Below are 922,746 nucleotides of genomic sequence, written 5' to 3' on the forward strand. Positions count from 1 at the left end.
AACTGCCTTTTAAACAATTGGTTTGGATTATCAAATAAAACATTAAATCCACCAATGGTTAATTTCTCAACACGAAAAGCCCATTTTTTAAGACCTATGAATACCATCAGGAGGGTTATAAAGATTAAGGGTATTAACGTGAATAGGGTAGTAGAAATAAAATTTAAATTTCGCCACAACGTATTTACATAATGAACTTGTATTTTTTGTATATCAACTATACTAAGAAAAACTATTAATCCACCGATAAGCAATGTTATGATTGACCATTTCGCTATTTTCTTCATAATTCCACCTCGCATCCAAAGACACCCATTTTCTCCATATATTAAATCAAAGAATATTAGTTGTTAGTACTATTTATATATCTTTTTAATGAAGGAAGTATCTCTTTTGCTATTTTTTCTAGATTCTCATCTTTACGATGTAAATATTTAATGTCATCAAATAGAAAGTCTATTTTATCTATATCAACATCCTGATGAACTACAGCTATCGTTAATAAATTTTTTTTAGATGCATATCTACTTGAAAATTTAGTCAACTCCAAATCACACCAATTAGAGTTAATAAAGTCGTTAGTAATCCAAAAAATTACTCCTGCAGATTGTTTTATTCCTTTTTGAATTGCTTTAACAATTGATTCTCCATAATCAATATTAACTTTATCAAACCAAACAGGTAATCCTGCTCCATTTAAGTAAGGAATCAAATCCTCGACTTCACTTTTATTTTTAGAAGAATGACTCAAGAATATAGGCATCTGATTTCCAAGTGGTTTATCTATTACATAACCCATCTTTTCTAATTCACTTTTTTCATAATATCGGAAAAGTAATTCACTGTTCATCGCTTCTAATACATCGATGTCTCTTACTAAAGTTTGACTATTAAACCTTCTATAGCCTATTTCTTGACTTAATTCATTAAATGTAATATCCGGACGATAACGTAAACCTGCAGCCCTCATCATATTTTTCATTACCTCAATATGTCCTTCTTTTGGATTTTCATAACTTACTACAATGAAAAATTCTAAATTATATGGAATCGAGTTAGTCATAAGATTTACCATTTGAAGAGAAGTTGCATCTTGATTTTTTAATAATTCCATTAGTACCGGTACTAATGGTTTTCTTACACCATAATCACATTCCCACACATAATCTTTGTCTAATTTCACCATTTTCACACTCCCTTATGGAAAATTCTATCATTTTTAAATACTTACTATCATATTATCACGTTTAGAAATTATTTTAGTTACATATTTCTGTTTTTTTCTGCTTCGAATTCCTATTACTACAAATATTTTTAGTTTTGCTTATACATTTGTATTATTTAAAATAAAAAAGAGTAAGAACTTTTGTCCTTTCTCTTTTGGAATGTATTTGTTTGTTGTTTTTTAATTTCCTCAATTCTTCTATTAGAATTATAAGTTCTAATTTCTTGTTGACCATCACTCCCGCACCCGTTATAGCGGCAGTTTTTATCTTTTACATCTATCTTAAATTATTATCAAAAAATCTTTTTTGCTTATTTTTTCATCAAACTTTTGTTTTTCTTCCAGACCTCTTTAATTTTCTGCAGCCAAATGTTTAAAGGTGGCAAAGATTCATTTACTTGAATGTCACCTTCCAAAATAGATTTTTTATTATAATTCTACAAATTTAAGACTGCATCATATGCTTCGTGTACCGCATCGAGTACTTTTCTAACCTTCACGCTATCACCAACGTTAACAATATTCGTTTTATTTTTTAAAGAGTGATATAGATGATTGTTAGGCGAAAATCCTGCTGCTACCACAACGCTATCACAATCATTCCATTCTTTATTGCCGTTTACCTCAATTTCTACGGCTTGATCTAGTACTTCTGTTACTTTAGCAGATGTTTTAAACGTGATATTTGGGTGCTGCAAAAGCTGGTTTAACATCATTGCATTTTGTATAAATAAAGGTTCAGGTAACATTTTTTCAGCCATTTCGATAATAGTGATCTGCATTCCTTTATTTGCAAGCACAACTGCGGTTTCACAGCCGACTAGCCCGCCGCCAATAACCGATATCTTTTTTCCAAGAAGAGCTTGATTTTGCAGAACGTCTGTTGCTGTGTAAACATGGCTCTTATTCAGTCCCTTGATTGCACTTGGCATTATAGGATTGCCACCGGTAGCATGAACCACCAAATCTGCTTTATAGGATAATATCGCTTCTTCCGTTGCCTCTTTACAATACCTAATCGAGATATTTAACCGGTCAAGTTTTGTCCGATAATAATCGAGAATTTTCATTCCATCCCGCTTAAACGGAGGCATACAGGCATTATGAAAGTTCCCTCCTAGATAGGCTTTTTTCTCCCATATTTCCACATCATGACCTGCTTCTGCAGCTGTTATGGCAGCTTGACAGCCGCCAGGACCAGCACCTATCACTAGAACCCGCTTCGATTCATCTGCTGCTTTCAATTCTTTCAATCCCTCATAGCCCGTAAGAGGATTGACGGCGCAGTTTATGCTCTTACCAGCAGCAACGGTAGCAATACAGCCTTCATTACAATAAATGCAATGTCTGATTTCGTCCGTTCTATTTTCCATCACTTTCTTTGGAAAATTTGGGTCTGCCAAAAACTCTCTTCCAACTCCCGCGATATCAATCCAACCATTTCGAAGTGCAGCTTCAGCCTTTTCAATGTCACCCAGGCGCCCATTTGAAAGAACTGGCAAAGACGTGACAGCCTTAATTTTAGCAGATGAAATCATTTGTGGAACCATATCCTGCTGGTAAATAGGCGGCATTGCTATGTACCAATTATCATGACAGCCAGCGTCAACATGTAATGCATGGACACCCTTGCTTTCTAATAGTTTGGCAATCTCTATTCCTTCTTCAATTCCCCTGTACCCTTCTTCTACTGGCAAGAAATGATCCGGGGTAAATTTAACAAGGAGAGGGAAGTCACTTCCAAGGTCTTCCTTGATGACATCGATTATTTCTGTTAAAAATCTCATCCTGTTTTCAAAGCTTCCGCCATATTCATCCTGGCGGATATTCCATCGTTTAGTCATGAATTTATCTGTCAGGTACCCGCCATAAGCATGGATTTCAATGGCGTCTGCTCCTGCTCTCTTCGCTAATTTTACTGTTCTCGAGATTTCACCTTGTATAAACTTAATTTCATCAATCGTCAATTCTTCAAAGGTTATATTAGCACCGGGATACAATGGTAAAGCTGATGCTGAAGCAGGCTTTAGCCTGCCCTCTCCTATACCACCTAATCCAATTCCGGGCACCACTTGAAGGCAGATTTTACAATCAAATTCATGGGCCCTATCCACTAGCTCTTTAAAGCCTGCAAAACTTTCTTCTGTCAATGTGGATGCAGGGGTATGGCCATCGATAGCTTCTGTTGCAATAACGGTTGTCATCACCATCGATGCTCCGCCCTTTGCTCTGGTAACATAGTAATCTACTGTTCTTGGATCAAAATTTCCGAGTTCTGCTCCCATTGGAACCATAACAAATCTGTTTTTCAGTTCCAAATTTCCGACTTTAATAGGTTCTAATACCAACATTTTGTGGCCACCTCATTAAAAGGGACGATCAAAACCATGCCAGAAGCGTCCCCTTGCTTTCATATATTATTAGATAATTTTATGTGATATATTTCACATAAAGAATGATGACTGGATTTTAAAGATAAGTACCATCCATACAATTATTGTAAATTTTTCTATAAATTTAATCAATGTGATTTAAACGCTTTATTTGTACGGTTTGTGAAAAAAACAGTAGTCATACTCTGCGTGACTGCTGTTTACACAGGTTTTAGAACATATTATGATTTCTTATATTGTTTATTCATTTCTATATAACTTTAAATCGGATAAAGATATGCCATATTCCTGCTATAACAGAAGGTGTTGCAATTGTATGCCATAAGTTAGCACTGATAGCGCTTGTTTCTTCTTCCTTTTCCCGGCCATCAAAATAGAGAATCTCTTGTTCTAATTCTTCCAACTCGTTTATCCTGCCTTTAAGGTAGTCATTGAGACGGTTAATGGCGGATTGAATCCGCTGCAGCAGGCCGCCCATCCGAAGATCGAATACACAAGACCGAATATTTTATTCTCTTCCATCCACTGCGTTTGATAAGCTTTCATGAATTCCTCTGCTAACTTTTTCATTTCAGGTAAGAAGGTATTACAATAGTCCTCCATAATTTCACGATTTTGATTATGATAGGCTTGCCGAATGTTTATCCCTGCCTCACACTTAATTGCTAATAAACTGCTTAAGGAATACTGTGTCAGAAACAATGCCTGCCAATCGGGATTTCTATTGATACACTTTTTAAAACGATCTGCACAGTTTTGAAAGTGCGAAGCATACTCATTAGGTATCACATGTCTATCAAATAACCCGAATAATACATCTTGATACAATAGATACTTAGCCGGGTTAATTGAATGGTTATTCGGCAATTTATTACCAGGTACCATCATCGTCATATCCAAGCTCATAAAATCAGAGTAATTCCCTCCGACACATGTGGTAAAGCGCTCCTCCAGGCGGCTTGTTTCAGCATTATCCGTATAACAAAGCTGTAAGGTCGGAAGTATGGAATAAATTGATGCTTCCGCGCCGTTATCACCCCAGGCTGTAATAAATACATCTTTAACTCCATTACGAAGGCAGCTTTTATGAGCAATTTCACCTGCATGATGACTAAAATGATTATTTGAGGAAAAGCCAGTCCATTTCCAAGCGCCGCCAGCAAAAATTATGTTGTTACTGAGTTGTTTATGTTTTTTCAACATACCATCATATTTTTCCGACTCAACCGAATAGTAATCCCAATAAACTAATGATATGTCATCTGGGATCATTTCTATAACATCCTCTCGAATTGGGCTTTCGGTATCGTAATACTCTCCCGAACTCGCCAACCGGAAAAACATATCACTCCACATCATCGGCTCATAGCTGTACTTTCTGGCAATTTCCATCAAGCGGCCAAAATGCTTAAGCAACAAAGTCGACCGGTCCCGAAAACCATGTTTATCCAGATACTTGCCAAGCCCGACCATATGGGCCTCATCCATTCCAATATTGATTTTTCTGCTGGAAATATGTTTGGACATAGTCCTGAACATTGCATCAATCAAATCGTACGTTTTCTCTTCATCAATAAGCAGGATATCATCACAATCCACGATATCGGAAAATGTCTCCCATTTTAATGCTGTACCCAAATGTGCCAGCGTTTGAATACAGGGAATCAGCTCGATTCCGAAGCTGCTTGTATACAGATCCATACTTTTTAATTGTTCTCCCGAATAACGGCCACGCATATAGCCAAAATACGGATACTCTTTTATCTCATACGTGTCTTCAGTATATAGCTGCACAGAAGAATACCCCATTAAGGCCAAATGTTTGATCAACTTTTGAAAGGTTTCGACTTTTAAAACGGCATTTCTGGAGCAGTCAATTAAGACCCCAAGGGAATTATAAACTGGTTTCTCCGAAGAGCTCATCCTTTTTCATCCTTTCTATCAATAGGCCTAGTGCACGGAAGAATTGGCACGGTTCTTGATAGGCAATCGTTCCACTTTTACCATCATATTGAACGTGAATTCCAGATTCTGAAGATTCCACTAAAATGGTAATCCCATTGTCTGATTGCTTGATGTTTAATAGATTTAAGATTTCCTGAGAAGCTGAATCCAATTGCTCATCCAACCCAATTAATTATATTTGCATGGCTACCTCCACCTCTATTCAAAATCAGCGAAATCCTAATGAGCGTACGTACTCTCACGGGATTTCGCTGCTTTTTTTAGTTATTGTTTTGAATCAAAACCTTGCTCAGTTCGATTGGCGAAAATTGAAATTTGTTATACGGCCTGAAACGCACTTTAAATTCAAAAGCTTCAGGTCTTAAACGATATTTTTCCAGTACATCTGGACCACAGCTGGAAGAGCCAAGACCGTGTTGTTTATAATCCAAATTAAAGGTAATAAAATCCTGTTTTTTCAAGTCATACGTATGGTTAGCTCTTTCAAAATTTTCAGCAGTATAGTAGTGGGCACTGAAATCTATTTCTGGTTCACCGACCGCTAAAAGACCAAAACCGTTTGTATCCGTTAATGATACCCATTTAACCTGATGACGGTTTCCATTTTCTTGCGGCCAGACATAAGGTGTATATAACCCTTCAACATCACTGGACCATACTCCTACTTTATTGGCCATCCGGCTGTCTGCATAAGCTTCTCCAGGACCCCGGCCGTACCAGCTGACATTCTCCAACGTTTTTGGCAGTTTCATCGTTAACCCAATTCTCGGCATCGTTTCCGGCAGTTCTCCATAAGGTTCACCTTTTACCTTCAGAAAAACATCGCCGTTGCCTAAAATGGTATAGGTGTATGTGGTGTTGATCCCCCAAGCAATTCTTGGCGGCGCAATTCGGACAGTGACATGAATATCCACGCTCTTCTTATCAGATGAAACATCATACGTTACATCAGTGATTCTATGCTGCATCCAGTGCAGACCATATTTTTGCCATACTTCTTTTGAACTTATACCTTTATGAATAGCCAGCTTGTCATTATCTGTCGGTGCCCGCCATACATTCAATTTCGGCCCTGATCCAAAAACCTTCATTCCCTCAACAGTCCATGAATCTATGACGCCAAAGATTTTACTAAAGGCAAATTCAAAATGATCTCCAGATACCGTAATCAACCGGTCACACTCTTTAACCGCTATAGGATAAGAAAACGAGGTATTATTTTCAGTTACTGTCGCTAAAACTGGAAGTTTAAATTGCTCCCATGCTATTTCATGACCTGCTTTAGCCCATAAGGTATCTACAATCGTCCGGAAATTTACATTTAACCAGTAATCAGTGTGATCCCTTGTAATAGTAGGTAGCGTAAACGGTATAGTAATGCACTTTGATTCACCTGCTTGAATACCTTCAACAGATTGCATCCCCTGATCAAGAATTTGATCATCACATATAATAGACCATGATAATTGCAGATGATCTAAAGGAATAAAATCATATCGGTTGGTAATTTCAATTATCCCTTTCTCTAAATCAACTGCTTCTGCCTTAACTGGCTCAATCACCTTTTTGTATTCTATTAACGCAGGTGATGGTGTCCGGTCAGGCCTGATTAGGCCATCAATGACAAAGTTGGAATCATGCGGTGTTTCGCCAAAATCTCCACCATAGGCAAAGTACTCTTCCCCATTATCATTTATCTGTCTAATCCCTTGGTCAATCCATTCCCAGACGAAACCTCCCTGCAATCTTCTATATTTATAGAAGGTTTCCCAATATTCTTTAAATCCTCCAGGTCCATTCCCCATCGCATGAGCATATTCACAAAGAATATGTGGCTTATTCAGGTCGTCTCTCTTCCCTAATTCGTCCATGATCTCGACTGGTGTGTACATAGTTGTGTGGACATCTGAAGCAATTGGATCCCTGGTCGGTATATTTTCGCCTTCTTCCATAATGAAACGGCATTCACCTTCATAGTGAATAGGTCTTGTTGGATCTTTTGCTTTGGACCATTCAGCCATCGCTACGTGATTTCGACCAAATCCTGATTCATTCCCCAGCGACCACATAACAATGGAAGCATGATTCTTATCCCGTTCAACCATCCGTTTCATCCGATCCACGTAGGCCTCTTCCCAAGCTGAGTCATCACTGATTTGATTATAGTTATTTATCTCCTCAAATCCATGGCATTCTAAATCCGCCTCATCGATGACATACAATCCATAAATGTCACATAAATCATAGAAACGTGGATCATTGGGATAATGGGATGTCCTTACCGCATTTATATTGTGAAGTTTCATCAGTTGGATATCCTCAATCATCGAATCCATCGGAACAGCTCGTCCAAGATCAGGATGATGATCGTGGCGATTGACCCCCTTAAACATGACCGGTATCCCATTTACTAGCAAAACTCCATCTTTTACTTCTACTGTTCGGAAACCGACTTTAGTTGGGATGACTTCTATCACATTCCCTTTCTCATCTTTCAGGGTAAGAAGCAGATGATAAAGGTAGGGATTCTCAGCCGACCATTTATTCGGATTGTCAATCGGGATAACAGCAGATATTTTTGCTTCATCCATCACATCAATCGTAATATTTTTTAAATCTCTTATTTCAACTTCTTCATATAAATGGTTTACTAATTTTATTTCAAGCTGATAATTAGTTATCGGATTATTCTTTTGGTTTAATATATAGGTTTCAATTTCTAATTCGCCATTTTCGTAGTTTTCATCGAGAGTTGTTTTGATAAAATAATCTCTGACATGCGCCTTTGGTCTTACAAGCAAATAAACGTCTCTATATATACCGCTGAGCCACCACATATCCTGGTCCTCGATATAACTCGCCTCAGACCATTGATAAACCTGAACAGCTATTACATTTTTTCCTTCATGAACCAACTTGGTAATATCAAATTCACTTGGAAGACGGCTGCCCTGGCTATAGCCAACTTCCTTGCCGTTTACCCAAACATGAAAAGCACTATCCACACCTTCAAATCGTAGGATAATTGCTTGATCTGCCCAATCACTTGGAACGGTAAACTCACGTCTATAAGAGCCTGTTGGATTTTCAGTTGGAACATGAGGCGGGTCTACTGGAAATGGATATTGTACATTTGTATAATGAGGCCTTCCATATCCATGCATCTGCCAGTTTGATGGAACTTGCAGATCATCCCACTGACCAGTATCATATGATTCTTCAATGAATTGCTTCGGTGTCAAAGACGGATTCTCAGCGTAGTGGAATTTCCATACGCCATTTAACACCTTAACCTCCTCAGCTTTTCCTCTGTCGTAAGTCAATGCGGATGACTCACTGGTATAAGGAAAGAAGTAAGCCCTCTCTTGCAAACGATTCACATGAAGAACAGATAAGTTTTCCCAATCGTACGACTCTTTTTTCATAACTCTTCACCCTTCTTTCTACATAATCGAATACTTACTTACTTTTTGATTGCTCTGTATTTTCTCATCATTCATTCGCCATTAAGTTCATCGGCAGTTAGCAAATTAAACGGAAACGAAAAGTTTATTCGTCCAGTAAAAGCGTGAAATCGCTTATAGAAACTGAGCATAATCTCATTAAGTCAGCCATTTTAGAGTTGCATGAATGATGAAGAACAACTTGTTTCTCAGCCTTTTATCCAATTCCTTTTTGAATACTCGAAAATCAACTACTTCACTGACCCCATCATGCCGGCAACGAAATGTTTTTGGAGAAGGAAGAATATCAGTGCAGTTGGCAGCGTTGCAATAACAATCGTTGTCATAATCACTCCAAAGTCTGGAGAATATCCTGATCCAAGATTTGATATTAACAACGGCAAGGTATGGTTCTCTGGTGACTGGAGCACTACAAGAGGCCATATGTAATTGTTCCAGCTTGCCATAAAAGTAATAATAGCGGCTGCAGCATATGTTGTTTTCATTGTTGGAATATAAATCCTAAGGAAAACCCCTAGCTCCGATAATCCATCAATTCGGCCAGCCTCAATTATTTCCCTTGGGAACATCTTTGTACTTTGGCGGAAGAAAAATATCAGAAAGGCTGTTACACTTGTTGGTAAAATAACTGCAGCAAGTGTATCAATACCCACCATTGGAGTAGCTTCGGAAATAGTTCCAAACATCCGAAATAACGGAACCATTAAAGCAGCAAAAGGAATCATCATGGAGAGTAATAAGAAGTTAAAAACATAGTCCTTCATTTTGCTTCTGAAAATTTCAAATCCATAACCAGCCAAAGAGGCAATCAACAAGGAAAGCAGTGTTGTAATAACCGCTATTTTAATAGAATTACTTAAAACAGATACAAGATCGGTGGTATTCAACAAACTTTGAAAATTTTCAACTAGATGACTCCCTGGTAATAAGCGACCCTTTGTCACATCCACCGACTTATTAGTCGAACTGACGACCATCCATATAAAAGGAAAGATGGAAATAATGGAGACTATGCTTAAAAAAGTATAGTTGAAAATGCTTTTAAGTTTACTCATTTTTATCACCTGCCACTTTAAATTGAATGATGGAGAAGAATACAATCATAATCACAATTGCATAGGAGACAGTGGCCGCATAACCAAAATCAGGGGTATATTTAAATGACAGATTGTAAATATACTGAGAAATGGTCATCGTTGCATTCCCTGGTCCGCCTTGTGTAATATTCATCACTTCATCAAACAATTGAAGTGTCCCGATTGTTGAGATAATGGACGTAAACAAAATAATTGGTTTTAGTAATGGTATGGTTATTTTAAAAAACTGTTGAAATGAGGATGCGCCGTCAATTTTTGCTGATTCATAAATGGAATAATCAATATTTTGCAGAGCAGATAAGTAGAAGATCATATTATAACCAGTCCATCTCCAAGTGATGGCAATAATAATCGTGATTTTTGCCCAAAAGGGATCAGTCAACCACTGGATTGGTTCAGAGATAAGAGCTAATTTCATTAACATGGTATTCACAATGCCATCCATAGAAAATAAATATTTGAAAATAACAGAGTATGCAACAAGTGAGGTTACACATGGTAAGAAAATGGCTGTTCGAAATAATCCCCTATACTTTAGTTTCGGATTATTCAGTAAAACTGATATAAACAAAGCAAGGATAATCATAATCGGAACCTGAATAATGAGATAGATAACCGTATTTTTTACCGTTGTCAAAAAAGTGGGATCCTTAAGTAAACGTGCATAATTGTCCAATCCGACAAAGGAAAGATTTGTACCCGTTCCAGATTGCAAAGACATTATAAATGCCTGAATCATTGGATAGAAAGTAAATGTGGAAATCATGATGACTGCAAGCACGACAAAGGACCATCCAATCGTTGCATTTTTCACCCGATGCTTCCGACTGTTTTTTTGGGGTATTACATTCTGGCCGGTTGTGTTCGTATGATAACTTTGTTTGGTTTTAGCCGGGAACACTATACATCAACTCCTTACTAGATTGATAAAAAACTCGGGAAACGCGCCTGTTGATCAAAGTAGCTCCTATTCTTATAGGAGAAGCTTGCAATTTCCCGAGGCTTGAATTTTTATTTGCTAGATTAGCAGAGACCAACCTATTATTTAATTTGCTGTTCCGCTTGTGTTTGTGCGTCATTCAAGACTTTATCAAGTTCTTTTCCTTTTAAGAAATCCTGCATTCCCACTGCTAATATATCTTCAATTACATACGTGTGTGCACCATAGTTTACTTGTGGTATTTCAGCCACCCATTTGGAAAAATCTTCTGTGATTTTCTGACCGTCAAAGAATTCATCTGCCGCTTTATAAGCCTCACCTTCTGCAGCAGGCTTATACGTACCAATTGCACCAATTTCTTTGTTTAGATCCTGATAAAAATCAACGTTCGAACCGAAAGTTTTTGCCAACAAATCTGCCGCCTTCTCTTTGCCCGGAATATCAAGAACATACCAAGAGGATCCGCCAAGGTTAGTAGCATTAACAGAATTTGCATTACCAGATTGTTTAGGGAAAGGAACAACTGCCCACTTGCCTTTTTGAGATACCTCCTGCTTTACTGAAGCTGTCATCCAGTTACCTGTTAGAATGGATGCTGTTTCACCGCTATTAAAGGAAGCAAGATATTGACCCCAGTCGGAAACCGGTTTTGATATATCTGCTTCTACAATCTCTTTGTAAGTTTGAAATGCTTCTTTAAGATACTCATTGTCTGCCAAGTTCGGGGTAACGCCATCTTCCTTCAAATACCATGAACCGCTCGTCTGAATCATTTGACGAATAAGACCAAGATCTTTAGGATCCATTGAAATCATAGATTTGCCAGTGGCTTCTTTAACTTTTTTGCCTATTTCTATATATTTGTTCCAGTCTATACCCTGCAAATCTTCAACAGCGTAGCCTGCTTTCTCTAAATAATCTGTTCTTACATAAAATCCAGATACTCCTGAATCAAATGGAATACCATAATGCTTATCTTCTAAACTGGTAGGAGCAAGTTTGTATTCTGCAAAATCTTCCGCTTTATAATATTTTGATAAATCGAAGAATGCATCTGGATACGCTTTAAGAAAGCTTTGCGCACGATAATCCTCAATTAAGACAATATTCGGCATTCCTTTAGTTGTACCGGAGCTTAAGCTGGTATTAAGTTTTTGGACAATGTCTGCTTGTGCATTTTCAATGATTTTTAAACTAAGCTCGGAATTTTCCTTATTATAATAGTCCTTTGCCATATCGATAGCTTTCACGTTGAAATTTGGATCCCAAGTCCATACCGTTAATTCATTGCTACCCTTTTCTGTGTCGGAAGCCTCTTCGTTCGTTTTTGATTCAGAAGAACAAGCTGATAACAAAAGAATACTGGCTAACAATAATGCAAAAATCTTATTCATTGACATCCCCTCCATCTCTAATTGTAAGCGTTATCAATCTTACATGTATTATGTTAGCACCCCTTTGCTACAACTCGATAGGAAGATATTTTCGTAAACTTGTATTATTTTTGCAAATTGAAAGCGTATTCATTTTTGGGAATTTGGAATATCTTTAGATTTTATTACGATTTTTGTTCCATATGAGAAGGAATGATAATCCGTACCTTTGTTCCTTCTCCCTGTTTGCTGGAAATGGTTACTCCATATTCTTCTCCATATATAAGTTGAATACGCTCATGAACATTCCTAACACCGATTCCTGAGAAAAGCTGTCGTTTGTACGTTTGATTAGGAAGATTTTCACCTTGCTCATCCGCTATTCCGTCACCATTATCTACTACTTCACAAATCAGGTTGTTCTCTTCCTGCCAAATAAGGACATGGATAGATCCCCCCGCTTTACGATTGAACCCATGGAAAAATGAATTTTCCATAAAAGGTTGAAGAATTAGCTTAGGCAGATGAAAATCCATACAATCTGGCGAAACCATATAGCTTACATGTATTTTATTTCCATAACGTTTTTGATTAATGAAGACATAGTTTTTCAAATTATCCAGTTCCTGTTTAACAGTAACCGTTTCATTCACATTGCCTATTGTATTTTGAAGTAAGGAAATCAAAGCAGTAATCATAGCTTCCGTATCTTCCTTGCGGTCTTGCTGAACCATAAATTTAATGGAAGCTAATGTATTGTACAAGAAATGTGGATTGATTTGTCGCTGCAGGGCTGCCAGCTCCGCATTCCGTTTCTGTTTTTGCGACAGCATTAACTGCTCAACATATTCATGCAGCTCATCCAGCATGGAATTAAAAGCATTTCCGATTTGCCTCGTTTCATATGTACCTAAAACAGCCACGTTTTGACGAAATTTAGATTTTGGCGCATTTTCAATCTGTCTAACAAGTCTTGATAAAGAATTAGTCAATCTTTTTGATACGAAAAATATACTGACCAGACCTATCAAAACAATCCCTAGCGAGATGAATACAATTTTTCTCTTATCAATTAAATTTCCAAATGTCTTTTCTTTATCGATAATATTAAATAAATACATATCAAAAGAGGGAAGTGCTTCTACAAAAATGACCTGATCCTTCCCTTTAAAACTACCAATCATATAATTATTTGAGTTGTTTTTACTCTCTTTCGCATACCGAAGGAGTTCCACTTCCTTTTGCCCAATAAATTGAGACTGGTTACTGGAAACAATCCTCCCTGACTTATCAATAATGAAAATATCATTCCCAGGGCTAGTATAGTTGGAATAGACCTTTTTGAATTCACTTTCCCTATAAGAAAAATACATGGAGCCATAAACAGTACCGGAAAGTCGATCCATTAACGCTTTTGTAGCTACAACATACCTTCTATCCTCAATACTTCTCGTTTCGTTCTTACGTTCATCATATTGATACAGAAGCCGTTTCGGTTCTTTAAATGTATTGCTTGTTAAGATACTTTCATTAAGCTCCTGATCAGATATCGGCCAGTGGGTACGATTGGTCGTTAAGGTAACCCCATTTTCTCCTTTAACGATGATTTCAAGCTCGTAAGCTTCAATATTCGATTGAATTTGTTTAATATATTCCCCCATCGTATAAAATGAGATCATTTTTTGAGCATTCGTTTGCTCCTCAGTTAGGTTGGTCTTAATTGTGCCGCTTTGTAAAATATTATTTGACGCAATGACAATAGAATAATGAAAAGACTCAAAGCGTTCTTTTATTTCGTTTATTATTTTCGCATTCGTAATACTGAATTTTTCAAAAAAGAATTCCTCCGACATGCGAATTGTTGTCCATGTAATCGTCACAGAAACAAGAATGATAATGGTGAAGGTGATAAGGGAAATCGTAATAAATAAAGTGTGGTGTTTAAATCGCTCGGGTATAAGTCTCATATTTAATCACGTCCCTTATCCTATAAATTGTTTTCTTTTGTATTGACTAGGGGACATCCCCTTTATTTTTTTAAATACTTTGCAAAAATAGCTATGCTCCGAGAAACCGACCATTTCACTTATTTCTGCGATAGTAGCTGTTTCGTTAAGGAGTAGCTTACATGCCTCTTCAATCCGGATTCTATTCAAAGAATCTATAAATCCTTCATGATTATGAGTTGTAAAATAGCTTGAAATATAAGAAGGATTAAAATGAAAATAAGTAGCCACATCGGTTAAGGTAAGCGGCTCTGCATAATGACTCTTAATGTAGTCCATAAACTTCTTCATAGTGATATTCTCTGCTCGATTTTCCATTAAGAATATGCATTTATTCGCTTCCTCAATAAAACAATCCAAAAGTTTAATTGTCTCATTTGCAGAATGTGCTTCATCAATGAGCTTGAAAAACGAGTACCTGCTTTGTTCAAGCTCTTTGATATCATAATTCATATTGCCAAGGAGGATTGTAATGTTAAATATGATGTTACTGATAAATGATTTATACTCGAAAACATCCACAAAAAAACAATTAGATAATTTTAGGGCATGATTCCTTAAATAGTGAAAAGCCGAATCAAAGTGCTTATTTCTGAACTCTTCTGTAAACCAATCCAGATTGAATTTTTCACTCCTATGTACAGTCTTAGGTAAAGATCGTTCAGTTAGAACTAAGATATCAGGAAAATAAAAGCGATAGTTTAACAGTTTTAGAAGGCTGTTCTTTAAAATTCCTCCTAATTGACCAAAACTTTGGAATCCCTCCGTTAAAGCAAAACCACATGCGACCTGTGAAGCTGCCAATTGATTAGCAACATCCTTAACTCTTGTCATATGATCTAATTTGTATTCAAAAGAAATACAATGATATGCGGATCATAGTTAAAAGAATAGTAAGAGACCTCGCTTATCTTTTTGTTGAATACGTTTTCAACCTTAGTTTTGACTTGAATTAAAAATTCAGCAGCACCCTTGGATGGGTGTTTTTTTAAGTCCACACCCAATAAACTGTAATGACTGTAAGGAAAAGCTCTAATAATCTGTTTTGAATCAAAATGTACATCATACCCTAAAACTAACCTGTTGATAATTTGATCGATAGATAGACTTACATTCAGTTCCTTTTCCCTTGATTGAAAACCTGGTATTCTTTTAACAGCGGTTTTTAAAACTTTTAATAGACTTTGCGCCTCGAGCTTTGGTTTTAAAATATAATCAACCACTCCACATTGAAAGGCCGAGCGTACATAGTCAAATTCGCCATAACTGCTCAGGATAATGACCTCTATTTGGGGATATTTTTCTTTAACGACTCGTGTTAATTCTTCTCCATTCATGATAGGCATGACGATGTCTGTAATAATGATGTGCGGACTCAAAACTTCTATCATTTCCAATGCTTCCTGACCATTTGAAGCTTCTCCAACGATTTGAAAACCTTCAGACTCCCAATCTAAATAATGCTTAATTCCCTGTCTAATTAGTATTTCATCATCTACAATCAGTATTCTGCAAATTCCATCGTCTTTTACCATAATCTACCTCCAAATGCTGACAACTTTAATCGTTCAATTTATTATTTATAAGCTTTTAAGTAGTAACATTAGTTGTTGCTACCATATCTTCTATGATAATTCCTACAGAAATAGCTTAATGAAGTTGTATATTTTATACCTTTTTAAGAACAAAGGAGTAACTTATCCTAGTTAGGTAGGACGCTTCAAATAGCTGCCTCTGATGGAATAGAAGTTTCCGTATTATACCTTAAATTATAAATTCTGGTTCTCTGTATGATAAGTCTCTTTTTATTGCTGAAATGCTTTTATTGATTCGAAATTACCTTGAGTGATATCAGCGGCATAATAAAGTTCGACAGGCAGTCTAAAATGTAGTTTTTGTCAATTCATGGAAAAATAAGTCGAAGCCACTCGTGAAAAAAACATTTAAGCAGGTTGTTATTAGGGTCTTAGTGTTTGTCTGATAACATACTTATTTCGACATTTTGGAAAGGCACTCCTTTTTGCATTACAACGGGGACTCTATTGTTCCAAATAAAGTGGAAACTTCCGAGTAATTGAGGAACATACAAGAATAGCAGCAATATAGCAAACGAAACAGCCCGATCCGATAACATCGAATCGGACTCCAGCTTTTTTTCTGTTTGATAGGTGTTGAAGATTTCACTTGATAGGCAACTATACTTAGTAGCGGTAGGGAGCATACCACTGATTCCGTACCCTCCTCTTGCTGAACATCTGGCCGCCATTTCACTTGTAAAGAAGATTTAGATTATAGTAAGGCTATTCTCTTATTCATCAATAATTATCTTTTTAATATAGTCGTTTAGGAAAATTCCTTGCGGGTCAAGTTCATACCTTATGGCTTGAAAATCCGGCAGTTTGGGGTAGCAGGAATATAATTCTTTTTTACCTAGGCTATGCATTTTACCCCAATGTGGTCTTCCTTCATACTTCCGCATAATCGCTTCCATCTCTTGAAAATATTCTTCATATGGCATGCCTTTATACATATGGAAAGCAATATAGGCGGAATCTCTCTGATAAGAAGGACTAAACCAAATGTCGTCTGCCTTGACCGTCCTGCATTCTATCGGAAAATGAACCTTATGCTTCTTTACTTCAATACACTTCCGAATCTCTTGAATGGCCGGCTTAAAGTAATGAAGTGGAATACAATATTCCATTTCCCTGAACTTCACAAGTCTTGGACTAGCAAAAATCTCATAGCTTTTTGCCGTAATGGTTGTTGTTCCTACGGCCTTTGCAGATATTCTGCTTATGGTTTGACTGCTCCTTGGTAACACACGACATACCTCTGACAGTACAAAAAATAAATAGTTTTCAAAAATGAGATTTTTTAAGTTATGAAAGAATAAACCCTTTGGTTTACGATTCGTAATATTCATCGTTTTAACTTGTACACAATCTGAATATGGGAATAGAAAAAATTCAAAGTGACGGTTTTCATTGATATAGCATTCAAGCTGTTGCTCAAAAAGTGGATATTCTTTTCTTTCACTTCTGTATTCATATATAAGTGTTTTAATTATCTTCAGTTTTACTTTTACAATGATTCCAAGAACTCCAAGCGATATGAGACAAGCCTTGAAGTATTGAGGATTTTGTTCCTCGGAGACGGTAAGAACATCTCCAGATGCTGTAACAATGACGATTTCTACTACTTGGGTTGGTATATTACCAAACTTCAGTCCAGTTCCATGCGTTCCGGTTGAAATAGCACCCGCAATACTTTGGACATTGATGTCGCCTAAATTTTCCTGAGAATATCCTTCTTGTCCAAGCACTTCTCCTAATTGAAATAACCGGGTACCACCCAGGATGGTAACTGTACTGGCTGCCTCATCGAGTTGTTCAATTCCACTAAGTAAATCAAGAGATATGAGCCAATCATCCGTTTTTACTAAACTCGTAAATGAATGCCCAGCTCCAACAACTCTGATTCTTTTCTCTTGTTTCGACGCTTCTTTAATGATTGAAGTAATCTCCTCAATTGAGGAAGGATACAGGATTTTTTCTGGGATACTTTCACATGTTTGAGACCAATTTCTCCATCGTTTGCCTTGTATCGTCTTCATTACAGAAAGCATTTCCCTTCCCCCCGATAGGTAAGAAATCGATCAACGATTTGTTGATTAGCAAGACAAATGATTTCATTAAACCGTTCACAAATTTCTCCAGCTTTCGCTGCCCTGAAGATAATGACATCTCCAATTTCCAACGTTTCCTTTTCATAATAAACAGGGGTTTGCACCTCCCCAGCTCCTTCAAATGACAATAATTTACCACCCGGCGGGTAAATAGGCAATGGCACCTTATCCTGACCATGCACTCCAGATGAGACATATCCACCTCCAAGACAAGTATAAATATTTGGAGTTGGTTTTCTAACGACTGGCAATGCGAAATATAAGGCAGGTGTGAAGCGAAAATTTCGGTAATAATCAAACAACAAAGGAGCATAGAAACCTGATCCCGCTGTCAGTTCCGTAACAGCCTCTTCTTTTGATGTAGTTTCAAGACTTCCCGTTCCTCCTCCATTAACAAATACTAATTGTACACCCTCACTCTTAAGAGATTGAACAATCCTCTCCCTTCGCCGTTTGATTTTATCAATTGATTTCTTTTTCATAAAAGCAACAGCCATATTTTTAAGCCTCTGAGATGGCAAATGATCACCTACCCCAGCTATTTGTGCTTCATAACCCATGATTCCCAGAAGCTTTAGCGATGGATATTCCTGTATAATTCGTACTAGCTGAATCACGCCTTCTTCTGTTTTTAATGGGGAACGTCTTACTCCAAAATGGAGATTACCAAATGTGGTGCTCATATCAATATCGATGCATAAATAAAAAAATCCGTTTGCTTCCTTAGTAATCGCATTTAAATGTTTAATCTGTTCAAAGGAATCGACCATACAGGTAATTTGATGACCTTTTCCATTTAGTTCAGCTATTTTGCTAAGAGGTTTGGAATCCCAGCATGGATAACCTATCAGGATATCCTCAATGCCTTGTTCTGCAAGAAAAATAGCTTCATAGGGGCTATAACACATTACTCCTTTATAGACAGGATTGGATTGGAGAATTCTTTTTAAAACTGGAATAGACCGTATCGATTTAGTAGCAATTCTGATCGTTTTTCCATTTGCTTTTTCAGCGATTCTCCTGCAATTTTGATCTAAAGCATCTAAATCCAGCAAAAGGGCTGGATAAGATAACTCCTTTGATAATTCATATAGCACCACTAACACCACCACCTCTCATTCTCATAATAAACGAGGAGCATGATTAAAAATAGAACTTATTCAAAATATTCAGACTTATTATAACAATTACGTTTTCAAGGAAAGATAAACGCATAAAAAGTTTATCTTATATTATAGCGGTAGATGTTTTTTAACGGTGTTACCAATACTTTTTCATGGAGTTAAAAAAGCCATTGATATAGTGAACTCATCAATGGCTTTAGACTTAATATAGGAAGTTTTAATAAACAAACATACCCATCAAAGGGGAGACCCTTATTTACTAGCTACTATACAGACCGCTCTTACTTATAATGCAGTTGCTGTAATGTATCTAGCGGGAATTTTTGAATCTCCCATTAAAGTAATAGTTAATAATATACACAGTACTGAGTAGTTTAAGATTAACACCCTGACCCTCTCAGTTTGTTAAAACGAACGTGTTTTGGAACTCAAGTAGAGATGCCGATTGACGTATGTTCATAACGGCTATCCTTTAATGCTTTTAAGATAAAATGTGCGACGTCAGCACGCGGTATTGATCTTGATTTCTCTGGTACACTTGTTGCAGATTCTCTATACTTTCCTGTAAAGGGATGATTCGTTAGCCCCATCGGTCGAACAATGGTGTAGTTCAATCCATGTGATTGAATATATTCAACTGCAGCCCGATGATCAATTAGAGGATTCTTAAGCATTCTCATGACCAATTTACCACTTAGCCCTGTTAATTCTTTATGGACTCCCGCAGATGCAGTGTAGATAATCCGCTCTACATGTTGCTCCTTCATACCAGTAACAATATTTTTTATCATCTCTTGAAGCTCGGTTGATTTTTTCATCCCTTGATTCGAGCCTAAGCAAGATATAACAGCATCATGACCTGCAATCGCTTCTGTTACTTCCGCTAGATTAAAAGCATTTCCTTGTATAATCTTTAAATTTTCATGGGAAAAGTCTAGCTTGGCCGGAGTACGTACAAACGCCGTCACCTCAAAACCAGCCTCAACTCCTTGACGCACAACAGATTGACCTACACCACCTGTTGCACCAAACACGATAATTTTCATAACAATCCACCACCCTTTCTTATTATCATCCCAACATTCCCAGAATGCCCACTGCACATTTCTTGGACCAATATTTTTATCCATTCCTGAGTCATTCTAAGGAAAACTATGGATTGTTCTCTGTATTAAACATACCTACTTACACTTGATTGACTATTTAATATAATCATATAATTATCTGTTGGTTTTATCAATTTTCACTACTTATAAAAACAATTCTTTATCAGTGACGTTCATTATAGTAGAATAGCTCAAAATGACTAGCGTAAAATCGTATGCTAGGGTATTCAATTGGGGATTCTTTCCACATTTAGTGCTCCTTTAATCTACTACGATAATAATCGGACTAGAACATCCAGTTCCAGCCTATTTCCGCACTACTCTAGTGTCCATATCTGGGAACGATGTGATTTAGAAGAAATCTTTTATACAAACTGGGTTTAAAAAAACCGTAACTAAATATAAGCCGAAATACACATAGCCCTTTTTGTGGCTATGTGTATTTCAGCTATTTTAAATGTATGCAAATTTGTAAGCAGTCCACATCTTCTATGCTGTACGCTTATATAGTTCAATCATTTCTGTAACTAGAATTGTAATCGTATCAACACTCATTATCTGGTCTTCCGCATGCATAAATATAAGCGAGAACTCAAGCTTTTCTCCATTTGCCTCTCTTTGAATTAAAGAGGCGTGCGTTTTATGACCTTCTACAAAGAAATGTTTTGATTCAGCTAACTTTTCTTCTGCTAATTCATATTTTCCTTCTTTCGCCGCATAAAGCGCTTCCATTACTAAGCTTTTAGCCGCACCTACGTTACTAATAATCTTAAACGCCACAGTATAGTAATCATTTGCTTCTAATGACATAGTATCCCCCCTTCTCGCCTTCCATTAACAGCTATCCTTTTATCACTTGTTTTCAATTATTTGCAGTGCTTGATCAAGGACCTTTTCACCATTCATCATACCGTAATATTGCATATTAATTGCTGCTACAGGAATGTTTTTCCCGACCAGTTTTGATTCAATTTGATTTTGCATATATTTCACTTGAGGTCCTAATAACAATACATCTACATTTTTCTGTTCGAGAGTAAATTCCATTTCTTGTGCTGATTGGGCAAAAATATCAGCTTGGATTCCACGCACTTCTGCTGCCTTTTGCATTTTTGTCACTAATAAACTTGTACTCATTCCTGCTGCACATACTAACATAATAGTTTTCACTGTTAGTTCCTCCTTTGATTTCATTCTTTAGTTTAAAGATGTCAGTTAATAAGGATATATAAATATCTGTTCACGCAAATTTCTTCCAATGAAAATAATGAACTATAGCAGGCAAGGCATTGGGCTTATGCCTCTATTGTCTAGTAAACTAAGTATATGAGCCTTACCTATTGATAGAACGAGCAACCATAGAGACTGTATGCCGAATACCACGAATAGCTTTACTCATCGCAAATATATTTTCTACAGGAGCAAGACCGGCGTACCCCGCGTCACCGATATGTTGAATATCCACCCCACAAATTTTATTCCGGATAGCAATTTGTTTAACCGTGTCTTCATCAGAACTTTCTTGGCTTGTACCAATAGCAGATAAAACAAGGGCACCATGTTGATGGGCACTTTTTACAATCTTCTTTAGTTCTTCATCATCAAAGCCTGGAACAGTCCCCACTGCAGGAACTAAAATAATATCTGCACCTGAATCAATATAACCTTTCACCACTTCTGCATCTGCAACTGGCTCATCCACTCCTGCTCCATGCATTTTTCCTGCGATAATTAATCCCGAAAAATGTTCTTTAGCAAGCTGTATCGTTTTTTGGATCTGCTCATTTGTTACACCCGTGCCAGGATTTCCTGTAAAACATACAAAATCAAGTCCTAATTTTTCAATTTCCTGTATGGTTTCTAGATTAGCTTGACGACCTTTTGAAATGATTAATCTTTCTTCTGCCATATTCGCTGAATTGTCCACTGGCTCTAGATTAACACCAATAGGACGGCCGACCAATCGGTGAAGTGCCTCTACGAATGAACCTTCTTCGTTTTCTAATCCTGCAATATGTGGCGAAAGCACATCAACACCATTCAAGAGAATTAAGTCTGCTCCAAACGAGCGGGCAATTTCTGCATTTGTAATATCTTCAATATAAGGTTCACGAACCGCAACATTTTCAGACATAATAACGCGTCCTTCGCATGCTTTAATACTTTGCTTCAACTCTTCTGCAGTCATTTCCAATATTTCTGATGCATTTGCACTGATTAATCGTTTTTTCATTTTTAAAGTCCCCTTCATTGCTTTTTTGAACTAATCCACTAATCCTGATCATTCATACTTTTACACTTCAATCTCTTCATTAATAGTGGTAGCCCAGAGTATGTTTTCATTCTTAATTAATCAAGAATCATTATTTGCATTGGAACTATCATTTGATCCCTATATTTTTTAGTTTCATTGAGAACAAATCAAAAGATAAATTAGTAGTTCAGTAACTTTATATAGTCAAACTATTCTTGCGATTTGAAACGCTTTTCAACAGCTAAAACGAATGGCAAGTAAAGTAAGATATCCAGTATTATTAAAACAATCTGCAAAATCGCCCCGCTTATATCACCTGTAACTAAAAATCCACTGAATATTGGAGGCATTGTCCAGGAGGCTGCTGCTCTAGTTAACGGTACTAAACCCGAGGCCATTGCTAAATACGTGACCACTACATTTATCATTGGAGCAAGAATAAATGGAATGAACAACATTACATTCAATACTACTGGTATACCAAACATAGTCGGTTCATTAATATTAAATAAACCTGGTACAACGGTAATCGGTGCCAATGCTTTTGTTTGTTTGCTCGTTTTCTTTTTACGTGCTAAATATCCGAGAACTAAAACTAAACCAATCGTAGCTCCGCCCCCGCCAATATAGACGAAGTTATCCATAAAGGGTAGTGTAATAATATTTTGTAATTCTTGACCAGCTTGATAAGCCACACGATTTTCATCTAAGTTGGCAATCCATACAGGCTGCATAACTGAGTTAACTACATTACCTCCATGGATACCAACAAACCAAAATAAACTATTGAGACCTACCACGATGATTGTACCAAAAACGTTATTTCCCAATAACCCTAATGGTTTACCTAAGATGACTTGCGCAATGTCATGTACATTTGGTAAATCAAACGTACTTAGAATAGAATAAATAATTAACCACATCGTTATAATTACTGCACCCGGAATAATGGCACTGAAGCTTCTGGCTACAGCTGGCGGAACGCTTTCCGGAAGTTTAATCTGAATATTACGATTAATGAACCATTGATATATATAGCCATTAAGCAAACCCATAATTATAGCAATAAATAAACCTTTCGCTCCCATATAAGCAATTGGCATTCCAGCTCCAGCATCAGAAGAAATAAATGGAGTTGCAATAATAAATGCAGACAATGAGATAATGCCTGAACCGATTCCGTCTACATTAAACTGCCTTGTTAAACTATAAGCAATCCCAAAACTGGCTATTAAACCAATTAACCCAAAACTACTGTCAGTGCCTTTCCATAAAAATTCTGCGATTCCCATCTTACCCAACCATGCTTCCCACCCTGGCACCGGGAAACTAGCTATAATCATAAAAAGTGAGCCAATAATAATTAACGGCATTGCAAACGTAATACCATCTCGTATAGCAATCAGAAATTTATTACTACCTAATTTTCCAGCAATGGGCATCATTTTATTTTCCAACAGTTCATTCATTCTGCTCACTTTTTAATTCCTCCTCAAGTTTCATATCTTAATGAATTACATTGATAGAATGCTTTTAATCTTATAAGTAATCCTTGTATCGTTCTTAGCCTCCTTTGAAAATCAAAATATCTTCCTTTATTTATAAATTATTATCAAAGACTATAAAAATACCTTATTTTTATCATTTAAATAATAATAAAATATAATTAACTATCTTAACACTAATTAATGAAAGCGCTTTTGTCAATCAAGAAATTTCAATTTATTGATAGTATTAGTATTTTTTTACTTCACACATTTACCTTTCCATATATAAAGGAAGAAAAAGTTTTTTGAAAATTGATTTTAAATAGTAAATTAATTATAATTTATAATTAATTAAGATAAGAATAAGAACGGAGATTATCATGACACTCACAACTAAACAAAGAGAACTGCGTACTAAAATTTTAGATAAAATTTATGTCCATGGTCCTATCTCACGAATAGAGATTTCAAATCATACAGGTATTACCCCTGCTACAGTTAGTGAGATAACTGGATCTTTACTTAAAGAAAACCTAATTTATGAATTAGGAGAAGACTCTTCTGAAAATAATAAATCGGGACGGAAACGGATTCTTTTAGATATTGCCGCACATCACAGTTTTTATATTGGATGTGAATTATCTGAAAAATATTTTTCGTTTTGCCTAAGTGATAATATCGGAAAAATCTATGCTGAGAAGGTAATTAAGTTTAATGCAGGAAATAAAAATGATGCTTTAACAGAAGCTCATTTTATAGAGGAGTTAAATCATTTTATTCATTGTCATCACAGCTATCAGCCAAAGGCCGTCGGAATTGCATTGCCTGGACATTTTAATGATAAAAGTAAGACCATTTACAGCAACAATACACACTGGAAAAACTTTAATCTAGGACTTCTACTGGAAAATGTAGAATTACCAATCTACTTTAAAAATAATGTTCATTGTATGGCCAACGCGGAGAGACTATTCAGCAAGAATCATATAGATGATAATTTCATTTTCTTTCATGTCAGTAGAGGGATGTTCTGTTCTTATATTTATGAGGGACATACTTATGGAGAAAACAAATTTTTGGTAGGCGAAATAGGTCATACGATTGTTCACCCAGACGGAGAACTATGTGAGTGTGGAAAAAGGGGCTGCTTGCAGACATACGCTAGTGAGGCTTGGATTATAAAAAAATCCCGCATACTTTATGAGAGTTCGAATACAACTTTTTTGGGGCAATTAACCCCAGATAAACATAGCATCACAATTGAAACCATTTTAAGTGCTTATAAAATGGGGGATGAAGGAGTCACCAACATCCTTAATAACGCCATTAAATACCTGTCTATTACAATCAATAATTTACCGATGTTGATTGATACAAATAAAATCATTTTACACGGAGAGCTATTTAACGAACCCGTATTAAACAATCTGCTTAGCCATTATTTAAATCAAAATAACATTCTACTTCCCCTCAGCCATACTTGGGACATTGCATTTAAACAATATTCCGATATAAATGGCGCTCTTGGAGCATGCAGTTTCGCTATCTCCAACTTTTTGTTAAAGGGTAAAATAAAAAGCTAGTAAGAAAAGATTAGAAGTAGCTCATACTTAATTAAAGAGGCTGGGACATAACTAAATTTATTATGTCTAAAGCCGAATGATGTATTGGATTTTTATTAATCTAAATAGAAAAAGCCGAACTATTATAAATAATGCTAACACTGCATTTAATAATAGTTCGGCTTTTTTAGTTACTGGAAACCTTTTGTCCCAGCCTCTTTTAATAAATGTATAGGAGTATTTTTTAAAATAAAAATGACTTACCTTTTTGGCAAGTCACTCCCCTGTTGATACCCTGATAACCAATCTGAGATGATACTTTAATTGCTCTTCTAAATAATTGAATTCGTCATAAATTCGTTATATGAGGGATTTTAAGAGAAAGACTTGGTCTATTCTTCTCTAAATGAGATAAACATAACAAACATTTGTGGGTGTCTGATAAAAATTACAATATGCGGTAACGAACTCTTCACAAATTATTATACAATCTTAATCAGCAATTGATCCACCACTTTTTTCTATACTTGAATTACCATTAATACTGATGATTTTTATAGACAGTAATGTATTTCTTTCTTTTGCAATAATCGACTCATGTTTAATATTATTCGGCAAATTATGGTTAGATTGAGGATTGTTGTTATTTGAATATTCTATTGAACTCAAAGGATTATTTTGTTCTTGTATTAAATCTACATCCTCTGTTTTCTCGCCTTTAATATCTAAAGGTGGATTGGGTACAATGACTCTTTCACTTTCTAATGGTGATTCATCATAAGATTTATTTGATTTGTGTGTCACATTCACATCTTGAATTCCTTTGTTTTTTTCCATTTTAGGACATAACCTAGGAAACGATGCTAATGTTCCGAATCCATATATACAATGAATACAAAGTATCATTTGCATACCAAAACAATCGTAACCTCTTACAGATCCATTCCGACTATTAACATGTGTTATTTTCAGTATTATTTTTTTTCCGTTTTTAAAGTAAAGGACATAAATGTGTCCAGGTTTAATTGAATTAATTAATTGTTTATTCATCCCCCTCCTCCTTTTTAGAACATTATGTCTGCTTAGGACCGTAAAATTAATCAGCTTCACTATTTATGGATTTAATTAAATCCTTAAATGACTTACGATTTTCATCTAATAAGGCATCTAATCTAATGAACAATGAATCGATATCTATCTTATCATCGTTCTTTCCAATAAAATATTGATAAAATAAGATCATCGCATAGGCAATCCCAGTATTATCAATATATACAATACCATTTCCACTTTGTTTAACACTTGCATTCCCATTTTCATTTTTTAATTCTGCGGAAAAATTATTTTCTATTTGCTCAAAATATTGTTTAACCTGTTCTTCCACCATATCTTTTATTAACTTTTCTTGGCCTTCATCCACGGAAATCACCTCACTTTATATTTGTATGAAAGTATTATCTTATTGTATAGGCTAAAGATACAGGACCTAAAAAAACCTAAGAAACTTAACGTTTCCTAGGTTTTCCAGCAATACTGTTACTTATTTAGCAAAAGGTTTATAATACAACCATTGGCTAAATTATTTTCTAGCCCTTGAATTACCACTATTTTGAACAAACGCGTTACCATTTTTCACATCAAAATGGAATTTTTGTTCAGTTCGTTGATTTTGTTCTTGGTCTTGGTCTTGGTCTTGGTCTTGGTCTTGGTCTTGATCTTGGTCTTGATCTTGATCTTGGTCTTGATCTTGGTCTTGATCTTGATCTTGATCTTGGTCTTGGTCTTGGTCTTGATCTTGGTCTTGGTCTTGATCTTGGTCTTGATCTTGATCTTGGTCTTGGTCTTGGTCTTGGTCTTGATCTTGGTCTTGGTCTTGGTCTTGGTCTTGATCTTGATCTTGATCTTGGTCTTGATCTTGGTCTGTTTCTTGATCTGTTTCTTGATCTTGATCTTGATCTTGATCGTTTTCTTGATTGCTTAATTGTTGCTGTTGTTGCTTTTGTAGTTGAGCTTGTATAAATGCAAGTAAATCCTCAATTCTTATTGAACTCATTGATATTTCCTCCTTTCTTGTTGGTATAAAATATTGTATGTAGACAAGCATTATTTGCATGGTCAAGTAGACTGAGTTAAATCCATCATTTTCGATGAAAGCTATTATAAATGCTTTTTTGCCCTTAAAAATATACTTTGTGCCTTTCGTCGACCCTATTTACCTTCAATTCATATACTTACTTTTTCAAAGAAATGTATACAGAAGTTTTTTAATCGCAATAGAAACAAAACTCTTAATTGATTGCATAAAAAAGAAAGCGAAGTATTCCTCCGCTTTCTCTAAATTCCATTCGATTCAATGACTTGCTTGTACCAATAGAAGCTATCCTTTTTGATACGGCGTAAGTCATGCGTGCCTTCTTCGTGCTGATTAACATAGACGAACCCGTAGCGTTTTTGGAAACCATTCAACCAACTTAGTAAATCTGTGAAAGACCAGACACAATAGCCAATCACTTCGGAACCATCAGAAATGGCGTCTTGAATTGCTTTCACATGAGCCTGAAGGTACTCGATCCGGTAATCATCATGGATTTGGTCATGTTCCTCTACCTTATCAAATGCACCGAGTCCATTTTCACTTATCAATATCGGCAAATCATATCGGTTTGTGATTCGGCGCAGCGCAGTTCTCAGCCCTTGCGGATCAATATTCCAATCCCAATTCGTCCGTTCAAGGTTTGGATTCTTCGTAGTTTTGTATAGTCCTGGAATTCCAGAATCCTTTGATGTCCCTTTGATCCCGGTTGTATTCATTTCACCGGCACCCACTCCGCCTTCTAAAGGATTGACTTCAAAGGTCGAGCTTTGGTAATAGTTTAAGCCCATAAAGTCTGGCTTACCTTCTCTTAATAAAACAAAGCCCTCCTCTTCCACTTCAGGAGCAAGACCTTCTTCAACCAAGTAGTTCCATGCTGCCTTCGGGTATTTTCCCCAAGTATATATATCCATCCACCAATGGCTATTCAACTCCTCTGCATTCTCAGCAGCCAAAATATCTTCCGGCTTTGAAGATGCCGGGTAAGCTGGACCATAGGCAAAGCTCGGACCAATCTTTCCATCCGGGACATATTGACGGAATGCTTTGATGACACTGGCATTGGCCAGGTTTGCGTGATGATTCACTTGGTAGAATAACTTTGTATCCTTTACGCCCGGTGGATGTGAACCTTGATCATATCCATGGCGAGTAAAAATATTTTGTTCATTTAAGCTGACCCAGTACTTCACACGATCTCCAAAGCGTTTAAAACATTCCACACTATAATTCGTAAAATCCTCAATGATTCTTCTGGACTCCCATCCGCCATATTCGTCCTGAAGTGCTTGTGGTAAATCCCAATGGTACAAGGTTAAGATAGGCTCAATTTGATATTTTCGCAGCTCATTAATCAAATCATCATAAAAGGCGAGTCCCTGCTCGTTGATTTCACCTCTTCCATTTGGAAAAATACGCGGCCATGATACAGAAAAACGGTACGCCTTTAAACCCATTTCTGCCATTAAACGGACATCCTCCTTATAACGATGATAATGGTCTACTGCGACATCTCCCGTCGTCCCTTTATATGTCTTACCCGGGATACGTACAAATTGGTCCCAATTACTAACCCCTTTTCCGTCTATATCCCATGCACCTTCAATTTGATAGGCAGCAGAAGCAGCTCCCCATAAAAAGTCTGTCGGAAACGGTTTTAATGTTTTATACATATCGCTTTAGTCTCCCTTCCGTCTGAATGTTGTCTTTTCCTTTTATAACATAGTCACTTAGACATTCTCCCAATCTAGCTTTAAACCAAAATGGAGTCCTTCTGCCGCTGTAAAAAATGATACAAAGCACCAATTAGATTCGAATCATTTCCAAACTGACATTTTTCAACTTTGACCGTTAATCCATCTGTTTCATATTTCATTTCGTTTAATGTTTCATTAATCTTGTCGATAAATCCTTCGCGATTACTGATTGCACCGCCAATCAAAATCTTATCCGGATCCAGAATAAATTGTAGATTATATATGCCAACAGCAAGCCGACGCATAAACTTATCAATATCTTCCTGTACCTCTGTGTCACCCTGTTCAGCAAGCTCAAAGATCATCTTACCGGTAAAAGTATCGGGGTCTCTCTCTTTTCGTTTAGCAACCTGCTTGATCAAGCCTCCTACGGCTGCCAACGTGCTATAGGTTTCTGCTGGTTGTGTTCCCAAATAGCCCTCCATCTTCATATATCCGAATTCTCCAGCAAACCCATTTCTCCCATGCCGAACTTTTTTATCGAGTACGACGGCACCGCCTATACCGGTGCCAATCACTATACAAAGATAATCCTGTACATCCTTTGCTGCACCAATCCAGCCCTCCGCCAAACCAGCACAATTAGCGTCATTCTCCAATTCTACCGGTAAATTTGTCCGTTCCTGAAGGAGTTCTTTTATATTAGGGCCATGGATATAAGGGAGTGCTGTGATCCCCTCTATGATCCCGGTTTCAATATTTACCGCACCAGGCATACTCACCGCCAGACCTTTTATCACATATTTATTTTTAAAATCCTTCACGATCATATCAATTGTATTTATAAATTCGGTAAGACTCTCTTTAGGAGTTGGAAGTGAGGATTTTTCAATAAAACATCCCGTTTCATCCATAAGTGCATATTTAATGGCAGAGCCACCAACATCAAGTACCGCATAGTAATTCACTATATAACCTCCAGCAACCCAATTTTTCATACAATTATCATATCCAATATATCTGTGTTTCTTATGGGTTATAAAATAGCTTCATACATCGAAAACATCAGAATTTATCAGCTTCTGTGAACCTCGAAGTCTATGAAACTTTGATTAACAGGATTCTCGGATAATTAATTCGGAATCAATAAATACCGGTTTTAATTGGGATCTATCATTAATTAAATCGTCGAGCATATAGGCGGATAATTTACCGAACTTTTCCTTATCCTGTTTCACCGTTGTTAATTTTGGAGAACTATAACGGCAGGCTGCAATATCATCACAGCCAATTAACCGGATATCATCTGGACAGCTTAAGCCTGCTTCTTTAATAGCTTGCAAAGCTCCGAGGGCCATCATATCTGATGTCGCAAAAATTGCTTCTGGCAGCGTTTTAGAGCACAGGATTTTCTTCATTGCCGCATACCCGCTTTCCTCATGAAAATCACCGTATTGAATCCAGTCCTCACAAATTTCGAGTCCAAATTGATTCAGTGCTTCCAGGAAACCTTTTTTGCGAAAGATCGAAACAGGAGAATCAAATATACCGCCAATAAAACCAATCTTTTTAATAGCATGAAGATACAGATATTCCACCACTTTTCTCGACAAGCCCAAATTATCAGTCATAATATAGCTAGCCTTTGGCCCTTTTAATTCAATATCGATTCCGATACAGGGCAGGCCGGCTAAAGCCAAAGCGTAGGTAGATTCCTCCACCTCTTCACCAGCAATAATTAAACAGCCATCCACATTAAAATGCCGGCATCTTGCTAAATAACTTCCATTATCCGACTGAAAATGTTCGTTTGAAAACATTAAAATATCGTAACCCAGTAAACCTATATTCTTTTTAAATGAAGAGATAACCTCATTAAAATAAGGATGGGTCATATCAACATTAATTCTTCCGGCATAAATTAACCCAATTAGATTTGACTTTTTCGTTGCCAATGATCTGGCAGAAAAGTTTGGCTCGTAACCACTTTGGTTAATAATATCCATCACTTTTTTTTTCGTTTTTTCACTTATTCCCTCATAATTATTGATTACTTTTGAAACTGTACCTTGAGATACATTGGCCATTTGTGCAATATCTTTAATCGTTAAATTCATGTTAATCCCTTCTAAATGCGAGTAGTTTGGTTACCCATTTTTAGGTTAATAGGAGTTTCAATAGTTAAGCATAAAATTTGGAAGGAATGTTTATTTAACTGAGCCTTCAGTAATACTCGAAATAAACAACCTGTTGAAAAATAAAAATACTAGTAATAACGGTACTGTTGCCCAAAATACACCTGACATAATCATTCCAAAATCCACATTATGTGTATTGCTTAATTGAGCCAATGCTACCTGAATCGTATAATTTTCCGGATCTCTTAACACGGTAAACTGCCATAGGAACTCACCCCATACTGCCGTAAAGACAATAATACCCAACGTTGCAAATGCAGGGAGAGTAATCGGCACGATGATACTGCGATAAATTCTAAAGTTCGAACAGCCATCTAACTTTGCTGCTTCGATAAGTTCATCAGGAACCGATTTACTAATATATTGCCTCATGAGAAAGATACCCAAAGGATTTAAAAAGAACAGCACCATTACCCCTGGTAATGTATCAAGCATGCCCGCCTTTGATATAAGGAAATATTGAGGGATTAAACCCAATTGCGGCGGAATAATCATCGTTAGCAAAATCGCGATAAATAGTACATTTTTTCCCCGGAATGTAAACTTAGCAAAGGCAAAACCGGCCAATGAACTAATGAATAGAACAACGATTGTTACAATGGCACAAATGACAAATGAGTTCCACATCGAACCGAAGAAATCAATTTGATTTAATACCTTTTTAAAATTTTCAACTAACATATTCCCCGGTGTAAGGGTGGGAGGAATCGAGTTAAAGGCCGAGCTTGGACTAGTCGCCATTACAAACATCCAATAAAACGGGAACAAGGATAATAAGGAGGAGATGCCCAATAAGGTATAAACTAATAGTTTGCTTATGGAAAATTTCCTCACTTTTTTATTTTTATTCATTTCCCACCCCTCCTTTTTCTTCCAACTCCAGAAGTTAAGTATACATTGATTGCTGCAATCACTGAGATTAATACCAGCAAAATAATAGCTGTTGCAGAAGCAGTACCAAAGGATTGCAATCTGAAAGCATCACGATACAGGTACATAACGATCGTCATAGCCTCATCTCTTGTAAAGGCGCCTGTTCCCATAAATATAGTAGGCTCGGAAAACAGCTGCAAAGCTCCAACGGTAGAAGTAAAGACAGTCAGTATAATAAATGGTTTTAACATAGGAATGGTTATGTAACGAAATTGTTGGGTTTTATTTGCCCCATCAATCGTGGCAGCTTCATACAAATCATTGGGAATACTCTGAATCCCTGCTAGGTAAATGATTGTATTATAGCCAACCCATCGCCAAAAGACCATAATGGATATCGCAATTTTCGTTCCCCATTCTGAACTTGCCCAGCTTACTGGATCAAGACCTGCTAAACTAAGAACATAATTGGCTAAGGAGGATTCATGATTACTAAACAGCACACTGAAAATCAAGGCTACCGCAACCATTGATGTAATATAAGGCATAAAAATAGTGACTCTGAAGAAGTTTTTAAATCTTAGGAAGGCTAGATTTAACAGATAAGCAAAAATGATTCCAAACACAATTTGCGGAGCCGTGCCCATAATGCCCATAACAATCGTATTATAAACAGCCTTCCAAAATAGAGGGTCTGTTAAAACAACCTTAAAATTATCCAACCCCACTGAGACCATGGGACTGAGACCGTTCCACTTTTGAAATGCTAAATAAATACTGAAAATCATAGGATATAAACCAATAATCGCAAAAATGATAAAGAAAGGAGCAATGTATAAATAAGCGGAATACATATCTTTTTTTGCCTCAGATCTAGCTCGCTTCTTTTTAACTTTGATTTCGTTCATACTAGGATTCGCTTTCACTGGATCCATTTTCACACCTCTTTTCTTATCAAAGATGGGAGCGACGTATCCATGAAAGTCACGCCGATTCCCACCTTATTAGTAATCTATTGAAATTACCGGTTTAGTAAGCCCTTGGAGCGTTTAACAGCGGCTTTCCATTCTTTTTCAGGATCCGTTCCTTTATTTTGAACGTTCTTTAAGCCATTCAATACTTCTGAATAGATTGGGAAGTATTTTTCTCCTTTATAAACAGCCCCACTGATATCCTGTGCTGCTTTTGCAAATACAGGTGCTGTTGCTTGACCGCCAAAGAAAGCATCTTCGTTTGTTTTGAAAGCATCCATTTCATATACAGCTTGTGCGGAAGGGAAAAGTCCCTTGTCTTGGAAGGATTTTAGTTGATTGTCTGGAGAAACTAACCATGAAGTAAATTTATATGCTTCTTTCGCATTTTTCGTTTCGCTTGGTATGGAGATGAATGAGCCACCCCAGTTTGCCGCAAATTCAGATGGCAATGTCGCAACTCTCCATTTACCGGAAGCTTCTTGCGCATTCCCTTCCATCCAGCCTTTTAACCATCCAGCCCCTAATTCAGCAGCAAATTCACCTTTATTTACAGCATTTGCCCACTCCGGAGACCACATTTCAAATTTACCAACAATACCCATTTCATTCAATTTCACAGCATAATCATAAGCTTCTTTAACAGCGTTACCGTCCTCTTCGATCAATAACTCCCCTTTAGAATTAAGGAATGTTGTTTCTGCACCATCCAAGTAAGCTCTGAATGCCATTTCGATACTATCTATAAATACCTTGCCTGTTTTTTCCTTCACCTTCACACCAGCTTCTTCAAAAGCTTTTGGTGAATTAATCAGTGTGGCTACTTCCTCAGGATCTGTTGGAAGACCTGCAGCTTCAAATAAATCTGCACGATAGTATAAGGCTTTCGGTCCAATATCTGTTGGCAGACCAATCAGGAAATCCCCACTATCATTCTCCCCTGTTTTCCATTTCCAATCTAAGTACTGATCTTGAATATCTTTTGCACCAAGATCATACAAGTTTTCAAAGCGATCCTGTGCTGCTTTAAAACGGTCTAATTGGTCAATTTCCAACATCGTGATATCAGGCGCTCCGCTTCCAGCAGATAAAGCGGTGAATAAAGCATCATGATGATCTGCTGTTTCTGCTGCTCTTACTTTAATGGTAACGTTAGGATTTTCCTTCTCATATTCCTTCGCAAGATCCTCATAATTCGTAGCTCCGAATGTCCAGAAATCCAGGGTAACTTTTTCCCCACTTTTACCACCGTTTGAAGAAGTCTTTTCATCATTACATGCTGCCAACGACAGCGCCAGGACCGTTGATAATCCGATTGCAGCCAATTTTTTTAAGCTTTTCAATTGTAAAACCCCCTATAATAATTTGGTCAGACCATCATCCATGGATGATGCATAAAGGTAAATTTTGATTCTGTGCTACCCAGCCCCCTTTACCATATTAATCTTTAAAAAAATGATAATAGCACCACCGTTTAGAAACCGGTTTCCAAAAAGATTAAAATCATGTCATTATCAGAGAACAGAAACCGCTTTCATTAGTGATTATAAATCGATTTTTCTGAAAAATCAACCATTTATTGGGAATATCGCCCAATATTTTGGAAATCGCTTTCGTAATTAATTCTATTAAATAACTTACCAAAGACCCTTTAGGGAGTGGTCTTAACATTTCTCTATATAGGTACCTGTTCTTCCCATTCTGGGTATTCATAAACTGAAACACAATCACCCTTACATCTAATTGTATGCCTCAAAAATAACATAGATGTAAACAGGTTATTTCACAAAAAAAAAAAAACGACTTACCGCACGGGCAAGCCATTAAAGAATTAATATCTAGATGACAGTCTTATCATTAAAATTTTTATGCTATCAGATTAGATACTTTTTAATACGGTTACCAATCAATTAACTAAATGGGATTTGATCACCTTTTGAAATTACAATTTAGAAGTTATGCCCATTCTAAAGAACTAGGACCCTAACTATCCTAACTGAGAGAATCAACTTATTAGATAAATTATTGTTTTTGAAATTGATTGTTTACGATCTTTGATATCGATTTGTTTTTGGCTAATGCTAAAATTCCTGCCGATAAAAACATTAAGGACCCTAACAGATCCATTACTAGATAGGAGGTAACCCCTATTAAGATAAACCAGATAGGCTTTTTAACTTCTAGTTGATTGTCCTTTAATAATTTTGCCATAACAAAATTTACAATCCCTAATATAACAAATAGCATTCCGAAGCTAACCGAGAACATATATAAACTACCAAAAATAGATTGTGCCGCTTCAAGTTTTGCTAGAGTATTATAATCAGAATTTAATCCTTCATTTTTTATATATGAAGCATAAACAAAAATAGTAAGGAGACCTGAAACGATCTGCCATATAGAACCGACCATGACTAATCTTCTCTCTAGCTTTCGATTCACCATTAAACCTCCTTCTATTATCCTTTAACTCCAGATGACAAGGACATTGATTCCATAAAGTATTTTTGTGTAAATAAATAAAGGATAAATGTTGGAATAATGGCAACAAGTGCTCCCGTTAGAGCATGCGCCACATCGAGTTGATACATCCCTTGTAGTAATTGTAATCCCGGGGTGATTGGCATCATTTCAACATCATTAAACACAATGGATGGCCATAAAAAGTCATTCCAGGAGGCAGTAAATGTAAATAACGCTACAACTGTTAATACCGGTTTTATTAGTGGTAAAATCAGCTTAAAAAATATTTGGAAATCGGAAGCTCCATCTACTCTCGCAGATTCATCAAAATCAATAGGAATTCCTTGCATAAACTGTCTTACAAGGAAGATATTAAATACTCCTGCTGCCCCCGGTACAATCGCAGCTAAATAATTATTTACCCAACCTAGTGTGTCCATAATTTTATAAAGCGGAATAAGGTTTACAACAGCTGGAAACATCATCGTTGCCATTAAAAAGATAAAAATGGTATCTCTTCCCTTGAATTTCATTCTTGAGTATCCATATGCAGCTAATGAAACAATTACAAGTACTAATACTGTTTGTGATAGCGATATTATCATTGAGTTCATAAACCATTTTGCAACTGGTGCACTCGTGTTATTAAAAAGTACATCCTGGTAATTACCAATAACCCAATTAATCGGTAGGATTGTAAAAGCATTTGTTTGAATATCTGCCTCACTTTTGAAAGACGTAATGAATGTGTACAAGACAGGGACAATCCATATAAAAGCCATTATCAGTAAAAAGATTAAACCAACAATTTTTGAAATACCTTTTTTACCCAAAACAAGAACCTCCTAATCACGTTGTCTTAAAAAGAAGAATTGAATGGCAGAAACAACCATAATACATAAACCGAGAATTACAGCCATTGCCGCTCCGATACCAGCAATAGAAATTCCAGAACCAAATGCATTTTCTTGTATGTACATTAATAATACGGAAGTTGAGCTAGTTGGCCCACCTTTCGTTAACATAAGTGGTTGTCCATATACATTAAATTGTGCGATTGTTGTAATAACAACTGTATATAATATTTGAGATCTTATACTTGGTAGAGTGATTCTAAAAAAGCTTTGAAACTTATTTGCTCCATCTATTGAGGCTGCCTCATATAAATCTTTTGAAATACCGTTTAAAGCAGCCTGATAAATAATCATATTTGCACCGATTGTCCACCAGACCGTTACAGTAACTAATGCAATCCAGGCATATGGCTGGGTCGCTAACCAGTTTGTTTCAACATTTAGAAAATGATTAACTGGGCCAAAAGAAACACTGAAAAGCATTGAAAAAATAATCATTACGGCAGAAACAGAAAACAAAGTCGGCATGTAAAACAATGCCTGAAAAAATTTCATCCCCTTTGGTTTTGTGTTAAGACCTGCAGCTAAAAGCAAAGGAACAATAATACAAGCAGGAACTGTAAAAAGCACAAACTTGAATGTGTTTCCTAATCCAGTACGTAGTTGATCGTAAAATGTTGAATCTTGATTAAATAATATTTCTTGATAATTAGCAAATCCAACAAATTCCGGCTTTCCGATTAGATCCCAGCTCGTAAATGAAATATAAATACCATATAAAGTGGGAATAAGAAAAAATATCGCAAATATTATTAGATGTGGCCCAATGTATAGAAACGGAGAAAAATTAAAATGTTTTTGTTTCGAATGTTTTTCTATACCTGCTGACATTTTTAATTCTTTATTCACTCCAGGATTGTTCATATATTTAACCCCTATTCTTTAGATATCGAATAGAGAGAGAAATCCTTATATATGGATAAGGATTTCTCTCTAATTGTGAAAGATCGATTTTTATTGTCAATTAATTCCATTATTATTATTTTTTATTAGTTGAAATTTTATCCTCAACTGCTTTTTGAGCATTTTTCAACCCTTTATCGATATCTAATTTCCCATAAATCGCATCGCCAACCAATTTATCGACTTCTTCGACTACAAAACCATTGTACTTATAATCAAAGATTTTAAGAGATTGCTGCATTTCTTGGTTCTCAATTAAGAAAGCCTGAGGCAATTCTTTATATTCAGGATTTTCTAAGGTTTCTAAAGCTGCAGGATTTTGTCCTGCTTTAGCCCATGGAAGTGAATTTTCTCTCACAAAATCTAGGAAATCAACTATCCCCTTTGCCTTTTCGTCTGAACGTTCTTTGCTGTTAAACATGACGAATTGGTGAGAAGACGTCCAGTTTACAATTTTATCAGATGAAAGCTGAGGGAAGTTTGTTAAACCCCAGTTTAATTTCTTAGCATCTTTTATACTATTTTGCATCCAGATACCTTCTGGATAAAAAATAGCTTTACCAGATTTGAATAACTGGCCTGGATCTTCTCCATCCTTGTTAGCAATTTTATCGTCTACAAGACTTTTTAATAATTGTAATGCTTCTTTAGCTTCTGGAGTATCAATAGTAGGAGCTTCACCATCACTAGTTATGTCTCCCCCGAATTGATTGTAAATGGATAAAAAGATCGGACGTGTCCAAGTGATTCCAATGCCAGTAATTTTGTCTTTTTTAGACAATTCTCCTGCTTTTTTCACTTCATCAAAAGTTATAACATTATCATCAAGTGCATTAGGTGCATATTTTTCCAGCAAATCTTTATTATAATACATTACAAAACTATGCACATCTAATGGCACACTATATCTACTATTATTAAGGTTACCAATGTCCCAACCTGCTGTTACATAGTTTTCTGCTTTAATTTCAGGATGATCAGTCAATACATCATCAAACTTTGTTAACATATCATTATCTACAAATTGTTTAATTCTCTCAGCATGAACTACGGTTAAATCAGGAATACCTTTTCCAGAGTTTACTACCGTTGGAATCTTGGTATACATATCATTTTCTACCATTGATACATTCTTAATTTTGAACTTAGGGTTTGTCTTATTATAATCATTCACAATTTGCTTCATATTCTCACCATCTGGCCCTGTGAATGGATTCCAAAAGACAATTTCATTTTTAGATGAACCTTCTGAACCTGAACTAGATGAACTACAACCTGTCAATGCCGTCATAACTAGAAAAAGAATAGACAATGTTAATAGCGATATTTTTCTCATTAGTTTCCCCCCTAATTTTTTCAGAAGATAAAACATGCTCCTAATACTTAAAAGCGAACGAATCAATACCTCCCATCAATTAAATAATGTTTAATGAATAGTTAGTACACATTTTAAATTTCACTATTTTTATCCCTTTAACTGACTTCCTATAAGTTTTCATCAAGGGCGTTGTACATACAGTTATCAATTTGAGTCTTATTTATTGTTTATTGTCTTGATTTTGTTTAAATCTACTTTTGGTTCCCGATTTTCCTTTAGTAAACCGTTCACCTCTTGCTGCACATCGGTAATTTGCGTATAGCAAAAACCACTAATATATGGAGTGTTTTTAATAGCTTGAGTAATAGATTCATAACGATGTAGTAATTCTTCTTCACTATTCACTTGCTTACCATAGCCCCAGCCTTTTTCAGAATCAAAGGCAATACCACCATATTCACTAATAATGATTGGCTGCCCCTTATATTCATATCCTTTTGCCATTGCAAACTTAGAATTATTAAATGCTATCTTGTTATTCACAACTTTTTCTTTGTCTTTATATCGTCCAATAAATTCCTCACCATATTCCACATAATCATGAAGAGTCAGAATATCTGAAACTGTATGCTCCCAACCATCATTTACAATAACAGGTCTCATGCTATCAATCGCTTTTGTAAGATGATAGATACCTTCTGTAAAATTTTGCTGTTTTGCATCTGTAAAAACATTCTTTATACCCCATGATTCATTAAACGGAGTCCAAGTAATAATGGACGGGTGATTATAGTGCTGCTTAACAACTTCAATCCATTCATCTGTAAAATTCTGAATTGCCCCATCAGAAAACTCATAGGTTGCAGCCATTTCAGACCAGACTAGCAGTCCTTTTTTATCAGCCCAGTATAGGAATCGCTGATCTTCGACTTTCATATGCTTTCTAACTCCGTTAAAGCCCATTTCTAATGTTCGGTCAATATCTTCAATGATTGCTTCATCTGAAGGTGGTGTTAAATATGACTCTTCCCAATAACCTTGATCTAATATAAGTTTTTGATAAATTGGTGTATTATTTAACAATACATTCCCATTCTCTATAGACACTTTTCTCATCCCAAAATATGATTTTACATAATCTATTACTTTCTCGTTCTCAAGCAATGTAAATTCAACATCATATAAATTAGGAGATTGTGGACTCCAATGCATTATTCTCCATTTATGAGACTCACAAGCAATATTCATGGTAGTCATAAAATGTGGTCGATATACGCTTTCTTCAAAACGCTTTATTAGCTGACCTTCAAAATAAATGGATGTTCTTAATACTAAGGACTGATCAAGGTCACCTGAAACTTCAAACCCGAATTCAACTGATTCTGTATCTATATCAGGAGTTATTTTGACTGACTGGAGATGCGCTTCATTTAAAAACTCAAGCCATACCGTTTGCCAAATTCCAGTTGTTTGGACATACCAACAATCAAAATTATTATCTAACCACCTTTGTTTTCCTCTTGGTTGAAAGCAGCTTTGACTGTCTTCATTTTTAACCACAATGTTTAATTCATTTTCCTCACTTAAATAATCAGAAACATTAAATGAAAATGCAATTTGTCCACCCTTATTTTCACCAACAAATATTTCATTAACCCATAGCTTTGTTACATAATCTGCTGCTTGGAAATGAAGGATTATGTTTTTATTTTCATATTCTTTAGGTATTATGATTGTTTTTTGATACCAAACATTCGGACAAAATTTTTCCTCTCCAATACCACTGGCTTTTGTTTCATATGTAAAAGGGACGATTATTTTTTTATCAAACTTTGATTCTTTGTACCATTCTTCCTTTTCTCCGATATTCTCTCTATCAAATTTGAAATTCCATTCTCCATTTAAATTCATCCAATCCGCTCTTTCAAACTGAGGACGCGGATATTCAGTTCTTGGTATGTATATTTCTGTCATTTGAATAACTCCTTTATATTTTATCTAAATATTTCAAAAAATGTAAGTGCTTACATTTATATTTTAAATTAAGCTCAATAACATTAATATACTAAATTTAGTATAAAATATACTTTTCTTAAGATAAGTAGACTAAAGCAGAAAAGAACCAACCTACGTCTATAAAGATTACATAGTTTGCTTTCTATTAATTAAACAACATATCATTATTAATCAACCAATACTTGTTTATTTTAATAGAGTATCTAACAGTGCTACATTTTCACATGAATTAAATTGCACAGGAACATAAATCCTTTTTGGATTGTAAGTACCCTTAACTTGTTCTAAAAGAAGGTCAACTGCTTTTTTACTACATTTATCAATATCTTGCTTTATAAATGGAACTCCAGCTATACCAGATGGATCAAAGGTCAACAATACAATTTCTCGACCTAATTCCTTCTTCAAAGAACAGATTGCTAAATGAGTATAAAGAGCTAATTCTGCATTCATTGTAAAAACAGCTGAAATTTCTGGCTTACTTAATAAAAAAATCTTAATTAAGTTTGGGGTTATATTCGGTTGAATATCATTGAATCCTAATAAAAGCCATTGGTTCTTATCAATTTTAATCCCTTTAATTAGAAAAGCGTTTTCAAATCCCTTTGATCTCTCATTAGTTACAGTATTGGTAATGAACGGAGATATGAGCCCAATATTCTTGTGCCCTTCATTTAATAAGTAGGAAATAGCTTCGAACGTACCGACTTCATTTTCGGAGGTTACACTATAAGTTAAAATATTTTCCATATATCTATCAATTAATACAAAAGGATATTTATCCAATGACAGTTTAAGGACAGCCTCATTATATGTTTCTTTTTCTGTAGGAAAGATAATCATCCCGCTTACTTCCATCTCTCTAAACATTTCAATAGCATCCGCTTCAACATATTGGGACTCTCTTGTAATTTTTATAATAAGTTTATAACCATTTTCTGTAACATACCTCTCAATAAAATTAACAAACTCTTGTTCAATCTTCGTTTTCATATTTGGTAGAATAAGTGCGATTAATCCCTTTTGTTTATTCAGTTGATTAATAGAAGAGGTTAAATAACTTTCACAAACAAACGTACCTTTTCCTTTGATTCTTTCTACTATTCCTTCTTCAGCAAGTCCAACAAGCGCATTTTTAGTTGTAATCTGGCTAACATGATATTCTTTCGTCAACTCTTTTTCAGAGGAAACACGATCACCTACCCGGAGCTTACCTGTTTGTATTTGAGCTTTAATTTTATTTTTTATTTGTTGATACAGAGGCTCATTTTTAATCGTAACTCACCCTTTATTCTTTATATACTGATATACTAAGCATACTAACCATTAGTATATTTTACCACCTTTTAGTGGATTATATTAATTCATATATAAAAGATAATCTCAATAGTACATTTGTTTACAGTGTATAAATTAAAAATACAAAAAGAAACAAACTGCGAATAATATCAACAAATATCAATAAGCATAATAAATAAGGATTCTATTATAATTAAGTCTATAAAAGTTCATAAATATATTTTTATCTGCATCTTGATTTTCATAATAAAAACACATTTACCAATGGTATGGTTTACACAATTAAACTTAAACTCTCCTTAAATCCATATCCACTAACTCCAATTTTCAATAAAAATAATAGATTGAAATATCTAATCTATCCTCTCAAATAAAAGTGGTAAAAAACTTCATCGTCCCCTTCCTTTATTTCACAACACCATAATAATAGGTCAATAGAGTCAATTTATGTTAAAATTACACTTTACAGATAGGAGGATTTTTAATGGCGAAAAAGAAAGTATTGGCTGTTGTGACGAGCCATGAATATATGAAAAATAAAAAAGACAAAACGGGTTTATGGTTAAGCGAACTTGTACATTTTTATGATTGTTTAAAATTGGCAGGATATGAGGTTGATATAGTTTCCACAAAAGGAGGAAAAGTACCACTTGATCCGAAAAGCCTTCTCCCTGTCTTGCTGGATAACAGGACAAAGGAATACTATCTGGATCCGTATTTTATTAGTAGATTGGATAAAACCACTTCTATCGATGAAATAACATCTGACGAGTATGGCTGCATCTATTTTGCCGGCGGACATGGAACGATGTGGGACTTCCCTAACCAGTCCAGCATTCAAAAGTTAACCGCTGAAATATATGAAAAAGGCGGTGTCGTTTCGGCTGTTTGCCACGGACCTGCTGCTTTATTAAATGTTGTATTATCAGATGGGACTCATCTCTTGGAAGGAAAAACAGTAACCGGTTATACAAATATGGAAGAAACGATCATGTTTGCATCACATAAAATACCATTCAAGCTTCAAAATGAGTTAACCGCTAAAGCTGGAAAATTCACAAAATCAACCGTTCCTTTCACATCACATGTGGTGGAAAATGAGCGAGTGATTACAGGACAAAATCCACAAAGCGCGCGAGCAGTTGGTGAGAAAACGTTACATTTCTTACAAAATCAAAAAAGATATTAAAAAATGTCGATTCAAACTCCAAACCTTTGTTGGAGTATTGAATCGACATTTTTTTAATTTACATAGGTAATACATACAAAAAGATAGATAAAAAGTGCAGAATAGAAGCAACCAAGACCATCAGATGCCAAATCGCATGGTGATATGGAAACCCTCTCCATACATAAAAGATGCTTCCTACCGTGTATAATAATCCGCCATACACAAGCATCATTAATCCAGTTGGAGGAACTGCCATTTTTAACGGCTCCCATGCTACAACAATTAACCAGCCCATGATGATATAGATTATTGTAGAGAGAATGACAAATTTCCTTAGGAAAATGGCTTTAAAAACAATTCCGGCTATTGCCAACGTCCAGATAATCGCCAATAATGCATATCCTGTTTTCCCTCCAATTGCAATGATTGCATACGGTGTATACGTTCCTGCAATAAATAAATAGATGGAGGTATGATCAAAGAATTCCATAATCACTTTGACTTTGCCCTCAGGAAATGCATGAGTCAGAGTCGAGAATGTAAAAAGCATCAACATCGATATTCCATAGACCAAAACAACTGATAGCCTATCGCCAGCTCCATTCGTTATAGAAAAAACAATCATTAAGATTAGGGCCGCAAAGGATAAAGCTGCTCCTATCCCATGCGTAATCGCATTGACGACTTCTTCTTTCTTGGTGTAAGTATAGACTCGATTCATCAAGAGACTCCTTTCCATGTTTTTATTTGTCTATTCCCGTTTTTTTGCTAAATTAATACCTTTCTACCTATTTTTTAAGATTTAATTGTTTTAAAAGATATGGCCAGACCTCCATAATATCTGTTGCTAGCATTGCGCTAGGTTCACGTTCAATCGCCCAATATTCTGACGATTTCCCATGAAGATAAACCGCATTCGACACGGCTGTTGTATAGTGTGAGAAAGGTTCAGATTGACACAGTAATCCTAAAATAATTCCAAGCAATGTGTCTCCAGAACCGCCTTTTGAAAGACCGCGATTTCCCGTTTGATTGATATAGCCAGTTCCATCTGGAAAAGCGATAACCGTATTTACTCCTTTTAAAATAACTGTTACCTCATGTTCAATAGCAAAATCACGAGCAACCGAAATGCGGTTTTCATTGATCCACCTAGAAGATAATCCTGTAATTCGAGCCATCTCTCCGGGATGAGGTGTCAAAATGACCGGTGCCGGACGCCCTTTTGGATACTCTCTTTTTTGCAGGGCAGCGGCATCTAAAATAAGAGGCAAATCAGGTTGATTCAATAAAAATTGAACTTTATCCTCCAATTGTTCATCCAAATCCAAACCAGGACCGATTGCTGCTGCTTTCATACTGGATAGCTGTTTATTTTCTTTTAATTGTTGAAGCGTGTGATACCAATAGGTTGCTTCAGGAAGTCTCTGACAAACAATTTGTGCTACACTTTTATCGGTTGCGATTGTCAGTTTGCCAATTCCGGAACGCATAGCACCAAGACCAGACAGAAGTGCACAACCTGGCATTTCCTCACTGCCAGCAATTAATAATCCGGTTCCAAATGATCCTTTGTGCGGATTATTTGGTAAAGCAGGCCATGTTTGTTTAACATCTTCCTCTGTCCATACTCTCCAGCCTGATTGCTGTACCAATCCAATATCCAACGATTTGACTGTCCCATAGTATTCAGCCGAAGGCACTAAAAAAGCTGAAGGCTTAACCCCATGTAAGCATAATGTGTAATCTGCTTTAAAGGCAGTCACTACATTACCTCTATCTGCTTCAACACCTGAAGGAATATCAATCGCAATTTTCAGAGCCAATGATTGGTTCCAGTAGGCAAGCACTCGATCCGCATGACTGGAAAACGGCGGTTTAAACCCAATTCCAAAGAGCCCATCTACCAGAACATCATATTCATTTTCAATCGTTTGGGTGTATGGGTATCCACAAGTAATAAAATAAGAAAAATGCTGTTGCGCAACTTTAGACTTTGGCAATCCAAACGGCAAAATAAGCGTCGCCTTATAACCGTGATTCAGCAATAATCTCGCAAGGACAATCGCATCGCCTCCATTATTTCCTTGCCCAGCGATGATTCCAACTTCATCTTCCCTCTGAATTAAACTGGATACTTCTCTGAACAAAGCCTGTCCAGAGTTTTCCATTAAAGCAAAGATGGATAGCCCATCCGCGTCAGCTTTACTGTCGACTTCTCTGATATCATTCGCAAAATAAATATTCATCATCGACCACCTCTCTTCTTATATTTTTAGTATACAACAATAGGAATAGGAAATTTAAACGATATAGTAAGGTAAGGGATCTGATATCTATTGATCAGATATAGGTTTAGGAGAGAGGTAGCATAGGTGTTGAATAGGTGGGGCATAGATGGTCCATAGCCAGGGGATTCCTCCTTTCTCCCACCTTTCCCATACCTTTACGCCACCTTTGACCGGGGATAGGTGTGATATAGGTGGGGTAAAGCTCCGGTATAAGTTTTCGATTTAAAATAAAATAGTCAGCTCCACAATCGGAACTGACATTTGTTTAACCATCAACTTCCAGTAAATAACGTATCTCCTTTTTCCAGTTCCCCTGTATGAAGTTGATAACACTTATACTTATTTCCTGCCTGTTCTTTTATCCAACTTGCTGCATTCGTTCTTGATGATCATAAGTATCAATTTACTTGGAAAAATTAATCAAATTATCACCGAGGTTCAGAATGACGCTATGATTCTTTTCGATTGCTTTCCTTCTTGATTCTGTATTCACTTCATCTGTCAGTAAAATAAGATGTCCTTGATCCGTTTGCGGTAATCCAGCCCTCTTCAGATTCTTTTCAGTAGCCTCATATAAATGTTTTTTCCTGTTTGACACATAAAAGATTTGGATTCCTTTCATATCCGCATATTGAAGGAACTCTGATGCACCAGGCAGAGGTTTGGCATTTGCTTGGTAGACCCATGCATCCCATTCTTTATCATTAAAGGAGCTTTTCTTTTGAGCCAACTTAGCTAAAAAAGGGCGGTTATTCAATACGGTTTCATCTAAATCTAAAATAATGGCTTTATCCTCATCCGTCTTTTGTTGCAGAGCTCGATCGAGTCTATGTTTAGCCACTTTATAACCTTTACTAAATGACGCATCAGTCGTAGATTGTTGGTACCTAAGGACGTGCATTATATTTTCTTCTTGTTGATTCTTATACGGACTAGCTTCTATCCAGTTCATAGGTAAGCTTATCCAAACACTAAATACAGTAATAAGTATACTTCCTTTTCTGATGCCATTCTTTTTCATTCCAATCACCTCTCGAACAGTTTTTCCAAAGACTTTTCATTTCATGAAAAATTTATATTGGAATAGCGAATCTGCTTAAATAAAGTAGGTATTGGATACGAAAAAAAGACCTCATTTGAGATCTTTACTGATTGATTTAGAATTTTCTTTTTCTTATTAAAATACTACTAAACATCCTCAAAGAAACCGCAAAACAGAACATTTTATCAGTCGGAATTTACAGAATAAACCTATTTTCCAGAAATTTTTTAATCTTTAATTAGGGTCTTTATTATGAGGAGCCGAATTGTAAAACTATTTATCTCCATTGGTATACATATCTTAGAATTCATAAGAACTAATATTCATAAATATAGGGGTGATATTCTTGTTTAAAAAACCATTTATTTTGTTGATGATCGGTATCATTCTTGTTCTATTTATAGATACGGGTGCAAAGAATTTCTCAGATCTTTTGCTTAATAAATAAACAGAAACATAAAAAAAGCGGGGAATGCGATACCGCCCCTTAAAAGTTAGTTTTACTCTAACTTTTAGGGTATGACAACTTCCCCGCTCTCTTTATTAATATTGATTAGTAGTCTTATGTCGTTCAACTAATTTTTTTAATGATTGAATCTGACCTAGATGCATCGCTTCATGGCTCAGTAAAAAGTGAAACAATTCGCTTTTTGTTTTAATACCAAACTTTGCAAGAGGACCTGTTACCTCTTCTCTCCAGAATTCCTCCGGTAAATCTTTAATTCTCTTTTCCTGAGATTGATAATTGGACTTGATATCATTCAAAGAAGGTGCACTTCTTTGCCAATATTTTGGCGAAGTTCCGCTTCTGAAAAATTCTCCATATAACTCTGAAAGCGGTGAACCGCTGCCAGGATAATCAAACAAGAAGGATTCCGCACTTACCAGTACATGCCCTAATTGCCAGCGAATCGTATTATTAAAACCTTCTGGTTGAAGATCAGCCTCCGCTTCAGATAAATCCTCTAAAATTTCCTGTAGCTTACTTCTGGTCAACTCAAATTGTTTTTGCATACCAGTCGTTTCCATATAATCCCCTCCACTAATTCTTTTTGCCCTTCACAAGATATGGGTTGCTATCCTTTATACCCTATCTTTCCTGAAAAAAAACAGAAGTGAAACGGCTTATTGGACTGATAACATACAAATTGTTAGCTGGTTGTTTGTTTTGCCTTATTTCTAATCAATTCTTTAACAAAGGACTCCAATTCCTTATGGCCCTTTTGATGCAGTAAACTTACAACCTTACTCCCTACAATAATTCCATCACAATAGTCATACAATTGATTGGCCGTCTTTGCATTGGATATTCCAAATCCCGCATAGATTGGACAATCCGTATTCTGCTTAAGTTGTAGGATTTGTTCTTTAAAGGCTTCATCATTCAACTGTGCCTGTTCTCCTGTTGTCCCATTTACCGTTACTGCATAAATAAAACCTTCCGCTCCATCACAAAGCTTTGCCATTCGAGTTGGATTTGCCGTTAAAGGTATGAGTCTAATTAACACAATCCCTTCATTACTGAGCTCTTTCTTAAACATCTGCTCTTCCTCCAGGGGAACATCTGGAATGATACAGGCACTAATGGAGGCTTCTCTGCACTTGGCAGCAAATTTTGAAATCCCAAGGCGTAAAACAGGATTTGCATACGTCATCATTATTAACGGAATTTCAATAATTTCCTCAGTATTCTTTAATTCATTTAATATATCCTCCAAAGTAATATCCTGTTCCAGGGCACGTAAACCTGCTTCCTGAATGCTAGGTCCGTCAGCTACTGGGTCAGAAAATGGAATTCCAATTTCTATGGCGGAAGCCTCTAATCTTTCAAAGTACTTTATAGTCGGAACAAGCTGATCAAGCCCTCCATCACCGCCCATAATATAGGGGATAAACCCTTTTTTTTCACTCTTTTTAGCCTCTGAAAAACAATCTACTAGCTTATTAGGCATGCTCCGCACCTCCAACTACATTCATGACGGTATCCATATCTTTATCTCCTCTCCCAGATAAACAAATCACAATAGACTGATCTTTCCCCATATTAGGTGCCCTTTTGACTGCTTCCGCTATCGCATGCGAGCTTTCGAGCGCAGGTATAATTCCTTCCTTTCTTGTTAACAGCTTAAATGCCTCTAATGCCTCATCATCTCGAATAGATATATATTCAACTCTTCCCTCGTCCTTCAGAAAGCAGTGCTCCGGTCCGACTCCCGGATAATCTAGTCCAGCCGATATAGAATGAGCTTCCTCTATCTGTCCAGCTTTATCCTGCAGGAGATACATGAGTGCGCCATGCAGAATCCCCTTTTCTCCTTTTGAAAGGGATGCTGCATGCTCATTTGTATCTAACCCATGGCCAGCCGCTTCCACGCCTACTAAAGTAACCTGTTCATCCTCTAAAAATTCGTAAAACATCCCCATCGCGTTACTGCCACCGCCGATACAGGCAATAATTTCATCTGGCAATCGATTGTGTAAAGCTAAGAATTGCTCCCTGGTTTCCCGACCTATTACACTCTGGAAATCTCGTACAATTTGCGGGAAAGGATGGGGTCCCATCACAGATCCCAATAAATAATGTGTATCCTCAATATGACCGACCCAGTAACGTAAAGCTTCATTTACGGCATCCTTCAGTGAACAGCTTCCTTGTTGTACAGGCACTACCTTTGCACCCAACAATTCCATTTTCAATACATTCGGTTTTTGCCTCTTCACATCTTTTTCACCCATAAAGATTACTGCTTCCAAACCAAGCAAGGCACAGGCTGAAGCAGTCGCGACTCCATGCTGGCCGGCACCTGTTTCCGCAACAATTCTTGTTTTGCCCATTACTTTGGCAAGCAGGGCCTGACCAAGTGTATTATTAATTTTGTGAGCCCCGGTATGATTTAAATCCTCCCTTTTAAGGTAAATCCGCGCACCACCTAAATGTTCGGTCAAATTTTCCGCATAGTATAACGGAGTCTCTCTTCCTACATAATCCTTCAAAAGTAATTGATATTCAGTAATAAATGACTCTTCCTGCGCAATCGTTTTATAGGCTTCCTCCAATTCGAACAAAGCCGGCATTAATGTTTCCGGTACAAATCTTCCTCCATATTCCCCATATCGGCCAGTTTTATCTGGATATTCTTTTATTTGATTCACTTGATTTCCCCCTCTTTTGCCATTTTTATAAATTCAAAGATTTTTCTCGTATTTTTTCTCCCATTTACCTCAACACCACTGCTCACATCAACCATAAACGGATTTACAACCTCAATCGCAACTCTTACATTTTCAGAATTCAAGCCTCCCGCTAAAATGATAGTAGGATATTTAGCTCCTAGTCCTCTAACCTTTTCCCAATCAAATGCCACTCCGTTTCCACCTCTATATTCCCGTGCTTCAGCATCCAATAAAATATAATCAGCATGCTTAACATCACCAACATCTAAGTCTGCCTGAGCAGGCTTAATTCCTAGCGATTTAATGATCGGCAATCCAACCTCCAAATAGTCTGCCGGCTTTTCTTCTCCATGAAGCTGAATGGCTGTCAATCCACAATATCGTGCCACTTGTTTCACCGTTTCTACCTCTTCATTAACAAAGACACCGACCTTCCAGATTTCACCTTCCAGTTTGGAGATGATTGGTTTGGCCTTCTCAGGAATAATTCTTCGCTTGCTTTCGGCGAACATAAATCCAAGGGCATCCGCACCTGCTTTTTCAGCTGCTAATGCATGCTCGACGGTTTGTATTCCACAGATTTTCACCTTCACCGACTGTACCTTCTTTCAATTTTCTTGATTTCTTTTACAAATTGAGCGGGATCTTGATGCTTCATCAATGCCTCCCCAATTAGGATTGCATCCACGCCTGCATTGGCAACACGTAAACAATCATTAACATTCTTGATTCCACTTTCACTAATGACAATAGTCGACGGATCGTCAATCAATTTGATTAAATTTTCAGTAACAGCTAAATCTGTGTTAAATGTTTGAAGATTTCGATTATTTATACCAATCAATTGCGGTTTAAGGGACAGAGCTGCCATTAAATCCTCCTCATCATGCACTTCCAGTAAAACTTCCAAATGTAGATGGAGAGCATACTCATACAATGCTTTTAATTTTCCAGGTGATAAAATTCTTACAATCAACAGGACTATACTTGCCCCCGATAAAAAGGCTTGATTAATCTGAGATTCTTCCAATATAAAATCCTTGCATAAGACTGACAGATCTATATGACTGCTTACAACCTGTAAATCTTCAAAGCTTCCATTAAAATATTCTTTATCCGTTAAAACAGATATGCCGTCAGCGCCGCCTTCCTTATATTGATTAGCTACCTCTATTGGGTCGGCCAAAGATTGAATGATTCCTTTTGATGGAGATGACCGTTTAAATTCTGCAATCACACCAAGGGTAGACTGACTTCTGATTCGTTCAGCAAAAGTATCTCTTACCTGCATTCGTTTGATGTCATTTGACAATTCAATTGCGGTTGATTTGCTTAACTCTCTCCTCTTGTGCTCCACGATATTCATTAAATAGGTTGGCATATATCATTGGCCCCTTTCGTTTGAACCGGTCCCCTAACTTCAAGTAATTTCCGATAGACAGCACCTGAATCAATTAATTCAGCCGCATACATGACTCCTTCCTGGATCGTAGAAACTTTCCCTGATACAAATAAACCAATTCCTGCATTTAGAAGGACGGCATCACGACATGGATTCTTTTCCCCACAGAAGATACCAATCATTTTTTTTGCATTTTCAGACGGCTCACCACCGGTCAAACGGCTATTGTCCGATACTTTCAATCCAACGTCATTGGGATGGATGGCTTCTTCTGTTATTAGACCACTCTGAACAAAATATAGCTTGTTTTCGCCAGACAATGAAGCTTCATCCATATTACCCGCTCCATGGATAATGGCAGCCTTTTTTCTCCCAGCCTTCAACAATACTTCTCCATACAGCTTTAATAGTTTTACATCATACACACCAACCATTTGATAGGTTAAATGGACTGGGTTTGTTAAGGGTCCGATTGCATTGAAAATCGTAGGAATACCCAATTGCTTCCGAACTGCAGCGATTCTTTTTAATTTTGGGTGGATATGTCCAGCATTCAAAAATACTAAGTTAGCTTGATGAATAGCTTTCCTGGCTTCTTCCTTTTGATTAATCGTATTAATGCCCAATGCGTTCAGCACATCCATGCTGCCGGATTGACTCGTCATATTTTTGTTTCCGTGCTTCACCATTTTGATTCCGGCACTTGCCAAAACAAATGCTGATGCCGTACTGATATTAAAGCTATTGCTGCGATCGCCTCCGGTACCACAATTATCCATGGCTTCCGGGATAGTTCCTAGCTGATGTGTCGATTCCTTTCGAATCATTTCTGCGATAATATACAGTTCCTTACTCCCGTATCCCTTCAATCCAATAGCCATCAAAAATGCAGCCAATTCCGCTTCAGAAACAGTTGGACTTAACATTTGTTTTGCAGCATCTGTCATTTCTCCCTCTGATAAACTCTTTCCTTTACTTAATTTGAAAAGATACTCATTCATGCAAGACTGCTTCCTTCACAGTACTATTAAGAAAATTAGTAATTATTGTTTTTCCATAGGGCGTTCCTATTGATTCAGGATGGAATTGAACGCCGTATAAGGGATACTGCTTATGACGAATGGCCATAATCTCGTCATCATCCTCTGAAGTTGCTATAATCTTAAACTCATTTGGCAATGTCTCTTCTTTTATAATTAGAGAATGGTATCTCATTGCCTGAAACCCTTGAGGTGTACCCTTAAAAATTTCATCTCCTGTATGGATGATCTTTGATGATTTACCATGTTTGATCTTTCCAGCTCGACTTACCGTAGCACCAAACACCTGGCCAATGGCCTGATGCCCTAGACAAACGCCTAAAATAGGAATATGGCTATAAAAAGCTTTAATCATTTCTTTACATATCCCACTCTCTTCAGGCCGACCAGGTCCGGGTGATAAGACAATTGATGTTGGTGATAAATCTTTTATTTCTTGAATCGTAAGGGCGTTATTTCGTTTAATCAGTACCTCTTCCCCCAGTTCTAATAAAAGCTGATAGAGGTTATACGTAAAGGAATCAAAATTATCGATAAGTAAAATCATTTATCCCATCCTCCTTAAATCCAACTTTATGAAGTGTTTCATACCATTCATTTTCCGGAATGGAATCATAGACAATACCAGCGCCAGCCTGGAAATGAATTTGTTGATCTTTAATTACCATCATTCGGATTGCTAAGGCCAGGTCCAATTCACCACCATAGGAGATAAAACCAACACCGCCGCCGTAAGCCCCTCTTCTTTCCTGTTCAGCCTCTGAGATTAACTGCATCGCTCTTATCTTTGGCGCGCCCGATACGGTTCCAGCCGGCAAACAGGCTTTAATTGCGTCCATTGGATGAATCGCTTCGTTTAATTGGCCTGTAATTTCTGAAACAAGATGGATTACATTTTTAAATGATTCAATCTCCATAAACCGTTTAATATTTAAGCTTTCCGGCTTACAAATCTTCCCCAAATCATTTCTAGCAAGATCCACCAGCATGACATGTTCTGCCTTCTCTTTTTCATCCGCTATTAAACTGGCAATCTGTTCTTCGTCTTCTTGAAGAGTAGAGCCTCTTCGTCTTGTACCAGCTATCGGATTAGAGTGAATAACGCCCTGATCGATCGCAATCAATCGTTCAGGAGAGCAACCCACAATGTGATAGGAGCCAAAATTAATATGAAACTGGAATGTATCAGGATGCTCTTGCTTTAACTTCCCATAATAATCTTCCGGGTCTCCCCTAAATGAACCGGTCCATCGCTGCGACAAGACAGCCTGGAATATATCGCCGTTCCGTATTCTGGATTTTAATTCATTAACCGTATCAATAAATTTCTCCTGATTCGTATTGCTTTTAATTCCGTGAATCAAATACATTTCATTTCCAGAAGCCTGGCTATATGTGGATAGTTTTTCCCGAAAGTACTTCATGTTTTTAGCCAATTCTTCCTCTGATCGTTCACCTTCATAGTCTAAATGGAGGTGGCTGCATTCGGAGAAATCATCACCGCTGTAAATAAAATAATCTGTGTGATAGAGAAAATGAAAATCCGGAATACCAACCGGATTCATTTCCGGCGAATCTATTTCTTCAAAGAGAAAACTGTACGAATAACCGGCAAATCCAATGGAACCTCCTATAAATGGCAGATCAGGATAAAGGGCATCATCGATTGCAAGGGACGCTTTTATAAACTCATGCGGATTATTCACTTTCTTTTTCATTTGACCTTTTTTAAAGAACGTACCATCTATACTCGTCATGATTTCTGCATATAGGTTAAAGGCAACAATTTTTGTCCTGCCACCGCTCGGAGATGGAAATTCAAGCACAGCTTTATAAGACTTAGCAATGTCTTCTATATTTCTAAGTTTGTTCTTTTCCTCGGCTTTCAGTCGTTGCCTAATTATGTTAGGTTTCCTCAATCTAATCCCCCCTGAAAATAAAAAAATCCCCCATAAGCAAATAAATTGCTTATGGAGGACGTATAATCGTGGTGCCACCCCCGTTGGATCTCTTTCAGATACGATGAGGAAGGAATCCATCATTTAATATCCTATCCTTTTAACGGCGGAATCCCGTATTCCCCTACTAATCTTTCAGGGAATCACTCGAAAGCCCATTCACATAAAGCCTGCATACCGGTTCTCACCCACTCCGGCTCTCTGTAGTGCAATGTTTTTATGCTACTCCTCTTTCTTAACGTTTTATTTATTCAATTTTATCCCATACAAAAAGGGCCTCACATCCTTGAAAAAAGGACGAGAGACCCGCGGTACCACCTTAATTGATTGCTGAATTCAGCAATCCACTTTATGACAGACTATGGAAATAACTGTCAGCCTATTTTAACGATTGGCTAAATCGACCAAAGCATACTGAATAACTCACGTTCTGCTCGGCAACTCCGAAGTCCATTCACAAATGAAATCGTACCGATTCCCACCACCCATCGGCTCTCTAAAACTCCTTCAAATGCTACTACTCTTCATCAACGCATTATTATGTTTAAGTTGTTGTTAATATTAAATTAACTCTTTTGAATTGTCAATCTATTCAGTTAAATATAGGTAAAATGATGCATTTTTAGTCAGACAAAGTGAAAAATGACTATATGTTAATGAAAGGGATCATATCTCTCATAGATTTTGTATTAATTTATCTATTAGAAACAAGCAACTTTAAGTATTATTGCGTTTTCCTATCCTCTAATTACAATACAAAGGCTTGATAGAAGGGTGTAGTTTATACGATTTTCAAAAAAAGAGTGCCAATTCAGTAAGAACTGGCACTCTTTAAGTAAATATCATTTGTATGATACAACATTAATTATTAATTTATTTTGTTAGTTAAACAATCATCCCTCAAGCAATAAAGATTCAGGGTCTTCGATTAATTTTTTCACATTCGCTAGGAAGCTAACTGCTTCTGCTCCGTCGACAATACGGTGATCGTAAGATAATGCGATATACATCATTGGGCGAACTTCAATTTTGTCATCCTCAACAGCAATCGGACGCTTTTTAATACCGTGCATTCCAAGAATACCTACTTGTGTTCCATTTAAAATAGGTGTTGACATTAAGGAACCGAAAACACCGCCATTTGTGATAGTAAAGGTTCCACCCTGTAAATCTGATAGGGCCAATTTATTATCACGTGCTTTTTTAGCCAAGCTACCTATTTCTTTTTCAATTTCAGCAAAGTTCATACGATCCGCATCTCTGACAACAGGGACTACTAAGCCTTCTGGAGCAGATACTGCTACACCGATATCATAGTATTTTTTGATAAGCAGCTCATCACCTTGGATTTCTGCATTTAACAGTGGATACTTCTTAAGTGAACCAACCACGGCTTTTGTAAAGAAGGACATAAACCCTAATTTCACATCATTTTCTTTTTGGAATGCATCCTTACGTTTATTACGAAGGTTCATGATATTCGTCATATCTACTTCGTTAAATGTAGTCAGCATCGCTGTATTGTGTTGAACCTCAACCAAACGTTTCGCGATTGTTTGGCGTCTGCGTGACATTTTCACACGTTCTTCCGGTTTACCAGATACCTGAGCCGGTGCTGATGCTGCTTTTTTAGCTTCCGGTTTTGAAGGCTTAGATGCAGGCGCGCTGGCTTGTGCATGACCATTGTAGGATTCTACATCCTGCTTGCGCACTCTTCCAAGTGGATCTACTGTAGGGATTTCATCCAAATCGATTCCTTTTTCTCTTGCTAATTTACGTGCAGCCGGAGAAGCAACTGTTTTATTTCCTTTTTTCTCTTCTTCTTTTGGTTCAGGAGCAGGTGCTGCTTTTGGCTCTTCTTTTACTTGTTCTTTTGCAACAGGTTCTTGTTTTTCACTCTGTGCAGGCGCTCCATCAGCATCTACCATCGCAATTGCTTCCCCAACAAGAACCGTATCTCCCTCTTCTTTTAATTGCTCTGTCAAAACTCCTTCATAGTCGGAGATGATTTCAACATTTACTTTATCTGTTTCAAGCTCAACGATATATTCACCTTTTTCAACCTTTTCACCCGGTTGTTTAAGCCATTGTGCAATTGTTCCCTCTGTAATTGATTCCGCTAATTCTGGTACTTTTACCTCTGCCATCTCTATATTTCCTCCTCTATTCGCGAGTTAATGCGCTGTTAATAATACGATTTTGTCCTTGTTTATGAATGGTTGGATCTCCCTCTGCAGGACTGGATCGTCTTCTTCTGCCGATGTACTCAACTTTAACCCCTTCTGGTGCTGCTATTCTTAAACGTGGCTCAACGAAATTCCACGCGCCCATATTTTTAGGCTCTTCCTGTACCCATGCAATCTCTTTTAGATTCGGGTAGGATGCAAATAATTCTTGAACCCCTTTAAGTGGGAATGGATAGATTTCTTCAATTCTCACAATATGAAGCCAATCAAGATTTTCTTGAGCTTCAATAGCCTGAGATAAATCAATTGCCATTTTACCTGTACAACAAACGATTCTTTCCACACTGTCTTTTTTTGTTCCTAAGCCTGGCTGTTCAATAAAGGACTTGAATTCACCGTCACTCAGTTCTTCAGCAGTACTCGCAACAGTCGGATTTCTCAGCAAGCTCTTTGGCGTCATTAATACCAGTGGGCGTACTTCTTCTTTTCCTAAAATAGCTGCTTGTCTTCTTAAAATATGGAAGTATTGAGCTGCTGAACTTAAATTAGCTACAGTCCAGTTATTCTCCGCTGCCAATGATAAATAGCGCTCTAAACGTGCACTGGAGTGTTCCGGTCCCTGGCCTTCATAACCATGAGGCAATAGCATGACTAAGCCAGATTTTTGGCCCCATTTCGCTCTCCCAGCAGCAATAAATTGATCAAATAATACTTGCGCAGTGTTGGCAAAATCACCATATTGGGCTTCCCATAAAACGAGCGTATCCGGGGATTGAACATTGTATCCATATTCAAATCCAATCACAGCTGCTTCGGACAACGGACTGTTATGAACCGCAAAGGAAGCTTTTGCCCCTTCAAGTCCATGTAACGGTGAATAGGTTTCTCCGGTTTCACTGTCATGTAAAACAATGTTTCTATGAGCAAATGTACCGCGCTCGGAATCCTGTCCAGTAAGGCGAACCGGTGTACCATCCTGTAAGATAGTTGCAAATGCTAACGTTTCAGCCAAAGCCCAGTCTACCTTATTTCCTTCTTCCAAAGCATTCTGTCTTCTCATAAGGATTTTATCCAGTTTATTAAATACCTTGAAGTTCTCAGGTCGTTTTAAAAGCTCCGCATTTATTTGCTTTAATACGTCAAGCTCTACTTTTGTATCTACATTCGGAATCCCGGATTCAATAATTTTTGGAACATCAGCTGCTTCAAGCGGAGAATCTTCCTTTTCACCCACTTGATTATAATACTCTTTCAACATATCAAAATGTTCCTGATCCAGACGAGCGACCTCTTCTTCCGTTACAAGTCCTTCATCGACTAGTCTCTTTGCATACACCTCTCTAGGTGTTGGATGCTCATGCACCATCTTGTACATGGCCGGATTGGTTGTCATTGGCTCGTCCATTTCGTTATGGCCATAACGTCTGTATCCAATTAAATCTATTAAAAAGTCTTTTTTGAAATTTTGACGATATAAAATAGCTACATAAGCTGCTGCTAATACAGCCTCTGGATCATCCGCATTGACATGGATAATCGGGATTTCATATCCCTTCGCCAGATCACTTGAGTATCGAGTGGATCGGGAATCCCGGCTTTCTGTTGTAAATCCAATCATATTGTTCGCGATAATATGAACGGTGCCTCCTGTTTGATACCCATTAAGGCGACTTAAATTCAAGGTTTCCGCCACAATTCCCTGACCTGGGAATGCTGCATCTCCATGAATAATAATTGACATACTGGAATTCGAATCCTGTACAGGAAATCCTTTTTGGCTTCTGTCATCCTGTACAGCCCTTGTATATCCATTTACGATGGGATTAACAAATTCCAAGTGACTCGGATTATTTGCTAACGTTATAACCGCTTCTCTTGTATTCTCTTCTTTAATTTTACGATCTGCGCCTAAGTGGTATTTCACATCGCCAGTCCATCCAAATGTAACACCAATGGATCCTTCAGATGGCACCAACTTTTTATCTGGAGCATGCTGAAACTCAGAGAATATTTTTTTGTACGGTTTACCCAGCACATGAGCCAGTACATTCAATCTGCCTCTATGTGCCATTCCGATATTAATAGAATTAGTTCCGCCGCGAACGGATCTTGAAACTAATTCATCAAGAAGTGGAACTAAAGAATCTACACCTTCAATTGAAAATCTCTTCTGTCCAACAAAGGTTTTATGTAAGAATCGCTCAAATCCATCCACTTCAGTTAAGCGCTTCAACAAATTTTTCTTTTTAGCTGCCGAGATTGCAAAACCGGAGGCTGTTTGTTCAACCATTTGTGTAAGCCACTTTTTCTCTTCCATGTCATGGATATGATCGAATTCAAAAGCAATCGTTCTCGTATATAAAACTTTTAAATATTCGATGGCTTCATGGCCATTTTGAATGTTTGCAGGCAAAACATCACTGATTAAGGAAGCTGGCATCGCTTTCAAATCATCAGTCGTTAAATCATATTTACCCAATCCTAAATTAATATCTTTCTTTACCTTACTGTACAATGGATAAATATCAGCGGCCAAATGTCCGTTTATTCGAATATCCTCAGCCAATTTGATAGCCTGCGATACTTTATACATCATTTTTGCTGTGAACTGACCGTCTGAAACTTCCTTACTTTGATTACCCCTTGTTTGTTCGGTTTCCTCTAATCTTGGAGGTCCCCATTCTTCAAATAATCTCACCAAATCCGGATCCACTTGCTCTGGGTCCTGTAAAAAAACTTCGTACATTTCCTGGACGTAACCCAAGTTTGGCCCCTGAAACTCTAGCCAAGGGTTTGTTACAGGTGTATCAAGTTTCATTATGAAATCCCCCTGTTAAACATTGTTTTGCCTTAATCCTGCGACTGAATAATATATAATAATAATGTTATCGAAAGAGTCGGAAGGATAAAACATTTCCGACATTATTCTACCATGTTTTGGTGAATATACCCAAAGGTTTGCACTTAATTTACGAGAAAATCAAAACTTTCTAAAAAATCAGCTATTATGAAATAGCAAAAAAAGAGAATTGATTATATAACCAACTCTCCTTTCTGATTAATTCCAAATTGAATCATGCTGGATTCACATACCCATTCATAGCCAATTTTTTGATAAATTGAATTTAAAGTTGGATTTGATAAATCCGTATATAAACTGCAAAATAAATAGTTTTCAAGAAGTTGTTTCGAAAAAGTGTGAACGGCCGAGCTCGCATACCCCTTCCCTCTCTCTTCATCGGGAGTATAAACCAGCGAGACTACAATTCCATTTTGCGTTGGCCGAGCCCACTTCACCATCGATACCGGTCTGTTCTGATCAATCCATAAATGTAAGGACTTCTCCTTGATATAATCATTTGCCCTTGCCTGACAATCTTCGTAAGTGAGATTATCAACCGTATATTTAGTGAACTTTTTAATCCAATCAGCTACTAAGGGAGCATCTTCATGGCCTGCCATACGTAAATACCCTTTTGTGATTTGAACAGAATTCAGTTTTGTCAGTTTATAGATTCCCTGTTCCACGCCAATAGAGCCCTCAATTCCCGTTACACACTTCCATTCATCAGCAAATAAATGCGCTAATTGCTTTTCGCCTGTTATCCCTGGAAACATGAACCCTTCTTCAACAAATTTATTTACAGCAAAGGAAATAGCTTCTTTTTGGTTTGGATCGCCTGCAATAAGCAGATTATGTGGATGAGTTCGTAAAAAAATCAGGACAGTCTGATCCTTTACCTCCACTGTACATATGAAAAGTTTTATAGTATCTGATGGATTTTGGATCAATTTATTCACCAATCCCAGGATGACATTATGCTTCACTTCTTCCTTTAAAAGAATAGGTTCGACTTTGTCCTTAAAAGGTTTAATCGTGTCATAGAATACGATATTCATTTTCTCATCCTCCTTTTTTCCATTATCCTCCTACATCTATATATTTCAAACAATTTAATTTAAATGTTTGGAGTTTACATAATATTTTTATAATTAACCTTTTTGTATTTTGTTGTCGTGTATCAAAAACAGCAACCCTAGTAAGGATTGCTGTTAAAACATTGCCTATTTATGCATTGCCTTTGCCCATCATATCCAATATACCGTTCTGTGGTAATTCGATGATAAAGTGAGTTCCTTCAGGACAGCTTTCGGTAATCGAAATGGTACCCAAATGCTCTATTATCGTTTTCTTAACAAAAGGTAATCCCAAACCCATTCCCCGCTTATCTATTGATATAAAGGGATCAAATACACTTTCCCAATTAGCTGGTGGAATTCCTTTTCCGGTATCAATGAAATGAATTAGAATTAGTTCATTTTTTAATTCTGTTGTTATCATTATTTTCTTATTCGCTCGATCTTCTGGCATAGCCTCTACACTATTCTTGATTAAGTTAATGAAAACTTGCTCTAAATTCGTTCTATTTACATAGGTAATTAATGGTTGATATTTGTTCTGAAATTCAATGTCTACCTGTTTTGTACGCAACATTTCAGAAGATAGGTTAATGGATTCTTCAATAACTTCCATTAAGTTTTCCTTTTTCAGAACTAGATTGGATGACTTCATGTAATCCTTATAATTATTGGTCAGTTTACCTAAATGATCTGAAGACTTTTGAATCATATCCAACGTTCTCTTATCTGTGTCATTTAAGTCACCACTAAGACTAAGAAGATTAGAAAAACTCTTGATGATTTGGTTGGTGTTTTTCACTTCATGGATTAAACTCCCTGCCAGATTCCCAGTATAGTCCAGCTTCTTTTGTCGTTCCATCAAATCATAGTAACTCTCTTTTAGACTGGTGTTCAACTTAACATAAAAATGAAAAATCGAAATGGAGAATATAATGACTCCAATACTACTCGTTATGGCACCCATAGCTGGAGAAAAATTAAATAAACCGAGTATGATTAGCCAAATGGAAGCTAACGATATGGCTGTTAAAAGGTTTCTAAAGCTCGGGTTAGAGATTTTCCTCGAAATCAAAAAGACTAGGAATACGAAGATAATAAAACCAAACATATGGGCAATGAATATCCAACCTAAAGGCCCATATACCGGATAATAAAAACTGGAAGAAGCAGCCTTCTCTACAGTTAACCCACTAATCCCTAAATTTGTTAGGTTGATAACATATAAAACTCCACTCCAAATAGTAAAGAAAATGAGAGACTTTTTAGTAAGCAGCACCCGAGAAACTCTCAACAACCAATCAGTCTCTTTTAACATGGTTGGCTGATCCTTTATGATTTTGTATGCTAAATAGAGAACAATGGGCACTCCAAAAGTTGGCCCTATGCGCAGAACCTTAAAAAGCCATAGAATGGTACTTTCAGAGAAAGTATCTAAAAAATATAGACTTCCAATATCAAGTTGCCAAATGGTAATAAAGGACAAGTATAAAAAAAGACCTGATGACAAACTTGAATTGTTATACATACTTTTAATAACAAAAGAAACAAGTAAAGGACTTAAACCAATGCTACATACTAACAATCCGATAATCATGTATTTTCGCGCTCCATTGCTGAATGATTTGGTCTATATTTTTGGATATAAGCACAAGCGTTATTTCCACCGTGTCCATGATTAGTAACAGCTACTTCGTTAATTTCCTGATATTTTGTTTCGGTTACAATATTCATATCTTCATAACCTTTTTTGGTTGTTCTTATGGTTGGTGGGATAAAATTATGTTCCACACTCAATAGTGAAGATATAACTTGTAAGATTCCACTGGCCGCAAGAGGATTTCCGAACATACTCTTTATTGAGGTGTAAGGCGTTTGATGATTGAATAATTCCCTTGAGCACCTTTCCTCTATACGATCATTTATTTGAATCCCTAGCGCCTGACTGTTGATATAATCTGGGGAACGTCCATTTGTGATTTCTTTTAACACATTGACCATTTCTTCCCCAGTTTCATCTGTGCTATAAATGTAAATTCCATCATTATTCGAGATAGCGTCTACGAATTCTCCTTTAATAGAGGCTCCGCGAAGAAGTGCATCTTCTTCTCTTTCTAATACAATGGCACCGGCAGCTTCCGCTATTGCAAACCCTTTACTATCTTCTTGGAAAGGTACAGCTCCATCTTTCATTTCTTGGTCCAATGGCAACACTCGTGTTCTAGAAAATGCATATGTGACCGTTCTGTCAATGGAGCTTTCCGTTCCGCCTACTATAGCTATATCAATTTTACCGGACCTCAAATATAGCAATGCTGATTCAATTGCTTCCAGACTAGATGTACAGCCGGTAGTAATGGTTCTAGTTATACCTTTTGCACCTAAAAAGTAAGCAATCGATGAGGTAATGCTATGATAATTAACATAGTGAGGGAATGTAATGGGTACTTTTCTATATTCATCATTATTGATATGTATAACAGAGTCCTGGAAGGGTCTTTCTGTAATGGAACCAAGTGAAGTTCCAAAAAAAACCCCTACTTTTTTTCCTGCCAAATCTACCCCTGCTGATTTCAACGCCTCTTTCCCTGCCACGATTCCTAATTTAGACACTTTAGGCAATCGATTAATTCTCCTATCTTTCTCTAACTCTTCTAATCCATTATCTATTAAACCAACTATATTGGATTCACCTTTATATCCTTCTCCATCTATTAGTTCCAGTGTGTTCACACCATGCTGTAAATTAAATAGAAATTCATCGATATTCCTTGTATTCGGGGCTATTGTCCCGTAGCCACTAACTACTATTTTCATGTAATTTTCCGCCTTAGTTGAGAATATTTACCTAAGAAAATTATAGCAGATAATATTTCAGAATGACTATAGGAAAAAACTATTAAAAATATATTTAAATAATCTAAATAGTTTAAATAAATCATTAATACTACTTTATAAAACAATCAAAAGCGTATGTTGATACCACATGTCGTTGAGCTTTTTGTTTGGGAGATAAAGTAACTTCATTTCAGATGTTCAAATACCTGGAACTCTAGTGAGATATCAGCCCCAACAAGAATGTTATTAGCCATCAATAATATAAATTCTTTAATCTATCAAATTTCCCTGCTAACATCAAATATTGTTGATAGCAGTCCTGAGCCCTAACCAACCGGGGACAAATTTCGAGTAATAAGAATCATTGAATATAAAAAAGCTGCATACCGTAAAATCCCGGAATACAGCCATATCTAAGGTTCAAGCATCAAACACTTCTTAACTTTTTACTGCTTAAAACTTATAATCCTCTTCTAAAACTTTCATTCATTAAAGTGATTTAGAAGAATACTTTAATACTTGCTAGGATCGTAAGCACACCTACAACAATGACAAACACGTTGCTCAATTTCCCTCTGTATTTAGCTAGTACTGGTACTTTACGGATTGCATACATTGGTAATACACATAAGATAGCAGCAACTAGGGGTCCGCTGAGTGTATCAATTAATCCTAGAATACTTGGATTTGTATAAGCAACAAACCAACATGTTAATACCACAAATACTAGAATTGCAGTTTTAATTGTTTTTTCTTTAATACTTTTTCCGCGTGCTTTTCCTGATGCCACAATCATGTCACGCATTACTTCGTAAGCTCCTACATAATGACCAAGGAAGGACTTTGTGATGGCCACGAATGCAATAATAGGCGCTGCAATAGCAATTATAGGTGAACCAAGTTCATTCGCAAGATAAGATAGGATTGATAAATTCTGTTCCTTTGCCATGGCAAGATCACTTGGAGTTAAGCTCAAGACACTGCTCCAAACGAAGAACATGACAACAGAGAATGTCATAATATAACATACTTTTTGTATTTGGGCACATTTCGCGTCAGTCGCATCTTTTCCATAAGTTGCCCGCTGTTTCATTACAAATGACGATACAATAGGAGAATGGTTAAACGAGAATACTATAATCGGTAATATCAACAGTATAATTCCAAAATATCCGGATCCTGATGAAGCAGTAGAAACACTTGCAGAACTAAAAATCGATGTATTCCACTGTGGAATTAAAGATACTGCGATAAACAACAGAGAAGCTATAAATGGATAAACTAGCATGCTCATTACTTTTACAGTTATATCTTGTCCAAAATTTAGTATGACGATAAGACCGAGAATTAATACAAGTGATAAAATAGCTCTTGGCGGTTCGTTCATATGCAATTGATTTACCATAAAACTACTTGCTGTATTTGTAAGTGCAACTGAATACATCAGCACGATTGTATAAATAGAGAAGAAATAAACTATGTTAAAGGCTATACTTGCCTTATTTCCAAAATACTCTCTTATCGTACCTGTAATTCCCTCATCAGCAGAATCTGAAGCAGCTATCATTTTAGCAAGTGCCCTATGCGAGTAGTACATTACCGGAAAGGCTAGTATAGTAATTAACAATAATGATATTAATCCGCCTGATCCTGCATTAATAGGTAAAAAAAGTACGCCCGCTCCAATTGCTGTTCCAAAAAGGCTCAAAGCCCAGGTTGTATCTTGTTTATGCCATTTCTTCGCATCTGGAAAATTCTCTTGTATTACTGAATGATCTTCAACTGGTAATTCGAGTTTTTTTGCTGTATTTCCATGCATAATAAGGTTCCTCCTTATATATACCCTAGCTTTCTGCTAAGGCTTATAAATATGGATATTTTTTTAAAATTAAATTACTTATAAGATTCGGACAATAGAGATTATTAAATTACAACGCTAGCACTGAGAAATTTGTTTATCTACCATTCTAGTGTATTTGTTGGCGTTTGCAAAATATTGTATTTGCATGGGTATAAATCCCTTTATTTCTATATTTGTCTTCTCTTCTTACTTTTCTCCAAAAATTTTATGTTTAATGGCAATACCTGTTGGTGTAGCTGCCACTCCTCCTAAACCTGTCTCTCTTAACTCGCGTGGCATTTGTCTACCTATTTTATACATGGCTTCAACTACTTCGTCGGCACTAATGATATTATCTACGCCGGCTAATGCCATGTCCGCTGCAACTAAGGCATTGGCCGTTCCAATAGCGTTTCTCTTTACACAAGGAACCTCTACCAATCCAGCGACTGGATCACATACTAAACCAAGCAAATTTTGAAGGGCTGTTGAGAAGGCTTCCGATGATTGCTGCGGTGTTCCACCGGCAACTTCTACTGCTGCTGCTGCTGCCATTGCCGAGGCACTGCCTACTTCAGCTTGACATCCTCCAAACGCTCCAGCAATACAAGCATTATTGGCTACTATCATTCCAAATAAAGCAGAGGTAAATAGAAAATGCACCATATCTTCGTGACTTAACTGCAACGTATCTTTAATACCGAATAGGACCCCAGGAACTGTTCCACTCGCGCCTGCTGTTGGAGTTGCACAAATCGCCCCTAACGAAGCATTTACTTCATTAACACCAATTGCATGCTGGACCCCAAATACCATCATATCTCCAGAAAGAGTTTTTCCACGTTCGCGATATTTTTTGATTTTAACAGCATCGCCACCAGTTAAACCGGTCGGAGAAAATACCCCGTCTCCCTCAATACTTTTATTTATGGCATTTTCCATAGTGAGTAGATTTTTTTCCATCTTGCTCCAAACTTCATCATAGGTAGATTTAGTTTGTTGGATTTCCTGCTCAATGGCTAATTCATAAATGGGTTTTTGCCTTTTATTAGCTGCATCTACGATTTCTTTTATGGTCATGTACATAAACTTTTCACCTCCTAGGATATTAAAGAATAATAATAGTAGCTGTATTGCTAAGTTCCTTCAATTTCTGCTGAACATCGTTACGTAACTGAGAGTCCAATGTAAATGCAAAGAGGTGTTTTCCATCTTCTTTTAAACTGGTAAAACTATTAATATCCACATCATTTTCTTTAAGGATCCTGCGTAACCCAAATTCAAGGTCATCTTTTTCAGAAATCGCTAGTATAACTGGTAATGGTCCTTCAAGATTCAATCTAAACCCGTCCATTTCAATCTGTTTGACCTCAATCATACCGCCGCCGACCGAAATTCCCATCGTTCTAATACTTCTATTTTCATCCTCCAAATAGACATCTGCAGTATTGGGATGACCGGCAGGACTATCAATCACTTCTTCAATAAAAACAATCTTAATTCCCTTAGATTCTGCTATTTTAATAGCATCAGGCACTCTGCTATCATCAGCGGCAAAACCTAATATACCAGAAACAATGGCAAAATCAGTTCCGTGACCCTTATGAGTTTCGGCAAATGATTCATAGTACCGGACCAAAACTTTTTTTGGAAGACCTTGAAATAATTTATTGGCAACTGCTCCAATAGCTAAGGCACCTGCTGTGTGCGAACTCGAGGGCCCTATCATTACCGGACCAATGACATCAAAACAACTTTTATAATTAATAATCTTTTTTTCTTTAACGGGTGCTACATTAATACTCATATAAAATTCCCCCACCCCATTAAATTACTTGATCTTTTAAATTGATCCTGCACTGTAAACTTTCAAAGGATGAACACAGCTTGTACTAGTGAGCTTTCATAGAGTTATTCCTAACTCCCCTCTATTTGAAAAGGTTTTCATTACTAACCAATAAAATCGAATCGTATTTATTTTGAATACTAACTACCATTGCCATCATTTCTTATGCAACTTAATGCCTTCAAAACATAATTAGCAGCAATTCCTAGTTGTTCAATAAATCCGATTCCAGATACACCACCTTTAGCATATTTTAGAAAAGCATAAGGTAAAAACGGTACCGCAACTGCCCTAAAAAAATCCATATAAAGTGTTTCAAGCTGACCTTGGAAATCCATTAATCTATTTCCAATAATTTATTACAGTAGTTATTATTTACTACTCGCTCAAAGTATCACATAATTGGTTTAATATGTCAATATGATTTAGTAAAAACTTATTTTTGTAAAAATTTATTATTAGAAAGCCTTTACAATCTGTTATAATTATTAGTAGATTATGCCTAAATTGGTTTTGTTATCAAGAATTTACTTAATGAAATCGATAATCACCATACTTCCCTAAACACTGGTCAAGTGCACATATATAGGGGCAAAACTGAAAACTTGCATGTAGGGTTTAACTTACTATGCTCGTAGTATATTTGATAAATATTTTTGATCTCGATGTTCCATTAAAAAGAGTTTCCTAAAAGGAGGAAAACCTAATTGGATAAAGATCTAATTCGGCATTATCAAACTATAATGAATTATTTTGGAGAAATTCTAGGACCTAATTATGAATTTGTATTGCATATTTTAAATCCTAATGGAGGTTCTCATATTGGTCATATCGTCAATGCTGACTTGAGCGAAAGGTCCTTAGATAGCCCATTAACTAACTATGCAAAAAAGTTAATCAACGATAAGGTTTATTTAGACAATGATTATGTTGTTGGATATGTCGGAGAAGGACCGAGGGGTAAAAAATTTCGTTCATCCACTTTGTTTATAAAAGATCATAAAGGTCAATTACAGGGACTTCTATGTATTAATTTTGATGCAGACGTGTATCGAAAAGTCGCCAAGGATATATTAAGTTTAGCCAATCTAAGCTTTGATATTAAACATATTGAAATGAAAACTGAACAAGAGCAACCTGTAGAAAAGCTTCAAGATAATGTAAGTAATATCATCTATACAGTAATAGATAGAGATATCCTGGAATCTGGAGCCCAATTATCACCTGACCAAAAGAAACTTGCTATTTCCAAATTAAAAGAATATGGAATATTTGATATGAAAGGCACAATAAGTGAAGTGGCAGATATAATGGGAATGTCCGAATCCAGTGTTTATCGGTACCTTCAAATGGTATCACGAAACAAAAAAGCCGTAACGGTATAATAATAAGTTTATCAATTACGCTGGAAAGTCTCAGAAAAGACTAAATATCTCGGGACTTCCCAGCTTATTTTTCTTCATTCAGTATCCGTCCATACCTCACATAGTCATACAGGTTGTCATCCTACAGAAAAATATACATCCCGAATAAGATTTCTTGATCTCTTAATAGAAGTAACTCATTCTTTCATCGAAGCTCTGAGAATACCCCATACAACCCAATATAACCCTTAGATAACAGTCCGACTGTATGGTTCTATTATGAACAATAAACTTGTTTGTACTATACTAATAACGAAACCATATATCGAAGGAGGAGACCTCAACATGAACGAAATCATGCAAACCTTATTATCTCACCGCTCCATCCGATCTTATCAAAACAAACCAATCGAAGATGTACAGCTGGAACAAATCATTCAAGCTGTCCAATCTGCCCCGAGCTGGATAAATGGGCAACAGGTTTCCATTATTGCGGTTAAAGATCCTGTAAGGAAGAAGAAGTTTGCAGAGCTATGCGGCGGGCAGAAGCATATTGAAGAGGCCCCTGTATTCCTCGTATTCTGCTCAGACTTTTATAGAGCTTATGTATCCAGCAAAATCGAAAAAACACCATTTGCTGTCCCAGAAAATATCGATACATTATTGGTCGGGGCTACAGATGTTGGGATTGCTCTTGAAGCAGCCATTACTGCATCCGAATCACTAGGCCTTGGTACCGTCTGCATTGGCGGTATACGCAGAAAATTAGATGAAGTCATAAAGGAACTCAACCTTCCTCCATTTGTTTTACCCATTTCAGGTTTATGTATCGGCCATCCAGCAGAGGATCCCGGTTTAAAACCACGCCTGCCAGTTAAAGCGGTCTATCATAGCGAAACCTATCAGCATGATATAAAAGAAGAAATTGAAGGATATAATCAAACATACTCAGATTATCTATCAGAGCGTTCCCAAGGTACACAAACTGGTACATGGACTAAAACTGTAGCCAACTTTTATAGTAAAATTTATTATCAGGGCGTTGATGAAGCGATTAATCAACAAATGCAGATCAGTCATAATAAAGAAGATTCTAAAGATAAAGGAAGAGAAGCCTAAACGCTCCTCTTCCTTTTATTTTTCACTTCTACCAAATCTATTGATCGTCTCTTCACCTTGCATTGATTGTTTTAGTAATAAAAATTGATAGAAATATCCGCAAATTATTCTAGGTCTTAATACTCCTTATTTCACTATAAAGAAGATTAATATGCCCTAAAAGTTATATTAGATGAGTAATTTCAAATTCCGTGGTAAAATATCTATTAATTCTCGGAATTTGGAATATAAGGATAAATATAATAGTTTAGTGTCAGAATTTATGGCTGAGAGCTAGGAGGAATCATATGAACTTAACAAAGAAGATAATCTTTGCACTGATACTAGGTGCCCTTGTAGGTCTTTCCCTAAATATTTTCTCCCCATCTTTATTTGAAACACTCAACAAATTTCTTTTCGATCCTTTAGGTACCATCTTTATCAATCTGATTAAATTGTTAGTAGTTCCAATTGTATTATTTTCTATTATTTTAGGTGTAGCTGGCCTGGGAGATCCTAAAAAGCTCGGATCCATCGGTTTTAAAACCGTTTTCTACTTCCTATGTACTACAGCCATAGCCATTATATTGGCTATCGTTCTTGCTATGGTAATTTCACCGGGAACAAAAGGTGAATTTGATACAAAAAATGCAACTTTTGAGGCTGAAGAAGCCCCTTCAATCGGAGAAACGTTCCTTAACATTATTCCTGATAATCCAATCATGGCTATGGCCGAAGGTGATATGCTCCAAATCATTTTCATGGCTGCTTTAATTGGATTTGCTTTAACTGTTTTAGGAAAAAAGACAGAAGGAATTGTAAAATTGGTTGAACAAGGTAATGAATTGGTTATGTTTCTTGTAACCTGGGTAATGAAATTAGCTCCTTATGGAACGTTTGGTCTTATTGCATCAGCAATTGGAGAACAAGGTTACAGTGCAATGAAAGCGATGGCATTATATATGATTGTCGTTGTACTTGGACTAATCATTCATACTATCCTTGTTTATGGTGGAACCATTCTCTTTTTTGCACGTAAAAGTCCAATATGGTTCTTTAAAGGCTTTGCACCGGCCATGACAGTAGGATTCAGTACTTCAAGCAGTAATGCAACTTTACCTCTATCCATGGAAGCCGCACAGGACAATTTAGGTGTTAAAAAAGAAATATCTAGCTTTGTTCAGCCTCTGGGTGCGACAATCAACATGGACGGAACAGCCATTATGCAGGGTGTTGCCACCATCTTTATCGCTCAAGTCTATGGTGTAGATTTATCCTTCACTGCCTTAGTTACAGTCGTGATAACGGCAGTTCTTGCCAGTATCGGCACAGCAGGCGTACCTGGTGTAGGTCTAATTATGCTTGCAATGGTTCTAAGCTCAGTTAATTTACCTGTAGAAGGTATTGGGCTAATCCTTGGAATCGACCGTATTCTTGACATGGCACGAACATCTGTCAATATTACAGGTGATGCAGCTTGTGCTGTCATGATCAACGAACAAGAAAAAAGAAAAGAAAGCGCTGCATAGTCATAAACTCTAGTATTCTATTCTATTTTTATAATCCTTGTATCCACTGCATCTTTATTGATAGAGATCTTATCGATAAAGATGCAGTTTTCTTATTATTGTTTTAATTATAATAATAGTTATATTCAATTCATAAAAGAGCAGGTAAAATCCAAAAACAGGAGATTTATCTGCTCTTTTAGTCAGAGTTTAAGGTCTATAAATTTACTATACATTTAAAAATAAACAACTATAATGGTTGTGTTTGGTAAAGCATTTCCTTTATACCCTTATCAGTTTTAAGCTTTTAGTGTAACTGTGCAGTTTCCTTGCAAATTCACTTCTGCTAAGCTCAGTGTTTTACTCCCTACTTTCACAGTTACAGCAATACAACTGGAATTCATAGTTTACGAAATACTATTAAGAATAATCCATATCCTAAGCTAGGTGGAATTAATCATTAAAAAGTAGGAATCCGCCCATTGGTCCGGTAATTCCAACAATTAATTTAGTTTCCTTATCTACATAAAAAGTGTAGTCATAACCGCCTTCTCCAAATTTAAAGTAGGAATATAAAGTTCTTTTTCCTGAATCCCTCTTACTAGAACTCTCCGGTAATTTATCCAACAAATCATCTTCTGTCATTCCTACAGTTAAACCTTTCACAAAAAATACTTGTGATTCTACTTCTGCACCTTTAATTTTAGTAATGACATCCTCATCTTTTACGCTTAAATGCACCCCAGGATTGTCACTCATAGCACCGTCAGCAGTAACATGACATTCAACTAACGGAATTGATTCACTTGTTTCCTCATAAGTAGGATTAACAGGCTCAAGAAATAATTCAAATTCATTTTTGGAAACCTTGATTAGTGGTGAGAACCCAAAACTATCGTCAATCCAAACCTCTTCAATTGATTTATCACTTTCCTGTGTCTTACTTTCCATATAGACAACATTAAATCCAGCATCAATAAAATCCTGAACAATTGTATCTTCCGTCCATATGAAGTCAAAAATTTGGATGGCTTTAGTACCTAAATCAGCATTTAGAATTTCTTTATCTGCCTCATGGAGTGCAATTTTTTCTAAACCGCTCACTTCTTTATTTACTTTTCCGTCTTTTAAGTTAACCTCTAATTCCCCTTGATCAGCCGTATAAGATACATCTGCTACAAGTTTATCTCCATTACTAATATTTTGTTCCTTATTTAACTTTATTTCTATATTCTCTTCAAGTGAAGAAAATAAAAGTTTTCCATCAATACTAAGTAATTTTTCTTCAAAACGAGATGAATCGAAATTAGCATTTGCTGTTGCTTCACCATCATAACCACTTACTTCAATTGTTACATATTCGGTTAAATCAATTTTTTCCTTTGAACTGCAACCCGATATTCCTATGAAAGTAATTAAAATAAATAATAATGCCAAGCCTTTCTTCATTTTAATCTCCACCTTCCGGAATATTAATTTTATATTGATATATTAATAATACCCAGTTTGAATTTATTTAAATATATACACATTTAAATTAAATTATTTTTATATATCAGATTGATACTTAATACACATAAAACAAAACACCAACATTCAATAGTGGGTGTTCATAGTATCTCTTTATGTATGCTTTATTATTGAGCAGTGTATCCTCCGTCTACGACAATTTCCGCTCCTGTCATAAAAGTGTTTTCAACAGCGAATATGATTGCATGTGCAATCTCCTCAGGTTTACCCAAACGTTCAAGTCCTTTTGATAGCGGATGAAGTGATTTTAACATTTCGATTCCTTCTGCTCCTGCAACATCCTCATTTACCATACCTGTAATAACATAGCCAGGATGGACACTATTTACTCGAATGTTAAAAGGAGCAAATTCTAAGGCCATTGATTTTGTCATTAATCTTACTGCACCTTTACTAACGTTGTAGAAACAAGCACCGGCTGAACCTACTAAGCCAAGAATTGAAGAAACGTTAATAACCGCCCCACCCGTGCCTTGTGCAACCATCTGTCGAATCGCTTCACGGCTGCAATAAAATACACCATTTTGATTAACCCCTATGTATTTTTCGTATTCATCAGTTGGAAGATCTAGTGTAGAACCTCCTCCTCCTATACCTGCATTGGCAATCATAATGTCAAGGTGTCCATATTTTTCAACCACGTGTGACACCATATCCTTTACTTGATTTTCGTCTGATACATCTACTTTCAAAAATTCAGCGTTTAACTCTTTGGCAGTTTGATTTCCCAACTCCTCGTTGAAGTCTGCAATAACAGGGATTCCACCTTTGTTGAGAATAGCTTTTACCGCTTCTTTACCAATTCCGTTTGCCCCTCCAGTTACAATAGCTACTTTACCTTTGATTTCAAACATACTAACTTCTCTCCCTTTTTCTTATTTAAATACTTTCTAAAGAAAGATTATTTGACCATTTATTATCCACAAATAGTAGAAATATTGCTTGATTTTTTGATCCCTGCATATAAACTTCACAATAGTAGACTTCTAGATAACTAAAAAGGGGCACAAACGCTTGGTTCTAATCTCCGTTTGTACCCCATTATATTGAAATTTACTATTCATATGGACTTATTCATGCTATCTATTACATCCGAAGAGAGATTCGAACTCCCGACCGACGGCTTTGAAGGCCGTTGCTCTATCCAGCTGAGCTACCTTATATATCGCTATTAATAATAAATTTGGTAATTCCTTGTCAGATAAAAAATGTCCCATTCCTTAAAAAAAGTTCTATGTTGTAAAGAGTGCCTAATCTGATATATGATATTATTTTTTTTGAGTTACCTCATCTAACAAGTAGGCATACAGTTTAGGACTTACAACAGTTAACTTCTTTATAAAATCAAATTTGTAAAAGTGACATAAAACATCTTCTTTTAAAGTGAAGATGCAAATAAAAAACATATTAATTATAGTTCTCTATTAAAGAAATAATTGCTATTAAATATCCATTGATTTTTTTGAATTCTCTTTGGTCAGACTTAATATCTCCTATTTTTTTTATTCCATGGAAGAATTTATTTCTCATTCTTTTAGCTATAATAAACAAAAACAAAATTTTATCTCTAATATCATTTTTTCTAAGTGATTTTGCAAATCCTTCAAATGAAGCTTTATTTGATAAAGTAAACTTATCTACTTGATTATAAAGTGTATTTAAAAATAGATTGTTATCACTCAAATATTTCTGATAAAAATGGTTAAATGATCTATTTATTTCGTCTACTAAATTACCACTTATTTCATTTCCCGATTGTACATCCCTAATAATTAGGCCAACTGATGCTTGCTTTATATCTAACGTATTAACCCATAATTTAAATTCACTAAATTTCATTTTATCCGAAAATATTTTTGTGTTCGATTGATTCTCAAATAAGCTCCATATAAAAGCGAAATTTTTAGCTTCTTCCAATCCATTATCATCAGTATTGTATGTACTTAAAACCCATTCGGTTATACTCATTTTTTCTCCTCCTCTTTTGTTGACTTTCCTACCTTTCCCTTCATTTTTTCTAATTCTATAATAATACTAAACATTCACAACCATTGCTGGGCTTGTAAATATAACTGTGTTACGTTAAATATGGCTTTTTCATCATTTGGGTGGTCAAGTATTTGACGATGCATATATTCAATTTCATGTAAAAAAGTATAATAATAAAGATCCAGGGGACCAAAGAATATATCCTCGATATTTTGAGGATAAAAAATGTGGCATTTAAAATTATCTTCTCCATTTTCTATTCTAATTTTTAATCTTTTGTTTCCATCTGCACAAATAAAAGCTTTTTCAATACCAAACATTCGAACAAGAAGGGGCTTACGTCTGTCCTCTAATTTACTCTTTAAAACAGGTGTGTCTGGGTCTATATATAAATCATTAAGTTTAACCGTTTCTAAAGGGATTTTCGAGTTGTTTTTTATGATATTCATTGCTTCTACGTCAAAATGAAAAGTATATATTCCATAATCAGTAATATGCTCAAATTGAAATAATTCATAGTTGTCTAACGACACGCTTGGTTTAGCTTTTATTCTTTGAATAATAGGATTAGAATTCGGAAACTCTTTCACATAGTCTTTTATTTGTTCATCTAAATCTAAGAAGCTATCTAGCCAATACTTTTTCCATTGAGGGAAGAACGATAAATGACCAAATTGTTTACCGAATGAATCTATTAGTCCCATAAAATTAAATTCAACATATTTAACAGGTGTTAATGGCGTGAATAAAGCAGGCATAAAGAAGCACTCCTTTTTTGCGTTGATAATCCTATATATTCTACCTCTTCAACCTATAACCCTTCTCTTTTATATAAATGAATTAATTTTCATTAGATAAAAGAGGGATTTAATTAGTTTGGGTATATAGAGGCTATAATTTCTTCATTGTTCAATAGTCTATTCCAATTTACAAAAAAGAGAGCCTCATTAAGAGACTCTTTCAAAGTTTTATAATTGCTATAGATTTTTAGCTTATATAAATCGAATAGCTGTCCCATCCGCTCCATATACAGATTCTGTAAGTGCAACCTCTTAACGCCTACGTCATATCCTGCAATGATATCATTTTGTAGCTGAGTATTCATTTCTTCCATAGTATTTATATAAAACTGAAAATTGTCAGTTACTATGTATGGATGGTCAGTTTTGACTTTCCTTAGTATCTTTTCTGCCTCATCTTTTAATTTTTTCAGTTGTGAACCTAGTGCATCATATCCCTCATGCTGTTTATACATATTATTTTCATGGTTAAAAAAGTTCTAAAGCAACTTGATGAGGTACCCATAATCTTTCATCATCTTTTAACTTTTTTAAAATATCCAGTAAGCTTTTTGTAGATTCTTTAGTTGTGTATTTGTAAAAATTCAATAATACATATGCCCAAACCCCTGTCATATCAAGAGTTTGACTGTTATAATGGTACGTCCCAGGAGAGATTCGAACTCCCGACCGACGGCTTAGAAGGCCGTTTATCTATGCCTTTACGTTATCTCGTTACTCCTCCCGCCCCACATTAAAATACCTCGCCTCCGGATGCGAAAAGACCATCGCGGAAACAGATGCTTCAGGATTCATCATAAATCCCTCTGTCAACTGAATTCCGATATCCTCTGGTTTCAGCAACCTGAATAGCTTTTCTTGATCCTCGAGATTCGGGCAGGCTGGATACCCGAATGAATAACGCTGACCGGTATACTTAGCACTCAATCGTTCTTTCATGGTCATATCGATAGAGTCATGGATTCCCCAAGCATCCCTCATAAGATGGTGGACTCGTTCAGCTAAGCCTTCTGCACATTCGAGTGCGAGTGATTGGATGACATGGCTCTTTAAATACTGTCCTTCTTTTTTCCATCCTTCTGCTATTTCTTTTATACCTTTACCTGCTGTGACAATCATCAATCCCACATAATCCTGTACACCTGACTCTTGGTTCTTCACATAATCAGATAAACACAGATAAGGCTTTTTGGACTGTCGCGGAAAATCAAATGTTTCGAGGACTTCATCCGGATTAGCTGGGGAACATATTTTTAGAATTTCTCCATCACTTTTTGCAGGAAAATATTGATACATCGCTGATAATTTAATCTGATTGTTTTCGAGAATCTCATCAACTATGGCTGCAAGTTCTAATAATTTTGGATTCTCTTCCTCAAACAACCGATCCACTTTCCCCTTCATCCCAAGGTGATGGCCAAATAACATTTGTTTATTCACATATGGGTACACCAGAGATAGTGGGTAATCCTGCAGAATATGCCGGTTTAAGTCCTCGGGGACTGGTATATTCTCTTGATCCTTCACTGTTTTATCACGGTTTTCTGTAACTTGAATATCCCTTTTCGTTTCAATCGAAATCACTGCTGCTTGCTCATTCGTTTCTGCCTCTAGCTGAGCGAGAAAGGATAGCCTTTTCTCATCGTCATGGAGCTGATTGATTAAATCGAGTCCATTCATGGCATCCTTTGCATAAAAGACCGGTCCATTATATTCAGGAGCAATTCGCCCTCTAGTAAATTTCCTGGTAAGAGCTGCTCCACCTACTACAATCGGAACATCAATTTCCGCTTCTCTTAAATCCTGAGCGGTAATAACCATCTGTTGGGCTGATTTTACCAACAAGCCTGACAAGCCAATAATAGTTGGGTTCTCATTTCGGACGGATTCAATCAAGGTTTGCGGAGCTACTTTAATGCCTAAGTCAACCACTTCATAGCCATTATTACTCATGATGATATCAACGAGATTCTTCCCGATATCATGTACGTCCCCTTTCACGGTTGCCAGCACCATTTTTCCTTTTGTAGACGTTGTACCTGATTTAGTCATCAATGGTTCAAGCTGCGAAACGGCAGCTTTCATGGCTTCCGCGCTTTGCAATACTTCAGCTACGATTAACTGGTTATCATTAAATAGTTCTCCAACCTTCGACATACCGGCCATTAATGGACCGTTGATGATATCAAGCGGCTCCATCCCTTTTTCAAGAGCTTCATCAATATCCTCCTTCAACCCGTCCTTTGTCCCTTCGATAATGTATTCAGGCAGGCGCTCCATTAATGGAAGTTTTTCTTTCGTTTCCTTTTGAACAGGCTTTTTTGTCCTATAAAAAGCAACAAACTCAGCAAGAGATTCTTCTGAGTTATGAAACAAAAGATTCTCTGATAATTTAACTTCCTCCTCAGGGATTAACGCAAATCGGGTTAATTTTTCTGTATTGACAATCGCATAGTCCAAGCCAGCCTTTGTACAGTGGTATAAATAAACGGCATTCAGGACCTCTCTTCCCTCATTCGGCAGTCCAAACGATACATTACTGATGCCTAAAATCGTTAATGTTCTCGGAAGCTCTTTTTTAATGGCCGCCAGTCCCTTTACCGTTTCCGCAGCTCCTTCCCGGTATTGTTCATCACCAGTACCAACCGGAAAAACAAGCGGATCAAAGATAATATCCTCCGGTACGATTCCATACTTTTCTGTTAACAGTTGATACGATCTCTGGGCAACCTCCAGTTTTCGTTCTTCTGTTACGGCCATCCCTTTTTCATCAATTGTTCCAACAACCAAGGCTGCACCATACTCTTTTGCCAATGGAACAATTTTCTCAAAGCGTTCTTCCCCATCCTCTAAATTTATCGAATTAATGATTGCTTTACCCTGAGAATGGCGGAGTGCTTTTTCGATGACCATTTCATCGGTTGAATCGATAACAAAAGGCACCTTTATTTTTTTAGCCGCTTCTTTCATGAATTCTTCCATATCAGACACTTCATCGCTATCTGGATCAGCTAGGCACACATCTATTACATGGGCTCCTTTTTTGACTTGCTGTCTAGCAATCTCGGAAGCTTCTTCAAATTTCCTGTCCTTAATCAGATTCTTAAACTTTCTGGATCCAATCACATTTGTCCGTTCACCTACAAATAAAGGTCTCATTGAACCATCATAGATTAAGGCATCAATACCAGAGACAGCATGATTACCCTGTTTGCCATTAATTTGCCTCGCTTCAATTCCGGTAACCGCTTCTTTAATAGCTCGAATATGATCAGGAGTCGTTCCGCAGCAGCCGCCAACAAGATTAATCCAACCTTTTTCGGCAAATTGCTTGATCTTCTTGCTTAGTGAAGATGGCGATTCATTATATTGGCCATTTTCATCCGGTAATCCTGCATTAGGATAACAGCTTACTGCTGCAGTGCTTAATTCAGATAAAGACCTGATATGATCAGCCATGAACTCGGGACCAGTTGCGCAATTTAGCCCGATAGCAAGAGGATTCATATGCTCGCACGATATATAAAAAGCTTCAATGGTTTGACCGGCTAGAGTAGTTCCCATTGGTTCAATTGTTCCTGAGATAATCAATGGTACTTCTCTGCCTAAAGATGAGAATGCTCTTTGCATTCCAATATAAGCTGCTTTCACATTTAATAAATCCTGCGATGTTTCCAAGAGTAGCAAATCAACTCCCCCATCAAGCAGGCCCTTCGTTTGCTCTTCATATGAATCTAACAATTGTTCAAAAGTGGCTCCGCCTGTTACGGATAAGGTTTTGGTCGTAGGTCCCATTGAGCCTGCGACAAAGCGAGGGCTGTCAGGACTGTCAAATTGTTCAGCTGCTTTTCGAGCCAATTGAGCTGATTCTTTATTCAGCTGATATGCCAGGTGACCAAGATTATATTCATCCAGTACAATGGGTGTTGCCCCGAATGTATTTGTTTCAATAATATCCGCCCCTGCTGCCAAGTACTCTTCGTGAATCGATTGGATTACATCCGGGCGGGTTAGCGTTAAATACTCATTACACCCATCGTATTGTTCCCCGCCAAAATCATCCTCTGTTAATTGATGCGCCTGAATCATGGTTCCCATTGCTCCATCTAGAATTACTATTCTTTCAGCCAATAACTCTTTCAATTTATCTGTTCTCATGATAGATGCACTTCCTTATTTACAACTGATTTCTGTTCTTTGATGTACCGAACCAAATGCCCGCTTAATTCATATTTCATAAATGGTGTAATAATATAGATTCCGTTAAATAATTCACTTGCCGCGTCCACTAATTCTTTTGAAATGGCAAAGCTTTCGCGAGCACAGGCTTCCTTATCCGCTCCGGCTCTTTCCATCGCCTCTCTAACATGAACCGGTAATGAAATACCCGGTACTTCATTATGTAAAAACTCTGCATTCCGGTGACTCGTTAAAGGCATAATGCCAATAAAAATCGGCTTTGTTATATGCCTGGTTGCCGCGTATACTTCCTCTAATTTTTCAACACTAAACACGGGCTGGGTTAAGAAGTAATCAGCTCCAGCCTGAATTTTCTTTTCCATTCGCTGTACGGCTTTATCTATGTACTTTACATTTGGATTAAAGGCAGCTGCGATATCGAAATTCGCCCGGCTCCCCAACGATTTTCCAGAATAGGAGCGCCCCTCATTCAATTGCTTAATCAATGAAATCAAATCCATGGAAGAAAGATCATATACGGAAGTCGCACCCGGAAAATCACCGATTTTTGAAGGATCCCCTGTCACCACCAACACCTCTGATAATCCAAGGGAATGCATGCCCATTAAATGAGACTGCAAGCCAATCAGATTGTGATCCCGGCAAGTTAAGTGAACAAGAGGCACCGTATTTAATTTTGATTGTAAAATAGAAGCTACCGCAAGATTGGATATTCTCGGTGATGCCAATGAATTATCCGCGAGTGTAATCGCATCGGCACCCGAGTCTAATAAGTAGCGACTTCCTATTAAAAATTCCTCCAGGCCGAACGTCTTTGGCGGGTCCAGCTCAACTATAACCGTCGTTTGTTTTTTTGCCTTACCTGAAATTGTATCTGGACCTTTTCGTTTATATTGAATGATTTCATATGATATAGGCTGATGCTTCGGCTTGGCTACAAAATCTTTCACCTTTACAGGATGAAGATCTTCGATTCCTTTACGAATGGCCTGAATATGGGCAGGAGTTGTACCACAACATCCACCTAACAGCCGGACCCCCTGCTTCACAAGCTGCCTTGAACTATTAATGAAATAATCCGCTTCTGTCGAATAGACATATCTTCCATCTGATAAATCAGGTAAGCTGGCGTTTGGATACGCCGCATAATAGGTATCTTCCAATAAAGGTACTTCTTCGTATGAGCGAATCATATGATAAGGACCCATCCGACAATTGATGCCCACCACATCAGCGCCTGTTTTTTTCATAAGAGAAAACGCCTCACTGACATGCATACCATTTTGCAAAAGGCCTGTTTCATGCAGAGAAATATTCGCAATAAGAGGAAGATCACTCATTTTTCTAGCCGACTCTATTACCGTTAATAATTCGTCTAAATCATAATAGGTTTCAAGTAAAATTCCATCCGGATTTTCTTCCAATAAAGCGGTCAGCTGTTCATCGAAATATCCCTTAATTTCAGTTAGTGTTAATTCTGACTTCCTAAAGCTCCGCAAGCCGCCAATCGTGCCGATGATGAATGTGTTTGGATCAGCCGCATCTTTCGCTATTTTCATTCCGGCTCTATTAATTTGAGAAACTTCCCTTTCGAGACCATAGCGCTTTAATTTATGAAAATTTGCGCCGAATGTATTCGATTGAATCACATCAGCACCAGCCTCAATATAACTTCTATGCATCTTTTTGATCTGATTGGGGTTTGTCAAATTAAGCTCTTCAAAGCAACTATCAATTCCAAATGAATATAAAAGTGTTCCACTCGCCCCATCTGCGACTAGAATTTTTTCATTTAACGTTTCCAGTAGTTTCACTGTCTTTCCCCCTAATTAGTTGGTTAATGTCTCTGATGAGGAAAACAGACTAATAGAAAAGAGCTTTCATCATGAAAGCCCTCTTTCCTAAGGTCTCTCATCTCTCAAGCATTGCTTGCTGGATTTAGCACCTTGGATTACCATCCAGGTTGCTGAGATTTCAACGGGCCAGTCCCTCCATCTCTCTAGATAAGAATATGAAATTATATATTTACTTAATTTACTATAAATTTTCAGTTATTTCAATCTATTTTGATAATTAATCCAAAAGAGTTAACGATTTAGTATTTTGGGTATGTATGGGGTAGGAGTGATGTTAGATGAAGGAAATAATAACGAATCAGTTTAAAAATCCAACTGGTGTCCTCGGAAAGATTGCAGGTAAAATAATGGCCTATGAAAATGAGGAATTATACGAATGGACATTTGATCAATTGACTATTACCCCAAATGACACACTGCTAGAAGTTGGTTTTGGCCCAGGTGAAGGAATGCACATGCTTTTTGAGAAGTACCCTACCATCCAAATAGATGGTGTCGATCCATCAGAAGAAATGGTGAAAAATGCGAGCAAACGAAATCAAGAACAACTCAACCGCAATCAGCTTCGTTTGTTTAATGGAACTGTTCTCGGGATTCCCAATCCAATGGTGTACGATAAAATATTTAGTGTAAATAGCTATCCATTATGGGAAGATCAAGAGGCTTGTATTCAAAAAATACATTCTTTATTAAAAGAAAATGGAAAACTGACTATAACCGTGCAGCCAAGGCAGGAAGAAGCAACCGAAGAACAGGCTCATGCCTTTGCCGAAGAGATTAGAGAGGTGCTAACTAATACAGGCTTTAACTCTATTAAGGTTCAAACGAAACCACTCAAACCGTGCTTATCTATAAATGTCACAGCCATCAAATAGCCCTTTTTATGAATATTAGAAATTCCACTCAAGCTTAGACACTCTTTCTATCTGACCCTTTTCAACCTATAAAAACCATAAGCTCCTCCATCAGTTTTGATTGAATTTCTATTATTTAGGGTATATTATAAACATATACACATATATTAAAAAACCAGAGAGCTGGATACTCCCTGGTACAACTACTAGCGAGTGGTATGCAAATAGTTTAGTTCTTAGAGGAACCACCCTTATGCTTTGGTCGGCGCGGGGTGGTTTTTCGTTTGCCCTTTAGCTGAAGATTGGCGAATCGCGTGGCGATGCCGGCAGCAAGGGTCGTAAAAAAGATCATTGCTACATCTTTTGCCAGAGCTATTAGAAAATCCATAAGTATATCACCTCCCTTCTCCTTTATATAAGGAAAAGAAGGTGCATACCACCCGCACCAAGTAGTTGCATGAAAATTATACCATATATGTTATTGATAACATAATGACTCTGGTTGTCTTTTTTAGGTGATTGAAAATTCCTATCCCTTGCTAATGGATCTCTTTTATTTGCTCTCTGTTCACAAGTATTGTTGCTGATGACTTAAAGAGAGACAGCTTTTTTATTGTCGCAATTATTCAACTAATGCCCCATGTTTTTCTCCCTATTAAATTGATTTTTATCAATTCCTTATTCTTATGTAAAACTCTTTTTCGTTATCCTGAACCTTTACTGCCATAAGAAGTTCAACACAAAAAGGCATTCAACGATTATCACTTAATATTACCTTAATTAAAAATTATACTTTCTCTTCTTCAGCTATCCCAACATAACATCGTTAACCGATATTGCGGTTTTACCGCTACGTCTATTTCACACTGAAGTAACTAACTTTGGCTGCTGCATTAAGCGAAATGGGAACCCTATAAGAAAAGGAGCAGCCTAAGCAACCCCTTTTAAATAACATCAATAATTTCCCTTGTTCACAGGCCTAATAAGCACTCCTAATTTAACTATTAGTTTAAACACCCAATAAAAGAAAAAGAAGTTAAACAAAAAGCCAAACGAGACTAAAGAAAACAGCATTCCACCATGATAAACTAAAATATCAGCAGGAAAACCGAAATAATAATCACCAATACTCTTATCAAATCGATAACCTAAGGTAGGAACAACTACAACAATAATAGTTGATATAAGACTTACTATTGATAATTTTAGTTTTTGGGCATTAAATTTGTTGATGTTTAAAAACGCAACTATTACTAAACCATTGATTAACAACCCAATAATCAAATCAATCATACTAAAATCCCCTTGTTTACTTATTCCAGAATTTTTCTTTATAAATTATTATAACAAATATTTCCTTAGAAACCTTTTGTTATTTTCAGACAGCCAAGATTTCCATAAAAAATAGCCGTCCATAAGCCATTATGGCTTATGGACAGCCTATTACGATTTCGAACCTTTTGTTTTCCGATATTCCCCAAACGTAAATACAGTAGCAATGATAGCAAGCCATGCACATCCTGCAATATACCCTGCAATTACATCACTCGGATAATGGACACCCAAGTAGATTCGGCTGTAGCCCATCGTTAAAATCAAAAAAATACAAATCGCATAGACAGCCAATCTAATGGGCCAATTCTTCGTGATTCTGGTAGTTATGATCATAAGTGCGCCGTATAGGATAAAGGATGACATAGCATGACCGCTCGGAAAGCTGAAGCCATTTACCTCGATCAATGGATTCAATGTTGGTCTCTCCCGCTGGAAAATCCATTTTAAGTAATGGTTAACATAACCGCCCGATAATGTCGTGATGATTAAGAATATGACACTTAATACACGTTTTTTAAATAATAAAAACACAGAGAATAGGATAACCAATAGAATATTGCCATCAACTGATCCAAGATTAGTTATAAAGGTAAGTACTTTTGTGCTTAATTCATTAATACTCCCCTGCACAGACTGGATGATTGTCATATCAAAATGATAAAGCTCATTCTCATTTATGTTCTCTGCAATATCTACGAATAGGATGGTACACACAATAAAGAGGGCGATTAATACGAAAAAGGTGATTACATGAACATTTAAAAAGGTATTCGTCCGCTTCTTCATTTCTGCCCTCCTATTCTAATATGTATTAGCTCAGCCTATTTTAGATTCTACAAATGCTTTAGCATGTTGTTGGAATGCTGAATAAGCATCTGCCTCTTCTTTATAGACTTTCCTTTCTCCAAAGCTAACATGTAGTGTATCCAAATTTAACTGAATAACCGTTTCATACTCATACGTTGCATTGCCAATCAAATCAATCCACGTTTCATCTGGCAAATCATGGACCTGGCACAGTACCATTCCGCCTGGATTATAGACGTGCAGAACTGCTTCATCAGCCAACTCATCAATCCATTTCGTAACAAGGCTTGAAGCTGACATTGCCGTTCCGCAAGCATCCGTAAAGCCAACACCTCGTTCAAATGTGCGAACAAAAATGGATCCTTCCTCCAGACGGGACACGAAGCTGACATTCACACCATCTGTAAACCAGTCATTCTCACCATTCAGCATAGTTGCTATTTTCTCTTGTTTATCCGAATGGATTACCTCTTTATCAACAAGACTGATCAGATGTGGATTTGGTACTGACAGGGTTGTGAACGTAAGATTCTCGTCAATAAACGGCAGTTTTTGATTGATGATTTCGTCCATTTCAGTATTCATGGGCAATGCACTCGTTGCCTTGATAACCGGAGATATTTCGACGCGGTATGTAGGGATATCCTTATACATGTCCGGCTCTTTCTTAACCTGCAGGGTGGCTTTCATCGTTTCTATCAGCAGGTTATTTTTCTTCAATTTTTCTTGAACATACCGACCTACACAACGGAGTCCATTCCCACACATGGATGCTTCTGAACCATCTGCATTAAAGACTCTCATTCTGGCATCTGAGGCCTCACTGTTTAACACAAAGAGAATTCCATCTGCTCCCTCTGTGCCCGTCCGCTTGCACATATTTATAGCCAATTGGCTTCGTTCTTCATCTGTTAATGACAGCTTGGTATCCATTTCATCGATTAAATAAAAATCATTGTTAGAACCATGTACTTTAATTATCTTTATATCCATTCTCCTGCTCCCTTCAAACAACATTCTCTTCACTATTTCACCATTATAAAACATATTGTGCAACAAGCTAAAGTTTAGCGACGTTTATAGGAGTGGTCAGTGGTTTTGCTGCTGAAGGTAATCAAGGCAAAAGCAATAGCCTATTCTCTTTTCATCCTCTGTTGCTCCTTCCGTAAATGTCAGGAGAGGTGTATTGGGATCAAGAAAATGTTTACTGTAGTATGCCGGCATCCATCCGCAAGAATAATGTACAATTTTCCGCTTATCATATGTTTGTTCAACAATGAATTCAGATCCATGAAGGATTTCACCGCCATATTGCCGGATTCCATATGGGTTTGCCACATTGCTTGTACTTTTTTTTCCCAGTTGTTTAGATTGCTTATACCTGCCTAATTGTTCTTTCTCAGACGTTAAAATTTCAATATCCCCATTTAACCCAAAACGGCTTCGATACTCACATAATACATGGCCGTTGCTGTCAGATAAGATATATCTTCTCGGTAAAAAAATAAGCAATGAAGCTGGAATAATCCACATCCAAATATTTTCCCGTTTATCTTTAAGAGATCCAACCAGATTACCTTCTGGTGAGAAAATAGCCATATGAAGGGTCGGGGCTGGTAAAAATCCAAGGAAATATTGGCTGTTCGTCAGCGGTGAGCCTTCCTCATCAGCCACTTTCGCTTCCGGAAGTTTCTTCATTCTGCTTTTCAGTCTGAAATTACGATTGATAGAAAAAAGAACCAGCACTATAAAAGGACAGGTAACACACGCAGCTAATATGATATCGAATCCATTCAACCAGGCAAACAAAAAACAGAGAAGACCGACTACAAAGTATGCAACTAATTCTGCTGTATATATGCTATGAATTTTTTGGTAATAATGCTTAGTAGTCAAGGATTTTTCACCGCCAATTTTTTAAACCTGATAACCATCCATACATTCTATGCTGGACATGTCCAAAATAGTAACGGATTTAAAAAAGACCCGGCAGAAATAATGCCAAGGTCTTTAGCTATTGCTATTTCAATATTCGAAGTGTTAATGGGATTTGATAATATTCTCCAGAATATGCCTTTACAGCAGCCACTATTGTAAATACCAACACATATATTCCAATCAGCCAAGCAAGGATAAAACCAATACCGATGAACGCCAATATAAATGCTATAAAGGTGTAAATCGTATAGCTGATTAAAAAGTTTAAATATTCCTTACCATGGTAATCGATAAAATCTGAATCATTCTTTTTAATTAACCATATAACGAGTGGCCCAACCAGCACTAAGAAAAAACTGCTGACATAGATGGCTACTGCCCATAATTTATCATTTGTATTTTGCATCATTAAAACCTCCCGTATCTTTATATAAATTTATGCGATTCATTCAACATTTAGGTTTCAAAGCTTTCATGATTTCTTTTAGTTCTTCATACACTCTATACAGAAACTATAGACAAGTATAAAAATTTGGTTTTGTAACCTGCATGAGGAGGCTGGCTAATTTGTTTGAAGAATGGAAAGCAATAGTACTGGGGATCATCCAGGGTCTTACTGAATTTCTCCCTATCTCCAGTACGGGTCATTTATATTTAGGGAGACATTTATTCGGTCTTGATGAAGCAGGATTATTACTGGATACCCTGCTTCATACAGGGACACTTATTGCATTGCTGATCTTTTATGGGCATGAAATTATAAAACTTCTTAAAAAACCATTATCAAAAATGACATTCCTTTTGATAATCGGGACAATCCCTGCAGTATTAGCAGGTGTACTATTCAATGATTATTTTGAAGGCATTTCTAAATCCGGGGTTACAATTGGTTGGGAATTCCTTATAACTGGAATTGTTTTATGGTATGCAGATATTATGCCCAAACAAAATAAAAATTTAGAGAGCATTACTTATAAACAAGCGTTATTTATTGGAACTTTCCAGGCGGCCGCCATTTTCCCAGCCATCTCTCGATCCGGTTTTACGATGGCAGCTGGACTCTTCAGCGGGCTTAACCGTGAAACCGCTGCTTACTTTTCCTTCCTTCTCTCCATACCGGTAATATTCGGAGGAATATTATTTAAGAGTAGAGATTTATTGACAGGACCCGTCGAAGCAATTTCATTCCAAGGTTTATTTCTCGGTACAATTTTTTCTGCTATATTTGGTTATCTTGCTGTTTCCTGGATGATTAAATATATTAAAAATCATTCCTTAAAGCCTTTTGCTATCTATGTCATTCTATTGGGAGCTGTCATATTAATACTTCAGCACCTAAATATATTCTAACTTTATTTTTACGATAAATAGGCATTAAATTCCGTTAAAAAAATGTACAAAAAATGACGAAAAAAAACTATTTCATTTTACTAAAAAATCTTGTATGATACTTTCAGAAATAGTTTATTTTTGAAAATTGTATAAGCGAAAATTAGGGAAGGCAAATGGTGCGCCACCAGTAATGGTCCTAGTGGGTTCGATTCCCACCCCGAAATTTTTTGATATTACATTAAAAAATTTCGAGGGGAAATCGCAGTTAGCGGCTGCCCTCATACGGAGGGATCTGTATGTTGAAAAAACGTGAATTATCTGATTGTCCTGTATTGTTTGATTTAATGATTCACCCCGATGTCTTCCCTTTTGTGCGCCATAAAACGCATCAATATGAAGAATATCTCTTTCTTACTAAACAAATGATTGAAGCTGAGGAGCGTGGCGAACTGATTTCACGTACCATTCTCGATGAGTGGGGAAATCCAATTGGCACGATAACGCTTTATGATGTATCCAATCAGGCTGGCTTTTTAGGTACTTGGTTAGGGAAACCCTATCATGGAAAAGGATATAACCAATTGGCTAAACAGCATTTCTTTGAAGAATTGTTTTTTGAGCTTGAGATTGAAACGGTCTTTCTGAGAATAAAGAAAGAAAATATTCGTTCTTTTAAAGCAGCTCAAAAGATGCCCTATACTATGCTTGCAAACGAAAGTCGAAAAACCTTATATGAAGAAATCAACTCAGGGGAGTATTCATTTGATTTATTCGAGATAACAAAGGACCACTTCACTTTATCACAAATGCGACAACCAGCAGAGGTGTCTGTATTTGATATAAAAGAAGCTTAAAAAAGGTGTTATGCATAGTCTGCCTAATAGACTGTGCATACACCTTTTTTCGTAATAGCGGCCTTATTCTTTTGTTATCTTTTGCTGTTCGTATAATTTTCTCAAGATATATGTTTTGTACAACTCCAGCTTTCTCCGTTCAACAGGATGCCTTCTTATACCATTTTCTTTTAGCTTGGCCACATACCAACCCTTCGAACCTATGTATGCCATTCTCTCCTCACTCCACTCTGTTTTATTCGTTATACAATATATGAGTGATTTTAACTAATATGACACATAACTGAATAAACATAATCCAGCCAATTTAAGTAAAAATTAAAGTTTAAAAAGCAGAATTATTTTGTGGTATAATTTTTTATTGTCATACTTACTTTATACGGGGGGCATGGATATGAATTTATCTATTTTTACAAAGAGTAACTTTTCAAGAATAATTTCGGTATTCCTCCCGATATTAATTACACAGCTGGGACTGTTCGCTATCAGCTTTTTTGATACGTTTATGTCCGGGCAAGCAAGTCCTGAAGACCTAGCTGGAGTAGCCATAGGCACGTCTATATGGAGTCCTTTCTATAATGGACTTGCCGGCATTTTACTGGGAGTAACACCAATCGTCGCCCACTTAATTGGGGCTAAAGAAAAAGCGGATAAAATTCGCTTTTCTGTTATGCAGGCGATTTATGTAGCTGTCGCAATGTCCATCATTCTAATTGGCGCTGGTGCTTTAGTGCTTAAACCGATATTAACAGGCATGAATCTTGAGCCGGATGTTTATCAAATAGCCTATGGTTATTTAGTTGCTTTGGCATTCGGAATCTTACCAATTATGATTTACAATGTACTTCGTTCATTTATTGACGCACTAGGGAAAACTACCGTCTCCATGCTAATCACCCTTATTGCGATCCCAGTCAATGTGGTACTTAACTATATGTTTATCTATGGAAAGTTAGGTGTTCCGGCATTTGGCGGTATTGGTGCAGGAATCGCTGCATCAATTACTTATTGGGTTATCACTCTGGTTGCAGCAGTGATTATCATTAGATTACAGCCTTTCTCCGGTTTTGGCATTTTAAAATCATGGCCATTGCCCGTTTTTAAGGAATGGGTTGAATTAATGAAAATTGGATTCCCAATAGGTATGTCCATCTTTTTTGAAACCAGTATCTTTGCAGCAGTTACGCTGGCTATGAGCTCATATGATACGATTACGATTGCATCACATCAGGCTGCCATGAACTTCTCATCCTTCTTGTATATGGTACCACTTAGCTTTGCGATGGCATTGACCATCATTGTCGGCCATGAGGCAGGTGCCAAGAACTATAAAGCAGCTAAAGAATATTCAATACTTGGTGTTTTTTGTGCGATTGGTTTTGCAGGCATTAGTGCTATCTTCTTATTTATTTTCAGAGATTATATTGCTCTTCTATACACTAAAGATCCTGTGGTAGCTTCATTAACAGCTCAGTTCTTAATTTACGCCATCTTCTTCCAGCTTTCCGATGCTCTTCAGGCACCAATCCAGGGTGCTTTGAGAGGCTATAAGGATGTGAATATCACGTTCTTTATGTCCCTGTTATCCTATTGGATTATAGGGCTTCCACTTGGCATATTCCTTGCTAATTATACCGACCTTGGAGCATTTGGTTATTGGATTGGATTAATCTCCGGCCTAGCTGTTGGGGCAACTGGTTTAACATTGAGATTGTTATACGTTCAAAAAAGAAAATTTGTGCACACTTCAAATAGCTAACCATACAAAAAGTTCGCTTGAATAAACCAAGCGAACTTTTTTATTTACTATCTATTACGATGATTTTTCAGACAAAGTTACACATACTAAATTTTCAAGGCCAAGCTGCTTATCTGGTTTTTGATAAAACATCCTGCCCACCTGTTACTGGAATAACCGTTCCTGTAATAAAGTCAGCTTCTTCCGCACATAGAAACGAAATGACACGTGCGATATCACCGCCAGTTCCAGGCCTTCCAACTGGAACATTTTCTGATACTATACCTTCTTCTACACGAAAGCTTTCCTTCCAAGGATCCACAATATCCCCTGGACAAACCATATTGGCTGTGATTCCATACTCCGCCTCTTCCAAAGCCAGCGTTTTTGTCAAGGAGGTTAATCCCGTTTTGGAAGCAGCAAAAGCAGAACGGTATTTCCAGCCCGGAGCGTGGTCTGACTGATCAAACCCCATGGTAATAATTCTTCCCCATTTATTCACTCGCATATAGGGAATAACCAATCTGGCTAAGTAAAACATACTCGATAAATTCCCATTAATAAGATATTCCCATTCTTCTTCCATATATTCCATCATTGGTTTACGTTCCTGTATATATGGACCAGCATTATGTATCAGAATATCAATTCCACCACATAATTCATAGCATTGATGAATTAGTTTGCGATGATGATCTTGAACTGTTACATCATATGGCAAAGCATAAGCTTGCACGTTGTAGTTTTGAGCTAATTCCTGCATATCTTGGATGGCACTGTTTTGATTAGTACGATAGGTCGTAATGACATTTATCCCATCCATAGCTAATTGCCTTGCTGTAGCTCTGCCCAGTCCTCTTGCTGAACCAGTAATTAAAGCCGTTTTCCGAGTCAACTTCTTCTCCCCCTACAGGCAGTATTTACTATCTGTATTATACATTGAAAGATGACATTTCCGTTAATCAAAAGCTGACTTCTGCATTAACGACAATTACCCTTATCGCATATAGTAAGTTAACCTAATATGTCTCTTGAAAGTCGAGGTGATCAATTGTTTCCGTGGAACCTTTTTCCCAAAAATCAAAACCAAATGCCAGATTGGATGAAGTTCCTTAATCAGCCAGGTATGGAAAAGCAGATGGAACAATTATTCTCCATGCTATCACCTGATCAATTAGGAGGAATGATCAACCAACAATTTAAATCAAGTCCAGAACCAGATGAGCAAACGGTGGTCCATTCAAAACATTCCGTAGATATTCTGGAAACACATGATTATCTTTTCATTAGAATCCCAATAAAAGAGGATCATTTACCTAACGTTAAGGTATACCATACTTCTACAAAGCTTCTCCTATCCGGATTACCCCCGGATCCAGAGGAGAAACACTCTTTTCATCTACCTGCTCCGGTAAAAAAAAAGGGAGCGAAATCTTCATATCGGGATGAAATCCTGGAAATCATTCTCTTTAAGGTAAATGAATCAAACTATTCAGAAATTTCTATTCCTGAATGGTAAAAAAACTGGCTTGGATGACAGGGCCAGTTTTTTACTATCCTTTATTTTTCTCCCTGTAAAAATACAAGAACTTTATCTCCCGGTTTCCCATTGAATTCCACCTTCATATATTTAAGCCTGTTAGGGCAATCCAATATTTCTAATTTACCCTGGTTAACCAATCGCTTTTCAATCAAAGAGGCATAAATCGTGTTATCAGGGCTTACTGATAAGGAAACATGGATTCCTTTATCATTTGGATTTGCAGTTGCAACCGTAAAATACCTGAATTTGTGGACATCAAAAATGATATGTGCATTGCCGTTTGATTTAAAAAACAACTCTTTTTTTATATTAACAAATTCATGATTTTCCCTTTTTATATGCGCATTATTATTAAACTCTCCAACATCCAATCCTGCAATCTCTTTTATCCTGAATTCTGTTTGATTATGCGTTTCAGCGGTATATTGTTTTTCTTCCCTATGTAATTTGTACACCTGCGATGGTTCAATTACCTTTTTATCATTCTCCTGAATTGTCAAGATAGACCCTTCCTTTCTATCGATGCATAACGTAATTAACTATATGTGTATGCATCAATCTTTCGGAAAAGAAGGCATAAATGAATTCTTATCAGTGTCTACTTCTATAACTTTTTGACCAATAGAATATTTAAAATTTATGTTACTCATTTTTTATACAATATTATCACTCTCCTGGCGGAGAACATCTTCATTTAGACTGTAACTGTTCTAAACATGCTTATTGTGCTTACCTGACCAGTTTGTATTATAAGGAGTACAACATATAATGGGGCATTGATCCTACTTGGAGTAAATGTCTCGTTAACCATATTTCTATTTCTGATATTAATGCTCCGATGACTGTCCGTTTAGCCGAATAAGGCAAGATAAAGGAACAATCACACAAACATACATTTGAAAATTTCTACCCTAAGATATTCGCAGATTTCTTCTATTTATACGATTCTATTTTTAATAATTAAAATGATTCACACAGACTGTTTCTTATATTTTTCGCTTTGTAAAGCAAAGAAAACCCAAATTATCGTAATTAAAGTTACGTAACCTGTGCTATTTTCAATAGGTCTTCCGATAACCCACGCAATTATGTCTGCACTTAATAAAGCTAAAAAAGTAAGGGTGATAATAAGAATAACGGAATGAATTAACAGTTTAGTGAATCTAATCATTGTTAGTTTTGGGAAGTTAAACATTTAAAAACACCTCCTAATAATAGAGTCAGCATCAATAATCAGTAATAAAAGAAGATTATGGTACGTAAACAGAAAAAGGAGACAGCAAAGAAGCTGCTCCTCTATTTCAAACTATTAGCAATCATGGTTACGAAAGAGTAATCATCCTGAGATTATCCATCAATCGTTAATTAACAACAGTAAATTCTTTCTTTGGCATTGCATGCATTCCTCTTGCTGTCACATGAGGGATCATATAATAGTCCCCTTCCTGAGAGAATGACTTTTCAAGACTGTATATACCATCCTTTTTATGCTTAACGGCAATTTTCTCTTTATCCGAACCATCCTTTTTGCCAAATTCAAATTCGACAGATTCAGCATCCGTCACCTTATCATTCCCCTGTGTTACGGTCACCTCAAAAAGTACATTTTCATTCACTATGGCCGCCTCAGGTGAAAGTTTTACCTGGACATCAATGATAGCTGGCATTTCTTCATCTGCTGCTTTGTCCTGACATCCGAACAGGATTATTACTGTGATCATACATAGACTCAAAAATAATACATTCTTTTTAAACAACTTAATTCCAACCCCTTATCATTCACAATCCACTAATTCTAATAATACTCCAAAACTGGAATTAGAGACCAGTAATTAGTTGGAAAATTCACCAAATATTCAGGTTTTCTCTTTCTCATTTTTTTCTTTATTCCCTACTTGTATATTTCTGGATGAGGTTACAAAACCTATACTAAAAGGAGGTTAGACATGTGAGCCATCCATATTGTTGTCCAAACTGTAAAACAAACCGGTCACGTTTTAATGTGATTGAACAAACTCCCATTTACGTGAAACTTGATCCCCAATCAGGCACTGTTATTCAAATGTACGCAGACGATGAATTAGACGCCTTTCATTTACCCTATAATGGACCTGTCAGAAGAATCCAGTGCGCTGCCTGCGGTTTAATTGAAGATGAAAAAACATTTATTGCATTTGGTGAACGCTCGTTTAAATAATGTTGATTCAAAGCGCATTCATATTCTTTCCTGAAACATTAACCAAAAAATCGCCTCTCCTGGAATGGAGAAGCGATTTTTTTATTTTATATCCTCAGCCAATTTTTTCTTAGCTGCTTCTAGCTGTGGATCTTCTTCAGTAATTTTATTTCTTAATTCATTCATTAATTTATTTGTTGTGTCTCCCTGGATCACACCTGTTTCTTTTAAATCATGATCCTTTTGGAACTTTTTAACCGCTGTTACAGTGTTCTCATCAAAACATCCATCGGCTTTACCTGGATTATATCCAAGTGCTTTAAGCATTTTTTCAGCATTCTCAACTTCTGGCGACATTTTTGAAAGCTCTAGCTTTTCCTCAGGATCAATAAACGATAAATTTGCATAATCAGGCATTTTGACAGTAATGTCCGGCTTGATGCCTTTTTTATGAATCCAGTTGCCATCCGGTGTCAGCCATTTTGCATACGTAAACTTCAAATTGGATCCATCTGTGAAGTCCATTGCTGATTGAGCAGTTCCCTTCCCATATGACTTCACACCAATAATCGGAATATCAGCAGATTCATTTAACGCTGCAGCCACTATTTCAGATGCACTAGCACTGCCTTCGTCAATTAGTACAGCCGTTGACAATTTAAATTTATAACCGGTATCTGTCGCTTTTGCTACTTGTTTATTCCCGCTGCGGTCTTCAATCTGTACGAGATTTTCACCAGCTGGAACAAACATATTCGCTATTTTTTCAGCTTGGTCAAGCAATCCGCCCGGGTTTTGTCTTAAATCAAGCACAATTCCCTTCATACCTTGCTCTTCCACTTCACGTAATACTTTTTCAAGCTCTTCAGCTGTATTCTCAGAAAAGCTGGTTATCTGTATGTTTGCAATATCATCCGTTAAGTTCTCTTTATAAACTGTATTTACAGGAATTGTATCACGTATTATTTTAACGTTCATTGTCTTACTTGCACCCGGACGCTGGATTACTAAATTAACCTCCGTCCCTTTTTTTCCACGGATTAAGAGCACGGCATCGCTGGACGACATCCCTTGCAGGCTTTTATCATTTACTTTTAAAATAATATCACCCGCTTTTAATCCGGCTTTCTCAGCAGGTGCACCTTTTATCGGTGAAACAATTACAATTTGTTCATTTTCTGACATTATTTCTGCCCCAATTCCCTCAAAAGAAGAGGAAATGCTTTCATGAAAGCTGGCGGCTTCTTCTTGTGTCATAAAGTCCGAATATGGATCATCAAGTGATTCTACCATTCCATTAATGGCACCATCAATTAATTTATCGCGGTCCACTTCTTGGAAATAACTATTTTCCAAGGTATCCATAGCACTTTTGATTTTCTCCATATCGTTTTTAGATCCGCTAAGCGGAATCTTGATTCCTGATGTTGATTGTTGCGTGTTATCCATTATGTACCTTGTTGCAAAAACACTAAGGATAATGAGTAAAGCTGATCCTAAAATAAGATAAATCCATCTAACTTTAATATAGCCCTTCGGCTTGTTTGCTTGTTCTTGATCTTGTTCTGAATCCAACTGGTTCACCACTTTCACTGAACTATACTGCCTTAAAATTAACTATATTATATCAGAACTCCAAATGATATCCTACTCTGTTGCCAGCTGGATGTATTCCTCCAAGGTCAAGCCACGTTTTTTCATATCAGTGGCATAGGCTTTTCCCACATATCTAATATGCCAGGGCTCATACATATACCCTGTTGTTTTCTCGTCACCCTTTGGATAGCGGATGATGAATCCATATTCTGCAGAATTTTGGGCAAGCCATTGTCCGGCTGTTGTAGAGCCAAAATCTTCATTAAGCTGATAATTATTCTCTGCACTCGATACATCCATTGTTAGACCTGTTTGATGCTCACTCTTACCAGGCTCCGCTACCGATTGTTGGGCATACTCTATACCGGATGCTTCAATTTCCGCATTATATAGCTGTACCTGTCTTTCATAGGAACGAAAACCTGACACGGCTGCTAATTGTACTCCCTCTTCATTGGCTGCAGTAAACATCTTCTCAAGCGCCTCTGCAGCTTCCTTTCTCATCAGCTGTTTTTCATGCTCTCCTACGAATGAAAAAGTAACATTCGGTTTCACCAAATCATCTGCTCGGTAACCAATCGGCAGACTATTTTCTTTATTTACCAACACAAGAATATTATCAGGATTTTGGATATAGTTCACTCCATCCTCAACCTTAATATCATTTAAGAATTCAGCAGCCAGATTCACACTATTATCATCCTCTTCCGACCCTTGATTTCCTTGTCCATTTCCAATCGTTTCCTGCGTATGGTTCTCGTTCTCTTCTTTTTTCGATTGATCTGTGTCAATGGATAAATCATTACATGCTGTGAGTAATAAAGCCGTTGCCATCATCATCCCAAGAAGTATCTTTCTCATTTCTCTTCCCTCACAATTCTCTCTCTAGCTGTTTATTGTTTCAAAAAACCATTAAATCAGCCTATGCTATTTATTATTTTAGTAACTTTTTAAATTGATATGTTTTTAAGTTTTGTTTGTATTATACTAAGTTTCTGAAAAATTCAAACAAACTGTTAATCATCAAGGAGTGTACTATTTGGTCACTCGAACACATTTGCTTTAAATAGTGATATATTGATGTTTCCACTAATCCTTTTCAAGTATAGCTGAAATGTTCCCGATCTGCTTGATTTTTTCAAAAAATCTAAGTTGATAATTCAATATCAAAATTCAAATAATACATCAATAGTACAATTATAAAAAAAAGCTCTGGTTTTCACCAGAGCTTTCTTGTTTTTATAATATTAAGATTCAATAGCAGTATTTAAAGCAACTTCGATCATGTCATTAAATGTCGTTTGTCTCTCTTCAGCTGTCGTTTCTTCACCTGTAAGGATATGGTCACTGACAGTAAGAATGGATAATGCTTGTCTGCCATATTTAGCAGCTAAAGTGTATAACGCAGTGGTTTCCATCTCAATGGCTAGGATACCATATTGTGCCCATTTTTCATGGTCTGCTTTATCATTATAAAATTGATCTGCAGTAAATACATTACCAACTTTTAATTGAAGTCCTTTTTCCACACCTGTGTCATATGCTTTTTTTAATAAACCAAAATCAGCTGTAGGTGCAAAGTCGATTCCATCAAAAAGTAATTTATTCATATTGGAATCCGTTGATGATGTCATGGCTAAAATAACATCTCTCACTTTTACATCTTTTTGAATCGCACCGCATGTACCAACACGAATTAATTTTTGTACACCATAGCTTTGCATTAATTCATTTACATAAATAGAGATGGACGGAACTCCCATACCTGTCCCTTGAACAGACACTTTTTTCCCTTTATAAGTACCAGTATAACCAAACATGTTTCTAACTTCATTATAACAAACAGGATTTTCCAAAAATGTTTCAGCTATATATTTTGCTCTCAATGGATCTCCCGGCAATAGCACAGCTTCTGCGATTTCGTTTTCTTTAGCGCCTATATGTATACTCATGTTTGAATATTTCCTCCTTTATGTAAAGACAAAAATGTCTATATTCAACTATAACTATACCATAGGCTTTTTAAAAAGATAAAGTTACCGATAATTCAGATTTTAACAAACGTGAATTCGGTTCACTACAGCCCAACCGCCAGATTGAAGCTGGTAATAACTCTTTTTCTCGTACTTATCCCCGATCATAATGATATCACCACTTGATATGGTTCTTCCCTTATAATTCTCAGGTATTAAATCTCTTATATTAAACTTTCTAAACAATTTATTAATGACTTCCGTATGACTTTCTCCATCTATGTAGCCTTGATATACCTGTTTATATCCTTTCTTATCCCGAGGGTGTTCTGTTTGAAAAATGGCGATTTCATATTCTCTTCTTCGCAAAGCCGACCACTTTAAAATTCTTTGTTTAAGCATAATTTCCCTCCTAATACGTTTGTTATTTAAATTTACCCTTCCTATAACAAATTCCTGCAATGAAAAACTTCTAGTTTTGTCGAATCCTAAATTTATGAGTTTTGGCCTAGTCTTTTCTTATAAAGTATGCTGTTAAATGCTTACACCCCTGTGGTTAGAGAACAATTTACAATCTGCATATATTTGTTGAATCAAAAAACAGACCAGGAGAAGTCTGTTTTTTGTTTAGTGAGGCTCTTTTTTCTCTCTTGTTGTTTGATCGGCCACTAATTTTTCTAGTTTTTTTATAGCAGTTTTCATCACTTTCCCATAGGTTTCATCACCAAACATGTCACGTAAAATTCGATAATCATTATAAATATCGAGAAGATGATTAATTTTCTCTTGATGATCAGACTCCTGGTTACCATTTTTATTTAAATGTGCGAGCGGTGAGGGCTCTGTTAGTTTCTTATACTGATTTGATTTCAATTTTTGATTAAGAGCATGTTTCTTCAAAAATTGTTCTGCATCTTTCGCATCTGCAAGAAAAATCAAATCATCCTCATTGCATTCTAGCCATTCATTGTCTGTAATTCTAGATAATTCATAAATAATATCTTCCCACGATTCTTCTTTATATCTCCAAATTTCAGTTCGAAACCCAATGACTTTAAAGATTTCCTTTCCATACCCTTTCACTTGCACTAAATCTCCAAAAAAATACTTGTAATCAATATTTACATGTTCTGCTTCAAATAAAAGCCCTTCAAAATCCTCAACAAGCATTAAGGATGATTCCGTAAATACTCCATCAGCACCTTGGACCTCATATACATAGGTTTGATTAAATTCCTGAACAGACTTCACTTTACCCACGATTCCGTTCACAAGTATGACTACTGAATTACCAATTGCAAACTTCGGTTTATTACGCTTGCCCATTGCTGCCACCCCTCGCAGTTCGGGTAGAATTTTTATCAGTATATGCAGCTCTTTAATTGAGGGGAAGCCTATTATTTAAACTCTTTTAGCCATCTTCCCGAAAAAACAAGACTTGATTCAGTAAAAGGATTAAATTGGGGAAAGATTTATATTTTTGACTTTGGCTTAATTCACCGATTTAGACTGGATTTGTGACAGAGTTGGCTGCTTTCTTCCTGTCCCCTACTGTATTTACAGTAAATCAATTGTTACCCATTCTATGACTGTCGGAAAAAGACATAGTTTTTAATTTCAACTAATACAATCTTTTTCGTAAAAAAGAAAAGCAATCCACTTATTCAAGTAAATATGAATAAGCAGATTGCCAAGAAATTTTCATGCGATAGTTAAGTAGAAATATCTTCATCGGAAGGAATGGTTAGAATAACGCTCGTTCCTTCTCCTTCTACGCTTGTTACTTCAAATGTACCTTTTAACTCTTCCATGATTTTCATGCTCGTTGCCAGTCCTAATCCGGTACCATTTTCTTTAGTCGTAAAGAATGGGGTACCAAGCTTGGATAACGTTTCTGCTGGAATACCCGGTCCATTATCCTTAATGATTAATTTCATTTTATTCTCAAAACAATCTGTTAAAATGCTGATCGTTCCGCCATCTTTCATAGCATCTCGAGAATTTTGGATTATATTTAAAATTACTTGATAAAGACGATTTCGATCTGTATAAATGATTCCTTCATGATGAATATCTTTTAATATTGTTATATTATTTTTATTTAACTCCGCTCTTTGCAGTAAAATAATTTCTTCAATCAACTCAGTAACTGAATATTTTTTCAAGATTAATTGATATGGTTTTGATAGATTCAATAATTCGCCGACTATTCTATTCATACGGTTTAATTCTTCTATAATGATATCAATATAATTTTTAAATATTTTTTCATCATAGGGATGATCTCTTAATAGTTGGAAAAGCCCCCGAATCGTCGTAATAGGATTTCTGATTTCATGGGCTACTCCGGCCGCTAATTGGCCAACATATTTAAGCTTCTCCGTTCTGAGAATCTCCTTTTCCCGTTGTTCCAAGGTTTCTATCATGGAAATAAAGGCCCTATTAAGTACATTTAGCTCATGATATGTACTTTCAATTTGGTTATATTTTTTTCCGTTCGTATATCTCTCCACACCTTCTGCCATCCTGACAACAGGCTTAACTACTGTTTTAGATATATAATAGACAAATAGTAAAATACCAATCAGCAGTATTAACCCTATCATTAGATAACGATCAATTAATTGCAGCAATGGAGCATATACAACTTTTTTACTAGCTTCGGTAACCACATACCACTGCTCCTGGGCATCAGTTCTTTCCTTGATTGGTTTCACAGCAAATAACTGCTTGCCATCTTTGGATTGAATTAATTCATTTTGCTTATCAGAGGCAATCAAATCATCTAGTGAAAGATTATTTTCCTCCAGAAAGTTTGTTTTCATAATATTATCTTCATTTTGCTCTGATACAATCCAGCCCTCGTGATTAATCATAAACGCTGTATAAGGAAATTTTTCACGCTCAAGTGTTAAATTAGACTCTATCGTTTTCCACAGATAAAATAAATTAACTGTTGGAGCAAATACTCCATTTATTTCATTATCATTCGTATAAATTGGTGTGCTAATCAAAAAAAATGGCTTTTCACGATCTAATTTATACACTTTAGACAAATACTGAATGCCTGCACTTGATTTTTCGAAGGATTTACTATTTATAAAATAAGGAGTGATATCATTATACTCCTCCGAGGGAATTACATCCCCGTCCTTATTAACATAGATATATCCAGAGTAAATCGGCTTTGATTCAACATATTCCTTCAAAAAATTCAATGAATGCGTTTTATTGTCACTTTCTATATCGGAATGCCGACTTAAATAAACTAGATCACTGATTCTCTCATCTATAAAGCGATCTGTTGTATCTGCCGCATGGTAAGCGGCCGTTCGCAATGTCATTCTAACTTGATTTTCAATTAACGATCGCTGGGTCGAATACGAAATAATCCCAAGGCATAGTAAAGGAACCGTTGAAATAATAAGAGAATAACTTAACAAACGGGTTTGTAATCGAACTGGCATAGGAACACCTGTTTCTTTCTGTTAAATTCAATTGCTAAAAAGCTAAGAATCCTACTAAAAATTTAATAAAGCTTTGATATGGTTAATCTGATTTTCTACAAACTATAACTCACCAATATGCTGAAGGTAAAGATTCCAGGCATCGTCAAATAGGCTCATGTCCAATATATAGTCAACATTCATTTCTAGATACAGACTTATTTCATGATAATCAGACGAATTCTTAGGAAAACCGGGATCATGAAAAACATTTTCAGCAAACATGGACATCTCACTTTTCTCCAGGGCATGCCTATATGTGTTTAAAAATCGATAAAAAGATTTCACTTGCTTTCGCTCCACTCATTTAACATTAATTATGCATTATACATATTACCTAAAAAAACTACATAATGCTATTATTTACCTTGTTGATTTGGGGTACTTCACGCGAATAATGATACGAATTACCTTCATTTATATAATAATTTTGTTAATCAACAATGACACCAAATCTTTTTGGTACTATGTATATTGCGGATAATTCTTCTTTCTATTCTGTAACAAGTATACATGAATACAATACATTTCCATATATTATAAAACAATTAAATGTTGCAGAATAACATTAATTCACAAAAAAACCTCGGAATAATCCGAGGTTTTCATTATACTAAAACCGGTTCTACTTTTACTTCCTGAACTTTACGGATAATATCACGCGCTACCCAGACCCCACAGGCACTTGCCTGCGCTAATCCCCTTGTAATACCGCCTCCGTCTCCACCTACATATAAATTTAATATGTCTGACTGAAAGTGCTCATCTAAATTTGGTCTTGCTGAGTAGAATTTTGCCTCTACTCCATAAAACAATGTGTGCTCAGATGCTAATCCTGGCGTTACTTTATTTAATGCTTCGGTCATTTCTATTAAACTTTTCATTGTATTGTAGGGTAAAACCAAGCCTAAATCTCCTGGAACTGCTTCTTTCAAAGTAGGCTCGATAAAACCTTCTTTTATTCTCTTAACAGTAGATCGTCTTCCTTTTAAAATATCGCCGTACTTTTGAATAATTAAACCGCCATTTGAAAGGGCATTTGCCAGTTTTGATATCTCATGGGCATATTCTGTAGGCTTATCAAACGGCTCAGAAAATTTATGGGATACCAGTAATGCAAAGTTTGTATTATCACTGCCAAGTTCAGGATCTTTATAAGCATGACCATTCGCCAGCATAATTCCAGAATGATTTTCAACTACAACATGCCCGGAAGGATTGGAGCAGAATGTGCGAACCTGCGTACCAACAGAGGTATTGTAGATAAATTTACCTTCATATAAATGTTTATTGATTTCTTCCATTACCACATTGGATGTTTCAACCCTCACACCAATGTCAACCTGGTTACTCGTCATTTTAAATTTACGTTTTTTAAGAATCTCTGTTAACCATTTGGAACCGTCTCTCCCCGGTGCGACCACGACATAATCAGAATATAGCTTTTCTCCATCTTTAAGAACAATTCCTTTGGCTACATATTGGTTATCCTGCTTTTCAGTTAATACATCTTCTACTTCTGCCTTAAAAACCATATCTATTCTGTCTTTTAAATATTCATAAATACTTTTTAAAATTTCAAGATTCTGTTCCGTTCCTAAATGACGTACATAAGCTCGCAATAGCTTTAACCCTGCTGCATAGCCTGACTTCTCAATTCGGCGCACTTCTTCACTCATTGGATTCGTAAGCGTATCAGTAGCACCATGCTTTATGTTAATTGCATCTACATATTTTATCAGTTCCACAACTTGATTTTTTGATAAATAATCTGTCATCCACCCGCCAAATTCGCTTGTAATATTAAATTTCCCGTCAGAATACGCACCAGCTCCACCAAATCCGTTCGTAATGGAACAAGCAGGCAAACAACCCGCAAAGCTCTTTCGATTAGTAGGTGGCGGACATTTAACTATTCTCTTCTGTAATATTGGGCAGTTCCGTCTATATATATCATGACCTTTATCAATTAAAAGAACCTTCGCTTCCGGTAATTTTAGAGTAAATTCGTAGGCAGCAAATATTCCGGCAGGACCGGCACCCACGATAATTACATCATAATTCGTTTTCATATGAGGATCTCCTCCATTTATAGGTCTGCTCCGCACTAAAAATCATACCAAAGCGAACATGAACCGTCAACAGAAAATACGAACATTATTTTTGTAAATTATATTTTTGTTCGTCTTTAAAGTGTTTATATGTAGTTTTTATCCAAACATAAGATGTTTTTTTACCAATCCATTAAAAAAGGACGGATAACCGTCCTTTTTCCCTTTAATCAGCAAGGGCTGCAGAAAGAAGCACCGATAATAATAAGGAGGATAAATAACACAACAATCAATGCGAATCCGGAACCAAAACCGCCTCCGTGTCCGTAACCTCCACCGTAACCATATCCACCGCAACCGCTGAAACATCCATCTTGACCACCGTAATACATTTGTTTCACTCCTTTAGAAGTTCATCATTACATTTTTACTATATGTGTTATTCGCCCTTTAGGTATGTGCATTCGCCTAATTTGATTGCCTTTTTTATGTAAATATTGTAACATTATTGTAACATCAGACTAGATTATAGAAAGAAAAATGGGGGTTAATCGTATTTTCAAACGCAAGCAAGGGTTATTACTTGTTGTGATGGTTGCCACAGGTTTATTGTTTTTTTTCAGTTTTAATGTATTTTACAGCAAAAGCCAAACACAAGGCTTAATGGATAAATTAGAGAATGGACAAAAAATTCGCTATTTAGTATTAGGTGACAGTATTGGTCGCGGATCGGGAGCAGAAAAGCCTGAACTTACTTGGTTCTCCCAATTAGAAAACATGATTCATGAGAAATATGGAAGCAAAATGAACGGACAATATATTGTTCAAAGCGGTGCCACTTCATTTGAAGGCATCTATAAATTGCAAGAAACAAAGGTTTCCCCATACACAGATTTAATCTTCATTGTTTTTGGTGAAAATGACAGGAAATACATGCTGAAAGACGATTTTGCCGAATTGTATGAGAATCTAATCAGGCACGCTAAAATCAGTGCACCACAAGCAAACGTAATAACTGTGATTGAGAGCAGCTTGCCGGATGAGGGGTTTGCCCAAACAATCAAGGATATCAGCCAGCATTATGGAGCTGTCCCAGTAGATATGCGACCAGTCTTTAAACAGTCGCCATTATCGATTTCTGAATTAACAAAGGACTCCGTTCATCCAAATGGAAAAGGGTACTCTTTATATGCGAATGAAATCTTTAACACCCTTAGTACATTGGATCACGCACAAAAATCAGTGACTCTGCCTAAAGCCAAATATATTCAAAACGAGTATCAATTAAAAATGAATGGTCGATACAATTATAATAACGGGTTTACGAAACATAATGGATTTCTCCATTCAAATAAAGAAAAGAGTCAATTAATCTATCAATTTAATGGACCAATTGTTGGCGCCGTTTTATTTCGCGGTCCAGATGGTGGTACGGCGAATATTTATATAGATGATCAATTTCATAGTACCATCAGTACTTGGTGGCCCTTTCAAAAAGAAAGATATATTTATCTGGCCAATAACCTCGGGGAAGGTACACATGAACTAAAGATTGTTCCTACCGGACTTCAAAGTAAATACAATTCAACGAACGAATCTTATATTAGGATTTCTGGGATACTTGAAAAGGATAAAGATTAATAAGGAACTACTGTTTGTTACGGTTTCTCTTTTTGAATTTAGAATCTCAATTCATTTTCCACTAGAAAAAATAACACGTAACAGCAAAAGAGGAAGCGAATATGCTTCCTCTTTTCAATTACTTTTCACCGCAAAAGCAATACTCATATTTACAAAAATTCATCCTGTGCTTCAAAAATGTTTGAAAAAATCCCATTTGTTCTTTTTCTATTTTAAAGTAGCCTGTAACTGGATGCTCTGCTGATAGGTTGAAAATCCTGCGATAGTCATCTAATGGAATAGATACTAGTTCCTCTTCACCAATAACGATCTTATCTTCATCACTAATTTCGTTCCATTGAATCATCCTAGTTGTTTCTTCCTCAGAGAAAAAATATGGCGACGTACATTGTTCAACAAACAGTCCATTACTTTCAGCAAATTGAATAGCGGATTGACAATTTACATTAGACCCAATATACATATAGTAATCATAGCCAAAGTGTATGAAGAATTGATCTTTACTATAGAGCTTACACCATATAAAATTTCGCAAAATCATTTTGCAAATCAAACGCAATTCATTTTTGTTTACCAACAGGTCTTCTTTGAGAACCAGCTTTTCAAATTCCTGTTCGTATAAAGGTGATGTAAGGTCTTCTTCAGAAATCTTCTTATCCAATTGCAAAATTCTTAGTGAATCAATATTACTTTCCTCCATGAATTTAATCATGGAATTTATATAAGCTGTCTCAACCTGAAGATATTCATGAAAAGTGAATTCCTTCCCATTAATAAATTCCCCTATTTCAGAAGGACAAGTCCATTCCTCCGCTATGGTATAGTACCCATTTTCATCCCTAAAATCAGGATTAAACTTTGTGACACACCACTGAAAATCTATTTGTTTAACCACCCTGCCCCTCCTCCATTCTCCGTAAGTAAAGTATATCATTTACATTAAATTTCATATTGAAATTCCAAATTGCAGGAGTTTTCTTTTTAACATCTCGTGTTTTGCAAGGGAATTTAAGGCTATAAAAGCTCTTAAAATGAAACGAGAACCCGTTAGGTATATGATGTAAAAATATATCATAAAGAAAAAATAACAAATTCACATTTTCCAAAACCCATTTGCTCTATTACGAATACGGATTACATAACAAAAAGGATAATCACCCAAGCAGGCAACGGTGTCCTCACTTAGAGAGATTATCCTTTACAATTTAATATCAGCTGAACAACTTTACATATCGCCCGTATCCTTCTTTTTCCAATTCTTCTTTTGGTATAAACTTTAGTGCAGCAGAATTAATGCAGTATCTTATCCCTGCAGGACCCGGACCGTCGGGGAATACATGACCTAAATGAGAATCCGCTTCATTACTCCGGACTTCTACGCGACGCATGCCGTGTGAATAGTCGTCCTTTTCGATTACTTCAGACTCATCAATAGGTTTTGTGAAACTTGGCCAACCACACCCCGCGTCATATTTATCCTTTGAACTGAAGAGTGGCTTTCCCGAAACGATATCCACATAGATCCCTTCTTGTTGGTTGTCCCAGTATTCATTTCGAAAAGGCGGTTCTGTACCACTTCGCTGGGTTACGTCATATTGCATAGGTGTTAGTTCTTTTAGACGATCAGAATAATTGGTCAATTATTTTCACCCCAATGCTCTTTAATAAACCCAGAACGCCCTGAACCTACTTGATAGGATTCATAATGATCTTTATTCTTCTTATAGAAATGCTGATGGTACTCCTCAGCTGGATAAAAGGTTTTGGCAGGAAGAATCGGTGTTACAATTTCCTTTGTAAATCTACCGCTGTTACCCAACTCTTTTTTGGATTGCTCCGCAATTTCCTTTTGTTCCTCGGTTGTATAGAAAATGGCTGTCTTATAGGAGTCTCCTCGATCACAAAATTGTCCGCCTGCATCTGTTGGGTCAATTTGCTGCCAGAATAACTCCACAATTGATTTATATTTTATAATAGCGGGATCAAATGTAATTTCTACTGCTTCTACATGTCCAGTACTACCTGAACAAACTTCCTCGTAAGTAGGATTTTCTTTATGTCCGCCTGTATAGCCTGAAATAACACTTTTTACTCCTGGAAATGTGTCAAAGGGTTTTACCATGCACCAAAAACACCCACCGGCAAATATTGCTTTTTCCATCATCCTACCCCCTTTTGAGTTTATATTTATAAACGTATAGATATTCTACCCTTTTATTGTTAATTAAGAAAATGGTTTGCTTAAGACTTTTCTCATATAAAGACACATGCCTAAGCTCTCTTGCATATAGCTAGAATATAATTTGGAAGTGCAAGGAGTGAGACCAATGTCCTCTATGAATGGACAAAGCTATTATCAGAAGGCAAAGGAATACGATTTACTCTCCCAGTATTACAAATATACAAATCCTGATTTGTATATTAAGTATTACTACAGACATCTGCATTATATGGATCAGTTACTTCATCAAGGGGCAGGAAATGAGCGGACTACGCTTGGTAAGATAAGGTTTTTCCATGCCCTTCCATCTGTAAAAAGCATAGATTTATATATAAATGGAACACGGATTTTCAAGAACGTCCCATCTAAATCTGTTAGTCATTATTTATCACTGCCTGAGGGGAAATATGAATTTGACCTTTATCCGAGCGGCCAATCACATTCCGCTTTGTTAAGCAGAAAAGTAGACATTAAAGAAGGAACCCCTTATACCATTATTGCTGCAGCGAATCAAAATGGATATTCTCTCTTTTCAATCGAGGATAATCTTACTCTTCCGACCAGGGAGACAAAGTTAAACTGTTTAAATCTAAATCCTGATTCGGCTGGTATCGATATCGCTGTAACAGGTGGAGATACCATATTTTCTAATTTAGCCTATAAAAAGCCCAGCTCTTATCTTGGATTGACTCCGATGACAGTAGAATTTTTAGTGAAATGTTCAAAATCGAAAGAAATGATTCTTGATCCTTTTTCCGTCACCCTCCATCCCGACCAAATATACACAATGCTTATTTTAAGCTCGGGAAACGAACATAAAGACCCGGAAATTGTGTTTATTTAAAAAATGAGAGGAATTGCATCCATGGACTCATGGTACAATTCCTCTTTTTACAATTATTCTACCGGAACTAACAAACTTAACTTAATTTCATCATTTTTGAGATCAAAAGACTTTGCTTTAACTGTGATTCCACTCTTAAGATCCATTTGGCTTAATGCCAAATATATGTTTTTTTCTTTAGGTCGTATCATAACCCATTCAGGTGTATCATATTTTTCGTTAATGTAATTCAATACAAATGTTGCCGGCAAGCTCATACCGCCAATTTGAATAGCTTCATGCTTTAAAAGTAAATCCCCATTTTCGAGTGTAACTGGTTCAAATAACACCTTGATTTCGACATTTCTGCCAAACGCGGATAATGTTCCGTACAATTCAAGACTTTCCTTTAAAAGCACCTCATATTTAATTGGACTATCTGAGCTTTCTTCCTCAATATAATAATTAATAATCCGATTAAGGTCTTCCTTATTGGATGTAAACGGTATCTCCACTTTTTCATCGTTAGTGGCTAGTTTATTTAATGATTCTTCATCCTTTATCGGACGAGTCGTCCAATAAATCAGGATACAGGCTGCAATTAGGTTGATTGCCAATAGCCCCAAAAAAAGTCCTTTCCACTTGTTATCTATTTTGAAGATTCTCCTCATTCTTCTCCCCCTCTTGTACCATCCTCATCGTATTTATGTTTTTAACAGTACTCTCTTTCATTTTCTCATATATACGTGAAGCAATAATCTCATAGCCCCTGTCATTCGGATGAAAATAATCCTCTTTGTATAAAAGATTTTCATTTGATTTTGAGAATGCATCATCAATTCGGATGAAAAAAGCATTTGGATCCTCAGAAACTATTCCCTCACTGACGCTATTCCAATCATCCATGATAATATCCAGTTCCTGAAATGCAGATATCCATTTCCCGAAAGGGTTATACAAGCCAACAAAATAAATTTCTGCTTCTTTATTATATTGTCTAATTATACTAAAGATTTCTTTCAGTCGCTCTTCATATTGAATAGCCTCCAGATTAAAATCCTTCATGGTTAAATTTGTAAATTGTTCTTTTACAACTCTCATGATATCGTTTCCGCCAATCGTAATGATAATGGCATCAGAAGTTTTTATATCCGATATTAATTGCGGTGTTTTCAGCCGTCTTAAAAGATCTGCAGTTCGATTGCCGCGTATACCGTGATTGGTAAATTCCGCTTCTCTTATCCCCTTATTTTGTTCTAAATAGGAGACTAAATATGGAATATATCCCCCTTGATCACTGCTATCCCCAACACCCTGGGTCAAGGAATCCCCCAGTGAAACTACCTTCACATCGGCAGGAAAGAAATCATTCGGAATTTCCCGTTTTAATGCTTTTGTTATAGAGGAGGCTGAATGCTCTTCCACTTGCTTTCCAAAAAAATATTGATAAGGACTGCATCCTGAAAGCATAAATATCATAATCACAGTTATCAAGGTTTTCCAAAACATAGCTGTCACCTGCCTAAAGATTACTCATTATTATATTCATTATAGTTACAATAAATATCCTTATGATATAAAAAAAGACAGGTTTCCCCTGCCCCTAATTTGACTGTAGTATTTTTATATGTTTAATAATATCCTCGAATGGAATACCTTCAACACCAGAATATTGCTGAACAACTGTGCCCTCTTGATCGACCAATGAAAAGCTCGTTCCATGAATTACCTGGTCCCCTTCTGCAGGCTTCTGCACCAATACTTTAAAGCTATCCTTCGCCAGGCTTTCAATCGTTTCTTGGTCATACCCTGTTAAGAAGCTCCAATTATCGAAATTCGCCTGAAAGCTTTCCCCGTATTTTTTCAAAATAGAAGGATTGTCTACTTCCGGATCGATACTAAAGGAAACAAAATGTACATCTTCAAGACCTTCTTCAGTAATCATATTTTGAAGCTTTTTCATATTGGAAGTCATCGGCAAACATACTGTATTGCAATTTGTAAAGATAAAATCAGCAATCCATACTTTTCCTTCTAAATCACCTTTTGATACTTTTTGTTCATTTTGGTCCGTAAAGGTAAAATCCTCCACCTTCCAATTTACCGCATTGGGTATTTCTTGTTGAGAGCAACCATTAACAACTAAAATCAGAAAAAATACCATTGCTATTTTGCCAAAATAGTTCATGAATTAACCACCCTGCGTTTAATCTCTAATACTGTTAATTTTATCAAAATCTGTATTTTCACAAAAGTATTTTGCCTTTGATTGACGGATTGTCTTATCTTTTTAATTGAATTAAAATTATTCAAAGCTCATTATATGAACAAGGTGCTTTAAATCCTAGCTATAACATCCCTTTGTGCACTATTATATTTTGAGATTTAAACACTGATAATTTCGTTTGAGTTTCTTTGACTCGTTATAAAACCCTACTCGAACTGAATTTGAATCGTCACAATTTCAGAGCGTGTACCAATCCGAATAGGCGGTCCCCAAAAACCAAAACCGGATGTTACAATTGAGTTCATCTGACCCTTTTTTAAATAGCCCCAATCATTTTCATATATCGCTTCAGTGATTAGATTTCCCGGAAAAATCTGACCGCGATGGGTATGACCGGAAACCATTAAGTCAACGCCTTCTTGCTGCGCAATATCAAGTTCATAGGGCTGATGTTCCAACAAGATGGCGGGCTTTTCGAGATTTACACCACTCATTAATTTTTCTAAAGGCAACCTATCTTCCTCAGTTCGATCCTTGCGCCCAATGAGAGTGAACTCTTCTTTAACCTCTACGGTTTCATCGTACAGCACTTGAATTCCGCTGCGCTCTAACGCTTCAATCAGTTCCTGCATCGTACCATCGTGCTTATCATGATTTCCAAGGGATGCATACACCCCATATGGTGCCTGTAGCTTGGAAAATATCCGATCGATTTTCTGATCAAGGAATGGTTGAACATCATCGTCAAATAAATCTCCAGGCAAAAGGATTAGATCAGGATTCAGCTCGTTAACTTTCTTTACAAAACGCTCCGCATGGTCTTTACCCGATAGCAACCCAAAATGTGTATCTGCAGCCATTACGATATGTAAGTTTTCAAGGGACGAGGAACCTTTATCCATCTTAAGTTCATAGTTGCGTACGACTGGGCTATAGGCATTATATGTACCGTATATCATAAATGTTATTAACAGCCCTACAGTGATGATCCCTGCCCATAACTGCGTTTTGGGCCGATGCAGCCGTGTCAGGCGTAGGAGAATAACTGTAATATGAGCAAGAGGAACTAGCATTAACAGTAAGTAAAAGCATGCCATCCAATAAGCACCAACAATATTTAAAAATGTCAGCCCAGAAAAGCGGCCAATTATAAATGAGCTTGCTGCAAGTATAATGATGAAGCTGTATAGGATCTTAAATCGCCGGCTTGAAGATTCCGGTCGTAGCCAACGATATCCCCGCCAGCCTATATAGTAGACGAGGCCACCATAAAGCAGCAGTGCAATAATCAGAATAAGAATGAACATATGTATTCCGAAAGACTCCTTTTTACATAATTTTTATCGTTTTAGTTTAATAAGGTAACATCCTACTTTATTATGACTTACCTATTCTTGATTGTTAATTTATTTGATTTTTATTTTATTCCATATCAACTAAAAGGGACATAAACTTTAAATGTTGTACCTTTGTTTTTCTCACTTTCGACTTCAATTTTCCCTTTCATTCTCTCGATAACTTGATAACAAACCATCAATCCAATGCCGGTTCCTTTATCTTTTAATGAGTAGAAGGCTGTGCCTAAACGTTTTATTTGTTCCTCACTCATGCCAATACCTGTATCTGATATCGAAAAGACTATACACTCTCCTTCTTTCTGAATGGATAAAGTCAGTTCGCCGCCATCCTTCATTGCCTCAATCCCATTTTTCATAATATTGATTAATACCTGTTTCACTTCATTTGTATTTATGTATATTTCCAAGTCGAAATCCAATTCGAAGTGTAAATGAATATTGCTGACCATTAAGGCATATCCGTTCATTAAATCAACAATATGAGCGGAGAACTCTGATAACATCACATATTCCTTCGATCCTAAGTCCGGCTTGGCAAGAGATAGATAATCGTTAATAATTCCTTCAGCCCGATTGATTTCGTCCACCATTAATTTTATATATGATAATTCCTCTTCAGATAACTTGCTTTTATTTTGGAAGATTTGCAGAAATCCTTTCACAACGGTCATAGGATTTCGAATCTCATGAGCAACAGATGCTGCTAATTGTCCAATGGCATTCATTTTTTCAGCTTGTTGCAGCTCTTTTTGGATACTCGTCCTATATACAATATTATCAATTTCCTTTATGGCTTCATCAAAATTATTAATCAGCATTTCATTATCAGATTTGGAACCAATTTGTACTGAAGTAATTGAAAGCTTTTCAAATAAAATATGAAGCTGATGAACCATAAAGTTGAATTGTTCAAAAAGCTCCTCAAAATCTGTTGAGGAATCTTCGGTTAACTTTATATTAAACTCACCCTGACTTACCTTCGTTATCCCTTTAATCAGCTTATGAACAGGGCTCATTAATTTATTTATATAATGATGAAGGACACCATATGCCATACAAAAAATGATCAATATACTTCCAATGAATAGGAGTGTCCAATACAAGTTTTTCGTGAGCACTTCATCTGCATTGATTGTCACCGCTAATATAGCTTTATTAGACCCTTCTAATCCATCAATCCCAGCATAGGCATTGACCCATTTATTCGAAGATTCCTTATATATTTCTGTTATTTGCGGATTTTCACCATGTATGACCTTTTGAATATAAGGTAGGGTTCGTTTGCTTGGCATAAAGGGGGACCCCTCCTTTATACCATTAGGTTGAGTACCATCTGATGCACTGATGATTTCATAATGCTTTTTATTTTCGTTATATAAAATAATATGTCCGGAATATAAGTGATTACTCTGTTTATCCATTTCGTTTAGATAGGTTTTCAGTTTAGACCTTGCACCAATTGAGGAATCAGTATTAACTGAAGCTTCATTTATTAATCGGGAGGAAATCATTGATGAGCCAACCATAACCATCCCCTTACCTCTTTCATACAATATATCTTCTGTATAACCATTAATTAATTTATACCCAATAATTGAGATAAGAATGATAGTAATGAGCATTATCAAAACTATTAGCGTCAAAATTTTGCGTTTGATTGACATCGGCTTTTTTATATTCTTCATAGATCCCTCACACAATTTCATAGTATCTATCTATAATTAGACAAAATTAGGCAGTTTTCCTGTAATAAATATAAAATAATAACAAAATCCAAAAAAAATACACTATCTCCATCTTGGATAGTGCATTTCTTTTACTGTTAAATTAGTCGGCGTAATACATAAAGCCGATTGCCCCAATTCCCGTATGTGTACTAATAATCGGTGTTGTTTCATAAATTGGTACATCATCTATACCAAGTTCACGGATTATCATTTCTTTCAATTTTGTTGCAAGTTCCATTGCATCTGCGTGGGTTATACCAATCCCCTTTAGAACTTTCCCCTCAATATCCTGCATAAGCTGCTTCACTAAGAATTTCACGATTTGACCTTGACTTCTCACTTTCGCTACAGGGGTATACTCTCCCGTATCAAGTGAAGCAATCGGTTTGATATTTAAGAGAGAACTTAACATTGCTTTTCCTTTTCCAATTCGGCCGCCCTTAACTAAATTCTCAAGGGTATCCACCACAACAAAAAGTCGAGTATTTTCCCTAATATGATCCAATCGTTCAACAATCTCATCCATCATTTTACCTTCTCTTGCCATTTCAGATGCCGCTAGTACCTGGAATCCTAATGCATTGGATATATACTTGGAATTAACTACAGTAACTTTCCCATCAGCCATTCTGGCAGCAGTTTGAGCCGATTGTACAGTACCGCTCATTTGAGCAGTCATATGAATAGACAACACTTCACTTCCATCTTCTGTAAGCTTATTATATACTTCCAGAAATTCACCCGCTGGGGGCTGTGAACTTTTTGGCAATTCTTCTGATTGCTGCATTTTGGTAATAAATTCTTTAGATGTAATATCTACTCCATCAATGTATGTTTCGCCATTTATTGTTATTGAAAGTGGTACAACTGTTATGTCATTTTCTGCGATGATCTCCTTTGGCAGATCAAGCGTGGAATCAGTAACAATTTTAATATTTGGCATAGTTTCACTTCCTATATGTATGACTAATCATATTATACATGGTAGAAAATAAAATTTAAATGAATTTCATTTTCCTTAATATAAGTTTATGAAAAATTCTTATAATTCAAATACTCAATTCCAGCAAATCCTACCATGTAAATTTGTTAATCGATTTACGTTAAACGAAAGCATAACTGGCATGCAGCTGTACTAAATATATATTTCCTAAATTTAACTATTTATTATTTCCCCTCATCATGTATATAAACTCCAAGCTATTCTATTATTAAAAATAAAAAGAGTGTGAATCACTGTAGATTCACACTCTGCTGCATTCAAATTTCGTACTTAATTTAAATCCTTTTCCAGTTCGTACTGTTCTGCTTTTTTTTGCTTTCGTTTATATACAAATTTTGATAGTGAAATGCTAATTTCATATAACAGCAATAACGGAACTGAAACTACAAAATCAGATAAAAATTCAGGCGGTGTAATAATAATCGCAACCACGATTAACACAAAATATGCGTATTTCCGATACTTCGCCATAATATACGGATTCAAGATACCCAAGGACGTCAAAAACATCATGACGACTGGCAATTCAAAGAGAAATGCAAACGGCAATGACATATGAATAATAAATTTCAAATATTTATCTGCCGTATAGGATGTCGTCATCACATCATTACCCAAATCTGTCAAGAAACTCATAACGATTGGAAAGATGACAAAATAGCCAAAGGATAATCCTGCTATAAACAGAAGAAATAATGCAGGTATATAGGATAATGCAATTTTTTGTTCGTGTTTCAAAAGTGCAGGTTTAATAAACAGCCAGAGTTGAATTGCTAGAACAGGTATTGTACAGGCAATAGCCACTATGGAGGCTATTGTAAAGTAAATCCACATAACATCACTAGGGCCAAGTACAATAAGCTTCTCATCTACATTACGAGTAAAAAATTTATATATGTCTTTAACGAAGAAAAAAGATACACATAAAAACAGTATAAAAGCAGTTACTGTGATGATTAACCTTGTTCTCAATTCATCAAGGTGCTCTATCATATTTAATTCTTTCTCTTCCAAACTAGAGTCACGCCTTTCTGAATCCCTTTAAAGAGGTGCAAGAATAAATTCTCACACCTCTTTTAAATAAACTATTAAATTATTTATTGATTTCTTTTTTAACATCCTTTATATCATCCACTACATCACTGGTTAAATCTTTTGTAGAATTTTTAAATTCACGTAATGTTTGACCGAAGGCCCTGCCGATTTCAGGTAGCTTCTTAGGTCCAAAGATAATCAGGACAAGCAAAAGGATTAACAGTAATCCTGGTACACCAATATTCGAAAACATTCTTTTCTCCCTCCCAAGCTGAAATGAATCTAATTCTATTATAATTGTTTTAAAGGTAAAGAAAAGTAATAATTTCATATACAAACATAATATGTTAACTTTTACTTATTTAGGAATGCATTTTGTTATATATAAATCACCCATTCTTCTTATATTAAAAATTGATGAAGGCTGCTTCCTTTCTTTACTTCAACAAATTGGAATCCTTTATTCTCCATTCGCTGCATCAGTCCATTATAATCTTCTCTTTTTTGCAATTCGATGCCAACAAGTGCAGGACCATTGTCTTTATTATTCTTCTTCGTATATTCAAACCTGGTTATGTCATCATTTGGTCCAAGCACCTCATCGAGAAATTCTCGCAGTGCACCCGCTCGCTGTGGAAAATGAACAATGAAATGATGCAGGAGACCTTCATATTGAAGAGAGCGGTCTTTGATATCCTGCATTCTTCCAATATCATTATTACCTCCGCTTATGATGCACACGACCGTTTTTCCTACCAATTGCTCTTGATACAAATCCAGTGCTGCAACGGACATAGCTCCGGCCGGTTCAGCCACAATCGCGTGTTCATTATATAATTCCAGAATCGTGGTACATACTTTCCCTTCCGGCACAGTAACCACATCCTTAAGCAAGTCACGGCAAATAGCAAATGTTTTCTCTCCAACCTCTTTTACTGCAGCTCCATCAACAAAGGAATCAATTTGCGGAAGTTTAACCACCTGTCCCTCTTTGATCGCAGTTTGCATAGATGGTGCCCCAACTGGCTCCACACCGATACAGGCAGTATTGGGAGAGACACTTGCACTGTATGCAGCTATACCTGACATCAATCCGCCGCCGCCAACACTACCAAAAATATAGTCAACAGGTACATCCATATCCTGAAACATCTCAACAGCTACCGTACCTTGTCCTGAAATCACATTTTGATCATTAAACGGATGAATGAACGCCCTATTTTCTGCTTCCTCACATTTCCTTGCTTCTATAAATGAATCATCAAACGTATCACCAATCAGGATAATTTCCACATATTCTTTGCCAAATAACTCCACCTGATTAACTTTTTGTCTTGGAGTGGTCGTAGGCATATAGATTTTACCCTTTACCTTTAATTCATTACATGCGTAAGCAACTCCCTGAGCATGATTGCCGGCACTGGCGCATACTATACCATTTTGCAATTCCTCTTTCGATAGATTTAGCATCGCATAAAATGCCCCACGCAATTTAAAAGAACGTACATATTGAAGGTCTTCTCTTTTCAAATAAACATTACAATGATACTTTTCTGACAACCTCTTATTTCTTTGCAAAGGAGTGTGAGCAACCTTGTCTTTTAATTGCTGATACGCAATTAAAATTTGTTCAGGCGATACCCCTTCATTTGTTTTCACCAGATGCCTCATATGCTCTCCTCCATTACTTTTATTAATTTATAAAATTATAGCAGGTACGAATAATAAATCAACAGAATTTTTAGAAAAATCAATATAGTAGAATTCAACTGATATACTTTTAATAATTTACAAATTAATTCCGTGTGATTAATTTGGCTACATTGATGACTTGATGAAATGCTGACCACTTTTTCAAAGCTTCAAAAAACGACAAAACAGGTAGAATTTTCTCCACCTGTTTTGTCGTTCTAGCACTAATGATACGTATGCCTTTGATTTGATTTATGCACCCTTTAACAGATTGCTTCTTTCCTCTTTGATTCTAGTATGAATATGTTCAGCCACTGCTGTCATTCCCTCTTCTTCGTATTGTTCAGAGGTAATCGCAGGCAATATAACAAGTTTAACCTTCCCAGGCTTTATCTTATTATTGTTATTCTCAAACAAGTCCGCAGTACCTGTAATCATAAAAGGTACAATCGGCACCCTAGTATCTTTAGCAAGACGCAATGAGCCCGCTTTAAATTCACCAATCTCCTTACCTCTGTTGCGAGTACCCTCTGGAAAAATGAGAATTGAGTGGCCATCCTTTAATTTCTGTACCCCTTCTCTAATAGCCTGTATAGAAGCACGTCGATCCTTACGATCCATAAACACGCAGCCCATTACTTCCATCCAGCCAGCAACAATCGGAATTTTTTTTACTTCAATTTTTGAAATAAAGCCAAACGGCTTGGAGATACCAGCCATTAATACGGGTATATCAAAATCCCCTTCATGATTTCCTACAAATAATACTGGCCCATCCGGAATATTTTCGGCCCCTACGACTTCCAGCTCACAGCCTGAATTCTTTAAAAATCCTTTTGCCCATTTTTTCGGAATTTGTTGAATTTCCACATCGTCATGAGCATTATTTTTCTCATAAACCTTCTTCATTTTAGATAGTCCTGGTAAGCTGTACAATAAAAAGCCGCATAAATAAATAACCATATAAATTAACCGTAGCAATGTAATAAACCTCCTGTATCGAACCCTACTTGCGTATGTATTCTTTAAAATAATAATCGTATGGATTTCTTTCGTCTTTTGGTCCTTTTTCAGATGAAAGCAATTCCCATTCTTCATCATAATTTTGAACCGGGAAGAATGTATCTCCTTCAAAATGATGATCAATATATGTCAAATAGATTTTTGAAACATACGGAAGAAGCTGTTCAAATAATACTTGTCCCCCGAATATGACACATTCAGTATCGGTATCTTTTTCTATTTGAAGAATTTCATCCACTGAGTGTACGACTTTTACTCCATCAACGACCCAAGATGGATCTTTCGTTAAAACGACATTCGTTCTGCCAGGAAGAGGCTTTCCTATAGACTCAAACGTTTTTCGACCCATAATTAAAATTTTACCCATCGTGGTTTGTTTCACATGGACCATGTCGGCAGGAATACGCCATGGAAGATTATTATTGATACCGATAACTCGATTTCGATCATGTGCTACAACAATTGAAAACATCTTAATCCCCCTTTTGTTTAATCTTCTCTTGTTAAATTTTAAATATCCGTCTTCGAAAAATCATTGCAAATTTCATTTTATCTCATATATTGAGTATCATATAAGATAGAAAAACCGAACCACAGTCGGGAACGGTTATATTGACTTGGATATTTACGACTAACAGACTACTAAAAGTCATTTACTACTTGATATACGAAACAATTAAATATTACTGACTTCTTAATCGTCAATGGACCTATTTAACCATTTAAATAACGGATTTGCAAGGTCAAATTTCTAACAATCTATACATGTTTATTCAGTAACATGATATAAACTTCTTTCAAAATCCCCTCCGGTAGATGATTTAGATTTATTGTGTTTTTAGAAATAAAAGGTTTTTGGAATTCCTTAGTTACATAACGGGCATTATATTTTATGATTTCGTAAAATGCTAACCTCAGGTCCTTGTTGTAAAGATGGTCATATTTATGGAGTAATTGATTAATATCTCTTATTGTTACTTGCTCGCTAATCAGCTCTAAACTCATAGCATACACTTCAATTGAAGGATGTTTATCCATGAAATAGCGATAATTTAGTAAAGATTCCTGTAATCTTTTCTTGTTAACTTCATGTTCTTGATGAATTGTCCCCACAGCACGATCCACTTTAAATGTAGCACCACACTGGTGGAGCCTGTACCCTAATTCCCAGTCCTCCCATCCATAGCCAATAAACTTTGGATCAAACCTTCCCGCCTGGTCTAATAAAGTACGCTTCACTGAAAGATTACCACCCATGCAGGCAACCCAAGGAATCAGAAATTTGTCCAATTCATCCCCATAAGGGACAATGATATTAGAATAATAATAATCTTTAAAACGGATTAAGTTTTGAAATTCTTCACTTAGGAAGTTTATATTCTGGTCCACGATTTTTTTTTGGGCTCTTTGAGTTATATAATAATAATACATGGCGCCAGTTAAAACCAAGTTTTCACATTTCTCATGCCTTTTAACATGATTTTCAATATAGTCAGGATAAACCAACATCTCCGCATCAAGAAAAATGATTAAATCCCCATCTGTATTGGCAATCCCTATATTCCTTGTTTCTGCAAGTCCCATTTTTTTATTATTTCGAACCATACGAAAATGATTCGGAAGATCAATTGTACTGGTGCGATCATCTGATGCATCATCCACAATCATCACTTCATAATTATCATGACTTTGTTTCCGTAATGCTTCAATTGTATTTTTAAGCTGTTCATACCGATTGTGACTCGGAATGACAATTGATACTTTCACGATTTTTCAACTCACTTACCTAATCATATTTTCCGATATCAATCCAATTTTCATTCTTCAAGCCCATCAATATAAGCCAGAAACAGCACATCTACATTTTCATTAATCTATCTAACCCGATTATTTCATTGATCCAAGAATCAGTAACAATTTCATCCGTAATAAATGTCTGCATTCCTGAACCTATATCGAATGCTACTTTTCCATACCTGGATGCTATATATGGGGTAAGGATAAGTGCATTTATCCCTGCTCCTAAAAAACATATATCAAAATCGATTGTTTTAAGCTGTTTTTTTACAGTTGGTATATCATCATAGGAATAGATAGGTAGTGCTCCCACTACTTTTACACCTAATGTTTTTCCATACTTATCTTCCATACCCTTTTTAGCTTTTTCAGCCAGTGATCCAATTAATAATACTTTTCTGTTACGTAATATTTCTTCAAACTTATCTTTTTGCGACTTCATAAAAACTCTTCTAATATTAGCTTCAAAATACTCTTTTGGTTGGATATTATAAATTGAAAAAACACGCTCCGTGATTTCCTTGGAATTTTCTTCAATTGTGTTATAACCCACAATATCAGCACTATTCACCGCGGCAATCCCTTCCATTTGAGCAATGGGGTTTGGAAACCTTATTCCACGATGATAAAAGCCTTCTTTCACATCTTTATTGGCTATCTTTTTTTCCTTTCTATAATGGCCTTGAAATTTATTTAAAATAGGATCCTTATCGAATTGATCTTGTCCCATCACAACGGCTTCGGTTTGACCGACTGATACAATCGATAGAGGCCTTTGTTTTTTCAAACTTCTTAAAATACGGTCCATTATTTCACCGCTTGATAATTGGTTTGACAAATTTCTCTCTCCCTTCGCTAAAAAAATCACATATATTAGATTATTTTTCTATCCATTTACAGTAGCTTAGTAAATCATTTACATGCTTTGTAACCCATGATTGCTCAGGAGTTCTCCGACTATTATTCTCAAATTTATTTAAATACCATTGAATTAAATAACATTTATAAAGGATTCGTGCTGCGAGATAACTACCATAAAATGGTTCCCATTTAACTGGCTGTGAACTGTATTTATTCCATCCGTCAACATAGGACCTCAAAGCTGTTTCATTTAACTGACTTGTAGGAACATGAATATCTTCCTCACCAATATATTCCATCAATAAAGTCATCGGTCCAATTTTCATATTCTCAAAATCAATAATTAAAACCTGGTCATTAGAATAGCTAATTAACGTATTAAACTTCGAAACATCACCAGGATGCAATGTACATGGTACTCCGTATAATTTATGGATTATTTGCAATATCCATTTTTGATCCATTCTTTTAATTAAATCTAAAAATTCAGATCCGCCAATCATTTTCAAAAGATCTTCTCTGCTTTCACGGAATTTAATACCCTCATAGATTTCATCAATATGGTTACGAATAGATATTTTGTCAATAAAGTGATCTAACTTCCCTCTATAATCTTCGTTCGTATTTATCAATTTATCAATCTTATCATTATCAAACTCATTTATTTGATTTCCCCACTTAGCTGCAAACTTCCCATAATCTTTATAAACCCTTTTAACGATTGCTTGATCACTAAAATCTGGGTTTACTCCTTCTATCCACTCTAGAATCAGGACCTTTACATTATTATGGGCATCATAGGCTATGATTTTTGGGATTTGTTCTTTTACAGAGTTAGATAATTTACTATAAAAAAGCACCTCAACCAGTATCGCTGAATCTCTTCCATATTTAATTAATATTTGTTCGGGTATAGCATTTTTATTTTCCCGCCATTTGATACGCTCTATTCTCTTTGAGGCGTCAAGTATCAACTCTCTTTCCAAAATCTCAAACGAATCCAAGCTCAGAATCTTTGCAATCTCATCAGAATTAAGTTCAGACATTCAATTCCTTCCTCTCATAATAAGCACAAGCATTTATGATTAATCTATCTTCCTTACTTCTGTTCATTTGTTATTATTTCCTGAATCAACTCGACAAATTGTTTTGCACGCTTTTTCGTCGTATGGTGTTCATGAACCATCAAATAGCCTTGTTTAGAAATCTTATACCTTTCTGATTCATTCTCCAGATAATACTGCGCCTTTTCCTGAAAATTATCTTCATTGATCTCCACAAAATGCACTCCTGGTACAAATCCCATGTCTTCTAACTCGTTCGATGAGGGAGCTAGCAACAAAGTCCTGGAGGCCGGTACTTCTAAATATTTTGTAAGAACATACTCATATCTTGAATTACATGTAAAAAACATTTTGGAGCGGTTTATTTCTTTTGCATATTTTTCACCAGCAAATACATTCTCTTCGTCATCATCTATATTTCGATAACCAGGATGCTCATGATAAACAAATCCAGGCTTATCTTTCATAGCTTGTACAACTTTATGTCTAATCGGATAGACCCGATGGTGTACCGCCCCCATTAACAAATAATCTATTTCTTTTTCTAACTTATAATCTTTAAAAATAGCTGGATTAATATGTTTGGGCAGCCATTTCATCATATGCGCAAACTCCGGATACCACTCGAGAAACTTATCGCGATAATACACAAATATATGCTTTACATTATCAGCATGGAGAGCTTCTTTCCTATCCTTAATATGATAATGAATATCATATAAATTAACTGCAAAAGGGATTTCCAAAGTGCTGAGGCCTGTAATTTTTGGAGAGTTACTTTCTCCGAATTCATTTATGAAAATAAAATCCGGTTGAACTTCTACTTTTTTCAGAATATCCTTAATATCGCCTGACTCATGCCAAACAGTTAAATTTGTTAGCTTGGCTACCTCCATCAATAAATAGTGAAACTCTGGGGATATATATTTGCTGAAATCACCAGTCGTCACAAGAAGGTTTATTTTTCGCACTTGTTTCCCTCCTTAAAAATATTAGAAATTACAACTTGTCTTTTCATACTATGAATAACTTCGCAAAAGGTAACTATAAATACCCAAATCGTGTATTTAGAACTGCTAAACTAATTTTTTTAAATTATTTCCGGCAAAAAAACAGCTGCCGATTTTGTCGACAGCCACAGATATAGATAAGGTGTTCATATCCTTATCTATCTCTTCTATTCGAAATAATTTCATTTACCGTAAACAGAAATTCCTCTACTCTCTTTTCCACAGAGTGTCTTTCTGCAACTAATTTATAGCCTTTATCAATTATTTGTTTTCTTTCCTCTTCATGCTCTAAATAATAATTCACTTTTTCAAGTACATTATATTCATCTACTTCAACAAATGTTTCCCCATCAATAAACCCCAATTCTTTTAACTCATTTGATCCCGTTCCCATCAATAATGTTTTGCAGGCCAGGCATTCGAAATATTTCATAAGAGGCAGCTTTTCAACAGAATCACATGTTACAAATATTTTTGCTCTTGATAATTCTTTGGCATATGTTATTCCTGTTAAACGATTCGAATTTGCTGGTAATTCTCCATAACCTGGATGATCGAAATACTTAAAGCCTGGATAATTTAACAACTGCTCATACATAGCAAATCGTTTTGGATATACCCTTTTGATTAGAATCCCCATCATTAAACAGTCAATATCCCGCTCTTGCCCATAGTCTCTGAAAATATCAAGTGGAACAAAATGGGGCATCCAAATGTACCGTTCCTTTAATTCGGGGAGGATACGGTTGCTTGCATCCCTATAATGTGTAAAAATATGCTGAATGTACTCCCGCTCATAAAACAGTCTGCGACGGTAAGGTTTATATTTAATCTCATGTATTATAGCCCCTACAGGTATAGAGGTATCCCTTATACCACGTATTGTAGGTGTATAATCCGACTTAAAATCATTTAAAAGAATAAATGAAGGTGACTGCGGCAGTCTACTAAGTATTCCGCTTAAATCACCATCATTTTCCCATATATATAAGTTACATTGTTTTTGAAGTTCTGAGACAAAGTATTCTGTACTTTTATTAACCCGATTATGGAACCTTTTTGTAATAAATAAAATGGTTAATTGTTTAATCAAACGCATATCCTCCTTAAAGCGGCTTCATGTGTTTATAAAAACCACATGAAGCCACATTATCTTTAAATAACTTAAGGAAGTTCAAGAGAAGTGATTTGATTAAATCTTACGATAAATGTCCTTCCTCCAAATGAAGAATCAACTTGTCTAAATTCAGCATAATCATTGCCTACATTAACAACTTGTACATTAGTTAAATCAGGTTCTCCATTAAATTGAGATCTATTGACATGAACTTCTGCAATTTCTTGACCCGTTCTTAAATAATGTCGTAGTAGCTGTCTAAAGGATACTCTTGCAATAGACCTTGATAGGGTCGATTCAGAATTATTCCTGGCCATTTCTTGAGTCGCTGTTATATACTCTGTTAACAGTTGTTTTAAGGAAGCACTTGTAATAGCTCCAGATGGAGTCTGCTTAGATTCAGGGTTCCACTCTGCCATTTTTGTTCACCTCACATATGTTTCAGCTATAATTAGCCGTAATTTAATTATATGGAGATTTTCTATGATAGCTTGTTTGCTTGTCCTATAACTTTTAAAGAATTTATTATGTAAAATGACCATTTTTATTGATGATGTACTTCACCCTAAAAGTTAGAGTTGAAATCTAACTTTTAGAGGTCACCTTATGAATCATTAGAAAATTAAACTTTTACCGAAGCTTTACGCAACTTCTTAACTGAAGTAATATTTATTCTTCTGAATTTAACTTTCCAATAATTGTTTCAATTACCGAACCAATCCCAGCTACAGACAAAACCATCAATAAAAAATAGCTAACTACTGGAATATAATAATCGACCATTACTAAGCCTATACTAACCCATATTCCAGTACACCAATGACAACTTAGTAATTCTCCGAAAAAATGTTTAATCCCCTTTTCTTTAACTATATAAAAAATGATTTCATTGCCTTCTTTATCGACTTCACTGATTTCCTCAAAAAATGGCTTTCTGATAAATTCAGTGATTTTATCAAACACAAATAGGCGTGTTAATCGAAAAGCTGCTAATCCTATTATGAATATTTTTACAATATCTAGCTCCATTATTAATCCCCTTTTTCTTCAATTTTTATAAATACATTTAAAAATAGGCTATATACTCAAACAACTATACTCTTATTTTCATAACCTGTTAGAGAAATGATTTCATCAAGGAGGAGAAGATATGAGCTGCGGTTCTGAATTTGAAACATCCAGTTGTATTTGTGATACTTTACTAGCTATTGTGGAAGCTCAAGATTTAGTAAAACCCGATGAAGAAACTCTTGGAAAAGGCTGCGAAAGAGCAATTAACGAATTAAATAATGGTAAACTTTTTGGAGGATACAAATATAACACGATTCCAATTATGCTTACTGTATTTAACACCGGAAAACTATTTGAGGGGCATGGAACAACTAAAAAGAAGGGAAAATGTTATTTTGTTGAATCCAAAATTTTCCGCATCGACAATGTTGATTCTGATTCTTGTTGTGCAACCTTAGAATTATTAAAGAAAAAAGATCATTTTCCAAAAGGTATAGACTCAGATGACCATCATTATGAAAATCATAAAGATGATTATAAAGATAATCATAAAGAAGATCATTATTTTGAGGAACTCGAAGGAACCGATGCTTATATTACTGTTGATTTGAAGATGTTTGGTGCAGTTACTTGCCTTTGTCCTGTAGCTATCCATCATGATTGTAAATAAACTGGCAGGTTATAATTTACTTTCATATATTTACAGCCTGGGGGTATCTCCTCAGGTTTTCTTTTTGTGTTTGATTTTTATTACCTTCACTTTTGATTCGATTTATTATCTTTAGGCTTATCCTCTTTAGGCTTATCCTTTCCTTCTGATACATCTTATGAAATTTACCTTTTTTTGATTAGGCGATAGCCAACATATTCATAAAAAGATGACCTATTTTTCAATTTCAAGAAAAATAAGGTCATTGTTATGTTTAATCTATATAATAGAAAGTTCATCAACATCATCTATGGCAATTAATCTAATTTTTTCATCTACTTTTACCTTTAAAAATTCTCCACGTTTACTCTCTATTTGCCCAACAAGGGTTTCTCCCTCAATTTTTATTTCACAGAAAGGCTTCTCCACTACTGATGGATACCTTGCTAACCTTATTAATTTCATACGAAGATCATCTTTTAGAGGATCACTTTCGACTTGAACCTCAATATTTTCATCCGACTTGAAATCTTCTTCACCTTGGCTTGTTTTTCCTATAAACAAATTTTCTGTGATATTATCAGTATCTTTTTTTAATGCTTCTTCATGCAACTTCTCTGTAAGTTCATTTTTTACAGCTGCTTCGTCCTCTTGTAGACTATATTCTTCTTGTAATTTATTATCCTCTTTTTCTTTGATACTTCCCTTACTGTGATAAACTTCCTGCATATTCTGAGCAATCAATTTACCTTTATTCACTGGTTGGATAATATAAAATATCGGTTCTTTTTTATTATTTTCCATTTCATTATCATTCATTGTTTTTCTTCCTTTCCTTAATGGGTCATTTTTATATGTATGCATATGGCCTTTGTCCTTTGACAAATTAGTTGTAACAAACAAGCCTTATCATTTAGCCTAAAAGACACATTTTCTGAGACAAGAAGTGAGGTGTGAATTGGTTTACGTCTTGTTTTTGTTATAACAGTGGTAACCTTATCTTCTTATGCTTTAAGGATAGAAACTCACCCTATCGACACAGAAAAGCCGATTGCAAGTTAAAGCAATCGGCCTTGTTCTCTTTATTTTCTCACTTCTTCCCAGATAACCGCCTGTTCTTCATCCCCTCTAGCAATTTCTGTTGAAGGCGCAAATATTCAAGCAGTTCATCTTTGGAAAGTACCTCGAATAGTTCTAAAAAAATCGATTCACCAATCTTTTGGGCCTCGTTTAAAGCTATACATCCCTGCTCGGTAATCTTTAAATAAACAGTGCGTCGATCTCCTTCATCATATAGCCGCTCAGCCAGCTCAAAATGAACGAGTTTTGAGGCAATATGCGTGACTGCTCCTTTGGTGTAGCCAAGCATATCAGCGAGTTCACTTTGCCTTAATGTCTTGCTATCACTAAGTTCAGCCAGAACGAGTACTGCCGATACACCGATTGGATAAGAGTAACGCGACGTGAAATCCACGATGTGCTCATTGGAGACTTGTTCAATGGAATGAATTAAGTCAAATAGATTATCTTGTTCCATCATCATCACTTCTTAACGAAGCATAGTTGCTCCACCATCGACCATGATGGTTTGCCCAGTAATATATTGAGAGTCTGCGCTCGCTAGGAAGACTGCCACACGGCCGATATCTTCCTCTACATCGCCGAAGCGGCCAAGCGGAATTTTATTCACAACAGCCTGGTAGTATTCCGGCTGCGCTTTTGCCCATGTACGTACGCCTTCAGAATCAGCAATCGGACTGATCAGGTTAACATTAATACCATAGCGTCCCCATTCATTAGCGGCAACACGAGTGATTCCGCGGATAGCTTCTTTCGCAGCTGCATAGGCAGCTTGTGTTTGGTCACCATTAATACCCGCTCCAGAGGCAAAGTTAATAATGTTTCCTTTTGTTTCCTTCAAATAAGGAAGGGCTGCCTGCATCAAGTAGAATGTAGGAAAGAATCCTGTTCCAAGTGACAGCTCTAAGTCCTCATGTGTAATCTCTTCAAATAATTTTTGTTTACATGCATGTGCATTATTGACTAACACATCCAGTTTGCCATACTTATCCACAACTGTTTGAATAATATTTGGTAAGTTTTCACGATCCATTAAATTAGCTTTCACAAACATGGAGTTTGGAGAGATGTCCTGCAGAATTTTTTCCGCCGCTTTGCCTGTTTCTTCATTTACATCGACAATCGCGAGGATAGCACCTTCCTTGGCCATTGCTTTCGCCATACCAAGCCCAATACCTCCCGCACCACCTGTAATAATGACAACTTTTTCTTGAAGTTTCCCCATAACAATTTCCCCTTTATTTTCTTATTAAACTATATTTTAACAATAAACTATTTATTAATAAACTAATACGCTTTCATTTTTAATAGCTTGCTTGGTTTTTCATTTATAAAAACTTCTTCATAAAATAAAACATGCTGGCATAATAAAAGCAAGAAACCTATATGAGCTTTCTTGCTTCATAATTAATTTGCTTTTAACATAATACACATTTACTGATTGAGCACTTTACTTACATAAGGATATCCATCCAAAGCTTAACCGCTGTAGCTGCAATGATGACTGCAAGAATCCACTGCAAAACTTTTGTATTCATTGATTTGCTCACCCTTGCTCCAAGTGGTGCAGCAATGATACTTGCGATTATCATGATCAAAGCTGGTCCATAATCAACTTGTCCTGTCAGAATCTTACCAGTGCTTCCACCGACAGAGGAAATGAATGTAACCGCAAGGCTTGTTGCGATTGTCATTCTTGTTGGTATTTTTAGAACAACAAGCATGATTGGTACAAGCATAAATCCTCCTGCTGCACCAACAATTCCTGAAGAAATCCCGACAATAAAGGCAAGAATAGCGGCGAGTGGCTTGTTAAACGTATCTTCATTAAGCGGCTGGCCATCGATTTGTTTTTTAGGAATAAACATCATAATTGCCGCGATAACGGCCAACAAAGCATATACAATATTGACAGCACTCTCTGATAAAAAAAGAGAACCATAGCTTCCTATAAAACTTCCCGCCAGAATGGATCCCCCCATATTAAGAATGAGCTGCTTGTTTAAGTAACCGCCCTTTCGATAAGCCCAGACACCCGAAATGGAGGCAAATAATACTTGGACTGCACTAATACCGGAAACTTCATGCGGACTAAATGCGGCAAGACCGAATAATGGCGGAATATATAAGAGCATCGGGTATTTGATGATTGAACCGCCAACCCCCAGCATCCCTGAGATAAAAGAACCGATGAAACCTATCATAAAAATAACTACTAAAAATAAAATATCCATATGCATTACACTCCTTTCCAATAAAAAAAGCGGACTTCCAAAGTTACGGACGTCCGCTATATTCTTATGCCTTCTGAATATAGAATTTCAGTACTCCGGCTTCTTCTGTTTGCTCTACGATGGTGTGCCCGCCAGATTTAGACCATGCGGTAAAGTCGTTCAACGCACCCTTATCTGTGGCAAGTACCTCCAGTACCTCTCCGGATTGAATTGCTGCTATTGCCTTCTTTGTTCTAACAATTGGCATTGGGCAAGCCAGCCCTTTTGCATCTAATGTTTTAGTGATTTTCATATCAATCTCTCCCTTTGTTAAATTAGCGAACTGCACAGCGGTTTGGACCAATTTCCATTTCAGTTTGTTCATCTAGTTCGGGTATAATTTTACCCATATTCACTTGACGGATTTGCTCATATGCATTTGGCTGCGGTGGCAGATTTTCTGTGACTATCTTACGGAATTCATTTTCATTATCAATATTTAAACCATGATTTTCAGTCAGCAAAGTTCTAAGCCGTTTGGCAACAGTACCGTCTTCGTTTACTTCATCCATAATCATGAAATGAGCAGGAAGGACAATTAATTCATCCGCAAGCACACGGTATCGTTCATACAATGTTTCACGTAAATCGTCCACCCAATCCTCGGCAAGACCAGCTAAATCCGGGCGCCCAATTGAATCGATGAAAAGAATATCCCCCGTAAGTAAGTAACTTCCGCCAATGACAAAAGAAGTGGAGCCGATTGTATGCCCCGGTGAGTATATAGCATTGACTTCAATCTCTGATTCGCCAAGCTTCACCGTTAACCCGTCTGTTAATGGCGTATAATTATATACAACTTCCTCAGCATCCTGCTGTGGAAGATAATACTGTGCACCTGTCTGTTCAGCAATTTGGCGCCCACCAGAGATATGATCAGCATGCAAGTGTGTGTCAAATACATGCTTGATTTTCACTCCCTTTTCTCTGGCAAAGTCGATAAATACATCCGTGAATCGGACTGCATCGATGATTGCCGCTTCCTCACCAGAGATGACCATATAGGAGAGACAGCCTTTGCCAAGGCGTACAAATTGATAGATCTCTCCTCCACCTTTCAAATCATCTACCTTTACAGGCTCAAGGTGCATACTCCATGCCTTCATACCACCTTCCAAATAGGCAACAGGTCGGCCAGCCTCTGCCAGCATTTCAGCAACCATGACAGATGATCCTTCTTTTGCACATACTACAAGAACTTCTTTATTCACCGGGATTTTAGAAAGAATTTCCTCTACACCATCTAGTAATTCAAAATAAGGTATATTCATATATTCAAAGCTCTTAGCCTCAATCTTCCAATCCTTAAATGCATCTTGATTACGAACATCCAAAATAAATAAGTCCTTATGTTCAATCACATATTTAGCCACATCGGTAGCTGTCCATTTCAAAACTTTCATTTTCAGTTACCTCCTGACGTGATTTTATTCGTTTCTTTTATTAATTCGCCTTTCCAATCTTTCATGCCAGGGAATACATTGAATACTTTTTGAAATCCGCTTTCGACAAGTTTGTGAGCAGCTAGTTCACTACGTCTGCCTGTACGGCAAATGACGTAAATATTTTGATTGGAATCTAGTTCACTCATTCTTTCCTCCAATTCCCCAAGAGGAATTGACTTTGCCTGAGGCACATGCCCAAAGGCATACTCGGCTTCCTCACGAACATCTAAAATGATACCCTCACTTGTTGCAAGATCTTCATTTGTTATTGTTCGTTCAAATGGTTTATCAACCTCGCTATCTGCACCACCCTTACGGATATAATGAATAAGGATTTCGCCATCTTCATTTGTACCAATATATTCATGGCCAGCTGATCCCGCCCAGGCAGCAAGATCGGCCTTTGATCCCTTATCTGTTGCCGTAATTTTCAATACCTTGCCCACAGCTAATTCTTTCATCGCTTTCTTCGTTTTCACGATAGGCATTGGGCACGCGAGTCCTTTTGCGTCCAAGTGAACATCTGCTTTGATTGACATTATGAGACCTCCTATACTCCATAGGGTATATTATTGTTTAAAAATTTTTGACCGTCTTCCCTTTCCAAACAAGCATACCTCCAACCATATTAGTTGCCTGAAATCCAATCGATTCCAGATAAGAGGCAGCATTGCCACTTCGAGCGCTTGAACGGCACACGAGAATGTATTCCTTATTTTTATCCAGTACACCAATACGGTCCTGAAGCTCACTAAGCGGAATATGGATAATGCCTTCAATATGAGCCTCAGCCACCTCTTCTGGCTCTCGTACGTCAATTAAATTTAGTAGCTTCCCTGCTTCTAAGCGTTCTTGAACTTCTCTTGCTGTAATTTCCTTCATTTAGCTCACCCTTCCTCAAATCCTTACAAGTATTAAATTAAACCTTAGAAAACTAACAGATCTTACTTGAATTTAAATAAACAAGTTGACTGCTCCATTTTCTGCGTCTGCAAGATAGGCGGCAACTCCGGCATAATGAACGTCATCCAGCAACTCTTCTTTTTTTAGACCCAATAAATCCATTGTCATTGTGCACGAAACTAGCTTGATCTCTTGTTCCTGTGCCATGTCAATCAAATCTGTTAAGGTGAGTGCATTATGTTTCTTCATGACATGCTTAATCATTTTTGGTCCCATGCCCATCATATTCATTTTAGAAAGCGCTAGTTTTTCAGCACCTCTTGGCATCATAAAGCCAAACATTTTCTCAAGGAGGCTTTTCTTTACTTTCATTGGCTCCTGTTTACGTAATGCATTGATTCCCCAAAATGTATGGAAGATTGTCACTTCATGGTCATAGGCAGCCGCTCCGTTTGCAATAATATAGGCGGCCATCGCCTTATCATAATCCCCGCTGAATAAAATGATATTAGTTGATTTCTGTTCCATTGCTCCTCCTTAGAATACATATACCCCTATAGGTATTTATTATTGTAAAAAAATATAATCTTTTCCTGTTATCTGCTTTTAACGAGCAAGTTTACCGCCTGTCCAATTAATTCATTCATCTGTTCCTCATCTCCATCAATCGCACGTACACATTCAATTAAGTTTTCACTGACGACGATACCAATTGTTCGCTCTATTCCGGAACGTACCGCTGAAAGCTGGGTGATCACATCCTTACAATCCTGTCCTTCATCCATCATACGTTGTATGCCACGAAGCTGACCTTCCATTCTTCTTAATCTCACTTTCGTTTTATCATCATAATTCATTCATCATTCCCCCTCTCAGTTGTATTATATCGATATGCCCATCGTATACCCCTATGGGTAATTGGTCAATCAGAATGCTCAATAAATTCTTCACATCCTTTCATGCCCTAAAAAAATACTGACATTCTAGATTAAAAGTACCTGCTTAGATTCATATTTTATATTCATTAGTTGCCATGTATTTGTTTATGTTATGGGCTTTTTAAACACTAGCAAACCGTATATTTTTAAAAAATTTGGCCATACTATGCTTAACTTTGTTTGATTTTTCAAGGAGAAATTTATGTATAGAGGTATTATATTATTGGATGAGAAATGTCCTATTATCCAAGTCCCAAATTTTGTGAAACATTGCCCATTAAAATCTGTCAATGATTTTATCTGTCAAAAAAATATAGAAATTGCAACCTTAAATCCCCATCAGCTTACCAGCTATTATACACGCCCGTTTGCCTTATATTTTGATTTAAAAAAAACCAGAAAAGATCGTAAGGTTACTTATGATTATTTAGTAATAAATCTTCACGAAGCTTTTCAAAAATTTACGGATACCTATCCGGAATATTGGAATGAAATACAAAGTTCGTTTCACCATATCCACTTAATTAAGTGACTTAGTAACTGAGTAACCCTTTAGTCTAATCCAATTGCATCACAATATCTCTATTATTTCCACCCGATAAATGAATAGATAAAATTCGAGTACTCATTACTTTTTGAAATTATGAAACAAACTCATATCCCTGCAGTTTTATATAAAAAGGCGTACAGAATATCACTATTCTGTACGCCTTTTTGCTATCAGTTATGAGGCTGTCCGTAAGCACTCTAAATTAAACAGCAATCGGTGCTTTGATCGTTGGATGCGGGTCATATCCTTCAATTTTTATTTGATCCAGATTCATATCAAAAATACTTGTAAATGAAGAGTCAATCACCAGCTCAGGAAGCGATCTTGGTTCTCTTTCCAATTGAGTCTTCACTTGTTCTACATGGTTTAAATAGATATGTGCATCACCAAGAGTATGGACAAATTCACCAACCTCCAGACCACATTCAGCTGCAATTAAATGAGTCAGCAATGCATAGCTGGCAATATTAAATGGTACACCGAGGAAGATGTCTGCACTTCTTTGATACAGCTGGCAGGACAGCTTGCCGTCTGCCACATGAAACTGGAATAAACTGTGACATGGCGGCAAAGCCATAGTTGGTACATCCTCCGGATTCCATGCAGATACAATCAATCTTCTGGAAGATGGGTTTCTTTTAATTTGTTCAATCACATCTTTAAGCTGATCAATCGTTTCACCTGTTGACGTCTTCCATTCTCTCCATTGTTTCCCGTATACATTGCCAAGCTCTCCATACTTCGCCGCAAAGGCATCATCACTTAAGATTTTCTCTTTAAATAAATCCATTTGTTCCAAATATAATTGATTAAAATTTTCATCCTGTAAAGAACGAATACCAAAATCAGTCATATCAGGACCTTTATACTCTGAGCTTTCAACCCATTTTTTAAAGGCCCATTCATTCCAAATATTATTATTATGCTGTAGCAAAAACTTGATATTCGTATCTCCGTTAATAAACCACAGTAATTCACTTGCAATCAAGCGAAATGGTACTCTTTTGGTTGTTAATAATGGAAAACCATCCTTCAGATTAAATCTCATTTGGTGGCCGAATACAGAGATTGTACCTGTCCCTGTACGGTCTTCTTTTTTTGTCCCGTTATTTAGAACATGCTGGCAAAGATTTAAATAGGCCTGTTCATTTTTCACCATTTGTTGATCCTCCTATTTTATTGTTCTTTTACTGTGTACCCATTCTTTTCAATATTTTTTATGATTTCGTATGTGAGAGGGGCCTTTTCCAAACATTCTGCTTTAGTTTCTTGATTGAAGTAATACATCGCAAAAACCTCAGCAAAGTACTCCTCTGAATAATCAATAAAGTATGCTTGATTCGGGAATAGTTGTTGCACTTCTTTTAACCAAGCATCTTGAAAGTAGCCCGTTTCACTAATATTATTCAATATAATTTGATCGACTGAATGTCCAAGCTCATGTAGTTCTAGATTAGTTGAACCATGGCCCGCTCCTTTTTCACTGTGCCCGATTTTTACTAAGACTGTTTTACTGCCACCCATTCCGGGTACTTCATCCCAATTTTTCGAGGAATACCCTCTTGGCTGAACTCCTTTTAAATGGGCAGCCTCCCGTTGATCCGTCAATGCTCCCGTAAATAACTTAATCTTAATTCTATTCTTTTTTAATACTTGAAGTAAGCCTTCAGGTAACCCACTTATTCTTTCAATAATAACCTCAGCCTCATCCCATTGATCTTGATCATCAGGTAAAACAATTATAGTTGATACCAATGATTTATTCTCAATGCCAGATAAATTCTTTAAATAAACTGACTCTGCATAATTTTGCCCTAATGGAAATAATATAAGAGTGGCTACCATAATGAATATAAAAATGAATACAAGTAAATTTCTGGCCTTCATCACAATTCACTCCGAAGATTAATTTTTATATCATAAAAACCCTATTACCAGTCAATGAGAATATATAGGGTTATGTATAAAACTTCGTGAAGAAATCTAGATAGGCGTATATGTATGGTTTAACCATTTATCAACAATGGCATAGATCCATTTCGACAAATCATTAAAAATTATACCATATGATGAGAGTTTCGAAGTGAACGAGTGGTCATAAAAATTATGGAAGTTCATCTGACCGTTTGCAGCTAAACAGCACCATCACAGCATTCCAGCAATCCCCTTTTACAATAAAGTATCCAGGGAGAGGTGGTTAAGATACGGTTCCATCCTGATAAATATAATCTTGATGACGAATTAATGGAAGATTTGTATTCTGCTATGACAGATTGGAGATTAGTGGTATTCGATAGTCTAATTGCTCTTGGATTTTGCATAGGCTTTATTTTCATTCATCTCTCTTAAAAGAATTCCTGATCATATCCTGATCAGGAATTCTTTTAACATATTCTATGCCGACTGATTCTTTCTTTTCTTATAAAAGTGCAACAGAATGGTTGCGCCAAAAATCACAATGATAATGAAAAAGAACATAGTATGATCGATATGTAGACCAAAATTGGAACCAACCATTTTAACAGCAATAAAGGCAATCAAAATATAAGCAGCACTTTCAAGCTCTGGTATTCTATCGATTAACTTTAAGAATACACCTGCCACACCCCTCATCATTAAAACACCTAATATGCCTCCAACGAACAAAACCCAGACTTGATTACTTACACCAAAGGCAGCCAGTATACTGTCTACAGAGAATGCGATATCCATCAACTCTACGGATGCAACTGTCCCCCAAAAGTTACCGAACAATCGTTTGAGCAAGCCAGATTTTTTTACGTCCGGAACATCAGGAGTCGTTTCAAAATGTTTATACTTTTTGTAAAAATACTGAATGGAAAGCCATGCAAGATAACCTCCTCCAATCAGTTTCACCCACAAAATTTCAATTAAATAGACACCTACTCCTATAGCTAGGAAACGGAATAAATAAGCTCCAATCAACCCATAAAACAAAGCTCTTTTTCGTTGTTTTTCCGGAAGATCCTTTACCATTACAGCAAGGACGAGAGCATTATCGGATGATAGCAAGCCCTCCATCAGAACCAGTGTACCAATTAATCCCCAACTGACTGGGTCAGACAATACCTCTATCCACATCTGCCCATCAAAAAACATAGCGTATGTTTCTATTAACTGTGAAAAGAATTCATTCATGGTTGTCTTCATCTCCTGATTATTTTCTTTAACACAAAAAAGAAAATACGTTGATTACAACGTATTAACCTGAAAATAGTAATCTATCAATTAATGATCTGCTTAGCTAATCCACTTAGGAGGAGTGTTTTGACTCCAATAAATCCTTGCCATCGAGTGATGGGCGTCAAAATTATCTTTGTATGTATGGTAATGAAATTCAAACCAATGGCCTTCTCCGGGCGGGTTCTCTCTCCTGACATGAAATCTGATGAGGTCTTCATTGGTTTCCCGATCATAAACATGAAATATTTTTTCACTTAAACCGCCGCTTGGCTTTTCTGATATCGCCATATTCAGCAGCTTTTCTTCCGGTACATCAGATGAAAATTCCTGCAAGGCGGATTCAATGTTCGGTAATACACTCGTATAAAATTCATCTTTTATATGGGGACCAATTCTACTCCCAAACTTTTCAAAGGATTGCTCCTCAGCGCGAAGCATAGCATACGATAAAAAATCACTTTGACTAAATACCGTTACAGGAGATTCGCTGCTTACATAATCAGTTTGGCCAATAACAGGATTGTTTTTGGCTTCTTTGACAGTACTTCCTTCATACCATTCCTGATACTGAGATGGAGATATAATTCCAAAGCTTAAAACAGAAAGCCCAACTACCAAGGATTTCTTAAGAATACTTGACCAATTTTTCAAATTAAAATCACCTGCCTATTCAGCAAAACGGGCTATTTCTTCACCCCGTTTTATTAATATTGGAAGAGCGAATTTTGATTTTTTTAACTATTCTAATTCTATCACACCAAAATGAAATTTTGCAGTTTTTCTTTTTTCAACGCTAAATCCAAACCGGGAAAATCGATCACTCCTGAAATGGTCCTTAAGAATAATCCTCTTTTTGGCAACTCTCTTGGCTTCCACTACTGCTTCATCTGTTAACTCCTTGTAGGAAGCAAATGAACTCAAAGACTGAATTCCAGCACTTTCAATGACTCTTTCTGTAAACATTGGATCAAAATAAACAACATCATAGGAGCGATCCTCAGCTTTTTTAAGAAAGGTTAAATAGTCTATGTTCACAGCTTCAATTCTCCCGGCAGCTTCGCCAAATTTCTCATTCTTAAAAGGATAATTTTGCAGTCCCTCCTTAATAACAAAGTAAACAAACGGATTTAACTCTAAAGCAGTTATTTTCCCGCTACTCCCTATGATATAAGAGGCAATCAAGGCATCCGCTCCCATACCAAGTGTACAATCAAGAATAGACATCCCTTGATTTAATCCGGCTGCCCTGACAAATGGATCCACTTCCCCTTTCTCAATTCTCTTCATACGGACTGCGGCCATATTTGGATGGAAAAATAATGGATCTATTCCATGCAGGTCATATAATTCTGTTTTGATCTTCCCCACTACCAGACATGGTTGGTTATAGTAAGATTGCAACTGTTTAATCGTTCTTTTATTGCGTTCAATATACGGGATCCCTAATTGTTCAGCTGTTCTTAATGCTTTTTGATTCAGCACATTATTCGTTTTTTCAATCGTAGTGACAAACACATAAAAAACTCCTTTAAAATCTGCAAGATTTCTTGTTGAGCAGGCTTCTTTAAATCTAAAGCGATAGAAACTTATTTACCCTCAGGCTCATATTAAAAAAAGGAATACTCATGTGAGCATTCCCTTACGTTTATTTACAATACTCAGAAAAAGCATTTAATAAATTCTCTTTAACGTCTTCTAAAGTATGTCCTTCAATCTCATGTCTTGGTATAAAATGAACCACTTCATTTCCTTTTAATAAAGCCATTGAAGGTGAAGATGGAACTTCCCCAAGATATTCTCTCATTCTGGCTGTTGCTTCTTTATCCTGACCGGCAAAGACTGTTACAAAATGATTCGGTTTAATTTCAGCATTTACTGCTTCTGCTGCAGCCGGTCTTGCCAAGCCGCCCGCACATCCGCATACGGAGTTGACTACAACCAATGTAGTACCTTCTGCCTTTTCCATAAATTCATCTACTTGTTCCGAAGTCGTTAATTCTTCAAAGCCTGCTTCAGTCAACTCTGCTCTCATTGGTTTAACCATTTGTCTCATATATTCTTCATATGCCATAGACATTCATAATTCCCCCATTCAAAGTCTTACATTTGTAGGATACATTAGATAGCTTACATGTGCAATCCATGTATTCCCTAATATTGTATGTAACATTACCTAATATAGATGTAAACTCCCCGTTTAAACAGAGGCATATACTCTTTCCTATGCTCAACTAAAGCAGCTGCCAAGTGATTCGACACTGCCTTCCTGATATGCTCTATTATTCTTGAACCTTGTTATTTTTTCTGGCTTCAGTCATTTGTTTCCATACAGACCCAAGGGCTTCATCACCATTTTTAATACGCTCACTGGCCATCTTCGCCTGCAGAGCCACTTCAAATTCTTCATCATTTTCCGCTTTTCGAAGCGCTGGCAAAGCATTTTCCCCACCAACCTCATACAAGTACATGGCCGCTCTCCAGCGTACTAGCTTACTTTTATCAGCTAAAGCTTCAATCATAGCCTGTTCAGCTTCCGGGAAGCCTAAATCAGACAAGCAGTCTCCCGCTGTTCTTCTGACCGTTACACTCTTATCTTTTAGTCCCTTATATAAATATGGCAAAACAATCGTGTCTTCAATCATTCCTAAATAGACCACAGCAAGCCTTCTGATAGATGCTTTTTCATCCTCCAATGCCTTATTGAGGAGTGGCAGATCCAAAACTTCCGGATCCTCCATCTGATCCAATGCTTGAAATCTGGCCTTCCAGTCTTCCTGATCCAAATCAGCTTCCGTAAGCTTTCTTCTTTTCACCTTAACGGGTTCGGACTTCTTGGTGGTGGTGTCTTGAGCGTCTGCAACAAGCTTCGCTAACCGTTCTTCTGGATATAAGGCGATGACTTCATCCATCACCTCTTTCCCAATCTGCTCAAGCTCCCCGTAACGATTGCCAAAATCAATCCATTTTCGGATCAACACAGCATTATCATCCTCAAGCTGAGATACTTGGAAAGCATCCATAAATGCTTTCGGCATAGCCCATCGTTTTTCTTCCAGGTCACTATTTGCTTTAATCTGGATAGGTATCCCTTTAAAAACTTGAATTTGGACCTTCACCTCTCCAAATCCTTTGCCTGTATCAACTGGATTAGCTCCAGTTTCTTCAACTGTCTCACCGAAAACGGTTCGAACCTGTGCCAATATACCAGGCCAATCATATTTAGCATTTCTTTCAACGGCCAGGAAGTCTGCTACATGGTATACACCTTTAACACCTTCAATATGTAAAATTTCTTTTATAAATGAAGGTGCGGTATCAATCGTATCCTTTTTATAATTCGTACTTTTACCAGCCGGCAATTCTTCATTTAAGATAACCTTCATCGTATTCGGGCTCGGTGTAGGCTCAATTGAGACAATCCTCATCATAAAATCCCCCTGATCTATTTATCTAGGGGGATTGTAGCATATCTATCAAAATATTTACATACTTACGATTTAGCCTTCTTGTATTTCTGAAAGATAGGACCATCGTTCAATCAAATGCTCCAGTTCTTCATTTAATTGAATTTCTTCCTCAGCTAATTTATTCGCCAGTTCAAAATCACTGCCTGCTTTATTTAGTTCGGCAGCGACTTCCTCCAGTCGTTTTTCAACCGCTTCTATTTTTTCATCGATGCCTTCCCATTCTCTCATCTCATGATAGGATAGCCGTTTTTTCGTTTTTGTCTCTTCTGCACGTTTTATTTTAGGAGTTGACTCTTTCTCAACGGCAGTTGCAAGTCTTTCCTGCTCCTGTTTCCATTCCAAGTAATCACTTGCCTGCCCATAGTATTGCTGAATCTGTCCATTCCCTGTAAATACCCATAATTTATGACATGTTTTATCCAAGAAGTATCGATCATGTGATACGGTTATAACAACACCCGGAAAATGCTGAAGATACTCTTCCAAAACAGTTAATGTCTGAATATCCAAATCATTTGTCGGTTCGTCCAATAAAAGTACATTTGGAGACTCCATCAATATCTTCAATAAATAAAGCCTTCTTTTTTCTCCGCCTGAAAGCTTCCCGATGACCGTCCCATGCGTATGTGGCTCAAAAAGGAAACGTTCCAGCATTTGTGCGGCCGAAATTCGCTCACCATCTGCAAGCGTGACCGCTTCACTTGTTTCCCGGATATATTCAATCATTCGCTTATTGAGTGGTAAATCTTCATTTTCCTGAGTATAATAGCCAATCAATACCGTAGAACCCCGATCAATTGAGCCACTAGTTAAAGACTCAGAACCGGCAAGCATTCTTAATATGGTTGTTTTTCCACTGCCATTGGCTCCAAGGATACCAATTCGATCTCCCTTTTGTAAAATGACAGAAAACCGATCGATTAAGAGTTTATTTTCATAGGATTTTGAAAGATTAACCAGCTCCAACACCTTTTTCCCAAGTCTGGTTGAAGCAACATCCAAACTTAAATCGTCACTTGCATTACCAGCATTCGCTTCCTCCTGCAAGGATTCAAAGCGCTGAATTCTCGCTTTTTGTTTCGTCGTTCTCGCTTTTGCCCCTTTCCGCATCCAGGCCAATTCCTGTTGGAACAGCCTTGAAACTTTATGAGCTGATTTTGCTTCCATCTCGTCTCTGATCGCTTTGATTTCTAAAAATTTCTCGTAGTTTCCGTCATAAGAATGCAATTGCCCCTTATCAAGCTCCCAAATCTTTTTAGTCACGGCATCTAAGAAATATCGATCATGAGTTACAAATAAAACCGATCCTTGATATCCTTGGATATACTCCTGCAGCCACTCGATACTGTCATAATCCAAATGGTTTGTCGGCTCGTCTAAAATAAGCAAATCTGCTTTTTCCATTAATGCTTTAGCTAAAGCACAACGCTTTTTTTGCCCTCCGGATAAAGAACCCATTCTAACATTAAGGTCTTTGATTCCTAGCTTATTTAACATAATTTGTGCATTTGAATGGATCTCCCAGCCACCGTTTGCATCCATTTCAGCTTGCAAATGAAACATTTTATCAAGAAGAGCTGAATCATTTGGGGACTCCTTCATATGTTCCAATAGCTCTTCGTACTTTCGTACAGTTTGAAATACAGGTGAGTCATTTCTATAAATAAAGGCTGATACCTTTTCATCTTCGTTTACTTCAACATTCTGTCCTAGATATGAAATCCGGTAATCCTTTGGCTTATCAATCAATCCTCCGTCCATTTCTTCAATGCCGGCAATGATTTTTAAAAGTGAAGATTTCCCTGTTCCGTTTAAGCCGATTAAACCAATTTTTTCGTTTTCACTTATGCTAAAGTTAATATCCTTAAAGAGAGTCTTCTCTCCGTATTCCTTTTTAATGTCGATTCCTTTTAATACTTTCATTCCATCATATCCTTTTTAAACTGTTCTAAAAACAACAAGATAAATTGATGACGTTCTTCTGCCAACCTTTTACCTGTACGTGTATTCATCAAGGTTTTTAATAGTAGTAATTTATCATAAAAATGCGTGAATGTACTAGGGGCAGAATCATCCTTCGGTAAATAAATAGGATGCCCCTTATGACTGCCATATGCAAAAGCACGGGCTATACCAATAGCTCCCAATGCATCCAGACGGTCCGCATCCTGCACAATGGCTGCTTCAGGGGATAAGCCCTCTCTTAAACCCTCACTAAATGAGATACTGGAGACATCCCTTTTAATCTTTCCCCTAATTTCTTCATTTTTCACATTAGATTCGAGCCATTCGCTAAGTACCGCTTCTCCCGCTTTTTTTGTCCCATTTAATTTGGAATCGGATAGATCATGCAGTAGGGCGATCAGTTCAATTAGCTCAGGATCGCCTGTTTGCTCGGTTTGATAGATTAATAAGGATAGCCTTCTGACACGATCCATATGCTGCCAGTCATGGCCCGTTGTATCGTTAATAAAACGTTTTTTCACGAATTCTTCCGCTGCTTTAATAGCTTCGCGCATAATAAACTCCTTTACTTTTCTATCCATCCGATTCCTACTGTTTCAACGCCTGCGTGAAGGCAAAGGGCAGTCCCGAGCGGATGTATCGTAATTGATAATTCCTCACTGATTCTTTCAACCATCCGGACCCAATCGCTTGTTTGACTGATCTGTTTTCCATACAGCATAAAAACTTCTTCAATCTGGTAGGACCCCAGGGATTGTTTTAAATAGGATTGGATTTTTTCTGTTGCCTTTTTCCATGTACGAACCTTGGTTTTAATCTGTAGACTTCCTTCCTGAAAGGTTACGATTGGCTTTATATTCAAAAGACTTCCCAGGTAATAGCTTGAGGTGTTAAGCCTGCCGCTATTATGAAGCTGCTGAAGAGATCCTATCCAAACATACACTCTTAACTTAGATTTAAGCGCATGGATTGCTTCCACAACTTCTGTAGGTTCATTTGAAGTTTCCCATATTTTAATAGCTTTCTTTATCAATAACGTCAATGGATAAGCAAGATAATGAGTATCCACATTAAAAACCGGGATATCCACCAGCTCGGCAGCTTGAACACTTGTAGAATATGTACCGCTTAATTTATCAGAGATATGAAAGGAGAAGATAGAGTCATAGGTAACAGCCAACTTGTCGTAAAGCTTTTTGAAATCGCCAATCGATGGCTGCGATGAGGTAAGAGTGGATCCCTTTTCTATGTGTTCAACTAATTCATCGGTTGTTAGATCTACACCATCCAAATAAGACTTTCCATCAATCATCATGTGGACCGGTAAAACGTAAACATCTTTATTGGCTCTAAGTTCATCATCTAATACAGCAGAGCTGTCTGTTACCCACGCTACTTTTTTCATCATGCAACCAACCCCCATACCTCATGGAATACATAACCGATAAATGGCGTTACTCCTATTATAACCAAAAGCGTTTTTAAAAAGATACAAATATAAGACCTCTCCTTTGCTAGGAGAGGTCTGTCCTATAATAAATCAACGATACTTTTCTCTACTTCAGAAAGTTTTGTAGAGGGTGCAAAACGTTTTACAATCTTTCCATTTCGATCAATGAGAAACTTTGTAAAGTTCCATTTAATCGCCTTGGAACCCATCACACCAGGGGCCTGTTCTGTTAAATAATTAAATAATGGATGAGCTTGGTCTCCTCTTACATCCACTTTTGCGAACATAGGAAAGGTAATTCCATAATTAGTTCGGCAGAATGAATGGATTTCCATTTCATCTCCGGGTTCTTGATTCATAAATTGATTGCACGGAAATCCAAGAATAACCAAGCCCTGCTCCTTATATTTTTGGTAAAAGGATTCTAACTCTTTATACTGTGGAGTAAACCCACATTTACTGGCAGTATTCACAATAAGCAGGACCTTCCCCATATATCTTTCAAAGGAAACTTCATCTCCAGTGATTAAGTTAGCCTTAAAATCATAAATGTTCATCATCTTCACTCCCGCTAAAAATACATGACTGATCAAGTTTTACTTTCGTTCAAAAAAATCTAACCTTCTGCTTTCAGTATATGATGGATTTGGCTGACATAGGTATGTAATTGATCAATTTCATCCTCATAAATTGGCTTATCCTGCTTAATTTCAATCGTTACGAATGGATCTTCATGTTTAAATCCAATCGGAGTATGTTTAAAAACCCGGTAATGATACCCTTTATCCCAGATCTGCTTCAATATATGAATATTGCGGAGAGGATGCTCAGGATCGATATACCTAAATTTAATTTTAAGATCACATCCCGGCTCGCGTTTCGTTATGGATGATAGCTTTTCTGATGAGAAAGCTTGTAAACCTGCACTTAAAGAAAGTGTACATTCAACCGCTTTTTCCATCGAAGCATCAAGCCTTGTACTAATCTCAAAAATTCTTGACATATAGGCTAAGTCAACATAATCATGCCTGTCTATGATGGCTAACTCGCCTTCTAAGTCTAAATCATAAAAGGCACCTTCAACTACTACTTTCAGGTTTTCAAAAACTGATGGATCAAACATGAGATCACCTCCATTTTACATAATCTACCTATCCTTATTAAAACAATCCGACCGCATTGCCATTCTCGTCGACATCCATCTTTAAAGCAGCTGGTCTTTTAGGTAATCCAGGCATTGTCATAATATCTCCAGTAAGTACCACAATAAAACCTGCTCCTACAGAAGGCTTTAGCTTTTTGATATACAATGTAAATCCTTCAGGCCTGCCCAACAAACTTGGATTGTCCGATAATGAATACTGGGTTTTAGCCATACAAACAGGGAGCTGCCCCCATCCTTCTGATTCATATTTATGTATTTGTTGCAGAGCTTCAGGAGAATATTCAATCTTTTGTGCCCCATATACAATTTTTGCGACTTTTTCAATTTTCTCTTGAATGGAATCCGTTGATTCGTATAGACGTTTAAATGTATTGGTATTCTCCTTCATAAGGTCTTCAAGTTTTGCTGCAAGGTCCAATCCGCCCTGCCCACCTTTTTCCCACACTTCTGTTAAAGAGAAAGGTAATCCATGTTTCTGACATAAAGTATTGAATCGTTCCACCTCTGCATCAGTATCTGCAGAAAATTTATTTAAAGCGACGATAAAAGGCAATCCAAAAGCTTGAATCGTTTCACAATGCTTCACTAAATTCTGGAACCCTAATTCAATCGCATTTAGATTTTCCTCTTTTAATTTATCCGATTGTACGCCACCATGCATCTTTAAGGCTCTTAATGTTGCCACGATAACGACAGCATCCGGAGTAAGATCAGCAGCGCTTGTCTTAATATTCAAGAATTTTTCTCCGCCAAGGTCCGCACCAAATCCTGCTTCTGTAACACAATAATCAGCTAGCTTAAGGGCTGTTTTTGTAGCAAGTACACTGTTGCATCCATGTGCAATATTTGCAAACGGACCACAATGAATTAGAGTAGGCGTATGTTCAATAGTTTGAACCAAATTAGGCTTTAAAGCATCCTTTAACAATAAAGTTAGTGCACCCTCTACACCCAAGTCTGAAACAGAAACAGGTGTATCCTGATAGGTGTATCCAATCACAATCTTCCCTAATTTATCTTTTAAGTCATCTAAATCTATCGCGAGACAAAGAATTGCCATGATTTCAGATGCTACGGTTATATCAAAGCCATCTTCACGGGGAATTCCGTGCTTATCCCCGCCAAGCCCGATTACAATATGCCGAAGGGCACGGTCATTCATATCAAGGACCCTTTTCCAAATAATTTTCCGCGGGTCAATCTGCAGTTCATTTCCCTGCTGAATATGATTATCAATCAGAGCTGCCAGTGCATTATTTGCTGTTGTGATGGCATGTAAATCACCAGTAAAGTGCAGGTTAATTTCGTCCATTGGGAGTACCTGTGAATAACCGCCGCCAGTTGCACCTCCCTTTACACCCATGACTGGTCCAAGAGAAGGTTCTCTCATCGCTATCATTGCTTTCTTTCCAAGAAGAGAAAACGCATCTCCTAGACCAACGGTTACCGTTGATTTCCCTTCCCCTGCTTTAGTAGGATTGATGGAAGTAACGAGAATTAATTTCCCATCCTTTTTGGTGCTGCGGGATTTTAACACATCAAGAGAGATTTTCGCCTTGTATTTCCCGTAAGCTTCCCAATCTTCTTCCTTTAATCCAATCGTTTCAGCAATTTCTTTTATGGGTTTCATTTTTGCATTTAAAGCAATCTCGATATCACTTTTTACAATTGTGTCCAAATTCATGCTGAGCCCCCTAAAAATCAATAGTCATAATTAGTTTAACAAAAAATATATATCAAACACACATTATTATTTACAACCTCTCAAAAATATGAATACAATGGTAATATTATTTAATATTTTGAAAATTTAAACAAACAAGGAGGTCCATATCTTGCCGATTACGATTCCAAATAAACTACCCGTCAAACAAATTTTAGAAGAAGAAAATATTTTCGTAATGGATGATAACAGAGCTCTTAGTCAGGATATCCGACCTTTAAACATTCTCATTTTAAACTTAATGCCTGAAAAAGAGAAAACCGAAGCACAGCTGCTTCGATTACTAAGCAATACTCCTCTGCAAGTCAAAATAACCTTTTTACGAATGGAAACACATGAAAGTAAAAACACACCCCATACACATTTGGAACAATTCTACTCAACCTTCCCCGAAGTATCAACGAAGCGCTTCGACGGCTTAATTATTACTGGAGCGCCGGTTGAAAAGCTAGACTTCGAGGAAGTTCACTATTGGAATGAGCTAATCAACATAATGGATTGGTCAAGGGAGCATGTAACCTCATCCCTTCATATATGCTGGGGAGCCCAAGCAGCCCTATACCATCATTTTGGAATATCAAAGCAATTATTAAATAAAAAATGTACAGGCATCTATAAGCATAAAGTATTGAAACCATTCGAAAGCCTTGTAAGAGGATTTGATGATGTTTTTTACGCTCCGCATTCAAGATATACAGATATTGAAGCAGAAGAGATTCGCAATCATGAGGAGTTAATCGTCTTAGCAGAATCGGAGGAAGCAGGTTTGTTCCTGGTCGCTTCTAAGGATAAACGATTAATTATGGTAACCGGTCATCCAGAATACGATTTGGCTACCTTGTCCCATGAATATAAGCGTGACTTATCAAAGAGCTCAGGTGCCCCTATTCCTCAAAATTATTTTCCTGAGGACGACCCGCTGCAGCTCCCATTTCATACATGGAAAAGCCACGCAAGTCTTCTATTTTCTAATTGGCTGAATTATTATGTCTATCAGACGACACCTTACCAGTGGAAATAATGATAAGTATTCTTACAATAGAAATTCTTATATAAAATATAAAAGACAGCCTATCAGCTGTCTTTTTCTTCTAATATCCAATATCCTCTTATACTTCATTAATAATCTTAACGATTTCAATATCCCTAAATGCCATTAAATCTATGATTCCCCTTTCAGTCTTTATTAAAGACTTAAGTGGATTATATCGATTTATGAGAAGAATCGAACCATATTCGCCATTATTCAGCTTTACTTTTTTGCCCACCAGCGCCTGAAGCAATCTATCCATGAAAACCAATAAAATATGAGCATCTAATGTTCCATATACATCATTCTGCATTTGTTTGATGATTAAATAAAATGGTGTTGCTTCGTGATAAACTCTTTCTGAGGACATCGCATGATATATATCTGCTATGGCGACAATCTTAGCAAAGTAATGAATTTGCTTACCCTTTAATCCATGAGGATACCCCATTCCATCTTCTCTCTCATGGTGCTGCAAGGCAACAATGGCAGCCGAATCAGGGATATGGTCGAGACTACTTAATAGTTCATGCCCATAGACGGTATGTTGTTTCATTATATTATATTCCTGAGAGGTAAGTTTACCTGATTTATCTAAGATGTTCTCCGGAACCATGGTCATGCCGATATCATGCAAAACAGCAGAAATCATAAGGTCTTCCAGCTCATCTATAGGCAATCTCAGCCATCTCCCGATTAGACCGGATAGAATTCCTACGCAAATGGAGTGCCAGTATGTATACTCCTCTTTACGTTTAGTTTGATGAAGCAATTCAAAAATTCGCGGACTCGATGATGCACTCTTGATAACAGGGATAATCTCCTGTTTAACCCGATTGACGGAAATTTCTCCACGTCTCTTTATATCCTTAAATATATGCCGAATATCCGTACATGCCTGATCCATGCATAAAGAAACCTCTTCTGTCGTCATCATTCGGAATTCCCCATTATCTTTGATAGAAGGTGTTTTTTGTTCCACCTTATCTCTTATTTCTTTTTGTAATTGATTCATATAAACTCTTTCCAGCAAATAATTAGAAAAACCATTATGATGTGTATCCATCAGACACCCCGACATATGTTTTCATTTCATTTTAACAATTATACCATATTTACCCAATTATCCAGTCACCTCTTAAAAATTTTCAATATTTTTTAAAATCCATTTTGACACTGTATATTTGAATGTTGTATATTGAAATTATCATGACTTATCTAAAGTTTATGATAAAAAGTAATTGGCTTTTGAGCCACAGTTTTAGGAGGAATAAATCTATGCAAAACGGTAAAGTAAAATGGTTTAACAACGAAAAAGGTTTTGGTTTTATCGAAGTTGAAGGCGGAGATGATGTATTCGTACATTTCACAGCAATTCAAGGTGAAGGATACAAATCTTTAGAAGAAGGCCAAGAAGTTACTTTCGAAATCGTAGATGGAGAAAGAGGACCTCAAGCTACTAACGTACAAAAAGCCTAATAATGAACCAAAATTAACAGCCGCCTATTGGATAGGCGGCTTTTCTGTTTTCTTATTTAAATTTCCGCCTATATGTTTCAAGGATTCACCAACTGTACACTGATTGATACAAAAACGGTGTGCATGAGTACGGCCGTTATCCCGAACAAGCTGTTTGTGTAGAAAGCAGCCATCACAATACGTACTTAACAAAAAATCAACCTGTTTAAGAGCATCTTTTTTTCCCTTTTTTTTATTCATCGATAACATCACCCCATTTTTGGTAATTCAAGTTGACCGTCTATCTCAATTCCCTCTAGTGCCTGTGTTGCCAGCCGATGTGCTTCCTCATTATCTTTTCTTGGAACTGCCATTGTCTCAAAGTGCAAGCCAAGATTCTTAAGCTGTTCTTCGATCCGATCCAGCCACTTATTTAAATTTTCTTCATAACAAGGCCATTCTCCTGTTAATTGTTTCAATACGACCTGAGAATCCCCTTTTATCATAATTTTTTGATGTTTAACTCCCAGTTCATCAAGCCTTTTGACAGCTGCTAATAATGCACAATATTCTGCTTCGTTATTGTCCTCTATATAATCAAAGACTTCATTGCTCCGTATGCGAAACCTTTTATTGTTTTGTGTGTAATAAATCGCAATGCCAGCTCCTGCAAAGGTTTCACCCGGTCTGTGACTTCCATCAAAATAAATCGTTACATTCTGTGGGGTTTCTTCTATTTCCTCTGTCAGCTTTTGAAACTGTTTCTTTGTCCATTCCTGTCCCAGTTCATCAATAAAAATGAAATCTCGCCATCTTCCCGTGCTTTCGAGATCATTGACAAGCCTTAAAGCAAATTGACTTTCCATTTCTTCTGATGTGAAGGTTATAGGAGGTATTTTGGATTTATTGTAGATACCCTTTACTGTTACGTTCATTTCTTTCTCCCTTCCCAATCCTTTATACAATTAATTCATTATATATAAATTATCCTGATACCACTAAAACTATGACAGTAGACATTTATTAAAAATTCATGTACTTTTTAACTTGAAAGGATGTTTTCTTATGATAGAAGTATATGTAGATGGCGCAGCTAAAGGAAATCCAGGTCCAAGCGGTGCCGGTATTTTTATAAAAGCAGATGGTGAAGTCCACCGATATTCCATACCCCTTGGCATCCATAATAATCATGAAGCTGAATACTTAGCCTTGATCCATGCTTTGAAGATATGCCTGGATAAAAATTACGATGTCATCTCTGTTCGAACCGATTCAAAACACGTGGCGGATGCAATGGAAAAAGAGTATGTAAAAAAAGAATCCTTTAGACAATTACTCAATCAGGCACTGGAGCTTTCGTCTGAATTCTCCTTATTTTTCATCAAATGGATTCCAGAATCGCAAAACAAATCAGCTGATCTGTTATCCCGGCAAGCTGTGCAAATGAACGAGCAGAAATAATCATTCGGTTGAAACGGTATGGAATAAAAATAGAAAAGAGGAAAAATCATTGTCGCAAGGGCTTATCCATCATATTGAAATCAATGTATCAGATTTAAATAAATCCATTGACTTTTGGGGCTGGCTTCTAGCTGAATTGGGATATGAACTTTACCAGGAGTGGGATAGTGGACAAAGCTTTAGAATAGGGGATACCTATATAGTCTTCGTTCAGACGGAGGATAAATATATGGATATCCCTTATCACAGATGTGGAACGGGATTAAACCATTTGGCGTTTCATGCCGAATCCAGGCAACAGGTAGACGATCTAACAAAGAAATTAAAAGAAAAGGATATATTAATTCTTTATCAGGATCAACATCCATTTGCAGGTGGGAAAAATCATTATGCCGTTTTTTTCGAAGATCCTGACAGAATTAAAGTTGAATTAGTAGCACCCTAACCTCCCTTAGGTTAGTTGTTCTAATGTATAGTAGTTGAAATTGTAACCCTAGAACATCTTGCCAACTATTTAAGTGAGAATTTTAGTATAACCAAAATACATTGTCAGTTCAGTATAAAAAACTCAGAAAACCCTTTAGGATACGACTAATTAAAATAGTTTATAGCAGGAATAACATCCATTGTTCCACTTTCTTTGATGAACTGAGTCAGTAGGTGAATATGGGCTGAACCTATTATTAAAAGTGTTCTGTCCTCGGGTGAAACAGTCATTTCAACAAGATTCGCATAAATAATTAAATTTCGCTGATACCACCATCTTAGCCAATCAATCCCGATATAGTCTGTTCCTTTTCCTATTTGTGCAATCATCATATTCAATTCATGCTCTAGTTTAATTCTTGAGTCTGTATTGCACGCTTTAACTAACTCATAAATATCAATGTGATCAAAGCTTTTATTTAACTTTGACCAGTAATGGTCCTTAATAAATTCATATTTATCTGGCTGTTCTTCTTTTGCCCAATCATATACCTGACCAAGTCCCCTATTCCCAACCGATTCCATCCAATCGACCGCATAAACTTCCTTATGACCTAATTCAGCAGCAGTCCTGAATCCAAATTGGTGGATTTCGTTGACCTCATTTCTCAACTCACCATTCAGATATTTATCATACTCGTCATTTAGAGAAGTATGTTCTTCTTTTACGACTTCAAGGGCTATTTTAGTCGGTTTAAATTCTTTCAGACATTTAACGACTGCTTCAATTTCCCTTTGCTGATCCGTTATGATAGACTCACCGAAATCTCCGCGATGAAAATCCGGTGTATATCGCAAATGAAAAGTTCCGAGAATCATTACTTTTGGCTTTTTCGACATGATATCCCTCCTAATCATCCATTTATTAGACAATATTCAGGAAAAATCCTGCCTAAAAAGCTATCTTTTAGCAATAAAGCTGGCAATACTAGTTTATATATGGATTAATAGCCACAAAAAAATACCTTGATTTATTGAAATCAAGATACCTGTAAGCCATGTTCCTTCATTAATTGATTTGCTTCTTTTCTGTTGGAAACTTTACCATTCACCAAGGTTTCCAGCAGTGATATATAAAAACCTCCATCAAATCTCTTTTGAGCTTTCAATGTATTTTCCAGTGCAATGTTTACGATCCAGTCTGGTGCTGAAGTCAACTGTTTTCCAAAATAGATAAATCCTATTGCCTCTTCTCCAAGACGAAATCCTTTCGAAGATAATCTACAAATATAGTCTTCTAATTTTTCCATGTATCCCCCAAACACACTCCTTCACAAAATTACTCTTTTATTGTAAAACATTTTTAAAAAGTTGAATACAGGTTTTTGTCGAATTGTCTGAAAAAGGTTGATCACCCAGGTGACTTTTACAACTGAATTAACCCTTCCCTTATTTCCCGGTATCCAATTTTAATAAATATTCATCAATGATTTTTTTATGGCTTTTAACGATTCTTCCCGGTAATTCATGTGGATAAAAGAATTCAAACTTTATAGATTCACTTTCATCTACAACTAATTCACCTTCGTATTCATTTGTATAATACGCAATCGTGACACAATAGAATTCATCTCCATTAGCAGCCTTTACAAAATACTCCGGTCCGGAATATACATTAATAAAATGCAGCTTGCCCAGCGTAAGGCCGGTTTCTTCTGTCACTTCACGTCTGGCTACTTCTTCGGTCGTTTCTCCCAGCTCCATTAAGCCGCCTGAGAGCCCCCATGACTCCTTCGGAAATTTTCTTTGCTGCAACAACAGCCTGCCTTCCTTGTCAGAAATAACGACGACTGATCCAACTAATATTAAGGGACGATGACCCACAATAGCTCTTAAATCTTCAATATAGCCCAATCTCATCTCTCCTTTTATTTACCGCTCTGTAATACTAATCAATGTAACAGCGAAGATTTTGCATGTTTATATGAATCAATCAAAAAAAAAAAAAAAAATCGAGCCCTAAACCTTCAGGCATAAAGCTCGATCATGACTACTCAATATATTTTTAGCTGACACGAATTCTTAATTCTAATTCTTCCAGTTCATCAGCCAAAATATCATGATTAATCTCATACATGAGATGTTCATGAGTCCAATCCTCAAATACATCTATTTGACATATAATTTGGGCCAATTCTTTGCTTATAAAGGCTGATTCCTGTCCTGCCGCCAGCTTTTTCTTGCATCGATTGAATTTTGGATCTAATAATTCCAGCTGTTCATATAGCCCCTCCAGCGTTTGGTAATGCTGGATAAGTGGTAAAGCTGTCTTTTCACCAATACCAGGACAGCCCGGAATATTATCACTTGCATCGCCCAGCAGTGCTTTTACATCGACCCATTGCGCTGATTCTATTCCATAATCCTCACGAAAATCTTCAATGGTATAAACACGATCTCCTGTTTTACTGGCAATAATTTGACTCGTATGTTCATTCAGCAATTGAAACAGGTCACGGTCATTACTGTAAATTAAGCATTTCCCCATGTTATTCGTACTCCACATAGTGGAAATCGCACCGATTACATCATCCGCTTCATAGGAAGGCACAGACAGCTGCTTAACGCCAATCCGTTCTAGACTTGAACGCAATGTTTCATATTGCATAATGAGCGGTGCCGGCAATTCTCCGCGTGTCGCTTTGTAAAAATCAAATTTTTGTCTGCGGGACGATTCTTCGCGCTTTACATCCCAAGCAACAGCTAAATGCGTTACTTGGTGAGTTTTAATAAGGCTGAACATTTTTTGAAAAAACACGCGCAGTGCATTCGTATAAATCCCATTTTTATTTCGATATAATTGATCTTCTGTTTTCCCATAAGCAGTCGCAAAATAACCTCTGCTAAGTAAGTTAAAACCATCTATTAATAATAATGTATTGTTATTTTGATTCATCCTAATCCCCCTGATGTTCTGATTCTCTGTTATCAGATTGTACCATATCCGGGCCTTATTCTCTTCTTAAAAATTTCCCATCAAATCAATTTACTGGTCCGTTTCTATTCTGTTTTCCGGATAGGATATCCAATCGCTAAAGCTGCCGGCATAGATTTTCACATTCGTAAAACCTGCTTCCTTGAGTGCAATATAATTAGGAGTTGCTGTAATACCGGAACCGCAATAAACAATGATTGGCTCATCTTTGTTCAAGTGATTAAAACGGTTTTCCAACTCTGGTACAGGCAAATATTTACCGTTCCTGAAATTTTCAGTCCAATCCATATTTATTGCACCGGGTATATGCCCAGCTTTATGATCAATCGGCTCATGGATTCCTTTATAGCGGTCTGATTCTCTGGAATCTATTAAATAACCTGGTCTATCATTCTCTGTCCAGTCTTTCACTTCAGGGTAAGTGACTAATAGATTCTTATTCATGACAGGGGCATAATCTGTTGGTGTCAGCACAGGAATATCCTCGGTTACCGGATATCCTTTCTCCAGCCAAGCCTTTAATCCTCCATTAAGTACATATACACGCTCATATCCAAATAATTGGGCTGTCCATAGAAAGCGACCGGCAAAAGCTCCCTCGCCGCCATCATAAGCAATAACGGTTGTCTGTTCATGTATTCCGATGCCTTTCATTAGTTCAATAAAGTCTTCTCTCGCAGGAAGCGGGTGTCTTCCTCCATGTTCCTTAATTGGACCGGACAAATCCTGAGCAACATCCATAAAAGCAGCTCCCGGTATATGGCATTCTCTATATTGTTCTCGTCCCGCTGTTTTATTGGATAAATGGAATTGGCAATCGATGATACGTAAATCAGGATCACTCAAATGTTCAAATAACCATTCAGACTCTTTTACCAGCTGCAACTGCATTCTCCTCCTCCGATTCTAAAATTAACTTGATTTGCTTTTCAGCCTCCAGGTAAATTTGAGGATTAGATTTCTTGTTTAATGTCAATTCCATACTTTTCAATCGTTCATTGCCTTCGGTTTTCATCTCCTCAATTAATGAAAGACTTATATACTGAATGGCTGATTCAAAATGCTCAAACAATTTGTTCTGTTGATCTGTATAATAAACATCTAGATAGTCGTTTAACTTCTCCAAAAAGGCATCAGCCATTGGCTTTCTACCATTCTTTTCAAAGAAATGCTGGGTACCCTTGAAAAGTCTCAGTTCTTCTTTGAAATCATCTGCCGTTAAATTTAATAGCGCTCGGTCGGTATTATATTCGTTTTGTAAATCTGACTTAGGCTCACTGAATGACCAATCTTTATGGATGGTTTGAATCTCTTGAACTAACTGGACATAGGTATCATGCATGGTCTTTTTGACCATAACCTCTAAACGCAAGGATGTAGCCTGTATTTCATTGGCCAATTCAATTCTGACTTGATCAAGTAAACGATTCGTACAGGCTAAAAGGGACTGCCGATGGTCCTTTAATGTACCGGGATTAAAAAATTCTTTAAAATAATTCGGGAAGTTCAGGTTAATCCTTTGCTTACTATAATGAATCAATTCTTCTGTTTCCTGCTTCATCCTGGCCATTTCATGAGTAAATCTTTTTTCATTTAATATCGCTAACACTCGCTCCCAGTTTTCATGCAATTGGACACGTCTTTTCGTCTTCTGCTCCTCGGTTTCATTGGACAGCTCGACAAGTCGACTGGTAAGCTGAAGTGCCTTATCCAAATCCAGCATAGCTGCATTAACTAATATACCTTTAAGCTCCTCCTGAATAAATGAATAGAAAGCTGATTCAAAATGGGAAAACAGCTCGATATATGCCTCATTTCCTGAATTGAGTTCTTCAGTCCTTTGTTGTAGCGCTGCACGGCTTGAAATTGGATAAATCCGTGGATGATGGATTCCTGAAGTTTGCAATTCACTGCGTAAATAATCCTCAACCACCTTTCTCTCCTCCAAATTTTCAGCCAAATCAGCCGCATTCAAAAGGAAGAACATTTTATCCATACTGAATGAATCCTTAACCCGTCCCAGTTGATCAAGGAAATTTCGGTCAGCCCGTGCGAATGGGTGATTATAATATGTAATAAAGCAAATCGCATCCGAATGCTTTATATAATTGAAGGAGGTACCTGTATGTCTCGCATTAACAGAATCCGCTCCGGGAGTGTCTACTAAAATAACGCCTTTTCGCGTTAAATCACAGTCATAATATAAATCAATGCGTTCGATAAAGCATGATTTTGTTTCATCTGTTGCATACACAGAAAACTCTTCCAGTGAAACGGCAAAACTTTTACCAATATTTTCTTCAAAGGAATCAATCCCCTTTAAAAATGCCTCTAGGAAAGAAACCTTTAATCCTAGCGCATAACTCTGTTTCTTGAGCATGGTTTGCGCCTGTTTCCTTGCCATCGCTAGATCCTGTACTTTTAAACCATCCTCATACCACAGTTCATTTAAATCATCGAGTAGCATGGTCTCCGTCTTAGCGTGAATGGTAGCTGTACCATGTTTATGTATGCCCGTTGGCGGCAAAATACGATTAATGACAGCGGTAGTAGGATTCGGTGAAACGGGTAAAACGTTTGCCCCTAAAAGTGCATTGGCAAATGAGGATTTCCCTGCACTGAAAGCACCAAAGAGAGCTAAAGTGTAAGTTTGATTCATCAGTGAATCTGCCCTATTTTTCAGCTCCTGCGCTAATTTCTCAAGACCAGGTAAGTGGTTCAAAGCCTGGGAAGCTTTTTGCAGCTTTAAAGCCACTTGCTCAGATGTATAAATCGACTGTGCCGTCTCCACTTTTTTTGCAATCAGTTCAGGCTTTGGCTCAGGTTCAATATCTTTAACTTCTTTAATATCCATCTCCACAATTGAACCCTCTATTTGCTGGCTTTGCAGGTATTCCATGACTTCTGTAATGGTATATCTGGATCTTTTAGTCAACTCATTCATAATTTTATCTTTATAGCTCCGCTGATTAGTTAGCTGTACTTGCCAATCCTGCCAAATGTGAAGAATAAAATGGTCCGACTTTAATTCCTCCTTCACCTGGGTGAGACGCTGCTCTCTTTCCTCTTCCCACTGACTCACCAAGGTATTGAAAAGAGTTAACGCTTGCTTGCCCGCAGCTTTTTTAATGGAAGATGCCAAATCCTTGGAAAAATTCAACACCAAGTCACTGGTAACAGAAGCTAACTGATCTACCTCAATGATCGTTTCATAGGGAATATCATAGTCGAATGACTGGATGATATTCTGACTCTCCTGTTTTTGTCCTGGATAGTCGTTCATCATTCTTTGAAAATATTCATTTAAATTCCACAAAATTGTCGATTCAGTCTGCTGTTTAATATTTTGAATCAGATTAGCTTTACGAGTTTCTTTTTCTTGTTCTTTTTTACTTTTTCCAAATATTCTCCCAACCTTAAAAGATGTAACCTTTGACTCCAAATATGATTTCGCCAGTTCCCTGGATTCATATGGAGTGATATTGCTATTTTCGATAATAAGCCCAATTTGTTCATCAAATATATCTTCCTCATGCTCACGGAAATTAATGATACTCTTACTAAATTTTTCAGCAGAATCAATGATTTCTAACAAGTGATGATTCTGTTTGTCATGCAGCTTCTGCTCCAGATGATTTCTTGCTTGATTAGAATCGGCTTCTTTCCAATTTAGATGCTCCGTTATTAAATGGTTAAGAAGTGAATTCACATCATAAGCTGGGGCAATACCAGCTAATTCAGCTATTTTTTCAGTTACCCGGTGAGCTTGGTTAAAGGGATGATCCTCCGCTTTCATAGTAGTAAAGAAAAACTCTTCTACTGGTATATCCCAATCCTTAAAAGCTTGCTTTACACTTTGTTTAAGAGATGTAAAAGAAAGCTCATCCTCCTGATGTTTATCGATTTGATTAATGATGACATATATTCTTTTCCCCATACGTGCCAGATCTCTTGTAAACTGAAAATTTATTTCTGACTGAATATGATTGTAATCGGTCACATAAAAAACCGCATCAGCCAGATGAAATGAGGAGGCAGTCGACAATTCATGGGCTTCATCAGTTGAGTCAATCCCTGGTGTATCCAATAAAACTAAGTTGCCTGCATACGGAAAATTCTGAATCATCAAATCGATTTTTTGGATGGAACCTCCGTTTTTCGCAAATTCTTTAATTTTGTTAAAATCAATTGGCGGCTGAAAGATTAGACATTTTTGATCATTTAAAGTGACCCTGGCTTCTCCATTGCCGCTCCTTATTTTCACGATATTAGCACTTGTCGGAATGGGACTGGAAGGCAATATCGGCTGTTTCAAAATATAATTAATAAGTGTAGATTTTCCGGCCGAAAAATGTCCGCAAAATGCCAAGCTATACTCATTATCATTAACCTTATTCATAATATCGATCGTTTTTTGTGCCCGTACTTGATCCCCATCTTGTTCAAAGTATTTATAAATAGCGTAAAGCTGGTTAAGTGTTACTTCCCTTGTATGCAGTCTCATACTTATCCCCTTATTAATAATCATTTATCTATCTATTTTATCGAAAATTGGAATAGTTGCCCATAAATATCTATTTTGGTAAAAAAATAAGTTCAGACTTTTGTCTGAACTTACATACTTTGATTAGCTTGTGATTGAGCTGCTATAACTTTAGGATTTGCTACATTATTTAAAACATGAACCATGACTCCGCTAAAGGCTGTTACCGTTGCACCTACAAATACCCAAATCATCATCATGCACCTTCCCTGTCATGTAGTTAATTGATAACGTCTCTCATTATAGTTCCAGTGTATCATCAATGATAATCATTTTCAATCAAAATTCTGTTCAAAACAGATATTACCTATACACGCCTGTGCTTTATGTAAGTTCTAAACAACAGGTAAACAATCTCCCCTGAATACCAAGACAGATTGTTCATGATTTATCCGGTTAATTGCCGCTCTTCTTTTCGTTATGCTGAATCGTTATAAAAATTTCCTTCAATCGGTCCTGTCCACAGACATGGCAGACTTTCAGCATCTCATGTAATGAATGGCAATGAATACAATAATACTTTTTCATATGGTGTATCCACCTTTTTTACATACAGTATATGTAATATGGTGGTTGCTGGTTCCTAATTTAGAGTATATTAATTCATTTCTCTTTGTTCTTTATTAAAACTGTAAACCACGCCAAAAGGCGCATTATATCAATGCATATGCCTATTTACTTTTATCTGTTCTAATTTCATGTAAATTGTACAGGAATAATATTGACGACCTACATATGATGATTCTGATTATATTTTAATAAAAGGAGTGAACTTTGTGAGTGATGAAAAGAATCAATCCCCACAGTTGATCCCTCAGCAGCTTATTAATTTACTAGTAAGTGATCTTTTTCGAAAAAATGGAATTAACGCTGAGAAGGCTAAAGAAAAGTTATCCGATGAACAAAAGCAAATGATAAAAGAGTTAGTTAGTGATTTGACCAACCAGGTGGAAACATTTGTAAAATCCTCATCAACCGAGGATAACAAAAGCAATGAAAAATGATCATTTTAAAACGCCTGATTAGCAGGCGTTTTTTTTTTCGATGGACAAACACATTTGAGCTTTTTGTCCAATCAAAACAAAGGACAGCCTCATATTTTATAAAGACCAAATCACAAAGGAGTGGTAGAAAAATGTCAAATTATTTTGGTGACAATTGTGAAAGGGAAAGGGATGAGGAAAAGCGGCACACGGCAGAGATAGCCCAGGACGCTGATCAGTTCACTTCTGAAATCCAAGAATCAGATGAATTAATCATTATCAAGGATTCAGGTAACGTGTTTGTTCAAACTACAGAAACTCAAGCAGCAGTGTCCCTCCAATTAGCTTTGCAACTCGCAATCGCATTGGTAATTGAAATTTCAATTGCAGATTCAGATGATAGCGATGGTGTTGTTCAAGACCTTCTTCAGCACTTTAATTCTGAGCAAAAGAGTGTACAAAAAATTCATATCGAAAATTCAAGGGACGTTAGGGTTACAACTACTGACACAGATATCTCTGCAAACCTTCAAGTAATGCTAGAAGCACTTCTAGCTATTGTAGCCAGATTAGATATCGCGTAAATTCAAAAAATAAAATAAGAGGTGAGAAGAAAAATGAGTGAAAAGAATTGGAGAGCATTAGACAATTTCAAATGTAAAAATGATGATGCGGAAGTCACCCAAGAGGCTGATCAAATCACATCAATCACACAGCAATCCTATGAATGGATCGTCGTCAAAGATTCAGAGGATGTAGAAGTGCATACAACAGATACTCAAGTGGCATTATCTTTACAAGCAGCTATTCAAGTAGCAATCGCAATTGTTATTAGTATATCAGTTGGGGATAATGAAGCCGGCAAAGGGGTAGTTCAAGATTTAAAACAATTTTTCAAATCTAAACAACGAAATACCCAAAAAACAATTATTACTGGTTCAAAGTGTGTAAGGGTCGAAAGTACGGATACTCAAATAGCTTTAAATATACAAGTATTGATCCAAATTCTTGTGGCTATTGTTGCTAGACTAGATATTGGATAAAGATGATGCTCAAGATACTAAAGATGGATAACCTGTATAATATAGTAAAAAGACATGACTAGCTCATGTCTTTTTACTTTTTAATCACTATTTTGAAATAAACTCTTGGAAATTTACTAATAAGCCGGTCACTTACATTTTCGCCATTCCCCTGCCTTCTAGCAGAGTTATGCTCTATCAAACAAATATCACTTGATTCTTCACATCTATTTAATTATTCTTTACTTTGTTGAACAAAATGAATACTACCTTTTCAGTGGACACGCGGACAATCCAACAGTTTTTAGGCATTAAAATAGATAAACTTACCTCAAAATAAATCGAATTAATAAACTATTTCTTCCTTATTTTGAATCAGTGGACTATCTTTTTGGGTCTTTTTGAAGATTACATTAAACAATAGATTTAATCCTATCGCAGTTACTCCTCCAGCCACAATTCCGTTTTCAGTCAGGATTTTCAATGTATCTGGCAGATTAGCAAACATTTCCGGAACAACAGATACCCCAAGACCGATTCCGCAGGAACAAGCAATAATCAGCAAGTTTTCCTGAGAGTGAAGGTCTACTTGACTCAGCATTTTAATACCTGCTGCAACCACCATTCCAAACATGGCTACCATCGCTCCGCCCAGTACGGATGAAGGTATAATTGTCGTGATTGCTCCAATTTTTGGGCTGAAGCCAATCAGGACTAGAAATGCACCTGCCGTATAAATCACATTGTTGGAACGTACACCGGACATTTGGATTAATCCAACGTTTTGAGAAAATGTCGTGTAAGGAAGAGAGTTAAAGATACCACCGAACACAATCGCTAACCCTTCTGCCCGATAACCTTTAGCAAAATCCTCTTCTTTTAAATCCTTTTCACAAATATCAGATAAAGCAAGATAAACACCTGTTGATTCTACTAAGCTAACAAGTGCCACGAGAATCATCGTAATTATTGGTGCCCATTCAAAGGTTGGCATCCCGAAATAAAAAGGAGTAGGAGTTAGGAGTGCATCGGCATCGATTACAGCTTGGATGTTCACCTTTCCCATGAAAGCTGCTGCAACTGTACCTGCAATTAATCCAAGTAAAATAGAGATGGCTCTTATAAAACCTGTTGAAAACTTATAAAGAATAATAATAAATAGCAATGTACCAAATGCCAACAGGATATTAGATGTTGAGCCAAAATCACTCGAGCCTTCCCCACCAGCCATATTATTCATAGCTACCGGAATCAAAGTCATCCCAATAATCGTTACCACTGATCCAGTCACAACCGGAGGAAAAAATTTCAACAGCTTACTAAAATACTTACTTACTAAAATAACAAATAATCCTGATGCTAAAATAGCTCCGTATATAGCCGGTATTCCGTATTCTCCTGCAATCGCAATCATTGGACCCACTGCCGTGAATGTACAGCCTAGGACAACAGGCAACCCGATACCAAAGAATCGATTCTTCCATACCTGCAAAAGTGTCGCAATTCCACACATCAGAATATCGATTGAAACTAAATGTGTTAATTGCTCCGGGGTTAAGCCAATACTTCCACCAACAATCAAAGGTACTACAACTGCTCCGGCATACATAGCTAATACGTGCTGGATCCCCAGTGAAGCGGTTTTCCATTTATTCATTTGCATTGGCTGTTTCCTCCTCCAAAAAGATTACTTTATTTTTTTCAAGGGATTGGATACGAGCGAGTGATTCCACCCGATATCCTTTATCTCTTAAAATTTCACCGCCATCCTGGAAGGATTTTTCAATAACAATTCCCAGTCCGGCAATTTTGGCGTTCGCTTGGTTCACAATATCAACCAAACCAAAAGCAGCTTGTCCTTTAGCCAAGAAATCATCAATGATTAATACAACATCTTCTTCATTTAAAAACTTTTGGCCAATGCAGATCGTATTTTCTTCTTTTTTCGTAAATGAATAAACAGTGGACGTATATAAGTCGTCTTGCAGGGTCAATGATTTTTTCTTGCGGGCAAAAATAACTGGGACCTGAAGCTCAAGCCCTGCCATAACCGATGGAGCTATTCCAGATGACTCAATGGTTAAAATTTTCGTAATCCCAGCATCCTTAAACCTCTTCGCGAATTCTTTACCTATCGCCACCATTAATTCAGGATCCAGTTGATGATTTAAAAACGTATCTACCTTTAGGACCTCACTTGAAAGGACTTGCCCTTCCTCCATAATTTTAGCTTTTAACAATTTCAACTTTTACTCCTCCAATCCCTTGCTTCAAATAAATGAACAAATAAAAAGGACCTACAAATTGTCACCTACCTAAAAGTGGGTACAACAATTCATAGGTCCTTTATATCCGGACAAATATGAACAGCGCATTATTAACTCGGGCGCTTGTTTCCCACTCATAGTCAGATTATTTCGGTGGCGAACCACACTGGTAATCTGGTAGAAACTCGCAGGCCATATCCCTGCTATTATATGAGTGCGTATGTAATTAGTATGTTGAGAATTATATCAACAAAATACTCGTTTGCAAAGTGTTTTTTCGTCAAAAACTACTTTTATATTGTCCAATATTTGTGTCCAAATAAAAGACGAATCTTCTATAAAGAAACTGTTTTTCACAATTCAGCCATATTTATTTCATTCATCCTACCCATAAAACGCTTGTTATATCAATTTTACACTATTAATACAGTAATAACCTTATTGGTGAACGATTTGTGAAAATGAAATAACCATCATCCATTTCCAATATTATCTAGTAGAATATACTCAAAGCACATTTCCATTATTTTCGAGAGGGGAGAAAAACGTGGCAAAAACTAAATTAAACGTACCCGTCAAGGTTAAGAAGAACGAAGAAACTAATCTTTCCGGAACATTGATTTCTGTCTTAACACTTGGGGCATTCATTTTAATTGTATGGGCAAGCGTTTACTTTTTATTTTTAGATCGTCTGTAGAAGAAGGGAGAGATTATCGGTCATGCATATCCATAAATTTGAAAAGATATGGCTTATATTAGGGGTAACAGCACTTTTTGTATTTTTAACTGTATTAGGGGTCAGTGCATTTTATGATGGAAACCAACCGGCAAGCTGCCTGGTGACGATTGATCCAGAAAAAGTAACAGAAACTAAACCTTTTGATAAACCGGGTTTACATAAAGTTGAAGGGAAAGAATGGGATTACGAATTAGTATTCGTTGTTTCCGCGTTTAAATTTGACCCAGGTGAAGTTCAAATTCCTAAAGGTGCAACTGTAAAATTCATGGCTACCTCAACGGATGTTGTTCATGGATTTGAAGTGGCAGGAACGAATGTCAATATGATGATTGAGCCTGGCTATGTGAATGAATATACAAAGACATTCGATAAAACCGGTGAATATTTAATTTTATGTAATGAATATTGTGGTACGGGCCATACCATGATGACGTCTAAAATCGAGGTGGTTGACTAATGAATAGGAATCAAACTGATCTTAAAGTAAACAGAGCTGATGGTAAGCTCGCTATGGCCCACTTCTATGTGGCATTTATCGCACTGGCTCTTGGAGGATTCGCTGGCCTTTTACAGGTTCTTGTCCGATCAGGAAAATACACACTGCCTGCCGGAATTACATATTATCAAGTTCTTACTGTTCACGGTGTTTTACTTGGACTTATACTGACTACATTTTTTATAATGGGCTTTCAATTTGCAGCAATCAGCAAAACAAGCGGAACTCTATCTAAAAAGGCAAGAACGGTTGGTTGGATTGGTTTCTGGATGATGACCATCGGTACAGCTATGTCAGCTACAATGATTCTACTTAATGAAGCATCCGTTCTTTATACTTTTTACGCACCATTACAGGCTCATCCAATTTTTTATTTCGGGCTGGTATTTGTTGTAGTGGGAAGCTGGCTGGACGGCGGAGCTATGGTTGCAGCTTATATTAACTGGAGAAAACAAAATAAGGGTAAAGTTGGACCTTTATTATCATTCATGGTCATTATCAATAATGTATTATGGTTTACAGCTACCCTTGGTGTCGCGGCTACTGTGTTGGTACAGATTATTCCATGGTCACTTGGATGGGTTGATTCTATTAATGTTCTTATTAGCCGTACGTTATTCTGGTATTTTGGACATCCGCTCGTATATTTCTGGTTATTGCCGGCTTATATGGTTTGGTATGTCGTCATTCCGAAAGTAATTGGCGGAAAAATATTCTCTGATTCATTGGCGAGATTATCGTTTATTTTATTCTTACTGTTTTCTGTACCTGTTGGCTTCCACCATCAATTAACGGAGCCTGGGATTGATCCTGCATGGAAATTTTTACAGGTTATTTTAACTTTCCTGGTCATCATTCCATCCTTAATGACAGCTTTCTCCATGTTCGCCACTTTTGAAAGTGCAGGACGTGCAAAAGGCTATAAAGGAATCTTTGGATGGTTTAAAGCCCTTCCTTGGGGTGATGCGCGCTTTACGGTTCCTTTTATCGGAATGGTTGCTTTTATCCCTGCTGGTGCAGGAGGAATTGTCAATGCTTCCAACCAATTGAACCAGGTTGTACATAATACGATTTGGGTAACAGGACATTTCCATCTAACACTTGCTACCTCTGTTGTCTTAACTTACTTTGGTGCCATGTATTGGTTGGTTCCACATTTAACCGGCCGTAAGCTTACTAAAAAAATGAATAAATTAGCCATCATCCAAGCTATGACATGGGCAGTTGGAATGACCTTTATGTCTGGCGCCATGCATTTTGCAGGTCTGCTGGGTGCACCAAGAAGATCATCCTACTCCACATATGGCGGTTCCGCTCAGGCTGCTGAATGGATTCCATATCAAATCGCTCAGGCCGTTGGAGGCTCCATCCTCTTCATTGGTATCATTTTGATTTTAGTTATCTTCGTTAATCTAGCTTTCTTTGCCCCTAAAGGTGATGAAGAGTTTCCGATTGGTGAAGTATCAGAAAAGGCTGAAAAAACACCTTTCATCCTTGAAAATTGGAAGCTATGGATTGGTATTACAGCAGTTTTAATCATTCTCGCCTATACCCTGCCATTTGTAGACATGATCCAAAATGCACCACCTGGGTCAAAAGGATTTAAGCTCTGGTAAAGGTGCTATGACAAAAAACTATAGCAGATGCGGATGACAAATATGTTCTCTGCATCTGTTATTTTAATTATTTTGATATTTGAGAGTTTATTTGTTTATAAAATTGTATTTTCATATATTGGTGTACGCTTTAAAGTATCAATTATTCTACCTAATCTAAGAGATACCTGATTAGCTAACCATTATTGAGCGAAAAATGAAGTATATGAGCGAATTCCATCATATATGTGCGATTTTCAACTTAAATGAGCGAATTCTTAATTATATGAGCATCATCAGAATTAATTGCGCGAACGGGAAAATAATTGAGCAGTTTTGAGCCTAATTGAGCTTTAAAAATAGCCTTTGAGCGATTTATTTAAGGATTGAGCTAAACTAATTCATCCGTTCCAACCGTCATAATCAGCCTCTTTCTTCCCCTGTCATCCATTCTCCACAGCAAGTGAACAAGCCAAAACCTTTCCTCAGCAATAAATAAAGGCGCCGTCAAGCATCTAAACTTCTACTTAACGAACACCTTTTTATTGTTTATAAATCATACAGTGCAGTATATTTTTCTTTTAAATACGTTATCAAATACTGTGGATTTAATCCTTCTCCCGTAGCATCCTTTATAATCTCTAAAGGCAATTTCAACTTTCCATACTGATGGACATGCTTCGTTAACCATCCAGTAATTTTGTTATAGTCTCCATTTTCAATAGTTTCATCGAAGTTCGGAATATCCTTCAGCATTGCAGCTTTGAATTGAGCTGCATACATATATCCGAGTGCATAGGATGGGAAATACCCAAACATGCCACCTGCCCAATGGACATCCTGTAAAACTCCTTCACCATCATTTTCAGGCCGGATTCCCAAGTACTCTTCATACTTATCATTCCAATGCTTCGGCAAATCAGCTACTTTTAGATCTCCATTAAACAATCCCTTTTCTAATTCATACCGAATCATAATATGCAAAGGATACGTGAGTTCGTCAGCCTCAATCCGAATTAAGGAAGGCTTTGATTCATTAATAGCCTTATAGAACGTATCGAGGTCAATATTATCAAATTGTTCAGGCGAGACAGCTTTTAATTTATCAAAATTATGTTTCCAGTAGCTAAGATTACGGCTGATAAAGTTTTCAAAGAATAAGGACTGAGATTCATGGATACCCATTGATGTACCGGTACATAAAGGTGTTCCTTCTAATTCTTTATTAATATTTTGTTCATATACGGCATGTCCGCATTCGTGTATGGTACCAAATAGAGCAACACGGAAATCTTCCTCAACATATTTCGTTGTAATCCTCACATCATTTGCGTTTAAAGCTGTAGCAAACGGATGGACTGTATTATCCAGACGTCCCGCTTCCAGGTCATAACCTAATTCCTGAATCAATTCCATACATAATTTTTTCTGTGCTTCTTCACTAAATGACTTATATATAAAGTTCGTTTCTAGATTCTTATTCGATTCACCAATCTTTTTCACAAGCGGTACAATTTCTTCTCTTAGCCTGGCAAATACATCATCCAATATCTCAACTGTCATACCCGGTTCATACAAATCGAGTAATCCATCATAAGGATGATCAGCTTTTCCCCAATAGGATAAAAATTTCTTATTCACATCAATTAATTGTTCCAAATATGGCATAAACAACGAAAAATCAGATGTTTCTTTTGCCGTTTCCCATATACTTTCAGCCTTGGACTGTAGTTCAACATACTCCTTATACTCATTTGCGGGGATTTTACTCATCTTCTCGTATTCTTTTTTACATTCCTCAACAATGACAATTGTATTTGAATCCAACTGCTCCTTCAGTTCAGGCTTTGATAACTCTTCTATGTATCGTTCCATTTTAGTTCCGGTTGCCATTTCAAAATGTTCTTTCGATAAGATGGATAGCACTTGACTTCTCTTATCAATCGTTTTCTTTGGAGCCCCAGTGCGCATGTCCCATCCAATCAGTGCAGATGCTTCTCTGAATGCATCCATGGTATGTATATAGTCTAAAAACTCTTTTTCTAATAGGTTTGTCATATAGATCCCCCTTCTCCTTAAAGTATACTGAATATTTTACCATATTAAGTATACTAGGTAGATAGTTTTATATACGAATATGCGTACTTTTCCTACCAGTCCTGAAAAAGTCTAATTACCTAGTATTCCACCATTTCAAACTAAATAAAAAATGCCAACCCTTGGGGTTAGCGTTTACTTTTATTGCTGATTGTCTTCAAATTCCCTTTGTGTTTTTTCCGCGGCATCTTTCCCCAATATTGAAAATAAATCTGTACAAATAAAATCCTTGAATACCTTTCGTTTTTTCGTGGCGTGTTTGATAACACATGAATTTCTTGATCACTTACGAGTACTATTTCAGATATTTTTACCTGATTACTTTTTCGCATATAAAAACCATAAACAGGCTGGATAAAAAATTAATTAGGACAGATAAAGCTATAGAAATATGGTATACACAAAATAAATCCCTAAAGGGTGCTTATTTCTGCCCTCAAGACTAACTTATTTCCTTTGCCTCCTTTATTTTATGAAGTCACTAATTGCGTCTCTAAGGCTTTGTATTACAAGGCAAGAAGTAAGTCCTCATATCTGGGCTTTTCTTTTTCCAAGAAGTAAACGAAACTAAAAAATGTAAATCAAACAAGCAATGATGATTAATACTACAGCGATAGTCCAAAGCATTAGAATCAACTCCTTTCAAATAGAAGAGAAGTAGTGACTATGATTATTTGTATAGCAAGACGCCGCAAAATAGACCAATTAGGCATGTACCAATTATATTTTTGACCACATAAAATAATCAGCTCCTACACAAAAAAGATGAGAAAGACAAAAAAAAGACGACTCTATAAGAATCGTCAATCTATAATGTGGTAAACGTAAAATCAGGTTATTTAATATCTCTGGAAATGACGTTATATCAACCTTTTCTCGGCGGTCTCTTTCCCCAATACTGATAGTAATCCGTACGGATAAAACCATTAAACAGCTTTCGTTTTTTAGTGGCCGGTTTGCCATAAAACTGCTCAAAGTTTTCATCAGAAGTCAGCATATAAACAGACCAAGTTTCAAATGGACGGAGTGCTTCCCCCATCTCTTTATACATTTTCTCAACGGAAGGACGGTCGCTGAGGCGTTCACCATATGGAGGATTCCCAACAATTACGCCATATTCCTTGGTCGTTGTAAAATCACGGACCTGCATTTGTTTAAAGTTAATTAAATCCCCAAGTCCTGCTTCCATAGCATTTTCTTTTGCGATTTCAATCATCTTATGGTCAATATCAAACCCCGAAATGTCTAATTCCTGATCATAATTGGCCAGTTCTTCTGCTTCCTCTCTGACTTTATCCCAAATAGAAGAATCAATAATAGGCCAGTCTTCGGAAATAAAATCACGATTAAATCCAGGCGCAATATTTTGGCCGATTAACGCAGCTTCTATCGCAATCGTACCCGATCCGCAGAATGGATCAACAAATGGACGGTCCGGAGTCCAATTCGTCAGCTTCACTAATGCTGCTGCAAGGGTTTCTTTTAATGGCGCTTCACCCTGCCCTGTTCTGTATCCACGTTTATGAAGGGCCTGAGGGCCGGTTGTATCAATCGTTAATGTGGCTTTATCTTTTAAAAGCGATACTTCTACACGATATAATGGTCCATTTTCATCTAACCATCCATCTTTTTTATATGCTTTTTTCAAGCGGTCCACTATGGCCTTCTTCGCAATCGCCTGGCAATCTGGAACACTGAATAATTTAGATTTGACCGATTTACCTGATACAGGAAATTCAGCCGTGACATCCAAATAATTCTCCCAAGGAAGTTTTTTTGTACCTTCAAATAATTCATCAAATGTATAGGCCTTAAATTCGCCTACAAGAATTTTCACCCGGTCTGCTGTTCTAAGCCACATATTGGCTCTGGCAATGGCAAGCTCGTCTCCCTGAAACAGTACTCGTCCATTCTCGACTGTACATTCATACCCAAGGTCACGTACTTCCTGTGCGACAATCGCCTCAAGACCCATTGCTGCTGTAGCTATTAATGTAATCTTCATTGTTTCACCCTATCTAATCATATTACTTTTCCATTAAATTAAGTCGTTCGCGTCTTTTATCATACAACTCATACATTTTGAATGCAAACCAAATCAGCATTTCTCGTCTATATTACCGCATTAAATTGTGGTTGGTTTCATCCATAGCTTCGAAAAATCTGCATAGCCAAAATTCTTAATGCTAATATTCATAATATCATCTGAAAACAGTACACTTCGTTTGGAATAGTATAACGGCAATATTAAAGCAGATTTCATTAATCTTCGTTCCATTTGTTCATGAAGCTCACTCCACTTTTCAAAAGGAGTATTAGCATACTGGTTTAATATCTCGAATCGCTCTCCTTTATCTCCTAGGACTTGGGCAAGCGGAGAGGAACTCAACAATAAAAAATGAAAAAAAGATAAGCTATGATTCATTTCAAATACTTCTCCATGGATAAAAAAATCTGTACCATGATCTGTATATCCATTTTGCAGACTTTCTTCAAACGTGATCTCTTTTAATTTAACAGGAATACCTGCGGTTTCCAAAATCCCCTTTAACCAAAAGATAAGCTTTTCTGTATATGGAGTAGTCTGTAGAACAAGTGGTTTGGATACCTCTATAAATGGAACTTGATCCACTATGTATGGGTCAGATGGAGAGCGCAAAATACCACTTTGATTCGGTATAATTTTTGGATCCAATTGATTAATTTCATTTCTCCTTGCACTGATAACATATTGGATATAATCTCTTACTTCCTGCTTATTTATATCTGAATTGCGGTACGCATTCATAATCACAATACCAAACCCTGAATCACTCTCAACCTTATATGTTTCGATATCATCCTCTTTTACAGAGGATCGATAAATAGTCTCAAACCCCATCGGCATCTGAACAAATTCTATACAATCGAGCAGAGCTCTTTCCTTGTAATAGTCTTCAAACGCACGAAGAATTGTTTTTGTTTCATCATTTTTTTCCAGATAAAAGCTGCCCGTTCCAATTAATTTTCCATTGTTTACTTTATATATACTTGAGTTTATGGTGCTTAAGAGATGCAATATATAGCTGCACTTTTGTTTCAAGTTAATTTCTACCACATACTGTGCGGGGGAATGAATTCTTTGGACAATAAACCATATATCCCTGTGAATTGGATGATCACGCAAAGATTCCAAGCACCTTACAACATCATCTGCTGAAAGGTAGGAACCATCATGAAATTTGACTCCTTTTCTTATGTAAAGTCTTAACAAGCGATTCGAGCTTTCCCAGCTATGAGCAAGCTCAGGCCATATTTCATTATCTTCAGTCAGGTAAATCAAGCGATTGTAAATATTAGAAACTAAGTTAGCGCTATGTATATCGAGAGCTTCAAGAGGATGAAAGGACAAAAATGGATCCTTTCTAGGAATGATGAGTTTATCCTTTCCCTCATCATTAAATCCAAGCTTAGTTTGAAAGAGTCTCATCAGACGTAGTTTGCATTCAGAGGACCAATGCAGAGTTAGCCATTTTGCACTTTTTTCAATTGATTCATGATTGATTATATATTCCATTTCTTTTTCATATATGGATTCCACATTTTTGACCCACTCTATCTTAGTTGAATGTCCCCGTCCTTTTCCTGGCTGCAATCTAAACCACCCCTCCTCATGCCATCTTTGCATATATCTGGAGGTTTGCTTTGGACTAAGTTCGAGTAAATCCGCTATCTCTGCCTGTCTTACATATCCCGTTTGAATATGCTGCCAAAGAGTCAGTAGTTTAGGTTCCATCATCTACCCCTTTTCACCATAAAAGTAGACATTTATCAATTAATTGTCTATTTTCAGAAGCATCAGTCTAGTTTAATATAATCGATACAAAGGGGGTAAAACAATATGAAATTGAAGAATTTGCCACAAAATATTAAAGTACGGTTAGGCACATCTTTTTTTAACAGAATGGCATCAAGCTCTGTGATGCCATTTATGGCTTTGTATTTTGCTCATGAATTGAACAAAATCTGGGCAGGTGTCTTCTTGATTTTTACCGTCCTTATTACATTCGTTGCTAACCTGCTGGGAGGATATCTATCAGACCGTTTCAAAAGGAAGAAAATTTTATTAATGACTTCCTCTACAAGTGCCTTCATGTTTTTGATGATGACTTTGACCTTAATCCCTGAGAATGACTGGGTTTGGCTATTTGCAATTTGCTATGTTGGATATATGATTTCAAGTAGTCTTGGAAGGCCAAGCATGAGTGCAATTATTATGGATTCTACTACAAAAGAGACAAGAAAATTTGTTTATGCTCTTGATTATTGGCTCATTAATTTATCCATGGCCATTGGGGCAGCAATGGGAGGACTTTTATACAGTAATCATCAACTTGAATTATTTATCATCTTAACGTGTACATCCACCTTCATTGCCATTGCTTATAAAATTTGGCTGATTGAAGGTACGGTCCGTCAGTTAAAGCAATCACATAAAAACTTTCTGATTGATTTACTTCATAACTATAAAATTGCCCTTCAGGATACTCGCTTTGTAAAACTCGTACTTGGATTCATGTTTATCCTTTCCGCTGAATTCTCACTAAATAGTTATATTGGGGTTCGATTATCAGAATCCTTTGAAGTCGTTAACGTATTCGGATACCAAATTGGCGGTGTCCAAATGTTAAGTTTGATGAATATAGAAAATATGTTATTAGTCGTCCTTTTAACGTTTATTGTTTCCAATATTACGAATCGTTTTTCAAATAAACGTGTGTTAATCATTGGCCTGCTTATTTATGGTGTAGGGTATACATTTGTTACATCAGCCAATAGCTGGTATATGCTCTTATTATTTGGGTTTATTGCCACGATTGGCGAATTGATGTATTCACCTGTTTATAATACTGAACAGGCAAATATGATTCCTGAGGATAAAAGAGGTTCTTATTCTGCTTTTAGTAATATATCCTATAATGGCGCCGACTTAATTGCAAGATCAACCATCATAATAGGCGCTTTTGCCGCTCCGATGATGATGTCCGTTTATATCGGCCTGGTTATTGCGGTCGGAACTTCTCTTGTATATTTCAGCCTTTTTTATAAAGAAAAATATCAAAGAAACATCCAGACAAATACATAGTAATAATTTGAGTCAAGCTTTACCTGAAGCATAATGATTGTCATAAAGTACCGCATTAAAACAGGCTGCCGATCTAATCGGCAGCCTTTCATTCTTCCCTTAGTGGAAGTAGTTTTATTCAGGTAATACATTTCCAAGATAACGTCCTGTAAGCCATGTTCTGTTCCTTCGTACTGCAATCGACTGGAATGTCTCGTACTCCGGTGGTAATCATCTATCTTCAGACTCCTACGAGTCTGCCCTTTCCCCTCGTTCATTTCCTTGGGAAAGGCGCCCCTACCAAATTTGGGTTTCTCGCTCGCGGGGTTTACCTCGTTCCACCCTTTTTGTTTCCAAAAAGGCTCCGTCACTGTGGCACTTTTATAGGTACCGGTGCCATATTCTAAAAGAACTTAGGCACTTTCCCAGCCGTCAGCCTGAAACAGACTGCCCTAGCTTATTGGGCTAGGCACGAACACTACAGGCATCTCAGCCTGTGCGAGCATGGACTTTCCTCTACAATTTGCATTGCAGCGATTACCCAGACGTTATCACATGCAAAATTCATTATACCCTCATTTCAACTATAAAACAACTGTTATCATTTGGAAGATATTTTATTCGTAAAGCTTACTTCCAAACACATGCTTTTCTAAGTTGGATAAGCGTTTTAAAATATCGAAATTGGTGGTACCTGTTGCTTGCTGAACTGGTTGTACAGTTCTTTTCGGCTGTTCTTCCAATTGTTTTTTCAGCTTCATATTCTCTTGCTGAAGTGATTCAATTTCCTGATGAAAAACCTCATAATCCTTTATAACTAAATCCAGGAATTGATCAACATCTTCTTGTTTGTATCCTCTGACACCCGTTTTAAATTCTTTCTCTAAGATATCCTTTGCGGTCAACTTTGTTTTATCTGAGAGCATTTTATTCACCTCAAATTCATACGACTAATATATAATATTTTTTCAAAAAAAGTGCTGTTTGTCAATTTCCCTCTTAATAATCTTCCCATTGTGCCTCATCAATTAAACTTTGCAGGTCCCAAAATGTTATTTGAATGATAGGATAATCCTGTTTATTCTGTTTCTTTTTACCTTCAAACCAACTATATTTAGGGCTTCCGTCCTTTTCATCATCGTACAATATTAACATTTCATCGCTTTTATCGACAATAAATTGGTTCTTCAGCTTTAACTGCCATGGTCCTTCATATGGCTTCTTCGAAATAGCCTCCACATAGTCTGCCTGAAGCATTATTTCTTCATACAGTTCTTTAACCGGTTCTTTCCAATTCTCTTCCTGATTTAAATAGGGTAATAAAACACCGAGCTTAAGATCTGGATACTCTTCCTGCAAATCAAAGACCACCTGTGCAGCCCATAGCTCCACTCCGGGCTGCCCTGTAATGATTACCCATTCCATTCCTTCCTCGAGAAGAGTTAACAGGCGACTCAGCAGTGCTTTTTTTATGTATTTTATACCCTCGTGATTTTGATCAAAAATACCAAGCTCGTGGGCCTTATATCCTGTTACGAATACGACTTTTCCCATATAAGTTCACATCCATTTATTACATTATACATTAAATAATAAAAGAAGAGGCTTTACGCCTCTTACTTTTAAAAGCCATAGCCACTGCCACTACCTGAGCAACCAGGTCGCGGGGGAGTTGGTGTACCAAATTGATTAGATTGACTATGAACACTATTGGCACTTTGGAAAGAATGTGGGAAATGATGTTGATGTTGATACACATGCTTATTCACTTCAAGAGTTTGAACTGGATGCACATGCGGTACTATATGTGTATAGCAATTTTCCTTAACAAATTGAATCGGCTGGTGGCAAACCGGTGGGCACACCTGCACTTTGTTACACCCTGGTACTTGAATAGGACCACAATGATGTTGATGATGACGACGACCGAACATACGCGTCTCTCCTTTCATTATCTATATAGCTTACATAAATAGACTATGAAAAGGTGGATAAGACTGTACTAAGGCAATCACCTATTTTCCGTTTATAAAAAAATGTTTCAGCATCAGAACTGCTACATTATAATTAAATAGAATTAAAAATTACCATCGATAACCCAATAACAACAAAGAATAAATAAAAGACAACCTTATACATCCGATTTATGTTCACTTCCTTCTGCAAATTAACAAAGGTGTATAACATTAATTTACATGGGATGCACAAACATAACAACCATTATTTAGTTTTCTTTTATTCCAATTTTTTCATTATCAAGTTTCCGCTCCAGACGGGAGATGCGGTGAAGGGTTGATTTCTCATGAATACCATGCTTATGAAATGAATATTCTCTAATTTTCACCAAAGCTTTTTTTGAATATTTCAGAGCTTTAGCATAATCCTTTTTCTTATGTTCAAAATATTTTGCCAGCTCAATCAGGGAACAGCAAACAATTACTGGCGTCTGTGCATTGCTCGCCTCTTCCCAAAGCTTTACTGCCGCTTCTTCATTTTTACTTTTTTTATATTCGTTTGCCAAATGAAAGAGTACCTTCAAGCGTTCTTCATCATGCTTGGATTCAGTAATTCCTTTCTCAAAGGAACCTATAGCACGCTCCCGATCCTTTAAATAAGAAAACCACCTTGCCAGTTCAAATGAGTCCTCATGCTCCAATGTTTTATCGTTTAATAAAAGGGCAGACAAATGAATGTACAATGTGATTAAAGATAAAATGTCCCATTCATTGTGTTTCATTATTTTAAAGACAGCTTCAGGATTCTGCCTATCAACATAATCAAAATAAATGATAGGGGCCAGGTATCCCGGTACGTCATCCTTTCTCTCGAAACCAAGTACCTCTTTTTCAACAACTGATAGTTTTACTCGATCCAATTTATTTTTCCACAGTCTTCTAGAAGCATGATATAAATCGAAATGACCGAAATCCGGTAATTTTGGCAAGTGCTGACGCAAAAGAGTATGCTGCGTAACTACTTGCGGCCAGTCAAATGCTTTTCCATTATAGGTGACCAACGTCTCATAATTCACTTTTTCTAAAAAGGTCTTATAAAACGGAATTTCAAACCCTGGTCTAGGGAGAAAATGTTGTCTGACCTTGATATGCTCATCCTCCAAAAAAGCATATCCAAGCAAAAAGATGGAAGTCCCTGCTCCGCCACCTAACCCGGTTGTTTCTGTATCGAAGAAAAACATTTGATTTGCTTCAAATCCTTTGGCGGAAAGAGGGTGCTTTAGGTCGCTCTCATTCCAAATCTTCACAATTTGTGGAAGCATATCAAATGTATACTTTCCATGCTGATAATTAAGTGGATAGCTGACCTCCCTGATTAGGCAATATTCATTCTCGTAAATAACAGGAAAGGCCCCGAATTCGCTCCATTGCTCAAAGAAAGGGATGACAACATTTTTAATAGGTGTATCGGGTTCAGGTTCAGAGCATACTTCCATACGTTTTTTTGAGCCTTCGCCAACATTTGTATTCAAATGCTTTTTCATCCGGTTTAGTTTATTTTTAATGGACATGTAATTTGTCACCGGCCATTCGGTTTCCAAGAATGGATAACACTTTAATGGAATCCTCCTTTAAAGACGAGCCAGTGCCTTCCATTCCGACACAGGATGGGCAGCCATTTTCACATGGACAGACTCTAATTGCCTGAATCGTCTCCTGAATAATTTGTTCACTGTTTTCGTACATATGCTTGCTTAAACCAATTCCTCCCGGATAATGATCGTAAATAAAAATGGTCGGAAGCTCGTTATGTGTTGCCTTTACTTGAGGGTAAACATGAATATCCCCCGGATCACACAGCACATAGACTGGAATGATGCCTCGCAGAGCGTGAGCAGCACCCATTAGCCCTTCCTCGAGCCGCTCTTCCTTCCAATCGACACTCCCTTCCTTTAGAGAGAGCATACATGCATTCGTATGAATTTCTTCTTCTGGTAAATGGATTGGTCCCGAACCAATATTTTCATGTGAGTCAAATCTGATTTTCTTGAAGATGGTTGCCATAGCTCGAACAGAAACATCTCCAAATGTAGTTTCACTTTTCGGATTAACGTTTGTTCGGTCAATTTCCAGCACATCTACCTGAACTGCAAGATTTGCATCCGTATAGTAATCCACATTGACCTCGCGTACATATGCCTTCTTTTCTTCCCAATCCAAATACTCTACCTGATATTGGATTCCTTGATGTAAGTAAATGGCTTCATCATGTAGAAGAGTCATAGCTGAGAATCGGTCCGTTTCTCCGATAACCTGCACTTTTGGATTAGTTCGGTCTATAATGACCACATTCTCCTGCGAAGCAGATCTAAGACTGATTTCATGTGCTGGGAAAGCATCATTCATCCAATGCCATGTATCTTTATTTTTGTGCAATACATGCTCCTCTGCCAAATATTCCAGAATTTCTGTAACCTCTGCAGCGCCAAATTCCTCCCCTTCTTTAAACGGGATTTCAAAAGCTGCACATTTTAGATGATCAACAAGGATTACCAGATTATCAGGATTAATTCTCGCTGTTTCCGGACTTTTATTAAAGAAGTAATCAGGATGTTGGATGACAAATTGATCTAATGGACTGGAGCTCGCAACCATGATAATCAACGCCTCGCCGTGACGCCTTCCTGCCCTGCCTGCTTGCTGCCAGGCACTGGCTATCGAGCCTGGGTACCCCGTCATAATGCATGCCTGGAGCTGTCCTATATCCACGCCCAGTTCAAGTGCATTCGTGCTGACAACCCCATAGATTGATCCATCTCGCAATCCCTTTTCAATTTGCCTCCTTTGTGTCGGCAAATATCCCCCGCGATAACCCGTAATCGCCTTCGGTCCCAATTGTTTCGAAATTAATTCCTGTAAGTACGTAACCAATATTTCAACACGGACACGGCTGCGCGCAAAAACAATTGTTTGGATTTTATTCCTTAAAAGAGTGCTAGCTATCTTTCTGACCTCTAATATGGAGCTTCTGCGGATATTTAAAGGTTTATTGACGATTGGCGGATTATAAAACACAAAATGCTTTTTGCCTGCTGGTGCACCATTCCGCTCAATTAAGATCATTTTAGATTCCGTTAATTGTTCTGCAAGTTCCTTCGGATTGGCAATCGTTGCAGACGTACAAATAAAAATCGGATCACTTCCGTAAAAACGGCAAATTCGCTTTAACCTTCTGATCACATTAGCCGTATGACTTCCAAATACTCCCTTGTACGTATGAAGCTCGTCAATAACAATATACTTCAGATTTTCAAATAAACTGACCCATTTCGTATGATGGGGTAATATTCCGGAATGTAACATGTCCGGATTTGTCATTACGATATGGCCTGCTTTGCGGATTTTTTGCCTGATACTAGTCGGTGTATCACCATCATACGTATAGCTGTTAATATCTGCATCTGCAGCATCAATCAGTTCCTCTAATTCAGATTTTTGATCATAGCTCAATGCTTTTGTCGGAAATAAATAAAGAGCTCTTGTATCTGCATTCTCAAGAATCGATTGGAGAATCGGTAAGTTATAACACAATGTTTTCCCTGAAGCAGTAGGAGTGACCGCCACAATATTCTTATTATTTCTTATATATTTATAAGCTTCGGCCTGGTGGCTGTATAGAGCTTCAATCCCTCTTTTTTCAAGGGCAGACTTTAACTTTTCATTTAATTCAGTTGGAAAGGGTGAATACGTAGCTTTTTTTTCATCGATGGTATGCCAAAAAGCAATATTGTCTTTGTATTGTTCATCCTGTGAAAAATCATCTATGAACTCCACTAAATTTTTCTTCCCAAACATGATGCACACCTCATTTCTGTCATCATTGTACCGAATGAACGTTCCCTTGAAAAGGAAAAAGTCGCATCTTTTTCAAGATACGACCTTCCAATTATTGATTCACTTTTTCTATGAATGAGGTAATAGCCGTGGATACTTGCTCCGGGGTCTCAAATATTCCCATGTGCCCGGCTTTATCAATAACTATTTGTGTAATATGCTCTCCGCTCACAGTAAATACTTTCTCTATCGGTACAACCTCATCTCTTGCACCGGCTACGAGAAGAGCTGGGATATCGTTCCTTTGCAGCACATAATTCTTATCTTCACGATTTTTCATAGCCTTTAAAGCACCGATGATGCCTGTTGGTCTCGTTTCAACGCCAATATCATACAAAGTTTTCAGCATCTCTTGTTCGTTTTCCCTTGTTTCTTTTGACAGCAATTTAGGGATCAGATCCTTAACGAAAAAGGAAACTCCCTGTTCTTCTACTGTAGAGACACCTGCTGACCGTTTTTTCTTTGCTTCAGGGGAATCTGGTAATGCAGTGGAATGAATGAGTCCATATCCGCTGATAAGATCGGGATGGTGATCCACAAAGTCAAGGGTAATATATCCTCCCATTGAATGACCAAATAGATAAGCATCCTTTAAATCATGTTCAATAAAGAAATTATACAAATCCTCTGCCATATCATGAATATCGTATCCAATCTTTGTAGTATCTGTTTCGCCATGACCTCTTACATCAACAGCAATTACTCGGTAGAATTTCCTTAAATAAGGAATCACTTTTTCCCAGTAATCCTTGCTTCCGCAAAAACCATGCAGTAAGATAATAGGCTTTCCAGCGCCTTCTTCCTTAAAAGCTAATTTCACAAGATTATTCTCCATTTACTTCCACACCTTTTCATTTAATGATAATTAAATCTAAAGATCCGTCCCCGCATATTTTCTACGTTCAGGGTGGAGTCTTTTACATGTATGTATGATTCGATATTAAAAAGAGACAAGCTCAACTTCTAAAACTTTCTCTATATTTACCCATTCATTTTACCATTATCCCTCCTGTTATAACATTGCTTAAATATAAAGCAAAACCGCCATTATATAGCCAAATGACTATGATATCTTCGTTTACATCGTACTCCTTTATCACCCTAATTATTTAACAATTAAGAATAGCCTGCATATGCTAAAGATAGAATCATCAGAGGAGGAGAATATATGGCTCAAAACAAGAAGAATGGTGCATTTGAACCGCTCCGTAACTTCATTTCACAAATGGATGATTTGTTAACCGAGAACACAAGGAGCGGACTATTACAGTCTATGGATGATTTTTTCCAGAACCAAAAAATGTTTGCAAGCTTTCCCGTTGAATGGGAAGAAACAGAAACCCATTATATTATTCAAGCTCCTATCGCAGGTGTCGACAAAAATTACATTGAAATTGATATATCGGGTAGTAAATTAACAATATCATATGAAACTGTACGAAAAGTAAATAAAGGCGATCAAATCTATGCTACAGAAAAACAAAAGAAATCGAGAAGCTTTACATTCCATTACCCAATTGACGAAGAACAAATTGAGGCTAGCCACGAAAATGGCTTATTAACAGTCAAAGTCCCCAAATCAAAAAAGAAACGCATATCTATCCGATAAATAAAAAACTGCCGATCTATAACCGGCAGTTTTTTATGTGGTTACTTTAAATATAGAACCTACACCTTTTACTAAATTGGATACCTGATTCATTGAATTTAACATCATTCCCGCAGTATCAATCATTTTATTAAAATCGATACTGCCTTCCTGTGTTTTAAATTGATTAAGAACCGATGAAAAATTACTGCCCTGATTTTTTTGCATAAAGCTTTGTTTAGGATATGGATTAGTAATAGCTGTATTCATCTGCTGTAAAGGATAAAAATCTTCATCCTTAGAGTATAATGGGTTTTGAAATGGATTCACCTGTTCTTTTGGGTATTGATTCGGCATTTCCTGCTGCGGATAGCCGTAAAAATGTTGATCCTCCATCATACCGCCTGACATTGGCATACTTCCTGGATATTGCTCCATATAGTATGGATTAAAGGATGGCTGTTGATACATTTGGTTAGGATAGTAGGGTTGGTAAGCAAGGTTTCCTTCAAAAGGATTCAATTGTTGTTGCTGAATGCTCTCCGGCCCCCAACTACCCTGTGGTTGAACTTGAGGAGCCCCAGTTCCAGCCGGATAGATGTTTCGATATTCATATGGAGGCAAGCGGGATGCAGCCGGCATTCCATAATAAGGATTAAAATCACCATTACGCCTTCTAGCTTTCTTCTCAAGAAGTGGTTTAAGCATAACTCTCCCTCCGCTCTAACTATATACTTATACAGTATGCAGCATCTGGGATTGGGTGCTATACCGTTACTCCCCGTTCACTTCTTCCATCCGAATCTGTTCGAGTACAAACAAAGCTGCATTGCAATGTTTAATGAATCTCGACTTGCTTGACTCCGGAAAGTAACAATGGACAGAAACTTGTAAAACATTATTATGGGTATTCTTAATCTGCATGAGGGATAGATATTTAGGTCTTTTATCAGCTACCCATTGCTCAGCCTCAATAAGCCATTCATCTGCCAGCTGCTTAGTATGGTCGGCAAACGGCTTAATCACAGTGTGGAAATCTGCACGCTCTTCCGTTTCGCGTGCTTCTCTATAGATTTTTTCAGCATCTTTAACGATTTCTATCAAATCGATTGTCTTTTGATAAAAGTTATCTTTCATTTACATTACACCCTTGTTCTTTTTACCTAATCTAAACAGAATTTCCGAAAAAATGATACTATCTTGTATTTTACGTTAAATGAGCCAATTTCAATATAGACAGTTGTGTATCATGTTTGTAATCATCAATAAAATTATTCATTTTAATTTGAATATCTGCCATATCCATATCAATCTTCCTGGCTTCAGTTTTGATTGTATACGTGAACTCGGCTATTGTATCATTTACTTCATTATCTGTTTTTCTAATTATTTCTTCCTCAAGGGCTATTATTTCCTGCTCCAATTCCCTTAGCAATGTGATGATATTTTCTTTGGAACTCATGCACCTCACCCTTTCCTCATTCTTATACACTTAAGGTTTCGATTTAACTATTTCAATCCCTTCATAGACGACAAAACTAGAAGAGTATCGGCAAAGAAAACAGAGACGGCGCACGTAAATGCTTCCTTCGACAACTTGCATAAACTCTCTAAACATAGACAACCTAATGAATAGGAGGTGTAGTCATGAAGAAAAATACATCAGCTGCTCAAGAGAAAAAAAAGAAAAGCAATAACGCATCCAGCAAGCATACAGGCAATCCAAAACTAGATGGTCCAGATAAACCATCAACTTAAAACATTAGCTACCACTTACTTAATAGCCGGAGGATTTTATATTCTCCGGCTTTTTATTATTCTCTTTCACTTATGTCGCTTAAAAGATGACCTCGATAACATTCTTCTATATAATCATATACTCTAACCTTTTTATCTAAAAAGTACCTTTGACGAATCCAGCCAATTTATTATAAACTTCGAAGTGCCTTAGTTTCGTTTACATTCTATCAATTTAGTATTTATTGAAAGAGAAATACACGTTTATCTTATAATAAAATTACATAAATGAGTATCTGTACTAATTATTTAAACTTTCTATGTAAGTAATAATGAATTTTACAATTTTGATGCTATTTTTGTTATGATAAGGATGGGCTTGGAGGGATACTATGTCTATAAAATATCCTAATGGAAAACAATATAACCCGATTGCGAAAACCGGCAGCAAAGTACTGAAACAGAAAAAAGTGAATTATTCTAATCGGGGAATGACATTGGAGGATGACTTAAACGAAACAAATCTTTATTATATAGAGAATAACATCGCAATTGTTCACAAAAAGCCAACACCCGTTCAGATTGTTAATGTGTCTTATCCTAAGAGGAGCGCTGCAGTCATAAAAGAAGCCTATTTTAAGCAAGCCTCCACAACGGATTATAATGGTGTATATAAAGGCAGATACATTGACTTTGAAGCGAAGGAAACCAGACAAACAACCTCTTTCCCTTTAAAGAATTTTCATGAACACCAAATTGTCCATATGCGCAATATCATTAAACATGGTGGGATAGCCTTTATTATTATGCGCTTCAGTGTAACAGAGGAAATTTACTATTTACCGGCTGAGACACTGATCTATTATTGGGAAGAGATGCTATCTGGCGGTAGAAAATCTATACCAAAAAAGGATATTGAACATACAGGTGAAGTGATTCCGCTTGGGTTTTCACCAAGAATTGACTATATTAAGATAATTGACAAAAAATATGGTACCCAACTATTTTAAATGGTCCTTTATCCTGAAAGGAAGGTATGTAACACAATGTCAGATCAATATAAAACAAGGACAGAAAAAAGAAAATATGCAAATTCCAAAAGAAATAAAAAACAAAAGAAACAATCAAAATCATTATTAAAAAGAACCTTAATTGTTTTAGCTGCACTATTTATTATTGCAGGTATTTCAGTTGGAGGAGTTTTTGCATACTGGGCTGTCACAGCTCCTGAGATTGATGACAGCGCCCTGATTGATCCTATTTCTTCGAAAATCTATGATAAAAACGGAGATATATATACAGAAGTAGGCTCAGAAACAAGAGATTACGTCGATTATAAGGATGTTCCTAAATTGATGGAAAATGCCATCCTGGCAACTGAAGATGTGCGTTTTTATAAACATCATGGAATTGATATTATTCGCGTTGGCGGAGCTTTAATTGGAAACATAACAGGCGGCTTCGGCTCTCAGGGAGGTAGCACCATTACCCAGCAGGTAGTGAAAAACTCTTTCCTTAAATCAGAAAAAACGATTAAACGTAAAGTACAGGAAATGTACCTTGCTTTTCAACTTGAGCAAAAATATTCTAAAGAACAAATTTTTGAAATGTATGTTAACAAAGTATATATGTCATCCGGAGTCCATGGGTTTTCCACAGCATCCAAGCTGTACTTTGGCAAAGAATTGAATGAGCTTACCTTATCTGAAGCTGCCACGCTGGCAGGTATGCCGCAAAGCCCAAATAATTACAACCCGTTTACGTATCCGGAAAAAGCGGAAAAACGAAGAAACATCGTACTTAAACTAATGGAAAAAGCAGGTTTCATCACTGCGGAAGAACACGAAAAAGCGCAAGCCGAAAGTGTTGAAGATAGCTTAGTACCAGAAGAAAAACGCGAGAAAACAACAAACACAAAATATAATGCTATTGTTGATCAAGTCATCGATGAAGTGGAAGAAATTGGAGACTACAATATATACACAGATGGCCTTCAGGTATATACGTCCATCGATCCTGATGCACAGGAACTAATGGAGGAAATACTGAATAGCGATAAATATATCGACTACCCGAATGATAAATTCCAGGCTGGTACGGTCTTTATGGATACAAAGACCGGAGAAATCAACGCAATGGGCGGTGGAAGAAACCAAGAAGTAGCCCGTGGCTTTAACTATGCAACAGATTTAAAAACAAGGCAGCCGGGTTCAACCATTAAACCAATTCTTGATTACGGTCCAGCAATTGAATATTTGAAATGGTCGACTGCTCATATTATTAAAGATGAACCATATAAATATAGTTCCGGACAATCAATTGGTAGTGCAACGGGTACCTATAAAGGGAATGTAACGATTCGTGAGGCGCTTTATAAATCACTTAACGTCCCTGCAGTTAAAACACTCCAAGAGGTTGGTGAAGATCAAGCTGGTAAATTTGCAAAAAAATTAGGTGTTGACTTTGGGGAAATTTACGAAGCATCCGCAATCGGCGGTGTAGACAAAGCAGCATCCCCTCTACAAATGGCAGGTGCCTATGCTGCATTTGGTAACGAGGGTATCTATAATAAACCGCATGTCGTAAAAAAAGTAGTTCTAAGAGACAATGATACTGTTATTGAAACGGCACCGGAACCACAAATTGCCATGAAGGATTATACAGCCTTTATGATTACAAACATTTTGCAGGATGTTGTGACTAAAGGTACAGGAACTGCAGCCAATATTCCAGGTCTTCACATTGCAGCAAAAACAGGAACAACAAACTACTCTGCAGAAGACCGTGCAAAATATAATATCAGTAAGAGCAGTTCACCGGATGCGTGGTTTATTGGATATACAACGAATTACACCATGTCTGTTTGGACGGGCTATGATCAACAATTAAAAAATCCGATGAGTAAGCAGGAAACAAAAATAGCCGCAAAAATCTTTAAAACAATGATGGGCAAAATGTCTGAGAATGTGACAACTGATAATTTCAAACAGCCAAGTTCCGTTGTCAAAGTTGCCCTTGAAAAAGGAACAAACGCTAAAGCAAGTGAATATACACCAAGTGATCAAATTGTATATGAGTACTTTGTAAAGGGACATGAACCTACTAAAACATCAGAAAAATATACAAAACCAAATGCGCCTTCTGGTCTCAACGCTGCTTTTGATGAAGCATCTAATCGAATAAACGTGAGCTGGAAATATGATTCTTCTAATGACGCAGAATTTAATGTTCAGGTTGTCGTGGATGGCGGAGACAGACAAACGTTAACCACTACAAAGGAAACTTCCTTTAGTCTCGATGCTCCAGAAGCCGGGAAAAAGTATACGTTCTATGTAACAGCTACTGTAGACGGCCAGGAGAGTGACTCAGCATCTACATCTGTTTCTATTCCTGAAGCTGCTCCAGAGGAGGAAGAACAGCCTGAAGAGCCGACTGAGGACAATACAGAGGATCCAAACCAACCTAACCCAGACAATGGCACAGGTAATGAAGAAGATCCGAATGAAGGTAACAATCCTGAAGAAGGTACTAATCCTGGCGAAGGTACTAACCCTGGCGAAGGCACCAACCCTGGCGAAGGAACTAACCCTGGTGAAGGAACTAACCCTGGTGAAGGCACCAATCCTGGCGAAGGTACTAACCCTGGTGAAGGCCAGCCAGAACCACAGGATGAGGATGGGCAAGAACAGCCTGCTGCGAGAAGTAATAGTACTTCCCAGCCTGACGAAACTTCCTATCTGATTCCACCTGCTATTCAAGAAATGCCTAGACATATACGTAAAATTGCCTAAAACAAAAAAAGAGATCGGACTTAATAGTCCGATCTCTTTTTTCATTCTCCTTCATGTATACTTATTTAAAGCTGCCATTTTGGCCGCAATCTTGATTTGCTCTTCCATTAAGCTTTTTAATTGCATAAAGCTTGGATAAAAGTACGGTCTTGCCAATATAAAGGGCAAACGCTCTTCCACATTAACTGGTTTCCCCTTTAATTCCTTTAGACATGCAGGGAAGCCGCATAAATTTACAGGTACTTGATTCGACCAATACATGAAAGATATAAACAGTACGATTCCTTTTAACATATATGGTTTAATTTCCTGCTTTTCTCTGTTAGCGAACATTATTTCCAACTGTCGAACGATTTCCGCCCATTCATCCGTCAGCTGCTCCCTTATAACAGAGAAATCCTCCCAGGGCCTGTACAGATTATCGCCTTTATAATAATAATACTCATAAGGAAAACCAAGATTGAAAATATCGTTATTCCATCTCAAAAAATCATTTTTATCAAGTTGATTGTACTCAAAATTAAAAGGTTCAAGATTTAATTCTGGAATATTCATTTTCCTTTTCCTGCTGCTTTCATTCTTTTTTTCCCTTCACGGCACAGTAGAAGCATAGGACACTCCTCACATTTTGGCGATTGAGCTTTGCAATGGTATCTACCAAAGAAAATTAATCGGTGATGGGTAATCGACCATTCTTCCTCTGGGATTCTTCTCATCAGCGTTTTTTCAACCTCTAAGACGGAGTCCTTCCACCTGCATATACCAAGCCTTTTACTTACTCTCTCCACGTGTGTATCCACAGCGATTGCAGGTGTTCCATACGCTACTGAAACAACCACATTCGCTGTCTTTCTCCCTACTCCGGGAAGCTCAACTAATAAATCCCGGTCATTCGGAACTACCCCATTGTATTTTTCCAGAATAATCTGCGATAACTTCTGAATATTTTTCGCTTTATTTCTGTATAAACCAATTGAACGAATATCATTTTCCAATTCACTAAGCGGTACAGAAAGGAAATCCTCTGGTTTTTTATATTTTTGAAAGAGATTTTTCGTTACTTTATTCACCAAAGCATCCGTACATTGTGCCGATAATACTACCGCCACGGTTAATTCGAATGGATTGGAATGATTTAATTCGCAATGGGCCTCAGGAAACATTCTTGCCATTTCGTCGAGACAATAACGAATTTGTGTATTGGTAAGCATCTAAATCCCCCTCCCTTTATTCTTTATTTTTCGCGAATAAAAAGACCGGATAAAAGGATCTATCCTGGTCTATCGATTAAAGTCTATTCTAGCCAATTATATAATGGCAACTCTTTAGCAACGGGAACAGTTTTAGCAGGACTTTTTTTCGTGTAGCTTCTGAAGCGTTCACTATACGCCTTGGCTTGTTCCAACGTTTTGATACTGTGTTTCTTCCAATCGAACAAAATACGATCTATATATCTGAAACTGAGCTTTCCGGAGATAACGGCTTCTTTAAGAGCAGCCTTAACCAAATCAGGTGAATGCTGATCCTCATCCAGCCACATCGTTAATGTTTCACCCTCAAAGGGTGATAAGGGCCGGCCAAATTCCTTTTCAAATACGGTATATAAGGATTCACTCTTAATTACTTTCTCTTCAAAGTCGGTTTGCTTAGCTTCTTTTAAATAATGATAGGCCAATTTTTCAAATAATGGCTTGATTGAATAGCTCTCATAACCTGGTTTTTCATCCTCTGTAATATCTAAGAAACCATGCTGAACCAGTTTTCTAAGCAGGTTAGTACAGTCCATTTCAGTGAGGTTCATTACAGAAGAGATTTCAGCAGGAGTGGGAAATGAATTCCCGTTCATCGAAAAGTTTTCAACATGTAGTAAAAGCATCATCTCTTGTTCATTTAATCCCATCTCTTTGTAACTGCTTAACAAATAAGAGGGTATGACAACATTCGCCTGCTTAATCCAATTCGACAGATTTTTTATAGTCATAATTCGACACCTCACCTTTTAGTATACCATGTATGCTGATTTTGAAGTACGGAAAAATAAAACCTGACAATAAAATAAATTGCCAGGTTTTATTTGACTATTAAGGATATAGACGATTTAAAAGACGAGGGAATGGAATCGTTTCACGAACATGTTCCACACCGCTTATCCAAGCAACCGTTCTCTCTAGCCCAAGACCGAAGCCAGAATGAGGAACGGAACCATATTGACGTAATTCATAATACCATTTGTAAGCATCCATACTTAAATTATGTTCATCAAGTCTTGCTTTTAATAGATCCATATCGTGGATACGTTCTGATCCACCAATGATTTCACCATAGCCTTCCGGTGCAATTAAATCTGCACATAAGACAACATCATCACGGTCAGGAGCAGGCTGCATGTAGAACGGCTTAATTCCTGTAGGATAATGGGTGATAAACACAGGCTTATCATAGCTTTCTGCAATTGCTGTTTCGTGAGGAGCACCGAAATCATCGCCCCACTCGATATCATCAAATCCCTTCTCATGCAAGAATTTAATTGCATCATCATAGGTAATTCTAGGGAATGGTGCTTTGATATTTTCTAATTTGGAAGTATCTCTTCCTAGCGTTTTCAGCTCAATCACACAATTTTCCAGTACAGATTGAACGATATAGGAAACATATTGCTCTTGAACTTCTAAGTTCTCATTGAACTCAACAAATGCCATCTCTGGTTCAATCATCCAGAATTCGATTAAATGACGTCGCGTTTTGGATTTCTCAGCACGGAATGTTGGACCGAAGGAGAATACTTTCCCAAGTGCCATTGCTGCCGCTTCCATATATAATTGTCCACTTTGAGATAGATAAGCATCTTCATCAAAGTATTTCGTTGCGAACAATTCTGAAGTACCCTCTGGAGCACTTCCTGTAAGAATCGGCGGGTCAACTTTTACAAAGCCCTCTTTATTAAAGAATTCATACGTAGCACGAATGATCTCATTACGAATTTTCATGACAGCATGCTGGCGCTTTGAACGAAGCCATAAATGTCTGTGATCCATAAGGAACTCAGTGCCATGCTGTTTCGGTGTAATCGGATAGTCAACTGCTTCTGCAATTACTTCAAGTCCTGTTACAAGTAGTTCGTAACCAAATGGGGAACGCTCATCCTCCTGAACAATACCTTTCACCCATACGGACGTTTCCTGAGTAATCTTCTTAGCGGTATTGAATAATTCTTCATCAACCTCTGCTTTGACAACTACGCCTTGAATAAAGCCTGTACCATCGCGCAGCTGCAAGAAAGCAATTTTTCCTGAAGAACGTTTATTGGCAATCCAAGCACCTATCTTAACTTCTTCATTAACATATTTATATACTTCATTAATTGTACATTTCACATTTTTTCCCTCCAAAGCTTAAACAAAACCAGGTTATGTACCCTATTCATTATACAAGTACCAAAATGGACAAGCAAATACAAAATTTCACCTGTACATGAAATAATCCATTATTTCATCGATCCTTTGCAGAAAACATCCATTCTCGCTTGCTCGTTTTTTAAATTAATCCTTAACCCCCTCATTTACCATCAGTCAGTAAGGTAATGAAGCGGCTTAAATTAATACCATTCACTCAAAAAACCACTTTAAGATCATCCAGGAATTTTCCTTAAGGGGTCGTTTCGTTTACCGCCTCCCTGTGAATCCTATTTATTCAGCCTTTGTTGCTGATTTATTTATCACATATTCCTTTATACGCTTAACAGCTTCTTGAAGTGCTTCTAACGATATAGCATACGATAAGCGTATATTATCAGGTGCACCAAAGCCAGAACCGGGAACTACGGCTACCAGAGCATTTTCCAATAGATCTTCTACAAAATCATCTACACTGTTAAATCCACACATCTCTGCCGTTTTTGAGACATTTGGGAACAGGTAGAATGCCCCCTGAGGTTTCAGACAAGTCAATCCCGGTATCTCAAGCAATTGATCGTAAATAGCATCCAATCTTTGTTCAAACGCACTTCGCATAATTTCAACTTGATCTTGCGGTCCTGTATAGGCTTCAATTGTTGCATATTGTGCGGTCGTTGTCGGATTGGACGTACTGTGGCTTGCCAAGTTCGTCATTGCTTTAATTAACGCTTGGTCACCTGCCGCATAACCAATTCTCCATCCTGTCATAGAATGGGATTTGGAAACACCGTTAATGACGATTGTTTGCTGCTTAAGCTCTTCGGAAAGCTCTGCTATCGATACATGTTCATGGTTGTGGTAGACCAATTTCTCATAAATTTCATCTGAAACTATAATAATATCATGTTTTAAACATACCTCACCAATCGCCTGTAATTCTTCAGCTGTGTATATCATACCGGTAGGATTGCTTGGTGAATTGATAATAAGCGCTCTCGTTTTTTCAGTAATTGCTTTTTCAATCTGTAAAGGCGTTACCTTAAATTGATTTTCTTCTTTACCTTCAATATAAACAGGCACTCCATCTGCCAATTTAACTTGTTCCGGATAGCTTACCCAATATGGAGTAGGAATCAGCACTTCATCCTCTTCATCCAAAATTGCCTGAAAAAGTGTATATAAAGCGTGCTTGGCACCTGAAGCGATAAAAATTTGGCCGTTACTGTATGTTAGTCCTTGATCTTTTTGCAGTTTATCTGCGACAACCTTGCGCAGGGATTGCAATCCAGCAGAAGGTGTATATTTTGTGTGGCCATCCCGCATGGACTTTTGCGCTGCTTCGAGTATGTTAGCTGGAGTATTGAAATCTGGTTCTCCTGCTCCAAGTCCAATAATGTCCAGACCTTGGGCTTTAAGCTCTTTTGCTTTGGCTGTTATTGCTAGTGTTGATGATGGTGTTAATGCTGATACTCTTTTTGCTAATTTCATCCGGTTCCATCTCCATCCTACAGATTATCGTAATTACGTATTAAATTGCCTGTTTTGAAATTCAGGTAATAATACCCATAAAGGTCTTTATTATTTTTATAGGTTACTTCCCATAAGGGTTGATTATTTTCCATTCCCAAATGGGCAGACACAATCTTCTTCACATTCTTTTTTTCTTTCACGATTGCAATGGCTTTATTTTTACTAATACCTTCTGAGAGGGCAATAATCTGGCTTTTCTTTTTCTTATCATCCGGCACCCAAACACCGATTTTTTTGCCATCTGCTGTTTTGCCAGTTATTACACTCCATGTCTCATTTCCATTATATAAATAGAAATCATCCACTTCTGTCATTCCAGCTGTTTCTCTGGCAATATCTTCTGCACTCTTTTCAGCGTCTTTCCTGGTGCTGTCACCAGCATAGATAGCCTGAATAAAAAAGCCACTGCCAATCAGGATAATAATCACTATGCTCCAAATTACTTTTTTCATATCTATTTCCTTTCAAGTTATGTACGGTATATTGAAAAAACAGCTGTTTGTTGATCTTGTTTATCTAATGCCAAGCCAAACATTAAATTCTCTTTTTTCAACGTTTTATTTAAAGAATCAACGATTTTATATAAATCATTCGTGTATGTCAATTTAACACTTGATAATAGCTCTACCTTACTCTCCATTGTAAGTCCTCCCAAAACGTAGCGCTCTCGTACACATTATACCAAAATAAAATTGCAAATAGCTTTACTTTACTAAAAAAGCGAGCCAAACATTAAATTCCTTACATATTCCTGTATATTGGCTTTACGTAATTTAGACCATGTTCAAACATACTTCTATCACTCCGAATCAAATCATTCTCGATCAAGACCCATTTGCTGTCTTTTTTATAATTCGGAGAAGTATTAAGCAAGCTTCTTAAATTAATGATTAACTCAGATATTAAATCCTCATCTGGAATCGTGCTGTTCATTTCGACTGGAGGCTCAACCATTAAAATCATTGATCGGCCATTATAAGTATGCCAAACCTGATCCCAGCCAGTGTAATTCATTAAGAGAATTGATTGGTCAACAGCAAGATGATTTCGCAGCATTTTCATGGCAGAACCGGAGGATAGTCCCTGAGCCTGCAACTGTATGTGCGTAAATTCTGCTAATCCCTTCATATCATTATATATTGTTTTTAATGATTCTTGTGATTGAAAAAGAAGGATTAAGGGCTTATGTTGCTTTTTCACAAAATCAATCAGCGTATATCCCGACTTTTCCTTCAATGGAGTCAATATCGTTAAATATTGCTCTTTTACCGGGGGGATCACCAGGCTACTCAACTTGTTTTCCTGAACACCTAATTGTTGTGAAATAAAATGGAAGGATCCACCTACCGTCAAGACATCTGAAATAAATAAAATATGGCTATCCGGCTTTAATAAGTTTCGATTAACCCATTTTGAGACCGATAAGGGCTGGGCATATATTTGGACTGAATTTCTATTTCCCTTTACATTCCAACTCGCCCAAACCTCATCATTTGTATCCAGACTCTTAAAAAACCTATTTAAAGTAACTCGGATTAAATTTATTTCCCCCGATAATTTTGTTAATTCATCAATAATGTTAAATTGACTTCGCTTTAATTTTTCAATTGGTACTTGGTTCAACTCACCAAGGATCTGTTGAAATTGTACTACTAATAAACCGAGAGAGTCATACAGATCATTGGCTTCTTTTAATAATTGATCCATGTATTTTTTATTCTCCAGCTCAGAAAAATCAAGCTTACATTGCACTCTAGGTCCGTCCATATCCTTTTTGCTTTTCATTCCATATGTGAACAATGCCTCATAAAAGCTCTCCACACTGCATGCGATTTCTTCCAATAAAACAGCCAGTTGATTTTCATTATATGAACCGGTCGTTTTTTCCTTTAAAAGCAATATGACAGATCTCAATAGTTGCCGATTATCCAAAGTTCCAATTTTATTCAAGATATTCCTCACTTCTACATAGCTCAGCTCTTTCGTTAATCCGCTTTGAACAGAGGATGGAAAATAATTAGCTTCCTCAAGTACTATATTAGGGCACTCGCTTAAGAAATCCCCTGTTTGAATATCCGAAATTAGACTGTCATGAGTACTAAGAATAATCTTTGCCTGCTTAGCAGCCAGCATCTGTCTCGAATAGAAGTCCCGTTCCGTCCACGGCTTAAGTAAGCGTGGATGCAAATGGGCATGGTGGGCTACTTCCTTCCAATATTCTCTTCCCCCCGAGGATAAATTAAGCTCTTCCAAACAGCCTGTATTTGTCATGGTTAACCAGACTAATATTTGCATTTTTGCGATTGTACTTTCGTAATTTTGTTGTTTTTCCCGCATCGATTGCTCGAACTTCGGCAAACTTAAATACTGCTCCTTAGAATGCAATATGCTAACTTGATTTTGAATCATTTTAGAAGAATAATCCCTCTGAAAAATACCCATTAACTGTTCAGCTGTATGTTTAGTATGGGCAGCTATGGTTACCTGTACATGATTTTCATTGGCATATTCATAAAAGGCTTTTATATGTCCGGTAAAATCCCGTGTCCCATCTTCTACTAAACTAACGTTATGACTCTTAAAGCTCTTCTTTAATATGTTATGTAACGCTGATTCATCAAGAGAAATATGTTTTTTTTCATTCTCCTGTTGTGTTAGGCTTTCAATTGATTTCTGCCTAACAATTGCGATACCACGATAAATATCTAGATCTGGTCTCCATGGCTCACTCATCGTTGAATATTCATTTAATATCTCAGCCAATAATTCTTTAAGCTCGCTTTTTAATAAAAATGATAATCTGTATAATGATTTAATGGTAGGTTTCGGCAATTTCTTTAATTGTTTGTAAAACTCGATAAACAAAAGAGCCGTTACATAAGCATCACTGTCTGCTTGATGTGGCCGCTCATGAAGAAAGCCATAGGCTTTTCCTAACTCCTCTAGTTTAAAACTCGACATTCCAGGATTGACGATTTTTGCTAGTTCCACCGTATCTACGGTATATCCAAGAAAACGCTCATACCCTACACGTTCCAATTCAGCCTGTAAAAATGTCAAATCGAATAATACGTTATGAGCAACAAAAACAGCCTCATCCAATACACCAATAATGTAGGGTGCCAACTCTTTAAATGTCGGTGCATTCTCCACGTCTGCATCCGTAATACCGGTTAATTCCTGTATGAATAGAGGGATGGACCTCCCTGGATTTATGTAAGATGAATATTGGTATGTGATTTCACCATTTTCAATGACGTTAGCCGCAATTTGAATGATGCGATCACCATTTTTAGGGTTATTACCTGTAGTCTCCAAGTCGATTACTACATACTTACTTTTCATATTTAACACCTGCTCACTTCTTCTCTAACTTGCTTCTGTTTAGCTGATGGAAAAATTCACAATGGCACCTTATTTTCCATTTTATTTTTTGGGTCCCCTATCATACACTCTTCATATCATTTATCGTTACCCATTATCTACTGTTATATCAAAACCAGCCTTATTAATCAAAGAAGAATGAAGACTATTGGTTAATAAAAAACAAACGCTGGTTCCCTTAAAGATTTAAGGGGATCAGCGTTTGTTCATTAACAAAGTCATTAAATGATCGTTGCCTCTGGTTCGGCTCCAAGCATTTCAACAATTGTATTATACTCATCAAGAACAGCCACTTTAGGCCGATGGCTTCTTACATAAGCTTCTTCTATTAATCCATAGGATATAATGATTATTTTATCACCTTCCTGAACTAGACGGGCAGCAGCTCCATTTAGGCAGATTACACCACTGCCTCTCTTACCGGGAATGATATATGTTTCAAAACGTGCACCATTATTATTATTTACAATCTGAACTTTCTCATTTGGAAGCATATCTACCGCATCTAATAAATCTTCATCAATTGTAATACTGCCTACATAGTTTAAGTTTGCCTCAGTAACTGTTGCTCTGTGAAGCTTTGCTTTCATCATATTGCGAAACATAATCTTACCCCCTTGTATGACTATAAATTTATGATAATGTTGTCGATTAAACGAACAGACGTATATTGAACCGCCACTGCAAAGATGATTCTTTGATCATGCTCTGTAATCTCACTCAAGTCCGGATAGGATAATCCTTCAAAATAATCGATTTGACCATTGATATGGGATTGCAAATACTCTTTCCCCTTTTCAAGCGCTTCCGCGGGACTGGCACCTTTTTGCAGCTGAGCTTTCACTTTGCAAAGACTTTTATAGATAAATGGAGCTTCTTCTCTTTCCTGCTCTGTTAAATTAATGTTTCTGGAGCTTAATGCAAGACCATCCTCTTCACGCTTAATCTCAACACCAACCAGTTCAATCGGGAAATTAAAGTCATGGATAATCCCTTCTACTACAGCAACCTGTTGAGCATCCTTCAGTCCAAAATAAGTTCGGGTCGGATGGACAATAGTGAATAATTTTGTCAGAACAGTCGCCACTCCATCAAAATGACCCGGTCTGGATTTTCCGCAAAGTACATCGGTGCGCTCATGCACTTTTACCGTCAGGGTTTGCTTATCCCCATACATTTCCTGAACTGTTGGATAAAATAAATAATCCACCCCTGCATTTCGTGCCAGCTCTTCATCCCGTTCCATATCGCGTGGATATTTATCAAAATCCTCATTAGGACCAAATTGAAGCGGATTTACAAATATACTGATAACTACCACATGATTTTTCTCTCTTGCTTCTTGAATAAGTGATAGATGTCCTTCATGCAAATATCCCATAGTTGGGACAAATCCGATGGAATGTTTCTTTTCCCTCTCTAAATCAAGTACTTCACGCAGTTCGTTTATCTGGCTGATAATCTTCATTTTTCTCCTCCATACAATGAGGCTAGTTCTTCTTCCTTCATCGTGAATGAGTGATCACGATCCGGAAAAATTCCCGATTTCACTTCTTTTATATGCTCAGACAAAGCATAGCCAATCACATCATTTAGATTAGCATAGGATTTTACAAACTTGGCCACTCTGCCTACACCATATAATAAAACATCATGATAAACGAGAACCTGACCATCCGTACCGTTACCAGCACCAATCCCGATTGTTGGGATTATTAGTTCATTCGATATATGTTCAGCGACCTGATAAGGTACACATTCAAGCACAACGGCCATTGCCCCGGCTTCTTCACACTTTTTCGCATCCTCCAAAAGTTTAATTGCCGCCTCACTTGTTTTACCCTGGACTTTATAACCTCCAAGTACACCAACTGATTGCGGTGTTAAGCCTAAATGCGCCACTACCGGTATACCTGCATCTGTCATCGCTTTTATTTTGCTAATAACATCTCCGGCACCCTCCATTTTGACCGCATCAGCCCCTGCCTCCTGCATAAGTCTTGCAGCATTTTTTAACGCTTCCTCATTTGTTGTGTGATACGTCAAAAACGGCAGATCCGTCACGATAAATGTGTTAGGTGCGCCTCTTTTAACAGCCTTCGTATGATGAATCATATCCTCGATAGTGACAGGAACAGTAGAATCATATCCTAAAATAACCATTCCAAGAGAGTCACCTACAAGAATCATATCGACCCCCGCTTGTTCTGCCAGTTTAGCAGATGGATAATCATACGCAGTCAGCATTGAAATTTTTTCTCTGTTTTCTTTTAGTTTCAAAAAATCCACAGCAAATTTCATTTTTTCTTTCCTCCTTTTCATTCCGAGGAGAGAAAAACCTATTTACCAAATAAAAAATCCTTCTAATTACAGAAGGATGGATTGGCATAATAGCTTTTATCCCTCTGTCCCGGTCCTTTCTTGGATACAGGCAGAATTATAAATCTATTTAAAATGACTACTATACAAGGTGCAGGTCGTTTCCGCTCCCGCCCTTCTATGAATTATAACATTCAGTCATTTTTATATGCCATATATTAACTCATTTTCAATTAATTTCTTTTTTAAAAACAACCGCTTAATATTGTCCATTATTGATGCACAGTTATATCTCCGGAATAAACCAAATGGCTTTTTTGCTCATCATCCATGATAATCAATACACCATCATCATTAATTCCGGTTGCCAAGCCAGTTAAAGATCCTCGCAGGCTTTGGACGGTGACCTTCTTCCCAATGGTAATGGTAAGCTTTTCCCAAAGCTGTTTTATTGGTTCAAAACCTTTTTCTAAATAAAGTAGATATATATCTTCAAAATTCTTAAAAAAGCTTTGTAAAAATTCAGATCGATCTACTCTTTGTTTCTTCTCGATTAAGACAGAAGTAGCGATCTCTTTTAACTCATCAGGAAACGATTCAAGGGGCTGGTTTATATTCATGCCAATGCCGATAATCACATGATGAATTTGATCGGACTCCGCATGAAGCTCTGTTAGTATTCCCGCAATCTTCCTTCCTTCTACCAACACATCATTTGGCCATTTGATTCCTGCATTCACACCAAATTTGTTTAGTGTCTGAACAACAGCTACAGCTGTTAACAACGTGAGCTGAGGGGCATGGTAGGGAGGAATATCAGGTCTCATAATCATACTTAACCAGATCCCTCCATTTGAAGGAGAATGCCACTTTCTTTTTAATCGCCCTGTACCTTCCGTTTGTTCATCACTAATCACAGCTGTACCATCTTTAGCTCCGCTTCCCGCAAGTTCTCTGGCAACAACTTGAGTGGATGAGACTGTATCATAAGAATATATAGATTGTCCTACAAATTCAGTCTGTAACCCCATTAGAATATCAGTGGCCCTTAGAGAATCTAATTTTTTCAAGAGCCGATACCCCTTTTTCTTTACAGCCTCAATTTCGTAGCCTTCCTGACGCAGCTGGTCAATATGCTTCCATATCGCCACTCTTGAACAGCCAACTAAATCAGCTAATGCCTGTCCTGATATATAATCCTCTCCAGCTTTCGCAAATGCTTTGGCAATCTCATGCTTTAAAGTTTGTTCTCTTGAATGAGCCATTGTTTAATTAACTCCTTTTTATTCGGGACCTTATGATCCAGAATTCCGTTAATCACTTCATGCATAAGCTCCTTAATCCACGGTCCACCTGGTTTATCAGCCCATTTCATCAGGTCGTTTCCGGAAACCTCTATAACAGTTTCCTTATGAATTGGCATACGAGCATGCAGATCAGTGATTGCGTCGTAGTCTGGGTCCGCATGATGATATACTGACCAAACCCTTTCCACGCTCAGGGTGTTTTCAAGGCCAAGCTGATAAATGGTATAGGGAGTAAATGAGGAACTCTCTCTTTTCTTCGTTTCACGGATCAACAGACCTATTTTTTTCATTTGACTTGAAGAAAGCTTCCAGTGACTGTATAGGGATTGATCCTGACCATTAAAGAGGGCAATCAAAGCCATCCATTCTTCAAATGATTCACAACGGTTTAAGGGTAGTGCAAGAAACTGCTCTATATGAGCCGCAAATTGACCAAAACCCGGAAAATAGGCTAGCAAACCTTCGTCTGCAGCAATTTTTAACCCTTTTTCTGGATATTGCCCAAGAACCATTTTTTGAAACTCAGCTGTTTTCCGTTCCTGTGCTATATGTAAGAGTAAATCGGCATTTTTCCGTAATGCCGATCGTGTATTTTCATGCAATGTAAACCCTAGCTGGCTTACAAATCGAACAGCACGAAGAATCCTTAGCGCATCCTCACTAAATCGTTCATCCGCCGGACCAACCGTCTCGATTACCTTTGTATGTATAGCTTTTTCTCCATCAAATGGATCATACAATTTTCCATCCTGGTCCATGGCAATTGCATTCATCGTAAAATCTCTTCTCTTTAAATCCTCATGCAAAGAGGTTACAAAGATGACTGAATCTGGCCGTCGATAATCTTTATATGCAGATTCTGTTCTAAATGTCGTGATCTCAAACGAGTCTCCTTTATAAAGCACTAATACAGTTCCATGATCAATACCAACGTCTACTGTATGGGTGAAAATTTCCTTTACTTGCTCGGGAGTGGCGGAGGTAGCAATATCCACATCATCAATTTCCTTCCCCATTAAAGTATCCCTAACGGCTCCACCAACAAAATAGGCTTCATACCCCTTCGCCGTTAACTGATCCAAAACAGGACGCGCTCTGATAAATTCCTGGTTCATTCGTCCTTCTCCCCATTTTTCAATAATGAATAATACAAGTCCTCATATTGATTCACGATATGTTCGGTTTGAAAATGATCTTTAATTTTATGAATAGCGTTATTACCCATATTCATTCTCAGCGAATCATTTTCAAGCAATTCCAACAATCGCATAGAGGCAGCTTCGATATCTCCTAGCTCGATGGTGTATCCGTTAATCCCATCTTCAATAACCTCAGGAATTCCCCCGATTTTGGTTCCAAGACATGGAACGCCATAGATCATCGCCTCAAGAAGTACTAACCCAAAACTTTCTTTTTCTGACATAAGGACACATACATCACTAATGGAATAGAGCTCCTGTAGATTTTCCTGTTTTCCTAACAGAATTATTTTCTCCTGTAAGCCCATTGCTTTAATTTTTTTACTTACAAAAGACATTTCCGGTCCGTCGCCTACTAATAAAAGTTTACTCGGTATTTTGTCTGCCACGGCTCCAAAAGTGTCTATGATATCAGGTACACGCTTCACCTTCCGAAAATTCGAGACGTGAATGACAATTTTTTCATCTTCTTTAATTCCAAGCTCTGCTTTTAAATTAGCCACGTTACCAGCATCCGGTTCAGGCGCCGGATAATCGATAAAATTATAAATCGTTTGAATTTCTTGATCCGGTTGAATTAAATCATATGTCTCTTTAACAAGTTCATGAGACACGGCCGTAACAGCATCAGATTTTTCAATAGCGAACTTAATCATGTCCTGCAGAGAAGAATCATACCCTAGTATCGTAATATCCGTACCATGGAGAGTCGTTACTACCTTTAGGCCAGAGGAGGTCATTTGCTTGGCCAAAATTCCGCAAACGGCATGCGGCATCGCATAATGGGCATGAATGATATCAAGCTCTTCCATTTTAACCACCTCGGCTATCTTGCTGGCCAATGACAAGGTATATGGAGGATATTGAAAAACAGCATATTGATTAACTTCAACTTGGTGAAAATATATATTTGAGTATCGCTTTTTTAAGCGGAACGGTACACTGGATGTTATAAAATGAATCTCATGTCCCTTCTCCGCCAGCTTAATTCCTAATTCGGTCGCAACAATCCCTGATCCGCCGACAGTAGGATAACAAACAATTCCAATTTTTAACTGTTTCATTTCTTTCCACCTAACAAATCTTGATCAAGTAAGAGAGGTTTTTTCGTTCTAAATCCTTCTGCAAATAACACGCCTGCCTCTCTTCCATATGCCCGCTCTCTGCCTTCGATTGCTTCGAGATATCCTTCTGTAAGAGGGGTCACAACCCCATCATCCGTTTTAATAAATTGAGAGGAATAGCTTTTTAAACTGGATAATTTACAATGAAAATAACTGCTGATATCCACACAAAAATCGGGCGGATGAAAGCTATTAATCATGTAATAAAAAACATCCTTCGGCTTATGGGCCTCCAACTTACTTTCATCCTCATATTTCCTAATACCAGCAGAAAAGACAGCCTCTTCGACCAAAGCTGCACAATGTCCATGATCCGGATGACGGTCAGGAACAGCGGGTACAAAGATGATTTCAGGCTTGTATGTTCTTATAACAGAAACAATCTTTGAGATGTTTTCAGGTGTGGGATATAATTGCCGATCTCCCATATTTAAATTCAAGCGTTCCTTTACACCTAAGATAGCAGCTGCCTGTTTGGCTTCCTTCAATCTGTTTGTGGGAGTACCATTCGATGAAAGCTCCGCCTCGGTTAAGTCACAGATGACAACGGAATGGCCTAATTCTGTATATTTTGCTATTGTACCCCCCATTCCGATTTCCACATCATCGGAATGGGCGCCAAAACATAGTATGTCTGTCTTCATTGTGGGCATATTACTCCTTTTCCCTAACAATATTTCTCCATTTAAGGTCTCCACGTTCTAAACCATGTATTAACATTTCAGCCGTTCCCATATTAGTTGCCAATGGAATGGAATAAACATCAGCCAAACGCATTAAAGCGGACACATCCGGTTCATGCGGCTGCGCAGTCAATGGATCTCTGAAGAAAATAATAATATCAATATCATTTACTGCAACCATCGCCCCAATTTGTTGATCTCCCCCGAGTGGTCCGGACTGATAACGATGAACTGACAGGCCTGCTTCATCCTGTATTCGCTTTCCCGTTGTACCGGTAGCAAAAAGCTGATGCTCTTTTAGGATATGTTTATACGCAAGCGTAAATCGAATCATGTCGTCTTTCTTTTTGTCATGTGCAATCAATGCGATTTTCATGGAACAGTGCTCCTTAATCAATAATATTTTCTAATCCATATACTAATTCTTCTATATTCATGACGGTTTCCACCGACAATTTAACTCCGCTCATAAAAGAGTTTCGATCATATGAATCATGTCTTAGAGTAAATGTCTGACCTTCTCCGCCGAACATGACCTGTTGATGCGCAACAAGTCCAGGTAAGCGTACACTATGTATTCTCATTCCTTCATAGTCTGCACCACGTGCACCTTTTATTGTTTCTTTTTCATTTAAATGTCCCTGTTTTTTTATTTGTCTTTCTTCAGAAATTAATTGTGCTGTTTTTATAGCTGTTCCTGAAGGAGCATCAAGTTTTTGATCGTGATGCAATTCAATAATTTCGACATCCGGAAAATATTTAGCTGCCTGCTTGGCAAATTTCATCATTAACACAGCACCAACAGCAAAATTCGGTGCAATAATACACCCAATTCCGTTTTCTTTTGAAATTCTTTTGATTTCATTTAAATCTTCATCTGAAAAGCCGGTCGTTCCAACAACCGGACGGATATGGTGTGATAATGCTGATAATGTATGGATTCTTCCAGACTCCGGAGTGGTCAAATCAATCAGTACATCCGCTTTAACTTCAGAGAAACATTTTTCATGATCTGTATAAATTGGAACATCTATACCGGTAAATCCATCTATTTCACTTAGTTTCAACCCATCATTCTTATGATCCAATACAGCTACTAAATGAAAATGTTCTGTATTCATCACTAAATTTACTGCTGCTTTCCCCATTTTACCTCGCGGCCCTGCAATTATGACATTAATCATCAATCATTCTTCCTTTCTTGTCCAACGGTCTTTGTCCCTGGAATTGAATTTCTCCATCACCCTGTCATGTGCATCCTGTAAATCAATATTCAGCGAATTGGCCATACAAATTAGCACAAATAAAACATCTCCTAATTCTTCTTCAATTGCTTTTTCTGTTTCAGATTCTTTTTTGGGTTTTTCACCATAATAATGGTTAATCTCTCTCGCCAATTCTCCAAGCTCTTCAGTAAGTCTCGCTGTCATGGCAAGCGGACTGAAGTATCCCTCTTTAAATTGCCCTATGTATTGATCTACTTCCTGCTGTAAGTCAGCGATTGTTTTCTTATGTTCCATACAGTTACACCCTTTTCTCTTAATGTTAGCGTATTTCTTAGTTATCGAACAATAAATATGATAGAATGCAAAAGGATATCATTCATTATTTTTCCTCAATTGTACACTATAATAATAATTGAGTTAGCAAGAAAGGGGTTAGAATGTGTTTTTCAACTTAAAGCTTAAAAACGTCATACTGATATTATTAGGGGCTGCAATAATGTCTTTTGGCCTTGTTCATTTTAATATGCAAAACGCATTAGGTGAAGGGGGATTTACAGGGATTACCCTTTTAATTTATAACTTAACTGGTATTAGCCCTTCGATTACCAATATTTTATTAAATATACCTCTTTTCTTTGTAGGATATAAACTGTTGGGCAAAAAAACCTTTTTGTATACACTTATCGGTACCATCGCTGTATCTGTATTTATTGCGATTTTCGAAAAATATCAAATACATATTCCTTTAAAGGATGACCTAATGCTCGCGGCTTTATTTGCAGGTGTGTGCATTGGTGTCGGTTTAGGAATTATTTTCCGTTACGGCGGAACGACTGGCGGAGTCGACATCATCGCACGGCTCATGTTCAAATATAAAGGCTGGAGCATGGGAAAAACCATGTTTATGTTTGACTTCTGCGTTATCGTTTTATCACTCGTAACGTATTTGGAATATAAACAAGCCATGTATACACTTGTCCTCGTTTATATTGGCAGCCGTGTAATTGACTTTATCCAAGAGGGTGCATATGCAGCCCGTGGTGTGATGATCATAAGCAACTCCAATTCCGTGATAGCTGAAAAGATTAATCAACAAATGGAACGCGGTGTTACATTACTCAAAGGGGTTGGCTCATATACCAAACAGGAGCGCGATGTGATTTATTGCGTTGTAGGCAGCAATGAAATTGTACGCCTTAAGAGCATTATTACATCCATTGATCCACATGCATTTGTTTCCGTATCTGTCGTACATGATGTACTTGGTGAAGGATTTACGTTGGATGAAAATAAAAATCCGCTTGAAAAATAAGCAATATAGGAAAACCCCCTTCATATACGAAGGGGGTTTCTCTTATTAATCTTCACCATTCATGCCGGTTAGCATAAATACAAATCGTAACAATTCAAGTACAGCAACTGCTGCAGCTGCAACATATGTTAAGGCTGCGGCATCTAAGACTTTTTTCGTTTCTTTTTCTTCATCAGCCCTGATTACACCTAAAGCAACAACCTGTTTCATAGCACGGTTAGAAGCATTGAATTCAACCGGCAGTGTAACGAATTGGAATAACACGGCTGCCCCCATAAACAATACTCCCAGCCATGCTAGATTTAAGCTGCCAAGCAACAGCCCAGCTAAAATTAAAATCCAGGAAAAGTTAGAACCGATATTAGCAACTGGTACTAGCTTATGACGGATTCTCATAAAGGAATAATCTTCTTTATCCTGAATGGCATGGCCAACCTCATGAGCTGCGACAGCGGTGCCGGCGAGTGAATGACCATGATAGTTACTTGATGATAATCTTACCACTTTATTTGTAGGATCATAGTGGTCACTTAATACTCCATGTGTTTCTTCTACTCGTATATTGTACAAACCATTTTCGTCCAACAACTTACGGGCAACTTCCGCACCCGTGTAACCATTCGATGCAGGAACCTGTGAATATTTCTTGTAAGCCCTTTGAACTTTCATTTGTGCATAAATTGGGATAATTAAAAGCAGTATAAAATAAATTAAAAAGCTCATTTATATCCTCCATTTCATTTCTGTTATTTATAGTTGTGTTATGGTAATTGTAATAATGTCGTATTACATCTGTCAATGGATAGATATTATTCAAAATTTTATCAAAAATTCTGTTTTTTCTTTTTTGTATGAAGCTGATCATCTGAAGCTTTATATTTCCTCCATCCAACATAGGATAAGGTCATAATTATAATACTTCCAGTTGAAATGATTACCCACCAAAGGGATGGATCTGCATCATCTTTTTCTGCTTCCTCAAATATATCACGCAGCTGCTCCTCTAAGGAAATCATATCAGTTTGTGATTGATCAGAAAAGACTTGCGGACGATATTGATCAATGAATTGAATATGGGCATCCACTTGCTGAAAACGTTCAGGTGTTACATCTATTTTCAACGATGGATATATAATATTGTAAATCGTTAATAAATGATTTAATTTTTCCTGAAAAGCAATGGAATCCTGTTTCTGGATCGATACCTTTGTTTCCCCTGCAGCAGAGATCATGCTATCCTTTAAACTCGCCCATAATGGTGCGCCATCACTATGAACAGCATCAAGTACTAATCGGAATTTCGTTATTTCATTGATTACTTCATCATCTGTTTTTTCTTTATTTTTCACAGTTTGAATGGCTTCCTCATAGGCAATCGTTATAATATTAATTTCATCCATTGTATAGTTTGAGCTCTCAATTGCCTGATCATAAAATTTATCTGAAAATGCTTCCAATAAACGCTCTGCTTCATCACGTCTATCTACTTTTGCAAATTGAAGGGATTGATCAGCAAGGGTCTCTAACGAATTTTGTTTATCAGGTCCGTTAGCATAGGTCGTAATGAATCCTGATGATATTATAATGGCTATTGAGATAAATAAAGATTTAAACTTCATAAAAATATCCCTCCTCATACTACTTAATCGTATGTGTGAAGGGACAAGACTAGAACCATTTATTGCCTGAGATGAATGGAGTATATTTCCCGATTTTTACGAAGAGTAAACCAATACCCTACTCCAATCGAAAGTACACTCAGCCAAAAAGTGAAATAAGCAATTTGAGGGATATACTGATTCAAAACACTATACGTCGGCATCATCCCATAAACATAATCAATGATTTCATTATGTAACACGACAATCCCAGCCACGGTTAAATGCCATGGTTTAACCCGATAAAATGGAGCATAAAGAATTCCTTCAATTGCCATTGCAGCATGCGATAGAATCAGCATGACAGCGATCAAAGATACATAACCCTCTACAGAGAAAGTTAATATATTCATGACAACTGCCCAAATACCATATTTAAATAGAGAAACGATTGCTAAGGCTTCAAATAAACCAAAATTGCGCCCTAAAAGCCAGCCAATAACAGCAATACAAAAAAATAAACTGGCAGTTGGACTGTCTGGTACAAAAGCAAGAAAGGCTACTGGTGTTATTTCAAGCTGCCCTTTATACCAATAATATCCGTATATTGTTCCCAAAAGATTAACAGTGAATAAAATCCATAAAAATGTCCGATTTCTTAATACAGCATAAAGCCAGCTATTCATAATATCCTCCATCACAATCTGAATTATTCCAAATAAAGTTGCTCGATTACTTGATTTTCAGCCAAATCATCCCTACTCTAAATTTCTCTCTAAATATGAGCTTTTCAATTCAGGTGGAAGCTCACTGGCCGTCCCATATTATTAATAATACAAATAACTACACCTCATTTGTCAACATGATTACGACGACTATGACAATCATCTTAGCAGATAAAAGGGGTACTCATCTGAGTACCCCTCAAAAAAACATTATTCCCCTTTTGAATCTCCGCCTGCATTTGCTCCCTTAATAAATTCTGCCAGAGTTTTTAATTCTTCATCAGAACCTTTAAAAACTGGTGGCATTTTTTTATTTTCGGTACCATTTACAGCGATATGACCGATTTCATCAACCTCTAATTTTGTACCAAGTAATTTAGGACCATTTCCACCCTGTAAGGAGTCCCCATGACAGCTTACACAGCCTTGGCCTTGATATAATTTATATCCCTCTGACTCTTTATCGATTGCTACATCCTCAACAATTTGTCCTTGCAGCTTTGCTGCTGCCCAGTCATGTTGAGAAACAGTTTCCCATGTTAGGTAAAATATAGCTGCAAATGCAAGCAACATAAAACCTACTGGGAAAATCCGTTTAGTTGGTTTGCGTTCCGGTCCGCGATCCAGAAACGGTGCAAGCATTAATGCACCAAAAGCTAGTCCCGGAATAACCAAAGCCCCGATTAAATTATATGGCCCGGAAGCATATGAATATTTAAGCAATTGATACAAGAACATAAAGTACCAGTCAGGTAAAGGCGCATATCCCGTATCTGTTGGGTCAGCAATCCTTTCGAGCGGTGATGGATGGGCAACTGTAAGACATAAAAAACCTACTAAAAATACAGCACCTACCATCCATTCTTTCAGCAAGAAATTGGGCCAAAAGGCTTCTGTTTTTCCTGGATACTCTGAATAATCTTTTGGAATATTCGGTTTTCTATCTGCGCTTATCCTTGAATCCCCTACAAATCTCATTCCTTTACCACGATGCATAAGGATATCCCCTCCTTCGTAACATTTCCATTTTCAACTAATATCTTATAGCGGTCCTGATATTCCCTGTTTGCGTATCATTAAGAAGTGAGCTGCAATTAGTCCAATAAGCGCCGCTGGAAGGAAGAATACATGAATCGCAAAGAAACGCGTTAAGGTTTGCGCCCCGACAATCGTAGGGTCACCAGCAAGCAACGTTTTTAAGTATGGCCCGATGAATGGCACCGAATCGATAATGGTCAACGTTACTTTTGTAGCGAATAACGCTTTCATATCCCAAGGAAGCAGATACCCTGTCAATCCTAGAGCTAGCATTATAAAGAAAATTAAAACTCCAACAATCCAGTTTAGTTCACGGGGCTTTTTATAGGCACCCTGGAAGAACACACGAAGAGTATGTAAAAACATCATGACAATGACGACACTTGCTCCCCAGTGATGCATGCCCCGAACAATTTGACCAAAAGCAACTTCATTTTGTAAATAATAAACAGATTCCCATGCATTTTTAATATCCGGCACATAATACATGGTTAAAAACATTCCGGATAAAATTTGAATGACTACGATGAAAAACGTCAATCCCCCAAAACAATAAACAAATGCCGAAAAGTGATGGGCAGGGTTTACATGCTCAGGGACTTCATGATCAGCAATGTCGCGCCATAATGGCGTGATATCCAATCGCTCATCAATCCAATCGTACATTTTATTAAGCATTGATTATGCCTCCCTACACTTCGTTTTCTTTTGCATTGCCCAAGTATAATACTCCATCTTTTTCCTGCTTGTCGTAAACATCGAGCGGCCCGATTGGAGGTGTTTTCGGAATGTTTTTACCATTCTTTTCGTAACGCCCCCCGTGACATGGACAGTAAAATTCATTCTTATGATCTTCTGATCCTTCCCAGTTCACCGTACACCCCAAGTGTTTACATTCCGGAGAAAGGGCAACTATCTTGCCGTTCTCATCCTTGTAAACCCATGCTGTTCTTGTCTCTTCAGCTTCGTACCAACCATCTTTAACCTCAGTTTTATAATCGACACGAGTTGGTGTTTCAGTAATCTCAGATATTTTTAATCCGGTATTAATGAACTCCCCAGATGCATTCGCTTTCAAAGCTGGATCGACTGCAAAACGCAGCATAGGCATAAGTGTTGCCGCTCCCATGAACCCCCCAACGCCCATAAGCGTATAATTCAGAAATTGGCGTCTTGATACTTTTTGGCTGCTCATAAAATTTCTCCCCCCCTTATATCGAAAAAGTCATACAAAATAGAAAATTGCACAAACTCCATAAAACTAGGACATTACAATAATATCCTAATATTTTTAATAGGTCAATAAACTCCCAGTTAAGGAAATACATGTTTTATTTTTCCTGTTTTATACCAATATACTATTTACTTACAAAAACATCATTTATTCCAGGATTCTGTTAGTATATCAACAAGCTGTTTCATTTGATCACTTATAACTGTTTTAATCGCATCAAGAGGCATTTTTTCGATGGGGATTGCCGGTATCCATAAAACATGTCCGCTCTCATCTAAACTTGTCCATTTACTGTCAGTAGTGAGAAATTGGATATATTTAAATCCCTGACCTCTATAATAATCTACCCAAACAGACAAGAGATTTAATTTCTCCTCTGTCTTACTATTTTTAATATATGGCAGAGGTAGGGCTAAAAATAGACGGCCCTTTAATTCTTTTTCGAGCTCATGCGTCAGCAATGTCATAAATTCATAGGATGATACCGTCTGGCTAAATGTATCATCAAAATCAACCGGATTTAACGGGATAACTATAGTATCAATATATTCTTTGGATTTACTAAATAATTCTGTATCAACTGACTGATATTTCATAATTTTCCCCCTCGACTTCTTTTTCCATTGTAAAACATAATAAGTAAAATATATACAAATAAGCTTACAATTCAGGGAGAAATCTTTGTTCCTCATCCTGCTGGGATAAGCAACTGCCAAATCAAGCGTGGAAGCATAAAAAAGACCACACATAATCTCTTTCTCTCAAAGAAATATGTGTGGCTGCTATTAGTTAAAAGATTCCTGAGATCGGATTCTTTTCAACTGACTGCTTAATTTATTAAATAATTCTATATCACGGTTATCAATTGCCTCATCAATCATCTGTGCTAACCGTTCCTCTTCGAATCTTGATAGACTGATTTTTAAAATATTTTCTGCAATATATTGATCCTGTTCATTACCGGGGAGGTTTTTTGGCTGATAAGGATTTTCCTCAAGTACGGCTGCATACTGATAGGATGAGTAGGCTGTCCTGAAATTCAATTGTATGTAGATATCCTCGTCCTTATTAAGCCGTATATCATGGAATGACTTCTCTGCGTCAGTTGTCATGATATTACTCTTATAGAATCTAAATGGCACATCTTCCACACAATGAGTGGACATAACCATTCCTTTTGGACAATACTTAGCTCCTTCCACGAAATGAACATTCATCATGAGCTGATCATGACTCATTAAGTAATTTAATATCCATACACATTCTCTGCGCTTTAATTGGTAATGGTTCAGAAACCAGCGTATAAATTCCTTCTTCTCATCGACAGAAACAGGGGTTTTCAAGGTGGAGCCCTCCTCTGTACAAATTAGTTAAATTCGTTCTAAAATATCAATATACTCATCATTGCTTGGGTCTTCGTGGAGTAATGTCTTAAATATCGACCTGGCCTCTTCAAATTTACTGTCTTCCAGCAAGAAATAACCGTATTCATGTAAAAAGTCTCTATTATCTCCAAAAAATTCATGTGCCTCTTTGTAACATGATAATGCTTCACTATACTCCTCAAGCTCTGAATATGCCGTTGCCAGGAGCCAATTAAATTGCGGGTCATCCTCCCCCATCGCTCTAACAGAGGATACCAAATCAATGACATGGTCAAACATTTCTTCGTGTAAATAAAGCTTGCCTAAAGTTAGAATTGCCTCGAGGTAACCCGGATCAATCGCAATAGCCTCCGATAGCCATTTAATAGCTTTCTCTGTATTTCCAAGCTTAGTTGCTAGCTCAGCACCATACAGGAATATTTCCTTATTGAAAGGATCTTCCTTAATCCCTTCTTCTGCAACATCCAGTGCTTTTTCCAAATCAAGGGACTCTTCATAGGCCATGGCTAAATACAAATAAAGTGAATGATAGGCAGGGTCTATTTCCTTAAGCTCTGTAAACTTAGCTATTGCCGTTGGAAATTCTCCTGCATGATACGCAGCAAATCCATATTCAAACAATAAATTTACGTCATCATCCTCCCTGCCAGCTTTCTTGAAATAAGGGAGCGACTCTTCAAATTCGCCCAATGATACAAGTGATAAGGCTAATCTCTTATAAATTGAAACGCCATTTATTACAGTCTCATTCTTTAAGATACTGCTATATAATTCTACAGCCGAACGGAAATGTCCTTGTTGATAATAAAGTTCTGCAAGAGCAAATTTTACAATAGGTTCATCCGGTAAAATTCGATTGGCCTCTTTCAGCTTTTGAACACTGACCTCCTCCATACCCATTCCCTGATATAAATCCCCTAATAATAGGAGTGCTCCTGGGTACATCGGATCTTCCTGATCAATTTTCTCTAAATACAACAATGCTTCCTCTTCCTGCCCCAATTCAGTTGATACTTCAGCCAATGAAAATAAAATCTCTCCTTCATCGGGATAACGCTTCAGCAATTCTTCAAAAAGCTCCTTTGCCTCTTCCATAAACCCAAGTGAAGCGATTTCTTCCGCCAAGGTATAAACATCGTCATCATTGTTGGATTGCTTAATCTGATTTATATGTTTTTTAGCTTCTTCAAATTCACCTTGCATCAGTTTTTTTATAATTGATTCAATTTTCATCATTGGTATTCCTTTCTGTTTCCCTAAATCTATAACAAATCTGCTGGTCATTCGGCAAAATAATGTTCGTCCAATCCGGAGCCTCTAAAATTTTGTTATTACCCCTATTATACTCACTTTTTTTAACCTGTATAAAGAGCTAATGGAAACTCCAGAAAAAAATATTTATCTGATAAGGAAATTAAATGATTTTTTTGTGGTATAGAGCTTGGAGTCTTAATTTTAAGGTTATATAAGTATACTTTATCATTTAACAAAAAGCGACCGAATCGTACTCTTCCATTTCATTCTATCTATCCATTTAATTGATTACATTTTCACCGCCCTATCAACCATTTTTACATGTGTAAAGGCAAGGGTTTCATTGACTTTCTTTTAGACATGCTATGAAACTATCAGAAATTTTAGTACCAAAAAAGAGAGGTTCCCCTCTCTTTTATTCCTGAATGGATACAAGCTTAATTAAATCATCAAAGAAACCTGGATAGGATACTGAAATGGCATCAGCATTGTTTAATACTACAGAGTCTTTGGAAAGCAGTGAAGCAATCGCCAATGTCATTCCGATACGGTGGTCCCCCAGGCTGTCCACCGTACCTCCATGCAAGGTTTGTTCTCCCTCAATGATTAAACCATCGTCTGTTGGAGTTATATCAACACCAAGCGCACCCAATTGAGTAGCGATGGCATCAATTCGATTTGTTTCTTTAACCTTTAACTCAGCAGCATCTTTAATGACGGTTTTTCCCTTAGCCTGTGAAGCTAACAGGGCAATAACAGGCAGCTCATCAATTAACCTTGGAATGATATCTCCGGCAATTGTTATCCCCTTTAAAGAGGAAGTTTTTACTGTAACCGTACCGGATTCTTCCGCAAGTTCTCCGAGTTTGTCTAACTGAATTTCAATATTTGCTCCCATTTCTTTCAAAACATCAATAATCCCCGTTCTTGTTTGATTCAGCCCAACGTTCTTTAATATAATCTCACTGTTTGGTACAATGGTACCGGCAACCATCCAAAACGCTGCAGAGGAGATATCTCCGGGAACATGAACATCCTTTCCGCTCAGCACCTGATTTCCTGTAACTCTGATCATATTGCCGTCGATATGGATGCTCCCCCCAAACGATTCAATCATCCGTTCAGTATGATCCCTCGTGGCTGCTTTTTCAATGACCGTTGTGGTTCCTTTCGCATGTAATCCAGCCAAAAGAATAGCTGATTTCACCTGGGCACTTGCTACCGGAAGCTCATATTCAATACCTGACAGCTCACCTTGGTTCATTTCAAGCGGTATAAAGTTACCATCCTCTTTTCCGGATATTCTTGCTCCCATTTTCCTCAGCGGATCTACCACTCTTCTCATTGGCCTTTTTGCAATGGATTCATCACCAGTGAAAGTGATAGAAAAGGGCTGGTTGGCGAGTAACCCCATAAGAAGTCGGATGGTTGTCCCCGAATTGCCGACATCCAGCAAGCCAATCGGCTCCTTTAAACCGCCATATCCATTACCCTGGATGGTGACCTTATCGCCTTCTCTTTGTATATCCACACCCATTTTTTGAAAACACTCAATAGTACTTAAGCAATCCTGACCCTCTAAGAAATGATATACGGTCGTTTTCCCTTCCGCTATTGCCCCAAACATGACCGCTCTGTGCGAAATAGATTTATCTCCCGGCACTTCAATCGTGCCTTTCAACTGGGGGTTTTTGAATAATAGGATTTTTCCCATGCCTTTCCTCCTTTTTTATCTCAGTCATAATAAGTATCGTAATTAGTTGCATCACGTAAACATTCCACCGCTAGTTTGCGATCTTCACCTGATTGGAAGGAAATCACCAATACACCGTACACTTCTTCACGCGTCTCAATGATTCTTATATTAGTAATACTTATATTAGATTTTGCTAAATAACCGGTAATCTCCGAAATGACCCCTGGATAATCCGGGACATCCACATATAAATCATAAAAGGACGGAATTGCACCCTTTTTACGGGCCGGCATCTCATCACGAAACATTTTTGCACTTTGGAAAAAGGAATATAATCTTGCCTCATCCTTCGTACGAATCCATTCTCTCACCTCTGACATTTCATCTATCCAGGAGTCCAAAAGATCGATTAATACTTGATCATTTTGAATCAGAATATCCTTCCACATTTGGGGACTGGATGAAGCTATTCGGGTAATATCCCTGAATCCTCCGGCAGCAAGTCTTGCAACTAAATCATGTTTCGCTTCAGCCTGTTCAGCCTGATTAACAATCGAGGCTGCCATAATATGCGGCAAATGACTGATGACACCTGTCATTAAATCGTGCTCATGAGCATCCACTTCAATGAATTTGGCTTTCGTCCCCTTTAGCCACATCTTCAGCTCAGCAACCTCTTTAACACCTGCATGAGCAGCCGGTGTCAATATATAAAAAGCATTTTCAAAAAGATGCACTTTTGCCGCAGCTACTCCGCTTTTATGAGATCCAGCCATTGGGTGACCGCCTATAAACGTATAATTCATGCTAAACAAACGCTCTGCTTCTTTCATGATCTTTGCCTTTGTACTTCCTACATCCGTAATTATAACGTTTTTTTTCAGCGTACATGCTGACAGGCTTTCCATAACGGTTGATGTAGCTTGCACCGGGACTCCGATAATGATAACATCTGCTCTTCCGGCAGCCTCTTTATAATCCGTAATTTCTTCATCTATTACTTTTAATGCTTTTGCCAGCTGCACCTGTTTTCGATCCACATCATACCCTAGTATCAATGCCTTCGGATGTTCCTTTTTAATAGATAAAGCAATGGATCCTCCAATTAAACCAAGACCTATCATTAATACATTCCCACGCATGGAGGCACCTCACCTACTATCTATTTGATTTCTTTATTTTCTTTCATCAAAAGGAAATTTTTCAGCTCTTTCAAAACAGCTTCATTCTGCTGGTCAGAACCAACTGTAATCCGAATGGATGTCGGGAAACCCAAAGCCTGGCCGGAACGAACGATAAAGCCTTTTCTCATTAAATACTGAAAGACTTCATTCCCATCATGACCTGTATCGATTAAGATAAAATTTGCTTGTGATGGATAGTAACTTAAGTTATAAATCTTACAAAATTCATAATATTGCTGAAGACCATCTCTATTTTTTTGTTTGCATTCCTCAATAAATTGTTGATCACTTATAGCAGCAATCGCAGCCTTTTGAGCTAATGCATTGACGTTAAACGGCTCTCTTGCAGGCTCAAGCATACGGATAATATCGGAATTAGCCACTCCATAACCAATACGCAAAGCCGCCATCCCGTAAATCTTGGAAAAAGTATGCAATAGGATTAAATTATCAAACTGTTTAATTAACGGCAAGATTTCAGGATAATCTATAGCTGTGACGTACTCATAATAAGCTGCATCAAATACAACTAATACATCGTTAGGCACCTGACTCAAAAATGGGAGAAGCTCCTCACCTCTTATGTATTCGCCTGTCGGATTATTAGGAGAACAAATCCACACAATCCCCGTGTCAGCATCAATCTGACGAAGCATGCCATCAAGATCATGTCTGCCATTTATATGCGGCACCTCCCTGATCTCTGACTGCTCCAGAATGGCATTATGGCTATACTGACTAAAGGTACCCGTAGACATAACCGTATTTACACCAGGAGCAAGAATCGCCTTTGCTATCATTTGGATAATATTATCTGAACCATTTCCAAAGATAAGCTGATTTTTTTCAACTCCTAAATAGTTAGATAAGACTTCACGCAAATTAACGGCCCCGCCATCCGGATACAAGGGAAGTGACCATTCTGTTTCCTTCAGCGTTTTTGCGACCTCGGATGAATATCCATATGGGTTTTCATTTGATGCCAGTTTGATGATCTCCTCCAACCCAAACTCCCTTTTTACGTCCTCAATTGGTTTGCCTGGCTTATAAGGCTCTAATGTATATAAATGATTCTTCCATTTCAAAGCTCCAGTTCCCCCTTTTTTATTGCTTATTTCTCTGTTAAATCAGGTCTAAGGACCGTAGCCCCCTCCAGATAAATATGCTTGATATCCTTTTGGGCTGTATCCATATTGGCATGAATCATAATCCGTATGGCCAATGATAAGGAACCCGGTACTGGAATTTCACGCATGCACATAACGGGAACATATGTAAATCCATCTATTTTTCTAACAATAGCAGCTGGAAATCCTGCATCTATATCGTCTGTAACAGATATGAATATAGATGCAATAGATTCTGCCTGAAGATGATTCTGTTGAATCATTTCTCGAAGTAAGATCTCTGTTTTATTTTCAATGAGTTCTTTTTTATTTGCTTCTATGGTAATGGCTCCTCGGATGCCTCTCATCATAATGAATAACCCTTCTCCCTTCCGACTATATTGTTTAAGAAATAGGTTAATTCGTCTTGTATTTCCGTATCAGAATAGGAATGTAAGGCTGGTCTGCCATAATCATTTAAAAGGACCGTCGCTATTGTCCCTTGTTTATTTTTCTTATCAAGTTTCATAAATGGCAGCAATAATTCTGCTGATAAAATTTCTTTTGGTATTTGTAGATAGCCTAAATTGGTTAACCAATCCTTAAATGCAGTTAGATTAAAAGAAAAATCAGCATACTTTTGGCTCAAATATAGGTCAAATAACATACCAAAGGCTACAGCTTCCCCGTGGGTTACCACTCCATATCCAGCTGCCCCTTCAATCGCATGAGCTAATGTATGACCAAAATTAAGAAAAGCACGCGAGCCTTTCTCCTTTTCATCCTCCGATACAATAGTAGCTTTAACAGAAATCCCTTTTTTTATATACGAAGCCAATGATTTGGATTGCAGGTCAGAAATACTGCAATACTGATTTCTTAAATCATCATAAAAGGATTTACTGCATAGCAGCGCATGCTTAATTAACTCCGCAAATCCTGAGCGCCATTCCTTCTCTGGTAAAGTGGATAAAAAGGAACTATCATAGAAGACTGCCTCCGGTTGATAGAAACAGCCTACTAGATTTTTACCCAGCTGATGATTAATAGCCACTTTTCCTCCAACTGCACTGTCATGAGCCAGCAAGGTTGTTGGCAGTTGAATGTAGGGAATGCCTCTCATATAGGTCGCAGCTACAAATCCAGCTAAATCTCCAACCACTCCCCCGCCCAGAGCTAACACGAGGCTGTCACGATCAAGTTTATTTTCAAATCCTACCGTTAAACATTCTTCGTATACAGAGAATGATTTTGCTCTTTCTCCTGTTGGTACGGCATGGATGATTACTTCATAGCCACGTTTGGCCAACAACGTTTCAATCAGCTCTGAATAAAGAGAAGATACCAGTTCATCCGATATCATATATACTTTTGGTTTTCCTTTGAAATTTTTCTCCAAAAATATGGGGAGCTCTTCAATCACTCCATCACCTATAAAAATCGGATACTCCTTTGAAGAAGTTTTAATTTGAATAGTTTCCATTAGAATTCCCTCGCATACATTCTTTGCTGATTAACGGATTCAACCAATGTCTCCATCCGATCAGAATAAAACTGTTCAATGATTGCATTGGCAAGCTCCCATGCTACCACATGCTCAGCAACGACTGCCGCTGCCGGAACAGCACATGCATCAGAGCGTTCTATCGAGGCTGTAAACGACTCTTTCGTGTCAATATCCACACTTTTGAGCGGCTTATACAAGGTAGGGATTGGTTTCATAACTCCACGCACTACTACAGGCATTCCAGTTGTCATTCCGCCTTCAAAACCGCCTAGGCGATTCGTTTTACGGCTATATCCCTGTCCTTCCTCCCAAATGATTTCATCATGCACCTGACTGCCTGGAATTCTGGCCGCTTCAAAGCCAATCCCGAATTCGACACCCTTAAATGCATTAATACTAAGGATTGCACCTGCAATTTTTGCATCTAGTTTACGATCATAATGAACATAGCTCCCGACACCAGCAGGCATTCCAGTCGCCACTACTTCAACGACACCACCTAATGTATCGCCATTCTTTTTAGCCAAATCAATGGCTTCCATCATCTTCTCAGCAGCTTTTTCATCAAGACAGCGAACCGGAGAATCCTCTGCCAGCTGTTGGATCTCTTTAATATCCTTAACCTCTGTTTCAGCTGCTTTAATGCCACCGATTTCAACAACATGCGAAACAATTTCTATACCAAGCAGACTAAGCAGTTTCACCGCAACAGCTCCCGCTGCCACTCGGACAGTTGTTTCTCTTGCAGACGAGCGCTCTAAAACATTGCGCAAATCCCTATGTCCATATTTCATACCGCCATTCAGGTCAGCATGCCCTGGGCGCGGTCTTGTGATTTTACGTTTAATTTCGTCTTCTGCCTTTTCATCTATTGGCTCAATTCCCATGACATGGGTCCAATGAGTCCAGTCCCGGTTTTTAACTTGCAGAGCAACAGGTGATCCTAATGTCCTGCCATGACGAATTCCTGCTGTAATCTCTACTGTATCTTTTTCAATTTGCATTCTTCTACCGCGTCCATATCCCTTTTGTCTCCTGGCAAGATGCTTGTTGATATCTTCCTCAGACAACGGCATTCCTGCAGGTAATCCTTCTATTAAAGTTGTTAATTGGGGGCCGTGGGATTCCCCAGCAGTTATATATCTCATAAGGCTCCTCCTTCATCACTTTAAAGCATTTATGTAATAATATATCATATACTGTTATTCTTATGGTAATTTTCTTGCTTATATTGTACATCAGATTAACAAGGTACTACCATTCACTCTCTGCCGACGTCTCCTGATTATCTTTCATTTCAGTATGTCTATTAGCTATGTACCCTATGATGATTTCTCTTTTTATAAAAAAACGTATTTGCACTGATAAAATCATATACAGTTGGGTTGAAGATCTGTTCAGTACTGCCCACAAACAAAACTCCGCCAGGACGAAGTGATTGGGAAAATTTCTTATATAATAAACCCTTTGCTTCATCCGTAAAATAAATCAAAACATTACGGCATATGATTAAATCGTATGATTGGCCATACGAATCAGCCAGTAAATTATGTTTCTTGAACGTGACCGCATTTTTTATCTGTTGATTAATATGATAAAATCCATCCACGAATTCGAAATGCTTATTCTTTAACTCTACTGGTACTTCCCCCAAAGATTTTTCTGAATAAATGCCTCTCCTGCAAATTTCTAAGGCATTCTGATCTATATCGGTTGCCAGGATAGAGACACGATTCAGGGCATTTAAGCGGGTTAGCACCATGGCAAGTGAATAGGGTTCATCACCAGTTGAACAAGCGGCGCTCCAAATTTTCAAAGTCTTTTTTTCAGACAATAATTCTGGCAGAATCTCCTTCTCCAAAACCTCCCACCTTCTATAATTCCGAAAGAAGTTCGAAACATTAATCGTCATACGGTCCAGAAGCTCATTTAATAAATACTGGTCTTTACGAAGATGATTGTAATAATCCTGAAACCCATTAAAACCTTGTTTTTCATATAAGGAGGTAATTCTTCTTTTCATTTGCGCTTCCTTATATAAAGATAAATTGATTCCTGTTAAATAGTTAATCCCTTTAACAAACCCCTGATAGTCATCATTAATTTTTATCATATACCCCTACGACTCCAATAAATTCTTTTACTATAAGTATACAAAATTAGCAGATTCAATGATATAACCACACTTATTACGTATGCCCATAACGATCACATGATCTTTTCTATAAACCCCCATAAACCGGTAAGATATGCAATTAAAAAAGCCGCCAACCTTGTTGACAGCCCTTAATCTTTATCTATCTACTTAATAAATCCACTCATTCGCTAATTTTGTATATTCAGCAAGCTCTTCTTCTTTAAAGAAGATTCCAAGTTCTCTCTCGGCACTTGCAGGTGAATCAGAGCCATGGATAATGTTTTTGCCTACCGTTACACCATAATCTCCGCGAATTGTACCAGGAGCAGCATCTTTTGGATTGGTAGATCCCATCATTTGACGAGCAGTCGCAATCACATTTTCCCCTTGCCATGCCATTGCAAAAACTGGTCCTGATGTAATAAAGTCAACCAATTCACCAAAGAAAGGACGCTCTTTATGTTCCTCGTAATGCTTTTCAGCCGTCTCTGTTGGAATCATCATCAATTTCGCTCCAACAAGCTGAAAGCCCTTTCTTTCTAAACGTGATACAATTTCCCCGATTAAATTTCTTTGTACACCATCTGGTTTAACCATTAAAAATGTTTTTTCCATAATTACACCTCTGTTCGTATGTATGGGCTTTCAGAAAGAATAATACCATTATTTACATGTATAAAGCAAACGAAAAAGGAAATAGCATTTTAGTATTTCCTTTTTCCGATAAATCTTGCTATTTCATATAAATAATCCGTATTCTTCGACTCTGGCAATAATTCTAGAATATCAAATGCTTTATCCAGGTAAGCATTGCTTAAGTCGATGGATTTCTCGATTGCTCCTGATTGCTTGATAGATTCGAGTATAGGCTGCAACTCTTCTAACCTCATATCTTCGTGAACAGTTCGGATAAGCTTGGCCAATTGCGGTTGCTGTAAGGCATACAAAACAGGTAAGGTAATATTCCCCTGCCACAAATCACTACCCGCAGGTTTCCCTAGATCTTTTTCAGAGGCCGTGAAATCAAGTATGTCATCCATTATTTGAAAGGACATGCCCACATAGTATCCATACAAGAATAATTTTTTGTGTATATCCTCCGATACCCCTGCACTGATCGCACCTAATTGGCAGCTGGCCGCAATTAAGACAGCCGTTTTTCGTTTAATACGCTTTAAATAGTTACGTAGATTTTGATCAAAATTGTATTTATCACGTATTTGTTCTATTTCGCCAATGCTGACTTCCATGATGGTTTTAGCTACTACCTGATGTGCCAATGGATCTTTAATATGAGTCATAAGCTCCTGAGCCCTGGCAAATATGTAATCTCCTGTATAAGTAGCCATTTTATTATCCCATTTGGAACAAACCGTCAGTGATCCCCTACGCAGTTTGGCTTCGTCAATGATATCATCATGTACTAATGATGCTGAGTGAATAAGTTCCAGAGCAACTGCAGCATGCTTAATTTGATTAATATCATACTCTCCAAATTTTGCGGTGAGCAGTACAAAAACAGGGCGTATCCGTTTGCCTCCAGCTTTCAGAGTGTGCATAGATGCTTCCTGAAGTGGTCTGCATTCAGTTTGTATCGATGAACGCAGCTCTTTTTCGATTAATTGGATATCCTGTCTGAAAATTGAATACAATTTTGGTAATTTCATAGTTCCACTTCCCGTTAAACTAATATGCGCCCTTTATTTTGATTGTTTGAATCCAAAATGAGACGCAGCTGCACCACCGGAATAAGGTTTATATTTAACCTTCACAAAACCGGCTTCTTCAAAGAGTCTTTTCAATGCCGGTGCACTTGGAAAATCAGATGCAGATTCCTGCAGCCAGGAATACTCCTTGTAACTCTTAGCCAATAATTTACCCAAGAGAGGCATAATATGCTTAAAATAAAAATAATATAGCTGTCTGTAAACCGGTAACGTCGGTTGAGAAGTATCTAAACAAACAGCCATGCCACCCGGTTTCAGAACACGGTTCATTTCTTTCAATACCGTTAAGTAGTCAGGGACATTCCGAAGACCAAATCCAATTGTGACAAAGTCAAATGTATTATCTTCAAAGGGAATCTCCATTGCATTCCCATGAAGCAGTTCCACATTATTTAACTGCTCCTTTTTAACCTTTTGTTCGCCAATCTTGAGCATATTTTTACTGAAGTCCAAACCCGTTACCTTACCAGAGTCGCCAACCTGTCTCGCCAGCGCTATCGTCCAGTCAGCTGTACCGCAGCATACATCCAGTGCCTGATCTCCCTGTTTAACATCCATTTTTTTCATCGTATCGGCACGCCAACGCTTATGTAACTGGAAACTGATTACTGAATTCATGGAATCATAATTATCAGAAATCTTTTCAAAGACACCGTGTACACGTTCCTCTTTTGTTTGTTGTTTCATTATGAATTCCCTTTCCCCACATCGTCTTTTTATATGTTTTCAAGATTACCTTATACTTGTCTCAATCCGTAAAACCATTTCATCCTTAAAATTGTATTGCAACATAGCTGATCTTAATCTATCACTTACCTTTGTAATTTCCCTTTTAAGTAAATCTGATATTTTATCAGCAGTTTCATCATTTACACTATGTATTGATTGTAAGGCTTGAATAAATTTAGAGTTACACTTATTTTGATAACCGTCCAATTCTGCCATTAATCTATTCCATAATAAAAAGTCTATAAACAAATCCTTTTGTTCAATTACGTTAAAATACTCAGCTGTTTTTTCGACCAGTATGGTTTCAATCTGTTTAAGATACTTTACTAATGTATCTATATCAGCATCCTTATCCATATATAAGTGTACCTTAGCCTCATTCACTTCCTGAACTCCCCTGGACATTAGGTTAATAAACTCGATATCTTTTGTTTTCGCCAATATATGATAATACATACTGCTATAATAATCTCCAGCCAAAATCGATAACTGCCGTTTCCTTAATTTTGCCGGACTTTCGGATTCCTCTGTGTTTGAAACTCCCTCATGGGTATCCAGGGCAATTTGCATAAGCATGACAGATACTATGTAATATGGCATAAACTTTTGATCCACATTGGCATCACGCAGAATTTTAACCATAACCGCTATCATATCATCATTTATGACTGGCCGATCAATATGATCTAATATTAAAGAATGATAGATAAGTTTCTTTATCTCACTATTAAATTGTATGACTTCATTATTGATGCTATCCAATGGTAATCACCCATGCTTCCACTTCTGATTCCGTACCATAATCGGCACATTACGTATTCATCATACTTATCTTACTATCCTTTTAAATTGCTGTCGAATGGTTTAAAAGGAGAGAATAGATAATCGGTTATTCCTTTTCACTTTCTATTTCACCGTATGGCGTGTACATAACCGCTTTTCCTCTGATTTTCATAGCTGATGTGTGTTCTGTAAATTGAACAAATAACACTTCACCTTTATCAAGCTTTTCTGAATGATGAAATTTAGTATCCTCACCTCTGGTTAATCCAATAACACTCACTCCATCTTCCAATGCTTTTATAACTACAAAATCATTTGATTGAAGGTTCTCCATTCTCTTACTCCTTTTCAACTTTTATCTCATGATTATTTATTAATTAAGCTTAATACTTCCTGACGGGAGATTGAGTCTGTCGCCAATGTTCCTCTTACTGCGGAAGTAATTGTCTTCGATCCTGGTTTTTTAACACCTCTCATAGTCATGCACATATGCTCAGCTTCAACTACGACCATCACTCCATGAGGAGCCAGTGTGTCCATAATAGAATCTGCAACAGTTGATGTAATCCGTTCCTGTAATTGCGGCCTTCTGCTCACTGCTTCGACCGCTCTGGCTAATTTACTCAAACCTGTAACACGTCCGCCTTTTGGTATGTAGGCCACATGTGCCACTCCAAAGAATGGCACGAGATGGTGCTCACACATAGAATAAAAAGGGATATCCTTAACAAGGACTAATTCTTCATGATCTTCACCGAATACCGTTTCAAAATATTCTTTAGGATCCTGTCTCAATCCGGAAAATACCTCTTCATACATTTTTGCTACACGTTTAGGTGTGTCCAGGAGCCCTTCCCTTGTTGGATCTTCCCCAAGAGCCTCCAAAATCATTGTCACTGCTTCTTCTATTTTACCGCGATTGATTTCACTCATTTTATGTCTTCCTCCCATTGCTATACCTAATTTCAACTATTTCCATAGTAGCACATTTTATTCTTAGAGCCATAGATTATGGACTTCATAATAGAAAAAGAGTCATTACCAAAGAAATTGGTAATGACTCTAATCGCGTATAGCGCTTATTCAAGTAAAATCGTATGTAAAAATTACTTAACAGCGTCTTTAAGTGCTTTCCCTGGTTTGAATGCAGGTACTTTGCTGGCACTGATTTCGATTTCCTCACCAGTTTGCGGGTTACGTCCTTTACGAGCAGCACGCTCACGAACTTCAAAGTTACCGAAACCAATCAATTGTACTTTATCTCCATTTTTAAGAGCTTCTAAAATGGATTCGAACACTGCGTCTACTGCTTTAGTTGCGTCTTTTTTAGAAAGCTCGCTAGCTTCAGCAACAGCGTTGATTAATTCTGTTTTGTTCATGCCATTCACCTCCTCCCAAAGTATGCTTCCATTCTACTTCAATACTTTTTAAGTTGTAATGAAATATTTTCATCAGTCAAAACAAAAACTTGAAATAATTTGTCATTAATCATTTTTAACATAAAAAACCATTGATAAACATTGATATATAAGGGTTTTTGCTTTGAACTTGATTTCTGATAAAAGATTATCATAATCCATAGACCATATCAAGTAAATTGGCGAATTTACAGGCATTTATTCGAATAATGTAGGTTATTTTTCTATTTTTATTGCCATATCTTCTTATTTGAGGTATTTTGAAAGTTAAAGCATTTATAAAAACACTTGATTTTTGCAAAAAAATACAGAGGATTACGGATCCGTTACGGTCCGTAAAACCCTCTGTATCTGTTAAAGAATAATGGCAATTAATCCGCCAGATCCTTCATTAATGATTCTTTCAAGCGTTTCCTTTAATTTATATCGTGCATTCTCCGGCATCAAACTTAATTTAGCTTGGATTCCCTCACGAACTACAGTAGACAAACTGCGGCCAAATATATCTGAATTCCAGATGCTCAGAGGATTATCTTCAAAATCCGCCATTAAATAACGAACCAATTCTTCACTTTGTTTCTCTGTTCCGATTATAGGGGCAAATTCTGATTCAACATCTACTTTTATCATATGAATGGATGGCGCCACAGCTTTCAGCCTAACTCCAAACCTGGATCCCTGTCTAATGATTTCCGGTTCATCCAGACTCATATCCGCCAGAGAAGGAGAAGCAACACCATAACCCGTTTGTTTAACCATTTTAAGGGCATCCGCGACCTGGTCATACTCCGCTTTCGCGTAAGCAAAATCCTGCATTAATTCAAGCAAATGATCCTTCCCTCGTATCTCAACACCCACAATCTCTTTTAGAACCAGGTCATACAATTCATCAGGTGCTGATAAATCTATTTCGGCTACTCCCTGGCCCATTTCAATCCCAGCCAATGAAGCATGACCAACAAACTCATACTCTTCAAAAAGATGGACGAGTCTATCAACATCTCTAAGCCTTTTAATATCCTGAACCGTTTCTCTTATAGCATCCTGATAGCTGACCCTCAGCCAATGATTTTCATTAAGCACCATAACCCATCTAGGTAGATTCACATTCACTTCCAGAACAGGGAACTCAAACAATGCTTCCCGCAGGACATTTAACACATCCCCTTCCCGCATGCTCTCAACACTTATGGCAAGCACCGGGATATCATATTTTTCCTGAAGCTTAGCACGCAGAATCTCTGTATCCGGGTGATAAGGGCTGACTGTATTAATAATCATGATAAAAGGCTTTCCAACCTCTTTTAGCTCTTCTACGACCCTTTCCTCAGCATCTACATAGTCTAACCTTGGTATCTCTCCTATTGACCCATCTGTCGTCACTACAACGCCAATTGTAGAATGGTCCTGTATGACCTTACGAGTGCCAATTTCAGCTGCTTCATGAAACGGAATTGGCTCTTCATACCAAGGCGTATGAATCATCCTTGGCCCATTCTCATCCTCATATCCTTTCGCACCAGGAACGGTATATCCTACACAGTCAACCATACGAATATTGACCTCTAACCCTTCGTCTACCTGAACCTGCGCTGCCTGGTTCGGCACAAATTTAGGTTCCGTAGTCATGATCGTTCTTCCTGCTGCACTTTGTGGTAATTCATCAATCGTACGTGCTTTTTCAGCTTCACTTTTCATACCAGGAAGAACAACCAACTCCATAAATTTCTTAATAAATGTAGATTTACCCGTCCGAACGGCTCCAACTACTCCTAAATATATATCGCCGCCGGTTCTCTCGGCTATATCCTTAAATATATCGACCCTTTCCAAGAGATCCCCTCCCGATTCCTCCATATATGAGTACATATACGTAATTATTGATAGTCTTATAAACTTGGACACTATATATTTATGCTATAGCCCATTAAACTTATGACTAGTTTTTTCTCTCCTCTCCTTTTATGTAAACAACCGACTGCTATTTTGATTAAAAATGAACCAATTATTCGGAGTATCATGATAAAGCACCGAATTATTCAGGAGATGTCAAAATTTAAAATACAATCTGGAATAAAAAAAACCTTTCTTTTACAATATATTTTGTAAAAGAAAGGTTATTCCTCAATTGCCATAAAGACAGGTTTATTTGCTATTTGATCCCATGTATAAGGTAATGAATAGGCAGGAACAAAGAGGCTGTCTTTCACTAACTCTGCTCTTATATCTTCACCCTTTTTAAATCCCGCCGAACGATCAATAAGTAAATCATATAAATCCGGTGTATAGTCAATATACAATTCGCCATCTTCACCTAAAACAAGGTGTAACGATTTACCTGTGAAGGGACTTTTCACGGTAGGTTCCTTGTCAAATCCCATATTTTTATAGTTGAGCGCATAGACATTGGTACCAATTTTTTCTTCAAACGCAGGATAGCCCTGTGATTGAATTTGCAGCTTGGTATCCCGTATTGTCTCGGCTAAACGTAAATCAATCAGCCTAACAGTTGGATTTGTTTCTTCATTAACGAGTGTGTATTGAAAAATCCCGCCATTTTCATAGGCATTTCCCGGAATTTCAGACATATATTTTGGAACCAATTTCTGAAAATCAATTATGTATTTCATATAATACGGTGTATCTTGATCCTTTGTCACAATCGGCAACAGGTTGCCGCCATTATCTTTTCTATATTCCAAAACAGCTTTCTGAACGGATTCGACCTGATCTTCATAGGGTACCTGGTTTTGCTGTAAATTCTCCTGCGGATACATACACCCGGATAGAAAAAGAATAGTACACAGCAAGAATGTCATTCCAGATATTTTATGTGGTATCTTATTCAACACTTTATCCATTTGTAGGACCACTCACAATAATAATGACCATAATAATGGCTGCTATAAACATAGATACATAGGCTATCGTGGCTAAAAGATATTTTAATATACCCTTTAATTTATATCTGCTTAGATATATAGCCAGCACTGCGATTGCCATTAAGCCCATCCCAGCAATCGAAATCCACATTTTTTGCATTGCTATGCTCAATATTCGGCACCCCTTTTTCATCAATTCTTTTTACCATATTTTTAAAAAGAATAATATTTTTTCAACCTTTGCTATTATAACCCAAAATATACCTAAAAGAAAACAAAAACGGAAGCTCGGGTTTTATATACCCAAACTTCCGTCCTGGACTAAATATATAGACTTAGACTAAGTTTATGCTGGCTCAGTCTTTTATAAAGTATACTATGTTTAAATGACCATCTTAGCAAGTAACAAATGCCTATTTTTTGACAAAATCATTGATTAATGATTATTAATCATGCTATCCATCAAATCTTCCATTTCATGCTTCTTGCTTCTAGTCATAAGATCATCTACTTCTGTCTTAATATCCTTGTCATTAAACAGGACATCGTACAAGGCAGTCGTAATTGGCATCTTCACTTGGTATTTCTCCGACAACTGATAAGCTGCCTTCGTTGTTCTCACGCCTTCAACAACCATTCCCATGCTTTCAAGAACCTCTTCAAGATTCTTTCCTTTTCCAAGCATATTACCGGCACGCCAGTTTCTTGAATGGACGCTTGTACATGTTACAATAAGGTCACCGATACCTGTTAATCCAAGGAATGTTAACGGGTTTGCTCCCATCTTCACACCCAGACGAGTGATTTCTGCAAGACCGCGAGTCATCAAAGCGGCTTTGGCATTATCTCCGTATCCAAGTCCATCCGTAATCCCAGCTGCTAAGGCAATAATGTTTTTCAAGGCACCCCCAATTTCCACACCAACTAAGTCTTGGTTCGTATACACGCGGAAATTTTGGTTCATAAATAAATCCTGAATACGCACTGCTGCTTCCATATTTTTAGAAGCAACCGTAACGGTTGTAGGAATCCTTCTGCTTACCTCTTCAGCATGGCTTGGGCCGGAGAGAACAATGATATCTTTTGCTATATCCAAAATTTCTTCTTCTATCATTTCAGATATACGCAGCAAGCTATCTGGCTCGATCCCTTTGCTTACATGGACGATTGTCACTTTATCCTGGACAATCGCTTTAACCTTGCGGGCCACTTCACGAATTGCTTTAGTCGGTACAGCAAAAACAATAACCTCTGAGCCAGACAATGCCTCTTCCAAATCATAGTATGCCTTAATAGCGGAAGGGAGCTTGACATCAGGTAAATAACGAATATTTGCCTGTTCACGATTTATCTCATTGACATGTTCTAACTCATGCCCCCAGATTTTTACCGCATGTCCGTTATCTGCAAGGACAATTCCAAGTGCAGTTCCCCACGAACCTGCTCCCAAAATGGTGACTGATTGTTGCATAGACTCCACTCCTCAAAAAAATTATTTACGTAGTCGAGAAAATATTTTTATAGGCGTTCCTTCAAATCCAAATGCATCTCTAATTTTATTCTCCAGGAAGCGTTCATAGGAGAAGTGCATTAATTCTGGATCATTTACAAAGACAACAAAGGATGGCGGCTTAACGGCCACTTGTGTAGCATAATATATTTTCAACCTTTTGCCGTGATGGGTTGGCGTTGGATTCATTGCTACTGCATCCATTATAACATCATTCAGGACATTCGTTTGGATACGCTGTGCATGGTTTTCACTTGCCAAATTAATCATTGGAAGCAAAGTATGGATACGTGCTTTCGTTTTAGCAGACAAGAACACAATTGGAGCATAGTCAAGGAACTGGAATTCAGCTCTAATTTTCTCTTCAAACTTCTTCATCGTTTTATCATCTTTTTCAACTGCGTCCCATTTGTTCACTACAATAACGATAGCTCGTCCTGCCTGATGGGCATACCCAGCAATCTTTTTATCCTGTTCAATAATGCCTTCTTCCCCGTCGAGGACCACTAGGACAACATCTGAACGTTCAATAGCTCGTAATGCACGTAAAACACTGTACTTTTCAGTACTTTCGTATACCTTACCTTTTTTCCTCATTCCAGCGGTATCAATGATGACATAATCATCGCCATTATATTTATATGGAGAATCGACCGCATCTCTTGTTGTTCCTGCGATATTACTTACAATAACGCGCTCTTCACCCAAAATCGCATTAACTAATGAGGATTTTCCAACATTCGGTCTACCGATCAAGCTGAACTTAATCACATCTTCGTCATAGTCAGGTGCTTGGTGATCAGGGAAGCTTTGTACAACAGCATCTAGCAAATCCCCAATTCCAATTCCGTGAGAGCCAGAGATTCCTATTGGTTCACCAAAGCCCAATGCATAGAAATCATAGATCTGATCGCGCATCTCAAAGTTATCCACTTTATTTACAGCAACGACTACTGGTTTCTTTGAACGATAAAGAATTTTTGCCACTTCTTCATCAGCAGAAGTCAATCCCTCTCTGCCACTCGTCATAAAAATAATAACATCCGCTTCATCAATAGCAATCTCTGCCTGTTGACGAATCTGTTCTAAAAACGGTTCATCCCCTATATCAATACCGCCTGTATCAATAATATTGAATTCATGGTTTAACCATTCTCCAGAACTATAAATCCTGTCTCTGGTTACTCCGGCTACGTCTTCTACAATTGATATTCTTTCTCCTACAATCCGATTGAATATTGTAGATTTCCCTACATTCGGCCTGCCTACTATGGCTACAACTGGTTTTGGCATGGTCGTTCATCCTTTCAACTATCCTAGCTAAATTCCTGTTTATTTTCACTGAATTGTTAGCATGTTTAATGTATTTATATTTTATGAAAAAAGAACCCTTCTTAATCATAAAGAAGGGTCTAACTATATTATGATAGCAAACGTTTCGCAAAGTAACAACTCTTCTGCTATATTTCCTTACTATTTTTGACGTGAAATTTAAACTCCCTTGGAGTTTTCCTTTCAATATTCTCGGTAAAAAGTAAACTAAATTACTTTTCTTAATGGAATTTATCCAACAGGTTTTTATCTAACGCCCTTACCTTTTAACCCTACATGCTGCTGATGATAAATCCTTCGCCTCGGTATTCTTTTTGTCCATAGATTATTGGTTTTATTTAAAAGGATAGTAATGGTTATCGCCAGTAACAAAAGGTCCAATGATTCAAATGTACCTATCGCTTTAACTGGAAACCCGTAAACATATAAAATCCCTGAATAAACTGCTTCACCAAGTATAATGGCAACACTAAGTATACTGACCCTTTTAGTTGATTCTAAAAAGATTATACTCAGTACAACCAGCATACCGGCCGCAATATAAATCCAGTTTACAATAAACCATACTGGATATAGAACTGAATAAATTCTAATACATATAAAGGCAATAGTAATAAAAAAAATAGCGACTGTCATTCTAATTAATTCTTTATTCGTCCAATGTCTCCATTGATAAAAAGACCAAAGCAGGGCCGCAATAAAAAACAGATTTAAATGTATACTGAATATATGGATGGACAGACCGGCAAAGCAAATCCCTGCCAATAGTCTGATCATTCCTCTCCGTCTTATCTTAACCGATTCATCTGATATAAAAATAAAATACCAACACCCAAGCCACATTAAACTGAAAAATAAATAACCTTCATGCATAAAAACCTCCCTTAGCAGTATGCCAACTTTCAATTTTTTTAAACATTTCAAATGTAATAGGAAATTGATTTATTTAACACATCTTCGGTAAGCAGGGCATTCGATTCTTTTCTATAAATTCAGTAGATACCCAAAGACACCCTCACTTTCATAAACATATATTCTACATAACAGATTTTTTCAGCCACGCTAATTCTGGCCCTTTAATCGCAATCACGACCAAGTTACACTCTAATCCTCGGGTCATTTCACAAAACTAAATAATACAGAGTGAAGCATAACGCTGATTGGTAACTTTATTCGATTTTTTGTTTATACATAGAAACAGCCCTTCTCTATACCTGAGAAGGGCTGATTTTTACTTAATATTAAACCTAAAGCATGCAAGCCTGTAAGGGCATCTAACACATTACTTTATTTTTTTAAATTCTTTAACTGCTCTCCAATCATTTCACCTAATTGGAAGCCTCTTGTTTCTTCAGGGAGTTCATAGTTATCCATTTCAGCAGCTGGATTTTCTTGCAATTCTTTAATACTTAGAGATAATCTGTGCTCATCCTCATTCACGTCAAGCACTTTAACTTTAATAACATCTCCCTCAGACATAACCTCATGAGGAGTGCCGATATGTTTATGTGAAATTTGAGAAATATGCACCAAACCTTCTACACCAGGGAATACTTCCACAAAAGCACCATAGGATACAAGACGTTTAACCGTCCCTTCCAAAACACTGCCTTTTTTTGCTTTATCAGTAATATCTGACCAAGGTCCAGGCAGGGTCTCTTTTATGGATAATGAAACTCTTTCAGTATCACGGTCAATAGATAAAATCTTGACTCGGACGTTGTCTCCCTCTGAGACAACATCTGAAGGTCTGTCCACATGTTCATGAGAAAGCTGAGATACATGAACTAAACCATCAATACCTCCAATATCAACAAATGCGCCGAAATCAGTTATTCGCTGAACCGTTCCTTCAAGGACTTGGCCAGCCTGTAAAGATTCCAGAACGCCAATTTTTTTCTTTTCTTTCTCTTCACGCACAACATCTCTGTGTGAAAGGATTAAGCGGTTTTTTTCTTGGTCCAGCTCTACAATCTTAAACGCTAGCTCTTTCCCTTTGTAGTCAGAGAAATCTTCAACGAAATAATCTTCGACAAGCGAGGCAGGTACAAATCCACGTACTCCCAAGTCAACAACTAGACCGCCTTTTACAACGTCTTTAACCTCAGTTTCAATTATTTCACCATTTTCAAATGAAACAACCAGGTCTCCCCACGCTTTTTCTGCATCTACTTTTCTTTTCGATAGAATCAGAGCTTCATCTTCGACTTTGATAATCTCAAACTCAAGCTCGTCCCCTTCCTTCACCACATCTGAAGCTTTTTCAACGTGCAGACTGGAGAGCTCACTGATAGGGACAATGCCATCATGCTTACTATTTTCAACTTCAATTACGACTTGTTTTTCTTCAACTTTAGTTACAGTCCCACGCACTCTTTGGCCTACATTAAACTCGGTTACATTAATATTGTTCATATCCTCTGTCATATGTACTCCTCCTAACGATCACGGGTTCAATTACCTTTCAATTTATATTTAATACCACTAATCCGCCAGTATTAAACAATATTCTAAATAATCTCTTTTTTCTAACTTCTTATAATTTGTACTATTTGTCAAGCAGGATGTTTAGCGGTTTTGATCAATCAATTGCTTTATATGAGCCATTATGACTTTCGTCACTTCCTCAGGGGAGGCTTTTTGACTACGGTATTCTTCCATGTCAATTGGAGGACCGTATATAACTTTTGTTTTAGAAAATGGTTTATAGGAACCAATCACGGCACAGGGAATAACTTTAGCGTCCGTTCTCAACGCAAAGAAGCCTGCACCCGCAAGACCCTCTCCCAATTCGCCTGTCTTACTGCGAGTTCCTTCAGGAAACAGACCTAAGACATGTCCATCTTTTAAAGCACCCAATCCCTTTCGCAAGGCATTCCGGTCACTCATACCTCTTTTAATAGGAATGGCATGAACACGCGGTAAAATAGTTTTAAGAACAGGTACATTAAACAGTTCTTCTTTAGCGATAAAATGAACATCCCGCGGGCACGTCATCCCTACAACTGGCGGGTCTAATTCACTGATATGATTGGAGCATAATAAAACACCGCCTGTCTCAGGAAAATGTTCTCTTCCTGAAACTGAGACACGGTATAAGGGAGTTAGAGCTATCTTTACTACGCCCCTGGCAAATCTATAAAAGCTCATCCATATACTCCTTTCTCATTCGCTATCTTCATAATAGCATCCACCACTTCATCAATTGAAAGACTTGTTGTATCAAGTTCAATTGCATCTGCTGCTTTTTTCAAAGGAGATACTTCTCTTTCTGAATCAAATTTATCACGGGCCGCAATATCTTGTTTTAATTGTTCAATATCCGAGTCAAACCCTTTTAAGATATTTTCTTCATGTCTTCTTTTGGCACGCTCATCTACACTTGCAAGCATAAAGATTTTGACTTCAGCATTTGGCATAACTTGAGTACCTATATCTCTGCCATCCATTACAACGCCGCCTTGTTCAGACAGGAGCTGTTGTCGTCGAACCATTTCTTCACGGACCAGTTTATGCTGAGAGACAGCGGAAACATTTTTAGTTACATTCGGCGTTCTTATCTCTTCAGATACAATAACTCCATCAACCAGTACATCTTGTCCTTGTTCACTATTCTGCAATTTTATATCCGTAGACATTAATAGATCATAAAGAGCTGCTTCGTTATTCGGATCTATTCCATTATTTAATGCCTTATAAGTTAAAGCCCTGTACATTGCACCTGTATCAATATATATGTATGTTAGCCTTCTAGCAATAATTTTCGCTACTGTGCTTTTACCTGCAGCAGCAGGACCATCAATAGCAATCGATAATTTCTTTTTCATTTGTTCCTCCTTGTTGTACACAAAAATTAATCATGACTATTTTAACACAGCTTTACAGGATATAAATCAATATGAATGTAAAAAAATGAGACAAAGTACTTTACTTTGTCTTTAGAAAACCTAAATATTCATTTATTGGAAATTGCATCCATAATTGCTGTATAATTATTTTCGATGACGCCTTCATATCTTGCGAGTGTTTTCCATTTAGTAAAGGTATGTTCACGATGAAAAACAAGCTGAAAAAATAATAAAAATAAAAGTTGAATGATAGCCATTTTCTTGATAAATCGCTCTACCGCATTCATATGGAACAATCCTCCTCTTACTTATGAGTTTGTCCATACAGATATGTATTTAATCCCCAAAACCTCTGTTTCTTTCCTCCAATTGCCTTTCAAAACAATAACGCAGCAAAATTTGCCGTTCTGCTTCAGTGATTTCGGTAAATTCGACAGATACTTTTTTTCTATTATTCAAAACTTCGACAATTCTTTTCACTTGTACCTGAATGGGTAGTTCACACACTTCCCTATTTCTCATCTCAAATGTAAACTGCAGTATTAGATTAGTATGAGTATCAATCTTTAAATTTTGAGGAACAATGATTGCTGCTCCTCCTGCGCTAATATCCGTTGTTAATGCCGTAAAGGGGGGGAATTCATTATTAATGGGCTGTACATTTACTTTTGTGGACAAGCTTACACGCACATATTCTCTTCGCTGAATTTTTTCCAGATATTCATCACCAGGATAATCTAAAAGCAGCAAAGGTATATTTTCCCTTACTCTTCCCTGGATTTCCGTATTAAACAGATAGGTATTTTGATCCTTTCCAACAAATGTTCCCCTGAAATTCGTTCCATTTATAAAGTAATCTATTCTGTTCGTATATATATTAACTGGATAATCAATATAAAGAATCCCATCTCTAACATCCATTAACTTGCATCTATATGTTTCAGGCTGATCTAATTGGCTCTTCTCAAGTATGATGGTCATTCCGATTGTTAACATAGTTAAACCATTTCCCCTCTGACATGTGTAAGAATATTCCAAAACAAGGACTTATGTACTATTATGACAGAAAATACAAAAAAAGGAAAAGACCGTTTCCAGCCTTTTCCTTAGATTATTTTTTATGAGACATCATCATACACTTTTCTTGCTTCATGCATGATTTCTACTTTTTCTTCATGCCCGTTTTCTGCATTAATAAAAATTCGGTAGGTATCATCGCCTACTGTTCCCATAAATTCATAACAGAGTACATCTTCATATAAATTATTTGTGATAACGGCTAATCTTTTTTCCATAATCATTACTTTTCCACTGATTTGCTTTTCAGCTTCTTTTTCAGTGATAGCCGGTTTATTAATTTTTCTTTCCTTATCATGATTTTGAAGATAATCGTCTGCTCCCAATCCGATGATATCTCCATTATCTAGTGCTACTTTGATACGGATTGCTTCAGGATAGATCCTCACTTGATCTTTAACCGTTACAAACGTATAAACACCAACATTATTATATTGAGTACTTTCAAATAACTCCATATTCTGATAGCCCATGTTATTCAGATATTGCCGAGCTTTCTTATATCCATCGTTTAACCCGATCTTAGCATCGGATACTTGACGATCATTAATAATATAAATTGGATGTCCACCTTTTTTAGTCAAATCGATTCCAATCATATTACCTGTAGAAGCACTCTTCAAATTCACATGATAGAACTCGTATTTTGAACCATCCTTATTTGCAGTTACGCTGACAGTTTTAGCATTAGAGACACCTGTATATTTTTTTGCCAGTTCAATTGCTTCCTTACGGGTTATTTCTTTTCCGGACAAATTTTTATAATCTATGTTTTTTTCCTCCACAGATGTAAATGTAGGTCCATATTCACTTTTTTGTCCAATTGACTTTACATTTTTATCTATCGTTTTAAGTCCATCAATAACTTGGTTGTCCCGTTGGCTGTCCCCCTTCGTATCCGCCAAGGCTGTTTCCACATCCATCCAACGTAAATCATTGTCGCTGATTTTCCTTTGAACACTCCTTAGCTCATCTCTTATTTCCGTTGCGTCACTATACAGAGCTTTTAATGTATTATATTCTTCATCAGATAGCGGACTTTTATCTAAATCTCGCACAGATGTCTTATAGGCGAAATCACCGATATTTGTTAAAAATTTCTCCGTTTCATGAAATGGCATTAATGTTAGGGGCAAATGACCAACATTATTATGCGCTTCACTTGTTAATCTCCAAACCTCAGCCAATGCCGGAGATAGAGAATCCTTTGTATTCATAGCCAATGTCGTCCCGATTTTATCATTTAACACATCAATTTGATAGTTCAGATCATTAAAGGCACGCTGATAATTATTCTCGGTTTGATTCATGATAGCTATTTTTTCTTGATGATCCTGATATGCCCAGTACGCTGTTCCAACTAAACCGATTAGCAATACAGCAATCACGATATTTCTTATCATTACATTCACCTCAGTTGCAGAATATATGCTTGCCGATTTTTTTTATTTGCGGACGACTCCATATCCATGAACTTGTCGCTGTTTCCGGGTTAAAATAATATTCAGCTTCACCGGTCGGATCCCAACCATTGATAGCATCTATAACTGCGTTTCTTGAACTCTCATTAGGTTCAAGCCAGATTTGTCCGTCAGCTACCGCAGTAAATGCTCCCGACTGAAATATAACCCCTGAAACTGTATTTGGAAACGATGAACTTTGGACCCTATTCAAAATAACCGCAGCAACTGCTACCTGACCCTCGTATGGTTCACCTCTCGCTTCACCATGAACTGCGTTCGCCATTAACTTTATATCACTTTCCGAAAATCCAGCTGGTATATTTGCAGCTGTACCGGTCGTCTTTGTGGATGTGTTCTTTTTCGCCGTATTTGTTGATTTTGTCGTTTTATTCGATGATGATTTTGGCTTAACTTGATGCTCAATTGGAGTTCCCTGATAATAAGTAAACTCATTTCCTGAATTGATTTGTTTTTTCACCCAGGAAGCATTGTAATTAGAGGCGCTAACCAGTTTACTTTTAGTCTTTGCTCCACCTAACCCATCAATAGGTAAGCCGAATTGTTCCTGAAAATTACGCAATGCCCAGTATGTTCCCCATCCAAAGACCCCATCTATTTTTCCATGATAAAAGCCTATATTTTGAAGACGCGCCTGTAATTCGATGACATCATCTCCGACAGCTCCCCTTTGAATCACTTGATTGGTAAATGCTTCAGTCTGGATATCAAAAATGGGTGAGAGGAATAAAAAACAACCAATTATTGAAAAGGATACTAACTTCCTTACTAAACCCTTCATTTCATGCCCTCCTGTAGAATTAATGACAGTAAGGGTAGTTTTTGCAAACACATATAAAATATTCAGTCCAACATGAAAATCATTTTCAAACTAGAGGATTGATGATTATAAAAATAAGTTGCATACAAAAGCTTTTTGAGCTGATAGCAGAGAAAAGAAAAGTTGAATGGAGGTAGGGAAAAATCATTTAGGATTGTAGAAGCAGTGGGGTATGAAGCATATTCTTTGTAACATAATAAGCAACAATTTCAGGATGAATTCATGACCTTTATTTACCCTGGAGGATTAAAGCCGCAGACAACATAAATAGATAAAACATCCTTTAAAATAAAAAAAACAAACCCTAATCAAATCTACTCCTAAAAAGAAGCAGATTTAGATTTAGTGTTTGTTTCTATTTTACTGCAGTTTACAGTTTATTAAACTGATTCAAATGACTGTTTAAAAGCCTTTTCTGTTAAAATTCTTGCCTTTTTTACTTTCCAAAGTCCGAGACCCCATAGACAGAACATAAATGGAATTAAATATACATACCATTTTTCCTGCTCCATCAATATATAGTTAAAGGAACCATGCAAGGCAATCGGAATGAACAAGGCTGTCAGCATATAAGTCAGCTTTAACCTGGGCTGGGTTTGGAATTTGGCTTTCCCAAAATAAAAGCCCATGATGACCCCAAACAGTCCATGACTTGAAACAGGGAACATCGCTCTTCCCCATGCATATTCAAGCCCATTCGAAAATAAATAGAGGATATTTTCCAATGTTGCAAACCCCAAAGAAATAGAAACTCCATAAACAATTCCATCATAGGGTTCATCAAAATCAACATGGCCATAGATCAACCAAAGGAATAAAGCCCACTTAATCAGCTCTTCTACCATTCCCTTTTCAAAGAAGGCATCAGCCCAAACAGAAAGAAAAAGCCCTTCTGCCTGGATGACATATTGAATAAACATAACAGGTATGACAAATAACGCACCATAGATAAATACTTTAAATACAACTGATACAGGCTCAGTGTTATATTGATCTTTCAGGTAAAAATAAATTAGCAAGGCTATACCAGGTGCAACGCCCGCTGTTAATATATTTAACATGGATTACCCTCTCTTTTTTACTCTTTCGTCCTTTAATCGTAACACGGACGAAAAAAAAAGAAAATCAAGAATTCTCACAGCTTTCATGTGATTAGTGTAATTCGAACCCTACAACTTAAACGCAGCCTTGATATCGACATTACCATTGGATAATAATATGGCCAATTTCAATCTTGCCTTCTTGCTGTCATAATCCTCACCTAGAATCACACCCCTATTTTGCAGGTCATGCGCACTGCCGTGGTATCCATAGGCAGGATACACTTTTCCTTCTTCCGCACTTGTACTGATAACAATTGTTATCCCGTTATCCAAAGCAGATTGGATTGAGTTGACCATTAAAGGTGTTACTTGCCCACGGCCGACTCCTTCTAGCACAATTCCACGTGCGCCGGCATTTACAGCGGCATCAATCATAATCCCATCTGCACCTGTATAGCATTTTACGATATCAACGCGCGGTATTTCCGGACCGATTTTGTAAGATTCATTATAGATCGGCTTTTGATAGACGCTGACTACATCATTATCGATGATTCCAAGATATCCATAACCAAATGATTCAAAGCCCTGGAGATTCGAAGCATGGACTTTTTTCACGTATCTTGCAGAATATATCCGCTCATTAAAGACAACCAAAACTCCGCTATGCTTTAAGTGTTGATTTGCGGCTACATAGATTGAATTCCGTAAATTGGAATATACATCGGTTCCGACATCCTGAGGGGAGCGCTGTGAGCCTGTTACCACTATTGGTCTTGGATCTTTAGTTGTTAGATCAAGAAAATAAGCCGTTTCCTCTAACGAATCCGTTCCATGAGTGACTACCACTCCACAAACTCCTTCATCCTCCAATTCCTTTTCAATGGCTTCTTTTATTAAAACCATATCTTCGAAACCAATATGCATGGAAGGCTTTTGCATTAAATCTATAATTTTTATATCGAAACCCTCCGGCAACTGACAGAGTGCTGCTAATTCCTCACCACTCATAGCACCCGAATTCAGAAGTCCTTTAGAGATTTCTTTACTGGCAATCGTTCCACCAGTCGTAATTAGTGAAATTTTCTTCATTTTACACCTCTTAACAAGTAATCAAGCATTCTTAATGCTACTCCAACCCTTCCTTATCTTTTACCGCATTTGCTATTTGTCCACCATGAAATCTTCCATTCTCAATAAAAATTTCATTAGCATTATTTCCGGCCACAATCACACCAGCCACAAATAGGTTCTCTATGTTTGTTTCCATTGTTTGCTCATCAATCATTGGTTTCCCTGTATCACTTTGTATTTCAACACCTACATTGGTTAGAAGGCTGTAATCCGGATGGTACCCTGTCATAGCAAAAACAAAATCATTTTGTATTTCGATTATTTGCCCCTCTTTTTCATAAATTACAGTTTGCTCTTTAATCTCTTTTACGACTGAATTAAATTCCATTTTGATAATTCCGTTGCGGACATATGATTCAAACTCGGGCAAAATCCAAGGTTTAATGCTTTTTGAATAAACATTTCCCCGATATATGACTGTTACTCTTGCTCCCGCTTTTACAAGCTCTAGCGCAGCATCTACGCTTGAATTTTTGCCACCGATCACAACCACATCCATATCGTAGAAAGGATGTCCTTCTTTGAAATAATGGTATACCTTATCCAAATTTTCACCTGGTATATTCATCATATTTGGTTGATCATAATAGCCCGTTGCAATGATACAGTATGGTGTTTCATATTCATTTTTGGTTGTTTTTATTCTAAATAATCCATTCTTCTGCTTTTCTATTACTTCCACACATTCATATGTATTTATTCTGAGATTCTTCCTCTTCGCTACTTCTCTATAGTATGTTAATGCCTGGAGTCGAATAGGTTTCCGATTTTCAGTAATGAAAGCGACATCCCCAATTTCTAATTTCTCACTGGTTGAGAAAAAGGTTTGATGTGTTGGGTAATGATAAATCGAATTAACAATATTCCCCTTTTCAATAATCAATGGATTTTTACCAATTTCCTTTAAACTAATGGAAGCTGACATACCACATGGTCCGCCGCCAATCACAATTGCTTCTTCATAGTGCATACTTCTTTCCTCCAAATAACCGTAAACTGGAATTTCAATTTGTATGTAGTATCTAGTACTTCTCAATGAATATTTAAATAACCCTTTTAGAATAACATTTTTAGAACCTAAACTCATCCACCACATGCAAAAAAGTTTTCTATCTCACGAGGGACAGAAAACTTTCTTATTGTTTGCAGTATTAAATCCAGCCTCTGAAACGCGATGCTTCGGCCATTTTCCGTACCCCAACCATATAGGCAGCGAGGCGCATGTCTACACGGCGGGATTGAGCTGTATCGTAGATGGTATTAAATGATTTAACCATTACTTTTTGTAATTTTTCCTCAACTTCTTCTTCAGTCCAATAGTATCCTTGATTATTCTGTACCCATTCAAAATAAGATACTGTAACACCACCGGCAGAAGCTAAAACGTCCGGTACTAACAGTATACCGCGATCTGTTAGAATACGCGTTCCTTCCAAAGTGGTTGGACCATTAGCAGCTTCAACGACAATCTTCGCTCGTATATTGTGAGCGTTTTCGTCTGTAATTTGATTTTCAATTGCGGCAGGTACCAAAACATCACATTCCAGTTCAAGTAATTCTTGGTTGGTTATCGTATTCGTGAATAGGTTGGTTACTGTACCAAAGCTGTCTCGACGATCCAGCAAGTAATCAATATCAAGGCCATCGGGATCATGTAAAGCCCCATTTGCATCTGAAATACCGATTACCTTGGCACCGGCATCATGCATGAATTTTGCCAAAAAGCTTCCTGCATTTCCAAAGCCTTGGACAACAACTTTCGCTCCTACTAAATCCATTCCACGTTTTTTAATCGCTTCATGGATACAAATAGTTACCCCTTTGGCAGTGGCTGATTCCCTGCCATGTGAACCGCCAAGAACAAGCGGTTTACCGGTAATAAATCCCGGAGAGTTAAATTCATCTATACGACTGTATTCATCCATCATCCAGGCCATAATCTGTGAATTGGTGAAAACATCCGGTGCCGGGATATCTTTTGTAGGACCGACCAATTGGCTTATCGCCCTGACATATCCACGGCTAAGCCTTTCCAATTCCCGAAAAGACATATTGCGCGGATCACATATGATACCGCCTTTTGCCCCTCCATACGGTAAGTCTACAATGCCACATTTCAAACTCATCCATATGGATAAAGCTTTAATCTCATTCTCTGTAACATTAGGATGAAAACGAATTCCACCTTTTGTCGGACCTATAGCGTCATTATGTTGAGCACGATAACCAGTGAAAACCGTTACAGAACCATCGTCCATTTTAACAGGGATTTTCACAGTTAGCATACGAAGCGGTTCCTTCAATAATTCAAATACCTCTTCTGGATATCCAAGCTTATCTAAAGCCTTATGGATGACAGTCTGAGTCGATTTTAAAACATCTAGTTTGTCCTCAGTGGAATGATGGTCGGCTGTCATTATAGTACCTCCTACAGATGTATAATAAGTAATATTTTCCTACCAGCATAAGTATACAACTTTGGCAATTGTCTGGAAAGTGAAATAATAGAATAATAGGGTTAAAAATTACAAAACAAAAATTTTTGAAAAAATATTCAGATTTATTATTCGCTTTTATAAATTCAGTATACTTAATAAAGCCTGGAAAGTGCAAGAGTACTGTTTTGGCCTTTATAAACACGCTTAGATTAAATAAAAATAACCACATCTTTTAGATGCGATTATGATAGGAAATATTTTTTTATAATAGTAATTATATTCTCTTTACTTATCCTGTGTCCGTAATCCGACAGGTATTCTTTACTCAAGGTCGAGAATTCTCCAAACTCCAAAAGAATAGACATAAGAGTTGCTTGGTTTATAAGAGTATCTTCTTTTATCTCTAAATAGTATTTGGACTTCCAAAAATAAAGGATTCCTTTCACATTCCAGCTAGTCTTTATAATTCTGCAAGCTTGTACCACATCATCAAACTCCGCAAATTCATATATGACTTGATCTCGCTTCATTATATTAACAGATAGGTACCCTTCTATTTCTTCTTCTTCTTCGAGATCTTCGTTTAAATTGTACGCATCCCTTTTTAAAATTATATAGATTCCGTAGCATGGATAAGAGTATACATCCATCTGAAAAAATCCAGCAACCAAATTCCCACATTCTTCAAGCACTTCTTGAATAATATGATAAAAAAAGCTATGGGTTTCCACCGAATGACTGGTTAGCACCTGACAGGTAACACCTCTGTCTTTCAATTCATCGTAGGGAATAAATAGTTTGAACAATGTCGGATTGATTTGTTTAAGCTTCATGAAAAAATCCTCCTGTAGCTACTCTCTCCATTCCATTGTATGAAGGGAGTCACAGTCGGTACCTTGTTTTAAAATCATGAAGGAGTTAACTTCTTTAAATGGATTAAATGAGTCTCAGGTTTTGCCATTAATCGCAGCGGAAGTAAGCTTGTTCCATATCCATTACTTGTTAGGATGGTCGTATCATTCCTCTCGCTGACGCCGCCCAATTTATATCTGCCCATTCCAAAAATCCTAATTTGTCCCCCATGTGTATGGCCGCTCAATACTAAATCAATTCCATATGATTTCTCAATTTCCTTTTCAATTTTCGGAGTATGACTGGCTAGAATTCTAAAACTGTCAGATTCCGCTTCTTCCATTGCCAAATCAAGCCGCCCCGTTTGTTCCTCTTCATCATAAAAGTCAATTCCAAGCAGGCATATTTTACCGCCATCCTTTGTTTCAAACAGTACGCTTGTATCTAGTAATTCATGGATATCCAACTCTACAAAAAGTGCATCCAGTTCATGTCTATCTATTTCATAATCATTATTACCCCATATGAAATAAACAGGACCTACACTTTTTAATTTAGTTAAATTTTCTTTTATTCTATCTAGCGGTACCCCTTTTTCAGCTAGGTCACCGCCAATTAAAACAAAATCAGCCTTCCCTTTTACCTGCCCAATAATTTCATTACTGATGACCCGCCTATGTATATCTGAAATAAAAAAGATTGTGATGGTCTCATCACTTGGAAATGTACTGAATTCAAACGTATGATCAATCACTCGGTCCTGATGCGCAAGCCTGTACATATATATGAGTAAGCACACACATAAAGCAATTAATAAACCAAAAAAGAACAGCACTGCCATAGTATCTCCCTTTCAATCCTTTATATCTTATAACTAAAAGAAGCCAGCCTAATAAATGACTAGCTCTACATTTATTTATATCTTTATTTTTGATCAATATGCAAAACTTTTTCATCAATATGCAAGACTCTAAAGCCTGATTCCTCTAATTTACGGATAAATTTATCTACATTCGGCGCTTTCACTACTTTAATGACAATGCGCCTTAAAAGTTTATCGGTTTCATCAAAGGTAACTAATGAAATTATTTGTTGCTGATATTGCCTTGCAATCTCAGTTAACCTGGCAATACGCCCCTTGGTTTCGACTGTAGTTAATGCTATCCTCACACCAGGTACATGAACGCCAAAGGTACTCTGGAATTGTTCAATTATATCATAGCGCGTAACAATGCCATGGAAATACTCGTAATCATCCACTACGGCTAATAAAGGTATCTCTTTTAAGTCCAAAAATATATTTTCGTATATTTCGTCTTCTTTTAATGTTTTGTTTACCTCAGCGATCGATTCTGCTTTTGTTTCCTTTAAAAAAATATCTCTCGGCAGCTCTGATAAGAAGGCTGCTTTGTATACTCGATACCTTGTGATCGTACCTATATACTTATTTCCTTTAAGAACTGGCACTCCCTCAATTTGATGTTCATCCAGCACCGAGAAAACCTCTTGAAGAGTATCATTGTAAGAAACCGTATGACAATGATATTTTGAAATCATGATATTCTTTACAAACATCAAAGCACCCCCACCGCAATCTAGTATAAACATTCCCTATAATTGATACTTATTCGACAAATCTCAGACTTTACCTGCCTATTTTGTGAAAAATTATTTATTTTCGTGAAAAAGATTAATATCATATAAATCTTTAAATTTATTAAAGAGGATATGTCTATTTTTCCAAGCTACATCATTTTTCCATAGATCCTTACTCCTATCTATAATCTCACATCGCAGTGCGTGAAATTCCTTTTCTGCCTTGTCCATCTTTTTTTTGTAATAAAGCATCCCTCCATACATAAAGGCAAGCATTAGCATACAGAGAATGATAAACTCATTGTCAAAAAAATAGTTATACATGGACATAAAAGAATAAGAATAAAGAGGAATAATGTTCTTATATACATAAACAACTAGAATTGCTGTTAAACCTAATGTAATGTAAATAAATAAAAAATGACGGGATTTATAATGATCGAACTTGCGTTTTCTTTTCACCACATTGTTGAGCATTATTTTTGTAGCCTCATCGGTATGTTCGTCCAAATCATTGATATACGCTTCCATAAACCACCTCTCCTTTTCATAATCATGTTTATGAAAAGAAGCGGTCAATTATGTAATTCTTGTCCATTATTTATTTACCCGTTCCCTATACATGCTTACTTTTACTAAATCGATTATAAGACTGCTTTTACCTTGCCTGCTTGCTTATTTATGATAAATCCAAGGATTAAATCAATGGTGAAATGCATCGCGATTGTAACAAATAAATTGCCTGTCCACTCATAGATAAACCCAATAAAGAAACTTAGCAACAAGATATTCACAAACAAGTATACATTATATAAATACCTTATATGGATTAGTGCAAATATGAGGCTGGCCATCCATAAACCAACATATGTTTGAATGATTCCCCTGAATAATAATTCCTCACTGATCGAGACTAATAGGACAATAAAGACTAGTTGCCGTCCATTGAGAGAACTAAAAATACGTTGATTGATTCCACCATCATTAAAGTATCTCTCGGGAAGATACCTCATCGAAAGTAAGTCGTAGAGAACTACCAGCAATCCGGCTGGGATTCCTATAAGAAGGATAGACCAATCTTGAAAATCAAATAACAATAAAAACTCCTGTATATCATCAAAGACCCATATACCCAAAAAAGAGGAGATTATAAGCAAAAGCAATTGAGTTTGAATCAATGCCTTGTATAGTTCCTCATCCTTTAGCTGACTCACGAGCTCTGCCTGTTTATTTTTCATTTGTTTACTCTGCCCTTCCAGTAAATAATTGTTTCAATTGCATTCGCCAATTTTGATCTTCCCGAGGGATGTCTTGCCGTTGTTTTGGAAGGATACCGATAAGTTCATCTAGTGTTGCTCCACACCGGTCACAACAAGTCTTTGTTTTATTCTGTAGCTCCTGATTAAAATAGGAAGCGATGCTGCTCTTTCTGCACTCAGTGGAAAGAATCCATTTTTTCAATAGATATAATTTCATGAGTTTTTCTTTTTTTCGATTTTCCAGTTCTACATCTATTCGCTCAATTCGTTCATAGGGGTCAAGAATATTCCCCTTTAATAAAGCCTTATTTAATTCTTTTATCCGTTCTATTTTGTCATCACCAATAAACTCCTCAGCTGTAAGATTGGAGGCCTCATGATGAATAACCCATTCAATTTCTGAACGAATTGGAAAATCTCTTTCAATCAGATGGGAAGCTTGCCATTCATCGCCTTCTGAATATAACAATATGGCCACTGCCGGCAATCCATCTCTTCCAGCCCTGCCTATTTCCTGTACATATGCCTCCACACTCAACGGCATGTTTACATGTAAAATAAATCGTATATCATTTTTATTAATCCCCATACCAAATGCATTGGTGGCCACTATGATTCTTAACTGCCCAGATAAAAATTGCTGCTGAATCAGGATTCGGTCACTAGTTTCCATACCGCCATGATAATAAGCAACACCATCAAAGCCCTTTTCTAGTAGAAATCCACTTAATTGTTCAGCAAGTTTTCGGCTGGATACATATATAACCCCTGCACCTGGCACTTTATTCAGTGCATCAATTAAAATTTGAAGCTTATGCTGATAATCAGCGGCTTCTTCTACCAGGATACTGATATTCTCCCTGTTCACACTATGGATTACTCTCGCCGCATCCTCCATACATAAATTTTTTAAAATATCCTCTTGAACCTCAGGAGTAGCAGTAGCTGTTAAAGCTAAGGTCAATGGGTTATTCAGTTCTTCTCTAATACGGCCGAGCTGCAAATAACTCGGTCTGAAATCATAACCCCATTGTGATATACAGTGCGCTTCATCTACAACAAACAATGCAATGTTGAGCTTTTTTAATTTATCTAAAATAAATCTGGATTGCAGCATTTCTGGCGAGATATATAAAAATTTTAATAATGATAATGACCTCAGCACCATATCCCGTTCCTGCAGGGTTAAAAATGAATTTAAGGAGGCAACCTTTTTTTCGCCTTTCGCCTTCATTTGTTCTACCTGATCTTGCATAAGAGCCAACAATGGTGAAATGATAATAACCAATCCATCCATCAAGTATCCGGGCATCTGAAAACACAAGGTTTTACCGGTCCCAGTTGGCAGCATAGCAAGTGTATCTTTGCCGGTGATAATGGATTCTATTACTTCCTTCTGTCCAGTTCGAAACGTTTGGAATCCGAACATTTTTTCTAATTGAGCTTCTAGCGGCTGCATACTTACACTTCCTTTATAGTTGCCATAACGAGCCTGATTTTAAAATAAGTTATCTCAGATGGAAGGACCATTTTTAAAGATCTTAACTGTTTTGTTTCATTAGTAGCAATGGCCTGTTTGATTTGTTCTTTCTCTGTTGCACTTACAAAATCATCTATCGGAAAATCAGGTACGTTTGAAACGATTTCAACAAGATGATCTTCAATCGTATTCGTTTTTAAATTCCGTACGGCTGCTACTTCTTCTTTGGACATCCCGGCTTGCAGCATTTTTAATGTTCTTTGCGTAGAAGCAGTTAAAAGAGATTGAACAGGTTTACCTATAAGCACAAGTTCTTTCAATAGTATATAAGGAGACTGAACACTGGCTTTAAGCATATAATGAATAGTATCCCAAAAGAGAAGTCTCGCATAAAATACATCTATATTAAGCTTTCGTGCAGCCTGTTCGATTGTCAAACCCGCATGCTGGTGACCTGAGAAGGCTGAAACAATTAATTCTGCTCCGGCTTCATTTACATTACTTAATAAATCATCAAGCTCCTGATATAGAAGCTGGGCCAATTCCATTGAAGAGAGAGGAATCTTTTTAAATAATTTTTTCACTAACAGTTGTTCCTCTTGATTACGGGAAACCGCAATGAAAGAATGATTGCCATTTAGCAAACAGGAAGACGTTTGTACCAATAATTGCAGCCTCATCCAAAATCCATGAGCTGCATCTTGAAAGGTACGACCATCCAGGTTAGTTAACTGAGGATAATCCTTTTCCCAAAAGGAAAGTGCTTGTTTACCATGCTGCGTACAGACATAGGTATTAATACCTGTTTCTTTTATATATCCTTTTTTGGTTAATTCAATAATCTTTTGATCCCAAGTCTCTCTTTTTAACTTTGGAAGTACGCCAAAAAACCGAGATATATTAAACAAACGAGCATCTTGAATGGGCTGAGAGGATTTTTTCCCATTAAGTATATGTAAAGGGGAATATACTGTTCTTTGCCCCTTTAATGCATTTATTAAATACAGTATTAATCCGTCAAAATATGGTATAATCATGTTTTAACCCCTTTATCCTACATGTCTGACACTTTTTATCTTACCAAATAGTTGTACCCTCATGCTTAAAATTCAATAGCCTATTTTTCCTTTATTCGCTAAAAACACGCGAAATATTGGCTATTGAAAAGTTATACCATGAGTTTTACAATAAGGTGAGGGGTTTGATATCCAGTTCGGTATCAAAATATATATTTTTTTACCTGGGAGGTATTTAGCATGGCTAAATTTACTATTGTTGACAAAGAAACTTGCATTGCTTGTGGTGCTTGCGGAGCAGCAGCTCCAGATATTTACGATTATGATGATGAAGGTATTGCATTTGTTACTTTAGATGATAACCAAGGTATTGTCGAAATTCCAGATGTTCTGCTTGATGACATGATGGATGCTTTCGAAGGTTGCCCAACAGATTCTATTAAAGTTGCTGACGAATCCTTTGACGGAGACGCATTAAAATTCGAATAGTCTCCCATTAATAAAAGCCTCTGCGGTTTCGCAGAGGCTTTTATTTAATCTATTTTATACATTTCGCAATACAGATTGCTTCGAAAACCAGCCCTGCATTTTAGTGAATAACAGCATAAATACAATGGCAATTAAGGTTCCTTTTATTAAATTGAAAGGAATGATCGCCGTGGTGATCATTGCTCGAATTTCTGTACCAGACATGTTCCAATTCATTAACACACTGTAGCTTGGCAGCAAAATGAAGTAATTGACAAGACTCATAAATAAAGCTAATACGATTGTGCCTCCTACAAGTCCGTACACCATGCCTCTTTTGGTGCCGATTTTTTTATAAAAATAGTAGGCTGGAAGGATAAACGCGACGCCTCCGATAAAGTTAGCAAAATGCCCAATCGGAATTCCTGTGTCGCTTCCTGTCATCATGTAATCCAGAATATTTTTTAATAATTCTACCAGGATACCCGCAACCGGCCCAAAAATGATGGCCGCAATTAAAGCTGGAATATCACTAAAATCAATTTGTAGAAATGTTGGAAAACCAGGGAATGGAAAATTAATAATCATTAGAACATATCCAATCGCACCCAACATCCCAATCGTAACCATTTTTTGAATCTTACTTACACCACTGCTTTTCATTATTTCCTCTCTCCTTTAGGTTTGGTACTACCTCTTCCAGAAGAAAGGCTCTGCCTAAAACGTCAATCATGAAGCCATGCCATAAAAAATCCCTTTATCTTAATTAGATAAAGGGAGAAAAAGGCAATGTGAAACAAAACGTTCACGAAAGATCGTTTTTTGAACGTTAACAGAGACCTCCATCTTCTCCCATCCAGACTATACTGTCGGCTTTGGAATCTCACCAAATCCTGCCTTTACAGGCTCGCGGGCTTAGATTATAAATCATCACCGCCGGTAGGGAATTTCACCCTGCCCCGAAGATAGACCGTATTTAATTAGTAAAATGCTTTAGAAAAATAATCAGGCTAGACATTCCACCTGTATATTTAACTAGACCATTTCTATATTGATTTTATCCCACTAAACTAAATAATACAAGAGATTAGAATCACTATATAAATAGATCAAAAAATATATATTTGTAAAAAATTCATAAATTAATGGCCTCACCTCTATTTTCCTCGAACCAACTAAGCCGTCTAAATTATAGAAAATGAAGTCTTTTTAGTATCTGCCGGCAACAAAAAATAGACTTTTCCAAAATTTTAAAATAGTAAGCGCTTGCAATGTTGAATCTTGATTGACACACAGATTATAAGTCTTGTAGAGTGGAAACAAGATTAAATACTTCTACAGGATGGTGACAAGATTGTTTAAAGTGCTCATAGCTGATTCAATAAAGCCTGATGGTTTAACACCATTCATTGGCAGGAATGACATCGAGGTTGTCCAAAAAAAGATAGATGAAGTAAGCAGTGAATTGCATCTGTTTGATGCACTTTTAGTTAGAAGTGCTACAAAAGTAACAAATGATTTACTTCAAAAAATGACAAACCTAAAAATTGTAGCCCGGGCTGGCGTAGGGATCGACAATATAGATGTTCCTTCCTGTACAAGTCGTGGAATCATTGTGGTCAATGCACCGGATGGCAATACAATTTCTACCGCTGAACACACTTTTGCCATGATGGCATCCCTGGCCCGAAACATTCCTCAGGCTCACCAATCTTTAAAAAATGGTGCTTGGGAGCGAAATCGCTTTGCCGGAGCTGAATTAAAAGGTAAGACGTTAGGAATCGTTGGTATGGGGAGAATTGGTACTGAATTATCCAAGCGGGCGAGAGCTTTTCAGATGAATATTTTTGCCTTTGATCCTTTCATTACGTCAGATCGGGCAAAAGAATTAGGCATAACGGTCGGTTCACTCGATAACCTGCTTCAAGTATCTGATTTCATCACCGTCCACACCCCATTAAATAAGGATACAAGAGGCTTATTAAACAAAAATACAATACATAAATGCAAAGACGGTGTCTATCTGATCAACTGTGCCAGAGGAGGCATAATTGACGAGGACGCTTTATATGATGCGGTTCTTGAGGGAAAAGTAGCCGGAGCTGCACTGGATGTATTTGTAGAAGAACCTCCGGTGAATAATAAATTATTGTCCTTGGATCAAATCATTGTCACACCTCACCTTGGAGCGTCCACTGCTGAAGCGCAATTAAATGTGGCTAAGCAGGTGGCAAAAGAAGTAGTCTCATTTGTGGATGGAATACCAGTGTCAAACTCCATCAATTTACCAGCTATACCTGCTGAATTATTTAATAGAATACAGCCATATTATCAATTAGTGAAAAAACTTGGCTCTTTCCTATCACAATATATAAACGAAGGCATAAAAGAAATTTCCATTACATATGGCGGTGATGCTTTTGATTTTGATTCATCAATTTTAACAAAATCACTTGTTTCTGGATTTTTTAAAGAACGGGCTGATGTCACCATCAACGAAGTAAATGCCCTGTTATACGCTAAGGAACGTTCCATCACTATAGGTGAAAAAATCTCAAACGAAACATATGGTTATTCAAATAGTATAACGGTAAGAATTAAAGGCGATACCAGACAAATTGAAATGAAAGCAACCTATATAAAAGAATATGGGCCGCGTATCATTGCCATCGATGACTTCAAAATCGACTTTTACCCTGATGGCCATATCCTATATATCCAGCACCACGACAGACCAGGCGTGATTGGCATTGTCGGTAAAAAACTCGGCGATCTTAATCTCAATATTGCCACCATGCAGGTAGGACGGAAAGAAGCCGGCGGTGAAGCCATTATGATCCTTACGTTTGATGAAAAAATTCCTCATTCCGTCATAAATGAACTTGCCGGCAATGATGAAATATCCGTCGCCAAAGCAATTAATTTGAGTGAGGCATAGAATAATAAGAATAGGGCATCTCATAAGCTGGCTTAGCTTATCGATGCCCTTTCCTCTTATATTCTATTAAAATTACTTAGTCTCAGTTCAATAAGCCACTTTATTCTCATGTTTTTGGATTTGCTCATGCAATGTCTCTCTTACAGCTCCGGGTCCCCCAATCAGTTGCTTAAAAAATTCTTCGATTGTATTTCCTAAGCCAACTTCGTACAAGTCCACCCCAAAAATTCTTTCGTTTGAAAGAATAGGCTGTAAGTGGTTACTGACTGATTCAGGTTGGCCGAACTCGATTCCATGAAGATACTGCTGCAAATCTTCTAAAATAGGATCAGGACTGATGTTCATTTTTTTACCAGCATCATTCACACCAAGTAGATACCGGCACCAAGCCGCAATCGTTAAAGGAATAAATGTTAAATCAGTTATTTGAAGGTCATTTCTTTCGGCATATAATTTGATAGTCTCCCCAAATCGGATTCCTAATTTCTGCGAAGTGTCTGTAGCGATCCTCCCAGGTGTATCCGGAAAAGTGCTTGTACACCGTTCCGTAGAGTTTTTCATGTTAAATACCAGTATCAGGATTCAATAGCTCTCCTATAAAATGTCCAGTATCAGAATGCAAAAAAGCACATCACCTAAGTGATATGCTTTCATCAAACAGTTCCTTGTGTAACAAGAATTATCTTCTTAATTCTACTTTTTCGCTGGCAGGAAAAATGTAAATGTCGTACCCTGTCCAACCTTGCTGTAGACATCTATTTTACCGCCATGACCATGAATAATATTTTTTGCTATTGCAAGGCCAAGTCCTGTGCCAGATCTCCCTCTTGTTCTTGCTTTATCAACCTTGTAAAACCTTTCGAAAACAAAAGGCAGCTCTTCCTCAGAAATACCTACACCAGAATCCTTCACGTCAAATTGAGTACCATTATCCAATGTTCTTTGGATAATTTGCACTTCACCTCCCCCAGGTGTATGGCGCAGGGCATTATCAATCAAGTTGGTGAATACCTGTTCAATGCGGTCAGGGTCCAGCTCAACAAGCGCCTCAGGATGGTCAAGGGTTGTATAGACATCAACATTTTTTTCCTGAGCTGCCCGCTGGAACTTTTTCGATATTCTACCAAGAAAGCTGCCAACTTCTACTTCCTCAATATTTAAAGTCTGATGTCCTGCTTCCATTCGAGCCAAGTCTAAGAGTTCATTAACCAAGCGTCCCATTCTTAATGATTCATCATATATGACCTGTGCCATTTCTTTTTTCTCATCTGCTGTTTCCGCAATATCATCTATAATTGCTTCACTATATCCTTGAAGCATAGCAATAGGCGTACGAAGCTCATGCGATACATTGGCAATAAAATCTTTTCTCATCTTATCAAGCCGGCGTTCCTCCGTCATATCCCTTAATACAGCTACAGCTCCACGGATATCATTTTGACGGTAAAGGGGATTCATAAGTATTACCCAATCGTGCCCCTGCGTGGTAATCTCGGCTATTTTAGCTTTTCCCGTTCCCTTAACCTCGAGGAATAAATCGCTTAATGCATCAGGGACTTGGTTTCCAGACTGTTTTTTTTGATTGGTTTCATCCAAAAAACTATACCTTAAAAAGTCATCTGCTGGAGGATTCGTTACAAGAATTTCACCGTCTCTGTTAAACATGATCACTCCATCAGCCATATTAATTAAAATATTCGATAAATTCTCTTTCTCCTGCTGTAATGCCGTCATATTATACTTCAGCTGCCGTGCCATTTGATTGAATGCAATCGCCAATTCGCCAATCTCATCGTTTGTTAAAATGGGAACCTTCATGTCAAATTTTCCTCTGGCCAATTCAGATGCTGCTTCCCTCATTTTTCTAAGCGGAGCAGTCACTCTTGATAACAGGAAGAACGCAAAAATCGTCGTTAAAACAATCCCGATCCCGACAGCTATCAAGATGAAGATTGTCGTTTGTGCGTTTGTACTCTCACTCGAGTCTACAGACTGAAATGCATAGATGGCGCCATCCATTCCGTCATTAGTGATTGGAATTCCGACAATTGTACCCTGAGTAACATTATCCCCGCCCAAAATAGACGATAGATAAGTGGTTTCTGAAACTTGTCTATCATTCACTAATGACTTTTTTAAGGTTTCATCACGAGAAAAGAGTTGATAGACTTCTTTCTTATTCAAATCATTCAAACTGCTGTATATATTGGTATCATCTAAAATAATAACAATATCCTTATTCGGATCGATGATTTGCCAAACAATTTGTGTTGATTGCTCGATATCTGAATGTTCCTCTAAAATCATTTCAACTTGTTTGGCTGTTCGAAACAAAGAAGATTTAGCTTCCTCCATACTTTGATTATGGAAAAACTCCAGCAGTAATACAGTTAAGATGAATAGAACGAAGGAAAACAGCAAAATAATGGTCATCCAAAGTTTCCCGACTACACTTTTCCAAAACATTAGTCGTTGACTACCTCGAATTTATAACCAACACCCCAAACGGTTACAATCATTCTAGCTGCATCCTCAGATACTTTATTTAATTTTTCTCTTAATCTTTTAATATGTGTATCAACGGTACGTAAATCCCCAAAGAATTCATAGTGCCAAACTTCTTTTAGCAATTGTTCCCGATCATACACTTTATCCGGGGTTTTAGCGAGATAGTATAATAGTTCATATTCTTTAGGTGTTAATGCAACCTCTACACCGTCCGCCAATACTCTATGCGCATCATTATCGATCGTTAGATGATTAAAGACGACAACATCTTTAGTTGAGGTCTCTGATTGAATATAGGAATTTTTCGATGACCTTCTTAACAATGCTTTCACTCGTAAGACTACTTCCCTTGGACTAAAAGGCTTTACGATATAATCATCCGTGCCTGCTTCAAAACCTTGCACTCGGTTTATTTCTTCACCTTTAGCAGTCAACATAATAACAGGTGTTGCCTTTTTTTCACGCAGTTCTTTACAAACCTCAATTCCATCCTTGCCAGGCATCATCAAATCCAGAAGGATTAAATCATAATCATTCGCCAAAGCAAGTTCTAAAGCATCTTCCCCATTAGCAGCCTCATCAATTGTATATTTTTCGCGCTCTAAATACATTTTCAATAGTCTTCTAATACGGTCCTCATCATCTACTATAAGCAATCGTATGTTGTTCTCTTCCATCACCCGGACCTCCTTAAGCATTAACTAATAACGATACAAATTTATCCACGATATCAGTTTTATTATACATGCATACTAAATATTTAGGAATAGAAAAGTGAATATTTACATAAATAAAGCGATTCTATAAAGTTAAATTTATAGAAAAATAATATCTATCATACAACCAGATTTTTTTAATATAAGATTTTGCCTAACTTCCTATTCAGTTGTCATCCAACTTAAAAATAGTAAAAGCATCATAAATCGGAATATAATTGCAGTTAATAGCTTAAGCCTGATTTTCTAAAGAAGAGTTAAGAACAAAGGGCTTCCATACTTGGAAGTCCTCTTTTTTCTTAATTGCTAGCATATGAGTGTAATCCAACGATAATTAAATTCACCGCGATAAGATTAAACATAATGATAATAAATCCTATAACTGCAAGCCAGGCTGACTTTTCGCCATGCCACCCCTTCGATATGCGCAGATGCAGAAATGCTGCATAAAATAGCCATGTAATTAAAGCCCATACTTCTTTAGGATCCCAACCCCAAAATCTTGACCAGGCTATTTGGGCCCAAATCATGGCAAATATCAACCCTCCCAAAGTAAATACAGGGAATCCGATTAGAATGGATCTGTATCCAACCTCGTCAAGTAAATCTAAATTCACTGATTTTGCCAACGGCTGTATAGCTGCTCCTATACGCTTACGTAAAATTAAACGCAGCACTCCATATAGCACGACACCTATCATGATGGACCAAACTACTGTATTCAGTTTTTTTGAATTGATTATTAATGGCAATTCAATTAACGGATCCATCCCTGTACCGGAAACCAATTTTGCTTCCTTCGGGACAAACAACGCCGGCATATTATATTCCTCTGTTTGCTCTGCACCGCTCTTATTGACCCAAGTATATTCAGTTTTATAATCAGCTATAGAAAACATAGTAGTAGATACAACAAAACCAATCGTACAAATTAATCCTAATAAAACGGCTTCCAGCCAAAACGTACTTTTTGATGCTTTCGTTTGTTTAACAGCCCGTATCAGATAAATTAATCCGGCCACAAAACTTATTGCTAAAATAGCTTCTCCCGCTGCTACAGTAGTAACATGTATATACAGCCAATCACTTTTTAATGCCGGAATAAGCGGCGAGATATCCCGTGGAAACATGCTGGCATACGCAATAACTAACAGCGCAATCGGAAGCGCGAATACTCCCAGAATGGCTGTTTTATATATGAAATAAATCATTATAAATGCTCCAACCAACATCATTCCAAAGAATGTTGTAAACTCAAATAGATTACTGACAGGAGCATGTCCTGACACTATCCAACGTGTGATAAAATAACCCAGCTGTGCAATAAATCCAATAATAGTGATAATAATTCCAGCTTTTGCCCATTTTTCATAACTCCACTTATCGTTCTTACCTTTTATGGATCCCGCAAATACAAAAGTTGCTATTAAGTACAGCACAAAAGCAATATATAGCAAATTACTGCTTAAAGTCGCCACTCTGTTTTCCCCCTCTTTCTTGAATCTCTTCCCCTTCGGCTTGATCATACGGTAATGGAATAGAAGTCCCCTCTAATATTTCATTAATCTCCCGCCTGATACCAAACCAGTTTTTATTCGTATGAGCGGCCACAAATATTTTATCCCCACTCTTTTGAATCCAAATACGCCTATGATTCCAATAAGCCCCCTGTATAACGCCAATCATAAAGATAAGCCCTCCGAGCGCAAGTACCCATAAAGTTAGGTCTTTACGTACTGTTAATACAGTTGCAAAACCTGTCTCTATATTTTTGAATTTAAGTTTATATTCGGTCTCACCCAAAGGCTCAAGGGTTTGTTTAATCGCAACAAAGCTAACTTCTCCTTCTGGATGCTCTGGTGATACCATTTTGAAGATAAACGCAGGGTTATTTGGAAATCGACTCTTTGTTGTCGGCTGCTCATTCTCATTAAATTCAAAATCAGGAAAATAACTCTCCAGGTGCACGGAGTACCCATTACCCAGGTCATAGCTATCTTTCGGATTATTCAAATCAACGGTTAAGTTGCCATGCTCCTTTTCAGTTGCTTTATCAATTAAGGTGAATGACATTTTAGTCATGTTTTCCTCGTAGGATGTTTGATATAAAGCAAAGGAATCAAATTTCAAAGGTTCATTTACACGTATCGGATAATCTTTAACTTTTTCAAGCTTTACTTCTTCTCCTGGCAAGGTATCCCCTACCGCTTGATAAAGAGTGGCATCTGTTTGATAATTTTTTACGACCGTACCAACCCGGTCAAGCGTTGCCTCAAACTCTTCTTTTTCCTTATCTTTATCATAAACTTCTACAGTAAATTTATGGTTTTCAACAAAGTACTCACCATTCGTTCCAGGTACAGCTTTCTTTTCACCTTCTTGAATTCTGAGGTAATCATTCACATACATCCCTGGAATAAAACGCAACATTCCGCCAATTAAGAAAATGATCAGGCCTATATGATTAACATAAGGACCCCACCTCGAAAAACGGTTCTTCTCTGCTAAAATATTGCCGTTCTCTTCTCTTATGTTATAACGCTTTTCTTTTAATCTCGTTTTGATTAATTCATAGTTTTCTTTTTCCTCTGCTATATCAGCTTCACCAAAAATCCGCTGTCTGCGTAAAAAACCCTCATTCCTGATTACTCTCTGATTCTTTAAAGCTCTGAATAGCGGAATAAAGCGGTCAAGACTGGCGATAACAAGTGAAACTCCTAAGAGGGACACTAACAGTAAAAACCACCATGAACTATATAAATTATGTAATCCTAACTCATAATACACTTCACCAAACCAGCCGTACTTACTTTCATAAAACGTTTCAGCGGGTTCTCCATTTGGAATATACATTTCTTGCGGGAAGATGGTACCGATAGAAGCTGCAATTAATGGAAGAATGATTAAGGTTACGCCAACCTTTACGGATGAGAAAAAATTCCAAATCTTATCAACTACTGATTTATTGTAGGTTTGCGATCTTCTGGCACTGCCTTCATATTTCATATCCAATAATTTTTTTTCTTCTTCTTCCTTATTGAGCACCTTACCGCATGCTTCACAAAATATCGTTCCATATGGATTAACATGACCACATTCACAAGTTATTTCCTTCATCCTTATTACCCCTTGTTATGGCTGTATTTTCTCCATCATCTTTTGAATCTTCTCTTCAGTTAAACTACCAGTGGTTGAATCTACGACCTTACCATTTTTATCAATTAAAAATGTGGCCGGCAAGGGATTAATCAGATACTGATGCTGCACCTGATTGTCCTTATCGATGACAACCGGAAAAGTAAGCCCATGTCTTTGAACAAATTTATTCACGACAAAATCAGATTCATTTACATTGACAGCTAATACCTGTACACCTTTATCTTTGAACACTTCATATTGACTTTGAATATAAGGCATTTCATATTCACATGGTTTACACCACGTCCCCCAGAAATTCAGAAACACTCCCTGCCCCTTATAATCCTCTAACACATGCTTAACCCCTTCAAGATCTGTCAGAGCAAAGTTTGGAGCGGTTTCATTCATTTTAAGGGTTTTTTCCTTGTCCATGGTTAAACTCGAAAATACCACATAAATGACGGCTCCAGCTAAAAGGGCCAGAACCCCTATTCTCATCCATTTACGCTTTTGTTTGGTCAAAAAAGTTCCCTCCCGCTATGCTTTAGACACACAAGAATATAGCGCTGCCAGAAAGGCACTAATTTAGGGCAGCGCTACGGTTGTATTTACTTATCTTTATGAAGCGCCATAGAACGCAGTTGCTTTACTTCATGTGGTGTTAACTCTCTGTAATCTCCAGGACTAACACCGTGCAACGTCAAGAATCCATATCTTTCACGTTTAAGTTTGATAACGGGCATCCCAATCGCTTCAAACATACGGCGGACTTGGCGGTTTCTGCCCTCATGAATCGTCAGCTCTACAATAGAGGACTGTTTTCTGCGATCCATTGATAGCAATTTAGCTTTCGCAGGGGCTGTTTTACCGTCTTCCAATTGAACACCACGTTCCAATTTCTTTATTATTTCGCGGGATGGAATACCTTGAATTTTCGCTACGTACGTTTTTTCTATTTCGTACTTTGGATGCATCAGGGCATTGGCAAACTCACCATCATTCGTCAGCAGGATCAAACCTGATGTATCGTAATCCAGTCTGCCTACTGGATAAATCCGTTGTTTGATCAGTGGAAATAAATCTGTTACGGTCTTTCTCCCTTTGTCATCGTTGGCAGCGGAAATGACACCTCTTGGCTTATAAAGCAGAAAATATACCGGTTCTTCCTTTTCTACAGGTACTCCACTTACCTCTATTTGATCATTTGGGCCAACCTTAACGCCAAGCTCTTTTACAATCTTACCGTTAACAGTTACTTTGCCTTCTACGATTAACTGTTCCGCTTTTCTTCGGGAGGCGATTCCTGCCTGTGCTATCACTTTTTGTAATCTTTCCATTTTAATCACCTGTCTAATTTTACTTTTTCTGTATTCTTTACTCAAATAATAGGCATTCTACCTAGTTGTTCATTATACTTTGTTTTTGCAGAAAGTGATATGTCCTATCACGCATATTATTTCATTACTTACTAAGAAACACAAAAAAATCGGCTTTTTATACCGATTTTTGTTAAATCTGACTATTTTTTTCACTTCTTTTAGCATTTTGTGACAAATTTGTGTCTATTGGAACATAATAGCAGCTAATAAGATTGCCGCACCAATCCCGACAAGATCAGCTAACAATCCCACCTTTAAAGCATCTCCCATTTTCTTAATTCCTACTGCACCGAAATAAACAGTTAAGACATATAAGGTTGTATCCGTGCTCCCCTGGATTGTGGAAGCAACCTTCCCTATAAAAGAGTCAGGTCCATATGTGGCAATCAAATCACTGACCATGCCGAGAGAAGCATTTCCCGATATGGGTCTTATTAAGGCTAAAGGTACTACCTCTGAAGGCACACCTAAGAAGTTTAATACCGGTTTCATCCAGCCTATCAGCAAATCCATAGCACCTGAAGCACGAAAAATAGAAATGGCCACCATCATACCAATGAGATAGGGAATAATCGAAAATGTGATTTTTATCCCATCTTTTCCGCCTTCCACAAAACTCTCGTAGGTCGGGACCTTCTTTATGGCACCCATGACAAGGATGAGCAAGATAACCACAGGTATCATCCAAATTGATATGGTTGAGATCCAGTGCATCAATCCATCCCCTTTCTTACTCTTTTCCAGTAGAAGTACCGATCTAAAATAATAGCTGCTATCGTTGCAATGACGGTTGCCAAAAAGGTCGGGCCGACAATTTCTGTCGGATTGGCTGAATTATAATGAATGCGGATTCCTATGACGGTTGTTGGAATAAGCGTCAGCCCAGAGGTATTCAATGCCAGAAACGTAATCATAGAGCGGCTTGCTGTATCCTTTCCGCCATTTAAGTCCTTTAATTGTTCCATCGCCTTTATACCCAGGGGTGTAGCTGCATTTCCCAGTCCAAATGTGTTCGCCATTATATTGGATACGATATATCCCATTGCCGGATGATTTGGCGGCACATCTGGGAAAAGCCTGGATACGATTGGCTTTGTCAAACGTGTTAAACTATCCAATAGACCTGCCTCTTCTGCAATCTTCATGATGCCCAGCCAAAAAACAAGGACACTCATAAGGCCGAAGCATAGAGTGACCGATTCTTTTGCACTCTTAAAGATCGCTTCATTAACTTCCGCCATTGTTCCAGTAAACATCGCATAAATGATTCCAATTATACTGATTCCGACCCATATATAATTAACCATTTGTGTTTACACCTGAAAAAGTATAGAAGACGTCTTTCCATATATCGAAGACAGTTTGATCTTTTTTATGTAGATAAACCGGTTTAGATATAAGCGTTTGTCCATCAAGAATTAAATTCACCTTTCCAACCTTAGCCGGAAGATTTTTTCCTTTTTTCCACTGTTTTTTGGGCTTTTTCAGTTCATACTTTACTTCGACCTCCTCTTGTTCTTTTTGCGTAAGCGGGTAGGATAACGATGATTTTAAATAAGCTTTATTTTTATAAAATCCTTTTTTTATCGTTTTTATGTCTCCACGCGGTACTACTTCAGTTAATGTGTAATTGTTAAATCCCGCCTCAAAAAGAGCTATATGATCAGCCCAATCTGTAGAATCATCGATAGTAACCGTAATAAGATCCAATCCATCCTTGGATGCAGTTGTCACTAGCGTGCGGCGCGCTTTTTTTGTATAACCTGTTTTACCGCCTGTGGTGTATTTATATTTTTCCGTTAACAGCCTGTTTTTGTTTTTCCAAACACGGTCCCATACTTCATTCGGGTTGGGTGCCCGATGGATCTTAGTTCCGGCAATTTTCTGATACATTTTATTCCCCATCGCATACTTAGTTAGGATTGCCATATCATAGGCTGTGGAATAATGGTTATCAGAATTATCAAGACCATGCGGATTGGTGAAATGACTGTTCTTCATGCCAATCCATTCTGCTTTCTGATTCATTAATGCAGAAAAACCCTCCACACTTCCTCCCACATATTCAGCAATGGCAATCGCCGCATCATTTCCTGATCTGAGCATAAGTCCATAAACAAGGTCGCTTAATTTTATTTTTTCTCCTACCTGCAAATAGATCGCCGATCCCTCTGCTTTTAAAATCGCATCTGTCACCGTTACAGTTTTATCCATCTTCCCCGATTCAATCGCAAGAATTGCGGTCATAATTTTAGTAATACTCGCTATCCTTCGTTTTGTATGGGCATCCTTCTCATATAAAATCCGGCCGGTGCTCTGCTCAATCATAATTGCACTTTTAGCCCCTGTTTGGATTCTTTCAAGTTCTTGCGCTTGTGCAGAAACTGTTTTTATCGGCGAAAGTAAACTTGCCAAGCACAAAATCATAATGAGGATGGTGCCTGCCAGCTTCCATAACACTAAGCGGATTGGATCGTTCTTTACTGAAAGATTACGTTTCGAGTTATATTTCTTACGTTTATATTTGAAAGAGTACACTTTCACCACACTCGTCCCCTTCATGTTTTTGTACAAGTCTATGCGCTTAATTTCTTAAATATTCGAAGACAGGTTATTCAGGGTGAGTGATAAGTGAATTAGATTATGTATGAAGGAGGATACTAAAATTCTTCAGGTAATAATTACATAAAAAAAAGGCAACTAAAAGTTTATGTAAACTTCGTTGCCCATTTACGATCAGTGATGAATCTTCACTCTTTTTTTAATTGAATCACGAACAGCATGAGAAAAGATAGTAAGAATATAGCTAAAACCCACATCCATGCTATGAGCATGTTGCCCGAATCAAGGGCTGTATAAATAGCTATCGGAACTGTTTGCGTAACGCCTGGAATATTTCCAGCAAACATTAAAGTAGCGCCAAACTCCCCCAATGCTCGAGCAAAGCTTAAAATACCGCCCGTCATAAGCGCTCTCGATGCTAACGGAAGGGAAACATGAAGAAAAACCTGCCATTTACTTGCTCCATCTACTCGAGCAGCATCTTCGATTTCATGGTCAATACCTTGAAAACCAGACTTAGCTGATTGATACATAAGGGGAAAAGCCACAATCGTAGCAGCAATGACAGCCGCCCACCAAGTAAATATGACTGGCTTCTCAAAAATCCACTCAATTGCTTGTCCAATGATACTTTGTTTTCCCAACAAGACAATCAAAATAAATCCTACTACTGATGGCGGCAGAACTAGAGGCAACATAAGAAATGTCTCAAAAGCCGCTTTTCCCTTAAAAGATTTCATAGCTAAATAGCGGCCAATAAATGTCCCTGATATGATAACAATTATTCCCGAAACCACTGCTATTTCAATTGAAAGAATAATAGGTGATAAAAATTCATGTAACATATTCATTCCTCAGTTCACTATGAATCCGTATTCCTCAAATATGGCCGTTGCTTCCTTCGATTGAAGAAAGTCATAATATCTCTTTGCTTCAACAGGAAATTTTGTATCATTTAGAATACCTAAAGGATACATAATAGGTGTATGGTGTTCTTTATTTGCCGTCGAGATGATCCTACTGTTATCTGATACAAGAGCATCTGTTTTATATACAATACCAGCGTCTACATTACCTGTTTCAACATACGACAGAACTTGTCGAACATCTTTTGCTAAAATGAGTTTACTCTCTACCTCATCCCATATTTCTAGTACTTCTAATGTTTCCTTGGCATATTTTCCTGCAGGAACAGATTCAGGAATACCAATTGCGATCTTATCGATTGTTCCATTCATTAAATCTTCAAAACCACTAATTTTGTTAGTTTCATTAGGACTCGGAGCAATTAAAACAAGTTCATTTTCTAATAAATTGATATGCTCCCCGTCCGCAATCATTTCTGCCGTAATTAATGATTCAAACTTATCTTCTGAAGATGATAAAAACAAATCCACAGGAGCACCTTGCATGATTTGCTGCTGAAGCACACCGGAGCCAGCAAAATTATATGTAATATTCATTTCTGGATTTTCTTTTTCAAAAACAGCTTGAATGTCTCTTAGCGCATCCTGCAAACTAGCTGCAGCTGAAATTCTTAGTTCTACTTTTTCTTCTTTAACTTCTTGTTCAGAACATGCAACTAGAGTAATGACTAAAAGGAATAGCATTGTAAAAATCGATACAGATTTTTTCATGTAATCCTCCTTGATGTATACCTACTTAAACAGAAATCATCTCAAGATTCAGTCTAATTTTAATGAAGAGCGTTTCTGATTTCACTTAATCCAGCTTAGTCTCCTGGTTCCTCAAGGGTTTATGGATCCCCTTTAAGATGGGTAACAGGGGGTGTGGGTCACAAAGGCTTAGCCTCATAACGTGATATTCTTAGCCTATGTTCCTTGACCAGTCCTTCTTAGGACTTCACTAAAAAAATCTAGTAAATTGATCTATTAACCACCTATAAAGAACATCCCTATCTTTTTTCTATTAGATATCGTTTGTTCCGTCCGTTCATCAGAATAACGGTCCGCCCTCAATTCCCAAACTTGACGAATGTGGTCCAGCAGTTCCTCATCTGTTACACCTCTACGGATTAATTCTTTTAAATCATAGCCCTTTGAGGCAAACAAGCACGTATAAAGATGTCCATTCGATGAAACCCGTGCCCTTGTACAGGAAGAACAAAAAGAATCCGACACGGATGTGATAAAACCAATTTCGCTCTTGCTATCTTTATAGCGATAGCGTTTAGCTACCTCTCCAAAATATTGCTCATCAACAGCCTCTAAATCGAAAACCTTAGACAGCTTTTCATATAGTTCTTTTTTCGCTACAACCTCTTTGAAACTCCATCCATTATCATTACCTACATCCATAAATTCGATAAAGCGCAGAGTTACACCCATCTTTTTAAAATAAGAAGCCATTGGGATGATATCATGATCATTGACTCCCTTTTGTACGACCATATTAACCTTGACCTGAAAGCCAAGGTTAACGGCATTCTCTATATTACGAAGAATAATAGAGGGCTGAATGCCACGACCATTCAACTGACCGAATACTTCGTTATCTAAAGAATCAAGACTAATATTTAAACGTCTTAGCCCAGCATTGTATAAGTCATGAGCATACTTTGAAAGCAAAAGACCATTCGTAGTTAAACCAATATCCTCAATTCCCTCTATTTTCACTAACCTTTCAACTAATTTAGATAAATGACTTCGTAATAAGGGCTCCCCGCCTGTTAAACGCAGCTTTTTTACACCAAGACCTGCAAATAAACGGACTGTTCGTTCTATCTCCTCAAATGTCAGAAGCTCTTGTTTCTTTAAAAACGCATAATCATCTCCAAAGATTTCTTTAGGCATACAATATGTACAGCGGAAATTGCAGCGATCCGTAACTGATAGCCGCAAATCACGAATCGGTCTTTTTAATTTATCCAATAAAGACTGTGAGGTCATGGTTATTCCCTTCTTTTCATTCGGTTTCCAGGTCATTGATATTATCAAATACCACCCTTTGTATTCTCCGGCGGAATTTCATTTATCCATCTAACTCTTACTGTCCTTAACAGCTGTAAAAACGCGTTTTCTTTAACCTCCACTAACTGGAGGTATAAACACCACCACATCTCCATCTCTAATTTTCTCATCTTCTGTCACATATTCTTCGTTTATCGCAACAAGGACTGAATGCTTTTCGAAGTTTGGATAGGTTTCTTCTGCCCATTGCAGCAACTCTCGGACAGACCATTCCATTCGTTCGATGTTCTCTTCCGCTTTACCGGTCAAGTCTCGCATACTTGCAAAATAGAGAATTTTTATCATTTTATTGACTCCTCTGATAATGGCTTTTTATGTTGATTCCCCACCCATACTTCCCCATTTTCCCAAATCTCCTTTTTCCAAATTGGGACAATTTGTTTAATCCGTTCAATCGCATATTCGTTTGCTTCATAAGCATTCTTTCTGTGAGGTGAAGAAATAGCTATAACAACGGCTATATCTGATATTTCCAATTGTCCAATACGATGAGCAATCGCCACTCGTGTACCCGGCCATTTCATTTCAATTTCTCTACCAATTTCCGCCAGCTTTTTTTCAGCCATTGGTCCATACGCTTCATATGCCAAGGATAATGTTCGAACACCGTTTGTCCATTCCCTTACATGACCGGAGAACACGGTTACTGCGCCCGCTCCCTCGTGTAATACATAATCTGCATATTTTTGAACCTCTATTGGATCTTGAACTATTTCAAATGGTTTCATGATCATCACATCCCTGTATAATCTAGCATCCATCACTAGCATCCATCTATTCAATGACTCTTCTTCTACCGACTGCGACATCATATGTTTACTGACGGACATAGATTTTTTGATAATATCCAACCGGTTCCCATAAGTGTTGTTTTCCCCTATTTTTATAAACCTACGATTAATCAAACTTTCATAGCATCCATCGAGATGCACCTTCTTCTACTCCCAATAGCAATAAATCAACTTCATCTCCAGCCTTCCAGCCCTTTTTTCCACCGGGGAGAACGATAAATGCATTTCCCCTAGCAATGGATGTAACCGCATTCGATTTATTAAAACCAGCAGGAGTCGCGCTTAATCCTGAAGAAGTTACTTCATACGTTGCTCGAATAAAACGAGTAAACGGATTAGCATCCAAAAAATCTTCTGCTAATGCAGCCTTTACGTTTGGCATAAACGGTTTACAGCTACCCATCATTTTTAACAGGGTTGGACGAACAAATAATTCAAAGCCCGAATAACAGGCAGATGGATTTCCAGATAAACCAAATAAATACTTTCCATTATTCACTGCTACTGTCGTAACACTACCTGGGCGTATGGCTACTTTATTAAATAAGACATTCGCTCCAAGATGTGAATAAATGACTGGCATAAAATCAAAATCTCCAACTGAAACACCACCAGTTGTAATAAGACAATCTGTCTCTTTAATTGCTCTTTCCACTGTTTGTAGGGATTGCTTTAGATTATCCGCTTGAATACCATATGTATGATTTTCAATTCCCATCCGCTTCAGCTGTGCTTCAATCATGGGTCCGTTACTATTGCGGATTTTGCCTGGTACAAGATCATCCTCTACTTCCAATAATTCTGTACCTGTAGATAAAATACCAACTACTGGCTTCTTGGCTACTTTCACGTGCGCATATCCAAAGGTCGCCAGCAATGCAATCACACCTGGTGTAATGACCGCCCCCTCTTCGATAAGCCGTTCATCTTTCCTGGCATCTTCTCCTTTAGGAGAAACATTTTCATTCATTCCGAATGATTTATAAATAGATATGTGATCTTCCTTTTCTATCACCTGTTCCAGCATAACAACAGCATCTGCATCCTTAGGCATCATTGCCCCAGTCATAATTCGAATGGCTTCTCCGGGAGCAAGTGTCTTTTTCGAAATATATCCAGCTCCAACCTCATCAATTACGTGAAAGGATACATGATGCTCGTCTGAGGCTCCAACTGAGTCGGACGAATGAATGGCAAATCCATCATATGCCGATCGATCAAATGGAGGAACATCATGTTTAGCAATAATCGGCTCCGCTAAAATTCGACCATAAGCTTCTGACAAAGGGACCATTTCAGCTGAAGCAGGCTGTATTTCTTGCAAAATTTTCTCTATTGCTGCTGAAATTGGTATTGGTATTCTTTTTTCTACCATTCTTTTATCTCCTTACAAATAGAATGCTATACTATGGATAAATCATATAGAAAGGATGTTTTCCATGACAAAATTCACTCATTTCAATGAACAGGGTCGTGCCAAAATGGTTGATGTTTCCCATAAAGATGAAACCGTTCGGACTGCTCTTGCTAAATCTTCTATTCTTGTAAATCAACATATTTACGTTCAAATTTCTGATTATTCAAATAAAAAAGGAGATGTCTTTGCCGTTGCCCAGGTTGCTGGAATTATGGCTGCCAAACAAACATCTTCTATTATTCCTATGTGTCACCCTATCTCGCTATCTGGTATCAATATCGAATTCAATTGGGAAATAGATGAAGCAAACTCCCATTATGAAATTATTATTCTTACTGAAGTCAAAACAATAGGTGCTACTGGTGTTGAAATGGAAGCACTTACGGCAGCATCTGTTTCAGCATTAACCATTTATGATATGTGCAAAGCCTCCGGTAAAGAAATGGTCATTGGGCCAACCATGCTTTTGAAAAAGACTGGTGGCAAAAACGGTGATTACACGCGTAGCTGAAGAGATAAATTGAAGGTTTAGCTACACTTTTCGGTTAGCTATATATTTTATAAAAGTTAACCGAATGGACTTCCTTCCATTTCTCCTGCAGCAAGCTAGACACAGTTGTCCAGTCTTCCATGACCTTTTTCCGACACTGTATTACCCAAACATTTGATGAAATAATTTTAGTCCTTCCGTGCTATCCTGTAACCCATGTATTAACAGTCTCCCATTTGTGAACAAGATCATTCGATATTGTTCTGTATGAAATTGGATAAAATAAGGAGTCTTTTTAAATCGATATCCCTGCCTTATTGCCAGTCGCTCAGCATCTTCTAAAGATACACGGCGATTAGCTTGAGGGATGATTTGTATAGTGTCTCTCCCGCATAACACCATAGATTTCATTTCTTCGCTTTTTTCGAGCGAAGGATATACAGGACAATGTCCGCATGTAGGACAATCCTCTTTTTTAATACGAGATACTCCAACCTCTAAGCTGGTATGATTCCAAACATCAAAATGATATACTTTTCCCCGCAGCTTCTCCGGATGACCAGTTAACCATTGCATAACCTCTGTACATTGATGGGCTGCTGTAATTTGAACGGCTGGAGCAATAACTCCAACCGAATCACAGGTTTCATTTAACGAGGGCAAAGCCGGGAAAAGACATCTGAAACAAGCCGTTTTACCCGGTATGAAAGTGAAAACAGTGCCACTCGCACTTACACAGGCCCCATACACCCAAGGTATCCCATATTTATGTGCAGCATCATTTATAGCCATTCTTGTTTCAAAATTATCAGTTGCGTCTACCAAGATATCACATTTTTCTGCTATGTCTTCAATGAGTGTACCATCTGCATTTTCTAAATACGTAAAGAGGTGAACATTTGAACGGATTTCCTTCAATCGTTGCTCAGCAGCTATCACTTTAGCTGTCAGATTTAAAGCATCTTTCTCCACAAATAACTGCTGTCTATGTATGTTGGACATTTCTACAAAGTCACGATCCACTAAATGTATCGCCCCTATACCTGCACGAACAAGTGTCTCCGCTATTACCGATCCAAGTGCACCGCAACCGATAATACCTACTGTTGATTCAGCCAAGCGTATTTGACCATCGCAGCCAATAGGCTTAAACAACTCTTGCCTAGAAAATCGGGTACCCATGTTCATTGGCTCCTTTATTTAAACGAACTATCTACTCATCTCTTTAATAGTCTTACACGTTCTCCAATCTGCCGACCAGATAATGGATTGTATTCCATTTTATATTATCAGAAAATTAAATACAATAGACCTCACCAGTGAATCATTATTTGACTAAAAAAGATGAAACCTATTACATGAAGGCTTCATCTTTTTTATACCTTATAGATCCTTTTTCAGTTCTCTTACGACATGTGCTAACTCCGGCAAAATCAATTTATTCATTGCCAACTCCACTGCGCCAGTGGAACCAGGTGTTGCGAAGATTACCTTCCCTTCGGTTACTCCAGCGATGGCTCTGGATAAAATAGCTGCGGAACCAATATCCTCCTGATAACTCAGCATTCGAAAAATCTCACCAAACCCTGGCATTTCTTTATCTAGTAAACCCTTAATTGTTTCAATAGTTACATCCCGACAGGCAATCCCAGTACCGCCATTACTTATAATGGCATCAACCTCTCTATCCTCCAACCCAGCTGAGAGTTCCTGCTGAATAACATCCTGCTCATCCTTCACTATTTGGTAGCGCGTAATGATATGTCCAGCTGACTGCAACAAACGCATCATAAGCTGCCCGCTTCGATCCGTATGCTCATCTCTTGTATCACTTACCGTAAGCACCATTACCTTCACACAATCCGGAGCCGATCTCCGATGCTCTATTAAACTCATGCCTATCCCTCCCTCCCATCATATTATCACAAATAATGGAAGTAATAGACTTGCTCAGGTAAGGAAGTATAAGGGGATAAACTAGACCTCAACTAAAAAGGTCAACCAAAGTCTTGGTCAACCTTCAAAAATAAACCTGGCGTATTTGAACGTACTTTTATTTCTTATATATTTTCCAGCCAATTTTCCGTGCCTGTTCAAATCGTTCGCTAACATTGTTCCAATTAACCAAATTCCACCAGTTGTTTATATAAGCCGGACGGTCAGTCTTGTATTGTAAATAATACGCGTGCTCCCAAACATCCAATACTAATAAAGGGATTGTATCCCATTGCGTCAGAATCATATGCCGTTCAGATTGTAAAATTTCCAGCCGATGGGCTCGGTTGGACCAAACTAAAATCGCCCAGCCTACACCCTCAACCTTTTTAGCAGCTTCGGTAAATTCCTTTTTAAATTTTGTGAAGCTGCCAAAATCTCTTTTAATAAAGTTCATTAATTCACCTGTTGGTTCCCCACCGCCATCAGGCTTCATATTGTACCAAAATATAGTGTGCAAATAATGTCCTGATCCGTGAAAAGCAGCTTCTCTTTCCCAATGCTTTAAAAGGTCATAATCATCTTTATCGCGGGCTTCTTTCATTTTAGTTTCGGCTTTATTCAGACCATCGACATATGTCTGATGATGAATAGTATGATGCAATCTCATAATCTCACGGTCTATAAAGGGCTCCAAAGCATCATAGGAGTATGGCAATGGCGGCAAGGCATGTCTTCCAGGCGGTACATATGAATCGCCATTATGTGCCTTTTGAACAGATTCATCCAGCTCCTTCATCATATTCTGAAGCTCTATCAACTCATTTTGGGATGGGGTTTTATTTTTCATGCTGTTTAAATAAGCCGTGAGATGATCAACTCGGCCCATGATCATACTCCTAAATGACTCCTCTTGATCGGCCGCCCAATCAACAACCGCTGTCTTCCATTTATCTACCTCTTCCCAATACTTTTTAAAAGGATTCATATTCATCAACCTCCCCGTCATACAACAATATTCAAAAGGAGGTTGACTTAATTCTTATTTTTTCAATGAAATAGGTATGACTTTCCAATTAAAAATAAACCCAAATAAAAATGCGATTACACTATACGCAATCGCACTTCATATCCTGTTAATTTGATTGAACCATCTTTGTTCGATAATCGGTTTCATAGTATTCAAGTTCTTCTCTGATTTTTTGAACATCAAATTCCAGTTTTGTAATCAGGCTTTTCAAGCTTTCTGGTGCTTCTTCACGGAATTTTATACAATTGCGCCCTGTATACGCTGAACGGCTGTCCTCAAACCATAAATCACTTTTTGGAGCAAAATATTCTTCAATACATTTATGATATACGCGGTAAAGAACTCGCTCTGCAGCACCTTTATTAAATGGTTCGTTTTTAAGGACAATCCTGCAAGCCTCTAAGCCTTCTTCACAATAAACCAGCAGCTTACGGATTGTTGAAAACAAGCCCTTATAATAGAGCTCATCGCCGCTTTTTTCCTCCATCAAACGTTCAATTGTCATTTCATTCATGTAAATCTCGAGAGTTTGTACTGTTTGCTCCAAAAATGTTGTTACATCCTCCAACTGGCTCTTCACTAATGTATTACCCAACCGGAACCCTCCCTTAAAAATTCAAACCCTTTGATCATGTAAAACTCCACTATTCCTTGTGTTCATTTACTTTCTAATAGGACAAACAAACTCTTAACCTTCCCTGGCCATAATCGTTTCTTTTAAGCTCAGTTACTAAATAGTTTACCATATTCAACCTACTTTTTATTGTTGATTAACGTTCAGGGAGGAATATTTTACATTATTATACGACAATTCAAGCTCAAACTTCTGGATTTTTCTGCATTTTATTTAAAATTTCTTTTATCTGGGCATATGGTAAATCCTTGAAAATAGTTAAAAAGATCGCCTCAGAATTTATATATACCCGTTTCCTTGCATGAAAATGCGAATTTTGCAACAAACAAAGGAGGGCAATAATATCTTTTAACGTATATCCTGTCAGTAATTCCTGAACCTCGGACACCCACTCACCCTCTTGTTCTAACAAAACTTCTTCAAAATACCGAAGATAAATAACCTGAAATTCTTTTATTTTTCCATTTTGCTTGTATGTCACGGTTGAACGATTGAAAAAATCCTCAGGTGAATTGGGTTTTTCCTTTTCTAACTCATATCCTATACAAGACAAGATTTTCAAGCTTCATCCTCCTTATTCCATCTCTTGGAATTTATGAAAAAACAAATCTGCTTCCTCGTCATTAAATCCATCATCTGTGTCATCCTGTAGCGCCGGCAGCTCGTCCAAAGATTTTAAACCGAAGTAATCCAAAAACTCCTTGGTCGTTCCGTATAAATAGGGCCTTCCCGCCCCTTCCGCACGACCTGTTTCCTGAATTAAAGCCTTGGCCATTAAGGTTTGTAAAGGACGTTCCGTTTTGACACCGCGGATAGCCTCAATCTCAATTCTGGTTATAGGCTGTTTATAGGCGATAATCGCCAATGTTTCCAAGGAAGCCTGCGATAGTGTGTTTGCCGAAGGTGTTTCAACAAGCTTTTTCAAATAGGGGGCATGCACTTTTTTTGTCGCCAATTGGTAGACACCGGCCAATTCAACAACACAGATTCCCCGATCTTCATTTTGATACAGCTCTTTAAGATCATATAACGCATCTTTTGCCTCTTCTTCTGTCACTTCCAATACGGATGAAATTTGCTCAAGAGATAACCCTTCATCACCTGCCGCAAAAAGTAATGCTTCCAATATTGATTTCCAATTAACAATATCCAATTGTAAAATCCTCCTGCTTCCATTCTATGAAAATTTCCTCGAAGTTATTTGTTTGTTCCACCTGAATTTCATTTTGCTTCATCAATTCCAGGACAGCAAGAAAGGTGACAACTAACTGCTCTTTTTCCTCTGTGTTAAAGAGAGAGGTAAATAAGACCTTTTCTCTTTTTTCCTTAAGATAATCCTTTATTTCCTGAATCCGTTTATCTATCGTAATTTCCTGACGTGTAATTCGAGTTTGTAACGGTTTTCTTAATTTTTTTCGTCTCATTAATTTTTGAAAGGCGCTCAGCATATCATAAAGGCTGACATCTAAGTCATGGCGTTCCGTTTTTACATCTTCCGTATATGGCGATAAATCAATCGGAGGTTTAGTAAATAATAACGCCCTTTCAGCTTCCATATTTTTAAACTCATCAGCCGCCTCTTTATATTTTTTATATTCAAGCAGCTGTGTAACTAATTCTTCACGAGGATCGTCACTCATCAAGAATTCATCCTCTTCCTCATCCCATTCCTCTTCATGTTTGGGTAGGAGCATTTTACTTTTAATAGCTAAAAGTGTTGCCGCCATGACTAAATATTCACTGGCTATATCCAGTTCAAGCTCCTTCATGGTGTGGATATAGGCAACATATTGTTCGGTGATTTCAGAAACAGGAATATCATATATATCTATTTCTAATCGATTTATTAGATGCAGTAATAAATCGAGTGGACCTTCAAATGCATCTATCTTTATTTTATAACTCATCTCTTTATAGGCACTCCTACTTATTTCAACTAGTTTAAGTATAATTTAACTCAAGCTTCTTTCCAATAGAATGAACAAATTGATTTTCTAAAAGGTGGGCAAAAGCCCATACATTCCAGTATGGATTACATAGTATGACAATGTAAAGAAAAGATCCAAAGAGGAGGATTCACAAATGGGAGATGGCGCAGTTGGAGGTTACGGTAGCGGATTTGCGCTAATCGTAGTGTTATTCATTCTACTCGTAATTGTTGGAGTAGCTTGGTGTTAATTAAATGATGAATCTAAGGAACAGGCTGTCGACTAGGTTGATAGCCTGTTTCTATTGTTATCAGCTAGATAATCCCGCTCTTCTCACCATTTAAAATCCTTATTCTTTTCTTATCCATGTTCGTTCATGTATATTTATCTATAATCATAGAGAGATATTGAGGTGACAATAACCAAATGAACTACCCAATTGAGTTCATTCAGTACTTAGCCGAATTTCATGGAAGCAGAGATTATTTTGAATGCCATGAAATACTTGAAGAGTACTGGAAAAAACATCTCCCGTTAGATCGAAAATCTGTATGGGTCGGATTTATCCAGCTGGCCGTCGGTATGTATCATTACCGCAGAAATAATGAATCAGGAGCTATTCGCACCTTACAAAAATCAAAGCAAATTTTAAACAAACATACCGAAGAAATGAATCAATTAGGTATGGATTCAGATGGTTTACTCCAATTACTGACTGACTCCATACATAGGTTAAAAAACAATGAACCATACAAAAGTCCATTTTTGCCGATTGAAGATCCAGATTTGCTCGCGGCCTGCCAAACCATTTGCAAAGAATATGGATATTCATGGAATTGCAGCAGCAATCTTACTGATCCATTATTAGTGAATAGGCATTCTACCCGTGATCGTACAGATGTTATTCAGGAACGATTCAAGCAACTTCAAAAGCGCAGCAAAAATAAATAGAGAAACCCTCTTAAATAAGGGTTTCTCTATTTTCATGCTTTATTATCGGCTTCACAATCCAGACATTTTGAAATAAACTCCGCTGTTATATCTCTGGAAATAATTTCGTATCCCTCATATAATTCAATCAGACAGTTTACCATTTCATGGCCAACTCCCAGACCCCTATGAGAGGGATTAACGGATAAATCGGTTACCGTAACCGTCTTTCCATCCAAATCTACCCCGATCAGACCTATAATGTCCTCATCTTGTTTCCAAAGATATAGTTGCCTGTCTGATTCTGTTTCATATGATTTAACAGTATTCTGGAGCTTCTTTAAATCTTTTTCATCAGGCATAAAAGATAATAAACCCATTGCGATTTTTTCAAAGCTCTTCTTGTATCTAATTAACATGTTTGATCCCTCATTAAATGAGAATAATAGAATGGTATTTAATAATCTTTCTTATCATACTAGTTTTTAACAATGAATTCAACTGACACAAATGCAAAGTCCTTTCTTTGCCATGCTAGACAACAGACATACATTTTATCCCAAAAAGGCTTTATATATACAATTCTAACGATTCGTACCCTATACAATATAGCCAAAATGGATAGAAATAACTGTAAAAGAACGCAAGAAAGAATAGACAATCTTCCAATTCCATTATAATATGACAGAGTTAACACAATTGGCAATTTGTTTGCCTAGATTACTATAACTACATAAAAAAATGAAACTTTTATCATTTTTTTACGTCTAACTGGTACGGGAGGTTATCACAATGAAAAAACAGCTTTTAAAATTAATGTCAGTTTTGTTGGCAGTTAGTTTTCTCATCCCTAGTGTAGCTTTGGCTGATATGCAAAGAGGCGACATGGTCGTTACACTTGGCGAAAACCTGACTCAGGAACAAAAAAAATTATTGTTAGCTGAAATGGACGCTCCAAAGGATGTAGAGATTGTAACAGTTTCTAATTCAGAAGAGCATAAATACTTGGATGGTAAAATTGCAAGCAGACTGATTGGAACAAAAGCAATCTCCTCTTCATCCATTACGATTGCTGCCAAAGGTTCCGGGATTACGGTAAAAACGAAAAATATCAATTGGGTAACAGAAGATATGTATAAAAACGCCTTGGCAACTGCCGGTATAAAAGATGCAGAGATTTATGTTACGGCTCCTTTTGAAGTTTCCGGTACAGCTGCCTTAACGGGCTTAATTAAAGCATACGAAGTGACAACAGACACCAAAATATCTGAGGAACAAAAACAAGCCGCCAATGAAGAAATGGTTGAAACAGCCAAACTAGGTGACCAAATCGGTACAGATGAAGCTACATCACTGGTTGAGTCCATTAAAGAAGAGATCGCTGTTAACCCGCCTCAAAATGATGCTGATTTGCGCAGCATCATCGAAAAGGCAGCAGAGCAGCTTGGCATCACGTTAACGGAGCAACAGATCCAGAGCCTAATCGATTTATTTAACAAGCTTCAGGATCTAGGAATTGACTGGAACAAAGTTGGAGAGCAAATAAATGCCGCTAAAGATAAAGTGACCAATTATCTTCAATCAGAAGAAGGGCAATCCTTCCTTGATAAATTAAAAGTATTTTTTGTAAGTCTAATCGACGCAATTAAATCCTTATTCTCCTAATACAATTAGAGGCTGCCGGAAATGGCAGCCTCTAATTATTTATTCATATAATGGCAGGTCATTTTTTATTAGATCTTCAAGACTCTCTCTTTTCACAACAAGACGCGATTCCCCATTTTCTACAAACACAACCGCAGGACGACGGAGCCTGTTGTAGTTATTGGACATTGAGTAACCATATGCACCTGTACAAAAGACCGCCAGCAGATCCCCAGGCTTAACCTTAGGCAGCGGAAGATCCCAAATTAACATATCCCCGCTTTCACAGCACTTCCCTGCTATGGCTACTTCTTCAAATACTTCATCATTCAGGCGATTGGCAAGAGCAGCTTCATAATTTGCCTGATAGAGAGCAGGACGAATATTATCACTCATTCCTCCATCAACCGCCCAATATTTACGAGTTCCCGGCACATGCTTACTTGATCCAATTTCGTAAATGGTTGTTCCGGCATCCCCAACCAATGAGCGCCCTGGTTCAATCCAAATTTCCGGCATAGACAGACCAGCTTCTTCAAAATCGGATTTTACTTCACTCACAATTTCTTCTACATAGCGAGAGACAGGAATAGGCTCATCCTCTTCTGTATAACGGATTCCAAAACCACCACCTAAATTTAAAACCTTTGGTGAAAATCCATATGTTTGATTCCAATTCGCAATTTGTTCACTAATCTTTTTAGCGGCCAAAATAAATCCGGTTGTTTCAAATATTTGTGAACCAATATGGCAGTGTATACCCAATACGTCAAAATACTCGCTCCGCAGTACAATTTGCAGAGCTTGTTCCGCCTGGCCATTCCATAGATCAAATCCAAATTTAGAATCCTCTTGTCCTGTTAGAATATAATCATGAGTATGCGCTTCAATTCCAGGAGTTACCCGTAAAAGTATGGAGCATAGTTTACCTTTCATTTTGCACAGCTCTTCTAAAATAGCAATCTCGTGAAAATTATCAATTACGATACAGCCAACCCCCGCTTCAAGCGCCATTTCTAATTCATCAACACTTTTATTATTTCCATGTAAATGAATCCGTTCAACCGGAAATCCGGCCTGGAGGGCTGTATACAATTCGCCTGCAGAAACTACATCCAAAGATAGCCCTTCTTCCATAGCAAGCTGAAACATCGCAATGGAAGAAAAGGCTTTGCTCGCATAGGCCACCTGAGCATCAACACCCAGCCTGCCAAACGTATCTCTGAACATTCTTGCCCGTTCTCTAATTAAAGCCACATCATATATGTATAAGGGAGTGCCATATTGCTCTGCAAGAGAAACAGTATCTACTCCCCCTATTTCTAAATGGCCATGTTCACTCATTTTTCCTGTCCCATAAAAGTGCATGTAAACTCCCCCTTGACGTTATAACAAAAATAGACAGCCATTAATGCTGTCTATTTTTTGAATAGTATAACTACTTTATCACACTAATACCCTAATTCAAAATGAATTATTTTGTACGATCCACCGGATGTAAAATCCGCGGTCTTAAATGTCTGCCAGGCACCGGCCTTCTGATAATAATATTCGAAAGGGCTTTGGGTGCAAATGGGATAAACGGCCATAAATAGGGTGTAGATAACGTATTTAATCTGGTTAGAAAAAAAATGAAGAGCGTATTGGCAACCATGTACCCGGGTACATGGAACAAAGCAGTAAAAATTAAAATCAGATAGCGCATATATTTATTGGCCAAGCCGAGCTCCAAGCTTGGAGTGGCAAAACTGCCAATCGATGCAATGGCTACATATAGTAATACCTCAGGTACCATCCAACCAACATCAATGGCTATTTGACCAATTAGGACGGCAGCAATAAGTCCCATGGCTGATGATAAAGGAGCAGGTGTATGTATCGAAGCAATTCTGAGCAGTTCAATTCCAACCTCCGCTACAGCAATCTGTAATAGAATATGAACATGTGCATCATCCTGCGGACCAATAAACTTCATAGTTTCTGGTAGCAAATGGGGTTCCAATACAAATAATAACCATAATGGCAATATAAAAAGAGAAGCAAAAATACCGAGAAAACGGAACCATCTAAGAATGGTGCCCACTGAAGCTGCCTGTCTGTATTCCTCTGCATGCTGGACATGATGGAAAAAGGTCGTCGGTGTAATCATGATACTTGGCGACGTATCTACATAAATAAGGACATGCCCTTCGAGTAAATGGTTGGCTCCTACATCTGCCCGCTCGGTATAGCGAACCATTGGATAAGGATTATACCCTTGATTGACCAAATATTCCTCAACCGTTTTTTCGGCCATCGTCAATCCATCAATTTCAATTGATTTCAGTTCATCCCGAATGATATTAACGAGCTTCGGATTAGCTACCCCATCAATATATCCAATCGCAATATCTGTTTTGGAGCGTTCTCCAACACGCATAATTTCGAATCGCAAACGTTCATCGCGAATTCTCCTGCGTGTTAAGGCAGTGTTAATAATAATATTTTCAACATAACCGTCCCTTGCTCCTCTTGTGATCCTCTCTGTATCCGGTTCCTGGGGCTGTCTCCCCGGATAACTCCTCACATCTACGATCAGAGCTTTTCCGCTGCCTGCAACAATAATGGAAATCAAGCCTGACAATACCTGATCTACCATTTCATCCATCGTTTGAACAACCTCGACAGATTGTTGTACTAGCCGATTTTTAACCAGGTCATAGATAGGGACATCCAAGGCATTGTCTTCTTGTTCATTAATATCAGTCAATGTCTCTAAAATCTCTATGATAAAACTGGTATCACACAAACCATTAACATAATACATTTGCATCATTGTATCGCGAATCAGGATTTCTCTTACTCCTAAATCAAAACTTACTCCAAGACCCACATTTTTCTCCATGTATTGCTTTACGGCCTGTATGTCACTCGATATGGGTGTTTTCTCCTTTTGATTGGCCTGCATGGTATCCACTCCTTTCGAGAATCAGTTTTACAGCACTAAGTGTTATGGGACTGCCTTTAGCAATATCATCATATTTAGACATTTTGCCTATATCACCAATACCGACAACAATAGGTGCATGAATAGAATCGATACTATAGACTGTATCTCCATTAATTCGTTTAACATCCATTTCTGGTATTCCAAATTTATCAACGCCAAATCCGGTAAGATTCCCTTCGCGATCAATACAGACATCTACTTTTGTCCATTCTTCCTGTTTCGTTTTTGAAGCAACGGCAAGAATTCCAAGAAGATTGATATCAGGGTGTTCCGCAACATATTTCATTAACTGCTCACCAGCCCCTTCTCCGACCAGACCACTGTCATCAAACATAACCAACACCGGGTCATGGGCTGCAGATTTAATGAGTTTAATCAGTTCAGCTCCGCCCATTTTTGTTGGATTTCCATAGGAGGATGAAATGCAGCGACCGCCGATTTCTTTTGCTACATGTTCGATCGTTCTTTTCGCATATTCGTCTCCATCTGTGATAATGATGATATTTCGCTTCCCTTTCAACTCTTTCACCGCCCTATGACTTTTATTGATTATAAACAATCCACTGAAATAGTGAGCCCATTATTTTCCCGAGAACAAGCGCCATCAGAATATATAGAATCCGCTCCTGCATTCCGATTCTTTTTGCCAAGATCGGAAAGACATTTAAAACCTCTGTCAAAGCTGCTGCTAGCATCCCGTTAAAAACGCCGCTAAATATGCCCATGATTGATAGGAGTATCGGAGTTAATCCCAATGAAAAGTCCCATAAGCTGGATATGGTCCCACCTATTGCTCCGAGTATAACCGCACTTTCAAAATAATGAACAGATTTAACCTTCGTAAGCTGTGTAAGCCTTGGTATAATATTAAGGACAGTCAGGAAAGCCACATATCCGGCTCCGACCGATACCCCACCTGAGAATCCAACTATCAGCACAAAAACGAACTCAGTCATCTTTTACGGAAGTAATCGAATGTTTGTTTTCATTCATAATGATGTATTGATCTAAATCCTGCTGATAGTTAAACATCTCTACTTCCATTGGACTTGGTTCATCATTTAATCTTTTTGTGAAAATATGATTAAAGAACAAAATCATCCCAATTCCGAGTCCAAATGAATAGGGTATTTGAAATACAAGTGGATTTGCAGAATGCTTACCGGTAATCATATAATAGAGACGTTCATGCAGCTCCCTCATACTGACATCCTCATGAAAATTCATAATCGCAAAGCCAGCCCCTATAAAAAGGACAATCCACACAAGAATAAACAAAAGGTTCGATACTTTCTTCGTTTTACGTTCTACCTCTACAATTGTTTGCGATGGGCCATAGGTGTCCATTTTCATTTCGGGAAAATGCTGAAAAATTGCTTGGAGAACAACCGTTACATCCAGAATAAAAACATTTTTATTCTTCGAAAATTCACCCAGAACTAAACTTCCAACCTTTTCTTTTACTTCGTCTGTCCCAATTATATTGGCAATATCCGAAAGTCTTATCGGATGGTTCGGCAAAACTTTCGCCCGATATTTTAAACGGATATAAACACATTCCTCCATGAATATTTTCATCCCCATTTCCTAAATTCACATGTATTTATAGTATGGTTAGAAAAATCAGGAACCATACCAAAAATCATAAATTAGTTTATAGAGAGATACATTCAATCGCAAAAAAAAACCGTACGAACCAGCACTCTAGTCCATACGGTCTTTCATTTGATTTAAAATCTTTTTTTCTAATCTAGATACTTGTACCTGGGAGATTCCTAGCCTCTCTGCAACCTCCGTCTGCGTTTGATCCTTATAATACCGTAAATAAACAATTAATTTCTCTCGTTCATCCAATAAGGCGATTGCCTCTTTCAAAGCAATTTTTTCAAACCACTTTGTCTCTGAACTATCTGCTATTTGGTCTAGCAAGGTAATCGGATCGCCGTCATTCTCATAAACCGTTTCATGGATTGAAGAAGGCGATCGGCTTGCCTCCTGTGCCATAATGATTTCCTCAGGTGATAAATCCAAATACTCACTGATTTCTGTAATGGTTGGCGTCCGTCCGAAGTGCTTAGATAATTCATCCTTCGCTCTTCTGATTTTGTTGGACATTTCCTTCAATGAACGACTGACTTTTACCGTGCCGTCATCACGAATGAAACGCTGAATCTCTCCAATAATCATGGGAACTGCATAGGTTGAAAATTTAACATTATAGGATAAATCAAATTTATCTACAGATTTCAATAAACCAATACACCCTATTTGAAATAAGTCATCTGGTTCATATCCTCTGTTAAGAAATCTTTGTACAACTGACCATACAAGCCTCATGTTTTTCTGGATGATTTCGTCTCTAGCTAATTGGTCACCTTGCTGGCTTTGAAGTATAAGTGTTTTTACCTCTTCGTCCTTAAGCTGGGCGGTCTTTTTACCCTTTTTGACTTCCACATCCATTGTATTAGTCTCCTTAATTACATAAAGCTTTGCTTTTGGAAAGATTTTTCATAAGCCTTACCTCTGTTCCTTCACCTCTGGATGAATCGATATAAATCTCATCCATAAAGTTCTCCATTATGGTAAAGCCCATACCGGACCTTTCCAATTCTGGCTTTGTTGTATACAAAGGCTGCCTTGCTTCATCGATATCTCTGATTCCAATGCCATTATCCCGGATTGTCAGTTCCACTCTTTCTTCCTCAAGATCCAATATCGCAGTGATATAGATTTTGCCCTTGGCATCTCCCTCATATCCATGGATAATCGCGTTGGTGACCGCCTCCGATACAACCGTTTTAATTTCGGTTAACTCATCAAGTGTAGGATCCAATTGCGCGATGAAAGCTGCCACCGTAATCCGTGCAAATGATTCGTTTTGACTCAATGCAGAAAATTCTATAGCCATTTCGTTTTTCATTTACGCTACCCCCAATCCCTGTATAGCTGCTTCCTCTGAAGATTCAAGACGAAGAATTTTAAACATTCCGGACATCTCAAATAACCTATGAACAGAAGGCGAGATGGCACAAACAATCATTTCCCCTTCAAATTGCTGAATTTGTTTATATCTGCCTAAGATCACCCCAAGACCGGAGCTATCCATAAAACTCAACTCGCCCAAATTTAAAATGATATGGCGAATGCCACCAGTTTCTATTAATTGAGATGCCTTGTTCTTTAAATCCTCCGCCGTATGATGATCCAATTCTCCCTTCAGGCGAATACATAATATATCCTCAATCGTCTTCATATCAATTTCTAGACTCACAGTACCTTTGCCCCCTTCAAAGAAAGTATAGTGGTGATTTTCGCCAAGCTCCACTTCAATTCCTTCTTAAAGACAAAACTAGTGATATTCTCTTTCTATTCGTTTAATTTCGCATACCAATGCTTATTCGTCGCCGGTATGGGTAAACATGCCGAAAGAACGCTTAAATAAATCAAACCAGCTTGCTCGTTTTACATCTTTTGATGCAATAAGAGGGGTTTCTGAAATTACTTTGTCGTCTCTCATCATTTTTAAGACACCAAGCTGATCCCCTTTTTTGATTGGGGCCTGTACATCTTTTTTCAGTACGATATTCGGACGGATATTCACATTGTCTTCCCCTTTTTTATTTAAAAGAGAAACTGAATCGTTTGTGACCAGACTTACTTTCTTCTGTTGACCTTTTTCAATTTTCAAAAGTGCAAGAGGCTGTTCTTTCTTATAGACCGGACGTGATTGATAATTAGCAAAGGCATAATCCAGCATTTTTGTAATTTGAGAATTTCGTTCCTTTGGATTCTCAGCTCCAAATACAACTGCAATGACTCGTAAATTATCTTTTTTAGCTGTTGCGGTTAAGCAATATCCTGCTTGATGTGTAAAACCTGTTTTTAATCCGTCCACACCTGGGTAAAATTTCACCAGTTTGTTCGTATTCACAAGCCAGAATTTTTTATCTGAATCCTCACGTAAGTAAGATTCATATAAACTCGTAAAATTTGTGATTTCCTCATGCTTTAGTAACTCTTTTGCTATAGTCGCCATATCAAATGCTGAACTGTAATGATCAGTTGTTGGCAGTCCCGTACAATTTTGAAATTTAGTGTTCTTCAATCCCAATTCCTGCACTTTGGCATTCATTCTTTTCACGAATTCCTCTTCGCTTCCAGCAATTTTTTCAGCCATGGCAACGGAGGCATCATTCCCTGAACCAATCGCAATTCCTCTAAGCATTTGCTCAACTGTCATTTCCTCACCTGGTTCAAGGAATATTTGCGAACCACCCATTGAGGCAGCATATTCACTTGTTCGAACTTTATCTTCCATCGTTATACGCTTTTGATCTAATGCCTCCATGATTAACAGCATAGTCATAATCTTCGTCATGCTGGCGGGAGACAGCCGCTCATCTTTATTTTTATCATATATGACAGAACCCGTATCCTTTTCTATCAGTATTGCTGACTTCGTTTTAGGTGCTAAATCTAATTCCGCCGTTTTTGTTTTTTCGGCTGCAAATGATGGTACAGACATACTTAAAGTGAACACTACTACTAATAAAGCTGAAACATACCGTTTCATGGACAGACCTCCTACTCATGATAAATTCCAGTTTTACCAACAACACCACTTTTATACAGTCCAGAATCTTATCTCAGATAAAATTATATTTCCTGATGAGGACCTAACTAATTTGAATGAAGATTTTAAATATGCAGTCTTAATTTCAAAGGGAACTCTAGCTATTTCTGTGTTAGTAGGAACCAAATTAACTAACATTAGATGTTCTGAAATTAAATTATCGAGCAAAACTCGAGAGGAGAGAAATTTGAGCCTGTAAATCATAAAAACATCCTTATTTTTAAAGGGAATTGGTTAAAGTGAAGACTTTTCAGTCTGCTTTTTATAATCAGTATTTAAATTTCATCTATATAACAGGCAACCTATAAACAATTGAGCGAAATTTTATAGCAATAGTTCGATTTTGAAAGGAATTGAGCGAAAAGGGAGTGGAATTGAGCGATATTTCAATTTATTGAGCGAACGGTAAAGCAATTAGCGGAAAATGAGGTTAATTGAGCGGGAATTCCGGTGATTGAGCGATCATGTAAGACTCTTAAGCGATTAGCATGGCTATTGTGCGATCATTAAGCATTTGAACGAACGATTTACACAGTAATTGAACCAAATTTGGACACTAGAGCAATTTATATCAGGCAAAAGCGAATTATTTATTCATTTTACCCTAGCATGTCATTACGCATGGCATCTTACTCCTACTATTAACCGTAAAAAAATAGAGGCTATCTAATAAAAACTATTAGACAGCCTCCTGTTAAAACTTACTTACGCTTCAATTTTCATTTCTGATACGATTGATTTCACTAAGTTCAAGAACGTAGATTTTACTTTTTCAGTCGTTTCAATTACCTCGTCATGTGCCAAAGGCTGATCCAGGATTCCAGCAGCCATGTTTGTAATGCATGAAATACCGAGTACCTTCATGCCTCCATGAGCAGCAACGATAACTTCAGGAACTGTTGACATTCCCACTGCATCTCCGCCTAAAATACGTGCCATTCTTACTTCTGCTGGTGTTTCATAAGTAGGACCTGTAAATCCAATGTAAACACCTTTTTGAATCGCAATATTTTGTTTAGAAGCAACTTGTTCTGCCAATTCCACTAATGATTTTGTATAAGCACTTGTCATATCAGGGAATCTTGGTCCAAACTCACTGTGATTCGGTCCAATTAATGGGTGTGCGCCCATGTAATTAATATGATCTGTGATAATCATCAAATCACCAGGCTTGAAGCTTTCATTTACTCCGCCTGCTGCATTTGTTACAAGTATATGCGTCATTCCCATTGCCTTCATAACACGTACCGGGAATGTAACTTCTTGCATGGAATATCCTTCATAATAGTGGAAACGCCCCTGCATAGCCGCTACTGTTTTGCCTGCCAGCGTTCCAACAACAAGTTGGCCGGCATGTCCTTCAACAGTAGAAACTGGGAAATGAGGTATTTCACTGTATGGGATTACAGTGGCATTTTCAATTTCATCAGCCAATACTCCCAACCCTGAACCAAGAATCAATCCTAGTTCCGGCTTTTGACCGGATACCTCTAAAATATGCGCTGCTGCTTCATTTACTTTTTCAAACATTCTGTTCTCTCCTTTTAATTTAGTTCCTTAAGGAAGCTTACTCCATGCTCAGGCATTTTCACACCGAAGTTATCAGCAACGGTTGCACCAATGTCCGCAAATGTACTGCGGATCGGCAGTTCTTTACCTTCTTTAAATTGTTTGGAGTATACAAGTAAAGGAACATATTCTCTCGTATGGTCTGTTCCAGGATGAACCGGATCATTACCATGGTCTGCTGTAATAATTAGCAGATCGTCTTCCTTCATTTTATCCAGTACTTCCTGCAATCTTCCATCGTACTCTTCTAATGCTTTACCGTACCCAATAGGATCGCGTCTGTGGCCAAATACAGCATCAAAATCAACAAGGTTCAGGAAGCTTAGACCAGTAAAGTCCATGTCCAATGTTTGGACCTGCTTATCCATTCCATCCATATTACTTGTTGTGCGAAGCGCTTTTGTTACGCCCTCGCCATCGTAGATATCAGCAATTTTCCCAATGGAGATTACATCAAAGTTACTATCCTTCAACTCATTCATTACCGTGCGTCCAAATGGTTTTAACGCATAATCATGGCGATTTGGCGTACGTTTGAAATCACCAGGCTCTCCAACGAATGGGCGAGCAATAATTCTGCCTACCATATATTCTTCACGAAGAGTCATTTCTCTGGCAATTTCACAGATACGATAGAGCTCTTCAAGAGGTACTACATCCTCATGAGCTGCAATTTGCAGAACGGAGTCAGCAGAAGTGTACACGATTAATGCTCCGGTTTTTACGTGTTCTTCTCCCAATTCTACTAGGATTTCTGTACCGCTCGCCGGTTTATTCCCAATAATTTTTCTGCCGCTCTTTTCTTCCAGCTCCTGAATTAATTCCGGCGGAAATCCATCCGGAAATACACGGAACGGTGTATCAATGCGCAGCCCCATGATTTCCCAGTGGCCAGTCATCGTATCTTTCCCATTGGATGCCTCTTGCATTTTTGTATAATAAGCCATTGGCTTGACTGCCTTTTGAATCCCTTTAATTTCTCTGATGTTTGACAAGCCTAATTTACCCATGACAGGCATGTTCAACCCATTCATTTTTTCAGCTATATGTCCAAGTGTATCCGAACCTTTATCGCCAAATTTCTCTGCATCAGGCGCTTCACCAATCCCAACAGAATCCATTACAGTTAAAAATACTCGCTTAAATTTCATACCTGAAACCTCCAGCTTCTTTTATATGTAGGTTACCCTTTCTCAACGCCTGTAATCTTCCATAAATTTCAGTAGAATTTACGGGTCAAAAGTTGCAGGCGTCAGAGGTCTGACTTCTTTATTTTACATCACCGGGGAAACGTTGCCAATTTAAGTTTACCAAATTTTAATAGTTTTATTTTTCGGTATTCACTCAATATTCAAAAAGTCTTTAGACCTACTGCTTATTTCTTTTTAGAAACGTGTTCAAAAATAAAGACGGCACCTTACCGGAAGCCGCCGTAACTATCCTAAACTTAGAGAATCCCCTTTTAAGCTCGGGGATGGAACTTACTGTATACATCCTTTAAACGGACATTCGTGACATGTGTATATATTTGTGTTGTCGAGATATCAGCATGTCCGAGCATCTCCTGAACAGCCCGCAAATCCGCACCATTCATTAGTAAATGAGTGGCAAATGAGTGGCGAAGGGTGTGAGGTGTCAATGACTTTTGAATATTCGCCTGCTCAGCAAGCTTCTTGATAATTTTCCATAACCCTTGGCGGCTGAGACGTCCGCCGTGATGATTCAAAAATAAAGCATCCGATTTATTCTTTTGGCTAACCAATCTAGGTCTACCTGATGTTAAGTAGGTGGTAATCGAATCAAGGGCCATTTGCCCCACCGGGATAATTCGCTCTTTATTTCCCTTCCCTATACAGCGAACAAATCCCATTTCTATATGTACATTATCAATATTTAACTCTATTAATTCACTAACCCGCATACCAGTTGCATAGAGCAGCTCTAAAATAGCCTTATCCCGTATGCCGAAAGCGTCAGCTGGGTTAGGTGCATTCAGCAATGCCTCCGTTTCCTCCTGGCTTAAAACCTTTGGCAATGATTTCTCAGTATGAGGGCTTTCAATCAAGACAGACGGATCTGTTTCCGAAATACGTTCCCTTAATAAAAATTGATGGAAGGATCGAATGGAAGCTGTATGGCGTGCCAGCGTTTTGGACGATTTTCCATCATCCCTTAATTTACCCAGGAACTGGACAATATGAACACGGGAAACGTCCTTCCAGTTGTCAATTTGTTGATTTTTCAAAAACTTATAATAGGAATCCAAATCTCGTTTATACGATAGGAGGGTGTTTTTAGCCAACCCTTTTTCGATTGTTAAATAATGGATAAAATCCTGCAATGGATCTTTCATTTTCATTTACTCCCCATCTAAATAAAATAGAAAGAGTCTTTCTCTCCATCCAGGCTCCTCTTCATCATTGATGGATTGAAAAACCTTTACAGCCGTTCCCTTAGGCTCGTCATAGCGATGATAATTTTCATATTCCTCATTAAACCAAACAATAGCAAAATAAAATAATATCGTAAAGCCAACAAACATGATGAATACCTTGCTTGTTTGCCAAAATAATTTAATCAAATTTCTCATAATTCTCTAGTCCTCCAGGCCTTTTTATCAATTTATGCCTGTTTGGACATGTTTTATACATATCATCCACGTTTTATGAGTAAAAGATAAAACCTTTCCACAACGGAAAGGCTTATCTTGCATGGTTATTCCCGGACCCTGCAGTCTCCGGCTCTTCTTTTTTATCTTGGCAACGATGGCAAACCCCATGAAATGTCAGGCGATGATCCTTAATTTTGAATCTGAATTTCTGTTCAACAATCGGTTCTACATCATCTAATAAATCTTCAAGAATTTCATCTACTGCTCCACATTCTATACAGACTAAATGGTGATGAAAATGCGCTGCTCCCTCTTGTCGCAAATCATAACGGGATACCCCATCACCAAAATTAATTTTATCTACTATTTTAAGCTCAGTAAGCAATTCAAGCGTTCTATATACAGTTGCCAAACCGATTTCCGGTGCTTTTTCTTTAACGAGCAAATATACATCCTCTGCACTTAAATGGTCTTCTTCATTCTCGAGCAACACTCTAACCGTGGCCTCTCGCTGCGGCGTCAGCTTGTAACTTGAAGAATGTAATTGCTTTTTTATTCGATCTAATCTAGATTCCAACCCTTTTCCTCCTCGCCGCTGAATCTGTCCGGATTTCATCATCATATTATAGAAGAAGGCAAAAAGGGATTATGAGTCCGGCCTTCTATCACCATTTATAGTATAGCAAAAAAAACGTCCATGTAAAATATAATAATTATAAACAACTTATAATAATGATTATTATCTAATAATTATTATTAACTCATATTATCAATTACAGCTTTCATTAGCCCCGGTGATAAAAAGGATTCAATCAAGGCTGCAACAACAAAAGACACTAAGGCCATTCCAAGCAACAGAGAATACTGGAAAAAATAAGGCCTTAATTTTTCGCGGCTTGATTTTAAAAATTGGCGTTTAATCATTTTAATGGAGATAATGACGGCGCATGATGCCATGATAATGGTTACGGGTACAAGGATGATATTCTGAGGTAAAATGGATACACACGCAAGCATAAAGCCCTGCCACCCTGTTTGGCTAACCAAAAAACCGACAGTAAAGCCGATCACGATTCCTTTTATAAAAAGAAGGATTAAAATCATTGGTAACCCGATAATCGAGATTCCAAGAATCCACATTAAGATAATAAACTTCGCATTCTCCTGAAAGCTATAGATGAAAATTTCACTGCTTGCACTGACTTTCCCTTGCTTTAATTCTCCGAAGAACTGAGACAAATAATAAAACAGGTCCTCTTTCTGAGTTAAAGATAAGCTGTTGACAATAATTGCCCCAAAAATGATTCCCATCAGGAATAGGACCATAATAAAAATGAAAATAGATAAATGATCTTTAATATGAAAAAGCAAAGCTCTTTTATAATACGATTTTTTCACAGGGGAATTCTCCTCTCCGGTTCCATTACTAGATTCTATGTATTTACTAGAGATTGTATTCTAGTAAAAAATAAATTCTTACTAGTCTAAATAGTATGATATAATCTCTTTAATTTACATAAAAGGAGGAGATTGGCATGAATCCGATCCTGATGGACATACCAGAAAAACTTGATGGAAGCCGAATTTATTTGCGTTCTTGCAAGCCGGGAGACGGGCCTATGGTCCATGATGCCATATTGGCTTCAAAAGAAGATTTAAAACCCTGGATGCCCTGGGCTAATCGAGATCAGACATTAGAGGAGACAGAGGACAATTTACGAAGAGCACAGGCAGAGTTTATTTTAAGAGAAGATATACGTCTATATGTGATGAGAAAAGAAGATAATATTTTCCTTGGTTCCACCGGACTACATAGAATGAATTGGGAAACAAGAAAGTTCGAGATCGGATATTGGATGGATTCTCGTTACACTAAAAAAGGATATATGACAGAGGCTGTTGAATTATTGACGAACTTCACATTCGATAAATTACTAGCTAACCGGGTGGAAATTCGCTGTGATTCAAAAAACATAAACTCCAGACGGATTCCTGAAAAACTGGGTTACACTCTTGAAGGGACATTAAGACACGACAGCTATGATTCTACAGGTACCTCCCTTCGTGATACATGCATTTTCTCTAAAATCAGAAGTGATTTGTAAAATAGAAAAAAGGGCAGTGAATGCTATTCACTGCCCTTTTTCTCCATTAATCCGTAATAATCTTCCCGTAAATACCGCCTCCGCCTTTTTGCAGAGACAATGTACCACCCCGTGCCTGATAGATGAGCATGGCTATTTTTTCAGGAACTAGCCCCTTTAGCTCCTCCAGGCTGGCTTCATGGATGACAGCCATTTCTGAACCAAAACCAGCTACTAATTTATCCAATGTTCTCGGTCCTAGCCCTGGAATAAACTCAAGCGGGATATGATGAATATAAGGCGGTCTCTCTTGCAGAACATCTCCCAGCTCTGCATCTGCAAGATCATTGATACGTTCAGCTACTCCACGTGTCACCTGATTAGAGCCGCAATAAGGACAGCGCTCTGAATACACAGCTAGAGTTTCGCCGCAATTCTCGCAAACTGTTTCATGGTATTTACCTAAATACGGATTCAGTCCGTAATTAGCTAAAATGGCACGTCCTTCTTCTTGTTGAAGTGCTTTATGCCATTCGGTAAAGTTAGGCTCCTGCAGCAACAGTTTTTGATATTCACGAGCCAGCTTTGGCAACGAATGTGCATCACTATTTGTTAAAAAGGGATAGCGGTTCAGCTCGCTTAACTTGGATGCCATTGTCGTATCAGCACTGAGCCCCAGCTCAACAGCGTCAATCCAGTCTGGATTCAGAACCTCGTTTAGGCTCTTTAAGACCCCTCTGCCGTACAAACTTTTATGGGGAGTGAAAATATGTGCAGGGATAAATAACCCGCTCAAATCCTTTACTTTTTTCTGCAATACGGTAGCACTCTCATAAATACGCTGAGAGCTGAGAGTATTATTTTTAACTCTCGTTGCAAACCATTCCGAAAACAGCTTCATTTTTTCAAGAGTAGGAAAATAAGCCAGCACATGAATGGGCCCTTTGCAGTTTGCATCATTGATTTCAATCTCACTCCCAGGAATCAAAACGGTACCGTCTTTATGTTGAAGACCGCCGCCCTCGAGTTCTTTCATCTCTCCTTTTGCCATGAGCCCCTCAAGTTCTTCTATCACCTCAGGAACATGGCAGTCGATGATCCCAACCATATCGAGTCCTTTTCTTGTCGCAGCATATTCAAGAATAGTTGAAATCGTTAGGGTCCGCGCTCCTGTAATTTTGACAGGCTTCCCAGATTTCGTTCTCCCCACATGAATATGAAAATCCGCGTAATATGTCTTCATTTATTTAGACAGTGCCTCTTGGAGCTGTAAATATTGAACCGCATAGGCTGTTTTGGCATCCTGAATTCTCTCTTCTTTAATCAGTTCCAAAGCCTCTTCTAATGTGACTTCCATCAAGTCCACGAATTCATCCTCATCAAGGCCTCTTGCATCTTCCTTTTTAGAAAGACCCTTAGCCAGGTAAATATGTACAATCTCATCTGCAAATCCAGGCGATGTGTAGAGGGAAATAATATGTTCAATGGACTCGCAGGCATATCCGGTTTCCTCTTCCATCTCGCGAACCACACAATCTCTTGGATCTTCACCGGCATCCAATTTACCGGCAGGAATTTCAACTAACGCTTTTTCCATCGGCTTACGGTATTGCTCAACAAGCACGAGCTTATTTTCATCTGTAACGGCAATCACTGCGACCGCTCCAGGATGTTTAATTAATTCTCTGGTCGACGTCTTTCCATTCGGAAGAAGCACTTCATCCACACGTACATCTAAAATTCTTCCTTTAAAAATAGGTTCTGATTTGATCGTTTTCTCTTCATATTTGTACATCGTTAAATCTCTCCTTTTGTTCTAAAAAGCATTCCTCTGTTCATACATTTTACCATATAGCATGTCCAAAGGGGTGCGTTATGAAAATATGGATCAGTGACAATCAAATCATTTTGAGCGGAAAAGCTTGGGAAGTAAAAGAGAAATTAAAGCAATATAGCAATCAATATGTGTATGTTACGGACTGGCTGCAGGCCGCTCGGCAAATAAAATGACGGATTTAACTCCTTCCATTACAATAAAGAAAAGACACACTGTAATAGCGAAAGGAGATTTCCTGTGAAAAAGAGACAAATTGGAGAATCTGACTTATATGTTACGGAGATGGGACTAGGATGCATGTCTCTCGGCAAAGACGAAAAACAAGCCCGACTAATACTGGAGACAGCTATCGAACACGGAATCAACTATTTTGATACAGCCGATTTGTATGATTTTGGCCTTAATGAGGAAATGGTCGGAAGGGTGTTAAAACCATATCGACAGAACCTGATATTAGCTACAAAGGCAGGTAACAGATGGAATGACGAGAAAACTTCATGGTCCTGGGACCCTTCGCGAACCTATATTAAGCAGGCCGTAAAGGATAGCCTAAAGCGTTTACAGACCGATTATATCGATTTATACCAGCTTCATGGCGGTACAATAGACGATCCCTTGGATGAAACCATTTCCGCCTTTGAAGAATTAAAGAAAGAAGGCTATATACGTGAGTACGGCATTTCCTCCATCCGTCCCAATGTCATCAAGGAATTTGCAAACCACTCAAGTATCATATCGGTCATGATGCAATACAGTCTTCTCGATCGAAGACCGGAGGAATGGATGCCATTACTGGAGGAGCATCAAATCAGCATCATTGCTAGAGGCCCTGTAGCAAAAGGCCTTTTAACAGAGGAAATGTTAAATAAAGCTTCCGATTCTATCCGTGAAAATGGATATTTGGACTATACATATGAGGAGCTAGAGTCTCTGCTTCCATCCATTCAAGAAAAAATAGCGAGCCGTTCCATGAATGAACTGGCTTTACAATATATCCTCTCTTCTAAAGCGGTAGCTGCTGTGATCCCTGGGGCAAGCAGCGAAAAACAATTACTTGAAAATATAAAGGCTATAAACAGCAAACCGTTAGCAGCCGAAGAGCTGGAACTATTGCGCTCCTTAACTAAAGCAAATAAATATGAGACACATCGCGATTAAACGGGAATCAGGCTATTTCATCTAAATAGCCTGATTCCTTTTCTTATTTTTATCCTATACATAGAATAACCAGTCGAAATCTTCCCGTTGGTAATCACAATAAAAATAATCATTCGTTTTTGAATCATACACATAATCCTGCTGGCACTCTTCGAAATGGTCAACAATCCATTTCATGGCTGAAATAAATTGGTAGGCTTCCGCATTCGTCATGGTTGGATGAATGGAAAATCGAATCCATCCAGGTTTAACCTCTAAATTGCCCTGATCAACCAATTCCATGATTTGTTGGGAACTCTCCTTGGAGATTCCCAATAAATAATGCCCATACGTTCCCGCACAGGAACATCCGCCCCGTACCTGAATTCCAAACCGGTCATTTAATAGTTTAACAATCAGATTATAGTGTACCCCCGGAATCATAAATGAAATAATACCCAATCGTTCTTCTTTCTCTGGTTCGAGAACCTTAATTTCAGGTATGGATAACAATCCCGGAAGAAGGATGGAAAGCAATTCTTTCTCTCTTGCCAACATATTGTCTACCCCCATTTCCTCCTTTAGCCTTATACATAATGCTGTTCGAATGCATTGCAGGATTCCTGGTGTTCCACCGTCCTCCCTCGTTTCAATATCCTCATAATAGCTTTTGTTTCCCCACGGATCCGTCCAATTGACAGTGCCGCCGCCAGGATGATCAGGTATGTGGTTGTGATACAAATTTTTATTAAAAATTAAAACACCACTCGTACCGGGTCCGCCCAGGAATTTATGCGGAGAAAAACAAATCGCATCCAGCTGTTCTGCAGGATTCTCGGGATGCATATTGATATTTACATATGGAGCGCATGCAGCAAAGTCTATCACACAGATACCACCGTGCTTATGCATCACGCTTGCCAGTTCATGATATGGAGTAATGAGTCCGGTTACATTGGAGCATGCGGTAAAAGCACCGATTTTCAACGGTCTGTTTGAATACGATTGTAACTGCCGTTCTAATTGCTCCGGACTGACATTCCCTTTTTGATCAGGTTCCACGATAACTACATCGGAAATCGTCTCAAGCCAGGAGGTATGGTTGGAATGATGTTCCCGATGGGTAATAAATACAACCGGTCTTTCCTCAGGCTTTAGTTCAAGCCTCGATTCCCATTTTTCTGGTATGCGCAAGCCAAGTATACGTTGAAATTTGTTAATGACCGACGTCATTCCAAAGCCATCAAGAAGAATCGCATCATCCGGACCAGCGTTTACATGCTCTTTTATGATTTTCTTTGCATGATGATACGCATTCGTCATGAATGAGCCGGTTTGGTTTGATTCCGTATGGGTATTTGCCATAAACGGTCCAAATTCCTTCGTGATTTTATCCTCTATCGGTTTATATAATCTTCCGCTTGCTGTCCAGTCCGCATATATAATCGGCTTTTCTCCGTATGGGGTTGAAAACGTTTTGTCATTTCCTATAATGTATTTGCGAAAATCATGGAAATATTGCTCCAGCTCTCCAAACCATTCTCGCTGATGATTTCCAATTCTTGCCCTCAGCAATCCTGTTCACCTTCTATCTGCATAAGTCAGTAACAGTATATGAATAAAAAGCCTATTGGTTATTGCCGTGGAGAAAATAGTACTTTCTTACAAAAAAGCCCTATCACTTTTCAGTGATGAGGGCCTTCCATTATTCTTCCATTGATTTCTCAGTTTTAAATTTCCCTGTCAGAGCAATAAGTTCATTTGTAATTTGAGCAAGTCCATTAGCATATTCTGCTGTCTCTTTTACCATCGCATTCTGTTCCTCTGCGGATGCAGAAACTTCTTCAGCAGAAGCCGCTGATTCCTGAATGGTTGTGGATGTCTCTTCAATCATGCCCTCAACTCTTTTAACATCTTCATTAATCATTTGAAAGGACTCAGTTAATTTCTCTAAATGATTCTTTGTATACCCAACCTTTTCATTTATGATTGTCAGTGTACTGCTGCCTTCCATCACTGTTTCAACCTGAGTACGGAACTGATTTAAATTATTTTCCATAACGTTCATCGTGTTAAATGTGTCTTTTTGAATTTTATTAATTAAATCCTTGATCTCTTCAGTAGCTTTATTTGTCTGTTCGGCCAGCTTACGTACTTCATCTGCCACTACTGCAAAGCCTCTCCCTTGCTCCCCCGCTCTTGCGGCTTCAATAGCTGCATTCAGAGCCAATAGGTTCGTTTGGGCCGAAATATCTGTAATAAACCGAATTATATTTTCAATTTCATTTGCTCGTTCGCCTAAATGCTTCACTTGTTCGTTGGCATGAGCAATATCGTCACCAAGTGCTACTAATACCTGCAGTCCTTCGAGAATCATCACTTGTCCATCCCTTGCTATAAGTGATGATTCCTCTGCATTGCCCAATGTTTCTTTTGTAAAATAAGTCCCTGTTTCAACCTGTTTTGTAATATTCACCATTGTCTCAAAGATATGGTTAGCTTTATGTGATTGAGTATCAATTCCAGATGCGATATACGAAACAGTGGTGGCAATTTGATCAGCAGCCACACCGGTTTGCTGAGTACCCTCTGCCATCTTAACGGTATTGGCATGGATTTTATCAGATGATTCCTTGATGGCACCTATTAAGTACACAAGCTCTGTACGCATTTGTTCCATTCCACTCGCAAGTGTGCCGATTTCATCCTTTGTTTCTGCAACAATTGGTTCTGTTAAATTTCCCTTGGCAATCAACATGACTTGTTTAGATAACTTCTCTATTCCCCGAGTAACCGGACGTGTCACTCTATAAACCATGGTGTAACCGATCGCTAGGTTCATAACAAAAACCGTTAACGCAGTCGTTAAGGCCTTTCTCGTCTGCTCTGTCAATTGATTTATATCCTTATGAATTCCATCAACAGCCTGTTTCTGTAAGTCACCAAGCTGCTGTTCCATAGTTTGTTCAAATTGAGTAAAGATCACCTTAGGCTCATTACCAGCTTCTATCCCCTTTTCTGTGAAACTCTCAGCCATTAGCTGCCCGGATTGATAAAACTCGGTAAAGGAATCTGCTAATGAATCCAATTTTCCGGATGATACACCCAGTTTTTTTAAATCCTCGGCATGATTCTTAAATTCTTCTGCATACGTATCAGCCAACGAATAAGTATCAATCGTGTCCGAGCCTTTCGTAGCACTGATTCCTTTGAATACCTGCTGCACCTGAATAACATTGACTTTCATTTGATCTGTTAGTAGTACAATCTCTAAGGAACTCTTATTTATTTCCTGAATGCGCTTTTCATTCGAATACAGATTGTAAGCGAGAACAGCAGCTACTATTAAACTTAAAACAGTAACGCTGATAAAAGTGATAACAATTTTTCGCCTGATATTCATCTCTAAAATTCCTCCAAAAATTCCCGATATATCTTCCCGTTATCTATATCGGCCAGTTCTGCGTAATATGTAACCATTTTGTGGAGAAACCTATAATTTTTTGCAGAAATAATGGTAAATAGTGGTTAGAACTATTTACTTATACAAATAAAAAGACCACCCTGCTTTGCAGTGCCTCGAAAAGGTAGTGTTCAACTTCCTTTTAAGAGTGCATTACATTTAGGGTGGTCCCTTCCTTTATCCCTTAAACTGCTTCCAGTTCAGATTGCTCTCATTTAATAGCTCTTCAAAGCTTTTATTTTTCTCGCGGCGTTTTCGTTCCTCACGCTTTTGTTTTTCCATTTGCTGTATTCGACGTTGCTCTTCTTCCTTTAATTCACCTTTTTTATTCTGCAATTGGCTCAAAATATCTTGATTTAGCAGATCTCCCAAGCTAATTGAGCCATCATCGTTTTTCTTGGATGGTTTATGTTTCATCATCGGATATTAGCTCCTTTTTTCTTTCTATTATAATGGGTCAGTCAAATTAAGTCAGGTATGGTTTTAATACTTTTTAATAGCCTCTATTTCCTTTTTCCTATTTAAGGCAAAAATTGTAACTTTATACCATATTATTCATATAAATATGATATGATTTATTAGGAACTAAAGGAGGGGTATGATGGGCAGAGAATTTGACCAGCTATTTGATGAATGGGCTGCTAATTATGATGAAACGGTATCCGGTTCTGATGACCAATATACCGATGTTTTTTTACATTATGAACAAATCCTAGAAACAGTTGCATCCCATGCGGAAGGCTCTGTAATCGAATTCGGAGTCGGAACAGGGAATTTGACTGCACGGCTACTGGAAAAAGGAAACCAAGTTCTCGGAATTGAGCCTTCCACAGAAATGAGAAAAAAGGCAAAGAAAAAGCTCGGATCCTTATCAATTGTAGACGGTGATTTCTTTCACTTTCCGGTTGAAAATGGAGTCGACACATTTGTAAGCACCTATGCCTTTCACCATTTAACCGATGAGGAAAAAGAGAAAGCTTTTGCTCTATACTCCAATCTTCTAACACCAGGCGGAAAAATCGTTTTTGCGGATACGATGTTTTTAACGAAAGAGGATCAGCAGGCGGTCATTGATAACGCTGAGCGCAACAATTTCGATCGATTAGCAGAGGATTTACGAACTGAATATTACACGACGATCCCTTACTTGAAATCAATCCTGGAAAAGCATCAATTTCATGTAACATTTGAGCAGCTAAATACATTTGTCTGGCTCATGCATGCCACTAAACAATAATTAAACACTAGCATCTATCCCTATAGCAATATAGGGTTTTTCGTTTGTGAATCTGCCTATTATTTCAATGTTTGTTTTCTCTGCAGAATGGTAAACTAAAGGATGATAATGTGTTTTTCGGAGGGTTTCATTTGAAAAAGAAAAGATGGTATTTTATCTTCGGTGTCATGATTGCATACATAATCGGAATTGGCGTATTCTTCTCTAACATGCTGATGTATATGAAACGAAAAGATGTTGAGGTCGTTCGGAAACGTGAAATCGAGGCAGGCCGTTTTGACACTGCTTCCTTTCAAAAACTGCCTCAGGAGGAGAAATGGATTCAATCCAAACATGGATACCGGATTCATGCTATATTTGCAGAACCACATAAGGAATCAAAAAAATGGATGATCATTGCGCACGGAATCACTGAAAATAAATGGAATTCGATTCGCTATGTCAATTTATTTGCAAAAAAAGGATTTAACACCGTCATTTATGATCATCGCCGCCATGGTGATTCGGAAGGAAAAACAAGCAGCTACGGATATTATGAAAAAGATGATCTTGCCGCTATTGTTGATGAATTAAAGGCTCAAAAGGGTCATGATATTTTGCTTGGTATCCACGGTGAATCAATGGGTGCGGTCACCCTGTTACTATATGCCGGCACCGTTGAGGATGGAGCTGATTTTTACATAGCGGATTGTCCATTCTCCGAATTCTCCGAGCAAATAGCTTACCGCCTAAAAAAAGACTTTCGTCTTCCAAAATGGATGGTTCTTCCCTTCGGGGATTGGTGGCTTAAACGGAGAGATGGCTATTCATTTAGAGAGGTTTCTCCTTTAAAGGCAGTAGAGAATATTAAAAGCCCTGTTCTTTTTATCCATAGTTTAGAGGATGCGTATATTCCCTCAACCATGAGCGAGGAATTATATGAACACAAAAAAGGACCGAAACAGCTATACCTAGCCGAAAAAGGCCAACATGCCCAATCCTATAATACGAATCCTGAAGCTTATGAAAAAGTAATCGATTCTTTTCTTAAAGCACATGTGCCCCCTTTCTTCTAGGGTGGCACTTTTTTAATGGCTGTTTTCGTAAGGATTATTTTTGCTATTGTTCATTTAACTCGTTATTCAACTAAACCCCATTCGTATTATAAGGTTGACCAAGGATATGTTCTATTTTATTTTGACATTGATAACAACAATACCAATCAAAAGCCATAAAATATATAATGCAAATACGTAATAGAAAAAACTGTCCGGAACCAAAGGAAAAAAAACAGATATAATGCCCAGGCCAATAAATAATATGCCCGCATACTTTGAAAGTTTCTTTTTATCTTTAACCTGACCTTCCACATATCCTGCAAAAATATGAACTTTCCCCTTTCCCCAAATGATATAAGCAAGCAAAAAATGAAACCCTGCAGTGATAAGACCAACAAAAAGCTCCATCATTTCTCCTCCTTTTATACGGCATTTGTATTATATATCTTATAATAATTATTTCTTTCGCTAACCTGCCCCTACACAGCTCCTGATATTAGAACAATGCCCTAAGTAAGATAAGAACTTACTTTTTTATTCCATTTGTATTTCCGTAATGGTCAACAAATGATCTCAAGTCCTCTAATGTTGAGGATAAAAAAGTTTGGTCACATTCCATTTCAAAGTGTAATTCATTTTCCATATGTGCTTTTTCCTTAAAGTAACCTTGTAAAACAACTTGCCCCATTTGATTGAATACAACCTCTAATTTAAGAGAAGTTTCGTAATTCCAAAAAGTAGCCATTCCTTTAAGTTCACGATAGTACTTATCTAATTGCTTATAAAACTTATATATATCCCCAGTCGTAAACCACAATTCACCTAAGACATAATAGTTTCCGCTCTTAATTTCAACGATGCCCACAGCATTATAACCACCAAAATGACTTGTATCTTCAGGAAAACCACTTATATTTTGTGATTCAATTCGGATAAAGCCTTGATTGCCTTTAACAGTAAAACCATTCATAGTTTCAACTCGTTTCCCAGAAAGCTCATGTTCAATAATAACCATTGCGAATTCCATTTCTTCCTTAAGTGTTCAACAGAAAAGAACATTAATCCTCCCTAGATCTATGCTCCAGTTCGTTTTAATGCAACTCTCCACTATCTATCTTCCCTTTTCATCTAATCTATTGGTATAGAAATTAAAAACTTCTTCTGATTTTTCATATTCTACTAAAGTTCTATATCATATCCCTTACTTTTCGTATTACTGCCCCCCCTTAGTTAATTAAACATATGTAAAAATCAAAATATCGACATTACTTAACCATAAGAGATATGGGCTGTTCTTATCTAACACTTTAGAAGCTCGATGTATATCTAAAATTAATAACTATACTTCTTTACCTTAGAAATAGGTTCATTTTTGTATTACACAACAGAACCCGTTAAGGATACCCTCGCCTTACATATAATAAAACCGCCTATCCATTAGGCGGTTTTATACTTTATCATCAATTATTTTTCCCTAATTCCTCAAATATTCCAATCTTAAGCTTCACTTTTCCATTGTCATTTTCATACACATCTAATACAAACATTTTATAATCGCCGTAATTCTCATCAAAGAAATCTCTTGCGCTTTTTGGCATATAACAAATTTCTTCATAGTCTATTTCTAACGTGTCTTTGTCCTTTTCAAAATCATAGCCCGTATTTACTTCATTACCTACGTTATAAATCTCTGTAATAGCAAATTCATCCCTATGAGTGACAGTGAAAGTTTTAAGGGGTTTAGTGTCCTTGTAATAGTCCCATTCTGTTCTATCAGCTTCATTACAATATTTGCATTTTCTGTAGCCCATTTTTTCTGCTTCATCTGTTGCTATTGCTTTCCATCCTTTAAAATTTTCTTGATATTCGGCAGGCCAGTTCTTAAAACAATTAACGTGTTTATGATACGTTTTCCCGCCGTCAGATAACAAGCAAATATGGCTGTCATTAAGTGTTAAGTTAAGGTTATATTCCTTAGTTGTTCCATCTGAAAATGTAACGGTAACGGTTTCTTTTTCCAGCTTTTCAACCGGGCTTGATTGTTCAACAGGTTCAATAGATACAACGGGCGCTTGCTCTTGTTTTAAGATTTCAGCGTCTTGTGCAGTCTCATTTTTTGGCGGCATAACGGTCTGTATAGTTTCTTGTTTTATTGGTTCAGCCTCACGCGTCGTTTGTTGATTTCGATTTACTGGGCTTTCTTTTTGACGCTTAAAATATAGATACGCCGCCAAGCCCAAAATCAAAAGTAAAATACCAAGCATTTATCACATCTCCTTAAATATAATTACCATTTTGGTAAATACTAGCTCTGAAAATTTGTCCATGTCGAAAAAAGCAATTCTATTATTTAGAATCTCCTTTGATATCCTATCTTATGAGTTCTTTTATTACGCCCTATTTGTTTGATACTTCGTTGATCTTTACCAATCCAATTATAAGCCCATTATAAAAAGGCATTGACCTTCTTGAATCAATGCCTCCGTCAGCTGAATTAGAATGAGGTATTATTGTTCCTCTTCATTATATAATTCTTCAGCAACCTGCTTTATACGTTCCATTGTTACACCTTTTCTTTGTTAGCTAAGGGATGGTTAGTTGGTTCCATCTCTATGTAAGGGGGGATTCCAAGTGGTCGAGTGTGTACATTTATTTTTAAATTTACTGTATTGGGGTAACAAGAAATATCAGTTGATAACCAACCAAACATCGGTTCTAGTTTATCTTCTCTTCCTTCCACAGCCCAATATTCAATTGTTTTATTAAAATTTGTTTCACTCAATGAAACCCAGACATCCCAAATAAACGGTCCATCTCCGTCTTTCACAGGAATTTCTATACATCCACGTATAAAGAAATGTTCATCGTTCACTATGCACAAATCTTCATTCATTTCAATCCGTTCTTCTTGTTCTTCTAACGGTATATCGTAGCAATAGTCAGGAACAGGGCTACTATAGCTCATAGGGAGCTCATCGTGGAACTTTCCACAGCAGCCACATAAATAACCTTCATTATATTTACTCATTTAAATATCCCCCATAAAATCGTTTTCGATTAACTTTATCTCCCCGGATTAAAACCTTAATTGGTTTTTATATATGGATTAATACTAGAATCTCTTAGAGGGCAATATAAAATCACTTGGAATGTGGCAAACTATGCATTTATGTTCACTGTATTATTTTTTGGATTAGTAGGCAGTGGGGAAATTTCAACCTTAACGTTCCTCACAATCGCTATTCAGCATTTCTTTATCATTTATTTAACATTTAAAACAAACAACATATTTGTTAAAAATATGTATATTCCAGCTATCACGATCGGTTCATTATTCATGCTCTTAATCGGAGTTGATGTGTTTGATCAAACACCAAGCTACCAATACACGTTCTATTCAATAATGGCCATCGTATACTCTTTGCTTAGTTACGTGAAAAATAAAAGTCACACTGAACTAAAAAACATTTTCTTTGTTATTTCGATGTTCTACATATTTATACTGCTAAACGATATAGTGATTGATCCATCATCAAAATTAATCCTCTTTACCATGCAAGCCGTACTAGTTTACTATTTTGCTCAAATAAGGAAGAGTATATTAGGGACAATAGCTAGCATAATACTGCTCTTATCCGTATTGGTACAATTATTCGACAAGCCGGGATACATGCTATCACTAGAAACTGTTGTTGTATGGATGATCATAATCAGCTTCTTCTTTGTTCTCTATATAAAAGAAACAATAACAAAAATCATCGACAGAAATATAATGAAATCTACTTTACCCTATATAATAGAAGTATTACTGATCATATTTATAAGCAAAATGGCATACTATTTCACAGATGATTCTTCTTTAATGATTAAGAATATCGGTTTGTCATTATCTTGGATCATTATCGTTGGAGTAACATACGGGTTATTTAGTTACTTTAAAGAAAAAGTTTGGAAAAACATCGGCTTAATATTCCTGTTTATTACGCTATTAAAAGTTACTTTCTACGACCTATCAGGTATAGATGTAGTTTGGAAAGCAATATTATTCATCATACTTGGCGTAATTGGGCTGCTTATTTCTAAGGTGTTTTATACAAAAAAATGAGTGGGATTTCCCTTTGCTTTCGTTTAAAAAAAGGTTCAGTCAAAATTTCTGACTGAACCTTTTGAATTTTCTCCTTATAGAGCCTATTGAAAGATGACATTCATCATTGGATTTAAATACTGATTAGGGCTTTTCAGCTGATAGCTATTTGTACTGCTGGAATAATCAATAATAAGCTTTTCATCTAAAAAGATTTCATGATATTTATTTAACCATACAGGATAGGCATTGGTTTCCCATTTTACTTCTTGAGAAGTAGTTTCTTTAACAAAATATAAATTGGTTACACCGCTTACTACGCAGCCACAGCCTTCTGTTTCATACTTCAAACAAAATACGCCTTCTTGATCTGTCAGCTTGTCTTTTACCTTTTCTAATGCTGCGTCTGTCCATGTAATTTCCATCGCTGTCCACCATGCTTTCTCTCTATTTATCTCATAGGTTCCCTATTTCACTCAACCGGCAAACCTATTAATAAGCTAAATCCAAAATAAAAAAAGCAGCATTCAATGAACACTGCCTCTATGTCTTAAAAATGAACGTTCAGCTTAATGAACTGCTCTTGTATGTTTTTGTATTAAACTTTGTAAAGCCGCCACTGCTTCATCGCCAGTATACGTACCTTTATAACTGAAACCGTTCTCTTCGCAATATTTCTGCCCTAATGCTACAGCATCTTCTTTAGTCATTTCTTTTTTTAACTCTCCTATAACTAATCCATAAGGTGCTTGATAAATCGTGCTATATTTTTCTTTTTCCATTTTTCTTTACCCCTTTTGTTTTGATATCCCATGGCAAAGTTATCAGAACTGAAATCGATGTTAAAAATTCATTATCTGTATATTTCTTACTTCTAGGTCTATATACATAGTAAACTTTTTGTGGAATTTTGTCTAATATTTGCGTTTTCATGTCCTCAAAATTGGGTAGTAAAGTTTATTTAGAACAAAAAAGAAGAGCCATAACCAACATATGCATAAGCTTATAGCAAATTGCAGGCCATCAATTTTTCAATTGTACGTCCATAATTTCCTGATAAAATACAAAACAAACATCTCCGTCCTCATCAACGATATGAAGCTTTTGAGCCTGTTCATTGCAATAATGAATATGTCCTTCCACCGTACCGTACCGGCGACTGGCTGTACGGTAATAGCGGATCATCACAGGCTTCCCATATTCCAAAGCCTCCATAATTATCGTATTCATCGCTTCCACTTGCTGTTCATCAAGCTCATTCCTTGTTTCATAGCTGTCCTCATGTGCCCATGCTCTAAGCATTGTTACGTGTTCAGGCAGCATCATTGATGTCCATTTTATTTTTCCGCGATCTCGAATCATTCCCTGCAGCCTCCATTTCACTTGTCTGTTATGCTCTATGTCCTCCAACCAACGTACTTCGATGCTTGGCCGTTCCTGCCTCTGTATACGACACGGCACGTAAAATCGCATTCGATCCAAATTTTTTACGCATTCGATCCATCACAAAGCCAAGTTCGCGTTTGCGCCAGCTATCCTGGTCAAATAGACTGATTTGCATCTCTCGATCGGGGATAACATTCGAAAGTGTAATAGAAATTTTCCTAACTGTTTTGCCTGTATAAAACCGTTCAAACAAGGTTAAACACATTTCATAAATATCCATCGTAATATTGGTCGGCGTTTCTCTTGTCATAGAGCGATGAAATCCGCCTCCAAATTCATCCTGGCTATAATAAATTCCCAAGCTGACGGTTCTGCCCGCCATCCCGCTTGCACGTGTTCTTCTTGCTACTTCCTCACTCATTTCCAGAATGACATGCTTGATTTCCTCAGGCTTTTTATAATCACGCAGTAATACCTGGCCTTTTCCAAAGCTGATTTGTCCTTCCATAATCGGAGCACCGATATCCGATAAATCAACACCCCAAGCATGGTGGTACAATTGATTGCCCATAATGCCAAACTTCTTTTCAAGCGTCTCCAGATCATAACGCGCCAATTGACCGATTGAAAAAATCCCCATTCCATTCAGTTTCTTTTCCATCGGCTTTCCGATTCCCCACATTTCGCTCAAGGGGGATAAGGGCCATAATTTTTCTGGTACATCCTCATAGGTCCATTGGGAGATTCCTTTTTTCTTGGCCTCCAAATCAAGACACAGCTTAGCAAGCAGCATATTCGGACCGATTCCAATCGCGCATGGAAGCTGGAATTCCCGATCAATTTCATCCTGGATTTTTTCAGCAATTTCTACGATATCTCCCCATAGACGAGTGGTCCCATCCACCTTTAAGAAGCTTTCATCCACACTGTACGTATGAATTGCGCTTTTAGGTACATATCGATTGAATAAACGGCTGATTTCAGTAGAGATACGCAAATACGTAGCCATATTAGGATTAACCTTTATAATGCGCGGATCATCCGGAATCTCAAACAATCTCGAGCCTGTCTTAATGCCAAACTCTTTCTTCATTTTGGGAGATGAAGCCAGCACCACACTGCCGCTCCGTTCCGTATCACTCACCACAGCCAAATAACATTCAAGCGGATCCAGTCCCATCATCACCGCTGAACAGCTGGCAAAAAAACTTTTCATATCCACGCACATAACATAATGATGCGGTAAAGTACTGTAATCAATCATGTTAAAACCTTCTTTTAAATAGAATGTATGTTCGTCTTTATTATATTCTTAATGATAAGCGAATATACGTTCGTATTCAATGGAAAATTATTTACAATTTATGTATAAGAGCATGGAAGCGTGCAAATACTTTAAGACAACGGACATAGTTCACCATAAAAATTTACGAAAACGTTTTAAAAACAGTCGCTTCATCTACTATTATTTTCACTTTTCTCCTTTTCAATTCGCTCATAAATAAGTAAATTAGAGCAATTATGTTGAGTTTCGTTCAATTATTACGAAAATCGCTCAATTCCACTCCATTTCCGCTCGATTATATGGAATTCCGCTCAATTAATATCAATTTCCGCTCAATTCCTGCGAAAATCGGCTGGATTACTAGACTAATCTAGCTTATACAGTCATTTAGTCACTCAAATTTTGACTCGTAAGTCTCGAAAACTCTTAATTTAAGATCTTTTTGCAAAAAATAATAGAAAAATTGATTACTAATCTATTTGAAGGGTTATATAGAAGGATGAACGAACTATGTTGGTTATTTCATCATGCAATGCTTTTCAATCATATAGAAAAAATATGATAGAGCCATGATTAGCAAATCCTAAAGCATAATGAATTCAAAATCTTCGAAAAAGATATATAATAGCAGTGTAAGAGTGATTTTCAAAGAAGTAATCTGATATATTTTCCAGAAAAATAAAAATAAAAGGAGAATGATCACATGATTGTTGTTCAAAACAAAATTAAAACCAAACCAGGTTTCGCAGAAAAAATGGCAGGCCGTTTCACTTCCGGTAACGAATTAGATAAATTTAAAGGATTTGTTAAAGTAGAGGTTTTACTTACAGAGGGCCTGACAGAATATGATGAGATAAGCGTCAATATGTACTGGGAGGATGAAGAAAGCTTCCTTGCCTGGAAAAACAGCGACTCCTTCAAAAAAGCGCACAAACGTCCGGAAGGCAAACCGGATGAAGCTAAACAGGACTCTCCTATGTTAGGAAGCCAACAAACTACATTTAGAGTAGCGTCTGTAAAAGAAGCAGCTCCAACAAAATAATGTACGCAAAAGGTCTTTCCAAAAACTTAGGAAAGACCTTTTATGCTATATTCTATCAATATAATCATGCTCAATTGTATTAATTAGCAGCAAACTCACGCACGGATAATCCAAAATCCATTTCCTTGGTTATAGCTTGCAACTGATAATAGTCACGCAGTTTTTCAACAATCTCTTCGGGTGGTTTTGCATGATAATACCCTTTTCGCGTAGTCGTCATACCACTAATTTTCTGCAAATCGACAAGTGATTCACACATTTTAATGGCCGAGCCGAATGAATCGATAATCGGGACATCTTCAATATGATGAATACCGTGGGTTGCTAAAAATATATTCATCGGACCTTCTCCAGGAATAATGACATCTGCCCCTTCGGCAATAGCTGTTTTTGCGGCAGCTTTAAATTTCTCCAAAATCGGCTCAGGATTTTTAAATCCTTCCAAAATATCATAAAATCCAATATCCGCCTGAATAATCGGGCCCAATTTTTGTTCAAGACCATATTGCTTCGCATTAAAACGTAACTGATCTGCCAGTGGAGCTAAAAAATTCACGATGCCTATTCTTGTTCCAAGCATTGAGGCAATATGCATGGATGCCTGGCCGTAGCCAATAACCGGGATGTCCACTAATGAACGAGCCTCAATCAAGCCGACATCCGGTATGGTAGCTATAAAAACAGCATCATACCCTGCCCTTTCAGCAATCAATGTGTTTCGAATAAATTGCTCTTTATGCAGGCTTTGCAGATAGTTGTAGGTAATATAGTGCCCCGGGTATTGAGCAGGATAAGTCTCCTTTGTCATTCCATGTAAGACGATATCAACATCTGGTCGAGCAATTTTGGATACATGCTGTATGACCGCATCACGATATTCAGGTATGTCTTCAATGGAAGTTAAGCTTTGATGCCAAATTTTCATCGCGCTACCTCCTCTTCCTTTATTCGAAGGGCTTGTTCAGCAGCAATACGTCCAAAAATAGCTGCCTTTCCGAGCGAGCTCCCTGTCATATAACCCGCTCCATGGAAGCCACCCACCATTTCTCCGGCTGCATATAATCCTTTAATTGGGTCGCCGAACGGATTTAAAACTTCTGCATCCTCGTTTACACGAACTCCTGCATATGTAGCGAGCATAGCAGTCACTGTTTCCATTGCGTAAAAAGGACCGGTTTGAATCGGGGGTGGCTTACCAAATGTATGGGTCAATGTGTTACGACCGAATGGGTCATCACTGGTAATAAGATGCCTATTATATGAGTCAATCGTTTGGTGAAGAGATTGACTTGGGAGACCTGTTTTTTCGGCCAATTCCTCAAGTGTCTCAGCCTGGATAATTAAGCCTTCATTAAACAATAATTGAAAATCATATAGCGCATCATGTTCGACACCCTGATCCATAACCGTTTGATCCCAAACTTGAAATGTATGTTGATTAGGCTGCTGCAATGCAGCATCACCCAATAATTTGTAGGAAATCGACTCATTAACAAATCGTTTCCCCTGTTCATTCACAATGATGCCGCCTTTATAAAAGGCATGAGCCTGCCGTTTCTTTTGATTAGTAGAACTCGGATGAAAGCCGTATGTTCCTTTTAAGTATGGAAAATCCTCTAACCAGGCACCTACGGAAGCTGCTAATTTAATGCCATCTCCATGGTTCCCTTCTCCACCTAACCTGATTGTGTGTTCAAGCTGTGGTGCAAAGGCTCCTAATAAATCTTCACTTTGTGAGAATCCACCTGCGGTTAAAGCGACCCCTTTAGATGTATAGCATTCCTTTTGCTCGCCATTTTGTTGATAAAGTACACCCACTACTTTTTGTTGCTCAGTTAGCAAACGTACGACAGGACTATTAACATGCAGTGAAACACCATTATTCAAAGCATGGTTTTTCAGTGTTTGAATGGCCTGATCAGGAATGATCGTATGCCCCCGAGGGCTTGAATGGCCACTTACGGCCTGACAATTTTGAAATATTACTCCATGTGAAACTAACCAGTTATAAGTGGAAAGCTGATGTTTCCCATATGCCTGAACCAGATTTTTATCATTTTTAAATTGACCGACAACATACAAATCATTCATCAAACTCTCGGTAGTATCACTTATGCCAAGCTTACTTTGAAGTTCTGTTTCAGCAAACGCCATAAAACAACCGCTAAGCAATGAACTGCCACCGATGTCTGCCTGCTTTTCGAAAATGACAGCATTGGCACCTCGCTCTGATGCCTCAACAGCTGCACAAAGACCTGCCATGCCAGCACCAACAATAATCAAATCAAACTGATTCAAAAAGCTACACTTCCTTTACTGCCTCGACTACACTTAATCCTGCCTCACAAAGCTGCATATCATGCGTATAGTGACCGCCGCTGACGCCTATTCCGCCTACACACTCACCATTAACGTGAATTGGATAACCGCCGCCAAAAACGACCAGGCGATTGGTATGTACTAAACCTGTCATTAAAGGTGGATCATCTTTTAAGCGATCATACCACTCATGGGTTGCACGATTGTATGCTGCAGCTGAAAATGCCTTGTTTTGAGAAATCTCCAATGCCAATACAGGTGCTCCATCCATTGCTGAAAATGCTTTTAAATTACCTGCTTTATCAACAATAGAAATCGCAAATTTCATTCCCAGTTCTCTTCCCTTTTCCTCTGCTTTTTCAAGCATAGCTTTGGCTAGTTCCAATGTAATCGTTTGTTGCGTGTAAGCATAAGTAAATTCTTTCATGATCCTATCCCCTTTATTATTTATTTTGCTATACCGACAGGCGTTCCGGCACCAAAAGCCTCAACCGAAGTAGCGGTAATAGCTTTGCTTTTTGGCAGTGCTAAATCAGCTATAACATGAGCAATATCAATCGGCTGCAGCCAGCCTGTTTTATCAATGTTAGTCCCCAATGCATCCGTCATTTGTGAGTCTACCGGACCGGGGCAAACTGCATTAACGCGTATGCCAAAAGGTTTCAATTCTTCTCCCAATGCCTTTGAAAAACCAATAACTGCATGCTTAGAGGAAATATATGCACTGCGATTGGGACCGCCTTTTGTTCCCCAAATGGAAGAAATATTTATAATAATCCCTTCCTGGCGATTTTTCATCGAGTCCACAACCTCACGGCAGAAATAATATGGTCCGTGTACATTAACATCAAACATGTTCATCCATTCTGCGGTTGTCGTTTCTGTAAATGGCTTTAGCAGCATGGCACCTGCATTGTTAATTAATATATCAATCGGTCCCAATTGCTTGTTAACCTCATATACGGCTTTTTTTACTTCCTCTTGATTGGCTACATCACAAGATACAGCTATCGCTTTTACTGAATAGGTTGTACGAATAAAATCAGCAACTTTTTCACACTCTTCCTGATCCAGTGCACAGATGGCGATATCCGCGCCACGAGAAGCCAATAAAGCGACGGTTTCTTTACCAATTCCACGGCTTGCACCTGTGACAAGAGCCACTTTTCCCTTTAATTCCACCCAATCATCTCCTTTTTACCGGGTTGTTTGGAAACTGGAAATATACGAGACCGCATGTTTACCAGCCCGTCGACCAAATACCAGACATCGAAGCACAGATGTACCACCCGGATATTTCCCGTAGTATACGCCTGAAGTTTCACCAACTGCATATAAACCCGGAATAGCAATATCGTCTCCCGTTAACACCCTTCCATCTGTATCAGTAGCTAATCCGCCATTTGTAAACACATTGCAGCAATGAACTGGGTAAGCAATATAGGGGCCTTCGTTGATAGGAATGGACCAATTGGATTTATTTAAAGTCAATCCATTGGTTGCTAATCCATCTAACCGGTTATAGATAAATTCACCTTCCGGACAAGCGCTATTAAATTCCTCCACCGTTTTTACGAGATTCTCTGAATTCACATTTAGTTTTTCGGCCAATTGTTCAATAGAATCAGCGACAACTGCTGGTATATCTGTCTGAAGTGCTTCTTCATAGTTTGGAATCGAATACATTTTTTGATCTGTAATCATATAGGCAATATGATTTTCACAGGTATAGAAGATTTTACGGGCCACTTCTTCATATTGTTCATCAATGGTGGTTACACCCTCATCCGTAAAACGCTCTCCATTTTGATTTACTAAAATAGCATACGGAAACAACATGACTCCGGCTTCCTCACGTTTACTGCGTGGATCAACCGTTTCAGCGTGGAAGGAATCAAATTGGCCATTCCCCGCTGCCCCAATATTTAAAGCCATTCGAATAGCTTCACCTTTATTAAAGAGCCCTCCTTCTGATACGGGAGGTATTTTATGAGCGTCATGGCCTATATACTGGGCCATCATTTCTTTATTTCCCTGAAATCCACCAGCAGCCAAAACAACAGCATTTGTTTTCAAATGCATACTGCTTCCATCTGCAGAACGTACGAAGATTCCGTTAATAGCTCCTTCATCATTTAGGGACAAATTCCAGGCTGCTGCTTCATAAATAATTTCTACTCCCAAAGCACGGGCACGCTGACTTAGGGTATCGATGATGGCACGTCCACCCCCAACAGGCAGTAAACGCGGACGTGAAGCTGTCAAAAACATGGTTGGCAGAAAATCAAAATCCACCCCTTTTGATTCAACCCAACGCAGTGTCGGTCCTGCTTCGCTTTGTAAGGTCTCTGCATATTCGCGGCCCATCGCTTGATCCGAAAAATTCAACATGTCTTCAACGAAGTTTGGAGCAGGTGTATCAATGTTTTCCATGCGCATATAAGCTGCTGTCCACCGTGTATTCCCGCCTCGTTTTTCAAATGGCGCACGTTCGAGAATAGCAATTGACATATTTTCTCCTGATTCTTTAGCCTTTTCAGCAGCCGCCAAAGCCGTGGCTGTTCCGGCTGCACCACAACCAACAATAATTAAATCGTAATCTACTTCAGTCATCTGGAATCACCACTTTTTAAAGATTCAGAATATTTTACTTCCAATTCATTTATTTCATGTAATTTAAATAACTCCTGTCTTGTTTTCCATGAGCATATATAGTCATGAATATTTTCTTGTGATTGGTCCTGCTGCAACACTCGCAGTGCATCCATTGCCCCTTTAATGGCACCTCGTAACACTGTATTGGCACAAAGCACAATTTTATATCCCATTGCCTGGGCTTCTTCTTTTGAAATAAGAGGTGTTTTACCGCCTTCCACCAAGTTTAATATTAAAGGAATATCCGGCACTAACTTTGGAATGGATGCTATCTGATCGATGGCAGTTGGTGCCTCAACAAATATGGCATGTGCACCAGCTTCCTTATACGCATTCGCTCGGTCAACCGCTTCTTCAATCCCATGGACCGCCAGTGCATCTGTACGCGCGATAATCGCAAAGTCTTCATCGGCCCGAGCATCAAGGGCTGCTTTTATTTTTCCTATCATCTCCTCTTTAGAGATCACTTCTTTTCCATTAAAATGACCACATTTTTTGGGCATCACCTGATCCTCGATCTGAATGGCTGCCGCACCGGCACGCTCCAATATTCTGACCGTTCTTTGCATGTTAATGGCATTGCCAAACCCCGTATCTGCATCCACTACAAGAGGAACAGTTGTTACATCAGCCATCCAGGCAACTACCTGTGCAATTTCTGTTAACGTGGTTAAACCAACATCGGCCCAACCTAGCTGGGCATTTGATATTCCTGCACCTGTCGCATATATAGCTCCAAATCCAGCTTCTTCGACTAATCGGGCAGTCATCGCATCATAAGCACCTGGCAAAATAAATGTTTCAGAACCATTTAATAAATGTTGAAACTGTTTTGTTTTTGATATCATATCAGTTCAATCCCTTAACTAATTACTTGTTCATGCTTGGTTACTCGCTGATGAAAAATGATTGTACAATCTTGATTGGAGAATTCTCGATTAAAAAGTATAGTGTGGCAATCCTGTACATAAATTGTTTGCGAAACCATTCTTACTTCAAAAATAATGCTTACATAATACAGACCTTTTTCAGGAAGTGTATAGTACGGCGCAACGCCTTCTTTAAAGGAGTATTTGACTTGATAAGGCTTGCCCAGTAACTTTGTGACGGTGTCGATCTGACCATTTTGAAGAAGTTCCCGGATGTTGGTTGAACTCACCTTTGAGCCATACATCTCAAACTTTTCAACAACTTCAATACCAATCTTAAACTGACTGTGCGGGGCAATCGTATGAATGGTGCCAGCTCCCCTTTTACCATAGGTGTAATCAAAGCCAGCCACAGCATGTTTCACTTGCATCTTCACTAAATATTCTTGTACAAATGTTTCTGGTGAAAGAGCAGCAAAGTCCTTCGTGAACTCAGTAATATAAAAAATATCTACACCCAACTCTTTTAGCCGCTCTGCCTTTTGTTCCATTGGCATTAAATAATCAACTTCCTGGTTTGAAAACACCGTTTTGGGGTGTGGAAAGAAACTCATTACGGCAAGAGAACAATCTTTCTCATTTGCTATTTCTTTAGCACGCATAATTACTTTTTGATGACCTCTATGAACTCCATCAAAAAATCCTAAAGCCATGACATTCTGCTGACTATTCTCCTGCACTATGGATAGATTTTTCTCGTTGACAATAATCGTTTTCATATTCCTCCCCTGCCTTTTTAGGTATTACCGCGCTTCGATAGTAATATTGTTAAGCTCTTTATCCTGGACGGTATCTCCCCAATATGTGTTACATAATGAGCGTTCTTCCAATGTCCATTCAACCGGCTCCCAGTCTGGTTCAAAAATTAAATAACTGCCGGAAAACAGTTCCACCCGGCAGCCACTGCCCGGGTCCATGACATATAAGTAAATTGCTTGTGATGCACCATGTTTTCCAGGACCGATAAACGTCATTCCGTTTTCTTTTAAAATATCAGCTGCACGTAAAATATCCTGCGAATCATCCAACCAGTATGAAATATGGTGTAGGCGTGCAGGGGTTGGTAACGTGTCTTTCTTTAATAAGGCAACATCATGTACCAATGCGGTAACACTTAACCATCCTGCCAAAATCCCCTCATCCCCACGCATATACTCTCTCATATTGAATCCTAAGACATCGATTAAAAAGTCATAAGATTGATCAGCATCAGTAGATGTGTGTATATTAACATGATCAAAACGACGTGGAGAGATCCCTTTCCTCCATGACTTATAAACTTGATTTTTCAAAACGGAAGCATGCCCATTGAGTGCCTTTGGCTTTTCAACATCATAATACAATTCAAAAGTATGGCCACTTGGCATTTTAAAACGTATGGACTCTCCAATACCTACTGTTGTCCCTTTTGGATATTCTGTTACTTCAACCTCTTGATCTGCCAGCAGCTGTTTAAATCCCTGCAGACATTGAGGTGTTTTTGTACGCCAGCCGATCCGCTTAATGTAACCGCTGTCACCAGCTTCGACACTTAATGTATGATGTTGAAAATCACTGTACGCGCGTAAATAATGGACACCATCTACTTCTTCTGTTTCTTCCAAACCAATGACTTCTTTAAAAAAGAATAATGACTTCTCTAAATCACTTGTCACAAGTGCAACATGCCCAAGCTTTGCAATTTCCGGCTTCATCTTCTCCATGACCTCCTTGCTACAATTCTATTTATCTGAGCCTTCCGCTTACTTCGTTTTAATCTTACAAAACAACAATACGGATAGCTACACAGCATTTTTCTTAAAACTAATTGATTTTCCATAAAAATATACCGAATTTTATCTCTTACTATTTTCATTATTCAGTGCAAATTCATAGTTTGCTACACCGATAGATTCAATCTTCATTTGTAATAAATAACCCGCAAACGGTTCCTGCTTCACTTTTTCTTCAGAAAGTGGTTCATAGGCCGTGGTAACAAATAAGGTATCCATTTTCTCTCCGCCAATCGTACACGAAGATATATGGGATAAGGGAATCACAATTTCCTTAATAACCTGCATCTTCCTCGGATTGATACAAACAATACGAGTCGGCTTTTTTGAAATGGATGCCACAATTCCACCTTTAAAAAGGGAAACCCACAAGTTTCCCTCTCCATCTACTGCCATGCCAGCAGGAAACCCTTCATCCATCTCAAATGTATACACAATTTTTTCAAATTGAATCTGATCGTTTTCCATAAGTTGATATTGGTAAATAGAGTATTTCGACGAATCAATATGATAAAATTTATTTGTTTTCCTGTCCCAATCTAATCCATTAGATAGCGTGATTCCATCCACTTGTACTGAAACATTACCGAACGTATTTATACAATATAATTTTGAATTCGAAAAAGGATATTGCGAAAAGGCAGTATGAGGTGATTCTTTAAAGCTTTTAAAAAAGCCATCCGATGAACCAACCCAAATTTGTCCATCAGGTCCACACTTTCCATCATTTAAATAACACATATTATTCCATGATTCCTGTATAACAAAAGGAGACTTAATTCCCTGTTTAAAGTTTAAATGATATAAACCGTCTTTATATATACCAATAAATCTTCCATCCTTTAATGGAATGATCGCCTTAATCCAGCCTAAAGCATCATATACATTCTCTTGTTCAGTTGCGGGATTATACGTAATAATTCGTTTAGAAGCGATATCCAGCCACATAATTCCATACGCTTCGTGCCAAATGGGGCCTTTACCAAATTTGGCACGATACTGTCCACATTTTTTCATATTTTCATCACCTACGTTTATGGATAGTGTGTCAATTTAATCGAAGTTCTTCTATTCACCATCCCTCATTAAAATTTAACTGCATGAAATCCATTTACTCGGATGTCCGTGCCTTACAGAAGCCATCATCACCATAATCTAAAAACCAGTAAAGTATTTCCCCTACCACCTGAAACCTTATCTGCCAATTAATCTTACAAATGGTAAAATTCTTAGCGGAACTACCATTCATGATTCAAAAAATCGATAGAATTTGAAAAAAGAAGAAAGATCGCTAATTAATCTTCCTTCTTTTCTCTTAGAGATTGCTATAGATCTATTTAGCTAACATTAATTGCTGGGCAACTTCATAAATAAGATCCTCTTGTCCCCCAACCGTTTTGCGTTCACCCAATTCTATTAAAATCTCTCGTTCGTCCACTCCAAATTGTCGGGCAGCTTTTTCTGTATGTAATAAGAAGCTTGAGTAAACTCCCGCATAGCCCATAATAAGGCTGGAACCTGAGATTTCTTGCGGTCTTGGCAGGATGGGCGCAACCATCTTATTGGCAACATCGATTATGTTATATAAATCAACACCCGTTTGAATACCAAGTCTTTGCAAAACAGCTACCAGGACTTCTGTTTGTGTATTGCCGCTGCCCGCCCCAAGTGCACGTAGTGAGCCGTCGATATACGTGGCACCTGCTTCAATCGCGGCTAATGAATTAGCCATAGCCAGAGATAGATTGTTATGTGCATGGAAACCAATTTCAATTCCGACATTTTCTTTCAATGCACGGATCCGCTCTGTCACCTGATGAGGTAACATATTTCCTGCCGAATCGGTCACATATACGATCTCAGCTCCATAGCTCTCAAATAATTGAGCCTGCTTCACGATAACATCTGTCGGTGCCATATGGGCCATCATTAAAAAACCAACCGTTTTCAAACCTAATTCACGGCTCATGGCTATATGTTGCGCTCCAATATCAGCTTCCGTTACATGTGTCGCAATTCTTGCCATTTTAGCACCTGCTTTTACCGCCTCTTTCAGGTCATCTTTAATCCCAATTCCCGGAATGAGTAACACAGCCACTTTTGCATTGGTGCATTCTTCTACCGCAGCTTCTATTAATTTCAGTTCATCAACCGCAGATAGACCATATTGCAGACTTGAACCACCTAGTCCATCTCCATGTGCCACTTCGAAATATTCAATATTCGCTCGCTCCAGACCACTCGCAATATTCCGGACTTGTTGCTCTGTGAAAGCATGTTTCATTGAATGGCTCCCATCACGTAAGGATACGTCTAATACGTGAATATCTCTCATGAAATAGCACCTCCCTGCATCACAATGTTCTTCGCCATTTCATTAGCTACACGGGCAGCCGCAGCTGTCATTATATCCAGATTCCCAGAATAGGAAGGGAAGAAATCTCCTGCACCCTCTACTTCGAGGAATACAGAAACCTTATTCCCTTCAAAAATAGGTTCTCCCCGCAGCCGATAACCAGGTACATATTGTTGAACTTCTTTAATCATTGTTTGAATGGACTGTGTAATTTCCGCTTCCTGTCCTGACGCTTCCACAATGGCATGAACCGTATCGCGCATGATAATCGGCGGTTCTGCTGGATTTAATATAATGATTGCTTTACCTTTCTTAGCTCCTCCGACAACTTCTATTGCTTTAGAGGTTGTCCTTGTAAATTCATCAATATTGGCGCGTGTGCCAGGTCCTGCACTTTTACTTGCGACTGTTGCTATAATTTCTGCATATTCTACAGGAACAATCCGGCCAATTGCATGAACGATTGGTATCGTAGCCTGGCCTCCGCAAGTTACCAAATTGACATTATCCTTATCTAAATGTTCCATTAAATTAACCGGCGGCACCATGTATGGTCCAATTGCCGCCGGTGTTAAATCAATCATTTTCTTTCCCGCTGATTTAACAGCTTCATAATTTGCCTTGTGAGCATAAGCGCTTGTTGCATCAAAAACGATATCGACCAGTTCCATTTTTTCAGATAAACCCTCAATACCGTTATCAATTGTGACATATCCCCGGTCACGGGCTCGCTTTAAACCTTCCGATTCAGGATCAATCCCGACCATAACTGACATTTCCAAAGCATCGCATCGTTCGATTTTATACATTAAATCTGTCCCGATATTTCCTGAACCAATGATTCCTACTTTCAACTTTTCCATATGCTCACCTCATTCCGTAAAAGATAGTTTCACTTCTCCATAGGAACCAAAATCCACTTCAAAGACATCTCCTGATTCAAATGGTACCGCAGCCGTAATCGCACCGGCTAAAATAAAATGCCCTGCCTTCAAAGTAATATCATAGTCTGCAAGCATATTGGCCAACCAGGCCACCGCTTTGGCCGGATTTCCCATCACTGCACTGCTCATACCTTCATCAAATACTTCACCATTCTTCTTGGCGACAACTCGAATATTAGCTAATTGCTCCAATGAAGGCACAGGGTGTTTTTCCCCCAATACTGCACCGGCAGAGGATCCATTATCTGCAACCGTATCCTGAAATTTAAATTGCCAATTCTTAATACGGCTATCAATGATTTCAATGGCAGGGACAATTGCCTCAGTCGCTGCCAAAACTTGTTCACTGGTCACATCAGGACCTTTTAAATCTTCCTTCAAAACAAAGGCCAGCTCAAATTCAACTTTCGGTTCAATAAATTGAGAAACCGAAAGTGTCTGTCTATTTTCAAATACCATCGTATTTAAAATATGCCCAAAATCAGGAGTATCGACATTAAACATCGTTTGCATAACTTTACTTGTTAAACCAATCTTCATTCCTACCAAATGTGCATCTTTTAACTTCTCATTAATTTGCAAAAGCTGAATACGATAAGCATCGTCAACCGAGAGATCGGTTGACGATGTAAAAGGTTCAATCGGTGTTTTCAAACGTTCAGCTACAAGTAAATCGAAAGCTGCTTTTTGAATATCCAATTTACATGGCCTCCTTAAACGGTTACAGACTCTAATAACCTGTATTGCCCCGCAAAGAATACAAGGGGATTTTTATCTTCAAGCTGGATTGCCCGGACTTTACCAATAAATAAGGTATGGTCTCCTTCAACATACTCTGAAACAACGTCACAACTAATCTGTGCCAAAACACCGCTTAATACCGGAACATCCGCCAATCGATCAAATGTAATAGCAGCACCGTCTTTCTTCTGTCCAGCAAAAATCATTGAATAGTCTTGTTGATCCTCTGCCAGAATATTGACCGCAAACTGTTTACTTTCACGGATTTTATTTAAACAACGCGCTTTTTCACCGATTGAAATGACAACCAATTTCGGATCGAGTGAGACGGACATAAATGCATTTGCTGTCATACCGTGAGCCTGTCCTTCATGCTCTGTTGTTATGACGGTCACGCCCGTAGCAAACTTACTCATTGCATTTCGAAATAAACGATCATCCATTTGGTTAACCTCCTTTTTATGCTTTAATGGTTGGATTGTTTTCAGTATTGGCGTCCATTTGGTCTCCCCAATAGGTGAAACCAATCTCCATTTCTTCGACTGTCCAACGAATTGGCTCCCAATCCGGTTCAAAAATGAGATAACCATTTGTGAAGATCTCCAGCCTTACCCCACTGCCTGGATCAATGGCATAAATATACATAGCCTGCGAGATTCCGTGCTTCCCTGGTCCTTTGAAGTAAATTCCATTCTCCTTCAAAATATCAGCTGCACGCAATAAATCCTGTGCGTTATCCAACCAATAGGCAATATGGTGAACTTCATGTGTGGATGGTGAATTCGGATCAAAGCTAAATGCAATATCATGGACAAGCGGTGTCACACTTAACCAGGCACCTACATAGGTACCGTCCGGTGCTTCTACATATTCCCGTAAATTGAAACCTAAGTGTTCTTGCATAAAACCGGATAGCTCGTTAGCCGGAAGAGAGCTTAATAGATTAACATGGTCAATCCTTCGGGGTGAAACCCCACGATTCCAAGACTTATGTGTTTGGTTTTTTAATACAGAACGTGTTTCAGGTGAAGCCAAGGTTTTTTCCATATCGAAGTAAATTTCAAATGTATGATTACTAGGGAGTTTAAAGCGAAATGCCTTCCCCTGTCCTTTTTCTGCCCCTTCTTCTACCCATTCGATTGTCATACCACTATTTTGCAACTGCTCCGCAAATAGATCCACATCTTCACGACGTTTTGTACGCCAGGCAATATGATCCAAATGGGATTCTTCTCCTGCACGAATCGTTAATGTATGATGCTCAAAATCCCCCCAAGCACGCAAATAATGCACACCATCCTGAACATCTGTTTCTTCCAAACCAATAACTTCTTTAAAGAACCATAATGATTTCTCTAAATCTGTACTTACTAATCCAAAATGCCCTAATTTTGAAATTTCCGGTTTACTCATTTTCCCTACCTCCTATTTATCAATCAAGCAAAATACGTATTTGGTTCCAAATCACACATAGTGCGTCCATATGTCTCTAATAAACTCGATGGAGTAATGAAGCCGTGTAAATGCATAGAAATAAAATCACGATAAAAGGTTTGGAATACATTATTATTGTAAGCAAATACAGATCCTGCTCCTGCAAGCATGAGATCAAAAGCTTCTTTGCAGAGCTGGTTGGCATATCCAAACATAGCTTTGATTCGAATACTTTCCTTTTGTGTGAAATCCTGTCCGCGTGTTGAATAATCATCTAAATCATTGATAGCTTGATTAAACAGCATGCGAGCACATTCCAGTTTCATATCAGTCTCAGAAATTTGTAAATGTGTCACGGCAGCCTCGCTCATTTTGGAATAAAAGGTATTTCCAATGCTTGCTTTTGACACACGCTCCTTATGTAGATCAAATCCACCTTGGGCAATTCCCAGTGCTGGGGCTGCAATAGACAAGGTTAAGGATGGCACAAACGGCGTTCGATATAATGGATTCCCCTGTAATTCTTCAATAATATAGTGACCTTGCTGTGCCAGTCGATCTAATGACACACGATGGTCAGGAATAAAGACATCCTTGACTACTACACTATTACTGCCTGAACCACGTAAACCAACTACATTCCAGTCATCCATTACTTCTACATCTCTCCGTGGGATGACTAAAATCGCCATTTCTACTCCGCCATTCCCATCATCTACCGGTGCCCCAAAGTAGAACCAGTCTGCATATGGAGATCCAGAAACAAATGGCCATTGTGCATCTTTGATAAAATAACCACCATCGACCTTTTCAATATCAATACGAATCGGTTTGAAGTTCCCGGCTAGAACGACATCCTGGTCACGATTCGGTCCAAAAATCTCGTGCAGAGCTTCGCGCCCAAATGCATATGAAATCATGTAATCACGAATATTGCTTAACGATACGAACCAGCCGGCTGACGGATTTCCGCGGCTAATTTCTGTGACTACATCAAAATACGTACGCATATCTGTTTCAAAGCCTCCGAACATTTTTGGTCGAAGGATTTTCAGTAATCCGTTCTCACGTATCGCCTGAATAATCTCGTCTGATATTTTGCTCGTTTGATCAATTTCAAGGGTTGCATCACGTAATTGCTTTTGCAGCGAACGCGCCTTTTCGATTAATACCTCGCTGATTTCTTCTCTTTTTACTATAGTTTCACTCATAAGTTCACCCCCACTTTTTGAATATTCTTAAATTTCAACTTGCGTTTTATCCTTTGTAAAGAAATGTTTGGTTGCGTGTAAAAACTCCTCACGTTGCTCAATCATGGCCCAGTGGCCGCATTTTTTAAATACGCGCAGTTCGGCATTTGGTAAGTGTTCTAAAGCGTAAAGGCTGCTTTGTAAAGGAACAAACCGATCGTAGTAACCATGGATTAATAAAAATTCATTTTTCATTCTCTCAAGTGCCGTTTGTGGAATCAGCATTTCGGTTAAGGATGACTTGGTAAAGTTTTCACGATAAGAACGGAAAATTTCTGGACGCTGGAACATTTCAAAACGTGCTTCGACCACTTGGGTCACGAAATCCTCCATTTTATCTAAATCATAAACGAACCAGCTTAATAGATTGCGTAAGTTCTCTTTACTCGGATCTAAGTGGAAGTTTGTTAATTTTAGTAATTCAGGTGTCGGCTCCTTTAACAATACACCGGCGCCCATTAATACGATTTTGTTAAACCGCTCCGGAGCCTGCATATTTAAATACATGGATACGACGCCACCGAGTGAATTGCCGACTAAATTCGCTTTTTCAATATTTAAAGCATCCATTAAATCTAAAATTTGTTTGATACGCCATGACATCCACTGTACTCCGTTTTCTGGATATACTTCAGGATGATCCGTTTCTCCAAAGCCAACTATATCAGGTGCAATGACATGGAAATCTTTCGCATAATCTTCTAAAACAAATTGCCAATTTGCTTTTGCATTTGCCCCCGGTCCGGAACCATGAATTAATATCACAACTTCTTTATTTTCCGAACCTCCTTCATGAAAATAGGTTTCATAATCTCCGGTTTTCACTTTTCTTTGTAAAATCGTCATAAGAATCCTCCTTTGTTTACAACTACATTTTATTCACAATCGACATCTTATTTTTTCGTTTCGTACTATATAGACTCGCATTCTCCCCAGCAATTTTTCCAAATACAGAACCTGAGGTTAAACCGGCTCCGCCAGGATAATTGTCATAGTATAATCCCCCTACTATTTCACCGGCTGCGTATAAGCCTTCAATAGGCGTGAAATCATTGTGGATCACTTGCGCTCGTTTGTTAATCTTCAAACCGCCGTAAGTAAAGGTAATTCCACACGTAACTTCGTATGCTTCAAACGGCGCTTCATCAATTGGATTCGCCCAATTTGATTTAGGAACAGAAAGGCCTGTTGTTTTTTTCCCATCTAACTGGTTTGGATTAAATGGTATATTCTGATCAATCGAGTCATTATACCTCTCAATCTCTCTCAAAAAACTATCGGCATCAATGCCTTCCATTTTTTCTGCTAATTCTTCGAGTGTATTTGCAGCCACTTTTGAAACATGACGACCATTATATTCTTCACGTAAATAAGGTTTAGCTCTAGCGTCATACACTTGCCATGCATGCTGACCCGGTTGTTTTAAAATTTCACGTCCTACTTTTGCATAAATATAATTGCGAAAATCAGCAGCCTCATCAATAAAACGCTTGCCATCCTTGTTGACCATAATTCCGAATGGAAAGCTCAATTTTTGAAACCCTTCTTTATAATCAGCTAAGTATCGATCACCACTTACGGCATGTGCCGCAGACCAATTGCCGGTTGTTCGTGCACCTAATGACATGGCCATTCGCAGGCCGTCACCAACATTGTATTTACAGCCGCGTGTATGGACAGTATCCCAACCAGCCCCCAAATACTTTGTTCGCATTTCAACATTGGCATGAAAACCGCCGGATGCCAGCACGACTGCTTGACAAGCTATTTTGCGCTCTTTTCCATTCGAACGGACAATCACACCTTCAATCGTCCGATTCTCAGTGACAAGCTCGACCGCTGCTGTATTATAATGAATCGTTATGCCTAAACGCTTGGCTTCATTATGCAGAGAATCTACTAAGCCCTTTCCTCCACCCACAGCTTCAATGACCATGCCGCCCCAAAACACGAATTTCCCATTCATTTTATAAGCTTGGCGCCCATAAATCGGAAGCCATTTCACATGGTGCTCTGTTAGCCATAGTACAGTCTCATAACTCTTCTTTGTCATGATGGAAGCCAAATCGTAATCTGTGCGATAATTGGACATCCGGCACAAGTCATCAAAAAATTTTCCTTCTATATATGTCCCAAACTCCGTTATTTCGAAGTCCTTATCTGTCATTTCTGGCATTAGCGATCGAACCTGTGCTCCATCATTGTAGGCGAAGCGAATCGAACCATGTGTATAAGCCGTGTTTCCCCCTTTTTCTTCTTCTGAAGAAATTTCAAGTACCGTCACATGGGCTCCTTTTTCTGCTGCCGCAATCGCAGCACACAAAGCAGCATTTCCAGCCCCAACCACCACAATGTCTGTTGCTTCGCTCATTTTATTCACTCCTATCCATCTTGTAAGCGCTTAATAAGAGTTTCATAAAATACCTTTAAAGAATTGCTGAATAAGATTGTTGAATTCATTTTTCTTTTCAATTTGTGTCCAGTGCCCACATTTACTAAAAACGTGGAGTTGGGCATCATTTAGATGCTCTAATAAATAATAACTTGACTCAATCGAACATACTTGATCATCACGGCCATGGACCAGTAAGATCTGGTTCTTAATTCTGCGTAATGCCACGGTTGGGACTGGGACAGCAGCCGTTGAAAAAATAGAATTGTTTGAACGGCGAACTTCTTCACGCATTGCATTTTCATATCGGGAATCCGTAAGCCCATCAATGACTGGCTGCATTGCTTCCTTGTCGTAGACAAACCAGCCCATAATTTGTTGAAGTCGTTTTTTTGACGGGTTATCATAAAATGCTTTAGCACGTGCCAGCTCAAAACTTAGTTTAGTATTTGGTGTACCACCCGGCCCCATCAGGACAACTCGGTCAAAACGCTCTGGATACTCCAACAGCAATTCCAGGGCTATAGAACAGCCTAAGGAGTTTCCAACAACATGCACTTTCTCTAATTCGTAATAATCGAGCAACTCTATGATTTGTTCAATCCAACAATCCATCCACATTTGGCGATTTTTTAATGGCTCAGCCGGATGATCACTTTGGGCAAAACCGTATAAATCTGGTGCTAAACAATAGAAAGAATCAGCGCATTCCTGTAATGCATAATTCCAGTTAGCCAATGATGTTACCCCTGGTCCAGAACCATGTAAAAATAAAATGGTTTCTGCATTTCCTTTACCAGCTTCGTTTATCCATGTTGTATAATGACCTGTTTTCAGATGCTTTGATGTAATGGTTACCTCTTTTGTCATTGCCATTTACCCATGCCTCCCTATGCTTCAATTGTTGGAACAATTAACGGATTTCCCGTAATGCTATCTCCCCAATACGTATTGCCAAAAGCCCTTTCTTCCGGGCGCCAAACCACTGTTTCCCAATCAGGTTCAAATATTAAGTATCCACCTGTAAATAATTCAACTCTGCATCCACTTCCCGGATCAATAACATATAAATAGATAGCCTGCGAAATGCTATGTTTACCTAGTCCTATGAATTTCAGGTCATGTTCTTTTAAAATATCAGCTGCCCGCATTAAATCCCCTGAACTGTCCAACCAGTAGGAGATATGATGGAAGCGTGCTGTTGTTTCCAATGATTCATGAGCAACAAGTGCGACATCATGCACCAATGGAGTAACGCTCATCCAACCCGCCAATATTTTCCCATCCTCGGTTTCAATACATTCATTCATGCGGAATCCTAATTCTTCAATAAAGAAATCATAAGCTGTATTCTCCGGCGCAGCTGTATGAATATTGACATGATCGAAACGCCTTGGTGAAATACCCTTTGCCCATGCTTTATACGTTTGATTCTTGAGCACAGAACGTCGATGTTCTTCTACCTCTGTCTTTACGACATCATAAAACAATTCAATTCTATGCCCGGAAGCTGCCATAAATCGAATCGCTCTGCCAATACCAGGTGTCGTTCCAGCTTGCACATATTCAATCTCATAGCCCTTTTGATTCAGTCTGCTTGCAAACGAATCCACATCTTCTGCACATTTGGTGCGAAAACTGATATGCTTCACCTTGCCCTTAATGCCGGGTGAGATTGATAATGTATGATGCTGAAAATCTCCCCAGGCTCTGAAATAGTATTGTTCGCCTACTTTTTCAGTCAGCTCTAAACCAATGATGTTTTGAAAAAAATCCACCGATTTTTCAATATCGGAAGATTCAAGAGCAACATAACCTAATTGGGCAATTCGCGGTCCCACGAGTAAGAATCCCCCTCATTTTTTATATTAAGGAACTAAGTACTGGTAAACTATATAAAAAGTTCACTAATAACTGCTTATTTTTCAATAAAATTTACTTAATAACGAACCGCATTAGGTTGTAGACCAACAAGCTGACGCCCATAATTTTCCTGGGTAATAACCGGCGACAATGAACGGTGGGAATGCAATGTAATAAAATCACGAATCAATCGCTGCATTGGGCTCGCATCATATACAAATCCTGATCCACTTGCTGCTAAAATATGTTGTACTGCCTCATTCATTAATTTGTTACTATAGCCGATATCTGCCAGTACTTTTAATCTCTCATCACTTGGCATAATTGTTTTTTTCTCTGCCCATTCATCAATTTTTTTGGCAATATTCATTAAGTAAATTTCGGCTGTTTCGATTTTTAAAGTTGCTTCAGCAATTAATGAATGCGTGCTTGCTGCATCCTTAATCATTTTTACCCCCATATGCTGGGCTGTACGATACGGCAAACTAGCATGAAACTTATCAAGCATCTCTTTTACGACCCCTAATCCCGGCAATCCAAGCGATAAAATTAAACATGGAAACAAAGCAGAATGATATAATGGGATATCCCGTAAATGCTCTGATTGAAAGTTTCCATTTAAAATGTCTACAAAGGATGTACAACGATGATCGGGTATAAAAACATTCTTCATACGGACTGCATTACTACCAGTACCACGAAGCCCCAATGTATTCCAATCATCTTCTATTTCCAATACACTAAACGGCAGAGTTGCTAGTAACTGCTTTTCAATTTCACCTTGTTCGTTCTTCAAATACATGCCAAAATAACCCCATGTTGCATGTAAAGATCCCGAACAAAACATCCAATGTCCTTCTTCAACGAGGTAACCGCCATCAACCTTTTTCACTTCACAAGAACGTGGCTCATACACTCCGGCAAATAATACATCTTCAGGATCGTTTACGAAAATCTCCAAATGAGCTTTTTCTGTAAATGATTCAGCCACCATCATTTCTCGTATTGCGCATAAGGAGGCAATCCATCCTGTAGACGCACAGGCTTTTGAAATTTCAACAATAACCTGGCTGTATGTTTGAATACTGACTTCAAGTCCACCATATCGTTTAGGGCGAAGCATTTTGAAAATTTGATTGTCTTTTAATTGTTTAATAGTCGATTCTGGAATTCTGCGAATTTCTTCAGTTTCCTTAACACGTTTGCGAATATCATCTGCAACCGCTTTCGTTTTTGTCATAAGATCCAATTCTGTTTCTTTTAAAATTGTATCCATATGTTCAACTCCTTATCTGAATGTATCTTTAATTTATCAAACCTACTTTCATAAAAGTCTGATTAAATTATTTGAATTTTCAACCTTATTTCCAATAAAAACTACCGAATCATAAATAAAATACAATGGTATTATCTGTATCAGTTCCTCTAATCCCATGGCCTTTCCCCTCCTAATCTGGCATTCCTTCAATCTGGCATATAGAAAAATATCACCTCAAATTTACCGATTATCTTTTAGGCACTTTGCACTAATGGATTTTAGATAAAGTATTTTCAAAATTTTTATAAAATTAAAATTATATCTGCTAATATATACTGTAAGCGCTTCAATTAAGTATTTATTAGTTAGAGGAGGTATTCTTATGACAACAAATTCTACTAATATAGCAGATAAAGAACTTTTTACAACAGCCAATACGATTGGACTATTACGAAAAGAATTAATAGAAACATTAGGTTTGGAGCATGCAAAGATTTTCTTACAGCGTTATGGATGGAATATCGGGGTCACTCATGCCAAAGAAGTAGAACAGCGTCCATTAAGTTTGCGTGAAAAGCTTGATAGCGCATCAGGTTACCATCTCAATTCCGGACAAATTACAGATTTAATCTCCAATCGCATTTTAGAGCTGAATCCCGATGATACGGTTCGTTTTATGCATGCAAAGGGGGTTTGGATCAATTCTTACGAAGTAACTGAACACACCAAATATTTCGGAAAAAGCCAAACCTGTATTTGCCATACATTAGCAGGCTATTCAAGTGGTTACACATCCTACTTAACCAAACGTAAAATCTATATTGTAGAGGTCACATGTAAAGCTAGAGGGGATGATGAATGTGCCTTTGAAATGCGCATGATTGAGAATTGGGATGAAGCAACACAGGCACAATTTAAAAAAATTCACCAATCCCGTATGATTGATGAACTAAACCAGACATATGAACAATTGTATGAAGAGAAAAAACTAACCGAGAAGGTATCTTCATTCCATAACAACTTAACCCTTGGAATCGCCCAAGGTATGCGAATAGAACAAATTTTAGAAACAATCTATGATAATTTAAACGTTCCAGTCATCCTTCAGGATTTAAATTTTAATACCCATCACTTAATTGGAATTACTGAAGAAGAATTAAATGAGTTAACCTTAGATTTTGCCAGCCAGATGCCTCAAACACGTTCAGGGAAGATTTTAATGCAGCATCTTGAGCCGATGCACTCTATTCAAGTAAACTGCGAAAAACATATTCGCCTGATCAGCCCCATAAATGTCCAAAACCAAATTATTGGATATATTTCGTTTATTTATCGGTCAACTGACCATAACTTCAAAGATGAAATGAATTTTCTACAGCGTGCTGCTAATTCCATATCACTATGTTATTTGAATGAAAAGTCGAGCTTAGAAGCAATCGAGAACATGAAAGCGTATTTTTTCGAGCAACTTTTACAACAGCAGTATACTTCCAAAAGCAATATGATTTATCGCAGTTATTTACTCCAGATAGATTTAAATGAAGACTTCTATATTGGAAACTTACGCATTACCAAAAAGGGCATTCCTATTAAAGATTCCATCATGATTAATAAAATAATCCAGTCTTTTACTATTTATTTAGAAATGCATCAAATCCCTATATTTATTACAGAATTTCAGGAAGAAGTGACGTTTTTATTCCCAAAAATTGATAAAACACAAGAAATACTAAGAAATATATTAAAACACCTGCATCGTACATTCAAAAACCATGAATTCCGTATTGGACTAAGCCGGGCTATCCATGATATAGACGATATTCCAGAGGCAAAACGGCAATCCATTACATCACTTAATGTCAATAAAGCCAGTGATATCATTTATTTTGAAGATACAAGTGTGATGGGATCAATCATTAACCAAACTAATAGCTCTATCATTATCGAAATCGCGCAACGTGAATTAGAGCCCATCCTATCATTGAAGCCAAATAAAAAAGAGGAGTTTCTTAAAACTCTTTACGCATTTTTAAACAATTACGGGAATTTGCAACAAACCATGCTGGACTTGAATTTATCCATGAGCGGATTAGTCTATCGAATTCAAAAGCTAGAAGAACTACTACAAAAAGACTTAAGAAATTCCAAGCACTCCTTTGAGTTGATGTTGCTCTTAAACTCTCTAATTATTCTTGGTGAAATTGAAATTGATTAGCTCTCTTTTTTCAATAAATTTTAGTGAAATACGCAGATTTTTATATACTTTCTAAAATAGTCTAATTTACACCTTTATGCTCTTTGCCATATTGATTTTTCGTTATTTAATGGAGTAAAAAACAAATATCTTTTTACAAAATCAATGAATTTTTCCCCTAAAAATCATTGATTTATGCCTCGATTGTCTGTGCTAATATCGAGTGTAATCTAAACGTAAGGAGTTCTGCTCACCTTCATGACGATTATCGCATGAGTTGTTATAACAAGAGGATAGTAGTGAGGCTGCTTGCGTATAGAAATAGTAAAACAGGGGGTTATTAAAAGATGGCGAAGGCAAAGAGTACTGCTTTCTTGAAATTTTTAATTGTTTTAATTGCATTTCAGGACGTTGCTGCCGGGGTTGCAGGATCTATCATGGCCGATTTAATTAAAGCGTTCCCAAACTACAATCCGTCGGTAGTCATGTTAATTGCTACTATCCCAGGATTTTTTCAAATAATACCTTCATTGCTTTATGGGAAACTGGCTAATAAGTACTCAAAACGAGGATTATTATTTACAGGACTAGCCTTCTTCATCATTGGCGGTATCATGCCATTTTTCATTGATAATCTCTTTTTAATTATTGCCTTCCGTGGACTATTGGGACTTGGAGTCGGCATTACATTACCATTATCGGTTGATATTATCACAAGTTTCTTTGATGGTCGTGATCGTGATTTCTTAATTGGTTTGGGAACATCCACAGTTGCATGTATCGGAGCGATTTTCTTCCAGGTAGTCGGAGGTATGCTGGCTGATGCGTACAATTGGCAGTTTGGCTTTTTAGTTTACTTATTCCCGATCTTGATTTTAGCACTCACCTTCTTATATTTGCCTGAGCCTAAAAAACAAGAAGTACACAATGCATCCTTTAAAGAGATCCTGTTCTCTGCACCAAAAACCGTTTATGGTTTTACGATTGGCCAAGTTATCTTCACAGCATTGGTGTTTGGGTATGTAACAAATATTTCTATTATCATCCAAGCGGAAAACCTTGGGAATGCTACGGAGGCCGGTTTTGCCATCTCTTTATTCACCTTTGGTACCTTGGTTGTCGGACTTTTCTTTGGTCCCATGCGCCAACTTTGGCCAAACTTCAATATTCCCTTTGGAATTTTACTAACCGCTGTTGGTATCTTATGGTGTTATTATGCAAACACTTTAATGATGATCAATATGGCTAGTTTTCTTGGAGGAATGGGATTAGGAATTGTGATTCCAGGCGTACTCGCCCGAGTATCTGAATTGTCAAACCTTGCGAAGGGTATTTCCTTTGTAGGATTCGCTGCTGCGGCCCAAGGATTAGGTGGTATTACCAGTTCGTTTATGTACCAGTTTTTACTTAATATAACAGGCCAGGAAAACGGCCGATTCACTCTGCTTCTAGCATCTATTGGCCTATTCCTTTTAGCGATTGCTTGGTCTGCGGTCACGACTCTCATCAAAGAAAAAGACTCACAATCAAACGCAACCTCAAAGACCACACATATTATTTAACGGTAAGTATTTACCTAATTCGAGAATAAAAATGATCTCATAAGGAGAGTCTCTATGTGATCATTTTTATTTTATAGTACTTTATTGCCGAGTAATTCCGTAAATGTGGAATTCCGAGAAACGATATTACCAATTCCCTCCAACCTTGGTATTTTGTCCAGTCGCATAATCAGATAACGGTAAGCCAAGTTCTTCCCCCAGTTAGATTGATTCAATGATTTTTACTTAATTTCATTATGTATTTCAATAATTCTTATTCTAGTTAAGTGCCTTTTCTATCATCTACACTTAAACAAACAAATTATTTTCTGGGAGGCTATCAAAATATGGGGACAAAATTACTTCGATTCAAACAATCAGACCGTACATATTGGGGTGTTTTCAGTGAACAAATCCGCATTGTTGAACACGAGGCTGAAACCTTACATGACTTACTATCTAACGGTCGAGAGGCAATTGAGCGGGCAAAACACACCGGAACAATTATTTATACAGATGAAATCACAATCCTATCACCCGTAACAGATGATGCAAATATATTTTGTCAGGGTACAAACTATAGCGTACACCGTGAAGAAGCTGGTTTTACTAAGCAAAAGCCACCATATAACTTATTGTTCACAAAGGCATCCAGTACCTTAACATCTGCCGCTGCTGATATTATTTGCCCAACTCATGTTCAACTATTGGATTATGAAATCGAACTGGGATTAATTATTAAAACTGACATTACTGAGCCCATCCAAATTACAGAAAATAATTTAGTCCATTATATTGCTGGAATAGTGATTGCCAATGATATTTCGGCGCGTGATGTTCAAATTCTGGAACAGCAATGGTTCAAAGGAAAAAGTTATCGTGGTTTTTGTCCGGTGGGACCATATATTTATTTACTCGATGAAGATGAATTTCCTTACTTGAATCAATTGGAATTACATTTACAAATAAATGGTGAAACACGTCAAAGGGTTTTAACTGATCAATTATTATTTAAACCGACGGAAACACTGACTGAGATGTCAGAGATTTTTAATTTAAAAACTGGTGATTTAATTTTAACAGGTACCCCAGGTGGAGTATGTCTTCGTTTAAATTCTGAAATCATCAACCATATTTATGATAATACAATTTCACATCAGGATAAAATTGACCATTTTATTGAAACTCAACAAAACAATGGTTATTTAAAATCTGGAGATATCATGCTTCTCGAAATAAAAAGCACGGATGGTTCCATTGATTTAGGGGTACAAGAAAATAAAATAATACAGGCAGCTGCTGTAAAGTAAAGGGGCGTCCACATGATTCCAGTTTTCCGGTTAGGGTTTGTGACGTTTTTTTCGAAAGATGTTGAGGCCATGGTCGATTACTATATCACTGTTCTCGGATGTAAGCTTGTAGAACGCGGAGGAGACGGAGTTGCCTATATCAGTACAGGTGCAGAACATCATAATATTGTCATTCAACCAAGTAACGAAAGTTTCATGGAAGGAATCGGATGGCAAGTAAATCCTGAAGTATCATTAGAATACGTTCAATCCCTTTTAGAAGAAGTAGGAATCGTAAGTGAGCTTGTCCATGATAGACAAGTTGGAATACCTGAACAATTGCAGTTGCATGATCGGGATGGAAACCGCATTTTTTTATATCATAGTATAGACTACAGCGCTCCCGGATACGCAACATCCGGTATTATTCCTACTAAATTGGACCACTTATCAATCAGCGTAAAAGATGCGAAGAAAACGGTGGACTTCTACCACCATATTTTAGGTTTTATCACTAACGGTATGCTCCTCATCAGTTGGCGGAGTTAGCAGGATATTTTCATCCGCTTTTTTCACATAATATAGAGAATTAGTATTAGAAAATTGTTTGGTATAGAGAATAACGGATTCATCCTCACTCACTTCCGCTAGAATGGTAATGCCTCCGTTCCCATCAAATACTTTTGTCTCTTCCCCCGTGTCCATTTGTAAGCAATAGCTACTGAGGAAAGACGCATTTTCTTTGGTAGATGTATAGTATAATCGCTCGCCGTCCTTCGATAGAAACGGATGAAAATTACGTGTATTCTCTTGAAAAACTAGCTCCTTCAAGGCACCGCCATATGTCGGCATGGCATAAAATTGAGTATTCTCATCACCGTCATGATCAAAGCCAGCTATAACAAATCTTCCTTTTGGGTCATACAGTAAATACTCAGATGGCTGATCATTGAAGGTCAGCCGATATGGAAAGGCATTAGGCATATTCATCGCCCAAAGATTATATTTTCCACTTATATTGGTACTGATGATAATCTGTTTTTCATCGGGACTCACAGCAAAATCAATTATGGAAACGGTTCGCAGCAATTGTTCTACATCTGGCTTAGGAAATGTAAACATAGACATACTCCTCATATTCATTTTTTTGTGATACCCAATCCATCTAACCCACATTATGAAAAACATATGATAGATAACAACCTACAGCAAATAGTTGTCCTTAAATCCTGGACTTAATTCACTCCAGACATCAAATACTTGACCATCTAAATCATAAAAAACAAAATTCCGTCCAGGGTGCCCTCGATCTTCAATGTCCCCTACCCTTACATTCTTCTCTGTTAACTCCATATGAAGCTCCGTTAACTTTTCCAATCCATCTACTTCAAAGGTAATCGAAAAGCGTTCATTTCCATTCTTATCTATAAAATTAGAACTTTCACCATCTGGTGCTTGAACAAGGAAAAAGCTTTGATTTGCAAGATTAATAATCGCTTTATCCTCATCTTCATAGCTTAATTCTGCTCCAAGCTTATCCACATACCATGCTGAAGATTCTTTAACATTCCTTGCAGGAATATAAGTTGTACCAACTCTTATAAATTTATTTTTCATCCCATCTCCCCTGTAATCAATCTATTTATTCCCAATCCTTCGCCATAATGATAAATCGATATGATTCTCCTCGTATGTCATTCATGAATCCTCCTACTTGTTGAAATCCTTCTCTTTTATACACTTTAATGGCCCGGTGATTAAAGTCGACTACCGCCAATTCCAAATGGTGATAATGAAAAAGGGATCTCCCTTACTCCACAATGGCATGGAAGAAAGCGGGACCATGTCCTTTTCCAGTCAGAGAGGGCTTCATCTGAATTCCAACTGCCAGTATCTCTGCTTCATCCTCATCACTTACATCAAAAAACTCACAGTTACCTACAAGCTCCCCACATTCATTTACTACCGATAATTCTCGTTCTTTCTGAACACTTTGCCTAAAGCCATCTATCTTTTCTTGTTGAATCGAATTATCGTAAAACGAATACATATCATCGTACGTCCACGATAAGAACTCCTCTATATCCTCTTCGGTACGTTTTCTTAATAAATACTCCATCTTTTTTGCCTCTTATCTAATTGTATTTAGGTTGCTACATTCCTTCGTTCATATTTTCAAAGAAGCCTAAACGATTTCCCTATGGATCTGTAAATGTGGCCCATTTAACTGGTACTTCTCCACGGCAGTAGATTTCAAAAAAATTAATATGCAGCTCTTCTATCATTCTTTGTCTTTCTTTTTCTATAGATGTAACCTTAAGCCGAAGCGGATCACTTCCTTCAGCCGGTGCCCCTTTAGCGACTTTCAGCCAACCCCCGGGAATTATCTCCCACTCCACAAAATCAGCATGCGGCTCAAGATCTGGTGTCCTGTTCAAAAATACTCCATACCATTTCCTGCCTTGTTCAAAATCAGCCACACGGACCTGATAGGTCATTTCAGCTACCAAGAATATATCACCCCCTTTAAGAGTTCATAATATTACAAAAATTTTATATAACATTTCAGAGGGCAAAACACACATATAGGTGATAAATGATTTATTTACTCTTAACTTAATAGATTCATGCGAAAGTACCTACATCAAAATGGTATAATATTCTAAAGTGAGGTGGATTTTATATTGAACATCGGTGACATCATTTTTCAGTTAATCTCAATTTTAGTTGTTATCTTTTTTATTGTTATGATTGTATCTTTCTTTCGTTCTTCAAAAAAACGGAAGGAACAGCTAGATCGAATTGAAAATAAATTAGATAAACTGTCAGAGCAATCAACTAAAAATCAGCTCGGTTTATAAGCCGGGCCTTTATGTTTTTCTTTGCGGGATCATTTTATAAAGCTATTACTAAACAAAACCAAGACAGCTACTAGTTCTTTTTACTCAAATCAAAACGAGTTATTTCTTCTTTGCCCAAGGATACAATTAAAGTTGCCTCCAGTGCGTTCTCTTTTAAATGTTCTATCTTGTCTACAGAAGGTACTGAAAGAACTTCCTCTGTTTTTTCTTCAACGCCTAAATCATAATGGATGGTGAATTCTCCTGTTTCTTTTTCTTCAATATTAGTAGTATAGGAATAGCCGAAACCCAAGCCTGAACCATCATAATCTGCCGGTTCAAAAATATTAAAGCCCATCACTTTATGAGAAGCCGTTACTAATTTTTCGGCAGGTTCAATCCTAACCGTCAAGCCTACTCCTTTACTTACGTCTCCAACCTTTTTATTCCCTACATTTTTAATCACAAATGTGTAATACAGGGATGTGGGCACGACTTCTTTTCCTGCGTTCTCACCTTCTTGCAGAATAGTGGAGCCTGTTTCATTTTTATCATTCACAATATCTGCTTCTGCACTGACCAGTTCTAGACGTGTGTTGGTGGAGCAAGCGCTGAAAATGCTGATAACGACAAATAGGAAAGTAAACCACAAACTGAATCGTTTCATGCAACCTCCTTTTTTCCTGCCTATTGCTTGGACACTACTACTTCTAGTAAGCTTAGGTCTCAGTATAATCCACCTCCATATATATCCATTTAATTATAGAAAACTAGTACTTATTTAGCAACGTACATGACAAAAATGAATTTACTAAAATTAACAGGAGAAATATATTAGCCACGATTTTAATTATATGCTATAATCTAGTCAACCTTTAAAACTGTTATACTATTTTATGCTTTACTGTTTCAATTGCCTTGCTCTCTTCGCCTTGAGCAGGGCATTTTTATTTCTTCCACTAAACTACCTTATACCAGCACAAAAGAAGTTGATATAATAAGGTTTAAACCACCTTGGATTAATCCTCCGAAATTCATTTCTGAATATCCCAGTACATCTACCCGTTTTAATATGGTTTACATTTCACGCCTGTTACACTAATTCTCTCAGCTGTATAATGTTCTACTTTTATATTATGAATAATGGATAATGCCATAGAACCATCTTGGATTAGCAATTACAGGTAATAGCTAATTGGTATATTCAATGCTTTTTTTAAGCATAATGAGAAGATAAACATTACTGTACTGTGAGAATTTTGGAGGATAGAAACGTGGATTTGATAAGTTTAGGCTTAATAGCAATGAAAGTAATCGTTGGATTTATATCTCTAAACATTATACTCATTTTAACTGGAAGAACCTCCATTTCTCAATTAACACCATTTCATTTTGTTTTTATTCTGTTACTCGATGATTTTTTAGGACGTATCATCTATGAAAATAATGTAAGTATTTTAAAATATCTATATGCCTATATGCAATTGGAATATGGACTTTTTTAATGATTATTTTAGAGTATGCCACGCTTAAGTTTACAAAGATTAGATTTTTCATTCAGAGGAAGCCAGTTCTATTCATTAGAAATGGAATAATTGATTATAAAGCAGCCAAAAAAGCAAGGTTGGATCTAAATCAAATATTGAGCATGTTACGGCAAAAAAGTGTTTTTTCTGTAAGAGAAGTTGAATTTGCAATATTAGAATCTAATAGGCAAATAAGTATCGCTCTGAAATCTAAATATAAAAATCCAACAATCGAGGATTTAAACCTTACTGAAAAACACAAATCGTGCTACCGCAAACCCTTATTAGCGATGGGAAAATTATACGTGGTAATTTAGCAGAATGTGGATTTGATGAAAATTGGTTAATTAGTGAGTTGAATAATAAAGGTTATGATTTAAAAAGCATTTTTTATGCTGAGTGGAAAAGTGATGAAGGAATACACATTTCACCTAAATAAAAACACTGTGTATAAACATTTTCTAGTAGAGATAGATAGTTTTCCGTACAATAGTTCTAAATCCTTACGAAATACATACTAATAATACTCATGCAAAATTAAAATGAATCATTCAACAAAGCTTAAACAAAAGAAAAACAGATCCTGTAACCAGGATCTGTTTTATTTATGTGTCGATCAGATTAGTTTTTTTGAACGTTAGTAGCTTGTGGTCCACGTTGACCTTGTTCTACTTCAAAAGTAACTTCTTGACCTTCGTCAAGTGTTTTGAAACCTTCACCTTGGATAGCTGAGAAGTGTACGAATACATCGTCTCCACCTTCGCGCTCGATAAATCCGAAACCTTTTTCTGCGTTAAACCATTTTACTTTACCATGTTCCATTTTTTGTTGCCTCCTAGTGTGCTAACACACAATTGTATTACTATCCTTGCTTTTCGATCGTAAGACGACAATAATTGTTCAACTTTCAACCACATCAAACAAAAATAATTCTACCTAATAATAACAGGTTCTGGACTGAAGTGCAAACGATTACCTCAATTATTTTTAAATTTTTCTTCAAATCATGATTTTTTTGAAACTCTTTTGCAAAATTATACCTATTAAAGCGATGGTAAATAAAACAAATCATCAAAAATCACTTTTACAAAGACGGTTCAACGTTCATTATATAATGGTATATAGTGAAGAAAAGGAGCTGGTAAGAATAATGGATCAAAGCTATAAAGCGTTAATCGTAGATAAACAGGATGAACAAACAGCAATCAAATTTATAGAAAAACCGTTACATACCCCACAAGATGGCGAAGTTCTCATAAAAGTAAAATATTCAGGTGTAAATTATAAGGATTGCCTAGCTACAATTCCGAATGGAAATATTGTGACTTCCTACCCGATGGTACCAGGCATCGACCTAGCAGGTACAATTATTTCATCGACTGACACTCGCTTTAAAGAAGGTGATGAGGTAATTGCCACGAGCTACGAAATCGGTGTATCCCGTGATGGAGGATATGCGGAATATGCTTATATTCCTGCTGATTGGGTTGTCTCACTGCCAAAAGGGCTCACTCTCAAAGAAGCCATGATCATTGGTACAGCTGGATTTACCGCTGCATTATCCGTCCAGCGTTTGGAGGAAAATAAGGTAACTCCTGATCAAGGTCCTGTGATTGTTACTGGAGCTACAGGCGGTGTAGGCAGTTTCGCGGTCTCCTTCTTAGCAAAACTCGGATTTACCGTTGAAGCTAGCACAGGAAAATTAGAGGAAGCTGAGTACTTAAAATCAATCGGTGCTGCGAATGTAATCTCAAGGGATGAAGTATACAACGGTAAGGTTCGCGCCTTAGGAAAACAGCGTTGGTCCGCTGGTATTGACCCTGTTGGCGGGGAACCTTTAGCATCTCTTTTAAGCCAAATTAAATATGGCGGTTCTGTTGCTGCCAGCGGACTGACGGCTGGCACGAAGATTCCCTCCTCCGTATTCCCATTTATATTAAGAGGGATTAATTTATTAGGCATTGATTCTGTACAATGCCCGATGAATACACGCCAACAAATTTGGGAACGTTTAGCTACGGATTTAAAGCTCAATCAGTATGAGAATCATATCCAGCAAGAAGTAAAGCTCGAAGAACTGCCAAATGTATTTCCTGTCCTTCTAAAAGGTGAAGCACGCGGCAGAACAATCGTTGTTTTCCCGGATTAAAGAACTCTATTCAACACCAATTCTTTTCAATAGAAGAATTGGTGTTTTTTTATGCACTAACCACCTATCTCTTTATTTTCCAGAGGAAATAAGTTGTTTAATTAGCACATTTTACTAACAATTGTTATAATGTTTTGATGTGTAAGAAAAGTATCTAAAAATCACCTTTTGAATACGTATCTTGCAAATATTAAAAAATAGGTGGTAAGAACCATGACAGAAAACAAACCATACAGAGTTTTGCTTTATTATTTTTATACTCCAATTGAAGATCCAGCTGCATTCGCGGCAGAACACCTTGCATTTTGTAAGGGGATTGAACTGAAAGGCCGTATACTTGTGGCCAAAGAAGGAATTAATGGTACGGTTTCCGGTACTGTGGAACAAACAAATGCTTATATGGATAAGATGAAGAACGATCCTCAATTCGAAGGGATTGTATTTAAAATAGATGAAGCGGACGGTCATGCGTTTAAAAAAATGCATGTGAGACCACGCCCTGAGCTTGTTCATTTATCTTTAGAAGATGATATTAATCCGAACGAATTAACTGGACAGTATTTGAGCCCAAAAGAATTTTTCGAGGGCTTACAGGATGAAAACACAATTGTTTTAGATGCGCGTAATGACTATGAATATGAACTTGGACATTTCCGCGGCGCCATCAAGCCAGACATTGAAACGTTCCGCGAGCTTCCTCAATGGGTTCGTGATAATAAAGAAATGTTTGAAGGAAAACGCGTCCTGACCTATTGTACAGGCGGAATCCGTTGTGAGAAATTTTCCGGTTGGCTAGTAAGAGAAGGATTTAAAGATGTCGGCCAGCTCCATGGCGGGATTGCCACATATGGGAAAGATCCAGAAGTACAAGGTCAATTATGGGATGGACAAATGTATGTATTCGATGAAAGAATCGCTGTTCCAATTAACCAAGTAGAACATGTGATCGTCGGAAGAGATCACTTCGATGGTGAACCGTGTGAACGCTACGTTAATTGTGCAAACCCTGAATGTAACGATCAAATTCTTTGCAGTGAAGAAAATGAGCATAAATATATGCGCAGCTGCACGGATGAATGTCGTGTACATCCTCGCAATCGTTATGTTGTAGAGCATAACCTAACTGAGGAAGAGGTTGCAGAAAGACTGCATAAACTAGAATTAATTTCAGCTGAGTAATATAATTAAAGGAGACCTTTCGATTGAGAGGTCTCCTTTTAATTATACGATTATAACTTTTCATCTGCGGCTATTATAATCACCTTATTCCGCTCTCGAATTCTTCATAATAACCCCAAAATTATTGTTCCTGCAGTACTTTTTGCGGGGCTAGCTTACCTAAGTTATCATAAATCTCAGCCGCCATAACCTTATAGCCTTTTTCGGTCAGATGAATACCATCTTCACTGATTAAATCCTTTAACTGACCTCTGTTTTTCAGCGCATTCCTTACATCAATCAGGAATACATCCATTTCTTCTGCTATATTTTTTACAGTTCGATTATACTTACTGTGCCAGTAGGCTATTCCCCCCACCTTGCATATCCATTGACTCACTTCTGTACCGAAACGCTTGGATATTGTCTGATAATAGCGAGCCGGATCCAATGGAGGCAGCGTGGTTAAAACCGGTGTAATTCCATTTGATTTTAATTTGGTAATAAGCTCTTTTAAATTATTGGCATACCGTGATAGAGGCACTTTTGGCTGATGCTCGTCATTCGGTTTAGCCGCTACTTCCTTCCAAACAAAGTCACAATCATTCCCGCCAATCCCAATAATCACGTAGGTCGGTTCTTCTTGAATAACATCCTTTTCAAGTCTGGATAAAAGTAAATCAGAGTTATCATTGAATACTCCCTTATTGATCACTTCTGCCCGGCTAATCTCTGGATTCAATTTATCCTCTGACATAAGCTTTTGTAAATAGGCAGGATAATTATTTCTTAAAATTCTCAAACGACCCTTAACATAGGATACTCCCCTAGTTAAACTATCACCAAAGCATATTAATTTCATAGGCCATCCCTCATATCTCTTAGTAGTTTCTGTGTTGCAAAGCATGATAATCCTTTGTTACTTTAATTATATCAAGAATATTTGAAAAACTACTTGATTAATGTTTATATTCTTTTAAATGAAAATTTGTCCATATAAAAATAGTAAATGAGTGAATGAAATGACTCCAATCAACCATATAAGTAGATTCTTTTATTTAACAGCCATTATTCTATGTATCATTCTCGGATTGGCTTCCCGTCTATACAGTTCGATGCTACATCCATTTTTAGCTCAGCATGCCGGAGATGCTTTATGGGCAATGATGGTCTATTTTGGGTTTCGATTTCTTTTCGTTCAAAAGAAACCATTCTTAGCTTTTGGCTTCAGCGTCCTATTCAGCTTCGGAATTGAATTCAGCCAGCTGTATCAAGCAGCATGGATTAACCAAATACGAAACACAACCATCGGGGCTTTAATCCTCGGTAAGGGATTTCTGTGGATAGATCTATTGCGGTATACACTGGGTATTATGATGGCAGTAATCATAGATTGGTTGAAAATAAACTCTATTAAAACAAATAAATGATAAATTCAATCAGCCTACATTTCCTCCTTCTGATATAGACATCCTATATAATAATCTGTCTATGTGATAAATCCCCTTCTAGGACGATGTTAAAACCATCTTCCTCTATCTTTACAACAGTAAGACTCGTATCATGGATAAAAGGAGGATCCCATAGGCTCTCAATAGAGGTGTTTTTGAAAATAGAATAGAAGCATTTTATGACAACGGAGTGAGTAACAATCAGGATATTGCCTGATTCATATTCATGCTGAATACGATTCAATATGTTCACCGCTCGTTCTTTAACCTCTTCAAATGTTTCCCCCTTTACAGGCTTAAATAAATGGGGATTATTCCAGAAAGCATCAAACTCGTCTGGATAGGCAGCCTCAATGGCTCCTTGTTTTTCTCCCTCCCAGTCTCCCATATTAATCTCTTGTAGATTTTCATCAAAGGCTAGCGGAATATCCCGATTACCCTTAATATATGTTGCTGTATCTGCAGCTCTGCCACTCGGGCTTGAATAAATAGCTGTTAAATCAATATCCAGCAGTCCTTTGCTCAGTGAAATCGCATTTTGAATACCCTTTACTGTTAAAGGTGAATCTAATCTTCCCTGCATTCTTTTCTCCGTATTCCAAACTGTTTCTCCATGTCTAGTTATATAGAGTGTAATCAAATTTCTCAGCCTCCTAAATCAACGCTACTCTATTCTGTATAGAACCTCATTGCTAGTTTTGCAGATTCTTTCCTGGCAGTAATTCCACTTAATTTATTCTATCCTTCATTGCCAAACCCCTCTTGGAACCAGAATTAATATGTGACCCTCCATAGCTTAAAATGGTATTATTAGTTTATTATTTTAATATTTTCCATACCGGGGTGATACGATGCAATTAACTATGAAAGCGACCGGTGATCATGTACAAGTCTTGTCTTATCCTATCTGCTTGCTAAAAACCCAGCCTCCCTGTATGAACGGTCCAGTAAAGGACATTTAGTTCGTCTTTTTTATAGTAGATTTGAAGAAAAAGAAGTGGAAGCGACTATATTTGTCACACCTGATCCAATCGAGCTGTTGGATCATCAATCCAATCAATATGAAATTACACATTATATAAATGATCGTGAATTTGCCGTAAGCAGTATCTTCTGTTCATTTATACGAAATGCTCTCGGAACTGCCCTGAATGGACAGCCAAAAGAGGAATATAGACAATGGGTCAGCCATGCTTTTCCTTTTCAATTTACCCTTGGACCTGTTTCATCAGAATTAACTGATCAAGAAATAGAACGTTTATTTAGTCCGCTGGGGTTTGAAATCGCCATCACACATGGTAAAAATACGTCCTCCCCAACTAAATCGGCAAGAATGATCACCCTGGATGGGTTAACAACCCTGCAAAATGCTTTAAGACAGCTGTTTATCCTCATCCCTGTGCTGGATAATTATAAGCACTACTTCATAGACGAGAAGGAAGTTGAAAAGCTTCAACGTTATGGACAAGGATGGCTTGAGGATCATCCCATGAGGTCATTCATTTTACAAAGAGCATTACGATTCAAAGAATTATATGAAACAACAGAAGCACCTAAAAAGGTGGATAAGGAGCAAAAAACTCCATCCAAACCATCTCTGGCTGCCCTTCGCTATGAAAAAATACTGAAAACAGTCAGTGAACTTGATGATAAAGAAACGATTGTAGACATGGGTTCAGGTGAGGGAAAGCTTTCTCTAAAACTAGGATTTTTGGATGGAGTTAAAGAAATCCTGGCAGTCGAGCCATCTGAGCATATGACTTTACAGGCAATCAAAAGGTTCGAAAAAGTGGAAGGTAAGGCAGGATTCCTTTCTCCCACACTGATTTGGGGTTCGCTTTTTTATTATGATGAGCGTCTAAAGAATAAGGATTGCATAATTTTATGCGAGGTCATTGAGCATATTGATGAGACACGTTTACCCAAAATCATGAGAATGATCCTGGAGGATTATCGGCCAAAAACCCTTATGATCACAACACCAAATAAAGAGTACAACGCTGTATATGACTTACATGAACACTTCCGCCATTCCGACCATCGCTTTGAATGGTCGAGGCAGCAATTTGAGGACTGGTGCTGGATGAACGTGGCCAATCAGCCATATAATCTTCAGTTTCAAGAGATTGGCGATATTCATGAACTGTATGGCTCACCTACTCAAATGTGCATTTTCAAACGAAAGGAAGGCCAATCAGATGAACATTAACATACCAAGTGCCGGGATTATCCTTTTAGTCGGTCCGTCCAATTCCGGTAAAACAACTCTGTTATCCAAATTAATCAATAATCAAACACTCCTCCCTTCCGAGGTTGTTAGTTCAGATGCTTTCCGAAAAATCGTTGGGGATACCGATTTTATAGATTGGAAGAACCGCTCCAAAACAGAAGCAGATTATCTGGTGGAACACTATCATTCCATCTCAAAAAAAGCATTTGAGGTCATGTACTCTGTCATAGAAGCTAGATGTCAGTTAAATAAGCTAACTTTCATTGATGCCACTCATCTTAAGACCGATGATTGAAAAAAATATATCGATATTGCCAGGAAGCACCACTTGCCGATTATTGCCCTTATACTGGATACGGATCAACAAACACTTCTTGAACGAGATGAAAAGCGCGAGCAGCCAAGAGGAAAACGCCGAATTAAACAGCAATACCAGACCTTCAAAAGCGAAAAACGTTTTATCAAAAAGGAAGGCTTCCGAGCAATTTATGCAATTAAGGATATAGATGAAGTCACTCTTCACAGACTGGAAAATCCGCTATATATGGAGGTCGGCAGCGGCATTGATCTAATTGGTGATATACATGGCTGCTATGAGGAAATGATTGAACTCCTTGAAAAGCTCGGTTATCAAGCTCAGGAAAGTGGCTTATACATTCATCCCGATGGCAGAAGATTTGTATCTGTTGGAGATATTATGAGCCGCGGCCCCTATTCGTTAAAAACGATGCAATTTTTCGAGCGTCATATTAAACATGGATTAGCATACATGATTGATAGCAATCACGGCTGGAAAATCGCCCGCTGGCTGGATGGGCGAAACGTTACCCTCAAGCATGGAGACGAGCAGACGGCAGACGAGTTTAAACAATTTGAAGACAAGTACGGCTCTGAAGAAACGAATCTACTTAAAAATAAGATGAAGAAGATGCTGATAGAAGCCCCTTCCCATTATGTGTTTTTACAAAATGACGTACCTGTACTGGTTTGTACTCACGCCGGGATAAAGGATGACTATATCGGCAGACAATCTCAGGAAATCAGTGATTTTTGCCGATATGGAGATACAGATGGCTTTGATGAAGCTGGAAAACCGCGCCGGAAGGATTGGTTTGTTAATCATAACAGCAGTCCCCTCATTATATGGGGACATGATCCGAAACCTCAGCCCCTGCGCATCAATAACACGATAAATATAGATCAGGGTGTTGTTTTTGGCGGCCAACTTACTGCCTTCCGTTACCCGGAGGAAAAATTCGTCAGCGTAAAAGCCCGGCAGGATTATTCAAACAGCGATGACAACCCCTTGATGGAATGGGAAAGGAATCGATTAAATCCGCCTAATATCGGCAGCTTTATAAATGGGTATTCTGTCCTGACAGAAGAGTTCGGTGAAGTAAAATTGTATAAGGAGCATGTGAAGGCTGCCATTGATACAGTTTCGCATTTCACCATCCCTATAGAGAAATTGCTTTATATTCCGCCAACCATGAGCCCTACTCCAAAGCCCTCTCAGCTGCCGGATTATTTAGAGCATCCAAAGGAAGCGATTGATTATTATCGCAATCATGGTATTCAAAAGATGATTGCCGAAAAGAAACATATGGGCAGCCGTGCTGTTTTATTACTATTCAAGGATCTGCCCTCCGCTCTTCATTATGTTGGATATGAAACGCTTGGTGTTATTTATACGCGAAGAGGCCGACGCTTCTTTGACTCCATCACTGAAGAGAAAGTGGTTCACGAATTACATTCTGATTTGATCAATCATGGCTATTTCGAAAAATATAATACAGATTTTGTTTTGCTGGATGCGGAAATTATGCCGTGGAATCTGAAAGCGAAGGAGCTTATCCAAAACCAATATGCGCATGTTGCTGAAAATGCCATCATGGATCGAAATTCTCTCAAAAACAAGCTGGAACAGGCCGTATCAACAAATTCCGAACTCCACAGTTGGCTAAACGAATATATTGAAAAATTGGCAAATGCGCAGAATTTCAAAAAAGTATATGAAACCTATTGCTGGGAGGTCGAGGATATTCACCAAATTCAGATTGCTCCCTTTCATGTCCTAGCCCACAGCAAGGAAACTTTCTTTGACCAACCGCATCTATGGCATATGCACATGAATCGTGAATTAGCCGCTCTATCCAAATTCTTTATTGAAACCGAATTTAAAGTAATCGATAGCGAGGCGAGCGAGCAAGATGTCATAGAATGGTGGAGGGAAATGACTGAGGAAGGACATGAAGGCATTGTCATCAAGCCTGAAACTTTTATCGCTAAAGAACGAGGTAAGCTGTTGCAGCCCGCTATTAAAGTAAGAGGCAGAAAATATTTATCGATTATTTATGGGATGGATTATTTATCCCCTGCTAATCTAGCACGCTTGAAAAATAGAAACACCTCCAAAAAACAAAAATTGGCGTTACGTGAATTTGTTCTCGGAGTAGAAGGCATTCGCCGCTTTGTCAACGGAGATTCTCTGCAACGCGTACATGAATGTGTCCTTGGCACTCTCTCTCTCGAATCAGACCCGGTCGACCCAAGGCTGTAAGATACAGAACAAAGGAAGATGAACCTGTTGTGATTGACAGGTTCATCTTCCTTTAGGTAAAACAATAATGATAATTATCACAATTAATATTTTCGTTTCAACTGTTCAGCAGTATAATAGGTTGATATAAATGAAAGTTATAGTAGAAAGAAGTGTAAGCATGGAGAATCAAGCAAAAGAAAAAAAGCTCGGCATTTTAGCTGGCGGCGGAGCTTATTTTTTATGGGGATGCCTACCAGTCTATTGGAAATTAGCCGGTGATGTATCTGATTTGGAAATCCTGGCACACCGTATTTTATGGTCCTTTGTGTTTATGGTGCTGCTCGTCTTTTGTTTCGGAAAGTCGAAGGATGTTTTTGGGGAAATCACCACCATCCTTAAACAGCCTAAATTGACGTTGGCAATCACCCTGGCAACCCTATTAATCTCAGCCAACTGGTTTATCTTTATTTTTTCAGTCAATAGCAATAATATTTTATCCGCCAGCATGGGCTATTATATTAACCCAATCGTCAATGTCATACTGGCAACCATCTTCTTAAAGGAAAGGCTGAGCAATGGCGAAAAAATAGCTGTTTTATCTGCGGCAATTGGCGTGATCATTCTAACATGGAGCCAGGGCTCAATCCCGTGGCCTGCTATATGCATGGCAATGACCTTCGGATTATACGGGCTCATTAAGAAAATGGTTCAAATCAACCCATGGACAGGCTTAACACTTGAAACGATGATCATCGCACCATTCGCACTCATTTATCTGTTATTCTTTGCCGAGCATTCCTTTTTATCATACAGTACCCAAGTTGATTTAGTTCTTGTGGGAGCGGGGATTGTAACCGCAATTCCGTTATTGTTGTTTGCAGAAGGAACAAAACGAATCAGTTATACAATGATTGGATTTTTACAGTATTTAGCTCCAACCCTCATGCTAGTGATGGCTGTCGTGATCTACGATGAAACATTCACCCTTATTCAAGGCATATCATTCCTGTTTATCTGGATTGCCTTAATCATTTATACAGCATCCAATCTGTTCAGATCCGCAAAGAGCAGAAAAGCTGCAGCGAATTAATCTTTTTCGTACTAATAAACCTGTGGAGGAAACTGAGATGGCTTTCCTCCACAGGTTTTTTCGTTTGTAGCGTAAGAGCGGCTTAACGTGTGCCTCTGTTGCTGGCTAAATAATGCGTCAGATGCTATTTTTTCATTGAATTCTAACTAGTTTGCCAGTTTTCAAGAGGTAATTCCCTCTATTAGACCGATATGAGGCAAAGAATTCAAGCAATCGAGTAGAATTCTATTATAATTGAGCGGATTATGAGGATAATTGAGCTATATTTCTGCATAATTGACTGATTATAACCATAATTGAGCGGATTTCATTTTTATGAGCGAAAGTATAAGCAATCGAGCGAAAATTTCACCCATTGAGCGTGCATAACAGTGATTGAGCGAATCTATCAAACTATACACTAATTACTCCTGAAAAAGTACCCCTCTCTTACACCACAAAAAAGAGATGTCGATCAGCCCCCGAAAGACTAATCTAAACATCTCTTTTCATGCTTCTACTTAAAAATAAGCAAGTTGATATTGTTCATAATACTGCTCAAGTTCATCCACAGTAGTTTTATAAAGAGGAAGCGGGTCGGATTCATCTCCATCAAAAATAAAGTCTAAATCCTGTTCGCTTACTTTTTTGAACATGAAGGATGTATCCTCCACATCTGTAATCACTGTAATATATTCAGAGTCGGAGTCTTCTATGTTCAGTTCCAATACAAGCTCTTCCTCTTCATCATACATGACAAGATACCCCATATTACGATCGGCACCCGTAATGATTTCGAAAAAGTATGGACCATATTCCTCTCCATACCCATCCAACTTCTCCTCTTCCGTGCCCTCTACTCCCCAAATACCGTCTATATCTGCGAGAGATAATGTCTTGCTATAGACCAGCTGATTACCGTAATAAATCCTCGTATAGGAATCAGCATGGTCAAATGTCTGTAGTTCATCCGTGTCATGAACACTTACGGATTTTATTTGGCCATCCTCGGTATTGTAAACGACATGGTCCACATATGACACGAAACCGGTGACATCATCCGCTATTTTCTTTCCATCTAGAATTAAAGAATGATTAGCAGATAAATAAATAATTTTATCATCTACAATGGACCAGCAAAGCCGGCTGCTGGAATCCATCATCACATTGGGGGCAATTTCCTCAGGAACACCTGAATCTTTTACTTTATACATCGCCTGTGTCTCATCTAAATAATAGATATCATCATTGAGTATAAAGAAGTCCACAACTCCCTCTGCGAGTAAATCAGATTTCTGATCTTCCATCTGCTTCATAAGCAATTGCTGATTTCCATTTAAATAAATATAGGAATCTTCCTTCATTTCATAATCGAGAACATCAGAAGCGACTCGAACTGGTTCATTTTCAGCAGATAGGCTGTAAAGCTCCCCTATATCACCCTGATAATCTGCTAAATAGGAATAGTGCCCAGAATCATCAACCTGAAATCCCCCGTAATCATGGCTATCTGCATGAAGATGGACATTCTCAGTCTTTTCTAAATCCCTGATGTATAATTCACCATCATCCGTACTGATGAGTAACCTGGTACCACCCTCTGATTCCTGGAAATTAACCACCTTTGAAGCGATTTTTTCTTCACCGCTATCTTTTGTAAAAATATATAAGTCCATATTTTCATTGATATAGAATAATCGTTTACCGTCTATAGATAATCTGTATTGGACAATATCTGAACGAACTTTCCGAGGTTTACTCTCATCAAAGATTACGTATAACTGATTATTTTCATCAGTCAAATAGGCAAGAGTGCTCTCATCAAAGGAAAGCAGATACGGTATTCTACTGGCAGAAACCTGTTTAGCTATTCTTTTTTTCTCCCCATCTTTATAGCTGTACAAATCATCGTCACCATTTATATACATGAGCCCGCGATGCTCATCCCGATAATGAATCGTATCCTCCCTAACATTTGAATCAACCTTTTCGATATCAGACTCATGTTCTTTCATATACAGGTCCGTACCTTTTAACATAATATACGCATCATCATTCACTTCATGCTCCCGATAAGTGGAAGTACCATTCTTGTCCGAACAACCTGTAAGAACAATCAATAAGCATAGAGAAAACAACATCGATGGTATCTTAATAGCCAAAGAACTCCCCTCTTCCAAATATATTAATAGATAAAAAAATTATATCATAATAATAATTATTATTTTAATATTATAAATAATTATAAAATTACATTCTGGTTAGAAAGCAGAGGCTCCTGAAGAAATTGTTTGGCTTATAAATAATCAGATACCGCATCTTACTTACATCAGTCTTGAAAAGCCTATACACATTTTTTGATCATCTATTTCGTTACATTTAGCTTACTTTTCCCAGGCGGATGAACGATGTTTTTTGTTTTGAAAGAGTATGGTATAACTAACAATAGAGATAGAAAGAAGGAGTATAGATATGAAGTGGAATCAGCAAACCATTAAAATCAATAATAAACTAAAAATATTGGAGTCCATTCGAGATAATGCACCTATATCAAGAGCTGATTTAGCGCAAAAACTCGGCCTGACAAAGGGCACGGTCTCCACCCTTGTCAACGAGCTTTTGGAAGCGAATATCTGTTATGAAACGGGGCCAGGGGAATCGAGTGGCGGCAGGCGTCCGGTCATGCTTCTTTTTCAACATTCGGCTGCTCATGTGATTGGTATTGATATTGGAGTGAATTACATACTTGGCGTTCTTACAGACCTTAATGGCAACATCATTAAAGAACTCAAACAGCCAGCTATGAATCCAAACTATGACGAAGCTGTACAGATTATAAATGAGTTAATTCGTTCTCTCCTCACTTCAGCTCCTGATAGTACATATGGGGTCGTTGGGATTGGGCTGGCTGTTCCAGGAATGGTGAACATAGACGGGGAACTTCTGCTCGCTCCTAATTTAGATTGGAAGCAAAAGCAATTAAAGAACCAAATCCAGGACGAATTTAATCTGCCTGTCATAATCGAAAATGAAGCAAATGCAGGTGCCTTTGCGGAGAAAATGATAGGTCCCGGACAATCATCAAACAATACGGTTTATATAAGTGCCGGAATTGGAATAGGAGTTGGAATGATCTTAAACGGTGAACTCTACCGTGGATCTAATGGGTTTGCCGGTGAAATGGGCCATATGATCATTCAATATGATGGATTGCCATGTTCATGCGGAAGTAAAGGGTGCTGGGAATTATATGCTTCTGAAAAGGCATTGATTAAAAAGGCTTCCACCCTGCTTCCATCAAGTGAAGAATGGACGCTCGAAAAATTAATTGAACAAGCAGAGAACAATAAACAGATACAAGCAATCTTTACCGAAACAGCAAAGTACCTTGGAATCGGTATTGCCAACATCGCAAACACGTTGAATCCCGAGCAAATCATTATCGGAAACCGCCTTGCTATGGCAAAAGATTTATTGAAAAATGAAGTTGAACATGTTGTAAAAGAATGTGCCCTGGATGCTTCTAAATCCCAGCTGCAGATTCAGTTTTCCAATTTATCCATCTATTCAGCTGCTCCTGGAGTCTCAGCCTTCGCAGTTGAAAATTTTGTCCAATTGGTTTGTAAACAATCAAAGGTTAACCTATAAGGTTGGCCTTTTTTATTGCCTCCCGTAACAAAGTGGATAAGAATGATTAAGTAGAAGTACTGGAAACAAAACATTTAGACTAGCAAAATCCAATTCTAAAGGTATCTATACAGTCAAAAGAAAAATCACAAAAAAAGGAACTGTATGAGCGATCACCGTAAAGTAGAGCCAGCAATATCAGTTCCAAGGTAACTAAAGTCGTAAGATCCATAACACTAGTATGTTGCCGCATACGTTGATGAACGTCATTTTTTACCTATAAAGGTAGATTAACATTCTCCAATTCTATTCAATAACCAACATGTTGGACTCATCAAATTGCCACATCTCACCATATGCCACTTCCCAATAATATCCGTCCGGATCTGTAAAATAACCGCCATATCCGCCCCAGTCTGTCTTTTCCGGCTGTTTCACAATCTTTGCGCCAACCTGCTCCACTTTTGCCATAAAACGGTCTACCTCCTCGGCTGATTTCGCATTATAGCCTAGCGTAATTCCCGAAAAAGCAGAAGTTAAATTTGGTGGATTATTCTTATCAAGATCACGTGCCAAATCCTCCAATGGATACAAGGAAATACGAGACCCTTCATTTCTAAAGAAAATCACATGCGGACTAGATTCCGGCCCAACCACGGACATGTCGAACCCCAATTCTTTATAAAACCGATATGATTCTATGATATTCCTTGTCCCTAGTGTCACTAAGTTTAATCGATTCATTTTTTCTCCTCCTAAATGGTTTACTCTATTAGTTCGATATCGAGTATTCTTTTCCTGTTTAAAATAGATAAAAACAAAAAAACCTGCTTCGCGAGGCAGGCCTTCTTTTCTTCCTATGGATTTTTCACATTAAAGGTGTCCCCATCCTCTAAATTCCCGGAATTAAATCCTTTTTTAAACCAGCGCATCCGCTGTTCAGATGAACCATGAGTAAAACTCTCCGGAACCACATACCCTTGAGCCCTTTTTTGGATTGTATCATCGCCAACAGCACTGGCTGCTGTGATAGCCTCCTCCAAATCCCCTTCCTCAAGTAAATCCATACTCTCTGCATGATGAGCCCATACACCGGCTAAATAATCAGCCTGTAATTCAAACCGTACTGAATAGTCATTAGAGCTTGTACGCTGCTGATTTTTGTCGGTTTCCAATAGGGTTTGTACATGGTGGCCGACTTCATGGGCGACAACATAGGCCATCGCAAAATCACCCGGTGCTTGAAACTCCCTTTTCAGCTCATTATAAAAGCTTAAATCTATGTAAAGCTTATGATCTCCTGGGCAATAGAATGGGCCAACAGATGACCCAGCCGTTCCACAGGCTGATTGAACACTGTCATTATAGATAACGAGAGTAGGCTCTTCATATACCAACCCTTCTTCTTTAAAAAGCTTAGTCCAAACCTTCTCAGTATCAGCTAAAACGACTGATACAAATTCAGCGAGTTCCTCTTCTTCCTGCGTTCCAACATACTCAGTATTTGTAGTATTGGTAGATGTTCCTCCTCCCAGCTGATTCAATAGTTCAGCAGGATTTCCACCTAGAAACGTAATCACCAACAATAGTATAATACCGCCAATCCCACCGCCGATGATCCCTTTACTGCTCATCCCTCTGCGGTCTTCCACGTTTGTACTGGCCCTTCTGCCTTTCCATTTCATACAATACCCTCCCAATCCTCTCTAATCCTATCTATTGCTTATACCCATAATTAAATGGAAGTAATTCATCGGATTGGTAGATTAGCTTATTTCATATCTGTAATATAGATGGGGCAAATCTCTCACACTGTTCATGCTTTCTAGTAATATTTTATTATTTTCTTTGAAAATTATTAAATTGAGTACTAATTTACAGCAAAGGGTATATATTTTATATAAAGAAGTATAAAAATCAATGATAAAGGATGTTTAAAGATGAAAACATTCAAGGTTGGTAATCCCGTATTTATTATGGAAAAAGGCGAAAAGGTAGAAGGGGTCATTGCCCAAATTGACAATACCAGGCAAACAGCTACTGTCTATTTCAGAAAACCAGTTTATAACCTAAGGAAAAGAACATTTCGGTACGATTATCTCCACAGCTTAGACGAAACAGCCCTAGAAACGGACGACTACTTAGACCTTATGAACCTGGCCAAGTCTTTGGGCCAAAAAGAACTTTACGAAGATTTTATGACAGACTTAAGAAATCTTAATACACACTAACCCCGGCTTACTAATCTCACATCTTAAGATTTACACCTCTACTAAACAATCTACTATCATAAATAGAAATTATATTACCTTCTAAATTTAATAGAGATATTATCTACCTAAGCAGGACAAGGATTAGTAAGCTGGAATCATTATTATAAAGTCAATTTTTATATAAAATCGTCTTAGAGTGGATTACCATTAATACAACATTCATAAAATAAGAAAAACCAGCTTGAGGGAATTAATCCACCCAAGCTGGTTTTCTATTAATTAGTATTCGCTTATTCTGAAAGCTTAGTGTTTTCTTTTCCAAACATACAAGCCGCTACCAGCGATAAGGAATACACCTAAAACCAACAGAATATTTAATGTAGATTGGCCAGTTTTAGGATTTTCAATGAAGTTTTGTACTACTTCAATAATAGTTGGTTCTTTAGGATCTGGTGTAACAACTGCAGCATCCTCTTCAGATACTGTAACTGTTACAGAACCTTCCTCAACTATTTCCTTGCCATCGATAACCACTTTTGCTACCGCAACGTTCGTTAATTCTCCTACGTTTTCAGTAGTAGCCACATGTTTGACTGTAAATGTTTTAGTTTTGCCAACTTCAAGTTTCTCGATGACAGTATCAAGACCAACCATTTCGTCGACTACCTTCACATCAGTCAAGGCTTTATTGCCTGTGTTGGTTACATTGATTGTGTAAGTGATCGTTTCCCCAACTTTAACCTCTTCTTTATCAGCGGTTTTATCCACTTCAAGAGCGTAAGTTGGATCAACTGTGATAATTGCTTCATCAATAATTGGATCCATGTCCACACCTTTTACAGTTGCAATTATCACATTTTTGTATACTGTATCCGCAAGGTCTGTTTCTGGAATGACATAGGTAGCTGTGAATGTAGCACTTTCACCAACTCTAAGATCAATTGGACCTGTGTAGCCTTCAAGTTTCAATTGTTCAATACTGTCATCTCCATTTTTACTGAAGATTCCCTTAAGAGTAATACCTGGCAAATCAACATTACCATTGTTCTTAACAGTAATTGTATATTTTACAGTGTCACCTGGTTTGTATTGAGACTTTTCTGCTGTTTTGGATACTTCAAGGCTAGGTTTTGCTTCAATCACAACATCTGCTTGAGAATCTTCTGTTAGACCTCCAGCTGTCACAGTTGCCACGTTCGGATACGTTCCTGCTTTAATATCCTTGTCAATCGTATGAGTCGCTGTGAAGATGACTTCATCTTGATGCGCGATGTTAAACTCTTCACCGGCATATATTTTTGTCTCTTCTCCCACTTGGTACGTCAACTCGATCTCACCCATACTGAACTCATCAGTTAATGTTACACCTTCCAAATCCGTATTACCGGTATTTTTCACGGTGATTTTATAGGTGACTTCATCTCCAGCTTTCGCTGTGACTTCTTTTTCGCCATTGACGGTCTTGTCTACTGAGAAGCCTGGGTCTTCCTTCACTGTTACGTCTGCTTGAGAATCTTCAGTTAGATCCCCGGCTGTCACAGTTACCACGTTCGGATACGTTCCTGCTTTAATAACCTTGTCAATTGTATGAGTCGCCGTTAAGATGACTTCATCTTGATGCGCGATGTTAAACTCTTCACCGGCATAGATTTTTGTCTCTTCTCCCACTTGGTACGTCAACTCGATCTCACCCATACTGAACTCATCAGTTAATGTTACACCTTCCAAATCCGTATTACCGGTATTTTTCACGGTGATTTTATAGGTTACTTCATCTCCAGCTTTCACTGTGACTTCTTTTTCGCCATTGACGGTTTTGTCAACGCTGATTCCAGCATCCTCCGCTACCGTTACGGTCGCTTTGGAGCTGACAGGGTCCAATCCATCCACCCTCGCTGTCGCGGTGTTATCATACACTCCAGCCTTATAGTTCGTTGGAATTTGGTACTTCGCCGTGAACTCAATGTGGTCACCGTATGCGAGATCAAATTCGTCTCCCAATGTGTATTCTTTCGTTTCCTCGCCATCGACATACGTCAATGTCAAGTCTCCTTCCATTTCGAATACATCGGTCAATTGGACACCTTTCAAGTCGGTGTTTCCTGTGTTTCTCACCACAATTTTGTAGGTCACAGTCTTGCCGGCTTCTGTCGTAATCTCTTTTTGGTCATTGACGGTCTTGTCAACGCTGATTCCGGCATCCTCCGCTACCGTTACGGTCGCTTTGGAGCTGACAGGGTCCAATCCGTCCACCCTCGCTGTCGCGGTGTTATCATACACTCCAGCCTTATAGTTCGTTGGAATTTGGTACTTCGCCGTGAACTCAATGTGGTCACCGTATGCGAGATCAAATTCGTCTCCCAATGTGTATTCTTTCGTTTCCTCGCCATCGACATACGTCAATGTCAAGTCACCTTCCATTTCAAACACATCAGTCAAGACAACATCTTTCAAGTCGGTGTTTCCTGTGTTTCTCACCACAATTTTGTAGGTCACAGTCTTGCCGGCTTCCGTCGTGATCTCTTTTTCTCCATTGACGGTTTTGTCAATCGTTAATCCTTCATCCTCCGCTACCGTTACGGTCGCTTTGGAGCTGACAGGGTCCAATCCGTCCACTTCCGCTGTCGCGGTGTTATCATACACTCCAGCCTTATAGTTCGCTGGGATTTCATATGCCGCCGTGAACTCGATGTGGTCCCCATACGCGAGATCGAACTTGTCGCCCAACTTATACGTTTTGGTTTCCTCTCCATCGACATACGTCAATGTCAAGTCGCCTTTCATTTCAAACACATCAGTCAAGACAACATCTTTCAAGTTGGTGTTTCCTGTGTTTCTCACCACAATTTTGTAGGTCACAGTCTTGCCGGCTTCCGTCGTGATCTCTTTTTCGTCATTGACGGTTTTGTTAATGGCGATTCCTGCATCCTTCGCTACCTTTACGGTCGCTGTGGAGCTGACAGGATCCAATCCGTCCACTTCCGCTGTCGCGGTGTTATCATACACTCCAGCCTTATAGTTCGCTGGAATTTGGTACTTCGCCGTGAACTCGATGTGGTCCCCATACGCGAGATCGAACTTGTCGCCCAGCTTATACGTTTTGGTTTCCTCTCCATCGACATACGTCAATGTCAAGTCACCTTCCATTTCGAATACATCGGTCACGACAATATCTTTCAAGTCGGTGTTTCCTGTGTTTCTTACTACTATTTTGTAAGTCACGGTCTTACCGGCTTCCGTCGTGATCTCTTTTTCGTCATTGACGGTTTTGTTAATGGCGATTCCTGCATCCTTCGCTACCGTTACGGTCGCTGTGGAGCTGACAGGGTCCAATCCATCCACCCTCGCTGTCGCGGTGTTATCATACACTCCAGCCTTATAGTTCGTTGGAATTTGGTACTTCGCCGTGAACTCAATGTGGTCACCGTATGCGAGATCAAATTCGTCTCCCAATGTGTATTCTTTCGTTTCCTCGCCATCGACATACGTCAATGTCAAGTCACCTTCCATTTCGAATACATCGGTCACGACAACATCTTTCAAGTCGGTGTTTCCTGTGTTTCTCACCACAATTTTGTAGGTCACAGCCTTGCCGGCTTCTGTCGTAATCTCTTTTTGGTCATTGACGGTCTTGTCAACGCTGATTCCGGCATCCTCCGCTACCGTTACGGTCGCTTTGGAGCTGACAGGGTCCAATCCGTCCACCCTCGCTGTCGCGGTGTTATCATACACTCCAGCCTTATAGTTCGTTGGAATTTGGTACTTCGCCGTGAACTCGATGTGGTCCCCATACGCAAGATCAAACTTGTCTCCCAACGTGTATTCTTTCGTTTCCTCGCCATCGACATACGTCAATGTCAAGTCACCTTCCATTTCAAACACATCAGTCAAGACAACATCTTTCAAGTCGGTGTTTCCTGTGTTTCTCACCACAATTTTGTAGGTCACAGTCTTGCCGGCTTCCGTCGTGATCTCTTTTTCTCCATTGACGGTTTTGTCAATCGTTAATCCTTCATCCTCCGCTACCGTTACGGTCGCTTTGGAGCTGACAGGGTCCAATCCGTCCACTTCCGCTGTCGCGGTGTTATCATACACTCCAGCCTTATAGTTCGCTGGGATTTCATATGCCGCCGTGAACTCGATGTGGTCCCCATACGCGAGATCAAACTTGTCGCCCAACTTATACGTTTTGGTTTCCTCTCCATCGACATACGTCAATGTCAAGTCGCCTTTCATTTCAAACACATCAGTCAAGACAACATCTTTCAAGTTGGTGTTTCCTGTGTTTCTCACCACAATTTTGTAGGTCACAGTCTTGCCGGCTTCCGTCGTGATCTCTTTTTCGTCATTGACGGTTTTGTTAATGGCGATTCCTGCATCCTTCGCTACCTTTACGGTCGCTGTGGAGCTGACAGGATCCAATCCGTCCACTTCCGCTGTCGCGGTGTTATCATACACTCCAGCCTTATAGTTCGCTGGAATTTGGTACTTCGCCGTGAACTCGATGTGGTCCCCATACGCGAGATCGAACTTGTCGCCCAGCTTATACGTTTTGGTTTCCTCTCCATCGACATACGTCAATGTCAAGTCACCTTCCATTTCGAATACATCGGTCACGACAATATCTTTCAAGTCGGTGTTTCCTGTGTTTCTTACTACTATTTTGTAAGTCACGGTCTTACCGGCTTCCGTCGTGATCTCTTTTTCGTCATTGACGGTTTTGTTAATGGCGATTCCTGCATCCTTCGCTACCGTTACGGTCGCTGTGGAGCTGACAGGGTCCAATCCATCCACCCTCGCTGTCGCGGTGTTATCATACACTCCAGCCTTATAGTTCGTTGGAATTTGGTACTTCGCCGTGAACTCAATGTGGTCACCGTATGCGAGATCAAATTCGTCTCCCAATGTGTATTCTTTCGTTTCCTCGCCATCGACATACGTCAATGTCAAGTCTCCTTCCATTTCGAATACATCGGTCAATTGGACACCTTTCAAGTCGGTGTTTCCTGTGTTTCTCACCACAATTTTGTAGGTCACAGTCTTGCCGGCTTCTGTCGTAATCTCTTTTTGGTCATTGACGGTCTTGTCAACGCTGATTCCGGCATCCTCCGCTACCGTTACGGTCGCTTTGGAGCTGACAGGGTCCAATCCGTCCACTTCCGCTGTCGCGGTGTTATCATACACTCCAGCCTTATAGTTCGTTGGAATTTGGTACTTCGCCGTGAACTCAATGTGGTCACCGTATGCGAGATCAAATTCGTCTCCCAATGTGTATTCTTTCGTTTCCTCGCCATCGACATACGTCAATGTCAAGTCTCCTTCCATTTCGAATACATCGGTCAATTGGACACCTTTCAAGTCGGTGTTTCCTGTGTTTCTCACCACAATTTTGTAGGTCACAGTCTTGCCGGCTTCTGTCGTAATCTCTTTTTGGTCATTGACGGTCTTGTCAACGCTGATTCCGGCATCCTCCGCTACCGTTACGGTCGCTTTGGAGCTGACAGGGTCCAATCCGTCCACTTCCGCTGTCGCGGTGTTATCATACACTCCAGCCTTATAGTTCGTTGGAATTTGGTACTTCGCCGTGAACTCGATGTGGTCACCATACGCAAGATCAAACTTGTCTCCCAACGTGTATTCTTTCGTTTCCTCGCCATCGACATACGTCAATGTCAAGTCACCTTCCATTTCAAACACATCAGTCAAGACAACATCTTTCAAGTCGGTGTTTCCTGTGTTTCTCACCACAATTTTGTAGGTCACAGTCTTGCCGGCTTCCGTCGTGATCTCTTTTTCTCCATTGACGGTTTTGTCAATCGTTAATCCTTCATCCTCCGCTACCGTTACGGTCGCTTTGGAGCTGACAGGGTCCAATCCGTCCACTTCCGCTGTCGCGGTGTTATCATACACTCCAGCCTTATAGTTCGCTGGGATTTCATATGCCGCCGTGAACTCGATGTGGTCCCCATACGCGAGATCAAACTTGTCGCCCAACTTATACGTTTTGGTTTCCTCTCCATCGACATACGTCAATGTCAAGTCGCCTTTCATTTCAAACACATCAGTCAAGACAACATCTTTCAAGTCGGTGTTTCCTGTGTTTCTCACCACAATTTTGTAGGTCACAGTCTTGCCGGCTTCCGTCGTGATCTCTTTTTCTCCATTGACGGTTTTGTCAATCGTTAATCCTTCATCCTCCGCTACCGTTACGGTCGCTGTGGAGCTGACAGGATCCAATCCGTCCACTTCCGCTGTCGCGGTGTTATCATACACTCCAGCCTTATAGTTCGCTGGAATTTGGTACTTCGCCGTGAACTCGATGTGGTCCCCATACGCGAGATCGAACTTGTCGCCCAGCTTATACGTTTTGGTTTCCTCTCCATCGACATACGTCAATGTCAAGTCACCTTCCATTTCGAATACATCGGTCACGACAATATCTTTCAAGTCGGTGTTTCCTGTGTTTCTTACTACTATTTTGTAAGTCACGGTCTTACCGGCTTCCGTCGTGATCTCTTTTTCGTCATTGACGGTTTTGTTAATGGCGATTCCTGCATCCTTCGCTACCGTTACGGTCGCTGTGGAGCTGACAGGATCCAATCCGTCCACTTCCGCTGTCGCGGTGTTATCATACACTCCAGCCTTATAGTTCGCTGGAATTTGGTACTTCGCCGTGAACTCGATGTGGTCCCCATACGCGAGATCAAACTTGTCTCCCAACGTGTATGTTTTGCTTTCCTCTCCATCGACATACGTCAATGTCAAGTCGCCTTTCATTTCAAACACATCGGTCAAGACAACATCTTTCAAGTCGGTGTTTCCTGTGTTTCTCACCACAATTTTGTAGGTCACAGTCTTGCCGGCTTCCGTCGTGATCTCTTTTTCTCCATTGACGGTTTTGTCAATCGTTAATCCTTCATCCTCCGCTACCGTTACGGTCGCTTTGGAGCTGACAGGGTCCAATCCGTCCACTTCCGCTGTCGCGGTGTTATCATACACTCCAGCCTTATAGTTCGCTGGGATTTCATATGCCGCCGTGAACTCGATGTGGTCCCCATACGCGAGATCGAACTTGTCGCCCAACTTATACGTTTTGGTTTCCTCTCCATCGACATACGTCAATGTCAAGTCGCCTTTCATTTCAAACACATCAGTCAAGACAACATCTTTCAAGTCGGTGTTTCCTGTGTTTCTCACCACAATTTTGTAGGTCACAGTCTTGCCGGCTTCCGTCGTGATCTCTTTTTCTCCATTGACGGTTTTGTCAATCGTTAATCCTTCATCCTCCGCTACCGTTACGGTCGCTTTGGAGCTGACAGGGTCCAATCCGTCCACTTCCGCTGTCGCGGTGTTATCATACACTCCAGCCTTATAGTTCGCTGGGATTTCATATGCCGCCGTGAACTCGATGTGGTCCCCATACGCGAGATCGAACTTGTCGCCCAACTTATACGTTTTGGTTTCCTCTCCATCGACATACGTCAATGTCAAGTCACCTTTCATTTCAAACACATCAGTCAAGACAACATCTTTCAAGTCGGTGTTTCCTGTGTTTCTCACCACAATTTTGTAGGTCACAGTCTTGCCGGCTTCCGTCGTGATCTCTTTTTCGTCATTGACGGTTTTGTTAATGGCGATTCCTGCATCCTTCGCTACCGTTACGGTCGCTGTGGAGCTGACAGGATCCAATCCGTCCACTTCCGCTGTCGCGGTGTTATCATACACTCCAGCCTTATAGTTCGCTGGAATTTGGTACTTCGCCGTGAACTCGATGTGGTCCCCATACGCGAGATCGAACTTGTCGCCCAACTTATACGTTTTGGTTTCCTCTCCATCGACATACGTCAATGTCAAGTCACCTTCCATTTCGAATACATCGGTCACGACAATATCTTTCAAGTCGGTGTTTCCTGTGTTTCTTACTACTATTTTGTAGGTGACGGTCTCACCTGCTTCCGCAGTCCATTCCTTTTTTTCGTTTACAGTTTTTTCAATTGAAAGACTTGGATTTTCCTTTGTGTTTTCAATTGTTTTTTCAACAAGTTGACCAGGTTGATCAATTTTTATGTTGTTTAGAACTACAGGATTTTCAGGTAACACATAACCATCTATGGTAGCTACCTCTGTCAACGTGTAGGTACCATATTCTAATTTATCAAAAGTAATAGTACCTTTTTCATCAGTTTCCATTGTAACAGAAAAGGATTTATCTTCTTCTTTTGTTAATTCAAATTTAACACCTGACAAAGTAACATTCTTATTAGTAGAATCAACTTTAGTAATTTTCAAACTACCTAAAGGTTTATACTTGTTTGTAAATGTAACCTTAGTAGTTTTACCTTTTGCTACAGTTATGTCAGCAACCTTATAATAACCAGCATAGGTGCCATCTACTTCTTTTGTAACAGTAGTGTCTTTATCATTAACACTCGCTGTTACTCCAATAAAATCATATCCTTCGTATTTACCGCTAGGATCAGCTTCATAGACAGTATAATTTCCAGCAGGTAATGATGTAATGAGCTCACTTGCCTCTTTCTGATCAGAAAGATCAAGGTTAACTGATTTCCCTATTATTTTACTTTCAGAGTTCACCACAATAAAATCGAAGGATTTGTAATCACTGGCAGAAACACCATCAACAATTTTGCTAAGGTCAATTTTACCCATAGTAACAATATTGCCTAAAGCAGCTGCAGAAATTTCAATATCTAAGCCTGATTTATCTGGACAAAGATTAGCACTCGTATTAGTCCACTGATACACTTTTTCAAATATATATTCCTCTTCTACCCCATCTGCATCAGCGTCTAAATAAAATGTAAATACAATATTATAATACTGTCTTTTATTAAATGTGCCCTCATAACGCCACTCAAAGCCATGTTCGTTATCTACTGGTGAAACATTTAATGGTGTTTCTTTTTTCATGGCATCAGCTTCAGTATTACCAACATAAATTTTAACAGCCTTGGCCATTTCTTCAGTTACTTTAATCTTAATAGTAATTGGTGTTCCGTCATCAAGAGAATACGTTACCGATCCAGCTGATCTTATATCAATATGGTTAAAAGTTGTTGACCCTTTACTTTCAGCTATAGTAGCTGCACTTTTTGATTCAGCTTCTAAAGAAATAGCTGTTTGTCCATCTTCTGATTGCTTAGCTATTTCAGTTTTTTCATTTTCTGCTTCTTGTTCTTCTTTATTTTGGTCTTCCGCTTGTTGGGCAGCTTGTTCTTCTGAGGATTCCTTATCGCTATCTTCAGTAGCTGTTTGTTCCTCTTCAGATGCTTCCGCACTATCTTCTGTACTTTCTTCAGAAGCTACTACTTCCTCCTCAGTTGTACCTTCTGATGTTTCTTCTGTTGCTTCTTCAGTTGTCACTTCGGGTTCTAGGGTTGTGACCTGAATCGCAGCAGCTTGAGCACCTCCATTCTGAGAAGTTAGTTGTGGAATGTAGTTATCTGCTTTATCAGCTGATACCTGCACTTTCACAACTTGATTGCTGTCTTCCTTCCAACTAAAATTTAAGGATTGAGTACCTTTATTACTGATATCGATATTGCCTTGGCCTTCGGTAATCTCCTTAATACTCAAACCAGATGGTACAGAAAACGTTAATGGACCAGAATCTTCTCCGCTGTCAGTAAGCGTGGCTGTCAGTATATCACCTTCAAGTACAGATGAATCGTTAAAGCTTAATCCAACTGTTGTACTGTCAGCACTAACATACTGAGCTACCGGAGTTAAAATCGTTTGCACAAGAAGAAAAAGCAACGTCAAAATTGAGAATACTCTTTTTCTCGTGCGTTTTTTCATGTAGTACCTACTCCGAGTCGATCTCATGATTCACACACCCTTATGAAGTTTTTGGAGCAGCTTTTAAAGCTATATTTAATTAATTTCGTAAAACATCTCCCTTCATTTATATTATTTACTAGAATAATATTAAAAAAATAATAAATATTCTAATAAACTAATTACACTACTATATTATCAATTTTTGAACAATTTAAACTAATGTAATTATTGACAATAGTTATATTAATATACAAATTAGAGATATAGGATTAAGCTAATGAAACATGCGGAAAACATAGTGTCGAAGAGCTAGTTAGGTGGTTATGTTTTTTTAAGTCTTGATGAAAATTTTACAAATTATTGACAAATATACTTGGCATATCAATCTCTTATAGATAGATTGCAAGTTTTAATTCATTACGGATTCCGTTATACATGCAGACAAATAAAAAAAGCCTTATTAAAGGCTTTTCAAAAAGAGCTATATATTTTTTATACTTCTTTAAAGCCTCATTTAAAAATACACAGTTATACTTTGTCTGCTGATAGATTTTTTAAATACACTGTTCTATGAATCGAGCTGACCCTGTATGATCATCCATCATCAGTACTTAAAAACTCTCCCAATTATAAGAACCAGCTTAACCATTATGAAAATTTCTAGCAGTTTACAACAAGTATGAGTCAGTTCTCTACAAACATTATAAGACAGCATTAATTAACTTACTGTGTCAACTTAGTATCAATGTACTCTCTAAATTCCTGCAGTTCCTTTTCCTCCGGCCTCGTGCCATCCATCACCTTTTGTACCGTTTCAGCTACCATTTTTGGCAGTGTATTAATTGCCCACTGACCTGCTTCTTGCTTAGAAGTAATGATTCCTGCTTTTACATACCAATACACTCTGACCATATTTAACACACAATACGTTGGATCTTTCTCTAAGTTAGCAAGACACTTACGATAATCTTCCATTACGGATGATAGATAATCACTTTGGGGAACTAGCGGAAAGACTTCTTCAATTGGTGGACCCTCAAGGCAAATCCCGCGTCTATGAAGAATCGTGATATGGGCAGCTAAATCTGGATCTTTTAAGTCTGCCTTATTAAGATAGTAGTCTGCCTCCTCTTCATACTTTTCTCTCCAATACTCACTGTAATGGAAATCATACGGACAAGGATGCTGCCAATTCCTTAGTTGGTCTTCGTTTAAAAAACTGACTTCAATCGGAAATGGTTTTCCGGAATTGGATAGAAAATAATTAACTAACTCTTTTTTAGCCTCAAAGGTTAGAGGATTTTCAGTCACTACGATGAGATCGATGTCACTGGACTGCGGACTAAATCCATCCATAGCTAATGAACCATGAACATAGAACCCTTTAAAATTATCTTGCAGACTTTCTTTTATTTGCTCCAAAACCTTATAGACATAATCTTTTATTTCGGTTGTGCTAGTTTCCCATGAATAAATCATACTTACACCCCTCAATGAATTATTTACTCTTACTCTATTTTTTGTAATCTTGCTCACACTATCACATTATCTGTGATCAAAAAGCGAGTTAGATCGCATTTACATGAAAATTTTTCCTTCCATACTTACACAATAGTATAAAAACAAATAAATATCCATTAAAGATTGGATAATGATGCCACAAAAAAACACAAACCGTCTATTACGGACACAAAAGTGCCAAACTATTTATGAATTAAATTGAAAAATCGATAGGAAGAGGTGGTGTTACGTTCATTCAGGTATCATTCTAGTAAACAAAAATGGAATTAACTTAATTAATATTTGATTTTACAAAATAGTTTGTCGGAGTGAACTTAAACTTTCGGATAAAATGCTAGATTGGATTCAAACATAAGATATAGAAGACATTATATTTATAAAAAATGGATGATTGAATTAGCTTTGAAGATGCATATGTTTCTTTTAATATTGCCATGTCTTTATTGAAAAAAAACACGTCCCTGCTAGTAACGACACAGGGTCATGCTCGATTCATCATCTAGCATTCAGCTTCATTCAGTTGCTCTAATGCCCTTATAGCTAAACTCGAGAATAGTATGCCGCTACCGGCAAGTCTTCATCTTTTAGCTTAATGGCCGGATGATGCCATTCTGTGCCCACCCACACAAAGAATCCCGCCTACACTACGTTTTTTTTCTTTTTGTCCCATTACATCCCTCCCCCTGTCAATGGACAGGAATGATCAACTTTTGATAAGGTGAATATAAAACAAACCAAACCACCTGTAACAAATTTACAAGGTAAATCAACGAATTAACAAATTCTATCAATAGTTCATCATAATACGGACTCTTTTTTCTAAATTTTTTGCATTTATGAAAGTAATTGAATTTTATATAATTTTAGAAAAAATGTAGTGTCTAAATTAAAAATCTGTAAATTTAAAAGGAGTGTCTATTATCTATAGTGTATTTTCTACATTTAAGATACCAGGAGAAAAAGCGAGGAAGTTATAGATATTTATAGAAACCGTTCCCGGAAAGTCGATCAAGCTCCCGGATTCATTGATTTTTTCCTCTTACATAATGAGAAACATCCTGATGAATTGACCGTTCAATTACTATTTGAAGAGAAAGAGGATTATCTTAACTGGGTAAGGAGCAGCCAATTCAAAGAGATTCACGAATTAGAAAAAAAGTATCCTGATCAAGAAATAGCACAGCTGATACCTTCAGTGACAAAATATAAGGTGGTCTGCAAGTAATGAATACAACTCTATTCATTGAGCAAGTGACAGAACGAATCTATACACTTGATCCCTCCTTACAGGATCGTTACGGGGAAAAAGGAAAAGACAAATGCCGGGCCGATAATAAACACCATCTTGATCATCTGCAAACGGCCTTTGAATTAGATAATGCAAAAGTATTTACGGATTATACACTCTGGTTAAATGGAATCCTGCAAAAATACGGAATGAAGACACAAACACTGTTGGGTAATTTCGTGATCATAAAAGAAGAGTTGGAGCATTTTTCTGACATGCCAGATATAAAGAAGAAAATGTACCTATCATTTTTAACAGATGCCATTGACATTCTTGAGTGCGAAAAAGCCAAAGAGGAGGCATAACTATATGCAATCGATTATCGATTTCACCAGCATCTTACTTTCTGGCAATTACAATAAAGCCTGGGATTATATTAAATCTCTTAAACATCTTTCAACTTTAGATATCTATGATCAACTCCTAACACCTGCCATGCGGCGAATTGGAGAATTATGGGAAAACAATGAGATTACAGTAGCCGATGAACATATAGCGACAGCCACCTGTGATTTTGTTTTATCCAGATTGGCGTTTGAGCACAATCTCGACGCAACACCTACTAAAATGAAAAAAGCAATGTTCCTTTGTTTAGAGGGAGAGCAACATTATATTGGTCTAAAAATGGCTGCTCAATTATTCGAGGAATATGGCTGGGAAACCAAATATTTCGGACCAAATCTTCCCCTTGAATATGCGCTACATACTGCCACCGAATGGGAACCTGATGTCATCGGACTTTCCGTGACCATTGTAACCCATTTACCAAAGTTGAAATCATATACAGACAGTTTCAAGGCATTACCTGTGCCCCCAAAAATCCTAATTGGCAGCAGATTGGGCAATAAATATGATTTAAAAACGTACTCGAGCGGAGATCCCATCATCGTAACGGATTTATCGGATATAGAGACGTGGCTAAAAGATTATTCTATAGGAGAGACAAAAAATGCAATGTATTGACACACCACTACCACTTCCCTATATAGTAGTAGACTATAACGGAAAAATTCTGCAATATAATTCCCTGTCATCTAATCTATTTAATTTGGACACCTTAGATATTTCAGGAATTATCTATGATGAAAGTATGAATAAGCTTGTCAAAGCAAGTTTATCGAATGAAAGTACGCAACAAATAGAAGTGAATGTTCATACGAAAGAGTCCTCGTTGGTCTTATTTGATGTATATCTGTCAGATGACTCAAACGGAAGAATGCATATTCTTTTTGTATCCAAGGAAAAGAGCAATCAATTATATCTTGATAAAATTATAGAATTGCAGGAAAGACTGGCACACACAGATTTTGAATTGCTCGAGCAAAAGGAAAAACTGGAAGACGTGCTTATGCGCTTAAACAAACTTTCCGGACCCTTTATCCCTCTGTCCAAAAAAATGTGCTATATCCCTTTATTCGGGGACATAACATCTGAAAAAATCAACTTGATATCCGAGCATGTCCTCCACTCAGTCTTTAATGGAGAGTATCAAAATATCCTGATAGATTTAACAGCTGTTGGTGAAGTACAAGATGATGGTATCAATAAATTAATCGACCTCATTCGCACGCTTCGATTTATGGCAGGAAGCAAAATCCAGCTAATAGGCATTCAACCAAGACTGGCAAAGGTTCTCTCTACCTATGAACTTGAACAAATGGTTGAATTCAAATCATCCCTGCAGTATATCTTGCAGAATGAATATGTGTGATGATTAACAGCGTTTATTATAGTCAATCTATCATGCCAATCTCTAGAAGATTACCATTTCTCAAGTTGTAATCATACTGATAGGTCAAATTTTTGTGTCCTTTCAGTATGATGGATTAACATCTCCCCTTTCTGCTTCATCCAAACATATTCTAGATTAAAATGGAATGTTCTCTATTCAAACAAAAAAGAGACTAACTCAGTCAGTCTCCAATAATGACAAGATTAATTTAAATACCGATGTAGGATGAGTGTTTAATTTCGTCCAAGAAACAGTTTCTTGATAATCATCTTTGATAAAAATAATTTCTTTGTTTTCCTGATTTAAAATCACTTGTATGTCCTTAAATGTAAAATCGGTGACTGCGGAAGCATGATCAATTTCCTCATGGTCCAAACTAATTTGAATTCGATTCGAAACTCTTCTGAGCATTTTCCACAAGATCATTTCTTCCCTTGACCTCAAATAAAGCTCAGGTAATTCTCTTGCTTCCATCAATTGTGTAAAACTGGTCATCATACTTGTGCCGATTCCGTACCGAACCGGTCTAATAGGGTGGCCTAATTCCTTCCAAACATCTATAGAGTAGACTACATGGTCATCTTTAATCTCTATTTCCTGAATGAGCCCATACTCTTTAATCCCTTTTTGGTTTGTTATTCCTTCCTTAAGATACAAGGCAATATACTTTGCTTCCTGCCAGCCTTTTTTTAGAGAAGAAATCGGTATTTTATATGATCTGGAACGTATAAAATCTGTATAGGATAATTGATCTGGTACCAAACCAACCAAAACCTTCTCCACCAACGAAGACTTCCACTCTTCTTCAGTACCTCTTGGCAAAATACCCTCTTTTTGCAATTCTTCCGGGCTTTTTTCAATTAATCGTTCTACAAATTGTTCAACCATCTCAGTAGTGTTCGGCAAGAATGGTAGCCCACCGATATTTACTAAGCCAATACTTTTATAAAAAGCATGATCTTTATAGGATTCTTCATCATGCCACGGGAACAAGACATAAGCACCAAAAGCAGTTCGTTCATACGGACCACTATTCATGGCTACTATAGAATCACGGTACCTGTGCATCGTATTAATATCATCTTCCATAGGCCCAGGTGTTTGATATTTGCTGCCATAATAACTGCCAGCCTGTGCATACTCCACCCTATATTTAGCATCAAATATATATTGGTAATCAAACTCCTTGCCCTTCTTCTGAATACTTAGCATAGTATCAGGCTTTTGTGAAAGTGTGGGCAGTTTTCCCGTATAGCTTTGATAAACAAGTTCAATTCTCTCACCAGTAACAGGATGACGAAAGGTTCGCTTTGCAGTCTTATTTGTATCCAAATTGACGAATAGCCCATTGCGATTTACTTTCACAATATCCTGATCAATTTGTTCGTATTTTCTACCAAGCAATTGTCCCAGCTTAATAAACGTCCAGTACTCATAGAGAAGAGCCACATCTTTAACAGACATTTGATAATAGTTCCCACGGAGAATAAGGCCCTTGGAAATCATAAGATATAATTGAAAAGCATCCCGGTAACCTGGTGCCATTTGAAGAACTAAACTGACATTCATATTGCGATCCAATCGTTGAATCGAACGCCAAAAAGGGTCTTTCATTCTCTTATCCAACGTTGATTTCATGTCATTAAGACGCGCCAATAAATCTTCATCAGGTTCTTTATTCCAGCTTTTCTCCTGTTTATAGATTGCCTGAATCAGGTCCTCCAATTTATTAATAAGCCTTCCCATTAACCATTTGATATACCGATTTTCAAACGTATCATAGCGTAATTCTTTCTTCCCTACTAAACCTTCTGTTGGCATTAGCTGTCGATTATGAATGGGGATTCCAGATTGGACATCCACCCACAAATGAGCCCTTTTTTGGAGATACTTTCTCGTCGTGGAATCGGTTTTCCTCAATTGATCTCCACGCACGCGGTGATATGTTTGCTCTAATTTATGATGGGGCTGTTGTTCAATTCGAATAATAGCTTGGACGAATTGGTTAAAATGCTTTCTGACCAATTGATAAAATTCCGTTTGACTTGGTATCCCATCAAGCTTGATCCCAGCCTGCAAATAGGTCTTTTTTATAAAATGAAAAGCCAAATTATAGATTTCTTCATTTACCTCATCCAGCAAACGTTCATAATCTTTCCGATAATCCAGCTTTGTAGGGAAAATTTCGAGAGTTACTCTCAGTAACGTTTTATCATAAGAACGGATTTCAAAACTGGTGAGCCCCACCTCATTTTGAAAACTGAGATTTCCCATGAGGAAGGAACCCATAGGTAATTCCGTTTTTGTAACAGCATTCCGTAGTAATGGATGCTCATGATAAAAGGTTATCTCTTGCTTATTTTTAGGAACAATCATCACAAGGTATGTCCCATTTTCAAAAAAGATTGGTCGTAAAGCGCTATTCTCAGATAGCTGCATCGTTTCAATATCGAATACTTCTACACTCCCCAAACCCTCACCCAATGCTGAAAAATGCATTAAATCATGATAGTCCATACTCCGATATTGCTTTAACCCCTCATAACGTTCGTGAAATGGTTTTCCTTTGATGACCAACGAGAAGTCATGATGCTCAATCTTCAATAATTCTATTTCATCAGACCCAGAATGAGGTAAAGCCATCGACTCTTAACCTCCCAAGCATCTCTATTACTTTTCTAGTGCTTTGAGGATATAGGGCATTTTTTGTATCTATCAGGTTTAGATCCTCCTGATTATCATCCAGTTCTCTTTGGGTGAATATACGATATAGTCCTTTTAATAACGTCTCAATCCGGCTATCACTTCCTGAAATCCGCGGAAGTATTTTTTGCAGAATACAATAATCGAGAGCCTGTTCATACTCCATTAAATCTCCGGATTCATTATAGGCAAGGTAAAAACAAATCTCATCCCTGACACGATATCCGACATGTGCGTTGGTAATTCGCAGCTCATTATTTATTTCTTCCAGAACCATTGTTGTCTTTTTAACTAGATCTTTATATTCCTTATAAACATCTTTTAAATGAAGATATTTAGATTCAAGCACCTGATTAGAGATAGGCATGGGCTCTGTCTCTTCCAAATCTTCCAGGAAGGAAAAATTCGATAATTCTACTCTGTTGAACTCAATCGTATTCGCCCGGTCAAGTACCTTTTTACTGAAAGGATGAGTCGTTTCATCCATATTGACAGTCCCAATTACATATACATTGGAGGGTAAATATAAATCTTCCTTAAAGTTCGTAATATCTTGTGATAACAAAGGAGAGCTAGTTAACTTACCATCCTTCCATTTCCTGCTTTCCATGATACTGAGAATGTCACTGAAATAATGTTCCACTCTAGCCAAGTTCATTTCATCCAGCAGGACAAAATAAGGATCATTCGAATTATCTGTAGCTTGTCGAATTACCTTTGTAAGAGGACCTTCTTTAAATTCTCCTTTAATATCCACATACCCTAAAAGATCAGAACCATCATTCCAATCTGGTCGGACTGGGATAATCGCCAGTTGTCCATTTATTTCATTTGCCCCTAAACTCTCGGCAAACCACTGTATCATTTTGGTTTTTCCAGTTCCAGATATACCAGAGAAAATGACAAATGGTTTGGCTTTAATAGAAAGTAAAAGATTAGCTACGTCATCTATTAAATAATAAAAGCCCTTATTACAGATATAATTATAAATGTGTTTAATCACCGTTTTATCGTTAGATATTTCAGTAAACTTCATTTTCTCACCTAAAATCTTTTTTAAATCTTCCGAAAAATTATTTGAGAATTTGTAATATACTTTTTTAAAAAAATCTTCTGATATTGGGTGAAAATATCTCATTTTTAATTCTCCTGTAGCATTAAACGGTCCACCTTCGTTTATTCTCCAATTTAAAGGTATCTCATTCCGTTCAATTTGTTTATCCATGTCAAAATAATTTAGTTTTAAATAGTACCCTTCTTCATTCCATTGATCATAAGCCTTTATAGATGGTCTAGTAGCAGTTATTGCTTCTTTTACAACAAATCCTATTGATTTTATATATTTATCTGAATAACATATAACCAGATCCCCTACTTTTGCAGAATTCAATAATTCATATGCTTCAATTTTATGACCAATTTTGTTAGTTTTTGGAGCCCATAGATATCCCTTTTCTCTTTCATTTTTGTGATTTTTCCCCTGATTTACCCACCAGTAATTCATTTTAAAAATCTCCTTCTTCGCTAAAAGTTGGTCAAATATAATAAACACACAACTCATGTGAAGCGCACCATAAACTTCCACTACGTAATATAGGCTTTTATTACATTCGAATTCATGGAACATATGGCTAGTTAACACCGATAGAATTTAAACAGTAGACCTTGTAATTCTTATTCAGTTTAATGTTAACAATCCACGTGATTAATTGAGTGGATAATACCATTCATAAATTCTTACCTTCATCATTAATCTTATTACTGATGGGATTCCTATTTGTAAAAGAACATACCAAATAAAATAGGTATCATTTAAGAACTTAAGCATGTATTTAAGCTGAGTTCCAACTGATGCGCTGATCGTTGATGTATTAAGAAAAGGAAAAAAAACCTTAATGTCTACTCAAGATACTTAATTGACGAGTTTTTCGTTAGTGAGGTTTCCTAACTTCAGTATTATCTTGCAATAAAGTCATATATTCCAATGCAGACATATTTAATAATTGATTATAAAAGTTTCTCATTTCCACTTCTTTGGTAAACACGAAAGCAGTCAATTCGCCATTTAATTCAAAGTTTTTGCTCTTTAACTGCATTACATATATCCTTAATATAATACAATCATCTTTTATTTCTGATAAGAAAGCCCAACCCAAAGTTTGTGTATAAGGTGAAACGACGACTCCTTCTATATTGAATCTATCTAGTATTTCATCTGGAAAATTTACAATTATATCTTTCAAAATTACCTCCAAAAAAGGGTTATTATAACCACAAGAATAAAGAATATTCAGATTCTCCATTAATCATTTAGTAGAGTAGATATACCACAAAATTTTTGAAGTTACTAAAATTTAATTTTCAAATTCAGTTTTTTAGCCTATAAATATGTTAAATACTGCTTTGAATCTATAATTTTTATTGTCAAAAAGTAGATTATAAAACGATACAATATTCAATAAACTAAATCCTCGTATTAAAAATATTCCTACATCAGTTTATTATAAATTGTGTCCCTTCTACTTATGAAATAAAGGAGATTTTAAGGCCAATCTTCTTATAAACATAAAACACCACAGAGCGATATAATCATACACCAATCAAACAACCTATTTTTCAACACTCTGCCAGAATAATTAGCAAATCATTGCTACTCCAAAATCACGAAGAAGGATATTATAATTAATAAAGAAACAAACCCAAATCATATGATAAGGACCTGTTTCTTCAATTGCAGAGATTCCTCCGGAAATTCAGTTTTAAAATTGAAAGTTGCTTATGAAAACGGTTGAAATATATTAAGAATATGGGAACACCAGGTTAATAAAGATTTTGAAGAGTAATACAATAGCATCATGATATTTGTAAATAAAGCCAAATAGTAATAATATTAAGGGCATTCTAATCAAGCTCTTATAGATTTTCGACAAAAAGCATTCTGAATTTAACTATTCTGAATGCCTTACTTGTTTATGTGCATATTCCACTCAGTTAGTACTCCTCTATGTTCTTTCTAAGGTTATATTTGGACTCCCCTAGCCCAGATACATACTACACTTAATATTAAAAGTAACTTCGAGGTTCTTTACTGATCTTCAATCTGAAAAAAGTAAGCACTTAATACATTAAAAAGGATTCAAAAGGTGTTAAGTGTACTTCCATCATAATCTTGCATTACAATAGTTCTTCCTCTATCGGAGAAGTCAAAATAGCAATCATACACATTATCATACTAGTATCTCTTTTTACCAACACTCTAGTAAATGACGGTAAACACATTATACAAATTCCACCATATACCAACAATTGCAACTATTAATTATAATTTAAAAAGAGAAAAATTTCTTTCCACTTAGTTAATAAGCATTGATATCGTATCTTCCGTTCATTTTAACTATATGCTAAAATTTAATGTTGTGTATTCACCAAAACTAAATATTGGATTTTTAGAGGAGGTAAGAACATGTTTCCACAAAAGAAGCAAGGCAACATCCATGTAATTAGTGTTAAAAATGCTATAGAAAGTTTCTTAAGGGAAGGAAAAGTACCAAATGAAATGCCTACAGCTATAAAAACTGCCGAGTATATAATAGCTAAATACCCAGATATTACTAAGGTAATTTCCAAATTTGAGTTTCCAAACCCCGATGCTCATAGTGATTTGGTCTTATATTTAAGTAATGGTGATAAAATAAAAGTAAATTTATATAAAGTCACGGGTAGAGGAAGCATTCAGCCAAAAAACGTAGGAGCAAAATCCTTTATTTCAAAATATTTCTTTGATGCAAACCTTCAAGAAAAGTTCAATATGTTATATGATAAAGATTACGACCAGTATTTATCTGAATTGTTCGAATACAAATCAGGTTACCCTATCATTGACATTAATAAAGAAGAATTACGTAAAATATTTCCTATCAACCAGTTTGATGATGATATAAATGAAATTCGTCAACGCTTCCTTTATAGCCTAAGAGAAAATTGTTTTAGTTTATTTCAAGACTTTTGTAATAATTATCCTTTACTTATCGAAAATGGTTTCAAAACGATGCTAATGATTGATGATTATAATATTATAACACGCATCTTTGCTAAGAATAAAATTACAGTGGAAGAATTCAATCCAAAGGATGCCCTATCATTTAAAGATATTAAATTATTTAAGACAGGGAATAATACTTTAAGTATTTTATGTGGCTCAATCAGCTTGAATCTACGGTTTAAATTTGAATCAGGTCCACTTTCTTCAGTAAAGCTTGCAATTGGTTATAGATACATTAGAGATATTAATAAATATGAAGAAGTATTTCATTTTCGTAATTTTAGAACATTAAAAATGGCAAATGATATATTACGTCATATGACCTATGTGAAAAAGGAGAATAAATCGAACGCTATTGGTAAATGTAACGAGGCCTTTGTTTATCTTCAATTGCTCGAAGAGTTTCCCAATACTATTCAAGATGATCCAGAATATTGCCTAAGATTGCTTGAAAGTTATGCGCCATATGTTTCTCCAGAAGAGCTCCACAATTTAAAATTATCATCTGTTCCAGCGGTTGAACAAATTAAAAATATTATTAAAACTAAATATCCTAATTTTATGTTAGAGAGCGTACAACTTGTGCCTGAAAGTTATGTAAATGATAAATTAGATACAGCAGACTTACAATTAAATTTACGATATCACAACACGCGTGTTACCGAAAAACTATCTTTAAAGGCAATAAGTAAAGACAAAAAATTAACCCTTAAAAATCCGGGAATTGGTACAATTCTTGGAGAAAACTTTTTTAATATTAGTAAATTATACAATTTAGAACTAAATAAGACTGTAGAATTATTAAAGGGAAAATTTATTCAAAATGAATGTACTCATATGGAATCTTTGGAAAACGTATCGTACGTGTTAGGCAAGCTTCTTCAAAGCGCCACTCAAGAGCAGCTCCGTCATGGAATAGATAATATTTTTGGAAAACCACTTGTAATAATCACAGTTTACAACGATATAAAAGCATATACTCATGAACGAATTCCTGTTACAGGAGAAATTACAGTAATAGCTCAAAGTCCTTCTAACACTCAAACAACTCTTACTTGGGAGAATGGGAAATATTCTCTTTCATTAAGAGTTAAATTTAGCAAAGGTCAGTCACACGGATGGTCTTCTTTAAAACTAGCAGCGGAACAAAAGATTCAATAAGACTGAAAAAACAGATAAGCGTAACCATATTTAACATAAAAGGAATTTCACAATAAAATTAGTATTTCAAAACTCACTTTACTAAATTTATTGTTTTTATGAATTAATCTTCAATTGGTGGATTGCCCATTATCTAGAAAGAAACGGCAAGTATAACTTGCCGCTTTTTTATTACTTTATGGTTCTAGCTCGATTTAATCTTATTCTGACACAATTTAGTAGCCTTACAAGTTTATTAAAATTTTTTCCTCATTTGTAAATTCTTGTTCTTTTTTTAAATAATTAGCAATTGGCTTCGAAATTGCTTTAGCTAATAAACATGGTACTGCATTTCCTATCTGTTTGTAACGAGATGCCAAACTACCTTTCCATATATAATTAGGTGGAAAAGTTTGGATTAAAGCACATTCAACGTATGATAATTTCCGATGCTCAGATGTTTCAGGTAAAATCCATTCATCTTTCCCAACATGCCTCATAGGATCTCCGAGAGGATGTAAAGGGGCTTGTCTACCACTAGCTTGTATACAGAAGCTAACTTCATTCCATTTTCTTTTTCGATTTCTACTTAAATAACGTGATGAATAACCACTTTGATCGTATTCTCCTACTTCAGATGGTTTAAGATGACCAATAGCATCTTTTAATGTAATATAAGGTTTTAAACCGAATCCTTCTCCGTGGGTAGGAAGTGGTAAATCATATCTAAAATTAATATCATCTCGTACACCAATAATAAATACTCTTTCTCGGTCTTGAGGAACACCATAATCCTTTGCATTAACTAAGTAATAGTCTACTTTATAACCTTCTTCTTTATATTCTTCGACCATAGCTTCTATAATCTTACCGCCACTTGAAGTAAGTAGACCTTTTACATTTTCTGCAATAAAAAATTTAGGACGAATCTTACGTAAGGCTCTCAGAAATTCTTTATACAGAAAATTTCTATCATCAGTAACTAATCTATTACCTGCTAAACTAAAACCTTGACATGGATATCCACCGACAAGTACGTCTGCTTTAGGAAAATTAGACACATTTCTAATATCTCCTCTTTCTACAAAAGTTCGGGGATGATTAGCTATATATGTGTCGCAAGCATCTGAATCCTTTTCGTTTGACCAAATGATTTCAAAACCAGCCATCTCAAGACCTACATCTAATCCACCCGCCCCTGCAAATAAAGATACTACACTAAGTGGTTTACCTTCATCAACTTGTCGAGAAGTATACTCAGCGTAACCCTCTTTTAAAAAAGATAAAATTACATCGGAAATAGAACGATTCTCTTTTGCTGCTATAATTTTAATTTGCTCAATTAACTGTTTGTCATCTTTTTTAGATATTGATATAATTTGAGAATCAATCATGATAACACCTCTCACTGGTACTTAATTTTTATATGAATTAATTGTACCAGCAGAAAGATGATTTGTACATAAAAAAAGCCTTCATTTTTAATATTTTACTTTTTTGCAATATTTTTTCAGACCAACCAATTAAATTGGTAATTAGTATAAGCTATTCCTAAAATCATCTATTAGCTAAAACATCCTTTAAGGTGTCCAATCTAAAGAAACTCAAAAATACATCCTATAATATCTACCAATAGGTTTTCTATCCTCCAAAAAATTCTGCATTCCGTATGCACATATCCCTTTTGTAAATTCGAGTTAGAAACATGCAGTTCACTTGCATTGCAGGATAGCCGCAAATTAATCTGTTGCTTGTAGCGCTTGATAACCAGCCGATTGGTCTTTCGCTGATCGCTAATCATGGATGGGACAAACAATTGTTAAAATGGATTCTGCCTTTGTCAAACAAATATTAGATCTTAAGACTAGAAAATTGCACCTTATCTTCTTTTACGCTCTTTTTCCGAAAAAATATATCTCTACTTTTTAAGCTTAATGGTTGAAAGGATAGTGCTGTAACAGTTTCAAGCTTACTCTTTTCCTCTTAAAACAAATATTGACTCTTTCTTAGTGTTTATGGGTGGAAATAATTTATTAATCTAAATTTATCTTAGTCGCAAAATAAAACAGCAATCGATAGAAGTATCTCACTTCACAACAATTGCTGTTCCTTTTACCCAAATTAAAAATTATCTAATAACTGCTTTAGCAAATCCATTTCTTCTTCCGACAATGTAACACCCTTACCCATCTTCTCACGGTTTGGTGCCCATTCGCGAATATCATATTTAGGGTCATTATCATTCCAGCTAATACGATTCAACTCTTTCTTCCAACCTTTTGCGGATTCAGATAATATGCCGATATGTTCAACAACTTCATATTTGATTTCTGCCATTTAAAGAGCCTCCTAACTTTTAATATACTTGCTCTAGTTCTACGGCTCGCTTGAATGTGATACCTGTATTAATTGCTGCGAAGTGCTTTTCTCCACAACGAATTTTTTCTAATTCTGTTTTGCGTAAATCTTCTGCAGCTGTACTTCCTTTTGTCTCAACAATAAAGTACAGTTTCTCTTTGCCGTCTTCTTCAACAGATAATGCCCAGTCAGGATTATAGTTTCCAAGCGGCGTTTTAATTTTAAAGTCTGCAGGCAGTTTAATATAAAACTTTACATTTGGATCTTTTTCACATGCTTCAGCAAAATCTCTTTCAATTTTGGAATCTACAATAACATGGTCATAAGGCGAACGGTTGTCTGAAACTTTCACAATGCTATCTTCATACGATTCAATTTCTTCTTGTTTGAATAAGCTTTGATCGTATACTTCTTCTGTTTCCAATTTCTCGTATTTAACGCCATCCACCATTGCTAAACGTTTAGCTGCATTAATAATGCGCGCGGCTTCTAGCATATACATTTGTGGATTCACTTTAAAATCATGCAATGTATCACTCTGCTTTAAAATCGCAATTAATGTTTTACGAGTTAGTTTCGTATCTTGCTGTAACTCCGTTAAAATATCAGGTGCTTTTGTATATTCACGTTGAACAGTACTGAAACTTGTTTTTTCTGTCGTTTTTTCTTCAATACCACTTTCTTCAATTTTTAACTGCTTACGCTCGTATTCTAATTTTTGAATACGCACTAACAGTTCATCCTTTAGTTTTTTGGCCGCATCGCTGATGAATTGTTCACTATCAAATTGAATCGAGTACGTTGTTTTATATTTAATGCGCTCCCACAGCTCAAGGAATGACCCAGATAACGCTTCTTTATTTAATCGAACCGTTTCTTTTTTCGCATGATCCTTAATCTCGATTTTTTCTGTATTAAACTTCTGTTCAATCGCAGCGATGACTTTTTTCGTCATATCTGGTGCAAGTACAGCATATTCTTCAGGCAGTTCAAATACTTGATCTTTAATTGCTTTCGCTAAGGCAACGGTTCCTTTCCCTTTTGCATCAATGTATTTTTGCTCTGTTAAATATTCAACAAGCTTTTTTGAATATTCACGACCTAAAGGTTTTTGGTATCCCGTTAACTCGTCTACCTCTAACACAAGCGAACTAAATGTTTCATTCTTAAAAATACCGAACTCCATGCCATCTTTTTCGTATTCATGCTGTAAGTCGGCAGCAAATTCTTCGTAGCTTTCGTTTGCCATCACTGTTAATGTATTTACCTTGAATCCATATACACGGTCACCACTTTGATTAACGGCTATGCGGAGACCACGACCGATCTTTTGACGCTTTGTAAGTTCATCTTTCGAATCAATTAGTGTACAAATTTGGAAGACGTTTGGGTTGTCCCAGCCTTCCTTTAAAGCTGAATGCGAAAATATAAAGCGCAATTTATGTGCTTTTTTCATTTTCTTTTTTTCTACATCATACATCGTCAGTAAATCTTCTTTATCTTTCATGATGATATGGAAGGCACTTTCATCCTTTTCCCCACCATTTTTAAATTTACCTTTTTTATCAATCGAGAAGTATCCATTATGCACTTCTTCAACAGGGATATGGTAATCACGAAGCTTTTTATATTTAGGAGATTTTAATACATCCTTATACTCTTCTTCAAAAATTTGACCATATTTCCCTAAATAAGGATTACCTTCTTCATCGTATTTCCGGTAGTTTGCTACATTATCGATAAAGAATAGACTTAACACTTTAATTCCTAAAGTATTTAGCTTTAGCTCTTTATTTAAGTGTTCCTCAATTGTTTTACGAATTTGACCGCGCTTTACCTCTAAGTCGGCGTGGTGTGCTTGGCTTAAATAAATTACAGATGGCTCGCCTGAAAACTCAATGTATTCATTATCTTTTTCAGCTGATATATCACGAACATAACCTATTTCTTCATACGCTGTTAATTTTGTCTTTTTAGCTAAATCATCGTTTTTCTTTAACGAAATAACTTTTTTCGCGATACCTGTTTTCTTCTTTTCTAAAATCTCTACCGATGCTGTAACAGAAGTCTTTGTCGCTTTAATACCTAATAATCGTAAGTAAGCCTCATTGCCATCAATTGTACGTTTAACACCAGCCACTTCGATTTGCTTTACTAACTTATTCTGATAAGCTTCAACTGGTCCTAATTTATAAAGTAAAGGATAACCTTCTTCTTTATGCGTTGCAGAGAAACGGAAAACAAACGATGGATTTAAAGAAATAATCGCCGCCTTAGCGTTCTCAGTATTATCTACGCTTTGCGGCTCGTCAATCACAACAATCGGATTCGTTTCTGCGATATAATCCTTAGGCGAAATGCCATATAATTTATCGCGATCATTACGGTTGAAAATATTATCTTCACTATTAAATGCTTGAATATTAATAACCATAATCTCTACATTTTCATTTGAAGCAAATGCTATTATATTCTCTAACTTAGAACTATCATACATAAATTCACGATAAACAATTCCTTGCATTTGCGTTTTAAAATATTCTTTCGTCATTTGCAGCGTTTTCATTACGCCTTCTTTAATTGCTACCGAAGGAACAACAATAATAAATTTAGTAAAGCCATATTTGCGGTTCATTTCCAAAATCGATTTTAAATAAACGAAGGTTTTCCCAGTTCCTGTTTCCATTTCGATATTGAATTGTGGAAAAGGCGATGGAATTGATTGGGCAATTGGAATACCTTTCTTAATTTGCAACTGTTGCACGTTTTGTAGAAGTTTACTTTCTGATACATCAATTTTATTTCCGATACCTTTTTCACCAAATAGTTTCCCCTGTATATCTTCATTCATAATCGTAAATTCTGATTTGCGAATTTGTTGCCCTTCAAATACTCCTAATACTGCATTTATCGCGTCTGCCTGATATGTTAATTCATCAAATTGAATTTTCATTACTGCTCACCTCTAAATTGTTAACAAGTTATCCTCTGGATAACCTGCATCTTTAAGAATTTCAATACAGTTCAATTTATCTGAATCATTGCTAAAACCTGCATCGCTGAAAATGACGCTACTTGTTTCTGTTCCATGCTCATCACGACGTGCAATCATTGCTTTTGCAATGTCTGGCGTCATCTCTTTTGATAAGCAAATAAATAAACTCCCAAAAGCAATGTCGTAAACTTTTTTTCCGTTTACTACAAAAGTATCAATCGGATAGGTTAACTCTAAACCTTGCTTTAACATAATTTCATACACAATATCTAACTCTAAACGATCATCTATAAACGGCGTTTCGTATAAATCTAGCTCGTCCTCTAAATTAGTAAAATTAACATTCCATTCCCGAATATTCGATGTATCGAGTTTTAAGACTTTAAAACCAATATCTAATGCTTTCAGATCTACAGCAGCATTTTCGTTTAACATCCCTGCATTTTGTTGTTTTTCTTTAATTTCTGCTATAATTCTTTTCCCTGCACGACGGATCCGTTCCTCCCCGATGTCACAAATCGTACGATATCCATCTTTATATGCCTCAGATTTTTCATCTAATAATTCTGGAAGCTGAACCATAATAAATTTACGATTACCACCATCTTGCACATTTTTTTTCATTACTGCGTGAGCTGTGGTAGCTGAACCCGAAAAAAAGTCTAATATATAGTCATGTTTTTCAGTAATAAGATTCATAATTTTAATTATTAAATCTGTAGGTTTTGGAGTATCAAATGCATTATAACCAAATAAATTTAATATTTCTTTTTTTCCCTCTTTGTTAGAAGAAATTTTATCCCAGTAATTACTTACAGGCTGCCCCTTACTTTCATGAGCATATATAACTCGTTGCGGAATGCCATTATTAGCAGCGCCAAAATACACTCTTTTCTTTTCAATTAATTCTAAATAACTTTTTTCAGGATAAGCCCACACTCTTATATGCACTATACCTGAAGGTGTAGTGATAGGATATTCATATCCTCCTCCACTAAGTCCCTTAGAAACTGTTAATGGTACTGGTCTCCATTTGCCTAATGGAAAATCTGGTGTAGGTTCTTTATAAGACTTATCTATATATTCTTTAGATAGCTCTTCTAAATGGAAAGTAACTTTTGAGCTCTTCCCGTAGCATAAAATATACTCTCCTTGAATAGAAACATTTTTAGAATCACTAGAAATTTCTTTCTTTCTTTTCCAATTAAATTGCGATATAAAATTGGATTCTCCATATATTTCATTACAAATCTTTCGCAAATTATCCAGTTCAGTATCATCAATACTTATAAAGATTGCACCGTCTTCAGTAAGTAAAGATTTTGCTAATTTTAATCGCGCATACATCATATTCAACCAATCAGTATGAAATCGACCATTACTTTCTGAATTTGTTGAAATTCGATGTCCATCTGAGTCGACTTGTCCTGTTTGCTCCAAGTAGTTTTGCACACTATCCTTAAAGTTATCTTTGTAGACAAAATCCTTACCGGTATTATACGGTGGATCAATATAAATCATTTTAATTTTGCCATTATACGATTTTTGCAGCAGCTTCAACACTTCTAAGTTATCGCCTTCAATGTATAAGTTTTCAGTTGTATCAAAGTTTTTACTTTTTTCAGGCACTGGACGTAACGTTCCTTTAGAAGGCTTTTGTACTCCTTCAATCATTTTTTTCTTGCCATGCCATGTGAATTGGTAACGTTCTTGCTCTGTTTCCACAACTTCACCTAATACCGTTTTTAGCATATCAAAATCAATTTTATCTCCATCTGTTAAGATTTCTGGGAATAGCTCTTTTAAACGTGCAATATTTTGTGCCGTTATGTCCAACGATTCCCCATTCATTTTATTTACCATTACCTTGCTCCCTTTCAATTAATGCTTGTTTTGCAAGCTTTACTTTATTTGCTGCGTGTTGTAATTCAACCCGCTTATTTAGCTGTGTTTCTTTCTTAGCCTGTCTTACATAATCATTAATTTGTGCGTCCATAACAATGAGTTTCTCTAGCACATTATTTTGTAAAGAAACTGGTGTGTAAATTTTATAACGAGATTGTAATTCAATTTGTAACAATCTCTCAAGCCACGATTCATAAAATGTTTTTAAGTTCGTTTTATTAAAGTCTTCAAAACGCAACTGCTCTTCTACTTTTTGTAGTGTAACAACTTCTTGAACCTCGTATAGCGTTTTGCAGGCTAAAAAACCATCCTTTTTCTTTTCATGGGTTGAGAATATCCATTTTGTTCGCATCTCATCGAAAAATAAGATAACAAGCGGATTCGGCATAATACTCATAAACACTTTATAAATTTGGACGGACTTTTTTAAGTCTTTTACGTATATAGCTAAAAATATAATTGAATCATAGCGCTCTGTTTCATTCTCATACAATTTAATATTCGTATTATTAGTTTGTATTGTAGCTAAGATACGAATACCTCTCGAAACTACATCCTTAGAAATGATTTTTTTCTGAGCGGGTGTTAACTTGTTTTCCATTTGATTATACGGCAACGTTTTCATGATTTTCGTTGCTTTTGGAAATCCGATCTTCTTTAATAACTGAGCTTCATTCATTACGCTTCATCCTTTACAACTATAAATGAAATGAGTTCAATTTCATCGTCACCTAAGTCCAACTGTCCTCGTAATGTATTTGAACCAAAGCTAAACAAGCTTTCAAAACCTACCTCTTCTTGTTTATCTTTAATGATATTGATTGATTGCTGCAATAGGTTTTGATAATGCTCCATATTCGCTGCATCATTTGTTTGCTGATTAAACCACTCAACTGAATTTAATTCTGGCTGTTGTTTGCCAAGTGTTAATTTACGGTAAGCATCTAATATTTTCTTCGCATGTGTGTAATGTATAAATGCTTTGCCTTCATCTGTCACATACAATAAAATGTATGGTGCTAGGCTATTGCTTTCAACAGCTACTTCTTTGTGCTGTTTGAAACAAAAAATCACACCTGGTTTTGCTTCAGGCAAATCTGCATTACTTATAACCGCATACAAACCTTTTGGTGCAACTGCAAGCTCTTTTTTATACGACTTTAATGCGGTACTTAAATCACTTTTGAAATCGGTGTATGTTAAGTCAGTAATCGATATCGCGCCTGAAACATCCTCTAAGTTTAACACATCATTTTGTAGCGCTTTTAATTGATTACGACGATATTCTAAATCATTCATTTCTTTCGATGACGTATCTAAAATATCTTCCTCCCCAGAGGCAGAAGTATTTAGTATTTTCATACGACCTTTTACACGTTCTTCTAAATTGATATACTCATCTAATTCCATGTTTGGCCAGAAATTCACTAACTGAATTTGCGTATTCGTAGATCCAATTCGATCAATTCTTCCAAAACGCTGAATTACACGTACTGGATTCCAGTGAATATCATAGTTAATCAAATAATCGCAATCCTGTAAGTTTTGCCCCTCTGATATACAGTCTGTCGCAAAAAGTATATCAATTTCATCTGTACGTTTATTGTCCACCTTGAAGCGTTCTTTCGACTTTGGAGAAAAGTTCATTAGAATATCATTAATATCTTGTACACGAATGCCCTTTAACGTACATTTATTTGCCCCACTGCCTACAACTAATGCGGAATGAATATGTTTATTCAGTAAACGTTCTGATAAATGGTCGAATAAATATTTTACTGTGTCCGCAAAAGCTGAGAAAATAATGACCTTTTTATTTCCTGGATTAATTGGATTTTCTATTTTTTCTTTTATTAATTTGACTAGTTGTTCAAGTTTGGCATCACGGTCAGTAGAAATTTGTGTTGCTTGCTGTAATAGGTCCTTTAATGTGGCTAAATCCGCACGTAAATCTCCTGCCCATTTCAACGCATCAATATCATTTAAGTGAATTTGAACTTTGTCACTACCTACTGTAATAGCTTCAAGATGTTCGTCATCTAATTCCGTATCATCATATTGTTCCGAATATGTCTGATTTTGAAGCTGTAAAGTTTGGAGTGTACCTTCAATACGTACGACTAATTTTTCCAGCGTCAGTCTAAATGAATGAATAGAACTTTCTAAACGTTTGAACAAGTTCACCTTCATTAAAGCGGCTACTGCAAACTCACGGTCTGTTTGTTTAAACGTCGATTGGCCACCCTTTACTCTAGTATCATACAACTCTTCATAATACTTTCGTTTATGAGGTAAAACGTATTTCATTGGCTGATATATACTAAAGCTTAATGACTCTAAACGTTCATTCACTTCGTTCATATCAACAAAACGTTTTTTTGTATCAACATCAGCTTTAATAGAGAGCGGTTTTAATCGATTTGGGAAACTTCCAATATCTTTGACATTATAATATTTTTCAATATGCTTTCGACTACGAGCAATTGTTAGTAAATCAAGTAATTGAAAATAGTCTTGTTCAACCATATTTAAAAATTCTTCTGTTGTTCTCTTTGGTGCTGGTAATGAAGTCCAACGATTAAAAGCTGCTTGTGCCGAACGTAATGTTTGCTCGATACTATCTATACCTTCTTTTTGAAGTGCCTGGTCGTTATCTTCCGTTATAAAGGCAATTTGATTTTTGATATCATTCATTTTATTATTTACGGGTGTAGCTGATAATAATAGCACCTTTGTTTTTACACCTTTTTTAATGATTTCCTGCATAAGCTTTTGATAGCGTGTTAAGCGACCTTTATGCGCATTATTATTTCTGAAGTTATGCGATTCATCTATTACAACCAAGTCATAGTTAGACCAATTGACCGTATCGAGACGTATTTCACCCGACATACCACTTTCACGACTTAAATCAGTATGATTTAACACATCATAGTTAAAGCGGTCTTCATTTAACACATTTCGTTTATCGTTTTGTGTATAAACCGCCCAGTTATCACGTAATTTTTTCGGACATAAAACTAATACCCGGTCATTTCGTAGCTCATAGTATTTGATGACTGCGAGTGCCGAAAATGTTTTTCCTAACCCCACGCTATCCGCTAAAATGCAACCATTATATTTCTCCATTTTATCGATCATACCGACTACTCCATCGCGTTGGAAAGGATAAAGCTTATTCCAAATAACCGTATCTTTAAATTTCGTACCTTCTTTAATAATATTATCCTCTGATAGACCTTCTAGATTTTCCGAAAAAATATTATACAACGTGACAAAATAGAGCCATTCAGGTGCATTTTCCTTTTGAAAGGCATCGAGCTGTCGTAATACTTCTTCCGTAATTTCTTTCGACTTTGTTTCGTCTTGCCAAAGACTATCAAACTCTGCGAGCATGTTTTGCGTAACGCCCATCGCTTCTTTCATAACGGTATAGCTAGCTTGTCGATTTGAAGATGTGATGCCTAAACCATCTGCTGTAAACTCAATTTCTGATTGTATACAAACGTCCTCATCCGTTTTGTTTTTAATCATTATTTGCTTGGGATATGAGACTTGTCCTAAAATGGTTTTAAACTGGGCGTGTTGATTAATCCATTCTGATAAGTCTCGTGCAATTTGCTTGGACTGTATTTGATTCCGTAATGGAATTTCAAACTGGTTACCTTCTAAATCGAGCTGTTGTCCTTTTCTTTTTACTAATTTAAATTGATGATTATCATCAATTTCTTGTTGATAAAAAGTTGGCTCTGTAAAGAGAAAGCGAAAAGATTCACCTTTCGCTAACGTTTTTTTTAATTCCTGAAAGACGTTCATACTAAATTTTGCAGAGGCCACTGCAATTTTCGAGCCTTTTTTTATTTCATCTTTCATCACTTGAACTAGTGTGTTATTCCCTTTATTATCGACTAAATCTACTTTCAAAAGTTAACACCTCTTACATTACATTTCTAATAATTGATCAAAGTAACCATCTTTCTCATTCGGATTAATATTGATTAATGTTCGACGATCTAACAATAAATTTCCCCATTCACAAGAGGTTTCAGAAACAAATGTACATGCATGACAGGCCGCGCCATTTGCAGACGTATGGTATTCAAATTCCCCATCTGAACAGATTGGATCAGATGAACAATAGCTCATCTTTTCTAATGCTCGAATAATAATGGGTAATAACTTTTCGCTTTGTGCCAAGTTTGTTAATCCACCTAAACTTCCTTCTGAATCTCCAGAAGCTGTGTAAATAAATACACCATACATGTCATCACTTGCATAAATACGCTCTTTTAATGACGTCGTTGTATAACCACAATGTGCAGCTAGCTCCTGCAACAGGGCATGACTAAACGTATGCAACAAAATTTGACGTGGCAGAATATTCAATGGTGACTTTTTAAACTCTTCACGCTGGGCATTATATGCCTTTACAATAGTGCTCGTAATTTTCTCAGTTTGTTCCCATTCTAGCAATTTTTCTAAATTAAATTGAAAGAAAATACCTTCGCCGTAATTTCGCACAGCTGGTAACCATTTCGGCTCACTTGTTATAACAACCGGCTGTGTTTTTGCTTCTTCATCTGTAAATCGGTCAATATAGTCTAATCGAGTAAATTCTTTTAAAACTTGTACTTCAGGCACAGAATCGACACGGAAAATCCCATCAAAATACGGCACTAGCATTGGCGCAATAACTACTTTTTTAGATGAAAAACGCTCTTCGTTTATTTCCTCCTGTATTAGCGTGTTCCACTCCTGCTTTTTAATTGATTCATAGGTAGAACTTTCTGCAAGCGTTATTTTACCCTCTAAATAATGTTTAATAGTAGGTACAAAAGAAGATGGGATATTTTTAAAATTACATGCCATTTCAAGACCTGCTTCACCCATATTTATATATGCTTTGCTAAAATTTTCTTTATCTTTTTCTACTAAATATAAAACATCAAATTCTGAGCTAGATGCTGTTAAAGGCACTTGTAAAAAACTCATAATCGAAGGTGAATATACATTCGATGCGCCACGCAATGTTGTTTTCATTTTACACTTACATTTCTGTTTGGCGCTTTTACTGATCCATGGTCGCTCCCCTTGGCAATCAAATAAACTATGATTCTCTCTTTCTTCAGGCTTCATAATACCACCTAAACTTTCACTATGCTTACAGTGCAAACAAACAACGTGTAGATCTGATAAAGATCCACTTGAGCCATGGGTTTTTAGCATTAATCTTGGCTCTTTTGATTGTTCTGTACAAGGCTTATTTCGGTGAACCCATTCTTCATAAGGAAAATCTGATAAATGTCCATTTTCACACGCTAACACAAATCGGCTTGCATAAAGCTCTTGAAAATCATCCTTATTTTTCCGTGCACAATAATAACAACTAGCATTATGATAATTCGTCATATTGTGGCATTTCGGACAGATTTTCCATTTAGGAAATTCAACAGCTTTAATTTTTTGTTTATCGGGATTTTCATTCAAAATGCGTACGTGGTCAACCCCTAAAAACGTTGTTATTCGTACATCCTTTTCTTGAGGTGCCCTCCTTGTTTGCCACTGATCTGCTGATTTCACTATGACACTTTGAGATAAAAGTTCAACGACTGCTCCTGGTCCTGATTGGTATATTAGTTGGGAAGGTCTGATTGTTTCATTCTGTTGATTCACGACTTTAACACCTCAATTTCAATGGCTGCTTCTACATTTCTTAATGACATCATAGCTGGACGAGCATCTTTTACTTTCACTTCTTCATTAAAGTTTTTTAATAAGCAAGCTTTTACATATTTCGATTCTTTGTAAGCTAATGTATCTTTAGCGTGCTTCAACGCTAATTCTCGCCACCATTCTAATAAAACTTTCACTTCATTTTCAATGGTTGCACCATTAGCATTTCGTACTCTTTCTAGAAATTGAACAGTTGCTGTATCTACTTTATTTTGTAGTTGCACAATTTTTTTTGGACTTTGCTCAGCATTGATTTCCATAATCGTTTGACGCATAAATCCAACAAACGTACCTGTTAACCCTTTATATAAAGCACCTTTTGCGAAAGGTGTTACACTCATCGTTTCTACATGACGATAAAGTGCTTGATGGTATGCTTTAAAACGTTCAAAATGCGACAAATCTCTAGATCGTAGTGAATTAAGTAGAACAAGTACAACTCCTGGATATTTACGACCAACACGGCTCGTCGCTTGAATATATTCAGAAGTCGTTTTTGGTTGCCCTTGTACAAACATTGTTCCAAGTCGGTCCACATCGACACCAACTGAAATCATATTAGTTGCAAGTACAGCATCAAGAACACCCGCTTCATCTAAAGTTTTCTCCATTTGTGTTAGTAACTGTGGAATTTCTTGTGCCTTTTTGCGACTAGTTAATTCTTCAACAGATAGATCATGTTCAAATTTATTCGTGGGATCTAGCATATTTAATCGTGAGTTTACTTCATCTTTAAAAGTAGTAACCATACCTGCCAATTCTTTAACCGTATTAAAATAGCCTAGCATTGTATAATATGGATCTACTTTAAACTTTGGTTCACTTCTTGTTATCGTTGCATATGCACTATATGTTTGAATCGCTTGAATTTTATTACTGACTCCTGGCGCACAGATTCCTACATAGCATCGCCCTGGTTTTTGGGAAGTCGCCACCTCTTTTGAAACGAAATTATCATTTGCTTTTTGCACGGCTAATGGGAACTGCTGCATTTCCCGACCGTATAACGCACGAATTTGCTCATCCGCACCGCTAATCGTCGCTGTTGAAGCAATTACTTTAGCTGGTCTTCCGTTATTTCTTGTTAATAGATCGATTGCTACCTCATATAAACCTGTTAAAGAGCCTAATGGTCCTGAAATTAAATGAAGCTCATCTTGAATAATTAATTCAGGTGGTTTCAAACGATTAATACGACTGTAACCTCTTGGGGTAGAAGCACTATATTTAAATCCTAATTCACGATGATACACATTTTTATTGCCAAATAGTTCATGCATATCTTGTTTCCAAGGTAACTGAGCAATTTTATCTACCGTACCAATTAACAATGTTGGTAACTTCAGATAAATTGCCTCATCAACCGTATAAACAGGAATTCCGTGTTTAAATGTACATTCTTTACTAGAACAATAAATTTTCTGTGAGTTCGAATTAATTTCATACTGCTCCGGTCCTAGTTCTGACCCACACCACGGACAATGTATTAGCTGAATAGGATTGCCAGCCTTAACTTCCTTACCATCTCGTAATTGTTCAAGCTTATCCATTGCATCTACAAATTTATTAGGAGAGGAATCCTGTCCAATCCAAAGCCCAATACTAAATGGCTCTTCTCCAAATAGATTTGTATTTGGTTTACGCAAAACTTCTGCAGCACAAATTAAAGCTGCAGCCCGTTGGAATTGTTGTGTTGTTAACAAACGCAATGTATAGCGCATAAAAACTGTAACTCCAGCATACTTTTCTACTTGATTTGGTGCTAATAATCGACGATACGCCATGACATACGCCGCCACACCTAAATAAGCCTCTGTCTTACCGCCTCCAGTTGGGAACCAAATTAAATCAACAATTTCTCTGTCTTTATGTTGTTCATCCGATGCACTGGCAATATTCATAAGTAAAAATATTAATTGGAATAAACGCCATTCTCCATCTAATATAGGTTTTACTCGCTTACCTGTAGTACGGTATGTGTGGGCCACACCTGATTGCGCTCGTTGCAATAGCATAACACGGTTTGCAAATTGAAACGCTAAATAGCATAAGGAATTATCACTTTCTGTTACTAATGAAATTCCTTCTTCTAAACGTTCGATGATACTTTTTACTTTTAAAATATTTTTTTCTGCTTCACTCTTTAAATAATCAGGTAGCTCATTTACTATTTTCGTTTCATGTTCCAGCCACATTTTATATGTTTCTGGTATAACATTTAATTTTTCCTTCAAGATGTCTACAGGATATTCACTCAATTCCTTCATCTTAAATGACTGATTTTTAATTTTGCAATGTTCCACATTAGGCAATTCATAACGTGGCATCCATGTTGAATAAATCGTCGTTATATTTCCAACGGTTTCCCAATCAACTCCAACACCATGACCGATTGCTAATTCTACTTTATCACGATAAAGAAGTTCATTTTGGACATGATATTGATCCGCCTTAGATGTAAATTTAGCAATATGAGGTGTAGGTATCTGTACTTTTAAAGAGCATTGAAACATAACTTCGTCTTGCTCTGGATATTGATTTTCTCTCTTTAAACTATTCATTAAAAAAACATTTACGTGATATAAGTTATTCCTGTAAGTAACTGTATAACGTACTTTCCCGTGCTTCGAGTCATTTGAATTTTCGAGCGTATCAGTTTTCTTATTAGAAAGATCAATTTGCCATTTTTCCGCTTGTGGTATACGCTTATGTTCTTTATCCTCATAAATAGCCCAAAAAGCTTCGATATCAACAGTTGTTAATTCATGCAGTTTAAAACTAAAGCCCATAGTAGAAGGACGAAATAGTTTTTTTATTGTAAGCTGTTCATTTATTTCTTCTTCGTTTGCATGTACGTGTGTTTCTATTGCATTATCACGTTCATTTACTACATCTGATGTAGATCCAAATGGAACTAGCTTTCCCGTTAAATAGAACTGCATCGGTCGAATATTTGTCCCAAGTATTTCATCTTCCATACGTGGACCAACTAAATATGTTTCTAGCTCATGAATTAAATCTTTACGTAATAATCCGTATTCTTTCATGTTGAAAGCACAGCCTTTCACTCAAGGTAGTTTGCTAATATTAAAAAATTGCCTTTTATAGTTTATTATCGATTCTTTTCAAATAAATTTAAGAGCCCAAATGTTTATCGTATTTTTGGACTCTTACTTTCAATTTTACAATTTAAATACTATTAGTAACTTAGTTTGATTTTGGTCCATCTCCATTAATCATCGGACCCTGCTTAAGAAATGCCATAATGTTTAAAAACACTTTTGATTAAAAGTATATTAATATAATTAATTATATCAGAAATGCTTATTAGCAATAAATTAATAGAGATTGGTATATTTCATATAAAAATTATCATCATTGATAGAATTTTACTAGTACTTACTATATTTGTAAATGTGTTTTTTAGTAAAAAAGACCTTTTTATTTGAAAGTTATTTACAAAAATCAACCATGTATTTATACCAATCAGAAATTCTCAAATATATATCCTAAAAAGTGATAGCTTTGTTAGCCCCGCTAACTCACCGATTTAAATTATGTAGATTAGGACATTCAGATGATTTAACAACCAAAAATAAAAAAAGAAACTTTTCATTAATTTGCTCAATTAATGAAAAGCCTCGACATTGTGATTTTACTAATTTGAGACGGTCCTTCTCTAGTTCTTCTAATTGCTATTTACAATCTCCGATAATACTCTTTTATCTTTTGTGCCATCATTCTTCTTCTCTCTTCCAGAAAAGCTGGATAATCTTCTGCTGTCATCGAAAATATAGAGTCTGGTACACAGTTCATTGCCAAGTTGGTCCTTAATTCTTCGAAATCCACTATTTCGCCAATTTTAAGATTGCCCGTCTGACACTGTTCCTTGACTAACCCCAAATAGTCTTTAGGTGATTGGTCTTTGATTGCCAAATTGACCACCTGTTCAGTGAAGACATAATTGCCGATTTGATTATATTGTGCTCGGTTATTAAACCCATTCTTTTGTAAATATTTTTTCGGGAAAAGATGATGTACATCTCCTCGTTCTTCAATTAAATGCTGTACTGTAATTGACTTGGAAAGGAAAGCTTGATCCTTGTTTACAATTTGAGCCATAACAAACAGATTGAAATATGGACTACTTTTTACAGAGGAATCTAGTCGAGTAACCAAAACGTGGTTCCAATAAGCATCTGACAACTCACCAGCCTCTATTTGTTCAAGATAGCGCTTTGGATCTTCGTGAGTATCAAACCGTTTAATATCATACTCGAACCACGATTCTGGAGAACCTGAATATCTACCAGTTAAGAGAGAAAAGACTAACCATTTCCTCACGATATGATTAATTTCTGGACCGTTTACTCCTTTTTCTCTTAACAATAGGAATAAAGCGTATGCAAAATTCAATGCATTTTGTGACCTAATTAAAGATTTATGAATAACTCCAGTAGATTTCACAATCATAATAAATCTCTTAAAATTAGTATCATCAACAAAATCCATTACAGCTTCTTCCAACTTTTTAAAAGAAGCTTCTGCAATCTCTTCACGGTTTACTCGAGCCTCAAAATCCCGTCCGGATAGAAGACTCACTAGATCCGACAACTTCCCACGCCTAAATTTATAAGTGAATGCAACACGTAGGACATCTGTATATCCTGGCTCATACACACTTGAATGATATTCTTTTAACCATTTAAGCTTTTGAAAACGAGGCAATGCAGCAAAATCACTGTCATTCGTCACAATATTATTGTAGACTCCCGGATTCTTCATCAAGTTAGAGAAGTAGTCAATTGTTTTACGAATCAACGTTCCTTCATACATATCATTTGATGCAATCTTGGACATTGCAAAATCGGCCTGACTTAGAACAACTCCGGCTGAATTAATACGAATAAAAATCTCAGTAACCGTCTCAATATCAAGCGAATGAGAAAGCTCGATAATACCTATACTGTTATAATTTATTTTCTGTAACCTTTGTATTACTTGATTCAACTCATTCATCGTGATTTCAGGATTTGCTTGGCAATAGGTAGCCATAAATCCAAATTGATCGAATCCCTGACTAAATACAGTTGAAATATCTGGAATCCACCTAACATCTTTCGTAATGGCAGGATTTTGTACTTCAAACTTTTCATCAATAGGATTAAACGCAATCATAATGCGTTTTTTTCGATAATCGTCATCCACGACTTCCATTCCAGCAACTGCAGCCATAAGAGCCGTCACCCGTTGTTGACCGTCTATGAGGATTTTTTTACCTCTTGAGATACTGCCGTCTTTCAGGCGAGTTTCTGGATTCTGCCACGTAATAATATATCCTACTGGGTAATCATTGTAGAGGGAATCAATTAAATCTCGAACTTTCGAAGCCTTCCATACGAATGGACGTTGGATTTCAGGAATAGCGATTTCACCAGCATGTATCCAGCTTATTAGATTACTTACTGTCGTATTGTTTACGTTATATTTTGACATAAGAACCTCCTATGACTATCAAAGGTGTAATTTCATCATACCAGCCATACACCCGCTATGACAAAAAAATATATAGTACATAAATTAAAAACCAAACCAATGTTCTAACTATGCAAAATTATCGTCAAAAATAAAATTGAATGCGAGCGATAAATATAAAGGAGACTTCAAAGAAATGGAAGACTCCTCTTTAAGTAAATAAAATCATTATATAGTCTAGTACATTATCTAGCTACAAACATAGGTATATTATTCTATCACTTTCTGAATAACTCTATAAATATAAAATCATAAAAGTAAAATACTCATTATCTTACCCATTAGCAACAATTCAGAGGCATTTAAGGATCCATTTTGTTACAACCATATCCCTTTTTTCAGTCAGTCAAACTTAATTAGGTTACCTCTATCACAAGGTTATTAGCTTGATACTACATTAAAAGCCCACGAATCAATTTCATTTGGTCCTTCGAAATTCCATTAGCAAATGTATGACCTACTCTCACTCCTGTACCAAAATGCAGGGCGTTTGGTTTCACCACTTGATAAAATTCTGCCAAATCCTCCATACGCAGACCATGCCCTGGCATAATCGTTAGATGAGTGTCTTTTGTATGTTCAACCAGTCCCGCTAAATTAGTCATAAATTCAGTTGCCAGTCCATTTCCCCCAGCTGTTAATATCGTTGTAATTTGTTTGTATTTTAATATAGTGGCAATTGCTTCTTTTTGGTCTTTTACAAAATCAAAAGCACGGTGGAAAGTCACTTCCAGTCCGTTAGCTTCATTTAGCAATGCTTGCAGTACATCTTCATCAATAGCACCTTCATTTGTTAATGGCCCTATGACAATACCATCTGCTCCAATTTTTCTTATCACTCGGATATCTTCACACATTACCTTTAAATCATCGCTATCATAAACAAACGAATCATTATGCGGACGAACCATAACATTAATAGGAATTCCCACTGATTCAACCGCTAACTTGATTAAACCATAATTCGGTGTCAGGCCATCCTCAGACATACTTTGACAGAGCTCCACCCGATCAGCACCGAATAATTCTGCTTCCTTCACATCTTTCAATCGAGTCCCAATTACCTCAATTATCATTTCACTGCCTCCAAATAGACAGCCTTCCTTATTAAATAGGCAGCCCCGATTATCCCAGCGTCATTACCTAAACTAGCACATTCTATTTTCGTATTGTCACCGATCCATTCAATAGCGTGTTTCTTGAAAGAGGCTGCAATCCCTGTTAAAAAAACATCACCGGCCTTTGACAGTCCGCCGCCAATTAAAATTTTAGCCGGATTTACAACTGTTGCTACATTAGCCAAAACTAGTCCAAGATTATCATTCATTTGATGGATGATTTTCAAACAGTGCGCATCTCCCTCTTGGGCCAGCTGAAATATATCCTTTGCTGTCAAATGATTATCTTCCATATAAAGCATAGCCATTCTGCTGGTTGGCTCCTGATCCACCACTTTCATAGCTTCCCGCACAATTCCTGTCGCGGATGCTATGGTCTCTAAACATCCTCTCCTGCCACATTTACAAGGATGTCCATTGGGATTAACAACAAAGTGACCAATTTCTCCTGCCAGCCCTTTATGGCCATGCAAAACTTTTCCATCAACAATAATTCCACATCCTATCCCTGTTCCAAACGTCACAAGAATGATATCATCATGTTTCTCCGCATCTCTCCAGCATTCCCCGAGTACGGCATTATTCGCATCATTTTCTACAAAAATAGGGAGTGATGTTTTCTCTTCGAAGTGTTTTTTTAACTCATAGTTTTTCCAGCCGATATTCACAGCCTCCAAAACTTTGCCCTGTCTTTCATCCACCAGACCCGGAACGCCAATTCCAATACCAAGAATTGACTGTTCAAGCTCGTCAGCTGTTACCTTATGTAGAATGGATGTCCATATCTCATCTATAATATATTTTCCCTGATCTTGTTTATTGGTTTCAATTTCCCATTTAGATAAAATTTCACCATTTAAATTGATGATTCCGAATTTGACAGAGGTTCCCCCAATATCAATTCCAATTATTTTTTGCTTCATGCAAGTCATCCTTTAGAATAGTATAGTCTGTTAATTGATAAGAATAATAAACGCTTTCACAGTTACAAAAGTCCTTATTTACCTCATAAAAATAGGCAAACAATCATCCATTATCAGCTAAATATGATTCTTTGAAAAATAACTCCAGATTGGATCCCTGAAGTTATTTCCACGTTATAAGTCTATCTTTTTAAATCAAGTTCAATTACAGGCACCACATAATCCGGCTTTATGACAGGTAACTCTAAAACAACCTCATCCTTAGCAATAACTGGTCGATCATGATGAATTAAATCTTCTGGATCAAAACGTTTTACCGGAACCTCTGAATAGTCATGCAGAAAGCGTGCATAGTTAATTTCATAAGGAAAATCTTTTAAATGAATGGTTCTAAATGGCCAAGAAAAGATATGAATAAACAGTCGGTCATCCTTTATTGTTAAACGACAGTCCTGAGGCGGATTTAATTCGGTTGAACCAGCACCATATATCGACTGTTTATGATAGGTCATCCATTCACCGATTTCCTGAAGTATTTTGCTGGATGCCTTATCAAAATTACCTCTAGCGGTCGGGCCAAAATTCATCAACAGGTTACCATCTTTTGAAACGGTATCTATCAGTAATTTAATAATCATTTCCGCTGATTTCCTGTTTAGATTATTCGGGTTATATGTCCACCGATCGTTAAAAGTTTGACAAGCTTCCCATACACGTTGTTTATTATCCGATGTTGTTAAAATTCCTGTAGGCTGATATTGCTCAGGCGTATACACACCTCTATTCAATCCGATACGGTTATTGAAGATCATATGGGGTTGATGTTTCAGGATTAATGTTTCAATTTCTTCTGCATGCCAATCCCCTGCCCCTTTCCCTTTTGACCATCCCCAGTCTCGGTCGTCATAGGAGAAGTCAAACCAAAAGTAATCAATTTTACCATATTGGGTGACAAGCTCTTCAACCTGGTTATATAAATATTTTTGATAAATCTTCATATCTCGTTCTTCTTGTTTCACAGCCTCATCTTCCCTGGCTGGGTGAAGCCCATCAATAGTAAAATGTGGATGATGCCAGTCGATGACCGAATGATAGAATCCTATTTTCATTCCTGCTTCTCGGCATGCTTCTACGAATTCTTTTAATACATCTTTTCCATATGGTGTGTTCGTGATTTTATAATCAGTATAGGCGCTGTCCCATAAGGTAAACCCTTCGTGATGCTTTGTTGTTAAGACTATATATTTCATACCACTTTGCTTAGCTTGTTTTACCCAGTTCTTCGCATCAAAAAGGTCAGCCTCAAATTGTTCCAAGTATCGTACATATTCATCATTGGAGATTTTCTCTTGTGTCATGATCCACTCATCTTTGGCACGTAAAGAATACAAGCCCCAATGAATAAACATACCGAACCGGTCATGTATAAACCAGGACGGATCACCATAATACTCTGGCCAATCTAATTCCATAAATTATCCCTCCATATAAAATCATCAATATTTTTTCCTAGACACCCTCAATTGGTCAAAATTATGATAGGGACAATTCCGAACTGACCATTTCAAATAGTAGCCTTACACCAAAGCCAGATGCCCCGGGTACATAATATCCCTGTTCACGCCATGGCCGGACCGTATTCGCCATATCAATATGAACCCACTTTATTCCTTTTTCTACAAATTGCTTTAAAAATAAAGCAGCCGTAATCGACCCTCCATAAGGCGAGCTGCTCATATTATTGATATCTCCACAATCGCTTTTCAAATAATATAAATAGTCATCAAACACCGGCATTGGCCAAACATAGTCACCCGTTTGATCACCCAGCTGCTTATAGTGCCACAAGTCCGATTCAGCATTACTGAATACACCTGCCGCTTTTAAACCAAGGGCACTGCCGATACTACCGGTTAAAGTAGCAATATCCATAATGGTTTTTGCCCCAAGTAATTGAGCATAGAGCAATCCATCTGCCAGAATCAATCGTCCTTCGGCATCTGTATTTCCAACTTCTACATGAAGTCCATTTCGATAACGAATGATGTCTGATGGCAAGAATGCGTTTCCATCAGCAAGATTTTCAACAAGCGGCAAAATGGCCACAACATTTACGGCTTTGTTGGAATCAGCCAGCAGCTTCATCGCCCCTGTCACTGCAGCCGAGCCGCCCATATCCATTTTCATCTCGCCAATATCATTACCGGTCTTAACATTGGTTCCGCCCGAATCAAATGTCACGCCTTTACCAACCAAAGCAATTTTTTCTTTACTAACATCACGTTCAAGCGTCAGGACAACAAGTTTTGCCGGTTCACTGCTTCCTTTTGCTACTGTATGTATTCCGACAAATTGATTACTTAATAATTCATTATCGTCAATCACTTGGACAGATACATCTGTTCCACTGAACACTTGCTTTAGCCGTTCAGCATATGCAGTGGGTGTTAATTTATTGGCCGGTTCATTACATAAATCCCTAGCAAGATTGACTGCATTTGCCCTGATACGTGCTGTACGATCATATTCTATTAACCTTTCATCTTCACATAGCATGGTTAACTGATTTAGTTCTACAGCCATTTTATAGGGTGAAAATTGATATTCAGCCAAATACCATCCTTCCATAAAACAGCTAATGATCTTACCAAGTTCTGGTTTCTCTGCCCGATCCATAATCAATGAAAACTCGGCCGAAACAGCTGCAGCTTTGGCATTTATCAGGCTTTTTCGAGAAATGCCGCCTAAAAAACGAATATCCTCCATTGTGAGAGAATCTTGACCGATTCCAATATATACAATCAATTCCTCCCCTTTTGTAATAAGCTGCACTTTACCAAATTCAATGCAGGATTTTTCTTCAAAATAAACGATATTATCATTTGTTTCATGAATCGGTACGATGTTTATATGCATTTCCTTCTCCTCACTCGCATCATATATGAAAAGCGATCAGCCACTCTAGATTGCGTCAGGCTGATTCTACTTGCATAGTCACTTATTAATCTATTGATGATTAAGTTTCTAATTCAGTTGTTTTCTTTTTGCTTTTGGAATCATTTGCGGGATGGAGGACAATAGTGTTTTTGTGTAATCATGTTTTGGGTTATTAAAAATATCATCCTTCGTTCCTATTTCAACCAAATCCCCGAAATACATGACACCGACTCGGTCACTAATATGTTCCACAACACTTAAATCATGAGAAATAAATAAATAGGTCAAGTTAAACTCTTTCTGTAAATCTTTCATTAAATTTAAGATTTGCGCCTGGATGGAGACATCGAGTGCAGAAACAGGCTCGTCGGCAATGATCAACTCAGGCTGTAAAATCAAAGCACGTGCAATACCAATCCTCTGCCGCTGTCCGCCGCTGAATTCATGCGGATACTTATCCAAATGGAATTTGCTGATTCCACATTTATCCAGAAGATCTTCTACTCGTTTATCTTTTTCTATGGAAGACATTTGTTTAAAATGAATATCAAGAGGTTCTCTTAAAATATCCTTTATTTTCATCCTTGGGCTCAAGGAGGCGTAAGGATCCTGAAACACCATTTGCATTTTCTGCCGATATTTTTTCCATTCTTGTTTACTTGCGTTGGTTAAGTCTTCTCCGTTAAAAATAATAGAACCGGAATCTACTGGAATGAGTCCGTTGAGCAATCTGCCAGTCGTTGATTTCCCGCAGCCCGATTCACCAACAAGCCCCAATGTTTCACCTTTATTAATATGAAAGGAGATGCCATTTACCGCTTTTACATACTTTTTCTCTTCAAACCAGCCTGTCTTAATTTGGAAATGCTTTTTTATGTTTTTTGCTTCTATTAAAATATCATCACACATTCAGCATTTCCTCCTTTTTCTTTACCTCTTCATCCAATAACCAGCATCTTGCAGAATGATTGCCATCTGCCATCAACTCTGGTTCTTTCTCATGACAAATCGGCATGGCTAAAGGACATCTTGGCGTAAACTTACATCCTTTCGGCATGTTGTTCGGGTTGGGTACGGTTCCAGCGATTGAATTCAGCCGGTCCTTATTAGATCCGATTTTGGGAACCGATTCCATCAGTCCTTTTGTATAAGGGTGTTTCGGATTTTCAAACAATTCAACAGCACTTGCTTCCTCGACGATTCTCCCGGCATACATCACAATAACTCGATCACAGATTTCAGCCACAACTCCAAGATCATGCGTAATCAGTAAAATGCCCATATTCGTTTTTTGTTGAATCTCTTCCATCAACTTCAATATTTGCGCCTGAATGGTTACATCCAACGCAGTAGTCGGCTCATCTGCAATAAGTAATGAAGGGTTACATGAGATTTGCATCGCAATAATAACTCTCTGCCTCATGCCACCGGAAAGTTGATGTGGGTAGTCCTTCATAACTTGCTCCGCCCGCTGGATTCCAACGGATTTTAGTTTTTCAATCGCATACTGTTGTGCCTCTTTTTTGGACATTCTCATATGAAGCATAATGGTTTCCCTCATCTGCTTCCCGATGGTCAATACAGGATTTAAGGCTGTCATCGGCTCTTGAAAAACCATTGACAATTCTTTCCCTCGATATTTCGTCATTTTCTTTTCCGAAAATGTTAATAGATTTTCCCCTTTGTATATAATTTCGCCTTCCGCAACCTTGCCGCTTGTATCATGGAACAGGCGCATGATTGATAATGATGTTACACTTTTCCCGCTGCCTGATTCACCAACTAATCCAACGATTTCACCTTGGTTGACGTGAAAGCTGATGCCTTGTACGACCGGTAAGAAGCCATTTTCAGTCTGAAAACCTGTTTTAAGATTTTTTACCTCTAGTAAATCTGGCATATAAACACTCCTAGTCTTTCATTTTTGGATCGAGCATTTCTCGTAATCCATCACCTAATAGATTAAAAGCTAAAACGGTTAAGAAAATAATTAAACCAGGGAAAAATACTAAATGAAATGCAGTACCAATATAGTCTCTTGAAACACTTAACATTGCCCCCCAGTCAGGTGAAGACGGCTCCGCACCTAAACCTAAAAAACTCAAACTTGCTGCTGCCAGAATGGCTGTACCAACATTCATCGTATAATAAACAATAATTGTCGGTAATGTCTCCGGGAAAACATGTTTAAACATGATTCTCAGCCGGCTTGCACCAAGTGATTCTTCCGCTTCAACGAATAACATTTCTTTTACTTCCAATGTTGCTCCGCGGACAATCCTAGCAAATGAAGGAACACTGAAAAAAGCAACCGCAATAATCACATTTTTTAAACCAGGCCCTAAAATAGCAACAATTCCAATAGCCAAAATCAATTCAGGAAACGCAAAGAGTACGTCACAAATACGCATAATTAATTTATCGACCCATCTACCAACAAAACCACTGATCAATCCTAAAATACTTCCAACAATCGCACCGAGTGTAACAGCGGAAATACTGACCGAAAGTGAAATTCTTGCGCCCGCGATGATTCGGCTTAAAATATCACGTCCATATTCGTCTGTTCCAAACCAATGGCTGGCAGAAGATGTCTCGAGCACTCTTGTATAATTTTGTTCTGCCGCATTATAAGGTGTAACATATGGACCAACGATAGCTATAATTAACAGGAATAAAACAAAGTAGAAAGAAATAACCGCTGGCTTTTTCCGACGAAATAAACGCCAAAATTGAAGAAGGGGACGATTACCTTTCGTCTTCATTTGTTCTATTTCAAAAGTAGTTTCTGTTTGAAGATTGCTCATAATGATCTTCCCTCCTTACTCATACCGGATTTTTGGATTCAAATAGCTGTACACAATATCTATGATCAAATTCACGACAATAAACTGTATGGCGAATAATAATATTTCAGCTTGAACAACCGGATAATCACGGAATTGAATAGAATCAATTAATAGAGTTCCAAGCCCCGGAAAACTGAATACCTTTTCAACCACAACAGAACCACCAAGCAAGAAGCCAAACTGCAGCCCGGCAACGGTCACAACTGGAATTAAGGAGTTCTTCAAGGCATGTCCAAAAATAATCTGACTGCTGTTCAATCCTTTAGCACGTCCCATCCGGATATAATCCTGTTTCATACTCTCCACAAGGGATGATCGCGTAAACCTGGCAATCATGGCCATAATCCCCGCACCTAAAGCGAATGAAGGCATAATGTAGCTTTTCCAGCTTTCTGCTCCTCCTGTTGGAAAAATACCCAGCTGCACAGAAAATATTTGAATAAGAATAAGACCAACCCAAAAGTTTGGAAGTGAAATACCGGATACAGCTGTAAACATTCCCAGATGATCTGGCCATTTATTTCGATATACTGCAGAAACAACTCCAATTAAGATGCCAACTACCAGTGCCCAGATAATACTTATAAAAGTTAGACCTAAAGTTGGTAAAATTCGTTCTCCAATCAATTGACTAACTGCTACACCTGATTTTACCGAATAGCCCAAATTACCAGTCAGCAGGTCCTTCAAATAAACAAAATACTGCTCATATAATGGCTTATCCAACCCCAAACTTACTCTTGCCATTTCTACTTCTTCCGCAGTTGCCTCTTTCCCAGCTAAAAGCCGCGCCGGATCACCAGGTATTAAGTGAATAAACATGAATACGATAAATGAAACAACAAGGAGTAACGGGATAAGACTAACAAGACGTTTCGCTATATATTGCCACAAAAGAAAAACACCTCCAATGTATGAAGAAAGAGCTTACTCGCATAAGCCCTTTCTTTGGTTGATGATATTAATAATTGACCTATTTCAATTGCGCTTTTGAAATATTGATTGAACCGTCCGGCGCAACATATACACCTTCTAAATGATTTGCTTGAGCTGACAAGTTAACATCTGTTGCTAAGAAAATCCATGGCGCCTCTTGAAATACAGTACTTTGGATCTCATGATAGATTTTTTCTTGCTCTTTCGGATCTGTTTTAGTATTTGCTTCTTTAATCAAGTTTGTAACTTTATCATTATCATAATAAGCAGTATTTGCTCCATTTGGCGGGAAGTACTCGTTGCTGAACAAACTGCGCGTTGCACCGTCAGCATCGCCAGATGAAGGTGACCAGCTAACATACCACATTTGGACCTTTGCATCCTCCGGCTTTGCCGGTGTATAAATCTCATCTGACAAAGTTCCTTCTTCCATGGATTTAATCTTAACGTCGATGTCAATTTGCGCTAATTGCTGCTTAATAAATTCCATTCCTTTTAAAGATTCGGAACTTGTATTACCCCAGATTTCTGCTTCAAATCCCTTTTCATAACCCGCTTCTTTCATTAGCTCTTTTGCCTTTTCTACATCAAACTCATATGCTTCCTGTTTTGCATAATATTGAGTTTCTGAAGACATTGTTGAATCAAGAACATGACCATAACCAGATTTCACAACTTGTATATAAGCTTCTTTATCCACAGCCAAGTTCATAGCTTGACGAACTTTTAGATCCTTGTATTGGTCCATAAATGTGTTAATGGATACATATCGCACAATGGAGGACGGCGATTCATTAATCTTAACATCCTTACTATCTTTGAATTGTTTCACATCTTGCTGTGGCATTGGGTATACAAAATCAGCTTCACCAGTTTTTAACATAGCTACACGAGATCCGTTTTCAGGAACTGGAGTGAATTTCACCTTCTCTATATTTGTTTGATCCCCACCCCAATAGTCTGCATACTTTTTAACTTCAAGGGTTGTACCTTGTTTCCATTCAACAAATTCAAATGTTCCAGTACCGACAGGATTTGTCTCAATATATTTTGTTCCTTGTTCGATTGCTTTCGGGCTGATCATAGGTATCATTCCAAACTTATTAATCATGGCACTAAAAGGTTCTGTCAGTTTAAAGGAAACTTCATAATCACCAACAATCTCCATCGATTCAACAAATTTCAAACTACGCTTCGCACTTAAATTATTGGCATCATCCATTATTCGATCGTAGTTAGCTTTTACTGCCTCTGCGTTAAATGGCTCTCCATCATGGAATTTTATATCCTCACGTAATTTAAACGTATAGTTTAATCCATCTGTGCTAACTTCATATGACTCGGCCAGGGCAGGAACAATGTTCATATCCTGATCAAAACTAACTAATCCTTCGTACATGGAACGAATTCCAAAGATGGATACGGTATCTCCTGCATTATGTGGATCAAGAGTGATAAAGTTTTGGTCAATGGCAATCGTAATTTCCTTGTCACCTGAAGCTTTCTTTGTTTTTCCTGATGTACCTGCTTCCTCACTGCTACACGCTGCACTAATTAGTGCTAGAGTTAGAATAAGTACTAAAACAGTAAATTTCTTCATATTTTTCTCCCTTACCCTTTTATTTTTATTTTGATTATGACTTACGAAAAAGTAGACTCTCCATACCCTTATGACCATAGACATCGTTTAATGTTGCACGTTAACATAGTTTGCAGTGCTTTTTCTATCTCAGACTACTTGGACCGAAGCAATTTATAAGTAGATTTTTGTTTCACCGACAACGCTGCCGTCATCACTCAAAATGGTATCTGATTTTAATTGAAGTAAATTATGAATGGTATCTTCATTTTGATAGTTTAGTTTTTTAAGAATTTCAGCCACTAATAATGGCCAAAGCAATTCAGTCCCGCTTAGGACCTTTAATGTAATACTTATCTTTTCTTCTCTTAATGCAAGACAATAAACCCCTTGAGCACCTCCTTTTGCGATAATATTTTTATCTTTTAATAAAACACTGCATATAAAATCATGTGAAGCAATAATTTCAGGGTGAGCATTCATGATCTCACCGATATGTATAACGGCATCTCTTACAGTTTGTTCCTCTATCAATTCAGGTCTGACAAATTTCAAGTAAGAGATGGCCATATTTTCAAGTGGCACGGCATAAACAGGTACTCCGCAGCCATCTGTTCCCGATATAATCTCATTAATAGGTGCTTCCGATAATTCAGACAAATAATGCAATATCGCTTTTTGTAAAGGATGGTCAGGTCGTTCATACCCTTCCTGACTTAATCCTTTCATCTTTGTATATCCTAAGAATCCTAAATGTTTTCCAGCACAATTATGCATCATTTTTCTTTTAGATTTGTTTGCTAAGATATAGTCCATTTTCGGAGCTTCATTTAAAGGATAGCTGCTTGCACAAACCAAATGTTCTTCTGTAATATCCAGTTTTTCTTTTACACGGATAAGCGCTTCTTCATGGTATTTCTCACCTCTTTGAGAAGCTATAAATAAGGCTGCTTCTTCGTCGGTGAGATGGTATTGATTCATAATATTTGTTGTGAAAACGGGTATTGCCTGAATAGGTTTCATAGCCGATCTATAAAAAAACGGTGTGCTAATATCTCCTTTTTGATAAATAACCTCTTTATTTTCATTGACAATACATATGACACCCTGATGTATATTTTCTAATTGATGATTTCTGAATTCCTCTGCAATCACAGGATATACCATATTTAAAAATCACCCTTAAAATTCAAATTTTTGATTAATTTCCGCTGCACACTTAGTGCTGCACCTTTAACAACCCCTATCTCTTTCATTTGAGTAACAAGCAATTCATATGAATATGATTCGGGGAACCAAGCACTGTTTGAATGTTTCTCTATGATCAATTCTGCTATTTCCGGGTAATCTTCTATTAAAGTGCCTGACAAAAATACTGCATCCGGATTATACGCACAAACAACATTCTTAATTGCTAACCCTGCATAGGTAGCCGCCTTTTCGAGAATATTGACGGCCCATTTTTCTTTCTTCCTGTATGCTTCAGCCAACTCATCCATACTGTTCATTGGTTGTGTTTTTGATGCTTCATCAAGTAAAAAGTCGGTAGCAATGTATGTCTGTAAGCATCCAAAATTACCACACGGACAATAGGTACCGTAGGGATCCAGGGTCATATGACCAATTTCACCCGACATATTATTTGTGCCCCGATAGATTTCTCCATCTGTAATTAGAGCTGAGCCAACGCCTTTACCAAACCCAAGCATCACGACGTTCTTATAAGGCAACGAAGCACTTACATACTCGGCTAAAGCTTTTAGCTTTAATTCATTATCAATAAAAACTTTCAAGTCTAGTTTTTGTTCAAGCATTTGTTTCAGAGGAACATTCCTCCAGCTAAATTGGGCTGAAAACTCCAAGGTACCTTTTTCATTGTCTATTAATCCTGGCAGACCTATACAAACACCAGCAATACGAACTTTTTCAATTTGTTGTTCACTAATCAAATCATTTACCATCTGTCCGATAAACTCTACTACATGTTCATAATGTTCTGTTTTTGTTTGAAACGAGCGTACGACGATTAACTCACCTATTAAATTCATCAAGCCAGCCCGAACAATCCCTACATCAATTTCAACTCCAACAAATACAACTGAGTTCTCATTAGCCATAAAATAAGTTGCCTTTCGTCCCACTTCATCTGTTTCTAAATAGACTTCTTTGATAAGCTGCTCCTCCTGTAAGGAGGCAACAATTCGGGAAGCTGACGTTGGACTCATGGCCGTATGTTTGGCAATTTCAGCTCTAGAGATTGGTCCATTTTGAATGATGTATTCCAGAACTAAACTCTGATTCTGCCGCTTTAAAAAATATTGATCTTTAACTCTCATTTTCTCCCTACTAACATCATGTAATTAATAACCTGGAATTTTATATATTTTTCTATAAAATCCACTTTATTTGTAACAAATCACCCATAGCATTTACTTACTTCGCGTTTATTTTCTCCCATTTTCTCCCATGCTGTTAATCGAATTATAATTACAACTTTTCTAATAGTCAAGAATATTCTTAAAATTTAAATAACGGAATTTCCTTTCAACTGTCTTCAAAATTCTCGAATTATTCGCTTGTCTCTTGCCTTGCGATAACACTAGATACTAGGTATTCTCCTTGGATTTTCTTTTGTCCATAAGCTTCTATTCTAGTAGCTTGTTGAACAGTATTACCTTCAAATGCAAGACTTTTTGCTATTCAAGTTTTTTAAATAATCTTCTACTGCAAATTCATTCATGCCTCTTTCTTGGACTTTTTGTCATCTTATGATATTGGTTATATTTTACATTTATTCTATAATTAACTTGATTTTCTTTAATTTGTGATATATTATCTAGTACCAATACTTCCTAGGGATGATGAATACCCATGCCATAGCGATCTTAAATAATGTAGCTACTTACACCCCGCTCGCTGTTTTTCTTTACACAGGTTTTATTCGATCTACGATTCCGAGAGAACTTAAAGAAGCCGCGAAAATTGATGGGGCCAGCAACATAAAAATATTCTTTACGACTGTTTTTCCATTATTGAAGCCTGTCACAGCATCGATCTTAATCATCTCCTGTGTTTACATATGGAATGATTATCAATTTGCTATTTTCTTCTTGCAGGCTGATGAGGTTAAAACGCTAACCGTTGCTTTGCCCAGTTTCTTTGGGCAAAATTCCAGCAGGCTTAATTTAGTTGCCGCTGCCTCAATCATGGCAGTGATCCCGATGGTCATTCTGTTTCTGGTGCTACAAAAACATTTTGTTAAAGGTCTTCCATCTGGTTCAATCAAAGGATAATCAATTAAAATTGGAGGGATTTTTAAAATGAAAGTAACAATAATCGGTGCAGGAAGTGTTGTTTTTGCGAAAAGACTTATTTCAGATATTCTTAGTTATCCAGAATTAATTGGGACAACCTTCTCATTAATGGACATAAACGAAGATCGATTGCTAACTGCAGAAAAAATGGCCCTTTCTTTAATAGAGCAAAATGGAAACATTGCAACAGTAGAAACTCATCAAAATCAACGGGATGCATTAAAAGGTGCCAGCTATGTGATCAATCTCATACAGGTCGGCATGCATGAATCCACCTTAATTGATTTTGAAATCCCTAAAAAATACGGCCTAAAACAAACCATCGCAGATACACTTGGGGTAGGCGGAGTATTTAGAGCCCTGCGGACCATTCCGGTTGTTTTAGATATTTGCAGGGATATGGAGGAAGTTTGTCCAGATGCTCTATTACTAAACTATACCAATCCAATGGCTGCACTTATCCTTGCCATTGAAAAAGCGACTTCCATTAAAACAGTAGGTCTCTGTCATAGCGTACAAAACACTGCGGGAGAATTAGCTGGCTATCTGAATCTTCCAGCAGAAGAACTGGAATATAAGGTTGCAGGGATCAATCATATGGCATGGTTTCTGGAATTAAAACATAAAGGAAAGGATCTGTACCCTGCTTTGTTCGAGGCAATGAAAGATCCGGCCATTTATAAAAAGGATAAAGTACGCTTTGAAATGATGAATAGGCTGAACTACTTCATCACAGAATCAAGTGAACATCTCTCTGAATACACACCTTATTTCATAAAAAGAGATTCGCTTATTGAGGACTTCTCTATTCCGATTGATGAATATATCCGACGAAGCGAAGCTAATTTAAAGCATTTTGAAGAAACGAAAGAGAAAATCGAAAATAATATTCCCTTTCATACAGAGGAAAGTCACGAATATGGGGCTCCGATTATACACTCCATGGAAACGGGTGTTAACCGTGAAATATGGGGAAATGTATTAAATACTAATTTAATAACGAATCTGCCAACCAATGCCTGTGTTGAGGTCCCTTGCCTGGTCAATAAACGCGGAATTCAACCAACCCATATCGGCGATCTGCCTCCACAGCTTGCCGCTATGAATAGGACTAATATCAATGTACAGCAGCTGATTGTAGAAGCCGTTCTAACGGGTAATATTGATCATGTTTATCAAGCTGTTATGTTGGACCCTCACGCCTCTTCCGTCCTGTCATTAGAAGAGATTTGGGATATGACGTCCGAATTACTGGAGGCGCATAAACAACATTTACCGAAGTTTACTAAAGGGCGACATTTACAATATAAAAAGTCAGTAACCATTGGATAGAATGATAAAGACTAGAAAAGGATACATGCACCCATGTATCCTTTCTCTTTGTTATTGTTTCCTCTAAATTTACTATGCCCTCTTTAGAAACTCTCTCAAAAAGGCGAACTGCTCGGTCAAAATAAACATAGATGATGTCTGGGATAAAGAATACATTCCCTATGTGAACGGTCTTATTTTAATCGTTTTACATTCAACAATTCCTCAATCGGCATTTCGTAAGCACGGTTGCCTAATTCTTTTTTTAGCGCTTCATTGGCATCATATTCTTCCGCTGTAAATGAATCTTCGCGGCCTTTTTTCAAATAGTCATAGAAAATAGGCGGTAAAAAATCTTCTTTTAAAGAAACTTCCACAGATTCCCCATTTTGTCTTGTGAAAATATAGGCATAGCTGGTCGCACGGTATGGATCGTATTGAGCAACTGGGTAGTTCACATCCACTGTATAGACCCCTCTCGTTTTACAACGAGTTATAAACTCAAATACATCGCGGAATCCAGGTCCCCCGTGCCCTGATTGGACAGAAAGATCATTCCGATTCGGAATTTCATCTCCAAACAACTCCTGAAAGGCTGCTTCCACTACACGGAACCCAACCCCTAACGCCATATAAGCTGCATAGCCATGATACTTTTTAATATCATCAAAAGAGATTTCAATTAAATCACTACGATCATAAATTTTAATTGTACGCATATTCAGTCCCCTATTCTTAGTTGTTCTCGCAAACTAATTATAGGTAATTTAGAAAAATCACACAAATTATAAGCAGATGGTGGGCATCAAACCTTTCATCTTAAAGCTATCTTTTTGAACAAGGGCTTATAACAATAGCTTATTATTTTGGTATGGTTTTTTGTACCGACCTATCAAAGAGTTTAATTCATTAAACTCCTGGTGGTGGAACTGGCAGGTTATGAAACTTCATTATATGAATGAAGTTTCATACCAGAATACGTGTTTATTTCTTATACAAATAAAAAATCAGAGACATAGCCCTATTATTTAGATTTCATTTCCGGAATTCCACATAGTATACTTGATCAATCACTACTAGCTTTTGACCACGATAGCCCTGTGCGAGTAGCTTCTGCTGTCCCTTCGTATCAGCCATTTGGCATAATACCGGTTCTCCTTCTCGGTTATTCGAACTTTCGAGCTCCTTAAAGAAGATATAACGTAAATTCCCTCCATATTTAGGCTTCAATGCAACGATTTCCATTCCTTGAGCAAACTTGTCCTTTAGGCTTGGGATGTTAAACGGAGCAACTGTTGAACATACATATTTATAGGGATGTTTGCTACGTGCCAGTTCATCCATGATCCATTTTGCCATACGGCGTTGCAGGCTCAATCCACGCCAGTCCGGATCCACATTGCTAATGTCTTGATAAATAACAAAATCCAACTCGCTCTCTGGCAGGCCTGCATCGATTCCCAAATGGTCCTCCATCGTATCTGGCACAACTAAAGCGCGGAATGAAATCAATTCTTCCTTAACAAATACGCCGATTAATAGACCATTACCACTCGTTATGTAACGGAACTCCTCTTCTGAAAGAGGCTGAAGGCTCGTTTTATCATCCAGATCCTGTACCACTTTATTCTGCAAGCGTAACACAGTTGGAATATCGGTCTCTGTTAAACGGCGAACAACATAAGCTTGTCCGTCGGGAAACATGCCTTTATCGATCATCTAAAGTCTCTCCTTTCATTGAAGAACATCTCTGTGAACGGTCAATTCTGTAAGTACATCTTCATTCATATCAAGTCCGAGACCACTCTTTTTATTTAATTCAATGAACGGGACATCATAGTGCAAATTCCCAACATCTTTTGCGAATTTTAAAGGTCCTGTCAACTCAACGGATGTGATGATTTTCTTGGAGAAAGCAACATGAAATCCAGCGGCCGAGCCAATGGACGATTCGACCATCGACCCGATTTGACACTCGATTCCAGCCATTTCCGCTTGATTGGCAAGCTTAACAGCTGGATAGATGCCTCCACATTTCATAAGCTTTATATTGATTTTATCAGCCGCTTTCTTTTGTATAACCTCTCTCATATCCTTTATACCTTTTAGACCTTCATCAACCATTAATGGCAGGCGTGCTTTCTTTTTCAATTCAGCCATCCCCTCAAGATCATCAGCCAGCACTGGTTGCTCGAGCCAGTCTATTTGCAGTTCTTCAAGAGACGGAAGAGCCCTCAATGTATTGGAGCTATTCCTCCAACCTTGATTAACATCGACACGAATGGCGATTTCATTCCCCACTGCCCTGCGAACAGCTCGAATTCGTTCCATATCCTGCTCTACCTGTTTGCCAACTTTCATCTTAAAGGAAAGATATCCCTCAGACACCTTCCGCACCGCTTCTTCTGCCATGGCAGCTGGTTCCTGAATACTTAGTACATGGGTGATTGGAAAACGATCATGATAACGTCCTCCAATCAGCTGATAAACCGGTACCCCCAGTTTCTTGGCCACTAGGTCATGACAGGCAATATCAATAGCCGCCTTTGCTGCAGGGGCTCCGTATACCGTTTTATTCATTCGCTCATGTATACGTTCGAATTCTCCTGGATCCTGACCAATTAGAAGCGGTGCTAATGTATGCTTGAGAAGGCTATAGGTACTCTCCCATGTCTCTCCTGTTACATGTTCATCTGCAACCGCTTCCCCAAAACCAATAAAACCGTCATCACTTTCCATTTTCACAATGATGGAAGGCATATCTTGATATGTTTGATAGCTGACAACGAATGGTTCACGAAGAGGCAGGCGGATGGCATATAGTGAAATAGCTTTAATCATATGAAAGTCCCCTTATACTGTAATTGTATCCTCTTTTTGCTGTTTAAGTTCTTTTTCTATCTTTGCTCTTTCTTGATCACTCATTTTTTCAATTGAAAACCCTGTTATCGCATAAAGAATCGCAATAATCGGCACGGAAAAGTTCAAAATCGCGTATGGGGCATATTCAAATACACTTACACCAAGAGTACCGAAGATAAAGACGCCACATGTATTCCATGGGATGAAAACAGACGTTAGCGTCCCTCCATCCTCAAGCGCCCTGGATAGATTTCTGGAAGATAGTCCTTTATCACGATACGCTTTTGAAAACATACGTGCTGGAATAACAATGGAAATATACTGTTCGGAGCAGGTTGCGTTTGTAGCAAAACAAGATAATATCGTAGAAATAATGAGACTTTTTGCCGTTTTTGCTAATTTAAGAATTTGTGAAACGATTGCGTTCAGCATTCCCGTATGCTCGAGCATGCCTCCGAATGTCATTGCCACGATGGCCATGGATACCGTGTACATCATATTGTCCAAACCGCCGCCATTGAAGAGATCATCCACCATGGAATTACCGGTTTCAATCACATACCCTGCTTGCATGGCTGAGATAGCATTAGCAAATGTATCCCCCTGTACGAATACCTGAGTAAGGAAGCCCAAAAGAACCCCAATCACCAACCCAGGTATGGCTGGAACTTTTTTAGCCACCAAAATAATGACGATAAGTGGAATCAATAATAAGAAAGGTGAAATAAGGAACTCATCCTGCAAGACAGCTAGTGTTTGTTCAATATCAGTTGTACTCACACTGCCTTTACCGAAGTCACGCCCCAAGAACCAAAATACACCTAACGAAATGATTAGACCTGGAATGGTTGTGTAAAACATGTGGCGGATATGTACAAATAAATCCGTGCCGGTCAATCCGGCTGCTAAATTGGTTGTATCCGATAATGGTGACATTTTATCTCCAAAATAAGCACCTGATATAATCGCTCCCGCAATCATCGGGGCCGGTATCCCAATACTTAAACCAATCCCCATCCCAGCTACGCCAATCGTTCCCATAGTTGACCAGGAACTACCGATAGCAATGGAAACAATACAGCAAATGAGCATAATTGACACCAAGAAAAGAGAAGGACTGATGATCTTCAATCCATAATAAATCATGGTAGCGACCACACCACTGCCAATCCATGATCCAATTACCAGACCGATTAACATAATGATGATTACAGCTGGTAATGCTAAACGAATTCCATTGTACATGGCCTCTTCAAGCTCGTCCCATTTGTAGCCGGCCATCCATGCCACAAGTGCGGCCGTGATTGTACCAACAATCAACGGGATATGTGGTCCCTCTTCAAAAACAATAATTGTAATAGCCATAACTGCTATCAGCACTACTAACGGTATAATTGCCAGCCCAAAAGATATTTTTCTCTCCATCTGTTCTCCCCCTGTTTGAATTTAATCCGTAATGAAACGTTATTTATTCTTTTATATGGACAAGCTGCATCGCTTCCGCAAGTACCCTTGCCCCGAGATCTAAGATGTCTGTTTGTATCTGCATTTTGGGATGGTGCAATCCCGGGCTAACCTGGGCACCGATTCCGATCATAGTTGTTTGTACCTCTGGATGCTTCCGGCTATAAAAATGAAAATCATCGCTTCCAGACGTAATGATTGGTTTTTCTAAAGCTTCTTCTCCGGCAATTTTTATGATTGATTCCCTTGCAGACCTTTCTGGCTCCTTTGAAACAGTGGCTCCTGGAGTATAATCCTTCCATTCATATTCAATTTGTACACCAAAGAGCTCCGCAATCCGATCTAAACCAGTCTCGATAGAATCGATCATTACATCTAAAACAGGATTACACTGCGCACGGACATCAATCGCAAATAAGCCATTGCCTGGGATAATATTAGTGTTTTGCCCGCCAGCTATCATTTTGGTCAGCTTAATAGAATAGTTCTCTGCAGGATCAGCATATAAAGTTGCCAGATAACCATGGATAGCAACCATCACATCAATCGCACTCTTTCCCTGATGCGGCCTTGCTCCATGGGCATCAGTACCTCTGATTTTCCCTTCGAGGAAGATACAGGCTCCGTGGTGGATAGAAGGAGTAAACTGACCATATGCTAGTTCTTCTTCTGGACGCACATGCATACCAAACAATACCGACACGCCATCCATTGCACCCCGCTTAATCATCCATAACGAGCCATTCCCCTTCTCCTCGGCCGGCTGAAAAATAAAACGATATTTACGATTCAGCGGCTGTTCCCTCAAATAGAGAATCGCACCGAGTGCCATGGCGATATGGGCATCATGCCCACATGAATGATTCGCCTGCATAACACCTCCAACTTCCTGCCATAGCGCATCAATATCCGCTCTCAGCGCCACCGCACCACCACCTTCTCCCAATTCAGCAATTAATCCGGTACAATCAGAAAAACGTTTGTAACGAACCCCAAAACTATCCAATATCTCGGCAATTGTATTGGTTGTTTCGAATTCCTTTCCACTGATTTCGGGATGTTCATGAAAATGATGATACCACCCCAAAATTTGTTCCTCATAGCTCATCATGCATCACTCTCCTAATGATTCCCTTATTCTGCCATAACGTTTTTCAGCATATCACTCCACCTGTCAGAGGACTCATTGAACACAGTTTCTTCTATCATTTGCAAAGCCCCAGAGAAAAAAGAACCAGGTAAACCCTACATAAACAAGCATTTCTCCCACTTATTCAGGTAAATTCATACTTGGAGTGCTTCTGACTGTCGATAAGATACCATGTATTGAAATGCTTAAAAAACATTTTATCAAAAAATTCAAATAATTTCTTGTTTAATCCATTCTTTACAAATAAAGTTCCCTATTTAGGTGGGCAAACCCATATAAATTAGTAACAAAGTCCCCATCTTTGCTAATTAATCTGCTAACAGGAGGTATAAGATAAACAATATGTATCCACACGAAAAAGGACCTCTTCAAAGGTCATTTTTCATAGACTTTTGAGCAGGTCCTTCCTTATATTAATAATCCAGTACTAGTTAAATAGTTTTTTAATTTTTCATTCGAATCTACTACTCTAATCTCAATTTGTTTTTTTTTCATTCCCCTATGTATTTGCTTAACTTTTCCGACTCCATCATCATGTCCCTGTTATTGACCTTTTGCCCTTTCAATTGCCTGTTTCATGTCTTTTACTGGATTCCTTATTAAATTTCCATGCCCGACTGCCAGTAAAGAAGGTTTATAATCCAACAAATTTTCAACGGACTCGATTGATTTTTCTTTATCCCAGGTTGCCATTGCCGGGAAAGGAAAACTCCATCGCGTATCACCAGCTACAGCTATTCCACCCTTTGTTTGAAGGGCATCTCCGACTATTAAACTATGATCCCTAATATCTAAATACGACATCATTCCTGGAGTATGACCCGGGGTATGAATGGCAACTAACGATCCAATCCGATCACCATCCTCTAATAGAGTAACCGGATTTATCTTTATATTTTTAGGAATACCGCCTTTTATAGGCATATTCCCTTCACCTTCCTCTAACGATGCATCTCCTTTTAGAATTTTCAGCGCTCGTCTGGGAATTAATACTTCAACATCTTGTAGCTCCTGAGTAAGTCCATCAAGTGCTCCTACATGATCAGTGTGTGCATGTGTTAACACTATTTTCTTAATCGGCTTTCCTATAACCTTTGCTGTCTTTAAAATTACTTTTTTACAAAAAGGAAGTCCTGCATCGATTACGATTAAATACTCCTCTTCTTCGATAAGATAGCAATTAACAGGAAAAAGATTTGGCATAAAGGAAAGCTGGTAAAGATTATTTATCTTTGTTAATCTCATTAAAACTCCTCCGACTAATATTTTGGCTTATGTAATAAATCTAAGGAGAAACAAGGTGGGTGAAAGAAATTTTCTGGAAGGTAAAATATAATTCTGACGATTGAGACAAAATGTGAGTAAAACATCGTGATTTGATGGGATAAGGTGGGTTTAACAGGACATACGTATTTTGTCGAGAACAATTTTATAGATCTACTCGCTAGATTGATTAATTTTACTCAGGAAACTCAATGACTTGTCGTAACTCAATTTGACCTTCACCAAATCCTTGTGGATCAGGCATTCGCTTAGCCCATTCGATGGCTTCTTCCCTAGACTTTACATCAATGAGAATAAATCCCGCAATCAATTCATTAGTTTCCGAAAATGGTCCATCGGTGACCACTGGCTTTTCTCCCGGCTTAGGATATGAAAGGCGAACCCCATTTGAACTTGGATGAAGTCCTTTCGCCATAACCCGCACGCCAGCCTTTACTAATTCCTCATTGTAGGTGGACATGGCTTCCCTGAGTTCTTGGCTTGGAAGATTCCCAGCTTCTGAATTCTTTGAAGCTTTAACAATAATCATAAACAGCATGAAATAGCCCTCCTTCATTTATTAAGGGAAAATCCCAGTTTGTCATTGTTCATACAACTAATCTGCCATTCAAAATCAATCACTATCAATATTCAATAAAGTCAAAGGATATTCCTTCCTGCATGCTCCCCTACTCCTTTATTTCCTCTGTTGTTATAAAGGTCAGGTATTTAGTTATACTTCGAGTAACTGACCTTTTCATAATGTTTAAGTCCGTTTGAAATAAATCATTATTGATTTTTCATTTAAGACAGAAATTCTGCCCCGTTCTTTAAGAATCCATTCGCTTTTTCTCTTGTTCAAACAGGTGGTTATACTTATCTAACTTCTCTTTGCGTTTCAAATATTCCGCAAAATATTTTGCTTTGTAATATTTGTTATAACCATTGTGTTCATTTTCGATATTAGTAAAAGCTGTTTCTAAATCAGTATTATTTATATACCAGTTTAGTCCATTTTCCGTAAATGTTTTTCCGATATCTTCCATAACTTCCTCAATATTAGATCCATCTGGCTCAACCCACCACATGTCAGTTCGATTTCTCTCAGCTGGGTTATCTAAATGACGAGTGTACTTGGATTGGTCAAGATTACAATTTAGTTCTTCTCGAAGATGACATTGGTACTCTTTAGGAAGCAACTCACCGTTGGTACCTTTTTTAATTTCCTCCTCACTTGGTATAAAGACATAATATATTCCAAGATCTACGTAAATAGACATAGGTGGCCACCCTGAAACATCAGAAAAATAGTTTCCAACAGTACTGATTTTTAATACCCAAATGCATTGGTCAATCCAACGCCAATTATTTCTTGTATTCAATTTATTGAAGTCATTTTCTTTTAATATAGGAGACAGTGATTTTCGAATTACTTTATTGATTTCAGGAGAACCAATCATTATTATTTACACCCTTATTCTCACTAACTTACATCTATTTCTCTTGAGCTAATCCGCCCCTTTTCTACATTAAGAAATTCAACACAAAAAGACATTAATCCTTCTGAATCAACGCCCAGTTAGTTTAATAAGAATTTTATCTGTTACCAATCTCTCCACTCATCGGTTATGTCACTCTTAGTTTCTAAGCCTGCTAACTCAGATACAGACAATATGTATTCATGTAATTCCTCCCTTTCTGCAGTCTCAATGAAATAGTTATACTTTTCATTAAGCACGTTAATTTTTAAAACAACTTCCTTTACACAGGTCAAAAGGGTTTTTGGAGATGTTTTTTCTTTCAAATCTTTAATTGTTTCTAAATAATCATTCAATGCTTTTTCTGTAGCCAAAATATTTTCGAGTGTAAACATATCATCCCCCTCTTCCATTCGTTCTCGCCAAAATAGGGTCGGATATAAAATGTTTTCCATTCTTGTATTAATTAAATCTTTACGTTTATGCGAAAAATGCTTTTTCTGTGTAAAATATACTGTCGGTATCATTTGGCAGTAACTCAAATCACCATCTTCAACATCTGTCTTTTCGAAGTTAAAAAAATTCAATTTAGGTAATTCTTTCGCAAAAGCAATTGATTTCATACTCAAGCAAGATAATAAAGTTAGGTTTTCTAAATTTTTCATCTCCCCGATAGGAGAAAAATCTTGTATATTTTTGCAGTTCTCCATAATTAATTCTCTTAAGGTATTTTTTAAAAGCCCTATATCGGATATATCTGTCAATTTATTTAGTCCATACAAATTCAACTCTTGTAATGCTCTAAATTGACCAATACCTTCGAATGATTCAATTTTTGCTTGTATCAGATGCAACACTTCCAGATTTTTAATTTCCCCAAGTTCAGCAAATGTCTTGGAATGTGGTTTATAATCCCATATCTGCATCCGCTTTAGATTCTTTAAATTAGACAGTCCTGTTGCTCTAGTCGGTAGTTCTCCATACAGTTCTTTAAGAGAGGTTAATTTCCCTAAATCCACTTTCACCTTTTTATCTAAATGATTCATAGATAGAGTTTTCAAGTTTTCAAGGAAGGATAAACCCTCGAAATCTTTTATATTTCCACCACTCAGATTTAATATTTCAATATGCGGACATTCCTTCAAAAAATCGATATCCGGAAGATTATAATCCCCCATGACTGAGATTCTTTTGTAATTATGTCCTTTAATAAGCTCCAGGCTCTCGGATAAGTATTCGGAAGATACATTAAGCGTGTCTTCTGTCTCATCTCCATATCTAACTATTTCGATGTTACCAATTTTATATGCTTTCATAGTTCCTCCAAAACATAGCTGCATAAAAATAGCTAATTATACAGCTCTTGTACTGAATATAGTTGTTAGTTGATAAATTAGGTTACAGATTTTGAAGTTCACAGAGAGTTAATAAAATCACCTTGAATGGGTTCTTTTCCGTCTTCAAAATGAATACGGATTGATTTTCCCTTTAAATAATCAGCTGAATTCATTACTTGAAAATGCAAGTGAGTTTCACTTGAGTTGCCCGAGTTTCCACATGTACCAAGAACCTGTCCTTTCTGGACTCTTTCTCCTTCTTTAACAAGGATAGAATGATTTTTCAAATGAGCAAGCATACTATACTCGTTATTTTGATGTTCTATTGTAATGCAATTTCCTTCAGGAAGTTCAGGATTCATTTCCCCTGGCACATTATCCTCGATTCCATCTATCACTTTTATCACTACACCATCTGCCGGGGCTAATATTTCCTTGTCATAAGCATAATAGTTTTCATTTTTCTTTGGGTTATCGCTATAAGATTTACCGTTTTTCAAAATAAGTAAATCATACGCGTATCTTTGATCCTCATATACATAGTGATAATTGATAAACTGATTAGTTCCACCCCAGAAAACATACCATTCACCTTTTATCGGCATAATATATTTATTCATTGTATATTTCTGATCACTTTCAGGATGAGTGATAAAAGGAGCAAGAGATAGGCTGTAAATTGTATTATTTTCTCCGAAGGATACACTTATAACTTTTTCTATGGCATTATCTAACCAGATATATTGTTTAATACCATCTATTAAATTAGTAACCATTTCTAATGTATACTTTTCGACTCCAGCATTAAAATCTGTTCCATATTCAATGAATTGTTGTAAAGGTACAATATTTTTAAAATCAATTGTTGTTTGGTGATATATGGTTGAATACATTCCATTTAGAAAAGATTCTCCGAAATCCGAAGGTGAAACTTTAGATATTTCTGCTTGATTCTCCTTCAAACTAAACTCCTCCAATTCTTTATAAACCTACCTAATATTGTTTCTTAGGCTAGAGATTTCCTTTAATAATTCTAGACTGTCTGACAGTATGTACTTTTACAATATTCTTTATTTATTAGAAAAATCCTTCCTCTGCTAAACTGCCAGATAGCTGCATAAAAAAAAGAGCTATTTACAGCCCTTGAAATAGATTAACACCCATGTCGATCATTTATAACAGTTCCTTATTTTTATTGTAAGAACGTTTTAATGAAATATAATTGGTGAGGAACATCACTACACCTCCGAATAATGTAAATCCTATTAGTTCACTCCAACCTCTAATACTTGAAGGCATATCAACCAATATTAAATAAAGTACAGTAAAAACAACAAAAAATGTAACTGTCTTAGAAAAGATAACTCTCATTTCTTTCATATAAGCTATTTTTGTTGCAACCTCCGTATATTCAATACCAGCTACGATATACCTTCCAAATATATAAATAACGAATATGGATATGGCCAACAGTAAAATTATCTCTAAGTCGATAGAAGCATATTTGTTTACGAACATTATTAAAACAAGAAAAAGGAAAAGAAGTATCCCACCTTCCGCGAAGAAATATAGCATCCTTTTTTCCTTATATTCATCATCAGGTATTAGAAAAGATATCCAAGATTTCATCAACTCTCTACCTCCCAAAATAATTCATCTAACGTTCTATTAAGTTCTTTTGCTATTGCAACACAAAGATGAAGTGTCGGATTATATTCCCCCTTCTCAATCAATCCAATCGTCTGCCTCGTCACCCCTACTTTTCTTGCTAATTGTTCTTGGGTCATTGAAATTTTCATTCGTGTTATCTTTACATTATTTTTCATATATTCCACCTTACTCATGTAAGATATAGTTTACATATGCAATTTATATCTTACATTAGATTTATATATAAAACAAAGAAACCGACTCTAATCATAAGGTGTTTAACTTAAAAAGGCATTAATCCATCCTGGATCAAGGCCCTTGTTTGTTTAAATATAAGTATTCACGACTATATTAATTGGTTAATTTCAAAAAATATAGAGCTTTCTATAGCTGATATTTTAAAGACTGCATGGAACCATTGATATTTACGTAAAGTATAGATTTGGTTTAGAATATTTCATAAATGAAAATAAACTAAAGAAAAATGAAAGGAATCAATCATATGAAAGATCAAATCGATGAATTAACTTTATTATTGTTGTATTTAACCTCTTTTAAAGATGATTATGGATTAGGAGAAGCTCAAAGAAGTTGGAAGGGATATCCCTTTGAATCTCTAAATGAATTATCGGAAAAACATTTCATTATCGATAGTAAACGTTCAAAATCTGTTTACTTAACAGATGAAGGTATCGAGGAAGCTAAGAAACTAATAGAGAAATATCATATAAAAGACAACTGAGGAAATTCTCTAAAAAGAGAATTTCTTAATCATTTAAACAGCTATGTATATATGACAAAGTACTTGTATATCAACTGCCCAGCGTAAGGATTCCACTTCTTTAAATTATTAGTTCTACAAAAAGGAATATAAACCCTTCTCTTTCGCTATTCTCCCCTTATACTTTCATAAGAATTAAAGGCACAAAAAAGGCATTAACCCATCTTGGTTCACTGCCTCTATGAGCTCATTAATAATATTTATAAGCTTTATTATTCGACTTCTATATTAAGCTTTCTTCCCTATTTTATGATAAACAGACATGAAGATCCAAATAGCAGTTGGAAATGCGAATGCTCCAATGATCATAGATGCTAAAATGTTAACTCCGATATCACGGACATATATCAACACAAAAACAGCTATTAAAAAGAGGAGGACTGGTATAGTTTTAAAAAGATTAATTAATCCTTTCTTTTCTTTTATCTTCCATTTATTATTGTACGTTGCAATAACAGTCATAGCTGCTGGAATGGCAATGGCAGTAGAAATAACTGCGGTTACAATAAGTATTGAATGCAATATACCAGAGCTTAGCATTGTTCCACCCCAAGCAAGTAGTGTGATTAAAACAACCGGAATCACAAAATAATTGATTGAACGGGCTGAACTTTCATACTTTTCAACAGCTGTGTCTCGATCACTATAAATCGGTTTCGTATCGGGTTTTGCTCGAAATAAATGTATATCTCCTGTGGAGGCAACATGTGACCATCCAGAGGCTGAGAAAAGGTCAAAATATTCATCATCTTCTTTTAAAGATCGATAATCTACACTGTAGATATAATCTGAGCTTTCGCCTTTTTTTAGTGTATAACCCATTAACTTAAAATCACTGACATGCCATCCCTTCAAAGAATATCGTCGTAATTTCTCCATGTCCTTATCCTCAGCAAAAGCTAATCCCTCTGACATAATATACTTTGTTTGTCTCATTCTTCTCCCTCCTTCAATCCCATTTCTGCTAATTGAATCATCTGTTTTCGTATGATTACATCTTCCTCTAATACTTCTCTGCCCTTGTCAGTAAGCAGGTACGTTTTACGCCTTGAATCCGACCCATCATACAAATAAATCCATTCTTGTTTTAATAACTTTTTAATAATCGTGTACATGGAAGCTGGCCCTACGTTAATGGCCCCATTTGTTGTTTCTTCAATTAAATTCATAATTGCGTAACCATGCCTTGGTTTAGTTAAAGCAGCCATAATATAAAACATTGAATCAGTTAATTGCTCCGTTTTCTTCAAGGTATCACCTTCTATATCCTTTTACGATATATCATAATATGATACATCTATTTAAAATCAATATATCACTTTGTGATATATATGTCCATACTTATATCATAAAATGATATATTAAAGTTTGATATTTGACCTTTATCATTAAAAAGGATCTATACAAATACAAATCGGGCTTTGTTTTGGAATATAAAATTCTTAAATGAATATGACAAAGGAATGTATCAGAAAGATTTGCAACAATACGAATACATGATTTTTTTATTAGAGTTATTAATTGTGTTATTTCACTTTTAGGAAGTGAGATTAGTGAAGTTTTTGAAATTAGAATAACAAAAAATCGATTCTAATTAAAATGAGAATAAACAACAGCGATCAATAATTTTGTGGCCCCGGAACAACAAATAAGCTTCTTGGTGCTGCGTACCACCATTGGAGGTTTGTTTTTAAAAGGTAAAGCGCCGAAAATTGTCAAAAAAAAGCAGGCTTGTCCGATAAAGATGTGCATTTCCATTCAATCCTCCCCTTTCATTAAAAATATTTATAGAAAAAAGCCCCCAGTTGCCTGAGAACTTCTAACTTCAATTTCACTATTTAAATATTTTTATTCTTCTTTACCTCTATATTATTCATCTTCATATGGTACTACTTCATATTCATCATCATCAAGAATTTGCTCCTCTTTTGCCTCTTCCATTTCTTTAATAAATTCGGTTATCAGAGTCGCATAATGGGCAACATTAGGGTGTTTCTTTAACTCATCCATTACCTTATTTACAATAGGAAGATCATATTTAATCCTTTGGAAGCTTATGTATTGAAATAAAGTTGATCCTATCTTATCTTGAACCTTCTCTTTGGTTTCATTTAATAAATTTAGGACATAGTTTTCTGTAATACTATTTTTCGGGTAATAGAATAAATTATCCAGTGCTTTTTTGATTTTAGTAAAATGACCTGATTGTAATAAAGAGATTAATTCATCTTCTGGCATCGCATCTAATTTGTAATCCTCTTCTTCGTCAGGATTAAAGAAGTATAGCCCCTCTTCCTGGATGTATAAGTCCTTTATAAATTCATCAAAATTATCAGCTAAAACAAAATCTAAATCTCCTTCTGTATCAATGTATGAAACAGCAGGCTCAACTCTATTATTCCTATAATCCAAAGCAAACCAAGTATGACCATCCCCATTTAATAAGACAAGTCCTTTAGGTAAATTCCATTCTTCAGTCATGTAAGCTGTATCTAAAATACCAGGCCATTCTCCAACTCCACGCAGATGATCAAATTCCACAAAAAAGTTTCCATCTATTGGGCGTTTTCTTAAACGGAGAGCATTAAATCGAATAGACCCACCATTTTGTTCTAATAGCAACTTACGATAAGTTTTAGGGAGCTTGTGTCCCAGTTCCTTTTCAGCTTCTTCTAATTCAGCTTCAGTGACGGGTGGCCTTCTATAATAATCTTCACGTGCTTTAAGCCAAAATTTCATAATTATCCTCCTTAAAACATTTCTTGATTTATAAATTCGAAGTTATTATCTTTCCTCAATTGTAATAACAGCCTTTTTTCTGATCTAAAAGAATAACACTTGCTCCCGTCTTAACAAGAGGGCTACTACCAACTATCTTCCTTAAATCCATAATACAAGCCATAAAAAGCGCCTTAAAATGAAACAACGGCTCTGTTAGTTTAAATACATTTGAAACTAATAGTTTCCAAAGTAATTCTTAAAACACCAAACCACAAGAAACATACTCACTATGCCCCAAGCAACGGTACTGCATATCCACCAAATTACAGATATGGCTTTTGATGAATTTTCCTCGTCTTCCATATTGACTTTTATAAAAGCTACCTTACTTTCCATACCTTTTTTCATAGAAGCGAGAATAACAAATCCCGTTATTATGAAAACAATAGTTATCCAGAATAATAAGTCCACCTTTTATAACTCCCTTTCCTTTCAATCCTCTTTATTCAACTAACCTGCCCCGTTTCTACAATAAGAATTTCAACATAAAAAGGCATTAATCCTTCTTGGATCAATACCCTTGTTAGTTTAATAAGTAAGATTAAAATATTTTAGACATAAAATACTCGTTATAAAATTCATCATTGATTAACAACGAATTTCTTTTTATACCTTCTATCTCAAATCCACTTTTCTGGTATAAAGAAATACCTGCTTCGTTTTGAGTAACAACTGTTAGCTCTAATCTTGATATATTAGAGTTTCTTGCCCACTCTTCTAATCTTTGAAATAAACTTGTACCTATACCACGACCTCTGTACTTTTCTAAAATACCCACCACGAGATATGCAGAGTGCTTTGTTCTCTTTACACTACCGCCAATGGCTATTAAATAGCCAACAAGTTCTCCCTTTTCTTGTTCTGCAACAAATATTGTTGAATTACTTTGCCGCTTGATGTGTTCTAATTGTTTACGCTGTTGTTCAGGAGTCGTTTTTCTTTCTCTTGCTTCCATAAGCATAAACTTAGCTTCAGATTCAACTTGCTTAATTAGACATATAAATTTTTCGGCATCCATGGGTTGTATCTCTCTAATTAACATTATTACCCCCAATAAACAATACTAAAATTATAAACTATGTTTGTTAAACTAACCTGCCCTTTCTTTCATAAGAAATTCAAAAATAGAGCATTATTCATTGAATCAATATCCTTGATATGGTTGTAAACATTGATATTAATTTTCCTTATAAAGTCGATTAGCTCTATTCACACCATAAAACGTTAAAAGCATACCAAAAATAACAAACACTACCCAACCATCTTCATTTTTCGCTGCTAATACTATTCCTATAATTTCGAACGCAAAAGCTATAGTAAAAGCTAGAATTGTCTTTGCATCTTTTAGCACTCTCCTATTCACTTCTTTACCTCCCATTCTTTTGAATAAATTTTTGTTATTAATCTAACTTTATATCCCCATTATTGGGAGGAAGAATAAGTTCTTATTCCGCTAACCTGCCCCGATTCTACAATAAGAAGTTCTACAGAAAAAGGCATTGACCCTTCTTGTATCAATGCCTTGATATTCATAATTATTAGCTGTTTATTTTAATAAGACATTGAGTGGAATTAAAAAAGGTTTTTATTAATGTGTATTGAATATTTACCATAACACTAAAAATAGGAGGAATAAAATGGTGAATCAGGTTTGTGTTATAAGCATTTACGTTCCAAATTTAAACACTGCAATTGACTTTTATACCAATACTTTAGGTTTTGAATTAAATAAGCAGTATGGTCCTAATATTGCATCACTTGTACACGGAGAGTTACCAATTATTCTAGAGGAGAACGTTAATACGCCGTATAATCAAGATAATAAAATTTCAGGAGTTGTATTAGGATTACGAACTGAAGATATTTATGAAACGGTTAAATTCTTAAAAGAAAAAGAAGTAGATTTTATTGTAGATGAACCAACTAATTGTCCTCCAGGAAAATATATTAGTTTTAGAGACCCCTTCGGAAATATTTTAGAATATCTCCAATTTGAAAATAAGTAACAAACATTAAAAGTTCAATTTTAACTTCTTATTGAGCTAATCTGCCCCTTTGTAACATAAAGAGTTCAACAGAACGGGGCAGTTCACCCTTGGATCAACGCTCCCGTTTATAAATTTCACCACGCTCACTCCACAACTTTTTAGCTACATCAGTTGGAAGGTGAAGAAATTGAGCGATTAAACGAGTATGAGAATCTATCAAGAATTATATAACCGCATAAAAAAGCAGGAGAAGTTAGCCTGATTTTTTATTTTTTGTGTGTTTCCTTCCTTTTTTTCGAATGAATTATCAAAGAAGCTATTATGAGACCTGCTAACGAAACTAAGGCTACATACAGAAAACCAGGTAAATCAATATCTCTTGTTTTATTTCCTAAATACACAGCTAAGCTAGATAGTGTTACTGTAAAAAAAGCATTATTAATACTTTTAATATATTTAATCATCTACTCCCCCTTACATTCCACAATATGTATAGTTCAGATATTCCTTCTTGAACTAAACTGCCCCGTTACTTTAATAAGAATTCTTTAATAAAGACTAAGAAAAATAAATAACGAAATAATAATACTTGTGTATCCCCAAAAGTTTTTTCTGTCTTTTTGAAGTTCATCTAATCCCATCACTAAAATCATAAAACCTAAGAATAAAATCGTATAAGAACTAAAGTCGTAATTTTCAGTTATCAAACTATAAACAGATAAAACAACAACAATTATCGCTAAGGTAATTCTTAAAGTTAGTACCATATTCTCCTCCCACAATACGTAAATACATTTAAAATCATATCATTTCCACTTTGCTATATATAGGAAATTAGAAGATTCCTTATTGAGCTAAACCTGCCCCGTTTCTACAATAAGAAATTCAACATAAAAAGGCATTAATCCTTCTAGAACAATGTCCCTGATGGCTTCTTAAATTGCACTTTTCATTTATTAATAAACGGATGTTGGGCCTAATAGTCAATTTACCGAATTAGTTTAAAAATAATATCTGGACAGATACAAATAATGGGAATAGTGAAAATATAAACAACAACCCAGCATTTAGCAGTCTCTTTTTTTGATATTCTTCTAATGCCCATACCATCATCAGCAAACATAGTAAGGGTGGAATGAATGATGACATATCATCAAAAGTTCTTGTTATTAGGCCATAGGCAGCTATTAGACCAATGATTATTATTAATATATGTCTTAATGTTTGGACCAAAAAGCATTCCTCCTTATTCTTTCTAAATTCATACATAAGTCATTTAGAAAGTATTATTAAATAGTTATTCTTCAATTAAAATCAAAAATCCTTCTTCCGCTAATCTGCCCCGTTTGTCCAATAAAGAATTAAAAGTTTTGAATCTATCTTGATTCAATTCAACAGTATATTTAGTAATGAATCATTGATGTCTAAAATCAAATTTATCATTAGGTACATCTAATGTATGCCCATTGATCTCAACTGTATCATTGTCTGTCCAGGTAATACTGGCAGTTTCTTCTCGTTCATCCCAATAAATATTTTTTGCTTTCTTATTGCCTTCATTAAAGACTAACTCGCCACGAACAGCATATGACGTTGTAGCACCTCCGTTAGTGAGATATGCTTTTAGTGTGTAATGGCCGCCAGGTGATGTTTTTTCAATAAGATATTCTCCTTTTGGTAGTCTGTTCATATCGAAAAAAGCCCAATATACTCCATAAGTAACAACCCCAGTAAATAAAAGACAGATAACAAGGAATACTCTAAGTGCTTTTTTAGGAGCTTTATTTTTCTCTCTCTTCAAGTAAGTTGTCATACAGTTAAACCTCTCTCAGTAACGGTTAATAATATATTCATTCTCCTATGTATAATAAAAATCCTTTTTCAGCTAACCTGTCCCGTTAGCTGAATTAAAAAAAGAGCTGATCTCAGCCCTTGATATTGAAGTAATGCCCCTGAACCAAACCTTTTACATTAACTGATCGCCTTTTATGTTTTACTTATTTTTCAGACAAAAGCCAGAAAATACGATATAATTAACACCTTATGATTTTAATTAAGGAGCTGACAATGTGGAAGATGAACTAATTTTTAAAAGCTATTCTAGGTTGTTATTAAGAGATTTAAAAGACGTAAAAGAGGCTCTTATGGTAAAAGACTATGAGACAGCTGAGAAATTCTTAAATGAGCTTATAAACGATACTCAGAAAGACGTAGAGAGTGGCAATTAAACTAACGGTTTGGATATTCATCCACCTCTATAATGATAGTTTGATGTTCTTATACAAGAAAATGATTCTTTCTATTTCTTCAAAACCATTTTTCTTATAAAATTCTTCGGCAGGTATACCTCTATCTGTGAGAAGTGTAATGTTACTTATATTGCTGCTATGAAGTTCTTTTATCAAATGATTTAACATCGCTCTTCCAATACCCTTATTTTGATATTGTTTTCTTACACACATTTCATTAATAAAAAACTCATCTCCGCTCCACCATACTCTATTTACACCAAAAATAAAGCCGAGAATTTCATTGTTTTCTACCGCTAAAACGCCTAAAAATCCAGGTGTTTGGTAAAAGTCCAGCAAATATTTTTTAGCCTTTGTAAATGTCCATTCATCATTCCAAGGCTCAACATTGAATACTTCAATAAATGTGTCCGTACATTTAATTAAATCATGTTCTGTTAATAGTTTAACTTCCAAGGTGAATTCCCCTTATCGCTAAATGTATTATTAAAGCCACCTTAACCGTTTTATTTATGGATTATTCTACCACAAAAAAAACCAAATTTCTTATTCAGCTAACCTGCCTCGTTTGTTGAAGAGGATTTTTAATTTTTAATTTCTAATTTTAAGTTTGAATTGGTAAGTAAATCTGTACTTCCTCTTCCCCTTCTCCTATAGGATGATATGTCTCCACAATATAAGAATCGAGGTCTCTTTGATAACCTTGTTTTACTGCCCAATTCAATAAATTCAAATGAAGTTCTCCCAATTTAGATATATTCCCTCTTGTAGTTATGTAACTTTTATTTGTTTCAATATAATCCATTCCTGTTGGTACTTCATATAATTTCTCACTCACAATTAAGCTACATAATAATGACCCACCTTATGCCCCTCATCCTTTTTGGTCTCAAATAAGGCAATTTCGGTTTCTATCGGATTTAGGATTTCGTTTGAGCGACTTAATAGTTGCTTTGCAAGCAAGGGTACTTCATCACCAAAGTTAACAAACTCCCCAATACCTTTTAATCCAACAAACTTAAACTCCTTTTTAACTATCATAATCGACATATTAACCTCTCCCATTCACATAAAAATTTCAAAATACCCTAATTTTATTTATTCAAGAAGAAAATCCTTACTTCCTGCATTGAAGTAAGGATTTCATACTGATCTATTAAACATATTGAACTAACCTTCCCCTTTAGCGGAAAAAGAACAAGGCAGGCTACTGAGATCCTTATTCTGCTAAAATGCTTCCCATAGCTAGTAATAATAGAAAAGCAACAACTATAACCGCTAGACTTGTAATTATCCCAACCAATCCGATTAATAATTTGCTTATGCGACCTATAGACATCCTTGAAGATATTCCGGCAAGTATAATACCTATAATGAAGAAAACGCTGAAAATAGTAATAAAAAGGTAAATATCAGCAATCGGTCCTCTTTTTGTATAGAAAAAAATAATACTTACTATCACTGGTAATATAGATAAAATTCCTAAAATTGTCCCTACTCTGCTTTTATTCAACATCAATCCCACCACCGATTGAAATACTTCGTTTCTTTCATCCTTTTCATTGTATTCAACTATATTTAACCATTGAGCATCAGGACTATTGTTATGTGAGGAAATTTGTTTTTATCCAATATGTGTTTGGTCCATTGTTTTTTAAAATTGCATTTTTTGGGACTTGTTTAATTATAAGAAGAAGAGTAAGTAAATCAACTGATGATCCCATTGCGTTTAATATTATTAAAAATTTTAATGTCGTTGTTAATAGTCCAAATGAACTTAATACAAGTGGCAAAATTATTGAAATAATAATGAAAGGAGCAATTGAAATGAAGATATATCTTGATTTTGAAATCTCTTCTTCTGTTAACACAAAACCTCCGAACAGCGTCAATCCTATATATGTTTTTTCTGATTTTGTGAAATTTGGAATGAAAATTAAATGGAGTAATTCGTGAAGTATTAAAAATATAATTAACAAAAAAACACTACTCAAGTTAATAGTAATTGAGATTGCATCAGGCGTTAGGCCAAAATCGCTCAAAGAAATACTAGAATAGATATTTATTACACCAATAGAGATGATTGCTGCGACAATCATTAAAGGGGTGGATAACAAAATAGCACTTGCTAAATCTTTGGGTTCTTTCAATAGAATCCATCTATTTTTAATTAACTGTAAATGTAACTGCGGGTCACTTTTAGGTAATTTACTTTGTATTTTCATTTAATCCACTCCATTAATAATTTAAGTTTAAAGTACAACCACCTAAATAAAGCCATTTTTCAGGGGGATCATATAATCGCTTGTATATGAAGGTTTATATTTGATTCCTTGCACGTTTCATTTAAAAACGAATAGAGCCATAATGCTTTCGACCCTCAAAAAGAAACGCAATGATACTCTCATAATAAGGTATAAATTTTTTTAATTCGATTAGCTCTAAGATTTTCTCTTTTGAAGCCCATCTCACTGCTTGCACCTCATCAGTCTGTAACGTCAAATCATTCAAATCTAAATCATATTCAATTAAATAATAATCATCAAATCCACGCGCAAAGTTAATAGTAAATTGCGGACGTATCATTTCAAAGTTATAATGAATACCCAACTCTTCGAATAACTCTCTTGAAGCAGCCTGCTGACTTGTATCGCCTGCAACAGCACTTCCACCACAAGTGATATCCCAAAGATTCGACCAACCTTGCTTAAAGGGCTGACGTTGTTGAATAAGCATTTCTCCCTTTGAATTAAATATACAAACGTGTATTACTAAATGAAACTCGTCTGGTGTCATATCATCTCCACGAGTTATTTGTTTGCCTATTTTATTACGATGCTTATCATATAAATCCCATTTTTCCATTGCTAAGCTCCTTAATGTAGTTTTGCCTTAAGATTCTTAAACTCTGCAAGAATATGTCCCAATGATGAACACAAATAATCACCTATAACCTTCTTGAACAAACCTTCCCCATTTCTACAATAAGAAATTCAACATAAAAAGGGATTAATCCTTCTTGGATCAACACCTCTATTAGTTAAAGAAGAATCTTTACTTGATCCTATTTTCCTCTATTCCTCTGTTTATATGGACTGTTTTAATAGCCTCTTCTTCAGGGATGCTTTCATTGGGGGCTTGTCCCTCAGTAGCAATAGCGACTGAATGGGTTATCTTCCAGATAGGCAGCAGCTGTGTTAATTCGTTCTTGTAGAAGTGGCGAAGGATCAGTTCCAATCACCCTTGCTCCTAGAATAATTAAATAATCAGCATTATCTGGTACAGTTTGATTAGGAATTTGAGCAATTCGAATATGCAAGAATAGAAGATAAAAAACTAAAAACACAAAAAGTTCATAAGTAATAATCTTTAAGTATTTCATTAAATCGTTCCAATCGTTGAAATTGTATTTGGTAAATACAGAGAGAGTCGAGAAAAGATTTTTTTGAAGGTATTTACGGAGAAAGGGATTCGGAATTACTCAACAATTGAAGCGAATAAGTTCTCTAATGAAAAACGCATATTCCAATACATAGAAAAATGTACGGGGAATATGCATTTGCAAAAATACATTATGATTTTTTATTTAGAATTTGGCCATTCTTCATCTTCCAATGGAATAATTACACTCGCCACTAAGTAAATAATTAATCCAGGAAATGCACCTGAAAATATACAGAGGAAAGCAAATGCAAGCCGCAGGATGGTTACATCGATTTTTAAAATCGGTACTAAACCTCCAAATATACCCGATAATACTTTGTTAGAGCGGGATCTTACTAATTTAACGTCTTTCACACAAACATCTCCTATCTTTATCTTAACAGTATATTAAATGAATTATCTTTATAATACGAAAATCCTATTTATTAATTCAGGATATGAACTTTGTCCCCTTTACTTCCATAAGAAGTTCAGTAGAAAAGGACATTAAGCCTTCTTAGATCAAAGCCCCGTTTATAAAAAAAATATTATCAAATCTAATTATCTTCGTTATTGCTTCTCACATTATTTTGAAGATAAATCTTTTTAAGAGTTGAATTTATGTTATTTAAAGCAATAAGAATAACCCCTAACATAACAAATGTTACTACTTCCCCCGTAAACCAAGATAGTATTCCTAAAATTACAGCATAAAGTATGTATAGCCAATTACTCATTAATTCAATATCCTCCCAACCAAAATAATTAACTTCTTCAAAAAACCTAGTTCATTTGTAACATTTTGTAAAACCAGACCGAATCTTAATTAAGCTAGTCTGCCCTTTTACTTCTATAAGAAATTCAACACAAAAAGGCATTAATCCTTCTTAGATCAATGCTTCTGTTTGTTGAAATGTAATCTTTTTCAATCTCTTCTATACCTTGATATAACTCCAATCCCTAGCCGGGTAATAACGAGTGTGTTATTTTTGTAATATCATATCGACGTGAGGGATATTATCCTCTAAATATGTTTCGGATATAGGTTGAAAACCAAAGGAAGTATAGAATTTTCTTAAATAATCTTGGGCTTGAATTTTAACCTTTGTTTCTTTTAATTCGTTTTGGATAAAATCTAGTCCTTTCTTTAAAAGTTCCCCTGCAATCCCTTCTCCTCTGTATTCTTTCTTTACAATAACTCTTCCAATAGAAGTTTCTTGATAAGCAATACCTGCGGGTACAATTCTTAAATATGCAACGATTTCTCCATTGTCTTCTTTAAAAAGATGATATGAAAAAGGATCTTTACCATCAACTTCAGGATAAGGACAATTTTGTTCCACCACAAAAACTAAAGTTCTTTCTTTTAAAATATTATATAGTTCAATATTTGTTAACTCATCAAATTTTTTGAGTTTCCAACTCATAAAAATTCACCTCTTATTTTTTTCAAATGCATTTAAATATATCTTAAACTTCTTGGAACAACGCCTCAATTATTTCATATCAAAAAATGATAATAAATTATCGAAATAAAAGACCAGATTAGAAAATATAATCGCTGATATCACAGCTATAAATGTGAACTTCAATGACGGTTCTATTAGCTTTGCTAATTCATATATTTTATCGGCTATTATAATAATGAATGAAATCATTAACATGAACCAAGCAATACTATGTGGATTAGTATAATGAATTAGTTCGCTCGTTTTTAAGACTAATAATCCTAAAAAGTAGTAGAAAAACAACTTAACTTTAATCATCTATCGATGCCCCTAGGTCTGAGTTTCTGTCATACATTCCTTAACAAGCTAAACTCCCCCATTAAGTTCATAAAAAAGTTCACTCCAAATATGAATTACATTTTATATTTTGAAACTTAAGCTAATTTTCCACGTATTTCTAATAAAAGGGAGTGACAAAATGACACGCTGTGCTAATTGTAATAAAAAATTGCAAGCTAAAATAATTTGGTCAATTATCAATAGACCCTTTGATGGTAAGAACTGTCCTCATTGTAATAGATTACAATATATGAAAGCAAAATCATTCCAGTTTATGAGCAATTATGGCCCTGGCTTTATTTTCATTTTGTTGTTTCCTTTTTTTGTTGAGTTAAGTAACGAAAAAGGACCTTGGGATAAATTGGATTAGCGGATATACCTATAACTATTTTACAAATGGTTCAGGCTAACCTGCCTGTTTCTATTAATAAGAAGTTCAATATATAGAAGCATTAATCCTCCGATATATTGAGCGAAACCCTTACCGTTCCTTACTTCCGAAAAGTATCAGCAACTATATTACTAAATTCTCTGAGGTAGTAAAGGTAGTCGTCTCCGCCATAGTTATATCGTTTGTTATACATCTTTGCAACGACCACTCTGTATTCAGGAATGATAAGGACAGTTGGACCTGTTATCCCCAATATTTGATAAGATCCTTCTGGAACCCGATCACCGAGCTCACTATGGGCAGCTGGAATACCTTGCACATACCAAAACAAACCATTTTGAGGAAGTTTACGATCTTTGTAAAAAGGACTTTGGACTTGTGTGGCAATTTCAATTACTTCACTTGGAACAATTTGTTTCCCTTTTGCAAACCCTCTGTTTAAATGAAGATTACCCCATTCTGCAAATTCCCTAGCAGAAGTATGTAAGTTTGACTCCGTTCCATCACTATAATTTCCCAGATGGAATGAACCCTCCGAATCTGGATTATCAATTTGTTTAACTAATAATTCATTCTCTTTCGTTTGCCAGGCTGTTTCTTTAAAACCTAAAGGTGAAAATACCCGTTCTTCTAAAAGGTCTGGAAAGCTCATTTTAAATAGACGATTTACCAGCCGAGTCATCATTAACACATTGATTCCTCTATAAGCCCAACCTTGACCTGGTTCAAACTCTCGAAAAATAGTGCCATCTTCTTTTTCATGTAACCCATGGGAGTGAGTGACTAAATGCCTTATTGTTGTTTTTCCTAGCAATTGTTCATCCATTTCCCTGAAATAATCAATTGCGTAGTCATCAAGGCTTTTGATTTTCCCTTCATAAAGAGCATATGAAACGACTAAACCAAGGTAGCTCTTTCTGGCAGAAGCAACATTAAATTGAGAAACTTGGGTGATTGGAGCCGAGTCAGGAGAATTAGAATGATAACCATCATAGTGTTCCAATATTACTTCGTTATCTTTTAGAATATATAATGAGGAGGCACTGCTTCCGTTTTTTTTCTTTATTTCATCTACCCAAGTAATTAAGTTTTCAAGTTTCTCCAAATGAACCATCTCCTTGATTTTATGAAAACCTTTATTACTATTCTCTACTGGTTGTTTGAAATCCTTCTTCCGCTAACCTGTCCCGTTTCTGCTATAAGAAATTCAACACAAAAAGGCATTAATCTTTCTTTGATAAATGCCCCTGTTTATTTAAGTATAATACTTCTACTAACGAAACTTTTAATATGAATTTTCAGCTATAAAAAAGTGAATATATTTATAGCGTATTTTTTCTTTTATCAATTAGTAATAAAAATGATAACACCACTACACTAAATACCACTATAAACAGAAATGATAAGTATAGAGTCATGAATCCACTAAATGTCTCATCGAATATTAAAAGAGCGACGTCTTGGTCATACATACCTCCCATGGATATATATCTAGCCACTTCAAGATAAACGACATGGAAGATCATACTCATCCATATTGTTCCTGTATACCTTCTATATAACTGTAGAGCAATTCCAAATGTAAAGAGCAATATAATATAATCTATAGTTATTATAAATGGTTTACTAAAGAATATTGACTCTAATGCCATCACCGTAACCGGTACACAAATGAAGATTAGCGGCTGTAAAATCAATGAGATGATGAAGCGGAATTTCTTATGCAGTTCTTCAAATATTAGTCCACGGATAAAGACTTCTTCTGGAAATGCTTCATACATAAATGCTGTTGCTGTATTAATTAAAATGGAAATTATAACTGTGGCTGTCAGGTTTAAGCTGACATTTTCTATACCACCAAATAAATAAGCTGTTAAAATCCCTGTTATGACTAATATAAAAGGCAACGCGATTCCGACCATCAATCTAGATGGTGAATTTACACCCTTTAAGCCAATATTTTTAAACAAGTCCGGTTGTTTTCTTTTAAATATATATAGTACAAAAAGCGTTAGCCCGCTAAAGATTACTCCTTGTAAAAGCATACTATTTTGTCGATCCATACCTTGAGTTTTAGTCAAATATTGTCCTACATTACCCGAAGCAAAGAGAAATAATGATACAAGTACAAAGTACATAAGCAACCGACTAATACTAAATTTAAAAGAACTCAATTGAATGCCCCTTTTCTATTAATGGTGTATTGTTATAGGCTATGTAATAACCAAGTTCTATATTTGCAGTTTCTTAATGTTAGTGAATTAAAATCAACGTTACAATGAACATTTTTCGATATGATTCACTCAACCTCATTCCATTAAATGACCGATTGTTGAGTAATAGTTAAGCAACACTCTCGAACTAATCTGGCCCATTACTCCCATGAGAAATTCAACACAAAAAGGCATTAATCCTTCTTTGATCAATACCCCTGGTTGCTTAATTACATTTATTCATAACTTGATATAATTTAAAAATCTGTTAATAGCTTCGTCTCATTGTATTTCATCTCTTATTGCAGATTTTGGCGAATCATTATTGTGTACCAATTGTCCTAATATAGGCGGAAATATTATTATCACTAATAATACCAGCAAGCCGACTACTAAAAGTCTTTTTTTCTTTTTCAAATTGATTCCTCCTTTCACCACTTTTATTCCGTTAGCCTGCTCCTGTATTCCAATAAGAAATTCAACACAAAAAGACATTAATTCTTCTTAGCCAATTAGCATAATAGAAATTGTACTGATGAAATCAAATTCTATCCTTATACCATTTTTCAGTTTTAAATTCCTCTGGAATCGATTGCTTAATATTTACCCTTCTTTTAGAAAAGATAAAAATCTGTTATCCTGATGTTAGTATATTTATTCAATACCACTTACTATTAAGTTAGCTTTTTCAAAAGGTTTATAGGTTTCAACATAAACGTCTTCTGATAGCATCCAATTATTTTCCCACCTATCACGTGCTGTTTCTCCGTCTCTTTCAAGACCTCGTGAAAGCCTTGTTTCTCGTGGACATTCAACCCATATCGTAAAATCATATTTATTAAAAAATTCCTGACATATTGCGTAAACACCTTCTATTATGACAATTCCTCCAACTGGAACAGTATGCCACTCCGCTAAACCATCCATTACCCAATCATATCGCTGATAATGTCCTTCTTTATTTTGAGCTATGGGTTCAAGAACCTGATTTAAAATACGCCTCCTATCATAATCTGCACCTATAGGCTTGTTCTTTGGAAGTGTTTTTAGAATTCGAGAAGAGGGTAAATAAAAATCATCCATATGCACAATAGTTGTATTTAATAATCTCCCTTTTAACTTATCAGCGAGTGTGCTTTTCCCAGAACCTCCACAGCCATCTATCCCAATTAACAAAGTTGATTGTTTTTGAGGAACTGAATCAATCAGCCTAACCAAATGTTCAAAATCATTACTGCTTTTAAGAGTTTTATCATTCATAACCTCACCGCCTTAAATTGGAAAACCATCTTGTTAACTAACCTGTATAAAATATTTTCTATTAATGTATTATTAAATCCTTCTTCCCTGCCCTACACCTTATCTAAATCTATGATTAATTTATTACCTTCGATTTTAAAATCTGTGGAATAATTTACAAACTGGATTTTGATAGTTCAATTTTATTCTTAACTTATGTTCACTATAAGACCATAATGCTGCTTAACCAATTTGATTTCATTGACCAATAGCATAATCCATAAGCTTTCCTTCTTATTTCCATAAAGAAAAGTCATCATAAAGATATCTCTATTTCACTGCTAATTTTAGTACCATCAAATCCTCATCATAATATCGGCCATTAAACTTTAAGGCATTTCTTTCTATACCATAGACCTCAAATCCCAACGACTTATATAATTTCTTTGCATAGTGATTATCAGATACAACAGTTAAATTGATTTGCTCGAATCCCTCAGAGTTCTTCGCTTTACTGATAAGTTCATTCATCAATAACTTTCCTAAACCCTGACCTCGATTGCCTGGAGCTATGTACATTCCATAAACATTTCCTTTATGCCTGGTTTTGAGATTGTCTTCACGTATAAAGGTAACAATGCCAACTAAAGATTTTCGATTATCAAAGGCACCTACAATATACTTGTCCATTGTTGGTTTTATTCGTTCCTTTACCATGTCTAAAGAATATCCCACCTCTCTCTCATAGGTTGAACCGAATGCTTCCGGGTTCATTTTCAATGCATTCAATCGCACTTTCTGATATAAATGAGCATCGGACTCTTCTAAAATACGAATATTCATCAACTACTCACTCCTTTAATTTGCATGGAATTATGTATTGCATAATCTATTCTTTTTTTCGCTCCTAATATCCTTCTTGCACTAACCTCCCATCTTATAAAAAGCTTAATTATTTCCTGTACACTGCTGTCTCTTTTCTCACAAACAAATTATTCTATTTCATATTTTTTGTTTAACACTATTTATATAGGGAAAATAATTCTATTGAGGACTATTCCGGTTCAGAAGCAGTGGCTGAACCGTGCCTCAAATTCTTTATAATACTACGAATGGAGGAGACATGAAGAATATTATTAAAATAGCCAGTGCATTTATGGGAATTATCATAGGTGCCGGTTTTGCATCAGGACAAGAAATTTTACAGTATTTTACTAGTTTTGGAATGAAGGGAACGATTGGAGCCTTTCTCTCGATCCTATTGTTCGGATATTTGGGAATGGTTTTAACTAAGCTGGGCAGCCGGCTTCAGACAGACTCACATAAGGAAGTTATTTATAAAATCAGTGGACGTTACCTCGGCGTTCTCATCGATTCTATCCTCGTATTTATCCTTTTTGGAATTGGAATTGTCATGATTTCTGGTTCAGGGTCTATTTTCAATCAGCAGTTTGGGTTGCCAAGTTTCGTTGGCATCATTATCATGACGATTCTCATTTTAATCACAATCCTTTCCGACGTAGACCGGGTTGTAAAAGTTATTGCTATGATAACCCCTTTTCTCATATTGGGAGTGGTCGTATTATTTATACATAGTATGGTGACCATGGAATATTCTTTCTTTGAGCTTGACTCTATAGCGAACGAACAGTCTTCGGCTACAAATCATTGGCTGAGTTCTATTATTAATTATGTTTCACTTGCAATCGCAATGGGAGCATCCATGACTCTGGTAATGGGCGGCGATGAACCCAAGGAGAAAATTGCTTCGATCGGAGGACTGGCGGGAGGTATAGGTGTAGGAATCTTAATTGTCCTGCATCATCTAGCCATCTTTGCACAAGTTGATAAGGTAGGGCACTTGGACATGCCCTCACTAGGGCTGGCCAATCAAATATCACCACTTTTTGGAGTTCTCTATTCCATCATTCTATTCGGCATGATTTTTAATTCAGCTGTTAGTATGTTCTTTTCGTTTGGTACACGCTTCTTTACCCCGAAAACGAAAAAATACAATTGGTTCGTGGTTATTTCTGTACTCGTCGCTTTTGCTGCAAGCTTCTTTGGATTCAAGCAGTTAGTTTCCTTTTTCTACCCACTGTTTGGATATCTCGGTATGATTTTAATTGTCGTACTCGTTATCGCATCAATTAGAATGAAGCCTTTAAAAGATAAAACGGATTAATCGGTATCAGTTACGCGTTTCAATAAGGATTTAGAAAAGCATTCTTCCGAAAAAAATAAAGAAATCCACTGTAATAGAAAAAGAGATTCGTCAATTTTGATGAATCTCTTTTTCTTGTGCTAATTTTACCTTTAAGTTCACCTTTACTTCCTGTTAACAATTCAAATTTAACTGAGTGTATTCGATTTCTCTTGAGTATCATCTGGAGATTATCAATTGTAGATCTTTCACGCTGAATATAGCATCTCTGCTTCCCATCTAACCCTAACTAACTGTTTCTTCATTAAAAAAGGATTGTCCCCTGCTTTGTAGGTTTTCGGTCATTTAAGTTCACCCCCTTAAACTTCGGCTCATAGTTGGCCACGGGTTTAATCCCTAAGGATTGGTTCCACTGATTATCATGCTATTATTCATTTTCACCCATATATATTAGAAATCTGACCAGGTATATAAAAGCTGTAGTACTATATCCAATTGCTTCCTATAATAAAGGGAGAAAGATCCATAAAAAAGGGTGGGGGTGGAATATGAGGATAGAAATCCAGTTAGATAGTGAATGTAAAGATCCCAAAATCGTCATACATGCTAGTGAGATGACAAATGAAATTTCAAGTTTACTTGAAAAACTTTCAGGCAATGAATACCAATCACTGATGGGTTATAAAGGTGATGAAATTCTTTTGATACAAATGGACGATATCTTGCGGATTTATACTGAAGGTCAATATGTTTATGCACAAGTAAATAATGAAAAATTGCGCTTACGACAAAGATTATACCAATTAGAAGAAATGGTCCCGCGCCAACAATTCATCAGAATTTCAAACTCTGAGATTGTCAATTTTGAAAAAGTTAAAAGCTTAGATATGAGCATAAGCGGAACAATCACTCTGAAATTCAATACCGGCGATCAATCATATGTCTCGAGGCGTTATATTAATAAGATAAAAAAACATTTAGGAATATGAGGTGATGAAGATGAAGACAATTATCGTAAGAGGGGCAATAGGATTTCCGCTAGGCGTTTTTATATCAACCTTTATAACCCTTTGCATTTCACTTGGCATTGGGGATGGGACGTTTTACGCTGTAGTACCCAGCTTAATAGAGACCATGGGTACAGAATTAAATGCCTATCTACTGCAATTTATTTTAAGCGGATTATTAGGAGTTGCTTTTGCTGCAGGCTCTATCATTTTTGAACATGATAATTGGAGTCTTACAAAACAAACAACTCTACACTTTTGCTTAGTTACCATCGCCATGTTTCCTGTCGCCTATTACTCCCATTGGATGGAGCATTCCTTTATAGGATTTTCACTTTACTTCCTTATCTTTGTGGTCATTTATTTAATGTTCTGGGTCTTCCAGTATCTATTTTGGAAGCGAGAAATTAATCGTTTGAATCATTCATTAAATAAACCATAGACACCCACTTTAGAATTACAGTTTTCCTACTAGCAATAAGGTATTCTGCCTCCTTTTAAAAATAGTTTTGATAGGAGGTAAACTTAATATCTATAAAGACACCCCAATAAGATTTGTACAACTCAAGTTATTCTTACAATAAGAAAAGGTGACCCTCTTCTCTCTAGAGTCACCTTTTCTTTTTCTGAGCCAAATTATGCGGTTTCCTATCGATTTACCGTTACCGTTGTAAAGACGAACTTGTCGTGATGATGCCGTGAGAAAGAGTATTCAAATGGTATACCAGTAATCAAAAAGGCAACTTGTTCGACTTCCAAGATAGGATCGTCAGCTCTGCAATCCAGGTATTTTTGATCCAGTTCATTTGATTTACATGCTCTGATTTTACGGTGTGCTCCACCCATTTTTAATTCAAGTGTTTCTTTAATATGCTTATATATGGAAGAATGAAGAACCTCATCATTAATACCGGGAACCAGATTAGCCGGCATGTATGTTTTTTCTATTACATATGGTTCATCATTTACAATCCTGAGACGAATAATATGATAGACAGGTGTATCAAGGCTGATCCTTAGTTTACTGGCTACTTGCTCAGAGGGAAATTGAATTTCAAAGGCAATTACCTTGCTTTTTACCTCATCATTATTGGCCAGATTGGATAGTCCAATATTTTCTTCACTGATGATATTCACTTTATTGTCATCAAATGGAGGCTCGATAATAAAGGTACCATGTCCTCTTTTCCTATATAAAAGCCCCTCTGTAACAAGAATATTCAAAGCTTTTTTCATCGTTACCCTGCTGCTGTCAAATTCTTTCGAAAGAGTATATTCGTCTGGAATCGGCTGGTCCTTTGAGTAATAATCACTCTTTACCCTTCGCCTCATTTCATTTGCAATGGCCTCGTACTTGTTCATTCCTAACACCTTCCTAAACGCTTCTTATAAGTCAATCATAAATACTATCACAGGAAAAATATAGTGTAAAAGTAAAGGTATGCAAATTATAGTAATCAATGCCCTGATTCTTTGTTCTATTCCATATAACGTATTACATCGAAATATCAAATCATGCTTGAAGATATGATTATACTTATATCTTTAAATGATTATAACTTTCCCTTGAATTTGTAATCATTTAAAGGTATATATAGAATATATTGTAAAAGTTAGGGTGGGCCAACATGAAGAATCTGATAAAACTTTTTATTGATTTCGTCTCTCAATATACTATTTCCAGCTATTATTTCTGGCTTTATATAGTTAGAGGTGGAATCATCTATGGATTTGTTTCCGCTTCAGTTGGACTGATCCATGCTGTTGAACTCATTCACCGGAAAGAAGATGATTCAATCCGTTCAGCTTTTCAAGAATCCTATAATAAGAATAAAAGTTATATAGGGTTATCGTTTCTATTATTTTTATTCAGCGGACTTTCGCTGATGTCTATCTATCCACCGCTTCACGAGGCCTTGCCTATCTTAACATGGCTGCAAATACCGATTTTGATCTGGACTTTTCTTTTATGGACCATTGCTATTTATAGCATTTACTTCCTTGCTCATGATCAACGGAATACTCATTCCGCAAAATGGATCTATGCACTGGCTTTTGATACTTGCATTCGCCATCCACTCCGTAGCCTGGTTATATTGCTGATGATCTTAGCTTTCACATTGATAATCAAAGTAAATTTAGTCGCCTTTATTTTTTTGGCACCGCCTCTATTAATCATTGCGACCAAAAAAATTGTCTTCATCCCTAAGATTCTGACAAACTAATACCTTTATAAAAAGAGCTGCTTGAAAAGAAGGGCTTTCCTTTCAAGCAGTTTTTTCTTCCTCTACTATAATGGACTTGAAATACTTATTTTACTGAACCAGAAACTCCGTTATAAATATACTTTTGAAGGGCCAGGAAGACGATTAGTATTGGTGTAATTACGATAATAACACCCGCCAGAATGACCGGCCAATCCGTTCCATATGGTCCTTTAAAGGCAAATAACGCTGTTGAAATAACCTTCAATTCAGGTGACGGCATATACAGGAATGGATTGTAGAAGTCATTGTAGATTCCCACACCGCTAATAATAAGAATCGTAATCATTGGAGCTTTGAGCAAAGGCAAGATAATCTTGCGATATATTTGAAAGTAAGATGCGCCTTCCATGATTGCTGCTTCATCCAATGAAACTGGAATATTGTTAAGGTACTGCAGGAATACATAGACAGCTATTACGTCTGTGCCAAGATTCAGCACAATAACCGACCAAATCGTATTGAATAAGCCCATTCCTTCAATAATCTGGAATGTTGCAACCTGTGTAGTGATTGCCGGAATCAGGGTTGCAAGGAGGAAGAGTCCCATAATAGGTTTCTTCAATTTAAAATCAAATCGGTTCAAAACATATGCAATCATCGTTCCAAGCAAGAGTTTTCCTACAATTGAAACAATAAAGATGATAAGCGTATTTTTAAACCCAACAGTCATTTGGCCATCTATGAATGCTTTTGTATAATTGTCAAACGTAAATTGTTCCGGTAAAGCAAGAACACCAGTTGTCAGGAATTCCTCTTTTGACTTGAATGATCCAATAAACACAACCAATACAGGTAAAATAGCAACCGCTACTCCAAGCAGTAAGCTGCCGTATTTTACAATGGCGCCAAGCAGTTTCTTAATGTTGTATGCATGATCCTGCTTTGCTGGAATCTTTGGTTCTGTCACACTGACATTTGCCTTCATGGTCACACCTCTTTCTCTCTAGTCATGTATTTTTGAATTAATGTCACGACGATGACAATGACTAACAATATGAGGGCCATGGCAGACGCCAGTCCTAGCTTCTGGTACTTAAAGGCTGTATCGATTGTTTGAATGACAAAGGTTTTCGTTCCATTTGATCCACCCGTCATAATGTATGGGATATCGAATACACTTAGGGAACCGCTTATTCCTAAAATGATATTCAGGAACACAATCTGTTTGATACTCGGTAAAATAATGTATAAAAATTGCTGGAACCGGCTGGCACCATCAATTTCCGCTGCTTCATAAATTTCAGGATCAATGGACTGAATAGCTCCCAGGAATATGATGAAGTTGAACCCCATATATCTCCAAATCGACGTAAACGCCAGGGACATATTGTTTATAGAACGGTCTCCAAGCCATAATTGGATTTGACTATCTAACCCAAGGAAAGTCATGACCGTATCCAATGTTCCTCCGGCTTTGAAGAAATACAAGAAGATGAACCCAATAGCCACTCCATTTAAAAGGTACGGAAAAAACAAAATACCCTTCCAAAAGTTTGCGAATTTCACCTTAAAAGTTAGGATCGTGGCAAAGTATAAAGCAATTCCCAGTTGGATAAATGTCGCTACAAAATAGTAGAGACTGACTTTAAATACTGAAAAGTACTCTGGGTTTGTAAAGACCTTTAAATAGTTGGCGAGACCAACATTCTCCTTCGTCGGACTAATCCCATTCCAATCCGTAACACTGTATTGAAGCATTTTTACTAGCGGATAATAAGAAAATAATAAAAGCAAAAAAACAGGTAAAGCTGAAAACAGAAAAATGATAATACGACGCTGCGCCTTATAACTCAAATTTATTTTTTTCATCGCTTTTACTCCTCTTATCTCATTAGCTGGCCCTAATGGACAAAGATACTTTTCAAATCCTTCTGTATTAGAGGAACTGGGGTGTTACAGTATGAATTCTGCAAACACCCCAGTATATTCAATAAGATGATTCTCCTTACTTGCCAATCTCTTCCATTGCACTGGACCATTTTTTGTTCAAGTCTTTCATAATGGCATCAAAGGATTCTTTTGTATTGCCTTTTGCCGCATCGATAATACGTTGCTTCGTTGCTTCTGTTGTATCAATTCCGATTTCAGATGTGTTGTTGATGTCACTAAATAGAGATTCTTCTCCTTTAGGTGATGGATTAGCCTGGATAAATTCTACTCCAGCTGTTTCCATCGTTTTAAGAGCTGCTGGCATTTCTTCGCCAACCTTAGGAGAGATGGCTCCTGTATCTTTTGTATAGTTAGATTCATCAATAAACCAGTCTACGAACTTACGAGCAGCTTCTTTTTGTTTGCTGTTCGCATTAATACCGATATTGTAGTCTCCGCCAATCGCAGCATACTGTTTGCCATCTTGTGCGGTAATTGGGAACGCTGCATACTGAATATCTTCTGGATTTTCAGCAAGAGCTTGAACTTGTTCAATTGCCCAGCTGCCTAGAACCATAACAGCAATTTTTCCGTCTGCCAAATCTTGTTTGGATTGTTCCCAATCAGTTGTGGAAGGATCAGCTTCAGTTAAACCTTTTTCCGCTAAATCATATAAAAGTTTGTAGCTTGTGTTCATTACTTTACCATCTGCAAACGGTTCTTTATCTTTCACCATTTTATTCGTAACATCCGGATCACCGGAAGCACCTGTACGGATGAAGTCCCAGTTAGTTAATGTCCAGCCGGAAGCGTAGTTTGTGTATAAAGGAGTTACATCCGCGTTCTTTTTCTTGATTGTTTCTAATGCAGCTACGAAATCTTCTGGTGTTGCTGGAACAGTATCAATACCTGCATCTTTAAATACCTTCATGTTAAGGATGACACCAGTCGTATTAACTGCAATCGGAATACCATAGGAAGTACCTTCATAAGAACGGTCACTTAAAAGCATATATTTCTTTGATAATTCATCCTGTTTACCAAGCGGCTCAAGGAAGTTTGCATTGTCTTCAGGCTTAATCGTTGTTGGAATCATGAACACATCACCGTAGTCTTCTGAGTTCATCCTAATTTGCATTTGACCAGCATAGTCTGTAATCGTTTCCACTTTTACTTCTATATCGGGATGTTTTTTATTAAACTCTGCTATGTATTCATCCCATTTCCCATTACCTGTCCAGTCTGTCTTGTGGTTGATAAAAGTGATTGTTTCTTTTCCTGACTCTTTAGAATCGGAATCACTATTGCTCTTATCACTGCAACCTGTTAATGCAAGGGCCAGAGCACTTGCGGCAACCCCCATACGGAATAATTTCTTCATTCCAGTTCCCTCCAAAGTATAATTTGGTAAACGCTTACAAAAATATTGTAGCATCCTATGTTTTAGTTTGTATAGTCTTTTATTACAAAAAAGTAATACTTTTGAAATGTTGTAACTTTTTATCAACAAAACAGACAATCTTTCAGTCTTGTAAATTAAAAGATTTCCTTATAATATCGATAAATAACTTTTTCTGCCGGCTTTCCATAGACAGCATAGTCCTGATCAGAATCTGCCTTTTCTATAGGATATAAATGAGCTTTCCAGTCCCATAAGGCAAATCCTTTTACCCAATCTCGCTTTACCGTTGTGCTAAACATCTTTTCGTACCACTCTTTTTGGACATTGACATCTGCTTTCCCTCTTAATGTCCAGTCATTTGGGAGCAAATCTCCACCCTCCCAGCTCGGACAGCCGGCTTCACAGAAGAAAAATGGTTTAGTGTGTTTCTTGACAACGCTTTCAATACGGTCAAGCTCTTGTTCCCATTTATCAATCGGATAATAACCGCTAGAAGAGATCACATCAACAGCGTCCCACCATTTTAGAATATCTTCTTGGTACTTATCGCAATTATAAGTAACAAGTCCACTGTACAGCTTCCGGACCTCATTTATTAAATCACGCCATTCCTTTTCACGGCGGTCTGCATTGACCATTTCACAGCCGACCACAAACATGGAACACTTCGTTTCTTCAGCTAGTTTCGCGTAATGAAGAATGAATTCATTGTAAGAGGCAAACCATTCAGACCATTTAGGCTCACACGGAACATCGGTATCAAAGAAATTAATATGGGCACGCCATGTCCCGTCCGAAACATTCACCATCGGTTTTAAAATAACCTTTAAACCCAGTGATTGTGCAAAATGGACCATCTCGATGATTTCTTCATCACTGACCACATTCGGATGTTCCCTCCAGTTAATTACAGTGGACTGGGGTCGATCTTGCTCTGCCACAACCGTTAAAACGACATGATCAATTCCGCATCTTTCTTTTAAAGATTTTAAAGACTGTTTTGCCTTCACATCCTCCCATTCTCCGCGCTTACTCATATAACCAAAGCTAAATCCCTTAATAAAATCCATCATATTCTCCTTTCAAATGATTTAACAAAATGTAACAAAAAGTAATATTAATAGATTGATAAGTATATACATTTGTTGTAAATTAATTATATATTTTCCATTTATTTTCGTAAAGAAAAATTAAAAAATTGAAAGTACGTGCAGATATGGATCATAAACAAGAATACTACCGTAAAATGCTTTACTTCACCATTCCAATCACGATTCAGTTATTAATCATCTCCAGTTTGAATATGATTTCGTCCAGACAAGTTTTCTTTTCATGTTGCTTGTTAAAAAGGAGTTTATTTCCTGGAAAATGATCAAAGAAAACCTAGAGCAGACGCTATATTAAGTTGCTATATATGCCCTTGCAAGCTCACATGAAATCATTCGGGCTCTTCTCGTTATAAAACGAACGTTATCCAAGAAATGGATCCAAAATAGTGTAGAAAAACATGAGGAGGCTGTTCCAGTTGGAAAAGGTTGAATTTAAAAAGGAATTAAACGAAAGAATTCTCCCCTTTTGGGTGAAGCTATTGGATTATGAAAATGGCGGATCATATGGAATTGTGGATTATGATTTAACCCTTCACAAAGATAGTCCCAAAGGAGGTGTGGTAGGAGCACGTCACCTGTGGAGCTACTCGGGCGCTTACCTTCTCACGAAAGATGAAAAATATTTGCGGGCCGCTGAGCATTCCTACCATTTCTTGATTAATGCGTTATGGGACCAAGAACATAAAGGAATCTATTGGCTTGTCGATCACCTTGGGCAGCCTCTCATCTCAACCAAGCACATCTATGCACAAAGCTTTGCTATTTATGGACTTAGTGAATATGTCAAGGCATCTGACAATAAGGAAGCCTTAACCTATGCCATTGATCTTTTTCATCTTCTTGAAGATACATGTTTTTCTACTACATACGGAGGTTACAAAGAGGAATTTACACAGGACTGGATACAGACCGAGCATCATCTGCTGAATGAAGGTGCTAATGCTGTTTTTACTACTAACAGTCATCTTCACCTATTAGAAGCCTATACAAATTTATATAGTGTTTGGCCTGATAGGCAGCTGTTGAGCAAAATCAATTATCTGTTGGATTTGTTTTATTCAAAAATCTATCACCCTACAGAACATGTTTGCAGAGTCGCTTTTGATGAAAACTGGCAGTCTACAAAAGAGGCGTACTCCTACGGCCATGATATCGAAACGAGCTGGCTCTTAACCGAAACCCTACATATAACCGGTCTTGACCGGCCAGATATTGTAGAAATGAATAAGCAGATTGCTTACAAGGTTGCAGTTGAAGGCATTGATCCGGATGGATCTATCTATGATGCTAAAAAAGAGGGAAACATACATAAGACAAGGATTTGGTGGGCGCAGGCAGAGGCAGTTATCGGCTTTTATAATGCTTATCAGCTTACTAAAGATGAACAATTTATCCAACTCAGCGAACGTGCTTGGACGTATATTCAGAAAAAGATTCACGACCCTCGTACGGGAGGAGAATGGTTCTCAAGGATAGATGAGCACGGAGAGGTAATCTCCTCACTCAGAAATGATCAATACCAAACACCTGAAAATATCGCTGACTCCTGGAAAGGATTTTATCATAACGGCCGCATGTGTTATGAGCTAATAAAAAGACTTCCAGAATAAATAAACGGCTCTGTTTAAGCAGAGCCTTATTTTATCCCTCTTCATTAATATTAGCTCAATTAGTATAGTTGTATAACCTTAAAAAATGGTAAACTATTACAGTGAAGTTAATTTAGAACTGATAGTTCCTGAAATGATCTATGGGGGAAAAATATGAATTCTATTATGAAAAATATTATAAGCTTGTTCTTTGAAAAAGCTGAACATCCAGTTAAACCTCTTATGTATGCACAAATTACTGTATGGATTGGCATGGGTATTGCTTCGTTTCCAGTGTTGTATACTAGTCGATTTTATTGGATGTATCTTATGCTTGGAACTAGCTTCCTATTAAATGGTATAGAAAATTATTTAGTAAAAGAAACAAATCGTAGAGGCTACTTAATTTGGTTTATTTGTGCACTACTCTTTTATTTGATAGCAGCGGAAGACTATTTCTTCATCTAGCTAATTGTTCGATTAAGAAATGAAAGCAGAATTTGTTTAAAGGTAAATGTTTTTGCTCCAAATCAATCATTTTTAATTAGGAGTTAAAAGAAGATGAGAGATAGAAGGAGAAATAGAAATGGCTTTTTTAAAGAATCCCTGTTTGAGATTATTGGTGAAATCATTTGGGAGATTTTAATGTTTATACCAAGGATGATCATTCGCTTTATAAGTAATATTTTTGATTAACCTATTTACCATAGGCACTAAATTGAGGTCACCAAGTATACTTGAACGTGTTTGCGAAGCATTTCACTTAAACAATCAGATGGACATGAATAAACAAATGAGACCAAAAACATTTCTCCTTAACTAACCCTTCGCAATAACCTTTATAAACAGGGCCAAATAAAAATCCTGCATGGTATAGATGCAGGATTTGTTTGTTATTTGCTTTCGCCGTGATTTAGTTGATAATTGTATACTGCTCCAATAAGATTGGCATCATTTTTAAACTTGCAAATAGCAATGTCTGGAACAATTTTTGCAATTTGTACCTTATCTAATATTTCCTTAAATTTACGGTGTAATTGTGGAATCAAATCTGGTTTAGCCGAGACTCCCCCGCCAATAATAATTTTTTCAGGGTCATAGCTGTACTGTAAGTTATAGATTCCTTGTGCCAGGCTATAATAGAACTTTTCTGTTTCCTCTATTGCTATTTTGTCACCCTGCTCCGCCAGTTCAAATACTTCTTTTCCGCTAATTTTTCCGCTTGGCAGATTGAACCGTTTCGCATAGCGGACAGCCATTTTGACCGGGCTTGCTAATGTACTGAAGGTCTCATCATGGTTCAGGAGCATATACCCAAATTCTCCACCAAAAAGATGTTTCCCATGATGAATCTTCCCGTCGACAATTACGGAACCGCCAATACCTGTGCCAACTACTACAAAAATAATATCCTTCAGCCCCTTCGCTGCACCCTTCCATACTTCTGCAAGCGCTGCGCAATTCGCATCATTTTCCATAGAAATGGGGCAACCGAATAGCTTAGTTAGTTCAGGGTAAATCTCAAAATCATGAAGATAGGGAACAGCACTTGCTCCTTCCACGACTCCTCTTCTTTGATTGACGGCTCCAGGTGAACTGATTGCAACTCCCTCAATCATGAACTGATCAGCAAATTTCTGTTTAACCTGCAATAAGGATGTTTTCATTTCCTCCCATGTAGATGGAGTGATAAATGATCCTTTATCTACTATTTCTTCCTTATCCCAAACCGCATACTTTACAGTTGAACCGCCAATATCATAAACCAGTAATGACATGATTTTCACTTCCTGCTCCCTGAGAATAATAAATAAACACCTAATTTGCAGAACAGTTCCGTTATTCTAAACAAATTAGGTGCTTGATCCATCACTTTACTTTAATCCATTATTTTCACTAACTTCTTTAATCCAATAACCCGATTTCTTGATGGTCTTCACCTGCGTATGGATGTTATTCGAAATAAATCCATAACGGTTACGGTACGCATTCTTCCATGACCAACAGTCAATAGGTGTCCATAGATGATAACCATAGCAATTTGACCCTTCTTCTATTCCTTTATGAACCCATTCTAAATGCTCCTCGATGAATTCAATCCGATAATCATCCTCAATCATGCCTTCATCATTCAGGAAACGTTCCTCCCGTGAAACACCCATTCCATTTTCGGAAACAAACCACTCAATATTTTTATAATTATCACGAATATTGATGGCGATATCATACAATGCCTTCGGATAAATCTCCCATCCTTTATCCACATTCATCCTTCTGCCAGGCATATCATAATGATCATAATAGCGGTCAGGCATCCAATCGGCTGTACTGTTTGGTGAGATATCTGGGGCCTTCACGCGAGACGGATGATAGAAATTAACGCCAAGGGTATCAATGGTATTTGCCTTCAAAATCGCCAGTTCTTCCACCGTTGATTCCCAGATCACTTTATCTTTTGTTAAAATTTCAACCAATTGTGCCGGAAATTCTCCATAAACAGCCGCATTTAAGAACATCTCATTGCGCCATAGATCCGCAATTTTCCCTGCTTTTACGTCTTCTTCCTTATTGGAAGCAGGGTAGGATGGAGTCAGGTTGAGAATAATTCCAATTTTTGCACCCTGATTATGAAGACCCAACTCCCTGAAAACCTTAATCGCTTTAGCGGAAGCCAGATTTAAGTTATACGCAACCTGGACTGCCCTTTTTCCATCAACCACCTTTGGATAATGGAATTGATATAAATACTGGCCGTCCACAATGACCATCGGCTCGTTAAAAGTAAACCAGTGCTTAACTCGGTCGCCAAACAGCTCAAAGCATTTGCCCGCAAACTTAGCAAACAAGTCAACTACATGCTTTGATTCCCAGCCGCCATACTTCTTGTATAGCTCAACCGGAAGGTCAAAATGGTGGAGTGCCATAACAGGCGTGATTCCTTGTTTAATGAACTCATTAATCACATCATTATAATAGCGAACACCATCCTCGTTGACAGTCGCTGTTTCGAAATCGTCAATCAATCTTGTCCATTGAATGGAAGTCCGGACAGAATTAAGACCAATTTCCTTCATTAAATGAATATCTTTTACATAACTATTGTAGAAATTGGAGGCAGTATCAGGTCCAACCTGTTTGTAAAACTCCTCGGGCTCCACTTCGTACCAGTAATCAAATACATTTGCATGTTTTTTATTAAATCTACCTTCACTTTGGGGACCAGAGGTAGCTGCACCCCACCAAAAATTATCCGGAAACTTTTTCATGATTGCCTCTCTCCTAAACAGTTAGTTTATTGAATTCAAATAAAATAGTTTGCTATTGTAATCCTTCGTTTTCTCTCTGGACCAAAATTCATCCGCTTTTCCGGTAAAGTTTTCTCCGAAAAGAAGACCGATTTGCATTAAATCATCGCCAAACCTTTTCCCGTCTCCATTGATTTGGTACATTTTGTCCTCTGCCAATCCTTTTAGCTTTAATCGTTCATATGGACGATTTGGCTTTGATAAAACCTCATAATAGCCAACAATCGCCTCCGTTTGATCCTTTGAAACAACCATCCATGCCGTTTCATTGTTGGTAAACGGACTTAATAACCGGAAAAATGTCCCTTGCTGGATCAAAGCGCGATGCTGCTTGAAAAAGGTAATATCCTTCTTAATCTGGTCCTTTTCCTCCTCCGATAGAAGGGTAATATCCAGCTCATATCCAAATGTACCGAAGAAGGCAACATTAGCGCGCATTTCCATGCTTGTTGTCCTTCCCACCTGATGATTCGGAACAGCAGATACATGACTGCCAATACTGGATAATGGATAAACGAATGAAGTTCCATATTGAATTTTTAACCGTTCAACTGCATCTGTATCATCACTTGCCCAGCCTTGAGGTGCATAGTAGAGCATCCCTGGATCGAAACGTCCTCCACCGCCTGCACAGGATTCGAATAATATATCAGGATACTTCGCTATCAGCCTCTCGTATAAGGAGTAAACACCTAAAATGTAACGATGCCATACCTCTCCTTGCTGATCCGCCGGCAATGCTATGGAATAGGCCTCTGATATATAGCGGTTCATATCCCATTTGATGTAGTCAATTTGACAGTCTGATAGAATCGCATCCATTTGTTCGTATACATTTTCGACTACTTCAGATCGGGAAAAGTCCAGGACAAACTGATTTCGGCCGTGAGATAGTCTCTTGCCCGGAACCTGGATTAGCCAGTCTGGATGTTCTTTAAATAGCTTAGTATCCTTGCAGACCATTTCCGGTTCAAACCATAGACCAAACTTTAATCCCAAGGCGTGTATCTTTTCTGATAACCCCTTCATTCCATTAGGCAATTTAGCACTATTAACAAACCAATCCCCTAATGAAGAGCTATCATCATTACGCTGACCAAACCAGCCGTCATCAAGGACGAACAGCTCCATTCCAAGCTCAGCACCACTACGTGCAATCTCAAGAATTTTTTCTTCATTAAAATCAAAATAGGTCGCTTCCCAGTTGTTAATAAGAATCGGACGTTCTTTATCCCTCCAAACTCCCCTCGCCAATCGAGTACGATAAAGGTCGTGCAATGCCTGACTCATTTCGTTTAAACCAGAGTCAGAATAAACCAGTACGGCTTCTGGTGTTTGGAAACTTTCACCCTGCTTCAGCTTCCATGCGAATTGGAATGGATTAATGCCCATCATCGCTCTTGTTACTTTGTATGTATCCACCTCAATCTGGGCGAGAAAATTACCGCTGTAAATTAAACTGAAGCCATATGCCTCACCGGCATGCTCCGTTGTCTCGGGTCGAACCAACGCCATAAATGGGTTATGAGCATGACTGCTTGCTCCACGTGTACTGGAAATCGATTGGACGCCTGTTATAACCGGTTTCCTTTCAAGATGATTTTCGCGGGTCCAGGCACCATTTAAGTGAATCAATTCAAAATTATCATCTGAAAAATCGATGCTTAAGCTCATCGCTGTTTCAAGCTCGTAGTCTTCAGAACCATTATTCGTAAATTTAGCACTTCTGGCAATAACCGGCCGATCTTTATAAATCGTATAGAATATATATAATGTCAGCTCAGAATACGCATCCTTCAGCAGAATTTCGAGCGTCTCTGCCTCCTCAGGAGATTCCGTATATGTAGCCGGCAGACCATCAAGGACTGGTTTCCCTTCCATAACTCGATAATCTGCATATTCAAAACGACTGATTCTGTCACCCGCTGGATAGCGAACCTGCTGTGCTGGGTAGCGAAAATCCGAGGTACCAAAACCAGGATACTCTTGTCTGATATGTTCCAGTGATAAAGTATGATCACCCTCAAACTGATTATTCGATGGACGTACTTCTCTTTCCATTAAAAAGTCGAAGTTTTCCTGATGACGAATACTTTTCCCAAAATATAAATGCTCCAGCTGATTGATTTGGTCCATCACGCGGAATAAATAACTTACTTTACTGTTTGATAGATGAAACTCAAGCTTGTTTTTATTTACTTTAATCAATTTATTCATATAATAGGAACCCCTTTACGCGGTCACCAAGCTTCGGCAAATATTCGTGACCATATTCCGGAAAGATAATCATTTCCTTTGGCGAAGTGATTTGATTGTAGACCGCAAATTGCTGGGCTGGATAACAAACATCATCCTCAAGGGCAATCGCCCATTTTACTTCCGCCTTAATTCGCGGTGCAAAGTGTTGCAAATCTATGTATTCAAGAGTGTTGAAGAATTCATCTTCACGCTCATGCATCGGATCACGGAAACGAAACCAATAATGAAGTTCCTCATAGGCAGAAGAAGTAATATTAAATTCAAAAGCTTTACGGTAATCACTTAAAAATGGATATTGCGCAACAACCTTTTTCACTCTTGGTTCCAACGCTGCACAAACCAATGATAGAGCTCCGCCCTGTGAGGCACCCTGAATATATATTTCCTCTTCATTGACCTCATCCATCGACATTAAAATTCTGGCAGCCTGTACAGTATCAAGAAATACAGAACGGAAATACAAACTTTCCGGCCCTTCTTCGACACCGCGGATGATGAGTCCCTTCATCGTTGTTCCTTTTACTTTAGAGTTGTTCTCAGAAAGCCCGCCCTGTCCGCGGCAATCCATAGCAAGGACAGAAAAGCCTTCAGCAGCCCAGCTTACTTTATCGCCAAAATCACCACTGTCTCCATGATATCCATGGAACATAAGCATTCCGGGTATTTTTCCATTTACTTGTTTCGGACAAACATATTGGCATCTCACCCTTGCTCCTTCAACACCAATAAAATACAAATTATAAAAATCAGCGACTCGGGAAGGAATTTCAACTCTCTCCAATTCATAATCCAATGGAAGCCGTTCAAGCTCTTCCAGTTGTTTATCCCAAAATTCATCAAAATTCGCAGGTTTTATTCCACTTCCAAGATAATTCTGATATTGATGGATGACTTTTTCTGCTTTCATAAGAACACCCCTTCTTTTGGTATCGCTTTCATTATAAAGAATATACAAAATTATGTAAATGTATATATTTTATGAAAATATGTAAATCCTTTTAAAATTAATTCTACTAGTAAAATAGACTTATCATTTTACATAAAATATTCACATTTTACGGTCATATTGTATTTATAAAGCTTGTTAGTATCGCTGAACAGAGGATTAAACAGTACCGATTGATAATAACTGGTAAAGTTAAAACAAAAATAGTTTAGATATCCTTGACGCTGCGGATGAATGAATACTCGCAAATATACAATTATTGGTTTGACATTGTGCTGCAGGGGAATTGTGTAATAAAACGATGCATAAGGAGGAATAAAAATGCTAACATTTTTACCAAGTAAGGACCCGTCTACTATTGCAGTAGAAATGTACGGGAAATCAACTGAAGAAGATGCACGTAAATTAGATAACTTTGTAAAAGAAAATTTATTGGATGGTAAGGAATTCAATTTACTAGCTGTCATTGAAAACGTCGATGGAGCCAGCCTAAAAGGTCTGGCAGAAGGAATCAAATTCGATACCAAACGAATGAATCAATTTAACAAGATTGCCATTGTAGCAGATCAAAGTTGGTCTAATATGATTGCAACACTCAGTAATCTGGTACCGGGCATTAAAGCTAAGCATTTTGACTCCGATCAGCTGGATGATGCTTGGAATTGGATACTTGGATATAAACAAGACAGTGATGACCCGACAAATGTCATTCTTTAAAATAGCCATTAATTAACTCCCTACAGTTATTTAGGGAGTTATTTTAGTTGTTTTATTAATCTATTAACTATCCATGAATACTTTGAATCAGTTATAAATGAACGATCCTTAAAAGAGAGTAAACTTCTACTATATTACTTTCTTTTTTCTAATGAAAGCAGTGCCTTCTTAACATTCGTCAAAAATGGATAAATTATGTAAATATAATGATATTTAATCCTAAATAATGGACAAACGGAACATTTATTTGGTAATTTATAAGTGTAGGATAATATGCCTAATACTAAATATTAGGCGCTGAGGGGGAATGCCATCATGGCACGTATGGAAGGTAAAGTTGCTATTATTACTGGAGCGGCTCAAGGTATGGGCGCGGCACATGCTCGTAGATTAGTAGAAGAAGGCGCTAAAGTAGTTTTAACAGACCTTAATGTAGAAAAAGGTCAAGCTACAGCTGCTGAACTTGGGGAAAACGCTTTATTTGTAAAACAAAATGTTACTAGTGCTGAAGATTGGGCAAAGGTTGTAGAAGAAGCGGAAAAAGCATTTGGAAAAGTCGATGTCTTAGTCAATAACGCTGGTATTACAATGGCAAAATCTATTTTAGACATGACTGAGGAAGATTATCGCCGTATCGTGGATATTAACCAACTTTCTGTATTCTTAGGAATGAAAGCAGTTATTCCAGCCATGCAAAAAGCTGGCGGTGGATCGATTGTTAATATCTCGTCTATGAACGGAATCGTTGCTGGTGCTATCGGTTATACAGATACTAAATTTGCAGTACGCGGTATGACAAAAGCAGCTGCAATCGAATGTGCAAATTACGGTATTCGTGTAAACTCTATTCACCCAGGTGTCATTGCTACACCAATGGTTGTACAAGAAGATACAAAAGCAGCCGTAGAAGCATTTGCTAAACACATTCCTCTTAAACGTGTGGCTCAATCTGAAGAAGTTTCTAACTTAGTGCTTTACTTGGCATCTGATGAGTCCAGCTACTCAACTGGCAGTGAATTCATCATTGATGGTGGTTTAACAGCACAATAAAGTTTAAAGGCATTAATTTAATACTTATAACCAGAAAGCCAAAACCTTCTAAATCAAGGTCTTGGCTTTTTGCTATTATATATACTAAAAAGCAACAGGAAGTGAATCGATTCCTTTTGAGGAAAGGGCAAATTGCCATTGAATTTCCTCCTGAGGTACATTCAGTCTTAAGTCAGGAAAACGTTTTAATAGGGTAGTAAATGCAATATCTCCCTCTACTCTTGCAAGCGGAGCTCCTAAGCAGGTGTGGACACCATGTCCAAATGCTAGGTGATGATTTATTTTCCGCTTCACGTCTAACCCTTCTGAATCAGTAAATACTTCCTCATCTCGATTCGCGGCTTTTACCGTCACAAGAACCATATCTCCTTTTTTAATATTTTTGCCGCCTATCTCTACATCCTCTTTTGCAAAGCGTGGACCCACACTTGTAGATGGACCGTTGAAACGTAATAATTCCTCTACAGCTGATGGAACTAAACTTAGATCGCTTTTTAATGCTTCAAGTTGTTCAGGATGTTCAAACAACAACATCGATCCCGTTGCGATTAAGTTTGAGGTGGTTTCATGCCCAGCAAAAATTAATAAAGTAATCATTGAGATTAATTCTGATTCTTCAAGACGTTCTCCTTCTGCTTCAATCGCAATAAGCTGACTAATTAAATCATCAGAAGGATTGGCTCTCTTTTCTGCAACCAGGTTTTGGGTGTATTCTCCAAATTCCTGTAAATGGGCTGCTACAGTAGGGTCTTGTCTCCCCCAGCCCATCCCCTTCGCAATCGCGGAGGACCATATATTGAGTTTTTCACGATCTGCGTATGGCACCCCCAACATTTCAGAAATCACATTAATTGGTAATGGATAAGCATAGTCTTTTACAAGATCCATTTCACCCTTAGATTGAACTTTATCAAGTAATTCATCTGCAATTTCTTGAATACGCGGTCGCAAGCCTTCCATATATCTTGGTGTAAATGCTTTTGAGACCAACATCCGTAATCTCCTATGGTCCATACCATCAACAAAAAGCATTGATTTGCCGGTAAAAAATGTGTCAGGTGCTGATGTATCTACCTCGCTATAAATTTTATCTCTAAAACCCTTTTCTCCATCAATAGAGGAAGGATCTACAGTAAATTGTTTGTGATTTTTAAGGATTTGGACTGCCTCATCCATATGTACAACCATCCAAGCTTGACGATCTGCCTCTCCCAAAGGGTTGGGAATAGAAACGATAGGCCCAAGCTCGCGCATTTTTGCAAATACAGAAAATGGATCTTCATTACTCTTTCCACTTAATACACCCAGAACCTGGTTGGAAACCATTTCTTCTGTCTTATTCATCAATCTACCTTCCTTCCATCTTTTCTTTTAGCCTTACATATTCTTAATGATTGTAAGCTCTGATACAATACTCTATTTTTAGTACTCTAATTTGTGTACTATTTCTTAGGATACTATTACCCTGCTATAGAGTAAATGCGAGTAAAGTACTTTTTTAATATAGGTAGAATGAATGTATAGCTTCAAAGAATCCCTTTCTGTCATATGCAAATATATCCCTTTTATAATAAATACTTTTTGCTCATCTAGACACAATGTCATGGGTGAAAAAACTTTTATTTACAAAAAAAGACCTGCACAAAAGCCATAATAGGCATTTATACAAGTCATGATAAGGAAATTATTTAAGCAAGATCCCATTTCATCAAATCAAATCGTCCTTCTCTACTAAAAAGAATTTCTTTTTCTTTTAGCTTAGGGAAATAACGGGCTGTGAATGTTTCTTCTCCTTCATTAATAAATATTTCTAATGAAGAGGTATCTATAAATATTTGCATCGTCTTTAGGCTATCCAGTTTACACGTTCTTGACTCTATCTTCATTGCTTTCTATAACCCACTTTCTTTTTTTCAAGCATACGTTACTAACAAGCTAATAAAAATGAGCTATAGAAGTATTTTAAGTTAAGTCTCAAGCCCTAGAAAACTCTACTGCCTATTATAGATAACCATCAAGATAGCTTCTCCCGTCTAAAAGTTTAATTTATCTGATTAGCCTGCTCTTCAGCCGAATATGTCTTTTTACAATACCATAAAAAGTAAATTATTCTTGTCATACTTTTTACGAAAGGTTGAGATTAATGGGATTTCACTACCTTTAGACATATTTATCTATATAAGAAGTACTTCTTTCTTTCTATTCAGAGCGACAATCTATGCGAAAAAAAAGCCTTTTAAAAAAGACCTGTCCTAAAGTCGTTTTTGCAGACTTCCTGAGCAGGTCTATTTTAGTGATTTCATATATTTTATCTATAAAATTATTTCGCTTTCTCCACGCAATAGCCATAAAAGCGATCACAGTGGTCTATGATTTTATCTTGACTGACCAGGGCATTCACCCATTTTTCCGGAATATTTTTCATCCCGTAATACATACCAGCTATAGTTCCCGTTATAAAAGCAATCGTATCAGTATCATTGCCCAGATTGACCGCTTCAAGAACGGCATCTTCATAGGTTTGAGATTTAAAGAAACACCACAAAGCAGCTTCAAGTGAGTGAACAACATATCCATCCGAGCGAATATCATCGCGGTCTGCTTCAAGCAAGCTTAGACTAAAGATTCTTTCATATGAAGCAAATTCTTGTTGATACTCATTCTCTGATCCAAGCTGTTCCCAGCATGTATTGAGTGCAATTTCCAAGGATTCTAAAGGTGAATGTTGATCGTACATATTCAGCAAAAATTCCACATAAATAATTGTACCAAGGGTAGATCTTGGATGGCCGTGCGTGACATGCGCAATTCTCTCTATTTCCTTTTTCCTCGTCTGAGCATCTGGCTCTTTCGATAATGTAAATACAAGTGGCACTATACGCATAAGTGCGCCATTGCCATTATCATATTCCGTTTTCCCACCACACTGAACAGCCGGTACACCTTGCTTATAACGGCTAATAGCATTTGCGGTTGCAATGCCGATATCGAACATTTCACCATATGGGGTCCAGTAGCCTTTATCCTGGTAGGAAACAAAGCGGTTCATCAAATCATTTTCATCTTTTCCTGCAATTAAATTTTCAATCAGGCACATCGTTAGTGATGTATCATCAGACCATGTTCCAGGAGGCATATTATAGGTCCCATAACCGATCATATCTGTAACGCCGGCATTTCTGGCTTTAAATTCTACCGGTACACCAAGAGCATCCCCAATAATCCCGCCTATAATGGTTGAATATATCTTTTCCTTCATTGTATCTGCTGGAACTCCATCTACTTTTCTTGTCATATGGAATCCTCCCTTATACTGTCTTTTATCTCATTTTACCAAACTAACCTTTCTTCTATAACGGGATTTCCCAAAAACTTAATTCCATTTCCTTCAATTTGTTAAAATAGAATGAATATGTTAATATATCAGAATACTTAATTTTTGGATATCCCTCCAAACTACCATAAAGGAGGACTGATAAAATGAAACAAAGTTTATACCTAGCAGGTGCATTTGTAGGAGTCATTGTTGGAGCGGGATTTGGCTCTGGCCAAGAAATCATGCAGTTTTTTACGAATTTTGGCTTTTACAGTATACCTGCTATTTTGCTGGCAACTGTCTTATTTTCCTTTATTGCCATGCAGCTCTCTCAACTGAGCAGCCATATGCAAGCCACCTCACATAAAGAAATCATCGAGGTTCTTTGCGGACGTTTTCTTGGTCAAGCACTGGATATAATTTTATCGTTCTTTTTATTTGGCGTTGGTGTAATTATGATAGCAGGCGCAGGATCAATTGTTGAGGAACAGTTTGGGATTTCTGCCATCTGGGGTTCACTATTTATGACAGTTATCACCATCCTGACCATGCTATTGAAGGTAGAGAAAATCATCTCTATCATTAGCTCAATCACACCATTTTTATTAGTTATTATGATTTTTATATCAGGATACGCGCTAATTAAAAATGGAATCACTCCTATAGACATAGAGCGTAATGTTGATTTAGACAAAGCAGCGGCTTCAAATTGGTTCATGTCCGCATTACTTTATGTATCCTTTAATGTTGCTGTCGGTTTCTCTATGCTATCTGTTATTAGCGGAACGTTTAAAAATAAAAAACAAGCAGCTATTGGCGGAATTATGGGCGGTATCCTGCTCGGTGTACTCATGCTGCTGATTAATATAGGTATGATGACTGATATGGCTAATATGCAAATTGTAGAAATGCCTACTTTATTTTTAGCTAATAGTATCTCACCTTTAATCGGGAACCTGCTATCTATTATTCTATTGGCTATGATTTACAATACATGCGTGGGAATGTTTTATGCATTCACAGTGCGAATCATTCCTCAAGGACGCTTCTTTCATCCTTCAGTTGTGATATTCGGAGCAATTGGTTTTGGTCTTAGCTTTGCTGGTTTTACTACATTGGTAAACACCGTGTATCCAATCATGGGCTATGTGGGATTTATTTTACTGGCAGCAATTGGCTGGTCCTGGATTAAATCTAAGCACCATGCTCCTGAAATCAATCGCATAAACCCCGTAGCTGAAAAAGAAAAGAAAATAGTCTAGAACTTCAAAGGATTCTATCCCCGTACTATTTATGGCACGGGGCTTTTTTAATGTAATAAATGAAAATACTGCTACAATCTTTCCAGTTTTATCGCTTTAAAGATAGGGGGAGAGGATTCCATTGTTTGGCTCATCCATACTTTCACCCTTTGTCCGGTTTTTAGTTCACCTCTATAATCACTTTGATGGATGGATAGACGCCCGACATTTTTATATTTGGCTTGCAGCTCCTCAATCGGCAAATCCACGTCCTCATTCTCAAAATTTGAATCGAGCACAATGAATACAGCATCGGCTTCGCTAATGATAATTGTTCCTTCGATTCCAGGTGAGTCGATTTGTCGTTCAAGTTCATACAGATAAAGAACGATGAGAAGCAATAAGGATAACCCGATATATAGGGAAACTTTCGTCGTAATCTTCAAGATTCCACCTCCCTTACCCACCTTTATCAATACCTTCATTCTGTTATTCCTAAAATTCCCCTCTGCACTTTTTTAATTACGTATATAATTTAATAAAGGGGGAGCTGTAATGAATTGTTTAGGCTGTAATTTAGCACATAAAAAAGAAAATGTTTATGTAGTTTTTGAAGATGATTATGTTTGTTGTATTTTAGATATTGATCCTTATAACGAAGGACACGTTTTGATTTTACCTAAAAAACATGTTCGATACTTTAATGAATTTGACGATAATACGGCAAGCTCCGTAATGATGGCAGCAAAGAGGCTATCAAAAGTGATAAAAATTTTGTTTAATCCGGATGGCATTACAGTCTGTCAGAACGGTGGAGCATTTGATGAATTAACACATTTTCATATGCATGTAGTTCCGCGGTATGAAGGACAAAATTTTGCAGATTTCTATTCTGAAGATGGAGAAACACTTGGAGAAAAGGAATACGACTTGGAAGAGACGAAAAGAAAGATCACCGAAATGCTAAAGGTTTTGGATTAATTTCCACTACCTTTTTTTATTCATTCCATTATACTACACCCGTTTATTTCTTTTTTATTGCTTTGTATACCAGACTAAACTTATTAAATTTAGTAAACTAGCATCACTCCTGCTATCCCCTTCATCTGTGCCCTCCCATTCATTAGTAATTTTGTTCCCTTTTGCATTTCTTCTACGCTCTATTTCGCGCGATACCCTTTCAAGTTTATTCCCAAATGACATATACATTTTTTTCAAATATAATGGTAGGCGAGGTGAAAATATGATAACCACAAATAGCTTTAAAAGACTTGTATCAATTCTAGCAATTGCAATGCTAGCTTTGGTTACTGCTGCATGCAGTAATAACAAAGGGGAAGAAAGCAAAAAAGAGGAAAAAACCGGCTGGGAAGCCATTAAAGAATCCGGCAAATTAAAAGTTGCAACTTCCGGAACCTTATATCCCGCTTCCTATCATGATTCTGAAACAAATGAATTAACCGGATACGATGTGGAAGTAACACGTGAAGTAGCTAAACGATTAAACCTAGAAGCTGAATTTACTGAAATGGCCTTTGATGGAATGCTAGCCTCCATCAACAATGGACAAACTGACATCGCTGTCAATGATATTACAGCTACTGAGGAAAGAAGAGAAAAATTTTCTTTTTCTGAACCCTATAAATATTCCTTCGGCGCTGCCATCGTTAGAAAATCAGATTTATCCGGCATTAAAGATCTTGATAGTTTAAAAGGGAAAAAAGCAGCTGGAGAAGCAACAACTACATATATGGAAGTGGCACGTGAACATGGAGCTGAAGAAGTCATCTATGACAATGCAACAAATGATCAATATTTGCGAGATGTTTCTACTGGCAGAACTGACATTATTCTAAATGATTATTATACTCAGCGTTTAGCTGTAGCTGCATTTCCAGAATTCGATATTACCGTACATCCTAATATAAAATACAACCCAAGCAATCAAGCCATATTGATGAAAAAGGATAACAGTGACTTGTTGAACGAAATAAACAAGGTATTGGAAGAAATGAAAACGGATGGAACAATGGCGGAGCTCTCTAAAAAATTCTATGACAGCGCAGACGTTACAAAAGAAGTTCAGTTGGACTCAGTTAAATAAGTGATTGAAAGGGAATTTATATGGCAGATATCCAATGGCAATATATATTTAACCCAGAATTAGCAATCGATTCATTGCCATATGTTCTTGAAGGCTTATCGAATACCCTCTTGATTTCATTTATCAGTATGGCTTTGGGATTGATCATTGGTTTCTTTTTGGCTCTTGGACGGAGTTCAAAAAGTAAATGGCTGCGCTGGCCAGCCAGCATGTACATCTCTTTTATGCGCGGTGTACCCATTCTTGTGATTATTTTTATTCTTTATTTTGGCTTTCCGATTATCGGAATTGAATTTACTGCCATGCAAGCGGCTATTATTGGATTCAGTTTTAACAGTGCAGCTTATATTGCTGAAATCAACCGTTCTGCTCTTGGTTCTGTCGATAAAGGACAATGGGAATCCTCACAATCATTGGGTTTATCCTATTGGCAAACCATGGGAGGGATTATCCTTCCGCAGGCTGTCCGAATTGCGCTACCACCTCTCTCTAATGTGTTGCTGGATTTAATCAAAGCTTCTTCATTGGCAGCGATGATAACGGTCCCTGAAATATTTCAGCATGCCAAAATCGTCGGAGGACGGGAATTTGATTATATGACGATGTACATACTTGTAGCGATGATCTATTGGTGCATATGTGCGGCTGTTTCTCTTCTGCAGCGCTATTTAGAAAAAAGAGCTGAGGTGTATTTGCAGAAATAGAATGGCTGCTAAAGCCACTCCTCACTCAATTTCTATTGTTCGGAGACATTTATATGAAATTCCGTAGGGCACAGTTTATTGGATAAAAAGGATAGAGAATCTATCCTTTTTTCATATTGATAGAAAATAAGCAGGGAACAAACCCTGCTATCAAGTCGTTATTCGTTAAATTGACAGAAGTTAAGAATATGACCATCCGGATCTTTAAAATCGAAGGTTCGTATATCCGGGTAATCAGCTATTTCGTCGGCATCTACTTCATTTTCTATAAAGAACTTATGTACTTCATCTATGTTAGTTGTAAAGAAATTAAATGGGTAGTGTTTTGCAGGTTTTGCGTCTGTTGATTGAACAAGGGTTAACGAGGTTTCTCCTATTGTGAAGGCAGCATACCCATTTCGATTCCATCTCATATTTAATCTTAATTTTTCTGAATACCATTTAATCGAGTAGTCTAAATCGCTTACCTCTAAAAATACGGTATCAATTCTCTTTACCAGTCCTTCCATTCTTCTACTCCTTCTAATTATTTTCCATAATTAAATTCCATCAAAGAAAGTGTATTTCCTATAGAAATTGAAATAACCCCCGAAAGTTAGAATTGATATCCGACTTTTGGGGGCCACTTCTGATAGCCCTTGAAACAAAAAGGAGTATCTGCTTTTAATTTCATAAATGACTCAATCTTTTTCTTTAGCCTTCTGTGTATCCCTAATATTTTTTTGAACAGTTATGGCAGCGAATACACTTAATACAAAGGACATACCATAAAATCCTTTCTCACTTAAATCAATACTTCCCGCATTATAAAGACCGATGCCCATCAAGGCGATTGCAACAATAAGAGCAAACCAGCTAATTCCATAATAGATGGCTGTCACAGGTATATCCTCATCTCGATCTCTAACCGCCTTTTGTAATGATACTGCTGAATAAAGTCCAAATACTAATACTGCGAAATAATACCCTTTTTCGTTTAATTCCATTGAAGCATTAAATAATCCTATTAGATAAGCAGCAACCCCTACCAATAAAGCCGCCCAGGTAGCACCTTTAAAAGCAGTCGTTGGTTCCCCAGGATGTCTTTCGACCTTCTTTTTTGGAACACTTTGTTCGTTATCTAATAAATATTCATTCTCATTCGACACTGAGTCTTTTCACCTCTCCTCTATATAAATAGTAATTATGTAAAGCGGAATTCCGCCTCTATATCTATTGTATAGAATATTATTACAAATTAGTACATATTATCCTTTTTTCGTTATTCAATTGTCTTCACAAGGGCCTATTATAGCATGCGACTAATCAAGATTGTGGTGAATATCCAAGCCTTTTAACACCCAACATAAGTACCGACACAAAAAATATAATGAGCAAAATAAAAAGTTCAACCAGTCTTGTTCTGGTTGAACTTTATTATTTTGCAGATTGATCTCACAATCTCTGAGAATCTCACAGATCTTATACGTTAACTGTCTCTGCTCTATTCTCTTTTCTCTTATGGATTTTCTTCATTACAAATCTGGCAATTGGCTGTGCTACTATTAATTCAATCCAAAATGCCACACCGAAATTCCTAAACCAGCTCAAAAAGAAATTTTGAAAAGGTTCTAAGCTGATTTGTTTTGAGCCAACCCAGGTACCGATAATGGTTAAAAGGACGGATAGAACGGTTACATTGAAAAATGTATTCATTAAAACTCTTGCATTGAATCCATCTGTTTTACCTATGAATTTAGGCATTATTTTACCAACCACAGGTCCAGCAACAAATCTCACCAATAAAACAACAATGATCCACATAATTGGAATAATCTTTAAGGTTTCGATATAATTTTCTTTACTGAAACCACGTTCCAATCCCATAATAATTGGTGCAATCGTATTTACTGAGATGATTGAAATGATGAGCATAAATAATATGCCTTCTCTTGCGTTTTGTGGCAACCTATCTTCTCTATGCATATATACCCTCCGAAAAATGAAAAATTCAGATGGCAGACGTATCATCAAGACATATATTTTTGGCATATCAACTATACCAATATCTCTACACACTGATTTAAACATATTACCATGTTAGGAGAAAAATTTTCAATCACCAATTTTCTACTTATTAAAAGACTATTTGCTCTTTAATAGATTCCAATTTTACAAGTGAACCATTTCAAGAGTTTAACTGCAAATCAATGGAAGATGTCTGAATTAGATTTGTAGCTTATTGTAGGATACTATATAGCCGTTTAAATCCTTGATTGTACCAGATAATTCACCGGATGATTGATTTGCTTCATCTATAATAGCGGTTATTTCTTTTAAATCCTTTTCCGCTTTTAACGCTGAGTATATCTTTTGCTCCAAGTTAAGTACTTCTTCATATTGATCAAGGGCTTGATTATATGTTTGTAACAGGTTAATCAGTGAGTCATGGAGGCTCAACAATGTTTCCTTATGTACTTTTTTCTGATCTATTTTACTCAGTAATTCTTCTGATTCTTTCATTTGTATTAATTGGTTTTCTACCAATGATTTGTCCTCGTCAACCATTAGTTTACACTGATTGATTGTCTCTTCAGCCTTACTTATTTGGTTTTCAGCCTTTTTTAGGTTATCTGCTCCATCTTTTACTGTCCTTTCGTATAGGGATTGCAGCTTATTATTTTCGGTATTAAAAAGCTCCCCATAATTCATATTAGACTTAAAATCCCATGCCACTTGATTATGAACCTTTAAATATTTTTCATCATACTTTTGTATAACTGGTAGAATTAAAACAGCCATTAACATACTGGTTACAATTAAAGCTAGATATATACCTATTTTCTTTCTAATCATACGATTCCTCGTCCTTATAATCTCTTATCTTTATGGAAGTTTGCCGGAAAATGTTTTGATTCTTCGTATCTTTCAAATTCATAGCCCGCTTCCTTTATACTTTTAATTATTCCTGGCAATGCCTCAATGGTACCTTTCTTTTCATGAATTAAGATAATTTCCTCAGATCCATTTAATTGCTTCAGAATTTCTCCTTCAATTTTTGAAGGATTCTCTTGCAGCTTCCAATCTTTTGAATCGATTGTCCAATCCCACATTTTCAATCCTGCGTGTGCAGCTTGATCTCGCAATTTCGTATTTAACCCTGGAGATGATCCATATGGACATCTGAATAAAATCGGCAAAATATTTACCTGTTCTTTGATTAATTGCTGTGTTTCCATCACTTCTTCTACAATTTTTCCCTTTTTGTACAATCTATTATAATCATGGCTCATTGAGTGCATTCCGATATAATCTCCACGGTTGACATATTCCTTGGCCATATCCGGGTATTTCTTCATATTATTTCCGATCAGAAAATGAGTAGCCGGTATTTCAAATTGATCGAGTATAGCAATTAACTCCTTTGTATAAAGACTTGGACCATCATCAATTGTTAAATAAACTACTTTTCTTTCTTTACCATTTAATTTTTCAGGCACTTTTTTTACGGTCCTTTCATATGTAACCATGTTCAGTTCTGGATGCCCTGATTGATCATTGGTTTTGTCAGCCAAACTGGAAGTCGGCTTGATCCAGCTCATTACTGTTATGGATACTATAATAGTAACCAAGATAATTGCAAAATTACGCATTCTTTAATCTTCCTTTATAAATCTCTATTTAACTCCTATTATATTACAATTCTTTTTCTATTGTAATATTTTAGTAATATTTCAGAAAAATAGATTAACTAAAAAGCCACTATCCTCTTGTAGGGTAGTGGCTCTTGCATATCTATTTTTTTCTCTTAGATAATCTGCCAAGTAAAAAGGCACCGGCTGCTATCGCAAGAGCCGTGTTTGTTTTTTTGGTGAATACTTGTTTCGTTACAAGGCTTATGTTTTGAGGTCTTTCAGCCAAACGTCTCATAAAGTATCCATACCAATCCGTCCCAAAAGGAACATACGTACAAAACTGGTAGCCCTCTTTAGCCAATTCCATTTGCATATCGAAGCGGAAACCATAGAGCATTTGGAATTCAAATTTTTCATTAGGAATTTGATGATCTTTTACAAATTGCTTCACATGGTTTATGACTTTATGATCGTGTGTTGCAATGGAGGTGAACTTACCATTTAACAGATGATATTCTATCAAATTGATATAATTTTTATCAATTTCTGCTTTTGTTTGATAGGCTAATTCAGCAGGTTCCTTATAGGCACCTTTTACAATACGAAGGCGGTAATTTTTATATTTTTGTATATCATTTTCGGCTCGATGAAAATATGCTTGTATAACTGTACCAATATTATCGTATTTTTCCGATATCTGATCTACTAAATCAAAAGAAGGCTGTAATCTGGAATGGTTCTCCATATCAATATTTATAAAAATATCATACTTTGCAGCTGCTTCAAAAATTTCCAACAGATTGTCTCTGCAGAAATCCAAATCTATATCCAACCCTAATTGAGAGGGTTTTAATGATATATGAGCATCGACTTTATTTTCATAAATGGCCTCAATAACCTGAAGGATTTGATTCTTCGCCTTTACAGCTTCATCTTTATCACTCACAAATTCTCCAAGATTATCCACGGTACAAGAAATTCCATACTTATTTAACTCTTTTATACTCTCAATTGTTTCGTCTATATTTGTACCGGCAACTACAGTTTGGGCACCCATTTTTAACCCATATTTTTGAGCTGTGCGGTTTAAAAGCTGATTTTCTGAAAGAGCAATGAAGAAATCTTTAACAATCATTAAGAACACCCCTTATGTTAGTTAAATAACATGAAATCAATAAATACAGAATAAATACTTGTAATCTTACACTATGGGTAGGCTAAAACTTATATGTTCATATAACCTCATTTGAAGCGCTTACTTATTTCAATATATTCATAATATAGTAAATTCCGAAAGATTTCTATAAGGAATATCTTTTTTTACTTCCGTAATAATATGCCGGCTCCCCAATAGAGCAACAGCCTTATATAATAGGCAATTAATCGATTTAATGACCTTTCCTATATTTTTGATTGAGACATATGCAACTATAGTGATTGTTCTTTTAACAAGTACAGGTATTGGCTTCAATCTATATACCGCACTCCATTTCTTTTATGTACTTAGCCCTATATTAACTTGTCAGCTAGTTTTCTCTCCGTGATTTATGGCCTATTTTTCTCGTAACTTAGTTTGTTTCCTAGACTTACTAAGTAGATACCTTCTATAATAATGTTCAAATACCTATGTAAACGCTTTCTATTTTAAATGAAAAGGAGATTAGGACATGTCACAAAAATTAGTACGTAAGTTTCTAAGTTTCGGATTAGCTATTGCCCTTGTAACTCCTGTCGTTTCCACCGATATTGCGAGTGCTAAGCCATTAAGTGCTTTAAAAGCTTCCCCTTTATATGAAAGATACGAAGATTCTTTTACAATTGGGGCTGCTGTCGAACCTGATCAATTACAGGGCAAGAGTGGTCATGTATTAAAGCGTCACTATAACAGTATTGTCGCAGAGAACGTAATGAAGCCAATATCTATCCAACCCGAAGAGGGGAAATTCAATTTTAAAGAAGCAGATAAAATTGTGAAATTCGCCAAGAAAAATGATATGGATGTTCGTTTTCATACCCTTGTATGGCATAGTCAGGTACCTGATTGGTTCTTTATTGATAAGAACGGGAATAAAATGACCGAAGAAACCAATCCAAAACAGCGGGAGAAAAATAAAAAGCTATTATTACAGCGCTTAGAAAATCACATAAAAACGATTGTCAAAAGATATAAAAATGATGTCGACTCATGGGATGTTGTAAACGAAGTGATTGACGAATATGCATCAAATGAGCAGAAGCTGCGTGAGTCTCCTTGGTATCAAATAACTGGTACTGATTATATTAAGGTAGCATTTAAAACAGCTAAAAAATATGCAAAAAAGGATGCAAAACTGTACATTAATGACTACAACACAGAGGTGGAACCCAAAAAAACCCATTTATATAACTTAGTTGTTGAATTGCTTGAACAAAAAGTCCCTATTGACGGTGTGGGTCATCAAGCTCATATTCAATTAGGCTGGCCATCCATTGCTGAAACGGAGGAATCTATTAATCGTTTTGCCAGTCTTGGTTTAGATAATCAAGTAACCGAGTTAGATGTGAGCTTATACGGCTGGCCACCAAGACCTGCTTATCCTTCATATGAGGATATTCCAGAAGAAGAGTTCCAGCGTCAAGCTGCCAGGTATAATGAGTTATTTGAAATGTATGAGAGATTAGGAGATAAGATCAGTAACGTAACATTCTGGGGAATTGCAGATAATCATACATGGCTAGACGACCGTGCCGAGGAATATAATAATGGCGTTGGAAAAGATGCACCGTTTGTCTTTGATCCGAATTATAATCTTAAGCCTGCTTATTGGGCAATAATGGACTAGAATAGATGCCGAGATTAATTTAGTATAAGAATCCTTAGATATCTTCTTATACTATAGTAAAAGAGGAAGCTTATCGCTTCCTCTTTATCTTTTAGTTTCAGTATATACATCCTTTTAATTAACTTGTTGTTATTGTTTTATCTTTAAATGGATTTTTTTACTCAAAGGATTAACCTGCAAGTTTTCCAATCTGAAGCTCATACATTTGATAATATTTGCCTTTTAATTCCATGAGTTCATCATGGTTTCCTCTCTCCACAATTTTTCCTTTATCGAGAACAAGGATTTGGTCAGCGCTTTTAATAGTAGAAAGACGGTGTGCAATAATAAAAGTGGTTCGACCTTTCTTTAGCACTTCCATTGCTTCCTGAATTAAGCTTTCTGTTTCTGTATCAATACTGGATGTTGCTTCATCAAGAATCAGGATGGCCGGATTAAAAGCCAAAGCACGGGCAAAGGATATTAATTGGCGCTGCCCTGATGAAAGAGTACTCCCTTTTTCAACTACCGGTTCATCAAACCCATGTTCAAGATGGGCCAATACGCGGTCAGCTCCCACATCACGTAACGCTTTTTCAGCTACTTCTCTCGAAATTTTTGGATCATCAAGTGTGATATTCGAAAGGATGGTTCCAGTAAACAAATATGGATCCTGTAGAACAATTCCCATATGCTCACGCAAGGTTTGATGTGGGATATCTTTCAATTCTATCCCATCAATGCGGATAGCCCCCTCCTGATAGTCATAAAATCTGAATAACAGATTCATAATGGAGCTTTTCCCAGAGCCTGTATGCCCCACTAGGGCTATTGTTTCGCCCTGACTAGCCTCAAACTGAATATCCCTTAATACTTTTTCTCCTTCTTTATAGCTAAAAGATACATGATCAAATTCAACATGCCCTTTAAAACGTGACTTACGTTGATCCTCAACATCAATACCTTCCTCTTCCAGAAGTGCAAATACACGTTCACCGGCTACCATCGCCTGTTCAAAATTTGCAAACTGATTGACAATTCCTGATATTGGGTGGAACAGACGATTTAAATAATTCACCATCGCGTATAAAACGCCAAGACTGACGACTGATTCCCCAGATGCTGCCATACCTCCGAAATACCAAATAAATAGTGTTAATGTAATAACACGCAAAGCACCTACAAGATTTCCATTTAACAAGGAATTTAATTTTTGCATTTTACTTTGGTATACATAATGCTCTGTGTTCAGTTTTTCAAATTCCTCTGTTGTTTCTTTCTCCCGCTTGAATGCCTGAATGATATTCATCCCATTTATGGATTCGTTAATCATGGCATTAATATCACTTATACGCGCCCGAATGACCCTATTATACTTTGTAGCAAATTTACGAAATAATAATGTCCATCCAACGAGCAGCGGCAGAATAATCAATGTCACCATTCCAAGCTTTACATTAAGTAAAAATAGAGCAATGATAATTCCGATAATATTAACCGTACTCGAGAAAAAGTTAGCTAAAACCCTTACATAAAGCTCCCGAATTGCTTCGGTATCATTTGTAATCCGTGCTACTACCTTTCCTGCCGGTAAATTATCAAAGTAGCGAATCGGCAGTCTTTGAATTTGAGCAAAAACGTCCTTTCGCATTGTTTGAATAATTCGATTCGCTGCTTTTTGTAAATAATAGCTCTGCCCATATTGAAAGAAGAATGCCACAACCATAATTCCGAAATACAGAGCAAGCAATTGCATTATACGGCTGATCTCCGGCTGATAAAACGCCATGATTTGTGCTCCTGACAATTTCTGAGCCTCATAGGTTGCTCTTTTTTCTCCACTAGTAATCACTAGCTGCCCATCTTTATAGGATCTCTTCCCATCAAACTCTATCGGTTGGTTTAGGAATAAAAATGTCGTCCCAACCTGTTGGATGGCAACCTCACTTCCGGTCCATTCCCCATCCTCTACATAAGCCTCACGTTTATAAGTGCTCCCCTGATAGTGAACCGCATCCTTTGTATCCTTCGTTTCTACCCATGGAGATTCAATCCCCATAATATGGTTATCTATCATGTTTTTCCCGATATAGGGTCCGATTAAGTCGGCCCCTACCGAGATGGATAACATCATTAGTGCTAGGATAATGGTTCCTTTACACTTCACTGCATATTGATATAAACGTTTTCCAGTCTTCCAACCGGATTCCGTTTGTTCCAAATGTTCGTTCATTAGGCGCTCACCTCCTTGTTCGCTTCAATTTGCTGGCGATCAAATTGTTCTTTATACCAGCCCTTCTTATTGAGCAACATTTCATGTGTGCCTTCCTCAATCACCACTCCATCATCCAGTACAATAATCCAGTCTGCATGCTGTACTGCTGATAATCTGTGAGTAGTGATTATCGTCGTTTTGTCGCTTCGTTCATTCCGAATATTTTCGATAATCGTTGTTTCTGTCTTGGCGTCCACTGCAGAGAGGGAGTCATCGAGGATCAGAATCTCCGGATCTTTAATTAACGCCCTGGCTATTGAAATCCTTTGCTTTTGTCCGCCAGATAAAGCAATACCTTTTTCCCCAACCAGCGTCTCCAGTCTGTTCGGCAGTCTCTCTATATCTTTTTCAAAATCAGCGAGGCGAACTGCTTTCCAAAACTCTTCATCAGTTGCTTCCATTTTTCCAAATAAAATATTCTCCCGAACTGTTTTAGAAAATAAAACATGATCCTGCGGTACATATCCAATCCATTCCCGGACATCCTCAAGATTTTGTTTTTCAATCGGTACATCGGATAGGGAAAGAATTCCGTTCCCAGCAGGATATTCACGGAGCAATTGTTTCACAAATGTGGTTTTTCCGCTTCCTGTTTTTCCGACGATTCCGATGGTATCCCCGCTATCGATTTTGACATTGATATCGGCTAGATTATCCACCTTTGAAGAAGGATAACGGAATACTACTTGATCAAATATAACGTTCTCTAATTCCGGGACATCCACTGGATTCGGATCGTTTTTTACATCCTCCTGAGAAGATAATGTTTCGTTCATGCGATCGAGAGAGGCATTTCCTCTTTGCATGACATTAATTAATTCCCCAATGGCGATCATCGGCCAAATCAGCATCGATAGATATACGTTAAAGGTCACAAGTTGCCCAATTGAAATGGCTTGAGCGAATACTAGATTGGCTCCATATCCAAGACTGATTAAATAACTGATACCAATAACGAATGTGATAACCGGATCAAACATGGCATCTACTTTCGTTACTTTCATGTTTTTCTCATATACATCTTCTGTCATCTCTTCAAAGCGTTTTTCATCCGCTCGTTCCTGTACATAAGCACGAATGACACGGACACCCGCGACTGATTCAAGGACCTTGTCATTTAGTTCACCAAAAGCATCCTGTGCTACTGTGAAGTGCTCATGAATTCGCTCTCCGCCCTTTTTGACTGCCCATGCCATAATCGGCAAAGGTAAGATGGCGGCAAGCGTAAGTTCCCAACTAATTGTAATGGCCATTGTTGCTAAAATCGCAATCATATATAAGGTAGAATCCATTAACGTTAAAATACCGAATCCTGCTGTAACGGATATAGATTTAAGATCATTGGTTGCTCTTGCCATTAAATCGCCTGTACGATTCTTTTCATAGAAGGTTGGTGTCATTTTTAATAAATGACCTATAAATCCTGAGCGCAGCTTCCGCTCTAAAACATACGCTCCACTAAATAACTGGTAATTCCATATATAGGTTAGTATATAGAGGGTGACCATTAACCCGATCATCCACCAAACATAGGTCATGAGTGTCTCCTGATTCATTTCACCTATACTCATGTCATCTATGGCCATCCCAACAATCATCGGTGGCAAAACCTCCAGCACATTTACGATATTCAATAACGCGATTGCGACTGTATACCGAATCCAGTGCTCTTTAAAAAACCAACCTAATTTCTTTAAAACCGAAAACATTCCATCTCCTCCTTTGTCTTAACCGAAGAACATTTTAATTGCTACGTACTGTTTGCCTGTATGTCCCTTGAGATTTTTACATTGACCACATTTGATTCCATTTTTCTTCCTCCTTTTTTGAATACAACTTAAAATTACCAACAAAAAAAAGACTGCAACGATTACGTGTTGATACTTCCTCCAATCAAAAGAAGATTCGAACGTAAAAACGTCCAATCTTTACATTTGAGTTAGACAAAAGTACTCACGGCAACGTGCAGTCTTTTCGTTTAAAACGAGTTAAATCATATTTAAACGGGAGGACTGCACAAATCTCATATCGACTCGATGATACGCTACAACAATCACTGATTTTTTCATCATACAGTCCTCCTTTCATTGATAAGTAAATTGGTAAGTCTTTACACAGATTACTACTATTTGAATTGTTAGTCAATTACAAATTCAAAATATTTTCCGAAATTTAATTGCATGTTCGCTCAGTGAATTATTTTTACAAAAACATCCATACTACCTTGCATTAAACAGTACCATGTGTAATACTATAGTTACTACTATACAATGTATAATAGCGAAGGAAAGGAGGCTTTACGATTGAATGTCCAATTCAAAAAGGGCGTTTTAGAGCTTTGCGTACTTGTTATGTTAAATAACAAGGATCGTTATGGATATGAGCTCGTTCAGGGGATTTCCGATAAATTTGAAATTTCCGAAGGAGCCGTCTATCCGCTTCTCAGACGACTTACCAAAGAAGAATATTTCACGACCTATTTACAGGAATCTACAGAGGGGCCCTCTCGTAAATACTATCATCTAACAGAAAAAGGCCGGGATTACCTGAAGCAGCTGGTAAGAGAATGGCAAGCATTTTCCACAGGTGTTAATCAAATTATTGAGGAAGGTGAAGTACAGTGAATCGGGAACAATTTTTGCAACAATTATCTAACCATCTTAGCGCCCTGCCTAAAGAGGAACGCAATGACATCTTAAATGATTATAATGAGTATTTTGAAAATGGTTTATTAGAGGGAAAGTCCGAGAGTGAAATATCAGATAATCTTGGTTCTCCTGAATTAATCGCAAAGGAATTAAATATATCGAATACATTTGCCGAGATAGACAGGAAGATGACCTTCTCAAACGTCTTTGGTGCGATTGGATTAACAATTGGACTGAGCTTTCTGAATCTAATTTTTGTCCTTGGTCCTGCCATAGCTCTTGGAGGTATATTGTTAGGCGGTTGGGGGGCAAGTATCGGTCTCATATTATCACCATTCCTCCACCTGATTGGTATTATATTGGGTTTCAATCAGGCCTATGCATTTGAAGTTTTTCTTTCAATCGGGTTCAGCGGTTTAGGAATTCTCCTCTTGTTTGGCATGTATTATGTAACCATCTTTAGTTCTAAAGTGTTTATTAAATATTGCAAATGGAATGTTTCAGTTGTAAAGGGAGGTATGAAGCATGTATAAAAAGTGGCTGATTGTAGCTGGAATACTCATCGTTATTGGCTTTTCAGGAGCATTGCTGACTGCAAAATCGTTTTTTTCACTTCAAAATGAGAATGACAAACAAACGAAGCAGTTTCAAAGTTCAGAGATACAATCGATTGATGTCAATAATACCGTAGGGACAATCAAGCTGGCAGAAACATCTGGAGATGAAATTATTGTTGAGACAATTGGGTCTAAAATGTCCAATCCCATAAAAATAGAAGAGAACGGTGAAACCCTGTCCATTACAAACGAGGCGGATCATACTATTTCTCTAGGTGTTAATTTTAAAAAATCATCAGAGAATATTACAGTCTATTTGCCAAAAAAACAGTATGACAGAATCTCAGCATCAAATGAAGTCGGTGAAATTACAATCTCTCAGATTAATGCAGCCCACTTAAATGCAGAATCAGAAGTTGGAAGCATTCATATAAGCGATGTATCCTCCACTTCAATAATCGCTTCTTCAGAGCTAGGGAACATTAAGATACAAAAATACAGCGGCAAGCTCCAGGTCGATAATGAAGTTGGCTCGATTGATATTTCGACCGATGAAATCACTGAACCGCTTATCGCCAAAAATGAACTTGGAGAAATCGACTTAACAATTAATCAGGATCCAAATAACATCTTAATTACAGCAGACTCTGAGATTGGCAGTAAACGAATCTTTGGCAAAAAAACCGGAAGTTATATGAGTGGGGATGGAAGCATTACAGTTCAACTGAGCACGGAGACCGGCAGTATTCGTGTTACTGATTAATGAAAAACCCGATAAAACCTTCAAGGGCTTTATCGGGTTTATTTTCAATTCTATCAAACAGCTGTTTTAGCCTGATTTTGAGCAGCATCCACAAGGATGAATACCGCTGACAACAAGTGCATAATCATTCCAATACCAGGAATGAAGCCAACAACGGACGTTACAATTCCCAGTATATTTCCGTTAGCTTTTATTCCGGCTTTATACGAAAAGACTACAATGATGATATGGAAAGCAAGCATAATAAATAAGGGTACCCATGCCATGCTTAGGATAATTGTTCCTCCAAGAACAGGTATACCTAATAATGCTTCCATACCGCCTGATACCCATTTTAAAATATTAATCATTTGACGACTCATTACTAGCCACCCTCTCTCTTATATATTTTTTAAAATATTATTCTATAATAACTATATTTACTATATACCCATTAATCTAAATATTATTAACTATATTTTTCAATAAATATGTATTATGTTTATATAATTTTATCTTTCTTATCTTTATGTACATCCATTTTTCCAGTAACCATCTAACACGTTGCTGCTATTATAAACCTCCTCCTGCCCTACTTCATCAATAGAACTACTCCCCATCAATTAAAATTCCAAAAAAGATAACAGCACAAGCGGTATCGCTATACATAAAGAATACCTTTTAATCGTAGATTGCAAAGATATGAAAGTAATCAATCAAGATGTAGATAAGATTATTTATCAAAAGGAAGGATTAAGTAAATCCATAAATGCAAATGCTGACAGCCAATACATTCAATTTACCCCTTTCGATGCGAGTTTTTCTGCTCAGATTATTTTTGATCTATTTGACCGTATTTTGGAGCCGAATAGCTTGAGGATATCCGATATTGCTGCATTTTGTATTTCACAATTTGCATATGGAGATAAGTTAACCATTGAACAACACTAGGATATCCAAAGCCAAAAGGTCATTTATATTGGAGATCAATATGGCTATACAGGTTCGAGCAGTCCGTTCCTCGCTTTCCATGAAGGGATACAGGATGGGCGTATTAAGCGCGGAGATTATGTTATGTTTTGGACAGTTGGTGCAGGACATCAGTTCATCGCTATGTTATGGAAATACTAATCTCTTTATATAAAATGAAACGGATCTAGCATCAAGTCGTTGCAGGAACAAAAAATCCACCTTGTTTTTTAGGTGGATTTTCTGTTATCATTTTTTATTAAACTGACTTCGCCCGAGCGTTTCAACCGTCCTCGGAATTAAACTGTAAATCTTACTTCCCGCATTCATCCAGCCTGGTGCATTAATTTCCCGCTTATTTTTTAGCATGATATTCGTGATTTTTTCTGCCAGCTTGACCGGATCAATCATCAAGCGTTCAATGTTTTTGATATACGTACCTTCTTTATCTGCGATATTAAAGAAATTGGTTTTAATCGGTCCAGGATTGACGGATGTAACAAAAACATTCTCTGTATGCATTTCCATACGTAAGGCATTTGTAAATCCAAGTACCGCATGCTTCGTTGCTGAGTAAACACTTGATTTCGGCGTCGCCATTTTCCCAGCCTGGGATGCAATATTGATAATGTGGCCTGATTTCTTTTCTGCCATCGCAGGCAGTACCATTTTCGTACAGGCAATGAGTCCAACCACATTTGTATTGATCATGGATTCTGTATCATCTAAACTTGCGTCCAACACTTTCTCGAAAATTCCAAAGCCAGCATTGTTCACCAGAACATCGGTATCTCCCACTTCATTCTTGATGTGGGCAAATGTCTGTTCAACAGCATTCCGATCGGATACATCCAATGTATATACATAAACCTCGCAATTAAAATCAGTCATTAATTCTTTACGGATTTTTTCTAATTTGTCCAAACTCCGTGCGATTAAAACCAATTTTGCTCCACTTTTAGCAGCATGTCTGGCAATTTGTTCACCTAACCCGCCTGAGGCACCCGTAATCGTAACAATTTTCCCACGAATTCGTTCATTCATGTACTTCACTTCCTCATTAATGGTCCATTATTTATTATAATACCATACGACACCATCAACCATTTCACTTTCAATTTCATGAAGACTATCTAGATAATCGAGCTGGCCCAATGTCTCAAACAATGCCAGTGCTGGATCTCTCTTAACAGCCTTCGGAAATAATTGTATAGCTAATTCCAAGACGTTCCGACGGTCTTCCCCAATGAGGCTTTTAACATGAAATGCCCGCTCATGCTGATTTTTTAAACGTTTCTCTATTAGCTGGTATGGTTCAGTAATGTCCTTTCCATGCCCTGGATATACGATTGTCAGTCTTTCATTTTGCAATCGACGCAAGCTATCATTCAGTTGCAGTTGCGGCTTCAATCTCTCCTGCTCTGCCCTTTTCGGTACCTCCAGAATCGGGTTAGGTGAAATTTTACCCAATAATAAATCTCCGCCAATCAGTGTACCTGACTCTTCATGATAGAAGGATAAGTGACCCTGTGAATGGCCAAAGGTTTCCATTGCTCTCCAACCAGGATGGCCGGGAATCCAGTCTCCTTCTTTCAAAAAATGTGTGAGGGGTTTTGAACCCGAATACGTATATAGGGACTCTACATCATTGGCATATTTCATCAATTGCGGAGGTACGCCAAATTGCTTTGCCATACTTGTAAAATAATCTTTTTGTTCCTTCATAAATGCTGGATCCCTTTTAAGATACCGCTGGTTATCTTCATGTCCATACAATGGATCTTCTTGAAATACATCAATTAATCCACAGTGGTCAGAGTGGTGGTGGGTTAATATTACCTGTTCAATATCAGATAGCCTATATCCCAGTTCCTTTAACTGCCGTTCAAGTGCCTCTTTTGCTTCCTGTGTTTTAATTCCGGCATCTACCAGAGTTAAAGCATCTCCTTTTAGAAGATACGTATTTACATCTCCGACAGCAAACGGAGTCGGTATAATAATTTTTCCAGCTACCCTTGTAATCGAACTCATCTCATTACTCCCTGTTATGTATTTTAGTAATTATTTTTACATAATTTGTATGAAAATTCCATCATAAAGTTTGAATATTCTTGACACATGAGCTATTTTTTTGCATAATTTCTATTAATATCAAATAAATATACTTATACAAGCGTTCGAGAAAGAATAGTAAATCATGTATGGCGTAAGAGAGTGAAACCCGTTGGCTGTAAGGTTTCGCCGCCCACTGATGATTGAACCTGCCTTTCGAGCTGTCAGGAAAACCTGGCCGTCCGACCGGGCGTTATCCGGTATAAAGATGCAAGCATTCTAGAGCCGAATGCTCGTAAATTAAGGTGGTACCACGGAAGAATAGCCTTTCGTCCTTTACAGGATGAAGGGCTTTTTTTATTTTTACAAAGGAGGCAGGAGCATGAATAAAAAAATTGCTTTTCTTGGAGCCGGTTCTATGGCTGAAGCATTGATTGCAGGCATTGTAAAAAAAGGGGCAACTTCACCCGGAGATCTTTGGGTCTGTAATCGGAACAATGATCCTCAACTAGAACGCTTGAAAAAAAACTATGGCGTTATTCCATGCCGCAACATGTCCTCCCTTCTATCTGACGCAGATATCATCCTGATAGCCGTTAAGCCGAAGGATGTTTATACAGTCTTACAACAAGCCAAACCTTATCTAACCAGTAAGATGGTACTTATATCTGTTGCCGCAGGAATTTCTACTCAAAGCATTGAAGCCATTTTAGAGAATACTATGCCGATTATTCGGGCTATGCCAAATACATCTGCGGCAGTTGGAAAATCCGCCACTGCTATTTCAGGGAACATCTATATGAAACCAGAGCATCTTACACTGGCTAAAGACATTTTCAATACGGTAGGAATGGTCGTTTTTACAGAAGAAGAGAAAATGGATGCCGTCACAGGCCTCTCTGGAAGCGGACCAGCATATATTTATTACTTAATTGAAGCCATGCATCAATCAGCCCAACAAATTGGTCTTAATCATCAAGAAGCTCAAACTCTGATTATCCAAACGTTAATGGGAGCTGCCGAAATGGTCCACTCCTCCGATAAATCTCCTCAAATGCTGCGTTACGAGGTAACAAGTCCAGGAGGAACTACTGAAGCAGGTATCCAAATCCTTGAACAACATGGCGTTAAGGAAGCCTTTATTAAATGCATTCAAGAGGCTACCCTCCAATCAGAGCGTATGGGTAAGGAATTAGGAAGTAAAATCAAAGAAAAAATTCTATATGAATAAAATAAATAGTTATATGATGCGCGTATCAATTACAGCACTTCTCTAAGCGCATTCAGAAAAATGGTCAATCATTAATCATCTAACGGGAGGATTATACTATCCTCTCTTTTTTTACTATCCCACTCCAGTAGGCTTTCAACATTCAGCCCAGCAAATGTTAGAATCCCGCTCTCCCCTCATACATGATGAAATAATGATTGAACTTTTAAGGCCACCTCCATTGGTCTTACGTCAATAGATGTTAACTTTTCAAGACCCACCCATATTGGCAGGTACGTTCCTCTTCCCCTTGTTTTGTTTGTATATTCATCACCTTGCCCGGTGCCTATAGTTCCAGATAAAATTTCTGCCTTGTAGAAGTATTGGTTATTTCCGTTATATTTTACTTTTGAAATACATTCATTAACATTTACACCTACCCCCAATTCCTCGATGGCTTCCCTTTTAGCTGCAGCTTCAGGTGTTTCACCATTCTCTATGCCTCCTCCAGGAAAAACATAATAAACAGAAGCATTCAAACTTCTTTTAATGAGTACTATCTGATTGTTTTCTATAATTACCACGGAGCTCCGATCTCTCATAGCCATTCTCCTCCCTGTTTACGAGTATTGTTCTTGATATTTTTTATATAAAACCATGACTTATAGCAAAATAGCTGACCTTTTAACATTCGTAACATATTAATAAGGTAAAGAGGAATTTTCATAAGCTAATTTTAAATCCATTAATTCTCGAGAGTAATGATTGCTGCAGAAATTTAGGCTGTCCCAACTTTAAATATTGTCCAATCCATCTATCACTTTAAACCATATGATGGCTATGTAATGGGAATTCGCTCCCATTATTGCAGCAATGAACAGGAGGTGTCTGTATTGAGTGATTCTTATGGTGGTAAAGGTGTAGGAAGCTTTGCTTTCGTTGTTGTTCTTTTCATCTTGTTAATTATTGTCGGTGCTTCTTATGTTGGAGGCGGCTACGGCGGTTACTAAGTAAGATAGGGGGCATGTACTCGGGGATTCCCGGGCCACATGCTCTCTTCCTTTTATTTGAAGCATTTGATTAGTCACCCCTTAATCCCAACTGTTATACTTGGTTACTGAAAGGAGTTGTCATCAATGACTAAATCATTATTATTTGAACCATATACAATTAAAAATATAACTCTTAAAAATCGGATTGTCATGTCACCGATGTGCATGTACTCCAGCTACGAACGTGATGGAAAAATACAGAACTGGCATATGACTCACTATACAAGCCGGGCTGTCGGCCAGGTTGGTTTAATCATCGTGGAAGCAACCGCAGTTACTCCGCAAGGTAGAATTTCTGATCAAGATTTAGGCATTTGGAGTGACGATCACATTGAAGGTTTACATACGCTAACTGCTATGATGAAGGAATATGGCACAGTTCCCGGGATTCAGCTCGCTCATGCAGGGCGAAAAGCTGAGCTTGAAGGTGAAATTATCGCACCTGTTTCTGTGCCTTTTAATGAAAAAATGAAAACTCCTAGAGAAATGACCAAAAAGGATATTGCCGATACAGTTGAAGCCTTCAAACAAGCCGCTATTCGTGCCAAAAAGGCAGGATTTGAGGTTATGGAGATTCATGGCGCACACGGATACTTAATCAATGAATTCCTAACTCCTGCCGTTAATACTCGTACCGATGAATATGGCGGATCGCCGGAAAATCGTTATCGATTCCTAAAAGAAATCATTACTGCTATTAAATCTGTTTTTGACGGCCCATTATTCGTCCGAATCTCCGCTAAAGATTATCACGAAGACGGATATGAACCGGAAGATTATATTCAATATGCCCGTTGGATGAAAGAAGACGGAATCGATCTTATTGATGTAAGCTCCGGTGGTGTAATGTCAGTACCGGTACCAAGCTTCCCAGGCTATCAGGTCCCAATGAGTGAGACAATCAAGCATGAAGCCAACATTGCAACTGGTGCCGTCGGATTAATCACATCTGGCGTACAAGCGGAGGAAATCTTACAAAACAACCGTGCTGACCTAATTTTTATCGGTAGAGAATTATTACGTGATCCATATTGGCCTAAAAATGCTGCCAAGGAACTGCGTGCTTCTGTTGAAGCTCCTGTGCAATACGGTCGCGGTTGGTAATTTCCTTCGATTAAATCATTGTTTTGATTTAATAAAGTACAGGAAACAAATTAAGAAAAAAGTATCGTTTCTATAGAAACGGTGCTTTTTCTTTTTTTGAACCTTAAAATTCGACAGGAGAATACAAAATAATAATGACGAGATCTTAAACTAAAATTAAATAATTACATATTGGAACAATTCGATGTAGCTGTAGATTAGTATTTTTCCTTCACATCCGTACCAAAGGGACAAACATTTCTTCAGTTTCTCTTATCAGAATTTATTTTTCACAACAATTACATTATTTTCATGTTAAGACAAAAAAATGAATGCCGATAGTTAATTGAAGACCATTGTGACTTTCCTAATTGATAGGAGGAAAAATATATTGAAAAAGAAAAAAGCTCGTTCAATCAAGATTAAATTATTGATGTTAACTTTAATAACGTTAATCATTCCTGTAATCGTTATCGGTATCAGCGTATTTTTTATCTCAAAAGATCAATTGATTGAAACAGAGAAAGAAAATCTCCAAACAAACACTGATATGACAATTGGAATGATCGGACTCTTACACCAACAAGTGAGTGCTGGTTATATTTCCTTAGAGGATGCACAGCAACAATTAAATGAAGAGATTCTGGGAGAAGAAGAGCAAGTTTATCAAGGTTATGATTTTGGAGAAGATGGAGAACTATCTGCAATCGACAAAGATGGCACTCTTACCTTACATACTAAAAACGCAGATACAAATTATAAAGACCTTAAAACAAACGGAGACAAAACAGTGGATCAGCTGATTCTTGAGAAAGGTGAGAACGGGGCTTTCATATCGTATTCTTCCAAAAAAGGTGATGTTGAAAAAATAGCTTATGTTAAAAGGGAACCTTATTGGGAATGGACGATTATATCCAGCAAACCCGTCGCAAAAATTACATCTAAATCATCTGAGCTTGCCTGGTTAGTAGCTGTAATATCAATTGGCTCTGTCATCATTGCCAGTTGTACTGCTTACTTCTTTTCTGCAAAAATAGCCAAACCGATTTCACAGGTTAGTAAAGGCCTAAATCGGATTGCGACCGGTGACTTTTCAATCTCTCCATTAAAGAATAAAAGCAAGGATGAATTAGGACAGTTGGCAAGTGATTTTAATACAATGGTGGACAATACGAAGATACTGATCACCCAGGTTAACCATTCAACTGAACAAGTTGCAAGAGCATCCGAAGAATTGACTGCAAGCTCGGAGGAAACAACTCACAGCACAGAAGAAGTATCCAATTCCATTAACCATGTTGCCGATGTGTCTGATTCCGCTAATACTCGACTTCAGGAAAGTGTACACGCTCTTGAGGAAGTGACAACCTCTATCCAGCGTCTGGCAGGTGTATCAAACGAAATCTCCGAAACAGGCAGCAAGGTCGTATCAAAAGCAAATCATGGGAATGAATTATTATCCAGGACCATTCAGCAAATAGAGTTTATTTACAAGAAAGCCACTGAAAGCGAAGAAATCCTGAAAATGCTGGATACCAGTTCCAGTGAAATCAGCAAGATTTCAAGAACTATTTCAGCCATTGCCGATCAAACAAACCTTTTAGCATTAAATGCAGCTATTGAAGCAGCCAGAGCTGGAGAACATGGAAGAGGCTTTGCTGTTGTCGCAGATGAGGTACGAAAGCTTGCTGAGCAATCTCAATCCTCGTCCAGCCAAATCGTCAACCTTATTAAAGAAATCCAGTCAAATATGGAAGGATCGATTTCATCCATGTATGAGGTAAAGGTCGAGGTTGAGGAAGGGATGTCTGTTATCAATAATACGGAAGAGGCTTTCAAGGAAATTGTGGCTTACATGGTTCAAATGGAACAAGAAGTGAATAGCATGGCCGCTTCAGTCCAACAGATTTCGGCCAGCTCCAACCTTGTATCGGATTCCATTAATCAAGTAGCAGAGGATATATCAAGTGTGTCAGTGCATACAACTAATATAGCTGCCTCTACTGAAGAACAGCTTGCAGCCACCGAAGAAATCAGCCTGTCCTCAAGCTCTCTATCCAAGCTCTCATCAGAGTTACAGGAGCAAATGGCGAAATTTAAGCTATAAAAATCTCTTATTACAATTGAAAACTTGGAGAAAATCCAATTTAAGGAAAGACCTTCAGAGAATTTGGCGTGCTGGCAACATTCTTTATGGAAGGTCTTTCTTTTTGCTATTTTATAAGGTTTGTTTCTGAGCATTAAAGATAGCTTTTTTGCTGTCTCCGTTATTCAACTAAATCCCCTTTTTTAAGTACATTTATTCACATATAAATTCTATATATTTTTTCTATGTTAAACTTTAATATTGTTTTTCCCACTTTAAATTGTTTTTTTATTGAAGCATCCCTCACCAATAAAACAACTTTAATTTCATTATTTCTTTATTGCAGATTAAGCATTTAGGTTTTTACGGAATACTTTTTCGGCTCTTGATAAATGATCCAGACGAGTCTTTCTAATCAACACTTCCCCGTCTGCCGTCTGTCGGTTTCTCCAAGCCAAATAGCAAGTGGTTGAGGTCTCAGTGTTATTATTGGTTTTCCTCTAATAAAATCGTTTCACTATTTTCAACAGCTGCTAACATTTGAGCTGTATCGATACCGCAATCTAATAATTTTCACTTTCATGGACATAGTAAAATTATTATTTTAAGGAAGTGATATGATTGGACCAAAAACAAGCGATTAAGACGCTTAACACATTCTTAAGAGGTTCATATATGGCCATTAACGCCTATGAACACTTTATAAAAAAGCTACAACATTCCTCATTAAAAGACTCGTTTATTTCGATCCAGAAAGACCTAAAAAATCACGCAATCCTTATTTCAGAGAGAATTCAAAATCTAGGTGGTACACCTATAACGAGTGAAGGAATATTTGGAAGGATTGAAGCGAAAGTTGTAAATTTGATTGAAAACTACAATTCAGAGGAAGAGATTATAAAACATGCTATTAAGGGGGAAAATATATATGGGATAAAAATGAGTGAGGACCTAGTAAGGGGGAAGTTAGATGAAGAAAGTCTTAGTCTAGTCCATAAAATCCTGGATAAAGACCGGGAACATGTGGATTATCTAAAATCTCTTCTACATTCTTAAAAGTGAATTTCTCATTCAAATTAATTTTAGTACATTTCATTTCTTCCAAGCCTAACATATATATTTAATAAAAAAATCACCTCAAATCAAGAGGTGTTTTTTTTATCAATTAAAATTTTTGCTTTCATATTCATTAATATCATTTTTCCTAATATGATTAAATAAGTTGGTTTGATATCATTGATTCCTTATTCACTTCTCTTCCAAAATCTCTATCCATTCATCATCGCTATAAATCCAAGTATCTTCTGTTAGAATTCTAATTTCTCTTTCATACTTTTCTGCACGTTGATAATCTTTTTCCTGTGGGTTAGGAATTCTGGATAAGTCTCTGTTTTCTTTTAAGTCCGCTATTTTAACTGTTCGACCAAGCTCATTTAATTTGGCGCGATATATAAATGCTCCCCTCTCTTCTCCTTCCCTTCTAGTCACAGAATCAATTCCAGCTATAATTTTTTCTGAAAAGCCATATTCTCGTAAATCATCAAAGGTAAGCTCTGTATCCTCGATGATATCATGCAACACTCCGACAATTTTCTCTTCTGCCGTGTCTAACCTATTCATTACAGCTAATGGATGATTAATGTAAGGGTTACCGCCCTTATCAAATTGATCCTTATGATACTTTTTAGCTAATTCAATAGCTAAGTCTAATAACTCCTCAGACATACTAATCCGTCCCCCATTCTTTTTTAAATATTATATTAATATTATAACTTCATTTGGAATGAAATAAGAAATGGGTCGCTTTCATTTAATCGCAGATAAAAAAACATCTCAAACAACAGAGAGTTTTTAATAACAGGTAGAAAATCTTCTCTCTCAAACGGAAGTCAATAGCACTCTTATGCATTAATACCTTTCCTAAAGAATCACCTCAAACGGCTGTTTAGCCCTTCCATCCAGCAATATTTGAGAAAGTTTCATAGCTGCAGCCGGATGTATACTCAAAATCCTTTTTCATTCTTGTTGCATAAGCATAGGAGGCTATTGATAATAAAGGTTCAAATGTTCGATTTTTATTCATCATCTCGGGATTTTTTAATGTACGCTCAAAATTTTGCTGCCCCTCTGCAACCACTGCACAACGGATATACAAAAATAAATCAACAGAAAAATTGATTGGATTATCTTCTGTATATGAATATTCTCCGATGTTTTTGGCATGCTCTCTAGTGTCTAATAGGTAGAGTTTGTAAGATAATGCTTCCTCAAATTCTTTTATATCTTTTACACTCATTTTTGATAAAGCAATAACGGCCGGTTCTAGTATATCTTCTCTCCCATTACCATTTGAATTCAGCAAGGAAATAATAGACCAAAATTCTTCATCATGCATCATCTTTTTAGGTACTTGAGCTATATTTCGATTTTCTTCCTCTTCATTTTTTTGTTCCTCTTGAACTTCTTTAATAAAATTCTCCTGATCATTCTCCCATCTCCATTCATGATAAACCTCTATTCCAATACGATCCCATTGTTCACAGAATGAATTGCATATTATAGCTTTTTCCTTTTCCGCCAAAGGAAGATTTCCTATATATATTAAATCCCGAGGAGGCTCTCCATCAACCCATACAAGGGCTCGATTATTCTTATAAAAAAAACGATTTTGACGAAGGATATAAGTTAAACAATTATTCTCAATAACAGGCAGTTCCTCACCTATATATGGAGTTGTGATAACCAGGTATGAGCCTAATTCTTGATGGTGCTTAGCAATTCTTATCGCACCAAACCGTCCATCAGGCAGTTTTACAGCAAACACATCTCCAATTAATACTTCAAACTTTTGTTTATCCAAATCGTATTCCCCCTATATATGTATACATCAATTGTATTACATTTTCTTACAAAAGGGTTTTTAATTAAAACTAGTAAAACTATGCTTATCCCAGAAATAAAAAAAGATAGCAGGACATACGCTTCCTGCTATCTCTACTATTAGTTTATCGATTTATTTTTAAAGCTTAAAAACCGAAAAATCTCTCGCTAATTCAGTATTTGCAAAAACAGCTTTGGCCTCATTAACAAGCTCTATTTCATCATCCATAGTAAATCTGGAACTGATGTGAGTGAGGATTAAACGCTTGGCACCCGCTTTTACAGCGCATTCGGCTGCCTGAATGGTAGTCGAATGAAAATAGTCAGCGGCCATCTCTTCCTGTCCCTTTTGGAAAGTAGCTTCATGAACGATGCATTCAGCGTGCAATGCCAGATTGACAGTATTTTCACACGGGCGGGTATCACCCAATATAGCAATCACTCTCCCCGGCTTAGGTGTTCCGATATAATCTCTGCCATTTATTATGCGGCCATCCTCCAATTGGACCATTTCACCTTTTTTCAGCTTGCTGTATAACGGACCGGGCGGAATTCCAGCTTCTTTTAATAAATCAGCCCGTAGTTCTCCGGGTTTATCTTTTTCGACGATTCGATACCCATAGCTTAAAATAGCATGATCTAAAGGCAATACCTCCACTCTGAATGTCTCATCCTCGAATAGCAGACCATCTTCTACTATTTCCACGAATGACAGATCATATTTTAAATGAGTTTGGCTCAAACGCAAGGACGTTTCCACATACTCTTTGATTCCTACCGGTCCGTAAATGGTCAGCGGTTCTGTCCCCCCCTGAAATGAACGGCTGCCAAGTAAGCCAGGTAGCCCATATATATGATCACCATGCAGATGCGTGATGAATATTTTCTCTATTTTTCTCGTTTTTACAGGCGTGCGTAATATTTGATGCTGAGTCGCTTCTCCACAATCAAACATCCAGCTTGCCCCTCTCTCTTCATTCATCTGCAGGATAAGCGAAGATACGTTTCGCTGCTTAGCCGGTATGCCGGCTCCTGTTCCTAAAAATACAAATTCCAATCTAATTCCTCCAGCCTATTTGAATACATCTATTTTACAGCACTCTTCCTTTTTTTTCAGCATTTGAGAAAATCCGAATACTTCCACATTTTTAATATAGCGATAAAATATTTTATTTTCTCCCTCTTTATCTGTAAACTAAGTATAGATGGAAAAAATTCAATCCATTGATAAAGAGTTGAATAAGAGATAAAATAAACTATCGTAATTACCATATAAGGAGAGGTTCTGAATGCCCACTATTGACAAACAATCAGGATTAATATTGATATTTGGGGCTACTGGAGATTTAGCGCAACGGAAACTTTTCCCTTCATTATTCCGTCTATACACGAAAGGCAGATTATCTTCAAACTTCGCCTGTATAGGAATTGGCAGACGCGAATGGACAACAGATCGTCTTAAACAACATATTCAGGAAGCGGTTGCCGATGAACATGGCACTGATTCAGAAAAGCTTGAATTTGCCGGTCATTTCTACTATCAATCACTGGATGTCAGCCAAGCGAGTGTATCATATGAAGAACTGCGTCTCTTGGCAGACCAATTGGATGAAAAATATGAGTTAAATGGAAATCGACTATTTTATCTTGCGATGGCACCGGAGTATTTTGGACCGATTGCCACAAGATTAAAAGAAGATGGATTGACCAATACAGCCGGTTATAAACGCTTAGTTATCGAAAAGCCATTCGGCCATGATTTTAAATCAGCTGAAGAGCTCAATAATCAGCTTCGTCAATCATTCTCCGAAAATGAAATTTATCGAATCGATCATTATTTAGGGAAAGAAATGGTTCAAAATATTGAAGTGATTCGCTTTGCAAATGCTTTTTTTGAACCGCTTTGGAATAATCACTACATAGCCAATGTTCAGATTACCTCTACAGAAACTCTCGGAGTTGAAGATAGAGGCAGATATTATGAGAACAGCGGTGCCTTGCGTGATATGGTTCAAAACCATATTATGCAAATTGTTTCACTGCTTGCGATGGAGGCTCCGATTAAATTAACGACTGACGAGATCCGCAGTGAAAAAGTTAAAGTACTTCGCTCCCTTCGCCCTATAAAGGAAGATGAAGTAGATCAATACTTTGTGCGCGGTCAATATGGTGAAGGTCAAGTCGGTGACAAACTTTTACCAGCATACCGTTCTGAAAATATGGTTGACCCAGAGTCCAATACAGAAACTTATGTAGCCGGAAAATTGTTATTTGAAAATTTCAGATGGGCCGGTGTACCGTTCTATATCCGTACCGGCAAGCGGCTTGCGGCGAAGTCTACTCAGATTGTCGTACAATTTAAGGACGTGCCGATGAATCTGTTTTATAGAACTGAAGAGCAGCTAAACCCTAATTTACTAGTTATTAATATCCAGCCTAAAGAAGGAATCACGCTTCACCTCAATGCTAAAAAAGGCGGAAAAACACCAGTTAAATTAAGCTTTAGGACTTCCAAATACGACCGATTCAATACCCCTGAAGCCTATGAACGCCTGCTTTTCGATGCGATGCGCGGAGATGCAACAAACTTTTCCCATTGGGATGAAGTAGCCTTGTCCTGGAAGTTCACAGATGTAATTTCTCGTGCATGGGAAAGCCAACCTGCTGGATGTTTCCCTAATTATTCATCCGGTTCAATGGGGCCAGAGAGCGCAGATGAACTGCTCTCAAAAGATGGCTTCCATTGGTGGGCAATTGAAGAAGAAGACGAGTAAATTAAAATAAAGTTGTGGAGGAGAAACCAATATGAAAATTTATGATGTTTCTATGCCAATTTACACTGGAATGCCCGTTTATAAAAATATTGAGGACAAACAGCCAGTTTTCAACACTGTAACAAATGGACATGTTACCGAATCCCGTATTACTCTTGATGCTCATGTCGGAACTCATACAGATGCCCCGCTTCATATGATGAATGACGGTGCTACTATTGAAACAATTGGACTTGAACGTCTCGTTGGTAAGTGTAAAGTATTTGATTTAACTCATGTAACAGGGTTAGTTGAAAAAGAAGATCTTGAGTCTTTGCCTATTGAAAAAGGTGACTTTATTCTTTTAAAAACAAAAAACTCTTTCGATGAAGAATTTAACTTTGAATTTATCGCGCTAGGTGAGTCTGGTGCGAAGCATGTGTCTGAGATTGGCATTAATGGAGTGGGAATCGATGGGCTTGGTGTTGAACGTGCCCAACCTGGACATCCTACTCACCGTACCCTTTTTGCAAACGATGTAATTGTTATTGAAGGCTTGCGCTTGAAAGATGTCCCTGCCGGTGAATACTTTATGGTCGCAGCACCGCTTAAATTGGTAGGCATTGATGCTGCTCCGTCTCGTGTATTATTGCTGGATGGTATGCTTTAATAAATGATTAAATCCACTTTCGCGTGCGAAAGTGGATTTTTTTTGATGTTGAACATATCATAAAAACCTTTTTCGAATTTCCGGTGAAAGCAGTATACACTGATCTTTCTTACCGAACCATTTAATTCTGTTCCTCGCAATTAAATCATACACTCTATCTCTAATAGTTCTTGGAACCAGCTTAAAGACATACAACATACTCCATAAACCCGATAAATGTTTACATATCCTTAAGGCAGCCGAAGACTTCATATAGTATTTGTGATTATCTGGTTCAAGTAAAATTAAGCTGTCTATTCCTTCAGGAACATGGTATTCCTTTAATAACTGCTGGCCTGCTTCACTCTGCAGGGAGGCAAAAACAAAAATTCCTTTCGGGTCTCTTTTAATGATAAATTGAACACTCTTATCGCAAAAATTGCATTCCCCATCAAATAATACAATCATCTTCTACTAACCCCCTTCTCAAGTTGCCCCTTCGGTTTCTATTGATAAAGTTACCCTCTTTATTGTGATATAGACAATTTTGTTACCCCAAAATATAAATTCTTCTATTTGATTATACTAAACCCATCTTATTAAATATTGGATTTTATCTAAAAACCATCTCAGGTGCTATAAAGAATTAACCCTATGATAGTTTTTAAAAACTTCATGAATCTTTTTGATTGATTTTGAATGAATTTGATTGATTTTTATTTATAAACAAATTATATTTAAACGGTAGGGAGGTGACTGGATTGCTGACTTCAGAAAGACAGCAATATATCATCGAAAAAATCAACCAAAATGGCTTCATCAAAATACAGGAGCTAGTAAAAGAATTACATACATCAGAATCCACAATTCGCAGAGACTTAAGCCAATTGGAAGACATGTCTATTTTAAAGAGAGTACATGGCGGAGCTGAACTTGTGAAAAAACGCAGCATTGAACCAACGATTCTGGAGAAATCCACTTCCAGAACAAGCGAAAAAGAAGCAATCGCCAAAGAAGCGGCGAGTATTATTGATGATGGTGATTGTATTTATCTTGATGCCGGTACTACAACCCTTGCTATGATTCCATTCATTCAAAATAAGCCCATTACCGTTGTCACAAATGGGATTATGCAGGCAGCTGCACTTCAGGAAAGCAATATTATTACGTATTTAATTGGTGGCCGCATTAAGAAATCTACAAATGCAATAATTGGCAGTCAGGCTATCAATAATATTAACAACTACCGGTTTGATAAAGTTTTTCTAGGAATAAACGGCATTCATCCAGATTGGGGCTTCAGTACACCTGACCCAGAGGAAGCTATATTAAAAAGATCAGCCATCGATTTATCGAAAGAAGCTTTTATATTAGCCGATTTCAGTAAATTTGATGAAACATCGTTTGCCAGAGTGGCTGAATTGAATCAAGCAACCATAATTACCAGCGGGATGGATTCAGCCAAATTGGCTAAGTATAAGATGAATACAAAAATAAAGGTAGTGAAATCATGATCTATACCGTAACACTAAATCCATCGGTGGATTTCATCGTAGAGGTTGATCATTTTCAACTTGGTGGCTTAAATCGAATGAGTAAAGAAGCTAAATATCCAGGAGGAAAAGGAATAAATGTTTCACGTATCCTCTCCCGAATCGGTTCAAAAACAACTGCACTTGGTTTCAGCGGTGGATTTCCGGGTAGATTCATTCTCGATGCTTTAAGAAAAGAGAGCGTACCTGAAGATTTTATCGATGTTGATGAAGATTCCCGAATCAATATAAAGCTAAAAACTGGGCAAGAAACTGAAATCAATGGATTAGGGCCATACATAAGCGCCGAAAAAATGGATGAACTCCGTCAAAAGCTTTCAAACATGACCAAAGAGGATATTCTTGTTTTGTCAGGCAGCATCCCTCCTTCCATTTCACCAGATTTGTATCAGCAGTTAACAAGGGAATATGCAGCACAAGGCATACAGGTAGTAGTAGATGCAAGCGGAAAAACCTTACTCGATGTTGTAAAAGAACATCCTTTTCTTGTGAAACCAAATCATCATGAACTTGGAGAACTATTCGATACGAAAATAGAAACAACCAAGGAGGCCATTCAGTACGGTAGCATTCTTGTTGAGCAAGGTGCTAAAAACGTGATTGTTTCTATGGCAGGCGATGGAGCTTTACTTATTAATCGTGATGGAGTTTATACAGCTACGATTCCAAAAGGTGATGTAAAAAACTCTACTGGCGCAGGCGATTCTTTAGTAGCTGGATTTATCGGGAAGTGGGACCAAACGAAGGATATACAAAAAGCATTTCAATATGGAGTTGCCTCTGGAAGTGCAACAGCATTCAACTACGACCTTGCCGAAAAAGAACATATCGAAGCTCTTCTCCCGCAAGTTGAAATTCAAAAACTATAAGGAAGTGAAACCATGAGAATCACAGACCTGTTAAAGAAAGATACTATTATCCTGAATCTTTCATCCAGTAACAAAAAAGAAGTTATTGATGAACTTGTCAGCAAACTAGATCAAGCAGGCAAACTGAAAGATCGTAAAGGATATCATGAAGCAATCATGAAACGTGAAGAGCAAAGTACAACCGGTATCGGTGAAGGGATTGCAATCCCCCATGCTAAATCGGCAGCTGTTAAAGAAGCGGCCCTATGTTTCGGTCGTTCCATTAACGGAATTGATTATGAATCATTGGATGGGCAGCCCGCTCGCCTGTTCTTTATGATAGCTGCGCCTGACGGAGCAAACGATACTCATCTTGATACCTTATCCAAGCTGTCATCTATGTTAATGTATGATGATTTCCGTCAGGCCATTTTGAAAGCTGCCTCAGAGGATGAAATCCTCTCTATTATTGATGCCAAACAGAATGAGCTTGAAAATGAAGATTCAAAAGATCAGCCTGCTCCGGATACTGCAGAGGCAAATGAAGAAGGTTATGTGTTAGCCGTCACTGCCTGTCCAACTGGAATTGCGCACACCTATATGGCAGCGGATGCCTTAAAAGCAAAAGCGAAAGAAATGAATGTAAATATTAAAGTAGAAACAAATGGTTCCACCGGAATCAAAAACCCTCTCACTGCTGAAGATATTCAAAAAGCAAGTGCAATCATTGTTGCTGCAGACAAAAACGTTGAAATGAATCGTTTCAATGGCAAACATGTGATTCAAGTTCCAGTAGCACAGGGAATCCGTAAGCCAGAAGAACTAATTAACCGTGCTTTAAAACAGGATGCCCCAATTTATGAAGCCAAAGGCGGATCCACTAATCAAGATAGCGGGAATCAGGAGAAAAAAGGGATAGGCTCTCAAATATATAAACACCTCATGAGCGGTGTAAGTAATATGCTTCCATTTGTTGTCGGCGGCGGTCTCTTAATTGCCCTTTCCTTCTTATTTGGCGGAATTAAACCTACGGATCCAACGACACCGGGCTACAATGAATTTGCTGCAGCACTCAACACCATTGGCGGCGGAGACAAGGGTGCGTTCTTCTTATTAGTACCCGTACTTGCCGGTTTCATTGCCAGCTCGATTGCAGATCGCCCAGGTTTCATGCCCGGTATGGTCGGCGGATTATTGGCTGCAACGGCCGGCGCAGGCTTCCTTGGTGGATTAATCGCTGGTTTCCTTGCAGGGTATGTGACTCTTGGTGTGAAAAAAGCTTTCAATTGGCTGCCAGCTTCTTTGGAAGGTATAAAACCCGTATTGCTATATCCTTTATTTGGCCTATTAATCACCGGTCTAATTATGATATTCATCATTAATGACCCGGTTGTGGCCATGAATAAAGGGCTGACTAATTGGCTTGAAAACTTAAGCGGTACAAACGCAGTGTTCCTTGGTTTAATCGTTGGCGGTATGATGGCTGTTGATATGGGAGGTCCTATCAATAAGGCTGCTTTCACATTTGGTATAGCAGCAATTGCTGCCGGAAATGGTGTCCCCCATGCTGCTGTTATGGCTGGAGGAATGGTCCCACCTCTTGGCATCGCACTATCCACTACGCTCTTTAAACAGAAATATACTGACTCGGAACGTAAGTCTGGTCTTACAAACTATATTATGGGCGCATCCTTCATCACGGAAGGAGCAATACCCTTTGCAGCAGCAGATCCGATTCGAGTTATCGTCAGTTCTGTAATCGGTGCTGCTACGGCTGGAGCCTTATCTGCAGCATTTGGCTGTTCGACTCCCGCCCCACACGGCGGACTCTTTGTATTCTGGTTAATTGATAATCGCTACATGTACCTTCTAGCCATCCTAATCGGTTCACTTGTAACAGCTGTTCTTTTAGGTTTCTGGAAAAAGAATGCAACTATTAAGGATGTTGCGTAAGCAAAAAGAAAGAATGACCTTGTTTCTGGTCATTCTTTTTTATATGCACAAAATCCGCATATAACTTACTGTTAAAGCTAATATCTAATTTCTTTGGATAACTGCTGAGCTTAATTCTTTGTTTTTTCTAACTCGTTTATATATAACTGCCTAATGGTTCACTATAATATAATTTACATCGATTATACACTTCCCTAAATTTGTACGTCTGCAACCAGAATATTCACTCACCCCCTACCCAGGTATTAAATTCCTCCTATTGTTAATTATTCTAAAAAAATAAAAAATAGTAAGTTTTATTTCTAAATTTTATTAATCTCATATTCTTACAACAGCGAAAATTAATACTTATAACTTTAATCTAAAATTTTACTATGCTAATATAATAACGATATTGTATTTTTATCAAATAGCTAGTAAAGGAGTTGATTCAAATGAAGCATATAAAAGTTGTGACCCTCACTGCAGCTGCAATCATGTCCACTGCTTTTGCTCAAGAAGCCTCTGCAGCATCGACATATACAGTTAAAAAGGGGGATACACTTTCTTTTATTGCCTCAAAATTCAAAACAACGGTTTCGAATTTAAAGAAGTTGAATGATTTGACAGGTGACATTATTTATCCAAACCAAGTCATCACAGTATCTAGTAGTACATCATCATCCGGTATTACCGAACGTTCTATCAGTTCTAAAACTTACACCATTAAATCAGGAGATACTTTATCAGCAATAGCTGCTAAGCACTCTACGACTGTAAGTAAACTAAAGAGCTGGAATGATTTAAAGAATGATCTCATTTACCCTGGTCAAATTATTAAAGTGGCCGAAGGTGCTTCCGGATCCTCATCAAGCACCAATCATTCTTCTTCCGGAAGTACATCAGTGTCTACCAATCAGACATATACGGTAAAGTCAGGAGACACATTAAGTAAAATCGCCCGTAAATATTCAACTACGGTCAGTCAGCTTATGAGCTGGAACAACCTATCGAGTACAGTTATTTATCCGAATCAAACGTTAAAGGTGACTAAGTCTTCAACTACTACTGGATCTAGCAGTTCAAGTTCTACAAGTTCTTCCAGCAGTAGTTCATCCGCTACTACTTATACGGTGAAATCTGGCGATACGTTAAGTAAAATTGCCAACAAGCATTCAATTACAGTCAGTCAACTTAAGAGCTGGAATAACCTATCCAGTACAATTATTTACCCTAACCAAGTGTTAAAGGTGTCTAAGCCTTCTACTACTACAGGGTCAAGCAGCTCTTCAAGCTCTTCCGGCAGTACTGCTACTTCAACGACCTATACAGTTAAGTCGGGGGATACGCTAAGTAAGATTGCTAAAACCTATTCCTTGACCGTTTCACAAATCAAATCGATGAATGGGTTAAAATCTGATGTGATTTATGTGGGGCAAAAGCTGAAAATTTCAAAGGCAGCAAGTGATTTGCCTTCTGTTTCCGAACCTTCAAGCGGGTCTTCTTCCGCTCAGGAAACAATAGGAAACTCAGCTTTTACATCTAATCTGATTTCCATCAGTAAAAGCTTGATCGGCACAAAATATGTGTGGGGAGGAACAACACCATCTGGGTTCGATTGCAGCGGTTTTCTTTATTATGTCTTTAATAAAGCGGGACATTCTATGCCAAGATACACGGCTGAAGGTTTCTTTAATCGTTCCTATTATGTAAGTTCTCCTCAGCCTGGAGATCTCATTTTCTTTTCCGGTACATATAAGAAAGGAATCTCCCATTTAGGCATCTATCTAGGAAATAATGAATTTATTCATGCTGATAACAGCGGAGTACGTATTACTAGTACAAACAACAGCTATTATAAAAAACATTTTGATAGTTATAAGCGATTATACGCTAATTAAGATTCAGCGAGCGGGTTCTATTACCCGCTCGCTGTTTTTTCACCAATAGACTCACCTTCCCTCTAATGATAAATTAATAATAAATCTGTACTACAAATAGTAATTCTAATAGAAAGGTTGTTAAGGATGAGTCATATATATAATGAAAGAGAAATAATAGAACCAGTTCATTTATGCGATGAAAAAGGTAATTTAATACCTGATAGCATAGGCTGGTCGAGAAAGCCTCTTATCAGCGGAAATGTCACTGGACGCTTTCTTCGTAAAAAGAAATGGAACTATTGGTGTATAACAAATAAAGATGTTCTTTTTTCGGCTACAATCAGCCATTTAGATTTCGCAATGGTTTGCTTTGTTTATTATCTCGATTTAAACACCAAGACATTTTTTGAGAAAACAGCCTTATTTCCTTTTAAAAGTAATAAAGCCCTCCCTAATGATGTATTGGCGAGTACTAAACTCACCTCCAAACAAATGGACATCGCTATATTATGGGAAAATAATCGTTTTCAGCTGAACGTAGAGATTCCTAATTTTAACGAAAAACCGTTGCTGGCAAACTTTGAAATTAGCTATCCTGAAACGGATTCGTTGAGTGTTGTCATACCCTGGAGTGATCAAACATTTCAATTAACAACGAAAATGCACTGTCTTCCTACTAAAGGGACGCTGACTATTGGGTCTAAAACCTATCAATTTACTCCTGATGAAAGCTATGCCAGCTTAGATTACGGACGAGGTATCTGGCCAAGAAACTGTACCTGGAATTGGGGAATGGCATCTGGTAAACAAGGAAATGATGTAATTGGTCTAAATTTTGGCGGACAATGGACTGATGGGACAGGCTTTAATGAAAATGCCGTATTAGTTAATGGACGGCTGACAAAAATCAGTGAAGATATGAAATTTCACTATAATAAACATGATTTCATGCAGCCATGGAAGATTGACTCTTTGGCGACTGATTGTGTAAGGCTCACCTTTACACCTCTATATGAACGGATCGCCAAGACTGATGCTATTATAGTGAAATCAGAAGTACATCAAATGGTAGGCTATTATAACGGAGAAATACGCTTACCGGACAGCACTATCCTGACAATCAAGCAAATGCTTGGCTGTATTGAAGACCATATAGCAAAATGGTAGATTGATGTTCACTATTCAAATATAGATATACGGAGTTGCCTAAAAAAAAGTTAGTTTTCTTCATGTTTTTTCACAATCCATATCGTTTGCGTTCCTAACTGGCGATTGAGTTGACAAATGTAAGTTGCAACATTACAATTTACTTGTTACTTACTAAAAATAAGCAAAGCATATAATAATAACTTTATTTATGGAACTGTGGGGGATTTACTTTGTCAAATGTACATAAAGATTTATCAACGATTATTAAGGAACGTCATTCAATCAGACAGTATGATGCTTCTTTTAAAATTTCCGAAGAAGAATTAAAAAGCATCCTTGAGGAAGCTACTTTAGCTCCATCTTCTAGCAATATGCAGGCTTGGAGCTTCATCGTAGTTAAAGATGAGGATAGAAAGAAAGATCTTGCCTTATATGGTAACAATGCAAAGGTGGCTGAAAATGCATCTGCTGTTATTGCTGTCCTTGGGGATACTGAAATGTATAAAAAAGCAGATCAAATCTACGATATGATGTTTGAAGCAGGCTATGTTGACGAAGAAAATAGACAAAGGCTCGTGAATGATGTTAAACGGGTCTATCCGGGTGCACCTTTAGAAACAAGAGCTAATATGGCAAGCTTTGATGCCGGTCTTGTTTCCATGCAATTAATGCTGATAGCGAAAAATCGTGGGCTGGATACCATTACGATGGGCGGCTTCGATAAAACTGCTTTTGCTAAAAATTTCAATGTGGACGAAAGATATATTCCATTAGTATTAATCGCAATTGGTAAAGCAGAGGGAGATCATTACTTTAAAACCGTACGCTTACCTGTAGAAGATATTACTACATTTATCTAATCGAGATGATATAAGGATAGAGCTGTCACACTAGTTGGCAGCTCTATTCTTCATTTTTTCAGACCAATATAAAGTAAATGTGATGATGTACCGAGCAGAGATGGTTCCTTTGCATACTCAATCAACAGGTCTACTATTTTTCCCATTTCGCCTTCACCCTTCTCTCTCCAATAATTCCACTGATGATTTGTAACCATAGAACCTATATTAGATCCTATTAAAGCTACTTTTTCAAATCCACTTGATTTCATAAATGGATCTATATCTTCTACACGATAATAGTATGCACCCGTAAATCTCCCACTATCTGCATGATTAAAACAGCCGGTTTCGGTAAACTGTCGAATGGCATCCACCGTGTTGTTTGGCCGCCAATGTTCAGGACAGATGAGTGAATTTAACATGTGCTTTACTCTTGGCATAAATGCTATGAAAACAAGGCCGTTTTTCTTGGTTACACGATATAATTCTTTTACCGCCATCAATCGATCCTCTTCCTGCTGCAAATGGTATAGTGGCCCTAGCATTAATGAAGCATCGAATTGTTCATCTTCTATTGCAGACAGGTCTCTTGCATCTATGTTATAAAACCCATCAAATTGGGCAAACAGTCCCAATTCCCGCGCTTTATCTTCAGCAATATCAACCAAGCTCGGTGTCAGATCCGACAGGGTAACGCGATACCCCTCTTCAGCCAGCTTAAGCGAATATTTCCCTGGGCCTGCTCCATTGTCCAAAACAGTACCTGATGGAGTTAAATATTTTTTAATATAATGCCAATTCACCTGAAACTCAATTGGTTCCCTGTCTAATCTGCCCCACTCATCAAATTCACTATAGTAATCAACAATCTCATTCATACCGATCCCCCTTTAAACTATAAAACGATTTGACTACTTATGTTCAAGAAAGAGAGCTTAAAACCCTCCTAATTGTTAAAAATATTATTCGTGAAGCAGGAAAACAACCATTCCCTCTATGCTTGTGATTTATGATAAAGAACTAAAATAGATTAGAAAATTAAAATCCTTCAAAGAGGAATTAGTGCCATAGAAGCACAAATTAACAATCAATGATTTGACTCCAAGTCTACTGAATGAACCTACTACTAGTAGAGAATAAACCTATATTACAGAAGATTTCTTTTCTGTCCTTCCATAAAAAAAGCCGCTCAAATTGACTCCAATTGAGCGGCAAAAACATTAACTTTTTGAAATGAATCCTTATCTATTTTCCTTTTAATTCATCCATACTCTCATCACGGATATTAATTGCTCCAGGTTAATTGGTTTACTGATATAGTCTGATGCACCAGCCGCTAAGCATTTTTCACGATCGCCCTTCATTCCTTTTGCTGTTAAGGCAATAATCGGTAGTGATGCAAACTCTGAATTCTGACGGATACGTTTCATCGTCTCATATCCGTTCAATTCAGGCATCATAATATCCATCAGGATCATATCAATCTGGCAATCCTTTTTTAGAATCTCCAAGCATTCGATTCCATTATGAGCTACTAAGACTTCCATTTTCTTTTTTTCAAGAATTGCTTTTAGTGAGTATATGTTACGCTGATCATCATCTGTAATAAGCACTCTTTTTCCATGATGTATGTCCAATTGGATATCATTTGGTTCTTTAGCCGCAGCCACTTCTGCTATCATCTGATGATATTGATCCCCTTGATTTACATTAATATTTTCCTGATTCTGTAGATACGGTATATAAAGAGTAAACGTACTACCTTTCCCTACTTCACTTTCAACAAATATATGACCGTTAAGCAAATAGGATAATTTTTTGCAGATTGATAAACCTAAGCCTGTTCCACCATATTTTTGTACAGTAGATCCGTCTCCCTGTTGAAAGGCCTCAAAAATGGTTTGTTGCTTATCTTTATGGATTCCTATACCTGTATCCATGACAACAATTTTTATCCACTCGTCAGTTTGAGTGGTATTATGGTTATCTTTTTCATCACATGTATGGATTATTTTTTCCACCTTCACAGACACTTTTCCTCGTTCTGTGAACTTAATAGCATTTGATAGTAAGTTTTTTACGATCTGCTGAATTTTTTGTACATCTGTATAGAAATAGGAAGGTAGATTCTCATCTATTTCAATGGTGAAACCAAGTTGTTTTCTTTCGGCTTGTGGCGAAAATATATTTAAGGTTTCAACCAACTCACTGATGTTCATTTTGCTATATGTGATTTCAGACTTTCCAGCTTCTATTTTTGAAAGGTCAAGTATATCGTTAATTAAAGATGTTAAACTGTCTGCAGCCGAATAAATATATTCAATATACTCTTTTTCCTCTGCTGAAAAACAATCACTATCTATGTCTATTAACATCTCTGCAAGAATTAAAATACTATTTAAAGGAGTACGAAGTTCATGGCTAATATTCGCCAGAAATTCGGATTTATAATTTGAGCTTAGCTGCAATTGTTCATTTTTAATTCTTAATTCTTCCTGGGACTGTTCAAGTTCCTTCGTTTTTTGTATAGCTTCTTGCTCACGTTCTTCCAGAAGTTCATTAATCGTCATTAATTCTTCTGACTGTGAATGAAGCTCTTCAGTCTGAACCTGCAATTCTTCAGTCATTGCTTTTGACTCATTTAGCAAACATTCAATTTCCATTCTATTTAGAACACTGTGTATGGCCAAACCGAGAGATTCATTCACCTGCTGAATGGCTTGGTATTGTATATCTGAAAAGCCAGTTATACTTGCAAATTCAAGAACCCCAATCGTGTTGTTTTCATAAATGATTGGGACAATTAAGAAAGCTTTTGGTTTTGCCTCACATAAGCCCGTTGAAAGTAGTTGGTAATCTTCCGGGAAATCTTCTAACATAACTATTTTTTGATCAATAGCAGCCTGCCCAATAATCCCCTCACCACCTTTAAATTGATCTTTTCCACCGTCACCATAGGATGCTGCACGATAAAAACATGTTTCATCAGCTTGACCCCTCAAATAGAGCGCCCCAATCGAAGCACCTACTAATGGTGCAAGCTTCCCTTGAAGACGTTTTGCAAATTCATTTATATCAAAGACACTTTGTGTTAAGCTTGTTATTTCATTAATTTTTGATAGTACCCAGTTCTGTATCTTGATATCTTTCAAATACGCTTTCTCATTTTTATTGTAGATTTCTAAAGACACGGACATATTATTAAAAGCTTCAGCAATCAGACCTATTTCATCATCCGTTTTTACTTCAAGCCTGTGGAGGGTCGATGGATCATTTAAATCAATTTCTTTCAATACAGTTGTTATTTGTTTTAAGTCCTTTGTTGTTGAACGAATAACCCAGTATCCAATTAACCCAATTAACCCGCAGGAAGTTATTGTTAACAAGAAAACAACCTGACACAAATGATTGTACTTTTCACTTGCCCGTTTAAATGCGCCCTCCATCATCTCCTCTTGATAGCTAATAAACTCTTCTATTGACTCTGTTAGCTTAGAACTTGATTCCTCTATTTTCTTCCAATTTTTACTAACGTACTCATTGTCTTGTATTAATTCCATTATGATTATTCGTTCGTTTTCTTTGTATATACGATATAGGGATGCGCAATCCATTAATATTTCCCTAGCTTCCTCATTTAGTGTCATACCATGGATTTTTGCAAAATGTTCTTCAATCTTGACATGATTTTCAGCAAGTTTATCTTGTATAGTAGCTGATGTTACTCCTGATAGATCATTCGCAATACTCCCAACCAACATTTTTGATGAACTGACGTTCTTTTCTATCTCATAAGTATAATTCACTTTTTTATATCGATTTTCTACAATTTCTAATAAGTCCTCACGGGAGCTATTTAAATTCTGGATGGTCATTACCGAAAAGAGTACGATTACCACCATAATCAGGATTATAGAAATTTGGAATCTCCTTCCAAACCCTAATTTACTGCTAATCATCATCCTCATCCTCTACGCTTAGTATTCAACCTAACTATTTTAATATCCTAAGTTTTCTATTTATACCGGTATTATTAGCCAGTTCATACAAAATACTGTATGACTGATTGAACAACAATCAACAAGCTATATATAAGAAAATAGTAATCAAAAAAAGTGAGCAACTTCTCTGTATTCCAATATTACAGCTTTTATTTTGAAAAGAAATACAGTTTTTTTGGCGACGTTTCGAATTTGTATAATGAGATAAAATGGAGGTGTTTACTTTGCGAAGCGTTGATAAAAAAGAAATCGTTAAAGTATGGTTTCGGGATGTATTTACGGACGGGAATACAGATATTTTAAAAGATATTGCATCAGCGGATATGGTTACTCATTCTCAGGGAAATGACGAGGGCTATGTCGGTATCGAGCACTTTAAAAATTGGTTATCCTGGTATTGCACCTCTTTTGTTGAGCGCAAATGGAGCGTTCATGACACGATTGAAGAAGGTGATAAAGTCGTTGCACGCTATAGCGGATATAGCATTTATAAAGGCGGATTACTGGACATTCCTTCTGAAAATCAACAGGTTAAAGAAACGGGCATCATTATATTTCGAATCGAGAATGGTAAAATTGCCGAACAATGGTGTGAAATGAGTGATTTACAGCTTATTCAGCAGTTAGGAGTTAAATTTGCTACAAACTAAATTATGTAGAGCTATTCTTTTAAGAATTTCTACTGAATGGCTTTTAATCCATTTTTTTTGATTTATTCCATATAAAAACAGCGGATTTTAACCGCATCCACTGTAATATAGTAATATTTTAGTAGTAGAATTTAATAATCAATTAGATGAATTAACACTTCAGATTCTTTTTTGTAAAAAATATTGATGATGTCCTTCTGGATGATTTTCAATCACTCCAAATACGGAAAATCCGTTTTTCTTATAGAAATCTGGTGCTTGAAAGCTGAATGTATCCAACATCAGAAGTGTACATCCTTTTTCTATTGCATAGTGTTCAACACTTGCCAGAAGCTCTTTCCCTACCCCTTTTTGTCGCAATTGATCGTCAATCCACAGGAAATCAATCTGCATTCTTCCCCAGCTGTAATGAGCTGCGATTCCGCCCTGTATATGATTGTGGTCGTCCTTTACCACATAGGTGACTTTCCCATACGGTGTATCATTATACTCCGGCAGTTTTCGTCGATTAAAATCAATTAAATGTTCTCGGATAAACGCTTGATCTCCTTCGGTGCCGAGCTCTATTTTAATCACTCAAACAACCTCTCCTTCTTAATCAACGAGTTCTTTATACATTAGTATATCATCCACATACTGACCATTCAGAAAAAATTCTCCCTTTAATACACCTTGCTTAATATAGCCATTCCTCTTATAGAAAGATATAGCCGGTGTATTTGTGGACAATACCCTTAAAGAAATTTTTCGGATCCCACGCTTCTTCCCCTCTTCATCCAGAAACTGCAATAATTTACTGCCTATACTCTTGCCCTGAAAGTCAGGATGGACACCAATCGCCATTTCCCATACATGACAATTGCTCTCCAACGGAGTAGGATATTTAACAGACATATAGCCCGCAACTCTCCCGTTCTCAATTGCGACAAACATGCTTCCCGGCGGAAAATGCTGAGCATAATCGGCTACTGATTCCCAAACGATCGGCATCGGTGTATTTGTATAATTCCAAATCAAATTTTCAAGTTTTATTAATTGTTCGTAGTCCTCAATTCTTGATGAACGTATGACCATTTAATATCTAATCCCCTTTTCAACCATCTATCCTATAGTTTACTCTTTACATGCTTGAATGATCTATCAAAGTCAAAAAGCATTGCCACCCTCTAAAGAATGACAATGCCACACAAAAGGAATTTCTCCCTTTATTTCGTTAATTCAAGGAATTCATTTACATCAGCAATTGCAAGATCCACACCAGCCTGCCAGAAATCTGGTTTCGTTAGGTCTACACCTAAATGTTTCATCGCAAGCTCCTCTGTTGTCATAGCAGCTGTATCCTGCAATAATGCAATATATTTCTTTTCAAATGACTTACCTTCTTTTAAAGATAAGTGATAAATCCCTAAGCTAAACAAATATCCAAACGTGTACGGGAAATTATAAAATGGCACTTCTGCAATATAGAAATGCAATTTACTTGCCCAGAAGGTTGGATGATATTCACTCAGAGAATTTTGATATGCCTCTTTTTGTGCAGATGCCATCATTTCGTTCAAGCGCTCAACGGAAACCAATCCATTTTTGCGTTCTGTATAATAATTTTTTTCAAAAATAAAACGGGCATGAATGTTCATGAACATAGCAATTGCATTTAGTATTTTGTTATCGAGCAATGTGATTTTTTCTGCATCCGATACAGCAGCACGGACACTGGCATCAGAGCAAATTTGTTCAGCAAATGTAGATGCTGTTTCAGCGACATTCATCGCGTAATCTGTATTAAAGAATGGCTTATCATTTAATACATGGCTGTGGAAAGCATGACCTAGTTCATGAGCAAGCGTTGCTACACCGCTTGGTGAGCCTGAATAGGTCATAAAGATACGTGATTCATTTGTTTCAGGAAAGCTAGTACAGAATCCTCCAGGACGCTTGCCAGTACGATCCTCTGCTTCAATCCACGCCTTTTCAAATGCTTCCTGGGCAAATTTAGGCAATTCATCACCGAATTTCGCAAAATTATCGATGATAAACTTTGCTCCCTCATCAAATGTGTAATGCATCGGTTCCGTTGTTACGATCGGTGCATCAACATCTACCCAGCTCAATTTCTCTTTACCTAAAAGCTTTGCCTTACGGTTAAGAAACTCTACAAAAGGCTGCTTATTTTTTGCAATGACATCCCACATTACATCCAATGTTTCTTTCTTCATTCGGTTATACTGCAATGGCTCTTTCATAAAATCTTCAACACCATGCATTTTATAATTAGCCAAACGGAAGCCGCCTAAATGATTAATCGTGTCAGCAAACAAAGGGGCTTTTTCTCCCCAGGCTTTTTCCCATTTCTTGAAAATTTCCGCTCGGACTTCTGGATTAGGATCGTCGTGCATCTTATTAAAAGCTTGGCCAGCTGATAAATGAACAGTCTCGCCATCTTCATTTGTATAAGGAATCTCAATCATTTTTACAAGTGAATCGTAATGGGTACTCCACCCGACATATCCATCTACGCGCAATGCATTAATGAGTGCTTCTTCAGCTTCCGATAATTGTTCCTTACCATGTTCCCTTTGCTCATTAATATAGAAAGCTATTTCACTAATTTCTGGTTGTTCGATGATTTCTTGCCAGACAGCATCATTTATTTGGACAAGTTTAATTGTAAATCCTGTAAAAACTGTTTCGAATTCACTTATTAATGTGTATACTTCTCCATTTAATTGATCCGCCTTTGTATCATGGACATTTTGGGCAGTAGCACATTCAAGAAATGCCGATACCTGATAGATTGCTTTTTGCAGTACCTCTGTTTGTTTTAATATAGAAACAATCTCTTTGGTACCGCTAACGTCTGAAGGAGCCTGCCAAGCTTTTACTGCCCCTTTGTATGTATTTAACAGCTCTTTGATTTCAGCTAATTTTGATAGTAATTCAGGTGACTCAGAGCCATTTGGAAATATGTTATCCAAATTCCATGTTAGAGAGTAATTCATTCAAAAACCTCCTGTCTTTTCACAATTTTCAGTATACAACTTTTATTACCAGTTGGATATATATTTTCCTCAATAATAGTACTGTCTCCCATATGCTATCTACTCATCCTCTTGAACCTCTTGATTGGTTACCCTTTTTAATATATAAAGTAAAACTTTTTATCTATCCAATATTATTCCGTATAATGAGAGTTAATACAGCACGAAGAAAATAAGGAGACAGGTTATGGGATATTTTCAATCAGAGGAGACTTATCAATTATTAAATGCAGTAGGAGAAAATATTTTTATTTGTGATGATCAATTAACCATCATATTTATCAATCGTTACGCTGACAAATTAATTCAATGTCTAAGTCCTTTTACCGGTTTATCAAGTAAGGAAGAATATATCGGGAGAAACATAGCAGAATTTGATCAAGGGGGGAACTGCAAGAGGACAATACTCGAAAACGATTCCTTCCCCAATACCAGCAGAATTATATTTTTCAATAAATACACAGCTAAGATTGCAATAAGTCCCTTTACATTCAACAATGGTTTAACAGGTTATATGCTCACTTGGAAGGATGTAACCGATTATGAAGAAGAAATACATAAAGGGCATTCGATGATGGAAGAAATGTATGCTCCTATCATCAAAACAATTCTGGATGATGTACTTTTAATGCCCATTACTGGATTTTTGTCGGAAGATCGTCTTCATAAGATCAAAGAGAAGGCTTTATATGAAAGCTCTGATAAACAGGCTTCCTATATGGTGATTGATTTTACTAGCGTAACTTCACTGGATGACGAATATATTGTGGCAGAGCTGGAGGTCATCTCTCAATCCCTTGCTTTATTGGGTACAGAAGCTATATATACAGGCCTGTCCACTACTCTTGTTCGCCAAATCGTAAACCAGGGAACAAAAATAAAGAATGAAACATTTGCTACGTTTAATCAGGCTATGAATCATATCTGCAAAATAAAAGGCTACAAGTTGGTAAAATATTAATCTTGATCTTCCTCTTCAGCTTGATTTATTAAAATCAAGCTGTTCTTTTTGTCAACTGATTTGCAAACGAATGACAATTCGTTTGCGCAGCTTTTGTGACAATATTGTTTCATAAATTTGAATTAATTATAGTAATTTTAGTTTAGTTATAGATATTTGCAAATTATAGGACTATTATATCTAATATAAACAAGGTCATTGTAAATTTAACTAATTATTAATATATACATAGGGATAACCTACTAAACAATTTAAACTATTTAAGCCAACTCTTCATTCACGCAAAAATAATTAGTTACTTTTATAATAGAGGTGACAGCACTTTATAAATGGTTTTTTTTCGTCTGTTTTGTGAATGAATGAACAATGCATAAGAATTGAAAGGTGTGAACAGTTAAATGGAAGTATTGGATCTCGCTAGGTTTCAGTATGCAGCAACTACAATCTATCACTTCTTCTTTGTACCACTATCCATTGGATTGGTATTTTTAGTTGCTATTATGGAGACATTGTATTTTTTTAAGAAAAAAGAAATTTATTTGGACATGGCAAAGTTTTGGGGAAATATCTTTCTCATCTCTTTTGCTGTCGGAGTAGTTACAGGAATTATCCAAGAATTCCAGTTTGGAATGAACTGGTCAGAATACTCCCGCTTTGTCGGAGATGTATTTGGTGTTCCATTGGCTATTGAAGCCTTACTGGCTTTCTTTTTAGAATCCACATTCATTGGTGTATGGATGTTTGGGCGTGACCGATTGCCAAGATGGGTTCATTTACTATCTATATGGCTTGTATCAATCGGTACCATTTTTTCTGCCTTGTTTATTCTCGCTGCGAACTCTTTTATGCAGGAACCAGTTGGGATTGCGATTGAGAATGGCAAAGCTGTATTAAATGATTTCGGGGCATTTATCACAAATCCTCAGCTGCTTGTTGAATTTCCACATACGGTCTTTGGGGCTTTTGCAACCGGAGCCTTCGTAGTAGCTGGGATCAGTGCATTTAAAATATTGAAAAAGCAAAACTTAGATGTATTTAAGAAATCATTTACGATCGCTATGATTGTGGCGATGATCTCAGGACTTGGAATCGCATTTACTGGTCACTGGCAGGCACAGCATTTAATGTCCTCACAGCCTATGAAAATGGCAGCCAGTGAAGGTTTATGGGAAGATAGCGGTGACCCGGCAAGCTGGTCGCTAATTGCTAATATTGATGAAGAAACCCGTGAAAACAAGTGGTCTGTTGAAATCCCTTATGCTTTAAGTATCTTAGCCTATAATAGCTTTGAGGGATCTGTAGAAGGAATGAATACACTCCAGGAGAAATACACAGAGCTTTATGGTGAAGGCGATTATATCCCGCCGGTAGGAGCTGTTTATTGGAGCTTCCGCATTATGGTTTTCGCTGGTGCTATTATTATGGGCTTAGCAGCCTTAGGACTATTATTTATCAAGAAAAATAACCTAATAAATCAATCACTCTATTTAAAAGCAATGGTTGGAGCAATAGCCCTTCCTTTTATCGCCAATACAGCTGGCTGGATTATGACTGAAATTGGCCGGCAGCCTTGGACAGTCTTTGGATTATATACGACTGCACAGTCCGTATCCCCTAATGTTACTGCAGGACAGCTGTTAACATCGATTATTGTATTTTTGGGGGCCTATACTGTTCTTGCTGTCGTATTAATCACTCTTATTGTGAAACAAATTAAAAAAGGACCATACCAAACCACTGATACAAAACCAGATGTAGATTTATTTGACAAGGAGGCCTTTGGAGCATGAGTCTAAATGAGTTATGGTTTATCCTTGTAGCTGTTTTATTTATTGGTTTCTTTATTCTTGAAGGCTTTGACTTTGGCGTGGGAATGTCCACTCGTTTTCTCGCGCGTAATCAAAAAGAGCGGGATCAGTTGGTTTCTACCATCGGGCCTTTCTGGGATGCAAACGAAGTATGGTTGATTACTGCAGGCGGTGCTATTTTTGCGGCATTCCCTGAATGGTACGCAACCATGTTCAGTGGGTACTATCTACCATTTGTTTTATTCCTGCTGGCCTTAATTGTACGAGGAGTTGCTTTTGAATTCAGACATAAAGTCCATGAAAAGTGGATCAGTTTCTGGGATTGGATGATATTTGTCGGCAGTATAATACCTGCTTTTGTATTGGGTGTTCTTTTTACTAGCCTTGTACGTGGAATGCCAATTGATGCATCCAAAAATATGTATGCTAGCTTTGGAGATTACTTTGACCCCTACTCCATTGTTGGCGGAATCGCGATGATTGTGTTATGCCTTGTGCATGGTTTAACATTCATCGGCATTCGGACAGAGGGGCAGATTCGTGATCGTGCACGTTCTTTAGTATCAAAAATATATTTAATTCTATTAGCAGGTCTTATAGTTTTCGCCGTACTAACCTATACAATGACAGACTTATTTGAAGTACGGCCGCTCGCTACACCATTATTCCTGCTCGGTGCAGTTGTAACAACCGTATTAGGTTATGTATTCTCAGCAAAGAAAAGGGAAGCTTTAGCCTTCACTATGACGGCTTCAACTATGCTATTTACTGTTACGATGTTATTTGTTGGTCTGTTCCCAAGAGTAATGGTCAGTTCAATTAGTTCCGAATATAACTTAACTATATTGAATGCTTCCAGTGGACCATATACCCTTAAGGTGATGACCATCGTAGCATTAATATTACTTCCCTTCGTTCTTGGCTATCAAATATGGAGCTACTATGTATTCAGAAAGCGTATTTCTGATAAGGAACCGGTGAGTCATTAATGATAAACAAAGAGATTTTAACTATAAAAGGAATAAAGAGCACCATGACATTCCTATTCGTGATTTCTTTATTACAGGGGATTGCCATTATTATTCAGGCCATCTACCTTGCTGAAGGGATTACAAACTTATTTAATGGGGAAAAGCTGTCTGAACAGCTTATCCCCTTCCTTTTATTCGTATTAGCTTTTTTGGTACGCCACCTTTTGACTTTTATTCGTGATAAATGGATGGATCGCTTTGCCTCCGAATCAGGGACAGCGATGCGAAAAGAATTATTGAAGAAATTATTTGAATTGGGTCCTCGATTCACCCAATCCGAAGGGACAGGAAGCTTAGTAACAATGGCTTTAGAAGGTGTTTCCCAGGTTGAAACGTATTTAAAGCTTTTCTTGCCCAAGATGATGAGTATGTTCCTGATTCCTCTGTTAATTGTAGGGTTTATGCTGACGCTTGATTTGACTTCTGCGGGAATTGTAATCATTGTACTCCCTATTCTTTTATTCTTTATGGCTATGCTTGGGATTGCAGCAAAGCGTAAGGCTGATAAACAATATGAATCCTATCAAGTCCTTTCCAACCATTTTGTTGATTCCTTACGTGGCTTGGAAACTTTACGACTTCTGGGCTTAAGTAAAAAGTACGATCGAAATATCAAAAACGTAAGTGAACGTTACCGAAAAGCAACGATGGGGACACTGCGAATTGCATTCCTTTCAACATTCGCGCTCGATTTCTTCACCTCCCTTTCAGTCGCTATTGTCGCCTTATTCCTGGGTGTTCGGCTTATGGAAGGTGCAATTTTATTAGGACCGGCACTTACGGTATTAATCCTTGCTCCTGAATACTTTTTACCGATTCGGGACTTCGGAACAGATTACCACGCTACTTTAGACGGAAAAAACAGTATGTCTGCTATTCAACGGATTATTAATTGGCCGCTTGATCTAAAACAAAAACAAAATACAACATTCTCTACTTGGTCAAATCAGGATTCCTTAACCATTAGCAACTTGACAGTCCAACACATGGAATCCAATCAATCCGCTTTGAATGATCTATCATTTTCATGGAAGGGATACGGAAAAATCGGTATTATTGGCGCAAGCGGTGCCGGAAAATCTACCTTAATTGATGTACTGGGCGGATTTTTAAACCCTACATCCTGCACAGTTACTATTAACAATCATTCCTATTCCTCTTTTAAAGAAATGAGCTGGCAGGATCAATTGCTATATATTCCACAGCATCCTTATCTATTTAATGATACTGTGCGAAACAATATTACATTTTACACTCCAAACGCCAGTGAAGAGGAAATTCAGTTGGCTATTGATCGAGCAGGATTAAAAGAAGTTGTTGATTCCCTACCAAATGGATTGGATGAACAGATTGGAGAAAGCGGTCGTATGCTGAGTGGCGGTCAGGAACAACGAGTTGCTTTAGCACGGGCATTCCTTGATAAAAATAGAAAAATTCTCTTGTTTGATGAGCCAACTGCTCACCTTGATATAGAGACGGAATATGAATTAAAGCAAAATATCGTTCCTTTATTTGACGATCATCTTGTATTCTTTGCGACTCATCGACTTCATTGGATGACAGACATGGACCAAATTATTGTTTTAGATCAAGGGCGTATCGTTGAAATCGGAAGTCATGAGGAGCTATTAAAAAAAGAAGGCCATTATTATCAATTAATTAAAGAACACTTAGGGGGAAATGAGGTGCACCATGGCTAAGAAAAAAGACTCTATCTCCATTCTCAATAACTCGTGGGTTGGTCCTTATTTATCCCAAAATAAGTGGCTCTTAACTATCGTAATTGTACTTGGTGTTGGCACATTCTTTAGCGCAGGTGCTTTAATGTTTACATCTGGCTATTTAATATCCAAATCTGCCACTTTACCAGAAAACATCCTCCTTGTGTATGTACCGATTGTCTTGGTAAGGCTGTTTGGAGTATCAAGGCCAGCCTTTCGTTATGCTGAACGCTTAAGCAGCCATAGCCTTGTTTTAAAAATACTATCGAGTATGCGGGTCCGTTTATATAGAGCACTTGAACCAGATGCTTTAGATTTCAAATCCCGATATAAAACCGGCGATTTGCTTGGTGTGATGGCTGATGATATTGAGCATCTTCAAGATTTATATATTAAGACAATCTTTCCATCTATCATAAGCATCGGTTTATATATGTTAATTGTCTTGGCATTAGGATTCTTTTCTATTCCTTTTGCGCTTCTAATGTTTCTATTGTTATTCGTCCTGATTATTTTGTTTCCTCTCGTATCACTATTAGTGACGCGTGCAAGACATGCACAAATGAAAAATGCAAGAAACGGACTATATCAATCTCTGACAGATGCTGTTATGGGAATTGGCGATTGGATGATTAGTGGCAGACAGTCCGATTTTATCGAACGTTATGAAAAAGATGAAAAAAAGGTTGATGTACTTGAAGCAAAGATCAATCTATTTCAACGAAAACGTAATTTTCTCTTTCAAGCTGTCATATTGGTTATTATTGTGGCACTTGCCTGCTGGATTACCTTACAGGTAGAAGCCGGACAATTCTCTCCTATTTGGATTGCAGCTTTTATTCTAGTAGTGTTCCCATTAGTCGATGCTTTCGCCCCATTATCCGATGCTGTTAGCCAGGTCTCCAGTTATAAAAGTTCATTGGAGCGAATGAATGGCTTACAGGAAGAAAAAGAATTAATAGGATTAACAAACAATGAAAACACGAGCGAATTTGATGATTTGAAGGCACAAACTGCATTGCCTATCACCTTTAATCAGATTAGTTTTTCTTATTCTTCTATTGACGAGAAGGTATTGAATAATTTAAACTTTACCATTCAGCCTGGCGAAAAAATTGCGATGCTGGGTAAAAGCGGAGCGGGGAAAAGTACAATCGTAAAGCTTTTATTAGGTGCATATAAACCTAATCAAGGAAAAATCAGTATAGGAAATAAAGATATTTCTCTTTTAGATTCTCGAATTACAAGCTTCATTTCTGTACTCCATCAGAAACCACATTTATTTGATACAACCGTTATGAATAATATACGGCTGGGCAATCCAAATGCTTGCGATGAAGAGGTATATGAAGCTGCTAAATTAGTTAGGATGCATGATTATATTGAATCTCTTCCAAATGGGTATCAAACGCGTATGCATGAATTGGGAGGGCGTTTTTCAGGCGGAGAACGTCAGCGTATTGCGCTTGCGAGAATACTTTTACAAAAAAATCCGATTGTTATTCTAGATGAACCAACTGTCGGTCTTGATTCGCAAACCGAACGCAGCCTCCTTGAAACCATATTTAAGACGTTAAATGGTAAAACAATGATCTGGATTACCCATCACTTAATGGGTGTGGAAAAAATGGATAGAGTTCTGTTTCTTCAAGACGGGGAAATCAGTATGAACGGTTCTCATGAAGAACTTCTTCAAATGATGCCCCATTATACAAAACTATATAAATTGGATATGCCACAGCTAAATAATTAAAAACAAAAGCGCTTGAGACATATACCCGTCATCAAGCGCTTTGTTTTTATTCTGCTGGCAATTTCTCAGCTTGGTTCCAATTTACCAGGCCATCGTCTTCATCGAATTCGATCATGACATCAACAACGCCCTTTTCCGCTAAGATTTGCTTTTTAAGACGATCTTTAATATCGTCCATATCGGCAACCGTTAAAGACAGATCAATTTCGACACAGACTTCTACATGAAAATCCTCGCCCTCTTTAATTACGACTACCTTCTGAACATCCTTGATATCTTTATCAAGAAGAACCAGATCGCCAATATATTGCTCCATCAGTTCATCAGCTTCACCAAGGGCACCTGCTGCATTGTCGAAGAATACTTTACCAACTACAAATAACATCATCATGCCGATAAGAATGGAGGCAATTCCTTCAGCTGCGTGTAGGTTTGTTAAATGTGATATGACAATCGCGATGATCGCTAAAACCCCACCTGAAGTAGCAACTAGGTCTTCCAAAAACACTAGCCTAGTTGCAGGCTTCGCTTTACCAAAATAGGTGAAGCTTTTATATAAGAAAGACAAGCCTTTCGCTTCCACTCCGACTTCATGCATAATTTCCTTCATTGCTTTAACTAAAACAAAAACTTCGAGAATTACACTGATGGCTAAAACACCGATACTCACCCAAAAATAACTAGATTCACTAGGGTGTAAAATATGCATATATCCTTCTTTTATCGTTTCATAAGACATGATTCCTACTATTAATACCGCTCCCAAAAGAACCAAATTTACCAAGCGGCCAAATCCATTGGGAAAACGTTCGGTCGGTGCTTTTTTACTTAACGCTGACCCAATAAACACAAAGAATTGGTTAGCTGAATCTCCCAAACTATGAAGTGTCTCCGCGAATAATGCCACATTACCAGTAAACATATAAGCTGCACCTTTAATAATAGATATCACTAAGTTGACGATTGCTGCTGTAATTGCGCTTGTATTTCCTTTTTTTAGTAACTGAAATAATTCACCCATAGACCCTACTCCTTCAATTCAAAATAGATACATGCAGATAGAAAAACTAGATATGTAAAGATTAGGCTAGCCTCTGTAATGAAAACTAGTAAGCTATTCCATTAAGACGAGGATTTTAAAAAAATATAAAACATTTTGGATCACACTTCATTTAATTCCTATGTTTGAATTTTCTTCTTCACCTCCTAATCCCTTATCTGTTAATCTCAATTATCTCATCATTTTATTCCCCATCTCTAGTGTATTTACACTAATTTTGAAGAAACAATAATCCAAATGAATTTATTGGTGCTTTTTACTGGATTTATGATCAACACCGGCGTATAGTTACCTAGGTAACTATATTCGAGGTGGTGGTACAATTGTCTATTTCCGGGCACCAGTATTTTTTTCATCAATATTTGCAGACAGCTCGATTATTTACAAAACGATTGAATGATCAATTAGCCAAGCATGATTTATTCCACTCACAATGGGCTATTATTTATTATTTAAAGCACTATGGACCTTCCACCCTCGTGGATATTAGTAATTATTTGAATGTGGAAAAACCCACTATTACAAGAACCGTTACCAGACTGCAAGAGCGGGATATTATCGAGCAGATTCCAAGCGATAATAAACGGGAAAAAAGAATTCAATTAACAGAGGCAGGAAGAGAAATTTATATCACCTGCATACACCATGTCAGTGAATTTGAAGAAAAAGTAATGTCAAGTGTATCAGAGGATGAAATAAAAATTATGATGAAGATATTTGGCAAAATGCAGCATCAATTACAGCATGAATAAGGACGTGACTACAAATGGAGAAACCAAGACTTTGGACAAAAAACTTCCTATTAATCTCTTCAGCTAATTTATTTATCTTTTTAACATTTTACAGCTTAATGGTTACTTTAACACTTTATACAATTACTACTTTTCATACGAGCCAAAGTATAGCCGGACTCGCTTCAAGTATATTTGTTATCGGAGCTGTGCTAGTTAGGCCTATTGCTGGCAAAAGAATTGCCCTGGTCGGTGCAAAAAAAATGCTTACGATCAGTCTAGCCTTATTTTTAGCAGCAACTATTCTCTATTTTATGGCGTCGAGCCTTGCACTCTTACTAATCGTTCGATTAATCCACGGTATTTCATTTGGTTTCGCATCAACCGCTACAGGAACACTTGTGGCTGAAATATTACCTTTATCCAGAAGAGGGGAAGGTATGGGATATTTCGCGATGAGTACAAACCTGGCAATGGCTATTGGACCATTTCTAGGCTTAATGATCAGCAATTCCTTTTCTTATACAATTGTCTTTTCGGTTGCCGTTGTCTTTGCTTCGTTAAGTTTCATCTTCACGCTCTTCTTGAATGTTCCAAAGATGCAATTTACAGCTGAGCAAGTCAAGTCGATGAAAGGTCATAAAATAAGTGACTACTTTGAGCTGGCCGCACTGCCTATTGCTATTACAGCTGGGGTCATTGGATTTACATATTCCAGTATATTATCTTATTTAACTTCCTATTCTCAGGAGCTTAATTTAGTATCGACAGCAGGCTTCTTCTTTGTCATGTATTCTATTTGTCTAATACTGACGCGTCCATTTACGGGAAAATGGTTTGATATATACGGTGAAAATACAGTAATCTACCCCTCTCTAATTTTATACACAATCGGGTTGATCGTTTTAAGTCAGACAAGCCACAGTATTACATTGCTTTTAGCAGGCGCTATAATCGGTGTAGGGCTTGGCACTTTTCAATCCAGTGCACAAACTGTAGCAATCAAAATGACGTCTCCCCACCGGATTGGGCTCGCCACCTCCACATTCTTTGTCATGTATGACATTGGGATCGGGATCGGACCATTTGTTCAAGGATTTTATATTCCGGTTTCCGGTTATAGTGGGCTTTATTTAACAATGGCTGTTATCTCGTTTATAGCTATAGGCCTTTATTATGTAGCTCATGGTAAAAAAGCTACTCAAGCTTCAAGAGTTACTCAATATTAATTGAAAAAGTATCGATTCAGCTTATTCATAGCTTGCTTGAATCGATTTTTTCTATAAATGATGTTATTAACCATTCATCTGTATTCAATCAAGTCTTTTACATGCTTATTTCAATAAAAAAAGCTCAAAACAGCCATTTATTAGCCAAACAGATAAGAAATAATCTTATTCTATAGCTTTCTTTGAATATAATTGAGCGATTTTCCATAATAATTGAGCGAAAACAGCACTTAATTGAGGCGATTTCCCCTTTCCATATTTTTTAGTTATATAGCATACATCTCCCTAACTATTAAAATAGGATAAGCGCCTAAACGTATTGTATTTCTTTATCTCCATAACAAAAGCTGTCCAATCAGTTACTCGGTTGAATGATTGGACAGCTTTAAAATTCACTTTATGTTTCTGCAAGATTCCCGTTCAATAAATTGTGTTGCAACCGTCACTCTCTTTGGAAATGTGTTTGGATCCTTTATCTTTTCAATTAAACTTTTTGTTGCTTCAATACCAAGGCGAGATATATGTATTTCTATTGATGTCAGTGGCGGTCTCGAATGCTGAGAAAGAATTTGGTTATTAAAGCCGATAATGGAAAGGTCTCTTGGTACATGGATATTGAGTTTTTCCAAATAACTTAATATTTCATATCCGGTCAAATCATCTTGGGCAATGATAGCTGTTGGCATGGGATTGTAGTTAATTAGATTCTTTAGTGATTCAAAACCTTTATCATTAAATTGATGTTCGTCAATCAGATAATCCCTGCAAAATGGTAGTCCACTCTCTTCCAGCGCCTCCCTGTATCCTTTTAAACGATCAATCGTAACAGCAAAGTTTTCATTTCCTCCAATAAATGCAATATTCTTGTGTCCCATCTCTATCAAATACTTTGTAACATCTTTAGCAACTGTCACATTATCATTATCCACATAGGTAATACTTTTTTCATGCATCAAGGGTCTTCCAATTACGATGAATGGGAAATTAACTTGCTTTAAAAACTCAATCACTTCATCATTTTTACGTGAATACAAGAGTATTAACCCGTCGACCCTTTTTCCTTGAACCATGGAAACAACTTCTTCATAGATACCTTCTTGAGTAAAACTGGTTGATAAATACAAACCATATTTTTGTTCATTCGCACTTCGGCTAATGCCACGTAGAACGACTGAGAAGAAAGGATTTTTAAATGCTTGATAGGCAGTGTCAGGCATAATTACTCCTATAGCCTGTGTACTTTTCCCAGCTAAGCTTTGAGCCTGAAAATTAGGGGTATACCCCATCAGATTCATGATTTCCCGGACTCTCCGTTTTGTTTGAAGACTGATATGCGGGCTATCTTTCAGGACTCTTGACACAGTTGACGGTGCTACATTCGCTTCTCGAGCAACATCTTTAATTGTTACATCCATCAGAGCCACCCCTCAATTCGTAAATCCTATTTCACTGCACCTTCAGCTACCCCTTTAATAATTTGTTTTTGTGCAAAGAAATATCCAATGATGACAGGAATAATGGCTAAAGTTAACCCGGCTAGAGCAAGATGCCATTGTTTTGTATATTCCCCAAAGAAGAAGAACATTTTCAATGGAAGAGTCTGCATTCCTTCCTGGTTGATGACAAGGGACGGCAATAGATAGTCATTCCAAATCCAGATCGTATTTAAAATACCGACTGTAATAGAAATTGGTTTTAGCATTGGGAAGATAATATGCCAGAAGATTTGCCATTTGTTAGCTCCATCTATAGTAGCCGCTTCATCAAGCGATTGGGATATACTTTTTAATGTTCCATGATACAAGAAAATCGACAAGCTGCAACCAAAGCCAATATACATAAAGATTAAGCCAGCACGATTCAGCATTTCAAATTTCCCAAATACCGTAATTAATGGAATCATGACGGATTGGAAAGGAATCAGCATAGCTGCCACGAAAATAAAGAATAAAAACGTACTCATCTTACTTTTATTCCGTGAGAGAGCATATGCAGCCATTGAAGAAAAGATAATAATCAGACCTACACTTACAACTGTAATTAACACGGAATTAAATAGTGTTTTCAAGAAATCCAGTTGTTCGTACGCCTCCACATAGTTGTCAAAATTAAATGCTTCCGGAAGGCTTAAGACATTCGTAAACATTTCTTTTTTTGTTTTAAGCGAATTAACAATCATGATATAGAAAGGGGAGAGCCAAATTAAGGCTAATACAATCCCAGTTATTTCTAAGGGCCAGTTATGCTTTCTGCGCATTACAATTCAACCTCCCTTTTCTTGTTGATATATACTTGTGTCAAGCTGATAGATGCGACAATCAAGAAAAAGATAACTGCTTTTGCAGAGGCATAAGCCATATCGCTTTCCTTAAATGCAGTCTGGAATATTTCCATGGCGACCATTTGTGTGGAGTTATAAGGTCCCCCAGCTGTTAAGCTTAAGTTTTGATCATATAATTTAAACGTATTGGACAGCGTCAAGAACATACTAACGGTAAATGCCGGTGCTACGAGCGGGAATATGATTGCGCGTAGTTTTTGGAAATAGCTCGCCCCGTCAATCTCGGCAGCTTCAGTTAATTCTTCTGGAACACCCTCAAGATACGAAATATAGATAATCATGATATAACCGGCCATTTGCCAGCTCATCAGGATGACTAATCCCCAGAATCCAGTATTTGTAGTCGACAACCAGCCTTGTAAACCTTCATAGCCAAGGGCCACACCAACTGCGTCAAATGCTTTCGTGAAAATAAACTGCCAAATGAACCCTAAAATCAGTCCACCAATCAAGTTTGGCATAAAGAAGATTGTACGTAAGATATTATTTGATTTAATTTTTGAGGTTACAATTAAGGCTAAAACTAAACCGATCACATTGATTAAAATAATCGATACGATAGAAAACTTAACTGTGAACCACAAAGCGTCCATGAATTCTTTTTCTTGGAATATACCAATATAGTTTTGAAAACCAACAAAAGCGGTTGTTTGAATTCCATTCCAGTCCGTAAATGAGTAAAATACACCAAGTGCCAGTGGCACGAGTACGACAAGAAATAGCGATACTAGAACCGGTGTAAGGAATAACCAGTAGGAAAAACTGCGAGTACGCATTATTACCCCTCCAAAATTGTGACAAAATTTATGACCTCATCCATTATCTATGTAGCAAAACAAAGTAGCCCAACACTACTTTGTTTTGCAGTTCTATCACATATACGTAAAGGATATTAGCGTGATTCAGACCAAGATTTTTGAGATTCTTTGACTAGCTCATCCCAAGACATTTCATCACTTAAATATTTTTGTATGTTTACACCCAATTTATCTTCGCCCCAACCAGTTGGATAGCCCATAAATACCCATCCAATTGTTTTTCCTTCAGTCGCATAATCATATACTTCTCTAGATATTGGGTCTGCGATTTTACTAGAATCATATCCTTTGTAAGCAGGAATGAAGCTGAAATCTTCAAGAACTGTCTTTTTACCTTCTTCAGATGTATATAACCAATCCAAGAAGTCTTTAGATGCTTCAATAACTTTCTCATCATTGTTGCTGTTTACTCCCCAGTACATTGGAATACCAACTGGTAGAGAATCTTCTTTATAACTTTCTACAGGAATTGGTAGAATACCAACTTTTTCTTGAGCAAATTCTTCATCAATTCCGGCGATGGAACCATATACCCAGTTACCTTGTTGAATCATAGCTACCTTTCCAAGTGAGAAGTTTTCTTCTACTTGCTGTGAGTAATCAAGGCTAACAGTTGGCTGAATAGAATATTTATTGGATAAATCAATGTATGTTTTATATTGATCTCCATATTTAAAATCAACCTTGTCAGATTTGTAAGCATTCATAATATTTTCTTCAAATTCTGGAGAGATAAAGACGTTGGAAGCATGCAACCCGGTAATCCATTTTTCTTTTCCTGGTAAAGCAAATACTGCTTTAATACCAAGATCGTCTTTTTTGGTATCGATTGTTTTAACCGCCTCTTCAAGCGCTTTCATTGTTCTGATTTCTTCTGCTTTAATACCAGCTTTTTCAAAGACTTCTTTGTTATAAAGCAAGCCGTATCCTTCCTGGTTATATGGAAGACCAAGGATTTTATCATCTGTAGTTACACCATCTAGAGTTCCATCTAGTGCTTCTTTGGATGCTTTTGTATCGGATAAATCAGCTAGTTTATCTTTCCAATCTGCAACATCCTGCGGTCCGCCAACATTATAGATAGCAGGTTCCTTGCCTGAAGCAAATTTAGATTTTAAAGAAGCACCATAATCTTCCCCGCCACCAACTGTAGTAATATTAATTTCTACACCTGGATTTTCTTTTTCATATTGTTCGGCTACATCTTCAAATTGATCCTTGAATTCCACTTTAAACTGAAATACATCAATTGTTACCTTATCTTTGCTATCGGAGGAAGAGCTCTCAGATGAGCATCCCGTTAAGACAGCTGCTGCCAATAGTGAAGCTGATAAAGCACCCGCATACCATTTTTTTTGTTTCATTCTTTTACCTCGCTTCTCTCTTTATGTTTGGTTCAAGTAAACGTTTTCTATAAATATGTAAAAGACCAGTGACCTTATTCTTAAAAACTATTAATTTTCCACTTTACGAAAACGTTTGCACAAACCTTTCTTTTCCAATTTAACATATGAATGTAATATCTCAAACCTTTTTTTACTCATTTACCTATTTAATCATATAAATTATCCTGAAAAGTCAAATAATATTCACTTTTTGCGCAAACGATTTCATCTATGACTTGTCAATATTGTGAGACCAAAAAATGATTAAACTCTTTGCAACCAAAGAACGAGTGAATCAAATGGTTTTAAGTACATTTTAGATTAACGGTTAAATATATGTGTAAAAAAAGCCACCTCCATAAGGAAGTGGCCGACGCATTATTCCACTGAAGTACCAGACTCAGGTATAAAATCTTTATTAACTAAAGGTTTTCCATCTTTATCAACCATAACAGTTAATCCAGAAATAAGGCCGTTATAATGAAACATATATAGGACTCCTGTCTCATTATCACGAATTATTTTAGTAACCTCCATTTTCCTTGAGTATAAACATCCTCAAAACGTTTATTTATCACTATAACGCACTCCTTTTTTCGGTTTGTTGAAGCAGCTATCTCTATCTATAACTACTACAAAATGGTAATTGAGTCTTTTGTATTGAGCAACATACGAAAACAGCCATTGAAAAAGAACATCTTTGAAAAGCACGTTCTTTTATTACTATTTATACTAATCTTACAATCGATATGTTAGCCCCTGTCCCCTGTTTCCACAGAGACCGTACCTACTAATTGGAGAGAAATAGTCGAACCTTTCAGTTAAAGGGAGGCTTACCTCATTGGCACGTTGAAAAGATACTACTACTGACAAGGTAGATGGAACCTAGCCCAAAATGATATCTTCCAATTTCAGTTGCAGCATAATTTATGATATTACAGTTGTCCTAAGTGTTTGATTAACGCTATCATCCATCATAATAGAGTCTTCTGAATGTTATGGACAGCTTTTACTACAGTTTCTCTCCCCTTGCATTCAATATATGTGATAAACCCATAACTTCCATCGCTATGGAAGGCAGTAACATTTTAATGGCATCTTCCCGGTCAATTATTATACAAGGGTAATGTTTGGGTTGTTAGGTAAGGACATACTAGTCCCCTCTCTGTTTATAAATAAATTTCCCTTACGTTACTCTCTTTGGGATAAATGTGCAGGTATACGTTAGCCTCTTTTTGGCAAATAAAAAAATAGACCATCCAGTCAATAATAAAGATTGAGCGGAATGGACTACTTTTTAAACACCTTTTTCTCAATTGCATAACCATATTCGGCTCTCGGCTTTATTTCAATAACTTTACACTCTTTAGTGATACTCAACATTTTTGGCGATTGTCTATATTTTTCAGCACGATATTTGGCTTTGTCCATAATATAATCAGTCAATCCAATACTCACCTCTCCATAATTTCACAATCAGTTTCATAAAAATGACCACAGGCTGCTTTTTTTTCAATCCAGATGGCATATTCTATGTTTTCCAGACGATCAGATAAGGCATGATGAAGTATATACATGCATTGCTGGTCAATAGCATCAAACTCATGAGTATAACTCCAAAGAACCGTTACAAGGACGGTGTCAAAATGCTGATACGTATAAATCATGGAGTTTTTTGATGGTCCATATACAGTCGTTTGTTTATTCTTTATACAAGGCTTATCTTTATCTGCTGATATATAAGCCTGGTGTTTCCATTCTTCCGGTAAAGCCTGCCACTCATATACCCCCCAATTGATTCCTATCCTAACCTGCTCCCAGTATTCCTCCGCCATTATTTCCAGATAGAAAGCCAGTGCCTCTTTATAATCTGCCCAACCGGCTTGTTCATTATAGAAACGGTAGAGACTCATTTTATTGTTTTCGGCATAGATATTAGAAATGATTTTTAACCGTGCATATTGAAAAATTTCGACAGGGACTTGTTCCTCCAAAGGATCTTCATCCTCCAGCTCTATCTCAAACTGAAATAATCTGAAGCTCTTTAAACTCCTCGTTGCTAAAGGCACAAATAGAAATAGTAGTATCCAAATAATCAGCAACAACAGCCCTCTTCCAATAATCCGATTTGCATCTGATGTTACTATATTGGTCATCAATGCTACGAACCAACCTTTATCAAGGTTAGACAATTCTGTTACCATGAGCAGTTGTATCGGATTCATCAAGACTTCCTGATATGCCATCACTAAACTTGCCAATGTCCAGCCGGCAATACTAACTAACCCCAATTGATAAAAATAAAGCATTCCTTTCTTGGCTATCGAGCGAAATAACTCTACGCATCCTTTCATTCGAAACCATTTTTTCATTATCATCAATTCCTTTATAAGGATTTTGCTAATGGCAACTACCTAAAGGGGGATAGTAATGAATAATTAAATAGTGTAATTGTTTCGTTGTATCTGATATATCAGTCGGCTTTCAGACTCAGTTGGCTGGATTTCCGTCCAGTTCGGCTGGATTCTGTTCCATTTTGGCTGGATTCTGCTATTTATATACTCGCTTTGGCTAATTTCAGCTCCACGTCAGCAGATTTTCCTCTGCTTAAGATGAATTCCCCACAAGTTTTGTTGTTTTACATCATTTTTTTATACTTCATCTGGAAACACCTCCTAGTTTTGCAGATTCCATTGAATTCCAGATCAGATTAATCCACTCTCTCAATTAATCCTATTATCAATCAGCCTCCCAAAAATCGGGAGGCTGATTCGTAAGTTTCAATTATTATTGTACTCTTGCAAAACCGAAACCGGATGCGTAATCATCACCTGTAGCGGCTCCATATCCACCTTTAATATCAACTAACTTCGCACGTCTTTGTAATTCCGCGCGTAGCTGTGTATGAGAGTATCCTGTATTGGAAGCCCATATTTTTGCTGCCAATCCGGATACATGCGGTGTTGCCATTGAGGTTCCACTGATTGTATTATATCCACCCGTATGCCAGGTTGATTCAACTGCAGAACCTGGAGCAGAGATTTCAACATCCTTTAAGCCAATTACATAATCACCATCTGTGGATGGGTTACCTCTGGAAGAATAGTTAGCCACACGGTATGTTCCATTTTGCTGAACATTCTCAAGAGCTGCCACAGCCACTACATTCGCCAAAGCACCCGGATATCCGATTGTATTGGCAGAATAGCCGCTATTACCAGCTGCCGCAATAATTAGAACACCTTTTCCATAAGCATATGTTACAGCACTGCTAATGAGAGAGTTATTAGAGCTGGAACCAAGTGACATTGAAATAATTACTTTTGAACCTGTAGAGGATGCTTGGTCTGCCGCATGTCTAATTGCTGCTGCTATATCATCTGAATAACCAGATCCATCGTCACCCAAAACTTTATAGGCCCATACTTTGGATTGAGGGGCAACCCCATATACGCCAGTACCATTGCCAGCCACTGTTCCGGCTACATGGGTACCATGACCATTCCCATCAGCACAGGAGCCATTCACAACCGTGCTGCTTGTTTGAGTGAAATCCTTACATTGTTCAATATTGGATGAAAGACTCGCATGCGTTTTTAACACGCCTGTGTCTAAAACTGCTACTTTAATTCCACTGCCGCCTGATGTAGAAGTAAGAGAGCTATTATTATAGATTGCTTTAATTCCCCATGGCACTCGGGTTGTAGGTGCAGAAGTAGCTTTTTCTATAGCAGTTGCAGCAATTTTAAATTCAGGTACTTTTTCTACTTCGATATTTTTATTTTCCAATAGTTTCTGATATTCTTTTTCAGAAACATCTGTCGTAAATCCTTGGTTGCTGAAGTCTCGGTGTGTCCCCATATTTTTCTTTACTTTTGTTTTTTCTGACTGAGATCCCTGAATCAGAACACGATAGGTTTTCTCTGAGCTGACATCCTTTGCCTTTGCAGTCGACCTATCCTCAGCATTTGTTCCTGAGCCAAAAGATAAAGCCATTGATACACTTAGGACAACTCCAGCAAATATCTTCCTTTTTTTCATCTTTCAGTCTCCTCTCGTTTTTTGAATTTTCTGTGAACTTTTCTTGTTGTATCGTTATTATAGTGGCTATTTTTTTCTTTGAACACGGAACAAATTAACTATTAATTCAGAATTATTATTTTCTATTTTGTCAAATAAAAAAACTTTCCCAAGTTATCAGATTAGTTTTTGTGACAAATTACTATATTTTTTGCGCTTTTTCTTACCTATCGACATTTTTCTATCCTATTTGCGACCTATTTGGCGATTAATACAAACGGGTGTTTGTACCTAGTAGAATTATATTTTCCCAATAAAATTTATGTAAATTTTCAGATAATTTAATAATCCACTAAATTAATTATGCAAAAATGAAAACAAAAAAGAACTGATTGATTGGACAATCAGTCCTTTTGACCCTCTCTAAAATGACACCATTTATACGATTGGCGGCAAAATGGGAGCTTTTCTTTTCATCTATTCTCCTCCTTAACTAGTAGTCTGTATAAATATATTGCAAGGCTTTCTGAAACTTTCCTGATTTCTTATAATAATCTGCCAAAATTTTACTAACACTGCGAATATCATTATAATGAGATTCCCCATTATATAGATAAGGAAGGGTATACTCTTCTAAATAGCTAATCGCTCTTTCTTCTTCCCCCTGAATCATATATAAATAATAATTGGGCAGCATTTGATATATTTTAGACCCGGTTTCTTGAGCTTTCTTCTTTAAGTGATGTAAATACTCTTTCGCCTGTTCCCATTCTCCCAAATAATAAGAGGTTTCTGCCAAAGCATAAAGGCTCACCATAGAAGATTGGGCATTCTCCGCTTCACAATTTACAGCTTTATAATAATAGTCTCTTGCTTCACTCAGCTCTCCTTTTTTCTGCTTTAAATAGCCAATATTATGATAGGCAATCGATAAAGTTGCCGATTCATTTAGGATCTCAGCATTTCTTTTCAAATGTTTATAGCACTCTGCTGCCACCTCATAAATGCCTGTATCGGTATAACTAATGCCGAGAATCACAAGCGTGTGCATAATTCGCTTTATATTATATTGGGCAGTAAAGGCATTTAGTGCCTCGTTAGCATAGAAGATAGCATGCCCATGCTGTTCCATATGACATTTAGCAAGTGCCAAATGATAATAAACATCCGCAGAAACACTCATCCCATCCCTGCTTGCAGAAACTAATTCCTCTAAAACTTCATTGGCCTGTCTGTACTTATTTTGGATGAGCAGACAAATAGCATGATAATAATGAAGCAAATATAGCTCCTGATAATTTAAATTCTTCTTATGTTTATCAAGCCATTTATAGTGTTGAATGGCTTTTTTAGTATCCTTAATAAATAATAAATATCTCATTTTATACAATTCATATAAAAATAAATGTGGTGTATAGGCAATGAAATCTACCAAACTATCTAACTTCCGATCAATCTCTTTTGCCTCTTCAATCTGAAAATAATTGATGCATTCAATCCATTCATCCAGCAATCTTTTCACCGTATTATTTTGTTCATAAACATTCGTTAAGTCTGCTCCTAAACGTTGTAATAATAAATGGATAGTTTGGTCATTTGCTTCCTTCTCATTATGTTCAATCTTACTTAGATGAGGTACAGAACATATGCCTTCGACCAGCTCACTTTGAGTTAATCCCTGCTTAGTCCGATAATATTTAATCAACGAACCTACTTTCATGCACCCACCCTCTTCCATTTGTTTCCAATATTATATATTTAAAAGTCAAGTTCTAACATACATCCTGAAACCTATTTTTATAATTTTCGTTCCCCTCATTTCATCATTTACCGACATTCAGTCTGATATTATAGCGGATTTTAGTCAGTAAAAATAAAAACCTGGCTATATGCCAGGTTCATTAAATATTTCTTAGCCACATTCATTCTTTTTCAGCATGGTTCGCCGTTTGCGTAATCTTATCCCTTTAATTCTAACTTGTTCTAAATCATTCGGAAGGATATTACGATACTCACGAAATAATTGTCTCCATTTCAAGGTATAAGCACTCCCTTCCTAAAATTTATTTTGAAAGCAAAAAATCCACCTTGTCTATTGGCAAGGTGGATTGCTGATTATCTCCAGTTTTTCACTTCAGCTTCTGTTTTTCTCACGTGTTCCATTATTTCCTGAATACGAACCCGTTTATTTTCCCAGCATTTTGGACTTAGATCAACCGGATATTTTTCCGGATTAAGGAACCGTTTATATTCATCCCAAAGCAAGTCCAGGTTATCCTTTGCAAATTGTTGAATAACCGTCAAGTCTGGTGTTTTATACACTAATTGCCCATCCACAAAGATGTTTTCATGCAGTGGTACTGCATCAAAATTTGTTACTTCCTTGCTAATGAAGGTATGTACAGGATGGAACATAGTCAATATTTTCTCAGAAGCAGGATTTTCATATTCAAGTGTAATATAATCCCCTTCCGATTTATTTGTTTCCTTATTAATAATCCGATACACATTCTTCATGCCAGGAGTAGTTACTTTTTCAGGATTTGCACTGATTTTGATCGTATCAACCATATCGCCGTTTTCATCTTCAATGCTGACCATTTTATATACAGCTCCTAAAGCTGGCTGGTCATAGGCCGTGATCAGTTTGGTTCCGACACCCCACATATCAATTTTGGCTCCCTGTGCTTTCAGATTCAGGATTGTTGCTTCATCTAAATCATTGGAAGCCGTAATTAATGTATCTGTGAAGCCTGCTTCATCAAGCATTTTTCGTGCTTTCTTAGACAAGTAAGCTAAATCCCCGCTATCCAAACGAATGGCTTTAAAATTAATTTTATCGCCCATTTCCTTTGCTACTCGTATGGCAGTTGGCACACCTGATTTTAATGTATCAAAGGTGTCAACAAGGAATGTGCAATCATAATGTGATTCTGCATATTTGCGGAAGGCTGTGTATTCATCCCGATAAGCCTGAACAAGCGCATGTGCATGAGTTCCTACTACCGGAATGCCGAATTTCTTGCCAGCTCTGACATTGCTGCTTGCCTGAAATCCTCCGATATAAGCGGCTCTTGTTCCCCAGATAGCCGCTTCCGTTTCCTGTGCTCTCCTTGTACCAAATTCAAACAGGGATTCACCGCCAGTTACTACACTCAGACGTGATGCTTTTGTTGCAATAAGAGTTTGGTAATTAATAATATTCAATATTGCTGTTTCAACCAGCTGAGCTTCTGCAAGCGGAGCCTCAATTCGCATTAAAGGCTCATTTTCGAAAACGAGCTCGCCTTCTTTCATGCTTCTGATGGTACCTGTAAAACGCAGTTCTTTTAAATATTCAAGGAATACTTCGTCATACTTAAGCTCTTCCCTTAAATATTGAATATCACTCTCTGTAAATTTTAAGTCTTTAATATATGTAATCACCCGTTCAAGTCCGGCAAATATGGCATAACCGTTCTTAAATGGGTTGCGCCTGAAATACACATCAAATACCGCTTTTTTATTATGAATCCCATCTTTAAAATAGGTTTCCATCATATTAATTTGGTATAGGTCTGTATGCAAAGCAAAGCTGTCGTCCGGATAATGTGTCATCAAACTTCCTCCTTCAATTACAAAACACTGGCTCCCAGCGTATTTTCAAAATGGGATAAGGCCCACTCATGACCTGCTTCATTAAAGCTCGCCACTCCATTTTTATGTATTACTATTTTAAACCCTTTATTATAGGCATCCACTGCTGTATGCAAAATACAGATATCTGTACAAACTCCTACTAAATGTAATTCCGTGATTCCGCGTTCACGCAATTTAATTTCCAAATCAGTACCAGCAAAGGCAGAGTATCGTGTTTTATCAATCCATAGCAGGTTCTCTTGTCCAATATTAGTATTATACACATTTTGAAGATTTCCAAATAATAAACGACCTTCGGTACCACGTATATTATGCGGTGGGAATAATTTACTTTCAGGGTGAAATGGATCATTCTCATCGTGTACATCAATAGCAAATACAACAAAATCTTTGTCCTCAATGAATCTTTTTGTTAAAGAAACAATGTACTCTTCAATTTCCTTTCCAGGTTTACCGCATGTTAATTTGCCAGCATCTGCTACAAAATCATTTGTATAATCTATATTGATTAAAGCTTTCATCTCTCCACTCCCCTATCCATTTTCCATCAAATCCGCTTATCGTACGTATAGAATATCAAATTGTATTACAAAATGCCTACTTTGATTTTAAAGAAAGTCAACCACCAATAAAATAAACAGCGCTTTTTGATACGAACACAGTGGTTATTAAAATCGTATCAATCCTTTAAATCTTTAAAGTCGACCCTAAATCCATATCGCCATACAAGAATAGCTGTGATCAGCAAGACTCCCCCATATCCATATAAACCATACTCAACCTTGCTTATAAGAAAGTGAAAACCTGCAAATACGCCAAGAATGAAAAGCAGGAAAACGGTCTTAATCCCCTCATTCTCCTGTGTTGCAGAAGTTGGTTTAGAAAATGGCAATATAATTGTATATGTCCTGAACGACAGGACTGCCATTATAAATAACGTAAAGAGACCAATCAATAGATCCCAAAAGATAGCACTTCCATATATAAGAATAAATAGAAAGCTATATGCCAAATAGATGGGAAGAACATACTTGGCCATAACCGCATTCCATGTACCTATAAAGATAGACTTAGCACTCTGTAATGGAGAGGCCCTGTATATCCATGCTCCTTTATATGAATCGGTATATCGGAGTGCAATAGCAATAGTTGGAATCATAAGCGCACTGAAATAAATTGTATAATAACCGCTGCCATTTTGAATACCTTTCCATCCATTTTCCCCGAATTGATTGAGTAGTGTAATAAACGGAAAAATAATAACCATTCCAATAGATGGATATACCTTCAGTTTAAACGCCTGTTCGTTTTTCATGAGGTTTTTTGCGAAATGATAAAAGACTCGTTCTTCTTTATTTCGTAATAGGAACATTGAAAAATGACTGCGTTTCTTTTTCGATAAGGCTCCTGTATGATTAGTTAACTTTTGTAAATACTGCTCAAAGTTTTGAACATTTTTAATATAAATAATGACAGAAACAAGCGGTACAATTACAGCCAAGCTGATTAAGAGAATATATTGCCATGCAAAATTCCCATTTAGTATTACCTCAAAGGGAGCGGCATACCAAATAGGCGCAAGAATATAGCTCCACCAAGTTGGTGTAAATTCTACTTGCCTATCTACAAGGTCAAATATCCTTACCGTTAGTTGATAGCCAACAATCATTAAAATAGACAAGGAGATTTGTACATAACTGATAAAATCCTTTAATTTCTCTCCATCAAAATACTTTAAAATAACCAAGTAGATTAAAGCAGTAAGCAAGACTATCCATATATCAATCAATATAATGACCAGCAAAAATAACAGACTAAAGCCAATTCCTTGAGTAACAATAGCAGCAATGAACGCAGGCGCAATAAAAATAAGGGTTATTGTGCCAAGGTAAATAATAATATGTATCAGCTTTGCCACCGAGACCGTTCTCCCATCAACCGGTCTAGACAATAAAATAGACTGATCCCGTATATCAAGCATCACATGGGAAAAATCAGATATTAAAGATGTAATGATAAAAAACATAAATACCGCAAACAACATACTCATTTGGAAAAAATAATTTTCACCCATAATAATAAAAGGAATCAGTATTAGACCCATAAGCGCATAAACCCATAAGGATTTTAAAAATTGATTTGAATCCTTACCTGTATTTCCAGACCCATCATTCATCAAAGTTGGAACTCTTCTGGCATCCATTGTAAGCTTAACCTGAAGAATTCTTCTCATAACCGGATAATCAATTCCCATCCACTGAAAGAGCTTTTGTCCTCTATCCAACACACGCAAACTCATAAATTTTTTCATCTATTAATCCTCTTTAACAACAGATACAATATCTTCGGCAATTGAACGATGCTGTGTAAAACCAGTTAATTGGTTAAAAATTTCTTCAAGAGTTCCTTCCTTGCCAACATCCTGTAATTCTGCAAAGCTTCCATCTGCAACAATCCTGCCTTCATGCAGTAAAATAATTCGATTGCTAATTTTCTCGACGACATCCATGATATGTGAGGAATAAAAAATAGTTTTTCCCTCGCTTGCCAGCAGTCCAAGCAATTCTTTAATGACCATAACGCTATTCGCGTCGAGACCGCTTAAAGGTTCATCTAAAAATAAAATATCCGGATTATGAAGAAGGCTTGAAATTAATAGAACCTTTTGCTTCATCCCTTTTGAATAACTATTTATTCGTGAATCATACATTTCTTCAATATTTAATAGCCTCATTAGTTTAAAAGCCTTTTGGTCAGCCTGCTCATAAGATAAGCCATAAAGCTCACCTATAAAAGTCAAATATTCACGTGCAGTCAATACATCATATAAATCTGCCAATTCAGGCACATAGCCAATTCTATTTTTATAGGTAATCCTATCCTCAGAAAGCTCTTTATCAAAGACCTTCACTGAGCCTGTATAGTCTGTAAGGAGTCCAAGCAATATTTTAACTGTGGTAGTTTTCCCCGCCCCATTGGGACCTATATAGCCAATAATTTGTCCCTTGTTTACATCAAGATTAATTCCTCGAAGTACTTCTTTCGATCCATAATGCATTTGAAGATTGCTAATAGAAATCACCAGTTCAGCCATTTTCATTCTCCCCAAAGACCCATTTTGGTATAGTATATCAAAACGGGTCGTTAATTTGCATAATTTTCTAATTTATCCTTTTTAGGTATTACTTCTGGAATCCTTCATGATGCACCTAAATGCCTGTAAAGTTCAAATTTCTAATAACCTAAACCGATAATGATTCAAAAGCTTGAATAAGATCATCAATCAAATCATTCGCATGCTCTATCCCAACAGAATAGCGCAGCAAACAATTACAGACTCCATTTTGTGTACGCACTTCCTCAGGGATATCCGCATGTGTTTGTGTAGCAGGGTACGTCATTAAACTTTCTACTCCACCCAGACTTTCAGCAAAAGATATGATGCGAAGGCTTTTTAAAAATGGATTGATCCATTCCTCTGATTTCAGCCGGAACGATATCATCCCCCCTTTACCAGGATAAAGGACATCTGTCACTTCTTCTCTTTCTCTTAAAAATCGGCTGATTATCTTAGCATTTTCCTCATGCTGCCTCATCCTTAGGCTCAATGTTTTCATTCCCCTCATCACAAGCCAGGAGTCAAATGGCGGCAGTACAGCGCCTGTTGCATTTTGATATTCTTCTAGGCGCGCACCAACCTCTTTACTCTTTGAGACAATTAATCCAGCCAATACATCATTATGTCCTGCTAAATATTTGGTGGCACTGTGGACAACAATATCTGCTCCCTGCTCAATCGGTCTTTGCAAAATGGGTGTATAAAACGTATTATCTACAAGGAGCAGTAGATTGTTAGATTGGGTCAGTTGAGCAATTTCTTTAATATCCATTTCCTGCATAAGCGGATTTGTCGGTGTTTCTATAAAGAAGGCCTTCGTATTTTCCGTAATGGATTCAGCGAAATCTTCATATGTATGGCAATAGTTAAATTTGATGCCATACGTCTTCCATATTTGCTCAAATAACCGATATGTCCCTCCATACAGATCGGCAGAGACGGCTATTTCATCACCTGGAGAAAATAAACATAGCAATGAGTGAATGGCAGCCATACCTGAACTAAAGGCAAATCCCTGTTTACCACCCTCTAGCTCGGCAATTGCTTCCTCTAATAATTTTCTGGTTGGGTTTCCTGTTCTTATGTAATCAAACCCTGTTGATTCCCCTATTCCGTTATGGCGATAGGCTGTGGAAAAATAAACTGGCGGATTAACAGTACCTGTTTGTGTTTCACTTCGATTGCCTATTTGAGCTAAGAGTGTTTCGATTTTAACTGTTGTCATATGTATGACCCCTCTCTCTTTATTAATCCCCGAAATACAGTTACTCTGATTTACCTTCATCCGGCTCTAATTTGCCATCAAAGTTACGAATTACTTACATCCACTCATTTTCCCAGTGAATAAAAATATGCTTAAAAACGAAAAAAGTCTTCAAGAAGAAGACTTTTCATTAGAGTGAGTCCCTTCTTATCGGCCAGGAATGATTGTTCCTGCAGGAATTAGCACCTTTCCATATTGGCGGTTGCTGAGACTTCACAGGGCCTGTCCCTCCATCTCTCTTGATAAGATTTTTCAGAATATTTATTTAACTATAAATTTACAGTCCTACTGCTAAAAAAGCAAGTTATTTCTGCCTTTATTGTCCAACTTTTTAACAAAGGTATATAATAAATCTATACATAAAAAGGAGTGATTCGGAACCATGAAAGCCAATGGCCAGGAAATTTTCCAGTACATAAAAGACCTTGTATCCATTCCAAGTCCGAGCGGCTATACAACGGAAGTAATTGATCATGTAGCACAGTTTTTACAATCTCAAGGAATACCTGCAGTAAAAACAAATAAAGGTGCCCTATTGGCAACAATCAAGGGACAGGATGATTCAAAGCACCGTTTTCTAACAGCCCATGTAGATACATTAGGTGCTATGGTGAAAGAAATCAAACCAAGCGGGCGTTTAAAATTATCGATGATCGGCGGATTTCGTTGGAATTCTGTTGAAGGCGAATATTGTAAAATCCATACAGCTGAAGGTAAAACGTTTACAGGGACGATTCTTTTAAATCAAACTTCTGTCCATGTTTATCAGAAAATGGGAGATATTAAACGCGAGGATGCAACGATTGAAGTTCGAATTGATGCTGTGACAAAAAGCAAGACGGATACAGAAGGTCTAGGTATTTCTGTAGGTGATTTTGTTTCCTTCGAGCCCCGTGTTGAACTGACAGACAATGGATTTATTAAATCCCGTCATTTAGATGATAAAGCGAGTGTCGGCATACTGATGTATATCATTAAACAGTTAAAAGAAGAAGGCATCACTCTCCCCTATACGACCCACTTCTTAATTTCAAATAATGAAGAAATAGGCTATGGCGGAAACTCCAACATTCCTGCTGAAACTGTTGAATACCTGGCTGTAGATATGGGAGCAATTGGAGAAGGACAATCTACGGATGAATACAGTGTTTCCATTTGTGCAAAAGATTCTAGCGGACCCTATCATTATGGCCTGCGTCAGCATTTAGTCGAATTGGCAAAGCAACACAAGATTGATTACCGTGTAGATATATATCCTTTTTACGGATCTGATGCTTCTGCTGCCATCCGTGCCGGCTATGATATCATACACGGATTAATTGGACCCGGCATTGATGCTTCACATGCTTTTGAAAGAACCCATATCAGCTCTATTGAACATACTGCCCAGTTAATCTGGAATTACTTACAATCAGAATTAGCCTAATTTCATACTAAACGTTAACCCATCACCATTTAAGTGATGGGTTTTTATTATAATAACCGTTTGATTTTTCCATAAGCAGCCTTGGCTTCAGCATATCCTTGATTGTACAGCTTTTTCAGCTTTTTAGGGTTACGCTCAACACGGCTGACATCTGATTTCACTAATGGACGAATAATGACGACAAGTCCCTTTTCTTCTTGTTCCTCCAAATAGCGGATCGTGTCATTGTAAACGATATGCCGTTTGCGAAGAGCCTTTAGCAGCCCTTGATAGTTCTTATATTTTCTTTTTCCAAGCCAATCAAGCGACGATGCTTTCATATAGCCTTTATTCCCAGTAAGCACAACGATATTTTTCGTATTCCCGTCTGCTTGAGATTTTTGTATCGGTATTGGATCGGCAACACCGCCATCCAGCAGCATTCTTCCATCATAAGAGATTTCCGGAGCAAAAAAAGGAATCGAACTGGATGCGCGCAGAATCGTTGTAATATCTTTTATTAGGTGCTCTTTTCTATAGTATACAGGTTCGCCTGTTACGCAATCTGTAACACCCACGACAAACTGTTCCTTTGCTTCACAAAAAGCCTTTATATCAAATGGGACCAGTTCATTTGGAATTTTATCAAAAATAAAGTCCATTCCAAATAATTCACGTTTCTTCAGAAAACGTTTATAGGATAGGTATTCCGGGTGTGAGACATAATCGATATTCGCCGCATAATTACGGTCTATTTGCCGTGCAATATAAGAAGAGCCATTACATGCACCAGCTGAAACACCAATTGTATATGGCACATATATATCCTGTTCCATCAAATACCTCAGAACTCCAGCTGTATATAGCCCTCTCATTCCGCCACCCTCTAGAACCAGGCCTGTATTATGCATAACAAGTAAACTCCTTCCCCAGAGAATCCTTATTATTTTGCCATGACCCTTCTTAAATAATTACACGTTTTAAAACTATTTCAGGGAATTTTTTACTATCCTATTGACAGTTTTAGTGTATTAACTGTATAGTACACATATCAAGTGTATGAACTACATAGTACACACACTAATAATTGGTTAAAAAGCCATAGGAGATGAATTAATGAACATCATCTTTAATAACCGGGATCCTGTATATTTACAAGTTGTCCGTTACTTCAAAGAACAAATAGCGACCGGTCGGCTTGCAAGCGGAGAGGAGATTCCTTCTCGACGTGAGCTTGCCAATCTTCTAAAAATAAACCCCAATACTGCTCAAAAAGCGTATAAGGAAATGGAGGAACAGGGATTGATTCACACAGAAAGAAATTTCCCAAGCCGGGTCACAACCGACAAGGTCATATTGTCAAGCGTTCGTCAGGAACTCATTGTTGAAGCCGTTGATACCTTTGTTCAGGCAATTAAACCGATTCAATTACCAGTAGATGAACTGTTGAGTATTGTCAAAGAAAAATATAATGCGGAACAAGAGTAAGGAGGGGATTTCATGTTAGAAGTAAAAAATGTAACGAAAAAATTTGGAAGAAAAAACGTATTGGATGATGTATCATTCACAGCCAACAAAGGGGAAATCACGTGTTTAATCGGTATAAACGGTGTAGGTAAAACAACGATTATGAAATCCATCATGGGCCTTACTCCTATTGATGGTGGAGAAATTCTTATAAACGGAACTAAAAGAACGAAGGATACGTATGAGAAAATCACATTTATTCCAGATACGTTCACGATGCTTTCGAACTTCACCATTATGCAGGCAATGGATTTTATGAATGATTTTTATGAGAGTTGGAACCAAGATCGCGCCGATGAATTATTGAGCTTTTTCAAATTGGATGAAAACATACGGATTTCAACATTATCTAAAGGAAATACCGCGAAAGTGAATTTGTTATTGGGATTGGCTCTGGATGTTGATTATGTTCTTATGGATGAACCATTCTCCGGTATCGATATTTTCAGCCGTGAACAAATAGCAGATGTCTTTACAAGCCACCTGATTGAAGACCGCGGTGTTATCATCACAACCCATGAAATCAACGATATTGAGCACCTCATTGATAAAGTTGTTTTGTTAAATGACGGAGTCGTTTATAAAGAATTTAATGCAGAAGAAGTTCGAAATAACGAAGGTAAGTCTGTCGTAGATGTAATGAGAGAGGTGTATAGAGGATGAATCGCTTTTTTAAGCTTGTGAATATGGAGTTAAATCGATTTACAAAAATTTTATTTGGATTGATTATTACTGTTTTTATTATACAAGTTGCCGGGTTAATCATTGAAGCTAACATCTACATGAGTGACGCTAATAAATCATTAACGAATGGTGTCCCTATAGAAGTCTTTATTGAAGAATTTGGTTATTATGGCATGGACAATTATGTGAATTCTATTTGGTTTAATGGTCCGATTGCCTTATGTGCAGGTGCCATCTTCTTATATATCTTTCTAATTTGGTACCGTGACTGGTCAGGTAAAGGATCCTTTATCTATCGTTTATTAATGATTCCTACATCAAGAATGAATATTTATTTTTCGAAATTAACAGCTATAATGCTACTTGTACTCTCACTAGTATCTATCCAATTGATACTCCTTCTAATTGAATCAAAAATTTTGAAATGGTTTATATCAGCGGATTATTTACATGAGGTATCGATTGGCAGCTTAATCAAGGGATCTCAATTTATTACGGTTATTCTCCCATCTACCTTCACAGAATTCGTTTTATATTATGGTGCAGGATTTATTGCTTTGAGCATCCTATTCACGGCCATATTGCTTGAGCGCAGCTTTAAATGGAAAGGAATCATTCTTGCCATCCTATACTGTGTAGGTGTTATAGCTGTATTATCAGCACCTATTATATTAATCGAATTATTAGAAATAGGTAATTACATTTATACATCTGAGCAAATCATCATTGTAAGCGTTACAGCCAGTATTTTAGGCATTATCTCCATTTTATTAAGCCGCTATTTATTAAATAAGAAAATAACTGTGTAAGGAGAGGAAACATATGAAAAAATATCGAAATTCTATTCTGATCCTGCTTGTTGCTGTGCTATCCATATCAGTATTTTATATAAATCAGGCCTTTTCTTCCTCCACCCTCCCTGATTTTTACGTCAAACAAATAAATGGAGATGCTAAAATCTTAGACACCTTATCATTGGAAGCAGATTATCAAGTAGGTGGATTCACAGAAACGTTTAATGTAACGAAAGAGGGGGCCACTTATCGATCTGAATTACCTTTTTTTGAGCAGGTGGACTACGGGGAAAAATATTTAGAAACAGCGGAATTGAAAGATTTAGCAAATCAGTATTCTTCCTTTATGAGAGGAAAAATTTATAGTAACCAGTTGTACAATGACACAAATCAAGTCATTTTTGTCGACTCCAAGTATGATTTTTCTACCAGACATGGAATGCATAATTTCAGTTTAAAAATTGATCAGCTCAATAAGAAAACAGAGGATACAACCTCTTTTGAAGTAAACCTGCCCAATCAGGAATATTCATCTTTTATTGAAATCCTTGATGTCCAAATCTCCACGAATGAATTATTTGTCATGACACGCAGTAATTCGAAAGATGGGACAGAAATACTTCAGGAATATACGATTAACCTTAAAAAGGAAAAACTAATTGACGATAATTCGATTTTGACAACTGAACAATCAACGGATCAGCAAGATATTTATATAACCAGTTTAACAGATACTAACCCGACGCAAGCTCGTACTCATTTTACATTTCAGATAGATAAGACTATCCATACAGATGAAAACAGTCAAACTGTTAGCCGTGACTTATATGTGTACAACTATAAAACAAAGAAATTAGATAGGTTGACCCTTCCGAGTGATTTAACGAAACAGCTATTACAAGAAGATGGTTCTAGTTTTAATATAGCTTATGATCAAACTTCATTATATGTTTCCGCTATTAAAGATGAGAACGGAAAGAAAATAGTCGCTATGGTTACGTATGATTTTGAGAAACAAAAAATCACAAAGGATCATAAAATCCAAGTGAACTCAGAAATGTTTGATCACAATATAAATGTATATCACAACAAAATGATTCTCACTTATAGAGGAGAAAAAAACAAACCTTATATAAGCATCTTTAATTTCGAAGACGGAAAATCCATTTTCGAAGGAACGATTGAGACAAAAAGCAACGATCAAAAGATAGACTATATGGATCTATATTTATATCAGATTATTGGTCTATAATGTAAAAATTGTTTTGTTAACTTCAAAAAGGGAATACAATAACCAAATGATGATTTGGAGGAATTTCCCATGTACTATGTTTATTTTGAAACGGAGCCAAGGCTTTTGCATGAAGGTACTAAATACAACGTGGAGGTTCCGACCAGAGAGTTGCAGGATCAAATAGCCAATGAACTTGAGAAATATGGAGAGGTTTTCAATGTACAAAAACTCGATGCTCCTGTGGATCAATTCCCGGTGCTGACAAAAGAAACCTATAAACGCAATATTTAAAAACGGAAAGGTGAATGGCTCAAGAGCCATTCACCTTTTCCACACCATGTGGAGATGCAATTTTATCAATCTGTTTTACGTGCGTATTCAAATGGGAGAATGACATATTCACATGTACCGACTATATCATCTTCATCTATGTAGCCCAATCCATTACGGCTATCCCTGCTGTTCAACCGATTATCTCCCATCACAAAATAATGATCATTAGGAACTTTCAATGGATCAAAGTCACCTGTTTTATTCATTTTCAGTAAATCAACTTCTCCTTGTTCATCAGGCAGATATGGCTCATCTTTTTGCTTGCCGTTTATATAAAGCGAGTCATTCTTATATTCAACCTTTTCTCCAGGTAACCCTATAATCCGCTTTATATAGTATTTATCTTTTCCATCATCTCGAATGACTACTATATCCTGACGATCAACTGAACCGCTATACGCCGCTAACTTATTGACCAAGACTTTTTCATTATTATAAAGTGTTGGTTCCATTGAGGCTCCTTCAACTATAAAAAAGGAAATGATAAATGTTTTTACAAGATAAGCTAAGACGATTGCAAATGCGATAGAGATAATCCAACTTCCTACTTCAGTTTTAAATAACTTCCTCAATCGCAGTCTCCTTCTTTCAAGCATGATTCCTCTAGTTGTTTCTACATATGATTCTTATATTTTATACCCATATAATATGCTAAGATACCTACAAACGATATTACATTTTCATTACGATTAATTTACATCTAGTAAGGGAATACAATAACATCCATTTATCATTCACGTGAGGAGTGAAACTCCAGTATGTTGTACTTATCGAAAAATCATGATCCAAATAAAAATGAAATTCTCTTATCTAGATGGCTTCCCTCAAACCAAACTCCAGCAAGTCTGGTAAAAGAGACGTTTTCATTGCTTAATGAAAAATTAAATAAGTTTTCCCCTCTTTCCATGCCTAATCGGAAGCCACTAAGGGATTTAAAATATGCATTTCCCCGTCTCTTATTGACAACAAGCAGACAGCCTGAGCTAAAAAATCCAGCTGATTTCACAATCTTGAACGGTCACCCTTTTCCAGCATGGAAAAAGAAATTAGATGAAGAGTATCAGCATTTAAATCAAAAGATCCAGGAACAGATCAATGTAACCGACTATGGTGCTGTTGGTGATGGGATAACAGACAATACTAAAGCGTTTGAGGCTGCTCTTGGTAAAGGTAAGCGAATGGTTTATATTCCGGAAGGTGTTTTTATTGTTAAGGGACTAAAGCTCCCCTCCTACACATGTCTGATAGGAGAAGGTAAAGATAAAACGGTTCTTAAATTAGCCAATGAAACACCAAAGAAAGCTATTCTTATTACAAACTCTAGTCCAATCCGTGGTAATCATCATATTCTCGTACAGGGGATGACACTTGACTGGAATGTAGAAAGGCTTCCACAGAGCGATCGAACTAGTTCCGGTAATAACCGTTCGAGCTGTTTAACATATGCTCATGTTACTTATGGATGGGTGAAGGATGTTGTAGCCCGTAATGCAGGTTTACACTGTTTTGATGTTTCAGCTGCCTACTATACATATTTGGGCGATGGCACACGTTCGAGATGGCCGAGCCAATATATATGGTTAGATCATCTTTCTGGCTATGGATTTGGAGATGATGGAATAACAACACATCATAGCAGCCATATTCTGATTACAAACAGCCATATGTGTGATCCAAGCGGCAGAGCTCACATGAAGGGATTCTCCAATTCAAATGGGTTTGAGGTAGATGACGGATCTGACGATGTTTGGCTGATTAATAATTCTTCAACCAGGTGCTTTGGAGGGGTTGAAATAAAGGCGCATGGTACTGCATCAGCTGCTTCCAATGTTCATATTATCGGACATATATCTATCCATGATAATCGTTCCTATAACTTCCGGCACATAGGCCACCATCTCGAATCAGAGCCACAGTCTAAATCTGCCTTTAATATAACAGCGACGAATATCGTTGCAATTGCACCCATTTTCACAGATCTTTATGAAGGCTCGACTCCAAGGTGTCTAGTCGTATCAGCCTATCAAAATGTGGTTATTAACCATTTCACTCTGCTCGGAGATTCGAATTATGATTATCAAAGGAATCCAATGGTTTCCATTCAATATAAATCTCGTCATATCACACTGGCAAATATAACAATAGAAAATTTCCAAACTGCGGGTACGGATATAAAAATAGTTGGCGGCAGGCAGCATACCGATGACATTCGTTTAAGTACTATTTCCATAAAAAACTCAGCTCCAACTGCCATCGATATTGGTAAAGGTGTAGCAAAAGCAACTATATCAAATGTACAGGCTGAATCAAAGATTGGAGATATCGCAATTAAAAATGCCAACCATAAAGTCAAGCTGAATAATATTCATACGGTTGGATATAAGACACCCATTTTAAAAATGGATTAAAACTTAATTACCTATTCTATTTCTCCACCTCTTTACATATACATTTATGGTCTTTCCTGTAAAATGTGAAGAGGTGACTATTTCGTGAGTCGGATTGCAGAAGTCCTCAAACAGTTCCTTTCATCAATCAAAGACCTAATAAACGATATACTGACTTTTATTTATTATAGCGGGCTGCTCTTCATCATCGGCTGGACACTATATCAATTGTTATGGGGTGATGTGAAACCGCTTCCTATTTCAACTGCTGTTCCTCCTACATGGTGGACGGAATATGTAATTAAACCACTGATTTCCTCCACCTTTCTGCTTACCATATTGAAGGGAATCTTCTTATTATCAGTCTGGATCATTTTATTTTTAATTATTCCTAGTACAACGAGGCAGCTCAAACGTTTCAAGCTATTTCAAATGGAATTTGAGGTGGAGGATAAAGAAACGGCTGCAGTTGCCTTTATAGAATTGCAAAGCTCAAAAGCAACCCTTCTGTCAGCCATGTATTCAGATGCAAGCATCGGAAAGTTGTTCACATTCCTTGATGAAGAAACGATGGAGGTGAATTATTTTTCCGCACTTGATTACTTTTTGGAGGACTTTAAAATCAGTTATAAACAACGATATAATATTGCCTTTGAATGCGAAACCAAGGATTTACATCAGCTTATCGGAGTCGAACGGGAATATGCCATACTTTCAAAAGAAACCGGCGATCCAGAAGTGTTAAACTGGGAGGCTCCCCTTGTGAAAATAAAGAAAAACAGACTTGTTTTCCATTTCAACTATCGCGGAACTGATAAGGTGACCATATTGTCCAGCTACTCTTCTCAATTTGATGTTATTGATAAACAAAATATCTTATTTTTACATTATGCCCTAATGTATCAAGCTGAAAATATTGAGTATGCACTTATGGTTGAAAAAGAAGAATGGCCCTTTGCCAAAACCCCTAATTAAAGGGGTTTTATTTGTTTACAAAAAAAATGCCCTTATTCATATAGTAATAAGGTCAAAGTTTAATACAGATGCTCATATAAAATGTCTATTATTTTGGAACTGTTGTGAATACTTCTTTAGCATATCCTGAACCACTTTGTTATTGGATGCCAGTTCTGTTGGATCTTTTGCACTTAGCTTCCCCACTTGCTTTTGGCTAAAGGGCTTAGCAAATTTCTCGCCTTTTTTATAACGCTCATATAAATTTTGGATATTGTCCATAATGGTTCCCCTCCCATTAAGTCCTCACTTATTTATATTCAGTTCTTTAGAAAAATCGCCATCTATTTGTCTAGTTAACTAGTATTTTTTTTTACGGGTTGATTTTCTGTCATAAACGTAATCCTATAAGTTTAATTTACTGTTTTAAATTCGTATAAATTGTGATAGGATAAAAAACTGTTTAGTGAACACGAAAAAATGTTATTTGGTGTTTTATTATGAGATATAGTACGATGATATTGGCTTTTACAGCAAACGGGTTATATTATGAATCAATACACTAACTTTACAAAGAAGAAATGGAGATTAAATAAATATGCAGCAGAGCAAATCTTCAATCCACTCATTCCGGCAAATATTCTTCCTATACATAGGTTTTATCATTTTATTTGCCTTTTTGTTATGGATACCCCAGTCCAATTCCATCGGGTTTTCTATAATGGATTCTCTATTTCTGTCCACAAGCGCCTTAAGCGTAACAGGACTTACTACAATAGACGTAGGAACAGAATTAACCAGGGTGGGACAATCCATCTTAATGGTGGAAATGCAGCTTGGCGGAATCGGGATTGTTGTATTAATCAGTTACCTGTTTGTCGTGATGGACAAGAAGATTACGGTATCAAGTATGCTTCTTTTATCCAAGGACCAAAACCAGTCAAAACTAAGTTCCATTACATCTCTTGGAATTTCGGTTTTAGTCATTGCCTTATTAGTAGAAACGATTTGTTTCTTTATATTATTAGGGGAGATACGACCCCGATATGATGATTTTTGGGATGCGGCATTCGTGTCTGCCTTTCATGCAGTAGCAAGCTTCACTAATTCCGGATTTGATTTATTCGGTGATAGCCTGATTTCATTTAAACATAATCATCTTTTCCTAATAACAACGGCTATAACAATCTTCTTAGGAAGTCTTGGCTATCCGACATTGGTAGAGTACTTCTTATCTTTTAGAAGGAAGAAAAGTTTGTTTACAAAGATTAATATAAGACTTCATTTTCTCCTACTATTTATCGGTATGGCTATATTTTTCTTTTTGGAAACAAATAATACGTTTAGCGGACTTTCCATTTGGGAAAAACTATCGAATTCATTGTTTTTTTCGGCGACAGCAAGAAATGGTGGGCTTTCAACGATTGATGTCTCACAAGTAACAATCACTACCTTTTTATGTTTGACCCTATTTATGTTTATAGGGGGAGCTTCCTCCAGTACAGGAGGCGGTATACGATTGACCACCTTTGCAGTACTATTATCAAAGGTATTATCTGTAGCGAAATCACAAAAAGAGGTTGTTATCTATAAAAAAACCATTGCTCAGGAAGCAGTTGATAAATCCTTTATGGTTTTCTTTACTTTTATGGCATTGTTTTTTGGTTCTACGATTTTATTAACCATGTTACAAACGCAGCCATTGGAGCCATTGATGTTTGAGGTGTTATCTGCCCTGACAAATACAGGCTTATCATTTGGAATTACATCTGAATTAACACCTGTTTCAAAATCCATTTTAATCATGCTGATGATTATCGGCCGAATAGGTGTATTCAGTTTCATTTATACTATTTTTAAAGTAGAAAAAGTTAAAACAAGATATTTAAAAGAAGACTTAGCAGTAGGCTAAAAAGGGGACATTTTTCATGAAATCATATCTAGTCATTGGAGCAGGAAGATTTGGTACTGGCATCGTAAAAGAATTATACAAACAACATTGTGAAGTAATCGTTACAGATCGCAGTGAAAAAAATCTCGAGTCCTTAGATGAATATTCGACTCATGCGATTGTCGGTGACTTTCGTGATCCGCTTGTACTCGATGAACTGAAAATCGATCAATTCAATGCGGTCTTTGTTGCAATTGGCTCTGATGCCTTTTCGGCCATTTTAATTACAAAAAAACTGAAAGAAAGAAAAGCAAAAAAAATCATCGCCAAGGCTAACAATCGAGAAATCGGGGAAATTTTAAAAAGCCTTGGTGCCGATCGTATTATCCTTCCAGAGGAAGAAGCTGGTCGGAAAGTGGCACGTCAGGAATTATTAACAGGTGTCATTGAATATATTGAAATCACGAAGGATATTTCTGCAATTGAAATGCAAGTACCTGAAACGATGCATGGAAAGTCATTGAACGAATTGAATTTTTCAAGAAAATTCGATATTACAGTGTCCTTAGTCCTTCGTAATGGACAGCCAATATTATCGCATTTTGCGGATCTCAAATTACAAGAAGGAGACGACTTTTTACTGATTGGTTCAAATACCAGTATCGAGAAGTTCAAAAAGAAATATAAATAAAGGCGGGTTGCTATGTTAATCGGGCACGTGAAAGCAATTATGCGCCACCCTGTTAAATCCTTTACAGGTGAACATGTTCAGGAATCTAATGTAATGCCCTATGGTCTTTATGGGGATCGCAGTCATGCTTATATAGACAATAGCCGTACAAATAAATTTCTGACCATCACTCAGGCTCCAATCATGGCAAGTTACCAAGCATCCTTTATGGGTCCTGACAGCTTGGATACCTATCCACCCATCGAAGTAGTCACGCCATCAGGAAAAAGAGTAACGTGGAATCACCCTGGATTGATTAAGGACCTAGAAACGGCAGCAAACAGGAGTATTACTCCTGTACAATTCACCCCGAATGATGTGCCACTAGGCGCAATTGAGGTGGAACATTTATTGCTCGTAACAGATGCTTCTCTTCTAGAATTAAAAAAGCAGTATGGAAGTCTGATAGACTATAAACGGTTTCGCCCTAACTTGGTCCTCGATCTAACTGAAAAGCAACCATATATAGAAGATACCTGGTTCGGAAGACGTCTTTTGATTGGTGAATCGGTTGAAATACAAGTTAACCGACATTGTGAAAGATGCATGATTATTACCATTAATCCCGAAAACAGCGAAAAGGATCCTTCTCTATTAAAATTTATTAATAGAACTCGTCAGAATTGTTTCGGTGTATATGCCTCCGTTCTTAAAACCGGAAAAATCCGGATAGGTGATGAGGTACAATTAGTTTAAGATTTCTTATTTTATGCTAGTTGTTAGTTCAAGACTCATAGTAATAAGCAAAACAAGGGAACCCATTTGGTTCCCTATTTTACTAATTTTAATGATTTCTTATTGGTAGATTCGTGTTTAGAATATCCGCAATTAATCACCAGTATCAGGAATAAAAATTCCTTAACTTTCAGGACAATTGCACTGTTTTGACTTTGCCATGAACTACTTATTAAATACACTTTTCTCCCTGTATCCCTTTCTCCCCCACTATGATCCATGTTGAATTTTAATAGAAAACCCATATAGAAATGCTAGATAGTAATAAAAAAAGAATCCAAATGGATTCCTTTTTTCAAACCTATTCATTTTTTAATCTGATTAGTAAGCAGACCATCCTGCATCCGCTGCCAATACTACACCATTAATATAGGAAGATTCATTGCTTGCCAAGAAAAGGGCAATGTCTGCAATTTCTTGTGGCTTAGCAGCACGAGGCATTAAACTAACACCACGCGTTGCATATTGTAATCCTTCCATATCCATACCATCCACTGAACTGGTTAACCCAGTCTCAACTTGGGCCGGTGCGATTCCATTGCAACGAATCCCTTGCGGGCCATAATGAGATGCAATATTTTTAGTCATGCCTGTAACTGCATGTTTAGCCGCAGTATACGTAAATCCGCCACGTCCACCAGTTAAACCTGCAATGGAGGAAAGATTCACGATCACGCCGCTGCCCTGAGCCTGGAAGTATGGCAATACTTTACGTGTACCGCGCATTACACCGCCAACATTAATATCCATTACGCGGCTCCAAACTGAATCTTCTACATTATGAGCGGCCTGCATTTTATCTAATACACCTGCACAGTTAACTAAAATATCTACGCGGCCAAATGTGGCTACGGTTTCTTCTACCATTTTTTGAACATCTTCTTCAACTGCCACATTTACTTTTACACCCATTATCTCAACATCTTGCGATTTAAATTCATTGACAGTAGCCTGCAATGCTTCTTCATTGAAATCGGCAATTACCAGCTTTGCCCCTTCTTCCGCATAGCGTGTCGCAATTGATTTGCCTATACCATTCGCTCCACCTGTAATAATGGCTACTTGATCTTGTAATCTTCCCATTGTTCATCCTCCTAATCGTCATTAAATTAATTGGCAGATTAATGTGTGGATCATAAATCAGGGCGATGAATTCTATAACTTGTAAGATTCCAGATTTATTAACAGTTAGAAACATAGAATTTGATATTCCTATATATTAAACCCGAAAAGTAATTTTTAAGAGATTCATCGTTCTAAATAACAAATCAATAAACTTACTAAAACCCTTACATTTCCTCTGCCCTATCAACTTTTTATAGCATCATGTATATCTCTACTACATTTAAACTATACATGAAACTTTTTTTAATTTCAAAAGATTCTTGATATATTATAATAATTTATACTGAAAATATTCTTTGAGTCACAAAATCCAAAATATAGCCATCTCTACATAAAAGGAAGTGGATTTTATTTCATTTTATTCTCTCTTTTTGGATGAAAATACCCAGCTTAAATTATCTAAAAAACAAGCCTCTATTTATAGATAATTATCATTCTAATAAAATAATATATTTTTCTAGAATAATGAAAGCGGATTATTCTAAGCGACAATAGGGTATTAGATAGTTGTAGTATTTTTAGTATAATCATAGGAAAGATGAGGTGTCAGTTGTCATGTATAAAGAGTTAGCGGATATTTTTTCTCTCCTTGTGGATGATATGCTATTAACGCGATAAGTACAGAAATCTCAACGGTCAAACTGACGGACTCTGTACTTACGATCTCAGAATATGAAAGATATACATTCCCTGCATTAGAAAAAAATCTTGAAACGACACTGCATATTTTCTCTTAGGATGAATATAATTTTGAACTAGGTCATCCAGTCTATGTAGCATTCTAAGGTGTACATATGTAGTTATAGAGTTTCTGAATATGAGTTTGTAGAAAATCAATAAAAAAATTGAACCCCCTTAATTTATCATGTAAAGGAGACTGCCTTATGGGTTTCTGGTCAACTGTTTTCGCAATCATAGTCGCATTGGTTCTCTTCTCAATATGCGGTTAAATAAGAGACAAAAAAAGGATCTGTTATTTTTCATTGTGCCGCTAATCCTTTTTCAAGTAAATGAATTAATTAAAGCGGATGTACAAATTCCTGTCCTCGGATATCTGCTGCGATGTCATTTCAATGACTACCTAGGAGGCATCTCCTTTGCAGCATACCTGAACTTTGTTCTGTCTCTAAGTAACTGGACTACGTTTCAGCTAACAAAGATCCATCACTTCCTGGTTGCCGGTTTATTTTGTGGAATCTGTTGGGAGGTCATAACTCCTCTATTTATAAAAACGAGTACCGGTGATGCATGGGATATTATTGCGTATATCTTGGGGATGCTGACATACTGGTATTACGGCAGAAAATTGGCATCTTAAACAAATAAATAAGTACGCTGATAAATGTAAAAGAGACGACCAAGTCGTAATGACCCCAAAAAGTTAGAGTAAAAAACTAACTTTTGGGGTCGATACAAATGATCGTCTCTTTGTAGTTTCTTTTATTTTTTATGAATATCAAATTATAGCCTCATGATTAGGCACGTCTCGCAAACGATACTAAAAAAATGATGGCTTTCCAAAAAAAGACCATATTACAAGTAGTATGCAATATGGTCCGATTAACTTTAATCAAAATTTATACCTAATTTCCGGTTCTATTCAGCATAGTCTTCTGCTCAATTAATTGTTTAAACTCTTCATCCAATGCACTGTACTTAGAATCGCCGGGTGTTAATAAACTCAATTGACTTAAGACTGCAGCTAGTTTTGTCTCTACGACCATAAGTTCTTCTTCGATATTCTTATTCATTGCTTTTATTTGTCTGACTGGCTTTCGATTGTTGCTTTCAACGCGGTTAATAATCTTTTCATCAATAACCAACAGCTTGTTACACAAACGTTCAATTAAATATTGATCATGCGATATAATTAACAAGGTCCCGGCAAAGGTAGAGAGAGTCTCCTCCAATTGTTCTCTGCTCGGCAAATCAAGATGATTAGTCGGTTCATCCAGTATCAACAAATCATAGCCTTCCATCAGCATTTGAACTAGCTTGATTTTTGTACGCTGCCCCATCGATAAAGAGGAAATCGGTTCGTCTACTTGTCTTGCTGTAATTCCGAGATTAGCCAAATACGTTTTCGCCCTAAATATCGAATACCTGTCATAAAGTTCAAGAGCTTCAATTGGTTTCTTATGAACCGGCAGATCACCAACATCCTGACTTAAATAGCCGATTTTCAGAGTCGGACTTTTCCATAATTCTCCCCCGCTGATTGGCTCTTGATCTAGAATCATCCGAATTAGCGTTGTTTTCCCCGCGCCATTAGGACCAACGACGCCAATTGACTCCCCATGTTTTATATAAAAATAACTGCTTTGGAAAACTGTATGATCTCTATATTGCTTTTTTAAATCTTTTGCCTCCACTATCCGTTTACCACGCTTGTCCGCTGCCTGAAAATCAAATTCAATCTTTACTTCATCAGCAGGCTTTTCTATTCTTTTTTTTGTAAGTTCTGCTTCCAGCCTTTTTTGCTTAGACTTAACCTGTATATCCATCTTCTTGGCCTTAACTCGGTAATATTCTTTTTTACCCATTAACTTTCTTTCAGAGGCTGTTCCATGTTTCGTTGAATCACGGTGTGCCTTTTCTGACCAATTTTTCAATTGATCCATTTGCGCTTCTACCCGTTTGATTTCTTTCTGTTGTTGATCATATTGATGTTTATGAATTCTTCTGTTTTCTTCTTTTTGTTTCTTATAAGCACTGTAGTTACCAGTAAACTCAAGCGCCATGCCATCCTCGATTTCGTATATACGTCTGACAGCCTGGTCCAGAAAGTATCGATCATGGGAGATGATAATTGCCGCACCTTTATAGGATGCAAGCTCCTCTACCAGCCAAAGAATCCCATCCAAGTCTAAATGATTGGTTGGTTCATCCAGAATTAATAAATCAGGTTTGGTTGACCAAATATGCGCGAGTGCAAGTTTTAGCCGTTCTCCCCCGCTTAAATGGTCCAAACGTTCTTGATTCCATAGCTGTGATCCTTCCAATCCAAGCTGACTCGTCAGCTCAAACATTCCTGCCTCAGCCCCAGACTCCATCATGGATTGAAAGATACTGGCTGAATAGTCAATTGACTGCCGCAGATAGCCTATACTGACATGATCTTTCCCAAAACTAATACTCCCTTTATCCGCTTGAATTGCTCCTGTCATAATATTGGCTAATGTTGTTTTCCCTGTCCCGTTATAGCCAATCAGCCCAATTCTATCCCCAGATTCTATAATCATATTTATATTCTTTAAAATCGTTCTTTCACCATAGCTTTTTTGTATTTCCTTCAGACTTAGCATATTCATTCTCACCTCTTAAAATTGACAACTAAAAACCCCAACAGAAGCCTATTGGGGTGTGAACATCATTTATCAACAGAGGTATACAAATATGAATACAGCTATGGCAGCTGAATCCTTTATTTATACTCTATTCAATGAAAGAACGTGTTATGGGCACACTAATCCAATTTTCAGGCTTCTGTTTTATTTAAAAACATCGCATAAAACAAGATTAGATTCTCATCGTCCCAATATCAGTCCTTTACCTTTTATTGTTTACAGTATATGCCAGCAGCTTAAGTGGTGTCAAATCATTCTAAAACTATTATGACTTTTCTGTCACTTAGATATACTAAAATCTATTAACTAGTATGGATTTCATTCCCATGATTATACATAAAAAAAGCAGCTTAAAGTACAAGGTCTTTAAGCTGCTTTATTGATATTATTTAGATTCCATCCATTCAGTATGGAAAATACCTTCTTTATCTACACGCTCGTATGTGTGAGCTCCAAAGTAGTCACGTTGTGCCTGTAATAGATTTGCAGGCAATGTTTCTGCACGGTAGCTGTCATAGTAGGACAATGCTGCTGTAAAGCATGGTACCGGAATACCAGCTTGAACAGCTGCAACAATTACTTCACGCAACGCTTCCTGATAGCTTAATGCAATTTCCTTGAAATAATCGTCCAAAAGAAGATTCTTAAGGTTAGGATTGCGATCATAAGCATCTTTAATCTTTTGAAGGAATTGTGCACGAATGATGCATCCGCCCCGGAAGATCATCGCAATATCACCATACTGAAGATCCCAATTGTATTCGTCAGATGCAGCTTTCATTTGAGCAAAGCCTTGAGCATATGAACAAATTTTGCTCAAATATAAAGCTTTTCGAATTGATTCGATAAACGCTGCTTTATCTCCGGCAAATGGTTTAACCTCAGGACCTGTTAAAACTTTAGAGGCTTCCACCCGTTCTTCTTTCAATGCGGATAAGAAACGCGCAAATACAGACTCAGTAATGATTGGCAGTGGAACACCAAGATCCAGTGCACTTTGACTTGTCCACTTTCCAGTTCCTTTTTGTCCTGCTTTATCAAGGATTACATCTACCATCGGCTTACCGGTCTCATCATCTTTTTTCGTAAAGATGTCAGCAGTAATTTCGATTAGATAGCTATCAAGTTCACCTTTATTCCATTCTGAGAATACACCATGAAGTTCATCAGCATTAAGCCCTAAAATATGGCGTAATAAAGCATAGGATTCGGAAATCAATTGCATATCTCCGTATTCAATTCCATTGTGAACCATCTTCACATAATGGCCAGCCCCATCCGGCCCAATATATGTACAACAAGCATCATCGCCAACTTTAGCGGAAATAGCTTTTAAAATGGGAGCTACAAGCTCGTATGCTTCCTTTTGTCCTCCAGGCATAATAGAAGGGCCTTTCAGTGCTCCCTCTTCACCGCCGGATACACCTGTCCCAATAAAATGGAATCCTTGCTTGCTTAGTTCTTCATTACGGCGTTGCGTATCTTTAAAGAACGTGTTACCGCCATCAATCAGGATATCCCCTTTATCAAGATAAGGAGTTAATTGGGCAATAGTTGCATCAGTTGCTGCACCCGCTTTAACCATGATTAAGATTTTACGCGGCGTTTCCAATGAGTTTACAAATTCTTCGATTGAATAGGTAGGATGAACATTTCTGCCTTCTGCCTCTTTCATCATAGCATCTGTTTTTTCGGATGAACGATTATATACTGAAACGGAATATCCACGGCTTTCAATATTAAATGCTAAATTCTTACCCATTACGGCAAGACCGATTACACCGATTTGTTGTTTTTCCATCTGTAAACATTCCTTTCATTGATTTATTCGCTATATTAAATCGTATTAACTTTAGCAATTTTACACTATTTTCGCAAGTGCTACGAATTAGTTTCCCTTGTCATTCCTAGGTTTGGGACGTTTTAAGAAGTCCTTGCTAAAACTGGTATTAGCATCCACTTTATTGTTATCTATTTCTATCCCTTTTCGGATAATTTTATCCCCAAACTTTTTAGTTAGCTTTTCCACAGTCGTATCCAATTTCACTTCTTTTTCATCCTGATCAAAAGAAAAAATGTCCAATTGCTTAATTGCTTCCTGCTGTTCAACTACTTCATTTGCTGTTACCCCTAATAGCCTAACTGGATTTCCATTCCAATGCTTTGAAAAAAGATCTCGTGCATGGCTATATAGATCTTCAGCCTTATGAATAGGATTTTGAAGGGTTTTACCTCGTGTTACTGTTTTTCGATCCTTATAACGAATCATGATTTGAACTTTTATAGTCAGCAGTTCCTTTTTCTTTAACCGAGCAGAAACTTTTTCACTCAAACGATGAAGGACTTCGAACAATTCCTGCTGGTTTGTTACATCTCTTGGTAATGTGGTTGAATTCCCGACACTTTTAAAATCATATATCGACTCAGGATCTACCACACGTCTGTCAATGCCATTAGCTCTTTCTCTTAATCGAACCCCATTAATTCCAAGCAGCTTTTTAAGCGAAACCTCATGTGCATTAGCCAAATCACCAATTGTTTTAATGTTTATTGATGACAGTTTTTCAGCTGTTTTCTGGCCCACTCCATGCATCTCTCCAACCGGCAGGGGCCATAGTTTAGCCTGGACTTCACGCTTTCTAAGAATTGTAATTCCCATTGGCTTTTTCATATCTGAAGCTGTTTTCGCCAAAAACTTATTTGGAGCTATCCCTATACTGCAAGGCAAATCCATCGTCTCCATAATCCTTTTTTGAATGGTCTGGGCTATTTCAACTGGTGATTTTTCCCCGCAATAATCGGTAATATCCAAATACCCTTCATCAATCGAAACTGGTTCTACAAGCGGTGTATACATCCGCAACAAATCAAAAATACCTTGAGAGGCAGCACGGTACCGGTCGAAATTAGGTTCCATCAGGATAAGGCCGGGACAAAGCTTCTGCGCCTGCCAAATAGGCATGGTCGTTTTCACTCCATGTTTACGCGCTGCATAGCTGCATGTCACGATAATCCCTCTTCTTTCTTTTGCATTCCCGGCAATTGCCAATGGCTTGCCTTTCAATTCAGGATTATGTGCCATTTCAACTGAGGCGTAGAAGCTATTCATATCCACGTGTAAAATGACTCTTCCGCCTTTTTTTACTTGACGTTGTTCCATCTCTTTAAACCCTCTTATTCCCTTATATTCACTGTTTATCCGGCACTAAACAATTTTATGTAAAATGGCCACCGGAATAATCCAGTGGCACCTTGAACGAACACTATTATTTAGATGGATTTGCTACTTCTTCAATAATTGCAAGTACCATTTCACCAAGCTTATTAAGCTCAGCAATTGGCATTTTTTCACTTGTAGTATGGATATCCTCATATCCTACCGCAAGATTAACTGTAGGAATGCCGTGTCCAGCAATGACATTTGCATCACTGCCTCCTCCGCTGTGCTGAAGTTTTGGTTCACGGCCGATTTTAACGGCTGCTTTTTTAGCAACTTCCACTACATGATCACCATGATCATATTTAAAACCAGGATACATAACCGTTACTTCTACTTCAGCAGAACCGCCCATTTCTGCAGCTGTTGATTCGAAGGCATCTTTCATTTTCGCAACTTGAGCTTCCATCTTCTCAGGAATCAAAGAGCGTGCTTCAGCTAGAATTTCTACGTGATCACAAACGATATTTGTTTGAGTACCACCCTCAAAGCGACCGATATTAGCAGTTGTTTCTTCGTCAATTCGTCCAAGCGGCATTTTGGCAATAGCTTTAGCCGCAATCGTAATTGCAGAAACACCTTTTTCCGGCGCAACTCCTGCATGCGCTGTTTTACCTTTAATAACAGCCTGTACTTTAGCTTGTGTCGGTGCTGCAACAATAATGTTACCAACCGCTTCATCACTATCCAATGCAAAACCATATGTAGCTTTAATAAGAGAACGATCCAATACCTTTGCACCAACTAAGCCGGATTCTTCACCAACTGTGATGATGAATTGGATTGTGCCATGCTCAATATTGTTTTCTTTTAATACACGGATAACTTCCAGCATTACGGAAAGACCAGTTTTATCATCTGCCCCAAGAATAGTTGTACCATCAGTTACTACATAACCATCTTTAATGGAAGGTTTGACACCGTTACCAGGAACAACCGTATCCATATGGGATGTAAAATAGATCGTATCAACACCTTCTTTAGTGCCAGGCAGCGTACAAATTAAGTTGCCTGCTCCAAAGCCAGTAAGTTCCTTTGCATTGTCCTCGTAAACGTCTACTCCGAGAAGACTGAATTTATCTTTTAAGATTTTTGCTATTTGTCCTTCATTTTTTGTTTCAGAATCAATTTGTACTAATTCTAAGAATTCTTGTAATAATCTCTCTTCATTAATCAATTGTCTTCCTCCTATCAGGAATAAGTTACTTTATAAGTATACCGATGTTTTTGTCATAAGAAAAGAGCAGGCACTTGACATATGGCAGACAGTTTTTCCCTTTGCAAATAATAATTTTGAGCCATTCTCTTTTTCAGGGAATGAGGTGTACGGTTAGTATCATTTAGGAATTACAAGTCTTTTATTCAGCTGTATAATAATCAGATACAATTAATCCTTATTAAAAAAATAGATTACAAGAAAAGAGCCCTTTATAGGACTCTTCAATAGATTAAAGCGGAATATTTCCATGTTTTTTTGACGGCCTTGATTCTTTTTTTGTTCGAAGCATCTCTAAGGCCTGTGCCAATTTAATTCGGGTTTCTCTTGGATCGATAACATCATCGACCATCCCTTGACTTGCCGCTATATATGGATTGGCAAATTTTACGCGGTATTCTTCAATTTTTTGTTGGCGTACAGCTTCAGGATCAGAGCTATTGTTAATTTCTTTAGCAAAAATGATATTGGCTGCACCCTGTGGCCCCATTACAGCGATTTCAGCATTCGGCCAAGCATAGACAAGATCAGCCCCAATCGATTTACTGTTTAAGGCTACATATGCTCCCCCATATGCTTTTCTTAAAATCACCGTTAATTTTGGAACGGTTGCTTCCGAATAAGCATACAAAATTTTTGCACCATGCCGAATAATTCCTCCATGCTCCTGTTTAATTCCCGGAAAAAATCCAGTTACATCCTCAAATGTAATAATCGGGATATTAAATGAATCACAGAAACGGATAAATCTTGCCGCCTTATCAGAAGAATTGATATCGAGTCCTCCCGCCATATATTTCGGTTGATTACATACCAAACCGACTGTCTCACCTTTAATTCTAGCTAAACCAATCACTAGGTTTCGAGCAAAACTCTCTTGAATTTCAAAGAAGGAATCCTGATCGACTACTGCATTTACAACCTTTCTTACATCATAAGGACGGATACCGTCATAAGGTACCAATTCAGCAATATCAGGACAATAATCATTTTGCTCAGTCCATTCACTTACTGGTGGTTTTTCTTCATTATTTAAAGGCAGATAGGAAAGCAATTTCCTTACCAAACGTAATGTTTCTTCCTCAGTTTTTCCTTCAAAATGTGCATTTCCACTAATAGAATTATGGACTTTCGCTCCACCTAAATCTTCTGAACTAATTTTTTCTCCGGTCACGGTTTCTATCACTTTTGGACCGGTGATGAACATTTGGCTTGTTTGATCCACCATAAAAACGAAATCCGTAATGGCTGGAGAATACACGGCACCACCTGCACATGGGCCCATGATAACTGATATTTGCGGTACAACGCCCGAGTAGATAACATTGCGGTAAAAAACCTGGCCATATCCATCCAGCGAGGTGACACCCTCCTGAATTCTCGCTCCGCCGGAATCATTTAATCCTATTATTGGAGCTCCGTTTTTAGCAGCCAAATCCATAATGGATGATATTTTCTTGGCATGCATCTCACCCAACGCTCCGCCAAATACGGTAAAATCCTGAGAAAAAATATAAACTGGCCTTCCATCAATTTTGCCATAGCCGGTTACAACCCCATCGCCAGGCCCTTTTATTTGATCCAAACCAAAGTCTCTGTTGCGATGTTCAACAAAAGCATTCAGTTCAACAAAGCTATTATCATCCATCAAAATATCGATTCTCTCTCTAGCTGTCAATTTTCCTTTTTCGTGTTGTTTTTCAATCTTATCCCATCCGCCACCAAGCTCGATATCATTTTTTCTATCATACAGTTCGGTTATTCTTTCATACATATCCACTATTTTATTCCTCCCGTTCCGGTTTCTCTAGAACCTCTACTAAAACTCCCTGTACCGACTTAGGATGTATAAAAGCTACTTGTGTATGATGTGCTCCGGGTCTGGGTTCTTCATCAATCAATTGAATGCCATTATCCTTTATTTCTTTAATTCTTTCTTTAATATCACTCACTTCAAGCGCAATATGGTGTATGCCTTCCCCTCTTTTTGCAATAAATTTTGCAACAGCACTTGATTCATTCAAGGGCTCCAATAACTCTATTCGTGTATTACCAGTGGATAAAAAAGCTACCCTAACTCCCTGGCTCTCGACTATTTCTTCCCCTTCATTTACCATACCAAAAATCCCCTCATATAAAGGAAGCGCTTTCGAAATGGAACGAACAGCAATGCCGATATGGTCAATTCCCTTTTGCATACAAATCCCCCTTTATTTTCCTATCTTAAATAATAGAGCATTCTTAAAATTCTATAAAGATATTTTGCTCAAATAGTGAATGAAATTTTTTTAGACTTGAGGAGTTTTGCTAAACATAGTAGTATCAAATAGAAGAATGTAAAAGGAGTGTAGCTCTATGTCTAAAAAGCGTACACAGAAGATAATCGTTTATATTATGATTTTTACGATGGTCGCGGTGACCTTATTATCCGGTTTGTCAGCTTTCCTATAAAAAATAAACCTCATCTTTTTCTCTTCACGGAGAGTCAGATGAGGTTTTTTCGTTTATGGCATGAAATAGTCTCGCATAAAAAGAAGCAGGCTCTGAATTATCATAGATGTACACCTTTGTACCAAGCGGAACTAATTCAAACAGTACCTGGACTTCTTGATTTTTCATCCGGATACATCCAGCAGACACCTTTTTTCCAATCGAATCCTCCTGATTCGTTCCATGAATCCCGTAATTTCTACCATTCGTTTTACGTGCATCAAACCCCATCCATCTAGAGCCGAGTGGGTTTCTTTCATCATTACCGGGAATCGACTTTCTGGAGTATTCAGGATCCTCGAATTTTGTAATAATCGTAAATAGACCCTCTGGTGTATCTTCATCATTCTTTCCAGTAGCAATCGAAAATTGATATCTTTCCTGATTATCAACATAAAATACTAGCTGATTGGTTTGTTTATTAATCACGATAAACGGATCCCCGGGAATTGGGTTGGGTCCTAAAGGCCATATTGGAGACATTACTTGCAGTAATAACCAGAGTGACATCCATTTCATAAAAAACACCCATCCTTTTTGTTTAGGATGGGCTCTGAACTGTGTTTTCATTCATTTCTTTTCTTTAGAATTTGGCAGTGGTTTCACTGTACTTTTGATTATTAGATAGTCTTTCAATTCTTTGATCAGCTGGAAAAGTGCGGCCCGTTTCTCAAAATCATCGAAGGATGTTGGAATTTCTTTCTTTTTTACTTCCTTCACTAACTTCTCAAGCATCTCGATGTATTCATTAGCGGTATTATGATGATGAACATTATCACTTAAAAATCCAATGTATTCACCAAGTTCATGACTGACCTCATCACCCGACAAATCCATCTTAGCAGCTAAAGGCAGTATTCTCTTTAAGATACTCAACTGTTTTTCACGGAGTTTAAAATAGTGATAGTACGAGGCATCATCGACTATTTTATGATTTTCTTCCTCCAAAGCTGCATAGTAAACCGCTTTTCGAATTAAATTTTCTGCATCTATAATCTCTTTACCGCTCCAGGCACTGTTCCCTGTCACCAAATAATTACTTAATTCCTTAAAAATAATACTATAGAGCTTTTCAATATCCATTCGGTATTTTTTTAGCTCCCGCTCCATGTTCGGCATATAAAAGTTAACCAGAAAGGCAACTGTAATCCCAATGACAACTAGTAAAAATTCATTAAGTAAGCTTGACAATGTAATCGAATTAGAAGCGTATAAGTGCAAAATAATTACACTGCTTGTCACAATACCGCCAGAAATATTTAATGCAACAGTTGTCGGAATAAAAAACAACAGCATTAATCCAATGACAGGAGGTGTATATCCGAGAAGTTCAAAAAATGCAAAGGAATAAAGCATGGCCAATGAACAGGCAAAGAAACGCTCACCGGCAGCCCTGAACGATCGCTTTTTTGTTCTTTGAATACACAATATAGTAATGATTCCAGCAGAGGCAAAACTCTGAAGCCCAATTATTTGGGCTATGTATATAGCAATTGGAGTCCCTATAGCCGTTTTAACGGTTCGATATCCGATTTTAAACATAGTTTATGTAGTCCCTCTCATGCAATTTAATGCAAAAAAGACGCTCTGAAATCAGACCATCTTTTTACTAATAGCATAAACTTTTTAGAGTACCTTTTGCAAGAAGTCTTTAGCACGTTCAGATTTAGGATTCGAGAAAAACTCTGCCGGAGGGGCATCCTCCACAATCACTCCTCCATCTAAAAATAAAACACGATCGGCTACTTCCTTGGCAAATCCCATTTCATGCGTCACAATCGCCATTGTCATCCCTGAAGTTGCCAGTGATTTCATAACTTCGAGTACTTCTTTCACCATCTCAGGATCAAGCGCTGAAGTAGGTTCATCAAACAGCATAATTTCAGGTTTCATGGCTAATGCTCGCGCTATGGCTACCCTTTGTTTTTGACCGCCGGAGAGGCGTTCAGGATACACATTCGCTTTATCTTCCATTCCTACTTTTGCCAATAGTTCCATTGCTTCCTTTTTGGCTTGCTCTTTCTTGACTTTGCGGACTTTCATTGGTGCGTACATGATGTTTTCCAAAACCGTCTTATGAGGAAACAGATAAAAGTGCTGGAATACCATTCCTACATTCTGACGCATCGCTAACACATCTGTTTTCGGTGCAGTAATCTCCTCACCCTTTATCCAAATCTGTCCGCCAGTTGGTTTTTCCATTAGGTTCATACAACGAAGAAATGTTGATTTACCGGAACCGGATGGTCCAATTACAGCAATCACTTCTCCTTCTTTTATCTCTGTGGAAATCCCCTTTAGAACTTCCAGCTTTCCATAGCTTTTATATAGCTCTTTTACTTTAATCATCAGTGCTGCAACCTCTTTTCAAGCATTTTTCCGATTAGCGTTAAAATCATAACCAGTACGTAATAGATTAAACCTGCAAACAGAAGCGGCTCTAAATATTGGAAGGTTTGTCCCCCAACTTGGTATGCGCGTCTCATGATATCCATTACGCCAATAGTTGTAACGATCGCAGATTCCTTTGTAAGCGTGATGAATTCATTCATTAAGGCAGGTAAAATATTTTTATATGCCTGCGGAAGGATGATATTGGCCATCATGCTGCTGTATGGAACACCAAGTGCCATGGCCGCTTCCCTTTGACCCTTATCTACCGCAAGAACCCCCCCACGGATAATTTCGGAAATATATGCAGCCGAGTTTAAAGAAAATGCTAAAACTGCTGCCCAATACCCTTCAATCTGAAAACCAAATAATTGCGGTGAAGCAAAATAAATAATCATTAATTGAAGAACTAATGGAGTACCCCTAAATATAGATGTATAAAAATCTGATAACCAAATGAGCGGCTTAATTGTAGTGATTTTGCATAAGGCTATAATGGTTCCAAGAAAGAAACCAAACAATGCAGCCAATGCTGCTATTTGCAATGTCGTATATACACCTTCCATTATATAGGGCATGGAAGGGATAATATCTGTAAAATCAAGATTCATGTACTTTCTCCTATCACTGTTAATAAAAAGAAAATTTCAGAAAGGGGTTCTCCCTTTCTGAAATTATTATTCAGCGTCTCCGCCAAACCATTTTAGAACTAACTCTTCAAGTTCACCATTTTCTTTCATCTTTTTCAACTCTTCATTAAATTGATCGCGCAATTCACTGCCTTTTTTGAAAGCAATGGCAGATCCAACTTCTTCTGCATCTCCTTCAAGAAGGAATCCTGTTAAATCTTCATTCTTATCAAGATACCCTTGTGCCACTAAATCTTCAATAATAGCCGCATCAAAACGTTCAGATTTTATTTCCTGTACCAATTCAGGAATTTTGTCACGGTTTTCAACTGTCATTTTTGTTGTTTTAGCTAATTCCTGAGCTTTTTCTTCTTGAATAGAACCCATTTGTACCCCGACAGTTTTATTTTCCAGATCTTTAACTGATTCGATTTTGTTATCTTTTGAAGTGACAATCATATGGTTCGCTGTGTAATAAATATCAGAGAAATCCACATTCTTTTCACGCTCCTCAGTTGGAGTCATCCCAGCCATAACAAAATCAGCTTGTCCATTTTTCACAGCCGTTACTAAACCGCCAAAATCCATATCGACAACTTCTACTTTATAACCAAGTTTCCCAGCAATCGCTTTTGCCAAATCTACATCAAATCCGATAATTTCATCACTTTTCGCTGTATCAATGTATTCGAATGGTTTATAATCAGCCGATGTAGCCATTTTTAAAACTTTTTCATCTTCAGAACCATTTCCTGACTCGTCAGAACTTCCACAAGCCGTTAATACCGAAACTGCTAATACTGCTGTCAATAAACTAAGCAACCATTTTTTCATTGTCCTTTACCCCCACTATAATGTGTTTTTCATGATGATAGTTTTCATTTCCTTACACAATTAAACTATCAAACTATATTTTAAGATTTAATAAATATTATATATATGCAACAAAATGTATTTTAACACATAAAATCTGTTTTGCAAAATATTTAATTATTATGTATATATAATTAATTTTTCTTGAGTTTTCACGCGTTAAACTAAAAAAGAAGTATCAAAAAATGATACTTCTCCCATAACATTATAATAAAATTATATACAGAATTTTATTATATTTAGACATTTTCATTCTTATCTTTTTTGAGCTTATTTTCCTCTTTTCACCTGAGGTAAGATCGATTAGACTTCTTCACAATATTCATCAAACATTTTTTGCAGATTTTCAATTACTTCTACAGGTTCATGCCCTTCAATCTCATGACGCTCAACCATTTTAATGATTTTTCCATCTTTTAAAAGAGCGAATGATGGAGAGGAAGGCGGATAGCCCGTAAAGTATTCTCTTGCTCTGGCAGTAGCTTCTTTATCCTGACCGGCAAAGACCGTTACCAATTGGTCTGGTCTTTTATCATAATTCACTGCATGATAAGCAGCAGGACGAGCAATACCACCTGCACATCCACAAACAGAGTTAACCATAACAAGCGTTGTTCCCTTTTTGCTTAGAGTCTCATCTACTTCTTCTGCAGTTGTTAATTCTTTGTAACCTGCATTTTGTATTTCCTGACGAGCCTGGCGAACCACGTCGTTCATAAATAAATTAAAATTCATGCTCACTTAAACATCTTCCTTTCTATCGGAGCTACCCTTATAGTATCAGAGCAGCCGTTTTTTATAAAATATTCCAGATGACAGGTTTAGTTTACTTACACAGGGGAATAGTACCTTTAATTAAGATGACCCCCTATACTCCTAAACTTTTGGATAGCCATAAGGCTATCCATCTTTTTTATGTACTACTCTACATTTTACTTATCCTTCGAAAAAAAATACAGATGAAATAATTCAGCAGCTGCTTTTGAAACTATTTTCTCTCCATCTCTGACACTTGCTTCGATAATCGGTAATAGTTTCTTAACAGCTTTATCGGTATAAAAATGATCAATGATTTGCTGTTCTACTTCACTCTCAAACCATTTTGTGACCTGCCGTTTTCGCCTATTCGAAAATTCACCTGTTTCCTTTGTGAAAACGGAAAATTCTATAATGGCCTCCCAAATTTCATTCAGACCCTGTTTATGCAAGGCTGAACAAGCAAACGTCCTGACAGTCCAATCCTTTGTAGCCGGTATATGATCACGGAGGATTTGACGGTATTCCTCTTTCGCTCGCATTGCTAGCTTTTCATTTTCCCCATCAGCTTTATTAACAGCTATTCCATCGACAAGCTCAAGGATGCCTTTTTTCATTCCTTGCAGTTCGTCTCCTGCACCCGTAAGAGTCAGCAGCAGAAAAAAATCTACCATATCCCTGACTTCAGCTTCACTTTGTCCCACTCCAACCGTTTCTACTAAGATCACTGAATATCCGGCAGCCTCACAAATCATCATGCTTTCTCTTGTTTTACGGTGCACACCGCCTAATTTACCTCCTGATGGGGTCGGGCGGATAAAGGCATTTGGATGTTTCGAAAGTTCTTCCATCCTAGTTTTATCCCCAAGTATACTGCCTCCGCTGATGGAAGAGCTTGGGTCAATGGCAAGTACGGCCACTTTATACCCAAGCTCACATAAAAATAGCCCCATATTCTCAATAAATGTACTCTTTCCTGCCCCTGGAACCCCACTAATACCGATGCGAATTGAATTCCCTGTAAAGGGGAGGATAGATTGCAAAATCTCTTCAGCCTGCGGACGATAAACGTCCCCTTTGCTTTCAACGAAAGTAATGGCTTTTGATAATGCTTGTAATTGCCCGGCTTTTAAGTTCCGGACAATTTCCTCTGTATCAACGGGCTTCGTATGGACTCTCTTATATCTTTTTCTTTCGTATTGCTGATTATGGTCTGTCATGACTGGACACTTCCTCATACCCTAGCCTTTTATAAATTTCATTTACTATTTTGATAGCCGCTTCCGGTATGACGGTTCCAGGACCAAATATAGCTGAAGCACCATGCTTGTATAAATAATCATAGTCCTGCTCCGGTATGACGCCTCCTGCAATAATGACGATATCCTCCCGGCCAAGTTTTTTTAGTTCACTGGCCAATTGAGGCAACAATGTTTTATGCCCTCCGGCTAAAGAACTCATCCCAATGACATGCACATCATTTTCAACTGCCTGTTTAGCAGATTCCTCCGGTGTTTGAAATAAAGGACCCATATCGACATCAAATCCAAGATCTGCATAAGCTGATGCAACAATTTTGGCCCCACGGTCATGACCGTCCTGACCCATTTTAGCAATTAATATTCGAGGACGGCGACCCTCATTAAGCAAAAATTCCTCTGTTAATTCTCTAACTTCATTGATTTTATCTAACTCCCGATAATGGGAACCATAGACTCCGCTGATTGTTCGGATAACAGCGCGGTGGCGACCCGAAACCGCTTCTATCGCATCCGAGATTTCACCAAGAGTTGCTCTTGCAATTGCTGCCTCAACAGCCAATTCCAACAAATTTCCTTCGCCAGACTGTGCCGCTTTGGTCAATGCATTCAGTGTTTTTGTAACTTGTTCCTGATTACGCGTATCCTTAATCGTTTCGAGTCGTTTAATCTGCTGTTCGCGGACCTTTGAATTATCAATTTCAAGGATATCAAATTCTTCTTTTTCTTCTGTCCTGTATTGATTGATTCCAATCATGATTTCTTCACCGGAATCAATCTTTGCTTGCCGGCGTGCAGAAGCTTCCTCAATCCTCATCTTTGGAATACCGGATTCAATTGCCTTGGCCATCCCTCCAAGCTGTTCAATTTCCTCCAAATGTGCCCATGCTTTCTCAATTAAACGATTCGTTAAGGACTCGACATAATAGGAACCACCCCATGGATCAATAACATTTGTAATTCCGGTTTCCTCCTGCAGGAATAACTGCGTATTCCTGGCGATACTAGCTGAAAACTCTGTCGGCAGCGCAATCGCTTCATCAAAAGCATTTGTATGTAAGGATTGAGTATGCCCAAGTGCCGCTGCGTGTGCCTCTATTAAAGTTCTGGCGATATTATTGAATGGATCTTGTTCAGCAAGGCTCCAACCGGATGTTTGCGAATGTGTTCTAAGTGCCAGCGATTTTTCATTTTTCGGATCAAATTGCTTCATAAGTTTTGACCATAAAAAGCGAGCCGCTCTTAGCTTAGCAACTTCCATAAAATAGTTCATACCGATACCCCAAAAAAACGATAAACGTGGGGCAAATGTATCAATAGCTATGCCCGCTTTCAATCCTGTTCTCACATACTCAATTCCATCAGCCAGTGTATAGGCAAGCTCCAAATCCGCAGGTGCTCCTGCCTCCTGCATATGATAGCCAGAGATTGATATACTATTAAATTTCGGCATATGAGCGGAGGTATACTCAAAGATATCGGCAATAATTTTCATAGACATAGCTGGTGGGTAAATATATGTATTACGTACCATATATTCTTTTAAAATATCATTCTGTATCGTACCGGTAAGCCGTGATGAATCTACGCCCTGTTCTTTTGCTGTAGCAATATAAAATGCCATTATCGGCAATACGGCACCATTCATTGTCATCGACACAGACATTTTCTCTAGTGGTATACCGGAAAATAGTATTTTCATGTCTTCTATCGAATCAATCGCAACTCCCGCTTTCCCAACATCCCCAACCACACGCGGATGATCAGAATCATAGCCTCGATGAGTCGCTAAATCAAATGCAACCGATAACCCTTTTTGTCCCATCTCCAAATTCCGTCTGTAAAAAGCATTCGATTCTTCAGCAGTAGAAAAGCCTGCATATTGGCGAACTGTCCATGGGCGGTTTACATACATCGCTGCATAGGGCCCCCGCGTAAAGGGAGCAATCCCCGGGAAGGACGGTACATGCTCCACCAGTTCTAAATCATCCCGATTATATAGAGGCTTTAACGGTATTTGCTCATTTGTTTCAAAGTCAGGAATATCCGAACGTATATCTGCTGAATCTGAAACGAAATCCTCATGGACAGACTGCCAATCTATTTGTGAAAAATCCGGTTTTTTCATGCCTTTACCCCCTGCCTTGATGACAATATGGTTAATAGGTCAATCATATTTGTATGTCGGTCAATTTTCTTCCAATTAAATTCCTTGATAGCCAAATCAAAATTCCCCACTGCATAAATATGCATATTGCTGTCTACTTTTAAATTGGATAATGGCGTATTCAGGTGATTCTCATCACCGCATATCAGGAAATAGCTTCCCTGGCAACCTCTTATTATCTCTTCCAGCATTTCTTGATTTACTATTCCGGTTCGCTCTGTATAACTCAGACCCCCTGCCGCCAATACTTCTTTTGAAAGATCAATATATGGCTTAGATTGAGAGACGCTGCCCAGTCCAATCACTATGATTCTTTGCCGTTGCTCCATCTCATTGCCCCAGGTCAAATTCATCGATCTAATAGCTTCAAATTCTGATGCTAAACGGATTGGTTTAAGCGGGAATATTTCTTTTTCACTCTTTTGAATGCTTTGCGTTTCTATTAAATTCTGTGCCAGATCCGGTCGTTCTTCCTTTGGATTTGCATACACATTTGTACCCACCATCTTTTCCTTCCTAATAGCTACCGCTGATAATCTGTTTTTAGCTAGCTCCGTTAACTCTCCTTGTATTTGCCCCTTCTTTAACTCTGAAAGAATACCGCCTTTTTTCTCCAGTTTAATAAACTGATCCCATGCCTGTTGACACAGTTCATCTGTTAAAGCCTCCAAATAGTAAGAACCCCCGCCTGGATCAGCTGTTTTCATTAACATGCTCTCTTCCCTAAGAATATGTGGAATGTTTCTTGCCAGGCGTTTTCCAAGAGAACTCTTTTCTCTTTGCAATTGATCGAATGGGATGACCGTGAGATACTGACAGTTCCCAATTACTGCTGCCAATGCTTCATTTGTTGAACGGAGGAGATTTACATAATGATCAAACCCCGTTTTATTTCTTAATGAGGTCTGTGCATGGATGTCCATTTTAAAGATGTTTTCCTGACCATATGATTTACCAACCGCAAACCAAAGCTTTCGCGCAGCTCGAAGTTTGGCAATTTGCATGAAAAAGGAGGAATCAATCGAGAATGAAAAAATTATTTTTTCTGCCGTTTCTTGTGCTGATAACCCTGCCTGCATGCCTTCAAATACATAATGTGCACCAAGTGATAATGAATACGCAATCTCTTTGACGGCATCTGCACCTGCTTCATGATAAGGCCTACTATTGACCAGAATTGTTTTTATTGTTGGGGAAGATAGATTCCAGTTCTTTATATAGTGAAACCAATCAGATAAGGCATTGTTTTCTTTAGTAGGTATAGACCCTCTTTCAGCCCATTCAGTAATTAAATCTCGTACCACTGCTCCTTGTTGATCAGATAGCCCGTTAACCTCAGCTAACTTTTCCATAATGATTTCCTGCCGGTTACCAGAACCAGCCTGTAGAAATAAAGGATAGTCCTCAATCGGCAAATCATTCAATAGTTTGATAAGTTCTTCACTGCCCATTTTGTTTACATCAAAGGAAATCGTATTTTGCCCATTCTCCAATGCCTCGAGTATAGTTCCCTTAATATTGCTTCCTGTTGCCACTTGGCAAATTTTTAGCGGGTGATGCTGATAGCCATTTTCATAGATTCCTCTTGTATAAGGAGGTTTACCGGGTACGGGTACTTCATCTTTTTCTGAATCCAAATTGTAAAGCGGTTTCAAAATGATTTTTTCAAACGTTTGAGTGTGTAATGTGTCCAGTTCTTTTCCCTTTAAAGATTTTAGAACTGCTTTTTCCCACTCCTCCACTGTTGTCTGTTGAAACCTATCATTCTTCGCATCCTTTATCTTCATAGCTTGCTTTCTACTAAAAGAAAGCTCCCTCCCCTCGCCAATTAACGAAATAGTATGTTAATTAATCTTATCATGCAAACGACCTTTTTCTCCAATAAAAGGAAAAATGGTCCAAATCTTCTTAAATCATTATTCAATCAATTCACCAATACTTCTCCATTAAAGTATTTGACCAGGTGGGTTGAAGAACTCTTTCTTTTGGCAAAAATTCTTTCATTACAGGCTTAATATCTATGATAGGGGTACCATCCAGAGCATCTAGCCCTTTAACAGTTAATACTCTCTGTTCAACTCCCACTAATTCAACGATTGTAACCCCAAGCTTATTCGGCCGATTCTTCCCTCTTTGTGCAAAGATGCCTACCTCGGGAAATTCTTTATTTCTGGGATGTCTTGCTTCATACTGAATATTTCTATCATCTACTTTGTCAAAATAAAAAATAATTTCTAAATGAGAGAATTCGTGTATACCTTTTAAAGACGATTGACTTATATTCTCAGCCAGTTCAATGGACGATACAATAGCACCCCAATCATCATCCACTATTTCTTTCCTGCTATTCTTCACAAATGCTATTGGTTCTATCAAATAGTGCATAGCTACATCCATCCCCTTAATCAGACGGCAGTCACTCTATCATTTCTTCAACTCCGAGAAAAATTCCTTTAAAATAAAATGAAAAGAAAAACGTCGATGAATTCACAGGTGTATACAATGTCCATTTAATCCAGTAAATTATTTCTTGGGAAATGATCAAGTAGATAAAAGAAGACACACATACTGTGTGCCCTCATGTTTTCTATTAATATAGCGGTGTATTTTCGCTTGTGATATGTTCCAGGATATCTTTCACTCGAGCCAAAAACCTTCCGCATACCAATCCATCAAGAATACGGTGATCTAGTGATAGACATAAATTGACCCGATCCCGGATAGCAATCATATTGCCGTGCATGACAACTGGTTTCTTGACAATTGACTCCACTTGCAAGATAGCTGCCTGTGGATGGTTTATAATTCCCATCGATTGGATGGATCCAAATGAACCAGTATTATTTACCGTAAAGGTACCGCCCTGCATATCCTCGGACTTTAATTTACCGGAACGGACCTTTTCAGCCAATTCATTAATTTCACGTGCAATCCCTTTAATTGTTTTTTCATCTGCAAATTTAATAACCGGAACATACAACGCTTCATCCGTCGACACAGCAATCGAGATGTTAATATCTTTTTTCCTGACAATTTTATCTCCAGCCCACATTGAATTCATTTCTGGAAACTCTTTTAATGCTTGAGCAACCGCTTTAACAAAAAAGGCAAAATAAGTTAGATTATAGCCTTCCTTTTGCCTAAATTCCTTCTTAAGTGAATCACGGTATTGAACGAGATTGGTTACATCCGCTTCCACCATTGTCCATGCATGCGGAATCTCATGTTTAGAACGCACCATATTTTGTGCAATAGCTTTCCTTATACCAGTTACAGGTATTTCTCGATCTCCACTTTCTATCTTCATATCACTGCCTGATGATTTTTGCTTTACACCCAAATTAGGCTCATACATCTGAGTATCCGCTTTCGGTTCAGCATTTTCAATGTTAACTTGGGCCTTAGCAGCAGTGCCGCTCTCCACAGCTTTCAAAATGTCTTTACGAGTAATTCGACCGCCGGCTCCGCTTCCAGCCACGTTTTCGAGGTTAATCCCATGTTCCTGGGATAATTTTAATACGGCCGGAGAATAACGTGCCTTATTAGATTGGTCGGTCTGAATTAGCGATTCACTTTTTTCCTCAGAATGATTCTTTTCTTCCTTTGGTGCCTCTTCAGAACTATCAGGCTCTCCTGCTAGTTGGATACTGCACATGACTTCCCCGACAGGAAGTGTCTCTCCCTCTGCTGCAATCAAATCTTTAATTACTCCAGTAAAGGAAGATGGAACTTCGGCATTCACTTTATCCGTCATTACTTCAGCTATCGGGTCATATTTATTCACTCGGTCACCGGGCTTTACAAGCCAGCTCGAGATCGTCCCTTCTGTTACACTCTCCCCAAGCTGCGGCATTTTCATCTGTTCTATTGGCATTCGCTATTTATCTCCTTTCGCAATCAGTTTAAAATTCTGCTAATTCTCTCATGGCTTTTTCCACTTTTTCCGGGTTGACCATAAAATATTTTTCCATAGTTGGAGCATATGGCATCGCCGGAAGATCAGGACCTGCTAAACGTTTAATTGGTGCATCCAGCTCAAACAAGCAGTTCTCGGCAATGATCGCCGCCACCTCGCTTATTATGCTGCCTTCCTTCGTATCTTCCGTTATCAATAGCACTTTACCAGTTTTGGAGGAAGCCTCGATAATTGCTTCCTTATCGAGGGGATACACTGTCCTTAAATCTAAAACATGCACTGAGATTCCATCCTGAGCTAATTTTTCAGCAGCCTGAAGCGCAAAGTGAACACAAAGTCCATAAGTGATAACCGTAATATCATCTCCATCCCTTTTTACATCCGCTTTGCCTATCGGCAATACATAATCATCATTGGAGACTTCCCCTTTGATCAGACGGTACGCACGTTTATGCTCAAAGAAAAGTACAGGGTCTTCATCACGTATTGCTGCTTTTAAAAGCCCTTTTGCGTCGTATGGTGTAGATGGCATAACAATTTTTAAACCAGGCTGATTGGCAAAAATGGCCTCTACTGATTGTGAATGATATAAGGCACCGTGTACCCCACCACCGTAAGGAGCACGTATGACCATCGGACAATGCCAATCATTATTGGACCGATAGCGGATTTTGGCAGCCTCAGAAATGATTTGGTTTATTGCCGGCATAATAAAATCCGCAAATTGTATTTCTGCAATCGGTCGCATTCCATACATTGCAGCTCCGATTCCTACCCCCGCAATAGCAGATTCAGCCAAAGGCGTATCAATTACTCGATCTTCACCAAATTGCTCGTACAGCCCGTTTGTAGCCTTAAACACTCCTCCTTTTCTGCCAACATCTTCACCAAGGATAAAAACTTTTTCATCTCGTTCCATTTCTTCTTTCATCGCCATGGTTATTGCATCGATATATGAAATGACAGGCATGGTTTACTCTCCTTCCGTCTCAGCATATACAAACTTCAAAGCATCTTCTGCTTTTGCATACGGAGCATTTTCAGCGTAATCTGTTGCTTCATTTACGATTTTCATGACCCTTTTATTGATTTCTGTTTCTTTCTCTTCATCCAGAAGGTCAATTTCCTTTAAATACGCCCCAAATGTGAGAATCGGATCCTCCGTTTTTGCCTTTTCCACTTCATCTCGAGCACGGTAGCTTCGATCATCATCATCACTTGAGTGCGGAGTAAGCCGGTAGGATACAGTTTCAACCAAAGAAGGGCCTTCCCCGCGTCGAGCACGGTCAGCAGCCTCTTTAACAGCTTTATACACTTCGAGCGGATCATTGCCATCTACTGTGACACCAGGCATCCCATATCCAATAGCTCGGTCTGACACTTTTTCACAGGCTAATTGTTTTTCAATTGGTACCGAAATCGCATATTTATTATTTTCAACCATAAAAATAACAGGGAGTTTATGTACACCAGCAAAATTGGCACCTTCATGAAAATCTCCCTGATTTGATGAACCTTCACCAAAAGTTACAAATGTAACCAAATCTTTCTTTTCCATTTTTCCAGCCAATGCGATTCCGACTGCATGGGGAACTTGAGTGGTAACCGGCGATGATCCTGTTACAATTCGATTTTTCTTCTGACCAAAATGACCTGGCATCTGCCTGCCGCCGGAGTTTGGATCTTCCTGCTTGGCAAATCCTGAGAGCATCAACTCAGTTGGTGTCATACCAAATGTTAGAACTACCCCCATATCGCGATAGTAAGGCAGTACATAATCCTTTTCCCTATCAAGGGCAAAAGCTGCTCCAACCTGAGCTGCCTCCTGACCCTGACAGGAAATCACAAACGGAATTTTCCCAGAGCGATTTAACAGCCACATTCTTTCATCTATACGCCTTGCCATCAGCATTGTTTCATACATTTCCAATACCATTTCGTCCGTTAATCCCAGGACTTCATGCCTGTTTTTTGTCATTTAGTAAACCTCCTCTAAAGCCTTGCTCAAATTTTTACGAATGAATCGCTTTTCCATCAACAGCCAGAGCTGCTTCTCCAATCACTTCAGACAATGAAGGATGCGGATGAATAGTATGAGCAACCTCCCAAGCTGAAGCATTTAATACAAGGGCCAAGCCTGCCTCAGAAATCATATCTGTTACATGCGGGCCAATCATATGTACACCTAATAAATCATCCGTTTCTTCATCAGAAATCATTTTCACAAAACCGTCTGACTCTCCGAAGACCAATGCCTTTCCAATTGCTTTGAACGGGAATTTTCCGACCTTGACCTTATGACCGCGCTGAATAGCTTCATCTTCTGTGATTCCTACACTTGCTGCCTCAGGACTACTATATATGCATCTGGAAATAAAATCGTATTGGATAGGATGTGGACTTTGGTTAGCTATATGCTCCACTGCAGTGATTCCTTCATGGCTTGCGACATGAGCCAGTTGCATGCCTCCAATCACATCACCAATGGCATAGATATGCGATTCCTTTGTTTGATAAAACTCATTAACAGCTATTACGCCGTTATCAATTTGTATATCGGTGTTTTGAAGACCAATCCCTTCAACATTAGCCTGGCGACCAACCGATACAAGAATTTTTTCAGCCTTATATTCCTTCTTTTCTCCGTTTAATTCTGCGGATATGGATACGCCCTGTCCAGTTTGCAGCGTTTCTGGCATTACTTTTGCTCTAGTAACGATCCTAATACCTTTTTTCTTTAAGATCCTTTGCATCTCTTTCGAAATATCTCGGTCTTCTGTTGGTATAAGACGATCTGCGTATTCCAGTATAGTTACCTCTACTCCAAAATCAGCCATCATGGATGCCCATTCTACTCCAATAACTCCTCCTCCGATAACAAGCAAAGAAGATGGTAATTCGGATAGCTGTAAAGCTTCATCTGATGTCATTACGAATTCACCGTCAATTTTTAAACCCGGCAAGGATTTTGGTCTTGAACCTGTTGCAATAATGACATTTTTCGGAATTAACATTTCATTTTCCATTCCATTATTCATCTCAACTGAAATGGTCCCTGGCATTGGCGAAAATATGGATGGTCCAAGAATGCGTCCATACCCTTCATATAAATCGATTTTTCCTTGTTTGATTAGATGTTGCACACCTTTATGGAGCTGTTCAACGATTCTTTCTTTTCTTTCCTGTGCCTTTAGAAAATTTAGACGAGGTTCGGATACTTCCACACCAAACTCTTCTGCATGTTTGATAGTTTGGTAGACCTCAGCACTGCGTAAAAGTGCTTTTGACGGTATGCATCCAGCATGGAGACAGGTTCCGCCTAGCTTGCCCTTTTCAACAATAGCTGTTCTCAAACCTAACTGGGAGCCTCTTATGGCTGCTACATAGCCGCCTGTGCCACCGCCCAAAATGACCAAATCATAATCAGTTGCCATTTAAAATCCACATCCTAACATCTATATTCAGTACTTAATATTTAAGGGATACACACTTTCTCATATAACTCCATCCTAATTCTACTGGTCTTACCACATGGTCAGAGGTTATTAAGTTAACCCTCATTCACAAACCAAAAATGAGCCTTATTAGAGAACAAGAATCCGCAAGTTTACACGTATACGGACTCTTGATTCTCAGGTGACTCTAACGGCGACGATTTAGTATATGGCGGCCGTTTAATAAAAACTGGCTTCTGGATTGTTTTAATTTTTCAATTCTCTCCTCAGCCATTCGGTCCGCTGCAACATAGGTCGGAATTCCGTCTCTTTTAGCAATCTCTATGACTCTTTCAATATTGCTATATATACCCTCTACTTTTTTCAACGCCCGATCCTTGTTATAGCCATATAATTCATCCGCGACATTAATTACCCCACCGGCATTAATTACATAATCAGGTGCGTAAACGATACCCATTTCATGAATGGCATCTCCATGACGAGTTTCCTTTAATTGATTATTAGCTGCACCCGCAATTACTCTTGCTTTGATTCGCGTAATAGTTTCATCATTTATAGTTGCACCAAGCGCACAAGGTGCATAGATATCACAATCGACACTATATATATCTTCAGGATCCACTGCTTTTGCTCCAAAATCCTCCACAGCACGATTCACTGATTCTTTATTAATATCTGTAACTATTAATTGTGCACCCTCTTCATGTAGATGCTTACAAAGATTATAGGCTACGTTTCCTACTCCCTGGATAGCGATTACTTTTCCTTCCAGCGAATCTGTGCCAAATGCTTCTTTTGCTGCTGCTTTCATTCCTCTGTACACGCCATAAGCAGTGACAGGGGATGGATTTCCTGATGAACCAAAAGCAGGTGAAATACCCGTTACATAGTCCGTTTCCTCATGGATAATATCCATATCAGCCACTGTTGTTCCTACATCCTCAGCCGTAATATATCTTCCATTCAACCCTTGAATATAACGACCAAAGGCACGGAACATTTCTTCATTTTTATCTTTACGCGGATCACCGATAATAACGGTTTTACCTCCGCCGAGATTCAGGCCGGCAGCTGCATTTTTATACGTCATTCCCTTCGCTAATCGAAGAGCGTCCTCTATTGCAGCATCCTCTGTATCATATGTCCACATTCTTGTGCCGCCAAGCGCAGGTCCGAGGGTTGTATCATGTATGGCAATAATAGCTTTTAAACCAGATTGTTTATCCTGTACAAACAGCAATTGTTCATAATCATATTGCTCCATATATTTAAAAATTTCCATTTTTCATTTCCCCTCTCTATCTTCGGTCTAACCTTTACTTTTTACTGACCTTTTCACACTTTAAGATTTAAAATGAAGTTATTTGGCTTTTTAGGTCCTTTTAGGGTGTTGACCGTACTTGAACTTGCCTCCTCTGCAGACTTGTTATGAACAGCACAGCTGCTGTAAAACTCAAGCCACCATCTTGGCCCCTTGTTTTGGTCCACCCACAGTCTTTAGATGCAAGAATCGTGCCAACATGAATTTTGTTGAGTAATCTACCTTTTTAGAAGAATCTTTTTTCATAGAACCTGCAAAAATTTGCACATACGAAAAATTCTGCATGCAAATTTATTCAAGACTAAACTTTTGCAATTTATAATAAAAATTACGAATAGACAAACCTAGATCACGGCTGGCAGCAGTTTTATTCCCATTATGCTTTTCTAAAGAACGCATAATAATGCTTTTCTCCACTTCATCCAATTGATCCGCTAAACTTTGTTTATCATTTATTGTTGATCTTTTTTCGATTGTATGGTTAGGAGAACCTTCTGCAGCCTTCAATAATTTTTCAGGTAAATGCCTCTTTTGTATAATTTTTTCATGCTGATCCATAAAAATTATGGCTCTCCCTAATATATTCTCTATTTCCCTTACATTTCCAGTCCAATCATATTCCTGAAGCATGATGAGTGCCTCACCGCTTATATCCTCAATACTTCGGCCATACTCCAAATTCAACTTTTTGATTAAGTGGACGCATAATGGGGGAATATCTTCCTTACGTTCCCTTAAAGGCTCAATATATATAGGCATTCTGTTAATTCGGTAATATAAATCTTCTCTGAAGTTTCCTTTTGCAATCGCTTTCTCAAGATTGACATTGGTCGCTGTTATCACACGCACATCAATGGAAATAGGCTTGGTTCCTCCTACACGAACTATTTCATTCTCCTGCAAAACGCGAAGAAGCTTCGCCTGCATATTTTGAGAAAGCTCACCAATTTCATCAAGAAATATGCTGCCATTATTGGCTTCTTCAAACAGTCCTCGTTTACCGCCACGCTTTGCACCTGAAAAAGCTCCATCTTCGTAGCCAAATAACTCACTCTCTAAAAGCGACTCCGATATCGCTGCGCAATTCACGCGGATGAATTTATTATATTTTCGATCACTGGCATTATGGATTGCATGGGCGAATAGTTCCTTGCCTGTACCCGATTCACCCCTCAATAATACGGTAACTGGCGTACGGGCGCATAAACGGGCCTGCTCCAATGCCAATTTCATCTCTTTAGATTGGCCAATAATATCGTCAAATGTATATTTAGCTTCTAGATTACGAATGATTTGTCTCGCCCTTTTCAATTCCTGTGTCAGGCTTTGTATTTCAGAAAGGTCATGAATGACGCCAACGCTTCCCTTCAAATAACCATTCACCATAATCGGTGCTACATTAACCACCACATCCCGGTTCGATGCCCCCACCTTCATTCGTACGCCTCGGACAGGTTTTTTTGTTTTCAAAACCTGCATATGCATACTTTTACCTTCTGTAATATCTGCCGTAGCAGGTTTGCCCAGGACATCCTCTTCGGTCAACCCGGTAATTCTGGTATACGCAGGATTAATTAAGATTCCATTCCCATCCTCATCCACTACAGTTATGGCATCTTCACTCGAATGAATAATAGCTTCGAGCATGTTTTGAATATGCTTTAAATTTGTAATTTCCTCTGCTAAGCTTGTAAATTCCGTGATTCCTTTGAAAACGGCCAAAGCTCCCAGTAAACCGCCTTCTTCATTCTTGATAGGCATTCTGGTTGTTACCACATCTAAATTTTTATCCAAATGAGCCCGTTGATTGCTCTCCGTTTTTCTTGTTTTGAGGATTTCAGGAAGACGGGACGCAGGAATAACTCTATGTATGTGCTGACCGATTGCTTGTTTTCTGGGGACACCCGTAATCGTTGCTGCAGCCTGATTAAAAAAGATTATTTTCTCTTCTGTATTTATAAGTACCATCCCGTTATCGGTCGCATTCAAAACTAATTCATGTAAATAAGCCTCTTCTTTCGACTTCCTGATTAAACTTTCTTTCTCTTGAATCAGATTGGCTAACAGAAAGGCAATCTGCCCGTGAACTAAAAGAGTGTGATTACTTTTATGGCGGGCTATATCCTGGTAAACTTGCTCATCCCCTGTCACTTCAAAAATGATATCCGAGCCATCAGTGATAAAATCTACCCAATCACTACCTGTTTTTATATGATTTTGTTCAGCTAATTGAAGTCCCACTGCACTCGAATGACGATCCACCACTCCTATAACCTGATAATCCTTTGCCTCAAGTAAGATTTTTAAAATGGATAGCCCTCCAGTGCCCGCCCCAATAATCAAAACTGTTTGCAAGGCAATCTCCTCCTTTTGAAGTGAGGGTACAGAATAGTGCAAATTTTTTCATTGTTTCCTCTATCATAAGTTATTTGAATAAACTTGACAAATTTTCTATATTTTATAAAGTTGAAGATAGAAATACACTTAATCAGGACGTGATGAATTGCAACGGATAATCGCCTTTGCGCTTTTATTGATTCCGGGCCTTCTAACCGCACTCGGAATTAAATGGATGAGAGACATGATTTTTGGCAGACTCAGCCCAATGCTACCTGCCCTTTGGGTACAATTTTTATTAGGTTTACTATTATTTATTGGCGGACTTTCTTTTATTGCCGGATTCGTGTTTTATCGCGATCGAAAACGTAATAAAGTTCAAAATCGATTTAGTGAGAAACCTGTCCGTAAATGAATTTCAGGTGATCCTTACAGGCATACAACCATTAAGTTTTGCAAGGGTGCCAATAGAAGTACCAATTTTGAAGACCAGATCCTACATGATTTGGTCTTTTTTTATGACACATATTTAAAAGAGTTGGTAATTGAAATGTTATTTAAATTAATCGCTATATGAGGATAAGGCAGGAGGTGAGGGAATTATAAAAGGATTTGTTCGTAACCTTGGTACTTATGACTAAAGAAGGAGACAGCTTTTATTGGCTGTCTCCTTAATTGACCTAATTTCGCAATTAGTTCTAAAAGATGTAAAACTATTTTATTTAATGGCTGAACTTCCAGTAAACTTTATGAAATCCTTTTCAAATTATATAAACTAACAGCGTGAATAATATAGGTTCCAGTTAATAAGAACCATATAGCCATTTTGTAACCATCAAAAGAAAATGGTGTTATAAATTCATCAATTAAAAAAATAAAGAACCATCCTAATATGAATATCGGGAAAGCAATTGAGTAAGATGTGTTTAATATACCCTTCCCTCTCTCATCCTTACTCTCGTCTCCAAATTGGAATTTCACACTAAAGAACACAGAACCAAAAAAGATCAATATATACGCGATTATAGCGATAAGCAGAAACACTGCCATTATAACCCCTCCCCTTTTTTTCTATACTGGAATACTTCATTAATCCCAACATTAAAAGCTTCTGCAATATCAAAGGCTAGCACTAATGACGGGGTATAGTTACCTTTTTCTATCGAAATAATTGTCTGTCTGCTAACCCCTGCGCTTTTAGCTAAATCCTGTTGAGTCATTTTTCGTTCGGCTCTTAGAATACGAATTCTATTTGATAATAAATATCCCTCTCCTCCCACACAAGCCCTCCTTTGTAAATATTTGTTAAGTTAATTGTAAAACTAATTTTACCAAAAGTAAAGTTTGTTTTACAAATTAGTTTAAAATTGGTAACCTCATTCCACTCTTCTAACCGTTAGCTGAAAAAGTATATATTCGTTTTCCATTTCCGAAATACCTTTTTTCATACTAAAAAACGAACGTATACAATACGTTCGTCTGTTATAATGCTATTCACGAAACACGATTCCACGCTTCGACTATATCACGATTAGAAAGGCTCCAACCAAAAGATATCCTATTGCTATATCCTACTTTAGTTGATCTATTTATGTACGCATATATCTAATTTTAAACCAAAGGCTGCCCATTTTAGTCTACTTATATGATCTGCCTTCTTGCAAATACTTTTGGTAGGCCTCTTTTACTTTATCTTTTCTTGGCTCATCTTTTAAAAGATAATTATGTACCTTAGTTATAAGGTATAAGCTTCTGACAAGACATCCTAATACTATTCCCAAAACAATTATACCGCCATATAAGTAGCCAAATATCGCAAAGGTAAAATACCCTATAACTATGCAGCCGACGATACAGAGTAACACTAACAATTCATCATCCCCTATTTATCTATATGGATAAATATACCACGAAAATGGATAAGTTCAGATGAAATTATTGATATTGATTCCTGAGCTGAATCGCTTTATCTGGGTCATCCGTAATAAATGCAGTGCATCCCACCTTAAATAATCGCTTCATATCTGCTTTGCGGTTCACCGTATAAGGCCTGACTGCAATCCCAGCTTTCATAGATTCCTCAATGATTTCATTAGGTGCTGCTTTGTATTTTGGATGAATCCCTTTCGCTTTTATCGAGCTTGCATAAATCCAGGGCATATATAGCCCATCTGAGTATAATGGCGCTGTTTCAATCTCAGGAGCCAATCGATGACAATAGACCATACTATAGTGATTAAACGAGGACAAAACCGTCCTCTCTTCCATGTCATACTCACGAATCATTTCAATCACTTTTTCTTCCATGCCTGGATAGGGAAATACCCCATTTTTTAATTCAATGTTCAATAGTAAATCATTTGTAGCCAACCACTCCATAACTTCCCGAAGAGTAGGTATACTAGCAAATTCTACAGTTTTGGAGTTATTGGCAGCATTGAGCTTTTTAATCTCTGCAAGAGTAAAATCACGAACATTACCTTCTGAGTCTGTCGTACGGTCAACCGTTAGATCATGGATGACAACAAGCTCACCATCTTCCGTTAATTGTACATCCAATTCAATCCCATCTGCACCTGCATTAAAGGCTTCGATAAAAGAAATCATCGTGTTTTCCGGATACACAGCAGCATATCCTCTATGTCCAAATATTAATGTCAATATTCATACCTCCGTTCAAAACATATAAATTCCTATTCCCTATATCAGTTTATTTCATGCATCTATTTTATAGGACAGGATTTAGAATACAAACTAACAAAACCGGAGGAAGTAGGATATTTTCTCTGGAGGTAATTATTAAACAGTATTCCCGTAAAGGTAGCTGTTCTTTCATTTTCGAGTCTCACAAGATTAGGAAAATCTGCAAGGCATAAAGCTAGGGGAGTACATGAAGAAGGGGTTAAAACAAAACGGGTAAACTTTTGTAGCTAATATGTGGTATTTAATCCAGATTAAAGGTCAGATGATTAGAAAGAAAAGAAGTATCCATGCAAATTTCATTTCACAGATACCTCTTTATGATAATAAACCAGACAGTTGGTACATAAGGTTTATTAATTAATCGCGTCGCACCACTAAGGGTTAGATCACAAGTACGTCAATTACATATGATTAAGATGCTTTATGTTCGAGTCGAAGCTTATCAGCGACCATTGCAATAAACTCACTGTTTGTCGGTTTCGCTTTCGTCATACTGACTGTGTATCCAAATAATGAGGAGATGGATTCAATGTTTCCTCTGCTCCATGCGACCTCAATTGCATGTCGAATAGCACGTTCTACACGGCTCGCAGTAGTGTTGAATTTTTTCGCAATATCCGGATAAAGGACTTTAGTAATCGAACCAAGCAGTTCAATGTCGTTATAAACCATAGAAATTGCTTCACGTAAATACATATAGCCTTTAATATGCGCAGGTACCCCAATCTCGTGGATAATGCTAGTGATACTTGCATCAAGGTTTAGAGGCTTAGATTCCGATGGCTGACGCGGTGTATATGTGCTCGTTCTCGCTATGCCAGCACCCTTTTCACCTGTCTGTCTAATATGATTGACAAGGTTATCCATATCAAATGGTTTAAGTATAAAATATGACGCTCCTAGTTCAACCGCTTTTTTCGTAACATCTTCCTGGCCAAAAGCAGTTAACATGATGACATTCGGAACACTCGTTCCTTTTTGAGAATCTTTAATTCGCTCCAAAACGGCCAGACCATCCAAATGCGGCATGATAATATCAAGTACTAAAACATCCGGCGTTTGCTGTTCAAGCATGCTTAAACAATCCTGTCCATTATGGGCAACCCCTGTAATCTCCATATCCGGCTGTTCTGATATATACTCTTCCAATAAAGCAACAAGTTCACGATTGTCATCAACGACACATACTTTTATTTTTTTCAACCAGATATCCTCCTCAGACATTTCCTTTATTTTCTATCATTTCTAATCTTTATTCTAACCGAGAAATTCGACATTGCAATATAAAAAGCATTGAAAAAATGAAAAATACTTAAAATTATATATTAATACAAGTTTTGCTCCTGAATCCTCTTTATTTCGACTGTTTTCGTCTTAACATGCAAATAATATTATTCAATTGTCGAAAAATCTCCACTCTACTCCCCATTATACTACCAATAAAAGGAAAAAGCAGGCTGAATTACCCTGCTTTTTGATCCTTTTGATAGATATTAATACCTGCTTCATTGAGCATCCATTCAATATGAACTCCGTATCCGCTTGTTGGGTCGTTGACAAAAACATGCGTGACTGCGCCAATAACCTTCCCTTTTTGTATAATTGGACTCCCACTCATTCCTTGCACAATCCCGCCAGTTTTGCTTAATAAATCTTTATCGGTAACCTTCAAAACCATTCCTTTAGTTGCCGGAAATTTTTGCGGAATAGTACTGATTATCTCAATATCGAATTTCTCTACCTTATTTCCGTTCACAACTGTATAAATCTCAGCTGGTCCTTCTTCGACTTCATTTGATAAAGCAATTGGCATTGGTGTATCATTTACTCCATTGTCCACTTGCCGATTCAACCGTCCAAAAATACCGAATGGAGAATTACGGTTTATATTCCCGATTACTTCCCGATCAGCTGCAAAACGAGCCAGCTTTTCTCCAGGATTTCCATTGCTTCCTTTTTCTATCGAGGTAACGGTTGACTTAACAATTTGACCATCCTTCACTACAATTGGCTTTTTTGTATCCATATCAGAAATAACATGACCTAAAGCCCCATATTTTCTCGTCTGTGGATGGTAAAAGGTCATTGTACCTATACCCGCAGCTGAATCACGAATATATAACCCCAATTTAAATACTTTCTCATTCTTATCCTTTAAAGGAGATAATTGTTTGGTCAATTTTACATTATCCCGAAATATATCTACAATCAGCGGTTTATTATTCTTCTCAAATTCCTGAACGAAAGGAGCGACATCCTGCATTTTGGTAATTGGTTTCCCGTTTATAGCAGTAATAATATCTCCAACTTGCACTCCTGAAATCTCACCTGGCGAAAGGTTGCCTTTCTCGGTTGCTATTTGATGATGGCCTACCACAAGGACACCCAATGTATTCAATTTCACTCCAATGGATTGCCCTCCCGGAATTACCTTAAAATCCTTTAAAACCTCTATGTCAACCGTTTTAACAGGAATACCTGCAATATTAAAAACGACTTGGTTATACCCATTTTTAGAGCCCTTAATATTCAGAGCCTTGGAACGATTATCAATTAAAACTCCAGAGTTTGCAGAGACCACTTCTGCGTTAAGGAACTGGCTTTTTTTAAATGATTTATTTTGTCCTTCAAATAAAGTAAGTTTGGTGGGAATTTCAAAATATTTTTGCATTGGGTGGCTAAAAATAACGGCTAACAGCGAAACAAGGAGAAATACACCGAAACATTTTCTTATTGATATCGATTTCATCCATTCACTCTCCTCGTTTCTATGGCTACCCTTATAATTTTGCCGAGAGGGATTGACTTTATAACAAAAGTACAAAATAAAAAGCTACCCATTATGGATAGGAATAACAATGGTAAAATATTTACATAAGATAATTTTAATGAGGAGACAATAGTATTGAAAAAAACTGAGGAGAACGCTCCTCAGTTTGTCTTTATATTGTATTTAATTTGATCAGCCTGATTCAGCATTTCTTTTACATGCTCTTCTGTTAAAGCTGTTAATTCTTTACCGGAAATCATTCGGCCAATCTCTATTACTCGTTCCTCTTTTTCAAGCGGTTTGACATTCGTTTTTGTACGGCCTTCTGTAATTTCCTTAGAGATAAATAAATGAATGTCTGCCATAGCTGCTACCTGCGGCAAGTGACTGATACATAATACCTGCGAGCCTTCCGACACACGGTATATCTTTTCGGCTATTGCCTGTGCAACCCGTCCGCTGACTCCTGTATCTACTTCGTCGAAGATAATCGATGTGATTCCCTGGTGTTGAGAGAAGATATTTTTGATAGCCAGCATAATACGTGAAAGTTCTCCACCGGAGGCTGTTTTGGATAGCGGCTTTACAGGCTCGCCAGGGTTAGCAGAAATATAAAATTCCACCTGATCTATCCCGTTCTCACCAATAAGATTGGATTGATCTTGTCCAGAATGATGAAAATACACTTCAAATACGGCTTTATCCATGTACAGCTCTTTAAGTTCACGGTGGATTGCGTCCGTTAGAAGATGTGCATATTTTTGTCTCAGCTCTGACAGATTTGTGCCCTCTAGGATTACTTCTTTCTCTAAAGCTGATAGCTGGGTTTTTAATTTTTCAAGATGTGTTTCGCGATTCAATATCGTATCAATCTCTTCCTCAATGGTTGCAGCATACTCCAGAATTTCCTTGATCGTCTTACCATATTTCCGCTTCAAATGATTAATTTCATTAAGTCTTGCATCAATATCATGAAGTCTTTCAGGATCAAACTCCAATAAATCCAATTGGGAACGAATCGAGCTTGTTACATCCTCAAGAATATAAAACGCATTTTTCACTGATTCAGATAACTCTTTATATTGTTCATCAATGTGTTCAATTCCTTGTAGGTCTGTCATCGCATTACCGACCCAATCAAGTCCGCCATTCTCATTATTTAAGGACATATAGGAATTATGTAGACTTTGGTGAACCTTTTCAAAGTTACTCAGTTTATGCTTTTCCTCCATTAATTGCTCTTCTTCATCAATCTCCAATTCAGCCTTTTGGATCTCATCAAATTGAAATTGTATCAAATCAAGCCTGTGTGCCATTTTCTGCTCATTTTCACTTAATTTTTTCATTTGCTGACGGGTTTCATTATATTGCTTATAAAGCTTCCGATATTCAGTCAGAGATTGTTTAATATCCTGCTCGCCAAATTGATCCAATAAAGGGAGATGAAAATCGGGATCCATTAACTCCTGGTGTTCATGCTGTCCATGAATATCAATTAATTTTCTCCCTACCTCTCTTAAGGTTGAGATTGTAACCATCTTCCCATTGATTCGGCACACACTTTTCCCTGAGGTATACATATCTCTTCTGATAATAATTATATTGTCTTCAGATTCAATCCCAAATTCTTTTGCTTTCTCTATGGCTGGGTGTAATGAATCCGGCAACTGAAACAAACCTTCCAGTTCAGCTTTTTCTTCACCATGTCTTATGAATTCAGACGATCCTCGTCCACCGGCCAATAGCTGTACTGCATCAATGATTATAGATTTACCGGCACCTGTTTCACCAGTAAGTACAGTCAAACCTTTATCGAGGGAGAGCGTTTGTGATTCAATGATGGCGAAATTACGAATGGAGAGTTCCAATAACATCTTTCATCCCAACTTTCTTAAAGCATATCAAGAAAACGTTTTGATATGATTTCAGCATCTTTTTCATCTCTGCAAATAATTAAACATGTATCATCTCCGCAAATCGTTCCGAGAATCTCTTCCCAATCCAAATTGTCCATTAACACACCAATTGCCTGAGCATTACCTGGTAATGTTTTCATGACCAATAGATTGTTGGCTGAATCAATTCGCACGAACGCATCTACCAATGCCCGTTTAAGTTTTTGAAAAGGGTTAAAGCGCTGATCTGCTGGCAGGCTGTATTTATAGCGTCCATCCTGCATTGGTACTTTTGCAAGATGCAGTTCTTTTATGTCTCTTGATACAGTCGCTTGCGTAACATTTACCCCTTCCGCTCTTAAAATATCCACTAAATCATCTTGTGTTTCAATATTATTATTTGTAATGATTTCACGTATTTTTATATGTCTTTGACCTTTATTCATCTAGTTTGACACCTCTCAATATAATGCCTTTCATACCTAATGTTAGCGGATTTTGTCACAAAAGTACATGTATTTTATGTATTTTTATGCAAGGATTGCATAAGAAATAACCCCCATGGCAAAGCCACCGGGGGATTAAACATTTCACTTATCTTCACCTTTATTCGTTTTTAACGCTTCGTGTGCCGCTTCAACTACCTGCTCAAGATTCACGACTACATCTTGTGTACAATCGGAACCTTCCCCTGGCCAGTATAAATGGAATAAAAATTCAATATTTCCATCCCCGCCTGTAATGGGGCTAAAAGTAGCTTCTTTTAGTATATAGCCTTCCTGGATAGCAAAGTCTCGAATTTGCTCCACAACTTGAAGATGTACTTTTTTATCACGAATGATTCCTTTTTTTCCAACCTGCTCACGACCAGCTTCAAATTGCGGTTTTACAAGACTTACAACATCGCTTCCAGGTACAAGAATTCGTTTTAAAGCCGGTAAGATAAGCTTTAATGATATAAAAGAAACATCAATTGTAGCAAATTCTGGCAGCCCTTCAGTGAAATCCTCAGGTACTGAATGACGGAAGTTCGTTCTTTCCATTACGACTACCCGCGGATCCTGTCTCAGCTTCCAGGCCAGTTGGTTATAACCGACATCAACTGCATATGATTTTTTTGCACCGTTCTGCAGGGCACAGTCTGTGAACCCTCCTGTCGATGACCCAATATCAATCATTAACTTATCCTTAACGGAAATAGTAAATGTCTCCATAGCTTTTTCCAGCTTGTAGCCGCCTCTTGATACATAAGGCATTACTTGCCCTTTTATGGATAGCGGTGCATCGGTAGCTATTTTTTCACCAGCCTTGTCCATTCGCAGGTCATTTGAATAAACAATACCAGCCATCACTGCTCTTTTTGCCTTTTCTCTTGTTTCCGCTAATCCTCGTTCAACCAATAATACATCTACACGTTCTTTTTTCATATTTAATACGCCTTTTTCGTCACTTTATAGGTCATCTTAGATAATTTTTCTACCACTTGTTCAGCAGTTAGGTTGATATCATGAAGCAATTTACCAACGCTGCCATGTTCTACAAATTCATCCGGTATTCCAATTCTTTCGATATAGGCTTTTTGGAATCCATTTTCCTCTGCAAATTCAAGTACTGCGCTTCCGAAACCTCCCTGAAGAACAGCTTCTTCTATTGTTAGGATTGGCAAATTGGCAGACATTAATTCTGAAAGCATTTCATGATCCAATGGTTTTATAAAACGAGCGTTTACTACCTTCACATGAATATTATCCTTCTGGAGTCTATCAGCTGCTTCCATCGCCATTGGAATGGTTGTGCCGAATGTTAATATGACAGCATCATTTCCTTCACGCAGGACCTCCCAAGTACCAATCGGGATTGTTTTTAGCTCTTCATCCATCGGAACACCCATACCATTTCCTCTCGGGAATCGCATGGCAATCGGACCATCATTATATTGAATAGCTGTATTCACCATATGCTGTCCTTCATTTTCATCTTTAGGCATCATAATGACCATATTAGGCATAGGGCGCAGGAAGGAAATATCAAATACACCCTGATGGGTTTCTCCATCTGCTCCAACAAGTCCTGCTCGATCAATCCCAATGAAGACATTTAATTTTTGTCGGCATATATCATGAAGAACCTGGTCATAAGCACGTTGCAAGAATGTAGAATAAATCGCTAGGAATGGCTTCATTCCCTGCGTGGCAAGTCCTGCAGCAACAGTAGTCGCATGCTGTTCCGCGATTCCGACATCAAACATTCGATCAGGGAATTCAGAAGCAAATCCGAGCAGCTTCGAACCTACCGGCATTGCCGGAGTAATCGCTACAATCCGCTCGTCTTCTCTCGCCAATCTTCTGACAGTCTCGCTGACTAGTGCACTCCATGCCGGAGGTGCATTCAATTCCTTGATTATATCGCCTGTCTCGATTTTATATGGCCCCGTACCATGCCACGTACCAATTGCATCTGTTTCCGCAGGTTTATAACCTTTTCCTTTTTTCGTAATCACATGCAAAAGAACAGGACCTTTTGTTTTTTTAGCATATTTAAGGTTTTCAGACAAATCTTCAAAGTCGTGTCCATCAACCGGACCTAAATAAGTAAAGCCCAGTTCCTCAAAAAACATTCCGGAAACAACCAGATACTTCAAACTGTCTTTTATACGTTCAGCTGTATTAGCAAGCTTGCCACCCACAGCCGGTATTTTTTTAAGCAGTTGTTCCAGCTCATCTTTAACATAGTTATATTTGCCTCCTGTCCGCATTCTTCCGAGAATAGAATGCAGGGCACCTACGTTTGGAGCAATGGACATCTCGTTATCATTTAAGATAACAATCATATCTTTTTTTTCATGTCCTATATGGTTTAATGCTTCAAGGGCCATACCACCTGTTAAAGCACCATCACCAATAATAGGAATGATAAAGCTTTTTTCTTTTTTCAAGTCACGAGCAATCGCCATACCCATTGCAGCTGACAAAGAAGTTGAGCTATGACCTGTCTCCCAAACATCATGCTCACTTTCATTCATCTTTGGAAATCCACACAGCCCTTTGTATTGACGGAGAGTTTCAAACTGACATGCCCGCCCTGTCAATATTTTATGAACATAAGACTGATGGCCGACATCCCACAAAAATTTATCCTTTGGGCTATTAAACTCCTTATGTAAGGCGAGCGTTAACTCTACTACACCCAAGTTTGGTCCAATATGCCCGCCGGTAACAGATAGTTGTTTAATTAAAAAATCCCTAATATCCTGTGCCAAAGACTCCAATTCCGCATTGGACATCTTTTTAAGAAAAGATGGGTCTTTTATGGATAGCATATCCATCAGGATCACTCACTTTCATTTCTTTTTCTTTTGAGTCTCTTTCCCTTATTTTCCTTTATAATAACAATTTGGAAATGTTCTTCGAGAATGTACAATACTTTGCCCACTGCAAATATAATATCCTTTGAATATCGAATAGCAAGGGTTTTGCCCATTGCTTTACCGCCCACTGTCAATGCTGCGATTAAACTCGTTAAAATAATCGAACCAACACTTTCAGCTACTGACGCTTCATTCCAGTCAAAGCTGATTGATAATTGCACAATCACAATTGCAGTTGCTGTTCCACTAACAATACCCGAAATATCCCCGATTACATCATTGCAGAAGCTTGCAAACCTATCGGCATTTCGAACGATCCGAATAGAATGCTTCGCTCCGTGTACCCGATTGGAGGCCATTGCATGAAAAGGAATTTCATCAGCAGCAGTAGCTGCAATACCAATCATATCAAAGAAGATACCAATAAGTACAATGCTAAGAACAATCGCCAAACCACTTATCCAACCAACGCCATTTAAAGCTACGGTAGATACGACTGTAAATATAGCTGCAAGAAGAAACGTAATAACGGTAATCGTAACTGTCCATCTGGCTGATTCTTTCAATATTTTTTTCATAATATATATACTCTAACCATCCTATATGCAAAATAAAGCCTGCTATCAGCAAGCTTTTAAAGTAATTTTTATAGGAGAGTGGTCATATAGGAAGTTAATTTTACGGCTTAGGTCCAGTAGGATTTCCCAGTCAGTTACCGAATGTCGCCATATCGGCGGTTCCCCTTTAAATCTGACTCAACTGCGTTTCCGTCAATTGGACTGGATTGCCACTTAGTCCGTACCTTAATCCTTCATATATGTCATTGAACAGTCTAGGAGATTTCCCCGACAGCCCTTAACCAATTCTTTAGCCTCTTTTGCAAAGCCGATTTCATGCGATGGCAGTAGATATATCAATGGCCAACTGATGTATATACGCTCCTTTCGCAATCCCCTCAAACTTCACTCAAGGCAGGCTACGCTGCACACAGTTTCCTGTTTATGCAGGTTTTCCAATATTCCAATTTATTTTCAAATCAGAATAAAGCCTCCGCGAAACCAGGGTCAACGCCCACATGCCATTGTGGATCGCCCTAATTCCTTACTTCCTGAATCGACCCAAAGCTGGGCGCCCCGAGCCAATCCAAGAACCATCATCGATGTGCCCTTTAGTGAATTTTTAGGCTCACTCTCCAGAACGGTAGACCGACTAGAATACTGCACCACTCTTAGATACCAAAAAGTATAGCATACATCATAATTCTAGGTAAGTGGATTTGGATGGAAAACCTTCCAAATCAATGGTCACGGTTTGCTACCAATTCAACAAACTTCAGTAATAAGGTCTCATTAAAATCAATTTCGGAAAGTAATATTCTTGCTGAATGAATATGCTGATCCAGCATTATTTTAGCTTTATCCATTGTTAAAAGGGATGGATATGTACTTTTATGATTAGTAACATCGCTTCCTACAGGTTTACCTATTACACTTTCGGAACCCTCAACATCAAGAATATCATCGCGGATTTGGAAAGCAAGGCCAAGATGGCGGGAAAACTCCCTTAGCTTCTCCTTCTGTTCCAAGCTTGCTCCCGCAAGTATGGCTCCGGCCATAATGCTGTACCCAAGTAGTTTACCAGTCTTATTTTCATGGATATACTCAAGACCCTGTAAATCAACACCATTTTCCTCTGCTTCTATATCGGCCACTTGACCCCCAACCATGCCCTCAGCTCCGGCTGCTCTCGCCAATTCAAGAACTAATTCAAGTTTGACTGACGGGTTTATTTCATATTTAGACTGATTAGCAACGACTTCAAATGCTAATGTAAGGAGTGCATCGCCCGCCAGGACTGCCATTCCCTCTCCAAATACCTTATGGTTCGTTGGCTTGCCTCTTCTTAGGTCATCATTATCCATACACGGGAGATCGTCGTGAATCAATGAATACGTATGTATCATTTCAATAGCACATGCTGTATCAAGGCCAATCTCTCCCTCTTTGCCAAAGGCATGTAAAACAGCCAGCACTAATAAAGGCCTTAGTCTTTTTCCGCCGGCTTCCAAAGAATAACCCATTGCCTTTTGGAGAGTTGACGGGGTATTTAAATTAGAGACGATTTCTTCCATCCTTGACTCAATTTGATGTTTATTACTATTTAAGAAGGAAGCAAACTCTTCCATGTTACTCCTCCTCATCAATGGAAAATGGCTTAAACGCATCTTCTTTCATAATTAACGTTAATTGCTCTTCAGCTGTTTTAAGCTTATCATGACACCATTTGGATAACTCCATTCCTTCTTTGTAAAGATTAATCGACTCTTCCAATGGTACTTCTCCATCCTCGAGTCGCGCCACGATTCCTTCAAGCTTAGACATTGCCTCTTCAAATGTGATAGCAACCTCTTCCTTTTTACTCATATCAATCACTCTCCCTAATATCATTAACCGTACAGTCGATTTCACCGTCTTGTACAACAACTGTTATTTGATCGCCTATTTTTACAGACTCAGTTGATTTTATCAAGTTATCTTCATCTTTATAAACCAGTCCAAACCCCTTTTCCATAATCTTAAGAGGGCTGACTGCCTCAAGAAGCGTTACCGTATTCAAATAATCCCGCTGTTTACTTTTAACTGTATGGACAGCCGCACGGGTCATGCGAGACTCTATTTGTTCAATTTCACGTATTTTTCTCGATATCGAATTCAATGGAATATTACGCTCCACCGCTTTCGTGAGTGCCAACAATTGGTCTTGTTTACGTTCGAAATAAAGCTTGCTGTTCCGTGAAATACGCTCCGCCACTCTATCCAGCTGCTCTAATTTTTGTTGATATAACAGGTGGGGATATTTGAAAGCATATGATTTATGAATAGCAGACAAGCGATTTTTCTCTGTTTCAATCCGCTGATTAGAGTAACGAATCAGCTTCGTTTCCATTATAGTAATCCGTTCTGCAATATCACTTACCCTTGGCGCTGCCATTTCTGCTGCCCCAGTAGGAGTAGGAGCTCTTAAATCAGCTACAAAATCACTGATCGTTGTATCTGTTTCATGGCCAACAGCTGAAATAATCGGTATTTTAGAAGCATAGATAGCTCTTGCGACTATTTCTTCATTAAATGCCCATAATTCTTCAATAGATCCACCGCCCCGACCGACAATTAAGACATCAATCGGATACTCATTTGCTTGTTCAATCGCTTTTACGATAGAGGGTGCTGCCTGTTTCCCTTGAACTAAAGCCGGAAAGATCAAAATTTCCCCAATTGGATAACGCCTTTTTAAGGTCGTAATAATATCGCGAATCGCAGCTCCAGTTGGAGACGTAATCACTCCAATTTTAGCCGGAAACAGGGGGATTGGCTTTTTATACATCCTTTGAAAGAGTCCTTCTTGCTCGAGCTTTTTCTTCAACTGCTCAAATGCAATAAAGAGCTCTCCAATCCCATCAGGCATCATTTCTTTTATGTACATTTGATATCCGCCGGTAGGTTCATAAACACGTATTTCTCCTCGCAACAGAACCTTCATCCCGTTTTCAGGAGTAAACGCGAGCGATTGTGCAGATTTAGCAAACATCACCGCATTAATTCTTGATTTATCATCCTTTAATGTCAAGTACATATGACCGCTGGAATGCTTTTTGAAATTTGATATTTCTCCCTTTACATAAATATCCGCAAGATGAGGATCTGCATCAAATTTTCGTTTAATATACTTGGTTAAGGCGGCCACAGTTAAATATTGATTTTTCTCCATTTTATATATGGCCTCCTTCTTCGAATTATTATTTTACACATAAAAAAGCTGCCGTAAATGTTATTATAGCAATTTTCGGCAGCTTTTTATAATCATACTCTTTATTATTTTACAAAGATTTTTTAGCAACTTGAACCGTATTATACATGAGCATCGTAATTGTCATCGGACCAACACCACCGGGAACAGGCGTGATATAAGATGCTTTGTGTATGACATCATCAAAATCGACATCACCGCATAATTTATTCGATTCATCCCTGTTCATACCAACATCAATTACTATAGCGCCTTCTTTTATATCATCCGCTTTAATCATTTTAGCAATTCCCACCGCTGCAATCAGGATATCGGCCTGCTTAGTGAAGTGTCTCAGATCGACTGTTTTTGAATGACAATAGGTTACGGTCGCATTCTCATTTAAAAATAGCTGTCCGACAGGTTTGCCGACAATATTACTTCGACCCACAACCACAACATGTTTACCGGCAATCTCAATTCCTGTTTTTTGTACCATTTTTAATATCCCAAATGGTGTACAAGGCATCAATGCCTCCTGCTTGGTCATCATTCGGCCAATATTAATTGGGTGAAAACCATCTACATCCTTAGCAGGATCAATCGTTTCAATTACCCGTTTTTCATCAATATGCCCCGGTAAAGGTAACTGAACTAAAATCCCATGGATATCCGGACGATGATTCAGCTCTACAAGCTTATCAAGAAGCCTGTCTTCGGAAATAGATGCAGGGTAGGTGATCAACTCGGATTTCATCGCCAATTGTTCACATGCTTTTTCTTTATTTCGCACATATGTTTGCGATGCCTGATCGTCACCGACCAGGATAACCGCAAGACCTGGTATAATGCCGTTTTCTTTTAATAATTCAACTTCACTTGCAATCTCTTCGCGGATTGTTGCTGATATCGATTTCCCGTTAAGTATCTGTGCCGGCATGACAGCAGCTCCCCCTTAAAATCTTATCATCTTTTCTATTTATAAAGATTCTTTTATCTTGGATAATACTGCATTAATAAACTTCGGAGACTGATCATCCCCAAATAGTTTAGCTAATTCGATTGCTTCGTTAATGGCAGCGTTCTGCGGAACTTCTTCGTTGAATAACAGTTCGTATGTAGTTATTCTTAAAATATTACGATCTATATTAGAAAGACGGTCCAATTTCCAATTCTCTAAATTGGATATAATAAGACTATCTATCTTTTCCAACTGATCTGTCGTTCCATTTACCAATTGAACCAAATAGGGATCTGCCTCTGATTCTTCCACCACATGTTCTATAGCTAGTTCTCTTTCTACTTTCCCAACGTCTATTTGAAAAAGAGCTTGAAGAGCTTTTTCTCTTGCCTCTCTGCGTTTCATGAATAATTCTTACTCCTTTACTTTCGAAAAGTACACTAAACTTTGTGCACCTCGTATCATATATGAAATCATACCACATCATGACAAGTAAAGGTAGTATAGTAACATCATTTAAAGATTGTCATTAAGTGATTTACTATTAACTTACCTGCAGATGCGAACGACATCTTAGGTCTCCCATTATTTCCTTTATAGTGAACTATATACAAAATTTGTTTCCAAAAAATAAAAGCACTCAGTATGGCTGATCTACCCCAAGAAAGTTAGATGAATACCTAACTTAATATAGGGAAGTTCAGTTCTGAGTGCTTTTTAGTCGGTGCGTCAGTGCCACAATGAGGGCAGCCTATACACCATTAGTTATACAATTATTTAGATTGTATCCTGGTAATCTGATTCAGCTTTAGCTGTTTCAAATTGAATGCCAACAATATGAATATTCACTTCAGTTGCTTCAAGAGCAGTCATATTTAATAATGTTTGGCGGATATTCTCCTGTGCTTCCTGAGCTACTTTCGGGATAGATACACCGAATTTCACAAGGCAATAAACATCAATTTTAATGCTGTCCTCATTAAGTTCAACTTTTACACCTTTGCCATGATTCTTTTTACCAAGCTTTTCTACAACACCTGAAGCAAAATTACCTCGCATTTGGGCAATTCCTTCTACTTCACTTGCTGCTATACCAGTGATCACCTCAATAACTTCAGGGGCAATTTCAACCTTGCCCAATCCATCATCATAGCTCTCTAAATCTACTGTTTGATTTTGTTCCATGTCATACACCTCCAAATCTTCTACCTCTATTATGGATTCATAACGTCATAAGTTTCAAGAAATTTTGTGTTAAAATCTCCAGAAACAAAAACATCATGGTTCATTAACCTTAAATGAAAGGGTATGGTTGTTTCAATACCTTCGACTACAAATTCTGATAATGCACGTTTCATTTTTTGAACAGCTTCGTCTCTCGTTGGAGCATGGACTATCAATTTTGCTACCATAGAATCGTAATATGGAGGAATAAAATAGCCTGTATATGCTGCCGAATCAACCCTTACGCCAAATCCACCTGGGGGTAAATACATTTCCACTTGACCCGCTGACGGCATAAAATTTTTATTCGGATTTTCCGCATTGATTCTGCATTCAATTGCCCAACCGTTAAATTGAACATCATTTTGCTCAACCGATAATTTTTCACCGGAGGCTACTCTGATTTGCTCCTTAATTAAATCAATTCCAGTCACCATCTCTGTAACAGGATGTTCAACTTGAATCCTTGTATTCATTTCCATGAAATAAAATTTTCGCTTGTGATGATCGAAAATAAACTCAACTGTTCCCGCTCCGGTATAATCGACAGCTTTTGCTGCAGTCACTGCCGCTTCGCCCATTTCGGCTCTCATTTCACTATCAATTGCAGGCGAAGGTGTTTCTTCTACGAGCTTTTGCATTCTTCTTTGAATTGAACAATCTCTTTCACCTAGATGGATGACATTCCCAAACGTGTCCCCTAAAACCTGAATTTCAACATGGCGGAAATCTTCAATAAATTTTTCAATATAAACACCGGGATTGCCAAAAGCAGTTAATGCCTCTTGGCGGGTAATGCGAAAACCTTTTAGCAGATCGGCTTCATCTCTTGCTATTCGAATCCCTTTACCGCCGCCCCCGGCAGTCGCTTTAATAATGACCGGATATCCGATGTCAGAAGCAACCTGAATGGCAGCATCTTCATCATCCACAATTCCTCTCGAACCTGGCACTACCGGTACACCGGCCGCGCGCATGGTCTCTCTAGCTACATCCTTTGTACCCATTTTTGAAATAGCATCCGCTGACGGGCCAATAAAAATCAGATGACATTCTTTACACATTTCGGCGAAATCAGCATTTTCGGCTAAAAAGCCGTAGCCTGGATGAATAGCATCACATCCTGTTAATTTTGCCAGACTGATTATATTTACCTTATTTAAATAACTGTCCTTAGAGGCAGTGGGCCCAATACAGTAGGCTTCATCCGCAATTTGTACATGCAGGGCAGTTTTATCAGCTTCAGAATAAACAGCTACCGTTTCAATATCTAATTCCTTGCAGGCGCGGATAATTCGAACGGCAATTTCACCACGGTTTGCAATTAGTACTTTCTTTATCATGAGTCGGTTCCTCCTATTCGGCTTTTACTAAAAACAGAGGTTGACCGTATTCAATCAATTGGCCATCTTCCACCAATACTTCCACAATCTCACCGGAAACTTCAGCCTCAATTTCATTAAACAATTTCATCGCTTCCACAATGCAAACAATTGTATCCTTCTTAACTTTTTCACCAATTTTTATGTATGGGTCTTCATCAGGCGATGATGCTCCATAAAATGTGCCAACCATTGGCGAAGTAATCTTGTGAAGGTTGGATGGTTGTTCTGTTTTTTCTCCCACAACAGGCGGTTTCTCTTCTATACTCTCAGATTGAACCTCTTGTTTAGATACAGATTGTACTGCCGGTGCAGGCACTGGTGCATCTGTTGGTTGTATACTGTTTTCTAATCCAGTACTTTTAATAATTTTTATTTTTGTACCCTCTTGTTCAAACTCAAACTCATTAATAGTTGTTTGGTTAATTAATTTTATAATTTCTCTTATTTCCTGTACTTTCATCAGGAACCACCCCTCCTATTTATGACCAGATACTAATATAATACTATAATAGCTGGTAGAAATTCAATTTTGATAAATAGATACCCCTTTTGCAAGTTTCTAATTTTTGTTAAAAAGATTATTAAAAAAATCCAGTTATTCAGTCTGTATGCGCATACAAAACTTACTCTAGCTGCTTGATTCGGCAATGAAGTGAGTAGTTTATTTCCTCAAAAAAAGCATTTAAATTTCACTAGTAAAATCTCTATAGATCAATTTAGAAGCTTTCCTAATTTAACTCCCTCCTCTGCTTTCTCTTATGGCAGGTTATTTACAAGTTCGATAAAAACACCTCACAATCCTTTTTATTTACATATAAAATTATTGGATTGTTTACTAAAACTAATAATCCCACCCTGAGATGAGCTACGTTAAATATCTGTAAAACTATATAAACAGAATTTTGACGGCCTGCTTTTAAAGAGTTTCCTAATCTCTCTGGACGTATTCCAGATAACCACAGATTACCTAAAATCTTTTTCAGATACGTCAGCTTGTCCGATTCCATTTTTATTTACTGATAGATACACATACTTGCTTCTTCCTGCCAATACTAACATTATGAAAACACTGTTCACCTGATTACGCTCCATCATATGCCGGCAGATCTGATTTGAATTATATAAACTAGCAATTATGGAGGGGAATTGGCTTTTAAAACTTTCCTTACACCAAAAACGATATCGGCAGCTCACCGATATCGTTTTATAGATTGGTACTATTTTTCCGGTTGAAATTCAACAGCAACTGCATTTGTTTTGCCAATTTCTTTTGTGACCATTTGGATAATTTCATTTGCAGCCCCTGCATCCTGTTTATCAGCTTTTACGGTAATTTGAATTTGATCACCATCAGCCCTTACCAATGCGTCTTTATAACCAAGTGCAATAATCATCGTCTCTAGCATATCCTCTTTTGTGGACATTTCGGCCAATGCCTCAATCTGTGCGTGTGCTTCCACTCTCTCTTCTTCCGATAAATCGCTTGAAGCGACTTTATTTGTCAGTTCCTCTTTCTGCCTGCTTCTTTCATCATTCAGATCAATACGCATCGCTTCAAAAATAGAATCACTTGATTCATTTGTTATAACTGTGGAAGACTCTTCATTTTCAGTTGAATCTTTAGACGAATTTGTATTTGTATTTGTTTTTTCTTTCGTAGTCTGAGTATCCTGTTCCTGATTTACCGCTGTATCCTGTGGTGTTGTTATATAATATACACTTAGCACCGCCACCAAACTTAACATCGTCAATAACCAAACTGTTTGCTTTCTTAACAACATATTTTTCCTCCTTAAAATCCTTATTTTTTAGCTGATACGGCTACACGGTGACTTGGTACATCCAGCACCCTGGTTACCGCATCAATGATTTCCTTTTTTACACGAACATCATCTGCTCCCTTTGCCACAATTAATACTCCACGAATAGCCGGTTTCTTCGTTTCTCTAACCAGAGGAACCTCTTTATCCCCTTCGCGTATAATCACAATCTTTTCATCTGTTGAAAAATCCTCAACCTTTCTCTGCCCGCCATCACGGTCTGTTTCTTCTGTTGTTTGGCGCTGCGCGACTGAATTCTTTTCGTAAACCTTTGTTTCTGTTGCGTCAATATTGACGATAACGGATACATTTGATACCCCTTGCATCGTTTCCAATGTACCCTTCAATTCACTTTCATACATTTTTTCAATATCTCCGATTGATCCAGACTTTTTTGATGAAGTTGATTTCCAGGTCGTGACCGCTTCCTCTTCTTTCTGATTTTGCGTAGAACTCGCTTGAAAAACTTTATTTGTTTGTCCATTTTCAGAGGTGGGTTTATTCGTAAACATGCTTGCCACCATCAGTAATATACCGGCAATTAAAATAATGGCAAGATACCGATATGTTTTCTTTTGTTTGCCTCCCTCATCTCCTTTGGACAATAAGTCCTTAATCTTTTGAATCCAATCATTCTTCAAAGCCCATCACCCCCTTCATTTAATCCGATTACAATTTTATTTGAATCGATCCCCCATATATTAGATAGTATTGTGGATAGTTCGGATGACGGTATATCATTCATATTGGTTTGTTTCTGATCAATGTTAATATCAATTTTTTCTACGGGCTGCACAACCTCTGAGCTGGACTCTTGGCTTTCTGCCACAAATACGTGTATGGTTTCAATATTTTCTACATTCATTTCTCCATTCTTATCCAAAAGTGTAATTGTAATATCTTGAATGGCATAATTACTTTGGTCCATCAGCTCCTTTTCTGCTTCATTCTTTAATTGGACAGCCATATGTTCCAATATATATGCCTGCTGTGTCTCTTCTATTTCTCTTTTCTTACTTTCCATTGAATTTTCTAATTTTGGATTTTTCCATGTACTGCTCTGCATGATTTTTTCCTGAATGTTACTTGTAAAATTTTTATTAAAAATAGATAGAATGGGAGCGATGAAAACAGCGATCAAAAGTAACCCGATAACTAGCTTTGTATATTTCTGCATGGTCGAGTTTGGGAGAAGCATGTCCAAAATGATCGCAAATAAGATAAAAACGATTATATTAGTTACCCAGTCAGTTAAAATACTCATTCATTCAGCCTCCTATCGAACCATCATCGTGATATTTCCTGCAGCCACGATTACAGTAACAGTCAGGAAGAACATAAGGCTGACAATGGCCAATGCAGCGAAAACGAAAATGATATTTTTACTGATGATCTCGAGACACTTAATCATCTGCCCAGCTCCAAGCGGTTGTAAAATCGCTGCAGCCACCTTATATACCATGGCGATTAACAATATCTTTAAAGCTGGAAAAGCTGTCATAATCAATAGAATGACCACACCCGCTATCCCAACTGTATTTTTTAAGAGGAGAGATGCTCCAATTACGGTATCAGCTGCATCGGTAAACATCCTTCCAACTACCGGAATAAAATTCCCAGTCACAAATTTTGCTGTTCTGATCCCAATTCCATCCGCCACTGCAGTTGATACTCCTTGCACGGAGATCACTCCTAGAAATACGGTCATGAAGATACCCAGCAATCCCACACTCCAGGTTCGTAATAATCCAGCTAATTGAGTGACCTTGTAGTGCTCAGAAAGCATGCTGACTATGCTTAGCAGAGTCGATAGAAATAACATCGGCAAAACAATATATTCAATTAACGCTCCACTCGTATTCATTAAAAACAGGAGCATCGGATGAAAGAATGCTGATGACAGAACACCTCCAGAGCTTGCGATTAGCGCAAGCAATAAAGGGATTAAGGCAACCAGAAAATCCGTGATGGCGGCAATCGTATCTATCACATAATCAACTGCTACATAGAAGCTATTCAGTGCAATAATCATCAAAACCATAAAGACAATTGCATTTGCCACTTTACTGACAGATGTTTTTTCAAATGTGCTTTGCAATGTTTGCAGAAAGACACTGAATACAGTCAACAGAATGAGCGTTCCGAGTAATTTTCCATTAGCAATAATTTCATGGAAGATGAATTTGAGAATACCACTGAGCCATTCTTTTAAAGAGAATTTTTTCTCTCCACTTATAAAATCTACAAAGCTTCCTTTTTGGGACTCAGGCAAAAAACCTCCATATTCCTCGTAAACCGAATCCCAAAATTGTTTTAAATCATCAAGAGGAATATCGCCCACATTAAATGTTTCAACAGCCTGCGTTTCTTCTGGCAAATCAGTAGAGGTGGGAGAGGCTTGAGTTGTTTGGCCATTGCTTAAGCTAAGAATTAGAAATAGAATGATGATACTTGTCCACTTTAATTGCTTCATTTATTCTTCAGCCCCTTTAAACCTTTCACCACAATGATTAGTTAGGAATCATCTGAATGACACTTTCAATAATGACCGTTAAAATTGGAATGGCCATCGTGAGGATAATAATCTTTCCAGCCAATTCAATTTTTGAAGCAATTGCACCCTGCCCAGCATCTTTTGTTATTTGTGATGTAAATTCAGCGATATAGGCAATTCCAATGATTTTCAAAACTGTTTGTAAGTAAATCATATTCACATTTGCATTAACGGCCAATTGCTGAATCATTTGAATGATTTCGTAGATTTTATCTATCAGAAAAAGAAATATAGCGCTTCCGACAAATACAACAAGTAAGAAAGCTAAATTTGGCTTTTGTTCCTTGATGATCATTGCCAGAAATGCTCCAACCAGTGCAACACCCGTTATCTGCAACATTTCAATGGCTCATCACCCCAATATTCCTATTGAAATAAAAACACGGATTTAATTCGATCAATCAACTGACCTACCACCTGTGCCACATTAAATAAGATATAAATAAAACTCACCAATATGACCCATTGTGAATATTCCTTCTTGCCCACCTGATCAAGAATCGTATGAATGAACGCAACAATCAGCCCGACCCCTGCAATTTTAAAAATAATATCGATATCAATCCCCATAACCCACTATCCTCCCTCTCGCTACATCATTAAAATGGCAATGAGCAGACCTGCAAAAAAACCTAGACTTCTGGCCATTTTGTCGTATTTCACCTGCTTATCAACGGCATCTGCTTCCTCCCTCTCGAGATGAACCAATGCCAACTGAATTTGTTTTTGCTGGCTCTCCCGATCATGTCTACCTAATGTTTCTCCGAATTGGAGAAGGATATCTATTTCTTTTTGCTGTAGTTCTGATTGTTTTCTTACCACTTCAAGACTTTCACCCCATGCTGCCGACACAGATTGATTGGCTGAGCCGAGCCTGCCTGCAAAGTCCGTAAAAAGAATCGAAACTGGAGCAGGAATTTGTTTCGCCAGTGTTAATACCGCTTCTTTTAAGGGAGAATGCCCATACATAATTTCAGCTTCCAAAATTTGAAGTGCCGCTCGTAAATCACGGATATGTTTAGGTCTGGTGATTAATTTTTTAGAAACTTCAAAGCCGATAAGGGATGTAGCTATAACAATTAAAACTGCACCTAAAATTTTAATCATATTCTCACTCTTTCCCCATCAAATAGCACCTTGCCTGTACGATCTTTTATTTTTGATATACATCCTGGCCGATCTATTCTCTTGAGTTCCACAATTCTCTCAAAATTAGCTTCCTGTACGATGTTTTTCATGATGGGTCTGGCTAATATATCATCAAGCGAATGTCCATGCGCCGTTATAAAGAGCGTTATACCAGCGTTTACGGCTTCCATCATCGCCTCAGCATCTTCTATTCTTCCGATTTCATCGGCCGCAATGATTTCCGGGCTCATAGATCTAATCATCATCATCATTCCTTCAGCCTTTGGGCAGCCATCAAGCACATCTACTCTGATACCGAAATCCATTTGTGGAACTCCTTGAACACATCCAGCAATTTCAGATCGCTCATCTACAATCCCCACTTTCATCGCACGGATCGGATAGGAGCGATCTCCACTGGAAGCATAGCGGGCTAGATCTCTTAAAAATGTTGTTTTCCCCGTTTGCGGCGGTCCGATAATCAGAGTCGATAGCCAACGATTATGATATAAATACCGAACCCATTCATTTACCAACCCCTTCTTTTGTCTGGCAATCCGGATATTAAAAAAAGTGATATCTCTAAGTCCCTTCACTCTTCCATTTTCCAGAATAACTCTCCCTGCCAAACCAATACGATGTCCTCCCTGAACGGTTATATAACCGCGTTTTAACTCTTCCTCGAGCATATAAAAGGAAAACTGGCTGACTTTATTAAGAAATAAATCTGCATCCTCCCGTAATACAGGCTTATGCCCATACGAGATTCGATTTCCGAACATGACTTCAAGCGGTCTTCCAACTCTAATTCTTATTTCTTCAATATCCCCCGGGTTTTTGGCTATTTCTTTTAGCTCTGCGCCAATAGCCGGAGGTAATAATTCAATGATTGAATCCATATCTCTCCCTCGCCTGGTCTGTCATTATTTAAAATGTATTCATGGACAGGCCGTTTATGACTTTTTTAGAAACAAACGCGCGGTTAAATGACTATAACCGTAAAATAAAAATCTCTTTAGATTCGGAAAAAGGTATAGAGATAGAAGAATCCAGTAAATTAATTGGAATGGCGGAACTAAGGAAAGGTGGAATTGGATGACGGGGTTGTTCACTATATATTTTGGCTTAAACAAAAAACTCCCGGGAATTTATTCCCGGGAGTCTTTACACCTATTTATTAACCTCTTGATACATAAGATGCATCAGAAGTATTGATGATCAGTTTGTCACCTTCATTTACAAAGAAAGGAACTTGAACAGTAAGACCAGTTTCAACAGTAGCTGGTTTCGTACCGCCTGATGCTGTATCACCTTTGATACCTGGTTCTGTTTCAGTTACTACCAATGTAACAGTTGTTGGAAGCTGAACGCCAAGTGTTTCCGTTTGGAACATCATGATAGACACTTCCATGTTTTCTTTCAAGAATTTCAATTCATATTCGATTTGCTTAGATGACAATTCGATTTGATCATATGTTTCGTTATCCATAAACACATGATTATCTCCACTTGCATATAAGTATTGCATTTTACGGTTTTCGATATGTGCTTTAGCAACTTTTTCACCAGCACGGAAAGTTTTCTCCTGGATAGCACCTGTACGAAGATTACGTAATTTAGAACGTACAAACGCAGCTCCTTTACCAGGTTTTACGTGTTGGAATTCAATTACTTGCCAGATACCGCCATCCACTTCAATTGTTAAACCAGTTTTAAAATCATTAACAGAAATCATACAATATAGCCTCCTACAGCCTTATAAAATAAGTAAATCTTTCGTTGAATGAGTAAAGGTTTCGTTAGAATCATCCGTAATAAGGAGATCATCTTCAATTCTTACTCCTCCAACTCCAGGTAAATAAATACCAGGTTCACAAGTGACAGTCATGCCTTTTTCCAAAATAATATCAGATTTAGCAGAAAGTCCAGGACCTTCGTGCACTTCAAGCCCAATCCCATGTCCAAGGGAATGACCGAAGTATTCCCCATATCCTTTGGCAGCTATGATATCTCTTGCAAGAGCATCTGCTTCGCGACCTGTCATACCCGGTTTAATATGCTCCATTGCATACAACTGAGCTTCCAGGGTAACATCATAGATTTTCTTTAATTCATCAGTTGGGTTACCGACCGCCACTGTACGTGTAATATCAGATATATACCCATTATAAAGGGCACCGTAATCCATTGTGACAAAATCGCCTTTTTCTATTACTTTTTCTGTTGCAACACCGTGCGGCAATGCAGAACGTGCACCAGAAGCGACAATGATATCAAATGATGATGAAGTAGCCCCTGCTTTACGCATAAAGAATTCTAATTCATTTGATACTTCTATTTCAGTTAAACCTGGACGAATATACTCAATAATATGTTTAAATGCAGCATCTGCTATGTCTGCTGCTTCCTTTAATATCTTAATCTCTTGCGGTGTCTTAATCAAGCGCAATTTTTCAACAACATTGGAAACAGGAACAAGTTCACCTTCCACAACTTTTTCATATAACTTATAGGTAGCATAAGTAAGGTCATCCTGTTCAAACCCGATTTTTTTTGCATTCATTTCCTTCAATTGAGCCGCTATCTCATCTTGAATTGGTCCGCTATGTTTGACAATCTCAAATCCAACTGCCTGTTTACCCGCTTGCTCCACGTATCTAAAATCTGTAATAAATTTTGCATCCTTCTGGGAAATTACGACTACTCCCGCTGTTCCAGTAAAGTTAGAAATATATCTGCGGTTATATGGGTTTGTAATAATGATAGCATCAATATGTTCCTGACTTAATCTTTCACGCAATCTCTGAATTTTTTCCATTGAATAGACCTCTCCCTCATGATTAAGTAGTCAATAAAGCACGTAACGCCAATTCATAGCCATTCAACCCAAGCCCTACAATTTGACCCTTCGTGACAGGGGCAGTGACAGATTGATGACGAAAAGGTTCTCTGGCATGGACATTTGAAATATGTACTTCTATTACCGGAACTGAAATAGAGGCGATCGCATCCCGTATCGCATAGCTGTAGTGCGTAAATGCCCCTGGGTTTAAGATAATCCCTGAAGCCGAGTTTGTTTCCGCCTCATATAGCCTATCTATTATCGCTCCTTCGTAATTGGATTGAAAACACACCAATTGCGCCCCGAGTTTTATAGACTGAGTCGCTAACGACTCTTCAAGATCTGCAAGAGTCGTTCTTCCATAAATCTCGGGCTCTCGAAACCCCAGATAATTTAGATTTGGTCCGTTGATTAAATAAATTTTTTTATCCATAACCAGGCTCCCGTGTTTTAAAGTGATACTTTCAATTTTAACACAAGAGTGAAAAATTCGACTACCTATTACTGGACGGAATCCACTTTTACTTTCTTTCCTTCCTCTGCCTCTAGTTTCCGTTCATGATATTCAAAACTAATGGAGTACCCGACAAATAGTCCGTACAAGACAAAGATACATAGTGTCGTTACAATGGTATCCGCTGATAGTTCCCCAACCGTTTTCATTCCTGGAAATAATGGCCTTAATACAAGGAATGAAAGACCCCACAGAGCAATCCCATAAACAATACCAATCCAATAAGATTGCATCTTACGAAAAATAAAGGAGTAAACATAAGCAAAGAGCATAGAAATAAGACACAGGCATAAAATTGACAGTACCACGCCCATCCACCCTTTAACAAAATCGGCTTTCACCCATGTGCGAAGAAGAAATGTTGGACCTATTTCCGTAAAATGAAAATAGTGACAGATTTGAAAAATCGCACCCCAAAGCAATCCTCCATAAAATCCAACTGAATTAATTACACCATAATAGCCCATCGGCTTTTTCAGCTTTTCTTTTGCTGTTTCCATATCCAATCACCTCACAACTGCTAGTATGTGCGAAATAGACAAAGTTCATAAGAGAAATGGAAACAATCACTAGTGAAATAGAGAAAAATTCTGTAGAATAGATAATATAGACAACTTAACCATTATGGAGTGATGAATAAATTGGATAATAAGCCAATCTACGGCGGACAGGCTGTATTAGAAGGTGTAATGTTTGGAGGCAAACATTGTACCGTTACAACCATTAAACGAAAAGATGGATCATTCGATTCCTATGCATTGCCAAAAACAAGCCATCCCCTGCTGATAAAATTAAAAAAGATTCCGTTTCTGCGTGGTATTGTGGCTTTATTAGAATCCAGTGCAATCGGCTCCAAGCATTTATCTTTCTCTACAGATCGATATGACGTTGACCCAGCAGATGACCATAAGATTGAAGAAGAAGAAACGTCTAAACTGGGTATGATTTTGGGCGTAGCAGGCATTGGGATTTTATCCTTTATACTCAGTAAATTACTTTTTACCGTAGTACCAATATTTTTGGCTGTTATTTTTAAGAGCATAGCACCCGGAGAAACAGTACAAGTATTATTAGAAGGTTTTTTCAAACTCACATTATTATTACTATATATCTATATCGTATCGTTAACACCGCTCGTAAAAAGAGTCTTTCAATACCATGGGGCAGAACATAAGGTTATCAACGCATTTGAAAGCAATAAGGAATTAACGGTGGAAAATGTTCGTAACGCATCTAGATTGCATTATCGATGCGGAAGCAGCTTTATTTTATTCACCGTATTTGTTGGAGTTTTTCTATATATGTTCGTTCCTTCTGATGTCCTTTATATTCGTATTTTAAACCGAATTGCCTTAATACCAATTGTCCTAGGTGTATCATTCGAAGTACTGCAGTTAACCAATAAAGTACGTAACGTTCCTGTATTGCGCTTTTTAGGTTATCCGGGACTATGGTTGCAGCTTTTAACGACAAAGGAACCAAGCGATGAACAAATTGAGGTAGCCATCGTATCATTTAACAAAATGCTCGAAACTGAAAATAACTACAAACAAGGTTTACTCGAAGAAAAAATAGTGTAAAGAATAATAAAAGAAAAATAATTTCCTTGCTTATTGTTTATTTTTTCCTAAATATGCCAATGATGCTCTTAAAGGAGGTGCTTTCTGTGAATCGTAAGAATTCGATGATTATTATTTATATCCTTCTTGGTTTCGCAGCTTTGGGGTTAATTTCCACTTTGATAAATAACCCGTTCGAACTAATTAAAAACGTACTCATTGGAGCCGCTGTTGTTGGGTTGATTTATTTTGTTATTACACGATTCAGGAATGGTAACTCGGGTGGAGAGTATCAGGCATACAGGAAAGCAGCCCGAAAAACAATCAAGAAGAAACGTAAACATGAAATGATTAAAACAAAAAGAAGCAAACATAATACACATGGATTAACTGTCATTTCTAAAGAACAGCTGATTAACAGACCTAAGAAAAAGTCAGATGTCAAACTGACTGTCATAGAAGGAAAGAAAGCACGTAAAAAAAACCGGGCCCTTTTTTAAAGAGTTCGGTTTTTTACGTGCTTTCGTTAAAGAACAATATGATTGATACTTTAATCCTTATTTCACCTAACGGGTAAAATTAGAATAATAAGCTAGGGTGATTATAATAAAGGATAATCCATAAGTTATAGATTAAAAGTTTAACTGATAAATTGACTTATTTAAATTCTCCACGATACAACCATGGAAAAAGGCCATCTAAAAATCGTTCAGTTGCCGGCATAAAATAGGAACCATAATGATAGTCAGGATCAAGAGTCGTAATAATCCAAGTGCCCTTAGTTGATTGTTCATCTATATACAGTACAGATCCGCCATCATCCGTAGCTATAAGTGTGGTAGCATGCTCTGGTGGCCAAAATACTCCGTGTTGATGCCATGTTGAATCCTCAAGCGTAATATACTTAAAAAATTCATGGTCATCATTTTTAGTTACTAACCCACTATTTGCATTTTCTTCAAGCCACCACCAAAAATTCGTCTCGCGTTCTTCCCATTTTTGATTAGGGAGCCATTCCCATGGCTGTGGACCCATAGCCACAATAATACCGCCCTGATCAGCAAACTCATAGAACTTCTCTTTATTATCAAGCAGTATTTGACCATTTAATTGAGAAGGAACAATCAACACATCAAATCCTGTTAAATCAAAATCTTTCAATTCAAGCTGATAAATAAGAGAGTCTATGAATTGCGCATACTTTGGCTCATGAAAAGTTCTATAATGCGGCGCATGCCCGCCATAAATCACAGCTATTTTTCTCATTATGCCTCAACTCCTTTGGTGCGTACTATTTCCTTCTTAAGAACCTCTATAAAATGAGGAGTTATTTGATTTGTTGTGTTTTTCCGCTGACCATATCCTAATAAACTCCTGCCAGCATGAACAATAACTGTCCCATTCGTTGTTTCACGATCAATGTACGTAATGGCCTTACCATCTGTAAATGTTAGGCAAATCTCCGCATGTTTCGGTGGCAAATAAAAACCTCTTGCAAAGAAACCTGCAACACCCTTCGTATATACCATATCCTCTACTTTTACACCTTTAAAAATCGGTGAATCCTCAGGAACCTCTACTAGGTAATCCTGATGGCCGCGAATCTTCTTCGGCATCATTGGCGTACAGCCTGGCAGCCATTCTCTGAATAAGTGGCCACAAAAGACAACAATCTTTCCTTCGTTTAAGAATTGCTCTATTTTTTCTTTATGTTTATACAAATACTCCTGATCTGCAAAATCCGTAATAACCAAAACTTTGTATGGAGCCAATTCAATGTTTGCAAACTCATATTCCATTAATTTAGTATGTTGACCGGATGATAATTCTGTTTTATAACCAAATGCATGATTCGGACATAGTTCCAGTATTTTAAGTTCCATTGTATCTCCTCCTTGTGTTGAGTAATCTAGCTTCAACTCCTAACTCCTCGAGTCATAAGTGTAGCCACTACAGGAGGAAAGATCACCTCCCTACGTGCCTCCTCTTATGCTTGTCGGAGCTGGGCAGTCGTTTCAGCTTTTTGCGCAATCTAGCTTCAACGGCTAGAAGCTCAGGACATAAGCATAGTCTCTGCGGAGGGCTACAGGACGTAGGTCACGAAGGCGTTGCCACACGATGTGGCGCTCTTAGCCTTTGTTCCTTAAAGCCTTCCCCTACGAGCCTCTGTCTTATGCTCTTCGCGGGCCTACAGGATGTAGGTCATGAAGACGTTGCCACACGACGTGGCGCATTTAGTCTTCGTTCCTTAAATCAGCCGTCTCAGCTTTTTATTTAATCCAGCTTCAGGGCCTAGCCGCTCGAGGTCGTAAGAATAGCCACTACGGAGGCCAACACGATGTTGGTCACAAAGACGTTACCACAGGATGTGGTGTCTTTAGTCTTTGTTCCATCAAACACTCTCCCTGCGCACCTCCTCTTATGCTCTTCGCGGGCCTACAGGATGTAGGTCATGAAGACGTTGCCACACGACGTGGCGCATTTAGTCTTCGTTCCTTAAATCAGCCGTCTCAGCTTTTTATGTAATCTAGCTTCAACGGCTAGAAGCTCAGGACATAAGCATAGTCTCTGCGGAGGGCTACAGGACGTAGGTCACGAAGGCGTTGCCACACGATGTGGCGCTCTTAGCCTTTGTTCCTAAAAACCTTCCCCTACGAGCCTCTGTCTTATGCTCTTCGCTTCTGGGCAAGCCGTTTCAGCTTTTTATTCAATCTAGCTTCGACTCCTAGGAGCTCGAGTCATAAGCAAATACTCTGCGGGGAAGAACTTTCCCTTCGAGTATTCGTCTTATGCTCTTCGCTCCTGTTCAGTCGTCTCAGCTTTTTATTTTCAAAGTAGTAGCATGCCTCTACTAATTTTTTTGTGTAGGGATGTGTTGAGTGGTTTAGAACTTGAGAAGGAGGTCCGCTTTCGACAATGGTCCCTGTCTCAAGTACCATCATTCGATCTGCTACATTACCAACAGACTGAATTCGGTGCGTAATGTATAAAACAGACATATGGAATTCAACCTGAAATTTCTTTAATAGATTGATGATTAACTTTTCTGTTTGCGGATCCAGAGCAGATGTAATTTCATCGGCTATTAAAAGCTTAGGATTCATTAATAAAGCTCTAATAATAGCTAATCTCTGTTTTTGTCCTCCGGAACATTGGCTTGGTTTTTTTGCTAATAATTCCGTCGGTAAGTCCGCCTTAGCCATTAATTCTTTTATTTTCTTTTTTATTGATTCCGGCTTTTCCTTTTTAAGTACAAGCGGTTCCATTAAACTTTTCTCCATTGTCCAAAACGGGTTAAAAGAACGCTCCGGATTTTGATAAATATATTGAATCGTACAACATGGCTCTTTTTCAACAAGTCCGCTTGTCGGTGATTGAATTCCCATAATAATTTCAGCCGTTGTAGATTTACCTGACCCTGATTCTCCTATCAAACAAATAAATTCATTGCACAAAATCTCAAAATTGATTCCCCGAAGCACATCCTGATTTTGGTAGCTTTTATTTACATCTTGAACTCTTAACATTCATTGCACTTCCTTCATCAGTTGTTTATCACTTAAACTAAAAATCCGATCCGAGATTGCATACGCTACATCTAAATCATGCGTGATAAATAATAGACTGATCCCATGTGAACGGACTTTTTCCTCCAAGAGTTCCACTACTTCTTTTTTCAATATAGGATCCAGCGCACTTGTGCATTCATCTGCAATCACAAAAGCTGGTTTATTTACCAGAGAGAGTGCGATTAGAGCCCGGCTCAACATGCCGCCGGAGCACTCATGCGGATACTTGTCCAAAATGTTTTTATTTAACGCGACTTCCACAACACTCTTCTCAGCTTCCACAAGACTTATACCGGTTTCTAAAAACTGTTCTTTTATTTTTAATACTGGATTAAATGCCGCCCGTGCATCCTGATAGATAAATGAGCATGTTTTCCAGTAGTGCTTTTCTCTAAAGGATTTCTCGCGAACAGACTCACCGTCATATGTAACATCGCCAACCCAGTTCTCAGCCGGCAATAATCCGTACAAAGCTCTGGCTATCGTTGTTTTTCCACTGCCTGAAGGCCCAATCAAACTCACAATCTCTCCTCTTTTGATCGTAAGCTCGATATTTTCAACAATAGTAGTCTCGTCATATGTAACCTGCTCCAAGTGACAATATAAATCGCGAGACTTGCCGGTCACTGGTGTTGTACCCTTTTGTTTCTTTGTTTTTGAAGACTTCTTCTGTTTATCTTCCAATAAGAAAGCAAGCGAAACCGATGTGATGAGCAGCATAATCACTGGCGGCAATACAATCCATGTCCATTGGCCAGTTAAGAAAATAGATGTTTGTGTGAAAGCCATATTTAACATGCTTCCCCAAGATATCACATTCGGGTCACCCAAACCTAGGAATGCTAAACCTGCTTCTGTCAAAACAGCAGATTGAAATGTCATCACGAATTTAGTCTTTATGATGGGCTGCAATTGCGGAAGAATATGAGATTTCAATACATAAAAAGAACTGCCACCAAACAGCGCCGATGCTTTTACAAATTCTCTTTCTTTTAATGTTAAAACTGAGGATCGAATAATTCTCATATAACCCGGCCACGATAAAAGACTTAAAATGATTACAAGCTGAATTACACCAGAACCCGTAAAAGCAACAACCAATAATATCAAAAGCAAATTTGGAAGCACTAATAAAATATTGGCCAGCCCGTTAATGAATTTATCGAATTTCGGCAAATATCCCGCTGCCAGTCCCAGCAATACACTTAAAACTGTCGAACACAGAGCAATACAAAGTCCAATTAAGACACTTGTACGGGTTCCATATAATAATTGGCTAAATATATCCTGACCTAAACGATTTGTACCCAGCCAATGCTCAGATGAAGGAGGTTCAAACAATCCTCCGCTATAATCCATTGCTGAATAAGGAGAAAGTAATGGACCAAAGAATGCCAACAGCATGACCACGGCTAAACAAAGTAAAGGGAACTTATAGAACTTTTTCAACATGTTTGCCCCCTCTAACACGTGGATCTAGTTTAGGATAAATAGAATCTGCCAGTGCATTGCAAATCAAAATCATAACAGCAAATAATAAAAACAGACCATGCATCAATGGGTAATCCCGTGAAAGAATGGACTCTTTTAATAACTGCCCAATTCCCGGGTAAGAAAATAACGTCTCTACAAAGATTGCTCCTGTAAAGGTGTAGCCAATTCTTATCATAATCAGAGTAAATATAGGTATTAAAACATTTTTAAACGCATGTCTGAAAACTAACCGGATTTCCCTGACGCCCTTCATCTTCGCAAATTCAATGTAAGGTGAGGAAGCTACCTGAATCGTTTCATTACGCACGAGTAAATAGATCCTTGTCAGGTTTACCATGGTTAATGTCACTATTGGTAAAATAGCATACTTAGCCGCATCATTAACTTTTACCCATATTGATTCGCTATCCATAAACGGTGTATGGGCTCCGCTCATTGGAAGCATATCCAGCATAACTCCAAACACAATAAGCAATAGCATACCGAATAAAAATTCGGGTAAAGCGCCAATTGCCAGCATTGTTGACATGAATGTTTTATCACCTTTTTTATGATGAACCCAACCCGATAGCAGTCCTAAAAAAATACCAATTACAATGGATAGAACAGAAGAAATTCCGACAATCCATAGCGTGTAAGAAATATGGTCCATTATGATATCATTAACAGGCAATTTATAAGTATATGAAAATCCAAAATCAAACTGTACGATGCCAACTATATAATCAATAAATTGTTCGGCCATTGAATCATTCAGCCCATAATATTCAATCATTGAATTCTTTTGTTGCTCTGTTAAAGTTGCACCACTTTCCTGCCCCTCTAAATATTCAAGAGGTCCCCCCGGCATTAGTCGAGGAAGAAAAAAATTTAAGAGAATCAAGATAAGAAGAAGAGAACCGTACAGCTTAAAAATTTTAATCATATTCAATAAACGCTGCCTTGTTATCTGTTAATGGAATTCCGTCTGAAATACCACCATATGTGTTAAACCATTCATCAAATACATTAGCATCATAAACAAAGTAGAACGGGCGATGGTAAATCACTAATGTAGGCAGCTCTTCAGCTAAAATATCCTGCATAGAATCAACTGTTTCGTTACGCTCTTCCCCTTCTTGAGACAGTTGTTTACTAGCCAACTCGTTAAATTCTTGATGATTGAATACAGCATTCCCAGCATATGCATTGCTTGCCTGACCAGAGAACCATAAGCGGAGGAAATCAGGATCCCCACTTAATCCAATGTGCCCTGTTAAAGCCATATCATATTTCCCTTCACTCATAGCAGTTGTAAAAGTAGCTGTATCTACTGTTTGAATTTGCAATTTCACCCCTACATCAGCAAGCATTGATCTCATTAATTCGGCTTCCTGAGGAGTAGAAGAAACCAGAAGTTTTAAGCTAAGCTCTTCTCGAACACCATTTTTATTTTTTTCATATCCGAGTGAATCTAACATTTCATTTGCTTGATCCACATCATAATCATATTTTTTTACATCTTCATTAAACCAATCCGAATCAGGTGGAATTACCCCTCCGCTACCAACAATGGTTTTGGAATTCCCCAATACTTTTTCTGCTATTTCACCTCGATTAAGTGCATAGGCAATTGCTTGACGTAGCCTTTTATCACTTAACTGTTCATTTTCCAAATTAAAAACAATACGAACTGCGCTTCCTGTTGGATTACTTTGAAGCGCTTTAAACCCTTGTTCTTCCATTTGCTTCACTTCTGTATAGTTATACGTCATGCCGCCGGTTATTTCCCCTTTTTGCAGGGAGAGCATTTTATTCTCTACATTCAAATATTGAACTTCCTTAACCGTAACATCACCTTTGAAATAAGCCTCATTTGCTAGGTAACGATAATTACCAGTCGAGCTGTTATAGCTATCAAGAACATATGGACCTGTACCTATTAATGCATTTTCTTCCGTATATTCCATTGGATTTTCGATTTCTGACCAGATATGCTCTGGTAGAATTGGAAGAATTCCGGAAATTTCAGTGATAAATGGGGAATATTCCTCGGTCAACGTAATTGCAACTTTGTGATTTGATATTTTCTTTAGTGAAGCTATTTTAGACATATCTGCATTCCACTGGAACGCATGTTTCTTAAAATAGTTATATGAAAAGACAACATCATCGGCGGTTAATGATTCTCCATCATGAAACTGCACATCTTTTTCTAAATTAAACGTGTATGTTAGCTTGTCCTCAGATACTTCCCAGGAAGATGCCAGCCAAGGAATTACCCCAGTCTCATCTTTCCAAGTAAGCGAGTCAAAAATGAAACTGCTGCGTAAATATCCTCCGGGACCATTTGAGGTAAATGTAAATGGAGATGGGAACCCACTATCTGCCCATGCAATCTTCACGGTCTTATTTTTTTCAGATGCCTTTGAATCTGTATTTGTATTTGGTGAAGTGCCACCACCTGAACATCCTGCGAGCAGGATGAATAATGATAGTAGTAAAAATGAAATCCTTTTCATCCATACAACTCCCTTTCAACATATGATGGTTCTTATCATATAACAGTTGATAATGATTATCAATATCATTATTTTAAAAAATTATAATCGTTTAATAAATGAGAAAAACGTCCTATACAAAATACACTATATAATGGAAAATATTACTAATATATAAAGAAAATGTTTTTATTTTCTCATTCAATTTATTATATCAACATATTCTTATCGTTTATAACTATTAAGAGCCACTCTTTTTGAGACAAAAAAAGCACCCTACTATTAGTAGATGCTACAAAGTGTACTTGTTTATTATTTTATATCATCTGATTCGGTAAACCCAATCCTTAAGAAAATGCTTCGCCGCTTCTTTACCTTGATCAATTAATACTAGCCGCTGATTGTCAGAAATAGAAAACTCTATAAATCCCGCCTCTTTAATTGGTATAAACACAATGTTTTTAACGAATTTTCTTGAAATATATCTGGCATCATGAGCATTCCTCATCGTTTCAAATAAAGATGTAAAAAGTTCGATTGCATTATTGATATCACGCTCATGGACCACTGCTTGTTGTTTTTCTGGTACCAGCCTTAATCCCAGCACCGGTCTCTCAGCGATAACATTATCTTGATCAAACAGCCACATAGGAAAATTACTTAAAACCCCGCCATCTACGATAACCCTTTTCTCCCCTACCGTTCGAAGCGTAATCGGCTGAAAGAAAAAGGGGACAGAGCAGCTCATACGAATCGCTCTCGCCACTAAGAACTGATTGGGGTTTATATTATATTTTGGCAGATCATCCGGCAAAACCATCAATCTTCCATTTGTTAGATCAGATGCAATAACTCTCAATTGTTTATCAGCTAAATCTGCAAATGTCCTAATATTTTTCCTGGCCAATACCTCTTTAATCCATAGCTCCAAGGCATCCCCTTTGTAAAGTCCCATACTCCAATATAATTTGAGCCATTTGGCTAGTGGAAAATGTTTATTTTTTTTTGTTTCCAATAGCTTCGTTAATTTAACGCTTTTCATAATTTCATTAATTTCGCTCCCTGAGTACCCCGCTGCTATAAACCCGGCAATGATTGCGCCTGCACTTGTTCCGGCTACTCTTTTAAACCGATATCCCTGCTTCTCTAATTCAATTACTGCCCCAATAAGAGCAAACCCTTTTATACCTCCTCCGGAAAACACTCCGTCAATAAACAAATAAAACCCCTCCCCCCTTACTTACTCATTTTTAATCTGGGAGAGAGAGGTTTAGAACACATTAGGTAAAGTATTGTATTTCTGCATTCGGAAAGAACTCTTTGATTGAGTTTTCTATATGAGTTTTCAAAGCATTCGCTTCTTCATCAGGATAGACATATTTCCCTATACCGTATTTCCCCCATTTATACTTACGCTTCGTTTCATCCATCTCAAGCTTTGTCTTAGGATATCGTGCTTGAATAACTTTTTTTGCCGGCTTTGTAAAGCGATGCTGGATGAGTTCAAAGCTAATTTTCATCATGGACAGCTCTTCACCTAACGCATGCCTCAAACGATCAAATAATTCGTAATATCCTTCTTCCCAGCCTTCATGCATATATATCGGAGCGACTATAAACCCAAGATGATATCCCGCTGCTGCCACTTTTCGAGCAGCCTCCAACCGCTCATCAAACGAAGAGGTTCCTGGCTCAAAATTTTTTATAACATAACGGGAGTTTATGGAGAAGCGGAAACTGGTTTTTCCATTATGTCTAGCATCAAGCAAATGATCGACATGATGAAATTTAGTTACAAATCGTAATCTTCCATATTCAGTACTGCCGATAAAATTAATCGTTTCCTTTAAGGAATGCGTGAGGTGATCAATACCTACTATATCGGAGGTACAAGCCGCCTCAAATCTTGTGATTTCCGGCGCTCTCTGTTCCATATATTTACTTGCCTGTTCAAAAATCTCTTCTAGATTCACGTACACTCTAATATAGGGCTTACTGCCAAGCGTTGTTTGTAAATAACAATAATGACAATGCCCCATACATCCTGTAGCCAGCGGGATCGCATACTCTGCTGAAGGCTTTGATGTATCAAATTTTAATGTCTTCCGTATTCCAATCACCATCGTGGATTTGGCGATTCGATATTTTTGCAGTTCATTATCACCGGGCAAATCGCGAATCTGATTATGGGATGTGGTTTGCCTAATTTCCACTGGCAGGCTCTGAAATTTTTCATATAAAGCCTTTCCTAACGGATATTCCAATGCTTTAGGTTCAAAATAAACTAATTGAGGAATAAATGGTTTCATGTTTTTCACCTACTTAACAGATAGTGTGTTCAGAAATAAAAAAAAGGATGGCGTTAATCTTTACCATCCTTTTTATCACTTATATCAATTTTTTATTTACAATCCACATTTAAGCTGAGCACCGCAGTTCGTACATGTATTGCACCCACCAAGTTCCTCCACTTTTCCTTGGCGGCAGACCGGACAAGTATTTCCAACTTCGCTTCCGATTGTTACGCTTGTTGATTCAAGTGCATCAATTGTGTCGATAAGAACAACATGCTGCTTCGTATGTTGTGGCTGAGTGGATTGATCCGTATCGTTTTCAGCCTTTAACGTTAATACCTGTGTATCACGGCTTCCATCTACGTATACAGTTCCACCCTTAGCTCCGCCTTTATATAGACGCTCATACACTCGTTCTACTTGTTCAACGGAATATCCTTTCGGTGCATTTACCGTTTTACTGATCGAGCTATCAATCCAACGTTGGATAATGCATTGTACATCAGCGTGTTTCTCAGGAGTTAAATCCATTGCAGAAATAAACCATGAAGGTAGATTATTGCTGTCTGCATTAGGATTGCGACGTAAATACTCTTCTACTATATCAGCTTTCACTTCAATAAATTTACCCAAACGTCCGCTTCTGAAATATGTGAATGAGAAGTATGGTTCAAGACCTGTAGAAACACCTACCATTGTACCAGTGCTTCCAGTAGGAGCAACTGTTAACAAATGTGAGTTACGAATACCATATTTCATGATTCCTTCACGAATATGTTCAGGCATTTTTTTCATATACCCTGTATTAATAAAACGTGTGCGCAATTCTTTCGTTTCTTCCTCTGATTCACCAACTAAGAATGGGAAGCTGCCTTTTTCTTTCGCGATTTCAATAGATTCCTCATATGCTGCAGTTGCAATTGTTTCAAATACAATATCAACCAGCTTATTTCCTTCTTCGGAACCATATTCTTTTTCACAATAAATAAGCATATCATGCAGACCCATTACACCTAGGCCAACGCGTCTTTCCCCTAGAGCCTGTTTTTTATTGGCTTCAAGGAAGTATGGAGTCGCGTTAATAACATTATCCTGCATGCGCACGCCCACTTTTACCGTTTGTTTCAGTTTCTCCAAGTCCACTTGTTTGCGATCTTTATCTGTCATTTCAGCCAGATTGACAGCAGCCAAGTTACATACAGAATAAGGAGCCAATGGCTGTTCCCCACAAGGATTCGTCGCAACTACTTTTTGACCGTACGCTTTAGCGTTTGTCATATCGTTTGCATTATCGATAAAGAAAATGCCCGGCTCCGCAGAATAAGTCGCACAGATATTGATTAAATTCCATAATTCGCGAGCTTTAATTTTACGATATACACGCACAGCATAACCTAGTTTCTCCCATTCGCGTACATCACCGCAATCAGCCCATTTTTCATTATAGGCTTTCATATCTTCTTCATTATAGGACTCAACATCCGGGAATCGAAGTTCATATTCTCCGTCATTTTCTACAGCTTCCATAAATTCTTTTGTTAAGCACACTGAAATATTGGCACCTGTTAAAAAGTCTGGATTATGAACAGTATCATTTCCACCAGCGGAAAGTTTTTCTTCTGCTTCCTTAATGATTGCCTCATTAAATCCGCCAAACCCCGAGATGTTTTTATAATTGACTATGCCTTGATACATGGCTTCCTCTTGCATTGTGAGCGGAGTGAATTTCAATTTTTCAGATGCATGTCTACGAATTACTTCATCCTTGCTGACTTCCATTAAGAAGCGCAAAATTTTAGGATTTTGCATTTTTGAGATGATAAATTCTACGATATCCGGATGCCAGTCAGAGAGCATAATCATTTGAGCTCCGCGACGGGAACCACCCTGTTCAACTAAGTGAGTTAATTTTGCAATATCATCCAACCAGGATACTGCACCTGAGGATTTTCCGTTTACACCGCGAGCAAGCGTGTTTCTTGGACGTAAAGTGGAACCATTCGTACCGACACCGCCTCCGCGACTCATAATTTCCATCACATGTTTGCGATGTTCAGAAATCCCTTCACGGCTGTCATTAATAAATGGCATTACATAGCAGTTAAAGTAGGTTACTTCTGTTTCAGAACCGGCTCCATAGAGCACACGTCCTGCCGGGATAAAATTCGTTTGAACTAATTCATTATAAAATTTATCAAACCATTCCTTGCGTTTCTCTTCCGTTTTTTCAACTTCAGCCAAACCGCGTGCATTCCGTTTCGCAATCTGTTCATAATAAATTTCAAGTGGTTTTTCAATGACGTCGAGTGATTTACAAATCAGACCGGTTTTAATTTCATCATGCTTGTCCAAGGATGAGCGGAATTCTTCTTCAACCAATACATGTGCTTTCTTGGCTTCCCAATCAATATGTTGGATGTACCCAAGTCCACGGGCAGGAAATTTTGGGTCTTCTTTAATGGTAAGTACAACAAAATCTCCATTACTAAGTGTCATTTTTTCCGTATCTTTGAAGGAATAGCGATCTATCATCACAAGCCTTGAAACACCCTTATACGTCTTATTCATGTCTGGAGTAATCGGAAAAACTTGCGGAAATAGGGCTATATCTTTATTTAACCTTTCGACATTTATAGACAACTTGCGATTTGTTACAGTAGGCAATTTGATCTCTCCTTCAACCAATAATATTATCTCTTTTTTATTTATCTTTGTTAAGTTCTTAAATGAATATCTCTACGTTATCATAGGCTACATTTTAATTCAACATATAGTATTTGTATTTTTATAATTCATACCACATATAGTGTCTGGAGCATCTTCTGCTAAAATTGTCAATTATTAAAATTTTACAAAAAGTAAAGAAAATCAAAGATATAATCTTCTTTTTAACTATTTTCGAACCAAAATAAACAAAATCTCAGCTTGCATATTATGAAGCTTAACTATGCTTCATATAACAGCATTTTTGCATTTTCGACCCAAAATTTTTTTCCTAAAAAATAAATTTTTGTCCATAATGCACGATACTTGATTTATAGTGATTTGTAAACTTATTGTCCTTTCTAATAACGCTATATCGATATAACCATTATTTTGAATCCAAAGACAATATGTCTACCTTCCTAAATGCAATAATTTTTTATCACAAATTCGTAAACTATTACCAGAAATTTTTTTTGCCAGACAAATATACGAACTGTATAATAGTAAAGTGAACAGAAAGAGAAAGTGGGGATTGAATTGCCAACATCATTAATCGTATTAATTGTTCTGGCTGTATTGATCATTGGATATTCCATCTACAGTTGGTTCTCCAGCAAAAAAATGGTTACGACATTGTCCCAAGAGGACTTTAAAGCTGGCTATCGAAAAGCTCAGTTAATAGATGTTCGTGAGCAAAAAGAGTTTGATGGCGGACATATTTTAGGAGCCCGCAACATACCTTCAACACAATTGAAAATGCGTATGAAGGAACTCCGCAAAGATAAACCTGTTTATCTTTATTGTCAAAGCGGAATGAGAAGCACACGAGCTGCTCAGATGCTATATAAAAAAGGCTATCGTGAACTTTATCAACTCGAGGGCGGCTTCAAACAATGGAAGGGTAAAATTAAAACTAAATAAAATCAAAGAGCCAATGCAGGGTATGCACTTGGCTCTTTATAATTAAACGGATATTTTTTATGATTTCGTTTTATTACCACTGTTAAATTCATCTACCAGATTCTCTGCTGCTTTTTTATACAGCTGGCTCATATGAGAAAGAGAAGCGATCATTAATAATTTCTCAAAATATTCAACATCGCCATTGAACTCATCCAGAGTGCCGCCTAAATGTACCCCTTCTTCTTTTGCCTCAGAGATACTCTCTAGTATGTCTTCTTTAAATTTATGAGCATTGTGATCAGTCAAGCGCAGAAAGCTGGAATACAGCTCATCAAGCTGTAAGTCTTCCTCTACTATCTTAGTGTTCAAGGGTCCCAGAATCGTTTTAATGTCACTTATAGAGAGTGTCCCTTTCAACTGATAAATCAGGCTGATTACTATTAAATGCCGCTTAGAATATTTTTTATTTTTAATAGGAAAAAATACTTTACCCTTGGCATAATTGTTAATCATCGTTTTAGTTAAAACTTTTTCATCATCATTCCGCTTAGACATTTTGAATTTACTCTCGAATAATTGAATGACTTGATCCATATATAAATCAATATCTGGTATATCCTCTAATGTGATTTTATCTTGCAATCCCAGTTGATTGATAAGTTCTTCATTGTTTTTCATTTTGTAACCTCTGTTTACTAATAGTAATTTCTATTATACATTAACCATTCAGATTCTGTAAGGATGGTGAACTTTTAGCATTTTATAATTTATCGGAATACTTGGCAATTTGCTCTATCTCATAGGAAGCAACTTCATTTATACCCTTTTTATCCTGCAGCGCACATATATACATAGCCTCTGCCACCATTTTTCCTTGTACCGGCTTATATTTCTTAAGAGGACCTTTAAATACAAACGGGCAAGATTTACTGACTAAAGCTGCCAATCCCTCTCCCAATCTAAATTCTTGCCTATTCCCCAATAAAAGTGATGGTCTAAAAATGGTTAGACTGTTTAATTGAAGCTGTTTCAATGCAGTCTCCAGTTGCCCTTTTGTTTTGCTGTAAAACACATGGGATTTTTCATCAGCACCCATTGCAGAAATAATTAAGAATTGACGAACCTGGTGCTGTTTAGCATTCTCTGCAAGCATCAACGGGTATGTATAATCGACTTTCCTAAACGCTTCCTTTGTCTTCGCTTTCTTAATGGTTGTACCCAAACAGCAAAAAATACAATCAACATCACTTGGTAGAGGTTCCTGATCCAATTGTTCAAAATCCGGAAAACTTTCCCTAAGCTTTGAATGTTGAATACCCGTGCTGGTCCTTACCCATACAATCACTTTCTCAAATTCACGTGAATCCAAAAGCGTTGTCACCAATTCCTTTCCAACTAATCCGGTTGCCCCAATTACTAACCCTACTTTACCGGTCATCTATTTTCCTCCATCTACCCTTTATTTTCGTTTCCTCTATTATAATCTATTTTCGTCATGCATGAATTCCATTAAAATTGAGAAAATAACTATAAATCCATAAGAGGGAGGATGAAATATATGAAAGAAGAAAGCACTCATGAATTTGTAGAAAATTTGCATGAAAAGCAACAAAAGGCTGAAAAGAACCAAGCTAAACAAGGATATGGACGTCCAAGCAAAAAACTTCCAAATAAACAGCATTAATACCTTGTAATCGAATGCCATGAGTTATGTTTCTCATGGCTTTTTGCTTACTTGCCAGCCTTTCTTACGATTAATCCCATAAATAGAGTAACACCTATTAGTAGTACCACTAAAACCCATTACTTCCATTAACATAAAATTCCCTGTTAGATAGCATTATTTTATAAAGCCCTCAAAAATTCATAATATTGCTCCTTCTTATATTGCAGGTTAGTGGAATCAAACAACCTTATATATTCATATCTTAGGAAAAATGATTTGGGTGTGATTAAAGAATATGAAAACAAAACACATAATCAAGTTGTTTTCTATACGATTAGGTGGTCTACCATTAAAAAATTTTTAGTACTAGATTTTATAACAGGTACAGGTATTTATTATGCATTTAAAATTATTTCATCCAGCGTTTTAGTTGGTGTTTTAGGAAGTATTATTTGTACCGAAGGGATTAAACGGTTACCTGGCAAACTAATGCGTTGATTGGAAAGGGTAAGGATTCTAGCTAGTTATTATGTTTGTTAATATGAAAATAGCCCCACCAAAAAGGAAGTAGCTTATTGGACTAACGCTCTTTCAGTTTAAGTAATTTTTATCACAACAGAACCCTCCTATTGACTAGGAGGGTTTTAATATTTCTATAGTCTAGATGCCTACTCACCTACCATCCCATCACCATCGTTATCCCGCATATAAGGGTACAACCAGTGGTCACTCGTTATAGGCATACTGAAACCTGCATCTTTTGCTTCTTTAATCGTCACCTCACCATTACCGTTCGTATCGACACTAGAAATATTACCGCCTGTATTTGAACTGATTGAGTTTTCACTTGAACTAGTTGAGTTTTTACTTGAACTGGTTGAGTTAGAAGACTTGCTTTCTGTTAAACCAAGTGATTGGTTTACTTCATCCGGGTTAACATTGTCAAATTTATCTACAACTTTGTTGCCCTTGATGGTATACGTATACTTATAGCTTGAAGGAACCTGTGTTTTTGTATTCGGATAGGTGATAATTGCTTCAAAATTTGTCGCACCACCTGCATCACGAATCACTTTTTCCATATATGCTTGGTCGCCATACCTGTTCAATGTACTTTCTTGTGGGGTAATATTATAAGCATTCGATACCCCTCCTAGAGAGTCAGCTATGATATGTCCTTCATCAAAATTATCACTTTCAACACCCGGAACTTTTGCCTCATCAGAGTAATATCTACCAGATGATGTTACAGGCTCGCTACTGTCATCTTGTAGAATAATCTCGTCCGCAATGACACGTACTAGTTGCCCGTATTCATTAGTAAACGCCCAATATTTGCGATCCCCATAGCCGATATCCACGACAACATTGGGTTCACGATAACCAGATAAATCGCCACCATCCACTTTGATAAGTTTGTATCCTGAGAACTGTGTCTCCTCTTTTTTCTTAGCTTCCGCCTTTGTCTTAGCTTCTGCTTCTGCCTTTGCCTTAGCCTCCGCTTCCGCCTTTGCCTTAGCCTCCGCTTCCGCCTTTGCCTTAGCCTCCGCTTCTTCCTTTGCCTTAGCCTCCGCTTCCGCCTTTGCCTTAGCCTCCGCTTCCGCCTTTGCCTTAGCCTCCGCTTCTTCCTTCGCCTCAGCCTCCGCTTCCGCCTTTGCCTTAGCCTCTGCTTCTTCCTTCGCTTTAGTTTTTTCTTCCTCTGCTTTAACCGTACCTACTTCTTGCTGTTGCTCTACCTGTGCGCTACTATCAGCAGACTCTTCTACTGGAGGAATTATTGAACTTAAAGTAATACATAATATCGCTGCAGCACCAAAAATCATTACTACATGCAACCTTTTGGCTTCAGGAGCTCTCTTCAAAACAAAGCTCGGTTTAATTAAGCCCACAAATAAAGCTGCGATAGATACTAGAAATAGGATAAGAAGCAAATTATCAATTACTGAAGGTGACAGTATCCAAATAAAAGATACTGCTATTGCGCCCCCAAAAACCCGCCACACAAATGGCTTATTTCTTTTAGTTTCTGGAAGCCATGAAAGAACAACGTTCGGATCATTCAAACCTACGATTAGACCTAGAAAAGATATTAAAAGCAGTCCAACCAACAAAGCCATCTTTCTTCCTCCTTCTATTTTTGTAATTAATATGGATAACAAATAGGCTTTTCATAATAGCTCATATTCTTATTTACCACTCGGCAATCCGAACTCAATCTAGATATTATTTCCATATAGTAATAGAACGGGAAAATTATGAAGAGACCTCCAGAATCAATCCAAAGGTTTACGTTTTGAGATGCTTTTCTAAAAATACTCTGAAGTAATAACCTTTTTGATATCATAAATGGCATAAAGATAAAGAAAACACGCCCCAAAAAACGGCGTGTTTTCTTTATTGTAAATATTACTTCTTCTTTAACTAATCCTCCATTAATTTATTAAAATGCTATCTACGCCCACAATTGGGTTCGTTCTTTATACTCCTCTGATAGATTCACCAGTCCCCCCTATTTCCTCCAAGTAGTATTATAGCTTCGTTTGTTATACAAGATCTCAGTCCACCTAGCCTTATATATATTTATACAAGTAGGGGGTGAACAGTTTAGCGGAGGAAATCCATATCAGTCCCACATCCCCGTAAATTCTACCCTGGCTACTGATAGAATAAATCCATATAAAAAGTTCAACCAGAAAGTTCTGGCTGAACTATATAATACGAACCATACCAACTTCCCCTTCCATACGAAAGCCACAATCTTTACGAAACAGCCTTTTGTTAAGGTTCTTTATAATGACCCATTACCTTTTTCATAACAAAAAGGAAGGAAACAAAGCTTCCCTTCCTTTATATATATTTTTCTCTCATGTAGATTTATTCAGCTTTCATATCAACTACGGCTTTTTTTCCTTCCAATATATCCAGACTTAACTGAACTGATTCTCCGATGGCTTTTTCTATATCATCTGGCTGTACACCAAAGTGGTCAACAATTGTCTTTTTATCAATGAAAAGATTTTTAGTAAAGATTTTTGCGAATTCAGCCGTATCCAATCCCAGTTCTATTCCAGCACTCTTTTGTTTTTCTGCTTTCGCCTTCATCGCTTCAATATAATTAGTGGCAGGAATTGTTATGATTTCTTTGTCCGGTGTTCCCATGTATTTATGGAAGATGGTCAGCATTTCTTTCCACTCCATATTATAATAGCCAACCGGGTAATTACCTGTCTTCCCATTTATTAAGGCACCAGCAATGCACTCCCCGATCTGCTTCGCTGTCACCATGGTTGTTCCTCCTTCAGGATACATGACAGCTTCTTTCATATTTTGAATCTGTTCAACAAGGAATACCCAAACAGGCTTACGTCCCTGCTGGCTTCCAAAGACATATGGAACCTCCAAAACGGCTACACTCATATCATCATCCCCGAAGGATAAAGCCATATTAGCCTGATCTACACGGTTCCTTATATATGGATGGTGCTTCGTCAGTTCATACTCGGGTAGTTCTCTATTAAAATAAGCAAAATACGACCCCAGTACAACTGAATGTTTGACACCGCATTCCTTTGCTATTCTTAATAGCCGTTCTAATGGTGTAATATTATATTTTTCAAAAAATGAATAGATTGGTGATGGTGCCTCTACTCTTTCATCTACACCTGCCGCAAAAACAAATCCGTCACAGCCTGTTAAATATTTACGAATATCATCATCTGTCAATGTTAAATAATTTCCCAGAGTTATCTCCATTTCTTCAGGAAGGTTACTGCCTTCAGGGATAGGTGGCAGTGACAATGTTGCCACTTCATGCCCTTGTTCAATTAATACCCTTGCGCCTTCAGCACCTAATAAGCCCGTACCGCCAATCATAAATACTTTCATGTTGGTTGCCTCCTCCATTTCATTCTCCTAAATTTTATCATCTAAGATAGTGGTATATTTGACCAAAAATGTATTTTATGTGAAATCTTATACTCACATTTCCCTTTACCTTTAAACGGTAAACAAAAAAGCTCCCAGGTAGAACACCTGCAAGCCTATTCCTCAATTTCCTGAAGCATAACACTCTCCACATAATTCACAAATCGACGTAAATCCTGAGCCAGTTCGCGATTTATTTGGCCTTCTTCATACATTCGCTGAATGTCAGCTCGTTCAGCTTCAATAGCTTTGAAACGTAATTCTTCTTTTTGCTGATCCTTCATACTATTATTTGAACGGGCTTTATTTGGTTGCTTCAGTTTATCAATAATTCTTCGATACTCATAAATGATGGATGAAACATGTGAATTGTTCGTTTCCTCTACATATTTTTCTAGACTTTCAATGGCAGCTTTTGTCGCCTGAATCTGAATATCCCGCATATCATTTAACAGGACTGCCGTCTTTTCGTTTTCCTTGGTTATCACACGCTTATATTGCTTATACTTCCTATATAATTGGCCAAAAAGAGTCGTTATTTTGGACATGAAATTCTCTGTGAGTAAATTTTCTCTTATATCCAAGGACTTCTCGAGTCTTTTCACAATCTCTTCACTTACAGAACCATCAGCAGCAGCCTCCTGGATATAATGTCTTTCTGCTCTTAAACCAACTAAGCGAGCCTCAATTCTCTCTTTTTGCGATACCTTAATAAATTCTAAATCCTTATTTTCATAGCGAATTTGCTCAATCATCTTTTTATATTCACCAATTAACTCGTAACCAGCGGATTGATTCTCCGGCTCTAGTTCTTCTTCAATCCGCTTTATGGCAGTCCTCAATATTTTTAATTTCATCTGAGCATCTAAAAACTCTTTCTCTTCATCATTCTCTGGTTCAATGGCTTTTTTACTGATCAGAGGCAATAGAATAGTCGCAGCTAAAAGAGTAAATAAAATAACACCGCCTGCTATAAATACAATTAGAGAACGTTCAGGAAATAAATCTCCAGTTGCTACAAAGTATGGCATTGACAATACACCTGCCATCGTAATTGCACCGCGTACGCCGGTCAAGCCGGTTAGAAGGGCCACTTTCCAGCTGGGCTTCGATTGTTCTTTTCGGTTAGTTATGTAATAACCCATGCTTAAGAAGCAGTAGGACCAAACAATTCGGATAATCATGATAGCCAAACCAATCGCCAGGACATAACCGAGCACAAGCCAATTGCTGATTAGAGGATTCTCTACCGTTGCTCTCATAGAAGAAGGCAAACTCAAGCCCAATAATAAAAACACCACTCCATTGAGTACAAACAAGATGATCGACCACATATTCTCAGTGACCACCTGTTCCTCAGCACTTTTCATTCCAGTCTTTTCACTTAAACTGGAATGAACAATACCTGCAGCTACTACAGCAATTACACCAGAGGCGTGCAGGACTTCTTCTGAAACAATATAAACAATAAATGGCGTTACAAATTGCAGCAAAGAATAAAAGGTGACATCCTGTATCCCTTGTCTTCTTAGTGAATAACGGATTAGGATAGCTAATAATCCGAGGATAATACCAGCAATCGCACCAACAATTACCACATAAACAAAATCGGCTGCTGCCTCCTGTAATGAAAAATAACCTGTTACAACCGCAGCAACCGCATAATTAAAGGCAATTAAACCAGACGCATCATTAATCAACGATTCGCCTCGAACAAGACGTAAAATAATCGTCGGTAAGTAAATCCTTTCGGCAATTCCGTTCACCGCTACTGGATCCGTTGGAGAAAGGATAGCTGCTAAAGCAAAAGCAGCGGCCAACGGAATACTGGGAATCAGCCAGTTAATAAAATATCCGCCAATTATAGTCGTTAAAAAAACAAGAATAAATGCATTGGCCAATATTGGCCAGCGCATTTTCCATAAATCATCGCGTGGAAATCGACGTCCATCATTAAATAATAGTGGTGCAATAAATAAAAGCAAAAACCATTCCGCTTTTAACTCAAATGATAGATCCTGTATGAATAAAGCAAATAAAATCCCCAAAGCTATTTGAGTTAAAGCGGTGGGGATGGATGGAATATAGTGGCTAATAATATTCGATATTAAAAGCATGACTAAAAGCAATATAATTGATAAAAGTAAATCCATTATTCTCCCTCTAACTCGATATTAATAATTTTTATATTCTGCCACAAAAGGAGGCTACTTATTAATATACCCATTCAGATATGTGGAAAACTTTTCTCTTTAATCGGATTCATTACTGTGTTGTAATCGATCCGCGTTTGAAAAGTGGGTGGCATCTGTTTATAATGTCTAACAATATCCACGTAACCGCCTCCTTTGTTTTGCCTTTTCTATAATTATAAAGGAATATATTTCTAAAGGAGATTAAATAACGGAAAAATCAAATTCTTTTATTTAAGTGAGGACAATCTCAAAGTACAGGAGGCAAGGAAATACTTGGGGAATTATATACAAAATCTAATTAATCAATTACCCGAACTTAAAGTAGGACAAAGATTTATTCTTGGTATTGATGGCCTCAGTCGTTCTGGGAAGACGACTTTTACCAAAAGAATGAAACAGTCACTTGAGAAACAGAGTCTATCATTTCACCTTTTTCATATTGATGATTTTATTGTAGATAAAGATAAACGTTATCACACTGGTCACGATGAATGGATTGAATATTACCGACTCCAATGGGACGCGGAGTGGCTAAGAGCTAATTTTTTCAATCAATTAAAGAAATCAACTGAGTTACTCCTCCCTGCATATGACCCCACCACTGATAAGCAAAAATGGCAAGTAATCCAGATTCCAGCAACTTCCCTCATTATCGTTGAAGGTATATTTCTGCAAAGAAAAGAATGGAGAGCATTCTTTGATTTTATGATTTACCTAGATTGTTCCAGAGTAACTAGATTCAGCCGGGAAAGTAAGACCACACAGGAGAATATCGATAAATTTCAAAATCGATACTGGAAAGCAGAAGAGTATTATATAAAGAAAGTTACCCCGCTAGAACGAGCTGATTTGGTTATCAAGAATGATGATTAGATCTTTAGGATGGATCTAATTAAAACAGCCCTTCCGAACGATTCGGAAGGGCTGTTTAGATCGGTGAGCATCCTATTATTATTCAAATGCCTCATATACCTTTAATTTCTTTCCTTTAACAGTTTTATTCTTCATAGCCTGTAAGACGATTGGACCTTTATTGTTCAATATTTCAACAAATGTAGCCTGGTCTTGAATTGTGATAATTCCAATGTCTTCAGCAGATATGCCTTCAATTTTTGCAATTGTCCCCACAAAATCGACAGCTCTCAATTTCTTTTTCTTGCCGCCATTGAAAAACAGCTTCATAATTCCACTGTTTAATTCGGTCGTTTTATCTTCCTTTATCTCATTTTCGAACATTTTTGATTCGAAATTCGGCCTGCATTTTTCTACTTCTGCTTCAGTTGGCTCCTCTTTTACCTGAATAGCAAAGCCTATATATTCTTCTGTCTCTCTCAATAATTCTTCATCAAAAGGAGTTACAAAAGAAATGGCTACTCCCGTATGTCCCGCACGGCCCGTTCTTCCCGTCCTATGTACATAGGATTCCTTTTCCACTGGAAAATCGTAATTCAAGACATGTGTAATATTTTCAATATCAATTCCGCGCGCAGCGACATCCGTGGCAATTAAATATCGAAACTCACCCCGTTTAAATTGATTCATAACATCGAAGCGGTCCTCTTGATACATTCCACCATGAATTTTACCGCATGAATACTCCCATTTAACCAATGTATCAAACAGATTGTTTACCTGTTCCTGTGTGCGGCAAAAAACGATGCAGCTATCCGCATTCTCTATCGTCGTAACTTTCCTTAGCAGCTCCGCTTTCTTTTCATGCTTGACCCTATAATAAGAGTGTTCGATCAACTGAGTCGTCATCTCTTTTTTGTTAATTTCAATAAAGATTGGTTCTTTTAAATATTGATTGGATAGGTTTTGAATATCATCCGGCAATGTTGCTGAAAACAGCATGCTGATTCGTTCCTTAGGTAATTCATTTATAATGGCTTCAACCTGATCAATAAAGCCCATATTCAACATTTCATCTGCTTCATCAATTACCAAATAGCGAAGTTCATCAACATTTAATGTACCTTTTTGAATGTGATCCAACACTCTTCCAGGTGTTCCAACAACAATATGATTTTTTTGCTTAAGCTCCAGCTGCTGCTTAGCAAATGATTGCTTTCCATAAACAGCAGCTGCTTTAATCCGCTTAAATCGGCCAATATTCGTTAAATCTTCCTTCACCTGCGCAGCCAATTCTCTGGTCGGGGTTAGGATAAGTGCCTGAGGCTTATTTTCAATCCACTCTATATGATGGCAAATCGGGATTCCATACGCAGCTGTTTTCCCACTGCCAGTTTGTGCTTTTACGATAAGATCCTGATTACCAATCGCAATTGGAATCACCTTTTGCTGGACCTCTGTCGGTTGAAAATAATTCATTTTACTTAATGCCCGAATAATTTCGGGACTTATGTTAAAATCATTGAAGCTATGTTCAGTCATGTATGTTCCTCTTTTTCGGTTACTTAGCTGATTCTCCACTTGAGAGATGCTTTTATCCATTATACCTGATTGGCACTGAATAATCGAAATTAGAACGATACTCTAATCTCAGGCTACCGTTCTAAAACACTGTATAATAATGAATCACGCCAGCCTTCTCTCATGATCAAATGGTCGCGAATGATTCCTTCCCTAACCATTCCAACTTTCACCAACACCTTTGCTGAACCTATATTTCTTGGGTCACAGGTTGCAAATATACGATGCAGGTTCAGTTCCTTAAATCCAAATTCAATTAACAAAGACGCGACTTCTGTCGCCACTCCTTTTCCCCAATAATCCGGATTAACAATATAGCCAATTTCTCCAGCTTTATTAGTGAAACTTCGTATAGTAAGCTCTCCAGCCCCAATCATATTTCCATTATAAATAATTGCGAAGACAAACCTTGCTCTTGGTTTTTTTGTTGAATCTTCGATTACTTGGCTCACAAATTTTTTCGATTCTTCTTCCGTATTCGGTCCCCAGGGCTGGTACTGACAAACGATATCTTGTGATGCGTATTTATGTACATCAACCCAATCACTACTAATCATTTCTCTCAGCATGATTCTTTCATTTGAAAGGCAGAATATATTTTCGATCGTATTTCCCTCCCTATCCTGAACCACTTCATTCTTCTAAAAAAGCAGCTATCTGGTCATGATAGCTGCTTAAAATTTATTCTTATTAATTTTGATATCTCAATACAGGCTTACGAGCAGCCAGTGCCTCATCCAAACGGCTGATTACCGTTGTATGTGGTGCTTCCTGTACAATTTCCGGATTCTCCTCTGCTTCCCTGGCAATTTGAATCATAGCATCAATAAAGCCATCCAGTGTTTCTTTTGATTCTGTTTCTGTTGGCTCAATCATCATGCATTCTTCCACATTCAAAGGGAAATAAATGGTTGGTGGATGATAGCCAAAGTCTAACAATCTCTTGGCAATATCAAGAGCCCGAACACCAAGTTTCTTCTGACGTTTTCCGCTGATAACAAACTCATGCTTACAGTGCTTATCATATGGGAGATCATAGTACTCTGCCAATCTTCTCATCATATAGTTTGCATTTAAGACAGCATACTCCGTTACTGCCTTCAATCCGTCTGGTCCCATAGACCGAATATACGTATAGGCACGGACATTGATTCCAAAATTTCCATAGTACGGCTTTACTCTGCCAATTGATTGCGGACGATTGTAATCAAGCTGATAGCCATTCTCTTCTTTTACAATAAGCGGTTTTGGTAAGAACGGAATTAACTCCTTCTTAACCCCAACCGGCCCTGAACCTGGCCCACCGCCGCCATGTGGTCCAGTAAATGTCTTATGCAAGTTAAGATGAACAACGTCAAATCCCATATCACCCGGGCGAGCCTTGGATAGTACAGCATTCAGATTGGCACCGTCATAGTATAGTTTTCCACCGGCATCATGAATAATTTCGGCCATCTCGATGATCTGTTCTTCAAAAAGCCCCAGTGTATTCGGATTTGTAAGCATTAAGGCTGCTGTATCTTTCCCTACAACACTCTTCAAATCTTCCAGATCTACTAAACCATCCGGACCTGACTTCACGGTAACAGTTTGCAATCCCGCAACTGTGGCTGAGGCAGGATTCGTACCATGCGCAGAATCAGGAACAATTACTTTTACGCGGTCAAAATCACCATTCGCCTCATGATAGGCACGAATCATCATTAATCCCGTCCACTCTCCATGCGCTCCCGCAGCCGGTTGCAAAGTGACTTCGTCCATACCTGTGATTTCCTTTAGACTTTGCTGCAAATCATACATTAACTCTAAAGAACCCTGTACAGCTTCTGCATCCTGCAGAGGATGAACATGTGCAAATCCATTTAGACGGGCAACATTCTCATTAATTTTCGGATTATATTTCATGGTACAGGAACCGAGCGGATAGAAACCGGAATCGACGCCATGATTTCTTCTCGAAAGTGCCGTGTAATGACGCATGATATCCAACTCGGATACTTCAGGCAGCTTTGGTTCCTCTGTGCGAATGAACTCCTCAGGCAAAAGCTCAGTTAATGCTGACTCCGGAACATCCATTTCCGGCAACGAATAGCCGATACGGCCCGGCTTGGTTTGTTCAAATATTAATGGCTGATCCTGTTTATTCATGGAAATCCCCCAATTCCTGTGCAAATCTATCAATCTCTTCTTTTGTACGCAGCTCCGTCACTGCCACAAGCATATGATTGGTTAAGGCAGGATAATCACAAGCTAAATCATAACCACCAATTATGCCTTTTTGTAGGAGCATTTTATTAGCTGCAGCTACAGAACCATTTAACTTAACAACAAACTCATTGAAAGAAGGTCCTTCAAAGGCAATTTCAAGTCCATTTGCTTTTAATTGCTCCTTTGCATAATGCGCTTTTTGGAGATTTTGAAGCGCCATCTCCTGCACGCCTTTCTTACCTAACGCAGTCATTGCCACAGAGGCTGCGAGAGCATTTAATGCTTGGTTAGAGCAAATATTCGAGGTCGCTTTATCGCGACGAATATGCTGTTCCCTCGCCTGCAAGGTTAATACAAACCCACGCTTCCCATCCTCATCAACCGTTTGGCCAACCAAACGTCCAGGTACTTTTCTTATCAGCTTAGAAGTAACTGCAAAATATCCGCAATGAGGTCCGCCAAATGCAGCCGGGATTCCGAACGGCTGTGCATCCCCTATGACAATATCTGCACCAAAATCACCCGGCGGTTTCAAGACACCAAGTGAAAGTGGGTTACTTGAAACAATTAACATTCCTTTATGTTCATGAACAATTTGTTCAATTTCAGCTAAGTTTTCGATTCGGCCAAAGAAGTTTGGATATTGAGTAATAAAACCAGCTACCTCATCAGTCATCATACCCGCCAATTGTTCTGTATCCGTCACTCCATTTTTACAGGGGACAACTTCAAGCTCAAGATATTGGCCTTTTGCATAAGTGGATAAAACAGCCCGTGATTCCGGGTGCACTGTCTCTGAAACAAGCAGTTTCTTACGACGTGTATGTCCTGCTGAGAGCATGGCTGCCTCGGCCAGAGCAGTTCCCCCATCATACATGGAGGAGTTCGCCACATCCATTCCGGTCAGTTCACAAATCATCGTTTGAAATTCAAAAATAGCCTGCAATTCTCCCTGGGAAATCTCCGGTTGATACGGTGTATAAGCGGTATAAAACTCTGATCTTGAGATAACGTGATCAACGATGACTGGCATGTAATGGTCATATACTCCCGCTCCAAGAAAAGAACTATGGGTCCTGAGATTGGCATTTTTCTCGGCCAGCTCAGTTAATTCTTTCAGAAGTGCTGATTCAGACTTTGCTTTTTTTAGCTTGTATTCACCCTTAAACCTTACTTTTTCAGGTATATCAGAAAATAAGTCATCGATTGATTCTACACCAATCGCTGTTAACATCTGTTCAGTATCCTGCTCTGTCATTGGTAAATAACGATGCTTCATTTTTTTACTCCTCCTGCCTGAGTGCGTTTATAAAATGGAGTACTAACAATTTTCGCCTTTAATCTTTTTCCCCGTATCTCAACCTCGACTACCTCATCAAGGTTAGCGAATTCTACATTAATCAGGACAAGGCCTACGTTTTTCTTTAAGGTTGGGGATTGTGTTCCAGTGGTCACTTCCCCGATGTTTTCATCCTTAACGAAAACCGGGTACCCATGTCTCGGAATACCGCGGTCAATCATTTCGATTCCGACAAGCTTTCTAGGGGCGCTATTTTCCTTCTGTTCCTTTAAAACTTCCTTACCAATAAAATGTTCTTTATCGGTTTTTACAGCGAACCCAATCCCCGCTTCGATAGGTGTAATCTCTGGAGATAACTCTTGGCCATATAAAGGAAGTTTTGCTTCAAACCGAAGCGTATCTCTTGCCCCAAGTCCACATGGAACCAATCCCTTATCCTTACCGAATTCTAAAAGATCTTTCCAAAGCTTCACTGTATCTTCGCTCTTACAGTACAATTCAAATCCATCTTCACCGGTGTAGCCAGTTCTTGAAACAAGTACACTAATGCCATTTATCATGACATCTTCACGAAAAGCAAAGAAACCAATGGTATTGAGATCTACTTCCTCTGCAAGGTTCTGTAATATATCAGCTGCAAGCGGTCCCTGTAATGCCAATTGCCCTATTTGTTCCGATATATTTTTTAGTTCTACATCTTCGCTCGCATGCTTTTTTAACCACTCAAAATCTTTATCAATATTAGATGCGTTCACAACTAACAAATAATCATCTTCACCTTTTTTATAAATAATCAGGTCATCAACCGTTCCGCCATTCTCATAGCACATAGCAGTATACTGTGCCCGGCCCGTTTTCAGCTTACTGACATCGTTGGTCATCATCAGCTGCAAAAATGGTAAAGACCCAGCACCCTTAATCATGAATTCGCCCATATGTGATACATCAAAGAGGCCTGCTTTTGTACGCACTGATTCATGCTCCTGTTTAATGCCTGAAAATTGGACAGGCAGTTCCCAGCCGCCAAAATCAATTGTTTTTCCTCCATACTCCCTGTACACACTGATCAGCGGAGTCTGCTTTAATTCTCCCATCCTTACCCTCCTAAAAAATTCGATTCGTTTTATACGGATACTCTTGCTTGTTATGCCATTTAAACGATTGCTTGTTAACTTATTAAGTAAAACGCCGCTTTTCCACATTTGACCGAAGCGATATATCCTTCAGCGATCCACGAAAAAAAGGACAGAAACCTCCCTTATTAGGGGGGCTCTGTCCTGATACCTGAAAGTTTACCGCCGGGTAACGTACTTCGGCGTTTCCTCTTGGGTGGCTTCACAATAAAGGAAGCGCTCTCCAGAGATGCGTCCAGCAAGAGTCTCTGTACCTGAGAGATTCATGGATTCACCATTTGCTCCTTCGGTGCCGCAAATACGGTCTCTCCCCTTGCCTTCATTCGCTCATATAATTATGTAAATTGGTCATACTAAACAAAAAGCAAGAGATAAGCCGTTTTCTAAATAGTCTTACATTTATATCCTACCATCAACAATTATCAGGTGGCAACATTTACGTTATCTCGATGAATGATTGGAAACTAAAAAAATATCAGTAACACCTCAGCTTTATTGGGGCAAAAAAATTGTTTAGGCGTCACTTAATAAATTCCTTATAATTTTCTGCCATCCGCATAAAGCATTTAATCAGATTTTAGCCGGAGATTAAACTCCTACTATTGTTTAGAAATTAATGACACCACCTATACCTATATAAGGTAAGAGAATTCTATTGAATTTAGTTAAATTACAATCAAGCATTTATCTAACTAGCTTAAATAAAGAAAGTTGGGATTCACATTGAGTTTAACACCAAAGGTCTATTTTGATGAAGATTGGGAAAAGGAGCTTGAGGAAAAGATTATGGAGGATGGCCCCTGGTGCAGCTACTCCCTTTTTAAACTCGGATTGGAGGCCGAAAAGCATAATCTGATTCCAGATTTCAACGGCCTCCTTGCACCAAAGCATTTATCAGGATTTACACCTTTAACCCATCAGCTCGAAGCTGCTACCGAAGTCATCGAAAGAATGAATGGTAAAGCCATATTAGCTGATGAAGTAGGTCTTGGTAAAACAATAGAGGCCGGTCTGATCTTAAAGGAATATATGATTCGGGGCCTGGCAAGCAAAATACTAATACTAGTCCCAGCCTCTCTCGTATCTCAATGGGCACAGGAGCTTAATCAGAAGTTTCACATACCAGCTGTCATATACAGAAAGGGGTATGGGTGGGATTCTGAATGTATAATCACTTCCATAGATACTGCTAAACGAGAGCCTCATCGTTCTGCCATACTCGAACAAACCTATGACATTGTCATCATAGATGAAGCTCACAAGTTAAAAAACAATAAAACCAAAAACTATGAGTTTGTACAAAAAGTCCAGAGAAAGTTCTGTCTACTGTTAACGGCAACCCCTATTCAAAACAAGCTAGAAGAAATTTTTTATCTTGTATCATTGCTTAAGCCAGGGCATTTGGGAAGTTATGCCAAATTTAATGAACGCTTTTCTGCTAAGAAACGTTCATTAAAGGATGATGCTTATTTGAAAGAATTGGTTAATATGGTGATGATTCGAAATAAACGTCAGGATACCGGCATTGAATGGACTAAGAGAAAGGTTGAAACCATTTTTATAGATTTCACCGAAAAGGAACAGGCTCTATATGATGGGGTTTCTTCATTTAGGAAAGAATTACCGGAGGGTATCGGGAGTACATTTTCTTCGTTAATCCTTCAGCGTGAGGCATGCAGCAGCAGGGAAGCCGTCTACTTTACGTTAAAAAATATGCTCGATCGAAACCCGGATGCCGGACTAAGCTTTAAGGAAGCCATACATAACCTTATCAACCTGGTCGAACTGGTTGATTGCAATTCAAAAGCGAAAAAAGCGCTTGAATTGATTCATTCTATAAAAGATAAGGTTATCATTTTTACCGAGTATCGAGCCACGCAATTATATTTGCAGTGGTTTCTTAAGCAAAATGGAATCACTTCTGTTCCATTCCGCGGCGGATTTAAACGTAGTAAGAAGGACTGGATGAAAGAACTGTTCGAAAAACAAGCACAAGTCTTAATTGCTACAGAAGCAGGTGGAGAAGGAATTAACCTGCAGTTTTGCCATCATATTATAAACTTTGATTTACCTTGGAATCCGATGCGACTGGAACAAAGAATCGGCCGAATTCACAGACTTGGACAAACAGAAGATGTCCGAATCTATAATTTTGCGACCAGGAATACCATTGAGGATCATATTATGAAAATTCTCTACGAAAAAATTCAATTATTTGAACGTGTCGTTGGGGAACTTGATGATATTCTAACGAGGCTGGAGGTTAAGAATCTTGAAGAGCATTTAACTGACATCCTCAATAAATCAAAAACAGAGGGTGAGATGAAGGTTAAAATGGATAATCTCACGTCTTTAATACAGCTTGCTCAAGATCTAAAAAAGGAGATGCCTTCACATGCAGCAACAGGAAATTCTTGAGTTTCTCGTTCAATTTTTCACAGCCAATCAATGCGAAATCATCAATCAAGGGCCAGGTCATCTAACTGTGCAGTTGACAATTGATATGGATAAAGAACTGATGAACCGACCTTTTTATTGGCATTATCTCGAGAAAGTTGGCGGAGTGCCTAATCCGATGAGCTTAACGTTTATCCTCGACAAAGAGGCAGCTCCTCCTGATTTAAAAGGGGAATTCATACATTTCGGATCCCCTCGCCTGCACCAAATATTCGCAGCTGCCCAAAGACTATCGAAGCATATCCGCTTATTTGAGGAGATTAAAGTGACTAGTGGTCAGATGCCTTTATTTCCTTGGTTAGGTGTAAATGTTAATATCTCCTATGAATGCGACCGAAAAAAGGATTTATTCTTTTCAATAGGATTGAACCTGATTAACGGTCTTTTCGTTGAAAATTTCATTGATTCAGCTGATAAACTGTCGCTTACACCTAAAATATCTGATTATACATTTACCCTTACACCAATTATTCGGTATCAAAGCGGATTGCATCGTATCAAAACTTATATCCAAAATAAAATTAATCAGGATGACCATGGGTGGGCTGATGAGGCTCTCGTGCGCTGGAATAAAGATTTGAGTTTACTGAACCATTTTTATGAGGATAAAAAAGAAGAGGAAACTCACATGTATGACCTTGAAAAAGAAGCATTACGAATGCAATATGAACCCAGAATCCGTGTCAGCTTCATAAATGGCGGCCTTTTTTATCTTAGCGGTCAGGCTATCTAAAGAGGATCTCTAAAGTTACAGGCTGAATATCCGTATAACCAAAACAAGTAGAGTATCAATATAAAAAACTAATAAGTGATTCTGTCCAAAAGGAATTACTAGGTAAAGCTTCTGAAATGCATAAAATACGACAAGATGGTATTGAACAGCTCAAGAACAAAAAAGAAGAAGAATTAAAGGACATTCAGGAGGATTATCAGAAACAAATAGATGAATGGAAAAAACAATGGGAGTAATCGCCTATATATAATAGTCAATTAATTAATAATGGGTTAAGCCATACATTACTTGTGTGGCTTTCTTTTTGTTTGAATGGCATGAATATGACGTAATCTTAGATGAGGATAAAATGAATATACAAAAAACAGTGGATTCAGCAAAAAATCCACTGCTTTTTAAACAAACACTATTTATTACGCCTTACGTTTAAAGAGCATTTCAATCGATAAAGGAATGATTCCGAACCAATGGTTCATTAATGGCGGCCGATCATCTCTATGATTACGGCGTTGCTCTTTACGTACTTCCTTTGGCTGCTTCATATACACTAACCACTGAATTGTTAAAAATTTTATATAGTCATTTGTTTTCATCGACATTCACCCATCAGAAGTATCTCCATTTATCATGGATGTTATTCATTAATTTCTAAATAAGATGGCTAGTTTATGGTGATTTTCATTAATATCTCTTCTGTAATCTCCATTTTTGTTTTTCTGTCCGTATGAATCTGTAAATCAGCAGCTAGCTTATATAGGTCAACCCTCTTTTGATAAAGCTGCACTATTTGTTCCTCTTTATTTCCAGACAATAAAGGGCGTGATGAGTCAGTCTCAAGCCTTTTTATGATTTCTGTCGGATTGGCATGGAGCCAAATAACGGTTCCCTTTCCCTTCATATATTTCCGGTTGTCTTCCCTAAGAATGATACCCCCGCCTGTCGCGATGATACAATTTTCGATAGGCAATGATTGCAATGCCTGCTGTTCTAGGTCCCTGAATCCATCTTCACCTACTTCATCAAAGAGCTGTGGAATCGACCTTCCTGTACGTTCAACCACCGTCTGATCACTATCATAAAAGGGACACTGCATTTTTTCGGCGAGAGCCCTACCCACAGTCGTTTTCCCAGCTCCCATAAATCCAATTAAATAAATGGCTTTCATCTCGTTCCCCCTAACTCCTAACTATCTATCCATTTCACTACTTTCTTTGCTTCAGTTGAGTACGTAATCGTCTCCCGTCTCACCTTATGATCCGTCTGAATATCCAGTGAGATCTCATAGAACCCTCTCTCAAGCGGTTTTATATGATAGGCTATTCTTCCATTATAATAAATCCATTCCCCTTTTGTCTCAGGAACACTATCATCATCAAGCATTAAGATTGCAGCATGTGTACCCGTATCACCCAGATAGGTGGTAATTAACCATTCGGTTTGATACTTATGATAATTCACTTCCTGAGCCATATTTCCTATCGAATACATACAAATGATAAAAATAACCGAAAAAAACAATAAAGCAACAGGCATAAATATCCCACGTTCATTTTTAAGAAGGTTCAAATTTATATCTTTTGAACAATCGTTTTTCATACTTATCACCATTTATAAGAGTCACAGATATTAGCAGTGACTCTCCTTCTTTTTTAACATGAAAGCTCTTAATATCTTGAAGGACCATTTCATGCCCAGCGCCATCCACTCGCCTTCTTACCATATTGTTATAGACTTCATATGTTATTTCTTCTCCACTTTTATCAAGTAAAAGGACATTGCTTTTAGGTACTCCAAAGTCTTTTGTCTTTTGAAATTCTCGTTCCAATTGACGTATAAAGATATTCCATTCCATCCTTGTATTTGTGTTCGTATCCCTGACATGCCAGTCTGTTATACTGGCAAGTGCACTCGTCATAAAGACACTTAATAACGAAAATAAACCAAGAGCAAATAATATCTCTACCAAAGTAAAGCCATCATCTTTCAGGCAGCTTTTCATACACTTTCTGTAATTTATCCTTTGAGTTGCTATACTCTGCATAATAAACGTTCCCTTCAAGATAAAAAGTATAGGCTTTCCCCTCAATCTCTGCTTGTCCAGTAAACAGTGGACGGCCGTTTATCTGATATTCATTTAAATTTTCAAACAATCTATTAAGAGCGGCTTCCTCCATTCTTAAGTCATTCTTTAGCGTAATGCTTTCCATATATGCCGGAAGCAATAAACAGCAGCATAAGATAAGTATTCCAAACGAAATCAGCAGGTCCAAGATAGCATATCCATGCTCTTTATACTTTTGATATATAAAATCTCCCCCTCCCTAATTGAAAGACAAGCTTGTATATCGTTTTACCATTTTTATCGGTTAAATAGATTGTTGTTGGATTTTGGATATTTCCTGCTGGAATATAGGTAATTGGCACATTGCCAACTTTTTTAAACTTGATTGATTCGGCCTTCTGAGTCGAAATAATATGACTGTTTGTTTTGTATGAGTAAGCTGAATATTCATTTTGGTCAGTTACAAATCTTAGTAAGACATACGTGTTATTTTCCATTGCATAGACCTGAGCATAGTAAATATCCTTCTCCAGTTGATTTAAAAATGCTTGCTGTTCATATGTTTCAAACATTTTACTTGTAACCGCACTTGCTATAGTCAGCATTAACGTCAGACATCCAAGTACAATCAACACCTCTACTAACGTAAACCCTTCTTCGTTCTTTTCCATTTTTATTGTCCCTGAAGAGTTACAGTCCCATCATCCGAAATCACCGCGGTTTTTCCTTCCGGACATTTAACATCCTCTTTTAAAAAACCAGAAGAGATAAGCTTCTCCATCGTCGGAAGCGTACCTTCCTTTAATTTATAGGCTTGTACCTGTCCCTCAACCATCTTTACGAATGCCTCGCATCCCTTACTATTAACTGCTTCCTGGTTTTTCATTACATTGGGTACTGTAATAATCAATAGAACTGATATAACCAGCATGACAATCAACATCTCAATCAAGGTAAAACCTTGTTCATTTTTGTATTTCATCAAAAACACCTTCCTATATCGTATTCATCAATGAAATCATTGGCATTAATATTGCCAAATACAGAAGGATCACTAAAATGGCAACAAGGCCAAACATTAATGGTTGAACCACCTTTATATATTTTTCAGTCTGCATCTCCATCTCATTTAACAGATATCTGCTGTAGTAAAGAAGTTCTTCTCCTAATAAACTATTTTTTTGCCCATGGCTGATTACTCGCTCAAAATCATTCATAAAAATTGTGAGATTCCCACTAATGCTTTCTAATGAATCTCCCTCCTGAAGACTTTTAATCATGTGATGGGTTATTTCCTTAACTAAACTTTTTGGATCCTGCTGACTCATAATCGTTAACGCATCAATAATTGAAATACCACCCTTTAATAATGAGCCCAGCTGCATAGAAAAATAATACGTTGTGGAAAGCTTTCTAAAAGAACGCAGGAACGGAATTTTATTCATCAGTAATTCCTGTTTTATTTTGGATAGTTTTTTTAAATAATAGTGGTATATAAACAAATGCATGGTTAGGAGCACAATGATAAAAAATGGAAGATTGTTAACGAGGGTTGCCAGTAAAACGGATAACTTTAAGAATATGTTTGATTCCTGCCCTGCGCCCTGATACATACTTGAGAATTTTGGCAACAAATAATTTGTAAATACTTGCAGCAAGGTAAATGTAAAAACAAGTAGGAAGACTGGGTAATACAATAAATTTTTTAGTTTTGCGCGATCCTCACTTTTCTTAAGCCATATTTCGCCTCCATTCTGCAAGGATTTGGATAGCTGTCCGTGTTTTTCACCGTAGGATACTAAACCAACGAGCTCTTGTTCAAAATCGAGCCATTCTAAAAAGTCCCTAAAAGTATGGCCATCTTTCAATAGTTCCAATGCATCCTTAATTTCTTCTCGATACTTCTTTTTTCCATGAATAAGAGAAAATTCAATACCCTCATAAAGAGTAAAGCCATTCTCCAATAAATCGCCCAATTCCTGAAGAAATCTCGCCTGATCCCTGCAAGACCATCGGGACTTTAGATTACTCCTCATGCACCCACCTCTCATACTCTTTTTGATTCACAAATCCATAGGCAACAGCCTTGCTGATGAGAGAAGATAATTCCGGATAATGAAAGTTCACATCATCTCCCTCCATCTCTGCCCAAACCTTCGCCAATTCATTGCCATAAATCATTTCATGCACACTTACCCGCCCTCTGCTCTTTTCCATAAGGCAGTACGGTGAGCATTCACCCTTACAAAAAGGACAGTGCAATTCCAATAATCTTTGGGAGGTTACACCTAAAAGAGTTTGCTTTGCCTCCTCCTTGTCTATCCCAAATTCCAAAAGCCTTCTAACTGCACCCAATACATCACTGGCATGCATCGTAGTTAAGATTAAGTGGCCTGTTAAAGCGGCGCGCACCGCTATTCTGGCCGTTTCAGCATCCCTGATTTCTCCAATCATGATAATATCGGGATCGTGGCGCAGGGCAGCTTTCAAGCCTACTGAATAACTGATACCGGCTTTTTCATTAATCTGGACTTGAATGGCATCATCGGACTGATGTTCAACAGGATCTTCCAGTGTAATAATATTTCGGTTAACGGTATTTTTGGCATGATGGAGCATGGAATATAAAGTTGTAGTTTTACCACTTCCAGTCGGTCCACAGATGATCATTAATCCATGGGAATGTTTAAGCATGGAAATTAACGTAGTTGACATTTTTGGAAATAAGGAGATTTCTTCGATTGGGAGAGTTTGTAAACTTGGAATAATACGAATGACGAGAGATTCAGAGTATGGGGTAGGCAAGGTGGATAATCGGAGACCAATCCATTTATTTGAAACAAACATCGTTAAGGCCCCTGACTGAGGACGTCTTTTTTCTCCTATATCCATGCCGGCCATAAATTTAAAATGAGAGATGAGTCGTTGGGCCCTGTCTCTTTGGTAACTGCCTTCTGAAAATAAGCGATTGTGAATCCGATAGTAAAGATGGGTTTTCTTGCGTTGGGGAACAATGTGGATATCTGAGGCTTTGAATTTTACTGCTTCTGTTACAACTTTTTCAGCTAACTTATCGATGGTGAGCAATTCTCGTTTCACCTCCTTATATGTTACTCTCTTATGTTATTAGACATTAATTTTTCAATCCCTGCTGGCATAACGAAAGTTTCAAAATCTGTCACAATTCGTCGTTAATTTGGGTAATTTTTCATAATCATGAAATATTTCATCCCTTTTATTCTGTTAACATATTTACAGATTAATTTTAAAATTAAGATAGTAATATATACATGTTAAATATTGATTTATCAAAATGTGGCTAAATTACAACATATGTTTCCAAAGAGTCAGAATAGCCAAGAACAGCATATCAATGCTTGATTGACTGTATTATAATGGAACTATTAAGGAGCGCGAGGTGGACCACAATGGACCAAACATTAAAAATTACCAATGTATTATCAGATCCGACCAGATACTATATTTATCAGCATATAGCTAAAAGGCACAGCGAGGTGACGGTACAGGAAATTGCGGATATATTTGAGATTCACCCCAATGTTGCGCGTTTACATTTAACAAAGCTCGAAGATGTAAATATGCTTGTTTCTGAAACTAAGAAAACAGGAAAAGGTGGAAGACCAAGCAGATTATATAGATTATCAGATGATGTCATACAATTAAACTTCCCTTACCGCGATTACCAACTGCTTGCAAAAATAGCCCTTCAGACAATGTTCTCACTGGGAGAAGCAGGTAAGGAAGCGTTATTCAATACCGGAAGATTATTTGGGAAAGATTTGGCTGAACAGCATATGAAAGGAATTGGAGAAAGTCAGGACAGCCTGTCTTTCGACCACAAACTCTCTATCATAAAAGATGCATCGACTACTGCTGGATTCTATCCGGAATTCATAACAGCTGAGGATCATTCAACCATTTTCTTTAGAATACACAACTGTCCTTTTAAAGAAATTGCCTTTGAGCAAAAAGAAGCCGTATGCGGAATGCATTATGAGTTTTTACGCGGTATGTTCAGCGTCCTTTTTGATTCAATCGAATTAATAGAAGAGGAAAATATGTTTGATCATGCAGGTTGCCAAGCTTGCACATACAAGATGCTTGCCGGAAATTAATCACACAATTCAGTCATCCTATTTTAAGATAGTTTACATTCTTTAACAATATCCTTATAATAGTAGTGATGGAATTATAAGGGGATAAGGGAGGTTAAGGAATGGACAGAATGTTCAGAGTATGTGGTTTCTGGACTGGAATTATGGCAGTCATGTTCTTTGTTGGCGGTATGCATACTACATCACTCATCTTTTTCGGTCAAACTGGTTTCTTTGTTATTTTAAGCTATTTAAAATTGTCTGAAAGAATGTACTTATATGTTTTCGGTGCTTATTTAACAGTTTTCTTTGCAGGGTTCACCTATTGGACAACGTTCATGATGACTCCTGGAGCGGGACATTAATTTACAGTAAAACCTTGATTGAGCTGGAGCAATCAAGGTTTTTTTATATTCTTAGATTGAACTAAAACACTGAAACTATCACTAATCCAGTCTCCCAGAACTAACTGTTTGATTTGTCTGTTGCGCCTGGCGACAGGAGAAAAAGGATCTGCATCCGCATGTGGAACCAGCTCATCCAATATCCCTTCCTCTAATAAAAATGACTGTTGTCCTCCCCAGTACTCTAGATCAAGCCCTCTTCTCTTCCCTTCACATTTAAGCAATGAAAAATTGACGGTACTCGTTATATCTGTTTCTCCTGGATTTTCGAGAATTGAGCCGATTAATTGATGGTCCTTAAATCCTCTTAAGGTACCATTTTTACGGGCAGGTATATACAAATCCTCCGCATCCATTCCATAATCTATCGTCATGAGATATCCACTCTTCATTTTATCGACAATTTGCTCGTAGGCAACCATCATTGGGCATGGCACCTCTATACGATAAATAAACTCCGGGATATTCAACTTCTCTATAACGGCTAAAATCATCTGATTATTGAGATCTCTGGTCGTTTCAAATAGCTCTCCATTCTTTACTGTGACGCCCGCTTCTTTCCACTGATTCTTATCTTTAATCAAAACATGAACTGGAAAAGCATCAAAAAATTCATTTGAAAAAATGAAACCTTCTATTAGTGGCATATCCTTGATAGAATCTAACAAACGAATTCTATCATCCTTTGCCGCCGTATCTAAAATCAATTCTCGATGATAGGAACTGGATTCAACAATATAATAAATTGCATTAGATGCCAGCTCTGGGTTGTACAGTTCCAATCCTCTCAAAAAATCACATGCCATCTTCCCGGTGCCGCCGCCAAGCTCACATATAGCGGGAGGCAGGTCAGATTCAATTAGCTTCCTTCCTGCCCATTTACCTATAAATTCACCAAAGACAGGGGACATACTCACCGAAGTATAGAAATCACCGCTACTTCCAATTTTATCTTTTCTCCGTTGGTAATAGCCATATTCAGGATGATACAATGCCAACTCTATATATTTGTCATACGGTAAAAATAAATCTTCTGTTTCCTCAATGGACCGAATGATTATGTCTTTCATAAATCCACCTAATTTTATAAATATTTCCACAATAGGCGTTGACATCACATTATCCCTATTGTAAATTTATGGTATAGATTAAAATGGCCCCTCCCATTTTATAGGAAATACCCCCTGACCCTCCTTATCTAATTGTTAAGGAGGGTCTACAATTAGTACACCTCTTACCTTAAAAATGGATTATGATTCATCTCATCTTCAATGATGGTTTCCGGCCCATGTCCAGATAAACAAAGCGTATCTTTTGGAAGAGTTAATAATTTTTTATGAAGACTATCCATTAGCTGTTGATGATTTCCACCAGGTAAATCGGTCCGGCCTATACTCATATGAAATAATGCATCTCCTGAAAATACAATCGCCTCGTCCTTATCATAATAAGAAACACTTCCTGGTGAATGTCCAGGTGTAAACAGTACATTAAAGGTGAAATCCCCGATTTTTAGAATACCTTCCTCTGAAATCACATTTTCTGCGGGAGCAGCCTTAATCTCACCAAGTTGGAAAAATCGCGAACCGTTCAAAGCTGGGTTTGTTAACCATTCTGTTTCTTTTTTGTGCACATAAACCGGGATACTAAAGACTTCCCGTACCCTGTCCACTGCCCCTATATGATCAAAATGAGCGTGAGTTAAAAGAACTGCAATTGGTTTCCATTTCTTTTCACGAATGATTTGAATCAGCTTTTCTGCTTCCTCGCCCGGGTCGATGATTAAACATTCACCGTCCTGCTTGGCATATAAATAACAATTTGTTTGCAAAGGTCCTAAAGGAACTCTTTTCCATGTTTTTTTCATGTCTTTCCTCCTGAAGTCTCAGTTTAGTTTCTTTTATTTTACACAAGTGATGGTTTTGTATAAAGAGTCTTATACTGTATTGTTCCTATTCCTTCCAAATTGCCTATAATATCTCGACAAATAATCTGAAAAGAATTAAAATACTATTGAATGCATTTATTTTACAATTTAATGATTTATTGGGTTTTATTACTTAATAATTCCAGGGGAGGTAAATGAAATGGGATTGGTAATTATTTTTGGTTTAGTTGCCATTTTGGCTATTTTCGCATTAATCAGCGCCTTTAAAAACAAAAATTTCCTTGGTCTAGTATTCGCTTTGGGTACTGCCGTTGTATTTGGCTGGTTCGCCATCATGACCTTCATTAGAGATGGCTATCCTGCTGTACATTAATTAATTGTATACGTCATACATCTGAAAAAGAGGAATCCTTTAAACAGGATTCCTCTTTTTCGTTCACCAGCTCCTGTCTTCTATAAATAAAGACAAGCATTTAAAATTGGTTTTGTATCCCGATAAATTTGTTCAAATTGTGATAAAGGAAGTGGATTGATTCCTTTACCCAGCTCTAATGTAAATCCAGGCTTCTTGAACTGATCAATAAACCAATCCTTAAAGCCTGCATGGCTATCAATATAGCGAACGGCCTTGTAGCCAGATCTTGCGGTAAATTCCATAGCCATAACAGAGGTGATTTCCGGCTCTTTTTTCTCATATCCCCAGTAAAATTCTTCTCCCTGGGTGTGCAGAGAAACTACACGATCGAACCCTTCCTTCAGCACAAGTGCAACCAGTGATTTCACTTCACTTTCTGTTAATGGCTCGATTCCAGGAAAATCTCTTGCTGCTGGTTTTTTCGGCCGTTTTCTCTTTTTCTCAATCTCCCAGTTTGCCGGAAATTGATTATTTAAGTCAACTCCTCTAATATTCGCTTTCCAGCCTAAAAATTCTTTTCTTCCATCATTCATCCTAATTAAATCTTTTTTCATTTTTTCAGATGGACCATTTACTACTAAATCTACACCATCAGGATTCACCATCATAACAAGTGACAAATCACACTCCAGGAATAGCTCCAATGCTGAACATTCTCCTAAATTTGTCCCCGTTGTTAATGCCAGTAAATAATCATTCAGCCACTTCATTAAAACCAAGCTAGTAATCCATTCATTCGCATGCATCGAGGCATTCATATGGACTTTTTTCGGACCAATACCAATTCGCAGTTCCCAAATATCCTGGCCAAGTTCAGATTTCCCGATAGATTTCATCTGCAGGAAAGGATAGATGGTTGTAAGTATTTCCATGTCATTCATGCATTTACTTGATGAGTATGGACAAGTCTGATCCACAATACTATGTTGAATTTTCACAGGCAATCTAACAGATTGCTTCGGATTCTCTTCCATACTCTCCATTGAATTAGCTACCTGAATTCTTTCACGTTCTACAGGGTGTGTGATATCCAAGGACGATAACCTTTCCTCCCTTGTCCAATATCCAGGTATATGAACCATATCGCCAACAGATAGCTCATTATTACTAATATGTAAATTACATTCCCGTAAAAGTGCGAACGGTATAGAATACAAAACGGCCAATCTCGATAATAAGTCAGGCTTCTTTATGATGACTTCCATAGAATCACATCCTTTTCTACTCATTTTATGAATACTCCGATCAAAAAATACAGAAGCTAACAGATATTATGTATAGATTCGTAAAAAACAGCTTGATTATAGTTGCCTTTAACTGTATAAGCCTTTTTAGTATGCCATTTAGCGGGGTATGGGCTGGGGAAAGGCAGGGTGTAGATGGGGCATAGGTGTTTCATAGGTGGGGCATAGCTGCTTTCCTACACACTTCACCCACCTTTCAGGCACTTTTACCCCGGTATAGCTGGAGCATAGGTGTTTCATAGGTGGGGCATAGCTGCTTTCCTACACACTTCAACCACCTTTCAGGCACCTTTACCCCGGTATAGCTGGAGCATAGGTGTTTCATAGGTGGGCATAGCTGCTTTCCTACACACTTCAACCACCTTTCAGGCACCTTTACCCCGGTATAGCTGGAGCATAGGTGTTTCATAGGTGGGGCATAGCTGCTTTCCTACACACTTCAACCACCTTTCAGGCACTTTTACCCCGGTATAGCTGGAGCATAGGTACTTCATAGGTGGGGCATAGCTGCTTTCCTACATACTTCACCCACCTTTCAGGCACCTTTACTACCCCGGCATATGGTTTGGTGCGGCTATCTCTGTCCTTTGACAAGTACCTCCTACATCCTCACTCAACTATCCAATTCAAACCGAATGAAAAACAGTTGGGTCAACGAAAAAAAAAAGGCATTAACCCGTATTGGATTAATACCTAATTAATTGATTTAGTTAAAAATATCCCGTCAAAGAAAACAAATTCAAAAGGGCGAATTTCATTTCCTACTGACTAATTGTCCGCTCACTCTCCCATAACCATTTAAACCATCTGCCGTGCCCGTCGGTTTCTGCAATCGTATTTTTGTTCAGAATGCCATCCAAATAATAATCCAGATGCAAATATCTATCTTGAATATTATTATAAATATGAAATACCTCCTCTCATCTTCCCAATATCCTTGATGGTTTCCAACAGATGCTTTTTCACATCCATTGGCATTTGGTTAGCAACATGTGTATGAAAAATACAAACAGCATGATTCTCTGGGATATCCTGTATACAGTCAGGTAATAGATCAGCGCCATCACCATTTATCAATCTTAAGGAACTCCCCTTCACATAGGCTGCAGCTTTTTCAAACATAGACAGCCGCTCCGCATGCTCGGGCCATATTAAGGATTTAAGCCACAATTTTTCGTCCTCAACATTTAAATCAACCGTATGTAAATCCAAGCCAATCCTAATTGAAACTGGCGGCGGCATGAAGGGAAGGTTTGGTACATTTTCTCCTTTTATTTCTGCTGAAATTGTAAGTTTAGATTCTGAATTTCCATAGGTACTTTCTTGCCCATATGTATATGAATAGTGATCCCAAAGAAGCTGTAATCCTGCACTTGTTCCAATTTCAATAAGTGCCAAGGGTTTCTTTGCTATCTCATGAACAGTACAAAAGGCGGGGTACAGGTATGCACATCTTCGCACTTCATTGGTTTGAACCCGTCTCGATCTAAGAATAAATTCAATCTCTTCTCGATAAGTAAAGCAAAAATCCCTAAAAGGTCCATAAGATTCCATATATGCTTTCGGATACTCAACCAAACTAGGATAATACTCTTTCAGTGAATGTTCTTTACCCTTTAACAGAAGATAGTGGACAGCACCGAATAAGAGATTTGGTACTGGCTGACCCTCCCTCGCATTCATACATATCTCTAAAAGCGCTTCATCTCCAGAAATTTTTATAGATAAGTGCTCGTATAGCCTGCTGGAGCCTATACATTCTCTTTCAGCAAAATTTATAAAGGTTTGAGACAGAACACTATTAAACAAATGGAAACCCCCTTTTAAAACTAAATAAATGACACCCGCTGTTTGATTTTGATTGGCTTCATTCACCTATAGCTCCCTCACGATACTTACCATTAAATTCTACATAAAACGGCTGAATGCTTTCGTCCAGACAATACTCGATTCTTTGTCTAAAATTATTCCAGGTTACCATTTCCAATGCCTCTGCTATGGGATAAAAACCTACCTCTAAACTTTCAGGGCTGGTAGTGGGAGTACCTCCAATCGCCTTACCCAAGAATAAGGTGTTACAAATAGAATGGTCTATATTTTGAAAAACACCACAAAATTTAGTTACTACGATATCAATCCCCGATTCCTCTTTTGTTTCTCTTATCGCAGCATCTTTGAGTGACTCGCCTTCCTCGACTTGTCCTCCAGGCATTTCCCACCCCCGGTGCGGACCCCTAATCAACAAAATTTCCCCAGCATCGTTTAATACAACCGTTGCTGCAGATACAATATGCTTCGGCACCCTCATCCCCCAAACCCTCTATCATCGGATTTTCATGTTATACTCATCAAATTAATTTCGACATATGGTTTTTATTTTCCTTTATAAAAACTTTTGCAAATAAAAAAGCACTTCAACAAAATACATTGAAATGCTTCCAAAATTAATTAAATTCTACTAAGTAATTAACGTTTACCTCAGCACGTGGACTCTTAAATCTCTTGTCCTAGTTGCTGCATGATTAAGCCCGCTGCGCCTATAACACCCGCATCATTACCAAGAGATGCAACTTTGATTTCAGTTGATTCCGCAACCCGCGGAAAGGCAAATTGCTTAAAGTATTTCTCAATTGGTTTTAAAATAATGTCCCCAGCTTTTGAAACACCACCACCGATTACGATGATGTCGGGGTTAATCATATTGCCCACATTGGCAGCTGCAAGTCCAAGGTATTTAGCTACCTCATCAAGGACATCCTGACTTGCCTGGTCTCCGCCTATAGCACAATCAACTACGTCTTTAGAAGTGATCAACCCATTTTCGTTAAAAACAATCGAGAGGTCCGAATCTGGTTTCTCTTTAATCTTCTCTAACGCCAGCCTTACGATACCGGTAGCTGAGGCGATCGTTTCAACACAGCCTGTTTTCCCACAGTTACAAGGAGCTCCACCCTCTGGCTGAACCGTTATGTGACCGAGCTCACCAGCTGCCCCACTAATTCCATGCACCAAATGCTTATTAGTGATTACACCGCCACCCACACCAGTTCCGAGAGTGATACAGACTAAATCATTTGTACCTTTTCCTGCTCCCTTCCAAAACTCACCGAAGGATGCTACATTCGCATCGTTATCAACCACTGCAGGAATTCCTAATTCTTTTTCCAGCAACTCCTTTAAAGGAAAATCTCTCCAACCGATATTCACGGCCACATAGATTGAACCGTTCTCAAAATTAACTGGACCAGGAGCACCCATTCCGACACCTACTAAATTACCATCCTGCCATTCTTCCAATTTTGCCCTGACAGATTTGCCGATGTCAGAAACAATATGCAGACCATTTTCTTCCGTTCTCGTTATGATTTCCCATTTATGTACAATGGTCCCTTCTTTATCTATAAAAGCAAGCTTAATCGTTGTACCGCCAATATCAATTCCCAGTAACCAATCTTGTTTCCCCAGCATATTGATTCACCTTTTCGATTGTTTTTGTTTTAGCTGTTGCTTTTCCTTCTCATACTCTATTTCTTGTTTCAAGATTAAAATTGCCGTTTGATAATCTCTGATTTCAATCAATTGAGAGTGAAATAGCTCTCTTAATTCTCCTGCCATCATCTCTAGATCAGCTAATCGATCACCCATGTATATGATGGTTCCAAACCTCTTTAAATATTGTTGAATTTCATATACGGATTTCATTTTTGTCACATTCCTTCCTGCTTCTTTAGTATATCTGAATTTAGTTGTTCTCCTCAAGATACTTTCTTTCTGTATTCCGTCAATTGTGACATTTATAAACAAAGCATATGTATTTAGAGTTACACATATATTGCTTAGGACAAAGCATCCGTCTATTTATCATTTGACATCCATTTAAGAATATATACATAAGGCAATAATCTAAAGTGAGGAGAGAATCCTTTTGAAAAAATATATTGGTTACCTAATAGTCGGTTTAGTACTCATATTTACCTTTATGTGGTGGAAACAGCTTTATATACAAAGGGATATAGCTGTTATTAAATATTTTCCACTTAATCAAAAGGCTGCGTTTATTAAAACAACCTCTTCCCTTGTCATGCCTAAGCAGGAAAAAGATACAGAACAGTACGATGTTGCGTTATCGACTGAATCTATTTTAAATCAAACAAGTTATCTCAGACAGGATTTCTCACTTCTTTTTCAAAACGGTCGTTTAAAAGAGTTTACAAAGAAATGGGAGCAGAATACAGATCGAATATCCCAAAAGACAACCGTAAAAGCTCATGAATCTTCTTTATTTCAAGTGGTTACCATTCATTATGCTGAGATTCATACGGAAAACGACAAGATTACCAGCTCATTTAAATTAACTGATAGTAATCTGTTTGTCATTGCTTCACGTTATGGACCAACCAAATCATTTCATTCTCCTGAAACCGAGGAACAAAAGGAATGGGCCTTTACCCTGTCTTCTGTAAGTAATTCCAGGCTGACTAAAGTGCTCAATCGCTATACAGATAACAAAAAGATTGATATTACAAGGTATCACGTAGTTCCCCTGACACAGTTTTCGACTGAAGAAAAAAGATTATTAGCCGGATATTCAGAGCAAAAGCGTCTGGAGATTACGGAAAAGCTATGGGAAGCTTTTTATTCCATTTATGTTTCAGGAATAAAAAAACAGGATGGTACAGTCATAAATCCGATAGACAGTACCATCCCCTTGATTTTGCGTAAACAAGACTCAAACAAACTAATTATTCTTATTCAGGATAAATCAGGCAATATACATGAATATTATCAGCAGCTGCCTTAAAGTAAGATAACTATTCGGAATCAAGCTCATTCAGCGTTGTTTTATAATCTTCATTATTCGGTTCCTGATAAACTGCTATTTGGATATAATCTTTAGCTTTATCGATTTGTCCCAGTTGCCAGTAGAGCAGTCCAATATCATAATATGCTTCTGGAAACACTTCTTGCTGTTCAATGGCTTTTAGAAAATACGTCTCAGCCGCTTTCAGATCATATTGATGATACTTTATATATCCTGCTAAAAAATATGCTTCTGGAGCGTCTTCTTCCTTTAGATAGCCTTCGATAAGCTCATAGGCTTTGGCATATTCCTTAGAATTCACATATTCATGAGCAAGAGTGACATCATTATGATATTTATGGTCAGATTCATTTGATGAATACCCATATACTAAAGCTCCTATTGTTAACAAAACGGTCAGGAGCAGCGCACCCATTTGCACGGCAAGCTTAGGATTTTTCGGCAATCTGACAATCGTTGCTGCGAGGAATCCACCTATTAAACCGCCGATATGGCCGGCACTATCTATAGCATCTGCAGAGAATGTAATAACCAGGTTGATGGCCAAAATTACAATCACATTCCATCCCATTGTTCTGAAAAAGAGATTGGGGTGGAGTATACCAAACAATAGCAAGGCACCGAGTAAGCCAAATATCGCACCACTGGCACCGGCTGATAGATTGGGCATCAAAATAAAACTTGCTACCGAACCAATAAAGCCTGCAAAAAAGTAAATAACCAGAAATCTTAAGCTTCCATAAATACGCTCAACAATAACTCCGACAAAATACAAACTTAAGGTGTTCAGAATCAAGTGTGTAAATCCAATATGAAGAAAGATGGGTGTGAAGAATCTCCACCATTCCCCTTCCATAATCAATGGGTTATACTTTGCACCAAATTGGATGAGGGTTTCAGTGTTTGTACTTCCGCCACGCATCTCGAGTAAAATAAACACAAGAACTTGGATGGCCATTAACAAGTATGTAAAGATTGGTTTGCCATGGCTAAAGATTTGTTCATCTTGTTTCTGCTTTTGGTAAGAAGCAGCCAAAGCATCTTCTTTAAGATGGTTAATTTCATTTTCTTCTATAAACTCATAATCCCTGTTGACCACTTCCAACGGAAACCCCAGAAAGCTTTCCAATTCCGTCAAAGATTCTTCCATAGCCTCTGTTTGAAAAATCATGGTATCAATCGTAATTTTTGCACGACTTTCGTTTGAGTATCTTCCAAGGACATCCGAATAATCATCAACCGGAGCATATTGACTAACATAAATGGTTTTAACAGTTAGTTCCTTCCTGGAAAGAAACCTACGAATCTTCTCTGCATTCTGCAGTACAAGATTTCGGTCACGCTTCATATTATTGGACCAATCCAAATCTTCTCTTTTTATACGGATTAGGGGATCTATCCGACTCGACTGATTTTCAAGCCATATTTCTTGCTGATCAGTGGATGCAGATATAAATCGATACCCTTTTTTCGTAATCAATTGATTGATAAAGGACCAATAGATATATTCTTCTTTAAAACTCACGGATTCCCCTACTTTCTCTCCCTAAAAAGTTTCTATATCTATTTTATCATTACGTAAGAGGAACAGAAATAATTCCTCTGGTCATTATGTTTGATCTTGCACAGTTTTAAATATTGGCAATTCCATTAGAACGGCTATAAGGATGTTGCGCAGTACTTGATTCTTCATAATGGAAGACCTCTTTTGAAACACTATATACCCTATTATGCCAGATACGAAAATAATTAAGAATTTATTCATGTAAAAATCCCTCCTGTATTACCATATAGTTTGGTGAACAGGAGGGATTTTTATTCTACTTATAGTAACTGATCAAGAATTGGATTCATCGTTTCTTTTAATACTTTAACAGAATGTGAAAATTTCTCTTGCTCATCATCTGATAATTTCAGTTCGAGGATATCAGAAATTCCTTCACGGTTTACTATCGCAGGGACACCTACATACACATCTTCTTGTCCGTACTCCCCATCTAGGAAGGTTGACACTGTCAAAATGCTGTTTTCATTCTGAAGGATGGCTTTTGTAATACGAACCAGACCCATGGCAATTCCATAGAATGTTGCACCTTTTCGATTAATGATTTCATAAGCTGCATCACGTACATTAATAAAAATCTTATCCAAATCTTCCATGGAATGATTAGGTTTATCTTTAATCAGTTCGTTCATATTCTTTCCGCCTACATTGGCATGGCTCCATACAGGTAATTCAGTATCCCCATGTTCTCCAATGATATAGGCATGGACATTTCGAGGATCCACTTCAAAATAATCGCTTAACATAAATCGAAATCTGGCCGTATCAAGAATCGTACCAGAGCCAAGTACGCGATGTTTAGGAAGACCTGAAAATTTCCATGTTGCATATGTAAGGATATCAACTGGGTTCGCAGCCACAAGAAAGATCCCATTAAATCCATTAGCCATAATTTCTCCAACAATGGATTTAAAGATTTTCATATTTTTTTCAACTAAATCTAAACGTGTTTCACCAGGCTTCTGATTCGCTCCTGCAGTTAGAACGATAATGTCTGCATCTTTACAGTCTGAATAATCTCCGAACCAAATTTTCGTTCTATTCGGTGCAAATGGAGTTCCATGATTCAAATCCATTGCATCGCCTTCTGCTTTATCCTTATTTAAATCAATTAAAACAAATTCTTCAGCAATTCCCTGATTTAACATAGCGAATGCATAGCTGCTTCCAACAAAACCTGTACCAACAAGGACAACACGATTTACATTCTTTTTCATTAACAAAAACCACCTTTTCACACTGCATACAAGCTCTTTATACCCTAGTATTATGTGATACTATACCAAGTTATTATACAAAAAATAGTGCTTATCAGAATTGAGCTTAGATTTACAGTTTCGTTATTAATCCAGTTAATTCCTTTCCTTTTAACAGTCCGTGTATTGCAGTGCACTTTTTTCTCCGTATGAACCGAACAAACTGGGCATATATATTCGACTTGCAGGAAAGCCCCCAGTAAGGTATCCAGAATACTGCCCAGAAATCCGAATGCACTCAGTAGGAGAATTGTTGAAAATGACAGATTAAACAGTATACCTGCTATTACTGCAATGAATATGGAGCCAAACAGCCCGGCCAGAGTTCCATGGACTGAGACTGCCCCTGAAGTACCCCGTTCACATCTTTTCAAACTGATTATATGGATTGGGTCAGATTTACTCAATACTCCAAGTTCAGATGACCATGTATCAGAAGTAGCTGCTGAAATTGATACGATAAAGGAAATTAACCAAATATCAGAACCGTCAGATATAAAATAAAGTAAAGAACTTATACCAGCAGGACCGCCATTTGCTGCTACCTGGGCCCAATTTCGTCTGCTTCCGTTTGCTAATTTTTTATCAATACTCTGCTTAATTCTTTTTTTATAACTGGAAAACAGACTAGATGAGGAAAAAAACAAACCAATTAGTAGTAAACCTTCCCATCCAAGTCCTATAACAATTAAAGCTCCCAAAAGAAATGCTGCGAGAGCACCGGATTTATTCAGAGCTTTAAGCCGATATGCCCCGTAGGAGCCGACAGCAACAGCGCCGTAAATAATTAAGTTACCCACAATTTATTACCCCTTGTTCTGTGAATAGATAGTCGACAGGGATGTCGAACTCTTCTGTATGGATATCATCTCTTATTTGCATCATAAACGCCAGCGAAAGTTTGATTCCATAAAATGATGCCAAATAACGATCATAATAGCCGCCACCAAATCCAATCCGATATCCAGTTGTTGAGAATAGGAGTCCCGGAACTACCATTATATCGATTTGGTCGGATTCTATCTTTTGTGTTTTATCCGGTCTGGGCTCTTTTAAACCACTATAAACTGACTCAAGTATCGTATTTGGACGATAGTCATAAAATTCCATATGCTTTGTGTGTGGATAGCATTTTGGAATCACGATATTCTTTTTCTCTTTCCACGCTCTCTCGATAATCTCTTTCGTTTCAATCTCAGGATGCCGAGAAATTGTGATTCCGATTGTCTTTGCATTCTTCCATATGTCATGACTAAATAAGTATTCAACAATTTTAGATGTATATGTATCCCGCTCGTATGACGGAAATTCCGCTAATAAACTCCGATAAGTCGATCTTAATTCTCCCTTTAACATTGCGTTAAATCCCCTTAAATTCTATATAATCCCAAAAAAAAACAACAGGAGAGAACCTCCTGTTGTTTTATTTTGTTTCGCGGTGTGCAGTTGTACGCTTCTCTCTTGGGCAATATTTTTTAAGCTCAAGACGATCAGGATTATTACGTTTATTTTTTGTGCTGATATAATTACGCTCACCGCACTCTGTGCAAGCTAAAGTAATGTTTACACGCATGTGAGTCCCTCCAGTTCATTCAAAACTTCATTTTATACGACTTTTCTATAATATCACCTTTCACTAATAAATGCTAGTCTGATTTTTGACCAAGTAATCAAACAGCATGACTTCCTCTTTATTCTTGCCTGTAATTATCCAATTAGAAACCCCCATTTTCACTCCGGGCTCCACTAGAAGCTTGTACATCGTTGTACAGACAACTAGACCTCTGGCTAAAGGAGAGTGGATAATTTGGCCATTTTCCATTAATTCGTACACCGCTTTTTTATGTTTTCGTTCCATTATCGATATAGATGCACAATCATTTCCATTTAATAAGCTTATCGTATTCTTACCATATAAATAGATTAAAGAATCCGCAGGACTATAAAAACTTGCTGATACTTCACTAAAGGCCTCATGAACAAAAAATATCTTAATTTCAAGTGGTCGATCCCCATCATTTTTGCAGACTACATCTACTCTATCGAAATAATCATTATTTGTTAACTGTACTGCAGCAGATATCCCCTCTTGATCTTGATCGTTTTTGCACCAAAGATAGGGTACGATTAATCCGGATTTATCATCAACAAGCCTTTTACAGCTGGCTTTTTTAGTACTTTTATTTAAAGAGTCTAACTGGTCCATGCGGTACCACCCCTTTCATTTATCTTACCTGCTTTAGCGAGCCACTAATATCTTCCATTAAATCCTAACACTCCCTGAACTAGATGACAATGAACGCATATTGTCGAAGAACCACTACCTACTTCCAAATTATGAGCAATACTTCCTTTTTCATATATTTTTACCAAAATCCAGTGAAAATTGTTGTACAATAGGGATTGTAATTTAATTTGGGAGGGTATTCATGATAATCATTTTGATTTGTTTATTTTCTCTATCTGTCTTACTGTTCTTACTATCGTTATTTTATAAAGGACAGGAAACTAAAGTAGAAAAAGAGATTGAACAGCTTTCATTAGAGCATGTACAAGAAATGTATATAATTAAAAAACGAATTCGTGCACTTGAGGAGGAAATCCTGCACGAGGAATCGTTTTCGGAGGTATCTTTTTTAACTAATTCCTCGCCCATACACGAGGTTATTCAAAATCAGGTCATTCATTTGTACAAACAAGGATTATCGATTGAACAAATTTCCAGGCAATCTGCATTATCAAACAATGAGGTAATTAGGATCCTTGAAAGTCAGGGAGGCGATCTTCATTGAACCGACTATACATATCTGGAGCAGCTGCAGGTATTTTTTTAGCCACAAGCGTATTTACGGCATATTATCTTGCCACAGATGAATCAGCAGCTAAAAAGGTGCCCCTTTCAAGCGAGGACGCTCAAAAAACTCTACAGGAGGATGGTTATCATGTTTTATCAAAAAGTGAGTGGGATGACTATCAAAAGAACCTTCAATCTATTAATCAACTAAAAACAGAAAATCAACAAAGTAATAAAGAAGAAACTGTAGCCATTAGATTATCGATTAAGCCTGGAATGGCTTCCGACGAGATTATCAGCCTATTAAAAGAGGAGCGCGTGATTGAAGATACTGATAAGTTTTCTACCTACTTGAATAATCGGGATCTCACAAAAAAGATTCAGACTGGGACCTATACAGTTTATAAAAACATGGACTATGCTGCCTTATCTGCTATTTTAACGAAGGGTAAATAGTGCATCAAAGTGGCAGCTTTTAAACTGGGATGACCTTTGCAATAACATCCCAGATTTTTCTGTTTTGATCAATACTCTCTTCCCCTGAATCGATAATATCGGCCTTTTCAATTAAATTATTCATCGCATGATCAACAAAGCCGGGTAAAGGCAGTTCTTTTATAGCTTTGGCCATTTTTTCTGGATAAATATGACCATAGATTTCAATAGCCATAGAGAGCTCAGATACCGATAATTCCCTTCCGTATTTCTTTTGATAGTTTGCTTTCAGTTTCCTTGCCAGCTTAATGGCTGTTTTAGGGTTTGGGATGATGGATTCCAATTCTTTATTATTGTCTATATGAACAGCTTTTTCACTCAGAAAATAGGTTATAGGTACTCCGTCCACTTCTACTGTCTCTTTTTCCTTCATTCTCTAATCCCCCTTTTATTAATAAATGTTATTTTCTTATATCCAAGTCACCAATTTATAAACCTCTTTAAGGATTGTCCGTTAGTCGGATAAAGCTAGAATTTTAATTAAACGCTTTTTACAACCTCAATAAAACTGTTATACATACTTATCCACTTTTCTTCATAATATGTACAAGTTACTAATACATAAGAAGATGGAGTGAAAGCGTGAGCGGACATATTATGTTTAGTTATTTTTTGTTAGGAATAACATTGGCGGCACCCATTGGTCCGGTTAACTCAGCCCGAATTGATAAGGGGATCAAAAACGGTTTTTTACACGCCTGGGTAGTAGGCGCAGGATCTATGATTGCGGATGGAATATTCATGTTATTGGTCTATTTGGGTTTTGTACAATTTATTACGATTCCATATGTCCAGATTTTCCTTTGGCTCTTTGGAGGATTTGTTCTTATTTATACCGGAATTGAAAGCATTTTGAGGGTCCATACACTTTCATTGGAAGATTATCGTACGAAAGACTCGTTATCGAAATCTTTTTTAACTGGATTTATAATGTCCATTACAAGTCCATTATCCATCCTCTTTTGGATAGGAATATATGGGTCGGTTCTCGCTAAAACAGTTACTTCGTACGGTACAAGCTCTCTTCTCGTGTACAGCTTGATGATTTTTCTCGGGCTAACTTTTTGGGACATTACCGTTGCCTTTCTAACAACTGGGTTCAGAAGATTTCTGAATGACACTAGCTTGAAAGCTATTTCAGCCTTTTCTGGAATTTCTCTGGTCGGTTTTGGAGTATATTTTGGTTTTCAGGGCATAAAGACATTATTTTTTTAAGCATTAAAAATAGGCACAAGAAAAAATGGAGTTCCCTATATGGGAATCTCCATTTTTATTATCACAATTCTATTCATTTAAATGATAGTGTCTTCCTTTAATCATATAAAGGGTTTCTTCCGCCATATTAGTTATATGATCGCCTATTCTTTCATAGTGGCGGACAATAAACAATAACTGAGAATTTTCGTTAACCGTAGCAGACTCAGGATGCTTCATTTCAAGTATTTTACGGATTTCCTGTCCATATAAATCATCCACTGTATCATCGAGCTCTGCAAGTTCCTTAGAAAGGACAATATTTTCCTCCATAAAGGATTTATTGAACATATCAAGCATTTTCATACAAGTAGCGTGCATTTCGCCTACAGCCTCATTAACAAAGGGCTTTTCTTCCTTTGATAATCTAATCGCAGTTTTGGCAACATTCTTTGCATAATCACCAACCCGTTCAATTTCAGAACCGATTTTAATAGCTGAAACAATATGCCTTAAATCCGTTGCAACAGGCTGCTGCTTTGCAATCATCAAGATAGCCAGTTCATCAAGCTCTTCTTCCATTTTATCAAGCTTTTTATCATCCTCTATAACAGAAAGTGCTAGCTCTACATCATTTTTCAGCAATGCTTGGTACGATTTATTCAAGGCAGATGAAGCAAAACGTTCCATATCTATTACTTTAAGCTTTAATTCCTTTAGCTCGCTCTCGAATTTTTCTCTTAAAACCATTTTTTATTCTCCCTTCAAAATGATCTGGCTTATCCGAAACGTCCTGTTATATAATCTTCTGTTCTCTTATCATATGGGTTTGAGAAAATCTTATCTGTCTTGTCATATTCAATGACTTCACCATTCAAGAAGAAGGCAGTTTTGTCAGATATACGAGCTGCTTGCTGCATATTATGCGTAACGATAATAATACTGAATTTCTCTTTCAACTCTTGTACGAGTTCTTCAACCTTTAATGTTGAAATTGGATCTAATGCGGAAGTCGGTTCATCCATTAATATCACATCAGGAGAAACGGCAAGGCATCGTGCCAAACAAATACGTTGCTGCTGTCCGCCTGATAGTCCGTTGGCGTTTGTATGCAATCGATCCTTAACTTCGTCCCAGATTGCTGCACCACGCAAGCTTTTTTCTACAATTTCATCCAATTCTTTTTTGTTTTTAATACCATGTATTTTAGGTCCGTATGCTACATTTTCATAAATAGACTTTGGAAAAGGATTTGGCTTCTGAAATACCATTCCAACTTTTGTCCGTAATTCTTCCACTTGAAAATCTTTATCAAAGATATTCTGTCCCCGGTAAAATATATCACCAGAAGTACGAACACTTGGAATAAGTTCAATCATTCTATTTAATACTTTAATATAAGTAGATTTCCCACATCCAGATGGGCCAATAATGGCTGTAACCTCATTTTCATTAATGGCAAGATTAATATCCTTTAAAGCATGGTGATCACCATACCACAAATCCAAACCCTGTGTATCGTAAACAAGTTTACTAGACTTTTCCGTTTTAGCCGGGTTGGCTTCTTTTAATTCTATCATCTCAATTTCCCCCTTGGTAATGGTGATTTCACTTAAGACACAGATGCCTTTTGTTTTGTTTTACTTTTGCCGCCTTCAAAATGTTTTTGGATAATTTTTGAGAATAAACGTGCAAGGAGATTAAAGATTAATACCATTATAATCAATACTGCTGCTGATTTAGTCGCGATTGCCGTTGCATCCGGAACAATTCCTTCAGAATTTAATTTCCAAATATGAACAGCCAATGTCTCTGCAGGTCTGAATATATTAAAAGGATTAACCGGACTTGTTAGATCGGCTGCTGTATTCAAGATTGGTGTTGTCAATCCTGCTGTAAAAATTAACGCTGCTGCTTCACCAAAAATACGACCAGCTGCCAGGATAACTCCCGTTATAATTTGAGGCATTGCTGTAGGAAGAGCAATTTTTACAATTGTCTGCCATTTGGTAGCCCCAAGTCCCAGACTGGCTTCTTTAACACCGGCTGATACCTCTGTAATTGCCGCTTCACTGACACGTGTTAAACTCGGTAAATTCAGAATCGTAATTGCTAGTGCCCCTCCGATAATGGTGTACCCCCAACCTGTAGCTGTGACAAATACCAATAAACCAAATAAACCAACTACAATGGACGGGAGAGAGGCCATCGTATCAATGCATAATCGGATAAACGTTAATAACTTTCCGGGTTTGGCATACTCCGCCAAATAAATACCTGCGCCTAAGCCAAGCGGTACAGAGATTATCAGAGTAATAATTAACATATAGAAAGAGTTAAATAGCTGATATCCGATTCCCCCACCAGCATCCATATTGCTAGAACGACCAGTCAGAAAAGATGGGTCCCAGAAACCCCAGCCCTTTTTGAGTATTTCAAATACTAAATAACTCAATAAAATAATGACAAAAATAGCAACGATATAGAAAATACCCGTCCAGATTTTATTTACTGTTCTAGCGCTCATTTCTGTGCCCCCCTATTCCCGATAAAACGAATAATCATGATGAATAAGAATGACATGATTAAAAGTATTAGCGCGAGGCTCCATAATGCATTATTCCATGCAGTTCCATTCATTGTATTAGACATGTCCATCGTTAAAATTCCAGTTAACGTTGCCGTGGGATCATTTAAGCCAGTCGGCAATTTAACCGTATTTCCGATAACCATCTGAACGGCAAGTGCTTCACCAAAAGCACGTGCAAGCCCCATAACGATTCCTGTAAAGATGCCATTCTTTGCGGCAGGAATGATTACTCGGCTGATTGCCTGCCATCTCGTGGAACCGAGCCCATAGGAGGCTTCCAGAAGCTGTGGCGGGACATTTTTTAACGCATCTGTTGCCAAGCTTGCAATAGTCGGTAATATCATGATACTAAGTACAATTATCCCGGCTGTTAAACTGAATCCTACTCCGCCGAATGTGTTTCTAAGTAGGGGAACTAATAAAGTCACACCTAGCAAACCATAAACAACGGATGGAATACCAACCAGCAATTCCAAAACCGGCTGCAAGACCTTTTTTCCGAATTTCGGGGAAATAAAGTTCGTAAATATTGCTAGAGCTATTGCAATAGGTGCACTGATAACAATGGCACCAATTGATACAAGTATAGAACCGATGATAAATATCAAAGCTCCATATTCCCCATCATTGGGACTCCAGTTTGTTGAGGTCAACATCTCCACTATAGAGATATTACTGTTTGTAAATGACTGAATACCCTTTCCTGTAATAAAAACGATAATAGCCAAAGTTGTTACAACGATTAATAGTCCACATAATGTAACAAGAATCCGTCCGATATATTCACTTTTCCAATAGTTGATTGGTTTATGATCATTCAAGCCTTTTCGCTCCTTCCGGCAAACAGATGATAACCAGGCTGTTTGACTTCCTGTTTACTTCATCCTTGGAATTATTCTTTATTTTCTAGCTCTAACATTGGAATGTATCCCATTTTCGTAACGGTTTCGGCAAACTCATCACTCCTAATGAAATCCATATAACCTTTAACAGCTCCGCCTATTTCGCCTTTCGTTACCATATATTCATAGGACCAAAAAGAGTAGCTGCCATTTACCACATTCTCAATTGTGGGTTCAGCCCCATTAATAGTTACCGGTTTTAAGGATGAGCCTTTCCCCTCAGCGAGGTAGCTCATAGCCAGATAACTAATAGAACCAGGTGTGGAATTAATCGAGTTTTCTACAGCACCGTTAGAATCCTGAGTTGTTCCAACCCCTGTATTCATGCTGACATCCTTCATGATTGTTTTTTCAAAGGCATATCGGGTACCTGATGATTCTGGTCTGTTCACGACATTTATTTCTGAATCAGCTCCGCCAACCTCTTTCCAGTTTTTAATTTTTCCGGAGAAGATTCCTTGGATTTGTTCAATTGTTAAATTATCTACATTGGCATCATCATTCACCACTATGCCAAACGCAATACCGGCTACTTTATAATCGACCAGTTCTTCTGCTAATTTCTCATCTTCAATTTTATCTGCTGAAGGTAGATCAGAGTTTCCGATATTGACTGCACCACTCGCCACTTGATTTATACCTGTTCCGCTTCCACCGCCTTGAACAGTAACCGATACATTTGGATTTTTCGCCATAAATTCAGTTGCTGCTTCATCTGCCAATGGTAGTAAAGCTGTAGAACCAGCTGCATTTATGATTCCTGTGTATCCTTCTTCTTCAGAGCCGCTTCCCGCCTTTGCTCCTCCTCCATTATTACTGGTACAAGCTGCCAGCAATCCGATTATAAGTATCAAAGTAATCATAAATGCTGTTTTCCTTCTACGCATTTCCAATCCTCCCATATACTTTGGCTATTTATTTGTAATTTTTAATTTTCACCCTTTACATTTTCTATAGTAAAGATAAAGTTTAAATACTGTGTTAAAGAATTGTAAACGTAGTGTAAAAAATCAAAAGTTTATTGTAAAGATGACTGCAAAATCCTAGAAACCGCACTATTTATTTGTAATAATAATCCAAAAGAATGATACTTACCTAAATTATGCTGGCAGTAAATAAAAAAGGTCTGCCCCATAAATCAAGGCAGACCCAATTTTCTATTAATCTTTTATTTTTGTTTAGCTCGTTCTTCTTTTAATTCATAATATTTTTCATAAACTTCTTTTGCGATTTCGAGGTTCATTTTATGTCCTGACGAATTTTGGTAAGCCCATGGTACTACTACACTCATGGCAATTTCCGGGTTATCGGCAGGAGCATAGGTAACAAAGGTTATATTATAGGTTTCTGGCTGTACAGTACCCTTTTCCCATTTAGGTCCATCATAAAAGGCTTCCGCTGTACCTGTTTTACCTGCTGGTTTATAGTCAGCATTTCCAAAATAAGAGTAGGCGGTTCCTCCGGTGGATTGGGTAACTTGTCTAAATCCTTCCTGGACACGTTCAATCCATTCAGTTTTCATTGGAAGAGTATTCATCACTTCTGTTTTAACCTCTTTAATAACCGGTCCAAGCGTATTATCTTCATCATCATCCACTGGCTCACGGACTTGTTTTAAAACATGCGGTTTTATACGGTTACCTCCATTTGCAATGGTAGAAACATATTGAGCCAACTGCAATGGAGTATACGTATCGTATTGGCCAATGGAAAAGTCCATTAATAATCCGGCACCCTGCGAGGATCCTTTATAGCCGATTTGTTCACCAGGTAAGTCTATACCTGTTTTAACACCTAAGCCAAATTGACTGTAATAATTCCTCATTGTGCTGAATGCTGAGTTATTAACTTTCAGAGAGCCTCCCGGAACATAGTTTCCTTTACCAAGAGCAATCGCTGTTTTAAACATGTAGACATTGGAGGATACTTTCAGTGCTTCAATGTCACTAATATTCCCAAAATTCTTCCATGATTTTTTAATTGGCGTGGCTTTAATCTTCATTGGTCCATCATAAATGACTTGTCCAGGTTTTATTGCACCGGTCTGGTATCCCGTTAAAATAGTTGCTCCTTTAACTGAAGAGCCCATGGCATAGGATGAAGTAAAAGTTCCCAATGCCATATCATTCATTTGCATTTTTCCATTATCATCGGCTGCATATTGTTTACCAGCCAGAGTTAGGAGTTCACCAGTATTAGGATTCGTTACAACAACAAAAGCACGATCGAGATATTTTGTATTCCCGCTTGCTTTCTTTTCCTTCAATTGCTTTTCAATAATTTCTTCTGTGGCTATTTGAAGATCCATATCAACTGTTAATACAAGATCCTTACCTCTTTGTCCTTCAGAAATAACCTCCGTGCTGACAATATCGCCGGATGTATTAGTTACATTTCTAATTTTCTCCTGTTGACCGCGTAATAAATCTTCATATTGCTGTTCTAAGTAGGAGGTTCCAACTCTATCATTTCGACTGTAGCCCCGAGCTAAATAATAACTTGTTTTATCAGAGGGCAATCCTTCGCTGGCACTTGATACTTTACCTAAAACAGATTTAAGCGTATCGCCATACGCATATTTACGTTCCCAATCTGTTGTTGTATCAACGCCTGGAAGAGATTCAATCTGCTCATTAACTCTCGCTACCTCTTCATATGTCGTTCCTTTATTTTTCACAATTTGCGGAGTTAAATAGTAACCGGCAATAAACTTGCTATAGATCGCCAGCACTTCCAACTCACTTTGACTGTAATCTATTTCTTTTTCAGTAATTCGCTCAAGCTGTAATTTGTATATATCATCATCTGTCAGCTTTCCATCACTTAATTGCTGATATTCTTTTTCTGTTACTTTCTTTTTAGCAGCTTCTGGGTTATTTAAAATCCAAAAGTCTTTCATATCCCTTTCACGAACTTTATCAGTATCAACCTCAATTAGCTTGGAAAGTTTTTCAGCAGTTTCAAGCATCTCTTTGCTTGAGGTTTTTTGTGTACGTGTGTAAGTTATCGCATATAAAGGTTGATTATCAACGATGATTTTTCCATTTCGATCATATATTTTTCCCCTCGGCACAGAATTGCTCACAGTTACATCCTCTGTCCGCTCTATTTCACGCTTATAGTCATCTCCATATACAATCTGAACAATTCCTAAACGGAGTATTAATGCAGAAAACATTACAAATACTGCAAAAAACAGTAGATTCAGGCGAACAGGTACATGTTTTTTCTTTTTCTTTTTTCTGACTTTCACTGTCCCCATCCCTTCTAATACACATTTCTTATCATTTTATTATCAATTTTTAAAGATTAACAGAAGTAAAAGATTCCAGCAACTTTTAGTTTCTTACATCTTGATGTCTTTTACAAAATAATAAACAAACAGATGTCCGGACCCTAATAATAATAGCAATATTTTGATGCCGGTACTCTCCGGCAAAATTTTAATGAACAATATAAACATAAGAATCGATGCGGCTCTTCCCATATTTAAAAATAATTCCCGGATTACCACATATTCGATACGATGTTCCCCCGCTTCCCAGGATCGTCCTATTACATCATACGTGACAGACATATAGGGGACAAGCAATAAGGGATAAGCTACTGCAAGAATAGACGCATATGTAAGCAGTTTAGTGAATGACACTTGATATATCAGAAAAAAGATTGAACCATAAAGGAAAATGGCCCCCACCAGCATCGACCATTTTCGGTAACGAACCTTTATATATCTGCTGACTAAAAAATAAGCAATAAATGATACTCCTGAACTAATTAATCCATATGTACCTAAAGCCATTTCGCTACCCGTTTCGACAAATACAAAAACGGAAACAACAAAGAGAAACGTCCCTTCCCTTAGCCCCTGCGAAAAATTAGCATACGTAATTCTTCTCCAATCTTTATTATTTTTTCTTTCATCAAGAATACGCTTCAGCATATACTTCCCATTAGCTGCTCTGCTTTTTAATAAGAAACTGACAAGTACTGCCACGATAAACAAACACAGGGAAACTCCAAAAATGAACAGATAACCATTGTTATCAGTCAAAACCGTAATAATATATCCCGCAAAAAAAGGACCAATCATTCCGCCGATAGACCCAGTTATCCCTTGGAGCCCATTAAATGTATCTCTAGTTTCAGGTTCGGTAATTTCGAATGTCATGAGATTATATGCAAGCCAATAGAATCCATATCCTATTCCAAGTAAACCACCAATCAGAACAAGATAAAGGTGAGAGGTAGAACTGAATGTCAGGACCGCTATATAAAATGCAGCTAAAAACAAGATTCCAATCCTCAGTACAATAATACGATCTATGCGTTTAGCCAATTTCCCAGCTAAAATAAAGGTAACTCCCTGTAGGATTACAACGGACAGATTATAAATCCCCAGATTGATCAATGCCTCAGACTGTTTCCATAAATAGATATTGACAAAAGTATTGGAAAGAGCCGTACTCAATGAATAAAGTGCTCCAATTAACAAAAGGATATAAAGTTCTTTATTTGTTTTTATTTTATTGACAAATTGATTATCCATTTTCATAAAAACTCCCCTTCACTTCCGGTTAGTTTTCCTGTAGATAATCCTCTTATGTAGAATTAAATCATTTGGTATTTGTTAACAGCACAATCCTTTATTTTTTGCACAAAAAAAGATACAGGAAACGAATCGGATTCATTTCCTGTACCCACACTTATTATACGATTATTTTGCTGCTGCGTAGCGCTTAGAAACTTCATCCCAATTTACAACATTCCAGAAAGAATTAATGTATTCAGGACGACGGTTTTGGTAGTTTAAGTAGTATGCATGCTCCCAAACATCAAGACCTAGGATTGGTGTTTTACCTTCCATTAATGGAGAATCCTGATTAGCAGTGCTGGAAAGTTCTAACTCACCATCTTTAACAGTAAGCCAAGCCCAACCGGAACCAAAACGAGTTGTAGCAGCTTTCGCAAACTCTTCTTTAAAGTTTTCAAAGCTTCCAAATTTAGCTGTTAGTGCATCAGCTAATTCACCTTCTGGTTGTCCGCCCCCATTAGGAGATAGAATATTCCAGAATAATGTGTGGTTAGCATGTCCACCGCCATTGTTTCTAACAGCAGTACGAATGCTTTCAGGTACAGAGTCGATGTCAGCTAAAAGATCTTCCAAGCTTTTTGCTGCCAATGTTTCCTGTCCTTCTAAAGCATTGTTTAAGTTAGTCACATACGTGTTATGATGTTTTGTGTGATGAATATTCATTGTTTCTTTGTCGATATGAGGCTCCAACGCATCATACTCATACGGTAATTGTGGTAAAGAATAAGTCATAATTCTCTCCTCCTAATAATTGTAAGAATAAGTACTTTCGGGCAATTCTGTAAGTTCGTGTGTTACGAAAGTCTTTATCTTTAGATTAGCAATTGAAACCGTTTATTTCAACCTTTATGCCTTATCAAAGCACTCGGATAAAGAAATACACAATCATAATGGTCTGAATGATAAATTTGGTTATCACACTGCCGACAAATCCAACGACAGAACCCATACCAATTTTCACTGCATTTTTTAGCGACTGTTTATGTACCAACAATTCAGCTATGACTGCACCTAAAAACGGCCCCAGTATAATACCAAGAAAAGGAATAACAAACGGTCCAATCAGCAATCCTATCGTACTACCCCAAACACCTGCTTTTGAACCCCCAAATTTCTTAACACCAAAAAGATTAACCAAATAATCTGCACCAAACAAAAGTAAAACAAACATTCCCTGTACAATCCAAAAAAACCACGAAAACGGTTCAAATGAAAAGAATACCCCATATAAAAGCATTCCACCTACTATAAATAGAACGCTTGGAATAATAGGATATATCAATCCTACAAACCCAATAATAAATACCAGCCAAATAATAAGCCAATTCATCCAATCCATCTTCGACACTCCTCTCAAATACCCTAATTCAATACACACTTAACACTTTTTCGATTTGTTTCGCTATAATAAGCAGAACTTTCTTGTCTTATCGACATAAGCCAGATAGAATAAAGAATGAATTTAAAAAAAGGTGTTGTAGCCCATGAATATATTCTCACAATTTATTAAAAGTCTATACTCGCCAAAGCATATTGCGTCCTTTCGCTTTCAGGGTATAGGGAAAGCCATCCTCTATGCTTTTTTATTATCTCTAATAACTATTTTACCATCATCGATCTATCTTACAAATGCAATCCTAGATGGGGCAGATCATATGGCAAAAACATTAACAACAGATTTTCCTGAATTTGAAATTAAAGATGGCAGACTTCATTCAGATGAATCATTACCTGTCATTATTAATGATGATGTAGCTACGTTCCATTTTGACAGCACCGGTAGTTTGAATGCAAATGATATCACCAGCCCTACCGGAGTAGACTTTGGAATTCTACAGGATGAATTTGTCATTGCTGCAGACGGGGAATCACAAACAATTCCTTATTCTATGATACCCGGTCTTGAATTAACCAATGAAAAGGCCAGCGATTATATTAAATCTGCAAAAACATCTTTATACATAATAATCGGTCTATGTATGTTAGTCATGTATCTATTTACAACAGCAATATTCTTCTTGGAGATTACACTTCTAGCCTACCTTACCGGCTTATTTGTAACTTCCATGAACAGAAAAGCTACTTTTGGACAGCAGTGGAGGATAGCCACTTACAGCTTTACATTAGCCGTAACGTTCTTTACGTTTATGAATTTTATTCAGGTTCCTGTAATAGGTGATGTTTATGTCAAATGGTTTATTACACTAATGATGATCTACCTGACTATTAAAGAAATGCCTATTCCAAAAAGTAAACAAAAGACCATACAATCATAAAGTGTAGCCCTTCCGAATTTCTGCGGAAGGGTTTATCTTTAGCCTCTAGTATTAAATGCGGGTCATCCAGGTCAACATTTCCTCTATTCCTCTATTCTATCTAAACGTTAGCTCTAAAAAAATCCTTCAAAATCAATTCTATTATCTCTACTAACTTCATATACTCTAGTAAAAGATGGAGGGAGTGCTAAAAGAGATGAAAAGAATAATCCTGTTTATCGGCTTTTGTATAGTAGCTTACTCGATATATTTTGATATAAGTGTAGGCACCCTTCCTGCCTACTCCTCCGAGAATATGGATAAAATGAATGAAAACTACTATAATATAAAAGTAGAGCCGGGAGATACCGTTCTTTCTATAATAGAGAAAAATGAAGGTACTATCCCAGTACCGATTGATCAAATGATTGAAGACTTTTCTTTATTAAATAACGGAATGAAACCGGAAGAAATAGAAATCGGACAAACTTACCGATTTAAAAATTACTAAAGCCAATTCATAATCAACTTTATTGTTATTTTAGCTAAAACGCTGATACAATAATTTAGAAGATAATATATTTATTGGTATTGAGGCAAACAGCCTAAAAGGAGAGAATGACCAGTGAGTGAACTAATACATCGTACAAAAACCCGCCCCGTAAAAGTGGGACCACTGACTATCGGTGGCAACGATGAAGTTATAATACAAAGTATGACGACAACGAAGACACATGATGTAGAAGCAACAGTCGCGGAAATAAATCGTTTAGAAGAAGCTGGCTGCCAAATTGTACGTGTAGCTTGTCCTGATGAACGGGCTGCTCATGCAATTTCTGAAATTAAAAAACGTATTAATATACCTTTAGTAGTTGATATTCACTTTGACTATCGTCTGGCTTTAATCGCGATTGAAGGCGGAGCTGATAAAATCCGTATTAACCCGGGCAATATCGGCAGACGCGAAAAAGTGGAAGCTGTTGTAAAAGCAGCTAAAGCGAAAGGGATTCCAATTCGTATCGGGGTCAACGCAGGATCTTTAGAACGTAAAATCCTTGAAAAATACGGTTACCCAACTGCAGACGGTATGGTTGAGAGTGCTTTACATCATATAAAAATTCTAGAAGACTTAGACTTCCATGACATCATTGTATCAATGAAAGCATCTGATGTACGCTTGGCAATTGAAGCCTATGAAAAGGCAGCACAGGCCTTTGATTATCCACTTCACCTTGGAATCACAGAATCCGGCACGTTATTTTCAGGAACGATTAAGAGTTCTGCCGGTATTGGTGCCTTATTAAGTAAAGGTATTGGGAATACTTTGCGCATTTCTTTAAGTGCTGATCCGGTTGAAGAAGTCAAAGTAGCCAGAGAGCTGTTAAAAGTATTTGGTCTATCAGCCAATTCAGCTACCTTAATATCATGTCCGACATGCGGACGTATAGAGATTGATTTAATTTCCATTGCTAACGAAGTGGATGAATATATTCAAAAAATTAAAGCTCCAATTAAAGTGGCAGTATTAGGATGTGCCGTTAACGGACCTGGCGAAGCAAGAGAAGCAGATATCGGCATTGCTGGTGCTCGCGGAGAAGGTCTATTGTTCCGCAAGGGTAAAATCGTTCGTAAAGTGCCAGAAGAAATAATGGTTGAGGAACTAAAAAAAGAAATCGATATTCTTGCTGAAGAGTATTACGAAAAACAAAGAATTGAAAAAGAAAAAGCAAGCCTGTCTTAAATTAAGCAGAAGAAATTCAGGTTCGAACCAGAGACTTTAAATTAATTAAAGGTATGAGAATTTATTCTTTTGCCTAGTATATGTAAACAAAGAACTTCAAAATAATAATTATTTTGAAGTTCTTTGTTTTATATCTGTTATTTATGATTGGAGGGATTGGATAAAAATCCAATCCCTAAACTATTTGAGATTTGAAAGCCCATAAACGATAGCAGGCCTACTGTATTAGAAAAAGGGATATACCAAAAGACCAGCAACAACAGAAAATACACCAATTACTATTGCTGCTATCCCCATCATACGCGATTCAGTTTTCATCGCAAAAATCCCTGCGACAATGCCAATTGTTCCAAAAATCACCGGCATAAAAAATAGAGAGGCAATTGACAAGGCTAACGCCACTATACCAAAGCTGCTAGCTTTAGAAGTGGTCTTATTATTATTTCCTGTTTGACTATGACGTCTGTATTCAGCAGAATCCATAAATTCTGCTCCGGTCTCCTCATGATAATTTAGCTTTTGACACACGACTTCATTTTTAAATTTATCTCTTTTATTTCTTGCATTCCAATGTCTTTTTGAGGCTGACAATAGCATTCCCTACCTTCCTTTATTGAAGCCTTCCTAGTTTGCTCCATAAAAGGCTTACTCATAAGCAGAGATTGTTGCATGAATCTACAAAATTTAGAAAAGCAATTTGTCGCATTTTGATGTAAACTACATACAAACATATTTTGGAGGAAATGCTTCATGTCAAAACCTAAACGTTTTGGAATAGATATTGATGGTACCATCACTACACAGGATTCCATGCTTCCTTATATCAACAAAGCCTTTCGCTTACAATTAACATTAGAGGATATTAACCAATATGAATTTTATCCGTTTGTAAATGTTCCAGAGCATGAATTTGATCTTTGGTTTCAAAAACACGAACCCATCATCTATTCTGAATCACCTATGGCAAAGGATGCCAAACGAGTTTTACAGGAATGGAAAGAAATATATGAACTGTTTTTCATCAGTGCCAGAAATCAAACTTTATTGCCGGTTACAAAGGAGTGGTTCAGTAAAAACGATTTACTGTATCACCACATCGAATTAATCGGTACGCATAATAAAATTTCAACGGTTAAAAAACACGAAATCGATCTTTTCTTTGAGGATAAGCACGATAACGCTGTTGCAATTGCTGAAGAATGTGAAATTCCAGTCATCTTATTTGACGCACCTTATAATCGAATGGCTATCCCAAACAATGTGATCAGGGTGGAAAATTGGGCAGAAGCCTATCAGTGGGTAAACCATTGGACTAAGGAAAATCGGTAATAAAAAGGAGCCACTCTCCAATCGCAGAATGGCTCCTTTCTAGTTACTTTGTTGTATATTCTCCTGCAAACAATCTGGACATCTTCCGTATATTTCAAATTTATGTCCTGAAATATCATATCCTTTAAAATCCTCTGTTATTTTTTCCATTGGACATAACTCTACATTACGAGTTTTTCCGCATTCCATACAAATGAAATGATGATGATGATGATTTCCAACACAAGCAAATCGGAATCTTTTTTCACCAGATAACTCAGTGGTTTCTAGAATCCCTAAGTTTGCATACAAGGATAAATTTCGGTATATCGTGTCATAGCTCATACCTGGGTACGAACTTTTCAATTTTTCAAGGACTTCTTTGGCTGTTAAATAACGATTGCTCTTCGAAAAAAGTTCAAGCATGTCTTCACGCTTCTCAGTGTATTTGTAGCCCTTATCTTTCAAGAGTTGTATTGCTTCTTTAACATCCATCTTCAGATACCTCCTTACGCAGTCATTCTCCATTTCTTGATAAAAATTGTGATTAAAAGAATGATAATTGCCAATACAACGATTGTACCACCCGGAGCAAGATTTAAGTAATAGGATGTGAATAATCCGCCTATTACAGCCAATTCTCCAAATAGAATGGAAATAAAAATGGTTTGTTTAAACCCCTTCGCTACTTTTAAGGCAGCCGCTACCGGTAAAGTCATTAATGAAGAAACAAGCAGGACACCCACAATTCTCATAGAAATGGCAATGACCAAAGCAACGAGCACGATAAAGATAAAGTGAATCGCTTTAGCCGGTATTCCGGAAGTTTTAGCATGCTCCTCATCAAAGGATAAAAGGAATAATTCTTTATATAAGAATATAACAATTGCGATAACAGCAATACTGATTGCCAAAACAATCCATAAGTCTGTCCGACTTACCGCACTGACACTCCCAAATAAATATCCAAATAAATCAGTCGTGAAGCCATTAGCGAGCGAGATAAAAATCGCTCCCAACCCTACTCCTCCGGAAAGAATGATTGGAATGGCAAGTTCCTGATAATGTTTATAGACGGAACGCAGTCGCTCTATAAAAAGCGATCCCGTTACCGAGAAGGCCATCCCCATATATAAAGGGTTGATAGGACCCAGTGCAGGCACTTCCTTACTTAGTAACAAACTGAATGCAATTCCAGTCAGGGTTACATGGCTAAGGGCATCTGCAATTAAGGAGAGTTTTCGAACTACAATAAATACACCCAACAGCGGAGCAATAATACCAATCACAATCCCCGCTAGAAAGGCATTTTGTAGAAATTCATACTGAAACATTGATAACATACTACTTCCTCCAAATTAATGATCATGTGTTAATGTATAAACATCATGGCCATAAAAAGCTGACATATCCTTATCATCTAAATGTTCATATTCACATGTATTCCCGTGAAAATGCAATTGTTTATTTAGACATGCAATATGAGTGACCTTTTCTGTAATGGTACCAGTATCGTGAGTAACCAAAATAAGTGTCAATCCAAGGTTACGGTTTAAATCGTAAAGCAGGTCATAAAAATTAGTAACATTCTTTACATCTACACCAACTGTAGGTTCATCCAGTATTAACATAGCAGGATCGCTGACCAGTGCTCTTGCAATGAATACCCGTTGTTGCTGACCGCCCGATAATTCTCCAATTGGTCTTTTGATGAAATCCTGCATTCCTACTTCTTTGAGCGCTTTCACCACTTTTTGGCGATGAGTTTTATTATAGAAACGAAAAAGTCCTATTTTCTTCGTTAATCCGCTTGCTACAACTTCTTCCACTGTAGCTGGGAAACCACTGTTAAAGGAATTGGCCTTTTGTGATACATAGCCAATTTTCTCCCAATGTTTAAATTTGTTTATTTTCTCACCGAATAAGAAAATTTCTCCTTGCTGTACTTTATTTAATCCAAGCATCAGCTTCAGCAATGTTGATTTGCCAGAACCATTCGGTCCGACAATAGCGAGGAAATCTCCATCCTTGACGGATAAATTAATATCTTCCAGAACGTTTTCTCTCTCATATTTATAAGTAACATGTTCAATTTTAATTAAGTCATTATTCATAATCGGCCACCTGTTAATAAGAATGATTACGATTTACCTCAAGTAGTATACAGGACAATTTCAGTAAAGTAAACACATTTACTTAATATTGTATAATTTAGTTCATTTTTTTCTGTCCTTTTCATATGGTAAACATGGGGTGGTAATTTGAAGCTATTTGAAAGCATTGTTAACTTAAAAATCAATCGTATCACTGCCAGTGAATTGCTTGATTTTGCCGGGCAGAATGGTTTAACTTTAACAAAAACGGAAGCTGAGGAAATAACCAAACTAATCCGGGGGAAATCCGTTAATATTTTTGATCAGACTGAACGAAAACAGCTTTTAAAAAATATCGAGAAAATTACCGGTGCTGAGAAAGCGCAGAAAATCGAGAAAATATTTTATAGCATGATCGGAATTTAAAAAGGAAGCAGTACATCTGTACTGCTCCCCTTCTCTTTATACCGTTTGTCCAAGCATGGAAGCTTGAAAATCTACCCAAGCTCCATCTCTTAGCATATCAATTTCATGTTTATACGGTGCTTTTTTGTTTGTTTTATCCGTACCTACAAATGGAGTCTCCAATATTTTTGGTACAGAGCTTAATTGTGGATGATGGACAATGTAATGAAGTGGCTGAAAACCAATCTTTCCATACCCGATATTTTCATGTCGGTCTTTTCTCATTCCACATTCATTTTTACTGTCATTAATATGCAGCACTTTAATACGATCTACACCGACAGTTTTATCAAAATGATTTAAAACGCCATCAAAATCATTCACAATATCATAACCCGCATCATGCGTATGACAAGTATCAAAGCAAACACTCAGCTTATCATTGTGTGTAACTCCATCGATAATCATCGCTAATTCTTCAAAACTTCTTCCACACTCTGAGCCCTTGCCGGCCATCGTTTCTAATGCGATTTGGACTTTTTGATCAGGGGTAATGACTTCATTTAATCCCTCGATGATCTTTTTAATACCTACTTCTGAACCTTCTCCGACATGAGCACCTGGATGCAATACAATTTGGTAGGCCCCCAGAGCTTCCGTCCGTTCGATTTCCGAACGAAGAAAATCAACACCCAATTGGAAAGTAGCGGGATTTACTGCGTTACCGATATTGATAATATAAGGAGCATGGACAACGATATCGCTCATTCCATTTTCCTCCATATGCAATAGACCTGCTGCAATATTTAAATCCTCGATTTTCTTTCTTCTTGTGTTTTGAGGAGCGCCTGTATAAATCATAAATGTATTGGCACCATAAGAAGTTGCTTCTTCACTTGCGCCTAAAAGCATTTTCTTTCCGCTCATGGAAACATGTGATCCAATTTTAAGCATCCATTTGCCCCCTTTTATCTTTTCTTTAAGCGTCTTTCTCTCTTTTTGATTTTTTCTACTTCTGCTTTAACTTTCTTTTTATAGCCAGGCTTTACTTTACGTAAATGCTTAGAGAATTTACCATAATTCTTTACCTCACCGGCTGCTTTAGGTGAATTTTTACGTTTTTTACGCTTATTGCGGTCATCAATTTCAACCCATTCACCTTTTACTACGTCACGGTTGCTGAATGTTACACCCATGGATTCGAGTTTATTCAGAGCTTGATCATCCTTCTCTTCATAAAGGGTAACAGCGACTCCGGACATACCTGCGCGCGCTGTACGGCCACAGCGATGGATATAGAAATCCAAGTCCTGAGGAAGTTCATAGTTAATCACATGACTTACACCTTCAATATCAATACCTCTTGCTGCTAGGTCTGTCGCTACAACATATTGATATTTAAGAGCATTAATCTCTTTCATAACCCTTTTTCTTTCTCTTGCCGGTAAGTTACCGTGTAGTCTTCCTACCTGCAATCCCTTTTCAAGGAGGGCATCTGCCAGCTCATCTGCGTTTTGCTTTGTGTTAGCAAAAATAAGCACAAGGAAAGGATTTTGAAGTTCAATAATTGACTTAACCAATTGAACCTTGTCTCGGTGTCTAACAGGAACGAGAATGTGCTCCAATTTTTCTACAGACACTTTTGTCGGATCCACATGGATATGTTTCGGATTGTTCATATACTTTTTCAAGAATGGCTGTAGCTTTTCTGGAATTGTCGCAGAAAATACTAGCATTTGCAGCTTAGGAGCCATCCTTGAAGCGATTTTATCCACATCTTCCATAAATCCTAAATCAATCATTAAATCAGCTTCATCAACTACTAAAATATCGGCAGAAAAAACACTCAACGCATTTTCTTCCGATAAATCTTTAATACGACCAGGTGTACCGATCACAAGCTGTGGTTGAACGGTGAGCTTGTCAATTGAACGTTGTTTATCTGTTCCACCTACATAGCTTTTTATATGAATTTGTTTATCTTCAGGAAATTTCTCATTCAAAGAAACAGCAGCTTTATAAATTTGGGCCGCTAATTCTCTCGTCGGTGCCGTAATTACAGCCTGTACTTCCATCTTTTCCTGATTGATTTTAGCCATGATCGGCAATAGAAAAGAATGGGTTTTTCCAGTGCCAGTTTGTGACTGCCCTATAATACTCTTACCGCTAAATACAGCTGGAATGACTCTTTCCTGTATGATTGTCGGCTCCTTAAATCCTACCTTCTCAACAGCTTCCAATACATATTCGGGTAACTTAAACATTTTAAATGAACTCATTTTTTACCAACTTTCTGACATGCTTACAAGCTTTTTAGCAACTATCCTTCTCATATTACCTTATGTGAAGGACTAATAACAAGTTTTTGTAGATTAAAAGCCTATTCTTTCATATATTCGCACTTTACCGTCCCTAACTGACATATTCTATTATGGGAACTTAAGTAAAATATTGAATAGAAAGGAGGGTTAAATATGCCGCCTATGAGACCACCCATTTTCGGCCCGCCACGAGGACCAGGCTTTATCAGAGGTTCTGCCCCACCACAATTTAATACAAGAGGATTATTCGGTCCACCTATGCCAAGGAGAGGAATTCCTTTTGGAGCAGCAAGTGCTCCCAAGCAAGGAGGAGGATTTCTGGCTTCTTTGTTTGGCAGAGGAGGAGGTTCCGGCTTGGCACAGGGTGCCGGTACAGCTGCTAAAGCTGCCGGAGGAGGTTCCACTTTAACAAATTTTATGAACAGTACGCAAAAGGTGTTAGCAGCAGGGGAACGTGTGGTACCAATGGTTCGCCAAGTTCAGCAATATGGACCTTTAATTAAAAATTTACCATCCATGTGGAAAATTTATCGGGGATTAAATGCAACTACAGCAGAAGATCAAGAAGAAGCTATCGATCAGGTCGACTCAAACATTTTGGAGTCATCCAACCATATAGAATCTTCAGCTTCTCTTAAAAGCTCTAAAAAGGAAAAGAATGATTCTAGCGAAATAGACTATTCACACGAGCTTCCTGGAAGCACAATAATAAAATCGAAACCTCAAAATGTGAAACCATCCCTGCCAAAGCTTTTCATCTAACTATACAGCGCCCCTAAAAGGAGCGCTTTTCTACATATGCAATATCTCCCGAAGGATTTCTTTTTGTAAGTTTTTAATCACTCGCTTATAATATAAGAAACACTCCATCTGTCAAACAGACATGGAGCAAGGAGGTTTTTTTGAATTAATGAAAGTAGTTAAAATTTCCCCAAGAGGATATTGTTACGGCGTTGTTGATGCGATGGTTATCGCCAGAAATGCCGCTTTAGATAAAACTTTGCCACGCCCTATTTATATTCTGGGTATGATTGTTCATAATCAGCATGTAACGGAAGCGTTTGAACAAGATGGGATTATCACCCTCGACGGCAAAGACCGTAAAGAAATAATCGAGAAGGTTGATTCCGGCACTGTCATCTTTACTGCTCACGGTATCTCACCTGAAGTAAGAGAAATTGCCAAACAAAAGGGGCTTGTAACGATTGACGCAACCTGTCCGGATGTAACAGCAACTCATAATTTAATTGAAGCAAAAGAAAAAGAAGGATATGATATCATTTATATCGGTAAGAAAGGCCACCCGGAACCTGAAGGCGCCGTTGGTGTAGCCCCGGATATCGTCCATCTCGTTGAGTCCAAACAAGATATTGATGACCTCACAATTGAAAACGAGAAAATCACTGTGACCAACCAAACAACTATGAGTCAGTGGGATGTTGCCGACTTAATAGATGAAGTTAAGAAAAAATATCCTGCAGCAGAAATTCATAAAGAAATTTGCATGGCTACTCAAGTCCGTCAGGAAGCTGTTGCTGAGCAAGCAAAAGACCTTGACGTTCTTATTGTAGTTGGAGATCCTAAGAGTAATAACTCAAACAGATTGGCACAGGTATCGGAAGAAATCGCCCATACAAAAGCCTATCGAATTGCTGATGTCAGCGAGTTGGAAATAGAATGGATTAAAGATGCTCAAGTAGTTGGTGTAACAGCTGGAGCATCCACACCAACACCTATTACCAAAGAAGTCATTACATTCTTGGAACAGTTCGACCCGGCTGATTCATCGACATGGAAAACGGAAAAGAAAGTACCTCTTTCCAAAATATTACCTAAAGTGAAAGTGAAATAATGCAATAGCTACAAAGAAAAAAGGACCCAGGGGTCCTTTTTTCTTTTTATTACTCTATCTTCAGGCCTTAACCGCTCGAGTCATCATAAGACAGGACGTTTTGGTCACAAAGACGTGGCCACACAACGTGGCGTTCTTAGTCTTTGTTCCTCAACCAATCGTCTCAACTTTTTAGTCAATCCAGCTTCGACGGCTAGAAGCTCAGGACATAAGCATGACCTCTACAGGAGGAAAGAACACCTCCTTCCGAGCCCCTGTCTTATGCTCCTCGCGGGCCTACAGGATGTAGGTCATGAAGACGTTGCCACAGGACGTGGCGCTTTTAGTCTTCGTTCCTTTTACAGCCCTTCAGCCTTTTATGTAATCCAGCTTCAGGGCCTAACCGCTCGAGTCATAAGTGTAGCTGCTGCGGGAGAAAAAAGCGTTCTCCCTACGCACCTCCTCTTATGCTTGTCGCGGCTGAGCAAGGCCCTTCAGCCTTTTAGTTAATCCAGCTTCGACTCCTAGTCCCTCGAGTCATAAGGATAGCCTCTGCGGGGGAGGAACATCCCCTCAGCCTCTCTCTTATGCTTTTCGGAGGCCTACAGGATGTAGGTCACAAAGATGTTGCCACACGACGTGGCGTTCTTAGTCTTTGTTCCTCAACCAGTCGTCTCAGCCTTTTAGTCAATCCAGCTTCGACGGCTAGAAGCTCAGGACATAAGCATGACCTCTACAGGAGGAAAGAACACCTCCTTCCGAGCCCCTGTCTTATGCTCCTCGCTTCTGGGCAAGCCGCCTCAGCTTTTTAGATTACCTGGAATGGATTTGTGTCTATTTCTGATGCGATAAATTCTACCTCATAGCCAGCGTTTTTGCATAGGGAGGTCATTTTTTGGGAGACGCCCTGTTTCATAATTTTTTCAAAATTATGGCCAGGGTCAATGATATTCATGCCTTCTTGTTTAAAATCAACGGCTGTATGGTAATAAATATCTCCAGTAATAAATACGTCAGCACCAGCAAATTGAGCTGTTCTTACAAATTTATCACCGTCTCCGCCTAAAACAGCTACCTTCTTCACTATCGCGTCCAGATTCCCGATTACACGAACAGAAGTTACATCCAGTGCCTGTTTGACATGCTCTGCATATTCTCTTAAAGACATAGCCTCTGAGATAGCACCTACTCGACCTAAACCAAATTCCTTACCTGACTCGTTTTCAAGAACATACAAATCGTAAGCGACTTCTTCGTAAGGATGAGCTTTGAGCATTGCTTTTACGACTTTGTTTGTAATAGATTCCGGAACAATTACTTCTATTTTTACTTCTTCTACGTGTTCAAACTCGCCAGAAGACCCAATATACGGATCTGCCTCTTGATTTGGCTTAAATCTACCCGTGCCTGATAGGGTAAAACTGCAATGACTGTAATTGCCCAAATTGCCTGCACCAGCTTTTCCTAATGCTTCACGCACTTCAGTTTCAGCTGAAGTAGGCGTATATACGGCTACTTTGTAAAGTTTTTCTCGATGGGTAACCTTCAAAACAGAAGTATTCTCTAGTCCCAATGCATCAGCAAGCATATCATTGACCCCGCCCTCCGCGATGTCTAGATTCGTATGCGCTGCATACAGAGCAATATCATTTTTAATTAATTTTTCAATCGTTCTCCCTGCAGGCTGATCAGGGATGATTTTTTTTAATGGCCGAAAAATTAACGGGTGATGTGCAATTATTAAATCTACACCTTGATTTACAGCTTCATCAACCACTTCTTCCGTTACATCCAATGCCACAATAACTTTCTTTACTTTTTTAGCAAGACTACCTACCTGCAATCCAATTGGATCTCCATCCTCAGCTAAATATTTGGGAGAAAAGCTTTCAAAAAGCTGGATGACTTCATAACCATTCGGTGTTTTCATTATTGAAGCGCCTCCTCTACCAACTCTATGGATTTTTGGATTTCTTCTTTCTTTTCCTGAGTCCGTTCGTTTTCACTGGACTCTATTTGTTTCAAAATCTTATTCCAATGCTTTAACTCCATTGTCCACTTTTTCATAAAGATAGGATTCTTTTCTTTCAATAAAAATGGCCCCATTAATTCTGCTGCTTCAAAAGGTAATTCTCGATAAGACTTCAATGGCTCTCCTTTTTCCGCTACTAAAATTTCATATATTTTTTCGTCCTCTTCCAGGATTTCTTCCGCTTTCAATTCCCAACCCTCGGCAATCAGCCATTTCCGGATAAACTGAGCACCAATATTGGGTTGAAGAATTAAGGTCTCCCGTCCTGATAGTTTAGATTTTCCGTTTTCTAAAATACTCGTTATTAAAGACCCACCCATACCGCATATTGTAATGGATGTTACTTCTCCATGAGATATGACTTCCAGCCCATTTCCTTTACGAACGGATATAGAGTCTTCTAGCTTAGATTCCCTCACCTGGCTTAACGCAGATTGAAACGGACCTTCCACTACTTCTCCTGCAATAGCTTTTTGCACGATGCCTTCTTTAACTGCATAGCAAGGCAAATAAGCATGGTCAGATCCAATATCAGCCAAAACACTGCCCTTTGGCACATAGGAGGTTACTCGCGTTAATCTTTTTGATAATTTATCTACATTCATTACTTCATACTCCACTCTTAATAGGAATTCATTTATTTCTTTAGTATAAGAAAACTCATCCCCTATTGCAAAGGACTTTCTTCAGAACATATTTTTCAGCCAAAATATTCCTCCTTGTTTCAATATTTTGGTTTAATAGAGATAGGAACGTGAAAACTGAAACTATATCAACATCCAAACTATAGTAAAGCAGGTGCGTAAATGAGAAAAAGGTGGGTAACCGGTACAATCCTTATCATTAGTTTACTGACAACGTTTCTATTACTCGTTGGCTTTATTCAGGGTACCAGGGCAGTTATAAACCCTAAGGAGATTAATCAGTATAAAACGGTAAAAGAGAAAGAGCCGCTTACTAAAAAAGACACCACAAAATTGTCTATTGTTGCTCTTGGCGATTCTTTAACTCGAGGTGTTGGCGATGATAGCGGAGATGGATATGTAAAAAGATTAAGCACCAAATTAACAGAGGACTATAATCAGAAGATTAGCTTGTCCAACCTCTCAATCAGCGGAGCTAAAACAACCGATTTACTAACCCTTCTTGATACTTCAGGCACCAAGCATACTCTTAAGAATGCTGATTTAATAGTTATGACAATTGGAGGAAATGATCTCTTTCCCGGTGTCGAAACATTAACAACCAACCTCGCTGAATATATACCAGATACAAATACTTTTGTTAATAACAGCAAGAAAATTATCGAGATAATCCGGTCAAATAATGCGGATGCACCTATCTATTGGATCAGCCTGTACAATCCCTTTGAAGAATTCAAGGAATTAGGGGACACGTCTAAGTTTGTTATTGACTGGAATCACCAGCTGCAAACATTAGCTACCCAATACCCCGAATTACATATCATTCCGGTATTTGACTTATTTCAGGGTCAAGGAAAAAACTTTTTGTACACGGATCATTTTCATCCAAATAAAAAAGGCTACGAGGCTATATCAGAACGATTAATCCAGTCCATCGCAAGCCAACAACAGTTGGGAGGGGATTGATTAATGAGTCAATCTGTATTAAAAGTAGATCATTTAACCAAAGTCATTAAGGGAAATCACCTTGTTGAAGATATCAGCTTTGAAGTGAAGCATGGAGAAGTTTTTGGTTTTTTAGGGCCTAACGGTGCAGGTAAGACAACTACCATCCGAATGCTGGTCGGTTTAATTAAACCAACAAAAGGAACCATTACAATTGCTGGTTACAACCTGCGAACATCATTTAAGCAAGCCATGCGCCAGGTAGGCTCGATTGTAGAAAACCCCGAGCTCTATACGTATCTGACAGGCTGGGAAAATCTCAAACAGTTTGCCCGGATGCTCGGAGATGTCCCGGATAACAGAATCGAGGATATTATAAGGCAGGTAAATCTTGAAAGCAGAATACACGACAAAGTTAAAACTTATTCTCTTGGGATGAAGCAACGCCTTGGAATTGCCCAAGCGTTACTAGGAAATCCGCAATTATTAATATTAGATGAACCTACTAATGGCCTTGATCCATCGGGAATACGGGAATTACGTGAATTTGTCCGTTATTTAGTTGAAACAGAAGGTATCAGCGTATTTATATCCAGTCACTTATTAAGTGAAATCCAATTAATGTGTGACCGGGTAGCCATTATCAATAAAGGAAAAATGATTACCGTTTCTACGGTTAAGGATTTACTTGATCATTCCAGAGACAGGGTCGAGTGGAAGGTCACTCCTATAAGAGAAGCATATGACCTATTGAAAACAAAAGAAAACATACAAGATCTACAAATAAAAGATAATCTGCTGATTTGCAGTTTACAATCGGATTTAATCAGTACATACAATCGATTATTGATTGAAAATGGGATTAACGTACATTCTGTTTATGAAAAGACATTAACCTTAGAGGATCTATTTATGGAGCTGACAGGGGGAATCAATCATGATTGAGTTCGGTAAACTCGTATTTAACGAAGCAGAAAAAATAATTAAAAAGCGGCGTATTGCGGTTATCATCCTAATCCTGTTAGTTCTGATTCCAATTTTCCTTTATGCTCAAAACCAACAGACAAAAGAAACTGAGAAACGGATGGGTACAGATGACTGGCGCGTTGTTCTTCAGCAGAGAATTGTCGAAGGTCAGAACCGCCTTAGCAGTACCGGGATATCAGAAGAGTGGAAACATTATTTAAGCATTCAGGTTAAACAGCAACAATACTATTTGGAGCATGATATTAATCCAAGCTCTCCGGGTGCTCCAACATTTGTAAGGGAGTTCCTAAAGCAGGGAATCGGCATGTTTATACCTTTACTCGTGATGATAGTGGCGATTGATATAATCAGCGGAGAGCGCAGTGACGGCACAATAAAATTATTGCTAACCCGACCTGTGAAAAGGTGGAAGATTCTTTTAAGCAAATATGTGACACTGCTCCTATTTATTTCATTAATTGTTTTAATTGTTATAGCTATGGCTTATTTGTTAGCTGGAATATTCTTTAATTTTTCGGGCTGGAAATTACCGATAGCGACAGGGTTCGAATATGCTAATGGCAACTTGATTACTGATTCCATCCGGCTCATTCCACAGTGGCAATATATTTTAATGTCAGCAGGACTCGTTTGGTATGTCAGCGTTATCGTAGGTACAATCGCTCTTATGGTCTCTATACTGATTCGTAACACGCCTGGTGGTATGGGGGTTATGTTTGCTTCCCTTATTGCAGGCGCTATTTTAAAAGGATTTGCAACGGCCTGGGATGGGGCAAAATATATTTACAGTGTGAATATGGAATTAATCGACTATCTATCAGGTAGTATGCCCATGGTTGATGGAATGACTTTACCTTTCTCCTTGTCCATTTTAGCAATATGGGGACTTGGCGCCCTGCTTGTTTCCTTTATTGTATTTACCCGACAGGATATGCTTAGCTAATGTAAAGAACTTTCCACTTAAGCAAGCTTATTCTCAAATAACAGAAAAAGACAAAAACAGGCTAAGGAAAACGAAATCGTTTCCTTAACCTGTTTTTAAAATAGGGAACCTCTTTTAGAGTCCCGCTCGTATACTTATTTTAAGCCAGCTATAAACTCAACCATATCGTCAACTTTGTCTTCTGGGACAAGTCCGCCAGGCATCATGCCTTTACCATTTACGATACGATCTTTAATAAGCTCTTTATCCGTAACCCCAGTTAGCTTCGGACCTGCTCCACCTTCATAATTACCGCCATGACAAGATAAGCATTGTGCTTTATAAATGTCTTCAGGTTTATCAGCACTTGCTGTTTCTTCTGTTTTTCCACCTTCTTCTTTCTCCTTGGCCATTTTATCAGCATCCCCAAGGCCCTTAATGGATAAGAAAAAGACTAGTGTAAGACCAATCACCATAATTAAAATGTATGGCATAAATGCATTGTTTTTCATAGTAGTTCCCCTCCCCTATGTAAATACTAATTAACCATCAACTTACATTTACCCTTCTTTATTTTACTGTAAAAACCAATTTTGGAAAAGTTATAACTTGCATTTTCTTCAAAGTTTTCCATAGTTTCTACAATTCAAATCAATTTTCGGGATAACATTCCCAGTCAATGACATGGTATTTCTCTATATTCCACCCCACTGAAAACTCTTTACATACACTCCCCTAAGCCAGTTTATTGATTTCAAACAACATTAATATGTACTGATAAACCGAACCACTCGAGGTCAAAATGAATAGGTCTACTTTATTACAATAAAAAAACAGCTCTACTTAGAAAATCCAGTAGAGCTGTTTTATTTTCAAACCAATTTATGGTATATTCTATTCTAAGAAATCCTTAAGACGTTTACTGCGACTCGGATGGCGTAATTTACGAAGAGCTTTCGCTTCGATTTGTCGAATACGCTCACGTGTTACACCAAATACTTTACCAACCTCTTCCAATGTACGGGTTCTGCCATCATCTAACCCAAAACGTAAACGAAGAACATTCTCTTCACGGTCTGTTAAAGTATCCAATACATCTTCCAGCTGTTCTTTCAATAATTCATATGCTGCATGATCAGAAGGAGATGTGGCATCCTGGTCTTCAATGAAATCTCCCAGGTGAGAGTCATCTTCTTCACCAATTGGTGTTTCTAATGATACAGGTTCTTGAGCAATTTTTAAAATCTCGCGAACTTTTTCCGGTGTTAAGTCCATTTCTTCAGCTATCTCTTCTGGAGAAGGCTCGCGTCCTAAATCTTGAAGGAGCTGTCTTTGGACCCGGATTAGTTTATTAATGGTTTCTACCATATGCACCGGAATACGGATTGTTCTGGCTTGGTCAGCAATAGCACGAGTGATAGCTTGTCTGATCCACCATGTTGCATACGTACTGAATTTGAAACCTTTACGGTAGTCAAATTTCTCAACTGCTTTAATTAACCCCATATTACCTTCCTGAATCAAATCAAGGAACAACATGCCGCGTCCTACGTATCTTTTCGCAATGCTGACAACGAGACGAAGGTTAGCTTCCGCCAGACGTCTTTTCGCTTCTTCATCGCCTTCTTCTATACGCTCTGCCAAAACAATTTCTTCTTCAGCAGATAATAGATCAACACGACCAATTTCCTTTAGGTACATGCGTACAGGGTCATTAATTTTTACACCTGGAGGAACACTTAGATCATTTAAATCAAACTCTTCTTCTTTTTCAAGTTCTTGAGTCCCTGGATTATCATCAGCATCACTTTCATTCACTATATCAATACCCTGTTCTCCAAGATATTCATAAAATTCATCCATTTGTTCTGAATCAAGCACGAAGCTGGAAAGTCTCTCTGCTACATCCTCATAGGTAAGGCGGTTTCGCTTTTTCCCTAGCTCTGTAATAAATTCTTTTACCTGATCTAATGTCATTTCTGTGTTGTTATCTACTTCTTTTTCTTTGGAACGTGCTGACTTTTCAGCCATTTGTTCCCCTCCTTCTCAATCCACTTCTTATTTAAAGTCATAAAGAATTTCTTAACGAGATGAGCTCGATTCCTAATTCGACAGCACGGCTTGTGTCCTGTCTTCTTGTGGCCTCAAGTAGCTCTGCCTCTTTTTCCTTAATGACTAATAATTTTTGATATTTAGTGATTTGGTGGACATAATCATTTAATTCCTGTTCACTCGGATCGTGATTATAGGTCATCATTTCGATTTCTGTTACAATCTTACGTAAATTTGGATCCGGAAGAAAATGCAGAAACAAACTTGTATCAGCTTCGTGGTCTTCTTCATAAAAAGCAAATAAATACGTAATAATGGCCTGGTGATCATCCACTATCATCTGATTTTCTCCAAGCATTTTTTGAATACGAAATGCAAGTTCACGATCATGGAGCATTAAAGCCAGCAAAGTCTCCTCTGCTTTTATATAAGCAGGTTTCATCCGATTATCCCTACGCACAGTAGTAAATGCTTGCATTTGGTTATTCGGATTAGGAGAGTTTTTTGCCTTCTTATTATGTTTACCCACTTTGCTCTGTTGATTAAGCAAAGAATCAAGAGAAAGTGTGAATTCTGTAGCAATTTGCCTCAAATAAAATTCTCTTTCCACTTCACTATCAAGCTTTGCTGTTTCACGAAGGACTTGATCGATGTAGTCCATCTTATCTCCTTCGTTTGCAAAGTTCTTCCCTCTTTTATGGTAAATCATTTTAAAAGAGATATACGTATGAGCGGCCCCTATTATATCATTTTGGAATTTTTCTTCTCCAAATTCCTTGATATAGTCATCGGGATCATACCCATTAGGCATGACTGCAATTTTCACCTGACAGCCGCTCTCCCGGATCAAATCAGCCGTTTTATTTGCTGCCTCTATCCCCGGGACATCCGAATCATAACAGATGATAATGGTATCTGTACTTCGTTTAAGCAATTGAAGGTGCTGTTCCGTTAATGCTGTACCCATCGTTGCAACACCATTGTGTACCTCTGCACGATCTGCAGATATACAATCAGCAAATCCTTCAAACAAGATAGCTGCGCCTTTTTTTCTTATAAACGGGCGAGCCAGATGATAGTTATATACTATTTTGCTCTTGTTAAATAGAGGTGTCTCAGGACTATTTAAATACTTTGGTTCATCACCGGCTGCAAGCGCTCTTCCAGAAAAAGCAATTGTTTTACCTTGCCTGTCAAAGATCGGAAACATAATTCTATTTCGGAATCGATCGAAATAATTCTGTCCGTCTTCCCGTTTAACCAGCAAACCTGCTTTTTCCATACGTTCGATTGAAAAGTTTCGCTTCTTTAGGAAATTATGCACATAATCCCAGGAATCCAATGAGTACCCTATCTGAAATTTTTCTATGGATTCCATTGTAAATCCACGACTCAGCAGATATTCCAGGGCGTCCTGACCCTGTTTTGTATTTACAAGCAAATGATGGTAAAATTTCCTTAACAGCTCATGTGCTTCCTTCATATCATCGAGTTCATGACGGGGCTTTGTCCCATCCGAAGATTCATTTTCATGAATATCTAATGGTATATTGGCCCTCTCAGCCAAACTTTTTGCAGCTTCTGTGAAGGAATATCCTTCTATGTCCATTAAAAATGTAAATACATTCCCTCCGGCACCACATCCAAAACAATGGAAGATTTGTTTATCAGGGGCTACAGAAAATGATGGACTGTTTTCATTATGAAATGGACATAGACCAAAGTAATTTCGACCTTGTTTTTTTAGCTGAACATATTCACCAACGACATCAGCGATATCATTTTTATTGCGAATTGCGTTCACTGTTTCTTCTGGTATTAATTGGTTTTTCAAATTTTAACACCTGTTTCATAATAAGCATGAATAACTTAATTCTATATCGGTCCCTGAAATCCTTCAATTTTCGACAATATTTTTTGTAATGCTTCCGAAAATTTATTTTTATCAAGGTCCTTTATTTTCCTTGGCCCTTTTTCATACTTGCCGGATCTCCTTGCTTTTGCATTCAAATGCCTGGTTTCAAGAAATGAATCAATTTCATTATCTGTTATCTCTTTACCTCTTGATGTTAAGACGTAAGCATGTTTAGCAAGACATCCTGCAGCCAATCCTATATCTTCAGTAATTACAATATCATGCCGCTTTAAATGATTTAATATATATAAATCTGCCGCATCTCTTCCCGGTTCTACCCATTTCCAGGTAACATCAGGATAACGGTCGGTAGTATTGGTATAGGCTGCCACAAAGTTAATATCTACTTCATATGGTTTGCATACGCTCAAAACCTCTTCTTTAACCGGGCAGGCATCCGCATCTACAAAAACCGTTAAACGACTCTTCCTTTGTATTTCTACATCTCTCATCTTAATCCTTCTTTTTTCCAGGCTGATTATCCATTTGTCGAATTATTTTTTTTAGGACTTCTTGACTTTTTGTTTTTTAAAAGCTTATTCTAGTTTATTCCTTTATAAATAACTCTAAACCTGATGAAAGGTATTTTATCACGATTTTTTATTATAAAATAAATCTTGTCAAATTGCCACACTTTTCACTCGTATAACATAATCCTATATTTTACATGTAAAAAACATGCTTCCGCATGCCTTTTTTATTGTTGTTTATTTACGATATTAACAATAATATTTGCAGTTTCTTCTACGGCCTTATTAGTTACATCAATAACTGGGCAATTTAATTTATTAACAATTGCTTCAAAGTAAGCTAATTCTTCTTTTATGCGATCCATATTTGCATAAACCGCACTATCATTCAATCCAAGAGACTTTAAACGTTCTTTTCTGATATTGTTTAATTTTTCACTGCTAATCGCCAATCCAATGCACTTATTAGGATTTATCTTGAATAATTCTTCAGGAGGTTCAACTTCTGGAACAAGCGGGACATTCGCCACCTTAAATCGTTTATGTGCCAAAAATTGAGATAAAGGAGTTTTTGAGGTACGTGATACACCCAATAGTACAATATCAGCCTTGACAATTCCTTTTGGATCTCTTCCATCATCATATTTCACTGCAAATTCAATTGCCTCAACACGCTTAAAATAATTTTCATCCAGCTTTCTAACCAATCCAGGTTCATTTAAAGCTTGTTCTCCAAACTTATTTTCAAGCGTATCGATGAAAGGTCCAATTATATCAAAGGATACGATCTCTTTTTCTGCAGCTTTTTTAGCCATATACTCGCGTATTTCCGGCTTTACCAATGTATAAGCAATAATTGCATTATCCATTTCAGCTAAGCTCAATACCTCATCAATGGTCGATATATCTTCCACGAATGGTATTCGCTTAAGCGTGATATTATGATTACTAAATTGACTCACTGCTGCCTTTGTCACAAGGTCAGCTGTTTCACCCACTGAATCCGAAACCACATATATGATAGATTGATTCATTGTCTCCTCCAGTAATGAATAATTTCTCTTTTATCTAAAATTGGTTAATGGTCGTCTCTCGCCAAACCAACAAACGCCTTTGTAATGTTTGTTTTAGTTAACCGGCCTGTGACTTCAAAGCCTTTTGGACTCTTTTTAACAACCGGTAGGGCATCAATCTGCTTATCGATTAATTTCTCTGCCACATCAATCAGCAAATCTTCTTTCGTACATATCGTAATATTAGGCATCCTTGTCATAATAATATGTACCGGAATACTGCTTAATTCCTGTTGACCGAGACTAGCTCTTAACAGATCTTTCCTGGAAAGAACACCAACAAGAAGCGACTCTTTATCCACAACAAATAAAGTACCCACATCTTCCAAAAACATGGTGCATATTGCATCATAAACAGATACACCTTCACTGACAACAATCGGTATAGACTGATAATCTCCGACCAATAGCTTTTTAAGATTATCCGTGAGCAATTGGGTTTCCGTCCTGCCTGTGTAGAAATACCCTACACGCGGCCTTGCATCCAAATAACCAGCCATTGTCAGAATCGCTAAGTCTGGGCGCAATGTTGCACGTGTTAAATTTAATTGTTCGGCAATATTTTCGCCTGTAATCGGCCCATTATCTTTAACAATTTGAAGGATCTGTTCTTGTCTTTTGCTTAGTTCGATCTTACTCACCACCCTAAAGTGCCCATATACTTAAATTATATAATTTAATTATAAACTATTTATCCATGAAGTGTAATAAATCCACTTAATTTAAAATAAGCCTGCCCAATAAGGGGACATCGCATTCCTTATTGAGCAAGCTTTACCTTAAAATTTAATTTTTGCTTGTAAAAAGGCTGGAAGTTCTTCGATACTGATACGAGTTTGCTCCATTGTATCACGGTCACGTACAGTTACTTGCTTATCCTCAACTGAATCAAAATCATATGTGATACAGAAAGGTGTTCCAATTTCATCATGACGACGATATCGTTTACCGATAGAACCAGCTTCATCATAGTCTACCATAAAGTCCTCTGACAGTTTGGCAAATACTTCTTTTGCCCCCTCAGAAAGCTTTTTGGACAACGGCAATACTGCAGCTTTGTATGGCGCCAGTGCCGGATGAAGATGCATTACCGTACGGGAAGTACCATCTTCAAGCTGTTCTTCTTCATATGCATCAATTAAGTAAGCCAATGTAACGCGGTCTGCTCCCAGAGATGGCTCAATACAATAAGGAATATACTTTTCGTTTGTCTCAGGATCCAAGTAGTTGAAGTCTTCTCCTGAATACTCCATATGTCTCTTTAAATCAAAGTCTGTACGAGAAGCAATCCCCCAAAGCTCTCCCCAGCCAAATGGGAATTTATATTCAAAATCAGTGGTTGCATTACTGTAATGAGATAGTTCTTCCTCCTCATGGTCACGAAGGCGGAAGTTTTCCTTTTTCATACCTAATGATAACAGCCAATTTTCAGCATAATCTTTCCAATATTGGAACCATTCCAGTTCAGAACCTGGTTTGCAGAAGAATTCCAATTCCATTTGTTCAAATTCACGTGTACGGAATGTAAAGTTACCTGGTGTAATCTCGTTACGGAAGCTCTTACCAACCTGAGCAATACCAAAAGGCAATTTCTTTCTCATTGTACGCTGTACGTTTTTAAAATTAACAAAAATACCTTGTGCTGTTTCAGGACGAAGGAAGATTTCATTTGTACTTGTTTCAGTAACACCCTGGAATGTTTTAAACATTAGGTTAAATTGTCTAATTTCCGTAAAATCCTTTGCTCCACAATCTGGACATGCAATATCATTCTCTTGAATCAATTCTTGCATTTTATCAAAAGATAAGCCATCCACGATCATTTCTGTACCTTTAGCTTGCAATGCATCCTCAATCAATTTATCCGCACGATGACGAGCTTTACATTTCTTACAATCAATCATTGGATCATTAAAGTTTCCGATATGACCGGAAGCCTCCCACGTACGTGGATTCATTAATATTGCAGAATCAAGGCCCACATTGTATGGTGATTCTTGAATAAACTTCTTCCACCATGCTTTTTTAATATTGTTTTTTACCTCTACGCCAAGAGGGCCATAATCCCACGTATTCGCAAGTCCTCCGTAGATTTCGGAGCCGGGAAAAATAAATCCTCTATGTTTCGCGTGTGACACAATTTGATCCATTGATACTGTCATATTCGTTCTCTCCTTTGTACAAATTAAAAAAACTCTCGTCTCTATGCTTTTTAAGAGCATAGGGACGAGAGTTAACCCGCGGTTCCACCCTATTTGCCGGTTTTCCGGCCACTTTGTATGCGTTACTCCAGACTGCCTTCTTTGGTTGATATGTTCCGGCTTACACCAGCCCCGGACTCGCTTGGCATATCGTAATCCAAATACTACTTTCCTTCACTGTAACTACATATTAATTTATCTCACATTCTATACAATAACGACCTACATTGTCAATACAATCATATAAAGGAAATGATTAAAAATTCCCTTTAAATTTATTCATTTGATTTAAAAAACGCTTTGCCTTTAATTCTACACCTAAGTACTCGCCATAGTACGCATCCAGGACTTTTCGGATTTCCTGTTTGGTCTCATCTTTAATAGATATGGTACCAAGGCGATTTAAGTCCATGTAATACAAGATACGCAAAATCCTAACGACAGCCGGTGATATCTTAATTTTATAAGGATCAATATGCTCGCATCGATGACATAATAACCCGCCTTCTCTTACAGAAAAGGAAAATGTACCGTCCTGTGCTCCACAATTCACGCATCGGCTTAACTCAGGTCCGAATCCAAAAACGTTTAACATCTTCAATTCGACTATATTCATAATGACTTCCGGATCATATTCCTCATTGATATAATGGAGCGATAAATAAATTAGGTCATATAAGGATGGGTGAGGTTTTCTCTCCTCTGTTCCTTTATCCAGTAATTCAGCGATAAAGGCAGCATAGGCAGTTAAGAAAATATCCTCACGAATGGAACGGAAGGATTCTTTGGTCTCCGCTTGCTGTAATTGACCCAGCCCACGGCTCGCCTGAAATAAATATGTACCATAATGAAACAACTGAGTGACAGCTGAGAAGCGGCTGTTTGGCTTTTTCGCTCCTCTAGCCATCACTCCAATTTTTCCAAATTCTCTGGTATATAACGTAATAATTTTATTTGTTTCACCATAGTCAGTACTGCGAATGACAATTCCTTCGCACTTTGTTAGCACGTCACTCACTCCAATATGACGGCAAGATTATTAAATTATAGGGATTTCCATTTCTTCGTGATCCTCTTTAATCACATCAGGTTGGCCTTCATTCTGTCTTTCAAGTTCCTTAAAAAGAAGATAAGTATCCACACTGCCGGTTTGTCTAAAAACATTCCAGGTAAAGCTAATCATACTTATTCCACCTTTCGTTCATAGAAACGCTAATTGTCTCCCCTTACCTAACATTAGCTTCACCAACCTGAAAAAAATCATGTGATTAAAAATTTACTAATTCCGTTTCCCTATATTGCCGAATAAAATTATTTTTCAATGGAAAAGCCTGAAGGAAGCAGGTTATGAAGACTTGGCCACAGGATGTGGCGTTTTTAGTCTTTGATCCTTGATTCAGACCCTACGTCCTGCTTTTTACGCAATTGAGCTTCGACTCCTAACTCCTCGAGTCATAAGTGTAGCCACTGCGGAGGCCTACACGATGTTGGTCACAAAGACGTTGCCACACGATGTGGCGTTCTTAGTCTTTGATCCTTGATTCAGCTCCTACGTCCTGCTTTTTATGCAATCCGAGCTTCAGGGCCTAGGAGCTCGAGTCATAAGCAAATACTCTACGGGAGAAAAATCCTCCCTCCGAGTATTCGTCTTATGCTTGTCGCGGGCCTATAGGAAGTAGGTCATGAAGACGTTGCCACAGGACGTGGCGTTTTTAGTCTTCGTTCCTTAATTGAGCCCTTCAGCATCTTGGTTAAAATCGAGCTTCGACGGCTAGGAGCTCAGGACATAAGCATAGCCACTGTGGGGGAGAACCTTCCCCTTCGTGCCTCTGTCTTATGCTCCTCGCTCCTGACCAAGCCGTCTCAGCATCTTAATAATCATCTTCCCTAAATCCAATGTCCCTTAGGTGGGAGGCTTTGTTTCTCCAGTCTTTTTGGACTTTTACCCATAGTTCTAGGAATACTTTGGAGCCTAGTAGGTTTTCGATGTCTGTGCGGGCGCGCTGTCCTATTTCTTTTAGCATCGCGCCTTTTTTTCCAATAATGATTCCTTTTTGGGAATCACGTTCTACAATCACCGTTGCCATAATGTGGACGGTCTCTGATTTTTCTTTTCGCTCAATTTTATCAATCACTACTGCAAGGGAATGTGGGACTTCTTCTCTTGTTAAATGCAGCGCTTTTTCACGAATCATCTCTGAAATAATAAAACGTTCTGGGTGATCTGTTATTTGATCAGCTGGATAATATTGCGGCCCCTCTGGCAAATAAGCATTAATTTGCTTTAATAAAGTTTCTATGTTATTTCCTTCAAGAGCAGAAATAGGAACAATTTCAGCAAAATCGTATTTCTCTTTATACGTATCTATGATGCTGAATAATTCATCGGGATGAATCTGGTCAATTTTATTAATGACAAGGAAAACAGGTGTCTTACATGTTTTTAACTTTTCAACAATAAATTCCTCACCGCGCCCAAAGCCCTCCTCGGCGTTTACCATAAAGAGAATAGCATCAACTTCCTGCAACGCAGTTGAAGCCACTTTCATCATAAAATCACCAAGCTTGTGCTTTGGTTTATGAATTCCCGGTGTATCAATAAAAATGATTTGACTTTCATTTGTTGTTAATACGCCTTGAACTTTATTACGTGTGGTTTGCGGTTTATCGCTCATAATGGCAATTTTTTGCCCAATAACTCGGTTGATAAAAGTCGATTTACCCACATTTGGTCTTCCAATAATAGATACAAATCCTGATTTAAATGGTTTATTAGTTTGATTAGTCATGCATTTCCTCCGGTGTAAGGCTCCGGATAACAGCTCCTGATCTTTCGAATCCTCTTTTGTCACACCTTGTATTAGCTTAAAATTACCTACCGGCAGCTCCACAAGAAGTAACAGGATGATCAGTATCAGCTGCTATCGCCAATTTTTTTATATTTGGTTAATCCATGAGAAAAAGCTGAAAAAATGCTTCTTGCACAGCCATACATAGAATAAGCTGCACTTTTATGTAACAGCAATGAATCAGTCACCTTTTCCGGCATCTGCTTCCAATAGGGTTAGTGCATATATCTTACCGCGCTTTTTACTCAATAATTAAACCTTGATTATCCATATCTTACTTTCTCTTCTTCAATTAAACAAGCATGCTCCAGATCTTAGGCAGAAAAATTATAAAACCGATAATAGCCGAAAGAATAGCATACACCAATACTGCTCCGGCAGCTAAATCTTTTGCTGCCTTTGCTAGCGGATGATATTCTCCTGTTACTAGATCCACCACTTTTTCTATCGCTGAATTAATAAGCTCTAACGTCAGCATACCGCCAATCGCAATAAGGACAAATAACCATTCTATTTTTGTAATAGAGAAGTAAGAAGCCGCTATACAAACAACTATAGCGGCAGTCAAATGGAACTTGAAATTTGCTTCTTTTTTTGCTCCATAGAGGATTCCCTGCCAAGCATAATAAAATCCTTTAAAAAAACGGTACAATGGTTTCTTATCTTGTGAGTCCATACTGTTCCAACAATTCTCTTTGTCGTGAAAACATTACTTTTTCGTCCTCTTCATTCATATGGTCATAGCCCAGCAAGTGAAGGAATCCGTGGATTGCTAAAAAACCAAGTTCACGTTCATAAGAATGGCCATATTCTTCAGCCTGTTCCTTCGTACGGTCAATAGAAATAATAATATCCCCTAAGACTGCCGGAACGTCCTCTCCGATAATTTCAATTTCTCCCTCTCCCATTTCTTCCATAGCAAATGAGATAACATCGGTTGGCGCATCTTTTTGACGGTACTCTTTATTAATTTCATGAATACGTTCGTTATTTACAAAAGTTAGAGAAACTTCGCTGCCTTCTGTCACCTTTTCCTGAATAGCTGCAAATTCAAGCAATTTTGTGACGAGCTCCTGTTGTTCTGGAGTTACTTGCTCCGTTTCATCTAAGATATCAATGGTTAAACTCATTTCTTTCACCTACTCTATTCTTTTTCTAATTCTGGATATTCAATGCGATTATGAAATATACCAGCTAACGTTTCACACAAAGACTGACTTACTTTATTCAATTCCTTAAACGTTAAATCGCACTCATTCAACTGTCCATCATTTAGTCTATCAGCAATTATGGACTTTACAAGCTTTTCGATTGTAGCCTGCGTAGGAGACTTTAAGGATCGCACAGCTGCTTCTACACTATCCGCTATCCCAATAATTGCTGCTTCCTTCGTTTGTGCTTTCGGCCCTGGATATCGGAAGTTTTCTTCCTTAACCTCGCCCCCTGCTTCACATGCTTTGTGGTAAAAGAACTTTAGCAGGGTTGTCCCGTGATGCTGCTCAACAATATCGACAATCTCTTTCGGCATTTTATATTTTTTCACCAACTCAGCACCATCAGTCACATGGGAAACAATAATTTTTGTACTTTTCTCCGGTGATAGATGATCATGCGGATTTTCAATATTGACCTGATTCTCGATAAAATAATACGGTCTCTTCGTTTTCCCTATATCATGATAGTAACATCCAACCCTCGCAAGCAATCCATTGGCTCCAATCGCTTCACAAGCTGCTTCAGCAAGATTAGCAACCATCACACTATGATGATAGGTACCGGGAGCCTCCGTTAATATTTTTCGCAAAAGCGGATGATTCGGATTTGATAATTCAATCATCCTCATAGAAGAGAAAATACCAAACCCTGTTTCAATAAAAGGAAGAATTCCAATCGTAAAGACAGCAGAGATGACCCCTGAGGCAATCGCCGCGACAAGAATCATAATGTGATTAATACCGTTTCCGCCGATCCAGATCAGGCCTAATACCACTATCAAATTAATAATTGCATTAATCATACCTGCTCTTAATATGCTAGTACGCGCTATCCCTTGTTTTAATAGAAGGATTCCCGAGATGCCGCTTACAAGAATATAAATCCCCATCGTCACATGTACAGTTCCCGCTAATTCCTCTTTAAACATTATACTGCCGATAACGGAAAGGACAATAGTTATTCCCACAGCATAGCGCTCTCTCATGAGGATTGTTACAAGCATTGCCGCCATCGCTGCGGGAAAGAAATAAGCGATTGATTCCTGGCTTAACCCAACAAATATATGAATTATCTTCATAAGTAGTAATGCCAGCAGATAAACAATACTGAAGATGAATAGATTATCCCGATAGTCTTCATGTTCTTCGTTTCTGATTGTATTACCAAACATTACATAGACACCAGCAAAAACTAACACAATGACTGCAGCCAATCCAACATACGGAAGAAGGGAATCCTCACTATTCAGAAGACCAACCAGCTTTAATTGGCGATAAACATCTGCGTCAATTAAATATCCTTCCTCGGCAATGATCTGTCCCTGAAGAATCCTGACAGGTTCAACGGATTCACTTGCATTTTCCCTTGCTCTCTCTGTTGACTCAGGATCAAAAAACACGTTTTGAATGATTGCATACCTTCCTAAATCAATCGAAGCAGATTTTAATCGAACAGGGAGACTTGAGTATTTTATCCCCTCTTCGACCTTCATCTTGGCATTTTCCACCTCATTTGCCCTTATGCCATCCTTCATGGTTTCATTAATGCTGGTCATCGTAATATCCTTAGCTATCGATAAGTCAGATAAGGATGATCCCAGTAGATTAATCAATGTTTCATCAGTTAGATCTTTATTAACATTATCAGATAATTTCCCTCTTAAATCAGATACATAATCTGATGGCTTCAAGAGTGTTTGTGCCGTATTTTTCTCATCTTTCTCCACCTCTTGATTTTTCAAACCGGCACTAACCACACTCTCTGCCGATGTATAGATTTCATTTATTAAATTAACTCTCTTTTTCACATATTCTTTATTAACTGTATAAACATCCTCAACACTATTAACTGCTTTTTGCTGCTTTTCTTTTGTTTCGACTGGATCTTCTATTGTCTTCGGAGACCGAATTGTCGTTTCAGCAACATTGTAAAGTTCAACATTAAGTTTTTCCGGTTTAACACTGTCAAACAAAAAAATAAAGGAAATGAACGCCATTAATAAAAGAACACCTATCTGCGAAACTGGTTTGGATACCCAATTTTTAAAAGAGCTGCCTATGGTTTTGAATTTCATACGTTTCCCTTTCCGGCGGAGGATTTTATTTATATATAATTTTCTAACACTTTCTGTAATAATAACAGGTTTTATTGTTCCTTTCACTTACAATTGTAAGAATAACAAATTTATAATAAAAAAAGCCACAGTTGATTCTGTGGCATGTTTCTTAACTTTATTATCACTGTTGAGTTGGTCCAAAATTTTCATATGCCTGAATGATTTTTGCAACAAGCGGATGCCTGACCACATCAGTTTGATCTAGGTGGATAAACTTAATGCCTGAAACATCTTTTAATATTCGTTCAGCTGCCCTTAACCCTGATTGGACACCACGTGGCAGATCTATTTGTGAAGTATCACCCGTAACAACTATTTTAGAGCCAAATCCCAGTCGAGTTAAAAACATTTTCATTTGGGCCTGTGTTGTATTTTGAGCTTCGTCCAGGATTACAAATGCATCATCAAGCGTTCTTCCCCGCATATAGGCTAAGGGAGCTATTTCGATTGTGCCACGCTCAATCAGCCTGGTTGTTTGTTCTAATCCTAAGATGTCATGAAGAGCATCATAAAGAGGTCGTAAATATGGATCCACTTTTTCTTTTAGATCTCCCGGTAAAAAGCCCAAGCTTTCACCTGCTTCGACAGCTGGCCTTGTTAAAATAATTCGTTTAACATGTCCATTTTTCAACGCAGTCACAGCCATAACAACAGCTAAATACGTTTTTCCTGTTCCGGCAGGTCCAATTCCAAATACTAGATCTTTTGCTCTAATAGCAGAGATGTATTCTTTCTGGCCCAATGTTTTTACACGAATTGATTTACCTTTAGCGCTTCTGGCAATTTCCTCATCATATAAATCAGAAAAATACTCCAATGTACCGCTATTGGATAAATTTATGGCATAAACAACCTCACGAGGTCCGATTTTAATTCCTTTTCGTATAATGACTAAAAGCGTTTGCAGAATCTCATCCGCTTTTTCTAAGTTCTCAGGATTACCGGACACACTTATTGTTTCGCCCCTGGAAACAATACTGACTCCAAGCTCGCTTTCCAATATCTTCAGATTACTATCATGTACACCAAATAGTTCAACTGCCTCATTTGGTGATTCCAATTGTAAATTAATCAATTTAGACTTCTCTGACATTCCTTAGTCTCCTTGAATCATCGGTTGTCCGATTGCAATATTTTCTAAAACTTTATAATGTATAGTCATTTTAACTTTACCATTGTCAAGCTGGTTTTTCAAAATTTTTTCATTCAAAATAGTTGCATCATCAGGGGCATTCTTTAGAACATCCTTTTTCCCCATATTCATCGCCTGCTTCTCCGCCTCGATTTTTGTATAGATCCGTGTCACCTTTTCTTTACTGCGATAGATCTTTTTATGAAAGGCAATAGGAACCTCCCACTTCAAAAATTTAAATGTTTTTTCATCCTCTTCCACTTCATATTCTTTGAAGTTATGTTCACCAAATCCCCATATCGGCACATGGGCATTTCCAAAACTTAGACTGTATTTATTTTTAGCATCACCATTAAACACATATAAATTCGTTTCGAGCGGAACCTCCACGCTTGTTTTATACCAGGCTTCACCCATGACCTTTCCTTTAGCTCCTACAAATTTTTGATTATCCTCTTTACCAATAAAACCGCTAACCAGGATTTGCCCCTTGCTGACAACCTGATGCTTTTCTACTAAGCCTTGTCCTCTTTCAACCATCGTTTGGACAATGGTCGCTTTTTTTGCGGAAATGAGATTCACATATAAATCAGCAGAATTCTTTTTAGGCTGCTTTTTTTCAACAACCTGAAAATGAAAGGTCGTCCCTTCCAGCTGTACGCCAATCCAGGTAATGGACGGTACCCGTTCACTGAGCTCCTTTTGTATATCTTCCATATCCCCAACAGCAAACTGGAGCTTCCCAACTTTTATATTCATATCATCCAATTCTTTACTGATTTGATGTTCAATTGCCGGACTGGCTCCTTCTATTTTTATCCCCCAAATCATATTGGATAGAATAAAAATGATCATAAAAAACATCATCACACCGACCACGAGACCACTGTACCTTTTCAGCTTTAAGGCAAAAAAAGGCCCTCCTCTTCTTTCTAAAAAAGAGACCTTACAGCCGCTGTTTCTTACTGCCTTCCTCAATTGAGGAACGTCAGATAGCTTCATATAAAAAACAACTGTTTCTGTGCCCATATTTTTCGCATCCCAAACTTGAATACCCTCTTTAAGCATTCTGTTTATAAATCGTTCTGTACCTTGTCCCTTTATTTTCACTTTAATATAGCCAGTAATAGTATTCGTCCATTGGTTTTTCATAAGAACCTCCTATTAGGTTATTCTTCGAGGAATATAACTTGATCAATTTTCCCTTCAAGTAAGATTTCTTCCGGAAGAATAGTTTTTAATACAAAAGCCTGACCTTTGACAAGGAGTTGTCCGTTCTTAAGCAGCAATCTTAATTCCTGGTCTGAAAATGTAAGTAAGCCTTTATGATTCTCTATGTAAATATGAATTTGACCCACCATCGTAATCCTTGGCAAATCCATCATGATATCCTGGGGCAGGTCCATTGCGGCCGTGACCCACCTCTTCAAACGATACCCCCATGCACGAGCCATAAGGAAACCTCCCTTTCCGCCGGTTAATATCTTCGTAATCGTTACAGGCTGTTCTGTAAAATCACCTCATAATCATACTTATTCGTTAAGAGGTCATTAAATGCTTAATTAAAACGTTCCGTTATCAATAATCTGACGGAGAGAAGACGTTGTTATCATTTATAATCCGATGTACATTCTAACGTTTACTTGATTAGCAAATAGTGTTGTAGAGTTTGATTGGTCAGATTTCATCTGTTTAAATCAATCAAGTAAAAGCTATGACCAATTACCATAGAAAGAATTGGGATTAAATGTTAAAATATTTTGTAAAAGTTAATTCAGACTATTCAATTAAATAACCTAAATCATGTAAAAGTGGACTTTCAACTATATAATTGAGGGTAAATAAAGGAGCTGACCGGAATGCCAAAATCTAATGCAAGACCTAAAATACACATACCGAAAACAAAAAGTGAGAGGATATGGGATACTATTGGTTATTCATGTTATATTGGATCTTTACTTTTTTTAATCTATATTTGGGGTGAACTTCCAGATAAAGTACCAGCTCATTTTAATGCTAAGGGCGAAGTTGATCGTTGGGGTTCAAAACTAGAACTTCTTATTTTGCCTATTATAGGTGCATTTCTTGCTGTATCAATGCATTTTGTCGAGAAATTTCCAGAATCACATAATTATCCTCAACGATTAAACAAAGAGAACGCTAAAGAATTTTATTTAAATAGCAGAAAAATAACAAATCAATTAAAAGCTATGTGTCTCATTATTTTTACATTAATTATTATTGAATCCGTTTCAATCGCGTTAGAATGGGGCGACGGACTTGGAGCATGGTTCTTACCAGTATTAATAGTGGGTGTTTCTATCCCCATCATATTAGGCATAATTAAACAAAGTAAGATTAGATAGCCAAATTCTCGATTTCCCTTATTCTTGATAGACGCCAAACTCTCTGCGTTGATCTATGTAATTCTGGAAAAATTTCATTTTTAACAATAAAAAAACTGCAGACGAAAACTTCAAAAAGTTTCTGTCTGCAGGCACTATAAGTAACTTTTATCTAATCTGTTTCCTTTTTGAACGGGGAGGACCCAATATTTCTGACATAACAAACGCTTCCTGCAGGTTGATATTCCGTACATCAAATCCCTGTTTAGAAGGCTTGACATGTCTTTCTGTTGCTTGTTTTACTGCTTTTTGAACTATTGGCTTGAATTCCCTCGGGACAATTACATCAACCGGGGTTTCCTTTATAACAACCGGCTTCTCAGCTTGCTGTACTTTCTTCTTCTGAGCTTCGTACTGCTCCTTTATTGTTTGAGCAAGAGAGGTTGCTTCTCTTTGCAAATCAGGATGCCCGCTTAATTTCTTTTTAATTTCTCTTTCGCGTTCCTGGATTTTTTTCCGGATATCATCATCCTGTTTCCCCCCAATAGGTTGTGATTGTCCCTTAACAGGTTCACTTTTGTTTTTTGGAGGAGATGTATATTTTCTATTTTGCGTTTCATCAGGCTTCTCTGTACCTTTATCCCTTTGAAAGAACCAGCTTATTAAAGTTATAATCAAAAACAGGATAATGGGATTATCCCATATAGCTCCCATACTCATGGGCAGGACCTCCTTTCCCAGCAATCAGATAGGGAAATTATTCATCATCTGTATTTCGATCATCCTTGTTGGCTTTGCTTATGGATTCTCTCATATGTGTATCAGATGCAAGGTTTTGATAGTTCATATAATCCATAACGCCCATATTCCCCGCTTTGAAAGCTTGAGCCATTGCAAGCGGTACTTCGGCTTCAGACTCAACAACTTTTGCACGCATTTCTTCTACTCTTGCTTTCATCTCTTGTTCTTGTGCAATCGCCATAGCACGGCGCTCTTCAGCTTTTGCTTGCGCAATTTTTTTATCTGCTTCTGCTTGTTCTGTTTGCAGCTCTGCACCAATATTTTTGCCGATATCCACATCAGCTATATCAATAGATAAAATCTCAAATGCTGTTCCGGCATCCAGACCTTTACTTAAGACAGTTTGAGAGATACGTTCCGGATTTTCCAACACAGTTGTATGACTTTCACTGGAACCAATGGTGGAGATTACACCCTCACCAACCCTCGCGATAACAGTCTCTTCACCTGCACCCCCAACCAAACGCTCAATATTGGCACGTACAGTGATTCTAGCCTTTGCTTTAACCTCAATCCCATTAATAGCAACACCCGCAATAAACGGCGTTTCTATGACTTTAGGGTTAACACTCATTTGTACAGCTTCCAGCACATCACGTCCTGCAAGGTCAATAGCTGCACAACGTTCAAATGTCAAATCAATATTGGCACGATGAGCCGCAATTAGCGCATTAACAACCCGATCTACATTACCACCGGCTAGATAATGACTTTCCAGTTGATTCGTTGTTACATTTAGACCTGCTTTTGACGCTTTAATTAAAGGATTGATAACACGGCTTGGAGATACTCGACGCAATCTCATCCCAATCAATGTAAAGATGCTTACTCTCACTCCTGAAGCGATTGCTGAAATCCAAAGCATAACTGGTACAAAAGTGAATAGTACTGCCAATAAAATGATAACTAAAGCAATGCCCACAAGAGCAAAAATAGATGCTGATGTTAATACCATTTGTTTATAACTCCCTTCATACTTCTAATTATTATGAATCTAATGGTCGTACTACTATACGGGAACCTTCTGTTTTAATTACTTTGACATGCGTTCCCTTCGTTACAAAACTACCTTCACTTACCACGTCAATTCTTTCCCCTTCAAGCGAGAGTGTTCCAGAAGGACGCAGGTCAGTGACAAGAACACCTACTTTTCCAACTAAATCATGACGATTAATATTGGAAACATATCCACTCTCCGTATTCGTAGAATCTGTGAGTATAATCCTATTAAAGGCTGTCATTTTCTTTCCAAATACTTTAATTAATATCACACTTGCTATAAATCCTGCAATCAATGCAATTAATATTGCGATTGCCATATGCTCCACATCCCCCGCAGCAAGAAAGAAGCTTGCTATAATTGCCATAAAACCAATAATTCCTACAATACCGCCAGGAAGGAATAATTCCAGTAATAGGAATGCTATTCCAACTATAAATAAGATTAACGGTTCATATCCGGCCAGACCTGATACCATATGTCCATAAAAAAACAATAACAGAGACGTAATACCGGCAAAACCAGGTAAGCCAAAACCAGGTGAATAAAGCTCAACGACAAGACCTATTGTGCCAATCGACAATAAAATAGGAATCACAATAGGATTCGTAAGGAAACGGGCTACTTTATCAGCAAAGCTTTCACCAAATTGAATTAATTCAGCTTTTTCATATCCCAGCGTTTTTAATAATTCCTTTTGATTTCCAACTGTACCTTCACTATAACCAACCTTTACAGCCTGGTTTGCTGTCAGCGTAAGCAGCTCTCCTTTTTCCGCTCCATACTCTGGCAAATCAATATCCTCATCAGCCATTGCTTTAGCATATAACGGATCTCTTCCACTTGATTCAGCAGCCTTTTGCATATTTGCAAGCCAATAGGATTGCGCTTTTTTATCAGCTGCATTACCATCAGATGTTATGACAGCAGCTGCACCCATTGTTGCACCGGGTACCATATAGATCTCATCAGCATTTAAAGAAATAAATGCACCGGCAGATAGGGCTCGGTTATTAACAAAGGCTATTGTTTTTAATTTAGTATTTGCAAATGTTTCACCGATCTCATCTGCTGCATCTACCGCCCCGCCAGGTGTATTAATATCGAATATAATCGCTTCTGCCCCATCCTTCTCAGCGGTTGCTATTGCTCTTTTCAGGAAGTTAGATAGACCTTTTTCCACCTCATTTTGCAGAGGGACTATGTATACTTTATCAGTATTCGCATTTCCTGACGGCGGACCTGCAATTCCAATTAAAAAAAATGCAAAGATGATCATAATTGACCACCATCTTTTCCTCATACCTGTTCACCCCTCCTTTCTTCTCCATTTTTGACGTCTTAATTCATTATACGTTATTTACATGCATAAGTTTCACAATACTTTGATATTCATCATATAATTAATTTACGGGATATAAAAAACCCGCAATTAAAATTGCGGGTTTTAAACGTCTTATTTTGTAAGATTTTGCAGTACAAGTTTATTGACTAAAGATCCATCAGCTTTACCCTTCACTTTTGGCATGACTGCGGACATTACTTTGCCCATGTCAGCCTTGGAAGTGGCATTCGTCTCGGCAATCGCTTGAGTAACAATCGCATTTAACTCATCCTCGGATAATTGCTGTGGCAAATATGCCTCGACAATCTCGATTTCTGATTGAAGCTTTTCGACCAAATCTTGGCGTCCTGCTTTATCAAATTCCTGGAGGGAGTCTTTGCGTTGCTTTAATTCGCGAGAAAGTACGGTTAACTCTTCATCTTCGGATAATTCTTGTTTACCAAGCTTTATTCCTTCATTTTGAAGAGAAGCCTTCACCATTCGGATGACGGAGAGCTTGTCTTTTTCTCTGTTCTTCATAGCTTGTTTCATATCGCTGTTTAAACGCTCAACAAGACTCATTTAAGGGCACCTCTTTTAGAACTTGCGTTTTCTCGCAGCTTCAGACTTTTTCTTACGTTTTACACTAGGTTTTTCATAGAATTCGCGCTTTCTTACTTCCTGCATAGTACCTTGCTTGGAAACTGTGCGTTTGAAGCGTCGAAGAGCATCTTCAAGCGATTCGTTTTTCTTAACGACTGTTTTAGACATCTCTTTCCCTCCCTCCGAGCACAACAACTCTAATTTCCTACACATAGAAGGAAACCATGTACCTTCAAATTATAATATATGTGTCGTTCAAGGTCAACTGTTATTCCTATAATCGTGTAGGTTAATTAAATGATATTTATAATACAGATTTAAACTCTCCAATCTTCCTATCTATATATACCTCATTTTAAAAAAATAAAAACGGGCTGATGCAATCTGCACCAGCCCCACTGCCTAATATTATGAATTAACTACAGCTTGTTCGACCATATCATCCATCACACGGACAAATTGTCCTTCATTGTATGGATATCCGGCTTTTGTAATTTTTACTTTCACAATCTTTCCAACCATATCTTCCGTTGCAGGGAACACGACTTTCAAATAGTTATCTGAATATCCTTGATAGAGTCCTTTTGTCTCTCCATCTTCATATAGTTCCTCTGGAATCACTTCTAGAACTTCATTTTCATAGCTGGAAGCATATTCTTTCGCAATTTGCTCAGATAGTGAAATCAAGCGATGCACTCGATCGTTTTTAACATCCTCATCCACTTGATCTTCCATGCGGGCAGCTGGTGTACCAGTACGTTTGGAATAAGGGAATACATGCAGTTCAGAGAAACGATGATCTTTTATGAAATTATATGTTTCCATAAACTCTTCCTCTGTTTCACCAGGGAACCCAACAATCACATCTGATGTAACCGCTAAGTCAGGAAGTACTTCACGCAATCTTTCCAGTCTTTCTGCAAAGAATTCAGTAGAATACTTACGACGCATACGTTTAAGGACCGTATTAGAAGCTGATTGTATCGGAATATGCAAGTGAGGCACTACTTTATCAGACTCACGCAATACTTCAATCACTTCATCTGTTATTTGAGAGGCTTCAATGGATGAAATACGAATTCGTTTCAAACCTGCCACTTTTTGATCGAGTTCTCTCAATAGCATAGCGAGATTATAATCCTTCAAGTCTTCACCATAACCACCTGTATGAATACCTGTCAGGACAATTTCTTTATAGCCCGCTGCGACAAGCTGCTGAGCTTGACGAATAACTTCCTGCGGATCACGGGAGCGTAGCAATCCGCGCGCCCAAGGAATAATACAGAATGTACAGAAGTTATTACATCCTTCCTGAATTTTCAGGGAGGCACGCGTACGATCTGTAAAAGCAGGTACATCCATTTCTTCATAAACTCTCGTTTTCATGATATTTCTTACGCCATTAATAGGCTGTCTTTCAGTTAAATACGTATCGATATAACCTATTAATTTATCACGGTCCTGCGTTCCAACAACTATGTCCACTCCTGGAATCGCCATAATTTCTGCCGGTGAGGTTTGTGCATAACAACCCGTTACACAAATAACAGCATCAGGATTCTTACGCACTGCCCTGCGAATAATCTGCCGGCTTTTTTTATCTCCTGTATTCGTAACAGTACATGTATTAATAACATAAACATCCGAGCGTTGTTCAAAATCGACTCTTTCATATCCTGAAGCTTGAAACAGCTGCCATATCGCTTCTGTCTCATAATGATTCACTTTACATCCTAATGTATGGAACGCTACAGTTGCCATTCCCTTCACCTCGCTAATTCTAATTGATAAGATATGGCTGACAATGCGTATAAAGGAGCAGTCTCTGTACGTAAAATACGCGGTCCAAGACTGCATGTTTGAAAGCCATTTTCTAAAAGTTGATTCACTTCCGCGGTATCCAAGCCGCCTTCAGGGCCAAATACCATTAAAAGAGACTGCCCTGGTACCATCCCTCTAATTGTTTTCGCCAATTGCGAAGATTCCCCTTGCTTAGCGTCTTCTTCATAAGCAACTAGCTTATAATCATAGCTTTCAGCAAGATCTAACAATCTGCGAATATCTACAGGATCGTAAACACTGGGTATTTCAGTACGATGGGATTGTTCTGCAGCTTCCTTCGCTATTTTCCGAAGCCGTTCTGTTTTCTTTGCAGCTTTTTTAGAATCCCATTTTACAATAGAACGAGTTGCATTAAAAGGGATAAAGGTATTTGCACCCAATTCTGTCCCTTTTTGGATAATCAATTCTAGTTTATCCCCTTTAGGCAAACCGTTCACAATGGTAACTTGAATGGGCAGTTCTTTTGTTCCTTCTATCCAATCAATAATGCGGCCAGTCAGAGCTTTATCTTGAATGGATTCAATTTTGACGATCGCCGTTTTTTTATCAATAACTCCATAAAATGTATCACCTGGATTCATTCGCATGACCCGGGTCATATGGTGAAAATCATCTCCGGTTATCGTTACTTCAAATTGATTTTCTAAATTCTCAATAAAATATCTCTGCATGGCCTGCACCTTTCTATCCTTAAAATCAATAACGCCTAAAGCATTATTGCGGCGGAAAAACGTTTAGGCTCCTGCCTAATAATCCCTTACGAAATTCCGGTCTTCCGCTAGAGTCCTTAACTTAAGTAAGTGGGAGTTTGAACTCCCACTATACTCTAACATCCACCTTGATGTGGTGATTTCACTTAAAACAAGTAAAACTTATAATTTACGAGCTGTAATGGAGACCCAGTCTTCCATTGTCATGACATCCTCAATTACAAGTCCGGCTTTCTGAATAGCTTCTTCCACTTCCCGGCGTTTTTGCTGGATGATGCCGGAAGATATAAAGGTTCCGCCTGGTTTAAGCACTCTGGCTACATCTTCTGTACAACGTACAATAATTTCAGCCAAAATATTGGCTACAACTATATCTGCTTCAAATTCAATTCCTTTTAAAAGGTCATTTTGTTTAATTGTAACTTTATCATGTACCTTATTTAATTTACAATTCACCCTGGCACTGTTCACAGCTACCTCATCCAGATCAAGCGCCAAAATAGACTCGGCGCCAAATTTAGCAGCAGTGATTGTAAGTACCCCTGAACCAGTCCCTACATCAATGACCTTCATCCCAGGTTTGACTGTTTTCTCAAGTGCTTGAATACAAAGTACAGTTGTAGGATGTGTACCTGTACCGAATGCCATGCCTGGATCCAATTCAATAATTTTTTCATCTGTATGAACCGGAGTGTATTCCTCCCACGTCGGAACGATTGTGACTTGTTCCGAAATCTTTACTGGATGGTAATACTTTTTCCATGCAGTAGACCATTCTTCCTCATTAACCTCACTGATGGTTACTTTATTATGACCTAGATCGATATCATATTTTATTAGATTATTGATAAGGTCCTTAATGCCATCTACTGTGTCACCAAGGAAACTTGTGACAGGGAGATAAGCTTTAATAAGTACGCCTTCTTCAGGAAAATCAGCAGGATTAAGTTGATAGATTTCTCCGAATACATTCTCCCTTTCACGAACCAATTCAAGCGGATCTTCAATCACTACCCCGCTTGCACCAGCCTCATGTAATATATTCGATATTGGTTCGATCGCTTCATTCGTTGTATGAATACATAATTCGGACCATTTCATTTTCTACCAACTCCTACCTGTTTATTCACCTTTTATTGCTCTTTTAACTTTCGAAAAAAAACCTTCATCATGTTCATCTAATTGTCCTTGACCACTGATTTCAGCAAATTCGCGAATTAATTCTTTTTGTTTATCGGATAATTTGGTTGGCGTTACAACTAAAATACGGATGTGCTGATCACCTTGACCATATCCTCTAACGTTAGGAACACCTTTTCCTTTTAAGCGGAAGCGAGTACCTGTTTGTGTTCCAGCCGGCACTTTCAGTTTCACTTTACCATGCATGGTTGGAACTTCAATTTCATCACCCAATGCAGCCTGTGCAAAGGTAATAGGCATTTCACAGTAAATATCGTCACCATCACGCTCAAAGAATTCATGCGGTCTGATTTGGAACACAACAAACAAGTCTCCCGGAGGGCCGCCATTAATACCAGGTTCACCTTTACCAGGAACACGTAATTGTTGACCATCATCAACACCTGCAGGTACTTTGATTTGAATTTTATTCCGTTTTTTCACAGAACCTTTACCGTGACAGGTAGCACATTTCTGCTTAATAATTTTTCCTGTACCACTGCAATGTTGACATACTCTGCGGTTCACAATTCGTCCGAATGGAGTATTTTGTTCTACATTTAATTGGCCTGTACCATTACAGTGAGAACATGTTTCCGGTTTTGTGCCAGGTTTTGCTCCTGACCCTTTACATGTATCACACTCTTCCTCTTTCGGTATTTCAATGGTCGTTTCTGTACCAAATACAGCTTCATCAAATGATAATGTCATTGTATATTGCAGGTCTGCACCTTGACGGGGAGCATTTGGATCTCTTCTTCCCCCTCCGCCAAAGAAAGAATTGAATATATCTTCAAAACCACCGAAGCCTTCGAAACCAGCTCCGCCTCCACCAAATCCCTGTGTTGGATCTTCGTGGCCAAATTGATCATATCTCGCTTTCTTTTGATCATCGCTTAACACTTCATAAGCTTCCTGGATCTCTTTAAATTTTTCCGTAGCATCTGCTGCTTTATTGAGGTCAGGATGATATTGCTTGGAAAGGCGGCGATATGCTTTTTTTATCTCATCCTTCGAGGCATTTTTGCCAACCCCCAACACCTCATAATAATCCCGTTTGCTCATTCCTCACACTCCTGATTCTATATAATCCGTCGTTTCACATAAAAATCATTGTACCACTTGACTAAGCTGCGGCGCAATATAAACAGAAAATGTCCAATTTGTTAAAAAAAGTCAAAGTCAAGGAGATCCTGACTTTGACTTTTTTACGTTCAATCATTATTTTTTGTCGTCGTCAACTTCAGTAAATTCTGCATCTACGACATCATCAGCCTTGCCCGCACCATCTTGACCTGGTTGTTGTTGCGCAGCTTGAGCAGCTTGCTCATAAAGTTTCACGCTAAGAGCTTGCACAATTTCCTGCAATGCTTCTTTTTTCTCTTTCATTTCAGCAAGATCATTCTTCTCAATTGCTGCTTTTAAAGCATCTTTAGCTTCTGTTGCTTTTTGAACTTCAGCTTCTTCTACTTTACCTTCAAGATCTTTTAATGTTTTTTCTGTTTGGAATACTAAAGCATCAGATTCGTTACGTAATTCAGCTTCTTCCTTACGTTTTTTATCTGCTTCTGCATTTTCTTCCGCTTCTTTAACCATGCGATCGATTTCTTCATCGCTTAAGCTTGTAGCTGATTGAATCGTAATCGCCTGCTCTTTATTTGTACCAAGATCTTTTGCACGTACATTAACGATACCGTTATTATCAATATCGAACGTTACTTCAATTTGCGGGATTCCGCGTGGTGCCGGTGGAATATCAGTCAATTGGAAGCGACCAAGCGTTTTGTTATCTGCTGCCATTTGACGTTCCCCTTGAAGAACATGGATATCTACTGCTGTTTGGTTATCAGCTGCTGTAGAGAAAATTTGAGATTTGCTAGTTGGGATTGTTGTATTACGGTCGATTAAACGAGTAAATACTCCACCCATTGTTTCAATACCAAGAGATAAAGAAGTTACATCAAGTAATACAACATCTTTAACGTCACCGGAGATAACTCCACCTTGGATTGCTGCACCCATAGCAACAACTTCATCAGGGTTTACCCCTTTATGAGGCTCTTTACCAGTTTCTTTTTTAATTGCTTCCTGAACAGCAGGAATACGAGTAGAACCACCAACTAAGATAACTTTATCAATCTCAGCCGGAGACAAGCCTGCATCACGAAGAGCTTGGCGAGTAGGTCCCATTGTTCTTTCTACTAAAGAAGCAGTGATTTCATCGAATTTCGCGCGTGTTAATGTTAAATCCATGTGCAATGGACCTGCTTCACCCGCAGTGATGAACGGCAAGGAAATTTGTGTAGATGTTACACCTGACAAATCTTTTTTCGCTTTTTCAGCAGCGTCTTTCAAACGTTGAAGAGCCATTTTATCTTTAGATAGATCGATTCCATTTTCTTTGCGGAATTCTTCGATTAAATATTCCATTACTGCGTTATCGAAGTCATCTCCACCCAAACGTGCGTCACCAGCTGTTGAGCGTACTTCGAATACACCGTCACCTAGCTCAAGGATGGATACGTCAAATGTACCGCCGCCAAGGTCGAATACAAGGATTTTTTGATCTTCTTCAGTTTTATCCAAACCATACGCTAATGCAGCAGCAGTTGGTTCGTTGATAATACGTTCTACTTCTAAACCAGCGATACGGCCAGCATCTTTAGTTGCTTGACGTTCAGCATCGTTAAAGTAAGCAGGTACTGTAATAACAGCTTTTGTTACTTTTTCTCCCAGGTATTCTTCAGCATAGGATTTTAAATATTGAAGAATAATCGCAGATACTTCTTGTGGAGAGTAATCTTTTCCTTCGATATTTACTGAGTAATCTGTACCCATATGGCGTTTGATGGAGCTGATCGTATTCAGGTTTGTGATAGCTTGGCGTTTCGCTACTTCCCCAACTTGACGTTCTCCGTTTTTAAATGCAACAACAGATGGAGTGGTTCTATTACCTTCTGGATTTGGAATAACTTTTGGTTCTCCGCCTTCTAATACGGATACACAAGAGTTGGTAGTTCCTAAGTCAATACCAATAATTTTACTCATTTACTTTTTACCTCCCATTAATATGTAGCCTATGTGTTTGATTACTGATTCACTTTAACCATTGATGGTCGAATAACCCGGTCTTTTAATTTATAACCCTTTTGGAATTCTTCCACAATGATATTTGAACCGTATTCTTCGTTATTGTCCTGCATAATCGCTTGATGAACATGAGGGTCGAATTCTTGACCTACTGATTCGATTACCTCTACACCTTCTTCTTTCAAGGCAGATAAAATACTTGTTAAAACCATATTCATTCCTTGAAGAAGCGGTTTTGTTTCATCTGTTTCAGTTGTACTATTTATCGCCCTATCAAAATTATCTAAAGCAGGCAAAAGATTTGTTACAAGAGATTGAGCTCTATATTTTTGCGCTGCTTCAGCATCCAATTTAACACGGCGGCGATAGTTATCAAAATCTGCATAAAGACGAACATATTTTGCTTCAGCTTCCTGCAATTTCTTTTCTAGTTCAGCTACTTTGCTATCCCCATCATTTTCGGAAGCTTCCTCAACAGGTTCACTTGTTTCAGTGGTTTCCTCAGAGGCTGTATCATTCATTTTATTTTCTTCTGCTTCATCAAATATTTCTTCAATATTATCTTGATTTTTTTCAGACACTGCTTCTCACCTCCCTGAAAGTGTTGTTCTATATACGTTAAAGCAGTATTACTACTATTACCGTTACTTTTTATTTTGATACTGTTTTGTCAGCATCTCAGTTAAGTCATTCGCAAAAAATGACAATAAACTCATCACTCTGGAATAATCCATCCGAGTAGGTCCAAGAATAGCTATAGTTCCAAAATTCTCGTCTCCAATGGAGTAGGTAGTGCTGATAATACTGCAGTTTTCAAGCGCCATATTATTATTTTCGGTGCCTATTTTCACATTGATTCCTTCATGTGTTTTACTGACCAACTCATACAAGTCTCTTCCCTGTTCCATGATTTTAAAGATTGCCTTTACTTTTTCAATATCATGAAATTCAGGCTGGCTTAGCATATTCGCCTTACCGCCAAAGAAAAGTTTCTCGTTCTCCGGCAATTGCAGAGATGTTGCTAGCATTTGCAGAACCATATCATAATTTGTAATATGCTGTTTTAATAATACAGCTACTTCCCTGAAAATCTTATCTTTAAGCTGCACCAATGGTACACCGCTCAAGCGATCATTCAGGATATTTACCACTCTCTCCATTTCATTCATATCAAATCCTGGAGGAAGATAAATCATTTTATTTTCAACATGACCAGTATCCGTCACGATGATAGCAATTGCCTTATTTGTATCAAGCGGTACAATTTGGATTCGACGTAAGTGATTTTCTAAAACAGCAGGTCCAAGCATAATCGCCGTATAATTCGTAATTTCGGATAGTATGCCGGCAGAACGTTGCACTATCTTCTCTAACTCAAATAATCTCTCTTTAAAAACAGATTTAAGCTTAAGAACATCATCCTTTTGCAGCTGCTGAGGTGAAACAAGATGATCCACATAGTACCGATACCCTTTTTCAGAGGGAATACGCCCTGAAGAGGTATGTGTTTTTTCGAGATACCCCATTTCCTCTAAATCAGCCATTTCATTTCTGATTGTGGCAGAACTTAGCGAAATGCCTTCTTTTTTGGAAATATTTCTGGACCCCACAGGTTGGGCGGTAGAAATAAAATCATCGATGATCACCTGTAAAATTGCCAGTTGTCTATTTGTTAACATCGATAATCACCCCTGTTAGCACTCTTTACTACTGAGTGCTAAGTCTATAAATAAAGTAACAAAACCGTCGTTATGTGTCAACGGTTATGATTATGTTTTCTCTTTCATTTTTAAACTATAATAAAAATGCCTGGAACACTTCGTTCCCCATTAATTTACCCGGATGTGTCAGTCGCACTCTTCCGTTTACCAACTCCAATAACCCCTCTGAAACCATTCTTTTTATTGTTTCCCCAAATACGTCATTTATGTTTACAGAAAATCTCTTTTGGAAATGTTCCAGAGAAACTCCCTCCATTTTTCTAAGCCCCAAAAACATCTCTTCTTCCATTTGTTCCTTTCGCGTAACGGTTGCTTGCTCAACGATTGGCTTCTTGCCATCCTGAATAGCATTCATATATTTCTTCAAGGGTCCATGATTATGATAACGGACAGCATCGAGGTATCCATGAGCACCAGCACCAAGACCATAGTATTCTTCATTGTTCCAATATACGAGGTTATGCCTGCTTTCAAATCCTTTTTTTGCAAAATTTGAAATCTCATATTGATCGTAGCCCGCTTCTACTAAACGTTCCATGACATATTCATACATAGTAGCCTCAGCATCCTCACCCTGTAAGGATAATTTACCTTTATTGAGCATGATATAAAACACAGTCTTCGGTTCAATAATTAAAGAGTAAGCTGAAAAATGCGGAAGATTTAATTGTAAAGCGCGATCTATTGTATCCTCTAAATCACTGAGTGTTTGACCGGGCAAGGAATAAATCAAGTCAATGCTAATGTTGTCAAAACCTTCTTCTCTTGCCATATCAATGGTCTCATACACATCTTTGACATTGTGCGCACGGCCAATCTTTTTTAATAGTTCTTCGTTGAATGATTGAACACCCAGACTTAATCGGTTGACGCCTGCTTCCTTCATAATTCTCAATTTAGCCTTTGACAAATCACCTGGATTGGCCTCAACTGTGTATTCATACCCTGGCGCAAGCGTAACTTTTTCTTTCATGGAAAATAACAATTGTTCCAGCTGCAGAGGTTCTAAAGCAGATGGCGTACCTCCCCCAATAAAAACAGTGGATAAGGGTTCATTTTGAGACAGATTATATAAATCCATCTCAGTCAATAATGTTTGGATATATTCATCCACCGGCTGGTTCTGAATAAAAAATTTATTAAAATCACAGTAGTGACATATTTGTGTACAAAATGGAATGTGGATATATAAACTTTTAACCAATTCCAACACCCCTTTCTAAGATCGAAAAAAAACGTTATATCTATCATAATAAAATAGAGGCCAGAACAAAAATGTCTGGCCTGCTTTTCTTACTATTTTATTTTTTTGAATTGGAGTCATCCATCTTCAGAACTGCCATAAACGCTTCTTGCGGAACTTCTACAGAACCAACTTGTTTCATGCGTTTTTTACCTTCTTTTTGTTTCTCTAATAATTTACGTTTACGTGAAATATCTCCACCGTAACATTTTGCAAGCACATTCTTCCTCATTGCTTTAATCGAAGAACGTGCAATGATTTTATTGCCGATTGCTGCCTGTATAGGCACCTCAAATTGTTGTCGAGGAATAAGCTCCTTCAACTTTTCTACAATAATTTTTCCACGCTCATATGCAAAGTCTCTATGAACGATAAAGCTCAATGCGTCAACGGTTTCACCGTTTAATAAGATGTCCATTTTAACCAGTTTAGATTCTTGGTAGCCAATTAACTCATAGTCAAAAGATGCATATCCTTTTGTATTTGATTTTAATTGGTCAAAGAAATCATAAACAATTTCGGATAATGGCAGTTCATAAATGATAGTTACGCGGTTCTCATCAGCATATTGCATATCGATGAAATTCCCACGCTTCATTTGACAAAGCTCCATAATTGCACCGACAAAATCATTTGGTGCCATCAAGGTAGCTTTTACATATGGCTCCTCAATACTTTCAATCTTTTGCGGGTCAGGCATGTTAGATGGATTATCGATATTAATCTCACTGCCATCTGTCATCTTAACCTTATAAATTACGCTTGGTGCCGTTGTAATCAAATCAATATTAAATTCACGTTCAATTCTTTCCTGGATAATTTCCATATGCAATAATCCAAGGAATCCGCAACGGAAACCAAATCCAAGCGCCTGAGAGGTTTCTGGTTCATATTGCAAGGAAGAATCGTTTAGCTCCAGTTTTTCAAGTGCTTCACGTAAATCGTTAAATTTTGCTGTATCAATTGGATATAGACCGCAATAAACCATCGGATTCATACGGCGATACCCCGGTAATGGTTCTGTTGCTCCATTTTTAGCATTGGTGATTGTGTCCCCGACTTGTGTATCGCCGACATTTTTAATGGCAGCTGTCAGGAATCCAACATCTCCTACTGTTAGTTCATCGCATAGAGTTGCTTTTGGAGTATGGACACCCACCTCGAGAACTTCAAATTCCTTACCTGTCGCCATCATTCTAATCTTATCACCCGGTTTTACCGTACCCTCCATCACTCGAATGGATACGATGACTCCACGATATGCATCATAGATTGAATCAAAAATCAATGCTTTCAGAGGAGCTTCGGGATCTCCAGTTGGAGCAGGTACTTTTTCCGCAATTTGTTCGAGGATTTCTTCAATCCCGATACCAGCTTTAGCAGAGGCAAGAACAGCTTCAGATGCATCCAGCCCAATTACATCTTCAATCTCACCACGAACGCGTTCCGGGTCAGCACTAGGCAAATCTATTTTATTAATGATTGGCAAGATCTCCAAATCATTGTCTAATGCCAAATAAACATTGGCCAAAGTTTGCGCTTCGATTCCCTGTGCAGCATCGACCACTAGCACAGCACCTTCACAAGCTGCCAAACTTCTGGATACTTCATACGTGAAATCCACGTGTCCCGGAGTATCAATTAAATGGAAAATATATTCCTCGCCGTCTTTCGCCTTATATTTCAATTGAACAGCATTCAATTTGATTGTTATTCCGCGCTCTCTTTCCAAATCCATGGAATCAAGAAGCTGGTCTTTCATCTCTCTGGAAGTAAGAGCATTCGTTTTTTCTAATATTCTGTCCGCTAATGTCGATTTCCCATGGTCAATATGAGCAATAATCGAAAAGTTACGGATTTTACTTTGTCGTTTTAGCCGTTCCTGATTATTCATTCTGTTCACTCCTGTTACTTTCAAAACACAGATATTACTGATTATAGCAGAAATAAATTCAAACCGTAAACGGTTTAGGAGAAATGAGGGAATTAAATAGATAAATAAAGAAAGCTCGCGGAGTTTTAATCAGCTCCGTACGAGCTCGCTTGGATTATATTATTCATCTGAAATCATTCCTGCCATCCCTTTAAATAAACTTGTTAAGGTATCAGATATGCCTTTCCCTGCACTGGATAAAACATTAAATGCCTTCCATTCTTCCATTTCCTTTTTCTTTTCCTCCAGGTCAGTTGTCGAAACCTGATTTCCGAGAACCGTAGCGTTAATGTCTCCGTCATCCTGTTTATCAATTGTAAAGGCTTCATACATTTTTGGATCATCATATCCCTGCATTTTTTTCATATTTTGATTGGCCAGCTGCATTCCCAGGATGACCCCAAAGAGAAGGAGGAAAAGAAGCATACTTATTTTTAAAATAAATTTACCCATCTTGGCATTCTCCTTTATTTATTTCTCACTCTGCAGCATTTCCCTGTACTGGCTCGGCATCCCAATAATGCTCAGCTAATACATCAGCTAACACTTCCATTGAAGCATTTAATTCGTCCAATGTATTATCCACACCGCCAGCTTCAACTAACATGGCATTTCCGGATAAATCTTGATTAAACTTCCCATTCGTCCCCGCACCTCTTTTTTCAAAGACACCGCGACTTAAACCAGGATATTTTTCTGAAATTTTCTTGTGCATCTCCTCTGCCAACTTTAAGTTCTGTTCATAATTTGGATTTTCACCACCAATAATGAAGCATAATCTAGCATAAGCTTTTCCGTTAATTGAAATAGTCGTCACTTTTTTTCGCTGCGAATCACGGTGAACATCAATAAAATATTTCAAGTTTTTGTCGTTAGCCATAACCTCTTGGACAAGACTTCGCGATTGGCTGTATGAACTGCCATATTGCAGCCCTTTCTTGTTCAATATGGCATTAACATCTGTTTTATCTACCTTTGTCCCAATGCCTTTCGCTTCAAGCGACTTCTTGAGCTTCTCACCGACAAGCGTGACATTTGCTTTTGAATGAAAGGCAGAATTAGGATTTGTCACACCTTTTAATAAAGGAAGATACGATTCCCTTGTATGTGAGAAATAGATGTACATCACTTCTTCTTTCGTTTTCTGAGTACCAGCCTGTTCTGGTTTAACAGGTTCTTCTTCATCCACGATTTCCTCAGTCTCTGTATCTTTTTCCATAGCTTCCTCTGATGGAGGAGACTCAATTGGCATATTTGTGTAATTAGTACCCTCACCTGCCACTAAAATCTCCCCATCAAACAAGGAATATCCCGGTAGCTCATGTCCCAATAAACTCCGTGGATCATTTAATGAGATATTTGTCAGTGATTGGAAAATCTGCCTCGAAACAGACTCTGTCTCCTCTTCGGGGAATGATTGCAAAAAGTACTTATTCCCTTGCCCTAAATACTTATATAAAATTTTACCGGGAACTTGTCCAGTCGCTTCATTCACCGAATCTGAACTTGGTCGAAATTCTGGTTTAAGCGATGTCAATAATCCGGTTACCAAAAATATAAAAACCATCGTAACAAGTATAATCAGTATGAAACGAATGATGGTGGCTGCTTGAAGTGCAACTACGACAAAACTAGGTTTTTTTGCTTTCATGGTTCCACCCTTTCAGAAGCATTCTAGTAAAATGTATGCTTTGATAGAGTAACTAGAACCATACTCGGAGATTAATGTGTGTAATAGCCTGTATTATCTTGATTTATGGCCTCATGCAGAGCTGCATTCATACCATTGGCTATCAAGTTTGCCATTTCCTCTATGAATACATCCACTTCCTTAGGCGTAACCATCAAATTATGTCCCAAAGGAGCGAGCACTTCACGAATCAGCATTCTCTTTTCCTCATCGGATAGTGTGCCTACAATACCAAGAAATGTCTTTTTGTGCTCTTCTTCTGGTAAGTCTTCTTCTGTTAATTTACGTTTCTTTCCAAATGTCATCCCGGCCGGAGCAAGAGCTCGGCGAGGACGGTCTCCCTCTTTTAATTCACGTCCAAAATGCTTCAATATATAATCAATTGTATCAGAGGTAATCGATACAGCATCCACCACTGTTGGTACACCAATCGAGATAACTGGCACTCCTAATGTTTCCTTACTAAGTTCTTTCCGTTTATTGCCCACACCAGATCCAGGATGAATTCCGGTATCTGTAATTTGAATGGTAGTATTTACACGTTCAATAGAACGAGCTGCCAGTGCATCAATAGCAATGATGAAATCAGGATGAATATTGTCTACGATTCCTTTAATAATATCGCTGGTTTCAATTCCCGTCACACCCATAACCCCTGGTGAGATGGCACTGACCGGACGAAATCCTTCAGAAACAGATTCAGGCTGAAATTTAAACAGATGCCTAGTTACGATTAAATTATCCGTTACCGTAGGACCAAGAGCATCCGGTGTTACATGCCAATTTCCCAATCCTACAACAAGACAATGTGCATCTTTTTTTAATCCAACTCGGTCTATTAGATAGGCCAGTTGTTTAGCAAACACAACCTCGACTTTTTTTTGCAGCTCAGAATCCTGCTCACGAATTCCTTGAACTTCCAGTGTTATGTAAAAGCCAGGCTTTTTTCCTACCTGTTTTTCGCCTTCTTTCGTTATTTCAACATGCGATAATTTAATCCCATCCATCTCTCGCTCTTTAAAAATTACACCTTCGATATTCGATGTGTCCGGTGCGTCAGATAGCGGAATAGCCAGTTCCCTAGCCTCAATAGCCAAATCAGTCCTTATTTGATACTGACTCATATCTAAATCTTTATTCAAATGATTACCCCCATGAAATGATCTTTAGGAGCTATTTTCCCCGTATTTCTTTCTTCTCATTCTTTTAATATGTAAAGAGCTTTGTTTAAACAGAAAAAACTACTTATCACTATGGTTTTTTTTGATTTGATGCATCTGAGTATTGCATAAAGACATACATTTTGATAGAATATCATATGTTGTGAATGTTATTTGATTAGAATATCGAGTTGACATAATCTCGGTTCTTCTGGAGGTGAAAAGAATGGCTAATATCAAATCAGCTATTAAACGCGTTAAAACTAACGAAACTGCTAGAGCTAACAATATTGCTCAAAAATCTGCTGTACGTACAAACGTTAAAAAAGTAGAATCTGCAATTGCTCTTAACGATGCTACTGCTGCTAACGAATCTATCGTTGCTGCTGTTAAAGGACTAGATAAAGCTGCAACTAAAGGCTTAATCAGCAAAAATGCTGCTGCTCGTAAAAAATCTCGTCTTATGAAAAAAGTAAACAAGTTGAACGCTTAATGAAACGTACCCTCTAGAGGGTCGTTTTTTTTTGTGTGATTTATTATGAGAATATGGATTATTTCATTGATGGGAAATCACTTTAGAGATGATTACCAGTTGAATTTTGGGAGCTTGAACGAAATTAGTACACAACAGAAAGCTGCAGGAGCAGCATTGCAGCTTCCATTTTAACTTTTATAAAGACGAACCCTGTATAACACCCTCACTTTTTCAGGCCTAAAAAAAAGGAGCCTGATAGCTCCTTCCGATAAAAACTCTATTTAGCCTTCAACACTGTCTTCTACAGTATCTGTTTCCGGTTGCTTTGCCTGCATATATATTACTGTTGCACAAACTAGTAATAAGATTCCAATTAAGCTAAATTGCGTGGATATAGAAGCTGGTATTAATCCGAGACCTGATGATCCGGCAACAACCCCTAATGAAAATAACGCATAAAAATATCCATATGCCTTCCCGCGCATCCTTTTAGTAGTCGATTGAACCAATAATGAATTTACGGCAGGAAATAAGAAAGCAAACCCAATCCCGTATAAAACCATTATAGAATAAAGAACCATTAGCTCACTTGATTGCCCCAGTAAAACTTGGCTGATCCCCATACATGCTAATCCAATCGAAAAGCTAACCAAGGGCGGAATTCGATCAAAATATTTATTCGTCGGCAGAATAAATATAGCAACAGCAACCAATCCAAATATACTCATTAACGTACCGCTTAATCTTGAACTATAACCTAATACATCAATGTGCAAGGGCAGCAAATACGCAAGTGCCCCTTGTGAAAACATTAAAAAGAATGCTCCGGTGTAGGCTTGGAGTATCCCTTTATTAAAGATAAGTTTTCCCCTCTTCTCCGTCTTATGCTGTTTCGATTCAGAATGAGTTCTCAAAAACAACAATGTTGCAAGCAAAAGAATAATTCCACACGCAGCAATGGTCGTAAAAACAAATGGCACAGATGTCCTGCTAGCCATAATACCGCCATATGCAGGACCGCAAATAGCTGCGATTCCAATAAATGAACCTGTCACAGCACTTTGGCTGCCTTTCTTCTTACTATCCATTTGGTTAGCTAAGTACGTAAAAGCAGCAGGTACAATTAATCCACCAAGGAAGCCATGGAGGAAACGTACGATGATCAGTTCAGGTACATCATTTACAAAATTATAAAGCAGTAAAGAAATGCTCGTCATAAGCAAGCCTGTACAAAGTACAATAAAAGATCCATATTTATCCGTAAAAATCCCAGACAATATATTCCCAAAAGTATTCGTCAATGAATACATTCCCACAACAATCCCTGCAATCATTACACTTGCGCCAAGCGAAGTAGCATATGTACTCATAACTGGTAGCTGTGTAAATAAATCGATAAACGTAAACATGATAATGGCATATACAATCCACAGCTTCGGTAAGGGTTTTACATCGTACAATGATTGATGCTTTTTCAGCCACACATCAAAACAAAAATTACCGAATGGGATGAAAGCAACAAGGAAGGCTAACAGAGACCAGCCTATTTTCCACTGTATTCGAATTTGAGTATAAATAATGGAAGCTATATATCCAATAAATATCCCACCGTGGATTGAACCCGCAAGAGTAACGGCAAAGGGTAAATCTGCCCAGTATTTAAGCGGCATGGCTATGCCCAATAATAAAAGCAGTGAGATACCATCCAGTATTCCCGTAATCCGTAGTATGGTAATGGGATGCAATCCCTTATACTTCTTATTTAACACAATTTCACTCCTCTATGATGCAACAAACTTCACATTTAAATTATAGTCTATTTTTTATACCAAATTAATTCGAATAGCAAACTTCCATGTTCTAAATATGAACAAATAAAGAACTTTCTATTTTATCCTCTTGCATAGACCAATATCCATTTTGGTTATTCTTATTCCTTCCTCTACATACATTTAATATAATTAGCCACCGAAAGGAGAAAAGAAATGCAAATACATGTTGTCAGACAAGGAGAGAGTATCTATTCCATTGCGCAGACCTTTAATACTACTCCTGAACAAATTATCTCTTCAAATCAATTAGAAAATCCAAATGATTTGGTTATAGGTCAGGCACTTGTTATTCCGATTACAGGGAGCTATTACTTTGTGCAACCAGGAGATAGCCTATATACAATTGCCCGGAGGTTTGGAAGAACTGCTCAAGAAATTGCAGAAGTAAATAATATTTCATTAAACACACCATTAACTGTAGGATTAAGGCTGTATATCCCTCCAATCCCTAGACGTGAAGCTGAATTTAATGCCTATGTGGAACCAAGAGGAAATACTGTTTCTCCCAATCTGGAACGAGAAGCAAGAATTGCAGTACCTCACCTTACATACTTATCACCGTTCAGCTATCAAGTTCAACGCGACGGTACGCTAAAACCGCCTCTATTAGGTGAATTTCCGGCCATAGCCAGGAGCGCGAACAATGTACTGGTCATGGTTGTGACAAATTTAGAGAATGATGCGTTCAGCAGTGAACTCGGGGAGGTTATTTTAAACAATACGGATATCCAAAATAATTTGCTTTCCAACATTGAAGATACTGCCAAAGCTCAAGGATTTAGAGATATTCATTTTGATTTTGAAAGTCTTAGAGGGGAAGATCGGGAGGCTTATACAAATTTCTTACAAAAAGCAAAGGAAAGATTTTCACCGCAAGGCTGGCAGGTTTCAATTGCGCTAGCTCCAAAAACAAGCGCCACCCAAACGGGCAAGTGGTATGAAGCACATGATTACAAAGCACAGGGTGCAGTTGTAGATTGGGTCCTCATTATGACCTATGAGTGGGGTTACAGCGGTGGGCCAGCTCAGGCTGTATCTCCTATAGGACCTGTTCGCCAGGTGCTTACCTATGCGATTTCAGAGATTCCATCACGTAAAATTATGATGGGGCAAAATCTGTATGGCTATGATTGGACACTCCCCTTCGTACAGGGTACTACAGCCAGAGCGCTCTCCCCTCAGCAGGCCATTGATCTGGCACGACGTAATAACGTACCAATTCTTTATGACAATAATGCTCAGGCACCCTATTTTAGATACAGGGATGCCGAAGGAAGAGAACACGAGGTATGGTTTGAGGATGCTCGCTCCATACAGGCAAAATTTAATCTACTAAAGGAATTAAATCTTCGGGGGATGAGTTATTGGAAATTAGGATTATCGTTTCCGCAGAACTGGCTCCTAATAGAAAACAACTTCACAACCATTAAAAGATAGGATTACAAAAAAGGTATCATGCACTCGCCATGATACCTTTCGTTTTACCAGGTACTGTTATGATTTTAATATAAATAGCTCTAAAAGGATTTCTTTGTCTCCGGCACCGCTCTTCATTTTATAGTCCAGCTCTGCCAATTCAGAGAGAGCACGCATCAATTTCATTTCTGTAAAATCTTTCACACGCTTCAGTGCAAGTTTTACCGGATAAGGGCTCATTTTTAATTTAGATGCTATTTGCTGGGCATTGTAGCCCTGTCCTGATAGTTTTTTAACCTGAAGTATAATCCTGTATTGCCGTGCAATGGCTGCTAATATACGAATTGGCTCTTCCTTTAAAATCAGAAGCTCTTTATATAACTGGATAGCTTCTTTTTTTTGGCCATTCATAATATAATCGACCAAATCAAATACATTTTGGTCAAAGGTCTTGGGAACAAGTTTATTTACCATTGCCTTGTCAATTTCCTGTTCGACCGTCGCATACAAAGCGAGCTTTTCTAACTCACTTGCAGCCATCATTAAGTGATTCCCCGTCAGAGATAATAAAGTTTCTACCGCCTCAGGTGTAATTTTCACTCCTAAGGATTTAGCGTTGGCAGTGATCCATTTAGATAATTCCTTTTCGTATAGCGGTTTCGCTTCCAAGACTGCAGAATTTCTCTTTAATTCCTTCGTTATTTTCTTACGCTCGTCCAGCTTTGGATATGGAGCTATAAAGATGGCAATTGATGTCGGTGAAGGATTAGCCAGATAGCTTTCCAATCTTTTTAGATCATGCTCAACCTTTTCCTTCTTTCTTTCGGCTGTCAAAAATATGGGATTATGTAATATAACAACCCTGCGCTCCCCGATAAACGGTAAGGTTTCCAATTCCTCGATTGCCAACTCTACAGGTGTTTCCTCCAGATCAATAGTAGCCAAATTAAACTCTGCTTCATCCTCTGATAAAGCATGCTCGCAGATTAAAGCCTTTGTTTTTTTTATAAAATACTCTTCTTCGCCAAATAAAAGGTAGACAGGACTAAACCGTTTACTTTTAATTGTATTCCATAAATCCATTACCAATATAATCGCCTCTGTTTATAAATTCCTTCTTTCATCCTAATCCCCACCATCAATTTTGACAAGTCTTTCAAGAGGAACCGGAAAAAATAACCGGTTCCCAGAATCTATATCAACGCCTTCTTGCCGGACCCGGGATACCTAACAAAAAAGCGAAAAAGCGCTATAGATCAGTTACCATTTAAATGACTCTTTCATGTACTGAAATGTTTATTTGGAAAATAGCAGGATAATAATTATATAAATTTGGAGATTGTGGATTTTTTTTACTAAATGTTCTATGATAAAAGAGGTCGGGGGGTGGATTAATGAACGAGTTTGAAAAGAATGTACAATCAAAAACAAATGACGTATCAGATTCCATCATGGGATTTGTTGTATCATTTGGTTTTTTCGCTACCATGTTTATTATTGCCATGGTCATCCAATTAATCGGTGCATAGTTCATTTTTTCAAGCGGCCTCATGGCCGTTTTTCATTTCTTACACATACTATGGACTTTGAATAGAAATCGTTCCATCTTTTTTGTTCGTATACGTATATTGAATACTGCCCTGTAAATCTGTTCTGTAAATAATAATATTTTCTTTATCAAGCAAATGAATGACTTCCTCATGCGGGTGGCCAAAACGATTATCTCTTCCCGATGAAATGACAGCTATTTTAGGATCTACCTCTCTTATAAAATCTATTTGGGAAGAGTTTCTGCTGCCATGGTGTCCCACTTTTAAAATATCAGCCCTTAGGTTCATTTTATTTTGCAAAAGCTTGTCTTCTCCGAGTTCACCTAAATCTCCAACAAATAACCAATCTACCTGATTAATACTTGCTTTTATAACAATTGAAGACTCATTCTTTTCCTCCACTTTCTCTACTGGCGATAAAATGGTAAATTTAGCATCTCCCGCAGTCCACCCCATTCCTGCTTGAACCTCTTTAACGGGGATTTTCTGATCAATCGCTTCCTTTATTACTTCCGTCTCTCTAAACTCCTTACGCTGTTCAAATGGTATCAATATCTCACCAATCTTCAATTCCTCAACAATGGCTCTTGCTCCTCCGACATGGTCCTGATCAGCATGCGTAAGGATTAGTTTATCAATGACTTTAATTCCTTTACTTTTTAAAAATGGTAATATAGTATCTTTTCCAGGATCGAACTGGCTATTATGTACTGCCCACTCCTCCTTTCCAAACAGAGTGGCTCCACCTGTATCAATAAGATATGTTCCATTATCACCAGGTAATTGAATGAACGTTGAATCCCCCTGCCCTACATCTATAAAGGTTATCTCTCCATTTCCTGAAAAAAACTGACTGTTATATTGATAAAAGAGCATTAAAATCGTGATTAGACACGTATTAAACAGGTGTTTCGAGCGGATTTCTATTCCATTAAGAATAGAGATAAAACAAACCACAATACATACCATTACCAGTTTGGATGGCTTACCAAATATAAGAGTGGAGGAGGGCAAGGCAGACATAAGCTCTGTAGATTTCTCCAATAAAGAATAAATAAAATTGAGCATCAGCAATCCCGGCTCAACAAGAATTTCAAGGATTATCAGCAAATAAACACCAATGGTTAAAGGAAATAATAAATAAGTAAACAACGGTACATAAAGTAAGTTAGAAATAAAACTAATGAGGGAAATTTCATAAAAATGATAGATGATGATTGGCGTGGAGATGATTTGGCATATTGCCGTCATAATAAAAAGACTGAAAACAGGTGAATGCGGCGATTTTTGAAGGATTTTTGTTGAAAGTATTAACCCATAAGTCAGCAAAAAGGATAACTGAAAACCGATATGGAAAATTTGATACGGATTAATAAGTAGATATCCCATTAGACAAATCGTTATTGTTTTAAAAGCTGTCAACCGCAGTCCGATAAACTGACCAAACATAAATATGGAAGCCATCATGCATGCTCTGACAATCGAAGCAGACAATCCGGTGATGACCGCATAAAAAGGAAGTAAACAAGCTAGCAGCAAAAAGGTTTGCCTCCGAGTAAAGCCGATTCTTAAGAATCCATAAAATAAAATAGCAGCCACTAATGCAACTTGCATCCCTGACAAAGCCAAGATATGGACAATCCCCAGTTTCTTAAATTGGTTATACATATCCTCTGATATACCACTTTGTTCACCAAATATGAGTGCTTTAGTAAAGCTGCCAGCGGTTCCTAAGTATAAATGATCAATCCGCTTAATTTCCCGCTCTCTCATTTGTGCCAGTTTTACAAACAAATTGCGGCTATCTTTGGATATATCTTCTTTATTTTCGATTTCCAAAATCCAATGCGCTCTATTAAACCTTAGATAGGTTCGAAAATCAAATCCATTCTCGACCGTTGCACGAGTTGGTTTTGTCAGATTTCCGTTTACGCGAAAGGACTTTCCCGTTAGAATCGTATTTTTTAAGACATTTGCCTCCTCTTCATTGTTAATCCGGTAAGTAATCCATATTTTCTCGTTATCTGAGAGTTCAGCAAGACCACTAACCCGGTCCCCTTTAATCTGGGGATAGGATGTAAAATGGATTAAAAGCTGAGTTTCAGCCCCGGTCAACTGGCTGGTATTTGAACGATCCCAAAAAAAGCTATGGACACAAAATATTGAAAAGATAATATACAGGGGAATCGATTGCTTAATTGGAAATTTGTTTAGAATGTAACAAAATACGAGGACTATTAGCAGAAGAAAAGTTTTACTTAAGTAAATGGGTGCTGTAATCCCTGAAATAGCAATTACAGCACTATAAAATAAAAATCGGTTGCTCATATCAGTCAAATTGCGGAAATAAACTTGCTGCATCTTTCAGATAGCGTGCAAGATCAGATTCAGAAGCTCCTCTTTCTTTTAGCTCATTAATAAGCTCCATGACAAAATTCATTTTCTTTTCATCATGGAAATCAACCCACTTTTCATCAACAATCACCTGTTTAACACGCACACCTGCCTGTTCAAATAATTCTTCAGCATATGGATGATTCTTATAGGATTCGGCATAATAGATTGTTTTAATTCCTGCTTGAATTAAGGCTTTACAGCATTGCAAGCAAGGGAAATGAGTAACATAAATCTCAGCCCCCTCAGTTGGTACACCAAATTTAGCACATTGCAACAAGGCATTCATTTCAGCATGGATGGTTCGAACGCAATGGTTATCAATAACATAGCATCCTTCGTCCACACAATGCACACCTCCAGCAATTGATCCGTTATACCCGCCGGCAATAATGCGATTATCCCTTACGACTGTCGCTCCAACCATTAACCTTGTACATGTGCTTCTTAATGCAAGTAAGTGGCTTTGCGCCATAAAATACTGATCCCATGAAATACGTTCCATTTCTCTCTCCTCTTTCAATGAACTTTCCTTCACTTTAACAAGAATTGTATCCTTCCTACAACTATTCTTTTCTTACTTAACAGTTATTAATTCCCTGAGCTTTTCAAATGTTTTATCACCTATGCCTGTAACTTCCTTCAAATCTTCAATCGTTTTGAATGATCCAAGTTCTTCCCGTTTTTGTAAAATCGCTGTCGCTTTACTCGGACCGATTCCCGGAAGTTCCTGTAGTTCTTCAGATGTTGCTTTATTCAAATTAATTGTACCATCCCCCTTGGCCGCTGAGACTGTATTCCCTGAACTTTCCCCAGCTGTATGATTAGAAGCCTCTGCTGTCTCACCCTTGATTGGGATATAGATGACCATTTCATCCTCTACTAATTGCGCCATATTCACTTGCTTACTATCAGCCCCATTTTTCAATCCACCTGCTTTTTGAATGACATCCGTTACTCGATCCCCCTTCAAAAATTCATATACACCAGGTTTTTGAACGGCACCCTTCACATCAACCTTATAAGTAGCACTCACCTCAGGTTCTGCCACCAGTTTTTCCGTATCTTCATTCTTTTTTTCTATTGCACTCTCCTCCGTCCAATTTATTTCACTTTGTTCGATTTGCCCATCTTCAGATTGCATATTCCAAAAGAAGAGTGCAGCACAGGCTACGCCTGCACCTGCTAGTAGGATTCCATTTCGCCTGATAAACTGTACGATTTTCTCATTCATTTAATTTACGCTCCTCTTCATATTTGATATTTACTTGCATAAATTTGTTATAAGGAATAGTGGATATCGTGATATTTATCCAATAAGGAGGATTTATAATGATTACCGGCATAATTGGCACAGGTAATATGGGAACCATCTTAATTCAAAGTTTAATTGGGTCTTCGGCCGTTGCAGCAAAGGATGTAATCATCATGAACAGGACTAAACACAAAGCCCAATCCCTGGCTGTTGAATTACCAGGAATCCATACAGCACACACAAGTATTGAACTTGCAAAACAAGCGGATTTAATCTTTTTATGTGTAAAGCCGCATGAAATGTATCCATTAATTGAAATTCTTGAACCTCATCTAAGTTCGGATAATTGCATTGTTTCCATCACAAGTCCAATCTCCATCAAACAATTGGAAGCTGTCGTCCCCTGCTCATGCGCTAGATTTATTCCATCTATTACCAATCGCGCCTTGGCAGGCGCAACACTGCTGACATTTGGTGAATCCTGCAGTCCATATTGGCGGAACCAACTTCAGCAGATGGCAGCAGCAATTTCAAAGCCGCTCGAAATCGACAACAAATATACCAGAGTATCCTCAGATATTGTTAGCTGCGGTCCGGCTTTTTTTAGTTTTATTGCAAGAAACTTTATCGAAGCTGCGGTTGATCATACGGGAATAAGCACTGAAGAAGCCACCCAGCTAACCGAATCAATGCTGATTGGGCTCGGTGAATTATTACGTCAGCAGCATTTTTCATTGCCTGCTTTGCAAGAAAAGGTGTGTGTGAAAGGCGGTATTACAGGTGAAGGTATCAAAGTGCTGGAAAGTGAATTAGGTGAGGTTTTTAGTCATGTTTTTCAGGCTACGCATCGAAAATTTGAAGAGGATTTAAAGGGAATTGAAAATCAGTTTGGGGTTTCATATCATTAATTCTAATCATATTATAAAAGTCCTTTACGAAAACAAAGGTATTTATGAAAACATTGTGTCAATATAACTAAAAAACCAGGAACATCACGTTTCCTGGTTTTTTTACATTATTTCCTTTTACAAACAAAGAAGATTCGATCGGCCTCATCAAGGGAATTTCCTCCGAAGTCACCCATCAGTTCCACAAGCTCAAATCCAATCTCATCAAGCCAAGTTTTATACATATCGATCGGGTATGTACGTTGAAAATGATCTTCATCAAACCGGTTATACGCATCAAGCTCATGATCATAAACATAGAAAGTCAACTCATGTACGACACTGTGAGGAATATCTGTCCCTTTCCACGCATTCCAGATATAGGAAATATCATCTCCATTATCTGCATAGGTTTGATCACTAAAAAAAGTGGACATTTTTTTCACAGAATGAACATCAAAGATAAATAAACCATCCTCTTTCATATGGTTCAAAACACCTTTAAAAGTATCCTTTACATCATTCTCATCACCAAGATAATTTAATGAGTCACAAAAGATGACAACTATATCATATAGATTCAATCCTTCTAAAGCTCGCATGTCCTGGTGATAAAACGGGATGTCATGCTGATTCTCGCTTGCTTTTTGAATTGCCACAGCCAGCATTTCTTCTGATAAATCAACGCCGGTTGGCTGGAAGCCTGCTTCTTTCAAACGAATAGCAAGCTCACCAGTCCCACATCCAATATCAAGAATTGATTTTTCATTTAATTGATATTTTCGGGCAATTTTTTTTACAAACTCAACCCATTCCTGATAGGGAGCATCTTTCATTAAGTAATCATAAACATAAGCAAAGTTTTGATAACTTACATTCATATATTAAGTTCCTGCAATGATACTTCTGGGGCATCTCCCCATAATCTTTCCAATTTATAGTATGAACGATCATCTTTATGGAAAATATGCGCTACAACATCGCCCATATCAACTAGAACCCAACGGGCTTCATCAAAGCCTTCCATTCGGCGGACTGTCGCTCCGTTTTCTTCGACTTTTTCCTTCATTTCGCGTGCAATTGCTTGTACTTGTTTGTCTGAGTTACCGTGGCAAATAATGAAGTAATCAGAAATCAACGAAATTCCCTTCATATCCAAAACGAGAATCTCTTCTGCTCTTTTGTCATCAGCTGCTTTTGCAGCTACCTCTAATAATTCTTTACCATTCATTTAATTGTTCCTCCCTATCTGCTCTGCAAGATCGTTATAGGCATGGAAGGTATCCGGATAGATTGTTTGATTTTTTTTAATCAAAAATGTGATTGTATTTCCCATTGCCTGAAGCACAGCTTTATCCAGGCTTAGTAAGGACAACGCTCTCACTTCATCTACTCCAGGGAAACTTCTCCCAGGCTCTATATAATCAGCCAAATAAATGATCTTATCAAGCATACTCATTCCGACACAGCCCGAAGTATGGTTTTTGATTGCTGAAAGGATTTCTTCATCATGAAGATTTGCTTCTTTCTTAACTAAAACCGCTCCAACCGGTGCATGCCATAATTCAGTATTATATTCCAATAAATCCTGCGGTAATTGCTCATTCTTAATGATTTGTTCCATCTCATCCAGAGGACGATATTTGGCATAATCATGGAAGATTGCTGCCAATTTAGCTTTCTCTATATCTGCACCGTACCGTTCTGCCAATTCCTGAGCACTTTCCAATACACCCAATGTATGAATATATCGTTTATCAGGTAATTGCTGCCTAACGATTTCCAATGCTTTTTGTTGATCCATATAACTGATTCTCCTCAATATATATCTTTACCGCATCAGGAACCAAATATTTGATTGTCTTCCCATTGCTTATTTTTTCACGAATCCACGAAGAGGAAACAGCGATTTCCGGAATATCCACCAATGTGACAGGATAGGATGTCTCAGTACTGTAACCAGGGCGTTTAACACCTGTAAAGCGGACTAATTCACTCAATTCATCTATTTGTTTCCACTTCGGTAAATATTCAATCATATCAGCACCGATAATGAAATAAATTTCTGAGTTTGTATCCCGTTCTTTCAGGAGTTTAATGGTATCTATCGTATATGATGGCCCATTTCTTTCCCATTCTATTGTATCAATCGTAAAACATGGATTACTACCGATTGCTAATGTAAGCATATCCAAGCGCTCTTGATTAGACGTTGAAGTTTTGGTTTTATGCGGGGGCACATTATTAGGCATAAAACGTACCTCATCCAAATCTAATTGCTCCCTAACCTCATTTGCAATAATTAAATGACCGATATGAGGGGGATCGAATGTTCCGCCTAAAATACCAATTTTTTTCATATAGTGTGCCCCCTTCCCTAAATAGGAATTTAATTATGATGGAAGAATAATTTGTTTGTTTTCTCTTGATTCTTTATATAAAACAATCGTATTACCAATGACTTGAACCAATTCCGCACGTGCACCTTTTGAAAGCTGTTCAGCCACCGTATCACGGTCCTCTTCGCAGTTTTGCAAGATGCTGACCTTGATAAGCTCACGAACTTCAAGAGCCTCACCAATTTGTTTAATCATATTTTCATTCACTCCGCCTTTTCCAACCTGGAATATCGGTTGAAGGGAATGTGCCTTCGAACGCAAAAATCTTTTTTGTTTACCTTTTAACATTTATGATCCTCCTAATTGTTGTAAAACTAATTGTTTCATTCTTTCTGTATCCGGCATAACACCTGTCCATAACTCGAAAGCCAGTGCTCCCTGGTTTACAAACATATCCACACCGTTTTGAACCTTATTACCACGGTCTTTTGCCTCTTTTAAAATTTTGGTTTCAAGAGGGTTATAAATAATATCACACACAACCGCATTTTGATTTAGTTCTGTCAGAGAAAGTGGTGATGCATGTACGTCTGCTAACCCAACCGAGGTTGTCTGAATAATAATATCATATTGGCCGAGAGAGCTCTCTGCTTCTTTCAGGCTAATTGCTCTCGAATTTATATTCCCATGATAATCTGCCAGCAACTGTTCTGCTGAAATATGAGTCCGATTGGCGAGATCGATTTTTGCTACACCTGTTTTAGCCAGTGCAAAATAAATTCCTCTTGCCGCACCGCCTGCACCAATAATCAAGACATTCTGACCATCTATACGATCGGTTATAGTCAGCAGTCCTTTAATAAACCCAGGACCATCCGTATTGTACCCATATAACAGTCCATCCTTTATGACAACAGTGTTAACAGCACCAACTTCATTTGCAAATTCGTCTAAGACATCGATATAAGGAATAATGCGACTTTTAAAAGGTACCGTTACATTAAATCCGCCGGCCCCCAAAGCTTTCATTCCCTCGACTGCCTGTTGTAGCTCATTATCCTCAACATAAAACGGCAAATATACTCCATCTACAGAATATTTATCAAATGCGTCATTATGAATAAGCGGAGACATTGAATGCTCAATTGGATTCCCTAATACCCCGAACAGCTTCTTCATTTTACTCTCCTTTAAATCAATGATTTACGGATCGTCACTTGCACTCCTTTAGGAACATGTGCGGAAATCACTGCTCCCGGCTTGTTAATCGTTACCCAGCCCAGGCCAGAAAATACGATGTCTGTCTTCCCTTCTTTTATAGAGAATTGGTGAGCTACTAGCGGTGGAAAATCATCTAATTCAGAAGGATGCGGCGGTACCAATAATTCGCCTACATGTGTTTTGTACAGCTCGTCTGCTTTTTCTAATTTCGTCCGGTGGATATTTAACTCATTGGACAAATAACAAGTAAATGAATTCCGTTCACCCTGAATAAAGTCAAATCGAGCCAAGCCACCGAAAAAGAGAGTTTGGCCAGCATTCAATTGAAAAACTCTTGGTTTAATCTCTTTCTTTGGAGTAATCACTTTTAAATCTTCTTTACCCACAAAGTGAGCCATTTGATGGTGATTAATGATTCCAGGCGTGTCTATTAACGCTCTTTCATCATCCAGTGGAATTTCGATAATATCCAGAGTTGTTCCTGGGAAGTATGAAGTCGTAATCACATTTTCTTCACCACTGCCCTGTTTAATAATACGGTTGATAAAAGTGGATTTACCGACGTTTGTACAGCCCACGACATATACATCACGTCCCTCACGCAATTCCTCTATACGCTCCATTGCTTCTTCAATTCCATGTCCTTTAGCACCGCTGACAAGCATAATATCAACAGGATGTAAGCCAAGTTCAACCGACATGTGCTTCATCCAGGTAATCAGCTTATTAGGCTTGACTGATTTCGGTAATAAATCACTCTTATTACCGATTAAAACAACTGGATTATGGCCGACAAATCGTTGAATTCCCGGCAGCCAGCTTCCATTAAAATCAAAGATATCCACTAATTTGACGATTAAAGCATCCTTACTTCCAATTCCATTCAGAATTTTTAAAAAGTCGTCATCAGTTAGGGATACATCTTGTACCTCATTATAGTGTTTAAGTCGGAAACATCTTTGGCAAATGATTTGTTCTTTTTGAAGTGAGGAAGATGGTGCATATCCTATTTTTTCAGGATGCTCCGTTTGAATAGTCACACCGCATCCCACACAGCTAATTTGTTCTTTTTCCAAGTCTAGTCCTCCCATGTTATCTGTCCTTTTTTACGGAACCATGTTAATATTCTGCGTTCAATTTTACGATTTATTTTAGTTGTCCAGCCATCTGTTTGAGCAACAGGAACGACAAGGATTGTTTGAAACCCGTTACGATTGCCGCCCAACACATCGGTTAAAAGCTGGTCACCGATCACGACTGCTTCTTCTCTTTTAATACCCATAATCTCTACAGCTCTTCTGAATGCAGCTCCCATAGGTTTTTTCGCTCTAAAAATAAAGGGGATTTGAAGTGGATCAGCAAAGGACTTTACACGTAGTTCACTGTTATTGGACACAATTGTCACTTTAATACCATGTTGCTTCATCATTTCAAACCAAGCAATCAGTTCTGGCGTGGCAAGAGGACGATCCCATTCCACAAGGGTATTATCAAGGTCTGTAATAATCCCCTTTATACCATTATCTTTTAATTCCTGAGGTTTGATTTCATAAATACTTTTAACATGCTTGGAAGGTAAAAATGCTTTTATCACTCTATACACCTCTATTAATTCTTTTTCACCGCTATCCATCATAACGGATATTTTAATTTATGTCATAGCCAAATAGCTAAATTTGATGAAAAGTGCAGTCGAAATATAAAACCTTTCGACACATTGCGCCATTATTTAAATCTGTGGATAAGTTTATGCACATCACTAACAGATCATTTACCTTTTTATACGATACGTTTTCCCGATAAAAATTATAGATACACACAATTTACCCACAAGTTATACACCTATCCCTGTGGATAACAGAACGGTTGTTCCATCCTCTTGATTCTGTTAAATTAAGGGTACACCAAGGCAAACTACTAATATATTGTCGTTGCCACCCATTTAGAACAGTAAATTGGAGGTGAAGCCGCAAGGCAAAATAATGCAAAAACTACCAGATGATCTTTTAATTGAATCATATTACAAAGCCAGGCATTTAAACTTAAGCCAAGAATTTATCCGTCTAATTGAAAGAGAAATTGACAGGAGATCCTTATCTTATAAAATATTTTAAGCAGAGCCAAACTCATTTGTATCATGCGCCCTGGTTAAGATCCAGGGCAATTTTTTTGTATTATTATTTTATATACCCTATTGTCTCACCGACATGTACTGGTTGCGGCAAAGCACCTGTTATGTATGGAGTAAAGGTTTCCTTCTCAAATAATAGAACCACGGTTGAACCGAAAGAAAAATACCCGATTTCTTCCCCTTTATGTAGAGTATCCCCCGAATGTGTTCTCTCTATTGAATTAACAAACATGGCACCAACCTTTACAACAGATAGAAATCCTCCGGCATGCTGGATTTCTGTGATTTCACGGTAATTTTTTGATAGAGGGTATTTACCTAATGTCATCCCCCACTTGTTGACTGGATATGACTTTCGTCCAAGAGTACTTTTCCGTGTAACCAATCCCTCAACTGGAGAGTGAATACGATGATAATGGCTTGGACTTAAATATAGTACCATATATCTGCCGCCTAGATATTTTTCTGTATCTTTTGTGTTCCCAAGCATTTCCTCAACTGAATATACCTTCCCTTTCACCTGGAAAGAAGAATCTTCATGGATGGGCCCACTATCCTCCAATACGGCATCTACAGGACTGACAACAGTCCCCTCCTCATGATTAATTTCGCGCGCTCCATTTATTAAAGCCCTTGTAAAAAAGTCATGCAGGGATGTGTATTCCTGAATGGGACGATCCATCTCAGTCAAATTAATTTTGTATTGCTTTGCAAAAGATGGGATTATCCGCCTGCTTGCTTTAGAGTTTGCAAATTTTCTTAAAAGGGAAGAAGTCCATCTGCCATTGGTTAATTCGATTAATAATTGATATACCTTTTCCTTCACTTTCTTCACCTATTTTCTTGTTATATAGCTACTCACATTTAGCTATCTTTCGATTGGATATAAAATTAACAAAAACACCCATGACGATTGAGGGTGTTTGTCTCTACTTAGTTTACTATTCCTTTAAAGGAAGGGAAAGATTTTTCTTACTGATACAGTCAAGTATATCATCATTTCAATTTAAATCGTCTCTTCATCCTCGGAAACCACCAATTCCATTTTCCCATCATTTTCAAGAGGATTGGAACAAGGATTAACCTAATAATCGTCGCATCCAATAAAACAGCAATCGCTAAAGTAAAGCCCAGCTGTTTAATTTCTAATACGCGTGTCAGGATAAATGAAATAAAAACAATGATCATAATTAAGGCAGCCTGGGTAATAAAAGGACCTGTAGATTCGATTCCCCTTGCTATTGATTCTTCATTATCGTGGGATGATTCCCATTCTTCTTTAATCCTTCCGACTAAAAATACCTCATAGTCCATAGAAAGTCCGAACAAAATTGCGAAGGTTAATACAGGCAAATAAGACTGTATAAATCCTGGAGAAGTAAATTGAAGATACTCTTCTCCCCATCCAAATTGAAAGACTAAGACTGTCATTCCGCATGCTGCTGTTACACAAATAATATTTAATAGAATTGCTTTTATTGGAATAAAAATGCTCTTAAAAGCAATTACCAAGAAACAATAGGAAATCATTAAAACAACCACAATGACGATGGGTGTTTTTTTTGCTGTTTCTTCATGCAAATCATTCACTTGAGCTGTAAGCCCTCCAATATAAAGGCTCCCTTCATTCACCTGTTTCTCAAACCGCTCATTTAGCTTAGAGACAAAAGTTTTTGCTTCAGTAGAATCTGGGGCATATTTCAACGTAATCATTACAGGGGCTACATTAAAATCGTCATTAATCAAAAAACTGGTATATTCCTTAAGTTCAGGTAGTTTTATTAATTCTGCTACCTCATTGTATGTATCATCATCACCTAAAAGATTGTCAGTCAATTCTGTAATGGATGAAACCATTTGGACCTCATCAAAGGTTTTGAGGATATCTCCAACAGTCGAAATTTCCTTAAGCTCTTCCATACTGAACCGACTACCTGAAGCCTTCTTTACCAGGAGAACCGGTGAGTATAGACCGGACACAAACTTATCCTCTAAAAGCGTATTTCCTCTTCCAGATGGATAATCCTTTAAGGCATCTTGATTAAGCCCTATTCCCAAATGCATCTGCAATAATGGAGCGGTCAATGCTGCTAGAATAAGCAAACTCCCAATTAAATAAGGAAGTGAGTACTTCATGATATGCTTTGTCCATCGATACAGATATTTTCTCTGATTAGTCTTCTTTTTATATGGTATGGAAAAACTGTTCAGACGATGTCCAAGCAAACATAATAATGAAGGTAAAAAGGTAAGTGTCAGCAACAATAATATAAATAAAACAGCAAATGTGCCCACTGTTAAATTAAGAAATAATTTTGCATGAACAAGAGGGAGTCCGATTAATGAAATCATAACCGTCAACCCAGATAAAAATATAGACTTTCCGCTTGTGGCAATGGCTATGGCGATTGCCTGATGAGAATCATTTTGTTGAAGTTCCTCCCTATATCTAATAATCAAAAATAAAGAATAATCAATTCCTATTCCCAGTCCAATCATCGTCACTACACTTGGTACAATAATGTCAAAATCCTGATATCCCGAAAGACTTAAACATGCAAAGGTAAGAACTACCGCCATTCCTCCTAACATAATCGGGATTAAAGCCGCTGTAAGAGAACCAAATGCAAATAAAAGAACCACAAGAACAAAAGGCATGCCCAATTTTTCCGCAAAGGTAAGATCCCGCTTTTCCATATGGGTCAAATCCTTTATTGTCGGAGTGGCCCCTGTCAAATATAGTTCAAGCCCACCCTTCTGCGCATCCAAATATTCACTAAGTACATCAATCGTTTCTAAAACCCGACCTTTATTCCCTTCAATAAAAAGTAACGCGTAACAAGTGTGCAAATCCTTTGAAACTTGATTCTCCCCCTCCAGCAGAGGGTTCTCCATCGGATTTGCAACTACAGTTACCCCTTCTATCTTTTGGATTTCAGCCAGAACATTATCTACCGGTTCGTAAAATTTTTGTTCATTTACTTTCCATTGATTCGAATGAAAAACAAGAAAATTTTGTTCACCCATATCATCTGCAAAGTTATGCTCCATTAATTTTTGAGTTAGTTCTGATTGTGAACCTTTTACATTTAATTGCGGTGGTGAAAGATGGTTAAAAAAAGATGGTATTAGCATTATTCCGCCAAGAAACAGTAATCCCCAAACTAGCAGGATAACTTTATAATATTGAATGACCTTACAGCCAAAACGGTAAAAATAAGAAGAATTATGTTGGGGTTTAGATTCGTGCATATTGACACCTCAATTTTTTGAGCGTGACAATATTATTTCCTTTTAACGAAAAAAACGGACAAGTATCTTTTGCCCGTTTTGACTATTTTTTCTTCCTTTTTTCTTTCTCTGCTCGATAAAATTCATGGAACATTTTCATTAATGCTCTCTTTTCAATTCTTGAAACATAGCTGCGAGATATACCCAGTTCTTTCGCTATCTCTCTTTGTGTCTTTTCCTTTTTTAGATCTAGGCCAAACCTGCCAACAATAACCTCCTTTTCACGGTCCTCAAGCACATCAATATACTTCTTCACTTTTTCAAGTTCCATATTAAGCTGAATTGTGTCAATTACATCCTCAGACTCAGACTTCAATATATCAAGCAATGAAATTTCATTTCCCTCTTTATCCTGGCCAATCGGGTCATGCAACGAAACATCTTTTTTTGTTTTTTTTATCACTCTTAGATGCATCAAAATTTCATTTTCTATACAGCGGGCCGCGTATGTAGCAAGTTTCGTGCCTTTACCTGAGGAATAAGATTCGATTCCCTTGATTAAGCCAATCGTTCCGATTGAAATGAGATCCTCAGTATCTTCCCCAGTATTTTCAAACTTCTTTACAATGTGAGCTACAAGCCTTAGGTTATGTTCAATTAATAAATTCCTTGCTTCCGCATCTCCTTCCGCCATTCTTTCAATACATTCCCTTTCTTCCTTTGCTGATAATGGTTGAGGAAATGCATTGTTTTTAACATAGGAGACGAGAAAAACCAATTCTTTAATAAAATAGCCAAACGTTGCTAAAACTCCTGCCAATTAAATCAGCTCCTCACTGTTTCCAACCAGTTAGACTATTAGATATGTATGACAGCAGCCTCTATCCCTTGCCTGTCCTTCTGAAAATAAGATATTTGATTTATGCCCAACCATATAAGCAATCATCCCATATTATAATAATAATCTACGGTATATAAGGAGGTGCACCTATGTATCCTTATCATTTTGGAGGACCCAGTTGCGGTTGGGGCTATCCTCCTCCACCATGCCGAAATGGGTATGGCGCCGGATTTGCGATCTTAATTATTCTATTCATTTTATTATTCCTCTTTGGCTTTTGGGGTTTCTGGAGCGGGGGATACCTTGGTCCTAAATAAAGAAAAAAACTTATGCTCTGCATAAGTTTTTTTCTTCTTTTTATAATTCTATAGTTGTGATATCAGCTACAATGACAAATGTGATTGTAACGGCAGTAGCAACCCCCATTACGAATAATAACATGGTAACCAACCCCTTATTCTTCCCATTTACCTAAATTTAACATAATAAAGGGGTGTCCCAAGCGACGTGATGTGAAGAATAATTGACTAATTCTTTACAGGAATGTGAACAGTTCGTTATGCACTATCCTTATTAATCCAGAAAAATTTTGATGTCTTTACTATCATATTGCTAGTCATATCTATCGCCTTCCTTCCGATTGAGCAAATTTTTTTGGACCGGTCAACCTTCGCATACTCGAGTATGGAATATAATTAATAGAATTTATTAATTATAGTTGTTTTTCGATCAAGTATTTCATTTTCCGCCTGACGTATTGAAACGTATTCAGACCTGCCCAATTTATTTGACTTGATTGTAACCGTGAACAGAATCATATTAAAGGTCATGCAATTACCTCCTTAAGCTTCAAATCATCGGTGTTTTTAGCACACTTTATCAATATATTCATCACACCACCAATATAGAACTAAAATTGTATAAAAATCCTATAGTTTAATTTACTATTTTTCACCAAAATATAGACCATTACAGACCTTTAGAAAACCAGAATGGGTAAGTATCTACATATCATAAATTTTAAACAAAGCAAAAAGCCGCAGAAAATTATTCTGCAGCTCTAATGCCAGGCTGTTTTGTCCAAGTTGTTCATGAACCGACAAGTGTTTAAGTGTGTCTTGATATCATCCCACTGCCCATATTACGCATTCTTACAATGCTGGCATTCCATTTCGTTTATTTGTCCATTGCTCACTTCAAAAATACGGTCTGCCATAGCCAGTACCTCCGGATGATGGCTGATGAGAATAACAAGTTTATCTCCCGCATGGGCTTTAATGGCCTGAAGAATGGAGGATTCATTCAACGCATCAAGATTGGTCGTAGGTTCATCCAGGATGAAAACCGAGGCATCATCCAGGAATAATCTGGCCAACGCTAATCGTTGGAGCTGTCCACTTGAAAGATTTTCACCGAATTCTTGAAGATGTGTATCCAATCCTTCTGGAAGACTTTTTATAAATTGATACAATCCTGCTTTCTCACAAGCATCCCAAATTTCTTCATCCTTATATTTTTTATACATCGTCAGATTCCGGCGCAATGTATCCGAAAATACAATTGTATGAGCATCAACCATACTGAAATGATTCCGGTAAGAATCGGCATCATACTCCTCGGCTGGCACTCCATTTAATAGTATGGTACCTTTCGTAACTGGAATATCCCGCAGCAGTAATGAAATCAATGTTGATTTCCCCGTACCATTATCTCCCCTGATGCCAATAATTTCTCCTATTCTCCATTCAAAATTAACGTTTTTATATAAATGTTTGCCTTTTTCATACTCAAATTGAACATCTTTATATTTAATATTACCAATATGGACGAGTTCACGACTGCCTCCCTCATTTACCTCAGGAGTAATATTCATGATTCCTAAGACACGTTTAGCACTGGAAAATGTATGAACAAGGCTCGAGCTAAGCTGCGATAAAGCTAGTGCAGGACCAAAGGAAGAATAAAGCAGCAGCATAGCTAAAAGCCCTGTACCTGCATCCACTTTACCAATTCCGTATAAATAAATAGATATACCAATTTGTATAAACACTGAAAGGTATAATGCCCCATCCGTCAATGCCTTGAGTAGACCTTCATGTTTCTTAAGGGACAAAGTAGAATTATTTAATTCCTCACTATATTCGTCAATTTGATTAATTGTCTGTTGCTCCTGTCCAAAAATGTACAGTTCCTTCAACCCTTTTAATCGATCAAGGATATATTGACTTTGCATGCCAAATTGAACACGATAAGCTTCTCCTGCTTCTTGTCCGCTTCTGTACACACTTTTCGGAACAACATAGCTTATTAACAAATATGAGAACAACGCTGCAACAGCATAAAATGGATGAAAAGACCAAAAAATCGCCAGATAAACAATTCCTGTGATAAAGCTAATACAAACAGGAGCTACTGTGTGCGCATAAAACACTTCAAGCATTTCTACATCCTTAGTAATAACATTCATAAGCTCCCCTTTTTGAAAGCTCATTAATTGCCTATTCCCAAGCTTTCCAAGGGATCTAAAGATATGAAACCGGATAGTAGCCAGAAGCCTAAATGCAATGTAATGGGTCATATATTGCTCGCACAGACGAAAAACAGCACGCATTATACCTGCTGTAATAATCATAATCAGCAACAGTCTTCCATTTCCAAAGTCCTTAAGGCCCATTACATCCAAGAAAGCCATCCCTCCTATAAGACTTATGGCTGAAACCGCCAAATAACCTAATGTACCAAGAAGGATTGTCAGCATCATATGTGGAATAAGCGGCTTTAATATTTTCATTAATTGAATCAAATTCTTTCCGCTGCTAATCATACTGCACACCTTCCGATTGATTGTTGTTCTTCAAATAGCTCTGCATAAATGTTCCCATTGTTCATAAGTGTTTGATGATTGCCTTGTTCAGCTATTTTTCCATTGGAGAATACATAGATTTGATTTGCATCTACTAAACGCTGCAAGTGATGGGTAATCATGATAACCATTTTTCCCTGACGGCTGATTCTTTGAATAATATCAAGAATATCATCTTCACTACTACGGTCGATATTGGCAGTAGCTTCATCAAAAATAAACACTTTAGGATTCTTTAACAGCATTCGGGCAATTGCTAATTTTTGGCGCTGTCCGCTTGAAAGATTCGTCCCTCCGCTTTGAATTTTATAATGAAGGTTAGCAGCAAATTGATCTAGCTTCACAAACCTAATAATCTCTTCTGCCTCTTCTACCTCCAAAGTTGGTTTAGCCATCATTAAATTAGAAAAAATCGTACCTTCAAAAATATAGGAACGGTTACTGACACAGCCAATCAATCGATGCACCTGATCAATAGGCAGTTCCGCTAAAGATGTCCCACCGATTTCAATTGTTCCATTTTCCGGTTCAACGAAACGTTGCAGAATATGTGTAATAGTCGTTTTTCCTGCACCAGAAGCACCTGCAATTCCCGTCACCTCGCTTTGCTTGATGACAAGATTGCAATCCTGCAAAGCCGGTTTTTCAGCATATGGATAAGTATAGGTTATATTTTTAATGCATAAATCTCCTGTGATATCCTTATGAACAGCTGGTTCTTCTTTTTGCGAGTCAATTTTTAAAATGGAGGATAATAAATTCAAGGCACTCGTACCATTCATACCTACATGAAAATAGGATCCCAACAGTCGAAATGGTACAAAAAATTCAATCGCCAGCAGAGAAAAACAGATAAAGCCAGTTAAACTTAAGTTTCCATTTTTATAGGCAATCACTGAGCAGACGATTCCCAAAGCTGCTCCTAAATAGGCGATTAAATCCATAATGGTGATAGATTGCAATTGCATCCTAAGCACCTTCATCGTCATATAGCGGAATTCCTCTGCTTCCTTATTCATAATCTCTCCGTATGCCTTTTCTCCGTTATAAATTTTTAAGGTGCGCAGTCCCTCTACACCTTCAACGAACTTTTTACCAACATCCAAGTATTTATTCCAATATGTTTTAAAAATTCTCTTTCCAATTTTTACGCCGGCCACAATGGCAACCGGAATTAAAAAACCACTGATCAACAACATAAGCGCAATTTTCCAATTCAATTTTGCCATTACCACAAATAGCAGGACAGGAGTCAACAGGCTATAAAAAAATTGCGGCAGATAACGACTGTAATAAACATCAATATTCTCGATACCTTCTACCGCGAGCTGGCTAATTTTACTGATTTCCAGTTTGGTAATCTCTTGAGGGGTCAGTGAAAGAAGCTTTTCAAACAGTTCTCTCCGCACCTTATGCTTTAGCTCAAATGATGTATAATGTGTGAGCTTTGTCGAGTAATAATGACAGCCGAACTTTATAGCTATAATCAATCCAATATATAAAATGTAGTACATATCCATAACGATATTATGAACATAGAACAAGGCAGAAAATAATTCCGCAATCTCAAATACAATCACTATATTTATAACAACATTCAATAATTGCAATAATGTAACTTGAACCAAAACAGGGATGATTCCATACTTTTTTGCATAAATCATCATTTCTTTTTGAATCATATTTGTTGCACTTCCTCTTGATTATTAATCGTAGGAATTTTTATAAAAACAATCAATTTAACAACTGCCAACACGCATAGAACAATGCGAACGTGCAAATGATTGACCATTAAACCGCTGATTAGAAGTAATAAATACACGGTTAGTAAAATCGTTAATTTTCTTCTTAAAGTAAGACCACCATCCCTTTGGTAGCTCACTACATATTTTTCGTAAAATGACTGTTTCTTCAGCCAGTTTTCACATTTAACTGAATTACCAGCGAATAAAATTGCTGTCAGTAATAGTAAAGGTGTCGTTGGTAAAATAGGAACTGCGATTCCAATTAAACCAAACAATAGAGATATCCATCCCAATCCCAGTAAAATTAGTTTTTTCATCTGTCTTCCCCCACTAAATATGTATCAATACAAGCCATACTATAGAGCCTAACCCTCCAACTATATGAACGGCCGTACAATTTTTTTGTTTCTTTAAAAAAGGAATTATTGCTGTCAGAGCAATGATAAGCATATAAATGATATAACCAAATAAATTAGAACTCATTTGAAATAAATATATAAATATACTTATCAAGGCTATACAACCACTCCATCTATGAGTAAGTTTTATCGGTCTATTCTTTTTAAACAGGTGTAAAACCCCAAAGAATAAGCAAATAAAAAAAGAAAGTTTATGTAATGTCAACAATATCATTAGAAACCACCCGTACATTATTATTTTGATATATTAATATTATTGATAATGATTATCAATGTCAATGATAAATTTATCAAGTACCTGTAAAGATTCTTGATTAAAAGATTATAAAAAAAAGCCAACTCATTAAATGAGTTGACCTGTATTTTATAGAATCTATTCTTCGTCTTGTATTAACTTCCCGTATTTCTTGGATAAAGCAAAAAACAATGCGGATAACGCCAATACTCCGGCAGTAGCAAAAGTTAAGTATTCCTTTACTACTTCACTCATACCTTCCTTTGGCAATATGGATCCTAAAAAAAGAAATACAGCAAACATAAGGAGAGTTGTACCAAAACGTTTATAATCTATCATTTTCTCTTTCAAGGAAACTACCACCTTTCAAATAAACTAGTAATACAGTAACACGATATTCCTCCCTATGCTAATGTAAATAGTGGCAGGCGAACCACTAAAATAGATGGACAAAATGGTAGTAATATTTATGAACAATCTTATTATTTTTTAAAGAAAACAAAAAAAGTTCTGTCTCAGTATTTCGACAGAACTTCAAAATTTTATTTTAATTCTTTTACAATTCCCATTGCCAGTTGAGCTGAATGCAACGCAGCCTTTTCCAGGAATTGATCAAATGATAAATCTGACTCTTTGCCAGCAATATCACTTAATGCGCGCGTAACTACAAATGGAACACTAAACTGATAAGCCACCTGAGCAATAGCGGCTGCTTCCATTTCAACTGCCTGAAGCTGTGGAAACTTCTCTCTTACAAATCGAACACGTTCAGGATCAGACATAAATACGTCACCGGTTGCGATTAACCCTTTTCCAACTCCAACCCCGTCTATACCTGCAGCCACTTTCTCTGCAAGTGATACAAGCTTTTCATCAGCAATAAATGCTGCAGGTAATTGTGGAACCTGTCCGTATTCATAATCAAACGCCGTAACATCCACATCATGGTGACGTACCTCAGTTGAAATGACCATATCTCCTACATTTAATTCTGGGTTATAGCCACCTGCTGAGCCAGTGTTGATGATAAAATCAGGCTTGAACTTTTCAAGAAGGACAGTTGTTCCCATGGCAGCATTCACTTTGCCAATACCGGATTTTAACAAAATAACATCCACACCAAACATCTGTCCAGTTGTATATTCTGTATTAGCAATGACAACAGACTCGGCACTTTCTATATTCTCACGCAAATAAGCAACTTCTTCTTCCATTGCGCCAATAATAGCAATTTTCATCAGTATAACTCCTTTATTACAAAAATTAAAATGACATGTACCATTTTACCATAAATCATCTGCATAAACAGACCACTAATCCTTTATTGGAACTAGAGTATTCCAGGCATTTTTGGTAGACTTAGTTTGAAAATGAAGGAGGCAAAAAAAGTGGAATTTAAATTAGAACTAATTGAAGACAAAGTTGAATTTTTCGAGGCATCCTCAATTCAAAACCTTGAAAAACAAATCCAACAAAAAATAGATCAAAACAAAGCAATCATGCTATCCGTACACCACATATCCCACCAAATCCACACCACCCCCGAAGGCAAACCCATATACACAGCCGTAGTACACTATAAACTAAAAAGCTGAAGGGCCTTGTTCAGGAGTGAGGAGCATAAGACATAGGCTCGAAGGGGATGTTTCTCCCCCGTAGAGGCTATGCTTATGTCCCGAACTCCTAGGCCCTGAAGCTGGATTAACTAAAAAGCTAAGACGACTGTTCAGGCCCGAAAAGCATAAGACGAATACTCGGAGGGAGACGCTCTTCCCTCCCGCAGAGTATTTGCTTATGGCTCGAGGGACTAGGAGTCGATGCTGGATTAACTAAAAAGCTGAGACGACTGTTCAGACCCGAAAAGCATAAGACGAATACTCGGAGGGAGACGCTCTTCCCTCCCGCAGAGTATTTGCTTATGGCTCGAGGGACTAGGAGTCGATGCTGGATTAACTAAAAAGCTGAAACGGCTCATGTTAAGGAACGAAGACTAAAGGCGCCACGTCCTGTGGCAACGTCTTCATGACCAACATCCTGTTGGCCCGCATAAGACATAGGCTCGAAGGGGATGTTTCTCCCCCATAGAGGCTATGCTTATGTCCCGAACTCCTAGGCCCTGAAGCTGGATTAGATAAAAAGCTGAAGGGCCTTGCTCAGCCGCGACAAGCATAAGAGGAGTTGCGTAGGGAGAACGCTTTTTTCTCCCGCAGCAGCTACACTTATGACTCGAGCGGTTAGGCCCTGAAGCTAGATTAACTAAAAAGCTGAGACGACTGTTCAGGCCCGAAAAGCATAAGACGAATACTCAGAGGGAGACGTTCTTCCCTCCCGCAGAGTATTTGCTTATGACTTGAGGGACTAGGAGTCGAAGCTGGATTAACTAAAAATCCAAAAACGGGTATATTAAGGAACAAAGACTAAAATCGTCACGTCCTGTGGCAACATCTTCATGACCTACATCTTTTAGGCCTCCGAAGCATAAGAGGAGGCACCGTAGGGAGCTTATTAGGGATTAAAGGCTTAAGTACACTACTTCGTGCGGCAACGCCTTTATGACCTGCAGAAATGAATAATAGGAGGTGCTATTTATGGGGAGAGAAATAAAGTTTGATGACGATAAGCATGAACTGATTTTAACTCTTACAGGTTTAACAACTTTTTTTGCTTTAAAACGAAAGATTCAAATGCCCTACCCTCTAATAAAAAATGTTTTAGTAGATTATTTCGACGCTCCTACACGGATGATACGGATGCCTGGTTCTTCTATTTCATTCTTAAATATTTATGAAGGAAGTTATAAATATCAGAATGAATGGTATTTTCTTTCATACAGCGGTAGGATACCGTTGGTCATCATAGAATTGCAAGGACATAAAAAGTATAGATATATTATTTTCCAATGTGAAAATCCCACAAAAACCGCATCCGAGATTCGAACACATTTAAGAGATATTGACTGACATGATACATCCTTTTTGAAATGGCTACGATTACCTCTTTGTATTTCCACTCTTCAAATTATCTGGATTTCCCTTAAAAGTAACAATCAAAAAAGCTGCCAAACACGGCAGCTTTAAAAGTATTTTTATTTGGTTAACTAGCTTTGTCATTCTTTATAAGTTTTTCTACCTTTGTCGGTTTCCATCCTTCACCATCAACCCATTCGATATATACACGATACGTGCTTGATCCATCTTTAGGTGATACAGTACCAATTGCCTTATTCGGTTCACCGCCATTTTGTAAATACCATAAGGTCATATTACTTTGATCTATGCCAGCTCCATAGGCAATGGCTTGCTCCATTTCATTCCAATCAGTGGAACCTTTCTCGTATTGTGTAACATGCTCTCCACTTTGTTCCGTACCTACTGGCTTCCATGAAGGATCAGAATACGCTTCTTCCACATTTCCATCAGAAGCTGTTTCTTCAACTTTCTCAGACTCTACTGCATCTTCAGATTCAGAGGAATCTTGATCAGCGTTTTGGTCTTGATCTTGGCCCTCTTCGTCCTCATTCTCAGATGCTTGCTCATCTTCATTCATTGCAGTTTCTTCTTTGTCAGCTTCCTCTTTGTCAGCTTCGTCTTCTTTATTGGTTGCCGATTGATTACTTTCAGGATTGGTATCAGCCTTCTGACTTGCCGGTTCATCATTATTACCTAAAAATATAGTAGCTCCCACAACGACAATAAGGAGAACGACAACTGTAATCAGTATATTGTAGACTTTGTTTACCTTTTTATCCTGACGTTTATCCATACGCGAAGGATATTTATCTTGCCTATCCATATACACTTCCTCCTCAAATTTATAATAAAGATTATTTTAACATGGATAGGTAATCACTAAAAGTTATTCAATTTTTCGTCATATTTTTTATTCCAGGCCTCTTTTTTGATTAATTGCATGTATCCCATTGACCATTTGTAAGTATAAAGGAGTTACCGCACCCGACTTGCTCGCTGTATCCAGATTTACAATCACCATCGCATATTTAGGTTTTTGAAAAGGAAAATAACCTGCAAACCATTTATTGTACATCTGTTTTGTTTTATCTTCCTTGGCCCCAATTTCTGCTGTTCCTGACTTACCAGCAACATCGTACTTGGCTGTATGTAGATTACCCGCAGTGGCATATTTCCCTGTTGTTGTTACTACTCCTCTTAATAATTGCTGTAGCTTGCTGGCTGTTATTTTTGAAATGGCTTTACCTTCTATAGGCTGCTCTTTGAAGGTGGCAATGGTTAATCCGTCATCATCGACCGCTTTAGTGGCAGCTCTAGCCATCATTCTTTCACCGCCTCTGGCAATCGTGGCCATCATATTGGCGATGGCAAGCGGAGTTACTTTTACATTTAGTTGACCAATCGATGTATTCGCCACAAAATTCTCATCCTTCTTCATGGAGGATTCTGTCCATATGACCCCAGATTTTTCTTCCGGCAGTTGTTTAATGAGAGATGTATGGAATACACTTCCATTCCACCCAATTGGTTGAATTAAGCCAAGCCGCTCAGCATACTCTTCAATAAGATTCGGATTTTTATCTGCCAATTCCTTTCCCAGAACTCCAAAAACTTGGTTGCTGCTTAATGCAAACCCTCGCTTAAAATCAACCATTCCTAGCAATCTTCCTGTATTTTTATCAACAGGTCGCCCTAAATGATCCAAATTACCGTTAAATTCTCTTCCATTCAGGTTTAGGCCTTCTTCTATGGCAGCAGCTGCTATAACCGTTTTAAATACGGAACCAGGAGTCTGTGGAGTAATCATTTGATTATGGTTACCCTCATTGTTTACATCTTTATTTACAAGCGGTGTGGAAAACATAGTCAGAATATCATTAGTCTCAACATCTAAAATGATGATTCCGCCTTTTTTCAGCCCACTATCATCAGCAACTTGTTCTGCAAGTTTTTGATAGTCCTGATCCAAAGTAGTCTGTATATTAATTCTTTCACCAGATTGACCTTCGTCCAAATAACGGATATCCACTCCAAACATTGGCAGTCCATTGGCTGCTTTGTGATAAACTAGTTTTTTACTGCCATTACCCTGCAGGAAGATCTGAAAGGCTTTTTGCAATCCTGTTTTCCCTACTTTTGTTTGATAATCAACCGGTGTATAGCCTATTTTATTAGCTTCATCTATTTCATTCTTATTTAATGTCAGGGACCCTAGAAGATGGCTTGCTGAAGGATTTGCTATAACCTCTCTCTTCTTTACACCTATAATACCTGGAATATGAAGATTGTTAATTTGCGCAATTTGGCTATCTGTTAATTCTGTTATACCTTTATTTTCATAAATAAATGGTTCCTCTTCACTCTTTATCCTTTGTAGTAGTATTTCTTTCTCTATCTCAAGAATGTCTGCCACTTTATCTGCAGGCCAATCTAAATGTTTAACAAATGGAAAGAGTACTAACACCGATTTGTCCTGATAGGATATCGACTTACCTTCTCTATCAAGAAATCCACCTCTCCCATCATCCAAAGTGATTTCGTCAATTCTTTGTCTCACACTATTCTCTAATAAATTTACCCGGTGTTTGGAATATTCCTTTGGCTTCACTATCTGTATATGTACCAGCTTGGCTATTAATAAAGTAAACAGCAATAGAAAAATAATTCCTGTCCCCAATATTCTTTTTTTCATTTAACACACCCCTTACTGTTACCAGTTTCGACGGGGCTTGCCTATTTCAAACTATAATTGAACAAATAAAAAAGGCACCTAAAATAGGCGCCTTGCTGGTTCTTTCTTAAATTTCAAATTATTGAACGGATACGATTACGACTTCCATATCTCCACCTGGAGTAGAAACCGTTACTTCATCACCTGGTTTTTTTCCCATTAAACTGCGGGCAATAGGAGAATCATTTGAAATTTTATACTCAAATGGGTCAGCTTCTGCAGAACCGACAATTATATAAGTTTCTTCTTCACCATCAGGTAATTCTTTAAATGTTACGGATTTTCCTAATGTAACCGTTCCATCCTGAGATGCACCTGACTCAATAATTTGTGCATTTCTAATCATATTTTCAAGTGTAGTGATTCTTCCTTCAACAAATGCTTGTTCTTCTTTAGCAGAGTCATACTCAGAGTTTTCGGATAAGTCACCGAAACTGCGTGCAATTTTAATTCGTTCTACAACTTCTTTACGTTTAACCGTTTTTAAAAGTTCTAATTCTTTCTCTAATTTTTCTTTTCCCTCTTTAGTCATTGGGAATACTTTTTCAGTAGCCAAAAAATTTCACTCCTTCTGTACTTTCACCATGCAGCACCAACCGCTCCATGTGATCATGTGTATATATATGCACTTAATAACTATGTATATACCTTTATTGGTATAGGAATTGCGCGTTCTCAATCGAACGCGCAATTTACACTCATTGTTAGCTTAATTTCTTTTTATCGATTTGTCTATTAATTTTATCAAAATTTTTTCAAAAATGAGTAACTTTTTTGTTATTTTTATGGAAATTGGTGTAAAAACAAAATATTCCTATAAAAGGGATTTTTGCTCCAAAATCGTTTGGATTTTAGTACCAATTACATCAATAGCCACGTAATTGTGTCCGCCTTCAGGAATAATAATATCCGCATAGCGCTTAGTAGGCTCAATAAATTGGTTATGCATAGGACGTACCACAGATGTGTATTGTTCAATGACTGAATCAATTGAACGGCCCCGTTCTTTTATATCACGCATTAAACGACGTATTATACGAAGATCTGCATCGGTATCAACAAATAGTTTAATATCCATTATATCGCGTAATCTCTCATCTTCAAGTACCAAGATTCCCTCGAGAATAATAACGTCCTTAGGTTCAACAGGAATTACATCCTCAGAGCGTGTATGCATAGCATAATCATAAACCGGCTTTTCAATTGCTTCATAACGAAGCAATTTGTTGATATGCTCCAGCAATAGATCATTATCAAAAGCCAATGGATGATCATAGTTTGTCTTTAGTCGTTCCTCAAAAGGAAGATGGCTTTGATCCTTATAATAATAATCTTGTTCTAGAATCATGATGGAATGACCCTTGAATTTTTCATAGATTGCTTTTGTTACACTCGTTTTCCCTGAACCCGAGCCACCTGCAACCCCAATTACAATTGGCTTAGTCATTTTTAGTTGTTCTCCTTCCTCATCATATCATATGGATGAACCGGTTGATCGACTTTTAAGCGGACAGTCATAAGCGGATGTCTTGCAGCATCTAATTCATTGCCGTCCTCATCCCAGATTGTTCCGACTGTTTGCGTAAAGTTTTCGATATTAGGTCCGAAAAATTCAATTTCGTCTCCCGGTTTAAAGTAATTTCTTTGCTGTAACGTGACTATAGATGTATTTTCATCATACGATAAGACAAGCCCGGCAAAGTCATGCGTTGTTTTGTTATTATGATTGCCAAACATTTGCTCCTTATGGCTTGGTACACCTTCAAAGAATGCGGGAGCTGTTTCCCGATTCGCACACTTATTGAGCTCTGTAATCCATTCCTCTTTGAAAACAAAATTGTCCGGATCCGCACAATAAGTATCTATAACCTTGCGATAAACACTGACAACTGTTGCAATATAATGAATGGATTTCATACGGCCTTCGATTTTTAAGCTGTCGATTCCCATCTCTATCATAGTTGGGATGGATTCAACCAGTTTCAAATCTTTAGGACTCATCGCAAACGGTTGGTCTTCATCTTCAAATAATGGTTTTTCACCATCTTCCGTATTAGCGAATAAATGATAATCCCATCTGCATGATTGGCAGCAGCCGCCTCGATTAGAATCACGGGCTGTCATATGGTTAGATAGCGTGCAGCGCCCTGAATAAGCAATACACATCGCCCCATGAATAAAGGTTTCAATTTCAATATCAACCTTTTCTTTCATTAGCTTGATTTCTTCTCCACTCGTCTCACGTGCCAAAACAACACGATCCAGCCCTTCTTCTTTCCAAAACTGTACAGCTTTCCAGTTTGATAAGGATTGCTGTGTACTTAAGTGGATTTCCAGCTTTGGAGCAGCCTTTTTACAGGTCTCAATTATTAACGGGTCAGCTACTATAATACCTGTTACTCCAGCTTCTTCAATCCCTTTTAAATACTCCGGAAGTCCATCGATGTTCTCATTATGAGCAAAAATATTAGTGGTCACATATATTTTAGCGCCGTATTGTTTAGCAAACTCCACGCCTTCTTTCATTTCTGCCAATGAAAAATTTCCGGCATTGGAGCGCAATCCATATTCCTGACCGCCAATAAATACGGCGTCGGCACCATAACGGACAGCGATTTTTAATTTTTCCAGGTTACCGGCAGGAGCCAGTAATTCCGGTTTTTTTACAATAACGCGTTTTCCGTCAATAATCTCGGAAATTTTATTTTCTGACACGGACATTCGGTCATCCTCCATTCCCTGTTAATAAACAGTCTCCTTGAAAAAGAAGCCTGTATCCAGCGATCTGTTTGCCGGTTGAATTTCTTCAGCTTTCTGCAGCAGTTCTTCCTTCTTATCTTCGTATAGATCCGGATTCTCTGCATATAAATCAATTGCCTCGCGATACAATTTGGTTACTTCAATAAGATAGTCAGAATCCTTTAAGATTCCATCAATTTTAAAGGAGTCTACCCCAGCATCGAGCATTTCTGCCAATTCATCAATAATGCAAATATCATTCGGACTCATAATATGAGTGCCGTTTTCATCTTCAAAGATTGGATATTTAGCGTTACGCTCAGGATCGTGCAGGAATAAGCTTTTTTGATCCTCCAGGCTATCCACTTTCATATTGCGGCCTTGGTAATTAAAGTAATTCCCGATAAGCGTCCGTTTTGACTGAAACATGGCTGTCATTCCATGCACCTGTACTTCAATCTCGACTTTGGCATGTTCTTTAATTTCAATGATAGCGTCCATATTAATTTCCCGGGCAAGGACTGCACGCTTAGCTCCTTTTGTTCCCCAGTAATTACACGTGAACCAGTTGGTCGCTGTTGTTTCTGTATTCCAATGCAGTGGCAGGTTCGGAGTTGCTTCACGAGCAGCCATCAAAACAGCTGGATCTCCAAAGATGACAGCATCAGCTTGATTGGCATCTAAGAAACGCAAATAATCGGACAGCTCGTCCACTTTCTCATTATGGAAGATGGCATTCATAGCCACATATACTTTCTTTCCTTTTGAATGGGCTAGCTGGATTGCTTCTTTAACAGCCTCTCTGTTAAATTCTCCAGCCAGTCTCAGTCCATAACGTTGTTCCCCTATAACAAATGCATCTGCACCTGCATCAATTAATGGGATGATATCTTCAACCTTAGTAGGTGTTAGTAATAGCTCAGGGGTTTTCATGCCTTTTCACCTCGTTTAATACTGATAGCCAAACCATCCCCGACAGGGATAATGACAGTATCAAAGTTTTCCTTATTCATGAGCCATTCATTATAGCCTTTTATTTTATTAACTAAATTTTTTGTTCGTTTAGATTCAATCTCTTCCTGTTCAAGAGCCACCAAGCCTTTAAAGAGAACATTATCGGAAAGGATAATTCCTCCCTCTGCCAAAGACTTTTCATATATTTCAAAGAAACGTTTATATTGTCCTTTAGCTGCGTCGATAAATATACAATCAAAAGGTCCTTCTGGAGAGACAGCTGATTCTGTCTCAAGGGCGTCACCTTTTATAATCTTTATTCTACTCTTCATGTCCGCTCTTTCAATAAAATGATGAGCTTTTTCAATACGTTCCTCATCTCTTTCAATTGTCAGTATTGAAGCTTCTGGCAGCGTATACGCCATTCGTAAAGCAGAATAACCAATTGCTGTTCCAATTTCTAAAATTTTTCGCGGCTTTTGGATTTTTAGAATCTGTAACATAGACTCCATACCGGTTAATTCCATAATCGGAACACCATTTTCCCTTGCATACTCTTCCATTTCACTTAATAAATCATTTCGGGAAGGTACAAGAGTCTGTAAATAGTGATCAAGATTCTTATTCATCCTTATTCCTCCAAACCCTGTACTTTGCTTAATTCAAAAAAATGAGAAAGCCAGGTGGCTTTCTTTAAATACATACACTATTTTTATGCACTTCGAATATTTTAGCATATTTAGGGGAAAGAAGCGAAACGTTTCTTCTCTTCCATAGTTCCCCTCCAAATGCTTAATTATTCGTTATATGTTTTGCCTTATCTTTATTATGTTCTTCTAATGTTTTATTAAAGATGACTTCTCCCGATTTAGTAGCAAGGAAATATAGGTCATCAATATCTGCAGGGTTTAATGCCGCCTGAATAGAGGTTTCACCTGCATTGGCAATTGGTCCAGGGGTTAACCCCTTATGTCGATAAAGATTATATGGTGAGTCGACTTCTAAGTCTTTGTATGTCACCCGATCTTTATGCTCTCCCAATGCGTACAGAACAGTTGGATCAGTTTGCAATCGCATATCCTTCTCCATCCTGTTTTTAAACACAGCAGATATTTTATCCCTATCCACCTTCTCAGTTGCTTCTTCTTCAATTAAGGATGCCATTGTTAATAGTGTATGCGGTGTCCATTTATCCTTGGACATTTCATCCTTATACTTCGCTAAGATTTCGTTGGTTTTTTTTACCATATCGCTAACAATTGACTCTATTGTTGGATCTTCCTCATAAAATGAATACGTTGCTGGATATAAATATCCTTCCAATGGATATCTGACATTCTCGGCAAGAATATCATCCGTTAATAAATCAGGATACTTATTCATCATTTCTTTAATAAATCCATTTTTATTTATAACGGCTAAGACATCTTTTGACTTTTTGCCTGTTTTCTTGGCAATAATTTCTGAAATTTGTTCCAGATCTCTTCCTTCCGGAATAGTAATTCGATAGGTCTCAGCTACAATTCCATTTTTGATTTGATCGATGATTTCCTGAATTGTCATAGATGGTGATAAATTATAGGTTCCAGCCTGGAAACCAGATTCATTTTTAAACTTGACATAGTATTTAAATACTTTCGCGTTTTTAACGACTCCATTATCCTCTAATGTTTGAGAAATCAAACTAATTCCTGAACCACGAGGGATTTCCACCTTGATTGCATCTTTATTATCTGGGTCAACAGGTTTTAATGCGGAGGAGATATACAAATACCCACCAAGTCCAACAAGCGTCATGACAAGGATGACAGCAACTAACGAAACAGTAACAATTTTCCGTACCACTCTAGCTTCACTCTGTCTTTCAAGTAGCTTTATTTTCATTTGCTCTTTCTTCCAATTTTTATCATTATCCAAAAGTGATGCCCCCCTAAGGCATTTTATTACAAGCCCTCTTTATTTATTGCAAACATTAGCGGAATCTGTCAATGATTATCATAAAACTTTTTCTTAAACCGCTTGATTATATAATAAATTTCATGAATTGACCATTACTTTTTTATAACATGCTCTATTTTTCGGAGAATTTACCTAAAATCTCTTGAATAATCATCCTTTCACCATTCCTTGTAAAACCATTTCATCATTATTCCACAATACTTAAATCTACACATAAAAAAACTCCCCCGATAAAACCGGGAGAGCTATATTTTCAGTTTATTCTTCTTCGTCGAAGAATGTATTAATGACTTCTTCAACTAGAGCCCATTCTTCATCATCTTCTATATCATTTAATGTTCCGACTTCACCTGTTTCATCAGGAATATAAGAAGCTACATGGATGAGGTCTTCATCTTCTTCGCCTTCGTTTCCTACTGGTGCAAATACAACGTATTGCTTATCATAATCATCCAATTCGAACGTAAGTAATATTTCGTGTAACTGCTCGTTACCATCTTCATCAACAATTGTTATCATATTTTCTTCCATGTCTGATCACCTCTAAATTATTTGCCGCCACTATCTAAATATCCTTGCAGAATTAAGACAGCGGCCATTTTATCTATAACTTTTTTGCGTTTTTTACGGCTTACATCTGCATCTAATAAAACCCGTTCTGCGGCCATTGTGGTTAAACGTTCATCCCACAAAACGACCGGAACCTTATATCGTTTTTCAAGCTTTGAAGCATAATACTGACTTGCCTCGCCTCGCGGACCTACAGTTCCATTCATATTTTTCGGCAAACCTACGACAAATTTATCGACTTTATAAGGTTTAAGGATTTCATCTAAACGTTTCAGGCCAAGCTGATTTTTTTCTTCGTCAATTGCTATGGTTTCCAAACCTTGAGCAGTCCAGCCCATTTCATCACTGATGGCGACTCCCACAGTTTTACTACCCACATCAAGACCTACAATTCGCATATTATCCCTCTCGTTGCTGCTCTAAATAAGATTTGACCAGAACTTCTATAATCTCATCTCTTTCAAGCTTTCTAATAAGATTTCGTGCATCATTATGACGCGGAATATAAGCAGGGTCTCCTGACAAAAGATAACCTACAATCTGGTTAATAGGATTGTAACCTTTTTCATTTAGAGCATTATAGACTTCCATTAAAACATGGCTAACGTCATGCTCAAAAGAATCCTCCGGGAAATTAAATTTCATTGTTTTATCAAATGAACTCATTCCAACGCACCCCGCTTTCATTCAAAAAGCTATATTTCCATTGTTCCTCTTATTGTACACTACTTAAACCTAATAATAAAATTCGAATGATAGTTTTGGCTAGTCAATACTATCCATGCCAAAATGATTAGATTCAAAAAGAAGGGGGGCAAATCCTTTGCCCCGTTTTTTATTTGTTAACCAAATCTTTTACCAGTTCAAGTGCTGCTTCTAAATCAGCAGGGTTCTTACCGCCGGCCTGAGCCATATCAGGACGTCCACCTCCGCCACCACCGCAGCGTGCCGCTACCTCTTTAATGATTTTACCGGCATGGTATCCTTGGTCTATTAAATCTTTTGTAACTGCAGCAATTAAGTTTACTTTTTCTCCTTGCGCACTTCCAAGGACAATGATGGAGGACCCTAGCTTTTGCTTTAAGTCATCAGCCATATTTCTTAAATTATTCATATCCTGAGCCTCTACCTTCGCTGATAAAACCGTTACACCATTAATTGTTTCAGCTTTGGATTGAATATTTCCTGCCTCGATATTGGAAAGCTTGGCTGCTAATGATTCATTTTCTTTTTGTGCGTCTTTTAATTCGCCTAATAGGGAGTCAATTTTAACAGGCAAATCTTTTGGATTAGCTTTAACTTTAGCTGCTGCTTGGCGAAGAACACCAATTTGTTCTTTTAATTGAAGATACGCAGATTCGCCCGTTACTGCTTCAATCCTTCTGGTACCAGCCCCTATTCCACCTTCAGAGACAATTTTGAACAGCCCGATAGCAGAAGTATTAGGAACGTGGCAGCCACCGCAGAGCTCAAGGCTATAATCTCCCACTTGGACAACACGTACGATATCGCCATATTTTTCACCGAATAGAGCCATTGCCCCCATTGCTTTTGCTTCTTCAATCTGTTTATTTTCAATCGTTACATCAATACTCTTCCAAATTTTATCATTCACGATTTGCTCAACCTGTTCTAGCTCTTCTTCTGTAACTTGTCCAAAATGAGAAAAGTCAAAACGAAGTCGGTCCGGTCTTACTAAAGAACCCGCTTGGTTGACATGCGTGCCCAGTACATCCTTTAATGCTTGATGCAGTAAATGAGTTGCCGTATGGTTTTTAATGATTTTACGGCGATTTGCTTCATCTACAACCGCTTTCCCATACGCACCTTCCTTCAGTAATCCATATTCTACGATAACTGTATGCAGGTTTTGGCCATTTGGAGCTTTTTGAACATCCTTCACGAATACTCGTAGGTCTTCAGATTCAAAGAATCCTTTGTCCGCAATTTGTCCGCCGCTTTCAGCATAGAAAGGTGTTTGGTCAAAAATGATTTGAACTTCTTCTCCCGCCATGGCATCGTCCGCTTTTTCACCATTTTTAATGATTACTTCCACTGTTGCCGGGCATTCAAGGGTTTCATATCCAACAAATTTACTTTGTACTTTTATGTCACCTAAAATACCGCTTTGTACTTGCATGGAGTCTACATCCTGGCGAGCAGCACGTGCACGTGTCCGCTGAGCTTCCATCTCTCTTTCGAAACCTTTACGGTCGATTTTCATGCCTTCATCTTCAGCATACTCTTCTGTTAATTCAACTGGGAATCCATAGGTATCATAGAGACGGAATACATCAAATCCGTTTACTATATCGCTGCCCCTTTTCTTCTCAGCCTCAATAACTTCCGCAAGTATAGCTAACCCGTCATGAAGAGTTTCATGAAAACGCTCCTCTTCATTACGAACAACCTTCGCTATGAAGTCCTGTTTCTGTTTAACTTCTGGATAATAATCTACCATGATATCCGCCACAACTGGAACCAATTCATACATAAATGGCTTATTGATACCAATTTTCTTAGCAAAACGAACAGCTCTGCGCAGCAATCTGCGTAAAACATATCCGCGTCCTTCATTGGAAGGAAGTGCTCCATCACCTATTGCAAACGCAACCGTACGGATATGGTCAGCAATAACACGAAATGCTACATCTTTATCCGCACTTGTTCTATATTGTTGACCTGAAATTTCTTCAGTTTTATGGATAATCGGCAGGAATAAATCCGTATCAAAGTTCGTGTCACCATTTTGGAAAATGGATGCCATCCGCTCTAATCCCATCCCTGTATCAATATTTTTCTTCGGTAATTCAGGATACTCACTGCGCGGTATTTCTGGATTTGCATTAAATTGAGACAATACGATATTCCAGATCTCAATATAACGATCATTTTCGATATCTTCTTCAATTAAACGAATGCCGATATCTTCAGGATCAAATTTTGTACCGCGGTCAAAGAAAATTTCAGTATCAGGTCCGGATGGGCCTTCACCAATTTCCCAGAAATTGTCCTCAAGCGGAATTAAGTGACTATCCGGTACGCCTAAGCTTTTCCATACCTTAAGGGTATCAGTATCTGCTGGATAGTATGTGATATAAAGCTTGTCTTTTGGCATAGCAAACCAGCGTTCATCTGTTAATAGCTCCCAGCCCCATTTGATTGCTTCCTCTCTGAAATATTCTCCAATAGAGAAGTTACCCAGCATTTCAAAGAAAGTATGGTGTCGAGCTGTTTTTCCAACATTTTCAATATCGTTTGTTCTAATCGATTTTTGGGCATTCGTAATCCTTGGATTTTCAGGAATAACTCGTCCATCAAAATATTTTTTTAATGTTGCAACTCCGGAATTAATCCATAACAGTGTCGGATCTTCCACCGGTACTAACGATGCACTCGGTTCAATTCTGTGACCTTTTTCCTGAAAGAAATCTAAAAACATTTGGCGAATTTCTGCCCCAGTCATGTACTTCATAAGATTGAATCCTCCTTTTTTATACACAAAAAAGCCCTCATCCCTAAAAACAGGGACGAGAGCTTGACTCGCGGTACCACCCTGATTACGAAACATCTAAAAAGTTTCGTCACCTCAGAAACCTTAACGCGGTTTAAACGGCGGGTTTTTGCCCGCACTCCGGACTAGCTTTCTGTCTCTCTTCTTCCAAAGTCTCTTTCAGCCATGGAGACTTCTCTCTTTCATGTAAATAGGATTTACATTCGGAAGGGCTTAAACATACTCGGTCCATCAACATATTTCAATATATTCCGTTATAAGTTGGATTATAGTCATAAGTGTTTTCTTTGTCAATGTTTCAGGAATTGTTTAAGGGTTATTCCTTAATATTTTACTATGAGTAATAGCAACCTTCAAAAAGGCTAAAATAGGGACAGCAAGAATCAGGCCTAGTATTCCGCTAATCTCACCACCGACAAGCAAAGCAAAAATGATAATAAGCGGGTGCAGCTTTAACGTTTTCCCCATGATAATTGGTGAAAGGACATTCCCCTCCAGAAATTGAATCACAATAATGATAATGGCCACCTTGATGACCATGCCCGTTGACATAGTGATCGCTACGAGCAATGCCGGAACCGCTCCAATCAGAGGTCCGAAATAGGGAATAATATTCGTTACCCCAATAAAAAGGCTCAGCAATAAAGGATACTTCATACCAAATAACCAGAAAAGTATAGCGGCAAAGGATCCCACAATCGTACAGACCAAGAGCTGTCCGCGAAGATATCCGCCCAAAGAATGGTCGATATCCTTCAAGAACTTTTTCGTTGTGTCTCTGCTTTTTTTAGGAAATAATCTTAAACCAAAATCAATAATCTTTTCAGCATCCTTCAGTAAATAAAAGGATATGAGAGGGATGAGTAACACAAAGATGAAAAAATCCGACAGCCCACTTAGCGCTTCTATTAATACAGTTATAGAAGAACTCAGTTTCATTTCTATAGAGCTGATGATTTGCTCCAAACGATCATGCAGACCAAACGGCCAGCTTGAGGTTTGTGAATGAAAACGAGCTATGTAACCTCGATATAACTCTGCCATTTCTGGTGCTCTTTCTGCAACATCAATCATTTGGTTAATGAATACTGGAATTCCTTTATACAATCCATAGCCGACTGCCCCAAAAAACACCAGATAAATCAAACCGATTGCCAAACCTCTATGCAAACCTTTCTGATGAACTTTTTCCACCAGGGGATGAAGGAGGTAACTAATAAGAGCGGCTCCAATAAATGGTGATAATGCAGTTAGAAAAACCTGTATAACAGGAAACCATATTGGTCTGAGCAAGTAAAACACAAATAATACGATAAATAATAATAATAGAAATCCAAGTCGATAAAACCACTTTATCTGTATGTTCAAAAATCCCACCTCTGTACTATTTTCTTTATGTTAAAAGAAAATATGTATGGGGATTCTGCAGGCATACACTAAAAAAGGTTTAAAAGGCAGAGAATCTACCTTTTAAACCCTTAACTTCCAATCAAAATGACTTCATGATTGTTCGTTTAATCTTTCTCATATTACGGCCGGATAGCATTCCATTATTGGACATACTCCGATAGATCGCCATTCCCGCTCCTAAGGTTATTAACGACGAAACCATTTTATTCATAGCAACTCACCTCATAATTTAGGAAGTACGAATCAAAGACTCATCTGTCGGTCTTCTTCGCTAAACAAATCATCTAAAGAACTTAACACTCCATCCTCTTCCACCTGATGGACATGCATAATTCCTTTTTGGATAGATAATTCCACAAAACAATTCCAGCAATAATATTGATTCACGCCAATCTTGCCGATATCTTTGCTGGAGCAATTCGGACATTTCATAGCAATCACCTCATAAAAAAATATCTCTGTAATTGCCAGTTTGTCCATTGTATGCAGAATTCATTCAGCTTAAAGACCGACATTTGTATTTTAACCGCGTATCATAAAATCATAAGGCGTAATGTTTTCCATCCCAATCATTGGATCTGTTTGGAATATTTTTTGCTCATACGTCAAGCCGTCTTCATTGGAACTTTCATTTTCAGTAACTGGATTTTCAGGTTTGGAGATAAGTTCCTTATCACGGAACCCTTCCTGCAGTTTTTCAAGTAGAGTTGTTCGCCGTTCCTCCTCACCACTGCGACCGACGCCGTATCGTAAGGCTTCCTCTTCACCGCATACAATCAGGAACTGTTTGCTCCTTGTTATAGCCGTGTAAATTAAGTTCCTCCTTAGCATGCGGTGATAGCTCTTAACAACTGGCAATATGACGATTGGGAATTCACTTCCCTGGGATTTATGAATGGAACAACAATAAGCATGAGTTATTTGATTGAGCTCCTGGCGTGTATACTTCGCTTCAATGCCATCAAATGAAACAAAAATCTGATCCTGCTTATCTTCATTTTCCTTTGCATAGATAATCGCAATAATTTCACCCATATCACCATTGTAAATCCCATTTTCAGGCTGATTCACTAATTGGAGAACCTTATCTCCAACCCGATAAACCACATCCCCAAAAGTCAATTCCCTTTTCTTCTTATCGCGATTATCATTAAGAATGCCCTGCAGGAGGACATTGAGGGAATCAATTCCGGCACTCCCTCTGTACATTGGAGCCAAAACCTGAATATCACGGGCTGGGAACCCTTTTTGGCGGGCATTGGTTACAACCTGCCTAATCACATCTGCTACTTGATTAGTGGAACAAGAGAAAAATGAACGATCGCCCTGCGGTTTCCGAATATCTGGCGGCAGCTGTCCGTTTTTTATCGCATGCGCGAGCTGAATAATGGAAGAACCATCTTCCTGTCTGAATATCGATTCCAGACGGGTTACAGGAATAACGGAAGAGGCAAGTAAATCCTTCAATACCTGACCTGGTCCAACTGAAGGCAACTGATCCTCATCACCAACGAGGATGACTTGCATATCATTCGGCAATGCTTTAAAAAGCTGATTGGCCAGCCAAATGTCTACCATAGACATCTCATCTACAATTAAAAGCCTTCCGCTGATTGGATTATCTTCATCACGCTGAACATCCGACCCATTCCAGCCCAATAAACGGTGGATAGTTACGGCGGGAAGCCCTGTGGATTCCTTCATCCTTTTTGCCGCGCGTCCTGTTGGAGCTGCTAAAACAAATGGAAATGGATTTTCATTATTATAATCTTTTGGATTAAGGGACAAACCATGTAATTCTGAATATAATTCAACGATTCCTTTAATAACGGTTGTTTTACCGGTACCAGGACCTCCTGTCAGGATCAGCATCGGAGAATGTAAGGCTTTAAAGATTGCATCCTTTTGCTCCTCAGCGTACTCCATCCCAATTCGCTCTTCTAGTTTGCCTAGCTCCAATAAAAATTCAGATTCAGGAAATTGATCGGCATATGAGTCCTGAGACATAATCCGTTTAATATTCGTTACAATCCCTTTTTCAGAAAAGTAGAGGGACGGCATATAAAACCTTTTCTCTTCTCCAATGATTTTTCCCTCTTCACCGAGTTGGATAAGTGATTCCGTAATTTGCTCAAAAGTGATGGTCACATTTTGATTTTGTTCCAAGAGAGTTTTTACGCTGATCAACAGTTCCTCAGCCTCGGTATACGAATGCCCGTCCTGTACACAAGATCTGTCAAGTGTATAGAGAATCGCTGCCTTAATCCTGGATGGATGGCTTCCTCCAATGCCGAGCTGCAGTCCGATTTCATCTGCGCGAGTAAATCCAATTCCCTCAATCGTTTCGACTAGCTGGTATGGATTTTGCTCAATGATGGAAATCGTGTCCTCTTTATAAGCCTGATAAATTTTCATCGACAGCTGAGGTCCAAACCCCAGGCTGGATAAATTAATCATGATTTGCTCCAGGCCCTGATTGGCTGCCAGAGTATCATACAATTGCTTTGCCTTTTCACCGCTTAGCTTAGGAATTTGATCGAGCAATGATGGATTCGCTAAAATTTTGGAGATTGCCTTTTCGCCAAGTTTTTCGACAATCGATTCTGCAATCTTTTTACCAATCCCTTTAAAAAGAGATCCGGATAAATAAGCAATCACACCCTCCTTTGATTCAGGAACTTCACGCTGGAAGGTATCTACATGAAATTGAATCCCAAAACGGGGATGTTCTTTCATTTTCCCATAAAACGTGTATATTTCTTCCTCATGAATAGGGGGGAAATACCCGGTAATAACAGCTTCTTTTTCATCGTAATTCAAATTCGTTTCTTTCACTCTGATTCGTACAACCGAGTATAAATTTTGTTCATTATGAAAAATGGTAACCAAATGTGTTCCTTTGATGAAAGGTTTGTCATTGTCGGAGAAGACGAACGACTCTTGTTCCACAAGAAGCACCTCCCGTTTATAACAGTTCTTTCATTTGTTTTAACCCATTCAAAGCAAGGATGTGATCAGGCTGGATTTCAACCGCTTTTTCAAAATAAGCGATTGCTTTATCTGCATCTTCCTTAATCCCACCGTAGGCCACACCCAGGTTAAAATACGCATCTGCATGTGACTCATCAATTTCAAGCGTCTTATTCCATGCATCAATCGCCATATCATACATTTCAGCACCTGCCAAAGCCAGTCCATAATGGAACTGAGCTTCTGCATCCGACGGATTTAATTCAACACTTCTTTGGAAATAAGGTAATGCCAGCTTCGGCTGGTCTAAATGAAGCAGACATAATCCCAGCATAAACATCACATCTGCTGTTTCAATTCCTTTTTTGATAGCCAGCTCAAACTGATCCTTCGCCTTCACTAAATCATCGAGCTCATAATAAATGCTGCCCAATCCATAATAGGCAGTCGCAGCTTCCGGATCCAGTTCAATAGCTCTTTCAAAAAATTTAATCGCACGTTGATTGTCGTTCATCGATGCCAATACATTGCCGAAATTGATAAACCCTACTGGGTCATTTGGATTTTCTTCAATCATTTCGGTGAATACTTTTGCAGCATCCTCCCATTTTCCTTGTTCCATATATTGAATACCTAATTTATTTTTATCCATACTATTCACTCCTACATTCCTAACTGAATGGAAATAGTATACCACAAAGTGATAGTCCGTTGTCCCAGAGACAAGCATCTGGGCTAGCAGCGCGCCATCATTTATAAGTTATAGTAAATCCCACCAGTTTACCTTCCTATTTATGACTAGGTTACTCTCTTAATCATATAGATTAAAATATTACACTTTTTGTTAAAATTCTTTGATTTTAGGGTAGAAGTATATCTATGGGAGTGAGAGATATGAAGAAACTACACTATGCAGCTGGACTTTTACTAATAATCGGACTGATTTATATCGGATATACCTTCTTTTTAGATGAAAAGATAAAAGCCGATCAGGAACATGTCATTATGGCTTTAGGTGATTCCTTAACCTATGGGGTGGGCGATCGCCATGAGGAAGGCTATGTCGGTCAGCTTGAAAAAATTTCAGAAAGCGAATCCTCAAATAAAAATTATAAAATCAATAATTATGGAATTCCGGGTCAGGAGTCAGAGGGAGTTATCAAACAATTAGCGAATCCTACAATAAGTGAGAAAGTGAATGAAGCTGACTATATTATCTTATTTATAGGCACTAATGATTTGCGTACAAGTTTGGGCGGTGATTTTCAAACCATCAATCAAGCCGCTATAAAGAAAGGGAAAAAAGATTATCTTGATAATGTAGATGACATTTTGAAAAGCATTCGCATGGTTGACCATGATGTCCCCTTTATTGTTGTTGGATTATATAATCCATTTCCTAATGACGACCGCCTTGACGAAATTCTAGATGACTGGAATCACGATCTAAAAGAAACGGTCAGTAACTACTCATCTATCACCTTCGTACCAACAGATGATTTGTTTCAGGATAAAACAAAAAAAGACTATTTCAGTGATAGCCTCCATTTAAATGACAAGGGATATCGCCTGATTGCTAATCGAATCAGCGAAGAAATATAGAAGGCTATGGAGCTTAATCCATAGCCTTTCTTTTTTCATAGTATCTTAAGAAGCCCTTAACAATTTCATTTACGACAATGGTTCCAATTGTACAGAAGAAGATTAGGATCCATTCCCTTAAGCCTATCGGTTCAATCTTGAGTAATTTGGCAAAAGGTTCGATATAAACAACTGCCAATTGTAACAAGATGACACCTATGACAGACCAATTTAAATATTTATTGCTAAACACATCTGTTTTCCAGATTGGTTTACGTAAATGCCTGACATTATATACTTGCATGTAGCTAATAAAGGTTAGTGCCATAAAGGCAACCGTTTGTCCGACTCTCAGTTCATGGTCTGTAAGCTGATTAAATTGTAAATCGAATATGGAATCAATTCCAGCAGCCCATTTCAATCCAATTAGGAAGGCTAAGAGAGAAGCGATACCAATCAACAAACCATTTAAAATCAAAAAGATGACTGAATCCCTCGTGAAAATCCCTTCTTTTTTAGGCCTTGGTTTATCCAGCATAACATCCTTATTCTTATCTACACCAAGCGCAAAGGCTGGAATAGAATCACCAACTAAATTCAGCCATAAAATATGGACGGTCAAAAGCGGTGTCGGCCAGCCAAGCAAGATGGCAAAAAAGAGCACTAGCACTTCACCAAAGTTACTTGTAACAAGGAAAAGCACAGATTTTCGTATATTAGCAAAAATATTTCTACCCTCTTCAACCGCTTTTATAATCGTGGTGAAATTATCATCCATTAAAACCATATCAGAGGCACCCTTGGCAACATCTGTGCCAGTTTGTCCCATAGCAACCCCAATATCAGCTGTTTTTAAGGAAGGAGCATCATTAACACCATCACCGGTCATTGAAACAATATGCCCGTTTTCTTTGAAGGCCTGAACGATTTGGACTTTATGCTCCGGTGATACCCGGGCGAATACACGAGTATCGACTGCTGCTTCCTTCAATTCTTCAGGTGTCATTTGATTCAATTCGGCACCCGTGATAACTTTATCGGATTCCGTTATCCCTAAACGGTGCGCAATCGCAATCGCTGTTTGCGGATGATCACCTGTAATCATCGTTACTTCAATTCCTGAACGATGAGCTCTTTCAATTTGAAGTTTTGCCTCCGGTCGAGGCGGATCCATCAAGCCTACCATTCCAAAAAACGTCAAACCATTCTCTATTTCTTCTTCATTCAGTTCAGAAATCGCTTCGGCCGAAACTCTTTTTCCCGCCAAAGCCATTACACGAAGAGCGCGGTTGGACATCTGCATCACAGCTTGATTAATTTCAGTTATGTATTCCGGCGTCATTTTTACTATTTCGCTATCTAGTTGAATAGTGGTTATTCTCTCTAGCAGGATATCTACTGCACCTTTTGTCAGTACAATGTATCCATCGCCATCTTTATGTATGGTAGTCATCCTTTTTCTCGTTGAATCGAACGGAATTTCGGCTACACGCGGAAATTCTTTATCTAAATCAGACTTTGTGTAACCATTCACATGTGCTGCTTTAACAAAAGCCACTTCTGTCGGGTCGCCGGTTTCTTCCGGTTCATAAGTGGCATCCGAGCATAATGCCAATTGATTAATCAACCTTTGGTCATCCGCAGAATATGGTACATCTTCCTCTATAACTTTTAAATTAACATAACGCTCAACGACACTCATTTTGTTCAAAGTCAGTGTTCCTGTTTTATCTGAACAAATCATGCTAACCGAACCCAAAGTTTCAACTGCCGGAATTCTTCGTATAATTGCCTTTTGCTTAATGAGACGCCTTACCCCAAGCGTTAAAACAATTATGACCATTGTCGATAAACTCTCAGGTATAGCCGAAACAGCAAGGCTTGTGGAAATCATAAACATTTCTCCAGGATTTCGTCCCTGCATTAATCCTACAATGAACATAACGACACAAACGATAATGGCACAATAACTTAATTTTTTCCCGAGCTGATCAAGATTTTTCTGTAAAGGAGTTTTGCTGGATTCAGTGCTGTGAAGCATTTCAGCTATTTTCCCCACCTCTGTATTCAACCCGGTTGCAGCCACAATTCCAATCCCTCGGCCATTTGTAACTTGAGTAGACATGAATGCCATATTAAGATAATCACCAAGTGGCTGATCAGGATTTTCCAATATCCAATTCTCGTCCTTATCTACTGGAAGGCTCTCACCCGTTAAAGCAGATTCTTCAATTTTCAAGGAATGAGATTGAATGATACGAATATCAGCTGGTACTGTCCTTCCTGCTTCAAGTAAGACGCAGTCACCAGGTACGAGCAAGGCTGCATCTATTTCCCTGACATTTCCTTCTCTTTTTACCAAAGCTTTCGGTGCTGCTAATTTTTTTAGTTCGTCCAATGCATTTTCTGCCTTTTTCTCTTGGACAACACCAATAATGGTGTTGATAATAATGACAAATGTAATAATTAAACCGTCGCTCACTTCACCCACTATAAATGAAAATATAGCGGCAACCATCAATATGTAGTTAAGTGTGTTATGTAATTGTAGAGCAATCATTTTTAACAATGAATTTTTTTGCTCCACTCCGAGTTCATTTTTTCCATAGTCTTTTAATCTTGCTTCTGCTTCTTTTTCCGTTATCCCCCTTTCTCCATCCGTTTCAAATACTTCTAATACCTCTTTTTTGGAAAGTGAATAATCGTACTTCTTCACACCCATCTTCATCACCTGCATATGTATATTTTAAAGAACGTAAATAGCCTGTTTCTCTACGAAACAGACTATCCACATTCAATTGGCTATTTTATTTACCCAACATAATCAAGTTTTAAACCTTTTTTATAAACTTTATCGATGGTACCTCCACCCAAGCAAACTTCACCATCATAAAATACTGCAGCTTGCCCAGGAGTTACCGCTCTGATTGGCTCAGCAAAAATTACTTCTGCCTGATTGTCATCCAATACTTTCACTGTTACCTTATTATCTGCCTGGCGATATCTGAATTTAGCTGTACACTCAAAAGTATCACCTGGTTTCCTTTCAGAAATCCAGTTCATTTTGTCAGCGATAATAGAATCAGAATAGAGGCTATCATGGTGAAAACCTTGCTCTACTAATAGAACATTGTTTTCTAAATCTTTCCCAACCGCAAACCACGGTTCACCGCTTCCGCCAATTCCAAGTCCATGACGCTGTCCCAATGTATAATACATAAGGCCGTCATGCTTACCCTTCAGTTCGCCACTCATCGTTCTCATCTCACCAGGTTTAGCCGGCAAATATTGCCCAAGAAATTCCTTAAAGTTACGCTCGCCGATAAAACAAATACCAGTGGAATCCTTTTTAGTAGCCGTTGGCAGGCCAGCCTCCAAGGCAATTTCTCTAATTTTCGGCTTATCATACTCACCGATTGGAAACATAACCTTGCTTAATTGCTCCTGAGTTAATTGGTTTAGAAAATAAGTTTGATCCTTATTATTATCCAACCCTCTTAGCATTTTATATTCTCCGTCTTGGTAAGCCACACGCGCATAATGGCCTGTGGCCAAATAATCTGCACCTAGATCCATGGCATGCTCAAGGAATGCCTTAAATTTAATTTCTTTATTACACATCACATCGGGATTTGGTGTACGTCCCGCTTTATATTCCTCAAGGAAATAGGAAAACACTTTATCCCAATACTGTTTTTCAAAATTAACTGCATAGTAGGGAATTCCAATATGATTGCAGACACGAATGACATCTTCATAGTCCTCCGTAGCTGTACAAACACCATTTTCATCTGTATCGTCCCAGTTTTTCATGAATATACCTACAACGTCATAGCCCTGCTCTTTTAAAAGATAAGCTGCAACAGAAGAATCCACTCCACCGGACATTCCGACAACGACTCTAGTTTCCGCCGGGGATTTCATTATACACTTCACCTCATACCTATTTACTTCACTAATCGATTTATCACATTTACAGCTATCTTCGCTGCTTTTTCTACTTCTTGTTCCGTATTGCCCTGCCCAAAGCTGAAGCGAATTGAATTCTTTGTACGCTCTGAATCTTTTCCAAACATCGAGACAAGAACATGCGATGGTTCAATCGATCCAGCCGTACAGGCAGAACCACTTGAAACAGCCACCCCTGCCAAATCCATATTGACTAAGAAAGCCTCAACACTCGTTCCTGGAAAACTAATATTCAATACATGCGGCAGTGAATCATCCAGCTTTCCATTGATGGAATAATTAATACCTGCTTCGTCAAATACATGGAGCATTATTTCTTTAAAGACTCTATAATGCTTCGCTTTCTCCTCACGTGTGTGTGACATCAGCTCAGCCGCCTTTGCAAAGCCTGCTGCCCCAGGCACGTTTTCAGTACCTGCCCGGCGTTTTCTTTCCTGCTCACCACCAAGCAGCAATGGCTTAAATGGTACGCCTTTTCGCGCATATAAGAAGCCAATACCTTTCGGACCATTAATTTTATGTGCAGACACACTTAAGAAATCCACAGCTAAATCATGAACCGATATAGGAATGATTCCATAAGCCTGTACCGCATCTGTATGGAATAATGCCTGATGGTCAGCCAAAAGCCTGCCAATTTCCTGAATAGGCTGAATGGTGCCCACTTCATTATTTCCGAACATGATCGTCACTAAAATCGTATCATCTCGTAATGCTTCCCTCACGGAACTTACAGTTACCTGTCCTTCTTCATTGACCGGCAAATACGTAACCTCGTATCCCTCTTTTTCAAGAGCCTGGCATGTATGCAATACGGCATGATGTTCAATTTCTGACGTAATTATATGTTTGCCTTTATTCTTCATAGCTTGTACACTGCTATAGATTGCAGCATTATCTGCTTCTGTACCACCGCTCGTGAAGATAATTTCATCTATTTGTGCACCAATACTTTCTGCCAACACTCTTCTTGCATCATCAATAAGCTTTCTCGATTCTCTTCCGAATTGGTGAATGCTTGATGGATTCCCGTAAGTCTTCTTCATAACCTCCGTCATGACATCAATAACTTCTGGATGCATAGGCGTTGTCGCTGCATGATCCATATAAACCCGTTCCATGGCCTATACCTCCTTTGCCTAAACAAAATTACTTTATATTAAATGTAGAACATATATGATTGAGTGGAGTCGTCCTCTTCTTCATAGGATGCCAAGTCTTCCAAAGTTGTATTATCCAAGACATCCTTTACAGCATCTCTGATTTTAATCCACAATTGCCGTTTAACAGGTTCTTCATCCTCAATACCTTCAACCGGTGTAATTGGGCCTTCAAGCACCTTGATCACATCACCTGCTGTAATTTCATGTGGATCTTTCGTTAGTTTATAGCCGCCATAGGCACCCCTGATACTTTTTACAAGTCCAGCATTACGCAAGGGGGTCACCAATTGTTCCAAATAGTGTTCGGACAAATTATTTGATTGTGCTATTGATTTTAGGGAAGTAGGACCTTCTCCATGTTTCTTAGCTAAATCAATCATAATGGTAAGTCCGTATCTTCCTTTGGTAGATATTTTCATTGCTTAGCACCTCAGCCTTACATTTAGTCTACAAAAGTATACCATACATTAAATCATTGCCTATTTTCAATGACTCAGTACAATTCTTCTTAATTTTTTATTTTCTATTTAATCATAGTAAAAAAAACCAGTTTCGACTACAGGAAATCTCATGAAAGGATAAAATTCGAGAGCTCTTACGCAAAAACGAAAATATAGGAATGTGAACCGTTTATCGATATAATGAAAGCATCATGAAGCTTATTTGTGGAGGTTAGTTAGTTGAATACTGAACCACTTGCATTTCGAATGCGACCTAAGAACTTAGATGAAATTATTGGCCAGAACGAAATCATCGGCAAACAAACCAGTTTATATAAAATGATTAAAAACGGGCATGTCCCTTCTATGTTATTATACGGGGAACCTGGCATTGGTAAAACATCTATTGCTTATGCAATTGCAGGAACCACCAAGATACCGTTTATTGCTTTAAATGCAACAACAGCCGGGAAAAAGGATATCGAAGCAGTTGTTGATGAAACACGTCTGACCGGTCAGGTTATCCTCTTTCTAGATGAGATTCACCGATTCAATAAAGCTCAACAGGATTATCTTCTTCCGCATGTAGAGCGAGGCGATATCATATTAATCGGAGCCACAACGGAAAATCCATTCCATGATGTCAATCCAGCTATTCGGAGCCGCTGCGGCCAAATCAAGCAGCTTACACGACTATCTGTTGAAGAAACCATCACACTGCTCCAAAGAGCCCTTTCTGATGAAAAAAATGGTCTGGGAAAAATGGATATCCGTATTACTGAGGAACAAATAAAAAAAATTGCCCTTCACTCAAATGGAGATGCAAGAAAATCGTTAACACTGTTGGAATCAACGGTTTACTCATCAACCAGGGATGAGGATACGTATATCATAGAAGATGAAGTCATTGACGATTTAGGCGGGAATGTAGGAGTTTATGGAGATAAAAAAGGCTCAAACTTCTATAACCTGTTATCCGCCCTGCAAAAAAGCATAAGAGGAAGCGACGTTCATGCTTCTTTATATTATTTAGCTCACCTTCTTGAGGTTGGTGATCTGGTTGCAGTCAATCGAAGACTTTTAGTGATTGCTTATGAAGATATCGGACTGGCAAATCCATCAGTTGGAAATAATGTGTTGGCAGCTGTTACCGCCAGTGAACGCCTCGGTCTTCCCGAAGCGCGTATCCCGCTTTCAGTGGCTGTGGTGGAAATGTGTCTATCCTCCAAATCAAATTCTGCTTATAAGGCATTGGATCAAGCCATTTCGGATATTCGAAGCGGCAAAGTCGGGGATATCCCTAAGCATTTACGTGATGCCCATTATTCAGGCTCAAAGGATCTCGGGCATGTTGGTTATAAATACCCGCATGACTACCCTATTGGCACATTCGGTGGCTGGGTCAAACAAGATTATCTCCCAGGCAACTTAAAGGGAACAAAATACTATGATCCGATTGAATCCGGCGAGGAGAAACGATTAGCCGCTATATATGAAAGACTGGAACAGTTTAAAAATAAGCAGTAAAAAAGATTGGCTTTTTTTAGCCAATCTTTTTTTCACGCAGGTGACGATTCACCCATAACGTTAATCATTCACTCGTTTGATTTTAATTTCCTTCAATGCTTCTCTTACTACCCAGCTGGCTGCAATCAATCCGGCCGTAGATGGTACAAACGCATTGGATGAAGGCGGGAATTTAGCCTTACGAATATCTGCATCCTGGTTGCCCACCACTTTTGTCACTTCATCAAAAGGCACAATTGGGCTCTCATCGGAGAAAATGACTGGAATCCCTTTTCGAATGCCTTCTTTCTTTAATTTTGTACGGATCACTTTAGCTAATGGATCTGTATGTGTTTTCGATATATCCGCGATTTGAAAGCGCGTTGGATCCATCTTATTGGCTGCGCCCATACTTGAGATGATAGGAATATTCCTTATTAAACATTCTTTCATCAAGTGAATTTTATAAATAATGGTATCAGAGGCATCGATTACATAATCCGGTTTATAGGCGAAGAAATCCTGATATGTTTCCTCCGTGTAGAACATTTTTAAAGCAATTACTTCGCAATCTGGATTGATGTCAAAAATACGCTTTTTCATAGCATCTACTTTTTGCTCTCCAACAGTGGACAATAACGCATGAATTTGTCTATTCACGTTTGTTATATCTATATCGTCCTTATCTACCAAGATTAACGTGCCCACCCCGGATCGCGCTAAAGCTTCCACAGCAAAAGAACCTACTCCGCCAATACCGAGAATCGCCACAGTTGTATTTTTTAATATTTCCAAGCCATCTTTCCCGACAGCCAATTCATTACGTGAGAATTGATGCAACATGAATAGCTCCACTCCAATTTCATTTTGTTAGTAAATGTAATTACCTATTTTTATTTTCTTAAACATTTCTGTTCATCTATACGCTAACTCTTTAATTGTATTTTAAACGAAAGCATTTATTGATGTAAAATACGGTTCAGCTGATTCAGCAGCAGGCCACGATTATCTACCAATCCGTTTACTTGCTATTCTTTCGCTTAGACAATTGAGATAAACCATTGATTAACAGCCACTGCAGTAATGTATCGTTCTAAAATTATGTACCTTTTCTTCATTAGCTGTTCCGTCGTTTCGATTTATGATACCATACTTTCCTACTAGGAATAAAAGGATATATTTCTCATCGATAAAAATAAAAAACTCATTGCAGCAGGTGCAATGAGTTATAACAATTCTTCATAAGTATAGACGCCCCAAATTGTGCCGTTTGATGCCTAGTGCTTTGGCCCGCCCTCGGCAGGTGGGTGTCCTGTTCCACTTTGTTGCAAGTCCTTCACGAAAAAGGCATTTGCGCAAGCGGTAAACTCCGGACTCCCGTTAAAAGAAATGTTCGGTCAAAACAAAAAGGATGCATAACGTACACTTCAGGACGTCTATTAATTGATTTAATCATATCAAAAGCAGGCTACTTTTTCAAGCCCGATTCCGTTTTTGAGACCTTTAGACTAAGCTCTTTAAGCTGGCTTTCAGATACTTCACTCGGTGCATCTGTCAACAGGCAGCTCGCGCTTGCAGTCTTAGGAAATGCAATCGTATCACGTAAGTTAGAACGGCCGGAAAGCAACATGACTAAACGATCCAATCCCAAGGCAATTCCACCATGTGGTGGAGTACCATATTCAAAGGCTTCCATTAAGAAACCAAATTGCTCGTTAGCCTCTTCTGGTGTGAATCCGAGGACCTCAAACATTTTTTCCTGAATAGCACGTTCAAAGATACGTAAGCTTCCTCCACCCAATTCATAACCATTTAACACAAGGTCGTAAGCAATGGCTTTTACCTCACCTGGGTTTTCATCAAGCAAAGGAATTTGTTCTCTAACAGGCATTGTGAATGGGTGATGTGCTGCATAATATCTGCCATCTTCTTCTTTATATTCAAGAAGCGGCCAGTCAGTTACCCATAAGAAATTAAATTTACTTTCATCAATTAGGTTTAATTCTTTTCCTAATTTATTTCGTAAATTACCCAATGCGTCTGCGACTACGGATTTCTTATCAGCAACAAAGAGCAGCAAGTCTCCAGCTTCAGCACCAGTAACCTCGATTAAACCTTTTCCGTCTTCATCCTGGAAGAATTTTGCGATTGGTCCTTTTAGACCTTCTTCCTCCATCTTCATCCATGCAAGCCCTTTTGCACCGTAGCGGGCAGCAAATTCACCCAATGCATCAATATCTTTTCTGGAGTAATTAGAAGCAGCACCTTTTACATTCAATGCCTTAACCTGTCCGCCGGATTCCACTACACCTGTGAAGACTTTAAAGCCTGAATCTTTAACGATATTGCTAACGTCAATTAATTCCATCGCAAAACGAGTATCAGGTTTATCAATACCATATCGGCTCATCGCTTCATCATACGTCATTCTCGGTAATGGTAAAGAAAGCTCGATTCCTTTGACTTCCTTCATCACTTTTGCCATCATGCGTTCAGTCAAATCTTGAATATCTTCCTGGCTCATAAAGCTAGTTTCAATATCGATTTGTGTAAATTCAGGCTGACGGTCTGCGCGCAAGTCCTCATCACGGAAACAGCGTGCTACTTGATAATAGCGTTCGATTCCGGAAACCATCAATAATTGCTTAAAGATTTGCGGTGATTGTGGCAATGCATAAAATTCACCTTCATGCACACGGCTTGGTACCAAGTAATCACGCGCACCTTCTGGAGTACTCTTAGTTAAAATAGGTGTCTCAATATCAAGGAAGCCTTCTCCATCTAAGAAGTCACGGATTGCTTTAGTCGCTTTATGTCTCATTTTAAACGTTTCGAACATAACCGGACGACGAAGATCTAAATATCGGTAAGATAAACGAAGGTCCTCAGATACTTCTTCGTTATCTGTAATCGCAAATGGAGGTGTTTTGGATTCATTGATAATGATTACCTCTTCTGCCTGAACTTCAATACTACCTGTTTTAAGGTTTTTGTTTATCGTTCCCTCTTCACGCGCTACCACTTTTCCCCGTACGCTTAATACATATTCACTTCTGATTTTTTCAGCTAGACCTAGGGCTTCAGGTGATAAATCTGGGTTAAATACAACTTGGACAATGCCTGTACGGTCTCTTAAATCGATAAAAATCAACCCGCCAAGGTCACGTCTTTTTTGGACCCACCCTTTGACAGTGATTTCTTCTCCGATTGCTGTTACCGGTACTTCTCCGCAAAAATATGTTCTTCCGTACACTGTAATTCCTCCTATTATCTTCCCAGTTTAGTTTTTAATTCTGTTACTAACTCAGCGAGCCCCACTTGCTGTTGCTCACCGGTTTGCATATCTTTTAAAGAAATTTTATTTTCTTTCAGCTCATCTTCTCCAAGTACAGCCACGATTTTGGCATTTACACGATCCGCCGCCTTAAATTGGCCTTTTGCTTTGCGATCGGAATAATCCTTTTCAGCTGAAATTCCGTTGCTGCGCAACTCATCTACCAGTTTCACAGAGTAATCCTTTGCTTCGTCGCCAAGTGAAACAATAAAACAATCTACACTTTTTTCAATCGGAAGCTCAATATTTTCGACTTCAAGTGCAGATAGCAATCTTTCAATACTTAAAGCAAATCCAATCCCAGGGGTTTCAGGACCGCCCACCTCTTGAACAAGTCCGTTATAACGGCCGCCTCCACAAAGAGTAGTAATTGCCCCAAATCCTTCAGAATCGAGCATGATTTCAAAAGCTGTATGATTGTAATAATCAAGTCCGCGAACCAAGCCTGGATCCACAACATAAGCAATTCCGATCGCATCCAAGTACGCTTTTACTTTGTTAAAATACTCGGTAGACTCTTCATTTAAGTAATCGATAATGGACGGTGCGCCAGACATTAATTCATGATTACGGTCCTCTTTGCAATCTAGTATTCGTAATGGGTTACGTTCTAAGCGATTTTTACAATTTGGACAGAATTCCTCAATCCGGGGCTTAAAGTGCGCAATCAAAGCTTCTCTGTGTTTTGCACGGCTTTCCTTGTCTCCAAGACTGTTGATCACTAGCTTCAGATTCTTTAACCCTAACTTTTTATATATATTCATGGCTAATGAAATTACTTCTGCATCAATTGCCGGATCGGAACTCCCTAAAGCTTCCACACCAAACTGTACAAATTGTCTGAAACGCCCTGCCTGTGGACGCTCGTATCGGAACATAGGCCCAATATAGAACAACTTAACAGGTTGAATAGCATTCCCATACATTTTATTTCCCACAAAGGAACGAACTACCGCTGCCGTACCTTCCGGACGCAAAGTTAAACTGCGGTTTCCCTTATCCGTAAATGTATACATTTCTTTTTGTACAATGTCTGTTGTATCTCCCACACCTTTTTCAAATAACTCGGTACTTTCAAAAATTGGTGTACGTATTTCTTGATACTGATACACTGAGCAAATTTCTTTTGCTACGTTTTCGATATACTGCCACTTTTCTGATTGACCAGGAAGGATATCCTGGGTTCCCCTTGGTATTTGAACGGCCATATCAAAATTCCTCCTTAAAATGCAATCTATAACCATTTCCAATTGGCACGGCTTGGTAATTTTAGGTAAAATAAAAACAACTCCCAGTCCCATGCATATGCAAGGGACGGGAGTTGTTACCCGCGGTGCCACCCTAGTTGGAGCATAAAAAGCTCCCACTTTTACAGTTAACGCCTGTTTAACGTTCATCCCCTACTAGAAACTAACGTTTTTTCAGGGCGAAACCTACGGTGTGTTCGTTCATATGGGCACATGCAGAAGTGTTTTCAGCCTAAGACACTTCTTCTCTGATCATGTGTGATCTATATTACTCTTCACCATCATTGGAATATAATATGTATTTTTATTTAATTAATATTACGAAGTAACTTCCTAGTTGTCAACCCTTAAGAACGTCCAAGTTTCTTTTTTAGTTGTTTCACGTCTCTGACGGACAGGCCAAATTCCGAAGCAAGCTCCACCATGGAATTATTCTGTTCTTTAACCAAAAAATCATGAAAATCCACTCCGAATATTTGTTTACCGGCATTTTGTGTGATTAATCCCTTTTCACTGTATCTCATATCATGAACACCCCTTATTTATTTAAACTACAGATTGTCTTAATCAGTATTCCCGACTGTGTAAAGTATCTTTCATAAAAAATATTTTTTCTTTAACAAACGTCTGGCCCTGATTTTTAAAGAAGGAGCGATTATTATCTTGCTAAAAAAAATTTTGGTTTTTCTATGTGTAACCCTACTGCTTGCGCCGATGAAAAATTCTATACCAACCGCACATGCAACGATCGATAAAATTGTGGTTAATGAGCCATCTATTTATGTCCGGGAGGAGGCAAATATAAAGGCATCCATCATTGATGAAATCCAGGCGGGGAGTGTTTATGATGTCCTGGAAATAGATGAAGATTGGATTAAACTAAAGCTCAGTGACAAAAAAACAGGATGGGTAGCCAGCTGGCTCGTTACAGGCTATAAAGAAGCGGATCTTACCTCCGATTCCGGTATTGTTACTGCAGACGGTCTACGTGTTCGAAAAGGCCCAGGCACAGAGTTTAAGGTACTCGGCAATCTTCCTATCGGAACAGTAATTCACATAATAGAGAAACAGGATAGCTGGATTTCTTTCACCTATGAGGACCATATAGGCTGGATACACAGCAACTACATACATCGACATCAATTACAAAAACCCTCAAAGAGAATCCGTATAACAGCTTCCGTACTAAATGTACGAGCATCGGATAAACCAGATGCTTCAATCATTGGAACAGTAAAAAAAGATGAGGAGTATACCGTCCTCAAAAAAAATAGAAAAATGCTTAAAATTGAACTTCCATCTAAAAAAGAAGGATGGATCCCAAGTTGGTATACAAAATCAGAGAGTGAACAGAATTCAAGTCTTCAAAGGAATGAGTCATTAATGGGGAAAACTATTATCCTGGATGCCGGTCATGGAGGCACTGACGGCGGAGCATCCGGACCAGATGGCACTTTAGAAAAAAATCTAACGCTTCAGACCGTTAAACTGGCATACGAGAAGTTACGAACAGCCGGAGCGAACGTGGTCATGACTCGTTCCAGCGATCGGTATGTAGCGTTACATGCAAGGGCCAATCTTGCAAATATGAATAGAGCCGATGCCTTTATCAGTTTCCATTATGATAGTAATCAGAATGGAGATAAAAGTGGTATTAAAACATATTATTATCATTCCTATCAAAAGCAACTAGCCTTAACTATTCAAAAATATTTATTGCAAAACGAGACACCGTTAAATGACCAGGGAGTAAAGCAGAACAACCTGCACGTTTTACGAGAAAATCTTCGGCCGGCTGTTTTATTGGAATTAGGCTATATTAATAATCCTGCTGAGGAAGCTCTTATCCAAACAGAATCCTATCAGGAGACCATCACAGATGGGCTTGTAAATGGACTGGATGCCTACTTTTCTGATTTAGAAATTTAGCGTCCCGAATAGCTATGATTTATGAAACCTGTTGTAAAGATCAACAGATTTATTCTTAATAGCTTGGATCCTCCCTTTATGCTTTTAATTGATAGCATAAAGGGAGTTTTTTATGGATAATTCTTTGGGTGGAGAATGTAAATTACTTAGAGGTATTGGCTGGTTGAATTATTGGTGTGTTTGGCTGGATTATTGGTAGAATCGGCTGGATTATCGCCCAGTTCGGCGGATTTTCCCCATGTACCGGCTGTATGACTTAGTTCGGTTCCTTTCTTTTCTGCTCTGGCTGGATTTTTGCTCAATTTGGCTTGTTTCTTTCCTGAATCGGCTGGTTTCTTGCTCAATTCGGCTGATTACTCTCTCGAACCGGCTGAATTATCGCTCAGTTCGGCCTGTTTTTCTCTGTATCGGCTAAATAGCTCAGTTTAGCTGATTTCAAACCTGAAATATAAATTCAGCTAGATCACTAATTATTGATTTACAAAAAAACACCTCCATATGTCTGAAATAACTCAGATATATGGAGGTGTACGGTTTTAAAGAAAGCTACTGCGCTGCTTAACTTTTAGTTTTTGCTTTCGAGAATAAGCGTCACAGGTCCGTCGTTAATGAGCTCGACATCCATCATCGCCCCGAATCTGCCTGTTTCCACTTTCAACCCTTTTTCTCTCAGCATTTCATTAAACATATCATACAATTTTTCAGCTTCATCGGGCTTGGCTGCTGCCATAAAGTTTGGGCGCCTTCCCTTGCGGCAATCACCATATAAGGTAAATTGGGAAATCGATAAAATTTCACCGCCCACATCAAGCAAGGAATGGTTCATCTTCATATTCTCGTCTTCAAATATGCGCAGATGAACGATTTTATCAGCAAGGTAACGGCAATCCTCTTCCGTATCCTCATGAGTAATTCCAACTAATAACACAAACCCGGAGGTAATGGCGCCGATTGTTTCACCATCGACACGCACTGATGCTGCCTTTGAACGTTGCAATACCACTTTCATTTTTTTACCCCTAACTCATAATTCTTCTGACAGAATAAATATCGGAAATTTGCTTAATCCGTTCAACTACTTTATGCAAATGACTTACATTATAAATTGATATAGACATGGTAATTGTCGCACTTTTGTTCCTGTCTGTACGACCTGATACAGCCGTGATATTCGTCTTCGTTTCACTAACAGCTTGAAGCACTTCATTTAACAAGCCGTTCCGGTCAAATCCATTTATTTCGATATCAACATTGTATTCTTTTCGAACGCTCTGACTGCTTTCCCATTCTACCGGGATAATCCGTTCTTTACTTTCTTCATCCAATACATTGACACAGTCTGCCCGATGGACCGAAACACCGCGTCCTTTTGTAATGTACCCAACTATTTCATCACCAGGAACAGGATTACAGCAGCGTGATAATCTGATTAACATATTGTCAATCCCTTTTACACGGACCCCGGAATCCTTCTTCTTCGTTTTCGGAATCATACGCAACTCAGAGACTGCATCAAGCAAGCTTACTTCCTGATCTTTTTCTCTCTTTTTACGAAGCTTATCTGTTAACCTTGTCGCAATTTGAGCAGCTGTTATTCCGTTGTAGCCCACTGCTGCATACATATCATCTTCATTGGCAAAATTGAATTTTTCAGCGACTTTCCTCAGGTTCTCAGTAGTACAAACTTCTTTCACATCATATTCCATTGCCTTGACTTCTTTATCGACTAATTCTTTGCCTTTTTCAATATTTTCTTCTCTGCGTTGCTTTTTAAAGAATTGTCGTATTTTATTTCGCGCTTGTGAAGTTTTTGCCAGCTTCAGCCAATCCTGACTTGGGCCATAGGAATGTTTAGATGTTAATATTTCAATAATATCGCCGGTTTTCAGCACATAATCAAGCGTAACCATTTTGCCGTTTACTTTAGCGCCAATCGTTTTATTGCCGATTTCTGAGTGGACGCGGTAGGCAAAATCAATCGGTACAGATCCTTTTGGCAGCTCATACACATCACCTTTTGGTGAAAAAACAAATACCATATCCGCAAATAAATCCAGTTTGAGAGATTCCATAAATTCCTCTGCATTGGTAGAGGCATCCTGGAATTCAACAATCTCTCTGAACCAATCCAGCTTTTTATCCATTCGTTGTGTCGATGTTAGATCTTTGCCTTCTTTATAAGCCCAGTGTGCCGCAATCCCGAATTCAGCTGTTCGGTGCATTTCTGTCGTACGAATCTGTACTTCCAAAGGTTCACCCTTTGGACCAATAATGGTCGTATGAAGAGATTGATACATATTTGCTTTCGGCATAGCTATATAATCCTTGAAACGACCAGGCATTGGCTTCCAGCATGTATGAATGATACCAAGAACTGCATAGCAATCTTTAATACTATTTACAATAATACGGACTGCCGTTAAATCATAAATCTCTTCAAACTGTTTATTTTGAAGAGCCATTTTCCGATAGATACTGTATATATGCTTTGGTCGTCCAAATATATCAGCCTGAATAGAAACTTCCTTCAGCTTTTCCTTCATTCGGTCGGTGACATCTGATAGATACTCTTCTCGCTCCGCCCTCTTCTTTTTCATCAAATTTACAATTCGATAATATTGCTGAGGATTTAAATAGCGGAGAGCTGTATCTTCAAGTTCCCATTTAATCGTTGAAATACCGAGTCTATGCGCAAGCGGTGCAAATATTTCGAGCGTTTCATTCGCAATCCTACGCTGTTTTTCAACAGGTAAATGCTTCAGAGTACGCATATTATGCAGCCTGTCAGCTAATTTAATCACGATTACACGAATATCCTTAGCCATTGCGATAAACATTTTACGGTGATTCTCAGCTTGCTGCTCTTCCTTTGACTTATATTTAATTTTTCCCAGCTTTGTTACACCGTCAACCAAAAGGGCTACTTCTTCGTTAAAGGTTTCCTTAATGTCTTCCAGTGTTACGGAAGTATCTTCTACAACGTCATGCAAAAATCCGCCCGCTACTGTAAATGTATCCATCTCTAAGCCCGCCAGGATGGCAGCAACTTGAATTGGATGGATAATATACGGCTCACCGGATTTACGATATTGCTCCTTGTGAGCTTCTTTGGCGAATTCATACGCTTTTTCTAAGAATGCCACATCTTTATCATTCATATAGTTTCTTGCTTTATCAAAGACCTGCTCAGCGGTATAAATTTGCTCATTTGCCATGAAATCACCTTTTACTCCGTATTTCCACGTTTTTTGCTTATCGTTATCTATGTTAAACCATATAGGTTAATCGTTAAAAAGAGGATTGTTTCTATTATCATCAAAAAAAGTTTTCTTGTAAAGTAACGAACAAGATTTTATCTGTTGTTTCGCTATTATTCGCAATTTGATAATATAAAAAGCGCTCTAATAATTAGAACGCCATTACTATATGCTTAATATTCCATTAATGTGAGTATATCATAGCCGGCAAGTTTTTTCCTGCCCTCAAGGTACGTTAACTCAACTAAAAAAGCTAATCCTGCTACAACTCCGCCAAGCTCTTCAACCAATTTAATAGTCGCTTCCATTGTTCCGCCTGTAGCCAATAGGTCATCAGTAATCAATACTCTCTGACCTGGTTTGATTGCATCTTTATGAATGGTTAACACATCTTTACCGTATTCCAAACCGTATTCAACTTTAAAGGTTTCTCTAGGCAGCTTGCCTTCTTTACGCACTGGCGCAAAGCCAACTTCCATTGCATAAGCTACAGGGCAGCCGATAATGAATCCACGTGCTTCCGGTCCTACAATAATATCAATTTCTTTCTCTTTAGCAAACTTTACAATTTGATCTGTTGCATATTTATATGCCTTCCCGTTATCCATAAGTGGGGTAATATCTTTAAATTTAATCCCTGGCTTAGGCCAATCTTCTACGATCGCTATATATTGTTTTAAATCCATTGCTCAGTTTCCTCCTTGTTTTCCATGTGGGATCGAATCAACTTGCCAAGGTATTCATAAAGCTGATTGAATGAAGCGTATAGAAGCTCTTGTTCCAACGCCATTCTTGCTTGTCTTTCTTGATAGGTTTTAGATTCTTGGAGATCCCGTTTCATACTGGTCCTTACCAAATCAATGAGTCCGTTATTTATTGTAACAAACTCGAGCTCAAAAAACACCTTTGTCATAAAATCAATATTTTCTTTTGACCAGCCTTTATGAATATTCAGCATGGAACGCAGTTCTTTATATGAAATAGGTCCTTTTTTTGCCAACAAGGCATAATACCATTTAAATTGGTCTCTTGTTGGAAACGCTGAGAAATAATCATTTTGAGTGGTACGAAAGTAAACATACACTCTTTTAGGCAATTTTCCAATAAAAAGTGCTTCAAATATATCTTTTTGTGAAGGTAAATCTGCTAAAACTACATGATAGCCGTCTAAAGTTTCCTGTTGAGCTGCTTCTAAAGAGGTAATATGGATAATTTGATCATTCTCTTTAGTAAATTCCGTCAGCCACACCCTACTCTCTTCCTGAAATAAGATGATTTTGCGTGGAGACGGCACTGTCTGAACATGTATTTTCCCCTTATCGCTGCGACAATCAAATAACTGCCACCCTGGTACAGAAAGATCCTGTAAAAACAATTGGGGCTTTTTTATATTATTCCATTCATTTATCGCCAATTCCCCAATTACAGATACCTTGGCCTGCGGAGATAAATGATCAAGGAACTCTCCTAATCCAAACCCAATGCTATCTAACCCAGCGTCATTTTGTTCGAGCTGAAGTTTAAGATGAGTTTTATCTGCCCCAATTTTCCTGGAAGTTGTTATTGAGGCATCCTCAATCAAAATCCTCGGTTTTGGGTTTTGCATCCCGTACGGTGCAAGCTGGGACATTTGCTGAATAAGCGTTAATGAAATTTCATCAATCGCAACTAAGCTATCTATCTCAGTAACAGGCTGGAAATCTTCTTCTGTTAGAATTTCATTAGCCTGATTGATCAATCGTTGTCTCAATTCCTCAACATCTTCTATTTTCAATGTCATACCAGCAGCCATAGGATGGCCCCCAAAATGAGGAAGCAGTTCTCTGTTTAAAGATAAGTTTTGAAAAAGATCAAATCCTGGAATACTGCGTGCAGATCCCTTTGCTGTTCCTTTCTCACGATCAATACTTAATACGATCGTCGGACGATAATACTTTTCTACAAGCTTACTGGCTACAATCCCTACTACACCAGTATTCCATCCTTCACGGGCAATAATTAGGACCGGATTGGTTTCAGGTGGATAGTTATTCTCCACTTCCTCAATCGCTTCCTGGGTCATTTCTTTTACGATTGATTGCCGCTCTTTATTCAATAAATCTATTTCGTCGGCTATCGAATCAGCTTCTTCCTGACTTTCTGTAAGTAAAAGCTCTACAGCTGGATCTGCCGATTCCAATCTTCCTACAGCATTTATTCTCGGTGCCAATCCAAATCCAATGGAATCCTCATTTAAGGAATCGCGCTGAATACCTGCTTTTTGACAAAGGGCAAGGATTCCCGGTCTCGTTGATTTCTTTAATGCCTGAATCCCTTTAATCGCAATTAATCTATTTTCATCATGAAGAGGAACCAAGTCAGCTACTGTTCCAATTGCAGCAATGCCAATCAACTCATCAGGCAACTCACCAAGTAAAGCATGGGCCAATTTCATTGCCACACCTGCACCTGCCAACTCTGAAAACGGATAAGTTTCACCCGGCTTTTTGGGATGAAGGATAGCTAATGCCTGCGGTAACTCAGGACCCGGTTCATGATGGTCCGTCACAATATAATCCATTCCCAATTCTTTCGCCACTTGAGCCTCATGAATGGCCGAAATGCCACAGTCTACTGTGATAAGTAACGTAGTTCCCTGTTCTTTTATGAATCGAAAAGCCTCTTCATTTGGGCCATAGCCTTCTGTAAAGCGATTTGGAATATACCATGACACATGTTCTGCTCCCATTATTTTAAGCGTGAGCATTAAGATGGTCGTACTGCTGACCCCATCGGCATCATAGTCTCCGAATATAGTAATCTTTTCGTTGTTTTTTACAGCTTTCACAATCCGTCTCATAGCTTCTTCCATACCTGATAGTAAAAACGGATCATAGAAATCCTGCTGGGCTGCATACAAAAAAGACCGCGCTTCTTCTACGGTCTTTATTCCTCTGTTGACCAATAATGTAGCCACAATACGAGGCTGTTCAAGTTCTTGCATGAATAGATTTATAATGGTTTCATCAGCTTTTTTTAAAAGCCAACGTGTTTTTGATTGTAACATATTGTCACCCCTGACCTATCTATTATAAAAAATATCTATCAAAGGTTCAATGAGTGATTCTAAATATTTATGATTTTGGGTGAGTGTTAAGATCATTGTCAGCCAATTCATTATAAGCGATCCGTTCATTTGTTAGTTCTTTTATCTGCTTAGTCAGAGAGATAATACGGACTGCCATTACAGAACCAACAATGATTCCACCCATGGCAACAGATCCTAAAATAACCAAAATCAAGGGCCAATGAGCCGTTCCAAATACATAATTAACATCCACCTTATCCACATTAACAACAGCAAAAATAGCAACGATAAGAGCAAATACTATCCCAAGAATCACGTACCACTGAAGTTTTTTCATATTCCTACTCCTTTATAAAGTATTATGAAAAATTTTAATAAATCATGTATATAGTCTTAATCCCCTTATCTTACAAAGAAAAAACGTACTCCATGTTTGTTAGTCTATTGTTTACCTTTACTAGATCTTGCATACACAGCAAAAAAAGCACACAAAATAATCAGTTATAACACATAAAGTCTTTTTGTGAACTGGTGTAAGCTACCATAAAAACAGCCCGCTTCTCAAGAAAAAGAACCGGGCTGTTTTGTATGAAACATCATTAAACTTGTGGTTGATCGTTGTTTACGCGCTTTTCTTTATATGTTTTGATAACACCTTTCTTCTTCAGCTCTTTGCCTTTTAGGATTCCATAAATAGGGGCTGCAAGCAGAATAGAAGAATACATACCAGTTACCAAACCGATTAATAGAGCAAGGTTAAAATTAAAGATTGATTCGCTTCCAAGGAACATCATCGCCAACACAGTAACTAACACAGTTAGAACAGTATTGATAGACCTGACCATTGTTTGGCGAACACTGATATTGATAATCTCATTAATTTCTTCCTGAGTCTTAATGCGTTTTTTCATTTGCATATTCTCACGAATACGGTCAAACGTAACGATTGTATCATTGATCGAATACCCAATGATGGTTAATACAGCGGCTATAAAGGTTAAATCCACTTCGATTCTAAAAATACTAAATATCGTTATTATCATAAACGCATCGTGCAGGAGCGCCAATATAGAAGGTAGAGCCATTCTCCACTCAAAGCGTAGGGTCGCATAAATAACAATACCAATTGAAGCAATCGCTACCGCAATCAGCGCATTTTTGGCTAACTCCTTACCTATTGTCGGGGATACCGTACTTATATTCGGATTATGCCCATACTTGGAATCAAAGTAATTGTTTAGCTCTGCAATTTCATCTTTTGAAAAGACATCTTTCGTCCGCACAACAGCCGACTTGTTACCCTCACCTGCCATAACGATATCTTGCGAATCAATTTCGTTTTCAGTAAGATCTTTTTGGATTTCACCTACTGATAGTTCTTTATCAGCATTGATTTGAATTCTGGACCCACTGGAAAAATCGATACCTGTATTTAAACCATTTACAAATAAGGATCCTACTCCAATTATGGTTAATATAATAGAAAAGATAAAGAATTTCTTTGCAGGCTTAATGAAATCCCATTTATCAAACTTCGTAGGTAAATATTTATCCTTTTTAAATTCGTTTAAATCATGAATGTCGCTTTTCTTAACCCCAAACCAGCCTGGGCGATTGTTAAGGAAGTTACTGTTCACCCATAAGGACATAATCAATCTTGTACCATACACAGCCGTTATAAAGCTGACTAATATACTGACAATCAAACTGGTCGCAAAGCCTTTGACTGAACTGGTTCCAAAATAAAACAGAACAGCTGCTGCAAGTAAAGTGGTAATATTGGCATCCATTATTGTAGACAAGGAGTGCTTATTCCCCTCTTTATAGGCTGCCTTAATGGAACGTCCTTTACGAATTTCGTCCCGGATCCGTTCATTTGTAATAATGTTCGCATCGACCGCCATCCCCACCCCAAGTATGAGGGCTGCTATACCTGGCAATGTAAGAACAGCATTCATCCAATCAAATACGAGAATGATTAAATAAATATAGGCAGACAATGAGACAACTGCAATCGCGCCTGGGAATCGGTAATAAGCAACCATAAAGATAAAGATAGCCAGGATCCCAACAATTCCAGCTAATAGCGTTTTATTTAATGCTTCTTCACCGAATTTAGCACCTACAGATGTTGAATAGATCTCATTCAGTTTAACCGGCAGGGCACCTGCATTTAAAATTTCAGCGAGGTCTTTAGCCTCTTCTACAGTAAAGTCACCTGAAATAACGGCTGTATCTGAATTGATCACTTGATTCACGTTTGGTGCTGAAATAAATTTAGGATCTTCTTTTGTGATTTCTTCTTTATAGGAATCTTTTCCTTCTTCAAAATCTAGCCAAATAGCTAGTTGATTCTCTGGCGCCATGGCTAAAATATCCCTTGTAACTTGTCCAAATTTATCTGCATCTTTTAATTGGACCTGTACAATAGGTTGATTGGTTTGGCTATCAAAAGATTGGCTGGCTCCTCCTTCTTTTAAATCCCCGCCATCCATTCTTACTTTATCGTTCACATCACGGAAAGTTAGATTGGCTTGCGTTGATAGAAGTTCCCTTGCTTTCTCCTGATCATCTACGCCTGCTAGCTGTACACGGATCCGATTATTGCCTTCAACTTGAATGCTCGGTTCACTGACACCGAGAACATTAATTCTTCGGTCCAATGCGCTGGCAGTAGCCGCCATTGCTTTTTCATCAATTTTTTGTCCATCTTTTGCTGGCTCCACTTTATAAAGAACTTCAAACCCGCCCTGTAAATCAAGGCCCAGCTTAATGTTTTGCATGATATTAGATGTTGTACCAACAAAGGTAACTCCTAATACGATTACAATAAGGAAGAAAGCCAGGATTCTACTTCTCTTAACCATTATGTAAATAGCCCCCTAATCATAATATCCCGATTGAAGCAGCATGGAAGGACGCTACTTTAATAAAACGTGATTATCCGATTTACTCGGTTCCTATGTTTTATTCCAGTTGTTTCAATCTTTTAAAATTTGATTTTACCGTTCTTATTATGAAAGATAGAATACAAAGTGTCAATTTGATTTCATATGAATTGGAAATTAATGCATGGATATATACCGCTCATATTTCTATAAAATCATGAAAATAAATCTTTGAATTCTTCAAGCCCTGAAGCCATATTTTTCTTCATAGCCTCACCTTCTTTTAATGCCTCTATTGTCGCATAATTCATATAATGTGCCACTTTGACACTCATAATATCTTGAAAAATTTCATATGCCCTTATTTCAGGATTAGGTTTCTTCCATTTTTTATTCGTTAAATACATCCAAATATCGTTTCCCTGAACCTCCGGATAACCTAACAATTGAAATTCTTCTTGTTTACTTTTTAAAGCTGGTAACATTTCTGAACGAAATTTCTCATACGGATGCTGTCTGTCCAATTTAATCGTCCTCCAACCCTCATTTTTCATAGATATTCACTTTTTCTGTGAAGCTTGTCATGGTTAGTCCATTTGCATGCATATAGATAATTGTATATGATTGCTGCTTGTTTGAGAAGGAGGGGAATTGAATGTCCAAGTTTATAAGGGGAACTGTTATCTTATTGATTGCAGGATTCATTACGAAGATCTTAGGATTTATTAATCGAATTGTGATTGCCCGCTTTATCGGTGAAGAGGGCGTCGGTCTATATATGATGGCATTGCCATCATTATATCTAGTGATTGCAATCGTTCAGCTTGGAATGCCCATTGCAATCTCAAAATTTGTGGCAGAGGCAGCAGCAAAAGGGGATCATCATAAAACAAAGAAAATACTGGTTGTGTCCTTATGTGTGACCGGAAGTCTTTCTCTAATTTTCACCCCATTACTATTTATGTTTGCTCCATACTTATCAACTCATGTATTCACAGACTCCAGAACTTTACTGCCTTTATTGGCGATTGCACCAATTGTACCAATAACGGCTGTTTCAGCTGTCTTGCGCGGATACTTTCAAGGGAAACAAAATATGAAGCCCTATGCGATTTCAAATATTATTGAACAAATTGTACGTATTTCAATGATAGCCGCATTGACGAAAGCCTTTTTGCCCTATGGAATTGAATATGCAGCTGCCGGTGCCATGGTAGCCTCAGTCATTGGAGAAATTGCCTCTTTGCTATATTTAATGTTGATGTTTAAATTTAAAAAGAGTTTCAGAATGAGAAAACAATTTTTCAACTATGTTTCATCTGGTAAAGATACATTAAAGGAGCTTTTATCCATTGCCATTCCTACTACAGGAAGCAGGATGATCGGATCTATTACTTGGTTTTTTGAACCGATTGTTGTGGCAAGGAGTCTTTTGGCAGCAGGGGTTGCGACTGGCGTCGCTACTGCACAATATGGTGAACTGGCAGGGTATGCCGTACCATTACTTATGCTTCCTTCCTTTATCACCCATTCACTGGGTACATCATTAGTCCCTGCTGTCAGTGAAGCCTATTATAAAGGAAATATCAAACAAGTGATTCACCGGCTGCAGCAGTCGCTCCGATTTGCTTTTTTAAGTGGCTCCCTAGCCGTGGTCACTCTATATGTACTTGCTGAACCAGTCATGCAGGTCATGTATCATAATGACCATGCCAGCATATATGTACGATTTATGGCACCCTTTTTTCTGCTCTTCTTTTTTCAAGGTCCTCTTCAGGCTACGTTGCAGGCTCTTAATATGGCCAGAGCGGCTATGTTTAACAGTCTAATTGGATCAATAACAAAAATCATCTTAATCCTCACACTCGTAACACAGCCGAATATCGGGATTATGGGAGCTGCTATTGCCATCTGTGTATCTACTGTGCTTGTTACTCTTTTACATTTCGCTACTGTTATGAAGAAAATCCACTTAACCATTTACTTGCATGAATACATCATGGCTCTTGTCGTCATGTCCATCTCCGGATTAATCGGACACATGCTCTATGAACAATGGTTAATCGGAATCCCTATGATTCAGCGTTTGATTATTTCGATAGCCGTTATCGTAATTGTTTTCGCAATCGGTTGTTTATTGACAGGCTTAATACGAAAAAAGGAAATCAGGAGAGTTCCTATTATTGGCCCTCTATTATCCAAGATTGCATTATTTCCATAACAATGAACTACTCACTGTTATTAATATATAGGTCGTCATCTTCTAAACTGCAAAACAGAATTTGTTTTACGTCTGTATAACCTTTTTTAGCTAATTCCTGAATTAGCCAGCTCTCTGATTTTCCAATCTCTCTAAGATTTTGCTTTTGTATCACTCCATCTTGAATGAGAGCAAAGATTGGACCTGGCTGTTTATTTTTTTTAATTGATTTTTTCTTGTAAATCGATAATTTCCCGGAAGGCTCAAAAATGGCAAATTCAACATCACTCATTTTTTCTACTTCTTCATCGCGTAACTGTATAAGCAAATCATCAAAATTATAACGCAGCATTCTCATTGCATTTTTGTCAATTTTTCCATTATGTATAATAATAGATGGCTTTCCATCAATCAGTTTGCGGATGAATGGCACTTTAAGTGATATAAAGGCAAGTATAATTTGAATAATGGATATGACTGCTATCGGCAAAATCGCTTTCCACATACTATCATCAGGATTTTCAATAGCTATAACAGCTATATCCGCCATCATCATAAAAACGACTAAATCTAGAAGACTTAGCTCTCCTATTTCCCGTTTCCCCATGATCCGAAAAACCAACAAAATAATAACATATAAAAGGCTAGTACGCCCTATAATTTCCAAATATTCAAGCAACCTATATTCCCTCCAATCAAATACATCTGTTAGTTTGCTGTTAAATAGAAAAAAATAGTCATTTGATTGACTGGTTGTACAAAAATACATTCTAAATAAAAATAAACAGAATAAATTATTTATAGAGATCCAATAGAAGATAAGGAGGTTGACCACAATCGAAACAAAAAACATAGGTTCTGCCATTTTGTACGGAGTTGTAACCATCTTTATTATGGCTGCTTTGTTCAGCTTATTATTTTCTTTGCTACTTAGATTCACCAGCATTTCTGAATCTTCTCTAACGTATATCATCATGGCTCTCTCTTTTTTAACTTTGTTTATTGGGGGATTTATATCCGGTGGAAAGGGGAAAAAACAAGGATGGCTGCTCGGAGGCAGTACAGGCCTAATCTATACTTTAATTGTTTTCCTCTATCAATATCTGGGGCTTGAGACCGTATTTACATCCACGCAGCTAATCTATAATGGCTGTTTTATTATCACGGCTATGATGGGTGGAGTACTGGGGGTAAATATGAACGGCGGATCACGAAACTAAAAAAACCTAGCCATTCGGCTAGGTTTTTTCATATTAATCTTCTTTCGTTGTTGTTACTGGACTTTCTTTTTTCTCAACTACTTGAGAAACAGATCTTCTATCAAATGTTAGACGAGAACCGTCTGGACTCTTGATAATTACTGTACCTTCATTAATAGAATCAACAGTTCCGTGAAGACCGCCGATCGTCACGACTTTATCTCCTCTTTGTAAGGCAGCTTGCATTTGTTCAGTTGCTTTTTGTCTCTTTTGCTGAGGACGGATTAAGATAAAGTAGAAAAACACCAACAGCAAAATCGGTAGCAAAAATTGGGATAATACCATATTATTTTCACTCCTTTCATTACATTAGTAAGAATGGTTAGAAGTTTTTTGCATTTGGTTTATTGAACCCATAATTCTCAAAAAATTCTTCCCTAAAGTCTCCAAGCCGGTCTTCCCTGATGGCTTGTCGAACTTGCTCCATTAAGTTTAGCAGAAAATATAGATTATGATAAGAGGTTAAGCGAATTCCGAATGTTTCGTCACATCTAATAAGGTGGCGAATATACGCTCTTGAATATGCTTTACAAACATGACAGTCACAATTCGGATCCAATGGACCAAAATCCATAGAATATTTGGCATTCTTAACGACTAGTCTTCCTTCAGAAGTCATCAGTGTACCGTTACGGGCAATTCTCGTTGGCAATACGCAGTCAAACATATCAACTCCACGGATTGCTCCATCAATTAGGGAGTCCGGAGAACCAACACCCATTAAATAACGTGGTTTATTGGACGGCAATAACGGAGTAGTGAATTCAAGAGCACGATTCATGACATCCTTCGGCTCCCCTACACTTAATCCGCCAATAGCATATCCCGGAAAATCCAAAGATACTAAATCGCTGGCACTTTGGCGGCGAAGATCTTCATATTCTCCACCCTGTACGATTCCAAATAGCCCTTGATCATTTGGTCTTTCATGCGCATTCAGACAGCGCTCTGCCCATCTGGATGTTCTCTCAACGGATTTTTTCATATATTCATGTGTTGCTGGATATGGAGGGCATTCATCAAATGCCATCATAATGTCAGATCCTAAAATATTTTGGATTTCCATAGCCTTTTCAGGAGATAAAAATAATTTATCACCGTTTAAATGGTTACGGAAATGCACGCCCTCTTCTTCAATTTTTCTGAATTGACTCAGACTGAAAACCTGGAAACCGCCGGAATCAGTTAAAATTGCACGATCCCAGTTCATAAATTTGTGTAACCCACCTGCAGCCTTAATGACCTCTGTACCTGGTCGCAGCCACAAATGATACGTATTGCCTAATATAATATTGGCACCCATTTGTTTCAATTCTTCTGGTGACATCGTTTTAACTGTAGCCAAAGTTCCTACAGGCATAAACGCGGGTGTTTCAAAAGTTCCATGAGGTGTATGAACCCGTCCCAGTCGGGCTCCTGTCTGTTTACATGTTTTAATTAATTCATAACGGATTGCTGTCAATCGTGATACTCCTCTCAAAAATCTTACTTAATAAACATTGCGTCGCCAAAGCTGAAAAATCTATATTTTTCACGAACGGCAGTATTATATGCATTTAATACATGTTCACGCCCAGCAAGAGCGCTAATCAACATAATCAACGTGGACTTAGGAAGATGGAAATTCGTAATCATTCCATCAATAGCTTTAAATTCAAATCCAGGATAGATAAAAATATTAGTCCATCCACTTGCCTCAGCAAAGCTTCCATTGTGATCGCGGGCAATCGTTTCAAGAGTACGTGTGGAGGTAGTTCCCACCGAGAATATATTACCACCCTCTGCTCTAACCCGATTTAATAGCTGAGCTGTTTCAGCATTCATTTGATAAAACTCAGAATGCATATCATGCCCTTCAATTGTATCGGATGAGACAGGTCGGAAGGTTCCAAGTCCAACATGAAGCGTGATAAAAGCTAAATGTACACCCATTTCTTTAATCTCTGCAAGCAGTTCTTCCGTAAAATGCAGTCCGGCTGTAGGGGCAGCTGCTGAACCTTCTTCCCGTGCATATACAGTTTGATAGCGGTCTTTGTCCGATAACCGCTCTTTAATATACGGAGGCAAAGGCATTTCGCCAAGTTCCTCTAATACTTCATAAAAGATTCCGTCATATTTAAATTCAAATTCCCTGCCGCCATGCTCCATCTCTTTTACACAAACAGCTGTAAGCTGGCCGTCACCAAACACAACCTCTGTTCCAACGCGAATACGTTTCGCTGGTTTGGCAAGCGTTTCCCATACGTCCCCTTTAATTTGCTTCAAAAGAAGAAGCTCTATATGAGCACCTGTATCCTTCTTCTCGCCGTGCAACCTGGCCGGCAATACCTTTGTATCGTTTAGAACGAGGCAATCTCCAGGTTTCAAGAATTCTTTAATATGCTTAAATTGCGTATGATTCACATCACCTGTCTCTTTATCAAGGACCATCAATCTGCTTTCTTCGCGTTTTTCAAGCGGAGTTTGCGCAATTAATTCCTCAGGCAGATGAAAATCAAATAAATCTACTTTCATGGTGACACTTCCATTTCTTTAACTAGTAATCATGCAGCACACTCAAATGGCGGAATTTACATCTCTATCTATGACGACAACATTTAATTCATTTAAAACGGCTGATGATATAAAAAAATACTGATAATAAGATACTGACAATAATAGACGTCATAATAGGAAAATAAAATGTAGTATTTCCTTTTTTTAATAAAATATCACCCGGAAGCCGTCCAATTTTAATGAATTGCATTAAAAAACCAACCACAAAAATGGCCACACCTATCATCATAATCGTTTTTGGTAAATGATTCATGAATTTGGCACTTCCAAATTGAAATGGCGATACACATGTTCAGTCACAATCCGGCCGCGAGGGGTACGCTGCATAAATCCAATCTGCATCAAATAGGGCTCATACACATCCTCTATCGTTCCGGATTCTTCCCCAATTGTAGCTGCAATCGTATCCAGCCCTACAGGTCCGCCTTTAAACTTCTCTATAATTCCAAGCAATAACTTTCTATCAATCTGGTCAAGTCCAACCTTATCAACCTGCATTAATTCCAAAGCATAATCAGCTAAACCAAACTGAATATCTCCGTCGCCACGTACCTGTGCAAAGTCACGCACTCTTCTAAGCAATCTATTTGCAATCCTTGGCGTGCCCCTGGACCTGCGGGCAATTTCGCTCGCCGCTGATTCCTCAATAGCCGTATCCAGTACCTGGGCTGTACGTGTCACAATTTCCCGCAGCTGTGACTCAGTATAATACTCCAACCTGGATATGACACCGAAACGGTCACGTAATGGTGCTGATAAAGCACCTGCTCTTGTTGTGGCTCCCACAAGGGTGAAAGGAGGCAAATCCAATCGAACAGAACGCGCTCCCGGTCCTTTACCGATTACGATATCGAGGCAAAAATCCTCCATCGCTGGATACAATACCTCCTCAACAGATTTTGGCAGTCGATGGATTTCATCAATAAATAAAACCTCACCAGGCTGAAGAGAACTTAAGATAGCAGCTAAATCGCCAGGGCGTTCAATAGCAGGTCCAGATGTAGTCCGAATTTCCACTCCCATTTCATTCGCAATGATTGTGGCCAATGTCGTTTTACCAAGTCCCGGTGGGCCATACAGCAGCACATGGTCAAGCGCCTCTTCTCTCATTTTGGCTGCTTCAATAAATACACGCAAATTCTCTTTTACTTTATCCTGCCCAATATATTGTTCAAGTGAATGGGGTCTCAGACTATATTCAAACGTCTCATCCTGATTTTGTGCATGCAGGTCCATGATTCGCTCTTCCAAGTTGTCCACCTCCTATTTCAACATAAGCTGTAATGCACCTTTTATATATTCTTCCGTTGTTTTCTCCTCTTTTTCAAGCTTCGGCACCAATTTCTTAACTTCTTTCTCGGAGTAACCAAGTGCCTGCAAAGCAAGCAATGCTTCTTCCAATGCAATATTCTTGGTGGAGTAGCTCAATTCTTTTCCATCTGCTGTTTGGAATAAATCAGGGAATGCATCTGGAGAAACATCTTCAAGCTTCCCTTTTAGGTCAAGGATCATTTGTCTTGCGGTTTTCTTTCCAATGCCCGGAAATTTAACAAGAAACTTCTCATCCTCAGATTCAATGGCTTCCACAACCTGATCGACTCTTCCACTCGCGAGTACAGCAAGCGCACCTTTTGGCCCGATACCTGTGACATTTAATAATTTTATAAACAGTTTCTTTTCTTCTCTTGAACTAAAACCGTACAGTGCCTGTAAGTCTTCACGTACATAGTGATGTACGTATATTTTCTTTTCCTCGTTCGTTCCGGAAAATACAAATGGATTTGGCGCATGAATTAAATAACCAATCCCGTTATTCTCGACTACTATATATTCAGGACAGACATAGTCTATCCGACCTTTTATAAAATCGTACAACGTTTACCTCTCCTCTAATTCGACTGTAAACCATTGTACCATACTACATTTAACCATTATACACTACCAGCACAAATGTTTGATTTTTTGATTTTTAAGAAAACAGCCAAAAGAGCTGTCGCAGGCAAACGATCAGCTCTTTTATAAATTATTGAAGCGTTTTAGACGTCGGTGTTGAATAAGATTTATAAACTTCCAAGAACTTAAGATATCTTTCTTTATTTACGATTCTAACACCATTCTGCAATTCAGATTTTTCAGTGGATTCCAGCTTCTTTAAATCAATTTGATAGAAAGATTGAATGATTTGATCCCTGGCAGGCTTGCCGTTAAAAATAGTAATCGTTCCATCAGATTTAATCCCAAAATACCCATTTCCCTTTAATAAGGGAGAAATATCATCAACATACGTTTGGAATACAAGCTGCTGATCGTTTTGGTCCACCAATAGCCACTTATCATATTTTCTCCAAAAATCATCCATGGAAATAATCGTTTCCTCGATTTTTTCTTCACTCATCTCTCCATCCAAATATACTCGCTGAAGAATGACTGTTCGCTGGATTGGAGCAATTCCAAGGACCGGACTATCCTGACCGGCATCGTTTCTAACCGCAACACCTACGTGATCATTCATACCTGGAATGACTATTAAACAAAACAAACAAGCCACCAGGAAAAAGTACCGTCCATTCATCTAACCCACCTCACTAAGATGTAAATCAACTCTCCACCAGTATCCCCAAAAAATTGAAATTAATACGAAAAGCTGAGGCGACTGTTCAGGAGCGACAAGCATAAGTAAGAGGCACGCAGGGGACGTCCCTTCCCCGAAGTGGCTATACTTATGACTCGAGGGCCTAGGAGCCGAAGCTGGATCTCACGAAAAGCTGAGACGACTGCACTAAGGACCAAGGACTAAGAACGCCACGTCCTGCAGCAAAATCTTTGTGACTATTGTTTTCTAGAGAGCGGTCCGCTCTTTGTTTATATGTTACCGAATGACATCTTCGTAAGTTACTTGACCTTCTTTTATTCTAATTACATAACCTCTTAACAAATCTATTTCATGAGAGCAAGCGCAATTAAATACATAGGTGTCACCTAATTTATCCGCTCCAAAATCTTCATGAATATGACCACCTAAATAAATGAAGGGGTTCAGGTTCTCTATCTCCATGCGTAACGACTGGCTTCCCACTCGCTCCCCTCCTGTTATTCTGTCCTGTTTCTCGAATAGCGGAGTATGAGCCACGATAACCAACGGTTCTTTACTTTTTAGTTGTAAGGTGTTTATTTGCTTACGAAATGCTATTTTCAGTTGATCCTCAGAAAGCTCTCGATTTGTGAAAAAAGGTGTTTCCTTGATATATTCAAAGCCCGTAAAGTGAATACCCATATGCTCAACGACTTTACCGTGTAAATTTATGCCGCTCTTTATTTCCGAGTCTACCCAGTCATCGTTTCCTAACACATAATATATTGGAATATCCAAATGTTTAAAAAGACTCGAGATTTCTTGGGCAGATTCCTCCTGGATTGCTTTAAACATCTCAAAAGTGACACTAAATGGTTTTGGATATAAGTCACCCGGGAGAATTAACACATCAACATCTTTTTCTCTTATGACTTCTATGATATGTTTATAGATGTTTCTGTTACCGTGTATATCAGCGACCGAAAGTATATTCATATTGATTCGTTCTCCTCTATCTATTCTAATCATTTGGTTTATTATACTGATTTCAGCTGATTACTGCGGTCTTTTCTGCTCATATTCATTAGTAAGTATCCTTAGCCTTCAGACAGATATCGCTTCTTTCCAAGCTCATGACAAAAAAGATGAACATCCACGACGCTCATCTTTCAATTATCTATTGGTTATTTCACTATTCCTTACATTTTTGCACGATTAATTTTTACAAAAGCCCTATCTTCGACTTCAATTCTCTAAAAAAATAGATTCTCTTTGGTAAATCTTCCACGGTAATATCCCAAAGGGAGTCGAGACGACGGTTGGAACTCCATAATTGATCACGGCAGATGCGATTCCATTCTCTATAAATATCTGTTGGAAAACTAAGCCCAATCAAAAAGAAAGGATTATCCCGATATTTTTTAAACTGAGGAAAAGTAAGAATCTCTTTCAATGAGCAATTATTAAAAATTAGCAATCTGTTGGCATACTGTAAATAATCTATCATAGGAAGTGCTTCAGCCATCAAATCAAAATCAATAAGGAGAAGCTCACCATCATCTTTTCTAAAAAAATTGTGATGTGCCAGGTCGCCGTGAATGATAACAGGATCTTCATCCACTTCCTCAAGCTCGTATGAACCCAGCTTATCCAATGCCCATTCTCCCATTCTTAAATACTCGGTCAGCATCGAGTCGGGAATAACTCTGTTGAGCATATTCCTATTAGATGTAAATTCTCCTAATCGTTCTCTCCATTTTGACACTTGTGAAAAAGTGTGTTTTTCCACTGTCAAATCATTGATGATCGTAGCAGAGGCCTCATGCATCTTATTTAACAATGTCAAACCTTCTAATCGCTCCGAATAATTTTCATACGTAAAGCTTCTTGGATGCTTCGTTAAATATTCTATAAAACCGATTGATTTACCTTTGCATTCAAACGGTTTAATTTCATCGGAAAACACATAAGCTCCATTGAACCCTGCTTTTCGCAGCTTTTTTAAAAATTCGAGTTGCATGAGTAATCTTTTTTGATTTACAAATTGTTTGGCGATAAATATACCCTTATTTGTACTAACCTTAATCAATCTTGGTTTGATAGCTTTCATCTCATAAACTACGATATTTTGTTGACTTAAATAAGCAAGGAGGCAGTCTTTTAGACTGCCTCCCTCCTGCTCCCTCATCATGATTGACCTTCTTGCTCACTGCTTTCTTCCTGTGTCCTTGGCATATCAAATGCTGCCGGCTCGATATGCGGTATCACATGCTGGCCATCGGGATTGTAGGAAGGAGATCCTGTTTCAAACTGCTAACCCCCATACCTTTGATGAAATTGGGAATCCTGAAAAAACGGTTGTTGAGCAGCATGCTGATACATAGGGTGACTCATGCCTTGCTGTTCATACTGACCCATTTGTTGACCCATTCCTTGTTGGTCATACTGGCCCATTGAATGACTCATACCTTGTTGGTCATACTGACCCATTGGCTGACTCATACCTTGTTGGTCATACTGACCCATTGGCTGACTCATACCTTGTTGGTCATACTGGCCCATTGAATGACTCATACCTTGCTGGTCATACTGACCCATCGATTGACTCATACCTTGCTGGTCATACTGACCCATCGATTGACTCATACCTTGCTGGTCATACTGACCCATTGGCTGACTCATACCTTGTTGGCCATACTTGCCCATTGAATGACTCATACCTTGTTGGCCATACTTGCCCATTGAATGACTCATACCTTGTTGGTCATATTGATTCATTGGCTGATAAAAAGACCCCTGTGCTCCTGTATCAGAACAGCCGCAGCCTTTCGGTATATACCCATCAAACGGAATATATTGCTGTTGTTGCTGTTGCTGTTGATAATGATGATCCATCATATGGCTTGACGATTCCATCCCATAATGGGAAGATTCATATCCATGATGCCCAAATCCTGGATGTTGATAGTAGCCTTGTGTTCCCTGTACAGGGAATTGGCCATACGGGGACATCGTTCCGCCTTGATGATACCCTTGCTGCTGCGGATAATAATCCCCATGGTGGCCTCCCATCTTATGGCTTGATTCGTGGTGCCCATAGTGAAAGCTTGAACTGTCTTCCATTCCGTCTCCATGACCCCAGTAAGGCTGGTGGAAAGACGGTTGGTGATAAGACGGTCCAGTCATATATGACTGATTAAAATAAGGCGTTGGATAGGCCATGCATGGATGCATCATAACTGGCGGGCAGCATGGATCATAATATGGAATCATAGGCGGACAATATTCCGGCATATACTGCGGCATTGGCTGCGGTTTCGGCATTGGCATGGGCTGTGGCTTCGGCATTGGTTTTTCCATTTTCTTCGGCTTTTCTTTTATGATTGGCTTTTCTTTTATGACTGGCTTCTCTTTAACTTTAGGTACCTCCTTAATAATAGGCATAGGAGGAGGTGTTTGCATTTCCATTTTGGCCATATTCATTAAATAATAGTTGTTGATATCAATTTCTGGTACAACAGGTTTTACAATGGCCTGTGGGGCGACATACGGCATTTTAGGCATTTCTTTAACAGGCTTTTCTTTTTTAATATCCATCGGTTGTATTGGCATCTCCTTCACTGCTGGTGGTGGTGACACAATCGGCATCTCTTTCGGTTTACTCGGAACTGTCTCGGTCTCTGCTTTTATACTTTCCTTCACATTTGAACTCCCACCTGAAATAGGAACTTCCTTTACGGTTCCAAAATTAATCTTTGTATTGCCTCCTTTTTTTACAGATGGAGACGTATTATCGGGTATTTTAATTTTCATGCCAGGCATCAGCATATCCGGATTGCTGAGCTGTGAATTCATTTTCTTTAATGTTTCAAAATTCACTCCATATTTCTTAGCAATCTTCCATAATGTGTCGCCCTTTTGGACGATGTGTATTTTCACGCATAATCCCTCCCTACGCATATGTCCATATATACTATGATTGATTGGGCAGATTGCTATTGATTTAAGAAAATTTATGCGGAATTATTCTGGTTTATGAAGGAAATCCCTCTATGTTACAATAAAGACAACCAGTATTTTAAAATAACACCTAAGCAAGGAGGGCATAAGTGATGACCCAGAAAAAATATACAACAGAAGAACGGCGTAAATATATCCTATCCATTTTAAAAGAACGTCATGAACCGATTACAGGAAGTGAGCTCTCTATTATTTGCTCAGTCAGCCGCCAAATCATAGTTGGAGATATTACCTTGCTTAAAGCACGGAATGAACCAATCATAGCCACGCCAAGTGGGTACATTTATATACATCAAATCGATCCAAAATTGGAACGGAAAACAAGGATTATTGCGAGTTTCCATGCACCTGAACAAGCAGAAGAGGAACTACTGCTTTTAGTGGACTGCGGTGTTACGGTGAAGGATGTAAAAGTGGAACATCCCATGTACGGTGACTTAACAGCATCCATTATGGTCAGCACCAGACAAGATGTCCGGCAGTTTATCGCCAATCTAAAAAATACAAATGCCTCTCTCTTGTCCCAGTTAACAAATGGTTTACATCTTCATACCATTGAAGCTGCAAGTGAAGCGGAGCTCGAGCAAGCAGTACAGGCATTAAGAAATGCAGGTTTTTTGAAAGAATAAAAAGATATGCTGCGCAATTTTAATTATGTAAAAGAATAAATAGGACCCCTGCTGAATATAGCAGGGGTCCTTCGTTTAATCTTGAGTGATGATTAATAACTATAATAACTGCCCATAACCGTGACTTGGCAACCCAAGGCTTCCATTTCGGCAATGGCACCAGGCAACAGAATATCATCCATCTTTTGTTCGATATCGATAATGAAGAAATAGTTGCCAAGTCCTGTTTTTAATGGTCTGGACTCGATTTTGGAAAGGTTAAGCTTCCTCCACGAAAAGGCTGATAACACTTGATGGAGAGCTCCGGCATGGTCAGCTGGAAGCAATACCATAATCGTTGTTTTTTCTCCTTTTTGTTGAATAGGAATCATTTTTTCCGATAACGGCTTATGGCCCAGAATAACAAATCGTGTATGGTTATGAGAATAGTCGTGTATATCCCATTTTACAATCGAAAGTCCATATTCTTCAGCAGCCATTTCATTTGCAATCGCTGCTGTCATCTCATCCGGATGCTCTTGAATATAGTGAGCGGCTGCAGCAGTGGAGGTAATACTTTCACATCGTACGCCTTTCATATCTCCATGCAGGAATTTATGACATTGGGCTATCGCATGACTGTGCGAAATAATCCGATCAATCCTGGTTAACTCATTGACATGAGAAGGATGAACCATTAAATGCTGGCGAATAGGGGCGGAAAACTCTGCAACTATCGGAATCGGGACTTCATGAATCAAATAATCCAGTGTGATATTGACTGATCCCTCCAAAGCATTTTCTAATGGAATAACCGCATAATCAACCAGCTTAGCTTCCACAGCATCCATACATTCAGGAATTGTCATAAATGCCTGCCTTTGTCCATAGGGAAATAATTTTGATGCTGCCAAATCACAAAATGTAGCTTTTGGCCCTAGATAGGCAATACGTATGTCCAAAGTGTTCTCCCCCTGCTCTAAACCTCTCTGTTTCTCTATCTATGTATTTATTTTTCAAGCTCCTGAGCCTAATATTTCAACCTTATCCACGAATTCAAGCCTTTTTAAACGGTTTATAAATTCGTTCATTTCCATATGCATCTCACCTGTATTTAACGATAAGGTTACATTTGCACGTCCCTGAATCGGAATGGTTTGATGGATGGTCAGCACGTTGCATCCCGAGGATGCAACGATACCGAGTAATTCAGAAAGCGTGCCTGACCTGTCTTCCAAATGGAAAAATAGCGTAATAATTTTTTCTTTTACCACTGAATGAAAAGGAAAAACTGTATCTCTGTACTTATAAAAAGCACTTCTGCTTAAATCGACGCTTCTAACAGCCTCCCAAACAGAAACAGCCTTTCCTCTTTCAATCATTTCTTTAGCCTGCAAAGTTTTTTGCATCGCCTCAGGCAATACATCTTCCCTGACTAAATAAAATTTCTTATCAGCTTTATTATGCAAGCAAGTTCACCCTCTTTGGAACCATCCTAAAACTTTGTGCTTAATCTACAAATTCAAATTCATATTCCATTAAACGAACAATATCTCCGTCAACTGCTCCGCGCTGTCTAAGAGCTTCATCCACACCCATTGCTCTAAGCTGGCGGGCAAAGCGTTTAATAGATTCATCACGGCTGAAGTCTGTCATCTTGAATAGTTTTTCAAGCTTATCGCCAGTAACAACAAAGGTACCGTCCGATTCTCGTGTAATAACGAATTCTGCTTTTTCTGCCTCATGTTTATAGAGAACACGATGAACACCGCTTGTCTCTTCTTCATGCTCAAGCGGGAATTCCGGAGTTTCCTCAATTTTATCGGCAACAGCAAACAGTAATTCACGCAAGCCTTCATGAGTAACCGATGAAATCGGGAAGACTGGTACATCATCTTCTAGCTGTTCTTTAAAAGCCTTTAAATTCTCTTCAGAATCAGGCATATCCATTTTACTTGCTGCGATAATTTGCGGCCTTTCCGTTAGGCGTAAATTATACTCTTCAAGTTCCTTATTAATTGTCACATAATCTTCATAAGGATCACGGCCTTCCTGACCGGACATATCAATGACATGGACGATTACACGCGTACGCTCAATATGGCGCAGGAATTGATGACCCAGCCCAACACCTTCATGAGCCCCTTCAATCAGTCCAGGTAAATCTGCCATGACGAAGCTGCGTCCATCTCCGGTTTCAACCACACCTAGATTAGGGACAATCGTAGTGAAATGGTACTCAGCAATCTTTGGCTTGGCAGCTGAAACAGACGATAGCAATGTGGATTTACCTACACTCGGAAATCCAACCAAGCCTACATCTGCCAGTAATTTCAATTCCATAATTATATCACGTTCAACCCCTGGTTCACCCTTCTCAGATAGTTCAGGAGCTGGGTTTGCAGGTGTAGCAAAACGAGTATTACCACGTCCGCCTCGTCCGCCCTTCGCAATAATGGCACGCTGGCCGTGTTCGGTTAAATCTGCAATAATTTCACCAGTATTGGCATCTGAAACAACTGTGCCCGGAGGAACTTTGACAATCATGTCAGCTGAATTCTTACCATGCTGATTTTTAGACATTCCATGTTCCCCTCTGGGTGCTTTAAAATGCCTTTTATATCGGAAATCCATTAGTGTGCGAAGTCCTTCTTCTACTTCAAATACAACATTTGCTCCATGGCCTCCGTCTCCACCGGCCGGACCGCCCTTAGGTACATACTTTTCTCTTCGGAAAGCGACCATTCCATTGCCGCCATCTCCACCTTTAACGTAAATCTTGACTTGATCCACAAACATGGGTGGTAACACCTACTTTCTGCTTTTGCAACTCTTTGATTGTTATCTTACCGTTATTTCAAAATAAAAAGAATTAATATCCTCTGTAATGCCCGATATTTTTAAAGGCTCTTTTACCTGAAACATTTTTATTAATTCTTCTTTATTGTTTACTGGTCCCTGAAAATCAAAACCAATCTTTAATGAATCCTCATCTGTTTTGCTGAGCAGGATGGTTAAATGCAGGATATCTAATGCTTCTATTTGCCTATTCACTTCATTGAAAAACTTCTTCATCCAATTGGTTATCAATTCATCCAATTCCGGATAGCCTTTTATATCATCCATAATTTCATATGTAATATGGAATTTGTAATGAAGCCACTTACCTGTCAATAAAAGTTCGGAAAGCATCGGCATATTCATATTTGAGATTTTCGCTTCCTGTTGTGCTTCAATAATAATTTCATCTACAAGACCAGATACTCTATCCATTTTACCTAATGCCATATTTCCTTTAATCAGCTGTATTTTGTTTAACCAATCATGACGTGCATGCCTCAGTAATTCTACAGTCGTCCATTTTGTTTCCATCTTAATACATTCTCCTGTCGGATTGGAATAATGAGGTCCTGGAAAAATCGCAAATCATCTATTACAGTATAACAAATTTAGCGGAGTTTCAGGAGAGGAATATATTCGCCAGCAGTAAATAACTTGGGGTACATACGGAAGTATAATGGTTTTAACCAAAAAAAACTCATATCTAAAAAAGAAAACTCCAACCAACAAGGTTAGAGCTTCTTTTGACTGTTACTTATTATGCTTCTTGTGCTACTGGGTAAACGCTGACTTGTTTCTTGTCACGACCCAAGCGCTCAAATTTAACAACTCCGTCAATTTTAGCGAAAAGAGTGTCGTCTCCACCACGGCCAACGTTCAAACCTGGATAGATTTTTGTACCACGTTGACGGTAAAGGATAGAACCACCACTTACGAATTGTCCATCAGCACGTTTAGCGCCAAGACGTTTAGAAATGGAGTCACGACCGTTCTTTGTAGAACCTACTCCCTTTTTGGAAGCGAAGAACTGAAGATCCAATCTTAACATGTATTCCACCTCCTGTTAGCTAAGAATAATTTTCATGTATCTACCATAGTCACGTTCAATCGTTTGTAAGGAAACAAGCATGCCTTCGAGTAACAATTGTACCTTGTCATCGCTATCCGTTTCCGGAAAATGGACTTCAAGAAAACCGCCATCTTTACCTGCCTGTTTAATGATGGGTTCAACAGTAGTTAAACTCATCACGGCATTTACAGAGCCAAAAGCTACTGCAGATACCCCTGCACAAACGATATCCTGACCTTTTTGTGCAAAATCGGCGTGTCCTGATATACTGAACGAAGAAATTCGCTCATCAGCTCGCACTACCTTTACTTTAATCATACGCGTCGCCTTAGAAGCTAATCTTTTCGATTGTTACTTTTGTGTAAGGCTGACGGTGACCTTGTTTTTTACGGTTGTTCTTTTTCGCTTTGTATTTGAAAACGATGATTTTCTTTTGTTTGCCGTGTTTTTCAACTTTACCTGTTACAGTAGCGCCTTCAACAACAGGGCTTCCAACTTTCACATCTTCTCCACCTACAAAAAGAACTTTATCGAAAGTAACGATGCCACCTTCTTCAACGTTCACTTTCTCAACGTAGATAGATTGACCTTCTTCTACTTTCACTTGCTTTCCACCAGTTTCAATAATTGCGTACATACCTGCACCTCCTTAATTGTCTAAGACTCGCCGACGGCAGGCGCCATAATGGACTTATTACCTGACGTGTGCGGTTGTAGCATGGGTGCTACAAACTTAACATAAAAATACTATCATAATCAGACAAACATTGTCAATCATGATTTACTAACATACGGATAATAGACTTGTTTTTTATTCCTTCCTCTGTACGCTTCAAACGCTCTTCAAGATCTTTCTTATTTCCGAGGGCTCGAATTTCAAAACGATTGGCCCCTGTCATTCTTCCCTCCGTCACAAATATATTTTTAGTGCCTGACAGGATATGTATTTTCACCGCATGAATATTGTCCTTGATATACGTGTAAAAGGATGAATCAACCACAACCCATACAGAATCATCCAAGCTGTATTTTAATGCCTCTAACTGACGTTCCAATTCATATATCGCGCTCTGACGGCTTTTTATTAATCCTGTTCCGCTGCATTCCAAGCAGTCTTCTTGAAGAATTTCATATAAATCCGGACCTTCTTTTTTTCGTGTTATTTGCATGAGTCCTAGTTCGGTAAACCCAATGACCACAGAACGCAGCGGATCATCTTTTAAGGCTGTTTCCATTGCTGCCTGTACTTGATGACGATGCTCAGGGGATTTCATATTAATAAAGTCAATTACAATAATCCCGGATAAATTGCGCAGAATCATCTGTCTTCCTACTTCTGTTGCGGCGAGTATATTTGTATCCAAAATTGTTTTATTTATGTCGTGCTTTCCAGTAAACTTACCCGTATTTACATCTATCACATGCATGGCTTCTGTTTTTCCAAAAAGTAAATACGATCCGTTCGAAAGCCAGACTACCTTTTTGACTGCTTTCTCCAATTCTTCAGTAACGCCGTGGGAATCATACAGACCCACTTTATCCTTTTGAAGCTTTGCTTCCCATGTTTCAGGTAGTACAGAACGGAGTAATTGCATTCCTTCTGCAGAATTAGTCCAAAGGTCCCCAGTTGTCCCTGTTGTCCAGCTTTCTATCAGATTCAGAATGCGATTTTGATCGCTTATAAGCGCTGGAGCTTTACTTTTTGACGCTTTTCTTTGTAATTGCTCATAACGTTCACGCAACTCGCTAAGCTTCGAGATAAAGGCTTCTTCATCCGCATCCAAGAATGATGTACGAACAATCACACCTTCATCTTTTTGCAGATGCTTGGCTGTTATATGTTTCCACTTCTGAACAGTCTTCCTATCTGCTTTTTTAGAAGTACGGACAAAATGTTCACCCCTTATATAAACAATTTCCGGCGAAGAAACTTCAATTAACGCACTTATTTTAGCGCCTTTCGTTCCTTCTGGATCCCGCAGAATGCGTACAAGCAGCTTTTCACCTTGCTTTACATATGTTTTTGCCTCAGGGTCTAAATGGTAGTTCGGCGTTTCTTCAAATGGCAAATAGGCATTTTTATCAAACCCAATATCCACAAAAGCTGCGTTCATACCCGGTACAATTTCACGAACAATTCCAATGTAAACATTGCCGGCAAATGGGCCCTGCCCTTCTCTTTCAATATGTATCCTCATCAGCTTATCATCTTGCAATAAACCGAGACGTCGTTCCGTTCCTTGAAAATCAAGCACTATTTTTTTCATTAAAAAAATCCTCTCGTTGGCTCATTAATCTTACTTTAACGAGTCAGGAGAGGAGCGTCAATAAGGATACAAAAGTTCTCCAATAGGCCGATATGCCAATTTTGATGTAAAACAGGCATGTAAAACCTCCGCTTCATCCAGCTTTCCTAATTCTTCATCCTTGTTTTTCACGATTATAATATGCTTATTGTCTCTACGGAAATCCTCAAGTATTTTATAAACCTTTATATCCTTTTCCGCTTCCAGCCGTGATATCGCTCTAATATCCTTATTATGTCCATAATGTCTTTCCATCAAAAAGCGTAAAAATACAAATTGACGGTGTTTCCACTCCTTCCATAAAGAAAAGATCAGAAAGCCAACAACCATCCACCAATTCATATTTAGCGGATTTACAACGACCAATCCGATTAAAGCAAGAAACAGACTGACACCGGAAATGATAATAATTAGACGGTGCGCATGCAGGAAGGGCATCCGCTTGCTTAATAAAACAAACAACGCTTTTCCTCCATCCAGGGGCCAGATAGGGGCTAAATTTATAAATAAAACAATAAAATTATATAGAATTAAACTTGTATAGATATAATCTGATATAAAGCCAATTGTGTAAAAAAGATAAGTCAGCAGCAAAATCCAAACATGCTGCAAAGGACCGGATGCCAACACAATTAATTCCTCATGCCATGGCCGGTTTCCATGCTCATCTGTCTCCAGCTCTCCGCCAAAAGGCAAAAGTGTAACTGATTTTATCCTCCAGCCAAATAACTGCGCAGCAATAGCATGACCCAGCTCATGACATAATACGATTGCAAACATTAAAAGCAATTCAGTAAACCTGGCTGTCAACACACCAAGAGCAAGTAACAACCAGGTTAATGGATGAATGCGTATTTTCGTAAGCACAGGCCATATTTTATTCAAACGAGATCACCTCATTAGGATCAATAAACTTTCCATTGGCTTTCAATGCAAAGTAAAACTCCCCCTTGTCCGGCTCATCCGACGGCGATACTATTCCTACCTTCGTTCCTTTCTTAATTTGTTCATACAAATTGACGTTTATCTCCTGCAGGTGAGCGTACCATGATTCACTCTTATCCGGATGCTGGACAATAACTGTTTTTCCGTGTGTCTCCTTCTCACCTGCGTAGATAACGACCCCCTCTTTAATCGTGTCAACCGATGTATTATTGGATGTTTTGATTAAGACCCCCTGTCCATCCTTCACAAAGCTTTTCATAATGGTGCCTGTTGCCGGCGTGGCAAAACGATTATCAGCAGCATTATTATTTTTAGATTCATTCACCGATTCCTCAGGCAAAAAAGCAAATGGCTTTCCGACTGTATCCTCAAACCAGCTAGATACTGACGCAAATTGAAATTCCTTCTGATAGACTTGGTCAAGGGTAGTTTTCGCTGTCTGGGTCCATGGAGCAGAAGTTCGATAAATAATGGCCATGCACAAAACCAAACAAACAGAAGCAAGGATACGAAATAAGATCCAATCTTTGTTTATAATAGGCGGCTTTTTATGCTCACTCACCCCTTCTTCATATACGAAAACATTTTCAGAACCCCATTCTTTCTCATCTTCCATTTCCGGCCATGTCGGTCTTTCATTCCTCTTACTGGCATTCATCATTCTTTCCCGATTTTTTCTTCTCTCGGCAATGCGCTTACGAACTTCTGAGCTACTTTGGCTGCCCATCCTTTCACCTCTCTTATACAGCTCTTTTCTAAAAGATATGTATAGTCGGTCCAAGCTATGCCATGCAGACATACAAAAAAGGACCTCTAATCAGTTTGATTAGAGGTCCTCACTTACTATTACTTAACACCAAATAATTTTTTTATCCGCTTAAACATTCCTGTTTTCTCATCTTCAAGTGGTTTTAGCGGAATGGATTCACCTAAAATACGTCTCGCAACGTCTCGATAGGCAACAGATGCTCGATTATTCGGGTCAAACACAATCGGCTCTCCCTGGTTTGAACCCTTAATTACGTCATCATCATCAACTACAATCCCAATCAAATCAATGGATAGATGAGTAGTAATTTCATCAATATCTAGCATATCGCCCATTTTTAGCATATGATTTCGAATACGGTTGATGACTAGTTTTGGAGATTCGACATTTGGTTCCTTCTCCAATAACCCGATAATCCGGTCCGCATCTCTGACTGCAGATGTTTCAGGTGTCGTTACAACAATTGCTTTATCAGCGCCAGCCACTGCATTTTTGTACCCTTGTTCGATACCGGCTGGACAATCAATAATGATATAATCAAAATCTTGTTTCAAAGTATCAATTAACTGCTTGACCTGTTTTGGATTTACGGAGGTTTTATCCGCTGTCTGTGCTGCAGGCATTAAATAAAGACGATCATCAAAACGCTTATCTTTCACAAGCGCCTGATGGATTTTGCATCTTCCTTCAATCACATCTACCAAATCGTAGATAATACGATTTTCAAGGCCCATTACTACATCCAGATTTCTCAAACCTATATCAGTATCGACCAAACAGACTCTTTTCCCCATTAACGCTAAGGCAGTTCCGACATTGGCAGTAGTAGTCGTTTTCCCTACTCCACCTTTACCGGATGTTATTACTATGGCCTCTCCCATGGCTATACGCCCTCCTCAAATAAGGATAAATTAGGTCTCACTTTACATAAAACTTGTAATCTATCAAAAATCATCTCACCAGATTGATCTAAATAAGCACATTCCATTTTGTGGTCATCCTGCTCATCATAATCAAAAGAGTTATATAAAACATCTCCAATAACGATTTGGGATGGCTTAAACACAGATGCAGACACGACACATTCTTTATTGCCGTGTATACCTGCCAGCGCCTTCCCCCGCAGTGTACCCATAATAAAGATATTACCGCCGGCTTTAACGGTCGCACCGGGATTTACATCTCCTATTAAGAGCATGTCACCCTTCACTTCCAAAACTTGACCCGAACGGACAATCCTCACGATTTTTGTCACAGCCACTTCTTCAGCCAATCTTTTGGCTTCTTCATGCAAAATAACATTAGATTCAACATTATTTACAACCATGTATCCCTTTTTTTCTACTAAATCGACCAAAGCTTTCGCTTGTTCGTCCGTTAAATAACGATTACCGGTATGTATGGTGACATGAATACTTGATGTTGTTTCAATCGTTGAATTATGAATAGACAATTTTTCATCCAAATCTCTTAAAGCTTCAGAAATAGATGAATGATCATCAATCACAATCGTTAAACCTTGTTTACTTCCTTTGATCATAACATGCTGAATATTCTTCTTTCCCATGACGTCGTGCTCACCTCAATGCAATTTAATTCGACATGAGCGCTGACAATTCCTTTTTTTATAGAATCAATACCGTTTAATTATCTTCTTCAACAGTCCATTTTTTAATCCACTTAGCAAATACATAAGCGAACAGGAGTAGGAAGATTAGATTCAGAATTAAGGTAGGCAGCAATCTCATACGTGCAAATTCAATGAACGTCAATGAAGTATAACCAATTAAGGTATTCACCTCATAGACGATAATTTCTAAAATAGATATAGCAAGCAAACATACAGTTGAGACTATCCCAAGATTAATTTGCAGTACTTTCATCAGTTGAGTTGAGAAGTACACCATTAACGGCAAAGTGAATAAATAAACACCCAATACTTCTGTATAGACGACATCATAGAAGATTCCCATAACAAAAGCATATATGATTGCCATGTTCCTTTTTCCGTACACCCCTAAAAACACTAGAAAGATAATAATAAACCTTGGCACCAAGATGTAGGGTGTTGTATATAATTTCGCCGAAAATATTTCAACAAAAATCCCTTCAGATATAAAAACAAGGACAGCTAAAAGGAAGATTTTAAACCTTATCACAGGTCATCCCCCTCAGTGCTATCTGTATCTATAGTAGTCATTGTACGTTTTACAATCATTACGTTATTCAAATCATAGAAATTAGCTGCCGGCTTAACCAAAGCTGTTTGGGTTAATCCGTATTGATCGATAACGACCTCCTTAACCGTACCTATGACTAAACCTTCTGGGAACACCCCTCCAAGCCCGGATGTTGTCACATTCTCACCTTTTTTAATTTTAGCATCATAATGGAGACCTGTTAATAGCAAGGCTTGCTTATCTTCATCATATCCTTGGATAAATCCATATGATTTTTCTTTACTTTGCACCATTGCTGAAATACGGTTTTGCGGATCAAGAGCCGTCATTAATTGTACTGTAGAGGTAAATTGAGAAACACTTTTGACCTTTCCAATCAATCCCTCAGCAGTAATTACAGCCATATTTTTCTCAATCCCATTTACACTGCCCTTCGAGACCGTCAATGTTTCATGCCATCTCTCCGGACCTCTGCCAATGACAGTTGCATGAGAAACTGTATGATCACTTAAATCTTCTTTTTTCTTAAGTATATTGCTTAATTCCTCATTTTCTTTTTTCAAATCATATATCTCTGTTTCCAACTTCACATATTCTTCCAGGCGTGATTTAAGATTCTTATTTTCTTCATATGTATTCCTTAAATCTGAAAGATTCTCAAAAAAGCCCGCTACAGCAGAAGCGGGCTTATGGAAAATTGTTTGAACAAAGCCGGCCGAGTCCTTCATAAACTGTTCAGGCCAGCTCAATTCATCCCTTTCCCGAAGTGAGAACCCAATCAAAGCCACCAGAAAGATGATGCTAATCAGCAAGATAATCAATTTTTTGTTTAAGAAAAATTGTGGCATATCCTTGCTCCTCTATCATTATTATCCTCTTTCAGGATTTTTGCGTTCTATTATATTATCTTGAATCTTTTACTTTTGATTTGAACAAATGAATATGATCAAGTGCCTTACCAGTACCAATTGCTACACAATCCAATGGATTTTCAGCAATTAGAACAGGCATTTTTGTTTCTTCACTGATCACTTTATCCAGGTTGCGTAATAATGCGCCACCACCTGTTAGAACGATTCCGCGATCCATGATATCAGCAGCAAGCTCAGGCGGAGTTTTTTCAAGCGTATTTTTAACCGCATCTACAATCGCATACACTGTGTCATGAAGAGCTTTTGCAATTTCATCAGCAGTGATTTCAATTGTTTTTGGTAAGCCTGTTAATAAGTCACGGCCGCGAATCTCCATGTTTTCAATATCTTCAGGTTCACCAGCTGAACCGATTTCAAGCTTAATAGCTTCAGAAGTTCGATCACCAATCATCAAATTGTAGTTTTTACGGATATAGTTAATAATCGCTTCATCCATTTCGTCTCCTGCGATACGAATAGATTGGCTAGTCACAATACCGCCCAAAGAAATAATCGCGACTTCAGTTGTACCGCCACCGATATCTACAACCATGCTGCCTGTTGGTTCCCAAACAGGTAAGTTTGCTCCAATAGCAGCTGCAAACGGTTCTTCAATTGTATAAGCATCACGTGCCCCGGCTTGTCTAGTTGCGTCAACAACAGCTCTCTCTTCAACGGCTGTAATTCCGGATGGAACACATACCATTACATATGGCTTACGTGCAAATAAACCTTGGTTTTTTAACGCTTGTTTCATATAATATTTCATCATGGTTGCAGTCGTATCATAATCAGCAATAACGCCATCTTTCATAGGGCGCAAAGCCACAACATTACCAGGTGTACGGCCGATCATATTTTTCGCATCATTACCGACAGCAACAATGGATTTTGTATCTGTTTGAAATGCAACAACGGAAGGCTCACGTACTACAATGCCTTTTCCTTTAACATAAACAAGTGTATTGGCGGTTCCTAAATCAATTCCTAAATCTCTATTTCCAAGCATCTTTTAATATCTCCCTTTCTGAAACATATTCCATATTAGGTACGAGTTTTTTTATTTTCTTTTTCATATCATAAAGTTAAGTTCTTCAGTAATGTAATGAAAAATAAATTCTTTAAAAAGCATACGTAATATTATAGCTCATCCTCATGTGAATTCCTAGTATTATAAATATCCTTTTTCTTTAAGACTTACATATTTTTTCTCTCCGATAACCAAATGGTCTAAAAGTTCTATTCCCATAATTTTCCCACATTCAGCTAGACGTTTGGTTACTTCTATATCTTCTCGACTTGGAGTGGGGTCTCCTGAAGGATGGTTATGCAAGCATATTATAGATGCTGCTGATCTGCGGAGAGCTTCTTTGAAGACTTCACGGGGATGGACAATTGAGGCGTTTAAACTGCCGATAAAGATTGTTTGTTTATGGAGTATTTGGTTTTTCGTATTTAAATATATACATACAAAATGTTCCTGTGATAAAAAACGCATATCATTCATACAATAATTGGCACAGTCCTCTGGCGAACGAATCACGTACCTCTCTTCATTCGTCAAATTGCTGATTCTTCTTCCTAATTCCATAGCTGCAGCAAGCTGCACAGCTTTTGCTTCCCCAATACCTTTAATACTAGTCATTTCTTCAATACTTGCCTCTTTCAAAAGACGCAGCCCGCCAAACTTAGCCAAAAGTTGGTTAGCCAGATTTATCACTGAATCTTCCTTTGTTCCAGTTCTTAAAAGAAGTGCCAGTAACTCTTGGTTTGACAGACTTTCCGGTCCAAATTGGATAAATCGTTCTCTTGGGCGATCATCCTTTGGATAGTCTCTTATCATGATTTGCGTTGTATCCATCCATATTCTCCATTCCATTGACGGAGTGAGGCTATTCTTAAGGATGTACTAATTTTTCAAGTTCCCTCTTAAGTCTGGAAACCGGGAGCCCTACAACTGAGAAGTAGTCACCTTCGATTCTCTTCACCAGCAAGGAACCAAATCCCTGTATCCCGTAGGATCCCGCTTTGTCAAACGGTTCTCCGGTCAATACATATTGTTCAATTTCTTCTTTTTTTAATGGCCAGAATTCTACATCTGTTTTTTCATAAAACAAGATAGAATCTTGCCCTCTTATTAAGGAAACTCCTGTATAAACCTGGTGTACATTACCGGATAAACGATTCAGCATGGAAATTGCTTCATCTTTATTTTTCGGCTTGCCCAGGATGTCACCATCCATTACTACAATCGTATCTGCGCCTATCACAACGGAATCACGGTTAGTTTCAGCGATAACAGTTGATTTTATGCGTGCTAATTCCATCACTATTTCGTGAGGTTCCATTCCATCCTGATAGGTTTCGTCTGCATAACTTACTTTCACCTGAAATGGTGTGTTCAGCATTTCAAGCAATTCTTTTCTCCTTGGGGAAGAAGAAGCCAAGATTAAATCCAATCCTTTTCGCCACCTGCCATAAGAATTTATATAGATAGGGAGATACATATTCATCCTAACAGAATACGACACCATTCTCAATTCTTAAAGCAAAATAAAAAAGAGTACCCCGAAATGTGAAGTACCCTTTTAAACACAAATTGTATTTTTTATTTCCCGGAAAATACATTATAATCTATACCATTCATCAAAAAATTGAAGTATACATTTTTGAAGCTGCATTAAGGATGCTTCTTCTGGTTTAGATTGATAGGTAGACCAAGTTTTATTCATACTTTCACTTAAATTATGGAGATTTTGTAATTCTTTCGGAATATTCTCTAAATTAATAGACTTTATATCTGGCTTTTCTTTCGTTTCACTTTGTAATAGGCCCTCTGAAGCCAATTGTGTGTATTGACCGGTGTTGTGTATCATATTATGGATGACCTCTGTTTCTTTTGGTGTATAAGCTTTTTTTGTTTGGCCCTGAAAACGAATTTCCTTCCAATACGTATCGACACCTTCTCCTCTATATAAAAGTGCCAATTTCTTTGTATCCTGCAATGTAGCCGCTGCTCCTATATAAATAAAATATTTATCCTCCTGTTTAAGAATGATAGCAGGAATTCCATCCCCTTCAATAAGCGAGGCACGTTGTTCTGCTGCCTGTTTACTCGAGTAGACGCCGCCCTGAACGACAAAAGCATTCATATCCTTGACCATTTGCTTCTCGTCCTGAGGCGCTTGTTTATTGGAACCAAGCAGAGGAACAGAGTCCGGTACTTTAACAGTTTCCTCTCCGCCGCCAAATAGGACAATTTTTAAAATTACAACTCCAAATAATGTCCCGATTATAAGTGCTACCAATACAGGAATTCCTGCTGCAAGAACCGGTAATTTATTCATTTTTACATGGTCAAGAAAAGCCGTTTTTTGTGTCGGCTTTGTTTTTGCCTCGTTTTTTTTAACAGGTTTTTCTTCGGGTGCTGCCCAAAGAGACGGTTCTTGTTCATCCTCAACCGTGCTGGCAATTTCTTGGATCGTATCCAAAGTATCTGGATCTTCACTTGGAATCCATTTGTATTCCTTTTTTTCGCCATTTATGTTTACGATGATTGTTCGTTCCCGGGTTGGCTTATCCATTCCTTTGCCTCCGCGTTTTTTGTTCATCTTATCATTCTGTAAAAAAAAAAGAACAAGACTCTTGTCGTCTTGTCCAAAAAGGTTTCGCCAAATTTCTAGGATTCTCTATCCTCAACATTCTCTTCACGTATTTGATCAAGAGGCAACGGCAAATAATCTTCACCTTGCTTTTCACCGCATAATTTACGTTTCATTCCAATTAAACAGATGGATACTGCTTTTCCATCCTTAAATAGTACATAGGAATCTGTATGATCTAATCCCCATTTATCTCCTGTATCCGGATCAATGATGACATCCAAAAAACCTGAGGTAACAAGTTCGTTATATGTTACGGGGTTTACTAACGGTTCTTTATTGAATTCTTTATTCTTATAATAAACCGTACTGGCATTGCGCATGATATAGGCATTAGAGACGAAGGCCTGCTTTCTCGCCTTTTGGATGACATCGCCAATCACCAGGACAGCTATTGAAGCTATAATACCCAATATGACAATAATCGCCAGTAACTCAATTAAGGTAGCTCCATTTTCATTAGACTTCCTATTTATATTCCTTATCATTTCACTCACAACCTGAATGCTTCTATTAAACTACTCACTATCTTTTTTTGAATCGTCATATACGTCCGGTGCAATGCTTAATGGATTATCTTTATTAGCTGGTGGAGGCGCCTCTATATCCGGCAATTGGTTTTGTAAATCTAATCGCATTCGTTATGATTTCAGTTGATGATAAATCCTTTAGATAATAGGCCGCTTCTTCTGCTTTATCAAACCGTACTTCGAGTTTAATAGCACCATTTTCCGCATAAGAAAAGGTTTCAATAAATCCTCGTTCCGACAAAAATCCAATCAAATGTTTTAAAAGAAGTACTGTTTTAACAGGGTATTGGTTTGCCCATTTAACCTTTTCTGTTAATTGAGCAACAGAATTGCTATTCTCCTGAGATACAACCTTCTGCTGTTCCACTTCAATCATTTGAGCAGTCATTTCATATTCTTGTTCTAATGCATTCAACTGGCTTTGATTGCTCTGATATTGCCAAAAGTAAAGGATTCCGCAGAGAATACCGAGAAACACTGCAGATAAGATAATCAGGAGTACACCACGGTTTTTGCGCTCTTTTTTTGGCAGCAAGTTAATTTCTACAAGCATCATCTCACTCCTTTAAGAGCCAATCCCCCGGCTAAAAAAAGGACTCCGGCAATTCAGGTTCCTTATTGGTTTGTATATATCCCTTTGGAATACTCACCACAGTTTGATCATATCTATTTTTTATGTCAGTGATCACTTCAGTTAGATAAGGATGATCACCGGTTATGATTATTTTAGTGACCTGATGCTGCTCATGGCTTAAGGAATATTGATAAAAGCTTAGCACCCGATCAATTTCTGTATAAGTATCCTCCAACAATTGCATATAATCTTCTTTGTCACTGGAATATTCCATGATTTGCTGATCTTCATTTATACGCAATAGTTCCCATTCACTACTTTGCCCTGTAATAGGGATATTTTTCATAAAGATCGGCTTATCATTTACAAAAACACTTGTGTTGACGGTATGCAAATTAAATTCAATCAGTAAGAGATGGTCTTTCGAATCTCTTTTTCCTGCATGAAAAAACAGCCTGTACAGCGACAAAGGCGAAATATCTGCTTCTATAGGATAAAGCTGAGATTTTTCAAGCAAAGTGGCGTACTCCGATACCACCTCTTCTTCAGCAGCGAATAACAGAATTTCCTTTTTTCCTCCGTCTCTTCCAACAGAACCACATCAAAAATGGGTTCCTCAAATGGAAGATGTATACTCGTTCCCATTTCCAAATATAAGTAGCCCTTGATTTCATCATCTTTAATATCCTTTGGAATGGCAACCTTACGAATGACCAAACGGGAGTCTGGTACTAAAAACCGCACCTGACGTTTCTGTATTTTCCATTTAACAACACAATCACCTAAAATATCCTTTAGAAGGTCAAAATCAGTAATAATGCCGTCCTTTATAACACCGGCAGGTAAAAAATGCTCACCGCATTTATGAACAATCGGTGGGTCCAGCTGTTTAAGTTCTACATAACGAATCACATGGTCTTTTAATACCAGGTTCACAACCCGATTGCTGCCTGAAAATAAAGTAAAAGCCATTATAACTTCTCCCTTCCAAATCAATCACAAAAATTGTAAATACCAGTCTAGCAAGAACTCCCCAAAAAAGTAGGCCACCAGTGTACCAACGACGATGAACGGTCCAAATGGAATCGGCTTCCGCCGCTTCACAAGACCGATTAACATCCCAATGACTCCAAAGACAGCTCCAAAAAAGGTGGAGAATATAAAGGCGAGAATAACTCCCTTTACTCCCATCACAAATCCAATTAAACCGAATAATTTAATATCTCCGCCACCCATGCCGCCTTTGCTGATTACAGCGATAAAAAATGGGATTCCAAACCCGACAATAGCCCCAGCTATACCGTCCCACCATGGGTCCAAAGGAATAAATACCCGAATAAACAAAAAAACAACTGTAAAAAACAGCAGAATTTTGTTCGGTATAAGCATGTACGTAATATCCGATATAAAAATAATGATCAGCAGGGAAATAAGTGCCCATGCCACAAACAATTCAGCAGTCCAGCCCAGCAGCATCGGAGCTGCCATAAATAGAATAGCCGTTGTCAGTTCCATCATCGGATAAATAGGTGAAATGCCCGCCTTACACTTACGGCACTTCCCCCCTTGAAACAAGTAAGACAATACAGGGATAAGCTCTATCGGTGTCAATGTATGGCCGCAGGCCGGACAAGCCGACCTCGGAGCCACAATCGATTCCTTCGCTGGAATCCTCAAACCTACCACATTATAAAATGAACCAAAGATGAGACCGGTGAGGAAGATTAAGAGATAGAGAGTAAACATTACAATCATGTAATATTTTCCATCCAATTCTTCTCGAAGTGCTACAAATTTTTTCATTGGCATTGACGTATATTCATATTGGGTATCCCCTAAAAGATCCTCAAGCTTTGTCGGGTAATAATTTTTATTATCGTAAATCTCCAAAACTCTTATTTTTGGAGTGCTTTCCGCTCCATGTGTTACGTTAGGAGCCTGCAATACCGTTGGAAATAAAATAATAATAGCAATTGCTAGTTTTAGCCGTCTTTTCATATACCCACCCCTCTACCCTGTATTTTAAATAGAATCTATTCTTCACTCATACAAATTACCTATATTATCACTTATTATACATTCTTTACCATTATATTGTATATTTTTCAATAAATTATCTGCTCTATTTATAAATATTAATCTTATAGGATATTGTTGATTTACAGAGATAGGTAGATTTAACTTCATCTTTTTATCAAAATAGTAATTAATGCTTGAATTACTTCGATTTCTCTTTCAAAATTTTTATCAGCTGTTCCATATATGAAACTCACTTCTACACAAATAGCTTTAGTCTATTTCTCTTGAACAAAAAAGACGTATTCCTCCTCTCTAGTAGTCGGAATACGTCTCTTTTATTTAATATATTGCGCCACTTTGTTACGTCCGGCGCGTTTTGCTCCTGTATACATAGCCCGGTCTGCATGACGGATTAATGAGTGAGGATCATCCGCATCAATTGGAGCGGTTGAAACTCCAATTGATGCAGTTACTCTTACATGAACCCTCCTGCTTTCACTACCTAAATCAGATACTAATTCATACGGCTTTGTTCCAATTTTTTGACGTACCAGTTCGGCAAATTTATAGCCTTCCTCCACTCCTGCACCAGGGAGGACAAGCACAAATTCTTCACCGCCATATCTGGCTGCAATCCCTTTAAATTGTACGAGTGAAGACAAACGTTCTGCTACCTGGCATAAAACTTCGTTCCCACCCAAATGTCCGTAAGAGTCATTTATTGACTTAAAGTGATCCAAGTCTATTAAGATAAGAGTTAATGTATCCAGCTTTCTTCCCCTTATCAGGATAAATTGTTCTTTTAAGTAATCTTCCAGAAAATAGTTGTTATATAGATTTGTTAAAGAGCAGCGTTCACTTTTGGCTTTTGTTTCTTCATAATGCTTCGCATTTTCAATAGCTGAAGCCAGATATGTAGAAAGAATATCTGCAATCGTTATCTGACTGTTTTCAAAAAAGTTTCTTTTCGAAGATATATGAAGGACAATCCCTTCCATTTGCTCTGCATTTAAAACCGGAACAATCAAGACGCTTTCTGCCCAATCAGGAATACCATGGTTTTCGTATTTCTTCAGGGAGGCAGAGCTCTGAATCAGCAATGTTTTTTTTGATTTCCATACTTCTCCTAACAAGCTGTCTGTTGCCGAGATTAAATTCAAATGGGGCATACCAGTCTCATTTTTACTTTCATAACGAACCATACGAAGGCGATTATTGGCTTTGCTATCCACACTAAGAATATAGGTTTCGTCCACTGGGAAAATCCTTGAAATTTCACCCAAAAATAAATCCAGTACTTGCTTGACTTCTAATCTTTCTGTCAATCTGTGACCAATTTGGCTCGCTTTTTGCAAATCTTCATTCATATGGTCAGCCCGATAATACAGTCTCATCACAAGAGCCAAACTCACAAGCGGTACGCCAACAATAATAATGGCTACCACCCCCAGCTCCTGATAGGTTGAATACAATAATAAACCGATTGGAAAGATGATAATACTGGATACGATATCCGCAACCTGATCTTTTGCAACAAACTCTACTTTTGCCTTATATACAAACACATCTATGAGTAAAGCACAAATAAAATTAGATAAGAACCAGACAATTTGGTGGATTACAATTAATGAAAATACACTTATATCCGATAAGTCCAAATTAGAATGCTGACCGCCAAGCAAATAATAGATTAATCCGCTTGTTAATGAATTAATAAAAAACATTAAAGAATTCATCGGAATGCGGAAAAGCTCATCCTTGCTTATTTTTATTCTATAGAGCAATGTTATTACTCCGATTTGCGAAAGGATTATTTCAACAAATAATCCGTACTCAAGGAATAGAGCCAAGGATACACCCTGAAGGAGAAAAATTGGCAATCCATTTATCATAATAGGGTAATACGTAATAATACAAAGCAGTAATAGGAACAGAAGAATATCAATCGAAAAAAAGCTTCCTAAAATAGGATACTCCGTATATGAAATATATAAACTTGCAGGGACGATCAATAACCAAAGTATCCAAATAATGAAGCGTTTTTGTTTTGTAACCATTACCGCCCCTCCGTTCAGGAATTTCATCCATCTTATGTCAAATTTTATCAAAAATTCCGACATCTGTCACACAAGTATTTACAAAAACAGGTCTTATGGAGGATTGTCATGAACATCATTACTTTTACATGAATTTAGTTATGACTTTCGAATAATTTCATTGACGATATATGGACGAATAGACGCCAAAAAATATAAAGAGCCTGTGACCAATAGCATATCTCTGTCTTTCATTTTGGCTAATATCTCATTTATTCCTTCTACCCAATCTTTTTTTACATCCTTATGAGGGTGTCGGCTATGTTTAAAAAGCTCCTCTGCCTCATTCATTCGTTCTAATGGAATCTCCGTAAAAGTTATACTTGCTGCCTTTTGTTCAATCATCTGAATCATCTTTGTATAATCCTTGTCCTTTAAGGCCGCAAACAAAATATGTATATCACAATTTGGGTAACGATCATCAATCGTTGAAAGCAGAGAGTTTATACCTGACACATTATGTGCGCCGTCCAGGATGATTAGCGGCTGGTTCGACACAATCTCAAAACGCCCTTTCCATCTGGCAGATGCCAGTCCTTTGCTGATACTTTCTTCCCGAATCGAAAAGCGATACGTTTCACTAAGTAATATTGAACTGATGACAGCAAGCGCTGCATTCTCAACTTGATGGCTTCCAAGCATGCTAATATGTAAATTCTCCAGTAAGTATTCTCGCCATTTAACCGTGAAAACTTCCTGATTTTCAGGGTGAGAGCGGTTTAAAATCTTAAATTCTTTTCCTAGCGTATATAAAGCAGCATTCATTTTCTCTGCCTGTTTTGCGAGGGGCTCTAATGCTTCCTCATCTTTTACACCTGTAACAACTGATGTTCCATTCTTGATAATTCCTGCTTTTTCTGTTGCTATTTTACTCAGAGAATTCCCGAGAATGTTGGTATGCTCTAAAGAAATGCTAGTAATGATCTCCAAAAGCGGTTCAATTACATTAGTGGAATCAAGTCTTCCCCCAAGTCCTGTTTCAATAATAAGAATGTCCGGTTGCTCATTTTTAAAGTGCAGAAAAGCTAATATAGTCGTTACTTCGAAAGCAGTCAGATAATCCCCTTCTTGCTCTGCTTCATTTAAAACAGGGAGGAGGTAATTTAAACATTCAACTAGCTTATTGTCCGAAATCATTTCCTCATCAATCATAATTTGTTCGTTCAGCTTTTCAAGATAGGGAGATGTAAAGGTACCTACCCGGTAGCCCTCTGCCACCAAAATATGTTTTAAAAATGTAAGCGTAGAACCTTTGCCATTTGAGCCTGCTATATGTATACAAGGAATGCTGCGCTCCGGATTTCCCAATTTACGTAAGACTCTTTCCATTCTTTCCAGGCCAAAATCCATCCCAAGTTTTGCTGTACGGTCTGCAAGAAATTTCTCTGCCTGTTGATAATCCTGTATCATTTTTTTCACTCCTCAACCATTGCGCTATGTATTAGTATGTCATGATTGAACAAAAACACCCTGTTCAAATGCTTCGAACAGGGCGCAATAAAATGTCTTAAGCCAATTCTTCTAAATCCTTCAGGCGGCTTTGTACAGCCTCACGTTTTTCAACATAGTCTGCCAGCTTCGCTTTTTCTTCTTCAATCACCTTTTCAGGCGCTTTTTTCATGAAGCCTTCATTGGATAGCTTTTTCTCAATTCTTTCTACTTCTTTTTTCCATTTTTCAAGTTCTTTTTGAAGACGTTTTTGTTCCTCTTCAATATTTAATAGACCTTGCAATGGAAGAATTAATTCAACACCCGTTACAATAGCTGTCATCGCTTTATCATCAGCAGGGATGTCTGTACCAATTGTTAATTCCTCTGGATTACAGAAGCGCTCGATATAGCTGCTGTTTTTTTCAAGAACAGCTTGTGTTTCTGCATCTTTCGCCTTCAAAGAAAGCTTGATTTTTTTGCTGAGCGGCGTGTTCACTTCTGCGCGAATATTACGTACTGTACGAATGATTTCGACAAGCAATTTCATTTCATCAGAAGCTTTTTCATCCGTTAAGTCCGGATTTACAACAGGCCAAGATGCTGTTGTGATGGACTCCCCTTGGTGAGGAAGGTTCTGCCAAATTTCTTCAGTGATGAATGGCATAAATGGATGTAACAATCGCATCGTTTGATCCAATACGTACGCAAGGATAGAACGTGTTGTAAGTTTAGCTTCCTCGTCTTCTCCATATAGAGGGAGCTTCGCCATTTCAATATACCAATCACAGAAATCATCCCAAATGAAGTTGTATAATGCACGGCCAACTTCACCGAATTCATATTTATCTGCCAGTCTTGTTACAGTTTCAATCGTTTCGTTTAGACGAGTTAAAATCCATTTATCCGCAACTGATTTTTCGCCTGTTAAATCAATCTCTTCATATTTCAGCCCATTCATATTCATCAAGCAGAAACGGGATGCATTCCAAATTTTATTGGCAAAGTTCCAAACAGATTCTACTTTTTCATAGCTGAAACGTAAATCCTGACCTGGTGAGCTTCCAGTTGTTAAGAAATATCTTAATGAATCCGCACCATATTTCTCAATAACCTCCATTGGATCTACACCATTGCCAAGAGATTTACTCATTTTCTTGCCATGCTCATCACGTACAAGTCCATGAATCAATACATCTTTGAATGGACGCTCTCCAGTGAATTCAAGTCCCTGGAAGATCATTCTTGATACCCAGAAGAAAATAATATCGTATCCAGTCACAAGAGCTGCTGTTGGATAATAACGTTTAAAGTCTTCTGAATCTGTATCAGGCCAGCCCATTGTGGAAAACGGCCATAACGCAGAACTGAACCATGTATCCAATACATCTGTATCCTGCGTCCAGTTTTCGATATCTGCAGGATCTTCCATTCCTACATATACCTCGCCTGTTTCCTTATGGTACCAAGCCGGAATGCGGTGACCCCACCAAAGCTGTCTGGAGATACACCAGTCATGGATATTATCCATCCAATTCAAATATGTTTTCTCAAAGCGTTCCGGTACGAATTCTACTTTACCTTCAGTGGATTGCATTTCAATTGCACGCTCTGCCAATGGTCCCATTTTAACAAACCATTGTGTAGATAAATAAGGCTCTACAACAGATCCGCTTCTTTCAGAGTGTCCAACCTGATGGATATGCTCTTCAATTTTGAACAACACTCCCTGATCCTGAAGATCTTTCACAATTTGCTTACGGCAATCGAAACGGTCCATACCTTCATATTTGCCAGCCTTCGCGTTCATCGTTCCGTCTTCATTCATAACTAGAATGCGTTCAAGATTATGACGATTACCTACCTCGAAGTCATTAGGATCATGTGCTGGTGTAATTTTTACAACCCCGGAACCAAAATCCATCTCTACATAATCATCGCCAACAATCGGAATTTCTCTTCCTACGATTGGCAGGATAACCGTTTTTCCAATCAGGTGCTTATAACGGTCATCTTCCGGGTGAACTGCAACTGCTGTATCGCCAAGCATTGTTTCCGGACGAGTTGTCGCAACTTCAATATGCCCGCTGCCATCTGCAAGTGGGTAGCGCATATGATAAAAAGCACCCTTAACCTCTTTATGAATTACTTCAATATCAGAGATCGCTGTTTTTGTACTTGGATCCCAGTTAATAATATATTCACCGCGGTAAATAAGGCCTTTTTCATAAAGTTTTACAAACACTTCACGAACAGCTTTTGAAAGTCCCTCATCTAGAGTAAAGCGTTCACGAGAATAATCTAGGCCCAATCCAATTTTTGCCCATTGCTCACGGATATGGGATGCGTATTCCTCTTTCCATTTCCATGTTTCTTCAACAAATTTCTCACGTCCCAAATCATAACGTGAAACACCTTGATTGCGCAGTTTTTCTTCTACCTTCGCTTGAGTTGCGATTCCCGCATGGTCCATACCTGGCAGCCATAATACGTCATAACCCTGCATTCTCTTCATTCTTGTCAAAATATCCTGAAGCGCAGTATCCCATGCATGACCTAAATGCAGTTTACCCGTTACGTTTGGAGGAGGAATTACAATCGTATAAGGTTCTTTTTGTTTATCCTGTCCCGCTTCAAAGAATTTACCCTTTAACCACCAATCATAGCGTCCTTTTTCGATTGATTGAGGATCGTATTTGGTTGGCATACCAATATCCGTTTGTTGCTCCATTTTTCATTCTCCTTTACTTTCATAATTGGTGAAAAACGCAATAAAAAAACCGCTTCATCCTCTATATAAAAAGGACGAAACGGTATGTCTCGCGGTACCACCTTTGTTCCAATACAAATAACTGTTGTATCGGCACTTCATTTCGTTAACGGCTCTTCACCGGTTATCCGCTACTATTGACGTTCACGGAAACAGCTCCCGGGCGACCTTCTGCGATTACGGTTACTGAAGGAATCTTACAGCCGATGGATTCCTCTCTCTTACAGTCTTAATCACATACTCTTCCCATTCAAAGCTTTTCATTGTTATTTTGGTTTCTCATAATCGGAAATCATTTTTTAATACTGTTATCATACATAAGTATGCATCTACTCGTCAATCATTGTTTCCCATTTTTCTATATTTTATTCAAGCCTATGTCCAAGGTGTCATCGTCAATTCTCATTCTTAGACGCTTTAAATAATGCTGTACAGACACCCATTCAGGGGGAATTTTATATTCTATCATAAAGGGGGAATTTACATGCGAAAAAAGGTAACTCAATACAATATGCCTCCGTGGATTCGAAATACAAGAAATGTCTTACAGCAATTCTCCATTCCCTTTGCCGTTTTTCAAGGAATCCGGACATTCTTTTTTCCGACCACTTTTGATTTATTTCTGCTATTATTACTGATTGGTCTTGCTTTAGCCTTCCACTTTGATATTCTGTAATCTTTTATAACTATTCATTTAGACCAGGTAGGTTTGCCTGGTTTTTGTTTGATACAGCCTATCATTTTATTATGTTGATGCCATATCTTTTATTTCTCTTCCTTCGCCTTTTTGCTTTCTTCTATTTGTTCCATCCTCATAATAATATATTCAATGTTTTTTAATAACCAATACTGCCTTTGGAATCTTCGGCAAAATTGTATTTCATCCTGTTTACCTTTTTTTCTGGAGTATTGTTCTACTACCTTGATACAATTAGCCGGATAGGCTAAATAGGATAAGAATAAACGCAGCTCACCCTCCTTGTAGGGAAAATACTTCAGATAAAGATAGATCCACTCAACTATTTCTTCACCCTGGATTGGATAAGTTTTTAACTGCTTAACGACAAAAGGCAATAAGTCGAAATAGGCAGGTGCGGTTTTACTCTGTTCAAAATTGATAAAATGGCCATAACCATTTTCACTATATAAGAAATGATGAATTGAGATATTTCCATGGGTCACCACACTGCGTACTTTTTCTTCTTCCTTTGTTAGGTCAAACCACTCCTTCAGTTTATTTAAGGAATACGTCAGAGCCTGAGACAAGTCATAAAAGCACATACTAAACAACTGCTCAAACGGAGACATATACCACTTCTTTTCGATGGTTGTTACCATTTCACGAATAAATTCCTTTTGCTCCTCCCACTCCTTGACTGTTTTTTCATAATGCTCTTCCCGTTCCTCTTTCGTAATGTTAATTTCTTTGCCAGATAGCGTATGCATTCTTGCCAATTCCCTGAACATCTGCTGGTGTCGTTCTGCCCGTTCCTCTATATGTTCATCCGGCAGCCAAGGCATAAGGTAACTGATTTTATCATGAGTTAATACTCCATATCTGCCATCAACTGTTGGAAAAATCGGAACAATTCGGTTATATCCATTTTGATATAGGTTCTGCACATTTTTGATAAAATCAATGCCTTTGGTTGCCGGGATGGTTTTAATCGCAAATATACCATTGTTCGTATATACTTTTTTTACTTTTCCAAAATCCTCGTAAAATTCAAGTTCCAATTGATAGTTTCTTAGAAACTCAGATATCCACTCCTGATCTTTTCTTAACATTCCTCTGGCACCCTTTCTGCATGTGCCCTTTTTGGAAACCAATGAAATCTATTTCAGCTGCCCTATCATAAGTCATTATTTTTTAATGAGCTATGCAGCCATGTTTCTCACAGTTAAATTGCATTGTACTATTCCTATTAAAAAAGCAGAGCATATAATGCTGTGCTCTGCTGTTAACTAGACCTATTATTTATAAGAAGCAGCAGCTTCAGGAATATAAATTACCTGACCAGCTTTTAGATCGGATGTTAATTCCAACCCGTTTATTCTCGCGATATGCTGAACGCTCGTTTTATATCGATCTGCCAGAACATCAATATTTTCTCCATTTTGGACAATACAGACTCTTACTTTTGATTGTTGTGATTCTTCCTCCTCTGTAAATAAATCGTATAACAAAGATTTAGACTTACCTTCAGTTTGATCTTCGTTCTCCTTCCCATTCTTTCTTTTAGAATCAGACGATTGATACTTTTTCTCTACATACTGATTGGATGTTTGTTCTTTGTTCTGTTGACGTATGCGAGAAACATTTGTTTCCGGTTCTACTGCAGCTTTATTCAAATCTGGTGCTACATTCGCTTGAGATTGGTGCGGCTGTACTCTGTCATATTCTGAACTTTCCTCTTTTTCATATTCTGAACTTTCCTCTTTTCCATACTCGGCAGTAAAAGGAACGACTTCCATTAATTCCGGAGGACCCTCATCAAATCTATTATCATATGGAATGGAAAAAGATTGGTTTTCATCTTTTTGCTTTTGTCTGTCAACTAATTGGTCCGGTTCAAAAGCAAAAGGGCTATAGTCCTTGTCTGTATGATCTGACTCATCATTCGGCTGTGTTTCTTCATAATCGGCTGGTTGATGCAGTCGGGGTGACAATTTAGTTTCAACATAAAAATGGTCATCCTGGTTATGATTACTCTCTATATAAGAAGTTGGGTTCTTGAGATAAATCTCAGGCGAATCTGCCAAATCCTCCTGCTCCTGATCCTCATCCTCAGAATTTTCCCGATATAAATGCACCTCTATCTGTTCTTCCTCTTGCTCATTATGGACTTCTGCCTGAATAGTAATCTCCTCTGCTGACTCCTCAAAATCTTCGTTGATTTTATTCCATGTATGAGTATGATGCTCTTCCTGAAATCGCCCGGATGTTCCATTTTGATAGTTTGAAGTCTCTTCCCGTTCCTCTGTCTCTGTCACTTGCGTCTGCTCTTCAGGCAAATTATCGTAAACTCCACCAATCCATAAATCTGCTCTAATTTGCAGATATCCCTTTTCTGGCAGCTTATAATCAAAGGTATGCACACCTATATTAAGCTCATCCATTTCCCGAACTCTTTCTGCAGGAATCGTTATATCTACAGGAAATTGCTGATGGAATTCAAATAAATGATGCTCCCTTTGTTCGATTACAGAAACATAGCGCCGAAACGGATCTTCTGCTCCTTCTTCCTGTCCTGTTGCCTCAGTGGCCTTATATTCCCCCATTAAATCCAGAGTCCCTTTAAGAATCACATACTGTTCTACTTGATGAGCTGAAACATTTGGTTCAAGCGAAATGGAATACAGTTCCTCAACTTCCTGTCCCCTTTGAAACCACACACTCTCTTCTAATGAAAATCGTAATGACGATGCATGATCCTCAGACACCCAATTTCCTCCCTTCAGCCCTTTTCATCTAAATGCCATTATCAGCCTATGCTGCAGATACAGAAAATATGTGCTTTGTTAAACGTATGTCTGGAGAATAAAAAAATTCCCCCGAGAGCATACTCGGGGGAATCTACTAATCACTTTATCTCATTCAAATTGGAGCATGGACTCTCGCCTAAAACAAAGGTAAGCAGCAGTAAGAAGTCGATTAGTTCAACTAATGCTCCGTGTGGAATGAAAGTAATTCCTCAACGGACATTGTTTCACTTTATCGTTTAATTGCTTTAAACGCTTTTTGGGCAGCCTGTATAGTCTTTTGAATATCTTCATTACTATGTTCAACTGAAAGAAAGATTCCTTCAAATTGAGAAGGCGGCAAGAATACACCATTTTCCGCCATTTCTTTATAATAATTCGCAAAAAATTGAAGATCTGATTGTTTTGCAGACTCGTAATCTTTAACCTGTTCATTAGTAAAGAAGAAGCCAATCATAGACCCTGCTCGATTACACGTTAAAGGTACTTGGTAGGTTTCAGCTGCTTCCTTAAACCCTGCCTCTAAGAGATCTGCTTTTTTAGTAAACTCTTTATACGTATCCTCATTAAGCTGGATTAACGTTTCATAACCGGCTGTCATCGCAATCGGATTTCCTGATAATGTACCGGCTTGATAGATGGAACCGCTTGGCGCAATTTGGCTCATGATCTCTTTTTTACCGCCGAATGCTCCTACTGGAAGTCCTCCGCCAATTACTTTTCCTAGACAAGTTAAATCTGGAGTAACATCGAAATGACCTTGCGCACATTGATAATCAACACGGAAACCGGTCATAACTTCGTCAAAGACTAATAAAGAACCGTGATTTTCAGTAATTTCTCTTAATCCCTGCAAGAAGCCTGGCAGTGGAGGGACTACTCCCATATTTCCCGCAACTGGCTCTACAATTACAGCTGCTATATCTTCGCCATATTGGTCAAAAGCAAGTTTTACACTCTCAAGATCATTGTATGGAACTGTAATGGTATTTCGCGCAACGCCCTCTGGAACACCAGGGCTATCTGGCAAACCAAGTGTAGCAACTCCTGAACCTGCTTTGATAAGCAATGAATCTCCATGTCCGTGATAACATCCTTCAAATTTAAGGATCTTATCTCGTCCTGTATATCCTCGTGCCAGACGAAGTGCGCTCATGGTTGCTTCTGTACCGGAGGAAACCATCCGTATCATTTCAATTGATGGGACACGATCAATTACAAGCTGTGCCAATTTATTTTCCATTAAAGTTGGAGCACCAAAGCTTGTACCAGTTTCAGCAACCTTTTTAATCGCCTCTACTACCCGGTCATTTGCATGGCCAAGAATCAGCGGTCCCCAGGAAAGAACATAATCAATATATTCATTGCCATCAATATCATAGATTTTTGAACCCTTTCCTCTTTCCATAAAAATCGGATCCATATTTACAGATTTAAAAGCACGGACAGGGCTGTTTACGCCGCCCGGCAATAAATTGATGGATTCCTGGAATGCTTTCTTAGAATTTTCATATGAACGCATATGCTGCAATCTCCTTTATATATGGAATTAATTTGATTCTTTTAACCATTTTGCTGCATCTTTTGCAAAGTAAGTAATGATTAAATCTACACCGGCACGTTTCATACCAGTTAGCATTTCCATCACAATAGCTTTTTCGTCAATCCAGCCATTTGCACCTGCTGCTTTAACCATGGAATACTCTCCACTTACATTATAAGCTACAAGAGGCAGATTTACCGTATTCTTCACATCGCGAATGATATCAAGGAAAGCAAGAGCTGGCTTCACAATGATGAAATCCGCTCCTTCCTGAACGTCTGATTCAGCTTCACGCAGGGCTTCAATCCGATTGGCATAATCCATTTGATAGGACTTTCTATCACCAAATTGGGGTGCTCCGTTTGCTGCTTCACGGAATGGACCATAAAATGCGGATGCATATTTAACGGCATAGGACATGATTGGAATGTGCTGATACCCTGATTCATCAAGACCCTGGCGAATCGCAGCCACAAATCCATCCATCATATTGGAAGGAGCAATAATATCCGCTCCTGCTTCCGCCTGGCTGACAGCTGTTTTAACCAAAAGCTCCAGACTTTCATCGTTTAAGATTTCATCATTTTCAACCATACCGCAGTGACCGTGGCTTGTATATTCACATAAACATGTATCAGCTACAACAAGAATTTCAGGATAGTTTTCTTTTACAAAACGAATCCCTTTTTGGACAATCCCATGTGTATGAAAAGCACCTATCCCACATTCATCCTTATTTTCCTGATCCGGTACTCCAAAGAGAATGACAGATTTGATACCAAGTGAAGCCACTTCATCCATTTCCTCTTTCAAACGATCCATGGAAAATTGATAGATTCCTGGCATAGAAGTAACGGGGTTCTTTTCATTTGTACCTTCCGTAATAAAAATCGGATAAATAAAGTCTTCTACATGTAAATGTGTTTCACGCACAAGCGCTCTCATAGATTCATTTCTTCTTAATCTTCTGTGTCGATTAAATTCAATATTGGCCATTTTAAGGTCCTCCTATATTACGAATAATACTGCCTTAATTCTTTCATCATTTCATCTACGGTATATTGCTCCGGACATAATGTGACAGCCACGCCCAGTTCTTCGGCTCTTTTCCTCGTGACCGGTCCGATTGCAACTGTCACTTTATCTATCAAACAGTCAAATAAATGATGTTTTTTCACGGTCTTCATAAAATGATTTACTGTCGAAGGGCTCGTAAATAATAGAATATCTATCTTTTTATTTGTAAGTACATCCACCAAGGCTTGTTCACTGTCTTCTGGCATACGGTTGCTGTAAATAACGGACTCCTCTGTATGTATACCTGCAGCTATCAGCCCATTAAATAGATAATCTCTCGCCAAATCACCCTTTATAATGAGCACAGATTCGCTCGTATCCACTACTTCCAGAAACGCAGGCAAAAAAGATTCAGCTACATATTTCGGTGGGATAAAAGTAGGCTGCAGACCATGTTCCTGCAAGGCTGCTTTCGTTTTTTTACCAATGGCTGCTATTTTAGGATAGATTCCTTCAAATTCCATTTCGTTCAGCATCTCACAAAATAGATCAACACCCGGCTTGCTTGTGAAAACGATCCAATCAAAAGATTCCAGCCTGCTCAGCTTTTCTTTTACTGATTCAAGCCTATCTGCATCAACCTTTTGAAACGAAAGAAGAGGCACCTTAATTGGTACCCCTCCATGCTCAGCAATCATGGCACACAATTGTTCGGCCTGCGCTTCTTCTCTTGTAACCAATACGCCTTTACCCGAAAGAAACAAGGAATGCTTCATTTAGCTTTCCATCTCCTCTTTAACCTTTTCAATTAAAGTCTTTGCTCCCCGTTCGATTAGGCGATTGGCAGCTGTTATACCTAAGCTTTCAGGATCATCTCCTGAAATTTGTTCACGATAAATGGTACGCCCATCAGGCGTTCCGACGAGTGCCTGGAATTGTAAGGTCCCTTTTTCGTCTTTATATGCAAAACCTGCAATTGGAACCTGACAGCCACCCTCCATTTTATTGAGGAAGACACGCTCCGCTGTAACAGCTTCTTTTGTATCCTGACAAGTTAATTTAGCTAATTCCTGCAATAGCTCATGATCGTCTGCTCTGCATTCAATCGCCAGCGCCCCTTGGCCAACTGCAGGTATGCAAGTATCTTCATCAAGGAAATCACTGACAACATCCTTTTTCCAGCCTAATCTCGAAAGACCTGCTGCCGCCAATACGATTGCATCATATTCTTCATCTTTTAATTTTTGAATACGTGTATCCACATTCCCTCTAATCCACTTGATTGTTAAATCCGGACGTTTTGCCAACAATTGAGCACTTCTTCTTAAGCTGCTTGTACCGACAATCGCACCTTCCGGAAGTTCTGCAAGCGTTAGATTATTTTTTGAAATCAACACATCACGATGATCCTCACGCTCTGGAATACAGCCAATTGTTAACCCTTCTGGAAGCTCTGCCGGCATGTCTTTCATGCTATGAATGGCCATATCAATTTCCCCATCTAGCATGGCTTGTTCGATTTCTTTTACAAAAAGACCTTTTCCTCCGACCTTAGAGAGAGTTACGTCTAAAATCCTGTCACCCTTTGTCACAATTTCTTTCAATTCAAATTCAAACGGTAATCCCAGATTTTTCAGCTGGTCAATAACCCAATTAGATTGTGTCAATGCTAATTTACTTCTACGTGAACCGATAATGATTTTTCTCATGATTTACCCTCCATCAATAGACATGAAATGCTGATATGCTGCCGAAAAAGAAGAAATTCACTAGCACTAACAAGAATGAACCAATATTCCAATAAGCGAGTGATTTCCCATAAATCCGGTTGTTAACTTTAAGATATAAATAGATTCCATATATAATTAGGCAGGCAAATGAGCCAAGAATTTTACTATCATACCAATTAATATCCGAAACGATTATATAGGCCCATTCAAGACCTAGTATTAATGATAATAATAACAGAGGTACACCGATTGCTACCAGTATATAAGACAGCTGTTCCAGTTTCGCCAGATCTCCCAGCCTGTTCAGCCTTTTCCCCCATTTCTTTCGCTTTAATAAATCGTACTGTATTAGATACAAAATTGAAAAGACAAAGGAAAGAGCAAACGCTGCATAAGATAGAATGGCAACTGTAATATGAATCATGGATAGCTCAGATAACACCTTAGTTTGCGCTTCTGCCGTAGAATAGGATTCTAATGTTGAGAATATATGAATGACCATCAAACCAAACCCTATTACATTTGTAAAAAACATAAAAAAATCTGTCCGTATTATCCGGTTTAGGATGAGTGAAAAGGTAATCAATATCCACACGTAAAAATATAATCCTTCAAATAAGGTAAGAACCGGGAATCTTCCCACTTCAAACATATATAGACATAAAAAAATTGTTTGCATCAACCAAACAATCGAAAGAAACCAGAAGGCTGCCTTATGAGCCTTCCGATTATTTTGTAAAAAATCTATGAAATAGAATAAGACACTAAGTCCATATAATATAATTGTAATTTCTTGCAATCTATTTAAATTAATATCAATCATATATCCCATCCTTGCTTAATATGGTTGTGACACCACTTTCAAGACAGGTCTATTTTGCTGGACCGATGTTTTAGATTGGAATGGCATTGCCGCCTTAAATTCCTGTTCTTCTACAAGCTCCTCAATATTGAAGATCGAGACAAATGCCTGTAAAGCAGCCTCTGGATTCTTCATTTCTGCCATATCTTTTGCATAAAGAATCGGATCTTTAAGCATCTGATTAATGATGCTCTTCGTATGCTTATTAATAACCTTCCATTCTCTTTCACTTAGGCCTGGTAATTTACGCTGCATACTCTCCATTGTTTCTGCCTGAATATCTAATGCTTTCTCGCGCAATGCAGAAATCACAGGAACAACACCAAGCATTTTGATCCATTGATTGAATTCAACCAGCTCACTTTCAATCATGATCATAATTTGTTCTGCTGCTTCTTTTCTTTCTGCCAGGTTCGCCTGAACGATACCTTCTAAATCGTCTATATCATAAAGAAAGACGCTGTCCAGTTCCATTAGTTTAGGATCTAAATCACGCGGTACGGCAATATCAACCATAAAAATCGGACGGCCTTTTCTTAAAATGTTGATATTTTCCATCATTTCTTTTGTAATTACATATTCCTTTGATCCAGTCGAACTGATTAATATATCTGCATCAAGCAGGGCACATTGCAATTCCTGAAGCATTTTTGCCTGTCCAGAGAATTTAGATGCCAATATTTCGGCTTTTTCCAAGGTTCTGTTAATTACCGTTACTTGATTGGCACCATTGCTATATAAATTTTCAATGGCAAGCTGGCCCATTTTCCCGGCACCGACTACGAGGATTTTCTTATCCTGAAGCGAACCAAAGATTTTTTTACCAAGCTCAACCGCTGCATAGCTGATTGATACCGCATTTTTATTGATTTCCGTTTCAGAGTGAGCTTTTTTGGCAAGCGTAATCACCCGTTTAAACAGATTATTAAACAATACTCCGACGGTATTTTCTTCCTGTGCCTGCTGGAAGCTTTTCTTCACCTGTCCAAGTATTTGAGTTTCTCCCAATACCATGGAGTTCAATCCACAGGCAACCTGGAATAAATGATTAACTGCTCCGTCCTGCTCATAAACATATAAATAGGAGGAAAGTTCATTTTGGTCAACCGCGAACCACTCTGCTAAAAATTCTTTAATATAATATCTGCCCGTGTGCAGCTGATCCACTACTGCATAAACCTCTGTCCGATTACAGGTGGAAACAATGATATTTTCAAGGATACTTTTTTTCTTACTTAATGATTTCATCGCTTCCGGCAGCTGTCCCAATTCAAAACTGACTTTTTCACGGATTTCAACAGGAGCAGTTTTGTAATTAAGACCGACAACAATTATATGCATTTCCCCTGTCACACCCCCATCTGAGCATATTCTTTTGCAAGTATATCATTGGTGTATATGAAAAATTTTCCACAAATTGTGAACATTATCGTAACTCTATATCAATTAAACATGTAAATGAGAAATTCTCATGAAATAAAAACCTGATATAATTAATGTATAATAGGTTAAATCTTAATTGCCAAAATGTTTCTCTGACAGTATTATGTGTAAATTAAATCACTAATTGTACATTATCAAAGATTAGAATAATTATCAATAATAATAAACCGGGAGACTACATATGAAAGAATATCGTTATTTTTCAAGCACTATTTTGATTGGCTTTGGTCTTTTTTATTTTTTAAAATCAATTAACTTTTCCCTATTGTCACCTTATTATTCATGGGGATCTCTTTGTATTATTATCGGATTAGCCTTTCTTGCTGAAAGCAGGTTTGGCAGTCATTCTGATTTTATACTGCCTGGAATCTTGCTCACTGGATTCGGTTTACACCAATACATAGCCGTCCATTTGGAAAACTGGCCAGCTGAGCATACAGCCCTATTTTTATTTATTAGTTTGGGTCTGTTATTGCTTCATCTAAAAAAGGGAGTTGGTAAAGGCCCGGGGATTTTATTCCTCGTTGTTTCTATCATCTTTATCTTCCATGAGAGAATCTTAACTATACTGGGCTTGGTTCATTTTGTTGATTTCTTTAATCACTACTGGCCTGTTCTTTTAATGCTCATTGGCGGATTCATTCTATTTAAGAAAAAATAAAAGCAGATAGCATGGCAACCCTACCTATTGTGGTCAGGGTTGCTGCATTAGGCTATCTGCCTTTCTTTTTTATAATCTCTTTTCGTAACTTGTTACTATTAGAAAAAAAAGAGAGACAACTTTTACTGTCTCCTTGTTTCACTAAAGCCCTCATAGTTTACGTACAATTGTTCATGATATTTGGTAAGCAATAGGCTGCATTCTTAAAGATTCCGTTTCCATTCTCTTACATTTATCTAGATGAAAAAGCCACTTCCAAAAAGAAGTGACTTTCTTGTTATTCCGCTAAAGCCCCTGTTAGTTTAAGTACACTTTTTCACAAACTTAATTTAATTTGCCTCTGCAGTAAGCGGCGTGTCCCAGGAGGAAGGCGATTTCGTCTTCTATCATAATGATAAGAGCCACCGATTTTTTGGCGGCTTTTTAACCTTAATTTTCACTCTTAACACATATAATTTAATAATCAAGGACCTGTGCCGCAAGAAACACTATACTTCTCGTTTTCATTTTGTTTTGCGTAGCAAATAGTGCCTGTCATTCCAGTTTCATTCTTCCAATCGTGCCATATTACCTCGTACTTATGTCCGTAATCTTCATCATAAATATCTCTAGAGATTATGATGGCAAAAAAACTTTGATAGGGATAACCATCATCTCTAATAGAAGCTCTTATAGCACTTCTAGGAGAATCGTTATCGTGTATGACTGAATCTAAAAGAGGAGGGAAGACTAGAACAATTATTAGTACGCCTATAAGAATTCATATTTTCTTCCTATTACGTTTCATATACTTACACCTCCTTTTTTAAAATTATACTATTTTCGGTAAATAACAAAGGGTTCAGTTCAGCTAACCTGCCCCGTTTCTACAATATGGAATTCAACAAAAAGAGCATTAATCCTCCTTTGGATCAACGCCCCCATTTGTTTAAGTACATTTTTTCACATAGATATCTAAATAGAGGATTTACAAATATCTATATTGAATTGTTATTCTATAACAAAATATTAAAATGGGGGATTTCATATGGAGATTCAGGAAGTCAATTTAAGGTGGAGATCTTTTGTATTTATCTTAGCTGTGTTGGTATTATTTATCTTCCCGAAAACTAGAGCCTTTTATTTTAAATTGTTGGATTTTAGCGTATTAAAGAGAGTAAATACATACGTAATTATTTTAATGGCATTATTACTCATTTTTATTTCAAATTTATTTATATTCAATAGGAGCTTATCTGCAACATATAATCTTCTCACTAGTTCATACTCAAGAACAATAATGTTGGATACATACGAATTATTTCTATATATATTCACTATAACTATTTTGGCTCCCATCCTTGAAGAGTTGTTATTTAGAGCTCCTCTCTCAATTTGGGCAAATAAACTTCCTGGTTACCTCATTACCTTATTAATTTCTTCCGTTTTATTTGGTTTGGGCCATACCGAATACCCTCTGTTTGGTTTTATATTAGGTATAGTATTCGGCTTAGTATTTAGACTTACAAATTCTTTAATTCCAGCTATCCTTACGCATTTCTTATGGAATGTATTTACTTTATTCTATTTCAATCATATTTAGGTGCAAACATAATTACTATGAGATGACATACGAATATTAATAAATTCTTATTTGGAACCGCTAGGGTTCCTTCTTTTTGTTGGCTGCAATTGTTCCTTATTGAGCTATCCTGCCCCTTTAGCCTAATAAAAAAGACCGTCAATCTGACAGCCCTGATCTTCTGCTATTGCTTGATTTGTTAAATTTCACAATAAACAAGGTACTTTTTCAATCGCTTTTAATTTCATAACTTCTTACTTTCTCATTTTCATCAAACTCTAGGATTAACCATTCACTATCAATGGGGATTAACCCTCTTTCATCACCTAGATAATATACAATATTATCTTTTTCCTTAAAATAATTTGTTTCGGTCGCTGTTCCTAACAACACTGTTACTTCATCCTTTGTCATCTTTACCAAATCGTATTCTTCAAATAAATTATCAACCATATGTACTCTTGATGACTCATCACTCAGCCATCTATCAATGTTAAAGTGTGATTTGTATTCATTAGTACCTAACATAATTCCGCAACATAAAGGAAGAAAACCAGCAACAACCATTGTACTTATAAATTTATTTTTATAATCTCCAATGCCCCCAAAATTATCATCTGAAGCTTTCCACAAAGCTAATTGAAAGGCTAATAACAAGAGTAAAGGCAAAATAATTGCCGTAACACTTACAATGTTGTACGAAGAATGTGCAAGTCTAATAATAATGAAGTAACCAACATAGAGGAATACATAGAATATGCAGTATAACCCAAACAACCACGACCATATGTTTTTCATTTTCAAAACTCCAAAATTTATCTATTTTTGTTTCGTTTTCAGTATCCATCTATTCCTCATACTATTCCGCTGTCTTACAGTCTATATATTACCACAATAACCCAATTACTTCTTCCGCTAAACTGCCCCTTTACTTCCATAAGAGTTCAACAGTAAGGGACATTAATCCTGCTTAGATCAACGTCCCTTACTTGAATTAGATATTATATTTTCAATTTTGCTTTGACCTAAGAATTACTCTATTCTCACTATATTTTGAACGATGATACGTGCAATCTCAGATTTAGATAATGTCCCATCTACAATGAGGTCAGAATTCGGTTTTGACGTATTTAACATATTTAGATACCCCCGCCTTCCTCTAAGAATGTAGTTATCCAGATCCAGCATTATATCCTCGGTAGAACCATTTTTAAAGTCTCGAATTATTCTCCGTGCCATTGCAATGTCCAATGGAGTATCAATAAACACTGCAAAATCAATAAATTCTCTTGTTTTAGTATGTAAATAAGCAAATGGAAAATCTAAAATAATGTAATCCAATGGTTCATTACCTAACTTCTTTATATCTCCAATAAGTGGCGATAAGTCCCATTCATCAGGATTACAACCATTATCAATCCATTCTATAATGTTATCAGGACCATCAAAATCATAATCATCAAAAGATATTGTTTTACTATTTTGCAACTGCCCTTTTAGGTAAGAGGTTATTGTTGTTTTGCCCCCACCCGAAACCGCAGCAATTGAAATCACAAACGGAAATTGCCTTTTCATAAAATCCTCCAACTTTTCGAATGTCTTCTTCCGCTAAACTGCCCCGTTTGCGGGATAAGACAAAGGAACTGTAATCACAGTTCCTTATATTAATCCTTTTAATTATGTATCATTATTCCTAAAGGCAACTAAACCTCATATTATTTGTTTTTGATTTCACTCTCAACAATATAAATCTTTTTGAATCTGTTACCTGTATTTGAATAAACCATTGAAAAGATAATAAGACCTATAATTAAAATAATGCCTATGATAAGTAGAAATTGCATTTTGAAATATTCACTTAATGCAATTAATAGTAGGCTAAAGCAAATACCATACATTATTTTACTCATAAATTTACAAAGTTCATCTTCTCTATACTTTTCTTTTTCACTATCGGACATTGTATTATAACCTGCCAATAGAAATGATCCTTTTCCTTTTGATAAAACGATAGCAAATATTAAAAAAGGTATCATAATTACTAGAATTGCTCCGACCACATTACACACCTCACTTATTGGTCAACTTTCTCACTTGGAATATTTTATCATATAAATGCTTATTAAACTAAACTGCCCCGTTAGTTTAAATAAGATATTTCACAAAGTTAGTATACCATTTATTGGTAATTATCAGAAAACTAAACAATATTTTTGTTATTTCACAAAAAAATCCGTCTAAATTTAGACGGATTTTGTATGCCGTTTTATCGGTCAATTATAATGCTATTTGAGTCGTGTTTTTTGAAAATGCACCTAAAAACGGAACCCTTTACCTAACTGGAACGACTGTATTTCTTATTCCGTTAAAGCCACCTATAAATGAAGAAGGTATTATAATGACCGAGGACTATCAGCCATTGTGTTAACAAGAATCAAATATATAAGTAAATTAGCAGGTAAAAAAAGAAATATTAGTCTTACTCCCAATGAGGAAACACCAAAATGTTCCGCTATACCTCCACAAACACCGCTTATAGACTTATCTGTTTGAGATTTTCTTAACTGTTTTTTCATTCCAGCTCCCCCTTTCTCACACAAAGCCAACCTTTATACTATTTAGACGGATATTCGATTATTAAAGTTTTGATTATTCTGCTAAACTGCCCCTTTACTGATATAAGAATCCCTGAATAGAAACATAAAAAGCAAAACCAGAAACACCGATACACATATAACCCCAAAATGCTTTTTTATCTTTTTGAAGCTCAATTACTCCCGTAGTCAACATCAAAAAACTCAGTGCTATCATTAAATAAGGCATATACTCGAAATTTTCGGTTATTAGACCATATAAAGCTAACACAAGGACACCTATTGATAAAATATTTCTTAATGTTTTTAGCATATTTCCCTCCCCTTTTAAAAAGTCATTCCCTCAAGTTTTTGTCTAATCATATCACAATTACATTATTACTTTATTCAAAAACGTAAATTCCTTTTTGAGCTAAACTGCCCCGTTTCTACAATAAGGGATTCAACATAAAAAGGCATTAATCCCTCTTGGAACAACGCCTTAATTATTTTGTATCAAAGCATTGATAATAAGTTTTTGAAATAAAAGACCAGGTTAGAAAATATAATCGCTGATATCACAGCTATAAATGTGAACTTAAATGATGGTTCTATTAGCTTTTCTAATTCATAAATTTTATCGCCTATAATAATTATGAATGAAATCATTATTATGAACCAAGCAAAAATATGTTGATTGTTATAATGAATTAGTCCGCTCGTTTTTAAGAGTAATAATAATAAAAAGTAGTAAAAAAACAACTTAGCTTTGATCATCTATCGATTCCCCTATGTCTGAGTTTCTGTTATTCATTCCTTAATAAGCTAACCTGCCCGTTTGTGACACAAGACATATTAATGTTTATCACGTATCTCCTTTAAAAGATCTATGACCATAGAATCTTGTTTTTGAATCGACTTTAAACTCTTTTCTATCGTACTTGTAGAGATAAATAGAACAATTAAAATGGCTATTCCAACAAAGAACAATCCACTCTCCTCCAAACTAACACTTTTGTAATAGTTTTACCATTTAAATCATTCTACAACTATCCTAATTGAGCTAACCTGCCCCTTTACTTCTATAAGAAGTTCAACAGAAAAAGGCATTAAATCCTTATTGGATCAACACCCCATTAGTTGAATAAGTATTTCTACATTTTACGGTAAACCTTCATCTTGTATTGGTACCATTCTTCATTTAACTTATTCAAGTCTGTTATCTTCCAAGGGTTGAAGAAAGTTTGTCCATTTTTATTAAAGAATAGATTATTGTCTATATGATAAGCAGCGTGCTTAATAACCCCATTTTGGTTTACCCAAGTAATAATATCTCCCTTTTTTATTACATCGTTTATTAGGGAAAAATTCGCTCTTTCCAATCCATTCAAAAACGTATTAGGATGAACCCACTCATCGATAATCCAATCTTGCTCTGTAATCGCAAATAGAGTTGCAGATAAACAATTACTTCCTGATTCCATTGGAAATTTATTGGCATATTTCTTTATATGTATGGGTGTCTGTTCTGGGAAATCAATGCCGAACCAATCATCCCATTGCTGAGCGTATGCTAGTATTGCACGCTCTTTTATTTGATAGGATAGTCTATTCCATATACTGCGTTGAATCACAAAAAACTTTTTATCGTTTTCCTCTACAATGTACTCTTGCGGAATTGAGCTTGCAGAAGCAAACAATGACAATGGAAGAATTAAACCTCTATTCATTTTATATTGAATATTAACGATGTCTCTCTTCTTTTGCTCAGGTAGGTTTGTTATCCAATCCGGTTTTGCCACAATAACAAACTGAGCTTTGGACGAAATGTTCCAATACATATAACTATTGACTAATTGGATTTGTTTATATGATGGATGTTTGAAAAATTCCCCTCCTGGAACTACTAAGACTTCACATAAATACTCCACTAACGAATCTAAATCTTTTTCTTCTACGAAAAACAGATCTTTTTTGGGAACAAAATTTTCTATCCAAATACTAACTTGCTCTTTTGTTGGTTCCATTCTAACAGTCATTTTTACCACATCTCTCATTTCGAAGTGTATCTATTTTTTCTTATTCAACTAACCTGCCCCTTTAGCTGCATAAACAAAAAGAGCTGAATACAACTCTTAATATTGGAGTAAGGCCCCCTTTACTTTAATCTTTAAGCACAACAGTAAATAGATTTATCAAAAGCATCTTCAGGAATATATATAATTCCATCTTTAATTTTATAAGGTATTCCATTTTTCTTTAATAATTCAGTTGCATTACTGTTGGTCTTTTCTCCCCATTTTATATATTCACCCTTATACTCCTTTTGACAAGCTGTTATCAAAAGAGAACACAAACATAGAGATAAAACTATTTTTTTCAAAAAACCAAACTCCTTATTATGTATTGATATCCCAAATTATATTTTACCTTAAAATTCCATTTTGTTGAGGGTTATTATTGAACAAACCTGCCCCTTTAGTCGCATAATAACTGAACGTCTTATGACATTCTTAACCTTCTGCTAAATTCCCCCTTTTTTGCAGATTAAGAAGGTGAGCTAAACACCAAACTTTCGGTATAAAAATAAAGCCCTGCAGCCCTGGTTTATGTAATAAGTAACTAATCGATATAAATAGTACAGTTGTGATACAATTAAAAAAAATCACACAGGAGGAAATTAATGATAAAAGGTTTGTTACGTATATTGAGTTTGATTGCTACAGTCTTAGTGCTGATGTGGATTTTTGATTTGGTTTTCAAGGATATACCATCTAAGAATTTTATAGACGTTGCTGTTTTGATGGGAATAGGTGGGGCAATCGGAGTAACAATTCGCTTTGCGATAGATCGGGCTAAAAAATCTTGACCTTCTTTTTTCAAAATCTCTATACTAAAGGGCGATGTTAACAAAAAAGAAGACATAAATAACCTTGTCTTATGTTTCTTCCACTAACCTGCCCCGTTTCTACAATAAGAAGTTCAACAAAAAAGAGCATTAATCCTTCTTGGTCCAATGACCCCGTTAGTTGAATACTATCCTTTTAGTCTGTGACGGAATTGAATTCACTAATTCCTCTCATAATGCCTCTTATAATTAACTGCCCTAAGATATAAACAACAGAAATGAATATAATTGCGAAGTCTCTTCCGAAAGGTTTAAACCAACTTCCATCATCAACAATAAAAAAATAGCCAAACAACAAAGAAATAACTGTCATTATAAAATTGACTCCAAGAAACAAAGGGAATTTTATGTTTCTCGATGTTATGCCTACAACAATTATGAACAATAGAAATACGGGAAATAAGAAAACAACATCGTGCTCCCCAAGATGACAGTAGTTATATTCGTATAAATGAAATAAGAATGGAACTGGAATAAGTGCTAAAATGATTTTAATAAAATTCATTTATGTATGCCTCCATATAATCTAAGTTAATATTACTATTTCTACATCTTTGTCAGGATTCCTTCTTCAACTAAACTGCCCCCTTTAGCTGCATAACAAAAAGGAGCTGATCACAACCCTTGATATTGGAGTGATGCCCTGTTAGTTCAACAAGATGAATATACGTTATACTTACATTGACTGAGATTTATAATTGTGTATAATACAAGGTAATTGCATAAGTTGAATGTTTTCTAGGGTTCCGCAGCAGTCAATGTTGGTCTGGTCCGAGAGAAAACTCACAGCTTTGCTGTGTCACGGAAGGATAAAAGCCTGGGAGAAACTGTTTTTACAGTTTAACTCTCGGGCTTTTTTTGTTTTTTTGAGAATAAATTTGGAGGTGTCTTTAGATGAATAAAGACTGGATTAAAGTGATTATTGCTGCTTTCTTTGAAGTTTTTTGGGTTATTGGTTTAAAACACGCTTATGAGTTTTGGACTTGGACTGGAACTATCATTGCTATATTCGTCAGCTTTTATTTAATGATTATGGCAGGAAAAAGACTTCCCGTGGGAACTGTTTATGCAGTTTTTGTTGGGTTAGGTACAACTGGAACCGTCGTTTCTGAAATTCTATTCTTTGGAGAACCATTTAAAGTGGAAAAAATATTATTGATTTTACTGTTATTAGCAGGAGTAATTGGCTTGAAATTAGTAACAAAGGACAAAGTTCAGGAAGGAGATGAATCCTAATGGCTTGGATTTCTTTAATCTTAGCAGGTTTATGTGAAATGTTTGGTGTTGCAATGATAAATAAACTGCATAAAGACCGTAGTTGGAAATCGCTGCTTCTATTAATCCTAGGATTTGGGGCAAGTTTTATATTTCTTGCTTATTCAATGGAAACACTTCCTATGGGTACAGCTTACGCAATTTGGACAGGTATTGGTGCATCTGGTGGAGCAATTTTAGGGATGATTTTTTATGGCGAATCAAAAGATTGGAGAAGACTTATTTTCATAGGTATGGTATTAGGTGCTGCTGTGGGTCTAAAACTTGTCTCATAAAAGAGTTTTTTGTTTTGGAAGAAGAAGATAATCTGTTTTTATTAAGCAAATTATCTTCTTTATTCTTGTTCAACTAAACTGCCCCTTTAGTAACATTAACTTTTTTTACCAGCTTCATAATATCACTTAATATTTAAGGCATAAAAAAACTCCCTCTTGAGAGAGAGATTATATTATCTCTATTTTAATATCATTTGATTGAATTTGGATAAAGGAATAGTTTTAATTTGCAATTCCTTTGCCTTTTTCAACAGGATATAATCACCATCATCGTTATAAATAATTGCATCTACTTTATATCCGTTTGTACCTTTATTTAATCCTGCTACATCCATATAATTAACTAATATTTCTTCTACTTTGCTTTGAATTCTAGTTGGAAGAAGAGAGATATTTATAATCTTTCCTTCTAGTTCAGAAACCTTATTGTATTCTCTTCCAGCAATTGAATCAGCCGTACTTTGGCGTATAACCGAAGCTGTCTCTAGATTTAGATCCTTTGAAACAGCATCAATAAACCATATATCTGTCTGAACTTCTACCCCTAATTCTTTCGCTTTATCCAATTTACTTCCTGGTTGTTCTCCGCAAATTAAAAGGTCTGTTTTAGAGGACACGTTTCCTGTCACAATAGCACCACATTTTTTAGCGATTTCTTTCATCAAAACTCTTGGAAATGGACTTGCCCCTGTAAAAACAATTCGTTTATCTTGAAAAACAACACTTTGCCCTTCCACATTAGCGGTTTTTTCCACGAAATGTTTGAGTCTACTTGGATTAACTTTATATAATGGTATCCAAACATTAGGGTTCGCTCGTAAAATCACTTCATAAAGCGCTTTAACATCATCTAAAGCGTTATGAGTTAATGGTTGGTCGATTTCAAAAAAGTGCAATAGATATCTTAACGAATAGGAAAACAAATCAGGACTTGAATTTTTTATCGCCCGAACTGAATCATAACATTCATAATCTTCATCCAACCAGCCATAATGAACCAAAAATTTACGGTCAAAAGAAACATTATGGGCAACAATTGGATATTGATAAGTGCGAATAATGTTTTGGAATTGCTCTTTCTTTGATTGATCACAAGCAATTTGAGCATATCCATTCCCCATACCTAAATGAATAGATGCTTCATCTTCTATTTCTGCTATATGTTCACTTGCAACTATTATCCCATCCTCTACAACCAATAGGGCAACTTCGTATATACCTGAATCGACATCAAAGTCACCTGTTTCTATATCTACTAGAATCATTCTTTTCATACTTTAACCCTCCTATAACCTATAATTTTATGTACTAATAGGAAAAAGAAACTCCATATTTACTTAATAGATATTGATTTAAAGCTTCTTTGTCCTGAAATAACATTACTTGTTCTTTTCCATCAAATATATCTGATTCTTTATCAACAACAAATTTGAGATGATAATGTTTACTGTATGTACTTTTTCTAATAACAAATGTGCGAGATACCTTATTTCCTTTTTCATTTGTTAATTCAATTTTATTTTTGTAAATTAGTTTATACTGGTGTCTATCAATCTCTATTCCGTCTTTCTGAACAATAATTAAAGCGTTATCTTTTATATTGTGAAACTCTAATTCTTGAATATCATACAGACCCTTTGAACTCCAGGCTTCGATACCTGTATCTAAAAAAGACTGCAACATTTCTTCACGAGTAAATCCCGTGATATAAACCTTATTTCCTACGATATTTAATATGCCACTATCCAATTCATTCATTCTATTTTGTAACATAAAATCACCTATTCTATTCTATGAGAAAAATCCCGTAATTTTTGACTAATACAATCGTTACTCTCAAAAGAAGAACATTAACCTTGATACTCCTAATACTATATACTCATCCGTCTTTTTTCATATTTTTCCAATTATATTATAACATCTCTTATTCAACTAATCTGCCCCTTTAGTAGAACAAGCCAATTCGTAGACTAAATTTGATTACCGTGGAAAACCTTTAAAATAATATCGCGATCCGGCACTTTCAGCCTATGGTAAGACTCCAAGAAATCAGTATTGTCATACTTTGCTTCAGCAAGGTTTATTCCAACCTTCTCACCTAATAAGGTAATAACTGCATAAGGTGCTGTAGATTTATTGTTACAGCCGAGGGAACCTGGATTCAGGAAAACTCTGTTGTTCCCTTTAAAATAGTGAAGGGGGTGATGATGACCAAAACAGATTACATCATCATTCCTGTCATTAAATAATATTTGAAAGTTTTCGAGAGAGGGCTCTACGATAGAACTAAACGGATCTTTACTAATTGGCTCACTCATTTTATTCTTACTAATTTGATAATGTATGAATAGCATTTGGGTTCCATCAAAGTTTTTTTCAATCAAACGTGGTAAACTGAATAACTTCGGCAAATATGCCTTATCGATTCTATCCAAAATCCATTGATGATGTTCCCTTACGTGAGAATGACTTTCTGGATATTCTTGGCCGGTGGCCAACGATAATATTGCCTCATCGTGGTTACCCGTAATCATTGAAATATCATTCCGTGAAAACAGCATATCCAATACTTCATTTGAATCCGGACCGATGCCAATCATATCCCCTAAGCAGTAAATATGATCAACACCTATTGTTTTATCAAACTCGTTAAGTACAGCTCTCAATGCCGGTGCATTACCGTGAATATCTGTTATGATCCCTATTTGCATCTTTTTATCTCCTTATTGAATAATAAAAATAGCTGCCTATGACAGCTATATAAACCAAGAATCATTATTAAAAATTCTCTACTGGTAAAGAGATTCCTTCTTGGGGAGATCCGGTTTCTTATTTAACTATCCTGCCCCTTTAGTAACATAAGGAGTTCAACAGAAAAGGGCATTAATCCTTCTTAGATCAACACCCTGTTTGATTGAATACAATAATTCACAAACTAATTGTAAACGAGTCAACTTGTAAAAAAACTGAAACCGTTGGATAGGATACCCTAAATGAAATGTTTTTCAATAATTATCTTTGCTCTTTCATCTAATCGGGAAGGTAATTCATTGATAGGGAAATATCTCAAGTCCAAACTTTCACCGTCATTCATAGCTAGTTCCCCACTTATCCCCTCTGCTTGGTAAACACATATTACGTTATATACTTCATCACCATTAGGATACTTAAAATAAAGTTCTTTACCTGATAAAATATCAACAAATTTAAAACTCTTTGCTTTTAACCCTGTTTCTTCAAACAGTTCACGTTCAGCAGTTTGCTCTAAATTTTCACCAACTTCCATCGCTCCACCAGGCAAACCCCATTCTTTTGTATCGGAACGATGTTGAAATAAAACCTCTTTTTTATCATTCATAACTACAATAGTTGAACCAACTAAAATAACTGGTCTACTACCAATAAGTGCTCGTATTTCTTTTATGTATCCTGTCATATTCAATTTACCCCTATATTTTATTCTTAGAATTTTAGTAAACTACCCCTTTACTCTTACTATAAGAAGTTCAACAAAAAGGAGTATAATCCTTTTTTCACTAACCTGCCCCTTTTGTACAATAAGAAATTCAACACAAAAAGGCATTAATCCTTCCTGGATCAATGCACCCGATAATTGAATAAGGATATGTTTTATTTTATTTTTACATTGATAATAACTGCACCAACCACAATCCATAAAACGTAAAATAACATTACGATATAAAGGTGATCAGGCAGTAAAGGGACAAATATAAATATAATACCAAGTCCAATTAGATAGATACCTGCATACTTAGAGAGTCTCTTTTTATCTTTTACTTGACCTTCTACATATCCTGCTAAAATTTGTACTTTTCCTTTTTTCCAAACAAAATAAGCAGCCAAAAAATGAAGCCCTGCTACTATAAGGCCGACAAACAACTGCATTGTTTCAACCCCTTATACGGCATTTGTATTATATATATCTTCCGCTAACCTGCCCCTTTAGTAAAAAGCGACTGCTCTTAATTCACAATCGCTACCCATCAGAGGATTAAAGTTGTATTTTGAACTACTTCCATTCATTAGCCAAAAGACCATAAATTACGTGGTCTACATAGTGGTCATAAAGCCACTCTGCTTGTCTTATATGACCTTCTTCCTTAAAACCGAATTTTTCTGGAAGTGCTCTACTCTTTTTATTTCCAACTGCGACTCTAGCTTCAATCCGATTAAGTTTGAGGTCATTAAAACCGTAATCAATTAAAGATTTAAATGCTTTCGTCATTATACCGTTTCCCTGGAATTCTTCACCTAACCAATAACCCACCACACCAATTTTATTCGCCTTATATATTTCATTAAAACCAATTGTACCTGCAATTTTACCGTTATATATAATTGCAAACGATTGAGGATAACCATCATTCTCGATAAGCTCTTTATATCTTGATTGAATATTTTGTAGAGTATCTTCTACACTTTTAGTATAGTCGAGCCACCCTAACCACTCTTTTAAATAGGGCTTAGAATTTATCGTTAAATCAAAGAACTCAACTGCATCATCTCTATTAAACAATCTCAAAGAAACTTCATCATCCACCTTATGCATTAACACGATTTATTACCCACTTTCTTCTTTTCATAGATATAAATATCATTATAATTTTAGCAAATATTCAATTAATTTACATTAAATGCTATTGCACTAACCTGCCCCTTTTGTGGAATAAGAAAAAAGAGCTGATCACACAGCCCTTGATATTGGAGTAATGCCCCTGTAAGTAATTGTTTAACCTTGGAAAGTATAAATTGAAGAGTTTGACAGTAACTTTTCTACACCATCTGGATGATAAGGCATTAATTCATTAGCCCTTTGTATGCCTATCCACCTTACTTCCGAAATTTCATCTTCGTCTTGAATTAAAATTTCTCCTTCTGTGATTTTCGCAGTAAAAGTTATAAACAGGGCGTGATGTCCCTTTTCCTTAAAAAACGCTTCATTTACTGCTACAATGTTTTCAACTTCAATTGTTAAACCTGTTTCTTCCTTAATCTCACGGATAACTGCTTGCTCTAGAGTTTCCCCTTTTTCAACTTCACCCCCAGGAAGAGACCAACCACTTCCTATGTTATTAACCATCAGGATTTCTTCCTTATCTTCGTTATAAATTAATGCATATGCAACATCTACTCTTGTCATATTCTGTTATCCCCCCTGTTTATACAATTGGTTTAAATATCCTTCATAACATAATGTTCTTGAACTAAACTGCCCCGTTTGTTCATTAACTAATTAAATAATTTGAAGGCACCAAACCCCATAGCATATCCTCCGCCAATACCCATAACCACGCCCAAAATTGTCCATTGTGAAATGTAAATGCCAAACATAAATGATAATAACCCTAAAAATCCTACTAGCACCATTTTTTTATTCATTGCATCCCTTCCCATTATCTCGCATATTTTCCCATACGATATCATTATCCAAATTATAACAACTCTTCTCCAACTAATCTGCCCCTTTAGCAGCATAACAAAAAAGAGCTGCTCACAGCCCTTGATATTGGATCAATGCCCCAGTTTGTAAACGTTTATGTGCTATAGATTTATTAACTCATATTAGTTCCCCACAAAGCATTTAAAGTCATAATATATAATGTGAATAATCCTGTTAACATAAAAAAAATTAAAGGAATAACTCTTAAGGTTTTATTTTTTCTTATTGTTATTATAAAAACAGTAAAAGAAACTATCGCAATAACATAGTAAAGATAAAACATTAGGTAATGTGTCAGTGGCCCTAAAAATAATGCAAGCACCGAAAATTGAATTAAAAAAGCTAAAATTGAAATAGCAACCCATCTTAGATTATTTTTGATTGATACAATATTCTTTATCGAGAATGATATTAAAGTCATTATTAATACAGCAAGCAACCATTCATATAAGAAAAACAATGATTCATTATTTACCGCAAAATAATACCCAAGAATGGATAACGGTATAATTATAAGAAGTAAATATACATTTAATTTAAGGTTAAACGTCTCTTTAATGTTTTTCACCTCTTTTCATACTGCCTTATTAGATAACTCCTTAATATTGAATTCTCCACTCGAAAACTAAAATCCTTCTTCCGCTAACCTGCCCCGTTTGTCCAATAAGATCCTTGATAAAAGCGTTAATCCTTCTTGAATCAACGCTCCTTATACGATATTCTTATAAATTAAATCTTTCTTTTATTAATTTTGCTGATTCCATCGCATTTAAATTGGTATTATTAATTCTTATGTAATTTTCTTTTTTTATTTCACCTTCGTAGGAGTTTAATCTATACTTTTCCATTGTATTCTTTAATTCATTTTCGGACTTTTCGATATTTCTTTTGGTAGGTTTGTGTTCAAGTCTGTGAGGGCTTTTATTTCGTTCCAGTCTTTCGTTAAGTTCAGCTTCTAACTCAACAAAATAAATAGCCGCACCTTTCGACTCGAAAATTTTACAAATATTATCTACATAATCCCAATCTTCTTGTTGGTCAAATGCCCATACATAAGTGAATATTAAACCATCCAAATCACTTACTGATACTGACTTGAATAATTCAATTCGAAATAGATTTGATAATCTCCACATTTCACTACTAAATCCGAAAAACGGTTCTAATAATTCGATGGTCATATGATTATGAAAGAGCTTTAATTCAGTTATCTTTTCTAATTCCTGTCCTACTGTCATTTTACCAACAGCTTGAGGGCCAAATATAAGTATAAACTTCATAAAATTCCTCCAATAACTATATTTAGATATTGTTTAAATTTTCCGTTATTTAAAACTCTTATGCAACTAATCTGCCCCTTTAGCTGCATAGCAAAAAAGAGCTGACCACAGCTCTTGATAATAGAGTAATGCCCCCGTTTGTTTAAGTGATAAACGTCACAACCAGAGTATTATTTCGTTTTAATCATACTCTCATTTTATTATTTGAAGTAAAGTCAATGAGTTTAAATCTATCCAATTTACAACAATTAATCCAATAACAATTATATTTTTAAGAATATTCACCAACAACCTGTTATATTTGATATTTACATTTTTATCTTCACTTAAAAATATGGGTAAATTAATGTTTTCATCAGACTTTTCTATGAATGTAAATGCACCCCAAACTATAACTCCTATTAGAGGTAATGCCATAGATTTCTTTACGTCATCGCCTCCTAAAACACTCCATTTATAGAACACTTGTATGAAACCTAGAGCAAGAACTAATAGTGATAAATTATTCATAATAATTTCTAAAGGCATTTTCTTTGAAGGTGACATTTTTACCCCCCTTACTATTCCTAGCATTTGCTGTTCTATAATCCTTCTTAAAACTACAACAGATGGTTAAAGGATATTAATGAATTCTTGAATTCGAAACTCATTTATTCCATTTTATGAAGTTGTCGGATAGTTGAAATCACATTAAGAATGGCAATAGGATAGCCAAAAATCCAGCTACTATTATGATAGTACCAAAAATCCGAGATAGTAATTTTTCGTCTCCTGAAACCCCATTCCACAAAACAAGATTCACTAAGAAGAGAGCTTTTTTCTTGAGTACCAAATACCCTGTAAATATTAAAAATAGCCCAATTAAGATGACAATTATTTCATCGATAATCTTTCACCTCCAAGATTGTGATAATCCTAAAAACCTCACATTAACATAATTATCCAATTGATTCTGGGATTCACATAGAATATATTGCTTAATCTTTCAGTCTTCACCTACTGTTCTTCTTCCACTAACCTTACAATAAGGAATTCAACAAAAAAGAACATTAATCCTTCCTGGATCAATGCACCCGATAAATGAATAAGGATATGTTTTATTTTATTTTATTTTTACATTGATAATAACTGCACCAACCACAATCCATAAAACGTAAAATAACATTACGATATAAAGGTGATCAGGCAGTAAAGGGACAAATATAAATATAATACCAAGTCCAATTAGATAGATACCTGCATACTTAGAGAGTCTCTTTTTATCTTTTACTTGACCTTCTACATATCCTGCTAAAATTTGTACTTTTCCTTTTTTCCAAACAAAATAAGCAGCCAAAAAATGAAGCCCTGCTACTATAAGGCCGACAAACAACTGCATTGTTTCAACCCCTTATACGGCATTTGTATTATATATACCTTCCGCTAACCTGCCCCTTTAGCTACATAAGAAATATAGCATTATAAATAAAATTCACATTAGCTAATTAAGGTAATAAGCCATTAATATGTCATCAGCATATGACCCATCTTCGTATTTAATTTGATTTCTTTGTCTTCCCTCTTCTACAAAACCCATACGCCTATATACTTTAATTGCCCTCTCATTGACTGAAGTTACCCCTAAGCAAATCTTTTCTAATTCTCCCTGTTTTTTTGCCCAATTTAGAAAGAATTCAATTAATTTTGTACCGATACCTTGATTTGTATATTCATCGGTAATTCCCATTCCGATCGAACCCGTGTGGTTTAGACGTTGATGTTGATAGCGGTTGAAGACTAAAAAGCCTACCACAATACTTTCTATTTCATAAACTATATATAGATTCCCCTCCTCAGCACTTTTACGTATTTTTTCTTTTTCTTTATTTATATTTTTTGGTATTTCATTTGCAGAAGACACAAAGAATTTAGTTGTCTTTTCTGATAAAATTATTTCTTTTCTAATATTGATAATTGTCTTCGCATCTACTTCCTCTGCTAATCGTATCAATTAATCATCACCTGCCTGTTGAAGTTTACCATTAATTTCAATTGGAGTAGTGTACTTTTATATTCCACTAAACCAGCTAATAGGTTGTCAATATCTCTCTGTATATTTCATTTTTTTATATGCTATACTGTTTTTGGGTATGCCAAATAACCCTCCAGTTTCATTTTGGAAGGTTTTTCTTATGTTGGATAAATATCATTTCCTAAGCTATATCTAGGAAATTCTGGTTCTTTTTCAATAAAGCATAAATCCAATGAAGCAGCTTATTGATACAAGCTACAATGGCAACTTTCGAAGGTTTTCCTTCTGAACGTTTTCTATCATAGAACTCTCTGAGCTTTTTATTTCTAGAGCTTCTTATTCCACATAAAACAGCTAAATATAAGCTATGCCTTAGCCTACTGGAACCTCGTTTGGTTATACGATTTATGTTCGCAGTAAACTTACCAGATGAATAGACACTGGGATCTACTCCAGCGAAGGCCACTAACTTTTTAGGGTGATTAAACCGATCAATTTCTCCTATCTCCGAAATGATTGTTGCCGCAATCTTTTCACCGATACCAGGAATCGATTGGATAATCTTATATTCTTCTATTTCATTTGCCAGGGATACCATTTGGCTCTCTAAATCCGTAAGGTGTCCTTGGTAGTGAAATAAAATATCGATATACATACTAAGATTGATAAGATGGCTTTCATATCGCACTTTCTGAAAAGGATTTTGAGAAGCTGAATGAATGAGCTTTCTTGCCTTTTCTTTGGCCCACTGTACAGACCGACTGGGACAATGTTCTCGTATCCTATCTTCTAGCTCTTCCTTGCTAGCCCTTAGAACCTTCTCCGAGGTAGGGTATTCCTTTAATACCGATAAAGATACTTTCGAAAATAGATCCCCAAAAACCTTTCTATATTCAGGGAAAACCTGATCTAAAATCGTATGGAAATGCAATTTTGCCTCCACATACATATTCGTCATTATCTCTTGTTGTCTCGATAGATTCCGAATATTTAGAAGTTGAATTCCTCTCCTTTTTTGAGGTTCAAATTCTTCTTTATAATAGAGAACACATAATTGATACGCATCAAACGCATCAGTTTTCACCTTTCTTAAACTGGCCTTCTTCGCTTGATGAGAAATGATTGGATTCAATAAGATATAAAGTATGTCATTCTCTTCTAAGCATTGAACAACTGGGGTATGATAATGTCCTGTTGATTCCAATATAACCACAGGCATCTGCCCAGTTGTTTCCTTCATTTCTTCTAAGAAATAGATAAACTTCTCCAACTCTTCACGATTATGCTTAATCGAAAAACTTGTTCCATACGGCTTTCCTTTATCTAAAAAAGCCTGTACTTCACTTTCTTCTTTGGCTATATCTATACCCACAACTGGGTTCATTCTTTCTCCTCCTCTGATAAATTCACCAGTACCCCTATTTCCTCCAAGTAGTATTATAGCTTCGCTTGTTATACGAGATCTCAGTCCCAACCAGCCTCAAACATATTTCTACAAGTAGGGGGTGAACAGTTTAGCGGACGGGATCATTTGTCCCACTGCCCCTTACGTTCTACCCTGGCTACTGATAGATTAAATTCATATGAAAAAAGTTCAACCAGAAAGTTCTGGCTGAACTATATAATACGAACCTGCCCCTTTTGTACAATAAGAAATTCAACACAAAAAGGCATTAATCCTTCTTAGATCAATTCCCCTGTTAGCTGAAGAAGCATTTCTGTCTCAACTTTTTAATATATATAAAAGATCATTAGGTTAATTTCGTAAAGTTAAAAATATAGGTAGCTTATTCAACTAAACTCGCGAGCAAACTGTAAATTTATGTTAAAATATTCTTGAACACTATTAGGAGGGATTAGTGATGATGCTTTACGGTCCGCTATTAGTAGCTCTTATTCTAGGAGGATTTATACTGTTACTTACTTGGTGGCTTGCTAAAAAGAGATTATCATTATTATTAATATCGTTACCAAGTCTTATAACAATTGTTGTTGCATTGGTTTTATTTTATATTGGAATTGTTGAAATTAGAGGTTTTGAAGGTGCAGCTTATGGATTTCTTTCCATATTCCTTATCACTTTTGCAATTATATCCCTGATTTTAGCAAAAAAAACAAAAGCTTCTTTATAGAAATATAAATTTCCGCCCGCATAGAACAAGTAAATAAATCTCTCGATACAGGGAGATTTATTTTTTATTTGTGAAGAAATGAAGCCTCGATTATAGTGAAAATCCCCCAAAAACAAACCATATCACCCTCAATATTCGACCTCTGAATAGAGAAACCTTCTTCCGCTAAACTGCCCCTTTAGCTCAAGAGAGATGGATGTAAAATTCGCATAGTGTATCTCATCAAGAATGGAAATTATTCACCGAATGATATTCTAGCCATTTGTCTATTTCGCTTTTCAAGAAACGGTTTTCACCCGAAATAGTCAGATAAGGAATATATTCATAGGTATCAAAACGTCCCTCTTCAATAGACGCTTTCTCTACTTCCTCTTTTTCAATAATTTCTTCTATGTCTTTAGTGCTTACAGATAAATATTCAGCCAGGTCATCAATGGTAAATACACTTTTCACCGTTGATATTTCTTCCTCATTACTTGTAGTAGCAATAGATGAAGAATCAGAGATTAAGAAAGCCCCGACAACGATACTTACCGCTATCAAAACTCCTCCTACGACACAAGATATATTCTTTTGACCCATTTTTCCACTCTCCATTAAGTTAGAATAGAATCCCACTATATGAGAATCCTTATTACCATTCTCTATTGATCGTTTGAAATCCTTCTTCCACTAACCTGCCTTGTTTGTGGAATAAGAAGAAGCGTCAAAATGACGGACTTACTCTCAGTTCTAGGATATTGAAGACTTTATATCCTTCATATATAAAAATATGAAAATTATACTAATGATTAAATAGTATATACCTAATATAGAGAAGGCATCTGTTGCTACCATTACAAATTCTTTATTTAGAATTACTGCTCTCCACAAAAAAGAACTAACGATAAAAGTTATAGGAAACAAAGCAAAGAAACCAGAAAAGTATAGTTGAAACAGCTTGCTACTATTCATATAAAAACCTCCTTTTTAGATGATCTAATGACGTTTAATAAACCCAACCGCCATTCCGCTAACCATAATATACCATATCGTTTTTGAGCTAACCTGCCCCGTTACTTCCATAAGATAAGAATAGACTTATACCAGTTCTGAATCCTAAGCTATTGCTTACTTCAATTGAATAAGGTATCAACAAAAATTAATTAACCTTTAATAAAATTTAATTTTTATTTGATTTTATTAATAAATATGTTAATATTTAGTTAAATTTTATAAAGGAGGGATATTTTGGATAAAAATGAAGTGCCCAATTGGCTCTTGTCTTTGGAGAAAGAAGACATTGAGTTTATTAAGAATTTTGTTATAAATTCCGGTTCATTAAAGGAGATAGCAAAATATTACCAAGTCTCTTATCCAACCGTTAGACTTCGGTTAGATAAACTGATACAAAAAATTGAGGTTAATGACAGTATAGAAAGTGAAGAATTTATAGGTTTCATCAAGAAACTTTCAATTGATGATCGAATTAGCTTAGAGGATGCAAAATTAATCATTGATAAATATAAAAAGGAGGTGAGAATAAGTGAATGATTGGTATGTATTATTGATAGCTTTATTAGCGTTTGGTATTCAATATTTTTTATCAACTAGGATTAAATTGTATTGGGGTTCTATTTTACCGATTGTATATTTGGCGATATTAATATATATCCAAATTTCCGGGATAATGGAATATTCGTTAATACAAATAATCCTCTTCGCAATTGTAGGTGAACTGTTTCTGATAGGATATTGGGTTACTGGCAGAAGAAGAGTAGATAATAACCGCAAAAAGGAACTAACTAAGATGAGGGCTTATGACATATAATTAGATCCGAGTCCAGGATAAATTTAGTATACCTTACTGAATAAATGCATACCTTTAAAACCCTAATAGTATGATTACTATGCTTGGATATTTAAAGATATAAAATAGAAGAGAAGAACAAGTTGATCATTTACTGATACCTCTTGTTCTTCTTGCACTAACCTGTCCCTTTAGTAAAAAAACCGACTGCCTTATTTCGCAATCATAATATTTAACTGAAGAAGGGGGCAATAATAAGCATTATCACTACACAAGAAATTAGAAAAATACTTACTTTCCTAGGGAGTTTCACCATTCCCTCACCTTTGTAAAACCCAGAAAATTGAAGTTTATTTCTATAAAGTACGAAGAGAAAGATAATAATTGCAAATCCTATAATCCAACCACCTGTGGTGTTATCTACATCTATCCCTAGACCTGAATAGACTAACTTCACAAAACCTCCTAATATGGCCCCTAAAATAAAATATATAACTGTTATACGAAGTAATTCTAAGATTATTCTCATCTGATTCACTACCTTATTATGAATTTAAAGTAAAACCTTTAGCAAAATAAGAAATAATTAATGTTTACCACGAATTTCTTTTAAAAGTTCTATGACTGTATCATTTTGTTTTTCAATCGATGTTAAACTCTTTTCTATCCTACTTGTAGAGATAACTATAACAATTAAAATTGCTAATCCAACAAAGAACAATCCAATCTCCCCCATACCAATGCCTTTTCAATAATATACCATTCAAACCAATCTTCGACTATTTCTATTCAGCTAACCTGCCCCGTTTCTTCCATAAGAAATTCAATATAAAAGGGCATTAATCCTACTTGAACAATGCCCATAGGTAAAGTAGAAAAGTTCACAATTCATTGCCCCATATGGAAGTGAATATCAATAGCAACCACTATCCCAATAAGTTCAAATACTATATCCTCTTTATGATCACTATCCCCTATATGATAAACATCATTGTTGAATAAATTTTCTTTTATCGTTTCATAAAATAAGGAGCGTTTCTTAATTGAAGTAACCAGTTTGTTTGTACTGCTATCCCTAACTGTGAAATCTATTGCATCATAACTACCTATTGCTGTTAATAATTCATTGCCATTTGCATCAATAACTTTTATTGATGGTGACTTACCTTTTGAAATTGATTTCACAGTGGCAATATGTTCTCCATTTTTCGTGTATAAAGTTAAATCTTTATAAAATCCAATCTCCTTTTTTATATAACCTACGATTTTTCCTTCTTCATCTAATAAATCTATCTCTAAATTTTCTACGATAATTCTCTGAGGTATAGCTAGGAGAAGCAGGCTGGCCAGCTTTATCATTTGATTGCCTGCCTTTTTCGAGGATTTTTTTGATTCTTGTAATTTTCCTATGGTTTTACCATCTGTATTTATTGAGTAAACTAACCCTTGTTTATTTAAACTTTCAACCTTTTGTAAGTAAATTTTTGAATATCCTTTAATCAAAATTATCCCCCATACTTACTTATATATTTGTTACTGTAAGTTCAAATTAATTGACCTATTAAACTAAACTGCCCCTTTAGCTGCATAAGAAAAAAGAGCTGATTACAGCCCTTGATATTGAGTAATGCTCTGTTAGTTGAACAGACGTTTACTTATTTTTTTCATAAATGTGTTACTTAAACGATTAATATGTTCATCATTTTTCACTAATATTCTATATGCATCTATTATTGATAATGTACGAATTAATGTGTAAATACCAATAGCAATTAAAGCTATAAAGATTGGATAGTAAGGCGTCAGAATACCTGTTGGTACTATTGCCTTTCTTACTAATAAAAAGGAAATTCCGCCTGCTGCAATAGAACATATTCCAACCAACATCACTACGGCATACTTTTTCTTAATATCTTCATACCTAACTTTCAGTTCTTCAAGAAAATTTTGATCAAATATTAAGGATTCTTTCTTAAGAATAGTATATCGATCTTCTTCTATAAAACCTGCTGTAATCGCTCCAATTCCGAGAACAGCAATAATACTAATTAGGATAGTAAAAATTACGGGATCCTGTTTAAAAACGAAATAAGGTATAGTGGATAAAATAAGAAGACTAAAACCTACGGCGAAGTATTTTGACATTTTACGTTGAGATAGCAGATAACCTTCTGCCATCTCTTTGCTTGCATAATATCCTTTTTCGTTTTCTTTACTTTGTTCAACGGTATCTTTTAACAAGTAATCAATTGACACCTCAAAAATATTTCCAAGCATTAGTAACTTTTCAGTTTCCGGAAAACCTTGACCATTTTCCCATTTACTTATAGCCTGCCTCGTAGTGTTCAACTTCTCTGCCAAGGCTTCTTGGGATAAGCCTTTCTCTTTTCTAAGTTTAAAAATTTTTTCACTAAAAGTCATATATAGCACCCCTTTCTTTTGATAGTTAAATTGTATTAAAACATCACTATGAGTTCCATATTTAGGGAGATGCACTTTGTCAACTTACGGTTGCGATTATGTTATTAAGCTAACCTGCCCCTTTACTTCCATAAGAAGTTCAATATAAAAGAGCATTAATCATTCCTGAAACAACGGCTCCGTTAGTTTAAATACATTTGAAACTAATAGTTATCCAACGTAATTCTTAAAACACCAACCCACAAGAATCATACTCACTATTCCCCAAGCTGTGGTACTCACTATCCACCAAATTACCGATTTTGCTTTAGCCTTTGAACTTTCCTCGTCTTCCATATTTGCTTTTATAAAAGCGACCTTACTTTCCATACCTTTTTTCATAGAAGCGAGAACAACAAATCCGATTATTATGAAACCAATAGTTATCCAGAATAATAAGTCCACCTTTTATAACTCCCTTTCTTTTCAATCCTCTTTATTCAACTAACCTGCCCCGTTTCTACAATAAGGAATTCAACAAAAAAGAGCATTAATCCTCCTTGATCAATGCCCCTTTTAGTTTAAGTGCAATTCTTCACGATTTATTTTAGGAAAAACTTACTTCCTATCCAACCGCCTAACAAAGTGGATAACCCAGCAATTATAGCTTTGGTAATGAGGAGGGTTACTCCCTTACCCAATGTCTTAGCAGCACTAAAGTAAGGTGATGTATTGTTAAAACCCTAATTATTTGTTTATTTTTACCATTAAAATAATGAGGCTATATCTTTTTCTTTTCCTTTCTCTCATCTACTACTGCCCTTACTATTGGCATTGAAAGTAGAATAAAGATAAGGAAAAGAGAAAAGTATTTTTTCTCAAGGTCAAAAGCCCAAATGACAAATACCGATATTAAGACAGCAACTGTATAAATAACCAAAACAATAGGATTAGATTTCCAAAATAACATCTCTTCACCCCTCTATAACAGCTCAAAGATACACATTTTTTATTAATTCTATATATTATTCATATTATCCTTCTTAAACTAACCTGCCCCGTTAGTAAAAAAGCGACTGCTCCTCTTCCGCAATCGCATCTATTTGTTTAGCAAGATTTTATTTCTAATTCTCATCCTTAAAAATAATTTTAGCAAATACTGCACCAACAATAGTCATTATGCCTGCAAAAAGACCCCTATATATCGACTTATCCCAATCTACAAAAGAATCTACAACGGTAAGTATTGTGGCAACAAATGCAGATGTAAAGATGATTTGTGGTGTATTTAATTTTGCATTTAATTTCATATTTGAATTCCCCATTTCGGTGTCATCGTGCCCCGTTTATCCTATTTCCTATATTTATTCTACTTTCAAAAGGCTTTATCCTTCTTCCGCTAACCTGCCCCATTAGTAACATAATGAGTTCAACAGAACGGGGCAGTTCACCCTTGGATAAACGCTCCCGTTTATAGATTTCACCACGCTCATTTGGAAGGTGAAAAAATTGAGCGATTAAACGAGTATGTGAATCTATTAAGAATTATATAACCGCATAAAAAAGCAGGAGAAGTTAGCCTGATTTTCTATTTTTTGTGTCTTTCCTTCTTTTTTTCGAATGAATTATCAAAGAAGTTATTATGAAACCTACTAACGAAACTAAGCCTACATACAGAAAACCAGGTAACTCAACACCACTTGATTTATAGCCGAAATACACGCTTAAGCAAGAGAGTGTTACTGCAAAAAAAAGATTAGAAATGTATTTTTTCATCTTTTCACCCACTCTTTCCAATTTTATGTTTACATTCCACGATATGTATAATATATTATAATACAAATGGAGAGGAGAGTGAATTTTTTGAATTATCAATCTAGGTTTGGGAGATTTTTGATTGGAACTTTGGTACTTGCACTTTTTGTAACTTGTTTAACACCATTTTCTGCGGCTGCTGCTGGACAAGAGGGATTATCAGATGCTGAAATAGAAAACAAGATAATCGAGAAAGAATTTCAGAATGTAGACTTGAATGAATTTGATGAATTTGAAGTGTATGAAGGTTTTGCTTCTATAGTTCCTGAAACAGATAGCGGAAAAATAGGTACACGAGCAGTATTAGGTCCTGATATTGGTGGTACCACATATTGGACAACTATTGCATCAGGAAGTAAGAAACTTACAAAAGCTGATTTTTATATATCAGGAGCATATGTAGTGATGTATACATCACTTTTAGGAAAGTGGAGTAAAACAATTGCTGCAATTGCTTCAGCTTTAGGTTTTGCAGCTAATACTGTTCCATCTGCGCTAGTTGGTGAAAAATTAAAATGGACCAAGAAAATAAAATGGGTTAGTAAGACAAAAGGTATTTATGATATTAAAACAACTGAGTACATAGAACGTAATGGCAAAAAAGTAACTATCGGCGAAAGAACTATTAGAGAAGATGGCGAAGAATAAAAATCGGTGAAAGAACTATTAGAGAAAATGGCTGGGGAAATTAATTGTTTGAGCAGAGAGATGTGAAAACCTTTCTCTTTTGTGGTTGCGGTGTCCGCAATCACTTTTTTGTTTTTCAGTGCTTCGTTTCTACAATAAGGAATTCAACAAAAAAGAGCATTAATCCTCCTTGGATCAACGCCCCCATTAGCTTAATAAGGATTGGTGTTCCTTTATAAATAAATTATATTCTTCAATAAATTGTTGAGCTTCTTCTAAGAAAGGGTAATGATTACTTTTTTCAATAATCACTAATTTTGAATTCGGTATTCCTTCCTCCATTTCAATAGAGTATAACACTGGACACTGTACATCATTTCTACCGCAAATTATTAAAGTTGGGGTTGATATAAACTCCAGCTTTTTCGTTACATCATAGACTTGTAATTCTCGGCTGAAAAAATCCATACGAATCGCAGACATTCCTTTACTAATGTTTAGACAAAAAAGCTCGTCATATTTTTCAGGGTCGAATAAAGATAGTTTCGTTCTTTCAATTTTTAGTTCTTTTCTTTTTTCTAATGATATACCTGAACGTTTCAATGTTTCATTAAGTTCTTGCATTCTGGTGAATTGGGAGTGTTTCGGATTATAAATACAATCTTTTGAGAATGTCATATATTCTCTTGCTGCAGCTCCGACAATCACATTAAATGTAAGAGATTTTGAAAAGTATATTCCGTAGATAATGCCTAACATACCCCCAGTTGAGTGCCCAGAAAATCCCCATTTATTAAAACCCAATTCTTCTCGAATAGCTTCTATATCAAATATTGTTTCCAAAAAACTTAGTTGATACGGTTCTTGTGCTTTCTCTGAATTACCTGCTTCTCTTAAATTTATCAAAAATACTTTGTTTGTTTTTGTAAAAGTCTCTGCAAAATAATCACCTGTCTGATTAAATTCTGCATAATGATGGGTAACACAAAGTTGTTCGCCTTCACCCTTTACAAATATTTCGAATACACCACGTGATGTTTTAAGTAAATTCCTTTCCCAATTCCCCAATAATATCTTCCTTTCTTATTAAACTGACCTGGTCTACCATAATAAGTTCAACAAGAAAGGTATTAAACCTTCTTCCGCTAAACTGCCCCGTTTCAACAATAAGGATTTCAACAAAAAAGAGCATTAATCCTTCTTGGATCACCGCCCCTGTTTGTTAAATAAGGATAAAGTCTTTGTTGACCTAAATCCACCCCACATTAACCGTATCATCATGAAAGAATTCAATAACATATTTCTGTGTAAGACAATAAATATATAAATCATTTCCTAACCAAACAATATCCTCAATATTACTTAATATTTCTCCAGTCAATTTAGTTTTTACACATGGATAACTATCGTATCCCCAAAAGATATATATAGGAATTGAAGTATCAAATCCTTTAGAAATTAGAAAGGATGGAATGCTCTTAATTTCTTGGTATTAGAACCTAGAATTTCAAATACTTCCGTATTCACAAACTTGGTTTTTTCATACATGATTTAATATTATTAGTTAACCTTTAATATGTTCCACAATAGCATTAAAATCCTTCTTGTACGCGTTGCCCTTCAAAGGATTTAAACCCTCACCAGTAATCTTTACTATTGTTATGTAAATAAAATAAAAAATGGTTTCCTGGTCTGGAATCCATTTTTGTAGTTGACCATATGGTGTTACCAATTCGTTTCTCTCTTTAACGTAAAGAAGATAAACAATTACTATTCACTGTCTCAGATGATATAAAAAATTCTTAAAGATAGAGGTGAGATTGATTGTTTTTTCTTCTAGAAATAATGACTTAAATAATATATTGTATACCTAAAACAATGAAAGCCCTACCTCTCTTTCATCCTTACGGCTCCTTGTCCGTGCCAGTGTGAATCAGGATTGCAAAAATCAAGTGACTATTTTATCGAGTTATTTGATGAAACTTCAAACGTTCGTAAAATAAATTTAAATAATAAAAATGGATTAGATTGTAGAAATTACAAAAGAGGTTAATGCTCTAAAGGTGAGTTGGAGAAGTTGAATGTCTTTGAAAAGATTTATTTTAATAATAAACATATTTCCAAAAAATCAGGAAATTTTCGGGAAAGTAATCAATTTTCTTAAATTAACCTTAACAGAAACTTTTTATTTGATTTTCAGTAATACCTTTAATTAATCCCAGTTCACTAATCAAAAATTCATGTGCGTTATCTAACATTTTTTTTTCGCTTGTATTAAGTGCTTTTTCTTTCTTCATACGCATTAAATCACGTACAACTTCAGTACATTCTTGTATTTTACCCGTTTTTATTTTGTCCGTGTTCACTTTATACCTTTGTTTCCACGGCAGTAATCTATCTGATTCTCCATGATGAAAGATGTTTATGATGTGTTTTAATGCAATTATGTCAGTAACAGGGCGTATACTTGAACTCTTACCCGTAGGAATCATGACTTGCATATTACCGATTAACATTTTTATAACATAATACTGTTGTTTTTCCTCTGAGATTTCCTTTTCTTCTATGGCTTTAATTAAACCTACTCCATGCATTGGATAAACAATGTTATCGCCAATTTGAAACAAATAATCCACCTCCATATATGGTAACCTTCTTAACCTTAACATATATATCATTTTTTAGCAAATATTTAATAATATCATAATTTATTTTCCGTTGTCAACTACTTTTTTCTTAAAGATCAGAAAAAGCACTAACAATAGGAATCGTGTCGGATTACCAATAAAGGGAAGGTTGATTTTCCCACGTATATTCTGAAACCTCTACTAACCTTAATATTATTATTCTTTATAAAACCTTCCTGCGCAAATAACACAAAAAGCGACTGCCCTGTTTTGCAATCGCCCCCGTTAGCTTAATAAAGGTATCCTAATAAATCTAACTTGCCATTTTCCCATTTTATATTACCTACTTCTTTGATCATAAGCTCATTAATCTTTTCATGTCCTATTCCGTAAGTTGATTGATTTTCATCGTCAATTTTTAACCATTTACATTCATTATTTACAGACTTGAATCCTGCGTTTAAGTACAATTTTTTGTTATCTGCAAACAAGAGTAAAAAATCAACTAACTTCCCTTCACAGAAATCATTTATTTCAGAGAGCAGTAATGAACCTATTCCCTGTGAACGCTTGTTTTTTGATACACATAAATCGATGATACCAAGAACTCTTATTGGTTTCCCGTTTAAATTCATTACTCTATAATCCAAGCCCACATGACCGACAAGTTGATTAGTATCATCAATTACAATGAACCTAAAATGAGGTAACTGCTTAAAGTAAATTCTATCTTTTGGATATACATCTGTAAAACATTCTACTAATAACTGCCGTAATTTAGTTTCCAATTGACCATTAATTTCATATTCGTAAATTTTTACAATTTTCAATTCAGTTTCTCCTCATCAGTTTATCATTGGGATAAAACTTATATTATATTTTTTCTTGAATAAACCTTCCCCTTTTACTTCAATAAGAAATTCAACATAAAAAGAGATTAATCCTTCCTGGTCAACGCCCCCTATAGTTTAAGTGTACTTGTTCACAAGCTTTTTATTATTTCTGGAATGCTGCTCCTTTAGCGGTATAATCCTTATCCTTAATCACAATGAGACATTCGCCAAAACAAACATAATCTTACTTTCTAAATAACTTATTGGTCCCAGATAACAATTACTTAAACAAGAATAGTGTTATTCCTTCTTCAATTAATGCACTCGTTAATTTAATAAGAGATGATTGAAATGTTTAATGATAATAGAGTTATTTAAAAATGAAACTGTCCCGCCTACCATTTATCGTGTACAGTTATAATAAAAAACTACAAGAAATAAGTCGATTGACTACAGTTACAGTTTTAAAATAGAATTATTTACGCTACTGCATTTACCGCGGCAAAATTAAATAAGGATGGTAATGCATATGATTGAAATGAACGATTGGCTTGAGCAATTTAGTCAAAAACTTATTCAACAATTTGGCGAGGAGATTGTCTTTATAGGATTGCAAGGAAGTAGAGCGAGGGAAGAGGCAAAGCTAGACAGTGATATTGATGTAGTGGTCATTTTTAAAGAACTGACGATTGATCGATTATTATCGTATGAAGTCGTTACCCATACGATGCCAAACCGTCATTTACTTTGTGGTTTTATTTCGGGTGTAGACGAACTCCAAGCTTGGGATAAATCGGATTTATTTACCTTTGTCTATGATACAAAAGCAGTTTACGGTAGCTTGGAATTTTTAAAGAAACATATTCAACCGGAAGATATCAAGCGATTTGTTCGAACAGGTGCAGGAAATAGTTATCATATGACTTTGCACAATTATTTGCACACAAAATCAGTAGAGGCAATTAAAGCTATATTTAAAAATGCACGTTTCGTAATACAAGGAAAGCAATTTTTAAAATCAGAAATATTTCAATCAGATATAGGGGAGCTTATTCTAAATGCAGAAGAGCTTGATCGACAAGTATTAAGCCGTTTTTTAGAGATTCAACAAGGTATCCCTGTTCATTTACAACAAGATACAACGTTAATTTTTCATTGGGCAAAGGAAACGTTACAAGCAATGAAATGATAAAGACAAAATTGTGCGTTTTTGAACAAATTTTAAAAGCCTTATTACATTTTATGTGTAGTAAGGCTTTTATTTTTCTGTATTAAAATTAAACGACTTTATTATCTTTGTACATATAGTTGCTTAATTCATAATAAAGTCGTTTGGTAATGGTAACATTCACTAGTGGTTTTCTCTTATTGAGCTAAACTGCCCCGTTAGTTCAATATGAAACTGTCCCAAATAGCTTCCTCCACTACAAAATATTCTTCGTGGGAGCATACAGCTAATATGCATTTATCATTATGGTAAAACATTAAGTCTTCTGGTAGTTCAGGACTAATCCAATCAAAAAGGGAATGACAACGCTCTTTCAAAAAGTCTCTTGTAGCATTATTCATTTTAAAATAAAAAACGTAGGCTGTATCTTCAGAAAGTCTTGTGGTTTCCCATTCTTTTTGTATTCGTCTTTCGATTAAATGTTCTTCAATATCGATTATTAAATTATCAATAAAGGCAAGACGCTCCTTTTCAAACTCCAATAAACGTCCATCTTCTACAAAAGCAAAGCGATTACAATTCCTTGAGAGTAAGTCTATTAATTGCTTATAACGTTTGCCCTTTATATTTTTATGTACCCATATCATATTAATCTCACCTGAACGCTACAATTTACCGTTTTTTGGGTTTCTATATAAATTCATCTTTAATATAATTCAATAAAATATTAATAAATTCCTTCTTCACTAACCTATCCCATTCATTCAAGAAGGTAATCCCCACCCAATTTTACCGCAAATGGATAGCAGCTCCCTTTTTATTCAAAGCAACAATATTTACGAAAAAGCCTTTTATAGAGATCTCAGCCTATTAACAAAGGATATTTACAATTAATTACATATGAATTATGCTTTATTTACAGAGGAGGTGTTAGAGATTGAGCACAAACACATTTTTCATTCGATTTTCCATCAGCATACTTCTTATTTTCGGAGGAACATTTACAATCCGTTATTTTAGAACAGGTGAGCTTTTAATCGATCAAATAATGGGAATAGCCGCCGGTTTACTTATTTTAATTGCATCCCTCGTATGGAGAAATAAATCCAAGCAATCCACATAATAGACGTTTGACAGATTTACGCATACAATCCTTAAAAAGATTCTCGAATTTGATGATTCTACTTCATTTGTTTACTTCAATTCTCATCTTCAGACCACTCATTTCTTTCGCTTTTTATAAATCAATTCTTAGCATATTAATAAAATTACGTTATTTCTCTGACATGTCATAATAATTTGGAAAAATCCTTGGAGGAAACAATGAAGAAAGTAATAAATAAGATTAATCCCAAGATTGAAGTAGCCGGAGTGTCATTAATTGAATTAAAGAAAACAGAACGAACACTTGGCGCTACCTTTCCAGAAGAATACAAGGAACTCTTTCTAGAAACAAATGGTGCAACATTCGGAGAATGGACTTTGTACTCGATTCAAGCTAATGAACAATTAGCCTTTACAATGGATATTGTTAGGCAAAATCAAGAGAACCGGCCTAAAAATATGCCTGATGAATTTATTTGTATTGGTGACCATATCAATGGAAATAATCTCTGCTATTGAATTCGAAAAAGATTTATGCAAGAGCTGATTTTTCTATGGGATGATAAAAAAGGAAAATGCGAATGTAAGGCTTCAACTTTAAGTGAATTTATTGACTGGTATGTACCGAAAAAGACAAATAAGCCTAAAATCTTAGGCACATTTACAATCGAAAGTGGGAAGTTAATTGTTACGGACCCATGTTACGATAAAGATGAAGAAGACCTGCAAGTCTTACTTCTAAATGTGAAAAATGGAAAGTGGACAGCATATGTTACACACACTGATGAGGAAGCAGTACAAAATTTGTTCGTATATTATGGTGAAAAGAAACCAAGCGGGAGATGGCATGATTGCGCTCAAGCAATAGCGGTTGATTCAGCACAAGCAGGAATCTTTGATTTTGACGTTTTTCAAAAAGATGAAACAATCCCATATGAACTGATAAATACCCATGATATAGAGATAGATGAGGCTAGCTCAAAATACTATGTAGTATGCTGTGATATGACTGATACAGATGAACAAGCCGGAGTGGTTCCTGGAGGTGCGGTTTCTATGTCTGGCTATGGTGATGGAATGTATGAAGTCAAAGTGAAATATAATATTTTCAAACAGGTTGTTGGCGTAATGATTACTTTTGAGGATGAGGAATAATACAAAGGTCAGACCATCTTATACAAGTATAGGGAGATAAAGTGATTACTGATCAAAAAAGAGAAGTCGCCAGGATATGGTTCGATGAATACTTTACGAAAGGTAATCTTGAACTCTTAGATCAGCTTACAGATTCACATTTTATATTCCACTCAAGAAATACAGATAACCCAAAAAATGATATGAGAGAATTTATGAACTAGTATAGGAATGTTTTTCAGGATGATGAATGGATAATAGATGATTTAATAGAACAGGGAGAAAAGCTAGTTGTCCGTTATACCGGCTGGATGACCTATAAAGGTGGTTGGTTTAACATTCCTTCGGATAACCAACGAATCAAAGAAACAGGTATCATGATATTTAAATTTAGGGAAGGAAAAAATAGTGATGCTGCCATCCTTTATGAATTAGGGGCTTTACCAAAAAATACTCATCAGAGCTTCTGATATTAGAATATACATATGAAAAGAGCTGCATAACTAATATGCAGCTCTTTTCACATCAATTTTTATATTCGCGCCTGTATGGCATTCCAGGCCGTATCTTTTCCAAGCCCAGTCTCCGAAGAGAACAAAATCACTTCGTCACTTTCGATAATATTCAGTGTGTCTTTCACGACTTTTAGATGCTTTTGCCATTTACCTTTTGGAATTTTATCCGCTTTGGTTGCAATAATGATACAAGGTATCTCATAATGCTTAAGAAAATCATACATCATTACATCGTCCACAGACGGTTTATGGCGCAAATCAATGATTAAGAGCATAGCACGTAAAGGCTCACGTGTCGTAATGTATGTCTCAATCATCTTACCCCATGCTTCACGTTCGGACTTGGATACTTTCGCATATCCATATCCCGGTACATCGACGAAAAATAATTGCTCATTAAGCTTATAAAAGTTCAATGTTTGTGTTTTACCCGGTTTAGATGAAGTACGGGCCAAACCTTTCCGATTGATCATTTTATTAATAAAAGAAGATTTTCCTACATTTGAACGTCCAGCTAGAGCGAACTCCGGAAAACCATCTGTTGGATATTGTTCCGGTTTAACAGCACTCATCACAATCTCTGCTTGAGTAATTTTCAACTTTCTCCACCTACCAATGCATGTTGCAGCACTTCATCAAGTTGTGATACAAATACGAATTCTAATTCTTCACGAACACTTTCAGGAATATCATCAATATCTCTCTCATTATCAATCGGACATATAACTTTCTTTAGTCCTGCACGATGAGCACTCAATGACTTTTCCTTTAATCCCCCAATCGGCAATACACGACCACGCAAAGTTATTTCACCAGTCATCCCTACTTCCTTACGGATCGCTTTACCCGTAAGCGCTGAAATTAAGGCAGTCGCTATAGTAATACCTGCGGAAGGACCATCTTTTGGAACAGCTCCTTCAGGAACATGAATATGAATATCATATTTCTCATAGAAATCCTTGTCAATCCCAAAATCTTCAACCTTGGAACGAACATAGCTGAAAGCAGCCTGCGCAGATTCTTTCATGACATCTCCAAGTTTACCCGTCAACACAAGTTTGCCCTTACCTGGTGATAAAGAAACTTCAATTTGAAGGGTATCACCGCCAAATGTAGTATAAGCAAGTCCAGTTGCTACTCCAACCTGGTCTTCACGCTCTGCTTCGCCATGACGGAAATACGGTTTACCCAAAAATTCAGCCACTACTTTTTCTGTGACAATAACTTTTTTCTTCTCACCTGAAACAATAATCTTGGCTACTTTCCGGCAGATTGCCGCCAATTGCCTTTCCAAAGTACGAACCCCAGCTTCTCTTGTATATTGCCTGATGATTTTGATAATCGCATCATCCTTCATTTGAAGCTGGCTTCTTGTCAATCCGTGAGCTTTGATTTGTTTTAGCATCAGATGATCTTTAGCAATATGGAGCTTTTCAATTTCCGTATAGCCGGAGAGATTAATAATTTCCATCCGATCACGTAGAGGTGCCGGAATCGTTGCTAAATCATTGGCTGTAGCAATAAACATTACATTGGAAAGATCGTAGGTTTCCTCAATATAATGATCGCTGAAAGTATTGTTTTGCTCCGGGTCAAGAACTTCAAGCATAGCTGAAGATGGATCCCCCCGAAAATCGTTGGACATTTTATCAATCTCATCCAATAAGAAAACCGGATTAATGGTTCCCGCTTTTTTCATCCCTTGTATAATACGGCCAGGCATAGCCCCCACATACGTACGGCGATGTCCGCGTATTTCTGATTCATCTCTTACTCCACCAAGAGAAACCCGGACGAAATTACGGTTCAAAGACTTAGCTATGGATTTTGCCAAACTAGTCTTACCTACCCCTGGAGGTCCCGCAAGGCAAAGAATTGGTCCTTTTAAGGAATTCGTAAGCTTCTGAACAGCCAAATATTCAAGCACGCGCTCTTTCACCTTTTCAAGACCATAATGGTCTTTGTTTAAGATGTTCTCAGCTTTTCTAATATTCAGATCATCCTTCGTTGCTTTCGACCAAGGAATTGCAATCAGCCACTCAATATAATTACGAATGACCGCACTCTCTGCAGATGTTGCCGGAATCTTTTCATAGCGGTCCAGCTCCTTAAGTGCAGTTTCCATGACATGAGCCGGCATGCCCGCTTCCTTTATCTTCTCAGCAAATTCAGCAATCTCAGCAGCCTTACCTTCTTTGTCACCGAGCTCTTTTTGGATTGCTTTCATTTGTTCGCGTAGATAATATTCCTTTTGTGTTCGCTCCATTGATTTTTTGACACGCAGACCGATTTTCTTTTCGAGATTCAATACTTCTTTCTCGTTATTGATTAAACTGATTACTTTGTTTAATCTTTCCTTGACATCAATGGTCTCAAGTATTTCCTGCTTGTCCTTCAGCTTAAGCGGCAAATGTGATGTAACAATATCGGCCAGTCTGCCGGGTTCTTCTATATCAACAGTTGAATTATATGTTTCTGTTGTGACCTTTTTTGAGATTTTTATGTACTGTTCAAAGTAATTTAATAAAGTTCTCATCAAAGCTTCTGTTTCAGGATCCTTCTCTACTGGATCTTCAATAATTTCGAGCTTCGCTGTAAGAAAATCACTATCATCCTCATAGGAAACCATTTGTGCTCTAGATAAACCTTCTACCAACACTCGAATTGTCCCATTTGGGAGTTTAAGCATCTGTTTTACTTTAGTGAGTGTACCCATTTCATACAAATCATCTTCACTGGGCTCATCTGTAGAAGCTTCCTTCTGAGTAGTTAAAAATATCAAATGGTCATCTACCATCGCTTTCTCTAGCGCCTGAACAGATTTTTCCCTTCCAACATCCAGATGGAGAACCATCGTTGGGAAAACAAGCAATCCGCGAAGCGGCAGGAGGGGAACGTTTTTGTCCATAGTGTTTGCCATTTGTTGCACCTCCAAAACATGCTAATATATGTATTATTCATAGGCCTTTTACCAATTTTATCGTATTTACTGGTTTGTGTCTATTTGGGACGATAAACGAAACCATGTTACTTGTTTTCCCTAAATTTAAGTGGATGTAACACCTTTCAATCAATTTTTAAGGTAACAAAATTTCCCACTCTCATTAGACAAAAAAAAGGCTCGCTCTGATGCAAGCCTTTTAATTTTGTTCCCTCAGCCGCTTTCCCGTTCAGAAAGTGGCATATTTTCGATAATAGTATCAATGGCCGCTGTACGATCGAATACTAGTTGAAATACTTCCTTTAAGTTCCTGACAGGTTTAATTTCAATATTTTCGACTTGGTTTAACAGGGCTTGTATATTTTCTTCCGGAATCAGAACTACATCGGCTCCCGCTAACTTAGCTGCTGTCACTTTCGTAAACACACCGCCAACCGGCTTAACCTTCCCGTGAATGCTGATTTCTCCTGTCATTGCAACATTATTTTTTACCGGTATTTGATAGATAGCTGAGTAAATCCCAACGGCCATAGCAATGCCTGCCGAAGGACCATCAATCGGTATACCGCCCGGAAAATTAACATGGATATCAAATTTGTCAGCTGGTACGCCAATCGTTCTCAGGACAGTCACCACATTTTCAATCGATCCCTTAGCCATGCTTTTTCTTCTGATGGATTTTCCAGCACTATTAATACTTTCTTCTTCTACGATTCCAGTTATATTAACTGATCCCTTATCAACCGCATCAATAACCGTCACTTCAATCTCAAGTAACGCCCCTGAGCTTGGTCCGGTTACAGCCAGACCATTTACAACACCAACGGCAGATTCTTTCGCAATAAAGCTTTGATATCTAGGAGACATTTGGCTGGATTGAACAATCCATTCAATATCTTCATCTTTAATATAATCTCTATTTTCTGTAATGGCTAAACCTGCGGCACTCTGAACCATATTTACAGCTTCCCGTCCATTGCTGGCAAAATTACCAATGACATTAAGCGCCTCATCACTAATCTCTAAGGACACCCGTTCAACTGCATTTTTGGCCACTTTTTTCAGTTCCTCCTGATTTAATTCACGAAAAAAAATTTCCATGCATCTGGAACGAATCGCAGGCGGAATTTCAGAAGGTGTTCTCGTTGTAGCCCCAACAAGCCTAAAATCAGCAGGCAATCCATTTTGAAAAATTTCATGTATATGTTTTGGTATATTCGGATTCTCTTCATTATAGTATGCACTTTCAAAATGTACTTTCCGATCTTCCAATACCTTCAATAATTTGTTCATTTGTATATTATGCAATTCTCCAATTTCATCAATAAATAAGACACCGCCATGAGCATTTGAAACTGCCCCCTGTTTTGGCTGTGGAATACCTGCCTGGCCCATTGCTCCGGCGCCCTGATAGATTGGGTCATGAACAGAGCCTATAAGTGGGTCAGCAATTCCTCTCTCATCAAATCTGGCTGTTGTGGCATCCAATTCTACAAATGTTGCGGTTTGCCTGAATGGAGATTTCATATTTGCTTTAGCCTCTTCCAGCACCAGTCGCGCAGCGGCCGTTTTCCCAATTCCAGGCGGACCATAAATTAGTACATGCTGTGGATTTGGCCCACAAAGTGCTGCCTTTAGTGCCTTGATTCCATCCTTCTGACCAATAATATCATCAAACCGTGCTGGTCTTACCTTTTCGGAAAGCGGCTCAGTTAATGAGATAGACTTCATTCGATGAAGCTGATCCATCTCCTTCTTAGCCTCTCGATCAATCGAAACCTTTTGTACCCTTTGACCCTTTAACAAATTTAAAAAATACATGCCAATCACTATTCCAAAGAACAGCTGGATAACAATAACCACACCAGTCCAACTCATATAAGCACCCTCCTGAAATCACATCGTTGAGATACAAGCTAGTATCTCCCTAGAAAGGATGGAATAAACATCAAAAAGCTGAGCCGACTGATCAGCTTCGACAAGCATAAGAGGAGGCGCACAGATGTGTTCTTTCCTCCCGCAGTGGGTGGCTATCCTTATGACTCAAGCTCTATATATCTACACCAAAACCTGCCATCTACTTTAGCGTTTGGCTGGAATTTGAGCTGAATTGGCTGGATTAGTGCTGAATTTGGCTGGATAAAATCTAAAATTGGCTGGATTAATGAAGGAATCAGCTGGATTCCTACTCCAATCGGGTCAATCTCTTATTATTCTTCCTATAAAAGCAATTGTTTTCTTCTAACTCTCCAAACATGTATCCATTTAAGAATAGATAACCTGTAAATTACGTCATTTGCAATACAAAAAAGGCCAATCAAGATTTTGATTGGCCTCTTCTACAACTTATATCTTTATCAAGCAGATGTTTTCTTTTCAACTGTTTCAGTTGTTCCATCAACAAGAATTATTTTTGGAGATTCGCCTTTAGAGATCACTTCAGCTGTAATGATACATTTTTTAATATCATTACGGGAAGGAAGTTCAAACATGACATCCAGCATAATTCCCTCAATAATGGAACGAAGTCCACGTGCACCTGTTTTACGCTCAATTGCTTTTTTCGCAATTTCTAACAACGCTCCGTCCTCAAATTCGAGTTCTACGTCATCAAGTTGAAGCATTTTTTGGAATTGCTTAACAAGCGCATTTTTTGGCTTAGTAAGGATTTGGATTAATGTATCCTCATCTAATTGCTCAAGTGTAGCAATTACCGGCAAACGTCCGATAAATTCTGGAATTAATCCAAAACGAAGCATGTCTTCAGGAAGAACTTTAGTTAACAAGTTTTTATCTTCAACTTCTTCTTTAACTGATCCAAAACCGATAACTTTTTGGCCAAGACGGCGTTTAATAATCGGTTCGATTCCATCAAATGCACCACCGCAAATGAATAGAATATTCGTTGTATCAATTTGGATGAATTCTTGATGAGGATGCTTTCTTCCTCCTTGTGGCGGAACGCTTGCCACTGTGCCTTCAAGAATTTTCAGCAACGCCTGCTGTACACCTTCACCTGAAACATCTCGTGTAATGGATGGGTTTTCAGATTTACGTGCAATTTTATCGATTTCATCAATGTATATAATGCCTTTTTCAGCTTTCTCTACATCGTAATCAGCAGCCTGAATTAGCTTAAGTAAGATATTTTCAACATCTTCACCCACGTAACCAGCTTCAGTTAATGACGTAGCATCTGCAATGGCAAATGGTACATTTAATAATCTGGCTAAAGTTTGAGCAAGAAGTGTTTTCCCGCTTCCAGTAGGCCCGATTAAGCAAATATTGGATTTAGATAATTCTACATCTTCAATTTTGCTATTAGAATTTACACGTTTATAGTGATTATAAACGGCTACTGCCAAGGATTTTTTAGCACCTTTTTGACCAATAACATATTCATCAAGGATTTCTAAGATCTCCATTGGTTTTGGTATATCTTTTAACTCAACTTCTTCTTCAGTACCCAGTTCTTCTTCTACAATTTCAGTGCATAACTCTATGCACTCATCACATATATAAACACCTGGACCCGCTACGAGTTTTCGGACTTGTTCTTGAGTTTTCCCACAGAAAGAACACTTCAATTGCCCTTTCTCATCATTAAATTTAAACATAGTTTCACCCCTTGGTATTATGAACTCTATCATGAAATCTGCAATTCTTTACGATCCAGATTAACTAATGAAGGGTATGTAAGGATTGTAACATACATTGCCCCATATAAGGTAAGAAAAAGGCCGTACTCATTTGCCAAACTAATTGTTCCTTATGTATATGTACATAATATCCATTCTTGACTCCTTTCAATCCTGGAAATCAAAAATGGAAGAGTTTTAAATCCTATTTATTTAGAATTAATCTACACTTAATTCATGAAAAAAGCAATTATGTATGTGTTAAAATATTTCGATTCTAAAAGTCGAATCTTCTCGAAACTTTGGCCCTGCAATTAGTATGTATAGTATGTATAAAACAAGGTACGATAAAATCGCACCTTGTTTTGTTATTTAATATGTGTATTAAGCTTCTACTGTTTTGCTGTTATCAACTAATACGTCGATTGCTTTTCTTACTAATAAGTCACCTTTAACACTTTCAGTTCCGCCAAGCGCTTGGATGATTTGTTCAGCAGTCAAGCCATATTGCTCAGACATTGCTTGTACTTCAGTGTTGATTTCTTCTTCAGTAACTTCAAGGTTCTCTGCTTTAGCGATTGCTTCAAGAGTTAAGTTGATGCGTACACGCTTTTCAGCTTCCTCTTTCATTTGACCTTTAAGAGCATCTTTGTCTTGGCCAGAGAATTGGAAGTACATGTCAAGAGTCATACCTTGAGCTTGAAGACGTTGTTCAAATTCTTGAATCATACGATCTGTTTCAGTGTCGATCATTGCTTCTGGAATATCGATTTCTGCAGTTTCTGCCGCTTTTTCGATAACTGTGTCTTTTACATGGTGCTCTGCTTGATGGTTTTTAGACTCAACTAAACGAGTTTTGATTTTTTCTTTAAGTGCTTCCAATGTTTCTACTTCTTCATCAACATCTTTAGCAAATTCATCATCTAACTCAGGTAATTGTTTTGTTTTGATTTCATGAATTTTCACTTTGAATACAGCTGGTTTTCCTGCTAATTCTGCAGCATGATATTCTTCTGGGAAAGTAACTTCAACATCTTTTTCTCCACCAACTTCAAGACCAACCAATTGCTCTTCAAATCCTGGAATGAAAGAGTTAGAACCAAGTTCTAAGGAGTAATTATCTGCTTGTCCGCCTTCGAATGCTTCGCCATCAACGAATCCTTCAAAGTCTAAAACTACAGTATCACCATTCTCAGCTTGTCCTTCTTCTTTGATTACAAGCTCTGCGTTACGCTCTTGTAAAGTTTTGATTTCTTTTTCGATATCTTCATCAGTTACTTCAGTATCAAGTTGTGTAACTTCAATACCTTTGTATTCGCCAAGTTTAACTTCTGGCTTCACAGTAACAGTTGCTTTGAAAATAAGAGCTTCGCCTTTTTCCATTTTTTCGATATCGATTTCTGGACGATCAACTGGCTCGATTTTAGTTTCTTCAATTGCATTAGCGTATGCTTCTGGAAGAATAAAATCTAATGCGTCTTGGTAAAGAGACTCAACGCCAAATTTCTTTTCAAATAATGCACGAGGCATTTTTCCTTTACGGAATCCTGGCACTTGTACTTGTTTAACCACTTTTTTGAATGCTGAATCTAAGCCTTCGTTTACTTTTTCAACCGGTACTTCAACAGTTAATACACCGCTGTTCCCTTCAAGCTTTTCCCATTTTGCAGACATGGTTTTCCCTCCACTATATATATTTCCTAATAATCGTTTTCTCTTAACACGATATTATGTGCAACTAGATTTATTGATCTTAGGCAGTACAGCCTTACTGTACCAATGCATATTGCAACCACTATATTATAACATAGGTTTCCTACGTTTCAAGACTTGGACCCTCAAATAACAGGGAAAGTCATCCCCTCTAGATTCCTGATTTCCTCTATAATTATATTTATCCTTTCATCAGGCTCCTTCAAATCGATTCCATAGGCTTCCGACACAATTCGATAATAGCCTTCTGCCCATCCTTCGAGATTCGGTATATTCAATGGATAAAGCAGGATATTATGCCTTTTAACCATTTCCATTGCCTGTTCGAACATGATAGGATTATTATTTTCCAACCTGTCACGTAAGGTTTTATGTATGTCAGATAAAAAATGCGTTTCTTCAACAATTGGTAAGTCTACTATATTCACTGTAATAGTTTGACCGAACTTATCCACCTCTACAATCTTATCCACTTCCTGCTCTTTTAATATGGATAAAGTAAAGGTTTTTAAAAAAGGATGTTTTTCTTCTATTAAATATTGGCAAAGCAGCCCTACCCACGGTCTAATATTTTGCCCTGCAAGTGAAGATAGCATAAAAAATTGCTCTTGCATCGTTCCGGTTTCCAAAATAACTTTTATTTCTTCCTCCTGAATTTGAGGTGATTCGACTTTAAATTCAGGAAAATCATCTGAATATTCCTGTTCGCTGCCCTGTTCCACAATTCGTTTACTCATAGCCAATAGATGTTCTAATGATTCAACTCTGCCTTCAGGTACTTGATTTTCTTCCAATAACGCTTCGACTACCGATATAATCTCGCGATGTTCATTTAATTGCAGAAGGATCATTAAATAAATATTGATGACATGAAAATACTCTCCAATTCCATTTCCCATCATCTTATTCACTATAGCTTTTGCATCTTGGTAATTCCCGAGCTCTACAAGTGACAGAGCCAATCCGATATTGATATCTTCATCTTCCGGTTCCAATTCATACGCCTGGCCAAATAATTCACGGGCATTTTTGAATTTTTTCTCCTCCATGGCTTGCATACCTTTTTTGAGGAGCAATTGTGCCAGATTAGGAAAAGGAATTACCTTTTCATCCTTTCGTTCACTTTTTGTGTTCTTCATAACAAACCGCCTTGATTTTTTTGAATTAATTGTCGTTAGTTTAGCATGCCTTTCCATGAAAAACAAAAAATCTTTCTGTTATTCACTCAATAAACAATGAAACGCAAAAAAACATAGACTATATATCTTGTAGTCTATGCCAGTATTCTCTGTTCGTATTGATTGATTTCTTCATTATACTGAAGCGTTAGTTCAATTTCATCCCAACCATTAATCAGCATGTTCTTCCAATATGGATGAATATCAAATCGAGCAAGTACGTTTTCTTGTGCTCTCAATTCTTGATTAGGTAGATCAACCGTTAGATCCAACGGTGTTTTACGTATAAATTCCTTTAGTGAAGCAAGAGTCTCTTTTTCTAAGGTTATCGGCAGTATTCCATTTTGCAAACAGTTTTGATGAAAAATATCTGCAAAGGAGGAAGCTAAAATTACTTTAAACCCATAATCCCCCAGTGCCCATGGGGCATGCTCACGAGAGGATCCACATCCAAAATTTTCACCTGCCAACAAAATGGTCGCACCTTTAGCTTCAGGCTGATTCAGTTCAAAATCGTCTCGCTCGGTTCCATCTGCATGAAAACGCCAGTCAAAAAACACATACCTGCCAAACCCGGTACGCTCAATGCGCTTTAGGAACTGCTTCGGTATAATCTGATCTGTATCGACATGATCGCGTTCAAGAATAACAGGTTTACCTGTATAGACTGTCATTTTTTCCATTTTAGTGACCTCCTTTTCCAGAAATCATAGGATTCACCGCTTCTCTGATATCTACAAACTTTCCGTAAATCGCTGCCGCTGCTGCCATGCGCGGAGATACTAAATGCGTTCTTGCTCCAGTGCCCTGTCTTCCTTCAAAATTACGGTTCGACGTGGAAGCACAATGTTCACCTGCCGGCACCACATCTGGATTCATACTTAAGCACATGCTGCAGCCTGCTTCTCTCCATTCGAATCCAGCTGCTTTGAAAATCGTATCCAGACCTTCTTCCTCTGCCATCTTCTTAACAGCCTGTGAGCCTGGAACGACCATTGCTCTCACTCCTGCAGCAACCCTATTACCATCGATAATTTCAGCCGCTTCCCTTAAATCTTCTATCCTGGAATTTGTGCAGGAACCAATAAATACATGCTGAACCGGTATATCTGTAATTGCCTGACCTTCTTTAAGACCCATGTATTCTAGCGCTCGCTGTAATGTTTTGGCTGCTGCTGGCTTCATTGAATTTGAATGAGGGATATTCCCGGTTACCGGGCTGCACATCCCAGGATTGGTACCCCAACTGACCATAGGAGAAATATCATCTCCATTCATGTAGATTACTTTGTCATAATCTGCATCAGCATCACTGGCCAATTCTGACCACCGCTTACAATATTCCTCGAATTCGTCCGGCACGGGAGCATATTTCCGGCCCTTCATATAAGAAAAAGTAGTTTCATCCGGGCTAACCAGACCGGCACGAGCGCCGCCTTCAATAGACATATTACACATAGTCATGCGCTCTTCCATCGACATATTACGTACTACATCGCCTGCATATTCCAAAATATAGCCGTTACCAAAGTTCGTTCCATTTTGAGTGATGATAAATAAAATGACATCCTTTGCAGTAACCCCATTTTGGAGTGAACCGTTTATTTCAATTTTCATCGTTTTCGGTTTGTTTTGCCAAATGGTTTGCGTCGCTAATACATGCTCCACTTCGCTCGTGCCAATTCCAAAGGCCAATGCACCAAATGCACCATGTGTAGATGTATGACTGTCGCCGCAAACAATGGTTTTTCCCGGCCAGGTTAAGCCTAAATCAGGTCCAATCACATGGACAATTCCCTGGTCTTCACTATCAAGGCCTGCTAAAGGTACTCCAAATTCCTGGCAATTCCGTTCAAGTGCTGTCAATTGCCTTTTCGCCACCTCATCTGTTATTACAAAACGATTAATGGTGGGGACATTATGATCCATTGTTGCAAAGGTCAAATCTGGTCTGCGTACCTTTCTTTTCTTTAGGCGAAGACCCTCAAATGCCTGAGGAGAAGTCACTTCATGAACGAGATGCAGATCGATGTATAATAAATCTGGTTTTCCCGCCTCCTTGTGCACTATATGATTTTCCCAGATTTTATCCACGATCGATTTACCCACATAGATCCCTCCTCATTTTATTGATACCTTTAATTTTTTTTACGCGTACGCTTCCATAATGTGAAAAATAGCGTCCTTCTGCAAAATTTCTTCCTTAATAGCCCTGGCCATTTCCGTAGTTGACAGCACTTTTCCATCTCCTGATATATCTATTGTATGTTTGCCGGAGTCCAGTACATTTTTCACCGCTTGTTCCACTATACTTGCCTCTTCTTCCATTTGGAAGGAATGGCGAAGCATCGATGCAACAGACAGAATCATTGCAATTGGATTAGCTTTATCCTGGCCTGCGATATCCGGGGCAGAGCCGTGAATTGGTTCATATAAATGCAAACCATTTTCAGAAAGACTTGCTGAAGGGAGCATTCCAAGTGAACCAGTTAAGACACTTGCCTCATCGCTCAAAATATCACCAAACATATTTTCAGTCACCAATATGTCAAATTGCCTTGGATTACGGATAAGCTGCATCGCTGCGTTGTCTACGAGCATATGCTCAAGCTTCACTTTTGGATACTCACTGGCTACTTCTTCTGCCACCTCTCTCCACATTCGGCTTGATTCTAATACATTTGCCTTATCAACGGATGTTACCTTTCCTTTTCGTTCCTTTGCCAATTCAAAAGCGAGTGTGATAATCCGCTTTACTTCTTCGCGTTCGTAATACAGAGTATCGACAGCAGATTCCATGCCATCATGATAATTACGCTTACTCGGTTTGCCAAAATATAACCCGCCCGTTAGTTCCCTCACGATTAAAAAATCCGTACCATCAATGATTTCTTTTTTCAAAGGTGATGAATCCTCGATGCTGGCATAATAACTGATTGGACGCATATTTGCGTATAAATTTAACTCTTTGCGGATTTTTAACAGCCCTTGCTCAGGTCGCATCTCCGGGGGATTATGATCCCATTTCGGACCGCCAACTGCTCCAAGTAACACGGCATCATTTCGTTTACAAAGGTCAATCGTTTTTTCAGATAAAGGGGTACCCTCCGTGTCAATCGCTGCCCCGCCAATTTGCCCATATTCAAAGACGAATTCATGCCCGAATCGTTCACCAATAGCATTGAGGATTTCGAGGGCTCCTATCATAATTTCTGGTCCAATTCCGTCACCCGGCAATACAGCAATGTTTTTTTTCATATCGAAGAAATCCCCCTTATTGATTAATTCGTGATCACCATTGATTGGTGCTCTACTGTTAAAATCACTCGGTTAATAGCATTTAAATACGCTTTGGCCGACGCTTCCAACACATCCTGGGCTAATCCCCGTCCGCTTGTTTCCACTCCCTGATAAATAATTCTTACAAACACCTGTGCCAACGCATCTCTGCCGCCGCCAACTGATTGAATACGGTAATCCTGCAGCTTAACTGGTTTCTGGATGCAACGCTCGAGCGTATTGTATAACGCTTCAATACTCCCTGCTCCAGTGGAGGCCTCCTGTATTCTGTCGTTATTTACCCCTGACAATGTAACGGTTGCTGTAGGAATCTGATTGGTTCCGTATTGAACCTGAATGGAAATTAATTCATAATAGTTATCCTCTTTTGTTACTTTCTCTTCCAGTACTAACGCGACAATATCATCATCTGTCATTTCTTTCTTACGATCTGCGAGATCCTTGAATACTTTGAAAAGGTGATTAACTTCTTCATCCGACACAGGGAAGCCTAACTCTTCTAATTTTGTACGGAATGCATGCCGGCCTGAATGCTTACCAAGCACCATGGAGTTAGAACTTAATCCAACTAATTCAGGTTCAATTATCTCGTAGGTTGTTTTCTCTTTAAGCACACCGTCTTGATGAATGCCGGATTCATGTGCAAAGGCATTTTTACCTACTACAGCTTTATTTGGCGGGATTACCATACCTGTCAGTTTACTGACCAATTCACTTGTACGTTTAATTTCACTAAGAACCAAGCCGGTTTCTGCCTGATAAAAATTTTTTCTTGTATATAGGCCAAGCGCTACTTCTTCCAGTGCAGTATTCCCGGCCCGTTCACCAATTCCATTAATGGTACCTTCTATCTGAGTCGCTCCGGCCAGAATCGCTGCCATAGAATTGGCGGTCGCCAATCCTAAATCGTCATGGCAATGGGCAGACAACGTAACCTGATCTATAGATGGAACGTGGCTCATTAGATATCGGAAGACTTCACTGTATTCTTTCGGTGTGATATAACCAACCGTATCCGGGATATTGATGATCTTTGCTCCGGCTTTGATAGCTTCTTCCACAATCCGAGCCAGGAATGGAAGCTCTGTTCGGCAAGCATCTTCAGCTGACCATTGAATAACCGGGAAATACTTCGAAGCATAACGGATCGAAGCCACGGCAGCTTCAACTACCTGATCCTCCGTCATTTTCAGCTTATACTGCCTGTGTATGGGTGATGTAGCAAGAAAGACATGTATCCTCGGGTCGGCCGTTTGCTTTAAAGCTCCCCACACTGCATCAATATCACTTTCCACAGATCTTGCCAGTCCTGTTACCGTTGAATTTTTGACTAAATCAGCAATTTTCTTCACTGATTCGAAATCTCCTGGAGAGGCTGCGGGAAAACCAGCCTCAATGATATCTACACCCATTTTTTCTAATTGTTTGGCTATCTCCAGTTTTTCGGTCAAATTAAGAGTGACTCCGGCAGATTGTTCTCCATCACGTAAGGTCGTGTCAAAAATATTAATTTTTCGCACTGCCGACCACTTCTTTCTGTTTCTTTTTTTGCTGTTGAATAAATGGCATCATTTGACGAAGTTCTCTGCCTACCTGTTCAATTGGATGTGCATTTTCCTGTGCCTGTGTCGCGTTAAATACAGGTCTGTTCACTTGATTTTCAAGCAGCCATCCTTTTGCAAATGTGCCATTCTGAATTTCTTTTAACACTTGCTTCATTTCTTCTTTAACAGCCGGGCCAACTACGCGGGGACCTGAAACAAAATCACCCCATTGAGCGGTATCAGAAATGGAATAGCGCATCCCTTCCATGCCGCCTTCATACATGAGATCAACAATTAATTTCAATTCATGTAAACATTCAAAGTAAGCAAGCTCAGGCTGATAGCCAGCTTCCGTCAGCGTTTCAAAACCTGCCTTTACCAAGGAGGTAAGTCCCCCGCAAAGTACTGCCTGTTCTCCAAATAAATCTGTTTCGGTCTCTTCCTTGAATGTAGTTTCAAGAGCTCCTGCCCTAAGTGCTCCAATCCCTTTTGCGTAAGCCAATGCAACTTCTCTTGCTTCACCTGACACATCCTGATAGATGGCAAATAATGCTGGAACACCTGCCCCTTGTTCAAATGTCCTTCTGACTAAATGGCCCGGTCCTTTTGGCGCCACTAGGGATACATCTACAAATGCCGGAGGAACAATTTGATGATAATGGACATTGAAACCATGAGCGAACATCAGTGTATGACCTTTCCGCAAGACTGGTTCAATCTCTGCTTTATATACTTTTGTTTGATGTTCATCCGGTAAGAGAATCATGATTACATCTGCTTCCTCGCTTGCTTCCCTAACAGATTTAACATCAAATCCATCTTCAACCGCCTGGTTCCAAGATTTACCCTCTCGCAATCCAATAACTACTTCAAATCCGCTTTCCCGTAAGTTCTGTGCATGGGCATGCCCCTGTGATCCATATCCAATAACTGCTACCTTTTTATTTGATAAAGCTGCTTCATTTGCTTCATTTTGATAGTACATTTTTGCCATAATTGTTCTCTCCCTTTTTCATTTTTATTTAGACAATTGAATAATTCTTTGTTCCCTGGTTGCCCATTTGAGTGGAGCGGGCAAAAGCGGTAGTGCCTGTTCTAGCTAATTCCTTAATTCCGTACGGCTTGACTAATTCGATAAAAGCTTCTATTTTATTTGATTCGCCGGTTATTTGAATCACAAGACTTTCTTTGCCAATATCAATAACCGAAGCTCTAAAAGGCTCAATGAGTGAGTAAATCTCACTTCTCGATTGGGGAGTGGCTGTTACTTTTACTAACGCAAGCTCCCTGGCTACAACGGATTGATCTGTTATGTCCTGTACCTTTATGACATCAATCTGTTTATTTAATTGTTTGGTAATTTGTTCTGCAATTTGCACGGATTCGACGTTTACAACACAAGTTATTCGCGCTCTCTCCTCCATTTCGGATTGCCCTACCGTAATACTTTCAATGTTATAATTTCGTTTCGTAAATAAATTGGTAATCCGGTTAAGGACACCCGGTCTGTTTAGAACGGTTAAAGTGATGATCCTTTTCAATTTTTCTTCACCCCTACCATTTCATTAATTCCCTTTCCAGGTGCAACCATTGGGTATACATTTTCTTTAGGTTCTACAAAAATATTGATTAGTACTGGACTATCTTTACTAAATTCTTCGTTAAATACCCTTTCAGCTTCTTCCTCCGTCCGGATATCGAATCCCTTTATTCCATAAGCTTCAGCCAGCTTGCTGAAGGAGGGCTGGGAACGAAATACACTTTCTGAGTATCGGGATTCATAAAAGATTTCCTGCCATTGGCGTACCATTCCAAGAGAACCATTATTGATAATGATAATTTTTACCGGCAAGTTCAGTTCTGCGATAACAGCAAGTTCCTGAATGGACATTTGGATACCCCCATCACCATTTACGGAGATAACCAAATCATCTGGTTCAGCAATTTGTGCTCCAATCGCAGCCGGTAATCCAAACCCCATCGTGCCAAGTCCTCCGGAGGTTACCCATGCATTCGGACGCTTAAAAGGATAATACTGGGCAGCCCACATTTGATGCTGACCAACATCGGTTGTCACGATGGCATCCCCATTACTCATTTCATAAATCATTTCCATAATTCTCTGTGGTTTCAGGTGCTGACCGTTCCCCTTGTCATAATAGAATGGTGCATCCTCCAGCCAATTCTGAATTTGCTTCCTCCAGCCCTCGTTATCTGGCTGTTTGCCATTCTGCTTGATTAAATGCTTCAGAGCATGCCTGGCATCTCCTACAACCGGGATAGCCGTCGGAACATTTTTACCGATTTCAGCAGGATCAATATCTATATGGGCAACCATTGCATGCGGTGCAAATTTTGATAGATTACCTGTTAAACGATCGTCAAACCTGGCACCAATATTGATTAATAGGTCACATTCAGACAGTGCCATATTGGCTGCGTATATTCCGTGCATCCCTCCCATTCCGATGTAAAGCGGATGACTCGGAGGAAAACTGCCAAGTCCCAATAATGTATTAACGACTGGGATTTGCTGTTGCTCAGCATATTCAAGTAAGTACTTTGAGGCTTTCGCATGAAGGATACCTGCACCAGCCAAGAAAACGGGTTTCTTAGAAGAACTGACTGCTTCTACGAGTCTTCTAATCTGCAAATAATTAGGTTCATACTTTGGCTGATATCCCGGCAAATGGATTGTTTCAGGTTCCTCTTCTATAGCTACTAGCTGAGCCATATCTTTCGGAATATCAATGAGGACTGGCCCTGGGCGTCCTGTTGAAGCAATATGAAAGGCCTCCTTCACGATTTTTGGAATATCTGCCGTATTTCGAATTTGATAATTATGCTTTGTGATCGGTGTTGTAACTCCTAAAATATCTGCCTCCTGAAAAGCATCTGTTCCGATTACTCCTGTACCAACCTGACCGGTAAAAACGACTAAAGGCAAGGAATCCATCATGGCATCAGCAAGACCTGTGACAATATTGGTTGCTCCGGGACCAGATGTAGCAATTACCACTCCTGGCTTTCCACTTATCCTTGCATATCCTTCAGCCGCATAGATTGCGCCTTGTTCATGTCTTGGCAATATATGCTTCAATCCCGATTTATAAAGTGCATCATAAATGGGTAGAACGGCACCTCCGGGGTATCCAAATAAAACCTCCACTCCTTGCTTTTTCAGGGAATTGACCAACATCTCGGCTCCGCTGATTTTTATTTCAGTTTGTAGGCTTTTCTTCTCAGCAAGAGCTGTTTTCTCCAACATGGAATCTACCTCCTGTTTAGTGATAGGCTTATTTGCCAGGTCTTTTTTAAAAATAAAAAAGCCTTTTCATCACATACGTTTCCCAATTGAAACGCAGGGATGAAAAGGCTTGTTGTCCTTTCCATGGTACCACCCTAATTCATAATTGATTTCATCAATCATGCACTCTTTACTTTTGATAACGGGTTGATCGGTCAAACCCGGTCTGTATTACTGGAGAGTTCATACAGACGCTCAAAGGGGAGTTCATACTTGGAAACAGTACCGATTCTCAGCACCATCGGCTCTCTGTAACTGTTCAGCCCACTTACTACTTATCCTTATCATCGCTTCTACTTATTAAATTCTTGTTATTAGTTCCACTATTATAAATCCAAATAATTACTAATTTGTTATCTCGTTGAAATTTATAATACGACCTTCCAGACACATAGTCAACTGATTTTTCTAAATTATTAGACTATTTAATTAATTCTGAATAATTGTATGCGCTTTCATTGTTTTTGCTAAGCGGTTTTCCTATTTTAAAATTTTTATCATCGCAATATCATTTGTAATTAAAAGAAATAAATGAAATTTCATCTCTATTTTTCACACAAAAAAAAGAGCCTATAAGCTCTGGAATTTATTGCGATGCTCTTCTTCTTGCTATGTATTTTACTAAAATAATAGATACAATAACTGATAAAAGTGTATACGGCAGGTATTTCTCAAACAGATCGGTAAAACGGAATGGTGCTTCATGGATAAACTCGGCTTTCTTCCATTGTTGGTTATCGATTTCAACAGCAATGCCCGAATCAGAGGATTTATTTTTTTATGTATAATACTTAGTGCCTACAGGGTAAATGTTAGAGCCGTTTCCTTTATAATGCCCGGTATTGTCATCTGCCCTGACTCCACCTTGCCTATGTATTTACCAATTTCCCGAGGATCTATTGCCTCATCTTCCTTTATTTCATATACCTTACCCTCCCAAACAACAAAGTATTTATTCCAACTTAATGCTTGGGCCAATGATAGATAGATGAATGAAAGGACAAATAGTATCAGGGTCGTCTTTTTTTCAAAGCAATCGAACTCCTTCATAAATACTATTTTAATAGTAGCATATAATTTCCATATTAATTACATATAATTCAATAAAAAATCCTGCGGATCAATTACCACAGGATTTCACATTATGAAGTCTGGATATTTTTATACTGGCTTTCATACATTTCACTGTATCGACCTTTATGACGTAATAATTCTTCATGCGTTCCACTCTCTTTGACTTGGCCGTCATCAATGACCATAATCTTATCTGCCTCGCGAATCGTACTGAGCCTGTGTGCAATCACAAAGCTGGTACGTCCTCTCATCACTTTACGCATAGCATTCTGTATGGCAAGCTCTGTTCTCGTATCTACACTGCTCGTTGCCTCATCCAGGATCAGGATTGCTGGATCCTTTAATATTGCCCGGGCAATAGCTAGCAGCTGCTTGTTCCCTTGGCTGAGATTCGAGCCATTTTCTAGAAGCATCGTATCGTAGCCATTTGGAAGTCTTGTAATAAAATAATGAGCATTTGCCGTTCTGGCAGCTTCAATCATTTCTTCATCTGTAGCATCCAACCGGCCATATTTTATATTCTCTTTAATGGTTCCCGTAAACAAATACGTGTCCTGCAGCACAATCCCAAACGTATCTCTTAAGCTCTCTCTTGTATAATCACGAATATCTACCCCATCGATTAAGATGCTCCCTTCAGATACCTCATAAAATCTGGTTAAGAGATTCGTAATGGTTGTCTTCCCTGCACCAGTTGGTCCCACTAGCGCATTGTGGCTGCCCGTTTTTGCTTCAAAACTGATATTTTTTAAGATGGGGTGATTTGCGTCATATCCAAATGAAACATTCTTAAACGTTACATTTCCTTCTGAATGCCGGAGTGGAACCGCATGCTCGCCATCTTTTGTCTCTTCATTCTCATCAATCACCTGGAATACTCGTTCAGCACCTGCAACTGCAGACTGAAATAGATTGAATATATTGGCCAAATCATTTAACGGTCTCGTAAACTGCCTTGAATAGCTGACAAAACTGGCGATCACCCCAATCGTTACAGCTTCATTTACAGCCAAGATACCGCCTACAATTGCAATCGCGGCCAGTCCAAGATTATTAATTGCATTCATTAATGGCATTAAATAACCTGACCAGATTTGTGCCTTCCTTCCTGATTCAAATAATTTACCATTGATTTCTTCAAACGTCTCGACCACTTGATTTTCTCTATTAAAGGCTTTAATAATAAGCGTTCCGGATATCGTTTCTTCTATATGTCCGTTCAATTTGCCTAAATGTTTTTGCTGTTCCCGAAATAAAACCCGTGTCCGTTTAGCAATCATTTTCGTTAGCAAATACATAAATGGTATCGTAATACATGCAGCAACCGTCAAAATGGGGCTCAATATTAGCATCATAATAAATGATCCCGTTATTGTGATGACTCCACCCATCAGCTGCGTAGTCGATTGAGAAATACTACTGCTGACATTATCGATATCATTTGTAACTCTGCTCATCATATCGCCATGGGCATGCGAATCAAAATAACCGATTGGTAATTTAAGCAGCTTATGAAATAGCTTGCTTCTTAAAGATTGAACAACCCGCTGAGAAACTCGGACCATCATCCAGCCCTGGAGCAAACTGGATATTCCATCTGTTACATAGACCACAGCCAAAATTAGAATCATCATATGTAATAAGTTCAGGTCAACTGATTCCATTGCAATCGTATCGACTGTTCTTCCAATCCAATAGGGAACAAATAAGCTGATAGCTGAACTAATAACAACAAAGCCAAAAATAATCCACAGACTTCTCTTTTCAGACCCAAAAAATCCCCAAATCCGTTTAAGAGTTCCCGTAAAATCCTTAGGTTTTTCTACAGGAGCAAATCGGCCCGCACCATGGCCATGGCCTCTTCCCCCTGGTTTCGGCATTTGCGGCTGTGAGGGCTTGCTTCCATTCTCCGATTTATTTGCCATGGCTAACCATCTCCTCACCTATTTGCGAACGTATAATTTCCTGATAAACCGGATTATGTGTTTTTAACTCTTCATGATTTCCAATACCTACTATTTTCCCATTATCCATAATGATAATTTTGTCGGCATCCATAACAGAGGTTATTCTTTGGGCAATCAAAAAAATCATCGACCCTTTCGTTCTTTCCCCTAATGATTCCTTTAATTGCTTCTCCGTGACCGCATCAAGTGCGCTGGTTGAATCATCAAGAATTAAAACAGATGATTTTTTCAACAGGGCTCTGGCAATCGATAATCTTTGCTTTTGGCCACCGGAAAGATTAATTCCGCCCTGTCCAAGATGAGTATCATACCCATTGGGCAAAGCCTCTATGAATGTATGGGCACAGGCTGCCTTGGCTGCCTGTACCACCTCTTCCATACTGGCATTCCCATTTCCCCAAAGTATATTTTCTTTAATCGTTCCCGTAAATAATATAGATTTCTGAGGCACATATGCCACAGACTCTCTCAATAAAGCTGGGTCCATCATTTGAATGTTTACCCCATTCATATAAATGGCACCTTTAGAAGGTTCATACAATCTAGGAATCAAGTTAACCAGACTGCTCTTTCCTGATCCGGTTGAACCTATTATCCCAACTGTCTCTCCCATATTTACATGAAAGGTAGCATCTTTTACTACAAAGTCCTTCGTTCCAAAGTATGAAAAACCAACTTGATTAAAAAAGATACCTTCTTTATCAATAGCTTTTCCAGATGTATCAAGTGTTGAAGGAGGCTCCTCAGTATTAAATACTTCTCCAATCCTTCCGGCAGATACCCTTGCCCGAACAAAGAAATTAAATATCATTGAAATCATCGATAAAGATACTAAGATTTGAGTCATATAGTTCACATAGGCAACAATTTGTCCAACCTGCATCTGTCCATTATTTATATTCCAACCGCCCACTAAAAGGACGAGCACAATTCCAAAATTCACGGTTAGCATGATTCCAGGACTAAATACAGACATTACTCGCATAGCTTTAATAGAGGTTTCTGCCAAATCATCATTCCGTTCTTCAAAACGCTCCTTCTCAAACTTAGAACGATTGAATGCCCTGATCACCCGTATGCCGGATAAATATTCTCTCATTACCCCGTTCAAGCGATCTGTCACTTTTTGAACGCGGATAAAGAAAGGAAAGCTAAGTTTCAGATTCAGCATAATGATACCCGCTACAATCGGAATAATAATTAATAGAATCCATGATATAGAAGCATTTAAACGGACTGCCATGATAATGCTCCCTATACAAATCAATGGAGCCTTCACCATAATTCTCATCAAGCCGTTCACAAATACTTGCACCTGCGTTACGTCATTTGTAAGCCTTGTAACTAGAGTCGCTGCTTCAAAACGGTTCATTTGCACGAGTTTTAAAGACTGTATCTTTTTATATAAATCAGAGCGAAGTTCGGCTCCCATTTTTTGCGAAATATTACTGGAGATTATATTCCTGCTTATCGCACCCAACGCACCTACTGCCGTAACAACTAACATCACTCCGCCCATTTCCAATACAAAAGAAAGGTCTTTATTTGCTACACCTTTATCAATCATCGTTGCTAATATCGTAGGCAGAAGCAAATCACAAATGGCTTCAACCATTAAAAATAGAATCGCAACCGTAAATAAAACTCCATATTTCTTTATATATTTTCGTAAATACCCCATACCTTCACCTTTTTTCGTTACCGACATATGACTACATCCTTATTTTGCTAAAACCTTTTCAATCATACAAGTAAAAAGCCCAATTTACCTTTCCTTTTAAAAACAGTTTAGGAGCTTTATATATAGATAGATAAAAAAACACACGGAATTTCCTAATCGGAAACCCGTGTGTATTCATATTTACATATTTGATTTTTTCAGATAGAGATATACAGGATAACCCAATGCGGTAATCGCTAATCCAATTAGAGAATATAAGGTATCGGTAAAAACCGTACATACCAATATATATACTCCGCCAATGATTCCGACAAGCGGAACAAACGGATAGAAAGGAACTCGATAAGTCGGAACTAGATCCTTACGCTTTTTACGAAGGATGAAAACCCCGTAAATGGCCATTACAAAGAAAATCCATGTGGCGAATAAGGCCAGAGTAGACAGTGTATTAAATGATCCAGATAAAATATAAATAATCGATAAGGCCACTTCAAAAATAAAGACATTAATCGGTGTACTTGTACGGCTTTCAACACGTCCCATAACATGATGGAACGGGAAGATCTTGCTTTGTGCCATCGCAAATGGCACTCGGACACCTGTCATCAAATATCCGTTCAATGTACCAAATATAGATATTAGAATCCCTATCGAGATAATCGCTGAGCCACCGCTTCCAAAAAGAATGAGAGCAGCATCCGTTGCTACTTTTTCTGTCGAAACAATTTCCTGAACAGACATAACAGAGAAAAAGGCTACGTTTATTAGGACATAAGCTGCAATAATAATCGTCATTCCAAACAAAATAGAGCGTGGTAAGTCGCGCTGAGGATTTTTCATTTCTCCAGCCATATTTCCAACACTCACCCAGCCTTCATAGGCAAACAAAGTTCCTAGGATTGCAGCACCAAAGCTAGTTAGGGTAAAGCTATGAACAGATTCTCCCGAGAATAGCGATGCTGTTTCTTTCCCCATTCCATGAATAATTCCAAACACGATAATGGCAATAATTGGAATCATTTTAGCTATCGTAGAAATGAACTGAATCCTGCCTCCAAGTTTAGTTGAGATGATATTTAGTGCGGCCACAAATACTAAAATACCAATCGCTAATAATTTTTGCTGGAGGTCTGTCATAGGCATAAAATATGTTGCTTGTGTGGCAAAAACGATGGATAGCGCCGCCAGAATGCCTGGTATATAGATTAACGCTTGTACCCATCCAAATAGGAAAGCAAATTTTTCTCCATAAAGCTCCTTCAAATAAGCGAATACCCCACCTGTCTCCGGTATAGCTGAGCCAATCTCAGCCAACGTCAGAGCAGCTGCAAGAGTAATTAATCCCCCAAGTAACCAAGCTATAATAGCCGCAACTGGAGAACCGGCGCTTTCCAATACTGGAGTAGCTTTAAAAAATATACCTGATCCAATTACAACCCCAACTACAATGGTTAAGGCTTCTTTCAAACCAATCTCTTTCTTTAAAACAGCTCCCGCTGCATAGATGTTCTTCTTTTGATGTTTTGACATGGCTTAATTAATCCTCTCAAAATAAGTTCCTTATTTCACATATTAAAAATGTTATCCGAAAGAGAGAAGTTATTCAAGACAATTATTGATTTATTAATCATATTAGTATAGCAAAAATTGAATTTATTAATTGATACACTCCTAAATTATCCTATTTTATTTAATAATTACTTCACTAATTATTTGCTCACAATATTTTATAGGAGTATGGTATGTTCTAGTTTCTAATATCTCTTGATGACGAACTAGCTTCCTTTCCAAAACCTAGTCTTGAAACCGTTATTTTTTATGGATATACATAAACATTTGAGTTTTATATTTTAACCTCTTATATAAAAGTTTAGAATTTGTTCTGAATCTTCATATAGTTAAATTTTACCACTAATCAAAAAACATTTATAATAAAAATTGAATCATATAAGGAGGTTGGAACTATGACGAAACAAGTATATGTCATTACAGGCGGATCTGGCGGAATGGGGAAAGCAACTGCTGAATTAGTCGGCAAGAAGGGGACTGTCCTTTTAGCAGACGTTTCGCATGAACGCTTACTTCAAACAAAAGAGGAATTGGCTGGAAAAGGGATTACAGATGTCCACATTCAAGTCGTTGATATTACATCTAAGGAAAACGTTGCAGACCTAGCTGATAAGGCTGCTGAGCTGGGTACATTAAAAGGATTAGTTCATACAGCAGGCCTTTCTCCTACTATGGCGGATTCAAAACGGATTACAGAAGTTAACCTGGTTGGGACAGGCATTATTCTAGAAGCTTTCCTTCCACTTGCTACGGAAGGAACAGCGGTCGTTTGCATCTCTTCCATGAGCGGTTATATGGCTCCCCGTCAAGGCCCTTATATGGAAGTACTAAAACAGCCGTTAGCTGAAAATGCCGTGGAAACAATGGAGCAATTTGCCCAAGGGAATCCTGGGGCTGCCTACAGTTTATCTAAATTAGGCGTACAATTAATTGTTGAGGACCAGGCATGGACATGGGGAGAAAAAGGCGCACGTATAAATTCTCTCTCTCCTGGAACAATCAACACACCAATGGGACGTCAGGAAGCCTCAAAGCAAGCAGAAATGAAGAAGATGCTTGAAATTACACCTTTACGTCGTGAAGGGGAATCAAAAGAGATTGCAACAGCTGTAGAATTTTTATTAAGCGATGCGGCTTCTTATATCACAGGTATCGACTTACGCGTAGATGGCGGTACTGTAGCAAATCTAGCAAAACATAAATAAACAATCCTACAGTAATAGTAAATACTCTATTGCACTCTGAACATTAGGTTTCAAGCTTAACTTTCAGGGTGCTTTGTATGAATGCCTTCCACTACGTCTTCTCCATATCGCCGCTCTATTAATCTGACAATTTATCCTTCTTAAACCTATACATCATCCAATATCCAATATCTGCGAAGCCAATTCGTTTATATATAGCGCCAGCATTTGGATTATCATAAAACAAGCATATTTCCTTTCCCTCACTAAGAAGCTGCTTGCATAACTTGACCATACATTTCGTAGCATAGCCTTTTTTCTTATAATCTCCTAAAGTAGCGACAGCGACTACCATAGCTGAGCAGGAATTTTCCGCTGTAGTCGAAGCGGATGAAACTACTTTCCCATTATCGGTAATATAAGCACAACGCGAAAAACCATCCTTTAAACTTTTACGTTTTTCTTCTACCGACGTACATGAATTTTTAAATTCCGGGATATTTTGCAGCAATTCAACAATTCGTTCTGCATCATCAGGTGCAGCATACTGTACTTCTGTCGTATCTACATAGCCAGCCTCAGCGTTTAAAACTTGGCATTTCGCATAAAATGTTTGCCTTTTATTTAAAAGTCTCTGCTGTAAATAGGGTTCAATATTCTCAGTGACTTCCTTTAGACCGGACATCATGGAAAATTCAGGATCATTCAGCATAATATCAGCAAATCCTTTGGCATCAAATAGATCATTCACAGCATATGGGATATAGTTTTCTTTGTATTTTAAAAGAACGGCAATCAGATTCCCATTTGTATCAAACTCTCCCCAAACCTTTTGGAAATCTTCCTCATATCCATACGCTTCAATATCCCCAATTAAAAATAAGTTTTCAGAAGGCTTCGTATGAATAAAAGACACACAAACATCATGATCTTTTTCGCTTAAACGCTTAATCATTCTCCCTCACTCCCATACAAAAAAATATTGAATGCTTTAATATACAATTTAGCCCATCCACCGACAAAGAACTCGTAAAACTATGCTTTTGAATATTTTAACATAATTACCCATTTATTCAGTGGTATTCTATGTATATATACGGTTGCTTAATAAAATCCTTACTGCCACATTTCCTTCTTCATGTTATCACTTTTCAACTGAGCTCGACGAAACAAATAGGATTGCAACGACACAATTCAATAATAAAAAATCGCATCCTCACGGTTAAATATGTACCGTCGGATGCGATGTTTTTTCATTATTGACCTTCAACCACTTCTTTTAGTATTTCGTAGGACCGCTTTTGTTTATCTTGATCATAGATATAGGAAACAGCCATAATTTCATCAGCATTATATTTTTCCTGGAAGCTGATTAGCTGCTCGCGTATGGATTGTTTTGAGCCAAGCAACGTGACACTGGACATGGATTTTGCCATTTGTTTTTCAGGTCCATTCCATAATTCATCCATGTTTTTGATTGGAGGGCTTAACAAATTTTTTGTCCCACGAACAACGTTTAGGAAAAATTGTTGCATGGTTGTAGATTCTATCTCAGCCTCTTCATCACTTTCCGCTGCAATAACATTCAAGCAGACCATCATATAAGGAGCACTTAGATATTCAGACGGCTTGAATTGATTACGGTAAATTGAGATGGCTTCTTCCAAATAAGTTGGAGCAAAATGGGCTGCAAATACATAAGGCAGACCCAATTTAGCAGCAAGAACAGCTGATTCCGTAGAGGATCCCAAAATATAAATTGGTATATTGGTGTCGACACCCGGGTACGACCTTACATAACCCTGATTCTCTTCCGGTCCCAAATAGGTTAACAAGGATTGCACATCTGAAGGAAATGTATAAACGGAATCCTTCTGTGAACGTCTTAATGCACTCGCCGTCATCATATCTGTTCCAGGCGCTCTTCCCAAGCCCAAATTAAGGCGATTTGGATAGATAGTTGCCATCGTTCCAAACTGCTCCGCCACAACTAATGGGGAATGATTAGGCAGCATAATGCCACCGGATCCGACCTCTATTTTATCTGTATGCTCCAAAATATGTTTAATTAAAATAGAAGTGGCTGAGCTAACCATTGTAGGTGTATTGTGATGCTCGGCAACCCAATATCGCTTATATCCCATCTTCTCTGTAGCCTGTGCAAGCTCAACCATTGAATCAATTGCTCCCTTTGCATCTTGGCCTTTGCGAATAGGGGCTAAATTTAGTACAGAAACAGGAACATTTATATTAATACTTTTATTTGTCATATAGTTTGGATCCTTCCATCATAAAGTTTCCATTTAATAGTAACAAGTAAGTGACAATAAACAAACATTCTTGCTTGATCAATCCTTTTTCTAAGCTTCGCACCTGGGTATTAATAGTTGTTTTTCCTATCAATAATGGATATACTAAGCGGACAAGTAAATCGTTAAAGGAGTAATCAAATGGCGAAAATTGAAGTGGGAGAAATCCTTGTATTAGAAGGCGAAAATGGACAGGAAGAAGAAATTGAAGTACTAGGTACATTGGATGTAGACGGAGCAGAATACGCTGTTACCGCACTCGTGGAAGAAATCAAACTCGAAACAGAAGAAGATATGGAAATATTCTTTTTCCGTGTTGACGAAGACGGTGAACTTCACGAAATTGAAAGCGACGAAGAATTCCAAAAGGTCGCAAGTGTACTTGAAGAGAATATGAAACACTCTCATTAATTTACAGGTAATAGGTTGTCCCAAATGCATTAATAGCATAAGGGACAACCTTTTTTGTGAATTCAGTCAAGATCTACTATAGACCTAGGTGTTGACTGTGAATATCCATAAATCCACAGCCATTCAAGGCCCATTCCGTTTTCATCCTTCAATTTCCCACGTACAGAAAATCTCTTAGTTATTTTTTTCTTTAATAACAGTATTTCTCCTCTATACTTGTATGCCACATTTAAATTGTAAAAAAAGTCAAAATGATTGTATAGTTAAATAGATAAAGATTGTATCTACCGCTCTCATTATGACATTTAATAAATGTTTTTATCTAAAGAAACCTACTCTGACTACGTTTTATCAACCAAAGAAAACTCCTCTTCCAGATTCAAAGAATCTTGCACACATAATTATTCCTAATACATTTTGAGCCATTTGCTTCAGAATACGAAACCTCTAATCATCATAAAATTATTTTTGTATTAAAAGACTGATTTGAATGGAGGATCATATGAAGGATACGATGAAGAAACGGATTGGTGTTATTCTATCAGCTGCGCTTCTTTTCTTACCATTCAGCCTGCCTACAAAAACCTCAGCCGGCAAGCTGAAACCACCTGATGAAACCTTTACGCCAGGCCAATGGTTCCTGGGTGAACGGCCGCCGAATTTAAATCCAGCTAAACCTCCGATTGTTTTTGTCCAAGGGAAAAATGGCAGTTCAACCAGTTGGTACGGTGAAACAGAATATCATGGCGTGAATGATATGTATACAAAGGCGTATGAAGCCGGATATCAAACCGCCTTTGTCCAGCTTTATGATGCAGCCGGAAACGGGTCGGAAAATCAGTATACGAACGGAGAATTACTTGCATCGATGCTAGCCGATATCTCCCGACACTTCAATGGCCAGAAAGTCAACATCATCGCTCACAGCAAAGGAGGACCAGATACTCAAGCAGCCCTAGTACACTATGGAGCCCACCCCTATGTCGGCAAGGTTATTACACTAGGTTCACCACATCGTGGTTCAGAGCTGGCAGACCTGGCATATAGCTGGTATGCTGGGTGGCTCGGAGATTTGCTTGGCCAAAACGATGCTGGTACCTATTCTTTGCAGCTTGGGGAAATGGCGAGATTCCGCTCTGTAACGGATGGGCATACGAATAGAAACAAGAATAAGTACTATACCGTGGCAGGAACGGATCATGGACCTGCTTTCTCCGCTCTATCCTTGGGAGGCGCCTATTTATCTTCATACGGGGCTAATGATGGATTGGTCACTGAAACAAGCTCCAAACTATCCTATGGTACACATCTGTTTACAGACAGCTCAATTGACCATGATAATATTCGGATGGGCTCCAAGGTGTTTTCGCGGATTGAGCCTTATATGCGCACTGCCACAGTTACACAAATTAAATCAACAGCCGATCCCGAGCAAAATGAATCGGCCATTCAAAATACATCTTCTCATTATATTCATGGGGATGCCTTAGCCCAAAATCAACTTGTAAAAAAAGAGATCTATATTCCGGAAAAAACCACCGGTACAATCTCGATCTATACGGCCCACTCATCAACAGGTGTCGAATTGATTTCACCAGATGGTACCATCATCCCCGCCTCTAAGCCGACTGTCGATCAGATACTTTTTTCCGGTGCCAGCTTATATACCTTTTATAACAAAGAATTCACTCCTGGTACATGGACGGTACAAATAAAGGCAACGGAAGCTGATGATGCCTATCTATTAGCCTCTACCTTTAACGAAAAGGAAATATATAAACTGGAGATGGCCGGAACAGGCAAAGCAGAGCTGACGGACTTCACCATCCGTGCCCCTAAGCATTCCGGAACAGCTAGCTTCTCAATTAAATTAATCGACAAAGACGGTATCGAATTGACGCAAACCGTCCTCCCTAAGACAACCAACGGAATAGATTTCTCTGCCAAACTGCCAAAAGTGCCGAAGCCAGGTGTCTATAATATGACAGTCGATATCAAGACCAAGCATCCTAACGGAAAAGAGTCTGTTCGCACGTTGGTGAGATCTGTTTATATTGATTAATGTGTATATACACCCCTCTTATGTTTCTATAATAAGAGAGGTGTTTCTTTTTTGCTTATTCAGATTATAAAGTGGTCATATTATATTTTTTAAGCTCTCGCTCCATCCAATAATCTTACACTTTGATACAGGTATACTTTCATTTCAGCAGGGAATTCTATTTCAAATCACTTCTATAAAAGGAGCACGGATTATGAACCTGCAGAGCGGCAAATATTATTGGCAAACAACTTATCCTAATCCTCCTGTATATCCATCGTTGGAGGAAGATATACTTTGTGATGTTCTTATTGTTGGGGGAGGAAGTTCAGGGGCACAGTGCGCATACCTTTTAAGCGACAAAGGACTTAAGGTGGCTGTAGTTGATAAACGAAGGATTGGTACCGGCAGCACAATGACCAACACCGCCCTCCTTCAATATTTAGGAGATAAGATGTTGTTTGAGTTGATCAATTCCTTTGGGGAAGAATCAGCCATTTACCATACAAAATTATGCGAGCAAGCCATTTCTGAAATTGAAGAAACATCGAAAAAACTAAATTTAGATTCCGAGTTTACACGAAGGGATAGCCTCTATTATGCCAGTGATCCCCAAGGAGAGACGAAGTTACAAAGGGAATACGATTATTTGATCAAGCACGACTTCCCTGTCGATCTGCTTAACGAAAGCCAAATTAAAGAGCGTTACCCATTTTCTAAGCAATCAGCCTTGTATATCCATAATGATGGGGAAATCAATCCATTTAAATATAATCATGGCCTGATTCAAGCAGCCCATCAAAAGGGTGTACAAATATTTGAGGATACAAAAATAACCGGTAAAAAATTCAATAAGGAGTATGCTACATTTTTTACAGACCGCAATCATTCCATCACAGCAAGAAAAGTCATCATTGCTGCTGGATATGAAGGGCTCGAATTTAAAAAAGATAAGGATTGTCTTCTGACAAGTTCATATGCTGTTATCACCAAACCGGTTGAAAATCTTCAGCAATCTGAATGGTATAAGCAAACATTAATTTGGGAAACAGCACGCCCATATATCTATATGCGCACAACTGCAGATAATCGGATTATCATTGGAGGACTTGACGAAAACACAATCTATCCTGAGGATCGTGATTCAAAAATTAATCATAAAAAGACGAAGCTTATTGAAGAATTTAATAAGCTCTTTCCCGGTATAAAAGCTGAACCCGAATTTTATCTTGGAGCCTTCTATGGCGGGACACACGATGGACTTCCTCTTATCGGTCAATATGACGAATTTCCACACTGCCATTTTCAATTTGCCTATGGAGATAACGGACTTGTCTATAGCACTGTCTTGTCTAAAATCATCACGGATATCATCACAAAAGGTTCTCATCCAGCCTTTAACTTATATAGTCAGAAACGGAGGGAAAGGTAATCCAAATAGGTTATTTGTATAATTTCAATATTAAATGTAAAAAAAGGCAAAACCAACTTTAAAAGGTTTTGCCTCTTTCTTTAATTAACGGACTTGGAAGAGAATTTGTCTATACCATAGATTTAATCATTCTAGCTTCATACTTATTAGATTTAGAAACAAAAAACCTCTTATGAAAATAAGAGGTTTTTTTTACTAGCGTCCCAGGAGAGATTCGAACTCCCGACCGACGGCTTAGAAGGCCGTTGCTCTATCCAGCTGAGCTACTGGGACATGTTTTTATTTTTTTACGTTGTCCTTAACGACATTTATTATTATATAATCACTTTATTTATAAGTCAATAACTTTTTTGAAAAAGTTTTTTATCTTTTTAAAAGTGAAGGGAAGGGAAGGGAACTCACAAATCCTGATCTGTATATTCCCTTCACTTACTATACAACTTTTTTTTGATTTAGGAAAGTGTTGTTTTCAATTGCCAGCCTGGTAATTTTTCCCCAGACATTGTGTAAAAATCAACGATTGCATTCTGACCTTGTTTTTCGAGAATCACATAGGTTTTATACTGACTTCCTCTCGGTAGACGTATACTGCCGGGATTAATATACAGGCAGTTATCAATTTTTTCTGCACCTGCTATATGAGAGTGGCCAAAACAGATAACATTCGCACCAACCTCTCTCCCTTTCAAGCTAATATTCATCAACGTAGATTTGATATTGTATAAATGCCCATGTGTAACAAGTATTGACCAGTCTTCAAGATGTGCAATTAAATCCTCCGGAAAGTCCTCTCCGAAATCACAATTACCTCGTACAGTTTGATAATACTGAATTACTTGATCATCACGAGATAATTCTGAATCCCCGCAATGTATAAACAGATCGACCTCTTCTTTATGTCTTTCATGCAAAACGTCCAATTCTTCCAGTAAGCCATGGCTATCACTGACAATTAAACATTTCATAGGAATTCCACTACTTTTTCATTTAGTACTTTCTCTAATTCTTTTAAAGCATTCGCTCGATGGCTGATTCTGTTTTTCTCCTCTGCTTCAAGGTTCGCCATCGTTGTTTGTTTTTCCGGCACAAAGAAAATAGGATCATATCCGAAGCCATTCTCGCCATCCGGCGCGTCAGCAATGATTCCCTCACATGTTCCGGAAACTGTAATAGGGTCCATCTTCGGACCGACAAGTGCTATTGCACAATAAAAACGGGCAGTTCGTTTTTCTTTAGGTACACCCTCTAGCTCATTAAGAACCTTTTCATAATTAGCTCTATCATCTTTTCCTGGACCTGCATACCTTGCCGAAAAAATACCCGGACGTCCATCCAATGCATCAATGACCAAGCCAGAATCATCAGACAAAACAGGCATATTCATAAGCTCGGAAATAGTGTTAGCCTTCAAAAGAGCATTTTCTTCAAATGTGCTTCCTGTCTCTTCAACATCAATCGCATTCTCAATATCCAATAGGGTAATAACCTTAATCCCTTTTGGGGAAAATAATGCTTCAAATTCTTTTGCTTTACCTTTATTTTTGGTTGCAATTAAAACGGTATTCATATTCAACTTCTCCTCCCAAGAGAAAAATCGTATAAATTGGTACGCTTTACTGAATTTTAGCTGCTATATCTCCCAATGACTCTTGCTGTACAGTAAATAATTGCTGTAAACCTTCACTTGCAAGGTCAAGTAATTCATTCAATTGATGTCTGGAGAAAGTCGCTTCTTCTCCGGTTCCCTGAAGCTCCACAAATTCCTCTGCGCCTGTCATAATGACATTCATATCCACTAAAGCCTTAGAGTCTTCATGATAATTCAAATCAAGAACCGCTCCAAGCTCCTCAATCATCCCGACTGATGTGGCAGCTAAATAGTTTTTAATCGGATAAGAGCTAATTTTCCCTGCCTCCTGAAGCTTATCGAGCGCAATCGCCATTGCAACGAATGCACCTGTAATCGAAGCTGTTCTTGTTCCTCCATCTGCCTGAATCACATCACAATCAATCCAGATTGTTTTTTCTCCAAGCGCTTCCAAATCGACTACCGCACGTAAAGCGCGCCCAATCAAACGCTGGATCTCCATCGTACGTCCAGTAACTTTCCCTTTAGTTGATTCGCGCATCGTCCTTTGCTCTGTTGCACGAGGCAGCATTGAATACTCTGCCGTAATCCATCCTTTTCCTTCTCCGCGCATAAATGGCGGAACACGGTCATCTACACTGGCTGTACAAATCACCTTTGTATCACCGATACTGATTAACACCGAGCCTTCCGGGTGTTTAATATAATTTGTTTCTATATGTACGGGTCTTAATTCATTCTTCTTTCGACCATCAAATCTCATAGGTACCTCCTAAATGTATACATCATGCTTAGTTTAGCATACCCTAAATCAATAAAAAAGCACCCTGTCCAAACAATATTGCCATTTATGTCCAAATTAAAAACAGGCAAGCTCCTAAACGGAACTTGCCCATCTTTTTCACTATTAGTATTTACCTGTATTGACGGTTTCAGGTCGTGTTACCGGTTCCGATAGCTTCTTGCCATCTTCCTTCAGAAGCTCACCCTCTCCATTTACCTGAATCGCCACTTTCTTTATATCTTTTTGCTCAGTAAGAGAAAGCACCAGTTCATTTAATAAATGGCCGGATACTATTTTCTCCTCCCCATCAAAGCTTGAATAAATAGATTCATTAAAATTAAGTGTAACCACGCCATCCTCTATTTTAGGTTCCTCGACTAATGCAACATCAGGTCTGAACTCCGTAACAAGCGGAGAGGAATAACCCGGACCTTTAATCAGGCTGCTGACTACGGCTTCTACATGATCATTTTCCTGATTACTGATTCTTTTTGTCACTGGTACATAATAATAGTTATCTGTTTCACCGGACATATAATAAACCGTAACAGGACGTGTATTCATAATATCGGTCGTGTCTGTATGATCGTTATTAATTCCCATTAATCTTGATGTTCCGTTTTGTATTGCTGTTTTATTAACGGGCATCTCCTTTAATGCTTGCCCTTCGATTTGCAATTTTACTTTCTCCACTTTATCAAATTGCGTTAAAGTCCAAGTCACTGACTCCAGAATTTTCGTTTCATCCTCTTTTTTATATTCCTTAAACTCTTTAGAAAAATCTACGGTGGCTACTCCATCCTTAATGTCTACACTTTTAACAGCAGTATCTGACGGCAAAACAGCTTTGAATCCATTCGGAAGCATTTGTGATACCGGGCCGTTCGTCACTAAATATTCCACCGCCTGCTTAGCTACACTTTCTGTATTTGGCAATGGAATGGTTTGTGGCACAATATATCCATTTGCATCCATTAAGTATAATTCCGTTTGAACCTTTAATGCCTCTTCATTCTTTCCTGCCTCTTCGTTGGTGTTAACACCCTCCTGATTGACAACTTCTTCTTCACCCTCTGCCTGCTCCTTCAAATAAGTAACATCCTGTGGCGGATCAATTTCTTCTTTTTTTGGTAAATCGAACAAGCCGCAGCCTGACACTAAAACAGATGATATAAGTACCGAAGCAACCAATGTTGATTTCGTTCGTAAAGGCATACACCATTCCTCCTAAGACTGTTTGTACTACATATATACGGGGCTTGGCTCATTTTATACCTTTATAGGCAGAAAAAAATTATGGATTAAAAAAACCCTTGCACAATTTTAGCGAAGTATTTTCATACTTAAAATTGTGCAAGGGTTTTTATAAGTTGCTTTACTAGTCTCCATCTACCAACTGATTAAGCGTAGCATGTTCAACCGTTTCAACTGCTTCACCAAGCCAGGCGTAAGCAATAGATTTAAACATTCTTCTGGAGCCGGTAGTATAGAAATTGTAGGTTGGCTGAGGGGTTTCCTTATTTAGCATGCCAGCATGCTCCAATAGTACACTTGCCTCTCTGGCCGTTTCTTCCCCTGATGATATAACCGTCACATAGGATCCCATATAATTTGATATAGGTTCTGTTAGCAATGGGTAATGTGTACATCCCAAAATCAATGTATCCATGCTCCTATTTTTCAAAGGCTTTAATGTTTCAGCAACAATTTTTTTAGCAATTGCACTGTTCCATTCCCCGCTTTCTACCAGAGGGACAAATTTTGGGCATGCCAAACTTTCAATGTGTACCTTTGGATGAATGCTTAATAACGCCTTATTATATGCTTTACTGCGCACTGTTCCTTCCGTACCAATAATACCGATGTTTCTTGATTTTGATACATCAATCGCTGCCCTAGCTCCCGGCTGAATAACACCCAAAACCGGAATTGGCAGGCTTGCCCTCATTTCCTCAAGTACGGCAGCCGTCGCGGTATTACAAGCTATAATTAACATTTTAATATTCTTCTTCAAAAGGAAATGAGCCATTTCCCATGTAAACTTTCGAACTTCTTCCATTGGTCTGGGCCCATATGGACATCTGGCTGTATCACCAAGATATATTAAATTTTCATTTGGAAGCTGCCTGATAAATTCTTTAAAAACCGTTAATCCGCCAACTCCCGAATCGATAAGTCCTATTGGGTTTTCTCTATCCAAATCAGATCGCCTCTATCTATCTTTTGCTTGCAGCATTTTGCTCTATTATTTAAACCGGACTGTATATCACTTTATCATTAGTTTATTTCTTTTCCAATCCATCACTGGGGCATAAAAATAGAGTAGTGATTCAAACCACATACTTTACATTTTACAATGACGTGTATAGTGATTTGATATTCGCTACTCTTCCTAATTTATGGACTCATAAAGGAATTGTCAAGAACAATGATAAATAGATCATTTGCTAGGCGAGCTTCTAAAAAGATCATTGAATGATCTTATAATTCTAATTCACCCATTCGAAGTAGTTCTACGACCGCTTGGGAACGGCCCTTTACGCCCAATTTTTGCATCGCATTAGATATGTGATTTCTCACAGTTTTCTCACTAATAAAGAGGTCCTTAGCGATATCTTTTGTTGTTTTGTCCTGTACCAATAACTCAAATACTTCTCTTTCTCTTTTTGTGAGTAAAGGTTTATGAGTGAAATCGTTCTCCTTCAACTATTGTAACCCTCCTTGCTACCAGCCATAACCTTAGGATTGGGTATATATTTAGTCACGATAGTGTATGTGACTGGTCTATAAGGAGTGACTATATTTAGATAAGAATGAACGTGTTTTTATGATTGAGGTTGCTTCTTCAATCCGTCATTAAACAATTCCTTCATCTCTTTTGTCCAAGCTACCGGCTTACCGCTTAATCTGGAAATTTGGACAACTGTTCCTCGACCGGTGAAGCAGGGAACCCCATCCTCTCGTAGACCAAGATAATGGATATCAACCGATGAATTGCCTATTTTATTTGCCTTAACTTTAATATTGAGTTTCTCATCGAAAAAAACCTGGTGGAGAAAATCACATTGAAGATCAGCTACTACAGGAATCGTTTCATGTTTGGTATCCACCCAATCCTGCATCATGCCAAGACTTTTAAAATATTCAATCCGTGCCTGTTCAAAATACGTAAAAGGCACTGTATTGTTTAAATGCCCAAACATATCTGTCTCTGAAAATCTAACTTTAATAGAATAAGAAAAAGTAAATTCTTCTTTCCACTCTTCCATGTCTTTAATATATGCAATTTTACCCATTGGGAACACACCTCTCTATAAATATGAATGACTATTCATTCATTATACAGAAAAATCGACGAAATTGTAATTATTTTACTGGTGGATAGCATGTTTTTTGGACCATGTCCTTTGCTTAGATTACAAGTGAATAAAAATAAAACTTTATTGTATGATCACAAATGTAGTACTAACCTATTTATTTATATTTCTACAAACATAACACAATCGCTAAACGGAAAAGGCCGTCTGACTATTACAGACGGCCTTTCTTACTATATTACATTTATTCACATCCATCTAAGACTATCAAAATGAAAAGACTTAGATTTTGTCACTTCCAAAGAAATTTTTGAAAGCCTGGACATTCGTGTCCCGATTTAATGCAGCAATCGAGGTTGTCAAAGGAATACCTTTCGGACAAACTTGAACACAGTTTTGGGAGTTACCACAATCCTGAATTCCTCCGTCACCCATTAACGCATTCAGACGTTCTGCTTTTTGCATTTCACCTGTTGGATGAGCGTTAAATAGACGAACCTGTGACACAGGAGCAGGTCCGATAAAATTGGACTTATCATTTACATTCGGGCAGGCCTCCAGGCAAACACCGCAAGTCATACATTTAGATAATTCATATGCCCACTGGCGTTTTTTCTCAGCCATACGAGGTCCCGGACCTAAATCGTACGTACCATCGATAGGAATCCAGGCTTTAACTTTTTTAAGTGAATCGAACATTCTGCTACGGTCTACCTGAAGGTCACGGATAACCGGGAAAGTACGCATTGGTTCCAGCACGATTGGCTGTTCATATTGATCCACTAATGCCGTACAGGATTGACGTGGCTTTCCATTAATGACCATGGAACAGGCACCGCAAACTTCTTCCAGACAGTTCATATCCCACGTAACCGGGCTTGTTTTCTTGCCTTCCTTTGTAACCGGGTTACGACGTATTTCCATTAGTGCAGAGATGACATTCATATTTGGTCGATAGGACAACTCAAATTCTTCAAAATAAGGCTCAGAGTTCGGGTTATCCTGGCGTTGGATCTTAAACAGTACTTTACTTTCTGTAGCCATAATTAATTTGCCCCCTTGCTCTTAGAGTAGTCACGTTTACGCGGCTTAATAAGTGAGACATCAATCTCTTCATAATAAATATTTGGTGCAGATTTCCCATCAACAAAGTCAGCCATTGTCGTTTTCATGAACTCTTCATCATTTCGTTCTGGGAAATCCGGTTTGTAGTGAGCACCACGGCTTTCGTCACGCTGCAGGGCACCCAATGTGATAACGCGTGCCAGTTGAAGCATATTGTATAGCTGACGTGTGAATGATGCTCCCTGGTTGCTCCATTTTGCCGTATCGTTAATATTAATGTTTTCCCATCTTTCAAGCAGCTCCTGAATCTTTTCATCTGTTTTTTGAAGCTTATCATTATAACGAACTACTGTTACATTATCGGTCATCCATTCACCCAATTCTTTATGGATGGAATAAGCATTTTCTGTTCCATTCATGGACATAATGCGATTCCATTTTTCCATTTCAGCCTTCTCATGCTGTTCGTATAAAGAATCCGGTAGGGAATCAGCGTTTCTAGCAAGTCCATTTACATAGCGTACCGCATTTGGTCCTGCAACACTTCCTCCATAAATGGCGGATAGCAGGGAGTTCGCTCCTAAACGGTTAGCTCCATGCTGTGAAAAATCACATTCACCGGCAGCAAATAATCCAGGTATTTTAGTCATTTGGTCGTTATCAATCCATAGTCCACCCATGGAATAGTGAACAGCCGGGAAGATTTTCATAGGCAATTTGCGCGGATCTTCACCAGTGAATTTTTCATAGATTTCAATAATACCGCCCAATTTAATATCAAGCTCTTTAGGATCTTTATGAGAAAGATCCAAGTAGACCATGTTCTCACCGTTGATTCCCAGCTTTTGATTCACGCACACATCAAAAATTTCACGTGTTGCGATATCACGAGGAACTAGATTTCCATAAGCAGGGTATTTCTCTTCAAGGAAGTACCAAGGCTTTCCATCTTTATAAGTCCAAATACGTCCGCCTTCTCCACGCGCAGACTCACTCATTAATCGAAGTTTATCATCCCCAGGGATTGCCGTTGGATGTATTTGAATAAATTCACCATTTGCATAGGTAGCACCCTGCTGATATACAATCGCAGCTGCTGAACCAGTGTTAATGATGGAATTCGTAGATTTACCAAAAATAATTCCAGGTCCTCCGGTTGCCATAATAACTGCATCCGCACGGAAAGATTTAATTTCCATAGAGGTTAAATTTTGTGCTACAATTCCGCGGCATATCTGTTCATCATCCAGCACCGCTCCAAGGAATTCCCAACCCTCATATTTCTGAACAAGACCCGCCACTTCATAACGACGAACCTGTTCATCCAATGCATAGAGCAATTGCTGGCCAGTAGTTGCGCCTGCAAATGCTGTTCTATGATACTGTGTACCGCCGAAACGTCTGAAGTCGAGCAATCCCTCAGGCGTACGGTTAAACATAACGCCCATACGGTCAAACATATGAATGATCGAAGGAGCCGCATCACACATTGCTTTTACCTGCGGCTGGTTAGCCAGAAAGTCACCGCCATACACGGTATCATCAAAGTGCTCCCAAGGAGAATCACCTTCACCCTTTGTATTTACCGCTCCATTAATTCCCCCTTGGGCGCAAACAGAATGGGATCTTTTAACGGGTACGACTGAAAAAAGTTCTACTTTATGTCCTACTTCAGCGATTTTGATGGTAGCCATTAAACCAGCAAGACCGCCGCCGACTACGATTATATTACCTTTACTCATAAACCGACCCTCTCCTTATTAAACTAGCAGACTCACCTGCTAAGCTATTGCAATTGTTTAAGCCATGTTGATAAACGCCAGCAGCGTGCGAATGGATATAAAAGCTAAAAATACAAAAACTCCAAGAGTTATATATGTAAATATTCTTTGGGATTTTGGTGTTACGATAAGTCCCCATCTTAAAGCAAATGACCATAACCCGTTTGCAAAGTGAAATATTGCTGAAAGTACACCTACCATATAGAAAGCAATCATAAATGGATTAGAAAAAATTTCAACCATCATATCCGCATTTGCTGTATCACCCAATGCGACCTGCACCCTCGTTTGCCATACATGCCAAACGATAAAAACTACAGTCACGATACCTGTAATTCTTTGTAAAGCAAACATCCAGTTACGGAAATAGCTGTAACTTCCCACTGAATATTTCGCCGTAAATGCAATATGAAGACCTAATACAGCATGGAAAAGGATTGGCAAATAGATGACAACAATCTCCATTAAAAGCCTAAAAGGTAAATCATGCATAAATTCAGCTGCTTTGTTGAATGCTTCAGGCCCTCTTGTCGCAAAATAATTGACCATTAAATGCTCAATCAAAAAAAGCCCGATTGGTAATACCCCTAACAACGAATGTAACCTACGTAAATTAAACTCGCGACGACTCTCCATAGTTACCCTCCCTCTGAAAATGAAAAAATAAAAGTATAGCCTTGGATAAGGACTATGCCTTAAATAATTGCAAGCAGGTCTTCAACATAGCTGCAATCATCTAACCCACCACCCATCTAAGATGCCAAAAACATTTTTCTGCAAAATTAATAGATGAATAGTATAAAAACAAAAATAATTCCACATATTCTTACAATTATGTGACGGTTTTATTGTACTCCTTTCAACCAAAATGCGTCAAGAAAACGGATACAGAGATTTCCTATTTCTACCGATAATTTGTAAATAACTGATATTTTTCTATTTCTATATATTACCTGGAAAATACTTAATAGAAAATACAACTTTACCCTTGCATCCACTCCCATATATATAGCTATAATAATGTAAGGAAAGAGGGGAAACTATGACAAAAGAAGATAAGTTAGAGTCAGTAGAAATGGCACCTGTCACTGAAAATGAGCCGTTAATACCTGCATTTGGGTATGAAATAATAAGAGAATTCCTTTTGGAAGATTTATTAGGAAAGGAAGGCCCTCAAATCCTTTATTGGGCTGGAAAGCAACTCGGAAGAAGATTTCCATTATCTAGTACAGAAGAAACCATCACGTTTTTTCATGACGCCGGTTGGGGCGACCTTACGCTGGTAAAGGAAACAAAAGATGAATTAAAGTGGGAGCTTACAGGTGAATTAATTAACCGCAGATTTTCAATCAACGAAAATACCCATTTCCAATTAGAAGCAGGTTTTCTTGCCTACCAAACAGAACATCAGAGAAAAGTAGTTTCTGAAAGCTATGAAGAACAAAAAAAACGGGCAAATAAAGTATACTTCACGGTGAAAACCGACAATAAAGATACCATTTAATGTAAATTGATTAAAAAGGGTAATTCCATATATGAATTGCCCTTTTTCTCTATGATATCTGTTTACCTTCAATAAAAAACCTGCACCATAAAATTAAAGGTGCAGGTTTACTGGTTAGTCATTTTTTTGTTCTTCATTTAGTTTATCCAATAAAGCCTTGGTGCTTGCTTCAGGGATTCCCAATTTTATAAATTCCTCTGATGTGGCTTCTTTCATCTTTTTAATCGAGCCAAAATGCTTAAGCAGTACTTTCTTTCTTTTCTCTCCTATACCAGGAACTCCATCCAGGACAGATTGGAAGCTCGATTTTCCTCTAATTTGCCGATGGAAGGTAATCGCAAATCGGTGAACCTCATCCTGTATACGCTGCAAGAGGTAAAACTCTTGGCTGGTTCTGCCCAATGGAATTATTTCTAAAGGGTTTCCGTATAGCAATACGGAGGTCTTATGTTTATCATCCTTAGCCAATCCCGCTACAGGAATCTCCATTCCGTATTCATCCTCGATTACTTCGCGAACTGCCTCAATATGTCCTTTGCCTCCATCAACTATGATTAAATCCGGCCAAGGGAGATTCTCTCGAAGTACGCGGGCATATCTCCTTCTGACGACTTCTCTCATGGAATCGTAGTCATTCGGGCCGATTACGGTTTTAATTTTATATTTCCGGTATTCCTTCCGTTCAGGTTTCCCATCAATAAATACAACCATAGCAGAGACAGGATCAACACCCTGAATATTCGAGTTATCGAAAGCCTCGATTCGATGCGGTGTATGAATCCCCATGATTTCTCCTAAGTTTTCAATTGCTTTTATCGTCCGTTCTTCGTCTCTTTCGATTAAAGAAAACTTCTCCTGCAAGGCGATTTTTGCATTTTTAACAGCAAGTTTCACCAGGTCTTTCTTTGGTCCACGTTTAGGCTGTGCCACTTTCACGTCAAGAAGTCCTTCAGCCAATTCTATATCTATATCATCAGTGAGGAGTACTTCATGTGGTTTAAAATGATTTGGCTTAGAATAAAATTGCCCCAAGAAGGTCAATAGCTCATCAGCAGGATCATCATATAAAGGGAATAACGAGACATCTCTCTCAATCAGCTTTCCTTGCCGAACAAAAAAGACTTGGACACACATCCAACCTTTATCAACTGCATATCCAAATATATCCCGGTCCGTTAAATCGCTGAATACAATTTTTTGTTTTTCCATTGTTGCTTCAATATGAGCGATTTGGTCCCTTAATTCCTTGGCCCGTTCAAAGTCCAATTCTTCTGATGCTTTATACATGTTATCCTGTAAATCTTTCTTGATATCCTTAAAACCGCCATTTAAAAACTTTGTTATTTCATCTGTAATTTGTTTATATTCATCTTCCCTGACCGTCTTTTCACATGGTGCAAGGCATTGTCCAATATGATAATACAAACATGCTTTAGCCGGTAAGGTTGTGCACTTCCTGAGCGGATACAGCCGGTCTAACAGCTTTTTAGTTTCATTGGCTGCATATACATTTGGATAGGGCCCAAAGTACTTACCTTTATCTTTTTTTACGTTTCTTGTAATGATTAATCGAGGATGCCTTTCCGAAGTGATCTTGATAAACGGAAAGCTTTTATCATCCTTCAGCATGATATTGTATTTTGGATCATATTTTTTTATTAGATTCATTTCTAATATGAGTGCCTCCATATTAGAAGAGGTTACGATATACTCAAAATCCTCAATCTCCGATACAAGGCGCTGGGTTTTCCCATCATGAGAACCAGTAAAATAAGAACGTACCCTATTTTTTAAAACTTTGGCTTTTCCCACATATATAACAACATTTTGTCGGTCCTTCATTAGATAACATCCCGGCTGATCGGGTAACAAGCTAAGCTTATCTTTTATATGTTGATTCAAAAGGGTCCCCCCTCTACTTAAAGTTTAAGTTTCTATATATTATAAACGGATTTTACAATTAAAGGAGGTTTTAATACTTTCCAAAAGAAAAAAGACTCCGGTCGTCCGAAGTCTTTTTTACGTTAAACCTTAAGAATGCTTGGAAATCAAATTAACAAGTGCTTCTTTTGGTTGGAATCCGATCACTTTATCTACTACTTCTCCATCTTTAAAAAGAACAAGTGTAGGAATGCTCATGACACCGAATTTAACAGCTGTTTCTTGATTCTCATCTACATCAAGTTTAACGATTTTAACTTTACCATCTAACTCTGCATCGATTTCTTCCAATACAGGTGCGATCATTTTACAAGGTCCACACCAAGGTGCCCAAAAATCAGCTAAAACCAAGCCTTCGCCTGTTTCAGTTACGAATGTTTGATCCGTTACATTAGAAATTGCCATGAATTTTACCTCCTAAAGCATACATTAAGTAAACTATAAGTGGAGTATACCACTGTTCTATATAGGATGGCTACTGTCCTGCTTAATTATCCTGAATTTCAAAGAAATGGGTTTGTACTAATTTTACCTTTATGTTGAAAAACAGGATGGCTTTTGCCACCCTGTTTACCCAAAATATGAACTTAAGATTTCACAAGAAGATTTTTGAACTCTTCTGTTAATAAAGGAACTACATCAAATAAATCGCCAACAATACCGTAATCAGCTACTTTAAAAATATTAGCCTCTGGGTCTTTGTTGATTGCTACAATTACTTTGGAGTTAGACATACCGGCTAAATGCTGGATTGCTCCGGAAATTCCACAAGCAATATACAGATCCGGTGTCACAACCTTACCTGTTTGGCCAATTTGCAGAGAATAATCACAGTATTCGGCGTCACATGCTCCGCGAGATGCTCCAACAGCACCACCAAGAACATTGGCCAATTCTTTTAGTGGTTCAAAGCCTTCTTCGCTTTTTACTCCCCGTCCACCGGCAACAATTACTTTAGCTTCTGACAGGTCAACTCCCTCAGTTGCTTTACGTAATACTTCCTTAATAACGGTACGTAAATCCTTGATATCTACAGATATAGTTGAAACATCCCCCGTACGGGAAGAATCATGCTCAAGCGGATCAATATTATTTGGTCGAATAGTAGCAAATACTAGTCCATCTGTTACAATTCTCTTTTCAAATGCTTTACCGGAGTAGATTGGACGTGTGAAGACGATATTTCCGCCTGCCTCTTCTACACCAATCGCATCTGAAATTAGTCCGGAACTTAATTTACCAGCAACACGCGGCGCCAGGTCTTTTCCCAATGAAGTATGGCCGAAAATAAGTCCGTCAGGAGATTCTTGATCAATCACAGCTAACAAGGCCTGAGTATAACCGTCTGATGAATACTGTTTTAGCTGTTCATTCTCAACAGCGATAACACGGTCGGCTCCATAATGAATTAATTCCATCCCAATCTCTGTAACAGACTCTCCAAGTATAACGCCTACAACTTCTCCGCCCTCAGCAACTGTCTTAGCTGCAGCGATTGCTTCAAAGGATACATTACGAAGAGAAGACTCTCTTGTTTCACCTAAAACTAAAATCTTTCTAGACATAATTTTACCTCCCGTTATTTTTCCCTTTGTGTTCGTTGCTATCTATCACTATCACCGTTTATTTAAATTAAATTACCTTTGCTTCAGTACGAAGCAGATTAACCAGTTCCTTTACTTGGTCAGGAATTTCCCCTTGTAAAACTTTACCGGCATCTTTCTTAGGAGGCAGATAAATTTCAATACTCTTTGTTTTAGCTTCTACATCATCTTCTTCAAGATCAAGGTCATCCAGTTCCAATTCCTCAAGCGGTTTTTTCTTCGCTTTCATAATCCCTGGTAAGGATGGATAACGCGGCTCGTTCAAACCTTGTTGAGCTGTAATTAATAAAGGCAGAGAAGTTTCAATAATCTCAGAATCCCCTTCAACATCTCTGGTAACGGTTACATTTTCGCCGTTAATTTCAAGTTTAGTAACAGTAGTTACATAAGGGATATCGAGTAAACCGGCTACACGCGGTCCTACCTGACCGGAACCTCCATCAATTGCCACATTCCCTCCAATAATCAAATCAACCTCTTGTTCTTTTAAATACTCAGCTAATATTTTAGAAGTTGTATATTGGTCTCCATCTTCCACATCATCTTCAATATTTATAAGAACTGCCTTATCAGCTCCCATTGCAAGTGCAGTTCTTAGCTCTTTCTCTGCATCTTCTCCGCCGACTGTCACAACAGTCACTTCGCCGCCCTGTGCATCACGCACCTGGATAGCTTCCTCCACTGCATACTCATCGTACGGGTTAATGATAAACTCAGCGCCATCTTCTTGAATACGGCCGTTTGATAATGAAATTTTCTCCTCTGTATCAAATGTCCTTTTTAGCAAAACATAGATATTCATGTATTGCCCTCCTATAGTTCGTATTAATTTTGAAGATTGAGAAAACTAAATATATATAACTCCTACTCTCTGAAGCTCCCACTCAAAGAGAAGAGGTTACTCACAAAATGATTCGCTATTGACCGCCTATTTTCCTTTAAAAATCGGCAAACGTTTTTCTAAAAATGCATGAATCCCCTCTTTAGCATCTTCAGTGACAAAGATTTTGCCAAATTGGATAGCTTCCTCATCTACTCCTTTGTAGTATTGTTCATGCTTAGAGTAGTTAATAAGGTGGATGGCTTTCTCTAGTGCAATTGGACTTTTTCCTGCAATTTTACCGGCAATCTCTTTTACGGCATCCATTAACTCTTCATCCTTGAAGGATTTATTTGCAAGTCCTGCTTCAACAGCCTCCAAACCAGAAATAGGTTCAGATGTGAACATCATCTCTGCAGCTTTGGATGCTCCCACAAAACGAGTGAGCCTTTGAGTACCAGCAAAACCGGGAATAAGACCCAGCTGCAGCTCTGGCAATCCAAGCTTAGCCCTTTCAGTTACGTATCGCAGATGGCAAGACATAGCGAGCTCAAGTCCGCCTCCCAATGCAGCGCCGTGAATGGCCGCTATGACCGGTTTTTTGAACCGTTCAATCCTTTCAAATAAATCCTGTCCTCTTTTAGAAAGAGCAGAAAAATCTCCTTCGGATGTAACTGTCGTGAATTCTTTAATATCTGCACCAGCTGAGAAAAATTTCCCCTCTCCATATAGGACAACAACCCGCACATCCTCGTTTTCTTCAATCGAATCAAACATGGCGGATAAATCTTCAAGAAGATCAGAAGCCAGTGCGTTAGCTGGTGGCCTATCTATAGAGACATAGGCCACCTGATTCTCCTCATATACACGTAATGTCTTCATTTGTATTACCCCTTTTTTGTATCATGGTTATCTCATTCAAGCACCCAATCCTTTGATTATTAAATGGTGAACTGGTTCAGCTTGCTTATTAAGATCATATTTTTGCTCGTTCATCACCCAAGTCGTAACGATTTCATCCAGCGTACCAAATACCATATGACGAGCCAGACGAACATCAAGTTTATCTTGGAATTCCCCTTGTTCAATTCCTGTAACTAAAATGGAATCAACAAGCTTTAAATATCCTTTAAGAACATCATTAATTTTATAACGTATCTCTTTATTGGATTGCCGTAATTCCAACTGTGTAACGATAGCCAAATGCTTATCCTCAGAAAGAATCTCAAAATGCTTGCGCACCAGCACCAGCATTTTTTCAGTTGCACTGGATACCCGTTCCATCTCTTCTTCAATACTGGATATGAAACTTCCCAGTTTATCCTGGAACATGGAAATCAAAATATCTTCTTTATTTTTGAAATACAAGTAAATCGTACCATCCGCTACACCCGCCTGCTTTGCTATCTTGGAGACTTGTGCTTGATGGTAGCCGTTTTCTGCAATAACAATCACGGCTGCATCAATAATCTGTTTGTATTTTGGGCGGTCTTTTTTCATTATCATTCTTCCTCCTCTAAAAATGAATGAATAGTCATTCATAATTTCATATTAGAGGGGAAAAATAATAAAGTCAAGCTAAATCCCTTTTCAATCAAATGGTTTTGCGAAGAGCTTTCTTCAGAACCGATTAAGCCTCTCTTTTATCAATTGTTTGTTGTTTTTGTTTCTCTTCATCAACCAATACACGTCGTAGAATTTTACCAATCGCGGTTTTCGGAAGCTCATCGCGGAATTCATATAGACGAGGTACTTTAAAGGCAGCCAAATGCTTACGGCAAAATTCATTTAATTCCTGCTCGGTCACTTTTGCTTGATCTTTCAATACTACATACGCTTTAACGGTTTCTCCGCGATATGGATCAGGCACACCCGCCACCACGGCTTCCTGAACAGCCTCATGCTCATATAATACCTCTTCAATTTCCCTCGGATAAATATTGAACCCGCCTGCAATAATGATATCTTTTTTACGATCCACGATGTAGAAGTATCCTTCTTCATCCATATAGCCCATATCTCCCGTTAATAACCATTCACCAGAGAAAGCGTTTTCTGTTTCCTCTGGACGATTCCAATATCCTCTCATAACTTGGGGGCCCTTTATTGCCAGTTCACCGACCTCACCTGGAGGTAACGGCTCTAAGGTTTCAGAGGATAGAATTGCTGCTTCCGTACTTGGCCATGGTAAACCAATACTTCCCTTCACACGCTTGTCACTCCATAAAAGATTAGCATGAGTTACGGGTGATGTTTCTGTCAAACCGTAGCCCTCAACCAATTTACCTCCAGTGAGTTTTTCAAATTTCTCCTGAACTTCCACTGGGAGTGCTGCTGAACCACTTATACAGGCATCAATGGATGATAAATCATACTTCGAAATATCCGGATGATTTAATAAGCCAATATACATGGTAGGAGCTCCTGGAAATAGAGTTGGCTTCTGTTTCTGTATAGTCTTCAAGGTCGTAACGGCATCAAACTTTGGCAATATAATCATCTCATGGCCCTTCATGATAGAAAGGATAAGAACGGTAGTCATCCCATAGACATGGAAAAAAGGCAATATTGCGAGGACTTTTTCTTCTGCTTCTTTATATTTATAGAGCCAGGCATCACACATTTTTGTATTGGCTACCAGGTTATTATGTGTCAGCATAACTCCCTTAGGAAAACCAGTTGTTCCACCGGTATATTGCAGTAAGGCAAGATCTTCTTCCGGGTTGCCTTCATACTCGACCTCGGTTTTCGGTGATGTTTTTAGGATTTCAGACATGAGATGATGATTGCCTTTATGCTCAACATTGACGACAATGCCATATTGCTTTTTCTGGATAAATGGATAAATTAAGTTCTTTGGAAAAGGTAAAAAATCTTTGATGGGAGCAACGATGATATGCTGTAAATCTGTTTTTTTCATGACACTCATGACACGGGGGAACAAAATATCTAAAGTCAGGATAACTTTGGCACCTGAATCCTGCATTTGGTATTCGATTTCTCTTTCCATATACAGAGGGTTCGTTTGAACCACTATAGCACCTGCTATCAATGATCCATAATAACCAATGACTCCCTGCGGCGAATTTGGTAGCATGATAGCTACTCGGTCACCTTTTTCAACGCCTAGCTTTTTCAAATAATGGGCAAATTGCAATGCATACTCATACAGTTTCTTGTACGTAATTGATGTTCCCATAAAATGAATGGCGTTTTTAGTTGGGTATTTGTAAGCAGACTGTTTTAAATAATCCTGTATTAAATTATGTCCATACTCGATGCTTTTCGGGATTTCTTCTGGATAATGCTTAAACCATGGTTTTTCTTCTAACAATGTAAAAACCTCCCTTAAAAAGCTATTTCTCCTAGTTAATTATAGTATAATGAATTTTATGTGACAATATTTTACTAATATTCTGTTAACTTTATTTGAATTATCTAGTTCTTAACTCCTAAAGAATGATTTTGGAAGTCCTGAATATCCAATAATCACTTTTTTGCTTTCAATGTGTACTTAACTTGCCGGCAGGATATAAAAAAGAGCCTAAACAGCGGGACCCCCCACCATTTAAACTCTTTCACTCACGCACTCACGCGTAGAAGGCCATATATATGATCCCGACAATGATAAATAAAGCAGATACCACCAACAAAATCTTCCCCAGTGTTTCCATGGTCTCCTCCTGTGTTCTCCCTTATTTCAATTCAACAATCGTCACGCCAATTCCACCTTCAGAAGCTTCCCCAAACCTCATTGATTTGACTGAACGATGATTCTTCAAATACTCTCTGACTCCTTGTCTCAGTGCCCCTGTTCCTTTCCCATGAATGATGGAAACACGCGGATAACCGGCAAGCAAGGCATCATCAATATATTTCTCCACTCTAGACAATGCATTTTCGTAACGCTCACCACGGAGATCAAGCTCTAGATTAACATGAAAATTTTTACCTTTAATCTTGGTGATCGTTTTCGTCTCGACTGGCTTTGGACTTTTCTTAAATTCGAGATCTTTCTCATCCACTTTCATTTTCATGATTCCCATTTGAACATTCCACTCATGATCGGATATCTTTTCTATTAATTGACCAATTTGTCCCCAAGTGAGAACCTTAACTTCATCGCCAGGCTTAAGCGTCCTTTTGGCTGACGATACAGCGGCTTTTCTTATTTTTTTGGATTCCTCAGGTTTTGCTTCATTAAGCCTTCTCTTCGCCTCTATCAATTCATGCTCTTTGACTTCAGCACTCTTTTCGATTCGCATCTGTCTCAGCTCACGGATAATTTCCTCCGCTTCTTTTTGAGCCTTTTCTACGAGTTGCCTTGCTTCCTGCTTGGCTTTTTCGATTAGCGTATCTTTTTTATCCTCGTACTCCATTAATTGTTTTTGTAAATCTTGATGAAGGATTTCAGCATCCCTCAAATATTCTTCCGCTTCCTGCCAGTCTTTTTCAGCTTCCTTTCGTGAAGTTTCCAAAGATGCAATCATGTTTTCAACCTTATTGGAATCGGCTCCAATCATTCCACGAGCGTTGCGAATAATCCGTTCAGTTAAACCCAGCTTCGTAGAGATTTCGAACGCATTACTTCGACCAGGCACACCGATAAGCAGTCGATAGGTTGGACTGAGCGTTTCTACATCAAATTCCACACTTGCATTCATGACGCCTTCTTTATTATATCCATAGGCTTTCAGCTCAGGATAATGGGTTGTAGCAATAACCTTAGCTCCACGTGAATGTGCTTCATCCAGAATTGAAATCGCTAGTGCCGCTCCTTCCTGAGGATCTGTTCCAGCTCCAAGCTCATCAAATAATACGAGTGATTCAAAGTCCAAGGTTTCTAGGATTTCCACTATATTCACCATATGAGATGAAAATGTACTCAAGCTTTGCTCAATCGATTGTTCGTCACCGATATCTGCATATACAGATTTAAAAACTGCTAATTCTGATCCATCCATTGCCGGTACCTGCAAACCTGCCATAGCCATTAATGTACAAAGACCGACCGTTTTTAATGTGACGGTTTTACCGCCTGTATTCGGTCCTGTAATGACCATCGTCCCATAGGTCTCTCCAAGAATGATGTCGTTGGCAACAACCTCTTCTTTTGGAATGAGCGGATGTCTTGCCTTCTTAAGCTTAATGATTCCCTGATTATTCATAATCGGCATGGATGCATGAATAGCTTTTGCATATTTTGCTTTTGCAAAGGCAAAATCGAGCTTAGCCAAAATAGAGACATTCAGTAGAATATCATCTGCATACTCGCCTACAGCATTGGAAAGTGCTGTTAGTATACGTTCTACTTCCCTACTTTCTTTTACGCGAATATCCTGTAATGTATTATTCAATTGAACAATAGACTGCGGCTCAATAAACAAGGTTTGCCCTGATGCAGATTGATCATGGATAATACCGCCATAATGATTTCTATATTCCTGCTTTACAGGAATGACAAAACGATCATTCCGAATCGTCACAATCGTATCTGATAACATTTTGGCGGCATTGCTTGAACGAATCATACTTTCAAGCTTTTCTCTAACTCTTGCTTCATTCGTGCGCAATTGCTGACGCAACGTCCGGAGCGTATCACTGGCAGAGTCCAGAACCTCACCATGGTCCCCAATTGCCATATTGATGTCTTTTTCCAGATCACTCAGATTCACTAATTGGTCTTTATATTCATAGAGAATAGGAAGTTCGATTTCATTTTCCTGCATATCCTCCAAAAATCTGCGTAGAGTCCGTCCTGCTCTCAGTGTACTTGATGTTTCCATCAATTCAACAGGACTGAGAACACCACCAATCCGAGCTCGTTTTATATGGGAGCGAATATCAAATATCCCTCCAAGAGGCACATTGCCCTTTAAGCGATATACGGTTGCAGCCTCGTCTGTTTCATATTGAGTACGTTTAACCTCTTCCAAATCGGTATTGGGCATTAACTGTTCACTTAGGCTTTTTCCCAGACTGGAAGAAGCATGTTTTTGCAATTGTGCAATGATTTTTGTAAACTCGAGTGTTTTTAATACTTTGTCTTGCATGGAGAAAAATCCTCCTTACTTTTTCTGTTAGTCTCTATTGAGGAAAGCCAAAAAATCGTCCTCATTTTGGGCGTTTAATACAGTCTCTTTCTTGATCCAGCCACGCTTGGCGTTTGACACACCTACGTCCATATTCTCCAGCATATCAATGCTGTGAGCATCTGTATTAATAACGATTTTAACTCCTGCATCCTGAGCTTTTTTAACATTTTCCGCTGCTAAATCGAGACGATTTGGATTGGCATTCAACTCTAATACCGTATCAGTTTCTTTTGCAAGCTGAATCAATAAATCCATATCCACTGCGTAACCGTCTCTTCGCCCAATAACCCGCCCAGTTGGATGTGCGATAATATCGACATGTTTATTGGTCAATGCTGTTTTCAAACGCTCCATAATCACTTCCTGCGGTTGTGAGAAAGAGGAGTGAATAGAAGCAATAACAAGATCTAATTGTTCTAGAATTTCATCATCAAAATCAAGTGTACCATCCGGAAGGATGTCCATTTCGATACCGGACAGGATCATGATGTCATCATATTCCTTATTTAACTTCCTGATTTCTTCTTTCTGTTTTAAAACTCTTTCAGGTGTCAGTCCGTTTGCCACTTTTAAATATTGAGAATGATCGGTTATGGCCATATAGCGATACCCCTTGGCACGGCAAGCTTCTACCATCTCTTTTAACGTATGGGAGCCGTCACTCCAGGTTGTATGCATATGAAGATCACCTTTAATATCCTCCAAGGAAATTAAACCGTAATCAGCTTGATATTTATCGATTTCAGTACCATCCTGCCTAATTTCCGGTGGAATATACGGCAGACCAAAATGGCTATATAGGTCTTCTTCGCTCTCAAATGTTTTGACTTCACCAGTTTCTAAATTTTCAACGCCATATTCACTAACCTTTTCACCGCGATCCTTAGCCAATTGGCGTAAACGGACATTATGGTCCTTAGATCCAGTAAAATAGTGTAAAGCCGTTGCAAACTCAGCTGGCTTTACCATCCTGAAATCTACTGCTATTTCATAATCATAGGCTAAAGCAAGAGATACTTTTGTATCACCGGCTGCAACGATATGATCAATATTGGTTAACCCTAAGATTTGTTCTTTGACACTCAAGGGATTGTCAGTAGCTATGATGAAATCAAGGTCTTTTATCGTTTCACGTCCGCGCCTTACACTGCCAGCTCTTGAAAAGCGAATAACATCTTCCATTGCCTGCAGTTTTGCCTCAATGTCTTCCACAATCGGCAGCATAACAGCAAGAGGCAGACGATCCGGTTTTGTTCCCATTGCTTTGATGGCATCAAGTATGTTTTCTTCAGACTTTTTGCCAAAGCCGGCAAGTTTACTGACTTTCCCTTCTTCACACGCTTTCTGCAGCTCTTCCGCATTCGTAATAGCTAACTCTTTATATAGCTTGGCAATCTTTTTCCCACCGAGTCCTTGTAAGCGAAGAAGAGGAATTAACCCCTTCGGCACTTCCTCCTGCAATTCTTTAAGGACCTCTGATGATTCCATTTCGATATATTCATTTATGACAGCTGCCGTTCCTTTGCCGATCCCGCTCAGCTTGGTGAAATCATCAATCTCCGACAGGCTGCGTTCATCTACTTCAAGTGCCTGTGCAGCTTTGCGAAAGGCAGAAACCTTAAATTGATTTTCTCCCTTTAATTCCATATATATTGCTATTGTTTCCAATAGTTTAATGACATCTTTTTTGTTTACGCTCATTCCGGCCACCTACCCGTCCTATTTCATTTATTAGATACCTTTATCCTTCATTATATACAAGCTCAATCGGATACTAAAAAAGAATGACTTCCCTATTGGAAGAGGAAGTCATGAAAATGGATGGAACCACAAATTTGTCACCCAATCAGATAAAAATGGGGTGTTCATAATGATTGTTTTCGCTAAGGATGAGTTATGTATCATTTCCTGCAGTGACTCAATGGGTAGCATAGCACCAATAAATAGGATAATAAACATACCCAAATACATTTCTACAAATCCTAAAGCCCCGCCAGCCAATTGATTAAACTGCTTCAAAAGGGGCAGCTGAGCAAGAAAGTCCAGCATGGACCCAATAATTTGCAGGACAATTTTTACGCCAACAAAAATAATAAAGAATGCAATTGCATTGTAAAAAGCAGAATCCAAATCTGTAATATTAAACAGCATATTAAGACTTGAGTCAGTATCCGCTGATGACGGAAAAGGAACCCACATTTCAAGCTTAGGACCGAGGTCTTTATAAAATAATTTAGCTACAATCAAGGCAATAATAAAACTTAATAAGTGTACAAGCTGCAAGATTAAGCCTCTTCTTAAACCTATTAAAAATCCTATGAGTAAAGCTACTAATATGAATAGTGTAACCATAATATCCTCATTTCTTCTGTTGATTTATTTCTATTTCCAAGGCTTCTATCTTTTCTAACAATTTATAGTATTCATGCATCGTATTAACTGCAGTTAATACAGCTAATTTAGTCGTATCCAGACTCGGGTTTTTTTGACCAATTTCGCGCATTTTATCATCCACCGAGTGGGCAACTTGTCGTAAATGAGAAGTTGATTCATCGCCTACAATGGTGTATTGTTGTCCATATATCTCAACGTTTATCCTGTTTTTATCAGACAAGGCGGTTGCCTCCAATCATAAAAATCCTGTCTACTATCATAACATGAAAACCAATTTCTTGGTATTCCTAGATAAAAACTACTATCAATCGTAAAATATCATATACACAAATTTCCGTCCTATCAACAAGAGGACGGAAATTTGGCGTAAAGAGGAGTAGAGTAGAAAAATGGCGAATACTGTTATTACAGTAACAAAAGAAACGATTCTTAAAATGAAATCCTATTACTTGAATTCTTTATTGCCTAAAACACCACCCGGAGCTGTTTTCTCAGCGAAAATGAATGGGATGACGATTACGGCCTATAATTCTGGAAAAGTATTGTTCCAGGGAGCCGTCTCAGATGCAGAAGTTCAAAAATGGAGTAGCGGATCAGCCAATGCTGCTGCCCCTCAAAAAAAATCACCAATTAAAAAAAGAAGTGTATCAGACCATATCTACCGTCCTCCTCATACAATCAATGAGTTGAGTATCATTGGTACAGATGAAGCGGGAACGGGCGATTACTTCGGACCCATAACAGTTGCGGCAGCCTATGTCAGCAAGGAACATATTCGGGAACTTGAAAATATGGGCATACGGGACTCTAAAACGATTCGCGATCCGCAAATATTAATTCTTGGCAAAAAGATTACAGCAATGATCCCGTATAGTCTGCTTGTCCTGAAAAACGAAAAATACAATAGTGTTCAGCAAAAAGGAATGAGCCAGGGTAAAATGAAAGCCATGCTGCATGAACAAGCTATTCATCATTTGCTGGCCAAATTGGAAGGAACCAAGCCAGATGGTATTCTCATAGACCAATTTTGTGAACCCGATATTTATTTTCGCCATACCGCCACGAGCGGAAATCGTGAAGTTCCCTTGTATTTCAGCACAAAAGCTGAAAGTATATCCACAGCTGTGGCAGCCGCTTCTGTTATTGCCCGCTACGCTTTCTTAAAAC

The 922,746-nt window shown here is 37.6% G+C and carries 918 protein-coding genes, 2 tRNA genes, 2 other RNA genes, 5 pseudogenes, 6 riboswitches and 6 other annotated features (2 of these 939 running past the window's edge); of the genes and pseudogenes, 186 read left to right on the plus strand and 741 right to left on the minus strand.

The window, feature by feature from the left end:
• From F7984_RS10430 to F7984_RS10520, 21 genes are all read right to left on the minus strand, one after another.
• On the minus strand, positions 1-287 hold the beginning of the coding sequence (locus tag F7984_RS10430) for a hypothetical protein (protein ID WP_140461537.1). It extends 436 nt beyond the left edge of the window; 287 of the gene's 723 nt are visible here — the first part of the coding sequence; the start codon lies at positions 285-287; the stop codon falls past the left edge of the window.
• 56 nt (positions 288-343) lie between these two features.
• A complete protein-coding gene (locus F7984_RS10435; RefSeq protein ID WP_140461538.1) occupies positions 344-1,186 on the minus strand; it encodes a toll/interleukin-1 receptor domain-containing protein in 843 nt (280 codons plus the stop codon).
• Positions 1,187-1,662: 476 nt separating this feature from the next.
• Entirely contained in the window at positions 1,663-3,576 is a 1,914-nt protein-coding gene (locus F7984_RS10440; RefSeq protein ID WP_139891844.1) for an NAD(P)/FAD-dependent oxidoreductase, read from the minus strand.
• Between the two features lie 292 nt (positions 3,577-3,868).
• Positions 3,869-4,096: a hypothetical protein gene (locus F7984_RS19545; RefSeq protein WP_192796801.1), complete on the minus strand. Its 228-nt coding sequence runs from the start codon at positions 4,094-4,096 to the stop codon at positions 3,869-3,871.
• Positions 4,027-5,541: a beta-N-acetylhexosaminidase gene (locus F7984_RS19550; RefSeq protein WP_151675521.1), complete on the minus strand. Its 1,515-nt coding sequence runs from the start codon at positions 5,539-5,541 to the stop codon at positions 4,027-4,029. The genes F7984_RS19545 and F7984_RS19550 overlap by 70 nt, the downstream gene beginning before the upstream one ends.
• Positions 5,513-5,746, minus strand: a complete 234-nt coding sequence (locus tag F7984_RS10450; RefSeq protein ID WP_192796802.1) for a hypothetical protein — start codon at positions 5,744-5,746, stop codon at positions 5,513-5,515. The genes F7984_RS19550 and F7984_RS10450 overlap by 29 nt, the downstream gene beginning before the upstream one ends.
• A gap of 97 nt (positions 5,747-5,843) precedes the next feature.
• Positions 5,844-9,008 carry a beta-galactosidase subunit alpha gene (ebgA, locus tag F7984_RS10455; RefSeq protein ID WP_140461541.1) on the minus strand — a complete coding sequence of 1,055 codons (3,165 nt, stop codon included), beginning with the start codon at positions 9,006-9,008 and terminating at the stop codon, positions 5,844-5,846.
• A 269-nt stretch (positions 9,009-9,277) separates the two neighbouring features.
• On the minus strand, positions 9,278-10,102 hold the full coding sequence (locus F7984_RS10460) for a carbohydrate ABC transporter permease (RefSeq protein WP_140461542.1): 825 nt from the start codon (positions 10,100-10,102) through the stop codon (positions 9,278-9,280).
• Positions 10,095-10,910, minus strand: coding sequence for a carbohydrate ABC transporter permease (locus F7984_RS10465; protein WP_140461677.1), 816 nt, complete (start codon positions 10,908-10,910; stop codon positions 10,095-10,097). Before F7984_RS10465 ends, F7984_RS10460 begins: the two co-directional genes overlap by 8 nt.
• A gap of 275 nt (positions 10,911-11,185) precedes the next feature.
• On the minus strand, positions 11,186-12,478 hold the full coding sequence (locus tag F7984_RS10470) for an ABC transporter substrate-binding protein (protein WP_140461543.1): 1,293 nt from the start codon (positions 12,476-12,478) through the stop codon (positions 11,186-11,188).
• 164 nt (positions 12,479-12,642) lie between these two features.
• Entirely contained in the window at positions 12,643-14,424 is a 1,782-nt protein-coding gene (locus F7984_RS10475) for a sensor histidine kinase (protein WP_140461544.1), read from the minus strand.
• A gap of 15 nt (positions 14,425-14,439) precedes the next feature.
• Positions 14,440-15,297 carry a helix-turn-helix transcriptional regulator gene (locus F7984_RS10480; RefSeq protein WP_140461545.1) on the minus strand — a complete coding sequence of 286 codons (858 nt, stop codon included), beginning with the start codon at positions 15,295-15,297 and terminating at the stop codon, positions 14,440-14,442.
• A gap of 5 nt (positions 15,298-15,302) precedes the next feature.
• Positions 15,303-15,998, minus strand: coding sequence for a response regulator (locus F7984_RS10485; protein WP_140461546.1), 696 nt, complete (start codon positions 15,996-15,998; stop codon positions 15,303-15,305).
• Positions 15,999-16,429: 431 nt separating this feature from the next.
• Complete coding sequence (locus tag F7984_RS19085; RefSeq protein WP_148629789.1) at positions 16,430-16,729, minus strand: hypothetical protein; 300 nt, start codon at positions 16,727-16,729, stop codon at positions 16,430-16,432.
• A 42-nt stretch (positions 16,730-16,771) separates the two neighbouring features.
• Positions 16,772-18,079, minus strand: coding sequence for a D-arabinono-1,4-lactone oxidase (locus tag F7984_RS10490; RefSeq protein WP_175354263.1), 1,308 nt, complete (start codon positions 18,077-18,079; stop codon positions 16,772-16,774).
• Entirely contained in the window at positions 18,079-19,251 is a 1,173-nt protein-coding gene (locus F7984_RS10495) for an amino acid deaminase/aldolase (protein WP_066103368.1), read from the minus strand. The genes F7984_RS10490 and F7984_RS10495 overlap by 1 nt, the downstream gene beginning before the upstream one ends.
• A 452-nt stretch (positions 19,252-19,703) precedes the next feature.
• The gene (locus F7984_RS10500) at positions 19,704-20,405 is read right to left on the minus strand and encodes an NAD(P)-dependent oxidoreductase (protein WP_225983577.1); all 702 of its coding nucleotides are present in this window, start codon (positions 20,403-20,405) and stop codon (positions 19,704-19,706) included.
• A gap of 465 nt (positions 20,406-20,870) precedes the next feature.
• A complete protein-coding gene (locus tag F7984_RS10505; RefSeq protein ID WP_066103365.1) occupies positions 20,871-21,191 on the minus strand; it encodes a PTS sugar transporter subunit IIA in 321 nt (106 codons plus the stop codon).
• Between the two features lie 42 nt (positions 21,192-21,233).
• A complete protein-coding gene (locus F7984_RS10510; protein ID WP_302621338.1) occupies positions 21,234-21,551 on the minus strand; it encodes a PTS sugar transporter subunit IIB in 318 nt (105 codons plus the stop codon).
• Positions 21,552-21,714: 163 nt separating this feature from the next.
• The gene (locus F7984_RS10515) at positions 21,715-22,614 is read right to left on the minus strand and encodes a DUF7916 family protein (protein ID WP_140461547.1); all 900 of its coding nucleotides are present in this window, start codon (positions 22,612-22,614) and stop codon (positions 21,715-21,717) included.
• Positions 22,615-22,844: 230 nt separating this feature from the next.
• Complete coding sequence (locus tag F7984_RS10520; protein WP_140461678.1) at positions 22,845-24,104, minus strand: PTS sugar transporter subunit IIC; 1,260 nt, start codon at positions 24,102-24,104, stop codon at positions 22,845-22,847.
• A 398-nt stretch (positions 24,105-24,502) separates the two neighbouring features.
• On the opposite strand from F7984_RS10520, the gene F7984_RS10525 reads away from it, so the two are divergent.
• Positions 24,503-25,705 carry an ROK family transcriptional regulator gene (locus F7984_RS10525; RefSeq protein ID WP_066103355.1) on the plus strand — a complete coding sequence of 401 codons (1,203 nt, stop codon included), beginning with the start codon at positions 24,503-24,505 and terminating at the stop codon, positions 25,703-25,705.
• A 471-nt stretch (positions 25,706-26,176) separates the two neighbouring features.
• Here F7984_RS10525 and F7984_RS10530 read toward each other — a convergent pair whose 3' ends face one another.
• Both F7984_RS10530 and F7984_RS10535 read right to left on the minus strand, forming a co-directional pair.
• The gene (locus F7984_RS10530) at positions 26,177-26,734 is read right to left on the minus strand and encodes a hypothetical protein (protein ID WP_140461548.1); all 558 of its coding nucleotides are present in this window, start codon (positions 26,732-26,734) and stop codon (positions 26,177-26,179) included.
• A 46-nt stretch (positions 26,735-26,780) separates the two neighbouring features.
• A complete protein-coding gene (locus F7984_RS10535) occupies positions 26,781-27,104 on the minus strand; it encodes a hypothetical protein (RefSeq protein WP_140461549.1) in 324 nt (107 codons plus the stop codon).
• A gap of 173 nt (positions 27,105-27,277) precedes the next feature.
• Between F7984_RS10535 and F7984_RS19090 the strand changes: the two genes are divergently transcribed.
• On the plus strand, positions 27,278-27,703 hold the full coding sequence (locus F7984_RS19090) for a hypothetical protein (protein WP_181162007.1): 426 nt from the start codon (positions 27,278-27,280) through the stop codon (positions 27,701-27,703).
• Positions 27,704-28,018: 315 nt separating this feature from the next.
• On the opposite strand, the gene F7984_RS10545 is transcribed toward F7984_RS19090, so the two are convergent.
• The 12 genes from F7984_RS10545 to F7984_RS10600 form a co-directional block, all read right to left on the minus strand.
• Complete coding sequence (locus F7984_RS10545) at positions 28,019-29,449, minus strand: glycoside hydrolase family 1 protein (RefSeq protein ID WP_140461550.1); 1,431 nt, start codon at positions 29,447-29,449, stop codon at positions 28,019-28,021.
• An 80-nt stretch (positions 29,450-29,529) separates the two neighbouring features.
• Positions 29,530-30,441, minus strand: coding sequence for an ROK family protein (locus tag F7984_RS10550; RefSeq protein WP_140461551.1), 912 nt, complete (start codon positions 30,439-30,441; stop codon positions 29,530-29,532).
• Between the two features lie 144 nt (positions 30,442-30,585).
• The gene (locus F7984_RS10555; protein ID WP_066106946.1) at positions 30,586-31,590 is read right to left on the minus strand and encodes a LacI family DNA-binding transcriptional regulator; all 1,005 of its coding nucleotides are present in this window, start codon (positions 31,588-31,590) and stop codon (positions 30,586-30,588) included.
• A gap of 90 nt (positions 31,591-31,680) precedes the next feature.
• Positions 31,681-32,523, minus strand: a complete 843-nt coding sequence (locus F7984_RS10560) for a carbohydrate ABC transporter permease (RefSeq protein ID WP_066106949.1) — start codon at positions 32,521-32,523, stop codon at positions 31,681-31,683.
• Complete coding sequence (locus F7984_RS10565; protein ID WP_066106952.1) at positions 32,520-33,479, minus strand: carbohydrate ABC transporter permease; 960 nt, start codon at positions 33,477-33,479, stop codon at positions 32,520-32,522. Before F7984_RS10565 ends, F7984_RS10560 begins: the two co-directional genes overlap by 4 nt.
• A gap of 86 nt (positions 33,480-33,565) precedes the next feature.
• Positions 33,566-34,858, minus strand: coding sequence for an ABC transporter substrate-binding protein (locus F7984_RS10570; RefSeq protein ID WP_140461552.1), 1,293 nt, complete (start codon positions 34,856-34,858; stop codon positions 33,566-33,568).
• Positions 34,859-35,537: 679 nt separating this feature from the next.
• Positions 35,538-35,957: a hypothetical protein gene (locus tag F7984_RS10575; RefSeq protein ID WP_066106959.1), complete on the minus strand. Its 420-nt coding sequence runs from the start codon at positions 35,955-35,957 to the stop codon at positions 35,538-35,540.
• Positions 35,958-35,974: 17 nt separating this feature from the next.
• Complete coding sequence (locus tag F7984_RS10580) at positions 35,975-36,811, minus strand: carbohydrate ABC transporter permease (RefSeq protein WP_066106962.1); 837 nt, start codon at positions 36,809-36,811, stop codon at positions 35,975-35,977.
• Positions 36,812-36,823: 12 nt separating this feature from the next.
• A complete protein-coding gene (locus F7984_RS10585) occupies positions 36,824-37,756 on the minus strand; it encodes a carbohydrate ABC transporter permease (protein WP_077248134.1) in 933 nt (310 codons plus the stop codon).
• 115 nt (positions 37,757-37,871) lie between these two features.
• On the minus strand, positions 37,872-39,131 hold the full coding sequence (locus tag F7984_RS10590; RefSeq protein WP_066106965.1) for an extracellular solute-binding protein: 1,260 nt from the start codon (positions 39,129-39,131) through the stop codon (positions 37,872-37,874).
• A gap of 198 nt (positions 39,132-39,329) precedes the next feature.
• Complete coding sequence (locus F7984_RS10595) at positions 39,330-41,087, minus strand: glycoside hydrolase family 2 protein (protein ID WP_066106968.1); 1,758 nt, start codon at positions 41,085-41,087, stop codon at positions 39,330-39,332.
• A gap of 228 nt (positions 41,088-41,315) precedes the next feature.
• A complete protein-coding gene (locus F7984_RS10600; RefSeq protein WP_066106971.1) occupies positions 41,316-42,404 on the minus strand; it encodes a GntR family transcriptional regulator in 1,089 nt (362 codons plus the stop codon).
• Positions 42,405-42,912: 508 nt separating this feature from the next.
• On the opposite strand from F7984_RS10600, the gene F7984_RS10605 reads away from it, so the two are divergent.
• Positions 42,913-43,617 (plus strand): type 1 glutamine amidotransferase domain-containing protein, encoded by a 705-nt coding sequence (locus tag F7984_RS10605; protein WP_066106974.1) that lies wholly within the window; start codon positions 42,913-42,915, stop codon positions 43,615-43,617.
• A gap of 58 nt (positions 43,618-43,675) precedes the next feature.
• On the opposite strand, the gene trhA is transcribed toward F7984_RS10605, so the two are convergent.
• The 20 genes from trhA to F7984_RS10705 all read right to left on the minus strand — a co-directional run bounded on the left by trhA (position 43,676) and on the right by F7984_RS10705 (position 67,472).
• Positions 43,676-44,320 (minus strand): PAQR family membrane homeostasis protein TrhA, encoded by a 645-nt coding sequence (gene trhA, locus F7984_RS10610; RefSeq protein ID WP_066106977.1) that lies wholly within the window; start codon positions 44,318-44,320, stop codon positions 43,676-43,678.
• A 67-nt stretch (positions 44,321-44,387) separates the two neighbouring features.
• The gene (locus F7984_RS10615) at positions 44,388-45,851 is read right to left on the minus strand and encodes an NAD(P)H-hydrate dehydratase (protein WP_140461554.1); all 1,464 of its coding nucleotides are present in this window, start codon (positions 45,849-45,851) and stop codon (positions 44,388-44,390) included.
• Between the two features lie 442 nt (positions 45,852-46,293).
• Positions 46,294-46,911, minus strand: coding sequence for a 5'-nucleotidase, lipoprotein e(P4) family (locus tag F7984_RS10620; protein ID WP_066106983.1), 618 nt, complete (start codon positions 46,909-46,911; stop codon positions 46,294-46,296).
• 564 nt (positions 46,912-47,475) lie between these two features.
• Entirely contained in the window at positions 47,476-47,961 is a 486-nt protein-coding gene (locus F7984_RS10625; protein ID WP_066106986.1) for a DinB family protein, read from the minus strand.
• A gap of 122 nt (positions 47,962-48,083) precedes the next feature.
• Positions 48,084-48,884, minus strand: a complete 801-nt coding sequence (gene trpA / locus F7984_RS10630; RefSeq protein WP_066106989.1) for a tryptophan synthase subunit alpha — start codon at positions 48,882-48,884, stop codon at positions 48,084-48,086.
• Positions 48,877-50,076, minus strand: a complete 1,200-nt coding sequence (gene trpB, locus F7984_RS10635) for a tryptophan synthase subunit beta (protein WP_066107807.1) — start codon at positions 50,074-50,076, stop codon at positions 48,877-48,879. Before trpB ends, trpA begins: the two co-directional genes overlap by 8 nt.
• Before the next feature lie 5 nt (positions 50,077-50,081).
• Entirely contained in the window at positions 50,082-50,699 is a 618-nt protein-coding gene (locus tag F7984_RS10640) for a phosphoribosylanthranilate isomerase (protein WP_066106992.1), read from the minus strand.
• The gene (gene trpC / locus F7984_RS10645; RefSeq protein WP_066106995.1) at positions 50,696-51,487 is read right to left on the minus strand and encodes an indole-3-glycerol phosphate synthase TrpC; all 792 of its coding nucleotides are present in this window, start codon (positions 51,485-51,487) and stop codon (positions 50,696-50,698) included. The genes F7984_RS10640 and trpC overlap by 4 nt, the downstream gene beginning before the upstream one ends.
• Entirely contained in the window at positions 51,472-52,509 is a 1,038-nt protein-coding gene (gene trpD / locus F7984_RS10650) for an anthranilate phosphoribosyltransferase (protein ID WP_066106999.1), read from the minus strand. The genes trpC and trpD overlap by 16 nt, the downstream gene beginning before the upstream one ends.
• On the minus strand, positions 52,502-53,095 hold the full coding sequence (locus F7984_RS10655) for an anthranilate synthase component II (protein ID WP_066107002.1): 594 nt from the start codon (positions 53,093-53,095) through the stop codon (positions 52,502-52,504). The genes trpD and F7984_RS10655 overlap by 8 nt, the downstream gene beginning before the upstream one ends.
• The gene (locus F7984_RS10660) at positions 53,076-54,467 is read right to left on the minus strand and encodes an anthranilate synthase component I family protein (protein WP_175354298.1); all 1,392 of its coding nucleotides are present in this window, start codon (positions 54,465-54,467) and stop codon (positions 53,076-53,078) included. The genes F7984_RS10655 and F7984_RS10660 overlap by 20 nt, the downstream gene beginning before the upstream one ends.
• Positions 54,468-54,518: 51 nt before the next feature.
• Positions 54,519-54,754: a binding site (T-box leader), on the minus strand.
• A 42-nt stretch (positions 54,755-54,796) separates the two neighbouring features.
• Positions 54,797-55,046, minus strand: a binding site (T-box leader).
• A 353-nt stretch (positions 55,047-55,399) separates the two neighbouring features.
• A complete protein-coding gene (odhB, locus tag F7984_RS10665) occupies positions 55,400-56,653 on the minus strand; it encodes a 2-oxoglutarate dehydrogenase complex dihydrolipoyllysine-residue succinyltransferase (RefSeq protein ID WP_066107005.1) in 1,254 nt (417 codons plus the stop codon).
• Between the two features lie 16 nt (positions 56,654-56,669).
• Positions 56,670-59,510, minus strand: a complete 2,841-nt coding sequence (sucA, locus tag F7984_RS10670) for a 2-oxoglutarate dehydrogenase E1 component (protein ID WP_066107008.1) — start codon at positions 59,508-59,510, stop codon at positions 56,670-56,672.
• A gap of 215 nt (positions 59,511-59,725) precedes the next feature.
• Positions 59,726-60,592, minus strand: a complete 867-nt coding sequence (locus tag F7984_RS10675) for a GNAT family N-acetyltransferase (protein ID WP_140461555.1) — start codon at positions 60,590-60,592, stop codon at positions 59,726-59,728.
• A gap of 169 nt (positions 60,593-60,761) precedes the next feature.
• On the minus strand, positions 60,762-62,207 hold the full coding sequence (locus F7984_RS10680; protein ID WP_225983578.1) for a sensor histidine kinase: 1,446 nt from the start codon (positions 62,205-62,207) through the stop codon (positions 60,762-60,764).
• Positions 62,204-63,427 carry a beta-ketoacyl-[acyl-carrier-protein] synthase family protein gene (locus F7984_RS10685; RefSeq protein ID WP_066107015.1) on the minus strand — a complete coding sequence of 408 codons (1,224 nt, stop codon included), beginning with the start codon at positions 63,425-63,427 and terminating at the stop codon, positions 62,204-62,206. Before F7984_RS10685 ends, F7984_RS10680 begins: the two co-directional genes overlap by 4 nt.
• 520 nt (positions 63,428-63,947) lie before the next feature.
• On the minus strand, positions 63,948-65,267 hold the full coding sequence (locus F7984_RS10690) for an aromatic amino acid transport family protein (RefSeq protein ID WP_140461556.1): 1,320 nt from the start codon (positions 65,265-65,267) through the stop codon (positions 63,948-63,950).
• Positions 65,268-65,495: 228 nt separating this feature from the next.
• A complete protein-coding gene (gene sdaAA / locus F7984_RS10695; RefSeq protein WP_139891823.1) occupies positions 65,496-66,374 on the minus strand; it encodes an L-serine ammonia-lyase, iron-sulfur-dependent, subunit alpha in 879 nt (292 codons plus the stop codon).
• A gap of 22 nt (positions 66,375-66,396) precedes the next feature.
• A complete protein-coding gene (gene sdaAB, locus F7984_RS10700) occupies positions 66,397-67,095 on the minus strand; it encodes an L-serine ammonia-lyase, iron-sulfur-dependent subunit beta (protein ID WP_140461557.1) in 699 nt (232 codons plus the stop codon).
• A 179-nt stretch (positions 67,096-67,274) separates the two neighbouring features.
• Positions 67,275-67,472, minus strand: coding sequence for a hypothetical protein (locus F7984_RS10705; protein WP_140461558.1), 198 nt, complete (start codon positions 67,470-67,472; stop codon positions 67,275-67,277).
• Positions 67,473-67,841: 369 nt separating this feature from the next.
• Here F7984_RS10705 and F7984_RS10710 point away from each other — a divergent pair, with 369 nt between their 5' ends.
• From F7984_RS10710 to F7984_RS10720, 3 genes are all read left to right on the plus strand, one after another.
• Positions 67,842-68,519, plus strand: a complete 678-nt coding sequence (locus F7984_RS10710) for a helix-turn-helix transcriptional regulator (RefSeq protein ID WP_140461559.1) — start codon at positions 67,842-67,844, stop codon at positions 68,517-68,519.
• A 324-nt stretch (positions 68,520-68,843) separates the two neighbouring features.
• On the plus strand, positions 68,844-69,617 hold the full coding sequence (locus F7984_RS10715) for an NADPH-dependent oxidoreductase (protein WP_140461560.1): 774 nt from the start codon (positions 68,844-68,846) through the stop codon (positions 69,615-69,617).
• 287 nt (positions 69,618-69,904) lie between these two features.
• Positions 69,905-71,125: a dicarboxylate/amino acid:cation symporter gene (locus F7984_RS10720; RefSeq protein WP_140461561.1), complete on the plus strand. Its 1,221-nt coding sequence runs from the start codon at positions 69,905-69,907 to the stop codon at positions 71,123-71,125.
• Between the two features lie 432 nt (positions 71,126-71,557).
• On the opposite strand, the gene F7984_RS10725 is transcribed toward F7984_RS10720, so the two are convergent.
• The 9 genes from F7984_RS10725 to F7984_RS10760 all read right to left on the minus strand — a co-directional run bounded on the left by F7984_RS10725 (position 71,558) and on the right by F7984_RS10760 (position 81,437).
• Positions 71,558-72,553: a hypothetical protein gene (locus tag F7984_RS10725; RefSeq protein WP_139891818.1), complete on the minus strand. Its 996-nt coding sequence runs from the start codon at positions 72,551-72,553 to the stop codon at positions 71,558-71,560.
• A gap of 188 nt (positions 72,554-72,741) precedes the next feature.
• The gene (locus tag F7984_RS10730; RefSeq protein ID WP_140461562.1) at positions 72,742-73,488 is read right to left on the minus strand and encodes an SDR family NAD(P)-dependent oxidoreductase; all 747 of its coding nucleotides are present in this window, start codon (positions 73,486-73,488) and stop codon (positions 72,742-72,744) included.
• Between the two features lie 553 nt (positions 73,489-74,041).
• Positions 74,042-74,602: a hypothetical protein gene (locus F7984_RS10735; RefSeq protein ID WP_140461563.1), complete on the minus strand. Its 561-nt coding sequence runs from the start codon at positions 74,600-74,602 to the stop codon at positions 74,042-74,044.
• A 74-nt stretch (positions 74,603-74,676) separates the two neighbouring features.
• On the minus strand, positions 74,677-75,381 hold the full coding sequence (locus F7984_RS10740; protein ID WP_140461564.1) for a hypothetical protein: 705 nt from the start codon (positions 75,379-75,381) through the stop codon (positions 74,677-74,679).
• Between the two features lie 113 nt (positions 75,382-75,494).
• Positions 75,495-75,878, minus strand: a complete 384-nt coding sequence (locus F7984_RS10745) for a hypothetical protein (RefSeq protein ID WP_140461565.1) — start codon at positions 75,876-75,878, stop codon at positions 75,495-75,497.
• A 13-nt stretch (positions 75,879-75,891) separates the two neighbouring features.
• On the minus strand, positions 75,892-76,038 hold the full coding sequence (locus F7984_RS19700) for a PIN-like domain-containing protein (protein WP_181162008.1): 147 nt from the start codon (positions 76,036-76,038) through the stop codon (positions 75,892-75,894).
• 22 nt (positions 76,039-76,060) lie between these two features.
• Positions 76,061-76,170, minus strand: a tRNA-Arg gene (locus F7984_RS10750).
• A complete protein-coding gene (gene metH / locus F7984_RS10755) occupies positions 76,138-79,581 on the minus strand; it encodes a methionine synthase (protein ID WP_140461566.1) in 3,444 nt (1,147 codons plus the stop codon). The genes F7984_RS10750 and metH overlap by 33 nt, the downstream gene beginning before the upstream one ends.
• Positions 79,578-81,437 carry a bifunctional homocysteine S-methyltransferase/methylenetetrahydrofolate reductase gene (locus F7984_RS10760; protein WP_140461567.1) on the minus strand — a complete coding sequence of 620 codons (1,860 nt, stop codon included), beginning with the start codon at positions 81,435-81,437 and terminating at the stop codon, positions 79,578-79,580. The genes metH and F7984_RS10760 overlap by 4 nt, the downstream gene beginning before the upstream one ends.
• A gap of 94 nt (positions 81,438-81,531) precedes the next feature.
• Positions 81,532-81,633, minus strand: a riboswitch (SAM riboswitch).
• 124 nt (positions 81,634-81,757) lie between these two features.
• Between F7984_RS10760 and F7984_RS10765 the strand changes: the two genes are divergently transcribed.
• On the plus strand, positions 81,758-82,354 hold the full coding sequence (locus F7984_RS10765; RefSeq protein ID WP_140461568.1) for a class I SAM-dependent methyltransferase: 597 nt from the start codon (positions 81,758-81,760) through the stop codon (positions 82,352-82,354).
• Positions 82,355-82,562: 208 nt separating this feature from the next.
• Here the strand turns inward: F7984_RS10765 and F7984_RS19100 are convergent, their stop codons facing one another.
• The 6 genes from F7984_RS19100 to F7984_RS10790 form a co-directional block, all read right to left on the minus strand.
• Entirely contained in the window at positions 82,563-82,721 is a 159-nt protein-coding gene (locus tag F7984_RS19100) for a hypothetical protein (RefSeq protein WP_175354299.1), read from the minus strand.
• 566 nt (positions 82,722-83,287) lie between these two features.
• On the minus strand, positions 83,288-83,626 hold the full coding sequence (locus tag F7984_RS10770) for a hypothetical protein (protein ID WP_139891815.1): 339 nt from the start codon (positions 83,624-83,626) through the stop codon (positions 83,288-83,290).
• A gap of 150 nt (positions 83,627-83,776) precedes the next feature.
• The gene (locus F7984_RS10775) at positions 83,777-84,454 is read right to left on the minus strand and encodes a phosphatase PAP2 family protein (RefSeq protein WP_140461569.1); all 678 of its coding nucleotides are present in this window, start codon (positions 84,452-84,454) and stop codon (positions 83,777-83,779) included.
• A 30-nt stretch (positions 84,455-84,484) separates the two neighbouring features.
• The gene (gene dapF, locus F7984_RS10780; protein WP_139891813.1) at positions 84,485-85,468 is read right to left on the minus strand and encodes a diaminopimelate epimerase; all 984 of its coding nucleotides are present in this window, start codon (positions 85,466-85,468) and stop codon (positions 84,485-84,487) included.
• A gap of 96 nt (positions 85,469-85,564) precedes the next feature.
• Positions 85,565-86,173, minus strand: a complete 609-nt coding sequence (locus F7984_RS10785) for a hypothetical protein (protein WP_192796803.1) — start codon at positions 86,171-86,173, stop codon at positions 85,565-85,567.
• A gap of 322 nt (positions 86,174-86,495) precedes the next feature.
• Positions 86,496-86,819 (minus strand): DUF4870 domain-containing protein, encoded by a 324-nt coding sequence (locus F7984_RS10790; RefSeq protein WP_225983579.1) that lies wholly within the window; start codon positions 86,817-86,819, stop codon positions 86,496-86,498.
• A 143-nt stretch (positions 86,820-86,962) separates the two neighbouring features.
• Between F7984_RS10790 and F7984_RS10795 the strand changes: the two genes are divergently transcribed.
• Complete coding sequence (locus F7984_RS10795; protein ID WP_066107074.1) at positions 86,963-87,763, plus strand: undecaprenyl-diphosphate phosphatase; 801 nt, start codon at positions 86,963-86,965, stop codon at positions 87,761-87,763.
• Between the two features lie 278 nt (positions 87,764-88,041).
• A complete protein-coding gene (locus F7984_RS10800) occupies positions 88,042-88,599 on the plus strand; it encodes a GNAT family N-acetyltransferase (protein ID WP_066107075.1) in 558 nt (185 codons plus the stop codon).
• A gap of 63 nt (positions 88,600-88,662) precedes the next feature.
• Here the strand turns inward: F7984_RS10800 and F7984_RS10805 are convergent, their stop codons facing one another.
• Positions 88,663-88,812, minus strand: coding sequence for a YflJ family protein (locus F7984_RS10805; RefSeq protein ID WP_077248137.1), 150 nt, complete (start codon positions 88,810-88,812; stop codon positions 88,663-88,665).
• Between the two features lie 181 nt (positions 88,813-88,993).
• On the opposite strand from F7984_RS10805, the gene F7984_RS10810 reads away from it, so the two are divergent.
• Positions 88,994-90,358 (plus strand): MATE family efflux transporter, encoded by a 1,365-nt coding sequence (locus tag F7984_RS10810; protein WP_066107078.1) that lies wholly within the window; start codon positions 88,994-88,996, stop codon positions 90,356-90,358.
• A 109-nt stretch (positions 90,359-90,467) separates the two neighbouring features.
• On the opposite strand, the gene F7984_RS10815 is transcribed toward F7984_RS10810, so the two are convergent.
• Positions 90,468-91,232 carry an SDR family oxidoreductase gene (locus F7984_RS10815; RefSeq protein ID WP_066107081.1) on the minus strand — a complete coding sequence of 255 codons (765 nt, stop codon included), beginning with the start codon at positions 91,230-91,232 and terminating at the stop codon, positions 90,468-90,470.
• 195 nt (positions 91,233-91,427) lie between these two features.
• Here F7984_RS10815 and F7984_RS10820 point away from each other — a divergent pair, with 195 nt between their 5' ends.
• Positions 91,428-91,856 carry an Hsp20/alpha crystallin family protein gene (locus F7984_RS10820; RefSeq protein ID WP_148629810.1) on the plus strand — a complete coding sequence of 143 codons (429 nt, stop codon included), beginning with the start codon at positions 91,428-91,430 and terminating at the stop codon, positions 91,854-91,856.
• A gap of 41 nt (positions 91,857-91,897) precedes the next feature.
• Here the strand turns inward: F7984_RS10820 and F7984_RS10825 are convergent, their stop codons facing one another.
• Together F7984_RS10825 and F7984_RS10830 are read right to left on the minus strand one after the other, a co-directional pair.
• Entirely contained in the window at positions 91,898-92,380 is a 483-nt protein-coding gene (locus tag F7984_RS10825) for a DUF6385 domain-containing protein (RefSeq protein WP_066107089.1), read from the minus strand.
• 861 nt (positions 92,381-93,241) lie between these two features.
• Complete coding sequence (locus tag F7984_RS10830) at positions 93,242-93,601, minus strand: FixH family protein (RefSeq protein WP_139063859.1); 360 nt, start codon at positions 93,599-93,601, stop codon at positions 93,242-93,244.
• 227 nt (positions 93,602-93,828) lie between these two features.
• Between F7984_RS10830 and F7984_RS10835 the strand changes: the two genes are divergently transcribed.
• The gene (locus tag F7984_RS10835) at positions 93,829-94,077 is read left to right on the plus strand and encodes a DNA alkylation repair protein (RefSeq protein ID WP_066107097.1); all 249 of its coding nucleotides are present in this window, start codon (positions 93,829-93,831) and stop codon (positions 94,075-94,077) included.
• An 81-nt stretch (positions 94,078-94,158) separates the two neighbouring features.
• On the opposite strand, the gene F7984_RS10840 is transcribed toward F7984_RS10835, so the two are convergent.
• The 9 genes from F7984_RS10840 to F7984_RS10880 form a co-directional block, all read right to left on the minus strand.
• Positions 94,159-95,640 (minus strand): S41 family peptidase, encoded by a 1,482-nt coding sequence (locus F7984_RS10840; protein ID WP_225983727.1) that lies wholly within the window; start codon positions 95,638-95,640, stop codon positions 94,159-94,161.
• A 63-nt stretch (positions 95,641-95,703) separates the two neighbouring features.
• A complete protein-coding gene (locus F7984_RS10845; RefSeq protein WP_066107103.1) occupies positions 95,704-96,513 on the minus strand; it encodes a M15 family metallopeptidase in 810 nt (269 codons plus the stop codon).
• 386 nt (positions 96,514-96,899) lie between these two features.
• A complete protein-coding gene (gene deoD, locus F7984_RS10850) occupies positions 96,900-97,604 on the minus strand; it encodes a purine-nucleoside phosphorylase (protein ID WP_066107105.1) in 705 nt (234 codons plus the stop codon).
• Between the two features lie 102 nt (positions 97,605-97,706).
• Positions 97,707-98,027: a YodL domain-containing protein gene (locus tag F7984_RS10855; protein WP_066107108.1), complete on the minus strand. Its 321-nt coding sequence runs from the start codon at positions 98,025-98,027 to the stop codon at positions 97,707-97,709.
• 225 nt (positions 98,028-98,252) lie between these two features.
• Entirely contained in the window at positions 98,253-98,951 is a 699-nt protein-coding gene (locus F7984_RS10860) for a hypothetical protein (protein ID WP_066107111.1), read from the minus strand.
• A gap of 386 nt (positions 98,952-99,337) precedes the next feature.
• Positions 99,338-101,092: an ATP-binding protein gene (locus tag F7984_RS10865; protein WP_066107114.1), complete on the minus strand. Its 1,755-nt coding sequence runs from the start codon at positions 101,090-101,092 to the stop codon at positions 99,338-99,340.
• Between the two features lie 102 nt (positions 101,093-101,194).
• Positions 101,195-101,419: a YozE family protein gene (locus F7984_RS10870; RefSeq protein ID WP_077248138.1), complete on the minus strand. Its 225-nt coding sequence runs from the start codon at positions 101,417-101,419 to the stop codon at positions 101,195-101,197.
• Between the two features lie 320 nt (positions 101,420-101,739).
• Positions 101,740-103,203: an NAD(P)/FAD-dependent oxidoreductase gene (locus F7984_RS10875; RefSeq protein WP_066107115.1), complete on the minus strand. Its 1,464-nt coding sequence runs from the start codon at positions 103,201-103,203 to the stop codon at positions 101,740-101,742.
• 209 nt (positions 103,204-103,412) lie between these two features.
• Positions 103,413-103,574, minus strand: coding sequence for a YjcZ family sporulation protein (locus F7984_RS10880; protein WP_066107118.1), 162 nt, complete (start codon positions 103,572-103,574; stop codon positions 103,413-103,415).
• A gap of 148 nt (positions 103,575-103,722) precedes the next feature.
• Here F7984_RS10880 and F7984_RS10885 point away from each other — a divergent pair, with 148 nt between their 5' ends.
• Positions 103,723-104,823 (plus strand): SGNH/GDSL hydrolase family protein, encoded by a 1,101-nt coding sequence (locus F7984_RS10885; protein WP_139891805.1) that lies wholly within the window; start codon positions 103,723-103,725, stop codon positions 104,821-104,823.
• A gap of 118 nt (positions 104,824-104,941) precedes the next feature.
• On the opposite strand, the gene F7984_RS10890 is transcribed toward F7984_RS10885, so the two are convergent.
• The 3 genes from F7984_RS10890 to msrA all read right to left on the minus strand — a co-directional run bounded on the left by F7984_RS10890 (position 104,942) and on the right by msrA (position 106,984).
• Positions 104,942-105,718, minus strand: coding sequence for a DUF7683 domain-containing protein (locus F7984_RS10890; RefSeq protein ID WP_140461571.1), 777 nt, complete (start codon positions 105,716-105,718; stop codon positions 104,942-104,944).
• 316 nt (positions 105,719-106,034) lie between these two features.
• Positions 106,035-106,424 (minus strand): peptide-methionine (R)-S-oxide reductase MsrB, encoded by a 390-nt coding sequence (gene msrB / locus F7984_RS10895; RefSeq protein ID WP_066107820.1) that lies wholly within the window; start codon positions 106,422-106,424, stop codon positions 106,035-106,037.
• Positions 106,425-106,459: 35 nt separating this feature from the next.
• Positions 106,460-106,984 carry a peptide-methionine (S)-S-oxide reductase MsrA gene (gene msrA / locus F7984_RS10900; RefSeq protein ID WP_373925470.1) on the minus strand — a complete coding sequence of 175 codons (525 nt, stop codon included), beginning with the start codon at positions 106,982-106,984 and terminating at the stop codon, positions 106,460-106,462.
• Positions 106,985-107,150: 166 nt separating this feature from the next.
• Here msrA and F7984_RS10905 point away from each other — a divergent pair, with 166 nt between their 5' ends.
• A complete protein-coding gene (locus F7984_RS10905) occupies positions 107,151-107,888 on the plus strand; it encodes a DUF4397 domain-containing protein (protein WP_139891803.1) in 738 nt (245 codons plus the stop codon).
• Positions 107,889-107,941: 53 nt separating this feature from the next.
• On the opposite strand, the gene F7984_RS10910 is transcribed toward F7984_RS10905, so the two are convergent.
• The 18 genes from F7984_RS10910 to F7984_RS10995 form a co-directional block, all read right to left on the minus strand.
• Positions 107,942-108,538 (minus strand): YpmS family protein, encoded by a 597-nt coding sequence (locus tag F7984_RS10910; protein ID WP_066107139.1) that lies wholly within the window; start codon positions 108,536-108,538, stop codon positions 107,942-107,944.
• The gene (locus tag F7984_RS10915) at positions 108,513-109,376 is read right to left on the minus strand and encodes an SGNH/GDSL hydrolase family protein (RefSeq protein ID WP_139891802.1); all 864 of its coding nucleotides are present in this window, start codon (positions 109,374-109,376) and stop codon (positions 108,513-108,515) included. The genes F7984_RS10910 and F7984_RS10915 overlap by 26 nt, the downstream gene beginning before the upstream one ends.
• Before the next feature lie 94 nt (positions 109,377-109,470).
• A complete protein-coding gene (locus F7984_RS10920) occupies positions 109,471-110,055 on the minus strand; it encodes an SCO family protein (RefSeq protein ID WP_225983581.1) in 585 nt (194 codons plus the stop codon).
• A gap of 245 nt (positions 110,056-110,300) precedes the next feature.
• On the minus strand, positions 110,301-111,401 hold the full coding sequence (locus F7984_RS10925) for a metallophosphoesterase (RefSeq protein ID WP_140461572.1): 1,101 nt from the start codon (positions 111,399-111,401) through the stop codon (positions 110,301-110,303).
• 125 nt (positions 111,402-111,526) lie between these two features.
• Complete coding sequence (locus F7984_RS10930) at positions 111,527-113,137, minus strand: ATP-binding protein (protein ID WP_181162009.1); 1,611 nt, start codon at positions 113,135-113,137, stop codon at positions 111,527-111,529.
• A gap of 142 nt (positions 113,138-113,279) precedes the next feature.
• A complete protein-coding gene (locus F7984_RS10935) occupies positions 113,280-114,122 on the minus strand; it encodes a DegV family protein (RefSeq protein ID WP_139891799.1) in 843 nt (280 codons plus the stop codon).
• Positions 114,123-114,452: 330 nt separating this feature from the next.
• Positions 114,453-115,196 carry a twin-arginine translocase subunit TatC gene (gene tatC / locus F7984_RS10940; RefSeq protein WP_140461574.1) on the minus strand — a complete coding sequence of 248 codons (744 nt, stop codon included), beginning with the start codon at positions 115,194-115,196 and terminating at the stop codon, positions 114,453-114,455.
• 79 nt (positions 115,197-115,275) lie between these two features.
• Positions 115,276-115,470, minus strand: coding sequence for a twin-arginine translocase TatA/TatE family subunit (locus F7984_RS10945; protein WP_066107160.1), 195 nt, complete (start codon positions 115,468-115,470; stop codon positions 115,276-115,278).
• 149 nt (positions 115,471-115,619) lie between these two features.
• On the minus strand, positions 115,620-116,888 hold the full coding sequence (gene ilvA / locus F7984_RS10950) for a threonine ammonia-lyase IlvA (protein ID WP_140461575.1): 1,269 nt from the start codon (positions 116,886-116,888) through the stop codon (positions 115,620-115,622).
• A 273-nt stretch (positions 116,889-117,161) separates the two neighbouring features.
• On the minus strand, positions 117,162-117,890 hold the full coding sequence (locus F7984_RS10955) for a lysophospholipid acyltransferase family protein (RefSeq protein ID WP_225983582.1): 729 nt from the start codon (positions 117,888-117,890) through the stop codon (positions 117,162-117,164).
• A 25-nt stretch (positions 117,891-117,915) separates the two neighbouring features.
• The gene (locus F7984_RS10960) at positions 117,916-118,404 is read right to left on the minus strand and encodes a dihydrofolate reductase (RefSeq protein ID WP_140461576.1); all 489 of its coding nucleotides are present in this window, start codon (positions 118,402-118,404) and stop codon (positions 117,916-117,918) included.
• Between the two features lie 287 nt (positions 118,405-118,691).
• Positions 118,692-119,699, minus strand: a complete 1,008-nt coding sequence (locus tag F7984_RS10965) for a glycosyltransferase family 2 protein (RefSeq protein WP_181162010.1) — start codon at positions 119,697-119,699, stop codon at positions 118,692-118,694.
• A 91-nt stretch (positions 119,700-119,790) separates the two neighbouring features.
• The gene (locus F7984_RS10970) at positions 119,791-120,567 is read right to left on the minus strand and encodes a GT-D fold domain-containing protein (RefSeq protein WP_066107169.1); all 777 of its coding nucleotides are present in this window, start codon (positions 120,565-120,567) and stop codon (positions 119,791-119,793) included.
• A 40-nt stretch (positions 120,568-120,607) separates the two neighbouring features.
• A complete protein-coding gene (locus F7984_RS10975) occupies positions 120,608-121,636 on the minus strand; it encodes a hypothetical protein (protein ID WP_066107173.1) in 1,029 nt (342 codons plus the stop codon).
• A gap of 53 nt (positions 121,637-121,689) precedes the next feature.
• The gene (locus F7984_RS10980) at positions 121,690-122,625 is read right to left on the minus strand and encodes a glycosyltransferase (protein WP_066107176.1); all 936 of its coding nucleotides are present in this window, start codon (positions 122,623-122,625) and stop codon (positions 121,690-121,692) included.
• A gap of 193 nt (positions 122,626-122,818) precedes the next feature.
• Positions 122,819-123,757, minus strand: coding sequence for a glycosyltransferase family protein (locus tag F7984_RS10985; RefSeq protein WP_175354301.1), 939 nt, complete (start codon positions 123,755-123,757; stop codon positions 122,819-122,821).
• Positions 123,758-123,828: 71 nt separating this feature from the next.
• Positions 123,829-124,200, minus strand: a complete 372-nt coding sequence (locus tag F7984_RS10990; RefSeq protein WP_066107177.1) for a hypothetical protein — start codon at positions 124,198-124,200, stop codon at positions 123,829-123,831.
• A 250-nt stretch (positions 124,201-124,450) separates the two neighbouring features.
• Entirely contained in the window at positions 124,451-124,810 is a 360-nt protein-coding gene (locus tag F7984_RS10995; RefSeq protein WP_066107182.1) for a DUF1360 domain-containing protein, read from the minus strand.
• 121 nt (positions 124,811-124,931) lie between these two features.
• On the opposite strand from F7984_RS10995, the gene F7984_RS11000 reads away from it, so the two are divergent.
• The gene (locus F7984_RS11000) at positions 124,932-125,462 is read left to right on the plus strand and encodes a CotY/CotZ family spore coat protein (protein ID WP_066107185.1); all 531 of its coding nucleotides are present in this window, start codon (positions 124,932-124,934) and stop codon (positions 125,460-125,462) included.
• Positions 125,463-125,720: 258 nt separating this feature from the next.
• Here the strand turns inward: F7984_RS11000 and F7984_RS11005 are convergent, their stop codons facing one another.
• The 10 genes from F7984_RS11005 to F7984_RS11055 form a co-directional block, all read right to left on the minus strand.
• On the minus strand, positions 125,721-126,260 hold the full coding sequence (locus F7984_RS11005; RefSeq protein ID WP_066107189.1) for a hypothetical protein: 540 nt from the start codon (positions 126,258-126,260) through the stop codon (positions 125,721-125,723).
• Positions 126,261-126,531: 271 nt separating this feature from the next.
• Entirely contained in the window at positions 126,532-126,978 is a 447-nt protein-coding gene (locus F7984_RS11015; protein ID WP_066107193.1) for a MarR family winged helix-turn-helix transcriptional regulator, read from the minus strand.
• Between the two features lie 12 nt (positions 126,979-126,990).
• Positions 126,991-127,746 carry an SDR family NAD(P)-dependent oxidoreductase gene (locus tag F7984_RS11020; protein ID WP_066107196.1) on the minus strand — a complete coding sequence of 252 codons (756 nt, stop codon included), beginning with the start codon at positions 127,744-127,746 and terminating at the stop codon, positions 126,991-126,993.
• A gap of 229 nt (positions 127,747-127,975) precedes the next feature.
• The gene (locus F7984_RS11025) at positions 127,976-128,755 is read right to left on the minus strand and encodes a sulfite exporter TauE/SafE family protein (protein WP_373925469.1); all 780 of its coding nucleotides are present in this window, start codon (positions 128,753-128,755) and stop codon (positions 127,976-127,978) included.
• A gap of 64 nt (positions 128,756-128,819) precedes the next feature.
• Entirely contained in the window at positions 128,820-129,047 is a 228-nt protein-coding gene (locus tag F7984_RS11030) for a sulfurtransferase TusA family protein (protein ID WP_066107202.1), read from the minus strand.
• A gap of 22 nt (positions 129,048-129,069) precedes the next feature.
• Entirely contained in the window at positions 129,070-130,197 is a 1,128-nt protein-coding gene (locus F7984_RS11035) for an MBL fold metallo-hydrolase (protein WP_140461578.1), read from the minus strand.
• Positions 130,198-130,199: 2 nt separating this feature from the next.
• Complete coding sequence (locus tag F7984_RS11040) at positions 130,200-130,778, minus strand: sulfurtransferase TusA family protein (RefSeq protein WP_066107211.1); 579 nt, start codon at positions 130,776-130,778, stop codon at positions 130,200-130,202.
• A 37-nt stretch (positions 130,779-130,815) separates the two neighbouring features.
• Entirely contained in the window at positions 130,816-131,121 is a 306-nt protein-coding gene (locus tag F7984_RS11045) for a rhodanese-like domain-containing protein (RefSeq protein WP_139891786.1), read from the minus strand.
• Between the two features lie 72 nt (positions 131,122-131,193).
• Positions 131,194-131,670: a DsrE/DsrF/DrsH-like family protein gene (locus tag F7984_RS11050; RefSeq protein WP_066107219.1), complete on the minus strand. Its 477-nt coding sequence runs from the start codon at positions 131,668-131,670 to the stop codon at positions 131,194-131,196.
• Between the two features lie 68 nt (positions 131,671-131,738).
• Positions 131,739-131,999, minus strand: a complete 261-nt coding sequence (locus F7984_RS11055; protein WP_066107222.1) for a metal-sensitive transcriptional regulator — start codon at positions 131,997-131,999, stop codon at positions 131,739-131,741.
• Between the two features lie 283 nt (positions 132,000-132,282).
• On the opposite strand from F7984_RS11055, the gene F7984_RS11060 reads away from it, so the two are divergent.
• Positions 132,283-132,612: a hypothetical protein gene (locus tag F7984_RS11060; protein ID WP_066107225.1), complete on the plus strand. Its 330-nt coding sequence runs from the start codon at positions 132,283-132,285 to the stop codon at positions 132,610-132,612.
• Between the two features lie 220 nt (positions 132,613-132,832).
• Here the strand turns inward: F7984_RS11060 and F7984_RS11065 are convergent, their stop codons facing one another.
• Both F7984_RS11065 and F7984_RS11070 read right to left on the minus strand, forming a co-directional pair.
• Positions 132,833-133,789: a thymidylate synthase gene (locus tag F7984_RS11065; protein WP_139891785.1), complete on the minus strand. Its 957-nt coding sequence runs from the start codon at positions 133,787-133,789 to the stop codon at positions 132,833-132,835.
• A 17-nt stretch (positions 133,790-133,806) separates the two neighbouring features.
• Complete coding sequence (locus F7984_RS11070) at positions 133,807-134,517, minus strand: anthrax toxin lethal factor-related metalloendopeptidase (protein ID WP_139891784.1); 711 nt, start codon at positions 134,515-134,517, stop codon at positions 133,807-133,809.
• Between the two features lie 306 nt (positions 134,518-134,823).
• Between F7984_RS11070 and F7984_RS19105 the strand changes: the two genes are divergently transcribed.
• Entirely contained in the window at positions 134,824-134,979 is a 156-nt protein-coding gene (locus tag F7984_RS19105; protein ID WP_180349947.1) for a hypothetical protein, read from the plus strand.
• A gap of 45 nt (positions 134,980-135,024) precedes the next feature.
• On the opposite strand, the gene F7984_RS11075 is transcribed toward F7984_RS19105, so the two are convergent.
• The 11 genes from F7984_RS11075 to F7984_RS11125 form a co-directional block, all read right to left on the minus strand.
• The gene (locus F7984_RS11075) at positions 135,025-135,789 is read right to left on the minus strand and encodes a TerC family protein (protein ID WP_139891783.1); all 765 of its coding nucleotides are present in this window, start codon (positions 135,787-135,789) and stop codon (positions 135,025-135,027) included.
• A gap of 102 nt (positions 135,790-135,891) precedes the next feature.
• Positions 135,892-136,485 carry a YpjP family protein gene (locus F7984_RS11080; RefSeq protein WP_139891782.1) on the minus strand — a complete coding sequence of 198 codons (594 nt, stop codon included), beginning with the start codon at positions 136,483-136,485 and terminating at the stop codon, positions 135,892-135,894.
• Between the two features lie 87 nt (positions 136,486-136,572).
• On the minus strand, positions 136,573-137,349 hold the full coding sequence (locus F7984_RS11085; RefSeq protein WP_066107246.1) for a class I SAM-dependent methyltransferase: 777 nt from the start codon (positions 137,347-137,349) through the stop codon (positions 136,573-136,575).
• Between the two features lie 130 nt (positions 137,350-137,479).
• The gene (locus F7984_RS11090) at positions 137,480-137,911 is read right to left on the minus strand and encodes a BrxA/BrxB family bacilliredoxin (RefSeq protein WP_066107248.1); all 432 of its coding nucleotides are present in this window, start codon (positions 137,909-137,911) and stop codon (positions 137,480-137,482) included.
• A gap of 202 nt (positions 137,912-138,113) precedes the next feature.
• Positions 138,114-139,259 carry a conserved virulence factor C family protein gene (locus F7984_RS11095; protein ID WP_139892005.1) on the minus strand — a complete coding sequence of 382 codons (1,146 nt, stop codon included), beginning with the start codon at positions 139,257-139,259 and terminating at the stop codon, positions 138,114-138,116.
• Between the two features lie 72 nt (positions 139,260-139,331).
• Positions 139,332-141,224, minus strand: a complete 1,893-nt coding sequence (locus F7984_RS11100; RefSeq protein ID WP_140461579.1) for an ABC-F family ATP-binding cassette domain-containing protein — start codon at positions 141,222-141,224, stop codon at positions 139,332-139,334.
• Positions 141,221-141,847: an HD domain-containing protein gene (locus F7984_RS11105; RefSeq protein ID WP_225983583.1), complete on the minus strand. Its 627-nt coding sequence runs from the start codon at positions 141,845-141,847 to the stop codon at positions 141,221-141,223. Before F7984_RS11105 ends, F7984_RS11100 begins: the two co-directional genes overlap by 4 nt.
• Positions 141,832-142,674 (minus strand): DegV family protein, encoded by an 843-nt coding sequence (locus tag F7984_RS11110; protein ID WP_181162011.1) that lies wholly within the window; start codon positions 142,672-142,674, stop codon positions 141,832-141,834. The genes F7984_RS11105 and F7984_RS11110 overlap by 16 nt, the downstream gene beginning before the upstream one ends.
• Positions 142,675-142,796: 122 nt before the next feature.
• Complete coding sequence (locus tag F7984_RS11115; RefSeq protein WP_139063861.1) at positions 142,797-143,273, minus strand: glutathione peroxidase; 477 nt, start codon at positions 143,271-143,273, stop codon at positions 142,797-142,799.
• Positions 143,274-143,332: 59 nt separating this feature from the next.
• On the minus strand, positions 143,333-143,839 hold the full coding sequence (locus F7984_RS11120) for a hypothetical protein (protein WP_066107259.1): 507 nt from the start codon (positions 143,837-143,839) through the stop codon (positions 143,333-143,335).
• A gap of 37 nt (positions 143,840-143,876) precedes the next feature.
• Entirely contained in the window at positions 143,877-145,565 is a 1,689-nt protein-coding gene (locus F7984_RS11125) for a formate--tetrahydrofolate ligase (RefSeq protein ID WP_139891777.1), read from the minus strand.
• A gap of 151 nt (positions 145,566-145,716) precedes the next feature.
• Here F7984_RS11125 and metA point away from each other — a divergent pair, with 151 nt between their 5' ends.
• Positions 145,717-146,625, plus strand: coding sequence for a homoserine O-acetyltransferase MetA (gene metA / locus F7984_RS11130; protein WP_066107265.1), 909 nt, complete (start codon positions 145,717-145,719; stop codon positions 146,623-146,625).
• Between the two features lie 88 nt (positions 146,626-146,713).
• Here metA and F7984_RS11135 read toward each other — a convergent pair whose 3' ends face one another.
• Positions 146,714-147,649 (minus strand): HD-GYP domain-containing protein, encoded by a 936-nt coding sequence (locus F7984_RS11135; RefSeq protein ID WP_192796804.1) that lies wholly within the window; start codon positions 147,647-147,649, stop codon positions 146,714-146,716.
• Between the two features lie 263 nt (positions 147,650-147,912).
• On the opposite strand from F7984_RS11135, the gene cspD reads away from it, so the two are divergent.
• A complete protein-coding gene (gene cspD, locus F7984_RS11140; RefSeq protein WP_066107270.1) occupies positions 147,913-148,113 on the plus strand; it encodes a cold-shock protein CspD in 201 nt (66 codons plus the stop codon).
• Between the two features lie 24 nt (positions 148,114-148,137).
• Here cspD and F7984_RS11145 read toward each other — a convergent pair whose 3' ends face one another.
• Positions 148,138-148,353 carry a zinc-finger domain-containing protein gene (locus tag F7984_RS11145; RefSeq protein ID WP_066107273.1) on the minus strand — a complete coding sequence of 72 codons (216 nt, stop codon included), beginning with the start codon at positions 148,351-148,353 and terminating at the stop codon, positions 148,138-148,140.
• A gap of 8 nt (positions 148,354-148,361) precedes the next feature.
• A complete protein-coding gene (locus F7984_RS11150; protein ID WP_066107277.1) occupies positions 148,362-149,027 on the minus strand; it encodes a reverse transcriptase-like protein in 666 nt (221 codons plus the stop codon).
• Between the two features lie 130 nt (positions 149,028-149,157).
• Between F7984_RS11150 and F7984_RS11155 the strand changes: the two genes are divergently transcribed.
• Both F7984_RS11155 and F7984_RS11160 read left to right on the plus strand, forming a co-directional pair.
• Positions 149,158-149,553 (plus strand): reverse transcriptase-like protein, encoded by a 396-nt coding sequence (locus F7984_RS11155; protein ID WP_066107281.1) that lies wholly within the window; start codon positions 149,158-149,160, stop codon positions 149,551-149,553.
• A gap of 49 nt (positions 149,554-149,602) precedes the next feature.
• Positions 149,603-149,998 (plus strand): VOC family protein, encoded by a 396-nt coding sequence (locus F7984_RS11160; protein ID WP_066107284.1) that lies wholly within the window; start codon positions 149,603-149,605, stop codon positions 149,996-149,998.
• 146 nt (positions 149,999-150,144) lie between these two features.
• On the opposite strand, the gene F7984_RS11165 is transcribed toward F7984_RS11160, so the two are convergent.
• From F7984_RS11165 to F7984_RS19560, 8 genes are all read right to left on the minus strand, one after another.
• Complete coding sequence (locus F7984_RS11165; RefSeq protein WP_225983584.1) at positions 150,145-150,879, minus strand: DUF5694 domain-containing protein; 735 nt, start codon at positions 150,877-150,879, stop codon at positions 150,145-150,147.
• Positions 150,880-151,019: 140 nt separating this feature from the next.
• Complete coding sequence (locus F7984_RS11170; RefSeq protein WP_066107287.1) at positions 151,020-151,289, minus strand: DUF6123 family protein; 270 nt, start codon at positions 151,287-151,289, stop codon at positions 151,020-151,022.
• 139 nt (positions 151,290-151,428) lie between these two features.
• Positions 151,429-151,893, minus strand: coding sequence for an NUDIX hydrolase (locus tag F7984_RS11175; protein WP_066107291.1), 465 nt, complete (start codon positions 151,891-151,893; stop codon positions 151,429-151,431).
• A gap of 151 nt (positions 151,894-152,044) precedes the next feature.
• The gene (locus tag F7984_RS11180) at positions 152,045-152,935 is read right to left on the minus strand and encodes a 5'-3' exonuclease (protein ID WP_140461581.1); all 891 of its coding nucleotides are present in this window, start codon (positions 152,933-152,935) and stop codon (positions 152,045-152,047) included.
• A 90-nt stretch (positions 152,936-153,025) separates the two neighbouring features.
• On the minus strand, positions 153,026-153,859 hold the full coding sequence (locus F7984_RS11185) for a sulfurtransferase (protein ID WP_413242774.1): 834 nt from the start codon (positions 153,857-153,859) through the stop codon (positions 153,026-153,028).
• On the minus strand, positions 153,837-157,478 hold the full coding sequence (locus F7984_RS11190; protein WP_181162012.1) for a dynamin family protein: 3,642 nt from the start codon (positions 157,476-157,478) through the stop codon (positions 153,837-153,839). The genes F7984_RS11185 and F7984_RS11190 overlap by 23 nt, the downstream gene beginning before the upstream one ends.
• Positions 157,479-157,588: 110 nt before the next feature.
• Positions 157,589-157,714 carry a hypothetical protein gene (locus tag F7984_RS19555; RefSeq protein ID WP_257469018.1) on the minus strand — a complete coding sequence of 42 codons (126 nt, stop codon included), beginning with the start codon at positions 157,712-157,714 and terminating at the stop codon, positions 157,589-157,591.
• Between the two features lie 199 nt (positions 157,715-157,913).
• Positions 157,914-158,045, minus strand: coding sequence for a hypothetical protein (locus tag F7984_RS19560; RefSeq protein ID WP_257469017.1), 132 nt, complete (start codon positions 158,043-158,045; stop codon positions 157,914-157,916).
• A 248-nt stretch (positions 158,046-158,293) separates the two neighbouring features.
• Here F7984_RS19560 and F7984_RS11195 point away from each other — a divergent pair, with 248 nt between their 5' ends.
• The 3 genes from F7984_RS11195 to F7984_RS11205 all read left to right on the plus strand — a co-directional run bounded on the left by F7984_RS11195 (position 158,294) and on the right by F7984_RS11205 (position 159,543).
• Positions 158,294-158,521 carry a spore coat protein gene (locus F7984_RS11195; RefSeq protein ID WP_139891770.1) on the plus strand — a complete coding sequence of 76 codons (228 nt, stop codon included), beginning with the start codon at positions 158,294-158,296 and terminating at the stop codon, positions 158,519-158,521.
• A 131-nt stretch (positions 158,522-158,652) separates the two neighbouring features.
• Positions 158,653-159,084, plus strand: coding sequence for a spore coat protein (locus F7984_RS11200; RefSeq protein WP_066107304.1), 432 nt, complete (start codon positions 158,653-158,655; stop codon positions 159,082-159,084).
• A 33-nt stretch (positions 159,085-159,117) separates the two neighbouring features.
• Positions 159,118-159,543 carry a spore coat protein gene (locus F7984_RS11205; RefSeq protein WP_066107306.1) on the plus strand — a complete coding sequence of 142 codons (426 nt, stop codon included), beginning with the start codon at positions 159,118-159,120 and terminating at the stop codon, positions 159,541-159,543.
• Between the two features lie 325 nt (positions 159,544-159,868).
• Here F7984_RS11205 and F7984_RS11210 read toward each other — a convergent pair whose 3' ends face one another.
• Complete coding sequence (locus tag F7984_RS11210; protein WP_140461584.1) at positions 159,869-161,185, minus strand: nucleobase:cation symporter-2 family protein; 1,317 nt, start codon at positions 161,183-161,185, stop codon at positions 159,869-159,871.
• Positions 161,172-161,768, minus strand: a complete 597-nt coding sequence (locus F7984_RS11215; protein ID WP_077248146.1) for a xanthine phosphoribosyltransferase — start codon at positions 161,766-161,768, stop codon at positions 161,172-161,174. Before F7984_RS11215 ends, F7984_RS11210 begins: the two co-directional genes overlap by 14 nt.
• Positions 161,769-161,906: 138 nt before the next feature.
• A riboswitch (purine riboswitch) is annotated at positions 161,907-162,023 on the minus strand.
• Between the two features lie 313 nt (positions 162,024-162,336).
• Here F7984_RS11215 and F7984_RS11220 point away from each other — a divergent pair.
• Genes F7984_RS11220 through F7984_RS11230 form a run of 3 tightly spaced genes read left to right on the plus strand, consistent with a single transcriptional unit; the run spans position 162,337 to position 164,640 of the window.
• On the plus strand, positions 162,337-162,486 hold the full coding sequence (locus F7984_RS11220; RefSeq protein ID WP_066107311.1) for a cytochrome c oxidase subunit 2A: 150 nt from the start codon (positions 162,337-162,339) through the stop codon (positions 162,484-162,486).
• A gap of 22 nt (positions 162,487-162,508) precedes the next feature.
• A complete protein-coding gene (locus tag F7984_RS11225) occupies positions 162,509-162,985 on the plus strand; it encodes a cytochrome c oxidase subunit II (protein ID WP_066107315.1) in 477 nt (158 codons plus the stop codon).
• Entirely contained in the window at positions 162,985-164,640 is a 1,656-nt protein-coding gene (locus F7984_RS11230) for a b(o/a)3-type cytochrome-c oxidase subunit 1 (protein WP_066107318.1), read from the plus strand. Before F7984_RS11225 ends, F7984_RS11230 begins: the two co-directional genes overlap by 1 nt.
• A gap of 528 nt (positions 164,641-165,168) precedes the next feature.
• On the opposite strand, the gene F7984_RS11235 is transcribed toward F7984_RS11230, so the two are convergent.
• From F7984_RS11235 to F7984_RS11245, 3 genes are all read right to left on the minus strand, one after another.
• Positions 165,169-166,677, minus strand: coding sequence for a carboxypeptidase M32 (locus F7984_RS11235; RefSeq protein ID WP_066107322.1), 1,509 nt, complete (start codon positions 166,675-166,677; stop codon positions 165,169-165,171).
• A gap of 904 nt (positions 166,678-167,581) precedes the next feature.
• Entirely contained in the window at positions 167,582-168,721 is a 1,140-nt protein-coding gene (locus tag F7984_RS11240; RefSeq protein ID WP_066107325.1) for a THUMP domain-containing class I SAM-dependent RNA methyltransferase, read from the minus strand.
• A 120-nt stretch (positions 168,722-168,841) separates the two neighbouring features.
• Complete coding sequence (locus F7984_RS11245; protein WP_140461585.1) at positions 168,842-170,494, minus strand: ABC transporter substrate-binding protein; 1,653 nt, start codon at positions 170,492-170,494, stop codon at positions 168,842-168,844.
• 102 nt (positions 170,495-170,596) lie between these two features.
• Here F7984_RS11245 and F7984_RS11250 point away from each other — a divergent pair, with 102 nt between their 5' ends.
• The gene (locus F7984_RS11250) at positions 170,597-171,841 is read left to right on the plus strand and encodes an MDR family MFS transporter (RefSeq protein ID WP_066107331.1); all 1,245 of its coding nucleotides are present in this window, start codon (positions 170,597-170,599) and stop codon (positions 171,839-171,841) included.
• Between the two features lie 144 nt (positions 171,842-171,985).
• Here the strand turns inward: F7984_RS11250 and rnpB are convergent.
• From rnpB to F7984_RS11285, 7 genes are all read right to left on the minus strand, one after another.
• Positions 171,986-172,369, minus strand: an RNA gene (gene rnpB, locus F7984_RS11255) — RNase P RNA component class B.
• A 68-nt stretch (positions 172,370-172,437) separates the two neighbouring features.
• Positions 172,438-172,746 carry a cell division regulator GpsB gene (gpsB, locus tag F7984_RS11260; RefSeq protein WP_066107334.1) on the minus strand — a complete coding sequence of 103 codons (309 nt, stop codon included), beginning with the start codon at positions 172,744-172,746 and terminating at the stop codon, positions 172,438-172,440.
• A 73-nt stretch (positions 172,747-172,819) separates the two neighbouring features.
• Positions 172,820-173,374, minus strand: a complete 555-nt coding sequence (locus tag F7984_RS11265) for an SLOG family protein (protein WP_140461586.1) — start codon at positions 173,372-173,374, stop codon at positions 172,820-172,822.
• A gap of 68 nt (positions 173,375-173,442) precedes the next feature.
• Entirely contained in the window at positions 173,443-173,691 is a 249-nt protein-coding gene (locus F7984_RS11270) for a CotD family spore coat protein (protein WP_175354304.1), read from the minus strand.
• A gap of 353 nt (positions 173,692-174,044) precedes the next feature.
• On the minus strand, positions 174,045-175,346 hold the full coding sequence (locus F7984_RS11275) for a ribonuclease H-like domain-containing protein (protein ID WP_066107339.1): 1,302 nt from the start codon (positions 175,344-175,346) through the stop codon (positions 174,045-174,047).
• On the minus strand, positions 175,336-177,630 hold the full coding sequence (locus tag F7984_RS11280) for a DEAD/DEAH box helicase (protein ID WP_066107342.1): 2,295 nt from the start codon (positions 177,628-177,630) through the stop codon (positions 175,336-175,338). The genes F7984_RS11275 and F7984_RS11280 overlap by 11 nt, the downstream gene beginning before the upstream one ends.
• A gap of 91 nt (positions 177,631-177,721) precedes the next feature.
• Entirely contained in the window at positions 177,722-178,504 is a 783-nt protein-coding gene (locus tag F7984_RS11285; protein ID WP_066107345.1) for an alpha/beta fold hydrolase, read from the minus strand.
• Between the two features lie 333 nt (positions 178,505-178,837).
• Here F7984_RS11285 and F7984_RS11290 point away from each other — a divergent pair, with 333 nt between their 5' ends.
• Positions 178,838-179,278: an Hsp20/alpha crystallin family protein gene (locus F7984_RS11290; protein WP_066107346.1), complete on the plus strand. Its 441-nt coding sequence runs from the start codon at positions 178,838-178,840 to the stop codon at positions 179,276-179,278.
• A gap of 33 nt (positions 179,279-179,311) precedes the next feature.
• Here the strand turns inward: F7984_RS11290 and F7984_RS19395 are convergent, their stop codons facing one another.
• From F7984_RS19395 to F7984_RS11305, 3 genes are all read right to left on the minus strand, one after another.
• The gene (locus F7984_RS19395) at positions 179,312-179,965 is read right to left on the minus strand and encodes a YppG family protein (protein WP_225983585.1); all 654 of its coding nucleotides are present in this window, start codon (positions 179,963-179,965) and stop codon (positions 179,312-179,314) included.
• 66 nt (positions 179,966-180,031) lie between these two features.
• The gene (locus F7984_RS11300; RefSeq protein WP_066107351.1) at positions 180,032-180,394 is read right to left on the minus strand and encodes a YppE family protein; all 363 of its coding nucleotides are present in this window, start codon (positions 180,392-180,394) and stop codon (positions 180,032-180,034) included.
• Between the two features lie 70 nt (positions 180,395-180,464).
• Positions 180,465-180,719 (minus strand): hypothetical protein, encoded by a 255-nt coding sequence (locus F7984_RS11305; RefSeq protein ID WP_066107354.1) that lies wholly within the window; start codon positions 180,717-180,719, stop codon positions 180,465-180,467.
• A 667-nt stretch (positions 180,720-181,386) separates the two neighbouring features.
• Here F7984_RS11305 and recU point away from each other — a divergent pair.
• Together recU and F7984_RS11315 are read left to right on the plus strand one after the other, a co-directional pair.
• Positions 181,387-182,004 carry a Holliday junction resolvase RecU gene (gene recU, locus F7984_RS11310; protein ID WP_066107357.1) on the plus strand — a complete coding sequence of 206 codons (618 nt, stop codon included), beginning with the start codon at positions 181,387-181,389 and terminating at the stop codon, positions 182,002-182,004.
• 36 nt (positions 182,005-182,040) lie between these two features.
• A complete protein-coding gene (locus F7984_RS11315) occupies positions 182,041-184,785 on the plus strand; it encodes a PBP1A family penicillin-binding protein (RefSeq protein WP_219847588.1) in 2,745 nt (914 codons plus the stop codon).
• 51 nt (positions 184,786-184,836) lie between these two features.
• On the opposite strand, the gene F7984_RS11320 is transcribed toward F7984_RS11315, so the two are convergent.
• From F7984_RS11320 to F7984_RS11405, 18 genes are all read right to left on the minus strand, one after another.
• Positions 184,837-185,340, minus strand: coding sequence for a YpoC family protein (locus tag F7984_RS11320; protein ID WP_140461587.1), 504 nt, complete (start codon positions 185,338-185,340; stop codon positions 184,837-184,839).
• Positions 185,337-185,996, minus strand: a complete 660-nt coding sequence (gene nth, locus F7984_RS11325) for an endonuclease III (protein WP_066107366.1) — start codon at positions 185,994-185,996, stop codon at positions 185,337-185,339. The genes F7984_RS11320 and nth overlap by 4 nt, the downstream gene beginning before the upstream one ends.
• Positions 185,997-186,079: 83 nt before the next feature.
• Positions 186,080-186,766 (minus strand): DnaD domain-containing protein, encoded by a 687-nt coding sequence (locus F7984_RS11330; protein WP_066107369.1) that lies wholly within the window; start codon positions 186,764-186,766, stop codon positions 186,080-186,082.
• A 100-nt stretch (positions 186,767-186,866) separates the two neighbouring features.
• Complete coding sequence (gene asnS / locus F7984_RS11335; RefSeq protein WP_066107371.1) at positions 186,867-188,159, minus strand: asparagine--tRNA ligase; 1,293 nt, start codon at positions 188,157-188,159, stop codon at positions 186,867-186,869.
• A gap of 312 nt (positions 188,160-188,471) precedes the next feature.
• Positions 188,472-189,668, minus strand: coding sequence for a pyridoxal phosphate-dependent aminotransferase (locus tag F7984_RS11340; RefSeq protein WP_140461588.1), 1,197 nt, complete (start codon positions 189,666-189,668; stop codon positions 188,472-188,474).
• A 17-nt stretch (positions 189,669-189,685) separates the two neighbouring features.
• Positions 189,686-190,162 carry a cell wall elongation regulator TseB-like domain-containing protein gene (locus F7984_RS11345; protein WP_066107378.1) on the minus strand — a complete coding sequence of 159 codons (477 nt, stop codon included), beginning with the start codon at positions 190,160-190,162 and terminating at the stop codon, positions 189,686-189,688.
• A gap of 17 nt (positions 190,163-190,179) precedes the next feature.
• Positions 190,180-190,350, minus strand: a complete 171-nt coding sequence (locus F7984_RS11350) for a YpmA family protein (protein WP_066107380.1) — start codon at positions 190,348-190,350, stop codon at positions 190,180-190,182.
• Between the two features lie 101 nt (positions 190,351-190,451).
• Complete coding sequence (locus F7984_RS11355; RefSeq protein WP_140461589.1) at positions 190,452-193,055, minus strand: exonuclease domain-containing protein; 2,604 nt, start codon at positions 193,053-193,055, stop codon at positions 190,452-190,454.
• A gap of 260 nt (positions 193,056-193,315) precedes the next feature.
• Positions 193,316-193,699, minus strand: coding sequence for an aspartate 1-decarboxylase (gene panD / locus F7984_RS11360; RefSeq protein ID WP_066107385.1), 384 nt, complete (start codon positions 193,697-193,699; stop codon positions 193,316-193,318).
• 20 nt (positions 193,700-193,719) lie between these two features.
• Positions 193,720-194,562, minus strand: a complete 843-nt coding sequence (panC, locus tag F7984_RS11365; protein WP_139891743.1) for a pantoate--beta-alanine ligase — start codon at positions 194,560-194,562, stop codon at positions 193,720-193,722.
• Positions 194,559-195,395 (minus strand): 3-methyl-2-oxobutanoate hydroxymethyltransferase, encoded by an 837-nt coding sequence (gene panB, locus F7984_RS11370; protein ID WP_066107390.1) that lies wholly within the window; start codon positions 195,393-195,395, stop codon positions 194,559-194,561. The genes panC and panB overlap by 4 nt, the downstream gene beginning before the upstream one ends.
• Before the next feature lie 290 nt (positions 195,396-195,685).
• Positions 195,686-196,678, minus strand: a complete 993-nt coding sequence (locus F7984_RS11375) for a biotin--[acetyl-CoA-carboxylase] ligase (RefSeq protein WP_066107394.1) — start codon at positions 196,676-196,678, stop codon at positions 195,686-195,688.
• Entirely contained in the window at positions 196,651-197,835 is a 1,185-nt protein-coding gene (locus F7984_RS11380) for a CCA tRNA nucleotidyltransferase (RefSeq protein ID WP_066107396.1), read from the minus strand. The genes F7984_RS11375 and F7984_RS11380 overlap by 28 nt, the downstream gene beginning before the upstream one ends.
• Entirely contained in the window at positions 197,832-198,983 is a 1,152-nt protein-coding gene (gene bshA / locus F7984_RS11385; RefSeq protein ID WP_140461590.1) for an N-acetyl-alpha-D-glucosaminyl L-malate synthase BshA, read from the minus strand. The genes F7984_RS11380 and bshA overlap by 4 nt, the downstream gene beginning before the upstream one ends.
• A complete protein-coding gene (bshB1, locus tag F7984_RS11390) occupies positions 198,980-199,687 on the minus strand; it encodes a bacillithiol biosynthesis deacetylase BshB1 (protein WP_140461591.1) in 708 nt (235 codons plus the stop codon). The genes bshA and bshB1 overlap by 4 nt, the downstream gene beginning before the upstream one ends.
• A 10-nt stretch (positions 199,688-199,697) precedes the next feature.
• Complete coding sequence (mgsA, locus tag F7984_RS11395; RefSeq protein ID WP_066107405.1) at positions 199,698-200,102, minus strand: methylglyoxal synthase; 405 nt, start codon at positions 200,100-200,102, stop codon at positions 199,698-199,700.
• A gap of 13 nt (positions 200,103-200,115) precedes the next feature.
• Complete coding sequence (dapB, locus tag F7984_RS11400; protein WP_066107408.1) at positions 200,116-200,910, minus strand: 4-hydroxy-tetrahydrodipicolinate reductase; 795 nt, start codon at positions 200,908-200,910, stop codon at positions 200,116-200,118.
• Positions 200,911-200,913: 3 nt separating this feature from the next.
• A complete protein-coding gene (locus F7984_RS11405) occupies positions 200,914-201,246 on the minus strand; it encodes a nucleotide pyrophosphohydrolase (protein ID WP_066107409.1) in 333 nt (110 codons plus the stop codon).
• 145 nt (positions 201,247-201,391) lie between these two features.
• Between F7984_RS11405 and F7984_RS11410 the strand changes: the two genes are divergently transcribed.
• Positions 201,392-202,264, plus strand: coding sequence for a YitT family protein (locus tag F7984_RS11410; RefSeq protein ID WP_066107413.1), 873 nt, complete (start codon positions 201,392-201,394; stop codon positions 202,262-202,264).
• 45 nt (positions 202,265-202,309) lie between these two features.
• On the opposite strand, the gene F7984_RS11415 is transcribed toward F7984_RS11410, so the two are convergent.
• From F7984_RS11415 to F7984_RS11645, 47 genes are all read right to left on the minus strand, one after another.
• Positions 202,310-202,987: a zinc metallopeptidase gene (locus F7984_RS11415; RefSeq protein ID WP_066107416.1), complete on the minus strand. Its 678-nt coding sequence runs from the start codon at positions 202,985-202,987 to the stop codon at positions 202,310-202,312.
• A 101-nt stretch (positions 202,988-203,088) separates the two neighbouring features.
• Complete coding sequence (locus tag F7984_RS11420) at positions 203,089-203,883, minus strand: sporulation protein YpjB (protein WP_066107420.1); 795 nt, start codon at positions 203,881-203,883, stop codon at positions 203,089-203,091.
• A gap of 59 nt (positions 203,884-203,942) precedes the next feature.
• The gene (locus tag F7984_RS11425) at positions 203,943-204,548 is read right to left on the minus strand and encodes a lipoprotein heptaprenylglyceryl N-acetyltransferase LhaT (RefSeq protein WP_139891740.1); all 606 of its coding nucleotides are present in this window, start codon (positions 204,546-204,548) and stop codon (positions 203,943-203,945) included.
• 249 nt (positions 204,549-204,797) lie between these two features.
• Entirely contained in the window at positions 204,798-205,583 is a 786-nt protein-coding gene (locus tag F7984_RS11430; RefSeq protein WP_066107424.1) for a menaquinol-cytochrome c reductase cytochrome b/c subunit, read from the minus strand.
• Between the two features lie 45 nt (positions 205,584-205,628).
• Complete coding sequence (gene qcrB, locus F7984_RS11435) at positions 205,629-206,303, minus strand: menaquinol-cytochrome c reductase cytochrome b subunit (protein ID WP_066107427.1); 675 nt, start codon at positions 206,301-206,303, stop codon at positions 205,629-205,631.
• Between the two features lie 13 nt (positions 206,304-206,316).
• Positions 206,317-206,820: a QcrA and Rieske domain-containing protein gene (locus tag F7984_RS11440; RefSeq protein ID WP_066107430.1), complete on the minus strand. Its 504-nt coding sequence runs from the start codon at positions 206,818-206,820 to the stop codon at positions 206,317-206,319.
• Between the two features lie 182 nt (positions 206,821-207,002).
• Positions 207,003-207,455, minus strand: a complete 453-nt coding sequence (locus tag F7984_RS11445) for a DUF2487 family protein (RefSeq protein WP_181162014.1) — start codon at positions 207,453-207,455, stop codon at positions 207,003-207,005.
• Between the two features lie 189 nt (positions 207,456-207,644).
• Complete coding sequence (locus F7984_RS11450) at positions 207,645-208,202, minus strand: ReoY family proteolytic degradation factor (protein ID WP_066107436.1); 558 nt, start codon at positions 208,200-208,202, stop codon at positions 207,645-207,647.
• A gap of 27 nt (positions 208,203-208,229) precedes the next feature.
• Positions 208,230-209,480: a tetratricopeptide repeat protein gene (locus F7984_RS11455; RefSeq protein ID WP_077248162.1), complete on the minus strand. Its 1,251-nt coding sequence runs from the start codon at positions 209,478-209,480 to the stop codon at positions 208,230-208,232.
• Between the two features lie 433 nt (positions 209,481-209,913).
• On the minus strand, positions 209,914-211,212 hold the full coding sequence (gene aroA, locus F7984_RS11460) for a 3-phosphoshikimate 1-carboxyvinyltransferase (protein WP_140461593.1): 1,299 nt from the start codon (positions 211,210-211,212) through the stop codon (positions 209,914-209,916).
• A gap of 20 nt (positions 211,213-211,232) precedes the next feature.
• On the minus strand, positions 211,233-212,336 hold the full coding sequence (locus F7984_RS11465) for a prephenate dehydrogenase (protein WP_066107442.1): 1,104 nt from the start codon (positions 212,334-212,336) through the stop codon (positions 211,233-211,235).
• Between the two features lie 20 nt (positions 212,337-212,356).
• Complete coding sequence (gene hisC / locus F7984_RS11470; protein ID WP_140461594.1) at positions 212,357-213,463, minus strand: histidinol-phosphate transaminase; 1,107 nt, start codon at positions 213,461-213,463, stop codon at positions 212,357-212,359.
• A gap of 26 nt (positions 213,464-213,489) precedes the next feature.
• On the minus strand, positions 213,490-213,855 hold the full coding sequence (gene aroH / locus F7984_RS11475) for a chorismate mutase (protein ID WP_066107448.1): 366 nt from the start codon (positions 213,853-213,855) through the stop codon (positions 213,490-213,492).
• Positions 213,852-214,967 (minus strand): 3-dehydroquinate synthase, encoded by a 1,116-nt coding sequence (gene aroB, locus F7984_RS11480; RefSeq protein ID WP_140461595.1) that lies wholly within the window; start codon positions 214,965-214,967, stop codon positions 213,852-213,854. Before aroB ends, aroH begins: the two co-directional genes overlap by 4 nt.
• Positions 214,967-216,139, minus strand: coding sequence for a chorismate synthase (gene aroC / locus F7984_RS11485; protein ID WP_140461596.1), 1,173 nt, complete (start codon positions 216,137-216,139; stop codon positions 214,967-214,969). The genes aroB and aroC overlap by 1 nt, the downstream gene beginning before the upstream one ends.
• Positions 216,140-216,300: 161 nt before the next feature.
• Entirely contained in the window at positions 216,301-217,104 is an 804-nt protein-coding gene (locus tag F7984_RS11490; RefSeq protein WP_140461597.1) for a CheR family methyltransferase, read from the minus strand.
• 192 nt (positions 217,105-217,296) lie between these two features.
• Positions 217,297-217,743: a nucleoside-diphosphate kinase gene (gene ndk, locus F7984_RS11495; protein ID WP_066107459.1), complete on the minus strand. Its 447-nt coding sequence runs from the start codon at positions 217,741-217,743 to the stop codon at positions 217,297-217,299.
• 89 nt (positions 217,744-217,832) lie between these two features.
• Complete coding sequence (gene hepT / locus F7984_RS11500; RefSeq protein ID WP_066107464.1) at positions 217,833-218,795, minus strand: heptaprenyl diphosphate synthase component II; 963 nt, start codon at positions 218,793-218,795, stop codon at positions 217,833-217,835.
• Positions 218,796-218,828: 33 nt separating this feature from the next.
• On the minus strand, positions 218,829-219,542 hold the full coding sequence (locus F7984_RS11505; RefSeq protein ID WP_066107467.1) for a demethylmenaquinone methyltransferase: 714 nt from the start codon (positions 219,540-219,542) through the stop codon (positions 218,829-218,831).
• A 45-nt stretch (positions 219,543-219,587) separates the two neighbouring features.
• Positions 219,588-220,346 carry a heptaprenyl diphosphate synthase component 1 gene (locus tag F7984_RS11510; RefSeq protein WP_066107470.1) on the minus strand — a complete coding sequence of 253 codons (759 nt, stop codon included), beginning with the start codon at positions 220,344-220,346 and terminating at the stop codon, positions 219,588-219,590.
• 127 nt (positions 220,347-220,473) lie between these two features.
• Complete coding sequence (mtrB, locus tag F7984_RS11515) at positions 220,474-220,701, minus strand: trp RNA-binding attenuation protein MtrB (RefSeq protein ID WP_066107475.1); 228 nt, start codon at positions 220,699-220,701, stop codon at positions 220,474-220,476.
• Positions 220,702-220,733: 32 nt separating this feature from the next.
• Positions 220,734-221,300 (minus strand): GTP cyclohydrolase I FolE, encoded by a 567-nt coding sequence (gene folE / locus F7984_RS11520; RefSeq protein ID WP_066107479.1) that lies wholly within the window; start codon positions 221,298-221,300, stop codon positions 220,734-220,736.
• A 173-nt stretch (positions 221,301-221,473) separates the two neighbouring features.
• Positions 221,474-221,746: an HU family DNA-binding protein gene (locus F7984_RS11525; protein ID WP_049670554.1), complete on the minus strand. Its 273-nt coding sequence runs from the start codon at positions 221,744-221,746 to the stop codon at positions 221,474-221,476.
• A 393-nt stretch (positions 221,747-222,139) separates the two neighbouring features.
• Positions 222,140-223,618 (minus strand): stage IV sporulation protein A, encoded by a 1,479-nt coding sequence (gene spoIVA, locus F7984_RS11530; RefSeq protein ID WP_066107482.1) that lies wholly within the window; start codon positions 223,616-223,618, stop codon positions 222,140-222,142.
• Between the two features lie 284 nt (positions 223,619-223,902).
• Positions 223,903-224,604, minus strand: a complete 702-nt coding sequence (locus F7984_RS11535; RefSeq protein ID WP_140461682.1) for a hypothetical protein — start codon at positions 224,602-224,604, stop codon at positions 223,903-223,905.
• A 34-nt stretch (positions 224,605-224,638) separates the two neighbouring features.
• Entirely contained in the window at positions 224,639-224,839 is a 201-nt protein-coding gene (locus F7984_RS11540) for a DUF2768 domain-containing protein (RefSeq protein ID WP_066107485.1), read from the minus strand.
• A 264-nt stretch (positions 224,840-225,103) separates the two neighbouring features.
• Positions 225,104-226,138 (minus strand): NAD(P)H-dependent glycerol-3-phosphate dehydrogenase, encoded by a 1,035-nt coding sequence (locus F7984_RS11545; RefSeq protein ID WP_066107488.1) that lies wholly within the window; start codon positions 226,136-226,138, stop codon positions 225,104-225,106.
• A gap of 21 nt (positions 226,139-226,159) precedes the next feature.
• Entirely contained in the window at positions 226,160-227,470 is a 1,311-nt protein-coding gene (der, locus tag F7984_RS11550; protein ID WP_066107491.1) for a ribosome biogenesis GTPase Der, read from the minus strand.
• A gap of 285 nt (positions 227,471-227,755) precedes the next feature.
• Positions 227,756-228,382: a YphA family membrane protein gene (locus F7984_RS11555; protein ID WP_066107492.1), complete on the minus strand. Its 627-nt coding sequence runs from the start codon at positions 228,380-228,382 to the stop codon at positions 227,756-227,758.
• Between the two features lie 414 nt (positions 228,383-228,796).
• The gene (gene rpsA, locus F7984_RS11560) at positions 228,797-229,936 is read right to left on the minus strand and encodes a 30S ribosomal protein S1 (protein ID WP_066107495.1); all 1,140 of its coding nucleotides are present in this window, start codon (positions 229,934-229,936) and stop codon (positions 228,797-228,799) included.
• A 141-nt stretch (positions 229,937-230,077) separates the two neighbouring features.
• The gene (locus F7984_RS11565) at positions 230,078-230,659 is read right to left on the minus strand and encodes a lysophospholipid acyltransferase family protein (protein ID WP_066107498.1); all 582 of its coding nucleotides are present in this window, start codon (positions 230,657-230,659) and stop codon (positions 230,078-230,080) included.
• Positions 230,656-231,336, minus strand: coding sequence for a (d)CMP kinase (gene cmk / locus F7984_RS11570; protein WP_066107501.1), 681 nt, complete (start codon positions 231,334-231,336; stop codon positions 230,656-230,658). The genes F7984_RS11565 and cmk overlap by 4 nt, the downstream gene beginning before the upstream one ends.
• A 128-nt stretch (positions 231,337-231,464) precedes the next feature.
• The gene (locus F7984_RS11575) at positions 231,465-231,644 is read right to left on the minus strand and encodes a DUF5359 family protein (RefSeq protein ID WP_139891728.1); all 180 of its coding nucleotides are present in this window, start codon (positions 231,642-231,644) and stop codon (positions 231,465-231,467) included.
• A 49-nt stretch (positions 231,645-231,693) separates the two neighbouring features.
• Entirely contained in the window at positions 231,694-232,353 is a 660-nt protein-coding gene (locus F7984_RS11580; RefSeq protein ID WP_140461598.1) for a flagellar brake protein, read from the minus strand.
• A gap of 122 nt (positions 232,354-232,475) precedes the next feature.
• Positions 232,476-233,837 carry a germination protein YpeB gene (gene ypeB, locus F7984_RS11585; RefSeq protein ID WP_066107512.1) on the minus strand — a complete coding sequence of 454 codons (1,362 nt, stop codon included), beginning with the start codon at positions 233,835-233,837 and terminating at the stop codon, positions 232,476-232,478.
• A 10-nt stretch (positions 233,838-233,847) separates the two neighbouring features.
• Positions 233,848-234,696: a spore cortex-lytic enzyme gene (sleB, locus tag F7984_RS11590; RefSeq protein ID WP_066107513.1), complete on the minus strand. Its 849-nt coding sequence runs from the start codon at positions 234,694-234,696 to the stop codon at positions 233,848-233,850.
• 419 nt (positions 234,697-235,115) lie between these two features.
• Complete coding sequence (prsW, locus tag F7984_RS11595) at positions 235,116-235,796, minus strand: glutamic-type intramembrane protease PrsW (protein WP_066107516.1); 681 nt, start codon at positions 235,794-235,796, stop codon at positions 235,116-235,118.
• Between the two features lie 108 nt (positions 235,797-235,904).
• Positions 235,905-236,870, minus strand: a complete 966-nt coding sequence (locus F7984_RS11600; RefSeq protein ID WP_066107519.1) for an asparaginase — start codon at positions 236,868-236,870, stop codon at positions 235,905-235,907.
• Between the two features lie 37 nt (positions 236,871-236,907).
• On the minus strand, positions 236,908-237,882 hold the full coding sequence (locus F7984_RS11605) for a YpdA family putative bacillithiol disulfide reductase (protein ID WP_066107522.1): 975 nt from the start codon (positions 237,880-237,882) through the stop codon (positions 236,908-236,910).
• Between the two features lie 181 nt (positions 237,883-238,063).
• Positions 238,064-239,329, minus strand: coding sequence for a Glu/Leu/Phe/Val family dehydrogenase (locus F7984_RS11610; protein WP_066107527.1), 1,266 nt, complete (start codon positions 239,327-239,329; stop codon positions 238,064-238,066).
• A gap of 263 nt (positions 239,330-239,592) precedes the next feature.
• A complete protein-coding gene (locus F7984_RS11615; protein WP_140461599.1) occupies positions 239,593-240,183 on the minus strand; it encodes an adaptor protein MecA in 591 nt (196 codons plus the stop codon).
• A 74-nt stretch (positions 240,184-240,257) separates the two neighbouring features.
• Positions 240,258-241,043, minus strand: a complete 786-nt coding sequence (locus F7984_RS11620; RefSeq protein WP_140461600.1) for a metallophosphoesterase — start codon at positions 241,041-241,043, stop codon at positions 240,258-240,260.
• Positions 241,044-241,126: 83 nt separating this feature from the next.
• Complete coding sequence (locus tag F7984_RS11625) at positions 241,127-241,777, minus strand: CBS domain-containing protein (RefSeq protein ID WP_140461601.1); 651 nt, start codon at positions 241,775-241,777, stop codon at positions 241,127-241,129.
• Between the two features lie 93 nt (positions 241,778-241,870).
• Complete coding sequence (locus F7984_RS11630) at positions 241,871-242,329, minus strand: YpbF family protein (protein WP_066107539.1); 459 nt, start codon at positions 242,327-242,329, stop codon at positions 241,871-241,873.
• 113 nt (positions 242,330-242,442) lie between these two features.
• Positions 242,443-243,036 carry a CPBP family intramembrane glutamic endopeptidase gene (locus F7984_RS11635; RefSeq protein WP_140461602.1) on the minus strand — a complete coding sequence of 198 codons (594 nt, stop codon included), beginning with the start codon at positions 243,034-243,036 and terminating at the stop codon, positions 242,443-242,445.
• A 4-nt stretch (positions 243,037-243,040) separates the two neighbouring features.
• Entirely contained in the window at positions 243,041-244,516 is a 1,476-nt protein-coding gene (locus F7984_RS11640) for a RecQ family ATP-dependent DNA helicase (protein WP_140461603.1), read from the minus strand.
• A 2-nt stretch (positions 244,517-244,518) separates the two neighbouring features.
• The gene (locus F7984_RS11645; RefSeq protein WP_066107549.1) at positions 244,519-245,574 is read right to left on the minus strand and encodes a YpbB family protein; all 1,056 of its coding nucleotides are present in this window, start codon (positions 245,572-245,574) and stop codon (positions 244,519-244,521) included.
• Between the two features lie 219 nt (positions 245,575-245,793).
• On the opposite strand from F7984_RS11645, the gene F7984_RS11650 reads away from it, so the two are divergent.
• The gene (locus tag F7984_RS11650) at positions 245,794-246,042 is read left to right on the plus strand and encodes a ferredoxin (protein ID WP_066107552.1); all 249 of its coding nucleotides are present in this window, start codon (positions 245,794-245,796) and stop codon (positions 246,040-246,042) included.
• A gap of 54 nt (positions 246,043-246,096) precedes the next feature.
• On the opposite strand, the gene F7984_RS11655 is transcribed toward F7984_RS11650, so the two are convergent.
• Entirely contained in the window at positions 246,097-246,684 is a 588-nt protein-coding gene (locus F7984_RS11655) for an ECF transporter S component (RefSeq protein WP_066107555.1), read from the minus strand.
• A gap of 177 nt (positions 246,685-246,861) precedes the next feature.
• A riboswitch (FMN riboswitch) is annotated at positions 246,862-246,992 on the minus strand.
• Positions 246,993-247,375: 383 nt separating this feature from the next.
• Between F7984_RS11655 and serA the strand changes: the two genes are divergently transcribed.
• The gene (gene serA, locus F7984_RS11660; protein ID WP_066107558.1) at positions 247,376-248,959 is read left to right on the plus strand and encodes a phosphoglycerate dehydrogenase; all 1,584 of its coding nucleotides are present in this window, start codon (positions 247,376-247,378) and stop codon (positions 248,957-248,959) included.
• Positions 248,960-249,046: 87 nt separating this feature from the next.
• On the opposite strand, the gene F7984_RS11665 is transcribed toward serA, so the two are convergent.
• The 16 genes from F7984_RS11665 to glp form a co-directional block, all read right to left on the minus strand.
• Positions 249,047-249,520 (minus strand): mannitol dehydrogenase family protein, encoded by a 474-nt coding sequence (locus F7984_RS11665; protein WP_181162015.1) that lies wholly within the window; start codon positions 249,518-249,520, stop codon positions 249,047-249,049.
• Positions 249,521-249,652: 132 nt separating this feature from the next.
• Positions 249,653-251,425, minus strand: coding sequence for an ATP-binding protein (locus F7984_RS11670; RefSeq protein ID WP_066107565.1), 1,773 nt, complete (start codon positions 251,423-251,425; stop codon positions 249,653-249,655).
• Positions 251,425-252,144: a response regulator transcription factor gene (locus F7984_RS11675; RefSeq protein ID WP_140461604.1), complete on the minus strand. Its 720-nt coding sequence runs from the start codon at positions 252,142-252,144 to the stop codon at positions 251,425-251,427. Before F7984_RS11675 ends, F7984_RS11670 begins: the two co-directional genes overlap by 1 nt.
• 338 nt (positions 252,145-252,482) lie before the next feature.
• Positions 252,483-253,661, minus strand: a complete 1,179-nt coding sequence (gene ccsB, locus F7984_RS11680; protein WP_066107571.1) for a c-type cytochrome biogenesis protein CcsB — start codon at positions 253,659-253,661, stop codon at positions 252,483-252,485.
• Positions 253,642-255,300, minus strand: a complete 1,659-nt coding sequence (locus tag F7984_RS11685) for a cytochrome c biogenesis protein ResB (RefSeq protein ID WP_066107574.1) — start codon at positions 255,298-255,300, stop codon at positions 253,642-253,644. The genes ccsB and F7984_RS11685 overlap by 20 nt, the downstream gene beginning before the upstream one ends.
• Before the next feature lie 15 nt (positions 255,301-255,315).
• Complete coding sequence (gene resA, locus F7984_RS11690) at positions 255,316-255,843, minus strand: thiol-disulfide oxidoreductase ResA (RefSeq protein WP_066107578.1); 528 nt, start codon at positions 255,841-255,843, stop codon at positions 255,316-255,318.
• 86 nt (positions 255,844-255,929) lie between these two features.
• Positions 255,930-256,658, minus strand: a complete 729-nt coding sequence (gene rluB / locus F7984_RS11695; protein WP_066107581.1) for a 23S rRNA pseudouridine(2605) synthase RluB — start codon at positions 256,656-256,658, stop codon at positions 255,930-255,932.
• A gap of 225 nt (positions 256,659-256,883) precedes the next feature.
• A complete protein-coding gene (locus tag F7984_RS11700; RefSeq protein WP_139891721.1) occupies positions 256,884-257,414 on the minus strand; it encodes a spore maturation protein in 531 nt (176 codons plus the stop codon).
• Positions 257,414-258,007 (minus strand): nucleoside recognition domain-containing protein, encoded by a 594-nt coding sequence (locus tag F7984_RS11705; RefSeq protein WP_066107588.1) that lies wholly within the window; start codon positions 258,005-258,007, stop codon positions 257,414-257,416. The genes F7984_RS11700 and F7984_RS11705 overlap by 1 nt, the downstream gene beginning before the upstream one ends.
• Positions 258,000-259,127, minus strand: coding sequence for a D-alanyl-D-alanine carboxypeptidase family protein (locus F7984_RS11710; protein ID WP_140461683.1), 1,128 nt, complete (start codon positions 259,125-259,127; stop codon positions 258,000-258,002). Before F7984_RS11710 ends, F7984_RS11705 begins: the two co-directional genes overlap by 8 nt.
• A gap of 323 nt (positions 259,128-259,450) precedes the next feature.
• Positions 259,451-260,107 (minus strand): molybdate ABC transporter permease subunit, encoded by a 657-nt coding sequence (gene modB / locus F7984_RS11715; protein ID WP_140461605.1) that lies wholly within the window; start codon positions 260,105-260,107, stop codon positions 259,451-259,453.
• Positions 260,108-260,116: 9 nt separating this feature from the next.
• Entirely contained in the window at positions 260,117-260,899 is a 783-nt protein-coding gene (modA, locus tag F7984_RS11720; RefSeq protein ID WP_139891720.1) for a molybdate ABC transporter substrate-binding protein, read from the minus strand.
• Between the two features lie 255 nt (positions 260,900-261,154).
• Positions 261,155-262,171 (minus strand): GTP 3',8-cyclase MoaA, encoded by a 1,017-nt coding sequence (gene moaA, locus F7984_RS11725; protein ID WP_219847589.1) that lies wholly within the window; start codon positions 262,169-262,171, stop codon positions 261,155-261,157.
• 132 nt (positions 262,172-262,303) lie between these two features.
• On the minus strand, positions 262,304-262,537 hold the full coding sequence (gene moaD / locus F7984_RS11730) for a molybdopterin converting factor subunit 1 (RefSeq protein ID WP_066107599.1): 234 nt from the start codon (positions 262,535-262,537) through the stop codon (positions 262,304-262,306).
• Positions 262,534-262,980 carry a molybdenum cofactor biosynthesis protein MoaE gene (locus tag F7984_RS11735; RefSeq protein WP_066107853.1) on the minus strand — a complete coding sequence of 149 codons (447 nt, stop codon included), beginning with the start codon at positions 262,978-262,980 and terminating at the stop codon, positions 262,534-262,536. Before F7984_RS11735 ends, moaD begins: the two co-directional genes overlap by 4 nt.
• Before the next feature lie 181 nt (positions 262,981-263,161).
• Entirely contained in the window at positions 263,162-264,418 is a 1,257-nt protein-coding gene (gene glp, locus F7984_RS11740) for a molybdopterin molybdotransferase MoeA (protein WP_140461606.1), read from the minus strand.
• Positions 264,419-264,482: 64 nt separating this feature from the next.
• Here glp and moaC point away from each other — a divergent pair, with 64 nt between their 5' ends.
• Positions 264,483-264,971 (plus strand): cyclic pyranopterin monophosphate synthase MoaC, encoded by a 489-nt coding sequence (gene moaC, locus F7984_RS11745; protein ID WP_140461607.1) that lies wholly within the window; start codon positions 264,483-264,485, stop codon positions 264,969-264,971.
• A 141-nt stretch (positions 264,972-265,112) separates the two neighbouring features.
• Here the strand turns inward: moaC and F7984_RS11750 are convergent, their stop codons facing one another.
• The 7 genes from F7984_RS11750 to F7984_RS11780 form a co-directional block, all read right to left on the minus strand.
• Positions 265,113-266,132 (minus strand): ThiF family adenylyltransferase, encoded by a 1,020-nt coding sequence (locus F7984_RS11750; RefSeq protein ID WP_140461608.1) that lies wholly within the window; start codon positions 266,130-266,132, stop codon positions 265,113-265,115.
• Positions 266,133-266,333: 201 nt separating this feature from the next.
• Positions 266,334-266,846: a MogA/MoaB family molybdenum cofactor biosynthesis protein gene (locus F7984_RS11755; RefSeq protein ID WP_140461609.1), complete on the minus strand. Its 513-nt coding sequence runs from the start codon at positions 266,844-266,846 to the stop codon at positions 266,334-266,336.
• Between the two features lie 157 nt (positions 266,847-267,003).
• The gene (locus tag F7984_RS11760; protein ID WP_140461610.1) at positions 267,004-267,873 is read right to left on the minus strand and encodes a superoxide dismutase; all 870 of its coding nucleotides are present in this window, start codon (positions 267,871-267,873) and stop codon (positions 267,004-267,006) included.
• Positions 267,874-268,021: 148 nt separating this feature from the next.
• The gene (locus F7984_RS11765) at positions 268,022-268,510 is read right to left on the minus strand and encodes a DUF3907 family protein (protein ID WP_066107615.1); all 489 of its coding nucleotides are present in this window, start codon (positions 268,508-268,510) and stop codon (positions 268,022-268,024) included.
• A 223-nt stretch (positions 268,511-268,733) separates the two neighbouring features.
• Positions 268,734-269,111: a hypothetical protein gene (locus F7984_RS11770; RefSeq protein ID WP_140461611.1), complete on the minus strand. Its 378-nt coding sequence runs from the start codon at positions 269,109-269,111 to the stop codon at positions 268,734-268,736.
• A 12-nt stretch (positions 269,112-269,123) separates the two neighbouring features.
• Positions 269,124-269,702: an SMC-Scp complex subunit ScpB gene (gene scpB, locus F7984_RS11775; RefSeq protein WP_140461612.1), complete on the minus strand. Its 579-nt coding sequence runs from the start codon at positions 269,700-269,702 to the stop codon at positions 269,124-269,126.
• Positions 269,689-270,456 (minus strand): segregation/condensation protein A, encoded by a 768-nt coding sequence (locus F7984_RS11780; RefSeq protein ID WP_140461613.1) that lies wholly within the window; start codon positions 270,454-270,456, stop codon positions 269,689-269,691. The genes scpB and F7984_RS11780 overlap by 14 nt, the downstream gene beginning before the upstream one ends.
• 175 nt (positions 270,457-270,631) lie before the next feature.
• Here F7984_RS11780 and F7984_RS11785 point away from each other — a divergent pair, with 175 nt between their 5' ends.
• Together F7984_RS11785 and F7984_RS11790 are read left to right on the plus strand one after the other, a co-directional pair.
• The gene (locus tag F7984_RS11785; protein WP_066107625.1) at positions 270,632-270,727 is read left to right on the plus strand and encodes a YjcZ family sporulation protein; all 96 of its coding nucleotides are present in this window, start codon (positions 270,632-270,634) and stop codon (positions 270,725-270,727) included.
• A gap of 176 nt (positions 270,728-270,903) precedes the next feature.
• Entirely contained in the window at positions 270,904-271,428 is a 525-nt protein-coding gene (locus F7984_RS11790; protein WP_140461614.1) for a DUF309 domain-containing protein, read from the plus strand.
• A 32-nt stretch (positions 271,429-271,460) separates the two neighbouring features.
• Here F7984_RS11790 and F7984_RS11795 read toward each other — a convergent pair whose 3' ends face one another.
• Positions 271,461-271,826, minus strand: coding sequence for a GNAT family N-acetyltransferase (locus F7984_RS11795; RefSeq protein WP_066107629.1), 366 nt, complete (start codon positions 271,824-271,826; stop codon positions 271,461-271,463).
• 373 nt (positions 271,827-272,199) lie between these two features.
• Here F7984_RS11795 and F7984_RS11800 point away from each other — a divergent pair, with 373 nt between their 5' ends.
• The gene (locus F7984_RS11800; protein ID WP_140461615.1) at positions 272,200-273,072 is read left to right on the plus strand and encodes a DUF1002 domain-containing protein; all 873 of its coding nucleotides are present in this window, start codon (positions 272,200-272,202) and stop codon (positions 273,070-273,072) included.
• A gap of 39 nt (positions 273,073-273,111) precedes the next feature.
• Here the strand turns inward: F7984_RS11800 and lysA are convergent, their stop codons facing one another.
• The 15 genes from lysA to spoIIM all read right to left on the minus strand — a co-directional run bounded on the left by lysA (position 273,112) and on the right by spoIIM (position 286,251).
• Entirely contained in the window at positions 273,112-274,419 is a 1,308-nt protein-coding gene (gene lysA / locus F7984_RS11805; RefSeq protein ID WP_140461616.1) for a diaminopimelate decarboxylase, read from the minus strand.
• Positions 274,420-274,525: 106 nt separating this feature from the next.
• Positions 274,526-275,998, minus strand: a complete 1,473-nt coding sequence (locus tag F7984_RS11810; RefSeq protein WP_066107639.1) for a spore germination protein — start codon at positions 275,996-275,998, stop codon at positions 274,526-274,528.
• Positions 275,958-276,560 (minus strand): stage V sporulation protein SpoVABEA, encoded by a 603-nt coding sequence (locus tag F7984_RS11815; protein WP_066107642.1) that lies wholly within the window; start codon positions 276,558-276,560, stop codon positions 275,958-275,960. The genes F7984_RS11810 and F7984_RS11815 overlap by 41 nt, the downstream gene beginning before the upstream one ends.
• A 22-nt stretch (positions 276,561-276,582) precedes the next feature.
• Complete coding sequence (locus tag F7984_RS11820) at positions 276,583-276,996, minus strand: stage V sporulation protein AB (RefSeq protein ID WP_140461617.1); 414 nt, start codon at positions 276,994-276,996, stop codon at positions 276,583-276,585.
• Positions 276,989-277,618, minus strand: a complete 630-nt coding sequence (locus F7984_RS11825) for a stage V sporulation protein AA (protein WP_413242775.1) — start codon at positions 277,616-277,618, stop codon at positions 276,989-276,991. The genes F7984_RS11820 and F7984_RS11825 overlap by 8 nt, the downstream gene beginning before the upstream one ends.
• A gap of 126 nt (positions 277,619-277,744) precedes the next feature.
• Positions 277,745-278,500, minus strand: a complete 756-nt coding sequence (gene sigF, locus F7984_RS11830) for an RNA polymerase sporulation sigma factor SigF (RefSeq protein ID WP_066107647.1) — start codon at positions 278,498-278,500, stop codon at positions 277,745-277,747.
• 13 nt (positions 278,501-278,513) lie between these two features.
• Positions 278,514-278,960: an anti-sigma F factor gene (gene spoIIAB / locus F7984_RS11835; RefSeq protein WP_066107650.1), complete on the minus strand. Its 447-nt coding sequence runs from the start codon at positions 278,958-278,960 to the stop codon at positions 278,514-278,516.
• Positions 278,961-279,311 carry an anti-sigma F factor antagonist gene (gene spoIIAA / locus F7984_RS11840; RefSeq protein WP_066107855.1) on the minus strand — a complete coding sequence of 117 codons (351 nt, stop codon included), beginning with the start codon at positions 279,309-279,311 and terminating at the stop codon, positions 278,961-278,963. It lies immediately after the preceding gene.
• Positions 279,312-279,434: 123 nt separating this feature from the next.
• Positions 279,435-280,613, minus strand: coding sequence for a D-alanyl-D-alanine carboxypeptidase family protein (locus F7984_RS11845; RefSeq protein ID WP_066107653.1), 1,179 nt, complete (start codon positions 280,611-280,613; stop codon positions 279,435-279,437).
• Between the two features lie 765 nt (positions 280,614-281,378).
• On the minus strand, positions 281,379-282,203 hold the full coding sequence (locus tag F7984_RS11850) for a purine-nucleoside phosphorylase (RefSeq protein WP_139891702.1): 825 nt from the start codon (positions 282,201-282,203) through the stop codon (positions 281,379-281,381).
• Between the two features lie 14 nt (positions 282,204-282,217).
• On the minus strand, positions 282,218-283,393 hold the full coding sequence (gene deoB, locus F7984_RS11855) for a phosphopentomutase (RefSeq protein WP_066107658.1): 1,176 nt from the start codon (positions 283,391-283,393) through the stop codon (positions 282,218-282,220).
• 311 nt (positions 283,394-283,704) lie between these two features.
• Positions 283,705-284,595, minus strand: coding sequence for a site-specific tyrosine recombinase XerD (xerD, locus tag F7984_RS11860; RefSeq protein ID WP_066107858.1), 891 nt, complete (start codon positions 284,593-284,595; stop codon positions 283,705-283,707).
• A 6-nt stretch (positions 284,596-284,601) separates the two neighbouring features.
• Positions 284,602-284,832 (minus strand): YqzK family protein, encoded by a 231-nt coding sequence (locus F7984_RS11865; RefSeq protein ID WP_066107661.1) that lies wholly within the window; start codon positions 284,830-284,832, stop codon positions 284,602-284,604.
• 112 nt (positions 284,833-284,944) lie between these two features.
• The gene (locus tag F7984_RS11870; protein ID WP_066107665.1) at positions 284,945-285,430 is read right to left on the minus strand and encodes a ferric iron uptake transcriptional regulator; all 486 of its coding nucleotides are present in this window, start codon (positions 285,428-285,430) and stop codon (positions 284,945-284,947) included.
• Positions 285,431-285,609: 179 nt separating this feature from the next.
• Complete coding sequence (gene spoIIM, locus F7984_RS11875; protein WP_066107668.1) at positions 285,610-286,251, minus strand: stage II sporulation protein M; 642 nt, start codon at positions 286,249-286,251, stop codon at positions 285,610-285,612.
• Between the two features lie 137 nt (positions 286,252-286,388).
• On the opposite strand from spoIIM, the gene F7984_RS11880 reads away from it, so the two are divergent.
• A complete protein-coding gene (locus F7984_RS11880; protein WP_066107671.1) occupies positions 286,389-286,958 on the plus strand; it encodes a GNAT family N-acetyltransferase in 570 nt (189 codons plus the stop codon).
• A gap of 46 nt (positions 286,959-287,004) precedes the next feature.
• Here F7984_RS11880 and F7984_RS11885 read toward each other — a convergent pair whose 3' ends face one another.
• Together F7984_RS11885 and F7984_RS11890 are read right to left on the minus strand one after the other, a co-directional pair.
• Positions 287,005-288,180: an endonuclease Q family protein gene (locus F7984_RS11885; protein WP_140461618.1), complete on the minus strand. Its 1,176-nt coding sequence runs from the start codon at positions 288,178-288,180 to the stop codon at positions 287,005-287,007.
• Positions 288,181-288,732, minus strand: a complete 552-nt coding sequence (locus tag F7984_RS11890; protein ID WP_139891700.1) for an NUDIX domain-containing protein — start codon at positions 288,730-288,732, stop codon at positions 288,181-288,183.
• Positions 288,733-288,812: 80 nt separating this feature from the next.
• Here F7984_RS11890 and mciZ point away from each other — a divergent pair, with 80 nt between their 5' ends.
• Positions 288,813-288,947 (plus strand): Z-ring formation inhibitor MciZ, encoded by a 135-nt coding sequence (gene mciZ / locus F7984_RS11895; protein ID WP_077248152.1) that lies wholly within the window; start codon positions 288,813-288,815, stop codon positions 288,945-288,947.
• A 64-nt stretch (positions 288,948-289,011) separates the two neighbouring features.
• On the plus strand, positions 289,012-289,932 hold the full coding sequence (locus F7984_RS11900; protein ID WP_139891698.1) for an aldo/keto reductase: 921 nt from the start codon (positions 289,012-289,014) through the stop codon (positions 289,930-289,932).
• 54 nt (positions 289,933-289,986) lie between these two features.
• Here F7984_RS11900 and F7984_RS11905 read toward each other — a convergent pair whose 3' ends face one another.
• The 3 genes from F7984_RS11905 to F7984_RS11915 all read right to left on the minus strand — a co-directional run bounded on the left by F7984_RS11905 (position 289,987) and on the right by F7984_RS11915 (position 293,794).
• Positions 289,987-291,486, minus strand: coding sequence for an aminotransferase class V-fold PLP-dependent enzyme (locus tag F7984_RS11905; RefSeq protein WP_140461619.1), 1,500 nt, complete (start codon positions 291,484-291,486; stop codon positions 289,987-289,989).
• A gap of 130 nt (positions 291,487-291,616) precedes the next feature.
• On the minus strand, positions 291,617-293,314 hold the full coding sequence (locus F7984_RS11910; protein ID WP_066107687.1) for a methyl-accepting chemotaxis protein: 1,698 nt from the start codon (positions 293,312-293,314) through the stop codon (positions 291,617-291,619).
• Between the two features lie 237 nt (positions 293,315-293,551).
• Positions 293,552-293,794 carry a YqkE family protein gene (locus F7984_RS11915; RefSeq protein WP_306821548.1) on the minus strand — a complete coding sequence of 81 codons (243 nt, stop codon included), beginning with the start codon at positions 293,792-293,794 and terminating at the stop codon, positions 293,552-293,554.
• Between the two features lie 181 nt (positions 293,795-293,975).
• Between F7984_RS11915 and F7984_RS11920 the strand changes: the two genes are divergently transcribed.
• Both F7984_RS11920 and F7984_RS11925 read left to right on the plus strand, forming a co-directional pair.
• The gene (locus tag F7984_RS11920) at positions 293,976-294,611 is read left to right on the plus strand and encodes a class I SAM-dependent DNA methyltransferase (protein WP_139891998.1); all 636 of its coding nucleotides are present in this window, start codon (positions 293,976-293,978) and stop codon (positions 294,609-294,611) included.
• A 131-nt stretch (positions 294,612-294,742) separates the two neighbouring features.
• Positions 294,743-295,666, plus strand: a complete 924-nt coding sequence (locus tag F7984_RS11925) for an alpha/beta hydrolase (RefSeq protein WP_308810535.1) — start codon at positions 294,743-294,745, stop codon at positions 295,664-295,666.
• 111 nt (positions 295,667-295,777) lie between these two features.
• On the opposite strand, the gene F7984_RS11930 is transcribed toward F7984_RS11925, so the two are convergent.
• The 4 genes and pseudogenes from F7984_RS11930 to F7984_RS11945 form a co-directional block, all read right to left on the minus strand.
• The gene (locus tag F7984_RS11930; protein ID WP_151675523.1) at positions 295,778-296,056 is read right to left on the minus strand and encodes a DUF3784 domain-containing protein; all 279 of its coding nucleotides are present in this window, start codon (positions 296,054-296,056) and stop codon (positions 295,778-295,780) included.
• 118 nt (positions 296,057-296,174) lie between these two features.
• Complete coding sequence (locus tag F7984_RS11935) at positions 296,175-296,663, minus strand: WapI family immunity protein (protein WP_140461621.1); 489 nt, start codon at positions 296,661-296,663, stop codon at positions 296,175-296,177.
• 445 nt (positions 296,664-297,108) lie between these two features.
• The gene (locus F7984_RS11940; RefSeq protein ID WP_140461622.1) at positions 297,109-297,912 is read right to left on the minus strand and encodes a hypothetical protein; all 804 of its coding nucleotides are present in this window, start codon (positions 297,910-297,912) and stop codon (positions 297,109-297,111) included.
• Between the two features lie 243 nt (positions 297,913-298,155).
• Positions 298,156-298,676 (minus strand): annotated as a pseudogene (locus tag F7984_RS11945) (DUF2199 domain-containing protein).
• 60 nt (positions 298,677-298,736) lie between these two features.
• On the opposite strand from F7984_RS11945, the gene F7984_RS11950 reads away from it, so the two are divergent.
• Complete coding sequence (locus tag F7984_RS11950; RefSeq protein ID WP_140461623.1) at positions 298,737-299,753, plus strand: glycosyltransferase family protein; 1,017 nt, start codon at positions 298,737-298,739, stop codon at positions 299,751-299,753.
• A gap of 83 nt (positions 299,754-299,836) precedes the next feature.
• On the opposite strand, the gene F7984_RS11955 is transcribed toward F7984_RS11950, so the two are convergent.
• From F7984_RS11955 to F7984_RS11970, 4 genes are all read right to left on the minus strand, one after another.
• Positions 299,837-300,157, minus strand: a complete 321-nt coding sequence (locus F7984_RS11955) for an iron-sulfur cluster biosynthesis family protein (protein WP_066107713.1) — start codon at positions 300,155-300,157, stop codon at positions 299,837-299,839.
• A gap of 144 nt (positions 300,158-300,301) precedes the next feature.
• Positions 300,302-300,514 (minus strand): hypothetical protein, encoded by a 213-nt coding sequence (locus F7984_RS11960; RefSeq protein ID WP_140461624.1) that lies wholly within the window; start codon positions 300,512-300,514, stop codon positions 300,302-300,304.
• 241 nt (positions 300,515-300,755) lie between these two features.
• A complete protein-coding gene (locus F7984_RS11965; protein ID WP_066107721.1) occupies positions 300,756-301,094 on the minus strand; it encodes a YolD-like family protein in 339 nt (112 codons plus the stop codon).
• A gap of 28 nt (positions 301,095-301,122) precedes the next feature.
• A complete protein-coding gene (locus F7984_RS11970) occupies positions 301,123-302,382 on the minus strand; it encodes a Y-family DNA polymerase (RefSeq protein WP_140461625.1) in 1,260 nt (419 codons plus the stop codon).
• A 724-nt stretch (positions 302,383-303,106) separates the two neighbouring features.
• On the opposite strand from F7984_RS11970, the gene F7984_RS11975 reads away from it, so the two are divergent.
• Positions 303,107-303,445: a heme oxygenase gene (locus tag F7984_RS11975; RefSeq protein ID WP_140461626.1), complete on the plus strand. Its 339-nt coding sequence runs from the start codon at positions 303,107-303,109 to the stop codon at positions 303,443-303,445.
• A gap of 79 nt (positions 303,446-303,524) precedes the next feature.
• Here the strand turns inward: F7984_RS11975 and F7984_RS11980 are convergent, their stop codons facing one another.
• The 20 genes from F7984_RS11980 to F7984_RS12075 form a co-directional block, all read right to left on the minus strand.
• On the minus strand, positions 303,525-304,370 hold the full coding sequence (locus tag F7984_RS11980) for an aspartate/glutamate racemase family protein (RefSeq protein WP_140461627.1): 846 nt from the start codon (positions 304,368-304,370) through the stop codon (positions 303,525-303,527).
• Entirely contained in the window at positions 304,367-305,743 is a 1,377-nt protein-coding gene (locus F7984_RS11985; RefSeq protein WP_140461628.1) for an FAD-dependent oxidoreductase, read from the minus strand. Before F7984_RS11985 ends, F7984_RS11980 begins: the two co-directional genes overlap by 4 nt.
• A 4-nt stretch (positions 305,744-305,747) precedes the next feature.
• Complete coding sequence (locus tag F7984_RS11990) at positions 305,748-306,191, minus strand: GlcG/HbpS family heme-binding protein (protein WP_139891677.1); 444 nt, start codon at positions 306,189-306,191, stop codon at positions 305,748-305,750.
• A 20-nt stretch (positions 306,192-306,211) separates the two neighbouring features.
• Entirely contained in the window at positions 306,212-306,946 is a 735-nt protein-coding gene (locus F7984_RS11995; RefSeq protein ID WP_139891675.1) for an SDR family NAD(P)-dependent oxidoreductase, read from the minus strand.
• Positions 306,947-306,961: 15 nt separating this feature from the next.
• Entirely contained in the window at positions 306,962-308,377 is a 1,416-nt protein-coding gene (locus F7984_RS12000; RefSeq protein ID WP_140461629.1) for an FAD-binding protein, read from the minus strand.
• The gene (locus F7984_RS12005) at positions 308,374-309,267 is read right to left on the minus strand and encodes an isocitrate lyase/PEP mutase family protein (protein WP_225983586.1); all 894 of its coding nucleotides are present in this window, start codon (positions 309,265-309,267) and stop codon (positions 308,374-308,376) included. The genes F7984_RS12000 and F7984_RS12005 overlap by 4 nt, the downstream gene beginning before the upstream one ends.
• Before the next feature lie 14 nt (positions 309,268-309,281).
• Positions 309,282-310,067, minus strand: coding sequence for an FAD synthetase family protein (locus F7984_RS12010; RefSeq protein ID WP_140461630.1), 786 nt, complete (start codon positions 310,065-310,067; stop codon positions 309,282-309,284).
• Between the two features lie 24 nt (positions 310,068-310,091).
• A complete protein-coding gene (locus tag F7984_RS12015; RefSeq protein WP_140461631.1) occupies positions 310,092-311,042 on the minus strand; it encodes a VOC family protein in 951 nt (316 codons plus the stop codon).
• A gap of 141 nt (positions 311,043-311,183) precedes the next feature.
• The gene (locus tag F7984_RS12020; RefSeq protein ID WP_139891667.1) at positions 311,184-312,137 is read right to left on the minus strand and encodes an SMP-30/gluconolactonase/LRE family protein; all 954 of its coding nucleotides are present in this window, start codon (positions 312,135-312,137) and stop codon (positions 311,184-311,186) included.
• A gap of 316 nt (positions 312,138-312,453) precedes the next feature.
• Complete coding sequence (gene dmpG / locus F7984_RS12025; RefSeq protein WP_139891665.1) at positions 312,454-313,455, minus strand: 4-hydroxy-2-oxovalerate aldolase; 1,002 nt, start codon at positions 313,453-313,455, stop codon at positions 312,454-312,456.
• The gene (locus tag F7984_RS12030; RefSeq protein ID WP_140461632.1) at positions 313,452-314,339 is read right to left on the minus strand and encodes an acetaldehyde dehydrogenase (acetylating); all 888 of its coding nucleotides are present in this window, start codon (positions 314,337-314,339) and stop codon (positions 313,452-313,454) included. Before F7984_RS12030 ends, dmpG begins: the two co-directional genes overlap by 4 nt.
• Before the next feature lie 9 nt (positions 314,340-314,348).
• Positions 314,349-315,119 carry a 2-keto-4-pentenoate hydratase gene (locus F7984_RS12035; RefSeq protein WP_140461633.1) on the minus strand — a complete coding sequence of 257 codons (771 nt, stop codon included), beginning with the start codon at positions 315,117-315,119 and terminating at the stop codon, positions 314,349-314,351.
• Positions 315,120-315,133: 14 nt separating this feature from the next.
• Positions 315,134-315,604, minus strand: a complete 471-nt coding sequence (locus tag F7984_RS12040) for a flavin reductase family protein (RefSeq protein WP_139891659.1) — start codon at positions 315,602-315,604, stop codon at positions 315,134-315,136.
• Positions 315,605-315,620: 16 nt separating this feature from the next.
• Positions 315,621-316,574: a VOC family protein gene (locus F7984_RS12045; protein WP_140461634.1), complete on the minus strand. Its 954-nt coding sequence runs from the start codon at positions 316,572-316,574 to the stop codon at positions 315,621-315,623.
• A 23-nt stretch (positions 316,575-316,597) separates the two neighbouring features.
• Positions 316,598-317,806 (minus strand): acyl-CoA dehydrogenase family protein, encoded by a 1,209-nt coding sequence (locus F7984_RS12050; RefSeq protein WP_140461635.1) that lies wholly within the window; start codon positions 317,804-317,806, stop codon positions 316,598-316,600.
• 27 nt (positions 317,807-317,833) lie between these two features.
• Positions 317,834-318,691 carry an alpha/beta fold hydrolase gene (locus F7984_RS12055; RefSeq protein WP_140461636.1) on the minus strand — a complete coding sequence of 286 codons (858 nt, stop codon included), beginning with the start codon at positions 318,689-318,691 and terminating at the stop codon, positions 317,834-317,836.
• Positions 318,692-318,713: 22 nt separating this feature from the next.
• Positions 318,714-320,216 (minus strand): FAD-dependent tricarballylate dehydrogenase TcuA, encoded by a 1,503-nt coding sequence (gene tcuA, locus F7984_RS12060; protein WP_140461637.1) that lies wholly within the window; start codon positions 320,214-320,216, stop codon positions 318,714-318,716.
• Positions 320,217-320,258: 42 nt separating this feature from the next.
• Positions 320,259-321,113, minus strand: a complete 855-nt coding sequence (locus tag F7984_RS12065; protein WP_140461638.1) for an alpha/beta fold hydrolase — start codon at positions 321,111-321,113, stop codon at positions 320,259-320,261.
• Between the two features lie 14 nt (positions 321,114-321,127).
• On the minus strand, positions 321,128-322,078 hold the full coding sequence (locus tag F7984_RS12070) for a VOC family protein (RefSeq protein WP_140461639.1): 951 nt from the start codon (positions 322,076-322,078) through the stop codon (positions 321,128-321,130).
• 98 nt (positions 322,079-322,176) lie between these two features.
• Entirely contained in the window at positions 322,177-323,376 is a 1,200-nt protein-coding gene (locus F7984_RS12075) for an acyl-CoA dehydrogenase family protein (RefSeq protein WP_140461640.1), read from the minus strand.
• A 364-nt stretch (positions 323,377-323,740) separates the two neighbouring features.
• Here F7984_RS12075 and F7984_RS12080 point away from each other — a divergent pair, with 364 nt between their 5' ends.
• From F7984_RS12080 to F7984_RS12095, 4 genes are all read left to right on the plus strand, one after another.
• On the plus strand, positions 323,741-325,573 hold the full coding sequence (locus F7984_RS12080) for a XylR N-terminal domain-containing protein (protein WP_140461641.1): 1,833 nt from the start codon (positions 323,741-323,743) through the stop codon (positions 325,571-325,573).
• A gap of 326 nt (positions 325,574-325,899) precedes the next feature.
• Positions 325,900-327,114 carry an MFS transporter gene (locus F7984_RS12085; RefSeq protein ID WP_139891640.1) on the plus strand — a complete coding sequence of 405 codons (1,215 nt, stop codon included), beginning with the start codon at positions 325,900-325,902 and terminating at the stop codon, positions 327,112-327,114.
• A 326-nt stretch (positions 327,115-327,440) separates the two neighbouring features.
• Positions 327,441-328,403: a fumarylacetoacetate hydrolase family protein gene (locus F7984_RS12090; RefSeq protein ID WP_139891638.1), complete on the plus strand. Its 963-nt coding sequence runs from the start codon at positions 327,441-327,443 to the stop codon at positions 328,401-328,403.
• A 12-nt stretch (positions 328,404-328,415) separates the two neighbouring features.
• The gene (locus F7984_RS12095; RefSeq protein WP_140461642.1) at positions 328,416-328,931 is read left to right on the plus strand and encodes a VOC family protein; all 516 of its coding nucleotides are present in this window, start codon (positions 328,416-328,418) and stop codon (positions 328,929-328,931) included.
• On the opposite strand, the gene F7984_RS12100 is transcribed toward F7984_RS12095, so the two are convergent.
• From F7984_RS12100 to F7984_RS12115, 5 genes are all read right to left on the minus strand, one after another.
• Positions 328,884-329,504, minus strand: a complete 621-nt coding sequence (locus F7984_RS12100) for a TolB family protein (protein WP_181162016.1) — start codon at positions 329,502-329,504, stop codon at positions 328,884-328,886. The two genes, F7984_RS12095 and F7984_RS12100, sit on opposite strands and share 48 nt — an antisense overlap.
• An 81-nt stretch (positions 329,505-329,585) precedes the next feature.
• The gene (locus F7984_RS12105; RefSeq protein ID WP_140461644.1) at positions 329,586-329,999 is read right to left on the minus strand and encodes a VOC family protein; all 414 of its coding nucleotides are present in this window, start codon (positions 329,997-329,999) and stop codon (positions 329,586-329,588) included.
• A 25-nt stretch (positions 330,000-330,024) separates the two neighbouring features.
• The gene (locus tag F7984_RS19400) at positions 330,025-330,165 is read right to left on the minus strand and encodes a GNAT family N-acetyltransferase (protein WP_225983587.1); all 141 of its coding nucleotides are present in this window, start codon (positions 330,163-330,165) and stop codon (positions 330,025-330,027) included.
• Positions 330,166-330,192: 27 nt separating this feature from the next.
• Positions 330,193-330,501, minus strand: a complete 309-nt coding sequence (locus F7984_RS19405) for a GNAT family N-acetyltransferase (RefSeq protein WP_225983588.1) — start codon at positions 330,499-330,501, stop codon at positions 330,193-330,195.
• A 79-nt stretch (positions 330,502-330,580) separates the two neighbouring features.
• The gene (locus F7984_RS12115) at positions 330,581-330,892 is read right to left on the minus strand and encodes a VOC family protein (RefSeq protein ID WP_140461645.1); all 312 of its coding nucleotides are present in this window, start codon (positions 330,890-330,892) and stop codon (positions 330,581-330,583) included.
• Between the two features lie 174 nt (positions 330,893-331,066).
• On the opposite strand from F7984_RS12115, the gene F7984_RS12120 reads away from it, so the two are divergent.
• Positions 331,067-331,243, plus strand: coding sequence for a DUF4083 family protein (locus F7984_RS12120; RefSeq protein WP_139063868.1), 177 nt, complete (start codon positions 331,067-331,069; stop codon positions 331,241-331,243).
• Positions 331,244-331,313: 70 nt separating this feature from the next.
• Here F7984_RS12120 and F7984_RS12125 read toward each other — a convergent pair whose 3' ends face one another.
• A complete protein-coding gene (locus F7984_RS12125) occupies positions 331,314-331,889 on the minus strand; it encodes a hypothetical protein (protein WP_140461646.1) in 576 nt (191 codons plus the stop codon).
• A gap of 607 nt (positions 331,890-332,496) precedes the next feature.
• On the opposite strand from F7984_RS12125, the gene F7984_RS19410 reads away from it, so the two are divergent.
• Both F7984_RS19410 and F7984_RS12130 read left to right on the plus strand, forming a co-directional pair.
• Entirely contained in the window at positions 332,497-332,727 is a 231-nt protein-coding gene (locus tag F7984_RS19410; protein ID WP_225983589.1) for a DUF421 domain-containing protein, read from the plus strand.
• Positions 332,727-333,187, plus strand: a pseudogene (locus F7984_RS12130) (DUF421 domain-containing protein). The gene F7984_RS19410 and the pseudogene F7984_RS12130 overlap by 1 nt, the downstream one beginning before the upstream one ends.
• Positions 333,188-333,369: 182 nt before the next feature.
• Here the strand turns inward: F7984_RS12130 and F7984_RS12135 are convergent.
• Entirely contained in the window at positions 333,370-333,570 is a 201-nt protein-coding gene (locus tag F7984_RS12135) for a cold-shock protein (RefSeq protein ID WP_066107773.1), read from the minus strand.
• A gap of 328 nt (positions 333,571-333,898) precedes the next feature.
• On the opposite strand from F7984_RS12135, the gene F7984_RS12140 reads away from it, so the two are divergent.
• Positions 333,899-334,897: an acrylyl-CoA reductase family protein gene (locus tag F7984_RS12140; protein WP_139891625.1), complete on the plus strand. Its 999-nt coding sequence runs from the start codon at positions 333,899-333,901 to the stop codon at positions 334,895-334,897.
• A 213-nt stretch (positions 334,898-335,110) separates the two neighbouring features.
• Complete coding sequence (locus tag F7984_RS12145; RefSeq protein WP_140461647.1) at positions 335,111-336,076, plus strand: oxygen-dependent tRNA uridine(34) hydroxylase TrhO; 966 nt, start codon at positions 335,111-335,113, stop codon at positions 336,074-336,076.
• 121 nt (positions 336,077-336,197) lie between these two features.
• On the opposite strand, the gene F7984_RS12150 is transcribed toward F7984_RS12145, so the two are convergent.
• On the minus strand, positions 336,198-336,917 hold the full coding sequence (locus tag F7984_RS12150) for an SGNH/GDSL hydrolase family protein (protein WP_140461648.1): 720 nt from the start codon (positions 336,915-336,917) through the stop codon (positions 336,198-336,200).
• A 160-nt stretch (positions 336,918-337,077) separates the two neighbouring features.
• On the opposite strand from F7984_RS12150, the gene F7984_RS12155 reads away from it, so the two are divergent.
• Positions 337,078-337,485, plus strand: a complete 408-nt coding sequence (locus tag F7984_RS12155; protein WP_140461649.1) for a ribosomal maturation YjgA family protein — start codon at positions 337,078-337,080, stop codon at positions 337,483-337,485.
• 43 nt (positions 337,486-337,528) lie between these two features.
• Here the strand turns inward: F7984_RS12155 and F7984_RS12160 are convergent, their stop codons facing one another.
• Entirely contained in the window at positions 337,529-338,146 is a 618-nt protein-coding gene (locus F7984_RS12160) for a histidine phosphatase family protein (protein ID WP_140461650.1), read from the minus strand.
• A 267-nt stretch (positions 338,147-338,413) separates the two neighbouring features.
• On the opposite strand from F7984_RS12160, the gene F7984_RS12165 reads away from it, so the two are divergent.
• The 4 genes from F7984_RS12165 (at position 338,414) to rarD (ending at position 343,368) form a co-directional block, all read left to right on the plus strand.
• Positions 338,414-339,715 (plus strand): methyltransferase domain-containing protein, encoded by a 1,302-nt coding sequence (locus F7984_RS12165; protein WP_225983728.1) that lies wholly within the window; start codon positions 338,414-338,416, stop codon positions 339,713-339,715.
• Positions 339,705-340,031: an AAA family ATPase gene (locus F7984_RS19415; RefSeq protein WP_225983590.1), complete on the plus strand. Its 327-nt coding sequence runs from the start codon at positions 339,705-339,707 to the stop codon at positions 340,029-340,031. Before F7984_RS12165 ends, F7984_RS19415 begins: the two co-directional genes overlap by 11 nt.
• Before the next feature lie 33 nt (positions 340,032-340,064).
• A complete protein-coding gene (locus F7984_RS12170) occupies positions 340,065-342,296 on the plus strand; it encodes a metallophosphoesterase (protein WP_225983591.1) in 2,232 nt (743 codons plus the stop codon).
• A 160-nt stretch (positions 342,297-342,456) separates the two neighbouring features.
• On the plus strand, positions 342,457-343,368 hold the full coding sequence (rarD, locus tag F7984_RS12175; protein WP_140461686.1) for an EamA family transporter RarD: 912 nt from the start codon (positions 342,457-342,459) through the stop codon (positions 343,366-343,368).
• Positions 343,369-343,868: 500 nt separating this feature from the next.
• Here the strand turns inward: rarD and F7984_RS12180 are convergent, their stop codons facing one another.
• Positions 343,869-345,509, minus strand: coding sequence for a hypothetical protein (locus F7984_RS12180; RefSeq protein WP_066107790.1), 1,641 nt, complete (start codon positions 345,507-345,509; stop codon positions 343,869-343,871).
• A gap of 310 nt (positions 345,510-345,819) precedes the next feature.
• On the opposite strand from F7984_RS12180, the gene F7984_RS12185 reads away from it, so the two are divergent.
• Positions 345,820-346,995, plus strand: coding sequence for an ROK family transcriptional regulator (locus tag F7984_RS12185; RefSeq protein ID WP_066107792.1), 1,176 nt, complete (start codon positions 345,820-345,822; stop codon positions 346,993-346,995).
• A gap of 285 nt (positions 346,996-347,280) precedes the next feature.
• On the opposite strand, the gene F7984_RS12190 is transcribed toward F7984_RS12185, so the two are convergent.
• Together F7984_RS12190 and F7984_RS12195 are read right to left on the minus strand one after the other, a co-directional pair.
• On the minus strand, positions 347,281-347,718 hold the full coding sequence (locus F7984_RS12190) for a VOC family protein (protein ID WP_066107795.1): 438 nt from the start codon (positions 347,716-347,718) through the stop codon (positions 347,281-347,283).
• Positions 347,719-347,831: 113 nt separating this feature from the next.
• The gene (locus F7984_RS12195) at positions 347,832-348,659 is read right to left on the minus strand and encodes a KPN_02809 family neutral zinc metallopeptidase (protein WP_066107798.1); all 828 of its coding nucleotides are present in this window, start codon (positions 348,657-348,659) and stop codon (positions 347,832-347,834) included.
• A 255-nt stretch (positions 348,660-348,914) separates the two neighbouring features.
• Here F7984_RS12195 and F7984_RS12200 point away from each other — a divergent pair, with 255 nt between their 5' ends.
• The gene (locus F7984_RS12200; RefSeq protein WP_066107799.1) at positions 348,915-349,205 is read left to right on the plus strand and encodes a hypothetical protein; all 291 of its coding nucleotides are present in this window, start codon (positions 348,915-348,917) and stop codon (positions 349,203-349,205) included.
• A 285-nt stretch (positions 349,206-349,490) separates the two neighbouring features.
• On the opposite strand, the gene F7984_RS12205 is transcribed toward F7984_RS12200, so the two are convergent.
• Both F7984_RS12205 and F7984_RS12210 read right to left on the minus strand, forming a co-directional pair.
• Positions 349,491-359,006, minus strand: coding sequence for a DUF7507 domain-containing protein (locus F7984_RS12205; protein ID WP_192796805.1), 9,516 nt, complete (start codon positions 359,004-359,006; stop codon positions 349,491-349,493).
• A 705-nt stretch (positions 359,007-359,711) separates the two neighbouring features.
• Positions 359,712-360,467 (minus strand): aminoglycoside adenylyltransferase domain-containing protein, encoded by a 756-nt coding sequence (locus F7984_RS12210; protein ID WP_066104364.1) that lies wholly within the window; start codon positions 360,465-360,467, stop codon positions 359,712-359,714.
• Between the two features lie 962 nt (positions 360,468-361,429).
• Here F7984_RS12210 and F7984_RS12220 point away from each other — a divergent pair.
• The 4 genes and pseudogenes from F7984_RS12220 (at position 361,430) to F7984_RS12235 (ending at position 363,508) form a co-directional block, all read left to right on the plus strand.
• Positions 361,430-361,734: pseudogene (locus F7984_RS12220) on the plus strand (antibiotic biosynthesis monooxygenase family protein).
• Complete coding sequence (locus F7984_RS12225; RefSeq protein ID WP_066104367.1) at positions 361,734-362,102, plus strand: hypothetical protein; 369 nt, start codon at positions 361,734-361,736, stop codon at positions 362,100-362,102. The pseudogene F7984_RS12220 and the gene F7984_RS12225 overlap by 1 nt, the downstream one beginning before the upstream one ends.
• Before the next feature lie 4 nt (positions 362,103-362,106).
• Positions 362,107-362,760 carry a cobalamin B12-binding domain-containing protein gene (locus tag F7984_RS12230; RefSeq protein WP_066104370.1) on the plus strand — a complete coding sequence of 218 codons (654 nt, stop codon included), beginning with the start codon at positions 362,107-362,109 and terminating at the stop codon, positions 362,758-362,760.
• Positions 362,747-363,508, plus strand: a complete 762-nt coding sequence (locus tag F7984_RS12235) for an STAS domain-containing protein (RefSeq protein WP_140462115.1) — start codon at positions 362,747-362,749, stop codon at positions 363,506-363,508. The genes F7984_RS12230 and F7984_RS12235 overlap by 14 nt, the downstream gene beginning before the upstream one ends.
• A gap of 198 nt (positions 363,509-363,706) precedes the next feature.
• Here the strand turns inward: F7984_RS12235 and F7984_RS12240 are convergent, their stop codons facing one another.
• The 3 genes from F7984_RS12240 to F7984_RS12250 form a co-directional block, all read right to left on the minus strand.
• On the minus strand, positions 363,707-366,172 hold the full coding sequence (locus F7984_RS12240) for a restriction endonuclease-like protein (RefSeq protein WP_140462114.1): 2,466 nt from the start codon (positions 366,170-366,172) through the stop codon (positions 363,707-363,709).
• Positions 366,147-367,736 carry an McrB family protein gene (locus F7984_RS12245; RefSeq protein ID WP_225983592.1) on the minus strand — a complete coding sequence of 530 codons (1,590 nt, stop codon included), beginning with the start codon at positions 367,734-367,736 and terminating at the stop codon, positions 366,147-366,149. The genes F7984_RS12240 and F7984_RS12245 overlap by 26 nt, the downstream gene beginning before the upstream one ends.
• A 427-nt stretch (positions 367,737-368,163) precedes the next feature.
• Positions 368,164-368,475: a hypothetical protein gene (locus F7984_RS12250; protein WP_140462112.1), complete on the minus strand. Its 312-nt coding sequence runs from the start codon at positions 368,473-368,475 to the stop codon at positions 368,164-368,166.
• 1,220 nt (positions 368,476-369,695) lie between these two features.
• On the opposite strand from F7984_RS12250, the gene F7984_RS12255 reads away from it, so the two are divergent.
• Positions 369,696-371,435 carry a hypothetical protein gene (locus tag F7984_RS12255; RefSeq protein ID WP_140462111.1) on the plus strand — a complete coding sequence of 580 codons (1,740 nt, stop codon included), beginning with the start codon at positions 369,696-369,698 and terminating at the stop codon, positions 371,433-371,435.
• Between the two features lie 224 nt (positions 371,436-371,659).
• Here the strand turns inward: F7984_RS12255 and dcm are convergent, their stop codons facing one another.
• The 20 genes from dcm to F7984_RS12355 all read right to left on the minus strand — a co-directional run bounded on the left by dcm (position 371,660) and on the right by F7984_RS12355 (position 402,618).
• On the minus strand, positions 371,660-372,808 hold the full coding sequence (dcm, locus tag F7984_RS12260; protein WP_140462110.1) for a DNA (cytosine-5-)-methyltransferase: 1,149 nt from the start codon (positions 372,806-372,808) through the stop codon (positions 371,660-371,662).
• Positions 372,809-373,535: 727 nt separating this feature from the next.
• Positions 373,536-373,751: a YdbC family protein gene (locus F7984_RS12265; protein WP_140462109.1), complete on the minus strand. Its 216-nt coding sequence runs from the start codon at positions 373,749-373,751 to the stop codon at positions 373,536-373,538.
• A 19-nt stretch (positions 373,752-373,770) separates the two neighbouring features.
• Complete coding sequence (locus tag F7984_RS12270) at positions 373,771-376,725, minus strand: restriction endonuclease (protein WP_140462108.1); 2,955 nt, start codon at positions 376,723-376,725, stop codon at positions 373,771-373,773.
• Between the two features lie 12 nt (positions 376,726-376,737).
• Positions 376,738-378,630, minus strand: coding sequence for a site-specific DNA-methyltransferase (locus F7984_RS12275; RefSeq protein WP_140462107.1), 1,893 nt, complete (start codon positions 378,628-378,630; stop codon positions 376,738-376,740).
• A complete protein-coding gene (locus F7984_RS12280) occupies positions 378,620-379,351 on the minus strand; it encodes a DUF4391 domain-containing protein (RefSeq protein ID WP_140462106.1) in 732 nt (243 codons plus the stop codon). Before F7984_RS12280 ends, F7984_RS12275 begins: the two co-directional genes overlap by 11 nt.
• Entirely contained in the window at positions 379,351-382,488 is a 3,138-nt protein-coding gene (locus F7984_RS12285; protein WP_225983593.1) for a helicase-related protein, read from the minus strand. The genes F7984_RS12280 and F7984_RS12285 overlap by 1 nt, the downstream gene beginning before the upstream one ends.
• Positions 382,489-382,614: 126 nt before the next feature.
• Positions 382,615-384,345, minus strand: a complete 1,731-nt coding sequence (gene drmB / locus F7984_RS12290; RefSeq protein WP_140462104.1) for a DUF1998 domain-containing protein — start codon at positions 384,343-384,345, stop codon at positions 382,615-382,617.
• Complete coding sequence (gene drmA / locus F7984_RS12295; protein ID WP_140462103.1) at positions 384,342-387,452, minus strand: DISARM system helicase DrmA; 3,111 nt, start codon at positions 387,450-387,452, stop codon at positions 384,342-384,344. Before drmA ends, drmB begins: the two co-directional genes overlap by 4 nt.
• A 652-nt stretch (positions 387,453-388,104) precedes the next feature.
• Entirely contained in the window at positions 388,105-389,901 is a 1,797-nt protein-coding gene (locus F7984_RS12300) for a GmrSD restriction endonuclease domain-containing protein (RefSeq protein WP_140462102.1), read from the minus strand.
• A gap of 431 nt (positions 389,902-390,332) precedes the next feature.
• Positions 390,333-391,016 carry a copper homeostasis protein CutC gene (locus F7984_RS12305; protein WP_140462101.1) on the minus strand — a complete coding sequence of 228 codons (684 nt, stop codon included), beginning with the start codon at positions 391,014-391,016 and terminating at the stop codon, positions 390,333-390,335.
• The gene (locus F7984_RS12310) at positions 391,013-391,981 is read right to left on the minus strand and encodes an ROK family glucokinase (RefSeq protein ID WP_140462100.1); all 969 of its coding nucleotides are present in this window, start codon (positions 391,979-391,981) and stop codon (positions 391,013-391,015) included. Before F7984_RS12310 ends, F7984_RS12305 begins: the two co-directional genes overlap by 4 nt.
• A gap of 182 nt (positions 391,982-392,163) precedes the next feature.
• Positions 392,164-393,453, minus strand: coding sequence for an alpha-L-fucosidase (locus F7984_RS12315; protein ID WP_140462099.1), 1,290 nt, complete (start codon positions 393,451-393,453; stop codon positions 392,164-392,166).
• Between the two features lie 61 nt (positions 393,454-393,514).
• The gene (locus F7984_RS12320) at positions 393,515-394,897 is read right to left on the minus strand and encodes a M17 family metallopeptidase (RefSeq protein WP_140462098.1); all 1,383 of its coding nucleotides are present in this window, start codon (positions 394,895-394,897) and stop codon (positions 393,515-393,517) included.
• 108 nt (positions 394,898-395,005) lie between these two features.
• Positions 395,006-395,827 carry an ABC transporter ATP-binding protein gene (locus tag F7984_RS12325; RefSeq protein WP_140462097.1) on the minus strand — a complete coding sequence of 274 codons (822 nt, stop codon included), beginning with the start codon at positions 395,825-395,827 and terminating at the stop codon, positions 395,006-395,008.
• Positions 395,820-396,818, minus strand: a complete 999-nt coding sequence (locus F7984_RS12330; RefSeq protein ID WP_140462096.1) for an ABC transporter ATP-binding protein — start codon at positions 396,816-396,818, stop codon at positions 395,820-395,822. Before F7984_RS12330 ends, F7984_RS12325 begins: the two co-directional genes overlap by 8 nt.
• A gap of 10 nt (positions 396,819-396,828) precedes the next feature.
• On the minus strand, positions 396,829-397,725 hold the full coding sequence (locus F7984_RS12335) for an ABC transporter permease (protein WP_140462095.1): 897 nt from the start codon (positions 397,723-397,725) through the stop codon (positions 396,829-396,831).
• Positions 397,726-397,740: 15 nt separating this feature from the next.
• Positions 397,741-398,661 (minus strand): ABC transporter permease, encoded by a 921-nt coding sequence (locus F7984_RS12340; protein WP_140462094.1) that lies wholly within the window; start codon positions 398,659-398,661, stop codon positions 397,741-397,743.
• A 79-nt stretch (positions 398,662-398,740) separates the two neighbouring features.
• Entirely contained in the window at positions 398,741-400,303 is a 1,563-nt protein-coding gene (locus tag F7984_RS12345; RefSeq protein ID WP_140462093.1) for a glutathione ABC transporter substrate-binding protein, read from the minus strand.
• A gap of 153 nt (positions 400,304-400,456) precedes the next feature.
• Positions 400,457-401,449: an asparaginase gene (locus tag F7984_RS12350; protein ID WP_140462092.1), complete on the minus strand. Its 993-nt coding sequence runs from the start codon at positions 401,447-401,449 to the stop codon at positions 400,457-400,459.
• 2 nt (positions 401,450-401,451) lie between these two features.
• Positions 401,452-402,618: an ROK family transcriptional regulator gene (locus F7984_RS12355; RefSeq protein WP_140462091.1), complete on the minus strand. Its 1,167-nt coding sequence runs from the start codon at positions 402,616-402,618 to the stop codon at positions 401,452-401,454.
• A gap of 516 nt (positions 402,619-403,134) precedes the next feature.
• Here F7984_RS12355 and F7984_RS12360 point away from each other — a divergent pair.
• Both F7984_RS12360 and F7984_RS12365 read left to right on the plus strand, forming a co-directional pair.
• Positions 403,135-403,575: pseudogene (locus tag F7984_RS12360) on the plus strand (carbohydrate ABC transporter permease); the annotation flags it as partial.
• Between the two features lie 27 nt (positions 403,576-403,602).
• Entirely contained in the window at positions 403,603-404,928 is a 1,326-nt protein-coding gene (locus F7984_RS12365; RefSeq protein ID WP_140462089.1) for an alpha-glucosidase/alpha-galactosidase, read from the plus strand.
• Positions 404,929-405,101: 173 nt separating this feature from the next.
• Here F7984_RS12365 and F7984_RS12370 read toward each other — a convergent pair whose 3' ends face one another.
• The 12 genes from F7984_RS12370 to F7984_RS12425 form a co-directional block, all read right to left on the minus strand.
• Entirely contained in the window at positions 405,102-405,626 is a 525-nt protein-coding gene (locus F7984_RS12370) for a hypothetical protein (protein WP_140462088.1), read from the minus strand.
• Positions 405,627-405,942: 316 nt separating this feature from the next.
• Positions 405,943-406,626 carry a GNAT family N-acetyltransferase gene (locus tag F7984_RS12375; protein WP_140462087.1) on the minus strand — a complete coding sequence of 228 codons (684 nt, stop codon included), beginning with the start codon at positions 406,624-406,626 and terminating at the stop codon, positions 405,943-405,945.
• Positions 406,627-406,641: 15 nt separating this feature from the next.
• Positions 406,642-407,748: a mandelate racemase/muconate lactonizing enzyme family protein gene (locus F7984_RS12380; RefSeq protein ID WP_140462086.1), complete on the minus strand. Its 1,107-nt coding sequence runs from the start codon at positions 407,746-407,748 to the stop codon at positions 406,642-406,644.
• A gap of 12 nt (positions 407,749-407,760) precedes the next feature.
• Positions 407,761-409,194, minus strand: a complete 1,434-nt coding sequence (gene nhaC, locus F7984_RS12385; protein ID WP_066104447.1) for a Na+/H+ antiporter NhaC — start codon at positions 409,192-409,194, stop codon at positions 407,761-407,763.
• Between the two features lie 43 nt (positions 409,195-409,237).
• Entirely contained in the window at positions 409,238-410,344 is a 1,107-nt protein-coding gene (locus tag F7984_RS12390; RefSeq protein WP_308810553.1) for an amidohydrolase, read from the minus strand.
• Between the two features lie 582 nt (positions 410,345-410,926).
• Positions 410,927-411,628, minus strand: coding sequence for an MBL fold metallo-hydrolase (locus tag F7984_RS12395; protein WP_140462085.1), 702 nt, complete (start codon positions 411,626-411,628; stop codon positions 410,927-410,929).
• Between the two features lie 214 nt (positions 411,629-411,842).
• A complete protein-coding gene (locus F7984_RS12400) occupies positions 411,843-412,205 on the minus strand; it encodes a YciI family protein (protein ID WP_066104455.1) in 363 nt (120 codons plus the stop codon).
• 271 nt (positions 412,206-412,476) lie between these two features.
• Positions 412,477-413,106, minus strand: a complete 630-nt coding sequence (locus F7984_RS12405; protein WP_140462084.1) for a DUF4304 domain-containing protein — start codon at positions 413,104-413,106, stop codon at positions 412,477-412,479.
• 143 nt (positions 413,107-413,249) lie between these two features.
• Complete coding sequence (locus tag F7984_RS12410) at positions 413,250-414,170, minus strand: leucine-rich repeat domain-containing protein (RefSeq protein ID WP_192796806.1); 921 nt, start codon at positions 414,168-414,170, stop codon at positions 413,250-413,252.
• A gap of 368 nt (positions 414,171-414,538) precedes the next feature.
• The gene (locus F7984_RS12415; RefSeq protein ID WP_225983594.1) at positions 414,539-415,423 is read right to left on the minus strand and encodes a M23 family metallopeptidase; all 885 of its coding nucleotides are present in this window, start codon (positions 415,421-415,423) and stop codon (positions 414,539-414,541) included.
• A gap of 211 nt (positions 415,424-415,634) precedes the next feature.
• Positions 415,635-416,090 (minus strand): DUF3278 domain-containing protein, encoded by a 456-nt coding sequence (locus F7984_RS12420; RefSeq protein ID WP_140462082.1) that lies wholly within the window; start codon positions 416,088-416,090, stop codon positions 415,635-415,637.
• Positions 416,090-416,287: a helix-turn-helix transcriptional regulator gene (locus tag F7984_RS12425; protein WP_140462081.1), complete on the minus strand. Its 198-nt coding sequence runs from the start codon at positions 416,285-416,287 to the stop codon at positions 416,090-416,092. Before F7984_RS12425 ends, F7984_RS12420 begins: the two co-directional genes overlap by 1 nt.
• 326 nt (positions 416,288-416,613) lie before the next feature.
• Between F7984_RS12425 and F7984_RS12430 the strand changes: the two genes are divergently transcribed.
• On the plus strand, positions 416,614-416,853 hold the full coding sequence (locus F7984_RS12430; protein ID WP_140462080.1) for a DUF6429 family protein: 240 nt from the start codon (positions 416,614-416,616) through the stop codon (positions 416,851-416,853).
• Between the two features lie 267 nt (positions 416,854-417,120).
• Here F7984_RS12430 and F7984_RS12435 read toward each other — a convergent pair whose 3' ends face one another.
• The 6 genes from F7984_RS12435 to F7984_RS12465 all read right to left on the minus strand — a co-directional run bounded on the left by F7984_RS12435 (position 417,121) and on the right by F7984_RS12465 (position 421,036).
• Positions 417,121-417,828 carry a DUF2812 domain-containing protein gene (locus tag F7984_RS12435; RefSeq protein ID WP_140462079.1) on the minus strand — a complete coding sequence of 236 codons (708 nt, stop codon included), beginning with the start codon at positions 417,826-417,828 and terminating at the stop codon, positions 417,121-417,123.
• On the minus strand, positions 417,825-418,142 hold the full coding sequence (locus tag F7984_RS12440; RefSeq protein WP_066104469.1) for a PadR family transcriptional regulator: 318 nt from the start codon (positions 418,140-418,142) through the stop codon (positions 417,825-417,827). The genes F7984_RS12435 and F7984_RS12440 overlap by 4 nt, the downstream gene beginning before the upstream one ends.
• Positions 418,143-418,761: 619 nt before the next feature.
• Positions 418,762-419,631, minus strand: coding sequence for an SMI1/KNR4 family protein (locus tag F7984_RS12445; protein WP_066104472.1), 870 nt, complete (start codon positions 419,629-419,631; stop codon positions 418,762-418,764).
• A 216-nt stretch (positions 419,632-419,847) separates the two neighbouring features.
• On the minus strand, positions 419,848-420,084 hold the full coding sequence (locus F7984_RS12455; protein WP_066104475.1) for a hypothetical protein: 237 nt from the start codon (positions 420,082-420,084) through the stop codon (positions 419,848-419,850).
• A 130-nt stretch (positions 420,085-420,214) separates the two neighbouring features.
• Positions 420,215-420,715: a GNAT family N-acetyltransferase gene (locus tag F7984_RS12460; protein WP_066104476.1), complete on the minus strand. Its 501-nt coding sequence runs from the start codon at positions 420,713-420,715 to the stop codon at positions 420,215-420,217.
• A 135-nt stretch (positions 420,716-420,850) separates the two neighbouring features.
• Positions 420,851-421,036 (minus strand): hypothetical protein, encoded by a 186-nt coding sequence (locus F7984_RS12465; RefSeq protein ID WP_066104479.1) that lies wholly within the window; start codon positions 421,034-421,036, stop codon positions 420,851-420,853.
• A 274-nt stretch (positions 421,037-421,310) separates the two neighbouring features.
• Here F7984_RS12465 and F7984_RS12470 point away from each other — a divergent pair, with 274 nt between their 5' ends.
• Positions 421,311-421,679: a VOC family protein gene (locus F7984_RS12470; protein WP_225983595.1), complete on the plus strand. Its 369-nt coding sequence runs from the start codon at positions 421,311-421,313 to the stop codon at positions 421,677-421,679.
• 248 nt (positions 421,680-421,927) lie between these two features.
• On the opposite strand, the gene F7984_RS12475 is transcribed toward F7984_RS12470, so the two are convergent.
• The 3 genes from F7984_RS12475 to F7984_RS12485 all read right to left on the minus strand — a co-directional run bounded on the left by F7984_RS12475 (position 421,928) and on the right by F7984_RS12485 (position 423,474).
• On the minus strand, positions 421,928-422,125 hold the full coding sequence (locus F7984_RS12475) for a hypothetical protein (RefSeq protein ID WP_066104482.1): 198 nt from the start codon (positions 422,123-422,125) through the stop codon (positions 421,928-421,930).
• 84 nt (positions 422,126-422,209) lie between these two features.
• Positions 422,210-422,428, minus strand: coding sequence for a DUF3953 domain-containing protein (locus F7984_RS12480; protein WP_066104485.1), 219 nt, complete (start codon positions 422,426-422,428; stop codon positions 422,210-422,212).
• Positions 422,429-423,075: 647 nt separating this feature from the next.
• Positions 423,076-423,474 (minus strand): DUF5412 domain-containing protein, encoded by a 399-nt coding sequence (locus tag F7984_RS12485; protein ID WP_066104491.1) that lies wholly within the window; start codon positions 423,472-423,474, stop codon positions 423,076-423,078.
• A gap of 256 nt (positions 423,475-423,730) precedes the next feature.
• Here F7984_RS12485 and F7984_RS19110 point away from each other — a divergent pair, with 256 nt between their 5' ends.
• Positions 423,731-423,889 (plus strand): hypothetical protein, encoded by a 159-nt coding sequence (locus F7984_RS19110; protein ID WP_175354267.1) that lies wholly within the window; start codon positions 423,731-423,733, stop codon positions 423,887-423,889.
• Between the two features lie 27 nt (positions 423,890-423,916).
• Here the strand turns inward: F7984_RS19110 and F7984_RS12490 are convergent, their stop codons facing one another.
• The 15 genes from F7984_RS12490 to F7984_RS12555 all read right to left on the minus strand — a co-directional run bounded on the left by F7984_RS12490 (position 423,917) and on the right by F7984_RS12555 (position 433,806).
• Positions 423,917-424,366: a GNAT family N-acetyltransferase gene (locus F7984_RS12490; RefSeq protein ID WP_066104493.1), complete on the minus strand. Its 450-nt coding sequence runs from the start codon at positions 424,364-424,366 to the stop codon at positions 423,917-423,919.
• 148 nt (positions 424,367-424,514) lie between these two features.
• A complete protein-coding gene (locus tag F7984_RS19420) occupies positions 424,515-424,748 on the minus strand; it encodes a hypothetical protein (protein WP_225983596.1) in 234 nt (77 codons plus the stop codon).
• A 2-nt stretch (positions 424,749-424,750) separates the two neighbouring features.
• A complete protein-coding gene (locus F7984_RS19425) occupies positions 424,751-424,960 on the minus strand; it encodes a hypothetical protein (protein WP_225983597.1) in 210 nt (69 codons plus the stop codon).
• A gap of 169 nt (positions 424,961-425,129) precedes the next feature.
• A complete protein-coding gene (locus F7984_RS12500) occupies positions 425,130-425,423 on the minus strand; it encodes a hypothetical protein (protein WP_413242776.1) in 294 nt (97 codons plus the stop codon).
• Positions 425,424-425,514: 91 nt separating this feature from the next.
• Positions 425,515-426,135: a metalloprotease family protein gene (locus F7984_RS12505; RefSeq protein WP_140462078.1), complete on the minus strand. Its 621-nt coding sequence runs from the start codon at positions 426,133-426,135 to the stop codon at positions 425,515-425,517.
• 121 nt (positions 426,136-426,256) lie between these two features.
• Positions 426,257-426,775 (minus strand): NUDIX hydrolase, encoded by a 519-nt coding sequence (locus F7984_RS12510; RefSeq protein ID WP_066104503.1) that lies wholly within the window; start codon positions 426,773-426,775, stop codon positions 426,257-426,259.
• A 280-nt stretch (positions 426,776-427,055) separates the two neighbouring features.
• A complete protein-coding gene (locus F7984_RS12515; protein WP_139063832.1) occupies positions 427,056-427,292 on the minus strand; it encodes a YdcF family protein in 237 nt (78 codons plus the stop codon).
• A gap of 200 nt (positions 427,293-427,492) precedes the next feature.
• The gene (locus F7984_RS12520) at positions 427,493-427,708 is read right to left on the minus strand and encodes a PspC domain-containing protein (protein WP_140462077.1); all 216 of its coding nucleotides are present in this window, start codon (positions 427,706-427,708) and stop codon (positions 427,493-427,495) included.
• A gap of 182 nt (positions 427,709-427,890) precedes the next feature.
• Positions 427,891-428,070: a hypothetical protein gene (locus F7984_RS12525; protein ID WP_066104513.1), complete on the minus strand. Its 180-nt coding sequence runs from the start codon at positions 428,068-428,070 to the stop codon at positions 427,891-427,893.
• Between the two features lie 246 nt (positions 428,071-428,316).
• Positions 428,317-428,760, minus strand: a complete 444-nt coding sequence (locus tag F7984_RS12530; protein ID WP_066104516.1) for a GNAT family N-acetyltransferase — start codon at positions 428,758-428,760, stop codon at positions 428,317-428,319.
• Positions 428,761-429,611: 851 nt separating this feature from the next.
• Entirely contained in the window at positions 429,612-430,616 is a 1,005-nt protein-coding gene (locus F7984_RS12540; protein ID WP_066104524.1) for a serine hydrolase domain-containing protein, read from the minus strand.
• A 217-nt stretch (positions 430,617-430,833) separates the two neighbouring features.
• Positions 430,834-431,685, minus strand: coding sequence for a CPBP family intramembrane glutamic endopeptidase (locus F7984_RS12545; protein ID WP_066104527.1), 852 nt, complete (start codon positions 431,683-431,685; stop codon positions 430,834-430,836).
• Positions 431,686-432,006: 321 nt separating this feature from the next.
• Entirely contained in the window at positions 432,007-432,141 is a 135-nt protein-coding gene (locus F7984_RS19570) for a hypothetical protein (RefSeq protein WP_258188245.1), read from the minus strand.
• Between the two features lie 237 nt (positions 432,142-432,378).
• Complete coding sequence (locus F7984_RS12550) at positions 432,379-432,984, minus strand: uridine kinase family protein (RefSeq protein ID WP_066104531.1); 606 nt, start codon at positions 432,982-432,984, stop codon at positions 432,379-432,381.
• A 309-nt stretch (positions 432,985-433,293) separates the two neighbouring features.
• The gene (locus tag F7984_RS12555) at positions 433,294-433,806 is read right to left on the minus strand and encodes a GNAT family N-acetyltransferase (protein WP_140462076.1); all 513 of its coding nucleotides are present in this window, start codon (positions 433,804-433,806) and stop codon (positions 433,294-433,296) included.
• A 280-nt stretch (positions 433,807-434,086) separates the two neighbouring features.
• Between F7984_RS12555 and F7984_RS12560 the strand changes: the two genes are divergently transcribed.
• The 3 genes from F7984_RS12560 (at position 434,087) to F7984_RS12570 (ending at position 436,576) form a co-directional block, all read left to right on the plus strand.
• On the plus strand, positions 434,087-435,148 hold the full coding sequence (locus F7984_RS12560; RefSeq protein ID WP_066104535.1) for a YkvI family membrane protein: 1,062 nt from the start codon (positions 434,087-434,089) through the stop codon (positions 435,146-435,148).
• 527 nt (positions 435,149-435,675) lie between these two features.
• Entirely contained in the window at positions 435,676-436,116 is a 441-nt protein-coding gene (locus F7984_RS12565; RefSeq protein WP_066104538.1) for a LytTR family DNA-binding domain-containing protein, read from the plus strand.
• Positions 436,117-436,126: 10 nt separating this feature from the next.
• Positions 436,127-436,576 carry a DUF3021 domain-containing protein gene (locus tag F7984_RS12570; protein ID WP_225983598.1) on the plus strand — a complete coding sequence of 150 codons (450 nt, stop codon included), beginning with the start codon at positions 436,127-436,129 and terminating at the stop codon, positions 436,574-436,576.
• Between the two features lie 206 nt (positions 436,577-436,782).
• On the opposite strand, the gene F7984_RS12575 is transcribed toward F7984_RS12570, so the two are convergent.
• Entirely contained in the window at positions 436,783-437,496 is a 714-nt protein-coding gene (locus F7984_RS12575) for a GntR family transcriptional regulator (protein WP_066104544.1), read from the minus strand.
• Positions 437,497-437,762: 266 nt separating this feature from the next.
• Between F7984_RS12575 and F7984_RS12580 the strand changes: the two genes are divergently transcribed.
• Entirely contained in the window at positions 437,763-438,359 is a 597-nt protein-coding gene (locus tag F7984_RS12580) for a hypothetical protein (RefSeq protein WP_066104549.1), read from the plus strand.
• An 85-nt stretch (positions 438,360-438,444) separates the two neighbouring features.
• Here the strand turns inward: F7984_RS12580 and F7984_RS12585 are convergent, their stop codons facing one another.
• From F7984_RS12585 to F7984_RS12600, 4 genes are all read right to left on the minus strand, one after another.
• On the minus strand, positions 438,445-439,326 hold the full coding sequence (locus tag F7984_RS12585; protein WP_140462075.1) for a carbohydrate ABC transporter permease: 882 nt from the start codon (positions 439,324-439,326) through the stop codon (positions 438,445-438,447).
• A gap of 2 nt (positions 439,327-439,328) precedes the next feature.
• Positions 439,329-440,210, minus strand: coding sequence for a carbohydrate ABC transporter permease (locus tag F7984_RS12590; RefSeq protein WP_066104552.1), 882 nt, complete (start codon positions 440,208-440,210; stop codon positions 439,329-439,331).
• 136 nt (positions 440,211-440,346) lie between these two features.
• Positions 440,347-441,651: an ABC transporter substrate-binding protein gene (locus F7984_RS12595; RefSeq protein ID WP_140462074.1), complete on the minus strand. Its 1,305-nt coding sequence runs from the start codon at positions 441,649-441,651 to the stop codon at positions 440,347-440,349.
• 155 nt (positions 441,652-441,806) lie between these two features.
• Positions 441,807-442,742, minus strand: coding sequence for a glycoside hydrolase family 113 (locus F7984_RS12600; RefSeq protein ID WP_140462073.1), 936 nt, complete (start codon positions 442,740-442,742; stop codon positions 441,807-441,809).
• A gap of 455 nt (positions 442,743-443,197) precedes the next feature.
• Between F7984_RS12600 and F7984_RS12605 the strand changes: the two genes are divergently transcribed.
• The 3 genes from F7984_RS12605 to F7984_RS19575 all read left to right on the plus strand — a co-directional run bounded on the left by F7984_RS12605 (position 443,198) and on the right by F7984_RS19575 (position 445,066).
• Positions 443,198-444,391, plus strand: coding sequence for an AGE family epimerase/isomerase (locus F7984_RS12605; protein ID WP_181162042.1), 1,194 nt, complete (start codon positions 443,198-443,200; stop codon positions 444,389-444,391).
• A 153-nt stretch (positions 444,392-444,544) separates the two neighbouring features.
• The gene (locus F7984_RS12610; protein WP_066104564.1) at positions 444,545-444,838 is read left to right on the plus strand and encodes a hypothetical protein; all 294 of its coding nucleotides are present in this window, start codon (positions 444,545-444,547) and stop codon (positions 444,836-444,838) included.
• Positions 444,839-444,931: 93 nt separating this feature from the next.
• Positions 444,932-445,066, plus strand: a complete 135-nt coding sequence (locus tag F7984_RS19575) for a hypothetical protein (RefSeq protein ID WP_258188244.1) — start codon at positions 444,932-444,934, stop codon at positions 445,064-445,066.
• A gap of 197 nt (positions 445,067-445,263) precedes the next feature.
• Here the strand turns inward: F7984_RS19575 and F7984_RS12615 are convergent, their stop codons facing one another.
• The 4 genes from F7984_RS12615 to F7984_RS12630 form a co-directional block, all read right to left on the minus strand.
• The gene (locus tag F7984_RS12615) at positions 445,264-446,148 is read right to left on the minus strand and encodes an ROK family protein (RefSeq protein ID WP_140462071.1); all 885 of its coding nucleotides are present in this window, start codon (positions 446,146-446,148) and stop codon (positions 445,264-445,266) included.
• A 96-nt stretch (positions 446,149-446,244) separates the two neighbouring features.
• Positions 446,245-447,636: a glycoside hydrolase family 1 protein gene (locus tag F7984_RS12620; protein ID WP_140462070.1), complete on the minus strand. Its 1,392-nt coding sequence runs from the start codon at positions 447,634-447,636 to the stop codon at positions 446,245-446,247.
• 21 nt (positions 447,637-447,657) lie between these two features.
• Positions 447,658-449,892: an alpha-galactosidase gene (locus F7984_RS12625; protein ID WP_140462069.1), complete on the minus strand. Its 2,235-nt coding sequence runs from the start codon at positions 449,890-449,892 to the stop codon at positions 447,658-447,660.
• Positions 449,885-450,841, minus strand: a complete 957-nt coding sequence (locus F7984_RS12630; protein ID WP_140462068.1) for an acetylxylan esterase — start codon at positions 450,839-450,841, stop codon at positions 449,885-449,887. The genes F7984_RS12625 and F7984_RS12630 overlap by 8 nt, the downstream gene beginning before the upstream one ends.
• A 360-nt stretch (positions 450,842-451,201) precedes the next feature.
• On the opposite strand from F7984_RS12630, the gene F7984_RS12635 reads away from it, so the two are divergent.
• Together F7984_RS12635 and F7984_RS12640 are read left to right on the plus strand one after the other, a co-directional pair.
• Positions 451,202-451,597: a SpoIIAA family protein gene (locus tag F7984_RS12635; protein WP_140462067.1), complete on the plus strand. Its 396-nt coding sequence runs from the start codon at positions 451,202-451,204 to the stop codon at positions 451,595-451,597.
• Between the two features lie 315 nt (positions 451,598-451,912).
• The gene (locus tag F7984_RS12640; RefSeq protein WP_066104599.1) at positions 451,913-452,647 is read left to right on the plus strand and encodes a glucose 1-dehydrogenase; all 735 of its coding nucleotides are present in this window, start codon (positions 451,913-451,915) and stop codon (positions 452,645-452,647) included.
• A gap of 84 nt (positions 452,648-452,731) precedes the next feature.
• Here F7984_RS12640 and F7984_RS12645 read toward each other — a convergent pair whose 3' ends face one another.
• The 3 genes from F7984_RS12645 to F7984_RS12655 all read right to left on the minus strand — a co-directional run bounded on the left by F7984_RS12645 (position 452,732) and on the right by F7984_RS12655 (position 455,942).
• Positions 452,732-453,991 carry a cytochrome P450 family protein gene (locus F7984_RS12645; protein ID WP_140462066.1) on the minus strand — a complete coding sequence of 420 codons (1,260 nt, stop codon included), beginning with the start codon at positions 453,989-453,991 and terminating at the stop codon, positions 452,732-452,734.
• 344 nt (positions 453,992-454,335) lie between these two features.
• Positions 454,336-454,533, minus strand: a complete 198-nt coding sequence (locus F7984_RS12650; RefSeq protein WP_139892411.1) for a GH32 C-terminal domain-containing protein — start codon at positions 454,531-454,533, stop codon at positions 454,336-454,338.
• 434 nt (positions 454,534-454,967) lie between these two features.
• A complete protein-coding gene (locus F7984_RS12655) occupies positions 454,968-455,942 on the minus strand; it encodes an ADP-ribosylglycohydrolase family protein (RefSeq protein WP_225983599.1) in 975 nt (324 codons plus the stop codon).
• Between the two features lie 185 nt (positions 455,943-456,127).
• On the opposite strand from F7984_RS12655, the gene F7984_RS12660 reads away from it, so the two are divergent.
• Positions 456,128-457,225, plus strand: a complete 1,098-nt coding sequence (locus F7984_RS12660; RefSeq protein ID WP_066104608.1) for a YkvI family membrane protein — start codon at positions 456,128-456,130, stop codon at positions 457,223-457,225.
• A 71-nt stretch (positions 457,226-457,296) separates the two neighbouring features.
• Here F7984_RS12660 and F7984_RS12665 read toward each other — a convergent pair whose 3' ends face one another.
• A complete protein-coding gene (locus F7984_RS12665) occupies positions 457,297-457,650 on the minus strand; it encodes a DUF3221 domain-containing protein (protein ID WP_175354268.1) in 354 nt (117 codons plus the stop codon).
• Positions 457,651-457,759: 109 nt separating this feature from the next.
• Between F7984_RS12665 and F7984_RS12670 the strand changes: the two genes are divergently transcribed.
• The 3 genes from F7984_RS12670 to F7984_RS12680 all read left to right on the plus strand — a co-directional run bounded on the left by F7984_RS12670 (position 457,760) and on the right by F7984_RS12680 (position 460,012).
• The gene (locus F7984_RS12670) at positions 457,760-458,185 is read left to right on the plus strand and encodes an HIT family protein (RefSeq protein ID WP_066104612.1); all 426 of its coding nucleotides are present in this window, start codon (positions 457,760-457,762) and stop codon (positions 458,183-458,185) included.
• A 262-nt stretch (positions 458,186-458,447) separates the two neighbouring features.
• Positions 458,448-459,308, plus strand: a complete 861-nt coding sequence (locus F7984_RS12675) for a transporter substrate-binding domain-containing protein (RefSeq protein ID WP_066104615.1) — start codon at positions 458,448-458,450, stop codon at positions 459,306-459,308.
• Between the two features lie 20 nt (positions 459,309-459,328).
• On the plus strand, positions 459,329-460,012 hold the full coding sequence (locus F7984_RS12680; RefSeq protein WP_066104616.1) for an amino acid ABC transporter permease: 684 nt from the start codon (positions 459,329-459,331) through the stop codon (positions 460,010-460,012).
• Between the two features lie 158 nt (positions 460,013-460,170).
• Here the strand turns inward: F7984_RS12680 and F7984_RS12685 are convergent, their stop codons facing one another.
• From F7984_RS12685 to F7984_RS12710, 6 genes are all read right to left on the minus strand, one after another.
• Complete coding sequence (locus tag F7984_RS12685; RefSeq protein ID WP_066104619.1) at positions 460,171-460,521, minus strand: VOC family protein; 351 nt, start codon at positions 460,519-460,521, stop codon at positions 460,171-460,173.
• A gap of 171 nt (positions 460,522-460,692) precedes the next feature.
• Positions 460,693-461,160 carry an inner membrane protein YiaA gene (gene yiaA / locus F7984_RS12690; RefSeq protein WP_066104623.1) on the minus strand — a complete coding sequence of 156 codons (468 nt, stop codon included), beginning with the start codon at positions 461,158-461,160 and terminating at the stop codon, positions 460,693-460,695.
• A gap of 313 nt (positions 461,161-461,473) precedes the next feature.
• Positions 461,474-461,977: a DUF2798 domain-containing protein gene (locus F7984_RS12695; RefSeq protein ID WP_140462065.1), complete on the minus strand. Its 504-nt coding sequence runs from the start codon at positions 461,975-461,977 to the stop codon at positions 461,474-461,476.
• A gap of 240 nt (positions 461,978-462,217) precedes the next feature.
• Positions 462,218-462,847, minus strand: coding sequence for a YkyA family protein (locus F7984_RS12700; protein WP_140462064.1), 630 nt, complete (start codon positions 462,845-462,847; stop codon positions 462,218-462,220).
• Between the two features lie 14 nt (positions 462,848-462,861).
• Complete coding sequence (locus tag F7984_RS12705; protein WP_066104633.1) at positions 462,862-463,644, minus strand: polysaccharide deacetylase family protein; 783 nt, start codon at positions 463,642-463,644, stop codon at positions 462,862-462,864.
• Between the two features lie 142 nt (positions 463,645-463,786).
• On the minus strand, positions 463,787-464,761 hold the full coding sequence (locus F7984_RS12710; RefSeq protein ID WP_066104637.1) for a proline dehydrogenase family protein: 975 nt from the start codon (positions 464,759-464,761) through the stop codon (positions 463,787-463,789).
• A gap of 532 nt (positions 464,762-465,293) precedes the next feature.
• Here F7984_RS12710 and F7984_RS12715 point away from each other — a divergent pair.
• On the plus strand, positions 465,294-466,448 hold the full coding sequence (locus tag F7984_RS12715) for an endo-1,4-beta-xylanase (protein ID WP_066104649.1): 1,155 nt from the start codon (positions 465,294-465,296) through the stop codon (positions 466,446-466,448).
• Positions 466,449-466,617: 169 nt separating this feature from the next.
• On the opposite strand, the gene F7984_RS12720 is transcribed toward F7984_RS12715, so the two are convergent.
• Both F7984_RS12720 and F7984_RS12725 read right to left on the minus strand, forming a co-directional pair.
• Entirely contained in the window at positions 466,618-468,660 is a 2,043-nt protein-coding gene (locus F7984_RS12720) for an ABC transporter ATP-binding protein (protein ID WP_140462063.1), read from the minus strand.
• On the minus strand, positions 468,660-470,411 hold the full coding sequence (locus F7984_RS12725) for an ABC transporter ATP-binding protein (RefSeq protein ID WP_066104653.1): 1,752 nt from the start codon (positions 470,409-470,411) through the stop codon (positions 468,660-468,662). The genes F7984_RS12720 and F7984_RS12725 overlap by 1 nt, the downstream gene beginning before the upstream one ends.
• A gap of 594 nt (positions 470,412-471,005) precedes the next feature.
• Between F7984_RS12725 and F7984_RS12730 the strand changes: the two genes are divergently transcribed.
• The 3 genes from F7984_RS12730 to F7984_RS12740 are packed head-to-tail and all read left to right on the plus strand — an operon-like array spanning position 471,006 to position 472,670.
• Positions 471,006-471,326 (plus strand): PadR family transcriptional regulator, encoded by a 321-nt coding sequence (locus F7984_RS12730; protein ID WP_066104658.1) that lies wholly within the window; start codon positions 471,006-471,008, stop codon positions 471,324-471,326.
• The gene (locus F7984_RS12735) at positions 471,323-471,883 is read left to right on the plus strand and encodes an HAAS signaling domain-containing protein (RefSeq protein WP_066104661.1); all 561 of its coding nucleotides are present in this window, start codon (positions 471,323-471,325) and stop codon (positions 471,881-471,883) included. The genes F7984_RS12730 and F7984_RS12735 overlap by 4 nt, the downstream gene beginning before the upstream one ends.
• Positions 471,876-472,670, plus strand: coding sequence for a DUF4097 family beta strand repeat-containing protein (locus tag F7984_RS12740; RefSeq protein WP_139892417.1), 795 nt, complete (start codon positions 471,876-471,878; stop codon positions 472,668-472,670). Before F7984_RS12735 ends, F7984_RS12740 begins: the two co-directional genes overlap by 8 nt.
• Before the next feature lie 53 nt (positions 472,671-472,723).
• Here the strand turns inward: F7984_RS12740 and F7984_RS12745 are convergent, their stop codons facing one another.
• The gene (locus F7984_RS12745; RefSeq protein ID WP_225983600.1) at positions 472,724-473,032 is read right to left on the minus strand and encodes a hypothetical protein; all 309 of its coding nucleotides are present in this window, start codon (positions 473,030-473,032) and stop codon (positions 472,724-472,726) included.
• 319 nt (positions 473,033-473,351) lie between these two features.
• Here F7984_RS12745 and F7984_RS12750 point away from each other — a divergent pair, with 319 nt between their 5' ends.
• Positions 473,352-473,600, plus strand: a complete 249-nt coding sequence (locus F7984_RS12750) for a hypothetical protein (protein WP_066104667.1) — start codon at positions 473,352-473,354, stop codon at positions 473,598-473,600.
• Positions 473,601-473,603: 3 nt separating this feature from the next.
• On the plus strand, positions 473,604-473,780 hold the full coding sequence (locus tag F7984_RS19705) for a 3-oxoacyl-[acyl-carrier-protein] synthase III C-terminal domain-containing protein (protein ID WP_077248084.1): 177 nt from the start codon (positions 473,604-473,606) through the stop codon (positions 473,778-473,780).
• Between the two features lie 87 nt (positions 473,781-473,867).
• Here the strand turns inward: F7984_RS19705 and F7984_RS12760 are convergent, their stop codons facing one another.
• Both F7984_RS12760 and F7984_RS12765 read right to left on the minus strand, forming a co-directional pair.
• Positions 473,868-474,662 (minus strand): SDR family NAD(P)-dependent oxidoreductase, encoded by a 795-nt coding sequence (locus F7984_RS12760; RefSeq protein WP_066104670.1) that lies wholly within the window; start codon positions 474,660-474,662, stop codon positions 473,868-473,870.
• Positions 474,663-474,689: 27 nt separating this feature from the next.
• Entirely contained in the window at positions 474,690-475,649 is a 960-nt protein-coding gene (locus tag F7984_RS12765) for an MBL fold metallo-hydrolase (protein WP_140462062.1), read from the minus strand.
• Between the two features lie 403 nt (positions 475,650-476,052).
• On the opposite strand from F7984_RS12765, the gene proC reads away from it, so the two are divergent.
• Positions 476,053-476,901 (plus strand): pyrroline-5-carboxylate reductase, encoded by an 849-nt coding sequence (gene proC, locus F7984_RS12770; RefSeq protein WP_066104675.1) that lies wholly within the window; start codon positions 476,053-476,055, stop codon positions 476,899-476,901.
• 176 nt (positions 476,902-477,077) lie between these two features.
• Here the strand turns inward: proC and F7984_RS12775 are convergent, their stop codons facing one another.
• Positions 477,078-477,482: an NUDIX hydrolase gene (locus tag F7984_RS12775; protein WP_066104677.1), complete on the minus strand. Its 405-nt coding sequence runs from the start codon at positions 477,480-477,482 to the stop codon at positions 477,078-477,080.
• A 291-nt stretch (positions 477,483-477,773) separates the two neighbouring features.
• Here F7984_RS12775 and F7984_RS12780 point away from each other — a divergent pair, with 291 nt between their 5' ends.
• From F7984_RS12780 to F7984_RS12795, 4 genes are all read left to right on the plus strand, one after another.
• Positions 477,774-477,890: a YjcZ family sporulation protein gene (locus F7984_RS12780; protein WP_077248053.1), complete on the plus strand. Its 117-nt coding sequence runs from the start codon at positions 477,774-477,776 to the stop codon at positions 477,888-477,890.
• 126 nt (positions 477,891-478,016) lie between these two features.
• Entirely contained in the window at positions 478,017-479,036 is a 1,020-nt protein-coding gene (gene namA / locus F7984_RS12785) for an NADPH dehydrogenase NamA (RefSeq protein WP_066104680.1), read from the plus strand.
• Between the two features lie 370 nt (positions 479,037-479,406).
• Positions 479,407-481,122, plus strand: a complete 1,716-nt coding sequence (locus tag F7984_RS12790; RefSeq protein ID WP_140462061.1) for a methyl-accepting chemotaxis protein — start codon at positions 479,407-479,409, stop codon at positions 481,120-481,122.
• A 600-nt stretch (positions 481,123-481,722) separates the two neighbouring features.
• Positions 481,723-482,157, plus strand: a complete 435-nt coding sequence (locus tag F7984_RS12795; RefSeq protein WP_077248054.1) for a ferritin-like domain-containing protein — start codon at positions 481,723-481,725, stop codon at positions 482,155-482,157.
• 192 nt (positions 482,158-482,349) lie between these two features.
• Here F7984_RS12795 and F7984_RS12800 read toward each other — a convergent pair whose 3' ends face one another.
• From F7984_RS12800 to rnz, 3 genes are all read right to left on the minus strand, one after another.
• Complete coding sequence (locus F7984_RS12800) at positions 482,350-482,826, minus strand: bifunctional (p)ppGpp synthetase/guanosine-3',5'-bis(diphosphate) 3'-pyrophosphohydrolase (RefSeq protein WP_066104686.1); 477 nt, start codon at positions 482,824-482,826, stop codon at positions 482,350-482,352.
• Positions 482,827-483,046: 220 nt separating this feature from the next.
• Positions 483,047-483,961: a DUF4240 domain-containing protein gene (locus F7984_RS12805; RefSeq protein WP_077248055.1), complete on the minus strand. Its 915-nt coding sequence runs from the start codon at positions 483,959-483,961 to the stop codon at positions 483,047-483,049.
• 159 nt (positions 483,962-484,120) lie between these two features.
• Positions 484,121-485,038 (minus strand): ribonuclease Z, encoded by a 918-nt coding sequence (gene rnz, locus F7984_RS12810; protein WP_066104689.1) that lies wholly within the window; start codon positions 485,036-485,038, stop codon positions 484,121-484,123.
• A 232-nt stretch (positions 485,039-485,270) separates the two neighbouring features.
• Between rnz and zwf the strand changes: the two genes are divergently transcribed.
• Together zwf and F7984_RS12820 are read left to right on the plus strand one after the other, a co-directional pair.
• Positions 485,271-486,755, plus strand: coding sequence for a glucose-6-phosphate dehydrogenase (gene zwf / locus F7984_RS12815; protein ID WP_066104691.1), 1,485 nt, complete (start codon positions 485,271-485,273; stop codon positions 486,753-486,755).
• Between the two features lie 31 nt (positions 486,756-486,786).
• Positions 486,787-487,404 carry a cyclase family protein gene (locus tag F7984_RS12820; protein ID WP_066104694.1) on the plus strand — a complete coding sequence of 206 codons (618 nt, stop codon included), beginning with the start codon at positions 486,787-486,789 and terminating at the stop codon, positions 487,402-487,404.
• Positions 487,405-487,461: 57 nt separating this feature from the next.
• On the opposite strand, the gene F7984_RS12825 is transcribed toward F7984_RS12820, so the two are convergent.
• Positions 487,462-487,851 (minus strand): thiol-disulfide oxidoreductase DCC family protein, encoded by a 390-nt coding sequence (locus tag F7984_RS12825; protein ID WP_140462060.1) that lies wholly within the window; start codon positions 487,849-487,851, stop codon positions 487,462-487,464.
• A gap of 293 nt (positions 487,852-488,144) precedes the next feature.
• Between F7984_RS12825 and F7984_RS12830 the strand changes: the two genes are divergently transcribed.
• The 6 genes from F7984_RS12830 to F7984_RS12855 all read left to right on the plus strand — a co-directional run bounded on the left by F7984_RS12830 (position 488,145) and on the right by F7984_RS12855 (position 495,608).
• On the plus strand, positions 488,145-488,897 hold the full coding sequence (locus tag F7984_RS12830) for a DeoR/GlpR family DNA-binding transcription regulator (protein ID WP_066104698.1): 753 nt from the start codon (positions 488,145-488,147) through the stop codon (positions 488,895-488,897).
• Complete coding sequence (gene pfkB, locus F7984_RS12835) at positions 488,894-489,805, plus strand: 1-phosphofructokinase (RefSeq protein WP_066104700.1); 912 nt, start codon at positions 488,894-488,896, stop codon at positions 489,803-489,805. Before F7984_RS12830 ends, pfkB begins: the two co-directional genes overlap by 4 nt.
• A gap of 12 nt (positions 489,806-489,817) precedes the next feature.
• The gene (locus F7984_RS12840; protein ID WP_066104704.1) at positions 489,818-491,737 is read left to right on the plus strand and encodes a PTS fructose transporter subunit IIABC; all 1,920 of its coding nucleotides are present in this window, start codon (positions 489,818-489,820) and stop codon (positions 491,735-491,737) included.
• A 434-nt stretch (positions 491,738-492,171) separates the two neighbouring features.
• Positions 492,172-493,617 carry a peptidoglycan endopeptidase gene (locus F7984_RS12845; protein ID WP_140462059.1) on the plus strand — a complete coding sequence of 482 codons (1,446 nt, stop codon included), beginning with the start codon at positions 492,172-492,174 and terminating at the stop codon, positions 493,615-493,617.
• Positions 493,618-493,743: 126 nt separating this feature from the next.
• Positions 493,744-494,766 carry a DUF2804 domain-containing protein gene (locus F7984_RS12850; RefSeq protein ID WP_066104707.1) on the plus strand — a complete coding sequence of 341 codons (1,023 nt, stop codon included), beginning with the start codon at positions 493,744-493,746 and terminating at the stop codon, positions 494,764-494,766.
• 212 nt (positions 494,767-494,978) lie between these two features.
• A complete protein-coding gene (locus F7984_RS12855; RefSeq protein ID WP_066104710.1) occupies positions 494,979-495,608 on the plus strand; it encodes a nitroreductase family protein in 630 nt (209 codons plus the stop codon).
• A 50-nt stretch (positions 495,609-495,658) separates the two neighbouring features.
• On the opposite strand, the gene F7984_RS12860 is transcribed toward F7984_RS12855, so the two are convergent.
• Both F7984_RS12860 and F7984_RS12865 read right to left on the minus strand, forming a co-directional pair.
• Positions 495,659-496,468, minus strand: a complete 810-nt coding sequence (locus F7984_RS12860) for a class I SAM-dependent methyltransferase (protein WP_066104713.1) — start codon at positions 496,466-496,468, stop codon at positions 495,659-495,661.
• 378 nt (positions 496,469-496,846) lie between these two features.
• Positions 496,847-499,549, minus strand: coding sequence for an ATP-binding protein (locus F7984_RS12865; RefSeq protein ID WP_192796807.1), 2,703 nt, complete (start codon positions 499,547-499,549; stop codon positions 496,847-496,849).
• Positions 499,550-499,815: 266 nt separating this feature from the next.
• Between F7984_RS12865 and F7984_RS12870 the strand changes: the two genes are divergently transcribed.
• Positions 499,816-500,241 carry an ester cyclase gene (locus tag F7984_RS12870; protein ID WP_181162040.1) on the plus strand — a complete coding sequence of 142 codons (426 nt, stop codon included), beginning with the start codon at positions 499,816-499,818 and terminating at the stop codon, positions 500,239-500,241.
• A 159-nt stretch (positions 500,242-500,400) separates the two neighbouring features.
• Here F7984_RS12870 and F7984_RS12875 read toward each other — a convergent pair whose 3' ends face one another.
• From F7984_RS12875 to F7984_RS12885, 3 genes are all read right to left on the minus strand, one after another.
• Positions 500,401-500,817: a GNAT family N-acetyltransferase gene (locus tag F7984_RS12875; RefSeq protein ID WP_140462056.1), complete on the minus strand. Its 417-nt coding sequence runs from the start codon at positions 500,815-500,817 to the stop codon at positions 500,401-500,403.
• Between the two features lie 18 nt (positions 500,818-500,835).
• On the minus strand, positions 500,836-501,315 hold the full coding sequence (locus tag F7984_RS12880) for a GNAT family N-acetyltransferase (protein ID WP_140462055.1): 480 nt from the start codon (positions 501,313-501,315) through the stop codon (positions 500,836-500,838).
• A gap of 131 nt (positions 501,316-501,446) precedes the next feature.
• A complete protein-coding gene (locus F7984_RS12885) occupies positions 501,447-503,240 on the minus strand; it encodes a M3 family oligoendopeptidase (protein ID WP_140462054.1) in 1,794 nt (597 codons plus the stop codon).
• Between the two features lie 226 nt (positions 503,241-503,466).
• Here F7984_RS12885 and F7984_RS12890 point away from each other — a divergent pair, with 226 nt between their 5' ends.
• From F7984_RS12890 to cydC, 5 genes are all read left to right on the plus strand, one after another.
• A complete protein-coding gene (locus F7984_RS12890; protein ID WP_066104727.1) occupies positions 503,467-504,240 on the plus strand; it encodes a hypothetical protein in 774 nt (257 codons plus the stop codon).
• Positions 504,241-504,638: 398 nt separating this feature from the next.
• Positions 504,639-506,030: a cytochrome ubiquinol oxidase subunit I gene (locus F7984_RS12895; protein WP_066104730.1), complete on the plus strand. Its 1,392-nt coding sequence runs from the start codon at positions 504,639-504,641 to the stop codon at positions 506,028-506,030.
• The gene (gene cydB, locus F7984_RS12900) at positions 506,027-507,037 is read left to right on the plus strand and encodes a cytochrome d ubiquinol oxidase subunit II (RefSeq protein ID WP_066104733.1); all 1,011 of its coding nucleotides are present in this window, start codon (positions 506,027-506,029) and stop codon (positions 507,035-507,037) included. The genes F7984_RS12895 and cydB overlap by 4 nt, the downstream gene beginning before the upstream one ends.
• 2 nt (positions 507,038-507,039) lie before the next feature.
• The gene (gene cydD, locus F7984_RS12905) at positions 507,040-508,779 is read left to right on the plus strand and encodes a thiol reductant ABC exporter subunit CydD (RefSeq protein ID WP_218975791.1); all 1,740 of its coding nucleotides are present in this window, start codon (positions 507,040-507,042) and stop codon (positions 508,777-508,779) included.
• Complete coding sequence (cydC, locus tag F7984_RS12910; RefSeq protein WP_140462053.1) at positions 508,772-510,553, plus strand: thiol reductant ABC exporter subunit CydC; 1,782 nt, start codon at positions 508,772-508,774, stop codon at positions 510,551-510,553. The genes cydD and cydC overlap by 8 nt, the downstream gene beginning before the upstream one ends.
• Before the next feature lie 46 nt (positions 510,554-510,599).
• Here the strand turns inward: cydC and F7984_RS12915 are convergent, their stop codons facing one another.
• A complete protein-coding gene (locus F7984_RS12915) occupies positions 510,600-511,574 on the minus strand; it encodes a cation diffusion facilitator family transporter (RefSeq protein WP_066104742.1) in 975 nt (324 codons plus the stop codon).
• A gap of 362 nt (positions 511,575-511,936) precedes the next feature.
• Here F7984_RS12915 and F7984_RS12920 point away from each other — a divergent pair, with 362 nt between their 5' ends.
• Both F7984_RS12920 and F7984_RS12925 read left to right on the plus strand, forming a co-directional pair.
• Entirely contained in the window at positions 511,937-512,365 is a 429-nt protein-coding gene (locus F7984_RS12920; protein ID WP_175354269.1) for a MarR family winged helix-turn-helix transcriptional regulator, read from the plus strand.
• A gap of 14 nt (positions 512,366-512,379) precedes the next feature.
• On the plus strand, positions 512,380-513,573 hold the full coding sequence (locus F7984_RS12925; RefSeq protein WP_066104746.1) for an MFS transporter: 1,194 nt from the start codon (positions 512,380-512,382) through the stop codon (positions 513,571-513,573).
• 392 nt (positions 513,574-513,965) lie between these two features.
• Here the strand turns inward: F7984_RS12925 and F7984_RS12930 are convergent, their stop codons facing one another.
• The 15 genes from F7984_RS12930 to F7984_RS12990 form a co-directional block, all read right to left on the minus strand.
• Complete coding sequence (locus tag F7984_RS12930; protein ID WP_140462052.1) at positions 513,966-514,988, minus strand: LacI family DNA-binding transcriptional regulator; 1,023 nt, start codon at positions 514,986-514,988, stop codon at positions 513,966-513,968.
• Between the two features lie 26 nt (positions 514,989-515,014).
• Entirely contained in the window at positions 515,015-515,830 is an 816-nt protein-coding gene (locus F7984_RS12935; RefSeq protein ID WP_139892441.1) for a carbohydrate ABC transporter permease, read from the minus strand.
• Positions 515,830-516,690 (minus strand): carbohydrate ABC transporter permease, encoded by an 861-nt coding sequence (locus tag F7984_RS12940; RefSeq protein ID WP_139892442.1) that lies wholly within the window; start codon positions 516,688-516,690, stop codon positions 515,830-515,832. Before F7984_RS12940 ends, F7984_RS12935 begins: the two co-directional genes overlap by 1 nt.
• 116 nt (positions 516,691-516,806) lie before the next feature.
• Positions 516,807-518,096, minus strand: a complete 1,290-nt coding sequence (locus F7984_RS12945) for an ABC transporter substrate-binding protein (protein ID WP_066104760.1) — start codon at positions 518,094-518,096, stop codon at positions 516,807-516,809.
• Positions 518,097-518,495: 399 nt separating this feature from the next.
• Positions 518,496-518,606, minus strand: a complete 111-nt coding sequence (locus tag F7984_RS12950) for a DUF6440 family protein (RefSeq protein WP_257469147.1) — start codon at positions 518,604-518,606, stop codon at positions 518,496-518,498.
• Positions 518,607-519,407: 801 nt separating this feature from the next.
• Positions 519,408-519,575 (minus strand): hypothetical protein, encoded by a 168-nt coding sequence (locus F7984_RS19115; RefSeq protein WP_192796808.1) that lies wholly within the window; start codon positions 519,573-519,575, stop codon positions 519,408-519,410.
• The gene (locus F7984_RS12955; protein ID WP_066104763.1) at positions 519,572-520,489 is read right to left on the minus strand and encodes a hypothetical protein; all 918 of its coding nucleotides are present in this window, start codon (positions 520,487-520,489) and stop codon (positions 519,572-519,574) included. Before F7984_RS12955 ends, F7984_RS19115 begins: the two co-directional genes overlap by 4 nt.
• 415 nt (positions 520,490-520,904) lie before the next feature.
• Positions 520,905-522,158, minus strand: coding sequence for a S8 family peptidase (locus tag F7984_RS12960; RefSeq protein ID WP_139892445.1), 1,254 nt, complete (start codon positions 522,156-522,158; stop codon positions 520,905-520,907).
• Between the two features lie 472 nt (positions 522,159-522,630).
• A complete protein-coding gene (locus F7984_RS12965) occupies positions 522,631-523,857 on the minus strand; it encodes a helix-turn-helix domain-containing protein (protein WP_066104769.1) in 1,227 nt (408 codons plus the stop codon).
• Positions 523,858-524,049: 192 nt separating this feature from the next.
• Positions 524,050-524,175, minus strand: coding sequence for a hypothetical protein (locus F7984_RS19580; RefSeq protein ID WP_257469149.1), 126 nt, complete (start codon positions 524,173-524,175; stop codon positions 524,050-524,052).
• A 77-nt stretch (positions 524,176-524,252) separates the two neighbouring features.
• On the minus strand, positions 524,253-525,734 hold the full coding sequence (locus F7984_RS12970) for a nicotinate phosphoribosyltransferase (protein WP_066104773.1): 1,482 nt from the start codon (positions 525,732-525,734) through the stop codon (positions 524,253-524,255).
• A 17-nt stretch (positions 525,735-525,751) separates the two neighbouring features.
• Positions 525,752-526,297, minus strand: a complete 546-nt coding sequence (locus tag F7984_RS12975) for a cysteine hydrolase family protein (protein WP_140462051.1) — start codon at positions 526,295-526,297, stop codon at positions 525,752-525,754.
• A gap of 158 nt (positions 526,298-526,455) precedes the next feature.
• Positions 526,456-528,087 carry an ABC-2 family transporter permease gene (locus F7984_RS12980; protein ID WP_140462050.1) on the minus strand — a complete coding sequence of 544 codons (1,632 nt, stop codon included), beginning with the start codon at positions 528,085-528,087 and terminating at the stop codon, positions 526,456-526,458.
• 3 nt (positions 528,088-528,090) lie between these two features.
• Positions 528,091-528,876, minus strand: a complete 786-nt coding sequence (locus F7984_RS12985; protein ID WP_066104780.1) for an ABC transporter ATP-binding protein — start codon at positions 528,874-528,876, stop codon at positions 528,091-528,093.
• 142 nt (positions 528,877-529,018) lie between these two features.
• A complete protein-coding gene (locus tag F7984_RS12990; protein ID WP_066104782.1) occupies positions 529,019-530,119 on the minus strand; it encodes a methionine biosynthesis PLP-dependent protein in 1,101 nt (366 codons plus the stop codon).
• Positions 530,120-530,302: 183 nt separating this feature from the next.
• Positions 530,303-530,407: riboswitch (SAM riboswitch) on the minus strand.
• A 133-nt stretch (positions 530,408-530,540) separates the two neighbouring features.
• Between F7984_RS12990 and F7984_RS12995 the strand changes: the two genes are divergently transcribed.
• Positions 530,541-531,584: a M42 family metallopeptidase gene (locus F7984_RS12995; RefSeq protein WP_066104788.1), complete on the plus strand. Its 1,044-nt coding sequence runs from the start codon at positions 530,541-530,543 to the stop codon at positions 531,582-531,584.
• A 47-nt stretch (positions 531,585-531,631) separates the two neighbouring features.
• On the opposite strand, the gene F7984_RS13000 is transcribed toward F7984_RS12995, so the two are convergent.
• Complete coding sequence (locus F7984_RS13000; protein WP_066104791.1) at positions 531,632-532,474, minus strand: patatin-like phospholipase family protein; 843 nt, start codon at positions 532,472-532,474, stop codon at positions 531,632-531,634.
• Positions 532,475-532,679: 205 nt separating this feature from the next.
• On the opposite strand from F7984_RS13000, the gene F7984_RS13005 reads away from it, so the two are divergent.
• The 5 genes from F7984_RS13005 (at position 532,680) to F7984_RS13025 (ending at position 536,093) form a co-directional block, all read left to right on the plus strand.
• Complete coding sequence (locus F7984_RS13005; protein ID WP_066104793.1) at positions 532,680-533,051, plus strand: GntR family transcriptional regulator; 372 nt, start codon at positions 532,680-532,682, stop codon at positions 533,049-533,051.
• A 12-nt stretch (positions 533,052-533,063) separates the two neighbouring features.
• The gene (locus F7984_RS13010) at positions 533,064-533,753 is read left to right on the plus strand and encodes an ABC transporter ATP-binding protein (protein WP_066104796.1); all 690 of its coding nucleotides are present in this window, start codon (positions 533,064-533,066) and stop codon (positions 533,751-533,753) included.
• On the plus strand, positions 533,750-534,583 hold the full coding sequence (locus F7984_RS13015; protein ID WP_140462049.1) for a hypothetical protein: 834 nt from the start codon (positions 533,750-533,752) through the stop codon (positions 534,581-534,583). The genes F7984_RS13010 and F7984_RS13015 overlap by 4 nt, the downstream gene beginning before the upstream one ends.
• Before the next feature lie 13 nt (positions 534,584-534,596).
• A complete protein-coding gene (locus tag F7984_RS13020; RefSeq protein ID WP_139892450.1) occupies positions 534,597-535,820 on the plus strand; it encodes a hypothetical protein in 1,224 nt (407 codons plus the stop codon).
• Positions 535,821-535,889: 69 nt separating this feature from the next.
• Positions 535,890-536,093, plus strand: coding sequence for a hypothetical protein (locus F7984_RS13025; RefSeq protein ID WP_140462048.1), 204 nt, complete (start codon positions 535,890-535,892; stop codon positions 536,091-536,093).
• Positions 536,094-536,158: 65 nt separating this feature from the next.
• On the opposite strand, the gene lepB is transcribed toward F7984_RS13025, so the two are convergent.
• Positions 536,159-536,707 (minus strand): signal peptidase I, encoded by a 549-nt coding sequence (lepB, locus tag F7984_RS13030; protein ID WP_225983602.1) that lies wholly within the window; start codon positions 536,705-536,707, stop codon positions 536,159-536,161.
• 186 nt (positions 536,708-536,893) lie between these two features.
• On the opposite strand from lepB, the gene F7984_RS13035 reads away from it, so the two are divergent.
• Both F7984_RS13035 and F7984_RS13040 read left to right on the plus strand, forming a co-directional pair.
• Positions 536,894-538,543, plus strand: a complete 1,650-nt coding sequence (locus F7984_RS13035; RefSeq protein ID WP_139892452.1) for a glycosyl hydrolase family 28-related protein — start codon at positions 536,894-536,896, stop codon at positions 538,541-538,543.
• Positions 538,544-538,627: 84 nt separating this feature from the next.
• Entirely contained in the window at positions 538,628-539,497 is an 870-nt protein-coding gene (locus F7984_RS13040; RefSeq protein WP_066104814.1) for a hypothetical protein, read from the plus strand.
• 72 nt (positions 539,498-539,569) lie between these two features.
• Here F7984_RS13040 and F7984_RS13045 read toward each other — a convergent pair whose 3' ends face one another.
• Positions 539,570-539,758, minus strand: coding sequence for a hypothetical protein (locus tag F7984_RS13045; RefSeq protein WP_066104817.1), 189 nt, complete (start codon positions 539,756-539,758; stop codon positions 539,570-539,572).
• 316 nt (positions 539,759-540,074) lie between these two features.
• On the opposite strand from F7984_RS13045, the gene F7984_RS13050 reads away from it, so the two are divergent.
• From F7984_RS13050 to F7984_RS13060, 3 genes are read left to right on the plus strand one after another with little or no spacing between them, the layout of a single operon-like run.
• Positions 540,075-541,388, plus strand: a complete 1,314-nt coding sequence (locus F7984_RS13050; RefSeq protein ID WP_066104823.1) for a TrkH family potassium uptake protein — start codon at positions 540,075-540,077, stop codon at positions 541,386-541,388.
• Between the two features lie 16 nt (positions 541,389-541,404).
• On the plus strand, positions 541,405-542,058 hold the full coding sequence (locus F7984_RS13055) for a potassium channel family protein (RefSeq protein WP_066104829.1): 654 nt from the start codon (positions 541,405-541,407) through the stop codon (positions 542,056-542,058).
• A 12-nt stretch (positions 542,059-542,070) separates the two neighbouring features.
• Complete coding sequence (locus F7984_RS13060) at positions 542,071-542,793, plus strand: MOSC domain-containing protein (protein ID WP_066104834.1); 723 nt, start codon at positions 542,071-542,073, stop codon at positions 542,791-542,793.
• Between the two features lie 360 nt (positions 542,794-543,153).
• On the opposite strand, the gene F7984_RS13065 is transcribed toward F7984_RS13060, so the two are convergent.
• Positions 543,154-543,915 carry a glucose 1-dehydrogenase gene (locus F7984_RS13065; RefSeq protein WP_140462046.1) on the minus strand — a complete coding sequence of 254 codons (762 nt, stop codon included), beginning with the start codon at positions 543,913-543,915 and terminating at the stop codon, positions 543,154-543,156.
• A 982-nt stretch (positions 543,916-544,897) separates the two neighbouring features.
• On the opposite strand from F7984_RS13065, the gene F7984_RS19120 reads away from it, so the two are divergent.
• The gene (locus F7984_RS19120; RefSeq protein ID WP_192796809.1) at positions 544,898-545,275 is read left to right on the plus strand and encodes a hypothetical protein; all 378 of its coding nucleotides are present in this window, start codon (positions 544,898-544,900) and stop codon (positions 545,273-545,275) included.
• Positions 545,276-545,540: 265 nt separating this feature from the next.
• Here F7984_RS19120 and abc-f read toward each other — a convergent pair whose 3' ends face one another.
• The 6 genes from abc-f to mce form a co-directional block, all read right to left on the minus strand.
• Positions 545,541-547,268 (minus strand): ribosomal protection-like ABC-F family protein, encoded by a 1,728-nt coding sequence (gene abc-f / locus F7984_RS13070; RefSeq protein WP_140462045.1) that lies wholly within the window; start codon positions 547,266-547,268, stop codon positions 545,541-545,543.
• Positions 547,269-547,689: 421 nt separating this feature from the next.
• Complete coding sequence (gndA, locus tag F7984_RS13075) at positions 547,690-549,105, minus strand: NADP-dependent phosphogluconate dehydrogenase (protein ID WP_066104849.1); 1,416 nt, start codon at positions 549,103-549,105, stop codon at positions 547,690-547,692.
• Positions 549,106-549,192: 87 nt separating this feature from the next.
• Positions 549,193-550,464, minus strand: a complete 1,272-nt coding sequence (locus F7984_RS13080) for a DNA polymerase IV (RefSeq protein ID WP_140462044.1) — start codon at positions 550,462-550,464, stop codon at positions 549,193-549,195.
• 106 nt (positions 550,465-550,570) lie between these two features.
• Positions 550,571-551,698 carry a M20/M25/M40 family metallo-hydrolase gene (locus F7984_RS13085; RefSeq protein WP_140462043.1) on the minus strand — a complete coding sequence of 376 codons (1,128 nt, stop codon included), beginning with the start codon at positions 551,696-551,698 and terminating at the stop codon, positions 550,571-550,573.
• Positions 551,699-551,969: 271 nt separating this feature from the next.
• Entirely contained in the window at positions 551,970-553,520 is a 1,551-nt protein-coding gene (locus tag F7984_RS13090) for an acyl-CoA carboxylase subunit beta (protein WP_181162045.1), read from the minus strand.
• Position 553,521: 1 nt separating this feature from the next.
• Positions 553,522-553,935, minus strand: a complete 414-nt coding sequence (mce, locus tag F7984_RS13095) for a methylmalonyl-CoA epimerase (RefSeq protein ID WP_066104864.1) — start codon at positions 553,933-553,935, stop codon at positions 553,522-553,524.
• A 157-nt stretch (positions 553,936-554,092) separates the two neighbouring features.
• On the opposite strand from mce, the gene prli42 reads away from it, so the two are divergent.
• On the plus strand, positions 554,093-554,188 hold the full coding sequence (gene prli42, locus F7984_RS13100; protein ID WP_139063836.1) for a stressosome-associated protein Prli42: 96 nt from the start codon (positions 554,093-554,095) through the stop codon (positions 554,186-554,188).
• A gap of 24 nt (positions 554,189-554,212) precedes the next feature.
• Here prli42 and F7984_RS13105 read toward each other — a convergent pair whose 3' ends face one another.
• The 17 genes from F7984_RS13105 to F7984_RS13180 all read right to left on the minus strand — a co-directional run bounded on the left by F7984_RS13105 (position 554,213) and on the right by F7984_RS13180 (position 573,352).
• Positions 554,213-554,797, minus strand: a complete 585-nt coding sequence (locus tag F7984_RS13105) for a L,D-transpeptidase (RefSeq protein ID WP_225983603.1) — start codon at positions 554,795-554,797, stop codon at positions 554,213-554,215.
• Positions 554,798-555,769, minus strand: coding sequence for an aromatic acid exporter family protein (locus tag F7984_RS13110; protein ID WP_139892462.1), 972 nt, complete (start codon positions 555,767-555,769; stop codon positions 554,798-554,800).
• 84 nt (positions 555,770-555,853) lie between these two features.
• On the minus strand, positions 555,854-556,576 hold the full coding sequence (locus F7984_RS13115; RefSeq protein ID WP_066104869.1) for an amino acid ABC transporter ATP-binding protein: 723 nt from the start codon (positions 556,574-556,576) through the stop codon (positions 555,854-555,856).
• Positions 556,576-557,229, minus strand: coding sequence for an amino acid ABC transporter permease (locus tag F7984_RS13120; protein ID WP_066104872.1), 654 nt, complete (start codon positions 557,227-557,229; stop codon positions 556,576-556,578). The genes F7984_RS13115 and F7984_RS13120 overlap by 1 nt, the downstream gene beginning before the upstream one ends.
• 66 nt (positions 557,230-557,295) lie before the next feature.
• The gene (locus tag F7984_RS13125; protein ID WP_066104877.1) at positions 557,296-558,081 is read right to left on the minus strand and encodes a transporter substrate-binding domain-containing protein; all 786 of its coding nucleotides are present in this window, start codon (positions 558,079-558,081) and stop codon (positions 557,296-557,298) included.
• A gap of 342 nt (positions 558,082-558,423) precedes the next feature.
• Positions 558,424-558,861 carry a BrxA/BrxB family bacilliredoxin gene (locus F7984_RS13130; RefSeq protein WP_139892467.1) on the minus strand — a complete coding sequence of 146 codons (438 nt, stop codon included), beginning with the start codon at positions 558,859-558,861 and terminating at the stop codon, positions 558,424-558,426.
• 191 nt (positions 558,862-559,052) lie between these two features.
• Complete coding sequence (gene meaB / locus F7984_RS13135) at positions 559,053-560,096, minus strand: methylmalonyl Co-A mutase-associated GTPase MeaB (RefSeq protein ID WP_066104884.1); 1,044 nt, start codon at positions 560,094-560,096, stop codon at positions 559,053-559,055.
• A complete protein-coding gene (gene scpA / locus F7984_RS13140) occupies positions 560,083-562,263 on the minus strand; it encodes a methylmalonyl-CoA mutase (protein WP_140462041.1) in 2,181 nt (726 codons plus the stop codon). The genes meaB and scpA overlap by 14 nt, the downstream gene beginning before the upstream one ends.
• Entirely contained in the window at positions 562,260-564,089 is a 1,830-nt protein-coding gene (locus tag F7984_RS13145) for a methylmalonyl-CoA mutase family protein (protein ID WP_140462040.1), read from the minus strand. Before F7984_RS13145 ends, scpA begins: the two co-directional genes overlap by 4 nt.
• A 142-nt stretch (positions 564,090-564,231) precedes the next feature.
• A complete protein-coding gene (locus F7984_RS13150; protein ID WP_139892475.1) occupies positions 564,232-564,687 on the minus strand; it encodes an SAM-dependent methyltransferase in 456 nt (151 codons plus the stop codon).
• 205 nt (positions 564,688-564,892) lie between these two features.
• Entirely contained in the window at positions 564,893-566,176 is a 1,284-nt protein-coding gene (locus F7984_RS13155) for a dihydrolipoamide acetyltransferase family protein (protein ID WP_066104895.1), read from the minus strand.
• Between the two features lie 28 nt (positions 566,177-566,204).
• Positions 566,205-567,188 carry an alpha-ketoacid dehydrogenase subunit beta gene (locus F7984_RS13160; RefSeq protein WP_066104899.1) on the minus strand — a complete coding sequence of 328 codons (984 nt, stop codon included), beginning with the start codon at positions 567,186-567,188 and terminating at the stop codon, positions 566,205-566,207.
• A gap of 3 nt (positions 567,189-567,191) precedes the next feature.
• Positions 567,192-568,196 carry a thiamine pyrophosphate-dependent dehydrogenase E1 component subunit alpha gene (locus F7984_RS13165; RefSeq protein ID WP_139892477.1) on the minus strand — a complete coding sequence of 335 codons (1,005 nt, stop codon included), beginning with the start codon at positions 568,194-568,196 and terminating at the stop codon, positions 567,192-567,194.
• A 34-nt stretch (positions 568,197-568,230) separates the two neighbouring features.
• Positions 568,231-569,652, minus strand: a complete 1,422-nt coding sequence (gene lpdA, locus F7984_RS13170) for a dihydrolipoyl dehydrogenase (protein WP_066104904.1) — start codon at positions 569,650-569,652, stop codon at positions 568,231-568,233.
• Between the two features lie 208 nt (positions 569,653-569,860).
• Positions 569,861-570,958, minus strand: coding sequence for a branched-chain amino acid dehydrogenase (bcd, locus tag F7984_RS13175; protein WP_066104907.1), 1,098 nt, complete (start codon positions 570,956-570,958; stop codon positions 569,861-569,863).
• Positions 570,959-571,129: 171 nt separating this feature from the next.
• On the minus strand, positions 571,130-571,282 hold the full coding sequence (locus F7984_RS19125; protein WP_192796810.1) for a hypothetical protein: 153 nt from the start codon (positions 571,280-571,282) through the stop codon (positions 571,130-571,132).
• Between the two features lie 6 nt (positions 571,283-571,288).
• Positions 571,289-573,352, minus strand: coding sequence for a sigma-54 interaction domain-containing protein (locus tag F7984_RS13180; protein WP_066104908.1), 2,064 nt, complete (start codon positions 573,350-573,352; stop codon positions 571,289-571,291).
• A 148-nt stretch (positions 573,353-573,500) separates the two neighbouring features.
• On the opposite strand from F7984_RS13180, the gene F7984_RS13185 reads away from it, so the two are divergent.
• Positions 573,501-573,749: a DUF2627 domain-containing protein gene (locus F7984_RS13185; protein ID WP_066104911.1), complete on the plus strand. Its 249-nt coding sequence runs from the start codon at positions 573,501-573,503 to the stop codon at positions 573,747-573,749.
• A 332-nt stretch (positions 573,750-574,081) separates the two neighbouring features.
• Here F7984_RS13185 and F7984_RS13190 read toward each other — a convergent pair whose 3' ends face one another.
• The 27 genes from F7984_RS13190 to spoIIIAA all read right to left on the minus strand — a co-directional run bounded on the left by F7984_RS13190 (position 574,082) and on the right by spoIIIAA (position 597,826).
• Positions 574,082-574,384 carry a hypothetical protein gene (locus F7984_RS13190; RefSeq protein WP_066104914.1) on the minus strand — a complete coding sequence of 101 codons (303 nt, stop codon included), beginning with the start codon at positions 574,382-574,384 and terminating at the stop codon, positions 574,082-574,084.
• Positions 574,384-574,614, minus strand: a complete 231-nt coding sequence (locus F7984_RS13195; RefSeq protein ID WP_139063837.1) for a helix-turn-helix transcriptional regulator — start codon at positions 574,612-574,614, stop codon at positions 574,384-574,386. The genes F7984_RS13190 and F7984_RS13195 overlap by 1 nt, the downstream gene beginning before the upstream one ends.
• 655 nt (positions 574,615-575,269) lie before the next feature.
• Positions 575,270-575,995, minus strand: coding sequence for a glycerophosphodiester phosphodiesterase (locus F7984_RS13200; RefSeq protein WP_140462039.1), 726 nt, complete (start codon positions 575,993-575,995; stop codon positions 575,270-575,272).
• Positions 575,996-576,448: 453 nt separating this feature from the next.
• Complete coding sequence (gene spo0A / locus F7984_RS13205; protein ID WP_066104919.1) at positions 576,449-577,240, minus strand: sporulation transcription factor Spo0A; 792 nt, start codon at positions 577,238-577,240, stop codon at positions 576,449-576,451.
• Between the two features lie 259 nt (positions 577,241-577,499).
• Positions 577,500-578,786, minus strand: coding sequence for a SpoIVB peptidase (gene spoIVB, locus F7984_RS13210; protein WP_066104920.1), 1,287 nt, complete (start codon positions 578,784-578,786; stop codon positions 577,500-577,502).
• Between the two features lie 182 nt (positions 578,787-578,968).
• The gene (gene recN, locus F7984_RS13215; RefSeq protein WP_066104921.1) at positions 578,969-580,681 is read right to left on the minus strand and encodes a DNA repair protein RecN; all 1,713 of its coding nucleotides are present in this window, start codon (positions 580,679-580,681) and stop codon (positions 578,969-578,971) included.
• 17 nt (positions 580,682-580,698) lie between these two features.
• Positions 580,699-581,148: a transcriptional regulator AhrC/ArgR gene (gene ahrC / locus F7984_RS13220; RefSeq protein WP_066104923.1), complete on the minus strand. Its 450-nt coding sequence runs from the start codon at positions 581,146-581,148 to the stop codon at positions 580,699-580,701.
• 144 nt (positions 581,149-581,292) lie between these two features.
• Positions 581,293-582,129: a TlyA family RNA methyltransferase gene (locus tag F7984_RS13225; RefSeq protein WP_066104926.1), complete on the minus strand. Its 837-nt coding sequence runs from the start codon at positions 582,127-582,129 to the stop codon at positions 581,293-581,295.
• 2 nt (positions 582,130-582,131) lie between these two features.
• The gene (gene dxs / locus F7984_RS13230; RefSeq protein ID WP_140462038.1) at positions 582,132-584,027 is read right to left on the minus strand and encodes a 1-deoxy-D-xylulose-5-phosphate synthase; all 1,896 of its coding nucleotides are present in this window, start codon (positions 584,025-584,027) and stop codon (positions 582,132-582,134) included.
• A 5-nt stretch (positions 584,028-584,032) separates the two neighbouring features.
• On the minus strand, positions 584,033-584,647 hold the full coding sequence (locus F7984_RS13235) for a CNNM metal transporter family protein (protein ID WP_066104932.1): 615 nt from the start codon (positions 584,645-584,647) through the stop codon (positions 584,033-584,035).
• A 486-nt stretch (positions 584,648-585,133) separates the two neighbouring features.
• The gene (locus tag F7984_RS19130) at positions 585,134-585,295 is read right to left on the minus strand and encodes a hypothetical protein (protein WP_192796811.1); all 162 of its coding nucleotides are present in this window, start codon (positions 585,293-585,295) and stop codon (positions 585,134-585,136) included.
• Between the two features lie 71 nt (positions 585,296-585,366).
• Positions 585,367-586,254, minus strand: a complete 888-nt coding sequence (locus F7984_RS13240; protein WP_066104933.1) for a polyprenyl synthetase family protein — start codon at positions 586,252-586,254, stop codon at positions 585,367-585,369.
• A gap of 1 nt (position 586,255) precedes the next feature.
• A complete protein-coding gene (xseB, locus tag F7984_RS13245; RefSeq protein WP_066104937.1) occupies positions 586,256-586,492 on the minus strand; it encodes an exodeoxyribonuclease VII small subunit in 237 nt (78 codons plus the stop codon).
• A 1-nt stretch (position 586,493) separates the two neighbouring features.
• Complete coding sequence (gene xseA / locus F7984_RS13250; RefSeq protein ID WP_066104940.1) at positions 586,494-587,837, minus strand: exodeoxyribonuclease VII large subunit; 1,344 nt, start codon at positions 587,835-587,837, stop codon at positions 586,494-586,496.
• A gap of 109 nt (positions 587,838-587,946) precedes the next feature.
• Positions 587,947-588,795, minus strand: a complete 849-nt coding sequence (folD, locus tag F7984_RS13255) for a bifunctional methylenetetrahydrofolate dehydrogenase/methenyltetrahydrofolate cyclohydrolase FolD (RefSeq protein ID WP_140462037.1) — start codon at positions 588,793-588,795, stop codon at positions 587,947-587,949.
• Positions 588,796-588,834: 39 nt separating this feature from the next.
• Entirely contained in the window at positions 588,835-589,221 is a 387-nt protein-coding gene (gene nusB / locus F7984_RS13260) for a transcription antitermination factor NusB (RefSeq protein ID WP_066104944.1), read from the minus strand.
• Positions 589,222-589,593: 372 nt separating this feature from the next.
• Positions 589,594-590,001, minus strand: a complete 408-nt coding sequence (locus tag F7984_RS13265) for an Asp23/Gls24 family envelope stress response protein (RefSeq protein ID WP_066104947.1) — start codon at positions 589,999-590,001, stop codon at positions 589,594-589,596.
• A gap of 29 nt (positions 590,002-590,030) precedes the next feature.
• Entirely contained in the window at positions 590,031-591,383 is a 1,353-nt protein-coding gene (accC, locus tag F7984_RS13270) for an acetyl-CoA carboxylase biotin carboxylase subunit (RefSeq protein ID WP_066104950.1), read from the minus strand.
• A 13-nt stretch (positions 591,384-591,396) separates the two neighbouring features.
• Complete coding sequence (gene accB, locus F7984_RS13275) at positions 591,397-591,888, minus strand: acetyl-CoA carboxylase biotin carboxyl carrier protein (protein ID WP_066104953.1); 492 nt, start codon at positions 591,886-591,888, stop codon at positions 591,397-591,399.
• 754 nt (positions 591,889-592,642) lie between these two features.
• A complete protein-coding gene (locus F7984_RS13280; protein WP_140462036.1) occupies positions 592,643-593,206 on the minus strand; it encodes a SpoIIIAH-like family protein in 564 nt (187 codons plus the stop codon).
• 20 nt (positions 593,207-593,226) lie between these two features.
• Positions 593,227-593,886 (minus strand): stage III sporulation protein AG, encoded by a 660-nt coding sequence (gene spoIIIAG / locus F7984_RS13285; RefSeq protein ID WP_066104959.1) that lies wholly within the window; start codon positions 593,884-593,886, stop codon positions 593,227-593,229.
• Positions 593,883-594,509, minus strand: coding sequence for a stage III sporulation protein AF (gene spoIIIAF, locus F7984_RS13290; protein ID WP_066104961.1), 627 nt, complete (start codon positions 594,507-594,509; stop codon positions 593,883-593,885). Before spoIIIAF ends, spoIIIAG begins: the two co-directional genes overlap by 4 nt.
• 12 nt (positions 594,510-594,521) lie before the next feature.
• Positions 594,522-595,718, minus strand: coding sequence for a stage III sporulation protein AE (gene spoIIIAE, locus F7984_RS13295; protein ID WP_066104964.1), 1,197 nt, complete (start codon positions 595,716-595,718; stop codon positions 594,522-594,524).
• Positions 595,719-595,755: 37 nt separating this feature from the next.
• Positions 595,756-596,139 carry a stage III sporulation protein AD gene (gene spoIIIAD / locus F7984_RS13300; RefSeq protein WP_140462035.1) on the minus strand — a complete coding sequence of 128 codons (384 nt, stop codon included), beginning with the start codon at positions 596,137-596,139 and terminating at the stop codon, positions 595,756-595,758.
• 26 nt (positions 596,140-596,165) lie between these two features.
• Positions 596,166-596,369, minus strand: coding sequence for a stage III sporulation protein AC (spoIIIAC, locus tag F7984_RS13305; RefSeq protein ID WP_049670184.1), 204 nt, complete (start codon positions 596,367-596,369; stop codon positions 596,166-596,168).
• A gap of 21 nt (positions 596,370-596,390) precedes the next feature.
• Positions 596,391-596,906, minus strand: coding sequence for a stage III sporulation protein SpoIIIAB (gene spoIIIAB / locus F7984_RS13310; RefSeq protein WP_140462034.1), 516 nt, complete (start codon positions 596,904-596,906; stop codon positions 596,391-596,393).
• A complete protein-coding gene (spoIIIAA, locus tag F7984_RS13315; protein WP_140462033.1) occupies positions 596,903-597,826 on the minus strand; it encodes a stage III sporulation protein AA in 924 nt (307 codons plus the stop codon). Before spoIIIAA ends, spoIIIAB begins: the two co-directional genes overlap by 4 nt.
• 56 nt (positions 597,827-597,882) lie before the next feature.
• Between spoIIIAA and F7984_RS19135 the strand changes: the two genes are divergently transcribed.
• A complete protein-coding gene (locus F7984_RS19135; RefSeq protein ID WP_180350001.1) occupies positions 597,883-598,026 on the plus strand; it encodes a hypothetical protein in 144 nt (47 codons plus the stop codon).
• A 78-nt stretch (positions 598,027-598,104) separates the two neighbouring features.
• Here the strand turns inward: F7984_RS19135 and efp are convergent, their stop codons facing one another.
• From efp to F7984_RS13335, 4 genes are all read right to left on the minus strand, one after another.
• Positions 598,105-598,662: an elongation factor P gene (gene efp / locus F7984_RS13320; protein WP_066104976.1), complete on the minus strand. Its 558-nt coding sequence runs from the start codon at positions 598,660-598,662 to the stop codon at positions 598,105-598,107.
• Between the two features lie 21 nt (positions 598,663-598,683).
• Entirely contained in the window at positions 598,684-599,745 is a 1,062-nt protein-coding gene (locus F7984_RS13325; RefSeq protein WP_139892486.1) for a M24 family metallopeptidase, read from the minus strand.
• Between the two features lie 22 nt (positions 599,746-599,767).
• Entirely contained in the window at positions 599,768-600,202 is a 435-nt protein-coding gene (gene aroQ / locus F7984_RS13330) for a type II 3-dehydroquinate dehydratase (RefSeq protein WP_139892488.1), read from the minus strand.
• A gap of 68 nt (positions 600,203-600,270) precedes the next feature.
• Entirely contained in the window at positions 600,271-600,783 is a 513-nt protein-coding gene (locus tag F7984_RS13335) for a YqhR family membrane protein (protein ID WP_066104981.1), read from the minus strand.
• Positions 600,784-600,915: 132 nt separating this feature from the next.
• Between F7984_RS13335 and F7984_RS13340 the strand changes: the two genes are divergently transcribed.
• On the plus strand, positions 600,916-601,863 hold the full coding sequence (locus tag F7984_RS13340; protein ID WP_066104984.1) for a DUF1385 domain-containing protein: 948 nt from the start codon (positions 600,916-600,918) through the stop codon (positions 601,861-601,863).
• 86 nt (positions 601,864-601,949) lie between these two features.
• Positions 601,950-602,342 carry an SA1362 family protein gene (locus F7984_RS13345; RefSeq protein WP_077248061.1) on the plus strand — a complete coding sequence of 131 codons (393 nt, stop codon included), beginning with the start codon at positions 601,950-601,952 and terminating at the stop codon, positions 602,340-602,342.
• A gap of 157 nt (positions 602,343-602,499) precedes the next feature.
• Here F7984_RS13345 and F7984_RS13350 read toward each other — a convergent pair whose 3' ends face one another.
• From F7984_RS13350 to F7984_RS13390, 9 genes are all read right to left on the minus strand, one after another.
• Positions 602,500-603,108 carry a hypothetical protein gene (locus tag F7984_RS13350; RefSeq protein WP_066104987.1) on the minus strand — a complete coding sequence of 203 codons (609 nt, stop codon included), beginning with the start codon at positions 603,106-603,108 and terminating at the stop codon, positions 602,500-602,502.
• Positions 603,108-603,725 carry a phosphate starvation-inducible protein PhoH gene (locus tag F7984_RS13355; RefSeq protein WP_140462032.1) on the minus strand — a complete coding sequence of 206 codons (618 nt, stop codon included), beginning with the start codon at positions 603,723-603,725 and terminating at the stop codon, positions 603,108-603,110. Before F7984_RS13355 ends, F7984_RS13350 begins: the two co-directional genes overlap by 1 nt.
• 855 nt (positions 603,726-604,580) lie before the next feature.
• Complete coding sequence (locus F7984_RS13360) at positions 604,581-605,369, minus strand: ABC transporter ATP-binding protein (RefSeq protein ID WP_066104997.1); 789 nt, start codon at positions 605,367-605,369, stop codon at positions 604,581-604,583.
• The gene (locus F7984_RS13365) at positions 605,370-606,863 is read right to left on the minus strand and encodes an ATP-binding cassette domain-containing protein (protein ID WP_140462031.1); all 1,494 of its coding nucleotides are present in this window, start codon (positions 606,861-606,863) and stop codon (positions 605,370-605,372) included.
• Positions 606,844-607,755 carry an ABC transporter permease gene (locus tag F7984_RS13370; RefSeq protein WP_225983604.1) on the minus strand — a complete coding sequence of 304 codons (912 nt, stop codon included), beginning with the start codon at positions 607,753-607,755 and terminating at the stop codon, positions 606,844-606,846. Before F7984_RS13370 ends, F7984_RS13365 begins: the two co-directional genes overlap by 20 nt.
• A 67-nt stretch (positions 607,756-607,822) precedes the next feature.
• The gene (locus F7984_RS13375; RefSeq protein WP_140462030.1) at positions 607,823-609,406 is read right to left on the minus strand and encodes an ABC transporter substrate-binding protein; all 1,584 of its coding nucleotides are present in this window, start codon (positions 609,404-609,406) and stop codon (positions 607,823-607,825) included.
• A gap of 301 nt (positions 609,407-609,707) precedes the next feature.
• Positions 609,708-610,604, minus strand: coding sequence for a patatin-like phospholipase family protein (locus F7984_RS13380; RefSeq protein ID WP_066105006.1), 897 nt, complete (start codon positions 610,602-610,604; stop codon positions 609,708-609,710).
• A gap of 61 nt (positions 610,605-610,665) precedes the next feature.
• On the minus strand, positions 610,666-611,694 hold the full coding sequence (gene splB / locus F7984_RS13385) for a spore photoproduct lyase (RefSeq protein WP_066105011.1): 1,029 nt from the start codon (positions 611,692-611,694) through the stop codon (positions 610,666-610,668).
• A 96-nt stretch (positions 611,695-611,790) separates the two neighbouring features.
• Positions 611,791-614,343: a vitamin B12-dependent ribonucleotide reductase gene (locus F7984_RS13390; protein ID WP_066105649.1), complete on the minus strand. Its 2,553-nt coding sequence runs from the start codon at positions 614,341-614,343 to the stop codon at positions 611,791-611,793.
• Positions 614,344-614,922: 579 nt separating this feature from the next.
• On the opposite strand from F7984_RS13390, the gene F7984_RS13395 reads away from it, so the two are divergent.
• The gene (locus F7984_RS13395) at positions 614,923-615,306 is read left to right on the plus strand and encodes a rhodanese-like domain-containing protein (RefSeq protein ID WP_225983605.1); all 384 of its coding nucleotides are present in this window, start codon (positions 614,923-614,925) and stop codon (positions 615,304-615,306) included.
• A gap of 57 nt (positions 615,307-615,363) precedes the next feature.
• Here F7984_RS13395 and F7984_RS13400 read toward each other — a convergent pair whose 3' ends face one another.
• Both F7984_RS13400 and F7984_RS13405 read right to left on the minus strand, forming a co-directional pair.
• Complete coding sequence (locus F7984_RS13400) at positions 615,364-615,966, minus strand: DUF1836 domain-containing protein (protein ID WP_066105014.1); 603 nt, start codon at positions 615,964-615,966, stop codon at positions 615,364-615,366.
• Between the two features lie 82 nt (positions 615,967-616,048).
• Positions 616,049-616,726 carry an NAD(P)H-binding protein gene (locus F7984_RS13405; RefSeq protein ID WP_139892497.1) on the minus strand — a complete coding sequence of 226 codons (678 nt, stop codon included), beginning with the start codon at positions 616,724-616,726 and terminating at the stop codon, positions 616,049-616,051.
• A gap of 120 nt (positions 616,727-616,846) precedes the next feature.
• Here F7984_RS13405 and F7984_RS13410 point away from each other — a divergent pair, with 120 nt between their 5' ends.
• Both F7984_RS13410 and F7984_RS13415 read left to right on the plus strand, forming a co-directional pair.
• Positions 616,847-616,972 (plus strand): DUF4023 domain-containing protein, encoded by a 126-nt coding sequence (locus tag F7984_RS13410; RefSeq protein ID WP_077248062.1) that lies wholly within the window; start codon positions 616,847-616,849, stop codon positions 616,970-616,972.
• 264 nt (positions 616,973-617,236) lie between these two features.
• Entirely contained in the window at positions 617,237-617,452 is a 216-nt protein-coding gene (locus F7984_RS13415) for a hypothetical protein (RefSeq protein ID WP_225983606.1), read from the plus strand.
• Positions 617,453-617,622: 170 nt separating this feature from the next.
• On the opposite strand, the gene F7984_RS13420 is transcribed toward F7984_RS13415, so the two are convergent.
• The 3 genes from F7984_RS13420 to F7984_RS13430 form a co-directional block, all read right to left on the minus strand.
• Positions 617,623-618,729, minus strand: coding sequence for a DNA/RNA non-specific endonuclease (locus F7984_RS13420; protein WP_225983731.1), 1,107 nt, complete (start codon positions 618,727-618,729; stop codon positions 617,623-617,625).
• A 1,099-nt stretch (positions 618,730-619,828) separates the two neighbouring features.
• Positions 619,829-620,839 (minus strand): NAD-dependent epimerase/dehydratase family protein, encoded by a 1,011-nt coding sequence (locus tag F7984_RS13425; protein ID WP_140462029.1) that lies wholly within the window; start codon positions 620,837-620,839, stop codon positions 619,829-619,831.
• 155 nt (positions 620,840-620,994) lie between these two features.
• On the minus strand, positions 620,995-623,031 hold the full coding sequence (locus tag F7984_RS13430; RefSeq protein WP_066105025.1) for a Na+/H+ antiporter: 2,037 nt from the start codon (positions 623,029-623,031) through the stop codon (positions 620,995-620,997).
• A gap of 315 nt (positions 623,032-623,346) precedes the next feature.
• Between F7984_RS13430 and F7984_RS13435 the strand changes: the two genes are divergently transcribed.
• On the plus strand, positions 623,347-623,946 hold the full coding sequence (locus F7984_RS13435; RefSeq protein ID WP_140462028.1) for a kinase: 600 nt from the start codon (positions 623,347-623,349) through the stop codon (positions 623,944-623,946).
• 78 nt (positions 623,947-624,024) lie between these two features.
• On the opposite strand, the gene F7984_RS13440 is transcribed toward F7984_RS13435, so the two are convergent.
• The 5 genes from F7984_RS13440 to gcvT all read right to left on the minus strand — a co-directional run bounded on the left by F7984_RS13440 (position 624,025) and on the right by gcvT (position 630,108).
• Positions 624,025-625,467 (minus strand): DEAD/DEAH box helicase, encoded by a 1,443-nt coding sequence (locus tag F7984_RS13440; protein WP_140462027.1) that lies wholly within the window; start codon positions 625,465-625,467, stop codon positions 624,025-624,027.
• A 113-nt stretch (positions 625,468-625,580) separates the two neighbouring features.
• On the minus strand, positions 625,581-626,075 hold the full coding sequence (locus F7984_RS13445) for a GNAT family N-acetyltransferase (RefSeq protein WP_140462120.1): 495 nt from the start codon (positions 626,073-626,075) through the stop codon (positions 625,581-625,583).
• 121 nt (positions 626,076-626,196) lie between these two features.
• Complete coding sequence (gcvPB, locus tag F7984_RS13450; protein ID WP_066105034.1) at positions 626,197-627,654, minus strand: aminomethyl-transferring glycine dehydrogenase subunit GcvPB; 1,458 nt, start codon at positions 627,652-627,654, stop codon at positions 626,197-626,199.
• Entirely contained in the window at positions 627,647-628,993 is a 1,347-nt protein-coding gene (gene gcvPA, locus F7984_RS13455; protein WP_066105037.1) for an aminomethyl-transferring glycine dehydrogenase subunit GcvPA, read from the minus strand. Before gcvPA ends, gcvPB begins: the two co-directional genes overlap by 8 nt.
• Positions 628,990-630,108, minus strand: a complete 1,119-nt coding sequence (gene gcvT, locus F7984_RS13460; RefSeq protein WP_066105042.1) for a glycine cleavage system aminomethyltransferase GcvT — start codon at positions 630,106-630,108, stop codon at positions 628,990-628,992. The genes gcvPA and gcvT overlap by 4 nt, the downstream gene beginning before the upstream one ends.
• A gap of 271 nt (positions 630,109-630,379) precedes the next feature.
• Positions 630,380-630,470, minus strand: a riboswitch (glycine riboswitch).
• A 463-nt stretch (positions 630,471-630,933) separates the two neighbouring features.
• Between gcvT and F7984_RS13465 the strand changes: the two genes are divergently transcribed.
• Both F7984_RS13465 and F7984_RS13470 read left to right on the plus strand, forming a co-directional pair.
• On the plus strand, positions 630,934-632,565 hold the full coding sequence (locus tag F7984_RS13465) for a DEAD/DEAH box helicase (RefSeq protein WP_066105663.1): 1,632 nt from the start codon (positions 630,934-630,936) through the stop codon (positions 632,563-632,565).
• Positions 632,543-633,337 (plus strand): YqhG family protein, encoded by a 795-nt coding sequence (locus tag F7984_RS13470; RefSeq protein ID WP_140462026.1) that lies wholly within the window; start codon positions 632,543-632,545, stop codon positions 633,335-633,337. The genes F7984_RS13465 and F7984_RS13470 overlap by 23 nt, the downstream gene beginning before the upstream one ends.
• A 413-nt stretch (positions 633,338-633,750) precedes the next feature.
• On the opposite strand, the gene F7984_RS13475 is transcribed toward F7984_RS13470, so the two are convergent.
• The 9 genes from F7984_RS13475 to comGA form a co-directional block, all read right to left on the minus strand.
• The gene (locus F7984_RS13475) at positions 633,751-633,936 is read right to left on the minus strand and encodes a YqzE family protein (protein WP_225983607.1); all 186 of its coding nucleotides are present in this window, start codon (positions 633,934-633,936) and stop codon (positions 633,751-633,753) included.
• Between the two features lie 62 nt (positions 633,937-633,998).
• Positions 633,999-634,502: a shikimate kinase gene (locus F7984_RS13480; RefSeq protein WP_140462025.1), complete on the minus strand. Its 504-nt coding sequence runs from the start codon at positions 634,500-634,502 to the stop codon at positions 633,999-634,001.
• Positions 634,503-634,519: 17 nt separating this feature from the next.
• Positions 634,520-634,903: a competence type IV pilus minor pilin ComGG gene (gene comGG / locus F7984_RS13485; protein WP_181162039.1), complete on the minus strand. Its 384-nt coding sequence runs from the start codon at positions 634,901-634,903 to the stop codon at positions 634,520-634,522.
• Positions 634,890-635,336 carry a competence type IV pilus minor pilin ComGF gene (gene comGF, locus F7984_RS13490; RefSeq protein ID WP_192796851.1) on the minus strand — a complete coding sequence of 149 codons (447 nt, stop codon included), beginning with the start codon at positions 635,334-635,336 and terminating at the stop codon, positions 634,890-634,892. Before comGF ends, comGG begins: the two co-directional genes overlap by 14 nt.
• Positions 635,314-635,544 (minus strand): hypothetical protein, encoded by a 231-nt coding sequence (locus F7984_RS19140; RefSeq protein WP_192796812.1) that lies wholly within the window; start codon positions 635,542-635,544, stop codon positions 635,314-635,316. The genes comGF and F7984_RS19140 overlap by 23 nt, the downstream gene beginning before the upstream one ends.
• Positions 635,545-635,626: 82 nt before the next feature.
• Positions 635,627-636,070 (minus strand): competence type IV pilus minor pilin ComGD, encoded by a 444-nt coding sequence (gene comGD, locus F7984_RS13495; protein WP_066105059.1) that lies wholly within the window; start codon positions 636,068-636,070, stop codon positions 635,627-635,629.
• 2 nt (positions 636,071-636,072) lie between these two features.
• Positions 636,073-636,381: a competence type IV pilus major pilin ComGC gene (comGC, locus tag F7984_RS13500; protein ID WP_139892543.1), complete on the minus strand. Its 309-nt coding sequence runs from the start codon at positions 636,379-636,381 to the stop codon at positions 636,073-636,075.
• A gap of 13 nt (positions 636,382-636,394) precedes the next feature.
• Positions 636,395-637,435, minus strand: a complete 1,041-nt coding sequence (comGB, locus tag F7984_RS13505; protein ID WP_180350004.1) for a competence type IV pilus assembly protein ComGB — start codon at positions 637,433-637,435, stop codon at positions 636,395-636,397.
• A complete protein-coding gene (gene comGA / locus F7984_RS13510) occupies positions 637,425-638,486 on the minus strand; it encodes a competence type IV pilus ATPase ComGA (protein WP_140462021.1) in 1,062 nt (353 codons plus the stop codon). The genes comGB and comGA overlap by 11 nt, the downstream gene beginning before the upstream one ends.
• 341 nt (positions 638,487-638,827) lie before the next feature.
• Between comGA and F7984_RS13515 the strand changes: the two genes are divergently transcribed.
• A complete protein-coding gene (locus tag F7984_RS13515) occupies positions 638,828-639,535 on the plus strand; it encodes a helix-turn-helix transcriptional regulator (RefSeq protein ID WP_066105070.1) in 708 nt (235 codons plus the stop codon).
• A 101-nt stretch (positions 639,536-639,636) separates the two neighbouring features.
• Entirely contained in the window at positions 639,637-639,879 is a 243-nt protein-coding gene (locus tag F7984_RS13520) for a DUF2626 domain-containing protein (protein WP_066105073.1), read from the plus strand.
• Positions 639,880-639,911: 32 nt separating this feature from the next.
• On the opposite strand, the gene F7984_RS13525 is transcribed toward F7984_RS13520, so the two are convergent.
• Entirely contained in the window at positions 639,912-640,988 is a 1,077-nt protein-coding gene (locus F7984_RS13525) for a class I SAM-dependent methyltransferase (protein WP_180350005.1), read from the minus strand.
• A gap of 164 nt (positions 640,989-641,152) precedes the next feature.
• Positions 641,153-641,785: an MBL fold metallo-hydrolase gene (locus F7984_RS13530; protein WP_066105078.1), complete on the minus strand. Its 633-nt coding sequence runs from the start codon at positions 641,783-641,785 to the stop codon at positions 641,153-641,155.
• A gap of 220 nt (positions 641,786-642,005) precedes the next feature.
• On the opposite strand from F7984_RS13530, the gene F7984_RS13535 reads away from it, so the two are divergent.
• Positions 642,006-642,179 carry a DUF2759 domain-containing protein gene (locus F7984_RS13535; protein WP_066105081.1) on the plus strand — a complete coding sequence of 58 codons (174 nt, stop codon included), beginning with the start codon at positions 642,006-642,008 and terminating at the stop codon, positions 642,177-642,179.
• An 80-nt stretch (positions 642,180-642,259) separates the two neighbouring features.
• Here the strand turns inward: F7984_RS13535 and F7984_RS13540 are convergent, their stop codons facing one another.
• The 5 genes and pseudogenes from F7984_RS13540 to F7984_RS13560 form a co-directional block, all read right to left on the minus strand.
• Entirely contained in the window at positions 642,260-643,450 is a 1,191-nt protein-coding gene (locus F7984_RS13540; RefSeq protein WP_181162038.1) for a M14 family metallopeptidase, read from the minus strand.
• Positions 643,451-644,226: 776 nt separating this feature from the next.
• Positions 644,227-645,274, minus strand: a pseudogene (locus F7984_RS13545) (DUF2332 domain-containing protein).
• Between the two features lie 58 nt (positions 645,275-645,332).
• Positions 645,333-645,773, minus strand: coding sequence for an NUDIX hydrolase (locus tag F7984_RS13550; RefSeq protein WP_139892551.1), 441 nt, complete (start codon positions 645,771-645,773; stop codon positions 645,333-645,335).
• 185 nt (positions 645,774-645,958) lie between these two features.
• Positions 645,959-646,933, minus strand: coding sequence for an ROK family glucokinase (locus F7984_RS13555; RefSeq protein ID WP_066105090.1), 975 nt, complete (start codon positions 646,931-646,933; stop codon positions 645,959-645,961).
• Positions 646,934-646,939: 6 nt separating this feature from the next.
• On the minus strand, positions 646,940-647,167 hold the full coding sequence (locus F7984_RS13560; protein ID WP_066105666.1) for a YqgQ family protein: 228 nt from the start codon (positions 647,165-647,167) through the stop codon (positions 646,940-646,942).
• Between the two features lie 223 nt (positions 647,168-647,390).
• Here F7984_RS13560 and F7984_RS13565 point away from each other — a divergent pair, with 223 nt between their 5' ends.
• Positions 647,391-648,266, plus strand: coding sequence for a hypothetical protein (locus tag F7984_RS13565; protein ID WP_066105093.1), 876 nt, complete (start codon positions 647,391-647,393; stop codon positions 648,264-648,266).
• A 10-nt stretch (positions 648,267-648,276) separates the two neighbouring features.
• On the opposite strand, the gene F7984_RS13570 is transcribed toward F7984_RS13565, so the two are convergent.
• The 7 genes from F7984_RS13570 to F7984_RS13595 all read right to left on the minus strand — a co-directional run bounded on the left by F7984_RS13570 (position 648,277) and on the right by F7984_RS13595 (position 653,313).
• Positions 648,277-649,812: a rhomboid family intramembrane serine protease gene (locus F7984_RS13570; protein WP_140462020.1), complete on the minus strand. Its 1,536-nt coding sequence runs from the start codon at positions 649,810-649,812 to the stop codon at positions 648,277-648,279.
• 84 nt (positions 649,813-649,896) lie between these two features.
• Positions 649,897-650,052: a hypothetical protein gene (locus F7984_RS19145; RefSeq protein WP_175354273.1), complete on the minus strand. Its 156-nt coding sequence runs from the start codon at positions 650,050-650,052 to the stop codon at positions 649,897-649,899.
• A gap of 59 nt (positions 650,053-650,111) precedes the next feature.
• Positions 650,112-651,068, minus strand: coding sequence for an L-lactate dehydrogenase (locus tag F7984_RS13575; RefSeq protein WP_066105102.1), 957 nt, complete (start codon positions 651,066-651,068; stop codon positions 650,112-650,114).
• 50 nt (positions 651,069-651,118) lie between these two features.
• Complete coding sequence (locus F7984_RS13580; RefSeq protein WP_140462019.1) at positions 651,119-651,907, minus strand: DUF92 domain-containing protein; 789 nt, start codon at positions 651,905-651,907, stop codon at positions 651,119-651,121.
• Entirely contained in the window at positions 651,900-652,463 is a 564-nt protein-coding gene (locus F7984_RS13585; RefSeq protein ID WP_066105107.1) for a 5-formyltetrahydrofolate cyclo-ligase, read from the minus strand. Before F7984_RS13585 ends, F7984_RS13580 begins: the two co-directional genes overlap by 8 nt.
• Positions 652,464-652,530: 67 nt before the next feature.
• A complete protein-coding gene (gene rpmG / locus F7984_RS13590; RefSeq protein ID WP_066105110.1) occupies positions 652,531-652,680 on the minus strand; it encodes a 50S ribosomal protein L33 in 150 nt (49 codons plus the stop codon).
• A gap of 63 nt (positions 652,681-652,743) precedes the next feature.
• Positions 652,744-653,313, minus strand: a complete 570-nt coding sequence (locus F7984_RS13595) for a hypothetical protein (RefSeq protein WP_066105112.1) — start codon at positions 653,311-653,313, stop codon at positions 652,744-652,746.
• Between the two features lie 223 nt (positions 653,314-653,536).
• Here F7984_RS13595 and F7984_RS13600 point away from each other — a divergent pair, with 223 nt between their 5' ends.
• Positions 653,537-653,899 (plus strand): hypothetical protein, encoded by a 363-nt coding sequence (locus tag F7984_RS13600; RefSeq protein ID WP_140462018.1) that lies wholly within the window; start codon positions 653,537-653,539, stop codon positions 653,897-653,899.
• Positions 653,896-654,357, plus strand: coding sequence for an MltG/YceG/YrrL family protein (locus tag F7984_RS13605; protein WP_066105120.1), 462 nt, complete (start codon positions 653,896-653,898; stop codon positions 654,355-654,357). Before F7984_RS13600 ends, F7984_RS13605 begins: the two co-directional genes overlap by 4 nt.
• Positions 654,358-654,376: 19 nt before the next feature.
• Here F7984_RS13605 and F7984_RS13610 read toward each other — a convergent pair whose 3' ends face one another.
• Positions 654,377-654,769 carry a hypothetical protein gene (locus tag F7984_RS13610; protein ID WP_066105123.1) on the minus strand — a complete coding sequence of 131 codons (393 nt, stop codon included), beginning with the start codon at positions 654,767-654,769 and terminating at the stop codon, positions 654,377-654,379.
• Between the two features lie 224 nt (positions 654,770-654,993).
• Here F7984_RS13610 and F7984_RS13615 point away from each other — a divergent pair, with 224 nt between their 5' ends.
• Positions 654,994-655,611, plus strand: a complete 618-nt coding sequence (locus tag F7984_RS13615) for a LysE family transporter (protein ID WP_066105670.1) — start codon at positions 654,994-654,996, stop codon at positions 655,609-655,611.
• A 69-nt stretch (positions 655,612-655,680) separates the two neighbouring features.
• On the opposite strand, the gene phoU is transcribed toward F7984_RS13615, so the two are convergent.
• The 9 genes from phoU to F7984_RS13660 all read right to left on the minus strand — a co-directional run bounded on the left by phoU (position 655,681) and on the right by F7984_RS13660 (position 665,015).
• Positions 655,681-656,340, minus strand: a complete 660-nt coding sequence (gene phoU, locus F7984_RS13620) for a phosphate signaling complex protein PhoU (protein WP_066105126.1) — start codon at positions 656,338-656,340, stop codon at positions 655,681-655,683.
• A 29-nt stretch (positions 656,341-656,369) separates the two neighbouring features.
• The gene (gene pstB / locus F7984_RS13625) at positions 656,370-657,170 is read right to left on the minus strand and encodes a phosphate ABC transporter ATP-binding protein PstB (protein ID WP_140462017.1); all 801 of its coding nucleotides are present in this window, start codon (positions 657,168-657,170) and stop codon (positions 656,370-656,372) included.
• Between the two features lie 32 nt (positions 657,171-657,202).
• Complete coding sequence (pstA, locus tag F7984_RS13630; RefSeq protein ID WP_066105131.1) at positions 657,203-658,117, minus strand: phosphate ABC transporter permease PstA; 915 nt, start codon at positions 658,115-658,117, stop codon at positions 657,203-657,205.
• The gene (gene pstC / locus F7984_RS13635; protein WP_140462016.1) at positions 658,114-659,001 is read right to left on the minus strand and encodes a phosphate ABC transporter permease subunit PstC; all 888 of its coding nucleotides are present in this window, start codon (positions 658,999-659,001) and stop codon (positions 658,114-658,116) included. Before pstC ends, pstA begins: the two co-directional genes overlap by 4 nt.
• A gap of 71 nt (positions 659,002-659,072) precedes the next feature.
• Positions 659,073-659,969, minus strand: a complete 897-nt coding sequence (locus F7984_RS13640; protein WP_140462015.1) for a phosphate ABC transporter substrate-binding protein PstS family protein — start codon at positions 659,967-659,969, stop codon at positions 659,073-659,075.
• Between the two features lie 281 nt (positions 659,970-660,250).
• Positions 660,251-662,335 (minus strand): peptidoglycan D,D-transpeptidase FtsI family protein, encoded by a 2,085-nt coding sequence (locus F7984_RS13645; protein ID WP_254654710.1) that lies wholly within the window; start codon positions 662,333-662,335, stop codon positions 660,251-660,253.
• A gap of 93 nt (positions 662,336-662,428) precedes the next feature.
• Positions 662,429-663,637, minus strand: coding sequence for an MFS transporter (locus tag F7984_RS13650; protein ID WP_066105141.1), 1,209 nt, complete (start codon positions 663,635-663,637; stop codon positions 662,429-662,431).
• A gap of 162 nt (positions 663,638-663,799) precedes the next feature.
• A complete protein-coding gene (locus tag F7984_RS13655; RefSeq protein WP_140462014.1) occupies positions 663,800-664,408 on the minus strand; it encodes a superoxide dismutase in 609 nt (202 codons plus the stop codon).
• A 124-nt stretch (positions 664,409-664,532) separates the two neighbouring features.
• Complete coding sequence (locus F7984_RS13660) at positions 664,533-665,015, minus strand: DUF456 domain-containing protein (RefSeq protein ID WP_066105145.1); 483 nt, start codon at positions 665,013-665,015, stop codon at positions 664,533-664,535.
• Positions 665,016-665,160: 145 nt separating this feature from the next.
• Between F7984_RS13660 and F7984_RS13665 the strand changes: the two genes are divergently transcribed.
• From F7984_RS13665 to ispG, 3 genes are all read left to right on the plus strand, one after another.
• Positions 665,161-665,952 (plus strand): DUF1189 domain-containing protein, encoded by a 792-nt coding sequence (locus F7984_RS13665; protein ID WP_140462013.1) that lies wholly within the window; start codon positions 665,161-665,163, stop codon positions 665,950-665,952.
• Between the two features lie 196 nt (positions 665,953-666,148).
• On the plus strand, positions 666,149-666,442 hold the full coding sequence (locus F7984_RS13670; RefSeq protein WP_066105152.1) for a hypothetical protein: 294 nt from the start codon (positions 666,149-666,151) through the stop codon (positions 666,440-666,442).
• A 114-nt stretch (positions 666,443-666,556) separates the two neighbouring features.
• Positions 666,557-667,672, plus strand: a complete 1,116-nt coding sequence (gene ispG, locus F7984_RS13675; protein ID WP_139892578.1) for a flavodoxin-dependent (E)-4-hydroxy-3-methylbut-2-enyl-diphosphate synthase — start codon at positions 666,557-666,559, stop codon at positions 667,670-667,672.
• Positions 667,673-667,897: 225 nt separating this feature from the next.
• Here ispG and F7984_RS13680 read toward each other — a convergent pair whose 3' ends face one another.
• Positions 667,898-668,269: a DUF308 domain-containing protein gene (locus tag F7984_RS13680; protein WP_066105160.1), complete on the minus strand. Its 372-nt coding sequence runs from the start codon at positions 668,267-668,269 to the stop codon at positions 667,898-667,900.
• 153 nt (positions 668,270-668,422) lie between these two features.
• On the opposite strand from F7984_RS13680, the gene F7984_RS13685 reads away from it, so the two are divergent.
• Positions 668,423-669,001, plus strand: a complete 579-nt coding sequence (locus tag F7984_RS13685) for a 5' nucleotidase, NT5C type (RefSeq protein WP_140462012.1) — start codon at positions 668,423-668,425, stop codon at positions 668,999-669,001.
• 39 nt (positions 669,002-669,040) lie between these two features.
• Here the strand turns inward: F7984_RS13685 and F7984_RS13690 are convergent, their stop codons facing one another.
• From F7984_RS13690 to F7984_RS13700, 3 genes are read right to left on the minus strand one after another with little or no spacing between them, the layout of a single operon-like run.
• Positions 669,041-669,475 (minus strand): Fur family transcriptional regulator, encoded by a 435-nt coding sequence (locus F7984_RS13690; protein ID WP_066105166.1) that lies wholly within the window; start codon positions 669,473-669,475, stop codon positions 669,041-669,043.
• A 14-nt stretch (positions 669,476-669,489) separates the two neighbouring features.
• A complete protein-coding gene (locus F7984_RS13695; RefSeq protein WP_066105169.1) occupies positions 669,490-670,323 on the minus strand; it encodes a metal ABC transporter permease in 834 nt (277 codons plus the stop codon).
• A 15-nt stretch (positions 670,324-670,338) separates the two neighbouring features.
• Positions 670,339-671,094: a metal ABC transporter ATP-binding protein gene (locus F7984_RS13700; RefSeq protein WP_140462011.1), complete on the minus strand. Its 756-nt coding sequence runs from the start codon at positions 671,092-671,094 to the stop codon at positions 670,339-670,341.
• Between the two features lie 147 nt (positions 671,095-671,241).
• Here F7984_RS13700 and F7984_RS13705 point away from each other — a divergent pair, with 147 nt between their 5' ends.
• Positions 671,242-671,499, plus strand: coding sequence for a DUF2624 family protein (locus tag F7984_RS13705; RefSeq protein WP_066105175.1), 258 nt, complete (start codon positions 671,242-671,244; stop codon positions 671,497-671,499).
• 36 nt (positions 671,500-671,535) lie between these two features.
• Here the strand turns inward: F7984_RS13705 and F7984_RS13710 are convergent, their stop codons facing one another.
• Entirely contained in the window at positions 671,536-672,432 is an 897-nt protein-coding gene (locus F7984_RS13710) for a deoxyribonuclease IV (protein WP_140462010.1), read from the minus strand.
• Positions 672,433-672,446: 14 nt separating this feature from the next.
• Positions 672,447-673,742: a DEAD/DEAH box helicase gene (locus F7984_RS13715; RefSeq protein ID WP_225983608.1), complete on the minus strand. Its 1,296-nt coding sequence runs from the start codon at positions 673,740-673,742 to the stop codon at positions 672,447-672,449.
• A gap of 210 nt (positions 673,743-673,952) precedes the next feature.
• Between F7984_RS13715 and vrrA the strand changes: the two genes are divergently transcribed.
• Together vrrA and F7984_RS13725 are read left to right on the plus strand one after the other, a co-directional pair.
• A complete protein-coding gene (vrrA, locus tag F7984_RS13720; RefSeq protein ID WP_140462009.1) occupies positions 673,953-674,561 on the plus strand; it encodes a VrrA/YqfQ family protein in 609 nt (202 codons plus the stop codon).
• A gap of 148 nt (positions 674,562-674,709) precedes the next feature.
• Positions 674,710-675,651, plus strand: a complete 942-nt coding sequence (locus F7984_RS13725; RefSeq protein WP_140462008.1) for a 4-hydroxy-3-methylbut-2-enyl diphosphate reductase — start codon at positions 674,710-674,712, stop codon at positions 675,649-675,651.
• A 787-nt stretch (positions 675,652-676,438) separates the two neighbouring features.
• Here the strand turns inward: F7984_RS13725 and F7984_RS13730 are convergent.
• On the minus strand, positions 676,439-677,560 hold the full coding sequence (locus F7984_RS13730) for a Nif3-like dinuclear metal center hexameric protein (RefSeq protein ID WP_140462007.1): 1,122 nt from the start codon (positions 677,558-677,560) through the stop codon (positions 676,439-676,441).
• Entirely contained in the window at positions 677,560-678,267 is a 708-nt protein-coding gene (locus F7984_RS13735; RefSeq protein WP_066105189.1) for a tRNA (adenine(22)-N(1))-methyltransferase, read from the minus strand. Before F7984_RS13735 ends, F7984_RS13730 begins: the two co-directional genes overlap by 1 nt.
• 201 nt (positions 678,268-678,468) lie before the next feature.
• On the opposite strand from F7984_RS13735, the gene F7984_RS13740 reads away from it, so the two are divergent.
• The 3 genes from F7984_RS13740 to F7984_RS13750 are packed head-to-tail and all read left to right on the plus strand — an operon-like array spanning position 678,469 to position 681,181.
• Positions 678,469-679,272, plus strand: coding sequence for a GDSL-type esterase/lipase family protein (locus F7984_RS13740; protein ID WP_066105191.1), 804 nt, complete (start codon positions 678,469-678,471; stop codon positions 679,270-679,272).
• A 3-nt stretch (positions 679,273-679,275) separates the two neighbouring features.
• Positions 679,276-680,196 carry an ABC transporter ATP-binding protein gene (locus F7984_RS13745; protein WP_066105192.1) on the plus strand — a complete coding sequence of 307 codons (921 nt, stop codon included), beginning with the start codon at positions 679,276-679,278 and terminating at the stop codon, positions 680,194-680,196.
• On the plus strand, positions 680,189-681,181 hold the full coding sequence (locus F7984_RS13750) for an ABC transporter permease (protein ID WP_066105195.1): 993 nt from the start codon (positions 680,189-680,191) through the stop codon (positions 681,179-681,181). The genes F7984_RS13745 and F7984_RS13750 overlap by 8 nt, the downstream gene beginning before the upstream one ends.
• 134 nt (positions 681,182-681,315) lie before the next feature.
• Here F7984_RS13750 and cccA read toward each other — a convergent pair whose 3' ends face one another.
• The 16 genes from cccA to yqfC all read right to left on the minus strand — a co-directional run bounded on the left by cccA (position 681,316) and on the right by yqfC (position 697,637).
• Positions 681,316-681,672: a cytochrome c550 gene (gene cccA, locus F7984_RS13755; RefSeq protein WP_066105198.1), complete on the minus strand. Its 357-nt coding sequence runs from the start codon at positions 681,670-681,672 to the stop codon at positions 681,316-681,318.
• A gap of 382 nt (positions 681,673-682,054) precedes the next feature.
• Positions 682,055-683,191 (minus strand): RNA polymerase sigma factor RpoD, encoded by a 1,137-nt coding sequence (rpoD, locus tag F7984_RS13760; protein ID WP_066105200.1) that lies wholly within the window; start codon positions 683,189-683,191, stop codon positions 682,055-682,057.
• A gap of 37 nt (positions 683,192-683,228) precedes the next feature.
• Positions 683,229-685,046 carry a DNA primase gene (dnaG, locus tag F7984_RS13765; protein WP_140462006.1) on the minus strand — a complete coding sequence of 606 codons (1,818 nt, stop codon included), beginning with the start codon at positions 685,044-685,046 and terminating at the stop codon, positions 683,229-683,231.
• A gap of 41 nt (positions 685,047-685,087) precedes the next feature.
• Positions 685,088-685,579 (minus strand): YaiI/YqxD family protein, encoded by a 492-nt coding sequence (locus F7984_RS13770; RefSeq protein WP_066105206.1) that lies wholly within the window; start codon positions 685,577-685,579, stop codon positions 685,088-685,090.
• A 245-nt stretch (positions 685,580-685,824) separates the two neighbouring features.
• Entirely contained in the window at positions 685,825-686,631 is an 807-nt protein-coding gene (locus F7984_RS13775) for a pyruvate, water dikinase regulatory protein (protein WP_066105209.1), read from the minus strand.
• Positions 686,632-686,675: 44 nt separating this feature from the next.
• Positions 686,676-687,314: a transcriptional regulator CcpN gene (locus tag F7984_RS13780; protein ID WP_066105212.1), complete on the minus strand. Its 639-nt coding sequence runs from the start codon at positions 687,312-687,314 to the stop codon at positions 686,676-686,678.
• 135 nt (positions 687,315-687,449) lie between these two features.
• Complete coding sequence (locus F7984_RS13785; protein ID WP_066105215.1) at positions 687,450-688,832, minus strand: glycine--tRNA ligase; 1,383 nt, start codon at positions 688,830-688,832, stop codon at positions 687,450-687,452.
• A 295-nt stretch (positions 688,833-689,127) separates the two neighbouring features.
• Positions 689,128-689,880, minus strand: coding sequence for a DNA repair protein RecO (gene recO, locus F7984_RS13790; RefSeq protein WP_066105218.1), 753 nt, complete (start codon positions 689,878-689,880; stop codon positions 689,128-689,130).
• 30 nt (positions 689,881-689,910) lie between these two features.
• The gene (locus F7984_RS13795; RefSeq protein WP_066105219.1) at positions 689,911-690,054 is read right to left on the minus strand and encodes a YqzL family protein; all 144 of its coding nucleotides are present in this window, start codon (positions 690,052-690,054) and stop codon (positions 689,911-689,913) included.
• 688 nt (positions 690,055-690,742) lie between these two features.
• Positions 690,743-691,660 carry a GTPase Era gene (gene era / locus F7984_RS13800; protein WP_066105222.1) on the minus strand — a complete coding sequence of 306 codons (918 nt, stop codon included), beginning with the start codon at positions 691,658-691,660 and terminating at the stop codon, positions 690,743-690,745.
• 352 nt (positions 691,661-692,012) lie between these two features.
• The gene (locus F7984_RS13805; RefSeq protein WP_066105225.1) at positions 692,013-692,396 is read right to left on the minus strand and encodes a diacylglycerol kinase family protein; all 384 of its coding nucleotides are present in this window, start codon (positions 692,394-692,396) and stop codon (positions 692,013-692,015) included.
• Positions 692,380-692,850: an rRNA maturation RNase YbeY gene (gene ybeY, locus F7984_RS13810; RefSeq protein WP_066105227.1), complete on the minus strand. Its 471-nt coding sequence runs from the start codon at positions 692,848-692,850 to the stop codon at positions 692,380-692,382. Before ybeY ends, F7984_RS13805 begins: the two co-directional genes overlap by 17 nt.
• Before the next feature lie 14 nt (positions 692,851-692,864).
• Positions 692,865-695,096, minus strand: a complete 2,232-nt coding sequence (locus tag F7984_RS13815) for an HD family phosphohydrolase (protein WP_318839186.1) — start codon at positions 695,094-695,096, stop codon at positions 692,865-692,867.
• 76 nt (positions 695,097-695,172) lie between these two features.
• Complete coding sequence (locus F7984_RS13820) at positions 695,173-696,144, minus strand: PhoH family protein (RefSeq protein ID WP_066105233.1); 972 nt, start codon at positions 696,142-696,144, stop codon at positions 695,173-695,175.
• 3 nt (positions 696,145-696,147) lie between these two features.
• A complete protein-coding gene (yqfD, locus tag F7984_RS13825) occupies positions 696,148-697,335 on the minus strand; it encodes a sporulation protein YqfD (protein WP_066105236.1) in 1,188 nt (395 codons plus the stop codon).
• Between the two features lie 17 nt (positions 697,336-697,352).
• Positions 697,353-697,637, minus strand: coding sequence for a sporulation protein YqfC (gene yqfC / locus F7984_RS13830; protein ID WP_066105239.1), 285 nt, complete (start codon positions 697,635-697,637; stop codon positions 697,353-697,355).
• A gap of 405 nt (positions 697,638-698,042) precedes the next feature.
• On the opposite strand from yqfC, the gene F7984_RS13835 reads away from it, so the two are divergent.
• Complete coding sequence (locus F7984_RS13835; protein WP_140462005.1) at positions 698,043-698,549, plus strand: DUF1648 domain-containing protein; 507 nt, start codon at positions 698,043-698,045, stop codon at positions 698,547-698,549.
• Between the two features lie 147 nt (positions 698,550-698,696).
• Here the strand turns inward: F7984_RS13835 and F7984_RS13840 are convergent, their stop codons facing one another.
• The 17 genes from F7984_RS13840 to gpr form a co-directional block, all read right to left on the minus strand.
• Complete coding sequence (locus tag F7984_RS13840; RefSeq protein ID WP_066105245.1) at positions 698,697-699,248, minus strand: hypothetical protein; 552 nt, start codon at positions 699,246-699,248, stop codon at positions 698,697-698,699.
• A 37-nt stretch (positions 699,249-699,285) separates the two neighbouring features.
• Positions 699,286-700,284, minus strand: a complete 999-nt coding sequence (gene floA / locus F7984_RS13845; RefSeq protein WP_066105247.1) for a flotillin-like protein FloA — start codon at positions 700,282-700,284, stop codon at positions 699,286-699,288.
• A 31-nt stretch (positions 700,285-700,315) separates the two neighbouring features.
• Positions 700,316-701,632 carry an NfeD family protein gene (locus tag F7984_RS13850; RefSeq protein WP_066105250.1) on the minus strand — a complete coding sequence of 439 codons (1,317 nt, stop codon included), beginning with the start codon at positions 701,630-701,632 and terminating at the stop codon, positions 700,316-700,318.
• Between the two features lie 153 nt (positions 701,633-701,785).
• Positions 701,786-702,235, minus strand: a complete 450-nt coding sequence (locus F7984_RS13855; RefSeq protein ID WP_066105252.1) for a GatB/YqeY domain-containing protein — start codon at positions 702,233-702,235, stop codon at positions 701,786-701,788.
• Positions 702,236-702,250: 15 nt separating this feature from the next.
• The gene (gene rpsU, locus F7984_RS13860; RefSeq protein WP_066105253.1) at positions 702,251-702,424 is read right to left on the minus strand and encodes a 30S ribosomal protein S21; all 174 of its coding nucleotides are present in this window, start codon (positions 702,422-702,424) and stop codon (positions 702,251-702,253) included.
• A gap of 240 nt (positions 702,425-702,664) precedes the next feature.
• Positions 702,665-704,017 carry a tRNA (N(6)-L-threonylcarbamoyladenosine(37)-C(2))-methylthiotransferase MtaB gene (gene mtaB, locus F7984_RS13865; RefSeq protein WP_139892594.1) on the minus strand — a complete coding sequence of 451 codons (1,353 nt, stop codon included), beginning with the start codon at positions 704,015-704,017 and terminating at the stop codon, positions 702,665-702,667.
• Between the two features lie 5 nt (positions 704,018-704,022).
• Positions 704,023-704,769 (minus strand): 16S rRNA (uracil(1498)-N(3))-methyltransferase, encoded by a 747-nt coding sequence (locus tag F7984_RS13870; RefSeq protein ID WP_140462004.1) that lies wholly within the window; start codon positions 704,767-704,769, stop codon positions 704,023-704,025.
• Positions 704,770-704,970: 201 nt separating this feature from the next.
• Positions 704,971-705,909 carry a 50S ribosomal protein L11 methyltransferase gene (prmA, locus tag F7984_RS13875; RefSeq protein WP_066105262.1) on the minus strand — a complete coding sequence of 313 codons (939 nt, stop codon included), beginning with the start codon at positions 705,907-705,909 and terminating at the stop codon, positions 704,971-704,973.
• A gap of 21 nt (positions 705,910-705,930) precedes the next feature.
• Complete coding sequence (gene dnaJ, locus F7984_RS13880) at positions 705,931-707,052, minus strand: molecular chaperone DnaJ (protein ID WP_066105265.1); 1,122 nt, start codon at positions 707,050-707,052, stop codon at positions 705,931-705,933.
• 156 nt (positions 707,053-707,208) lie between these two features.
• Positions 707,209-709,035 carry a molecular chaperone DnaK gene (gene dnaK, locus F7984_RS13885; protein ID WP_066105268.1) on the minus strand — a complete coding sequence of 609 codons (1,827 nt, stop codon included), beginning with the start codon at positions 709,033-709,035 and terminating at the stop codon, positions 707,209-707,211.
• 41 nt (positions 709,036-709,076) lie between these two features.
• Positions 709,077-709,658, minus strand: a complete 582-nt coding sequence (gene grpE, locus F7984_RS13890; RefSeq protein WP_066105271.1) for a nucleotide exchange factor GrpE — start codon at positions 709,656-709,658, stop codon at positions 709,077-709,079.
• 63 nt (positions 709,659-709,721) lie between these two features.
• Positions 709,722-710,756, minus strand: coding sequence for a heat-inducible transcriptional repressor HrcA (hrcA, locus tag F7984_RS13895; protein WP_140462003.1), 1,035 nt, complete (start codon positions 710,754-710,756; stop codon positions 709,722-709,724).
• A 115-nt stretch (positions 710,757-710,871) separates the two neighbouring features.
• Positions 710,872-712,002: a radical SAM family heme chaperone HemW gene (hemW, locus tag F7984_RS13900; protein ID WP_140462002.1), complete on the minus strand. Its 1,131-nt coding sequence runs from the start codon at positions 712,000-712,002 to the stop codon at positions 710,872-710,874.
• A 97-nt stretch (positions 712,003-712,099) separates the two neighbouring features.
• Positions 712,100-713,935, minus strand: a complete 1,836-nt coding sequence (lepA, locus tag F7984_RS13905) for a translation elongation factor 4 (RefSeq protein ID WP_066105279.1) — start codon at positions 713,933-713,935, stop codon at positions 712,100-712,102.
• Positions 713,936-714,094: 159 nt separating this feature from the next.
• Positions 714,095-714,427 carry a DUF3679 domain-containing protein gene (locus F7984_RS13910; RefSeq protein WP_066105283.1) on the minus strand — a complete coding sequence of 111 codons (333 nt, stop codon included), beginning with the start codon at positions 714,425-714,427 and terminating at the stop codon, positions 714,095-714,097.
• A gap of 25 nt (positions 714,428-714,452) precedes the next feature.
• Positions 714,453-715,625 carry a stage II sporulation protein P gene (gene spoIIP, locus F7984_RS13915; protein WP_140462001.1) on the minus strand — a complete coding sequence of 391 codons (1,173 nt, stop codon included), beginning with the start codon at positions 715,623-715,625 and terminating at the stop codon, positions 714,453-714,455.
• A gap of 71 nt (positions 715,626-715,696) precedes the next feature.
• Positions 715,697-716,788, minus strand: a complete 1,092-nt coding sequence (gpr, locus tag F7984_RS13920) for a GPR endopeptidase (protein WP_175354282.1) — start codon at positions 716,786-716,788, stop codon at positions 715,697-715,699.
• Positions 716,789-717,050: 262 nt separating this feature from the next.
• Here gpr and rpsT point away from each other — a divergent pair, with 262 nt between their 5' ends.
• Complete coding sequence (gene rpsT, locus F7984_RS13925; protein WP_066105290.1) at positions 717,051-717,317, plus strand: 30S ribosomal protein S20; 267 nt, start codon at positions 717,051-717,053, stop codon at positions 717,315-717,317.
• A 263-nt stretch (positions 717,318-717,580) separates the two neighbouring features.
• On the opposite strand, the gene F7984_RS13930 is transcribed toward rpsT, so the two are convergent.
• Positions 717,581-719,068 (minus strand): MFS transporter, encoded by a 1,488-nt coding sequence (locus F7984_RS13930; RefSeq protein WP_140462000.1) that lies wholly within the window; start codon positions 719,066-719,068, stop codon positions 717,581-717,583.
• Between the two features lie 216 nt (positions 719,069-719,284).
• On the opposite strand from F7984_RS13930, the gene F7984_RS13935 reads away from it, so the two are divergent.
• Positions 719,285-720,568, plus strand: coding sequence for a glycoside hydrolase family 18 protein (locus F7984_RS13935; RefSeq protein ID WP_066105291.1), 1,284 nt, complete (start codon positions 719,285-719,287; stop codon positions 720,566-720,568).
• Positions 720,569-720,625: 57 nt separating this feature from the next.
• On the opposite strand, the gene holA is transcribed toward F7984_RS13935, so the two are convergent.
• Entirely contained in the window at positions 720,626-721,630 is a 1,005-nt protein-coding gene (holA, locus tag F7984_RS13940; RefSeq protein ID WP_140461999.1) for a DNA polymerase III subunit delta, read from the minus strand.
• A 311-nt stretch (positions 721,631-721,941) separates the two neighbouring features.
• Here holA and F7984_RS13945 point away from each other — a divergent pair, with 311 nt between their 5' ends.
• A complete protein-coding gene (locus F7984_RS13945) occupies positions 721,942-722,076 on the plus strand; it encodes a YqzM family protein (protein WP_066105296.1) in 135 nt (44 codons plus the stop codon).
• 48 nt (positions 722,077-722,124) lie between these two features.
• Here F7984_RS13945 and F7984_RS13950 read toward each other — a convergent pair whose 3' ends face one another.
• The 3 genes from F7984_RS13950 to F7984_RS13960 all read right to left on the minus strand — a co-directional run bounded on the left by F7984_RS13950 (position 722,125) and on the right by F7984_RS13960 (position 725,725).
• Positions 722,125-724,458: a DNA internalization-related competence protein ComEC/Rec2 gene (locus tag F7984_RS13950; RefSeq protein ID WP_140461998.1), complete on the minus strand. Its 2,334-nt coding sequence runs from the start codon at positions 724,456-724,458 to the stop codon at positions 722,125-722,127.
• A complete protein-coding gene (locus tag F7984_RS13955; RefSeq protein WP_066105301.1) occupies positions 724,427-724,996 on the minus strand; it encodes a ComE operon protein 2 in 570 nt (189 codons plus the stop codon). Before F7984_RS13955 ends, F7984_RS13950 begins: the two co-directional genes overlap by 32 nt.
• Positions 724,997-725,068: 72 nt before the next feature.
• The gene (locus F7984_RS13960; RefSeq protein WP_077248068.1) at positions 725,069-725,725 is read right to left on the minus strand and encodes a helix-hairpin-helix domain-containing protein; all 657 of its coding nucleotides are present in this window, start codon (positions 725,723-725,725) and stop codon (positions 725,069-725,071) included.
• A 98-nt stretch (positions 725,726-725,823) separates the two neighbouring features.
• On the opposite strand from F7984_RS13960, the gene comER reads away from it, so the two are divergent.
• Positions 725,824-726,654: a late competence protein ComER gene (gene comER, locus F7984_RS13965; protein ID WP_066105304.1), complete on the plus strand. Its 831-nt coding sequence runs from the start codon at positions 725,824-725,826 to the stop codon at positions 726,652-726,654.
• Positions 726,655-726,761: 107 nt separating this feature from the next.
• Here the strand turns inward: comER and F7984_RS13970 are convergent, their stop codons facing one another.
• The 8 genes from F7984_RS13970 to F7984_RS14005 are packed head-to-tail and all read right to left on the minus strand — an operon-like array spanning position 726,762 to position 731,826.
• On the minus strand, positions 726,762-727,514 hold the full coding sequence (locus F7984_RS13970) for a class I SAM-dependent DNA methyltransferase (RefSeq protein ID WP_140461997.1): 753 nt from the start codon (positions 727,512-727,514) through the stop codon (positions 726,762-726,764).
• Positions 727,511-727,864 (minus strand): ribosome silencing factor, encoded by a 354-nt coding sequence (gene rsfS, locus F7984_RS13975; protein ID WP_066105311.1) that lies wholly within the window; start codon positions 727,862-727,864, stop codon positions 727,511-727,513. Before rsfS ends, F7984_RS13970 begins: the two co-directional genes overlap by 4 nt.
• The gene (yqeK, locus tag F7984_RS13980; RefSeq protein ID WP_140461996.1) at positions 727,865-728,437 is read right to left on the minus strand and encodes a bis(5'-nucleosyl)-tetraphosphatase (symmetrical) YqeK; all 573 of its coding nucleotides are present in this window, start codon (positions 728,435-728,437) and stop codon (positions 727,865-727,867) included.
• Positions 728,406-728,993, minus strand: a complete 588-nt coding sequence (locus tag F7984_RS13985; RefSeq protein WP_140461995.1) for a nicotinate-nucleotide adenylyltransferase — start codon at positions 728,991-728,993, stop codon at positions 728,406-728,408. Before F7984_RS13985 ends, yqeK begins: the two co-directional genes overlap by 32 nt.
• Positions 728,994-729,026: 33 nt before the next feature.
• Positions 729,027-729,320, minus strand: coding sequence for a ribosome assembly RNA-binding protein YhbY (gene yhbY, locus F7984_RS13990; protein WP_066105322.1), 294 nt, complete (start codon positions 729,318-729,320; stop codon positions 729,027-729,029).
• On the minus strand, positions 729,321-730,151 hold the full coding sequence (gene aroE, locus F7984_RS13995; RefSeq protein ID WP_066105324.1) for a shikimate dehydrogenase: 831 nt from the start codon (positions 730,149-730,151) through the stop codon (positions 729,321-729,323).
• An 11-nt stretch (positions 730,152-730,162) separates the two neighbouring features.
• The gene (yqeH, locus tag F7984_RS14000; protein WP_375138417.1) at positions 730,163-731,284 is read right to left on the minus strand and encodes a ribosome biogenesis GTPase YqeH; all 1,122 of its coding nucleotides are present in this window, start codon (positions 731,282-731,284) and stop codon (positions 730,163-730,165) included.
• Positions 731,272-731,826 carry a YqeG family HAD IIIA-type phosphatase gene (locus F7984_RS14005; RefSeq protein WP_175354283.1) on the minus strand — a complete coding sequence of 185 codons (555 nt, stop codon included), beginning with the start codon at positions 731,824-731,826 and terminating at the stop codon, positions 731,272-731,274. The genes yqeH and F7984_RS14005 overlap by 13 nt, the downstream gene beginning before the upstream one ends.
• Before the next feature lie 349 nt (positions 731,827-732,175).
• On the opposite strand from F7984_RS14005, the gene F7984_RS14010 reads away from it, so the two are divergent.
• Complete coding sequence (locus F7984_RS14010) at positions 732,176-732,307, plus strand: sporulation histidine kinase inhibitor Sda (protein ID WP_066105330.1); 132 nt, start codon at positions 732,176-732,178, stop codon at positions 732,305-732,307.
• A gap of 63 nt (positions 732,308-732,370) precedes the next feature.
• Here F7984_RS14010 and F7984_RS14015 read toward each other — a convergent pair whose 3' ends face one another.
• From F7984_RS14015 to mtnN, 9 genes are all read right to left on the minus strand, one after another.
• A complete protein-coding gene (locus F7984_RS14015) occupies positions 732,371-733,150 on the minus strand; it encodes a phosphatidylserine decarboxylase (protein ID WP_066105333.1) in 780 nt (259 codons plus the stop codon).
• A gap of 170 nt (positions 733,151-733,320) precedes the next feature.
• Positions 733,321-735,576, minus strand: a complete 2,256-nt coding sequence (locus tag F7984_RS14020; protein ID WP_140461993.1) for an MMPL family transporter — start codon at positions 735,574-735,576, stop codon at positions 733,321-733,323.
• 82 nt (positions 735,577-735,658) lie between these two features.
• A complete protein-coding gene (gene sigK / locus F7984_RS14025; protein WP_066105338.1) occupies positions 735,659-736,375 on the minus strand; it encodes an RNA polymerase sporulation sigma factor SigK in 717 nt (238 codons plus the stop codon).
• Positions 736,376-737,091: 716 nt separating this feature from the next.
• Positions 737,092-737,226, minus strand: a complete 135-nt coding sequence (locus tag F7984_RS14030; protein WP_077248070.1) for a YrzI family small protein — start codon at positions 737,224-737,226, stop codon at positions 737,092-737,094.
• Positions 737,227-737,537: 311 nt separating this feature from the next.
• Positions 737,538-739,220, minus strand: a complete 1,683-nt coding sequence (locus tag F7984_RS14035) for an amino acid ABC transporter ATP-binding/permease protein (protein WP_140461992.1) — start codon at positions 739,218-739,220, stop codon at positions 737,538-737,540.
• Positions 739,217-740,941 carry an ABC transporter ATP-binding protein/permease gene (locus tag F7984_RS14040; RefSeq protein ID WP_140461991.1) on the minus strand — a complete coding sequence of 575 codons (1,725 nt, stop codon included), beginning with the start codon at positions 740,939-740,941 and terminating at the stop codon, positions 739,217-739,219. The genes F7984_RS14035 and F7984_RS14040 overlap by 4 nt, the downstream gene beginning before the upstream one ends.
• Positions 740,938-741,321 (minus strand): DUF454 family protein, encoded by a 384-nt coding sequence (locus F7984_RS14045; protein ID WP_066105347.1) that lies wholly within the window; start codon positions 741,319-741,321, stop codon positions 740,938-740,940. The genes F7984_RS14040 and F7984_RS14045 overlap by 4 nt, the downstream gene beginning before the upstream one ends.
• Before the next feature lie 475 nt (positions 741,322-741,796).
• Positions 741,797-742,009: a YrhC family protein gene (locus F7984_RS14050; RefSeq protein ID WP_077248071.1), complete on the minus strand. Its 213-nt coding sequence runs from the start codon at positions 742,007-742,009 to the stop codon at positions 741,797-741,799.
• 191 nt (positions 742,010-742,200) lie between these two features.
• Positions 742,201-742,896, minus strand: a complete 696-nt coding sequence (gene mtnN, locus F7984_RS14055) for a 5'-methylthioadenosine/S-adenosylhomocysteine nucleosidase (protein ID WP_140461990.1) — start codon at positions 742,894-742,896, stop codon at positions 742,201-742,203.
• 150 nt (positions 742,897-743,046) lie between these two features.
• Between mtnN and F7984_RS14060 the strand changes: the two genes are divergently transcribed.
• Both F7984_RS14060 and F7984_RS14065 read left to right on the plus strand, forming a co-directional pair.
• Positions 743,047-743,253 (plus strand): DUF2536 family protein, encoded by a 207-nt coding sequence (locus F7984_RS14060; RefSeq protein WP_066105356.1) that lies wholly within the window; start codon positions 743,047-743,049, stop codon positions 743,251-743,253.
• Between the two features lie 993 nt (positions 743,254-744,246).
• Positions 744,247-744,618 (plus strand): hypothetical protein, encoded by a 372-nt coding sequence (locus F7984_RS14065; RefSeq protein WP_066105359.1) that lies wholly within the window; start codon positions 744,247-744,249, stop codon positions 744,616-744,618.
• A 133-nt stretch (positions 744,619-744,751) separates the two neighbouring features.
• On the opposite strand, the gene F7984_RS14070 is transcribed toward F7984_RS14065, so the two are convergent.
• The 17 genes from F7984_RS14070 to F7984_RS14150 form a co-directional block, all read right to left on the minus strand.
• Positions 744,752-745,450: a YrrS family protein gene (locus F7984_RS14070; RefSeq protein ID WP_225983610.1), complete on the minus strand. Its 699-nt coding sequence runs from the start codon at positions 745,448-745,450 to the stop codon at positions 744,752-744,754.
• An 87-nt stretch (positions 745,451-745,537) separates the two neighbouring features.
• Entirely contained in the window at positions 745,538-747,319 is a 1,782-nt protein-coding gene (locus tag F7984_RS14075; RefSeq protein WP_140461989.1) for a penicillin-binding transpeptidase domain-containing protein, read from the minus strand.
• Positions 747,320-747,437: 118 nt separating this feature from the next.
• Positions 747,438-747,914 (minus strand): transcription elongation factor GreA, encoded by a 477-nt coding sequence (gene greA, locus F7984_RS14080; protein WP_066105374.1) that lies wholly within the window; start codon positions 747,912-747,914, stop codon positions 747,438-747,440.
• A 258-nt stretch (positions 747,915-748,172) separates the two neighbouring features.
• A complete protein-coding gene (gene udk / locus F7984_RS14085) occupies positions 748,173-748,805 on the minus strand; it encodes a uridine kinase (protein ID WP_066105382.1) in 633 nt (210 codons plus the stop codon).
• A 2-nt stretch (positions 748,806-748,807) separates the two neighbouring features.
• Positions 748,808-750,079: a peptidase U32 family protein gene (locus tag F7984_RS14090; RefSeq protein ID WP_066105385.1), complete on the minus strand. Its 1,272-nt coding sequence runs from the start codon at positions 750,077-750,079 to the stop codon at positions 748,808-748,810.
• A 21-nt stretch (positions 750,080-750,100) separates the two neighbouring features.
• Positions 750,101-751,030: a peptidase U32 family protein gene (locus F7984_RS14095; protein WP_140461988.1), complete on the minus strand. Its 930-nt coding sequence runs from the start codon at positions 751,028-751,030 to the stop codon at positions 750,101-750,103.
• Positions 751,027-751,680 carry an O-methyltransferase gene (locus F7984_RS14100; protein ID WP_066105391.1) on the minus strand — a complete coding sequence of 218 codons (654 nt, stop codon included), beginning with the start codon at positions 751,678-751,680 and terminating at the stop codon, positions 751,027-751,029. The genes F7984_RS14095 and F7984_RS14100 overlap by 4 nt, the downstream gene beginning before the upstream one ends.
• Positions 751,681-751,843: 163 nt before the next feature.
• Entirely contained in the window at positions 751,844-752,968 is a 1,125-nt protein-coding gene (mltG, locus tag F7984_RS14105) for an endolytic transglycosylase MltG (protein ID WP_225983611.1), read from the minus strand.
• A 300-nt stretch (positions 752,969-753,268) separates the two neighbouring features.
• A complete protein-coding gene (locus tag F7984_RS14110; protein ID WP_066105394.1) occupies positions 753,269-753,541 on the minus strand; it encodes a DUF1292 domain-containing protein in 273 nt (90 codons plus the stop codon).
• Positions 753,542-753,558: 17 nt separating this feature from the next.
• Positions 753,559-753,978 carry a Holliday junction resolvase RuvX gene (gene ruvX, locus F7984_RS14115; RefSeq protein ID WP_066105397.1) on the minus strand — a complete coding sequence of 140 codons (420 nt, stop codon included), beginning with the start codon at positions 753,976-753,978 and terminating at the stop codon, positions 753,559-753,561.
• A 1-nt stretch (position 753,979) separates the two neighbouring features.
• Entirely contained in the window at positions 753,980-754,246 is a 267-nt protein-coding gene (locus F7984_RS14120) for an IreB family regulatory phosphoprotein (protein WP_066105399.1), read from the minus strand.
• 169 nt (positions 754,247-754,415) lie between these two features.
• Positions 754,416-757,055, minus strand: coding sequence for an alanine--tRNA ligase (gene alaS / locus F7984_RS14125; protein ID WP_066105403.1), 2,640 nt, complete (start codon positions 757,053-757,055; stop codon positions 754,416-754,418).
• 348 nt (positions 757,056-757,403) lie between these two features.
• Positions 757,404-758,471, minus strand: a complete 1,068-nt coding sequence (locus F7984_RS14130) for an AI-2E family transporter (protein WP_306821560.1) — start codon at positions 758,469-758,471, stop codon at positions 757,404-757,406.
• 112 nt (positions 758,472-758,583) lie between these two features.
• Entirely contained in the window at positions 758,584-758,715 is a 132-nt protein-coding gene (locus F7984_RS14135; RefSeq protein ID WP_077248072.1) for a YrzQ family protein, read from the minus strand.
• Positions 758,716-758,747: 32 nt separating this feature from the next.
• Positions 758,748-758,936 carry a hypothetical protein gene (locus F7984_RS14140; RefSeq protein ID WP_066105409.1) on the minus strand — a complete coding sequence of 63 codons (189 nt, stop codon included), beginning with the start codon at positions 758,934-758,936 and terminating at the stop codon, positions 758,748-758,750.
• A 90-nt stretch (positions 758,937-759,026) separates the two neighbouring features.
• On the minus strand, positions 759,027-761,453 hold the full coding sequence (locus F7984_RS14145) for an SF1B family DNA helicase RecD2 (protein WP_225983612.1): 2,427 nt from the start codon (positions 761,451-761,453) through the stop codon (positions 759,027-759,029).
• 16 nt (positions 761,454-761,469) lie between these two features.
• Entirely contained in the window at positions 761,470-762,126 is a 657-nt protein-coding gene (locus F7984_RS14150) for a tetratricopeptide repeat protein (protein ID WP_140461987.1), read from the minus strand.
• A gap of 242 nt (positions 762,127-762,368) precedes the next feature.
• Here F7984_RS14150 and F7984_RS14155 point away from each other — a divergent pair, with 242 nt between their 5' ends.
• Positions 762,369-763,076, plus strand: a complete 708-nt coding sequence (locus tag F7984_RS14155) for a DUF459 domain-containing protein (RefSeq protein WP_175354277.1) — start codon at positions 762,369-762,371, stop codon at positions 763,074-763,076.
• A 13-nt stretch (positions 763,077-763,089) separates the two neighbouring features.
• On the opposite strand, the gene F7984_RS14160 is transcribed toward F7984_RS14155, so the two are convergent.
• The 4 genes from F7984_RS14160 to cymR all read right to left on the minus strand — a co-directional run bounded on the left by F7984_RS14160 (position 763,090) and on the right by cymR (position 768,606).
• Positions 763,090-765,792: a cation-translocating P-type ATPase gene (locus F7984_RS14160; RefSeq protein ID WP_225983613.1), complete on the minus strand. Its 2,703-nt coding sequence runs from the start codon at positions 765,790-765,792 to the stop codon at positions 763,090-763,092.
• A 74-nt stretch (positions 765,793-765,866) separates the two neighbouring features.
• Positions 765,867-766,982 carry a tRNA 2-thiouridine(34) synthase MnmA gene (gene mnmA, locus F7984_RS14165; RefSeq protein ID WP_066105682.1) on the minus strand — a complete coding sequence of 372 codons (1,116 nt, stop codon included), beginning with the start codon at positions 766,980-766,982 and terminating at the stop codon, positions 765,867-765,869.
• A gap of 20 nt (positions 766,983-767,002) precedes the next feature.
• Positions 767,003-768,145: a cysteine desulfurase family protein gene (locus F7984_RS14170; protein ID WP_140461986.1), complete on the minus strand. Its 1,143-nt coding sequence runs from the start codon at positions 768,143-768,145 to the stop codon at positions 767,003-767,005.
• Between the two features lie 38 nt (positions 768,146-768,183).
• Positions 768,184-768,606 carry a cysteine metabolism transcriptional regulator CymR gene (gene cymR, locus F7984_RS14175; protein ID WP_140461985.1) on the minus strand — a complete coding sequence of 141 codons (423 nt, stop codon included), beginning with the start codon at positions 768,604-768,606 and terminating at the stop codon, positions 768,184-768,186.
• A gap of 261 nt (positions 768,607-768,867) precedes the next feature.
• Here cymR and F7984_RS14180 point away from each other — a divergent pair, with 261 nt between their 5' ends.
• Entirely contained in the window at positions 768,868-770,154 is a 1,287-nt protein-coding gene (locus F7984_RS14180) for a replication-associated recombination protein A (RefSeq protein WP_140461984.1), read from the plus strand.
• A gap of 60 nt (positions 770,155-770,214) precedes the next feature.
• On the opposite strand, the gene F7984_RS14185 is transcribed toward F7984_RS14180, so the two are convergent.
• The 5 genes from F7984_RS14185 to F7984_RS19150 all read right to left on the minus strand — a co-directional run bounded on the left by F7984_RS14185 (position 770,215) and on the right by F7984_RS19150 (position 775,238).
• A complete protein-coding gene (locus tag F7984_RS14185; RefSeq protein WP_066105431.1) occupies positions 770,215-770,976 on the minus strand; it encodes a tRNA threonylcarbamoyladenosine dehydratase in 762 nt (253 codons plus the stop codon).
• A 406-nt stretch (positions 770,977-771,382) separates the two neighbouring features.
• Positions 771,383-771,570: non-coding RNA, 6S RNA (ssrS, locus tag F7984_RS14190), on the minus strand.
• Positions 771,571-771,601: 31 nt separating this feature from the next.
• Positions 771,602-773,386 (minus strand): aspartate--tRNA ligase, encoded by a 1,785-nt coding sequence (aspS, locus tag F7984_RS14195; RefSeq protein ID WP_140461983.1) that lies wholly within the window; start codon positions 773,384-773,386, stop codon positions 771,602-771,604.
• A 14-nt stretch (positions 773,387-773,400) separates the two neighbouring features.
• Positions 773,401-774,675, minus strand: coding sequence for a histidine--tRNA ligase (hisS, locus tag F7984_RS14200; RefSeq protein WP_140461982.1), 1,275 nt, complete (start codon positions 774,673-774,675; stop codon positions 773,401-773,403).
• A gap of 99 nt (positions 774,676-774,774) precedes the next feature.
• Positions 774,775-775,008, minus strand: a binding site (T-box leader).
• Positions 775,009-775,061: 53 nt separating this feature from the next.
• Positions 775,062-775,238, minus strand: coding sequence for a hypothetical protein (locus F7984_RS19150; RefSeq protein WP_175354278.1), 177 nt, complete (start codon positions 775,236-775,238; stop codon positions 775,062-775,064).
• Between the two features lie 139 nt (positions 775,239-775,377).
• On the opposite strand from F7984_RS19150, the gene F7984_RS14205 reads away from it, so the two are divergent.
• Positions 775,378-776,643 (plus strand): N-acetylmuramoyl-L-alanine amidase family protein, encoded by a 1,266-nt coding sequence (locus F7984_RS14205; protein WP_140461981.1) that lies wholly within the window; start codon positions 775,378-775,380, stop codon positions 776,641-776,643.
• A 146-nt stretch (positions 776,644-776,789) separates the two neighbouring features.
• Here F7984_RS14205 and F7984_RS14210 read toward each other — a convergent pair whose 3' ends face one another.
• The 8 genes from F7984_RS14210 to F7984_RS14245 all read right to left on the minus strand — a co-directional run bounded on the left by F7984_RS14210 (position 776,790) and on the right by F7984_RS14245 (position 786,409).
• On the minus strand, positions 776,790-776,987 hold the full coding sequence (locus F7984_RS14210; protein ID WP_140461980.1) for a hypothetical protein: 198 nt from the start codon (positions 776,985-776,987) through the stop codon (positions 776,790-776,792).
• A 221-nt stretch (positions 776,988-777,208) separates the two neighbouring features.
• Entirely contained in the window at positions 777,209-777,652 is a 444-nt protein-coding gene (gene dtd, locus F7984_RS14215) for a D-aminoacyl-tRNA deacylase (RefSeq protein ID WP_066105443.1), read from the minus strand.
• 10 nt (positions 777,653-777,662) lie between these two features.
• Positions 777,663-779,858 (minus strand): RelA/SpoT family protein, encoded by a 2,196-nt coding sequence (locus tag F7984_RS14220; protein ID WP_140461979.1) that lies wholly within the window; start codon positions 779,856-779,858, stop codon positions 777,663-777,665.
• Positions 779,859-780,073: 215 nt separating this feature from the next.
• Positions 780,074-780,586 (minus strand): adenine phosphoribosyltransferase, encoded by a 513-nt coding sequence (locus tag F7984_RS14225; protein WP_066105448.1) that lies wholly within the window; start codon positions 780,584-780,586, stop codon positions 780,074-780,076.
• A complete protein-coding gene (gene recJ / locus F7984_RS14230) occupies positions 780,577-782,946 on the minus strand; it encodes a single-stranded-DNA-specific exonuclease RecJ (protein ID WP_140461978.1) in 2,370 nt (789 codons plus the stop codon). The genes F7984_RS14225 and recJ overlap by 10 nt, the downstream gene beginning before the upstream one ends.
• A gap of 67 nt (positions 782,947-783,013) precedes the next feature.
• Positions 783,014-783,304, minus strand: coding sequence for a LapA family protein (locus F7984_RS14235; protein ID WP_066105454.1), 291 nt, complete (start codon positions 783,302-783,304; stop codon positions 783,014-783,016).
• A gap of 262 nt (positions 783,305-783,566) precedes the next feature.
• On the minus strand, positions 783,567-785,834 hold the full coding sequence (secDF, locus tag F7984_RS14240; RefSeq protein ID WP_140461977.1) for a protein translocase subunit SecDF: 2,268 nt from the start codon (positions 785,832-785,834) through the stop codon (positions 783,567-783,569).
• 236 nt (positions 785,835-786,070) lie between these two features.
• Positions 786,071-786,409, minus strand: a complete 339-nt coding sequence (locus F7984_RS14245) for a post-transcriptional regulator (RefSeq protein ID WP_066105460.1) — start codon at positions 786,407-786,409, stop codon at positions 786,071-786,073.
• A 101-nt stretch (positions 786,410-786,510) separates the two neighbouring features.
• Between F7984_RS14245 and spoVB the strand changes: the two genes are divergently transcribed.
• Positions 786,511-788,076: a stage V sporulation protein B gene (spoVB, locus tag F7984_RS14250; protein WP_066105462.1), complete on the plus strand. Its 1,566-nt coding sequence runs from the start codon at positions 786,511-786,513 to the stop codon at positions 788,074-788,076.
• A gap of 7 nt (positions 788,077-788,083) precedes the next feature.
• Here spoVB and F7984_RS14255 read toward each other — a convergent pair whose 3' ends face one another.
• A complete protein-coding gene (locus F7984_RS14255) occupies positions 788,084-788,734 on the minus strand; it encodes a DUF421 domain-containing protein (RefSeq protein ID WP_066105465.1) in 651 nt (216 codons plus the stop codon).
• 148 nt (positions 788,735-788,882) lie between these two features.
• On the opposite strand from F7984_RS14255, the gene F7984_RS14260 reads away from it, so the two are divergent.
• A complete protein-coding gene (locus F7984_RS14260) occupies positions 788,883-789,275 on the plus strand; it encodes a TIGR04086 family membrane protein (RefSeq protein ID WP_308810547.1) in 393 nt (130 codons plus the stop codon).
• Between the two features lie 33 nt (positions 789,276-789,308).
• Here the strand turns inward: F7984_RS14260 and yajC are convergent, their stop codons facing one another.
• From yajC to safA, 10 genes are all read right to left on the minus strand, one after another.
• Complete coding sequence (yajC, locus tag F7984_RS14265; protein ID WP_066105468.1) at positions 789,309-789,599, minus strand: preprotein translocase subunit YajC; 291 nt, start codon at positions 789,597-789,599, stop codon at positions 789,309-789,311.
• Positions 789,600-789,636: 37 nt separating this feature from the next.
• A complete protein-coding gene (gene tgt / locus F7984_RS14270; RefSeq protein ID WP_140461976.1) occupies positions 789,637-790,776 on the minus strand; it encodes a tRNA guanosine(34) transglycosylase Tgt in 1,140 nt (379 codons plus the stop codon).
• Between the two features lie 23 nt (positions 790,777-790,799).
• The gene (gene queA / locus F7984_RS14275; protein WP_066105476.1) at positions 790,800-791,828 is read right to left on the minus strand and encodes a tRNA preQ1(34) S-adenosylmethionine ribosyltransferase-isomerase QueA; all 1,029 of its coding nucleotides are present in this window, start codon (positions 791,826-791,828) and stop codon (positions 790,800-790,802) included.
• Positions 791,829-791,916: 88 nt separating this feature from the next.
• On the minus strand, positions 791,917-792,123 hold the full coding sequence (locus F7984_RS14280) for a DUF2905 domain-containing protein (RefSeq protein ID WP_066105478.1): 207 nt from the start codon (positions 792,121-792,123) through the stop codon (positions 791,917-791,919).
• Positions 792,120-793,121: a Holliday junction branch migration DNA helicase RuvB gene (gene ruvB / locus F7984_RS14285; protein WP_066105481.1), complete on the minus strand. Its 1,002-nt coding sequence runs from the start codon at positions 793,119-793,121 to the stop codon at positions 792,120-792,122. Before ruvB ends, F7984_RS14280 begins: the two co-directional genes overlap by 4 nt.
• 12 nt (positions 793,122-793,133) lie before the next feature.
• A complete protein-coding gene (gene ruvA / locus F7984_RS14290; RefSeq protein WP_066105483.1) occupies positions 793,134-793,745 on the minus strand; it encodes a Holliday junction branch migration protein RuvA in 612 nt (203 codons plus the stop codon).
• Positions 793,746-793,893: 148 nt separating this feature from the next.
• The gene (locus tag F7984_RS14295) at positions 793,894-794,442 is read right to left on the minus strand and encodes an intercompartmental signaling factor BofC (protein WP_066105486.1); all 549 of its coding nucleotides are present in this window, start codon (positions 794,440-794,442) and stop codon (positions 793,894-793,896) included.
• A 297-nt stretch (positions 794,443-794,739) separates the two neighbouring features.
• The gene (locus F7984_RS14300; protein WP_181162037.1) at positions 794,740-795,438 is read right to left on the minus strand and encodes a metallophosphoesterase family protein; all 699 of its coding nucleotides are present in this window, start codon (positions 795,436-795,438) and stop codon (positions 794,740-794,742) included.
• A 226-nt stretch (positions 795,439-795,664) separates the two neighbouring features.
• Positions 795,665-796,633, minus strand: a complete 969-nt coding sequence (locus F7984_RS14305) for a phosphotransferase (protein WP_140461974.1) — start codon at positions 796,631-796,633, stop codon at positions 795,665-795,667.
• A gap of 122 nt (positions 796,634-796,755) precedes the next feature.
• Entirely contained in the window at positions 796,756-798,381 is a 1,626-nt protein-coding gene (safA, locus tag F7984_RS14310; protein WP_181162036.1) for a SafA/ExsA family spore coat assembly protein, read from the minus strand.
• A gap of 170 nt (positions 798,382-798,551) precedes the next feature.
• Here safA and F7984_RS14315 point away from each other — a divergent pair, with 170 nt between their 5' ends.
• The gene (locus F7984_RS14315; protein WP_139063840.1) at positions 798,552-799,091 is read left to right on the plus strand and encodes a transcription repressor NadR; all 540 of its coding nucleotides are present in this window, start codon (positions 798,552-798,554) and stop codon (positions 799,089-799,091) included.
• A gap of 92 nt (positions 799,092-799,183) precedes the next feature.
• Here the strand turns inward: F7984_RS14315 and pheA are convergent, their stop codons facing one another.
• The 26 genes from pheA to F7984_RS14445 form a co-directional block, all read right to left on the minus strand.
• A complete protein-coding gene (pheA, locus tag F7984_RS14320) occupies positions 799,184-800,026 on the minus strand; it encodes a prephenate dehydratase (protein ID WP_066105689.1) in 843 nt (280 codons plus the stop codon).
• 60 nt (positions 800,027-800,086) lie between these two features.
• Positions 800,087-800,539, minus strand: a complete 453-nt coding sequence (locus F7984_RS14325) for an ACT domain-containing protein (RefSeq protein WP_066105503.1) — start codon at positions 800,537-800,539, stop codon at positions 800,087-800,089.
• Positions 800,540-800,579: 40 nt separating this feature from the next.
• Positions 800,580-801,869, minus strand: a complete 1,290-nt coding sequence (obgE, locus tag F7984_RS14330; protein ID WP_139892617.1) for a GTPase ObgE — start codon at positions 801,867-801,869, stop codon at positions 800,580-800,582.
• Between the two features lie 42 nt (positions 801,870-801,911).
• Entirely contained in the window at positions 801,912-802,442 is a 531-nt protein-coding gene (locus F7984_RS14335) for a Spo0B domain-containing protein (protein WP_066105512.1), read from the minus strand.
• A gap of 226 nt (positions 802,443-802,668) precedes the next feature.
• Positions 802,669-802,959 carry a 50S ribosomal protein L27 gene (rpmA, locus tag F7984_RS14340; RefSeq protein WP_066105513.1) on the minus strand — a complete coding sequence of 97 codons (291 nt, stop codon included), beginning with the start codon at positions 802,957-802,959 and terminating at the stop codon, positions 802,669-802,671.
• 15 nt (positions 802,960-802,974) lie between these two features.
• Entirely contained in the window at positions 802,975-803,298 is a 324-nt protein-coding gene (locus F7984_RS14345) for a ribosomal-processing cysteine protease Prp (RefSeq protein WP_066105516.1), read from the minus strand.
• A gap of 10 nt (positions 803,299-803,308) precedes the next feature.
• A complete protein-coding gene (gene rplU / locus F7984_RS14350; protein WP_066105519.1) occupies positions 803,309-803,617 on the minus strand; it encodes a 50S ribosomal protein L21 in 309 nt (102 codons plus the stop codon).
• Positions 803,618-803,630: 13 nt separating this feature from the next.
• Positions 803,631-803,703 (minus strand) — a sequence feature (ribosomal protein L21 leader region).
• A gap of 47 nt (positions 803,704-803,750) precedes the next feature.
• Positions 803,751-805,247, minus strand: coding sequence for a ribonuclease E/G (locus tag F7984_RS14355; RefSeq protein ID WP_140461972.1), 1,497 nt, complete (start codon positions 805,245-805,247; stop codon positions 803,751-803,753).
• A 57-nt stretch (positions 805,248-805,304) separates the two neighbouring features.
• Complete coding sequence (locus F7984_RS14360) at positions 805,305-806,171, minus strand: M50 family metallopeptidase (RefSeq protein ID WP_139892618.1); 867 nt, start codon at positions 806,169-806,171, stop codon at positions 805,305-805,307.
• Positions 806,164-806,958, minus strand: coding sequence for a M23 family metallopeptidase (locus tag F7984_RS14365; RefSeq protein ID WP_181162035.1), 795 nt, complete (start codon positions 806,956-806,958; stop codon positions 806,164-806,166). Before F7984_RS14365 ends, F7984_RS14360 begins: the two co-directional genes overlap by 8 nt.
• A gap of 119 nt (positions 806,959-807,077) precedes the next feature.
• Complete coding sequence (gene minD, locus F7984_RS14370; protein ID WP_066105532.1) at positions 807,078-807,881, minus strand: septum site-determining protein MinD; 804 nt, start codon at positions 807,879-807,881, stop codon at positions 807,078-807,080.
• Between the two features lie 2 nt (positions 807,882-807,883).
• Entirely contained in the window at positions 807,884-808,567 is a 684-nt protein-coding gene (gene minC, locus F7984_RS14375; RefSeq protein WP_066105536.1) for a septum site-determining protein MinC, read from the minus strand.
• Positions 808,568-808,643: 76 nt separating this feature from the next.
• Positions 808,644-809,159, minus strand: coding sequence for a rod shape-determining protein MreD (mreD, locus tag F7984_RS14380; protein WP_066105539.1), 516 nt, complete (start codon positions 809,157-809,159; stop codon positions 808,644-808,646).
• Entirely contained in the window at positions 809,156-810,028 is an 873-nt protein-coding gene (gene mreC, locus F7984_RS14385; protein ID WP_140461970.1) for a rod shape-determining protein MreC, read from the minus strand. The genes mreD and mreC overlap by 4 nt, the downstream gene beginning before the upstream one ends.
• 55 nt (positions 810,029-810,083) lie before the next feature.
• The gene (locus tag F7984_RS14390; protein WP_140461969.1) at positions 810,084-811,100 is read right to left on the minus strand and encodes a rod shape-determining protein; all 1,017 of its coding nucleotides are present in this window, start codon (positions 811,098-811,100) and stop codon (positions 810,084-810,086) included.
• A 162-nt stretch (positions 811,101-811,262) separates the two neighbouring features.
• A complete protein-coding gene (radC, locus tag F7984_RS14395) occupies positions 811,263-811,952 on the minus strand; it encodes a RadC family protein (protein WP_140461968.1) in 690 nt (229 codons plus the stop codon).
• Positions 811,953-811,989: 37 nt separating this feature from the next.
• Positions 811,990-812,598: a Maf family protein gene (locus F7984_RS14400; RefSeq protein ID WP_225983733.1), complete on the minus strand. Its 609-nt coding sequence runs from the start codon at positions 812,596-812,598 to the stop codon at positions 811,990-811,992.
• Between the two features lie 120 nt (positions 812,599-812,718).
• A complete protein-coding gene (locus F7984_RS14405; RefSeq protein ID WP_140461966.1) occupies positions 812,719-813,675 on the minus strand; it encodes a hypothetical protein in 957 nt (318 codons plus the stop codon).
• Positions 813,676-813,770: 95 nt separating this feature from the next.
• Complete coding sequence (locus F7984_RS14410) at positions 813,771-814,241, minus strand: type II secretion system protein (RefSeq protein WP_140461965.1); 471 nt, start codon at positions 814,239-814,241, stop codon at positions 813,771-813,773.
• 94 nt (positions 814,242-814,335) lie between these two features.
• Positions 814,336-814,836, minus strand: coding sequence for a hypothetical protein (locus F7984_RS14415; RefSeq protein ID WP_140461964.1), 501 nt, complete (start codon positions 814,834-814,836; stop codon positions 814,336-814,338).
• A 31-nt stretch (positions 814,837-814,867) separates the two neighbouring features.
• On the minus strand, positions 814,868-815,374 hold the full coding sequence (locus F7984_RS14420; RefSeq protein ID WP_077248078.1) for a type IV pilus biogenesis protein PilM: 507 nt from the start codon (positions 815,372-815,374) through the stop codon (positions 814,868-814,870).
• Positions 815,344-815,829: a type IV pilus biogenesis protein PilM gene (gene pilM / locus F7984_RS14425; protein WP_140461963.1), complete on the minus strand. Its 486-nt coding sequence runs from the start codon at positions 815,827-815,829 to the stop codon at positions 815,344-815,346. The genes F7984_RS14420 and pilM overlap by 31 nt, the downstream gene beginning before the upstream one ends.
• Before the next feature lie 24 nt (positions 815,830-815,853).
• A complete protein-coding gene (locus F7984_RS14430; protein ID WP_066105695.1) occupies positions 815,854-816,603 on the minus strand; it encodes a prepilin peptidase in 750 nt (249 codons plus the stop codon).
• Positions 816,604-817,211: 608 nt separating this feature from the next.
• Entirely contained in the window at positions 817,212-818,933 is a 1,722-nt protein-coding gene (locus F7984_RS14435) for a sensor domain-containing diguanylate cyclase (protein WP_180350012.1), read from the minus strand.
• Between the two features lie 138 nt (positions 818,934-819,071).
• A complete protein-coding gene (locus tag F7984_RS14440; protein ID WP_140461962.1) occupies positions 819,072-820,382 on the minus strand; it encodes a bifunctional folylpolyglutamate synthase/dihydrofolate synthase in 1,311 nt (436 codons plus the stop codon).
• A 97-nt stretch (positions 820,383-820,479) separates the two neighbouring features.
• The gene (locus F7984_RS14445; RefSeq protein ID WP_066105564.1) at positions 820,480-823,131 is read right to left on the minus strand and encodes a valine--tRNA ligase; all 2,652 of its coding nucleotides are present in this window, start codon (positions 823,129-823,131) and stop codon (positions 820,480-820,482) included.
• Positions 823,132-823,198: 67 nt separating this feature from the next.
• Positions 823,199-823,433 (minus strand) — a binding site (T-box leader).
• Positions 823,434-823,654: 221 nt separating this feature from the next.
• On the opposite strand from F7984_RS14445, the gene F7984_RS14450 reads away from it, so the two are divergent.
• Positions 823,655-823,846: a hypothetical protein gene (locus F7984_RS14450; protein WP_066105566.1), complete on the plus strand. Its 192-nt coding sequence runs from the start codon at positions 823,655-823,657 to the stop codon at positions 823,844-823,846.
• An 89-nt stretch (positions 823,847-823,935) separates the two neighbouring features.
• Here the strand turns inward: F7984_RS14450 and ysxE are convergent, their stop codons facing one another.
• The 8 genes from ysxE to hemA form a co-directional block, all read right to left on the minus strand.
• Positions 823,936-824,958: a spore coat protein YsxE gene (gene ysxE, locus F7984_RS14455; RefSeq protein ID WP_140461961.1), complete on the minus strand. Its 1,023-nt coding sequence runs from the start codon at positions 824,956-824,958 to the stop codon at positions 823,936-823,938.
• A 186-nt stretch (positions 824,959-825,144) separates the two neighbouring features.
• Positions 825,145-826,614 carry a LysM peptidoglycan-binding domain-containing protein gene (locus F7984_RS14460; RefSeq protein ID WP_140461960.1) on the minus strand — a complete coding sequence of 490 codons (1,470 nt, stop codon included), beginning with the start codon at positions 826,612-826,614 and terminating at the stop codon, positions 825,145-825,147.
• Positions 826,615-826,885: 271 nt separating this feature from the next.
• Complete coding sequence (gene hemL / locus F7984_RS14465; RefSeq protein ID WP_066105575.1) at positions 826,886-828,175, minus strand: glutamate-1-semialdehyde 2,1-aminomutase; 1,290 nt, start codon at positions 828,173-828,175, stop codon at positions 826,886-826,888.
• Between the two features lie 27 nt (positions 828,176-828,202).
• A complete protein-coding gene (gene hemB, locus F7984_RS14470; RefSeq protein WP_140461959.1) occupies positions 828,203-829,192 on the minus strand; it encodes a porphobilinogen synthase in 990 nt (329 codons plus the stop codon).
• A gap of 17 nt (positions 829,193-829,209) precedes the next feature.
• Positions 829,210-829,989: a uroporphyrinogen-III synthase gene (locus F7984_RS14475; protein ID WP_139892629.1), complete on the minus strand. Its 780-nt coding sequence runs from the start codon at positions 829,987-829,989 to the stop codon at positions 829,210-829,212.
• Positions 829,990-830,922 carry a hydroxymethylbilane synthase gene (hemC, locus tag F7984_RS14480; RefSeq protein WP_066105588.1) on the minus strand — a complete coding sequence of 311 codons (933 nt, stop codon included), beginning with the start codon at positions 830,920-830,922 and terminating at the stop codon, positions 829,990-829,992.
• 13 nt (positions 830,923-830,935) lie between these two features.
• Entirely contained in the window at positions 830,936-831,766 is an 831-nt protein-coding gene (locus tag F7984_RS14485) for a cytochrome C assembly family protein (RefSeq protein WP_066105591.1), read from the minus strand.
• Between the two features lie 15 nt (positions 831,767-831,781).
• Positions 831,782-833,146, minus strand: coding sequence for a glutamyl-tRNA reductase (gene hemA / locus F7984_RS14490; RefSeq protein ID WP_066105594.1), 1,365 nt, complete (start codon positions 833,144-833,146; stop codon positions 831,782-831,784).
• Between the two features lie 283 nt (positions 833,147-833,429).
• Here hemA and F7984_RS14495 point away from each other — a divergent pair, with 283 nt between their 5' ends.
• Both F7984_RS14495 and F7984_RS14500 read left to right on the plus strand, forming a co-directional pair.
• Entirely contained in the window at positions 833,430-833,909 is a 480-nt protein-coding gene (locus F7984_RS14495) for a hypothetical protein (protein ID WP_066105598.1), read from the plus strand.
• Between the two features lie 1,027 nt (positions 833,910-834,936).
• Entirely contained in the window at positions 834,937-835,491 is a 555-nt protein-coding gene (locus F7984_RS14500; RefSeq protein WP_140461958.1) for a CPBP family intramembrane glutamic endopeptidase, read from the plus strand.
• Positions 835,492-835,698: 207 nt separating this feature from the next.
• On the opposite strand, the gene F7984_RS14505 is transcribed toward F7984_RS14500, so the two are convergent.
• The 8 genes from F7984_RS14505 to F7984_RS14535 form a co-directional block, all read right to left on the minus strand.
• On the minus strand, positions 835,699-836,268 hold the full coding sequence (locus F7984_RS14505; protein WP_140461957.1) for a hypothetical protein: 570 nt from the start codon (positions 836,266-836,268) through the stop codon (positions 835,699-835,701).
• A 234-nt stretch (positions 836,269-836,502) separates the two neighbouring features.
• Entirely contained in the window at positions 836,503-837,045 is a 543-nt protein-coding gene (locus tag F7984_RS14510; RefSeq protein ID WP_140461956.1) for a nucleoside/nucleotide kinase family protein, read from the minus strand.
• 140 nt (positions 837,046-837,185) lie between these two features.
• The gene (locus F7984_RS14515) at positions 837,186-837,530 is read right to left on the minus strand and encodes a DUF3784 domain-containing protein (protein WP_140461955.1); all 345 of its coding nucleotides are present in this window, start codon (positions 837,528-837,530) and stop codon (positions 837,186-837,188) included.
• 333 nt (positions 837,531-837,863) lie between these two features.
• A complete protein-coding gene (locus tag F7984_RS14520) occupies positions 837,864-838,046 on the minus strand; it encodes a PspC domain-containing protein (protein ID WP_140461954.1) in 183 nt (60 codons plus the stop codon).
• Between the two features lie 94 nt (positions 838,047-838,140).
• On the minus strand, positions 838,141-838,377 hold the full coding sequence (locus F7984_RS14525; protein ID WP_140461953.1) for a DUF3953 domain-containing protein: 237 nt from the start codon (positions 838,375-838,377) through the stop codon (positions 838,141-838,143).
• A gap of 521 nt (positions 838,378-838,898) precedes the next feature.
• On the minus strand, positions 838,899-839,033 hold the full coding sequence (locus F7984_RS19585) for a hypothetical protein (protein WP_258188229.1): 135 nt from the start codon (positions 839,031-839,033) through the stop codon (positions 838,899-838,901).
• 164 nt (positions 839,034-839,197) lie between these two features.
• Positions 839,198-840,100, minus strand: coding sequence for a hypothetical protein (locus tag F7984_RS14530; protein ID WP_192796813.1), 903 nt, complete (start codon positions 840,098-840,100; stop codon positions 839,198-839,200).
• Between the two features lie 113 nt (positions 840,101-840,213).
• Positions 840,214-840,426 carry a hypothetical protein gene (locus F7984_RS14535; RefSeq protein WP_140461951.1) on the minus strand — a complete coding sequence of 71 codons (213 nt, stop codon included), beginning with the start codon at positions 840,424-840,426 and terminating at the stop codon, positions 840,214-840,216.
• A gap of 300 nt (positions 840,427-840,726) precedes the next feature.
• Here F7984_RS14535 and F7984_RS14540 point away from each other — a divergent pair, with 300 nt between their 5' ends.
• On the plus strand, positions 840,727-840,912 hold the full coding sequence (locus F7984_RS14540) for a hypothetical protein (protein ID WP_140461950.1): 186 nt from the start codon (positions 840,727-840,729) through the stop codon (positions 840,910-840,912).
• Positions 840,913-841,087: 175 nt separating this feature from the next.
• On the opposite strand, the gene F7984_RS19155 is transcribed toward F7984_RS14540, so the two are convergent.
• Positions 841,088-841,456 carry a hypothetical protein gene (locus F7984_RS19155; protein ID WP_181162034.1) on the minus strand — a complete coding sequence of 123 codons (369 nt, stop codon included), beginning with the start codon at positions 841,454-841,456 and terminating at the stop codon, positions 841,088-841,090.
• A 222-nt stretch (positions 841,457-841,678) separates the two neighbouring features.
• Positions 841,679-841,777: riboswitch (guanidine-I (ykkC/yxkD leader) on the plus strand.
• Positions 841,778-841,845: 68 nt separating this feature from the next.
• Here F7984_RS19155 and F7984_RS14550 point away from each other — a divergent pair.
• Together F7984_RS14550 and F7984_RS14555 are read left to right on the plus strand one after the other, a co-directional pair.
• Positions 841,846-842,187: a DMT family transporter gene (locus F7984_RS14550; RefSeq protein ID WP_140461949.1), complete on the plus strand. Its 342-nt coding sequence runs from the start codon at positions 841,846-841,848 to the stop codon at positions 842,185-842,187.
• Positions 842,187-842,501: a DMT family transporter gene (locus F7984_RS14555; protein WP_140461948.1), complete on the plus strand. Its 315-nt coding sequence runs from the start codon at positions 842,187-842,189 to the stop codon at positions 842,499-842,501. Before F7984_RS14550 ends, F7984_RS14555 begins: the two co-directional genes overlap by 1 nt.
• Positions 842,502-842,680: 179 nt before the next feature.
• On the opposite strand, the gene F7984_RS14560 is transcribed toward F7984_RS14555, so the two are convergent.
• The 14 genes from F7984_RS14560 to F7984_RS14620 all read right to left on the minus strand — a co-directional run bounded on the left by F7984_RS14560 (position 842,681) and on the right by F7984_RS14620 (position 852,637).
• Entirely contained in the window at positions 842,681-843,775 is a 1,095-nt protein-coding gene (locus tag F7984_RS14560) for a 3'-5' exonuclease (protein ID WP_140461947.1), read from the minus strand.
• Positions 843,776-843,809: 34 nt separating this feature from the next.
• Positions 843,810-844,274 carry a hypothetical protein gene (locus tag F7984_RS14565; RefSeq protein ID WP_140461946.1) on the minus strand — a complete coding sequence of 155 codons (465 nt, stop codon included), beginning with the start codon at positions 844,272-844,274 and terminating at the stop codon, positions 843,810-843,812.
• Between the two features lie 197 nt (positions 844,275-844,471).
• On the minus strand, positions 844,472-845,212 hold the full coding sequence (locus F7984_RS14570) for a metallophosphoesterase family protein (protein ID WP_140461945.1): 741 nt from the start codon (positions 845,210-845,212) through the stop codon (positions 844,472-844,474).
• A gap of 278 nt (positions 845,213-845,490) precedes the next feature.
• Entirely contained in the window at positions 845,491-845,937 is a 447-nt protein-coding gene (locus tag F7984_RS14575) for an NUDIX hydrolase (RefSeq protein ID WP_140461944.1), read from the minus strand.
• 194 nt (positions 845,938-846,131) lie between these two features.
• The gene (locus tag F7984_RS14580) at positions 846,132-846,407 is read right to left on the minus strand and encodes a DUF3784 domain-containing protein (RefSeq protein ID WP_140461938.1); all 276 of its coding nucleotides are present in this window, start codon (positions 846,405-846,407) and stop codon (positions 846,132-846,134) included.
• 124 nt (positions 846,408-846,531) lie between these two features.
• Positions 846,532-847,071: a GNAT family N-acetyltransferase gene (locus F7984_RS14585; RefSeq protein WP_413242777.1), complete on the minus strand. Its 540-nt coding sequence runs from the start codon at positions 847,069-847,071 to the stop codon at positions 846,532-846,534.
• A 180-nt stretch (positions 847,072-847,251) separates the two neighbouring features.
• Positions 847,252-847,662 (minus strand): NUDIX hydrolase, encoded by a 411-nt coding sequence (locus F7984_RS14590; protein ID WP_140461942.1) that lies wholly within the window; start codon positions 847,660-847,662, stop codon positions 847,252-847,254.
• A gap of 89 nt (positions 847,663-847,751) precedes the next feature.
• Entirely contained in the window at positions 847,752-847,901 is a 150-nt protein-coding gene (locus F7984_RS19160) for a hypothetical protein (RefSeq protein WP_181162046.1), read from the minus strand.
• Positions 847,902-848,074: 173 nt separating this feature from the next.
• Positions 848,075-848,530, minus strand: a complete 456-nt coding sequence (locus F7984_RS14595) for a hypothetical protein (RefSeq protein ID WP_140461941.1) — start codon at positions 848,528-848,530, stop codon at positions 848,075-848,077.
• Positions 848,531-848,684: 154 nt separating this feature from the next.
• On the minus strand, positions 848,685-849,242 hold the full coding sequence (locus tag F7984_RS14600) for an AAA family ATPase (protein WP_140461940.1): 558 nt from the start codon (positions 849,240-849,242) through the stop codon (positions 848,685-848,687).
• A gap of 192 nt (positions 849,243-849,434) precedes the next feature.
• Positions 849,435-849,788, minus strand: a complete 354-nt coding sequence (locus F7984_RS14605) for a hypothetical protein (RefSeq protein ID WP_140461939.1) — start codon at positions 849,786-849,788, stop codon at positions 849,435-849,437.
• Positions 849,789-850,344: 556 nt separating this feature from the next.
• Entirely contained in the window at positions 850,345-850,620 is a 276-nt protein-coding gene (locus tag F7984_RS14610) for a DUF3784 domain-containing protein (protein ID WP_140461938.1), read from the minus strand.
• A gap of 102 nt (positions 850,621-850,722) precedes the next feature.
• Complete coding sequence (locus tag F7984_RS14615) at positions 850,723-851,232, minus strand: GNAT family N-acetyltransferase (protein ID WP_151675526.1); 510 nt, start codon at positions 851,230-851,232, stop codon at positions 850,723-850,725.
• 202 nt (positions 851,233-851,434) lie between these two features.
• Positions 851,435-852,637 carry an IS110 family RNA-guided transposase gene (locus F7984_RS14620; protein WP_151675527.1) on the minus strand — a complete coding sequence of 401 codons (1,203 nt, stop codon included), beginning with the start codon at positions 852,635-852,637 and terminating at the stop codon, positions 851,435-851,437.
• A gap of 478 nt (positions 852,638-853,115) precedes the next feature.
• Between F7984_RS14620 and F7984_RS14625 the strand changes: the two genes are divergently transcribed.
• Positions 853,116-853,385 carry a YesK family protein gene (locus tag F7984_RS14625; protein ID WP_151675528.1) on the plus strand — a complete coding sequence of 90 codons (270 nt, stop codon included), beginning with the start codon at positions 853,116-853,118 and terminating at the stop codon, positions 853,383-853,385.
• A 222-nt stretch (positions 853,386-853,607) separates the two neighbouring features.
• On the opposite strand, the gene F7984_RS14630 is transcribed toward F7984_RS14625, so the two are convergent.
• The gene (locus F7984_RS14630; protein WP_151675529.1) at positions 853,608-853,967 is read right to left on the minus strand and encodes a hypothetical protein; all 360 of its coding nucleotides are present in this window, start codon (positions 853,965-853,967) and stop codon (positions 853,608-853,610) included.
• A gap of 648 nt (positions 853,968-854,615) precedes the next feature.
• Between F7984_RS14630 and F7984_RS14640 the strand changes: the two genes are divergently transcribed.
• Positions 854,616-854,918, plus strand: a complete 303-nt coding sequence (locus F7984_RS14640) for a DUF2089 family protein (RefSeq protein ID WP_151675531.1) — start codon at positions 854,616-854,618, stop codon at positions 854,916-854,918.
• Positions 854,911-855,195, plus strand: coding sequence for a hypothetical protein (locus F7984_RS14645; protein WP_151675532.1), 285 nt, complete (start codon positions 854,911-854,913; stop codon positions 855,193-855,195). Before F7984_RS14640 ends, F7984_RS14645 begins: the two co-directional genes overlap by 8 nt.
• A 565-nt stretch (positions 855,196-855,760) precedes the next feature.
• On the opposite strand, the gene F7984_RS19165 is transcribed toward F7984_RS14645, so the two are convergent.
• The 6 genes from F7984_RS19165 to F7984_RS14675 all read right to left on the minus strand — a co-directional run bounded on the left by F7984_RS19165 (position 855,761) and on the right by F7984_RS14675 (position 858,884).
• Entirely contained in the window at positions 855,761-855,910 is a 150-nt protein-coding gene (locus F7984_RS19165) for a hypothetical protein (protein ID WP_192796814.1), read from the minus strand.
• A gap of 152 nt (positions 855,911-856,062) precedes the next feature.
• The gene (locus F7984_RS14655; protein WP_151675534.1) at positions 856,063-856,677 is read right to left on the minus strand and encodes a hypothetical protein; all 615 of its coding nucleotides are present in this window, start codon (positions 856,675-856,677) and stop codon (positions 856,063-856,065) included.
• A gap of 132 nt (positions 856,678-856,809) precedes the next feature.
• A complete protein-coding gene (locus F7984_RS14660) occupies positions 856,810-857,595 on the minus strand; it encodes a helix-turn-helix domain-containing protein (protein ID WP_151675535.1) in 786 nt (261 codons plus the stop codon).
• Between the two features lie 210 nt (positions 857,596-857,805).
• Positions 857,806-858,039 (minus strand): hypothetical protein, encoded by a 234-nt coding sequence (locus F7984_RS14665; RefSeq protein WP_151675536.1) that lies wholly within the window; start codon positions 858,037-858,039, stop codon positions 857,806-857,808.
• A gap of 316 nt (positions 858,040-858,355) precedes the next feature.
• Positions 858,356-858,544, minus strand: a complete 189-nt coding sequence (locus tag F7984_RS14670; RefSeq protein WP_151675537.1) for a hypothetical protein — start codon at positions 858,542-858,544, stop codon at positions 858,356-858,358.
• Between the two features lie 154 nt (positions 858,545-858,698).
• A complete protein-coding gene (locus F7984_RS14675) occupies positions 858,699-858,884 on the minus strand; it encodes a hypothetical protein (protein ID WP_151675538.1) in 186 nt (61 codons plus the stop codon).
• Positions 858,885-859,437: 553 nt separating this feature from the next.
• On the opposite strand from F7984_RS14675, the gene F7984_RS14680 reads away from it, so the two are divergent.
• Positions 859,438-860,037, plus strand: a complete 600-nt coding sequence (locus F7984_RS14680; protein WP_151675539.1) for a hypothetical protein — start codon at positions 859,438-859,440, stop codon at positions 860,035-860,037.
• Between the two features lie 186 nt (positions 860,038-860,223).
• Here the strand turns inward: F7984_RS14680 and F7984_RS14685 are convergent, their stop codons facing one another.
• The 3 genes from F7984_RS14685 to F7984_RS14695 form a co-directional block, all read right to left on the minus strand.
• A complete protein-coding gene (locus F7984_RS14685) occupies positions 860,224-861,084 on the minus strand; it encodes an alpha/beta fold hydrolase (RefSeq protein WP_151675540.1) in 861 nt (286 codons plus the stop codon).
• A gap of 1,103 nt (positions 861,085-862,187) precedes the next feature.
• A complete protein-coding gene (locus F7984_RS14690) occupies positions 862,188-862,658 on the minus strand; it encodes a CarD family transcriptional regulator (protein ID WP_066108620.1) in 471 nt (156 codons plus the stop codon).
• A 275-nt stretch (positions 862,659-862,933) separates the two neighbouring features.
• On the minus strand, positions 862,934-863,473 hold the full coding sequence (locus F7984_RS14695; protein WP_066108626.1) for a GNAT family N-acetyltransferase: 540 nt from the start codon (positions 863,471-863,473) through the stop codon (positions 862,934-862,936).
• Between the two features lie 532 nt (positions 863,474-864,005).
• On the opposite strand from F7984_RS14695, the gene F7984_RS14700 reads away from it, so the two are divergent.
• Positions 864,006-864,665, plus strand: a complete 660-nt coding sequence (locus tag F7984_RS14700) for a nucleotidyltransferase domain-containing protein (RefSeq protein ID WP_192796815.1) — start codon at positions 864,006-864,008, stop codon at positions 864,663-864,665.
• Positions 864,666-864,862: 197 nt separating this feature from the next.
• Here F7984_RS14700 and F7984_RS14705 read toward each other — a convergent pair whose 3' ends face one another.
• A complete protein-coding gene (locus tag F7984_RS14705; protein ID WP_225983614.1) occupies positions 864,863-865,291 on the minus strand; it encodes a stage III sporulation protein AH in 429 nt (142 codons plus the stop codon).
• 290 nt (positions 865,292-865,581) lie between these two features.
• Here F7984_RS14705 and F7984_RS14710 point away from each other — a divergent pair, with 290 nt between their 5' ends.
• The 4 genes from F7984_RS14710 (at position 865,582) to F7984_RS19170 (ending at position 867,106) form a co-directional block, all read left to right on the plus strand.
• On the plus strand, positions 865,582-865,767 hold the full coding sequence (locus F7984_RS14710) for a hypothetical protein (RefSeq protein WP_139892831.1): 186 nt from the start codon (positions 865,582-865,584) through the stop codon (positions 865,765-865,767).
• Positions 865,768-865,967: 200 nt separating this feature from the next.
• Positions 865,968-866,267: an SMI1/KNR4 family protein gene (locus F7984_RS19430; protein ID WP_225983615.1), complete on the plus strand. Its 300-nt coding sequence runs from the start codon at positions 865,968-865,970 to the stop codon at positions 866,265-866,267.
• Positions 866,268-866,282: 15 nt separating this feature from the next.
• On the plus strand, positions 866,283-866,903 hold the full coding sequence (locus F7984_RS14715) for a DUF4241 domain-containing protein (protein WP_225983616.1): 621 nt from the start codon (positions 866,283-866,285) through the stop codon (positions 866,901-866,903).
• Positions 866,904-866,944: 41 nt separating this feature from the next.
• Positions 866,945-867,106: a hypothetical protein gene (locus F7984_RS19170; RefSeq protein WP_181162052.1), complete on the plus strand. Its 162-nt coding sequence runs from the start codon at positions 866,945-866,947 to the stop codon at positions 867,104-867,106.
• Between the two features lie 308 nt (positions 867,107-867,414).
• Here F7984_RS19170 and yihA read toward each other — a convergent pair whose 3' ends face one another.
• The 17 genes from yihA to F7984_RS14795 form a co-directional block, all read right to left on the minus strand.
• The gene (yihA, locus tag F7984_RS14720) at positions 867,415-867,996 is read right to left on the minus strand and encodes a ribosome biogenesis GTP-binding protein YihA/YsxC (RefSeq protein ID WP_066108642.1); all 582 of its coding nucleotides are present in this window, start codon (positions 867,994-867,996) and stop codon (positions 867,415-867,417) included.
• Positions 867,993-870,317: an endopeptidase La gene (gene lon, locus F7984_RS14725; protein ID WP_139892829.1), complete on the minus strand. Its 2,325-nt coding sequence runs from the start codon at positions 870,315-870,317 to the stop codon at positions 867,993-867,995. The genes yihA and lon overlap by 4 nt, the downstream gene beginning before the upstream one ends.
• Positions 870,318-870,551: 234 nt before the next feature.
• A complete protein-coding gene (gene lonB, locus F7984_RS14730; RefSeq protein ID WP_066108648.1) occupies positions 870,552-872,216 on the minus strand; it encodes an ATP-dependent protease LonB in 1,665 nt (554 codons plus the stop codon).
• Positions 872,217-872,695: 479 nt separating this feature from the next.
• On the minus strand, positions 872,696-873,955 hold the full coding sequence (clpX, locus tag F7984_RS14735) for an ATP-dependent protease ATP-binding subunit ClpX (RefSeq protein ID WP_066108651.1): 1,260 nt from the start codon (positions 873,953-873,955) through the stop codon (positions 872,696-872,698).
• 405 nt (positions 873,956-874,360) lie between these two features.
• Positions 874,361-875,650 (minus strand): trigger factor, encoded by a 1,290-nt coding sequence (tig, locus tag F7984_RS14740; RefSeq protein WP_066108652.1) that lies wholly within the window; start codon positions 875,648-875,650, stop codon positions 874,361-874,363.
• A gap of 164 nt (positions 875,651-875,814) precedes the next feature.
• A complete protein-coding gene (locus F7984_RS14745) occupies positions 875,815-876,828 on the minus strand; it encodes a tetratricopeptide repeat protein (protein ID WP_066108655.1) in 1,014 nt (337 codons plus the stop codon).
• Between the two features lie 134 nt (positions 876,829-876,962).
• Positions 876,963-877,550, minus strand: a complete 588-nt coding sequence (gene leuD, locus F7984_RS14750; RefSeq protein WP_066108658.1) for a 3-isopropylmalate dehydratase small subunit — start codon at positions 877,548-877,550, stop codon at positions 876,963-876,965.
• A gap of 1 nt (position 877,551) precedes the next feature.
• Positions 877,552-878,976, minus strand: a complete 1,425-nt coding sequence (gene leuC, locus F7984_RS14755; protein WP_066108660.1) for a 3-isopropylmalate dehydratase large subunit — start codon at positions 878,974-878,976, stop codon at positions 877,552-877,554.
• A gap of 39 nt (positions 878,977-879,015) precedes the next feature.
• Positions 879,016-880,125, minus strand: coding sequence for a 3-isopropylmalate dehydrogenase (gene leuB, locus F7984_RS14760; protein ID WP_066108663.1), 1,110 nt, complete (start codon positions 880,123-880,125; stop codon positions 879,016-879,018).
• Between the two features lie 23 nt (positions 880,126-880,148).
• Positions 880,149-881,687: a 2-isopropylmalate synthase gene (locus F7984_RS14765; RefSeq protein WP_066108665.1), complete on the minus strand. Its 1,539-nt coding sequence runs from the start codon at positions 881,685-881,687 to the stop codon at positions 880,149-880,151.
• Positions 881,674-882,705 (minus strand): ketol-acid reductoisomerase, encoded by a 1,032-nt coding sequence (gene ilvC, locus F7984_RS14770; protein ID WP_066108666.1) that lies wholly within the window; start codon positions 882,703-882,705, stop codon positions 881,674-881,676. Before ilvC ends, F7984_RS14765 begins: the two co-directional genes overlap by 14 nt.
• Positions 882,706-882,733: 28 nt before the next feature.
• Complete coding sequence (gene ilvN, locus F7984_RS14775) at positions 882,734-883,252, minus strand: acetolactate synthase small subunit (protein WP_066108669.1); 519 nt, start codon at positions 883,250-883,252, stop codon at positions 882,734-882,736.
• The gene (ilvB, locus tag F7984_RS14780; protein WP_139892825.1) at positions 883,249-884,979 is read right to left on the minus strand and encodes an acetolactate synthase large subunit; all 1,731 of its coding nucleotides are present in this window, start codon (positions 884,977-884,979) and stop codon (positions 883,249-883,251) included. Before ilvB ends, ilvN begins: the two co-directional genes overlap by 4 nt.
• A 92-nt stretch (positions 884,980-885,071) precedes the next feature.
• Positions 885,072-885,315: a binding site (T-box leader), on the minus strand.
• A gap of 501 nt (positions 885,316-885,816) precedes the next feature.
• Positions 885,817-886,068: a hypothetical protein gene (locus F7984_RS19175; RefSeq protein WP_192796816.1), complete on the minus strand. Its 252-nt coding sequence runs from the start codon at positions 886,066-886,068 to the stop codon at positions 885,817-885,819.
• Between the two features lie 92 nt (positions 886,069-886,160).
• The gene (locus F7984_RS14785; protein WP_140462248.1) at positions 886,161-888,017 is read right to left on the minus strand and encodes an ABC transporter ATP-binding protein; all 1,857 of its coding nucleotides are present in this window, start codon (positions 888,015-888,017) and stop codon (positions 886,161-886,163) included.
• Positions 888,007-889,740 (minus strand): ABC transporter ATP-binding protein, encoded by a 1,734-nt coding sequence (locus F7984_RS14790; protein WP_066109241.1) that lies wholly within the window; start codon positions 889,738-889,740, stop codon positions 888,007-888,009. The genes F7984_RS14785 and F7984_RS14790 overlap by 11 nt, the downstream gene beginning before the upstream one ends.
• A 180-nt stretch (positions 889,741-889,920) precedes the next feature.
• A complete protein-coding gene (locus F7984_RS14795; protein ID WP_140462247.1) occupies positions 889,921-891,270 on the minus strand; it encodes an APC family permease in 1,350 nt (449 codons plus the stop codon).
• Positions 891,271-891,704: 434 nt separating this feature from the next.
• On the opposite strand from F7984_RS14795, the gene F7984_RS14800 reads away from it, so the two are divergent.
• Positions 891,705-892,514 carry an SDR family oxidoreductase gene (locus F7984_RS14800; protein ID WP_140462246.1) on the plus strand — a complete coding sequence of 270 codons (810 nt, stop codon included), beginning with the start codon at positions 891,705-891,707 and terminating at the stop codon, positions 892,512-892,514.
• Positions 892,515-892,632: 118 nt separating this feature from the next.
• Here F7984_RS14800 and F7984_RS14805 read toward each other — a convergent pair whose 3' ends face one another.
• On the minus strand, positions 892,633-893,448 hold the full coding sequence (locus tag F7984_RS14805) for a GNAT family N-acetyltransferase (protein WP_140462245.1): 816 nt from the start codon (positions 893,446-893,448) through the stop codon (positions 892,633-892,635).
• A gap of 301 nt (positions 893,449-893,749) precedes the next feature.
• Complete coding sequence (locus F7984_RS14810; RefSeq protein ID WP_066108694.1) at positions 893,750-894,763, minus strand: LLM class flavin-dependent oxidoreductase; 1,014 nt, start codon at positions 894,761-894,763, stop codon at positions 893,750-893,752.
• 180 nt (positions 894,764-894,943) lie between these two features.
• Here F7984_RS14810 and F7984_RS14815 point away from each other — a divergent pair, with 180 nt between their 5' ends.
• The 3 genes from F7984_RS14815 to F7984_RS14825 all read left to right on the plus strand — a co-directional run bounded on the left by F7984_RS14815 (position 894,944) and on the right by F7984_RS14825 (position 898,686).
• Positions 894,944-895,213, plus strand: a complete 270-nt coding sequence (locus F7984_RS14815; RefSeq protein WP_066108697.1) for a DUF1292 domain-containing protein — start codon at positions 894,944-894,946, stop codon at positions 895,211-895,213.
• 502 nt (positions 895,214-895,715) lie between these two features.
• Positions 895,716-897,275, plus strand: coding sequence for an esterase/lipase family protein (locus F7984_RS14820; RefSeq protein ID WP_225983617.1), 1,560 nt, complete (start codon positions 895,716-895,718; stop codon positions 897,273-897,275).
• Positions 897,276-897,468: 193 nt separating this feature from the next.
• A complete protein-coding gene (locus tag F7984_RS14825; RefSeq protein WP_140462244.1) occupies positions 897,469-898,686 on the plus strand; it encodes an NAD(P)/FAD-dependent oxidoreductase in 1,218 nt (405 codons plus the stop codon).
• 199 nt (positions 898,687-898,885) lie between these two features.
• On the opposite strand, the gene F7984_RS14830 is transcribed toward F7984_RS14825, so the two are convergent.
• The 11 genes from F7984_RS14830 to F7984_RS14880 form a co-directional block, all read right to left on the minus strand.
• Positions 898,886-898,959 (minus strand) — tRNA-Arg (locus F7984_RS14830).
• A gap of 179 nt (positions 898,960-899,138) precedes the next feature.
• Positions 899,139-899,651 carry a metallophosphoesterase family protein gene (locus tag F7984_RS14835; protein WP_066108704.1) on the minus strand — a complete coding sequence of 171 codons (513 nt, stop codon included), beginning with the start codon at positions 899,649-899,651 and terminating at the stop codon, positions 899,139-899,141.
• Positions 899,648-900,253 (minus strand): XTP/dITP diphosphatase, encoded by a 606-nt coding sequence (locus tag F7984_RS14840; RefSeq protein ID WP_066108707.1) that lies wholly within the window; start codon positions 900,251-900,253, stop codon positions 899,648-899,650. The genes F7984_RS14835 and F7984_RS14840 overlap by 4 nt, the downstream gene beginning before the upstream one ends.
• A 46-nt stretch (positions 900,254-900,299) precedes the next feature.
• Complete coding sequence (gene rph, locus F7984_RS14845; protein ID WP_066108710.1) at positions 900,300-901,037, minus strand: ribonuclease PH; 738 nt, start codon at positions 901,035-901,037, stop codon at positions 900,300-900,302.
• 144 nt (positions 901,038-901,181) lie between these two features.
• On the minus strand, positions 901,182-902,273 hold the full coding sequence (locus F7984_RS14850) for a GerMN domain-containing protein (protein WP_066108713.1): 1,092 nt from the start codon (positions 902,271-902,273) through the stop codon (positions 901,182-901,184).
• A 163-nt stretch (positions 902,274-902,436) separates the two neighbouring features.
• Positions 902,437-903,258, minus strand: coding sequence for a glutamate racemase (gene racE / locus F7984_RS14855; RefSeq protein WP_066108716.1), 822 nt, complete (start codon positions 903,256-903,258; stop codon positions 902,437-902,439).
• Positions 903,259-903,539: 281 nt separating this feature from the next.
• Entirely contained in the window at positions 903,540-903,764 is a 225-nt protein-coding gene (locus F7984_RS14860) for a helix-turn-helix domain-containing protein (protein WP_066108719.1), read from the minus strand.
• A 119-nt stretch (positions 903,765-903,883) separates the two neighbouring features.
• The gene (locus F7984_RS14865) at positions 903,884-904,354 is read right to left on the minus strand and encodes an acyl-CoA thioesterase (RefSeq protein ID WP_139892818.1); all 471 of its coding nucleotides are present in this window, start codon (positions 904,352-904,354) and stop codon (positions 903,884-903,886) included.
• A gap of 303 nt (positions 904,355-904,657) precedes the next feature.
• Positions 904,658-905,419 (minus strand): succinate dehydrogenase iron-sulfur subunit, encoded by a 762-nt coding sequence (gene sdhB, locus F7984_RS14870; protein WP_066108725.1) that lies wholly within the window; start codon positions 905,417-905,419, stop codon positions 904,658-904,660.
• Between the two features lie 2 nt (positions 905,420-905,421).
• Positions 905,422-907,182 (minus strand): succinate dehydrogenase flavoprotein subunit, encoded by a 1,761-nt coding sequence (gene sdhA, locus F7984_RS14875; protein ID WP_066108728.1) that lies wholly within the window; start codon positions 907,180-907,182, stop codon positions 905,422-905,424.
• Between the two features lie 57 nt (positions 907,183-907,239).
• The gene (locus F7984_RS14880) at positions 907,240-907,857 is read right to left on the minus strand and encodes a succinate dehydrogenase cytochrome b558 subunit (protein ID WP_066108731.1); all 618 of its coding nucleotides are present in this window, start codon (positions 907,855-907,857) and stop codon (positions 907,240-907,242) included.
• Positions 907,858-908,263: 406 nt separating this feature from the next.
• Here F7984_RS14880 and F7984_RS14885 point away from each other — a divergent pair, with 406 nt between their 5' ends.
• On the plus strand, positions 908,264-908,725 hold the full coding sequence (locus F7984_RS14885) for a YslB family protein (protein ID WP_066108735.1): 462 nt from the start codon (positions 908,264-908,266) through the stop codon (positions 908,723-908,725).
• Positions 908,726-908,839: 114 nt separating this feature from the next.
• On the opposite strand, the gene uvrC is transcribed toward F7984_RS14885, so the two are convergent.
• From uvrC to zapA, 11 genes are all read right to left on the minus strand, one after another.
• On the minus strand, positions 908,840-910,627 hold the full coding sequence (gene uvrC, locus F7984_RS14890) for an excinuclease ABC subunit UvrC (protein ID WP_066108740.1): 1,788 nt from the start codon (positions 910,625-910,627) through the stop codon (positions 908,840-908,842).
• 129 nt (positions 910,628-910,756) lie between these two features.
• The gene (trxA, locus tag F7984_RS14895; protein ID WP_066108745.1) at positions 910,757-911,071 is read right to left on the minus strand and encodes a thioredoxin; all 315 of its coding nucleotides are present in this window, start codon (positions 911,069-911,071) and stop codon (positions 910,757-910,759) included.
• Positions 911,072-911,253: 182 nt separating this feature from the next.
• Positions 911,254-912,231, minus strand: coding sequence for an electron transfer flavoprotein subunit alpha/FixB family protein (locus tag F7984_RS14900; RefSeq protein WP_066108748.1), 978 nt, complete (start codon positions 912,229-912,231; stop codon positions 911,254-911,256).
• 67 nt (positions 912,232-912,298) lie between these two features.
• Positions 912,299-913,072, minus strand: coding sequence for an electron transfer flavoprotein subunit beta/FixA family protein (locus F7984_RS14905; protein WP_066108751.1), 774 nt, complete (start codon positions 913,070-913,072; stop codon positions 912,299-912,301).
• Positions 913,073-913,198: 126 nt separating this feature from the next.
• Complete coding sequence (locus tag F7984_RS14910; protein ID WP_139892815.1) at positions 913,199-913,972, minus strand: enoyl-CoA hydratase; 774 nt, start codon at positions 913,970-913,972, stop codon at positions 913,199-913,201.
• Positions 913,973-914,008: 36 nt separating this feature from the next.
• The gene (locus F7984_RS14915) at positions 914,009-914,590 is read right to left on the minus strand and encodes a fatty acid metabolism transcriptional regulator FadR (protein ID WP_066108759.1); all 582 of its coding nucleotides are present in this window, start codon (positions 914,588-914,590) and stop codon (positions 914,009-914,011) included.
• Between the two features lie 130 nt (positions 914,591-914,720).
• On the minus strand, positions 914,721-916,424 hold the full coding sequence (locus F7984_RS14920; protein ID WP_066108762.1) for a long-chain-fatty-acid--CoA ligase: 1,704 nt from the start codon (positions 916,422-916,424) through the stop codon (positions 914,721-914,723).
• 361 nt (positions 916,425-916,785) lie between these two features.
• On the minus strand, positions 916,786-919,143 hold the full coding sequence (locus F7984_RS14925) for an endonuclease MutS2 (RefSeq protein ID WP_140462243.1): 2,358 nt from the start codon (positions 919,141-919,143) through the stop codon (positions 916,786-916,788).
• A 27-nt stretch (positions 919,144-919,170) separates the two neighbouring features.
• Entirely contained in the window at positions 919,171-920,886 is a 1,716-nt protein-coding gene (gene polX / locus F7984_RS14930; protein ID WP_140462242.1) for a DNA polymerase/3'-5' exonuclease PolX, read from the minus strand.
• A gap of 108 nt (positions 920,887-920,994) precedes the next feature.
• Complete coding sequence (locus F7984_RS14935) at positions 920,995-921,537, minus strand: CvpA family protein (RefSeq protein WP_066108772.1); 543 nt, start codon at positions 921,535-921,537, stop codon at positions 920,995-920,997.
• Between the two features lie 7 nt (positions 921,538-921,544).
• The gene (zapA, locus tag F7984_RS14940; RefSeq protein WP_373925507.1) at positions 921,545-921,814 is read right to left on the minus strand and encodes a cell division protein ZapA; all 270 of its coding nucleotides are present in this window, start codon (positions 921,812-921,814) and stop codon (positions 921,545-921,547) included.
• Positions 921,815-921,968: 154 nt separating this feature from the next.
• On the opposite strand from zapA, the gene rnhC reads away from it, so the two are divergent.
• Positions 921,969-922,746: the 5' portion of a ribonuclease HIII gene (gene rnhC, locus F7984_RS14945; protein WP_140462241.1), read on the plus strand. The gene runs 182 nt beyond the window's last position; only the first 778 of its 960 coding nucleotides appear in the window; its start codon is at positions 921,969-921,971; its stop codon lies off the right edge, out of view.

The sequence above is a fragment of the Pradoshia sp. D12 genome (genome assembly GCF_008935075.1).
Taxonomy (GTDB): domain Bacteria; phylum Bacillota; class Bacilli; order Bacillales; family Pradoshiaceae; genus Pradoshia.

Bases quoted from the DNA above. Each gene is read 5' to 3' on its own strand.
- F7984_RS10435 (WP_140461538.1), bottom strand. From the start codon at position 1,186: ATGGTGAAATTAGACAAAGATTATGTGTGGGAATGTGATTATGGTGTA.
- F7984_RS10440 (WP_139891844.1), bottom strand. From the start codon at position 3,576: ATGTTGGTATTAGAACCTATTAAAGTCGGAAATTTGGAACTGAAAAAC.
- F7984_RS19545 (WP_192796801.1), bottom strand. From the start codon at position 4,096: ATGGGCGGCCTGCTGCAGCGGATTCAATCCGCCATTAACCGTCTCAAT.
- F7984_RS19550 (WP_151675521.1), bottom strand. From the start codon at position 5,541: ATGAGCTCTTCGGAGAAACCAGTTTATAATTCCCTTGGGGTCTTAATT.
- ebgA (WP_140461541.1), bottom strand. From the start codon at position 9,008: ATGAAAAAAGAGTCGTACGATTGGGAAAACTTATCTGTTCTTCATGTG.
- F7984_RS10460 (WP_140461542.1), bottom strand. From the start codon at position 10,102: ATGAGTAAACTTAAAAGCATTTTCAACTATACTTTTTTAAGCATAGTC.
- F7984_RS10465 (WP_140461677.1), bottom strand. From the start codon at position 10,910: ATGATTTCCACATTTACTTTCTATCCAATGATTCAGGCATTTATAATG.
- F7984_RS10470 (WP_140461543.1), bottom strand. From the start codon at position 12,478: ATGAATAAGATTTTTGCATTATTGTTAGCCAGTATTCTTTTGTTATCA.
- F7984_RS10475 (WP_140461544.1), bottom strand. From the start codon at position 14,424: ATGAGACTTATACCCGAGCGATTTAAACACCACACTTTATTTATTACG.
- F7984_RS10480 (WP_140461545.1), bottom strand. From the start codon at position 15,297: ATGACAAGAGTTAAGGATGTTGCTAATCAATTGGCAGCTTCACAGGTC.
- F7984_RS10485 (WP_140461546.1), bottom strand. From the start codon at position 15,998: ATGGTAAAAGACGATGGAATTTGCAGAATACTGATTGTAGATGATGAA.
- F7984_RS19085 (WP_148629789.1), bottom strand. From the start codon at position 16,729: ATGGCGGCCAGATGTTCAGCAAGAGGAGGGTACGGAATCAGTGGTATG.
- F7984_RS10490 (WP_175354263.1), bottom strand. From the start codon at position 18,079: ATGAAGACGATACAAGGCAAACGATGGAGAAATTGGTCTCAAACATGT.
- F7984_RS10500 (WP_225983577.1), bottom strand. From the start codon at position 20,405: ATGGATAAAAATATTGGTCCAAGAAATGTGCAGTGGGCATTCTGGGAA.
- F7984_RS10505 (WP_066103365.1), bottom strand. From the start codon at position 21,191: ATGTCATTAGAAGCAAATGATTACTATACTGTGGCGTTTAAGATTATT.
- F7984_RS10515 (WP_140461547.1), bottom strand. From the start codon at position 22,614: ATGAAAAAACGATTAATCAGTGCAAATGCATCAGAAATATTGGAAATG.
- F7984_RS10520 (WP_140461678.1), bottom strand. From the start codon at position 24,104: ATGAATGAACTGTTGGAAAATAAAATGATGCCCATTGCTGGAAAATTA.
- F7984_RS10525 (WP_066103355.1), top strand. From the start codon at position 24,503: ATGACACTCACAACTAAACAAAGAGAACTGCGTACTAAAATTTTAGAT.
- F7984_RS10530 (WP_140461548.1), bottom strand. From the start codon at position 26,734: ATGAATAAACAATTAATTAATTCAATTAAACCTGGACACATTTATGTC.
- F7984_RS10545 (WP_140461550.1), bottom strand. From the start codon at position 29,449: ATGTATAAAACATTAAAACCGTTTCCGACAGACTTTTTATGGGGAGCT.
- F7984_RS10555 (WP_066106946.1), bottom strand. From the start codon at position 31,590: ATGAATTTAACGATTAAAGATATTGCACAAATGGCCAATGTATCTCAA.
- F7984_RS10560 (WP_066106949.1), bottom strand. From the start codon at position 32,523: ATGAATAAAAATAAAAAAGTGAGGAAATTTTCCATAAGCAAACTATTA.
- F7984_RS10565 (WP_066106952.1), bottom strand. From the start codon at position 33,479: ATGGATCCAGTGAAAGCGAATCCTAGTATGAACGAAATCAAAGTTAAA.
- F7984_RS10585 (WP_077248134.1), bottom strand. From the start codon at position 37,756: ATGAACAATCCTGGAGTGAATAAAGAATTAAAAATGTCAGCAGGTATA.
- F7984_RS10590 (WP_066106965.1), bottom strand. From the start codon at position 39,131: ATGAGAAAAATATCGCTATTAACATTGTCTATTCTTTTTCTAGTTATG.
- F7984_RS10595 (WP_066106968.1), bottom strand. From the start codon at position 41,087: ATGACAGAAATATACATACCAAGAACTGAATATCCGCGTCCTCAGTTT.
- F7984_RS10605 (WP_066106974.1), top strand. From the start codon at position 42,913: ATGGCGAAAAAGAAAGTATTGGCTGTTGTGACGAGCCATGAATATATG.
- trhA (WP_066106977.1), bottom strand. From the start codon at position 44,320: ATGAATCGAGTCTATACTTACACCAAGAAAGAAGAAGTCGTCAATGCG.
- F7984_RS10615 (WP_140461554.1), bottom strand. From the start codon at position 45,851: ATGATGAATATTTATTTTGCGAATGATATCAGAGAAGTCGACAGTAAA.
- F7984_RS10620 (WP_066106983.1), bottom strand. From the start codon at position 46,911: ATGAAAAAGAATGGCATCAGAAAAGGAAGTATACTTATTACTGTATTT.
- F7984_RS10625 (WP_066106986.1), bottom strand. From the start codon at position 47,961: ATGGAAACGACTGGTATGCAAAAACAATTTGAGTTGACCAGAAGTAAG.
- trpA (WP_066106989.1), bottom strand. From the start codon at position 48,884: ATGCCTAATAAGCTAGTAGATTGTTTTTCAGAGGCTAAAAAGAGTGAA.
- trpC (WP_066106995.1), bottom strand. From the start codon at position 51,487: ATGCCAACCTATTTAATGAATATCGTGGAGCACAAGAGGAGAGAGTTA.
- trpD (WP_066106999.1), bottom strand. From the start codon at position 52,509: ATGAATGAGTATCTTTTCAAATTAAGTAAAGGAAAGAGTTTATCAGAG.
- F7984_RS10655 (WP_066107002.1), bottom strand. From the start codon at position 53,095: ATGATTTTACTTATCGATAATTTTGATTCCTTTACGTATAACCTCTAT.
- odhB (WP_066107005.1), bottom strand. From the start codon at position 56,653: ATGGCAGAGGTAAAAGTACCAGAATTAGCGGAATCAATTACAGAGGGA.
- sucA (WP_066107008.1), bottom strand. From the start codon at position 59,510: ATGAAACTTGATACACCTGTAACAAACCCTTGGCTAGAGTTTCAGGGG.
- F7984_RS10675 (WP_140461555.1), bottom strand. From the start codon at position 60,592: ATGAATATCGTATTCTATGACACGATTAAACCTTTTAAGGACAAAGTC.
- F7984_RS10680 (WP_225983578.1), bottom strand. From the start codon at position 62,207: ATGATTATCGGATTGTTAGTATGTAGCATTGGTTTAAGTCCTTTACTT.
- F7984_RS10685 (WP_066107015.1), bottom strand. From the start codon at position 63,427: ATGAAAATAGTAGTTAGTGGCTACGGGACAATAGCCCCGAATACAAGG.
- F7984_RS10690 (WP_140461556.1), bottom strand. From the start codon at position 65,267: ATGCATGGAAATACAGCAAAAAAACTCGAATTACCAGTTGAAGATCAT.
- sdaAA (WP_139891823.1), bottom strand. From the start codon at position 66,374: ATGTACATGACCATAAAAGAAATCGTAGATGCAGCTAATAAAAGGCAA.
- sdaAB (WP_140461557.1), bottom strand. From the start codon at position 67,095: ATGAGTATTAATGTAGCACCCGTTAAAGAAAAAAAGATTATTAATTAT.
- F7984_RS10705 (WP_140461558.1), bottom strand. From the start codon at position 67,472: ATGGATTTCCAAGGTCAGCTTGAAACACTTTATATGGATTTTTTTAGG.
- F7984_RS10715 (WP_140461560.1), top strand. From the start codon at position 68,844: ATGAACGAAATCATGCAAACCTTATTATCTCACCGCTCCATCCGATCT.
- F7984_RS10720 (WP_140461561.1), top strand. From the start codon at position 69,905: ATGAACTTAACAAAGAAGATAATCTTTGCACTGATACTAGGTGCCCTT.
- F7984_RS10725 (WP_139891818.1), bottom strand. From the start codon at position 72,553: ATGAAGAAAGGCTTGGCATTATTATTTATTTTAATTACTTTCATAGGA.
- F7984_RS10730 (WP_140461562.1), bottom strand. From the start codon at position 73,488: ATGTTTGAAATCAAAGGTAAAGTAGCTATTGTAACTGGAGGGGCAAAC.
- F7984_RS10735 (WP_140461563.1), bottom strand. From the start codon at position 74,602: ATGAGTATAACCGAATGGGTTTTAAGTACATACAATACTGATGATAAT.
- F7984_RS10740 (WP_140461564.1), bottom strand. From the start codon at position 75,381: ATGCCTGCTTTATTCACGCCATTAACACCTGTTAAATATGTTGAATTT.
- F7984_RS10745 (WP_140461565.1), bottom strand. From the start codon at position 75,878: ATGTATAAACAGCATGAGGGATATGATGCACTAGGTTCACAACTGAAA.
- F7984_RS19700 (WP_181162008.1), bottom strand. From the start codon at position 76,038: ATGACAGGGGTTTGGGCATATGTATTATTGAATTTTTACAAATACACA.
- metH (WP_140461566.1), bottom strand. From the start codon at position 79,581: ATGAGAACAGATAAATTGAAAGAGTTATTGGCTGAAAGAATAGTAATT.
- F7984_RS10765 (WP_140461568.1), top strand. From the start codon at position 81,758: ATGAAGGAAATAATAACGAATCAGTTTAAAAATCCAACTGGTGTCCTC.
- F7984_RS19100 (WP_175354299.1), bottom strand. From the start codon at position 82,721: ATGGATTTTCTAATAGCTCTGGCAAAAGATGTAGCAATGATCTTTTTT.
- F7984_RS10770 (WP_139891815.1), bottom strand. From the start codon at position 83,626: ATGATTGATTTGATTATTGGGTTGTTAATCAATGGTTTAGTAATAGTT.
- F7984_RS10775 (WP_140461569.1), bottom strand. From the start codon at position 84,454: ATGAAGAAGCGGACGAATACCTTTTTAAATGTTCATGTAATCACCTTT.
- dapF (WP_139891813.1), bottom strand. From the start codon at position 85,468: ATGGATATAAAGATAATTAAAGTACATGGTTCTAACAATGATTTTTAT.
- F7984_RS10785 (WP_192796803.1), bottom strand. From the start codon at position 86,173: ATGAAGAAACTTCCGGAAGCGAAAGTGGCTGATGAGGAAGGCTCACCG.
- F7984_RS10790 (WP_225983579.1), bottom strand. From the start codon at position 86,819: ATGCAAAATACAAATGATAAATTATGGGCAGTAGCCATCTATGTCAGC.
- F7984_RS10795 (WP_066107074.1), top strand. From the start codon at position 86,963: ATGAGGAGGCTGGCTAATTTGTTTGAAGAATGGAAAGCAATAGTACTG.
- F7984_RS10800 (WP_066107075.1), top strand. From the start codon at position 88,042: ATGTTGAAAAAACGTGAATTATCTGATTGTCCTGTATTGTTTGATTTA.
- F7984_RS10805 (WP_077248137.1), bottom strand. From the start codon at position 88,812: ATGGCATACATAGGTTCGAAGGGTTGGTATGTGGCCAAGCTAAAAGAA.
- F7984_RS10810 (WP_066107078.1), top strand. From the start codon at position 88,994: ATGAATTTATCTATTTTTACAAAGAGTAACTTTTCAAGAATAATTTCG.
- F7984_RS10820 (WP_148629810.1), top strand. From the start codon at position 91,428: ATGCCAGATTGGATGAAGTTCCTTAATCAGCCAGGTATGGAAAAGCAG.
- F7984_RS10830 (WP_139063859.1), bottom strand. From the start codon at position 93,601: ATGATCACAGTAATAATCCTGTTCGGATGTCAGGACAAAGCAGCAGAT.
- F7984_RS10845 (WP_066107103.1), bottom strand. From the start codon at position 96,513: ATGAGAAAGATACTTCTTGGGATGATGATGGCAACGGCTTTATTACTC.
- deoD (WP_066107105.1), bottom strand. From the start codon at position 97,604: ATGAGTATACATATAGGCGCTAAAGAAAACGAAATCGCAGAAGCTGTG.
- F7984_RS10855 (WP_066107108.1), bottom strand. From the start codon at position 98,027: ATGCTTAAACAAAGAATTTTAAAGTGGTCGGCTTTGCGAAGAAGAGAA.
- F7984_RS10860 (WP_066107111.1), bottom strand. From the start codon at position 98,951: ATGGGCAAGCGTAATAAACCGAAGTTTGCAATTGGTAATTCAGTAGTC.
- F7984_RS10865 (WP_066107114.1), bottom strand. From the start codon at position 101,092: ATGCCAGTTCGATTACAAACCCGTTTGTTAAGTTATTCTCTTATTATT.
- F7984_RS10875 (WP_066107115.1), bottom strand. From the start codon at position 103,203: ATGAAAACGAATTATGATGTAATTATCGTGGGTGCCGGTCCTGCCGGA.
- F7984_RS10880 (WP_066107118.1), bottom strand. From the start codon at position 103,574: ATGTATTACGGTGGTCAAGATGGATGTTTCAGCGGTTGCGGTGGATAT.
- F7984_RS10885 (WP_139891805.1), top strand. From the start codon at position 103,723: ATGGGGGTTAATCGTATTTTCAAACGCAAGCAAGGGTTATTACTTGTT.
- msrB (WP_066107820.1), bottom strand. From the start codon at position 106,424: ATGCAATATGACGTAACCCAGCGAAGTGGTACAGAACCGCCTTTTCGA.
- msrA (WP_373925470.1), bottom strand. From the start codon at position 106,984: ATGGAAAAAGCAATATTTGCCGGTGGGTGTTTTTGGTGCATGGTAAAA.
- F7984_RS10905 (WP_139891803.1), top strand. From the start codon at position 107,151: ATGTCCTCTATGAATGGACAAAGCTATTATCAGAAGGCAAAGGAATAC.
- F7984_RS10910 (WP_066107139.1), bottom strand. From the start codon at position 108,538: ATGAGGAGAATCTTCAAAATAGATAACAAGTGGAAAGGACTTTTTTTG.
- F7984_RS10915 (WP_139891802.1), bottom strand. From the start codon at position 109,376: ATGTTTTGGAAAACCTTGATAACTGTGATTATGATATTTATGCTTTCA.
- F7984_RS10920 (WP_225983581.1), bottom strand. From the start codon at position 110,055: ATGAACTATTTTGGCAAAATAGCAATGGTATTTTTTCTGATTTTAGTT.
- F7984_RS10925 (WP_140461572.1), bottom strand. From the start codon at position 111,401: ATGTTCATTCTTATTCTGATTATTGCACTGCTGCTTTATGGTGGCCTC.
- F7984_RS10930 (WP_181162009.1), bottom strand. From the start codon at position 113,137: ATGAAGAATATAAAAAAGCCGATGTCAATCAAACGCAAAATTTTGACG.
- F7984_RS10935 (WP_139891799.1), bottom strand. From the start codon at position 114,122: ATGCCAAATATTAAAATTGTTACTGATTCCACGCTTGATCTGCCAAAG.
- F7984_RS10945 (WP_066107160.1), bottom strand. From the start codon at position 115,470: ATGTTTTCGAATATTGGTGTACCAGGATTACTGTTAATCCTTTTGCTT.
- ilvA (WP_140461575.1), bottom strand. From the start codon at position 116,888: ATGAGGCATCTGGTGAAAACAAATGAAGGGGTATCGCCTGAACAAATT.
- F7984_RS10960 (WP_140461576.1), bottom strand. From the start codon at position 118,404: ATGTTTTCAATTGTTGTAGCACATGATCGAAATCGAGTTATCGGTATC.
- F7984_RS10975 (WP_066107173.1), bottom strand. From the start codon at position 121,636: ATGTCTGAACTTAATTCTGATGAGATTGCAAAGATTCTGAGCTTGGAT.
- F7984_RS10990 (WP_066107177.1), bottom strand. From the start codon at position 124,200: ATGGCAGAGTGGAACCCTGAATCTAAGCAGACTCCATCTGGAGCTATT.
- F7984_RS10995 (WP_066107182.1), bottom strand. From the start codon at position 124,810: ATGGAGCTAGATATTGTAAAAATATTCATAATAGGATTAGCAGCTTTT.
- F7984_RS11000 (WP_066107185.1), top strand. From the start codon at position 124,932: ATGAGCTGCGGTTCTGAATTTGAAACATCCAGTTGTATTTGTGATACT.
- F7984_RS11005 (WP_066107189.1), bottom strand. From the start codon at position 126,260: ATGAATGATAATGAAATGGAAAATAATAAAAAAGAACCGATATTTTAT.
- F7984_RS11015 (WP_066107193.1), bottom strand. From the start codon at position 126,978: ATGGAACAAGATAATCTATTTGACTTAATTCATTCCATTGAACAAGTC.
- F7984_RS11020 (WP_066107196.1), bottom strand. From the start codon at position 127,746: ATGGGGAAACTTCAAGAAAAAGTTGTCATTATTACAGGTGGTGCGGGA.
- F7984_RS11025 (WP_373925469.1), bottom strand. From the start codon at position 128,755: ATGGATATTTTATTTTTAGTAGTTATTTTTATGATAGGTTTCATCGGT.
- F7984_RS11030 (WP_066107202.1), bottom strand. From the start codon at position 129,047: ATGAAAATCACTAAAACATTAGATGCAAAAGGGCTGGCTTGCCCAATG.
- F7984_RS11035 (WP_140461578.1), bottom strand. From the start codon at position 130,197: ATGAAAGTTTTGAAATGGACAGCTACCGATGTGGCTAAATATGTGATT.
- F7984_RS11040 (WP_066107211.1), bottom strand. From the start codon at position 130,778: ATGTCAATCAAAGCAGATGTTCACTTGGACGCAAAAGGACTCGCGTGC.
- F7984_RS11045 (WP_139891786.1), bottom strand. From the start codon at position 131,121: ATGAAGGAAATTACAGCAAGAGAAGTTCAAGAACGCTTAGAAGCAGGG.
- F7984_RS11050 (WP_066107219.1), bottom strand. From the start codon at position 131,670: ATGGAACAGAAATCAACTAATATCATTTTATTCAGCGGGGATTATGAT.
- F7984_RS11055 (WP_066107222.1), bottom strand. From the start codon at position 131,999: ATGAATTATGATGATAAAACGAAAGTGAGATTAAGAAGAATGGAAGGT.
- F7984_RS11060 (WP_066107225.1), top strand. From the start codon at position 132,283: ATGTATAGAGGTATTATATTATTGGATGAGAAATGTCCTATTATCCAA.
- F7984_RS11065 (WP_139891785.1), bottom strand. From the start codon at position 133,789: ATGGTGAAAAATGAACAGGCCTATTTAAATCTTTGCCAGCATGTTCTA.
- F7984_RS11070 (WP_139891784.1), bottom strand. From the start codon at position 134,517: ATGAAGGCCAGAAATTTACTTGTATTCATTTTTATATTCATTATGGTA.
- F7984_RS11075 (WP_139891783.1), bottom strand. From the start codon at position 135,789: ATGAATGAATTCTTTTCACAGTTAATAGAAACATACGCTATGTTTTTT.
- F7984_RS11090 (WP_066107248.1), bottom strand. From the start codon at position 137,911: ATGTCTATGGCATATGAAGAATATATGAGACAAATGGTTAAACCAATG.
- F7984_RS11095 (WP_139892005.1), bottom strand. From the start codon at position 139,259: ATGAGGATTGTCTCAATTGAGCCTACACCGAGCCCGAATACGATGAAG.
- F7984_RS11100 (WP_140461579.1), bottom strand. From the start codon at position 141,224: ATGAAAGTATTAAAAGGAATCGACATTAAAAAGGAATACGGAGAGAAG.
- F7984_RS11105 (WP_225983583.1), bottom strand. From the start codon at position 141,847: ATGGATAGAAAAGTAAAGGAGTTTATTATGCGCGAAGCTATTAAAGCA.
- F7984_RS11110 (WP_181162011.1), bottom strand. From the start codon at position 142,674: ATGATGAAAAAAGTAGCGTGGGTAACAGACAGCTCTGCTGTATTAGAT.
- F7984_RS11115 (WP_139063861.1), bottom strand. From the start codon at position 143,273: ATGAACATTTATGATTTTAAGGCTAACTTAATCACTGGAGATGAAGTT.
- F7984_RS11120 (WP_066107259.1), bottom strand. From the start codon at position 143,839: ATGTTTGATCCATCAGTTTTTGAAAACCTGAAAGTAGTAGTTGAAGGT.
- F7984_RS11125 (WP_139891777.1), bottom strand. From the start codon at position 145,565: ATGAATTTGGACACAATTGTAAAAAGTGATATCGAGATTGCTTTAAAT.
- F7984_RS11135 (WP_192796804.1), bottom strand. From the start codon at position 147,649: ATGAATCAATTACAAAAAGAAATAAGAGATAAGGTGGAACAAAAAACA.
- cspD (WP_066107270.1), top strand. From the start codon at position 147,913: ATGCAAAACGGTAAAGTAAAATGGTTTAACAACGAAAAAGGTTTTGGT.
- F7984_RS11145 (WP_066107273.1), bottom strand. From the start codon at position 148,353: ATGAATAAAAAAAAGGGAAAAAAAGATGCTCTTAAACAGGTTGATTTT.
- F7984_RS11150 (WP_066107277.1), bottom strand. From the start codon at position 149,027: ATGAACGTAACAGTAAAGGGTATCTACAATAAATCCAAAATACCTCCT.
- F7984_RS11155 (WP_066107281.1), top strand. From the start codon at position 149,158: ATGATAGAAGTATATGTAGATGGCGCAGCTAAAGGAAATCCAGGTCCA.
- F7984_RS11165 (WP_225983584.1), bottom strand. From the start codon at position 150,879: ATGTCGAAAAAGCCAAAAGTAATGATTCTCGGAACTTTTCATTTGCGA.
- F7984_RS11170 (WP_066107287.1), bottom strand. From the start codon at position 151,289: ATGGAAAAATTAGAAGACTATATTTGTAGATTATCTTCGAAAGGATTT.
- F7984_RS11180 (WP_140461581.1), bottom strand. From the start codon at position 152,935: ATGAATCAAAATAACAATACATTATTATTAATAGATGGTTTTAACTTA.
- F7984_RS11190 (WP_181162012.1), bottom strand. From the start codon at position 157,478: ATGAGACTGCATACAAGGGAAGTAACACTTAACCAGCTTTACGCTATT.
- F7984_RS19555 (WP_257469018.1), bottom strand. From the start codon at position 157,714: ATGATGATTTGGGTATTTGTAGGTGCAACGGTAACAGCCTTTAGCGGA.
- F7984_RS19560 (WP_257469017.1), bottom strand. From the start codon at position 158,045: ATGAAAAAGTATTATTGTATTCATTGCCATTCATTACATGAGATGCTG.
- F7984_RS11200 (WP_066107304.1), top strand. From the start codon at position 158,653: ATGTCAAATTATTTTGGTGACAATTGTGAAAGGGAAAGGGATGAGGAA.
- F7984_RS11205 (WP_066107306.1), top strand. From the start codon at position 159,118: ATGAGTGAAAAGAATTGGAGAGCATTAGACAATTTCAAATGTAAAAAT.
- F7984_RS11210 (WP_140461584.1), bottom strand. From the start codon at position 161,185: ATGCAAATGAATAAATGGAAAACCGCTTCACTGGGGATCCAGCACGTA.
- F7984_RS11225 (WP_066107315.1), top strand. From the start codon at position 162,509: ATGCATATCCATAAATTTGAAAAGATATGGCTTATATTAGGGGTAACA.
- F7984_RS11230 (WP_066107318.1), top strand. From the start codon at position 162,985: ATGAATAGGAATCAAACTGATCTTAAAGTAAACAGAGCTGATGGTAAG.
- F7984_RS11235 (WP_066107322.1), bottom strand. From the start codon at position 166,677: ATGACAAACCTATTAGAAAAAGAGTTTTTAGACTATATACATACCATG.
- F7984_RS11240 (WP_066107325.1), bottom strand. From the start codon at position 168,721: ATGAAGATTACATTAATAGCTACAGCAGCAATGGGTCTTGAGGCGATT.
- F7984_RS11245 (WP_140461585.1), bottom strand. From the start codon at position 170,494: ATGATGGAACCTAAACTACTGACTCTTTGGCAGCATATTCAAACGGGA.
- F7984_RS11250 (WP_066107331.1), top strand. From the start codon at position 170,597: ATGAAATTGAAGAATTTGCCACAAAATATTAAAGTACGGTTAGGCACA.
- gpsB (WP_066107334.1), bottom strand. From the start codon at position 172,746: ATGCTCTCAGATAAAACAAAGTTGACCGCAAAGGATATCTTAGAGAAA.
- F7984_RS11265 (WP_140461586.1), bottom strand. From the start codon at position 173,374: ATGGGAAAAGTCGTATTCGTAACAGGATATAAGGCCCACGAGCTTGGT.
- F7984_RS11275 (WP_066107339.1), bottom strand. From the start codon at position 175,346: ATGTCCATTAAAAATAAACTAAACCGGATGAAAAAGCATTTGAATACA.
- F7984_RS11280 (WP_066107342.1), bottom strand. From the start codon at position 177,630: ATGTTTGGGAAGAAAAATTTAGTGGAGTTCATAGATGATTTTTCACAG.
- F7984_RS11285 (WP_066107345.1), bottom strand. From the start codon at position 178,504: ATGGAGAATAATCTTGTGAAATTAGCTTTTAAGGAAGAAGGCGCTGGA.
- F7984_RS11290 (WP_066107346.1), top strand. From the start codon at position 178,838: ATGGCTCAAAACAAGAAGAATGGTGCATTTGAACCGCTCCGTAACTTC.
- F7984_RS19395 (WP_225983585.1), bottom strand. From the start codon at position 179,965: ATGCTTAAACCACTTCTTGAGAAGAAAGCTAGAAGGCGTAATGGTGAT.
- F7984_RS11300 (WP_066107351.1), bottom strand. From the start codon at position 180,394: ATGAAAGATAACTTTTATCAAAAGACAATCGATTTGATAGAAATCGTT.
- F7984_RS11305 (WP_066107354.1), bottom strand. From the start codon at position 180,719: ATGAGTTCCAAAGAAAATATCATCACATTGCTAAGGGAATTGGAGCAG.
- recU (WP_066107357.1), top strand. From the start codon at position 181,387: ATGTCTATAAAATATCCTAATGGAAAACAATATAACCCGATTGCGAAA.
- F7984_RS11315 (WP_219847588.1), top strand. From the start codon at position 182,041: ATGTCAGATCAATATAAAACAAGGACAGAAAAAAGAAAATATGCAAAT.
- F7984_RS11320 (WP_140461587.1), bottom strand. From the start codon at position 185,340: ATGAATATTCCAGAATTAAATCTTGAACCTTTTAATTTTGAGTACAAT.
- nth (WP_066107366.1), bottom strand. From the start codon at position 185,996: ATGCTTACCAATACACAAATTCGTTATTGTCTCGACGAAATGGCAAGA.
- F7984_RS11330 (WP_066107369.1), bottom strand. From the start codon at position 186,766: ATGACTATAAAAAATCTGTCGAATTGGATTAAGCAGGCGAATGTTGTC.
- F7984_RS11340 (WP_140461588.1), bottom strand. From the start codon at position 189,668: ATGAAATTAGCAAAAAGAGTATCAGCATTAACACCATCATCAACACTA.
- F7984_RS11345 (WP_066107378.1), bottom strand. From the start codon at position 190,162: ATGAAAAAAGTAATTTGGAGCATAGTGATTATTATCCTGATTGGCAGT.
- F7984_RS11350 (WP_066107380.1), bottom strand. From the start codon at position 190,350: ATGGAGAGTAAGGTAGAGCTATTATCAAGTGTTAAATTGACATACACG.
- F7984_RS11355 (WP_140461589.1), bottom strand. From the start codon at position 193,055: ATGAAAAGTAAGTATGTAGTAATCGACTTGGAGACTACAGGTAATAAC.
- panD (WP_066107385.1), bottom strand. From the start codon at position 193,699: ATGTTTCGCAATATGATGAAAGCAAAGCTTCACAGAGCAACAGTTACT.
- panC (WP_139891743.1), bottom strand. From the start codon at position 194,562: ATGAAGATTATCAGCCAGATAAACGAACTGCGTGAAGTACTTGATTTA.
- panB (WP_066107390.1), bottom strand. From the start codon at position 195,395: ATGAAATTTGCTGTGGATTTTTTGAAACTAAAAGAAAACAGAGAAAAA.
- F7984_RS11375 (WP_066107394.1), bottom strand. From the start codon at position 196,678: ATGGCTCATTCAAGAGAACAAACTTTAAAGCATGAGATTGCCAAAGCA.
- F7984_RS11380 (WP_066107396.1), bottom strand. From the start codon at position 197,835: ATGAACCAGGAATTTATCAGAGCGCGTCCTGTTTTGGATCAGTTAACG.
- bshA (WP_140461590.1), bottom strand. From the start codon at position 198,983: ATGAAACAGTTAAAAATTGGAATTGTTTGTTATCCTACTGTCGGCGGA.
- bshB1 (WP_140461591.1), bottom strand. From the start codon at position 199,687: ATGAAGACAGACATACTATGTTTTGGCGCCCATTCCGATGATGTGGAA.
- mgsA (WP_066107405.1), bottom strand. From the start codon at position 200,102: ATGAAAATCGCATTGATTGCACATGACAAAAAGAAAGACGACATGATT.
- dapB (WP_066107408.1), bottom strand. From the start codon at position 200,910: ATGATTAATGTCATAATTGCAGGGCCGCGAGGTAAAATGGGGAAAGCA.
- F7984_RS11405 (WP_066107409.1), bottom strand. From the start codon at position 201,246: ATGGAACATAAGAAAACAATCGCTGACTTACAGCAGGAAGTAGATCAA.
- F7984_RS11415 (WP_066107416.1), bottom strand. From the start codon at position 202,987: ATGAGCTTTTTAATTTATTTTATACTGCTTTTAATTATCCCAATTTAT.
- F7984_RS11420 (WP_066107420.1), bottom strand. From the start codon at position 203,883: ATGAAGTTTAAATCTTTATTTATCTCAATAGCCATTATAATATCATCA.
- F7984_RS11425 (WP_139891740.1), bottom strand. From the start codon at position 204,548: ATGAATAGCTGGCTTTATGCTGTATTAAGAAATCGGACATTTTTATGG.
- F7984_RS11430 (WP_066107424.1), bottom strand. From the start codon at position 205,583: ATGCATCGTGGTAAAGGAATGAGATTTGTAGGGGATTCAAGGATAAGC.
- qcrB (WP_066107427.1), bottom strand. From the start codon at position 206,303: ATGCTTAATAAAATGTACGATTGGATTGATGAGCGATTGGATATCACG.
- F7984_RS11440 (WP_066107430.1), bottom strand. From the start codon at position 206,820: ATGAGCAGCCAAAAAGTATCAAGACGCCAATTTCTGAATTATACGCTT.
- F7984_RS11445 (WP_181162014.1), bottom strand. From the start codon at position 207,455: ATGAAATATCAGTCAGTTGATACAGAATTATTTAGTAAATCCAAAGAA.
- F7984_RS11455 (WP_077248162.1), bottom strand. From the start codon at position 209,480: ATGATGAAAATTGAATCAATTATAAAAAAACTGATGCAAGGTGAATTT.
- aroA (WP_140461593.1), bottom strand. From the start codon at position 211,212: ATGGGAAAAATCCTATTATTCAAAAACCCCCAGTTGAAAGGCACGATT.
- F7984_RS11465 (WP_066107442.1), bottom strand. From the start codon at position 212,336: ATGCGTGGGAATGTATTAATGATAGGTCTTGGTTTAATTGGAGGATCC.
- aroH (WP_066107448.1), bottom strand. From the start codon at position 213,855: ATGATGAGAGGCATCCGAGGAGCCATTACCATAGAAGCAAATAAAAAA.
- aroB (WP_140461595.1), bottom strand. From the start codon at position 214,967: ATGGAAACTATTCAAATTAAAACTTCTTCAAAGGAGTATCCGATTTTT.
- aroC (WP_140461596.1), bottom strand. From the start codon at position 216,139: ATGAGATATATAACTGCTGGGGAATCCCACGGCCCCCAATTAACAACT.
- F7984_RS11490 (WP_140461597.1), bottom strand. From the start codon at position 217,104: ATGATAAAAATTAATGATGACTATCAGGGGTTTGTTAAAGGGATTAAC.
- ndk (WP_066107459.1), bottom strand. From the start codon at position 217,743: ATGGAAAAAACATTTTTAATGGTTAAACCAGATGGTGTACAAAGAAAT.
- hepT (WP_066107464.1), bottom strand. From the start codon at position 218,795: ATGAAATTACCAAAATTGTATTCAATTTTCAGACAGGATATCCAATTA.
- F7984_RS11505 (WP_066107467.1), bottom strand. From the start codon at position 219,542: ATGAAACAACAAACAAAAGAGGAACGTGTACACGGTGTCTTTGAAAAG.
- mtrB (WP_066107475.1), bottom strand. From the start codon at position 220,701: ATGGAGAACCTTCAATCAAATGATTTTGTAGTTATAAAAGCATTGGAA.
- folE (WP_066107479.1), bottom strand. From the start codon at position 221,300: ATGAGTGAAATCAATCGCGGTAAAATAGAAGAAGCAGTGACAATGATT.
- F7984_RS11525 (WP_049670554.1), bottom strand. From the start codon at position 221,746: ATGAACAAAACAGAATTAATCAACGCTGTTGCTGAAGCTAGCGAGCTT.
- F7984_RS11535 (WP_140461682.1), bottom strand. From the start codon at position 224,604: ATGACATTCTTGCTGTGTACTATTCTTTTTCTATCCGGGTGTATGTAT.
- F7984_RS11545 (WP_066107488.1), bottom strand. From the start codon at position 226,138: ATGCAACAATCAGTCACCATTTTGGGAGCAGGTTCGTGGGGAACTGCA.
- der (WP_066107491.1), bottom strand. From the start codon at position 227,470: ATGCCAAAACCAGTTGTAGCCATAGTAGGCAGGCCGAATGTAGGGAAA.
- F7984_RS11555 (WP_066107492.1), bottom strand. From the start codon at position 228,382: ATGCATGAAGGTTATTTATTTTTCAGTTTAATGTGGCTTGGGTGTTGG.
- rpsA (WP_066107495.1), bottom strand. From the start codon at position 229,936: ATGACAGAGGATATGAACAATATTAATGTAACCGAGTTTAATGTAGGC.
- F7984_RS11565 (WP_066107498.1), bottom strand. From the start codon at position 230,659: ATGAGCTTTTATAGATTTGCCAGGGGCGTAGTAAAGATAGCTCTAACT.
- cmk (WP_066107501.1), bottom strand. From the start codon at position 231,336: ATGAAAAAGAAATTATCGATTGCTATTGATGGTCCTGCTGCTGCAGGT.
- F7984_RS11575 (WP_139891728.1), bottom strand. From the start codon at position 231,644: ATGAATGCGGTAGAGCGATTTATCAAGAAAATGGCTATCATTCAACTT.
- F7984_RS11580 (WP_140461598.1), bottom strand. From the start codon at position 232,353: ATGTTAACAATCGGAATGACCATCATACTTGAGAAGAGCCAATTAGAT.
- ypeB (WP_066107512.1), bottom strand. From the start codon at position 233,837: ATGATAAGAAATATCGTGATTGCTGTATTGCTAATCGGTTTAGTTGGA.
- sleB (WP_066107513.1), bottom strand. From the start codon at position 234,696: ATGAAGGGTTTAGTAAGGAAGTTAGTATCCTTTTCAATAATTGGTTGT.
- prsW (WP_066107516.1), bottom strand. From the start codon at position 235,796: ATGTTAAATATATTAACAGCGGGCGTTGCACCTGGTATAGCCTTGCTA.
- F7984_RS11600 (WP_066107519.1), bottom strand. From the start codon at position 236,870: ATGAAGAAAATTTCACTAATTACGACTGGTGGAACGATTGCCAGTAAA.
- F7984_RS11605 (WP_066107522.1), bottom strand. From the start codon at position 237,882: ATGCACTATGAAGAAGCAATTGTGATTGGCGGCGGACCATGTGGTATG.
- F7984_RS11610 (WP_066107527.1), bottom strand. From the start codon at position 239,329: ATGACAGCCGACCATCATTCCACTGAGGACAAACTAGATGTTTTAAAA.
- F7984_RS11615 (WP_140461599.1), bottom strand. From the start codon at position 240,183: ATGAAGCTTAAACAAATCAATCCGACATTGTTCAAACTATTTATTCCC.
- F7984_RS11620 (WP_140461600.1), bottom strand. From the start codon at position 241,043: ATGGCAGTGCTGTTCTTTTTTGGTTTATTAATTGCTTTATGTGTGTGC.
- F7984_RS11625 (WP_140461601.1), bottom strand. From the start codon at position 241,777: ATGTTTGTAAAGAATATCATGATTTCAAAATATCATTGTCATACGGTT.
- F7984_RS11630 (WP_066107539.1), bottom strand. From the start codon at position 242,329: ATGGAAGCGTATATCAATGATTTGGACGAACATACCGATGAGGCTACA.
- F7984_RS11635 (WP_140461602.1), bottom strand. From the start codon at position 243,036: ATGAAAAATAAACAGGCAGAGCTCGTGAGTCAGCTAAAGGATGAGGAA.
- F7984_RS11640 (WP_140461603.1), bottom strand. From the start codon at position 244,516: ATGCAGCCGCTAGAAGCTCAATTAGAAAAAATGTTCGGATTCCAAACG.
- F7984_RS11645 (WP_066107549.1), bottom strand. From the start codon at position 245,574: ATGATTATACCATATTTTGACGGATTAATACTGTATTTAATAAATGCA.
- F7984_RS11650 (WP_066107552.1), top strand. From the start codon at position 245,794: ATGGCTAAATTTACTATTGTTGACAAAGAAACTTGCATTGCTTGTGGT.
- F7984_RS11655 (WP_066107555.1), bottom strand. From the start codon at position 246,684: ATGAAAAGCAGTGGTGTAAGTAAGATTCAAAAAATGGTTACGATTGGG.
- F7984_RS11665 (WP_181162015.1), bottom strand. From the start codon at position 249,520: ATGAAAAACTCTACGGAACGGTGTACAAGCACTTTTCCGGATACACCT.
- F7984_RS11670 (WP_066107565.1), bottom strand. From the start codon at position 251,425: ATGTTTTGGAAAAGTGTAGTCGGGAAACTTTGGATGACCATTATTTTG.
- F7984_RS11675 (WP_140461604.1), bottom strand. From the start codon at position 252,144: ATGGAAGAGAACAACATACGATTGCTTATAGTAGATGATGAGGACCGT.
- F7984_RS11685 (WP_066107574.1), bottom strand. From the start codon at position 255,300: ATGAAGGAAATAACTTGTGAATGTGGTCATGTTAATCCATATGGAACG.
- rluB (WP_066107581.1), bottom strand. From the start codon at position 256,658: ATGGAAAGATTACAAAAAGTGATAGCACAGGCAGGAATCGCCTCCCGA.
- F7984_RS11700 (WP_139891721.1), bottom strand. From the start codon at position 257,414: ATGCACTGGATCTCAACCATATCAATTTGGATGATACCTGTGGTTATC.
- F7984_RS11705 (WP_066107588.1), bottom strand. From the start codon at position 258,007: ATGGTTAATTATATATGGGTCGGAATCAGTATAATTGGAATCATTTAT.
- F7984_RS11710 (WP_140461683.1), bottom strand. From the start codon at position 259,127: ATGATTTTGTGCTTGGCAAGTTTACTTTCGCCGATAAAAACAGTTTCT.
- modB (WP_140461605.1), bottom strand. From the start codon at position 260,107: ATGTTACATGAATTTTTATCACCTATTATTCTTTCAATTGAAATAGCA.
- modA (WP_139891720.1), bottom strand. From the start codon at position 260,899: ATGAAAAAATCTGTATCGATTTTTACAATGCTATTCCTTTTAGTCATT.
- moaA (WP_219847589.1), bottom strand. From the start codon at position 262,171: ATGACCTCACAGTCTTTATTGGATAAATTAAAAAGACCGATTCGTGAT.
- moaD (WP_066107599.1), bottom strand. From the start codon at position 262,537: ATGATAAAAATTCTCTATTTTGCAAGTATGCGAGACTTGACCGGTAAA.
- F7984_RS11735 (WP_066107853.1), bottom strand. From the start codon at position 262,980: ATGAAACCATTTGAAATAGTTCAAGATCCAATAGAGGTTCAAAAATAT.
- glp (WP_140461606.1), bottom strand. From the start codon at position 264,418: ATGGTAGAAAAAAGAATACCAATACCAATTTCAGCAGCAATAGAGAAA.
- moaC (WP_140461607.1), top strand. From the start codon at position 264,483: ATGACAAAATTCACTCATTTCAATGAACAGGGTCGTGCCAAAATGGTT.
- F7984_RS11750 (WP_140461608.1), bottom strand. From the start codon at position 266,132: ATGGGTACCCGATTTTCTAGGCAAGAGTTGTTTAAGCCTATTGGCTGC.
- F7984_RS11755 (WP_140461609.1), bottom strand. From the start codon at position 266,846: ATGAGTTTAATAGAGCATCGGAGATCGGCTCCGGATTGTGTGAAGGTA.
- F7984_RS11760 (WP_140461610.1), bottom strand. From the start codon at position 267,873: ATGAATCCTTTTAAAAAGTATTGGGAAGAGGTAGATAAATGGAAGACA.
- F7984_RS11780 (WP_140461613.1), bottom strand. From the start codon at position 270,456: ATGAGTTATAAAATAAAGATAGATGCATTTGAAGGTCCACTCGATTTA.
- F7984_RS11785 (WP_066107625.1), top strand. From the start codon at position 270,632: ATGGGAGATGGCGCAGTTGGAGGTTACGGTAGCGGATTTGCGCTAATC.
- F7984_RS11790 (WP_140461614.1), top strand. From the start codon at position 270,904: ATGAACTACCCAATTGAGTTCATTCAGTACTTAGCCGAATTTCATGGA.
- F7984_RS11795 (WP_066107629.1), bottom strand. From the start codon at position 271,826: ATGTTAATTAGATACAAGAAGAGCTTTGAAAAAATCGCAATGGGTTTA.
- F7984_RS11800 (WP_140461615.1), top strand. From the start codon at position 272,200: ATGAAAAAACAGCTTTTAAAATTAATGTCAGTTTTGTTGGCAGTTAGT.
- lysA (WP_140461616.1), bottom strand. From the start codon at position 274,419: ATGCACTTTTATGGGACAGGAAAAATGAGTGAACATGGCCATTTAGAA.
- F7984_RS11810 (WP_066107639.1), bottom strand. From the start codon at position 275,998: ATGCAGGCCAATCAAAAGGAGAAAACACCCATATCGAGTGACATACAG.
- F7984_RS11820 (WP_140461617.1), bottom strand. From the start codon at position 276,996: ATGACTGAGTTCGTTTTTGTGCTGATAGTTGGATTCTCAGGTGGGGTA.
- F7984_RS11825 (WP_413242775.1), bottom strand. From the start codon at position 277,618: ATGAAAATATTCATGGAGGAATGTGTTTATATCCGTTTAAAATATCGG.
- sigF (WP_066107647.1), bottom strand. From the start codon at position 278,500: ATGGATGTGGAAGTCAAAAAGGGTAAAAAGACCGCCCAGCTTAAGGAC.
- spoIIAB (WP_066107650.1), bottom strand. From the start codon at position 278,960: ATGAAAAACGAAATGGCTATAGAATTTTCTGCATTGAGTCAAAACGAA.
- F7984_RS11845 (WP_066107653.1), bottom strand. From the start codon at position 280,613: ATGAAACGGTATGTTTCAGCTTTATTAGTAGTAGTGTTCACTTTAAGT.
- F7984_RS11850 (WP_139891702.1), bottom strand. From the start codon at position 282,203: ATGTTTGAAAAAGTAAATGAAGCAGCAGCGCATATTTTAGAGGTATCC.
- deoB (WP_066107658.1), bottom strand. From the start codon at position 283,393: ATGAAATTTAAGCGAGTATTTTTAACTGTAATGGATTCTGTTGGGATT.
- xerD (WP_066107858.1), bottom strand. From the start codon at position 284,595: ATGAAAGATCCATTGCAGGATTTTATCCATTATTTAACAATCGAAAAA.
- F7984_RS11865 (WP_066107661.1), bottom strand. From the start codon at position 284,832: ATGAGAAATTTGATTAAATTATTTTGGCAAACAAGCAAGGTATTCATC.
- F7984_RS11880 (WP_066107671.1), top strand. From the start codon at position 286,389: ATGAATCCGATCCTGATGGACATACCAGAAAAACTTGATGGAAGCCGA.
- F7984_RS11885 (WP_140461618.1), bottom strand. From the start codon at position 288,180: ATGAAGACATATTACGCGGATTTTCATATTCATGTGGGGAGAACGAAA.
- F7984_RS11890 (WP_139891700.1), bottom strand. From the start codon at position 288,732: ATGTACAAATATGAAGAGAAAACGATCAAATCAGAACCTATTTTTAAA.
- mciZ (WP_077248152.1), top strand. From the start codon at position 288,813: ATGAAAATATGGATCAGTGACAATCAAATCATTTTGAGCGGAAAAGCT.
- F7984_RS11910 (WP_066107687.1), bottom strand. From the start codon at position 293,314: ATGAATATCAGGCGAAAAATTGTTATCACTTTTATCAGCGTTACTGTT.
- F7984_RS11915 (WP_306821548.1), bottom strand. From the start codon at position 293,794: ATGATGAAACATAAACCATCCAAGAAAAACGATGATGGCTCAATTAGC.
- F7984_RS11920 (WP_139891998.1), top strand. From the start codon at position 293,976: ATGGGCAGAGAATTTGACCAGCTATTTGATGAATGGGCTGCTAATTAT.
- F7984_RS11930 (WP_151675523.1), bottom strand. From the start codon at position 296,056: ATGGAGCTTTTTGTTGGTCTTATCACTGCAGGGTTTCATTTTTTGCTT.
- F7984_RS11935 (WP_140461621.1), bottom strand. From the start codon at position 296,663: ATGGTTATTATTGAACATGAGCTTTCTGGGAAACGAGTTGAAACTATG.
- F7984_RS11940 (WP_140461622.1), bottom strand. From the start codon at position 297,912: ATGCTTGGTATTTTACTTTTGATTTTGGGCTTGGCGGCGTATCTATAT.
- F7984_RS11955 (WP_066107713.1), bottom strand. From the start codon at position 300,157: ATGGAAATTACATGGACAGACGCAGCATTAGAAAAGGTAAAAGACAAG.
- F7984_RS11960 (WP_140461624.1), bottom strand. From the start codon at position 300,514: ATGGAAAAAGAAAAATATAGCACGATTTATCAAGCACCTTATGGATTA.
- F7984_RS11965 (WP_066107721.1), bottom strand. From the start codon at position 301,094: ATGATTCGAGATCGCGGAAAAATAAAATGGACATCAATGATGCTGCCT.
- F7984_RS11970 (WP_140461625.1), bottom strand. From the start codon at position 302,382: ATGATTGATTACAGTACTTTACCGCATCATTATGTTATGTGCGTGGAT.
- F7984_RS11975 (WP_140461626.1), top strand. From the start codon at position 303,107: ATGATTGTTGTTCAAAACAAAATTAAAACCAAACCAGGTTTCGCAGAA.
- F7984_RS11980 (WP_140461627.1), bottom strand. From the start codon at position 304,370: ATGAAAATTTGGCATCAAAGCTTAACTTCCATTGAAGACATACCTGAA.
- F7984_RS11990 (WP_139891677.1), bottom strand. From the start codon at position 306,191: ATGAAAGAATTTACTTATGCTTACACGCAACAAACGATTACATTGGAA.
- F7984_RS12000 (WP_140461629.1), bottom strand. From the start codon at position 308,377: ATGACTGAAGTAGATTACGATTTAATTATTGTTGGTTGTGGTGCAGCC.
- F7984_RS12005 (WP_225983586.1), bottom strand. From the start codon at position 309,267: ATGATATCAAAAACAAAACAGTTTCAACATTTATTAAATGGTTCTGAA.
- F7984_RS12010 (WP_140461630.1), bottom strand. From the start codon at position 310,067: ATGAAAACGATTATTGTCAACGAGAAAAATCTATCCATAGTGCAGGAG.
- F7984_RS12015 (WP_140461631.1), bottom strand. From the start codon at position 311,042: ATGAAGCCGGAAATTGCAAAGCTTGGGCATGTTGCACTTGTGACAAGT.
- F7984_RS12020 (WP_139891667.1), bottom strand. From the start codon at position 312,137: ATGAAAAAATGTGGACAGTATCGTGCCAAATTTGGTAAAGGCCCCATT.
- dmpG (WP_139891665.1), bottom strand. From the start codon at position 313,455: ATGAGAGATATTCACGTATTAGACGTATCCTTACGTGATGGGAGCCAT.
- F7984_RS12030 (WP_140461632.1), bottom strand. From the start codon at position 314,339: ATGGAAAAGTTGAAAGTAGGAATCATTGGTTCAGGAAATATCGGGACA.
- F7984_RS12040 (WP_139891659.1), bottom strand. From the start codon at position 315,604: ATGGATGATCGTTTATTTCGAAATGCAATGAGTAAGTTTGCTACGGGC.
- F7984_RS12045 (WP_140461634.1), bottom strand. From the start codon at position 316,574: ATGAGTAAACCGGAAATTTCAAAATTAGGGCATTTTGGATTAGTAAGT.
- F7984_RS12050 (WP_140461635.1), bottom strand. From the start codon at position 317,806: ATGAGTGAAACTATAGTAAAAAGAGAAGAAATCAGCGAGGTATTAATC.
- F7984_RS12055 (WP_140461636.1), bottom strand. From the start codon at position 318,691: ATGACGATTTTACAAAGAAAAGTGAAAACCGGAGATTATGAAACCTAT.
- tcuA (WP_140461637.1), bottom strand. From the start codon at position 320,216: ATGAGCGAAGCAACAGACATTGTGGTGGTTGGGGCTGGAAATGCTGCT.
- F7984_RS12065 (WP_140461638.1), bottom strand. From the start codon at position 321,113: ATGGCAATGACAAAAGAGGTAACCATTACATCAAAGCATCTGAAAACA.
- F7984_RS12075 (WP_140461640.1), bottom strand. From the start codon at position 323,376: ATGGATACAATTTTAAAAGAAACAGAATTGGATCTTATGACAAAAACG.
- F7984_RS12080 (WP_140461641.1), top strand. From the start codon at position 323,741: ATGACAACAAATTCTACTAATATAGCAGATAAAGAACTTTTTACAACA.
- F7984_RS12085 (WP_139891640.1), top strand. From the start codon at position 325,900: ATGGCGAAGGCAAAGAGTACTGCTTTCTTGAAATTTTTAATTGTTTTA.
- F7984_RS12090 (WP_139891638.1), top strand. From the start codon at position 327,441: ATGGGGACAAAATTACTTCGATTCAAACAATCAGACCGTACATATTGG.
- F7984_RS12095 (WP_140461642.1), top strand. From the start codon at position 328,416: ATGATTCCAGTTTTCCGGTTAGGGTTTGTGACGTTTTTTTCGAAAGAT.
- F7984_RS12100 (WP_181162016.1), bottom strand. From the start codon at position 329,504: ATGTTTACATTTCCTAAGCCAGATGTAGAACAATTGCTGCGAACCGTT.
- F7984_RS12105 (WP_140461644.1), bottom strand. From the start codon at position 329,999: ATGAAAAATAAATTTATAAGAGTTGGTACAACTTATATTCCTGCAAGG.
- F7984_RS19405 (WP_225983588.1), bottom strand. From the start codon at position 330,501: ATGGAGTATTTATTAAGAAAACGTACCGAAGAGGATATAGAGGAGTTC.
- F7984_RS12125 (WP_140461646.1), bottom strand. From the start codon at position 331,889: ATGAAACGATTCAGTTTGTGGTTTACTTTCCTATTTGTCGTTATCAGC.
- F7984_RS12135 (WP_066107773.1), bottom strand. From the start codon at position 333,570: ATGGAACATGGTAAAGTAAAATGGTTTAACGCAGAAAAAGGTTTCGGA.
- F7984_RS12140 (WP_139891625.1), top strand. From the start codon at position 333,899: ATGGATCAAAGCTATAAAGCGTTAATCGTAGATAAACAGGATGAACAA.
- F7984_RS12145 (WP_140461647.1), top strand. From the start codon at position 335,111: ATGACAGAAAACAAACCATACAGAGTTTTGCTTTATTATTTTTATACT.
- F7984_RS12150 (WP_140461648.1), bottom strand. From the start codon at position 336,917: ATGAAATTAATATGCTTTGGTGATAGTTTAACTAGGGGAGTATCCTAT.
- F7984_RS12155 (WP_140461649.1), top strand. From the start codon at position 337,078: ATGACTCCAATCAACCATATAAGTAGATTCTTTTATTTAACAGCCATT.
- F7984_RS19415 (WP_225983590.1), top strand. From the start codon at position 339,705: ATGAACATTAACATACCAAGTGCCGGGATTATCCTTTTAGTCGGTCCG.
- rarD (WP_140461686.1), top strand. From the start codon at position 342,457: ATGGAGAATCAAGCAAAAGAAAAAAAGCTCGGCATTTTAGCTGGCGGC.
- F7984_RS12185 (WP_066107792.1), top strand. From the start codon at position 345,820: ATGAAGTGGAATCAGCAAACCATTAAAATCAATAATAAACTAAAAATA.
- F7984_RS12190 (WP_066107795.1), bottom strand. From the start codon at position 347,718: ATGAATCGATTAAACTTAGTGACACTAGGGACAAGGAATATCATAGAA.
- F7984_RS12195 (WP_066107798.1), bottom strand. From the start codon at position 348,659: ATGAAATGGAAAGGCAGAAGGGCCAGTACAAACGTGGAAGACCGCAGA.
- F7984_RS12200 (WP_066107799.1), top strand. From the start codon at position 348,915: ATGAAAACATTCAAGGTTGGTAATCCCGTATTTATTATGGAAAAAGGC.
- F7984_RS12205 (WP_192796805.1), bottom strand. From the start codon at position 359,006: ATGAAAAAACGCACGAGAAAAAGAGTATTCTCAATTTTGACGTTGCTT.
- F7984_RS12210 (WP_066104364.1), bottom strand. From the start codon at position 360,467: ATGATTTATTCATGGGAAACTAGCACAACCGAAATAAAAGATTATGTC.
- F7984_RS12225 (WP_066104367.1), top strand. From the start codon at position 361,734: ATGAATACAACTCTATTCATTGAGCAAGTGACAGAACGAATCTATACA.
- F7984_RS12230 (WP_066104370.1), top strand. From the start codon at position 362,107: ATGCAATCGATTATCGATTTCACCAGCATCTTACTTTCTGGCAATTAC.
- F7984_RS12235 (WP_140462115.1), top strand. From the start codon at position 362,747: ATGCAATGTATTGACACACCACTACCACTTCCCTATATAGTAGTAGAC.
- F7984_RS12240 (WP_140462114.1), bottom strand. From the start codon at position 366,172: ATGGCTTTACCTCATTCTGGGTCTGATGAAATAGAATTATTGAAGATT.
- F7984_RS12245 (WP_225983592.1), bottom strand. From the start codon at position 367,736: ATGAATTACTGGTGGGTAAATCAGGGGAAAAATCACAAAAATGAAAGA.
- F7984_RS12255 (WP_140462111.1), top strand. From the start codon at position 369,696: ATGTTTCCACAAAAGAAGCAAGGCAACATCCATGTAATTAGTGTTAAA.
- dcm (WP_140462110.1), bottom strand. From the start codon at position 372,808: ATGATTGATTCTCAAATTATATCAATATCTAAAAAAGATGACAAACAG.
- F7984_RS12265 (WP_140462109.1), bottom strand. From the start codon at position 373,751: ATGGCAGAAATCAAATATGAAGTTGTTGAACATATCGGCATATTATCT.
- F7984_RS12270 (WP_140462108.1), bottom strand. From the start codon at position 376,725: ATGAAAATTCAATTTGATGAATTAACATATCAGGCAGACGCGATAAAT.
- F7984_RS12275 (WP_140462107.1), bottom strand. From the start codon at position 378,630: ATGGTAAATAAAATGAATGGGGAATCGTTGGACATAACGGCACAAAAT.
- F7984_RS12280 (WP_140462106.1), bottom strand. From the start codon at position 379,351: ATGAATGAAGCTCAGTTATTAAAGAAGATCGGATTTCCAAAAGCAACG.
- F7984_RS12285 (WP_225983593.1), bottom strand. From the start codon at position 382,488: ATGAACGTCTTTCAGGAATTAAAAAAAACGTTAGCGAAAGGTGAATCT.
- drmA (WP_140462103.1), bottom strand. From the start codon at position 387,452: ATGAAAGAATACGGATTATTACGTAAAGATTTAATTCATGAGCTAGAA.
- F7984_RS12300 (WP_140462102.1), bottom strand. From the start codon at position 389,901: ATGTCAAAATATAACGTAAACAATACGACAGTAAGTAATCTAATAAGC.
- F7984_RS12305 (WP_140462101.1), bottom strand. From the start codon at position 391,016: ATGATAATTGAGGTAATTGGGACTCGATTGAAAGATGTGAAGGAAGCA.
- F7984_RS12310 (WP_140462100.1), bottom strand. From the start codon at position 391,981: ATGAAGCAAAAAATAATTGGAATTGATATTGGGGGAACCTCTGTCAAA.
- F7984_RS12315 (WP_140462099.1), bottom strand. From the start codon at position 393,453: ATGGAATTAGATTGGCCAGAGTATTATGGTGATCCGTCCTGGTTTATA.
- F7984_RS12320 (WP_140462098.1), bottom strand. From the start codon at position 394,897: ATGCATATAAACATCGTACCGATTCATGAAACAAATGATAATATCGTT.
- F7984_RS12325 (WP_140462097.1), bottom strand. From the start codon at position 395,827: ATGTGTGATGATATTTTAATAGAAGCAAAAAACATAAAAAAGCATTTC.
- F7984_RS12330 (WP_140462096.1), bottom strand. From the start codon at position 396,818: ATGCCAGATTTACTAGAGGTAAAAAATCTTAAAACAGGTTTTCAGACT.
- F7984_RS12335 (WP_140462095.1), bottom strand. From the start codon at position 397,725: ATGAGCAATCTTCAAACAGAAACTACTTTTGAAATAGAACAAATGAAG.
- F7984_RS12345 (WP_140462093.1), bottom strand. From the start codon at position 400,303: ATGAAGAAATTTACTGTTTTAGTACTTATTCTAACTCTAGCACTAATT.
- F7984_RS12350 (WP_140462092.1), bottom strand. From the start codon at position 401,449: ATGGTATATCCTGTGATTGCAGAGGAATTCAGAAATCATCAATTAGAA.
- F7984_RS12355 (WP_140462091.1), bottom strand. From the start codon at position 402,618: ATGAGAGTTAAAGATCAATATTTTTTAAAGCGGCAGAATCAGAGTTTA.
- F7984_RS12365 (WP_140462089.1), top strand. From the start codon at position 403,603: ATGAAAGTAACAATAATCGGTGCAGGAAGTGTTGTTTTTGCGAAAAGA.
- F7984_RS12370 (WP_140462088.1), bottom strand. From the start codon at position 405,626: ATGCGTACAATTAAAATTTATGATCGTAGTGATTTAATTGAAATCTCT.
- F7984_RS12375 (WP_140462087.1), bottom strand. From the start codon at position 406,626: ATGATCGATAAAGGCATGTTTCCCGACGGACAAGCTTATGTTGTTCGC.
- F7984_RS12380 (WP_140462086.1), bottom strand. From the start codon at position 407,748: ATGATTAAAGCTATTTCACTATATGCCATCCGCCTGCCTCTTCGTGAA.
- nhaC (WP_066104447.1), bottom strand. From the start codon at position 409,194: ATGGAGAGAAAAATATCTTTTGGGCTGGCAATTATACCGTTAGTAGTG.
- F7984_RS12390 (WP_308810553.1), bottom strand. From the start codon at position 410,344: ATGATGAGCTATGAGGAACAAATTTTGGGGTGGTATCATCATTTTCAT.
- F7984_RS12395 (WP_140462085.1), bottom strand. From the start codon at position 411,628: ATGAGATTAACAAAGATAAATAATCTTTACCAGCTTTCCTTTATGCCA.
- F7984_RS12400 (WP_066104455.1), bottom strand. From the start codon at position 412,205: ATGCTGTTTATGATTATTGTTAAAGCTTCAAAGAATTCAGAAGCTGGG.
- F7984_RS12405 (WP_140462084.1), bottom strand. From the start codon at position 413,106: ATGATTGGTTCTCCTGAAATCAATAAAGTAATTCGAAAATCACTGTCT.
- F7984_RS12410 (WP_192796806.1), bottom strand. From the start codon at position 414,170: ATGAATCATTTAGATAAAAAGGTGAAAGTGGATTTAGGGAAATTAACC.
- F7984_RS12420 (WP_140462082.1), bottom strand. From the start codon at position 416,090: ATGAAATCTTGGATATCTTTTCTAATACCTGATGATGAATATAAGGAA.
- F7984_RS12425 (WP_140462081.1), bottom strand. From the start codon at position 416,287: ATGAAAAATAATGTAAAGATAACACGAATGAAAATTTCAATGACCCAA.
- F7984_RS12430 (WP_140462080.1), top strand. From the start codon at position 416,614: ATGAAAGATCAAATCGATGAATTAACTTTATTATTGTTGTATTTAACC.
- F7984_RS12435 (WP_140462079.1), bottom strand. From the start codon at position 417,828: ATGAGACAAACAAAGTATATTATGTCAGAGGGATTAGCTTTTGCTGAG.
- F7984_RS12445 (WP_066104472.1), bottom strand. From the start codon at position 419,631: ATGAAATTTTGGCTTAAAGCACGTGAAGATTATTATAGAAGGCCACCC.
- F7984_RS12460 (WP_066104476.1), bottom strand. From the start codon at position 420,715: ATGTTAATTAGAGAGATACAACCCATGGATGCCGAAAAATTTATATGT.
- F7984_RS12470 (WP_225983595.1), top strand. From the start codon at position 421,311: ATGGTGAATCAGGTTTGTGTTATAAGCATTTACGTTCCAAATTTAAAC.
- F7984_RS12475 (WP_066104482.1), bottom strand. From the start codon at position 422,125: ATGATTAAATATATTAAAAGTATTAATAATGCTTTTTTTACAGTAACA.
- F7984_RS12480 (WP_066104485.1), bottom strand. From the start codon at position 422,428: ATGGTACTAACTTTAAGAATTACCTTAGCGATAATTGTTGTTGTTTTA.
- F7984_RS12485 (WP_066104491.1), bottom strand. From the start codon at position 423,474: ATGACAACTTACTTGAAGAGAGAGAAAAATAAAGCTCCTAAAAAAGCA.
- F7984_RS19425 (WP_225983597.1), bottom strand. From the start codon at position 424,960: ATGTCGATTATGATAGTTAAAAAGGAGTTTAAGTTTGTTGGATTAAAA.
- F7984_RS12505 (WP_140462078.1), bottom strand. From the start codon at position 426,135: ATGAAAATACAAAGTAAATTACCTAAAAGTGACCCGCAGTTACATTTA.
- F7984_RS12510 (WP_066104503.1), bottom strand. From the start codon at position 426,775: ATGGAAAAATGGGATTTATATGATAAGCATCGTAATAAAATAGGCAAA.
- F7984_RS12515 (WP_139063832.1), bottom strand. From the start codon at position 427,292: ATGAAATACTTAAAGATTATTACTTATGAACTTTTTGTGTTTTTAGTT.
- F7984_RS12525 (WP_066104513.1), bottom strand. From the start codon at position 428,070: ATGAGTAATTGGCTATACATACTTTATGCTGTAATTTTAGGAATACTA.
- F7984_RS12530 (WP_066104516.1), bottom strand. From the start codon at position 428,760: ATGAGTTGGAAACTCAAAAAATTTGATGAGTTAACAAATATTGAACTA.
- F7984_RS12550 (WP_066104531.1), bottom strand. From the start codon at position 432,984: ATGAATGATAAAACTCTTAAAAGCAGTAATGATTTTGAACATTTGGTT.
- F7984_RS12555 (WP_140462076.1), bottom strand. From the start codon at position 433,806: ATGAATATTCGTATTTTAGAAGAGTCCGATGCTCATTTATATCAGAAA.
- F7984_RS12560 (WP_066104535.1), top strand. From the start codon at position 434,087: ATGAAGAATATTATTAAAATAGCCAGTGCATTTATGGGAATTATCATA.
- F7984_RS12565 (WP_066104538.1), top strand. From the start codon at position 435,676: ATGAGGATAGAAATCCAGTTAGATAGTGAATGTAAAGATCCCAAAATC.
- F7984_RS12570 (WP_225983598.1), top strand. From the start codon at position 436,127: ATGAAGACAATTATCGTAAGAGGGGCAATAGGATTTCCGCTAGGCGTT.
- F7984_RS12575 (WP_066104544.1), bottom strand. From the start codon at position 437,496: ATGAACAAGTACGAGGCCATTGCAAATGAAATGAGGCGAAGGGTAAAG.
- F7984_RS12580 (WP_066104549.1), top strand. From the start codon at position 437,763: ATGAAGAATCTGATAAAACTTTTTATTGATTTCGTCTCTCAATATACT.
- F7984_RS12585 (WP_140462075.1), bottom strand. From the start codon at position 439,326: ATGAAGGCAAATGTCAGTGTGACAGAACCAAAGATTCCAGCAAAGCAG.
- F7984_RS12590 (WP_066104552.1), bottom strand. From the start codon at position 440,210: ATGAAAAAAATAAATTTGAGTTATAAGGCGCAGCGTCGTATTATCATT.
- F7984_RS12595 (WP_140462074.1), bottom strand. From the start codon at position 441,651: ATGAAGAAATTATTCCGTATGGGGGTTGCCGCAAGTGCTCTGGCCCTT.
- F7984_RS12600 (WP_140462073.1), bottom strand. From the start codon at position 442,742: ATGGATTTTATTAAGGGATTTAGCTTTGGTTATATGAGTAAGCGCGGA.
- F7984_RS12610 (WP_066104564.1), top strand. From the start codon at position 444,545: ATGAATTCTATTATGAAAAATATTATAAGCTTGTTCTTTGAAAAAGCT.
- F7984_RS19575 (WP_258188244.1), top strand. From the start codon at position 444,932: ATGAGAGATAGAAGGAGAAATAGAAATGGCTTTTTTAAAGAATCCCTG.
- F7984_RS12615 (WP_140462071.1), bottom strand. From the start codon at position 446,148: ATGTCATTACTGGTTTATGATATTGGCGGTTCAACTGTAAAGTATGCG.
- F7984_RS12620 (WP_140462070.1), bottom strand. From the start codon at position 447,636: ATGAAAAAGTTTCCGGATAATTTTTGGTGGGGTGCAGCTACCTCTGGT.
- F7984_RS12625 (WP_140462069.1), bottom strand. From the start codon at position 449,892: ATGAATAAATTGATTAAAGTAAATAAAAACAAGCTTGAGTTTCATCTA.
- F7984_RS12630 (WP_140462068.1), bottom strand. From the start codon at position 450,841: ATGAAAGCAGAAAAAGTCATCCATCAATATCAGAATTATCTTGGAAGT.
- F7984_RS12635 (WP_140462067.1), top strand. From the start codon at position 451,202: ATGCTAACATTTTTACCAAGTAAGGACCCGTCTACTATTGCAGTAGAA.
- F7984_RS12640 (WP_066104599.1), top strand. From the start codon at position 451,913: ATGGCACGTATGGAAGGTAAAGTTGCTATTATTACTGGAGCGGCTCAA.
- F7984_RS12645 (WP_140462066.1), bottom strand. From the start codon at position 453,991: ATGAATAAGACAGAAGAAATGGTTTCCAACCAGGTTCTGGGTGTATTA.
- F7984_RS12650 (WP_139892411.1), bottom strand. From the start codon at position 454,533: ATGAAGATAGAGTCAAGAACGTGTAAACTGGATAGCCTAAAGACGATG.
- F7984_RS12655 (WP_225983599.1), bottom strand. From the start codon at position 455,942: ATGACAAGAAAAGTAGATGGAGTTCCAGCAGATACAATGAAGGAAAAG.
- F7984_RS12660 (WP_066104608.1), top strand. From the start codon at position 456,128: ATGAAACAAAGTTTATACCTAGCAGGTGCATTTGTAGGAGTCATTGTT.
- F7984_RS12670 (WP_066104612.1), top strand. From the start codon at position 457,760: ATGAATTGTTTAGGCTGTAATTTAGCACATAAAAAAGAAAATGTTTAT.
- F7984_RS12675 (WP_066104615.1), top strand. From the start codon at position 458,448: ATGATAACCACAAATAGCTTTAAAAGACTTGTATCAATTCTAGCAATT.
- F7984_RS12680 (WP_066104616.1), top strand. From the start codon at position 459,329: ATGGCAGATATCCAATGGCAATATATATTTAACCCAGAATTAGCAATC.
- F7984_RS12685 (WP_066104619.1), bottom strand. From the start codon at position 460,521: ATGGAAGGACTGGTAAAGAGAATTGATACCGTATTTTTAGAGGTAAGC.
- F7984_RS12695 (WP_140462065.1), bottom strand. From the start codon at position 461,977: ATGCATAGAGAAGATAGGTTGCCACAAAACGCAAGAGAAGGCATATTA.
- F7984_RS12700 (WP_140462064.1), bottom strand. From the start codon at position 462,847: ATGATTAGAAAGAAAATAGGTATATATCTAGCTTTAATTGTAACCAGT.
- F7984_RS12705 (WP_066104633.1), bottom strand. From the start codon at position 463,644: ATGCGTAATTTTGCAATTATCTTGGTTACTATTATAGTATCCATAACA.
- F7984_RS12710 (WP_066104637.1), bottom strand. From the start codon at position 464,761: ATGATTGTTAAAGATTTCTTCATTGCTCTTTCAGAAAATCAGCTTTTA.
- F7984_RS12715 (WP_066104649.1), top strand. From the start codon at position 465,294: ATGTCACAAAAATTAGTACGTAAGTTTCTAAGTTTCGGATTAGCTATT.
- F7984_RS12720 (WP_140462063.1), bottom strand. From the start codon at position 468,660: ATGAACGAACATTTGGAACAAACGGAATCCGGTTGGAAGACTGGAAAA.
- F7984_RS12725 (WP_066104653.1), bottom strand. From the start codon at position 470,411: ATGTTTTCGGTTTTAAAGAAATTAGGTTGGTTTTTTAAAGAGCACTGG.
- F7984_RS12740 (WP_139892417.1), top strand. From the start codon at position 471,876: ATGTATAAAAAGTGGCTGATTGTAGCTGGAATACTCATCGTTATTGGC.
- F7984_RS12745 (WP_225983600.1), bottom strand. From the start codon at position 473,032: ATGAGTCGTCAAATGATTAATATTTTAAAATGGGTATCAGGCGGTATG.
- F7984_RS12750 (WP_066104667.1), top strand. From the start codon at position 473,352: ATGAAAGTAATCAATCAAGATGTAGATAAGATTATTTATCAAAAGGAA.
- F7984_RS12760 (WP_066104670.1), bottom strand. From the start codon at position 474,662: ATGAATGAACGAATTCGTGGGAAAATTGTTACGATTACGGGTGCCTCA.
- F7984_RS12765 (WP_140462062.1), bottom strand. From the start codon at position 475,649: ATGAGTTCGATTACAAGGGTAGCTGGAAAAATTATTATACCGACTCCG.
- proC (WP_066104675.1), top strand. From the start codon at position 476,053: ATGAATAAAAAAATTGCTTTTCTTGGAGCCGGTTCTATGGCTGAAGCA.
- F7984_RS12775 (WP_066104677.1), bottom strand. From the start codon at position 477,482: ATGAGAGATCGGAGCTCCGTGGTAATTATAGAAAACAATCAGATAGTA.
- namA (WP_066104680.1), top strand. From the start codon at position 478,017: ATGACTAAATCATTATTATTTGAACCATATACAATTAAAAATATAACT.
- F7984_RS12800 (WP_066104686.1), bottom strand. From the start codon at position 482,826: ATGTCTGAGGAGTTATTAGACTTAGCTATTGAATTAGCTAAAAAGTAT.
- zwf (WP_066104691.1), top strand. From the start codon at position 485,271: ATGCCCACTATTGACAAACAATCAGGATTAATATTGATATTTGGGGCT.
- F7984_RS12820 (WP_066104694.1), top strand. From the start codon at position 486,787: ATGAAAATTTATGATGTTTCTATGCCAATTTACACTGGAATGCCCGTT.
- F7984_RS12825 (WP_140462060.1), bottom strand. From the start codon at position 487,851: ATGATTGTATTATTTGATGGGGAATGCAATTTTTGCGATAAGAGTGTT.
- pfkB (WP_066104700.1), top strand. From the start codon at position 488,894: ATGATCTATACCGTAACACTAAATCCATCGGTGGATTTCATCGTAGAG.
- F7984_RS12840 (WP_066104704.1), top strand. From the start codon at position 489,818: ATGAGAATCACAGACCTGTTAAAGAAAGATACTATTATCCTGAATCTT.
- F7984_RS12845 (WP_140462059.1), top strand. From the start codon at position 492,172: ATGAAGCATATAAAAGTTGTGACCCTCACTGCAGCTGCAATCATGTCC.
- F7984_RS12850 (WP_066104707.1), top strand. From the start codon at position 493,744: ATGAGTCATATATATAATGAAAGAGAAATAATAGAACCAGTTCATTTA.
- F7984_RS12860 (WP_066104713.1), bottom strand. From the start codon at position 496,468: ATGAATGAGATTGTTGATTACTATAGTGAATTTGATGAGTGGGGCAGA.
- F7984_RS12865 (WP_192796807.1), bottom strand. From the start codon at position 499,549: ATGATTAGCAGTAAATTAGGGTTTGGAAGGAGATTCCAAATTTCTATA.
- F7984_RS12880 (WP_140462055.1), bottom strand. From the start codon at position 501,315: ATGGTCATACGTTCATCAAGAATTGAGGACTACGAACAATTAATAAAA.
- F7984_RS12885 (WP_140462054.1), bottom strand. From the start codon at position 503,240: ATGAATTACTCTCTAACATGGAATTTGGATAACATATTTCCAAATGGC.
- F7984_RS12890 (WP_066104727.1), top strand. From the start codon at position 503,467: ATGGGATATTTTCAATCAGAGGAGACTTATCAATTATTAAATGCAGTA.
- F7984_RS12895 (WP_066104730.1), top strand. From the start codon at position 504,639: ATGGAAGTATTGGATCTCGCTAGGTTTCAGTATGCAGCAACTACAATC.
- cydB (WP_066104733.1), top strand. From the start codon at position 506,027: ATGAGTCTAAATGAGTTATGGTTTATCCTTGTAGCTGTTTTATTTATT.
- cydC (WP_140462053.1), top strand. From the start codon at position 508,772: ATGGCTAAGAAAAAAGACTCTATCTCCATTCTCAATAACTCGTGGGTT.
- F7984_RS12915 (WP_066104742.1), bottom strand. From the start codon at position 511,574: ATGGGTGAATTATTTCAGTTACTAAAAAAAGGAAATACAAGCGCAATT.
- F7984_RS12925 (WP_066104746.1), top strand. From the start codon at position 512,380: ATGGAGAAACCAAGACTTTGGACAAAAAACTTCCTATTAATCTCTTCA.
- F7984_RS12930 (WP_140462052.1), bottom strand. From the start codon at position 514,988: ATGGATGTAACAATTAAAGATGTTGCTCGAGAAGCGAATGTAGCACCG.
- F7984_RS12935 (WP_139892441.1), bottom strand. From the start codon at position 515,830: ATGCGCAGAAAGCATAACTGGCCCTTAGAAATAACTGGGATTGTATTA.
- F7984_RS12940 (WP_139892442.1), bottom strand. From the start codon at position 516,690: ATGCGTACTCGCAGTTTTTCCTACTGGTTATTCCTTACACCGGTTCTA.
- F7984_RS12945 (WP_066104760.1), bottom strand. From the start codon at position 518,096: ATGAAACAAAAAAAATGGTATGCGGGTGCTTTATCAGCTTCACTATTG.
- F7984_RS12950 (WP_257469147.1), bottom strand. From the start codon at position 518,606: ATGTTTCATTATAACGGCCTTATTTCTGGATTAACTGTTATGGTTGAT.
- F7984_RS12955 (WP_066104763.1), bottom strand. From the start codon at position 520,489: ATGAAAAAATGGTTTCGAATGAAAGGATGCGTAGAGTTATTTCGCTCG.
- F7984_RS12960 (WP_139892445.1), bottom strand. From the start codon at position 522,158: ATGAAAAAAAGGAAGATATTTGCTGGAGTTGTCCTAAGTGTATCAATG.
- F7984_RS12965 (WP_066104769.1), bottom strand. From the start codon at position 523,857: ATGAAAGTAGGTTCGTTGATTAAATATTATCGGACTAAGCAGGGATTA.
- F7984_RS12970 (WP_066104773.1), bottom strand. From the start codon at position 525,734: ATGACACATTATCCGGACGACAGCTTTGCTTTGCATACAGACCTATAC.
- F7984_RS12975 (WP_140462051.1), bottom strand. From the start codon at position 526,297: ATGAAAGCTTTAATCAATATAGATTATACAAATGATTTTGTAGCAGAT.
- F7984_RS12980 (WP_140462050.1), bottom strand. From the start codon at position 528,087: ATGAAAAAATTTATGAGTTTGCGTGTGTTGGATAGAGGACAAAAGCTC.
- F7984_RS12985 (WP_066104780.1), bottom strand. From the start codon at position 528,876: ATGAAAATGGCTGAACTGGTGATTTCTATTAGCAATCTTCAAATGCAT.
- F7984_RS12990 (WP_066104782.1), bottom strand. From the start codon at position 530,119: ATGACAACAGTTAAAATCGAAACACTCTTAGCTCAAATAGGCAATCGA.
- F7984_RS12995 (WP_066104788.1), top strand. From the start codon at position 530,541: ATGAAAGCCAATGGCCAGGAAATTTTCCAGTACATAAAAGACCTTGTA.
- F7984_RS13000 (WP_066104791.1), bottom strand. From the start codon at position 532,474: ATGCATAATACAGGCCTGGTTCTAGAGGGTGGCGGAATGAGAGGGCTA.
- F7984_RS13005 (WP_066104793.1), top strand. From the start codon at position 532,680: ATGAACATCATCTTTAATAACCGGGATCCTGTATATTTACAAGTTGTC.
- F7984_RS13010 (WP_066104796.1), top strand. From the start codon at position 533,064: ATGTTAGAAGTAAAAAATGTAACGAAAAAATTTGGAAGAAAAAACGTA.
- F7984_RS13015 (WP_140462049.1), top strand. From the start codon at position 533,750: ATGAATCGCTTTTTTAAGCTTGTGAATATGGAGTTAAATCGATTTACA.
- F7984_RS13020 (WP_139892450.1), top strand. From the start codon at position 534,597: ATGAAAAAATATCGAAATTCTATTCTGATCCTGCTTGTTGCTGTGCTA.
- F7984_RS13025 (WP_140462048.1), top strand. From the start codon at position 535,890: ATGTACTATGTTTATTTTGAAACGGAGCCAAGGCTTTTGCATGAAGGT.
- F7984_RS13035 (WP_139892452.1), top strand. From the start codon at position 536,894: ATGTTGTACTTATCGAAAAATCATGATCCAAATAAAAATGAAATTCTC.
- F7984_RS13045 (WP_066104817.1), bottom strand. From the start codon at position 539,758: ATGGACAATATCCAAAATTTATATGAGCGTTATAAAAAAGGCGAGAAA.
- F7984_RS13050 (WP_066104823.1), top strand. From the start codon at position 540,075: ATGCAGCAGAGCAAATCTTCAATCCACTCATTCCGGCAAATATTCTTC.
- F7984_RS13055 (WP_066104829.1), top strand. From the start codon at position 541,405: ATGAAATCATATCTAGTCATTGGAGCAGGAAGATTTGGTACTGGCATC.
- F7984_RS13060 (WP_066104834.1), top strand. From the start codon at position 542,071: ATGTTAATCGGGCACGTGAAAGCAATTATGCGCCACCCTGTTAAATCC.
- F7984_RS13065 (WP_140462046.1), bottom strand. From the start codon at position 543,915: ATGGGAAGATTACAAGATCAAGTAGCCATTATTACAGGTGGAGCGAAT.
- F7984_RS19120 (WP_192796809.1), top strand. From the start codon at position 544,898: ATGCGGTTAAATAAGAGACAAAAAAAGGATCTGTTATTTTTCATTGTG.
- abc-f (WP_140462045.1), bottom strand. From the start codon at position 547,268: ATGAATATGCTAAGTCTGAAGGAAATACAAAAAAGCTATGGTGAAAGA.
- gndA (WP_066104849.1), bottom strand. From the start codon at position 549,105: ATGGAAAAACAACAAATCGGTGTAATCGGTCTTGCCGTAATGGGTAAG.
- F7984_RS13080 (WP_140462044.1), bottom strand. From the start codon at position 550,464: ATGGAACAACGTCAAGTAAAAAAAGGCGGAAGAGTCATTTTACACGTG.
- mce (WP_066104864.1), bottom strand. From the start codon at position 553,935: ATGCAAAAGGGAATTGACCATATCGGCATTGCTGTTCGTTCCATTTCG.
- prli42 (WP_139063836.1), top strand. From the start codon at position 554,093: ATGTCTAAAAAGCGTACACAGAAGATAATCGTTTATATTATGATTTTT.
- F7984_RS13105 (WP_225983603.1), bottom strand. From the start codon at position 554,797: ATGAAAACACAGTTCAGAGCCCATCCTAAACAAAAAGGATGGGTGTTT.
- F7984_RS13110 (WP_139892462.1), bottom strand. From the start codon at position 555,769: ATGTTTAAAATCGGATATCGAACCGTTAAAACGGCTATAGGGACTCCA.
- F7984_RS13115 (WP_066104869.1), bottom strand. From the start codon at position 556,576: ATGATTAAAGTAAAAGAGCTATATAAAAGCTATGGAAAGCTGGAAGTT.
- F7984_RS13120 (WP_066104872.1), bottom strand. From the start codon at position 557,229: ATGAATCTTGATTTTACAGATATTATCCCTTCCATGCCCTATATAATG.
- F7984_RS13125 (WP_066104877.1), bottom strand. From the start codon at position 558,081: ATGAAAAAATGGTTGCTTAGTTTATTGACAGCAGTATTAGCAGTTTCG.
- meaB (WP_066104884.1), bottom strand. From the start codon at position 560,096: ATGACAGACCATAATCAGCAATACGAAAGAAAAAGATATAAGAGAGTC.
- scpA (WP_140462041.1), bottom strand. From the start codon at position 562,263: ATGAAAAAACCGGATTTTTCACAAATAGATTGGCAGTCTGTCCATGAG.
- F7984_RS13145 (WP_140462040.1), bottom strand. From the start codon at position 564,089: ATGAAGATAAAGGATGCGAAGAATGATAGGTTTCAACAGACAACAGTG.
- F7984_RS13150 (WP_139892475.1), bottom strand. From the start codon at position 564,687: ATGCACTATTTGATAGAACCAATAGCATTTGTGAAGAATAGCAGGAAA.
- F7984_RS13155 (WP_066104895.1), bottom strand. From the start codon at position 566,176: ATGCCAATAGAACAGATGAAAATGCCGCAGCTTGGGGAGAGTGTAACA.
- F7984_RS13160 (WP_066104899.1), bottom strand. From the start codon at position 567,188: ATGCCTGTCATTTCATATATCGATGCAATAACCATGGCGATGAAAGAA.
- F7984_RS13165 (WP_139892477.1), bottom strand. From the start codon at position 568,196: ATGACAAAAAACAGGCATGAAGTCCTGGGATTAACGGACGAAATGGTA.
- lpdA (WP_066104904.1), bottom strand. From the start codon at position 569,652: ATGGCAACTGATTATGATTTGGTCATTTTGGGCGGTGGCACAGGCGGC.
- bcd (WP_066104907.1), bottom strand. From the start codon at position 570,958: ATGGAAATTTTTAAATATATGGAGCAATATGATTATGAACAATTGCTG.
- F7984_RS19125 (WP_192796810.1), bottom strand. From the start codon at position 571,282: ATGCAGAATTTTTCGTATGTGCAAATTTTTGCAGGTTCTATGAAAAAA.
- F7984_RS13190 (WP_066104914.1), bottom strand. From the start codon at position 574,384: ATGGCAGTGTTTCTGCTTATCGCTATAATCGCGTATATATTGATCTTT.
- spoIVB (WP_066104920.1), bottom strand. From the start codon at position 578,786: ATGAAATCGATATCAATAAGAAAATGTTTCGGTGTATTTCTCCTTGTT.
- recN (WP_066104921.1), bottom strand. From the start codon at position 580,681: ATGTTATTGGAACTCTCCATTCGTAATTTCGCCATCATTGAATCACAA.
- ahrC (WP_066104923.1), bottom strand. From the start codon at position 581,148: ATGAATAAAGGTCAAAGACATATAAAAATACGTGAAATCATTACAAAT.
- F7984_RS13225 (WP_066104926.1), bottom strand. From the start codon at position 582,129: ATGAAAAAAGAACGTGTAGATGTATTATTGGTTGAACGAGGATTAGCG.
- dxs (WP_140462038.1), bottom strand. From the start codon at position 584,027: ATGGATATGCTATCCATAAAAGACCCATCTTTTCTTAAAAAGATGTCC.
- F7984_RS13235 (WP_066104932.1), bottom strand. From the start codon at position 584,647: ATGAAAAAAATATTGAAAGAATCAGCCAGATGGACAGTTACGATTACC.
- F7984_RS13240 (WP_066104933.1), bottom strand. From the start codon at position 586,254: ATGGAAGAGTTTGCTTCCTTCTTAAATAGTAATAAACATCAAATTGAG.
- xseB (WP_066104937.1), bottom strand. From the start codon at position 586,492: ATGAGTAAAAAGGAAGAGGTTGCTATCACATTTGAAGAGGCAATGTCT.
- xseA (WP_066104940.1), bottom strand. From the start codon at position 587,837: ATGGAGAAAAATCAATATTTAACTGTGGCCGCCTTAACCAAGTATATT.
- folD (WP_140462037.1), bottom strand. From the start codon at position 588,795: ATGCCGGCACAGATACTTAACGGGAAATCGATATCAGCAACAATCCGC.
- nusB (WP_066104944.1), bottom strand. From the start codon at position 589,221: ATGAAACGCAGAGAGGCAAGAGAAAAAGCTCTTCAAGCTCTTTTTCAA.
- F7984_RS13265 (WP_066104947.1), bottom strand. From the start codon at position 590,001: ATGGAACAAAATCAAACAGTAGATTTAGAGAGCTATGATGATGGATTG.
- accC (WP_066104950.1), bottom strand. From the start codon at position 591,383: ATGATAAAGAAAGTACTAATTGCAAACCGTGGTGAAATTGCCGTTCGA.
- F7984_RS13280 (WP_140462036.1), bottom strand. From the start codon at position 593,206: ATGTTGTTAAGAAAGCAAACAGTTTGGTTATTGACGATGTTAAGTTTG.
- spoIIIAF (WP_066104961.1), bottom strand. From the start codon at position 594,509: ATGAGTATTTTAACTGACTGGGTAACTAATATAATCGTTTTTATCTTA.
- spoIIIAE (WP_066104964.1), bottom strand. From the start codon at position 595,718: ATGAAGCAATTAAAGTGGACAAGTATCATCATTCTATTTCTAATTCTT.
- spoIIIAD (WP_140462035.1), bottom strand. From the start codon at position 596,139: ATGTTGCAGATAACGGGTGTTGCACTGGTTGGAGCATTTCTGGCAATG.
- spoIIIAC (WP_049670184.1), bottom strand. From the start codon at position 596,369: ATGGGGATTGATATCGATATTATTTTTAAAATTGCAGGGGTCGGGCTG.
- spoIIIAB (WP_140462034.1), bottom strand. From the start codon at position 596,906: ATGATTAAAATTTTAGGTGCAGTTTTAATTGTTATAGCTACATCCCTT.
- spoIIIAA (WP_140462033.1), bottom strand. From the start codon at position 597,826: ATGGATTCAATCATTGAATTATTACCTCCGGCTATTGGCGCAGAGCTA.
- F7984_RS19135 (WP_180350001.1), top strand. From the start codon at position 597,883: ATGACTTTTTTAGAAACAAACGCGCGGTTAAATGACTATAACCGTAAA.
- efp (WP_066104976.1), bottom strand. From the start codon at position 598,662: ATGATTTCTGTTAATGATTTTAAAACTGGTTTAACAATTGAAGTGGAT.
- F7984_RS13325 (WP_139892486.1), bottom strand. From the start codon at position 599,745: ATGGAAAAAATTCAGAGATTGCGTGAAAGATTAAGTCAGGAACATATT.
- aroQ (WP_139892488.1), bottom strand. From the start codon at position 600,202: ATGGATAAAAAAATTTATTTAATCAACGGACCAAATCTAAATTATCTG.
- F7984_RS13335 (WP_066104981.1), bottom strand. From the start codon at position 600,783: ATGGAAACAGCAAAAGAAAAGCTGAAAAAGCCGATGGGCTATTATGGT.
- F7984_RS13340 (WP_066104984.1), top strand. From the start codon at position 600,916: ATGAATAAATTGGATAATAAGCCAATCTACGGCGGACAGGCTGTATTA.
- F7984_RS13350 (WP_066104987.1), bottom strand. From the start codon at position 603,108: ATGAGAAAAATAGCTGTGATTTATGGCGGGCATGCGCCGCATTATAGA.
- F7984_RS13355 (WP_140462032.1), bottom strand. From the start codon at position 603,725: ATGGAACTTAAAATACTGGAACTATGTCCGAATCATGCATTTGGTTAT.
- F7984_RS13360 (WP_066104997.1), bottom strand. From the start codon at position 605,369: ATGTTAAGAGTTCAAGATGTAAATAAAAGCTACCAAAATCAGGATGTG.
- F7984_RS13365 (WP_140462031.1), bottom strand. From the start codon at position 606,863: ATGTTGAAAAAGTTCTATAAGTTCCCTTTACTTTGTTTAGCCGTGGTC.
- F7984_RS13370 (WP_225983604.1), bottom strand. From the start codon at position 607,755: ATGCCGGGGGGACCTCTTGAATATTTAGAGGGGCAGGAAAGTGGTGCA.
- F7984_RS13375 (WP_140462030.1), bottom strand. From the start codon at position 609,406: ATGAAAAGGATTTCATTTTTACTACTATCATTATTCATCCTGCTCGCA.
- splB (WP_066105011.1), bottom strand. From the start codon at position 611,694: ATGAAACCATTTATTCCTCAATTAGTTTATTTTGAACCTAAAGCATTG.
- F7984_RS13400 (WP_066105014.1), bottom strand. From the start codon at position 615,966: ATGAAAAACAATGAAGAACTTATCAATCAACTGGGATTGCAAGATAAA.
- F7984_RS13405 (WP_139892497.1), bottom strand. From the start codon at position 616,726: ATGACCGGTAAAGTAGGGTTAGTAATTGGGGCAACCGGATTAGTTGGA.
- F7984_RS13410 (WP_077248062.1), top strand. From the start codon at position 616,847: ATGAAAGAAGAAAGCACTCATGAATTTGTAGAAAATTTGCATGAAAAG.
- F7984_RS13425 (WP_140462029.1), bottom strand. From the start codon at position 620,839: ATGAAAGTATTTATGATTGGCGGTACGGGCTTATTAGGTGCTGAAGGC.
- F7984_RS13430 (WP_066105025.1), bottom strand. From the start codon at position 623,031: ATGGATTTACTTTTATCAATTATATTGCTTTTAGTCATGCTTTTAATA.
- F7984_RS13440 (WP_140462027.1), bottom strand. From the start codon at position 625,467: ATGACTGAACATAGCTTCAATGATTTTAACATAAGTCCCGAAATTATT.
- F7984_RS13445 (WP_140462120.1), bottom strand. From the start codon at position 626,075: ATGCTGAGAGAAATGATTAGTAGTGATTGGGTTGATGTACATAAATAC.
- gcvPB (WP_066105034.1), bottom strand. From the start codon at position 627,654: ATGAATAAACAGGATCAGCCATTAATATTTGAACAAACCAAGCCGGGC.
- gcvPA (WP_066105037.1), bottom strand. From the start codon at position 628,993: ATGAAGCATCGTTATTTACCAATGACAGAGCAGGATACTGAACAGATG.
- gcvT (WP_066105042.1), bottom strand. From the start codon at position 630,108: ATGGGAGAATTAAAGCAGACTCCGCTGATCAGTGTGTACAGGGAGTAT.
- F7984_RS13465 (WP_066105663.1), top strand. From the start codon at position 630,934: ATGGAGGATGGCCCCTGGTGCAGCTACTCCCTTTTTAAACTCGGATTG.
- F7984_RS13470 (WP_140462026.1), top strand. From the start codon at position 632,543: ATGCAGCAACAGGAAATTCTTGAGTTTCTCGTTCAATTTTTCACAGCC.
- F7984_RS13475 (WP_225983607.1), bottom strand. From the start codon at position 633,936: ATGTCGATGAAAACAAATGACTATATAAAATTTTTAACAATTCAGTGG.
- F7984_RS13480 (WP_140462025.1), bottom strand. From the start codon at position 634,502: ATGAAAGCCATTTATTTAATTGGATTTATGGGAGCTGGGAAAACGACT.
- comGF (WP_192796851.1), bottom strand. From the start codon at position 635,336: ATGAAAAGCTGCCTGAAAGATGATGGCTTTACTTTGGTAGAGATATTA.
- F7984_RS19140 (WP_192796812.1), bottom strand. From the start codon at position 635,544: ATGGAAAGCATTACGCTAAAGAATGACTTAAGAATGGAGGAAGCCGCT.
- comGD (WP_066105059.1), bottom strand. From the start codon at position 636,070: ATGGAAAAGAACGAAGAAGGGTTTACGTTAGTAGAGGTGTTGATTGTA.
- comGC (WP_139892543.1), bottom strand. From the start codon at position 636,381: ATGAAATACAAAAATGAACAAGGTTTTACCTTGATTGAGATGTTGATT.
- comGB (WP_180350004.1), bottom strand. From the start codon at position 637,435: ATGAGGAGTAATCTAAAGTCCCGATGGTCTTGCAGGGATCAGGCGAGA.
- F7984_RS13515 (WP_066105070.1), top strand. From the start codon at position 638,828: ATGGACCAAACATTAAAAATTACCAATGTATTATCAGATCCGACCAGA.
- F7984_RS13520 (WP_066105073.1), top strand. From the start codon at position 639,637: ATGGACAGAATGTTCAGAGTATGTGGTTTCTGGACTGGAATTATGGCA.
- F7984_RS13525 (WP_180350005.1), bottom strand. From the start codon at position 640,988: ATGAAAGACATAATCATTCGGTCCATTGAGGAAACAGAAGATTTATTT.
- F7984_RS13530 (WP_066105078.1), bottom strand. From the start codon at position 641,785: ATGAAAAAAACATGGAAAAGAGTTCCTTTAGGACCTTTGCAAACAAAT.
- F7984_RS13535 (WP_066105081.1), top strand. From the start codon at position 642,006: ATGGGATTGGTAATTATTTTTGGTTTAGTTGCCATTTTGGCTATTTTC.
- F7984_RS13540 (WP_181162038.1), bottom strand. From the start codon at position 643,450: ATGAGTAGAAAAGGATGTGATTCTATGGAAGTCATCATAAAGAAGCCT.
- F7984_RS13550 (WP_139892551.1), bottom strand. From the start codon at position 645,773: ATGAGGGTGCCGAAGCATATTGTATCTGCAGCAACGGTTGTATTAAAC.
- F7984_RS13555 (WP_066105090.1), bottom strand. From the start codon at position 646,933: ATGCTGGGGAAACAAGATTGGTTACTGGGAATTGATATTGGCGGTACA.
- F7984_RS13560 (WP_066105666.1), bottom strand. From the start codon at position 647,167: ATGAAATCCGTATATGAAATTCAACAATATTTAAAGAGGTTTGGAACC.
- F7984_RS19145 (WP_175354273.1), bottom strand. From the start codon at position 650,052: ATGAATAAATTCTTAATTATTTTCGTATCTGGCATAATAGGGTATATA.
- F7984_RS13575 (WP_066105102.1), bottom strand. From the start codon at position 651,068: ATGAAAAAGAATGTAAATCGTGTTGTCCTTGTTGGTACAGGTTTTGTT.
- F7984_RS13585 (WP_066105107.1), bottom strand. From the start codon at position 652,463: ATGTTAAAGGGAGAATTAAGATCGACTTATCGGAGTTTATTAGCGGAA.
- rpmG (WP_066105110.1), bottom strand. From the start codon at position 652,680: ATGCGTGTAAACATTACTTTAGCTTGCACAGAGTGCGGTGAGCGTAAT.
- F7984_RS13595 (WP_066105112.1), bottom strand. From the start codon at position 653,313: ATGGACCAGTTAGACTCTTTAAATAAAAGTACTAAAAAAGCCAGCTGT.
- F7984_RS13600 (WP_140462018.1), top strand. From the start codon at position 653,537: ATGATAATCATTTTGATTTGTTTATTTTCTCTATCTGTCTTACTGTTC.
- F7984_RS13610 (WP_066105123.1), bottom strand. From the start codon at position 654,769: ATGAAGGAAAAAGAGACAGTAGAAGTGGACGGAGTACCTATAACCTAT.
- F7984_RS13615 (WP_066105670.1), top strand. From the start codon at position 654,994: ATGTTTAGTTATTTTTTGTTAGGAATAACATTGGCGGCACCCATTGGT.
- phoU (WP_066105126.1), bottom strand. From the start codon at position 656,340: ATGGTTTTAAGAGAAAAATTCGAGAGCGAGCTAAAGGAATTAAAGCTT.
- pstB (WP_140462017.1), bottom strand. From the start codon at position 657,170: ATGATAGAATTAAAAGAAGCCAACCCGGCTAAAACGGAAAAGTCTAGT.
- pstA (WP_066105131.1), bottom strand. From the start codon at position 658,117: ATGAGCGCTAGAACAGTAAATAAAATCTGGACGGGTATTTTCTATATC.
- F7984_RS13640 (WP_140462015.1), bottom strand. From the start codon at position 659,969: ATGCGTAGAAGGAAAACAGCATTTATGATTACTTTGATACTTATAATC.
- F7984_RS13650 (WP_066105141.1), bottom strand. From the start codon at position 663,637: ATGAAAATGGATAATCAATTTGTCAATAAAATAAAAACAAATAAAGAA.
- F7984_RS13655 (WP_140462014.1), bottom strand. From the start codon at position 664,408: ATGACTTATTCTTTACCACAATTACCGTATGAGTATGATGCGTTGGAG.
- F7984_RS13660 (WP_066105145.1), bottom strand. From the start codon at position 665,015: ATGGATTGGATGAATTGGCTTATTATTTGGCTGGTATTTATTATTGGG.
- F7984_RS13665 (WP_140462013.1), top strand. From the start codon at position 665,161: ATGAATATATTCTCACAATTTATTAAAAGTCTATACTCGCCAAAGCAT.
- F7984_RS13670 (WP_066105152.1), top strand. From the start codon at position 666,149: ATGAAAAGAATAATCCTGTTTATCGGCTTTTGTATAGTAGCTTACTCG.
- F7984_RS13680 (WP_066105160.1), bottom strand. From the start codon at position 668,269: ATGCTATTGTCAGCCTCAAAAAGACATTGGAATGCAAGAAATAAAAGA.
- F7984_RS13685 (WP_140462012.1), top strand. From the start codon at position 668,423: ATGTCAAAACCTAAACGTTTTGGAATAGATATTGATGGTACCATCACT.
- F7984_RS13690 (WP_066105166.1), bottom strand. From the start codon at position 669,475: ATGGATGTTAAAGAAGCAATACAACTCTTGAAAGATAAGGGCTACAAA.
- F7984_RS13695 (WP_066105169.1), bottom strand. From the start codon at position 670,323: ATGTTATCAATGTTTCAGTATGAATTTCTACAAAATGCCTTTCTAGCG.
- F7984_RS13700 (WP_140462011.1), bottom strand. From the start codon at position 671,094: ATGAATAATGACTTAATTAAAATTGAACATGTTACTTATAAATATGAG.
- F7984_RS13710 (WP_140462010.1), bottom strand. From the start codon at position 672,432: ATGCTTAAAATTGGATCACATGTTTCCATGAGCGGAAAGAAAATGCTT.
- F7984_RS13715 (WP_225983608.1), bottom strand. From the start codon at position 673,742: ATGTTTAAGTTACCCGAATATGTATTGGAAGCTGTTGAGAAGGTAGGA.
- vrrA (WP_140462009.1), top strand. From the start codon at position 673,953: ATGCCGCCTATGAGACCACCCATTTTCGGCCCGCCACGAGGACCAGGC.
- F7984_RS13725 (WP_140462008.1), top strand. From the start codon at position 674,710: ATGAAAGTAGTTAAAATTTCCCCAAGAGGATATTGTTACGGCGTTGTT.
- F7984_RS13730 (WP_140462007.1), bottom strand. From the start codon at position 677,560: ATGAAAACACCGAATGGTTATGAAGTCATCCAGCTTTTTGAAAGCTTT.
- F7984_RS13735 (WP_066105189.1), bottom strand. From the start codon at position 678,267: ATGAATGTAGATAAATTATCAAAAAGATTAACGCGAGTAACCTCCTAT.
- F7984_RS13740 (WP_066105191.1), top strand. From the start codon at position 678,469: ATGAGAAAAAGGTGGGTAACCGGTACAATCCTTATCATTAGTTTACTG.
- F7984_RS13745 (WP_066105192.1), top strand. From the start codon at position 679,276: ATGAGTCAATCTGTATTAAAAGTAGATCATTTAACCAAAGTCATTAAG.
- F7984_RS13750 (WP_066105195.1), top strand. From the start codon at position 680,189: ATGATTGAGTTCGGTAAACTCGTATTTAACGAAGCAGAAAAAATAATT.
- cccA (WP_066105198.1), bottom strand. From the start codon at position 681,672: ATGAAAAACAATGCATTTATGCCATACATTTTAATTATGGTGATTGGT.
- rpoD (WP_066105200.1), bottom strand. From the start codon at position 683,191: ATGGCTGAAAAGTCAGCACGTTCCAAAGAAAAAGAAGTAGATAACAAC.
- F7984_RS13770 (WP_066105206.1), bottom strand. From the start codon at position 685,579: ATGAGAGATGTAGAAATACAAAGGAAGAGTCGTTTAACGGTTTTTGTA.
- F7984_RS13775 (WP_066105209.1), bottom strand. From the start codon at position 686,631: ATGAATCAATCTATCATATATGTGGTTTCGGATTCAGTGGGTGAAACA.
- F7984_RS13785 (WP_066105215.1), bottom strand. From the start codon at position 688,832: ATGACAGTATCAATGGATCAAATTGTGTCACACGCGAAACATAGAGGA.
- F7984_RS13795 (WP_066105219.1), bottom strand. From the start codon at position 690,054: ATGATTAGCTTTACCTGGAATGTTTTTAGACAAACCGGCAGTGTGGAT.
- era (WP_066105222.1), bottom strand. From the start codon at position 691,660: ATGACTAATCAAACTAATAAACCATTTAAATCAGGATTTGTATCTATT.
- F7984_RS13805 (WP_066105225.1), bottom strand. From the start codon at position 692,396: ATGGACTCACAAGATAAGAAACCATTGTACCGTTTTTTTAAAGGATTT.
- ybeY (WP_066105227.1), bottom strand. From the start codon at position 692,850: ATGAGTTTAACCATTGATATCTTAGATGAAACGGAGCAAGTAACTCCA.
- F7984_RS13820 (WP_066105233.1), bottom strand. From the start codon at position 696,144: ATGTCAGAGAAGTCTAAATTGATTAATTTACAATTGGAATCACCAAAT.
- yqfD (WP_066105236.1), bottom strand. From the start codon at position 697,335: ATGAAAAACCAATGGACGAATACTATTACTGGCTATATTAAAGTGAAA.
- yqfC (WP_066105239.1), bottom strand. From the start codon at position 697,637: ATGGCTCGTGCATGGGGGTATCGTTTGAAGAGGTGGGTCACGGCCGCA.
- F7984_RS13835 (WP_140462005.1), top strand. From the start codon at position 698,043: ATGCCAAAATCTAATGCAAGACCTAAAATACACATACCGAAAACAAAA.
- F7984_RS13840 (WP_066105245.1), bottom strand. From the start codon at position 699,248: ATGAGTATGGGAGCTATATGGGATAATCCCATTATCCTGTTTTTGATT.
- floA (WP_066105247.1), bottom strand. From the start codon at position 700,284: ATGGTATTAACATCAGCATCTATTTTTGCTCTTGTGGGCATTGCTTTA.
- F7984_RS13850 (WP_066105250.1), bottom strand. From the start codon at position 701,632: ATGAGGAAAAGATGGTGGTCAATTATGATCATCTTTGCATTTTTTTTA.
- F7984_RS13855 (WP_066105252.1), bottom strand. From the start codon at position 702,235: ATGAGTCTTGTTGAGCGTTTAAACAGCGATATGAAACAAGCTATGAAG.
- rpsU (WP_066105253.1), bottom strand. From the start codon at position 702,424: ATGTCTAAAACAGTCGTTAAGAAAAACGAATCGCTTGAAGATGCTCTT.
- mtaB (WP_139892594.1), bottom strand. From the start codon at position 704,017: ATGGCAACTGTAGCGTTCCATACATTAGGATGTAAAGTGAATCATTAT.
- F7984_RS13870 (WP_140462004.1), bottom strand. From the start codon at position 704,769: ATGCAGAGATATTTTATTGAGAATTTAGAAAATCAATTTGAAGTAACG.
- prmA (WP_066105262.1), bottom strand. From the start codon at position 705,909: ATGAAATGGTCCGAATTATGTATTCATACAACGAATGAAGCGATCGAA.
- dnaJ (WP_066105265.1), bottom strand. From the start codon at position 707,052: ATGAGCAAACGGGATTATTATGAGGTGTTGGGGGTTGGCAAAAATGCC.
- dnaK (WP_066105268.1), bottom strand. From the start codon at position 709,035: ATGAGTAAAATTATTGGTATTGACTTAGGAACTACCAACTCTTGTGTA.
- hrcA (WP_140462003.1), bottom strand. From the start codon at position 710,756: ATGTTAACAAATAGACAACTGGCAATTTTACAGGTGATCATCGATGAT.
- lepA (WP_066105279.1), bottom strand. From the start codon at position 713,935: ATGAATAATCAGGAACGGCTAAAACGACAAAGTAAAATCCGTAACTTT.
- F7984_RS13910 (WP_066105283.1), bottom strand. From the start codon at position 714,427: ATGGGTAAATTTATTTTAAAAATAAGTATGCTTCTTTTCCTCCTTCTC.
- spoIIP (WP_140462001.1), bottom strand. From the start codon at position 715,625: ATGAAAGCAAAAAAACCTAGTTTTGTCGTAGTTGCACTTCAAGCAGCC.
- gpr (WP_175354282.1), bottom strand. From the start codon at position 716,788: ATGAGTCAGTATCAAATAAGGACTGATTTGGCTATTGAGGCTAGGGAA.
- rpsT (WP_066105290.1), top strand. From the start codon at position 717,051: ATGGCTAATATCAAATCAGCTATTAAACGCGTTAAAACTAACGAAACT.
- F7984_RS13935 (WP_066105291.1), top strand. From the start codon at position 719,285: ATGCAAATACATGTTGTCAGACAAGGAGAGAGTATCTATTCCATTGCG.
- holA (WP_140461999.1), bottom strand. From the start codon at position 721,630: ATGGATTTATGGAATACAATTAAAAGTAAACGGTTTAGTCCTGTCTAC.
- F7984_RS13945 (WP_066105296.1), top strand. From the start codon at position 721,942: ATGAACGAGTTTGAAAAGAATGTACAATCAAAAACAAATGACGTATCA.
- F7984_RS13950 (WP_140461998.1), bottom strand. From the start codon at position 724,458: ATGCAGCAAGTTTATTTCCGCAATTTGACTGATATGAGCAACCGATTT.
- F7984_RS13955 (WP_066105301.1), bottom strand. From the start codon at position 724,996: ATGGAACGTATTTCATGGGATCAGTATTTTATGGCGCAAAGCCACTTA.
- F7984_RS13960 (WP_077248068.1), bottom strand. From the start codon at position 725,725: ATGAATGAGAAAATCGTACAGTTTATCAGGCGAAATGGAATCCTACTA.
- comER (WP_066105304.1), top strand. From the start codon at position 725,824: ATGATTACCGGCATAATTGGCACAGGTAATATGGGAACCATCTTAATT.
- F7984_RS13970 (WP_140461997.1), bottom strand. From the start codon at position 727,514: ATGAATGTAAGTTATCAAAACTTTGCTTATGTTTATGATTACTTAATG.
- rsfS (WP_066105311.1), bottom strand. From the start codon at position 727,864: ATGAATGGTAAAGAATTATTAGAGGTAGCTGCAAAAGCAGCTGATGAC.
- yqeK (WP_140461996.1), bottom strand. From the start codon at position 728,437: ATGGATCAACAAAAAGCATTGGAAATCGTTAGGCAGCAATTACCTGAT.
- F7984_RS13985 (WP_140461995.1), bottom strand. From the start codon at position 728,993: ATGAAAAAAATTGGTATTTTAGGCGGAACATTCGATCCCCCTCATATC.
- yhbY (WP_066105322.1), bottom strand. From the start codon at position 729,320: ATGTTAAAAGGTAAACAAAAAAGATTTTTGCGTTCGAAGGCACATTCC.
- aroE (WP_066105324.1), bottom strand. From the start codon at position 730,151: ATGAAGAAGCTGTTCGGGGTATTAGGGAATCCAATTGAGCATTCAATG.
- yqeH (WP_375138417.1), bottom strand. From the start codon at position 731,284: ATGGGAGGACTAGACTTGGAAAAAGAACAAATTAGCTGTGTGGGATGC.
- F7984_RS14005 (WP_175354283.1), bottom strand. From the start codon at position 731,826: ATGGATAGCGGTGAAAAAGAATTAATAGAGGTGTATAGAGTGATAAAA.
- F7984_RS14010 (WP_066105330.1), top strand. From the start codon at position 732,176: ATGCAAAAACTACCAGATGATCTTTTAATTGAATCATATTACAAAGCC.
- F7984_RS14020 (WP_140461993.1), bottom strand. From the start codon at position 735,576: ATGCACGAATCTAAACCCCAACATAATTCTTCTTATTTTTACCGTTTT.
- F7984_RS14030 (WP_077248070.1), bottom strand. From the start codon at position 737,226: ATGACCTTTAATATGATTCTGTTCACGGTTACAATCAAGTCAAATAAA.
- F7984_RS14035 (WP_140461992.1), bottom strand. From the start codon at position 739,220: ATGATTAGCAGCGGAAAGAATTTGATTCAATTAATGAAAATATTAAAG.
- F7984_RS14040 (WP_140461991.1), bottom strand. From the start codon at position 740,941: ATGATTCAAAAAGAAATGATGATTTATGCAAAAAAGTATGGAATCATC.
- F7984_RS14045 (WP_066105347.1), bottom strand. From the start codon at position 741,321: ATGAAAAAACTAATTTTACTGGGATTGGGATGGATATCTCTATTGTTT.
- mtnN (WP_140461990.1), bottom strand. From the start codon at position 742,896: ATGAAAATTGCTATTATTGGCGCAATGGAAGAAGAAGTTGCTTATTTG.
- F7984_RS14065 (WP_066105359.1), top strand. From the start codon at position 744,247: ATGGGGAGAGAAATAAAGTTTGATGACGATAAGCATGAACTGATTTTA.
- F7984_RS14070 (WP_225983610.1), bottom strand. From the start codon at position 745,450: ATGGATAGGCAAGATAAATATCCTTCGCGTATGGATAAACGTCAGGAT.
- F7984_RS14075 (WP_140461989.1), bottom strand. From the start codon at position 747,319: ATGAAAAAAAGAATATTGGGGACAGGAATTATTTTTCTATTGCTGTTT.
- udk (WP_066105382.1), bottom strand. From the start codon at position 748,805: ATGACTAAGCCAATTGTAATTGGGGTTGCAGGTGGCTCGGGTTCAGGG.
- F7984_RS14090 (WP_066105385.1), bottom strand. From the start codon at position 750,079: ATGTCCGTGTCAGAAAATAAAATTTCCGAGATTATTGACGGAAAACGC.
- F7984_RS14095 (WP_140461988.1), bottom strand. From the start codon at position 751,030: ATGAAAACCCCTGAGCTATTACTAACACCTACTAAGGTTGAAGATATC.
- F7984_RS14100 (WP_066105391.1), bottom strand. From the start codon at position 751,680: ATGAATAAGAATCTTGATCACTATTTACAGACTCTTGTACCTTCCCGA.
- F7984_RS14110 (WP_066105394.1), bottom strand. From the start codon at position 753,541: ATGGAAGAAAATATGATAACAATTGTTGATGAAGATGGTAACGAGCAG.
- ruvX (WP_066105397.1), bottom strand. From the start codon at position 753,978: ATGCGAATTGTAGGTCTTGATGTGGGTAGTAAAACTGTGGGAGTCGCC.
- F7984_RS14120 (WP_066105399.1), bottom strand. From the start codon at position 754,246: ATGAGTTCATTTGATAAAACAATGAAATTTAATTTCCCGGAGGATTCT.
- alaS (WP_066105403.1), bottom strand. From the start codon at position 757,055: ATGAAGTACATGACTGGGGCAGAAATTCGCCAAATGTTTTTAGATTTC.
- F7984_RS14135 (WP_077248072.1), bottom strand. From the start codon at position 758,715: ATGAATAAAATGGTTTCGTCGTTAATAACCTTAGGAGCGGGAATGGCG.
- F7984_RS14140 (WP_066105409.1), bottom strand. From the start codon at position 758,936: ATGAAATGTCCGAATTGCTCCAGCAAAGATATCGGCAAGATTGGCGTG.
- F7984_RS14150 (WP_140461987.1), bottom strand. From the start codon at position 762,126: ATGGATAAAAATAAATTAGGTATTCAATATATGGAACAAGGAAAATGG.
- F7984_RS14155 (WP_175354277.1), top strand. From the start codon at position 762,369: ATGAAGAAACTACACTATGCAGCTGGACTTTTACTAATAATCGGACTG.
- F7984_RS14160 (WP_225983613.1), bottom strand. From the start codon at position 765,792: ATGCAGGTGATGAAGATGGGTGTGAAGAAGTACGATTATTCACTTTCC.
- F7984_RS14170 (WP_140461986.1), bottom strand. From the start codon at position 768,145: ATGGAACGGGTTTATATGGATCATGCAGCGACAACGCCTATGCATCCA.
- cymR (WP_140461985.1), bottom strand. From the start codon at position 768,606: ATGAAAATATCTACCAAAGGAAGATACGGACTTACCATTATGATTGAT.
- F7984_RS14185 (WP_066105431.1), bottom strand. From the start codon at position 770,976: ATGTTGCATCAATTCTCACGTAATGAATTGGCTGTCGGGAAAGATGGC.
- hisS (WP_140461982.1), bottom strand. From the start codon at position 774,675: ATGGCCGTTCAAATACCAAGGGGAACCCAGGATATCCTTCCTGGTCAA.
- F7984_RS19150 (WP_175354278.1), bottom strand. From the start codon at position 775,238: ATGAGATACAGTGAAAAGGGATTAATCACACAAAATGCCGGTAAACAA.
- dtd (WP_066105443.1), bottom strand. From the start codon at position 777,652: ATGAAAGTGGTATTGCAACGTTCAAAGGCAGCATCAGTGCGTGTCGAT.
- F7984_RS14220 (WP_140461979.1), bottom strand. From the start codon at position 779,858: ATGGCAAATGAGCAAATTTATACCGCTGAGCAGGTCTTTGATAAAGCA.
- F7984_RS14225 (WP_066105448.1), bottom strand. From the start codon at position 780,586: ATGGATTTAAAACAATATATAGCGATCGTAGAAGATTGGCCTAAGCCA.
- recJ (WP_140461978.1), bottom strand. From the start codon at position 782,946: ATGTTACAATCAAAAACACGTTGGCTTTTAAAAAAAGCTGATGAAACC.
- F7984_RS14235 (WP_066105454.1), bottom strand. From the start codon at position 783,304: ATGAAAAAACTTCAGTGGTACGTGATTCTTGGGATAGTATTTGCTCTT.
- secDF (WP_140461977.1), bottom strand. From the start codon at position 785,834: ATGGTTAAGAGAAGTAGAATCCTGGCTTTCTTCCTTATTGTAATCGTA.
- F7984_RS14245 (WP_066105460.1), bottom strand. From the start codon at position 786,409: ATGAAAAATGAGGGTTGGAGGACGATTAAATTGGACAGACAGCATCCG.
- spoVB (WP_066105462.1), top strand. From the start codon at position 786,511: ATGTCCAAGTTTATAAGGGGAACTGTTATCTTATTGATTGCAGGATTC.
- yajC (WP_066105468.1), bottom strand. From the start codon at position 789,599: ATGGTATTATCCCAATTTTTGCTACCGATTTTGCTGTTGGTGTTTTTC.
- queA (WP_066105476.1), bottom strand. From the start codon at position 791,828: ATGAAAGTAGATTTATTTGATTTTCATCTGCCTGAGGAATTAATTGCG.
- F7984_RS14280 (WP_066105478.1), bottom strand. From the start codon at position 792,123: ATGAATCATTTACCAAAAACGATTATGATGATAGGTGTGGCCATTTTT.
- F7984_RS14295 (WP_066105486.1), bottom strand. From the start codon at position 794,442: ATGAATGGACGGTACTTTTTCCTGGTGGCTTGTTTGTTTTGTTTAATA.
- F7984_RS14300 (WP_181162037.1), bottom strand. From the start codon at position 795,438: ATGAATATACTTTCGGTCGCTGATATACACGGTAACAGAAACATCTAT.
- F7984_RS14305 (WP_140461974.1), bottom strand. From the start codon at position 796,633: ATGATGAGGGAGCAGGAGGGAGGCAGTCTAAAAGACTGCCTCCTTGCT.
- obgE (WP_139892617.1), bottom strand. From the start codon at position 801,869: ATGTTTGTGGATCAAGTCAAGATTTACGTTAAAGGTGGAGATGGCGGC.
- F7984_RS14335 (WP_066105512.1), bottom strand. From the start codon at position 802,442: ATGGAAACAAAATGGACGACTGTAGAATTACTGAGGCATGCACGTCAT.
- rpmA (WP_066105513.1), bottom strand. From the start codon at position 802,959: ATGTTAAGATTGGATCTTCAGTTCTTCGCTTCCAAAAAGGGAGTAGGT.
- F7984_RS14345 (WP_066105516.1), bottom strand. From the start codon at position 803,298: ATGATTAAAGTAAAGGTAGTGCGAGCTGATGAGCGAATTTCTTCGTTC.
- rplU (WP_066105519.1), bottom strand. From the start codon at position 803,617: ATGTACGCAATTATTGAAACTGGTGGAAAGCAAGTGAAAGTAGAAGAA.
- F7984_RS14355 (WP_140461972.1), bottom strand. From the start codon at position 805,247: ATGAAAAAAATAGTGCTTGATTTTCAAGGAACGGAACGACGTCTCGGT.
- F7984_RS14365 (WP_181162035.1), bottom strand. From the start codon at position 806,958: ATGGGCAGCCAAAGTAGCTCAGAAGTTCGTAAGCGCATTGCCGAGAGA.
- minD (WP_066105532.1), bottom strand. From the start codon at position 807,881: ATGGGAGAGGCCATAGTAATAACATCCGGTAAAGGTGGAGTAGGGAAA.
- minC (WP_066105536.1), bottom strand. From the start codon at position 808,567: ATGGGAAAGAAGAATATTCAGCATGTTATGATCAAAGGAAGTAAACAA.
- mreC (WP_140461970.1), bottom strand. From the start codon at position 810,028: ATGCCACAATTTTTCTTAAACAAAAAATTGATTATCTTGCTGATTAGC.
- F7984_RS14390 (WP_140461969.1), bottom strand. From the start codon at position 811,100: ATGCTTGGAAATAGAGATTTAGGAATTGATTTAGGAACCGCCAATACA.
- radC (WP_140461968.1), bottom strand. From the start codon at position 811,952: ATGGATACAACGCAAATCATGATAAGAGACTATCCAAAGGATGATCGC.
- F7984_RS14400 (WP_225983733.1), bottom strand. From the start codon at position 812,598: ATGTATCTCCCTATCTATATAAATTCTTATGGCAGGTGGCGAAAAGGA.
- F7984_RS14405 (WP_140461966.1), bottom strand. From the start codon at position 813,675: ATGGATAAGCCAACCCGGGAACGAACAATCATCGTAAACATAAATGGC.
- F7984_RS14410 (WP_140461965.1), bottom strand. From the start codon at position 814,241: ATGATAAGGAATATAAATAGGAAGTCTAATGAAAATGGAGCTACCTTA.
- F7984_RS14415 (WP_140461964.1), bottom strand. From the start codon at position 814,836: ATGCTTGTAGAAATTAACTTGCTGCCAAAAAAAGAGCGCAAAAACCGT.
- pilM (WP_140461963.1), bottom strand. From the start codon at position 815,829: ATGGCTTTTACTTTATTTTCAGGCAGCAATCGGGTTGTGAACCTGGTA.
- F7984_RS14430 (WP_066105695.1), bottom strand. From the start codon at position 816,603: ATGTTTACTCTCTATCTCTTAATCTTCCTCACCGGTCTCATCTTTGGT.
- F7984_RS14435 (WP_180350012.1), bottom strand. From the start codon at position 818,933: ATGGTTACAAAACAAAAACGCTTCATTATTTGGATACTTTGGTTATTG.
- F7984_RS14440 (WP_140461962.1), bottom strand. From the start codon at position 820,382: ATGATACAGGATTATCAACAGGCAGAGAAATTTCTTGCAGACCGTACA.
- F7984_RS14445 (WP_066105564.1), bottom strand. From the start codon at position 823,131: ATGGAGCAACAAACGGATATTGGTATGCCAACCAAATACGATCCTCAA.
- F7984_RS14450 (WP_066105566.1), top strand. From the start codon at position 823,655: ATGCGAAAAAAGGTAACTCAATACAATATGCCTCCGTGGATTCGAAAT.
- ysxE (WP_140461961.1), bottom strand. From the start codon at position 824,958: ATGTTAAGAAAAGATCAGGAGTGGATATCTGAGTTTCTAAGAAACTAT.
- hemL (WP_066105575.1), bottom strand. From the start codon at position 828,175: ATGCGTTCATATGAAAATTCTAAGAAAGCATTCCAGGAATCCATCAAT.
- hemB (WP_140461959.1), bottom strand. From the start codon at position 829,192: ATGGCCAATATTGAATTTAATCGACACAGAAGATTAAGAAGAAATGAA.
- F7984_RS14475 (WP_139892629.1), bottom strand. From the start codon at position 829,989: ATGAAGCATTCCTTGTTTCTTTCGGGTAAAGGCGTATTGGTTACAAGA.
- hemC (WP_066105588.1), bottom strand. From the start codon at position 830,922: ATGAGAAAAATCATTATCGGTTCACGTAGAAGTAAATTAGCATTGACA.
- F7984_RS14485 (WP_066105591.1), bottom strand. From the start codon at position 831,766: ATGATTGATATTAATTTAAATAGATTGCAAGAAATTACAATTATATTA.
- hemA (WP_066105594.1), bottom strand. From the start codon at position 833,146: ATGCATATAATTGTTGTCGGTCTTAATTACAAAACTGCTCCTGTTGAA.
- F7984_RS14495 (WP_066105598.1), top strand. From the start codon at position 833,430: ATGAAAGAATATCGTTATTTTTCAAGCACTATTTTGATTGGCTTTGGT.
- F7984_RS14500 (WP_140461958.1), top strand. From the start codon at position 834,937: ATGGAGATTCAGGAAGTCAATTTAAGGTGGAGATCTTTTGTATTTATC.
- F7984_RS14505 (WP_140461957.1), bottom strand. From the start codon at position 836,268: ATGAAAAACATATGGTCGTGGTTGTTTGGGTTATACTGCATATTCTAT.
- F7984_RS14510 (WP_140461956.1), bottom strand. From the start codon at position 837,045: ATGAAAAGGCAATTTCCGTTTGTGATTTCAATTGCTGCGGTTTCGGGT.
- F7984_RS14520 (WP_140461954.1), bottom strand. From the start codon at position 838,046: ATGAAAAAACAGTTAAGAAAATCTCAAACAGATAAGTCTATAAGCGGT.
- F7984_RS14525 (WP_140461953.1), bottom strand. From the start codon at position 838,377: ATGCTAAAAACATTAAGAAATATTTTATCAATAGGTGTCCTTGTGTTA.
- F7984_RS14530 (WP_192796813.1), bottom strand. From the start codon at position 840,100: ATGAGAGATGTGGTAAAAATGACTGTTAGAATGGAACCAACAAAAGAG.
- F7984_RS14540 (WP_140461950.1), top strand. From the start codon at position 840,727: ATGATAAAAGGTTTGTTACGTATATTGAGTTTGATTGCTACAGTCTTA.
- F7984_RS19155 (WP_181162034.1), bottom strand. From the start codon at position 841,456: ATGAATTTTATTAAAATCATTTTAGCACTTATTCCAGTTCCATTCTTA.
- F7984_RS14550 (WP_140461949.1), top strand. From the start codon at position 841,846: ATGAATAAAGACTGGATTAAAGTGATTATTGCTGCTTTCTTTGAAGTT.
- F7984_RS14555 (WP_140461948.1), top strand. From the start codon at position 842,187: ATGGCTTGGATTTCTTTAATCTTAGCAGGTTTATGTGAAATGTTTGGT.
- F7984_RS14560 (WP_140461947.1), bottom strand. From the start codon at position 843,775: ATGAAAAGAATGATTCTAGTAGATATAGAAACAGGTGACTTTGATGTC.
- F7984_RS14565 (WP_140461946.1), bottom strand. From the start codon at position 844,274: ATGTTACAAAATAGAATGAATGAATTGGATAGTGGCATATTAAATATC.
- F7984_RS14570 (WP_140461945.1), bottom strand. From the start codon at position 845,212: ATGCAAATAGGGATCATAACAGATATTCACGGTAATGCACCGGCATTG.
- F7984_RS14575 (WP_140461944.1), bottom strand. From the start codon at position 845,937: ATGACAGGATACATAAAAGAAATACGAGCACTTATTGGTAGTAGACCA.
- F7984_RS14580 (WP_140461938.1), bottom strand. From the start codon at position 846,407: ATGCAGTTGTTTGTCGGCCTTATAGTAGCAGGGCTTCATTTTTTGGCT.
- F7984_RS14585 (WP_413242777.1), bottom strand. From the start codon at position 847,071: ATGCATAAGGTGGATGATGAAGTTTCTTTGAGATTGTTTAATAGAGAT.
- F7984_RS14590 (WP_140461942.1), bottom strand. From the start codon at position 847,662: ATGACAAGAGTAGATGTTGCATATGCATTAATTTATAACGAAGATAAG.
- F7984_RS19160 (WP_181162046.1), bottom strand. From the start codon at position 847,901: ATGAATAAAAAAATGGTGCTAGTAGGATTTTTAGGGTTATTATCATTT.
- F7984_RS14600 (WP_140461940.1), bottom strand. From the start codon at position 849,242: ATGAAGTTTATACTTATATTTGGCCCTCAAGCTGTTGGTAAAATGACA.
- F7984_RS14605 (WP_140461939.1), bottom strand. From the start codon at position 849,788: ATGTCACCTTCAAAGAAAATGCCTTTAGAAATTATTATGAATAATTTA.
- F7984_RS14610 (WP_140461938.1), bottom strand. From the start codon at position 850,620: ATGCAGTTGTTTGTCGGCCTTATAGTAGCAGGGCTTCATTTTTTGGCT.
- F7984_RS14620 (WP_151675527.1), bottom strand. From the start codon at position 852,637: ATGAACCCAGTTGTGGGTATAGATATAGCCAAAGAAGAAAGTGAAGTA.
- F7984_RS14625 (WP_151675528.1), top strand. From the start codon at position 853,116: ATGATGCTTTACGGTCCGCTATTAGTAGCTCTTATTCTAGGAGGATTT.
- F7984_RS14630 (WP_151675529.1), bottom strand. From the start codon at position 853,967: ATGGGTCAAAAGAATATATCTTGTGTCGTAGGAGGAGTTTTGATAGCG.
- F7984_RS19165 (WP_192796814.1), bottom strand. From the start codon at position 855,910: ATGGGGGAGATTGGATTGTTCTTTGTTGGATTAGCAATTTTAATTGTT.
- F7984_RS14660 (WP_151675535.1), bottom strand. From the start codon at position 857,595: ATGACTTTTAGTGAAAAAATTTTTAAACTTAGAAAAGAGAAAGGCTTA.
- F7984_RS14670 (WP_151675537.1), bottom strand. From the start codon at position 858,544: ATGTTATTTTGGAAATCTAATCCTATTGTTTTGGTTATTTATACAGTT.
- F7984_RS14675 (WP_151675538.1), bottom strand. From the start codon at position 858,884: ATGAAATTAAATGCAAAATTAAATACACCACAAATCATCTTTACATCT.
- F7984_RS14690 (WP_066108620.1), bottom strand. From the start codon at position 862,658: ATGGAGGTGGATTATTTGTTTCAAATTGGCGATAACATTGTTTATCCA.
- F7984_RS14700 (WP_192796815.1), top strand. From the start codon at position 864,006: ATGATTGAAATGAACGATTGGCTTGAGCAATTTAGTCAAAAACTTATT.
- F7984_RS14705 (WP_225983614.1), bottom strand. From the start codon at position 865,291: ATGATATGGGTACATAAAAATATAAAGGGCAAACGTTATAAGCAATTA.
- F7984_RS19430 (WP_225983615.1), top strand. From the start codon at position 865,968: ATGAAGAAAGTAATAAATAAGATTAATCCCAAGATTGAAGTAGCCGGA.
- F7984_RS14715 (WP_225983616.1), top strand. From the start codon at position 866,283: ATGCAAGAGCTGATTTTTCTATGGGATGATAAAAAAGGAAAATGCGAA.
- lon (WP_139892829.1), bottom strand. From the start codon at position 870,317: ATGGCAAACACTATGGACAAAAACGTTCCCCTCCTGCCGCTTCGCGGA.
- lonB (WP_066108648.1), bottom strand. From the start codon at position 872,216: ATGAGTTGGACTGGTGTGGTTATTGTTATCCAGCTGTTCTTTGGAATA.
- clpX (WP_066108651.1), bottom strand. From the start codon at position 873,955: ATGTTTAAATTTAATGATGAGAAAGGGCAATTGAAGTGTTCTTTCTGT.
- tig (WP_066108652.1), bottom strand. From the start codon at position 875,650: ATGTCTGCAAAATGGGAAAAGCTTGAAGGGAACAGCGGTGTATTAACT.
- F7984_RS14745 (WP_066108655.1), bottom strand. From the start codon at position 876,828: ATGAAGAACACAAAAAGTGAACGAAAGGATGAAAAGGTAATTCCTTTT.
- leuD (WP_066108658.1), bottom strand. From the start codon at position 877,550: ATGGAAAAAATGACAGTCTATACAGGTAAACCTGTTATTCTTGAACGC.
- leuB (WP_066108663.1), bottom strand. From the start codon at position 880,125: ATGAAAAAAAACATTGCTGTATTGCCGGGTGACGGAATTGGACCAGAA.
- ilvC (WP_066108666.1), bottom strand. From the start codon at position 882,705: ATGGCAAAAATGTACTATCAAAATGAAGCAAATGAAGCAGCTTTATCA.
- ilvB (WP_139892825.1), bottom strand. From the start codon at position 884,979: ATGTTGGAGAAAACAGCTCTTGCTGAGAAGAAAAGCCTACAAACTGAA.
- F7984_RS19175 (WP_192796816.1), bottom strand. From the start codon at position 886,068: ATGAAGGAGTTCGATTGCTTTGAAAAAAAGACGACCCTGATACTATTT.
- F7984_RS14785 (WP_140462248.1), bottom strand. From the start codon at position 888,017: ATGGCAAATAAATCGGAGAATGGAAGCAAGCCCTCACAGCCGCAAATG.
- F7984_RS14790 (WP_066109241.1), bottom strand. From the start codon at position 889,740: ATGGGGTATTTACGAAAATATATAAAGAAATATGGAGTTTTATTTACG.
- F7984_RS14795 (WP_140462247.1), bottom strand. From the start codon at position 891,270: ATGTCAAAACATCAAAAGAAGAACATCTATGCAGCGGGAGCTGTTTTA.
- F7984_RS14800 (WP_140462246.1), top strand. From the start codon at position 891,705: ATGACGAAACAAGTATATGTCATTACAGGCGGATCTGGCGGAATGGGG.
- F7984_RS14805 (WP_140462245.1), bottom strand. From the start codon at position 893,448: ATGATTAAGCGTTTAAGCGAAAAAGATCATGATGTTTGTGTGTCTTTT.
- F7984_RS14810 (WP_066108694.1), bottom strand. From the start codon at position 894,763: ATGACAAATAAAAGTATTAATATAAATGTTCCTGTTTCTGTACTAAAT.
- F7984_RS14815 (WP_066108697.1), top strand. From the start codon at position 894,944: ATGGCGAAAATTGAAGTGGGAGAAATCCTTGTATTAGAAGGCGAAAAT.
- F7984_RS14820 (WP_225983617.1), top strand. From the start codon at position 895,716: ATGAAGGATACGATGAAGAAACGGATTGGTGTTATTCTATCAGCTGCG.
- F7984_RS14825 (WP_140462244.1), top strand. From the start codon at position 897,469: ATGAACCTGCAGAGCGGCAAATATTATTGGCAAACAACTTATCCTAAT.
- F7984_RS14835 (WP_066108704.1), bottom strand. From the start codon at position 899,651: ATGAAATGTTTAATTGTCAGTGATAGCCATGGCTTACTGGAAGAATTG.
- F7984_RS14840 (WP_066108707.1), bottom strand. From the start codon at position 900,253: ATGAATACCGTTTTAATTGCAACCAAAAATAAAGGTAAAGCAAAAGAA.
- rph (WP_066108710.1), bottom strand. From the start codon at position 901,037: ATGAGATTTGATGGTCGAAAGAAGAATGAATTAAGACCCGTACATATA.
- F7984_RS14850 (WP_066108713.1), bottom strand. From the start codon at position 902,273: ATGCCTTTACGAACGAAATCAACATTGGTTGCTTCGGTACTTATATCA.
- F7984_RS14865 (WP_139892818.1), bottom strand. From the start codon at position 904,354: ATGGGTAAAATTGCATATATTAAAGACATGGAAGAGTGGAAAGAAGAA.
- sdhB (WP_066108725.1), bottom strand. From the start codon at position 905,419: ATGGCTACAGAAAGTAAAGTACTGTTTAAGATCCAACGCCAGGATAAC.
- sdhA (WP_066108728.1), bottom strand. From the start codon at position 907,182: ATGAGTAAAGGTAATATAATCGTAGTCGGCGGCGGTCTTGCTGGTTTA.
- F7984_RS14880 (WP_066108731.1), bottom strand. From the start codon at position 907,857: ATGGAGAGTCGTCGCGAGTTTAATTTACGTAGGTTACATTCGTTGTTA.
- F7984_RS14885 (WP_066108735.1), top strand. From the start codon at position 908,264: ATGACAAAAGAAGATAAGTTAGAGTCAGTAGAAATGGCACCTGTCACT.
- trxA (WP_066108745.1), bottom strand. From the start codon at position 911,071: ATGGCAATTTCTAATGTAACGGATCAAACATTCGTAACTGAAACAGGC.
- F7984_RS14900 (WP_066108748.1), bottom strand. From the start codon at position 912,231: ATGTCTAGAAAGATTTTAGTTTTAGGTGAAACAAGAGAGTCTTCTCTT.
- F7984_RS14905 (WP_066108751.1), bottom strand. From the start codon at position 913,072: ATGAATATCTATGTTTTGCTAAAAAGGACATTTGATACAGAGGAGAAA.
- F7984_RS14910 (WP_139892815.1), bottom strand. From the start codon at position 913,972: ATGAAGACATTACGTGTATATGAGGAGAATCAGGTGGCCTATGTCTCT.
- F7984_RS14915 (WP_066108759.1), bottom strand. From the start codon at position 914,590: ATGAAAAAAGACCGCCCAAAATACAAACAGATTATTGATGCAGCCGTG.
- F7984_RS14925 (WP_140462243.1), bottom strand. From the start codon at position 919,143: ATGCAAGACAAAGTATTAAAAACACTCGAGTTTACAAAAATCATTGCA.
- polX (WP_140462242.1), bottom strand. From the start codon at position 920,886: ATGAGCGTAAACAAAAAAGATGTCATTAAACTATTGGAAACAATAGCA.
- F7984_RS14935 (WP_066108772.1), bottom strand. From the start codon at position 921,537: ATGGTTACACTATTCATATTAGTAGCTTTACTCATAGGATTTTTAATA.